This window comes from Leifsonia sp. KNZ13-11D (assembly GCF_056754895.1).
In genome coordinates, this window is sequence record NZ_JBPGWU010000001.1 from 2350966 (window position 1) to 3254311 (window position 903346).

Annotated in this window: 817 protein-coding genes, 7 tRNA genes, 1 other RNA gene, 19 pseudogenes and 3 riboswitches (2 of these 847 running past the window's edge); of the genes and pseudogenes, 325 read left to right on the plus strand and 519 right to left on the minus strand. The window is 71.0% G+C overall.

The genetic code is table 11. The features are described from left to right. From ACR9Y5_RS11720 to ACR9Y5_RS11805, 18 genes and pseudogenes are all read right to left on the minus strand, one after another. On the minus strand, positions 1 to 97 hold the start of the coding sequence (locus ACR9Y5_RS11720; RefSeq protein ID WP_481298119.1) for a DivIVA domain-containing protein. It extends 728 nt beyond the left edge of the window; 97 of the gene's 825 nt are visible here — the first part of the coding sequence; its start codon is at positions 95 to 97; the stop codon falls past the left edge of the window. A gap of 146 nt (positions 98 to 243) precedes the next feature. Continuing rightward, entirely contained in the window at positions 244 to 540 is a 297-nt protein-coding gene (locus ACR9Y5_RS11725; protein ID WP_481298120.1) for a YggT family protein, read from the minus strand. A 74-nt stretch (positions 541 to 614) separates the two neighbouring features. After that, positions 615 to 1142 carry a cell division protein SepF gene (locus tag ACR9Y5_RS11730; protein ID WP_481298121.1) on the minus strand — a complete coding sequence of 176 codons (528 nt, stop codon included), beginning with the start codon at positions 1140 to 1142 and terminating at the stop codon, positions 615 to 617. Between the two features lie 64 nt (positions 1143 to 1206). Continuing rightward, positions 1207 to 1908: a YggS family pyridoxal phosphate-dependent enzyme gene (locus ACR9Y5_RS11735; protein WP_481298122.1), complete on the minus strand. Its 702-nt coding sequence runs from the start codon at positions 1906 to 1908 to the stop codon at positions 1207 to 1209. Continuing rightward, on the minus strand, positions 1874 to 3052 hold the full coding sequence (gene ftsZ, locus ACR9Y5_RS11740; protein ID WP_310129849.1) for a cell division protein FtsZ: 1179 nt from the start codon (positions 3050 to 3052) through the stop codon (positions 1874 to 1876). The genes ACR9Y5_RS11735 and ftsZ overlap by 35 nt, the downstream gene beginning before the upstream one ends. Before the next feature lie 143 nt (positions 3053 to 3195). Beyond that, entirely contained in the window at positions 3196 to 4227 is a 1032-nt protein-coding gene (locus tag ACR9Y5_RS11745) for an FtsQ-type POTRA domain-containing protein (protein WP_481298123.1), read from the minus strand. 13 nt (positions 4228 to 4240) lie between these two features. After that, positions 4241 to 5686, minus strand: a complete 1446-nt coding sequence (gene murC / locus ACR9Y5_RS11750; RefSeq protein ID WP_481298124.1) for a UDP-N-acetylmuramate--L-alanine ligase — start codon at positions 5684 to 5686, stop codon at positions 4241 to 4243. Positions 5687 to 5752: 66 nt separating this feature from the next. Then, the gene (locus tag ACR9Y5_RS11755; protein WP_481298125.1) at positions 5753 to 6823 is read right to left on the minus strand and encodes a UDP-N-acetylglucosamine--N-acetylmuramyl-(pentapeptide) pyrophosphoryl-undecaprenol N-acetylglucosamine transferase; all 1071 of its coding nucleotides are present in this window, start codon (positions 6821 to 6823) and stop codon (positions 5753 to 5755) included. Beyond that, complete coding sequence (ftsW, locus tag ACR9Y5_RS11760; protein WP_481298126.1) at positions 6820 to 8121, minus strand: putative lipid II flippase FtsW; 1302 nt, start codon at positions 8119 to 8121, stop codon at positions 6820 to 6822. Before ftsW ends, ACR9Y5_RS11755 begins: the two co-directional genes overlap by 4 nt. Beyond that, on the minus strand, positions 8084 to 9625 hold the full coding sequence (gene murD / locus ACR9Y5_RS11765) for a UDP-N-acetylmuramoyl-L-alanine--D-glutamate ligase (RefSeq protein ID WP_481299563.1): 1542 nt from the start codon (positions 9623 to 9625) through the stop codon (positions 8084 to 8086). Before murD ends, ftsW begins: the two co-directional genes overlap by 38 nt. A gap of 74 nt (positions 9626 to 9699) precedes the next feature. Then, positions 9700 to 10815, minus strand: a complete 1116-nt coding sequence (gene mraY / locus ACR9Y5_RS11770) for a phospho-N-acetylmuramoyl-pentapeptide-transferase (RefSeq protein ID WP_310129859.1) — start codon at positions 10813 to 10815, stop codon at positions 9700 to 9702. Continuing rightward, positions 10812 to 12253 (minus strand): annotated as a pseudogene (locus ACR9Y5_RS11775) (UDP-N-acetylmuramoyl-tripeptide--D-alanyl-D-alanine ligase). The gene mraY and the pseudogene ACR9Y5_RS11775 overlap by 4 nt, the downstream one beginning before the upstream one ends. Next, positions 12254 to 13798, minus strand: coding sequence for a Mur ligase family protein (locus ACR9Y5_RS11780; RefSeq protein ID WP_481299564.1), 1545 nt, complete (start codon positions 13796 to 13798; stop codon positions 12254 to 12256). 26 nt (positions 13799 to 13824) lie between these two features. After that, entirely contained in the window at positions 13825 to 15567 is a 1743-nt protein-coding gene (locus tag ACR9Y5_RS11785; RefSeq protein ID WP_481298127.1) for a peptidoglycan D,D-transpeptidase FtsI family protein, read from the minus strand. Between the two features lie 17 nt (positions 15568 to 15584). Beyond that, the gene (gene ftsL, locus ACR9Y5_RS11790) at positions 15585 to 16241 is read right to left on the minus strand and encodes a cell division protein FtsL (RefSeq protein ID WP_481298128.1); all 657 of its coding nucleotides are present in this window, start codon (positions 16239 to 16241) and stop codon (positions 15585 to 15587) included. Next, entirely contained in the window at positions 16238 to 17224 is a 987-nt protein-coding gene (rsmH, locus tag ACR9Y5_RS11795) for a 16S rRNA (cytosine(1402)-N(4))-methyltransferase RsmH (RefSeq protein WP_481298129.1), read from the minus strand. The genes ftsL and rsmH overlap by 4 nt, the downstream gene beginning before the upstream one ends. A 118-nt stretch (positions 17225 to 17342) precedes the next feature. Further along, positions 17343 to 17774 carry a division/cell wall cluster transcriptional repressor MraZ gene (mraZ, locus tag ACR9Y5_RS11800; RefSeq protein WP_310129869.1) on the minus strand — a complete coding sequence of 144 codons (432 nt, stop codon included), beginning with the start codon at positions 17772 to 17774 and terminating at the stop codon, positions 17343 to 17345. Positions 17775 to 18013: 239 nt separating this feature from the next. After that, positions 18014 to 18394, minus strand: a complete 381-nt coding sequence (locus ACR9Y5_RS11805) for a DUF3040 domain-containing protein (RefSeq protein ID WP_481298130.1) — start codon at positions 18392 to 18394, stop codon at positions 18014 to 18016. 78 nt (positions 18395 to 18472) lie between these two features. Between ACR9Y5_RS11805 and ACR9Y5_RS11810 the strand changes: the two genes are divergently transcribed. Continuing rightward, positions 18473 to 19603: a polyprenyl synthetase family protein gene (locus ACR9Y5_RS11810; protein WP_481298131.1), complete on the plus strand. Its 1131-nt coding sequence runs from the start codon at positions 18473 to 18475 to the stop codon at positions 19601 to 19603. Between the two features lie 18 nt (positions 19604 to 19621). On the opposite strand, the gene ACR9Y5_RS11815 is transcribed toward ACR9Y5_RS11810, so the two are convergent. Beyond that, a complete protein-coding gene (locus tag ACR9Y5_RS11815; RefSeq protein WP_481298132.1) occupies positions 19622 to 19963 on the minus strand; it encodes an Rv2175c family DNA-binding protein in 342 nt (113 codons plus the stop codon). Positions 19964 to 20114: 151 nt separating this feature from the next. Here ACR9Y5_RS11815 and ACR9Y5_RS11820 point away from each other — a divergent pair, with 151 nt between their 5' ends. Beyond that, the gene (locus ACR9Y5_RS11820; protein ID WP_481298133.1) at positions 20115 to 21224 is read left to right on the plus strand and encodes a LysM peptidoglycan-binding domain-containing protein; all 1110 of its coding nucleotides are present in this window, start codon (positions 20115 to 20117) and stop codon (positions 21222 to 21224) included. An 86-nt stretch (positions 21225 to 21310) separates the two neighbouring features. Next, complete coding sequence (pknB, locus tag ACR9Y5_RS11825) at positions 21311 to 23212, plus strand: Stk1 family PASTA domain-containing Ser/Thr kinase (protein ID WP_481298134.1); 1902 nt, start codon at positions 21311 to 21313, stop codon at positions 23210 to 23212. Between the two features lie 88 nt (positions 23213 to 23300). On the opposite strand, the gene ACR9Y5_RS11830 is transcribed toward pknB, so the two are convergent. The 3 genes from ACR9Y5_RS11830 to ACR9Y5_RS11840 form a co-directional block, all read right to left on the minus strand. Further along, the gene (locus ACR9Y5_RS11830; RefSeq protein WP_481299565.1) at positions 23301 to 24629 is read right to left on the minus strand and encodes a class II 3-deoxy-7-phosphoheptulonate synthase; all 1329 of its coding nucleotides are present in this window, start codon (positions 24627 to 24629) and stop codon (positions 23301 to 23303) included. 110 nt (positions 24630 to 24739) lie between these two features. Then, the gene (locus ACR9Y5_RS11835) at positions 24740 to 25429 is read right to left on the minus strand and encodes a lysophospholipid acyltransferase family protein (protein ID WP_481298135.1); all 690 of its coding nucleotides are present in this window, start codon (positions 25427 to 25429) and stop codon (positions 24740 to 24742) included. A gap of 27 nt (positions 25430 to 25456) precedes the next feature. Next, entirely contained in the window at positions 25457 to 26407 is a 951-nt protein-coding gene (locus ACR9Y5_RS11840) for an ROK family glucokinase (protein ID WP_481298136.1), read from the minus strand. Positions 26408 to 26549: 142 nt separating this feature from the next. Here ACR9Y5_RS11840 and ACR9Y5_RS11845 point away from each other — a divergent pair, with 142 nt between their 5' ends. After that, positions 26550 to 28379 (plus strand): AMP-dependent synthetase/ligase, encoded by a 1830-nt coding sequence (locus ACR9Y5_RS11845; RefSeq protein WP_481298137.1) that lies wholly within the window; start codon positions 26550 to 26552, stop codon positions 28377 to 28379. A gap of 189 nt (positions 28380 to 28568) precedes the next feature. On the opposite strand, the gene ACR9Y5_RS11850 is transcribed toward ACR9Y5_RS11845, so the two are convergent. From ACR9Y5_RS11850 to ACR9Y5_RS11870, 5 genes are all read right to left on the minus strand, one after another. Next, positions 28569 to 29252 carry an endonuclease domain-containing protein gene (locus ACR9Y5_RS11850; RefSeq protein ID WP_481298138.1) on the minus strand — a complete coding sequence of 228 codons (684 nt, stop codon included), beginning with the start codon at positions 29250 to 29252 and terminating at the stop codon, positions 28569 to 28571. Positions 29253 to 29998: 746 nt separating this feature from the next. Then, entirely contained in the window at positions 29999 to 30844 is an 846-nt protein-coding gene (locus ACR9Y5_RS11855) for an NAD-dependent epimerase/dehydratase family protein (RefSeq protein ID WP_481298139.1), read from the minus strand. A 23-nt stretch (positions 30845 to 30867) separates the two neighbouring features. Next, positions 30868 to 31359 (minus strand): peptide deformylase, encoded by a 492-nt coding sequence (def, locus tag ACR9Y5_RS11860; protein ID WP_310129888.1) that lies wholly within the window; start codon positions 31357 to 31359, stop codon positions 30868 to 30870. A gap of 84 nt (positions 31360 to 31443) precedes the next feature. Continuing rightward, entirely contained in the window at positions 31444 to 32805 is a 1362-nt protein-coding gene (locus ACR9Y5_RS11865) for a MinD/ParA family ATP-binding protein (RefSeq protein ID WP_481298140.1), read from the minus strand. Between the two features lie 108 nt (positions 32806 to 32913). Further along, complete coding sequence (locus ACR9Y5_RS11870) at positions 32914 to 36318, minus strand: pyruvate carboxylase (RefSeq protein WP_481298141.1); 3405 nt, start codon at positions 36316 to 36318, stop codon at positions 32914 to 32916. A gap of 79 nt (positions 36319 to 36397) precedes the next feature. Here ACR9Y5_RS11870 and ACR9Y5_RS11875 point away from each other — a divergent pair, with 79 nt between their 5' ends. Then, positions 36398 to 37207, plus strand: a complete 810-nt coding sequence (locus ACR9Y5_RS11875; RefSeq protein WP_310134934.1) for a ParA family protein — start codon at positions 36398 to 36400, stop codon at positions 37205 to 37207. Positions 37208 to 37339: 132 nt separating this feature from the next. On the opposite strand, the gene ACR9Y5_RS11880 is transcribed toward ACR9Y5_RS11875, so the two are convergent. From ACR9Y5_RS11880 to ACR9Y5_RS11910, 7 genes are all read right to left on the minus strand, one after another. After that, positions 37340 to 37891 (minus strand): MerR family transcriptional regulator, encoded by a 552-nt coding sequence (locus tag ACR9Y5_RS11880; protein WP_481298142.1) that lies wholly within the window; start codon positions 37889 to 37891, stop codon positions 37340 to 37342. A gap of 133 nt (positions 37892 to 38024) precedes the next feature. Further along, the gene (ftsR, locus tag ACR9Y5_RS11885; RefSeq protein WP_481298143.1) at positions 38025 to 38714 is read right to left on the minus strand and encodes a transcriptional regulator FtsR; all 690 of its coding nucleotides are present in this window, start codon (positions 38712 to 38714) and stop codon (positions 38025 to 38027) included. Next, positions 38714 to 39220 carry an FHA domain-containing protein gene (locus ACR9Y5_RS11890; protein ID WP_310129896.1) on the minus strand — a complete coding sequence of 169 codons (507 nt, stop codon included), beginning with the start codon at positions 39218 to 39220 and terminating at the stop codon, positions 38714 to 38716. Before ACR9Y5_RS11890 ends, ftsR begins: the two co-directional genes overlap by 1 nt. Further along, entirely contained in the window at positions 39213 to 39845 is a 633-nt protein-coding gene (locus ACR9Y5_RS11895; RefSeq protein WP_481298144.1) for a CDP-alcohol phosphatidyltransferase family protein, read from the minus strand. The genes ACR9Y5_RS11890 and ACR9Y5_RS11895 overlap by 8 nt, the downstream gene beginning before the upstream one ends. A 9-nt stretch (positions 39846 to 39854) precedes the next feature. Further along, positions 39855 to 40703, minus strand: coding sequence for a DUF72 domain-containing protein (locus ACR9Y5_RS11900; RefSeq protein WP_481298145.1), 849 nt, complete (start codon positions 40701 to 40703; stop codon positions 39855 to 39857). Beyond that, the gene (locus ACR9Y5_RS11905; RefSeq protein WP_481298146.1) at positions 40703 to 41101 is read right to left on the minus strand and encodes an RNA-binding S4 domain-containing protein; all 399 of its coding nucleotides are present in this window, start codon (positions 41099 to 41101) and stop codon (positions 40703 to 40705) included. The genes ACR9Y5_RS11900 and ACR9Y5_RS11905 overlap by 1 nt, the downstream gene beginning before the upstream one ends. 1 nt (position 41102) lies before the next feature. Then, positions 41103 to 41585 carry a hypothetical protein gene (locus ACR9Y5_RS11910; protein WP_481298147.1) on the minus strand — a complete coding sequence of 161 codons (483 nt, stop codon included), beginning with the start codon at positions 41583 to 41585 and terminating at the stop codon, positions 41103 to 41105. A gap of 32 nt (positions 41586 to 41617) precedes the next feature. On the opposite strand from ACR9Y5_RS11910, the gene ACR9Y5_RS11915 reads away from it, so the two are divergent. Beyond that, entirely contained in the window at positions 41618 to 42124 is a 507-nt protein-coding gene (locus ACR9Y5_RS11915; RefSeq protein ID WP_481298148.1) for a hypothetical protein, read from the plus strand. Here the strand turns inward: ACR9Y5_RS11915 and ACR9Y5_RS11920 are convergent. After that, a complete protein-coding gene (locus ACR9Y5_RS11920; protein ID WP_481298149.1) occupies positions 42046 to 42879 on the minus strand; it encodes a DUF1295 domain-containing protein in 834 nt (277 codons plus the stop codon). The genes ACR9Y5_RS11915 and ACR9Y5_RS11920 overlap by 79 nt on opposite strands. A gap of 95 nt (positions 42880 to 42974) precedes the next feature. Here ACR9Y5_RS11920 and ACR9Y5_RS11925 point away from each other — a divergent pair, with 95 nt between their 5' ends. After that, positions 42975 to 43274 carry a hypothetical protein gene (locus ACR9Y5_RS11925; RefSeq protein ID WP_481298150.1) on the plus strand — a complete coding sequence of 100 codons (300 nt, stop codon included), beginning with the start codon at positions 42975 to 42977 and terminating at the stop codon, positions 43272 to 43274. A 33-nt stretch (positions 43275 to 43307) separates the two neighbouring features. Here the strand turns inward: ACR9Y5_RS11925 and ACR9Y5_RS11930 are convergent, their stop codons facing one another. Beyond that, positions 43308 to 43697 carry a VOC family protein gene (locus tag ACR9Y5_RS11930; protein ID WP_481298151.1) on the minus strand — a complete coding sequence of 130 codons (390 nt, stop codon included), beginning with the start codon at positions 43695 to 43697 and terminating at the stop codon, positions 43308 to 43310. 61 nt (positions 43698 to 43758) lie between these two features. Continuing rightward, complete coding sequence (locus ACR9Y5_RS11935) at positions 43759 to 44706, minus strand: J domain-containing protein (protein WP_481298152.1); 948 nt, start codon at positions 44704 to 44706, stop codon at positions 43759 to 43761. Between the two features lie 149 nt (positions 44707 to 44855). On the opposite strand from ACR9Y5_RS11935, the pseudogene ACR9Y5_RS11940 reads away from it, so the two are divergent. After that, positions 44856 to 45232 (plus strand): annotated as a pseudogene (locus ACR9Y5_RS11940) (glyoxalase superfamily protein). A gap of 14 nt (positions 45233 to 45246) precedes the next feature. On the opposite strand, the gene ACR9Y5_RS11945 reads toward ACR9Y5_RS11940, so the two are convergent. From ACR9Y5_RS11945 to ACR9Y5_RS11980, 8 genes and pseudogenes are all read right to left on the minus strand, one after another. After that, entirely contained in the window at positions 45247 to 45588 is a 342-nt protein-coding gene (locus ACR9Y5_RS11945; protein ID WP_481298153.1) for a hypothetical protein, read from the minus strand. Then, positions 45585 to 45914, minus strand: a complete 330-nt coding sequence (locus tag ACR9Y5_RS11950; protein ID WP_481298154.1) for a hypothetical protein — start codon at positions 45912 to 45914, stop codon at positions 45585 to 45587. Before ACR9Y5_RS11950 ends, ACR9Y5_RS11945 begins: the two co-directional genes overlap by 4 nt. Positions 45915 to 46112: 198 nt before the next feature. Continuing rightward, positions 46113 to 46991, minus strand: a complete 879-nt coding sequence (locus ACR9Y5_RS11955) for a prenyltransferase (protein ID WP_481298155.1) — start codon at positions 46989 to 46991, stop codon at positions 46113 to 46115. Then, positions 46988 to 47326, minus strand: coding sequence for a lycopene cyclase domain-containing protein (locus ACR9Y5_RS11960; RefSeq protein ID WP_481298156.1), 339 nt, complete (start codon positions 47324 to 47326; stop codon positions 46988 to 46990). The genes ACR9Y5_RS11955 and ACR9Y5_RS11960 overlap by 4 nt, the downstream gene beginning before the upstream one ends. Further along, on the minus strand, positions 47323 to 47796 hold the full coding sequence (locus ACR9Y5_RS11965) for a lycopene cyclase domain-containing protein (RefSeq protein ID WP_481298157.1): 474 nt from the start codon (positions 47794 to 47796) through the stop codon (positions 47323 to 47325). The genes ACR9Y5_RS11960 and ACR9Y5_RS11965 overlap by 4 nt, the downstream gene beginning before the upstream one ends. Continuing rightward, positions 47691 to 49284: pseudogene (gene crtI, locus ACR9Y5_RS11970) on the minus strand (phytoene desaturase family protein). The gene ACR9Y5_RS11965 and the pseudogene crtI overlap by 106 nt, the downstream one beginning before the upstream one ends. Beyond that, positions 49281 to 50267 carry a phytoene/squalene synthase family protein gene (locus tag ACR9Y5_RS11975; protein WP_481298158.1) on the minus strand — a complete coding sequence of 329 codons (987 nt, stop codon included), beginning with the start codon at positions 50265 to 50267 and terminating at the stop codon, positions 49281 to 49283. The pseudogene crtI and the gene ACR9Y5_RS11975 overlap by 4 nt, the downstream one beginning before the upstream one ends. Next, entirely contained in the window at positions 50264 to 51160 is an 897-nt protein-coding gene (locus ACR9Y5_RS11980) for a polyprenyl synthetase family protein (protein ID WP_481298159.1), read from the minus strand. Before ACR9Y5_RS11980 ends, ACR9Y5_RS11975 begins: the two co-directional genes overlap by 4 nt. A 605-nt stretch (positions 51161 to 51765) precedes the next feature. On the opposite strand from ACR9Y5_RS11980, the pseudogene ACR9Y5_RS11985 reads away from it, so the two are divergent. Further along, positions 51766 to 51849: pseudogene (locus tag ACR9Y5_RS11985) on the plus strand (MarR family winged helix-turn-helix transcriptional regulator); the annotation flags it as partial. A gap of 193 nt (positions 51850 to 52042) precedes the next feature. Here the strand turns inward: ACR9Y5_RS11985 and ACR9Y5_RS11990 are convergent. Beyond that, on the minus strand, positions 52043 to 53647 hold the full coding sequence (locus ACR9Y5_RS11990) for an SDR family oxidoreductase (protein WP_481298160.1): 1605 nt from the start codon (positions 53645 to 53647) through the stop codon (positions 52043 to 52045). A gap of 92 nt (positions 53648 to 53739) precedes the next feature. On the opposite strand from ACR9Y5_RS11990, the gene ACR9Y5_RS11995 reads away from it, so the two are divergent. Beyond that, the gene (locus tag ACR9Y5_RS11995; protein ID WP_481298161.1) at positions 53740 to 54081 is read left to right on the plus strand and encodes a DUF7882 family protein; all 342 of its coding nucleotides are present in this window, start codon (positions 53740 to 53742) and stop codon (positions 54079 to 54081) included. 90 nt (positions 54082 to 54171) lie between these two features. On the opposite strand, the gene ACR9Y5_RS12000 is transcribed toward ACR9Y5_RS11995, so the two are convergent. Next, positions 54172 to 55083 carry a sigma-70 family RNA polymerase sigma factor gene (locus ACR9Y5_RS12000; RefSeq protein ID WP_310129933.1) on the minus strand — a complete coding sequence of 304 codons (912 nt, stop codon included), beginning with the start codon at positions 55081 to 55083 and terminating at the stop codon, positions 54172 to 54174. Positions 55084 to 55407: 324 nt separating this feature from the next. On the opposite strand from ACR9Y5_RS12000, the gene ACR9Y5_RS12005 reads away from it, so the two are divergent. Continuing rightward, positions 55408 to 56826 (plus strand): MFS transporter, encoded by a 1419-nt coding sequence (locus ACR9Y5_RS12005; RefSeq protein WP_481299566.1) that lies wholly within the window; start codon positions 55408 to 55410, stop codon positions 56824 to 56826. A 49-nt stretch (positions 56827 to 56875) separates the two neighbouring features. Here ACR9Y5_RS12005 and ACR9Y5_RS12010 read toward each other — a convergent pair whose 3' ends face one another. Both ACR9Y5_RS12010 and ku read right to left on the minus strand, forming a co-directional pair. Next, positions 56876 to 57841: a DNA topoisomerase IB gene (locus ACR9Y5_RS12010; RefSeq protein WP_481298162.1), complete on the minus strand. Its 966-nt coding sequence runs from the start codon at positions 57839 to 57841 to the stop codon at positions 56876 to 56878. Next, positions 57838 to 58806: a non-homologous end joining protein Ku gene (gene ku, locus ACR9Y5_RS12015; RefSeq protein WP_481298163.1), complete on the minus strand. Its 969-nt coding sequence runs from the start codon at positions 58804 to 58806 to the stop codon at positions 57838 to 57840. The genes ACR9Y5_RS12010 and ku overlap by 4 nt, the downstream gene beginning before the upstream one ends. An 88-nt stretch (positions 58807 to 58894) precedes the next feature. Here ku and ACR9Y5_RS12020 point away from each other — a divergent pair, with 88 nt between their 5' ends. Next, positions 58895 to 61357 carry an ATP-dependent DNA ligase gene (locus tag ACR9Y5_RS12020; RefSeq protein ID WP_481298164.1) on the plus strand — a complete coding sequence of 821 codons (2463 nt, stop codon included), beginning with the start codon at positions 58895 to 58897 and terminating at the stop codon, positions 61355 to 61357. Between the two features lie 46 nt (positions 61358 to 61403). On the opposite strand, the gene ACR9Y5_RS12025 is transcribed toward ACR9Y5_RS12020, so the two are convergent. Beyond that, entirely contained in the window at positions 61404 to 62687 is a 1284-nt protein-coding gene (locus tag ACR9Y5_RS12025) for an MFS transporter (RefSeq protein ID WP_481298165.1), read from the minus strand. Between the two features lie 119 nt (positions 62688 to 62806). Then, the gene (locus tag ACR9Y5_RS12030; protein WP_481298166.1) at positions 62807 to 63250 is read right to left on the minus strand and encodes a hypothetical protein; all 444 of its coding nucleotides are present in this window, start codon (positions 63248 to 63250) and stop codon (positions 62807 to 62809) included. Positions 63251 to 63378: 128 nt separating this feature from the next. Here ACR9Y5_RS12030 and ACR9Y5_RS12035 point away from each other — a divergent pair, with 128 nt between their 5' ends. After that, positions 63379 to 64857: a phosphatase PAP2 family protein gene (locus ACR9Y5_RS12035; RefSeq protein WP_481298167.1), complete on the plus strand. Its 1479-nt coding sequence runs from the start codon at positions 63379 to 63381 to the stop codon at positions 64855 to 64857. Here the strand turns inward: ACR9Y5_RS12035 and ACR9Y5_RS12040 are convergent. Continuing rightward, a complete protein-coding gene (locus ACR9Y5_RS12040) occupies positions 64839 to 66032 on the minus strand; it encodes a citrate/2-methylcitrate synthase (RefSeq protein WP_481298168.1) in 1194 nt (397 codons plus the stop codon). The genes ACR9Y5_RS12035 and ACR9Y5_RS12040 overlap by 19 nt on opposite strands. A 6-nt stretch (positions 66033 to 66038) precedes the next feature. On the opposite strand from ACR9Y5_RS12040, the gene ACR9Y5_RS12045 reads away from it, so the two are divergent. After that, a complete protein-coding gene (locus ACR9Y5_RS12045; protein ID WP_481298169.1) occupies positions 66039 to 67304 on the plus strand; it encodes a citrate/2-methylcitrate synthase in 1266 nt (421 codons plus the stop codon). Between the two features lie 55 nt (positions 67305 to 67359). Here ACR9Y5_RS12045 and ACR9Y5_RS12050 read toward each other — a convergent pair whose 3' ends face one another. The 3 genes from ACR9Y5_RS12050 to ACR9Y5_RS12060 form a co-directional block, all read right to left on the minus strand. Next, positions 67360 to 68019: a methionine ABC transporter permease gene (locus ACR9Y5_RS12050; protein ID WP_481298170.1), complete on the minus strand. Its 660-nt coding sequence runs from the start codon at positions 68017 to 68019 to the stop codon at positions 67360 to 67362. Beyond that, positions 68016 to 69032, minus strand: coding sequence for a methionine ABC transporter ATP-binding protein (locus tag ACR9Y5_RS12055; protein ID WP_481299567.1), 1017 nt, complete (start codon positions 69030 to 69032; stop codon positions 68016 to 68018). The genes ACR9Y5_RS12050 and ACR9Y5_RS12055 overlap by 4 nt, the downstream gene beginning before the upstream one ends. Before the next feature lie 95 nt (positions 69033 to 69127). Further along, positions 69128 to 70075 (minus strand): MetQ/NlpA family ABC transporter substrate-binding protein, encoded by a 948-nt coding sequence (locus tag ACR9Y5_RS12060; RefSeq protein WP_481298171.1) that lies wholly within the window; start codon positions 70073 to 70075, stop codon positions 69128 to 69130. Positions 70076 to 70301: 226 nt separating this feature from the next. Between ACR9Y5_RS12060 and ACR9Y5_RS12065 the strand changes: the two genes are divergently transcribed. Genes ACR9Y5_RS12065 through ACR9Y5_RS12075 form a run of 3 tightly spaced genes read left to right on the plus strand, consistent with a single transcriptional unit; the run spans position 70302 to position 72762 of the window. Continuing rightward, a complete protein-coding gene (locus tag ACR9Y5_RS12065; RefSeq protein WP_481298172.1) occupies positions 70302 to 70493 on the plus strand; it encodes a BatC protein in 192 nt (63 codons plus the stop codon). Then, the gene (locus tag ACR9Y5_RS12070) at positions 70493 to 71866 is read left to right on the plus strand and encodes a cupin domain-containing protein (RefSeq protein ID WP_481298173.1); all 1374 of its coding nucleotides are present in this window, start codon (positions 70493 to 70495) and stop codon (positions 71864 to 71866) included. Before ACR9Y5_RS12065 ends, ACR9Y5_RS12070 begins: the two co-directional genes overlap by 1 nt. Continuing rightward, positions 71863 to 72762: a sucrase ferredoxin gene (locus ACR9Y5_RS12075; protein WP_481298174.1), complete on the plus strand. Its 900-nt coding sequence runs from the start codon at positions 71863 to 71865 to the stop codon at positions 72760 to 72762. Before ACR9Y5_RS12070 ends, ACR9Y5_RS12075 begins: the two co-directional genes overlap by 4 nt. A 17-nt stretch (positions 72763 to 72779) precedes the next feature. Here the strand turns inward: ACR9Y5_RS12075 and ACR9Y5_RS12080 are convergent, their stop codons facing one another. From ACR9Y5_RS12080 to ACR9Y5_RS12130, 11 genes are all read right to left on the minus strand, one after another. After that, positions 72780 to 73202 (minus strand): VOC family protein, encoded by a 423-nt coding sequence (locus tag ACR9Y5_RS12080; protein WP_481298175.1) that lies wholly within the window; start codon positions 73200 to 73202, stop codon positions 72780 to 72782. 109 nt (positions 73203 to 73311) lie between these two features. Continuing rightward, positions 73312 to 73716 (minus strand): helix-turn-helix transcriptional regulator, encoded by a 405-nt coding sequence (locus ACR9Y5_RS12085; protein WP_481298176.1) that lies wholly within the window; start codon positions 73714 to 73716, stop codon positions 73312 to 73314. Positions 73717 to 73830: 114 nt separating this feature from the next. After that, positions 73831 to 77382, minus strand: a complete 3552-nt coding sequence (locus ACR9Y5_RS12090) for a TM0106 family RecB-like putative nuclease (RefSeq protein ID WP_481298177.1) — start codon at positions 77380 to 77382, stop codon at positions 73831 to 73833. A gap of 193 nt (positions 77383 to 77575) precedes the next feature. Next, positions 77576 to 78142: an HhH-GPD-type base excision DNA repair protein gene (locus ACR9Y5_RS12095; protein WP_481298178.1), complete on the minus strand. Its 567-nt coding sequence runs from the start codon at positions 78140 to 78142 to the stop codon at positions 77576 to 77578. 4 nt (positions 78143 to 78146) lie between these two features. Then, entirely contained in the window at positions 78147 to 78365 is a 219-nt protein-coding gene (locus ACR9Y5_RS12100) for an SCO4848 family membrane protein (protein WP_481298179.1), read from the minus strand. A 24-nt stretch (positions 78366 to 78389) separates the two neighbouring features. Next, positions 78390 to 79307 (minus strand): SseB family protein, encoded by a 918-nt coding sequence (locus ACR9Y5_RS12105; protein ID WP_481298180.1) that lies wholly within the window; start codon positions 79305 to 79307, stop codon positions 78390 to 78392. Further along, a complete protein-coding gene (priA, locus tag ACR9Y5_RS12110; protein ID WP_481298181.1) occupies positions 79291 to 80037 on the minus strand; it encodes a bifunctional 1-(5-phosphoribosyl)-5-((5-phosphoribosylamino)methylideneamino)imidazole-4-carboxamide isomerase/phosphoribosylanthranilate isomerase PriA in 747 nt (248 codons plus the stop codon). The genes ACR9Y5_RS12105 and priA overlap by 17 nt, the downstream gene beginning before the upstream one ends. A gap of 124 nt (positions 80038 to 80161) precedes the next feature. Beyond that, positions 80162 to 80803, minus strand: a complete 642-nt coding sequence (hisH, locus tag ACR9Y5_RS12115; RefSeq protein WP_481298182.1) for an imidazole glycerol phosphate synthase subunit HisH — start codon at positions 80801 to 80803, stop codon at positions 80162 to 80164. Further along, the gene (gene hisB / locus ACR9Y5_RS12120; RefSeq protein WP_481298183.1) at positions 80800 to 81402 is read right to left on the minus strand and encodes an imidazoleglycerol-phosphate dehydratase HisB; all 603 of its coding nucleotides are present in this window, start codon (positions 81400 to 81402) and stop codon (positions 80800 to 80802) included. The genes hisH and hisB overlap by 4 nt, the downstream gene beginning before the upstream one ends. Then, positions 81399 to 82544, minus strand: a complete 1146-nt coding sequence (locus ACR9Y5_RS12125; protein WP_481298184.1) for a histidinol-phosphate transaminase — start codon at positions 82542 to 82544, stop codon at positions 81399 to 81401. Before ACR9Y5_RS12125 ends, hisB begins: the two co-directional genes overlap by 4 nt. A 61-nt stretch (positions 82545 to 82605) precedes the next feature. After that, positions 82606 to 82986: a LysM peptidoglycan-binding domain-containing protein gene (locus ACR9Y5_RS12130; RefSeq protein ID WP_396427071.1), complete on the minus strand. Its 381-nt coding sequence runs from the start codon at positions 82984 to 82986 to the stop codon at positions 82606 to 82608. 245 nt (positions 82987 to 83231) lie between these two features. On the opposite strand from ACR9Y5_RS12130, the gene lexA reads away from it, so the two are divergent. Continuing rightward, the gene (lexA, locus tag ACR9Y5_RS12135; protein ID WP_310129979.1) at positions 83232 to 83909 is read left to right on the plus strand and encodes a transcriptional repressor LexA; all 678 of its coding nucleotides are present in this window, start codon (positions 83232 to 83234) and stop codon (positions 83907 to 83909) included. A gap of 73 nt (positions 83910 to 83982) precedes the next feature. Here the strand turns inward: lexA and ACR9Y5_RS12140 are convergent, their stop codons facing one another. The 4 genes from ACR9Y5_RS12140 to hflX all read right to left on the minus strand — a co-directional run bounded on the left by ACR9Y5_RS12140 (position 83983) and on the right by hflX (position 89582). Further along, entirely contained in the window at positions 83983 to 84330 is a 348-nt protein-coding gene (locus tag ACR9Y5_RS12140) for a metallopeptidase family protein (RefSeq protein ID WP_481298185.1), read from the minus strand. A gap of 149 nt (positions 84331 to 84479) precedes the next feature. Next, entirely contained in the window at positions 84480 to 86828 is a 2349-nt protein-coding gene (gene metE, locus ACR9Y5_RS12145; RefSeq protein ID WP_481298186.1) for a 5-methyltetrahydropteroyltriglutamate--homocysteine S-methyltransferase, read from the minus strand. Then, on the minus strand, positions 86825 to 87805 hold the full coding sequence (locus ACR9Y5_RS12150) for a methylenetetrahydrofolate reductase (RefSeq protein WP_481298187.1): 981 nt from the start codon (positions 87803 to 87805) through the stop codon (positions 86825 to 86827). The genes metE and ACR9Y5_RS12150 overlap by 4 nt, the downstream gene beginning before the upstream one ends. 241 nt (positions 87806 to 88046) lie before the next feature. After that, entirely contained in the window at positions 88047 to 89582 is a 1536-nt protein-coding gene (gene hflX / locus ACR9Y5_RS12155; RefSeq protein WP_481298188.1) for a GTPase HflX, read from the minus strand. A gap of 56 nt (positions 89583 to 89638) precedes the next feature. Here hflX and ACR9Y5_RS12160 point away from each other — a divergent pair, with 56 nt between their 5' ends. Next, a complete protein-coding gene (locus tag ACR9Y5_RS12160; protein WP_481298189.1) occupies positions 89639 to 90250 on the plus strand; it encodes a class I SAM-dependent methyltransferase in 612 nt (203 codons plus the stop codon). 127 nt (positions 90251 to 90377) lie between these two features. Here ACR9Y5_RS12160 and dapF read toward each other — a convergent pair whose 3' ends face one another. The 13 genes from dapF to dapA all read right to left on the minus strand — a co-directional run bounded on the left by dapF (position 90378) and on the right by dapA (position 104355). Continuing rightward, entirely contained in the window at positions 90378 to 91256 is an 879-nt protein-coding gene (dapF, locus tag ACR9Y5_RS12165; RefSeq protein WP_481298190.1) for a diaminopimelate epimerase, read from the minus strand. 10 nt (positions 91257 to 91266) lie between these two features. Further along, positions 91267 to 92256, minus strand: a complete 990-nt coding sequence (gene miaA, locus ACR9Y5_RS12170) for a tRNA (adenosine(37)-N6)-dimethylallyltransferase MiaA (RefSeq protein WP_481298191.1) — start codon at positions 92254 to 92256, stop codon at positions 91267 to 91269. A gap of 23 nt (positions 92257 to 92279) precedes the next feature. Further along, on the minus strand, positions 92280 to 93935 hold the full coding sequence (gene miaB / locus ACR9Y5_RS12175) for a tRNA (N6-isopentenyl adenosine(37)-C2)-methylthiotransferase MiaB (protein WP_481298192.1): 1656 nt from the start codon (positions 93933 to 93935) through the stop codon (positions 92280 to 92282). 79 nt (positions 93936 to 94014) lie between these two features. After that, positions 94015 to 94896, minus strand: a complete 882-nt coding sequence (locus tag ACR9Y5_RS12180) for a regulatory protein RecX (RefSeq protein ID WP_481298193.1) — start codon at positions 94894 to 94896, stop codon at positions 94015 to 94017. Between the two features lie 31 nt (positions 94897 to 94927). After that, positions 94928 to 96001, minus strand: a complete 1074-nt coding sequence (gene recA / locus ACR9Y5_RS12185; protein ID WP_481298194.1) for a recombinase RecA — start codon at positions 95999 to 96001, stop codon at positions 94928 to 94930. Between the two features lie 174 nt (positions 96002 to 96175). Continuing rightward, positions 96176 to 96400: a DUF3046 domain-containing protein gene (locus ACR9Y5_RS12190; RefSeq protein ID WP_481298195.1), complete on the minus strand. Its 225-nt coding sequence runs from the start codon at positions 96398 to 96400 to the stop codon at positions 96176 to 96178. A gap of 72 nt (positions 96401 to 96472) precedes the next feature. Beyond that, the gene (locus tag ACR9Y5_RS12195) at positions 96473 to 96784 is read right to left on the minus strand and encodes a helix-turn-helix domain-containing protein (RefSeq protein WP_310129998.1); all 312 of its coding nucleotides are present in this window, start codon (positions 96782 to 96784) and stop codon (positions 96473 to 96475) included. 158 nt (positions 96785 to 96942) lie between these two features. Next, a complete protein-coding gene (locus ACR9Y5_RS12200) occupies positions 96943 to 97446 on the minus strand; it encodes a CinA family protein (RefSeq protein WP_481299568.1) in 504 nt (167 codons plus the stop codon). Between the two features lie 34 nt (positions 97447 to 97480). Then, positions 97481 to 98050: a CDP-diacylglycerol--glycerol-3-phosphate 3-phosphatidyltransferase gene (gene pgsA / locus ACR9Y5_RS12205; RefSeq protein WP_481298196.1), complete on the minus strand. Its 570-nt coding sequence runs from the start codon at positions 98048 to 98050 to the stop codon at positions 97481 to 97483. Between the two features lie 60 nt (positions 98051 to 98110). Next, entirely contained in the window at positions 98111 to 100993 is a 2883-nt protein-coding gene (locus ACR9Y5_RS12210; RefSeq protein ID WP_481298197.1) for an FtsK/SpoIIIE family DNA translocase, read from the minus strand. 69 nt (positions 100994 to 101062) lie between these two features. Beyond that, positions 101063 to 101554 carry a GNAT family N-acetyltransferase gene (locus ACR9Y5_RS12215; protein ID WP_310130005.1) on the minus strand — a complete coding sequence of 164 codons (492 nt, stop codon included), beginning with the start codon at positions 101552 to 101554 and terminating at the stop codon, positions 101063 to 101065. 65 nt (positions 101555 to 101619) lie between these two features. Further along, complete coding sequence (locus ACR9Y5_RS12220) at positions 101620 to 103296, minus strand: ribonuclease J (protein WP_481298198.1); 1677 nt, start codon at positions 103294 to 103296, stop codon at positions 101620 to 101622. Positions 103297 to 103377: 81 nt separating this feature from the next. Next, entirely contained in the window at positions 103378 to 104355 is a 978-nt protein-coding gene (dapA, locus tag ACR9Y5_RS12225; protein WP_481298199.1) for a 4-hydroxy-tetrahydrodipicolinate synthase, read from the minus strand. A 218-nt stretch (positions 104356 to 104573) separates the two neighbouring features. Here dapA and ACR9Y5_RS12230 point away from each other — a divergent pair, with 218 nt between their 5' ends. Together ACR9Y5_RS12230 and ACR9Y5_RS12235 are read left to right on the plus strand one after the other, a co-directional pair. After that, a complete protein-coding gene (locus ACR9Y5_RS12230) occupies positions 104574 to 104999 on the plus strand; it encodes an OsmC family peroxiredoxin (RefSeq protein ID WP_481298200.1) in 426 nt (141 codons plus the stop codon). A gap of 13 nt (positions 105000 to 105012) precedes the next feature. Next, the gene (locus ACR9Y5_RS12235; protein ID WP_481298201.1) at positions 105013 to 105909 is read left to right on the plus strand and encodes a TIGR01777 family oxidoreductase; all 897 of its coding nucleotides are present in this window, start codon (positions 105013 to 105015) and stop codon (positions 105907 to 105909) included. Here the strand turns inward: ACR9Y5_RS12235 and ACR9Y5_RS12240 are convergent. Further along, a complete protein-coding gene (locus tag ACR9Y5_RS12240; RefSeq protein WP_481298202.1) occupies positions 105906 to 106361 on the minus strand; it encodes a tetratricopeptide repeat protein in 456 nt (151 codons plus the stop codon). The two genes, ACR9Y5_RS12235 and ACR9Y5_RS12240, sit on opposite strands and share 4 nt — an antisense overlap. Then, on the minus strand, positions 106358 to 107164 hold the full coding sequence (gene dapB / locus ACR9Y5_RS12245; protein WP_481298203.1) for a 4-hydroxy-tetrahydrodipicolinate reductase: 807 nt from the start codon (positions 107162 to 107164) through the stop codon (positions 106358 to 106360). Before dapB ends, ACR9Y5_RS12240 begins: the two co-directional genes overlap by 4 nt. Before the next feature lie 67 nt (positions 107165 to 107231). On the opposite strand from dapB, the gene ACR9Y5_RS12250 reads away from it, so the two are divergent. Beyond that, complete coding sequence (locus ACR9Y5_RS12250; protein WP_481298204.1) at positions 107232 to 107726, plus strand: GNAT family N-acetyltransferase; 495 nt, start codon at positions 107232 to 107234, stop codon at positions 107724 to 107726. An 18-nt stretch (positions 107727 to 107744) separates the two neighbouring features. Here ACR9Y5_RS12250 and ACR9Y5_RS12255 read toward each other — a convergent pair. Together ACR9Y5_RS12255 and ACR9Y5_RS12260 are read right to left on the minus strand one after the other, a co-directional pair. Continuing rightward, positions 107745 to 108348, minus strand: a pseudogene (locus tag ACR9Y5_RS12255) (histidine phosphatase family protein). A 39-nt stretch (positions 108349 to 108387) separates the two neighbouring features. Next, a complete protein-coding gene (locus tag ACR9Y5_RS12260) occupies positions 108388 to 109746 on the minus strand; it encodes a M16 family metallopeptidase (protein ID WP_481298205.1) in 1359 nt (452 codons plus the stop codon). A 137-nt stretch (positions 109747 to 109883) separates the two neighbouring features. Between ACR9Y5_RS12260 and ACR9Y5_RS12265 the strand changes: the two genes are divergently transcribed. Next, positions 109884 to 110468 (plus strand): TetR/AcrR family transcriptional regulator, encoded by a 585-nt coding sequence (locus ACR9Y5_RS12265; protein ID WP_481298206.1) that lies wholly within the window; start codon positions 109884 to 109886, stop codon positions 110466 to 110468. A 624-nt stretch (positions 110469 to 111092) separates the two neighbouring features. Here the strand turns inward: ACR9Y5_RS12265 and ACR9Y5_RS12270 are convergent. From ACR9Y5_RS12270 to ACR9Y5_RS12305, 8 genes and pseudogenes are all read right to left on the minus strand, one after another. After that, positions 111093 to 112178 (minus strand): aldo/keto reductase, encoded by a 1086-nt coding sequence (locus ACR9Y5_RS12270; RefSeq protein WP_481298207.1) that lies wholly within the window; start codon positions 112176 to 112178, stop codon positions 111093 to 111095. Between the two features lie 407 nt (positions 112179 to 112585). Continuing rightward, positions 112586 to 113403 (minus strand): annotated as a pseudogene (locus ACR9Y5_RS12275) (HpcH/HpaI aldolase/citrate lyase family protein). A gap of 35 nt (positions 113404 to 113438) precedes the next feature. Then, positions 113439 to 113981: a MaoC family dehydratase gene (locus tag ACR9Y5_RS12280; RefSeq protein WP_481298208.1), complete on the minus strand. Its 543-nt coding sequence runs from the start codon at positions 113979 to 113981 to the stop codon at positions 113439 to 113441. Then, positions 113981 to 114628, minus strand: coding sequence for a CoA transferase subunit B (locus ACR9Y5_RS12285; protein WP_481298209.1), 648 nt, complete (start codon positions 114626 to 114628; stop codon positions 113981 to 113983). Before ACR9Y5_RS12285 ends, ACR9Y5_RS12280 begins: the two co-directional genes overlap by 1 nt. Continuing rightward, positions 114625 to 115386, minus strand: coding sequence for a CoA transferase subunit A (locus ACR9Y5_RS12290; RefSeq protein WP_481298210.1), 762 nt, complete (start codon positions 115384 to 115386; stop codon positions 114625 to 114627). Before ACR9Y5_RS12290 ends, ACR9Y5_RS12285 begins: the two co-directional genes overlap by 4 nt. Positions 115387 to 115454: 68 nt before the next feature. Further along, positions 115455 to 116660 (minus strand): acyl-CoA dehydrogenase family protein, encoded by a 1206-nt coding sequence (locus ACR9Y5_RS12295; RefSeq protein WP_481298211.1) that lies wholly within the window; start codon positions 116658 to 116660, stop codon positions 115455 to 115457. A gap of 36 nt (positions 116661 to 116696) precedes the next feature. Next, a complete protein-coding gene (locus ACR9Y5_RS12300; protein ID WP_481298212.1) occupies positions 116697 to 118817 on the minus strand; it encodes an acetyl/propionyl/methylcrotonyl-CoA carboxylase subunit alpha in 2121 nt (706 codons plus the stop codon). A gap of 5 nt (positions 118818 to 118822) precedes the next feature. Next, on the minus strand, positions 118823 to 120430 hold the full coding sequence (locus ACR9Y5_RS12305; protein WP_481298213.1) for a carboxyl transferase domain-containing protein: 1608 nt from the start codon (positions 120428 to 120430) through the stop codon (positions 118823 to 118825). A 117-nt stretch (positions 120431 to 120547) separates the two neighbouring features. On the opposite strand from ACR9Y5_RS12305, the gene ACR9Y5_RS12310 reads away from it, so the two are divergent. Further along, on the plus strand, positions 120548 to 121171 hold the full coding sequence (locus tag ACR9Y5_RS12310; protein WP_481298214.1) for an SACE_7040 family transcriptional regulator: 624 nt from the start codon (positions 120548 to 120550) through the stop codon (positions 121169 to 121171). Positions 121172 to 121353: 182 nt separating this feature from the next. Here the strand turns inward: ACR9Y5_RS12310 and ACR9Y5_RS12315 are convergent, their stop codons facing one another. The 5 genes from ACR9Y5_RS12315 to ACR9Y5_RS12335 all read right to left on the minus strand — a co-directional run bounded on the left by ACR9Y5_RS12315 (position 121354) and on the right by ACR9Y5_RS12335 (position 127390). Then, a complete protein-coding gene (locus ACR9Y5_RS12315) occupies positions 121354 to 123960 on the minus strand; it encodes a penicillin acylase family protein (RefSeq protein ID WP_481298215.1) in 2607 nt (868 codons plus the stop codon). A 75-nt stretch (positions 123961 to 124035) separates the two neighbouring features. Beyond that, positions 124036 to 125307: a citrate synthase gene (locus ACR9Y5_RS12320; RefSeq protein ID WP_481299569.1), complete on the minus strand. Its 1272-nt coding sequence runs from the start codon at positions 125305 to 125307 to the stop codon at positions 124036 to 124038. Positions 125308 to 125521: 214 nt separating this feature from the next. Next, positions 125522 to 126640 (minus strand): succinyldiaminopimelate transaminase, encoded by a 1119-nt coding sequence (gene dapC / locus ACR9Y5_RS12325; protein ID WP_481298216.1) that lies wholly within the window; start codon positions 126638 to 126640, stop codon positions 125522 to 125524. A gap of 1 nt (position 126641) precedes the next feature. Then, a complete protein-coding gene (gene fdxA / locus ACR9Y5_RS12330) occupies positions 126642 to 126962 on the minus strand; it encodes a ferredoxin (RefSeq protein ID WP_481298217.1) in 321 nt (106 codons plus the stop codon). 38 nt (positions 126963 to 127000) lie between these two features. Beyond that, positions 127001 to 127390, minus strand: a complete 390-nt coding sequence (locus tag ACR9Y5_RS12335; RefSeq protein ID WP_481298218.1) for a hypothetical protein — start codon at positions 127388 to 127390, stop codon at positions 127001 to 127003. Positions 127391 to 127487: 97 nt separating this feature from the next. On the opposite strand from ACR9Y5_RS12335, the gene efeU reads away from it, so the two are divergent. The 3 genes from efeU to efeB all read left to right on the plus strand — a co-directional run bounded on the left by efeU (position 127488) and on the right by efeB (position 130961). Next, positions 127488 to 128351: an iron uptake transporter permease EfeU gene (gene efeU, locus ACR9Y5_RS12340; RefSeq protein ID WP_481298219.1), complete on the plus strand. Its 864-nt coding sequence runs from the start codon at positions 127488 to 127490 to the stop codon at positions 128349 to 128351. A 44-nt stretch (positions 128352 to 128395) separates the two neighbouring features. Next, entirely contained in the window at positions 128396 to 129577 is a 1182-nt protein-coding gene (gene efeO / locus ACR9Y5_RS12345) for an iron uptake system protein EfeO (RefSeq protein ID WP_481298220.1), read from the plus strand. 145 nt (positions 129578 to 129722) lie between these two features. Continuing rightward, positions 129723 to 130961, plus strand: coding sequence for an iron uptake transporter deferrochelatase/peroxidase subunit (gene efeB, locus ACR9Y5_RS12350; protein WP_481299570.1), 1239 nt, complete (start codon positions 129723 to 129725; stop codon positions 130959 to 130961). A gap of 123 nt (positions 130962 to 131084) precedes the next feature. Here the strand turns inward: efeB and ACR9Y5_RS12355 are convergent, their stop codons facing one another. The 3 genes from ACR9Y5_RS12355 to ACR9Y5_RS12365 form a co-directional block, all read right to left on the minus strand. Beyond that, positions 131085 to 131552, minus strand: coding sequence for a hypothetical protein (locus ACR9Y5_RS12355; RefSeq protein ID WP_481298221.1), 468 nt, complete (start codon positions 131550 to 131552; stop codon positions 131085 to 131087). Between the two features lie 116 nt (positions 131553 to 131668). Next, positions 131669 to 133594 carry a translational GTPase TypA gene (typA, locus tag ACR9Y5_RS12360; protein WP_481298222.1) on the minus strand — a complete coding sequence of 642 codons (1926 nt, stop codon included), beginning with the start codon at positions 133592 to 133594 and terminating at the stop codon, positions 131669 to 131671. Positions 133595 to 133737: 143 nt separating this feature from the next. After that, positions 133738 to 135600: an ABC transporter ATP-binding protein gene (locus ACR9Y5_RS12365; RefSeq protein WP_481298223.1), complete on the minus strand. Its 1863-nt coding sequence runs from the start codon at positions 135598 to 135600 to the stop codon at positions 133738 to 133740. Positions 135601 to 135650: 50 nt separating this feature from the next. Here ACR9Y5_RS12365 and ACR9Y5_RS12370 point away from each other — a divergent pair, with 50 nt between their 5' ends. Beyond that, positions 135651 to 136277: a PH domain-containing protein gene (locus ACR9Y5_RS12370; RefSeq protein ID WP_481298224.1), complete on the plus strand. Its 627-nt coding sequence runs from the start codon at positions 135651 to 135653 to the stop codon at positions 136275 to 136277. Positions 136278 to 136306: 29 nt separating this feature from the next. Here ACR9Y5_RS12370 and ACR9Y5_RS12375 read toward each other — a convergent pair whose 3' ends face one another. From ACR9Y5_RS12375 to ACR9Y5_RS12385, 3 genes are all read right to left on the minus strand, one after another. Next, positions 136307 to 137317, minus strand: coding sequence for an ABC transporter permease (locus ACR9Y5_RS12375; protein ID WP_481298225.1), 1011 nt, complete (start codon positions 137315 to 137317; stop codon positions 136307 to 136309). Beyond that, a complete protein-coding gene (locus ACR9Y5_RS12380) occupies positions 137317 to 138849 on the minus strand; it encodes an ABC transporter permease (protein ID WP_481298226.1) in 1533 nt (510 codons plus the stop codon). Before ACR9Y5_RS12380 ends, ACR9Y5_RS12375 begins: the two co-directional genes overlap by 1 nt. 189 nt (positions 138850 to 139038) lie before the next feature. Next, positions 139039 to 140829 carry an ABC transporter family substrate-binding protein gene (locus ACR9Y5_RS12385; protein WP_481298227.1) on the minus strand — a complete coding sequence of 597 codons (1791 nt, stop codon included), beginning with the start codon at positions 140827 to 140829 and terminating at the stop codon, positions 139039 to 139041. A 246-nt stretch (positions 140830 to 141075) separates the two neighbouring features. Here ACR9Y5_RS12385 and ACR9Y5_RS12390 point away from each other — a divergent pair, with 246 nt between their 5' ends. Further along, positions 141076 to 141885 carry a CPBP family intramembrane glutamic endopeptidase gene (locus tag ACR9Y5_RS12390; protein ID WP_481298228.1) on the plus strand — a complete coding sequence of 270 codons (810 nt, stop codon included), beginning with the start codon at positions 141076 to 141078 and terminating at the stop codon, positions 141883 to 141885. A 116-nt stretch (positions 141886 to 142001) separates the two neighbouring features. On the opposite strand, the gene gcvP is transcribed toward ACR9Y5_RS12390, so the two are convergent. The 3 genes from gcvP to gcvT are packed head-to-tail and all read right to left on the minus strand — an operon-like array spanning position 142002 to position 146519. Then, positions 142002 to 144917: an aminomethyl-transferring glycine dehydrogenase gene (gcvP, locus tag ACR9Y5_RS12395; protein WP_481299571.1), complete on the minus strand. Its 2916-nt coding sequence runs from the start codon at positions 144915 to 144917 to the stop codon at positions 142002 to 142004. 31 nt (positions 144918 to 144948) lie between these two features. Then, positions 144949 to 145323, minus strand: a complete 375-nt coding sequence (gcvH, locus tag ACR9Y5_RS12400) for a glycine cleavage system protein GcvH (RefSeq protein WP_481298229.1) — start codon at positions 145321 to 145323, stop codon at positions 144949 to 144951. 2 nt (positions 145324 to 145325) lie between these two features. After that, positions 145326 to 146519: a glycine cleavage system aminomethyltransferase GcvT gene (gene gcvT, locus ACR9Y5_RS12405; protein WP_481298230.1), complete on the minus strand. Its 1194-nt coding sequence runs from the start codon at positions 146517 to 146519 to the stop codon at positions 145326 to 145328. 63 nt (positions 146520 to 146582) lie between these two features. Next, positions 146583 to 146686: riboswitch (glycine riboswitch) on the minus strand. Position 146687: 1 nt separating this feature from the next. Then, a riboswitch (glycine riboswitch) is annotated at positions 146688 to 146782 on the minus strand. Between the two features lie 248 nt (positions 146783 to 147030). On the opposite strand from gcvT, the gene ACR9Y5_RS12410 reads away from it, so the two are divergent. The 10 genes from ACR9Y5_RS12410 to ACR9Y5_RS12455 all read left to right on the plus strand — a co-directional run bounded on the left by ACR9Y5_RS12410 (position 147031) and on the right by ACR9Y5_RS12455 (position 157279). Continuing rightward, complete coding sequence (locus ACR9Y5_RS12410) at positions 147031 to 147753, plus strand: NUDIX hydrolase (protein ID WP_481298231.1); 723 nt, start codon at positions 147031 to 147033, stop codon at positions 147751 to 147753. Next, on the plus strand, positions 147750 to 149045 hold the full coding sequence (nadA, locus tag ACR9Y5_RS12415) for a quinolinate synthase NadA (protein ID WP_481298232.1): 1296 nt from the start codon (positions 147750 to 147752) through the stop codon (positions 149043 to 149045). Before ACR9Y5_RS12410 ends, nadA begins: the two co-directional genes overlap by 4 nt. 1 nt (position 149046) lies before the next feature. Continuing rightward, on the plus strand, positions 149047 to 150678 hold the full coding sequence (gene nadB, locus ACR9Y5_RS12420; RefSeq protein ID WP_481298233.1) for an L-aspartate oxidase: 1632 nt from the start codon (positions 149047 to 149049) through the stop codon (positions 150676 to 150678). Beyond that, the gene (nadC, locus tag ACR9Y5_RS12425) at positions 150672 to 151526 is read left to right on the plus strand and encodes a carboxylating nicotinate-nucleotide diphosphorylase (protein WP_481298234.1); all 855 of its coding nucleotides are present in this window, start codon (positions 150672 to 150674) and stop codon (positions 151524 to 151526) included. The genes nadB and nadC overlap by 7 nt, the downstream gene beginning before the upstream one ends. Beyond that, positions 151523 to 152665, plus strand: coding sequence for a cysteine desulfurase family protein (locus tag ACR9Y5_RS12430; RefSeq protein WP_481298235.1), 1143 nt, complete (start codon positions 151523 to 151525; stop codon positions 152663 to 152665). The genes nadC and ACR9Y5_RS12430 overlap by 4 nt, the downstream gene beginning before the upstream one ends. Positions 152666 to 152782: 117 nt before the next feature. Then, positions 152783 to 154276 (plus strand): MDR family MFS transporter, encoded by a 1494-nt coding sequence (locus tag ACR9Y5_RS12435; protein ID WP_481299572.1) that lies wholly within the window; start codon positions 152783 to 152785, stop codon positions 154274 to 154276. 76 nt (positions 154277 to 154352) lie between these two features. Further along, complete coding sequence (locus ACR9Y5_RS12440) at positions 154353 to 154922, plus strand: peroxidase-related enzyme (RefSeq protein WP_481298236.1); 570 nt, start codon at positions 154353 to 154355, stop codon at positions 154920 to 154922. Beyond that, entirely contained in the window at positions 154919 to 155953 is a 1035-nt protein-coding gene (locus ACR9Y5_RS12445) for an ADP-ribosylglycohydrolase family protein (protein WP_481298237.1), read from the plus strand. Before ACR9Y5_RS12440 ends, ACR9Y5_RS12445 begins: the two co-directional genes overlap by 4 nt. Beyond that, on the plus strand, positions 155946 to 156875 hold the full coding sequence (locus tag ACR9Y5_RS12450) for a PfkB family carbohydrate kinase (protein WP_481298238.1): 930 nt from the start codon (positions 155946 to 155948) through the stop codon (positions 156873 to 156875). Before ACR9Y5_RS12445 ends, ACR9Y5_RS12450 begins: the two co-directional genes overlap by 8 nt. 38 nt (positions 156876 to 156913) lie before the next feature. Next, positions 156914 to 157279 carry a DUF488 domain-containing protein gene (locus ACR9Y5_RS12455; protein ID WP_481298239.1) on the plus strand — a complete coding sequence of 122 codons (366 nt, stop codon included), beginning with the start codon at positions 156914 to 156916 and terminating at the stop codon, positions 157277 to 157279. Positions 157280 to 157291: 12 nt separating this feature from the next. On the opposite strand, the pseudogene aceB reads toward ACR9Y5_RS12455, so the two are convergent. Both aceB and aceA read right to left on the minus strand, forming a co-directional pair. Then, positions 157292 to 158933 (minus strand): annotated as a pseudogene (aceB, locus tag ACR9Y5_RS12460) (malate synthase A). A gap of 50 nt (positions 158934 to 158983) precedes the next feature. Next, on the minus strand, positions 158984 to 160309 hold the full coding sequence (aceA, locus tag ACR9Y5_RS12465; protein WP_481298240.1) for an isocitrate lyase: 1326 nt from the start codon (positions 160307 to 160309) through the stop codon (positions 158984 to 158986). A gap of 122 nt (positions 160310 to 160431) precedes the next feature. Between aceA and ACR9Y5_RS12470 the strand changes: the two genes are divergently transcribed. Then, a complete protein-coding gene (locus tag ACR9Y5_RS12470) occupies positions 160432 to 161904 on the plus strand; it encodes a helix-turn-helix domain-containing protein (RefSeq protein WP_481298241.1) in 1473 nt (490 codons plus the stop codon). A 123-nt stretch (positions 161905 to 162027) separates the two neighbouring features. Here ACR9Y5_RS12470 and ACR9Y5_RS12475 read toward each other — a convergent pair whose 3' ends face one another. The 6 genes from ACR9Y5_RS12475 to ACR9Y5_RS12500 all read right to left on the minus strand — a co-directional run bounded on the left by ACR9Y5_RS12475 (position 162028) and on the right by ACR9Y5_RS12500 (position 170304). Then, entirely contained in the window at positions 162028 to 163968 is a 1941-nt protein-coding gene (locus ACR9Y5_RS12475) for a cellulase family glycosylhydrolase (RefSeq protein ID WP_481298242.1), read from the minus strand. Further along, positions 163965 to 164804 (minus strand): carbohydrate ABC transporter permease, encoded by an 840-nt coding sequence (locus ACR9Y5_RS12480; protein ID WP_481298243.1) that lies wholly within the window; start codon positions 164802 to 164804, stop codon positions 163965 to 163967. Before ACR9Y5_RS12480 ends, ACR9Y5_RS12475 begins: the two co-directional genes overlap by 4 nt. Further along, complete coding sequence (locus ACR9Y5_RS12485; RefSeq protein WP_481298244.1) at positions 164797 to 165780, minus strand: carbohydrate ABC transporter permease; 984 nt, start codon at positions 165778 to 165780, stop codon at positions 164797 to 164799. Before ACR9Y5_RS12485 ends, ACR9Y5_RS12480 begins: the two co-directional genes overlap by 8 nt. Before the next feature lie 94 nt (positions 165781 to 165874). Beyond that, a complete protein-coding gene (locus tag ACR9Y5_RS12490; RefSeq protein WP_481298245.1) occupies positions 165875 to 167179 on the minus strand; it encodes an ABC transporter substrate-binding protein in 1305 nt (434 codons plus the stop codon). Between the two features lie 214 nt (positions 167180 to 167393). After that, a complete protein-coding gene (locus ACR9Y5_RS12495; protein ID WP_481298246.1) occupies positions 167394 to 168434 on the minus strand; it encodes a LacI family DNA-binding transcriptional regulator in 1041 nt (346 codons plus the stop codon). Positions 168435 to 168696: 262 nt separating this feature from the next. Next, complete coding sequence (locus ACR9Y5_RS12500) at positions 168697 to 170304, minus strand: PucR family transcriptional regulator (protein WP_481298247.1); 1608 nt, start codon at positions 170302 to 170304, stop codon at positions 168697 to 168699. A gap of 149 nt (positions 170305 to 170453) precedes the next feature. Here ACR9Y5_RS12500 and ACR9Y5_RS12505 point away from each other — a divergent pair, with 149 nt between their 5' ends. From ACR9Y5_RS12505 to ACR9Y5_RS12520, 4 genes are all read left to right on the plus strand, one after another. Continuing rightward, positions 170454 to 171953, plus strand: a complete 1500-nt coding sequence (locus tag ACR9Y5_RS12505) for a CoA-acylating methylmalonate-semialdehyde dehydrogenase (protein WP_481298248.1) — start codon at positions 170454 to 170456, stop codon at positions 171951 to 171953. Next, positions 171950 to 173425 carry an aminotransferase class III-fold pyridoxal phosphate-dependent enzyme gene (locus tag ACR9Y5_RS12510; RefSeq protein WP_481299573.1) on the plus strand — a complete coding sequence of 492 codons (1476 nt, stop codon included), beginning with the start codon at positions 171950 to 171952 and terminating at the stop codon, positions 173423 to 173425. Before ACR9Y5_RS12505 ends, ACR9Y5_RS12510 begins: the two co-directional genes overlap by 4 nt. Before the next feature lie 62 nt (positions 173426 to 173487). Next, a complete protein-coding gene (locus ACR9Y5_RS12515) occupies positions 173488 to 174648 on the plus strand; it encodes an NYN domain-containing protein (protein WP_481298249.1) in 1161 nt (386 codons plus the stop codon). Between the two features lie 35 nt (positions 174649 to 174683). After that, positions 174684 to 175634 carry an NADP-dependent oxidoreductase gene (locus tag ACR9Y5_RS12520; RefSeq protein ID WP_481298250.1) on the plus strand — a complete coding sequence of 317 codons (951 nt, stop codon included), beginning with the start codon at positions 174684 to 174686 and terminating at the stop codon, positions 175632 to 175634. Between the two features lie 95 nt (positions 175635 to 175729). On the opposite strand, the gene ACR9Y5_RS12525 is transcribed toward ACR9Y5_RS12520, so the two are convergent. Together ACR9Y5_RS12525 and ACR9Y5_RS12530 are read right to left on the minus strand one after the other, a co-directional pair. After that, the gene (locus tag ACR9Y5_RS12525; protein WP_481298251.1) at positions 175730 to 176053 is read right to left on the minus strand and encodes a DUF7882 family protein; all 324 of its coding nucleotides are present in this window, start codon (positions 176051 to 176053) and stop codon (positions 175730 to 175732) included. Position 176054: 1 nt separating this feature from the next. Then, the gene (locus tag ACR9Y5_RS12530; RefSeq protein ID WP_481298252.1) at positions 176055 to 176432 is read right to left on the minus strand and encodes a DUF7882 family protein; all 378 of its coding nucleotides are present in this window, start codon (positions 176430 to 176432) and stop codon (positions 176055 to 176057) included. Positions 176433 to 176517: 85 nt separating this feature from the next. Between ACR9Y5_RS12530 and ACR9Y5_RS12535 the strand changes: the two genes are divergently transcribed. Both ACR9Y5_RS12535 and ACR9Y5_RS12540 read left to right on the plus strand, forming a co-directional pair. After that, positions 176518 to 176763, plus strand: coding sequence for a hypothetical protein (locus tag ACR9Y5_RS12535; RefSeq protein WP_481298253.1), 246 nt, complete (start codon positions 176518 to 176520; stop codon positions 176761 to 176763). A 36-nt stretch (positions 176764 to 176799) separates the two neighbouring features. Then, complete coding sequence (locus ACR9Y5_RS12540; RefSeq protein WP_481298254.1) at positions 176800 to 178200, plus strand: MFS transporter; 1401 nt, start codon at positions 176800 to 176802, stop codon at positions 178198 to 178200. 303 nt (positions 178201 to 178503) lie between these two features. Here ACR9Y5_RS12540 and ACR9Y5_RS12545 read toward each other — a convergent pair whose 3' ends face one another. Beyond that, a complete protein-coding gene (locus ACR9Y5_RS12545) occupies positions 178504 to 179472 on the minus strand; it encodes a DUF1996 domain-containing protein (RefSeq protein ID WP_481298255.1) in 969 nt (322 codons plus the stop codon). Positions 179473 to 179582: 110 nt separating this feature from the next. On the opposite strand from ACR9Y5_RS12545, the gene ACR9Y5_RS12550 reads away from it, so the two are divergent. The 4 genes from ACR9Y5_RS12550 to ACR9Y5_RS12565 all read left to right on the plus strand — a co-directional run bounded on the left by ACR9Y5_RS12550 (position 179583) and on the right by ACR9Y5_RS12565 (position 182971). Continuing rightward, positions 179583 to 180272 carry a response regulator transcription factor gene (locus ACR9Y5_RS12550; protein ID WP_481298256.1) on the plus strand — a complete coding sequence of 230 codons (690 nt, stop codon included), beginning with the start codon at positions 179583 to 179585 and terminating at the stop codon, positions 180270 to 180272. Further along, the gene (locus tag ACR9Y5_RS12555; RefSeq protein WP_481298257.1) at positions 180265 to 181668 is read left to right on the plus strand and encodes a sensor histidine kinase; all 1404 of its coding nucleotides are present in this window, start codon (positions 180265 to 180267) and stop codon (positions 181666 to 181668) included. The genes ACR9Y5_RS12550 and ACR9Y5_RS12555 overlap by 8 nt, the downstream gene beginning before the upstream one ends. A gap of 187 nt (positions 181669 to 181855) precedes the next feature. Continuing rightward, positions 181856 to 182275: a DUF5666 domain-containing protein gene (locus ACR9Y5_RS12560; RefSeq protein ID WP_481298258.1), complete on the plus strand. Its 420-nt coding sequence runs from the start codon at positions 181856 to 181858 to the stop codon at positions 182273 to 182275. Between the two features lie 39 nt (positions 182276 to 182314). Continuing rightward, positions 182315 to 182971: an alpha/beta hydrolase family protein gene (locus ACR9Y5_RS12565; RefSeq protein WP_481298259.1), complete on the plus strand. Its 657-nt coding sequence runs from the start codon at positions 182315 to 182317 to the stop codon at positions 182969 to 182971. Here the strand turns inward: ACR9Y5_RS12565 and ACR9Y5_RS12570 are convergent. Next, positions 182955 to 183416 (minus strand): phage tail protein, encoded by a 462-nt coding sequence (locus ACR9Y5_RS12570; protein WP_481298260.1) that lies wholly within the window; start codon positions 183414 to 183416, stop codon positions 182955 to 182957. The two genes, ACR9Y5_RS12565 and ACR9Y5_RS12570, sit on opposite strands and share 17 nt — an antisense overlap. 119 nt (positions 183417 to 183535) lie before the next feature. Here ACR9Y5_RS12570 and ACR9Y5_RS12575 point away from each other — a divergent pair, with 119 nt between their 5' ends. Together ACR9Y5_RS12575 and ACR9Y5_RS12580 are read left to right on the plus strand one after the other, a co-directional pair. Beyond that, positions 183536 to 184075: a sugar O-acetyltransferase gene (locus tag ACR9Y5_RS12575; protein ID WP_481298261.1), complete on the plus strand. Its 540-nt coding sequence runs from the start codon at positions 183536 to 183538 to the stop codon at positions 184073 to 184075. A 169-nt stretch (positions 184076 to 184244) separates the two neighbouring features. Continuing rightward, on the plus strand, positions 184245 to 185087 hold the full coding sequence (locus ACR9Y5_RS12580; protein WP_481298262.1) for a hypothetical protein: 843 nt from the start codon (positions 184245 to 184247) through the stop codon (positions 185085 to 185087). 23 nt (positions 185088 to 185110) lie between these two features. Here the strand turns inward: ACR9Y5_RS12580 and ACR9Y5_RS12585 are convergent, their stop codons facing one another. The 5 genes from ACR9Y5_RS12585 to ACR9Y5_RS12605 form a co-directional block, all read right to left on the minus strand. Continuing rightward, a complete protein-coding gene (locus ACR9Y5_RS12585) occupies positions 185111 to 185941 on the minus strand; it encodes a CHAP domain-containing protein (RefSeq protein ID WP_481298263.1) in 831 nt (276 codons plus the stop codon). Between the two features lie 266 nt (positions 185942 to 186207). After that, positions 186208 to 186768, minus strand: a complete 561-nt coding sequence (locus ACR9Y5_RS12590) for a cell wall-binding repeat-containing protein (RefSeq protein ID WP_481298264.1) — start codon at positions 186766 to 186768, stop codon at positions 186208 to 186210. Positions 186769 to 187071: 303 nt separating this feature from the next. Next, positions 187072 to 187653 (minus strand): hypothetical protein, encoded by a 582-nt coding sequence (locus ACR9Y5_RS12595; protein ID WP_481298265.1) that lies wholly within the window; start codon positions 187651 to 187653, stop codon positions 187072 to 187074. Between the two features lie 91 nt (positions 187654 to 187744). Further along, the gene (ychF, locus tag ACR9Y5_RS12600) at positions 187745 to 188818 is read right to left on the minus strand and encodes a redox-regulated ATPase YchF (RefSeq protein ID WP_481298266.1); all 1074 of its coding nucleotides are present in this window, start codon (positions 188816 to 188818) and stop codon (positions 187745 to 187747) included. Between the two features lie 24 nt (positions 188819 to 188842). Continuing rightward, positions 188843 to 189589, minus strand: coding sequence for a class I SAM-dependent methyltransferase (locus ACR9Y5_RS12605; protein WP_481298267.1), 747 nt, complete (start codon positions 189587 to 189589; stop codon positions 188843 to 188845). A gap of 127 nt (positions 189590 to 189716) precedes the next feature. Between ACR9Y5_RS12605 and ACR9Y5_RS12610 the strand changes: the two genes are divergently transcribed. Both ACR9Y5_RS12610 and ACR9Y5_RS12615 read left to right on the plus strand, forming a co-directional pair. Continuing rightward, positions 189717 to 190298, plus strand: coding sequence for an exonuclease domain-containing protein (locus tag ACR9Y5_RS12610; RefSeq protein WP_481298268.1), 582 nt, complete (start codon positions 189717 to 189719; stop codon positions 190296 to 190298). Positions 190299 to 190426: 128 nt separating this feature from the next. Beyond that, positions 190427 to 191827: a DNA recombination protein RmuC gene (locus ACR9Y5_RS12615; protein ID WP_481298269.1), complete on the plus strand. Its 1401-nt coding sequence runs from the start codon at positions 190427 to 190429 to the stop codon at positions 191825 to 191827. Between the two features lie 4 nt (positions 191828 to 191831). Here the strand turns inward: ACR9Y5_RS12615 and glpX are convergent, their stop codons facing one another. Then, the gene (gene glpX, locus ACR9Y5_RS12620; RefSeq protein ID WP_481298270.1) at positions 191832 to 192833 is read right to left on the minus strand and encodes a class II fructose-bisphosphatase; all 1002 of its coding nucleotides are present in this window, start codon (positions 192831 to 192833) and stop codon (positions 191832 to 191834) included. A 237-nt stretch (positions 192834 to 193070) separates the two neighbouring features. Here glpX and fbaA point away from each other — a divergent pair, with 237 nt between their 5' ends. Both fbaA and ACR9Y5_RS12630 read left to right on the plus strand, forming a co-directional pair. Beyond that, positions 193071 to 194099, plus strand: a complete 1029-nt coding sequence (fbaA, locus tag ACR9Y5_RS12625; RefSeq protein WP_481298271.1) for a class II fructose-bisphosphate aldolase — start codon at positions 193071 to 193073, stop codon at positions 194097 to 194099. Positions 194100 to 194168: 69 nt separating this feature from the next. After that, positions 194169 to 194861: a DUF6264 family protein gene (locus ACR9Y5_RS12630; protein ID WP_481298272.1), complete on the plus strand. Its 693-nt coding sequence runs from the start codon at positions 194169 to 194171 to the stop codon at positions 194859 to 194861. A gap of 80 nt (positions 194862 to 194941) precedes the next feature. Here the strand turns inward: ACR9Y5_RS12630 and ACR9Y5_RS12635 are convergent, their stop codons facing one another. Then, positions 194942 to 195973, minus strand: coding sequence for a 4-hydroxy-3-methylbut-2-enyl diphosphate reductase (locus ACR9Y5_RS12635; protein ID WP_481299574.1), 1032 nt, complete (start codon positions 195971 to 195973; stop codon positions 194942 to 194944). A gap of 112 nt (positions 195974 to 196085) precedes the next feature. Here ACR9Y5_RS12635 and xseA point away from each other — a divergent pair, with 112 nt between their 5' ends. From xseA to ACR9Y5_RS12665, 6 genes and pseudogenes are all read left to right on the plus strand, one after another. Next, the gene (gene xseA, locus ACR9Y5_RS12640) at positions 196086 to 197369 is read left to right on the plus strand and encodes an exodeoxyribonuclease VII large subunit (protein ID WP_481299575.1); all 1284 of its coding nucleotides are present in this window, start codon (positions 196086 to 196088) and stop codon (positions 197367 to 197369) included. A gap of 10 nt (positions 197370 to 197379) precedes the next feature. Then, positions 197380 to 197634, plus strand: a pseudogene (locus ACR9Y5_RS12645) (exodeoxyribonuclease VII small subunit); the annotation flags it as partial. A 104-nt stretch (positions 197635 to 197738) separates the two neighbouring features. Next, positions 197739 to 198398, plus strand: coding sequence for a DUF4245 domain-containing protein (locus ACR9Y5_RS12650; protein ID WP_481298273.1), 660 nt, complete (start codon positions 197739 to 197741; stop codon positions 198396 to 198398). Between the two features lie 35 nt (positions 198399 to 198433). Next, positions 198434 to 199030, plus strand: a complete 597-nt coding sequence (locus ACR9Y5_RS12655; protein ID WP_481299576.1) for a carbonic anhydrase — start codon at positions 198434 to 198436, stop codon at positions 199028 to 199030. A 33-nt stretch (positions 199031 to 199063) separates the two neighbouring features. Continuing rightward, complete coding sequence (locus ACR9Y5_RS12660) at positions 199064 to 200470, plus strand: class II fumarate hydratase (protein ID WP_481298274.1); 1407 nt, start codon at positions 199064 to 199066, stop codon at positions 200468 to 200470. Between the two features lie 190 nt (positions 200471 to 200660). Then, the gene (locus ACR9Y5_RS12665) at positions 200661 to 201227 is read left to right on the plus strand and encodes a P-loop NTPase family protein (RefSeq protein ID WP_481298275.1); all 567 of its coding nucleotides are present in this window, start codon (positions 200661 to 200663) and stop codon (positions 201225 to 201227) included. 116 nt (positions 201228 to 201343) lie between these two features. Here ACR9Y5_RS12665 and ACR9Y5_RS12670 read toward each other — a convergent pair whose 3' ends face one another. The 3 genes from ACR9Y5_RS12670 to ACR9Y5_RS12680 all read right to left on the minus strand — a co-directional run bounded on the left by ACR9Y5_RS12670 (position 201344) and on the right by ACR9Y5_RS12680 (position 204944). Further along, complete coding sequence (locus ACR9Y5_RS12670; RefSeq protein WP_481299577.1) at positions 201344 to 202708, minus strand: PhoH family protein; 1365 nt, start codon at positions 202706 to 202708, stop codon at positions 201344 to 201346. A gap of 213 nt (positions 202709 to 202921) precedes the next feature. Then, positions 202922 to 204040 carry an aminotransferase class V-fold PLP-dependent enzyme gene (locus ACR9Y5_RS12675; RefSeq protein ID WP_481298276.1) on the minus strand — a complete coding sequence of 373 codons (1119 nt, stop codon included), beginning with the start codon at positions 204038 to 204040 and terminating at the stop codon, positions 202922 to 202924. A gap of 118 nt (positions 204041 to 204158) precedes the next feature. Further along, positions 204159 to 204944 (minus strand): isoprenyl transferase, encoded by a 786-nt coding sequence (locus ACR9Y5_RS12680; protein WP_481298277.1) that lies wholly within the window; start codon positions 204942 to 204944, stop codon positions 204159 to 204161. 89 nt (positions 204945 to 205033) lie between these two features. Between ACR9Y5_RS12680 and trhA the strand changes: the two genes are divergently transcribed. Further along, complete coding sequence (gene trhA / locus ACR9Y5_RS12685; protein ID WP_481298278.1) at positions 205034 to 205879, plus strand: PAQR family membrane homeostasis protein TrhA; 846 nt, start codon at positions 205034 to 205036, stop codon at positions 205877 to 205879. 95 nt (positions 205880 to 205974) lie between these two features. Here trhA and greA read toward each other — a convergent pair whose 3' ends face one another. Continuing rightward, positions 205975 to 206466, minus strand: coding sequence for a transcription elongation factor GreA (greA, locus tag ACR9Y5_RS12690; protein ID WP_018191562.1), 492 nt, complete (start codon positions 206464 to 206466; stop codon positions 205975 to 205977). Between the two features lie 109 nt (positions 206467 to 206575). Further along, complete coding sequence (locus ACR9Y5_RS12695; RefSeq protein WP_481298279.1) at positions 206576 to 206977, minus strand: DUF4307 domain-containing protein; 402 nt, start codon at positions 206975 to 206977, stop codon at positions 206576 to 206578. A 92-nt stretch (positions 206978 to 207069) separates the two neighbouring features. On the opposite strand from ACR9Y5_RS12695, the gene ACR9Y5_RS12700 reads away from it, so the two are divergent. From ACR9Y5_RS12700 to ACR9Y5_RS12710, 3 genes are read left to right on the plus strand one after another with little or no spacing between them, the layout of a single operon-like run. Then, a complete protein-coding gene (locus ACR9Y5_RS12700) occupies positions 207070 to 207273 on the plus strand; it encodes a hypothetical protein (protein ID WP_481298280.1) in 204 nt (67 codons plus the stop codon). Then, a complete protein-coding gene (locus ACR9Y5_RS12705; RefSeq protein WP_481298281.1) occupies positions 207270 to 207536 on the plus strand; it encodes a hypothetical protein in 267 nt (88 codons plus the stop codon). Before ACR9Y5_RS12700 ends, ACR9Y5_RS12705 begins: the two co-directional genes overlap by 4 nt. Beyond that, entirely contained in the window at positions 207533 to 208009 is a 477-nt protein-coding gene (locus ACR9Y5_RS12710; protein ID WP_481298282.1) for a hypothetical protein, read from the plus strand. The genes ACR9Y5_RS12705 and ACR9Y5_RS12710 overlap by 4 nt, the downstream gene beginning before the upstream one ends. Before the next feature lie 46 nt (positions 208010 to 208055). Here the strand turns inward: ACR9Y5_RS12710 and ACR9Y5_RS12715 are convergent, their stop codons facing one another. Further along, entirely contained in the window at positions 208056 to 210185 is a 2130-nt protein-coding gene (locus ACR9Y5_RS12715; protein WP_481298283.1) for a cell wall-binding repeat-containing protein, read from the minus strand. 163 nt (positions 210186 to 210348) lie between these two features. Continuing rightward, positions 210349 to 210996: a LysE family translocator gene (locus ACR9Y5_RS12720; RefSeq protein ID WP_481298284.1), complete on the minus strand. Its 648-nt coding sequence runs from the start codon at positions 210994 to 210996 to the stop codon at positions 210349 to 210351. Positions 210997 to 211100: 104 nt separating this feature from the next. Here ACR9Y5_RS12720 and ACR9Y5_RS12725 point away from each other — a divergent pair, with 104 nt between their 5' ends. Continuing rightward, positions 211101 to 211613, plus strand: coding sequence for an Lrp/AsnC family transcriptional regulator (locus ACR9Y5_RS12725; RefSeq protein WP_481298285.1), 513 nt, complete (start codon positions 211101 to 211103; stop codon positions 211611 to 211613). Here the strand turns inward: ACR9Y5_RS12725 and ilvA are convergent. The 4 genes from ilvA to ACR9Y5_RS12745 all read right to left on the minus strand — a co-directional run bounded on the left by ilvA (position 211586) and on the right by ACR9Y5_RS12745 (position 215881). Next, positions 211586 to 212845 (minus strand): threonine ammonia-lyase, encoded by a 1260-nt coding sequence (gene ilvA, locus ACR9Y5_RS12730; protein ID WP_481298286.1) that lies wholly within the window; start codon positions 212843 to 212845, stop codon positions 211586 to 211588. The genes ACR9Y5_RS12725 and ilvA overlap by 28 nt on opposite strands. Positions 212846 to 212895: 50 nt before the next feature. Beyond that, positions 212896 to 214158 carry an AI-2E family transporter gene (locus ACR9Y5_RS12735; RefSeq protein ID WP_481298287.1) on the minus strand — a complete coding sequence of 421 codons (1263 nt, stop codon included), beginning with the start codon at positions 214156 to 214158 and terminating at the stop codon, positions 212896 to 212898. 98 nt (positions 214159 to 214256) lie between these two features. Continuing rightward, complete coding sequence (locus ACR9Y5_RS12740; RefSeq protein WP_481298288.1) at positions 214257 to 214862, minus strand: hypothetical protein; 606 nt, start codon at positions 214860 to 214862, stop codon at positions 214257 to 214259. 113 nt (positions 214863 to 214975) lie between these two features. Next, positions 214976 to 215881: an alpha/beta fold hydrolase gene (locus ACR9Y5_RS12745; RefSeq protein WP_481298289.1), complete on the minus strand. Its 906-nt coding sequence runs from the start codon at positions 215879 to 215881 to the stop codon at positions 214976 to 214978. 77 nt (positions 215882 to 215958) lie between these two features. Here ACR9Y5_RS12745 and ACR9Y5_RS12750 point away from each other — a divergent pair, with 77 nt between their 5' ends. Further along, positions 215959 to 216513 carry a TetR/AcrR family transcriptional regulator gene (locus tag ACR9Y5_RS12750; RefSeq protein ID WP_481298290.1) on the plus strand — a complete coding sequence of 185 codons (555 nt, stop codon included), beginning with the start codon at positions 215959 to 215961 and terminating at the stop codon, positions 216511 to 216513. Positions 216514 to 216539: 26 nt separating this feature from the next. Here the strand turns inward: ACR9Y5_RS12750 and ACR9Y5_RS12755 are convergent, their stop codons facing one another. From ACR9Y5_RS12755 to ACR9Y5_RS12770, 4 genes are read right to left on the minus strand one after another with little or no spacing between them, the layout of a single operon-like run. Further along, a complete protein-coding gene (locus tag ACR9Y5_RS12755) occupies positions 216540 to 217607 on the minus strand; it encodes an ABC transporter ATP-binding protein (RefSeq protein ID WP_481298291.1) in 1068 nt (355 codons plus the stop codon). Between the two features lies 1 nt (position 217608). After that, on the minus strand, positions 217609 to 218424 hold the full coding sequence (locus tag ACR9Y5_RS12760) for an ABC transporter permease subunit (protein ID WP_481298292.1): 816 nt from the start codon (positions 218422 to 218424) through the stop codon (positions 217609 to 217611). Continuing rightward, a complete protein-coding gene (locus ACR9Y5_RS12765) occupies positions 218421 to 219419 on the minus strand; it encodes an ABC transporter permease (protein ID WP_481298293.1) in 999 nt (332 codons plus the stop codon). The genes ACR9Y5_RS12760 and ACR9Y5_RS12765 overlap by 4 nt, the downstream gene beginning before the upstream one ends. Next, positions 219398 to 220534, minus strand: a complete 1137-nt coding sequence (locus ACR9Y5_RS12770; protein ID WP_481298294.1) for an ABC transporter substrate-binding protein — start codon at positions 220532 to 220534, stop codon at positions 219398 to 219400. Before ACR9Y5_RS12770 ends, ACR9Y5_RS12765 begins: the two co-directional genes overlap by 22 nt. Positions 220535 to 220674: 140 nt before the next feature. On the opposite strand from ACR9Y5_RS12770, the gene ACR9Y5_RS12775 reads away from it, so the two are divergent. After that, a complete protein-coding gene (locus tag ACR9Y5_RS12775; RefSeq protein WP_481298295.1) occupies positions 220675 to 221913 on the plus strand; it encodes a winged helix-turn-helix domain-containing protein in 1239 nt (412 codons plus the stop codon). 10 nt (positions 221914 to 221923) lie between these two features. Further along, entirely contained in the window at positions 221924 to 222385 is a 462-nt protein-coding gene (locus ACR9Y5_RS12780; RefSeq protein WP_481298296.1) for a hypothetical protein, read from the plus strand. Between the two features lie 225 nt (positions 222386 to 222610). On the opposite strand, the gene ACR9Y5_RS12785 is transcribed toward ACR9Y5_RS12780, so the two are convergent. The 3 genes from ACR9Y5_RS12785 to ACR9Y5_RS12795 all read right to left on the minus strand — a co-directional run bounded on the left by ACR9Y5_RS12785 (position 222611) and on the right by ACR9Y5_RS12795 (position 224823). Then, a complete protein-coding gene (locus tag ACR9Y5_RS12785) occupies positions 222611 to 223345 on the minus strand; it encodes an ABC transporter permease (protein WP_481298297.1) in 735 nt (244 codons plus the stop codon). Beyond that, positions 223342 to 224130 (minus strand): ABC transporter ATP-binding protein, encoded by a 789-nt coding sequence (locus ACR9Y5_RS12790; protein ID WP_481299578.1) that lies wholly within the window; start codon positions 224128 to 224130, stop codon positions 223342 to 223344. Before ACR9Y5_RS12790 ends, ACR9Y5_RS12785 begins: the two co-directional genes overlap by 4 nt. Positions 224131 to 224196: 66 nt before the next feature. Next, positions 224197 to 224823, minus strand: a complete 627-nt coding sequence (locus tag ACR9Y5_RS12795; RefSeq protein WP_481298298.1) for a TetR/AcrR family transcriptional regulator — start codon at positions 224821 to 224823, stop codon at positions 224197 to 224199. A 152-nt stretch (positions 224824 to 224975) separates the two neighbouring features. Between ACR9Y5_RS12795 and ACR9Y5_RS12800 the strand changes: the two genes are divergently transcribed. Together ACR9Y5_RS12800 and ACR9Y5_RS12805 are read left to right on the plus strand one after the other, a co-directional pair. Next, positions 224976 to 225542 (plus strand): LemA family protein, encoded by a 567-nt coding sequence (locus ACR9Y5_RS12800; RefSeq protein WP_018191575.1) that lies wholly within the window; start codon positions 224976 to 224978, stop codon positions 225540 to 225542. A 7-nt stretch (positions 225543 to 225549) separates the two neighbouring features. Continuing rightward, a complete protein-coding gene (locus ACR9Y5_RS12805) occupies positions 225550 to 226437 on the plus strand; it encodes a M48 family metalloprotease (protein WP_481298299.1) in 888 nt (295 codons plus the stop codon). Positions 226438 to 226532: 95 nt separating this feature from the next. Here ACR9Y5_RS12805 and ACR9Y5_RS12810 read toward each other — a convergent pair whose 3' ends face one another. The 4 genes and pseudogenes from ACR9Y5_RS12810 to ACR9Y5_RS12825 all read right to left on the minus strand — a co-directional run. Then, the gene (locus ACR9Y5_RS12810) at positions 226533 to 227846 is read right to left on the minus strand and encodes a D-arabinono-1,4-lactone oxidase (protein ID WP_481298300.1); all 1314 of its coding nucleotides are present in this window, start codon (positions 227844 to 227846) and stop codon (positions 226533 to 226535) included. After that, positions 227843 to 229135, minus strand: a complete 1293-nt coding sequence (locus tag ACR9Y5_RS12815; RefSeq protein WP_481299579.1) for a type III PLP-dependent enzyme domain-containing protein — start codon at positions 229133 to 229135, stop codon at positions 227843 to 227845. Before ACR9Y5_RS12815 ends, ACR9Y5_RS12810 begins: the two co-directional genes overlap by 4 nt. Beyond that, positions 229135 to 230391, minus strand: coding sequence for an MFS transporter (locus ACR9Y5_RS12820; RefSeq protein ID WP_481298301.1), 1257 nt, complete (start codon positions 230389 to 230391; stop codon positions 229135 to 229137). The genes ACR9Y5_RS12815 and ACR9Y5_RS12820 overlap by 1 nt, the downstream gene beginning before the upstream one ends. Before the next feature lie 259 nt (positions 230392 to 230650). Further along, positions 230651 to 231232: pseudogene (locus tag ACR9Y5_RS12825) on the minus strand (TetR/AcrR family transcriptional regulator); the annotation flags it as partial. A 161-nt stretch (positions 231233 to 231393) separates the two neighbouring features. Between ACR9Y5_RS12825 and ACR9Y5_RS12830 the strand changes: the two are divergent. Next, positions 231394 to 233628: an Ig-like domain-containing protein gene (locus ACR9Y5_RS12830; protein ID WP_481298302.1), complete on the plus strand. Its 2235-nt coding sequence runs from the start codon at positions 231394 to 231396 to the stop codon at positions 233626 to 233628. Here the strand turns inward: ACR9Y5_RS12830 and ACR9Y5_RS12835 are convergent. Beyond that, positions 233625 to 234011, minus strand: coding sequence for a YchJ family protein (locus ACR9Y5_RS12835; protein WP_481298303.1), 387 nt, complete (start codon positions 234009 to 234011; stop codon positions 233625 to 233627). The two genes, ACR9Y5_RS12830 and ACR9Y5_RS12835, sit on opposite strands and share 4 nt — an antisense overlap. Positions 234012 to 234418: 407 nt before the next feature. Here ACR9Y5_RS12835 and ACR9Y5_RS12840 point away from each other — a divergent pair. After that, positions 234419 to 234492 (plus strand) — tRNA-Leu (locus ACR9Y5_RS12840). 232 nt (positions 234493 to 234724) lie between these two features. Here ACR9Y5_RS12840 and ACR9Y5_RS12845 read toward each other — a convergent pair. The 8 genes from ACR9Y5_RS12845 to hisS form a co-directional block, all read right to left on the minus strand. Then, complete coding sequence (locus ACR9Y5_RS12845) at positions 234725 to 236143, minus strand: NAD(P)/FAD-dependent oxidoreductase (RefSeq protein ID WP_481298304.1); 1419 nt, start codon at positions 236141 to 236143, stop codon at positions 234725 to 234727. A 38-nt stretch (positions 236144 to 236181) separates the two neighbouring features. Next, positions 236182 to 237546 carry a S8 family serine peptidase gene (locus tag ACR9Y5_RS12850; RefSeq protein ID WP_481298305.1) on the minus strand — a complete coding sequence of 455 codons (1365 nt, stop codon included), beginning with the start codon at positions 237544 to 237546 and terminating at the stop codon, positions 236182 to 236184. A 7-nt stretch (positions 237547 to 237553) separates the two neighbouring features. Beyond that, positions 237554 to 238069, minus strand: coding sequence for a DUF501 domain-containing protein (locus ACR9Y5_RS12855; RefSeq protein WP_481298306.1), 516 nt, complete (start codon positions 238067 to 238069; stop codon positions 237554 to 237556). A gap of 5 nt (positions 238070 to 238074) precedes the next feature. Beyond that, the gene (locus tag ACR9Y5_RS12860) at positions 238075 to 238599 is read right to left on the minus strand and encodes an FtsB family cell division protein (protein ID WP_481298307.1); all 525 of its coding nucleotides are present in this window, start codon (positions 238597 to 238599) and stop codon (positions 238075 to 238077) included. Positions 238600 to 238719: 120 nt separating this feature from the next. Next, on the minus strand, positions 238720 to 238965 hold the full coding sequence (locus ACR9Y5_RS12865) for a hypothetical protein (protein ID WP_481298308.1): 246 nt from the start codon (positions 238963 to 238965) through the stop codon (positions 238720 to 238722). After that, entirely contained in the window at positions 238962 to 239330 is a 369-nt protein-coding gene (locus tag ACR9Y5_RS12870) for a hypothetical protein (RefSeq protein ID WP_481298309.1), read from the minus strand. The genes ACR9Y5_RS12865 and ACR9Y5_RS12870 overlap by 4 nt, the downstream gene beginning before the upstream one ends. Positions 239331 to 239425: 95 nt before the next feature. Beyond that, positions 239426 to 240706 carry a phosphopyruvate hydratase gene (gene eno, locus ACR9Y5_RS12875; protein ID WP_481298310.1) on the minus strand — a complete coding sequence of 427 codons (1281 nt, stop codon included), beginning with the start codon at positions 240704 to 240706 and terminating at the stop codon, positions 239426 to 239428. A gap of 63 nt (positions 240707 to 240769) precedes the next feature. Further along, entirely contained in the window at positions 240770 to 242062 is a 1293-nt protein-coding gene (gene hisS, locus ACR9Y5_RS12880; RefSeq protein ID WP_481298311.1) for a histidine--tRNA ligase, read from the minus strand. Between the two features lie 472 nt (positions 242063 to 242534). Between hisS and ACR9Y5_RS12885 the strand changes: the two genes are divergently transcribed. The 4 genes from ACR9Y5_RS12885 to ACR9Y5_RS12900 are packed head-to-tail and all read left to right on the plus strand — an operon-like array spanning position 242535 to position 246567. Beyond that, positions 242535 to 243590: an iron-siderophore ABC transporter substrate-binding protein gene (locus ACR9Y5_RS12885; protein ID WP_481298312.1), complete on the plus strand. Its 1056-nt coding sequence runs from the start codon at positions 242535 to 242537 to the stop codon at positions 243588 to 243590. A gap of 6 nt (positions 243591 to 243596) precedes the next feature. Then, positions 243597 to 244667: a FecCD family ABC transporter permease gene (locus tag ACR9Y5_RS12890; protein ID WP_481298313.1), complete on the plus strand. Its 1071-nt coding sequence runs from the start codon at positions 243597 to 243599 to the stop codon at positions 244665 to 244667. After that, positions 244664 to 245749 carry a FecCD family ABC transporter permease gene (locus ACR9Y5_RS12895; RefSeq protein WP_481298314.1) on the plus strand — a complete coding sequence of 362 codons (1086 nt, stop codon included), beginning with the start codon at positions 244664 to 244666 and terminating at the stop codon, positions 245747 to 245749. The genes ACR9Y5_RS12890 and ACR9Y5_RS12895 overlap by 4 nt, the downstream gene beginning before the upstream one ends. 2 nt (positions 245750 to 245751) lie before the next feature. After that, a complete protein-coding gene (locus tag ACR9Y5_RS12900) occupies positions 245752 to 246567 on the plus strand; it encodes an ABC transporter ATP-binding protein (RefSeq protein ID WP_481298315.1) in 816 nt (271 codons plus the stop codon). A 6-nt stretch (positions 246568 to 246573) separates the two neighbouring features. Here ACR9Y5_RS12900 and ACR9Y5_RS12905 read toward each other — a convergent pair whose 3' ends face one another. Beyond that, positions 246574 to 247272 (minus strand): nucleoside triphosphate pyrophosphohydrolase, encoded by a 699-nt coding sequence (locus ACR9Y5_RS12905; RefSeq protein WP_481298316.1) that lies wholly within the window; start codon positions 247270 to 247272, stop codon positions 246574 to 246576. Between the two features lie 110 nt (positions 247273 to 247382). Between ACR9Y5_RS12905 and ACR9Y5_RS12910 the strand changes: the two genes are divergently transcribed. After that, on the plus strand, positions 247383 to 248573 hold the full coding sequence (locus ACR9Y5_RS12910; RefSeq protein WP_481298317.1) for a Na+/H+ antiporter NhaA: 1191 nt from the start codon (positions 247383 to 247385) through the stop codon (positions 248571 to 248573). A gap of 47 nt (positions 248574 to 248620) precedes the next feature. Here the strand turns inward: ACR9Y5_RS12910 and mfd are convergent, their stop codons facing one another. The 4 genes and pseudogenes from mfd to ACR9Y5_RS12930 all read right to left on the minus strand — a co-directional run bounded on the left by mfd (position 248621) and on the right by ACR9Y5_RS12930 (position 254421). Further along, positions 248621 to 252238 carry a transcription-repair coupling factor gene (gene mfd, locus ACR9Y5_RS12915; protein WP_481298318.1) on the minus strand — a complete coding sequence of 1206 codons (3618 nt, stop codon included), beginning with the start codon at positions 252236 to 252238 and terminating at the stop codon, positions 248621 to 248623. A 55-nt stretch (positions 252239 to 252293) separates the two neighbouring features. After that, positions 252294 to 252998 carry an alpha/beta fold hydrolase gene (locus ACR9Y5_RS12920; RefSeq protein ID WP_481298319.1) on the minus strand — a complete coding sequence of 235 codons (705 nt, stop codon included), beginning with the start codon at positions 252996 to 252998 and terminating at the stop codon, positions 252294 to 252296. Between the two features lie 182 nt (positions 252999 to 253180). Beyond that, positions 253181 to 253794, minus strand: a pseudogene (gene pth, locus ACR9Y5_RS12925) (aminoacyl-tRNA hydrolase). A 9-nt stretch (positions 253795 to 253803) separates the two neighbouring features. Continuing rightward, positions 253804 to 254421, minus strand: a complete 618-nt coding sequence (locus tag ACR9Y5_RS12930; RefSeq protein ID WP_481298320.1) for a 50S ribosomal protein L25/general stress protein Ctc — start codon at positions 254419 to 254421, stop codon at positions 253804 to 253806. 229 nt (positions 254422 to 254650) lie between these two features. On the opposite strand from ACR9Y5_RS12930, the gene ACR9Y5_RS12935 reads away from it, so the two are divergent. Further along, complete coding sequence (locus ACR9Y5_RS12935; protein ID WP_481298321.1) at positions 254651 to 255130, plus strand: SRPBCC family protein; 480 nt, start codon at positions 254651 to 254653, stop codon at positions 255128 to 255130. Beyond that, positions 255123 to 256091 (plus strand): MarR family winged helix-turn-helix transcriptional regulator, encoded by a 969-nt coding sequence (locus ACR9Y5_RS12940; protein ID WP_481298322.1) that lies wholly within the window; start codon positions 255123 to 255125, stop codon positions 256089 to 256091. The genes ACR9Y5_RS12935 and ACR9Y5_RS12940 overlap by 8 nt, the downstream gene beginning before the upstream one ends. A 501-nt stretch (positions 256092 to 256592) precedes the next feature. Here the strand turns inward: ACR9Y5_RS12940 and ACR9Y5_RS12945 are convergent. Genes ACR9Y5_RS12945 through ACR9Y5_RS12985 form a run of 9 tightly spaced genes read right to left on the minus strand, consistent with a single transcriptional unit; the run spans position 256593 to position 265866 of the window. After that, positions 256593 to 257198 (minus strand): gluconokinase, encoded by a 606-nt coding sequence (locus ACR9Y5_RS12945; RefSeq protein WP_481298323.1) that lies wholly within the window; start codon positions 257196 to 257198, stop codon positions 256593 to 256595. After that, entirely contained in the window at positions 257195 to 258442 is a 1248-nt protein-coding gene (gene manD / locus ACR9Y5_RS12950) for a D-mannonate dehydratase ManD (protein ID WP_481298324.1), read from the minus strand. The genes ACR9Y5_RS12945 and manD overlap by 4 nt, the downstream gene beginning before the upstream one ends. After that, positions 258439 to 259734: a mannitol dehydrogenase family protein gene (locus ACR9Y5_RS12955; protein WP_481298325.1), complete on the minus strand. Its 1296-nt coding sequence runs from the start codon at positions 259732 to 259734 to the stop codon at positions 258439 to 258441. The genes manD and ACR9Y5_RS12955 overlap by 4 nt, the downstream gene beginning before the upstream one ends. Beyond that, the gene (locus ACR9Y5_RS12960) at positions 259731 to 260594 is read right to left on the minus strand and encodes a sugar phosphate isomerase/epimerase family protein (protein ID WP_481298326.1); all 864 of its coding nucleotides are present in this window, start codon (positions 260592 to 260594) and stop codon (positions 259731 to 259733) included. The genes ACR9Y5_RS12955 and ACR9Y5_RS12960 overlap by 4 nt, the downstream gene beginning before the upstream one ends. Further along, on the minus strand, positions 260591 to 261733 hold the full coding sequence (locus ACR9Y5_RS12965) for a Gfo/Idh/MocA family protein (RefSeq protein ID WP_481298327.1): 1143 nt from the start codon (positions 261731 to 261733) through the stop codon (positions 260591 to 260593). The genes ACR9Y5_RS12960 and ACR9Y5_RS12965 overlap by 4 nt, the downstream gene beginning before the upstream one ends. Further along, a complete protein-coding gene (locus tag ACR9Y5_RS12970) occupies positions 261730 to 262578 on the minus strand; it encodes a sugar phosphate isomerase/epimerase family protein (RefSeq protein WP_481298328.1) in 849 nt (282 codons plus the stop codon). Before ACR9Y5_RS12970 ends, ACR9Y5_RS12965 begins: the two co-directional genes overlap by 4 nt. A gap of 20 nt (positions 262579 to 262598) precedes the next feature. After that, positions 262599 to 263471: a carbohydrate ABC transporter permease gene (locus ACR9Y5_RS12975; RefSeq protein ID WP_481298329.1), complete on the minus strand. Its 873-nt coding sequence runs from the start codon at positions 263469 to 263471 to the stop codon at positions 262599 to 262601. Further along, positions 263468 to 264493 carry a carbohydrate ABC transporter permease gene (locus tag ACR9Y5_RS12980; protein ID WP_481298330.1) on the minus strand — a complete coding sequence of 342 codons (1026 nt, stop codon included), beginning with the start codon at positions 264491 to 264493 and terminating at the stop codon, positions 263468 to 263470. The genes ACR9Y5_RS12975 and ACR9Y5_RS12980 overlap by 4 nt, the downstream gene beginning before the upstream one ends. Before the next feature lie 11 nt (positions 264494 to 264504). Then, the gene (locus ACR9Y5_RS12985) at positions 264505 to 265866 is read right to left on the minus strand and encodes an ABC transporter substrate-binding protein (RefSeq protein WP_481298331.1); all 1362 of its coding nucleotides are present in this window, start codon (positions 265864 to 265866) and stop codon (positions 264505 to 264507) included. Between the two features lie 136 nt (positions 265867 to 266002). Between ACR9Y5_RS12985 and ACR9Y5_RS12990 the strand changes: the two genes are divergently transcribed. The 3 genes from ACR9Y5_RS12990 (at position 266003) to gndA (ending at position 270050) form a co-directional block, all read left to right on the plus strand. Further along, on the plus strand, positions 266003 to 267055 hold the full coding sequence (locus tag ACR9Y5_RS12990; RefSeq protein WP_481298332.1) for a LacI family DNA-binding transcriptional regulator: 1053 nt from the start codon (positions 266003 to 266005) through the stop codon (positions 267053 to 267055). Next, entirely contained in the window at positions 267052 to 268467 is a 1416-nt protein-coding gene (gene uxaC, locus ACR9Y5_RS12995) for a glucuronate isomerase (RefSeq protein WP_481298333.1), read from the plus strand. Before ACR9Y5_RS12990 ends, uxaC begins: the two co-directional genes overlap by 4 nt. Before the next feature lie 173 nt (positions 268468 to 268640). Then, entirely contained in the window at positions 268641 to 270050 is a 1410-nt protein-coding gene (gene gndA, locus ACR9Y5_RS13000) for an NADP-dependent phosphogluconate dehydrogenase (RefSeq protein WP_481299580.1), read from the plus strand. 42 nt (positions 270051 to 270092) lie between these two features. Here the strand turns inward: gndA and ACR9Y5_RS13005 are convergent, their stop codons facing one another. The 5 genes from ACR9Y5_RS13005 to ACR9Y5_RS13025 all read right to left on the minus strand — a co-directional run bounded on the left by ACR9Y5_RS13005 (position 270093) and on the right by ACR9Y5_RS13025 (position 273386). Continuing rightward, on the minus strand, positions 270093 to 270932 hold the full coding sequence (locus tag ACR9Y5_RS13005) for a hypothetical protein (RefSeq protein WP_481298334.1): 840 nt from the start codon (positions 270930 to 270932) through the stop codon (positions 270093 to 270095). Between the two features lie 212 nt (positions 270933 to 271144). Next, a complete protein-coding gene (locus tag ACR9Y5_RS13010; RefSeq protein WP_481298335.1) occupies positions 271145 to 271477 on the minus strand; it encodes a hypothetical protein in 333 nt (110 codons plus the stop codon). Continuing rightward, positions 271477 to 271824 carry a hypothetical protein gene (locus ACR9Y5_RS13015; protein WP_481298336.1) on the minus strand — a complete coding sequence of 116 codons (348 nt, stop codon included), beginning with the start codon at positions 271822 to 271824 and terminating at the stop codon, positions 271477 to 271479. The genes ACR9Y5_RS13010 and ACR9Y5_RS13015 overlap by 1 nt, the downstream gene beginning before the upstream one ends. A 6-nt stretch (positions 271825 to 271830) precedes the next feature. Next, positions 271831 to 272979 carry a Tle-like phospholipase domain-containing protein gene (locus ACR9Y5_RS13020; RefSeq protein WP_481298337.1) on the minus strand — a complete coding sequence of 383 codons (1149 nt, stop codon included), beginning with the start codon at positions 272977 to 272979 and terminating at the stop codon, positions 271831 to 271833. Between the two features lie 35 nt (positions 272980 to 273014). Then, the gene (locus ACR9Y5_RS13025) at positions 273015 to 273386 is read right to left on the minus strand and encodes a hypothetical protein (protein ID WP_481298338.1); all 372 of its coding nucleotides are present in this window, start codon (positions 273384 to 273386) and stop codon (positions 273015 to 273017) included. 128 nt (positions 273387 to 273514) lie between these two features. Between ACR9Y5_RS13025 and ACR9Y5_RS13030 the strand changes: the two genes are divergently transcribed. After that, positions 273515 to 273865 carry a hypothetical protein gene (locus tag ACR9Y5_RS13030; protein ID WP_481298339.1) on the plus strand — a complete coding sequence of 117 codons (351 nt, stop codon included), beginning with the start codon at positions 273515 to 273517 and terminating at the stop codon, positions 273863 to 273865. A 30-nt stretch (positions 273866 to 273895) separates the two neighbouring features. Here ACR9Y5_RS13030 and ACR9Y5_RS13035 read toward each other — a convergent pair whose 3' ends face one another. The 4 genes from ACR9Y5_RS13035 to ACR9Y5_RS13050 all read right to left on the minus strand — a co-directional run bounded on the left by ACR9Y5_RS13035 (position 273896) and on the right by ACR9Y5_RS13050 (position 277628). Further along, positions 273896 to 275008: a hypothetical protein gene (locus ACR9Y5_RS13035; RefSeq protein ID WP_481298340.1), complete on the minus strand. Its 1113-nt coding sequence runs from the start codon at positions 275006 to 275008 to the stop codon at positions 273896 to 273898. Between the two features lie 98 nt (positions 275009 to 275106). Beyond that, on the minus strand, positions 275107 to 276084 hold the full coding sequence (locus ACR9Y5_RS13040; protein WP_481298341.1) for a ribose-phosphate diphosphokinase: 978 nt from the start codon (positions 276082 to 276084) through the stop codon (positions 275107 to 275109). After that, a complete protein-coding gene (gene glmU, locus ACR9Y5_RS13045; protein WP_481298342.1) occupies positions 276085 to 277527 on the minus strand; it encodes a bifunctional UDP-N-acetylglucosamine diphosphorylase/glucosamine-1-phosphate N-acetyltransferase GlmU in 1443 nt (480 codons plus the stop codon). It abuts the gene before it with no gap. A gap of 29 nt (positions 277528 to 277556) precedes the next feature. After that, positions 277557 to 277628: transfer RNA gene (locus ACR9Y5_RS13050), tRNA-Gln, on the minus strand. Positions 277629 to 277731: 103 nt separating this feature from the next. Between ACR9Y5_RS13050 and ACR9Y5_RS13055 the strand changes: the two genes are divergently transcribed. Further along, positions 277732 to 278235 carry a MarR family winged helix-turn-helix transcriptional regulator gene (locus ACR9Y5_RS13055; RefSeq protein ID WP_310130335.1) on the plus strand — a complete coding sequence of 168 codons (504 nt, stop codon included), beginning with the start codon at positions 277732 to 277734 and terminating at the stop codon, positions 278233 to 278235. After that, positions 278232 to 278573, plus strand: coding sequence for a hypothetical protein (locus ACR9Y5_RS13060; protein ID WP_481298343.1), 342 nt, complete (start codon positions 278232 to 278234; stop codon positions 278571 to 278573). The genes ACR9Y5_RS13055 and ACR9Y5_RS13060 overlap by 4 nt, the downstream gene beginning before the upstream one ends. Positions 278574 to 278606: 33 nt before the next feature. On the opposite strand, the gene ACR9Y5_RS13065 is transcribed toward ACR9Y5_RS13060, so the two are convergent. Continuing rightward, positions 278607 to 279341: a gamma-glutamyl-gamma-aminobutyrate hydrolase family protein gene (locus ACR9Y5_RS13065; protein WP_481298344.1), complete on the minus strand. Its 735-nt coding sequence runs from the start codon at positions 279339 to 279341 to the stop codon at positions 278607 to 278609. Between the two features lie 146 nt (positions 279342 to 279487). Between ACR9Y5_RS13065 and ACR9Y5_RS13070 the strand changes: the two genes are divergently transcribed. The 7 genes from ACR9Y5_RS13070 to ACR9Y5_RS13100 all read left to right on the plus strand — a co-directional run bounded on the left by ACR9Y5_RS13070 (position 279488) and on the right by ACR9Y5_RS13100 (position 286925). Further along, on the plus strand, positions 279488 to 281665 hold the full coding sequence (locus ACR9Y5_RS13070) for a TPM domain-containing protein (protein WP_481298345.1): 2178 nt from the start codon (positions 279488 to 279490) through the stop codon (positions 281663 to 281665). A 56-nt stretch (positions 281666 to 281721) separates the two neighbouring features. Continuing rightward, positions 281722 to 282468, plus strand: a complete 747-nt coding sequence (locus ACR9Y5_RS13075) for a PspA/IM30 family protein (RefSeq protein ID WP_481298346.1) — start codon at positions 281722 to 281724, stop codon at positions 282466 to 282468. Beyond that, a complete protein-coding gene (locus ACR9Y5_RS13080; protein ID WP_481298347.1) occupies positions 282465 to 283382 on the plus strand; it encodes an arginase family protein in 918 nt (305 codons plus the stop codon). Before ACR9Y5_RS13075 ends, ACR9Y5_RS13080 begins: the two co-directional genes overlap by 4 nt. A 10-nt stretch (positions 283383 to 283392) precedes the next feature. Then, on the plus strand, positions 283393 to 284178 hold the full coding sequence (locus ACR9Y5_RS13085) for a crotonase/enoyl-CoA hydratase family protein (protein ID WP_481298348.1): 786 nt from the start codon (positions 283393 to 283395) through the stop codon (positions 284176 to 284178). 76 nt (positions 284179 to 284254) lie between these two features. Then, complete coding sequence (locus tag ACR9Y5_RS13090) at positions 284255 to 285706, plus strand: dihydrolipoyl dehydrogenase family protein (protein WP_481298349.1); 1452 nt, start codon at positions 284255 to 284257, stop codon at positions 285704 to 285706. Beyond that, a complete protein-coding gene (locus ACR9Y5_RS13095) occupies positions 285703 to 286083 on the plus strand; it encodes a Fe-S oxidoreductase (protein ID WP_481298350.1) in 381 nt (126 codons plus the stop codon). Before ACR9Y5_RS13090 ends, ACR9Y5_RS13095 begins: the two co-directional genes overlap by 4 nt. Next, the gene (locus ACR9Y5_RS13100; protein ID WP_481298351.1) at positions 286080 to 286925 is read left to right on the plus strand and encodes an SDR family NAD(P)-dependent oxidoreductase; all 846 of its coding nucleotides are present in this window, start codon (positions 286080 to 286082) and stop codon (positions 286923 to 286925) included. The genes ACR9Y5_RS13095 and ACR9Y5_RS13100 overlap by 4 nt, the downstream gene beginning before the upstream one ends. A gap of 109 nt (positions 286926 to 287034) precedes the next feature. Here the strand turns inward: ACR9Y5_RS13100 and ACR9Y5_RS13105 are convergent, their stop codons facing one another. Next, entirely contained in the window at positions 287035 to 287163 is a 129-nt protein-coding gene (locus tag ACR9Y5_RS13105) for a hypothetical protein (RefSeq protein WP_481298352.1), read from the minus strand. A 131-nt stretch (positions 287164 to 287294) separates the two neighbouring features. After that, positions 287295 to 287480 (minus strand): annotated as a pseudogene (locus ACR9Y5_RS13110) (SIP domain-containing protein); the annotation flags it as partial. 106 nt (positions 287481 to 287586) lie between these two features. Between ACR9Y5_RS13110 and ACR9Y5_RS13115 the strand changes: the two are divergent. Both ACR9Y5_RS13115 and ACR9Y5_RS13120 read left to right on the plus strand, forming a co-directional pair. After that, on the plus strand, positions 287587 to 288651 hold the full coding sequence (locus ACR9Y5_RS13115) for an ATP-dependent DNA ligase (protein ID WP_481298353.1): 1065 nt from the start codon (positions 287587 to 287589) through the stop codon (positions 288649 to 288651). Positions 288652 to 288852: 201 nt separating this feature from the next. Further along, positions 288853 to 289527 carry a UdgX family uracil-DNA binding protein gene (locus ACR9Y5_RS13120; RefSeq protein WP_481298354.1) on the plus strand — a complete coding sequence of 225 codons (675 nt, stop codon included), beginning with the start codon at positions 288853 to 288855 and terminating at the stop codon, positions 289525 to 289527. 12 nt (positions 289528 to 289539) lie between these two features. On the opposite strand, the gene ligD is transcribed toward ACR9Y5_RS13120, so the two are convergent. Further along, the gene (ligD, locus tag ACR9Y5_RS13125) at positions 289540 to 290559 is read right to left on the minus strand and encodes a non-homologous end-joining DNA ligase (protein WP_481298355.1); all 1020 of its coding nucleotides are present in this window, start codon (positions 290557 to 290559) and stop codon (positions 289540 to 289542) included. Positions 290560 to 290711: 152 nt separating this feature from the next. Here ligD and ACR9Y5_RS13130 point away from each other — a divergent pair, with 152 nt between their 5' ends. The 3 genes from ACR9Y5_RS13130 (at position 290712) to ACR9Y5_RS13140 (ending at position 293514) form a co-directional block, all read left to right on the plus strand. After that, complete coding sequence (locus ACR9Y5_RS13130) at positions 290712 to 291389, plus strand: endonuclease/exonuclease/phosphatase family protein (protein ID WP_481298356.1); 678 nt, start codon at positions 290712 to 290714, stop codon at positions 291387 to 291389. A 39-nt stretch (positions 291390 to 291428) separates the two neighbouring features. Next, on the plus strand, positions 291429 to 291971 hold the full coding sequence (locus tag ACR9Y5_RS13135; protein WP_481298357.1) for a cysteine hydrolase family protein: 543 nt from the start codon (positions 291429 to 291431) through the stop codon (positions 291969 to 291971). An 85-nt stretch (positions 291972 to 292056) separates the two neighbouring features. Beyond that, the gene (locus ACR9Y5_RS13140; RefSeq protein WP_481298358.1) at positions 292057 to 293514 is read left to right on the plus strand and encodes a lipase maturation factor family protein; all 1458 of its coding nucleotides are present in this window, start codon (positions 292057 to 292059) and stop codon (positions 293512 to 293514) included. Here the strand turns inward: ACR9Y5_RS13140 and ACR9Y5_RS13145 are convergent. After that, entirely contained in the window at positions 293508 to 294134 is a 627-nt protein-coding gene (locus tag ACR9Y5_RS13145; protein ID WP_481298359.1) for a hypothetical protein, read from the minus strand. The two genes, ACR9Y5_RS13140 and ACR9Y5_RS13145, sit on opposite strands and share 7 nt — an antisense overlap. Before the next feature lie 65 nt (positions 294135 to 294199). After that, the gene (locus ACR9Y5_RS13150; RefSeq protein ID WP_481298360.1) at positions 294200 to 294586 is read right to left on the minus strand and encodes a DUF7144 family membrane protein; all 387 of its coding nucleotides are present in this window, start codon (positions 294584 to 294586) and stop codon (positions 294200 to 294202) included. Positions 294587 to 294651: 65 nt separating this feature from the next. On the opposite strand from ACR9Y5_RS13150, the gene ACR9Y5_RS13155 reads away from it, so the two are divergent. Beyond that, positions 294652 to 294951, plus strand: a complete 300-nt coding sequence (locus ACR9Y5_RS13155; protein ID WP_310128180.1) for a DUF1905 domain-containing protein — start codon at positions 294652 to 294654, stop codon at positions 294949 to 294951. A 4-nt stretch (positions 294952 to 294955) separates the two neighbouring features. Here the strand turns inward: ACR9Y5_RS13155 and ACR9Y5_RS13160 are convergent, their stop codons facing one another. Beyond that, complete coding sequence (locus tag ACR9Y5_RS13160; RefSeq protein WP_481298361.1) at positions 294956 to 295648, minus strand: DUF1345 domain-containing protein; 693 nt, start codon at positions 295646 to 295648, stop codon at positions 294956 to 294958. Positions 295649 to 295713: 65 nt separating this feature from the next. Here ACR9Y5_RS13160 and ACR9Y5_RS13165 point away from each other — a divergent pair, with 65 nt between their 5' ends. Genes ACR9Y5_RS13165 through ACR9Y5_RS13180 form a run of 4 tightly spaced genes read left to right on the plus strand, consistent with a single transcriptional unit; the run spans position 295714 to position 298640 of the window. Beyond that, positions 295714 to 296112, plus strand: coding sequence for a (deoxy)nucleoside triphosphate pyrophosphohydrolase (locus tag ACR9Y5_RS13165; RefSeq protein WP_481298362.1), 399 nt, complete (start codon positions 295714 to 295716; stop codon positions 296110 to 296112). Then, positions 296109 to 297140: a zinc-dependent alcohol dehydrogenase family protein gene (locus ACR9Y5_RS13170; protein ID WP_481298363.1), complete on the plus strand. Its 1032-nt coding sequence runs from the start codon at positions 296109 to 296111 to the stop codon at positions 297138 to 297140. Before ACR9Y5_RS13165 ends, ACR9Y5_RS13170 begins: the two co-directional genes overlap by 4 nt. Before the next feature lie 4 nt (positions 297141 to 297144). After that, entirely contained in the window at positions 297145 to 297753 is a 609-nt protein-coding gene (locus ACR9Y5_RS13175; RefSeq protein ID WP_481298364.1) for an HD domain-containing protein, read from the plus strand. Next, positions 297753 to 298640 carry a 3-methyladenine DNA glycosylase gene (locus ACR9Y5_RS13180; RefSeq protein ID WP_481299581.1) on the plus strand — a complete coding sequence of 296 codons (888 nt, stop codon included), beginning with the start codon at positions 297753 to 297755 and terminating at the stop codon, positions 298638 to 298640. Before ACR9Y5_RS13175 ends, ACR9Y5_RS13180 begins: the two co-directional genes overlap by 1 nt. 10 nt (positions 298641 to 298650) lie before the next feature. Here ACR9Y5_RS13180 and ACR9Y5_RS13185 read toward each other — a convergent pair whose 3' ends face one another. The 4 genes from ACR9Y5_RS13185 to ACR9Y5_RS13200 form a co-directional block, all read right to left on the minus strand. Next, entirely contained in the window at positions 298651 to 301131 is a 2481-nt protein-coding gene (locus ACR9Y5_RS13185) for a penicillin-binding protein (RefSeq protein ID WP_481298365.1), read from the minus strand. 235 nt (positions 301132 to 301366) lie between these two features. Continuing rightward, a complete protein-coding gene (locus tag ACR9Y5_RS13190; protein WP_481298366.1) occupies positions 301367 to 303910 on the minus strand; it encodes an ATP-dependent Clp protease ATP-binding subunit in 2544 nt (847 codons plus the stop codon). A 97-nt stretch (positions 303911 to 304007) separates the two neighbouring features. Then, positions 304008 to 304826 carry an aldo/keto reductase gene (locus tag ACR9Y5_RS13195; protein ID WP_481298367.1) on the minus strand — a complete coding sequence of 273 codons (819 nt, stop codon included), beginning with the start codon at positions 304824 to 304826 and terminating at the stop codon, positions 304008 to 304010. 53 nt (positions 304827 to 304879) lie between these two features. Then, a complete protein-coding gene (locus ACR9Y5_RS13200; protein WP_481298368.1) occupies positions 304880 to 305335 on the minus strand; it encodes an Lrp/AsnC family transcriptional regulator in 456 nt (151 codons plus the stop codon). A gap of 103 nt (positions 305336 to 305438) precedes the next feature. Between ACR9Y5_RS13200 and ACR9Y5_RS13205 the strand changes: the two genes are divergently transcribed. Together ACR9Y5_RS13205 and ACR9Y5_RS13210 are read left to right on the plus strand one after the other, a co-directional pair. Further along, on the plus strand, positions 305439 to 305903 hold the full coding sequence (locus ACR9Y5_RS13205; RefSeq protein WP_481298369.1) for a DUF2000 domain-containing protein: 465 nt from the start codon (positions 305439 to 305441) through the stop codon (positions 305901 to 305903). A 59-nt stretch (positions 305904 to 305962) separates the two neighbouring features. After that, positions 305963 to 306676, plus strand: a complete 714-nt coding sequence (locus ACR9Y5_RS13210) for an alpha/beta fold hydrolase (protein WP_481298370.1) — start codon at positions 305963 to 305965, stop codon at positions 306674 to 306676. Positions 306677 to 306693: 17 nt separating this feature from the next. Here the strand turns inward: ACR9Y5_RS13210 and ACR9Y5_RS13215 are convergent, their stop codons facing one another. Then, a complete protein-coding gene (locus ACR9Y5_RS13215; protein WP_481298371.1) occupies positions 306694 to 307251 on the minus strand; it encodes a hypothetical protein in 558 nt (185 codons plus the stop codon). Beyond that, on the minus strand, positions 307242 to 309086 hold the full coding sequence (locus ACR9Y5_RS13220) for a glycoside hydrolase family 15 protein (RefSeq protein ID WP_481298372.1): 1845 nt from the start codon (positions 309084 to 309086) through the stop codon (positions 307242 to 307244). The genes ACR9Y5_RS13215 and ACR9Y5_RS13220 overlap by 10 nt, the downstream gene beginning before the upstream one ends. Before the next feature lie 170 nt (positions 309087 to 309256). Between ACR9Y5_RS13220 and ACR9Y5_RS13225 the strand changes: the two genes are divergently transcribed. Further along, the gene (locus ACR9Y5_RS13225; protein ID WP_481298373.1) at positions 309257 to 310345 is read left to right on the plus strand and encodes a DUF998 domain-containing protein; all 1089 of its coding nucleotides are present in this window, start codon (positions 309257 to 309259) and stop codon (positions 310343 to 310345) included. Positions 310346 to 310425: 80 nt separating this feature from the next. On the opposite strand, the gene ACR9Y5_RS13230 is transcribed toward ACR9Y5_RS13225, so the two are convergent. Next, positions 310426 to 311202: an SDR family oxidoreductase gene (locus ACR9Y5_RS13230; RefSeq protein ID WP_481298374.1), complete on the minus strand. Its 777-nt coding sequence runs from the start codon at positions 311200 to 311202 to the stop codon at positions 310426 to 310428. Between the two features lie 101 nt (positions 311203 to 311303). On the opposite strand from ACR9Y5_RS13230, the gene ACR9Y5_RS13235 reads away from it, so the two are divergent. Genes ACR9Y5_RS13235 through ACR9Y5_RS13250 form a run of 4 tightly spaced genes read left to right on the plus strand, consistent with a single transcriptional unit; the run spans position 311304 to position 314721 of the window. Beyond that, the gene (locus ACR9Y5_RS13235) at positions 311304 to 312176 is read left to right on the plus strand and encodes a helix-turn-helix transcriptional regulator (protein WP_481298375.1); all 873 of its coding nucleotides are present in this window, start codon (positions 311304 to 311306) and stop codon (positions 312174 to 312176) included. 10 nt (positions 312177 to 312186) lie between these two features. After that, positions 312187 to 313125 (plus strand): prenyltransferase/squalene oxidase repeat-containing protein, encoded by a 939-nt coding sequence (locus ACR9Y5_RS13240; protein WP_481298376.1) that lies wholly within the window; start codon positions 312187 to 312189, stop codon positions 313123 to 313125. After that, on the plus strand, positions 313122 to 313850 hold the full coding sequence (locus ACR9Y5_RS13245; RefSeq protein ID WP_481298377.1) for a histidine phosphatase family protein: 729 nt from the start codon (positions 313122 to 313124) through the stop codon (positions 313848 to 313850). Before ACR9Y5_RS13240 ends, ACR9Y5_RS13245 begins: the two co-directional genes overlap by 4 nt. Beyond that, positions 313843 to 314721 (plus strand): NAD(P)H-hydrate dehydratase, encoded by an 879-nt coding sequence (locus ACR9Y5_RS13250; RefSeq protein ID WP_481298378.1) that lies wholly within the window; start codon positions 313843 to 313845, stop codon positions 314719 to 314721. The genes ACR9Y5_RS13245 and ACR9Y5_RS13250 overlap by 8 nt, the downstream gene beginning before the upstream one ends. A 66-nt stretch (positions 314722 to 314787) precedes the next feature. Here ACR9Y5_RS13250 and ACR9Y5_RS13255 read toward each other — a convergent pair whose 3' ends face one another. The 4 genes from ACR9Y5_RS13255 to ACR9Y5_RS13270 are packed head-to-tail and all read right to left on the minus strand — an operon-like array spanning position 314788 to position 318565. Continuing rightward, positions 314788 to 315363: a hypothetical protein gene (locus tag ACR9Y5_RS13255; protein ID WP_481298379.1), complete on the minus strand. Its 576-nt coding sequence runs from the start codon at positions 315361 to 315363 to the stop codon at positions 314788 to 314790. A 31-nt stretch (positions 315364 to 315394) separates the two neighbouring features. Then, the gene (locus ACR9Y5_RS13260) at positions 315395 to 315970 is read right to left on the minus strand and encodes a hypothetical protein (RefSeq protein WP_481298380.1); all 576 of its coding nucleotides are present in this window, start codon (positions 315968 to 315970) and stop codon (positions 315395 to 315397) included. A gap of 31 nt (positions 315971 to 316001) precedes the next feature. Continuing rightward, positions 316002 to 316577 (minus strand): hypothetical protein, encoded by a 576-nt coding sequence (locus ACR9Y5_RS13265; protein ID WP_481298381.1) that lies wholly within the window; start codon positions 316575 to 316577, stop codon positions 316002 to 316004. Continuing rightward, complete coding sequence (locus tag ACR9Y5_RS13270; RefSeq protein ID WP_481298382.1) at positions 316574 to 318565, minus strand: alpha/beta hydrolase; 1992 nt, start codon at positions 318563 to 318565, stop codon at positions 316574 to 316576. Before ACR9Y5_RS13270 ends, ACR9Y5_RS13265 begins: the two co-directional genes overlap by 4 nt. A gap of 275 nt (positions 318566 to 318840) precedes the next feature. On the opposite strand from ACR9Y5_RS13270, the gene ACR9Y5_RS13275 reads away from it, so the two are divergent. Further along, entirely contained in the window at positions 318841 to 319329 is a 489-nt protein-coding gene (locus ACR9Y5_RS13275; RefSeq protein ID WP_481298383.1) for an SHOCT domain-containing protein, read from the plus strand. Positions 319330 to 319414: 85 nt separating this feature from the next. Next, positions 319415 to 320677, plus strand: coding sequence for an AI-2E family transporter (locus ACR9Y5_RS13280; protein WP_481298384.1), 1263 nt, complete (start codon positions 319415 to 319417; stop codon positions 320675 to 320677). 30 nt (positions 320678 to 320707) lie between these two features. Here ACR9Y5_RS13280 and ACR9Y5_RS13285 read toward each other — a convergent pair whose 3' ends face one another. Together ACR9Y5_RS13285 and ACR9Y5_RS13290 are read right to left on the minus strand one after the other, a co-directional pair. Beyond that, positions 320708 to 321796 (minus strand): ATP-binding protein, encoded by a 1089-nt coding sequence (locus tag ACR9Y5_RS13285; RefSeq protein WP_481298385.1) that lies wholly within the window; start codon positions 321794 to 321796, stop codon positions 320708 to 320710. Positions 321797 to 321921: 125 nt separating this feature from the next. Further along, positions 321922 to 322260: a hypothetical protein gene (locus tag ACR9Y5_RS13290; protein WP_481298386.1), complete on the minus strand. Its 339-nt coding sequence runs from the start codon at positions 322258 to 322260 to the stop codon at positions 321922 to 321924. Positions 322261 to 322360: 100 nt separating this feature from the next. On the opposite strand from ACR9Y5_RS13290, the gene ACR9Y5_RS13295 reads away from it, so the two are divergent. Further along, the gene (locus tag ACR9Y5_RS13295; RefSeq protein WP_481298387.1) at positions 322361 to 323761 is read left to right on the plus strand and encodes a DUF2252 domain-containing protein; all 1401 of its coding nucleotides are present in this window, start codon (positions 322361 to 322363) and stop codon (positions 323759 to 323761) included. A gap of 12 nt (positions 323762 to 323773) precedes the next feature. Here ACR9Y5_RS13295 and ACR9Y5_RS13300 read toward each other — a convergent pair whose 3' ends face one another. Together ACR9Y5_RS13300 and ACR9Y5_RS13305 are read right to left on the minus strand one after the other, a co-directional pair. Beyond that, on the minus strand, positions 323774 to 324616 hold the full coding sequence (locus ACR9Y5_RS13300; RefSeq protein ID WP_481298388.1) for an alpha/beta fold hydrolase: 843 nt from the start codon (positions 324614 to 324616) through the stop codon (positions 323774 to 323776). 4 nt (positions 324617 to 324620) lie between these two features. Further along, on the minus strand, positions 324621 to 325445 hold the full coding sequence (locus tag ACR9Y5_RS13305; RefSeq protein WP_481298389.1) for an ABC transporter ATP-binding protein: 825 nt from the start codon (positions 325443 to 325445) through the stop codon (positions 324621 to 324623). A 97-nt stretch (positions 325446 to 325542) separates the two neighbouring features. On the opposite strand from ACR9Y5_RS13305, the gene ACR9Y5_RS13310 reads away from it, so the two are divergent. The 5 genes from ACR9Y5_RS13310 to ACR9Y5_RS13330 are packed head-to-tail and all read left to right on the plus strand — an operon-like array spanning position 325543 to position 329295. After that, on the plus strand, positions 325543 to 326172 hold the full coding sequence (locus tag ACR9Y5_RS13310) for a hypothetical protein (RefSeq protein ID WP_481298390.1): 630 nt from the start codon (positions 325543 to 325545) through the stop codon (positions 326170 to 326172). Continuing rightward, positions 326159 to 326512: a hypothetical protein gene (locus ACR9Y5_RS13315; RefSeq protein WP_481298391.1), complete on the plus strand. Its 354-nt coding sequence runs from the start codon at positions 326159 to 326161 to the stop codon at positions 326510 to 326512. Before ACR9Y5_RS13310 ends, ACR9Y5_RS13315 begins: the two co-directional genes overlap by 14 nt. Before the next feature lie 9 nt (positions 326513 to 326521). Further along, entirely contained in the window at positions 326522 to 327400 is an 879-nt protein-coding gene (locus ACR9Y5_RS13320; protein ID WP_481298392.1) for a hypothetical protein, read from the plus strand. Beyond that, positions 327397 to 328593: an OmpA family protein gene (locus tag ACR9Y5_RS13325; protein WP_481298393.1), complete on the plus strand. Its 1197-nt coding sequence runs from the start codon at positions 327397 to 327399 to the stop codon at positions 328591 to 328593. Before ACR9Y5_RS13320 ends, ACR9Y5_RS13325 begins: the two co-directional genes overlap by 4 nt. A 54-nt stretch (positions 328594 to 328647) precedes the next feature. Then, positions 328648 to 329295: an NADPH-dependent F420 reductase gene (locus ACR9Y5_RS13330; protein ID WP_481298394.1), complete on the plus strand. Its 648-nt coding sequence runs from the start codon at positions 328648 to 328650 to the stop codon at positions 329293 to 329295. A 16-nt stretch (positions 329296 to 329311) separates the two neighbouring features. On the opposite strand, the gene ACR9Y5_RS13335 is transcribed toward ACR9Y5_RS13330, so the two are convergent. Further along, a complete protein-coding gene (locus ACR9Y5_RS13335) occupies positions 329312 to 329599 on the minus strand; it encodes a hypothetical protein (RefSeq protein ID WP_481298395.1) in 288 nt (95 codons plus the stop codon). Positions 329600 to 329725: 126 nt separating this feature from the next. Here ACR9Y5_RS13335 and ACR9Y5_RS13340 point away from each other — a divergent pair, with 126 nt between their 5' ends. After that, positions 329726 to 332284, plus strand: a complete 2559-nt coding sequence (locus tag ACR9Y5_RS13340) for a DUF4062 domain-containing protein (RefSeq protein WP_481298396.1) — start codon at positions 329726 to 329728, stop codon at positions 332282 to 332284. Positions 332285 to 332401: 117 nt separating this feature from the next. On the opposite strand, the gene ACR9Y5_RS13345 is transcribed toward ACR9Y5_RS13340, so the two are convergent. Next, on the minus strand, positions 332402 to 332668 hold the full coding sequence (locus ACR9Y5_RS13345) for a hypothetical protein (RefSeq protein WP_481298397.1): 267 nt from the start codon (positions 332666 to 332668) through the stop codon (positions 332402 to 332404). A gap of 137 nt (positions 332669 to 332805) precedes the next feature. Beyond that, the gene (locus tag ACR9Y5_RS13350; RefSeq protein WP_481298398.1) at positions 332806 to 333120 is read right to left on the minus strand and encodes a DUF7882 family protein; all 315 of its coding nucleotides are present in this window, start codon (positions 333118 to 333120) and stop codon (positions 332806 to 332808) included. A gap of 124 nt (positions 333121 to 333244) precedes the next feature. On the opposite strand from ACR9Y5_RS13350, the gene ACR9Y5_RS13355 reads away from it, so the two are divergent. Beyond that, positions 333245 to 333502: a hypothetical protein gene (locus ACR9Y5_RS13355; protein WP_310128119.1), complete on the plus strand. Its 258-nt coding sequence runs from the start codon at positions 333245 to 333247 to the stop codon at positions 333500 to 333502. Positions 333503 to 333608: 106 nt separating this feature from the next. Here ACR9Y5_RS13355 and ACR9Y5_RS13360 read toward each other — a convergent pair whose 3' ends face one another. The 3 genes from ACR9Y5_RS13360 to ACR9Y5_RS13370 all read right to left on the minus strand — a co-directional run bounded on the left by ACR9Y5_RS13360 (position 333609) and on the right by ACR9Y5_RS13370 (position 335678). Next, a complete protein-coding gene (locus ACR9Y5_RS13360) occupies positions 333609 to 334376 on the minus strand; it encodes an EAL domain-containing protein (protein ID WP_481298399.1) in 768 nt (255 codons plus the stop codon). Between the two features lie 75 nt (positions 334377 to 334451). Next, a complete protein-coding gene (locus ACR9Y5_RS13365) occupies positions 334452 to 334655 on the minus strand; it encodes a hypothetical protein (RefSeq protein WP_310128116.1) in 204 nt (67 codons plus the stop codon). 129 nt (positions 334656 to 334784) lie between these two features. Beyond that, positions 334785 to 335678, minus strand: coding sequence for an SDR family NAD(P)-dependent oxidoreductase (locus ACR9Y5_RS13370; protein WP_481298400.1), 894 nt, complete (start codon positions 335676 to 335678; stop codon positions 334785 to 334787). A gap of 59 nt (positions 335679 to 335737) precedes the next feature. Here ACR9Y5_RS13370 and ACR9Y5_RS13375 point away from each other — a divergent pair, with 59 nt between their 5' ends. Beyond that, positions 335738 to 336394 carry a TetR/AcrR family transcriptional regulator gene (locus ACR9Y5_RS13375; protein ID WP_481298401.1) on the plus strand — a complete coding sequence of 219 codons (657 nt, stop codon included), beginning with the start codon at positions 335738 to 335740 and terminating at the stop codon, positions 336392 to 336394. A gap of 131 nt (positions 336395 to 336525) precedes the next feature. Next, the gene (locus ACR9Y5_RS13380; protein ID WP_481298402.1) at positions 336526 to 338001 is read left to right on the plus strand and encodes an MFS transporter; all 1476 of its coding nucleotides are present in this window, start codon (positions 336526 to 336528) and stop codon (positions 337999 to 338001) included. Between the two features lie 42 nt (positions 338002 to 338043). Here the strand turns inward: ACR9Y5_RS13380 and ACR9Y5_RS13385 are convergent, their stop codons facing one another. The 4 genes from ACR9Y5_RS13385 to ACR9Y5_RS13400 form a co-directional block, all read right to left on the minus strand. Continuing rightward, positions 338044 to 338634 carry a YdeI/OmpD-associated family protein gene (locus ACR9Y5_RS13385; protein WP_481298403.1) on the minus strand — a complete coding sequence of 197 codons (591 nt, stop codon included), beginning with the start codon at positions 338632 to 338634 and terminating at the stop codon, positions 338044 to 338046. Positions 338635 to 339490: 856 nt separating this feature from the next. After that, positions 339491 to 341383 carry a Na+/H+ antiporter NhaA gene (gene nhaA, locus ACR9Y5_RS13390; protein WP_481298404.1) on the minus strand — a complete coding sequence of 631 codons (1893 nt, stop codon included), beginning with the start codon at positions 341381 to 341383 and terminating at the stop codon, positions 339491 to 339493. A gap of 302 nt (positions 341384 to 341685) precedes the next feature. Then, positions 341686 to 342588, minus strand: coding sequence for an SRPBCC domain-containing protein (locus ACR9Y5_RS13395; RefSeq protein ID WP_481298405.1), 903 nt, complete (start codon positions 342586 to 342588; stop codon positions 341686 to 341688). Beyond that, complete coding sequence (locus ACR9Y5_RS13400) at positions 342588 to 342926, minus strand: ArsR/SmtB family transcription factor (protein ID WP_481298406.1); 339 nt, start codon at positions 342924 to 342926, stop codon at positions 342588 to 342590. Before ACR9Y5_RS13400 ends, ACR9Y5_RS13395 begins: the two co-directional genes overlap by 1 nt. Before the next feature lie 96 nt (positions 342927 to 343022). On the opposite strand from ACR9Y5_RS13400, the gene ACR9Y5_RS13405 reads away from it, so the two are divergent. From ACR9Y5_RS13405 to ACR9Y5_RS13415, 3 genes are all read left to right on the plus strand, one after another. After that, positions 343023 to 343451, plus strand: a complete 429-nt coding sequence (locus ACR9Y5_RS13405; RefSeq protein WP_481298407.1) for a Rho termination factor N-terminal domain-containing protein — start codon at positions 343023 to 343025, stop codon at positions 343449 to 343451. Positions 343452 to 343548: 97 nt separating this feature from the next. Beyond that, a complete protein-coding gene (gene treS, locus ACR9Y5_RS13410) occupies positions 343549 to 345807 on the plus strand; it encodes a maltose alpha-D-glucosyltransferase (RefSeq protein ID WP_481299582.1) in 2259 nt (752 codons plus the stop codon). Between the two features lie 32 nt (positions 345808 to 345839). Beyond that, entirely contained in the window at positions 345840 to 346133 is a 294-nt protein-coding gene (locus ACR9Y5_RS13415) for a hypothetical protein (protein WP_481298408.1), read from the plus strand. 114 nt (positions 346134 to 346247) lie between these two features. On the opposite strand, the gene ACR9Y5_RS13420 is transcribed toward ACR9Y5_RS13415, so the two are convergent. The 5 genes from ACR9Y5_RS13420 to ACR9Y5_RS13440 all read right to left on the minus strand — a co-directional run bounded on the left by ACR9Y5_RS13420 (position 346248) and on the right by ACR9Y5_RS13440 (position 352026). Beyond that, positions 346248 to 347516, minus strand: a complete 1269-nt coding sequence (locus tag ACR9Y5_RS13420) for an alpha-hydroxy acid oxidase (RefSeq protein ID WP_481298409.1) — start codon at positions 347514 to 347516, stop codon at positions 346248 to 346250. A gap of 11 nt (positions 347517 to 347527) precedes the next feature. Next, positions 347528 to 348964, minus strand: coding sequence for a rhamnulokinase (locus ACR9Y5_RS13425; protein WP_481298410.1), 1437 nt, complete (start codon positions 348962 to 348964; stop codon positions 347528 to 347530). Positions 348965 to 349329: 365 nt separating this feature from the next. After that, on the minus strand, positions 349330 to 349710 hold the full coding sequence (gene trxA / locus ACR9Y5_RS13430) for a thioredoxin (RefSeq protein WP_481298411.1): 381 nt from the start codon (positions 349708 to 349710) through the stop codon (positions 349330 to 349332). A 38-nt stretch (positions 349711 to 349748) separates the two neighbouring features. Further along, positions 349749 to 351464 (minus strand): ABC1 kinase family protein, encoded by a 1716-nt coding sequence (locus ACR9Y5_RS13435; RefSeq protein WP_481298412.1) that lies wholly within the window; start codon positions 351462 to 351464, stop codon positions 349749 to 349751. Between the two features lie 4 nt (positions 351465 to 351468). Then, positions 351469 to 352026 (minus strand): PadR family transcriptional regulator, encoded by a 558-nt coding sequence (locus ACR9Y5_RS13440; protein ID WP_481298413.1) that lies wholly within the window; start codon positions 352024 to 352026, stop codon positions 351469 to 351471. A gap of 173 nt (positions 352027 to 352199) precedes the next feature. On the opposite strand from ACR9Y5_RS13440, the gene ACR9Y5_RS13445 reads away from it, so the two are divergent. The 3 genes from ACR9Y5_RS13445 (at position 352200) to ACR9Y5_RS13455 (ending at position 355113) form a co-directional block, all read left to right on the plus strand. Further along, positions 352200 to 353591, plus strand: coding sequence for a GmrSD restriction endonuclease domain-containing protein (locus tag ACR9Y5_RS13445; protein WP_481298414.1), 1392 nt, complete (start codon positions 352200 to 352202; stop codon positions 353589 to 353591). A 74-nt stretch (positions 353592 to 353665) separates the two neighbouring features. Continuing rightward, a complete protein-coding gene (locus ACR9Y5_RS13450; protein WP_481298415.1) occupies positions 353666 to 353884 on the plus strand; it encodes a hypothetical protein in 219 nt (72 codons plus the stop codon). A 479-nt stretch (positions 353885 to 354363) separates the two neighbouring features. Then, positions 354364 to 355113: a hypothetical protein gene (locus ACR9Y5_RS13455; protein ID WP_481298416.1), complete on the plus strand. Its 750-nt coding sequence runs from the start codon at positions 354364 to 354366 to the stop codon at positions 355111 to 355113. 107 nt (positions 355114 to 355220) lie between these two features. Here ACR9Y5_RS13455 and ACR9Y5_RS13460 read toward each other — a convergent pair whose 3' ends face one another. Both ACR9Y5_RS13460 and ACR9Y5_RS13465 read right to left on the minus strand, forming a co-directional pair. Next, positions 355221 to 355895: an IclR family transcriptional regulator gene (locus ACR9Y5_RS13460; protein WP_481298417.1), complete on the minus strand. Its 675-nt coding sequence runs from the start codon at positions 355893 to 355895 to the stop codon at positions 355221 to 355223. After that, positions 355892 to 357391, minus strand: a complete 1500-nt coding sequence (locus ACR9Y5_RS13465) for an APC family permease (RefSeq protein WP_481298418.1) — start codon at positions 357389 to 357391, stop codon at positions 355892 to 355894. The genes ACR9Y5_RS13460 and ACR9Y5_RS13465 overlap by 4 nt, the downstream gene beginning before the upstream one ends. A 195-nt stretch (positions 357392 to 357586) precedes the next feature. Between ACR9Y5_RS13465 and ACR9Y5_RS13470 the strand changes: the two genes are divergently transcribed. From ACR9Y5_RS13470 to ACR9Y5_RS13480, 3 genes are read left to right on the plus strand one after another with little or no spacing between them, the layout of a single operon-like run. After that, positions 357587 to 359089, plus strand: a complete 1503-nt coding sequence (locus tag ACR9Y5_RS13470; protein ID WP_481298419.1) for an APC family permease — start codon at positions 357587 to 357589, stop codon at positions 359087 to 359089. A gap of 13 nt (positions 359090 to 359102) precedes the next feature. Next, entirely contained in the window at positions 359103 to 361169 is a 2067-nt protein-coding gene (locus ACR9Y5_RS13475; protein WP_481298420.1) for a primary-amine oxidase, read from the plus strand. Positions 361170 to 361215: 46 nt separating this feature from the next. Continuing rightward, positions 361216 to 361710, plus strand: a complete 495-nt coding sequence (locus ACR9Y5_RS13480; RefSeq protein ID WP_481298421.1) for a hypothetical protein — start codon at positions 361216 to 361218, stop codon at positions 361708 to 361710. 215 nt (positions 361711 to 361925) lie between these two features. Here ACR9Y5_RS13480 and ACR9Y5_RS13485 read toward each other — a convergent pair whose 3' ends face one another. The 3 genes and pseudogenes from ACR9Y5_RS13485 to ACR9Y5_RS13495 all read right to left on the minus strand — a co-directional run bounded on the left by ACR9Y5_RS13485 (position 361926) and on the right by ACR9Y5_RS13495 (position 364430). After that, positions 361926 to 362954: an LCP family protein gene (locus ACR9Y5_RS13485; RefSeq protein ID WP_481298422.1), complete on the minus strand. Its 1029-nt coding sequence runs from the start codon at positions 362952 to 362954 to the stop codon at positions 361926 to 361928. 181 nt (positions 362955 to 363135) lie between these two features. Beyond that, positions 363136 to 363920: pseudogene (locus ACR9Y5_RS13490) on the minus strand (NADP-dependent oxidoreductase). 42 nt (positions 363921 to 363962) lie between these two features. Then, on the minus strand, positions 363963 to 364430 hold the full coding sequence (locus ACR9Y5_RS13495; protein WP_481298423.1) for a heme-degrading domain-containing protein: 468 nt from the start codon (positions 364428 to 364430) through the stop codon (positions 363963 to 363965). A gap of 345 nt (positions 364431 to 364775) precedes the next feature. Between ACR9Y5_RS13495 and ACR9Y5_RS13500 the strand changes: the two genes are divergently transcribed. The 3 genes from ACR9Y5_RS13500 (at position 364776) to ACR9Y5_RS13510 (ending at position 366935) form a co-directional block, all read left to right on the plus strand. After that, entirely contained in the window at positions 364776 to 365105 is a 330-nt protein-coding gene (locus ACR9Y5_RS13500) for a histone-like nucleoid-structuring protein Lsr2 (RefSeq protein WP_481298424.1), read from the plus strand. A 374-nt stretch (positions 365106 to 365479) separates the two neighbouring features. After that, entirely contained in the window at positions 365480 to 365896 is a 417-nt protein-coding gene (locus ACR9Y5_RS13505; RefSeq protein WP_481298425.1) for a DUF7144 family membrane protein, read from the plus strand. A 661-nt stretch (positions 365897 to 366557) separates the two neighbouring features. Next, positions 366558 to 366935 (plus strand): helix-turn-helix domain-containing protein, encoded by a 378-nt coding sequence (locus ACR9Y5_RS13510; protein ID WP_481298426.1) that lies wholly within the window; start codon positions 366558 to 366560, stop codon positions 366933 to 366935. 674 nt (positions 366936 to 367609) lie between these two features. On the opposite strand, the gene ACR9Y5_RS13515 is transcribed toward ACR9Y5_RS13510, so the two are convergent. The 6 genes from ACR9Y5_RS13515 to ACR9Y5_RS13540 form a co-directional block, all read right to left on the minus strand. After that, on the minus strand, positions 367610 to 368038 hold the full coding sequence (locus tag ACR9Y5_RS13515) for a TetR family transcriptional regulator (protein WP_481298427.1): 429 nt from the start codon (positions 368036 to 368038) through the stop codon (positions 367610 to 367612). A 437-nt stretch (positions 368039 to 368475) separates the two neighbouring features. Continuing rightward, positions 368476 to 369207, minus strand: coding sequence for a hypothetical protein (locus ACR9Y5_RS13520; RefSeq protein ID WP_481298428.1), 732 nt, complete (start codon positions 369205 to 369207; stop codon positions 368476 to 368478). Positions 369208 to 369597: 390 nt separating this feature from the next. Next, positions 369598 to 369671: transfer RNA gene (locus ACR9Y5_RS13525), tRNA-Pro, on the minus strand. A gap of 81 nt (positions 369672 to 369752) precedes the next feature. After that, positions 369753 to 370184: a hypothetical protein gene (locus ACR9Y5_RS13530; RefSeq protein ID WP_481298429.1), complete on the minus strand. Its 432-nt coding sequence runs from the start codon at positions 370182 to 370184 to the stop codon at positions 369753 to 369755. A 276-nt stretch (positions 370185 to 370460) separates the two neighbouring features. Further along, a complete protein-coding gene (locus tag ACR9Y5_RS13535) occupies positions 370461 to 372098 on the minus strand; it encodes a chitinase (RefSeq protein WP_481298430.1) in 1638 nt (545 codons plus the stop codon). Beyond that, on the minus strand, positions 372098 to 374467 hold the full coding sequence (locus ACR9Y5_RS13540; RefSeq protein WP_481298431.1) for a glycosyltransferase family 2 protein: 2370 nt from the start codon (positions 374465 to 374467) through the stop codon (positions 372098 to 372100). The genes ACR9Y5_RS13535 and ACR9Y5_RS13540 overlap by 1 nt, the downstream gene beginning before the upstream one ends. Before the next feature lie 256 nt (positions 374468 to 374723). Between ACR9Y5_RS13540 and ACR9Y5_RS13545 the strand changes: the two genes are divergently transcribed. Beyond that, positions 374724 to 376676: a hypothetical protein gene (locus ACR9Y5_RS13545; RefSeq protein ID WP_481298432.1), complete on the plus strand. Its 1953-nt coding sequence runs from the start codon at positions 374724 to 374726 to the stop codon at positions 376674 to 376676. A 124-nt stretch (positions 376677 to 376800) separates the two neighbouring features. Here ACR9Y5_RS13545 and der read toward each other — a convergent pair whose 3' ends face one another. The 7 genes from der to ACR9Y5_RS13580 all read right to left on the minus strand — a co-directional run bounded on the left by der (position 376801) and on the right by ACR9Y5_RS13580 (position 383270). Further along, a complete protein-coding gene (der, locus tag ACR9Y5_RS13550; protein WP_481298433.1) occupies positions 376801 to 378306 on the minus strand; it encodes a ribosome biogenesis GTPase Der in 1506 nt (501 codons plus the stop codon). Further along, positions 378299 to 378970: a (d)CMP kinase gene (gene cmk, locus ACR9Y5_RS13555; protein ID WP_481298434.1), complete on the minus strand. Its 672-nt coding sequence runs from the start codon at positions 378968 to 378970 to the stop codon at positions 378299 to 378301. Before cmk ends, der begins: the two co-directional genes overlap by 8 nt. Next, positions 378967 to 380055, minus strand: coding sequence for a prephenate dehydrogenase (locus tag ACR9Y5_RS13560; RefSeq protein WP_481298435.1), 1089 nt, complete (start codon positions 380053 to 380055; stop codon positions 378967 to 378969). Before ACR9Y5_RS13560 ends, cmk begins: the two co-directional genes overlap by 4 nt. A gap of 125 nt (positions 380056 to 380180) precedes the next feature. Further along, positions 380181 to 380933 carry a pseudouridine synthase gene (locus ACR9Y5_RS13565; RefSeq protein WP_481298436.1) on the minus strand — a complete coding sequence of 251 codons (753 nt, stop codon included), beginning with the start codon at positions 380931 to 380933 and terminating at the stop codon, positions 380181 to 380183. After that, positions 380923 to 381555: an SMC-Scp complex subunit ScpB gene (scpB, locus tag ACR9Y5_RS13570; protein WP_481298437.1), complete on the minus strand. Its 633-nt coding sequence runs from the start codon at positions 381553 to 381555 to the stop codon at positions 380923 to 380925. The genes ACR9Y5_RS13565 and scpB overlap by 11 nt, the downstream gene beginning before the upstream one ends. Continuing rightward, complete coding sequence (locus ACR9Y5_RS13575; RefSeq protein WP_481298438.1) at positions 381545 to 382426, minus strand: segregation and condensation protein A; 882 nt, start codon at positions 382424 to 382426, stop codon at positions 381545 to 381547. The genes scpB and ACR9Y5_RS13575 overlap by 11 nt, the downstream gene beginning before the upstream one ends. Then, on the minus strand, positions 382410 to 383270 hold the full coding sequence (locus ACR9Y5_RS13580; protein ID WP_481299583.1) for a ParA family protein: 861 nt from the start codon (positions 383268 to 383270) through the stop codon (positions 382410 to 382412). The genes ACR9Y5_RS13575 and ACR9Y5_RS13580 overlap by 17 nt, the downstream gene beginning before the upstream one ends. Positions 383271 to 383424: 154 nt before the next feature. On the opposite strand from ACR9Y5_RS13580, the gene ACR9Y5_RS13585 reads away from it, so the two are divergent. Continuing rightward, positions 383425 to 383937 carry a GNAT family N-acetyltransferase gene (locus ACR9Y5_RS13585; protein WP_481299584.1) on the plus strand — a complete coding sequence of 171 codons (513 nt, stop codon included), beginning with the start codon at positions 383425 to 383427 and terminating at the stop codon, positions 383935 to 383937. Here ACR9Y5_RS13585 and ACR9Y5_RS13590 read toward each other — a convergent pair. The 14 genes from ACR9Y5_RS13590 to tyrS form a co-directional block, all read right to left on the minus strand. After that, a complete protein-coding gene (locus ACR9Y5_RS13590) occupies positions 383849 to 386179 on the minus strand; it encodes a transglutaminase TgpA family protein (RefSeq protein ID WP_481298439.1) in 2331 nt (776 codons plus the stop codon). The two genes, ACR9Y5_RS13585 and ACR9Y5_RS13590, sit on opposite strands and share 89 nt — an antisense overlap. After that, positions 386176 to 387411 carry a DUF58 domain-containing protein gene (locus ACR9Y5_RS13595; RefSeq protein WP_481298440.1) on the minus strand — a complete coding sequence of 412 codons (1236 nt, stop codon included), beginning with the start codon at positions 387409 to 387411 and terminating at the stop codon, positions 386176 to 386178. The genes ACR9Y5_RS13590 and ACR9Y5_RS13595 overlap by 4 nt, the downstream gene beginning before the upstream one ends. Next, a complete protein-coding gene (locus ACR9Y5_RS13600) occupies positions 387408 to 388406 on the minus strand; it encodes an AAA family ATPase (RefSeq protein ID WP_481298441.1) in 999 nt (332 codons plus the stop codon). The genes ACR9Y5_RS13595 and ACR9Y5_RS13600 overlap by 4 nt, the downstream gene beginning before the upstream one ends. Then, the gene (locus tag ACR9Y5_RS13605) at positions 388403 to 394036 is read right to left on the minus strand and encodes an Ig-like domain-containing protein (RefSeq protein WP_481298442.1); all 5634 of its coding nucleotides are present in this window, start codon (positions 394034 to 394036) and stop codon (positions 388403 to 388405) included. Before ACR9Y5_RS13605 ends, ACR9Y5_RS13600 begins: the two co-directional genes overlap by 4 nt. After that, on the minus strand, positions 394033 to 395490 hold the full coding sequence (locus ACR9Y5_RS13610; RefSeq protein ID WP_481298443.1) for a serine/threonine-protein kinase: 1458 nt from the start codon (positions 395488 to 395490) through the stop codon (positions 394033 to 394035). The genes ACR9Y5_RS13605 and ACR9Y5_RS13610 overlap by 4 nt, the downstream gene beginning before the upstream one ends. Continuing rightward, positions 395480 to 396136, minus strand: a complete 657-nt coding sequence (locus ACR9Y5_RS13615) for an FHA domain-containing protein (protein WP_481298444.1) — start codon at positions 396134 to 396136, stop codon at positions 395480 to 395482. The genes ACR9Y5_RS13610 and ACR9Y5_RS13615 overlap by 11 nt, the downstream gene beginning before the upstream one ends. 344 nt (positions 396137 to 396480) lie before the next feature. Further along, a complete protein-coding gene (gene xerD / locus ACR9Y5_RS13620) occupies positions 396481 to 397386 on the minus strand; it encodes a site-specific tyrosine recombinase XerD (RefSeq protein WP_481298445.1) in 906 nt (301 codons plus the stop codon). Next, entirely contained in the window at positions 397383 to 398021 is a 639-nt protein-coding gene (locus tag ACR9Y5_RS13625; RefSeq protein WP_481298446.1) for an NUDIX domain-containing protein, read from the minus strand. The genes xerD and ACR9Y5_RS13625 overlap by 4 nt, the downstream gene beginning before the upstream one ends. Further along, entirely contained in the window at positions 398021 to 399766 is a 1746-nt protein-coding gene (locus tag ACR9Y5_RS13630; RefSeq protein WP_481298447.1) for a CTP synthase, read from the minus strand. The genes ACR9Y5_RS13625 and ACR9Y5_RS13630 overlap by 1 nt, the downstream gene beginning before the upstream one ends. Before the next feature lie 50 nt (positions 399767 to 399816). Then, a complete protein-coding gene (recN, locus tag ACR9Y5_RS13635; protein WP_481298448.1) occupies positions 399817 to 401559 on the minus strand; it encodes a DNA repair protein RecN in 1743 nt (580 codons plus the stop codon). Then, entirely contained in the window at positions 401552 to 402469 is a 918-nt protein-coding gene (locus ACR9Y5_RS13640) for an NAD kinase (protein ID WP_440742833.1), read from the minus strand. Before ACR9Y5_RS13640 ends, recN begins: the two co-directional genes overlap by 8 nt. 97 nt (positions 402470 to 402566) lie before the next feature. After that, on the minus strand, positions 402567 to 403364 hold the full coding sequence (locus ACR9Y5_RS13645; RefSeq protein ID WP_481298449.1) for a TlyA family RNA methyltransferase: 798 nt from the start codon (positions 403362 to 403364) through the stop codon (positions 402567 to 402569). Further along, the gene (locus tag ACR9Y5_RS13650) at positions 403354 to 403506 is read right to left on the minus strand and encodes a hypothetical protein (RefSeq protein ID WP_481298450.1); all 153 of its coding nucleotides are present in this window, start codon (positions 403504 to 403506) and stop codon (positions 403354 to 403356) included. Before ACR9Y5_RS13650 ends, ACR9Y5_RS13645 begins: the two co-directional genes overlap by 11 nt. Positions 403507 to 403528: 22 nt before the next feature. Then, positions 403529 to 404815, minus strand: a complete 1287-nt coding sequence (gene tyrS, locus ACR9Y5_RS13655) for a tyrosine--tRNA ligase (protein WP_481299585.1) — start codon at positions 404813 to 404815, stop codon at positions 403529 to 403531. Positions 404816 to 405030: 215 nt separating this feature from the next. On the opposite strand from tyrS, the gene ACR9Y5_RS13660 reads away from it, so the two are divergent. Then, positions 405031 to 405675, plus strand: a complete 645-nt coding sequence (locus ACR9Y5_RS13660) for a DNA-binding protein (protein WP_481298451.1) — start codon at positions 405031 to 405033, stop codon at positions 405673 to 405675. Then, the gene (locus ACR9Y5_RS13665; protein ID WP_481298452.1) at positions 405672 to 406274 is read left to right on the plus strand and encodes a hypothetical protein; all 603 of its coding nucleotides are present in this window, start codon (positions 405672 to 405674) and stop codon (positions 406272 to 406274) included. Before ACR9Y5_RS13660 ends, ACR9Y5_RS13665 begins: the two co-directional genes overlap by 4 nt. 19 nt (positions 406275 to 406293) lie before the next feature. Here the strand turns inward: ACR9Y5_RS13665 and ACR9Y5_RS13670 are convergent, their stop codons facing one another. The 14 genes and pseudogenes from ACR9Y5_RS13670 to infC form a co-directional block, all read right to left on the minus strand. Further along, a complete protein-coding gene (locus ACR9Y5_RS13670) occupies positions 406294 to 406923 on the minus strand; it encodes a DNA-3-methyladenine glycosylase (protein ID WP_481298453.1) in 630 nt (209 codons plus the stop codon). A 1-nt stretch (position 406924) separates the two neighbouring features. Continuing rightward, positions 406925 to 407047, minus strand: a complete 123-nt coding sequence (locus tag ACR9Y5_RS13675; RefSeq protein WP_481298454.1) for a hypothetical protein — start codon at positions 407045 to 407047, stop codon at positions 406925 to 406927. Continuing rightward, positions 407047 to 408512: pseudogene (gene argH / locus ACR9Y5_RS13680) on the minus strand (argininosuccinate lyase). The gene ACR9Y5_RS13675 and the pseudogene argH overlap by 1 nt, the downstream one beginning before the upstream one ends. Then, positions 408509 to 409447, minus strand: a complete 939-nt coding sequence (argF, locus tag ACR9Y5_RS13685; protein ID WP_481298455.1) for an ornithine carbamoyltransferase — start codon at positions 409445 to 409447, stop codon at positions 408509 to 408511. The pseudogene argH and the gene argF overlap by 4 nt, the downstream one beginning before the upstream one ends. Before the next feature lie 35 nt (positions 409448 to 409482). Next, on the minus strand, positions 409483 to 410715 hold the full coding sequence (locus tag ACR9Y5_RS13690) for an acetylornithine transaminase (protein WP_481298456.1): 1233 nt from the start codon (positions 410713 to 410715) through the stop codon (positions 409483 to 409485). Continuing rightward, positions 410712 to 411620, minus strand: coding sequence for an acetylglutamate kinase (gene argB, locus ACR9Y5_RS13695; RefSeq protein ID WP_481299586.1), 909 nt, complete (start codon positions 411618 to 411620; stop codon positions 410712 to 410714). Before argB ends, ACR9Y5_RS13690 begins: the two co-directional genes overlap by 4 nt. 20 nt (positions 411621 to 411640) lie before the next feature. Continuing rightward, positions 411641 to 412795 carry a bifunctional glutamate N-acetyltransferase/amino-acid acetyltransferase ArgJ gene (gene argJ / locus ACR9Y5_RS13700; RefSeq protein WP_481298457.1) on the minus strand — a complete coding sequence of 385 codons (1155 nt, stop codon included), beginning with the start codon at positions 412793 to 412795 and terminating at the stop codon, positions 411641 to 411643. Further along, positions 412792 to 413895 carry an N-acetyl-gamma-glutamyl-phosphate reductase gene (locus tag ACR9Y5_RS13705; RefSeq protein ID WP_481298458.1) on the minus strand — a complete coding sequence of 368 codons (1104 nt, stop codon included), beginning with the start codon at positions 413893 to 413895 and terminating at the stop codon, positions 412792 to 412794. Before ACR9Y5_RS13705 ends, argJ begins: the two co-directional genes overlap by 4 nt. Before the next feature lie 339 nt (positions 413896 to 414234). Next, the gene (gene pheT / locus ACR9Y5_RS13710) at positions 414235 to 416781 is read right to left on the minus strand and encodes a phenylalanine--tRNA ligase subunit beta (protein WP_481298459.1); all 2547 of its coding nucleotides are present in this window, start codon (positions 416779 to 416781) and stop codon (positions 414235 to 414237) included. After that, on the minus strand, positions 416781 to 417821 hold the full coding sequence (gene pheS, locus ACR9Y5_RS13715) for a phenylalanine--tRNA ligase subunit alpha (RefSeq protein WP_481298460.1): 1041 nt from the start codon (positions 417819 to 417821) through the stop codon (positions 416781 to 416783). The genes pheT and pheS overlap by 1 nt, the downstream gene beginning before the upstream one ends. 93 nt (positions 417822 to 417914) lie before the next feature. Beyond that, entirely contained in the window at positions 417915 to 418715 is an 801-nt protein-coding gene (locus ACR9Y5_RS13720) for a TrmH family RNA methyltransferase (protein WP_481298461.1), read from the minus strand. A 215-nt stretch (positions 418716 to 418930) separates the two neighbouring features. Then, on the minus strand, positions 418931 to 419323 hold the full coding sequence (rplT, locus tag ACR9Y5_RS13725) for a 50S ribosomal protein L20 (RefSeq protein ID WP_309857432.1): 393 nt from the start codon (positions 419321 to 419323) through the stop codon (positions 418931 to 418933). Between the two features lie 34 nt (positions 419324 to 419357). Next, positions 419358 to 419552: a 50S ribosomal protein L35 gene (gene rpmI / locus ACR9Y5_RS13730; protein WP_310127992.1), complete on the minus strand. Its 195-nt coding sequence runs from the start codon at positions 419550 to 419552 to the stop codon at positions 419358 to 419360. Further along, positions 419552 to 420208 (minus strand): translation initiation factor IF-3, encoded by a 657-nt coding sequence (gene infC / locus ACR9Y5_RS13735; RefSeq protein WP_440742835.1) that lies wholly within the window; start codon positions 420206 to 420208, stop codon positions 419552 to 419554. Before infC ends, rpmI begins: the two co-directional genes overlap by 1 nt. A gap of 278 nt (positions 420209 to 420486) precedes the next feature. On the opposite strand from infC, the gene ACR9Y5_RS13740 reads away from it, so the two are divergent. Both ACR9Y5_RS13740 and ACR9Y5_RS13745 read left to right on the plus strand, forming a co-directional pair. Continuing rightward, positions 420487 to 420861: a DUF1844 domain-containing protein gene (locus tag ACR9Y5_RS13740; RefSeq protein ID WP_481298462.1), complete on the plus strand. Its 375-nt coding sequence runs from the start codon at positions 420487 to 420489 to the stop codon at positions 420859 to 420861. A gap of 2 nt (positions 420862 to 420863) precedes the next feature. Further along, positions 420864 to 422660, plus strand: coding sequence for a gamma-glutamyltransferase family protein (locus ACR9Y5_RS13745; RefSeq protein ID WP_481298463.1), 1797 nt, complete (start codon positions 420864 to 420866; stop codon positions 422658 to 422660). A 28-nt stretch (positions 422661 to 422688) separates the two neighbouring features. Here ACR9Y5_RS13745 and ACR9Y5_RS13750 read toward each other — a convergent pair whose 3' ends face one another. The 3 genes from ACR9Y5_RS13750 to ACR9Y5_RS13760 all read right to left on the minus strand — a co-directional run bounded on the left by ACR9Y5_RS13750 (position 422689) and on the right by ACR9Y5_RS13760 (position 426719). Beyond that, positions 422689 to 424068 (minus strand): pyridoxal phosphate-dependent decarboxylase family protein, encoded by a 1380-nt coding sequence (locus ACR9Y5_RS13750; RefSeq protein ID WP_481298464.1) that lies wholly within the window; start codon positions 424066 to 424068, stop codon positions 422689 to 422691. A gap of 65 nt (positions 424069 to 424133) precedes the next feature. Beyond that, complete coding sequence (locus ACR9Y5_RS13755) at positions 424134 to 425564, minus strand: amidase (protein WP_481298465.1); 1431 nt, start codon at positions 425562 to 425564, stop codon at positions 424134 to 424136. A 9-nt stretch (positions 425565 to 425573) separates the two neighbouring features. Continuing rightward, positions 425574 to 426719, minus strand: coding sequence for an alpha/beta hydrolase family protein (locus ACR9Y5_RS13760; protein ID WP_481298466.1), 1146 nt, complete (start codon positions 426717 to 426719; stop codon positions 425574 to 425576). Positions 426720 to 427125: 406 nt separating this feature from the next. Between ACR9Y5_RS13760 and ACR9Y5_RS13765 the strand changes: the two genes are divergently transcribed. Next, entirely contained in the window at positions 427126 to 427461 is a 336-nt protein-coding gene (locus ACR9Y5_RS13765; RefSeq protein WP_481298467.1) for a DMT family transporter, read from the plus strand. 7 nt (positions 427462 to 427468) lie between these two features. Here the strand turns inward: ACR9Y5_RS13765 and ACR9Y5_RS13770 are convergent, their stop codons facing one another. Genes ACR9Y5_RS13770 through ACR9Y5_RS13790 form a run of 5 tightly spaced genes read right to left on the minus strand, consistent with a single transcriptional unit; the run spans position 427469 to position 430136 of the window. Then, positions 427469 to 427699 (minus strand): hypothetical protein, encoded by a 231-nt coding sequence (locus tag ACR9Y5_RS13770; protein WP_481298468.1) that lies wholly within the window; start codon positions 427697 to 427699, stop codon positions 427469 to 427471. Then, positions 427699 to 428259: a DUF2781 domain-containing protein gene (locus tag ACR9Y5_RS13775; protein WP_481298469.1), complete on the minus strand. Its 561-nt coding sequence runs from the start codon at positions 428257 to 428259 to the stop codon at positions 427699 to 427701. The genes ACR9Y5_RS13770 and ACR9Y5_RS13775 overlap by 1 nt, the downstream gene beginning before the upstream one ends. A 27-nt stretch (positions 428260 to 428286) precedes the next feature. Further along, the gene (locus ACR9Y5_RS13780) at positions 428287 to 428865 is read right to left on the minus strand and encodes an N-acetyltransferase family protein (protein ID WP_481298470.1); all 579 of its coding nucleotides are present in this window, start codon (positions 428863 to 428865) and stop codon (positions 428287 to 428289) included. 49 nt (positions 428866 to 428914) lie between these two features. Continuing rightward, a complete protein-coding gene (locus ACR9Y5_RS13785) occupies positions 428915 to 429607 on the minus strand; it encodes a uracil-DNA glycosylase (RefSeq protein ID WP_481298471.1) in 693 nt (230 codons plus the stop codon). A 7-nt stretch (positions 429608 to 429614) separates the two neighbouring features. Next, the gene (locus tag ACR9Y5_RS13790; RefSeq protein ID WP_481298472.1) at positions 429615 to 430136 is read right to left on the minus strand and encodes a phosphoribosyltransferase; all 522 of its coding nucleotides are present in this window, start codon (positions 430134 to 430136) and stop codon (positions 429615 to 429617) included. 42 nt (positions 430137 to 430178) lie between these two features. On the opposite strand from ACR9Y5_RS13790, the gene ACR9Y5_RS13795 reads away from it, so the two are divergent. Both ACR9Y5_RS13795 and ACR9Y5_RS13800 read left to right on the plus strand, forming a co-directional pair. After that, on the plus strand, positions 430179 to 431639 hold the full coding sequence (locus tag ACR9Y5_RS13795) for an MFS transporter (protein WP_481298473.1): 1461 nt from the start codon (positions 430179 to 430181) through the stop codon (positions 431637 to 431639). Between the two features lie 2 nt (positions 431640 to 431641). Further along, positions 431642 to 432433, plus strand: a complete 792-nt coding sequence (locus tag ACR9Y5_RS13800) for a nucleotidyltransferase domain-containing protein (RefSeq protein ID WP_481298474.1) — start codon at positions 431642 to 431644, stop codon at positions 432431 to 432433. A 12-nt stretch (positions 432434 to 432445) separates the two neighbouring features. On the opposite strand, the gene ACR9Y5_RS13805 is transcribed toward ACR9Y5_RS13800, so the two are convergent. Together ACR9Y5_RS13805 and ACR9Y5_RS13810 are read right to left on the minus strand one after the other, a co-directional pair. Further along, positions 432446 to 433216, minus strand: a complete 771-nt coding sequence (locus ACR9Y5_RS13805; protein ID WP_481298475.1) for a potassium channel family protein — start codon at positions 433214 to 433216, stop codon at positions 432446 to 432448. Positions 433217 to 433226: 10 nt separating this feature from the next. Continuing rightward, positions 433227 to 434000 carry an SDR family oxidoreductase gene (locus tag ACR9Y5_RS13810; RefSeq protein ID WP_481298476.1) on the minus strand — a complete coding sequence of 258 codons (774 nt, stop codon included), beginning with the start codon at positions 433998 to 434000 and terminating at the stop codon, positions 433227 to 433229. Positions 434001 to 434140: 140 nt separating this feature from the next. Between ACR9Y5_RS13810 and ACR9Y5_RS13815 the strand changes: the two genes are divergently transcribed. The 5 genes from ACR9Y5_RS13815 (at position 434141) to ACR9Y5_RS13835 (ending at position 439941) form a co-directional block, all read left to right on the plus strand. After that, the gene (locus tag ACR9Y5_RS13815) at positions 434141 to 435463 is read left to right on the plus strand and encodes a bifunctional o-acetylhomoserine/o-acetylserine sulfhydrylase (RefSeq protein ID WP_481298477.1); all 1323 of its coding nucleotides are present in this window, start codon (positions 434141 to 434143) and stop codon (positions 435461 to 435463) included. Positions 435464 to 435653: 190 nt separating this feature from the next. Next, positions 435654 to 436859 (plus strand): homoserine O-acetyltransferase MetX, encoded by a 1206-nt coding sequence (metX, locus tag ACR9Y5_RS13820; RefSeq protein WP_481298478.1) that lies wholly within the window; start codon positions 435654 to 435656, stop codon positions 436857 to 436859. A 16-nt stretch (positions 436860 to 436875) separates the two neighbouring features. Beyond that, positions 436876 to 438042, plus strand: coding sequence for a sensor histidine kinase (locus tag ACR9Y5_RS13825; RefSeq protein ID WP_481298479.1), 1167 nt, complete (start codon positions 436876 to 436878; stop codon positions 438040 to 438042). Next, positions 438039 to 439256 (plus strand): hypothetical protein, encoded by a 1218-nt coding sequence (locus ACR9Y5_RS13830; RefSeq protein ID WP_481298480.1) that lies wholly within the window; start codon positions 438039 to 438041, stop codon positions 439254 to 439256. The genes ACR9Y5_RS13825 and ACR9Y5_RS13830 overlap by 4 nt, the downstream gene beginning before the upstream one ends. A gap of 31 nt (positions 439257 to 439287) precedes the next feature. Further along, a complete protein-coding gene (locus ACR9Y5_RS13835) occupies positions 439288 to 439941 on the plus strand; it encodes a response regulator (RefSeq protein ID WP_310134815.1) in 654 nt (217 codons plus the stop codon). 79 nt (positions 439942 to 440020) lie between these two features. Here ACR9Y5_RS13835 and ACR9Y5_RS13840 read toward each other — a convergent pair whose 3' ends face one another. The 5 genes from ACR9Y5_RS13840 to ACR9Y5_RS13860 form a co-directional block, all read right to left on the minus strand. Beyond that, positions 440021 to 441313, minus strand: a complete 1293-nt coding sequence (locus ACR9Y5_RS13840; protein ID WP_481298481.1) for an MFS transporter — start codon at positions 441311 to 441313, stop codon at positions 440021 to 440023. Between the two features lie 286 nt (positions 441314 to 441599). After that, positions 441600 to 441896 carry a hypothetical protein gene (locus tag ACR9Y5_RS13845; RefSeq protein WP_481298482.1) on the minus strand — a complete coding sequence of 99 codons (297 nt, stop codon included), beginning with the start codon at positions 441894 to 441896 and terminating at the stop codon, positions 441600 to 441602. Between the two features lies 1 nt (position 441897). Continuing rightward, a complete protein-coding gene (locus ACR9Y5_RS13850; protein ID WP_481298483.1) occupies positions 441898 to 442206 on the minus strand; it encodes a thiamine-binding protein in 309 nt (102 codons plus the stop codon). A gap of 56 nt (positions 442207 to 442262) precedes the next feature. Beyond that, positions 442263 to 443603 carry a hypothetical protein gene (locus ACR9Y5_RS13855; protein ID WP_481298484.1) on the minus strand — a complete coding sequence of 447 codons (1341 nt, stop codon included), beginning with the start codon at positions 443601 to 443603 and terminating at the stop codon, positions 442263 to 442265. 78 nt (positions 443604 to 443681) lie between these two features. Next, complete coding sequence (locus ACR9Y5_RS13860) at positions 443682 to 444590, minus strand: ADP-dependent NAD(P)H-hydrate dehydratase (RefSeq protein ID WP_481298485.1); 909 nt, start codon at positions 444588 to 444590, stop codon at positions 443682 to 443684. Between the two features lie 47 nt (positions 444591 to 444637). Between ACR9Y5_RS13860 and ACR9Y5_RS13865 the strand changes: the two genes are divergently transcribed. Next, the gene (locus ACR9Y5_RS13865; RefSeq protein ID WP_481298486.1) at positions 444638 to 445255 is read left to right on the plus strand and encodes an HAD family hydrolase; all 618 of its coding nucleotides are present in this window, start codon (positions 444638 to 444640) and stop codon (positions 445253 to 445255) included. 8 nt (positions 445256 to 445263) lie between these two features. Further along, positions 445264 to 446346, plus strand: coding sequence for an NADH:flavin oxidoreductase/NADH oxidase (locus ACR9Y5_RS13870; protein ID WP_481298487.1), 1083 nt, complete (start codon positions 445264 to 445266; stop codon positions 446344 to 446346). Positions 446347 to 446362: 16 nt separating this feature from the next. Here the strand turns inward: ACR9Y5_RS13870 and ACR9Y5_RS13875 are convergent, their stop codons facing one another. Beyond that, positions 446363 to 446740: a VOC family protein gene (locus tag ACR9Y5_RS13875; protein ID WP_481298488.1), complete on the minus strand. Its 378-nt coding sequence runs from the start codon at positions 446738 to 446740 to the stop codon at positions 446363 to 446365. Between the two features lie 213 nt (positions 446741 to 446953). On the opposite strand from ACR9Y5_RS13875, the gene ACR9Y5_RS13880 reads away from it, so the two are divergent. The 6 genes and pseudogenes from ACR9Y5_RS13880 (at position 446954) to ACR9Y5_RS13905 (ending at position 453794) form a co-directional block, all read left to right on the plus strand. Next, complete coding sequence (locus ACR9Y5_RS13880; RefSeq protein WP_481298489.1) at positions 446954 to 448318, plus strand: hemolysin family protein; 1365 nt, start codon at positions 446954 to 446956, stop codon at positions 448316 to 448318. Continuing rightward, the gene (locus ACR9Y5_RS13885; RefSeq protein WP_310134797.1) at positions 448311 to 449348 is read left to right on the plus strand and encodes a hemolysin family protein; all 1038 of its coding nucleotides are present in this window, start codon (positions 448311 to 448313) and stop codon (positions 449346 to 449348) included. The genes ACR9Y5_RS13880 and ACR9Y5_RS13885 overlap by 8 nt, the downstream gene beginning before the upstream one ends. Positions 449349 to 449385: 37 nt before the next feature. After that, a complete protein-coding gene (locus ACR9Y5_RS13890; protein WP_481298490.1) occupies positions 449386 to 451218 on the plus strand; it encodes an ATP-dependent nuclease in 1833 nt (610 codons plus the stop codon). 81 nt (positions 451219 to 451299) lie between these two features. Next, positions 451300 to 451677 (plus strand): annotated as a pseudogene (locus ACR9Y5_RS13895) (CBS domain-containing protein); the annotation flags it as partial. A gap of 62 nt (positions 451678 to 451739) precedes the next feature. Beyond that, complete coding sequence (locus ACR9Y5_RS13900; protein WP_481298491.1) at positions 451740 to 452291, plus strand: TetR/AcrR family transcriptional regulator; 552 nt, start codon at positions 451740 to 451742, stop codon at positions 452289 to 452291. A gap of 75 nt (positions 452292 to 452366) precedes the next feature. Beyond that, positions 452367 to 453794 (plus strand): DHA2 family efflux MFS transporter permease subunit, encoded by a 1428-nt coding sequence (locus tag ACR9Y5_RS13905; protein ID WP_481298492.1) that lies wholly within the window; start codon positions 452367 to 452369, stop codon positions 453792 to 453794. 96 nt (positions 453795 to 453890) lie between these two features. Here ACR9Y5_RS13905 and guaB1 read toward each other — a convergent pair whose 3' ends face one another. After that, a complete protein-coding gene (gene guaB1, locus ACR9Y5_RS13910; protein ID WP_481298493.1) occupies positions 453891 to 455330 on the minus strand; it encodes a GMP reductase in 1440 nt (479 codons plus the stop codon). 135 nt (positions 455331 to 455465) lie between these two features. On the opposite strand from guaB1, the gene ACR9Y5_RS13915 reads away from it, so the two are divergent. After that, positions 455466 to 459332 (plus strand): multifunctional oxoglutarate decarboxylase/oxoglutarate dehydrogenase thiamine pyrophosphate-binding subunit/dihydrolipoyllysine-residue succinyltransferase subunit, encoded by a 3867-nt coding sequence (locus ACR9Y5_RS13915; protein WP_481298494.1) that lies wholly within the window; start codon positions 455466 to 455468, stop codon positions 459330 to 459332. Between the two features lie 90 nt (positions 459333 to 459422). Beyond that, a complete protein-coding gene (locus ACR9Y5_RS13920) occupies positions 459423 to 460205 on the plus strand; it encodes a VOC family protein (protein WP_481298495.1) in 783 nt (260 codons plus the stop codon). An 11-nt stretch (positions 460206 to 460216) separates the two neighbouring features. On the opposite strand, the gene ACR9Y5_RS13925 is transcribed toward ACR9Y5_RS13920, so the two are convergent. Then, positions 460217 to 460462 (minus strand): zf-HC2 domain-containing protein, encoded by a 246-nt coding sequence (locus tag ACR9Y5_RS13925; protein ID WP_481298496.1) that lies wholly within the window; start codon positions 460460 to 460462, stop codon positions 460217 to 460219. After that, positions 460459 to 461178 (minus strand): sigma-70 family RNA polymerase sigma factor, encoded by a 720-nt coding sequence (locus ACR9Y5_RS13930; protein ID WP_481298497.1) that lies wholly within the window; start codon positions 461176 to 461178, stop codon positions 460459 to 460461. The genes ACR9Y5_RS13925 and ACR9Y5_RS13930 overlap by 4 nt, the downstream gene beginning before the upstream one ends. 46 nt (positions 461179 to 461224) lie before the next feature. Here ACR9Y5_RS13930 and aroA point away from each other — a divergent pair, with 46 nt between their 5' ends. From aroA to bcp, 3 genes are all read left to right on the plus strand, one after another. Next, a complete protein-coding gene (aroA, locus tag ACR9Y5_RS13935; protein ID WP_481298498.1) occupies positions 461225 to 462592 on the plus strand; it encodes a 3-phosphoshikimate 1-carboxyvinyltransferase in 1368 nt (455 codons plus the stop codon). Beyond that, entirely contained in the window at positions 462589 to 463653 is a 1065-nt protein-coding gene (gene rsgA / locus ACR9Y5_RS13940) for a ribosome small subunit-dependent GTPase A (RefSeq protein ID WP_481298499.1), read from the plus strand. The genes aroA and rsgA overlap by 4 nt, the downstream gene beginning before the upstream one ends. Positions 463654 to 463738: 85 nt before the next feature. Then, a complete protein-coding gene (bcp, locus tag ACR9Y5_RS13945) occupies positions 463739 to 464215 on the plus strand; it encodes a thioredoxin-dependent thiol peroxidase (protein ID WP_481298500.1) in 477 nt (158 codons plus the stop codon). Here bcp and ACR9Y5_RS13950 read toward each other — a convergent pair whose 3' ends face one another. The 7 genes from ACR9Y5_RS13950 to ACR9Y5_RS13980 form a co-directional block, all read right to left on the minus strand. Continuing rightward, positions 464216 to 464980: an ABC transporter ATP-binding protein gene (locus tag ACR9Y5_RS13950; RefSeq protein WP_481298501.1), complete on the minus strand. Its 765-nt coding sequence runs from the start codon at positions 464978 to 464980 to the stop codon at positions 464216 to 464218. It lies immediately after the preceding gene. Then, positions 464977 to 465807, minus strand: coding sequence for an ATP-binding cassette domain-containing protein (locus ACR9Y5_RS13955; RefSeq protein ID WP_481298502.1), 831 nt, complete (start codon positions 465805 to 465807; stop codon positions 464977 to 464979). The genes ACR9Y5_RS13950 and ACR9Y5_RS13955 overlap by 4 nt, the downstream gene beginning before the upstream one ends. Then, positions 465804 to 466685 carry an ABC transporter permease gene (locus tag ACR9Y5_RS13960; protein WP_481298503.1) on the minus strand — a complete coding sequence of 294 codons (882 nt, stop codon included), beginning with the start codon at positions 466683 to 466685 and terminating at the stop codon, positions 465804 to 465806. Before ACR9Y5_RS13960 ends, ACR9Y5_RS13955 begins: the two co-directional genes overlap by 4 nt. Next, a complete protein-coding gene (locus tag ACR9Y5_RS13965; RefSeq protein WP_481298504.1) occupies positions 466682 to 467644 on the minus strand; it encodes an ABC transporter permease in 963 nt (320 codons plus the stop codon). Before ACR9Y5_RS13965 ends, ACR9Y5_RS13960 begins: the two co-directional genes overlap by 4 nt. Positions 467645 to 467730: 86 nt before the next feature. Next, positions 467731 to 469230, minus strand: coding sequence for an ABC transporter substrate-binding protein (locus ACR9Y5_RS13970; RefSeq protein ID WP_481298505.1), 1500 nt, complete (start codon positions 469228 to 469230; stop codon positions 467731 to 467733). A gap of 65 nt (positions 469231 to 469295) precedes the next feature. Then, positions 469296 to 470066, minus strand: coding sequence for a DUF1684 domain-containing protein (locus ACR9Y5_RS13975; protein WP_481298506.1), 771 nt, complete (start codon positions 470064 to 470066; stop codon positions 469296 to 469298). Between the two features lie 35 nt (positions 470067 to 470101). Continuing rightward, complete coding sequence (locus ACR9Y5_RS13980) at positions 470102 to 470545, minus strand: hypothetical protein (protein WP_481298507.1); 444 nt, start codon at positions 470543 to 470545, stop codon at positions 470102 to 470104. Between the two features lie 226 nt (positions 470546 to 470771). Here ACR9Y5_RS13980 and ACR9Y5_RS13985 point away from each other — a divergent pair, with 226 nt between their 5' ends. Beyond that, entirely contained in the window at positions 470772 to 471020 is a 249-nt protein-coding gene (locus ACR9Y5_RS13985; protein ID WP_018190103.1) for a WhiB family transcriptional regulator, read from the plus strand. Between the two features lie 113 nt (positions 471021 to 471133). On the opposite strand, the gene ACR9Y5_RS13990 is transcribed toward ACR9Y5_RS13985, so the two are convergent. After that, positions 471134 to 472627: a sensor histidine kinase gene (locus ACR9Y5_RS13990; RefSeq protein WP_481298508.1), complete on the minus strand. Its 1494-nt coding sequence runs from the start codon at positions 472625 to 472627 to the stop codon at positions 471134 to 471136. Between the two features lie 156 nt (positions 472628 to 472783). Here ACR9Y5_RS13990 and ACR9Y5_RS13995 point away from each other — a divergent pair, with 156 nt between their 5' ends. Further along, complete coding sequence (locus ACR9Y5_RS13995; RefSeq protein WP_481298509.1) at positions 472784 to 473335, plus strand: Rv3235 family protein; 552 nt, start codon at positions 472784 to 472786, stop codon at positions 473333 to 473335. Between the two features lie 130 nt (positions 473336 to 473465). On the opposite strand, the gene secA is transcribed toward ACR9Y5_RS13995, so the two are convergent. The 6 genes from secA to mtrA all read right to left on the minus strand — a co-directional run bounded on the left by secA (position 473466) and on the right by mtrA (position 482276). Then, a complete protein-coding gene (secA, locus tag ACR9Y5_RS14000) occupies positions 473466 to 476273 on the minus strand; it encodes a preprotein translocase subunit SecA (protein WP_481298510.1) in 2808 nt (935 codons plus the stop codon). A gap of 344 nt (positions 476274 to 476617) precedes the next feature. Beyond that, positions 476618 to 477319 (minus strand): ribosome hibernation-promoting factor, HPF/YfiA family, encoded by a 702-nt coding sequence (gene hpf / locus ACR9Y5_RS14005; RefSeq protein ID WP_481298511.1) that lies wholly within the window; start codon positions 477317 to 477319, stop codon positions 476618 to 476620. Beyond that, entirely contained in the window at positions 477279 to 478142 is an 864-nt protein-coding gene (locus ACR9Y5_RS14010) for a ComF family protein (RefSeq protein WP_481298512.1), read from the minus strand. The genes hpf and ACR9Y5_RS14010 overlap by 41 nt, the downstream gene beginning before the upstream one ends. A gap of 101 nt (positions 478143 to 478243) precedes the next feature. Further along, positions 478244 to 479950 (minus strand): LpqB family beta-propeller domain-containing protein, encoded by a 1707-nt coding sequence (locus ACR9Y5_RS14015; protein WP_481298513.1) that lies wholly within the window; start codon positions 479948 to 479950, stop codon positions 478244 to 478246. Beyond that, entirely contained in the window at positions 479947 to 481578 is a 1632-nt protein-coding gene (gene mtrB, locus ACR9Y5_RS14020) for an MtrAB system histidine kinase MtrB (protein WP_481298514.1), read from the minus strand. Before mtrB ends, ACR9Y5_RS14015 begins: the two co-directional genes overlap by 4 nt. 14 nt (positions 481579 to 481592) lie before the next feature. Further along, positions 481593 to 482276 carry an MtrAB system response regulator MtrA gene (mtrA, locus tag ACR9Y5_RS14025; RefSeq protein ID WP_481298515.1) on the minus strand — a complete coding sequence of 228 codons (684 nt, stop codon included), beginning with the start codon at positions 482274 to 482276 and terminating at the stop codon, positions 481593 to 481595. 184 nt (positions 482277 to 482460) lie between these two features. Between mtrA and ACR9Y5_RS14030 the strand changes: the two genes are divergently transcribed. The 5 genes from ACR9Y5_RS14030 to ACR9Y5_RS14050 are packed head-to-tail and all read left to right on the plus strand — an operon-like array spanning position 482461 to position 488103. Further along, complete coding sequence (locus tag ACR9Y5_RS14030) at positions 482461 to 483810, plus strand: DUF7847 domain-containing protein (RefSeq protein ID WP_481298516.1); 1350 nt, start codon at positions 482461 to 482463, stop codon at positions 483808 to 483810. Then, positions 483795 to 484454: a DUF4129 domain-containing protein gene (locus ACR9Y5_RS14035; protein ID WP_481298517.1), complete on the plus strand. Its 660-nt coding sequence runs from the start codon at positions 483795 to 483797 to the stop codon at positions 484452 to 484454. The genes ACR9Y5_RS14030 and ACR9Y5_RS14035 overlap by 16 nt, the downstream gene beginning before the upstream one ends. Next, positions 484451 to 485755, plus strand: a complete 1305-nt coding sequence (locus tag ACR9Y5_RS14040; RefSeq protein WP_481298518.1) for a DUF4350 domain-containing protein — start codon at positions 484451 to 484453, stop codon at positions 485753 to 485755. Before ACR9Y5_RS14035 ends, ACR9Y5_RS14040 begins: the two co-directional genes overlap by 4 nt. Next, positions 485752 to 486762, plus strand: a complete 1011-nt coding sequence (locus ACR9Y5_RS14045; RefSeq protein ID WP_481298519.1) for an AAA family ATPase — start codon at positions 485752 to 485754, stop codon at positions 486760 to 486762. Before ACR9Y5_RS14040 ends, ACR9Y5_RS14045 begins: the two co-directional genes overlap by 4 nt. Positions 486763 to 486771: 9 nt before the next feature. Continuing rightward, entirely contained in the window at positions 486772 to 488103 is a 1332-nt protein-coding gene (locus tag ACR9Y5_RS14050; RefSeq protein WP_481298520.1) for a DUF58 domain-containing protein, read from the plus strand. Between the two features lie 24 nt (positions 488104 to 488127). Here ACR9Y5_RS14050 and ACR9Y5_RS14055 read toward each other — a convergent pair whose 3' ends face one another. After that, positions 488128 to 489123, minus strand: a complete 996-nt coding sequence (locus tag ACR9Y5_RS14055; RefSeq protein ID WP_481298521.1) for a stage II sporulation protein M — start codon at positions 489121 to 489123, stop codon at positions 488128 to 488130. 17 nt (positions 489124 to 489140) lie between these two features. Between ACR9Y5_RS14055 and ACR9Y5_RS14060 the strand changes: the two genes are divergently transcribed. After that, positions 489141 to 489980, plus strand: a complete 840-nt coding sequence (locus tag ACR9Y5_RS14060) for an RDD family protein (RefSeq protein ID WP_481298522.1) — start codon at positions 489141 to 489143, stop codon at positions 489978 to 489980. Positions 489981 to 489993: 13 nt separating this feature from the next. Continuing rightward, positions 489994 to 490659: a cyclase family protein gene (locus tag ACR9Y5_RS14065; protein WP_481298523.1), complete on the plus strand. Its 666-nt coding sequence runs from the start codon at positions 489994 to 489996 to the stop codon at positions 490657 to 490659. Between the two features lie 37 nt (positions 490660 to 490696). On the opposite strand, the gene ACR9Y5_RS14070 is transcribed toward ACR9Y5_RS14065, so the two are convergent. From ACR9Y5_RS14070 to ACR9Y5_RS14085, 4 genes are read right to left on the minus strand one after another with little or no spacing between them, the layout of a single operon-like run. Further along, positions 490697 to 491248 carry a GNAT family N-acetyltransferase gene (locus tag ACR9Y5_RS14070; RefSeq protein ID WP_481298524.1) on the minus strand — a complete coding sequence of 184 codons (552 nt, stop codon included), beginning with the start codon at positions 491246 to 491248 and terminating at the stop codon, positions 490697 to 490699. After that, positions 491248 to 492726, minus strand: a complete 1479-nt coding sequence (gene ahcY / locus ACR9Y5_RS14075) for an adenosylhomocysteinase (protein WP_481298525.1) — start codon at positions 492724 to 492726, stop codon at positions 491248 to 491250. Before ahcY ends, ACR9Y5_RS14070 begins: the two co-directional genes overlap by 1 nt. Positions 492727 to 492760: 34 nt before the next feature. Beyond that, a complete protein-coding gene (locus ACR9Y5_RS14080) occupies positions 492761 to 494161 on the minus strand; it encodes a phosphomannomutase/phosphoglucomutase (protein ID WP_481299587.1) in 1401 nt (466 codons plus the stop codon). Positions 494162 to 494210: 49 nt separating this feature from the next. Next, on the minus strand, positions 494211 to 494420 hold the full coding sequence (locus ACR9Y5_RS14085) for a DUF3499 family protein (RefSeq protein ID WP_310134710.1): 210 nt from the start codon (positions 494418 to 494420) through the stop codon (positions 494211 to 494213). A gap of 42 nt (positions 494421 to 494462) precedes the next feature. Between ACR9Y5_RS14085 and ACR9Y5_RS14090 the strand changes: the two genes are divergently transcribed. Then, positions 494463 to 494906, plus strand: coding sequence for a metallopeptidase family protein (locus ACR9Y5_RS14090; RefSeq protein WP_481298526.1), 444 nt, complete (start codon positions 494463 to 494465; stop codon positions 494904 to 494906). A 25-nt stretch (positions 494907 to 494931) separates the two neighbouring features. Here the strand turns inward: ACR9Y5_RS14090 and ACR9Y5_RS14095 are convergent, their stop codons facing one another. The 13 genes and pseudogenes from ACR9Y5_RS14095 to ACR9Y5_RS14155 all read right to left on the minus strand — a co-directional run bounded on the left by ACR9Y5_RS14095 (position 494932) and on the right by ACR9Y5_RS14155 (position 508586). Then, positions 494932 to 496368, minus strand: coding sequence for a DUF5719 family protein (locus tag ACR9Y5_RS14095; RefSeq protein ID WP_481298527.1), 1437 nt, complete (start codon positions 496366 to 496368; stop codon positions 494932 to 494934). Continuing rightward, positions 496361 to 499615: a glycosyltransferase gene (locus tag ACR9Y5_RS14100; protein ID WP_481298528.1), complete on the minus strand. Its 3255-nt coding sequence runs from the start codon at positions 499613 to 499615 to the stop codon at positions 496361 to 496363. The genes ACR9Y5_RS14095 and ACR9Y5_RS14100 overlap by 8 nt, the downstream gene beginning before the upstream one ends. 79 nt (positions 499616 to 499694) lie before the next feature. Beyond that, positions 499695 to 500018 (minus strand): WhiB family transcriptional regulator, encoded by a 324-nt coding sequence (locus ACR9Y5_RS14105; RefSeq protein WP_481298529.1) that lies wholly within the window; start codon positions 500016 to 500018, stop codon positions 499695 to 499697. Between the two features lie 188 nt (positions 500019 to 500206). After that, positions 500207 to 501169, minus strand: coding sequence for a UDP-glucose 4-epimerase GalE (gene galE, locus ACR9Y5_RS14110; protein WP_481298530.1), 963 nt, complete (start codon positions 501167 to 501169; stop codon positions 500207 to 500209). Between the two features lie 210 nt (positions 501170 to 501379). After that, positions 501380 to 502612, minus strand: a complete 1233-nt coding sequence (locus tag ACR9Y5_RS14115; RefSeq protein ID WP_481298531.1) for a hypothetical protein — start codon at positions 502610 to 502612, stop codon at positions 501380 to 501382. A gap of 64 nt (positions 502613 to 502676) precedes the next feature. Further along, positions 502677 to 503075, minus strand: coding sequence for a hypothetical protein (locus ACR9Y5_RS14120; protein ID WP_481298532.1), 399 nt, complete (start codon positions 503073 to 503075; stop codon positions 502677 to 502679). Next, positions 503072 to 503881, minus strand: a complete 810-nt coding sequence (locus tag ACR9Y5_RS14125) for a hypothetical protein (protein WP_481299611.1) — start codon at positions 503879 to 503881, stop codon at positions 503072 to 503074. The genes ACR9Y5_RS14120 and ACR9Y5_RS14125 overlap by 4 nt, the downstream gene beginning before the upstream one ends. Positions 503882 to 503901: 20 nt before the next feature. Then, positions 503902 to 503991, minus strand: a pseudogene (locus ACR9Y5_RS14130) (NAD-dependent epimerase/dehydratase family protein); the annotation flags it as partial. A gap of 64 nt (positions 503992 to 504055) precedes the next feature. Then, the gene (locus tag ACR9Y5_RS14135; protein ID WP_481298533.1) at positions 504056 to 504463 is read right to left on the minus strand and encodes a hypothetical protein; all 408 of its coding nucleotides are present in this window, start codon (positions 504461 to 504463) and stop codon (positions 504056 to 504058) included. Then, a complete protein-coding gene (locus tag ACR9Y5_RS14140; RefSeq protein WP_481298534.1) occupies positions 504460 to 505401 on the minus strand; it encodes a hypothetical protein in 942 nt (313 codons plus the stop codon). Before ACR9Y5_RS14140 ends, ACR9Y5_RS14135 begins: the two co-directional genes overlap by 4 nt. 335 nt (positions 505402 to 505736) lie before the next feature. Beyond that, positions 505737 to 506123, minus strand: coding sequence for a hypothetical protein (locus ACR9Y5_RS14145; RefSeq protein ID WP_481298535.1), 387 nt, complete (start codon positions 506121 to 506123; stop codon positions 505737 to 505739). After that, positions 506120 to 507346: a hypothetical protein gene (locus ACR9Y5_RS14150; protein ID WP_481298536.1), complete on the minus strand. Its 1227-nt coding sequence runs from the start codon at positions 507344 to 507346 to the stop codon at positions 506120 to 506122. The genes ACR9Y5_RS14145 and ACR9Y5_RS14150 overlap by 4 nt, the downstream gene beginning before the upstream one ends. A gap of 61 nt (positions 507347 to 507407) precedes the next feature. Further along, a complete protein-coding gene (locus tag ACR9Y5_RS14155; RefSeq protein ID WP_481298537.1) occupies positions 507408 to 508586 on the minus strand; it encodes an acyl-CoA dehydrogenase family protein in 1179 nt (392 codons plus the stop codon). A 114-nt stretch (positions 508587 to 508700) separates the two neighbouring features. On the opposite strand from ACR9Y5_RS14155, the gene manA reads away from it, so the two are divergent. The 4 genes from manA (at position 508701) to ACR9Y5_RS14175 (ending at position 513848) form a co-directional block, all read left to right on the plus strand. Then, positions 508701 to 509867 carry a mannose-6-phosphate isomerase, class I gene (gene manA, locus ACR9Y5_RS14160; protein ID WP_481298538.1) on the plus strand — a complete coding sequence of 389 codons (1167 nt, stop codon included), beginning with the start codon at positions 508701 to 508703 and terminating at the stop codon, positions 509865 to 509867. A 14-nt stretch (positions 509868 to 509881) separates the two neighbouring features. Further along, on the plus strand, positions 509882 to 511207 hold the full coding sequence (locus ACR9Y5_RS14165; RefSeq protein WP_481298539.1) for an O-antigen ligase family protein: 1326 nt from the start codon (positions 509882 to 509884) through the stop codon (positions 511205 to 511207). Between the two features lie 79 nt (positions 511208 to 511286). Then, complete coding sequence (locus tag ACR9Y5_RS14170) at positions 511287 to 512522, plus strand: SGNH/GDSL hydrolase family protein (RefSeq protein ID WP_481298540.1); 1236 nt, start codon at positions 511287 to 511289, stop codon at positions 512520 to 512522. A 33-nt stretch (positions 512523 to 512555) separates the two neighbouring features. Further along, complete coding sequence (locus tag ACR9Y5_RS14175) at positions 512556 to 513848, plus strand: O-antigen ligase family protein (RefSeq protein ID WP_481298541.1); 1293 nt, start codon at positions 512556 to 512558, stop codon at positions 513846 to 513848. 44 nt (positions 513849 to 513892) lie between these two features. Here the strand turns inward: ACR9Y5_RS14175 and ACR9Y5_RS14180 are convergent, their stop codons facing one another. The 4 genes from ACR9Y5_RS14180 to ACR9Y5_RS14195 are packed head-to-tail and all read right to left on the minus strand — an operon-like array spanning position 513893 to position 518658. Next, complete coding sequence (locus ACR9Y5_RS14180; protein ID WP_481298542.1) at positions 513893 to 514948, minus strand: glycosyltransferase family 2 protein; 1056 nt, start codon at positions 514946 to 514948, stop codon at positions 513893 to 513895. Further along, the gene (locus ACR9Y5_RS14185) at positions 514945 to 516288 is read right to left on the minus strand and encodes a lipopolysaccharide biosynthesis protein (RefSeq protein WP_481298543.1); all 1344 of its coding nucleotides are present in this window, start codon (positions 516286 to 516288) and stop codon (positions 514945 to 514947) included. Before ACR9Y5_RS14185 ends, ACR9Y5_RS14180 begins: the two co-directional genes overlap by 4 nt. Beyond that, positions 516285 to 517550 (minus strand): hypothetical protein, encoded by a 1266-nt coding sequence (locus tag ACR9Y5_RS14190; RefSeq protein WP_481298544.1) that lies wholly within the window; start codon positions 517548 to 517550, stop codon positions 516285 to 516287. Before ACR9Y5_RS14190 ends, ACR9Y5_RS14185 begins: the two co-directional genes overlap by 4 nt. 40 nt (positions 517551 to 517590) lie before the next feature. After that, positions 517591 to 518658, minus strand: a complete 1068-nt coding sequence (locus tag ACR9Y5_RS14195; RefSeq protein ID WP_481298545.1) for a UDP-N-acetylglucosamine 2-epimerase — start codon at positions 518656 to 518658, stop codon at positions 517591 to 517593. A gap of 157 nt (positions 518659 to 518815) precedes the next feature. On the opposite strand from ACR9Y5_RS14195, the gene ACR9Y5_RS14200 reads away from it, so the two are divergent. The 9 genes from ACR9Y5_RS14200 (at position 518816) to ACR9Y5_RS14240 (ending at position 528396) form a co-directional block, all read left to right on the plus strand. Further along, a complete protein-coding gene (locus tag ACR9Y5_RS14200) occupies positions 518816 to 519403 on the plus strand; it encodes an acyltransferase (RefSeq protein WP_481298546.1) in 588 nt (195 codons plus the stop codon). After that, complete coding sequence (locus tag ACR9Y5_RS14205; RefSeq protein WP_481298547.1) at positions 519400 to 520494, plus strand: DegT/DnrJ/EryC1/StrS family aminotransferase; 1095 nt, start codon at positions 519400 to 519402, stop codon at positions 520492 to 520494. Before ACR9Y5_RS14200 ends, ACR9Y5_RS14205 begins: the two co-directional genes overlap by 4 nt. After that, positions 520494 to 521510 carry a Gfo/Idh/MocA family oxidoreductase gene (locus ACR9Y5_RS14210; RefSeq protein ID WP_481298548.1) on the plus strand — a complete coding sequence of 339 codons (1017 nt, stop codon included), beginning with the start codon at positions 520494 to 520496 and terminating at the stop codon, positions 521508 to 521510. Before ACR9Y5_RS14205 ends, ACR9Y5_RS14210 begins: the two co-directional genes overlap by 1 nt. Beyond that, a complete protein-coding gene (locus tag ACR9Y5_RS14215) occupies positions 521507 to 523042 on the plus strand; it encodes a DUF2142 domain-containing protein (protein WP_481298549.1) in 1536 nt (511 codons plus the stop codon). Before ACR9Y5_RS14210 ends, ACR9Y5_RS14215 begins: the two co-directional genes overlap by 4 nt. Before the next feature lie 75 nt (positions 523043 to 523117). Continuing rightward, positions 523118 to 524017: a glycosyltransferase family 2 protein gene (locus ACR9Y5_RS14220; RefSeq protein ID WP_481298550.1), complete on the plus strand. Its 900-nt coding sequence runs from the start codon at positions 523118 to 523120 to the stop codon at positions 524015 to 524017. Positions 524018 to 524034: 17 nt separating this feature from the next. Then, positions 524035 to 524769, plus strand: a complete 735-nt coding sequence (locus ACR9Y5_RS14225) for a glycosyltransferase family 2 protein (RefSeq protein ID WP_481298551.1) — start codon at positions 524035 to 524037, stop codon at positions 524767 to 524769. A gap of 1 nt (position 524770) precedes the next feature. Further along, positions 524771 to 525148, plus strand: a complete 378-nt coding sequence (locus ACR9Y5_RS14230; protein WP_481298552.1) for a DUF2304 family protein — start codon at positions 524771 to 524773, stop codon at positions 525146 to 525148. Positions 525149 to 525151: 3 nt separating this feature from the next. Further along, entirely contained in the window at positions 525152 to 526726 is a 1575-nt protein-coding gene (locus ACR9Y5_RS14235; protein ID WP_481298553.1) for a DUF2142 domain-containing protein, read from the plus strand. Between the two features lie 23 nt (positions 526727 to 526749). Beyond that, positions 526750 to 528396, plus strand: coding sequence for a DUF2142 domain-containing protein (locus tag ACR9Y5_RS14240; RefSeq protein WP_481298554.1), 1647 nt, complete (start codon positions 526750 to 526752; stop codon positions 528394 to 528396). On the opposite strand, the gene ACR9Y5_RS14245 is transcribed toward ACR9Y5_RS14240, so the two are convergent. Both ACR9Y5_RS14245 and ACR9Y5_RS14250 read right to left on the minus strand, forming a co-directional pair. After that, positions 528281 to 529294 (minus strand): glycosyltransferase family 2 protein, encoded by a 1014-nt coding sequence (locus ACR9Y5_RS14245; protein ID WP_481298555.1) that lies wholly within the window; start codon positions 529292 to 529294, stop codon positions 528281 to 528283. The two genes, ACR9Y5_RS14240 and ACR9Y5_RS14245, sit on opposite strands and share 116 nt — an antisense overlap. Further along, entirely contained in the window at positions 529291 to 531768 is a 2478-nt protein-coding gene (locus ACR9Y5_RS14250) for a glycosyltransferase (RefSeq protein WP_481298556.1), read from the minus strand. The genes ACR9Y5_RS14245 and ACR9Y5_RS14250 overlap by 4 nt, the downstream gene beginning before the upstream one ends. Before the next feature lie 133 nt (positions 531769 to 531901). On the opposite strand from ACR9Y5_RS14250, the gene ACR9Y5_RS14255 reads away from it, so the two are divergent. After that, the gene (locus tag ACR9Y5_RS14255) at positions 531902 to 533257 is read left to right on the plus strand and encodes a hypothetical protein (protein WP_481298557.1); all 1356 of its coding nucleotides are present in this window, start codon (positions 531902 to 531904) and stop codon (positions 533255 to 533257) included. 10 nt (positions 533258 to 533267) lie between these two features. Here the strand turns inward: ACR9Y5_RS14255 and ACR9Y5_RS14260 are convergent, their stop codons facing one another. Then, positions 533268 to 534416, minus strand: a complete 1149-nt coding sequence (locus tag ACR9Y5_RS14260) for an acyltransferase family protein (RefSeq protein WP_481299588.1) — start codon at positions 534414 to 534416, stop codon at positions 533268 to 533270. 96 nt (positions 534417 to 534512) lie between these two features. Beyond that, entirely contained in the window at positions 534513 to 537446 is a 2934-nt protein-coding gene (locus tag ACR9Y5_RS14265) for a rhamnosyltransferase WsaF family glycosyltransferase (protein ID WP_481298558.1), read from the minus strand. A gap of 66 nt (positions 537447 to 537512) precedes the next feature. Between ACR9Y5_RS14265 and ACR9Y5_RS14270 the strand changes: the two genes are divergently transcribed. The 6 genes from ACR9Y5_RS14270 to ACR9Y5_RS14295 all read left to right on the plus strand — a co-directional run bounded on the left by ACR9Y5_RS14270 (position 537513) and on the right by ACR9Y5_RS14295 (position 544073). Continuing rightward, positions 537513 to 538592: a glycosyltransferase family 2 protein gene (locus tag ACR9Y5_RS14270; protein ID WP_481298559.1), complete on the plus strand. Its 1080-nt coding sequence runs from the start codon at positions 537513 to 537515 to the stop codon at positions 538590 to 538592. A gap of 199 nt (positions 538593 to 538791) precedes the next feature. After that, on the plus strand, positions 538792 to 540219 hold the full coding sequence (locus tag ACR9Y5_RS14275; protein ID WP_481298560.1) for a glycosyltransferase family 4 protein: 1428 nt from the start codon (positions 538792 to 538794) through the stop codon (positions 540217 to 540219). Between the two features lie 75 nt (positions 540220 to 540294). After that, positions 540295 to 541152: an ABC transporter permease gene (locus tag ACR9Y5_RS14280; RefSeq protein WP_481299589.1), complete on the plus strand. Its 858-nt coding sequence runs from the start codon at positions 540295 to 540297 to the stop codon at positions 541150 to 541152. Between the two features lies 1 nt (position 541153). Next, positions 541154 to 542410 (plus strand): ABC transporter ATP-binding protein, encoded by a 1257-nt coding sequence (locus tag ACR9Y5_RS14285; protein ID WP_481298561.1) that lies wholly within the window; start codon positions 541154 to 541156, stop codon positions 542408 to 542410. Continuing rightward, on the plus strand, positions 542407 to 543279 hold the full coding sequence (locus ACR9Y5_RS14290) for a glycosyltransferase family 2 protein (protein ID WP_481298562.1): 873 nt from the start codon (positions 542407 to 542409) through the stop codon (positions 543277 to 543279). Before ACR9Y5_RS14285 ends, ACR9Y5_RS14290 begins: the two co-directional genes overlap by 4 nt. Then, entirely contained in the window at positions 543276 to 544073 is a 798-nt protein-coding gene (locus tag ACR9Y5_RS14295) for a glycosyltransferase family 2 protein (RefSeq protein WP_481298563.1), read from the plus strand. The genes ACR9Y5_RS14290 and ACR9Y5_RS14295 overlap by 4 nt, the downstream gene beginning before the upstream one ends. Before the next feature lie 5 nt (positions 544074 to 544078). On the opposite strand, the gene ACR9Y5_RS14300 is transcribed toward ACR9Y5_RS14295, so the two are convergent. The 4 genes from ACR9Y5_RS14300 to ACR9Y5_RS14315 form a co-directional block, all read right to left on the minus strand. Next, positions 544079 to 546139 (minus strand): cell wall-binding repeat-containing protein, encoded by a 2061-nt coding sequence (locus tag ACR9Y5_RS14300; RefSeq protein WP_481298564.1) that lies wholly within the window; start codon positions 546137 to 546139, stop codon positions 544079 to 544081. A gap of 116 nt (positions 546140 to 546255) precedes the next feature. Next, the gene (gene rfbA / locus ACR9Y5_RS14305) at positions 546256 to 547122 is read right to left on the minus strand and encodes a glucose-1-phosphate thymidylyltransferase RfbA (protein WP_481298565.1); all 867 of its coding nucleotides are present in this window, start codon (positions 547120 to 547122) and stop codon (positions 546256 to 546258) included. A gap of 3 nt (positions 547123 to 547125) precedes the next feature. After that, positions 547126 to 547749, minus strand: coding sequence for a dTDP-4-dehydrorhamnose 3,5-epimerase family protein (locus ACR9Y5_RS14310; protein WP_481298566.1), 624 nt, complete (start codon positions 547747 to 547749; stop codon positions 547126 to 547128). A 9-nt stretch (positions 547750 to 547758) separates the two neighbouring features. Then, on the minus strand, positions 547759 to 549654 hold the full coding sequence (locus ACR9Y5_RS14315; protein WP_481298567.1) for a cell wall-binding repeat-containing protein: 1896 nt from the start codon (positions 549652 to 549654) through the stop codon (positions 547759 to 547761). Between the two features lie 109 nt (positions 549655 to 549763). Here ACR9Y5_RS14315 and rfbB point away from each other — a divergent pair, with 109 nt between their 5' ends. From rfbB to ACR9Y5_RS14340, 5 genes are all read left to right on the plus strand, one after another. After that, a complete protein-coding gene (rfbB, locus tag ACR9Y5_RS14320; protein ID WP_481298568.1) occupies positions 549764 to 550753 on the plus strand; it encodes a dTDP-glucose 4,6-dehydratase in 990 nt (329 codons plus the stop codon). Then, positions 550753 to 551601: a dTDP-4-dehydrorhamnose reductase gene (rfbD, locus tag ACR9Y5_RS14325; protein WP_481298569.1), complete on the plus strand. Its 849-nt coding sequence runs from the start codon at positions 550753 to 550755 to the stop codon at positions 551599 to 551601. Before rfbB ends, rfbD begins: the two co-directional genes overlap by 1 nt. A 136-nt stretch (positions 551602 to 551737) precedes the next feature. Next, positions 551738 to 554170 carry a cell wall-binding repeat-containing protein gene (locus tag ACR9Y5_RS14330; protein ID WP_481298570.1) on the plus strand — a complete coding sequence of 811 codons (2433 nt, stop codon included), beginning with the start codon at positions 551738 to 551740 and terminating at the stop codon, positions 554168 to 554170. Between the two features lie 89 nt (positions 554171 to 554259). Next, a complete protein-coding gene (locus tag ACR9Y5_RS14335; protein WP_481298571.1) occupies positions 554260 to 555405 on the plus strand; it encodes a glycosyltransferase family 4 protein in 1146 nt (381 codons plus the stop codon). A 25-nt stretch (positions 555406 to 555430) separates the two neighbouring features. Beyond that, positions 555431 to 556648 (plus strand): acyltransferase family protein, encoded by a 1218-nt coding sequence (locus ACR9Y5_RS14340; protein ID WP_481298572.1) that lies wholly within the window; start codon positions 555431 to 555433, stop codon positions 556646 to 556648. Here the strand turns inward: ACR9Y5_RS14340 and ACR9Y5_RS14345 are convergent. After that, positions 556625 to 557905: an acyltransferase family protein gene (locus tag ACR9Y5_RS14345; RefSeq protein WP_481298573.1), complete on the minus strand. Its 1281-nt coding sequence runs from the start codon at positions 557903 to 557905 to the stop codon at positions 556625 to 556627. The genes ACR9Y5_RS14340 and ACR9Y5_RS14345 overlap by 24 nt on opposite strands. 117 nt (positions 557906 to 558022) lie before the next feature. Here ACR9Y5_RS14345 and purE point away from each other — a divergent pair, with 117 nt between their 5' ends. Together purE and ACR9Y5_RS14355 are read left to right on the plus strand one after the other, a co-directional pair. Further along, positions 558023 to 558526, plus strand: coding sequence for a 5-(carboxyamino)imidazole ribonucleotide mutase (gene purE, locus ACR9Y5_RS14350; RefSeq protein WP_481298574.1), 504 nt, complete (start codon positions 558023 to 558025; stop codon positions 558524 to 558526). Between the two features lie 10 nt (positions 558527 to 558536). Further along, entirely contained in the window at positions 558537 to 559895 is a 1359-nt protein-coding gene (locus ACR9Y5_RS14355; protein WP_481298575.1) for an LCP family protein, read from the plus strand. A gap of 40 nt (positions 559896 to 559935) precedes the next feature. Here ACR9Y5_RS14355 and ACR9Y5_RS14360 read toward each other — a convergent pair whose 3' ends face one another. Next, complete coding sequence (locus ACR9Y5_RS14360; RefSeq protein WP_481298576.1) at positions 559936 to 561075, minus strand: 5-(carboxyamino)imidazole ribonucleotide synthase; 1140 nt, start codon at positions 561073 to 561075, stop codon at positions 559936 to 559938. Positions 561076 to 561194: 119 nt separating this feature from the next. Between ACR9Y5_RS14360 and ACR9Y5_RS14365 the strand changes: the two genes are divergently transcribed. Next, positions 561195 to 561734, plus strand: a complete 540-nt coding sequence (locus ACR9Y5_RS14365; RefSeq protein WP_481298577.1) for a GtrA family protein — start codon at positions 561195 to 561197, stop codon at positions 561732 to 561734. Here ACR9Y5_RS14365 and ACR9Y5_RS14370 read toward each other — a convergent pair. After that, positions 561696 to 562253 (minus strand): PH domain-containing protein, encoded by a 558-nt coding sequence (locus ACR9Y5_RS14370; RefSeq protein WP_481298578.1) that lies wholly within the window; start codon positions 562251 to 562253, stop codon positions 561696 to 561698. The two genes, ACR9Y5_RS14365 and ACR9Y5_RS14370, sit on opposite strands and share 39 nt — an antisense overlap. Positions 562254 to 562259: 6 nt before the next feature. Further along, complete coding sequence (locus ACR9Y5_RS14375) at positions 562260 to 563021, minus strand: biotin--[acetyl-CoA-carboxylase] ligase (RefSeq protein ID WP_481298579.1); 762 nt, start codon at positions 563019 to 563021, stop codon at positions 562260 to 562262. A gap of 93 nt (positions 563022 to 563114) precedes the next feature. On the opposite strand from ACR9Y5_RS14375, the gene ACR9Y5_RS14380 reads away from it, so the two are divergent. Further along, a complete protein-coding gene (locus ACR9Y5_RS14380) occupies positions 563115 to 564737 on the plus strand; it encodes an acyl-CoA carboxylase subunit beta (RefSeq protein ID WP_310134606.1) in 1623 nt (540 codons plus the stop codon). Then, on the plus strand, positions 564734 to 564988 hold the full coding sequence (locus ACR9Y5_RS14385; RefSeq protein ID WP_481298580.1) for an acyl-CoA carboxylase epsilon subunit: 255 nt from the start codon (positions 564734 to 564736) through the stop codon (positions 564986 to 564988). The genes ACR9Y5_RS14380 and ACR9Y5_RS14385 overlap by 4 nt, the downstream gene beginning before the upstream one ends. 484 nt (positions 564989 to 565472) lie before the next feature. Here ACR9Y5_RS14385 and ACR9Y5_RS14390 read toward each other — a convergent pair whose 3' ends face one another. From ACR9Y5_RS14390 to ACR9Y5_RS14405, 4 genes are read right to left on the minus strand one after another with little or no spacing between them, the layout of a single operon-like run. Continuing rightward, a complete protein-coding gene (locus tag ACR9Y5_RS14390) occupies positions 565473 to 566495 on the minus strand; it encodes a hypothetical protein (RefSeq protein WP_310134601.1) in 1023 nt (340 codons plus the stop codon). After that, positions 566492 to 567799, minus strand: a complete 1308-nt coding sequence (locus tag ACR9Y5_RS14395; protein ID WP_481298581.1) for a sensor histidine kinase — start codon at positions 567797 to 567799, stop codon at positions 566492 to 566494. Before ACR9Y5_RS14395 ends, ACR9Y5_RS14390 begins: the two co-directional genes overlap by 4 nt. Continuing rightward, on the minus strand, positions 567786 to 568445 hold the full coding sequence (locus ACR9Y5_RS14400) for a response regulator transcription factor (RefSeq protein ID WP_310134597.1): 660 nt from the start codon (positions 568443 to 568445) through the stop codon (positions 567786 to 567788). The genes ACR9Y5_RS14395 and ACR9Y5_RS14400 overlap by 14 nt, the downstream gene beginning before the upstream one ends. Before the next feature lie 43 nt (positions 568446 to 568488). Continuing rightward, positions 568489 to 569844: a class I SAM-dependent RNA methyltransferase gene (locus ACR9Y5_RS14405; protein WP_481298582.1), complete on the minus strand. Its 1356-nt coding sequence runs from the start codon at positions 569842 to 569844 to the stop codon at positions 568489 to 568491. Positions 569845 to 569868: 24 nt separating this feature from the next. Here ACR9Y5_RS14405 and ACR9Y5_RS14410 point away from each other — a divergent pair, with 24 nt between their 5' ends. Then, positions 569869 to 570507 carry a Maf family protein gene (locus tag ACR9Y5_RS14410; RefSeq protein ID WP_481299590.1) on the plus strand — a complete coding sequence of 213 codons (639 nt, stop codon included), beginning with the start codon at positions 569869 to 569871 and terminating at the stop codon, positions 570505 to 570507. A 115-nt stretch (positions 570508 to 570622) separates the two neighbouring features. After that, positions 570623 to 572389 carry an acetyl/propionyl/methylcrotonyl-CoA carboxylase subunit alpha gene (locus ACR9Y5_RS14415; RefSeq protein ID WP_481298583.1) on the plus strand — a complete coding sequence of 589 codons (1767 nt, stop codon included), beginning with the start codon at positions 570623 to 570625 and terminating at the stop codon, positions 572387 to 572389. A 377-nt stretch (positions 572390 to 572766) separates the two neighbouring features. Here the strand turns inward: ACR9Y5_RS14415 and ACR9Y5_RS14420 are convergent, their stop codons facing one another. Together ACR9Y5_RS14420 and ACR9Y5_RS14425 are read right to left on the minus strand one after the other, a co-directional pair. After that, a complete protein-coding gene (locus ACR9Y5_RS14420) occupies positions 572767 to 574614 on the minus strand; it encodes a cation:proton antiporter (protein WP_481298584.1) in 1848 nt (615 codons plus the stop codon). A gap of 16 nt (positions 574615 to 574630) precedes the next feature. Next, the gene (locus ACR9Y5_RS14425; RefSeq protein ID WP_481298585.1) at positions 574631 to 576067 is read right to left on the minus strand and encodes an NAD(P)H-quinone dehydrogenase; all 1437 of its coding nucleotides are present in this window, start codon (positions 576065 to 576067) and stop codon (positions 574631 to 574633) included. A gap of 85 nt (positions 576068 to 576152) precedes the next feature. On the opposite strand from ACR9Y5_RS14425, the gene ACR9Y5_RS14430 reads away from it, so the two are divergent. Both ACR9Y5_RS14430 and ACR9Y5_RS14435 read left to right on the plus strand, forming a co-directional pair. After that, a complete protein-coding gene (locus ACR9Y5_RS14430; protein ID WP_481298586.1) occupies positions 576153 to 576986 on the plus strand; it encodes a purine-nucleoside phosphorylase in 834 nt (277 codons plus the stop codon). Further along, a complete protein-coding gene (locus ACR9Y5_RS14435; RefSeq protein WP_481298587.1) occupies positions 576983 to 578686 on the plus strand; it encodes a phospho-sugar mutase in 1704 nt (567 codons plus the stop codon). Before ACR9Y5_RS14430 ends, ACR9Y5_RS14435 begins: the two co-directional genes overlap by 4 nt. Positions 578687 to 578755: 69 nt before the next feature. Here ACR9Y5_RS14435 and ACR9Y5_RS14440 read toward each other — a convergent pair whose 3' ends face one another. Beyond that, the gene (locus tag ACR9Y5_RS14440) at positions 578756 to 579943 is read right to left on the minus strand and encodes an MFS transporter (protein WP_481298588.1); all 1188 of its coding nucleotides are present in this window, start codon (positions 579941 to 579943) and stop codon (positions 578756 to 578758) included. 49 nt (positions 579944 to 579992) lie between these two features. On the opposite strand from ACR9Y5_RS14440, the gene ACR9Y5_RS14445 reads away from it, so the two are divergent. After that, the gene (locus ACR9Y5_RS14445; RefSeq protein ID WP_310134584.1) at positions 579993 to 580295 is read left to right on the plus strand and encodes an ArsR/SmtB family transcription factor; all 303 of its coding nucleotides are present in this window, start codon (positions 579993 to 579995) and stop codon (positions 580293 to 580295) included. A gap of 5 nt (positions 580296 to 580300) precedes the next feature. Here ACR9Y5_RS14445 and ACR9Y5_RS14450 read toward each other — a convergent pair whose 3' ends face one another. From ACR9Y5_RS14450 to ACR9Y5_RS14500, 11 genes are all read right to left on the minus strand, one after another. After that, positions 580301 to 580573, minus strand: a complete 273-nt coding sequence (locus ACR9Y5_RS14450) for a PTS sugar transporter subunit IIB (protein WP_481298589.1) — start codon at positions 580571 to 580573, stop codon at positions 580301 to 580303. Next, positions 580570 to 581031, minus strand: a complete 462-nt coding sequence (locus ACR9Y5_RS14455) for a PTS sugar transporter subunit IIA (RefSeq protein WP_481298590.1) — start codon at positions 581029 to 581031, stop codon at positions 580570 to 580572. Before ACR9Y5_RS14455 ends, ACR9Y5_RS14450 begins: the two co-directional genes overlap by 4 nt. A 24-nt stretch (positions 581032 to 581055) precedes the next feature. Then, positions 581056 to 582174, minus strand: coding sequence for an adenosine deaminase (locus ACR9Y5_RS14460; protein ID WP_481298591.1), 1119 nt, complete (start codon positions 582172 to 582174; stop codon positions 581056 to 581058). Positions 582175 to 582184: 10 nt separating this feature from the next. Continuing rightward, positions 582185 to 583492: a thymidine phosphorylase gene (locus ACR9Y5_RS14465; protein ID WP_481298592.1), complete on the minus strand. Its 1308-nt coding sequence runs from the start codon at positions 583490 to 583492 to the stop codon at positions 582185 to 582187. A 14-nt stretch (positions 583493 to 583506) separates the two neighbouring features. Then, entirely contained in the window at positions 583507 to 583926 is a 420-nt protein-coding gene (locus tag ACR9Y5_RS14470) for a cytidine deaminase (RefSeq protein ID WP_481298593.1), read from the minus strand. Next, positions 583923 to 585212, minus strand: a complete 1290-nt coding sequence (locus ACR9Y5_RS14475; RefSeq protein WP_481298594.1) for an ABC transporter permease — start codon at positions 585210 to 585212, stop codon at positions 583923 to 583925. The genes ACR9Y5_RS14470 and ACR9Y5_RS14475 overlap by 4 nt, the downstream gene beginning before the upstream one ends. After that, entirely contained in the window at positions 585209 to 586495 is a 1287-nt protein-coding gene (locus tag ACR9Y5_RS14480; RefSeq protein WP_481298595.1) for an ABC transporter permease, read from the minus strand. The genes ACR9Y5_RS14475 and ACR9Y5_RS14480 overlap by 4 nt, the downstream gene beginning before the upstream one ends. Beyond that, entirely contained in the window at positions 586492 to 588012 is a 1521-nt protein-coding gene (locus ACR9Y5_RS14485; protein ID WP_481298596.1) for an ABC transporter ATP-binding protein, read from the minus strand. The genes ACR9Y5_RS14480 and ACR9Y5_RS14485 overlap by 4 nt, the downstream gene beginning before the upstream one ends. 232 nt (positions 588013 to 588244) lie before the next feature. Then, complete coding sequence (locus ACR9Y5_RS14490; protein WP_481298597.1) at positions 588245 to 589327, minus strand: BMP family lipoprotein; 1083 nt, start codon at positions 589325 to 589327, stop codon at positions 588245 to 588247. A gap of 178 nt (positions 589328 to 589505) precedes the next feature. Next, complete coding sequence (locus tag ACR9Y5_RS14495) at positions 589506 to 590639, minus strand: magnesium and cobalt transport protein CorA (RefSeq protein WP_481298598.1); 1134 nt, start codon at positions 590637 to 590639, stop codon at positions 589506 to 589508. A 53-nt stretch (positions 590640 to 590692) separates the two neighbouring features. After that, a complete protein-coding gene (locus ACR9Y5_RS14500) occupies positions 590693 to 591829 on the minus strand; it encodes a glycosyltransferase family 4 protein (RefSeq protein ID WP_481298599.1) in 1137 nt (378 codons plus the stop codon). 74 nt (positions 591830 to 591903) lie between these two features. Here ACR9Y5_RS14500 and ACR9Y5_RS14505 point away from each other — a divergent pair, with 74 nt between their 5' ends. Then, the gene (locus ACR9Y5_RS14505) at positions 591904 to 593043 is read left to right on the plus strand and encodes a mannose-1-phosphate guanylyltransferase (RefSeq protein ID WP_481298600.1); all 1140 of its coding nucleotides are present in this window, start codon (positions 591904 to 591906) and stop codon (positions 593041 to 593043) included. Positions 593044 to 593052: 9 nt separating this feature from the next. On the opposite strand, the gene ACR9Y5_RS14510 is transcribed toward ACR9Y5_RS14505, so the two are convergent. Beyond that, a complete protein-coding gene (locus ACR9Y5_RS14510; protein WP_481298601.1) occupies positions 593053 to 593277 on the minus strand; it encodes a hypothetical protein in 225 nt (74 codons plus the stop codon). Between the two features lie 188 nt (positions 593278 to 593465). On the opposite strand from ACR9Y5_RS14510, the gene sdhC reads away from it, so the two are divergent. The 9 genes from sdhC (at position 593466) to ACR9Y5_RS14555 (ending at position 601486) form a co-directional block, all read left to right on the plus strand. Then, positions 593466 to 593858 (plus strand): succinate dehydrogenase, cytochrome b556 subunit, encoded by a 393-nt coding sequence (gene sdhC, locus ACR9Y5_RS14515; protein ID WP_481299591.1) that lies wholly within the window; start codon positions 593466 to 593468, stop codon positions 593856 to 593858. Between the two features lies 1 nt (position 593859). Beyond that, on the plus strand, positions 593860 to 594303 hold the full coding sequence (locus ACR9Y5_RS14520; RefSeq protein WP_481298602.1) for a succinate dehydrogenase hydrophobic membrane anchor subunit: 444 nt from the start codon (positions 593860 to 593862) through the stop codon (positions 594301 to 594303). 42 nt (positions 594304 to 594345) lie between these two features. Beyond that, positions 594346 to 596148 carry a succinate dehydrogenase flavoprotein subunit gene (gene sdhA / locus ACR9Y5_RS14525; protein WP_481298603.1) on the plus strand — a complete coding sequence of 601 codons (1803 nt, stop codon included), beginning with the start codon at positions 594346 to 594348 and terminating at the stop codon, positions 596146 to 596148. Continuing rightward, positions 596148 to 596909 carry a succinate dehydrogenase iron-sulfur subunit gene (locus ACR9Y5_RS14530; RefSeq protein WP_481298604.1) on the plus strand — a complete coding sequence of 254 codons (762 nt, stop codon included), beginning with the start codon at positions 596148 to 596150 and terminating at the stop codon, positions 596907 to 596909. Before sdhA ends, ACR9Y5_RS14530 begins: the two co-directional genes overlap by 1 nt. A gap of 94 nt (positions 596910 to 597003) precedes the next feature. After that, the gene (locus ACR9Y5_RS14535; RefSeq protein ID WP_481298605.1) at positions 597004 to 598257 is read left to right on the plus strand and encodes a YihY/virulence factor BrkB family protein; all 1254 of its coding nucleotides are present in this window, start codon (positions 597004 to 597006) and stop codon (positions 598255 to 598257) included. 9 nt (positions 598258 to 598266) lie between these two features. Then, positions 598267 to 599103: an exodeoxyribonuclease III gene (locus ACR9Y5_RS14540; RefSeq protein ID WP_481298606.1), complete on the plus strand. Its 837-nt coding sequence runs from the start codon at positions 598267 to 598269 to the stop codon at positions 599101 to 599103. A 42-nt stretch (positions 599104 to 599145) separates the two neighbouring features. Then, positions 599146 to 600156: a tryptophan--tRNA ligase gene (trpS, locus tag ACR9Y5_RS14545; RefSeq protein WP_481298607.1), complete on the plus strand. Its 1011-nt coding sequence runs from the start codon at positions 599146 to 599148 to the stop codon at positions 600154 to 600156. Beyond that, entirely contained in the window at positions 600156 to 600749 is a 594-nt protein-coding gene (locus ACR9Y5_RS14550; protein ID WP_481298608.1) for a GNAT family N-acetyltransferase, read from the plus strand. The genes trpS and ACR9Y5_RS14550 overlap by 1 nt, the downstream gene beginning before the upstream one ends. Then, the gene (locus ACR9Y5_RS14555) at positions 600746 to 601486 is read left to right on the plus strand and encodes an HAD family hydrolase (RefSeq protein WP_481298609.1); all 741 of its coding nucleotides are present in this window, start codon (positions 600746 to 600748) and stop codon (positions 601484 to 601486) included. Before ACR9Y5_RS14550 ends, ACR9Y5_RS14555 begins: the two co-directional genes overlap by 4 nt. An 85-nt stretch (positions 601487 to 601571) precedes the next feature. Here ACR9Y5_RS14555 and glpK read toward each other — a convergent pair whose 3' ends face one another. From glpK to ACR9Y5_RS14570, 3 genes are all read right to left on the minus strand, one after another. Next, positions 601572 to 603092: a glycerol kinase GlpK gene (gene glpK, locus ACR9Y5_RS14560; RefSeq protein ID WP_481298610.1), complete on the minus strand. Its 1521-nt coding sequence runs from the start codon at positions 603090 to 603092 to the stop codon at positions 601572 to 601574. Between the two features lie 71 nt (positions 603093 to 603163). Further along, positions 603164 to 603940: an MIP/aquaporin family protein gene (locus tag ACR9Y5_RS14565; RefSeq protein ID WP_481298611.1), complete on the minus strand. Its 777-nt coding sequence runs from the start codon at positions 603938 to 603940 to the stop codon at positions 603164 to 603166. 132 nt (positions 603941 to 604072) lie between these two features. Continuing rightward, positions 604073 to 605812, minus strand: a complete 1740-nt coding sequence (locus tag ACR9Y5_RS14570; RefSeq protein WP_481298612.1) for a glycerol-3-phosphate dehydrogenase/oxidase — start codon at positions 605810 to 605812, stop codon at positions 604073 to 604075. 151 nt (positions 605813 to 605963) lie between these two features. On the opposite strand from ACR9Y5_RS14570, the gene ACR9Y5_RS14575 reads away from it, so the two are divergent. Next, the gene (locus ACR9Y5_RS14575; RefSeq protein WP_481298613.1) at positions 605964 to 606992 is read left to right on the plus strand and encodes a sugar-binding transcriptional regulator; all 1029 of its coding nucleotides are present in this window, start codon (positions 605964 to 605966) and stop codon (positions 606990 to 606992) included. Positions 606993 to 607037: 45 nt separating this feature from the next. Here the strand turns inward: ACR9Y5_RS14575 and ACR9Y5_RS14580 are convergent, their stop codons facing one another. Then, a complete protein-coding gene (locus ACR9Y5_RS14580; RefSeq protein WP_481298614.1) occupies positions 607038 to 608417 on the minus strand; it encodes a DUF7507 domain-containing protein in 1380 nt (459 codons plus the stop codon). A gap of 109 nt (positions 608418 to 608526) precedes the next feature. Beyond that, a riboswitch (FMN riboswitch) is annotated at positions 608527 to 608682 on the plus strand. A 70-nt stretch (positions 608683 to 608752) separates the two neighbouring features. Between ACR9Y5_RS14580 and ribD the strand changes: the two genes are divergently transcribed. Genes ribD through ribH form a run of 4 tightly spaced genes read left to right on the plus strand, consistent with a single transcriptional unit; the run spans position 608753 to position 612288 of the window. Further along, entirely contained in the window at positions 608753 to 609871 is a 1119-nt protein-coding gene (gene ribD, locus ACR9Y5_RS14585) for a bifunctional diaminohydroxyphosphoribosylaminopyrimidine deaminase/5-amino-6-(5-phosphoribosylamino)uracil reductase RibD (protein ID WP_481298615.1), read from the plus strand. Position 609872: 1 nt separating this feature from the next. After that, positions 609873 to 610517, plus strand: coding sequence for a riboflavin synthase (locus ACR9Y5_RS14590; protein ID WP_481298616.1), 645 nt, complete (start codon positions 609873 to 609875; stop codon positions 610515 to 610517). After that, positions 610514 to 611815 carry a GTP cyclohydrolase II gene (gene ribA / locus ACR9Y5_RS14595; protein ID WP_481298617.1) on the plus strand — a complete coding sequence of 434 codons (1302 nt, stop codon included), beginning with the start codon at positions 610514 to 610516 and terminating at the stop codon, positions 611813 to 611815. The genes ACR9Y5_RS14590 and ribA overlap by 4 nt, the downstream gene beginning before the upstream one ends. Continuing rightward, positions 611812 to 612288: a 6,7-dimethyl-8-ribityllumazine synthase gene (gene ribH / locus ACR9Y5_RS14600; RefSeq protein WP_481298618.1), complete on the plus strand. Its 477-nt coding sequence runs from the start codon at positions 611812 to 611814 to the stop codon at positions 612286 to 612288. Before ribA ends, ribH begins: the two co-directional genes overlap by 4 nt. A 58-nt stretch (positions 612289 to 612346) precedes the next feature. On the opposite strand, the gene ACR9Y5_RS14605 is transcribed toward ribH, so the two are convergent. From ACR9Y5_RS14605 to ACR9Y5_RS14625, 5 genes are all read right to left on the minus strand, one after another. After that, on the minus strand, positions 612347 to 612757 hold the full coding sequence (locus ACR9Y5_RS14605; RefSeq protein ID WP_481298619.1) for a VOC family protein: 411 nt from the start codon (positions 612755 to 612757) through the stop codon (positions 612347 to 612349). Next, on the minus strand, positions 612754 to 613392 hold the full coding sequence (locus ACR9Y5_RS14610) for a dihydrofolate reductase family protein (protein WP_481298620.1): 639 nt from the start codon (positions 613390 to 613392) through the stop codon (positions 612754 to 612756). The genes ACR9Y5_RS14605 and ACR9Y5_RS14610 overlap by 4 nt, the downstream gene beginning before the upstream one ends. A gap of 4 nt (positions 613393 to 613396) precedes the next feature. Continuing rightward, entirely contained in the window at positions 613397 to 613882 is a 486-nt protein-coding gene (locus ACR9Y5_RS14615) for an SRPBCC family protein (RefSeq protein WP_481298621.1), read from the minus strand. Further along, positions 613879 to 614235, minus strand: a complete 357-nt coding sequence (locus ACR9Y5_RS14620) for an ArsR/SmtB family transcription factor (RefSeq protein ID WP_481298622.1) — start codon at positions 614233 to 614235, stop codon at positions 613879 to 613881. The genes ACR9Y5_RS14615 and ACR9Y5_RS14620 overlap by 4 nt, the downstream gene beginning before the upstream one ends. A gap of 78 nt (positions 614236 to 614313) precedes the next feature. Beyond that, positions 614314 to 614742: a DUF2269 family protein gene (locus ACR9Y5_RS14625; RefSeq protein WP_481298623.1), complete on the minus strand. Its 429-nt coding sequence runs from the start codon at positions 614740 to 614742 to the stop codon at positions 614314 to 614316. 168 nt (positions 614743 to 614910) lie between these two features. On the opposite strand from ACR9Y5_RS14625, the gene ACR9Y5_RS14630 reads away from it, so the two are divergent. Beyond that, a complete protein-coding gene (locus ACR9Y5_RS14630; protein WP_481298624.1) occupies positions 614911 to 616308 on the plus strand; it encodes an MFS transporter in 1398 nt (465 codons plus the stop codon). A 111-nt stretch (positions 616309 to 616419) separates the two neighbouring features. Here the strand turns inward: ACR9Y5_RS14630 and ACR9Y5_RS14635 are convergent, their stop codons facing one another. The 3 genes from ACR9Y5_RS14635 to ACR9Y5_RS14645 are packed head-to-tail and all read right to left on the minus strand — an operon-like array spanning position 616420 to position 619094. Then, complete coding sequence (locus tag ACR9Y5_RS14635) at positions 616420 to 617250, minus strand: ABC transporter permease (RefSeq protein ID WP_481298625.1); 831 nt, start codon at positions 617248 to 617250, stop codon at positions 616420 to 616422. Further along, positions 617247 to 618146 carry an ABC transporter permease gene (locus ACR9Y5_RS14640; protein ID WP_481298626.1) on the minus strand — a complete coding sequence of 300 codons (900 nt, stop codon included), beginning with the start codon at positions 618144 to 618146 and terminating at the stop codon, positions 617247 to 617249. Before ACR9Y5_RS14640 ends, ACR9Y5_RS14635 begins: the two co-directional genes overlap by 4 nt. Positions 618147 to 618170: 24 nt before the next feature. Then, complete coding sequence (locus tag ACR9Y5_RS14645; protein ID WP_481298627.1) at positions 618171 to 619094, minus strand: ABC transporter ATP-binding protein; 924 nt, start codon at positions 619092 to 619094, stop codon at positions 618171 to 618173. A 91-nt stretch (positions 619095 to 619185) separates the two neighbouring features. Here ACR9Y5_RS14645 and ACR9Y5_RS14650 point away from each other — a divergent pair, with 91 nt between their 5' ends. Next, entirely contained in the window at positions 619186 to 619401 is a 216-nt protein-coding gene (locus ACR9Y5_RS14650) for a hypothetical protein (protein WP_481298628.1), read from the plus strand. A gap of 50 nt (positions 619402 to 619451) precedes the next feature. Beyond that, a complete protein-coding gene (locus tag ACR9Y5_RS14655) occupies positions 619452 to 621470 on the plus strand; it encodes an ABC transporter ATP-binding protein (RefSeq protein WP_481298629.1) in 2019 nt (672 codons plus the stop codon). 105 nt (positions 621471 to 621575) lie between these two features. Here the strand turns inward: ACR9Y5_RS14655 and ACR9Y5_RS14660 are convergent, their stop codons facing one another. Further along, positions 621576 to 623408 (minus strand): phosphoenolpyruvate carboxykinase (GTP), encoded by a 1833-nt coding sequence (locus ACR9Y5_RS14660; RefSeq protein ID WP_481298630.1) that lies wholly within the window; start codon positions 623406 to 623408, stop codon positions 621576 to 621578. A 115-nt stretch (positions 623409 to 623523) separates the two neighbouring features. Between ACR9Y5_RS14660 and ACR9Y5_RS14665 the strand changes: the two genes are divergently transcribed. After that, positions 623524 to 624978: a helix-turn-helix domain-containing protein gene (locus tag ACR9Y5_RS14665; protein ID WP_481298631.1), complete on the plus strand. Its 1455-nt coding sequence runs from the start codon at positions 623524 to 623526 to the stop codon at positions 624976 to 624978. 158 nt (positions 624979 to 625136) lie between these two features. Here ACR9Y5_RS14665 and ACR9Y5_RS14670 read toward each other — a convergent pair whose 3' ends face one another. From ACR9Y5_RS14670 to topA, 15 genes are all read right to left on the minus strand, one after another. Next, a complete protein-coding gene (locus tag ACR9Y5_RS14670; protein ID WP_481298632.1) occupies positions 625137 to 625898 on the minus strand; it encodes a 3-hydroxyacyl-CoA dehydrogenase in 762 nt (253 codons plus the stop codon). Positions 625899 to 625962: 64 nt separating this feature from the next. Continuing rightward, positions 625963 to 627153 carry a thiolase family protein gene (locus ACR9Y5_RS14675; protein ID WP_481298633.1) on the minus strand — a complete coding sequence of 397 codons (1191 nt, stop codon included), beginning with the start codon at positions 627151 to 627153 and terminating at the stop codon, positions 625963 to 625965. 1 nt (position 627154) lies between these two features. Beyond that, complete coding sequence (locus tag ACR9Y5_RS14680; protein ID WP_481298634.1) at positions 627155 to 628618, minus strand: NAD-dependent succinate-semialdehyde dehydrogenase; 1464 nt, start codon at positions 628616 to 628618, stop codon at positions 627155 to 627157. Continuing rightward, positions 628618 to 629124: an Lrp/AsnC family transcriptional regulator gene (locus ACR9Y5_RS14685; RefSeq protein WP_481298635.1), complete on the minus strand. Its 507-nt coding sequence runs from the start codon at positions 629122 to 629124 to the stop codon at positions 628618 to 628620. The genes ACR9Y5_RS14680 and ACR9Y5_RS14685 overlap by 1 nt, the downstream gene beginning before the upstream one ends. 1642 nt (positions 629125 to 630766) lie before the next feature. Next, positions 630767 to 631483 carry an alpha/beta fold hydrolase gene (locus ACR9Y5_RS14690; RefSeq protein ID WP_481298636.1) on the minus strand — a complete coding sequence of 239 codons (717 nt, stop codon included), beginning with the start codon at positions 631481 to 631483 and terminating at the stop codon, positions 630767 to 630769. Positions 631484 to 631523: 40 nt separating this feature from the next. Continuing rightward, positions 631524 to 633725: an MMPL family transporter gene (locus tag ACR9Y5_RS14695; RefSeq protein ID WP_481298637.1), complete on the minus strand. Its 2202-nt coding sequence runs from the start codon at positions 633723 to 633725 to the stop codon at positions 631524 to 631526. Positions 633726 to 633816: 91 nt separating this feature from the next. Further along, positions 633817 to 634392 (minus strand): isochorismatase family protein, encoded by a 576-nt coding sequence (locus ACR9Y5_RS14700; RefSeq protein ID WP_481298638.1) that lies wholly within the window; start codon positions 634390 to 634392, stop codon positions 633817 to 633819. A gap of 37 nt (positions 634393 to 634429) precedes the next feature. Beyond that, positions 634430 to 636028 carry a D-alanyl-D-alanine carboxypeptidase/D-alanyl-D-alanine-endopeptidase gene (locus tag ACR9Y5_RS14705; RefSeq protein WP_481298639.1) on the minus strand — a complete coding sequence of 533 codons (1599 nt, stop codon included), beginning with the start codon at positions 636026 to 636028 and terminating at the stop codon, positions 634430 to 634432. A 183-nt stretch (positions 636029 to 636211) separates the two neighbouring features. Beyond that, positions 636212 to 638767 (minus strand): PKD domain-containing protein, encoded by a 2556-nt coding sequence (locus ACR9Y5_RS14710; RefSeq protein ID WP_481298640.1) that lies wholly within the window; start codon positions 638765 to 638767, stop codon positions 636212 to 636214. A 92-nt stretch (positions 638768 to 638859) separates the two neighbouring features. Then, positions 638860 to 638935: transfer RNA gene (locus ACR9Y5_RS14715), tRNA-Thr, on the minus strand. Between the two features lie 81 nt (positions 638936 to 639016). Next, positions 639017 to 639718 (minus strand): TetR family transcriptional regulator, encoded by a 702-nt coding sequence (locus ACR9Y5_RS14720; protein ID WP_481298641.1) that lies wholly within the window; start codon positions 639716 to 639718, stop codon positions 639017 to 639019. A 40-nt stretch (positions 639719 to 639758) separates the two neighbouring features. Then, positions 639759 to 641345 carry an alpha/beta hydrolase gene (locus ACR9Y5_RS14725; protein WP_481298642.1) on the minus strand — a complete coding sequence of 529 codons (1587 nt, stop codon included), beginning with the start codon at positions 641343 to 641345 and terminating at the stop codon, positions 639759 to 639761. Then, positions 641342 to 642535 (minus strand): DNA polymerase III subunit delta', encoded by a 1194-nt coding sequence (locus ACR9Y5_RS14730; RefSeq protein ID WP_481298643.1) that lies wholly within the window; start codon positions 642533 to 642535, stop codon positions 641342 to 641344. Before ACR9Y5_RS14730 ends, ACR9Y5_RS14725 begins: the two co-directional genes overlap by 4 nt. Before the next feature lie 59 nt (positions 642536 to 642594). Beyond that, on the minus strand, positions 642595 to 643215 hold the full coding sequence (tmk, locus tag ACR9Y5_RS14735; protein ID WP_481298644.1) for a dTMP kinase: 621 nt from the start codon (positions 643213 to 643215) through the stop codon (positions 642595 to 642597). Beyond that, entirely contained in the window at positions 643212 to 646049 is a 2838-nt protein-coding gene (gene topA / locus ACR9Y5_RS14740; RefSeq protein ID WP_481298645.1) for a type I DNA topoisomerase, read from the minus strand. Before topA ends, tmk begins: the two co-directional genes overlap by 4 nt. A 269-nt stretch (positions 646050 to 646318) precedes the next feature. On the opposite strand from topA, the gene ACR9Y5_RS14745 reads away from it, so the two are divergent. Continuing rightward, positions 646319 to 646564, plus strand: a complete 246-nt coding sequence (locus tag ACR9Y5_RS14745) for a hypothetical protein (protein ID WP_481298646.1) — start codon at positions 646319 to 646321, stop codon at positions 646562 to 646564. A 36-nt stretch (positions 646565 to 646600) separates the two neighbouring features. Here the strand turns inward: ACR9Y5_RS14745 and ACR9Y5_RS14750 are convergent, their stop codons facing one another. The 4 genes from ACR9Y5_RS14750 to ACR9Y5_RS14765 form a co-directional block, all read right to left on the minus strand. Continuing rightward, positions 646601 to 646966, minus strand: a complete 366-nt coding sequence (locus ACR9Y5_RS14750; RefSeq protein ID WP_481298647.1) for an Rv3654c family TadE-like protein — start codon at positions 646964 to 646966, stop codon at positions 646601 to 646603. A 282-nt stretch (positions 646967 to 647248) separates the two neighbouring features. Further along, positions 647249 to 647458 carry a DUF4244 domain-containing protein gene (locus ACR9Y5_RS14755; RefSeq protein WP_481298648.1) on the minus strand — a complete coding sequence of 70 codons (210 nt, stop codon included), beginning with the start codon at positions 647456 to 647458 and terminating at the stop codon, positions 647249 to 647251. 98 nt (positions 647459 to 647556) lie between these two features. Continuing rightward, positions 647557 to 648519, minus strand: a complete 963-nt coding sequence (locus ACR9Y5_RS14760) for a type II secretion system F family protein (protein WP_481298649.1) — start codon at positions 648517 to 648519, stop codon at positions 647557 to 647559. Next, positions 648516 to 649412, minus strand: a complete 897-nt coding sequence (locus ACR9Y5_RS14765; protein ID WP_481298650.1) for a TadA family conjugal transfer-associated ATPase — start codon at positions 649410 to 649412, stop codon at positions 648516 to 648518. Before ACR9Y5_RS14765 ends, ACR9Y5_RS14760 begins: the two co-directional genes overlap by 4 nt. A 531-nt stretch (positions 649413 to 649943) precedes the next feature. On the opposite strand from ACR9Y5_RS14765, the gene acs reads away from it, so the two are divergent. Continuing rightward, entirely contained in the window at positions 649944 to 651893 is a 1950-nt protein-coding gene (gene acs / locus ACR9Y5_RS14770) for an acetate--CoA ligase (protein WP_481298651.1), read from the plus strand. A 64-nt stretch (positions 651894 to 651957) separates the two neighbouring features. Here acs and ACR9Y5_RS14775 read toward each other — a convergent pair whose 3' ends face one another. Together ACR9Y5_RS14775 and sp36 are read right to left on the minus strand one after the other, a co-directional pair. Continuing rightward, a complete protein-coding gene (locus ACR9Y5_RS14775; RefSeq protein ID WP_481298652.1) occupies positions 651958 to 652428 on the minus strand; it encodes a RidA family protein in 471 nt (156 codons plus the stop codon). Further along, positions 652428 to 652595, minus strand: a complete 168-nt coding sequence (gene sp36, locus ACR9Y5_RS14780; RefSeq protein WP_310134432.1) for a Sp36 family protein — start codon at positions 652593 to 652595, stop codon at positions 652428 to 652430. Before sp36 ends, ACR9Y5_RS14775 begins: the two co-directional genes overlap by 1 nt. 52 nt (positions 652596 to 652647) lie before the next feature. Here sp36 and ACR9Y5_RS14785 point away from each other — a divergent pair, with 52 nt between their 5' ends. The 3 genes from ACR9Y5_RS14785 (at position 652648) to ACR9Y5_RS14795 (ending at position 656339) form a co-directional block, all read left to right on the plus strand. Continuing rightward, a complete protein-coding gene (locus ACR9Y5_RS14785) occupies positions 652648 to 655209 on the plus strand; it encodes a transglycosylase domain-containing protein (RefSeq protein WP_481298653.1) in 2562 nt (853 codons plus the stop codon). Next, positions 655209 to 656192, plus strand: a complete 984-nt coding sequence (locus ACR9Y5_RS14790) for a metallophosphoesterase (protein WP_481298654.1) — start codon at positions 655209 to 655211, stop codon at positions 656190 to 656192. Before ACR9Y5_RS14785 ends, ACR9Y5_RS14790 begins: the two co-directional genes overlap by 1 nt. A gap of 73 nt (positions 656193 to 656265) precedes the next feature. Continuing rightward, positions 656266 to 656339 (plus strand) — tRNA-Pro (locus ACR9Y5_RS14795). Between the two features lie 229 nt (positions 656340 to 656568). Here the strand turns inward: ACR9Y5_RS14795 and msuE are convergent. From msuE to ffs, 23 genes are all read right to left on the minus strand, one after another. Then, on the minus strand, positions 656569 to 657162 hold the full coding sequence (gene msuE, locus ACR9Y5_RS14800; protein WP_481298655.1) for an FMN reductase: 594 nt from the start codon (positions 657160 to 657162) through the stop codon (positions 656569 to 656571). 85 nt (positions 657163 to 657247) lie between these two features. After that, the gene (locus ACR9Y5_RS14805; RefSeq protein ID WP_481298656.1) at positions 657248 to 658264 is read right to left on the minus strand and encodes an LLM class flavin-dependent oxidoreductase; all 1017 of its coding nucleotides are present in this window, start codon (positions 658262 to 658264) and stop codon (positions 657248 to 657250) included. Positions 658265 to 658352: 88 nt separating this feature from the next. Then, positions 658353 to 658922 carry a hypothetical protein gene (locus ACR9Y5_RS14810; protein ID WP_481298657.1) on the minus strand — a complete coding sequence of 190 codons (570 nt, stop codon included), beginning with the start codon at positions 658920 to 658922 and terminating at the stop codon, positions 658353 to 658355. A gap of 51 nt (positions 658923 to 658973) precedes the next feature. After that, on the minus strand, positions 658974 to 660848 hold the full coding sequence (locus ACR9Y5_RS14815) for a DUF4012 domain-containing protein (RefSeq protein ID WP_481298658.1): 1875 nt from the start codon (positions 660846 to 660848) through the stop codon (positions 658974 to 658976). A 64-nt stretch (positions 660849 to 660912) separates the two neighbouring features. After that, on the minus strand, positions 660913 to 662220 hold the full coding sequence (locus ACR9Y5_RS14820) for a UDP-glucose dehydrogenase family protein (protein WP_481298659.1): 1308 nt from the start codon (positions 662218 to 662220) through the stop codon (positions 660913 to 660915). A 36-nt stretch (positions 662221 to 662256) separates the two neighbouring features. Further along, positions 662257 to 662931 (minus strand): thymidine kinase, encoded by a 675-nt coding sequence (locus ACR9Y5_RS14825; RefSeq protein ID WP_481298660.1) that lies wholly within the window; start codon positions 662929 to 662931, stop codon positions 662257 to 662259. A gap of 47 nt (positions 662932 to 662978) precedes the next feature. Beyond that, positions 662979 to 663677, minus strand: coding sequence for a response regulator transcription factor (locus ACR9Y5_RS14830; RefSeq protein WP_481298661.1), 699 nt, complete (start codon positions 663675 to 663677; stop codon positions 662979 to 662981). Then, positions 663674 to 664909 carry a hypothetical protein gene (locus tag ACR9Y5_RS14835; protein WP_481298662.1) on the minus strand — a complete coding sequence of 412 codons (1236 nt, stop codon included), beginning with the start codon at positions 664907 to 664909 and terminating at the stop codon, positions 663674 to 663676. The genes ACR9Y5_RS14830 and ACR9Y5_RS14835 overlap by 4 nt, the downstream gene beginning before the upstream one ends. After that, positions 664906 to 666144 carry a sensor histidine kinase gene (locus tag ACR9Y5_RS14840; RefSeq protein ID WP_481298663.1) on the minus strand — a complete coding sequence of 413 codons (1239 nt, stop codon included), beginning with the start codon at positions 666142 to 666144 and terminating at the stop codon, positions 664906 to 664908. The genes ACR9Y5_RS14835 and ACR9Y5_RS14840 overlap by 4 nt, the downstream gene beginning before the upstream one ends. A gap of 136 nt (positions 666145 to 666280) precedes the next feature. Further along, positions 666281 to 667417 carry an Rv2578c family radical SAM protein gene (locus tag ACR9Y5_RS14845; protein ID WP_481298664.1) on the minus strand — a complete coding sequence of 379 codons (1137 nt, stop codon included), beginning with the start codon at positions 667415 to 667417 and terminating at the stop codon, positions 666281 to 666283. Positions 667418 to 667444: 27 nt separating this feature from the next. Continuing rightward, positions 667445 to 669058, minus strand: coding sequence for an ABC-F family ATP-binding cassette domain-containing protein (locus tag ACR9Y5_RS14850; RefSeq protein WP_481298665.1), 1614 nt, complete (start codon positions 669056 to 669058; stop codon positions 667445 to 667447). A 255-nt stretch (positions 669059 to 669313) separates the two neighbouring features. After that, on the minus strand, positions 669314 to 670789 hold the full coding sequence (locus ACR9Y5_RS14855; RefSeq protein WP_481298666.1) for a malate:quinone oxidoreductase: 1476 nt from the start codon (positions 670787 to 670789) through the stop codon (positions 669314 to 669316). A gap of 97 nt (positions 670790 to 670886) precedes the next feature. Continuing rightward, a complete protein-coding gene (locus ACR9Y5_RS14860; RefSeq protein ID WP_481298667.1) occupies positions 670887 to 671972 on the minus strand; it encodes an aspartate-semialdehyde dehydrogenase in 1086 nt (361 codons plus the stop codon). Positions 671973 to 672063: 91 nt separating this feature from the next. Beyond that, on the minus strand, positions 672064 to 673350 hold the full coding sequence (locus ACR9Y5_RS14865; RefSeq protein WP_481298668.1) for an aspartate kinase: 1287 nt from the start codon (positions 673348 to 673350) through the stop codon (positions 672064 to 672066). A gap of 168 nt (positions 673351 to 673518) precedes the next feature. Continuing rightward, positions 673519 to 674115, minus strand: coding sequence for a recombination mediator RecR (recR, locus tag ACR9Y5_RS14870; RefSeq protein WP_481298669.1), 597 nt, complete (start codon positions 674113 to 674115; stop codon positions 673519 to 673521). A 3-nt stretch (positions 674116 to 674118) separates the two neighbouring features. Then, positions 674119 to 676953, minus strand: a complete 2835-nt coding sequence (locus ACR9Y5_RS14875) for a DNA polymerase III subunit gamma and tau (protein ID WP_481298670.1) — start codon at positions 676951 to 676953, stop codon at positions 674119 to 674121. A gap of 47 nt (positions 676954 to 677000) precedes the next feature. After that, positions 677001 to 678233, minus strand: a complete 1233-nt coding sequence (locus ACR9Y5_RS14880) for an acyl-CoA thioesterase/BAAT N-terminal domain-containing protein (protein ID WP_481298671.1) — start codon at positions 678231 to 678233, stop codon at positions 677001 to 677003. Next, positions 678230 to 679531, minus strand: coding sequence for an acyl-CoA thioesterase/bile acid-CoA:amino acid N-acyltransferase family protein (locus ACR9Y5_RS14885; RefSeq protein WP_481298672.1), 1302 nt, complete (start codon positions 679529 to 679531; stop codon positions 678230 to 678232). Before ACR9Y5_RS14885 ends, ACR9Y5_RS14880 begins: the two co-directional genes overlap by 4 nt. Continuing rightward, positions 679528 to 680889, minus strand: coding sequence for an acyl-CoA thioesterase/bile acid-CoA:amino acid N-acyltransferase family protein (locus ACR9Y5_RS14890; RefSeq protein WP_481298673.1), 1362 nt, complete (start codon positions 680887 to 680889; stop codon positions 679528 to 679530). The genes ACR9Y5_RS14885 and ACR9Y5_RS14890 overlap by 4 nt, the downstream gene beginning before the upstream one ends. A 12-nt stretch (positions 680890 to 680901) precedes the next feature. Further along, positions 680902 to 682104, minus strand: coding sequence for an acetate/propionate family kinase (locus ACR9Y5_RS14895; RefSeq protein ID WP_481298674.1), 1203 nt, complete (start codon positions 682102 to 682104; stop codon positions 680902 to 680904). Beyond that, positions 682101 to 684236, minus strand: coding sequence for a phosphate acetyltransferase (pta, locus tag ACR9Y5_RS14900; RefSeq protein WP_481298675.1), 2136 nt, complete (start codon positions 684234 to 684236; stop codon positions 682101 to 682103). Before pta ends, ACR9Y5_RS14895 begins: the two co-directional genes overlap by 4 nt. A gap of 1 nt (position 684237) precedes the next feature. After that, entirely contained in the window at positions 684238 to 685623 is a 1386-nt protein-coding gene (locus tag ACR9Y5_RS14905; protein WP_481298676.1) for a DUF1254 domain-containing protein, read from the minus strand. 69 nt (positions 685624 to 685692) lie between these two features. Beyond that, an RNA gene (gene ffs, locus ACR9Y5_RS14910) (signal recognition particle sRNA small type) lies at positions 685693 to 685789 on the minus strand. A gap of 103 nt (positions 685790 to 685892) precedes the next feature. On the opposite strand from ffs, the gene ACR9Y5_RS14915 reads away from it, so the two are divergent. Further along, a tRNA-Ser gene (locus ACR9Y5_RS14915) sits at positions 685893 to 685980 on the plus strand. Between the two features lie 107 nt (positions 685981 to 686087). Here ACR9Y5_RS14915 and ACR9Y5_RS14920 read toward each other — a convergent pair. Both ACR9Y5_RS14920 and ACR9Y5_RS14925 read right to left on the minus strand, forming a co-directional pair. Continuing rightward, positions 686088 to 687071 (minus strand): glycoside hydrolase family 6 protein, encoded by a 984-nt coding sequence (locus ACR9Y5_RS14920; protein WP_481298677.1) that lies wholly within the window; start codon positions 687069 to 687071, stop codon positions 686088 to 686090. 86 nt (positions 687072 to 687157) lie between these two features. Then, the gene (locus ACR9Y5_RS14925; RefSeq protein ID WP_481299592.1) at positions 687158 to 688369 is read right to left on the minus strand and encodes a DUF445 domain-containing protein; all 1212 of its coding nucleotides are present in this window, start codon (positions 688367 to 688369) and stop codon (positions 687158 to 687160) included. Positions 688370 to 688765: 396 nt separating this feature from the next. On the opposite strand from ACR9Y5_RS14925, the gene ACR9Y5_RS14930 reads away from it, so the two are divergent. From ACR9Y5_RS14930 to ACR9Y5_RS14940, 3 genes are all read left to right on the plus strand, one after another. Next, the gene (locus tag ACR9Y5_RS14930) at positions 688766 to 689215 is read left to right on the plus strand and encodes an iron chaperone (protein ID WP_481298678.1); all 450 of its coding nucleotides are present in this window, start codon (positions 688766 to 688768) and stop codon (positions 689213 to 689215) included. A gap of 101 nt (positions 689216 to 689316) precedes the next feature. Next, on the plus strand, positions 689317 to 689883 hold the full coding sequence (locus ACR9Y5_RS14935; RefSeq protein ID WP_481298679.1) for a hypothetical protein: 567 nt from the start codon (positions 689317 to 689319) through the stop codon (positions 689881 to 689883). A gap of 60 nt (positions 689884 to 689943) precedes the next feature. Beyond that, positions 689944 to 690777, plus strand: a complete 834-nt coding sequence (locus ACR9Y5_RS14940; RefSeq protein WP_481298680.1) for a helix-turn-helix domain-containing protein — start codon at positions 689944 to 689946, stop codon at positions 690775 to 690777. Between the two features lie 25 nt (positions 690778 to 690802). Here ACR9Y5_RS14940 and ACR9Y5_RS14945 read toward each other — a convergent pair whose 3' ends face one another. Continuing rightward, the gene (locus ACR9Y5_RS14945; RefSeq protein WP_481298681.1) at positions 690803 to 691546 is read right to left on the minus strand and encodes a phosphatase PAP2 family protein; all 744 of its coding nucleotides are present in this window, start codon (positions 691544 to 691546) and stop codon (positions 690803 to 690805) included. A gap of 42 nt (positions 691547 to 691588) precedes the next feature. Further along, complete coding sequence (locus ACR9Y5_RS14950) at positions 691589 to 692818, minus strand: multidrug effflux MFS transporter (RefSeq protein WP_481298682.1); 1230 nt, start codon at positions 692816 to 692818, stop codon at positions 691589 to 691591. 311 nt (positions 692819 to 693129) lie between these two features. On the opposite strand from ACR9Y5_RS14950, the gene ACR9Y5_RS14955 reads away from it, so the two are divergent. After that, positions 693130 to 696375, plus strand: a complete 3246-nt coding sequence (locus ACR9Y5_RS14955) for a DUF7507 domain-containing protein (protein ID WP_481298683.1) — start codon at positions 693130 to 693132, stop codon at positions 696373 to 696375. Between the two features lie 47 nt (positions 696376 to 696422). Here ACR9Y5_RS14955 and ACR9Y5_RS14960 read toward each other — a convergent pair whose 3' ends face one another. The 5 genes from ACR9Y5_RS14960 to ACR9Y5_RS14980 form a co-directional block, all read right to left on the minus strand. Beyond that, a complete protein-coding gene (locus tag ACR9Y5_RS14960) occupies positions 696423 to 697601 on the minus strand; it encodes an ROK family transcriptional regulator (RefSeq protein WP_481298684.1) in 1179 nt (392 codons plus the stop codon). Between the two features lie 37 nt (positions 697602 to 697638). Next, positions 697639 to 698736: a Gfo/Idh/MocA family protein gene (locus ACR9Y5_RS14965; protein WP_481298685.1), complete on the minus strand. Its 1098-nt coding sequence runs from the start codon at positions 698734 to 698736 to the stop codon at positions 697639 to 697641. Further along, positions 698721 to 699413: a ThuA domain-containing protein gene (locus tag ACR9Y5_RS14970; RefSeq protein WP_481298686.1), complete on the minus strand. Its 693-nt coding sequence runs from the start codon at positions 699411 to 699413 to the stop codon at positions 698721 to 698723. Before ACR9Y5_RS14970 ends, ACR9Y5_RS14965 begins: the two co-directional genes overlap by 16 nt. After that, the gene (locus ACR9Y5_RS14975) at positions 699410 to 700582 is read right to left on the minus strand and encodes a Gfo/Idh/MocA family protein (protein ID WP_481298687.1); all 1173 of its coding nucleotides are present in this window, start codon (positions 700580 to 700582) and stop codon (positions 699410 to 699412) included. The genes ACR9Y5_RS14970 and ACR9Y5_RS14975 overlap by 4 nt, the downstream gene beginning before the upstream one ends. 148 nt (positions 700583 to 700730) lie before the next feature. Beyond that, the gene (locus ACR9Y5_RS14980) at positions 700731 to 701732 is read right to left on the minus strand and encodes a LacI family DNA-binding transcriptional regulator (RefSeq protein WP_481298688.1); all 1002 of its coding nucleotides are present in this window, start codon (positions 701730 to 701732) and stop codon (positions 700731 to 700733) included. A gap of 106 nt (positions 701733 to 701838) precedes the next feature. Here ACR9Y5_RS14980 and ACR9Y5_RS14985 point away from each other — a divergent pair, with 106 nt between their 5' ends. Continuing rightward, positions 701839 to 702813 (plus strand): acetylxylan esterase, encoded by a 975-nt coding sequence (locus ACR9Y5_RS14985; protein ID WP_481298689.1) that lies wholly within the window; start codon positions 701839 to 701841, stop codon positions 702811 to 702813. A gap of 274 nt (positions 702814 to 703087) precedes the next feature. Here the strand turns inward: ACR9Y5_RS14985 and ACR9Y5_RS14990 are convergent, their stop codons facing one another. Beyond that, positions 703088 to 704086 (minus strand): LacI family DNA-binding transcriptional regulator, encoded by a 999-nt coding sequence (locus ACR9Y5_RS14990; protein WP_481298690.1) that lies wholly within the window; start codon positions 704084 to 704086, stop codon positions 703088 to 703090. Between the two features lie 110 nt (positions 704087 to 704196). Here ACR9Y5_RS14990 and ACR9Y5_RS14995 point away from each other — a divergent pair, with 110 nt between their 5' ends. The 6 genes from ACR9Y5_RS14995 to ACR9Y5_RS15020 all read left to right on the plus strand — a co-directional run bounded on the left by ACR9Y5_RS14995 (position 704197) and on the right by ACR9Y5_RS15020 (position 712671). After that, entirely contained in the window at positions 704197 to 705486 is a 1290-nt protein-coding gene (locus ACR9Y5_RS14995) for an ABC transporter substrate-binding protein (protein ID WP_481298691.1), read from the plus strand. A gap of 11 nt (positions 705487 to 705497) precedes the next feature. After that, positions 705498 to 706532, plus strand: a complete 1035-nt coding sequence (locus ACR9Y5_RS15000; RefSeq protein WP_481298692.1) for a carbohydrate ABC transporter permease — start codon at positions 705498 to 705500, stop codon at positions 706530 to 706532. Beyond that, entirely contained in the window at positions 706529 to 707425 is an 897-nt protein-coding gene (locus ACR9Y5_RS15005; protein WP_481298693.1) for a carbohydrate ABC transporter permease, read from the plus strand. Before ACR9Y5_RS15000 ends, ACR9Y5_RS15005 begins: the two co-directional genes overlap by 4 nt. A gap of 35 nt (positions 707426 to 707460) precedes the next feature. Beyond that, the gene (locus tag ACR9Y5_RS15010; protein ID WP_481298694.1) at positions 707461 to 709782 is read left to right on the plus strand and encodes a beta-xylosidase/alpha-l-arabinosidase; all 2322 of its coding nucleotides are present in this window, start codon (positions 707461 to 707463) and stop codon (positions 709780 to 709782) included. A gap of 98 nt (positions 709783 to 709880) precedes the next feature. Beyond that, complete coding sequence (xylA, locus tag ACR9Y5_RS15015; protein WP_481298695.1) at positions 709881 to 711071, plus strand: xylose isomerase; 1191 nt, start codon at positions 709881 to 709883, stop codon at positions 711069 to 711071. Between the two features lie 118 nt (positions 711072 to 711189). Then, positions 711190 to 712671, plus strand: coding sequence for a xylulokinase (locus tag ACR9Y5_RS15020; RefSeq protein ID WP_481298696.1), 1482 nt, complete (start codon positions 711190 to 711192; stop codon positions 712669 to 712671). 134 nt (positions 712672 to 712805) lie between these two features. Here ACR9Y5_RS15020 and ACR9Y5_RS15025 read toward each other — a convergent pair whose 3' ends face one another. Beyond that, on the minus strand, positions 712806 to 713390 hold the full coding sequence (locus ACR9Y5_RS15025) for a gluconokinase (protein ID WP_481298697.1): 585 nt from the start codon (positions 713388 to 713390) through the stop codon (positions 712806 to 712808). Then, complete coding sequence (locus ACR9Y5_RS15030; protein ID WP_481298698.1) at positions 713387 to 714808, minus strand: GntP family permease; 1422 nt, start codon at positions 714806 to 714808, stop codon at positions 713387 to 713389. The genes ACR9Y5_RS15025 and ACR9Y5_RS15030 overlap by 4 nt, the downstream gene beginning before the upstream one ends. Before the next feature lie 152 nt (positions 714809 to 714960). On the opposite strand from ACR9Y5_RS15030, the gene ACR9Y5_RS15035 reads away from it, so the two are divergent. Continuing rightward, positions 714961 to 715650, plus strand: a complete 690-nt coding sequence (locus ACR9Y5_RS15035; protein WP_481298699.1) for a FadR/GntR family transcriptional regulator — start codon at positions 714961 to 714963, stop codon at positions 715648 to 715650. A gap of 98 nt (positions 715651 to 715748) precedes the next feature. On the opposite strand, the gene ACR9Y5_RS15040 is transcribed toward ACR9Y5_RS15035, so the two are convergent. The 9 genes from ACR9Y5_RS15040 to ACR9Y5_RS15080 form a co-directional block, all read right to left on the minus strand. After that, positions 715749 to 716846 (minus strand): glycerate kinase, encoded by a 1098-nt coding sequence (locus ACR9Y5_RS15040; RefSeq protein ID WP_481298700.1) that lies wholly within the window; start codon positions 716844 to 716846, stop codon positions 715749 to 715751. A 67-nt stretch (positions 716847 to 716913) separates the two neighbouring features. Beyond that, a complete protein-coding gene (locus tag ACR9Y5_RS15045) occupies positions 716914 to 717789 on the minus strand; it encodes a sugar phosphate isomerase/epimerase family protein (protein ID WP_481298701.1) in 876 nt (291 codons plus the stop codon). Beyond that, positions 717786 to 719060: a dihydrodipicolinate synthase family protein gene (locus ACR9Y5_RS15050; RefSeq protein ID WP_481298702.1), complete on the minus strand. Its 1275-nt coding sequence runs from the start codon at positions 719058 to 719060 to the stop codon at positions 717786 to 717788. The genes ACR9Y5_RS15045 and ACR9Y5_RS15050 overlap by 4 nt, the downstream gene beginning before the upstream one ends. Continuing rightward, positions 719057 to 720250, minus strand: a complete 1194-nt coding sequence (locus ACR9Y5_RS15055; protein ID WP_481298703.1) for a Gfo/Idh/MocA family protein — start codon at positions 720248 to 720250, stop codon at positions 719057 to 719059. Before ACR9Y5_RS15055 ends, ACR9Y5_RS15050 begins: the two co-directional genes overlap by 4 nt. Positions 720251 to 720910: 660 nt before the next feature. Beyond that, a complete protein-coding gene (locus ACR9Y5_RS15060) occupies positions 720911 to 722203 on the minus strand; it encodes an MFS transporter (RefSeq protein ID WP_481298704.1) in 1293 nt (430 codons plus the stop codon). 221 nt (positions 722204 to 722424) lie between these two features. Next, entirely contained in the window at positions 722425 to 723411 is a 987-nt protein-coding gene (locus ACR9Y5_RS15065; protein ID WP_481298705.1) for a LacI family DNA-binding transcriptional regulator, read from the minus strand. A gap of 62 nt (positions 723412 to 723473) precedes the next feature. Continuing rightward, entirely contained in the window at positions 723474 to 724763 is a 1290-nt protein-coding gene (locus tag ACR9Y5_RS15070; RefSeq protein WP_481299593.1) for an MFS transporter, read from the minus strand. Positions 724764 to 724876: 113 nt separating this feature from the next. Next, complete coding sequence (locus tag ACR9Y5_RS15075) at positions 724877 to 725935, minus strand: LacI family DNA-binding transcriptional regulator (RefSeq protein WP_481298706.1); 1059 nt, start codon at positions 725933 to 725935, stop codon at positions 724877 to 724879. Then, positions 725932 to 727275: an APC family permease gene (locus tag ACR9Y5_RS15080; protein WP_481298707.1), complete on the minus strand. Its 1344-nt coding sequence runs from the start codon at positions 727273 to 727275 to the stop codon at positions 725932 to 725934. The genes ACR9Y5_RS15075 and ACR9Y5_RS15080 overlap by 4 nt, the downstream gene beginning before the upstream one ends. Before the next feature lie 131 nt (positions 727276 to 727406). On the opposite strand from ACR9Y5_RS15080, the gene ACR9Y5_RS15085 reads away from it, so the two are divergent. From ACR9Y5_RS15085 to ACR9Y5_RS15095, 3 genes are all read left to right on the plus strand, one after another. Then, positions 727407 to 728993, plus strand: coding sequence for a Na+/H+ antiporter (locus ACR9Y5_RS15085; RefSeq protein WP_481298708.1), 1587 nt, complete (start codon positions 727407 to 727409; stop codon positions 728991 to 728993). Between the two features lie 100 nt (positions 728994 to 729093). After that, positions 729094 to 729255: a hypothetical protein gene (locus ACR9Y5_RS15090; protein WP_481298709.1), complete on the plus strand. Its 162-nt coding sequence runs from the start codon at positions 729094 to 729096 to the stop codon at positions 729253 to 729255. A gap of 80 nt (positions 729256 to 729335) precedes the next feature. After that, on the plus strand, positions 729336 to 729542 hold the full coding sequence (locus ACR9Y5_RS15095; RefSeq protein WP_481298710.1) for a hypothetical protein: 207 nt from the start codon (positions 729336 to 729338) through the stop codon (positions 729540 to 729542). A gap of 85 nt (positions 729543 to 729627) precedes the next feature. Here ACR9Y5_RS15095 and ACR9Y5_RS15100 read toward each other — a convergent pair whose 3' ends face one another. Then, complete coding sequence (locus ACR9Y5_RS15100; RefSeq protein ID WP_310134296.1) at positions 729628 to 729897, minus strand: hypothetical protein; 270 nt, start codon at positions 729895 to 729897, stop codon at positions 729628 to 729630. A gap of 62 nt (positions 729898 to 729959) precedes the next feature. Continuing rightward, positions 729960 to 731072 carry a glutamate--cysteine ligase gene (locus ACR9Y5_RS15105; protein ID WP_481298711.1) on the minus strand — a complete coding sequence of 371 codons (1113 nt, stop codon included), beginning with the start codon at positions 731070 to 731072 and terminating at the stop codon, positions 729960 to 729962. A gap of 206 nt (positions 731073 to 731278) precedes the next feature. Here ACR9Y5_RS15105 and ACR9Y5_RS15110 point away from each other — a divergent pair, with 206 nt between their 5' ends. Beyond that, positions 731279 to 731548 (plus strand): hypothetical protein, encoded by a 270-nt coding sequence (locus tag ACR9Y5_RS15110; RefSeq protein ID WP_481298712.1) that lies wholly within the window; start codon positions 731279 to 731281, stop codon positions 731546 to 731548. 21 nt (positions 731549 to 731569) lie between these two features. On the opposite strand, the gene ACR9Y5_RS15115 is transcribed toward ACR9Y5_RS15110, so the two are convergent. From ACR9Y5_RS15115 to ACR9Y5_RS15125, 3 genes are all read right to left on the minus strand, one after another. Then, positions 731570 to 731989 carry a VOC family protein gene (locus ACR9Y5_RS15115; protein WP_481298713.1) on the minus strand — a complete coding sequence of 140 codons (420 nt, stop codon included), beginning with the start codon at positions 731987 to 731989 and terminating at the stop codon, positions 731570 to 731572. Between the two features lie 20 nt (positions 731990 to 732009). Beyond that, positions 732010 to 733155, minus strand: coding sequence for a cystathionine gamma-synthase (locus ACR9Y5_RS15120; RefSeq protein ID WP_481298714.1), 1146 nt, complete (start codon positions 733153 to 733155; stop codon positions 732010 to 732012). 61 nt (positions 733156 to 733216) lie between these two features. Continuing rightward, positions 733217 to 734581 carry a cystathionine beta-synthase gene (locus tag ACR9Y5_RS15125; RefSeq protein ID WP_481298715.1) on the minus strand — a complete coding sequence of 455 codons (1365 nt, stop codon included), beginning with the start codon at positions 734579 to 734581 and terminating at the stop codon, positions 733217 to 733219. Between the two features lie 65 nt (positions 734582 to 734646). On the opposite strand from ACR9Y5_RS15125, the gene ACR9Y5_RS15130 reads away from it, so the two are divergent. After that, positions 734647 to 735324 (plus strand): metal-dependent transcriptional regulator, encoded by a 678-nt coding sequence (locus ACR9Y5_RS15130; protein WP_481298716.1) that lies wholly within the window; start codon positions 734647 to 734649, stop codon positions 735322 to 735324. Positions 735325 to 735417: 93 nt separating this feature from the next. Here the strand turns inward: ACR9Y5_RS15130 and ACR9Y5_RS15135 are convergent. The 3 genes and pseudogenes from ACR9Y5_RS15135 to ACR9Y5_RS15145 all read right to left on the minus strand — a co-directional run bounded on the left by ACR9Y5_RS15135 (position 735418) and on the right by ACR9Y5_RS15145 (position 739041). After that, positions 735418 to 736676: pseudogene (locus ACR9Y5_RS15135) on the minus strand (Nramp family divalent metal transporter). Positions 736677 to 736751: 75 nt separating this feature from the next. After that, a complete protein-coding gene (locus ACR9Y5_RS15140) occupies positions 736752 to 737102 on the minus strand; it encodes a nuclear transport factor 2 family protein (RefSeq protein WP_481298717.1) in 351 nt (116 codons plus the stop codon). 49 nt (positions 737103 to 737151) lie between these two features. Beyond that, the gene (locus ACR9Y5_RS15145; RefSeq protein WP_481298718.1) at positions 737152 to 739041 is read right to left on the minus strand and encodes an ABC transporter ATP-binding protein; all 1890 of its coding nucleotides are present in this window, start codon (positions 739039 to 739041) and stop codon (positions 737152 to 737154) included. Between the two features lie 151 nt (positions 739042 to 739192). Between ACR9Y5_RS15145 and ACR9Y5_RS15150 the strand changes: the two genes are divergently transcribed. From ACR9Y5_RS15150 to ACR9Y5_RS15170, 5 genes and pseudogenes are all read left to right on the plus strand, one after another. Then, a complete protein-coding gene (locus ACR9Y5_RS15150) occupies positions 739193 to 740476 on the plus strand; it encodes an ABC transporter substrate-binding protein (protein ID WP_481298719.1) in 1284 nt (427 codons plus the stop codon). Positions 740477 to 740562: 86 nt separating this feature from the next. Continuing rightward, positions 740563 to 741603, plus strand: coding sequence for a carbohydrate ABC transporter permease (locus ACR9Y5_RS15155; RefSeq protein ID WP_481298720.1), 1041 nt, complete (start codon positions 740563 to 740565; stop codon positions 741601 to 741603). A gap of 94 nt (positions 741604 to 741697) precedes the next feature. After that, positions 741698 to 742516, plus strand: a pseudogene (locus ACR9Y5_RS15160) (carbohydrate ABC transporter permease); the annotation flags it as partial. 4 nt (positions 742517 to 742520) lie between these two features. Then, complete coding sequence (locus ACR9Y5_RS15165; protein ID WP_481298721.1) at positions 742521 to 742763, plus strand: hypothetical protein; 243 nt, start codon at positions 742521 to 742523, stop codon at positions 742761 to 742763. A gap of 13 nt (positions 742764 to 742776) precedes the next feature. Next, the gene (locus ACR9Y5_RS15170) at positions 742777 to 743784 is read left to right on the plus strand and encodes a LacI family DNA-binding transcriptional regulator (RefSeq protein WP_481298722.1); all 1008 of its coding nucleotides are present in this window, start codon (positions 742777 to 742779) and stop codon (positions 743782 to 743784) included. 208 nt (positions 743785 to 743992) lie between these two features. On the opposite strand, the gene ACR9Y5_RS15175 is transcribed toward ACR9Y5_RS15170, so the two are convergent. The 4 genes from ACR9Y5_RS15175 to ACR9Y5_RS15190 are packed head-to-tail and all read right to left on the minus strand — an operon-like array spanning position 743993 to position 747289. Further along, positions 743993 to 745231 carry an MFS transporter gene (locus tag ACR9Y5_RS15175; protein WP_481298723.1) on the minus strand — a complete coding sequence of 413 codons (1239 nt, stop codon included), beginning with the start codon at positions 745229 to 745231 and terminating at the stop codon, positions 743993 to 743995. 53 nt (positions 745232 to 745284) lie between these two features. Next, positions 745285 to 745749, minus strand: coding sequence for a MarR family winged helix-turn-helix transcriptional regulator (locus ACR9Y5_RS15180; protein WP_481298724.1), 465 nt, complete (start codon positions 745747 to 745749; stop codon positions 745285 to 745287). Positions 745750 to 745806: 57 nt separating this feature from the next. Next, positions 745807 to 746490 (minus strand): class I SAM-dependent DNA methyltransferase, encoded by a 684-nt coding sequence (locus tag ACR9Y5_RS15185; protein ID WP_481298725.1) that lies wholly within the window; start codon positions 746488 to 746490, stop codon positions 745807 to 745809. Beyond that, positions 746474 to 747289 carry an SDR family oxidoreductase gene (locus tag ACR9Y5_RS15190; protein ID WP_481298726.1) on the minus strand — a complete coding sequence of 272 codons (816 nt, stop codon included), beginning with the start codon at positions 747287 to 747289 and terminating at the stop codon, positions 746474 to 746476. The genes ACR9Y5_RS15185 and ACR9Y5_RS15190 overlap by 17 nt, the downstream gene beginning before the upstream one ends. A 79-nt stretch (positions 747290 to 747368) precedes the next feature. Here ACR9Y5_RS15190 and ACR9Y5_RS15195 point away from each other — a divergent pair, with 79 nt between their 5' ends. Further along, entirely contained in the window at positions 747369 to 748244 is an 876-nt protein-coding gene (locus tag ACR9Y5_RS15195; RefSeq protein ID WP_481298727.1) for a sigma-70 family RNA polymerase sigma factor, read from the plus strand. Positions 748245 to 748663: 419 nt separating this feature from the next. Here the strand turns inward: ACR9Y5_RS15195 and rplL are convergent, their stop codons facing one another. The 6 genes from rplL to ACR9Y5_RS15225 form a co-directional block, all read right to left on the minus strand. Further along, complete coding sequence (gene rplL / locus ACR9Y5_RS15200) at positions 748664 to 749053, minus strand: 50S ribosomal protein L7/L12 (protein WP_064110997.1); 390 nt, start codon at positions 749051 to 749053, stop codon at positions 748664 to 748666. A gap of 53 nt (positions 749054 to 749106) precedes the next feature. Continuing rightward, a complete protein-coding gene (rplJ, locus tag ACR9Y5_RS15205; protein ID WP_310134259.1) occupies positions 749107 to 749622 on the minus strand; it encodes a 50S ribosomal protein L10 in 516 nt (171 codons plus the stop codon). 243 nt (positions 749623 to 749865) lie between these two features. Then, positions 749866 to 751437 (minus strand): sensor histidine kinase, encoded by a 1572-nt coding sequence (locus tag ACR9Y5_RS15210; protein WP_481298728.1) that lies wholly within the window; start codon positions 751435 to 751437, stop codon positions 749866 to 749868. After that, positions 751434 to 752195: a response regulator transcription factor gene (locus ACR9Y5_RS15215; protein ID WP_481298729.1), complete on the minus strand. Its 762-nt coding sequence runs from the start codon at positions 752193 to 752195 to the stop codon at positions 751434 to 751436. The genes ACR9Y5_RS15210 and ACR9Y5_RS15215 overlap by 4 nt, the downstream gene beginning before the upstream one ends. A gap of 68 nt (positions 752196 to 752263) precedes the next feature. After that, positions 752264 to 753160 carry an RNA polymerase sigma-70 factor gene (locus ACR9Y5_RS15220; protein ID WP_481298730.1) on the minus strand — a complete coding sequence of 299 codons (897 nt, stop codon included), beginning with the start codon at positions 753158 to 753160 and terminating at the stop codon, positions 752264 to 752266. Continuing rightward, on the minus strand, positions 753157 to 754374 hold the full coding sequence (locus ACR9Y5_RS15225; protein ID WP_481298731.1) for an NAD(P)/FAD-dependent oxidoreductase: 1218 nt from the start codon (positions 754372 to 754374) through the stop codon (positions 753157 to 753159). Before ACR9Y5_RS15225 ends, ACR9Y5_RS15220 begins: the two co-directional genes overlap by 4 nt. 173 nt (positions 754375 to 754547) lie before the next feature. On the opposite strand from ACR9Y5_RS15225, the gene ACR9Y5_RS15230 reads away from it, so the two are divergent. Next, positions 754548 to 756080 (plus strand): ABC transporter permease, encoded by a 1533-nt coding sequence (locus ACR9Y5_RS15230; RefSeq protein ID WP_481298732.1) that lies wholly within the window; start codon positions 754548 to 754550, stop codon positions 756078 to 756080. 28 nt (positions 756081 to 756108) lie between these two features. Continuing rightward, positions 756109 to 756780, plus strand: coding sequence for an ABC transporter ATP-binding protein (locus ACR9Y5_RS15235; protein ID WP_481298733.1), 672 nt, complete (start codon positions 756109 to 756111; stop codon positions 756778 to 756780). 72 nt (positions 756781 to 756852) lie between these two features. Here the strand turns inward: ACR9Y5_RS15235 and ACR9Y5_RS15240 are convergent, their stop codons facing one another. Beyond that, a complete protein-coding gene (locus ACR9Y5_RS15240; protein ID WP_481298734.1) occupies positions 756853 to 757449 on the minus strand; it encodes a pentapeptide repeat-containing protein in 597 nt (198 codons plus the stop codon). Between the two features lie 70 nt (positions 757450 to 757519). Here ACR9Y5_RS15240 and ACR9Y5_RS15245 point away from each other — a divergent pair, with 70 nt between their 5' ends. Next, positions 757520 to 758071: an isochorismatase family protein gene (locus ACR9Y5_RS15245; protein WP_481298735.1), complete on the plus strand. Its 552-nt coding sequence runs from the start codon at positions 757520 to 757522 to the stop codon at positions 758069 to 758071. A 288-nt stretch (positions 758072 to 758359) separates the two neighbouring features. On the opposite strand, the gene ACR9Y5_RS15250 is transcribed toward ACR9Y5_RS15245, so the two are convergent. The 4 genes from ACR9Y5_RS15250 to ACR9Y5_RS15265 all read right to left on the minus strand — a co-directional run bounded on the left by ACR9Y5_RS15250 (position 758360) and on the right by ACR9Y5_RS15265 (position 769175). Next, positions 758360 to 766024 (minus strand): DUF7507 domain-containing protein, encoded by a 7665-nt coding sequence (locus tag ACR9Y5_RS15250; protein ID WP_481298736.1) that lies wholly within the window; start codon positions 766022 to 766024, stop codon positions 758360 to 758362. 139 nt (positions 766025 to 766163) lie between these two features. Further along, positions 766164 to 767348, minus strand: coding sequence for a Gfo/Idh/MocA family protein (locus ACR9Y5_RS15255; protein WP_481298737.1), 1185 nt, complete (start codon positions 767346 to 767348; stop codon positions 766164 to 766166). Positions 767349 to 767358: 10 nt separating this feature from the next. Next, positions 767359 to 768456 carry a Gfo/Idh/MocA family protein gene (locus ACR9Y5_RS15260; RefSeq protein ID WP_481298738.1) on the minus strand — a complete coding sequence of 366 codons (1098 nt, stop codon included), beginning with the start codon at positions 768454 to 768456 and terminating at the stop codon, positions 767359 to 767361. After that, the gene (locus tag ACR9Y5_RS15265) at positions 768453 to 769175 is read right to left on the minus strand and encodes a sugar phosphate isomerase/epimerase family protein (RefSeq protein WP_481299594.1); all 723 of its coding nucleotides are present in this window, start codon (positions 769173 to 769175) and stop codon (positions 768453 to 768455) included. Before ACR9Y5_RS15265 ends, ACR9Y5_RS15260 begins: the two co-directional genes overlap by 4 nt. 192 nt (positions 769176 to 769367) lie before the next feature. Here ACR9Y5_RS15265 and ACR9Y5_RS15270 point away from each other — a divergent pair, with 192 nt between their 5' ends. The 5 genes from ACR9Y5_RS15270 (at position 769368) to ACR9Y5_RS15290 (ending at position 774532) form a co-directional block, all read left to right on the plus strand. Further along, entirely contained in the window at positions 769368 to 770558 is a 1191-nt protein-coding gene (locus ACR9Y5_RS15270) for an ROK family transcriptional regulator (protein WP_481298739.1), read from the plus strand. 81 nt (positions 770559 to 770639) lie between these two features. Continuing rightward, complete coding sequence (locus tag ACR9Y5_RS15275) at positions 770640 to 771842, plus strand: Gfo/Idh/MocA family protein (protein ID WP_481298740.1); 1203 nt, start codon at positions 770640 to 770642, stop codon at positions 771840 to 771842. Beyond that, entirely contained in the window at positions 771839 to 772573 is a 735-nt protein-coding gene (locus tag ACR9Y5_RS15280; protein WP_481298741.1) for a ThuA domain-containing protein, read from the plus strand. The genes ACR9Y5_RS15275 and ACR9Y5_RS15280 overlap by 4 nt, the downstream gene beginning before the upstream one ends. 73 nt (positions 772574 to 772646) lie before the next feature. Beyond that, the gene (locus tag ACR9Y5_RS15285; protein ID WP_481298742.1) at positions 772647 to 773690 is read left to right on the plus strand and encodes a Gfo/Idh/MocA family protein; all 1044 of its coding nucleotides are present in this window, start codon (positions 772647 to 772649) and stop codon (positions 773688 to 773690) included. Next, positions 773687 to 774532, plus strand: a complete 846-nt coding sequence (locus ACR9Y5_RS15290) for a YqaJ viral recombinase family protein (RefSeq protein WP_481298743.1) — start codon at positions 773687 to 773689, stop codon at positions 774530 to 774532. Before ACR9Y5_RS15285 ends, ACR9Y5_RS15290 begins: the two co-directional genes overlap by 4 nt. A 50-nt stretch (positions 774533 to 774582) precedes the next feature. On the opposite strand, the pseudogene ACR9Y5_RS15295 reads toward ACR9Y5_RS15290, so the two are convergent. Further along, positions 774583 to 775422 (minus strand): annotated as a pseudogene (locus ACR9Y5_RS15295) (DUF998 domain-containing protein); the annotation flags it as partial. Between ACR9Y5_RS15295 and ACR9Y5_RS15300 the strand changes: the two are divergent. Further along, positions 775361 to 776329: an NADP-dependent oxidoreductase gene (locus ACR9Y5_RS15300; RefSeq protein WP_481298744.1), complete on the plus strand. Its 969-nt coding sequence runs from the start codon at positions 775361 to 775363 to the stop codon at positions 776327 to 776329. The pseudogene ACR9Y5_RS15295 and the gene ACR9Y5_RS15300 overlap by 62 nt on opposite strands. On the opposite strand, the gene ACR9Y5_RS15305 is transcribed toward ACR9Y5_RS15300, so the two are convergent. The 9 genes from ACR9Y5_RS15305 to ACR9Y5_RS15345 all read right to left on the minus strand — a co-directional run bounded on the left by ACR9Y5_RS15305 (position 776326) and on the right by ACR9Y5_RS15345 (position 783992). Then, positions 776326 to 776871 carry a GNAT family N-acetyltransferase gene (locus ACR9Y5_RS15305; RefSeq protein WP_481298745.1) on the minus strand — a complete coding sequence of 182 codons (546 nt, stop codon included), beginning with the start codon at positions 776869 to 776871 and terminating at the stop codon, positions 776326 to 776328. The two genes, ACR9Y5_RS15300 and ACR9Y5_RS15305, sit on opposite strands and share 4 nt — an antisense overlap. A 67-nt stretch (positions 776872 to 776938) precedes the next feature. Beyond that, positions 776939 to 778936 (minus strand): S53 family peptidase, encoded by a 1998-nt coding sequence (locus ACR9Y5_RS15310; RefSeq protein ID WP_481298746.1) that lies wholly within the window; start codon positions 778934 to 778936, stop codon positions 776939 to 776941. Between the two features lie 239 nt (positions 778937 to 779175). Beyond that, positions 779176 to 779865, minus strand: a complete 690-nt coding sequence (gene rplA, locus ACR9Y5_RS15315; protein WP_310134207.1) for a 50S ribosomal protein L1 — start codon at positions 779863 to 779865, stop codon at positions 779176 to 779178. Positions 779866 to 779938: 73 nt separating this feature from the next. Next, a complete protein-coding gene (gene rplK, locus ACR9Y5_RS15320) occupies positions 779939 to 780370 on the minus strand; it encodes a 50S ribosomal protein L11 (RefSeq protein ID WP_175335715.1) in 432 nt (143 codons plus the stop codon). A 119-nt stretch (positions 780371 to 780489) separates the two neighbouring features. Continuing rightward, positions 780490 to 781413: a transcription termination/antitermination protein NusG gene (nusG, locus tag ACR9Y5_RS15325; RefSeq protein WP_481298747.1), complete on the minus strand. Its 924-nt coding sequence runs from the start codon at positions 781411 to 781413 to the stop codon at positions 780490 to 780492. A 52-nt stretch (positions 781414 to 781465) separates the two neighbouring features. Beyond that, positions 781466 to 781738 carry a preprotein translocase subunit SecE gene (gene secE / locus ACR9Y5_RS15330; protein WP_121259228.1) on the minus strand — a complete coding sequence of 91 codons (273 nt, stop codon included), beginning with the start codon at positions 781736 to 781738 and terminating at the stop codon, positions 781466 to 781468. Positions 781739 to 781778: 40 nt separating this feature from the next. After that, positions 781779 to 781851: transfer RNA gene (locus tag ACR9Y5_RS15335), tRNA-Trp, on the minus strand. A gap of 210 nt (positions 781852 to 782061) precedes the next feature. Further along, entirely contained in the window at positions 782062 to 782736 is a 675-nt protein-coding gene (locus ACR9Y5_RS15340) for a LuxR C-terminal-related transcriptional regulator (protein ID WP_481298748.1), read from the minus strand. A gap of 38 nt (positions 782737 to 782774) precedes the next feature. Further along, positions 782775 to 783992 (minus strand): sensor histidine kinase, encoded by a 1218-nt coding sequence (locus ACR9Y5_RS15345; protein ID WP_481298749.1) that lies wholly within the window; start codon positions 783990 to 783992, stop codon positions 782775 to 782777. Positions 783993 to 784107: 115 nt separating this feature from the next. Here ACR9Y5_RS15345 and ACR9Y5_RS15350 point away from each other — a divergent pair, with 115 nt between their 5' ends. From ACR9Y5_RS15350 to ACR9Y5_RS15360, 3 genes are all read left to right on the plus strand, one after another. After that, complete coding sequence (locus tag ACR9Y5_RS15350; RefSeq protein WP_481298750.1) at positions 784108 to 785433, plus strand: PspC domain-containing protein; 1326 nt, start codon at positions 784108 to 784110, stop codon at positions 785431 to 785433. 25 nt (positions 785434 to 785458) lie between these two features. After that, complete coding sequence (locus ACR9Y5_RS15355) at positions 785459 to 785803, plus strand: hypothetical protein (RefSeq protein WP_481298751.1); 345 nt, start codon at positions 785459 to 785461, stop codon at positions 785801 to 785803. Between the two features lie 89 nt (positions 785804 to 785892). Beyond that, positions 785893 to 787983 carry a RecQ family ATP-dependent DNA helicase gene (locus ACR9Y5_RS15360; RefSeq protein ID WP_481298752.1) on the plus strand — a complete coding sequence of 697 codons (2091 nt, stop codon included), beginning with the start codon at positions 785893 to 785895 and terminating at the stop codon, positions 787981 to 787983. Between the two features lie 36 nt (positions 787984 to 788019). Here ACR9Y5_RS15360 and ACR9Y5_RS15365 read toward each other — a convergent pair whose 3' ends face one another. The 4 genes from ACR9Y5_RS15365 to ACR9Y5_RS15380 form a co-directional block, all read right to left on the minus strand. Beyond that, positions 788020 to 788868, minus strand: coding sequence for a hypothetical protein (locus ACR9Y5_RS15365; protein ID WP_481298753.1), 849 nt, complete (start codon positions 788866 to 788868; stop codon positions 788020 to 788022). Between the two features lie 125 nt (positions 788869 to 788993). Beyond that, positions 788994 to 790169, minus strand: a complete 1176-nt coding sequence (locus ACR9Y5_RS15370) for a UDP-N-acetylmuramate dehydrogenase (protein WP_481298754.1) — start codon at positions 790167 to 790169, stop codon at positions 788994 to 788996. Continuing rightward, complete coding sequence (locus ACR9Y5_RS15375) at positions 790166 to 790603, minus strand: MaoC family dehydratase (protein WP_481298755.1); 438 nt, start codon at positions 790601 to 790603, stop codon at positions 790166 to 790168. Before ACR9Y5_RS15375 ends, ACR9Y5_RS15370 begins: the two co-directional genes overlap by 4 nt. After that, the gene (locus ACR9Y5_RS15380) at positions 790603 to 791049 is read right to left on the minus strand and encodes an FAS1-like dehydratase domain-containing protein (RefSeq protein WP_481298756.1); all 447 of its coding nucleotides are present in this window, start codon (positions 791047 to 791049) and stop codon (positions 790603 to 790605) included. Before ACR9Y5_RS15380 ends, ACR9Y5_RS15375 begins: the two co-directional genes overlap by 1 nt. 875 nt (positions 791050 to 791924) lie before the next feature. Here ACR9Y5_RS15380 and ACR9Y5_RS15385 point away from each other — a divergent pair. Beyond that, entirely contained in the window at positions 791925 to 792053 is a 129-nt protein-coding gene (locus ACR9Y5_RS15385) for a hypothetical protein (protein WP_481298757.1), read from the plus strand. Positions 792054 to 792240: 187 nt separating this feature from the next. On the opposite strand, the gene ACR9Y5_RS15390 is transcribed toward ACR9Y5_RS15385, so the two are convergent. The 7 genes from ACR9Y5_RS15390 to ACR9Y5_RS15420 all read right to left on the minus strand — a co-directional run bounded on the left by ACR9Y5_RS15390 (position 792241) and on the right by ACR9Y5_RS15420 (position 799067). After that, positions 792241 to 793188: an aldo/keto reductase gene (locus tag ACR9Y5_RS15390; RefSeq protein ID WP_481298758.1), complete on the minus strand. Its 948-nt coding sequence runs from the start codon at positions 793186 to 793188 to the stop codon at positions 792241 to 792243. Beyond that, a complete protein-coding gene (locus ACR9Y5_RS15395; protein ID WP_481298759.1) occupies positions 793185 to 794267 on the minus strand; it encodes an NAD-dependent epimerase/dehydratase family protein in 1083 nt (360 codons plus the stop codon). The genes ACR9Y5_RS15390 and ACR9Y5_RS15395 overlap by 4 nt, the downstream gene beginning before the upstream one ends. Further along, entirely contained in the window at positions 794264 to 794620 is a 357-nt protein-coding gene (locus ACR9Y5_RS15400; RefSeq protein WP_481298760.1) for a tautomerase family protein, read from the minus strand. Before ACR9Y5_RS15400 ends, ACR9Y5_RS15395 begins: the two co-directional genes overlap by 4 nt. A 23-nt stretch (positions 794621 to 794643) precedes the next feature. Continuing rightward, on the minus strand, positions 794644 to 795432 hold the full coding sequence (locus tag ACR9Y5_RS15405; protein WP_481298761.1) for a carbohydrate ABC transporter permease: 789 nt from the start codon (positions 795430 to 795432) through the stop codon (positions 794644 to 794646). Then, positions 795432 to 796418: a carbohydrate ABC transporter permease gene (locus ACR9Y5_RS15410; protein WP_481298762.1), complete on the minus strand. Its 987-nt coding sequence runs from the start codon at positions 796416 to 796418 to the stop codon at positions 795432 to 795434. The genes ACR9Y5_RS15405 and ACR9Y5_RS15410 overlap by 1 nt, the downstream gene beginning before the upstream one ends. Further along, a complete protein-coding gene (locus ACR9Y5_RS15415) occupies positions 796415 to 797791 on the minus strand; it encodes an ABC transporter substrate-binding protein (RefSeq protein WP_481298763.1) in 1377 nt (458 codons plus the stop codon). The genes ACR9Y5_RS15410 and ACR9Y5_RS15415 overlap by 4 nt, the downstream gene beginning before the upstream one ends. A 247-nt stretch (positions 797792 to 798038) precedes the next feature. Then, on the minus strand, positions 798039 to 799067 hold the full coding sequence (locus tag ACR9Y5_RS15420) for a LacI family DNA-binding transcriptional regulator (RefSeq protein ID WP_481298764.1): 1029 nt from the start codon (positions 799065 to 799067) through the stop codon (positions 798039 to 798041). A gap of 138 nt (positions 799068 to 799205) precedes the next feature. On the opposite strand from ACR9Y5_RS15420, the gene ACR9Y5_RS15425 reads away from it, so the two are divergent. Together ACR9Y5_RS15425 and ACR9Y5_RS15430 are read left to right on the plus strand one after the other, a co-directional pair. Next, on the plus strand, positions 799206 to 800000 hold the full coding sequence (locus tag ACR9Y5_RS15425; protein WP_481298765.1) for an SDR family NAD(P)-dependent oxidoreductase: 795 nt from the start codon (positions 799206 to 799208) through the stop codon (positions 799998 to 800000). Next, complete coding sequence (locus tag ACR9Y5_RS15430; protein ID WP_481298766.1) at positions 799997 to 800860, plus strand: SMP-30/gluconolactonase/LRE family protein; 864 nt, start codon at positions 799997 to 799999, stop codon at positions 800858 to 800860. The genes ACR9Y5_RS15425 and ACR9Y5_RS15430 overlap by 4 nt, the downstream gene beginning before the upstream one ends. On the opposite strand, the gene ACR9Y5_RS15435 is transcribed toward ACR9Y5_RS15430, so the two are convergent. The 5 genes from ACR9Y5_RS15435 to ACR9Y5_RS15455 are packed head-to-tail and all read right to left on the minus strand — an operon-like array spanning position 800848 to position 807480. Further along, positions 800848 to 802314 (minus strand): aldehyde dehydrogenase (NADP(+)), encoded by a 1467-nt coding sequence (locus ACR9Y5_RS15435; RefSeq protein ID WP_481298767.1) that lies wholly within the window; start codon positions 802312 to 802314, stop codon positions 800848 to 800850. The genes ACR9Y5_RS15430 and ACR9Y5_RS15435 overlap by 13 nt on opposite strands. Further along, entirely contained in the window at positions 802311 to 803174 is an 864-nt protein-coding gene (locus ACR9Y5_RS15440) for a fumarylacetoacetate hydrolase family protein (protein WP_481298768.1), read from the minus strand. The genes ACR9Y5_RS15435 and ACR9Y5_RS15440 overlap by 4 nt, the downstream gene beginning before the upstream one ends. 17 nt (positions 803175 to 803191) lie before the next feature. Beyond that, positions 803192 to 804901: an IlvD/Edd family dehydratase gene (locus ACR9Y5_RS15445; RefSeq protein WP_481298769.1), complete on the minus strand. Its 1710-nt coding sequence runs from the start codon at positions 804899 to 804901 to the stop codon at positions 803192 to 803194. Positions 804902 to 804929: 28 nt separating this feature from the next. Continuing rightward, positions 804930 to 806033 (minus strand): zinc-binding dehydrogenase, encoded by a 1104-nt coding sequence (locus tag ACR9Y5_RS15450; RefSeq protein ID WP_481298770.1) that lies wholly within the window; start codon positions 806031 to 806033, stop codon positions 804930 to 804932. Between the two features lie 4 nt (positions 806034 to 806037). Beyond that, positions 806038 to 807480 carry a glycoside hydrolase family 5 protein gene (locus ACR9Y5_RS15455; protein ID WP_481298771.1) on the minus strand — a complete coding sequence of 481 codons (1443 nt, stop codon included), beginning with the start codon at positions 807478 to 807480 and terminating at the stop codon, positions 806038 to 806040. A 426-nt stretch (positions 807481 to 807906) separates the two neighbouring features. Here ACR9Y5_RS15455 and ACR9Y5_RS15460 point away from each other — a divergent pair, with 426 nt between their 5' ends. Continuing rightward, the gene (locus ACR9Y5_RS15460; RefSeq protein WP_481298772.1) at positions 807907 to 808731 is read left to right on the plus strand and encodes an ArsR/SmtB family transcription factor; all 825 of its coding nucleotides are present in this window, start codon (positions 807907 to 807909) and stop codon (positions 808729 to 808731) included. Positions 808732 to 808790: 59 nt separating this feature from the next. Here ACR9Y5_RS15460 and ACR9Y5_RS15465 read toward each other — a convergent pair whose 3' ends face one another. From ACR9Y5_RS15465 to ACR9Y5_RS15480, 4 genes are all read right to left on the minus strand, one after another. Then, a complete protein-coding gene (locus tag ACR9Y5_RS15465; protein WP_481298773.1) occupies positions 808791 to 809396 on the minus strand; it encodes a YdcF family protein in 606 nt (201 codons plus the stop codon). Positions 809397 to 809476: 80 nt separating this feature from the next. Further along, positions 809477 to 810103, minus strand: a complete 627-nt coding sequence (locus ACR9Y5_RS15470) for a YoaK family protein (RefSeq protein ID WP_481298774.1) — start codon at positions 810101 to 810103, stop codon at positions 809477 to 809479. 67 nt (positions 810104 to 810170) lie between these two features. Then, positions 810171 to 811223: a Gfo/Idh/MocA family protein gene (locus ACR9Y5_RS15475; RefSeq protein ID WP_481298775.1), complete on the minus strand. Its 1053-nt coding sequence runs from the start codon at positions 811221 to 811223 to the stop codon at positions 810171 to 810173. Between the two features lie 41 nt (positions 811224 to 811264). Next, entirely contained in the window at positions 811265 to 812395 is a 1131-nt protein-coding gene (locus tag ACR9Y5_RS15480; RefSeq protein ID WP_481298776.1) for a Gfo/Idh/MocA family protein, read from the minus strand. A 313-nt stretch (positions 812396 to 812708) separates the two neighbouring features. Here ACR9Y5_RS15480 and ACR9Y5_RS15485 point away from each other — a divergent pair, with 313 nt between their 5' ends. From ACR9Y5_RS15485 to ACR9Y5_RS15505, 5 genes are all read left to right on the plus strand, one after another. Continuing rightward, a complete protein-coding gene (locus tag ACR9Y5_RS15485) occupies positions 812709 to 813857 on the plus strand; it encodes an ROK family protein (RefSeq protein ID WP_481298777.1) in 1149 nt (382 codons plus the stop codon). Positions 813858 to 813997: 140 nt separating this feature from the next. Then, entirely contained in the window at positions 813998 to 815296 is a 1299-nt protein-coding gene (locus ACR9Y5_RS15490) for an extracellular solute-binding protein (protein WP_481298778.1), read from the plus strand. Positions 815297 to 815302: 6 nt separating this feature from the next. Further along, positions 815303 to 816298, plus strand: coding sequence for a carbohydrate ABC transporter permease (locus tag ACR9Y5_RS15495; protein WP_481298779.1), 996 nt, complete (start codon positions 815303 to 815305; stop codon positions 816296 to 816298). After that, positions 816295 to 817167, plus strand: a complete 873-nt coding sequence (locus ACR9Y5_RS15500; protein WP_481298780.1) for a carbohydrate ABC transporter permease — start codon at positions 816295 to 816297, stop codon at positions 817165 to 817167. Before ACR9Y5_RS15495 ends, ACR9Y5_RS15500 begins: the two co-directional genes overlap by 4 nt. A 5-nt stretch (positions 817168 to 817172) precedes the next feature. Then, on the plus strand, positions 817173 to 818429 hold the full coding sequence (locus ACR9Y5_RS15505) for an MFS transporter (RefSeq protein WP_481298781.1): 1257 nt from the start codon (positions 817173 to 817175) through the stop codon (positions 818427 to 818429). Here ACR9Y5_RS15505 and nagA read toward each other — a convergent pair. Next, complete coding sequence (nagA, locus tag ACR9Y5_RS15510) at positions 818408 to 819604, minus strand: N-acetylglucosamine-6-phosphate deacetylase (protein WP_481298782.1); 1197 nt, start codon at positions 819602 to 819604, stop codon at positions 818408 to 818410. The two genes, ACR9Y5_RS15505 and nagA, sit on opposite strands and share 22 nt — an antisense overlap. A 2-nt stretch (positions 819605 to 819606) precedes the next feature. Next, entirely contained in the window at positions 819607 to 820773 is a 1167-nt protein-coding gene (locus ACR9Y5_RS15515) for an ROK family protein (RefSeq protein WP_481298783.1), read from the minus strand. A 242-nt stretch (positions 820774 to 821015) separates the two neighbouring features. On the opposite strand from ACR9Y5_RS15515, the gene ACR9Y5_RS15520 reads away from it, so the two are divergent. Next, positions 821016 to 822023 (plus strand): class I mannose-6-phosphate isomerase, encoded by a 1008-nt coding sequence (locus ACR9Y5_RS15520; protein WP_481298784.1) that lies wholly within the window; start codon positions 821016 to 821018, stop codon positions 822021 to 822023. 31 nt (positions 822024 to 822054) lie between these two features. Further along, complete coding sequence (locus ACR9Y5_RS15525; protein ID WP_481298785.1) at positions 822055 to 822597, plus strand: GIY-YIG nuclease family protein; 543 nt, start codon at positions 822055 to 822057, stop codon at positions 822595 to 822597. A 70-nt stretch (positions 822598 to 822667) separates the two neighbouring features. On the opposite strand, the gene ACR9Y5_RS15530 is transcribed toward ACR9Y5_RS15525, so the two are convergent. After that, complete coding sequence (locus tag ACR9Y5_RS15530; RefSeq protein WP_481298786.1) at positions 822668 to 824242, minus strand: MFS transporter; 1575 nt, start codon at positions 824240 to 824242, stop codon at positions 822668 to 822670. A gap of 167 nt (positions 824243 to 824409) precedes the next feature. Here ACR9Y5_RS15530 and ACR9Y5_RS15535 point away from each other — a divergent pair, with 167 nt between their 5' ends. Next, on the plus strand, positions 824410 to 824991 hold the full coding sequence (locus tag ACR9Y5_RS15535; protein ID WP_481298787.1) for a TetR/AcrR family transcriptional regulator: 582 nt from the start codon (positions 824410 to 824412) through the stop codon (positions 824989 to 824991). Between the two features lie 67 nt (positions 824992 to 825058). Then, a complete protein-coding gene (locus ACR9Y5_RS15540) occupies positions 825059 to 826786 on the plus strand; it encodes a cation:proton antiporter (RefSeq protein WP_481298788.1) in 1728 nt (575 codons plus the stop codon). A gap of 34 nt (positions 826787 to 826820) precedes the next feature. Here the strand turns inward: ACR9Y5_RS15540 and ACR9Y5_RS15545 are convergent, their stop codons facing one another. Further along, on the minus strand, positions 826821 to 827396 hold the full coding sequence (locus tag ACR9Y5_RS15545) for a hypothetical protein (protein ID WP_481298789.1): 576 nt from the start codon (positions 827394 to 827396) through the stop codon (positions 826821 to 826823). Positions 827397 to 827571: 175 nt separating this feature from the next. Here ACR9Y5_RS15545 and ACR9Y5_RS15550 point away from each other — a divergent pair, with 175 nt between their 5' ends. The 3 genes and pseudogenes from ACR9Y5_RS15550 (at position 827572) to ACR9Y5_RS15560 (ending at position 829770) form a co-directional block, all read left to right on the plus strand. Further along, positions 827572 to 827766, plus strand: a complete 195-nt coding sequence (locus ACR9Y5_RS15550; RefSeq protein ID WP_481298790.1) for a hypothetical protein — start codon at positions 827572 to 827574, stop codon at positions 827764 to 827766. A 30-nt stretch (positions 827767 to 827796) separates the two neighbouring features. Beyond that, complete coding sequence (locus ACR9Y5_RS15555; protein ID WP_481298791.1) at positions 827797 to 828237, plus strand: Fur family transcriptional regulator; 441 nt, start codon at positions 827797 to 827799, stop codon at positions 828235 to 828237. A gap of 40 nt (positions 828238 to 828277) precedes the next feature. Beyond that, positions 828278 to 829770, plus strand: a pseudogene (locus tag ACR9Y5_RS15560) (catalase). A 76-nt stretch (positions 829771 to 829846) separates the two neighbouring features. Here ACR9Y5_RS15560 and ACR9Y5_RS15565 read toward each other — a convergent pair. Further along, a complete protein-coding gene (locus tag ACR9Y5_RS15565; protein ID WP_481298792.1) occupies positions 829847 to 830539 on the minus strand; it encodes a PhzF family phenazine biosynthesis protein in 693 nt (230 codons plus the stop codon). Positions 830540 to 830597: 58 nt separating this feature from the next. Between ACR9Y5_RS15565 and ACR9Y5_RS15570 the strand changes: the two genes are divergently transcribed. Beyond that, positions 830598 to 830822 carry a three-helix bundle dimerization domain-containing protein gene (locus ACR9Y5_RS15570; RefSeq protein ID WP_481298793.1) on the plus strand — a complete coding sequence of 75 codons (225 nt, stop codon included), beginning with the start codon at positions 830598 to 830600 and terminating at the stop codon, positions 830820 to 830822. A 34-nt stretch (positions 830823 to 830856) separates the two neighbouring features. Here the strand turns inward: ACR9Y5_RS15570 and ACR9Y5_RS15575 are convergent, their stop codons facing one another. Both ACR9Y5_RS15575 and gabT read right to left on the minus strand, forming a co-directional pair. Then, positions 830857 to 832341 carry an NAD-dependent succinate-semialdehyde dehydrogenase gene (locus tag ACR9Y5_RS15575; protein WP_481298794.1) on the minus strand — a complete coding sequence of 495 codons (1485 nt, stop codon included), beginning with the start codon at positions 832339 to 832341 and terminating at the stop codon, positions 830857 to 830859. Further along, the gene (gene gabT / locus ACR9Y5_RS15580; protein ID WP_481298795.1) at positions 832338 to 833699 is read right to left on the minus strand and encodes a 4-aminobutyrate--2-oxoglutarate transaminase; all 1362 of its coding nucleotides are present in this window, start codon (positions 833697 to 833699) and stop codon (positions 832338 to 832340) included. Before gabT ends, ACR9Y5_RS15575 begins: the two co-directional genes overlap by 4 nt. Positions 833700 to 833820: 121 nt before the next feature. Between gabT and ACR9Y5_RS15585 the strand changes: the two genes are divergently transcribed. Continuing rightward, positions 833821 to 835284, plus strand: coding sequence for a PucR family transcriptional regulator (locus tag ACR9Y5_RS15585; RefSeq protein ID WP_481298796.1), 1464 nt, complete (start codon positions 833821 to 833823; stop codon positions 835282 to 835284). A 231-nt stretch (positions 835285 to 835515) separates the two neighbouring features. Next, positions 835516 to 836448 carry an aldose 1-epimerase family protein gene (locus ACR9Y5_RS15590; protein ID WP_481298797.1) on the plus strand — a complete coding sequence of 311 codons (933 nt, stop codon included), beginning with the start codon at positions 835516 to 835518 and terminating at the stop codon, positions 836446 to 836448. Between the two features lie 333 nt (positions 836449 to 836781). Here ACR9Y5_RS15590 and ykgO read toward each other — a convergent pair whose 3' ends face one another. Further along, entirely contained in the window at positions 836782 to 836904 is a 123-nt protein-coding gene (gene ykgO / locus ACR9Y5_RS15595; protein WP_310134129.1) for a type B 50S ribosomal protein L36, read from the minus strand. Positions 836905 to 836972: 68 nt separating this feature from the next. After that, positions 836973 to 837824, minus strand: a complete 852-nt coding sequence (locus ACR9Y5_RS15600) for a trypsin-like serine protease (RefSeq protein ID WP_481298798.1) — start codon at positions 837822 to 837824, stop codon at positions 836973 to 836975. A 167-nt stretch (positions 837825 to 837991) separates the two neighbouring features. Between ACR9Y5_RS15600 and ACR9Y5_RS15605 the strand changes: the two genes are divergently transcribed. The 5 genes from ACR9Y5_RS15605 (at position 837992) to araA (ending at position 843695) form a co-directional block, all read left to right on the plus strand. Continuing rightward, the gene (locus ACR9Y5_RS15605; RefSeq protein WP_481298799.1) at positions 837992 to 838693 is read left to right on the plus strand and encodes a hemerythrin domain-containing protein; all 702 of its coding nucleotides are present in this window, start codon (positions 837992 to 837994) and stop codon (positions 838691 to 838693) included. 51 nt (positions 838694 to 838744) lie between these two features. Further along, on the plus strand, positions 838745 to 839743 hold the full coding sequence (locus ACR9Y5_RS15610) for a LacI family DNA-binding transcriptional regulator (protein ID WP_481298800.1): 999 nt from the start codon (positions 838745 to 838747) through the stop codon (positions 839741 to 839743). A gap of 96 nt (positions 839744 to 839839) precedes the next feature. Then, entirely contained in the window at positions 839840 to 841480 is a 1641-nt protein-coding gene (locus ACR9Y5_RS15615; RefSeq protein ID WP_481298801.1) for a xylulokinase, read from the plus strand. Then, a complete protein-coding gene (locus ACR9Y5_RS15620; protein WP_481298802.1) occupies positions 841477 to 842178 on the plus strand; it encodes an L-ribulose-5-phosphate 4-epimerase in 702 nt (233 codons plus the stop codon). The genes ACR9Y5_RS15615 and ACR9Y5_RS15620 overlap by 4 nt, the downstream gene beginning before the upstream one ends. After that, the gene (gene araA, locus ACR9Y5_RS15625; protein WP_481298803.1) at positions 842178 to 843695 is read left to right on the plus strand and encodes an L-arabinose isomerase; all 1518 of its coding nucleotides are present in this window, start codon (positions 842178 to 842180) and stop codon (positions 843693 to 843695) included. The genes ACR9Y5_RS15620 and araA overlap by 1 nt, the downstream gene beginning before the upstream one ends. 96 nt (positions 843696 to 843791) lie before the next feature. On the opposite strand, the gene ACR9Y5_RS15630 is transcribed toward araA, so the two are convergent. The 3 genes from ACR9Y5_RS15630 to ACR9Y5_RS15640 form a co-directional block, all read right to left on the minus strand. Further along, positions 843792 to 845444: a thiamine pyrophosphate-binding protein gene (locus tag ACR9Y5_RS15630; RefSeq protein WP_481298804.1), complete on the minus strand. Its 1653-nt coding sequence runs from the start codon at positions 845442 to 845444 to the stop codon at positions 843792 to 843794. Positions 845445 to 845604: 160 nt separating this feature from the next. Beyond that, positions 845605 to 846384 (minus strand): isocitrate lyase/PEP mutase family protein, encoded by a 780-nt coding sequence (locus tag ACR9Y5_RS15635; RefSeq protein WP_481298805.1) that lies wholly within the window; start codon positions 846382 to 846384, stop codon positions 845605 to 845607. After that, a complete protein-coding gene (locus ACR9Y5_RS15640) occupies positions 846381 to 846593 on the minus strand; it encodes a hypothetical protein (RefSeq protein WP_481298806.1) in 213 nt (70 codons plus the stop codon). The genes ACR9Y5_RS15635 and ACR9Y5_RS15640 overlap by 4 nt, the downstream gene beginning before the upstream one ends. A 2-nt stretch (positions 846594 to 846595) precedes the next feature. Between ACR9Y5_RS15640 and ACR9Y5_RS15645 the strand changes: the two genes are divergently transcribed. The 3 genes from ACR9Y5_RS15645 (at position 846596) to ACR9Y5_RS15655 (ending at position 849086) form a co-directional block, all read left to right on the plus strand. Next, positions 846596 to 846838 (plus strand): hypothetical protein, encoded by a 243-nt coding sequence (locus tag ACR9Y5_RS15645; protein ID WP_481298807.1) that lies wholly within the window; start codon positions 846596 to 846598, stop codon positions 846836 to 846838. A gap of 14 nt (positions 846839 to 846852) precedes the next feature. Then, positions 846853 to 847056, plus strand: a complete 204-nt coding sequence (locus ACR9Y5_RS15650; RefSeq protein WP_310134090.1) for a cold-shock protein — start codon at positions 846853 to 846855, stop codon at positions 847054 to 847056. A gap of 65 nt (positions 847057 to 847121) precedes the next feature. Continuing rightward, entirely contained in the window at positions 847122 to 849086 is a 1965-nt protein-coding gene (locus tag ACR9Y5_RS15655; protein WP_481298808.1) for a potassium transporter Kup, read from the plus strand. Between the two features lie 21 nt (positions 849087 to 849107). Here ACR9Y5_RS15655 and ACR9Y5_RS15660 read toward each other — a convergent pair whose 3' ends face one another. Continuing rightward, positions 849108 to 849446, minus strand: coding sequence for a hypothetical protein (locus ACR9Y5_RS15660; RefSeq protein WP_481298809.1), 339 nt, complete (start codon positions 849444 to 849446; stop codon positions 849108 to 849110). A 20-nt stretch (positions 849447 to 849466) separates the two neighbouring features. Next, positions 849467 to 850828: a flavin monoamine oxidase family protein gene (locus tag ACR9Y5_RS15665; RefSeq protein ID WP_481298810.1), complete on the minus strand. Its 1362-nt coding sequence runs from the start codon at positions 850826 to 850828 to the stop codon at positions 849467 to 849469. Positions 850829 to 851017: 189 nt separating this feature from the next. Here ACR9Y5_RS15665 and ACR9Y5_RS15670 point away from each other — a divergent pair, with 189 nt between their 5' ends. After that, entirely contained in the window at positions 851018 to 852433 is a 1416-nt protein-coding gene (locus tag ACR9Y5_RS15670; RefSeq protein ID WP_481298811.1) for an APC family permease, read from the plus strand. Here ACR9Y5_RS15670 and ACR9Y5_RS15675 read toward each other — a convergent pair. Beyond that, positions 852396 to 853115 carry a YoaK family protein gene (locus ACR9Y5_RS15675; RefSeq protein ID WP_481298812.1) on the minus strand — a complete coding sequence of 240 codons (720 nt, stop codon included), beginning with the start codon at positions 853113 to 853115 and terminating at the stop codon, positions 852396 to 852398. The two genes, ACR9Y5_RS15670 and ACR9Y5_RS15675, sit on opposite strands and share 38 nt — an antisense overlap. Before the next feature lie 274 nt (positions 853116 to 853389). Between ACR9Y5_RS15675 and ACR9Y5_RS15680 the strand changes: the two genes are divergently transcribed. The 5 genes from ACR9Y5_RS15680 to ACR9Y5_RS15700 all read left to right on the plus strand — a co-directional run bounded on the left by ACR9Y5_RS15680 (position 853390) and on the right by ACR9Y5_RS15700 (position 856638). Next, the gene (locus tag ACR9Y5_RS15680; protein WP_481298813.1) at positions 853390 to 853773 is read left to right on the plus strand and encodes a DUF7882 family protein; all 384 of its coding nucleotides are present in this window, start codon (positions 853390 to 853392) and stop codon (positions 853771 to 853773) included. A 591-nt stretch (positions 853774 to 854364) separates the two neighbouring features. Next, complete coding sequence (locus tag ACR9Y5_RS15685; RefSeq protein ID WP_310134070.1) at positions 854365 to 854571, plus strand: cold-shock protein; 207 nt, start codon at positions 854365 to 854367, stop codon at positions 854569 to 854571. A 134-nt stretch (positions 854572 to 854705) separates the two neighbouring features. After that, positions 854706 to 855800, plus strand: a complete 1095-nt coding sequence (locus ACR9Y5_RS15690; RefSeq protein ID WP_481298814.1) for a fatty acid desaturase family protein — start codon at positions 854706 to 854708, stop codon at positions 855798 to 855800. Then, entirely contained in the window at positions 855797 to 855943 is a 147-nt protein-coding gene (locus ACR9Y5_RS15695) for a hypothetical protein (RefSeq protein ID WP_310134066.1), read from the plus strand. The genes ACR9Y5_RS15690 and ACR9Y5_RS15695 overlap by 4 nt, the downstream gene beginning before the upstream one ends. A 239-nt stretch (positions 855944 to 856182) precedes the next feature. Next, positions 856183 to 856638 (plus strand): hypothetical protein, encoded by a 456-nt coding sequence (locus ACR9Y5_RS15700; RefSeq protein ID WP_481298815.1) that lies wholly within the window; start codon positions 856183 to 856185, stop codon positions 856636 to 856638. 18 nt (positions 856639 to 856656) lie between these two features. Here the strand turns inward: ACR9Y5_RS15700 and ACR9Y5_RS15705 are convergent, their stop codons facing one another. From ACR9Y5_RS15705 to ACR9Y5_RS15740, 8 genes are all read right to left on the minus strand, one after another. Next, complete coding sequence (locus ACR9Y5_RS15705; RefSeq protein WP_481298816.1) at positions 856657 to 857268, minus strand: alkylhydroperoxidase domain protein; 612 nt, start codon at positions 857266 to 857268, stop codon at positions 856657 to 856659. Next, on the minus strand, positions 857265 to 857849 hold the full coding sequence (locus tag ACR9Y5_RS15710) for a CMD domain protein (protein WP_481298817.1): 585 nt from the start codon (positions 857847 to 857849) through the stop codon (positions 857265 to 857267). The genes ACR9Y5_RS15705 and ACR9Y5_RS15710 overlap by 4 nt, the downstream gene beginning before the upstream one ends. A 29-nt stretch (positions 857850 to 857878) precedes the next feature. Then, positions 857879 to 858904, minus strand: a complete 1026-nt coding sequence (locus ACR9Y5_RS15715) for a putative FMN-dependent luciferase-like monooxygenase (protein ID WP_481298818.1) — start codon at positions 858902 to 858904, stop codon at positions 857879 to 857881. A gap of 3 nt (positions 858905 to 858907) precedes the next feature. Further along, on the minus strand, positions 858908 to 859630 hold the full coding sequence (locus ACR9Y5_RS15720) for an ABC transporter ATP-binding protein (protein ID WP_481298819.1): 723 nt from the start codon (positions 859628 to 859630) through the stop codon (positions 858908 to 858910). Beyond that, the gene (locus ACR9Y5_RS15725) at positions 859627 to 860484 is read right to left on the minus strand and encodes an ABC transporter ATP-binding protein (RefSeq protein WP_481298820.1); all 858 of its coding nucleotides are present in this window, start codon (positions 860482 to 860484) and stop codon (positions 859627 to 859629) included. Before ACR9Y5_RS15725 ends, ACR9Y5_RS15720 begins: the two co-directional genes overlap by 4 nt. Then, positions 860481 to 862283: an ABC transporter permease gene (locus ACR9Y5_RS15730; RefSeq protein ID WP_481298821.1), complete on the minus strand. Its 1803-nt coding sequence runs from the start codon at positions 862281 to 862283 to the stop codon at positions 860481 to 860483. Before ACR9Y5_RS15730 ends, ACR9Y5_RS15725 begins: the two co-directional genes overlap by 4 nt. A 21-nt stretch (positions 862284 to 862304) precedes the next feature. Then, on the minus strand, positions 862305 to 863462 hold the full coding sequence (locus ACR9Y5_RS15735) for an ABC transporter substrate-binding protein (RefSeq protein ID WP_481298822.1): 1158 nt from the start codon (positions 863460 to 863462) through the stop codon (positions 862305 to 862307). A 234-nt stretch (positions 863463 to 863696) separates the two neighbouring features. Further along, positions 863697 to 865949 carry an alpha-galactosidase gene (locus ACR9Y5_RS15740; RefSeq protein ID WP_481298823.1) on the minus strand — a complete coding sequence of 751 codons (2253 nt, stop codon included), beginning with the start codon at positions 865947 to 865949 and terminating at the stop codon, positions 863697 to 863699. A 466-nt stretch (positions 865950 to 866415) separates the two neighbouring features. On the opposite strand from ACR9Y5_RS15740, the gene ACR9Y5_RS15745 reads away from it, so the two are divergent. The 9 genes from ACR9Y5_RS15745 to ACR9Y5_RS15785 all read left to right on the plus strand — a co-directional run bounded on the left by ACR9Y5_RS15745 (position 866416) and on the right by ACR9Y5_RS15785 (position 876716). Continuing rightward, complete coding sequence (locus ACR9Y5_RS15745) at positions 866416 to 866745, plus strand: hypothetical protein (RefSeq protein ID WP_481298824.1); 330 nt, start codon at positions 866416 to 866418, stop codon at positions 866743 to 866745. 18 nt (positions 866746 to 866763) lie between these two features. Continuing rightward, entirely contained in the window at positions 866764 to 867117 is a 354-nt protein-coding gene (locus tag ACR9Y5_RS15750; RefSeq protein ID WP_481298825.1) for a DUF7882 family protein, read from the plus strand. A 298-nt stretch (positions 867118 to 867415) separates the two neighbouring features. Next, positions 867416 to 868432 carry a LacI family DNA-binding transcriptional regulator gene (locus tag ACR9Y5_RS15755; RefSeq protein ID WP_481298826.1) on the plus strand — a complete coding sequence of 339 codons (1017 nt, stop codon included), beginning with the start codon at positions 867416 to 867418 and terminating at the stop codon, positions 868430 to 868432. 476 nt (positions 868433 to 868908) lie between these two features. Next, positions 868909 to 869916, plus strand: a complete 1008-nt coding sequence (locus tag ACR9Y5_RS15760; RefSeq protein ID WP_310134017.1) for a LacI family DNA-binding transcriptional regulator — start codon at positions 868909 to 868911, stop codon at positions 869914 to 869916. A gap of 85 nt (positions 869917 to 870001) precedes the next feature. Next, on the plus strand, positions 870002 to 871258 hold the full coding sequence (locus ACR9Y5_RS15765) for a sugar ABC transporter substrate-binding protein (RefSeq protein ID WP_481298827.1): 1257 nt from the start codon (positions 870002 to 870004) through the stop codon (positions 871256 to 871258). Positions 871259 to 871283: 25 nt separating this feature from the next. Then, positions 871284 to 872267 carry a carbohydrate ABC transporter permease gene (locus tag ACR9Y5_RS15770; RefSeq protein ID WP_310134012.1) on the plus strand — a complete coding sequence of 328 codons (984 nt, stop codon included), beginning with the start codon at positions 871284 to 871286 and terminating at the stop codon, positions 872265 to 872267. Beyond that, positions 872264 to 873082, plus strand: coding sequence for a carbohydrate ABC transporter permease (locus ACR9Y5_RS15775; RefSeq protein WP_481298828.1), 819 nt, complete (start codon positions 872264 to 872266; stop codon positions 873080 to 873082). The genes ACR9Y5_RS15770 and ACR9Y5_RS15775 overlap by 4 nt, the downstream gene beginning before the upstream one ends. A 2-nt stretch (positions 873083 to 873084) precedes the next feature. Continuing rightward, on the plus strand, positions 873085 to 874806 hold the full coding sequence (locus ACR9Y5_RS15780; protein ID WP_481298829.1) for an amylo-alpha-1,6-glucosidase: 1722 nt from the start codon (positions 873085 to 873087) through the stop codon (positions 874804 to 874806). Next, positions 874803 to 876716 (plus strand): glycoside hydrolase family 127 protein, encoded by a 1914-nt coding sequence (locus ACR9Y5_RS15785; RefSeq protein ID WP_481298830.1) that lies wholly within the window; start codon positions 874803 to 874805, stop codon positions 876714 to 876716. Before ACR9Y5_RS15780 ends, ACR9Y5_RS15785 begins: the two co-directional genes overlap by 4 nt. 293 nt (positions 876717 to 877009) lie before the next feature. On the opposite strand, the gene ACR9Y5_RS15790 is transcribed toward ACR9Y5_RS15785, so the two are convergent. Then, a complete protein-coding gene (locus ACR9Y5_RS15790) occupies positions 877010 to 877753 on the minus strand; it encodes a dienelactone hydrolase family protein (RefSeq protein ID WP_481298831.1) in 744 nt (247 codons plus the stop codon). 371 nt (positions 877754 to 878124) lie between these two features. Here ACR9Y5_RS15790 and ACR9Y5_RS15795 point away from each other — a divergent pair, with 371 nt between their 5' ends. Continuing rightward, positions 878125 to 878259, plus strand: a complete 135-nt coding sequence (locus tag ACR9Y5_RS15795) for a hypothetical protein (protein ID WP_481298832.1) — start codon at positions 878125 to 878127, stop codon at positions 878257 to 878259. 13 nt (positions 878260 to 878272) lie between these two features. Further along, positions 878273 to 878473 (plus strand): hypothetical protein, encoded by a 201-nt coding sequence (locus ACR9Y5_RS15800; RefSeq protein ID WP_481298833.1) that lies wholly within the window; start codon positions 878273 to 878275, stop codon positions 878471 to 878473. Positions 878474 to 878787: 314 nt separating this feature from the next. On the opposite strand, the gene ACR9Y5_RS15805 is transcribed toward ACR9Y5_RS15800, so the two are convergent. Beyond that, complete coding sequence (locus ACR9Y5_RS15805; protein ID WP_481298834.1) at positions 878788 to 879300, minus strand: hypothetical protein; 513 nt, start codon at positions 879298 to 879300, stop codon at positions 878788 to 878790. Between the two features lie 390 nt (positions 879301 to 879690). Between ACR9Y5_RS15805 and ACR9Y5_RS15810 the strand changes: the two genes are divergently transcribed. From ACR9Y5_RS15810 to ACR9Y5_RS15820, 3 genes are all read left to right on the plus strand, one after another. Further along, positions 879691 to 880338, plus strand: a complete 648-nt coding sequence (locus ACR9Y5_RS15810; RefSeq protein ID WP_481298835.1) for a dihydrofolate reductase family protein — start codon at positions 879691 to 879693, stop codon at positions 880336 to 880338. A 216-nt stretch (positions 880339 to 880554) separates the two neighbouring features. Next, the gene (locus ACR9Y5_RS15815) at positions 880555 to 881991 is read left to right on the plus strand and encodes an FAD-dependent monooxygenase (RefSeq protein ID WP_481298836.1); all 1437 of its coding nucleotides are present in this window, start codon (positions 880555 to 880557) and stop codon (positions 881989 to 881991) included. A 38-nt stretch (positions 881992 to 882029) separates the two neighbouring features. Beyond that, a complete protein-coding gene (locus tag ACR9Y5_RS15820) occupies positions 882030 to 882599 on the plus strand; it encodes a GNAT family N-acetyltransferase (RefSeq protein WP_481298837.1) in 570 nt (189 codons plus the stop codon). On the opposite strand, the gene ACR9Y5_RS15825 is transcribed toward ACR9Y5_RS15820, so the two are convergent. Beyond that, positions 882552 to 883724 (minus strand): fatty acid desaturase family protein, encoded by a 1173-nt coding sequence (locus ACR9Y5_RS15825; protein WP_481298838.1) that lies wholly within the window; start codon positions 883722 to 883724, stop codon positions 882552 to 882554. The genes ACR9Y5_RS15820 and ACR9Y5_RS15825 overlap by 48 nt on opposite strands. A gap of 142 nt (positions 883725 to 883866) precedes the next feature. Here ACR9Y5_RS15825 and ACR9Y5_RS15830 point away from each other — a divergent pair, with 142 nt between their 5' ends. Further along, positions 883867 to 884034: a hypothetical protein gene (locus ACR9Y5_RS15830; RefSeq protein ID WP_481298839.1), complete on the plus strand. Its 168-nt coding sequence runs from the start codon at positions 883867 to 883869 to the stop codon at positions 884032 to 884034. Between the two features lie 67 nt (positions 884035 to 884101). On the opposite strand, the gene ACR9Y5_RS15835 is transcribed toward ACR9Y5_RS15830, so the two are convergent. Continuing rightward, positions 884102 to 884398, minus strand: a complete 297-nt coding sequence (locus tag ACR9Y5_RS15835; protein ID WP_481298840.1) for a DUF2277 domain-containing protein — start codon at positions 884396 to 884398, stop codon at positions 884102 to 884104. Between the two features lie 375 nt (positions 884399 to 884773). On the opposite strand from ACR9Y5_RS15835, the gene ACR9Y5_RS15840 reads away from it, so the two are divergent. Then, positions 884774 to 885799 carry a diacylglycerol/lipid kinase family protein gene (locus tag ACR9Y5_RS15840; protein WP_481298841.1) on the plus strand — a complete coding sequence of 342 codons (1026 nt, stop codon included), beginning with the start codon at positions 884774 to 884776 and terminating at the stop codon, positions 885797 to 885799. Here ACR9Y5_RS15840 and ACR9Y5_RS15845 read toward each other — a convergent pair. The 5 genes from ACR9Y5_RS15845 to ACR9Y5_RS15865 all read right to left on the minus strand — a co-directional run bounded on the left by ACR9Y5_RS15845 (position 885796) and on the right by ACR9Y5_RS15865 (position 891058). Beyond that, positions 885796 to 886800 carry an amidohydrolase family protein gene (locus ACR9Y5_RS15845; RefSeq protein WP_481298842.1) on the minus strand — a complete coding sequence of 335 codons (1005 nt, stop codon included), beginning with the start codon at positions 886798 to 886800 and terminating at the stop codon, positions 885796 to 885798. The genes ACR9Y5_RS15840 and ACR9Y5_RS15845 overlap by 4 nt on opposite strands. Before the next feature lie 34 nt (positions 886801 to 886834). Beyond that, positions 886835 to 887821: a glycosyl hydrolase family 32 gene (locus ACR9Y5_RS15850; protein ID WP_481298843.1), complete on the minus strand. Its 987-nt coding sequence runs from the start codon at positions 887819 to 887821 to the stop codon at positions 886835 to 886837. A gap of 2 nt (positions 887822 to 887823) precedes the next feature. Next, complete coding sequence (locus ACR9Y5_RS15855; RefSeq protein ID WP_481299595.1) at positions 887824 to 888657, minus strand: carbohydrate ABC transporter permease; 834 nt, start codon at positions 888655 to 888657, stop codon at positions 887824 to 887826. 89 nt (positions 888658 to 888746) lie between these two features. After that, positions 888747 to 889700 (minus strand): carbohydrate ABC transporter permease, encoded by a 954-nt coding sequence (locus tag ACR9Y5_RS15860; RefSeq protein ID WP_481298844.1) that lies wholly within the window; start codon positions 889698 to 889700, stop codon positions 888747 to 888749. A gap of 65 nt (positions 889701 to 889765) precedes the next feature. Further along, entirely contained in the window at positions 889766 to 891058 is a 1293-nt protein-coding gene (locus tag ACR9Y5_RS15865) for an extracellular solute-binding protein (protein ID WP_481298845.1), read from the minus strand. 178 nt (positions 891059 to 891236) lie between these two features. Between ACR9Y5_RS15865 and ACR9Y5_RS15870 the strand changes: the two genes are divergently transcribed. Both ACR9Y5_RS15870 and ACR9Y5_RS15875 read left to right on the plus strand, forming a co-directional pair. Beyond that, on the plus strand, positions 891237 to 892253 hold the full coding sequence (locus ACR9Y5_RS15870) for a LacI family DNA-binding transcriptional regulator (protein ID WP_481298846.1): 1017 nt from the start codon (positions 891237 to 891239) through the stop codon (positions 892251 to 892253). 52 nt (positions 892254 to 892305) lie between these two features. After that, positions 892306 to 892590: a hypothetical protein gene (locus tag ACR9Y5_RS15875; RefSeq protein WP_481298847.1), complete on the plus strand. Its 285-nt coding sequence runs from the start codon at positions 892306 to 892308 to the stop codon at positions 892588 to 892590. Positions 892591 to 892640: 50 nt separating this feature from the next. Here ACR9Y5_RS15875 and ACR9Y5_RS15880 read toward each other — a convergent pair whose 3' ends face one another. The 3 genes from ACR9Y5_RS15880 to ACR9Y5_RS15890 form a co-directional block, all read right to left on the minus strand. Then, a complete protein-coding gene (locus ACR9Y5_RS15880; RefSeq protein WP_481298848.1) occupies positions 892641 to 893165 on the minus strand; it encodes a beta-class carbonic anhydrase in 525 nt (174 codons plus the stop codon). A 148-nt stretch (positions 893166 to 893313) separates the two neighbouring features. Next, positions 893314 to 894768 (minus strand): MFS transporter, encoded by a 1455-nt coding sequence (locus ACR9Y5_RS15885; RefSeq protein WP_481298849.1) that lies wholly within the window; start codon positions 894766 to 894768, stop codon positions 893314 to 893316. Further along, the gene (locus tag ACR9Y5_RS15890; protein ID WP_481298850.1) at positions 894768 to 895205 is read right to left on the minus strand and encodes a MarR family winged helix-turn-helix transcriptional regulator; all 438 of its coding nucleotides are present in this window, start codon (positions 895203 to 895205) and stop codon (positions 894768 to 894770) included. The genes ACR9Y5_RS15885 and ACR9Y5_RS15890 overlap by 1 nt, the downstream gene beginning before the upstream one ends. Before the next feature lie 52 nt (positions 895206 to 895257). Between ACR9Y5_RS15890 and ACR9Y5_RS15895 the strand changes: the two genes are divergently transcribed. Then, positions 895258 to 895809: a cysteine hydrolase family protein gene (locus tag ACR9Y5_RS15895; RefSeq protein ID WP_481298851.1), complete on the plus strand. Its 552-nt coding sequence runs from the start codon at positions 895258 to 895260 to the stop codon at positions 895807 to 895809. A 38-nt stretch (positions 895810 to 895847) separates the two neighbouring features. Here the strand turns inward: ACR9Y5_RS15895 and ACR9Y5_RS15900 are convergent, their stop codons facing one another. Next, complete coding sequence (locus ACR9Y5_RS15900) at positions 895848 to 896873, minus strand: aldo/keto reductase (RefSeq protein WP_481298852.1); 1026 nt, start codon at positions 896871 to 896873, stop codon at positions 895848 to 895850. Positions 896874 to 897029: 156 nt separating this feature from the next. Between ACR9Y5_RS15900 and ACR9Y5_RS15905 the strand changes: the two genes are divergently transcribed. The 6 genes from ACR9Y5_RS15905 to ACR9Y5_RS15930 all read left to right on the plus strand — a co-directional run bounded on the left by ACR9Y5_RS15905 (position 897030) and on the right by ACR9Y5_RS15930 (position 902753). After that, positions 897030 to 897647 carry a TetR/AcrR family transcriptional regulator gene (locus ACR9Y5_RS15905; RefSeq protein WP_481298853.1) on the plus strand — a complete coding sequence of 206 codons (618 nt, stop codon included), beginning with the start codon at positions 897030 to 897032 and terminating at the stop codon, positions 897645 to 897647. Positions 897648 to 897691: 44 nt separating this feature from the next. Then, a complete protein-coding gene (gene panD, locus ACR9Y5_RS15910; protein WP_481298854.1) occupies positions 897692 to 898102 on the plus strand; it encodes an aspartate 1-decarboxylase in 411 nt (136 codons plus the stop codon). A 36-nt stretch (positions 898103 to 898138) separates the two neighbouring features. After that, positions 898139 to 898798 (plus strand): LysE family translocator, encoded by a 660-nt coding sequence (locus ACR9Y5_RS15915; protein WP_481298855.1) that lies wholly within the window; start codon positions 898139 to 898141, stop codon positions 898796 to 898798. A 59-nt stretch (positions 898799 to 898857) separates the two neighbouring features. Further along, positions 898858 to 900261 (plus strand): MFS transporter, encoded by a 1404-nt coding sequence (locus tag ACR9Y5_RS15920; RefSeq protein ID WP_481298856.1) that lies wholly within the window; start codon positions 898858 to 898860, stop codon positions 900259 to 900261. 122 nt (positions 900262 to 900383) lie between these two features. After that, the gene (locus tag ACR9Y5_RS15925; RefSeq protein WP_481298857.1) at positions 900384 to 901394 is read left to right on the plus strand and encodes an aldo/keto reductase family protein; all 1011 of its coding nucleotides are present in this window, start codon (positions 900384 to 900386) and stop codon (positions 901392 to 901394) included. A 141-nt stretch (positions 901395 to 901535) separates the two neighbouring features. Next, positions 901536 to 902753: an MFS transporter gene (locus ACR9Y5_RS15930; protein WP_481298858.1), complete on the plus strand. Its 1218-nt coding sequence runs from the start codon at positions 901536 to 901538 to the stop codon at positions 902751 to 902753. 12 nt (positions 902754 to 902765) lie between these two features. Here ACR9Y5_RS15930 and ACR9Y5_RS15935 read toward each other — a convergent pair whose 3' ends face one another. Further along, positions 902766 to 903346 carry the 3' portion of a helix-turn-helix domain-containing protein gene (locus tag ACR9Y5_RS15935; protein ID WP_481298859.1) on the minus strand. The gene runs 262 nt beyond the window's last position, so the window shows 581 of its 843 coding nt (coding positions 263-843); its start codon lies beyond the right edge, outside the window; its stop codon occupies positions 902766 to 902768.

The window sequence follows — 903346 nt, forward strand, 5'->3', positions numbered from 1 at the left end:
CGTCGAGGAAGTCGTCGACCTCGTCCTGGTCGTAGCCCTCGCGGAACTTCGTCGGCTGGAACCGCTTGTTGACTACATCTTCCGGAGTCAGCGCCATGGCAAGCCACCCTTAGATCGTGAAATTGGAACTGGAACGCGTGCAGCCAACGCTAGCAAAGCGAACGGCGGTCGCGCACTCCGCCGCACGGTCGCGCCGGCTCGTCAACGATACAACGGGCGCCTCGGCGGGACGGGGAGCGACGCTCAGCGGAAACTCAGGGTCACGTACAAGCCGATGATCACGACCAGCATCGTCAGGCTCCAGCCGAAGTCGATCGCGACCGGGCCCATCGACAGCCGCGGGATGATCCGGCGGAAGAAGCGGATGGGCGGATCGGTCACCACGTAGGTCGACTCCGCGAGCACCAGCCCGAAGCCGCGCGGGCGCCACTGACGCGCGAAGACCCGCACCAGGTCGAGCACGAAGCGCGCCCAGAGGACGAAGAAGTAGATGAGCAGCGCGTAATAGAGGACAGTCGCGACAAGGGAGACGACGAACACCTTCCCAGTATGGACGAAAGCGCACCGGCTCCCCTGTGAGGGCGCCGGTGCGCTTCGAGCGTCGGGTGCTGCGGTCAGGCCTGCGCGAAGAAGGACGCGTCGACTTCGGCGTCCTGTCCGCCGTGCTCGCCGGAGACGACGACGTGGCTCGGCGAGAGCAGGAACACCTTGGGGGTGACCCGCTCGATCTTGCCGTAGAGGCCCTGCGAGAGGCCGCTCGCGAAGTCGATGAGGCGGCGTGCGTCGCCCTCGCTCATCTGCGAGAGGTTGATGATCACCGGGATCCCCTCGCGGAAAGACTCGGCGATCGCCTGGGCGTCGCGGTACTGGCGGGGGTGGACCGTGAGGATCTCGTTCATTTCCTGTACCGATGCATTCCGTGCGGTGGACGACTTGCGCAGCGGCGTGACCGGAGCGCGGCCGGCCGCGGGGGCGACCGGAGCGGGGTGGGGGACGGCCTGGACCGGCGAGGCGGCAGGGGTGTGCACCGGGGTCTCGCGGCGCGGCTGGCTGATCGCCTGCTCCTGCGGCTGCTCCTCGTACTCCAGCTCCTCGTCGGCGAGGCCCAGGTAGACCATCGTCTTCTTCAGCGGGTTGGCCATCGCTTCCTCCGTACAGACCTGCGCGCCGACGCCTCGCCACGCGTTTCGAACTCTTGTTTCGAGATTAACGAAGCTCCGGCCGATTCCCGGTAATGGCGGTCCCGATGCGAAGGTGTGTCGCGCCCGCCGCGATCGCCTCTCGATAGTCCTGCGACATCCCGGCCGAGATCGCCGACGCGTCGGGCGCGAGCGCTCGGACACGGTCGGACGCCGCCCGCACGCGCTCGAAGGCGCGCGCGGGCTCCTCGCCGAGCGGGGCGACGGCCATGACGCCGAGGAGGCGGAGTCCGGGTGTCTCGAGGACGTGCTCGACGAGCGCCTCGAGGTCGCGGTCGGCGACGCCCCCGCGCGCGGGGTCGTCGGTGAGGTTGAGCTGGACGAACGCGTCGACGTCGGACTCGTCGGAGGCCAGCGCATCCACCAGCGATGTGCGGTCGACGGAGTGGATGACGGAGGCGTACCGCCGCGCCTGCCGGGCCTTCTTGCTCTGCAGCTGGCCGACGAAGTGCCAGGTCAGGCCGAGGTCGGCCAGCTCGCCCGCCTTCTCCTGCGCCTCCTGGTGCCGGTTCTCCCCCACGTCGCGGACGCCCAGCGAGGCGAGCTCACGCACCAGCGACGCCGGATGGAACTTCGTCACGACGATGGTGGTGAGCTCCTCCGGCCGACGGCCCGCGGCCCGGGCCGCGTCGGCGACGCCCTCCCGGACCGCGGCGAGCCGCTCGGCCAGCCCGTTACTTGAGGAAGTCGGGGATGTCGAGGTCGTCATTCTCGTCGTCGAACGCCGGGTCCTTCTGCGGTGCGGTCTCGGCCACCGGGTTCTCGCCGGTCTGCCAGGTCTCGGTCGCGGGGGCGGGGATCTCGCCCGCCTCGACCTCGGCGGAGGACTGCACCTGGGACTGCTCGGAGCCGGCCTCCACGAAGCTCGCCCGGCGCGCGTCGACCGCCGCCGGCCGCGAGTTCGGCTCGCCGCCGTCGAAGCCGGCCGCGATGACCGTGACGCGCACCTCGTCGCCGAGGGTGTCGTCGATGACAGCGCCGAAGATGATGTTCGCCTCCGGGTGCACCGCCTCCTGGACCAGGCGGGCCGCGTCGTTGATCTCGAAGATGCCGAGGTTCGATCCACCCTGGATGGAGAGCAGCACGCCGTGCGCGCCGTCGATCGAGGCCTCGAGCAGCGGCGAGGCGACCGCCAGCTCCGCGGCCTTGATGGCGCGGTCGGCGCCTCGCGACGAGCCGATGCCCATGAGCGCCGAGCCCGCGCCCTGCATGACGGACTTGACGTCCGCGAAGTCGAGGTTGATGAGGCCGGGGGTGGTGATGAGGTCGGTGATGCCCTGAACACCGGCGAGGAGCACCTGGTCGGCGGTGGAGAACGCCTCCAGCATGCTGATGCCGCGGTCGCTGATCTCCAGCAGCCGGTCGTTCGGCACCACGATGAGGGTGTCGACCTCTTCCTTCAGGCGCTGGACGCCCGCCTCGGCCTGCTGCTGCCGGCGCTTGCCCTCGAAGGAGAACGGCTTGGTGACGACACCGATGGTCAGCGCGCCGATCGACTTGGCGATGCGCGCCACCACGGGTGCGCCGCCGGTGCCGGTCCCGCCGCCCTCGCCCGCCGTGACGAAGACCATGTCGGCGCCCGCGAGCGCCTCCTCGATCTCCTCGGCGTGGTCCTCGGCCGCGCGGCGCCCGACCTCGGGGTCGGCGCCGGCGCCGAGGCCGCGCGTGATCTCACGGCCGACGTCGAGCTTGACGTCGGCATCGCTCATGAGCAGCGCCTGGGCGTCCGTGTTGATGGCGATGAACTCGACGCCGCGGAGGCCGAGCTCGATCATGCGGTTGACGGCGTTGACGCCGCCTCCGCCGATGCCGACGACCTTGATCACGGCGAGGTAGTTCTGTTGTGCTGTCACGTCCGGCCTCCACGGGAACCTTCAACCTCAAGTTGAGGCTTAAAGTCTTGCTGAGTATGCAATTCTCGATCCGACGTTAGGTGCGCGCACGCCCCGCCCGGGGAACCCGGGCCGCGTGTCGGAAAAGTCCGGTCCAAACGCGCCTATCCCGTCGTCACGCTGTGCGGCGAGGAGACGTCGTAGCGGGACGATCCCTTCGCGCTCTTCAGAAGCGCTTCGAGGTCCGCGGCCTTGAGCCCCGAATCCTCGGCGCTGCCCCAGACCACTGTCGCACCGCTCCCCCGCAGGGTGAAGCTCACGTCGTCCTTCGTCTTCGCCGAGATGGTGTCCACCTGCGCGAGCACGGCGGGAGGCAGGGCGCTGAGCACCCCGGCGGCCGCGGCGAACCCGGAGTCCGCATCCACGTCGGCCGCCCCTCCGCCCGCCGCGATGAGCGGGAAGCCGTCCGGCCGCTTCTCGCTGCTCGAGATCGGCACCTTGGCCGCATCCACCAGGGTGAACGCGCCGCCGCGCTGGATGACGCCGACCGGCTGCCGCTCGACAACGCGCACGACGATGGAGTCCGGCGGGTGGCTCTCGACCGTGTAGCTGCGGATGAGCGGGAACGCGGCCAGGTCGCTCGAGATGCCGGCCTGGTCGAGCAGCGGGAGCGGAGTGCCCAGCTGGTCGGAGAGCTTCTCCTCCACCGTCGCCGCATCCAGCCGCGACGTGCCGAGCACCTGGATGTGCCGGAGCGCCAGGAGCGGTGAGAACGCCACGAGCACGACCGCCAGCACGAGCGCGACGACGACGCCGGCAGCGCCCAGCCAGACGAGCCTGCGGCGCCGCGAGCGCTTCGTGAACCGGCGGACCTCGCCGCGCTCCACACGCTTGCGCTCCCGCCGGGCGGCACGGAGCGCCTTGTCGATCTCGCGGTTGCTGGGCAGACGCGAGTACGGGGAGCTGTCGGGGTGACCGGTCGCCTCCGGCCCCAGGGCGTTGCCGCCGCGGGCGCTGGTCCTCGGCCCGGACTCCGTCGGGGGCGCGAGCACCGGGATGGGCTCCGTCACCGTCCCGACGGGGCGTCCGGACGCACGCTCGGTCCGCGACCGCCCGTCGCCGGGCTCCCGCCGGGCAGCGGGTGCGGCCGGCGCGGCCGGGACGGCCGTCCGGTCGTGACCCTGGGGACGCTTCACCGATGCGTCCCCGTCACTCCGCGCGGGCGGCCGACGCGGCGGCTTTCTCCGGGTGCTCCCGCCGCAGGGCGTCGAGCAGCTGAGGGACGATGCGGTAGACGTCGCCGCAGCCGAGGGTGATCACGTAGTCCCCCTCGCGGGCGATCTGGGCCGTGTGGTCCGCCGCCTGCTGCCAGTCGGCGATGAACGCGACGTGCTCGGGATGCTCGAAGCGGTCGGCGACCAGCGCGCCGGTCACGCCGGGCTCCGGGTCCTCCCGCGCGCCGTACACGTCCAGCACGACGGTCTCGTCGGCGTAGCGCTCCAGCGTCTCGGCGAACTCCTTCGCGAACAGGCGGGTGCGGCTGTACAGGTGGGGCTGGTGCACCGCGATGATCCGCCCGTCGCCCACGACCGTGCGCGCGGCGGACAGGGCGGCGGCGACCTCGGTCGGGTGGTGCGCGTAGTCGTCGTAGACGCTCACGCCGCCGACCGTGCCGTGCAGCTCGAAGCGGCGCTCGGTGCCGCCGAACTCGGCGATCGCCGCGAGCGCAGCGGCGGGCTCGAAGCCCAGCCCGGTCAGCACCGCGAAGGCGCCGCCCGCGTTGATGGCGTTGTGCCGGCCGGGCACCCGCAGCCGGGCGGAGTAGTCCGCTCCCCGGTAGCGCAGCGTGAAGGCGACCGGGCCGTCGGTGACGATCGAGTGGACGCGGACCTCCGCATCCTCCGCCTCGCCGAACGTGACGATGCGCTTGTCCGGCGCCTGCTCGCGCAGCCGACCGGTGACGTGCACGGCGCCCGGGTCGTCGGAGGACACGACGACGAACTCGTCGGCTTCGCGCGCGAAGGTGACGAACGCGTCCTCGAAGGCCTCCAGCGACCCGTAGTGGTCCAGGTGGTCGGGGTCGACGTTGGTGATCAGCGCGACGGCGGTGTCGTAGAGCAGGAACGAGCCGTCCGACTCGTCGGCCTCCACGACGAACAGCTCGCCGGTGCCGGTCTGCGAGCTCTTCCCGAGGGAGGCGATGACGCCGCCGTTCACGAAGCTCGGGTCCTCGCCCAGGCCGAGCAGCCCGGTGATGATCATGCCGGTGGAGGTCGTCTTGCCGTGCGCTCCGGCGACGGCGACCAGCCGCGAGCGGTTGATCAGCCAGGCGAGCGCCTGAGAGCGGTGCAGCACCGGGAGGCCCTTCGTGAGGGCCAGCTGGTACTCGGGGTTGTCCTGCCACAGCGCGCCGGTGACGACGAGCGTGTCGGCGTCGCCGACGTTGGCCGCGTCGTGCCCGATCGCGATCGTCGCGCCGAGCCCGCGCAGCATGTCGATGTTGGCGGAATGGCGCACGTCCGAGCCGGTCACCGTGTAGCCGGACTCGAGGAACAGTCGGGCGATGCCGCTCATACCGGAACCGCCGATGCCGACGAAGTGGAGCTTTCCGAGCTCCTCCGGGAGGGCGAGGGTGAGGTCGGGTTTGATCGTCACGGGTGCAGCTTTCGGTTACGCGAGAAGGACTCCATCAAGTATCAGGCTACGCGGTCGAGGTGCGGATCAGCCGAGGGCGCTCCGGACGAGCGCGACCATGCGGTCCGACCCGTCCCGCACACCGGCGGACGCCGCACGGCGGCCCATGCCGGCCACCCGCTCGCGATCGGCGAGCAGCGGGAGCAGCTCCGCATCCAGCCACGACGGCAGGAAGCCGGCGTCGTCGACGAGCATCCCGCCGCCCGCGGAGGTCACGCCGGCGGCGTTGTAGCGCTGCTCCCCGTTGCCGATCGGGAAGGGCACGTACACCGCGGGCACGCCGAGCGCGGCGAACTCGGAGACGGTCGCGGCGCCCGCGCGCGCCACCGCCAGGTCGGCGATGGCGAGGGCGAGATCCATCCGGTCGCAGTACTCGAGCAGCCGGTAGCCGTCGATACCGGGATCGGCGATCTCACCGCGGCCGCCCTGGATGTGCAGCACCTGCCATCCCGCGGCCGTCAGCTCGGCGGCCCGCGCGGCGATCGTCTGGTTGATGCGGCGGGCGCCGAGCGAGCCGCCGGTGACGAGCAGGGTGGGGAGGTCGGCGGACAGCCCGAACTCGGCGGCGGCCGCGGGGCGCGCCGCGGCCCGGTCGAGCTGCTCGATCTCGACCCGCAACGGCATCCCGACGAAGCGGGCGTGCGGAAGCGGGGTGCCCTCGAACGCCACGCCCACCCACGGGGTGTAGCGGGCGCCCAGGCGGTTCGCGAGGCCGGGCCGCGCGTTCGCCTCGTGCAGGACGAGCGGGACGCCCTCCTTGCGTGCGGCGGAGTAGGCGGGGGCCGCGGCGTAGCCGCCGAAGCCGACGACTGCGTCGATCGAGCGATCGCGGATCAGCTTCCGCACGGCGCCGATGGCCCGCCGGTATTCGCCGGGGAAGCGGAGCGCGGCGGCGTTCGGGCGGCGCGGGAACGGCAGCTTCGGGACGGTGGCCAGCTCGTAGCCGCGCTGGGGCACCAGCCGCGCCTCCAGGCCCTCCTTCGTGCCGAGCACCAGCACCTCGGCCTCGGGGTCGTCCCGGCGGAGCCTGTCGGCGACGGCGAGCAGCGGATTGACGTGGCCGGCGGTCCCCCCGCCGGCCAGCAGGTAGCGCGTCACCGGCGGGCGCCCGCCCGGCCGGCACGCCGGCCCGCACCGGGGACTGCGCCGGCCGGGGCGTCGCCCTGAGCGGCGAGCGATTCGCGGTGCGACTGGCGCGCGAACGACAGCACGATTCCGATGGCGATCATGGAACTGATCATCGCAGTCCCACCCGCAGAGATCAGTGGGAGCGGTACGCCGAGCACCGGGATGACGCCGAGCACCACCGCGATGTTGACGAACGCCTGCCCGATCAGCCACACCATGATCGCCGCCGTCGTGACCCGCGCGAACGGGTCGGTGGAGGTGTGGATGATCCGCAGGAACACGACCGCGAGCATCACGAACAACAGCAGCACGACCACGGCGCCGATCAGCCCCAGCTCCTCGCCGATGATGGCGAAGATGAAGTCCGTGTCGGCCGCGGGGAGCCACGACCACTTCGAGTGCGAGTTGCCGAGGCCCACCCCGAACACGCCGCCGGAGGCGAGCGCGTAGAAGCCGTTGTCGATCTGCCAGTTGACGTCCGGGTTGGCCGCGCTGGACCCGCCGAAGAGCGCCGCGATCCGCCCGAGGCGGCTGGCACTCGACATGGCGACGATCACGGCCGCGACGGCGACGAACACGACGCCGGTCGCCAGGTAGCGCAACCGCACCCCGGCGAAGAAGAGGGCGCCGAGGATGAGGGCCGCCAAGATCATGGTCGTGCCGAGGTCCCCACCCAGGGTCACCAGGGCCACGGCTCCGCCGGCGACCGGGACGACGGGGATGGCGACGTGCTTCCACTGGTCGAGAACGTCCCGCTTGCGCGCCAGCACCACGCCCAGCCAGACGACGAGGGCCAGCTTGATCGCCTCGGACGGCTGCACGGTGAGCGAGCCGATCTTGAGCCAGTTGCGGTTGCCGCCGATCTCCATGCCGAGCGGCGTGAGCAGCACCAGCACCTGCAGGAAGCAGGCCGCCGCGAGGAAGAACCAGATCGACTTCTTCCAGAACGAGCGCGGGATGCGCGACACCACGAACATCAACGGCAGGCCGACCAGCGCGTAGGCGCCCTGCGACCAGAAGCGCGAGAAGAAGTTGTCGCTGTCGTTGTGCGACTCCACGGACGACGACGACAGCACCATGACGAGCCCGAAGACCACCATGAAGAGCGTGACGCCGAGCAGGAGGAAATAGTTGGCCGATTCCGAGGTCATCGACCGCCCGAGCTGGATGCGCGTGGTGAGCGCGCCCAGGCGGTTCGGGGCTTCGGGCCGGGCGGCGCTTTCGTGCCGGTCAGTCCTGCCCGGGGCGCGAGGCGGGCTCGTCGTCATCCGCCTCACCTCCCAAGTACTCGTGGACGGCCGACTGGAACAGGCGGCCGCGTTCTGCGTAGTCGGCGAACTGGTCCATCGACGCCGCCGCCGGAGCCAGCAGCACGGTGTCGCCTTCGCGGGCGAGACCGCCGGCCAGCCGCACCGCCGTCGGCATGACCTGATCAGTCTCGTCGGCCTCGACCTCCAGCACCGGAAGGTCCGGCGCGTGTCGCCGGAATGCAGCGAGCAGCGGCGCCCGGTCGACCCCGATCAGCACCGCGCCCCGCAAGCGGCCGACGTGCTTGCCGACGAGGTCGTCGACATCGACGCCCTTGAGCAGGCCGCCGACCAGCCAGACGACAGACGGGTAGGCCCGCAGGGACGCATCCGCCGCGTGGGGGTTGGTGGCCTTGGAGTCGTCGACCCAGTTCACTCCCGCCTGCGCCCGCACCAGCTCGATGCGGTGCGCGTCCAGGCGGAATGCGGTCAGCACGTCGCGGATCGTCTGCGGTTCGACGCCCCACGAGCGGGCCAGAGCGCTGGCGGCCAGGATGTTGGCCACGACGTGCGGCGCCGCGAGTCCGGCCTCGTTCAGTTCGTCGAGCGTGGTCAGCTCGATCGCGGAGTTGCGGCGCTCCTCCAGGAACGCGCGGTCGCACAGGATGCCGTCGACGATCCCGAAGTCGCTGGGGCCGGGCACGCCCAGGCCGAAGCCGATCGCGCGCGCCCCCTCGACGACCTCCGCCTCCTCGACCATCCGCAGGGTGGTGGCGTCGGCCTTGTTGTAGACGCAGGCGACCCGCGTGTTGTCGTACACCTTCGCCTTCGCCGCGATGTACGCCTCCAGGGAGCCGTGCCAGTCCAGGTGGTCGTCCGCGATGTTGAGGCAGGCGGCCGAGAACGGCGACAGCTCGCCTCCGGCGTTGCGGTTCACCCAGTGCAGCTGGTAGCTGGAGAGTTCCACGACCAGCACGTCGAACCCCTCCGGGTCGCGGATAGCGTCGAGCACAGGGACGCCGATGTTGCCGCACGGCGCCACCCGGTTCCCGCCCGCCAGGATCATCGTGGCGGTCAGCTGCACTGTGGTGGTCTTGCCGTTCGTCCCGGTCACGCAGATCCAGTCGGCCGGGCCCTCGGCGCCGTCCGGGCGTGCGACCTTGTCGCGCAGACGCCAGGCCAGCTCGATGTCGCCCCAGACGGCGGTGCCGCGCTGCTGCGCCCAGAGGAGGAGCGGGTGGTCCCAGTGGAAGCCCGGCGACGCGATCACGAGCTCCGGGTCGAACTCGGCCAGCCGCGCGGGAGGTGCGCTGAGGTCCGTCTGCTCGACCAGCTCCGCGCCGATGACCTCCAGGAGCATCCGCCGCTCCTCGTCGGCCGCGGACGCGACGACGAGCACCTCCGCGCCGAGTTCGGCGAGGGTGTCCGCCACCGAGAACCCGGTGACGCCGAGGCCGTACACGGCGACCCGGAGGCCGCTCCAGTCGGAGTACCAGCTGGTGAGTCCCGTCAGCCGCTGCTGCAGCCCATCGCCCGTCGGGCCGGTGGGGTCGGTGGGGTCGGTGGGGTCGGTGGGGTCGGTGGGGTCGGTGGGGTCGGTCACGTCGCCAGCCACTCGAGGTAGAACGAGCCAACGCCGGCGGCGACGAGCAGGCCGCCGATGATCCAGAACCGGACGACGACCGTCACCTCCGCCCATCCCTTCAGCTCGAAGTGGTGGTGGATGGGACTCATCAGGAAGATGCGGCGGCCGTGCGTCAGTTTGAAGTAGGCCCGCTGGACGATCACCGACCCGGCCTCGATCACGAAGATGCCGCCGATGAGCACGAGCAGCAGCTCGGTGCGGCTCAGGATGGCGAGGGCGGCGACCGCGCCGCCGAGCGCCAGCGAGCCGGTGTCGCCGAGGAAGATCTGCGCCGGCGAGGTGTTCCACCACAGGAAGCCGACGACGGCGCCCACGATGGCCGTCGCCACGATGGCGAGATCGAACGGGTCGCGCACGTCGTAGCACTTGGCGACGTTCTCGACGCTCAGCTTCACGTTCGCGCAGGACTGGATCGACTGCCAGAAGCCGATGATGATGTAGGCGCCGATCGCCAGGATGGAGGCGCCCGACGCGAGCCCGTCGAGGCCGTCCGTGACGTTCACGCCGTTCGAGGTCGCGGCGACCAGGAAGTTGATCCAGATCAGGTACAGCCCGTAGCCGACGAGCACCCCGATGACGCCGAACTTCGTGATCGAGCCGAAGTCGATCGCCGGCAGGTCGCGGATGAAGGAGACCGTCATGGTCGCCGGCGTGTAGCCGTTCCCGTTCGGGAAGCGGATGGCGAGGAACGCCCACACGGTCGCGACGATCACCTGCCCGGCCACCTTCGCCCAGCCGGTGAGCCCGAGACTGCGCTCACGGCGGGTCTTGAGGAAGTCGTCGATGAAGCCGACCACACCGAGCCCGACCATGAGGAACAGCACGAGCAGCGACGACACACTGGTGCCGTCGCCGGTCAGCAGGAGTGCGGTGAAGTAGCCGAACAGCGTGCCCAGGATGACGACGATGCCGCCCATCGTGGCGGTGCCGCGCTTGGCGTGGTGGCTCTGCGGGCCGTCGTCGCGGATGAACTGGCCCCACTGCAGTCGGCGGAACAGCCGGATGAACAGCGGCGTCAGGAAGAGCGTGAACGCCATGGAGAGCGCACCGGAGGTCAGCAGGGCTTTCACGAGAACGATTCTCCCAGTCGGTCGCCGAGGAAGCGGAGCCCGGCCGAGTTGGACGACTTCACCAGCACGGTGTCGCCCGGACGGAGCGCACCGGTCAGGTGCTCGAAGGCCTCGTCCTGGGTCTCGAAGTACAGCGATTCGCCGTCCCACGAGCCCTCGTTGATCGCGGTGATGTGCATGCGCCGTGCCTCGGGGCCGACGATGAGGAGCTGGTCGATGCCGAGCCGGACCGCGAGCAGGCCGATGCGGTCGTGCTCCTCACCGGAGAACTCGCCCAGCTCGCTCATCTCGCCGAGGACCGCGATCGTCCGGCCGGACGGCTCGGCGATCTGCGCCAGCGTCTTGAGAGCGGCGGCCATCGAGTCGGGGCTGGCGTTGTAGGCGTCGTTGATCACCGTCACGTCGCTGTCGCCGAGCACCTCCATCCGCCACCGCTCCGCCGTCTTCACGGTCTGCAGGGCGGCGACGATCGTGTCGATGTCGACGTCGAGAACGTGCGCGGAGGCCGCCGCGGCGAGGGCGTTCATGACGTGGTGCTCGCCGAGCACCTGGAACCGCACCGGACGCGAGGCGCCCTCTCCCCGTCGCGCGGCGGGAGGTGGAGGGTGAAGGATGTGCCGCGGCGGTCTGAGACGATGTCGGTCGCGCGCACGTCGGCGCGCTCGTCGAGGCCGAACCACAGCACGCGCGCGACGGTCTTGCCGGCCATCGTCGCGACGCGCGGGTCGTCGATGTTGAGCACCGCGACGTCCGAGTCGAGCAGGTCCGTGACCATCTCGGTCTTGGCCTGGAGCGTCTTCTCGATGCCGCCGAACTCGCCGGCATGAGCCAGGCCCACCTTGAGCACGACGCCGACGTCCGGGCGGGCCATGCGGACCAGGCGTGCGATCTCGCCGATTCCGCTCGCGCCCATCTCGGCGACCAGGAACTCGGTCTCCTCGGTCACCTGGATCATCGTCACCGGAGCGCCGACCTCGTTGTTGAACGAGGCGCGGGGCGCGATGGTCGGTCCGACCTGCTCCAGCACCGCACGCAGCAGGTTCTTGGTCGTGGTCTTGCCGTTGGAGCCGGTGATGCCCACGATCTTCAGCCGGCCGAGTGCGCGGACGCGGGCGATGACCTCGGTCGCGAGGTCGCCGAGCGCGACCACCGTGTCGTCCACGAGCAGCTGCGGCACGGGGAGGTCGAGGGCGTGGTCGACGACGAGCAGCGCCGCGCCCGCCTCGACGGCCTGTGGGGCGAAGAGGTGGCCGTCGGTCACCTCCCCGGGCTTCGCGAAGAACACGGTGCCGGGCACGACCTCGCGCGAGTCGGTCGTGGAGAGTCCGGTGATGACGGTCTCGGGCGTCGCGGGGGTGCCGTCGGGGAGCACGACGCCGTCGAGCAACAGCGTGCCTCGCGTGGCCGCGGCGATCTCGGCCAGGGTGAGGGCGATCATCTAGAGCCACCCGGCCTCTCGCAGAGCGAGACGCACGTCTTCGCGGGCGGAGTACGGCAGCCGCTGACCGGCCACCTCCTGGTAGTCCTCGTGGCCGGGGCCGGCGTACAGCACGACATCGCCCTCGCCGGCGAGCGACAAGGCCGTGCGGAAGGCGGCGCGCGGGTCCGGCACCTCGTACAGCTCCAGGTCCGGCACCGCCGTGCGGGCGCCGTCGAGCAGCGCGGCGCGGATCGTGGCCGGGTCCTCCCAGCGCGGGTGGAAGTCGGTGATGACCACGGCGTCCGAGCCGCGGGCGGCGATCGCGCCCATGTCGGTGCGCTTCGTGGTGTCGCGGTCGCCGTCGGCGCCGAAGACCATGACGATGCGGCCGTCCGTCACCTTGCGCAGGGCGCTGAGCGTCGAGAGGAAGGCGTCGGGGCTGTGGCCGTAGTCGATGAAGACGACCGGTCCGCGGTCGCCGGAGAGGCGCTCCGCGCGACCGGGGATGTACGCGTCGATCCCGCCGTCGCGCTCCAGAGCCGCTCCGATCGCGTCGAGGTCGTACCCCGACTCGACGAGCATGACGATCGCGAGCGCGGCATTGGCGGCATTGTAGGCGCCGAGCAGCGGGATGCTCGTCTCGAGACGGCGGCCGTCCGGACCCTCGAGCGCGAAGGCGGTGCGGGCGAGCGTCTCCTCCGTGACGGTCAGCATCCACTCGGCGTCGGAGCCCGGGGAGCTGGACAGCGTCGCGACGGGGATGCGCGACTGCTCCACCAGCTGGCGGCCCCAGTCGGAGTCGACGGTCACCACGCCGCGGCGGGCGCGGTCCGGCTGGAAGAGCTCGAGCTTCGCGGCGAAGTAGTCGTCCATCGCGGCGTAGTCGTCGAGGTGGTCGTGGCTCAGGTTGGTGAAGCCGACCACGTCGAACACGATGCCGTCCACGCGGTGACGGGTCAGGGCTTGGGCCGACACCTCGATCGCGGCGGCGCGGACGCCCTCCTCGCGCATGCGCGCCAGCAGCGCGTGGAGCTCGCTGGCCTCCGGCGTCGTGAGCTTGCTCGTGATGACGGTGTCGCCGATGCGTCGCTCGGCCGTCGAACTGAGGCCGGACACGACGCCCAGCTGGCCGAGGATGGCGTTCAGCAGGTAGACGACGCTGGTCTTGCCGTTGGTCCCGGTGACGCCGAAGAGGGTCGCCGAGTTCTCGTCGGTGCGGTAGATCCACGCCGAGACGGCGCCGAGCGCCGCCCGCGGGTCGGGCGTGACGATGACGGGCAGGCCGGAGTCGGCCGCGAGCTCCGCGCCCTCCTCGTCGGTGAGCACCGCCACCGCCCCCGCCTCGGCCGCGGCCTCTGCGTAGGCGGCGCCGTGGACGTTGCGTCCGGGCACCCCGACGTAGAGGTCGCCGGGCTCGACGGCGGAGCTCGCCAGCGCAGCACCGGTCACCTCGACGCCGTCGAGGTCGCCGCGGCAATCCAGCCCGAACTCCGCTACCAGCTGGGCGAGCGGGCGGGCGACGGGATGCTCGGGGCGCAGAGAAGAGGGCGCCGGTCCTGTCACGAGGCTCACTTTCAGTAGAGGTGTTTCTAGTAGTAGGGCGGATAGCCCGCCGGGCTCGACGTCGAGGGCTTCACCCGGTAGGTCTTCAGCACCTGACTCATGATCGTGTGGAACAGCGGAGCGGCGGCTGCCGACGAAGTAATGGTAGTCGGGAACCCGAGGTTGACCGAAACGACGTACTGCGGATCGTCCACCGGCGCGACGCCCATCACCGACACGTAGTACGAGGGCAGATACCCGCCTTTGCCGTCCGGCTGCTGGGCCGTTCCGGTCTTGGCCGCGATGCGGTAGCCCGGGATCTGCAGCTGCTTCTTGAGGTCGCCGTCGGTGACGACGGACTCCATCATCCCGAGCGTCGTGGCGGCCGCCTGCGCGGAGACGACCGGCGTCGGCTTGGTGTTCGGCACGTCCGTCACCGACCCGTCCGGATGCTGGCAGCCCTCCACCAGCGACAGCGGGATGCGCGTGCCGCCGTTGGCGAGTGCCTGGTAGGCGTCGACCATCTGCAGCTGGGTCGTCGAGACGCCCTGACCGAACATCGTGGCGTACTTGGTCTGGTCGTCCCAGTCCTTCACGGGATGGAGTTCGCCGGAGGACTCGTCCGGGTACGGGAGGCCGGTGGAGTCGCCGATCCCGAACTTCTTGAGGTAGTCGTACCGCGTCTGATCGCTGAGCGCGCGCCCGAGCTGCGACATGCCCGTGTTGGACGACATCATCAGCACGCCCGTCAGCGTGAGGCGCAGCGGGTCGTGGTACCCGGAGTCGTGCAGGTCCGCCCCGTTGCCCGACTTCCAGGAGTACGGCGCGAGCACCTGAGACGTCGGGGTCGCCTTGCCCTGATCGATCAGCATGGCCGCCGTCAGTGCCTTGAAGGTGGAGCCCGGCTCGCGCGGGTCGGTCAGCGACTGGAGGCGCCAGTACGACGGATCCGTCGCATCGATGTTGTTCGGATCGAGCGCCGGCCACTGCGCGATGGCCTTGATCTTGCCGGTCTTCGCTTCTGCGACGGTCACGAAGCCGAACTTCGAACCGGTGGCGCTGACCTGCTGGGCCAGCGTCTGCTCGGCGAACCACTGCAGGTCGCGGTCGATGGTGAGCTTGAGCGTTCCGCCATCCTTGGCCTGCTTCTGCACGACCGTGCTGCCCGGGATGGCGACGCCGTCGGCTCCGCGCTGATAGGTCTCCTCGCCGTTCTGCCCCGCGAGGCAGCTGTTCTCGCTCTCTTCGAGACCGGAGTCGCCGCCTTGGGAGAGGAAGCCGATCAGGTTTCCCGCGACCGCGCCGTTGGGATAGCTGCGCGCCTGCGTCTTGGTGAAGGTGAGCCACGGGTACGGGAGCTTGTCGAGCTTGTCGAAGGTGGCGACGTCCATCCCGGACTTGATCAGCACGTACTGCGACTTCGGGTTCTCTTTCAGCGCCTCGTCGATCAGCGCCACGACCGCATCGCCGCCCTGTCCGGTGAGGGCGCCGATCTTCGCCGCCGCCTCGACCATCTTCTCGCGGCCGCCGGCGATCGCGTCCTTCGGCGATGCCGCCGCCGTGTAGGTGTAGATCGTCGTGGCGAGCACAGTGCCGTCGCTGTCGACGATGTCGCCGCGGTTGCCCAGCAGCGGGATCGACACCTCTTTGGCGTTCACCGACTGCCGCTGCAGCTCGTCCGCGCGGACGACCTGGATGTCGACGAGCTTGGCTCCGAGGATGCCGACGGAGGCCGCGACGGCGAGCACCGTCACGGCGGTCCTCCGCCGCAGCATCTTCTTGCTGACCATGCGCGCCCGTCCCGTCGTCAGTGCGTCACCGGGGTCGGCAACGCTCCCTGCAACGGTACGGTCGGGGCGGTCGTGGGCGCGGTAGCGGCACCCGGAGTCGTGGAATTCCCAGCCTGTCCGGCAGCTGTGGACGAATTCGCCTGCTGCTGCGCCTGGGTGACCAGCGGCACCCCGGCGAGCAGCGAGTTCGGCACCAGGTTGCCCTGCGTGCCGGTCACCGTCCCGGCCGCGCCGTTGGCGGGCAGCGGGGCACCGAGCACCGCGCCGTCGGAGAGGCGGAGGTAGGCCGGGCTGCTGTTGGACACCATCCCGAGCGCGTTCGCGTTGGCCGCCAGGTTCTGGGGCGAGGAGACCCGGTTGAGATCCTCGGACACCGCCTGGTAGGAGCGCTGGAGCTGGTTCTGCTGGGCCTGCAGGGCGTTCAGCTGGTAGGCGCCCTGGGAGATGCCGATGCTGAGCAGGAGCTGCGCCACGACGATCACGAGCAGGGTGCCGACCGCGATCGCCGCGTACAGCGCCCGCGGTCGCGCCCTGCGCTGCGACCGGGTCGGGACCACCTCGAGGTGGGTGCGCGCCGGCTCCTCCACCGGTGCCGGGAGGACGCCGCCGTGCCACAGTGCGGCGGGCCGCTTGCGGGCGGGCGCCGGAACGGCTTCTGCCAGGGTGGTGCTCACGGGCGCCTCCTCGTCTGATCGGTGGTGGGGTTCGCGGGGCGGACCCGTTCGGCTGCGCGCAGCCGAACGGGGGTGGCCCGGGGATTCGCGGCCTTCTCGTCGTCGTCCGCGAGTTCGGCCCCGCGGATCAGCAGCTTCAGCTCGGGCCGGTGCTCGGGGAGCTCGACCGGCAGGCCGGCCGGAGCGCTGGAGGTCGAGCGGGCCTGGAACTCGCGCTTGACGATGCGGTCCTCGAGCGACTGGTACGCCTCCACGACGATGCGTCCGCCGACCGCGAGGGCGTCGATGGCGGCCGGGATGGCCCGCTGCAGCACCGCGAGCTCCTGATTGACCTCGATGCGCAGCGCCTGGAAGACGCGCTTGGCGGGGTGGCCCTGACGCTGGAGCGCGACCGGGGTCGCCTTCACGATGAGATCGACGAGCTGGCCGGAACGCTCCAGCGGCCCGCGCTCGCGCGCCTCCACGATGCGCGCGGCGTAGCGTCCGGCGAGCTTCTCCTCGCCGTAGTCCCGGAAGATGCGGCGCAGGTCCGCCTCCGAGTACTCCGCGAGGACGGTCGCCGCGGTCAGCTCGCTCGTGCCGTCCATCCGCATGTCGAGCGGTGCGTCCTTCGAATACGAGAAGCCTCGCTCCACCCGGTCGAGCTGCAGGGACGAGACGCCCAGGTCGAAGAGCACGCCGTCGATGGCCTCGAATCCGAGTCCCTCCACGGCCTCGCGGACGCCGTCGTAGACGGTGTGCACGAGGTGGACGCGCGCGCCGAAGCGCTCCAGCCGGTCCCCCGCGATGGCGAGGGCCTCGGGGTCGCGGTCGAGGCCGACCAGGGTCGCCTCGGGGAAGCGCTCGAGGATACCGGCGGAGTGGCCGCCCATCCCGAGCGTCGCGTCGACGAAAACGGCTCCGGGCTTGGTGAGGGCCGGCGCGAGCAGCTCGATGCAGCGCTCGAGGAGAACCGGGGTGTGGATGCGCTCGTTGTCGTTCATGACGTTTCGGGAACCGGGGCCCCGCCCCTGGTTCCGGATCCCCATCCATCCCGACCTGACACCGGGGAAGTGGTGTCAGGGCGTATGGCTGGGAGTCCGGCGTCAGGGACGCGGACCGTCAGAAGAGTCCCGGGATCACCTCCTCCTCCGTGCTCGCGAACGCCGCCTCCTGCTCGGCCAGGTAGGTCTCCCAGGCCGTGGCGTCCCAGATCTCCGCGCGGCTGCCCGCGCCGATCACGACCAAATCGCGATCCAGTCCCGCGTACGAGCGGAGCGCGGCCGGGATGGTCACGCGGTTCTGCTTGTCGGGGACCTCGGCGCTCGCTCCCGAGAGGAAGACGCGCAGGTAATCCCTGGCCTGCTTGCTCGTCACCGGCGCCTGGCGGATCTTCTCGTGGAGCGATTCGAACTCGCGCTGCGAGAAGACGTAGACGCAGTGCTCCTGGCCACGGGTGAGGACGAGGCCGGACGCGAGCTCGTCCCGGAATTTCGCCGGGAGGATGATGCGCCCCTTCTCGTCGAGCTTGGGGGCATGCGTACCGAGGAACATCGGCTGCCACCCCCACTCTCCCGGCCCAGGTTGCGGTGTGCCTCCACTTTACTCCACTCTCATCCACAAAACACCGCATTGCGGTCAGATTGCCCCGAACTGGGCACACCAAGCCCCGGAATCACGCGGGAAATCGGGGTGGAGGAAGATGGAGCGTCAGGGACCGGGGACGGGCATGAAAAAAGGGCCGATCCGGAGATCGGCCCTTCGTGAGGAAGTCGGTGGAGCGGAGTGGAGGGTCAGCCCTCGCCGCCGTCGTTGCGCTTGTCCCAGCGGTCGTTCATGCGATCCATGAAGCCCGGCTGACCGCCGCGCGCCTTGGTGCCCTTCGTCTCCGACGCGCCCGGTTCGACGGCGATGCGCTTGCCCGGTGCGATCGCCACGAGGACCCCGGCGAACATGACGATGAATCCGAGAATGCCCACGAGCGGCTGGCGGAACCAGACTCCGACGACGAGGACGACGACGCCCACGACGGCGAGCAGGATGCCGAGCACGATCGACCGGTAGGCGGGACGAGCCCGCTTGCCTCCGACCTTCGCTACGAAGTCTGCGTCGTTCTGATAGAGACTGCGTTCCATCTCTTCGAGGAGGCGCTGCTCATGTTCCGAAAGCGGCATCCGATTCCCCCTCTTTCTCGCGGGTTCGAGGCTTGGTGAGCCTGATTCTAACCTTGCCGGTCTGGCTAGGCTAGGCGTGTGTCTGAAAGCATCCGATTCGTCGACCTCATCCAGTCCAGAATCGATGGATTCTTCGATGCGCGCGCCTCTATTCTCGTCTCCATCGCCGACGAGCTCTCTCCCGTCGCGGCGTTCTCAAGGGATTTTCTCAGCGGCGGCAAGCGCTTCAGGGCCCTGTTCTGCTTCTGGGGATGGCAGGCGGTGCGCACGGCGGGCGACGAGCCGGCCGAGGGCTCCGATGCGAACGCGGTGACCGCGGGTGGCGCACTCGACGCCGTCGTCTCCGTCGCCAGCGCCCTGGAGCTGTTCCACGCCGCCGCGCTCGTGCACGACGACCTCATCGACAACTCCGACACCCGCCGCGGCGCGCCCGCCGCGCACAAGCGCTTCGAGGCGCTGCACGACCGCGAGGGCTGGGGAGGATCCGGTGCCTCCTTCGGCACGGGCGCAGCCACCCTCCTCGGCGATCTGCTGCTCATCCTGAGCGACGAGCTCTTCGACGAAGGGCTTACGCAACTCGTCAGCGCCCCGGCCCGGCGGTCGGCCCGCGCCGAGTTCAACCGCATGCGCCTGGATGTGACCGCCGGGCAGTACCTCGACATCTTCGAGGAGATCGGCTGGGCCGGCCGCCCCGACTCCGACCAGCTGGCGCGCGCAGAGCGTGTCATCGTCTACAAGTCGGCCAAGTACTCCATCGAATCCCCGCTGCTCATCGGCGCCAGCCTGGCCGGGGCGACGATCGGGCAGCTGGATGCGCTCCGCCGCTTCGGGCTCCCGCTCGGCATCGCCTACCAGCTGCGGGACGACCTGCTCGGCGTGTTCGGGGACGCGGACGTCACCGGCAAGCCGAGCGGCGACGACCTCCGCGAGGGCAAACGGACCGTGCTCATCGCGCTCACGCGGCAGGCCATCCCCTCGGGCGCCAGGGCGACCCTCGACGAGCTGCTCGGCGACGCCGACCTCACACCCGAGCAGATCCGCACGATGCAGCTGACGATCCGGGAGTCCGGGGCCGTGGACATCGTGGAGCGGATGATCGCCCAGAACGTCGACCGCGCGATCGAGGCGCTCGAGTCGGCGCCGCTGGGTGCGTCGGCCAAGGCCCAGCTGCGCGACCTCGCCGTCACCGTCACGCGCCGCAGCGCCTGACGGCTTGCGCCGCACGGGTCAGCCGAGCGCCTGGGCCACGCGGCGGACCTCTGCCTTGCGGCCGGCGCGCAGAGCCTCGATGGGCGACGTGCCCAGGCTCTCCTCCGGCTCGAGCAGCCAGTCGACCGCCTCGTCGTCGCTGAAGCCGTCGTCGGCCAGGACGATCAGCGTGCCGTGCAGCTCGCCCAGCGGCTGGCCGTCCTTGAGGAACAGCGCTGGCACCTTGAGGACGCCGTCGACGCGCTTGGCGCCGAGGTGGCGGTCCTCGATGAGACGACGGACCCGGCTCACGCTCAGGCCCAACTGCTCGACGAGGTCGGGGACGGTCAACCATTCCGTGGTCTGGACGTGCTCGCTCACCCCTCCAGCGTGCCATGTCTCGTGCCGTCGCGCACGCCGCTGCGATTGTTACGATCATGTGAACCCTCGTCACATCCGTCACTCCTGTTGACTCCTTAACTGTTCCGTGACACCGTGGGTTGTCGTCGTGTCACTCGAACAGGGGGATCCCATGGCTCTGACAGACACCGGCAGGATCCGCGGGATGCTGGGCACCGTGCCGATCGCGGTCGCGAGCTCGCTCGCGGTCACGCTCAACCTCGTCACCCCGGCCCAGGCCGCCCCGGCGGACCAGCGGGCCACCGACCGCGCGGACGACACGGGCGAGCACTCCGCCTTCCAGCGCTCCACCGTCGTGAGCACGATCGCCCACGAGTCCGCGGCCTCCCCGGCCCGGACCTCCGTCGCCGCCGCCCCCGCAACCTACCGGGTGCAGTCCGGGGACACGGTGTCCGGCATCGCAGCGCGCTTCGGCCTGTCCACGGCAGCCGTCCTGGCGATGAACGGCCTCAGCTGGAAGAGCCTGATCTTCCCCGGGCAGGTGCTGGCGCTGGCCGGGCCGGCGCATGCGGCCCCCGCGCCGGCGGCTCCCGCACCGGCCGCACCGGCGCCCGCCTCACCGGCGCCTGCCACGACGTACACGGTCGCCCGCGGCGACACCATCAGCGGCATCGCCGGGCGCTTCGGCGTCACGACGCGCGCCGTCCTCGCCGCGAACGGCCTGAGCGCCTCCAGCCTGATCTTCCCCGGTCAGAAGGTCCGCATCCCGGGCATGACGACGGCGGCGCTGAGCACCCCCGCTCCCGCGCCCGTCGCAGCTGCGCCGGTGGTCGCACCCGCGCCGCTTCCGCAGGCCGTGGCCGGGCAGGTCATGGCCCTCAGCGACGAGATGCGTGCGAACGCGCAGCTGATCATCCGGATCGGTCGGCAGGAGGGCGTCCCGGACCAGGGCATCGTCATCGCCCTCGCCGCCGCAGCGCAGGAGTCCGGTCTGCGGAATGTCCGCTATGGCGACCGCGATTCGCTCGGCCTCTTCCAGCAGCGGCCGAGCACCGGCTGGGGCACGCCCGACCAGGTGCTCGACCCGACCCGCGCCACCCTCGCCTTCTACGGCGGGGCCGGCAACCCCAACCCGGGACGCACGCGGGGGCTCCTCGACATCCCCGGCTGGTCCCGGATGACCGTCACGCAGGCCGCCCAGGCCGTGCAGCTCTCCGCCTTCCCCGACGCCTACGCGAAGTGGGAGACATCGGCGCGGGCCTGGCTCGCCCAGCTCGGCTGAGCCCGAATGTCACAGCCGGGTCACAGCCGTGACGTCCTCCGGTGTTTTGCCGGGTTCGACCACGGCTCTTTCCCTAGACTCGATCCGTGACCACGAGCCAGACCGACCCGATGATCGGCCGTCTCATCGACGGCCGGTATCAGGTGCGCTCGCGGATCGCCCGCGGTGGCATGGCCACCGTCTACCTGGCCACCGATCTGCGCCTCGAGCGCCGCGTCGCCATCAAGATCATGCACGGCCACCTGGCCGACGACTCCACCTTCAAGAGCCGCTTCGTGCAGGAAGCGCGCTCGGCGGCGCGGCTCGCGCATCCCAACGTCGTGAACGTCTTCGACCAGGGGCAGGACTCGGACATGGCGTACCTCGTCATGGAGTACCTGCCCGGCATCACGCTGCGCGATCTGTTGAAGGACTACGGCAAGCTCACCCCCGAGCAGACCATCGACATCATGGAGGCGGTGCTCTCCGGGCTCGCGGCCGCCCACAAGGCCGGGATCGTCCACCGCGACCTGAAGCCGGAGAACGTGCTGCTCGCCGACGACGGCCGCATCAAGATCGGCGACTTCGGCCTCGCCCGCGCCGCGAGCGCGAACACCGCCACCGGCCAGGCGCTCCTCGGCACGATCGCCTACCTCTCCCCCGAGCTCGTCACGCGCGGCGTCGCCGATGCCCGCAGCGACATCTACGCGCTCGGCATCATGATGTACGAGATGCTGACCGGCCAGCAGCCCTTCCAGGGCGAGCAGCCCATGCAGATCGCCTACCAGCACGCCAACGACGCCGTCCCGGCGCCGAGCGCGAAGAACCCGGCCGTCCCCGCCGAACTCGACGAGCTCGTACTGTGGGCGACCGAGAAGGATCCGGAGCGCCGGCCGCGTGATGCCCGGGAGATGCTCGACCGCCTGCTGGAGGCGGAGAAGTCGCTGCGCGGTGAGGCCGTGCTGCAGCCGACCATGGTGCTACCGCCCGCTCTCGAACTCGACGACGGCGACACGCAGATCATCAACCCCGCCATCCGACAGCAGGTCGCCTCCAGCACACCCGCCGCCACGGCGACGCTCACCGCCGCTGCCACGAAGCGCCGTTCGAAGGGCTGGTGGCTGTTCGCGCTCGTCATCCTGCTCGCCGGGGCCGCGGCCGGCACCGGCTGGTACTTCGGCTCCGGCCCCGGCTCGCTCGTCGCCGTGCCGAACGTCGTCAACTCGGCGCCCGACGCCGCCACGGCCGAGCTGCAGAAGCTGGGCTTCACCGCCGCGCAGGTGCCCGAGTACAGCACCACCGTGGCCAAGGGGATGGTGTCGAGCACCGACCCGGCGGCCGGCGTCCCCGCGGCGCGCGGCAGCAAAGTGACCCTGCGCGTCTCCCAAGGCCCCAAGCCGATCACCATCCCGCCCCTGGCCGGTCAGAGCACGGATGCCGCCAAGAGCGCCATCACGGGCGCCGGCGCCAAGGTCGGCGACATCGCGCAGCAGTTCGACGCGAAGGTGCCGGCTGACACGGTCATCTCCGCCACCCGGGCGGACACCGGCGCGGACATCTCCGGCGGCGGACCATACTTCGAGGCCGCGGCGGTCGACCTCGTCGTCTCGTCGGGCCCCATCCCGGATGTGGCGGGCAAGTCCGTGTCGGAGGCCTCCGGCATCCTGAGCAAGGTCGGTCTGCTGACGTCCGCCGGGCCGCAGAGCTACAGCGACACGGTCGCCGAGGGCGACGTGATCTCGGCGCAGCCGCAGCACGAACCGGTGCGTCCCGGCGACACGCTGCTGCTGGAGACGTCGAAGGGTCCCGAGCCGGTCACCGTCCCCGATGTCGTCGGGAAGAGCTGGGCCGACGCGAAGAAGGCACTGACGGACGCGGGCTTCACGCTCAAGTACAGCGCGATCGCCGACGTGGCCCCGCCCGCGTTCGTGGTCTCGAAGATCTCGCCGGCCGCTGGCACGCAGCAGCCGAAGGGCTCCACCATCACGGTCAACTTCGCCGGCTTCTGACCGGCCGCGTGCTGAGCATCCAGGGGACGCGACACGCCGTTATCCGCGGCGGATAACGGCGTGTTGCGACCCTCCGTTGGGGACGGGCTCAGGCCTGCGACAGCTCCTCGGCGACCAGGAACGCCAGCTCGAGCGACTGCATGTGGTTCAGGCGCGGGTCGCACAGCGACTCGTAGCGCGTCGCAAGGGTGGCCTCGTCGATGTGCTCGGAGCCGCCCAGGCACTCGGTCACGTCGTCGCCGGTGAGCTCGACGTGGATGCCGCCGGGGTTCGTCCCCGCGGCGCGGTGCGCCTCGAAGAAGCCCTTCACCTCGTCGACGACGTCGTCGAACCGACGCGTCTTGTAGCCGGTCGGCGTGGTCAGCCCGTTGCCGTGCATCGGGTCGGTCACCCAGAGCGGCTTGGCGTCGGACCGCTTGATCGCCTCGAGCAGCGGCGGCAGCGCATCCCGGATGGTGCCGGCGCCCATGCGCGTGATGAACGTCAGGCGGCCGGGTTCGCGCTCCGGGTCGAGCTTGTCGATCAGGCGCAACATGTCGTCGCGCGACGTAGTCGGGCCGAGCTTCACGCCGATCGGGTTGCGGACCCGCGACAGGAAGTCGACGTGCGCACCGTCGAGGTCGCGCGTCCGCTCGCCGATCCAGACGAAGTGCGCCGACGTGTTGTACGGCGTGCCCGTGCGGGAGTCGATGCGCGTCATCGGGCGCTCGTAGTCCATCAGCAGGGCTTCGTGGCTGGAGTAGAACTCCACCCGCTTCAGCTCGTCGAAGTCGGCGCCCGCCGCCTCCATGAACTTGATGGCACGGTCGATCTCGCGGGCGAGGCCCTCGTAGCGCTGGTTGGCGGGGTTCGCGGCGAAGCCTCTGTTCCAGCTGTGCACCTGGCGCAGGTCGGCGAAACCACCCTGCGTGAAGGCGCGGATGAGGTTCAGCGTGGAGGCGGCGGTGTGGTAGCCCTGCACCAGCCGCCGCGGGTCCGCCTGCCGGGACTCGGGGGTGAAGTCGTACCCGTTGACGATGTCGCCGCGGTACGCGGGAAGGGTGACGCCGTTGCGGGTCTCGGTGTCGCTGGAGCGCGGCTTCGCGAACTGGCCGGCCATGCGGCCCATCTTGATCACGGGGACGGAGGCGCCGTACGTGAGCACGACCGCCATCTGCAGCACCGTCTTGACGCGGTTGCGGATGGCATCCGCCGTGGCCCCGGCGAAGGTCTCCGCGCAGTCGCCGCCCTGCAGCAGGAACGCCTCGCCCTCGGCGGCGCGCGCCAGCCGGGTGCGGAGCTGGTCGACCTCGCCCGCGAAGACGAGCGGCGGCAGCGTGGCGATCTCGGCGGCCGCGGCGGCCGCCGCCTCCGGGTCCGGCCAGGCCGGCTGCTGCTTGATCGGAAGGGTGCGCCAATACTCCAGGCCCTCGATCACGGACTCGTCAGGTCGCACGACGGGTTCTGTGGTCTGTAGCACTGGGTCTTCCGCTCACTCGGGGGATGGATGGGATATCCGAGCCTACCGCGAAAGCCTCCGGGGCCGTCCTACTGTGACAGCGTCGCCCGCTTCTCCTTGACGGTCGTGGCGTACACGTCCACGTACTCCTGCTCGCCGAGCCGCTGGAGCTCGTACATGATCTCGTCGGTGACCGAGCGCAGGATGAAGCGGTCGCCCTCCATCCCGTCGAACCGGGAAAAGTCGAGCGGCTCCCCGACGATGATCCCGATGCGGCCGATCTTCGGCAGGCGCGTGCCGATGGGCATGATCTTGGCCGTGTCCACCATCGCCACCGGAACGACCGGCACCCCGGCCTCCAGGATCATGCGCGCGACACCGGTGCGGCCGCGGTAGAGCTTGCCGTCGGGGCTGCGGGTGCCCTCCGGGTAGATGCCGAGGATCTCGCCGCGCGCGAGCACCGCGAGGCCCGTGTTCAGCGACGCCTCCGACGCCTTGCCGCCCGAGCGGTCGATCGGCAGCTGGCCGGTGGCGTTCATGAACGCCTTGGTCGCCCATCCCTTCAGCCCGCGCCGGGTGAAGTAGTCGCTCTTGGCGAGGAACGACACGTGCCGGTCCACCTCGAGCGGCAGGAAGATCGAGTCGATGAACGAGAGATGGTTGCTCGCCAGGATGACGGCGCCCTCGGCAGGGATGTTCTCCAGCCCCACCACCCACGGCCGGAAGATGCCGCGGAGCAACGGCCCCACGACCACGTACTTCATCAGCCAGTAGAACATCGCTCGAAGCCTATCCCCGCCGCGCCTCTAGATCGAGGAGGCGTGGAGTCGCGCCAGGTCGGCCGCTCCCACGACGCCGGCGTCGTTGACCAGCTCGGCGATCGCGAACTCGGGCTCCGGGTGGAACCCGCGGGCCGGAAGGTTCTCGAGATACGCCTGCCGGATCGGCTCCAGCAGCAGCTCGCCGGCCTGGGCGACACCCCCGCCGAACACGAACAGCTGCGGGTCGAGGATGGCGCCGAGGCTCGCGCAGGCCTGGCCGAGCCAGTCCCCCAGCTGCCGGAGCGCGGCCAGGGCGCCCGGGTCGCCCGCGGTGATCAGGGCGCTGATGTCGCCGCCCGTGAGGGTGCCGGTGCGCGCGCGCACGTCGGCGAGCCCCTGGCCGATGCCGCCGGCGTCCGCCAGCTCGTTCGCCATGCGCTGCAGTGCGCGTCCCGAGCCGTACTGCTCGATGCAGCCGTGGGCGCCGCACCCGCAGGGCAGGCCGCCCGGCACGACGCGCATGTGCCCGATCTCGGCTCCCGCGCCGAAGCCGCCGCGGAACAGCCGGTCGTTGCTGACGATCGCGCCGCCGACGCCCGTGCCGATGGTGAGGACGACCATGTCGGAGACCAGGCGCCCCGCTCCGTAGCGGAACTCGGCCCATCCCGCCGCGTTCGCGTCGTTCTCGATCAGCACGGGCAGGTCGATGCGGGCCTCGAGCTTCTCGCGGAAGGGCTCGTGCCGCCAGTTGATGTTCGGGGCGTAGTACACGGTGGACTGCGCGGCGTCGATGAAGCCCGCGGCGGCCACTCCCGCGCCCGCGATCTCCTCCGGCCCGTCGGACAGCCGCTCGATCATCTCGACGACGGCGTTCTCGATCTCCACCGGACGGCTGGCGTCGGTCGGAACCCGGTCCTCCCGGACGATCCCGCCGAGCTCGTCGACGACGGCCCCCGCGATCTTGGTCCCACCGATGTCGATGCCGATCGCGTGCACGTGGTGCCTTCCTGCGGGATGGGGGCGGGATGCGGCCCCCGGACGCGAGTGCCCCCGGCAGGACCATCTAGAGTGTAATCAACCCTTCCGGCCGAAGCCATTTCGGCCGGACGCCCGCCCGCCCGGTATCGAGGGAGCTACCGTGAACCAGATCGAAACGCCCGTCATCGTCCCCGCCGACCCGGAGGCGAACGCCACCGATCTGCTGGTGCAGCGGGTCGCCGAGACCCCCGACCAGCCGCTGTTCAGCCTCCCGGAGGGCGACGGCTGGAGGGACGTCACGGCCGCCGAGTTCCACCGCCAGGTGATCGCGCTCGCGAAGGGCCTGGTCGCCGCGGGCATCCAGCCCGGCGACAAGATCGGCCTGATGTCGAAGACCCGGTACGAGTGGACGCTGATCGACTTCGCCACCTGGTTCGCGGGCGCCGTGCTCGTGCCGATCTACGAGACGTCCTCCCCCACGCAGATCCAGTGGAACATGGCCGACTCCGGAGCCATCGCCGTGTTCCTGGAGAACGCGGAGATGCACGCGCGCTTCGACGAGGTTCACCCCGAGCTGCCCCTGGTCGGGACCGTGTGGCAGCTGCACCTCGGCGACCTCGACAAGCTCGCCGCGGCCGGGGTCGACGTGCCGGACGAGGAGATCGAGCGCCGCCGCCGCATCGCGAAGGGTTCCGACATCGGGACGCTCATCTACACATCGGGGTCGACGGGACGGCCGAAGGGATGCGTTCTGACGCACTCCAACTTCGTCGAACTCTCGCGCAACTCGGCCGAAGCGCTCAAGGACGTCGTGAAGCAGCCGGGCGGAGCATCCACTCTTCTGTTCATCACCACAGCGCACGTGTTCGCGCGCTTCATCGCCGTGCTGTGCGTCACCGGCGGCGTCAAGGTCGGTCACCAGGCCGACACGAAGCAGCTGCTGCCCGCGCTCGCGAGCTTCAAGCCGACGTTCCTCCTGGCCGTGCCGCGTGTGTTCGAGAAGGTCTACAACTCGGCCGAGCAGAAGGCGGAGGCGGGCGGCCGCGGCAAGATCTTCCGCGCGGCCGCCGAGGTCGCCGTGGAGCACTCCAAGGCCGTCGAGGCCGGCTCGGTGCCGTTCGGGCTCAAGCTGAAGTTCGCGCTCTACGACCGGCTGGTGTTCTCGAAGCTCCGTGCGGCACTGGGAGGCCGGGTCAAGTTCGCCGTGTCCGGCTCCGCTCCCCTGGGCTCGCACCTCGGGCACTTCTACCACAGCCTCGGCATCAAGATCCTGGAGGGCTACGGCCTCACCGAGACGACAGCGCCCGCGACCGTGAACCGTCCCGACACCTTCAAGATCGGCACCGTCGGCCCCGCGCTTCCGGGCGTCGACCTCCGCCTCGCCGACGACGGCGAGATCCAGGTGCGCGGCATCAACGTGTTCAAGGAGTACTGGAAGAACCCGGAGGCGACCGCCGCCGCGTTCGACGAAGGCTGGTTCCGCACCGGCGACCTCGGGTCGTTCGACGCGGACGGCTTCCTCACGATCACCGGTCGCAAGAAGGAGATCATCGTCACGGCGGGCGGCAAGAACGTCTCCCCCGCCGCTCTCGAGGACCCGATCCGCGCCAACCCGCTGGTCAGCCAGGTCGTCGTGGTCGGCGACCAGCGGCCGTTCATCTCGGCGCTGGTCACCCTCGACACCGAGATGCTGCCCACGTGGCTGGCGAACAACGGCGAGGACAAGGACATGACGCTCGCCGAGGCGTCGGTGAACCCGGCCGTCAACGCCGAGATCCAGCGCGCCATCGACCACGCGAACGCCGGCGTCTCGCGCGCGGAGAGCATCCGCAAGTTCGTGGTGCTCGCGACCGAGCTGAGCGAGGCGAGCGGGCACCTGACGCCCAAGCTGAGCATCAAGCGCAACGTCATCCTGGCCGACTTCGCCGACGTCATCGACGGCATCTACAGCGACAACCCGCGCACCGAGGGCTTCTCGCTGGCGCACTGAGCGCTGGGGGCCGCGCGGCGCGCACGTCGCGCCCGCGGCGCTACCCGGCGCTGGTGCGCCCCGGGCTCCGCGCTCATTCGTGCCGAATGCACCTTCTGGTCAGTTGTATTGCCACATTCGGCACGAATTGTCCCTGTGACGCGCGTCGGCCGGGATCAATGACCGCGACCATTCGTGCGGAATGACCGTTCACGACGCCGCTTGAGGAACATTCGGCACGAATGTCACACCTGCGACAGCGTCGGAAGGGCGAGCGTCGAACTCGAGATTCGGCACGAATGTCACACCTGCGACAGCGTCGGAAGGGCGAGCGTCGAACTCGAGATTCGGCACGAATCGCGTCAGGCGGGCGAGGAACGCGTCACGGTCGGTGAAGAGGTCCCTGGCGGTCACCCGGACTACGCGCCAACCCTCCGCCTCCAGGAGCTCACGGCGCTCGATGTCTCGCTGCCACTGACGGCGGTCCATTCGATGCCCGTCGCCCTCGTACTCGAAAGCGATTCCGGCGCCTGCGATGCTGAGGTCCGGGTGGAGCGTCAGCGCACCGGCGAGGGCAGGTACCGGACGGTTGACCTCTAAGCCCGTGATGCCGTGCTCCTCGAGGAAGAGGCGCAGGAGGGTCTCGGGACGCGAGTCGGCCCCGGGGCGGATGCGCGGCAGAGCCCATACCCGTGCATCTGCTCCTTTTGTTCTGCGAAACCGGAGAGCGGCAGCCGTGAGTTCCGTCTCGCCCACCAGCGGTGGTCGCCCGCGCGCACCCACGAGGTGGTCACCGGCGGCCACCAGGTCCTCGCGACCGAGTTCGCCGGCGAGCTGGCACCACACCTGGGCCGCCGCGCAGACCGGCAGCCCATCGACCAGTCCACCGGACACGTGCGACAAACTGTGACCGATCACTCCGCGGGCACGGGGAGGCGTCCGGGGGAAGGGAACCGCGACATGCAGCACGCTAGGACCATCCCGGGCTGGAAGAGGGACCCCGAGGAGTTCTGCAGCCGTCCTATGGCTCAAGAAAGCTCCCTTCGGCATCACGGGAAGGTAGGCCTCGCAGAGCCTGCGGACGTCAGACGGCGGTGCGGTGGTGTGGACGGAGTGGAAAGGGTGATCGAGATCACGGCTTTTCAGACGTGATCGGGTGACGCCGTACCGCCTCGCGGACGAAGTCGTGAACGGAACCCCGATCAGGGGCGAGGGCAGGGGCGAAGGGTTGCGCATCCCTCGATGGTGCTCGGTTCAGCGTGGCCGCAGTCGCGCTCCCCCAGATCTGTGGATGCCCACTCCGCACCTCTCCCCTGTGCACACTTCCGCAGGGCGACATTCGTGCCGAATGTCGCCATCGGCGTAGCGAGAAGGGCGCATTCGGCACGAATGTCATCGGGGAGGCTCTGCGACATTCGGCACGAATGTGCGCAGGGCGGGGAGCAGAGGCGACATTCGGCACGAATGTGCGCAGGGCGGGGAGCAGAGGCGACATTCGTCACGAATGTGCGCAGGGCGGGGGGAGCAGAGGCGACATTCGGCACGAATGTCGCCCGGCACAGACGGGAGCGACGAGAGCGACGAGAGCGACGGGAGCGACGGGAGCGACGGGAGTGCGGGGCGCGTCGGCGCCCGTCGCGTCAGCGCCCGTCGCGCCAGGAGTGCTCGGGGGCGTAGCCGAGGATGCGGCGGGCCTTGTCGATCGAGAGGAGGGTGTCGTTGACGCCGAGTTCGCGCTTCAGCGGGACGCCGGGGAAGACCTCGGCGACGAGCTCGTCGTTGCGGCGTGACATGACCGTGTCGGCTGCCGCGATGATGAACCGGTCGAAGCCGGTCGTGTCCCACTCCAGCGCCCGGCGGATGGCCTGGGCGCCGTCGCGCGCGTCGATGTAGCCCCACAGGTTCCACTTGCGCGCCCGCGCGTCGTCGTCGAACGAGGGGAAGGCGGCGTAGTCCTCCGGGTCCATCACGTTCGAGAAGCGCAGCGCGACGATCTTGAGCGCCGGGTCCCAGCGGACCAGCTCGATCGCCATCTGCTCCTCGAGGTGCTTCACCAGCGAGTAGGTGCTCTCCGGGCGGGCGGGGTAGTCCTCGTCCACCGGGATGTACGGCGGCGGAACGTCGAAGGGCAGGCCCAGCACGGTCTCCGACGACGCATACACGACGTTGCGGATACCGGCCCGGCGCGCCGCCTGGAAGACGTTGTAGGTGACGCGGATGTTGTTGTGAAACGTCGCGACGTCGCTCAGGATGCCCGGTGCGGGGATGGCGGCCAGGTGCACGATCGCGTCGAAGCCGTCGTGCTTGTCGTTCACGCCGAGGATGGCATCGAGCGTCTGGCCGTAATCGGTCAGGTCGACCCGGACGAAACCGGGACCACGCTCCCCCGCGGCGTCGAGGGAGATGACCTCGTCCCCTGTCTTCCGCAGCTCCCGCACGACAGTGCGTCCTAGCTTGCCCGACCCTCCGGTGACCGCGATTCGCATACCGCCCAGTCTAGTGGATGCGGCTAGAACCAGTCCGACTCGCGCACCTGCTTCATCGCCTCGCGACGACTCTCCTTGTCGAGCCGGTCCAGATAGAGCACGCCGTCGAGGTGGTCGGTCTCGTGCTGGAGCGCCTGCGCGAGCACACCGGTGCCGGACACCTCGATCGGGTTGCCGTCGAGGTCGATGCCCGTCACCCGGGCGAACGGGTAGCGCAGCGTCTTGAACCACAGCCCCGGTACGGACAGGCAGCCCTCGTCGACCAGCTCCGGCTCGCCCGAGACCTCGGCGAGCACGGGGTTGATCACGTAGCCGACCTCGCCGTCGACGTTGTAGCTGAAGGCGCGCTCATTGACGCCGATCTGGGGCGCGGCGACGCCCGCGCGACCGGGAGGCAGCACGCTGTCGACCAGATCCTCGACCAGTCCGCGCACGCCGTCGTCGATCTCGCCGATCGGGTCGGACGGCGTCTTCAGCACGGGGTCGCCGAACAGGCGGATCTGGCGTTCGGTCACGGGTACTCCTCGATGGAACGGGCGGATGCGGGGCGGGCGGCCGGGCGGGGCCGGCAGGCAGGTCAGCGGGATCGGACGGGTGGCTCAGTCGCGCTCCGCCGGCAGCCCCTCGACCACGAGGGCGGCCAGCGTGCGCGCCGAGAGGCGGGTCAGCGGCTTGAGGTCCTTCCACGACACCACGGAGCCGGCGGCCAGCTGCGGGTCGTACGGGATGCGCACGATCTCGCGCACCCGCGAGCGGAAGTGCGCCTCGATCTCCTCCAGCTTCACCAGGTTCGTGGCGTGCGTCGCCGTGTTCAGCGCGACCACGGCGTTGCGGACCAGGTCGCCGTAGCCGTTCGCCTCCAGCCAGGTGAGGGTCTCGGAGGCGAGCCGCGCCTCATCCACGCTCCCGCCGGAGACGATGACCAGCGAGTCGGCGCGCTGCAGCGTCGCGCGCATCACCGAGTGGACGATGCCGGTGCCGCAGTCGGTCAGCACGATCGAGTAGAAGCGGGCCGAGAGGTCGGCGACGACGTTGTAGTCGTTCTCGTCGAACGCCTCGGACAGCATCGGGTCGGTGTCGGACGCGAGGATGTCGAGCCGCGTCTCGTCGCGCGAGACGAGCGAGGAGAAGTCGGTGAACCCGCCGATGCTCGCGGCCTTGTGCACCACATCCCGAACGGTCGAACGCGTCTGCCGCGGAACGCGCTCCGAGAGCGTGCCGCGGTCCGGGTTGGCGTCGATCGCGATGATGCGGTCCTCGCGGGCGGAGGCGAGCGCCATCCCGAGCAGCGTGGTCACGGTGGTCTTGCCGACGCCGCCCTTGCGGGTGAGCACCGGCACGAAACGGGCGCCCCCCTCGAAGTGCTTCTGGATGCGGTGGTCGAGCTCCTTGCGGGCGCGCACCTTGGCCGAGTCGCCCAGGTTCACCGTCCGGAAGGTGACGTTGTAGACGAAGCGCTGCCACGGGCCCTCGGGGCCGGGGCGCGTCTTGCGGTTGACCTCGAGCAGGCGGTCCGCGGTCAGCATGGCGGCGGGCTCGGGCTGGGTGGAGTGCTCGCCGCGCAGGCGGTCGCGGCGGGAGCCGGCGAACGGCTCGCCGGGCGGCACGGCTGCGGCGTCGACGCCGTCCGCGGCACGGACGGCGTCCGCGCCGTCGGCGGCCCCGGGAGGGGTCGTCGCCAGGCGCGACGCGACGATCGCGACGGACATGGTCGTCGGCTCCGTCGGCGATGCGACGAACCCCGGGTCGACCGGGACCTCGTCGATCGCCACCGCGGCCTCGTCCTCCGGGATCTCCGGCGGGGGCGCGGGTGGCAGGTCGACGGCGATGCTCAGGGTGGAGTCGACCTCGAGCGACGGGACCGGCGTGAAGGCGTCGGCCGGCGTCAGCTCGTCGTCGGCCGGCACGAGCTCGCGCGGCGAGCGCGGCTCGGGGGTGTCGGCGTCATGACCATTCGCCACGGCGTGCGTTCTCCTTCTGCTGCGGGCGGGTCCCGCGAATCGTCATTGTAGGCCGTCCCGCCGCCCGGGCGGCGGCGGGACGGCGACGGGGGCGGTGAGCGGCGCCGTTCAGGAGGGCTGGATGACGACGATCAGGTCGCCCGCGTCCACCTGCTGCGTCTTCGGGATCGCGAGCCGCTCGATGGTTCCCGCGACCGGTGCGGTGATCGCCGCCTCCATCTTCATCGCTTCGATCGAGGCCACCGCCTGACCGGCGGCGACCGCGTCGCCGACGTTCACCTGGAGGGTGACGACGCCCGAGAACGGCGCGGCGACCTGGCCGGGCTTGGCCGTGTCCGCTTTCTCGGCCGCTTTCGACTCGACGACGATGCTGCGGTCGCGCACGAACACCGGGCGCAGCTGGCCGTTGAGCGTGGTCATGACGGTGCGCATGCCCTTATCGTCCGCCTCGCCGATGGCCTCCAGCCCGATGTACAGGCGGACGCCGCGGCTGAACTCGATGACGTGCTCCCCACCCTGCGCCAGACCGTAGAGGTAGTCGAGGGTGTCGACGACCGAGAGGTCGCCGAAGAGCTCGCGCATCTGCTCGTAGATCCGGGTCGGCGCGGGGAAGAGCAGCCGGTTCAGGGTGGCGCGGCGCTCGGCGCTGCCGCCCTCGAGGGCCGATGCGTCATCCGCCGAGAGGTCCTCGACGCCGACCTTGACCGTCTTGCCCGCCAGCACCTTGGTGCGGAACGGCTCCGGCCATCCACCCGGCAGCTCGCCCAGCTCGCCGGCCATGAAGCCGACCACCGAGTCGGGGATGTCGTAGTTCTGCGGGTTCTCGGCGAAGTCGTCCGGGTCGGCCTTCACGGCCGCCAGGTGCAGGGCGAGGTCGCCCACGACCTTCGAAGAGGGGGTCACCTTGGGGATGCGGCCCAGGATGCGGTTGGCCGCGGCGTACATGTCCTCGACCAGCTCGAAATCCTCGGCGAGCCCCAGCGCCTTCGCCTGCTGGCGGAGGTTGGAGAGCTGGCCGCCCGGGATCTCGTGCTTGTAGACACGGCCGGTGGGGCCGGGCAGGCCGGACTCGAACGGCCGGTACACCTGGCGGACCGCCTCCCAGTAGGGCTCGAGGTCCTCCACGGCGTTCAGCGAGATGCCGGTGTCGCGCTCGGTGTGGGCGAGCGCGGCGACGAGGGCGGAGGCGCTGGGCTGGCTGGTCGTGCCGGCCATCGGCGCGCTCGCCACATCCACCGCGTCCGCGCCGGCCCGCGAGGCGGCGAGCAGCGTCGCGAGCTGACCGCCCGGGGTGTCGTGCGTGTGCACGTGGACGGGCAGGTCGAACCGCTCGCGGAACGCGGAGACGAGCTTCTCGGCCGCACTGGGGCGCAGCAGGCCGGCCATGTCCTTGATGGCGAGGATGTGCGCACCCGACTCGACGATCTGCTCCGCGAGGCGCAGGTAGTAGTCGAGCGTGTACAGGTCCTCGGCCGGGTCGAGCAGGTCGCCGGTGTAGCAGACGGCGACCTCGGCGATCGACGAGCCGGTGGCGAGCACGGACTCGATGGCCGGGCGCATCTGCGACACGTCGTTGAGCGCGTCGAAGATGCGGAAGATGTCGACGCCGGTGGATGCTGCCTCCCGCACGAACGCGTCCGTCACCTGGGTCGGGTACGGGGTGTAGCCGACGGTGTTGCGGCCGCGCAGCAGCATCTGGATGTTGATGTTCGGCAGGGCCTCGCGCAGCGCGGCCAAGCGCTCCCACGGGTCCTCGCCGAGGAAGCGGAGCGCGACGTCGTAGGTCGCGCCGCCCCACGCCTCCACCGAGAGCAGCTCCGGCGTCATGCGGGCGACGTAGGGAGCGACGGCGAGGAGGTCGCGGGTGCGGACGCGGGTGGCGAGCAGCGACTGGTGGGCGTCGCGGAACGTCGTCTCGGTGACGGCCAGCGCCTTCTGGGCACGCAGCGCCTCGGCGAAGCCGACCGGGCCGAGCTCGAGCAGGCGCTGACGCGACCCGGCGGGAGCGGGGACGGACAGGTCGAGCTGCGGGAGCTTCTCGGCGGGGTCCGCGTTCAGCGGGCGCGGGCCGTTCGGCTGGTTGACGGTGACGTCGGCGAGCCAGTTGAGCACCTTGGTGCCGCGGTCCTTGGAGGCGCGGCCCTTGAACAGCTCGGGACGCTCCTCGATGAAGGAGGTGGAGACGTTGCCGGCGATGAAGTCCGGGTCCTCCATGACGGCCTGCAGGAACGGGATGTTCGTGGCCACACCGCGCACGCGGAACTCGGCCAGCGCGCGACGGGCGCGCAGGACGGCGGCCGGGAAGTCGCGGCCGCGGCAGATCAGCTTGGCGAGCATCGAGTCGAAGTGCGGGCTGATCTGGGCGCCCGGGTTGATGGTCCCGCCGTCGAGGCGGATGCCCGCGCCGCCCGGCGAGCGGTAGGTCGTGATCTTGCCGGTGTCCGGCCGGAAGTTGGCCGTGGGGTCCTCGGTGGTGATGCGGCACTGCAGCGCCGCGCCGCGCATGTGCACGGTCTCCTGGCTGAGGCCGAGGTCGGCCAGCGTCTCGCCGGCGGCGATGCGGATCTGCGACTGGACGAGATCCACGTCGGTGATCTCCTCGGTCACCGTGTGCTCGACCTGGATGCGCGGGTTCATCTCGATGAACACGTGCTGTCCGGCGCGCTCCCCCGCGGTGTCGAGCAGGAACTCCACGGTCCCGGCGTTCTCGTAGTTGATGGAGCGGGCGAAGGCGACCGCGTCGCGGTACAGCGACTGGCGGATGTCCTCGGAGAGGTTCGGCGCCGGCGCGATCTCGACCACCTTCTGGTGGCGGCGCTGCACCGAGCAGTCGCGCTCGAACAGGTGCATGGTCTCGCCGGTTCCGTCGGCGAGGATCTGGACCTCGATGTGGCGCGGGCGGAGCACCGCCTGCTCCAGGAACATCGTCGGGTCGCCGAAAGCGCTGTCGGCCTCGCGCATGGCCTCCTCGAGCGCGGGGCGCAGATCGGCCTTGGTGGCGACCCGGCGCATCCCCCGACCGCCGCCGCCCGCGACCGCCTTGGCGAAGATCGGGAAGCCGATCTCGTCGGCGCCGGCCAGCAGCTCCTCGATGTCGCGCGACGGCGGAGTCGACTTGAGCACCGGGACGCCCGCGGCGATCGCGTGCTCCTTGGCGGTCACCTTGTTGCCGGCCATCTCGAGGACCTCGGCACGCGGGCCGATGAACGCGATGCCCGCGGCGCGCGCGGCCTCCGCCAGCTCCGGGTTCTCGGAGAGGAAGCCGTAGCCGGGGTAGATGGCGTCGGCGCCCGACTCCTGTGCGACGCGGATGATCTCCTGCACATCCAGGTAGGCGCGGACGGGGTGGCCCGGCTCGCCGATCTGGTAGGCCTCGTCCGCCTTCAGCCGGTGCATCGAGTTGCGGTCTTCGTAGGGGAAGACGGCGACCGTGCGAGCACCCAGCTCGTACGCGGCCCGGAAGGCTCGGATGGCGATTTCACCGCGGTTGGCAACGAGGATCTTTCGGAACATGGGGACCTTTCGAGCAGGGGTCGACACCACACAGCAAACGGTTAGGTTCTCTAAGACTAGTGAAGGTAACGTGGCTCTCGTGCACGTACTCAGCGTTAGCTCCCTCAAGGGCGGTGTCGGAAAGACGACGGTGACGCTCGGGCTGGCGTCGGCGGCGTTCGCCAAAGGCCTGCGGACGCTGGTCGTCGATCTCGATCCCCAGTCCGACGTGTCGACCGGCATGGACATCCAGGTCGCCGGTCACCTCAACGTCGCGGATGTGCTCGCCTCCCCGAAGGAGAAGATCGTCCGCGCCGCGATCGCCCCGTCCGGCTGGACGAAGGGCCGCTCGGGGACGATCGACGTCATGATCGGCAGCCCGTCGGCCATCAACTTCGACGGCCCGCACCCGAGCATCCGCGACATCTGGAAGCTCGAGGAGGCGCTCGCCAACGTCGAGCACGACTACGAGCTCGTGCTGATCGACTGCGCGCCGTCTCTCAACGCGCTGACCCGCACCGCCTGGGCGGCCAGCGACCGCGTCGCGGTCGTGACGGAGCCCGGCCTGTTCTCGGTCGCCGCCGCCGACCGCGCGCTGCGCGCGATCGAGGAGATCCGCCGTGGTCTGTCGCCGCGCCTCCAGCCGCTCGGCATCATCGTGAACCGCGCGCGCGTGCAGTCGCTGGAGCACCAGTTCCGCATCAAGGAGCTGCGCGACATGTTCGGGCCGCTCGTGCTCTCCCCCCAGCTGCCCGAGCGCACGTCGCTGCAGCAGGCGCAGGGTGCGGCGAAGCCGCTGCACGTCTGGCCGGGCGAGAGCGCGCAGGAGATGGCGCACAACTTCGACCTGCTGCTGGAGCGCGTGCTGCGCACCGCTCGCCTCGGCGAGTACGCAACCGTCCAGTCCTGAACTGCCCCGCCCCTCCGTCGAGTACACGAAAAGTGCACGGTTCGACGGCGCGCCGCGTGCACTTTTCGTGTACTCGACGGTGGGCGGACTCCTAGGAGACCGGAGCGCCCGAGACCGGAGGCGCGGAGCGCGTCAGGAGGCGCGGGTGCGGGCGGCGCGACGAGCGGCGAGCTCGTCCATCGCGTCGGACTGGGTGTCCAGCTCGACGAGGCTCGACTCGACCTCGCGGAGGACCTTGCCGACCGCGATGCCGAAGACGCCCTGGCCGCGGCTGACGAGGTCGATGACCTCGTCGTTGGAGGTGCAGAGGTAGACGCTCGCGCCGTCGCTCATCAGCGTCGTCTGGGCGAGGTCGCTGACACCCGACTCGCGCAGCTGGTTCACCGCTGTGCGGATCTGCTGCAGCGAGATGCCGGTGTCGAGGAGGCGCTTGACGAGCTTCAGCACGAGGATGTCGCGGAAGCCGTAGAGGCGCTGCGAGCCGGAGCCGGCGGCGCCGCGGACGGTCGGCTCGACCAGTCCGGTGCGGGCCCAGTAGTCGAGCTGGCGGTAGGAGATGCCGGCCGCGCGGGCGGCGACCGCTCCGCGGTAGCCGTTCACGTCGTCCATCTCGGGGAGGCCGTCGGTGAACAGGAGTCCGAGGTCGTAGCGGGCGACACCGTCTTCACGACTCAGTTCGCTCATGATGTTCGCCTCTCACCCGGGTAGCGGATCGCGCGGCGCAACCGCGTCGCTTCATCCACGGTACCCATGCGGCGGTCGCCGGGCAACGACATCCGCTCTTTCGGTTCCGGCGTGTCGAGGCCGCGGGCGCGCGTCACGGACGCAGCCGCGCGATCGACGAGCGGATGATGCTGCCGCGCACCACGTCCAGCTGCGCCGCGATCTCGCGGGCGAGCTCCGCGGTGCGGGCCTTGCTGCTCACGTCGTTGCGGCGCGCGATGGGGACCAGGGCCGTCTCGATCAGACCGATCTCGCGTTCGGCGGCGGCGCGGAACCCGCGCAGGTGCCGGGGTTCGATGCCGCTGCGGCGCAGCTCCGCCAGCGCGCGGAGCACGGTCAGCGCCTCGTCGCCGTACACGTCGGCGGCGGGGAGCAGGGAGGCGCTCACCGCATCCTGGAGCAGCTCGGCGTCGGCGCCCGCCTCGCGCAGCAGCTCGTCACGACGGTAGTGCCGTGATCCGAGGATGGAGCCGGCGGGCACCGAGCCGGGGAAGGCCGGGTCGAGGCCCGCATCCAGGTCGGCGAAGTACTTCTTGATGACCTTCAGCGGCAGGTAGTGGTCGCGCTGCATGCCGAGCACGGCGCGCAGGCGCTCGACGTCGGCGGGGGAGAACTTGCGGTAGCCGGACGCCGTGCGCGCGGGCGACACCAGGCCGCGCTCCTCGAGGAAGCGCAGCTTCGACGACGACAGGTCGGGGAACTCCGGCGTGAGCCGCGCGAGGACCTGGCCGATGCTGAGAAGGGCAGGAGCGTCGCCGGCGGCACGCTGTGCCGGCCGGGCCACTAGCCGTTCGCCGCTGCGGCGAGGTCGTGACGCGACGCGTAGAACGTGAGGCGGAACTTGCCGATCTGCACTTCGGCGGAGTCGGCGAGCTGGGCGCTCTCGATGCGGACGCCGTCGTAGTACGTGCCGTTCAGCGACCCCAGGTCGCGCACCTCGAAGGCGGTGCCCCGACGCGTGAACTCCGCATGACGACGCGACACGGTCACATCGTCGAGGAAGATGTCGGCGTTCGGGTGGCGGCCCGCGGAGGTCACGTCGGCGTCGAGGAGGAAGCGCGCGCCCGCGTTGGGGCCGCGCCGCACGATCAGCAGGGCGGAACCGGACGGCAGGGCGGCGATGGCCTCCTGCTCCTCCGGCGACACCTCGCCCGACGGGTACATCTTCGAGATGAATTCCTCGCCGAAGCGCGCGGTCGTGTCTTCGTTGCCCGCCGCGTCCCGCAGGGGGTTCCGGGCGGCGTCGTCGGCTCCGCCGGCTGCAGCGTTCGGGTCAATGTCTTCAGGCACCGTCAACCTCCTTGCGGTCCAGCGTATCCGATGGAGCGCCCCTGTCATCGGCCGGAAGCCGGACGACCCGCGCGGTCTCCCGGATGTAGACCACACCGGCCCACCAGTAGAGGAACGCGCCCCACAGCGCGAAGTCCCAGCCGAGCGGGAGCGAGAACGGCGCCAGCGGGGCGAACGCCTCCCCCACCATCAGCAGCGGGAGGGCCCAAAACAGGCAGAAAGTGGCCACCTTGCCGAGGTGGTGCACGGGGAGCGGGCCGAAGCCGTGGTTCGCCAGGATGACCCCCAGGACGGCGAGCATCACATCCCGAGCAATGATGACCAGGAACAGCCACCAAGGGATGACCTCGCGCCAGCAGAGGCCGATCAGGGCCGCGAAGATGTAGAGCCGGTCGGCGGCCGGGTCGAGCAGTTGCCCGAGCCGGGATTCCTGGTGCAGCCGGCGGGCCAGCCAGCCGTCGAGGAAGTCGGTGATGCTGGAGACGACGAGCACGAGCAGGGCGAATCCGTCCTCCCCCGCCACGATGAGCCACAGGAAGACCGGGACCAGTGCGAGGCGGAAGAAGCTGAGGACGTTCGGGACCGTCCAGACCCGCGAACTCACGACCGCGCTGCCACCCTCCACGTTCCGAGTCTAGTGAGCGTCTCCCAGCTCGTGCGGACGGGGCGTCCAGGCGGCGAGCCGGTCGCGCAGGCCCATGGCGTCGTACGGCGCCCGCACCTTCACGTCGTTGTCGAAGTAGGCGTAGACGTCCATCCCGTTCTCCAGCACCTCTCCGAGCTCCGCGGCCCAGCGGTCGAGCGACTCGTCGGTGTAGCCGCTGGTGTAGAGCTCCTCGTCCCCGTGCAGGCGCACGTAGGCGAAGTCCGCGGTCGGGGTGCGGATCACGGGGTAGCGTCCGGCCGTGTCGGCGAGCACGATCGCGACGCCGTGGCGGCGGGCCAGCACGGCGAACTCCGGCACGTCGAAGGAGGCGTGGCGCACCTCGACCGCGTGCCGCAGCGGCCGTTCGGCGCCGGCGGCGGTGTGCGTCCTGTTCTCGTCGAGGGTGGTCTCCCCGGCCAGGGCCGCCGCCTCCGTGGTGGTGCGCGGCAGCATCCCCAAGAAGGCGTCGACCGACTCGGCGTCGAACTGCAGCGTCGGCGGCAGCTGCCAGAGCAGCGGGCCGAGCTTGGGCCCCAGCGCGAGCACGCCCGACGCGAAGAAGTTGGCGACGGCGGTCCGGGCGTTCCTGAGGCGAAGGATGTGCGTGATGTAGCGGCCGCCCTTGACGGCGAACACGAACTCGTCGGGGGTGTGCTCGGCCCAGGTCCGGTAGCTGGAGGGGCGCTGAAGGGAGTAGAAGGAGCCGTTGATCTCGATCGAGTCCAGCCGTTCGGAGGCGTACTCCAGCTCGAGCCGGTGCGGAAGCTTCGGCGGGTAGAAGACGCCGCGCCACGGCGCGTACGTCCACCCCGAGATCCCGATGCGCGCGAGCGCCATCAGCGGCCCCGGAGCTGGTCCAGCAGTCGCCGTTCCCGCTTGGTGGGCCGGCCCGCGCCGCGCTCGCGCGTGACGGTCGCCGGGGTCTCGGTGCGCGGCGGAGGGGGCGGTGTGCGGTCCTCGAAGCAGTCCGCGGCGACCGCCGCCCCGACACGCTTCACGATGAGGCGCCGCGCGATGTAGACGTGCTCGGTGCCGCCGGCGAAGGCCCGGACCTCGTCGCCGACGCGGACCGGCGTGGCCGGCTTGGCCCGCTCGCCGTTGACCTTGAGGTGCCCGGCCTTGCACGCATCCGACGCCGCCGACCGCGTCTTGAAGAGGCGGACGGCCCAGGCCCACGAGTCGACGCGGACGCTGGAACCTGCGCCCTGCGCGGGCGCGGCGGGTGTGCCGGCCACGTCAGACCGCCGCGGGGGCCTTCGCCGCGGCCGGCTCGGCGGCATCGCCCGACAGCGACGCCTTCCACTTCACCAGGCCGCGGACGGTGCGGCTGCGGTCGCCCGCCAGCCTCTCCATCACGTCCGCCGGCACGAAGTAGTTGACGGCCACCCAGCCGCGCACGGTCTCCGACCGGTCGTCGGCCAGCATCCGCAGGATGTCGCAGGGGGTCGCCTCGTTCTTCGCGACGCACCCGCGGACGCCCTCGTCCGGGTCCCGCGCCAGAGTGAGGAAGAGGTCCTCCGGCGTGTGGTAGCTGCTCGCGACCGCCTCGCGGATCTTGGGGTTCGGGTCGGCGGCGAGGAGGCGCAGCCGACGGAGCTTGCTCTCGGTCATCTCCGGCGCCGGGTGGAGCGCCGCGGCCTCCTCAGCGGTGAGCATCGCCGGCCGCTGGGTGCGCATGGCCTGGCGCTGGGCGGGGGTGTAGAAGCGGATGCACGACATATTCCCACCGTAGCCCGGGTTACCGTGATTGCATGGAAACTCTCCTCGCGCGGCTCGACCGCATCGCGGGAGGCCGCAACGCCGCCTACACCGTGCCGGACGAGGGCCGCGCGCACCCGCGCACGCGGCGTGCGTTCGCCGTCGTCGGCTGGCTGCTCGCCGCCGAGCTGGTCATCGGGCTCTCCGCCGTCGTCGTCGCCGTCGTGCTCACGCTGGACGGCGTGGCGGTGGCGTTCCCGGTGTGGATGCGATCGGTGATCGTGCTCGGGATGACCGTCACGCTGTTCTACTTCTCGTGGCGGGCGCAGAAGGGCTACTACTGGGCGTACTCGCGCCTCCGGCTGTTCGCCAAGATCTTCCCGGTGGTGACGCTGGTGATCGCCGCGATTCCCGGGCTGTACCCGCTGTGGATGGTGACCGAGCAGATCGTGTTCAGCCTCATCCTGATCGGTGTGGCCGACTACCTCGACTCGGACCACATGCGGGCGGCGTTCCCGCGGCCGGGGAACCACGGCACCACCGGCGACGTGCGCGCCTGATACTCGGCGTACTCCGGGTAGCGGGAGCGCGAGATGCTCTCGGTGAACACCGTGGAGCCGATGAAGAGACCGGTGAGCAGCAGCGGGCCGATCACCGTCCACTGCAGCACCGAGCCGGCGGCGGCGCAGCCGAACAGGAACACGACCCACCACTGCGCCTGCTCGAAGAAGAAGTTCGGGTGGCGGGAGAAGCGGAACAGCCCCGTCTGCAGGAAGCGCGGATCGGGAGTCCGGCCCGCCGCCGCCTCCGCCTTCTTCCACTGGTGGAACCGCCACTGCTGCTGGTCGGCGACCGTCTCCCCCACGAGGAGGCCGAGGAAGACGACGGCGAGCACGATGTCGAGCGCGGACAGCGGCGTGCGGTGCTGGTACGCCGTCCACGCGGGCAGGGCGATCAGCAGCAGCAGGATGTTCTGGTAGATGACGATGAAGAACAGGTTGAACAGCTGGAAGGCGGCGGGCTTCATCCGGCCGCGCAGCACCTCCCAGCGGTAATCCTCGCCGCCCGGCGCGTAGCCGCCCTTCCGCGCGAAGTTGAAGGTGAGGCGCGCCCCCCACAGCGTGACGAGCACCGCCATCAGGTCGAGGCGCGCGTCGGCGAGCCCTGCCGCACCGGCGAAGACCCAGACGTACACCACCGGCACGATCGACCAGATGCGGTCGACCCAGGAGTGCTCCCCCGTGATCAGCGAGAGCACCCACGTCGCCGCGCAGACGCCGGCGAGGATCCACAGACAGACGATGAAGGGCTCCACAGGCACATCCTAGGTGCTGGGTATCCGTCGAATCCGCACTGGGGAAATTCCGTGTTCCGCTCGACGCGGGCCCGGGAAGCGCCTACCGTACGGACGTGTCCGATTTCCAAGCCCGCACGTTCCGGGCCGTGCTGCTGCGAGACGATGGCCAGGTGCCGCGCGTCCTGACGCTGCCGACGGAAGTGGATGTGCCCCCCAACCGCATCCGCGTGCCCGCCGACTTCGCCGGCGCCTCCGCCTTCGAGGTGTTCGAACTCGCCGACGACCACGGGTGGCCGCATGAGGCCACCTACCGGCTCGTCTCGACCATCCCCCGCTCCACCGAGGACGTGTCCGACCCGCGCCGCTCGGCGTGGGACCTGGACGACCTCGACAGCGACGAGCCCCGGACCTGAGTCCTTAGCCTGCCGTCGGCGCAGCGTCCGCTGTCAGTCCTGCAGGACCGACAGCACGTTCCCTGCCGGGTCGCGGAACCACGCGATGTCGGGGCCACGGTTCTGCGACCGCCCGCGCAGCACGCCCTTGGCGTCGGTCGGCAGCGCCGGGTCGTCGTAGATGGCGGTCGCCACACCCTTCGCGTTGAGCTCGTCCACCGCCCGGTCGATGTCCTCGACCACGAGGTTCAGGATGGTGAACGTCGCGGGCACGTGATCCTCCTTCGGGTAGATGAAGACGTGACCGCCCGCGGGGAGCTCCAGATCGAGGTTGCCCATGGGGCCGTCGGTGATGCGGAGACCGAGCGTCTCGCCGTAGAAGGACTTCGCCGTGGCGATGTCGTCGACGCTGAAACCGCTGAAGATGTCGAGTGGGGTGACCATGGCCCCACTCTGCTCGTGCCGGGGCGGCCGCGTCTAGAGGGGCTCGTCGTGCCGAGAGGCTTCAGACGAAGCGCACGGCCTCCTGCAGGCGCACGCGGAGCTCGAACGCCCGGTCGACGCTCTCCCGGCCGGCGGCGTTCGCGCCGTCGCGGAGCACCCGCGGCAGCAGCGAGCGGCGGACCACCATGGCGCCGCTCAGCCGGCCGCGGCGGATGACATCGAACGGCACGTCGAGGTCGCCGTCCGGTACGACGACGATGAGGCCGGTGAAGCGGACGCCCGCCTGCCGGCCGAAGCTCTTCGCCGCGTGGTAGAGATCGCGGAAGGGCTCCTCGTCCGGTGCGATGCCAGGTCCGACCAGGTCGCCCTTCGCGAGCTTCACCGGTGCTCCCCAGTCGGCCGAGCGGACGGCGAACAGTCCGGCGGGCCCGAGCACGATGTGGTCGAGCTTGGCATCGGTGCTGGGATGCACGGCTACGTCGTTCCAGATCGTGAAGCCGATCCCGAGCCCGGTGACGGCCCGGGCGGTCGCCTCCTCGGCGAGCGCCTCCGCGAGCAGCCGGCGGATCTCCAGCGGCGCGGAGCGGACCAGCGCCGGGTCGTACGGGTCGCGGTCGTCGGTGCCGCGCCCCATCCACTCCCGCATCAGGCCGAGGAAGCGCTCGCGGGCGCGCCCTCCTGGGTGGCCGTAGCTGCGGGCGCGGACGGACGCGCCGCCCGAGCCGGAGCGCGACGTGTGCACGGTCGCGCTGAAGCCGCCGCCCGCGGAGTCGCCGGCGACCGCATCCACCGTGATGCTCTCGCCGCGGTCGTACCGGGCGCGGTCCTCCGGGTCGCCGATGAGCTCCCAGGCGTGCTGCACGGCCTGGAAGGCGGCGGCGGTGCCGCCGGTGTCCGGGTGCGTCTCGCGGAGCAGCCGGCGGTAGGCACGGCGCAGGTCGTCGTGACTGACGTCCGGGCGCACGCCCAGCACCTCGTACGGGGTGGGCGAGGCCGGTGAGTCGCTCATCGCGCGGTGATCGCTTTCGGTTCCAGTGGGCCGGTGGGATTTACGACCCTAGCGCGCGGATCCGCGAAATCGCCGAATTCGGATTGCGGACGGAAACTGACCGCAAGGACTTCTAGCCTGGACTCATATCGATCAGGAAGGGACCGACCATGACCATCAGCGACTGGCGCATCGAGCTCATCATCCTCCCCGTCACCGACGTCGACCGGGCGAAGGCGTTCTACGTGGACGCGCTCGGCTGGACCGCGGACCACGACCAGCGGGTGTCCCCGAGCTGCGCTTCGTGCAGGTGACCCCTCCCGGGTCGGCCTGCTCGATCGCGTTCGGGGAGGGCCTGACCGACATGACGCCGGGCACCATGAAGGGGCTGCAGATCGTGGTGCCGGATGCCGACGCCGCCCTCGCCCACCTCACCGAGCGCGGCATCGAGGCGCGCGGCGTCGCCGACCTCGCGTGGGGGCGCTTCGTCGACTTCGCCGACCCGGACGGCAACGCCTGGACGCTGCAGCAGCTCCCGCAGCGCTGAGGTCCGCGCAGCGGTCAGCTCGGCTGCGAGCGCGCCCGCGAGCGCACGAACTCCTCGCGCTCATCGCGGTGCCGCGCCTGCAGTTCCGCGAGGTGCTCGTCGAGGTCGCGGATCGCCTGGCTTCCGTCGCGGACGTGCGCGTCGGTCTCGTACACGATCCGCTGCAGTGCCGCGCGGAAGCCCGGGTGATCAGCGAGGCCGAGATGCCCGGCGAACGCGTAGGAGGACTCCTCCATGGACCTCATCCTGGCGTGGAAAAAGCCGAGGCGACCCTCGGCATCCTCGATGAGTCTTCGTGAGGCATCCGACTCGTCCTGCTGCGCCTCTTCCAGGGCGGCGAGCGCGTGATCCCTCATCTGGTGCCCCCTTCCACGGCGCGGGCGTAGTCGGCGTGGGAGGTGATCTCAGCGATGCCGGCGCGCACCTTCTCGGCGACCGCCCCCGCGAGGATCCGATCGTCGACCGCCGCGCTCGCGAGCGTGCGGTGGCTGACCGCGGCCGCCTCGTCGATGGAGTGCTTCGCGTCGCCTTTCACGAGGGCGTAGCGCTGGTGGACATCCGGTGGCAGCGTCGCCTCGATGACCAGCTGGGACGCGCGCCGAAGCTGAGCGTCCATCCACGCGAGGAAGTCATCGGTGTCCCCGCCCCGGAGATGCTCTGCGATCGATCCGCTCTGATTCATCGAAGGACCCTTCCTGTCATCGCCGCTCTACTTCCCACGAAAACGCTCCGCCTCGCGGTGCTGGCCTTCTTGATGGAGTCGAGCTGGACCGACAGCCCTGGCGGTCGCCAGAGCGAGCGCCGGCTCGGCTGCGATGAGAACCTTCGCGGAGGACGAGTTCTTCTGCGACGTCCAGCGGCTTATGCGGCCGCGCAGCGGTCAGCGCAGCGACGCGTACAGGATGAGCAGCAACGTGACGAGGAAGCCGCAGGCGTAGTTGATCCAGAGGAAGCGGCGCCAGCCGCGGTTGGCCTCGGCCGCCCGCTCGTCGGGCACCGACCAGAACGGGGCGGCCGTCGCGATGTAGGGCAGGGCGAGCACCGCGGCCAGCGGTCCGGGCCACGGGGTGAACAGCATCGCGACGCCCGCGAGCGCCCAGGCGGCGATCGCCAGGCGCACGGTAGCGGCCGCGCCGATGGCCGTGGCGACGGAGGAGATGCCGCCCTCCCGGTCCGGCACGACATCCTGGACGGCGCCGAAGGCGTGGCTGCCGATGCCCCACAGGAAGAACCCCAGCAGCACAAGCCACAGGCCGGGGGTGAAGACCGCGCCGGCGAGCACCAGGCCGTACAGCGCGGGGCTCACGAAGTGGGTGCTGGAGGTCACCGAGTCGAGGAACGGGATCTCCTTGAACCGCAGGCCCTTCGCCGAGTAGGCGACCACCGCGAACAGCGATACCGCGAGCACCAGCCACGAGAGCGGCGACCCGACCGCGACCAGGTAGATCACGAACGGGACGGTGCTCACCGCGGCGGCGATCAGGGTCCTGCGGTGAGCGGAGGGGTCGAGCAGCGCGCCCTCCGCGCCGCCCTTCCGCGGGTTCCGGAGGTCGGACTCGTAGTCGAAGACGTCGTTGATGCCGTACATCGCGAGGTTGTACGGGATGAGGAAGAAGACGGTGCCGACCACGAACGTGACGTCGATGCGCCCGGTCGTCAGCAGGTAGGCAGCGGCGAAGGGGAAGGCGGTGTTGATCCAGCTGAGCGGGCGCGAGGCCAGCAGCAGCTGCCGCAACGGCGCCGGAGCCACGGCGGTCACGACCTGTTCCCCCGGGGCCTCGGCCCCCGCCGGCGGGTGAGCAGCCACAGACCGGGCAGCAGGAGGAGCGCGGCGAGCGGGTACGAGAAGTCCTCCACCGGGACGAGCCCCACCTTCACGCCGGCGATGTGCGCATCCGCGTAGGTCATGAAACCGGCCACGATCATGACGTTATCGAAGACGGCGGTCAGCACCAGCACGACGGCGGCCGCGACGACGGCCGGGGCCCACCAGCGGCGCACGAGCCGCGCGCGGTCCGGCGCCAGGGCGAGCGCGACGGCCAGCACGGCCGCCGCGACGAGCAGGAAGACGACGCTGAGCAGGAGGTAGGTCATCCGCCGCTCCCCCGGCGGATAGACGCCGGATCGACAGCGCCGTCGCTCTCGGGCGCGCGACGGTCGAGCACCCGGCGGACGCCGACGATCAGCACGAGCGTCAGGTAGCAGAGGAAGAGCAGGAAGAGGACCTCCTCGAGCGGCAGCTCGGGCGCCACCACGATCCCGGTCATGAACCGGGAGCCGCCGCGCGCGAACACGCCGAGCGCGATGCCGGCCACATCCCACGCCAGGAAGAACACGAGACCCAGCGCCAGCACGATCGTCGCCCGCCGCGCATCCCGCCAGAAAACCAGCCGGAACCGCGCGTCGAGCAGCACCATCGCCCCCAGCGCGACCAGGAGGCACGCCAGGTAGACGATGCTCACGACACGCGCTCCGCCTGCGGCGTCGGGAGCGGCTCGGGCAGCGGGCCGCCGCCGCCGTCTCCGCGGAGGCGCTTCACCACGAGCTCCGCGCTGATCAGGCACATCGGAAGGCCGATGCCGGGGATGGTCGAGCAGCCGGCGTACAGCAGCCCGTCGACCTTCTTCGAGGCGTTGCCCGGCCGGAAGAAAGCGCTCTGACGCAGCGTGTGCGCAGGCCCGAGGGCGCCCCCGCGCCAGGCGTTGAACTCGGAGGCGAAGTCCTCCGGACCCACGGTGCGGCGCAGCACGATGCGGTCGGCGAGGTCCGGGATGCCGGCCCACGCGGAGATCTGCCGGATGGCGGCGTCCGCGGCGCGTTCGATCGCCCGGTCCCCAGCGCCGTCCATCCCGCCCGCCCCGAGCGACACATCGGCGGGCACCGGGATGAGCACGAACAGGTTCTTCGTACCCTTCCGGCGCGACCTCCGGGTCGGTCGCGCTCGGCATGCACACGTAGAGGGACGCCGGGTCCGGGATGCCGGGATCGGGGCCGTAGATCGTCTCGAAGTTCGCCTCCCAGTCGGTGGTGAAGAACAGGTTGTGGTGCGTCAGCTGCGGCAGCCGGCCGCGCACGCCGAGGTACGCGAGCACGACGCCCGGTCCCGGGTCGCGCCGGTCCCAGGCCTTCTCGGGATGTGTGCGCAGCGACGGCGGCAGGAGCTGCGTCTCGGTGTGGTGCAGATCGGCGGCGGAGACGACGATGTCGGCGTCGAGCGTGTGCTGGTCGCCCGCCGCATCCCGGTAGTCCACTCCGCGCGCGCTCGCCCGCTTGCCGACCTGCGCGGTGCGGATGGTTGTGACCTGCGCCCCGGTGGCGATCCGGGCCCCCGCACCCTCCGCGAGTGCCGCGATCCGGTCGATCAGTCCGGTGAAGCCGCCCAGCGGGTAGCGGACGCCGTCGTCGAGGTCGAGGTGGCTCATCAGGTGGTACATGCTGGGCGCCTTGCCGGGCGAAGTGCCCAGGAAGACGGCCGGGTAGCCGAGCACCTGGCGGAGGCGGTTGTCCTGGACGAACCCGGCGGCGTACCGGTCGAGCGGTTCGAGCAGCAGACGCGCCAGGCGCGGAAGCCGGCGGAGCAGGTCGGGGGCGAGCAGCGGGCGCAGGTCCTGGAAGGTCGAGTAGAGGAAGCGGTCGACCGCCATCCGGTAGGTGTCCTCGGCGCCCGCCAGGTAGCGGTCGAGCGCGGCGGCGGCGCCCGGCTCCTCGTTCTCGAAGACCGCGCGGTTGGCCAGGCCGTCGGCGCGGAGGTCGAGCGGAGGACGGCCGTCCTCCGAGAACACGCGGTACCCGGGGTCGAGCGTGACCAGATCGAGCTGCTCGGCGGTCGAGGTGCCCATCAGCCGGAAGAAGTGGTCGAAGACCTCCGGCATCAGGTACCAGGAGGGCCCGGTGTCGAACCGGAAGCCGTCGTGCTCCCACGACCCCGCCCGTCCGCCCAACGTGCGGTTCTGCTCCAGCATCGTGACGGCGTAGCCCTCGCGGGCGAGCAGCGCCGCGGTCGCGAGCCCCGCGATGCCGCCGCCGATGACGACGACCCGCTGCCCGCTCATGGCGTCGGCCCGGGGTCGTGCGCCTCCGGCCGGGCGGCCGAGGCGGGGACGATGAAGGCGACGTGCCCGGCCGACGCAGACCCGCGCGGCACGGCGGCGGCCGCGGTGGCGCGGGCGAGGATGCCCAGCTTGACCCGCGTCGGCACGCTCACCCGGCGGGTCAGCAGCTCGTGGGCCGGGGTCGCGCGGATGCGGTCGCTCAGCTCCGAGAACAGACCGTGCGCCGCGGTGATCGCGCGGCGGCAGTTGCCGGGCAGCTCCGGGATGACGTCGGCCGCGGCCCCGAGGTCGCAGTCGATGTCGACGACGAGCGCCAGCTTCTGCCGGTCGGTCAGCCGGGCCGGGTCGATGCCCGGGAAGTAGCTGCGCCCGAGCTCCGACCAGTCGACCGCGAGGTCGCGCAGGAAGTTGATCTTCTGGAAGGCCGCGCCGAGCCGCCGGGCGCCCGCCTCCAGCCGCAGCCGCGTGTCGTCCGGAACAGGCGTATCGGCGAGGAACACCTTGAGACACATCAGCCCGATGACCTCGGCAGACCCGTAGACGTAGTCGCGCAGCTCGTCCGCGCTGAAGTCGACCGGGCTGAGGTCGCGGCGCATCGAGGCGAAGAACGGACGGGTGAGGTCCACCCCGATGCCCGCCGCGCGGGCGGTGACCGCGAAGGAGTGGACAACGACGTTCGCGCTGTAGCCGGTGCGCATCGCCCGCTCGGTGTCCGCCTCGAGGGCGTCCAGCAGCTCGCGCTGGTCCTCGGCGCTGAGGCCCGCTTCGGCCGCGGCGCCGTCGACGATCTCGTCGGCCACGCGCACCAGGGCGTAGACGTCCTCCACCTGCGGCCGGATGCGCTGTGCGAGCAGGCGGGTGGCCATCCCGAACGAGGTCGAGTAGGCGTGGATGATGGTGGCCGCACCGGCGTGCGCCGCACCGGTGTAGGTGGTGAGGTCGGTCGGCGGTGTGCCCGCCGGGGCTTCCGGTGCGCGAGTCATGCGATCCTCCCGATACACGAGCGTGCCACGTCGGTCAGTGGTTGCGATAGCGAGGCGGGGATGGACGGGTCGTCCAGCAGCGCGATGGCGCGGTCGACGTGGTCGGCCAGCAGGCGCTCGACGAACGCCCGGGCGCCGCACTCCTCGAGCACGGCCGCCAGGCGCGCGGCCTCGTGCGGGGCGAGGTCGGAGCGGCCGAGCGACGCCGTGACGTCCTCCCAGCGGGCGGTGCCGCGGGCGTAGGCGATGAGCGATGTCTCCTTGCCCTGGCGGAGGTCGCTGACGATGCTCTTGCCGGTGACGTCCTCGCTGCCGAAGACCCCGAGCAGGTCGTCCCCGAGCTGGAAGGCGATGCCGACCAGGCGGCCGTACTCGGCGAGCGGCGCGAGGAGGTCCTCGCCGCCGCCGGCCAGGAGCGCGCCGGTCATGAGCGGCCCCGCGACGGAGTAGGCGGCCGTCTTGTGCTCGGTCATGGCGAGCACGTCGTGCAGCGACGGCGACTCCGGGCCCATCCGCTCGGCGAGCGCCACATCGGCCAGCTCGCCGGCCGCGGTCACGAAGACGCCGTGGTCGAGGATCTCGAGGAGCCGCTCGCGCGTCCACTCGTCGGCGTCGACGCGCGCCAGCACCGAGGCGGCCGCGTGCAGCAGCAGGTCGCCCGCGAGGATGGCACCGGCCTCGCCCCAGCGGCGGGCGCGGCCGGACTCGGCGCCCCGTGACGTGGCGTCGGAGGCGAACGCACCGACCACATTCGGACGCCCACGCCGCATGGTGTCGCCGTCGATGACGTCGTCGTGCAGCAGGAATGCGGTGTGCAGCAGCTCGTAGGCGACCGCGGCGGTGCAGGCCGCATCGTCGTCCGTTCCGCCGAGCCCGCGGAAGGCGGTGAGCACGAAGCGGGGACGGATGCGCTTGCCGCCGTCGGCGGCGTCGCGCGCACTCTCCCACAGGGTTCGGTAGGCGGGCGCGTATGCGGACGCCGAGGAGATGCGGGCGGCGAAGAACCCGGAGAGCCGGGATTTCGACCTCGGCCAGGGCCGCGTCGATGGCCGGGCCGGCAGCGGTGGGACGGGCGGTGGGAGCGGCCCTGTCGGCCGAGGCGGCGCTGGCCTCCCGCACCCGGCCGCGCTCGACGGGAGTCCGTGTCTCGGGGTGCAGCTGTGTCATGCCCGGCTCCCTTGTCTAGCTTGGGTAGCAAATAACTTAGCACGCTTCTTACATTCAGGAATAGGATGTCCGCATGACTCCGGCCAGGGACGACGCCCACAGCGACGCTCGACGCATCTCCGCATCCCTCACCGACCCCCGGATCATCGACCCACGGCAGGAGCTCGTGCGGCACGACGACCTCAGCGAGGAGGAGCTCGCGCAGATCGTCCGGCTGCTCGCCGCGATGCGCGAGTGGCGCGACGCCGATCAGCGGCTCAGCTTCGCCTCCCGCACGCACATGAAGCTCAACGAGACGGACATGCGGGCGCTGCGGTACATCATCGCGTCGATGAACAGCGGGGTCCCCGTCACCGCGGGTGCGCTGTCCGACCACCTCCACATCTCCACCGCATCCACGACGAAGCTGCTCGACCGGCTGGAGCGCGCCGGGCACGTCCAGCGCCGGCCCCACCCGACCGACCGCCGTGCGGTGACCGTCGAGATCACGCCCGAGACGCACCGCGAAGTGCGCCGGACCATGGGCCTGCAGCACGCCCGCCGCTTCGAAGTGGTGCGCGCGCTCAGCCCGAAGGACCGCGACACGGTCACCCGCTTCCTCCAGGACCTCAGCGCGACGACGCTGGCCCAGGCGGCGGAGCCGCTGCAGCAGCCGGGGCTTCGCCAGGAGCAGCCGCTGCAGGCGACGCCGCAGCCGACCGCCCTTCCGGCCCCGGAGCCCGCTCGGGACGCGTCACGCGGCTAGCCGCCTTCGGGTGCTCCGCCTCGTAGACGATGCGGTTGGCCATCCCGTTGAACACGATCCCGTGGAACGGCAGGATCGCGAACCAGTAGAGCCGGCCGGAGAGCCCGCGCGGGAAGAACACCGCGCGCTGCCGGTACAGGGAGCCGCCGCCTTCCCGCGGCCGCACCGACAGCTCCAGCCAGGCTCGCCCGGGAACCCGCATCTCGGCGCGCAGCCGCAGGCTCCTGCCCCGCTCGATCCGCTCGACCCGCCACCAGTCGAGGGCGTCGCCGGTGTTCAGATGGTCGGCGTCACGCCGTCCGCGGCGGAGCCCGACCCCGCCGACGAGCTTGTCCGCCCAGCCGCGCAGCGCCCAGGCGAGCGGGAACGAGTACCAGCCGCGTTCGCCGCCGATCCCCTCCACCACCCGCCACAGCAGCTCGGCGCCGGCCGTGGAGTCGCGCTCGCGCAGGTCGGTGTACACCGTGTGGCCCGACCAGTCGGGGTCGCTCGGCAGCGGGTCGCTCGGGGCGCCGGCGACCGAGGCGTCCTGCCAGCTGGTCTCCACGTCTCCGGAGCGTTCCCGTGCCAGGGCGAGCCGCACCGACCGTCGGTAGCCGGTCAGGCCCTCGGGCGGCGGCGGGATGACCGCGTCGATCTCGTGCTCGCGCATCACGCAGTCGTACTGCAGCGACTCGATGATCGGCACGGCGAGGCTGCGCGGGATGGGCGTCACCAGGTTGACCCACTGCGACGCCAGCCACGGGGTGAACACCGGGAGGGAGGCGATCGGCCGCTGCGGGAGGCCCGCCTCCAGCGCGTAGGCGTTCATCATCTGGCCGTAGCGCAGGATGTCCGGGCCGCCGATGTCGAAGGCTCGAGAAACCTCCGGAGGCAGGTCGGCGGCGGCGAGCAGGTAGTGCAGCACGTCGCGGATGGCGATCGGCTGGATGCGGTTGCGCACCCAGCGCGGCGCCGGCATGTACGGCAGCACCTCGGTGAGGTGCCGGATCATCTCGAACGACGCCGACCCAGAGCCGATCACGACGCCGGCCTGCAGCACGATCGTCGGCACGCCGGACTCCAGCAGGATGCGGCCCACCGCGACCCGGGAGCGGAGGTGACGGGAGAGCTCGCCGTCGGGGTGCAGCGCGCCGAGGTAGACGATCCGCCGGACGGCGGCGGCCCGAGCCGCCTCGGCGACCGTTCGCGCGGCGTCCGCCTCCTCCTCGTCGAAGTCGCCGCGCGCCCGCATGGCATGCACGAGGTAGTAGACGACGTCCACACCCGCCACGGCCCGCTCCACGGCGGCCGGATCGTGCAGGTCGCCCTCCACCACCTCCACGTCGCCCGCCCACGGCACGTCGGTCAGCTTCTGCGCCGAGCGCGCGAGCACCCGCACGGCGTGCCCACGCGCCAGCAGCCGGGGCACGAGCCGGCCGCCGATGTAGCCGGTCGCACCGGTGACGAGGACGCGTGAGGGAGACATGGCCCGACCCTACGCCCCGGATTCCGGCGAAATGGTGTTCGCGCAGCGAATGCCGCTTCGGGGATTCCCCGAACGTCAGGTACGTTTTTCGCATGGGCAAGCTCATCTACGGCGGGACCACCGAGATCGGTTTCGAGGACCGGGTCCTGGCGCACCTGCAGATCGTGATCGGGCTGAAGCTGCGTCGCAAGGAGGGGTTCTTCTTCTCCTGGCGCGACGAGCAGAGCGTGGGCGACGGTCGCAGCGCCATCTGGATCGACCCGGCCATCCCTCTGCTCTTCCGCTACAGCGGCGGCCGCAGCCCGCGCATCAACAAGGCGTGGCTCGAACAGCTGACGCTGTCGTCGAACAGCTCGCAGGGCCTTCAGCTGACCGAGGAGATCGGGGCGCTCGGCGCCGACGAAGTGGATGCGGAGTCCGGCGTCGGTCGTTGACCGCCGCCGCAGCGACCCGCCGGCCCCGAAACGCGAGAAGGCCCCGCACCGTTCGGTGCAGGGCCTTCCCCGGTCGTCAGGCGGCCGGTGTCAGCGGAGGTACTCCAGCAGTTCCGGGCAGCGCAGGCGCTTGAGGCTGCGGGTCTCCAGCTGGCGGACGCGCTCGCGGGTGATGCCGTAGACCTCGCCCACCTCGTCGAGCGTCATCGGCTTCTGTCCGTCGAGGCCGAAGCGCATGCGCACGACCTTGGCGTCGCGGGGCGGCAGCTCGCGGAGGCGCTCCTCCAGATCGCGGTGGCGGAACTCCACCTCCACGGCCTCGGGCGGGCCCGGGAAGTCGTCGTCCTCGATCAGGTCGCCGAGCTCCGCGCCCTCGTTCTCGCCCACCGGCACGGCCAGCGAGACCGTCTCCGAGTCGCTCATCTGCAGCTTGTGCACCTCGGCGGGGTCGAGGTTCGACGCCTCGGCCATCTCCTCCAGGGTGGGCGTGCGGCCGAGCTCTCCGCCCAGGTCGCGGCGGATGCGGTCCAGCTTGTCGATCTTCTCCACGGTGTGCACCGGGATGCGGATCAGGCGGGCCGTGTCGGCGATACCGCGCAGGATGGACTGGCGGATCCACCAGGTCGCGTAGGTGGAGAACTTGTTGCCGGTGCGGTAGTCGAACTTCTCCACCGCACGGACGAGGCCCAGGTTGCCCTCCTGGATCAGGTCCATCACCGGCAGGCCGCGGCCGGCGTAGCGCTTGGCGATGCTGACCACCAGGCGCAGGTTGGCCTCGATGAAGCGCTCGAACGCACGCTTGCCGTCGTCGGCGAGGTACTGCAGTTCGCGCTTCTCGCGGGGCGTCAGTCCGGGGCGGACGGCCAGCCGCTCCCCGGCCAGCACTCCCACCTCGATCCGCTTGGCCAGCGCGACTTCCTCGTCGGCGGTCAGCAGTCGGGTGCGGCCGATCGCGTTCAGGTAGTCGCGTACCGGGTCGTTTGTCACTTCGAGCGTCGTCATCGTGTCATCCCATTCAGCCCGCGTACTCACGGGCACAGCCATCGTTGGTGCTCTCAGTTCGGGTGTCCTCGCGCCGCCTCCGGTTGTGCCGTCGACGATGCGGGGTCGTTAGCCACGATAAGCAATGCCCCCCTCTCCCCAACAAGGGGTTGACAGTTGCGCTCCGGGTAAGCTAGCCGGTTTGCAAACCCCATCGGCCCGCGTTTGTCAAGGCTCTGCCGGGTGCTGTACAGCCCTCCTACAGTCTGCCGGGTGAGTGCGCACACATCCTCAGAGCAGAGTGCGGCGTCGCTGAAGACGATCCGCACGACCATCCCCGCCCGCATGGACCGCCTGCCATGGTCGAAATTCCACTGGCTCGTCGTCGTCGGCCTCGGCACCGTCTGGATCCTCGACGGCCTGGAGGTCACCATCGTCGGCGCCATCGGCAGCCGGCTCACCGAACCGGACAGCGGCCTGGGGCTCACCACCGCCCAGGTCGGCCTCGCCGCCGCGATCTATGTCGCCGGCGCGTGCACCGGCTCACTGGTGTTCGGCTACCTGACCGACCGGTTCGGCCGGAAACGGCTGTTCATCCTCACTCTCGGTCTGTACCTCGTCGCCACAGTGCTGACCGCCTTCTCGGTCACTCCGTGGATGTTCTTCCTCTTCCGCTTCTTCACCGGCGCGGGCATCGGCGGCGAGTACGCCGCCATCAACTCCGCGATCGACGAGCTCATCCCAGCCCGGAGGCGCGGCCTCGTGGACCTGGCCATCAACGGGTCCTACTGGCTGGGCACCGCGTTCGGCGCCGTACTGACGGTGTTCCTGCTGAACACCGCGATCTTCCCGCCCAACATCGGCTGGCGCATCGCCTTCGGGCTGGGTGCCGTTCTCGGTCTCGTCATCCTGCTGGTCCGCCGCAACGTCCCGGAGTCGCCGCGCTGGATGTTCATCCACGGCCGCGACGAGGAGGCCGAGCAGCTGGTCGCCGAGATCGAGCGCGGCGTCGAGACCGAGACGAGCCAGACCCTCGAGAAGGTCCCGGATGATCGCGCCATCGAGATCCACCAGCGGAAGTCCACCGGTTTCGGCGAGATCGTCCGGGTCGCGGTCACGCAGTACCCGAAGCGGTTCGTGCTCGGCCTGTCGCTCTTCATCGGCCAGGCGTTCCTGTACAACGCCGTGTTCTTCACCTACTCGCTGGTGCTCACCAAGCTGCTGCACGTGCCCGACGACGTCGCCCCGTGGGCGCTGGTGCCGATCGCCATCGGCAACTTCCTCGGGCCGTTCCTGCTCGGGCACCTGTTCGACACGGTCGGCCGCCGGTTCATGATCACCCTGTCGTACGTCGGGAGCGGCGTGCTGCTGGTCGGCACCGCGATCCTCTTCGACTCCGGGGCGCTGGACGCGTTCTGGCTGACGGTGTGCTGGATGGTCGTCTTCTTCTTCGCCTCCGCCGGCGCCAGCGCCGCCTACCTGACCGTCAGCGAGATCTTCCCGATGGAGACCCGGGCCATGGCGATCGCGTTCTTCTACGCGGTCGGCACGGGCATCGGCGGCATCATCGGCCCGATCCTGTTCGGCACCCTGATCGAGGGCGGCATCCACTCGGTGGTCATCGGCTACTACATCGGCGCAGGTCTCATGATCGCGGCCGGTCTGGTCGAGCTGTTCCTCGGCGTGGATGCGGAGGGGAAGTCGCTGGAGGACATCGCGACCCCGCTGTCGGCGTCGACGAAGGTGCAGACGCCGGCGCACTGATCGGCCACGCGCTGGCCCGCCACGCGCTCGCCCGCCACGCGCTGGGCCGTCAGGAGAGCAGCTCGAGCAGCGCGGGCTCCGGGGCCCGGCCGCCGGTCGTGTCGATCACCTCGCCGTTCCGGTACCGGTCGAAGATGCGCGGGTCGATGTAGCTGTTGCGGGCGATCGCCGGGGTGTTCCCCAGCGCCGCCGCCGCTTCGTTGACCGCGGCGCTGATGCGCTTCTTGCGCTGCGCGTCGGAGCCGGCGACGCCCAGCTCGGCGAGCGCCTGCGCCGCGACGATGGTGCCGTGCAGGGTGCGGAAGTCCTTGGCGGTGAACTCGCCGCGGGTCTGGCGCCGGATGTACTCGTTGAGCGACGCGGGGCGGATGGTGTGCCAGGTGCCGTCCTTCCACGACAGCAGCCGGGAACGCTGACCCCGGAGCGCCTGGATCTGGCGCAGCAGCTCGGCGAGGTCGGCGTCGCTGATCGTGCTGGTCCACTTCTGCGCCGACTTGGCCGGGAAGGTGAGCGTGATCTCGTCGCCGTCGATCGCCGCGTGGCGGCACAGCAGCGTGGTGAGCCCGCGGCTGCCGTTGGCGTGCAGGTACTCCTCGCTGCCGATCCGCACGCTCCCGAGGTCGATGATCCGGAACGCCGCCGCCAGGATGCGGTCGCGCCCGAACCCTTCCTCGCGGAGGTCCATCGTCACCTTGCGGCGCGCGGACGGCAGCGTCTCGGCGAGCTGGGAGGCGCGCTCGAACTTCAGGCGGTCCTGGTGCAGCCGCCAGGAGTCGTGGTACCGGTACTGCCGGCGACCGGCCTGGTCCGTCCCGACCGCCTGGATGTGCCCGCGCGCGTCGGGCGAGATCCACACGTCCTGCCACGCCGGCGGCAGCACGAGCGACCGGATGCGCTCCAGCTCGCGCTCGTCGACGATCCGGTTGCCCGCCTCGTCTTCATACACCGGCCCCTTGTCCGTCATCGTCCGGTGGTAGCCCGGACCGGACGGGTTGCTGCGCTTGAGCCGCGTCACGCGGGTTTCTTCGCCGACTTCGCGGGCGCCTTGCGCGTGGTCGACGACTTCGCGGAGCTCGAGCTCTTCCGAGCGGCCGGCTTCTTCTCGGCGGCGGTCTTCGAGCCCGCGGAGGAGGACTTCGAGGACGACGACGAGGACGACGACTTCGCGGGCGACGACTTCGCGGACGACTTGGACGAGCGGCTCCGCTCCACGCTCCGCTGCAGCGCCTCCATCAGGTCGATCACCTCGCCGCCGCCCTTCTCCTTCTCCTCCTCGCCGAAGGTGGCCGCGGTGTCGACGCTGTCGCCCTCCTCCAGCTTCGCGTCGATCAGCTTGCGGAGTTCGTCCTGGTACTCGTCGCTGAACTTCTCCGGCTCGAAGTCGCCCGCGAAGCTCTCCATCAGGGCGCTCGAGAGCTGCAGCTCGCGGTCGGAGATCCGCGGCGTCTGGTCGAGAGACGGGAATTCGGCCGCGCGGATCTCGTCGTGCCAGAGCAGCGTCTGCAGCACCAGGACGTTGCCTCGCACGCGCAGAGCGCCCAGACGTGTCTTCTGCCGCAGCGCGAACTCGACGATCGCGGTGCGCTCCTCGTCCTCGAGGGTCTTTCGGAGCAGTGCGTAGGCCTTGAGCGACTTGGAGTCGGGCTCGAGGTAGTAGCTGCGGTCGAACATCAGCGGGTCGAGCTGGTCGTTGGGCACGAACTCCACCACGTCGATCTCACGGCTGCGTTCCGCCGGGAGCGACGCGAGGTCCTCCGGGGTCAGGATCACCGTCCGCTCGCCGTCGTCGTACGCCTTCGCGATGTGCTCGTACGGGATGACCTTGCCGTCGATCTCGCAGCGTCGCTGGTAGCGGATGCGTCCGCCGTCCTCGTCGTGCACCTGGTGCAGGGGGACGTCGTGATCCTCGGTTGCGCTGTACACCTTCACCGGGACGTTCACGAGTCCGAAGGTGATGGCGCCCGTCCAAATGGCCCTCATGAGCCCATCGTGTCCGGGGATCACCCCCTTTTCAAGCATTGATCAGGGAATGCACCGGAAGCGGCTGCCCCGGGCGTACCGTGTGGCTATGGCCGCCCAGGACTCCGAGGTCGTCGAGATCGACGGCCGCCGCCTCAAGCTGACCAATCTCGACAAGGTGATGTACCCCGAGACCGGGACGACGAAGGCCGACATCTTCGGGTACTACGACGCGGTCGCCGAGGCGATGATCCCGCACGTGCGAGACCGCATCGCCACCCGGAAGCGCTGGGTGCACGGCGTGGGGACGCCGGACCACCCGGCGGAGGTGTTCTTCCAGAAGAACCTGGACCCCGCATCCACCCCGGACTGGGTGAAGCAGGCGGCCATCACGCACAAGACGAGCACCAACACCTACCCGCTGGTGAACGACCGGGCGACGCTGATCTGGCTCGCGCAGATCGCGTCCCTCGAGATCCACGTGCCGCAGTGGCGCGTCGACCGCCGCGGCGAGCGCGGCAACCCCGACCGGCTGGTGCTCGACCTCGACCCCGGCGAGGGCGTCACCCTCGCCGACTGCGCGGAGGTCGCCCGCCTGGCCCGCGCCATCCTCAGCGACATGGGGCTGGAGCCCTACCCGGTGACCTCCGGCTCGAAGGGCATCCACCTCTACGCGGCGCTCGACGGCACGCAGACGAGCGACCGGATCTCCGCGGTGGCGCACGAGCTGGCGCGCGCGCTGGAGGCGGACCACCCTGACCTCGTCGTCAGCGACATGAAGAAGTCGCTGCGGGCGGGCAAGGTGCTGGTCGACTGGAGCCAGAACAACGGCGCCAAGACGACGATCGCGCCGTACTCGCTGCGCGGGCGGTTCCAGCCGACTGTCGCGGCTCCGCGGACCTGGCGCGAGCTCGCCTCCCGAGACCTGCGGCACCTCGACTACCGCGAGGTCATGCAGCGGGTCAAGCGCCGCGGCGACCTCCTCGCCGGGCTCGACGCCGACGGCGCCGGGGCGCACGCGTCCGAGCCGGACCGGCTCTCGACGTACCGCTCCATGCGCGACGCGGGCAGGACACCGGAACCGGTGCCGGCCGAGCGGCCGGCGGCGCGCGACGGGCGCTCGTTCGTCATCCAGGAGCACCACGCCCGTCGGCTGCACTGGGACTTCCGGCTGGAGAACGACGGGGTGCTGGTGAGCTGGGCGCTGCCGAAGGGCACCCCCACCGACACCAAGCAGAACCACCTCGCCGTGCACACCGAGGACCACCCGCTGGAGTACGGCGGCTTCGCCGGCGACATCCCGCACGGCGAGTACGGCGCCGGCCATGTCGACATCTGGGACCACGGCGACTACGACCTGGAGAAGTGGCGCGACGACGAGGTCATCGCGACCCTCCACGGCCAGCCGGACGGCGGTCTGGGCGGCGTGCCGCAGAAGTTCGCCCTGATCCGCACGGCTCAAGGGGGCGACGAGAAGAACTGGCTGATCCACCGGATGAAGCTCGACGATCCGGAGGCGGAGCGTGGCGGAGACCGTGCGGCCGGCTCCGAGCGGCCGCGCTCGACGACGCGCTCCTCGCGCCCGGCAGCGGGCGAGCGCCCCTCCGGAACCCCGGTCTCCCCCATGCTCGCCACACTCGGTTCCGCGGCCGACATCACGGACGAGGACGAGTGGGCGTTCGAGATGAAGTGGGACGGCATCCGGGCGGTCGCGGAGATCCGCGGCGGACAGCTGCGGCTCACGACGCGCAACGGCAACGACGTGACCGTCACCTACCCCGATCTCGCGGGGCTGGCCGGCCTCGCGGGCGACCACGACTTCGTTCTCGACGGCGAGATCGTCACCCTCAACGCGAAGGGGCGCCCCGACTTCGGCCTGCTGCAGACCCGGATGGGACTCACGCGGCCGGCGGACGTGCAGTCCGCCCTCACGCGAGCCCCCGCCCACTACATGGTGTTCGACGTTCTGGAGGTCGACGGGACGTCGCACACGCGGGACCCGTACGACGAGCGCCGGACGCTGCTCAGGGAGGTGCTCCGGCCGGGCCGCGGCGACCCGGTCCAGGTGCCGCCCGCGTTCGACGGCGATCTGGCGCACGCGGTCGCCTCGAGCAAGGAGCTGGGACTCGAAGGCGTGATGGCCAAGCGCCGGGACAGCACCTACGCCACCGGTCGCCGATCGCGCTCCTGGATCAAGATCAAGCACCACCTCACCCAGGAGGTCGTGATCGGCGGCTGGACGCCCGGGAACGGCCGCCGGGCGAACACGATCGGCGCCCTGCTGCTCGGCATCCCGGACGGCGACACGCTGCGCTACGTCGGCAAGGTCGGCACCGGCTTCAGCGACCGCGCTCTGGACGATCTGACGGCGAAGCTGGCACGGCACGAACGGAAGAGCAGCCCGCTGGAGGGGGTGCCGGCGGCGGATGCGCGCGGAGCGCACTGGGTGCGGCCCGACATCGTCGGCGAGGTCGAGTTCGCCGAGTGGACCGGCCCCGGCCGGCTCCGTCAGCCGTCGTGGCGCGGGCTGCGCCCGGACAAGCGGCCGGACCAGGTCGTGCGCGAGAGCTGAGCGGCGAGGCGGCCGCGCTCGAGGGTGGGCGCTAGGGGGTTGGGCGCTAGGGGGTGGGCGCCAGCGCGTCGTACCGGCGGAAGGTGCCCTGCACTCGCACGATCACGGCGACGAGAACCACGATCAGCAGCCCGCCGAGCAGCGGCGGGAACCAGAGCGCCCCGGTGAGTGCGAGCACCCCGATGTACAGGTCGCCGAGGCGCGGTCCGCCGGTCACGACGACCGTGAAGACGCCCTGCAGCCGACCGCGCATGACATCCGGCGCCGACGCCTGGAGGATCGTCATCCGGAAGATCGAGCTCACGTTGTCCGCCGCACCCGAGGCCGCCAGCAGGATGGTCGCGGCCAGCAGCGCCGGCAGGTTGGCCTGCGCGAAGGACGCTCCCCCACCCGCCGTGCCGGTCAGCGCGACCACCGCCAGCACGACGCCGAAGCCCAGGATGCTCGCGCCGTAGACGACGATCGCCCGTGCGACCGCGCGCCCCTGCCAGCGCACTCCGCCGAGCCTGCCCGAGAACACGCTCGACACGAGCGTGCCGACCGCACCGGCCGCGGTCAGGATGCCGACGGTCAGCGGCCCCCCGCCGATGAGCAGGGCGCCGACGGCCGGGAACAGCGCGCGGGGCTGGCCGAAGGTCATGGCGATGACGTCGAGCACGAACGTCATGCTGAGGTTCGGGGCGGTGCGCAGGAAGCGCAGCCCTTCGAGCACCGAGGCCAGCCCCGCGCCCTTCCGCTCACCCTCCGGCACGATGGCGGGGAGGGTGAAGATGCCGAGGAACGCGGCCGTGAAGAGCACCGCATCCACCGTGTAGGTCCACGGGATGCCGACCGTCGCGGCCAGGAGGCCCGCCAGCGCCGGGCCGACCGTCACCATGACGCCCATGCTGATGCCGCCGAGCGCGCTGGCCGCGGGGAGCAGCCGCGTCGGCAGCAGCCGCGGCGTGATCGCCTGGCGGGTCGCACCGATCATGACGCCAGCGACGGCGTTGATGGTGGTGAGCACGTACAGCGGCCAGACCACCGGGATGTGCGCCCAGGCGAGCAGCGCGAGGCACGCGGTCGAGAGCCACGCGACGACGGCGGTCACCAGAGCGACCTTGCGGCGGTCGAACGCGTCGGCGAGCACGCCGCCGTAGAGCCCGAACACGATCATCGGCACCAGGGCGAAGAGCGCCACCAGCGAGACGGCGAGCGTCGAATGGGTCAGGTCGAAGATGTGCAGGCCGACCGCGACGATCGTCATCTGCGACCCGATGCCCGAGATCGCGCCGCCGATCCACAGCCGGGCGAACGCGGGCGACTCGCGCAGCGGCGACAGGTCGACCATGTGCCGCCGGCGCGCGGGCGGCGCCTCGACCGGGTCGTGCTGCGCGCTCGGGTCGGCGTCCGGCGCGAGCGGGTCGGCAGGCGCGAGCGGGTCGGCGGTGCGGTCCGCCGGGTCCCCGCTCAGAACCGGGGCTGCTTGCTGAGGCGGACCGCCGCGGTGGAGAACACCACGCCCGCCAGCATGATCACCACGGTGATCGCCTGGAGCAGCACCTGGAAGAAGGGGGTGAACGGCGTGACCGAGACCCAGAGCCAGAGGATGGCGCCGATCAGCGTGATCACGTAGCTGAACGTGCGACGGGCGTAGAGCGCGTTGAGCGACACGACGGTGGCGGCGACGGTCACCTGGAAGAACGGGAGGAACGAGTCCGCGTTGCCGGTCCACGTCGCGACCAGGCTCCAGATTCCGACCACCAGCGACACCAGCACCACGAGGGTGGCGAGGAGGTTGCCGAGTGCGCTCGGGAGGGTGGTGCTCAGGCTGCGGACAAGCGTGCCCTGCTCGTCGCTTCCGACGACCTCGCGCTGGTGCTCGTTGGGCTGGGAGATGACGTGCGTGCTCACGCCGTCGATCCTAGCGCAGCGGAGGGACGCCGGAGCCGCGGCGTACATTGAGCGGCATGGCCGCCTCCCGTCGCCGAGCACGCTCTCGGATCCCGCTTCCCGCCCGTATCCGACGCATGGATGCGCGCGTGGCCGCGCGGATCAACGCACGCACGACGGGCCCCGAGGTCGACGGTTTCTGGCGCGGGCTGACCCGCGCGGCCAACCACGGGAAGCTGTGGTTCGCCGTCGCCGCGGTGCTGGTCGCGCTGGGCCGTCCGCGTGCCGCCGCGCGCGGGCTCGCGTCCCTGGGACTCGCCAGCCTGGTCGCGAACCTGGCCGGCAAGCGGCTGGTCGGCGGCGACCGCCCGGCGCTCACCTCCATCCCGGTGGCGCGGCGCCTGCAGCGGACGCCGACGTCGCCGTCGTTCCCGTCCGGGCACACCGCGAGCGCTGCCGCCTTCGCCACCGGGGTCGGGCTGGAGTGGCCCGCCGCGGGCGCCGTGCTGGCGCCGCTGGCGGCCGGTGTGGGCTACTCACGGCTGCACACCGGCGCCCACTGGCTGTCGGACGTCGCGGGCGGCGCCGCCATCGGCGCGGGCGCGGCGCTGGCCGTGAAAGCCGCGGTGCCGGCCCTGAAGCGCACGGTCCCTCGCGACCCGCCCACCGCACGGATGATCGACCTCCCGGCCACGGAGACGGGCGAGGGCGTGTTCGTCGTCGTCAATCCCGGTTCCGGTCGCGGGCTCGGCCGCCCGGCCGCCGGTCCGCTGCTGCGCGAGAAGCTGCCGCAGGCGCGTGTCCACGAGCTTCAGGAGGGCGACGACATCGCCGACCTGATCGGCCACGAGCTCCGCTCCGGACGGCCGCCCACGGTGCTCGGCGCCTACGGCGGGGACGGGACGGTCGCCGCCGTCGCGCAGCAGGCGCTGGCGGCGGACCTCCCGCTGCTCGTCTTCCCGGGAGGGACGTTCAACCACTTCGCCAAGGCGGCCCTGCTCGACAGCGTCGACGCAGCGCTCTCCGCCCTCGCGGCGGGGCATGGCCGCGAGGTCGACGTCGCCGACCTGGGGTTCGGCGACGGACACGAGGTCACGGTGCTGAACACCGCCTCCGTGGGCATCTACCCGTCGTTCGTCGAGGAGCGCGAGAAGCACGAGAAGCGGCTCGGCAAGCCGATCGCGGCGCTGCTGGCCGCCATCCGCGTCGTCCGCCGCGGCGACCCCCTGCAGGTGCGCATCGACGGGGAGCGTCGCGCGGTGTGGTCGGTGTTCGTCGGCGTGGACCGCTATTACCCGGTCGCCGTCGCCCCCATCGAGCGGCGCAGGCTGGACGACCACCTGCTCGACGTGCGCATCCTGTTCGCCGGCGGCCGTCCGCGCACCCGCGGCGCGGTCGCCCTCGCGTTCGGCGGACGGACGGACGCGCTCGTCGCGCGCCTGCCGTTCCTGCAGGGACCGCCCGCGCTCGATGCGCGGACGGTCGGCGAGATCACCATCGAGGCCGACGGCGACGATCCCGGGTACGCCCACGACGGCGAGGCGTCGATCGAGATCCCCGGAGAGCCCAAGCGGCTCACGCTCCGGATGCGCGCCTCCGCTCTCCGGGTCTACTCGCCGCCCGCCTGAGCCCCGGCCGGCGCCGCCGGCGACGCGGGCAGCGGCTGCGGCGCCTCCGGGCCCGTGTAGCGCGACGACGGCCGGAGGATCTTGCCGTCGGCCGCCTGCTCCAGGATGTGCGCCGTCCAGCCCACGACGCGGGCCGCGGCGAACGTCGGGGTGAACATCGTCCGGGGCAGGCCGCACAGCTCCATCACCACCCCGGCGTAGAACTCGACGTTGGTGTGCAGCTCTCGTCCCGGTTTCAGCTCCGCCAGCAGCTCCTGCACCCGCCGCTCCACCTGGACGGCGAACGCGACCCGCGGACCGCCGAACCCCTCGGCGAACTCGCGGAGCATGCGCGAGCGAGGGTCCTCGGTGCGGTAGACGGCGTGGCCGAACCCCATGACCCGTCCGCCCTCCGCCAGGGTGCGGCGCACCCACTCGTCGGTGCGATCCGGCGTGCCGATCTCGTCGAGGGTGTCGAGCGCGCGGCTCGGGGCGCCGCCGTGCAGCGGACCGCCGAGCGCCCCGAGAGCGCCGCCGACCGCGGACGTCAGGTCGGCGCCGGTGGAGGCGATCACGCGCGCCGTGAAGGTGGAGGCGTTGAAGCCGTGGTCGATCGCGGCCGTCATGTACGCGCTCAGGGCGCGCTCCTCGTGAGCGGTGGGGACGTGCCCGGTCACCAGTTGCAGGTATCCGGCGACGTGCCCGAGGTCGTCCCGGGGCGGCAGCGGCTCGCGGCCCGCGGCGAGCGCGTGGATCGTCGCCAACAGGACCGGCGTCACCGCGGCGACCCGGATGGCGTCGTCCAGCCGCGCATCCGGCGTCTCGTCGTAGAGCGGCCGGACGCGGTCCGCGGCGGCCACCGCGGTCAGCGCCATCCGCAGTGCGGCCAGCGCATCGCCGCCGGCTGTGAGCCGCGCGATGGCGGGCAGCAGCGGGCGCACCTCCTCCGGGATGCGGCGCGCCGCGACGATGCGGGCGCGGAACCCGTCTAGTTCGGAACCCGTGGGGAGTCCGCCGAACAGGAGCAGGTACCACGCCTCCTCGAAGGTGCGCTCGCGCGCCAGGTCCACCGCCGAGTACTGGCGGTAGTGGTAGAAGCCCTCGTGCCCGCGCACGTCGCCGAGGGCGGTCCGCGCCGCGACCACGTTCGTGAGCCCGCGGGGAACGTCGATGAGTGTGTCATCCATCCTGTCCATACCGGTATGGTGAACTGGATCGAATGCTTCGTCAACGTTGATCGGATCAATATGGATGCGCTTCCCCGCCTCACCGCGGAGCAGACCGCCGAGCGCCTGGACGTCAAGCTCGAGACGCTCTACGCCTACGTCGCCCGCGGGCGCCTCTCGCGCGAGCGGACCGCGGACGGGTCGAGCTTCGATCCGCTCGAGGTGGAACGGTTCGCGGCCGCGCGACGGCGGCGCCCGGGCGCCACAGCCCGCTCGGAGGGCTCGCCCCTGATGGTGATCGAGACCGGATTCGCCCTCATCGACGACGGCGAGCTGTCCTACCGCGGACGACCGGTCGGCGACCTGGCGAGCGAGCCGTTCGAGACCGTGGCGCACTGGGCTCTCACCGGCGCGTGGGACCCCGAGGCCCGGCTGACGTCGCCGGCCGACCTGGAGCCGGCGCGCGCGGCGGCCGCGGCCCTCCCTGCGGCGGCGGGCGACCGGGACCGCCAGCTGGTGGCCGTCACCGCCCTCGCCGCGGCGGACCCCCTGCGAGCCTTTCTCGACCCGTCGGTCGTCGCGAGTGCCGGGGAGCGGCTGGTCGCGGGGATGGTGGAGGTGCTGCCGCTGCGCTCTGCGGGCGCGGACCCCGGCCCGCGCGAATCCCGGGGCTCGCTCGCGGAGCGGTTGTTCGCCCGCTTGGCGTCCGCGCCACCGGACGACGCCGATCCGGCCCTGCTCAACGCCGCTCTCGTGCTGCTCCTCGACCACGACATCGCCGTCTCGACGCTGGCCGCCCGCGCGGCCGCGTCGGCCCGGGCGACGCCCTACGGTGTCGTCGTCGCGGGACTCGGCGCCCTCGACTCGCCCCTGCACGGCAACGCCAGCCGCGCCGCCCACCGGCTACTTGCGCGGGCGGCCGCCGGTGAGGACCCGGCCCGCGTCGTCTCCGACTCGGTCCTCACCACGCACGGACCCGTGCCCGGATTCGGGCAGCCGCTCTACCCCGCGGGCGATCCGCGGGCGCGCATCCTCCTCAGCATGATCGCCGAGGACGGACGGCACGCAGAGGTGATCGCAGCGGTGGATGCCGTGACCGGCGTGATGCGCGACCGCACGGGCGCGCATCCCAACATCGACCTCGCGCTCGGCGCCCTGACGCTCGCCTGCGGGATGGCGGACGACGCCGGCGAGGTCGTGTTCGCCACGGCGCGCACGGTCGGCTGGCTGGTGCACGCCCTCGACGAGTACGGCCGCGCGCCGCTGCGGCTGCGGCCGGTGGGACGCTACACAGGGCCGTGAGGCGCGGGGCCGCGCGCGGCGAGCCGGCCGTGGGCCGGACCGCGCGCGGCGCCGCTCAGCGCCGCAGCGCCTTTCGGGCCAGCCAGTTGCCGAGGAACTGCGCGGCCTGCACCAGCACGACGATCGTGATCACGGCGATCCACGTCACCGCCCAGTTGTAGCGCTGGTAGCCGTAGGAGATCGCGAAGTCGCCCAGGCCGCCGCCGCCGATGCTGCCCGCGACCGCCGACAGGTCGACGATCGCGACGAAGATGAACGTGTAGCCCAGGATGAGCGGGCCGAGCGCCTCCGGGATCAGCAGCGTCGTGATGATGCGCCACGGGCTCGAACCCATGGCACGCGCCGCCTCGATCACGCCCGGCTCGATGGTCACCAGGTTCTGCTCCACGATGCGCGATATGCCGAAGGTGGCGGCGATCGTCATCGGGAAGATGGCCGCCGGCGTGCCCAGGAAGGTTCCGAGGACCAGCTGCGTCAACGGCGCGATCGCCGTCATGAAGATGATGAACGGGATGGGCCGGATGAAGTTGACCAGCACGTTGAGCACGGTGGACAGCGTCCGGTTCTCCAGCAGGCCGCCGCGGCGGGTGGTGTAGAGCAGCACGCCGAGCGCGAGGCCCAGGATGCCGCCGAGCACGAGCGTCGCGACGACCATCCACAGCGTCTGCCCGATGGACTGCAGGTACACGGGCCAGAGGGCCGACCAGTCGGTCATGCGGCCACCTCCTCGACCTCGGTGACGGTGCGCAGGTCGGCGATGAGCGCATCCACGTCGCCCGGCTCACCGAGCAGCTCCAGAGTCAGGCTGCCGAACGAGCGGCCCTGCAACGCCGAGATGCCGCCGTAGACGATCTCGAACCGGACGTTGTGGCGGCCCACCGCATCCGACAGCACCGAGCCCAGCCGGCCGTCGTCGTGGATGCGGGCCGACACGATGCGCCCGCTGTGCTTGCCGCGGAGCCGCTCGATGTCGGCCTCCCCCGGCTGGTTGCGCAGCACGGTGCCGACGAACCGCTGCGCGGTCGGGGTGCGCGGCGCCGAGAAGACCTCGAAGACGCTCCCGGTCTCGATCACCCGGCCCCCGTCGAGCACGGCGACGCGGTCGGCGATGGACCGGACGACCTCCATCTCGTGGGTGATCACGACGATGGTGACGCCGAGCTCCTGGTTCACCCGCTTCAGCAGGGCGAGCACATCGGAGGTCGTCTCCGGGTCGAGCGCGCTGGTCGCCTCGTCGGCGAGCAGGATGTCCGGGTTCGTCGCGAGCGCGCGGGCGATGCCCACCCGCTGCTTCTGCCCGCCCGACAGCTGGTCGGGGTAGCTCCACGCCTTGTCCGTCAAGCCGACGAAGGCGAGCAGCTCGGCGACGCGCTTCTTGCGGTCGTCGGCCGGCCATCCCGCCACCTTGAGCGGGTACGCGACGTTGCCGAACACCGTGCGCGAGCGGAACAGGTTGAACTGCTGGAAGATCATCCCGATCCCGGCGCGCACCCGCCGGAGCTCGCGCTCCCTCAGTGTCGTGAGGTCGCGTCCGTCCACGATCACGGAACCGGCGGTCGGATGCTCCAGCGCGTTGATCAGGCGCACCAGCGTGCTCTTTCCGGCACCCGAGTATCCGATGATGCCGAAGATCTCGCCCCGCCCGATGGTGAGGTCGAGCCGGTCGACCGCCGGGACCGCGGCGTCGCCCGAGCCGAAGCTCTTGGTGACGCCGCGGAACTCGATGATCGGCGCGGCGGCGTCCCGGGCGTTCCGGTCCGCGGTCCGGTGTGTCGTCCGATCCGGCGTCCGATCCGGCGTCCGATCCGCCTTCCGGTCCGCCACTACTGGGCCGCCTGGATGGTCTTCTTCAGCTTGTCGAGGATGCCGATCAGCTCGGACGACGAACGGTCGACGATCACGGCCGTGTTCTTCGACTCCGCGAGCACCGCATCCGTGACGGCCTTGGTGTGGTACAGCTCCGCGATCTTCTGGTACGTCTTGTTGTCCTTGTCCTTCGCGCGGGCGACGAAGGCGTTGATGTACGGCTCGGCGGTCGACGACTTCGGGTCGTCCTGGAACAGCGCCGACTTCGGGTCGATGCCGGCGGTGAGCGCGTAGTTGTTGTTGACGATGGCGCCGTCGGCGGAGCTGAGAGCGGGCGCCGTCTGGGCGGCATCCACCGGGATGACCGTCACCTTCGACGCGGCGGCGTCGATGTCGGCCGGGGTCGCGAGAGTGCTCCCGCCGTTCTTGAGCTTCAGCAGTCCCGCCTTCTGCAGCACGAGGAGCGCACGGGCCTGGTTCGTCGGGTCGTTCGGGATGGCGATCTTCCCGCCCTGCGGGATGTCCTTCAGGCTGGTGTGCTTGGTCGAGTACAGCGGCAGCGGCACAACCAGTGTGGAGCCGATCGGCACCAGGTCCTGCTTGGCCTGCACGTCGTAGTTCGCCAGGAACTGGAGGTGCTGGAACAGGTTCAGGTCGAGCTGACCGTCGGCGAGCGCCGGGTTGGCCTGGGTGTAGTCGCGGAAATTGACCGTCTGGATGTCGATGCCCTCCTTGGCCGCCTCCTTCTTGAGGACGCCCCAGTACGGCGACGACGCCTCCGTCGTCCCGATCTTGACGGTGACGGACTTCGCCGTCGCCGCCCCGGAGCCGGTCAGGTTGACGACCACCAGCACGATCGCGACGATCACGGCCACGACGGCGACGCCGATGCCGACGAACCAGCCGGTGCGGGAGCGCTTCGGCTTCTCCGGCAGCGCGGGGGTGGACGGGGTGGCGTCGGACATGGCTGTGCCTCTCGTGAAGGGTGGTGGTGGGAGTCGGCCGGCACTGTCGGCGGCCGTATCGAGCCTCCCCCGAGCCGCCCGGGGGGGTCAAAACGTCTTGCGAAATGTGACGCCTCGCGTTCACCCGGCCGCTCTTACGACGGGACGGGGCCACGCGTAGTGTGAGGCTCGTCGGCGTGCGGGACGCACGCTGGCGCACGGAGCGTGACGGAACGACGGGAGAAGCATGAGCGACATCAACGACGACGACATCAGCACCGACGCGGTCACCGGCGGCGAGGGCGCCGCGGACGGCGGCGCGAACCCCGGCGGCCACGACGGCGGAGCGGACGGCTCGGCCGGCGGCACCGGCGAGGGCCCCGCGGACGGCGGTGCCGACGCGGGCGGGCACGACGGCGGAGCCGACGGGTCCGCTTGATGACGGCGGATGGGCGCGGGCCGGGCGACCGGCCCGCGCTTTCGCGTTGCGTGCCGGTCGATCGCGAGCGTTTCGCCGCGGAGTACTGGGGACGGCGCCCGCTGTTCACGCGCGCCGCGGACCTGCCGCGAGACTTCTCCGACCTGTTCAGCACGGATGCGGTGGATGAGCTGGTCTCGTTCCGCGCGCTGCGCACGCCGTTCGTCCGCATGGCGAAGGAGGGCGACGTCCTGCCGCAGTCCCGGTTCACCGGCCCCGGGGGCTTCGGCGCCGAAGTGGGCGACCAGCTCGACTCCGCGAAGGTGCTCGCCGAGTTCGCGGACGGCGCCACGCTCGTGCTCCAGGGCCTGCACCGCACTTGGCCGTCGATCGCCGGGTTCTCCCGCCGCCTGGCGGCCGAACTCGGGCATCCGGCGCAGGTGAACGCGTACGTCACGCCGGCGTCGTCGCGCGGTTTCGACCCGCACTATGACGTGCACGACGTGTTCGTGCTGCAGATCGCCGGCGAGAAGCACTGGCGCATCCATGAGCCGGTGCACCCCGACCCGCTGCGTGACCAACCGTGGAGCGACCACCGGCAGGAGGTCGCGGCGCGGGCCCAGGAGACGCCCACCATCGACGAGACCTTCCGTCCCGGCGACGCGCTGTACCTTCCCCGGGGCTGGATCCACTCGGCGGAGGCGCTCGGCGGCGTGTCCGTGCACCTGACGATCGGCGTCGCGGCGTATACCCGCCACGACGTCGTGCGGGAGGCCGTGGCCCGGGCGGCCGACACGGCCGCTCTGCGGGCGTCGCTGCCGCTCGGGTTCGATCCGTCCGACGGGGAGGCGGTGGCCGCGGTCGTCGGGGAGACGGTCGACGCGCTGGTGCAGGCCCTGGCGGATCCGTCGGCCAGGGCGGAGGTCGCGGCCTCGGTCGGCGACCGGCTGCGGCGCCGCCGGCGCTCGGACTCGCCTCCGGCGCCCGTCCGTCCGCTCGCGACCATCGCGACCGCGGAGACGATCGGGCCGTCGACCGTGGTGCGCGCGCGACCCGGGCTGGACGGCGACGTGACCGTCGAGGTGGAGACCGTGACGGTGCGCCTCCCGACGAAGAAGATCGCGCTCCCGATCGCCGCGCGGGAGGCCGTGGAGCGGCTGCTCGACGGCCGGCCGGTGGCGGTGGCCGAGCTGCCGCTGGAGGAGCGCTCGGCTGTCGTGGTTGCGCGGCGGCTGCTGCGGGAGGGGGTCGTCGTGGAGGCCGCGGATGCGGGCGGTGGCGGTAGCGGCGGTGGCGGCGAGTTCGCCGTCGTCGACCCGGCCGATGAGGCGGGCGTCTCGTCGGACGGCGAGCGCAGCGCGACCGCCGACTTCGGAACCGCGACCGCCACGTGACGGACACCGCCGCGGGCTGGCTGCCGTGCAGCGACCGGGCCATCGGACGGGGCGACCCGCTGCCGGGCACGGCCGGTCTCGGCGAGCGCTGGCTGCTGGTCGAGATCGAGAGCGGGTGGGGTCGCCACGCGTTCTTCGACTCCGACCTGGACCCGGCCCTCGGCGCCGCGATCGTCTCGCGTGCCGAGGAGGCCGGGGTCCGTCCGCTCGCGATCCGGCGCACCCGGCTGCGCGCCCCGCAACGCCGGGACCAGTCGTCGTGGCGCTGGGCGCTGGTCGACTGCCGTCCCGGTGGCGAGACCGTCCGCTGGGGCCGCGTGGACGACCCCGCCGAGCTCCTGTCGTTCCCGCTCGACGGGAGCGCCGGAGAGCCGAGCGACGCGCCGATCTACGCCGTGTGCACGCACGCGCGTCACGACCAGTGCTGCGCCGTGCGCGGCCGGCCCGTGGTGGAGGCGCTGGCCGCCGCACACCCCGAGCTGACGTGGGAGTGCTCGCACCTCGGAGGCGACCGCTTCGCCGCGACGATGATCGTCTTCCCGCACGGCCTCCTCTACGGCCGGGTGCTCGCGGACGACGCCGAGACGGTTGTGGAGCGGCACGCGGAGGGCCGGGTGGTGGCCGGCCTGCTGCGGGGACGCACCGCCCTGACGACGGTCGCACAGGCGGCGGAGTCGTTCGCCCGCACGGCGACCGGCGACGACCGGATCGACGCCTTCCGCGTGCTCGGCGAGCACCCGCATCCCCACGGCTGGCGCGTCGACCTCCGGCACGGAGACGAAACGCTCACCGTCGAGGTGGGCGAACGCCTGTCGGAGCCGCTGCTGAGCACCTGCGCCGCGACGATCGCCCACCCGGTGCGCGAGTTCGTGCCCGTGTCGGTGTACCGGGCCTGAGGGCGACGGGCCCGGCCTCAGGCGTTCTGCGTCGCGGCCGCCGACTGAAGGATGCGGACCATGTTGCCGGACGGGTCGCGGAAGGCGCAGTCGCGCGGGCCCCACGGCTGGTCGATCGGCTCCTGGAGCACTTCCGCTCCCGCCGCGCGGACGCGTTCGAAGGCGGTGTCGAGGTCGTCGGTGCGGAACACGATCGGGCTCATCGAGCCTTTCACCACGAGTTCCTGGAGGGCGTCGCCGTCGGACTGGGAGCGGCCGGCGTGCGGGTCGCTGAGGACGACGGCGGCGCCCTCGTCCCCGGTGACGCCGAGGGTGATCCAGCGGTGGTCGCCGGAGCGGACATCCTGGATGACGTCGAGCCCGAGAGCGTCGCGGTAGAACGCGAGGGACTCTTCGGGGTCGAGGACGGTGATCTGCGAGTACTGGAGTGAAACGGTCATGAGTCGACTCTAGGAACCCCGCCCTGCCGTCGCTTCTCCAAAACTGCTTTCTGTGGAGAAGCCGCTGCGCGGGCGCTCTGTGGGCGCTTTCCTACCGCTCGCCGACGCGTCAGGCCCGCGACCGGACGGGTCGGGTCCGCTGCCTGGCGATGCAGTCCGGCATCGCGCGGACGGCCGCGTGCTCCCGCGCGCGATACTGCGTCGGCGTCATCCCGACCACCTCGGTGAACTTGGAGCTGAACGAGCCGAGCGAGGTACAGCCGACCGTCATGCACGCGTCGGTGACGCTCATGCCGCCACGGAGCAGGGCCATCGCGCGTTCGATGCGTCGGGTCATGAGGTAGCTGTAGGGCGTCTCCCCGTAGGCTGCGCGGAACTGGCGTGAGAAGTGCGCCGGCGACATGAACGCGCGCGCCGCCATCGTCGGGACGTCGAGCGGCTTGGCGTAGTCGCGATCGATCAGGTCCCGTGCGCGGCGCAGGTGCGCGAGCGTCTGCAGCTCCTCCGGTGACACGCGTCGAGCGTAACACCGGGCCCGGGCTCGACGGCAGGCCCGGGCTCGACGGCAGGCCCGGGCACGACGGCAGCCCGGTCCGTGAGAGTGCGCCGGTCCGTGACAGCGGACCCGTCAGGACCCGACCGGCAGGGTGGCGGGCTCGTCCGCGCCCTCCACCAATCGGATGAACGCGCTCAGCTCGCCCACTCCCGCCGGTGTCGTCGGAAGGAACTCCGTCAGCTCGGGCGAGTGGACCAGGTAGGCCGCCCACTTGGCACGTGAGATCGCGACGTTGAGCCGGTTCTTCATCAGCAGGAACGACATCCCGCGTGGGACATCGACCGCCGACGACGCGGCCAGGCTCACGATCGCGACGGCAGCCTCTTGACCCTGGAACTTGTCCACCGTGCCGACGCGGACTCCGCGGTGCCCGGCAGCGTCGAGCAGAGCGCGCACCTCGGCCAGCTGCGCGTTGTAGGGGGTGACCACGATGATGTCGTCCTCCCCCAGCGGCGTGTCGTCGCGGCCGGCGGCGGGGTCGCTCCACGACCGGCCGCGGAGGTCGGCGACGAGGTCGACCACGGCTCGGGCCTCCTCCGGCGACGCGGTCGAGTTGCCGACGTGCAGCACAGGCACGGGGTGGAGGCCCGGCGCCACGCCGCCCAGTTCGCGCTCGGCCGCGCATTCGTGCGCGCGGAGCTTGCCCTCGTACGACAGCCGGGAGACGGCGACGGCGAGATCCGGGTGCATCCGCCGCGTCTCGGCGAGGAAGTAGCCGAGTTCGGGCGGGAGCACGTCGTGCCCGTCGCTCACCCAGCCGAGCGCCGACCCGTCGACCGGTTCGGGATGCCGCCCCTGGCTCACCTGCGGCAGCTGCTGAGGGTCTCCGAGCAGCAGCAGGTTCTTCGCGGCGACCCCGACCGCGACGGTCGACGCGAGGGAGAACTGGCCGGCCTCGTCCACCACCAGCAGGTCGAGGCTGCCGCGCGGGACGCGCGCTGCATTTGCGAAGTCCCACGCCGTGCCGCCGAGCACGAAGCCGCGCTCCTCGTTGGCACCGGCGAACTCGAGGTGCCCGTTCGTCGGAAGCGCCGTGAAGCGGTGGACCGGTTCGGCGGCATCCCCCCGCTCGGAGTGCGCGCCGGCGCCTGCACTGGCGCCTGCGCCCGAGCTCGCGCTCGGCGCCTTGCCGACCATCGTGGCGTCGAGCCCCGCGTCCACCACACGGTCGAGCAGGTTCTCGACGACGGCGTGCGACTGGGCGACGACGCCGACCCGCCAGCCGTGGTCGGCGACCAGCCGGGCGATGACGTGGGCACCCAGGTGGGACTTGCCCGTCCCGGGCGGCCCCTGGACCGCCAGGTAGGAGCGATCGAGGTCGAGGAGACTCGCGACGACGGCGTCGATCCGTCCGTCGCCGTCACCGCCGAGGGCGGTGGGATCCGGCACGAGCGCACCGGAGTGCGTTCGCGGTGGGGTGCGCCGCAGCAGGTCGACGGTCGCATCCACCGGCCACGTCTCGTGGTGCCGGGCGATCAGCAAGGCCGTGCCCCACTCGCGGATCGCCTCTGCGAGACGCCGGGAGTCGGGCGGAGCCGGCGGGGTCAGGGCGCTCGGCAGGTCGCGGTACGGCGGGACCTCCGGCGGCAGCGTCTCGCGCACGACGACCGACCCGTCCTCGAGGGCCTCGATGACGGCGACCGTGCGCGCGGTGCGCGCGCCCGGCTGCGCCCGCGGCTGCCGGAACGGTCCGGGGTACTCGTACAGCAGGTAGGGACCCGTCCGTTCGCCGACGCGCACGGAGCTGCCCGCCCCCCACTGCCCGGACAGCAGAAGTTCGCGGCGCTCCACCCGCTGGCCTTCGTCGAGGTACCAGTCGCGCAGCACGACGGCCCTCTCCACGGCCAGCACGTCGCGCGTCTCGGCCCACTCCTCGATCGGCTGGATCAACCGGGCGAAGTGCGACTGCCAGAAACTCTTCTGTTCGCGCCGGTGGAATTCGATCGCGGCCGCGGCGAGAGCCATGGCCTGCCGGTCGCCCGACCGGTGCGGATCGAGGGGGTCACCCGCGAACGCGAGGAGACCGGCCCGCAGCGGCGACTCGTCTGGCGCCAGCTCGGCCTCCTCCGCCGGAGCGGCGCCGATCGGGATGCCGCTCTCGGCCGCACGGGCGAGCAGCCAGTCGCGCAGGCGCAGGGTGGACACGCAGTCATACCGGTTGTACTCCCCGAGAGCATCGAGCAGCGGCTGGGCCTCGCCGAGCCGACCGAGCGCGATGAGGTCGCGGGCGTTGGCGTACTCGGTGATCGAGTCGGCGCCGTTCGTCACCTCGCTCTGACGGAGCTCGTCGCCCATGTAGAGCGGCTCCAGCTTCTTGATGGAGTACGACCTCGACCCGACGCGCACGGCCTTGCGCACAAGCGGGTAGAGGTCGACCAGCACGTTCTCTCGGAGCAGGGCGTCGACCTCCTCCTCGCCGACCCCGTGCCGAGCCGCGAGTGCGAGCAGGTGCGTCTGCTCGTACGCCGCGTAGTGGTAGATATGCATGCGCGGGAATCGCTCCCGCCGCTCCCGCACGAACGCCAGGAACGCCTCGAGCGCCACCCGCTCCGCCGCGAAGTCGTGCGCCCAGAAGGCGGTGAACTCCTCCTGCTGGTCGACCATCCCGAACAGGTAGTCGAGGTTCCAGCGCTCGCCCGCGCCCTCGGTGTAGAGCGGGTCGCCCTCGAAGTCGAAGAACAGGTCGCCCGGGTCGGGCTCCGGGAGCACGGCGAGCACCGGCGCGTTGAACACCCGCACGGGCGGCGGACTGTCGGGCACGGCCTGGAGCTGCAGCCGCGCCTGCTCGCGGAGCCCGTCGAGCGTCCCATCCGGGATGCCGTCGACCGGATCAGTGGACGCCGCCAGCGCGTCGATCGTGGCGATGCCGGCGGCCAGCAGGTGCTCGCGCTGCGTCACGCGCATGCCCGCCACGAGGAGCACGTCGCGCGTCGCCTGCACCTCGGCGTCGCAGGTGTCGCATCGGCCGTCGACCGTGAAGCGCGGGTCGCCCCACGCGACCGGACCGTCATCGGCGACGTGCTGCTCGATGATGGACAGGAGCCGCGCACGCCGCTTGCGGTAGACCGGCTCGATGTCGCGGAGCGCATGCTCGCTCACCGACCCGTCGCCGAGCAGGAGCTCGACGGTCTCATCGACATCCACCCCCATCCGCCGCAGTTGGTCGGCGTACGCGGCGAGCTGCAGCAGTGCGGTGACCCGCGCGCTGCGGGCGAGCTTGGAATCCTGCACCCGATAGCGCCCGTCGGGGAGCCGGACCACGAAGTCGGCGAATCCCACGAAACCGCCGTCGAAGAACGTCGCCTGGAACACGACATCGGCACCGGACGCGAAGGCCGCCGCCGTCTGCGTGACCGCCTCGCCGAGGGACTCGGCCGTCAACTGCGCCGGACGCTCGATCTCGGCGACGCCGCTGCCGAACCGCTCCCGGTACCTCTCGAGGATGCGGTGCTCGTGCTCGTCGCCCATCCGGGACGACCGCACGTACATCGGGTCTTCGATCTCCTCGGTCTTCTCGAGGCGGCCGAGCTTCACGTCGACCGCGCGAAGGAAGGCGAACTCGCACTTGGAGGCCTCTGTGAGGTCGCTGGCGCTGGTGACGATCATCCCGTCGAGCAGGAACACGGCGGCCTCCCTTCTGACATCAGCCGACCGGGGTCGACCCGGTACTCCGAGAGTATCGGCGACCACCGACAGGGCCGGGCCGTCCACAGGATCGATCCGATCTCATCCGCTCCGCACCTCCTGTGGAGGGATTCGCACGCAGGGATTCGCACGCAGGAATTAGCACGCAGGGGACCGCGCGAACGTTCGCCGGTCAGCGCCCCTTGGCCGCCGCCTTCGCCGCCCGCTTGTGCTCGCGCACGCGGGTGAGCGAGTCGGCGTCCACGATGTCCGCCACGGAGCGATAACCCGGCGTTCCGTAATCGCCGGCCGCTTGCTCCCAGCCCGGAGCCTGGAGCCCCTTCTGCTTGCCGAGCAGGGCGAGGAAGATCTTCGCCTTCTGCTCACCGAAGCCGGGGAGTGCCTTCAGCCGGCGCAGCACCTCGGCGCCGTCCGGATCGCCCTGCGTCCAGATCGCCGCGGTGTCGCCTCCCCAGTCGGAGACGATCGCGGCCGCGAGCGCCTGCACCCGGCCGGCCATGGACCCTGGGAAGCGGTGGACGGCGGGGCTCTGCTTCATCACTTCGGCGAGCTTGTCCGGGTCCATCGCGGCGACCGTGGCGGGGTCGAGAGCGCCCAGGCGGTCGCGCAGCTTGGCGGGGCCGGCGAACGCGGTCTCCATCGGCACCTGCTGGTCGAGCAGCATCCCGGTCAGCAGGGCGAACGGGGATTCGTCGAGCAGGGCGTCGGCCTCGGCGTCGCCGGTGATGTTCAGTGCCATGGCCTCAGCCTGCCACCAGCAGCAGGACGCCCGCCACTGCGGACAGCACCGCCAGCAGCAGGGCGACCCCGAGCAGCACGCCGTGCACGACGAGGAACGGCGTCGCGCGCCCCGCCGCGTCCCGAGCGCGTGCGTCCTTGCGGACCCGCGCGAAGAACCGCGGCCAGGCGATGACGTTGAACAGCGCGTCGAGGAACAGCACGATGGCGGCGAAAACGGTCATGATGCGTCCAGCCTAAGCCGGGGCTCAGCCGCCGGACGCGATGAGCTGCACCCGCAGCGAGTCGACGCGGGTGGCGATCACGTCGTCCGCCGCCCAGCGCTGTGCCAGGCGCGCCAGGATGGCATCCAGCTCCTCGCGCGTGAGGCCAGCCGCGAGGGCCAGCCGGACGACGAGCTCCTCCCCGGCGAGCCGGCTCTGCGGGTCGCCGGACACGAGTTCGACGTCGTGCACCCCCAGCTCCGAGCCGATGGATGCGCGGAACGCCGCCTCGACCTCGGGATCGCGGTCGCTCGGCAGCCACCGGGTGCCCTGCGCCACGGCCCACACCGCCGGTCGCCTCAGCACGAACTCGGTCTCCGACGTCGGATCGAGCACGAGCAGCTCGGTCCCCTCGGCCGCGGCGGCCAGGGCGGCGCGCCGGCCCTCGACCGGCACGGGCCGGGCCGACGGGTTCCAGGTCTGCAGCGCCGTCACGGACGAGAAGACGGGCTGGACCGTGCGCCCGTCGGGACCCGCCACGGTCACGATCGAGAGCTCCTGCGACTTGTCGACGAGCAGACCCGCGGCGTTCGCCTCGTGCTCGCCGAGCTCGGCCATCAGCGGGATGAGCAGCCGGGACTCGCGCAGCGCATCCACGACCGCCTCGGCGCCGGCGTCACCCGCGCGGAAGGCCACCAGGGCGCCCAAGAGGGCCGGAGGCGCCGTGCCGTCGTCGCCGCCGAACGGGTTGTCGTCGAAGGAGCGGCCCTCCCACGGCTGACCGGCCGAATCGGCCAGGGAGGCGGCGAAGCCGGCGAGACGCGCGGCCCCGGTCTCGCTGGGCCGTGCCGCGCTCGGCCGGGCGCCGGCGGGCGACGCATCGCCCTCCTGTGCCGAGTCTCCGGCGGGCGCCCCGCGGTCCGGCGGATCGAGCTGGTCGTCCGGGTCAGCGTCCCGCGACATCCAGCGCCTCGGGCAGGGTGAACGCGCCCGCGTAGAGCGCCTTGCCGACGATCGCGCCCTCGAGCCCGAGCGGCACCAGCTCGCGGAGCGCCGCGATGTCGTCGAGGTTCGAGATGCCGCCGGAGGCGACGACCGGACGCTCGGTGCGGTCGAGCACCTGACGCAGCAGGTCGAGGTTCGGGCCGCGCAGCGTGCCGTCCTTGGTGACGTCGGTCACGACGTAGCGCGCGCAGCCGGCGTCCTCGAGCCGGGCGAGCACCTCCCAGAGGTCTCCGCCCTCGCGCGTCCAGCCGCGGGCCGCCAGCGTCGTGCCGCGCACATCCAGCCCGACGGCGATCGCCTCGCCGTACGTGCTGATGGCGCTGGCGGCCCACTCCGGGTTCTCCAGTGCCGCCGTGCCGAGGTTGACGCGCGTCGCTCCCGCTTCGAGCGCCTGCTCCAGCGACGCGTCGTCGCGGATGCCACCGGAGAGCTCGATGCTGACACCGTGCACCTGGTGGATGACGCGCTTCAGCAGCGACCGGTTCTCACCGCGCCCGAACGCCGCGTCGAGGTCGACGAGGTGGATCCACTCCGCACCCGCGTCCGCCCACTCGGCGGCCGCGTCGACCGGGTCGCCGTAGCTGGTCTCACTGCCCGCCTCGCCCTGGGTGAGGCGGACGGCCTTGCCGTCGGCGACATCCACCGCGGGAAGCAGGACGAGCCGGGGCGTGCTGATGAAGTCGGTCATGTGGTTCCTCGGGTCGGTCCGGCGGTGCGGACGGGATGCGGTCGGGTCGGGATGCGGAGGTTCAGGATGCGGTCGGGTCGGGATGCGGAGGTTCAGGATGCGGTCGGCCTGGCAGCCGGGCGGGTCAGAGCGAACGGACCCAGTTGCGCAGCAGCTGCAGTCCGGCGTGCCCGGACTTCTCCGGGTGGAACTGCGTGGCGCTCAGCGGTCCGTTCTCGACCGCCGCGACGAACGGCGTGCCGTGGTCGGCCCACGTGACGACCGGCGAGGGGAACGGCGGCTCGGGAGCGAGCGTCCAGTCCTGCACCGCGTACGAGTGGACGAAGTAGAACCGCTCATCCCGGAGTCCGGCGAACAGTGTGGAGTCCTCGGGTGCGCGGACGGTGTTCCAGCCCATGTGCGGCACCACGTCGGCGCGCAGGAGGTCGACCGTCCCCGGCCACTCCCCCAGCCCTTCGGTCTCGATGCCGTGCTCGACACCGCGGTCGAACATCACTTGCATCCCGACGCAGATGCCGAGCACCGGACGTCCCCCGGCCAGGCGGCGGTCGACGACCTCGTCGCCGTGCGAGGCGCGCAGGGCCCGGGCGACGGCGGTGAACGCGCCGACGCCCGGGACGAGCAGGCCGTCGGCCTCCTGGGCGCGACGGCGGTTGCCCGTGAGCTCCACGTCGGCTCCCGCCGCTTCGAGCGCCTTGACGGCCGAGTGGACGTTGCCCGACCCGTAGTCGAAGACGACGACCTTCGGAGTGCGCCCGTCGGTCACAGCGCGCCCTTGGTCGAGGGGATGCCGGTGATCAGCGGGTCGAGCGCCTTGGCCTGCCGGAACGCACGGGCGAATGCCTTGAACTCGGCCTCCGCGATGTGGTGAGGGTCGCGGCCGCCGATCACGGTGATGTGCGTCGTGAGGGCGGCGTTGAACGAGATCGCCTCGAAGACGTGACGGACCATCGAACCGGTGAAGTAACCGCCGATCAGGTGCAGCTCGAAGCCGGCCGGCTCTCCGCTGTGCACGAGGTAGGGGCGGCCCGAGATGTCGACGACCGCCTGCACGAGCGCTTCGTCCAGCGGCACGAGCGCGTCGCCGTAGCGGGAGATGCCCGACTTGTCGCCCAGCGCCTGCCGGATGGCCTGCCCGAGGACGATGCCGACGTCTTCCACGGTGTGGTGCACGTCGATGTCGGTGTCGCCGGTCGCGCGGATGCGCAGATCGGTGAGCGAGTGCTTGGCGAACGCGGTCAGCAGGTGGTCGTAGAAGGGGACGGTCGTCCGGATGTCGGATGTGCCGGTGCCGTCGAGATCGAGGCTCAGCTCGATGCTCGACTCGCTCGTCTCCCGCGTGACCGTGGCGGCGCGATTCGTCATAGGTCCGAGTCTACCGGGGCGCTCTGCGACCGCTCCGGCGCGTCATCCTCCGGAGCCGCTGCGGAAGGACGGCCGAGCGCGGCCAGCGCCTCGAGGAACGCGGTGGTCTCGGGCTCCGTACCGGCGGTGACCCGCAGGTGGTGCGGGATGCCGACATCCCGGATCAGGATGCCGCGCTCCGCCAGCGCCTCGAAGGTCGCCTCGGGGTCGCTCACTCCCCCGAACAGCACGAAGTTGCTGCCGGAGCGGTGCGGCGTGTAGCCGAGGCGGCCCAGCTCGGAGACGAGCCGGTCGCGCTGCGTGCGGATCTCGCCGACGGTGGCCAGCATCTCGTCCGCGTGGGCGAGCGCGCCGAGGGCCGCCGCCTGCGTCAACGCGGACAGGTGGTACGGGAGCCGCACCAGGCGCAGAGCGTCGACCACGGCCGGGTCGGCGGCCAGGTAGCCGACGCGGGCGCCCGCGAACGCGAACGCCTTGCTCATGGTCCGGGAGATCAGGAGGCGCGGCCGCCCCGGCAGCAGCGTGAGCGCGGAGGGGACGCCGTCGGGCAGGAACTCGGCGTACGCCTCGTCGACCACGACGATGCCGCGGGCGGCGGCGTACGCCGCCTCGATCGTCTCGATCCCGAGCGGCGTCCCCGTCGGGTTGTTCGGCGAGCACAGGATGACGATGTCGGGGTCGAGGGCGCGGATCTGCGACGCGGCCGTCTCCGGCGTGAGCTCGTAGTCCGCGTCGCGGGTTCCCGCCAGGTACTCGGTGCCGGTCCCGGCCGCGAGCAGCGGATACATCGAGTACGTCGGGGCGAAACCGAGCAGCGTCCGCCCCGGACCGCCGAAGGCCTGCAGGATGTGCTGCAGCACCTCGTTCGAGCCGTTGGCCGCCCAGATCTGCTCCGCTGCGAGGTCGTGGCCGAGATAGCGGGCGAAGGCCTCGCGGAGTTCGCTGAACTCCCGATCCGGGTACCGGTTCACCCCGCCCACGGCGGCCGCGACGCGGGCGACGATGTCCGAAGCGACGTCCTCCGGCACTGGATGCGTGTTCTCATTCACGTTGAGCGCGACGGGCACCGGACGCTGGGGGGCGCCGTACGGCGAACGACCGCGGAGGTCGTCGCGGATCGGCAGCTCGGAGAGAGAAGTCACCGTTCAATCGTAGCCAGGGCGCTGGATGCGCTACGCCCGATGACGGAACGCTGACGCGGGCCTAGTGCGCGTACTTCGCCGGGATCGCGAGCTGCTGGCCGGGCGACACCACCGCGGACTCGAGGCCGTTGAGCGACACGAGGTCGGCGATCACGTCGCGCGGGTCCGCGTTCGGGGCCACGCGCTCGGCTACCGACCAGAGCGAGTCGCCGGACTCGACCGTGACGTACTGGAAGCTGACGTGGGTCTGCTCGCCATTCGCGACCGCTCCGCCGCCGTTGAGGGCGAAGACCAGTGCGCCGATGACGAGGGGAAGTGCGACGAGCGCGGACAGGACCGCGCGACCGCGGCGGGTGAGGCGCAGGCGGACGCGGGCGCCCTCGGGCAGGGGCGGGACCGCACGCAGGGCGGGAACCGACTCGCTCATCAGTACTGCACTCATGGCCGTGACCTCCTCAGACTCGCGGGTGCGAAGCTGTGTTCCGAATGTATCTTCGAATGTCCGAATCCGCAAGGTGCCCTCGGACGGGGAATTCAGGGACGAAATTCGCGACACACTCGAACACATGTTTGTCTTCCCCTTCCGACGCGGATACAGTTTCGACTGTCTGAGGACATCAGATCAGGGACCACCGACATTCGTACCGGGAGCACCCCGGACGAGGCCGACGCCAGGAGAGGACGCCCGTGTCGAACGAGAACCAGGCCCGCGGGGGCACCCGTCGCCGGAAGAACCTCAGCGACAAGCAGCTCGCGATCCTCGACGTGATCCAGCGCTCGGTGAGTCAGCGGGGGTATCCGCCGAGCATGCGCGAGATCGGCGACGCGGTGGGACTCTCCTCCCTCTCCTCCGTCACCCACCAGCTGAACCAGCTGGAGCTGAGCGGCTACCTGCGACGTGACCCGAACCGTCCCCGCGCCCTCGAGATCCTCATCGACCTGCCCTCGTCGGGCCCGACCCCGGACTACGAGAACCAGACGCCGGTCGGAGACGCCGCCATGGTGCCGCTCGTCGGCCGCATCGCCGCCGGCATCCCGATCACTGCGGAGCAGCAGGTCGACGAGGTCTTCCCGCTCCCCCGCCAGCTGGTCGGCAACGGCGAGCTGTTCATGCTGAAGGTCGTCGGCGAGTCCATGATCGACGCCGCCATCTGCGACGGCGACTGGGTCGTGGTGCGCGCTCAGAACACGGCCGAGAACGGTGACATCGTCGCGGCCATGCTCGACGAGGAGGCCACGGTGAAGGTCTTCCGCCAGCGCGACGGCCACACCTGGCTGCTCCCCCGCAACTCCAACTTCGAGCCGATCCTGGGCGACTTCGCCACCGTCCTCGGCAAGGTCGTCGCCGTCCTCCGCGCGGTCTGACCATCGCCGAGGTGCACGTTGTGGGCGTCGACACGCCGATCACGTGCGCAACAAGGTGCACCTCGACGACGGGTCAGGCCCAGCCGAGCTCGCGCAGGCGGTCGTCCGACAGCCCGAAGTAGTGCCCGATCTCGTGCACGAGGGTTATGCGCACGCGCGTTCGCAACTCATCCACGCTCGCGCTCGACGCCTCCAGGTTGTTGCGGAACAGCGTGATCCGGTCCGGCAGCTCCCCGAACCCGTAGACAGACCGCCGCGTCAACGGCCGCCCGCTGTACAGGCCGAACAGGCGCGGACGCGCCCCCGGCGGCTGGTCCTCGATGAGGATGGCGACGTTCTCCAGCGGCCCCACCATGTCGTCCGGCAGCTCGTCGAAGATCTCGCCGACCATCCGCTCGAACTCGTCGTCCGCGATCCTCATCGCCGGCACCACCGCACCATGCGCCCATCCTCACACGCCGGGCGCCGGAAGGAGGCACCCCCGGAAACGGTGCCGGCCCCGGTTCGCTGTGCGCGTACCGGGGCCGGCGGCCGTTCTGGCTCAGGCAGAGGGCGTCAGGACGAGAGGCGTCAGGCGGTGACCGCCGCCCGCTCCCGCACTCCGCGCGTGGCTTCGATGATGTTCCGCAGCGACGCGACCGTCTCGTCGTAGCCGCGGGTCTTGAGGCCGCAGTCCGGATTCACCCAGAGCTGACGCCCGGGGATCGCGCTGAGCGCGGTCTCGAGCAGCTCGGTGACCTCGGCGACCGAGGGGACGCGCGGCGAGTGGATGTCGTACACGCCCGGCCCGATGCCGTGCTCGAACCCCGAGCGCTGGATGTCGTGCACGACCTCCATGCGGCTGCGCGCGGCCTCGATGCTGGTGACGTCGGCATCCAGGTTGCGGATCGCGTCGATCACCACGCCGAACTCCGAGTAGCAGAGGTGCGTGTGGATCTGCGTGCGGTCGGCGACGCCGGAGGTCGCCAGCCGGAACGAGCCGACCGACCACTCCAGGTACTCGTCCTGCGCCGCCTTCTTCAGCGGCAGCAGCTCGCGCAGGGCGGGCTCGTCGACCTGCACGACCCCGATGCCGGCGGCCTCGAGGTCGGCGATCTCGTCGCGGAGTGCCAGCGCGACCTGGCGGGCGGTCTCGCCGAGGGGCTGGTCGTCGCGCACGAACGACCAGGCGAGGATGGTGACCGGTCCGGTCAGCATCCCCTTGACCGGCTTCTCGGTGAGGCTCTGCGTGTACGCCGACCAGTCGACCGTGATCGGTGCCGGACGCGACACGTCGCCCCAGAGGATCGACGGGCGCGTGCAGCGCGAGCCGTACGACTGCACCCAGCCGTTCTGGGTCACCGCGAAGCCGTCCAGGTTCTCGGCGAAGTACTGCACCATGTCGTTGCGCTCGGGCTCGCCGTGCACGATGACGTCGATGCCGATCTCCTCCTGGAGGTCGACGACCCGCTTGATCTCGTCGCGCATCCGGCCCAGGTACTCGGCCTCGGTGATGAGGCCCTTCGCCAGCTGCGCGCGCGAACGGCGGATGTCCGCGGTCTGCGGGAACGAGCCGATCGTCGTGGTCGGGAGGAACGGCAGGCCGAGCGCCTCGTCCTGCGCTGCCTGGCGGGCGGTGTACTCGCCGCGGCGGAAGTCGGCACGGGTGAGGGCGGCCTCGCGCTCGCGCACGGCGGGGACGCGCACGCCGGGGGCCGACGCGCGGTCGGCGAGGGCGGCGGTCGCCGCGGTGAGCTCGTCCTGGATGGCCTCGTGGCCGTCGACGAGTCCGCGGGCGAGCACGGCCACCTGGGCGACCTTCTGGTCGGCGAACGCCAGCCAGGTCTTCAGCCGCGCGTCCAGCTCCGGCTCGTCGTCCACGTCGTGTGGGACGTGCAGCAGCGAGGTGGAGGTGGAGACCGCGACGTCGGGGCTCAGCGACAGCAGCTCGGTGAGTGTGCCGAAGGCCGCCTCGAGGTCGCCGCGCCAGATGTTGTGGCCGTCGATCACTCCGCCGACGAGGGTCTTGTCCGCGAGAGCGGATGCCGTGGCCGCGTCGAGACCGGTCGGGATGCTGCCGCGGACCAGGTCGAGGGAGATCGCCTCCACCGGGCTCGCCGCGAGCGGCGCGAGCGCGTCGTCCAGGCTGCCGTAGGGCGCCGCGACGAAGATCGCGGGCCGCTCGTCCGCTGCACCGAGCTCGGCGTAGGCGGTGCTCACAGCGGCGAGCACCGCATCCCGCGGCTCGTCGATGCTCTCGCTGACCAACGCCGGCTCGTCGAGCTGCACCCAGGGCGCGCCGGCGGCCGCGAGCCGGGCGAGCAGCTCGCGGTAGACCGGCAGGAGGTCGGCCAGCCGCGAGAGCGGACGGAAGCCCTCCGGGGCGTCGTCGCTCGGCTTGCTGAGCAGAAGGAAGGTGACCGGTCCGACGACGACCGGGCGGGTGACGAAGCCCGCCTCACGCGCCTCCTCGAACTCGCGGACGATGCGGTCGGAGGCCAGTCGGAAGTCCGTCTCCGGGCCGATCTCGGGCACCAGGTAGTGGTAGTTGGAGTCGAACCACTTCGTCATCTCCAGCGGCGGGTTCTCCCCCTCGCCGCGGGCGATCGTGAAGTAGCCGGCCAGGTCGACGGAGCCATCCGCCCCCGCCAGCCCTGCGAACCGCGCGGGCAGCGCTCCGACGATGACCGCCGCGTCCAGCACCTGGTCGTAGTAGCTGAAGCTCTCCGGGATGGAGGCGTCGGTACGGCCGAGGCCGAGCGACGCGAGACGCTCGCGGGTTGCGGAGCGGAGGCCGGCGGCGGTCGCCTCCAGCTCGTCGGCGGTGATGCTGCCGGCCCAGAACGCCTCGACGGCCTTCTTCAGCTCGCGGCGGCGGCCGATGCGCGGGTAGCCGATGATCGTGCCCGCCGGGAAGGCGGCGCGGGTGGTGTCGGTCATGCTGGTTCCTTTTCGGTGGCCGATTTCTCGGGGGTGGGGCGTGCAGGGCGGTCCGCCGACGCGAGAGCGCCGATCCGGTCGAGCACGGACAGGACCGCGTCGTGCTGGTTGAACGTGTACAGGTGGAGGCCGGGGGCGCCCCCGTCGAGCAGCCGCTGCCCCAGCCGGGCGGCCCAGGCGATGCCGATCTCGCGACGGCCCTCGTCGGTCGGCTCGACCTCCAGCTCGATCGCCAGGTCGCTGGGGAGGTCCTCGCCGCTGAGCTCGAGCATCCGCTTCAGCCGCGCGGGGCTCGTGACGGGCATGATCCCGGGCAGGATGGGGAAGTTCACACCGGCCTCCGCGGCGCGCTGCGTGAAGTGGAAGTAGTCCTCGGCGTGGAAGAACAGCTGGGTGATCCCCAGGTTGGCGCCCGCCGCCTGCTTCGCCAGCAGCGCGTCGATGTCCTGGGACACCGACCGCGACGACGGATGTCCGTTCGGGAACGCAGCGACGGCGATCTGCACGTGCTCGCGGTGCTCCAGCACGGCCCGTGCGTGCAGCCCGGGCACCGGAAGCTCGCCGTACGGCACCCGCTCCGCCTGCACCCGGTGGATGAGCTGCACGAGCTCCGCGGTCGTGCGGATGTCGCCGATCGGGTCCTCGCCCTCGGGCAGGCCTACCGGCGGGTCGCCGCGCACGGCCAGGAACCGGCGCACGCCCGCGTCGAGGAACTCGCGGATCAGCCGGTTGACCTCCTCCGTGGAGGAGCCGACGCAGGTGAGGTGCGCCATCGCGCTCACGTCGGTGTGCTCCAGGATGTAGCGGAGCACCTCCAGGGACGCCGTGCGTGACGAGCCGCCGGCTCCGAACGTCACCGAGATGAAGTCGGGCCGCACAGCCGCGAGGCGGTCGATGGTGGCCGGCAACGCAGCGGCGGCGCGCTCGTTGCGGGGAGGGTACAGCTCGAAGGAGTACCGGGCCTCGGTACAGCTCATGGGCTCCTCGGATGGTCGGACAGCGGCACGGGACGACCCGCGCACTGTGGAGAACACAGTGCGGGATCGCACGGGCGGGTGCCGGGCTCGGCTGTCGCACCACGTCAGCGGTCGCCCGCTGCGGTTGTCTGGAAATCTAGCAACGCGAAAGGCCGGACGGAATCGTCCGTGTCATGGTTCGACACATCGATCCCGTCCGGCCTCGTCCGCTGCGGTCGCCCGCGGCCACGCCGTCACGTGCCTATGCCGTCTTGGGCACCTCGAACGGCTCGAACGCCGCGTGGTACTCGGGCATGATCCGCGCGGTCACGCGTGTGCCCTCCTCCACGTACTCGGTGGAGATGACCCGGCCGCGCTCGTGCAGGGCCGAGATCAGGTCGCCGCGGTCGTACGGGACCACCAGTTCCACCTCGAGGGACGGGTCCGGCAGCAGGCGTGCGATGGCGGCGAGCACCTCGTCGATGCCCTCGCCCGTGCGGGCGGAGGCGAAGATGGCACCCGGCTCCAGTCCCCGCAGCACCAGGCGGTCGTCCGCCGAGATCAGGTCGGCCTTGTTGAAGACCACGATCTCGGGGATGCCGCGCGCCCCCACCTCGCCGATGACGTCGCGCACGGTCGCCAGCTGCGACGCCGGGTCCGGGTGCGAGCCGTCGACCACGTGCAGGATGACGTCGGAGTCGGCGACCTCCTCCAGGGTCGAGCGGAACGCCTCCACCAGCTGGTGCGGCAGGTTGCGCACGAAGCCGACCGTGTCGGCCAGCGTGTACAGCCGACCGTCGGCGGTCACCGAGCGGCGCACCGTCGCATCCAGCGTCGCGAACAGCGCGTTCTCGACCAGCACGCCGGCCTTCGTCACGCGGTTCAGCAGGCTGGACTTGCCGGCGTTGGTATAGCCGGCGATCGCGACCGACGGCACGGAGTGCCGGGTGCGATTCGCGCGCTTCGCCTCGCGGGCCGGCTTGAAGCCGGCGATCTGCTTGCGCAGACGCGCCATGCGCGAGTGGATGCGGCGACGGTCCAGCTCGATCTTCGTCTCACCGGGACCGCGCGAGCCCATTCCGGCTCCCGCGCCACCCACCTGGCCACCGGCCTGGCGGGACATCGACTCACCCCAGCCGCGCAGGCGCGGCAGCAGGTACTCGAGCTGTGCGAGCTCGACCTGCGCCTTGCCCTCGCGGCTCTTGGCGTGCTGGCTGAAGATGTCGAGGATCACGGCCGTGCGGTCGATCACCTTCACCTTCACCACGTCCTCCAGCGCACGGCGCTGGCTCGGGGCGAGCTCGGTGTCGGCCACCACGGTGTCGGCGCCGAGAGCGGCCACGATTCCGGCCAGCTCCTCCGCCTTGCCGCGACCGAGGTACGTGCTCGCGTCCGGGTGCGGACGGCGCTGCAGCATCCCGTCGAGCACCACGGCCCCGGCCGTCTCGGCCAGTGCCGCGAGCTCGCGCATCGAGTTCTCGGCGTCCTGCAGAGAGCCCTGCGAGTACACCCCGATCAGCACGACGTTCTCGAGCCGCAGCTGCCGGTACTCGACCTCGGTGACGTCCTGCAGCTCGGTCGAGAGACCGGAGACGCGGCGCAGCGCCGCGCGCTCCTCCCGGTCGAACTGCTCGCCGTCGTGGAAGCCGCCGTCGTCGGCGTCGCTCTGCAGCGCCTGGGCGCGCGAGGACGTCGCGCCGCCGAACAACGTGACGGATGCGCGGCTCTGCTCGGTCGCGAGCACGCGCGCGACCACGTCGTCGGCGTCGTGTTCGCGGATATCGGTGTTATCAGTCATTCAGTTCCCCTGATCCGGGTTAACCCTAGTTTGTTCGTGTCCTGTACGGTCTGCTTATGGCCAGCGGAGATCACTACTTTTCCCCGGCGCCGGAGAGCGAGCTGAACCTGCGGCCGTTCACCGCACGCCTGGCCGGACAGACGTACGAGCTGGTGACGGCCAACGGGATCTTCAGCCCCGAGCGCGTGGACATGGGCACGCGAGTGCTGCTGGACCATGTGCCCGCACCGCCGCCCGGAGGTCAGCTCCTCGACCTCGGCTCCGGCTGGGGGCCGCTGGCTCTCACACTTGCTCTCGAATCCCCTCATGCGACGGTCTGGGCCGTCGACGTCAACAACCGAGCGCTGGACGTGGTGCGCAGGAATGCGCAGAAGCTCGGCCTCACCAATGTAAACCCGGTGACGCCGGAAAATCTTCCCGATGACGTCCGATTCACCACGATCTGGTCGAACCCGCCGATCCGGGTGGGCAAGAACGAGCTGCACAACATCCTGCAGCGCTGGCTCCCGCGCCTCGAGCCCGGCTCGGACGCGTGGCTGGTCGTCCAGCGCAACCTCGGCAGCGACTCCCTGCACCGCTGGATGCAGACGACCTTCCCGGACCTGACGATCACGCGCGCCGCCACCTCCAAGGGCTACCGCGTGCTGCGCGCCCGCGCGCACTCCTGACCCGCGCCGTCCTCGCTCCCTCGGTTCCGTCCCTCCGTCCCTCCGTCCCTCCGTCGAGTACACGAAAAGTGCACGCTTCGACGGCGCGTCGCGTGCACTTTTCGTGTACTCGACGGCCGGGGCGGCCCTAGGCGAGGTCGAGGGTGCCGGTGAAGACGAGCTCGGCGGGGCCGGAGAGGCCGACGTGCTCGCCGTCCTCGGTGGGGAACATGCGCACGCCCACTGTGCCGCCCGGAACGTCCACGCGCCACTGGTTCGGGGCGCCCTCGCCGGCCCAGTAGCGGACCGCCAGCGCGGCGGCCGCGGCTCCCGTGCCGCAGGACAGCGTCTCGCCGCTGCCGCGCTCGTGCACGCGCATCCGGATGCGGCCGACGCCGTCGACGACCAGCGGGTCGTGCGGGACGACGAACTCGACGTTCGCACCGTGCTCCGGCGCGGGCTCGAGATGCGGGATGTACGACAGGTCGGCCGCGTCGAGCTCGGAGTCGTCCGCGACGGCGACCACGACGTGCGGGTTGCCCATGTCGATGCCCAGACCCGGCCGCGCCACGGGCAGCTCCTTCGCGCGGACGAGGGGCTCGCCGCCGGCGAGGTCCCAGCGGCCGAGATCCACCTGGAAGCCGTTGGTGCTGCGCTGCACGTCGCGGACGCCGGACCGCGTCCCGATCGAGAGCGTCCCGCCCTCGGGGAGCTCGGCGAGGCCGGTCTCCAGCAGGTAGCGGACGTACACGCGGATGCCGTTGCCGCACATCTCGGCGAGCGAGCCGTCGGCGTTGTAGTAGTCCATGAACCAGGTCGCGTCGACGTCCTCCGCGAGGGCGGCGCCACCGTCGGCGAGGTTCTCGGACCGGACCGCGCGGATCACTCCGTCGGCGCCGACACCGAAGTGCCGGTCGCAGATCTCGGCGATCTGCGCCGGTGTGAGCGGCAGGCGCCCGTCCGGGTCGGAGTACAGCACGAAGTCGTTGCCGGTGCCCTGACCCTTGGTGAAGTGGATGGTCGCCATGGGCACCAGCCTAGCGATCTGCGGCGGGGTGGTCGGCGGCGGGGTGGTCGGGGGCGGGGTGCTCGGTGCCGCCTGCCGCGTCCACCAGCGCGAGTGCGGTCTCGACCAGCCGCGGGTCGTCGTAGTCGAGCCAGTGGATGCCCGGGTAGCGCTTGAACCAGCTGACCTGCCTCCGCGCGTAGCGGCGGGTCAGCTGCTGCGTCTGCGCGATGGCGTCGTCGCGCTCGAGCTCACCGCGCAGTTCCGCCAGGGCCTGCGCGTAGCCGATGGCACGCCGGGCGGTCACGCCCCGGTCCAGTCCCCGCGGGATGAGGTCGGTGACCTCTCCGAGCAGGCCAGAGTCCCACATCCCCTGCACGCGCGCGTCGAGTCGGGCGACGAGTTCGTCGCGCGGTGCCGCGAGCCCGATCACGACGGTCGGCTCGTGCCAGGGACGCGGCTCGTCGGGCAGTGCGCCGCTGACGGACGTGCCGGTGAGCTGCGCGACTTCGAGGGCGCGAACGATGCGGCGGCCGTTCCGGGATCCGATCCGTCGGGCCGCATCGGGGTCGAGCTCCGCAAGCCTCTGGAACAGCATCCCGGGGCCGTGCTCGGCGAGCTCCTCCTCAAGTTGCGCCCTCAGTTCGGGGTCGGTGCCCGGGAACTGCAGGTCGAAGATCACGCTGGAGACGTACAGGCCGGAGCCGCCCACCAGCAGCGGCACGGCGTCACGATCGAGGATGTCGGCGATCGTCGCGCGCGCGTCGGGCTGGTAGCGCGCCACCGTGGCCTCGTCGGTGACGTCGAGCACGTCGAAGAGGTGGTGCGGGATGCCGCCCCACTCCGTCTGCGGCAGCTTCGCCGTGCCGATGTCCATCCCCCGGTAGAGCTGCATGGCGTCCGCATTGACGACTTCGGCGGCTCGCCCGCGTTCGCGCAGTGCGCCGGCGAGGGCGAGCGACAGATCGGTCTTGCCGGTGCCGGTCGGACCCACGATCGCGACCAGCGGGACGGGGTGCACCGGGCCGGCTGCGGGCGCCGCGCTCAGCGCTGCCCGTCCGTCGGGTCGTAGATCGGCATCGTGCCGACGCCGGGCGACGTGAGCGGCTCGCGGGTGCGCGGCTCGGTGCGCGGCGTGAGGGTGAGCTGGGCGGGGAGGCCGACGCGCAGCTCGGGCAGCCCGAGGGACACCCGCCCGCCGGATGCTGCCGCGGCCGTGCCGTGCGACGGCACCGCGCAGGATTCGGCCTCGGCGCGGTCCCACGCCTCGCCCGCACGCGTGCGGCGGATGCGCAGGGGCGCTCCGTCGGACGAGTCCGCGATCAGGTAGTGCGGTGCGGCCTGCGTCACCCGCACGGTGACCACGTCGCCGGGACGCGGGATGTCCGATCCGGCCGGCACCTCGAAGTGGACCAGCCGACTGTCACGCGCCCGGCCGCTCAGGCGGTGCGTGTCGGCGTCTTTGCGGCCCTCGCCGTTGGCGACGAGCAGCTCGACCTCGCGGCCGATCAGCGCCCGGTTCTCTTCGAGCGAGATGCGCTCCTGCAGGGCGATCAGCCGGTCGTAGCGGTCCTGGACGATCTCCTTCGGCACCTGGTCCGCCATGGTCGCCGCCGGGGTGCCGGGGCGGATCGAGTACTGGAAGGTGAAGGCGGAGGCGAAGCGCGCGGCCTCCACGAGGCGGAGCGTCTCCTGGAAGTCCTCCTCGGTCTCACCGGGGAAGCCGACGATGATGTCGGTGCTGATGGCGGCGTCCGGCAGCTTGGCCCGCACGCGGTCGAGGATGCCGAGGAACTTCTCGGACCGGTACGAGCGGCGCATGGAGCGGAGGATGCGGTCGGAGCCCGACTGCAAGGGCATGTGCAGCTGCGGCATGACGCTGGCGGTCTCCGCCATGGCGTCGATGACGTCGTCGGTGAATGCCGCGGGGTGCGGGCTGGTGAAGCGGATGCGCTCCAGGCCCTCGATCTGGCCGGCCGCGCGGAGCAGCTTGCTGAATGCCTGGCGGTCGCCGAACTCCACGCCGTAGGAGTTGACGTTCTGCCCGAGCAGCGTCACTTCGATGGCCCCGTCGTCGACGAGCGCCTGGATCTCGGCGAGAATGTCGCCGGGGCGGCGGTCCTTCTCTTTGCCGCGCAGGGACGGGACGATGCAGAACGTGCAGGTGTTGTTGCATCCGACGGAGATCGAGACCCACCCCGAGTAGGAGGAGTCGCGCTTGGTCGGCAACGTGGACGGGAACGTCTCGAGCGATTCGAGGATCTCGATCTCGGCGGCGTCGTTGTGCCGGGCGCGCTCGAGAAGGCTGGGCAGCGAGCCCATGTTGTGGGTGCCGAAGACGACGTCGACCCACGGCGCCTTCTCGAGGATGACGTTCTTGTCCTTCTGGGCGAGGCAGCCGCCGACGGCGATCTGCATGCCCTCGTGCCGCCGTTTCACATTCGCGAGGTGACCGAGGTTGCCGTACAGCTTGTTGTCGGCGTTCTCGCGCACGGCGCACGTGTTGATGACCACGATGTCGGCCTCTTCACCGTTCGCGGGGACGTAGCCCGCGGCTTCGAGCGACCCGCTGAGCCGCTCGGAGTCGTGCACGTTCATCTGGCAGCCGAACGTGCGCACCTCGTACGTGCGCGCCCGGCCGTCGGGCCGGACCGCCGCCTCGGAGGGCTCGATGACGCTGCGCTGTTCCAGGATGCTCATGATGGCGACCAGTCTACGTATTCGAGGTCGGACGCGACGACTCGATCGGCGTACGCTCCGCCCGTGTGGCCAGTGGAGCCTACTGGAAGCGGACGCCCGATCCGCCGCGCGACCGGCGCCCCGCGAACGCGGCGTCCATGGCCTGTCGCACCACGTCGGAGGCATAGCCCTTGCGCGCGAGGAACCCGTGCAGCCGTCGCCGCGCCGTCTCGTCGTCATACGAGGAGAGCTGCCCGATGCGCTTGACCGCGAGTTCCGTCGCCCGCTCGAGTTCGTCGTCCTGGTCGATGTCGGCCAGCGCCGCCTCGATGAGCTCGGGATCGATGTGCCGGCGCTTCAGCTCCTGCTCGATCGCCGTCCGGCCCAGCCCCTTGCGGCTGTGCTGCGTGAAGGCGAGCGAGACGGCGAGGGATGCGTCGTCGATCACGCCCATCGCCTCCAGCCGGTCGAGTTCGGGACCGTACACCTCGGGCGCGATCTCGCGCCGGGTGAGTACCTGCTCGAGCTCCCAGCGCGACATGCCGCGCCGCGCGAGCTGCCGGATGGCGAGCCCCGTCGTCTTGCGTGTCTGACGCTCGGTCTCCTCGTCGATCTCCTCGGTCACCGGCGCGGCCGACTGCGGCTCGTCGCCCCACGTGTTGTTCCACCCTCCGGCTCCAGCGCCGCTCGGCTCGTGGGAGCCACGGGAACCGCCGTTCGCCGGCGTCGGAAACACCACCGGCTCGGCGACGACCGGCGAGTCCCCGCGAGCACGGACACTCCTCCGCGACGGGTGGTCATCGCCCGTACGTCGCCGAGAGGAGTCCGCGCCGGCGCTCGGGCGACGCAGCGGGGTGACCGGAGCCAGACGCTCCGTCTCCTCAGCTGCGCCACCCGCGCCGGCCGCCCCCTCGCGGGACGATCCGTGCGCCAGGTCTTCGCCTGTTCCGCCGTCGGGCGACGACGGGAATCTCACGACCACGCGAGGCTCCTCCGGAAGGTGTCGGGCACCGTCAGGCGCCCTTACGGGCCTGCAGCTTGTCTTCGATCGATCCGACGTTCGACGGGGCCTCCGCCACCGCGTTCGGGTCGGCCACGATGCCGAGCTTGATCTTGATCTTCTGCTCGATCTCCGCGGCGATGTCCGGGTTGGCGATCAGGAAGTTGCGCGAGTTCTCCTTGCCCTGACCGAGCTGGTCGCCCTCGTAGGTGTACCAGGCACCCGACTTCTTGACGATCGCGTGCTCGACGCCGAAGTCGAGGAGGCTGCCCTCGCGAGAGATGCCGACGCCGTACAGGATGTCGAACTCGGCCTGCTTGAAGGGCGGGGCCATCTTGTTCTTGACGACCTTGACTCGTGTGCGGTTTCCGACCGCGTCCGTTCCGTCTTTCAGCGTCTCGATCCGACGGATGTCGAGTCGTACCGAGGCGTAGAACTTGAGCGCCTTACCGCCGGCCGTGGTCTCGGGGCTGCCGAAGAACACACCGACCTTCTCGCGCAGCTGGTTGATGAAGATCATCGTGGTGTTCGTCTGGCTCAGCGCACCGGTCAGCTTGCGGAGCGCCTGCGACATGAGGCGGGCCTGCAGACCGACGTGCGAGTCGCCCATCTCGCCCTCGATCTCGGCGCGCGGCACGAGGGCGGCGACCGAGTCGATCACGATGAGGTCGATGGAGCCGGAGCGAACGAGCATGTCGGCGATCTCGAGCGCCTGCTCACCCGTGTCGGGCTGCGAGACCAGCAGGGCGTCGATGTCGACGCCGAGCTTGCGGGCGTACTCGGGGTCGAGCGCGTGCTCCGCGTCGATGAAGGCGGCGATGCCACCCGCCCGCTGAGCGTTGGCGATCGCGTGGAGGGTCAGGGTCGTCTTACCCGACGACTCCGGACCGTAGATCTCGACGATACGGCCGCGCGGGAGGCCGCCGATGCCGAGGGCGACGTCGAGGGCGATCGATCCGGTCGGGACGACCTCGACGGGGGCGCGCTCGTCGCTGCCCAGTCGCATGACGGAGCCCTTGCCGAACTGACGGTCGATCTGCGCGAGGGCTGTCTCCAGGGCCTTCTCGCGGTCTGCGGGTGATGGCATTTGCGGTTCTCCTTCGTGGGCTTCGCTACGGTTCGACTCTAGGAGTGACGTCCGACACTGAAGCGAGGGACGCGCGATCTGTGGACAACCGGTTTTCGACTGCCGTTGTGAAGAAGTGTAGCCAGTTCCGAACATATCTTCGAGAGAGCGGAACCGGCGTGTCGCGGGCCGGGATCAGCGCTTGGGCGCCGGCTTCCCGGCGCCGTACCAGCGCGACGAAGGCACGCCGGTCTCCTTGCACAGCGCGATCCAGACCTCCCGCGGGGAGAGCCCCGCGGCGATGGCCTCATTGGCCGTGCGACCCCCGAGCTCGCTGAGCACGAGGTCGGTCAGCAGCGTCTGACCGTAGGAACTGCCGAACTCGTCGGAGACGGCGCGCTGGAACTCACTGAGCTTCATGGGTCCTTACTTCGAGTGGGGAAAACGAAGGACGCCCCGCGCTGGGCGGGGCGTCCTCGAGTCTGTTCGAAATCAGCGGGCGACCAGATCCGTGTCCATCGCCTGGACGAACTCGTCCGGAACCGTGTCCGGGATCACCGGCTCGAGGCCCTCGAGAACCGCGATGCGATCCCCGACCTCGCGCATGATGACCGAGACCGGTGTCTCCAGCGCGTCTGCGACGGAGGCGAGGATCTCACTCGACGCCTCCTTCTGTCCGCGCTCGACCTCGCTGAGGTATCCGAGTGCGACGCTCGCCTTGCTCGCGACCTGACGGAGCGTACGACCCTTTTGCAGGCGGAAGTCCCTGAGCACGTCGCCGATTTCCTGACGTACAAGAATCATTCGGAGCCTCCCTCTCTATCCCTGCCGACGTATCGATGGGATACGAATGTACCGCATCCCTGAGCTTCACGATATCGAGGGCTACTGGGCTTTTCTTGTGAATGCAGCAGGTGTAACGAGACCGAAACACCGCGTATTCCCGCGGTAATACGGCATCTTCAACCAGCCGTTATGCCGAGCTCGTCCGCGAGTGCCGCGACCGCGTCCCGGACCGTCCGGCGGCGGATCGCGTCGCGGGCCCCCGAGAGCTCGAGCGCCACCGCTCGCGTCCCCGTCGCCGACGAGACGCCGACGAACACGGTCCCGACCGGCCGGCCGCCCTGCGGGTCCGGACCGGCGACGCCCGTCGTCGAGACTCCGAGGTCGGAGGGACGCCCGCCGACGCCGAGCCGGTCGCGCACGCCGGCCGCCAGCTGGCGCGCCACCTCGGGGTGGACGGGGCCCTCCGCGTCGAGCAGGGCGCCGTCGACACCCAGCAGTGTGTGCTTCAGCTCGGTCGCGTAGACCACCGCTCCCCCGAGCACCACCGCGGCCGCACCGGGAACACTGGTGAGCTCTGCCGTCAGCAGGCCGCCGGTCAGCGACTCCGCCACGGCGACGGTCAGCCCCCGGTCGATGAGGGCGCGGACGACGGCGACTGTCGCGGCGTCGACCCCGTCCACGGTGGCCGCTCGTTCCACCGGCGATGCGGTGCCGTCAGGCGACGGCACGCTTCGCCCTCCGGCCCTTCCAGGCCTGCCAGAGGTAGTCGATTCCGGTCCACACCGTGAGGATGACAGCGGCCGTCATGAGGACACCGTTCACCCAGAAGATCCAGTCGCCGAAGACCGTCCACAGCGGCACCAGCGCGAACGAGATGGCGACCGACTGGACGATGGTCTTGATCTTCCCGCCACGGGACGCGGCGATGACGCCCTGACGGATGACGACGAACCGGTAGATCGTGATGCCGACCTCGCGCACCAGGATGACGACGGTCACCCACCACGGCAGCTCGCCGAGTATCGACAGGGCGATGAGGGCGCCGCCGGTCAGCACCTTGTCCGCAATCGGGTCGAGCAGCTTCCCGAGGTCGGTCACCAGCCCGTTGCGCCGCGCGAGCGCGCCGTCGACCCCGTCCGTGGCGATCGCGACGATGAAGAGCACGGCGGCGGCCCACCGCAGCCAGCCGTCCTGTCCGTCGTCCGCCAGCAGCATCCACACGAAGAGGGGCGCGAGCAGGATGCGCACCACCGTGATCGCGTTGGGCAGGTTCCAGTTGCTCACGCGCGGAGAATCCGCCGTCCGCCGCTGCGGGCGGGGGCGTTTCGGGCACCGACATGCGATCTACTCCCTGTCGGTCAGCTGCCAGGCGTCCTCGTCGGAGTCGCCCTCGACCTCAGGATAGCCCGCGGTCATCTCCGCCACAGGATCGACTCCGTAGCGGTCGTGGTCGTCCTCGTAGCCGGAGACGGGGCCCGGCAGCGCACCGGCGCCTGCCCCTGCACCCGCGGCGGCCGCGGGAGCGCCCGACGGAGCACCCGACGGAGCACCCGACGGAGCACCCGACGGAGCAACGGCTGCCTGCGCCGGCAGCTCCTCGCCGCGCAGCCGGCCGAGCACCTGCGGCAGCTGCTCGGCGGTCACCAGCACGTCGCGGGCTTTCGACCCCTCGGACGGGCCGACGATCTCCCGCGACTCGAGCAGGTCCATCAGGCGGCCCGCCTTGGCGAAGCCGACGCGGAGCTTCCGCTGCAGCATCGAGGTGGAGCCGAACTGCGACGACACGACGAGCTCTGCCGCGGCGAGCAGCAGCTCGAGGTCGTCGCCGATGTCGGAGTCGATCTGCTTCTTCTCGGCGCCGGCGGTGACATCCTGCCGGTACTCGGGCCGGGCCTGGCGGGTGACGTGCTCGACGACCTTCTGGATCTCCTGCTCGTTGACCCAGGCGCCCTGCACGCGCAGCGCTTTGGAGGCGCCCATCGGCAGGAAGAGGCCGTCGCCCTGGCCGATCAGCTTGTCGGCGCCGGGCTGGTCGAGGATGACGCGCGAGTCGGTCACGCTGGTGACCGCGAAGGCGAGGCGGGACGGCACGTTCGCCTTGATGAGACCGGTGACGACGTCGACCGAGGGACGCTGCGTCGCGAGCACCAGGTGGATTCCGGAGGCACGGGCGAGCTGGGTGATGCGCACGATCGAGTCCTCGACGTCGCGCGGGGCGACCATCATGAGATCGGCGAGCTCGTCGACCACGACGAGGAGGTACGGGTACGGCTTCAGCTTCCGCTCGCTGCCGGCCGGGAGGACGATCTCGTCGTTGACGACGGCGCGGTTGAAGTCGTCGATGTGGCGGAAGCCGAAGCTGGCCAGGTCGTCGTACCGCATGTCCATCTCCTTCACGACCCACTGCAAGGCTTCCGCGGCCTTCTTCGGGTTCGTGATGATGGGGGTGATCAGGTGCGGGACGCCGCCGTAGATCGTGAGCTCCACGCGCTTCGGGTCGATGAGGACCATCCGCACCTCGGAGGGCTTCGCCCGCATCAGGAGACTCGTGATCATCGAGTTCACGAAGCTCGACTTTCCCGAGCCGGTCGAACCCGCCACCAGGAGGTGCGGCATCTTGGCGAGGTTGGCGACGACATACCCGCCCCCCACGTCTTTGCCGACGCCGATGGTCATCGGGTGGACGCTCTTCGTTGCGGCCGGCGACCGGAGCACGTCGCCGAGGGAGACGATCTCGCGATCGGTGTTCGGGATCTCGACGCCGATGGCGCTCTTGCCCGGGATGGGCGACAGGATGCGGACCTCGTTGCTCGCGACCGCATACGACAGGTTCTTGCTGAGCGCCGTCACGCGCTCGACCTTCACGCCGGGACCGAGCTCGATCTCGTACTGGGTCACTGTCGGACCACGCGAATAGCCGGTCACCTTCGCGTCGACACCGAACTGGGTGAGCACCTCGGTGATGGCGGCGACGATCTCGTCGTTGGCGCCGGACCGGGTCTTCGCCGGGGTGCCCGGCGACAGCATCGACGCGGACGGCAGATGGTACGGCGCGGCGGGCTGCGGAAGCGCGGGAGCCGCCGCCTCCTCGTCGAAGTCGTCGGCGCCGGCCTGGAAGCCGGGCAGCACCGCACCGGCGCCGGGGACGCCCGACGACGGCAATGGCGCGACGGCGGTCGGCGGCTGCTCACCGGTGAAGCGCTGCAGCGCATCCTCGGCATGCGCGAGCTCGCTGAGCACCTCGGTGTTGTAGTGGTCGCTCGAAGGGTCGGGCTCGAGGGGCGTGGCGAACTCGCCTTTGCCCCGCTCGGGGGTGCCGAACACGTCCGTGAGGCCGTCGGCAGCGGCGTCGAACTCCGGGTCCTCCTCGCGCTGCGACTTGTTGCGTCGCCACCAGGGAAGATTCGTCTGGGCCTCGGGCTCGTCGTCGTCGAGGCCGTCGAGCTCCACCTGCTTGGAGGTGTTCTCCTTGGCGGCCGCCTTGGCCTCCTGGCGCTCCTCCTCGGTCGGCAGCTGTGCACCGAAGAGGTAGGCGTACAGCTCCCGGATGCGAGCGGGAAGCTTGTTCGGCGGGGTCTTCGTGATGATGAACAGGCTCAGCACGAGGAGCAGGATGACGACGGCGCCCGCGCCGTACGGTGTGATGACCAGCGACAGCGGGGCGGCGATGAGCCAGCCGAGCACGCCGCCCGCCTGTGCGAGCGCCGTCATCCCGTCGCTGGGCGACGGGTGCGGGCTGAACAGGTGGCACAGCCCGGAGACCATGAGCAGCAGGATGCTGAGGCCGATACCGATGCGGGTGTTGTCGTGGACGGAGCTGGGATGGCGGAAGAGCCAGGCGGCGAACAGCACCATCACGACGGGCAGCGCGAACGCCACCCGGCCGAACAGGCCGCCGAAGGTCCAGGCGTCGAGCGTGCGGGCGACCTGGTCGTTGATGAGGAACCACTCGACGACCGCACCGGCGATCGCCAGCAGGACCAGGAAGAACGGGAAGCCGTCGCGCCGCTCCTCCTTGCTCAGCTTCTCGGGACCGAGGGCGCGGAAGGCGGCGCCGGTCAGGTGGGCGAGCCCCATCCAGGCGCGGATGAGCGGGCTCGGACCGGCGTCGGCCGCCGGGTACGCGACCGTCTTCTGCTGCGCGGTCTTCGACGCCGGCTTGCGCGCGGTCGATCCGCCGCGGCCGGAGTTCCGGGCGCGGGAACTCGACTTGGTGCTCGTGGCCATGGGCTCCACGGTACGTCGTGCACACGTCTCAGCGCGGATACCGCGCCTGCATGTGGAAAATCGGGCCCGTCAGCGGACTGTGCGCACCATCGTGTCGGAGCGCTCCCCCGCGGCCACCGTCACGAACCCCTCGCTGACGTAGAGCCGCTGCGCGAAGTTCTCGCGCTCGACGCTCAGGCTCAGCCGGGCATGACCGCGGGCGGCCGCCTCCCGGGAGAGCTCGCGGAGCAGCGCGCGCCCGACGCCCTGCGCGCGCCACGGCGGGTAGACGCCCAGGGTCAGCTCGGGCACCCCGGGCGCCACGAACCCGTAGCCCGGCCGGTCGGCGGGGAACAGCCGCGCCCAGCAAGCACCGACCGCCACTCCCCGGGCGTCCTCGGCCACACAGCCGAAGTCGCCCGGACGCTGCCAGCCGGCGATGTAGTGCAGGACGGTCGGGTCCTCCATCACCGTGACCCGCGTGCGGGAGCGCACCGGGTTCCAGTTGGCGGCCTCGACCAGCATGTCCGCCAGCACGCGGGCATCCTGGCCGACGGCCGGGCGGATGCGGAACGCGTTCATGCACGAACGCTACGCGCCTCCGTGTTTCCGGCGGGTTACGTCCGGCCGGACGCCCGCAGTGCCCGCTACGCCTCGATGACGAGCGGCACGATCATCGGACGGCGGCGGTAGCTGGTGTTCACCCAGCGGCCGACGGTGCGGCGCACGACCTGCGACAGCGCATGCGAGTCGCGGACGCCGTTGTGCGCGGCCTCCGCGAGGGCGGCCGCGATCTTCGGCTTGACGTCGTCGAACACCGCGTCGTCCTCCGCGAACCCGCGGGCGTGCACCTCGGGACCGGTGACGATGCGGCCGGAGGCCGCCTCGACGACGACGATGATCGAGATGAAGCCCTCTTCGCCGAGGATCCGGCGGTCCTTGAGGTCGGCGTCGGTGATCTCGCCGACGCTGGAGCCGTCCACGTAGACGAAGCCGAGGTCGAGCTGGCCGACCACGCGGGCGACGCCGTCGCGGAGGTCGACGACCGAGCCGTCCTCGGCGACGATCGTGTTCTCCTCCGGCACACCCGTGTCCATCGCAAGCCGCGCGTTGGCGACCAGGTGACGGTACTCGCCGTGCACGGGCATCACGTTGCGCGGCTTCAGGATGTTGTAGCAGTAGAGCAGTTCGCCCGCGGCGGCGTGGCCGGAGACGTGCACCTTGGCGTTGCCCTTGTGCACCACGTTGGCGCCGAGCTTGGTGAGGCCGTCGATGACCCGGTACACCGCGTTCTCGTTGCCCGGGATGAGGCTGGAGGCGAGGATCACGGTGTCGCCGTGGCCCACCTCGATCTGGTGGTCGAGGTTGGCCATCCGGGCCAGGACGGCCATCGGCTCGCCCTGGGAGCCGGTCGACATGTAGACGATCTCGTCGTCGGGGAGGTCGGCCGCCTTCTTGTAGTCGATCAGCACTCCCTCCGGCACCTTGAGGTAGCCGAGCTCGGCGGCGATCGTCATATTGCGGACCATGGACCGGCCGAGGAGCGCCACCCGGCGGCCGTTCGCGGCGGCGGCGTCGAGCACCTGCTGCACGCGGTGCACGTGGCTCGAGAAGCTCGCGACGATTACCCGGCGCGGGGCGCGGGCGATGACCGTGTCGAGCACCGGGCCGATCGAGCGCTCCAGCGGGGTGAATCCGGGGACGTCGGCGTTGGTCGAGTCGGCGAGGAAGAGGTCGACGCCCTTCTCGCCCAGCCGCGCGAACGCGCGGAGGTCGGTGAGCCGGTCGTCGAGCGGCAGCTGGTCCATTTTGAAGTCGCCGGTGTGCAGCACGACGCCGGCCGGCGTGGTGATGGCGACCGCGAGCGCGTCGGGGATGGAGTGGTTGACCGCGACGAACTCGAGCGAGAACGGGCCGAGCTGCTCGACCTGCCCCTCCTTCACCGTGAAGGTGTACGGCTGGATGCGGTGCTCCTTGAGCTTCGCCTCCACCAGCGCGAGGGTCAGACCGGAGCCGATCAGGGGGATGTCGCGCCGCAGCTTCAGCAGGTAGGGCACGGCGCCGATGTGGTCCTCGTGGCCGTGGGTGAGCACGACGCCCACGACGTCGTCGAGCCGGTCGCGCACCGGGGCGAAGTCGGGCAGGATCAGGTCGACCCCGGGCTGGTCCTGCTCGGGGAACAGGACGCCGCAGTCGACGATGAGCAGCTTGCCCTCGTATTCGAACACGGTCATGTTGCGGCCGATCTCGCCGAGACCGCCCGTCGGGATGATGCGGAGCGTTCCTGGCTCGAGCGCGGGCGGCTCGGCGACGGGGTTGGGCATGTGCCCTCCTCTTTCTGTGTTTCTGCGTGTGGGTGCGGGGCTTCGTGCTCCCGCGATGTCTTCAGCCGCCCCAGGCGGCCGTCAGCGAGTGGTCCCGGCGATCTTCGGGAGCGCGCCGCCCGCGGCCGCGTTGCGGTCGGGGCGGAAGTTGGAGAAGTCGACGCCCGGGATGTCTTTCACCAGGTCGAGCTCGTCCTCGATCTGAGCGGCCTCCCACTCCTCCGGGCCAACGAGCGGCAGTCGCACGCGCGGGCTGGAGATGCGGCCGAGGCCGTGGAGGATGTACTTGGCTGCGACCGTGCCCGGCACGTGGGTCATGACCGCGCGCACCAGGGGTTCGAGCTTCTTGTGGGCGGCGGTCGCCGTAGCGAGGTCGCCCGCGTTGACCGCGTCGACGATCTGCCGGTAGGGAGTGGCCGCGATGTTGGCGGTGACGCCGATCAGGCCGCTCGCACCGATCGACAGGTGCGGCAGGACGTTGGCGTCATCACCCGAGAAGTACATCAGGTCGGTCTGGTTCAGAACGCGGCTGACCTCGCTGAAGTCGCCCTTCGCGTCTTTGATGGCCAGGACATTGGGGTGCTTGGCGATGCGCAGGATGGTCTCGTAGCGGATCGGCACGCCGGTGCGGCCCGGGATGTCGTAGAGGATCACCGGCAGGTCGGTCGCGTCGGCGATCATGCGGAAGTGCGTCAGGATGCCCGCCTGCGTCGGCTTGTTGTAGTACGGCGTGACGACCATGACCCCGTCGGCGCCGGCCTTCTCGCTCTGCTGGTAGAGCTGGATGGCGTGCGCGGTCTCGTTGGAGCCGCCGCCGGTGATGATCTTGGCGCGCCCGTCGGCCACCGACTTGCCGACCTCGACCAGCCGCAGCTTCTCGGGGTCGGTCAGGGTCGACGTCTCGCCGGTGGTGCCTGTGACGACGATGCCGTCGGCACCCGCCCGGATGACGTCGTCGATGTGCTTCTCGACCGCGGCCCAGTCCACTTCGCCGTCGGCGGTGAACGGTGTGACCAGGGCGACGAGCACCTGGCCGAACGGGTTCGCGGAGGATGACATGGCACCAGGCTATCGGTTCGCCGTCACAGGGCGACACTTCGGCGATGTCTGTGGAAAGACCGCGTAACAGCCTTCCTGTGGACGCATGCGCCGCGCCGTGCGGGTGGCTGGAGGCCGGCCGGGAATCCGGCATGCACGAGGTGACGGTGTCGGACCCCGTCAGTAGTGTGGGTCGGGCCCGGCCGCGCACGGCGGCCCGGCGTCTCGAGGAGGTCTCCATGGCAGTCACCAGCGAATCCACCACCATCTGGAACGGCGATCTGACGAGCGGATCGGGCACGGTCACCCTCGACTCGTCCCACGCCGCCGAACTGGCCGTCAACTGGAAGGCGCGTTCGCAGGGCGGGGCCGAGGTCACCACCCCCGAGGAGCTGCTCGGAGCCGCGCACGCGGCCTGCTTCTCGATGGCGTTCTCCAACGTGCTGGCGCAGTTCGGTCATGCGCCGGAGAGCCTCCGGACGACCGCGGCCGTCACCTTCGACCCGGCGCAGGGCATCACCGGCAGCCACCTGCGGGTCACCGCGACCGTGCCCGGGCTCTCGGAGGACGACTTCCAGCGGCTGGCCGACGAGGCCAAGAGCACCTGCCCGGTCTCGCGCGCCCTGGTCGGCATCCCGATCACCCTCGACGCGACGCTCTCCTGATCGCCGCCAGGCCATGAAGGTGCTGCTCGCCGGCGCATCCGGCATGATCGGCGGCGAACTGCGCGCACAGCTCGCCGAAGCAGGTCACGAGACGCGGCAGCTCGTCCGCCGCGAGCCGTCCACTCCCGACGAGTTCCGCTGGGATCCGGCCGCCCGGACCGTCGACAGCGCCCTGTTCGACTGGGCGGACGGCGTGATCAACCTGTCGGGCGCCTCGCTGCAGCACCTGCCGTGGACGCGTGCGACCAAGCGCCGCATCCTCTCCTCCCGCCTGCAGGCGACCGGGACCCTCGCAGACGGGATGCGCCGCGCCGACAGCCCGCCCGCCGTCTTCGTCAGCGGCTCTGCGGTCGGCTACTACGGGGACCGACCGGGCCAGGAGCTCACCGAGGCCGCACGAAAAGGCAGGGGTTTCCTGCCCGACGTCGTCGACGCGTGGGAGGCGGCGGCACGGCTGGCGCCCGCGGAGACGCGCGTCGTGCTCGCGCGGACGGGCGTCGTCGTCGGACGGGGCGGAGCGATGAAACCGCTCCTCCCGATCGCGAAGGCGGGGCTGGCCGGTCCGCTCGGGAGCGGCCGTCAGCACTGGCCGTGGGTCAGTCTGCACGACGAGGGTGCGGCCCTGGTGCACCTGCTCGGCTCCGCGCTCGAGGGGCCGGTGAACATCGCCGGGCCGACACCTGCGACGGCGGGCGAGCTCGTCCGGGCGCTGGCCGAAGCGGTGCGGCGTCCGTACTTCGTGCCCGTGCCACGGTTCGCGATCGAACTGGCTCTGCAGGATGCCGGCAGGGAGCTGCTGCTCGCCGACCAGCTGGTCGTGCCCCGCATGCTGCTCGACGACGGCTTCGTCTTCCGCGACGAGACGGTTCAGGATGCGATGGACCGGCTGGTGGAGGTGCGCGCGGCCTAGCGGGCGCTCTTCGCGTCCGCGCGCTCCAGCCGGATGGCCTGACGCAGCGCCCCGCGGGCGCGCCGCCGGTCGCCCGAGGCGTCGTAGGCCAGCCCCAGCCGGAACCAGGCGCGCCAGCTCTCGGGCGCAGCCTCCACCTCCGCCCGGTACTGCGGGAACTGCTCGTCCGCCGCATCCCGCAACGGCCGTCCGCTCGCCCGGGTCGGAAGGTCCTCCACCGGCAGGCCGCCCTCGGCGTCCAGCCGCTTGACCAGCTGTTCGGTGCGCATCCCGAACAACAGCTCACGGCCGATCGCCCACGCGGCAATCACCGGCAGCACGAACAGTGCGATGCCCATCGCGACGCCGACCGGCTCACCGGTCGCGATCAGGAGCGCGGCGCGCTGGGTCACCAGCACCAGGTACACCAGGAGGAGCAGCGCCATCAGCAGCGCGGCGAGGCGGTTCCTCATCGTGTGGGGTCGGTGCCGTCGTCGCCGGCGTCGCGCACGGTCGGGCGCGGGGGCTCCCCGCTCGGCTCGGCGATTCCGAGGTCGACGAGCTTGTCGAGGCCCACCGTCACACCCGTCGCGGTCGCCGCGGCGCGCAGGGCGAGCAGGATGCCGCGCTCGTACGCCTCGCCGCCGGTGGCGTCGTGCCGGATCGTCAGCTGCTCCCCGGCACCGCCGAAGATCACCTGCTGCTGGGCGCCGGCGCCGCGCATCCGGAGACTGTGGATCGGCACGCTGGCCACTTGCTGGCCGCGGGCGCGCTGGTCCGAGTGCGGCGCCTCCACCGGGCCCTTCGCAGCGCGGGCGGCCCCGATGAGCTCGGCCGTGCGCACCGCGGTGCCGGAAGGCGAGTCCACTTTGCCGGCGCCGTGCATCTCCACGATCTCGATCGAGTCGAAGAACCGCGCGGCGACCGTCGCGAATGCCGTACTGAGAGCCGACCCCAGCGAGAAGTTGGGGATGACGACGGCGCCGCGGCCCTCGTGCTGGGCGACGCGGCGCTCCAGGTCGAGGATGCGGTCCGCCGACCAGCCGGAGGTGCCGACCAGGACGTTGAGCCCGTGGTCGACGGCGAAGGCCACGATGCCCGGGCTCACCTGCGGCAGGGTCATGTCGACCAGCACGTCGGCGCCGAGCATGTCGTCGAGGGGTGAGCGGGAGTCGAGCCGGGCCACCAGCTCCAGGTCGTCGGCCTGCTCGATCAGGCGCACCGCCACGCTTCCCAGTTTTCCGGTCGCTCCGGCGACGGCCACGCGAATGCTCACGTCCTCCAGCCTACCGTCGGGGCCGCGCCTTCACGCCGTGACGGGTGGGCGGCGATACCCTGGGTCGATGGTGTCTTTCGCAGACGTCGCCGTCACCGACGCGACCGCCCACCGGATGCTCTCCGACTACTTCGCCGAGCGCGCCGAGACCTTCCCCTCGGTACAGGGCGCGTACCGCACGGCCTTCCCGGACCCGGGTCAGTTCGTCGCGCCGAACGGGGTGTTCCTGCTGGCGTACGACGAGGGCGTCGAGGTCGGCTGCGGCGGTGTCCGCGAGCTGCAGGTTCCGCTCGCGGAGACCGAGGACGCGGCGCCGATCGTCCGCTACGAGATCAAGCACCTGTGGGTCGTCCCCGCTCGCCGCGGCAACGGCTACGGCCGGGCGATCCTCTCCGAGCTGGAGCAGCGGGCGCGCGGATTCGGCGCGACCGAGGTCGTGCTCGACACCAACGCGAGCCTCGAGGCGGCCGGCGGCCTCTACCGCTCGCACGGCTACGAGAGCGTCCAGCCCTACAACGACAACCCGAACGCCACCGACTGGTTCCGCAAGCGGCTCGCGTAGGACCGCGGCCTCCCGGGCCTAGACCGGCTGCAGCTCCGGCAGCCCGGTGCGCAGCTCCACCGGCAGGTGCCCGAGGTCGTTGTGCACGACGAGCACGGGAGGCTTCGCCGAGCGCACGCGGATGATCGTGAGACCGCAATTGGCCTGATTGAGCCCCAGCCAGCGCCAGTCGGGGGCGTCGAAGACGTGCCGCACGAACCATCCGATCACGAAGTTGTGCGTCACGAGCAGGTCGTGCCGGTCCCCCATCGCCGGGGTCAGGAACTCGTGGACCGCGTCGTCCATCTGCGCCCGCCCGGCCTCGATCTCGGCCTCGGTGATCGGCCCGAAGAACGACTTCGAACGCCTTCGGCATGTCCGGCGTCGGCCCCGACGGGATGCAATCGAACAGTAGGCTGGACGGCTGCGGCTCGAGCGCCGGCATCCGCTCGGCCATGATCGCGGCCGTCTCGGCCGCCCGGTTCAGCGGCGAGTGATACATCGAGGTGAAGGGGATGCCGCTCAGCCGCTCGGCGATGAGCTGCGCCTGCCGCTTGCCACGCGGCGAGAGCGGGCCGTCCGGCAAGCCGTGCTCGGCATCCTGCTGCTCGCCGTGGCGCACGAGGTAGAGGTAGTGGGGCACGGATGGACCTTTCGGAAGACGGAAACGGAGGGAGGCGGCTCAGGGAGCGAGACCGGCGAACAGGTCGTCGGTCACGCTCCCGACCGCGGCGACGGAGACCGGCCGTCCCGCCAGGTCGGCGGCCAGGTCGCGCACATCGTCGACGGTGACGAGGTGCAGGCGGCGGAGGCTCTCATCGAGGTCGGCGAACTCGCCGAGGGTGATCTCGGCGCGGCCGAGCCGGGACATGCGGGTGTCGGAGTCCTCCAGCGCGAGCGCTGCGCCCCCGGACAGCTGGCCGACCGCGCGGCGCAGTTCGTCGGGCGTCACACCATCGGAGGCGAGGCGGCGCAGCTCGTCGAGCATCAGCTCGGTGACCTGGCGCGCCTTGGCGGGGGCGCATCCGGCGTACAGGCCGAAGACCCCGGCGTCGGAGTAGGAGCCGGAGAAGGAGTAAACGGCGTAGGCGAGGCCGCGACGCTCACGAACCTCCTGGAATAGCCGGCTCGACATCCCACCGCCCAGCACCGAATTGAGGACGCTCATCGTGGTGCGGCGCTCGTCGGTCGCGATGATGCCGGGCATCCCGACGAACAGGTTCGCCTGCTCGGTCGGGCGCTGGACGGTCACGACCGGGCTGCCGCGGACGATCTCGGCGGCCCCGCCTGCCCGGCGGTCGACCGGCTGCGCCGCGAGGTCGAGATCCCAGCCGGCGGAGACGAGGGCCTTCTCCACACCCGCGACCAGCAGGTCGTGGTCGACGGCTCCGGCGGCGGTGACCACGAGATCCTGCGGGCGGTAGTTGGCGCGGTAATGCTCCCACACCCCGTCGCGGGTGGCGGCGCGGATGGTGTCCGGACGGCCACCGATGGGCCGGCCGAGGGGATGCGCGCCGAGCACAGCCTGGAACATCCGCTCGTTCGCGACGTCGCCGGGGTCGTCCTCGGCCATCGACAGCTCTTCGAGGATGACGCCGCGCTCGTTCTCGAACTCGGCCGGGTCGAGCACCGACGACGTGAGCATGTCGCCGATGACCTCGACGGCCATGCCGAGGTCGCGGTCCTGCACCTTGGCGTAGTAGCAGGTGTACTCCTTCGCCGTCATCGCATTGTGCTCGCCGCCGACCGAATCGAACGAGACCGCGATGTCGAGCGCCGTGCGCGTGCGGGTGCCCTTGAACAGCAGGTGCTCGAGGAAGTGGGTGGAGCCGAGCGATCCGGGATGCCCGGGCGTGCCGTCGGTTTCGTCGCGGGAGCCCACGGCGACCCAGTAGCCGAGAGTGGCGGAGCGGGCGCCGGGCACCTGCTCGCTCAGGATGCGGACACCGCTCGGCAGAACGGTCCGGCGGACCAGTGCCTCGCCGGAGGCGGCGAACGTCAGGTCGGCCACACCGAGGGGAAGGTCGACTGCGCTGTTCATCCCCTCCACCCTACGCCAGCGGGGCGCCGCGGCCCGCCGAGAAAAAGAGGACAAACAGACTCTTCTGTCTACTGTATACTCGGAGGACACGCAGCCCGGAGGCGGGATCGCCTCCCCCAGCAGAAGGAGTCGTCCGGATGGTCGTAAGTGCCCGAGCGACCATCCGGCCGCCAGCGCCGTCGAAGGTCAAGATCCTCGCAACGGCTGACGAGCTCTTCTACCAGGAGGGCATCCACACGGTCGGCGTCGACCGCATCATCGCGGGCGCCCGCGTCACCAAGGCCACCTTCTACAAGCACTACCGCTCGAAGGACCTGCTGATCATCGCCTACGTCGAGGGCCGCGACCGCCAGGTGCGCGACTGGTTCGCCGAGGCGGAGACGAAGTACCAGGACCCGCGCGACATCGCCAGAGCCCTCGTGGATACCATCAACGACGAGGCGGTCCGCCCCGGCTTCCACGGCGACCCCTTCATCAACGCCGCCGCCCAGTTCTCCGACGAGACCGACCCGGTGCGCGTCGCCGTGACGGCCCACCGCGACTGGTACGCCGACCGCATCGAGGAGCTGTTCCGCCAGATCGGTCACCCGCGCCCGGGCGATGCGGCCGACGACCTCATCCTTGCCCGCGACGGCGCCCTCGCCGGCGGCTACGTCGGCGACCCGATCGCGGCAGGCGCCGCTCTGCACCGCGCGCTCGACCGCATCCTCGCCGAGGCGTAGCGGCGCGCGCTCGCGGCCGCCCCTCGCGGCCGCCGCTCGCGGCCGCGGCTTGCGGCGCGGCTCGCGGCGCGGCTCGCGGCCGCCCCAACGCCGTCCGGCCCCGCTCGCGCCCCTGCCGAACAAGGGGTCGCAACACGCCGCTAAGCGCTTGCGATAACGGCGTGTTGCGACCCTTCGATCGCGCCGCTCGCCGCAGGCGTGACGGCGCACGGGCGACTGCCTCATTCGGGAACAGCTGCGACCGGTCGCGCAGCCGCAGATGTTACGCACGTGCGCAGACGCGCCTGCAGCCTCCGCAGACCTTCGTGGCGCGAACGAGGGGTCGCAACACGCCGTTATGCGCGCCGCTTTACGGCGTGTTGCGGCCCCTCGATCGCGGGCACCCCGGTGCAGGGGCTGCGGCCGCATTCGCGAAGACCTGCGACCGGTTGCCCAGCCGCAGACGATACGCCCGTGTGCATACGCGCCGCGCAGCCTCCGTAGCCCTCCCAGGCGCGAACGAAGGGTCGCAACACGCCGTTATGCGCGCAGCTTTACGGCGTGTTGCGACCCTTGGATCGCGGGACGGACCGCCGGGGCGGCGGAGCCCTGCGCGACGCGGAGGGCGGCGCGCCGCGCCGCGCCCTACTCGGAGACGCGGTCGAGGTCGAGCATCTGGGAGCGGGTGAGGCGGATGCCGGCGGCGGCCATCAGGGAGTCCACCTGGTCGGGGCGGCTGGCGCTCGCGACGGGGGCGACGATGGTGCGCTTGGCGAGCAGCCAGGCGAGCGCGATGCTGGCGGGCGCCACGCGGTGCTCGGCGGCGATGCGGTCGAGCACGGCCAGGACGCGCTGCCCGCGACGGTTCACGTAGGCGGACGCGCGGACGCTCCGGGCGCCGGCCGTGAGGTCGCTCTTGGTGCGGTACTTGCCCGTGAGGAAGCCGTTCGCCAGCGCGTAGTACGGCATCACGGCGAGACCCTGGGCGGCGGCGACGATCCGCGGCGCGCTCTCGAACTCGGTGCGGTGCATCAGGTTGTACTGGTTCTGGATGGCGACGAACTTCGGCAGACCCGCGGACGCGAGGATGCGGGCCTCGATCAGGCGGTCCGCGCTGAAGTTGGAGGCGCCGAGGTAGCGCACCTTGCCGCTCTCGATCAGCCACTCGGCCGTCGCGAGGCTGTCCTCCAGCGGCGTCTCGGGGTCGTCGTCGTGGAAGTACAGCAGGTCGATGTGGTCGGTCTTCAACCGCTCGAGCGACGCCTCCACGGCGCGGACGATGCTGACAGAGCCGAGGCCGGGGTTCTCGTGGTGGCGTCCGACCTTCGTGGCGACGACGATGCGGTCGCGGTTGCCGCGCTCGCGCATCCACGAGCCGATCAGCACCTCGCTGCGGCCGCCGACGTAGCTGTCGGCGGTGTCGATGAAATCCCCGCCCAGCTGGGCGAAGCGGTCGAGGATGGCGAACGACGTGTCGCCGTCGGCCGTCCAGCCGAAGACGCTCGCGCCCAGCGACAGCGGGTACACGGCCATGTCGCTCTCGCCGATGCGGCGCTTCGCGATGATCGACAGTGGGCCGGTGCTCTCGATCGCCGGGTCGACGTCGATCACGCCGGTCGGCGGTTCGGCCGTGCCGGAGCGGGCCAGCTCCCGGCGCGAGGGCGCGGTGGGAGCCTTCGGGCGGTCGGCCGTCCGTGGCCGCACGGAAGCCGATGCAGCGCCGGCTGACATGGAGGCAGCACCATCGACAGCAGACGAAGGAGAAGGTGCGGAGGCGGCCGCGGAAGCGGCTGCGGAAGCGACGGCGGCGTCGGCCGAGTGCGCGCTCGACGCACCGACCGCAGGCGCCGACGTGTCGACGTCGGCGGAGTCGCCGGCAGCAGCGGACGCAGACGCCGCGGCCGCGGCCCGACGGCTCTCCGAACTACGGAGCCCGACCGTCTCTAGCAGGCGCAGGGGAAGCAACTGTGGCATTTCGCCCCCCTCCCCGACGTACCCGTCTCGCCTCGTCCTCGTGCTCACTCGAATCGATTCGAGAACCTTCGATTCCCTAGTGAACACTTGCAGATTACGTCATGCCACCGACGTGGGAAGGACGAAACGGGTGAACCCCGGAGGAAACCTTGGTCACAGTTTCATCACGAACGGCGGAGCACCGCCCGGGCGTGCGCGAGCACCGGTCCGTCGACCATCCGGCCGGCGTACCGGAACACTCCCCGCCCGCCTTTTCGGCCGCCGCGAGCAACTCCTGGGCGGCCTCGACCTCGGCCGGATCCGGCCGGTAGGCGGTGCGGATCGTCTCCACCTGACCGGGGTGGATGCATGCGGTCGCCGCGAACCCGACGGCCGCCGCATCCTCCGCCTCGGCCGCGAGCCCGGCCAGGTCGGCGATGTCGAGATGCACGGTGTCGATGGCGTGGATGCGCGCGGCGGCCGCTGCGAGGAGCACGGACGACCGCGCGTGGCGCGCGACGTCGCGGTACGTCCCGTCCGGGTGTCTGCTCGCCGTGCCGCCGAGGGAGGCGACGAGATCCTCCGCTCCCCACATCAGCGCCAGGACGGGACGCTGCCGCGCCAGCTCAGGGGCCGCGAGCACTCCGGCCGCGGTCTCGCACAGCGCGATGACGTCGTACCGGGCGAGGGCCGCGAGGTCGGCCACCGACTCCGCCTTCGGCAGCATGACGGCGCGGTAGGGGGTGGCCGCGAGCGCGGAGAGGTCGGGAGCGTGGTCGTCGCTGGTCGCCGGATTGATGCGCACGATCACCCGGGCCGGGTCCAGGTCCGAGGCGACCAGCGCCTCCCGGGCGTCCGCGCGCCGGGCCGGATCGACGGCGTCCTCGAGGTCCAGGATGACGGCGTCCGCCCGCTCCAGCGCCTTTCCGTACCGCTCGGGCCGGTCGGCCGGGCAGAACAGCAGCGCCGGCCCCCAGGGGAACGGCCGCTGCGCACCCGGCACGTCCGCGCCCGCGACGAACGGCGCACCCTCCCCGGTCACAGGATCCCGTCCGGCTCCGCCGCCCCCGGGTCGAGGGCGTCCGGGTCGCGCGCGGGGTCCGACGGCACCGACGCCGCATCCCGGCACCACACCATGACCTGGCGGGTGGCGGTCGCGACGACCACGCCGTCCTGGTTGCGCCCGGTGTGCTCCAGCGTCACGATGCCCTGGCCCGGCCGGGAGGCGGAGAGCCGCTTGGCCAGCACGACCGTCTCCGAGTACAGCGTGTCGCCGTGGTGGAGGGGATGCGGGAAGCTCACCTCGCTGAAGCCGAGGTTCGCCACGATGGTGCCCTGCGTGAGCTGCGTCACGGAGGCGCCGACGATCGTAGCGAGGGTGAACATGGAGTTGACCAGGCGCTCCCCGAACGGCTGGCGGGCCGACCAGGCGGCGTCGAGGTGCAGCGCCTGCGTGTTCATCGTCAGGGTGGTGAACAGGACGTTGTCCGCCTCCGTCACCGTGCGGCCCGGCCGGTGCAGGTAGCGCGTGTCCGGCTCGAACTCCTCGTAGTAGAGCCCGCGCTGCTCGATCTCGCGCATCAGGCCGCCTCCTCCAGCTCCACGCGCAGCGGCGCGCCGGTCGCCGCGACCACCTGGTCCACCGTCACGCCCGGCGCGGTCTCGCGCAGGACCAGCCCGTCGTCGGTCACGTCGATCACGGCGAGGTCGGTGATGATGCGGTCGACGCACCCGGTGCCGGTGAGCGGGAGGGTGCACTCGCGCAGGATCTTCGGCCGTCCCTCCTTGTCGACGTGCTCCATCATGACGATGAGCCGTTTGGCGCCGAAGACCAGGTCCATCGCGCCGCCCATCCCCTTCACCATCTTGCCGGGGATCATCCAGTTGGCCAGGTCGCCCGTCTCGGACACCTCCATCGCCCCGAGCACGGCCAGGTCGACGTGGCCGCCGCGGACCATCCCGAACGACAGCGACGAGTCGAAGAAGGCGGCGCCGCGGTTCACGGTCACCGTCTCCTTGCCCGCGTTGATCAGGTCGGGGTCGACGGCGTCGTCGGCCGGGTACGGCCCGACGCCCAGCACGCCGTTCTCGGAGTGCAGGATGACCTCGACGCCCGCCGGTATGTAGTTCGGGATGAGCGTAGGCATCCCGATGCCGAGGTTGACGTACTGGCCGTTGCGGAGCTCTTTCGCCACGCGGGCGGCGAGCTCGGTGCGGGTGAGGCTCATCGTGCGCTCCCTCCGGCGACGGTGCGCCGCTCGATCCGCTTCTCCACGTCGGGTGCGTGCACGACGCGCTGCACGAAGATGCCGGGGCAGTGCACCTGGGCGGGGTCGAGCTCGCCCGGCTCGACCAGCTCCTCCACCTCGGCGATGGTGATGCGGCCGGCCATCGCGGCCAGCGGGTTGAAGTTCATGGCCGCGGCGTGGAAGACGAGGTTGCCGTGCCGGTCGCCCTTCGTCGCGTGCACCAGCGCGAACTCCGGCCGGAGCGAGCGCTCGAGCACGTACTCGGCGTCATCGAACGTGCGCACCTCCTTGGGCTCGCTGGCGACCGCCACCGACCCGTCCGGGGCGTAGCGGCGCGGGAGTCCTCCGGCGGCGATCTGCGTGCCGACGCCGGCCGGCGTGTAGAAGGCGGGGATGCCCGCGCCGCCCGCGCGCAGCTTCTCGGCGAGGGTGCCCTGCGGGGTGAGCTCCACCTCCAGCTCGCCGGAGAGGAACTGCCGGGCGAACTCCTTGTTCTCGCCCACGTACGAACTGATCATCTTGCGGATGCGGTGCTCGGCGAGCAGCAGACCGAGACCCCAGTCGTCCACACCGCAGTTGTTGCTCACGACCTCCAGGTGGGTCGTCCCGGACTCCAGCAGCGCCTGGATGAGCGCGCTCGGGATGCCGCACAGCCCGAATCCGCCGACGGCCAGGGTGCTGCCGTCGGGGATGTCGGCGACAGCCTCCCCGGCCGTCGCCACTGTCTTGTCGATCATCCGTCCTCCTCCTCGTCGAGGTGGCGCGCCCGCGGGCGGAGTCCGCCCGCGGGCCGCGCCGGTCCAGGCTAGGCGCTGAAGCCCAGCGCGCGCGAGATCACGAGCATCTGCACTTCGCTCGTGCCCTCGCCGATCTCCAGGATCTTCGAGTCGCGGTAGTGCCGCGCCACCGGGTTCTCGTTCATGAACCCGTAGCCGCCGAAGATCTGGGTCGCGTCGCGGGCGTTGTCCATGGCCGCCTCGCTGCCGACCAGCTTGGCGATGGAGGCCTCCATCTTGAACGGCCGGCCGGCCATCAGCTTGAAGGCCGCGTCGTAGTAGGCGAGGCGGGCGGTGTGGACGCGGGCCTGCATCCGCGCGATCTTGAAGGCGATGTGCTGGTTCGAGCCGATCGGGCGGCCGAAGACGTTGCGGCTCTTGGCGTACCGGATGGCCTCCTCCAGGCAGCCCTGCGCCGCGCCCGTGCAGAGCGCGGCGAACGCGACGCGGCCCTCGTCGAGCGTCTGGACGAAGTTGGCGTAGCCACGGCCGCGCTCCCCCAGCAGGTTCTTCTCGGGCACGTGGACGTCGGTCAGCGTCAGCGGGTGGGTGTCGGAGGTGTGCCAGCCGACCTTGTCGTAGACGGGCTCGGCGACGAAGCCGGGCGTCCCGGACGGGACGATGATCGCGGAGAGCTCCTTCTTGACCGACCCGTCGGCACGGCGCTCCTCGCCGGTCACGGCGGTGATGGTGACCAGCCGCGTGATCTCGGAGCCGGAGTTGGTGATGAACTGCTTGGTGCCGTTGATCACCCATTCGCCGTCGCGCAGCACCGCGGTCGTCTTGGTGCCGGATGCGTCCGACCCCGCCTCGGCCTCGGTCAGCCCGAAGCCGGCGAGCGCCTCGCCCTTCGCGAGCATGGGCAGCCACTGCTGCTTCTGCTCCTCGGAGCCGCTGCGGAAGATCGGCATCGCGCCGAGACCGACGCCGGCCTCCAGGGTGACGCCGATGGATTGGTCGACGCGGCCGAGCTGCTCGACCGCCAGGCACAGCGACAGGTAGTCCTTGCCCTGTCCGCCGTACTCGACCGGGAAGGGGAGGCCGAACAGGCCCATCCGGCCCATCTCGGCGATGATGTCGTACGGCAGGCTGCGCTTGGTGTCGTACTCGTACGCGGCGGGGGCGACGACGGTGTCCGCGAAGTCGCGCACCTCGTCCCGCAGGCGGCGCTGCTCGTCGGTGAGCTCGAAGCCGGCCACCTCGGTGTCGGCCGGCCGGTCCATCTGCATGGTCATCAGGTTCCTGTCTCTTCCTGGAGGCTCTCGTGGGGCCTATCGCTGTGCGGCGGCCGGTGGTGCCGGCTCCGCGTCCGCCTCCTGGGGCGGCACATCGGTGGTGGGGAGGTCGGCGGCGTCGCCGGCTTCCTCGACGGCGTCGACCTCGGCGTCGACGCGGGCGACCAGCTGGTCGAGCCGCACCAGGTCGCCGGGGGCGACATGCACGGTCACGGTGCCCGCGACCGGCGCGACCAGGCGGTGCTCCATCTTCATCGCCTCGACGATGACGACGGTGTCCCCGGCCGCGACGCGCGAGCCTCCCTCGACCGGGACGGCGACGACGGTCCCCGGCATCGGGGAGCGGAGCTCGGGATGCGCGGCCGCGTCGCCGCGGTCGAGCGCGGCCAGACGCTCGGCAAGCCGCGCGGCGCGGTCGCGCAGGCGGACCGGGCGGGCGCGTCCGTCGCGCGCCAGCCAGACCGTCGCGCCGTCGCGGGCGACGTCGAAGCGCAGCGTGCGACCGTCGAGGTCGAGCAGCGCGACCGCGGGCTCGCCGGGACGCTCGGGATCGCGGAGACGCAGCGAAGCCGGGCGCGCGTCCGCGTCGGCGATCGCGACGTGAGCCGCCTCGGGCGGTCCTTCCACGGTGACCGTGACGCCGTCCACGTCGTAGCGCACCGGGCGCGGACTGCCGAGCCTCCATCCCGTCGCAGCCGCCCACAGCGGGGCGACGGCGGCGGCCTGGTCCGACCGGTCGCGGTGCGCCAGCAGCGCGGCGGCGACCAGCTCGTCCTCGGTCGCCGCCGTGGGCGCGCGCTCGGAGAACCGGCGGTCGATCAGCGTGGTGTCCATCCGGCCCGCGAGCACGTCGCCGTCCGCGACCAGGTCGGCGAGCCACGACACGTTCGAGACCGAGCCGAGGATGCTCGTGGCGGCGAGCGCGCCGCGCAGCCGCGCCAGCGCCTGGTCGCGGTCCTCGCCCCACGCGATCACCTTGGCGAGCATGGGATCGTAGTCGGTGACGATGGGGATGCCGGCGGCGATGCCGCTGTCGACGCGGATGCCCTCCCCGCCGGGCTCGCGCAGGGCGAGCACCCGCCCGGCCGCGGGGAGGAAGCCGCGCTCCGGGTCCTCCGCGTACACGCGCGCCTCGACGGCGTGCCCGTGCAGCCGAACGTCGGCCTGCCCGAACGCCAGCGGCTCCCCCGCGGCGATCCGGAGCTGCTGCTCCACCAGGTCGAGCCCGGTGACGAGCTCCGTGACCGGATGCTCCACCTGGAGCCGGGTGTTCATCTCCATGAAGAAGAACTCGTCCGGCGACTCGGCGGACACCAGGAACTCGACGGTCCCGGCTCCCGTATAGCCGACGCTGGCCGCGACGCGGCAGGCGGCCTCGCCGATGCGCGCACGCGTGGTCTCGTCGAGCAGCGGGGACGGCGCCTCCTCGATCACCTTCTGGTGCCGGCGCTGCAGCGAGCATTCCCGCTCGCCGAGGTGCACGATCCCGCCGCGGCGGTCGGCCAGCACCTGAACCTCGATGTGCCGCGGCGAGGACACCAGCCGTTCCAGGAACAGCGTGTCGTCGCCGAACGCCGCCGCGGCGACCCGCCGGGCCGCGCGCAGCGCCTCCGGGAGCTCCTCCGCCGACCCCACGGCCTGCATCCCCTTGCCGCCACCGCCCGCGGACGGTTTGACGAGCACGGGGTACCCGATCCGCTCCGCCGCCGCGATCAGGTCGTCGTCGCCGAGTCCCGGCTCCGCGATGCCCGGGATGGTCGGAACGTCGTACTCCGCGACCGCGTGCTTCGCGGTGATCTTGTCGCCCATGACCTCGAGCGCGTGCACGCCCGGGCCGACGAACACGATGCCTGCGCGCTCGCACGCCTCGGCGAGCGCCGGATTCTCGGAGAGGAACCCGTAGCCCGGATGCACGGCCTCGGCGCCGGTGCGCCGCGCGGCCTCGACGATGGCGTCCACGTCGAGGTAGCTCTCGCGTGCGGCGGCGGGGCCGATCCGCACCGCGACGTCGGCGAGCGCCACGTGCGGGGCGTCCCGGTCCGCGTCGCTGTAGACCGCGACCGAGCGGATGCCGAGTCGCTGCAGGGTGCGGATGACGCGGCACGCGATCTCGCCGCGGTTGGCGACGAGCACGGTGCTGAAAGGGGTCCTGGTCACGGTGATCACATCCGGAAGAGGCCGAAGGCCGTGTCGGGGAGCGGGGAGCGCGCGATCACGTCGAGCGCCAGGCCGAGCACCGTCCGGGTGTCGGCCGGGTCGATCACGCCGTCGTCCCAGAGCCGGGCTGTGGAGTAATACGGGTTGCCCTGCTCCTCGTACTGGGCGGCGATCGGGGCGCGGAACTCCGCTTCGTCCTCGGCGGACCACTCCTCGCCGCGCGCCTCCAGCTGGTCGCGCTTCACCGTCGCCAGCACGCTCGACGCCTGCTGGCCTCCCATCACCGAGATGCGGGCGGCGGGCCACATCCACAGGAACCGCGGCGAGTAGGCGCGACCGCACATCGAATAGTTGCCCGCCCCGAACGAGCCGCCGATCACGACGGTCAGCTTGGGGACGCGGGTGGTGGCGACCGCGGTGACCATCTTGGCGCCGTTCTTGGCGATCCCGCCGGCTTCGTAGTCCCGGCCGACCATGAAGCCGTTGATGTTCTGCAGGAAGAGCAGCGGGATGCCGCGCTGGTCGCACAGCTCGATGAAGTGCGCGCCCTTGAGGGCCGACTCGCTGAACAGCACGCCGTTGTTGGCGACGATGCCGACCGGGTGGCCGTGGATGCGCGCGAACCCGGTCACCAGCGTCGTGCCGTACTCGGGTTTGAACTCCTCGAACCCGCTGCCGTCGACGATCCGGGCGATCACCTCGTGCACGTCGTAGGGCGCCTGGACGTCGACCGGGACCACCCCGTACAGCCCGTCCTGGTCGGCGGCGGGCTCGGTCGCCGGCAGCACCTGCCAGGCCGGCTGCGCGGGCGGCGGGAGCGTCGCGACGATGTCGCGGACGATGGCGAGCGCGTGCTCGTCGTCCTCGGCCAGGTGGTCGACGACACCGGAGGTGCGCGCGTGCAGGTCGCCGCCGCCCAGCTCCTCGGCGGTGACGATCTCGCCGATGGCGGCCTTCACGAGCGGAGGGCCGCCGAGGAAGATCGTGCCCTGGTTGCGGACGATGACCGTCTCATCGCTCATCGCGGGCACGTAGGCGCCTCCCGCGGTGCAGGAGCCGAGCACGGCCGCGATCTGCGGGATCTTCGCGGCCGAGAGCCGCGCCTGGTTGTAGAAGATGCGGCCGAAGTGGTCGCGGTCGGGGAACACCTCGTCCTGCATCGGGAGGAAGGCGCCGCCGGAGTCGACCAGGTAGATGCACGGCAGCCGGTTCTCGAGCGCGACCTCCTGCGCCCGCAGGTGCTTCTTCACGGTCATCGGGTAGTACGTCCCGCCCTTGACCGTGGCGTCGTTGCAGACGATCATCACGTGGCGTCCGGCCACGAGGCCGATCCCGGCGATCACACCGGCTGCGGGGCTCTCGTCGCCGTACATCCCGGTCGCGGCCAGGGGCGCAAGCTCCAGGAAGGGGCTGCCCTCGTCGAGCAGGGCGTCGATGCGGTCGCGCGGCAGCAGCTTGCCGCGCGCGACGTGGCGTTCGCGGGCGCGCTCCGGACCGCCCGCCGCGGCGATCTGCAGGCGTCGCCGGAGGTCGGCGACGAGCTCGCGCTGGGCGGCGTCGTTCTGCTCGAACCGGGCGTCCGTGGCGGACGCCTCGCTGGTCAGGGTCGGCATGCTGCTCCGTGTCGTCATCGACAGTCGGTTAGTGGTCACTAACTCGTTTTTAGGTTAGTGTTCATTAACCGAAAAGTCCAGCGCCGCCTCCGGGGCGGCCCGACCCCATCGAGGACGATGACGCAGACCGGACCCGCCGCTCCCCTCGAGCGACCGACGCAGCGCAGCCAGGCCAAGGCCGACCGGCGCGCCGCCCTGCTCGAGGCCGCGGCGACGCTGTTCGCCGAGCGCGGGTTCAACGGCGTCTCCATCGAAGACCTCGGCTCGGCCGTCGGGGTCAGCGGGCCGGCCGTCTACCGTCACTTCTCGTCCAAGCAGGCGGTGCTCGAGGCGCTCCTCGTCGGGGTCAGCGAGCGGCTGCTCTCCGGCGGCGAGGACGTCTCGGGGGCGGACCCGGACGCCGAAGCGGCCCTCCGTGCGCTGATCGGGTTCCACATCGACTTCGCCCTCGGCGAGCCGGACACGATCCGCGTCCAGGACCGCGACCTCGACGCCCTGCCCGACTCGGCGCGACGGCAGGTCAGGCGGCTGCAGCGCCGCTATGTCGAGGTGTGGATGCGCGTGCTCGGCCAGCTGCATCCCGCCCTCGCCGACGACGAGCTGCGTGTGCGCGTACAGGGCACTTTCGGCCTCCTGAACTCCACGCCGCACACCGCGCGCGTCGGCTCGGCGCACGTCGCGCCGGACGCCGTGCGCCCGGTGCTCGAGCGGATGGCCTGGGCGGCGCTCACCTCGGAGTGACCGCCGCGCCGACATTCGGCGCGAATCCTCACTCCGCGCGCTCCCGAGCGCACATTCGGCACGAATGGTCGCGGGCGCGGCGCGTGCGACGGCGCGCAGCCACAGCGACATTCGGCACGAATCCCCGCTCCCGACGCCGCAAAGCCGACATTCGGCACGAATGGTCGCGGCGCCGCAGGCGCTCAGCCCGCCGGGCGGAGCGTCAGCGTCTGGTCGGCCGCCTTCTTCACCGCGGCGGGCGTGAAGGGCCACGGCCGCGTGCGGTCCGTCGCCCAGAGGTCCGTCTGATCGGTGTAGTGCGCGTCGAACGCGTGCCCGGAGACGCCGGTCAGGTTGATCCACGTGCTCCGGTCGAAGTCGGCGAGGTCCACGACCATGCGCATCGACGGGGCGCGGTCGACGTCGAAGCCCGCGGTCGCGTCCCAGCCGGTCGCGTCCACGACGCTGGAGCCCCCGCCGAGGTGCCACGGCCCGCGGTTGAACAGCCACTCGATCGGCGCCACCCCCGACACCCCGAAGCTGGCGTTCGTCAGCGTCAGGGTGTGGAGGCGGTCCCAGCGCCAGTCCACGGGGTCGCCGCCCAGCAGCCGGCGCGTCTCACCCCAGGCCTTGTCGGCGGCGTAGGCGATCATCGAGTCGCGGTCGGTCGTGCCGAGTTCGGAGTCCGCCCACCACGACGAGTCCGGCTGGGAGAGCAGCGACTGCACCACGGCGAACCAGCGGTCGCCGCCGGTCGGCGCCGTGCCCGCCGGGAGCTTGCGCCCGAAGGCGTCGTGCAGCAGTTCCTTCCAGAAGACCGCGAAGTACGCGGCGGCCGCGCTGCTGCCTCGGTCCCGGTAGTCCCAGCCGTCGAGTAGCCGGGCGGCCTGCTGCAGGTCGGTGGATGCGTCCGGCTTCGCCGCGACCGCCCGCAGCACCGGGACGAGGTTCGCGGCGTTCGCGTCGTACGTGTCGGCCTGGATGGCCGACATGTCCGCGGCGGTGACCTTCCGCCCGCCGGCGAGCAGCCCGGCCAGCCGCACCTCGATCTGGTTGGCGCGGTAGCCGTGATCCCAGTCCGCCGTGATCAGCACCGGGAAGCCGGGGCCGACGGCCGCGTTGTTGGCGGTGACGATGTAGCCGGAGGGCGGGTCGAGCACCGACGGCAGCTGATCGAACGGAATCGTGCCCGTCCAGCCGTAGCGGCTCGTCCATCCCGGCTCGGGCATCGTGCCGTCACCTGCCGCGCGGACCGGGATGAGACCGGGCGCCTGGTAGCCGATGTGCCCGTCCACGTCGGCGTAGACGAGGTTCTGCGATGGCACCTGGAACTGCTCGGCGGCGGCCCGGAAGGCGGTCCAGTCGCGGGCGGTGTCGAACGCGAAGATGGCGTTCGCCGTCGTCCCCGGAGTGAGCGCCGTCCACGCCAGGGAGAGCTGGTACTTCGGGGCGGGCACGCCGAGCTTCCCGGCCTGGTCCTTCGCAATGACGGCGTACGCGTCTCCGATGTCCGTGACGATCGGTCCGTGCCGCGTCGACCGCACGGTGATCACGACATCCTTCCCGCCCGCGACCCGGATGCGCTCGGTGCGCTTCTCCAGCGGCACCGGGGCGCCGTCGTACTCGTAGGAGTCGCCGGTGACCTTCTCGACGAACAGGTCCGCGACATCGGGTCCCAGGTTGGTGAAGCCCCACGCGATGCGGTCGTTGTGGCCGATGATGACGCCGGGGAACCCGGAGAAGCTGAAGCCGGAGACGTCGAACGGGCACGCCGGCCCGACCGTCGCGCAGTGCAGGCCCATCTGATACCAGACCGACGGCAGGGCGGCGCCGAGGTGCGGGTCGTTGGCGAGCAGCGGCTTGCCGCTCGCGGTGTGCGCACCGCCGACGACCCACGAGTTCGAGCCGATGTCGTCGCCGGCCGGACCCATCAGCTGCGGCAGCGCATCCACGCTCGCCGCCACCTGCTCCAGCTGGGCGGCGTAGGACGCGGGATCCACGGTCGCATCCGATCCGGCCGGAGCCGATGCGTCCGACGCGACCGCATCCGGCGACTGGTCGGGGGTGACCGTGCGTGGGCTCCCGCCGCCCTGGTCGGTGATCGTCGGATGGCCGCTGTACGGGTAGCCGGGATGGAGCTCGGCGATCTGCTCGGGCTTCAGCTTCGTCGCGAGCAGGGCCCGGTCGATCTCGTCCTCGAGATTCGACCGCAGATCCCACGCCATCGCCTTGAGCCACGCGACGGAGTCGGCCGGCGTCCACGGATCGGGCCGGTACGACGGATTCTGCAGACCCAGCACGGCGTACTCGAGGGAGAGCTCGGCGCCCGAGTGCTTCGAAAGGTACGCGTTCACCCCGTCCGCGTAGTCCTGGTAATAGCGCAGCGAGGTCGGGTCGAGCAGCTTCACCTCCTGGTCGGCGACGCGCCGCCAGCCGAGCGTGCGGATGAACGTGTCCGTCGGCACCTCGCTCGCGCCGAACAGCTCGGAGAGGCGGCCCGCCGTGACGTGGCGGCGGAAGTCCATCTCCCAGAAACGGTCCTGCGCGTGCACGTAGCCCTGCGCGCGGAACAGGTCGTCGGCGGTGGATGCGGTGAGCTGCGGCACCCCGGCGCTGTCGCGCGTCACCGTCACGGGCTTCGTGAGGCCCGGCACATCCACCGATCCGGACGTCTGCGGGAACGAGCGCGTGACCGTCCAGACGCCCACGCCGCCGGCGACAACGAGGATCACGAGCAGCACCGCGAGCACGACGCCCACCGCTCGCAGAACCCGATGGTGCCGTCTCAGCCGAGGGGTGTCGTCGCCCACATCGCTCCTTCGTCGGGCCATGCCGCCGTCACTGAGGAGCGTATCGCGCCGGCTGGCCGATCTCCGACCCGCTGGTCAGCGGTCGAGCGTGCGCTCCGGCGACCCGACGTACAGCTGCTGCGGGCGGCCGATCTTCGTCTGCGGGTCGAGGTTCATCTCGCGCCAGTGGGCGATCCAGCCCGGGAGGCGGCCGATGGCGAAGAGCACCGTGAACATCCGGGTCGGGAAGCCCATCGCCTTGTAGATGACGCCCGTGTAGAAGTCGACGTTGGGGTACAGCTTGCGGTCGATGAAGTACTGGTCCGCGAGCGCGACCTCTTCGAGCTCCTTCGCGATGTCGAGCAGCGGGTCGTGCACGCCGAGCGCCTCGAGCACCTCGTCCGCCGACTGCTTCACCAGCTTCGCGCGCGGGTCGAAATTCTTATAGACGCGGTGACCGAAGCCCATCAGCTTGACGCCGGACTCCTTGTTCTTGACCCGCTCCACGAACTTCTGGACGCTCTCGCCCGAGTCGCGGATGCCGGCGAGCATCTGCAGCACGGCCTCGTTGGCGCCGCCGTGCAGCGGGCCGTAGAGCGCGTTGATGCCGGCCGAGACCGACGCGAACAGGTTGGCCTGCGTGGAGCCGACCAGGCGCACCGTCGAGGTGGAGGCGTTCTGCTCGTGGTCCTCGTGCAGGATGAGCAGGCGCTCCAGGGCGCGCGACAGCACCGGGTTGACCTCGTACGGCTCGGCGAGGGTGCCGAAGTTGAGGCGCAGGAAGTTGTCGACGAAGCTCAGCGAGTTGTCCGGGTAGAGGAACGCCTGGCCCAGGCTCTTCTTGTGCGCGTACGCGGCGATCACCGGGAGCTTCGCGAGGAGGCGGATGGTCGACAGCTCCACCTGCTCCGGGTCGCTGACACTGAGCGAGTCCTGGTAGAAGGTCGACAGGGCGGACACCGCGCTCGAGAGCACCGACATCGGGTGCGCGTCGTGCGGAAGAGCGTCGAAGAAGCGGCGCAGGTCTTCGTGCAGCAGCGTATGACGGCGGATGCGCTCGTCGAAATCGGCCAGCTCGGCCTGCGACGGCAGCTCGCCGTGGATCAGCAGCCACGCCACCTCGAGGAAGGTCGACTTCTCGGCCAGCTGCTCGATCGGGTAGCCGCGGTAGCGCAGGATGCCCTGCTCGCCGTCGATGTAGGTGATCGACGAGCGGGTGGCGGCTGTGTTGACGAAGCCGTAGTCGAGGCTGGTGAGCCCGGTCTGCTTGGTCAGCGACGAGAAGTCGATGCTCGACGCGCCGTCGACGCTCGGCCGGATGGGGAACTCGGCCGTGCCTCCCGGGTAGCTGAGCGACGCGGTCGCCAGCTCGGTCTCGGCCGGCGCTCTCTCGGTGCCGGTGCTCTCGGTGCCGAGTCCGCTCACAACGCCTCCTGGTGGGATATCGCCTCATGGCTGGTGTTTCGTGCGCGCGCCGGGTGTGGCAGCGCTGCGACAGAGCCGTCCGCGAGTCGGGCCTGCCGATACAGCCTAACGAACGCGGGCGACAACTGTGGCATCGGGCAAAGCCCCGGGGATGCCGTTAGAGGGAGTCTCCAAAGCCGCGCAGTCGCTCCGCGGCCGCCGCGATGCGCTCGTCGGTGGCCGTCAGCGACAGACGCACGTGCTGCGGGAAGAAGTCCCCGTAGAAGTGACCCGGCCCGGCGAGGATGCCGCGGTCGGCGAGCCGCCCGATGCTGTCCCAGGCGTCGCGTCCCTCGGTCGCCCACAGGTAGAGGCCGCCCTCGCTGCGGTCGACGCGGAACCCGGCGGCCTCCAGGGCCGGCTTGAGCGTCTCGCGGCGCGAACGGTACAGCGCCTTCTGCGCCTCCACGTGCCGCTCGTCGCCGAGCGCTGCGACCATGGCTGCCTGCAGCGGCGCCGGGAGCATGAGACCCGCGTGCTTCCGCACGTTCACGAGGCGGTCGACGATCTCGCGGCAGCCGGCCACGAAGGCGGCGCGATAGCCGGCGAGGTTCGACTGCTTGCTCAGCGAGTAGACCGCGAGCACGTTGCGCCGGTCCTGGCCGATGACCCGCGGGTCGAGGATGCTCGGCACGCGCTCCGCATCCCACGGCGCCTCCCAGCCCAGCTCGGCGTAGCACTCGTCGCTGGCGATGTAGGCGCCCAGCTCGCGCGCCCGGGCCACGGCCGCGCGCAGCTCGTGCACGCTCAGGATGCGGCCGTCCGGGTTGCCCGGGGAGTTCAGCCAGACGAGTTTCGTGCCCTCGGGCCACTCGGCCGGGTCGTCGCTCGCCAGCGCCGTCGCGCCCGCGATGGCGGCGCCGATGGCGTAGGTCGGGTACGCGGCGCGCGGGTGCACGACGGTGTCGCCATCACCGAGCCCGAGCATGAACGGCAGAAGGGCCACCAGCTCCTTGGAGCCGATCGTCGGCAGGACGTTCCCCGCGGTCAGGCCGCGCACGCCGCGGCGGCGTTCGAACCAATCCACGATCGCCTCGCGGAGCGCCGGCGTGCCGATGGTCTGCGGGTACGCGTGCGCGTCCGTCGCCCGGGCCAGCGCCTCCCGGATCAGGTCGGGCGTGGGGTCGACCGGGGACCCGATGGACAGGTCCACGACGCCGTCCGGGTGCGACCGTGCGCGCTCGGCGTAGGGCGCCATGAGATCCCAGGGGTAGTCCGGGAGCTCCTGGAGCGGCATCTCAGTGGGCCTGCGGGGGAAGCGCGGCGACGACCGGGTGGTCCTTCTGGATCACGCCGATCTTCGAGGCGCCGCCGGGCGAGCCGATGTCGTCGAAGAACTCCACGTTCGCGCGGTAGTAGTCCTTCCACTCCTCGGGCAGGTCGTCCTCGTAGTAGATGGCCTCGACCGGGCAGACCGGCTCGCAGGCCCCGCAGTCGACGCACTCGTCGGGGTGGATGTAGAGCGACCGTTCGCCCTCGTAGATGCAGTCGACCGGGCATTCGTCGATACAGGCCCTGTCTTTCACATCGACGCACGGGAGAGCGATGACATAGGTCACAGTGGTTCGGATCCCTTCACGAGAGCTACCCTGCTAGCTTATGCCGTCGTGCGCGCAGCGGCGTCCGCCGGACGACGACCGCGCACGTCGGGCCAGGCGATCGCGATGGCCGCGATGAGGATGGTGCCGACGAGCCAGGCCTGCCCGGCGAGGTTGTTCGGGATGAGCACAGAACCGCCCGCGCTCTGCTGCGTGAAGAGCAGGACGACGCCGATAGCGCCGAGCGCGGCGAGCAGCGCGGGCAGCCGGCTGTGGCCGAGGAGGCGGAGCCCGGTCAGCAGGGCGGCGAAGGCGGCCAGCGCGCCGATGAGGCCGAGTGGGATGGCGATCCCCCAGGTGACGGAGGACTGGTGGGCGATCGTCCCGAGCACGCCGAACACGGCGCCCGTCAGGACGAGCAGGACGGCGCTGACGATCCGGCTGAGCATTCTCGCATCCTAACTGGACACTTCCGGAGCCGTGACTTACGCTCGATGGGTAAGGTTAGCCTTACCAACCTCATCCCCCACACCGACAAGGTCCCCCGTGCTCGCGAACTACCTGATCGGCCTCCGCGAAGGCCTCGAGATGGCCCTGATCGTCACCATCCTGATCGCCTACGTCGTCAAACTGGGCCGCACGGACGTGCTCTCCAAACTGTGGATCGGCGTCGGCATCGCCCTCGCGGTGCCGCTGGCCATCGGCGCGGCGCTCACCTGGGGGCCCTACGGAATGAGCTTCCAGGCCCAGGAGATCCTCGGCGGATCGCTCTCGCTGGTCGCGGTCGGCTTCGTCACCTGGATGGTGTTCTGGATGGGCAAGACCGCCCGCACCATGAAATCCACCCTCCAGAACCGGCTCGACTCCGCCCTCGTGGGCGCCGGCTGGGGTGTGGTGCTGCTCGCCATGCTCAGCGTCGGCCGCGAGGGCATCGAGACCTCGCTGTTCGTCTGGGCGACCGTCGCCAGCACCGGCGGGACGTGGGAGCCGGCCGTCGGCGCGGTCCTCGGCCTCCTGACCGCAGCCGTCCTGGGCTTGCTGCTCTACCGCGGCATGGTCAAGATCAATCTGGGCGCGTTCTTCACCTGGACGGGCGCCTTCCTCATCCTCGTCGCCGCCGGCGTCTTCGCCTACGGCCTGGGCGACCTGCAGGAGGCCGGCCTCATCCCGGGCGGCGAAGCGCACGCCTACGACATCAGCGGGCTGATCCCCTCCTCCAGCTGGTACGGGACGCTCGCCGCCGGCATCGTCAACTTCAACCCGTCACCGACCTGGGTCCAGCTGTTCGCCTGGATCGGCTACCTCGCCGTCGTCGGTTTCTTCTACGTCCGCCAGCACCGCGCATCGTCCCGGCCTGCCGCCCCGGCGAAGACCACCGCCGCGGCCGCTCACGCCCCGATCGCGTCCTGACTCCCCCGTCCCTGGGCGCCCCCACCAGAAAGCAGAGCACACCCATGCCCCGACTCCGTCCGCTCGCCGCCGTCGCCGGATCACTGGCCGCCGCCGCCGCGCTCGCCCTCGCGCTCACGGGATGCGTTCCCAACAAGGCGGACGCCACCGCCGAGGCGATCGCGGTCACCCTCAGCGACACCACGTGCACGGTCTCGACGAACACCGCCGAGGCCGGGCCGATCACATTCCAGGTGACCAACACCGGCACCGACGTCAACGAGTTCGAGCTGCTCGCGAAGGACAAGCTGCGCATCGTCGGCGAGAAGGAGAACATCGGGCCGGGCACCACGGTCAACTACGTGGTGCAGCTCGCCGAGGGCGACTACTTCTCGGCCTGCCGCAAGGGCATGGTGGGCGACCCGGCCCACGTCGCCGCGTTCACCGTGACCAAGGGTTCCGGTCGCAGCGTCTCGCAGAGCGAGAACGCCCAGGTGGCCCAAGCCGTGGAGAACTACACCGGGTATGTGAGGGACCAGGCGGGCGCCCTCCTCACCGCCACGAAGTCGTTCGCAGCCGCCTACTCCGGCGGCGACCTGGCGGCCGCCCGCGCGCAGTACGCGAGCGCCCGCTCCTACTACGAGCGGATCGAACCGACCGCGGAGCAGTTCGGCGACCTCGACCCCGCGCTCGATCTCCGCGAGGCCGACCTGGCGCAGGGCCAGCAGTGGACCGGGTGGCATCGCATCGAGAAGGACCTCTGGGCACCGGCCGGGTACACGCCCGCCGACGCCGCGACCCGCACGCAGCTCGCCGGCCAACTCGTCTCGGACACGCAGAAGCTGTACGACCTCGTCCACGCGAAGGACTTCACGCTCACGATCGACCAGATCTCCAACGGAGCGATCGGGCTGATGGAGGAGGTCGCCGGCTCCAAGATCACGGGCGAGGAGGAGGCCTTCTCGCACACCGACCTGCAGGACTTCCAGGCCAACTTGGAGGGTGCGCAGGTGGCCTACGGCGTGGTCCGCGACATCGCGGCGAAGAAGGGCAGCCAGGGCGCCGACGCGGTCTCGAAGCTCGACTCCGAGTTCCAGGCCGTCGCGACCACGCTCGCCCAGTACAAGAGCGGCGACGGCTTCGTCAGCTACACCGAGCTGAGCACCGACCAGGTGAAGCAGCTGTCCGACCAGGTGAACGCGCTGAGCGAACCGCTCAGCCGCCTGACCTCGATCATCGTCAAGTAGCCGCGTGACCGAGCACCCGACCGACGACGCCGCGCGTCCGCGCCCGCTGACGGAGCAGGCCGAGCGGACCGCGCCGACCGAGCAGACCGCGCCGACCGAGCCGACCGAGCAGGAGGGCGGGCGCCGCGGGCTGTCCCGCCGCGGCATGCTGGGCCTCGCCGGCGCCACGGTCGGTGCCGGCCTCGTCGGCATCGGCGCGGGTGTGGCCGCCGACCGCGTCGTGCTCGGGGCGACCGCCACGGCCTCCGCCACCTATCCGTTCTACGGCGCCCACCAGGCCGGGATCACCACGCCCGCGCAGGACCGCCTCCATTTCGCCTCCTTCGACGCCGCCCCAGGGCTCGACCGCGAGGGCCTGAAGGAGCTGCTGCAGGACTGGACCGTCGCGGCCGCGCGGATGACGCAGGGCCGCCCCGCGGGCACGTACGGCCCGGCCTCCGGCCCGTCCGACGCCCCGCCGGACGACACCGGGGAGGCGCTCGACCTGCCGCCGGGCGGTCTGACGCTCACGTTCGGCTTCGGCCCCAGCCTGTTCCGCACCGCGAGCGGGCAGGACCGTTTCGGGATCGCGTCGCGCCGCCCCGAAGCGCTCGTCGACCTCCCGCGGTTCCCGGGCGACGCGCTCCAGGAGTCGATCAGCGGCGGCGACCTGTGCGTGCAGGCGTGCAGCGACGACCCCCAGGTGGCGGTGCACGCCATCCGCAACCTCTCACGCATCGCCTTCGGCCGCGCCGCCATCCGCTGGTCGCAGCTGGGCTTCGGGCGCACCTCGTCCACCTCGCGGGCGCAGGCGACGCCGCGCAACCTCTTCGGGTTCAAGGACGGCACCGCCAACATCAAGTCGGAGGACCAGTCGGTCGTCGAGGACCAGGTGTGGGCGGCGCGCGCCGACGGCTCCGAGTGGATGCACGGCGGGTCGTACCTCGTCGCGCGCAAGATCCGCATGGTGATCGAGACGTGGGACCGGCAGCAGCTCGGCGAGCAGGAGCGCATCATCGGCCGCGACAAGGGCGAGGGCGCACCCCTCTCCGGCGGCACCGAGTTCACCGCGCCGAACTTCCTCGCGCTGGCCAAGGACGGCGGCACGAAGATCGACCCCGACTCGCACGTGCGGCTCGCGCACCCCACGATGAACGGCGGTGCGCAGCTGCTGCGGCGCGGCTACAACTTCGTCGACGGCAACGACGAGCTCGGGCGGCTCAACGCCGGGCTGTTCTTCATCGCGTTCCAGCGCGACCCGCGCACCCAGTTCATCCCGATCCAGCAGCGGCTCGCCGCCAACGACCTGATGAACGAGTACGTCCGCCACGTCGGGTCGGGCGTGTTCGCGGTGCCGCCGGGAGCGAGCGAGGGGTCGTTCGTCGGCGCGGGGCTGTTCGCCTAGCCGCTGCCGGTTCGCGGCTGGCCGGTTCGCCGCTGGCCGGTTCGCCGCTGGCCGATTCGCCGCTGGCCGGTTCGCCGCTGGCCGATTCGCCGCTGCCCTGTTCGCCGCTGGCCGGTACGCGGCTCAGGAGCCGGCGGTCGGGGTCGGGCTCGGAGCCTTGCCCTTCGAGACGGAGTAGTTGGCGACCCAGCCGTTGCTCCCGGCGTCCGTCACCACGACGAGGACGCCGTAGGTGCCGTTGCTGAACGTGCCGGTGCCTCCCCCGTTCGCGCCGCGGGCGCCGAAGTCGCCGCTGAATCCGGCGTCGGTGAGCTGCTTCTCGATCGAGCTGTACGCCTCGCCGTCCGGAACCTTCACCGTCACGTTCCACACCTTGCCGTCGCCGGAGCCGAGGCCAGCGGCGAAGACGACGTCGCCGCTCGCGAGCGGGACGTCCTTCGGGAAGTCGGTGGGGAGGGACGTCCCGCCGACATCGACATTGCCGCCGGACACATCCTTCACGACGCTCTGGAAGCTGCACGCAGTGAGTGCGGGGGCCGTGCCGAGAAGCAGCGCGGCGACGAGCGGGACGGCGAGGAGGCGACGTTTCATACGCCCATTCTCCCGGACGCCCGGGCACCCGTGGCTGCACGAACGAGGGGTCGCAACACGCCGTTATGGATGCGCCATAACGGCGTGTTGCGACCCCTCGATGACGGGCGCGGGCGTCAGACGGCCGCGGCGTCCTGACGCTTCAGGCGCGCGGCGGCACGACCACGGGCGGTCGCGTCGAGCTCGACCTTGCGGATGCGGACGGCTTCCGGAGTCACCTCGACGCATTCGTCGTCGCGGGCGAACTCCAGCGACTCCTCCAGCGTGAGCTGGCGCGACGGCGTCATCGACTCGAACGTGTCGGCCGTGGAGGAGCGCATGTTGGTGAGCTTCTTCTCTTTGGTGATGTTCACGTCCATGTCGTCGGCGCGCGAGTTCTCGCCGATCACCATTCCCTCGTAGACCTCCTCCGTGGGGTTCACGAAGAACGTCATGCGCTCCTGGAGCGCGATGATGGCGAACGGGGTCACGACGCCCGCGCGGTCGGCCACGATCGAGCCGTTGCTGCGGGTCACGATGTGACCGGCCCACTCGTCGTAGCCGTGCGAGATCGCGTTGGCGATGCCGGTGCCGCGGGTGGTGGTGAGGAACTCGGTGCGGAAGCCGATCAGGCCGCGCGACGGCACGATGAACTCCATGCGGACCCAGCCGGTGCCGTGGTTCGCCATGTTCTCCATCCGGCCCTTGCGGGCGGCGAGCAGCTGGGTGATCGCGCCGAGATACTCCTCGGGGGCGTCGATCGTCAGGTGCTCGTACGGCTCGAACGTCTTGCCGTCGACCTTCTTGGTGACCACCTGCGGCTTGCCGACCGTCAGCTCGTAGCCCTCGCGGCGCATCTGCTCGACCAGGATGGCCAGCGCCAGCTCGCCGCGGCCCTGCACCTCCCAGGCGTCGGGACGGCCGATGTCGAGCACTCGCAGCGACACGTTGCCGACCAGCTCGCGGTCGAGGCGGTCCTTGACCATGCGGGCCGTCAGCTTGTGACCCTTCACCTTGCCGACCAGCGGGGAGGTGTTGGTGCCGATCGTCATCGAGATCGCGGGCTCGTCGACGTGGATGGCCGGAAGCGGGCGGATGTCGTCGGGGTCGGCGAGCGTGTCGCCGATCATGATGTCGGCGAAACCGGCGACGGCGACGATGTCGCCGGGGCCTGCGGACTCGGCCGGGTAGCGGTCGAGCGCCTTCGTCATCAGCAGCTCGGTCACGCGCACGTTGTGCACGTCGCCGTCGTGGCGCACCCAGGCGACGGTCTGGCCCTTCTTCAGGGTGCCGTTGAAGATGCGGAGCAGCGCGAGACGGCCGAGGAACGGCGACGCGTCGAGGTTGGTCACGTGCGCCTGCAGCGGGGCCTCGGGGTCGTAGCTCGGCGCCGGGATGTGCTGGAGGATCGCCTCGAACAGCGGCTCGAGGTCGTCGTTGTCGGGCAGCTCGCCGTTGGCCGGCTTGTTGCGGCTCGCGGCGCCGGCGCGGCCGGACGCGTAGACGACGGGGACGTCGAGGATCGCGTCGAGGTCGAGGTCGGGCACGTCGTCGGAGAGGTCGCTCGCGAGGCCGAGGAGCAGATCCTGGCTCTCGCCGACGACCTCGTCGATGCGGGCGTCGCCGCGGTCGGTCTTGTTCACCGCGAGGATGACGGGGAGCTTCGCCTCGAGCGCCTTGCGCAGCACGAAGCGGGTCTGCGGCAGCGGGCCCTCGGACGCGTCCACCAGCAGCACCACGCCGTCGACCATGGACAGGCCGCGCTCGACCTCGCCGCCGAAGTCGGCGTGACCCGGGGTGTCGATCACGTTGATGGTGATCGGGCCGCCCGGGGCGTGCTTGCCCTTGTACGAGATCGCCGTGTTCTTGGCGAGGATCGTGATGCCCTTCTCGCGCTCCAGCTCGTTGGAGTCCATGGCCCGCTCCTCGACGTGCGCGTGCGCGTCGAAGGAGTTGGTCTGCTTGAGCATGGCGTCGACCAGCGTGGTCTTGCCGTGGTCGACGTGGGCGACGATCGCGACATTGCGCAGATCATCGCGGCGGGCGACGGCGTTCTCGGACATGCGTACAGACTCGACTCTCGTCAGAAGGAAGAAGGGGAACGGTCCATTCTATCGTGGATCCGCTCCCCTTCTCCTGAGTCCGCTGTCAGCGATCCCGCCGGGCGTGGCCGGAGGTCACCGCCCCGCGGCCGGACGTCCTGCGCTCAGAGGCCCTGCGCGACGGGCGGCTCCGGCTGCTGCGGCTCCTGCGGGACGGCAGGAACCGAGCCGGTCTCGTCGGCGCCCGCAGCCAGCAGCTCCAGGCGCAGGGCGCGGCGGGCGCGCTGCTGCTCCGGGTCCGGAAGCGGCACGGCCGCGAGCAGGCGCTGCGTATACGCCTCCTTGGGGTAGCGCAGGATCTCGTCCCGCGTGCCGACCTCGACCAGGCGGCCGTGGTGCATCACGGCGATGCGGTCCGCGAGCACGTCGATGACCGCGAGGTCGTGGGTGATGAACAGGCAGGCGAAGTTCATCTCCTTCTGCAGCGTCTGCATCAGCTGCAGCACACGCGCCTGCACCGACACGTCCAGCGCGCTGGTCGGCTCGTCCGCGATCAGCACCTGCGGCTTCAGCGACAGTGCGCGGGCGATCCCGACGCGCTGCTTCTGGCCACCGGACAGCTCGTGCGGGAACCGGCTGCGGTAGGCGCGCGGCAGCTCGACGCTGTCGAGCAGGCGGTCGACCTCCTTGGAGAGCTCTGCCCCCTTCAGGCCTTTGGCCAGGCGCAGCGGCTCGGCGATCGAGTCGGAGATCTGGAGGCGAGGGTTCAGCGACGACGACGGGTCCTGGAACACGATGCCCACGTTGCGGTGCAGCTTGCGGATCTCGTCCCGGCCGGCGTTGCTGATGTCCTGGCCGGCGACCACGAGCCGGCCCGAGTGGATGGGCAGCAGTCCGATCGCGGCGCGGCCGAGCGTCGTCTTGCCGGAGCCCGACTCGCCCACCAGCCCGACGACCTCGCCCTCGTGGATCTTGAGGTCGATGTCGCTGGCGGCGCGGAACGCCGGGACGCGGCCGTGCTTCGGGTACTCGATGGCGACATCCTGGAAGTCGACGACGACTTCCCGCTTGTCCATCTCGGCCTTCTCGTGCTCGGCCTGCGCCGCGCGCTCGTTCGCGCGGATGCGCTCGGTGAACGACGCGTCCGGGTTCTCGGTGCCGGCGGCGAGGGCGGCCGTCGTGTCGATCTCCTCGTCCTCGCGCTGGCCGAGGTGCGGCACGGCGTCGAGCAGGGCGATCGTGTACGGGTGCTTCGGCTCGGCGAACACCTCGGCGACCGTCCCGGCCTCCACGATGTCGCCCTTGCGCATGACGACGATGTTGTCGGCCAGGTCGGCGACCACGCCCATGTCGTGCGTGATCAGCAGGATCGCGCTGTCGAGGCGGTCCCGGAGGCTGCGCAGCAGCTCCAGGATCTCGGCCTGCACCGTCACGTCGAGCGCGGTGGTCGGCTCATCGGCGATCAGCAGCTTCGGGTCGCACGAGATCGACTGGGCGATCATCGCGCGCTGGCGCTGGCCGCCGGAGAGCTGGTGCGGGTACGAGTTGAACGCCTTCTTCGGGTCGGGCAGCTCGACCATGGCGAGCAGCTCGAGCGCGCGCTCCTTGGCCTCGTGCGGCGACATCCCGAAGTGGATGCGGAGCGTCTCGACGATCTGGAAGCCGACGGTGTAGACGGGGTTGAGCGCCGTCATCGGCTCCTGGAAGATCACGGCGACCTGGCGTCCGCGCACCCGGCGGATCTGCGGCTGGCTGAGCCCGGTGAGCTCGCGCCCGTCGAGCTTGATGGATCCCCGCACGCGCGAGTTCTTCGGCAGGAGGTCGAGGATCGCCATCGAGCTCGCGCTCTTGCCGGACCCGGACTCGCCCACGATCGCGAGCACTTCGCCCGCCTTGATCTGGTAGTTCAGGTTCTTCGCGGCGGGGACCCACGTGTTGTCCACACCGAAGTCGACGGACAGGCCGGTCACCTCGAGGACGGGGCCGCCGGTCGCGGCCGTCGCCCGACCCGTTGTGGTCTCGGTCATGATTCGTGGTTCCTTTCGGGGGCGATCCGGAGGGATGAGAGCATGGACCCATGCCCTACGTCTCCCCCGCCGGACGCGAGGTTTTCGTGTCCCGGTTCAACCGGGTCCTTGCCGTTCTGATCTGGGCCGCCGCTGCCGCGCTGACCGTCGGCCTGCTGGTGAGCGTCCACGACGCCCGGCTGCTCTACATCGTGCCGGTCGCGCTGTTCGCGTTCGTCGCGTGGGCCATGCTGTGGCGCCCGCTGCTCGTCGTGGCCGATGAAGGGCTGACGCTCGTCAACGTGACGCAGACGGTGAGCATCCCGTGGGAGGCGCTGATCGCCGTCGACACCAAGTACGCGCTCACGCTCTACACGCCGGGCCGCAAATTCCCGGTGTGGTCCGCGCCCGCTCCCGGCACGACCCGCACGCTCCGTGCGACGCGCACCGAGACGAAGGGCCGCGTCGGCCGGCCGAGCGTCGACGACAGCCTGCGCCGCCCTGGCGACCTGCTGGCCACCGAGTCGGGCGCCGCCGCCGAGGTGGTGCGCCGCCGCTGGGCGGACCTGCAGGACGCGGGCGCGATCGAAGCCGGACGGGCCGACGAAACGCCGGTCGGCGTCCGCTGGCACGTGGCGTCGCTGATCACTCTGGTGCTGCTCACCGCCGGCAGCGTCGCCGCCCTGCTCCTGGCCTGAGGCCGGGAGCAGCGCGACGGTGTGGGGCGTCACAGCACGTCCTCCGCGAGGGCTGCTCCCGTGCGCGGCGTGCGGTCGTCGCCTTCGCCCTCCTCCGGCTCCTGCTCGCGCATCTTGCGGAGGTTGAACCGGCGGTGGCGCGGGTCGAACGCGTCGCGCAGACCGTCGCCGACGAAGTTGACCAACAGGGCGAGCGTCACGATGAACGCGCCCGGCCACCAGAACAGCCACGGCCGGGTCTGGAACGCCGACTGGTTCGAGCTGATCAGGAGGCCCAGCGACACGTCCGGCGGCTGGATGCCGTAGCCGAGGTACGACAGCGCGGTCTCGAGCAGGATGGCCGAGGCCATGATCAGCGTCGACGCCACGATGACCACGCCGATGGCGTTGGGCAGGATGTGCTTGAAGATGATCCGGCTGTCCGAGGCGCCGGCCACGCGGGCCGCCTCCACGAACTCGCGCTCGCGGAGCGACAGGAACTCGCCGCGCACGAGTCGGGCGATGCCCATCCACGAGAAGAATCCGAGCATGAGCGCCAGGAAGAATGCGCCGAGGCCGCCGAAGATGTGGCCGACGACCGAGCCGATCACCAGCGCCGGGATGACGATGAACACGTCGGTGATGCGCATCAGGATGGCGTCGACCACGCCGCGGAAGTAGCCCGCGACGGCGCCGACGACGACGCCGACCACGCTCGCGATCAGGCCGAGCACGATCATGACCAGGATCGAGTTCTGGATTCCGCGCATCGTGAGGGCGAAGTAGTCCTTGCCGATGCGGTCCTGGCCGAACGGGTGCTCCCACGTGGGGGCGCCCTGGTGCACCTGGTCGTTCAGCTCGGTGTAGCTGTACTTCCACCAGCCGTGGATCGGGCCGAGGCCGATCGCGGAGATCGAGAAGATGAGGATCAGGAAGAACAGGACCGCACTGGCGACGGCGATCTTGTTCGAGAGGAACCGCTTCCAGATCAGCTTGCCCTGGCTGACGGGCGGAGCCGAGGGCGCCTGCAGCTCGTCGGCGATACGGGTGTCGGTGGACATCAGCGGACCCTCACTCTCGGGTCGAGGGCGGCATACGCGAGGTCTGCCAGGAAGTTGAAGAGGATGGCCATCGCCGCGATCACGAGGAAGTACGCCATGACCGGGTTGAGGTCACCGCGGCTGAGGCCCAGGTTGAACAGGGACCCCATGCCGGGGATGGCGAACACCTTCTCGGTGATGATCGCACCACCGAGCAGCGCGCCCACGTCGAAGGCGACGAGCGTCGTGATCGGGATGAGCATGTTGCGGAAGGCGTGGCGCACGACGACAGTGCGCTCGGGGAGGCCCTTGGCGCGTGCGGTGCGGATGAAGTCCTGGTTGAGCACCTCGAGCATCCCGGCCCGCGAGTAGCGCGTGTAGGAGGCGAACGAGATCAGGAGCAGCGCGATCGTCGGCAGCAGCAGGTGCGTGAAGGTGTCGAGCCCCGTCACCCACATATCGCCGTCGAGGCCCGGCGTCGACGAGCCGACGGTCGCGATCGGGCGGCCGTTCGTGTCCTGGAAGTACTGCGGCCACGCCTGCATGAAGCGGTCGACGATGATGAAGAAGCCGGACACGATCGCCACGATCACGGCGATGCGCATGTTCTGGCCGCGGTCGTACCCGCCGACGAACCAGCCGATCGCCAGGCTCACGACGATCGACACGATCGCGAGGATCACGATGGTGCCGACGGTGGAGACGTCGAACAGCGGCTGCAGCGCGAAGTAGCAGACCAGGCTGACCGCGCCGGTGATCCCCGCTGCGATCAGTGCGCGCCGGTTCTGCAGACCCGAGATCAGCGCGGTGGTGCCGATCACGGTCGCGGCGATGAGGATGATCATCACTACCGGCCCGAGGCCCGGGAAGAGGAACCAGTTCATCACCGACATCAGCAGGAGCACGCCGGCCGTCGCGATGGTGGCGACGACGAAGGTGATGAGCCGCCGCCGCCGGTCGCCGCCGATCAACGACTGCCAGATCAGACCGGCGACGATGCCGATGATGACCGCGACCCACCACGGGATGACCGGATGCGCGAGGAAGTTGTTGAAGCCGATGGCCACGAACTCCTTGAGGAGGACCGCGACGAGGAACGCCGGCAGCGAGTACAGGAAGAAGCTGAGGAACGTGACGACGTTGTCGAGTCCGCTGTACTGCCGGAGGGCGGTGACGATGCCGATGGTGACACCGAGGAGGATCGCGAGGATCAGGGCGACCGTGACCAGCTGCACCGTCGATCCCAACGCCTGCGGGAGGATGTCGGTCACCTTCGCGTTGGAGATGGTGGAGCCGAGGTCGCACGCGTTGGCGAACGGGATGAGGCACTTGGCGGCGCCGCCGAGCCAGAGCAGCCAGCGCAGCGGGGGCACCACATCCAGCTGAAGGAGCTGGATGCGCGCGTTGATCAGCTGCGTCTTGTTGGGGGAATTGCTGCTTCGCAGGTCCTGGAGCGGGTCGGCGCTGTAGGCCACCAGCATGTACATCAGGAACGAAGCGGCGATGATGATGAGCACTGAGACCAGGAGGCGCCTCAGGATGAAACTCGCCATAGGTTCAAAACCTTCACTGACAGGACGCGCCGATCGGGGGTGCGGCGGAGGGGGTGCCGCCAGGCGCGTATCTCACGGGGCGGACGGATCGCGTCCACCGACTACATGATACGGGGCGCCGGCCTGAACCGACGCCCCGCCGCAGGAGAGTGCCCGGGGTTCACCCGGGCACTCTCGCTTACGGAGCTGTTACTTCGCGGAGGACGACTTGACGGTCCACTCCCAGAAGTTCCAGAACGGGCCGGACTGCCCGCCGTTGTACTTGACGCCCTGCACGCGCGAGGTGGTCGCGAAGACACCAGGCAGCTGGAAGAGCGGCAGGCCGTACGCGTCAGCGAAGGTCTGCTTGTCGATCTGGTACTCGATCTTCGTCAGCTCATCCTTGTCCAGGGTGGTCTGCGACTTGAGAGCCAGGTCGTTGGTGCCGGTGTAGCGGTTGTAGTTTCCGCCACCCTGCGAGGAGAACTGCTGCGGCAGCTGCGAGGTGCCTGCACCCGGGCTGATCCAGCCGAAGAGCGAAGCGTCGTAGTCGCCACCCGGGAGGAGCTTGCTCCAGTCGGGCGAGCCGGCGTCGACGACCTTGAAGCCGGCCTTGGCGGCCGAGGCCTGGATCGACTGGAACTCGTCGACACGGTTCGGGTTGTTCGTGTTGTACAGGATGCGCACGGTCGGGGTGGCACCGGCGAGGAGCGCCTTGGCGCCGTCGATGTCGACCTTGTCGTACTTGTCCGAGCCGTTCTGCTTGACACTGCCCTCGTACTGCTCCTGGTTCGGCAGGAAGATCTGCGAGTCCAGGACCTTGGCCTTCGAGTCGACCGGGGTGACGATCGAGTCGAGGATCTGCTGACGCGGGATCGTCTTGAGGAACGCCTCACGGACCTTCTCGTCCTTGAACACGGAGGAGCCGAAGTTCAGGTCGAGGTGGTCGTACGACGCCTGCGCACCGGTCAGGATCTTTGCGCTGGTCTGCTTGAGCGCGGTGATCGTGTCGGCGGACGCCTGCGGGTTGATGATGTCGACCTCACCGTTCTGGAGAGCGGTGACCTGGGCGTTCGCGTCCGGGATGATGCGGAACACGATCTTGTCCACGTTCGGCTTGAGACCACCGGCGTAGTACTTGTTCGGGGTCATCGTGAGCGACTGGCCCGGGGTCCACGACGAGACGACGAACGGGCCGGAGGAGACCAGCAGGTCCTTGTCGGTCGGGAACGCGGTGACGTCGTAGCCGGTGTTGACGAAGTCTGCGGCCTTCTTCAGCGTCGGGTCGGCGGGCGCGGGGTTCGCCGGGTCGCCCTTCGGCAGGCCCTTGAGCAGCTTCGTCAGGTCGGCGGCCGAGGAGAGGCCGGCCTTCTTGGCGACGATGTGCGCGGGCTGCGCGATCGGGTTGACGAGCTCCCAGTCCACGTACGGGGTGCTGTACTTCAGGGTGATCGTGCGGTTGTCGTTGCTCACCGTCGGGAAGTCGGTGGCGTCGACGCCGGCGGTCGATCCCGCGATCTGGAAGTACTGCGTGCCGCTCGTGACGTTGCCGTCGTCGTCGAACTTCGCCGAGTCGTAGTGACCGGAGGCGATCGCCCACGCGAGGATCATGTCGTCAGCGGTGACGGGCTGGCCGTCGGACCACTTGTCGTCCTTGTTGAGCGTGTACTTGACGGTCAGCGGGTCGTCCGAGGTCTTCTCGAACGTGCCGAACTTGTCGTCGTGCACGATCTTGTAGTTGTTGTCGATGTACTGGAAACCGGTTCCGTACGATCCGTCCAGGTAGCCGACCTGGCCGTTGGTGTCCAGGTTGCCCTGCGGCGTCTGCGAGTTGAACGAGGTGAAGTCGTTGACGACCGCAACCGTCACGGTGCCGCCCTTGGCAGCGGTCGAGGTGCTGGTGCTGCCGGACGTGGTGCAGGCCGACAGTGCGAGTGCTGCGACGCCTGCGACGGCGACCGCGCTGACCGCGTACCTCACCCTTCTTCCGTTGATGTGCAATGTTCCTCCTGTGCGAAGTGTGCGACGGTGCAGGCGTGCGAGAGTGCCTGTCCCGCGCGGGATAAGAATGACCCTAGGTATCGTCGCCAGCGATTGCAAAACAGCCGAGGAAAACGTTACATAGTGGTAACTCAGTCGGCGGATTCCTGCGCGAAGCGCACAAAAACGATGGATTCCGCCGTGCAATGCAACGATCCATCCATTTGACGGTCGGGGGCCGGGCCGTGGGGCTGGCAGGATGTCCCCATGAGCGACACGCGCACCTGGTCGGCCGAGGCCGCCGTGCCGAGGGAGGCCCGGCCGCGTCTCTGGTGGGAGGTCGCGATCGTCCTCGGGCTCTCGCTCGGGCAGTCCGCCGTCTACTCCATCATCACCATCGTCGACCGTGCGACGCAGAGCACGCCGCTCTCGCAGCAGAAGGCCGAGGTCAACCCCAGCCAGTCCAGCCGCGAGGTCTTCGACTTCCTGTACCAGGTGCTCGACAACCTCTTCCCGCTGTTCGCCGTCGCGCTGGTGATCTACCTGCTCTGGCAGCCGCAGCGCAGCGGCTTCCGCCGGATCGGCCTCGACCTGACGCGGCCGGCGCGCGACCTGGGCGGCGGGGCGCTGCTGTTCCTCGTGATCGGGATCCCCGGCATCCTCTTCTACGCCCTGGGCCGCGTGCTCGGGCTCACCGTGACGGTCGAGGCGTCCACGCTGAACGCCCACTGGTGGACGGTGCCGGTGCTCATCCTGGCCGCCCTGCGGGCCGCGCTGCAGGAGGAGGTGATCGTCGTCGGCTACCTGTTCACCCGGCTGCGGCAGCTCGGGTGGGGACAGGGCTCGTGGGGTACATGGCCGATCATCCTCGGGGCCGCCGTACTGCGTGGCAGCTACCACCTGTACCAGGGGTTCGGCCCGTTCGTCGGCAACGCGATCATGGGCGTCGTCTTCGGCTGGTGCTACACCCGCTGGGGCCGCGTGATGCCGCTGGTCGTCGCGCACACGATCATCGACATCGTCTCGTTCGTCGGCTACCCCCTCGCCGTCGCCCTCTGGCCCGCCATCTTCGCCTGACCCGCTCCCCTCCCGGGCTCTCCCCTCTGGGTCGGCCCCTCCGTCGAGTACACGAAAAGTGCACGAAATCGGGGCGATTCCGTGCACTTTTCGTGTACTCGACGGAGGGGTTGCGGCTAGGCGAAGGCTTCGGGCGGGGGGCAGGCGCAGAAGAGGTTGCGGTCGCCGTAGGCCTGGTCGATGCGGCGCACGGGGGGCCAGTATTTGGCGCGGACGAGGGCCGGAACGGGGTACACGGCCTGCTCGCGCGAGTACGGGTGGGACCAGTCGGACGCGACGGCCGCCTCCGCCGTGTGCGGCGCGTTGCGGAGCGGGTTGTCGTCGGACGGCCAGTCCCCCGCCGCCACGGCGTCGGCCTCGGCGCGGATCGCGATCATCGCCGCGACGAAGCGGTCGAGCTCGGCGAGGTCCTCGCTCTCCGTCGGCTCCACCATGAGGGTGCCCGCGACCGGGAACGACATGGTCGGCGCGTGGAAGCCGTAGTCGATGAGGCGCTTGGCCACGTCGTCGACGGTCACGCCGGTGCGCTCGGTGAGCGGACGCACGTCGAGGATGCACTCGTGCGCGACCAGGCCGTCCTCGCCCGCGTAGAGCACCGGGAAGTGCTCGCGCAGGCGTGCCGCGACGTAGTTGGCCGCGAGGACGGCCGCACCGGTCGCATCCTTGAGCCCCTCCGCGCCCATCATCCGGACGTACGCCCAGCTGATCGGCAGGATGCTCGGGCTGCCGTACGGCGCCGCCGAGACCGGCGCGCCGCCGTGCTCCACCCGGCCGCCCCCGGCGAGCGGGTGCGTCGCATCCTGCGCGAGCGGGTGCCCGGGCAGGAACGGCGCGAGGTGCGCCTTGGCCGCGACCGGGCCGACGCCCGGTCCTCCGCCGCCGTGCGGGATGCAGAAGGTCTTGTGCAGGTTCAGGTGGCTGACGTCGCCGCCGAAGTCCCCGAAGCGCGCGTAGCCGAGCAGCGCGTTGAGGTTGGCGCCGTCGACGTACACCTGACCGCCCGCGTCGTGCACCGCCTGCGTGATGGCGACCACCTCGTGCTCGTACACGCCGTGCGTCGACGGATAGGTGATCATGAGCGCGGCCAGCGTGTCCGCGTGGTCGGCGATCTTGGCGCGCAGGTCGTCGAGGTCCACGTTGCCGAGCTCGTCGGTGGCCACGACCACGACGCTCATGCCGGCGAGCACGGCGGAGGCCGCGTTGGTGCCGTGGGCGGACTGCGGGATGAGGCACACCGTCCGCTGCAGGTCCCCGCGCGAGCGGTGGTAGCCGCGGATCGCGAGCAGTCCGGCGAGCTCCCCCTGGCTGCCGGCGTTCGGCTGCAGCGAGACCGTGTCGTAGCCCGTGACGTCGGCCAGCCAGCCCTCGAGCTGGTCGATCAGCTCGAGCGAGCCGGCGACGTCCGCGGCCGGGGCGAAGGGATGCAGTGCCGCGAACTCGGGCCACGTGACGGCCTCCATCTCGGTCGCCGCGTTCAGTTTCATGGTGCACGAGCCGAGCGGGATCATGCCGCGGTCGAGCGCGTAGTCGCGGTCCTGCAGCAGCCGGAGGTACCGCATCATGGCGGTCTCGCTGTGGTGCGTGTTGAACACCGGGTGGCTGAGGTAGGCCGACTCGCGGACGAGTGCCGGGTCGAAAGACGCCTCGGTGACGGGCGGCAGGACGGCGTCGCCCTCCACCGTGCCGCCGAGCGCCTCGATCAGGTCGCGGAGGGGGAAGACGCCGTCGCGCAGGTCGGCGGCCGACTCCTCGTCGACGCTCAGCGAGACGAGGCCCGCGTCGGTCGCGTGCAGCAGCAGTCCGCGCTCGTGGGCGCGGCGCACGACCGTGGCGGCGTCGTCCACCTCGACCTGGAGCGTGTCGAAGTACGAGCGCGACAGGACCTCGACCCCGGACTCGCGCAGGACTTCCGCCAGGGCGACGGTCGACAGGTGCACCTGGCTCCCGATCGCGCGCAGGCCGGCCGGGCCGTGGTAGACCGCGTACATCGCGGCCATCACGGCGAGCAGCACCTGGGCGGTGCAGATGTTGGACGTGGCCTTCTCGCGGCGGATGTGCTGCTCGCGCGTCTGGAGCGTGAGCCGGTACGCGGGCTTCCCCACCGCATCCTGCGACACACCGACCAGACGGCCCGGCAGCTGCCGCTCGAGACCCTTCCTGACCGCCATGTAGCCCGCGTGCGGGCCGCCGAAGCCCATGGGGACGCCGAATCGCTGGCTCGTGCCGACCGCCACGTCGGCCCCGAGCTCTCCGGGGCTGCGCAGCTGAGTCAGCGCCAGCAGGTCGGCCGCGGCCACCACGACGGCGCCCGCCTCCTTGGCGGTGCGGATGGCGGCGGACGGGTCCCAGACCCGCCCGGAAGCGCCCGGGTACTGCACGAACAGCCCGAACGCGTCCGACAGCTCGGGAGCGTCGGACGGCAGCGACGCCAGGTCCAGGACGACCAGCTCGATCCCGACCGCGTTTGCGCGGTTGCGCAGCAGCGCCAGTGTCTGCGGGAAGGTGTCCGCGTCGACGACGAAGCGGGCGGACTTCGCCTTGGATGCGCGGCGGGCCAGCAGCATCCCCTCGACCACCGCGGTGCCCTCGTCGAGCATCGACGCGTTGGCGGTGTCCAGGCCGGTCAGGTCGGAGACCATCGTCTGGAAGTTGATCAGCGCCTCCAGCCGTCCCTGCGAGATCTCCGGCTGGTAGGGCGTGTACGCCGTGTACCAGCCCGGGTTCTCGAGCACGTTGCGCTTGATCACCGCCGGGGTGATCGTGCCGTAGTAGCCGAGTCCGATGAGGCTGCGGTTGACGGTGTTTCGCGCGGCGATGGCGCGCAGCTCGCGGAGCGCGGCCCGCTCCCCCAGCGGCGCGGGGAGCGACGGGATGCGGCCGCCGTCGACCCGGATCGACTCGGGGACGGCGGCGGTGACGAGCTCCTCGACGGAGCTCCAATCGCGGGAGGCCGCCGCGGCGATCGCGGACAGCATGGTGCTCTGCGCGTCGCCATCGGTGCCGATGTGGCGCGCGCCGAACGCGTCGGACATTGCGAGGTCGGTCATGTGAGGGGTCGGAACCTTACTCGCCGGTGAGGGCGGCGTACTCGTCGTAGCTCAGGAGGTTGTCGGGCAGTGCGTTGAAGCGGACCTTGACGAGCCAGCCCTCGCCGAACGGGTCCGAGTTCACCAGCTCCGGCGCGTCGACGACGGCGGCGTTCGCCTCCGCGACGACGCCGTCGACCGGCGCGAACAACTCGCCGACCGACTTCGTCGACTCGATCTCGCCGACCACACGGCCGGCGGTCACGTCGCTGCCCTCCTCGGGCAGCTCGACGAACACCACGTCGCCCAGCTTCTCGGCGGCGTAGGAGGTGATGCCGACGGTCGCGACGTCGCCCTCGACCAGGAGCCACTCGTGCTCGGGCGTGTACTTCAGGTCTCGTTCTGCGGCCATGGCTAGCGCTTCTTTCTGCGGTAGAAGGGGAGGGCGGTGACGGTGAACGGGAGGCGCGTGCCGCGCACATCCACATGGAGCACGGTGTTCTCGCGGGCGAGCTGCGGGGCCACGTAGGCCATCGCGATGGGGACGCCCAGCGTCGGCGAGAGCGCGCCCGAGGTGACGACGCCCACCTCGGCGTCCTCGCCGTCGACCACGTCCTTCGCGTACACGGGGTAGCCGGCGCGCGCGGCGCGCTTGCCCTCGCCCACCAGCCCGACGAGCACCCGGGCCTCGGGGTCGGGGCCTTCCTCGCTGGCGGCACGGCCGACGAAGTCTGTCTCCTTCGCGAGGTTCACGACACGGCCCAGGCCCGCCTGCGCCGGCATGGTGTCGAGGCCGAGCTCGTGGCCGTACAGCGGCATCCCCGCCTCGAGGCGCAGCGTGTCGCGGCTGGCGAGACCGGCCGGGACGAGGCCTTGGGCGGCGCCCGCCTCGAGCAGCGCATCCCACAGGGCCCGGGCGTTGTCGGGAGCGAGGTACAGCTCGAAGCCGTCCTCGCCGGTGTACCCGGTGCGCGCGATCAGCACCGGATGCGTCTCGAACTCGGCCGGGAGCGACCAGTAGTACTTGAGGGCCGAGAGACGTTCGCCGAAGTCGGCGCCGCCCAGCGCTCCGGCGTCGGCGGAGAGACCGGCGGTCGCGAGCAGCACCGAGAGGGCGGCGGGGCCTTGAACCGCGATCAGGGCGATGTCGTCCGACTCGTCGAAGACCTCGACGTCGAACGGCGCGGTGCGGTCGCGCAGCTCCTGGGCAACGGCATCCCGGTTGGACGCGTTCGCCACCACCATGTAGCGGTCGTCGCCGGTGCGGTACACGACCAGGTCGTCGATGATGCCGCCCGAGCGGGACAGCAGGAGGCTGTACTTGGCCTGGTCGACGGCGAGCGCCGACAGCCGGCCAGCCAGCGCGTAGTCGAGCGCCTCTCCTGCCTCCGGGCCGATGAGCACGATCTCGCCCATGTGGGACAGGTCGAAGAGCCCGGCGGCCGTGCGCACGGCGTGGTGCTCGGCCAGGTCCGACGAGTAGCGCACGGGCATCTGCCAGCCGGCGAAGTCGGTGAAGGAGGCGCCCGCCGCGCTGTGCGCGTCGTGGAGCGGGGAGGTGCGTTCGCCGGTCTGCCGGTCGGACGGCTGGCTCTGCTGCGAGGTCATGAGTTCTCCGATTCGCCGGCCGAGCGGCCGGGGGCTGCGGGGGCGTGACGGCTCCCGGGAAGAACTCCCCCTCTGTCATCCGGCCTGAGAGTTTCACCGCGTCCCGTGGGGAGCGCGGCTTTCACCGTGGGCGAGGGCGGCGGGCGCCGTCCTGCTTTTCAGAGTGGCCAGTCCGATGCGGTACGCGTACCTGAGAGATTGTCGGGGAGGATTGCTCCTTCGGTGCCGCCCGCTCGCGCGCTCGGCTCTCCCGCATCGACCTCGTTGGCCCGGTATTCAGTTGGATGTCCGGCCAGCATATCCGGTTCCGCGCCCCCGCGCTCTTCTCGCGGCCGCCCGCTGCCCGGTCTCTCGCACGATGTGTGCCAAATCGTGGCTATGGCGGGCGCATAACCGCGATTTGGCACACATCGCGAGGCGGCGGAGGACAGCGCTTGGTGTTCGGGTTGTGGTGACACTAAGATGGGTGCGAAGTTAAGGTAATAATGACTCTTAGAAACAGAGGGCGACCATGGCCGAACAGCACGAGAGCGCGAAGCTCGCCGTGTCCACGGTCATCTTCGCGCTGCGCTCGGACGAGGAGACCGGCGGCGTGCCGCAGGTGTGGCTGCCGCTCGTACGCCGCATCCGCGAGCCGTTCGACGGGCGCTGGGCGCTGCCCGGCGGACCGCTCCGGGTCGGCGAGGACCTCGCCTACGCCGCCGCACGCACCCTCGACGACACGACCGGGCTCACGCCGAGCTACCTGGAGCAGCTGTACGCGTTCGGCGACGCCGACCGCTCCACCGGCGCCGACCGCGTCGTCTCCGTCGTGTACTGGGCGCTGGTGCGCAGCGATGAGGCCGAGCGCGCGAGCGTCGGGCAGAACGTGCGCTGGTTCCCGGCCGACGAGCTGCCGCAGCTCGCCTTCGACCACAACGTCATCGTCGAGTACGCGCTCTGGCGGCTCCGCACCAAGATGGAGTACTCGCGGATCGCCCTCGCCTTCCTCGGCGAGCGCTTCACTCTGGCCCAGCTGCGCGGCGTGCACGAAGCCGTGCTCGGCCGGCCCCTCGATCCCGCCAACTTCCGCCGCACCATCGAGGCGTCCGGCACCGTCGTCGCCACCGACGAGTACCTGACCGGCACGCCGCACCGGCCGCCGCGGCTGTACCGCTACAACGACACCATCGACCTCGCCGACGCGGGGCCGCTCCCCCGCCAGCAGCATCCGTTCGAAGGAAGAAGCGCATGACCATCGCCTCGGTCGACACCACCATCCAGCTGATCGCGTCGGGCAGGCTCGACGGCGAGACCTGCACGCCGGAGCTCGCCGACGCCCCGTGGGAGTTCGACCGGCTGGCCCCCTCCTACGGCCCCGGCGCGTCGCTCGGCGACCCGATCCCGGCGAACGCGCCGCGGCAGGGCGAGCTGCCCGAGGAGTACCGCACGGCCTCCGCCCAGGAGCTCGCGGACCGCATCCGCGCCGCCAAGCAGGCCCTCGGCGACCGGGTGGCCGTGATGGGCCACTTCTACCAGCGGGACGAGGTCGTGCAGTACGCCGACTTCGTGGGCGACTCGTTCCAGCTGGCCAATGCGGCGAAGGCGCGACCGGAGGCCGAGGCGATCGTGTTCTGCGGCGTCCACTTCATGGCCGAGACCGCGGACATCGTCTCCCGCCCGGACCAGCGGGTCATCCTCCCCAACCTCGCGGCCGGCTGCTCGATGGCCGACATGGCGGACCTCGACTCGGTGCAGGAGTGCTGGGAGCAGCTGGAGGAGCTCTACGGGACGGAGCCGGACGCCGACGGCCGCGTGCCGGTCATCCCGGTCACGTACATGAACTCGTCGGCGGCGCTCAAGGCGTTCTGCGGCGAGCACGGCGGGATCGTCTGCACGTCGTCGAACGCCGCCACGGTGCTGGAGTGGGCGTTCGAGCGCGGGCAGCGCGTCCTCTTCTTCCCCGACCAGCACCTCGGCCGCAACACCGCGAAGGCGATGGGTGTGCCGCTCGAGCGCATGCCGCTGTGGAACCCGCGCAAGGCCTGGGGCGGCACCGACGCGGCGACCCTGCACGACGCCCGCGTCATCCTCTGGCACGGCTTCTGCTCGGTGCACAAGCGCTTCACCGTCGGCCAGATCGAGCACGCGCGGGCCGAGTTCCCCGGCGTCCGCGTGATCGTGCACCCCGAATGCCCGATGGATGTGGTGGATGCGGCCGACGAGTACGGCTCGACCGACTACATCGTGAAGGCGATCCAGGCGGCGCCCGCCGGGTCGACCTTCGCGATCGGCACCGAGATCAACCTGGTTCAGCGGCTGGCGGCGCAGTTCCCGCAGCACACCATCTTCTGTCTCGACGCGGTCGTCTGCCCGTGCTCGACGATGTACCGCATCCACCCCGGCTACCTGGCCTGGGTGCTGGAGGCGCTGGTGCGCGGCGAGGTCGTGAACCAGGTGGCGGTGCCCGAATCGGTCGCCGCGCCGGCCCGGGTGGCCCTGGAGCGGATGCTCGCCGCGCGGCCCGACACCACGATGGCGGCGTGACATGAGCCGCGTGGTGGTCGTCGGGAGCGGGATCGCCGGTCTCACCGCCGCGCTGCGGTCGCACGCGCTCGGGCACAGGGTCACGATCGTGACCAAGGCCGCGGTGAGCGACGGGAGCACCCACTACGCGCAGGGGGGCATCGCGGCGGCCCTCTTCCCCGACGACAGCGTTGCGTCGCACGTCGCAGACACGCTGCGCGCAGGGGCGGGGCTGAACGTCCGGGAGGCGGTCGAGGCGCTGTGCGCGGACGGCCCGGAGCGGGTGCGCGAGCTGATCGCGCTGGGCGCCGCCTTCGACCGCGACGGCGACGGCTTCGCCCGCGGGCTCGAGGCCGCCCACTCGTCGGCCCGCGTGCTGCACGCGGGCGGGGACGCGACCGGGGCGGAGCTGGAGCGGGCGCTCGTGGCCGCCGTGCGCGCCGCAGGGATCCCGGTCGTCGAGCGGGCGTTCCTCGCCGACGTGCTGGTGCGCGACGGGCGGGCGGCGGGGATCGCGCTCCGCGTCGACGGCCGGACCGCCGACCTCGATGCGGATGCAGTCGTGCTGGCTACGGGAGGCTGGGGGCGGCTGTACGCGCACACCACCAACCCGGCGGTGGCGACCGGCGACGGGGTCGCCGCGGCCTGGCGGGCCGGCGCGGCGCTGGCCGACCTCGAGTTCACGCAGTTCCATCCGACAGCCCTGTACACGGCGACCGCGCCCGCCGGCGCCGGGGCATTCCTCGTGTCGGAGGCGGTTCGCGGCGAGGGCGCCGTGCTGCGCAACGCCCGCGGCGAGCGCTTCATGACCGACGTGCATCCGGATGCCGAGCTCGCCCCGCGCGACGTGGTGGCCCGCGGGATCGCAGTGGAGATGGCGGCGCAGGGCGGGCGTCCGGTGCTGCTGGATGCGACGGCGCTCGGCGGCGGGTTCCTGGCGCGCCGCTTCCCCACCATCGACGCCGCGACCCGGGCGGCCGGCTACGACTGGGGCCGCCGGCCGATCCCGGTGACCCCCGCGGCCCACTACGCGATGGGCGGCGTCGCCACCGACATCGAGGGCCGGACCACGGTGCCGGGACTGTTCGCTGTGGGCGAGGTCGCCTGCACGGGCACCCACGGCGCGAACCGCCTGGCGTCGAACTCGCTGCTGGAGGGCCTGGTGTTCGCCCACCGGGCCGCAGCGGCCGTCGACGCACCCTGGCAGGAGGCGCCCGAGTGGATGCGCGCGGGCGCGATCGCGACGCTCGGCGGCTCCGGCACGACCGCCGCCGCCTCCCGCCGCTTCGACCGCGCGCGGCTCGCCGCCCTGCTCTGGCAGTCCGCCGGGCTGCACCGCGACGGGGCGCGGCTGGAGGCGGCCGCGGCCGAGCTCGCCGCGACCGAGCCGCCCCAGCCGGGCGAGGACGCCAACCTCCTCACCCTCGGCCGTCTCGTGGTCGCCGCCGCGCTCCGCCGCGAGGAGTCGCGCGGCGCGCACTTCCGCTCCGACTTCCCGCTGGCAGGCGACGGCGCGGCCGTCCACACCGTCCTCCGCAGCGCTGTGCTCCCCGGCGCTGTGCTCCCCAGCGCTGTGCTCCCCAGCACTGTGCTCCCCAGCATCGGCGCCGACCGTTCGCAGCCGACCCGACTCGAGGTGCCCGCAGCATGCTGACCCGCCAGATCATCCACACCGTCGTCCGGGCGGCGCTCACCGAGGATGCGCCGTGGGGCGACATCACCAGTCAGACGCTCATCCCGGAGTCCGCGACCGCGACCGCGCACCTGGTCGCCCGCGAGCCGGGCACGTTCGCCGGCGGCGAGGTGTTCGCCGCGGCGATGACCCTCACCGACCCGGCTCTCGACGTCGACCTGCGCGTCGCCGACGGCACCGCCTTCGCGGCCGGGGACACCCTCGCGTCCGTCAGCGGGCCGGCCCGGTCGGTGCTGCAGGGCGAGCGCGTCGCCCTCAACTTCGTGCAGCGGATGAGCGGGATCGCGACGCTCACCGCCGCCTTCGTCGCGGAGGTGGCCCACACCTCCGCCCGCATCGTGGACACGCGCAAGACGACACCGGGACTGCGCGCGTTCGAGCGCCATGCCGTGCGCGCGGGCGGCGGCAGGAATCACCGCTACTCGCTCTCCGACGCGGTGATGGCGAAGGACAACCACCTCGCCGTGCTGACCGCCCAGACCGGCCTGTCGCTGACCGACGCGTTGCGCCGGGTGCGCGAGCAGCTGCCGCACACCACCCACCTGGAGGTGGAGGTCGACCGGATCGACCAGATCGAGCCGGTGCTCGCCGCCGGCGTCGACACGATCATGCTGGACAACTTCTCCCTCGACGAGCTGCGCGAGGGCGTCGCGCTGGTCGGGGGCCGGGCGATCGTCGAGGCCAGCGGCAACGTGAGCCTCGCCACCGTCCGCGACATCGCCGAGACCGGGGTCGATGTGATCTCGTCGGGTGCGCTCACGCACAGCGTCCGCTCGCTCGACCTGGGGCTCGACGTGGTGGTCGGGTGATCTACCTGGACACGGCCGCCACCGCCCCGGTGCGCCGGGAGGTGCTGGAGGCGATGTGGCCGTACCTGACCGGCGACTTCGGCAACCCGTCCAGCCACCACGGCGTCGGCCAATCCGCCGCACGCGCCCTGACGGACGCCCGCGCGACCGTGGCGGCCTGGCTCGGCTGCCGCGCGTCCGAGATCGTCTTCACCTCGGGCGGGACGGAGGCGGACAACCTGGCCGTCAAGGGCATCGCGCTCGCGAACCCGCGGGGACGGCACATCGTCACGACTCCGATCGAGCACGAGGCGGTGCTGGAGTCGGTCGACCATCTGGTGCGGCTGCACGGCTTCACCGTCACGTTCGTGCCGGTCGGCCGGGACGGGCTCGTCACCCCCGGCGACTTCGCGGCTGCCCTGAGGCCCGACACGACGCTGGCCTCGGTCATGCTGGCCAACAACGAGGTGGGGACGGTGCAACCGGTGGCAGCGCTGGCGCGGCTGGCGCACGGGCACGGCATCCCGTTCCACACCGACGCGGTGCAGGCGGCCGGCTGGCTGCCCCTCGACGTCGCGGCCCTCGGGGTGGATGCGCTGAGCGTCTCCGGCCACAAGCTGGGAGCTCCGAAGGGGATCGGCGCGCTGTTCGTGCGGGGGCGCATCCCTCTGGAGCCGGTGCTGCACGGCGGCGGTCAGGAGCGCGGACGGCGGTCGGGCACGGAGAACGTGGCCGGCGCGGTGGGTCTGGCGACGGCCGCGCGTCTCGCCGCGGACGGCCTGACCGAGCGCGCGGCGGCGGCCGCGACGGCGCGCGACGCGTTCGTGGCGGCGGTGCTGGCGGAGTCGCCGGGAGCGGAGCTGACCGGGCATCCGGCCGAGCGGCTTCCCGGTACGGCGTCCTTCGTGTTCCCGGGTGTGAACGGCGAAGCCGTGCTGCTGGAGCTGGAGCGCCGCGGCGTCGTGTCCTCCAGCGGGTCGGCGTGCGCGGCGGGCAGCGAGGACGCCTCGCACGTGCTGCTCGCGCTCGGCTACCCGGAGGATGTGGCGCGCACGGCGGTCCGCTTCTCCTGGGGTCCGGACGTCACGGCTGAGCGGCTCGCCGCCGTGGGACCGGCGGTCGGGGAGGCGGTCCGCGCAGTGGCCGCACTGGGTCGCTGAGGGCGGTTTTATTCCACTGTTCTGCGGTCAGCGAACTTCTCCACAGTTCACACGGACGACACCCACGATGTCGGCGGCCGCCGATACTGTGGACCGGTGACTGAGAAGACCTCACCAGTGCCTTCCGTCGACGCCGGGGCGATCGACAGCAGCGCCGTGCCGTCCGTTCCCGCGGGCCCCGCGCGCATCGCTCCCCGCGACCAGCGGGTGATCTGGCTCCTGCTGGCGGCCACGTTCGTCGTGATCCTCAACGAGACGATCATGACCGTCGCCATCCCGAAGCTGATGGACGACCTCGACGTCGACGCCCTCGCGGCGCAGTGGCTGTCGACCGCCTTCATGCTGACGATGGCCGTGGTCATCCCGATCACCGGCATCCTGCTGCAGCGCTACACCACGCGGCAGATGTTCATCGCGGCCATGTCGCTGTTCTCGCTCGGCACCCTGTCGGCCGCCCTCGCGCCCGGCTTCGGCGTGCTCGTCGCAGCCCGCGTGGTGCAGGCGTCGGGCACGGCCATCATGATCCCGCTGCTCATGACGACGCTCATGACGCTGGTGCCGCCCGCGCTCCGCGGCCGCACCATGGGCAACGTCTCGATCGTCATCTCGGTCGCGCCCGCGATCGGCCCGACGATCTCCGGGCTGATCCTCAACTTCCTCCCGTGGCGGTGGATCTTCCTGATCGTGCTGCCGATCGCGCTGGTCATGCTGCTGATCGGCATGCGTTTCGTCGAGAACGTGACCGAGACGCAGAAGGTGCGCATCGACGTGCTGTCCGTGATCCTGTCCGCTTTCGGCTTCGGCGGACTGGTGTACGGGCTGACGCTCTCGGGCGAGTCCGGCGGCGCTTCGGCGAGTCCGCTGATGCTGTGGGGATCGCTCACGGTGGGCGTGCTCGGGCTGGCCGCGTTCATCACCCGGCAGCTCATCCTGCAGCGCTCCGACCGGGCGCTGCTCGATCTCCGCACCTTCAAGTACCCGATCTTCACCGTCTCGATCGTGCTCATGGCGATCACGACGGCGTCCATGTTCGGCGTCATCATCGTGCTGCCGCTCTACCTGCAGCACGTGCTGCACCTCGACACGCTCGCCACGGGTCTCATCCTGCTTCCGGGCGGCCTGATCATGGGGCTCGCGGCCCCGTTCGTCGGCCAGCTCTACGACCGGTTCGACCCGCGCGTGCTGGTCGTGCCTGGCTCCATCCTGGTCAGCCTGGTGCTGTGGTCGCTCACGATGGTCACCGAGCACACGCCGGTCGGGCTGGTGGTGGCGGCGCACGTCACCATGAGCCTCGGGCTCGCGATGATGTTCACCCCGCTGTTCACCGCGGGCCTCGGGGCGGTGCCGCCGCACCTCTACTCCCATGGCAGTGCGATCCTCGGCACGATCCAGCAGGTCGGCGGAGCGGCCGGAACCGCCTTGCTGATCGCGGTGCTGACGCTCCAGGCGACCGCGCTGGCGAGCGGCGGGGCCTCGGTGGATGCGGCGCAGGCCGGCGGGATCCGGGCGGCCTTCCTCGCCGGGGCGATCATCTCGCTGTTCGGCGTGGCCGGGTCGTTCTTCATCCGCAAGCCCGCGGACGTCCCCGCGGAGGCGGCGTTCGCGGACTGACGGATCGCGACCGGGCGGCTGGCTCGCGGAGGGGTCGCAGCGGCACAATGGGGGCGACCGCACGCAAGGAGGCACTGTGTCCTACATCCGCACCGTCGAACCGTCGGAAGCGACCGGTGAGGTTGCTCAGCTCTACGCCGAAGACCTCGAAGACCTCGGGTACGTCGCCGACTACACCCGGGTGATGAGCCTGAACCCGGAAGCGTTCCGGGCGTTCGAGAACCTGCTGGGCGCCATCGTTCCCACCCTGGGCAAGCGTCGCTACGAGCTGGTCACGCTCGCGGCCGCGCAGGCCCTGCACAGCACGCACTGCCGCCTCGCGCACGGGCACAAGTGCCTCAGGTTCATGGATGCGGACGAACTGGAGCGCGTCGCCCGCGACTACCACGACGCCGGCCTCAGCGAGGCCGAGGTCGCCATGATGGAGTACGCCGAGAAGATCAGCACCGAGGCGCACACGATCACGGAATCCGACACGATGCGGCTGCGCGACCTGGGCTTCACCGACCGCGAGATCGTCGACATCACCCTCGCCGCTGCGGCACGCAACTACTTCAGCCGGGCCATCCAGGCGCTCGGCGCCGCGGTCGACGTGCCGGCGGACGTCTCCGATCGGCTCCGCGGCGCGCTCCTGGCGCCGCTGTGAGGGACAGCGCGCGAGCCCGCGCCCTCGCCGCGCTCCAGGGCCTGGCCCTCGGGGACGCGCTCGGCATGCCGACGCAGTCGATGTCGCGCGAGCGCATCGCGGCCGACCACGGGCGGATCCGGGGACTCGTCGCCGCCGGGCCGCACCAGCAGGTCGCGGCCGGGATGCCCGCCGGCTCCATCACCGACGACACCGAGCAGGCCGTCCTCCTCGCGCGCCTGCTGATCGACGGCGACGGGTCCGTCCGCCCCGGCGTGCTCGCCGCCGAACTGCTCGACTGGGAGCGCACGATGGAGGCCCGCGGGTCGCTCGACCTGCTCGGCCCCAGCACCCGCGCCGCACTGCAACGGCTGCAGGACGGCATGCCCCCCGAAGAGGCCGGCCGCTTCGGCGCCACCAACGGCGCCGCCATGCGGATCACGCCGGTCGGGATCGCCGTCGCCGTCGAACCGCTCGGCGCGTTCGTCGATGCGGTCGCCTCGGTCAGCGCCCTGACCCACAACACCGGCATCGGCATCGCGGGCGCCGCGGCGGTCGGCGCCGCGGTCAGCGCCGGGGTGGACGGGGCGGAGACCCCGGAGGCGCTCGACGTGGCGGTCGCGGCCGCCCGCGAGGGCGGGCGCCGCGGCCACTGGGTCGCCGGCGGCGACATCGCCGCCCGCCTCGAATGGGCGGTCCCGCACCTGCTCGAGCTCGACGCCCGCCGGCAAGACGACGCCCTCGCCGACGTGATCGGCACGTCCGTCGCCGCCCAGGAGTCCGTGGTGGCCGCTCTGGCGCTCGTCGCGGTCACGGCGGCGAACGGCGACCCGGCGCATCCCGACCCCGACGCGGCGTGGGACACGCTCTGCCGCGCCGCGAGCCTCGGCGGCGACACCGACACCATCGCCGCGATGGCGGGCGCGGTTCTCGGGGCGACGGGCGCCGCCGACTGGCCGCGCACGGCGCTCGACACGGTGCGGCGCGTCAACGCGCTCGACCTCGAGCCGCTGGTCGACGGCCTGCTGCGGGTACGGAGGCGTCATGCCTGAGGGGCGCGTGCTCTACACCGGCACGGTCGTGGTCGACCTCCTCCTGCGGGTGGGGGCGCTCCCCGACCGCGGCGGAGATATCCTCGCGTCCGACGCCCGCATGGTCGCCGGCGGCGGCTTCAACGTGATGGCGGCCGCCGCACGCGACGGGGCGGAGGTCATCTTCGCCGGCCGTTCGGGCAGCGGCCCGTTCGGCGAGGTCGTCGCCGAGGCCCTCTGGCGCGAGGGGATCTCGGTGACGAACCCGCCGCTCGAGACGGCGGACAACGGCTACTGCGTCGTCCTCGTCGACGACGACGCCGAGCGCACGTTCGTCACCGCCGCGGGCGCCGAGGGGATGCTGTCCCGCGCCGACCTCGACACGGTTCGTCCGCGTCCCGGCGACGTGGTGTACGCCTCCGGCTACAGCCTCGCCCACGCGTCCGCCGGTCCGGCCGTCGCGGGCTGGCTGGCGGAGTTGCCGCCGGAGACGCGCGTGGTCTTCGACCCCTCTCCGCTGGTGGCGTCCCTCGACCCGGAGCTGCTGGAGTCCGTGCTGCGCCGCACCGACGTGCTCAGCGCCAACGCCCGCGAAGCCCGCCTGCTGCGCGCCAACGCCCACCCGGCCCCCGCCGCGGGCGCCCTGCGCGGGATGCTCCGCGACGGGGCGGTCGCCGTGGTCCGCGACGGGGCCTCCGGCTGCTGGGTCGCCACCGGCGATCCGGCGCCCGCGCACCTGCCCGCGTTCCCGGTGACCGCGGTGGACACGACGGGGGCGGGCGACGCCTTCGGCGGCGTGCTCGCCGCGGCCCTCGCCCGCGGCGCCGCGCCCGTCGACGCCGCCCGCCGCGCGAATGCCGCCGCGGCCATCGCCGTCACCCGCCCGGGCCCCGCCACGGCGCCGACCGCGACCGAGACGGACGCCCTGCTCGCCGAGCACTGAGAGACCCGACACACCCGCCCGCACCCCGAGGAGCCCCCATGATCACCGTGAAGCGCGTGTACGACCCGCCGAGCCCCGACGACGGGTTCCGCATCCTGATCGACCGGCTCTGGCCGCGCGGCCTCACCAAGGAGCGGGCCGCGGTGGATGTGTGGCTCAAGGAGGTGGCCCCCTCGACGGAGCTGCGGCGCTGGTTCCACCGCGACCCCTCCCCGTCCGGCGAGGCAGAGGTGTTCGACGAGTTCCGCGCCCGCTATGAGCGGGAGCTGGAGACGAACCCGGCCGTCGACGAGCTGCGGGAGCTGCTCGCGGCGCATCCCCGGGTCACGTTCCTGGTGGGCGTCCGCGACCTCGAGCTGAACCACGGGAAGGTGCTCGAGGACTTCCTCGAGCACCACCCGTGACCCGTTCCCGGATCAGCCCGCGAGCGGCAGCTCCGCGTCGCCCTGCGCTTCGCCTTCCGAGGCGTCCGCGCCGTCGACCAGGAAGCGCGCGTACGCCGGGATGGTGAGGAACGTCGGGAACTCCTCCGCCAGCGACACCTCCCGCAGCAGCTCGGCGGCGTCCGCGAATCGGGTGCCGTCGCCCTCCAGCCGGTCGAGCTCCTCGTCGAGGATGCGCGACACCGCCGCCCGGTCCACGGCCGTCCCCTCGACGGTCACGACGCGGTTGTCGATCCACTGCCGCAGCAGAGAGCGCGAGATCTCCGCGGTCGCCGCATCCTCCATCAGCCCGTCGATCGCGACAGCGCCGGTCCCCCGCAGCCACGCCTCGATGTAGCGGAGGGCGACCGAGACGGTCGACCGCACCCTCGCATCCGTCACCGTGGCCGCGGCGCCGTCCACCCGCAGCAGGTCGTCGGCGGTCACACGCACGTCGTCCCTCCTCCGCGAGACCTGGTTCGGCCGGTCGCCGAGCACCGCGTCGAACTCGGCGAGCGCGGTCGGGATGAGGTCGGGATGCGCCACCCAGGTTCCGTCGAAGCCGTCCCCGGCCTCGCGCCGTTTGTCCTCCGCGACCCGCCGCAGCGCCCGCTCGGTCGCCTCCGGGTCGCGCCGGTTCGGGATGAACGCGCTCATGCCCCCGATCGCATGGGCCCCGCGCCGGTGGCAGGTGGCCACCAGCAGCTCCGTGTAGGCCCGCATGAACGGGACCGTCATGGTGATCCCGTCGCGGTCGCCGAACGCGAACCGCCGCCCGCGGCCCTGGAACGTCTTGATCATCGAGAAGATGTAGTCCCAGCGGCCGGCGTTGAGGCCCGCGCAGCTCGAACAGGATCTCCTCCATTTCGAAGGCCGCCGGGATCGTCTCGATCAGGACGGTCGCCCGGACGGTGCCCACGGGCATCCCGATGCGCTGCTGCGCGAAGACGAAGATGTCGTTCCACAGCCGCGCTTCCCGGTGCGACTCCAGCTTCGGGAGGTAGAAGTACGGGCCGCGCCCGGTATCCACGAGTGCTTGCGCGTTGTGCCAGAAGTACAGGCCGAAGTCGGTGAGCGACGCGCTGGCGGGAGCCGTGCGTCCGGCGCGGTCGGTGAACGCCAGGTGCTTCTCGACCAGGTGCCAGCCGCGGGGCCGCATCACGATCGTCGGCGTGTGCCCCTGCGGCGTCGTGACCCGGTACTCCTTGCCCTCGGCGCTCGTGAAGGCGAGGCGCCCGCGGACGGCGTCGTGCAGTGTGCGCTGGCCGCCGACGATGTTCGCCCAGGTGGGGCTCGTCGCATCCTCCAGGTCGGCCAGCCAGACGCGCGCGCCCGAGTTGAGGGCGTTGATGGCCATCTTCGGGTCCGTGGGCCCGGTGATCTCCACCCGCCGGTCCTCGAGGCCCGGGCCCGCGCCGGCGACGCGCCAGTGCTCATCCTCGCGGACCGCGGCCGTGCTGCTGAGGAAGCGCGGGTCGCGGCCGTTGCCGGCCTGCGCCCGGTGGAGGGCGCGCTCGGCCAGCAGCTCCTGCCGGCGCGCGGCGAAGGTCTGGTGCAGATGGTCGACGAAGGCGAGCGCCTCCGGCGTCAGGATGGTGTCGGTCGCGGCGTCGCGCGGCCCGGTGATCTCGATCATGATGCGTCTCCTTCAGGTGTGAGAGCCGGTTCGTGTGCCGAACGGCCCGGTCAGAACTGGTGCTCCTCGGTGGAGCCGACCAGGGCGAGCGTCGCGCTGTCGGGGTTGAGCGCGGTCGCCACGCGGTCGAAGTAGCCGGTGCCGACCTCCCGCTGGTGGCGGGTGGCGGTGTAGCCGTCGGCCTCGGAGGCGAACTGGGCCTCCTGCAGGTCGACGTACGCGCTCATCTGCCGGGTGCGGTAGTCCCGGGCGAGCGTGAACATGGAGTGGTTGAGCGCGTGGAACCCGGCCAGCGTGATGAACTGGAAGGCGTATCCCATCGCGGCGAGCTCCCGCTGGAACCGGGCGATGGTGGCGTCGTCGAGGTGGATGCGCCAGTTGAACGACGGCGAGCAGTTGTACGCCAGCCGCTTGCCGGGGTGCTCGGCGTGCACGGCCTCCGCGAACCGGCGGGCCAGGTCCAGGTCGGGCTCCGCCGACTCCACCCACAGCAGGTCCGCGTACGGGGCGTAGGCCAGTCCGCGGGCGATGACGGGCTCGATGCCGCCCGACACCTCGTAGAGCCCCTCGGCCGTGCGCGTCCCGGTGAGGAACGGCCGGTCGCGCTCGTCGTGGTCGCTCGTCAGCAGGGTCGCGGCGAGGGAGTCGGTGCGCGCGATGACGATGGTCGGCACCCCCGCGACATCGGCCGCGAGACGGGCGGCGTTGAGAGTGCGGATGTGCTGCCCGGTCGGGATGAGCACCTTGCCGCCCATGTGCCCGCACTTCTTCTCGCTGGCGAGCTGGTCCTCCCAGTGGACGCCCGCGGCGCCCGCCTGGATCATCGCGTGCATCAGTTCGTAGGCGTTCAGCGGGCCGCCGAAACCGGCCTCGGCGTCGGCGACGATCGGCGCCATCCAATCGCTCACCGCACCTTCGGCGCCCTCGATCTGGCCGGCCCGCAGCAGCGCGTTGTTGATGCGGCGGACCACCGCAGGGACCGAGTTCGCCGGGTACAGGCTCTGGTCGGGGTAGGTCTGGCCGGACAGGTTGGCGTCGGCGGCGACCTGCCAGCCCGACAGGTAGATCGCCTCGAGCCCGGCGCGCACCTGCTGCACCGCCTGGTTGCCGGTCAGCGCGCCGAGCGCTGCGACCCACTGCGGGTCGTCGGGAGTGCTGTCGCGCTGGATCAGCTCCCAGAGACGCTCGGCGCCGCGGCGGGCGAGGGTCTGCTCCTCACGGACCGGGCCGCGCAGGGCGACGACGTCGTCGGCGCTGTAGTCGCGGCGGATGCCGGACCAGCGCGGGTCGGCATCCCACTCGAGCTGCAGCTCGGCGGCCGTCTGGGTGGTGTCGCCCGGGCGGACGCTGCTCTCGGGACGGTTCGGGGTGCTCATCGGGACCTCCATCGGTCGATCGGTTGCTTCGATCCTTCGCCCGGTGGACGGCCTCCCGGCCGGATCCGTCGGCAGAAATCCGGCCGTTCTTCTGTTTGCCAGAACTTCGCCGGAGTGTCAGCATGGCGGGCATGACCGTCATCGACGACGTGCAGGACGACCGCCCCGCGGCCGACGCGCTCACGCTCGGCCGCCGTATCCGCGCCTTCCGCCAGCGGCGGGGCCTGACCCTGGAGGCTCTGGCCGCGGCGGTCGACCGCGCGCCGTCCCAGGTCTCCACCATCGAGAACGGCAACCGGGAGCCGCGGCTCGCGCTGCTGCGCGCCATCGCCGTCGCCCTCGACGTGACGGTCGACGACCTGCTCGCCCCCGAGCCGCCCGACGAGCGTGCGGCCCTCGAGATCGCGGTCGAGCGGGCGCAGCGCGGACCGGTGTTCGCCTCCCTCGGGATCGACCCGGTGCGTGTCGGCCGCACCGTCCCCGACGCGACGTTGCAGGCCATCCTGGCCCTGCATCAGGAGGTGGAGCGGCTCCACCGGGAGCGGGCCGCGACACCCGAGGAGGCCCGGCGCGCCAACGCCGAGCTGCGCGCGACCATGCGGGCGCGGGACAACCACTTCCCCGAACTGGAAGCGATCGCGGCGGACCTGCTCGGCGCTGTCGGCCACACCGGCGGACCGGTTTCGCACCAGACGGTGACGGACATGGCCGACCACCTCGGCTACGCGCTGCACTACGTCGGAGACCTGCCCCACTCGACCCGTTCGGTGACCGACCGGCGCAACGGGCGCATCTACCTGCCCACCGAGCAGTCGCCGTCCCGCGACTCCCGCTCCCCCATCCTGCAGGCGTTCGCCTCGCACGTGCTCGGTCACGACGAGCCGAGAAACTACGCCGATTTTCTGCGGCAGCGCATCGAGACCAACTACCTGACCGCGGCGCTGCTGCTGCCCGAGAAGGACGCGGTCGCCTTCCTCAGCGAGGCCAAGACCTTCCGGCGCATCTCGATGGAGGACCTCCGCGACGCGTTCGCCGTCACCTACGAGACCGCGGCGCACCGGTTCACCAACCTCGCGACCGCGCGGCTCGGCATCCCGGTGCACTTCATGAAGGTGCACGAGTCGGGCACGATCATCAAGGCGTACGAGAACGACGCGGTCGTGTTCCCGTCGGACGCTCTGGGCGCCGTCGAGGGCACGCCGGTGTGCCGCAGCTGGACCGCGCGGACCGTGTTCGACGTGGCCGACCGGTTCAGCCCGTACTACCAGTACACGGACACGCCGACCGGCACGTTCTGGTGCACCTCACGGGTCGAGAAGGCCAAGGAGGGCGACTACTCGGTCAGCGTGGGTGTGCCGTTCGCGCACGTGAAGTGGTTCCGCGGCCGGGAGACGCCGAACCGCGCGGTGTCGCGCTGCCCCGACGAATCGTGCTGCCGCCGCCCGCCGGGCGCGCTCGCCGAACGGTGGGAGGGGATGGCGTGGCCGGCCGCGCGCACGCCGACGTCGTTGCTCGCCGCCCTGCCGACCGGCACGTTCCCCGGCGTCGACGCCACCGAGGTCTACGCCTTCCTCGACCGCCACGCCCCCGCCTGACGCGCGCGACCCGTCCCTCCCGTCCGCCCTCCCCTCCGTCGAGTACACGAATAGTGCACGCGACACGCCGGAGGAGCGTGCACTATTCGTGTACTCGACGGAGGGGGCGAGGGCGCGTGCGGGTCAGTCGAGGGCGAGGAGGCGGAGGGCGACGCCGAAGGGCGGCAGCTCGACCGTGGCGGAGGGGTCGCCGTCGAGGGTGCGGAGCTCGCCTCCCGGGACCGACGGGGTGACCGTCACCGGGCTCTCGTGCTGCGAGACGAAGACGACGAAGCGCCGGCCGTCCTCGTGCACCAGCGTGTCGGCGAAGACGCGCGGGTCGTCCAGCCGGACGTCCCGCTCCACGTCCGCCAGCTCGGCGAGCGCGTCGTAGAGCCGCCAGGTCTGCTCCGGGTTGACGCGCGCCCGGGCGGACGCGAAGAACTCGAGCGGATATGTGCACAGCACCGCGCGCCCCGCCCCGTGCTGGGCGACGACGATCGCGGGCCGTCCGTGCGCATCCACCGCGACGACCCGGCCGGAAGTCGCGCGCACCGGCAGGTACGTGCGCCCGTTCTCGTTGCCGCCCGCGGCGAAGCGCAGCTCCGTGCCCGCGGCGAACGGTCCGAACGCCTCGGTGAAGCGCAGCACGACCGTATCGTCCGCGACCGGCTCGGCGAGGCCGTAAGTGCTGTCCATCCGCACCCCGAAGAGCTCCTCGGTGTGCACCCACCAGGGTCCGCGCTGCACGCCGCTCGACCCGTGCGCGTACGACGCGTACACGGTCGCCCCGTCGCGGGCGAGCGCCACGAGCTGCTGCCACGACGCGGCGCACAGCTGCTTGACCGACGGCAGCAGGTAGAGCCCGTACCCGGTCGGCAGGCCGCCGTCCTCCTTCTCACGCACCACCGCGACAGGGATGTGCGCCTCGTGCGCCGCGATGTAGGCCTGCTCGCCCGTGGCGACGATGTGCGCCCGCTCCTCCTCCTGGGTGAACGGGTAGTCCGCGGCGAGGTGCGACGGCACCACCAGCGCGGCGTCGACCGGCGCGCGGCGCACCGAGGGCAGGTCGATCGCGGCGAGGTCGGCGGCGAAGCGGGCCAGCTCGCGGAGCGGCGGCTTAGGGCTGCCATGACGGTCGGTGATGCCGAAGTGCATCTCGAACGGATGGTGCGAGTACGGCCGCTGGTCGGCGAGGTCGTCGTAGTCGGTGTTGTTCCACGCGATCCAGCCCGTCGCCCCGGCCAGCAGCGTCGTGTACAGCAGCTGCCGGTAGTAGGAGGCGGCCCCCGCATCCGATACGAAGTCGCTGGTGAGCCCGAACTCCTCCATGATCACGGGCAGCCCGTTCGTCGCGGCCAGCTCGGCGATGTACGCGGCCTTCAGGTGCTGGCGGATCCGGTCCGTCTCCATCCGGTACACGTGCGGCCCGATGAAATCGGTGTATTCCGCGAGGTCGCGAACCGAGAATCCGTTGTCGTGGCCGGTCGTCTCGATGCCCCACGCGCCGTCGCCGACCGCGACCGGCTGCGTCCCGCCGCCCGCGCGCACCGCATCCACCAGCAGCGACGCCCACGCGTCCACGATGGGACGCGGCGCCTCCCCGCCGTAGATCGGCACCTCGTTGGTGAGCAGCCAGCCGGCGACGGCGGGATGCGCGGCGAACCGGGCGGTCAGCTCCCGGACGTACCAGGCCTGGCGCCCGACGAACCAGACGTCGCGGTACAGGTCGCGGCCGTCCCGCCACGCCGGATCCCAGTTCTCCCCCGACATGTGCCCGACCAGGAAGGTCGGCACCGTGGTCATGCCGACCTCGGAATGCGCGTCCAGGAAGTCGGCGAAGTTCGCCACGCACTGTTCGTCGAGCGAATCCGGGGTGGGATGGAAGTCCGGCCAGTAGAAGAACGAGCGGGTCATGTTCAGGCCGTGCTCGGCGAGCACGCGCAGCTCGTCGCGCACGATGGCAGGGTCGTACCGCGTCCACATCAGCGGACCTCCGGTGCGCGACCAGAAGTTCGCGCCGAGCCACACCACGGGCGCCCGGTCGACGTGGAGCACCGGCGAGGGACGGTCGACGCGCGTCACTTGACCGCGCCGGCCGTGAGTCCGGCCACGAAGTTGCGCTGCAGCAGCAGGAACGCCACGACGATCGGGATGGACACCACGAGGGAGGCCGCCATGATCTGGTTCCAGTAGACGTTCGTCTGCGTCGAGTACAGCTGCAGGCCGACCGCGAGCGTCCTGTTCTCATCCGTGGTCATCACGGACGCGAACAGCACCTCGCCCCAGCTGGTCATGAACGAGTAGATCGCGACCGCGATGAGACCCGGACGCGCCGCAGGGAGCACGACGTGCCACAGCGCGCCCAGCGGACCTGAGCCGTCCACTTTGGCCGCCTCGTCCAGGTCGCGCGGGATGCCGTCGAAGTAGCCGGCGAGCATCCAGATCGAGAAGGGCAGCACGAACGTGAAGTACGTGATGATGAGGCCCCAGCGGGTGCCGACGAGCTGGATGCCGGTCGCCTGGTTGATGTTCACGAAGATGAGGAACAGCGGGAGCAGGAACAGCACGCCCGGGAACATCTGCGTCGACAGCACCGTGGTCGTGAAGACGTTGCGGCCCTTGAACCGGTAGCGCGAGACGGCGTAGGCGGCGAACACCGCGATCACCAGCGAGATCAGGGTCGCCGCACTGGACACGATGAGCGAGTTCACGAAGTACGACGCGAGCGGCACGGTCGACCACATGTCGATGAACGGCTGGAAGGTGATGTTCTGCGGGATCCAGGTGAATGAGGCCTGCACCTCGGACAGCGGCTTCATCGACGACGTCACCATGACCCAGAGCGGGACGACCGTGAAGACGGTCAGGAAGGCGATGACGACCCAGCGGAAGATGTGGGAAGAGACGGTCTCACGCATCGCGGTTCCTCCGATTCACGGCGAGCAGGTAGATTCCGGTGACGATCAGCAGGAAGATCAGCAGCAGCACGCTCATTGCGGCCCCCGAGCCGAAGTTCCACGTCAGGAACGAGGCGTTGTAGATGTGGAAGGAGATCAGGTCTCCGGACGCCGGCTGCGCGGTGCTCCCGAACAGCACGTACGGCGTGTTGAAGTCGTTGAAGGTCCAGAGGAACATCACCAGGAGCAGCACCGAGTTGACCGGCCGGAGCATCGGGAGCGTGATCGCGCGCCACTGGCGGAACGGCTTCGCGCCGTCGACCGCGGATGCTTCGTAGACCTCGGCGGGGATCGACTGCAGACCCGCCATCAGCATGAGGAAGGCGAACGGCCACAGCCGCCAGATCGCGACGATGACGATCGCCCAGAAGGCGTTGTTGCCGATCAGCCAGAACGGCTTGTCGCCGGAGAACCCGAGGGTGTCGAAGAAGAAGTTGTTGATCGCGCCCGTGTCCTTCTGGAACATGAACTTCCAGGTGATGATGCCGGCGTACAGCGGGAGTGCGTAGGGCACGAGGAAGAGGGTGCGGAAGAACGCGCGCCCGCGGAACCGGCCCTGCAAAGCGACGGCGGCGGCCATCCCGAGCACCCAGGACAGCCCGACGACCAGGATGGTGAAGCCGACGGTGATGAAGAACGAGTGCAGGAGGCCCGCGCCGACGGACCCGCTGAAGTCGAGGGCGACCGCGTAGTTCTTGAGGCCGACGAACGGCGCCTCGCCCCAGTTGGCGATGTAGAACTTGGTGAGCTGCAGGAAGCTGATCCAGATGCCGGTGAGCATCGGGATGACGTGGATGAACAGCTCGAAGACGATGGCCGGCACGAGCAGGACGAACGGCAACCACCATCCCTTCGGGCGTCGGCGCTTGGGCGCGGGCGGGGCGGCGGGCGCCGGCACGGTCTGTGCGGGGCCTCGGACGTCTGTCGTCGTCGACATGGGTCTCCTTACAGGTGTGGCTGGTCACCGGGCGGGACGCGGCGGCCGCTGAGCGGCCTGCCGCGCCCCGCCCGACGAGCGGGTCGTGGGCTGATCAGCCGCCCATGGACTGCTTGACCTCGTCCTGCGCGTTCTGCATCGCGGACTTGATGTCCGAGTCGGACACGGTGCTGCCGGTGGCGATCTTGGCGAACATGTCGTTCATCGCCTTGCCCACGGTGTTCTCGAACTGGTCCTCGGCCGGGACCAGCGGCAGCGGCTTGGACATGTCGTTGTAGATCTTCTGGAAGGTCGCGGCCTCCTCGGCGTTGTCCGTGAAGGTCGGCTTGACGCCCTCCAGCACCGGCAGCGTCGCGTACGGCTTCGCCAGCTTGCTCTGCGTGGACTCGCTCGTCATGTACTTGACGAACTTGAGCGCAGCATCCTTGTTCTTGGTGTTCTTGAAGATCGACAGGTTGATGCCGGCCGGGAACGTGGCGATCTGCTTCGCGCCCGCGGGGGCCGGGAACGGCACGACGCCGTACTGGTCGCTCTTCATACCGTTCGACACGATGGAGGCGTCCGCGTTGTTCTGGCTGAGGATCATGCCGACCTTGCCGGTGGCGAAGTCGTTGACCGCCTGCACGCCGTTGTCGTACTGGGCGTTCGACGGGTTGACGACCTTGTCGGTCTGCATCAGGTCGAGGTAGCGCTTGATGCCGTCGATGTTGGCCTGGCTGGTGAACGTCGGGTTGCCCTTGCTGTCGAACCATTCGCCGCCGTTCTGCGACGCGTTGATGAAGGCGAAGTGGACGTTCTCCGTGTAGCTGCCCGCCGCCAGCGAGAAGCCGTAGGTGGTGCCGTTGGTCAGCTTCTTGGCGTCGTTGACCAGTTCCTCCCAGTTCGTCGGCGGCTGCACGCCGGCGTCGCTGAACATCTTCTTGTTGTAGTACAGGCCGTAGGCGAGGCCGTACAGCGGGACGCTGGTGACGGGCTTGCCTTCGGCGCCGCCGGTCTTGAGCGCGGTCTTGACGAACTTGTCGCTGCCGCCGATGGCCTTCATGTTGGCGTCGTCGTAGGGCAGGAACGCTCCGGTCGCCTGCAGGGACGCGGCCCACGTGTTGCCGATGTTGAGCACGTCAGGACCCTGGCCGGAGGTGACCGCGGTCTGAATGCGCGTCTGCAGGTCGTTCCAGCCGATGACCTCGAGCTTGACCTTGACGCCGGTCTCCTTGGTGAACTCGTCGAGCACCGGGGTGAGGACCTGCTTGTCGTTGTCGAGGCTGGTCCCCTGGTTGCTCGCCCAGTAGGTGATCGTCGAGCCGCTGGCCGACGATCCCGATCCCGAGCTGCTGCAGCCCGCGACCACGAGCGAGACCGCTGCGGCGACCGCCGCCGCGGCGATGGCGCGTTTCCTCATTGTGACTCCTTCGTCTCTTGATGGGGGGCGCTGCCGGTCTGGTGCGAGGGCCGTGCGGCGTGCGCCAGGGGAAGCCTGAACTTAACCGGTTCATCTGTCAATGCTTGACTTCACCTCGTCCGAGGGTATACCGGGCGGTACGCCGGTCCCGGATCCGGGGTCTCCCGGTCCGGGATGCGGGATCTCGCGCGGCCGCCCGGGTGGCGCGGCCGGGTCAGCGGGATGCGGTGCGCGCCTCGGACGCGGCGGGGACGCTCGTCGCGCGCGGCACCAGGCGGCTCGCGCGGGCGCGTCGGTCGAACGCCGTCCGGCCGGCGAGCTGGTCGAGCAGGAGCCGTGTCGAACGCCGGCCCTGCTCCTCCGGGTAGCGGTCGAGGGCCGTGATCGGGCGCGTCCCCAGGCGGCACAGCAGGGAGTCGTCCCAGCTGACGATCGCGACGTCGTGGCGTCCGCCGTGCGTGAGCGCGGTCTGGGCGCCCAGCGCCAGCAGGTCGTTCGAGGTGAGCACCGCGGTGATCGACGGGTCGTCGCGCACCAGCTCCGCAGCGACCCGCTCCCCCGCCTCCATCGAGTAGTCCGACGTGGCGAACGAGAACTCGATACCGTGCTCCCGGCCCCACGCGCCCACCGCATCCCGCCGGTCCTGCTCGTGCTCGAACTCGGCCGGTCCCGCGATGTGCAGTGCCCGCCGGTGGCCGAGCGACGCCAGGTGCTCGACCAGCAGGCCGGCGTCGGACCGCGCATCGTAGAGAAGCACCTTGCCCGGCGCCAGGGTCTCGCGGTTGCCGTGCAGCACGAACGCCAGCCCGAGCTCGTCCAGCAGTGCGGGCCGCGGGTCGTCGAAGGTCAGGTCGAACAGCATCACGCCGTCCACCCGCGCCTCGGCGCTCCAGCGCCGGTACGCGGCGACCTCCTGGCCGGTGTCGGCGCCGACCATCCGCAGCAGCAGCGACTGCCCGGTCTCGGAGAGCTCGCTCTCGACGCCGGCGAGGAGGCTCATGTAGTACGGCTCCGCGCCGAGCAGCCCCGGGTCGCGCCGCAGCACGATGCCGATCGTGTCCGACCGCGCCCGCGACAGCGCCCGCGCGGACGAGCTGGGGTGCCATCCCAGCTGCTCCGCCAGCGCCAGCACCCGCTCCCGGGTCTCGTCGCTCACACCGGGCAGCCCGTTGAGCGCGTACGACACCGACGCCTTCGAGAGGCCCAGCCGCTCGGCCAGCCCCGCGATGGTCACGCGCCCCGCTCCGTTGCTCACGGCCGCCTCCCTTCATGGTGCGCGGCCAACAATACTTGTTCACGCCTCCGGCGCACCCCGCGGGTTCGCCCGGCCGATCCGCACGGATCGGACGACGCGGCCGCCGTTCCCGCCGATGCGGTGGCGCGCGCGTCCGAGCGGCGTCGACGATGTGTGCCAAAACGCGGGAATGGACCGCGCTTTACCGCGATCTGGCACACATCGCGACGCGACGACGCGGGCGAGGGCAGTGACGGCGGCAGCGGCGGCAGACCCCCGCCCCTCAGCGCGCCGTGCGCCCGCGCGCCAGCACGGCCGCGTGCAGCGCCGCGACCGTCTCGCCGTCGTCGAGGTCCATGCCGAGCAGCTCCTCGATGAGGGCGATCCGTTGGTAGAACACCGACCGGGACAGGTGGCTCGCCGCGGCCGCGCGCGTCCGGTTTCCGGGGTGCGTCAGGTAGGCGCGCAGCACCTCCACCAGGTCGCCGCCGGTGGCCAGGTCGTGCTCGATGAGGGGTCGCAGCATCTGCTCGGTGTGCTCCAGCATCCGCGGATCGCTGCCGAAGGCGTTCACCAGCCGGAGCAGCGGGCGGTGCTGCACCCGCTGCACGACCGGCCGCCGGCCGAGGCGCGCGTCCGGCCGCGCCGACGATCCCGCCGCCAGCTCCACGGCCTCCTCGAGCGACGACAGCAGCCCGGTGATGCCGCGGGCGTCCGACCCGACCGCCACGACCGTCGCCGGGTCGTCGAGCCGCGCGCCGGCGACCGCGTCCGCGATCGCCTCGAACAGGGCGTCGCCGGGCGCACGTCCCGACCGGACGGACACCGCGACGACCAGCGTGCCCGCCTGCTCGGGATGCCGCCCCGCCACCGCCTCGGCGCCTGCGGCCCGCGCCGCCTCCACCGCCCGCGGCGCCGCGGCCACCGGCAGGGTCCCGGATCGCAGGCGCAGCGCCGCGCCCGCCAGCGTCCGGCCCGCGACCGGGAACCCGGCCGCCTCGAAGCGCGCCGTCACGCCGCCTTCGCCCGCGAACCGGCGGCCGAGCAGGGCCGACAGCAGCGCGTCGTGGCTGCGCCGCGTCCACTCGTCGTCGTCGCGGTCCGAGAGCCGGCTGAGCGCGAGCGCGACGGCCGCCTGCTCCAGCACGTTGGAGCGACCGGCGGGATGCGGCTCGCCCGGCAGCGCCACCAGGTGCCCCCAGCGCATCCCGCGCGCCTCCACCGGCACGATCGTCCAGCCGTCGCTCTCACCGCGGCGCGCCGAGCGGGAGCGCTGCTCCCACTGCGCGAGCTCGGCCTCGCCGCCGCGCTGGCCCGCGTCGAGTCCGCCCGCCGCGACGACGCGGTGGCTGGTGTCCTCCAGCACCACCGGCGACGCGAGCACGCGGGCGGCCTGCTCGACGATGAAGTCGGCGGGGCTCCCCCGCAGGCTCAGGTCGGTGAAGAGCGCGTGGATGTCGTCCCGCGCGCGCAAGGCCGCCATCTGCTCCGCGATGATGCGGGCGTGGACCGCCTCCGTGATGGCGACGAACCGCGCCTCCCGGTGCAGCACGGCGAACGGCAGGCCGGCGGCCTCGAACTCGTCGACGAGGGCCGCCGGCGCGCCCGGCATCGGCGGCCCGAGCTCCAGGACGAGCCCGGCGACGTCCGCCTCGATCAGCACGCGGCCGAGTCTCCGCAGAGCCGCGTCGTCGGACGGCCAGCCCACCCCGGTGGCCAGCAGGAGCTCGCCGCCCGACCCCAGCCGGGCCGCTTCCGCCGTCTCGGCGACGTGGACCCAGCGCACGGACGCGTCCAGCCGGTCGCGCCCGGTCAGCACCTCCGGCAGCGCCCGGGCGACCGGATCCATCCGCAGCACCTCGCGCACGGTCGGCAGCACCGAGCTCACCATTGCGAACGGCTCCGGACGAACTGTTCGGCTGCCTGCCGGGTCCCGACGATCTGGCATCCCTTCTGGCGCCTCCGCTCTGTGACGATGGGGAGACCAGCCTACTTCCACCACCGGGCAGAACGTCCGGACCGATCCACCTGGAGGACCTCGTGGCCCTGATCCGCCACTTCATCGCCGGCGCGGAGCACCCCGCCGACCCGACCGCACGGCCCGACCGGACCGGTCCTGTGTTCGACCCCGCGACGGGCGAGCGGCAGCACGAGGTCGCCCTCGCCGATGCGGCCGAGACGGGTCGGGCGATCGCCGCCGCCAAGGCCGCGTTCCCCGCCTGGCGCGCCACCAGCCTGACAAAGCGCGCGGACGTGCTGTTCCGCCTGCGGCACCTGCTGACGGAGCGGCGCGACGAACTCGCCGCGATCGTCACCTCGGAGCACGGCAAGGTGCTGGCGGATGCGGCGGGCGAGATCGGCCGGGGGCTCGAGAACGTCGAGTTCGCCTCCGGCCTCATCGACAAGCTCAAGGGCGAGTACAGCGAGCAGGTGTCCACCGGCATCGACGTGCACAGCGTCAAGCAGCCCGTCGGCGTCGTCGGCTGCATCACGCCGTTCAACTTCCCGGTCATGGTGCCGCTGTGGATGGTGGCCAGCGCGATCGCCTGCGGCAACACCGTCGTGCTGAAGCCGAGCGAGAAGGACCCGAGCGCCTCCGTCTTCCTGGCGAAGCTGTTCCGCGAGGCGGGCCTGCCCGCCGGCGTGCTGAACGTCGTCCACGGCGACAAGGAGGCGGTGGACGCCATCCTCGACTCCCCAGACGTGTCGGCCGTCAGCTTCGTCGGCTCCACCCCGATCGCCCGCTCGATCTACACGCGCGCCTCGGCGGCGGGCAAGCGGGTGCAGGCCCTCGGGGGCGCCAAGAACCACATGGTGGTGCTGGAGGATGCGGACATCGACGCGGCCGCCGACGCCGCGGTGTCCGCCGCCTACGGCTCGGCCGGCGAGCGCTGCATGGCCGTGAGCGTGGTCGTCGCCGTCGGCGGCGTGGGCGACCGCCTGGTGCCGGCCATCCACTCGCGCCTCGACGCGCTGCGGATCGGCCCGGGCACCGATGCGGCCAGCGAGATGGGTCCGCTCATCACCCGCGAGCACCGCGACAAGGTCGCCTCCTACGTGACCGGCGCCGCCGCCGAGGGCGCGACGGTCGTGGCGGACGGCACGCAGCGCTCCTTCGACGGCGACGGCTTCTTCGTCGGCGTCAGCCTGCTCGACGACGTCCGGCCGGGCATGAAGGCGTACGACGACGAGATCTTCGGGCCGGTGCTCTCGGTGGTCCGCGTCGATTCGTACGAGGAGGCGGTGGAGCTGGTCAACGCCAACCCCTACGGCAACGGCGTCGCATTGTTCACCCGCGATGGAGGCGCTGCGCGGCGCTTCGAGTTCGAGGTCGAGGTCGGGATGGTCGGCATCAACGTGCCCATCCCGGTGCCTGTCGGCGCCTACTCGTTCGGCGGCTGGAAGAACTCCCTGTTCGGCGACTCGCACATCTACGGCCCCGAGTCGTTCCACTTCTACACGCGGAGCAAAGTGGTCACCACGCGGTGGCCCGACCCGGTGCATTCGCGCATCGAGCTCTCCTTCCCCGGCAACTCCTGAGCGATGAGGACGACATGACCGACACCATCCACAGCGCCGACCCTCTGCACAGCGCCGGCCCTCTGCACGGCGCCGGCACCACGCGCACCGGCTACCTCGACCGGAACGGCGTCGAGCACCCCTTCGGCGACGAGGCGTCGGAGCGCCAGGTGCGCAGCGACGACCGCGCCCACGTGTTCCACTCGTGGAGCGCGCAGGCGAAGATCGATCCGCTGCCGATCGCCGCAGGTCTCGGCTCGACCTTCTGGGACTACGAGGGCAACGAGTACCTCGACTTCAGCTCCCAGCTGGTCTATCTGAACCTCGGCCACCAGCATCCCGATCTCATCGCCGCCATCCAGCAGCAGGCCGGCCGCCTGGCGACCGTGCAGCCGTCGATGGCGAACGATGTGCGCGGCGAGCTCGCCCGCCGCATCGCCGGCGTGGCGCCGGGGACGCTCGACAAGGTGTTCTTCACCAACGGCGGAGCGGACGCGAACGAGTACGCGGTGCGCCTCGCCCGCCGCGTGACCGGTCGCCGCAAGGTGCTCTCGACGTACCGCTCGTACCACGGCGGCACGGCGACCGCGATCTCGCTGACCGGCGACCCGCGCCGCTGGGCCAACGAGCCGTCGGACCCGTCGGTGGCGCACTTCTTCGGGCCGTACCCGTACCGGTCGGCGTTCCACGCGGCCACGCCCGAGGAGGAGACGCAGCGCGCGCTCGAGCACCTCGAGAGCGTGATCGTGCTCGAGGGCGCGGCCACCGTCGCAGCGGTCATCCTCGAGACGATCGTGGGCACCAACGGCGTGCTGGTGCCGCCGCCCGGCTACCTGGCGGGCGTGCGCGAGCTGTGCGACCGGTACGGCATCGTCTTCATCGCCGACGAGGTGATGGTCGGCTTCGGCCGTGTGGGCGAGTGGTTCGCCGTGGATGCGTTCGGGGTCGTCCCCGACCTCATCACGTTCGCCAAGGGGGTCAACTCGGGGTACGTGCCGCTGGGCGGCGTCGTGATCTCGGACGCGATCGCCTCCTTCTTCGACGACGTGGCGTTCCAGGGCGGCCTGACGTACTCGGGTCACCCGCTCGCCTGCGCCGCCGGTGTGGCGACCTTCGACGTGTTCGAGCGCGACGGCATCATGGAGCGGGTCCGCGACCTGGGGAGCCGCGTGGTCGAGCCCGAGATCCGGTCCTGGCTCGACCGGCACCCCTCGCTCGGCGAGGTGCGCGGGCGCGGGCTCTTCTGGGCGCTCGAGCTGGTGCGCGACCGCGAGACCCGGGAGCCGCTGGTGCCGTTCAACGCGGTGGGCCCGGATGCGGCGCCGATGGCGGAGGTCGCGGCGGCGTGCAAGGCGGCCGGCGTCTGGCCCTTCACGCACTTCAACCGCGTGCACATCGCACCGCCGCTGGTGATCGAGGAGGACGAGCTGCGGCGCGGACTCGCCGCGATCGACGCGGCCCTGGATGTGGCCGACCGGTACTCCACACGCTGACAGTTCTCCACAGCCTGCGGCCGCCCCGGTCCGCCCGGGCGGGCGCAGGCTAACCTGGCACCATGAGTGAACCCGGAGACGGCCGTGTCGCGGTCTACATCGACTTCGACAACATCGTCATCTCGCGCTACGACCAGGTGCACGGGCGCGGCAGCTACATGCGCGACCGCCCGAAGTCGAGCTCGACCCAGCCCAAAGCATCCTTCGCCGAGAAGCTGGCCGAGGCCCGCGTCGACCTGGGAGCGGTGATCGACTTCGCGTCATCGTTCGGCACGCTCGTGCTCACGCGCGCCTACGCCGACTGGTCGTCGGCGGTCAACGCCGAGTACCGCGGGCAGCTGGTCGGCCGGGCGGTCGACCTGGTGCAGCTGTTCCCGGCGGCGGCCTACGCCAAGAACGGCGCCGACATCCGGCTCGCGGTCGACGCCGTCGAAGACCTGTTCCGTCTGCCCGAGCTCACGCACGTCGTGATCGTGGCCGGCGATTCGGACTACATCCCGCTGGCCCAGCGGGTGAAGCGACTCGGCCGCTACGTGATCGGGATCGGCGTGGCGGGGTCGACCGCCAAGTCGCTGGCCGCCGCGTGCGACGAGTTCGTCAGCTACGACGACCTGCCCGGGATCGCCCGGGACGAGGCGGCTGATGCGGAGGAGGCCGAGCTGGAGGCCGAAGAGGCGGAGGAGGCCGAGGAGGCTTCCGTGGCCGACTCCGGGTCCGGCGCCGAGGCAGCGGCGGCGAATGCGAGCGGCTCCGCGACCGTGGCGGAGGGCTCCCCAGCGGAGGCCGACGGCGGAGCGGCGGCGGGCGGCAGCGACGGAGTGGCGCCCGAGGGGGAGGCCGCGCCTGCGAAACGACCGACCCGCCGTGGCGGGCGCAAGCGCGCCCCGGCCTCCGAGGGCGGCGCGGACGCGAGCGAGGAGCAGCAGGAGGACCCGCAGCACGTGGCCACCCGCCTGCTCGCCCGCGCGATGCAGCTCGGCCACGAGAAGGACGACTCCCCGTGGCTGCACAGCTCGACGGTGAAGGGGCAGATGAAGCGGATGGACCCGTCCTTCAGCGAGAAGGCGCTCGGCTACCGCTCGTTCAGCGACTTCATCAAGTCGCGCAGCGACCTCGTCGAGCTCGACGACAGCTCCACCGCCCAGATGCTGCGGCTCGCGCCGACCCGCCCGCGCCGCGCCCGGCACAGCGGGCGCGCGGCCGATCGGGTGTCCGCGTCCTGAGCCGGCACACAGCCATCGGGAGTTGACTGCGGATCATGGCAAGCGAGCGGACAGCGCGACAGTGGAGAGCAACGAAGTGGGGCGGACCGGAGACCTGGGAGTTCGCCGAAGTGCAGGTGCCGGATCCCGGGCCCGGCGAAGTCACCATCCGGGTGACGGCCGCGGGCGTCAATCCCGCTGACTACAAGCACGTGTCCTCGCCGCGGCAGGGCCTCGACTTCCCGGTGCCGATCGGCTACGAGGTCGCCGGTCTGCTGTCGGCCATCGGACCGGACACCCAGCTCGCCTCCGGTGGCGGCGCGATCGGCGATCCGGTGGTGGCGTTCCGCATCCAGGGCGGCTACGCCACCGAGGTCACCGTTCCCGCCAAGGACGTCTTCGCCAAGCCGCCACGGCTGGCCGACGAGGAGGCCGCCAACCTCCTCCTCGTGGGCACCACCGCGTCGCAGATGCTGCACGTCACGGGTGTGCGCGCCGGCGAGACCGTCCTGGTGCACGGGGCGTCCGGTGCGGTCGGAGTCAGCATCCTGCAGCAGGCGGCCGAGATCGGTGCACGGGTGATCGGCACTGCGAGCGAGGAGAGCTTCGCGCGGGTGCGCCGCTTCGGCGGCCTCCCCGTCGCCTACGGGCCGGGCCTCGCCGAACGGGTCACCGAGGCTGCCCAGGGGCCGATCGCCGCGGCGCTCGACACGGTCGGCACCGACGAGGCGGTCGACGTGTCGCTGCAGCTCGTGCCCGACCGCACCCGCATCGTGACGATCGTCGCCGCGCAGCGGGCCGACCAGGAGGGCTTCCACGCCGTGTTCGGCGCGCAACCCGAGAGCCAGGCGTACCGCGACTCCGTCCGAGCCCATCTGCTGGAGCTCGCCGGCAGCGGACGGCTGCAGGTCCCGGTCGCACGCACGTATCCGCTGGCGGAGGCGCCGGACGCGCTGGAGTTCCTGAGGCAGGGCCACCCCGGCGGCAAGCTCGCGCTGCTCCCCTAGCGAGACCACGCGGCACATTCGTGCCGAATCGCCGTCATCGCGCCGCCAGCTGCGACATTCGTGCCGAATCGCGACCGGCGCTGGCGCGCGCGCGGTCACTCGCGCTCGGCCGGCTCCTCCGCCTCGCGCTCGGAGATGAGCTCGATGCCGCCGGTACGCTGACTCGCCCGCAGCAGCGCCTCCATCCACCGCTCGTTGAGCTTCGGGGGATGCGCATCCGCGAACACGAACGCCAGCGGGATCTCGCGGCTGATCCAGAGGCTCATGCGTCCGCCGCCGAGCTCGGGCGCGATCTGCCAGCTCAGCAGGAAGCTCTCGTGCCGCCGCAGTTTGGTGACGAGGGCGATCTTGACGTGCGACAGGGTGCGGTCGTCGAACTCGTACTCCTGCGCATGCGTCCCGTAGATCAGTGTGCCCACGTCACCCGCCCTCGTGCCGCCTGCCCGCCTTCGCCTTGCTCTCGCGGTAGCTGCCGAGCGGCACCTCCTCGCGGATCTCGGCCCGGAGGGCGTCCTCCAGCACCAGTCCGACGTTGCTGTTGGCGCGCTCGCTGAGGATGGCGAGCCAGTCGCGGTTGAGCTCGGGAAGCTCCGTCCCGGCGAACACGAACTGCACCGAGATCGACGGGTCGAGCCAGATCGAGCGGAGCAGGCCCTGCGGGCCGGGCGTGCGGTCGGTCCAGATCAGCAGGAAACCTTCGCGGCGCCGCAGCTTCGACTGGATGACCGCCTGCAGGTGCGCGAGGACACGATCGTCGAACGTGAAACCGTCCGCGCCGTCGTAGATCAAGGTTCCCACGGGGGTCCTTCCTGTCGAGATCACTTTCTCGAAACAGCCGCGCGCCGTCAAGGCATTCCTGCGCGCGCCGCCGTACAGTCCGGTCATGGACGCTCTCACGCGAACCATCAAAGCGGCACTTCTCTACGAGGACGGCCGGACCCTCGACAGCGTCGTGGTCGTGCCCCTGATCGGCGGATGCCCGCCCGGGGAGATCCGCGTCGCCACCACGTTCGCCGGCGCTCTCGCCTACGACGTGTACGAGCTGGCGGACGAGCAGCAGTTCTCCTCGATGCCGGCCTACCCCTACCGCTCCACCATCCCCGTCACCACGAAGGACCTCGAGGACTGACCGGGGCGTCACCCGTCGACGGGTAGCGTTGACGGAGTGACACCCTCCGACGACCGCGTCCGGCCGCGCACCGGCTGGGCGGTGACCTCGCTCAGCCTCGGCACCCTCCTGAACCCGCTCAACTCCTCGATGATCGCCGTGGCCCTGGTGCCGCTGCAGCGCGACTTCGGCGTGGATGTGACGGCGGTCACCTGGGTGATCACCTCGTTCTACCTCGCGTCCGCGGCCGGCCAGCCGTTGATGGGTCGCCTTGCGGACCGGTTCGGACCGCGGCGCCTGTTCCTGTTCGGGATGGTCGTGGTCGCTCTGGCATGCGCCGTCACCCCGTTCTCCGGGTCGTTCGCCGCGGTGTGCGCGGGGCGTGTCGCCCTGGCGATCGGCACGGCGACCGCGTTCCCCTCGGCGATCGCGATGCTGCGCCCCCTGGCGGCGCAGTCCGGCGTCGGGACGCCGCGCCTGCTCGGGCGCATCCAGATCGCCAACACGTCGGGCGCTGCGATCGGGCCGGTGCTCGGCGGAGTGTTGGTGACCTTTCTCGGCTGGCAGGCGATCTTCTGGGTCAACGTGCCGCTGGCCGTTCTCACGTTCGTCGGCGTCCAGCTGTCCGCGCCACGCGACGCCGAGCGCGCACGGACGCCGCTCAGCCGGACGCTCGCCGAGTCGGACATCCCGGGCATCCTGCTGTTCATCGCCACGCTGACGTCGCTGCTGGTGTTCCTGCTCGACCTGCACCCGCAGCCGCTGTGGTGGCTGCTTCCGGTGTGCGTCGGCGCGGCCGCGCTGTTCGTCTGGCGGGAGCTGCGCAGCGCGCACCCGTTCCTCGACCTGCGACTGCTGGCCGCGAACCGGCGACTGCTCATGGTCTACCTGTGCTTCGCCATCTTCAACGTGGTCTACTACTCCGCGTTCTTCGGCCTCCCCCAGTACCTGCAGACGCACGACGGGTACTCGGCCGGGGTGGCCGGCCTGCTGATGTTCCCGCTGGCGGCGGTCACCATCGTCGTGACGCCGCTGGCCGCGCGGGCGATCGAGTCGATAGGGCTGCGGCCGACCCTGCTCTCCGGTGCCGTCGCGCTCGTGATCGGCGCCGCCCTGCTCGCGGTCGCCGCGGTCACGCCCGCGCCGTGGGCGGTGCTGCTGCTGACCGCTGCGCTCGGCATCCCCTACTGCGTGGTGAGCATCGCGATGAACCAGGCGCTCTACTCGTCGGCCCGGCCGGAGGACAGCGGCGTCGCCGCGGGGATCTTCCAGACGTCGAGGTACGTGGGCGCCATCGTGGCGACGACGGTCCTCGGGCTGCTGTTCAGCGGCGGGACGACGGCGTCCAGCTGGCTCACGGCGGTCGCCGTGGCGACGGCGCTGGCCGTGGTGCACCTCGCACTGCTGGTGTTCGTCCGGCCGCGCAGCCCCCGCGCGGAGCAGCCCGCGACGGCGTGAGTTCAGGCGACGAGCGCCGTCCCTCCGGGCGGCATCGCACCGCGTGGTCGGGCACCGTTCGCGGTGGTTGCCTTCGGGCACAGAGGGTTCGTGCAGCCCACCGGGACCGCCACCACCGTCCACGACCCGCTCGATGTCCGCGCCAGTCTTCGCTCGGCGGAGAGCGGCGCACCGCACTCCGCGCATACCTGTGCGTTCGCGACCATACCGATCAACCCCATCCGTGACCCGTGGCGTCCGCTTCGCCACTTCCATGGTCCGCCCCGCGGCCAGCGGAAGCAAGAGGTGGCGGCGCGTCGCGCTTCACGCGCGCCCGTCGCGAGGCGATGCGCGTCCGCCGAGCGGCACGGCGTCGGCCCCGGTCACCGGCCCGCAGCGCACCTGGGCGGCCGTGCAGGCGGTCACGTCGGCGTCCATCCGCTGCTGGTTCCAGCCGTTCACGAAGTCGGCGTGCCCGGTGACCGGCGGCCCCTGGGTGTGAGGGCCCGTCGAGAGCGTGATGCCGGTCCCGCTGCGCGTCGGGTAGCTGACGTGGAGGACGATCTGCGGGATGTGCACGGGGTGCGACGCCGGGCATCCGGAGCCGGTCGCATACACCGCACCGCTCCGGTCGCGGCCGTCGAGCGCGTGGCCGTCCCAGCAGTCCGGGAACGAGATCACCAGTCGGAGCTGCGACCCGGCGGGGCAGTCGTGGGGTGCGTCGGCGCGGCCCGGGCGCGGGTCGGACGCGGAGGCCGTGCACGTCCAGTCGACGACGGAGGTGCTCTGCGGGGCCGTCGCGGTCTCGTCGCCGGCGATGAGGCTGATGCCCTGCGGCATCGTCCGCGTCGACGAGGCGATGGGGGCGGGCGACCGCCAGTACAGCAGTGTCGCGGAGGGTGCGAGCGGCTTTCCGTCCTGGTACACGACCGGTGTCCAGTAGGCGGACGCGTCCGCGGACGTCGTGCAGCTGGTCGTGCCTCCTGCCAGCGACCCGGCGGTCGAGGACGCGGTCACCGTCCGGTTCCCGAAGAAGTCGTGCTGCATCGACATCCCCGTCATTCCGGGCATCATGATCGGATCGTTCGGCGCCGTGGAGGCATGCGTGCAGCGGTCGGTGAAGATGCCGGGGTTCGAGCCGCCCGCGGGGAAACCGGCCGTCGAGATGCGCGGCGGCGTCGCGGCTGTCACGGCGGCGGCCGTGCCCGCTGCGGTTCCCGCGGTGAGGAGGAGGACGGCGGCCGCGGCGAGCGCCGCGACGGTCCCCGGGCGGAGGGAGGAGGTCGATCGCATGCGGCCAGTCCACGGGCCGCGGGTTCGGATCGTGAGAAGCGCATGTAAAGAAACGGTAAGGAGGCTCCCGGACGGCCGTGCGGGAGGCGCGGGCCCGCCAAGATGGGAGCGTGGGCGAAGACAGGGGCCTCGTGCTGGTGGTCGAGGATGAGCCGGCGATCGCCGAGCTCGAGCGGATGTATCTCGCCGACGCCGGTTTCGGGGTGCACGTCGAGCGCGACGGGTCGCGTGCGCTCGACCTGGTGACGCGCCTGCGTCCGGCGGCCATCGTGCTCGACATCGGTGTTCCCGGGACCGACGGCCTCGAGATCTGCCGCCGGCTCCGCAACCGCGGCGACTGGACGCCGGTGGTGTTCGTCACGGCGCGCGACGACGAGGTCGACCGCATCGTGGGCCTGGAGCTCGGCGCCGACGACTATGTGACGAAGCCGTTCTCTCCGCGCGAGCTGGTGGCGCGCATCAGGGGCCTGATCCGCCGTGCCGCCGGTCCTCCGGGCGCCGAGACGCGCCGGATCGGACCGGTGAGCCTCGACCCGGCACGCCGGCGAGTGGATGCCGCGGGGGCCCGGGTGGAGCTCACCGCGACCGAGTTCGACCTGCTGGAGCACCTCATGTCGCAGCCCGGCCGCGTCTTCACCCGCGAGCAGCTGCTCTCCTCGGTCTGGGGCATCGCCGACTACAGCAGCAGCCGCACCGTGGACGTGCACGTCGCGCAGCTGCGCATGAAGCTCGGGGACGCCTCCTGGATCATCCGCACCGCGCGCGGCGTCGGCTACAGCGCCGCTGGGGCCGATGACTGACGCCGCCCGCACGCCGCCGCTCCCCCGCGCCCGGCGCTGGACGGCATCCCTCGCCGGACGGATCATGCTCGGGACGGTGGCGGTCGGGGTCATCGCGGTGCTGGTCACGGCGCTGCTGGCCATGCAGGTCGTGCAGTCGGTGGCCGAGAGCCAGGCGCGGCAGCAGCTCAAGTCGCAGGCCACCGCCCTCGTCGCCGCCCGGGCTGCGGGAGCCCGGCTCGGCGCGGCACGGCTGGCGGTCCTCGGCGACCGGTTCGCGGTGGTGGATGCGGACGGAACACTCTCGGGCCCGGCGCGGTCCGCCGTGCCCGCCAGCGCCGTGCGCGAGCTGAGCCGCGGCCGGTCCGTGTCCGGGTCGACGACGCTGGGGGGCCACGACGCCGTCTACGTCGGCATCCCGGCGGCGGACGGCGGAGGCGTCGTCGGCGTGCGCAAGGTGGCCGACATCGCCGCGGCCGACGCCGAGCTGACCCGGTGGCTGCTGCTGGCGCTCGGCGGCGGCCTCGTCGTGGCCGTCGTCAGCGGGGTGCTTCTCGCGCGACGGCTCGGCCGTCCTCTCACCCGCATCGCGAGGAGCGCGCGAGTCCTGGCCGACGGCGGCCGCGGGGTGCCCATCCGGGACGAGTCGATCGCCGAGATCGACGACATCGCTCACGCACTGCGCGGGCTGGATGCCGCACTCACGGTGAGCGAGGAGCGGCAGCGCGAGTTCCTGCTGTCGGTGTCGCACGAGATCCGCACCCCGCTCACCGCGATCCGCGGCTATGCCGAGGCGCTGGCGGACGGCATGGTCGCCCCGGACGACCGGATGCGGGTCGGCCGCACCCTCGCCGAGGAGTCGGAGCGGCTCCGCCGCTTCCTCGACGACCTGCTGGAGCTGGCCCGCCTGGAGGCCGACGACTTCCGCCTCGACCCGCAGCCGGTGGACCCGGGATCGACGGTGGTCGCCGCCGTCGACGCCTGGCAGGGAGCGGCCGCGCGCGTCGACGTGCCGCTGCGCGCGGAGCTCGTGCCGGGCATCCCGACCGTGGCGACCGACGGGATGCGCCTGCGCCAGGTGCTCGACGGCCTGATCGAGAACGCACTGCGGGCCACCCCCTCCGGCTCTCCGATCGTGGTGGCCGCGTCACCTGCGCCGGGCGGCGGCGTCCGACTGTCGGTGCGCGACGGCGGACCGGGTCTCACCGAGCAGGATGCGGCGGTCGCCTTCGAGCGCGGTGAGCTGCGGGAGCGGTACCGGGAGGTGCGCTCGGTCGGGACCGGTCTCGGGCTGTCCATCGCACGCCGCCTGGTCGGGCGGCTCGGGGGGACCATCGCGGTGAGCGCGGCGCCGGAGGGCGGCGCATCCTTCGACGTCTCTTTACCTCCCTCGAACATTCCCCGAGCGGAGCGCTGACACGTCGCTGCGACGCTGACGTCATGAGCGAGAACGACATCCCCACCCCCTCCCCGTCCGACGCGACCCTGCCGTACGACACCACCGGCGCCTCCGGCGCCGCTGTCCCCCCACGCCGCCGGCCGCGCCGGTCACGCCCGAGCCGTTCCTGCGTCGGCACGCCGTCGCCGTCGGGATCGTCGCGGCGGTGCTGGCGGTCATCGTCGTCGCCGGCGGCACGGCCTGGGGCGTCTCCGCGGCTGTCGCGAGCACGCAGACCGCGAGCGCACCGATGAACCCGGCCGCGCACGCCGCGAGTGCGAAGTCCTCCGCCCACAAGGCCGGCGCCGGCAAGCACGCCAAGGCCCACGGCGTGCGCGGCACGCTCACCGCGGTCTCGGGCGACACCTGGACCGTCCGGAGCGCCACGGGAACGACCGTGACCGTCACGCTGGACTCGGCGACCACCTTTGGAACCACGAAGTCTCCGGCGACCCGCCAGTCCTTCGCCGTGGGCGACCGCGTCGGCATTCTCGGCACCCGGTCGGGCTCGACGGTCACCGCGAAGAAGGTCGTCCACCTCCACGCCGCCTCGACGGGCACGCCGAGTCCGGCGCCGACCGCCTGATCCGCCATGGGCCGGCCGGTTCTCGGTAACGTCGTCGACATGCAGCTCGATGTCCCCACCTCGGTCGGACCAGGACGCCTCACGGTGTCCGCCGCGCCGGAGCCCACCGCCGTGCTGTGGCTGGGCCACGGCGCGGGCGGCGGCATCGACGCGCCCGACCTGGCCGTGCTGGCGTCGCGGCTGCCGGAGCGCGGGATCACGGTGATCCGCTACGAGCAGCCGTGGCGCGTCGCGGGCAAACGCGTCGCCGCGCGGCCTGCGACCCTCGACGTGGCATGGCTCGAGACCGCGCCGGCCGTCCGTGAGCTGGCGGACGGGCTCCCGCTCGTCGCCGGGGGACGCAGCGCGGGAGCGCGCGTCGCCTGCCGCACCGCCGCATCCACCGCTGCCGCGGGCGTGGTCTGCCTCGCCTTTCCGCTGCACCCGCCGGGCTCACCGGACGCGTCACGCCTCGACGAGCTCCGCGAGCCCACCGTGCCGGTCCTCGTCCTGCAGGGCGGCCGGGACCCCTTCGGCGGGGCCGGGCAGCTCCTCGGCGAGCTCGGGACGCACGACGGCGTCCGGGTGGTCGAGGTGCCCGGCGCCGATCACGGCATGAAGGTGGCGAAGGCGGCCGCGTTCGGGCCGGCGGACGTGCGCGACCTGCTGACCGCGTCGGTCGAAGGGTTCGTGCGCGAGGTCAGTAGTCGCCCTTGACAACGAAGTAGGACCCGCGGATGGTGCCGGCCAGCCGGGACTTCTGGCGCGCGAACTTGAACGCCGAGAGCTCGTCGGGCACCTCCATCCCATCGGAGAGCTTGAACCCGACGGCGCGCTTGCCCGCATCCTCCAGCGTCCAGAGCAGGTTCACCGACAGACCGGACTCGTAGAAGACGTACGTCCAGTCGATGCCCTCGACCTGAAAGCGGGTCGCCTCGAGCGCCGGCGACGCGATCACGATGCCGCGCTCCTCCTCGAGCACCCGGGCCACGCGGGCGACCGCGTCCGCCTCCTCCTCGGCCGTGCCGACGGTGAAGGCGTGGTCGTACTTGTTGCGGAAGTAGCGCGCCTCGTTCGCGCGCAGCCCGGCGAGCGCTTCGGCCACCGGGGACGACTCCAGCCCGACGGTGGACACGTTCTCGAAGTCGACGACGTACGGCATGGGACCCTCCCGGTCTCGCGGCGACGGTGCGCCGCCCGCACCAACCTAGCGTGACGGGTGGATGCCGTGCACGGGCGTGTCCGCCGGGCGCGGCCCGGGAGGGGCGCGAGGATCGTCGGGTGTCCGAGCTGCTGATGCGCATCCACAGTCCCGAATTCCAGGCGATGTCCGAGCGGGTGCTCGAGGCGACCGCTCTCACGTCCCGCCTCAACGTGCTGCCGTTCGACGACGACGCCGGCAAGGCCGAGCTGTTCGAGCGCATCCTCGGCCGCCCGCTGCCGCCGCGTGTGACGATCTACCCGCCGTTCTTCACAGACCACGGGCTCAATCTCGACCTGGCAGAGCGTGTCTTCATCAACCAGAACTGCACGTTCCTCGACTACGCGGGCATCCGCCTGGCCGAGCGCGTCATGGTCGCCCCGAAGGCGACCTTCATCACGGTCGGCCACCCTGTCGACACCGACGACCGCCGCATCTGGCTGACCGGCGGTCCGATCGACGTGGAGGAGAACGTGTGGATCGGCGCGGGCGCCACGATCCTCCCCGGTGTCACGATCGGCCGCGACTCCGTGATCGCGGCGGGCGCCATCGTCGCCGAGGACGTGCCGCCGCGCAGCCTCGTGGCGGGCGGGAAGGCGGTGGTGCGGCGGTCGTGGTGAGGCGCGGCCAGGCCGGCCGCCGCCGGTGCGGCCGCGCCGGTCGCGGGACTGGGCGACCGCCGGGAAGCTCGACTGCTCTGTTCTGCCACCCGGCCGGACGTGCTTGGATAAGCGGGTGGGGCGTCCGACGACCGCCTCACCCGGACCGGCACGTCGCAGGAGCGCGAGTATGGAGTTCGACAGACTGAGCGGGGCGGTGGCCGACTCCGACCCCCAGACGCTGCTGCTCGAACTCATCGACAGCGTCGTCCGTTCGCTCCCGGCCGACGTCTCATCCCGCGTCCTGCTCGTCGAGCGCACCCGGTCGCTGAGCGACTGGATCGCCCAGCGGCCCGGCCCGATCACCCGCCTGCGGCTGGCCGGCCCGACCGAGGCGCTGTCGCTGGAATGGGAGCCGGGACCCCGCTGGACGGCCACGGTGGAGCAACTCTACGGGACGGTCTCGCTGTCGAGCCGCACCATCCCCGTCAGCCACTGGTTGACGTCGTTCGCCCAGCTGGTCACGGCACTCGCCCGGAGCGCCGCCGAGGACGCGGCCGATTCGGAGCGCGCGCTGCAGAAGTTGGGCATCCTGCCGTCGGGCTCGGAGGTCCGCGTCGATGACGCCAACCTCTCGCGTGATCTGTCGACGCTCGCCTCGCGCGTCCGGCGTCGCGTGCCGCCCGAAGCCGCGGAGGCCGTCGAACGGATCGGCGAACTGCTCGCGGACACGCTCCCCCGGGTGGCCGGGTCGGGCGAGCCCGAGGTGATCGTGCGGGTGGCGGCGACCGTGTACCTCCCCGACACGCTGCGGGCCTACCTCGCCCTGCCCGCCGAGTGGGCGGCCGAGCACACGCTCCCCGGCGGTCTCACACCCGCCGAGGCCCTGATCGAGCAGCTCGACGCGCTCGAGACGGCGGCTCGCACGATGAGGGATGCTGCGGTCGAGCGGGACGCGTCGGCCCTGCTGGCCAACGGCCGCTTCCTCGCCGACCGGTTCACCGGGAACCGACGCGAACTCGACCTGCCCTGACGGTGCGCTCCGACCCGTTCGGCTCAGGGGTTGGCGGCGAACTGGTTCGTGAACGACGAGTCCCGGCCGAGGGCGAAATCGACCAGCTTCTGGAACCGATCCGGTTCGATGGCGGCGCTTCTCGCCTGCTCGACCGTGTCGGCCGTCTGGTAGTACAGCTCGTTCCAGTGGCGCGCCTGCGTCTCGCCGCCGTTGGCGTAGAGGATGTTGTTGCTCGTGCGATCCCAGAAGATGCAGATGAACTGCGGCAGCCCGGGCGGCGGAGTGGCGCAGAAGTAGAGCCGGCCGCGTCCCTCCCTCCGGATCGCGCTCGTGCGGGCGGCGGTCGCGCTCGCCGTCGCGGCGATCGCCCGCGCGACCGCGTCGTTGACGATGCGGTCGAGGTCGTCGAGTGAGGCCATGTCGAACTCATCTCCTTGCAGGTAGGGCGGCCGGATGTAGCTGAGGATGTACCCGGCCGAGCGGGTACGGTCGCGCATGTCGTCGCCGGGGTTGGAGTTGGTGCCGCGCGAGGTCACGACGGAGCCGCCCGGCGACACGGCCACGACGATCTCGGTGTGGTCGGGGTCGCCGTCCCCGTCCCAGTCGAACGCCAGCACATCGCCGGGCTGCACACCCGCCGACCCGTCGTGCCAGACATGGCGGTCGCGTCCCCAGTTCTGGATCTGCGACACGTAGGTGTAGTACGGGTTGCCGAACGAGTTCAGCCCGAACAGGTAGTAGCTGACGCAGGCGGCACAATCGTCGTAGCCGCTGTTGCCGCTCGGCCACCACGGGTTCGGCCAGGTGGTGCCGAACGATCGGGCCATCGCGGCGAGCACCTCGCCCGGCGACCGGTTGAGGAGTTCAGGCATCGCGCGGCATCTCCTCGCCGTAGCTGGAGCTGATCGCTGCGGGCGCGGGCGGTTTGGCGGCGTTCAGCGGCGGCGGCAGACCGAGGTCGTCCACCCGGTCGTCCGGTGGGAGATCGTCGTCCGGGTTCCCTGTGTCGTTCGTGGTGCCGTCCCCCGTTCTGGTGCTCGTGGGCGCACGGCCATGGTACGGCCCGGGCACGCGTGGGCGCGAGACGGGATCTGGACGCTGGGCGGCGAGGCCTTGCAGGACCCGGCCGGGCTCTAGGTCAGCAGATCGACAGCGACTCGACCCACGGGCCGAGCGCGTTCGTCCCGCCGATCACGCCGACCTGCGCCGTGCCGGCGGCCGCGAGCGCATCCTCCGTCATCCGCGGGATACACCCGGGAGGGGCCAGATAGAGCGGGGAGCCGGTGCTCGCGGCGAGCGCCGCACCGGAGAGGGCGTCCGCGAACGCGGAGCCGGTCGCGAGGTAGGCGGAGGCGGGGCGGGCGTTCGCATCCTGGCCGACGAGGTATGACGTGCCGTAGCGGTCGCCGCCGCCGAGGCGGGTCACCGCACCGAGCGTCGCCAGCTGCTGGGCGATGCCGTCGGACACCGCATCCGCGCCGCCGACGACAGTGAACGACGTGGTCCCGAGGGTGCGGAGCAGTCCGAGGGTCGCCGGGTCGAGGGTGGATGCCGAGCCGTCGACGAGCACTACCGGCGCTCCGGCGCCTCCCGCGGCGGCCGAGGCGGACAGTGCGTCGGCGAAACCGCGCCCGGTGGCGATGTACGTCCCCTCCTTCGAGGGCAGGAGTCGCGCATAGAGCCCCGACAATGACGCCAACAGCTCCAAGCAACAGACAGATCCCGCTCGCAACGACGAGAACTATCCAATTCCATCGCCCGGTTTTCACCAGATTAGGATTCCCGCGTCTATCGCGACGAGCATCACCAACAAGGACGAGAACTCGGTATTGAACCGGAACTCGGCCATGTTTCGGCGAATTTCGAACGTCACGGCCATGCAGCGTCGAGATCGCGGCTCCTCGCCGGTCGACGTCAATCCAGCGCCACCATATGTCCATCTCGCACTCCGACGTCAGCGAGCTGAGCACACCCAGCTTCGCACCAATTTCTTCGGGGCGGTTCAGACGGCTGCTCGACCCATCGCACACAAGAAGGCGGCGATCCGCGAGGCTAACTCGTCCGATGAGAATGACCGAAGGCTCGGGGTGATCGGCGTTACGACAATCGTCGGCAGAGCGGCACTATTGCGATCGATCTTCAACGCTGAGCGGGTCACAAGTCCCAGTTTCGACGAGGCAACTCCTAGCTCGCGGACTCTGGCAGCTGGAATCAAGTCCAGAAGCCTGGGCTCTCCTACGCCGACGAAGATCCGAATTCCCGTTGCAGCAGCGTCGAGCACCGCGTAACGCACTCCAGAGAGCCCAGATTGCTCGATTCCGAGGCGCGCCCATTGATCGTCAGTAACAGCGACGAGGAGTTGTTCGTTTTCAGGAGGGTTGGCCGAGCGGACCTTGGCCATCATCCTTCGAAGGCTCAGTGCCAGGACGAGATATGCAAGCGCAGCCATCGCGATGCCGATAGCGACGCCCAACAAATAGGGTCGCCATCGGACAGCCTGAGGTGCCGCCAGCATCGATGCAATGGTCGCCAAAAGACCAATTCCGACAAGGGTGTAAATGACCGCTCGCGGCCGAAAACTCACAGATCACCGCCTCGTTGTCTCGGAGTGGGTGCGTTCGGCCCGAAGGTGCGACCCGCACAGCAATCGAATCTAGCGGAAAACCCCAGATCAGCTAGACATTAAATCGGAACTCCACCACATCCCCGTCCTGCATCACATAGTCCTTCCCCTCCATGCGCGCCTTGCCGCGGGAGCGGGCCTCGGCGACGCTTCCGGCGTCCATCAGGTCGTCGAAGGAGATGACCTCCGCCTTGATGAAGCCCTTCTCGAAGTCGGTGTGGATGACGCCGGCCGCCTGCGGGGCCTTCCAGCCCTTGTGGATGGTCCAGGCGCGCGACTCCTTCGGGCCCGCGGTCAGGTAGGTCTGCAGCCCGAGCGTGTCGAAGCCGATGCGGGCGAGCTGGTCGAGGCCGGACTCCTCCTGGCCGGTGGACGCCAGCAGCTCGGCGGCGTCGGCCGCGTCGAGGTCGATGAGCTCCGACTCCAGCTTCGCGTCGAGGAAGACGGCCTGCGCCGGAGCGACCAGGGCCGCTAGCTCGGCGCGGCGCGCCTCGTCGGTGAGCACATCCTCGTCCACGTTGAAGACGTAGATGAACGGCTTCGCGGTGAGGAGCCCGAGCTCGCGCACCGGCTCGAGGTCGATCGAGGACGTCGAGAGCGGCTTGCCCGAGTTGAGGTACTCGATCGCGGCGCGCGCGGTCTCGAGCACGATCGGCTCGAGCTTGCGGCCCCTGACCTCCTTCTCGTAGCGCTGCTCCGCCTTCTCCAGCGTCTGCAGGTCGGCGAGGATGAGCTCGGTGTTGATGGTCTCCATGTCGCCGGCCGGGTCGGTCTTGCCCGCGACATGCACCACATCCGCGTCGCTGAAGCCGCGCACGACCTGCGCGATGGCGTCGGCCTCGCGGATGTTCGCCAGGAACTTGTTGCCCAGGCCCTCGCCCTCGCTGGCGCCCTTCACGATGCCCGCGATGTCGACGAACGACACCGGCGCGGGCACGATCCGCTCGCTGTGGAACAGCTCCGCGAGGCGGTCGAGGCGCGGGTCGGGGAGGTTCACCACGCCGACATTCGGCTCGATGGTCGCGAACGGGTAGTTCGCGGCGAGCGCGTCGTTCTTGGTCAGCGCGTTGAACAGGGTGGACTTGCCCACGTTGGGCAGTCCGACGATTCCGATAGTGAGAGCCACGGTCGTCCATTCTACGGGCCGGGCTCAGCCCTCCCGGGCGGCGCGGTACGAGCGCGTGACGTAGGGAAGCTCGATGGTGTCACGGCCGGCGAGGTCGGGATGCTCGCGCAGCAGACGGCGCAGCGACTGGATGACGGCGGCCTGGCCGTCGGCATCCTTCGTGATGAAGTAGCTGCGCGAACGCGCCAGGTCGAGCAGGCCGTCGTGGCTGAGCGCCTGCACCCAACCCGTCTCGTGCTTCTCCAGCGGCCCGAACGGCTCGGCGAGCACCGGGTCGCCCTCGTCGTCGAAGGAGTACGACCCCGCATCCATCAGCTCGCCCAGCTCGCGCACCCAGCCGACGCTCTCGTCGCGCTCGTTCCAGATCAGCCCCAGCCGGCCTCCTGCGCGCAGCACGCGGGCCACCTCGGGGATCGCGCGCTGCGCATCCACCCAGTGCCACGCCTGGGCGACCACCACCAGCCCGAACGCCGAATCGGGGAAAGGGATGCGCTCGGCGCTCCCCTCGCGCGCGTCCACGTCCGGCAGGCGCTCGCCGAGCACGCGGAGCATCTCGGGCGACGGGTCGACGGCGGACACCTCGAAACCGCGCTCGACCAGCGCCGCGGTGAGCTTGCCCGTCCCCGCACCCAGGTCGAGCACCGGACCCTCGACGCCCACGGTGAGCCAGCTCACCGCATCCGCCGGATAGGACGGCCGCGCCGCGTCGTAGACGTCGGCGGCCCGGTCGAACGAGGCCGCATGGAGGTCGCGCTGGTGACGGGATCGCATGCCGCCGATGGTACGCGCCGGGCGCTCGAGCCCGCTTCTTCGCATCGCGTGGCCGGACGCGGGCGGGATGCGGCGGCACGCGGGCGGGATGCCGGGCGGCGTCGGTGGGCCGTGTCAGCATGACGACGTGACCCTGGACTTCACCGCCATCGACTTCGAGACCGCCAACTCCTCCCCCGCCTCCGCGTGCTCGGTCGGGTTGGTGAAGGTGCGGGACGGCAAGGTCGTCGACCGTGCGGGATGGTTCATCCGTCCGCCGCTCGGGCACGACCACTTCCAGGAGTGGAACATCCGCATCCACGGCATCCAGCCCCACCAGGTGGCGGACGCGGCGGGCTGGGTCGACCAGCTGGCCGACCTCGTCGAGTTCGCCGAAGACGACCACCTCGTGGCCCACAACGCCGGGTTCGACATGGGCGTCATCCGCGCCGCCTGCCAGGCCACGCTGGTCGCCTGCCCCGACTACAGCTACCTGTGCAGCCTCCAGGTCGCCCGGCGCACCTACACCCTCGAGTCGTACCGTCTGCCGGTCGCGGCGATGGCGGCGGGATTCGACGGGTTCCAGCACCACGACGCCCTCGCCGACGCGGAGGCCTGCGCGGCGATCGTCATCCACGCGGCGCGACGTCACGAGGCCGCGACGATCGCGGACCTCTCGGCGCTGACCGGCGCCCGCCTCGGCCGGATCGGCGTGCCCGTCGCCGCCTGACGGTTTTCGTCGCGGGATGCGCGCCGCGTCGTGAGCAGCTGTCGCCGCTCGCGTCGGATGCGCGCATCCACTCACGACTCGCGGACCCGGCGACCCCCAGTGTCGGCGGCCTCTGACACACTCAGGGCATGGACATCCTCGCCCTGCTCCTCGGCCTCCTGATCGGGCTCATCGCCGGCGCCGTCGGCGCGGGCTTCGCCGCCGCGAAGCTCATGCGCACGCGGTCCGCCGCCGAGCCCGCGGCGCCGCTGGTCGACCCGGCCGTGCTGGCCGCGCAGCATCAGGCCGAGCTGGCCGAGCTGCGCGCGACGGAGGCAGCGGTGCAGTCGGAGATCCGCGCCGACCTCGCCGCTGCGCACGGCCGCGTCGACGCCCTGCAGGAGCAGCTGCTCACCGCCCAGCAGCAGTACCGCGAGACGGTGGAGCGGCACCGCGCCGAGGCGGAGGCGCGCGCCGCCCAGGAGCGCGCCGAGAGCAAGGTGCTGCAGGCGCTCGCCCCGGTGCGCGAGAGCCTGAGCGACATGCAGCGCAAGGTGGTCGAGCTCGAGACGCAGCGCAACCAGCAGCACGGTCAGCTGACCCAGCAGCTGCGATCCGCCGCCGAGTCGGAGGAGCGCCTGCGCAGCACGGCAGAGGCCCTGGCGTCGGCTCTGCGGTCGAACAGCACCCGCGGAGTCTGGGGCGAGACCCAGCTTCGGAGCGTCGTAGAGGCCGCGGGCCTGCTGGAGCGCGTGGACTTCGACGTGCAGTCGAGCATCCACTCGGAGTCCGGCGCAGGTCGCCCCGACATGATCGTGCGGCTGCCCGGCGGCAAGAACATCGCACTCGACGCCAAGGTGCCGTTCAACGCATACCTCGAGGCCAGCCAGATCCCCGCGACCGCGACCGGACCGGAGGGCGCCCAGCGCGAGGCGCTGCTCAAGCAGCACGTCAAGGCCGTGCGCGACCACATCACGGCGCTCGGCAGCAAGGCGTACTGGACGGGCCTGGAGTCGTCGCCCGAACTGGTCATCGCCTTCATCCCGAGCGAGTCGCTCGTCTCGTCGGCGCTGGAGGCGGACCCCTCGATCATGGAGTTCGCCTTCGGCAAGCGCGTCGCGCTCGCCTCGCCGGTGACGCTGTGGTCGGTGCTCAAGACGGTGGCGTTCAGCTGGCAGCAGGATGTGCTCACCCAGGAAGCGAAGCAGCTCTTCGACCTGAGCCGCACCCTGTACAGCCGGCTCGCCACCACGGCGGGTCACATCGAGAAGCTCGGGCGTTCGCTGGAGCGCACGGTCAAGGATTACAACGGCTTCGTCGGGTCCTTCGAGCGTCAGGTGTTCCCGGCCGCCCGCAAGCTCAACGCGCTCGACGAGACCAAGGTGATCGGGGTGCTCGACGGCATCGAGGAGGCGCCGCGCGAGCTGACCGCCTTCGAGCTCGTCAGCGAGCTGGAGCCGCGCGACATGCACGGCATCGACAAGCTGGCGATCGAGGAACAGGAGCGGGCGCACGCACGGGAAGCCGAGCGCGACAGCGGCGCGGCGTAGCCCGTCAGAGCTGGTCGGGCTCCAGCCACTTCTCCGCGAGGTGGTCGGCGATCACACGGCGCACGGTGCCCGACTTCGACCGCAGCACGATCGACTCGGTCCGGATGATCGGGCCCTTGCGGCGGACGCCCTCGACCAGGCCGCCATCGGTGACGCCGGTCGCCACGAAGAAGGTGTTGTCGCCCTTCACCAGGTCGTCCGCGTCGTAGATCTTGTCCATGTCGAGGCCGGCGGCGATCCCGCCGGCGCGCTCGGCGTCGTCCTTCGGCGCAAGCCGGCCCTGCATGAAGCCGCCCAGCGCCTTGATCGCGCACGCCGTGGTGATGCCCTCCGGGCTCCCGCCGATGCCCACGCACATGTCGATGCGCGACTCGTACCGCGCCGCGTTGATGCCGCCTGCGACGTCCCCGTCGAGCAGCAGGCGCGTGCCGGCGCCGGCCGCGCGGATCTCCTCGATCAGCCCCTCGTGGCGCGGCCGGTCCAGCACGGCGACCCGGATCTCGCCCACCGGCTTGCCCTTCGCCTTCGCCAGCTCGCGGATGTTGTCACCGATCGGCTGCGACAGGTCCACGACCCCGCGCCCCTCGGCCCCGGTGACGATCTTCGACATGTAGAAGACGGAGGACGCATCCAGCATCGTGCCGCGGTCGGACACGGCGATCACGGACAGCGCGTTCTGCCGCCCGGCCGCGGTCAGCGACGTCCCGTCGATCGGGTCGACCGCGATATCCACCGCCGGTCCCCGACCGTTTCCGACGTGCTCGCCGTTGAACAGCATCGGCGCGTTGTCCTTCTCACCCTCGCCGATCACGATCACGCCGTCGAAGTTGACCGTTCCCAGGAACTTGCGCATCGCATCCACCGCCGCGCCGTCGGCCGCGTTCTTGTCGCCGCGCCCGATCCACGGGGTCGCCCGGATGGCTGCCGCCTCGGTTGCGCGCACCAGCTCCATGGCCAGATTCCGGTCGGGATGCGTGAAGTGGGGTGCGCTGTCGGTGCTGGTCATGGTGGGTCCTCCCGGACGGATGCGGAACGTCGTCGTCAACGCCGGCGCGGGCGTCGCGTCCGGACGCTGCCAGTGTATCGACCGGGTCCCGGCCCGTCAGGTGGTGCACGGATGTCCAGATCCGCTCACAGGCGGCGGCTTCTCCACAGAAGCCGCCCGGCCCCGCGATCCCGGATCGGGCGTCCGACCGCCTCGGTATGATGAGGGCGTTCGACACCCCCATCCCAAGGAGCTGCAATGCCCATCGCCACGCCGGACCAGTACGCAGAGATGCTCGACAAAGCGAAGGCCGGCGGGTTCGCCTACCCCGCGTTCAACGTGTCGTCGTCGCAGACCATCAATGCGGTGCTGCAGGGCCTGACCGAGGCGGGCAGCGACGGCATCATCCAGGTGACGACCGGCGGCGCGGACTACTTCGCCGGCCAGACCGTCAAGGCGCGTGCCACCGGTGCGCTCGCGTTCGCGCGGTTCGCCACGGAGGTCGCCAAGAACTACCCCATCACCGTCGCCCTCCACACCGACCACTGCCCGAAGAACGCGCTCGACGACTTCGTGCTGCCGCTCATCGCCGCCTCCGAGGAGGAGGTGAAGGCGGGCCGCAACCCGATCTTCCAGTCGCACATGTGGGACGGCTCGGCCGTGCCGCTCGACGAGAACCTCGAGATCGCGCAGGAGATGCTGAAGCGCACCAAGGCGATCAACGCCATCCTCGAGGTCGAGATCGGCGTCGTCGGCGGCGAGGAGGACGGGGTGCGGCACGAGGGCTCGAACGAAGCCCTCTACACGACCCTCGCCGACGCGGAGAAGGCGGTCGACGCCCTCGGGCTCGGCGAGAAGGGCCGCTACATGGCCGCCCTCACCTTCGGCAACGTCCACGGCGTCTACAAGCCCGGCAACGTCAAGCTGCGCCCGGAGCTGCTCAAGGAGATCCAGGACGGCCTGGCCGCCAAGTACGGCCACGGCCCGAAGCCGCTCGACCTCGTCTTCCATGGCGGCTCGGGCTCGACCGACGCGGAGATCGCCGAGGCGGTCCGCAACGGCGTCGTGAAGATGAACATCGACACCGACACGCAGTACGCCTTCACCCGGTCCGTCGCCGGCTACATGTTCGAGAACTATGACGGCGTGCTCAAGATCGACGGCGAGGTGGGCAACAAGAAGGCCTACGACCCGCGCGCGTGGGGCAAGGTCGCCGAGACCGGTATGGCCGCACGCGTCGTGGAGGCGACACAGCAGCTCGGCTCGGCCGGACACTCCGGCAAGTAGCCAGCGCGGCGGCGAGGCGTCGAAGACGTCACGCCGCCGCCCCACCACCCAGCGAGGAGGCGCCCCGCGATGGCCGAGCAGGAATCGCAGCCGGACGACCGGCCGCGCCCCCAGTACGGGGAGCTGGCCCCACCCGGCTGGGTGTGGCATCCCCCGGCCGATGCCGACCGGCTGGACACGTCGCGCCCACTGGAGCGGGAGGGCGACGGCGACGACGAGTACGACCGCGCCGGCGCACCGCCCGCGGGCGCGCGGGTGCCGGGGCCGCAGCCGCCCTACGGCCAGCGGCCCGACGGCCGCCCCCACGGAATCCCCGGAGCGCCCGGCCCGGGCGACGGCCCCGGTCAGCCGGCCCCGACCTGGAACCTGACCCTCACCGTCCTGCTCGGCGTCTTCGGCTTCTTCGGGATGTCGTACTCGGTCGCCACGCTGCAGGCGATCCCCGCCTCGATGCAGCTGCTGCACAGCACGAACGGTCTCGGCGACTACACGCCGGCCCCGGTCGTCGGCACGCTGGTGCTCGTCGGTTCGATCCTCATGGCCGTCATCTGGGTCGCGTCGGCAGTCATCGCCACGCTGCTGCTGGTCCGGAGGAGGCTGGCGTTCTGGGTGCCGCTCGTCGCCGGGATCATCGCGATGGTCGTCCTGCTCATCTTCGCGGGAGCCGTGCTCGCCACGGATCCGGTGCTGCTCGGCTTCTACAGCGGCACGACCGCGCCCGGCACGCCGACCCCCACCAACTCCCCGACGCAGAACTCCTGACGTCGCGCCGGGAGCGACAGGCGGGATCAGCGCCCGGCGGGATCACCGCCCGCGACCGGGATCACCGCCCGCGACCGGGATCAGCGCCCGCGACCGCCGAGCGCCCGCGCGTCCTGCTTGCCCGTGATGTCCTTGCGGAGCTCCTTCGGCAGCGAGAACATGAGGTCCTCCTCCGCCGTCTTGACCTCCTGCACGTCGCGGTATCCGGCGCCCGCCAGGTCGTCGAGCACCTCCTGCACGAGCACCTCGGGCACCGAGGCACCGCTGGTGACGCCGATGGATGCCGCTCCGTCGAGCCACTCCTGCTTGATCTCGCTCGCGTAATCCACCCGGTAGGCGGCCTTCGCGCCGTACTCGAGCGCGACCTCGACGAGCCGGACCGAGTTCGACGAGTTCGCCGAGCCGACGACGATGACGAGATCCGCCTGCTCGGCCACCTTCTTGATGGCGACCTGGCGGTTCTGGGTGGCGTAGCAGATGTCGTCGCTGGGCGGGTCCTGCAGGTTCGGGAAGCGCTCGCGCAGACGGCGCACCGTCTCCATCGTCTCGTCGACCGACAGCGTGGTCTGCGAGAGCCACACGACCTTGTCCGGGTCCTTCACGACGATCGAGTCGACGTCGTCCGGACCGTACACCAGGGTGACGTGGTCGGGCGCCTCGCCCGCGGTCCCCTCGACCTCCTCATGCCCGGCGTGGCCGATGAGGAGGATCTGGAAGTCGTCGCGCGAGAACCGCACGGCCTCGCGGTGCACCTTCGTCACCAGGGGGCACGTCGCGTCGATGGCGCGAAGCCCGCGATCGGCGGCGGCGTCGACGACGGCCGGCGAAACACCGTGGGCGGAGAACACCACGTGCGCGCCCGTCGGGACCTCGTCGACCTCATCCACGAAGATCGCGCCCTGCTGCTCCAGCTCGGAGACGACGTGCACATTGTGGACGATCTGCTTGCGCACGTAGACCGGAGCGCCGTACAGGTCGAGCGCCTTCTCGACGGCGACCACGGCCCGGTCGACGCCGGCGCAGTAACCGCGGGGCGCTGCCAGCAGCACCCGCTTATGTCCGACGACCGGGTTATCCTGAAGCCGTCGCCTGGCGCCGGGAATGCGCGGCATCGGGAGGCTGATGGTTGCGTCGCTCACCCCTCGATCCTACGTGAGCGCGCTGAACACGGAATGGGAGCACCCGGTGAGCCAAACCTCGACGGCGCCGACCTCCACGGTCGCCATGCAGGCCGCTCCCCCGACGGTCGACGCCCCCTGGCCCGTCGCGCTGCTCAACAGCAAGATCAAGGGATGGATCGACCGCCTCGGCACCGCATGGGTCGAGGGCGAGATCACCCAGTGGGGCATCTCCGGCGGCAATGTCTACGGCAAGCTGAAAGACCTGAACGAGGACGCGACGATCAGCTTCACCATCTGGTCGTCGGTGAAGGCCCGCATCCCGGCCGACCTGAAGCAGGGCGACCGCGTGGTCGCCGCCATCAAGCCGAACTTCTGGGTCAAGGGCGGCACCCTGACCATGCAGGTCTACGACATGAAGCACGTCGGCCTCGGCGACCTCCTCGAGCGCCTGGAGCGCCTGCGCCAGCAGCTCGCCGCCGAGGGCCTGTTCGCGGTCGAGCGCAAGAAGCGCCTCCCGTTCCTCCCGCACACCATCGGTCTGGTGACGGGCAAAGACTCCGACGCCGAGAAGGATGTGCTCCGCAACGCGCAGCTGCGCTGGCCGCAGGTGCGGTTCCGGGTGCTGCACGCCGCCGTGCAGGGCGAGCGCACGGTGACCGAGGTGGTCTCCGCGATCCGCACCCTCGACGCCGACCCCGAGGTCGAGGTCATCATCGTGGCGCGCGGCGGCGGAGACTTCCAGAACCTGCTCGGCTTCAGCGACGAGCGCCTGGTGCGGGCCGCCGCAGCGGCCGTGACCCCGATCGTCAGCGCGATCGGGCACGAGGCCGACCGCCCGCTGCTCGACGAGGTGGCCGACCTCCGCGCATCCACACCGACGGACGCGGCCAAGCGGGTCGTGCCGGATGTCGCCGAAGAGCTCGCCCGGGTGCAGCAGGCACGGGCGAGGCTGGGGATGCGCGTCACGCAGCGCATCGCCCACGAGATCGACCGGATCGGGCACCTGCGCACCCGGCCCGTCCTCGCCTCCCCCTCGTGGATCGTGGACTCGCGCGCGGAGGAGCTGACCCGGTTCGTCGCGCGCGGGACCGAGCTCGTGGGCCGTTGCGTCGAACGCGAGACCACGCGCGTCGCAGAACTGCGCGGTCAGCTCCGCGCCCTCTCCCCCCAAGGCACTCTCGACCGCGGCTACGCGATCGTCCAGACGGCCGCCGGTCACGTCGTCACCGAGCCGGCCGAGGCGCCGGAGGGCACCTCGCTGCGGCTGACGGTCTCCGGCGGCTCGCTGGGCGCCACCGCCGGTGCGGAGTTGCCCTCACCCGCCGGCCATGACGGGTTGTCCACAGGCGGGACCGCACAGCCAGCGGGCGCACAGCGAGCCAAATAGAATGGATGCCATGCCCACTCCCGAGACGTCGTCCCCTGCCGGGGATCCGCTCAGCGCTCTCAGCTACGAGGAGGCGCGCGACGAGCTGATCCGCGTGGTCGGCGAGCTCGAGCAGGGCACCGCCACCCTCGAGGAGTCGATCTCGCTGTGGGAGCGCGGCGAGGCCCTCGCGCGGCACTGCGAGGAGTGGCTGATCGGGGCGAAGGCCCGTCTCGACGCGGCACGCGCCGGCGCCGGCGCAGCAGCGCCCTCCGGTGCAGCAGCGCCTTCCGGCGCAGCAGCGCCCTCCGGTGCAGCAGCGCCTTCCGGCGCGGCAGCGCCCTCCGGCGCGGCAGCGCCCTCCGGCGCATCGGGGGCGTTCGACGGCGAATGAGCCCCCGCAACAAGCCGCCGGCGGTCGTCGCGGAGCTCGGCCGGCCCGAGACTCCCGAGGAGACCGCCGCCCGTAAGGCCCAGAACTCGGCCAACCACCGCAACCGCCAGACGATCAACAACCTCGTCTACTCGCTGCTCGCCACCCTGGCGATCGTCGCGGTCATCGTCCTGATCGTCCCGCGGGGCAACCCGACCGCGACCCAGCCGGCCGTCGACTACGCGACGGTCGCGCAGCAGGCGCAGGGCAGCGAGCCCGACCGGCTGCTCGTGCCGAAGCTGCCGTCCACGTGGTCCTCCAACAACGCCGAGCTGCGCACGAAGACCCCGGACAAGGTCGACTCCTGGTACATCGGCCTTCTCACGCCGAAGCAGCAGTACATCGGCATCACCCAGGGCTTCGGCGCCAACGACAGCTGGGTCGCCGACCAGGTGAACCAGTCGACGATCAAGGGGACGCGCGAGATCGACGGCGTGACCTGGGACGTCTACGACAACCGCACATCCAGCTCGGACAACGGCAACGTGGCGTACGCGCTCGTCAACCGGTCCGGCGACAGCTCGATCATCGTCTTCGGCACCGCCGACGACGCCGAGTTCCGCACGGTGGCGACATCGCTCGCCGGCCAGATCCGTTCACTCGCAGGAGGACAGTAGTGCCAACGACCCGCCCAGGAAGAGTCTGGACCGCGATGCTCGACGGCAACGCCCGCTTCGTCGCCGGCGAGCCCAAGCATCCTCACCAGGATGTCGCGCGGCGGGAGGTCGTCGCCGGCGGCCAGGAGCCCGTCGCCGCGATCTTCGGGTGCGCCGACTCCCGGCTCGCCGCCGAGATCATCTTCGACCTCGGCCTCGGCGACGCCTTCGTGGTCCGGAACGCCGGTCAGGTCGTCTCCGACTCGGTGATCGGGTCGCTGGAGTACGCGGTCGCCGTGCTGCACGTGCCGCTGATCCTCGTGCTCGGCCACGACAGCTGCGGCGCGGTCGCCGCGGCCATCGGATCGCAGGCGGCGGACGCCGATCCGCTGCCGCCGCACATCGCGCAGCTCATCCAGCCGATCCTCCCCGCCGTGCACCGCGTGGCGGGCGAGGGCGCCGTCGACCCCGCCGCCGTCGACGCGAGCGAGGTCGGCCGGGAGCACCTCCGTGACACCGTGTCCGAGCTCCTCGCGCAGTCCGAGATCATCAGCTCTGCGGTCGCCGAGAACACGCTCGCGATCGTCGGCGCCAACTACCGGCTCGCCGAGGGCCGGGTCGTGCCCGACGTCGTCGTCGGTCTGCGCAACTGACCAGCTCCCGCCAACAGAAAGGAAATACACACCGTGGTGGACACCCAGGCGGACGCCGAATACCGCATCGAACACGACACGATGGGCGAGGTGCGCGTCCCGAAGGACGCCCTGTACGGCGCGCAGACGCAGCGCGCCGTCGAGAACTTCCCCATCTCGGGCTCGGTGCTCGAGCCGGCCCAGATCGCCGCACTGGCCCGCATCAAGAAGTCGGCCGCGCTCGCGAACGCCCGCCTCGGCGTACTCGACCAGGACGTGGCCGACGCGATCGCGTCCGCCGCCGACGAGGTCGCCGCGGGTTCGCACGACGCCGAGTTCCCGATCGACGTCTACCAGACCGGATCGGGCACGTCGTCGAACATGAACATGAACGAGGTGCTCGCGACCCTCGCGTCCGAGCGCCTGGGCCGTCCGGTGCACCCGAACGACCACGTCAATGCGTCGCAGTCCTCGAACGACGTCTTCCCGACCTCGGTGCACATCGCCGTCACCGGCGCTCTGACCGATGACCTCATCCCGGCGCTCGATCACCTCGCGGTCGCGCTGGAGGAGAAGGCGGAGCTGTGGGCGGAGGCCGTGAAGAGCGGACGCACGCACCTCATGGACGCCACGCCCGTCACCCTCGGCCAGGAGTTCGGGGGTTACGCCGCGCAGGTGCGTTACGGCATCGAACGCATCCGCGCCGCGCTCCCCCGCGTCGCCGAGGTGCCCCTCGGCGGGACCGCCGTCGGCACGGGCATCAACACCCCGCTCGGGTTCCCGCAGCTCGTCATCGAGCTGCTGACCCAGGAGACCGAGCTGCCGATCACGGAGGCGCGCAACCACTTCGAGGCCCAGGCCAACCGCGACGCGCTGGTCGAGGCGTCCGGCGCGCTGCGCACCATCGCGGTCTCGCTGACCAAGATCTCGAACGACCTCCGCTGGATGGGCTCCGGCCCGAACACCGGACTCGGCGAGCTGCACATCCCGGACCTCCAGCCGGGCTCGTCGATCATGCCGGGCAAGGTCAACCCGGTCATCCCGGAGGCGGTTCTCATGGTGGCCGCGCGGGTCATCGGCAACGACGCGACCATCGCCTGGAGCGGCGCATCGGGCCTCTTCGAGCTGAATGTTGCCATCCCGGTCATGGGCACCGCGCTGCTCGAGTCGATCCGACTGCTCACGCAGGCCAGCCGCGTACTCGCCGACAAGACGATCCGGGGCCTCGAGGCCAACCTGGAGCGGGCGCGCGCGTTCGCCGAGTCCAGCCCGTCCATCGTCACCCCGCTGAACCGCGTGATCGGCTACGAGGCGGCCGCGAAGGTCGCCAAGCACGCCGTCGCCAAGGGCATCACCGTGCGCGAGGCCGTCATCGACCTCGGCTTCGTCGACCGCGGCGAGGTCACCCTGGAGCAGCTCGACTCCGCCCTCGACGTCCTCTCCATGACCCACCCCGGCTGACCCCCTCCCCCCACCGTCGAGTACACGAAAACTGCACGCGGAGACCGCTCTCCGCGTGCAGTTTTCGTGTACTCGGGGGCGCCCCACCATCGGTTCTTCAGTTCATCCGAGCAGCGGCGGCGTGTCGGCGGATTAACTGAGGAAGCGACGACGGGGCGGGGGTTGGGCGCAGGCGTCCTAGAGTCGAGGGATGCTGTTGTATACGGATGCGCTGCAGAGGCGGCCGCGGCGCGTGCTGGTCGCGGGAGTGGCCGGCAGCGGCAAGACCACGCTCGCGGGCCGGATCGCCCGGCTGACGGGCGGTCCGCACACCGAGATCGACGGCCTCTTCCATGGCCCGGACTGGCATCCCCACCCGGAGTTCGTGGCGAATGTGGAGGCGTTCACGGCCGAGGAGGCCTGGACGACCGAGTGGCAGTACTCAAGCACGCGCGAACTTCTGGCTCAGCGCGCGGACCTCCTGGTCTGGCTCGACCTCCCCTTCCTCCGCGTAACTCTGCCTCGCGTGGTGCGCCGCACCGTCGTCCGCCGCATCCGCCGGATCGAGCTGTGGAACGGCAACCGCGAGCCGGGGTTGGCCACGTTCTTCACCGACCGCGAGCACATCGTGCGCTGGTCGATCTCGACCCGCGACACGTATGCGGAGCGCGTCCCGGCTGCGGAGCGCGCGCATCCGCACCTCGTCGTCGTCCGCCTCCGCTCCCCGCGCGAGGTAGAGCGCTGGCTCTCCGGCCCCCTCGCGGCCGCCACCCGCTAGCCGCCCCGCGAGCCCCGCGCCCCCGCCGCCGAGTACACGAAAACTGCACGCGGAAACCGTTCTCCGCGTGCAGTTTTCGTGTACTCGACGGGGGTTGCCCGGGGTGCGGGGGCGGGTCAGGCGAGTTCGTTGGCCTCCAGCATTTCGGTGACGAGGGCCGCGATGGCGGAGCGCTCGGAGCGGGTGAGGGTGACGTGCGCGAAGAGGGGGTGGCCCTTGAGGGTCTCGATGACGCTCGCGACGCCGTCGTGGCGGCCGACCCGCAGGTTGTCCCGCTGCGCGACGTCGTGCGTCAGCACCACGCGCGAGTTCTGGCCGATGCGGCTGAGCACGGTGAGCAGCACGTTCCGCTCCAGCGACTGCGCCTCGTCGACGATCACGAACGCGTCGTGCAGCGACCGGCCCCGGATGTGCGTGAGCGGCAGCACCTCCAGGATGCCGCGGTCCTGCACCTCGTCCAGCACGTTCTGCGAGACCAGGGCGCCGAGCGTGTCGAACACCGCCTGGCCCCAGGGGTTCATCTTCTCGCCCGCATCGCCCGGGAGGTAGCCGAGCTCCTGGCCGCCGACCGCGTACAGCGGGCGGAACACCATGATCTTCTTGTGCTGTCGCCGCTCCAGCACCGCTTCGAGGCCTGCGCAGAGCGCGAGCGCCGACTTGCCGGTGCCGGCCCGGCCTCCGAGCGAGAGGATGCCGATCTCCGGGTCGAGGAGCAGGTCGATGGCGAGCCGCTGCTCGGCCGACCGGCCGTGCAGCCCGAACACGTCACGGTCGCCGCGCACGAGCTTGACTTCGCCGTCGGCGACGACCCGGCCGAGCGCCGACCCACGGTCGGAGTGGATGACCAGCCCGGTGTTGATGGGGAGGCCCTGCGCCTGGTCGGTCCGCATCCACTCCTCTTCGTAGAGGGACGCCATCTGGTCGCTGCCGAGCGAGATGTCGGCGAGGCCGGTCCAGCCGGAGTCGACGACCTGCTCGTGCCGGTACTCCTCCGCCGCGAGGCCGATCGAAGCCGCCTTGACGCGCAGGGGCAGGTCTTTGGAGACGACGGTCACGTCGAGCCCGTCGTTCGACAGGTTGAGCGCTACGGCGAGGATGCGGGAGTCGTTGTCGCCGAGCTGCATGCCGCTCGGGAGGACGGACATGTTCGAGTGGTTGAGCTCCACCCGCAGGGAGCCGCCGTCGCCGACGGGGATCGGGAAGTCGAGCCGTTCGTGCTCGACCCGCAGGTCGTCGAGGTTGCGCAGGGCCTGCCGCGCGAAGTATCCGAGCTCGGGATCGTTGCGCTTGCCTTCGAGCTCGCTCACGACCACGACCGGGATGACCACTGCGTGCTCCGCGAAACGGAAGATGGCCTTCGGATCGGAGAGGAGGACGGACGTGTCGAGCACGTACGTGCGCTCGTCCGTCTTCGCCGCTGCCGCTGCCTCGCCGTTCGACCGGGTTGCTGCCTGTCGGGTTCTTGATTCCGCCACGACCACTCCCACCCCGCCGCTCCCTCGGGAGCCGGCGGATCTCACTGGCGAGACGGCCGCTGGGTTCCGAGACGAACTTTTGTGGCCGTCTCGATCGGGCGCGGTGCCCGATGCGTCGAACCTACGCCCGGCCGCCGACATCGATCGGCGGCCGAGCCGCGTGTCGTGTTACGTCCCCGTGAACAATCGCCCCCAGTTCTGGGAGGTTGCCCGCGGGCCTCAGGCGACGGACGCGTACGAGGTGAAGGCGGCTCGCAGCATGTCGAACGTCTCCTCCGTGGTGCCCGCGTGGACGCTGAGCCGCACGTTGGAGGCGCGCACCGACGCGGTGACGCCGTGGTTGAAGAGGGAGGCGCCGAGCGCGGTCAACTGCTCGGGCTGCGGCTCGAGCACGACGATTCCCGCGCGCTCGTTGGGGCTGCGCGACGAGGACACCGGGACGGCGAACTCGTCGGCCAGCTCCAGGATGCGCTCCACCCCGTCGGAGACGGCGGACGCGATCGCCACGACGCCGACCTCCGCGACCTCTTCGAGTGCGGCGGCGAAGCGCGCCTCGGCGACGAGGTCCGGGTTCGAGACCGAGAACGCACGGGCGCCGCGCACCGGTTCGAGCACCTCGTCCCACGGCTGATCGATGCCGGAGCCCGTCCAGCCGCTGAACACCGGCGTCAGGTGGTCGACGGCGCGCTCGCTGAGGGCGAGGAAGCCGGTGCCCCAGCCGGCGCGCACCCACTTCTGGCCTCCCGAGACGACGACGTCGGCGACCTCCCACGGCGCGTCGACGACGCCGAAGCCCTGGATCGCGTCGACGATCAGCAGGCGATCGCCGATGACCTGGCGGATGCCGTCGATATCCGCCAGATAACCGGTGCGGGAGTCGACCAGGCTGACCATGACCGCCGAGGTGGTGTCGGTGAGCTGCTCGCGGATGCGCGCGGGCGTCACGCGGTCGTGGTCGGTCTCCAGCCACACCGGCGTCACGACGCGGAGCGCCTGCGCGGCGCGCTCGGCGGCGTAGGTGACCGACGGGAACTCGGCCGGCGAGACGAGCACGTCGCCGCCGGTCAGGCCGAAGGCGGCGTGCAGGAGCCCGGTCGACGCGTTGGGCTGGAACACGATCCGGTCGGACGGGAACCGGGTCACGGCGGCGACCGCATCGCGCACACGCTCGTCCTCCGCGCGCATCCGCTCGATCGTGCCGAAGCGCGCGCGCGAGAGGATCTCGTACTGGCCGAGGGCTTCGGCGCGCGCCGCCTCCGACAGCGGTCCGACCCGCCCGTAGTCCAGGTAGCCGGGCTCCTCGCCGAACCCGCGGGCGAACTCCTCGATCGTCGTCACCCTCCGATTCTGCCGGATGGGCGCATCGCCCGCCGACCGCCGGGCGCGCCGAGCCGTGCCGTGCCGAGGCGCGCGGAGGCGCGCCGAGCCGTGGCGCGCCGAACCCGCGGACGCCTCGTCAGCCGCCGAAGCGGCGGTGGCGGCGGGAATAGTCGCGCACCGCGCGCAGGAAGTCGACCTCGCGCAGGTCCGGCCCGAGCGCCTCCACGAAGTAGAACTCGCTGTGCGCGCTCTGCCAGAGCATGAAGTCGCTGAGCCGCTGCTCCCCCGACGTGCGGATGACGAGGTCGGGGTCCGGCTGACCTCCCGTGTACAGGTGCTCGCCGATGAGGTCGGGCGTGAGCAGGTCGGCCAGGGTCTCCAGGCTCCCACCCTCGGCGTGGTGCGCCGCGACGATGCTGCGCATCGCGTCGGTGATCTCCTTGCGTCCGCCGTAGCCCACCGCCAGGTTGATGTGCATCCCCGGGTTGTCGGCCGTGCGCTTCTCCGCGTCGGCGAGCGCCTGCACGAGCCGGGCGGGGAGTCCCGTCGTCGTCCCGACGTGCTTGACGCGCCAGTCGCGGTAGTGCGACACGTCGTCGGCCAGCTGCGCGATGATCTCGATCAGATCGCCCAGCTCGCCGCTCTCGCGGTTGGTCAGGTTGTCGGAGGACAGCAGGTAGAGGGTGACGACCTCGATCCCGAGCTCGTCGCACCACTCCAGGAACTCGCGCATCTTCGCCGCCCCGGCGCGGTGCCCGTGCGCGACCGTCGTCAGCCCGGCCTGCCGCGCCCAGCGGCGGTTGCCGTCGATGATCATCGCGACGTGCTTCGGCAGCGCGTCGCGGTTGAGGTCGCGGCGGAGGCGCTTCTGGTAGAGACCGTAGAGCAGGCCGCTGGCCCCGGGTGCTGCTCGTCTGCTCACGCTGCTACGTTAGCGCGGTCGCCCGGGTGAGGCTGCCGAACGGACCCTGCTCTCAGCATCCGGGCACCCGTCTCCTCTACGCTTGCTCCATGTCGCCCCGCAAGAGCCCGAACCCCTCCCGGCCGGATGGCGTCCGCGACGGCGAGGACGTCGCCGAGCTCCTCGCCGAGCCCGTGAGCACGCTCGACGCCTCGGATGCCGCCGTGAAGGCCGACGACGGGGAGGCGCTCGAGGGCGGCCCCGAGCTGCCTAACATCCCGCTGCTGGACGCGTCCCCGGCCAACCCCGCGGAGATCAAGCCGACCTGGCGCGGGTGGATCCACGCAGGTACCTTCCCGGTCGCCATCGCGGCCGGGATCGTGCTGGTCTGCCTGGCGCAGGGCGCTCCGGCCAAGTGGGCGTCCGCGGTGTTCATGCTCACGTCGATGCTGCTCTTCGGCAACTCGGCGCTCTACCACCGCTTCAACTGGCGTCCGCGCACCAAGGTCATCCTGAAGCGCATCGACCACGCGAACATCTTCCTGCTGATCGCGGGCACGTACACGCCGCTCGCGGTGCTGGCGCTGCCGCCCAGCAAGGGCATCCTGCTGCTCTCCCTGGTCTGGGCCGGGGCGCTGCTCGGGATCGGTTTCCGGGTGTTCTGGATCCACGCCCCGCGCTGGCTCTACGTGCCCATCTACATCGCGCTCGGCTGGGCGGCGATCATGTACATCGTCGACCTGCTGAACGCGAATGTCGCCATGATGGTCCTCGTCATCGTCGGCGGCATCCTGTACACGATCGGGGCGGTGATCTACGGGATGAAGCGGCCCAACCCGTTCCCGGGGCGTTTCGGCTTCCACGAGATCTTCCACACGCTGACCGTCCTCGCGTTCCTGTGCCACTGGACGGCCGTGCTCCTGATCGCGATGCACCCCGCGTACAACGCGGGCTGACCCTGCCGCGGCATGCGCCCGCGAAACACGACCACTGAACGCAGAACGCCCCGGACCTCGTCCGGGGCGTTCTGCGCGTAGCGGTTCAGTGCGGCTCACTGGCCGGTGTACGTCTCGACCTTCGTCACCTCGACGGCGATCTGGCGGCCGTTCGGGGCGGTGTACTCCGTCTTGTCGCCGACCTTCAGGCCGAGGATGGCCGCGCCGAGCGGGCTCTGCTCGCTGTAGACGGGGAGGTCGGTGCCCGCGGCGATCTCACGGTTGCCGATGAGGAAGACACTTTCGTCACCCGCGATCGTCGCGGTGATGACGGTGCCCGGCTCGACCACGCCGTGGCTCTCCGGGGCGGCGCCGACGGTGGCGCTGCGGAGCAGGTTGGTGAGCTGCACGATGCGGGCCTCGATCTTGCCCTGCTCATCCTTCGCCGCGTGGTAGCCGCCGTTCTCCTTGAGGTCGCCCTCTTCGCGGGCCGCCTCGATGCGCTTCGCGATCTCGTTGCGGCCGTTGACGCTGAGCTCCTCGAGTTCGGCCGAGAGACGGTCGTACGCGTCCTGCGTCAGAAACGTGACCTGAGACTCCTGAGACATGATGAACTCCTTCGCGCCGGTGCGGCGGGGAGCCGCTCGGCAGATGGTCCGGTTGGGAACCGGTGCTAAAGTCGACGCCCCGGCGAGGCCGGGGCGTATCCGCACAATACTAGGTCAGCCAGCAGCTGTTGATCAAACCCGTGTTGGGCTTCATGATCGTGCGGATGGACTCGGTGTGCGCGGTCACACGCTGGTCCGATCCGGAGTACTGGACGATGCGCCAGCCGACGATCGCGAAGTCCTCGTCGAGCGCCTGGATCGCGCAGGTCACGGGCGTCCCGACGGGGGCGTTGATCGTGAACGAGATGTCGACGTGGTGGGCGTCGGGGATGGTGTACGCAGTGTCGGTGGTCTCGAGGTTCGCCTGGTCGTTGTCCCAGCCCGCCCAGAACACCCAGGCGGTGACGATGGCGACAAGGGCCACCAGGCCGCCCGCGAGCAGCCAGCGGTCGCGCCGCTTGCGTTGCGGGGTGCGGCCGTAACGGGTGTCGAGGGTCGGGGTCGCCGTCATGCGTGCACCGCCATGCCGTTCAGCTCTGCCTCCCGCTCAGGGGCCCGCCGTCGGGCGACGGTAGGCTGGGAACCAGACTAGGAGAGAAAGCTGTGAATGCAGCCGCCCGCCGGCTGATGGCCGTGCACGCGCGCCCGGACGACGAGTCCAGCGAAGGGGCCCCGGACAGCGTCTTCTTCTGGCCCGACGACATCCTCCGCACGGCCCCGCCGACGGGGGAATTCCCGCTCATCGACTCGAAAGTGGAGACCGAGATGCCCGAGACCGACCTCTTCGCCGGGGTGGTGGCCGAGTGATCGCGGACGCCCTGCTGCGCGCCTCCGTCCGCCTGGCGGCCACGCCCGCCCCCACACCGACGGGGTCGCCCTCCGACGACTCGGTGACGCCGGGCGTGCTCGGCTTCACCGTGACGTTCCTGCTCGCCGTGGTCGTCGTCCTGCTCGTGATCGACATGACGCGCCGCATCCGCCGGGTGCGCTACCGCGCCGAGATCTCGGAGAAGCTGGATGCGGAGCAGGCGGAGCGCGACACGGACGATCCTCGCGGGAATGGAGCGTGAGGGCGCGCACCGCTCTCGCGATCGGCGCCGGCGCGCTCCTGGTGCTGGGCGCCGCCATGACGACGGCCGTCGTCGCCGCCCCGCATCCCGCGGACCCGGCTCCTGCGGCCTCCACCGCCTCCGCGGGCGCGCCGGCCGCGACGAACGCACCGACGGCGACGCCGCGGCCCACGGCGTCCGTATCGTCCGCCGACGAGCGCCTCCTGGACTACGTGCGCACCCTGCCGGGGGTGACCGATGTGACGGCGGACAGCGTCGGCGAGTTCACGGACCTCACCTGCGCCACGCTCCGCTCCCCCAAGATGTCGCCGGCGTTCTACAGCCAGGTGCTGGCCGTCGAGCAGAAGGGCTACTCGCTGACCGCCGACCAGGCGAACGGCCTGCTCGCGGCGACCGCCCGGGCGGCGTGCCCGGATGCGCGACGCGTCGTGGAGAGCCACGGCGCCGAGGCGGCGACGGCCCCGGTCGGCTGACCGGCGCGAGCCGCATCGCGCGCCACGGGTCCGGCGCGGCGGCGGGTCAGCAGGTCGTGCCGCGCGAGACTCCGTCCCCGACCACGTCCGGTCCGCCCAGCACGGCCGTCGACCGGACGCCCAGGGTAAAGAGCTGATCGGCCTCCGGCTTGGTGAGACAGGCGCCGCGGGCGAGGAGGAGCGGCAGGTGGGCGTGACCGCCCCAGGCCGCGCCCGTCAGCGCATCGGGGAAGTCGAGCCCGGACGCGATGAGTGCGGTCGACGCGTCGGGGAACGCGAACGCCGTGACGGCGGCGTTCGTCGCGAACCGGTCGCCGCCGGCGAGACGCGTCACGGGTGCGATGGCGGACAGCGCACGGTCGAGCGAGGACGGCACGGCGCTGGCGCCCCCGACCACGGCGATCCGCTTCGGCGCGAGCTGCGCGAGCGTGGCGCCGACCGTCGCGCCGGTCGTGTCGCCTCCCGGCGTCAGCAGGACGGGTCCGTCCTGGCTGCCCGCCGCGCCGGTGGCCGAGAGCGCATCGGGGAAGCTGGTGCCGCTCGCCACGTAGGCGACCTCCGCCGTTCCCGGCCCGAACGAGTACTGGGCGACGACGCGGCTGGTGTCGAAACGGTCGCCTCCCGCGAGCCGCACGACGTCCGGCACGATCGCGGCCAGCGACGCGGCGACCGCCGGCGACACGGCGTTGACGCCGCCGACGACCACGATCCGCTCCGGGTGCAGCCTCCGGATCTCGTCCGCCACGCTCTGCGGCAGCATCCACGGCGCCGTCAGCAGCAGCGGGCCGCCCTCGTGCGCGGCGGCCGCACCCGCGGAGAGCGCATCGGGATAGTTCGTTCCGGACGCCACGTAGACGACCGGAGCGCTGGCGGGGTAGCCGGCCTGCGAGATCGCGACGGAGGTCGCGTACCGGTCGGCTCCGCTCACGCGCCGGCCGGGCAGGTGCTGGTGCCGGACGTCGAAGCTCTGGATGCCCATGAACAGGGAGCTCTGGTCGGTGCGCGAGATCACCGGGGTCTCCAGCCAACCGTAGCTGGCCGCGAACGCACCGGCCGAACCGTCCGCCGGGTACGCCGCATCGAGGTCGTCGGCGGGGACGGACAGCGTGCTGCTCGCACCAGGGTCGGTGCGGCACGTGGCCACGGCCTGCAGCCGGAGGGCGTAATCCTCCTGCCGGAGGGCGTCGTCGACCGCCGCGTGATCCGCGTGGGTGTAGACGAAGCATCCACCGGCGTCGAGGTTGCTGTACGCCCCGACCACGCCGGCGTCGGGCAGGGAGCCGTCGATGCCGAGCGCGGCCTTGTGGGCCAGCACGGTGCGCATCGCCCAGTCGACCTTGGCGGGGGTGAGGTCACCGTCGCCGAGATCGAAGTCCACGAGTGCGCCGCGTCCCTGCCGGTCCCTCCAGACGCGGGCGGTGGAGTCGGTGAAGTCGACCCCGTGGGTTCCGTTCTCCTGCTCGGGCTGGCGCCCCTCGCGGGTCAGGTTCACGCCTGCGGACGGGAAGGCCGCCGTCGTGAGGGACGGGCCGAAATCGCCCGGCAGGCTGGTGTCCGAGCGCGACATCGTCGTGAAGTAGTTCAGCCACGAGTTCAGGCGGGCCTCTTCACAGGATGCGGTGCGCATGCCCTGCGGTGCGGGCGTGACGGGGGCGACGCCGTCGAGCACGCTCAGCGCGTAGCCGACCGGGCTGCAGTGGTAGGTCGACTCGCCGCGGGTCATCAGGACGAACACTTTGTACAGGTCCGGCCGGTCGGCGTAGAACGACGCCGCCTCGAACTCGTCGTCCGGGTGCGGGACGGCGATGTAGAGGATGCGCGTCGGCGCGGGCGGAACGGTCGTCGGCGTCGGCGTGGGCGTCGGCGTGGGCGTCGCAGCGCCGGGATCGCCGGTCGGCTCCGGGGACGGCGTATCATCCGGCGCCGCGGGTTCCGTGGGAGTGACGCTCCCGCCGTCCGAAGGAGCGGGCGCGCCGGTCGGCTCGGTCGGGCCTCCCGTGGCGGACGGATCGCCAGGCGTCCCGACCGGGTCGACCGGGTCGGTCGTGGACGACGCCGTGGCGCCTGAGCCGGGCGCAGCCGGGTCGTCGGCGGGCAGCGCGGAGAAGCCGGTGGTGGCGAGGGCGATGAGCGCGAGCGCGACGGCGGCGCGCGCGCGGAAGGCACGGTGGGGCAAGCGGATCCTCGGGCGGGTGGAGACGGCTGCGGGTCCGCCTTTTCGGGTGTTCGGGCGCCGGGGATCGCCGGCTGTGCCAGCCTACGAGCCCGATGAGATAACGGACGAACGCTCAGTGTCCCCAAATGAGGGGAGATCCTGCCCCCATTTCAGGCGGCGCACCTCAGTGGCCCGGCAGCAGCATGACCCCGCGCTCGATCAGCAGCGCCACTCCGATCGCCGTCATCGCCGCCCCGGACACCTTGGAGACCACCGCGGCGCTGCGCGGCCGCGAGACCAGCACGAAGCGCGCGAGTAGGGCGACGCCCGAGTACACGACGGCGCAGGTCACCACGAACAGCCCGCCGAGCAGCAGCATCTGCGCCGCGGGCGGCCAGCCCGACTCGCGGCTGGTGAACTGCGGCACCAGCGCGACCAGCACCAGCAGCCCCTTCGGGTTGAACCCGGACACGCCGGCGCCGCGGAGGAAGCTGCTCCACGGCGACCCGGCACGCGACGTCGCCTCGGCCAGCGGCACGGCACGCCGCAGCAGGCCGTTGAGGCCGATCCACACCAAGTACAGCGCGCCGCCGACGGTCAGAACGCCGAGCAGGACGGGGCTGGCCGCGACGAGCGCCCCGACGCCGACCGCCACTGCGACGACCACCAGCGCGTAACCGCTCAGGATGCCGGCGACCGACGACACCGCGCGTCGCCCGGCTCCCGCCGCGATGGCGTACGCCCAGTCGGCTCCCGGGGTGAGCACGAGGAGGGCGGCCACGCCCCAGAATCCGAAGATCGCCGTCGTCGCCATCCCGCCGCCTCCGTCCATCGTGCGGGATCGTCCCGCTTCTGGGCGGCAATCTATGTCAATTCGGCCCGAAAATGCTTCCCACTTCTGCGCAGAAATGGATGAGATGTGGAAGAATCCACCGCATGGACGCCATCGACCGCGAGATCCTTGCAGTTCTCCAAGAGGATGGCCGGATCAGCCTCACCGACCTCGCCGACCGGGTGGGGCTGACGCTCTCCCCGTGCCACCGCCGGGTGCGCGAACTGGAGCGGTCCGGCGCCATCGAGCACTACCGCGCCGTGGTCTCCCCCTCGGCCGTGGGGCTCGACTTCGAGGCGATCGTCTTCGTCCGCATCGACCGGACCGACCCGGAGACCGTCGGCGCCTTCGAGGCGGGCGTGCTCGCCATCCCGTCGGTGGTGCAGGCCGAGCGGCTGTTCGGCGACCCGGACTACATGCTGCGGGTGCTCACCACCGACCTGACGGCCTACCAGGAGCTCTTCGACGGCCCGCTGGGCGCTCTCCCGGGGGTGCGGAAGCTGTCCTCCACCCTCGTAATGAAGCAGGTGACGGGCCCTCGGGCGCTGCCCACCGGCGCCGTCCGCGCCACGACCCGGAACGCGCCCCGTTACTCGTCGTCGACGACCGGGTCGTAGCCCGCGGCGCGCAGGGCCTCGATCACGTGCCGCCGGTGGTCGGTGCCACGGGTCTCCACGCTCACGTCGAGTTCGACCTGGCTCAGCTGCATCCCGCGCCCGTGCCGCGTGTGCAGCACCTCGACCACGTTCGCGTTGACGCCGGCCAGGATCTCCGCGATGCGCGCCAGCTGCCCCGGGCGGTCGGGCAGCTGGATGGTGAGCTTGAGGTAGCGGTCGGACGCCGCGAGGCCCTGGCTGATCACACGCTGCATGAGGAGCGGATCGATGTTGCCGCCGGAGAGGATGGCCACCGTCGTTCCATCGGCCGGCACCGCCCCGGCCAGGATGGCCGCGACGCCGGCCGCGCCCGCCGGCTCCACCACGAGCTTGGCGCGCTCCAGCAGCATGACCATGGCGCGGGCGATGTCGTCCTCGGACACCGTGACCACCTGGTCGACGGCCTCCCGGATGATCTGGAAGTTGAGCGCGCCGGGCCGGCTCACGGCGATGCCGTCCGCGATCGTGGCGACCAGCGAGATGTCCGTCGGCTCCCCCGCGGCCAGCGACGGCGGATAGGCTGCCGCGTTGGCCGCCTGCACGCCGATCACCCGGACCTCCCGGCCTTCGCGCGCCGCGCGCTGCTTGACCGCGCTGGCGACGCCCGAGATCAGTCCGCCGCCGCCGATCGGGACGACCAGCGTGCGCACGTCCGGCACCTCGTCGAGGATCTCGAGGCCGAGCGTGCCCTGGCCCGCCACCACGTCCGGGTGGTCGAACGGCGGGATCAGCACCGCTCCGGTCTCCGCGGCGAAGTCGGCGGCGGCGCGCAGTGTCTCGTCGACGATGCTGCCGCTGAGCACCACATCCGCCCCGTAGGCGCGCGTGGCCTGGAACTTGGGGATGGCGACGCCGACCGGCATGAAGATGGTGGCGTGGATGCCGAGCTCGCGCGCCGCGAACGCGACGCCCTGCGCGTGGTTGCCTGCCGAGGCGGCGACCACGCCCCGCGCGCGCTCCTCGGCCGTGAGCTTCGACATCCGGTTGTACGCGCCGCGGATCTTGTACGATCCGGTGCGCTGGAGGTTCTCGCACTTGAGCACCACCGGTGCGCCGAGGATGTCGCTGAGGTACCGCGACGTCTCCATCGGCGTCGGCTGCGCGACGGCGGCGACGGTGGCGCGCGCTGCCTCGAACTCGTCCAGGCTGGGCCCGGCGAACGGGGTGCGCGTGTGATCGGTCGCGGTTGCCACGCGCCCAGCCTAGCGGCGGACGTATGCCGGCGACTGTATGCGCGTCGGTGCTACTGCCGCGCGGGCGGGCGTCGCACCGGCCGCGGGACGGTCTCCCAGATCGGCCGCTCCGGCGGCGTGTAGTCCGACGACGGGGTGTTCCGCCACACGCCGCTGGCGATGTAGTGCACCATCACGTTCAGCACGGCCACGAACGGCACGGCGAACAGGGCGCCCGGGATGCCGGCGAGCAGCGACCCCGCGGCGACGGCCAGCACGACCGCGAGCGGGTGCACCTTGACCGCGCTGCCCATGATGAGCGGCTGCAGGATGTGGCCCTCGATCTGCTGCACCAGCAGCACCACGCCGAGCATGATCAGCGCGAACACCCAGCCCTTGAAGACCAGGGCGATGAAGATAGCCAGCGCCCCGGTGACGACCGCGCCGACGACCGGGATGAACGACCCGAGGAACACCAGCACCGAGATCGGGATGACGAGCGGCAGCCCCAGGAAGAACGCGCCGAGCCCGATGCCGAGCGCGTCGATGGAGGCCACCAGCACCTGCACCTTCGCGAAGTTCTTCAGGGTGACCCAGCCGGCCTTCCCCGCTCCGTCGATCGCCGCACGCGAGCGCTTCGGGAAGACGCGGACGATCCATCCCCAGATGCTCTTTCCGTCGATGAGGATGAAGATCGTGCTGAACAGCACCAGCAGGGCGCCGGCGAAGACGTGCCCGAGCGTGGAGCCGACCGACAGCGCACCCGAGAGGAAGACCTGGCTGTCCTGCTGGATCGACTTCCCGATCGAGGCGAACGCGTTGCTGATCTGATCGGGGCTCAGTCCGAGCGGTCCGGTCGTCAGCCACGCCTGCAGGTCGTTGAACGAGGTGACCGACTGCTTCTGCAGCGCGCCGCTCTGCCGGGTCACCTGCCAGATCGCGAGGTACAGCAGTCCGCCGACGACCACGACGAGCGTGATCAGCACGACGACGATGGCGAGCCACTTGGGCCAGCGGTGCCGGACGAGGAAGTCCTTGAACGGCACGAGCAGTCCGGCCAGCAGCACCGCGATCAGCACCGGGATGACGATGAGCTTCAGCTGGACGATCAGGAAGATGACGACGGCGAGGACGGCGCCGATCACCAGCAGGCGCCACGACCAGGCTCCCGCGATGCGCATCCCCCGCGGGACGGTCTCGTCGGCCGGCTCGATCGGCTCGCCGAGGTCGCGGCGGCGGCGCTGGAACCACGCGCGGGCGGGCGCGCGGTTGGCGTCTGCGCCGGCGCCGGGCGCAGTCGTGGGCGTCGGGACGGGGCGGTCGATGTCGGACATGCCCGTCAGTGTAGGCCGCGGCACCCCCGGTGCAACGGCGCCGCGGCGCCGCGGTCGGCCCCTTTCCAGGCGGCCGATTCCGACGTACGGGCTCGGTCTCAGAGCGAGATGATCAGCGGCGGGTACTCGATCTCGGTTCGGTACCACTGCCAGGTGGAGCCGCCGGTCTGCTGGATGGACGCGTAGGTCACCTGATTCGGCGCGACGTTGTTCAGCCCGACCACGACCGCCACGTTCCCGTTCACGGTGCGCGCGCCGAGGCCGGAGACCGTCCCCGCGCCCGCGTATCCGCCGACGGTGAGGGAGACCGGGCCGTTCGCCGTGACGGCGAAGCTCAGCACGTAGCTGCCGACCGCGGTGATCCCGTAGGCCGACGGCGTGAAGTGCACGGAGACCCCCGGACCGCCCGACGGGGTCGGCCGGTAGGTGAACGACGCGTACGGGGTGCCGGTCGTGTCCGTCTGCATGATGTCGGAGGCGATCAGGGTGAGGTTCGTCCTGCCCTTCCCGACGGTGTGCGTGGGGCTGATGGAGTCGATGGGGCGGAACCAGGGGAAGGTGATGATCTCGTGCACCGACACCTGGTGCGCGAGGTCCGTGAGGGACAGGGTTCTCTCGAACGTCGTGAGGTCGATCGTCTCAGCGGTCTCCGCTGCGTCGTCCTCCCCCACGCGCTCCCCCGGGGTTGGAGGCTCGCTGGACATGCGCGCACCCTACTCCGCGGTCGGCGCGGCGCGACAGTCAGCGCGGCGCGACAGTCAGCTCGGCGCGACGGTCAGCGCGGCGCGACGGTGACCGGCCCACCGGCGGACCGACGCTACCCGGCCCGTTCGAACCAGTCGAGGGCGAGGTCGGCGATCGCTTCCGGCGCGTCGTCCGTGATGAAATGCGCCGCATCGTCGACGAACGCGAGCTCGAACCGGTCGGCGACCGCCACCGTGTCGCCGCAGAGCCGGCGCAGGAGCGGTTCGTCCCATGGAAGGTCCTGCCTGCCGAACACCGACAGCGTCGGGGGCTGCAGTCGCTGTCTGGCGAACGCGCCGCGAACCAACTGCATCGACACCGGCACGACCATGCCGCGCACCAGGCGTCGGACGGCGGCATCGACCTCCGGGCGCGCCAGAGGCGCCAGGTGCGCCTGGATGACGTCGGGGCGCAGAGGACGCGCGACATGATCACTGGAGAAGATGCCTTCGAGGGAACGGCCGCGGCGATGCCAGATGAGCGACGGCAGGTGCCGGAAGCCCGGGAGCACCCTCGGACTGATCTTCATGAAGAACGGCGGCACGGAGAGCTGGACCCAGCTGAGCACGAGCTCCGGATCCTGGTAGGCCAGCTGGGCCGCCGTGATCCCGCCCATGTCGTGGGCGACGACGTGGGCTCGCTCGATCCCGAGCGCGGAGAGGAGCGAGCGCAGGTCGCCGAGCCGCGTGTCGGGGTCTATTCGCGGGTCCTCCGCGACCGTCCACCCGGCACCACGGAGGTCGGGGCAGATCGCCCGGTACCCGTGTCCGGCGAGCCGTGAGGCGACGTGGCGCCATTGCCACCAGTGCTGCGGGAACCCGTGCAGGAGGACGACCGGCTCCCCCGCGCCGATCGTCGCGACATGGCTGCGAAGACCTGCGGTCTGCACGATGAGATGTTCGAACCCGGCGGCTTCCGGAAGCGGAGGCGACCAGGTGGATGCGTCGGCGGGAACCCGGCGGAGTGCGGGCGTGTCCATGATCACCTTCCCCGAGGATTTACTACGAACATAGTAAGACTACATTCGTAGTAAGTCGAGACAGAATCGAGGAGGGCATGCCGACAACCAGAGAGCGTGCGCTCGACGCCGCCCTCCAGCTGCTGGGCACAGAGGGCGTTCGTTCGCTCACCCATGCCCGCATCGACTCCGCCGCCGGCCTGCCCGCGGGCAGCACCTCCAACTGGTTCCGCACCAGGCGGGCGCTGCTCCGCGGCGTGGTCGACCACCTGGCGGAGCAGGAGCGCGCCGACGTCGATCCGTCAGGCGTGCCGGCCGTCGATGGCGCCGAAGAACTGATCGAGGTCCTCTGCCTGCTGATCGAGGCGCAGACCGGGCGGTTCGCGGCGCGGACCCGCGCTCGCTACTCCCTGTGGCTCGAGCTGGGGTCCGACTCCGAACTCGGAGCCCCGCTGCGTCACCAGCGTCACGAGTTCGAGGGCTGGACTGAGCAGCTCATCCGCGGCGCCGGCCTGCCCGACCCCGCGAGGGCCGCGAAAGCGATCATGGCGCTCTGCGACGGGCTGATCCTGCACCGCCTGACCGTCGATCCCTCACTCGACGCACGACCGATCCTGAGTCGATCGGTGCGTTCGCTATCGACCGGCCATTAGGCAGGCACGCGCCTTTCCACGGGGTGTCAGGCGACCACGCGCGGCGCGACGGTGACCGGAGAGCCGGTGAGCCCCACGGCGACCCGCTCGCCCGGCTCCGGCCGCTCGCGGGCGCCGTGCTGCAGCGACAGCTCGGTGCCGTCCTCCAGCCGGACCCGCGTGCGGCGCAGCGCGCCGAGGAAACTCGTCGTAAGCACCACAGCGGGGATGCCGCCGCCGGCGAGCACGACGTCCTCGGGCCGCAGATACGCGGTCACGGGACCGTCGACCGCGTCGGAAGCCAGCGGCACCTCGTGCCCGAGGACGGTGACCCGGCCGCCGGCGACCACGCCGTCCACCCGGTTCGTGAGACCGACGAACTCGGCGACGAACACCGTCGCCGGACGGTGGTAGAGCTCCTCGGGGCTGCCGATCTGCTCGATCCGGCCCGCGCGCATCACGGCGACGCGGTCCGCGACCGCGAGCGCCTCCTCCTGGTCGTGCGTGACGAAGAACGTGGTGATGCCGAGCTCGGTCTGGATGCGGCGGATCTCGTCCCGCAGCTGGACCCGCACCTTGGCGTCGAGGGCGGACAGCGGCTCGTCGAGCAGCAGCACGCGCGGCTCGGTGACCAGCGCGCGGGCGAGAGCGACGCGCTGCTGCTGGCCGCCTGACAGCTGGTGCGCGTAGCGGTCGACGTGGTGGTCGAGCCCCACCAGCTCAAGCGCCGCGGCCGCGCGCCGCCGGCGCTCCGCCGGGGCGACCTTGCGCATCCGGAGGCCGAACTCGACGTTCTGGCCGGAGGTCAGGTGCGGGAACAGCGAGTACGACTGGAACACCATCCCGAGGTCGCGACGGCTGGTCGGCTCGTCCGTCACATCGCGGCCGTCGATAAGGATGCTGCCGCTGTCCACGCGCTCCAGTCCCGCGAGCGAGCGCAGCGCTGTCGTCTTGCCGCAGCCGCTCGGGCCGAGCAGGGCGATCAGCTCACCCGGGGCGGCCTGCAGGTCGAAGCCGGCGAGGCCGGCACCGCCGCCGAAGTCGCGGACGAGGTCGCGCAGTTCGACCGTGGAGCCGGTGCGCGCGGAGAGGACGGGGGTCTCGAGGGCGGTCATGTCAGCCTTTCGCGGTGCGTCGCCGCCGCACGCTCACCAGGCGGTCGACGACGACGAGGAGGACGAACGCGAACACCAGCGCGAGGAGCGCGAAGATGACCGCGACGAAGGGGTCGGACTGCGACACCAGCAGCAGCGAAGTCTGCAGGTTGACGCGGGAGAGGAGCGAGGCGATGGTGAACTCGCCCAGCACGACGGCGACCGAGAGCGCGGCCGCGGCGAGGATCCCCCGCCGCAGGTTCGGGACGAGCACCCGCCAGAACACGGTCCACCAGGGGGCGCCGAGCGACCGGGCCGCCTCGCTGAGCGTGATCATGTCGACGGCGGCGACGTTGCTCTGGATGGCGCGGTAGGCGTACGGCAGCACGGTGATGCCGTACGCGAAGGCGAGCGTCCACGCTCCCGAGCCGAACACGTCGGTGACGACGGCGTAGGTCGGCGCGAGGCCCACGACCATCACGATCGCCGGGATCATGATGGGCAGCAGGCAGATGCCCTCCAGCAGCCGGCGCAGCTTCGGGAACCGCAACTCGACCAGCACGATCGTCGGCAGCAGCACCAGGAGCACGATCGCGACGGTCACGACCGCGAGCACGAGCGAGTTGCCGAGGCCCTGGTAGACGCGGTCATAGCGGGTCGTCTCGCCCGAGAACACGGCCACCCAGCGGTCGACGTTGTACACGCCGGGCTTCGCCGTGCGCAGGGTGAACTCGACCATCGAGAACAGCGGGATGAGGAAGAACAGCCCGAGCACGACCCAGATGGCCGTGCGGACGGCGGGACCGGGGCCGAGACGCAGCGGCTGCGCCCGCCTCATCGCTGCCACCTCGCGGTGCGGCGGACCAGCGCCGAGTAGCCGAGCATGACGACGACCATCACCAGCAGCATCCCGAGCGCCATGGCGCCCGCGAGGTTGGCGCGGCCGAGCACGGTCTCGCTGATCAGCGCCTGCCGGATCTGCAGCGAGACGATGTTGTTCGCCTGGCCGACGAGGGCTGCGGCGGTCGCGTACGACGAGAAGGCGTTGGCGAACAGCAGCAGCAGGCTGCCCAGGAACGACGGGAGCAGGATGGGGCCGCCCACGCGCGTCCAATAGGTCCAGCGGCTGCCGCCGAGTGTGGCCGTCGCCTCCAGCCACTGCGGCCGCAGCCCCTCGAGCGCGGGCATGAACGTGATGACCATGAGCGGGATCTGGAAGTACAGGTACGGCAGGATGAGGCCGGGCACCGTGTACAGCCACACGCCGTTCTCGTAGATGTTGAGGTGGGCGACCGTGCGCAAGAGCACGGTGACGAGGCCCTGGGCTCCGATCGTCGCGATGAAGGCGAACGCCAGCATGACGCCGCCGAACTGCGCGAGGACGCTGCTCGCCGAATCCACCAGCGAGCGCGTCACGCCGCCGGGGCGCGAGCGCAGCAGGGCGAAGCACAGCGCGGCGCCGGCGATGGCCCCGACGATCGCGGTGACCGCGGAGAGCCAGAAAGCGCCGAAGAACGAACCGGCGATCGCCGGCTCCGTCAGCCCCGTCAGGTTGGCCCACGTGAAGCGGCCGTCCGCATCCACGAATCCACTGCCGACGGCGACGACCGTCGGCACGGCCAGGAAGACGACCACGTAGAAGGCGAACGGCGTCAGCCCGAGCACGGCGGCCGCGCTCTTCCGGCGCCGCCGCCCGGCGCTGGCGCCTGCGGGCCGGGCCGACGACGGCTGCCGCCGGGTCTCCGTCGCGGAGACGCCGGCGGCAGCACGGTCGACCGGGGGCGCCGCGGCGCCCGTCACGGTCTCGGTCATCAGCCGACCGCGTTCGCCCACTTGGCGTTGAGCAGTGTGCCGGCGTCGGTCGCCTGCTTGTCGCTCATCACCGCAACCTCGTCGAGCTTGCCGGGGAAGTCGGCCTCGTCGAGCGTGCCGGCCTTCTGCATGGCGTCGACGCGCGCCGGGTAGGCGCCGCCCTTCAGCCACGCGTTCTGGGCGGCGTCGCTGTAGAGGTACTCCTCCCAGAGGCGCGCGGCCGCGGGGTGCGGGGCGTCCTTGTTGATGGCCTGGTTGTAGTAGCCGACGTAGGCGGTGCCCGGAAGCACGACGTACTTCCAGTCCACACCGCCGCCCTTGATGGTGTCGGAGGTGGCGTAGCCCTTCTGGTTGAACGACCAGTCCAGCAGCACCGGAGTCTCGCCCGAGGCGATGGTGTTCGGCTTGCCGTCGGCCGCGTTCCAGTTGCCGGCCTTCTTGAGCTTCGAGAACCAGTCGATGCCCGGGGTCAGGTCGTCGAGCGTGCCGCCGTTCTGCAGGGTGGCGTACGCCACCGCGCCGGCCGCCGCGGCCGCCTGGGTGGGGTTGCCGTTGAGCGCGACCGCCCCCGTGAACTCCGGCTTCAGGAGGTCGCCGAACGACTTCGGCGCGCTCTTGATCTTGTTCGCGTCGTAGCCGACGGCCATGACGCCGTAGTAGCCGACCTTCCAGAGGCCGTCCTTCTCCTTCTGGTTCGCGGGGATGTCGTCCCAGCCGGTCGGCTTGTAGCCGGCGAAGTACTGCGTGTTCGCCAGAGCGACCGAGGGGCCGATGTCGAAGGTGTCCGGAGCGGTGTCCTGGCCCTTGAGCTTCTTGGCGGCGTCGATCTCCTCCTGGCTGGAGGCGCTGTCCTGGCTCGGGTTGATCGTGATGCCGTACTTCTTGGTGAAGCCGTCGAAGATCTCCTGGTAGTTCGCCCAGTCGCCCGGGGTCGCGATGATGTTGAGGCTGCCCTCCTTCTTCGCGGCGGCGACCAGCGCATCCATCCCGCCCGCCGACGCGACGTCGGTGGCGGTGCTGATCTTCGCGGTATCGGCGGTGCTGCCGCTCGCGCCGCCGGAGCAGGCGGAGAGCGAGAGTGCGACGACGGCGGCCGCGGCCGCGAGGCCGGCGACACGTGCGCGCTTGTTGATCACGGGTTTCCTCCAGTGCACGGTGTCGTCCGGGCGGAGCGCCCGGACGTGGTCACCGTAGGAAGGCCAGACGTCCGGGCGCCTTCGCGCCGGTGACACCGCGGTGAACGTCGGGTGTCCGGGGTTGTCGCTAGGGTCGTTCCGTGGTCGAACAGATCTCCCCCGCACTCGCACGTCGCATCGCGCTGGCCGCACAGGGGTTCGGCAGGCCGTATCCCGACGCCGTGGGCACGCGCCAGCTCAACGGCCTGATGGACCGGCTGCGCCTGCTGCAGATCGACTCCGTCAACGTCTTCGAGCGCAGCCACTACCTGCCCGCGTTCGCCCGCCTCGGCGCCTACGACCGCAGCCTGCTCGACCGGCTGACGTTCGACGCGCGAGGCCCGTACACCGAGTACTGGCCGCACGAGGCCGCGTTCATGCGCACAGAGGACTGGCCCCTGTTCGCCTGGCGGATGCGCGAGTACCGCGAGCGGTACGGCGGCCCGGGCAGCTGGTTCGAGGTCAACGAGGGCACCGTCGAGTGGCTGCGCGGGGAGCTCGCCGCGAACGGGCCGCTGGTGGCCGGCGAGATCGAGCACGACGCCAACTACCGCACCGGGCCGTGGTGGGGATGGTCGGAGGTCAAGCGCGCCCTGGAGCGGATGTTCCTGTTCGGCGAGGTGGCGATCGCCGGGCGCACCCGGTTCCAGCGCCGCTACGGACTCGCCTCCGATGTGCTGCCCGCGAGCGTGCTGGAGCGGACGGTGAGCGACGAGGACGCCGTCCGCGAACTGCTGCGGCGCGCGGCGGTGGCGCACGGCATCGGCACCGCACGCGACTTCGCCGACTACTACCGCATCAAAGGCCCGCGTGTCGGGGTGGCGCTGCAGGAGCTGGAGGATGCGGGCGAACTCGTTCCCGTGCAGGTGGGCGGGTGGGAGAGCGCGGGCCGCCCGCTCCGCGCCTGGATGCACCGCGACGCGCGCAAACCCCGCCGGGTGGAGGCCGCGGCACTGCTCTCGCCGTTCGACCCGGTGGTCTGGTACCGGGACCGGGCGCTGCGCGTGTTCGGCTTCCACTACCGCATCGAGATCTACACGCCCGCGCCGCAGCGGGTCTACGGCTACTACTCGCTGCCCATTCTGATCGACGAGGCGCTGGTCGGGCGCATCGACCTGAAAAGCGACCGGCAGGCCGGGGTGCTGCGCGTGCAGTCGGCGTGGACGGAGCCGGGCGTGCCCGCCGTGCCGCTCGACCGCCTCCTGCCGCTGCTCGCCGAGACGGCCGCGTGGCAGGGGCTCGACCGCGTGGAAGTCGCCGAGGGCGCCCGGGGCGACCTCGCCCCGCTCCTCGCGGCGGCGCTGCCCGGCTCCTCGCGGGCGGCCTCCGGCCGGGGGTAGGGTTCGGGGCATGACGTCACCGCTGGACTACCTGGATCAGGACGGGGCCGACGAGGCCGACTACGAGTCGCCGATGCGCGAGCTGTACGCCTACCACGACGGCGACACCTGGCTCGACGGCATCGTGACCGGAGTGAGACCGCACGGAGCGTCGGACGGCGGCACGCTCATCCAGTTCGACGAACGCCTGTGGGTGCCCGCGCGCGAGGTCCGCAGCTCCGACCACTACATCGCGGTGCTGCTGAACCCCGACTCGGAGGTCTACGCCGAGGTGATCCAGTCGCTCGTCGACGGGGAGCCGAAGGAGGTCATCCGCGACGTGTCGATCGTGGGCGACGACAACGTCGGCACCGAGTGGCGTCTGCTGGACGAGCCCCCGACGGGCACCCGCATCCGCTACCGCTACACGGGCACCGCCGAGCTGCAGGTGCCCGACGGCGACCACGTGCCCGACGGCCGCGCGAGCGCGTAGCGCACGCCCGCGCCCGGCGCACGCGCGTCGCCGTCTCGCCCTCTCGCCGTCTCGCCTTCTCGCCTTCTCGCCTTCTCGCCTTCTCGCCTTCCGTCGGAGATCCGCCAGCCACCGTCGGAGATCCGCCCCGATCCGGCCCGAAACTCCATCCGCAGAGCGTTGCGTCGGAGATTCCAGCCCCTTTCTCCGACACAAGCACGCGCCGCCCCTTGCGCCGCGCCCGCCTCAGGCGGTCCGGCGCTGCAGCGTGACGGCGCCGAGCACCACCGCCGCAACGGCGAACGCGCCGATGATGAGCAGCTGGCCGCCGACGTAGGCGGCGTCGTGGCTGTCCGCCGCCACCGCGTTGAGCGCGTCCACCGCGTGCGACAGCGGCAGCCAGTCGCTGATCTCCTCCAGCCCCGGCGGAAGCTGATCGCGCGGCAGGAAGATGCCGCCCAGCAGGATCTGCGGGAAGACCAGCAGCGGCATGAACTGGACCACCTGGAACTCGGTGCGCGCGAACGCGCTCGCGAACAGTCCGAGCGTGCTGCCGAGCACCGCATCCGTCACCGCGACCGCCACCAGCAGCCAGGGGTTGCCCTTCACGTCGAGCCCGCACACCCACAGCGCGTAGCCCGACGCGAGCAGTGCCTGCACGATCGCCAGCAGCCCGAACGCGATCGTGTAGCCGAGGATGAAGTCGCCGCGCCCGAGCGGCATCGACAGGAGGCGCTCCAGCGTCCCGGTGCGCCGCTCCCGCAGCGTGGTGATGGAGGTGACCAGGAACATCACGATGAACGGGAACAGCGCCAGGATGGCCGGCCCGATCGTCTGGAACACCGGCGTGTCCGTGAAGATCCACGCCACCAGCCCGATCAGGAGGCTGGGCACGATCAGCAGCAGCACCACGGTGCGCGGGTCGTGGCGGATCTGGGTGAGGACGCGGCCCGTGGTCGCCAGGGTCCTGGTCGCGTTCATCGCACGTCCTCCCCGAGGCCGGCGGCGTCCTCGTCCGTCTCGGGCAGCGCGTGCCGCGCGTGCCGGCGCCGGAGCAGCGCGAGGAACGCGCCCTCGGCATCCGCCGCCCCCGTCTCGGCCAGCAGTTCGCCGGGCGTCGCGTCGGCGAGCACCGCGCCGTCGCGCATGAGGATCAACCGGTCGCAGCGGCTCGCCTCGTCCATCACGTGGCTGGAGATGAGGAGGCTGGTGCCCGAGTCGGCGAGGCGGTGGAACAGACCCCAGAGCTCCACCCGGAGCAGCGGGTCGAGCCCGACCGTCGGCTCGTCGAGCACCAGCAGGTCGGGCGAGCCGAGCAGCGCGGCGGCGAGAGACACGCGGCTGCGCTGGCCGCCGGAGAGCGTCGACACCAGCCGCCCGGCATGCTCCTCCAGGTCGGTCGCGGCGATCGCGCGCTCCACATCCGCCCGCCCGGCGCCGAGGACCCGCCGGAAGTAGTCGAGGTTCTGCCGGATGGTGAGGTCGTCGTAGACGCTCGCCGCCTGGGTGACGTAGCCGACGCGGTGCCGCAGGGCCGCAGAACCGGCCGGCTGGCCGAGCACCGTCACGGTGCCGCCCTTCACACGCTGCACCCCGACGATCGAACGCATGAGGGTCGTCTTGCCGCATCCGCTCGGCCCGAGCAGTCCGACGACCTGCCCGCGCGGGATGCGCAGGTCGAGCCCGTGCAGGATGTCGGCGCGGCCTCGGCGCACCCGCAGGTCCTCGATGGCGACGGCGGGCTCCGCCGCATCCGGCGAATTCATCATGTGCTGAATTATTCGCTCCGGCGGACTCCGCGTCAAGACACCGGCCGCCACCGCGCGGCCGTGTCAGGAGACGGGCGCGTCCGGATCTCCGAACAGGTGCCACTGGAGCACCGGCCCGACCCGGCGCGCGAGCTCGTCCGCGGGCGTGCTCGCGATCGGCTCGACCTGCAGCGCGTACCGGGTCATCATGATCCCGACCAGCTGGGCGGCGGCGAGCTCCCCGCGCAGGGATGCGTCGGGCGCGTCGCTCAGGGAGGCGAGCTTCGACAGCACCTCCCGCTGGAGGAATTCGCGCACCATCCGGGTCCCGGGGCCGCTGCCGAGGACGGTGCGCAGCACCACGACCATCCGCCGGGCGGACTTCTCGTCGTCGAGACGTTCGACGACGTACCGCACCAGGGACTCCCCCACCCGGTCGCGCGGGCCGGCCAGCACCACGTCCAGTACGCGGTCGGGCCGCAGCGGGACCTCGAGCGTGGCGGCGAACAGGTCGGCTTTGCCGTCGAAGTAGTGGTGGACGAGCGCGGAGTCGACGCCCGCGCGCCGCGCGACCGCCCGGAGGGAGGCCGCTTCGTACCCCCGCTCGGCGAACTCGTCGGCCGCGGCGCGCAGGATCGCCGCGCGCGCGGACGCCGCGCCCCGCTCCTTGCGCGGACGCCCCGGTCGGCGACGTTCGGCCAGCTCGCTCACGCAGCCATTGTGCACCCGGACGTGCGCTGTCCGCCTCCGAGGGGGTTGCTTCGAGTGTGATGGGAACGCGGTCGGCGCCGCCTCCGCCGAAGCTAGGATGTGACCTGCGCAATCACTCGACCCGGCGCCTGCACACAAGGAGTTCAGCGAACATGGAATGGCTCATTCCGGTCATCATCGTCGTCGTGATCGTGGCGATCATCGGGATCTATCTGTGGGCCACCTACAACTCCCTCGTGACGCTGAAAGTCCGTGTGGACGAGGCGTGGAGCGACATCACGGTGCAGCTGAAGCGCCGTGCCGACCTCATCCCGAACCTGATCGAGACGGTCAAGGGATACGCCGCGCACGAGCGCGGGGTGTTCGAGTCGGTGACGCAGGCGCGCGCCGAGACGCTGTCCGCGCAGACCCCGGGTGAGGCGTCGGTCGCCGAGAACCACATGCAGACCGCGCTGAAGAGCATCTTCGCCGTGGCCGAGGCGTACCCGCAGCTGCAGGCGAGCCAGAACTTCCTGCGCCTGCAGGCCGACCTGGTCGACACCGAGGACAAGATCCAGGCGTCGCGCCGGTTCTACAACGGCGGCGTCCGCGAGTTCAACACCAAGATCAAGGTCTTCCCGAACAACCTGTTCGCCCGACGCCTGGGCTTCACCGAGCGCGAGTTCTTCGAGGTCGACAACCTCGCCGCGATCGCCGAGCCCCCGCGCGTCCAGTTCTAGGGCGTCGATGTACAGGGCTATCGCCAGGAACAAGCGCAACACCGTCTTCATCATCCTGCTGTTCCTGGTACTCATCGGTGCGCTCGGATGGCTGGCCTCGGTCATCTACCAGAGCTACACGATCCTCGTGGTCGTGCTCATCGGGGCGGTGCTCTACGCGCTGTTCCAGTACTACCTGGCGAGCAGTCAGGCGCTCAGTATGTCGGGGGCCATCCCCATCCAGAAGGCGGACAACCCGCGCCTCTGGAACGTCGTGGAGAACCTGTCGATCACGACCGGGACGCCCATGCCGGCGGTCTACATCGTGAACGACCCGGCGCCGAATGCGTTCGCGACCGGGCGCGACCCGCAGCACGCCTCCGTCGCCGCGACCACGGGGCTGCTCGACATCATGACGGATGCGGAGCTCGAGGGCGTCATGGCGCACGAGCTCGGGCACGTGCGCAACTACGACATCCGCCTCGGGATGATCGTGTTCGGCCTCACCGTCGCGATCGGCTTCATCGCCGACATCTTCCTGCGGATGGCGTTCTTCGGCGGCAACCGGAACAACAACAGCAACGGCGGCGGCAACCCTGTCGTGCTGGTGTTCGGGCTGATCGCCGCGATCGTGGCGCCGCTGGTCGCGACGCTGGTGCAGCTGGCGGTCTCGCGGCAGCGGGAGTACCTGGCCGACGCGACCGGCGCGCTGACGACGCGGCACCCGGACGCCCTGGCGAGCGCCCTGCTCAAGCTGGAGGCGTACGGCCGCCCGATGCGCAAGCAGAACTCCTCCATGGCGCACCTGTGGATCAACGACCCGCTGAAGCCGGGTCTCATGGCTCGCCTGTTCTCCACCCACCCGCCGATCCCCGAGCGCGTCGAGCGCCTGGAGTCGATGGGCGGCACCTTCTAGCTCACCGACTGCCCTCATTGGGAACGTCTGCGCCCGCGCGCGCAGGCGCAGACGTTCCGAACCGCAGCAGACATCGGCGCGGAGGCGGCGCAGAGTCAGGCGCCGAGCACGCGGCGCAGGTAGGCGTTCTCGAAGCGGCGCTCCGGGTCGAGCCGGTCCCGTACGGCCAGGAAGTCGTCGAACCGCGGGTACAGCGTCCGCAGCGCGTCCGCATCCCGGCCGTGCAGCTTGCCCCAGTGCGGCCGGCCTTCGTGCGCGGCCATGATCTCCTCGACCGCCGAGAAGTACTCGCGCTGGTCCTCGCGGTAGTACCGGTGCACCGCGATGTAGCCGCTCTCGCGTCCGTAGGCGGTGGAGAGCCAGTTGTCGTCGGCCGCCGCGCTGCGCACCTCGATCGGGAAGGAGATGCGCCAGCCGCGCCGCTCGATCAGCGCCTTCACCTCGGCGAGAGCCCCGGGCACCGCCTCCCGCGGCAGCGCGTACTCCATCTCGCGGAACCGGACGGTGCGGTTGGTGACGAAGACCCGCGGCGCGTGGTCGGTGAAGTCGCGGTTGCCGGTGAGCCGCTGCGCCAGCCGGCTGAACGGCGGGATGACGCCCGGCGCGACCGTGCCCAGCGCGCACACACCGCGGTAGACCCCGTTGGCGAGCAGCTCGTCGTCGAACCAGCGCCCGGCGCGCGACAGCGGCTTGCGCTCGGCCGTGAGCGGCAGACGCGTGTTCGTCTTGGTGAGTGCCGTCTCCGTGTGCGGGAACCAGTAGAACTCGAAGTGGTCCTCGGCGGCGGACCGCTCGAGGTACGACTCCATCGCAGCCTGCAGCGGTTCCGGCCGCTCGACGGCCTGGAGCAGGTACGCGGGAACGCACTGCAGCGTGACGTCGACGATCACGCCGAGCGCTCCGAGCCCCAGCCGGGCGGCCGGGAGCAGCTCCGAGTTCCGCGTCTCGTCGATGCGCAGCAGCTCCCCGAGACCGGTCACCAGGGTGAGGCCGACGATCTGCGTCGCCAGCCCGCCGAACGAGCCGCCCGTCCCGTGCGTACCGGTGGAGGTGGCGCCAGCGATGGTCTGCCGGTCGATGTCGCCCATGTTCTCCAGGGCCAGCCCGTGCGGCCGGAGCAGCCGCGGCAGCTGGTGCAGGTGGGTGCCCGCCGCGAGCGTGACCCGTCCGCGTTCGAGGTCCACCTCCCGGATGCCGCTCAGATCCTCGAGGTCGAGCTGCACGCCCGGTGCGACGGCGATGCCTGTGAAACTGTGGCCCGCCCCGACCGGTTTGACGCGCATCCCGGTGCGGTTGGCCGCCAGCACGGCGCGCTGCACCGCCTCGGCGGACGCGGGACGTTCGACACGCTGCGGGCGCACCGCCTCCGTCCGCCCCCAGTTGCGCCAGAGTCCGCCGACAGCCGTCACAGGAAGACCTTGCCGTCGCCGCGGTAGGTGGCGACCTCGCCGACCACACGCGCCCGGCCGTCGACCGTGTCGACCAGGTGGAAGGAGTCGACGTGCTCGCTGAGCTCGCCCGACTTGGTGTGCCGCAGCCAGACCCGGTCACCGATGCGCATCACGCCCGCGGCGGCCCCGGTCAGCGGCGTCTGCACCTCCCCCGCCATCTCGCGCGCCACCATCGACAGGCCGGTCGGCCACGCCACCGACGGCATCCGGTCGGGTCCGGGCGGCCCGGACGCGATCCAGCCGCCGCCGAGCAGCGTCGCGGTGTTCGGATCCGGGCGCCGGACCACCGAGAGCGCGAAGGAGGCGGCGGGCGCGGGCCGGAACGACCGGTACGTGTCGAACAGGTGGCCGCCGAACAGGCCGCTGCCCGCTGCGATCTCCGTCACCGAATCGTCGGAGGCGGTGAACTCCAGCGACCCGGTGCCGCCGCCGTTGACGAACTCCAGGTCGGCGATCGCGCGCACCGCCGCGACCGCTTCACCGCGACGGCCGAGCAGCTCCTCGCGCGAGTTCTTCTGCATCCACCGCAGCGTCGCCGCCCACGCGGGCTTGCCGGGCGGATCGTCGCCCTGACCGGCGATCTGGGCCTCGTAGCCCATCATCCCGACGAGGGCGAAGCCGGGACGGCGGACGATCGCCGCCGCCAGCTCGCGGGCGGCCGCGGCCGAGTGCACCGGCGACCGGTAGACCCCGACGCGACCGAGCACCGGTGCGAGCCAGGAGGAGTCGAGTTCGAGGCACAGCCGGATGGTCTCGCGGGCGCCGGGAGGCACGACCGCATCGATGACGTCGAGGTGCGCGATGGAGTCGACCATCAGGGTCACCCGCGACGCGAGCTCGGGCGACGCCGCGAGGCGGCGGATCGCGCTCCGGTCGGCGCTCGGGTACCCGACCACGACATCCTGGACGGGTGGATGCTCCGCGCCGCCCCCCGCGAGCCACAGCGCCTCGGGCAGCGTGTAGGCGAGCACGCCCGCGTACCCGGGCAGCGCGAGCACCGCATCCAGCACCGACCGGACGCGCACCGACTTGGACGCGACCCGGATGCTCTTCGCCGCACGCCCCGACGGCACGGCCGCCCGGCGCAGCATGTCGTGCGCGTTGTGGCGGAGGGCGGGCAGGTGCAGCACCGCCAGGGGCGGGTCCAGCTGGGCGGTGGCGGCGGAGAGCGACGGCCAGAACACGTCCGGCGCCGTCCAGGTGCGGTCGGCGGCGACCGGCGGGGTGGCGAGGTTCAGGTCGGTCATCAGCGCACCGCTTTCACTCGGGCGACCGCGAGAGCTCCCGCGAACGCGAACAGGGCGGACAGGACGAACAGGCCGGCGAAGCCGCCGAGCGCGGCGACGATCATCGCGCCGAACAGCGGGGCGACGGCCTGCGGCACGGCCAGGGCGATGTTCATGATCCCGAGGTCTTTGCCGCGGCTCTCCGGGTCGGGGAGCACCTGCGTGGCGAGCGCCTGGTCGACGCTGAGGAAGCAGCCGTACCCGACGCCGAGCAGCGCCGCCGCGACGAACGCGACCGACAGGTCCGGCACGAAGGCGAGCAGCAGCGCCGCCACCCCCTGCACCGCCGAGGAGGCGAACACGAACACTTTGCGTCGGCCCAGCCGGTCGGAGAGCCACCCGAGCACGAGCGACGCGACGATCACGAACACCATGTAGATGAGGATGAGGACGAGCAGATCGTCGTCGGCGTGCGGGTCGCGCAGTCCGAACTCCAGGAAGTACAGCAGCAGCGACGTGCCGAACGCGTTGCCGAAGTTGACGAGCACGCGGCTGAGCAGCGTCCAGCCGAAGTCGGGATGCGCCCGCGGGCTGATCCACAGTCCCTCGATGACGCCGCGCACCGACATCCGCTCCCGCAGCTCCGGCGCGAGCACCGCATCCGGGAGCAGCAGGAACGGCAGCACCAGGACCAGCAGCAGTACCGCCATCGCCGTGTACCCGACGAACGCGCCGACGAAGACGTAGGTGACGAGGGCGACGCCGAGGATGATCCCGATGGCCTGCGGGGCGCTGATCCAGCCGCTGACGTAGCCGCGCTGGTCGACCGGCACCTGGTCGCTGATCGTCGCCGTGAGCGCCGCGGTGAGGATGCAGAAACCGGTGAGCGCCAACGACCAGAAGACGCCCATCCCGACGATGCTGGTCTGCATTCCCAGCAGCACGAGGGAGGCCGCGAACACGAGGGCGCCGGCGGCGATCCACGGCCGGCGTCGCCCGAAACGGCTCGTGGTCCGGTCGGAGAGCGCACCCGTCAGCGGGTAGGCGACGATCGCGCAGACCCCGGAGATGCCCGAGATCACGCCGAACGCGACGACGTTGTCGACCCACGACGTCGCGTGCAGTTCGGTCTGCACCTGGTCGGGCAGGAGCTTCTGGATGGGCGCGAGCTGCGCCATCCACACCCCCAGCCAGGCGACGGCGAAGGCGGCGATCCACCGGCCCGGCACCTTGCGGACGGGCTCGGCGAAGACCGCCGGCGTGGAGGTGTTCGTCATCGGCGGCCTGCTTTCGGGGCGGGGTGGACGGGGCGGGGGTCGAGCCGGCGGGGGTGGATGGGGCGGGGGTCGAGCCGGCGGGGGTGGATGGGGCGGGGGTCGAGCCGGCGGGGGTGGAGGGGGCCGGGGTGGATGGGGTGGTCGCCCGCGCGGGCGCCGCTCCGGTGGATGCGGCGGGAGCCGACGCGCCGGTCGCTGTCAGAGCGGCGAGTGCGTCGGCGGCGACGTCCATGGTGGCGGCGGCGGCCCGGTCGTCACGGGTCACGAGCCACGCGAGCGTCAGCCCGTCGGTGAACGACACGAGGATGCGGGCGACCTCGTCGATCGGCCGCAGCCATACGCTGCCCGTCAGCCGGGCGGCGTCGGCGGCCGCCTGGGCGGCGACGGCGTGGTAGCGCGCGTACTGGCGCTGTGCGAGCGGCTCGAAGCCGGGCTCGCGGAGCGCCCACTGGGTCAGCTCGAGCATCGCCTTCTCGCGGTCGGGGTCGGCGCAGACGCCGTCGAAGTAGTGCTGGAGCCCGGCGCGGATCGCTTCGCGCATCCCGACATCCTGCTCGCCGCCGGCGCCTCCGGCAGTCCCGCCGGCCAGTGCGGGAGCGAAGTCGCGCTGCTCGCTCTCGACGGCCGCTTCGATCAGCTCGGCCATCAGCTCGTCCCGGGAGGCGAACACGTAGTGGAAGGAGGCGAGGGGCATGCCCGCCTCGGCGACGATCCGGCGGGTGGTGGCGGCGGCGACGCCGTCGCGGGCGATCAGCCGGAGCGCAGCCTGGACCAGTGCCGTGCGCCGGTCCGCCACCGGGATACGCATCATCCGGACTCCTGAGGCTCTGCCGCGCCCCATCGCGCGGGAGAAAGTGGGACAGTCGTCCCAGATGTCAGTATGCCGCAAATTGTGTCGATCGGTTTGACACGCCCGGGTCGTACCCCCTGGAATGGGGTGGAATGCGGGGATTTACGAGCGACGTGTCACCACCAGTGCGGCCGCGGGGGTCGATCGGACTGGTGTCGTTTGCGACCGCCGCAGCGCTGGCCGCCCTGCTGCTCAGCGCCGTCGCACTGATCGGGGGTGCGCGGCCCGCGACCGCCACCCCCGCCCCTCGAGCATCCCTCGCACCGCAGCACCTCCCGTCAGCGTACGACACAGCGCCGGCCTCGGCGGCACCTCGGCCGCCGGCCGCCGCTCCCGCGGACACCGCACCGCCGTCGAGCACCCCCTCGCCGTCCCCCACACCACAGCCGCTGAGGATGGACGACCTCCCGGCCGGACTGGTCACCTCCTTCCCGCTCCCCGTCTCCGGCACCGGAGCGGCCGGCGACGTCGTCGCCGTCTCCGCGGGTTCCACGCCGGGCGCGTCCGAAAGCTGCCAGGCGACAGTCGGGGACGACGGACGCTGGTCGTGCGCGCTCGCCTCGCTGCCCGACGGCGGCGGCGTCGGCGTGCGCGCCGAGTCGCGGTCGACCGGCGAGTCGGATAGCGACCGGGTGGATGTGCTGCACCCGCCCACGATCGCCGGCGACGGCGTCGTCTCCACCTCCGGGGCCGTGCGGGGCACCGCGTACCCCGGCGCCCGGGTGACCGTGACGGCGGAGAGCGGTGCGAACTGCACCTTCCCTGCGGATTCGAACGGGGCCTGGGGATGCGTCCTGAACGGCCCCCTCTCCGACGGGCGGCACACGGTGTGGGCTACGCAGGTCGCCGACTTCTCCACCCAGCGCTCGGGCCGGAGCGCCTCCGTGCCGATCGCCGTCGACCGCACGCCGCCCGGCGCCCCGCGCATCGACACCCCGGCCGCGGGCTCGTCCGCCCCGGCCGGCTCGCCGGTGACCTTCGGCGGTGCGGGCGAGTCCGGTTCCCGCGTCACGCTCTACGCGCAGACGCCGAACGGCACCACCGTGCTCTGCACGGCGGAGGTGGTGGGTGGCGCGTGGTCGTGCTCGGGCGTCCTCGGCGATGGCTCGTACACGGTGTCGGCGCTGCAGCGCGACGCCGCGGGGAACGTCAGCCCGGGGAGCAACCCCGTCACGCTGACCGTCGCGGCCGCGGCCGGCGCGGCGGCCGGGACGTCGCCGTCGCCGACGCGCACCCCGGCGCCGACCCCCACGCCGTCGGCTCCGGCCCCCGCCGCTCCGGGAGCCGCGCCGCCCACCGGACCGAGGCATCCCGACACCCGCGGCTGGATGGACGCGCCCTTCACCGCCGCGAGCGCACCGGTGGTGTCCGCGGCGGCACTGCCCGGGTGGATGCGATCGGCCGGCCTGGCCGTCGCCGCACTGCTGCTGCTCGTGCTGCCCGCACGGCTGCTCGCCGCCGCCCTCGCGCGCGGGCGCGCCGAGCGAGGACGCCACGGCGGGCGACGCACCTCGCTGTTCGGCCGGAACCGGCCGCGTTCGGATGTGTCGGACGCGTCCGCCCTGTTCGGCCAGGCCGCGGGCGGTGCCGCCTCCTCCGCATCCACCACGGCCGGAGCGATTCAGGGTGCGCCGGCCGTCTCGCCGTCGCAGCGCTTCTGGTCGATCGCGGCCACGGGCCTCGCGACCGTGCTGCTGGTCACGCTGTCCACCCCGGTCCCCGACGCGGGGACCTACCCGAGCGTCCTGCTCGCCGTCGCCGTCGCCGTCACGGCCGTGAACGCCGTGTGGGTGCTCGCCGGTCGCGGGCTGGCGCCGCACCTCCAGCTGCCCGTGCCGCGCCTGGTCCTGCGACCCGGACTGCTCGTGGTGGTCGCGATGGCCGCGATCGGCTCGCGCGTCCTCGGACTCTCCCCCGCCCTGCTGTTCGCGCTGGTGCTCGGGCTCGCGCTGGGACCGCACGCGGGGCGGGTGCGCCGCGGGCGCATCGCCGCGGTGCAGGTGTCCGCCGTCGCCGCGCTCGGCGTCCTGGCGTGGCTCGCGGTCGGGCTGCTCGGCGTTCCGTCCGATCCGGTCAGCGCGTTCGTCGTCGAACTCGTCAACGCCCTCGCCCTGACCGGAATCGGTTCGGCCGCGGTGATGCTCCTCCCGATCGGTGGTCTGGCGGGACGGGCGATCGCGCAGTGGTCGCGCTGGCTGTGGGCGGGGCTCAGCCTGGTCGTCTACACCGTGCTGTTCGCGCTGCTGCTGCCGGTGGCATCCCTCGTGGAGCGCGGAGTGGGCATCCTCGTCGTCGTCGCGGTCGCGGTGGGCTTCGCGGCGACCAGCGTCGCCGTGTGGCTGTGGGAGCGGTACGTCGTGCCGGCGCTCGACCGCAGCGTGCCCTAGCCCCGGTGCCCGGCGGCGAGGGCTTCCACGTAGAACCAGTCACGGCCCTCGCGCACGAAACGCGACACCTCGTGGAGACTGCCGCGCTCGGCGCCCTTGTAGTGCGCGACGAACTCGACCACGCCGTCGGTGTCGAACGGTCCACCGCGCTCCGTGCGCTCGATGTCGAGCCGGTACCAGCGCACATCCGGGTCGAGCGAGAGCTCGGCGGGGCGTGTGGAGGGGTGCCAGCTGCGCAGCAGATAGCCGGTGTCGCCGAGGGCGAATGCGCTGAACCGCGACCGCATCAGCCGCTCCGCGGTGGGGGCGGGCTCGCCCCGGTGGAGCGGTCCGCAGCAGGCGTCGTAGGTCTCGCCGCTCAGGCAGGGACAGCGGGTGGTCACGCACCGAGCCTAACCGGGGCGTGCGGCCGGCGGCCGCGTCTCCCGGCCGGGACGTGGAGACCCGGCCGATGCCCACGTCGGGGGGATCCTGGGCACCGGCCGGGTCCGGGGACACCTCACCAGAAAGGGTGTCGGCATACAGTGTGGTCCCCGAAAGTGGGCGACTTCTTCGGACGTCCTGAAGGTCTTCGCAGACACTGCGGGCCGAACGCGACAGTGTTGCGACGGTGTAGCGTTGAGGCCATGGAAGGTCTGCTCATCGGTTTCATCTGGCTCGTCGTCGTGGTCGGAGGCGGCCTCGCGACCGCGGCCATCGTGCAGATGGTCAAGTCCCCGTACCGCGGCCGGTAGCGCTCCGCGCATCCGTCGCCGGACGCGTCCGCGGCCCGGGGTCGGGGCCGTGCCACGCCCCCATAGCCCAATCGGTAGAGGCAGGCGACTTAAACTCGCCCGAGTGTGGGTTCGAGTCCCACTGGGGGTACCTTCGGGCTCGCCCGCGCATGCGGCCGTCCAGCCGGCCGTCCTGACGTCGGTTCATCCGCCCGTCGGAGATCGGCCCCGAAATCTCCGACGCAACGCTCTGCGGATGGACTTTCGCGGCGATTCCGGTCGGATCTCCGACGAACGGTCGCAGATCTCCGACGATCGCATGACCGGCGGATGCACGAAGGCCCGACCCCCTCGGGGGCCGGGCCTTCGACGCGATCGGTGCGTTACTTCGCGGTGACCTCGGCGGGCTGCTTGGTCGCGGGCTGCGCCTTCTTGCGGGCGGGGGCCTTCTTCGCCGGCTCCTCCGGAGCGGCCTCGACGGCCGGCTTCGGGCGGGCGGCGAACTCCTCGAAGTTGGCGCGAGGGTTCTGGACGGCCTGCAGCGACACGATGTCGCGGTCGAGCCACAGGTTGTTCCACCAGCCCCAGATCACGCGGAACTTGCGCTCCCACGACGGCATCGCCAGGCCGTGGTAGCCGCGGTGGGCGAGCCAGCCGAGAACGCCCTTGACGGCGATCTTGCCCGACTGGAGCACGCCGATGCCGACGCCGAGGCCGGCGACAGCACCGAGGCTCTTGTGGTAGTACTGGCGCGGCAGCTCGCCGCGCAGCGAGGCGACGATGTTCTTCGCGAGCAGCTTGCCCTGGCGCACCGCGTGCTGGGCGTTCGGCACGCAGTAGCCGCCGACGCCTCCGCCTGTGAGGTCGGGGACGGCGGACACGTCTCCCGCGCCCCAGGCGTCCTCGATGATCTCGTCGTCGGTCCCGACGCGGAGATCGGCGCGGACGCGCAGGCGGCCGCGCTCCTCGATCGGGAGGTCGGTGTGACGCACGATGGTCGGGTTCGCCATGACGCCGGCGGTCCAGACGATGAGGTCGGACTCGAAGCTCTCGCCGGTGGACAGCTGGATGACGCCGTCGACCGCGCTCGAGAGCTGGGTGTCGAGGTGGATCTCCGCGCCGCGCTCCGCCAGGTTCTTGATGACCCAGTGGCTCGTCTTGAGCGACACCTCCGGCATGATCCGGCTCATGGCCTCGATCAGGTGGAAGTGCGTGTCCTCGAACGAGATCTCGGGGTAGCGCTTCAGCAGGGCGCTCGCGAACGAGCGGAGCTCGGCGAAGATCTCGATGCCCGCGAAGCCGCCGCCGACGACGACCACGGTGAGGAGGCGGTCGCGCTCCGGACCGGCCGGCATGCCCGCCGCCTTGTCGAAGTTGGTGAGGAGGCGGTCGCGGATGTAGACGGCCTCCTCGATGTTCTTGAGGCCGACGGCCTGGTCGGCGACTCCCGGGATCGGGAACGTGCGCGACACGGCGCCGGCGGTGACCACGACGATGTCGTACTCGAGCTCGTAGGACTCGCCCACCGGCGGCTGGATGGTGGCGACCTTGCGCGCGTGGTCGACGTAGGTGACCTTCGCGGTGATGATGTTGGTCGTCTTGAGGTGGCGGCGGTGCGCGACCACCGCGTGACGCGGCTCGATCGAGCCCGCCGCGACCTCCGGGAGGAACGGCTGGTACGTCATGTAGGGCAGCGGGTCGACCATGGTGACCTCGGCCTCGCCCGGGCGGAGCTGCTTCTCGAGCTTCCACGCGGTGTAGAAGCCGGCGTATCCGCCGCCGACGATCAGGATTTTGGGCACAGTGATGCGTCTCCTCAACACGAAAGTTTGGGCCTACATTACTCCCTGCTGCGCATCCGCCTGAAATGCAGCCACGCGCCGGTGCCGCCGAGGGCGACGAGGACGAGGAAGCCGGCGATCAGGGCGAACGGAAGCCAGAAAGCGGTGAGGACGCTCCATTGCGGCCAGAACATCTCACTCCATGGTAGCGCGCGCTCAGGGGTGAGTTTCGCGGGCACGGGCGCAGCGCGAACATCCCCGCCCGCGGCCGGCGGCGCGGTGGCCGACGGCGACTGCGCCCGGCGGTGGATGCGGATCCAGTCGCCGAGGTCGCCCATCGGGTTCGCCGTCACGTGCGGGACCGTGGCGGTGACCGCCGCGGCCGCGTCCAGCAGCCCGTAGCCGTAGATCGGGCTGGGGACGGCGCCACCGGCCGGCCGTGCCGTGCGGATGATGCGCTCGATCACGTCCGCCGCCTTCAGCTCGGGATGCGCGGCCCGCACGAGCGCGACCGCCCCGGCGACCAGGGGCGTCGCCCCGCTGGTGCCCGCCCACTGCACGTATCCGCCGCCCGGGTTCGCCCCCACGAGCTGCTCGCTCGGCGCCGAGACGCCGATCGTGATGCCCTGCGCTGACGCATCGAAGCTCGCCCGTCCCGCGCGGTCGACGCCCGCGACGGTCAGCACGCCCGGGATGGTCGCCGGCGCCCCCACCTCGCTGGTGCCGCTCCCCCGGTTGCCCGCGGCGGCCACGATCACGACGTCGTGGGCGAAGGCGTACTGGAAGGCTTCGTCCCAGCTGGGCGGCCAGTCCAGCGTGTTGCGCGTCAGCGACATGTTGATGACCTTGGCGCCGTTGTCGACCGCCCAGTGCACCGCCTGCGCGATCTGCTCGTCGCTGCCGACCGGTCCCATCGCCTTGCCGAGCGCCACCGACACCGTCAGCACGCCGGCTTCGGGCGCGGCGCCCAGCACACCGTCGCCCGGCCCGGTCCCCCGGCCGGCGAGCAGCGAGGCGACCCAGGTGCCGTGGTTCGCGCTCTCCGCATCCCCCAGCGGCTTCTCGCCGTTCGGGGAGCCGACGCCGGACACGTCCGTGCCGCCGACGATCGCCCCGGCGAGGTCGGGGACGGACCCGTCGACGCCCGTGTCGATGACGGCGACGGTCACCCCGGCGCCGCGCGTGGTCGCCCACGCCTGCGAGAAGCCGTAGTCGTTCAGCCAGTACTCGAGGTCGCGGACCTGGTCGGCGCGGGCGGCCGTCGCGGGGACGACCGCTCCCACGAGAGCCACCGCGGCGACGGCGAGGGATGCGGTGAGCCGGCGCAGACGCGGACCCAGGGCGCGCGGCGAACGGGCACCGCCCCGCGCACCGCGGCCGCGCATCCTCTCGCGGATCGCAGCCCCACCACCCCGGCGCTCCATGCGGAACCTACCCGGCGACGTCGATGCGGCACTCGCAGACGGCGGGCGACCACCCGCCGCGGGCGAGGGCCAGGTCGCCGATCGGGTTGACGCCGGGTCCGGCGGCCAGGGCGTGCGCCGCGAGGGCGTGCAGGCACTTGACGCGCGAGGGCATGCCTCCCGCGGAGATCCCGGAGATCTCGTCGACCACGGCGATCGACTCCCGGTCGGCCAGGTACTGCTCGTGGGCCGCCCGGTACTGCGCGGCGACCTCCACGTCGGCGGCGAGCAGGTCGTTGTACTCGGTCATCACCTGGGTGGCCTCGAGCGCCGACATGGCGGCGGTCGCGGCGGGATGCGTCAGGTAGTAGAAGGTCGGGAACGGCGTGCCGTCGTCGAGCCGCGGAGCCGTCGAGACCACGGTCGGCCGGCCGCAGACGCAGCGCGCGGCGATGCCGACGACGTTGCGGGCCGGTCGGCCGAGCTGCTCGGAGACCACGGCGATGTCGTCGTCGGTCACGGGATCGAAGGGCGGTCGGGTCATGCGGGTCACTTCTTCGGTGCGGGGGTGGGCGTCGGGGCGGGCGTCGCGGGCGCTCCGCCCAGCTGCTGCGGCGTCGCCTCCGTGAGACCGGCGCCCATGAACGAGCCGAACAGCGAGCTCACCCAGTCGGTGCGCGTCTTCTGCAGCCTCGAGCTGACCGGGGTCGTGTCCTGCTTCGCCGCGGGCGGGCGGTCGTCGATGACCAGGTAGCTGACCTCGCCGGGCATCACGTAGTAGAGCCGGTCGCGGGCCTGCGCGCGGAGGTAGCTCGGGTCGTTCCAGCGGGCGCGCTGATCCTTCAGCGTGTTCACCTGCGTGGCGAGCTGGTCGACCGCGTGCTGCTGGTCGGAGATCTGCTGCCGCTGGGCGAGGAACGCCTGCACGGTGGGCGCCAGGATGACGACGGCCAGCACGAGCACGCCCATCATGACGAGCGAGAACGCCGAGAAGTGCAGCTGACGGAGCCACCGCCCGGTGCCGGTCGGCCGGGACATGCGCACCGGGACGCGGCGCGTGCGCGGCTTCGCCATGGGCCCTCCCGGTCTCGGATCGCGGCGGCGGACGGAGCCGGTCGGCCCGCTCCCCTCGTCCCTCCATCGTAGGCGACGGATCCGCCGGGGACGGCGGCGCGTCGGGGTGTCGGGATGCGCTCAGCCGCTGCCCAGCAGGGCGACCAGCCGGACGACGCCCAGCGCGAGCAGCACGGCCGCACCGACGGCGAACACGATGCCGAGGGTGCGGGCGTCGCGCGCCCGGAAGCGCGTGCGCGCATCCTGATCGGCGAAGAACGCGGCCGCCCTCCCGGGCCGCATCAGCAGGAAGACCCCCAGCACGGCGAACAGCCCCGCGAGCGCAAGGAACAGCACCAGCGGGACGACCTCGGACTCCGTCCTCATGCGGGCGCGCCCGTGGAGAATCTGTGCGCGGCGCCGCTCGCACGCGGCAGGACCACGGAGGGGAACAGAACCAACGCCAATAGGATCGGCGAACCGAGCCCTTGGACGAGCGCGTCCGCCAGCAGCACCGCGACGGCCGCCGCGCCGCACCAGATCGACCGTCGGCGCCACGCCTCCGCCGGCGCTGTCCGCGCGACACGCTCGATCGGACGGTACGGCAGAGCGCCGAGGCGATAACCGGCGTAGCCGAGAACGAAAAGGGAGGGAGCACGCAGCAGCACCGGACCGATGACGAACTCGTACCAACGCACCGGCGTTCCCGGAGGCACCTCCAGCTCCGTCGCGTCGTCCTCGATCTCGGGCACCTCAGAACACTATCGCCCGCGCCGCGGCGGTCTGCGAGTGCCAGGAACGCGGAACGGCCCCCGGGGAGCCCGGGGGCCGTTCGCGGCGTGGCGCGTTACGCGGTGAAGCGCGGGAAGGCGCTGCGGCCGGCGTAGACGGCGGCGTCGCCCAGCTCCTCCTCGATGCGGAGCAGCTGGTTGTACTTGGCGACGCGCTCCGAGCGGGCGGGAGCGCCCGTCTTGATCTGGCCGGCGTTGGTGGCGACCGCCAGGTCGGCGATCGTGGTGTCCTCGGTCTCGCCGGAGCGGTGCGACAGCACGGCGGTCATGCCGCTGCGCTGGGCGAGCGACACGGCGTCGAGCGTCTCGGTGAGGGTTCCGATCTGGTTCACCTTGACCAGGATGCTGTTGCCGGCGTGGCGGGCGATGCCGTCGGCGAGGCGCTTCGGGTTGGTGACGAACAGGTCGTCGCCGACGAGCTGCAGCTTCGTGCCGAGCTCGGCGGTGAGGTGCGTCCAGCCCTCCCAGTCGTCCTCCGCCAGCGGGTCCTCGATCGAGACCAGCGGGTAGTTGGCGGCGAGTTCCTGGTAGTAGGCGCTCATCTCGGCGGAGCTGCGGTCCTGACCCTCGAAGCGGTACACGCCGTTCTCGAAGAACTCGGTGCTCGCGACGTCGAGGCCGAGGGCGATGTCGCGGCCGACGGTGAAGCCGGCCTGCTCGATCGCCTCGGAGATCAGGTCGAGCGCCGCGCGGTTGTGCTCCAGCTCCGGGGCGAAGCCGCCCTCGTCGCCGAGGCCGGTGTTCAGGCCCTTCGACTTCAGCAGCGCCTTGAGCGAGTGGTAGGTCTCGACGCCCCAGCGGAGGCCCTCGGAGTACGTCTCGGCGCCGAGCGGCAGCACCATGAACTCCTGGATGTCGACACCGGTGTCGGCGTGAGCGCCGCCGTTGATGATGTTCATCATCGGCACCGGGAGGATGTGCGCGTTCGGGCCGCCGACGTAGCGGAACAGGGGCAGGTCGGCCGAGTCGGCCGCCGCCTTCGCGACCGCGAGGCTGACGCCGAGGATGGCGTTGGCTCCGACGCGCTTCTTGTTCTCGGTGCCGTCGAGGTCGATGAGCGCCTCGTCGACCAGGCGCTGCTCGGAGGCCTCGAAGCCTTCGATCGCCGGGCCGAGCTCGTCGAGCACGGCGTCGACGGCCTTGAGCACGCCTTTGCCCTGGTAGCGCTCCTTGTCGCCGTCTCGCAGCTCGTAGGCCTCGAACGCCCCGGTGGAGGCTCCGGACGGGACGGCGGCACGGCTGACCGTGCCGTCCTCGAGGAGCACCTCGACCTCGACGGTCGGGTTCCCGCGCGAGTCCAAGATCTCGCGAGCGCCTACAGCTTCGATTGCAGCCACAACTGTCTCCTTGCGTGGTTTTTGTGGGATTCCGAGGTCAGTCTAGTGAGGCCGGGTGGCGCGCTACGCCAGCGGCTTGAGCTCGAGCGCCGAGGCGTCCGGGGTGTCCGCGTTCACGAACGCGAAGGAGCGGAAGCCGGACGCGGCCGCGCGGTCGAGCACGCCCTTCAGGTTCTTCGCGCGGCGGTCGAGGCGGACGCGGCTGCCGCGGGCGACCAGTTCCGACTTGATCGCGACGAGCCGGTCGAGCGGGACCGCCGGGTCGTAGACGAGCACGACGGACTCCGCGGAGGCGTCCTCGGGCAGCTCGATCAGGTCGACCACCCGCTCGAATCCGATCGAGAACCCGGCGGCCGGCACGTCGGTGCCGAGGAAGCGGCCGATCATGCCGTCGTAGCGTCCGCCGCCGCCGACCGAGCTGCCCGAGCCGGGGTGCGAGATCTCGAAGATGGTCCCGGTGTAGTAGCCCATCCCGCGCACCAGCGTCGGGTCGAACCGCAGGCCGACGCCCGGCGGCAGCGTGTCGAGCGCGTGGGCGAGGGCCTCCAGGTCGGCGACCGCATCCGTGTCGAGCCCCTCGGGCAGGATGCCGGTGATCGCCTCGACCGTCAGCTCCACTCCCCCGTCGGCCAGGTGCGGCTCGAGCTTCGCGAGCAGCCCGCCGAGCACCGCCGCGGCGTCCGCGCCGCCCTCCGCGAGCTCCGCGACCACGCCGTCCGCGCCGATCTTGTCGAGCTTGTCGATCGAGATCAGCACCTGCGGCCAGCGCGCTTCGTCGAAGCCGCAGTACTCCAGCAGGCCGTTCAGGATGCGGCGGTCGTTGATCCGGATGGTGCAGTCGGTGAGCCCCAGCGCCTCCAGCGCGGCCGCCGTCGCGGTGATGAGCTCGACCTCCGCCAGCTGCGAGCCCTCGCCGATGATGTCGATGTCGCACTGCACGAACTGCCGGAAGCGGCCTTTCTGCGGCCGCTCGGCGCGCCAGACGGGAGCGATCTGGATGCTCCGGAACACCGGAGGCAGCTCGGCGCGGTGCGAGGCGTAGAACCGGGCGAGCGGGACGGTCAGATCGAACCGCAGCCCCAGATCGGACAGGCTGAGCAGGTCGCCCGACTCGATCGCCGCCGAGAGGTCGTCCCCGTCGAGGCCGCGCTTCAGGATGCTGAACGACAGCTTCTCGTTGTCGCCGCCGAGCCCCGAGTGGAGGCGCTCCACGTCCTCCACGACCGGCGTCTCGATCTCGTCGAAACCGTGGGCGGCGAAGCTGCGCCGGATCACCCCGAGGGCATGCTCGCGGCGGGCCTTCTCGGCGGGGAGGAAGTCGCGCATGCCGCGGGGCGGGGTGATCGGTGAGGCCATGCTCCGATTCTTCCATGTCCGCTCCAGCGCAGCCGCCCGGCGCCGGGCGGCCCCGACCGGCATCGCGGACACCTCCCGGGGGGATCGCGGTGGCTCGGCCGGTGCGCGTAGCCTTAGGGCGTTGCCACCCTGAGGCCGCTCCGCGCGCGCGGCTCGGTGGTGTCCTCCACGGGGAGGACCTGGCATGAGTCGCATCCGTCCCACCACGGCGCCTGCTCGCTGCCAGACATCAGAGGCCGACAACGCGTCCGCCAGGACCAGGAGCGCGCCGCCACCCGGCGTCTCACCCGAATGGCGAATGGACACCCCACCGTGGACGCGCTGCCGGCCCCGCCTTCCGCTGCGCCGGCGTCTGCGCGCCCGGCATCGGCCTGGTGACCGTTCGGCATATTAGGTTAGGCTTGCCTAAGACGGCGCCCTTCCTCGAGGCGGCAGCCGCATCCGTCCCCCACCCTCCGAACCGAGGAGAGCCATGCTCCCAGCACGCCCCGCCCGCGCCCGACGATCGCGTCTCGTCGCCATCGCCTCCGCCCTCGTCGCCTCCGCGGCGCTCGTGCTCACCGGCTGCAGCGCCGGGGGCTCCGGCGCGCAGGGCACGGCGAGCGGCGACGACGGCGCCTTCCCGGTGACGATGAAAAGCGCCCTCGGTTCGGCGACCATCGACGCGAAGCCGAAGCGGATCGCGACCTGGGGCTGGGGCGCGCAGGACATCGTGCTGGCGCTCGGCATCGTCCCGGTCGCCATGCCGGGCTTCAGCTACGGCGGCGATGCGGACGGCGTGCTCCCCTGGGATGCGGACCGCATCACGCAGCTCGGCGGGAAGACCCCGCAGATCCTCGACGCCGACACCGGCGAGGTGCCCTTCGAGCAGTTCGTCACGGCGAAGCCGGACGTCATCCTGGCGCCGTACTCGGGGCTGACGCAGACCGAGTACGACACCCTGAGCAAGATCGCCCCGGTCGTCGCCTACCCGGGGAAGCCGTGGGCGACCAGCTGGCGCGACCAGATGGCCATCGTCGGCAAAGCGCTCGGGATGTCGAAGCAGGCGGATGCGCTGGTCGCCAAGACCGAGGACTCGGTGTCCGCTCTGGCCGCGAAGTACCCCGTGCTGAAGGACAAGACGTTCTTCTACGCCGCGGCGAACGAGCCGGGCAAGCTCAACGTGTACCGGGCGGAGGACCCGCGGGTTCAGCTGCTGAACGACCTCGGGCTGAAGAACTCCCCGAGCATCGCATCCCTCGACGCGTCGAAGGGCGACGGCAGCTTCTTCTACCAGCTGAGCTACGAGAACCTGTCGAAGATCGACACCGACCTGCTGGTGATGTACTTCGACAAGCAGTCGTCGGTGGACGCGTTCACCTCCGACCCGCTCGTCGCCGCGATGCCCGCGATCAAGGAGGGACGCTTCGCCCCGATCGTGGGCGAGTCGTTCGTCGCCGCCACCAGCGCGCCGAGCGTGCTCAGCATCCCGTGGATGCTCGACCGCTACGTGCCTCAGCTGGCGGCCGCCGCGGACACGGTGAAGTAAGGCGTGATGCCGTCGAGCGTGGTCGCCCCGGACGCCGGGCGCATCGGGCAGGGCCGCACGCCCGCCCCGATCGCCCGGCGCCGCCGGCGTCTGCTGCTGGGCTTCGCGGCCGCAGCCCTCCTGCTCGTCGCCCTCTCCGTGCTGAGCCTGATGGTGGGAGCGCGCACGATCGCGCCCGCGGACGTCCTGCACGCGCTGACGCACTACTCGCGGTCGGACCCGGACGCGCTGGTCGTCGTCGACAGCCGGCTGCCCCGCACGCTGCTCGGCATCGCCGCCGGTCTGGGGCTGGGGCTCGCGGGCACCGTCATGCAGGGACTGTCGCGCAACCCGCTCGCCGACCCCGGCATCCTGGGCGTCAATTTCGGGGCGTCGCTGGCGGTCGTCCTCGCCATCGCGTTCCTCGGTGTGACCGCCCCCTCCGGCTACCTGTGGTTCGCGTTCGCCGGAGCGGCCCTCGCCTCGGCCCTCGTCTACGCTGTGTCGTCGCTGGGGCGCGAGGGGGCGACGCCGGTGAAGCTGGCGCTCGCGGGTGCGGCTGTCTCCGCGGCGCTGGGGTCGCTGATCACCGCAGTGGAGCTGACCAGCCGCGTCTCTCTGGAGGCGATGCGGTTCTGGCAGGTCGGCTCGCTCGCTGGCCGGGGATTCGGCGTCCTGCTGCAGGTGCTACCCGCCCTGGCCCTCGGCGCGGTGATCGCCCTCGCCCTGGGACGCTTGCTCAACGGGCTCGCCCTCGGCGACGACGTCGCGCGCGGGCTCGGCCAGCGGGTGGGCGTCAGCCGGGGCCTGAGCGGTGTCGCCGTCGTGCTGCTCTGCGGGTCCGCCACGGCGGCGGTCGGACCGATCGCGTTCGCCGGGCTCATCGTGCCGCACATCGCGCGCCGGGTCGTCGGCGCCGACTACCGCTGGATCCTCGCCTACTCCGCGCTGCTCGCCCCGTCGCTGCTGCTCGGCTGCGACATCATCGGTCGCGTCGTCGCGCCGCCCGGCGAGCTGCAGGTGGGCGTGGTGCTGGCCTTCGTCGGCGCTCCCGTCTTCATCGCGCTGGTCCGCCGTCGCCGGATGGTGGCCCTGTGAGCGGCGGCCCGGGCGCGGGCCCTGCGCCCTCCGCGGTCTCGGGCGGCCCGCGTCCGCTCGTCGACGCCGTCCGCGCCGACCGCCGCGCGGGCCGGTCGCGCATCGTGCGCGTCTCGGTCGTGCTCGCCGTCGCCGTGGTGGTCGTCGCGGCCGTGTCCCTGACGCTCGGCGCCGCCTCCGTCGCACCGCTCGACGTGCTGGCCGCGCTGGTCGGGCGCGCCGACCGCCTGACGTCGTTCGTCATCCTGGACCTGCGGCTGCCGCGCCTGGTGGCCGGCGCCCTGGTCGGCGCCTGCCTCGGGCTCTCCGGTGCGCTCATCCAATCGGTCGCGCGCAACCCGCTGGCGAGCCCGGACATCATCGGCATCACGGCTGCGGCGAGCGCGACCGGCTCGATCGCGCTGATCTGGTTCGGGCTGACCGGCCTGGCCCTCTCCGGCATCGTGCTGGTGGGGACTCTGGTGGCCGCCGCGGTCATCTACGCGCTCGCCTGGCGCCGCGGGGTCAGCGGCTACCGCTTCGTGCTGATCGGGATCGGCACCGCCGCGTTCTGCGGAGGCATCGTCTCGTACGTGCTCACGCGTGGGGACATCTCCGATGTGCAGCAAGCACTGGTGTGGATCACCGGGAGCCTGAACTCGGTCGATCCGTCCGCGCTGCTCGTGCTCGCCGTCGGCACCGTCGTGCTCGTGCCGTGCGCACTGGCCGTCGGCCGTCCGCTCGGGACGCTCTCGCTCGGCGACGACCTCGCCGCCGGGCTCGGTGTGCGCCCCGAGCGCACCCGGCTCGCCGTCGTCGCCGTGGCCGTCACGCTCGCGGCGATCGCCGTCGCGGTCGCCGGCCCGGTCTCGTTCGTCGCGTTCCTCGCGGCGCCGATCGCCCGCCGGCTGGTGGGGCGCGGATCGCTCGCACTGGTGCCGTCCGCTGTGCTGGGCGCGCTCATCCTCGTCGTGTCCGATATCGCTGCCCAGTTCGCGATCCCGGGCGTGGTGCTGCCGGTCGGTGTCGTCACCGGAATCGTCGGGGCGCCGTATCTTCTCTGGCTGCTCGCCAGGACCAACAGCGTGGGCCGGGGAGGCTGACCATGGCAACCGAGACACCGACATCGCCGACACCGGAGCTCGCCGCGCGCGGACTCACGCTCGCCTACGACGGCCGGGTCATCGTCGACGGCCTGGACCTGGAGGTGCCCGCCGGGCGGGTGACCGCCATCGTCGGCCCGAACGCCTGCGGCAAGTCGACGCTGCTCCGAGGGCTGTCGCGCCTGCTGGCGCCCACCGGCGGCACGGTCCTGCTCGACGGCTCCGACATCCGGGCGCTGCCGACCAAGCGCGTCGCCCAGAGGCTCGGCCTGCTGCCGCAGACGCCCAGCGCGCCGGACGGCATCACGGTGGCGGACCTGGTCTCGCGCGGGCGTTACCCGCACCAGGGCTGGTTCCGGCGCTGGACGGCGGACGACGACGAGGCGGTCGCCGAGGCGATGACGGCGACCGGCGTGGCCGAGCTGGCGGAGCGTCCGGTCGACGAGCTCTCCGGCGGCCAGCGGCAGCGGGTGTGGATCGCGATGGCGCTGGCCCAGCGGACGGACATCCTGCTGCTGGACGAGCCGACCACGTTCCTCGACCTCAGCCACCAGCTGGAGGTGCTCGACCTGCTGCTCGACCTCAACGCGGCGCGCGGCACGACGGTGGTGATGGTGCTGCACGACCTCAACCTGGCCGCCCGCTACGCCGGGCACCTGGTCGCGATGCGCCAGGGCGAGATCGTGGCGGCCGGCGACCCCGCCGCGGTCGTCACGGCCGACCTGGTCCGCGACGTCTTCGGGGTGGAGGCGGTGGTCGCCGACGACCCCGTGACCGGCACACCGCTGGTCGTCCCGCTCGGGCGGCACCACCGGTAGGAGAGGTCAGGCGCTCTCGCGCGTCGCCGCCTCCTGGTCGCGGATCTCGCCCTGCAGATCGCGGAGCGTCGAACGGAGGGCGCGCTCCGCATCCAGCCCCTGCGCCTTGGCCGAGGCGACGATCGCAAGCAGCAGCGGGCCGAGCTCGTCCTCGCTGCCGACCTGCACGCCGCCCTGCTGCTGGAGGTCGAGCAGTCCGACCTTCTCGGCGCGGCCGAGCAGCTTGTCGGCGAGCGCGAGCGAGGGCATGCCCTGGGGGATGCCGTCGAGCACGCTCGTGCGTCCCGGCTTCTCCTGCTTCTTCAGCTCGTCCCAGAACCCGACCACGTCGTCCGCGGTCTCCGCCGTGCGCGCGTCGGCGGCGGCGCGATCGCCGAAGACGTGCGGGTGACGGCCGACCATCTTCGCCGTCATGTGCGCGGCCACATCCTGGATGTCGAAGTCCTCGCCCGGCGTGTGGGCGGCGATGTCCGCGTGGAACAGCACCTGGTAGAGCACGTCGCCGAGCTCCTCGAGGAGCTCGTCACGGTCGCCCGTCTCGATGGCGTCGATGAGCTCGTACGTCTCCTCGATCAGGTACTGCACCAGCGACTCGTGGGTCTGGTCCGCGTCCCACGGGCACCCGCCGGGAGCCCGCAGCACGGCCATCACCGCGACCAGCTCGTCGAGCTTGGTCGCGGCCTCGGGGACCACTGTCTCGCCCATCCGGACCTCCTCGCTTTACGATGCCCCCATCCTGCCACCCGCTAGACTCGTGGGCGGTGTGCCGGGAAGTCTGGTCGGCGTCGTGTCCGTGACCCCAGATTGGTGATTCCATGAGCATCATCCGCTCCGAGCGCACCGCCGCCGGCCTCCTGCTGGGGGCTGCCGCCCTCGGCCTGCTGCTCGCCAACACGGCCGCCGGCCCCACGCTGGTCGACATCCAGCACGCGTATCTCGGCGGCGGCTTCCTGAAGATCAGCGTGGGCCACGCGATCAGCGACGGGCTGCTCGCGATCTTCTTCTTCATCGTCGCGGTCGAGCTCAAGCACGAGCTGGTCGCGGGCGAGCTGAACAGCGTGCAGAAGGCCGTCCATCCCGCCATCGCGGCGGTCGCCGGGGTCATCGTGCCGGCGGGTCTGTACCTCGCGCTCACCGCCGGCTCCGGCGTCCAGCAGGGCTGGCCCATCCCGACCGCCACCGACATCGCCTTCGCGCTCGGCGTGCTGGCCGTGTTCGGGCGCGGGCTGCCGAATCGGCTGCGCGTCTTCCTGCTCGCCCTCGCCGTGCTCGACGACCTGATCGCCATCCTCATCATCGCGGTGTTCTTCACCACAGACCCGAACCTGTGGGAGCTCGCGCTGGCGGCGGTCACCGTCGTGCTGTTCGGGGCCCTCAGCCGGATGCTGCGCGGACGGCTGCGCTGGCCGCTGGGCGTCCTCATGGTGCTGCTGGCGGTGCTCACCTGGTGGCTGGTCTACGACTCCGGCGTGCACGCCACGATCGCGGGCGTCGCGCTGGGACTCGCGATGGCGCGGCAGCCCGCCGGACGCGTCACGCACGCGCTGGAACCGTGGTCCAACGGGGTGATCCTGCCGCTGTTCGCGTTCTCGGCGGCGCTCGTCGTCATCCCGCAGGTGTCGCCCTCGCAGCTCTCCCCGGCGTTCTGGGCGATCCTCATCGCGCTTCCGGTCGGCAAGGTGGTCGGCATCACCCTCGGCGGATGGCTCGGATCGTTCACCAAGAAGGGCCCGGAGCGCGGTCGCATCTCGCTGTTCGGGCTGCTGACCATCTCGGCGCTGGGCGGCATCGGCTTCACCGTGTCGCTGCTCATGAACGAGCTCGCCTTCGCCGGGTCCGAGGAGGTGCGCGCCGAGGGCACCCTCGCCGTGCTCCTCGGCTCGGCGGTGTCGATCGTGCTGGCCGCTGTCCTGGTCAGCCTGCTCGCGCGCCGCAACCGGCGGCTGCACCCGCACCCGTCCGGCCACGGCGCGGCCGCCGCGGCGGTCCGGGCCGGAGGTGTCTGAGCGCGCCTTCCGGACCCTGAGCCCGCGCGGCGTTCGTCCGGAGCCGTTCAGCCGGCGCGCTGCTCGGCGGGCTCCTTCTCCGGGAACAGGGCGCCGAGCAGGTCGGCGACCCACCCGATGAGGTCCGCGTCCTCGAGCGCCTCGCCGTTCACCCGCGGGAGCGGCACCGTCGCGACCTTGGGCGCGGCGTGGTACTTCGAGCCCGGGTACATGCGCTGGAGGCGCACCTGCAGCGAGTCGGGCAGCACGGCCGGCGCCAGGCGCAGGTTGGAGCCCATGGCCACGACCTCGCCGAGCCCGGCCTTCTGCGCGGCACGGCGCAGCCGCGACACGGCGATCAGGTTGGTGACCGGCTCCGGCGGAGCGCCATAGCGGTCGGTCAGCTCCTCGAGCACGAGGTCGATCTGGCCGTCCTTCGCGTTCGGCGAGCTCGCCGTCGACAGCTTCTGGTAGGCCTCCAGGCGCAGGCGTTCGCTGTCCACGTACTCCTCGGGGATGTGCGCATCCACCGGCAGCTCGAGGCGCAGCTCGGTCTGGCCCTCGGCGACCTCGCCCCGGAAGGTGGAGACGGCCTCGCCGATCATCCGCAGATAGAGGTCGAAGCCGACGCCGGCGATGTGCCCGGACTGCTCCCCGCCGAGCAGGTTGCCCGCGCCGCGGATCTCCAGGTCTTTCAGCGCGACCTGCATGCCGCTGCCGAGGTCGTTGTTCGCCGCGATCGTGGACAGCCGGTCGTGCGCGGTCTCGCTCAACGGCTTGTTCTCGTCCCACAGGAAGTAGGCGTACGCGCGCTCCCGGCCGCGGCCGACGCGGCCGCGCAGCTGGTGCAGCTGGCTGAGGCCGTACTTGTCGGCGCGGTCGATGATGATCGTGTTCGCGTTGGAGATGTCGAGGCCGGTCTCGATGATGGTGGTCGACACCAGCACGTCGAACCGCCGCTCCCAGAAGTCGACGACCACCTGCTCCAGGGCGTGCTCGTTCATCTTGCCGTGCGCGACCCCGATGCGGGCCTCGGGCACGAGCTCGGCCAGCTTCGCGGCCATGCTCGTGATCGAGCCGACACGGTTGTGCACGAAGAACACCTGGCCCTCGCGCAGCAGCTCGCGGCGGATCGCCGCGGCGACCTGCTTGTCGGAGTACGGCCCCACGAAGGTGAGGATCGGGTGCCGGTCCTCGGGCGGGGTAGCGAGCGTCGACATCTCACGGATGCCGGTGACCGCCATCTCCAGCGTCCGCGGGATCGGCGTGGCGCTCATGGCGAGGATGTCGACATTGGTCTTGAGCTTCTTCAGCGCCTCCTTGTGCTCGACGCCGAACCGCTGCTCCTCGTCGATGATCACGAGGCCGAGGTCTTTGAAGGTGATGCCGTCGGCGAGGATGCGGTGGGTGCCGATCACCACATCCACCGTGCCGTCCGCCAGGCCGCGCAGCGTCTCGCGCGCCTCCTTGTCGGACTGGAACCGGCTGAGCTGACGGAGGTGGATGGGGAACCCGGCGAAGCGCTCCTGGAACGTCTCGGCGTGCTGCTTCACCAGCAGCGTGGTGGGGACGAGCATGGCCACCTGCTTGCCGTCCTGCACCGCCTTGAACGCCGCCCGGACGGCGATCTCGGTCTTGCCGAATCCGACGTCGCCCGAGATCAGGCGGTCCATCGGGATGGGCCGCTCCATGTCGGCCTTCACCTCGTCGATGGTCTGCAGCTGGTCGTGGGTCTCGGCGAACGGGAACGCCTCCTCCAGCTCGCGCTGCCAGGGGGTGTCCGGCGCGAACGCGTGGCCCTTGCTGGCCATGCGCGCCGAGTAGAGCTTGACGAGCTCGACAGCGATGTCGCGGACCGCGCGGCGGGCGCGTCCCTTCGCCGCCGCCCAGTCGCTGCCGCCCATCTTGGACAGCTGCGGCGCCTCGCCGCCCACATAGCGCGTGAGCAGGTCGAGCTGGTCGGTGGGCACGTAGAGCTTGTCGCCGGGATAGCCGCGTTTCGAGGGGGCGTACTCCAGCACCAGGTACTCGCGCTTCGACTTCACCGCGTTGCGTCCGCCGCTCGACACCTCGCGCTGGGTGAGTTCCACGAACTTGCCGATGCCGTGGGTCTCGTGCACGACGTAGTCACCCGGCTTCAGCTGCAGCGGGTCGACCACGTTCTTGCGCCGGGTCGCCAGCTTCTTCACCTGGCGCGAGTCGTAGCCGATGGTGCGGCCGTAGAACTCGGCCTCGCTGATCAGGGCGAGCCTGATGTCCGGCAGCTCGAACCCGTGCTCAGCGGTCGCCTTGATCAGGTACGCGATGCCGGGCTCCGGATCGGCCGGGAACTCGTCCACCGGGCGCGCGGGCAGCTCCGCCTCGGCGAGCACGTCGGCTGCTCGCTCCACCAGCCCGTTGCCGGCCGCGACGATGGCGACCTGCCAGCCGTCGCGCAGGCGCCCGCGCACGTGCTCCACGGCGCCGGAGACGTTGCCCTGGAAGCTGGGCACCGCCTCGGCCTGGATGCGCACCTGCAGGTGCTCCTCCAGCTCGAGCTCCTCGGGCAGCACGTCGTTGGCCTGGAAGCCACTCATCGTCCACCAGGGATGATCGGGGCTGGGCGCTCCCGGGCGACTGAACTTCACCGAATCCCGCAGCTGCTGCAGCGTCATGAAGTCGCCGGCCGCGAGGTCGATCGGGGCGGCGGCGCCCACGGTGGCGGCGCTCCAGGCGGCCGAGAGGAACTCGCGGTTGGTCTCGGCGAGGCTCACCGCGCGCGAGGCGACCCGCTCGGGAGACAGCACGGCGACGGCCGCGCCCTCGGGCAGGTAGTGGGTCAGCGGCACCAGCCGGTCGACGAGCGCGGGAGCCAGCGACTCCATCCCCTCGACCGGGATGCCCTCGCCGATCTTGGCGAGCATGGCCGACAGGCTCGGGAACTCGTGCTCCATCTCCCGCGCCCGCTGGCGCACCGACTCGCTGAGCAGCAGCTCGCGGCTCGGCGGCAGGGCCACCGAGGAGATCGGATCGGGCAGCGACCGCTGGTCGGCCACCGAGAAGGCGCGGATCTGATCCACCTCGTCGCCGAAGAAGTCGACGCGGTACGGGTGGTCGGCCGTGGGAGGGAAGACGTCGAGGATGCCGCCGCGCACGGCGAACTCGCCACGGCGGGTCACCATGTCGACGCGCGCGTACGCGAGGTCGACCAGCTGGGCGGAGAGGCCGCCGAGGTCGAAGCCGCGCCCGCCGGTCGCGAGCTCGACGGTGGCGTAGTCGGTGAGGTTGTCGGCGAGCGGCTGCAGCGCCGCGCGCACGGAGGCCACGAGGATGAACGGCGTGCGCTGATCGCCGTCGGCCCAGTCGGTCAGCTTGCGCAGTGCGAGGAGCCGCTTGCCGACGATCTCCGCGCTCGGGCTCAGGCGCTCATGCGGCAGGGTCTCCCACGCGGGGAACTCGACGATCTCCGCCTCAGGCAGCAGGCAGGGCAGGGCGCCGCGGATGGACTCGGACTCGCGTCCCGTGGCCGTGATGAGCAGCACCGCCTGGGAGGCGCCCTGCTCGGCGCGGCGGCGCAGCAGCCCGGCCAGGAGCGGAGCGCGCAGGCCGTCGGTCAGCGAGAAGTCGGCGTCGCGCGCCGCATGGGCGAGCGCGTCGCTGAACGAGGACTCGCGCGCGAGCGCGCCGACCAGACCCTGGAGTATCACTCGGTCGATTCTACGTGGGGCCGCCGACAGTTACAGGGGCTGCAGGTTCGGAGGATCAGATCCAGCCGTCGAGCGCTCTCATGAAGCCGTCGTGGTCGTCACGGTTGATCACATGGCCGGAACCGGGCACGATCCGGACCTCGTACCCCTCCCCGCGGAGGCGGTCGGCGAGCTCGGGCTTCACCAGCTGCGAGTTGTCGGCGAGCATCACCAGCGAGGGGACGGTCATCACCTCGGGAGCGCGCATGGCCGATGGGGTCACCACGACGGGCAGGACCGCGCGGTCGAAGGCCTTGAAGGTCTCCACCTCGATGGCGACGTCGGCCGGATCCCACCGGGGGTTGCGTTTGGCGATGCGGGCGGCGGACTGGCGCGCCAGCGTCCGGAGGAACGCGGGGGCGAGCAGTTGCTGGAACCGGTTCGTGGCCGGGCACGAGAAGGCCGGGTCGACGTAGATCACGCGCTGCGGGTCGAGGCGCTCGATCGCGAGGCTCACGGTGAGGCCGCCGAGCGAGTGACCCATCACGAGCTCGGGACGGTCGGGGACGGTGTCGACGATGTCCTGCGCCATCAGCTCGGCCGAGTACTCGTCGGTGCGGGGGCTGTGGCCGTGCCCGCGCAGGTCGACGGCGACCACGTGGTAGCCGCGCTCCGCGAGCACCGGGCCGACGCGGCGCCAGTTGCGCGAGTCCGACATCACTCCATGGACGAGGACGGCGTAGCGGTCACCGGTGCCCCACTCGCGCGAGAACAACTTCATGCCGGTCACGGTACGCGTGCGGCCTGGTGCGGGGCAGGGCGCCGCCTCCGCTCCGGCTGAGCGTTCGTCGTGAATCCCCGGCGCCCTCCCTCCCCCTCCCCCTGCATCGACTACACGATTAGTGCACGGGACACGCCGGAAACGCGTGCACTTTGTGTGTACTCGACGGAGGGGGATGCCCGTCAGCGCGCGTGGAAGCGGTTCTGCGCGGGGGTGAGGCCCTCGGCGGCCACCTGCTCGACCGCATCGGCCGCGTCGGCGACGAGGATGGGCAGATTCTTGCGCTCGGTGGCCGAGAACGCCTTCAGCACGTGGTCGGCTGCCGCCGCCGAGCCGGGGGACGGCCGACGCCGACGCGCACGCGCGTGAAGTCCCCGGTCCCGATCGCCGCGATCACGTCGCGGACGCCGTTGTGGCCGCCGTGGCCACCGCCGTGCTTGAGGCGGATGGTGTCGAACGGGATGTCCAGCTCGTCGTGCACCACGATCAGGTGCGAAGGGTCGAGCGAGTAGAAGCGCAGCAGCTGCGACACCGGCCCCCCGGACACGTTCATGTACGTGTTCGGCTTCGCCAGGACGAACCGCGGGCCGCCGGGAGTCAATCGACCCTCGGCGACCGTCGCGTTCGTCTTGTGCGTCTTGAAGGTGAGACGGCCGCGCGAGGCGAGCTCGTCGAGCACCATCTGACCCACGTTGTGACGGGTGGCGGCGTAGCCGGGCCCGGGGTTACCGAGCCCGACCACGAGCCACGGCCCGTCCGACGGTCCCGGGGCGGGCGCCTGACGGGGTGATTCCATGGGAGGTGCTTACTCGGCGCTCGAGCCGGCCTCGGCCTCCGCGGCGGCCTCGGCCGCGGCGGTCTCCTCGTCCTCGGCGCGGGCGGACGCCGGCACCGCGATGTTGACGATGAGGAGCTCCTCGTCCTCCGCCAGGGTCGAGCCCTCCGGGAGGGTGAAGTCCTTGGCCAGGTACTGGGTGCCCTCGGGAGCGTCGGTGACGTCGATGACGATGCGCTCGGGGATGTGGGTGGCCTCGGTCTCGAGACGGATGGTGCTGACCTCGAGCATGGCGATGGTGCCGGAGTACGGCTCGCCCTCGATGTGCACGGGCACCTCGACGGTGACCTTCTCGCCGCGGCGGATGAGGATGAGGTCGAGGTGCTCGATGATCTGCGACACCGGGTCCTTCTGCACATCCTTCACCAGCGCGAGCTCGGCCTTGCCGGCGATGTCGAGGTCGAGGACCGCGTTCGCCTTGCGCAGCAGCAGGCCGACCTGGTGGGCCGGGACGGTGATGTGGACGGGGTCGGTGCCGTGACCGTAGATGACCGCGGGGATCTTGCCGGCGGCGCGGATCTTGCGCGCCGCGCCCTTGCCGAAGCTCTCGCGCAGCTCGGCTGCGACCTTGTTGGACTCGTCTGCCATGGTGTCTCCTCGCCGGACGGGGTCCGGCTGTCGGGCGAGCCGAGAGGCCCGCAGTGTGGTTGTTGTTCGACTCGAACGCATCGAAGTGCGCGAGGAAAGACTGCGTAGCCTGCTCCACCGCGTCGATCACGGATGCTGCGCGCAGCATCCCTCGCCGAAGTTCAGTTGCCGAGTCTACCCGATCCCGATACGCTAAGCGCGCTTATTAGTTTTGGGATCGGAGAGCACCATGTGGACCACCCAGTACAGCGCCGGCACCGGCGCACCCGCCTCCGCCGTCTGGTCGGCGCTGCGCGACCTGCACAGCGGCACCCCGCTCGGCCCCGCCAGCGACCGCTTCGAGCTGCACGGCCCCTTCGCCGTCGGCACCACCCTCACGGTGACGCCGCAGGGGCAGGAGCCGATGACCTCCGAGATCGTCGAGCTGGACCCGGACCGCGTCTACACCGACCGCACCGCGTTCGGGGGGCTGACGCTCACCTTCCGGCACACGCTGGCCGCCCGCCCCGACGGCGGCACGGAGGTGACGCACACGCTGGAGATCGACGGCGAGGATGCGGACGCGGTCGGCCCGGAGCTCGGGCCGCAGATCGCCGGCGACTTCCCGGTCGCGATGGCGGAGCTGCTGCGGGCGGCGGAGGCGCGGGTGGCGAAGGCGCGCGCGGCGGCGGGGACGCAGGCGGGCGCGTCGGGGGCGGCCCGTGGCTGAGGCGGGCGGCGCGAGAACCGGCCCCGCAGGCGGCGCGGGAACCGGCACGGCAGGCGACGCAGGAACCGGCGCCGCAGGCGACGCGGGAACCGGCACGGCAGGCCACGCCGGAACCGGCGCCGCAGGCGACGCGGGAACCGGCACCGCAGGCGACGCGGAAGCAGGCGAAGCAGGCGAAGCAGGCGAAGCAAGTGAGGCAAGCGAGGCAAGCGAAGCAAGCGAAGCAAGCGAAGCAAGCGAAGCAAGCGAAGCAAGCGAAGCAAGCGAAGCAAGCGAAGCAAGCGAAGCAAGCGAAGCAAGCGAAGCAAGCGAAGCAAGCGAAGCAAGCGAAGCAAGCGAAGCAAGCGAAGCAAGCGAAGCAAGCGAAGCAAGCGACGCGGGAGCCCGCGCCGCAGGCGCGCGAGCGGGCGTCAGCGCCGCCGGCGCGCGAGCGGGCGTCAGCGCCGCCGGCGCGGGAGCGGGCGTCAGGGCCGCCGCCGGCGGCGGTAGCAGCAGCAGCGCCGAGGCGGGGCTGGGGAGCAGGTTCCCCGTCGCGGCGCAGAGCCCGGGCCTGCTGCTCTGGCGGGTGACGAACCGCTGGCAGGCGCGCATGCGCGCTGCGCTCGCGCCGCACGAGCTGACGCACGTGCAGTACGTGCTGCTCGCATCCCTCACCTGGCTCAGCGACCGCGAACCCGAACGGCTCGTGACCCAGGTCGACCTGGCAGCGTTCGCGGACACCGACCCGATGATGACGTCGCAGGTCGTGCGCGCACTGGAGCGCGGCGGCCTCGTGGAGCGGCTGCCGCATCCCACCGACGGCCGCGCCCGCGTGCTGCGCCCGACCCGCGAGGGCGCCGCGGCGGCCCGCCGAGCGACCGCCGACGTCGAGACCGCAGACGCCGCCTTCTTCGCCGCGGTGGATGCGTCCGCCTTCACGGCGCAGCTCGCCGCCCTGGCGGCTCCGCCACCCGCCGCCTAGCCGCGCCGGTCAACGAGGGGTCGCAACACGCCGTTATGCGCGGCGGATAACGGCGTGTTGCGCCCCAAGGATGCGGGCGGCGCGAGATTCCTTCCGTCGGAGATTCGGGTGCGTACGTCGGAGTTCCGAGCCGATTTCGCGCGCATCTCCATCCGCAACGCCTTGCGTCGGAGATTTGAACGTTTCACACCTACGATCGTAGGCCGGCGCCGCGCAGCGGCCGCGCCGCGCAGCGGCCGCGCCGCGCAGCGGCCGCGCCGCGCAGCGGCCGCACCGCGGCACGTCAGCCGTGGCTCGTCCGCCATGCCGCTCTGCAACCCTGCCGCATCCGCAACGAGGGGTCGCAACACGCCGTTATCCGCGACGAATAGCGGCGTGTTGCGACCCCTCGATGGCGGCGACGGCAGCGTGAGATGGAGCGGCGGGACGCGACGCGCGCGCGTCCGCGCCGTCAGGCGCGCGGCGGCAGCGGCGGGACGCGACGCGCGCGCGTCCGCGCCGTCAGGCGCGCGGCGGCAGCGCCGCCGCGACCGCGTCGGCCAGCGCCTGCGGCGGGCGGCCGACGTCGAGGCGCACGCCGGCCTCGTCGGGTTGCAGCGGCTCCAGGGTGGACAGTTGCGAGTCGAGCAGGGAGACCGGCATGAAGTGACCGGGCCGGTCCGCCATGCGGGCGGCCAGCAGGTCGCGCGTGCCGTCCAGCTCGGCGAACACGGCCGCGGGCGCCTCCGCCCGGATGAGGTCGCGGTAGGCGCGCTTCAGCGCCGAGCACGCGACCACGACGCCCTCCGGCGCGCTGGACGCGAGCGTGCGGCCCACCTCGTGCAGCCACGGGATGCGGTCCTCGTCCGTGAGCGGCGTGCCGGAGGCCATCTTGGCGACGTTCGCCGGCGGGTGCAGGGCGTCGCCGTCGACGAACGGCACGCCGAGGCGCTGCGCCAGCAACTGCCCGACCGTGGTCTTGCCCGACCCTGACACGCCCATCACCACCACCTGCACCGGCTCCACCCGTGCTCCTCCCGTGACTCCCGCGACTTCCGCGACTCCCGTGACTCCCGTGACTCCCGCGACGCCCGCACCTTCCGCGACTCCCGCGACCCCGCCGCTCACCAGTCGTGCATCGAACCGTCCAGCAGACGGTTCACCGGCAAGTATGCCGCCTGATACGGGAAGGACTCGGCCAGCACCTCGTCGTAGTCGACGCCCAGGCCCGGCTCCTCACCGGGGATCAGCATCCCGTCGGCGAACGAGTAGCCGGGGCGGAACAGCTCGTCGGTCTCCGGGCTGTGCTTCATGTACTCCTGGATGCCGAAGTTCGGGATGGCCACCCCGAGGTGGATCGCCGCCGCGAGTCCCACAGGCGAGACGTCCGTCGGGCCGTGCACGCCCGACTTGATCTGGTAGACGGCGGCGTAGTCGAAGATCCGCCGGAGGCCGGTGATGCCGCCGGCGTGCGTGACTGGGGAGCGCACGTAGTCGATCAGCTGCTCCTCGAACAGCTCCCGGTAGTCCCAGATCGTGTTGAACACCTCGCCGATCGCCAGCGGCGTCGTGGTGTGCTCCCGCACCCGGCGCAGCACGGCCTGGTTCTCGGCCGGGGTCACGTCCTCCAGCCAGAACAGGTCGTACGGCTCCAGCGACTTGCCGAGCTTGGCGGCCTGGATGGGCGTGAGCCGGTGGTGCGCGTCGTGCAGCAGCGGCAGCTCGGGGCCGAACTCGTTCCTCACCGCCTCGAACACGCCCGGGATGTGCCGCAGGTAGGCGCGCGTGTCCCACTGCTCCTCAACCGGCACCGCGCTGCGCCGGGCCGGCTCGTGGTCGTAGCGCGTCGTGGTGCCGCCGGCGCCGGCGGTCGCGTTCGCGGAGGACGCGACGCCGTACACCGAGCCGAGGCCGGGCACGCCGGTCTGGATGCGGATGGCGCGGTAGCCCTGCTCCAGGTGCGCGCGCACCGAGTCGAACAGCTCGGGCAGCTCGGCCCCGGACGCGTGACCGTAGGTGAGGCATCCCCTACGGCTGCGCCCCCCGAGCAGCTGGTAGAGCGGCAGGCCGGCGACCTTGGCCTTGATGTCCCACAGCGCCGTGTCCACGGCGGCGATCGACGCCATCGTCACCGGGCCCCGGCGCCAGTACGCGCCGCGGTACAGGTACTGCCAGGTGTCCTCGATCTGGTGCGCGTCCCGTCCGATCAGCAGCGGGACGACGTGCTCGCTGAGGTAGGCGGCCACGGCGAGCTCCCGCCCGTTGAGGGTGGCGTCGCCGAGACCGGTCACGCCGTCCTCGGTCGTGATGCGGAGGGTGACGAAGTTGCGGCCGGGACTGGTGATCAGGACGTCGGCGGCGGTGATTCTCATGCGTGTGCTCCTTGCAGGGATGCGATGCGGTCGGCGATCAGCGCGACCAGGTCGGTGCGTTCGGTGAGGTCGGGGGCGAGGGCGGCGACGACGAGCGCCGCGCGGTCGGAGGCGGTACGCGCGTCCCGTAACCGGGTGGGCAGCTCGCCGGCGCCGGGGTCGCGCACCAAGCTCGGGTCCGCGGTCGCGAGGTGCAGCGCCCAGGCGGCCAGCACACCGGCCTGGGCGGCGCCGGGTGCGTGGCCGTCGGCGAAGCGGGCGCGCAGCGGGTCCAGGATGCGCGGACCGAGCTTCTGCGAGCCGTCGGTCCCGATCTGCGCGAGCCGGTGCTCGATGCGCGCGTTGGCGAAGCGGTCGCGAAGGGCGGCGAGCGCCTCCTCCACCGCGGCGTCGTCGAACGGGAGACCGACCCGCTGCTCCGCCCACAGCCGCTCCAGCTCGTCGCGCAGCGCGGGGTCGGCGACGGCCTCGGCGACCGTCGTCCGCCCACGGAGGAGGCCGTGGTAGGCGAGCAGGGAGTGCCCGGCGTTGAGCAGCCACAGCTTGCGCCGCTCGAACGGCTCGATGTCGGCGACGAAGCGCGCTCCCCCGGCCTCCCAGTCGGGACGCCCGGCCGGGAACGTCCCGGCCAGCACCCACTCGGTGAACGGCTCGGTGATGACAGGCGCGGCGTCCTCCCACCCGGTGAGGCGACGCACCTCCGCCCGGTCCGCGTCGGTCGTGGCCGGGGTGATGCGGTCGACCATCGTCGAGACGAAGCCGACCTCGGTCCGGATCCACGTAGCCAGCGAGGCGTCGTCCGCGGCGAGCGCGAGCACCGCGTCGCGGATGACGTCGCCGTTGCGCGGCAGGTTGTCGCAGCCGACCACCGCGATCCCGCCCGCTCCCGCCGCGTGCCGGGCGACGAGACCGTCGAGCACCCGCGCGGCCGCCGAGGCGCCCGGGCGGTACCCGGCCTCGGTCACCGTCACCGTGAGCACGCCGACCTGCGGGTCGGCGATGGTCTCCCGCCAGGCGTCGCGGTCCGCACCGTCGTGCACGCGGCTCAGCGCCTCGATGGTGCGCGGGGCGTCGCCGCCGGCGCCGCGCTCGACCAGCGTGTAGAGCGCATCCTGAGCCGAGAGCACCCGGGCGGCCTCGGGGCTCCGGCCGGTGAAGGCGGCGATGCCCCAGTCGCCGCCCGCGTCGTTCGCGAGCTGCGTGTACCAGGCCTGATGAGCGCGGTGGAAGGCGCCGAGGCCGAGGTGCGCGACCCGGACCGGGTGACGCGCGAAGCGTCGCGGCGGCGTCACGCCGCGTCCGCGGTGCGGGTGCGGGCCTCGACGGCGCGCAGGTAGGCGAGATCGTCCCGGGTGCGCTCCTCGAGCGGCACCTGGGTCGAGAAGTCCTCGCAGGTCACCCACCCGTCATAGCCGAAGGCGTGCAGCGCGCGGAAGTACGCATCCACATCCCCCGCACCGGTTCGCAACGGCGCCCACTCGTGGCGCCAGCGGACGGTGCCGTCCTCCTCCGGCTCCCCCGCGACCCACGCCGCGTTCTTCACGTGAACGTGCGCGAGGTACGGTCCGAGCAGCTGGAGGCTCGCCAGGGTCTCCTCGCGGCCCTCGATGACGAGGTTGCCGAGGTCGTGGATGACGCCGACGTGCCCGGGGTCGAGCCCGTCGAGCAGGCGGAACGCCGCCGACGCGGACGGAGTGATCGTCTCGTGGTGCAGCTCGACCAGGGCCTTCACGCCGTGATGCGCAGCACGCGAGGCGGCCCACTCCACGTCGCGCCGCGCCGCGGCGAACAGCGAACGGTAGTCGCCGGAGTCGGTGCGCGGCATCGTGACGCGCACCTGCCGCGCGCCGAGCCTCGCCGTCGCCGCGAGCATCCGCTCGACGTCCTCGTGCTGGTCGCAGCGGGCGTAGCCGCCGATGCCGGAGAAGGCGAGGCCGGATTCGCGCGTGACGCGGGCGATCTCGTCGAGGTGCTCCTCCAGCCCGGTCAGCGGCCAGGTCGCGCGGTTGCCCGCCCAGAAGCCGGGCACCGCGGTCTGCTGCTGGTCGGTGATGCGCCACTCGATGCCGTCCCAGCCCTGGGCGGCGAGGATGCGCGCGGCCTCCTCGGGCGTCCATGCGGGGGTGGATGCGGTGAAGACCGAGAACCTCATGCCGGCACCCCCGTCGTGACCGTGACGCCGTCCAGGTCGCCGGCGACCACCTCGTCGAAGCGGACCGGGCGGCCCAGCGTCGCGGAGAGGTAGACGGCGCGGACGACGCAGAGGGAGAGGAACGCGTCCTCCACCCGCACCCCGGGCGCGCGGCGTCCGTCGATGGCGTCGACGATGTCCTCGTACTGCCGCAGGTGACCGATCACGAAGACGTCCGGACCCCGGTCTCCCCCGCGCACCTCCGCCGCCGGCACCACGTCCGCGGCGCGGTCCGCGGTGCCGCCGTCGGCGAAGAACGACTCCAGCTGGTCGTCGTGCACGACGGCCGAGCCGCGGTCGCCGTGCACCTGCAGGCGCACCGCAAGACCGGGGAACGCCGCGGTCGTGGCGTGGAGCACGGCCAGCGCGCCGGACTCGAAGCGGATGGTCGCGACGGCGATGTCCTCCACCTCGACGCGCTCGTGCGCGAGCAGGGCGGTGTGCGCCGTGATCTCGACCGGCCGGCCGAGGAACCAGACGAGCAGATCGACCGTATGGACGCCCTGGTTCATCACGGCGCCGCCGCCGTCGAGGTCCCAGGTGCCCCGCCACTGGCCGGAGTCGTAGTACTCCTGGCTGCGCCACCACGCGACCGACGCGACCCCGCTGGTCAGCCGGCCGAACCGGCCGGTGTGCGCCGCCTCCGCGACCGCGCGCGAGGCGGGATCGAAGCGGTGCTGGCTGATCACCGAGACGACGAGGCCGTCGCGCTCGGCGGCCCGCGACAGCTCCAGGATCTCGCGGGCGCGACCCATGTCGGTGTCGAGCGGCTTCTCGATCACCACGTGCTTACGGGCGGCGATGGCTTCGCGCGCCACGTCGACGTGCAGGCCGCTCGGGGTGCAGATGACGACGACGTCGATCGGCGCCGCGGCGAGGGACTCGCTGAGCGCGGTGAACTCGGCGGGCCGGGAGCCGCCCGACCCGGCCTCGACGGCGTCGGCGAGGGTGTGCGCCGCCGCAGGGATCGCATCCACCAGCGCGGTGATGGCCAGCCGCGGATGCCGCAGGATGGCCCGCGCGTGGTTGAGGCCGATGATCCCGCAGCCGACGATGGCGACGTTCAGCGGCGAAGCGCCGGAGGTGGTGGGGTCTGTCATGCGAGGGTCACTCCGATCCGGTCGGTGAGGAGGCGGAACGCGCGACCGGCACGGCCGAAGGCCGCGGGGCCCGAGAAGCCGCCGAGCGCGTTCACGTCGGTGAGGTGGGGTTCGAGGGAGGCGAAGCCCGCGTAGCCGTCGTCGCGGAGCGCGGTGAGGGTCTCGAGCACCTGGCCGTCCCCCTCCCCCGCCGGGACGACCTCGCCGGTGGCAGCGAGCGCGTCCTTCACCTGCAGGTACTCCAGGTGCGGGCGCAGCAGCGCATAGCCGTCGTCGAAGGGATGCGCGACGCCGACCTGCACGAAGTTGGCGCTGTCCCACGCCAGCCGCAGCGCCGGCGAGGCGACCGTCTCGACGATGTCGAGGCAGCGCTCGGGGGTGTCGCCGTAGATATCCTTCTCGTTCTCGTGCAGCAGGATCACACCCGCGGCCTCCGCGCGGTCGGCGAGCGCGCGCATCCGCACCATCACGTCGTCGCGGATGCTCTCCACGGCCACGCCCTCGGCGCGGAAGAACGAGAACAGCCGGATGTAGCGCGTGCCGAGCCGGTCGGCGGCCGCGATCGCGCGGCCGAGCCGCTCGACCTCGTGCTCGACGGGCAGCGCCACATCCACTTTGCCGACGGGGGACGCGATGGCGGAGACGCCCATCCCCCGTTCCTGGAACACGGCGGCGAGCCGGTCGAGCTGATCGTCGTCGAGATCGACGATGTTGACGCCCCAGGCGCTGCGCACCTCGATGCAGCTCGCGCCGAGCGCCTGCAGCACCGCCACCTGGACGACCGGATCCTGGTCGATCTCGTCGCCGAACCCCGACAGGGTCCAGGTGGGGCCACTCGCTGTCACGGGGGTCATTCCTCCACTGGTCACTTCACTCCTCCGGATGTCAATCCGCCCACCAGGTACCGCTGGAAGACGAGGTACAGCACCACCACCGGCAGTGCGCAGATCAGGGATGCGGCCATCATCTGGCCGTAGAGCGGCACCGCGCCGCCCTCCTGCGTCGCCCCGAAGACCTGCAGCGCCACGGCCGCCGTCCGGGTCTCCGGGTTGGTCAGCACCGACGCGAACAGGACGTCGTTCCACCCGAGCAGGAAGGCGAAGATGCCCGAGACGACGATGCCGGGCCAGCTGAGCGGCACGACGATGCGGGTGAGGATGCGCCACGACGACGCTCCGTCGATGCGGGCCGCCTCCTCCAGCGCCTTCGGCAGCCCGCGCAGGTAGGTCACCATCACCCAGGTCGAGAACGGCAGGGCGAAGGTGAGGTAGGTGATGAACACGGCCCACCGGGTGCCGATGATCTGCACGCCGAGCAGCGAGGCAGTCGACGAGAACAGCACGAACACCGGCAGCAGCATCAGTGTGCCCGGGATGGACTGCAGCCCGAGCAGCCCGCGCAGGAACGACAGCCGCCCGCGGAACTCGTAGCGCACCAGCACGTAGGCGGTCGCCACCGCGAGGAAGGCGCAGACGATCGCGACGGCGCCGCAGATCAGGACGCTGTTGGCGAGTCCGGTGCCGAGGTCGACGGTGGTCCACACCTTGAGGTAGTTGTCGAGGTGCAGCTCGGTCGGCAGGAACGCGCCGGCCGCCACCGACACGTCCGAGCTGACGGACGAGAACAGCATGTAGAGCACGGGTCCGAGCACGATCACCAGCAGCACGGCGATGATCGTGACGATCAGCCAGCGCGGCAGCAGGCGGTGGACGTCTGCACTGGAACGGACGACGGTCATCGCTGCGCCTCCTCTCCGGAGTCGAGCTTCACGGCCCGCAGGTAGACGAACAGCGGGATGGCGATGAGCGCGAGCGAGCAGATCGCCATCGCGGCGCTCAGCCCGAACCGGAAGCTCTGGAAGCTCGTGGTGTAGGTGAGCACCGGCAGCACGTCCACGTCCTGGGGCGCCGGGATGCCGAACAGCACGAACGGCAGCGTGAACGCGTTGATGTTGTGCAGGAACGCGATGATCAGCGCCAGGAAGATGGAGCCGCGCAGGTACGGCAGGATGACGTACCGCAGCTTGATCCACCAGGTCGCCCCGTCGATCGCGGCCGCCTCGTGCACCTCCGGGTCGACGCTCTGGAGTCCTGCGACGACGAGCAGGTAGAAGAACGGCCACGAGGTCCACAGCTGCACCAGGATGAGCGACCAGTAGCTGAGCGGCCCGTTGAGCCACAGTCCCGGGTGGACGCCGACCGAGCCGAGCAGGCTGTCCACCACACCGCCGGGCTGCAGCATCGTGCGCCACAGCGTCCCGACGACGAACGCCGGGAGCACGTACGGGATGAGGAACAGCGAGCGCACCAGGGCCCGGCCGCGGAAACGGTTCTGCGTGGCGAGGGCCGCGGCGACGCCGATCGGGAGCGTGATGACCGCCGCGATGACCGCGAACGAGACGCTGATGCCGATCGAGCGCAGCAGCGGCGACGCCACGATGGCCTCGACGTAGTTGCCCAGCCCGATGAACGGCGCCTGCAACCAGCTCTGCAGCGTGTACTGGTCGAGGTCGAGCGTGGACATCACGACGGCGACGATCAGCGGCACCACGATGATGATCAGCATCAGGATGCCGCCGGGCAGCAGCATCCACAGGGGACGGTTGCGCCGCTCCAGGCCGCGGCGGCGCGGGGGGCGCGCCCCGGCCGGACGGTCCGTCCGGCCGGGGCGGCCGTGGCGGCCGCCCGCGGGAGCGCGTCCCGCGGGCGAGCCGTCGGCCGGGGCCGTGCCCTGCGGCGCGGCGAGTGTGGGATTCGACATGACGGTCCCGGCTACTTCGCCTTGCTCAGGGAGGCCTGCGCGGTGGCCTGCGCGGTCTTCAGCCGGGCCTCCAGGTCGGAGGACGACACGCCTCCCGACGAGAGCGCCGGGATGGACTGCACCACCACGTTCACGAGCGCCAGCTGGGTATCGCCCCAGGCCCCGGAGAACGGCGTCCCGTACGCCTTGGTGCCGGCGTCGAGGATCGGGCCGAGGAGCTCGTTGCCCTGCTCGATCTTCTTCGCGGCCGCAGCATTGGTCGGCAGGTCGCCGAACGTCTTCGTGTAGGCGATCTGGTTGTCCTCGCTCGTGAGCATCTTGACCAGCGCGAAGGCGAGGTCCTGGTTCTTCGAGTACTTGGCGACCACCATGTTGTCGCCGGAGATGATCGTGGCCGCGGCCTTGCCGTCGGACGGCAGCTTCGACGCCCCCGGCGGGATGGTCGGCATCACCGCGTAGGCGTACTTTCCGGCGACGCCGGACGCATCCAGCGAGACCTGGGACGACGAGGACACCATCGGCAGGAACGCCGCCTTGCCGGAGGCGAAGGCCGCGACCGCCTGCGCGTTCTTCCAGCCGATCGCGGCCGGGTCGACCACCTTGTCCTTGGTGAGCCAGCCGAAGTAGGTCTGGTAGGCCTTCTTCACGGCGTCGTCGTCGATGGTCGCCTTCTTGGTCTTCAGGTCGAGCAGCGTGTTGCCCTGCTGCATCGACATCGCCCAGACGAACTTCCAGGGGTCGAAGCTGTCGGCGTAGGCGATGGCCATCCCATGCACGTCACCGCTCGTCAGCTTCTTCGCCTGCGCCGCGAGCCCATCCCAGGTGTCGGCCGGCTTGTCGATGCCCGCGGCCTTCAGCAGGTCCTTGTTGTAGGCCATCACGAAGGGGCGGCTGAGGAACGGGATGCCGACCTGGTCGGACTGGCTCGGCCCGGAGATGCCGAGGGTGGCCGGGACGAACCGGTCGCGGCCGCCGATCTTCGCCCAGTCGTCGGCGGTGAGCTTCACGAACGCGCCGGTGGAGTACGCCGTGGGGGTGAACGTCGTGCCGAGGTCGTAGATGTCCGGGCCCTGGCCGCTCAGCACGGAGGTCTGGATCTTGGTGAGCTCGTCGTTCGCCGAGGCGAACGTCTCGAACTTCACCGTCGCCCCGGTCTCCTTCTGGAACTGGGCCGACACATCCTGGAACCACTTCTGCTGCTGGGTCGGATAGAGGGTGTTGGCGGCGATCATGACGTCCAGGGTCTTCCCGGTGCCGTCGACCTTCCCGCCGGCGGATGCGGTGGACGTGGGACCGGAGCCGGAGCATCCGGTGAGCGCGAGCCCGGCGGCCGCGAGGGCCGCCACCGCGCCGAGCGCAAGACGTGATCTCATTCGTACTCTCCTTCGAGCAGGGATCTGGTGGGCCTCGACCCGGTCGTGCCGGGGAGGTTGGTGGCGACTCTAAGAGGCTCGCAAATCGGACTGCAACCGTTTGCCAGAATTTGCCATGATGTGCTCTGATAGCCGCATGAGCCCTCTCACCGGTGCGGGGAACGATCGCCCCGCGACCCTCGCGGATGTCGCCGCGCTCAGCGGCGTCGCGACGTCCACGGTGTCCCGTGCGCTCTCCAACCCGGGCCGCGTGAACGCCCGCACCCGCGAGCGCATCGAACGCGCCGCACGCGAACTCGACTATGTGCCGAACTCGCAGGCGCGGGCGCTGACCAGCGGCCGGACGCGGGCGATCGCGGTGCTCGTCTCGGACGTCACCAACCCGTTCTACTTCGGCATCATCCGGGGCACGCAGCACCAGCTGAAAGCGGCCGGCTACACCCAGCTGCTGATCGACACCGAGGAGTCGGACGAGCTGGAGGACGGCACGCTGCACAAGCTGCGGCGGTCGTTCGACGGAGCCATCCTCGCCGCGTCCCGGCTCACCGACCGCCGGCTGAGCGCTCTCGCCCAGGAGATCCCCCTGGTCGCCGTCAACCGGCAGACCCGCGGTGTGCCGAGCGTCTTCATCGACACCCCGAGCGCGATCGAGCAGGCCGTCGGGCACCTCGTCTCGCTGGGCCACCGCCGCGTCGCCTACGTCTCCGGACCCGCCACCTCCTGGCCGAACGAGGGCCGCTGGCGCGCCCTCGTGCGCGCCGGCGAGCGGTACGGGGTCGAGGCGGTGCGCCTCGGTCCGTTCGCACCGCGCCAGTACGCGGGCGCCGCCGCGGCCGACGCGGTGCTGCACTCGGGGGTCACCGCGTGCATCGCGTTCAACGACCTGCTCGCGATCGGGATGCTGCCGCGTTTCCGCGAGCGAGGCGTCCGCATCCCGCACGACCTCAGCATCGTCGGCTGCGACGACATCTTCGGCGCCGACTTCTGCAACCCGCCGCTGACCACCCTGACCGCGCCGATCGAGCAGGCGGGACGGACGGCCGTCGCCATGCTGCTGTCGCGCCTCGACGGCGGACTCGCCCCCGTGGCGCGCCAGGCCGTCACCCTGCCGACCCACCTCACGGTCCGGGACTCCACCGGACCGGCGCCTCGCAGCGCACCGACCACGAACGGAGCACCGTCCGCATGACCGACCTGGCACCGCACCCCGACCGACTGCTCCCCGCCGACCCGGGCGTCCGCGACCTGGCGCGCCGGCTGCACGCGGAGGTGGCGACCGCACCCATCCTCTCCCCCCACGGGCACGTGGATGCGCGGATGCTCGCCGACGACGAGCCCTTCCCCGACCCGGCCGCGCTGCTCATCACACCCGACCACTACGTCACGCGGATGCTGCACGCGGTGGGGGTGCCGCTCGACGACCTCGGTCTGGCGCGGAACGGCCGCCCCTCCGCGGCCACGGGCCGTTCCATCTGGCGGACGCTGTGCGAGCACTGGGACGCCTTCCTCGGCACCCCCGTCCGGCTTTGGTTCGAAGTGGAGTTCAGCGAGGTGTTCGGGCTGACCGAGCAGCCCTCCGCCCAGAACGCCGACCGGCTGTACGACCAGCTCGCCGAGACGCTCGCCGACCCGGCGTTCCGCCCGCGCGCGCTGTTCGAGCGGTTCGGGATCGAGGTGCTGGCCACCACGGACGACCCCGCCGACGACCTGGCGGCGCACGCGCGGCTGGCGGCGGACCCGGCCTTCCGCGGCCGGGTGATCCCCACCTTCCGCGCCGACCGGTACATGCACCCCGACGAGGACGGCTGGGCGGCCCGTCTGGAACGGCTGGCCGCGGCCGCCGACACCGACACGGCCACCTACCCGGGACTGCTGGAGGCGCTGCGCCGCCGCCGCCGCGCCTTCCAGGAGGCGGGCGGCACGGCCACCGACACCGGCGTGCTCGACGCGGGCTGCGATCCGCTCGACGAGGCCGAGGCGTCGCGCATCCACCGGGCCGCCCTCGACGGCACGGTCACCGCGGCGGAGGCCGCCGCCTACCGGCGCAACCTGCTCTACCGGCTCGCCGAGCTGTCCGCGGAGGACGGCCTGGTCATGCAGCTGCACCCCGGCGTGCTGCGCAACCACCACCGGCCCACGTTCGACGCGTACGGCCCGGACACCGGGCACGACCTGCCCGCGGTGGGCGCCTTCACTGCGCCGCTCACGCCCATCCTGCGCGACTTCGGGACGGATCCCGTGTTCCGGCTGGTGCTGTTCACCGTGGACGAGACCACGTTCTCGCGCGAGATCGGCCCGCTGGCCGGGTTCTACCCGTCGGTGTATGCGGGAGCGCCGTGGTGGTTCATCGACACCCCCGACGCCATCCTGCGGTACCGTCGCGCCATCACCGACAGCGCCGGCTTCACCAAGACCAGCGGGTTCATCGACGACACGCGGGCGTTCTGCAGCATCCCGGCGCGGCACGACATGTCCCGGCGCGTGGACGCCTCCTACCTCGCCGGCCTGGTCGCCGAGCACCGGCTGGACGAGGAGGACGCGTTCACCCTCGCCCGGCGCCTGGTCGACGACATCCCGCGGTCGACCTTCCGCCTCGGTTGACCTAGCCTCACGCTACGCTGAAGGGACTGCTCGATTCTTGCCACCCGCGGGAGAGCTGACCCCCCGACTACATCCCGTCGTGGCGGACGGCCCCCGTCCGTCGCGGCTTCACGAAGGAGCACTACGTGTCACAGCAAGCAACCGCCAACATCGGAGTCGTCGGTCTGGCGGTGATGGGCTCGAACCTGGCCCGCAACCTCGCCTCCCGCGAGGGCAACACGGTCGCCGTGTTCAACCGCACCTACGCTCGCACCGAGGAGCTGGTGAACGCGCACCCGGAGGCCGGGTTCGTGTCGGCCGAGCAGATCGACGATTTCGTCGCCTCGCTGTCGAAGCCGCGCACCGCGATCATCATGGTGCAGGCCGGCAAGGGCACCGACGCCGTGATCGACCAGCTGGCGGAGCGGTTCGAGCCGGGCGACATCATCGTCGACGGCGGCAACGCGAACTTCCACGACACCATCGCGCGCGAGAAGCGGATCGCACCCACGGGCATCCACTTCGTCGGCGCCGGCATCTCCGGCGGCGAGGAGGGTGCACTGAACGGCCCGTCGATCATGCCCGGCGGCTCGGTGGAGTCGTACACGACGCTCGGCCCCATCCTGGAGTCGATCGCCGCGGTCGCCGAGGGCGAGCCGTGCGTGACCCACGTCGGAACCGACGGCGCCGGCCACTTCGTGAAGATGATCCACAACGGCATCGAGTACGCCGACATGCAGCTCATCGCCGAGGCGTACGACCTGCTGCGCACCGTCGGCGGGCTGGAGCCCGCGCAGATCGCGGACGTGTTCGCCGAGTGGAACAACGGCTACCTCGAGTCGTACCTGATCGAGATCACGGCCGAGGTGCTGCGGCAGGTGGATGCGGAGACCGGCAAGCCGTTCATCGACATCGTCCTCGACCAGGCCGGCTCCAAGGGCACCGGTGTCTGGACCGTGCAGAACGCGCTCGACCTGGGCGTGCCGGTCGGCGGCATCGCCGAGGCCGTGTTCGCCCGCGCCGTGTCGTCGAAGCCGGAGCAGCGCGCGGCCGTGCAGGCGACCATCCAGTCGCGGCCGGACGTGCAGAAGGCGTCCGACGTGGCCGCGTTCGCCGACGACGTCTCGAAGGCGCTGTACGCCTCCAAGGTCGTCGCGTACGCGCAGGGCTTCGACGCGATCATCGCGGGCGCCGAGAAGTACGGCTGGGACATCCACAAGGACAAGATCGCGAAGATCTGGCGCGGCGGCTGCATCATCCGCGCTCAGTTCCTGAACCGCATCGCCGACGCCTACGACGAGAACCCGAACATCGCCACGCTGCTCGAGGCGCCGTACTTCGCCGACGCCGTCCGCGAGGGCGAGGCCGCCTGGCGCCGCATCGTCGCCACCGCCGCGCTCTCCGGCGTGCCGGTGCCCGGCTTCGGCTCGGCGCTCTCGTACTACGACTCGCTCGCCTCCAAGCGCCTCCCCGCCGCCCTCGTGCAGGGCCAGCGCGACTTCTTCGGCGCGCACACCTACAAGCGCGTCGACAAGGACGGCGTCTTCCACACCCTGTGGTCCGGCGACCGCACCGAGATCTCCACGGAGCCCTCCACGCACTGACGCCCTCGGGGCACGCCCCACCCGGGACATCTCAGTTGCGTGTCAATCGGCGCGCAACTGAGATGTCCGTGCGGCCAGCTTCATGCAGGGGCTGTGGAACTCTTCGAAGCCCGGCGACAGAACGACACCCGCCGGGGTCACGTCGAACGAATACGGCTGCGCCCCGTGGGCGTCGCCGAAGCTCAGCGATGCCTGGTACCGCCCTGCGGGGATGGTTGTGGGGGCGAGCGCTGTCACGGTGGCACGGACAACGTTGACATCCTCCTCTTCGAGGACTATTCGATCCTGCCCGCAGATCTGCGGGCCGTCAGCGGCTTTTTTCGCTTCAGCCGACACGTCCGTGAAGGCGAAGCGGAAGGTGGTGTGCTGGAGGACTTCGGCCGGCGGGAGAGCGTAGTAGCCGAAGAAGGCTCTGCGCCGGGGGTTGCTCGACTGCAGGTTGTCCGCCGCCGTGGCCTCGAACCACGTTTCGTCCGCGTCCGTCCGCCCCTGGGTGAACTCACGATCCTCGTAGCCGAATCCGAACGCTTCGCTCTCATCGGTGATCGTCACCCGGCCCAGGGCCGGAATTGCGGCCCTGATAGCTCTTGTGTTCGCGTCACGGGTCGCCGCATAGTCCGGCTGATGCGTGTGCGGAAGCGCTTCGAGGATCTCATCGCGGATGCGCTCGCCGAGATCTTTGCCGGCCTCCCCGTGGTTATCGAACGTGATATCCGGCACAGGAACGGTCACGGTGGTTCCGTCCACGACCTCCGAGTAGTCGAAGTTTGCGTGGATGCCACCGATGTCGAAGCCGCCGTGCTTGGCCGTCAACTTCGACACGGTTCCGGTCGCGCCCACATCCTTCAGGGCCTCGTGGATGTGAGAAGCGACGCGCGCCATATTCGCTGTGCTCGGGGAACCGCCCCAGATCTCTGGGCCGCACCCGGTCAGCCCCAGCAGCGCGAGCGTGGCGACGCTCAGGCTTGAGATGATTCTGATCGTCTGTGGTTTCTTGATGATGATGCCTCGTCTTCAGGGTCACCAGCTCCGCTGGGGATGGGCCTGCGGGATGTCCGCACGGCCGTCGAGCCGTGTTCGGCTGCGATGAGCAGTCAGGTGACCTTCTGCTGAGCGAGGAACTCCTCGCGCTCGTCGCGGTGCCGGGCGGTCAGTGCGTGGAGGTCTTCTTCGAGTTGCTGGATGGCGTAGCGGGCGGTGCGAATGGTGTCGTCGCTCTCCTCGACGGACCGCTGCAGCCCCTTTCGGATGGCGGGCTCGTCCGCGATGCCGCGATACGCGGCGTGTTCGTGAAATCGTTCCTGTACCCGGTGGATCTCCGACCGGTAGGTGTCGAGGTGCTCCTCGGCATTCTCGATCCACCGTCGTGCGGCGGCCTCGGCCTGCTGCTGGGCGTCTTCCAGATCCCTCAGTGACCTGTCGCCCATCAGTGGATGCTCTTCGCCGCGTGCGCGTAATCGTTGTGGCCCGTGATCTCCGCGATCCCGGCCCGGACCTTCTCCGCGACCTTGCCGGAAAGCACGGTGTCGCCGGCGTCGAGGCTGGTCAGGGTGCGGTGGATCTCGTCGGCCAGGCGTTTGATCGCGGCCGCCTCGTCGGCGCCGATCGTGGTGTACCGGTTGTGCACATCCGTCGGGAAGGTGGAGTTCAGCAGCTGCTCGCTCGCGCGACGGAGCTGCTCCTCGATCGCCTCCAGGGTCGCTTCTGAGGACGGGATGTCTTTGCCGAGGGTGTCGGCGATCGACTCGCCGCCGTTGCTGGATGGGTTACGCATGAGTTCCTACCTTCCTGACCGGCTCGTGAAGGCGGCGGCGGCCTTCACATCCTCAGCCAAGGTATTGATGATGGCGTTGTGGATGCCCTTCTGGAGAGCAGCCACCGTGCGGATGTGCTGGTCGACAAGCTTGTCGACCGATCTCACCGAGTCGAGGTCGATGTTCTGGTGGACCTCGAGTGCGTGGACGGCGACGCAGTTCGCTACGTCGACGTGCGTGACGTACACATGGTTGGCGGGATATTCGCGCTTCGCCTCATCGAGCGCCGCCTGCATCTTCGCGCTCAGGCCACTGTTGCGGGATTTGATCGCCTTCAGCTGCTCGGTCACGCCGCCGATCTTCTCCGCGAGGACGAAGGCGGGCTCCATGGCGACCAGCACCTTCGGGTAGGGAGAATTCTTCGGAGCTCCCCAGGCGGCGCCAGCGAGCGAAGTCTGATCCAGGTTGTAGAGGATGACACCGTAGTCGACCTGCTTCACTCCCGCGCCGACGACGCCGCCGTCGGCATCGAAACGGAAAGAGTTGGCTTTGCCGTTCTTGTTTTTTCCGATGTTGTGGTAGTCCAAAAGCGACCTTCCCGCGTCGTCGTCGACGAAGACCGCCGAGCCGGTCTTGTTCGTGAAGAAGTTTCCGACGGTGTCGAACCTGTTCACGTAGTTGGTCAGTGGATTGGTGCCGGCGGCGTTCTGCGCGTCCAGCCACGCCCGGGTTTCCGGAGTCATCACCCGGTACGCATCCGGCGAATTGAAGGTCGTCGACGACCACCGGTTCTCCGCCGCCACGAACAGCGCGAGGAACCCGCCCAACGAGTGCCCCACCGTCGAGAACGTGGAATGCGTATGCTTCTGCTTCACCTTCTCCGCGAACGCCTTCGCCTCTTCGAGTTGCGCCGACTGCGTCGCCAGCATCACGCCCACGTCCGCGGCGATATCGTGCGGATCGTCGAAGTTTGTGCCCGCGTACGCGATCTCGATGTGGGAGTAGTCGACCTCGCCACCCCTGACGGGGGCGACCGCCATCGCCTGGAACCCGTCCTTCGCGTTGGCGGCGACCTCGACTATTTCCCACAACTGCTTGTGCTCGTCCTGGTCGGTGTTGAAGCGGGTTCCGACCGTCGGAATAGGCTTCCGCAGTTTAGGGTCGAGCTTGTACACAAAGTTGGCGACGGATTCGTAGTCTTCTGCGGTTGTCACCTCAACACCTCCGACGTGCCGTCGCTGTAGTTCACGGTCACTGGTCCAGGCGTGTAGGTGGCCGGAGTATCTGGAAGCGGATCGCCCCCTGTGACGCTCACGCCGATGATCTCCTGATACTCCTTCCCCCCGATCGTGACCACCGCATTGGCGGCCCACTCACCCGAACCGTCGATGCTCCCCTCCTGAGTAAAAGTGATCACTTCCACGGCGGGCTTGTACTTGATGAAGATCAGCGCCACGGCCCGCTGGTACTCCAAGTTCTCTTTCATCGTCGTCTTCTGCCCCAACGTGTCTCCTATCAACGAACAACCGCTCACCCCCGCGAGCAACGCAAGGACGAGCCCGACAACTGCCAGCTTCCTCACGGTGCCCATAGTCATGCAGAATATTCCGTTTGTATCCGCCGTCACCGATTGCGGACACGACGCGACGGCAGGAGGCGCGTTCGGTGATTTCTGTGTACTCGACGGCGGCGGAGAGGGAGGATGGGAGGGTGACGTACGAGGACCATCCGGAGCTCGCGGAGTACGAGCCCCTCGGGGAGCGACCGCTCCGCGGGCGGACGATGACGGTCGCCAGCCGCGTGTTCGTGGTCGTCGCGCTCGTCGCACTGCTGCTGCCGGGCATCCTGCTCACCGTCAGCATCCAGACGCAGACCGCCGACTACACCTGCTCCGTCTACGCGCGGCAGTACCAGCCGGACGCGCTCAGCTCATCCGCGCGGTTCGAGCTGACCGGTCCGGTCGGGCCGGGATGGCAGTGCTACGCGCTCAACACCGAAGGGGACGCCACGTGGGTGGCACCGCTGGGTCTCATCCCCTCGGCTCCGCACCGGCTGCCGTGAGTGTCCCGGCGGCCGGTGCGAGTCATCCGGTCAGAAGCTGCGCGAATCCCATCTCAGAGTGGGCGGATCGGACGAGAAGTCGACCGTCGGGCTGCCCAGTCCCCCGCTGCCGAAAAGCAGCTTGCAGGCGCCCTGCTTGCCGTCCTTCTGACACTGCCCCGTCGTCTCGACCGCTCCGAGAAAGCCTCCGTTGACCAGGAGGGGATTCGAGATGCCGACGGTGCCCTCGATCGAATCGACCTTCGCCGCGACGGAAGCACTCAGAGAACGGGACAACGAGCCCTCGACGAGGGTCGTGCCGTCTGAGCTCGAACCCGAGAGCTGGATGCCGCACCCCGCGTCCAGGTTCGGAGAGGCCACACAGGCGTCGATGGCTTGTTTCACCATCGTTCGAAAAGTGGTCTGGCCGACCTCGGAGAGCACGGGCTTCCTGTCGTTCATCTCCGGCGCCTTGCCGAAGGCGACGGTGAGCTTCGATTCGCCGTCGACGGCGTAGTACTTGTTCTTGAGCGTGAGTTCGTACGTGCCGGGAAGGACACGCACGGTGGCGCTCGTCACCGGGACGCCATTGAGCGTCGCACCGAGCGGGCGGAACCGGTCGACGTACAAGAGAACGGAGGGATCCTGTACCTTCCAGCCGCCTTCCCCTGCGTCATACACGTCGAGCGTGGCCTGGAACGCCTTGCCGCCGATCGTGTACGAGACGGGGATGAACGCCTCGTTCGAGGTTTCCTTGGTGGGCTTACCAATCGTTACCACACGAATCGGGGCGAGCTTGTTCGAAGCCCGAAGCGCCTTTTCCGTGGCGAACGGCGCGCTCTTGTCGCTCTCGATGTAGCCGAGCACCGTCTTCGAGTCTGCCTTGGCGAGCGCGGTCATGAAATCGCGGGCGACGTCCGACGGCGTCGGCCCGCTCGCATTGGCGATCGCCGGCACGATCGCGAAGGCGACCACCACCGCAATGGCCGCGAGCAGGGCGATGCCCCCTGACGCGATGCCGACGATCGCACCGGTTGCCAGACCGCGCCGGGGTGCAGCCGCAAGGGGACGTTCCGGCTCCGCTGCCGCGAACTCATGGGGTGCGGGATCGCGCGGTTGCGGCGTCGGTTGGCCCTGCTCTCCGGGGTCCTTCGAATCAGTCACTGATGCCGTCCTTAAAGTGCATGTAGAAAGCGCTGAAATACAGCACTACTCATAAGGACGCAGCTATGCCCCGTTCGTGACGCGCGGGGAGCGGAGTATTACGCCGCCCCGTCGAACATCGACGTCACCGAACCGTCGGTGAACACCTCGCGGATCGCGTTCGCCAGCAGCGGCGCGATCGGCAGCACCGTCAGGCCCTCCCAGCGCTTGTGCTCGGGCAGCGGGAGGGTGTCGGTCACCACGACCGAGTCGATCGCTTCGCTCTGCAGCAGCTCGACGGCCGGGTCGCTGAACACCGCGTGCGTCGCGGCGACGACGACGCCGGTGGCGCCAGCGGCCTTGAGCGCCTCGGCGGCCTTGACGATGGTGCGGCCGGTGTCGATCAGGTCGTCCACCAGCAGGCAGACGCGGCCGTCGACCTCGCCCACGATCTCGTGCACCAAGACCTGGTTCGGGACCAGCGGGTCCCGGCGCTTGTGGATGATCGCCAGCGGCGCCCCGAGCTTGTCGCTCCAGATGTCGGCGACGCGCACGCGGCCCATGTCGGGCGACACGACGGTCAGTGTCGCGGGGTCGAGCTCGCGGCGCATGTGCTCGAGCAGCACGGGCATCGCGAACAGGTGGTCGACCGGGCCGTCGAAGAAGCCCTGGATCTGGGCGGCGTGGAGGTCCACCGACATGATGCGGTCGGCGCCGGCGGCCTTGAACAAGTCGGCGACGAGGCGCGCCGAGATCGGCTCGCGGCCGCGGCCCTTCTTGTCCTGTCGGGCGTACGGGTAGAACGGGGCGACGACCGTGATGCGCTTGGCGGAGGCGCGCTTGAGCGCATCCACCATGATGAGCTGCTCCATGAGCCACTCGTTGATCGGGGAGGTGTGCGACTGGATGACGAACGCGTCCGACCCGCGGACGCTCTCATCGAAGCGCGCGTAGATCTCGCCGTTGGCGAAGGTGCGAGCGTCGGTCGGGATCAGCTCGCTCCCGAGGCACTCGGCGATCTCCTGGGCGAGCTGGGGATGCGCGCGACCGGAGATGAGGACGAGTCTTTTCTGGCCGGTCGCGGTGATCCCTGACACTTACGCTCCGCTCTCTTCCGACGCGTCGCTTGCGCGAGCCGCTCTGTCGGCGTCCGTGCCCGGCCGCTTCTCGGCGACCCAGCCTTCGATATTGCGTTGAGGAGCGACGGTGATGGCGAGGGCTCCGGCGGGGACGTCCTTGCGGACGACCGTGCCAGCCCCCGTGTACGCTCCGTCACCCATCCTAACGGGAGCTACGAGCACGGTGTTCGTGCTGATCCGGACGTGGGAGCCGATGACCGTGCGGTGCTTGTTCACACCGTCGTAGTTGGCCGTGATGACCCCGGCGCCGAGGTTGCCCTTCTCCCCCACCTCGGCGTCGCCCACGTAGTTGAAGTGCGCGAGCTTCGTGCCCTCGCCGATGACCGCGTTCTTGGTCTCGGTGAAGGTGCCGATCTTGCCGCGCGCGCCGAGCACGGTTCCGGGACGCAGGTAGGCGAACGGGCCGACCGTCGCACCGGCGCCGATCACGGCGAGCGTCGCGTCGGTGCGCGTCACAGTCGCGCCCTCGCCGACCTCGGTGTCGGTGAGCGTCGTGTCCGGGCCGATGGTGGCGCCGGTCTCGACGACCGTCGCGCCGCGCAGCTGGGTGCCGGGGAGGACCGTCACGTCGGGGGCGAGCTTCGCTTTGACGTCGATCCAGGTCGTGGCCGGGTCCTGCACGGTCACGCCGGCGAGCTGCCAGGTGCGGACGATGAGCGCGTTCAGCTTCGCCGCGGCGTCGCTGAGCTGGGCGCGGTCGTTGATGCCCTCGACCAGCCACGACTCCGCGACGGGCAGCGCATCCACGTCGAACCCCGCCTCGCGGAGCAGCCCGATCACGTCGGTCAGATACTTCTCGCCCTGCGCGTTGTCGGTCGAAACGAGCGCGAGCTTGTCACGCAGCGCGGCCAGGCCGAACAGGTAGATGCCAGCGTTGATCTCGCCGATCGCGCGCTCGTCCTCGGTGGCGTCCTTGTGCTCCACGATGCGGTCGAGGTGGCCTTCCGGGGTGCGGACGATGCGGCCGTAGCCGGTGGCGTCGGCCGGGAAGGACGACAGGATGGTCGCCGCGGCCTCGCCGGACCGGTGGCGCTCGACGAGCTCGCGCAGCGTGCCCGCATCCAGCAGCGGGACGTCGCCGTTGACCACCAGCACGTCGCCGGTGAAGTCGTCCGGGAGCGCGGCGACGGCCTGCTCGACCGCGCGGCCGGTGCCGGGGACCTCGTCCTGGTCGACGATCACGGCCTCCGGCATGTCGGCGCCGATGACCTCCGCCAGCCGGTCGCGCTCGTGACGGACGACGGCGATCACGTGTGCCGCGTCCAGCTCGCGCGCGGTCGCCAGCACGTGGGACACGATCGGGATGCCGCCCAGCGGATGGAGCAGCTTGGGGGTCGCGGACTTCATCCGCGTGCCCTGCCCCGCCGCGAGGACGACGATGGCGAGATTCTGGTCGGTCATGTCCCTCCAGGGGTCGTGCTGTTCGTACGCTCCGCCTCCAGGACTCGAACCTGGACCTAACAGCTCCAAAGGCTGTCGTGCTGCCATTACACCAAGGCGGAACACGCGCGTCGCGCAGATGACAGTCTGCCAGACGCGGTCCGGCCATCCCCCAAGAGCATGGCATCCCCCAAGAGCATGGCCATCCCCCAATAGCATGGGGGGATGGCCGACGCACGCGACGAGGTGGACCGCATCGTGGACGCCTGGCTGCGCGAGCGCCCGGACCTCGACTTCGCCCCGCTGCAGGTGCTGTCGCGGGTCGACCGCCTCTCCCGCCACCTCGACCGTGCCCGGCGCGGCGCGTTCGACCGCTCCGACCTCGAGTCATGGGAGTTCGACGTGCTGGCCGCATTGCGCCGGGCGGGCACGCCGTACCAGTTGAGCCCGAAGTCGCTGCTCCAGCAGACCCTCGTGTCTTCCGGCACGATGACCAACCGCATCGACCGGCTCGTCGCGCGCGGCCTGGTCGAGCGGCGCACCGACCCGAACGACGGCCGCGGCATCCTGGTGCAGATGACCGCGCAGGGCCTCACCCGGGTGGATGCGGCGATCACCCGCCTCGTGGATGCCGAGGCGGAGCTGCTCGACGGCCTGTCCGCCGCCGACGCCGAACGCCTCGCCGGGCTGCTGCGCAAGCTGAGTCTCGGGTTCGACGCGGAGGGTTGAAAGCGCACGTTCGCGGCGAACTCGAACAGGCCCAGGACGACGCCATCCGAGCTGCCCGCGACCGGATCGAACAGGCCGACGAATTCGTCGCGGACTACCGCTCCCGGATGTTCCGGATGCAAGAGGACTTCTACGCACTCGCCGCTCGAGCAGGCGTCGCCGACGACCCAGGATTCCAAGCAGAACTCCGACGGGTCTCCGACGAGATCGAGGGGAACATCCGTGGAGCCACTCCCGTGATCGCCCGCTTCGAAGAAGACGTCGCGACCATGGCGAAGCGGCACGCCGAGGAACGCGAACAACTCCTCCGGCAGCTCTCACAGAGCCGGCGCGCCTGAGCACTGTCCGGCCGGCCTCCGGTCGACCAGTGGTCAGGCGAAGACGGCCGCCCGCGCGGAGAGGGCCCCGAGGAGGCTCCGGAGCTGCCCGCACGGCGCGGCGACATCCTCCGGGTGCCACTGCACAGCGAGCACCGGCGCATCCCGGTGCTCGACCGCCTCGACGTGGCCGTCGTGCGACCGCGCCGCCACGACGAGGTCCGCGCCGAGCAGGTCGACCGCCTGGTGGTGGGCGCTGCGGACTTCGATCGGCTGCTCGCCGAGCAGTTCGGCGATGCGGCTGCCGGGCTCGGCGTGGGCGGTGTGCGTGGTGAGCACCTGCGGGATGGGGACGCCGCGGTTCACGTGACCGCACTCCTCCCCCAGGTCCTGCACGAGCGTCCCGCCCAGCGCGACATTGACGATCTGGAGGCCGCGGCAGATCCCGAGCAGCGGCGTGCGCCGCACGAGGGCGGCGTGCACGAGCGCGATCTGGGCGGCGTCCGCCGCGGGCAGGTGCCGCGACTCGTTCGGGTAACCGGTCGGGCCGCCATAGAAGTCGGGGTGGATGTCCTCCCCGCCGACGATGACGACCGCATCCGCGTCAGCGGTGTCGGCGAGCAGCGCGTCGGCCCCGCGGTCGGCGGCCAACCGGGCGACCGCCCAGCCCTGCGTCTCCGCTTCGGCGATGACGTTGCCGACCAGCAGCTGCACGTACTCGTGGTACGCGGGGTCGTGCGACCGGTCGCGCGTCGCCTCGACGACGGCGAGGGCGGGTGCGTCGGACATGCGCTCCTCCTCTCGACCGGGTCCCTCCATCCCAGCAGCCCGGAGGAGGGAGCGCACGGGTGCCCGTAACAGGCGGAAACAGTGACAGCGCCCGGGAGCCCGCATAGACTCGGCGGAGTATCAGCCGGACCCGAGAGAGTGGGTGGGTGCGCGTGCGACGTCTGCTGACCCGGTCCCTTCTCGCGCTGGGTCTCGTCGTCGCCCCGGTCGCGGGCGCGGCCTCCCCCGCCCTGGCGTCCGAACCCGTGGACCTCGGCCCCAACCACGTCGTCGACCAGTCGAACGTGCTCAGCGGTTCCGAGGAGGCGGGCGTCGCGGACGCGGCGAAGAAGCTGTACGACGACCACCGCATCGACCTCTACGTGGTCTACGTGCCCGAGTTCACCGACCCCACCGAAGCCGCGGACTGGGCGAACGAGACGGCCGCCAAGAACGGCCTCGGCCAGCGCGACTACCTGCTCGCTGTGGCCACCGACGGCCGCACCTACTACCTGTCGGGCGACGACAACGGCCCGGTCAGCGCAGACCAGCTCGACCGCATCGAGCAGGACGACATCGAGCCGAGGCTGCACGCGAACGATTGGGCCGGCGCGGGCGTCGCTGCGGCCACCGGGCTGGGCGACGCGGTCGGCGGGGGTGGCGGCGGCGCGGCGTTCTTCTGGGTGTTCCTGATCGGAGTCGTGATCGTCGGCGTCGTCATCTTCGTGCTGGTGCGCTCGCGCGGTGCGCGCAAGAAGCAGGCCGCCGCGGGTCCGACCACACCGCAGAGCGAGCTGCAGAGCATCCCGCTGGACGAGCTCGAACGACGCGCCGGGTCGGCGCTGGTGCAGACGGACGACGCGATCCGCACCAGCGAGGACGAGCTCGGTTTCGCGACCGCGCAGTACGGGACGGATGCGGTGGTGCCGTTCCAGGCGGCGCTCGACGGGGCGAAGGCGCAGCTGCGCGAGGCCTTCACGCTCAAGCAGCGACTGGACGATGCGGAACCCGACACGGACGAGCAGCGGCGCGAGTGGAACATCCACATCGTGCAGCTGTGCGCTGCGGCCAATCAGGCGCTCGACGCGCAGGCCGACGCGTTCGACGAGCTGCGGGCGCTCGAGAAGCGTATCCCGCAGGCGACCGCCGAGATCCAAGCGCAGGCGACGGCACTGCGGCAGCGGCTCGCGACCACCCGGGCCACACTCGACGGTCTCGCGCAGCGCTACACCGACGCGTCGCTCGCCACGGTGCACGACAACGTCGAGCAGGCGGAGCAGCGCCTCGACTTCGCCGACACGGCACTGGCCGGGGCGGCGCAGAAGGCCGCCGCAGGCGACGCGGCCGCCGCAGGCGACGCGGCCGCCGCAGGCGACGCGGCCGCCGCAGGCGACGCGGCCGCCGCAGGCGACGCGGCCGCCGCAGGCGGCGCGGCCGGCGCGGGTGGCGCGGCCGCCGCGGCCGGCGCCGCAGCGGTCGGCGTGCGGGCGGCCGAGGAGTCGGCCGATCAGGCCGGCCTGCTGCTCGACGCAGTCGACCGGCTCGGCGCGGACCTCGCCGCGGCGCAGCAGTCGCTCGACGGCACGCTCTCCGAGCTGACCAGCGACCTGGCCGAAGCGCGGGCGCTCGCCGCATCCAGCGACCCGGGTGGAACGATCGCCGCGGCGGTCGCCGGCACCCAGGCGACGGTGGACGACGTGAAAGCGAAGCTGGCGGCCGGGCGGGTGAACCCGCTCGAGCTCGCCCAGCGCCTCGACGGCGCCAACCGCTCCATCGACGCGGTGCTGCAGGGGGTGCGGGATGCGCGCGCACAGGCGCAGCGCGCGCAGTCGGCGCTGCAGCAGACGCTGCTCACCGCGAAGGCCCGCGTCTCCGCCTGCGAGGACTTCATCACGGCACGCCGCGGCGCGGTCGGGCCCGAGGCCCGCACCCGCCTCGCGGAAGCGGGACGCTTGGTGGTGCAGGCAGAGCAGACGGCGGCCACCGACGCGGTGTCCGCCCTGGCGCTCGCGCAGCGCGCAGCGCAGCTCGCCGACGAGGCGACCCAGCTCGCGCAGCAGGACGTCGGCGGGTTCCCGTCCGGCGGCGGTATGCCCGGCGGCCTCGGCGACGTGTTCGGAGGCGGCACCTCGCGCGGCGGAGGCGGCGGCGCCATGGGCGCGATCCTCGGCGGCATCCTCATCGACTCGGTGCTGCGCGGCGGGATGGGCGGCGGCGGCGGTTGGGGCGGCGGAGGCGGCTTCGGCGGCGGTGGAGGCTTCGGCGGCGGTGGAGGCGGCGGCTTCAGCGCCGGCAGCTTCGGTGGAGGCGGCACGCGCAGCCGGCGCGGGGGCGGACGGTTCTGAACACCGGAAAGCACGGAACGAGCGCCCATCGGGGGCGGGAGCGAAAGGAAGAGCACATGGCGAAACAGTCCATCTTCGGACGGATCTCGCAGTTGATGCGGGCGAACATCAACGCCCTCCTCGACCAGGCGGAGGACCCGGAGAAGATGCTGGACCAGATGGTCCGCGACTTCACGAACAGCATCGCCGACGCCGAGAGCGCCATCGCGGAGACGATCGGCAACCTCCGGCTGCTCGAGGACGACCATCGCGAAGACGTGGAGGCGGCGAGCGAGTGGGGCGACAAGGCGCTGGCCGCCAGCCGCCAGGCCGACCAGTATCGCGCATCCGGGGACACGGCCAACGCCGACAAGTTCGACAATCTGGCCAAAGTCGCGCTCCAGCGGCAGATCTCCGCCGAGAACGAGGCGAAGGCCGCGGAGCCGCAGATCGCCGCGCAGACCGAGGTGGTCGAGAAGCTCAAGACCGGCCTCGACGGCATGAAGGAGAAGCTGGAGCAGCTGAAGAGCAAGCGCGCCGAGCTGATCGCGCGGGCCAAGAGCGCGCAGGCGCAGGCCCAGGTGATGGATGCGGTCAAGAGCGTCGACATCATGGACCCGACCAGCGAGGTCTCCCGCTTCGAGGAGAAGATCCGCCGCGAGGAGGCCAAGGTCCGCGGATCGCAGGAGCTCGCCGCTTCCAGCCTCGACGCCCAGTTCGAGCAGCTGGACGACCTGGGCGAGATGACCGAGGTGGAGGCACGGCTCGCCGCACTCAAGTCGGGCGGCGCGCAGCCGGCCGTGACGTCGGGTTCCCAGGGGTGAGCGCCGCCTCGTTCCTCGTCGTGCCGCAGTGGCAGGGCTCCGGGTCGTCGCGCGCCATGCGTCTCATCGACGGCGCCGACGCCATCCGCGGCGACCTTCCGACCGCGCGCACCCACCAGGTGCCGGTGCCCGCGGCCGCGGGCGAGTCGCTGGGCACGGGCGTGAACCGGTTCTCCTCCCTCGCCGTCGTCCGCGAGGCGGCCCAGGCCGAGCTCGGTCTGCTGGAGGCGCCCGTCGTCACGATCGGCGGCGACTGCGGCGCCGAGCTCGCCGCGGTGCAGCACGCGCTGGCGGCGCATCCATCCGGCGAGGTCGCCGTCGTGTGGTTCGACGCGCACGGCGACCTGAACGACGTGGAGTCCTCCCCCTCGGGCGCGTTCTGCGGCATGGTGCTGCGGGCGATCCTCGGCGACGGACCGGAGGGCCTCGCCTCGAGCGGCGCGGACCGGCTCGATCCCGCCCAGCTGGTGCTGGCGGGGACGCGAGCGCTCGACGACGGCGAGTCCGCCTACGTGGACGAGCAGGGCATCCGCGTCGTGACCTCGGGCGAGCTCGACGATCCGGAGACGATTGTGAACGTGGTCGCCGCCACCGGCGCGAGCGCGGTCTACCTCCACATCGACCTTGACGTGCTCGACCCCTCCGCGATCGAGGGCATCACGTCGCCGGAACCGTTCGGGGTGCAGCCGGAACGCCTCACCGAGACGATCCGCGCCCTGCGGCGGCGGTTCGAGCTCGCCGGCGCGGGGCTGATGGAGTTCGCGCCGGAGACGCCGGACGCCGCCGGGCACGACCTTCCGGTGATCCTGCGCATCCTGGGTGCGCTGACCGGACCGACCGGCACGACCGGCACGCCTGGCACGCCCGCGGCGCCGGCCGACGGCACGCCCGGCGGGACGGACGGTGACCGCTAGCGTGGGAGACATGAGCGAGCCCAAGATCCTGACCGAACGGCGCGGGCACATCCTGCTGATCGGGCTGAACCGCCCCGACAAGCGCAACGCCGCCGACTTCGAGCTGCTCAGCCTGCTGGCGGACGCCTACGGCGAGCTGGAACGCGACCCGGAGCTGCGCGTCGGCCTGGTGCACGCGGTCGGAGACCACTTCACCGCTGGACTCGACCTCGCCGATCTGGGGCCCCGCATCGGCCGCGACGGGCTCTCGTTCGTAGGTCCCAACGGCGTCGACCCTTGGCAGGTCTCCGGTCGCCAGCTCACCAAGCCGGTGGTCATCGCCGTGCAGGGCACCTGCCTGACGCTCGGGATCGAGCTGATCCTCGCCTCCGACATCGCCGTCGCGGCGCGCGGCACCCGCTTCGGCCAGATCGAGGTGACCCGCGGCATCCTGCCGTTCGGCGGCGCGACCCTCCGCTTCCCGCGCGCGGTCGGCTGGGGCGACGCGATGCGCTACATCCTCACCGGCGACCTGTTCGACGCCGAGGAGGCCCACCGGATCGGCCTGGTGCAGGAGGTCGTGGACGACGGCGCCCACTTCGACCGCGCCCTGGAGCTCGCCGAGCGGATCGCCGCGCAGGCGCCCCTGGCGGTTCAGGCCGCGCTCGCCAACGCCAAGCGAGCGGTGCGCGACGGCGACGCCGCGGCCGAAGCGGAGCTGCAGCCGGCCCTGGTGCGGCTCGTCGCGAGCGAGGACGCGCGCATCGGGATGGAGGCGTTCCTCACGCGCACGGAGGCCCGGTTCGTGGGCCGCTGAATCCATCCGTTCGACCCGGCACCCCGAACAGACAGAGAGCGGGCGGCGTCGCGGCGCCCCGCAGAGCAGGAGAGAGATGAGCGAGACCAGGGACTACGACGTGATCGTCATGGGCGCGGGCGCCGTCGGTGAGAACGTCGCCGACCGGGCCGTGCAGGGCGGGATGCGCACCGTCGTCGTCGAATCCGAGCTGGTCGGCGGCGAGTGCTCCTACTGGGCGTGCATGCCGTCGAAGACGCTGCTGCGCAGCGGCGCCCTGCTCCGCGCGACGCAGAAGGTCGGCGGAGCCCGTGAGGCGGTCACCGGCCCGCTCGACGTCGCCGCCGTGCTCAAGCGGCGCGACGACATGACCAGCAACTGGAAGGACGACGGCCAGGTCACGTGGCTGACCGGCGCGGGCATCGACCTGGTGCGCGGCTGGGGTGTCATCACCGCGCCGAAGGAGGTGACCGTCACTGCCGAAGACGGCACCGTCACCGTGCTGCGGGCGAAACACGCGGTCGCCGTGTCGACCGGCTCGGCCGCCCTGATGCCGGACATCCCGGGACTCCGCGAGAGCGAGCCGTGGTCGAGCCGCGAGGCGACGAGCGCGCAGCGCGTGCCGGTCTCGCTCGCCATCCTGGGCGGCGGGGTCGTCGCCACCGAGATGGCGACGGCGTATGCCGGCTTCGGCACCGAGGTGCATCTGATCGCGCGCGGGGCGCTGCTCGGCGGCGACGAGCCGTTCGCCGGCGAACTGGTTGCCGCCTCCCTGAAGAAGCTCGGGGTGGTGCTCCACCTCGACACGACGCCCCAGCGCGTCGAGCGCACCGACGACGGCGGGTTCCGCCTGCACCTCGACGACGGGGCGGTCGTCGAGACCGACGAGTTCCTGGTCGCGACCGGTCGCGTGCCCCGCACCTTCGGAATCGGCCTCGACGCCTTCGGGCTGGAGGACGGCGCCTGGCTGAAGGTCGACGACAGCATGCGCGTGCTCGGCGCCGACGGCGAGCCGGTCGACGGCGGCTGGCTGTACGGCGTCGGCGACGTCAACCACCGGGCTCTGCTCACGCACCAGGGCAAGTACCAGGCCCGCGCGGCCGGCGACGCGATCGCCGCCCGCGCGCACGGCCGCGAGGTGTCGCTGGAGCCGTGGGGCGCCTTCGTCGCGACCGCGGACCACGAAGCGGTGCCGCAGGTGACCTTCACCGACCCGGAGATCGCGTCGGTGGGGCTGACCGCCGAGCGCGCCGAGAAGGCCGGGCATCGCATCCGCGTCGTCGACTACAAGATCGGCAGCGTGTCCGGGGCGCACGTCGTCGCGGACGGTTACGAGGGCACGGCGCGCATGGTGGTGGATGAGGACCGCAAGGTGATCCTCGGCGTCACGTTCGTCGGCCAGGACGTCGGCGAGCTGCTGCACTCGGCGACGATCGCGGTCGTCGGCGAGGTGCCGCTCGACCGGCTCTGGCACGCGGTGCCGTCGTACCCGACCATCAGCGAGGTCTGGCTGCGGCTGCTCGAGACGTACGGCCGGCCCGAGCAGTGAGCGCCTTCGACCGCACGCCGCTCGGTATCCTGCTGCTCGACTCCCCGTTGAGCCGCCTGGGCTACCTGTACGCCACGGCCGTCGGCCTCGTCTGGGGGTTCCTGTGGAGCACCGGACGGGTGGAGCAGCGCGCCGGGCTGATCGTCTTCCGCGGCATGCCCCGTCGCACCTTCGGCCGCGGCGGCTCGTGCGTGGGCGGCGTCTACCTCACGGACCACAACGTGACGGACGACGTGCTGGAGCACGAAGCGGTCCACAAGCGTCAGTGGCAGCGGTACGGGATGCTGTTCCCGCTGCTCTACTTCGCGGCGGGCCGCGACCCGCTGCGCAACCGATTCGAGATCGAGGCGGGCCTCGAGAAGGGCGGCTACCGATGACCCGGACCATCGTGATCACGGGGGCGAGCTCGGGCATCGGCGCGGTCGCCGCCGAGCAGCTCGCGGCCGGAGGCGACGAGGTCGCGGTCGTCGGCCGCAACCCGGAGCGGACCCGCGCGGTCGCGGAGCGGATCGGGGCCACCCCGTTCCTCGCCGACTTCGAACGGCTCGACGACGTGCGGGCGCTCGCCGCCGCTCTCCTCGACCGCTACGACACGATCGACGTGCTCGCCAACAACGCGGGCGGCCTGTACCACGAGCGGGAGCTGACGGCGGACGGGCATGAGCGCACCATCCAGGCGAACCACCTCGCGCCGTTCCTGCTCACCGCGCTGCTGCGTCCCCGGCTGGTGGAGACGGCGGCGGCCGGGCGCGACGTCCGCGTCGTGTCGACCGCCAGCATGGCGAACCGCTTCGGCAGCCTCCGGGTCGACGACCTCGACTGGGAGCAGCGGCCGTGGCAGGGCGGCTGGCGCGCCTACGGCACGGCCAAGCTGGCGACCATCCTGTTCGCCTCCGAGCTCGCGGAGCGGCTCACCGGAACCGGCGTGACGGCGTACTCGTTCCATCCCGGCACGATCGCCACGAACTTCGGCAACTCGTCGCCGCTGATCCGGTTCGGCCACCTGGTCACGCGCAGCAGCTTCGGCATCCCGGTGCAGGCGGGCGCGGCGCCGCTGTTGTTGCTGGCGGGCCCCGCGCCGGTGGGCGCGCCCAGCGGCACGTACTTCGACCGGCTGAACGCGAATGGCCGCACCCACCCGCAGGCGGCGAACGCGCAGCTGGGCCGCGACCTGTGGGCGGTGACGGAGGGGCTGGTCGGGCTCGACGTGCCCGCCTGACGGCGGCGCGACTGGGCAGCGATCGAGGGGTCGCAATACGCCGTTATGCCGGCGCGATAACGGCGTGTTGCGACCCCTCGATGCTGGGAGGCGCCGCGCGCCGGGCGCGTCAGCGCACGGCGGGAGCGACGACGGCGGCGGGCGCCATGCCGACCGCCTGCACGAGGTGGTCGCGCACGTCCGCCACGAGGGCGTATCCGCCCGTGACGATCGCGCGGGTCTCCCCGGGCCGTCGCACAGCATCTCGGCGCACCAAGCGCGGACGGCACGGGAGGCGGCCTCGCCGCGGGCGCACCGCTCCCCGGAGCCGGGGCGGCCGCTGCGGTCGGACCGCGCCAGCCAGGTGACCGTCATCCGCATCGGCGTCGCCAGCGGCGCGACCTGGGCGGCCTCCTCCACCTCGAGGAACACGCGGCCCCGCGCGCACAGCGGCAGCAGGGCCAGCTCGGCCTCCACCTGCGGAAGCGACGTCTCGTCGCCGACGACGAGGAACTGCACGCGGTCGTCGTGATGCGCGGTCGCGGCGGTGTGGGAGGCGTGGTCGGGACGGTACATCGTGGTCCAGTATAGGCAAGCCTTACCTCACATCCACCGGCTCCGAGCGCATCCTCAGCGTGACCGCATCCTTCCGGAGGCCGGCGCTTCGCGGCATGATCGGAGCATGCGACCCTACGCCTCGTCCCCGATCGCCCCGATGCTCGCGAAGGCGGTACCCGCCGTGCCGGAGCCCGACAGCGTCGCGGGCGGCCTCACCTACGAGCCGAAGTGGGACGGCTTCCGCGCCATCGTCTACGCCGAGGGCGACGGGGCGGTGGAGTCGGTGGAGATCGGCAGCCGCGGCTCCAAGATGCTGACCCGGTACTTCCCCGAACTGGTGGATGCGTTCCGCCGCATCCTGCCCGCGCCGTGCGTGCTCGACGGCGAGATCGTGGTGCCGACCGGCGAACCGGGCAGCCAGCGGCTGGACTGGGAGGCGCTGTCGCAGCGCATCCACCCGGCGGCCAGCCGTGTGAACCTGCTGGCGGAGCAGACTCCCGCGACGTTCGTCGCGTTCGACCTGCTCGCGATCGGCGACGAGTCGTACGTCGACCGCCCGTTCGGCGAGCGCCGTGCTGCGCTGGAGGAGTTCGCAGGCGGCCTTCCCGCGCCGATCGAGCTGACCCGCACCACCACGGAGGTCGAGCTGGCCCGGCGGTGGCTCGTCGAGTTCGAAGGGGCCGGGCTCGACGGCGTCGTCGCCAAGCCGCTCGCCGGGCCGTACGCCCCGAACAAACGGACGATGCTGAAGATCAAGCACCACCGCACCGCGGATGTCGTGGTGCTCGGCTACCGCATCCACACCAGCGGGCGCGGGGTCGGCTCACTGCTCGTGGGGCTGTACGACGGCGACGGGCAGCTGCGCAACGTGGGCGGCGTCTCCGCCTTCACCGACGCCACGCGGCTCGCCCTGATCGACGAACTGGAGCCGCTGGTCGAGCGCGACGACAGCGGAGCGGCGATGACCGGTGAGACGGATCGGAGCCGTTTCTCCGGCAGCAAGGACGTGTCGTTCGTCCGGCTGCGGCCGGAGCGGGTGCTCGAGGTGCGCTACGACCAGATGGAGGGGATGCGCTTCCGCCACACCGCCCAGTTCGAGCGCTGGCGTCCCGACCGCGAGGCCCGGTCGTGCACGTTCGAGCAGCTGGACCGGCCGATCGCCTACGACCTCGGCGACGTGCTGACCTGAGCTGCGGCGACGTGCTGACCTGAGCTGCGGACCTCTCCCGGTCCGGTGGATGCTCTGAGCTATCGTCGGAGGAAGGCGCTTACATCTCCGACACAAGGCTCTCCAGCAGGAGAATCCGGCGCATCGGGCGCGGATCTCCGACGCACGAGCACGGATCTCCGACGATTGCGCGCTCGCGCGTGGAGTGGTTGCGTGGCCCGCATGGCGGACGAGGAGCGGCCGGGCGCCGAACGGTTCCTTCCGGCCGAGCGCGACCTCCCGGCGCTGCGGGCCGCGGCGGCGGGCTGCCGCGGCTGCGAGCTGTACCGCGACGCGACGCAGGTCGTGTTCTCGAGCGGGCGCGCGGGCACTCCGCTGATGCTGGTCGGCGAGCAGCCGGGCGATCGGGAGGACGTGGAGGGCGAGCCGTTCGTCGGACCGGCCGGCCGCATCCTGGACAAGGCGCTGGGTGACGCCGGGATCGACCGGGCCGACGTGTACCTGACGAACGCCGTGAAGCACTTCCGCTTCCACCGGCAGGGCAAGCGGCGCATCCACGAGAAGCCCGCGGTCGGCAACATCGTGGCCTGCCACCCCTGGCTGGAGGCCGAGTTCGCCGTCGTCCGGCCGCGCGTCGTGGTCTGCCTGGGGGCGACCGCCGGGCGCAGTGTGCTGGGCCGCGCCGTGCGCATCGGAGAGGAGCGCGGAAAGCTGCAGGAGGCGGACGGCCGCGCGGTCCTTGTCACCACGCACCCGTCGGCTCTGCTGCGGCTGCGGGACGACCCGGGATGGGACGCCGCCTACGACGCGTTCGTCGCCGACCTCGAGACGGCGGCCCGGGCTGCGACAAGTGCGACAGCGCACAAGGCGAGCGCAGCCGAAAGCACCCCCGACTGACCGCCGCTCGCCCTACGCCTTCTTCGCCCGGCTCGGCTGGACGCGCGGCGGCTCGCCCGGCATCTTCGGGTAGTCCGGCGGGAACGGCAGCTCGCCGAGCCCGTTCGACAGGTCGCGCTCCCACCAGCCCAGCAGCCCGTCGATGCGGCCGGGGTCCGCGCCGAACGACTCCCACGGGTCTCCGGTCGTGCGCAGGCGCTCCGGCATCGTCAGGATGGTGAACTGCTCGGGGCTCACCTGCTCCAGTTCGTCCCACGCGATGGGCGCCGACACCGGGGCGTGCGGGAGCGCCCGGGGACTGTAGGCGCCGGCCATGGTGCGGTCGCGGTTCGCCTGGTTGAAGTCGACGAAGATCCGCTCGCCGCGCTCCTCCTTCCACCATGCCGTGGTGACGCGGTCGGGCATCCGGCGCTCCAGCTCGCGGGCCGCCGCGATCACGGCGTGCCGCACATCCAGGAACTCGCGCTCGGGGACGATCGGCGCGAAGACGTGGAGGCCGCGATTGCCGGAGGTCTTGATGAAGGCGGTGAGCCCCGCCTCCTGCAGCACGGCCCGCAGCTCGACGGCGGCAGGGACGGCCTCCGCGAAGCCGGTCCCCGGCTGCGGGTCGAGGTCGATGCGCAACTGGTCCGGGTCGTCGGAGTCCTCGGCGCGCGACGGCCACGGGTGGAACACCACCGTGTTCATCTGCGCGGCCCAGACGGCGGCGGCCGGCTCGTCGATGACGAGCTGGGGATGCGACCGGGCGCTCGGGTAGACCACGGGAACGGCGCGCACGTAGTCGGGCGTGCCCCGCGGCGGGTTCTTGGAGAAGAACTGCTCCCCGTCGATGCCGTCGGGGAAGCGCTGCAGCGAGACCGGCCGATCGCCGTTCGCGCGGACGAACGCCTCGCCGACCTCGACCAGGTACTTCGCCACATCCAGCTTGGTGATGCCGTCCTGCGGGAAGATCACCCGGCCGGGGCTCGAGATGCGCACCTCTCGATCGCCCTGAGGGCCTGGAACCGTGAGGATGACCGCGTCGCCTGCCATGCGACCACCGTACCGCTCCGAACCGACGGTGACCGTGATGTGAATTCCTTGTGGGATGCGGTCGCGTCGCTTGAGCGGAGCCGGGAGTGGGACAGAATGGCAGAGCAGGCGCGAACGCGCCGCCCGCGACGGTGGACGTCGAGAAGAGGTGCATGACCCTGAGGATCGTGAGCTACAACCTCCGCAAGCACGCCGCGAGCGGAGAGCTGTCGGCCATCGCCGAAGACTACGACGTCGACGTGCTGTGCCTCCAGGAGTGCGACAGCGAAGCCCTCCCCCAACGGCTGCACCACCTGGTGCTTGCGGACACCACTCGGGCCAACCGGCTCGGGCTCGCCGTGTATGTGCGCGACGAGCGCTACGAGATCCTACACACGCAGGTGTTCGCGGTGCAGAAGTCGCTGCACGACCGGGTGCTCGCCCCCGCCAACGAGCGCCTGCTGGCGGTGCACCTGCGCGACCGCGACAGCGGCGAGGACATCCTGGTCGGCTCGTTCCACGCCGCGCCGCTGACCGCCCTCAACTCACTGCGCCGCAAGCAGATCGCCGCGGCGCACGACGGGATGCGGTCGCTCTCCCCCGAGACCCCCGCGGTGATGGTCGGCGACTTCAACTACCCGTGGTTCATCCGCGGCCTCGAACGTCACCTGACCACCTCCGGCTACACGCTGAAGCGCACGACGCAGCCCACCTACCTGCGCTACAAGTTCTTCTCCGGCTACTTCGACTTCGTCACCTCGACCGGTTTCGAGATCGAGCGGGTGGATGTGCTGCCCGCCGGCGCCTCCGACCACCGGCCGATCCGGCTGGACGCGGAGCTCGCCGCCTGACGCTCGTCGCCTGACGCCCTCCCCTGGCAGGATGGGACCGTGACCGACATCGTGCCCTCCGCCCTGCTCGTGATCGACCTGCAGAAGGGGGTGCTGCACGGCTGTTTCGACGCCGAGGGCGTGCTCGGCCGCGTGGTGCGGCTCGTCGACCGGGCCCGTTCCGCCGGCACGCCGGTCGTGTGGGTGCAGCACGAGGAGGACGGCATGGAGCAGGGCACCACCCCGTGGGAGCTGGCCGACGGCCTCGTTCCCGCCGAGGGCGAGCCGCGCATCCTGAAGCACTACCGCGACGGGTTCGCCGACACCGACCTGGATGACGTGCTGGAGCGTCTCGATGTCGGGCGGCTGGTCGTGACCGGCGCGCAGAGCGACTACTGCGTCCGCACCACCGCGCAGAGCGCCGCGGTGCGCGGCTACGACGTGACGCTGGTCTCCGACGCCCACACCACGACCGACACGGAGTGGGACGGCGTCGAGGTCTCCGGTGAGCAGATCATCGCGCACACGAACCGCTACTTCGACGGGCTGCGCTACCCGGGGCAGCTCTTCGGGGTGGAGCCGGCGGCGTCCGTGCCCGTCTGACCTCGGTTCGGGCTTCGTCCCGGGACTCGTCGCGATCCGGCCGTCGGCGTACGGTGAACCCGTTCCGACCTTCTGGGTGGTGTCGATGGAGTTCCCCGCGTGGCTGACCGGGTGGCTGGCCGGCGACGACTACACGATCGCCCGCGAGATCCTCGAGCGGGGTGTCGCGGCGCTGTACCTGGTCGCGTTCGTCTCCGCGGTGAACCAGTTCCCCGCCCTGCTCGGCGAGCACGGGCTGCTCCCGGTGCGGCGCTTCCTCCGGCACCCGTACGCGCGGAAGCAGCCGACGCTGTTCCGCCGGCGGTACACCGACCGGCTGCTCCGCGCGGTGGCGTGGGCGGGCGCCGCCCTGTCCGCCCTGATCGTGCTCGGGATCGTGCAGCTCGCGCCCACGTACGTCTTCGTCCCCGTCTTCCTGGTCGTCTGGTTCCTCTACCTCTCGATCGTGAACGTCGGCCAGACCTTCTACGGGTTCGGCTGGGAGAGCCTCATCTGCGAGGCGGGCTTCGTCGTCGCATTCCTCGGCGCGTGGGACACCGCTCCCCCGATCACGATCGTGTTCTTCATCCGCTGGCTGGTGTTCCGGCTGGAGTTCGGCGCCGGGATGATCAAGATGCGCGGCGACCGCTCCTGGCGCGACCTGACGGCGCTGTACTACCACCACGAGACGCAGCCGATGCCGAACCCGTTCAGCCGGACCGCGCACCTGCTGCCCAAGTGGTGGCACCGGGTGGAGGTGCTCGGCAATCATTTCGCGCAGCTGATCGTGCCGTGGTTCCTGTTCGCGCCGCAGCCGGTGGCGAGCGTCGCCGCGGCCGTCATGATCCTGACGCAGCTGTGGCTGGTGCTCACCGGCAACTTCGCCTGGCTCAACTGGATCACCATCGTGCTGTGCTTCGCCGGGGTGAGCGACGGCGTCTGGTCGTGGCTGCTGGGCGGCGCCGAGGTCGGTGCCTTCGGCGCCGAGACCGTGCCGCTCTGGTACGCGGTGGTGGCGGTCGCCGTGACGGTGTTCCTGATCGTGCTGAGCTGGCCGCCGCTGCGGAACCTGTTCGCGCGCCGCCAGCTGATGAACGCCTCCTTCAACCGCTGGCACCTGGTGAACGCGTACGGCGCCTTCGGGAGCGTCACGAAGGAGCGGTACGAGGTCGTGGTGGAGGGCACCGCCGACGACCCGTACGACCCGGAGGCGCGGTGGGAGGAGTACGGCTTCCGCGGCAAACCGGGCGACCCGCACCGGGTGCCGCGGCAGTTCGCTCCCTACCATCTGCGGCTGGACTGGCTGATGTGGTTCCTCGCGCTCGGCTCGCGCGACTCGCCCTGGTTCGAGGTGCTGCTGCTGCGGCTGCTGGAGGCGGACGCCCCGACGCTGAAGCTGCTCCGGCACGACCCGTTCGGCGGTCGTCCGCCGCGGTCGGTGCGGGCGCGGATGTTCCTGTACCGGTTCAGCACGCACGCCGAGAAACGCGAGACCGGGGACGTCTGGGTGCGGTCGGAGGTCGGCGAGCTCGTGCCCCCGGTGAGTCTGCGCTCCGGTCAGTAACCGGTGCGCTCGTCCTCCAGCCGGGCGAGGTCGCGCCAGATCAGCAGCCTGAGGCGTGCCGGCTTCTCGCTCTCGTAGTCGGCCTTCAGCGCCTCCGCGCCGGAGAAGGCGTCGAGACCGGCCTCGATGGCGCGGCCCACCTCGTCCCAGGCGTCCTGCCGCCCGCGCTCCACGAGCGCCAGCAGCTCCTCCTCCGAGTCGGCCTTCCTCCGCAGCGCCGCGGCGAGCGCGATCGCTGCGTCGCGTCGCAGCCGCAGGTTGTCAGCATCCACCCGGCGGTAGTCGTGGGGATGCTCGGCGTCGCCACTCAGCTTCTCGGCCGCCTCCAGTTCCTCCTCGATGCGTCCTGCCGCCACGCCCTGCTCGGAGGCGAGCTCGCGGAGCATGGCCGCCGCCTCCATGGCGTGCAGGGCCGGGTCGTACGAGTTGCCGTACTGGATGGTGTCGACGACGATGTGGTTCTTCACCGACATGCGCGTGGCGTATTCCGCGAGCAGCATGCCCTCCTCCACCGACTGTTCCAGGGTCGGCGTCGCGGGCTCCGGAAGGGCGTGCTCGTCGAAGGGCCGCGTGCGCGTCGTCTTCTCGACGCGCTTGCGGAACCGCTTCGGCCAGCGCATGGGACTCCTCGGATCGGGCGGCCGTCGCGCCGCCTCCTCCCATTCTGACCGATGGCGGGATGCTTTCAGCGGCCTGTGAAGAACCCGTTCGCGCGGCGGGTGAAGAGCAGCACGATGATCAGCAGCGACCAGAGGATCTGGACGATGCCGCTCGCCAGCTGACCGGTGAACAGCATGAGCACGCCGTTGAGGATGTCGATGACCATGACGACGGTGACCACCGCCCGCGCGCCCGGACTGCCGCGCAGGAGGCCCCGCGCGACGATGACGACGATGATGCCGAGCAGGATCGAGATGATCGCCGCTGTCGTGATGCCGGCGACCGCGCTGCCGTTCGGGCCGGCCATCTGATCGCGCGTGATCAGCAGGATCACGCCGCCGATGATGTTCAGAATGCCGTTGATGTAGGTGAGGACGGCCACGAAGGTGACCGATCCGGGACGTACCGCCATGCCGTGCCCTCCGCTCCGCCGCGGGGCGCTTCTCGCCCGGGCGCTCCACCGGTAGCTTGGCGGATATGGCCGGTTATCGCTATGAGTTCGAGGCGGAACTGTTCCGGTGGGCCTCCCGCCGCGAGCTGTGGGTGTTCGCGCAGCTCCCTCCCGACGTCTCGGAGGAGATCCGGCTGCAGCCGCATCCACCGGCCGGGTTCGACTCGGTGAAGGTGGTCGTCACCCTAGGCGGCTCGCGCTGGTCGACGTCGATCTTCCCGCAGGCCGACGGCAGCTACGTCGTCCCGATCAAGGGGGCGGTGCGCCGCGCCGAGGGCGTCGAGCTCGGCGACCGGGTGCGGATCGGCGTCGAGACCTTGCTGTGACGGTCTAGCGCGCCCCGGACATGATCGTGTTCAGGGCGAGCACGATGATCAGGCCGTTGAAGAAATAGCTGAGCACCGAGTGCCAGACGATGGTCCAGCGCATCCGGGTCGCCAGCACCTCCACGTCGGAGGCTGCGAAGGTGGTGCCCAGCGTGTAGGCGAAGTACACGAAGTCGACGAAGCGCGGCACCGGCGCCGGCGTGCCCTCGGGATGCGGGAAGCGCAGCATCGGCTCCGCGGCCGCGAAGTAGCGCTGGTAGTAGATCTGCGAGAACCCCCAGTGCAGGAACCCCCAGGCGAGGAGCATCGACCACACCCCGACGAAGTCCGTGACCGACCCGATCTGCGGGTCGTTGTGCAGGGCGAGCACCTGGATGGCCGCGACGAGCCCGATCAAGCTGGACAGGATGGTGGCGATCATCGAGATGAGGCGTGCGAGGCGGCTGGTCTCCCACCGGGCCGGCCGGCTCCCCGGCGGAGCGTCGCGGCGCGCGACGCGGCCCAGCACGATCAGCACGACCACCAGGTAGAGCGTGCCGATCCCGCACCAGGTGGCGAGGAGTTCGAGCGTCGTGGCGTCGTCCTCGGAGAGCACGACCAGCCAGACGCCGACCACGATCATCGCCAGCTGGGCCAGGAGGCTCGCGGCGAGGCCCAGCACGACCATCGGCCGACGCACGGGCGCGCTCTCCGACATACCTGGATGCTAGCGGTGCGACGCCGCGTTCCCGCGCAGGGCGCTGCGCAGGGCAGGATGGAGTGATGCAGCCCCTCCTCGTCGTCGCCGCCGTCCTGCGCGACGGCGACCGTGTGCTGGCCTGCCGCCGCGCGCCCGGCAAGGACGCCGCCGGCCGCTGGGAGTTCCCCGGCGGCAAGGTGGAGGCGGGCGAGACGCCGGAAGCCGCGCTGGAGCGCGAGATCGCCGAGGAGCTCGGGGTGCGCATCCGCGTCGGGGCTCTGCTGGACCGCACGGTGACGTGGCGCGCCCAGGTGCGCCCGATCGACCTGGCCTGCTACGTGTGCCGGCTCGACGGCGACGTCCCGGTCGCGAGCACCGACCACGACGAACTGCGCTGGGTCGCTCTCGACCACCTGAGCGCGCTGGAATGGGCCGAGGCGGACCTCGCCGCGGTCGCCGTCCTGACCCGGGAGATCGCATGAGGGCCCTGTACTACGAACGCTTCGGCGGACCCGTGGAGGTCGCCGCTCTCCCCGACCCCGCGGTCCCGGAGGGCGGCGCCGTCATCCGGGTGGAGGCGTCCGGCCTGTGCCGGAGCGACTGGCACGCCTGGGCGGGCCACGACGACTCCGTCGTGCTGCCGCACGTGCCGGGGCACGAGTTCGCGGGCGTCGTCGAGGCGGTCGGCCGCGGTGTGACGCGCTGGCGTGCCGGCGACCGGGTCACGGCGCCGTTCGTGAACGGCTGCGGCGAGTGCGACTGGTGCCTGTCCGGCCGGGCGCAGGTGTGCCCGCAGCAGACGCAGCCGGGCTTCACCCAGTGGGGTTCCCACGCGGAGCTCGTCGCCGTGCGCGCCGCCGACACCAACCTGGTGCGTGTGCCGGACGGGCTCTCGTCCGACGCGGCGGCGAGCCTCGGCTGCCGCTTCGCGACGGCGTACCGCGCGGTCACGGCGCGGGCGCGCATCCAGCCCGGGGAGTGGCTCGCCGTCTACGGCGCCGGCGGAGTCGGCCTCAGCGCCGTGATGATCGCCTCCGCCCTCGGCGCGCGGGTCGTCGCGGTCGACCGCTCCCCCGCCGCGCTCGAACTCGCTACGCGGCTCGGCGCCGAGGCCACCGTCGCGGCCGGATGGGAGGCGCCTGCGCTCGTGACCGATCTCACCGGGGGCGGCGCCCACGCGTCCGTCGACGCGGTGGGCTCCGCCGAGACGGCGGCCGCGAGCATCCGGTCACTGCGGCGGCGCGGCCGCCACGTGCAGGTGGGCCTGCTCGCGTCGGCCGTCCCGGAGCTGCCGCTCGACCGCGTGATCGCCTGGGAGCTGGACGTGCTCGGCAGCCACGGCATGGCCGCCGCCGACTACCCCGCCATGCTCGACCTGGTCGCCGTCGGACGCCTGCGCCCGCAGGAGCTCGTGCGTCGCTCGGTCGGCTTCGCCGAGGCCGCGCGGCTGCTGGAGACCGCCGACTCCGCGCCCCCGACAGGCATCGCGGTGCTGCATCCGGCAGGATGAGCACATGCGCATCTCCGACTTCGAACGCCCCGACACGGCCGCGGCCCGCGCCGCCGTCCAGATCGCGACGACCTACCACACGCCCTCACTGCTCAACCACGTGGAGCGGTCGTGGCTGTGGGCCGAAGGCTTCGCCGTGCTGCGCGGCCTCGACGCCGACCACGAGCTGCTGTTCGTGTCGGCCCTGCTGCACGACCTCGGCATCGTCCCCGAGTTCGACAACGCGACGCTGGCCTACGAGGACGCCGCCGGCCACGTGGCGATCGCGCTGACCGCGGGCGCCGGGTGGGAGCCGGAGCGCCGGGTCCGCGCCCACGAGGTGATCGTGCGGCACAACTGGCCCGAGGTCGACCCGGCGATGGATGCGGAGGGCCATCTGCTCGAGATCGCCACCGCCCTCGACATCTCCGGCGCCCGCGCCGACGACCTGCCGCTCGACTTCCGGCGGGAGGTGCTCACGGTCTACCCGCGGCTGGAGCTCGCCGCCGAGTTCGGTGCGTGCGTGGCCGACCAGGCCGAGCGGAAGCCCGGCACCTCGGCGCGCCGCCTCGTCGACGGCGGCGTGCAGCGGAAGCTCCGCGACAACCCGCTGGAACGTATCCTCGAAGGGTGATCGCCGCTCCCTGCGCCTCCGTCGTGCTCTCCGCCGACGCGTGGCGCGACCGTGAGCGCGCCCACGCCGAGCGCGCGGACGCGCTCACGGCGGACCACCGGGAGCGGGCGGCCCGCGGTGAGAAGCACCCGGTCTGGGACTTCCTGTTCACCTACTACTCGTACTCCCCGGCGCAACTGCGGCGCTGGCATCCGGGCGCCGGTGTCGAACTGGCGGATGCGGCAGGCGGCGCGCGGGCCTCGTGGCGCTGGTACGCGCCGGGCGCATCCACCGGCTCGCTCACCGTCGACCGTCGGGCCATGGAGGCGGAGAAGGCGCCGCTGCTGCGGACCGTCGAGCGCATCCTCCGCTCCACGGCGTCACGGCCGGGGCGGTTCGGCTGCTTCGGGCTGCACGAGTGGGCGATGGTGTACCGGCAGGACGAGCACCGGCACCCCGTGCCGCTGCGGCTCGGGCGTGAGGCGACGGATGCCGTCGTCGAGTCGCATGAGCTGCGTTGCACGCACATCGACGCGTTCCGCTTCTTCACCCCGGACGCGGTGCCGCTCAACAGGTTCGCACCGACCCGCGAGACGCAGCCGGAGCTGGAGCAGCCGGGCTGCCTGCACGCCGGGATGGACGTCTACAAGTGGGCGATGAAGCTCGGCCCGCTGGCGCCGGGCGAGGTGCTGCTGGACGCGTTCGAGCTCGCGCGGGACATCCGCCTGCTCGACATGCAGGCGTCGCCCTACGACATGCGGCCGTGGGGCGCCGAGCCTGTCGCGATCGAGACCGCGGAGGGCAAGGCGGAGTACGTCCGCCGGCAGCGGGCGTTCGCCGAGCGCTCGAACGCCCTGCGGGCGCGCATCCTGGAGGCCTGGCCCGGAATGGAGCAGGCGGCCGCCTGAGGGCTGCGGCTCAGCCGCCCTTCTTCTTGCCCGGCGGCGCCGGTGTCGGTGTGCTGCCGCCGCCGGGCGTCGGGTTCGCCGTGGGGGGCGCGCCCTGACCGTTGCTCACGGTGAGCGTCACCGAGTCGCCGTCCTCGAGCGACGCGCCGGCGGCCGGGTCGCTCGCCGCCACCGTTCCGGCGGGCTGGTCGCTGGCCACCGGGTTCGGGTCGACGGTCACGTCGAGGCCCAGGCCCTCCAGCAGCTTCTGTGCGACATCGGGCTGCTTGCCCGTGACGTCCGGCATGGTGATCTGGTCGCCGTAGAGCACGGCGTCGGTCGGCTCGGTGAAGTCGGAACCGCCGTACAGCGCGTTCACCGCCTTGAGGATGGGCTTGGCGATCGAGAACTTGACGTTGCCGCCGCCCACGCCGTTGAAGTACAGCGAGCGGAGCGGCGTCTGGCCGGACACGTTCCCGACCCAGGTGGCGGTCGCGACCTTGGTGGTGGAGGTGATGAGCCAGTTCTCGAGCGAGTCGTCGGTCGTGCCGGTCTTCGCCATGATCGGGACGCCGTCGTACGGGTTCGCGCTGGCGGCGGTCCCGCCGCCCTTGATGACGCCCTCCAGGGCGTAGGTCACGCCCGCCGCGATGTCGGGCTCGAGGCCCTGCGTGCAGGTCGTCTTGCTGACCTTGTGGTCGGTGCCGTCGGCGTTGACCACCCGGTCGATCGCGATCGGGGTGCACACCATCCCGTTGTTCGCGATTCCGGCGTAAGCGGTGGCCATGGTGAGCGGCGAGATGTAGTTGACGCCGAGGATCATCGACGGCGTCTGCACCCACGGGTTGCTCGTCGAGGCGGGATGCACGCCGAGCCCCTTCGCGGCGTTCAGGATCGAGCACAGGTCGACCTTGGTGCCCATCTCCGCGAACGCCGTGTTGACCGACTCCGCCGTCGCAGCCATCACCGTGAGGCGGCTCGCGGACCCCTCGTCGTTGGTGACCGGCCACGCCGGGCCGTCGATGTTCGCGCAGGTGTTGGTGAAGTCGGACGTCGGGAAGAGGTGCTGGGAGGCGTTCACCGTCTCGTACAGGCTGTGGCCCGCCTCCAGCCAGGCGGCCAGGTCGAAGGCCTTGAACGTCGAGCCGGTCTGGAAGCCCTGCGAGCCGCCATAGTCCTCGTCGGTGTTGTAGTTCACTGCCGTCGTGCCGTCGATCGGTGTGTCCGTGTTGTTGAAGGCGCGGTTCTGCACCATCGTCACGATGCGCCCCGTGCCCAGTTCGAGCGCGACGTTGGAGGCGCCGAGGTCGATTCCGGGACGGGAGCCGGGGATGTACTTGCTCAGCGACGCCTGAGCCACCTGCTGGAGGTCCAGGTTGAGCGTCGTGTAGATCTTCAGCCCGCCGCGGTTGAGCGTCTGCAGCCGGTCGTCCGAGGTCGCGCCGTAGGCGGGATCGGTCAGGATGACGTCGCGCACGTAGTCGCAGAAGAAGGCGGCGTTGTACTTCTGCGCGGCCGCGCATCCCTGGGCCGTCGGGGTGATCGTGGGCGTGATCTTCGTCGCCTTGGCCGTGTCGCGCTGCTGCTTCGTGATGGTGTGCGTGATGTACATGCGGTCGAGCACGTAGTCGCGGCGGGCCTTGGTCAGCGCGTACCCGTTGGCGGCGCCGTTGTCCTTGTTGTCGGGCTCGTCGATCCGCAGGTTCGCCGGGTTGTTCAGGATGGCGGCGAGCGTGGCCGCCTGGGCGAGGTCGAGCTTCGCCGCGGTCGTGCCGAAGTAGTACTGGGCGGCCGCCTGCACGCCGTACACCTGGCCGCCGAAGCCGACGACGTTGAGGTAGCCGGTGAGGATGTCGCGCTTGCTGTAGTTCTTCTCCACCTCGACGGCGTAGCGCATCTCCTGCACCTTGCGCTGCAGCGTGACGCCGGCCGCGTCGGCGTAGCACGCCTGGACCTTCTTCTGGCTGGTCAGCGCCTCGCACTTCTCGACCTCGACGTTCTTCACGTACTGCTGCGTGATCGACGAGCCGCCCTGCACGTCTCCCCCGGCGACGGTGGCGACCGCGCCGCGCAGCGTGCCCCAGATGTCGACGGCGCCCTCGGTGTAGAACCGCGGGTCCTCGGCCGAGACGGTCGCATCCTTCATGGTCTGCGCGATCTGCTCGAACGAGACGTCCTGCCGGTTCTGTGCGAAGAAGGTGGCGATGGGCACATCCTGACCGCCCTGCTTGGCGTAGACGGTCGAGTTCTGCGCGAACTGCTGGATGTGCAGGTCGGCCGGCAGCGCGTTGAAGTCGCTCACGCCGGCGGCCGCGGTGGCGCCCAGTCCGAGGAATCCGGGCAGCAGGAACAGCGAGCTGAGCACGGCGGCGACGAGTGCGAGGCCCAGGAACTGGGCGATCAGGCCGCCGCGGGTGCGTGCGGGCTTCAGCTCGAAACGCTTGACAGGCTCGAGCCGCTCATCGAGGGCGGCCAGGCGTGCGGGCAGGCGGGTTCCATCGGAGTCGGGCACGCTCTCCAGGCAACCAGGCCTGGCTGGGCGGCAACAGGGGGTTGCGTGTGCGTCGCTTTACACATGTTCAGGATGCGTACATCCCGCCGGCCCGACCCGTTCAGGCATCGAGGGGGCGCAACACGCCGTTATGCGTACGGGATAACGGCGTGTTGCGCCCCCTCGATGCGGTGGATGCGCGAAGCGCCGGCCCTGGGACAGGGCCGGCGCTTGAGCGGGTGACGACGGGAGCGGGTTACGCCGCGACGGGGACCGCCGCGGGGGCGGCGGCGACGCGGAGGTCGCCGGCCTCGGCGTCGACGATCACGCGGCCGCCCTCGGCGAGCTCGCCGCTCACCATCAGCTCGGCGACGCGGTCGTCGACCTCGCGCTGGATCACGCGGCGGAGCGGGCGGGCGCCGTACTCCGGCTCGTAGCCCGTGTCCGCGATCCAGGCGACCGCCTCATCCGTCGCCTCGAAGGCGATGTCGCGGGCGGCCAGCCGGGAGGCGGTCGCGTTCAGCAGCAGGCGGACGATGTCGCGCAGCTGCACGGCGTCGAGCTTGCGGAACAGCACGATCTCGTCGATGCGGTTCAGGAACTCCGGACGCATCGCCTCACGGAGCTTGCCCATCACGCGGTCGCGGATGTCCTTCTCCGACGCGAAGCCATCCGAGCCGGCCGGTACGAAGCCGAGGGCTCCGCTACGGCTGGCGAGGAACTCCGAGCCCAGGTTCGAGGTCATGATGACCACCGTGTTGCGGAAGTCGACCGTGCGGCCCTGGCCGTCGGTCAGGCGGCCGTCGTCGAGCACCTGCAGCAGCAGGTTGAAGACGTCCGGGTGGGCCTTCTCGATCTCGTCGAACAGCACCACCGAGTACGGGTTGCGGCGCACGCGCTCGGTCAGCTGACCGGCCTCGTCGTAGCCGACGTACCCGGGAGGGGCGCCGACCAGGCGGGCGACGGTGTGACGCTCGCCGAACTCGCTCATGTCGAAGCGGAGCATCGCCTTCTCCGAACCGAAGAGGGATGCGGCGAGCGACTTCGCCAGCTCGGTCTTGCCCACGCCCGTGGGGCCGAGGAAGAGGAAGCTGCCGACCGGGCGGCGCTCGTCACCGAGACCGGTGCGGTTGCGCCGGACGGCCTTGGCGACCGCGACGACCGCATCGTCCTGACCGACCACGCGCTCGTGCAGCTCGGACTCGAGCCGCGCCAGGCGGGCTCGATCGGCCTCGCCGACACGGGACACCGGGATGCCGGTCGCACGCGAGACGATTCCCGCGATCTCCGGCTCGCCGACCACCGCATCCACCCGGGGTGCGGCGGCGAGCTCGTCCAGGGACCGCTGGACCGACTCGATCTCGTCGCGCAGGCGCGACGCCTCCTCGTAGTGCTCGGCCGCGACGGCGGAGTTCTTCTCGGACTCCAGCGTCGCCAGGCGCTCCATGAGTGCGGACGAGTCCACCCGCTTGCCGAGCGACAGCCGCAGCCGGGCGCCGGCCTGGTCGATCAGGTCGATGGCCTTGTCCGGCAGGAAGCGGTCGGAGATGTAGCGGTCGGAGAGCTCCACCGCGGCGCGGATCGCGTCGTCGGTGTAGCGCACGCCGTGGTGCTCCTCGTACGCGGCACGGAGGCCGTCGAGGATGAGCACGGCGTCCTCGATCGAGGGCTCGCCGACGGTCACCGGCTGGAAGCGGCGCTCCAGCGCCGGGTCCTTCTCGATGCGGCGGTACTCCTTGAGCGTGGTCGCGCCGACCAGGTGCAGGTCGCCGCGGGCAAGGCGCGGCTTGAGGATGTTGCCGGCGTCCATGCCGCCGGACTCGCCGGACCCTCCGGCGCCGACAACGGTGTGCAGCTCGTCGATGAACACGATCAGCTGGTCCTTGCCGTCGCTGATCTCGTCCATGAGCTTGGTGAGCCGCTCTTCGAAGTCGCCGCGGTACCGGGTCCCTGCGACCATCCCCGCGAGGTCGAGCGAGACGACCTTCTTGTCCTGCAACTGCTCGGGCACGTCGCCGGACGCGATCGCGCGGGCCAGGCCCTCGACGATCGCCGTCTTGCCTACGCCCGCCTCGCCGACCAGCACCGGGTTGTTCTTGGTGCGGCGGGAGAGGATCTCGACGGTCTGCTCGATCTCGTCGAGCCGGCCGATGACCGGGTCCAGCTTGCCGTCGCGGGCGAGCGCGGTCAGGTCGGTGCCGAACTGGTCGAGCATCGGCGTCTCGGAGCCGCTCTCGGCGGCCTCGGGCCCGGCCGTGCCGCCGCCGACGGTGGTGCTCTGGCGCATCGCCTCGGTGAGGGCCTCCGGCGTCACGCCTGCGGCCTGCAGCACGCGGCCGGCCGGGGCGTCCCGGCCGATCACGAGCGCGAAGAAGACGTGCTCGGGGTCGATGTACGTCGCACCGGAGGCCTGCGCCACCTGGTACGCGTGGAAGAGGGTCCGCTGAAGCGGGCCGGTGATGGAGGCGCCGTCGGCGTGGATCACGTCGCCCGGGGCGGGCAGGCGCGACTCGGCCGCCTCCGCGACCCGGGAGGGGTCGACGCCGATGCGGCGCATGGCGTCGGCGGCCGGCTCCTGCTCGGCCATCACGCGCAGCACGTGCAGCGCGTCGAGCTCGCTGTGGCCGTGCTCCAGCGCGAACCGTCCGGCCTCCGCCAGGATCTCCTGGGTGCGCCGGCTGAGGAAGCGGCTGATGTCGATGGAGCGTGCGTTACGCGCACGCTCACCCGCGAGGTACCGCGCGAGGAACTCGTCGAACGAGTTCGCGCCGTCACCGTCGGGAGTGAAGTTCTCAGGCACGTGTTCTCCTGTTTCTGAAAGTTGAGCCTTGTGCACTCAAGTCCAACGCAGGAGGGACAGGATTATTCCGTCGTGCCGGGATGCGCGTCCGGGTCGGTCACTCCCCCGCCTCGAGCGCGTCGAGGGCGGCCACATCCTCGGCCGACAGCTCGAAGTCGACGTCGGCGTTCTCGCGGATGCGCTCCGGCGTGGTCGACTTCGGGAGCGGAAGGATGTCCTTCTGCAGCAGGTAGCGGATGCTGACCTGCGCGACCGACTTGCCGTACTTCTCGGCGATCCGCTTGATGTCGGCGTTGTCGAGCAGCCGGCCGGTCGCGAGCGGGGAATAGCCCTCGACGAGGATGTCGTGCTCCTTGCTGAAGGCCGTCGTCTCCGGCTGCGTGTTGCCGACGAACCAGCGGATCTGATTCGCGTGCGGCACCACGTCGGTCGAGCCGAGCAGCGACTCCAGGTCGGCGACCTCGAAGTTGCTGACGCCGATGGCGCGCGTGCTTCCGGCCTCGTAGACCTCCTCGAAGACCTTCCAGACCTCGATGTTGCCGGCACGGTGGTCGCTGCCGATCGCGTTCCACGGCCACGGCGCGTGGATGAGGTAGAGGTCGATGTGGCCGAGGTCGAGGAGCGCGAGCGAGCGCTCGAACGCGTGCCGTGCGCCCGCGGCGTCCTTCACCTCGGCGGGGCACTTGGTCGTGATGAAGATCTCGTCGCGCGCGATACCGCTGTCGCGCACCGCGCGTCCCACGCTCGCCTCGTTGCCGTAGGCGCGGGCCGTGTCGATGTGCCGGTAGCCGGCGTCGAGTGCGGTGCGCACCGAGTCGTAGGTCTCGGACCCGTCCGGGATCTGCCAGGTGCCGAAACCGATCTTGGGGATGGTGACGCCGTTGGAGAGGGTGAAGGTGTCGGTCAGTGCGGGCATGGGGGTTCCTTCCTGAAGGATGCGGTGCCGCATATCGTAGCCCCGCCGCGCGATCAGTCGACCGGCTCAGGGTGGCTGTTCCGGAGATGCTCGTAGACGACGCTCGTGCGCACGTCGGCGATTTCGCGGCGCTGGGTCAGCCGGTCGATCACGAACGCGTACAGGCTCTCGTTGTCGGCGACGGCGACGTGGATGATGAAGTCCTCGTTTCCGCTGGTCACGAAGACGCCGAGCGTCTCGGGCAGCGACGCCACCCAGTCCCGGAACCCTTCTATCACCGGACGCGACGGCGGCCGGATGCGCACAGCGATGAGTGCCTGCACCGGCCGGCCGATCGCGGCGAGGTCGACATCCAGTACGGCGCCGCGGATGATGCCGCGGCGACGCAGCAGGCGGGTGCGCTCGAGCGCCGTGCTCGGGGAGACGCCGACGGCCGCGGCGACGTCGCGGTTGCTGCGCCGCGCATCCGACTGGAGTTCGCGCAGGATCGCCCGATCAAGTTCGTCCATGGGCGTGATTGTAGCCCGCTTGCCGAACGAAATTCGGCAGACCAGCAGTGGGCTTGCATCCTCGATAGATTCACCCTCGATCCCCCGAACGAAGGAGACCTGAATGCCCGTACCCGTCGGCTTCCGACCGGACGAGATCGACACCGCCGCGCCGACGCGCTCGGCCCGGCTCAAGTGGGTGATCGTCGTGGATGCCGCACTCGCCACCGGGATCGCCGTCAATGCGGCCGCCTGCGTCGCCGCCGCGACGCAGGCGCACGTGGGCGGCCTGCTCGGGTCCGCGGCGGTGGACTCCGACGGCAGCGAGCACCCGGGTCTCCCGTGGGCGGGATGCTCGGTGCTGGCCGCCACAGCCGGGCAGCTCGTGGGCATCCGGGCGAAGGCGGAGTCCTCGGAAGGCGTCTTCGTCTCGGACATGCCGGTCGCCGCCCAGCAGACCCGCGTCTACGACGAGTACCTCGCGACCGTCGCGGCCGCCGCCTCCCTCGACCTTCCGCTTGCGGCGGTCAGCGTCGTCGGACCGCGCAACCGCGTCGACCGGATCGTCGGCCGCCTGCCGCTGCTCTGAGACCGCGTCACGCCGATCGGCCCTCCCGCGATGTCGGCGGCGGGCGCTACCGTCAGCCCATGGAGATCGTTCTCGTACCCGGATTCTGGCTCGGCGCCGACGCGTGGCGCGAGGTGACGCCCGTCATCGAGCGGGCCGGTCATCACGCGCACCCGCTCACCCTGCCCGGGCTGGCGCCCGGCGACACCGACCGCGGCAGCATCCACGTCCGCGACCAGGTCGACGCCATCGTGCGACGGATCGACGAGGTGGGCCGGGCCGGTGAGCGCGACGTCGTCCTGGTCGGTCACTCCGGCGGCGGTCCGCTGTCGTACGCGGCCACCGCCGAGCGGCCGGACCGCATCGCGCGGACGGTGTACGTCGACTCCTGGCCGCTAGGCCCCGGCGGTGTGATCGCCGGCGACCTGACCCCGGTCGACGGCGAGATCGACCTGCTGCCGTGGGACGAGTTCGAGGACGCCGACCTGGTCGACCTGACGGACGAGCAGCGGGAGGAGTTCCGCCGCACCGCCGTCCCGGAGCCCGGCGCCGTCCCGACCACCCCGATCGAGCTGGCGGACGACCCGCGGCGCCGGTCGGTCCCGGCCACCATCGTCGCGTGCGAGTTCACGCCGGCCGACCTGCGCTCGTGGGTCGACTCCGGCTCGCCCGTGCTGGCCGAGGTCGGGCGGCTCGAGCGGCTGGACGTGGTCGAACTCCCCACCGGCCACTGGCCGATGTTCACCCGCCCGGCCGAGCTGGGAGCGCTGCTGGCGGAGCTCGCCGACCGCTGAGCGCGCCGGTGCGCAGCTCAGTGCTGCAGTGCGCTCTTCAGCAGGATCACCGCGACCCCGAAGGCTCCGGTGACCGCCGCACCCGAGAGGCAGACGAGCAGCGAGCGGCCGCGCACGAAGAACACCGAGAAGCCGAGCAGCGCGAGCATCAGCACCGAGAGCCAGAGCGACAGGTTCACGCCGAAGTCTGCCGGCAGCACGCCGAGCGCCGCGAGGAGAAGTGGGATGCTCGGCACGATCGCCGCTTCCAGCATCCCGCCGGACTCGCTCAGCGCATAGCGAACCGAGTCGCGCACGCGGTCGCCGTCCCGTCCCGCCTCGCCGTGGAAGCCGAGCGCTGTGGAGTACACGTGCGCGACCCAGAACACGACGATGCTGACGAGGCTGAACACCAGCAGCCGGACCGCCGACGCCTGGTCGTCCTTCGCGCCGGAGGCCGCGGCCACCACGCTCGCGTAGACGATCGTGCCGTAGATGGCCGCCGGCGACCCCCAGTGCCGCCAGAGGCCTCGGTGGATGGTCGTGTCACGCCCGGCAGCGCCCTCGCGTCCCTCGTCGGAGTCGTTCAGGTCCATGCGGGCCGGGCCGAACGGGTCGCGAGCGCCGCGTCCAGGTCGATCGCGGCCCGGATCAGCGCCAGATGGGTGAAGGCCTGCGGGAAGTTGCCCAGCTGCAGACCGCTGGGGTCGACCTCCTCGGCGTACAGGCCCACGTGGTTGCCGTACGTGAGCATCTTCTCGAACGCGTACTCCGCCTCGTCGAGGCGTCCCGCGTCGGTCAGCGCCATCACGTAGAAGAAGGTGCAGAGCGAGAACGTGCCCTCCGCACCGGGCAGGCCGTCCGGCGAGGCTGCGGGGTTGTAGCGGTACACCAGGCTGTCGGTGACCAGCTCCTCCCCGATGGCGTCGAGCGTGGAAAGCCACATCGGATCCTGCGGCGAGATCATCCCGACCTGCGGCATCAGCAGGGTGATGGCGTCCACCACATCCGTGCCCGGGTACTGGGTGAAGGCCTTCCGTTCGGGATTCCAGCATTTCGTGAACACCTGCTCGTAGATGGCGTCGCGCGCCGCCGTCCACTGCTCCAGCGGCGCGGGGAGGCCGCGGTCGCGGGCGATGCGCAGCCCGCGGTCGAAGGCGACCCAGCACATGATGCGGCCGTAGGTGAAGTCCTTCCTGCCCCCGCGGGTCTCCCACACCCCCTCGTCGGGCTGGTCCCAGTTCTCCGCCAGCCAGTCCAGGATGCCGCGGAGCTTGGTCCAGCCCGGATTGCCGATCGGCCGGAACCGCTCGCCGATGGCCAGCGCCTCCATCGCCTCGCCGTAGATGTCCAGCTGCAGCTGGTCGGCTGCGCCGTTCCCGATGTGGACCGGCCGGGAGCCGGCGTATCCGGTGAAGTGGTCGAGGGTGATCTCTTCGAGGTCGGACGACCCGTCGATCCGGTACATGATCTTGAGCGGACCCGACGCCTCACCGACCTGCTCCACCACGCGATCGGCCGCCCACAGCATGAAGGCGATCGCCTCCTCGGTGTAGCCCAGCGAGAGCAGCGAGAACACGGAGAACGAAGCGTCGCGGATCCAGGTGTACCGGTAGTCCCAGTTGCGCACGCCGCCCAACTGCTCCGGAAGCGCCGCGGTGGGGGCCGCGACGAGCGCACCGGACGGGGCGTACTGCAGCAGCTTGAGGACCATGGCCGACCGCTCGACCGACTCCCGCCAGCGCCCGGTGTAGGTGCTGCGCGACAGCCAGTCGCGCCAGAAGTTCACCGTGTCGCGGAACAGCCGCATCCCGCGCGCCCGCCCGATGTCGCGCGGCTCGCCGCTCGGCTCGGTCTCGAAGACGAACAGCCGCAGGTCGCCGGTCGCCATCGTGATGGTCGTGTCGACGTCGTCCCCGTCCAGCACGTCCGGACCGACGCCATGCAAGGCCGCGCTGGTCTCGCCGTCCTCGAACCGCACCCCGTGCCGCGACGCGGTCGCGGTGTGCGGGCGGCGACCGTAGTCGAACCGCGGGCGGCATTCGATGCGGAAGTCGAGCGTCCCCCGCACCACCCGGATGCCGCGTACGATCACCCGGCTCGCGGTCGCCACGGTCGGCTCGTCCGCCACCGGCATGAAGTCGATCACCTCGCCCACGCCGTCCTCGGACATGAAGCGGGTGATCAGCACCGCCGTCTGCGGGAAGTACATCTGCTTGACCCGCATCCGCTCCCCCACGGCCCGGATGCGGAAGTAGCCGCCCTTCTCCGGATCGAGCAGCGACGCGAACAGCGACGGCGAGTCGAACCGCGGGGCACAGAACCAGTCGATGCTGCCCTCGGTGGAGACGAGGGCGATGGTCTGCAGGTCGCCGATCATGCCGTGGTCGTCGATGGCGGGGATCCCGTCCCCGTTGGTTCTCGTCTCCATGTCCGCCCCTTCTGGCCGGGGACCCGGTCTCGCGCGCATGCTAACGCCGGTCTCGCGAGCGCGGGAAGGCACCACGGAGGTCGCGCGGGTTCGCGCGAGAGGTGGATCAGCGCTGTCTTGCCCGGCGCCCCCCGCGCGAGGCATCATGCGGCCGAAGAGGGGTGGACGCCATGACCGAGACCCGGCAGCGGAGCACCGAACGCGTGACGGCACGCGCCGCCGCGCTCAACCTGGAGGGCGCTGCGATCGTGGTCGGGGGCACGGCCCTGGTGCTGGGCGCGCTGGCGTCCCTGCCGTTCTTCTGGGGCCGTTCGCTCCCCATCTCCGGGCCCGGCTCCGTCTCGCAGTTCACGGCCCTGGCCGCCGGCGTCGTCGCCGTCGCGGCCTACCTCGTCGGTCGCTTCTGGCACCGGGATGCGCTGACGCCGTTCGGCGGTGCCCCGACCCGGCATCCGGGCGGCGACCACTCGGCGCGCCGGGCGGTCACCGGCTCCGCCGTCTTCGACACGGTCGTGATCGGCATCGCGCACGGCATCATCGCGCTGCTCGGCTGGCTCGCCCTCGGCGCGGTGCTCGCCGACGGATTCACGGACGCGACCGTCTACGCCGTCTCCGCGACCGCGCTGGCGGGGGTCGCGGTGGGCGTGACGGCCTACGCCGTGTTCCTCTCGGCGACGCGCATCGACCTGATGCGGCTGTCGACCGTGCTCGCGGTCTTCGCGATCGTCGGCATCATCGCCGCGATGCTCAGCGCCCCGGATCCGCACTGGTGGCAGTACCACCTGAGTGCCCTGGGCATGTCGAACACCGTCTCGTCGTTGACGTTCAACCTCACACTGATCGTCGCCGGTCTGATGATGGCGGCGATCGCGCGCTACGCGACCGACCTCACCGGCGTCGAGCCCGAGCAGCGGCCGCGGCTGCTCCGGGTGCGCGTGTGCCTCATCCTGATCGGCGTGCTGCTGGCCGGGGTCGGGCTGTTCCCGCTGGACGTGTCGCAGATCCTGCACAACGTGTCGGCGGTCGGCATGCTGATCGCGTTCGCGCTGCTCGTGTTCTGGGTCCGGCGCGCACTACCCGGGGCGCCGCGCTCGTTCTTCGTCTTCGGGTACGTGTCGTTCGGCGTGATCGTGCTGGTCGCCATCTTCTTCGTCACCGGCTACTACGTGCTCACGGCGACCGAGCTGGTCGCCGGGGTCATCGTGTTCGGCTGGCTGACCGTGTTCCTCCGCGTGAGCGGAGCGGGGGCACGGGGGTGACCCGGCCGGGTCCGCGGTGCTCCGCGGGCCCGGCCGTGGTCGCACCGCGCGGCCATCGGCTTCGAGCGACGGCGTGCCGCTCAGGCGGCGGCGTCCCGCGCGTGCGGGTCGGACGCGTTCAGCACCTCGACCACGCGGTCATAGTCGCCCCGGGCCTCGCCGTAGCGCAGGAACTTGACGCGCTCGACCTGCAGCTCCTTCGCGTCCGGCTGCGTCTCGATGAGCTGCATCACCTCGGAGACGAACTCGTCGACCGGCATGGCGAACTCGCTCTCCTCTTGACCGGGCAGCAGGCCCGTGCGCACCGCGGGCGGCTCGAGTTCGACCACGCGCACCGACGTGTCGGCCAGCTGCAGCCGCAGGCTCTCGCTCAGCATGTGGATGGCGGCCTTGCTCGCGTTGTAGCTCGGCGTGACCTTCAGCGGGGTGAAGGCGAGACCGGAGGAGACGGTCACGATGGTGGCGTCGGGCCGCGACCGCAGGTGCTCCACGAAAGCGGCGATGAGCCGGATCGGGCCGAGCAGGTTGGTCGTGACGACCTCCTCGGCCGAGTCGAGGAAGCCGGCCGGGGTGTGCCAGTCCTCGACGCGCATGATCCCGGCCATGGCGACCAGCACGTTGAGGTCCGGGTACGCGGCGAGCACCTCGGCGGCGGCCTCCCGGATGCTGCCGGCGTCGGCGGTGTCGATGCGGACGGTGCCGATCCCGGGGTGCTCCACGGCGATCCGTTCGAGCAACTCGGTGCGGCGTCCGCCGACGATGACCGTGTTTCCGCGCTCCTTCAGGGCGACGGCGAGGGCGAGCCCGATGCCGCTGGTGGCTCCGGGGATGAAGACGGTGTTCCCTGTGATGTTCATGCCTCCACTGTCGGGCGGCCGGCGGAGCGGAGGAAGCGGACCGTTCATCCAGGGATCGGCGATCCCTGGTTCGGTGCCGCGCCGGGCGGCATCATGGAGGGATGGATCGTGCAGCCCTCGCCGACTTCCTCCGTCGCCACCGGGAGAGCCTGCGCCCGTCCGACGTGGGCTTGAGCGAGGGCGCGCGCCGCCGTGCACCGGGCCTCCGCCGCGAGGAGGTAGCGCTGCTCGCGGCGATGTCCACCGACTACTACACCCGGCTGGAGCAGCGGCGCGGCCCGCAGCCGAGCGAGCAGATGCTGTCGTCGCTCGCCCGGGCTCTTCGCCTCACCGACGACGAGCGCGACTACCTCTACCGGGTGGCCGGCCACAACACCCCCGATCGGTTCTCGGGCGGCGGGCACGTCTCGCCGGCGCTGCAGCGCGTGCTGGACCGGCTCTCCGACACCCCCGCCCTCGTGCTCTCGAACCTCGGGGAGACGCTGGTGCAGAACCGGATGGCGGTCGCACTGCTGGGCGACCGCTCCGGGTACACCGGCCTCGCCCGCAGCGAGTACTACCGCTGGTTCACCGACCCCGAGAACGCGCGTGCGCAGTACCCGGAGGAGGACCGCGCACGCCAGAGCCGCGCGCAGGTCGCCTCGCTGCGCGACGCCTACGGCGCGATGGGCGCCCGCTCGCGCGCCGGGGAGCTGGTACGAGCCCTCCTCGCCGAGAGCCCGGAGTTCGCGGAACTGTGGGAGCGCCACGAGGTCGCCCGCCGGTTCGAGGACCACAAGACGCTCATCCACGCCGAGCTCGGCCCCATCGAGCTGGACTGCCAGGCGCTCTTCACCGAGGACCAGTCGCAGTGCCTGCTCGTGCTGACCGCCCCGCCGCGCAGCGAGGCCGCCGAGAAGCTGGCGCTGCTCGGCGTGCTGGGCACGCAGTCGTTCGACGGCGCCCCTGCTGCGCGTGTCGGCGGCGGCAGCTAGCCTGGCGAGCATGAGCGAGAGGCGAGGGCGCCGGGACGACGCGACGGTCAGCTGGCTCCTGGAGGGGGACCCGTCCATCCGCTGGCAGACGCTGCGGGATGTGGTCGGGGCCGACCCGGGGGAGGTCGCGGCCGAGCGCGAAAAGGTCGAGCAAGAGGGATGGGGTGCCCGGCTGCTCGACGCACAGGACCTGGGCGGCACCTGGGGCGGCACCGTGTGGAAGCCGCAGGACAGGGATGCGACCGACTCCGTGCTCCTGCTGCTGGTCCTGCTCGGCGCCGTCGGCGAGCGTTCCCGGGCGGCCGCCGCCCGCACCGCCGAGAGCGTCGACTGGGGTGAGGAGTGGGAGCACAGTCCGTTCTTCGACGGCGAGGTCGAGCCGTGCATCAACGGCCGGGTGCTCACCGCGGCCGCCCCGCTCGGGTTCGCGTCGGAGACCATCCTGCGCAAGCTGCTCGACGGGCAGCAGACCGACGGCGGCTGGAACTGCTACGCCCGCACGCCGGACGACCCGGGCTCCTTCCACAGCACGATCTGCGTCGTCGAGGCGCTGGCCGCGTACCGCGACGCCGGCGGCCCGACGGAGGTCTTCGAGCCGCTGCGCCGCGGCCAGGAGTACCTGCTGGAGCGCGGACTGATGCGCCGCAAGTCCACCGGGGAGATCGTCGACGACGCCTGGCTGGAGTTCTCCTTCCCCTATTACTGGCACTACGACGTGCTCCGCGGCCTCGACCACCTGCGCGCCGCCGGCGTGTCCTACGACGATCGCCTCGCCGAGGCGGTCGCGCACGTGGCCTCCCGCCGGCGCCCGGACGGCCGCTGGACGCTCGACCGCCTGCTCCCGGGCCGGCCGGCCGTGCCGATGGAGACCGTGGGCGAACCGAGCCGCTGGATCACCCTGCGGGCCTTGCGCGTGCTCGACTGGGCGGGCGTACAGTCCTCGGCATGACCGCCCGCACCCTGCTCCTGATCCGTCACGGCGAGAGCACGGCGAACGTCGCGGCCGCAGCGGCCGAGGCCGCCGGCGCCGAAGTCATCGCCGTCGAGGCGCGCGACCCCGACGTGACCCTCTCGCCGCTCGGAGAACTGCAGGCTTCAGCCCTCGGAGCCCGGCTGCGGGAGGCGCTGCCTGGGGACGCCGTGCTGTACAGCTCGCCCTACCGGCGCGCGATCCAGACCGCACGGTTCGCGCTCGGCGAGGAGGTGCCGCTGCGGCTCGACGAGCGGCTCCGCGACCGCGAGCTGGGCATCCTCGACCGTCTCACCGCCATCGGCGTGGAGCGGCGGCTGCCCCTCGAGGCGGAGCGCCGCCGGTGGACGGGCAAGTTCTACTACCGGCCGCCGGGCGGTGAGGCGTGGACAGATGTGGCCCTGCGCATCCGCTCGTTCCTGCGCGACGCGATGGCCGATAGCCGTCCCGACGGCGTCGTGGTCGTCTTCGCGCACGACGCGGTCGTGAGTCTGTTCCTCTTCGTGCTGCTGCGCATGACCGAGGCGCAACTGGCCGAGCACCTGCTGACGCATCCCGTCGCCAACGCCTCGGTCACCGAGCTCCGCGGCGAGGGCGGCGGCTTTGGAGCCTGGAGTCTGCGCGCGTTCGCCGACGATGCCCACCTGACCGCCGCCGGGCTCCCGGCGACGAAGCACCCGGGAGAGGCGCGCACCGATGCCTGAGCGCGCACGAGGGACCCTCCCGCCGGCGGAGGAGGTCACCCGCGAGCTGCTGCGCGCCTGGCCGCTTCCCCGGCCGAGCGGTTCGAAACGCTCGCGCGGCGAGGTGCTCGTCGTCGGTGGCGCCCTCCGCTCCCCCGGCGCCGCGATGCTGGCCGGCCGGGCGGCGCTCCGCGTCGGCGCCGGGCGGCTCACCCTTGCGGTCGGCCGGTCGGTGGCCGCCCAGGTCGCCGTCGCCGTGCCCGAGTGCGGCGTGGTCCCCCTGCCGGAGACGGCCTCCGGCAGCGTGCGTGGCAGCGGTGTCCGCTCCGCGGCGGCCGACCTCGCCGGGGCGGACGCGGTGCTGCTCGGTCCCGGGCTCGACGACGCCGCGGAGACCGCGCGGATGCTCCCCCGCGCCGCCCGGGCGGCGGGACGCGACACCGTCCTGGTGCTCGACGCGTATGCGCTGGGCGCGCTCGCCGGGCATCCCCGGCTCGCGGGCACCGGCCCTCGCATCCTCACCCCGAACACCGAGGAGGCCGCGCGCCTGCTCGGCCGCGAGACCGGCGACCTCGACGCCGACGCCCGCGAACTGGCGCGGCGGTACCGCGCGGTCGTGTCCTGCTTCGGGAGGATCGCCGCTCCCGACGGGCGCCTGCTGACGGTGGGCGACGGGGATGTCGGCCTCGGCACCTCGGGCAGCGGGGACGCCCTGGCCGGGGCCATCACGGGCCTCGCCGCACGCGGCGCCGAACCGCTGCAGGCGGCCGTCTGGGGCACCGCCCTGCACGCCGCGGCCGGGCGCTCGCTGACCGCCGGCGTCGGCCGCCTGGGCTTCCTCGCCTCCGAGATCGTGGACCGCCTGACGGCCGAACTGGAGGCCGTCGGCTGAGGCCGCAGCGCTCCGGGCCAGGTGCGGTTATGCGCACCGTCTGGACTCGCTTGCCCGGCAGCACCGTCACCAGTTCTTGGGGAGTCTCTGGTCGTCGGGGTCGATCGGTGCGCAACGGCTGTTGCCCTCGAAGTCGGCGTAGTTCTCGCCGATGGTAAAAACGATCCCGAGACCGTCTTTGCGCTCCCCGGTGAGGTACGGCGGGTAGGAGACGACCTTGCGTGGCGGGTAGATCTTGTCGTCCTCGACCACCTTCGTCGGGAACCCGTGCTCCGTCCACAACTTCGCGACCTGCTCGGCGGTCTCCGCCGGACTGGATTTGGTCGGCCCCTTGTACTGGTTGAAGATGCTCCAACTCTCGGACGGGGTGCCATCGGCATAGTCGCCACACCCGACCCCCCAATCCATGTCGTATGGCTTCGGCCAGGTGTCCGCGACCAAGGCTGTGGCCTCGTCATAGAGGTGCTGGATCTCCTGTTGCACGGCGGCGCGGTCGGATCGGTCTGAATCTTCCACCTGCTGGATCTCCTTCGCGGTTTTCGGTTGCGGCGCGCACCCGGTCAGCAGACCTGTAGCGAGCAACACGGTCAACGCAGCGACACGCAACACGCGCCGCGAGGTACGCACTGTCGTTGTGTTCATCCGCCTGACCTCAGCTGCGGAGGAATCACCGTCACCAGTTCTTGGGGAGTCTCTGGTCGTCGGGGTCGATCGGCGCGCACCGGCTGTAGCCCTGGAAGTCGGAGTAGTTCTCGCCAATCGTAAACTCGATGCCGAGCCCGTCTTCACGTACCCCGGTCAGATACGGCGGGTAGGAGACGACCTTCCGCGGCGGGTAGATCTTGTCGTCCTCGACCACCTTCGTCGGGAACCCGTGCTCCGTCCACAACTTCGCGACCTGCTCGGCGGTCTCCGCCGGACTGGATTTGGTCGGGCCTTTGTACTGGTTCGCGATGTTCCAGCTCTCGGACGGGGTGCCATCGGCATAGTCGCCACACCCGGTCCCCCACTCCATGGAGAATGGTTTCGGCCAGGTGTCTGCGACGAGGGCGGTGGCCTCGTCGTAGAGGTGCTGCATCTCCTGTTTTACTGCGGCACGGTCGGATCGGTCGGAATCTTCCACCTGCTGGATCTCCTTCGCGGTTTTCGGTTGCGCTACGCACCCGGTCAGCAGACCTGTAGCGAGCAATACGGTCAACGCAGTGACACGCCACACGCGCCGTGAGCTGCGCGCGGTCGCTGTGCTCATCGGCCTGACCTCAGGAGCGGAGGAATCACCGTCACCAGTTCTTGGGGAGTCTCTGGTCGTCGGGGTCGATCGGTGCACACCGGCTGTTCCCGACGAAGTCGGAGTAGTTCTCGCCAATCGTGAATTCGATCCCAAAGCCGTCTTTGCGCACTCCGGTCAGATATGGCGGGTAGGAGACGACCTTCCGCGGCGGGAAGATCTTGTCGTCCTCGACCACCTTCGTCGGGAACCCGTGCTCCGTCCACAACTTCGCGACGTGCTCGGCGGTCTCCGCCGGACTGGATTTGGTCGGCCCCTTGTACTGGTTGAAGATGCTCCAACTTTCGGACGGGGTGCCATCGGCATAGTCGCCACACCCGGTCCCCCAATCCATGTCGTATGGCTTCGGCCAAGTGTCCGCGACCAAGGCTGTGGCCTCGTCGTAGAGGTGCTGAATTTCCTGGCGGACCGCAGCGCGGTCGGCTCGGTCTGAATCTTCCACCTGCTGGATCTCCTTCGCGGTTTTTGGTTGCGCTCCGCACCCGGTCAAGAAGCCGGTGGTGAGCAGGACGGTGATCGCGACAGCACGTAAGGCGGTGCGCCGCGTGCCTGCCTGCCTGGTGCTCATCGTCGTGATTCCGACGGGGTGGGGCTGGGGAGCGGTTGCGGGTTCGGCACCGTTCCGCGGTCTTGTGGGGTGCCGCCGGTGGGGATGTCCTGCCCGCGGCCCATGGTCGCCATCGCGGTGGCGTACTGGGCGGAGGTGCGTTTGTCGAGGTAACTGTAGGAATCGGGGTTTTTTGCGCTGTTGCCAAACGGCCCGTGCTTGGTGATGCCTTTCATATCGACACCGTCAAGTGTGGCGGCTTCGGCGCTGAAGGTGTGGGCGCCGAACTCCGGGCTGGTGGGGTCGGTGCGCCCGGATCCGAACCGTCCGATCCCGGCCCACTCGTCCCGCACACCCTCGGAGGCGTACACCTCCCCACCGGGGACGTGCAGCGCCGCCGCTGTGGGGATACTGCCGGCGATCCCTGCCGAGCCCAACAGCACCACGTGCCCGGCCGACACCCCGCTCTGGGAGAGGGCGAACGTGGCGACATCGGTCCCATACGAGTGCGCGACCACGGAGAGACCGGCCGCGTTCGCGGGCCAGTCTTTCACCGCGGTCAGCCCCCGCAGGGTATTCGCCAGACGTTCCGCTCCCGCTTTCGCGAGATCATCGTGAATACCCCCCCACACATCCGCCCCGCCCGGCGGGTCGTAGTCCAGCCAGGACAGCACCGCGATCTTGCTCGGATCCACACCGGACGCCTTCGATTGCTGCCTAAGCATGTCTCTTCCGGCATCGACGTATTGCCCGATATCGTTCGCGGTGGTTCCCATCCCGGGCACGAGGACACTGATGTGCTCCGCGGTCTCTAGCAGCCCGGTACTGATCGCCACCTTGATCCGCTCCCCCGGCTGGTACACATACAATTCGTGCGGCGGACTACCGGTCGGACCACCGCCGTAAGCGGTCGCGATCCGGGCCAGCGTGTCCGCCAGCTTCTGCGCGTCCGCTAGACGGCGAAGCGCCTTGTCACGAACCGCGTCGACCTCCGAGGCGAGGTCCGGGTCGGATAGTGCGTCACTCAGGCGCTTCCGCGCCTCTTTGAGATCATCGACCAAACACGCATGGTTCGCATCCGAACGCACCCGCGGCGGGAGACCGTCCAGATTCCCGACCAGTCGTGGAACCGTAGCCGCCCACTCCCGGCACTGTTCCGCGTCCAACGACTTCCACCAGTCGGCGACCTTCTCCGGCGCCGGCGGGTGATCCCAGAACCGCTGCAGCAACTCCGGGTGCGCGGCCAACAGCAACGCCATCTGCGACGCGGACACGTTCTTCAGCAGCGACAACAACTGCTCGGGTGACGCCCCCGACCAGTCCGTGGCCAGGCCGGACAGGAAGTCGAGCAGCTTGCTCCTCGCCGCCTGCCCACCCCGTCCAGCCGCCGCACCACTGCCGGCCGCGTCGAGCTGCTTCAACAGGGCCACGGCGCCGGCGATCCCGGATTCCAGCCTGTCCAGGCTGTCGCCGAACAGCCCGCGGGTTCCGGACGCGAACCCGCGCAATGCCATCAGCCGGTCCTCCAGCCCGTGAAGATCCTTCTCCAGGTGGTTGAGCACCAACTCCAGCTGACGGTTCTTCACCTCCAGCGACTCACTCAACCCTGGCACCGCGGCCGACGAAGCCGCCGCATCACTGTTCACCTGGATCAGATGCTCGGTCGCATCCCGCTGCTTCTTCGTCGCGGTGAGCATCGTCGTCAGCTCGGCCTCTTTCAAGATCCCGAACCGGCTGACCTTCGAATCCTCCCAGGCGTACTTCACCAGGTCGCCCCGAATACCGTCGACGCCGACCGTCGCCCGGGCGATGCAAGGCACGATGACCTGCGCGAACAACGCGCCCACCGCCGCGTACCCCCTCCCCGACAGCTCCCCGGACCCCAGACCGGCGACAAGACGGTCGGACGCGCTCCCCAGCTTCTCCAACGCCCCCGACGCGGCATCGACGTTCGCCGACAGCGCCGACCTCACCTTCTCCGACTCCCCCGAGTCATAGACCAAGCTCACCCGACACGCCCCTGCCGGGCGGCACCGCTGTCCGACGCGACCTTCACGACGCACCTCCCCCGTCTTGCTGCTGACGCAGACGCTGAAAACCGATTGCTCGATAGTATTGCGATAGCAACATCAGTCTGAATTTCAGTGACCGCAATAGGCGGCAACTGCATGCCGACCACGCCGCCGAAGCACTCCGGAACTACCCACTAGCCGCGCGAACACGCGCCGGGTTACTCTCACCGCACATCCAGACATGCGAGCTGGAGTGGAGAGGGGAGTCCATCATGGACTGGAGCAACTTCTGGAGCGTCGTCTGGCTCTTCTTCTGGAGCTTCGCCTTCGTGGCGTATCTGTTCGCGCTGTTCGCGATCATCAGCGACCTGTTCCGCGACCACAAGCTGAACGGGTGGTGGAAGGCCGTGTGGATCATCTTCCTGATCTTCGTGCCGTTCCTCACCGCGCTGGTCTATCTGATCGCGCGCGGGCCCGGGATGGCCGAACGGAACCAGCGCGAAGCCCGGCAGATGCAGTCCGCGACCGATGACTACATCCGCCAGGTCGCCAGCTCGAGCCCGGCCGACGAGATCTCGAAGGCCAAGGCGCTGCTCGACAGCGGCGCCATCACCCCGGAGGAGTTCGCGCACCTGAAGGCACGCGCCCTCTCCGGTCAGCACACCGGCGGCGCCACCGGCCCCGCCGCACCGACGGCCGCACCGGCCGCAGCCGCACCGACGGTCCCGCCGACCGCTCCCCCGGCCGCCCCCACCGTGTGATCCGCCTGCCGGACGGCCGGGAGGGCGCCGATCCTCCCGCCCGGCCGTCCGGCGCCGCCGCGGCCACCACCGATCGGGAGGCATCATGACCGACGCATCGACAGGCCCCGGCGCACCCGCCGCGACCGACGGCCCCGCCGCGGCGCCCGCCAGGCGCGGGATGTGGCCCTTCCGGCGCCGCGGTCGCACGCGCGTCGAGGAGGCGCCCCCCGTCGGCCCGGACAGCGATGAGGGCTCCGGAGCGGGCATCGGACGCGCACTGAAGATCCTGCTGATCATCGCCGCGTCCGTGGTGATCGCCTGGGGGATGGGCGGGATCAAGGGCATCCTCGCCCCCACCCTGCTGGCGCTCGTGCTCACCATCTGCGCCCAGCCCGTGCGCGTGTGGCTGGAACGGCACGGCACACCGTCCGGCCTCGCGACCGGTGCGGTCGCACTCACCGTGTTCGCCCTGCTCGCCGGGTTCATCGGCCTGCTGATCGTCGCCCTCGCGCAGTTCGTAGGGATGCTGCCGCAGTACAAGCCGCAGCTCCAGGAGTTCGGCGACAAGCTGGGCGAGTGGGCGCAGACCATCGGGCTCGGTGCGGAACAGGTGCAGCAGCTGAAGTCCAGCTTCAACCCGTCCCAGTTCCTCGGCTTCTTCTCGGGCCTGCTCGGCAGCGCCCTCGGGCTGACGGCGTTCCTCGTCATCGTGCTGACCATGCTGATCCTGATGCCGGCCGACGCCGCGTACACGCCGACGCTGCTCAAGCAGCTGGAGCCGTCGCGGCCGAACCTGGTCTTCGCCCTGGGCAGCTTCGCGCACGGTGTGCGCCGCTACATGGTGGTGACGACGGTCCTCGGTGTCGTGCAGGGCGTCCTCAACGGCTTGGCGCTGTGGGCGCTCGGCGTCCCGGCCGCGCTGCTGTGGGCGATCCTGTCGTTCCTGTGCAGCTTCATCCCGAACGTCGGCTACTTCGTCGCGCTCGTCCCCCCGCTGGTGTTCGGCTTCCTCACCGGCGGCTGGGGCACCGTGATCGCGATCATCGTCATCTACGGCGTCGTCAACGCCGTCGTGCAGTCCATCATCCAGCCGAAGGTCGTGGGCAACGCGGTGGCGCTCAGCCAGACCCTCACCTTCTTCGCCGTGCTGTTCTGGGCGGTGGTGCTCGGGCCGATCGGCGCGATCCTCGCCATCCCGATCACCCTGCTGGTGCGGGCGGTCCTCGTCGACGCCGACCCGCGGGCCCGGTTGTGGCGGCCGTACATCGGCGACCTGCGCCATACCCGCGAGCTCATGAAGGAGGATGCGGTGGCGCGGAAGGCGGAACGGCAGCAGCTGCACGGGAAGGGCGCGAGCAGTGCCTGACCGACGCGACGCCTGAGCGGCCGGGCAGCGTCAGGCGGACCGCGCCGCGACCGACAGGTCGCTCCCGCCCTCCACCGTCAGACGGCGCCCGATGCGGACCAGCTGCGGCTCCTCCGTGAACGATCCGGCGAACAGCGCCTCCCCCTTGCGGAACGAGGGCGACTGTTCCAGGAGCTGGCGCGGGACGAAACCGAACACGTCGGCGAGCTCGGCCAGGTCGCGCGGCGAGTTCATCCGCATCAGCCCGAGGTTGTCGCACTGCGAGAGCACGTTGGGGTGGATCTTGGTGGGCCGCTGAGTGGAGAGGAACAGCCACAGCCCGAACTTCCGCCCCTCCGCCGCGATCTGGATGAGCTGCTCGGTCAGCTGCGCCTCGACGCTCGACCGCGGGACGGGCGGGCAGAAGTTGTGCGCCTCGTCGATCACGATGAGCACCGGCCGGCGCTCCATCCGCCGCTCCCAGAGGTCCTCCAGGATGCCCAGCGCCGCCGCCTGGGGCTCCGCCGGGTGTGAGAACCCGCCGACGTCGAGCACCACGACCGGCGGCCGCTGCTCCACCACCGCCGAGACGGACGCGCCGCCGAAGGCCCACAGCGGCCAGTCCAGGATGCCGAGGTTGTCGATCCGCAGGCCGAGCCGGCGCCGTGCAGGGTCGCTGGATGCGGCGAGGGTCTGCAGGAACGTGTCGCGCGAAAAGTCCTTCGGACCGACATCGAGGTGCAGCAGCGCGTTGAACTCCTCCTCGTCGGCGATCGGGTCGAGCCGCGCCACCGACGCCTTCGACCTCACACTCAGGTCGATGTAGCGGATGCGCAGCTGCGGCTCGCGGGGAGTGCTGGAGTGGAAGACCCGGATGTCGAGCCCGTCCCACCGCGCCGCCTCGGCCGGGGGGACGTCGTCCCGCGTGCGCGCGAGCTCGGTGAAGTCGGCGTTGGGATCGAACACCGCCAGCGGCAGCTCGGTCTCCAGGAGCAGCTGCTCGAGCACGACGCCGAGGGCGTAAGTCTTGCCGGATCCGCTCTGGCCGCACCAGAAGGTGTGGCGGTTGAAGCGGGACCCGTCGAGCACGGCCGGCCGATCCGGCGCCTCCGCTCGCGTTCCGACGGTCAGCGGGATCATCGCGGTCTCCTCTCGCACCGGCCCGACGGCGCGGATGCGGCCGATGGTAGCGCCGCGCGACGGACCGCGGACAGTCCGCGGAAGCGCGGACCCGCGGATGCGCGGACCGCGGATGACGCGGTCCGTCAGACCGGCCGGAGCGACTCGGGGATCGGGAACGGGAGGGTGTAGATCAGCTGCGGGGCGTCGATCGCCCCGAAGTCGTCCTTCTTCACGACGATGCGCTCGGTCGAGACCTCGGTCAGCCGCACCCGCAGGGCGCGCCCGTCGTCGAGCACCAGCTCGTAGCGGTCGGCCAGGTACCCGATGCCGGTCGACTCGAGCAGCTCCTCGCCGGTCAGCCAGTCCACCGGACCGGCGAGCTCGCGCCCGAGCAGGTCGACAGGGACGAAACCGTCGCCCTCCGGACGCAGCCATCCGACGCGTTCGCCGTCCTCCCGGCGGTGCTCGATCCATCCCTGCATTCTGCATACCCTAGCGGCCACGCGGGGACCTATGATGAGCGCGTCCACACCCGGGGACGTCGGCGTCCCCACGGCGGTGGCTCCGTGGAAGAGGTGCGGTATGACCGTGGACATCGCGGAAACGGGCGAGCGGGCGGAGTCGCCCCTCTCGGCCGCGGAACTGTTCGAGGCGGGCCGCGCAGCCCGCACGACGCTCCCCCGCTCGGCGCACGCCGAGTACGTCCCGCCTCCCGGGCGCGACCCGCTCGGCATCCTGCGCGCCCAGCACGAGAACCGGCTGCAGAACCTCATCGACCTGCGGGTGGAGCGGATGAGCGCCGACGCGTTCGCGTTCTACCGCGGCACCGCGGCGATCCAGGCCGCCGATCTGCGCTCGGCGCCGTCGACCGGCGCGGAGGTCGTCGTGTGCGGGGACGCGCATCTCTCCAACTTCGGCATCTATCGCTCGCCCGAGAACGCCATGGTCTTCGACATCAACGACTTCGACGAGTCGACGGTCGGTCCGTGGGAGTGGGACGTGAAGCGGCTCGTCGCCAGCGTGGTGATCGCCGGGCGTGCGATCCCCCTGCCCGCCGATTTCGTGATGGAGGCCGCGCAGGCGTCCGCGTCGGCGTACCGGATCTGGCTGGCCCGGGCGCTGGAGAACCCGCTGATCGCCCGGTACTTCACCCCGAGCTCCGTCACCTCCGCCCGCGAGAGCCGGCTGTTCAGCCCCGACATGCTGAGCCTCATCGACCAGGTGACGAAGGAGTCGCGCAAGCGGACCAGCGAGCATGTCGCGCGCAAGACGCTCGAGACCGACGAGAACGGTGTGCTCCACTTCATCGAGCGGCCGCCCATCCTCCGGCGCGTCGAGCCCGAGGTGCAGGCGCTGGCCCAGGGCGCCTACGAGCGCTACCGCGCGACCCTGCCGCCGAACACCGCCCTCCTGACGTCGCAGCTCCGCCTCGACGACGTCGCGCGGCGAGTGGTCGGCGTCGGCAGCGTCGGCACGCGGTGCTTCGTCATCGCGTTGCGCGGGCCGACCGGCGAGGTGGTGCTGCTGCAGCTGAAGGAGGCAGAGGCGTCCGTCGTCGAGCGTTTCGGCGGCGTCGCCCCGCTGCCCGGCTACCTGGACTTGGCGCTGCTCCCGGACGAGCAGGGCTACCGCGTGGTGTCGTGCCAGCGCATCCTGCAGGCGGTGTCGGATCCGTTCCTCGGGTTCCTGCGTGTCGAGGGGTTCGCGTTCTACATGCGCCAGTTCCGCAACCGGAACGCGTCGTTCGACATCCCGTCGATGAACGCAGTGCAGTTCTTCGACTACGCACGGATGTGCGGGGCCGTCCTCGCCCGGGCGCACGCGCGTTCCCCCAAGGCGGCGTTCGTGGCCGGGTATCTCGGGACCGGCCCGTCGTTCCCGCGCGCCCTCGCCGAGTGGGGTCGCCGCTACGCGGACCAGGCCGAGGCGGACTACGCGGAGTTCGTCGCTGCGGCGCGCGACGGGGTCTTCGCGGTCGCCTGAGGCGCGGTGTGTTCAGCCGGCGGGCCGCTGCCCCGGCGGCAGCAGGAAGCCGCGCACCGCCTCCTCCACCTCCGGGGTGTCGAGGTGGAGGCCGTGGCGCGCCTCGAACTCGGTCAGCGTCGCGTGCGGGATGCGCTCCGCGAGCAGGTGCGCGTGCGACACCGGCGTGAGCGCGTCGTGGCGTCCGTGCACGACGAGCGTGTCGGCGCGGATGCGGTCGAGCACGGACGAGCCGTCGTGGTCGCGGCTCGCCGCGAAGTGCCCGCGCAGCGCCGGACGCGTGGCGACCCGGGTGAAGAAGCGGTCGACGTCCGCGGGATGCGCGGCCGCCCAGCCGTCGTCGAAGAACAGCGGCAGCATCCGCTCGCGGACGCCGCTCAGCAGGTCGGCGACGGCGGAGGGGTCGCGGCGGGCGGCCGACCGGTCGCCGGAGGTGGTGGCGATGAGCACGAGGCGGCGGACCCGCTCCGGATGGTCGGCCGCCAGCCACTGGGCGACCCGTCCGCCCATCGAGTGCCCGACCACGTGCGCGGCCGCGACGCCCGCCGCGTCGAGCACCGCGACCGCGTCCTCGGCGAAGCCGCGGGTGGAGTACGCCGCCGGGTCGCCCAGTCCGCTCCCGCCGATGCCGCGGTGGTCGTAGACGATCACCCGGAAGTCGCGGGCGAGGGCGTCCGCGAACGGGCCCCAGCCGTGCATGCCGGTCGCCTGGCCGGCGATCAGCAGGACCGGGACGCCGACGCCCCGCTCCTCGAAGGCGATCGGGGTGCCGTCGTCCGCTGTGGCCTGTTGCGACGCGGCCTGTTGCGGCGTGGCCTGTTGCGGCGTGGCCTGTTGCGGCGTGGGCTGGTCCACGGGCTCAGTCCCGCGCTCCGACGATCGCGCGCTCCCTGACGGCGCGTGCGCTCCACCGTCCCTCCGCCTTCTCCACCCGGATGCGGTGCTCGAAGGCACGGCTGACCGTCTCGGTCGTGATCACGTCGTCGATGCCGCCCACCGCCACTGTCCGACCGTGCGCGATGAGGAGCGCGTGCGTGGTCGACTCCGGCAGCTCCTCGAGGTGGTGCGTCACCAGCACGGACGCCAGGGCGGGCGCCGAGTGTGCGAGTCCGTCGATCGTCTCCAGCAGCTGCTCGCGCGCCGCGACGTCGAGTCCGGTCGTCGGCTCGTCGAGCAGCAGCAGCCGCGGGTCGGAGATGAGCGCGCGGGCGATCAGGGTCCGTCCGCGTTCGCCCTGCGACAGGGTGGGCCAGCGGGAGTCGCGGCGCTCGTCGAGTCCGACCGCATGCAGGAGGTCGTGCGCACGGCGCACGTCGCCGTCCCCCGGCTCCCAGCGCATCGGCAGCTCCTGCGTCCCCGTGATGCCGGTCAGCACGACCTCGGTGACGGTCAGCGGCGAGCGCACGGGATGCCGCGGATTGACGTGACCGATGTGCCGCCGCAGCTCCTGCAGCTCCACCCTGCCGAGCCGGTGCCCCAGCACATCCACCGTGCCGGACGTCGGGAAGGTGAGGGCGCCGCAGAAGCCGAGGACGGTCGACTTGCCCGCGCCGTTCGGCCCGAGCAGCGCCCAGTGCTCACCGGCGCGCACGGTGAGGTCGATGCCGTGGAGGATGTACGTGCCGTCACGGCGGAAGGTCACATCGTTCAGTTCGAGCACGATGTCTTGGGACTGCCAGCTCACCGAACCACCCTACCGGGGGTCACGATCGGGTCACGTTCGGCCTTCCTTCGCCGTTCCCCTAGGCGACGTCCAGGCCCGCTCCCTACGCTCGCCCCCTATGACCATGCAGCCGCTCAGACCCGGACCGCTGGCCCGCCGCCGCATGGCACGGCTGGCGCACAGTGACGCGGCCGCCGTCCACGACGGCTCCGCACCGGCGGCCGAAGGCACGACACCCACCGTCGCGGCCCTGCAGGCGCGCGCCGACGGCTTCGCCCGCCGGGAGGAGCAGCGGTTCTTCCGCGCCATGCGCCGCGAGCTGACCGAGCACCGCATGGTGACCGCCGCGCTGCGCGCCGACCTCGACGCCTACGAGGATCGCCTCGACCGGCTGCCCGAGGCGGAACGCCTGCGCATCGCCGACGCGTCGGGCACGGCGTTCGAGGAACTGCGGCGCCTGGAGCGGCGCATCCGCCGGGCGCATCGCCGCTCCGACGAGCTGAGCGCGCTGATCAACACCCGTTTCACCGCGGCGCAGCTGCGGGCGGCGCGGATGTTCGACCGCTCCGACGAGCTGGCCGCCGTCTACTGGGGCGCGCTCCGCCGCGCCACCGCAGGCCGGGTCGCTCCGCAGCCGCCGGGCCTGCGCCGGGCCGGCTGGCTGACCTCGCGCACCACGGCCGTCGACGCCCTGCACCCGATCGCACCCCACGAGGCCGACCACAGGAGGACCGATGCCCCGGCGTGAACGACTGAAGGACTACCGCGTCCCCGCCACCGGAGGGCTTCGCCGCCGGCTGCTCTGGCGTCTGCGCCGGATGCGGCACGCCGTCGACGTCGAGACGCTGGAGGTGTTCGAGCACGAGCTCGCCGCCTTCGAGCGGGCGGGCGTCGCCGACCTGGAACGCCAGCGCACCCGCAACGTCGCCGCCGCCTCCGTGCAGGTGGCCGAGGCCCAGGCCCGGGTGGAGCTCATCCGCCGGGCGCTCGAGCGCGCCGAGGACGACATCCGCCGTGCCGACCTCGACGTGGAGCGGCTGGACGCCAAGCTCGCCGGCCACGACCCCGACTTCCACACCTACGCCTGAGAGGACGCCATGGCTCGCGACATCGTCACCCGCCCTCCCCGTCTGCGCCCGCGCGTCGGGCACATCTCGCCGTTCGCCCACGCGATGGTCTACGTGCTGCTCGTCGGGATGATCGCGGTGGACTACATACTGCTCGCGCAGGCGCTCACCCTGCTGCTGCGCAACGACAGCCAGTACGGCTCCATCGGGCTGCAGATGTACATCATCACCCTCGGCATCTCGCTGGCCGTGGTCTCACTGCCGCACATCGTGGCCATCCTGTTGCGCCGGGTGCAGGCCGGGGTCATGTCGCGGCGGTGGATCGCGACGGCCGTGGTCCTGGGGCTGGTCTGGGCCGCCGTGCTCGCCGGCGTCACGGTCGCCCGGATCAAGGCGGGCATCGACGCGCAGAGCGCCGGCGGTCTCACCGGACTGGTCGGCGGTGCGCAGACCGCGGCGCCCGCCGGCTTCTCGTGGACGGCCCCGGACACGATCATGGCGTTCCTGATGCTGGGCGTGCTCGTCACCTCCGGCGCGGTCAGCTTCATCGTCGCCTGGCTGACCACCCGCCCGCTGCTCACCGCGGCCGAGAAGGCGCACGCGCACGCCGCGCGGCTGCGGCTGCACCGCGACCGGCTGCTCGGCGAGGCCGTCGCCGCACAGGAGCGCACCCGATCGGCTCTGCAGCTCGACACCCACGACGCCATCCGGTACACCGGCGCCCGGGTCACCTTCCACTCCCGGATGGACGTGGTGCGCGCACAGCTCGCCACCCGCCTCGCCCAGCGCGAACGCGACCCGGAGAGCACGAGTCAGATCATCCGCGAGCTGCGGTCCCGCCGCAGCGTCGACGCCCCGGACATCGCCGCGCCGCTGCCGCCCGGAACGACCCCGGGAGGCCTCCAGTGACCGCGGCGCGGGTCACCCGCGCGCGCATCCTGGCGGCCGCCGCGGCCGTCGTGGCCGTCTGCGCGGGTCTGACGGCCTGCACGCCCGCGACAGCGTCCGGCCAGGCCTGCGATCAGTCCCACAAGCGCAACCTCGGCGTCGTCGCCGGCAGCACGGCCAACGCACCGGCCGTCGCCGTCCCCGCCTCCGCCTCCAGCCAGCTGGAGGAGGCGGGCAAGACAAACGGCAGCGTCACGGTCGTCGTGCCCTCCGGCACCCCGCAGGTGATGGGCACGACCGCACTCGGCTCCGCCGCCCAGGATGCGATCGTCTGCCAGAACGACCAGCGCACGAAACTCGCGCAGATCGGCTCGTACATCGCCGGGCTGAAGGCCTCCGCACCGGAAGTCGACTTCTTGGGGGCCATCGACCAGGCGGCCCGCGACCTCGGGGGCGACCCGATGGGCGTCGTCGTGATCGGCAGCGGACTGCAGACGACCGACCCGCTGAACTTCGCCGGCACCGGCCTGCTCTACGCCGACCCCGCTCAGGTGGTGGCCGACCTCACGACTCGGGGCCTGCTGCCGACGGATCTCAAGGGCGTCACGGTGTATTGGTCCGGGATGGGCGACGTCGCGGGCGCGCAGCAGCCGCTCACCGTGCCCGCCCGGAGCAACCTGGAGGCGATCTGGTCGGCCGTGGTGAAGGCCGCGGGCGGCACGCTGTCGCTGCTGCCCGAGCCCGCCTCCGGGAGCGCCGCTGCCGGCCTGCCCCCGGTCACGCCCGTCGCCGTCGAGGCCGTCTCGACGAAGACCGACTGGTCGCATCCGGTCGTCATCCGCAACAGCGACCTGCTGTTCACGAAGGACACGGCCGACTTCTCCGACCCGGCCGCCGCGCAGAAGGTGCTCGCCACCCTGGTGCCGGCCATCGAGCAGAACGGCAAGCCGGTCACGGTGACGGGCACCGCGTCCAAGGACCAGGCCACCGACAACACGGCCGACACGGCGCTGTCGCTACGCCGGGCGGAGGCCGTGAAGGCCGCGCTGGTGGGACTGGGAGTTCCCGCGTCGCTGCTGCAGACGGCCGGGGTCGGGTTCCACTGGTGCGGCTGGAAGAGCGAGACGGACGCGAGCGGGAAGTACTCCGACGCGCTCGCGGAGCAGAACCGCACGGTCATCCTGACCTCCGCCGGCGTCGGGTTGTGCGGATGAGAATGGATCGCCAGTCCGGGGAATCGTGACGGCCGCGTCGCTGTTCCGTCGGACATGACAACGATCGGACTCATCGGTTCAGGCCACATCGGCTCCCAGCTCGCGCGCCTCGCGGTCGCGCGCGGCTACGACGTGGTGCTCAGCAACTCCCGCGGCCCGGAGACCCTGCAGGGTCTCGTCGGCGAACTGGGCGGCCACGCCCGCGCCGCGACCCCCGCGGAGGCCGCGGCCGCCGGCGACATCGTGGTGGTGACGACGCCCCTGGCCGCGGAGGCGACGCTGCCCGTCGCCGAGCTCGCGGGGAAGATCGTGATCGACACCAACAACTACTACCCGCACCGCGACGGCAACATCCCGAAGCTGGACGACGAGTCGACGACCGTCGCCGAGCGCCTGCAGAAGGTGCTGCCCGAGTCGCACGTGGTGAAGGCGTTCAACCACATCGGCGCGCGCGAGCTCACCAGCCAGAGCCTCCCGGCCGGGACGCCCGACCGCCGCGCGCTGATCGTCGCGGGCGACGACGCCGGCGCGCGCGAGCGCGTCGCAGCCCTGATCGACGAGTTCGGCTTCGACCCGGTGGACATCGGACCGCTCTCCGAGGGATGGCGCGCACAGCGCGACACCCCGGCCTACGTGCGCCGGTACGACGCAGCAGGCCTGAAGGAGGCCCTCGCCGCCGCCCAGCGCTACCGCGACATGTGAGAGCGGACGGTGGGGCTCAGCCCGCGGTCTTCGCGGTGACGAGCTCCACCGCCGGCGTGGCCGACGGCATCGCGTCGACGGCCTCGGAGGCCGCCCGCGACGAGAGGTAGCTGCCGCTCACGAAGGCGATCGCGGCGAAGACGAGTCCGACGACGAGGTCGGCCCACTGCGTGCTCGTGAGGTGCTGGAGCAGCCCTCCCGACCCGTGGGTCGCATCCGCGGCTCCGGGCGCCAGGAGGAGTCCGAACGCCAGGGCGCACACCGCGGCGGAGAATCCAAGGACGTACCAGGCGACTTCTTTCACATGCCTAGCTAACGCCGGATCGGGATGCGGCTGTAGAGCCTTGCGCTCCGTACTTCCCACGTGCTAGGGAACCCCCATGGACTGCCCTCTGTACATTTTCATACGGACGCAACAGAATGACGTTACATGAGCCACCCTCATGTAATCCGGACCCCGGACCAGCGGCTCCGGATCTTCGTCTCGTCCACGCTGCAGGAGCTCGCCGCCGAGCGCCGCGCCGCACGGACCGCCATCGAGCGCCTGCACCTCGCGCCGGTCATGTTCGAGCTCGGCGCCCGCCCGCATCCACCACGCGAGCTGTACCGGGCGTACCTCGAGCAGAGCGACGTCTTCGTGGGGCTCTACTGGGAGCGCTACGGCTGGGTCGCCCCCGAGGAGGAGGTCTCCGGGCTCGAGGACGAGTACAACCTCTGCCCACCGGACCTGCCCCGCCTGCTCTACGTGAAGACGCCCGCCGACGGGCGCGAACCGAAGCTCTCCGCGCTGCTCACCCGCATCCGCGACGACGACCGCGCCGCGTACAAGTACTTCGAGACGCCCAAAGAACTCGCGCAGCTGGTCGGGAACGACCTCGCCACACTCCTCGCCGAGCGGTTCGACCAGAGCCGGGCGGTCGTGACGGCCGACGTGGCGAGCGACGCCGACCGCGTCGTGGAGCCCGTCCGCCTGCCGGTGCCGCTGACGGGGCTCGTCGGCCGGGACGACGACATCCGGGCCATCGTCGACCGCTTCTCGACCGGCACGCGCTTCATCACGCTCGCCGGACCCGGCGGGATCGGGAAGAGCCGCCTGGCCATCGCGGCCGCGCGCGCCGCGGCACAGGAGTTCGAGGACGGCGCGGTCTTCGTCGACCTGTCGGCCGTGCACGACCCGCAGCGGGTGCCGAACCGCATCGCCCAGGCTCTCGGCGTGCGCGACACGGGCGACGCCCCCATCCTGGACAACCTGGTCACCGCGCTGCGCGACCGCCGCATCCTGCTCGTGCTCGACAACTTCGAGCAGGTGCTCGACGCCGCGCCCCAGCTCACGGGGCTGCTCGCGGCCGCCCCGGGCCTCGCGCTGCTCGTGACCAGCCGTGCGCTGCTGCGGGTGAGCGCCGAGCAGAGCTACGAGGTCGGCCCGCTCGCCGAGGACTCCGCGGTGAACCTCTTCGTGGAGCGCGCGCACGCCGTCAAACCGGACTTCGAGGTCACCCCCGAGAACGCGGAGGCGGTCGCCCGCGTCTGCGCGGCCCTCGACGGGGCGCCGCTGGCGATCGAGCTCGCCGCGGCGCGCATCCGCGTGCTCTCCCCCGCCGAACTGCTCGACCGGCTCGACCGGCGGCTCTCCGTGCTCGTCGGCGGCTCACGCGACCTTCCGGAGCGGCAGCAGACCATCCGGCGCACGATCGAGTGGAGCACCCAGCTGCTGGCGCCCGCGCAGCGCCGGCTGCTGTCGCGGCTGGGCGTCTTCGAGGGCGGCTTCACCCTGGAGGCGGCCGAGGCCGTCGGCGAGGACGGCGACGGGGCCGACGTGCTCAGCGACCTCGCGGTGCTGGTCGACTCCAGCCTGGTGTCGCAGCATGACAGCGACGACCGGCCCCGCTTCACCATGCAGGCGATCGTCCGGGAGTACGCCCGCGAGCGGCTGCAGACCGAGGGCGAGCTGCAGGCCGCGCGCGACGCCCACGCGCGGTTCTTCATCGACCTCGGCGCCCGCGCACGCCTCCCGCTCAAGGCCGGCGGCCAGCGGGAGTGGCTGCAACGGCTCGGCGACGAGCGGGACAACCTCCGCGCGGCTGAGCGCTACCTCCTCGACGCCCGGGACTGGGACCGGGCCGCGCAGCTCGCCTTCAACCTGTTCCTCTACTTCTGGGTGATCGGCCTCCTCGGCGAGGTGCGGACGTGGATGGACGAACCGCTCGAGTCGGGCGACGCGCTGCACGACCGCACCCGCGCCATCGCGCTCTACTTCACGCGCACCATCCGCTTCTGGAAGGACCCGGACGGCCGGGTGGCCGCCGACCTTCAGGAGAGCGCGGACCTCTTCCGCCAGTGCGGCGACCGCACCGGAGAGGCGATGGCCATGATCTCGCTCGCCCTCGCCCTGCTGGCCGGGGAGAAGCCGGACACCGCCCGCGCCCAGGAGGTGATGGAGCGCAGCCTCGCGCTGTTCCGCGACACCGCCGATGTCTGGGGCGAGTCCATGGCGCTCGTGCTGCTCGGCCGCGTCGCCCTGCTGGAGCAGTCGGTGCGGACGGCCTTCGACCGCTTCGACGAGTCACTGGCCCTCACCCAGCGCAGCGGAGACGCTGTGGGCGGCCGGATCGCCGCCTACCACCTTGGCTGGGCGCACCTCCTCCTCGGAGCCCCGGAAGACGCCAGGAAGGACTTCATGCTCAGCGTGACGCTCTCCACCTCCCTCGGGCACATCGAGGGCATCGCGTACGGCCTGGAGGGGCTGGCGGCGGTCGCCGCCCTGGCGGGCGATGTCGACCGCGCCGGGCGGCTCGCGGGCGCGGCGCACGCGCTGCGGGAGCGGTCCGGAACGCACAACGGCCCGACCTTCACCTTCCACCAGCGCTACCTGGACCGGCTGGCGGCGGCGACCCCTCCGGGCCGGCTGGCCGAAGCTGTCGCGGAGGGCCGGGAGCTCGGCGTCGAGCAGGCGGTGGCGGAGGCGCTGGCCGAGCCGAGCCTCAACTGACGGGGCGGCTCGCCCATCCAGTGAATATGTTGGAACCCCGGCACCGAACCGGTGCCGGGGTTCCGCCAGATCCCGGTGGGCGCACCCGAAACGCCCGCCGGGACGGTCCGGGGGCGGTCAGGCGATGAGCGCCTGGTCGGCGGTCTGCTCGGCCGGGGCCGGCGCGACCCAGGCGCCGTACACGGCCACGCGGGCCGACTCCAGCGAGCCGTAGACGCCGAGCTCGCGACCGGTGCAGTCGGTGGCGACGAAGCCGTCGTGGTTGCGGTCCACCATCCCGACGTAGGAGGTCGGCGTGGAGGCCACCCAGAGCGCCGCGGCCGGCGAGTGCCAGGAGACGTACTCGGTGGGGAGATCGATGATGTCGGCGAGCTGCTCGGCCATGGTTCTTCCTTACTTCTCTTCCGTCGCGGTGCGAGTCGTTGACCTAGTTAGATGATCGAACTACCGGTCCGGTGAAGCAAGAAATTCGGGGGGCCTTGTTTTCGCTGAAACCATCCGCTATAAGCGCTGGCCCAGCCTCATCGCTGGCCCGGCGGGCGCGTCTCCGACTCCTCCATCACGATCATTCCGGAGGCGCGGCTGCCGGTCTGGATCATGGCCTCGATCCAGTCCTTGTTGAGCGTCGGCACCTTCGACCCGGAGAAGAAGATGTGCAGGGGGACGCCGTTGTCCACCCAGATCGTGTGCCGTCCGCTGCCGAGCTCGGCGGGGACCGGCCAGGTGAGGAAGAAGTTCTCACCCCGCCGCAGCTTGGTGCTGATGGCGATCTGCATGTGGAACAGGAGGCGGTCGTCGAGTTCGTAGCTTTCGCCGTCGTAACGGAGAGTTCCCACGGAAGCCTTTCGTGTGTCGAGGTGGCGCGCGTGAATGCTCCTGCGAGCCTATACGCCAGGAATACAGGTGTATCGTGACCGCGCGATAGTGTTCTACGACACACGAACGGAAAGGAAACACCGCATGATCGTTCACCGCCTCACGGTCGACGGAAAGGACTACTTCCTGCCCGATCCGGTGACCGACCTCCGCGGCAAGATCCTGGAGGCGGTGCGTGCGGGCGGTGGCTACGTGACCATCCCGCCGCTGCGCGGCGGCCCCGGCGTCGACGTGCTGTTCTCGCCGGGCATGCCGGTCACCTGGGCGCAGATCGAGGTCGATCCGCCCGCCACCCGCCAGGAGGAGCCGCGGGTCGACATCGACTCGTTCGACGCGCTCTGAACCGCTGACCTCGCGAACGCGCACGATCCCCCGGGGCGTGCGCGTTCGTCGTGTGCGGACCCGCGATCGGGCGACCCGCGATCGGGCGATCCGCGCCGGCGACCGCTCAGCGGGTGAAGCGGGCCCGGTACCAGTCGATCAGCACGTCCGCCGGCTGCGGCTTCGAGATGAGGTACCCCTGCACCCGGTCGCATCCGGCCATGGCGAGCCGGTCGAGCTGCAGCTGCGTCTCGACACCCTCGCCCACCACGCGGATCCCCCGCCGATGCGCCTCGCTGATGATCTGCGCGACCTCGTGGACGCGCTCCTCGGACTGCACCAGGCTCTTGTCCAGCTTGAGCTCCCGCGCGTGGAGCGACTCCACCCGGGCGAACGACGAGTGGCCGGTCCCGAAGTCGTCGACCGAGATCGTCACGCCGGCGGCGGCGAGCGCTTCGAGCGGCGCCGCCACCCGCTCCGGGCGCTCGATGCTGTGGCTCTCGGTCACCTCCACCGTCAGGGTGGCCGGATTGCACCGGCCGGTCGCGAACGCGCCCTCGAACATGTCGTAGAGGGACGGATCCTCCAGTTGCGTGGCCGACACGTTCACAGCGATGTCGATGGTGCAGCCGGGGATGTACTCGGCCGTCACATCGGAGATGATGCGCGCGGTCAGCAGAGGCAGCAGGCCGGTCTTCTGCGCGATGTCGACGAAGACGTCGGGCGCGACCGGGCCGTGCTCGGGATGCGTCCAGCGGGCCAGCGCCTCGACGCCCACCATGGAGCCGTCGGCGACGTCGATCTGCGGCTGGTAGGCAGCGATGACTTGGCGCTGCGCCAGCGCGATCTCGAAATCGCGGGCGAAGTCCTCGAGGGTTCCGTCCACCAACGTCATCTTCTCGATGCTCCACACGCACGCGCGCCTTGTCAACTTTGCAGGTGACCCCTTGCGCTCGGGGGTGTTCTGCCGCTAGCGGGCCCGGCGCCGGCGGTGACGCAGGCCGCCCGCGATACCCAGGAAGGTCGCCGCCGCCGCCCCCGCGACACCGGCGACCACCAGGTCCACCGCCATGACGGCGGGTTGGATGGCGCTCCCTGCCGGCGCGATCACCAGCACGATCGCGGCGAGCGCGATCGCGGCGGCGAACGCCCCGGCGGATGACAGTCCCTGCATGGCCGTTCCCCTCGTCGACCTGGCCTACGGCTGGAGCATAGCGGCCCGGTATCGCGCGCGGCAGGCAGCACCCGCCGTGTTCACCGGATCGTCACCTGCGCTCGCATCCCGCCCCGCCGTGGGCGCGGCTCACGCGGCGTCGGGCGGGAAGGGGACGGGGTAGGGCTGGTCAGCGTCGGCGGAGCGGCTGACCGGCGACCAGGCGAGGTCGGAGTCGAGGAGGCGGCGGTCCTGCGCGACGCTGAACTCCGCGGCCGTGGCACCGAGCGGGAGGTTCGTCGGCAGGTCGCGCCGGGCGGCGATGCCGACGAGGATCTCGGCCGCGCGCACCGGGTCGCCGGCCGGGCCGGCGCCGCTCTGCCGCACCCGGCGATTCATCGCGCCGACGATCTCCTCGTACCACTCGGGCACGTCGTGCACCTCCATCGACGAGCCGGCCCAGTCGGTGCGGAAGCCGCTCGGCTCGACGACCAGCACGCGCACGCCGAAGGGTGCCGTCTCGGCCCGCAGCACGCGGCTGAAGCCGTCGATCGCGAACTTCGCGGCCTGGTAGGACGCGATGCCCGGGGAGCCGCCGACGCGTCCACCCACCGAGGAGAACTGGATGACGAGCCCGCCGCCCTGCTCCCGCAGGAGCGGGATCGCGGCCTTGCTGACGTTGTAGACGCCCCAGAAGTTCGTCTCGAACTGACGGCGGAAGTCCGCGTCGTCGGTCGTCTCGATCGGTGACACGTTGGCGTACCCCGCATTGTTGACGATGACATCGAGGCGGCCGAAGCGCCGGCCCGCCTCCGCGAGCGCGTCGGCGGCCCGTGCCGCGTCCGTCACGTCGAGGGCGAGCGGGAGGATGCGGTCGCCGTATTGGGCGACGAGGTCGTCCAGCTGCTCGGGGCGCCGCGCTGTCGCGGCCACCCGGTCGCCCGCCTGCAGTGCGGCGACGACGAGAGCGCGGCCGAAGCCGCGGGAGGACCCGGTGATGAACCAGGTCTGTGGTGCCCGGTCGGTGGTGAGTGTCTGTTCCATGTCGTTAATGAAACACCGTTTCTTTAAATAGTGCAACCGTGTTGCGCTATGATCGGTGCATGACGTCGTCGGAGACCTTCCAGCGCGCCCGCAGCCGCGAGGCGAAAGCGGTGCGCGAGCAGGCCATCCTGGACGCGGCGCGTGCGCTGGCGGCCGAGCGCGGCATCCGCACGGTCACCCTGACCGAGATCGCGGACGCGGTGGGGATGCACAAGTCGGCCATGCTGCGCTACTTCGAGACCCGCGAGGAGATCTTCCTCCGGCTCACCGCCGAAGCATGGCGCGAATGGACGCCCGCGCTGTGCCAGCGGCTGGGCGGCGCATCCAGCCCCGCGGAGGTCGCCGCGGCCTTCTCGACGACGCTCGCCGAACGCGGGCCGTTCTGCGACCTGCTGGCGCAGGCCCCGCTCAACCTGGAGCGCAACGTCTCGGTCGAGGCCGTGCGCGCCTACAAGCTGACCAGCGGTGAGAGCCTCGCCCGCATCGCCGACGCGGTCCGCTCCTCGCTGCCCGGGCTGCCGGATTCCGCGGCGCGGGACCTCGTGGCCGCAGCGACCTCGCTCGCGGGCACGTTCTGGCAGATCTCGACCCCTCCGCCCGAGATCGCTGCGCTGTACCGTTCCGACCCGCGCCTCGGGCACGCGCTCATCGACCTCGAGCCCCGGCTGCGCCGCATCCTCACGGCGTACCTGATCGGAGCGCTGGAGACCGCCTGACCGCGGCGTCGCGGGCGGGCCGGTTTGCGGGCCGGTTTGGGGGCTGGTCGGGGGCCGGTTTGCGGCCGGTCGCGGGCCGGTCGCGGCCCGGTCTGCGGGCTGGCACAGGTCTCGCGGCGTACGGTGTCGGCGTGACCGACGTCTCCCCCGACTCCACCTCGACCCGGAGCAGCGCCGCGCATCCCGGACGCGGCCCCGCTTTCGCGGTGTGCATCGCGGTGGGGGCGCTGACCATCCTCGACCTCTCCGGCGTCAATGTCGCGCTGCCGTCCATCCAGCGGTCGCTGCACGCCGACTCGACGCAGCTGCAGCTGATCGTGGCCGGCTACGCGCTCGCCTTCGGCCTCACCCTCATCCCGTCGGGGCGGCTGGGCGACACGCGGTCGCGCCGGGCGATGTTCGTCATCGGGCTGATCGGCTTCAGCGCGGCCAGCGCCCTCTGCGCGCTGGCGCCGGGCATCGTCTGGCTGACGGTCACGCGTTTCCTTCAGGGGGCCGCGGCCGGTGTGCAGATGCCGCAGGTTCTCGGGATGATCCAGCAGCTCTACCGCGGAGAGGAGCGCGGCCGGGCGTTCGGCGTGTTCGGGGCCATGGTGGGTGTCGCGACGGCGATCGGGCCGACGCTGGCCGGCTCCCTGATCGCCCTCGGCGGGGCGACCGAGGGATGGCGGCTGCTGTTCTGGTTCAACGTCCCGTGCGGCGCCGTCGCACTGTTCTTCGCGCTGCGCTACCTGCCGCGCGACCAGGAGCGGAGCCAGGAGGGCACGCAGCTCGACCCGGTCGGCCTCGCGCTCCTCGCCGTGGCGATCCTGGGGCTGATGCTGCCGTTCCTGCTGACGACCGGCTCCTCCACGGACGACCCGCTGCGCTGGCTGTGGCTCATCGCGTTCGTCGTCGCAGGTGGTGCCTTCCTCTTCTGGGAGCGGGCCTACCGGCGCCGCGGACTCTCCCCGATCGTGCACCTGGAGCTGTTCCGCACGGCGTCGTACCGCAACGGCATCCTGATCGCCGCGGTCTACTTCGCCGGACTCCCGGCCAGCTTCCTCGTCACCACGCTGTTCCTGCAGGAGGGGCTGCACGCGCAGCCGCTCGCCGCCGGGCTCGTCAGCGTGCCGTTCGCGCTCGGTGCGGCGGTCTCCGCGTTCGTCGGGGGGCGGCTGGTTCAGCGCTTCGGCCGCGGGCTGGTCGTGACGGGACTCATCGTGGTGATCGTCGGCATCGGCGCGCTGCTCGCGTCCGCGACCCTGGCCCCACCGGCGTCCGCGGAATGGTTCATGGCCGGCTCGACACTCATCGGCGGCCTCGGCGGCGGCCTCGTGATCTCGCCCAACCAGACGCTCACGCTCTCCGAGATCCCGCCCGAGGAGGGCAGCGCCGCAGGGTCCATCGCGCAGCTCGGCCAGCGCATCGGGACGGCGGTCGGCGTGGCGCTCGTCACGGCGGTCTTCTTCGCCACAGTGCCGGGCGGAGGCTCGCATCCCGTCACCGAGTACCACGCCGCCGTGCGCTCCGGGTACCTCGTCACGCTGGCGCTGCTCGTGGTGGCGCTGGTCGTGGGGCTGGTCGACCTGCGCGAGCGACGGCGGGCGGGCAAGCGCGGGGTGTGACGACCCATCCGGGACGACCGCGCGCGCTGCGCCGCGGGCCGATCACTGCGGGTACGGCGTCTCACCGCGCGCGAGCATCCCGACCAGCTTCGCCAGACGGTTGCCGCGACTGGTCGCGCTCGGGGCGGTGATGATGCGGTGCAGCACGGCGTACCGGTTCTGGGCGTTGAGGCGCTCGAACGTCGCCGCCGCCTGCGGGGATGCGGCCAGGGCGGCGGCGAGATCCTCGGGCGTCTCGGCGGAGGCGGAGCCCGCGTAGGCGCGCTCCCACCGCCCGTCGGCCCGGGCGCGCTCGATCTCGGCGTGGCCGGCGGGCCGCATCCTCCCCTCCGCGATCAGCGTCTCGACCAGGCCGATGTTGCGCTGCGACCAGAGCGACGTCTTGCGCCTCGGGGTGTAGCGCTGCAGGAACGTCGCCGCGTCCCGCGACCGGCGCTGGCCGTCGATCCACCCGCTGCAGAGTGCCTCCACCACCGCCTGGTCGTAGGTGAGGCTCGTCGGATCGGTCGTCCCCTTCTTCGCGAGGATCAGCCAGACGCCGTCCGACGTGGACTCGTGAGTGTCGAGCCACGCACGCCAGGCCGCCTGGTCGGCGACGACGAGGGGGTCGGATGCACGGGGATCGTCGGCCATGACCCGATCGTAGGGGCGACCGCCGACGCCGGGAGCCGGACGGCGGGATCCGCGCGGCGGGATCCGGACGGCGGGATCCGGACGGCGGGATCCGCATGCCGGGATCCGCATGGCGGCACGGATCGTCGGAGAACGGGGCCGGAATCTCCGACACAGGGCTCTGCGGATGGAGATTCGCGCCGGAGTGGGCCGGATCTCCGACGGTCGGTCGCGGATCTCCGACGGTCGGTGACGGAGCTCCGGCGCCGGGGTCAGGACGCCCGAATCCCGGCACGGCGGGATCCGGACGTCGGGATGCGGACGCCGGCACGGATCGTCGGAGAACGGGGCCGGAATCTCCGACACAGGGCTCTGCGGATGGAGATCCGCGCCAGAATGGGCCGGATCTCCGACGGTCGGTCGCGGATCTCCGACGGTCGGTGACGGAGCTCCGGCGCCGGGGTCAGGACGCCCGAATCCCGGCACGGCGGGATCCGGACGCCGGGAGGCGGACGCCGGCACGGAACGTCGGAGAACAGAGCCGAAATCTCCGACACAGGGCTCTGCGGATGGAGGTTCGCGCCGGAGTGGGCCGGATCTCCGACGGTCGGTCGCGGACCTCCGACGGTCGGTGACGGAGCTCCGATGCCGAGGTCAGGACGCCCGAATCCCGGCACGGCGGGATCCGGACGTCCGGATGCGGACGCCGGCACGGAACGTCGGAGAACAGGGCCGGAATCTCCGACACAGGGCTCTGCGGATGGAGATCCGCGCCCGAATGGGCCGGATCTCCGACGGTCGGTCGCGGATCTCCGACGGTCGGTTGCGCATGTGCGACGGACGCGGGCGGCGGCGCGACGGCGCAGGCGCCGCCCGGTTACGCCGGTGCCTGCGCCGGCGCGCCGCCCTCGGCGGCCGCCTGCAGCGCCCGGATCAGCGACTGGGCGTCGTAGGGGCCCACGTGGCGGCGTCCGTTGATGAAGAAGGTGGGCACGGCGGTGACGTCCATCGCCTCCGCGTCCAGCATGTCGTCGCGCACCCTCGCGGCGACCTCCGGCGAGCTGAGGTCGGCCTCGAAGCGGTCCAGGTCGAGCCCCAGCTCCTCCGCGCGGCGCAGGATGTCGGAGGGCAGCTGGTGCTCCTGGTCGGCGAACAGGGCGCGCTCGAACTCGAAGAACATCCCCTGCTTCGCCGCCGCCTCCGACGCCTCCGCCGCGGCGAGCGCGTTCGGGTGGAACCTGGTCAGCGGGGCGTGCCTCCAGACGTAGCGCAGGCGGTCGCCCAGCTCGCGCTGCACCTCGAACACCGAGCCCGTCGCCTTCAGGCAGAAACCGCACTGGAAGTCGCCGTATTCGACGATCTCGTAGGGCGCGTCCGGCGAGCCGAAGACGTGGTCGCGCGCTGGGTCGACCGGGCGGACGAGCGTCAGACCGGCCTCGTCCTTCGGGCGGCGCGCGTCGGAGATGCGGAAGACGACGGTGGCGACCCCGAATGCGACCAGCGTGGCGGCGAGGACGCCGACGCGCGCCGCGTTCTGCGCCGCCTCGTCGGGGATGGCGAGGTCGACGATGAACAGTGAGATCGTGAAGCCGATGCCGCACAGCGCCGCTCCCCCGGCCAGCCGGTCGAGGGTGAGGCCCGGGCCGAATTCGCCGATCCGGAGCGCGCGCAGCAGCGCCGCCGACCCGAACACTCCGATGAACTTGCCGACGACGAGACCGACCAGCACGCCCCACGCGATCGGCGAGACCAGCGCTCCCATCAGGATGTCGCCGCTCAGCCGCACCCCGGCGTTCGCCAAGGCGAAGAGCGGGAGCACGACGTAGGCCACGTACGGTCCCCAGGCCGACTGGAGGCGCTCGTTGATCGAGATGGACTCGCGCAGGCTGTTGGCGGCGGCGCGCGCGTACTCCGTGTTGGGCGACTGCCGGAACGTGCGGGCGAGGTCGAGCGCGTGCTCGACATCCCGCCGGTTCGGCCGGTACACGGGCACGAGCAGCGCGATGGCGACACCGGCGAGGGTCGGATGCACGCCGGAGGCCAGGAACGCCAGCCAGACGATGATCGCCAGCGTCGCGTACACCGGGCCGCGCCCGCCCCGCAGGAAGCGCGCGAAGTAGACGCCGACCAGCCCGACGGCCGCGACGATGAGCGGGAACGGGTTGAAGTGCTCGGTGTAGACGAGCGCGATGATGCTGAGCGCGCCGATGTCGTCCACCACGGCGAGCGCGAGCAGGAACACGCGGAGGCGTCCGGTCGCGTGCGGCCCGACCAGGGCCAGCGCCCCGACCAGGAACGCCGTGTCGGTCGAGATGACGACTCCCCAGGCATGCTGCATCCCCGTCCCGGCCGTGAACAGCACGAAGATCACGGCGGGCACGGCCAGACCGAAGACGGCGGCGACGACGGGCACGACGGCGCGCGACCAGCTGGTCAGCTCCCCGATCGCGAACTCGCGCCGCACCTCCAGCCCCACGGTGAAGAAGAAGATCGCCATGAGGGCGTCGTTGACGAGCGAGTGGAGGGTGAAGTCGAGGGTGAGATCCCCGACGCCGACGGTGAGGTGCGTGTCCCAGAACTGCTCGTAGCCGGCGAAGGAGACGTTGGCCCAGATGATCGCGACGAGCGTCGCGGCGACGAGCAGCAGCGCGCCCAGGCGGCTGCGGCCCATCATGCGGAACCGCTCGGCGATGGTCGGCCGGCGGTCGCGGGACTCGCCCGGCGACTCCGGGTCGGGCGAACGCTGGATGACGGTGAGCGGGATGGTCACGGGAGCGACTCTAGCGAGTAGCGCGCCCGCGGTCACGCCCCCTCGGCCGCGCGCTCGGCCGCCCGCTCGGCGCCCGCTCGGCGCCCGCTGGGCGCCTGCTCGGCGCCCGCCTTACCTAGCGGCGCACCTGCGAGGTCGCCCCGGGAAGGATCCCCCGCGACGGCTCGTTGCGGTCGACGGAGCGCGACGACGGCCGCCCCGCGGAAGGCGACGACGATGGCGCAGGGCGGCGAGGACTTCGCGAAGGCGGTCGTGGACGAGATCGAGGCGCCGGCGCACCGCCGGGCGCAGGTCCACTTCGCCTACTGACGCGGGCGGGCTGCGGGGAGGACGGCCGCCAGCTCGCCGAGCGTGAAGTCCCAGCCCTGCCGGTAGGACTCCGCCGGTGCGCCGTCCGCCCACGGCCCGGTGTGGCGTACGGTCACCCGGGTGCCGTGCCCGGCCGGGTCGAGCGTGATGTCCACCGCCTCGTCGCTGCTCGACCCGTCGCCGTCGCTCCACCGCCAGCCGAAGGCGAGCCGTTGCGGCGGCTCGACCACGAGGTAGCGGCCCTCGAGGACGATTCCCGCACCCGGCGCCTCGATCCGGTAGCGGCCGCCGACGCGCACCTCCGCCTCGATCGTCACGTCGCTCCAGTGCCGCCACCACCAGGTGCGCAGGCCCTCCGCAGAGGCGAGCGCGGCCCAGACCCGCTCGCGGTCCGCATCCAGCGTTCTCGTGACCTCGAGCGGATGCGCGCCGAGAAGTCCCCAGTCGCCGCCGGCCGCCGCGACCGGGTCCCCGCCGGTCAGCGACCTCTCGAGGGCGGCGAGGGCGTCGTCCCAGCCGCGGCCGGCGGGCGCGACCCGGTCCTCCGAGCCGAGCCGATGGCGGAGCGTCAGCTCGGCGCGGCCGGCGCCCGTGTCCCTCCACTCGGCCGAGAGAATGCTCCGGGGCTCGCCGCCGACGGCCCACGACACCTCGACGCCGTCTTCGTCGCAGCGCCGGATGCGCGCGGTCGCCGTGCCGTCACCGCCCAGATCGACGCGGAATCCACTGCCGTCGCCGGAGAGGTCGCCCTCCACCGATCCGAACCAGCGGGCCAGGCGGGGAAGAGAGGTGCACGCGTCCCGCAGCTCGGCGGACGTCGCCCGGTACTCCCTCCGGAGGACCAGCTCAGGATGCTGCGGGCTGCCGATCAGCGCCCGGACCGTGCGCGGGTCCATCAGCGGGCCTGCGGCGGGTGCGGTCCGGGTTCCCGCGGCGAGCGGTCCCTCACCAGCTCGGTTTCCAGCGCGTCCAGCCGCTGCGACCACATCCGCGCGTACCGGTCGACCCAGCCGGTGAGGTCGTCGAGCGCACCGGGCACCAGCCGGTAGATGCGCTGGGACCCCCGCCGTTCCGCGGTGACGACCTCGGCGTCGCGCAGCACGCGCAGCTGATTCGACACCGCCGGCTGCCCGATGCCGAACTCGCGCATGATCACCGTGCCCACCCGTCCGGCCGGCGCCTCCTCATCGGAGAGCAGTTCGACCATCCGGCGCCGGACGGGGTCGGCGAGCACCGGCTGATGTACGAAAGGGCGGCGTGCCTTGCCCTGCCGCCGACCCCGTGGCACCGTTCAAGGCGGGGCCGGTGACAGCCGGGGAACGGAGAGAGCATGGCGAAGCAGAAGAAGCTGGAGAAGGGCGCGCAGAAGGCGTTCCAACGCGCCGAGGCGGCCGTCGCCGACGCCCGCGAGGCGGCCGCGAAACTGGACGCGAAGAAAGCGAAGAAGGCCAAGAAGCGCGCAAAACAGCTCGAGAAGGAACTCGCCGCGGTCCTGCGCCGCAGCGAACGCGCGGCGAGCGCGGTGGACGGCGACGACAGCACACCCGCGGTCGACCTCACGCCGCCCCTCCCCTCCGTCCGTGACGACGGCGTCGAAGAGACCGTGGAGTTCGCCGGGTCGGTGACGACGAGCGCACCCCACGACCCGGAGCTCGACCAGCTGACCGTGCAGGCGCTGCGCGATGTGGCACGCACCCGGGGACTGCGGAACGTCTCGCAGCTGACCAAAGGCCAGCTCATCGAACGCCTCAGCGAGTGACCCGCGCGGGTCGTCGCACCACAGGGCTAGGTTGGCAGTCACGGAAGGAGAGCGCGTGGACGACGAGGCACCCGAGGTGACCGAGCAGGATCCGACGATGGTGGACACGGAGGGCGCCCCCGACGCCGGAACCGAGGAGGTGGAGGCGCCGCCGGAGGAGATCACCTACGACGAGCAGCTGTACCCGGCCCGCCCCCGGCGCCTGCGCCCGCGCGCCAACCTGCGCGGCGGGAGCATCCGCCGCACGTTCTCCGACCCGCGCGCCGCCAACGGGCAGAACCCGGCCTACGTCGAGTGGCTGGTGCGCCAATCCATGCTCAAGGATGCGGACGTGCTCAGCCGTCAGCTCTCCGGCTCGCCCAGCATGTGGCGCAACCCGTACGCCCGCCCGGATGCGCGCCGAGCGGTGTCCACCTCCGACGTCTGGTTCACGGCGTACCCCATCTCGCTGATCACGCGGCCCGGCGAGTCCTTCCTCACGGCGCTCGCCGACCCGGAGCTCTGGACGGCGTTCGAGCGGATCGGCATCAACGGCGTCCACACCGGCCCGGTCAAGCGGGCCGGCGGCATCCGCGGATGGCAGGAGACCCCGAGCGTCGACGGGCACTTCGACCGGATCGGCACCCAGATCGACCCGGCGTTCGGCGACGAGGAGACGTTCCGCCGGCTGACCGACGTCGCGGAGGAGCACGGGGGCAGCGTCATCGACGACATCGTGCCGGGTCACACCGGCAAGGGCGCCGACTTCCGCCTCGCCGAGATGGCGTACAAGGACTACCCCGGCATCTACCACATGGTGGAGATCCCGCCGGACGAGTGGCACCTGCTGCCCGACGTCCCCGACGGCCGCGACTCGGTGAACCTCGACGAGTCGACCGAGGCCGCGCTGGCCGAGCGCGGCTACATCATCGGCGAGCTGCAGCGGGTCATCTTCTTCGCGCCCGGCGTGAAGGAGACCAACTGGAGCGCGACTGGCCCCGTGATCGGCGTCGACGGCACCACGCGGCGCTGGGTGTACCTCCACTACTTCAAGGAGGGGCAGCCGTCGGTCAACTGGCTCGACCCGACGTTCTCGGGAATGCGGCTGGTCATCGGCGACGCCCTGCACTCGCTCGGCGACCTGGGGACGAGCGCCCTGCGGCTGGACGCGAACGGCTTCCTGGGCGTCGAGAAGAGCGCAGAGGGGATGCCCGCCTGGTCGGAGGGCCACCCCCTCTCGCACGCGGCGAACCACATCATCGCGGGAATGGTGCGCAAGGTCGGCGGCTTCACGTTCCAGGAGCTCAACCTGACGGTCGAGGACATCCGCGACACCGGCGCCGTCGGCGCGGACCTGTCCTACGACTTCATCAACCGTCCCGCCTACCATCACGCGCTCGCGACCGGGGACACCGAGTTCCTGCGCCTGACGCTGCGCACCTCCCTCGAACTCGGCGTCGAGCCGGCGAGCCTGGTGCACGGGATGCAGAACCACGACGAGCTCACCTACGAGCTGGTCCACTGGGCGACCCTGCACCAGAACGACGTCTACACGTTCCGCGGCGAGGAGATCACCGGCGGCGAGCTGGCCCAGCGCATCCGCGCCGACCTCACGCAGGCGATCACGGCGCCGACCGCGGACTACAACCTCGTGTTCACGACGAACGGCATCGCCTGCACCTCCGCCTCCCTCATCGCGGCGACGCAGGGGCACGCGACGCTGGACTCGATCACGGAGGCCGACATCCCGGCCATCCGCGACGCGCACCTGCTGCTCGCCGCGTTCAACGCCTGGCAGCCGGGCGTCTTCGCACTGTCGGGATGGGACCTGCTGGGGGCGCTGACGCTCCCCCGCGAGCAGGTCGCCGACCTGATCGCCGAGGGGGACACCCGCTGGGTGGAGCGCGGCGCGCACGACCTCCTCGGCGTCGCGCCCGAGGCGGAGCGCTCAGCGTCCGGGATGCCGCGCGCCCGCGCCCTGTACGGCACGCTCCCAGAGCAGCTGAAGCGTCGCACCTCGTTCGCGAGCGGCCTGCGTCAGCTGCTGCGCGTCCGCAACCGCTGGGGCATCGCGACGGCCCGCCAGGTGGACGTGCCGGACGTCGCCCACCCCGGGATGCTCGTCATGGTGCACGAGCTGGAGACGCTGGACGAGCAGGGCCTGCCCGTCGTGCAGCTGACCGTGCTCAATATGACGGACACCGCGGTCGACGGCACCGTGCGCTCCGAGGCGCTGCCGCACCGCGCGACCGTGACGGACGCGGCGGACGGCAGCGAGGTGGGCACGGTGGACGATCTGGCCAGCTTCCCGGTGAGCGTGCCCGCGTACGGCGCGCGCTTCCTGGTGCTGCAGCGGGCCGCCGTCGCCGAACAGTGACGGGTGGGCGCTCGGGCTTGTAGCGTTGCAGCATGACCGAGCTGCCGGACGCCCTCCCCGCCGACTACGATCCCGCGACGGTGTTCCGCGTGGTCGCGATGCCGGTCGCGCAGGGCTGGGGGGTCTGGCTGCGGGCGGCCGACGACAGCATCATCCACGGCTTCGGGCTCGGCTTCCCGCCCGGAACGCCGTTCCTTCCCGACGTGCTCGACGTGCTCGGCCCCATCCTCAACCTCCAGTACGCGCTGGCCTACCACGGCCCCGAGTCGTGGGACGAGCTCGAGGGCCACTGGTCGGCCGTCGTCTACGAGTACACCCCGCGCTGAGCGGCGCTCGGGCGCCGCGCAGGTACGGCCGGTGCGCCCGCGCGGAGAGACATTCGGCACGAATGTGGGCTTTCGGACGTGGGGAGCCCACGTTCGGCACGAATGTCGGCCCGGTCAGGCGTCGGTGTCCTGCCGGACCGACTCCGCGTCGCGGCGTAGCGGCTGCAGCCGGGTGAGCTGGGTGACATGCTGGGGTCCGAGCTCGGCGAGCGAGTTGACCTGGAGGAGTTTCATGGTGCGGATGAGCTGGTCGGTGAGGATCTGGATGGTGCGGTCGACTCCTTCGCGGCCGCCGGCCATGAGGCCGTAGAGGTAGGCCCGCCCGATGAGGGTGAACTTCGCGCCGAGGGCGTAGGCGGCGATGATGTCGGCGCCGTTCATGATGCCGGTGTCGATCGCGACCTCGGTGTGGTGGCCGACCTCCCGCACGACCGAGGGCAGGAGGTGGAACGGGATCGGGGCGCGGTCCAGCTGGCGTCCGCCGTGGTTGGAGAGCACGATCCCGTCCACCCCGTGATCCACCAGGGTGCGCGCGTCGTCGAGGTTCTGCACGCCCTTGATCACCAGCTTCCCCGGCCACATCTCCCGGATGATCTTCAGGTCCTCGTAGTCGATCGAAGGGTCCATCGCCGCATTCAGCAGGTCGCCGACGGTGCCGCCGGTGGAGGACAGGGAGGCGAACTCGAGTTTCGGGGTGGTCAGGAAGTCGTACCACCACCACGGCCGCGGGATCGCGTTGATGATCGTGCCCAGCGTCAGCTGCGGAGGAATGGAGAACCCGTTGCGTTTATCCCGCAGCCGGGCGCCCGCGATCGGGGTGTCCACAGTGAAGAACAACGTGTCGAACCCCGCCGCCGCCGCACGCTCCACCAGCCCGTAGCTGATCTCACGCTGCCGCATCACGTACAGCTGGAACCAGGTGCGCCCGTGCGGGTTCGCCGCCTTCACGTTCTCGATGGAGGTGGTCCCCAGCGTGGACAGGGTGAACGGGATCCCCGCCGCCCCCGCAGCCCCGGCCCCCGCGGTCTCGCCCTCGGTCTGCATCAACCGGGTGAACCCGGTCGGCGCGATCCCGAACGGCAACGCCGACGGACCACCCCAGATCTCACACGAGGTATCCACACTCGACACATCCCGCAGGATCGAGGGGTGGAACTCCACATCCTGAAACGCCTGCCTAGCCCGCGCGAGCGACAGCTCCCCCTCGGCGGCACCCTCGGTATAGTCGAACGCCGCCTTCGGCGTCCTGCGGCGGGCGATCCGCGCCAAGTCCTCGATCGTCAACGCCGACTCCAGCCGCCGCTTCTTCAGATTCAGTTCGGGCTTCTTGAACTGCATCAGCTCCAGCAACTCCGCCGGCTTCGGGACTTGACGATTCACCATGGGCAAGGATCCTAACGGGGTTCGTAACGGACGATCGGCGTGGTACGGGCGACGAGCGCGCGCAGAGTCTCCAGGTCGCCGCTGACGAACCCGGCGGCGCGGGCCTGCACGAGCACGTTGCCGAGCGCCGTCGCCTCCACCGGCCCGGCGAGCACCGGCAGGCCGCTGCGGTCGGCGGTCGCCTGGCACAGCAGGGCGTTGCGCGCGCCGCCACCGACGATGTGCACCGCCTCGACCGGGACGCCGGTGAGGGATGCGGCGCTGCGAACGGCCGACGCGAACGCGGCCGCCAGGCTCTCCACGATGACCCGCACCGTCCCCGCAGGCGAGGCCGGGCCGCGCGAGCCGTGCTCGTCGAACCATCCGGCGATACGGGAGGGCATGTCGCCCGGCGCCAGGAAGCGGGGGTCGTCCGCGTCGAACACCTCGGTGGGACGCGGCAGCTCGCCCGCCTCGGCGAGCAGCGTCTCGAGCGTCACCCGGAGCCCTCGGCGCTGCCACTCGCGGACCGACTCGCTGAGCAGCCACAGCCCCATGACGTTGTGGAGGTAGCGGATCCGACCGTCGACACCGCCCTCGTTGGTGAAGTTCGCCACGCGGCCCTCCTCGGACACGACGCGCTGCTCCACCTCCACCCCGACCAGTCCCCACGTGCCGCAGGAGATGTAGGCGGCGCGGGACGCGTCCATCGGCACCGCGACGACCGCCGAGGCCGTGTCGTGCGAGCCGACCGCCGTGGCGACCGGGCCGGCGCCCGCGAACGGCAGGTCGCGTGCGAGCGACGGGAGAAGCCCGCCGACGCGGGTTCCGGCATCCACCAGCGGCGCGAAGAGACGACGCGGCAGGCCGAGCCGGGCGATCAGGGCGTCGTTCCACGCACCGCTCGCGTCGAGCAGCCCGGTTGTGGACGCGTTGGTCCGCTCGGCCTGTTCCACGCCGGTCAGCCAGAACGAGAGCAGATCCGGGATGAGGAGGAACCGGTCCGCGACGTCGAGCATCCCGTCCGCGGCATCCACCGCCAGCTGGTCGAGCGTGTTGAACGGCAGGAACTGGAGTCCGCCCTCGCGGTACAGCTCCCCCGGCTCGACGGCGGCATGCACCGTCGAGACGCCGTCGGCGGTCCGCTCGTCGCGGTACTGGTACGGCTCCCCCAACAGCCGGCCGTCGCGCAGCAGTCCGTAGTCGACCGCCCACGCGTCGATGCCGATGCTCGCGAGCCCGGGATCGGACCGCGCGACCGACCCGAGCCCGTCGAGCACGTTCGTGTACAGCCCGGTGAGGTTCCAGTGCAGTGTGGCACGGTCGCCCTCCCACACCCGAACCGGCAGGTTCGGGAAGCGCGCCGCCTCCGTCAGCTCCAGCGCGTTCGGCCCGACGCGGGCGTGGATGACCCGGCCGCTGGTGGCGCCGAGGTCGACGGCGGCGACGGTGCCCGCGGTGTCGTTCATCGCAGGAACGCGGCCGCGACTCCCGCATCCACCGGGATGTGCAGGCCGGTCGTTAGCTGCGGGTCGCCGACCCGGCGCGCCGGCTGCGCCAGCTCCGCGATCGCGGCATTGCGTCCGTGCTCGTCGACCGGGTGAGCACCGCATCCTGCTCGAGGAGGCTGAGAACCCCGACCTCGAACCGCGGCACGTGCTCTACCAGCCCGAACTGGTCGTGCGCCGCAGCAGTTCGCTGACCGCCACGGCCTGACCAACCGGACGCGTGCGCCGGGCAGCGGTCGCCGGTCGGCGCAACGGCTCCGGGAACGACGAAGGCGCGGAACCCGTCGCGTGACGGGCCCGCGCCCGGAGAGACATCGGTCCGAGCGTCAGCTCTGCTGCTGCTCGGCCGCTGCCTTCAGCTCGTCGTACTGCTTGCGCACCTCGGTCATGTCGAGGCCGCGGATCTGCTGGATGAGGTCCTCGACGGCCTCGCCCGGGAGGGCGCCGGCCTGCGAGAACAGCGGAATGCCGTCGCGGTACGCGACGAGGGTCGGGATGGACTGGATGCCGTACGACGCCGCCAGCGCCTGCTGCGCCTCGGTGTCGATCTTGCCGAACGTGATGTCGGAGTGCTTCTCGGACGCCTTCTCGAAGACGGGCGCGAACATGTGACACGGTCCGCACCAGTCGGCCCAGAAGTCGAGCAGCACGATGCCGTCGGAGACGGTCTGGTCGTGGTTGGTCGAGGTGATCTCGGTGGTTGCCATGTCTTGTGAAACGCCGGTGTACCAGCCGGTATTCCGGCTCAGGGTCCCCGGCGGCCGGTGAAGACGGTGAACCCGAGCGGCACCACGGATGCGATGAGCAGCACCGTGCCCAGCACCTGGTCGGTGGCGTGGACGATGGCGCCCGCGATCAGCACTCCTCCGAAGACCACCGCCGCCACGAGTCTCCGCACCGCCCGGTCGAGCCGCGCCACGCGCTGTTCGAGGCGGGGCGTGCTGACGGCGACGTCGCCGTCCTCGACCCGGGTGACCAGCGCATCCAGCCGCTTGGGAAGGCGCAGGGCGATGCCGGCCACCTCGATCGCCTGCTTCGCGACGTCCTGCACGATGTTGCCGCGCTCGTCGCGCAGCAGTTGCCCCGCGTACGGCTCCACGGAGTCCCACAGGTTGAACGCCGGGTCGAGCGCGCTGCACACCCCGGAGGTCAGCGACATGGCCCGGATGATGAGCAGGAAGTTCTCGGGCAGCTGGAACGGCAGCGAGCGCACCACGTCGCCGAACTCGACGGCGAACTCGCGGAACTCGCGCGGATCCACCTCGCGCAGCTCGGCGAAGCCCATACCGCCGAACCGCGCGAACAGGTGCGTCATCGCGCGCTCCAGCTCCTTGGTGTCGGCCGTCGGGAGCAGCACGCCCACGTCGCGCATCGCATCCACCAGGCCTGTGCCGTCGCGGGAGGCTGCCGCGATCAACAGCGTGCGGAGGCCGCTGCGCGTGCCCGGTGGCACCTCGCCCATCATTCCGAAGTCGACGAACGTGAGCGTCCACGGCCGGTCGCCGGCGCCGGGGCGCGGCGTGACGAAGATGTTGCCGGGATGCGGGTCCGCGTGGAAGAAGCCGTTGGTGAACAGCTGGTCGAACATGACCTCGGCGAAGACCGGGGCGACGTCCGCCGGGTCGATGCCGGCCGCCCGCAGCGCGTCGGCGTCCGTGATCTTGATGGCGGTGACGTCTTCGAGCGTCAGCACCCGGCGGGTGGTCCGCTCCCAGACGACCTCCGGTACCGCGACGCGGTCGTCGCCGTCGAACTCGGCCGCGAACCGCTGCGAGTTGGCGCCCTCGTGGAGGTAGTCGATCTCCTGGAGGCTGGTCGTCGCGAATTCCTCGACCAGCGCGGGCGCGTCCACCCGGTCGGAGACGAGCCGGACGTGGCTCAGCCATCGCCCGACCCGGCGCAGGGCGGCCAGGTCCACATCCACGATCGCGTCGATGCCGGGACGCTGCACCTTGATGACGACCGCCTCCAGGCCGGTGTCGGCCGCCGTCTCCGGGGTGAGGCGCGCGCGATGCGCCTGGCCGAGCGACGCTGCGGCGACCGGTGTCTCGTCGACGGACGCGAAGGCTCGCTCCAGCGGGACGCCGAGCTCCGCCTCCGCCAGCGCCCGGATCGCCGGGAACGGCACGGCGGGGACCTCGTCCTGCAGCCCCTCCAGCTCGCTGGTGATCTCGGGCGGCAGCACGTCGAGCCGGGACGACATGAACTGGCCGACCTTGATCATCAGGCCGCCCAGCTCCACCGCCAGCCCGTGGAACCGCTGCGCGAAGCGGCGCATCCGCTTCGACCGCGTGCGTGCGGCGACGCGGGCGAGGCCGATGCGCGGGAGGAACAGCTCGTACCACCACGTGACCGCGAGGTTCCAGCCGGCGAAGCGCAGGATGCGGCGGTAGCGCGCGCGAGTGGCCGGCGTCGCCGCGGGCCGGTGGGGCACCGCGGCAGGCGCCTGGTCCGACGTCACCCGGTCAGCCCTGGGCGAGGATCGAGTACAGCCGCCGCCGTGCCTCGTCGAGCACGGCCGCAGCCTCCTGAACCTGCTCCGGCGTGCCGGTGCGGTGCACCTGCGCCGCCGCCTGGGCGAGCTCGATGCCCGCCTTCGGCAGGGTGCCGCCGTTCATCGGGCGACGCTCGCCCCCGGTCGAAGTGCCGTCGCCCTGCCACGGAGTCCCCGCCTCGGCGGCGGCGACGTCGCGGCCGGCCTCGGTGAGCGCGTAAGTCTTGCGGCCGTTGGACTCCTCGGCGGTGATCAGGCCCTCGTCGGCGAGCAGCTGCAGAGTCGGATAGACCGAGCCGGCGCTCGGCTTCCAGCTGCCGCCGCTGCGCTCCTCGATCTCGCGGATGATCTGGTAGCCGTGCATGGGCTTCTCGCTCAGCAGGCTGAGGACGGCCGCGCGGACGTCGCCGCGGCCCATGCGCGAGCCGACCTTCTTCTCGAAGGTGGAGCGCAACTGCTCGAACGCCTGCCACATGGCGTCCGGATCCATGCGGGCGCCGAACCCGCCGGTGGGGAATGAGGTGGACATGGGATGCCTCCAGTCGTCAGCGATACTCGACGATATATCGTTCAGCCGAGCCGCGGAAGAGTCCTCTCTCTTCGCTCAGCGAACGCACGGGGACACCCCGTTCGGGGGGAATTACGTACCGATCGACCTGTTTTGCATTAGCCTGCTGACGACCCGAACCGAGAAAGACTCACGTGCCCCAGACTCCCTCCCTTCCCCCTGCCGGCTGGTACCCGAACCCCGACGAAGCAGCCGAACTGCGCTGGTGGGACGGCGCCCACTGGACGACGCACACGGCAGCGCCGGGAACAGTCCCGCCGGCATCCGCACCCGCGGCGGCCACTGCTGCGGTGGCGACGCGCCGTCGCATCCCCCTCGGCACCTGGGTCGGGATCGGGATCGCGGCACTCCTCGTCCTCCTCGCCTCCCGGGGAGGGCCGGGACTCGTGCTCGTCCTGCTCGGCGTCGTCGGCATCCTCACGGGTCTCTACACGCTGATCACCCGGCGGCGCGGCTGGGCGATGCTGCCGCCCTCCCGCCCGATCGGACTCGGTGCCGTGGGCGGGGCGATCGCGCTGATCATCGTCGGCGCGACCATCGCGCCCCCCGCCCACGTGGACGCGGTGCAGGCGGCGAGCACCCAGCGGGCCACGCCCACCGCAACGCCGACGCCGACCGCGACGGCCTCCGCGGCAGAACCGCTCGATCCGGACACCGTGGTCGCCGCCGACAGCGCACCCGCGGTCGTCCTCACCGACAACAGCGTGACATCGAAGACGGCCCTCGACGCCCTGGCCACCCTCCCGGTCAAAGGCAAGGCACCGGCCACCGGGTACCAGCGGACCACCGACTTCGGTGCCGCCTGGCTCGACGTCGACCGCAACGGGTGCGACACCCGCAACGACATCCTCGCCCGCGACCTGACGGACACGGTCCGCAAGGGTTCGTGCACCGTTCTCTCGGGAACGCTCGCCGACCGCTACACCGGCGAGACCATCCACTTCGTGCGGGGTCAGAAGACGTCCGCCCTGGTGCAGATCGACCACATCGTGCCCTTGCAGAACGCCTGGATCACGGGCGCGCAGCAGCTGACGCAGGCGCAGCGCGTCAGCCTGGCGAACGATCCGCTGAACCTGATCGCGGTCGACGCCCACTCGAACGAGCAGAAGTCCTCGGGCGACGCCGCCACCTGGCTTCCGGCGGCGAAGAGCTTCCGCTGCGAATACGTGGCCCGGCAGATCTCGGTCAAGGCGACCTACGGCCTGTGGGTGACGAGCGCCGAGAAGGCGGCGATGACCCGGGTCCTCGCCGGATGCGCGTCGCAGGCGGCGGAGTCGTCGACCTTCACCCCCGTCGCCGCTCCTGCTCCGGCTCCGGCTCCGGCTCCGGCGCCCGCCCCGGCTCCGGCGCCTGCTCCGGCTCCGGCGCCCGCCCCGGCTCCGGCGCCCGCTCCCGCGCCGGCGCCCGACGTGTACTACCCCAACTGCGACGCGGTGCGCGCGGCGGGCAAAGCGCCTCTCCTCGCGGGCCAGCCGGGCTACTCGCGCAAGCTCGACCGCGACGGGGACGGTGTCGCCTGCGAGTGAGCCGACCGGACGGCGTCATCGGGATTTCTTGCGGCTGCAACCCGGAAGAAACACGCGGCTCCTAGCGTGGTGACATGGGGTCGTTCTCTTTCTCGGAATGCGGACACTGCGGCGAGCAGCAGCCGGTGCTCGGGGACGGGCGGATCGCCATCCACTTCACCCGCGACGGCGACCGCTGCGGCGGTTCCGAGCGCCGCCTCGGCGTGGAGGGCGTGAGCAGCGAGCAGGCGCGCCGGATCGAGGCGCAGCTCCGCCAGGCGCTCCGGCAGGCGATGCGGGCGCAGGCGTCGTAGGCGCAGGCGTCGTAGGCGCAGACGTCGTAGGCGCAGGCGTCGTAGGCGCAGACGTCGTTGGCGTCCGCGCAGCGGGCCCGCCTCCGCCGCCGCGCGTCCTCCGGCAGAGTGTTCTGTCGGAGATTCGCGGTGCTGTGTCGGAGATTCGCGCGTCTCGCGGTCAGATCTCCATCCGCAGAGCACTGTGTCGGAGATGTGAGCCACATTCTCCGCCGGTGGATCAGGGCGCTCGACCATCCGTCGACAACCGCCCGCGCGGACAACCGCCCGCGCGGACAACCGCCCGCGCGGACAACCGCCCGCGCGGACAACCGCACGCGCGCCCGATAACCGGCCGCCGGAGGCACGTCAACCACCCTGTCGGACCTCGCAGAGTGTCCGCACGAACGGTCCAGACGGGTTCCGTAACGTCGCCGACGCCCGCGATCCGAAGCGGCCGGCACTCCGGCCGGCCGCAGCGCGGGCACGGAAAGGATCCCATGGATTACACGAAGAACACCTCCGTTCGGAAGAGCAGCGCCTTCGCGGCCAAGCGGGCCCTCGTCGGCGCGGCTTCGCTCGTCGCCGCCACCGCCCTGGTGGGTGCCGGCGCCCAGGGAGCGTTCGCGACCACGGTCGACGGCGACGCCTCGGGCTCGTCGACCCAGTCCACAGCGCAGGCCCATGTGTCGGCCGACGCCGGTCACGACCTGTTCGCCGGTCGCCTGAACGGCGCGAAGGCACAGTCCCTGGCGAAGCGGGTGGTGGCCGACAAGCCGCTGTTCGCTCTACTTCCGGATGCGCTGCAGCACGACGTCACGACGCTCGCCACCGCCTCCCCCCAGGACCGCACCGCGGATGCGAAGGCGATCGTCCACAAGGCCCTGACCGGCGGCTACGGCTCCGCCATCAAGGACCTGGCCACCCGGCTGAAGGACGCCCGCGGCGACCGCGCGACCGCATCCGGCTTGACCGGCCTGCTGCAGCAGCTGCGGTCGGGCGACCTGTCGTCGCCGCAGCTCGGCGACACCGGTGCCGCTGTCGCGGCCGATGTGACCGCCGACGCCCAGCTCGCCGCCAAACTGCCGGTCGCCTTGCGCAGCGACCTGACGCAGCTGGCGTCGGCTCCGTCCGCCGAGCGCACGCCGGACGTGCAGAAGATCGCCGCGACCGCCCTGGCCGGCGGGTACGGCGCGGACGTGCAGCAGCTGGCACAGCAGGTCGAGCAGGGCCTCGCCTCCGGCCACTGACCCGGTGATCCGGCCGCCGCTTCCGGCGGTCGAGCGGCCCCGGTGCGTCGCCGTCACGGCGAGGCACCGGGGCCGCTCACGTGCATGACGACCAGCGGCCGCCCCGGTCAGGCGTGCTGCAGCAGTGGACCGAGGCGCGCTGCCGTATCCGCCACCAGCGACACCAGACCGTCCCGATCGGCGAGCCGTACCGCGGGAAGCGCCAGTGCGAGACCGGCGATGAGGCGCTGATCGCCGCCGCGCACGGGGACGGCGAGGCAGCCGAAGCCGGGCGTCAGCTCCCCCTCCTGCGTCGTGAACCGCGTGGGCGACGGCACCGTCCTGGCCGCCTCCTCGGCCAGCAGCAGCCGGCCGAGAGCGGACACGCTGAGGTCGGAGGCGATCCGCCGCGGGTCGGAGAGCGGGAAGTCCGGATCCACATCCACCGGCACGACGCGCCCGCCGCGGTACACGGCGAGGTGCACGCCGCCTCGGATCCGCGCGCGCAGGTCCGCGACCGCCTCGCGCGCCGTGACCGCAGCATCCTGGGCCTGGGCGACGTCCGCGAGCTCGGCGACCTTGCGGCCGAGCGCGAAGCCGCGCAGGTCGGGCATCCGCACCAGGTATTCGTCCTGCACCAGCAGATTGAGCAGCCGGTACGCCGTGGCGCGCGGCAGGCCCAGCCGCGCCGACAGCTGCTGCGCGGTGATCCCGGGGCCCGCGCGCGCGACCTCCTCCAGCACAGCGAGCGCACTGTGCACCGCGCCCGGCTGCCGGCCGCTCAGCTCGGGGATGGCGCTCATCGTGTCCCGCCGAGCACGTCCCCCGTCGTCGGCTCGTCGTAGAGGCCGATGCGGCGCAGCGCCTCCGGGCGGTGACGACGGCAGACTCCCCAGAGCAGCCACGCCGTGGCAGCGACGACCGCCAGCAGCAGCACCGCGACCGCCCGTTCGCCCGAGCCCTCGAGCCAGAGGTCGAGTCCGAGCGCGGTGAGGAGCCCCGCCGCGGCGATGGCGGCGGTGACGGCCGGGCCCGGTGTCAGCTCACCGATGCGGCGGAGGAAGAACGGGGTCGCGATGCAGACCAGCGCGTAGGCGGTCATGTAGCCCGCGGCCGCGCACACCACGATGACGCCCATCGCCTGCCAGGCGCCCATCCCCGCAGACACCAGCGCCGCCGGGAGCGCCACCTCGGCGGCGACGCCCACTGCGAGCGCCACGTGCGGCGTACGGAACCCGGGGTGGGTGCGCCCGAGGGCGCGCGGAGCGATGCCCTCCCGCCCGAGCGAGAACAGCACCCGCGCGAGGGCCGTGGTGGATGCGAGCGCGCACGCCAGGAAGGAGCTGGCGAGCGCCGCATCCAGCAGCAGCCCGATCCACTCGACACCCGCGCGGGCCGCCAGGTCGTTGACCGGGCTGTCGCTGCGCGCGAGGTCCCCGCCGAGCGCGTCGAACCCGGCGAGCTGCGTGTACGCGGAGAGCAGGTAGAGCACCCCTGCGGCGATCACTGTCCACCGGATGGTCCGCGGGATCGTCGCGAAGGGGCGCCGGGATTCGACGCCCAGGGTCGCCGCGCTCTCGAACCCGACGAAGGCCGTCACCGCCACCGTCGTCCCGGCCGCGAGCTGCGGGATGCCCACACCGCGCGGGAGGGCGACGTCCCAGAACGACGGCGCCGGCACCCGCACCAGCAGCACGACGATCAGCACGAGGATGCCCGCGATCGACAGCAGTTCGATGACCAGTGTGACGCGGGTCGAGAGCCGGATGCCCCGCCACAGCACCAGCAGGCACAGCGCACCGAACCCGGCGAGGAGGGCGAGCACGATCGCGCGGGAACCGGCGACCGCCGGCACCGCGTGCGCCAGCAGCGTCTGCCCGTAGTAGGCCGCGCCCAGGAGGGCGAACATCGCGACGAAGCCGTAGCCCACGATCATGGCGGCGCTCGTCGCGAAGCCCGCCCGCACGCCGAGGCCGCGCGCGGCGAACGTGTAGAGGGAGCCGGTCGCGGCCATCCGCCGGGTGAACTGGTTGACCGCGTAGGCCACGAGGGCCATCAGGACGCCCGCGAGCAGGAAGGCCAGCAGTGTTCCCGAGCCCGCGCGCGCGGCAACGAGCACCGGGCAGGTGGCCGCCGCCGCGGAGGGGGCGACCGCGCCGACCGACTGGGCCAGCACATCCACGAAGGACAGGCTGCGGCGGTCCAGTCCCGCCATCGGCGAGCGCGCGGGGAGGCCGTCCACCGGCGTCGGATCGGCGATGGCGCGGCTCAAAGCCGTCACGGGGGGCTGTGCTGTCACGGTGTGCTCCTCGCTCGCGAGGCTACGTCGGACGTGTTGCGGCGGCGTTTCGTCGGCGTCACGACCGGATGACCTCCGAATGCGACAGCTCCTGTCCCATTCGGGCGGCGCGGACTCTTCACGAGGGCGGAACGGCCGCGCAACAACACGTCGTGAGACTGGCCGCACCCACTCCCTCTCCCCCTTGGAGGAACCATGACGGCTGCACAGGAGCCTCAGACCCTGCTCGGCGACCCGCTCGCGCTGCGCGGGCCGGGCGCCGCCCGCCAGCTCTCCGGCCGGCTCGGCGTCGGATCGATCGTGTTCATGGTGGTCGCCGCGGCGGCCCCGCTCACGGTCATCGGCGGCGGCTTCCCGGTCGCCGTGCTGCTCGGAAACGGCGCCGGCGTACCGAGCATGTTCGCGATCGGCGCCATCATCCTGCTGTTCTTCGCGGTCGGGCTGAGCGCGATGAGCCGCTTCATCCCGCGCCCCGGCGCGTTCTTCACCTACGTCGGCTACGGGATGGGCCGCCCGCTCGGTCTGGCGGCCGCCTATCTGGCGCTTCTGACGTACACGACCGTGCAGGTCGCGGTGTACGGCTACCTCGGCGCCACGCTCGAGTCGTCGGTGGTGGCCCTGCACGGCCCCGACATCCCCTGGTACGTCTACTCGCTGGCGATGATCGCCCTCGTCGGCGTGCTCGGTTACCGGCACATCGAGCTCAGCTCCCGCGTGCTGGGCGTGCTGCTGATCGCCGAGGTCGGCATCGTGATCGTGCTGAGCGTCGTGATCATCGGCACCGGCGGCGCCGAGGGGTTGTCCCTCGCGCCGTTCGAGCCCAGCACGGTGCTCTCGGGCTCTCCCGGCATCGGTTTGATGTTCGCGCTGGCCGGGTTCATCGGTTTCGAGTCGACGGCGATCTTCCGCGACGAGGCCAAGGAGCCCGAGAAGACCATCCCGCGCGCCACCTACATCGCCGTGATCGCGATCGGCCTGTTCTACACGTTCGCCTCGTGGGCGCTGGTGATGGGATGGGGCCCCGCGAAGATCGTGGACGTGGTCGCCTCCGACACCGGCGGCTTCATCGTCAACACGGCCGTGCACTACCTCGGCACCGTAGGCGGAGTGATCGTCAACGTGCTGCTGGTCACGAGTCTGTTCGCCTGCGTCCTCTCGTTCCACAACGTCGTGACCCGCTACCAGCACTCCATGTCGAACGCCTCGGTGTTCCCGGCCATGATCGGCCGCGTGCACGGGAAGCACTCGTCGCCCTACGTGTCGTCGCTGGTGCAGACCGTCACGGCCGCCGTGCTGATCGCCGCCTTCGCGCTGTTCCGGCTCGACCCGGTGCTGCAGGTGTTCACCTGGTTCAGCGGCATCGCAACCTTGGCCATCGTGGTGCTGATGGCGCTCACGTGCCTCGCCGTCATCATCTACTTCGCCCGGAAGAAGACCGGCGCGGGTCTTTGGCGCACCGTCATCGCCCCCGTGATCGGGCTACTCGGCCTGGTGGGCGTGACGCTCATCATCGTCGACAACTTCCCGCTGCTCATCGGCGACGTGGATGCGAAAGGCACCCCCGTGCTCGGTCCGCTCTCGATCGCCTTCTTCGCGGCGATGCTCGCCTTCCCCGTCTTCGGCGTCGTGCAGGCCCTCATCCTGCGCCGCACCCGGCGGGACGCCTACCAGAACATCATCGACACCATCAGCGCCTAGGAGATCTCGCACCATGACCACCGAACTGCCCATCACCCTCCCCCACGACGACACCGCCGCCCCCGGCCCGCTCTCCAGCCTCACCGCCGCGGAGATCGAGACGGCGGCCCGCATCCTCCGCGACACCGGCGCGGCCACCGACACCAGCCGCTTCGTCTACGTCGGCCTGCTCGAGCCGGACAAAGCGGATGTGCTGGCCGCTCTCGCCGGCGAAGCGGACGCCCCCGACCGCGAGGCGCGCATCCTGCTGCTGGATGTCGCGACCGGGGCCAGCACCGACGCCGCCGTCTCCCTCACCCGCGGGGAGGTGATCGCGCTCGTCCCGATCGACGGGTCGCGCGGCCAGGTGCCCATCCTCGAGGAGGAGTTCGAGGCGATCGGCGGCATCCTCGCCGCCGACGCCGACTGGCTTGCCGCACTCGCGAAGCGCGGGCTGACCAGCGAGCAGGTCGTCTACGCGCCGCTCTCGCCCGGCTCGTACGACATTCCCGGCGAGGAGGGCCGCCGCATCATCCGCGTCTTCGCGTTCCGGATGGACCACGCCCAGGACCACCCGTGGGCGCACCCGGTCGACGGGCTGTGCGCGTACGTCGACATGATCGCCCGACAGGCGACCCAGGTGGTGGACGCGTTCGAGCTCCCGGTTCCCGACGAGCCGGGCAACTTCCACCTGGAGTCGGAGCGGCCCGCGCCGCTCGACACGCTCAAGCCGATCTCGATCACCCAGCCCGAGGGCCCCAGCTTCCAGGTGGACGGCGACCGGGTCACCTGGGCGAACTGGTCGTTCTCGCTCGGCTTCGATGCGCGAGAGGGGCTCATCCTGCGCACGCTCGGCTTCGCCGACCCCGACCAGGGCGGCGCCGTGCGGCCGGTGGTGTACCGCGCATCCATCGCCGAGATGGTGGTGCCGTACGCCGACCCGTCGCCGACGCGCTACTGGCAGAACTACTTCGACACCGGCGAGTACCTGTTCGGCCGGTTCGCCAACTCCCTGACGCTCGGCTGCGACTGCCTCGGCGAGATCCGCTACCTCGACGCCGTGGTGTCGGACGAGTTCGGCCGGCCGAAGACCATCGAGAACGCGATCTGCATTCATGAGGAGGACTACGGGACGCTCTGGAAGCACACCGACCTGTTCACCTCGGCGAACGAGGTGCGCCGGTCGCGACGGCTCGTGATCTCGTTCTTCACCACGGTGGGCAACTACGACTACGGCTTCTACTGGTATCTGTACCTCGACGGCACGATCGAGTGCGAGGCGAAGCTGACCGGCATCCTGTTCACCTCCTCGTATGTGGAGGGGTCGGCGACGGCCAGCGAAGTGGCGCCGGGGCTCGGTGCTCCGTACCACCAGCACCTGTTCTCGGCGCGCCTCGACATGATGGTGGACGGCCTGGCGAACGCGGTCGAGGAGGTGGATGCGGTGCGCCTGCCTGTGAGCGAGACCAACCCGTACGGCAACGCGTTCACGAAGCGGGCGACCCGCATCCTGAGCGAGGCGGAGGGTGCTCGGGAAGCCGACGCGTCCGTCGGCCGCACCTGGCACATCGTCAACACCGAGAAGACGAACCGGCTCGGCAGGCCGACCGGGTACGTGCTGCACGCCGAGCAGAACCCGACGCTGATGGCGGACCCGTCGGCGTCGGTGACCGCCCGCGCGGCGTTCACGACCAAGCAGGTGTGGGTCACTCAGTACGCGAGCGACGAACGCTACCCGGCGGGCGAGTTCGTCAACCAGAACCCCGGCGGCGACGGGCTCCCCGCGTACATGGCGGCCGACCGCTCGCTGGACGGCGAGGACATCGTGCTCTGGCACACGTTCGGGCCGACCCACTTCCCGCGCGTCGAGGACTGGCCGGTCATGCCCGTGGACTACGCGAAGTTCACGCTGAAGCCGTACGGCTTCTTCGGCCGGAACCCCTCCCTCAACGTGCCGGCCGAGGCGCCCGCGCACTGCGCACCCGGCCAGCACGGGCAGGGCGACCACGGCGGCCACGCGCACGGCGGCCACGCGCACGGCGGCCACGCGCACGGCGGCCACGCGCACGGCGGCCACGGCGACCACTCCCACCACGGATGATCGAGGCCCTGCACCTCGGCAGCATGCTCCCGGCGACGCTGGGAGCATGCTGCGTCGCCGGGACCGCGGACCGCCGGTCGCCGCTCACCTGGTTCGGGATGCTCGCGATGCTGGCGGCGATGGCGGACACCATGCTCCTTCCCCGCGCGGTCGTCCCCCGATCGTCTGGGCGGCCCTCCTGCTCGCGACGGCCGTCGCCACGGCGCTGGCCCAGCGGCTGCGCCCACGGGTCGGGTCCACCGCGCACCCCGCCCGGACGATGGCCGTGCACCGCGCGCTGCAGGCGATCCTGATGGCCGGCCTGATCGTCGCGGCGGGCGGACACCACGCGCCGTCGGCCGCGGGCGACGCGGGCGACGGGAGCTACGCGCACGCCGGCCACGGCGTGCCGGTGATCGCGGCGCTGACGGCGGCGGCGCTGGCATTCGCGGTGGCCTCGGTCGCGGTCGCCGCCCGGCGCCGGCTGCCGCTGCTCCCCCGGGCGGAGGCGGCGCTCGGCGGCGCGGCGGTCGCGCTCATGGCGGTGCCGCTGCTCGGCTGACGGCGCCCTGGCCGCCCACCCCGGCCCGCCCTCGCTTACGTCGGAGATCCGGTGCCGTATGTCGGAGATTCGGCGCGATTCGGCACGGATCTCCTGCCGCAGAGCGTTGTGTCGGAGATTCTGGGGGTGTTTTCCGACGGTAGTGCGAGCCACCACCGCGATTCGCCCGCTCAGCCGGTGCCCGCTCAGCCGGTGAACGCTCAGCCGGTGCCCGCTCAGCCGGTGAAGCCGCCCAGCGCATCCTTCGCCAGCGCCTCCCGCAACCGCGCCAGCGCGGCCGGGTCGACCTTCACGATCGACTGCCCGTCGGCCGAGGTCCCCGTCCCGGCGGTGGGCAGGGTGAACGTGTGGATGCTCGACATGCCGGAGAGCCGCATGCTCGCCGCGAGGCCCAGCATCGTCTGCAGCCCGAAGCCCTCGTCGACCTGCACGTACGAGCCGGCGGTGGCAGCGAACGAGGTGAGCCTGCCGGGGTCGGTGAGCACCGAGAAGCTGAGCAACTTCGACGCGAACGCCCGCATCAGGGCCTGCTGGTCCGCCACCCGCTGGTAGTCCGCGGTCGGGAAGGCGTACCGCTCCCGTGCGTAGGCGAGCGCTTGGGCGCCGTCGAGGTGGTTCATCCCTTTCACGAAGGTGTAGTGCGGGGACTTGACGGTGGTGAAACCGACCGGGCTGTCCACATCCACCCCGCCGAGGGCGTCCGTCATGTCTTTCAGGCCGGCGAAGTCGATGATGGCGACGTGGTCGATCCGCGTGCCGAGCAGCTGCTCCACCGTCTGCACGGCGAGCGGTGTGCCACCCCAGGCGAGTGCCGCGTTGATCTTCGCGGTGCCGTTTCCGGGAATGGGGACCCACAGGTCGCGCATGATCGACATGACGTACACGTTCCGGCGGTCGGCGTCGATGTGCACCAGCATCATCGTGTCCGCCCGCTGGTTCGTGACACCGGTCGCCCCGACCCCGGTGGGCGCGCCCCGCGAATCCGACCCGATGAGGAGGATGTTCATCGCTCCCGTCTGCGTCGCGACGGGACGGGATGCGTCGGCCGGGAACGCTCGCTGGATGTGCGAGACGTGCGAATCGAAGGAGTTCGCGACCGACCCGGCGTAGAGCGCCCCGCCTCCGATCACGACGGCCACCGCGGTGGCGACGATCGCGACGACGGCGGCCAGGGCGACGAACCACCAGTGATGGCGATGGCCGGCGTTCTGCGGGCGGTGATGGTGAACGGCGAAAGAGACCACGGTCCTCGCCCCCTCCGCGTCTGATCGGGGACGCATAGGCTGCAGGCTTAGGTGAGATTTACTCACCTATTTGCAGAGTAGGACGGACCGTTCCGTTTGTCCTCTTAATTGCGGACGCAGCTGTACCCCAGTTCAGGGGCCGAGCGAGCGGTCGTCCCAGGGTCGGGGGACGCCTGACGCCTCACCCGACGGTGGGGCCGAGCTTCAGGGGACGCAGCGACGTCACCCGACGGTGAGCACCAAGCTTCCCGCGCGCCGCTCCCGACTCCCCGGCCCGGTGAGCGTCCGCGACCTCCTCGAGCGGGAACGTCGCACCGACCGGGATGCGGAGAACCCGCGCTCCTCGACCAGCCGCAGGGCCAGCGGGATCGCGTACTCGGCGCGGCCCGAATCGCCCCGGCTGAACCGGACGCCGAAACGCTGCGCGCCCGGATGGTCCGCGATCGTGACGACGTGATCCGCACCGCCAGCGAGCTCGATCAGTTCGCCTAGCACGCCGCTGCCCGCGACATCGAGCGCCCGGTCGACGCCGTCAGGAACGAGCGCGCGGTCGGCCATCCCCGCGCCGTACGCCACAGGCTCGGCGCCGAGACCCCGCAGGTCGTCGTGCGTGGCCGGGCTGCCCGTGCCGATCACCCGCGCGCCGCGGTACACCGCGAACTGGACCGCCGCGCTGCCGATGCTGCCCGACGCCCCGTTGATGAGGACGGTGGTGCCGCCGGCGACGCCCAGCTGGTCCAGAGCCCGAGCGGCCGTCTCCACGACGGACGGCAGGGCAGCCGCCGTGACGAAATCCAGCGACGCGGGGATCGGCGCCCAGGTCGACAGCACGGCGAACTCCGCCTGGGCGGCGCCCCCTTCCCCGCGGCGCTTCTTCCAGTCGCTGCCGTTCACCCCGGCAGCCCGGACCCGGATGCGCACCTCGCCCAGCCCCGGACGCGGCTCCGGCAGGTCCACGATCTCCAGGACCTCGGGACCGCCGAACCGGCTGAACCGCCGCCGCCTTCATCAGGCGGCGAGCGAGGCGAGGTACTGGCGGATCCCGTCGGTCACCAGCAGGTGGTCCTCCTCCGAGGCGAGGCCGGACGCGGTGACCGCCGCGACGACGCCGGTGCCGGCGACCCGGATCGGGAACGAGCCGCCGGTGAGCGCGTAGTCGCGCGCATCCAGCCAGCCGAGACCCTCCACATCCACGTCGGCCAGCCGAAGGGCGACCAGGGCGCTGCTCGCCTCGAACCTGTGCACGACGGCCGCCTTCTTGCGGATCCAGTCCTGCTGATCGACCGTCGTGCCCGGCAGCGCGGCGCGGAACAGCACGTGCTCACCGCGCCGGATGTCGACGGCCACTTCGGCGCCCGCAGCGAGCGCCCGCTCGATGATGAGGCTCCCCAGACGCCAGGATGCGGCGAGATCGAACGACGGCAGCACCAGCTCCCGCTCCTGCTGCTCGAGAAACGGGATCGAGAGTTCGGTCATCGTCGTCCTTCGGTCGGGGGTCGGTGCGTCAACGGGAGACTATCCGAGTCGCCCCTCGCGTGCCGCCAACACGGTCGTCGGCAGGCGGCAGAGCCTGCGCGGCATCCCGGTGCGGATCGCCTGCGGCACCGGAGAAAGCTTCTTCGAGGCGGCTCGCGACTACCCAGCCAGCCTGACGCCGAAGCCCGCGGGCGGCTTCACACCGGGCGGCCACGACCTGGCGTTCTGGCGGAGGGGGGCACCGGACCGGCTCGCGTTCATCGGGTCGCACCTCGGGTGTTCGCTCGCCCGACCGGAACGCGATTCGCTACCCTCGGAGAGATCACCACGACATCGGAGGTCTCTGTGGCGCAGCAAGTCATTGTCCGGCTCGTCGACGACCTCGACGGCAGCCCACTCGACGACAACAGCGGCGAGACCATCGTCTTCACCATCGACGGCGTGGAGCGTGAGATCGACCTGACCGCGGAGCATGCCGCGCAGTTCCGCGAGATCCTCGCACCGTACATCAAGGCCGGGCGCCGCCGGCCGAAAGGTGCCGCCCCGGTAAGACAGGGGAAGCCGGACCTGCAGGCGATTCGTACCTGGGCCAACGCGAACGGGCACGACGTCGCATCGCGGGGGCGGGTGCCCGCCGCGGTCGTTGACGCGTACAACGCCGCACAGCACACGTAACCGGTCGAGCTCGCCGTCGGCGGTGTCGCCTCTCGCGCGCGCTCAGCCGCCCCTCATCCGCGGCTGACCGCGGCGGCGAAATCTCGCCGGCCCGGATAGCCCGCTCGAACTCGACGGTGGCCATTTCATAGGCGTGCCCATGCGACAGAGGGGCGAGGAGGTGGCTGCGCGCCTCCGCACGTCGATCAGCGACGTCGCCACGAATTCGAAACCATGGCTCCGGCGACCCCAGGAACGCTGTCGCAACCCCGGCGCGGGGGCGATCTCGTCGAGTACTCCAGAACCGCTGTATTGCCAACGATCCGGCAAGCGCTGCATCATGCAGCCAGATGCGCAAGAACGCATTGCGGGTACCCGCCAGGAGGTTGGTTCACATGACTCGTACGGAAGCTCACAACGCGGCCCAGCGCACAGGCTGGGTCGGCTGGATCTACTTCGCGGGGATCGTGCTGTTGATCGGTGCAGCGATCGACATCATCTACGGCCTCATGGCGATCATCGGCCCGAACACCGCCTACTTCGTGGGCCCCCAGGGCAGGACCGCATCCTTCAACGTCGCCGGATGGGGATGGTGGTCCCTGATCATCGGTTTGGCGATGGTCGTGCTGGCGTTCTTCCTTCTGACCGGTCGCACGTGGGCACGCATCCTCGTCACCATCGTCGTCGCGATCAACGCCGTCAGCCACATCCTGTCGCTTCCGGCCCAGCCCTGGTGGGCGCTCATCATGATCGGGCTCGACATCCTGGTCATCTACGCGATCACCGTGCACGGCAGGGAACTCCGCTCCTGACAGGCCGCGACGCTCGCGCGCGGTGATCAGAGAGTCCCGCGGCACACGGGGGTGGTCGTGGGCGCGCCCGCACCGCGCGCGAGTTCTTCCTTCCCGGGAGGGAAATCGAATATCGGCACCGATGAGTCTTGCCAAGTGAGCCACCGCGAGCGGACACTGTCCGAACTCGAAACGGGCGATCTGCCTGACGACCCAGATGAAGCAGCATCCATCGCCGCCACGCCGGCCGACGTCGGGCTACAGATGAATGAGCCGATCTGGCTCGGTATCCGTAGTGAGTCAGACGAGTTTGTTGTGCCTCTTTGGGAGGCGGCCTTATTCGTCCGACCCACTCACGCGTGATGCGCTAGTGCACACAGAATGCACACAGGGCAGGTCTAAACGCGGGAAACAAGGAAAGCCCCGGTCAGACCATTGCCATCTGACCGGGGCCTTTCGTCATCACTGCGTCGGGCTGCGCCCCACGCGCTACCCCAGACGCTGTTCCTCGCAGAGCGAGGCACAGCGCCCGGGGCCCCTCGCGCGCGGGGACCCCATTAGTCAGCAGCGAGCAACGAAAGAGCCGGTGGGCACGTGGTCGCTTCGCGACCTTCGTGCCCACCGGCTCTTTCGTTGAGTCGGGGTCCTCGCAAACTACTTACACCCCGCCAGTGCTATCCAGGTGATCGCCGACTTGGGGCCGGACGCCCGCCAATCTGTTCCCTATCGGCGGAACGAGGCCATCCCGCGGACCAGTCGTCTCGACGGGCTCTTGACAGCGCAAATCATCCACGCCTATTGCGAAGGAGCCTCTACCTACGAACTAGCCGGGCGATTCGACATCGGACGGAACACCGTCCGTAACGTCTTGCGGCGTGCCGGCTTCGACACTGCCGGTAGAAGCAAGCGCTCTTCGCTGACCGACGACGAGCGGCGGCAGCTTCAGCGTCTCAAGAGCGAAGGCGTTTCCGGGCGAGATCTTGCCCACGCATTCCAAGTGAGCGAGTCGACGGTAAGACGGGTATTCGCCAGGCGGACGGACGACGGCGCGACCGGCTAACCACACCCCGACTCCGGCTGCGCACCCGCAAAAGACCCGCGCGACCGTACGAGGGCACGCTTGGAGGACACGCCGTGTCGTCGGGTCGATGATCAGTTTATTCGGGCTGCTCATTTGGTCCCGGCGCGACGCTTGTTCAGCTCCAACCCAGCGAGTTTAACCACAGCCAGCCGAGAAGTGAAACAACGGCCGTACTCGCTAGCGCGACTCCTGCTCGGGTCCAGAATCGCCGAGACCAGGGCACCAGTAGTAAAGGCAGCCCGACGGCTACACCCCCCAGAATTAGCAAGCTCAGGGTCGGCCAAAATTCACGCAGAAGGTCACGTTCCGGTTGGCGGCAGCCAAAGACTCCGCACCAGGTGAACACGGAAGCGATATCGAAGGCAAAACAGACTGCAATACCGAGGGGAACCGCCCAAATGAGATGGAGCGCCCTGCGTTTCGGTCGAGATGAACCTGCGGTGCTCATCATCGGGTCGGCAACCTAGCTGTGTCCGGGGGTTTGTACGGGCGCGTATACGAGCGCAGCAGTCCCGGAAGCAGCGACGCAGCCGCCTTCAACTTGACCCGTCATGGAGCTTGGACCGTTGATCGTCACGTGGCCCGGGGAATAGAGCTGAGTGGTGATAAGCGGGTCGACGCTCGTGTTCGGCGACAAGGTAATGTCCTTACTGCTAGTGCAGTCGGGTTGGCTGCCAGGCACGAGTACCCGCAGGATGTGTGGCTGGTGGTCGGCAGATTGCACCGAGAGTCCGTTGACGCTCTGGAATGAATTGGCGTAGATCACGAGCTCTCACTCGAACGTCTTTGGCGTAAACCGCGGCCACGCGCTGCGTGAGTTGCTCAGCAGCGTCAATTCCGCGGGCTCCGCTGCTAGTCACTTCGGCCACGATAACCGGCCAATTGGTGTACTTATCTTCTACGAGAGCCCGTGCGATGTCCAGCTTTGAACGGAAGTGGAAATAGACCGCGCCCTTGGTTGCGCCCGTGCGCTCGACGATTCGATCGAGCCTCGCCCCCTCGTAACCGAATTCGTCGAACTCCTCAGCAGCAGCCCTCAGGATCGCCAACCGAGTGCGTTCTGCCCTCTCCTGTTTAGGCATCCGCGTCGCCCGTCTCTCGCACGTCTAGTCTGATGACTTTACCGTGCTGCGACTTTCCTTCGCGCGTTGTCAGATAGGACGACGGTGCATCCATACCAACCGCTTCGATGCAGGATCAGCCTCAGCCGGTCGCCGGAGAGGCAACAACCGTCCGCATAGGTCGCCCGCTCTTCGAAGCGGCTTCTAACGGGCGACCGAATTGATGCGCGAAACCCGTCCGGTTACCAGGCCGGCATGAACCGGCTACAGCTCGATCAACGCCAGCCAAAAGCGTCGCGGCTCCCCTTCGACTCGATTTCCAGAGCACTGGTCCGAGCTGTTCGATTAGCTTCCGGCATTCGTACCGATGCGTTCAACCGAGATGGAACGGCAGCCATGGCTTCTCAGTGACGCGTGTACGCGCTCGCCGCGCTATCGCCGTCGTTGCCAAAAGGGCGTCAAACCATGGGTCGCTGATTCTGCTGCTGCTCCGATGCGTACCTTAGGAAGATCGTGATTGTGGTCTGCAGATCGGCGACGGCGATCTCAAGGAAGTTCGCATAGACGTTTAGACTGACCAGATGCTCCGAGGGCCTGTGGACTGAATGCGGCCCAACACAGATGCCGGCCGAGATCGGGACGTTTCCGTGGGACACACCCGCACAGGCCATCCAGCACGATTCCATCAAAGTCGGATAGCTCGGTCGAACAGGGCGGCTTGCCTCCCGAACGACGCTGCTCAGCGCCACTCTCCTTGACGTGGTCACCTTGTCCGGGTCGAGTCCCTTGATCGGCTCCGCAATCTCATGGATCGTCTCTTCGAGGTCATAAAGCCCGCTGAGATTGGGATTTGCGTCCGCAACGACCGCCATGCCTACAGCGCTCTGGGTATCCCACCACATCCGCTTGAGGAATCTCTCAACCCTGACGCGATGAGATGGGTCAGCGATGAGCCACTGCGCTGTCGACATGCACTCCATCGCTACCCTGAGCACAACGAACGAGGCAAGAGTCGGACCGTCGCAGGCAGATTTGATGTAGTGGTGCGCCAGTCGGAGTTGAGTCCGCACCATGTCCGATGGGAGGAATGTTCCCCTGAAGCAGTAGTCAACCGCTGACGCGCGTCCACCCGCGATCACTTTCACGCTGTCAAGAAGCTCGCCAACTACGTCCAGGAGGGCGCGGGCCATACGCACTTATTCGTACGGATGAGGTCCCCGTATCCGCGCTTCAAAGAACGCAGAAATGCGTCTCAAGTCCTCGTTATCGATCTCCACAGGTTCAAGCTACGTTGAACGCCGCCGGGGCCCGCCAGCGCATTGGATGAACTGCGGTAATTCCCGGCGATGCTCAGCGTCACTCCCATCCGGGTGCCTGACGCAATCGCGGGTGTCCGCGAGCCGTCTGGCAGTGCTCTCTGGACCCGTCGGCACACTCACTTTCGGATGCTCACACCTGCCGGTTGACCAGTTGCTCCACTCGCCCGCAGTGCGGCAATACCCTTGCTCAGGCGCAAACGAAGTCAAAGGTGACTCCGGGTCCTTCTGGTTGCAGTAAGCATCAGAAGGACCCCTGTCGCGTCGGGCTGACAGGATTTGAACCTGCGACCCCTTGACCCCCAGTCAAGTGCGCTACCAAACTGCGCCACAGCCCGTCGTCGCCGGTGGCGGCCGGAGCCGCGCGAGGCAACTAGACCATCCTACCGTGTCGCGGGGAGGGCTCGCGCACGCCCGGGTCAGATGTCCTTGGTCGACCAGTGGACGAGGGTGGGGGCGCCCTTCGTGCCGCCGATGTCGCATATGACCACCACGCTGGCGGCCCCCTCCGGTGGCGGGTCGAGCGGGAAGCCGACGATCGCACGCCAGGTTCCGTCGGCGTTCTTCGTCGGCGGAGTCTCCGTGTTGTACGGCGCCATCTTCGCGTTCGGCGCCTGCGAGAGGTAGACCTCCTGCGCCAGCACGACGCGGGCCGTCCAGGCGGTCAGCTCATCCATCGGGTCGTCCGGTGAGGCGGACGCCGGCGCGGGCGTCGCCGTCACGGTCGACGTGACGGTCACCGTCGGTGTCGGTGCGGCGGCAGCGCCGGTACCAGCGGCGCAGCCCGCCAGGGCCAGCGCCGACACGATGGCGGTCGCCCCCACGACGGCGGCCTTCGACGATCGAATCATGTTCCCCCCAATGTTCTGTTGTGCTGCAGCCCCGCAGCAGCATCAGCCTAGGGTCCGAGTCGCCGCCCGCGGGTCACGAAGCGATAACTCGGGGTTCTAGCGTGCCGGCAGGGATTCCACGCGCCACCCGAAGGCACGCGCATCCCCGCCGGCACTGCGCCGGGCACGCCGAAGGCGCGCGCGGGCGCCTGGGTGCTCCCGCCCCGCAGCGGGAGGCCAGGTCGAGTCGGCGACGGGACACGATGGGGGAGTCAGCATCCCGCCGCCGATCCTGGTTCAGCGGCCGGAGCCGCCGATGATCTGGTCGATCTCGTCCTGTGTGAGCGGAGCCCACGGCGACGAGTCCGGGTCGGCGCTGGCGGCCTCCGGGCTGTCGCCCTGCGTCCACCACTTGGCCTCGAAGGGCACGCCGTCGAAGAGGACGCGCTGGCCCTTGTCGTAGGCGGTCGTCCCGCTCCAGGTCGGGTACGTGCCGGCGGGCAGAGTCGGCTGCGGGATGGGCGTCTCACCCGGCAGCACCGGGCCCACCAGTTCCCACGGCGTCTCCCACGAGTTCAGCACGGGGTTGTCGGGCACGTCGCCCTTGGTCCACCACTTCGCCTGGTACACGTTGTGGTGCCAGACCACCTTCGCGCCCTTCAGGTACGAGTTCTTGGTGGCCCAGACCGGGTACGGCGAGGTCGCCGGGTCGTCCGCGGCCGCGGTCGAGGTCGGCTCGGCGGTGGTGACCGCCGACTCCCCCAGCGCGATGTGGCCGTCGAAGCCCTTCGCCAGCACGTCCGCGAACGTCTTCTTGCCCTGCGAGACGCCGCTGCACGCGTCCGACACCACGGCCAGGTCGACGTAGTTGGAGCCGCAGGTCTTGTCGCGGTTCGCGGACCACATCGACATCCGGCCGAGACCGTTCGACACGGCCCAGGTGTTGAAGGATGCGGCGTCCGCGAGCGGGAAGACCTCCCCCTGCACGTCGTTCTGGCCGATCATCGGGGTGGCGCCGAGCTTGGCCCAGAGGCTCGGGTCGCTCTGGTGCAGCTTCGCACGGTCGTACAGGACGCCGAGCTGGCGCTGGGCGGCCGAGACGGCGGACTCGGCGGCCTTGGCCATCGACGCCTTCGCGTCCTTGGCGTCGCCGAAGTCCATGGTCATCACGTTGACGCCCGCGATGTCGACCTTCGCCTTGAGCATGGCGGCGATGGCGTCCGTCGCGTCCGAGGTCATCCCGGACGGCGCGACCGGCAGCGTCAGCCACACGGCGAGGCCCTTCCCGGCGGCGCGGCGCTCCTGCTGCAGTGCGGCGATGGCCTGGGCACGGCGCTCGGACGCATCGCGGTCGGTGAGGCCGGCGCCCTCGAGGTCGAGGTCGATGGTCCCGATCTTGTAGCGGTCGACGACCGAGGCGTACGCCTTCTCGAGCGCCGACGGGTCGACGCAGCCGACCGCGAGCTCGTCGTTCAGCTGGCCGCCGAACGAGACGGCGACCGTCCCTCCCTGCTGCTGCAGCCGGGCGATGCGCCGGTCGAGGTCGAGCGACCCGCGGGCCTCGTCGAGCGAGTAGGCGGCGCCCCAGCTGGGTGCGCACGGGTCCTTCTTCGACGACACGACGAACGAGAGCACGGCATCCTTGGTGGAGGTGCTGCCCAGGTTCTCGAACGCGAAACGCGGGGTCGCTGTCACGTCGACGTAGGAGGCGAACCACGGCTTCGCATCGACGGCGGCGCGGGCGCTCCACCACTGGAAGCCGACGGCTCCGACCGACACGACGACGATGGCGACGAGCGCGGCGCAGATCACGCGCCACGGCGACAGGCGGCGACCGCCCGACGACTCGGGGGCCTGCGCGCGCTCGACGGAGTCCGCAGAGGCGGACCGGGCGGTGGATGAGGCGTCCCTCGACGCCTTCTTCTGCCGGGACATCAGGCGGCCTGCTTCTCACCGGAGACCGACGAGGACGACGACGCTGCCTCGGCAGTGGAGCCCGACTCGGCGACCGCCTCCGAGGCGGCCGTCTCGGCGACGACGGCGCCGACACCCGCCAGGTGGGGAACCTCACCGCCCGCGTGGCCGTGGTAGAGCACCGAGCGCCAGTCGAGCGACGAGCCCGCGGGAGCGGCCTGCTCGGCCACCCGCTTGCGCGACTTGTCCACGTAGAGCGGCTTCGTCATCCCGAGCCAGATGTCGACGATCGTGTTGCCGATGCCGATGTATGCGACGATCGCCCAGATGGCGAGGGTGGCGTTGAACGCGGCGAACGCGGCGTTGCCCCAGTTGTGCGCGTTGACATCCCGCCACAGCGTGAACAGCGAGAAGGCGACGATCGCGAGCGGCGCGATCACGTAGAGCAGCGGCGACGCGGTGCGGTTCTTCACCTTCGGCGTGCGGGCGAACGGGATCTTCTTGCCTGTCAGCGACTGCTGGATCGACTTGAGCACGCCGGCCAGGTTCACGGGCAGCAGGATGAGGTTGAAGCCGTAGATCCGGAAGATGTCGGTGGCCTTGTAGCCGCTGTAGCGGAGGTCCGCCGCCTGGCTGATGAAGTACGGCAGCGCGGCGAGCAGCACCATCGGGCTGAGCAGCCGGCCGTCGTACGGGTACGCCAGCAGGAACACCAGGCCGAAGCTCGCCCAGCTGATCGACGCCATGTAGTTGACCCGCAGCAGCAGCTCGACACGGGACACGGTCTCGCCGCGGCGCTTGCGCTCCTTCACCTGACGCCACAGCTTCGGAAGGATGAGCAGTCCGCCGTTGGCCCAGCGCCTGCGCTGCACGATCAGCGAGCCGAAGTCCGGCGGGGTGGCCGAGTAGCTGAGGCGCTCCGGGTAGTTGGACAGCGTCCAGCCGTGGGTGCCGAGGTCGATGCTCGACTCGGTGTCCTCGATGACCGTGCGGTCCTGGATGTAGCGGCGCACCTCGAAACCGCCCACGAACTCGGTCTCGACGATGTCGTCCAGTGCGCGCTTGCGGATGACCGCGTTCGCACCCACCCAGAACGTGGCGCCATAGTACGACTTGCCCTGGTGCAGGATGTGCTGAATGTCGGTGGTCGCCCCGGCCAGCCGCTCGATGCGGGTGCCGGCGCCGCGGAACGACGAGTACGGGGTCTGGGTCACAGCGACGCGCGCGTTGTCCGGCTGCTGCAGGAAGTAGGTGAGCCGGAGGCAGTACTCGCGCAGCAGGATGGAGTCGGCATCCAGGGTGAGGAGGAAGTCGCTGTCCGGGATCTCGATGTCGCCCGGGCGGCGCTGGCCGGCGGGGACCGGGGTGAGGATGGGGCCCTCCGGCGTCTCGTCGACCCGGTAGGTGCCGCCCATCAGGCCGATGTAGGCGTTCAGGTTCATCGCCTTGTTGGCCTCGTGCGACAGGGAGGCCCACTGCTTGCGCTCGAACACGGCGAGGTCGGCGTCGAAGGTCCAGGCGAGCCGGCGGTAGAGCTGAGCGACGCGCTTGGCGGTGAGGGAGGCGCCCTCGGCGATGGCGGCGGCGACCGCTTCGCCGGTGAGGGCGAGGTCGTCGCCGAGTGCGCGGAGCACCTGGTCGGCGAAGAACACGTCGACGTGGTCGTCGACGCTGTGCGCATCCGCCTGCTCGTAGAGCCACTGAGCCGCCCAGCGGTAGTGGTCGGCCAGCTCGAGTGCGGCGTCTTCGGTGGCGTAGACCCCGGTGTCGCCGAGTTCGTAGCGCATGAGCGCGTCGGAGAAGCGGAGGCGCGGCTCGGCGAGCATCGCACCGATGTCGTGCGCAAGGTCGCGGGTAGCGTCGAGGCGCTCTCGGACGGCGGGATCCGTGGGGTTCGGGTTGTCGTCGAGGAGGAGGACGACGCGCTTCGAGGGGAACTCCTGCAGCGCGGCGGACAGCAGGGTCATGCGCACGACGGCCGGCTCCTCCGCGTACGAGGGCACCAGCACGGTGATGCTGGGCTGGTTCTCGGCGAAGTGGCGGTCGAGCTCGGCCCGCGGCACGCGCACGTGCTTCTGGAACCGCTGCAGGGCGCCCTGGCGGGCGACCAGGTACATCAGCGCGGAGAAGGTCAGGAAGGTGACGACGACCGTGTAGCCGATGGCCTCCATCGTGAAGCGGAAGTTCTGGCTGCCGCTGTCGATGAACTGACGGATGATCGTGGTGACCACGTAGATCGCCCAGAAGAGGACGGTCAGCACGATGGCGACACGGCTCCAGGTGATCTTCCGGTCGGACGGCTTCGGGTGGACCGTCGGGAGCGGTTCGGTGCGCTTCTCGGAGCCGAGCTGGCGCTTTCGGGCAGGGGTGTAGGCGGTGTGAGAACTCATGATCGGGTATGCGTCCTTGTACTCAGGAGCCCGGCCCTCGGGTGGGCACGGTCGGGTGGCTCCTGGTTGTCCACACTAGTGAGGACAAACCGGGGTACAAATACCCCCCTTGTGGTCGCCCCTTCTTTGGGGGTGCGCCTACGGTCGAGTTGCACACGCTGCTGTGGCGTGTCGCCCTTGTGTGGCGACGTTTCCATACATATGCATCGAGCCGCGCATGCTGAGAGTGTCAGAGGCCCGGGGCTAGGCTGGCGGCATGCCGTCGCAGCCCCCCTCGCAGCTGTGGCGGCCCCAGTTGTGGCGGCCGCAGCTCTGGCGGGGGCCGACCGCGCTGGGCCGCACGGCGCTCGTGCTCGGACTGATCGTCGGCGTCCCGGTCGCGATCGCCCTGGGCCTCGTGCTCGCGGTGCTGGGGATCGCCGGGGGCCTGCTCGCGGTCGCCGGCTGGCTGATCGGCGCGGCGGCGGCCTGGGTCTGGTTTGCGCTGCAGCGGCGGGCGCGCATCCCCTACCCGTTCGCGACTCCCGCACCGTCGAGCCGTCGCGCCCGGCGGGTGGCGCTCAGCGCGCTGTATCTGTCGCTGGTGCCACGGGCGACCGGCGGCACCGCCCGGGTCGCCGGCGCACTGTTCGCGCCGCTCGCCCTGCTGGTCTCGCTGGTCGGGGTGTTCCTGCCGAAGTGGCGCGCGCGGCCGTACGTCGCGGTGTTCACGCTGCCCGCCATCCTGCGCAAGATCGTCCGCCTGGGCCGGCGGCGCGGGCTGCTGCGCGACGGTCAGGATGCGCTCCTGCTCGGCTACGACGACTTCCTGGCACGCGCGTTCCCGCAGATCCGCGACGTGCTCGACTGGTGGAACGACCCGTCACGCGGCGACGACTATGTGCCGACGCCCGGTCTCCCCGATATCCCGGCAGGACTGCTCGGGCTGCCGCTCGGGCCCTCCCCCGACCCGCTCGGCCAACCTGGGATCGCCGCGGGAGCGATGCGCCGGCGCGCGGTGCGATCGCTGCGCGAGGTGCTGCTCAGCCAGCGCGAGATCGACGACCTGTGCGACCCCGACCTCGACGACCGGGCGGATGTGGCGCTCGTCCGGGTCGTCGAGGTCGGAACCGCCGGCTCGCGGCGATGGATGGTGCAGTTCGCGAGTACGAAGTCGTGGCACCCCCGCGCGGGCGCGGCCCCCAACGACCTGACGGCCGACCTGCTCATCGGCGGCGGCGAGGAGCCGACCCTGACCCGGGCGGCGCTCGACACGATGCGGGAGGCGGGCATCCTGCCGGGCGAACCGGTGCTGCTCGCCGGCTTCAGCCTGGGCGGGATGGTCGCCGCTCAGCTCGCGACGGCCGCCACTACGGCCGGCTTCGCCGTGACGCACCTGCTGGTCGCCGGGTCGCCGCTCGGGCGCATCCCCGTGCCGGACGCGGTGACCGTGCTGGCGCTGGAGCACGTGCTCGACCCGGTGCCGCGGATCGAGGGCCGCGAGAACCCGCTCCGCCAGGCGGTGGGCGCACCCTTCCTGACGGTCAAGGCGCGGCCGCCGCTGTCGCACGGCTTCCGCATCGGCGAGCTGCACCAGTCGACCGCGTACGCCGACACAGCCGCTGCCGTCGAGACGGATCCACCCGACGACCGCGTGCGCGCGGTGCTGGCCGGCGTGGCGGCGACGTTCTTCGCGGGACCGCAGCGCATCCACGACCATGCGACCGCACGCGCCGGCGGCCTACCGCCGCGGCCGTCGGTGCCGCTGTACCTGCACAGCACGGTCGAGGAGGGCATCACCCGCGGCACGCTCAAGCGCACGGTTCGCCGGCTGCCGGGCGTCGTCGCGGTGGATGTGTACCAGTCGCGCAGCGGGTTCGCCACGACGGTCCTGTGGAACGCCGACCTGCTGGTGCGCGAACTCGACCCGTGGCTGATCGTCGCGGGACGGACCGCGGTCTACCGGGGACTGCTGTCGCTGCTCGCGCGGCAGCGTGCCGTCGGCATCCACCTGCGGCTGCAGGCCCGCGCGACACCCGGCATCACGTGGGAGGCGACGGTGCAGCGGCTGACGGACGGCCGCTGGCAGGAGACGGTGGATGTGACCGTCGACGACCGCGCCGACCCGGCGGACGTGGCGCGCCTGTTCCCGGAGGGCACGGCGACGGTGGTCGTCATCCACCCGCCGGACGCGTTCGCCCCCATCCTCGACGTCGCCCGCCAGCGCTGAGCCCGCGCCCGTCGCGCCAACATCCCACGCCCCCCACCGTCGAGTACACGATTTCTGCACGCCGCCGCGGCGTGTCGCGTGCAGAAATCGTGTAGTCGACGGAGGGCCGCGGGGGCGGCGGGAGTCAGCGCTTGCGCTTCTCCCGCACCCGCATGTTGAGCACGATGGGTGTGCCCTCGAAGCCGTACACCTCGCGCAGCCGGCGGATGATGTACCGCCGGTAGCCCGGGTCGAGGAACCCGGTGGTGAACACCACGAATGTCGGCGGACGGCTCGACGCCTGCGTCCCGAACAGGATGCGCGGCTGCTTGCCGCCGCGCACCGGGTGCGGGTGCGCGGCCGTGAGCTCGGCGAGGAAGGCGTTGAACTTGCCGGTCGGGATGCGCGTGTCCCACGAGTCGAGCGCCAGCTCCAGCGCGGGCACCAGCTTTTCGAGGTGCCGGCCGGTGCGGGCCGAGATGTTGACGCGCGGAGCCCAGGAGACGTGCGCCAGGTCTTGCTCGATCTCGCGCTCCAGGTAGCGGCGGCGCTCGTCGTCGAGGAGGTCCCACTTGTTGAACGCGAGTACCAGCGCGCGCCCGGACTCGAGGACCAGGTCGATGATGCGCACGTCCTGCTCGCTGATCGGCTCGCTGACGTCGAGGACGACGACGGCGACCTCCGCCTTCTCCAGCGCGGTGGAGGTGCGCAGCGAGGCGTAGAAGTCGGCGCCCTGCTGGAGGTGCACGCGGCGGCGGATGCCCGCGGTGTCGACGAAGCGCCAGACGCGACCGCCCAGCTCGACCTGCTCGTCCACGGGGTCGCGCGTGGTGCCCGCCAGTTCGTTGACGACGACGCGCTCCTCTCCCGCGGTCTTGTTGAGCAGAGACGACTTGCCGACGTTGGGGCGCCCGATGATCGCGACGCGACGGGGGCCGCCGATCTCGCGCTTGGCGAAGGCGGACTCCTCGGGCAGGACCTTCAACACTTCGTCCAACAGGTCGGCCACACCGCGTCCGTGCAGTGCCGACACAGGATGCGGCTCACCGAGACCCAGGGACCACAGCTCGGTCGCGTACGGCTCTTGGCGGGCGTCGTCCACCTTGTTGGCGGCGAGGAAGACCGGCTTGTCGGTCTTGCGCAGCAGGCGGACCACCCGCTCGTCGGTGGCGGTCGCGCCGACCGTCGCATCCACCACGAACAGCACGGCGTCGGCCAGGTCGATCGCGACCTCGGCCTGCGCGGCCACGCTGGCGTCGATTCCGCGGGCGTCGGGCTCCCAGCCGCCGGTGTCGACGAGGGTGAAGCGGCGGCCGTTCCACTCCGCCTGGTACGAGACGCGGTCGCGCGTCACGCCCGGCGTGTCCTCCACGACCGCTTCGCGGCGGCCCAGGATGCGGTTGACGAGGGCCGACTTGCCGACGTTCGGGCGGCCGACGATGGCCAGCACCGGCAGTGCCGGCAGGTAGGTGATGCCCTCGACGTCCTCGCCGGCGATCTCGAGCAGGTCGAGGTCGCTCTCGTCGAGCTCGTACTCCTCGAGGCCGCTGCGAAGGGCGTTCGCGCGCTGGACCGCGAGGTCCTCGTCGAGGGTCGAGAGCCGGGCGACGAGGTCGTCGTCGCCGACGGGCTCGTTTTCGATGTCAGACATGTGCTGCTTTCTGTACGACCTGGATGACCGCGTGGACGGTCTGGTCGAAGTCGAGGTCGGTGGAGTCGACGGTGGTCACACCGTCCGCGGCGTTCATGAAGTCGACGACGCGGGCATCGGCCGCGTCGCGCCTCCGCAGTGCCTCGCCGACGTGGTCGGCGGAATGGTCGGCCAGCTCCGCGGAACGCCTGGCCATTCTAACGGCTTCGTCGGCGGTGAGCAGGATGCGCACACGGGCGTCCGGGCAGACCACCGTCGTGATGTCGCGGCCCTCGACCACGATTCCGTCGCGATCGGTGTGCCGGATGATGTCGCGGAACAGCTCCGTGAGGAACGACCGCACCACGGGAACGCGCGCGATGGCGCTCACCACCGCCGTCACCTCGGGCGTCCGGATGGCCTCCGTGACGTCGTGGTCGCCCACGAAGACGTGATAGCTCGCCGGGTCGGTGCCGATCCGGTAGTCGAAGTCGGGGAGGGCGTCGATCACCGCGGAAGAGTCCGTCGCGTCGATCCCGCGCTCGACGACGAACCAGCTGAGCGCGCGGTACGCCGCGCCGGTGTCGAGGTACGCCCAGCCGAGACGGGCGGCGGCCGCCTTGCTCACGCTCGACTTGCCGCTCCCGGCCGGTCCATCGACGGCGACGACGATCGTGTCGGTCATCCGGTGATCCTCCATCCTCGTTCGGTCAGGTCGGAGACCGTGCGGTGCGCCACCTCGGGCAGCACGGCGATGTCGGCGAGGCCGAACGGTGCGCCGGGCGAGTGCTCCAGCCGCAGGTCCTCCATGTTCACGCCGAGCTCGCCGAGCTCGTGCAGCAGCCGCGCGAGCTCACCGGGCCGGTCCTCCACCATCACGACGAAGCGCGAATATCTCCGGTCCTGGCCGTGCTTGCCCGGCAGGCGCGAGACGCCGATGTTGCCGCCGGCGATCTCCTCGGCGATCGTGCGCCGCGCCCCGGAGGCGTCGACGTCGCCGAGGGCGACGAGCACGCGGTCGAGGTCGTCGCGGTAGGCGCGCAGGATCTCGACGATCGCAGGCGCGTTGGCGCCGAGGATCTGCACCCACAGCTCCGGCTCGCTCGCGGCGATGCGGGTGACGTCGCGGACGCCCTGGCCGGCGAGCGCGAGAGCGGCGTCCGGCGAGTCCGCCAGCCGTTTCGCCATGAGCGACGACACGATCTGGGGCGCGTGCGAGACGAGCGCGACGGCGGCGTCGTGCTGGTCCGCATCCATCTCGATCGGGGTCGCGCCCAGGTCGAGGATGAGCGCCTCCACGAGGCTCACCGCCGAGCGCGGGTTCTCCGGGCGCGCGGCGACGACCCACGGGCGGCCGATGAACAGGTCGGCGCGGCCTGCGGAGGGGCCGCCGCGTTCGCGCCCGGCGAGCGGGTGGCCGCCGACGTAGCGCGCGAGGTCGAGGCCGGACGCCTCGAGCTCGGCGAGCGGCGCGACCTTCACGCTCGCCACATCCGTGACGATCGCCTCGGGATGCGTCGCCAGCTCCTGAGCGATCACCCGGCCGGTGAGGTCCGGCGGGACCGCAACGACGATCAGCGCAGGCTCCGCTCCCCCGTCGTCGATCCGGCCCGCGCCGTAGTCCGCCGCCAGCCGCAGGTGGGCGGGCGAGGCGTCGGCGAGCAGCACGTCGACGCCCCGGGCGCGCAGCCCGAGTCCGACGGATGCGCCGAGCAGCCCCGCGCCGACGACGCGGACGGGACCGGCGAGGCGGGCGGTGGAGTCAGTCACCCGTCCACCTTAGAGGCTGCCCCGGACGTCCGTCGGCCGATGGCATCGAGGGGGCGAGACACGCCGTCATGCGTCGCGGATGACGGCGTGTTGCGACCCCTGGATCGACGGTCCGAGCGGATCGTTCAGCCCTGGCGGGAGATGGTCAGGAGCTGCCCGAGCTCGGCCTTGGTGAGGTCGCGCAGCTGGCCGGCCTTCAGCGTCCCGAGGTGCAGGGGGCCGAACTGCCGCCGCACGAGCTCCAGCACGGGATGCCCGACCTCGGCCAGCATCCGCCGCACGATCCGGTTGCGGCCGGAGTGCAGCGTGATCTCGACCAGCGAGTCGTCGCCGCGCGGGTTCGCCTGCAGCAGCTTGGCCCGGTCGGCCGCGATCGGACCGTCGTCGAGCTCGACGCCCTTCGTCAGGCGGCCGATGGTCTGCGGGGTGACGACGCCGCGCACGCGTGCGATGTACGTCTTGGTCACGCCGAAGCTCGGGTGCGCCAGCACGTGCGCCAGCTCTCCGTCGTTGGTGAGGATGAGGAGGCCCGAGGTCTCGGCATCCAGCCGTCCGACGTTGAACAGGCGCTCCGGGTACCCGGCGGTGAAGCGCGAGAGGTCGGGACGCCCCTGCTCGTCGCGCATCGAGCTCACCACGCCGACCGGCTTGTTGAGCATGACGTAGCGGCGGCTGGTGTCGAGCTGCACGGCCGTGCCGTCCACCGCCACCTTGTCCGTGAGCGGGTCGACGCGGGTCCCGAGCTCCTGCACGACCGTGCCGTTGACGGTCACCCGCCCGGCGACGATCATCTCCTCGGAGACGCGACGCGACGCGACGCCCGCGGCCGCCATCACCTTCTGCAGGCGCTCGCCCTGCCCCGTGCTCTCAGCGGACATCGCCCTCGAACCCGTCTGCGCCGTCCGCCAGCAGCGGGGAGATCTTCGGCAGCTCGTCGACCGAGTCGATGCCCAGCTGGCTGAGCAGCAGGTCGGTCGTCCCGTAGTTGATGGCGCCGCTCTCGCTGTCGGTGAAGAGCTCGGTGATCAGGCCCCGGCCGAGCAGCGTTCGCACCACCGAATCCACGTTGACGGCACGGATGGACGCGATCGCGCCGCGGCTGATCGGCTGCTTGTATGCGATGACGGCCAGCGTCTCGAGCGCCGCCTGCGACAGCTTCGTCGGATTCTGCTGCAGCACGTACCCGGAGACGACCGCGTCGTACTCTTCGCGCACGTAGATGCGCCAGCCGCCACCCACCTCACGCAGCTCGAAGCCGCGCCGGACGCCGCCCGCCTCGCCGTCGAAGTCGGCGACCAGTGCCGCGATGGCGGCCCGCACGCGCTTGACCGGTGCGCCGACCGCCGTGGCCAGCGTGACGATGCTCATGGGCTCGTCCGCCACCATCAGGATGGCCTCCAGCGCGCGTTCGATCTGCGCGTCGTCGACGGGCGCGGGCACCTCGGTGGTGTCCGTCACCTCCGTGCTCTCCGCGACCTCGGCCGTGTTCTCAACCGTCATAGTCGGCTCCCAGATTCGACAGGTTCTCCTCGGACCAGTGCTCCGCCGTCCACCGCAGGGTCAGCTCGCCCAGCGGCTCCAGCTGCTCGAACGCCAGTGCGGCCCGGCGGTACAGTTCCAGCACGGCGAGGAACCGCGCGACGACGACGCCCTTCTGCTCGGCGCCGGCCACCAGCTGGCGGAAACTCATCGGCTCGCCGTGACGCAGCATCCCGACCACGATCGCCGCCTGCTCCCGGATGCTGACCAGCGGCGCGTGCAGGTGGTCGAGACCGACGACGGGCACCTCGCGCGGGGTCATCGCCAGGGTGGCGAGAGCCGCGAAGTCGTCGAGGCTCAGTGTCCACACCAGCTCCGGCGTGCGCTGGCGGAACTTGTCCTCCAGCCGCACGAGGCGCGCGTGCCGGGAACCCTCGGCTTCGAGCCGCTCGGCGAACCACGACGACGCCTCCTTGAAGGCGCGGTACTGCAGCAGGCGGGCGAACAGGAGGTCGCGCGCCTCCAGCAGTGCGACATCCTCCGCATCCACCAGCTCGCCCTGCGGCAGCAGTCCGGCCACCTTCAGGTCGAGCAGGGTGGCGGCCACGAGCAGGAACTCGCTCGCCTCGTCCAGGCTCTCCTCGGTGTCGAGCGCGCGCAGGTAGGCGATGAACTCGTCGGTCACCCGGCTCAGCGAGATCTCGGTGATGTCGAGCTCGTGCTTCGTGATGAGCGACAGGAGCAGGTCGAACGGACCCTCGAACTCGCCGAGGGAGACGCGGAAACCGGACGACTCCTCGGCGGGAAGGGTCGTGCCCGGCTCGGTCGTGCCCGGCTCGGTCGTGCCCGGTTCGGTCGTGCCCGGTTCGGTCGTATCAGGCGACGGCGCCACGGAACACCAGTTCCCGCGCCAGCTGGCGGTACGCCTCCGCCGCCTGGTGCTCGGGCGCGAACTGCGTGATCGGGGTGGCCGCGACCGACGCGTCCGGGAACTTGACGGTGCGCGAGATCACGGTCTCGAGCACCCGGTCGCCGAAGGCGTCGACGACGCGCTCCAGCACCTCGCGCGAGTGCAGCGTGCGGGAGTCGTACATGGTGGCCAGGATGCCGTCGAGCTCGATCGCCGGGTTGAGGCGCTCGCGCACCTTGTCGATGGTTTCGATCAGCAGCGCGACGCCGCGCAGCGCGAAGTACTCGCACTCCAGAGGGATGAGCACGCCGTGGCTCGCGGTCAGCGCGTTGACGGTGAGGATGCCGAGCGAGGGCTGGCAGTCGACCAGGATCACGTCGTAGTCGTTGGCGACCTTCCGCAGGACGCCGGCGAGGATCTGCTCGCGGGCAACCTCGTTGACCAGGTGCACCTCGGCCGCGGAGAGGTCGATGTTGGCCGGGATGATGTCGAGGCCGGCCGTCGAGGTGGTCTGGATGGCCTCCTGCACGTCCGCGTGGCGGTTCAGCAGCAGGTCGTAGACCGTCGTGGCGTCGTGCGTGCGGGCGCCCAGCCCGGCGGAGAGGGCGCCCTGCGGGTCGAAGTCGACCGCGAGCACGCGGCGGCCGTACTCGGCGAGCGATGCGCCGAGGTTGATGCTCGTCGTCGTCTTGCCGACGCCGCCCTTCTGGTTGCAGAGGGCGATGATCTTGGCCGGTCCGTGCTGCGTCAGCGGGGCGGGCGCCGGGAACGCGCGCTGCGGGCGACCGGTGGGGCCGGGCTTCACGGCGATGGATGCGGCATCCATGCCCGGAAGCTGGGTCTCGACCTCGTCGTTGCGCGTCACCTGGGTGTTCCTCGTCCCTCTCGTGGGCGGTCTTTCAAGGGGACAGTCTATCCGCGCCGTGCCCCGCTTGCGGGGCGCGCGCCCGGCGGTTCGGTACGCTGGCCGCGTGCAGCCGATGCCGCCCGTCCTGGAGACCCCTCGCCTGCGTCTGCGCCCGCGCGACGGCCGCGACGCCGAGTGGAACCTCGCGCTGCTCGCCGAGCATCCCGTCGGCCGCGACCCCCGGTCGCCCGAGGAGGAGCGCGAGAGGCTGGACGAGCAGCGCCGCCGCTTCGACGAGCGGGGCTTCGGCCTGTACGCGATCGAGGTCGCCGAGACCGGTGAGGCCGTCGGGTACTGCGGACTGGTGGTCGGCCGGGCGAGCGCGGCGCAGCCTGAGCTGGCCTACGAGCTGCTCCGCAGGCACGTCGGCAGCGGCTACGCGACCGAGGCGGCGTCCGCGGTGGCGGATGCGGCGTTCGCCGCCGGTTTCCCGATCCTCTGGGCGACCGTGGCCACATGGAACGCCCCGTCGTTCGGCGTGCTGCGGAAGCTCGGCTTCACGGCGACGCGCCGGGCCGGGGGCGACGCGCGCTCCGTCTACGTCTGGCTGCGTCGCCGGGCCCCGCGGCGCCGTCACGCCCGGTAGCATGGCGCCTGACTGGTCGCGCCCGGCGTCGGAGGGCACGCCACGAGGTCCGGATCCGCAGCCGTTCGAGTCGCGACCTCCCCTCGCCGAGCTCGGCCGCCACCCTGGTGGATTCGTCCCAGGCGGCTTCGACGTCGGCGGGACGCACGGTGCCAGCGTCGAACACCGAGCGGTCCACACGTTCCGCCAGCCGCCGCACCGAGTCACGGCCCGTCGCGGTGGCGACCTCCCGGCGCGTCGCCGACGGCGGGAGGGCGACCCCCGCGTCCGTCAGCCGGTCGATCAGCTCGTCCCAGGCGCCGGAGAGCCGATGCTCCGCCTCGTCGCGTCGCCGTCGCCGGCGACGCAGCGCCCCCCGCAGCGCCGCGGTGACCCACAGGGGCGCGAGCAGCAGCGCGGAGACGGGGACGACGACGACCACCACCGCCAGGACCGAGCCGAGGATCGTCAGCCACAGCGGTGCCTCGGGTGCAGCCTTCCGGTGCGTGTCGTCCCCCGTCCCGGCGGACTCGCTGTGCTGGCGGACCGGCGGAGGCGGGGGCGGCACGCTGAGCGGGTGCGCCACGACCTCGCGGCTCGTCCGATCGTCGGCGGGAACCGGCCGCACCGGTGGCACCGGATCGATCGCCGTCCAGCCGCCGGACGCATCCTGCACCTCCACCCACGCGGTGAGGTCGCCGGCTGTGAACGTCACGTCGCCCCGGTTCGCGGTGTCTCCGCGGGCGTAGCCGACGACGACCCGTGAGGCGAAACCGAGCTCGCGCGCCATCAGCGCCAGCGCGGGCGCGTACTGTTCCGCGTCGCCGAGCATCGGCGCCTCGGTGACGAGGGCGGCGAGCCGGTCGCTCGAGTGCCCGGCACGACTCGGCGGCTCGCCCGGAGCGGAGTGGCTGATGTACCCGCTGCGCAACCAGGTCGTCAGGGCGAGCAGCCGCCGGCCCGGGCTTCCGGAACCGCTGTTGCGAGCGACTGCGTCCGCCAATGCCTGCGGAGTGGCGTCCGCGTGCGCCTGGTGGGCCGCGGACGGTCGCAGCCGGGCGATCGCGGCGTCGTCGGCATCCGGCGCCACGTGCGCGTGCACGGTGTAGCCGAGGCCCGCATCCACTCCCCCGGCCAGCACCGCCCCCGAGACGGCGCGGTCGTAGTAGAAGTCGTCTGCCCGCCCACGGTCCGCCGGAGCGAACTCCATGGAGTCGAGGGCGCCGACGGTGGGCAACCACACTCCGTTGAGGTCGTGGACGGTGAGGCGCACGCTGACCGGCTGCCCCGGGGACGGGGCCGTTCGGTCGACGCGCAGGGGCACCCGCTCGTACACGCCGGACAGGCCGTCGCGGTCGTCGGCCGCCGCGGCGAAGACCAGCCCGGTGTAGTCGTCCAGGGTCGCCAGCCGGATGCGGGCGCCAGCGGGCAGCCCCGAAGCGGTGATCACCCGGGCGTCCTTCGCCGGGGCGAGGACGCTGTTGCGGTAGCCCACGAGGGGGCTCACCAGCCGGCTCGGGTCGAACGGCGGACGGACCAGGTCCCGGACCGCAGCCCGCGACGACGCCGGCGGCACCGCGCCCGCGGCCCACGCACCGGCGGCCGTGCAGGCCAGCACCAGCGCCATCGTCCCGGCGGTGCGCCCGAAGCGTCGAGCGACAGCGTCCTCGTGCGCCCGGATCCGGGGCCGCCCGATGCCGCGGGACGTCCAGACCATCGCGACGAGCAGCATCCCGGCCGCTCCGGCGAGAGGCCAGCCGAGCTGAACGCTCGTCGCCGGCCCCACGAGCAGGGCGAACACCAGGAGCACCGTCGGCGCGGCGAGCGCGAGCGCCGGTCGGCGGGACCGGAGCACGACCGTCCCGCCCACCACCGCGCAACCCAGCGAGACGATGAGCGCGGGCACGAGGAGCCCGTCGGAGGCGCCGAGCGGAAGCTCCACCGAGAGCATCTTCCTCCAGGCCGCCCCGCAGGCGATGACGAGGTCCCGCACACCATCGAGGGTCGGGATGACGATCGCGACCGCGCGGTCCGGCAGGGCCGCGGGCACCCCGACGGCCAGGAAGGCGACGGCTGTGGCGACCACGAGCACGACCAGCGGCCACCGACGTGCCGCGGCGACGACCGCGAGCGCGGTCCCGACGGCGATGCCCACGACGACCGTGACGATCACCTGCGGATGCAGGTACGTCGGCCAGAGCGGCACCGCCGCCACCAGCGACAGGACGACGAGGAAGGCCACGTCGGGCGCCCTCCCCCTCATGCGGCGGACCTCGACAAGGATCTGCGGAGGTCATCCAGGTAGCCGATCGTCACCACGCTCAGCCCGCCCACCCGACGCAGCGACGGCCGCCGCTCGCTCGCGCAGACCACCACCACGACATCCACCCCCGCCGGGAAGCGCAGCGACCAGGAGCGGAGTTCGCGGGCGCTCGGCGTCGAGCCGACGAAGAGGACGACCAGGGAGATGCCCGCGACGACGGTGGAAGCGAGGGCCGCGAGCCCGTCCACCCCGACGTCGGAGCTGCCGAGCACCACGCCGGAGACGGCGTCCAGGAACCGCGTCGGGGTGACCGTCGGCAGCAGAACGGGCAGCCGGGACGCCGCCGCCGCTCCGCCGCCCTCCCCCGTCGGGCTGGTGATCGCGGTCACCTCGCGTCCGTCGCGGATGGCACGCACCGCGACGGACGCGGCGGCGGACACGGCCAGCTCGAACTCCTCGTGGGTGGCGAAGTCGCTCCAGGAGAGGCCGAGCCCGATCACGAGATGGCTCCGGCGCGTCTCCTCGAACTGCCGCACCATGAGCTCGCCGCTCCGCGCCGTCGACTTCCAGTGGATGTGCCGCGGCTCGTCCCCGGGGCGGTACTCGCGGAGGGCATGGAAGGAGATGTCGCCGGCGGTGAGGTCGCGCGTCGGGTTGCCCTCGAGGTCGCGGACGAAGCCGGTGCTCGTCGACGGCACGGCGACCGTCGTCGGATGCACCGCGACGGCGAATGTGGGCGTCCGCTCGACGCGCCGCCGGAAGAGGCCGACGGGGTCGCCCCGGACCGACCGCACCGGCCCCACGACCACGACGCCGCGCCGGTCGGCGGGAACGTCGAAGCCGCTCCAGCGCTCCCCTCCGACGGTCGCGCGAGCGGTCGCGCGAGAAGGACGGCGCCCGGCGCCCAGGCCGAGCACCGCGTCGCCGACCTGCACCTCGAGCCTCGGACCGCCGAGCAGCGAGTGCGACCCCGCGAGGACGACCCGCGCGGGGACCGGCGACCCGACGGTCGTACGCTCCGCGGCCACCTCCAGCCGTACGCCCTCGCCCGGGCGCCCGATCAGCAGCAGGGCGCAGAGTGCGCACAGCAGCGCCAGCGCGAACCCGACGGCGACCAGTTCGGCCCAGCCGGCCGCGTAGCCGGCGACGAGGGCGACGGCCGCCGTCGCCAGTGCGGCCCACCCGGACGGCGTGACCACCTCGACGACGGCGCGGAGCGTGGGCGGCGTCACACCGCCATCCGCTCGGCGGGAGGGGTCACATCCAGCAGGACGCCGGCGATCACGCTCGACGCGGTGACCCCGTCGAACTCGGCCTCGGCGTCGAGGATCAAGCGGTGCGCCAGCACCGGCTCGGCGAGCGTCTTGACGTCGTCGGGGAGCACGTAGGTGCGCCCCTGGCTGATCGCCCACGTCATGGCCGCCCGGACCAGGGCGAGCGCACCGCGGATGCTCGCGCCGAGCCGCACTTCGGCCGACGACCGGGTCGCGTCGATCAGCCGGGCCACGTAGTCCAGTACGGCAGGATCGGTGGTCGTCAGCTTGGCGATCTCGATCATCGAGGCCAGCTGCTCCACCCGGAGCACCGGCGGCAGCACCCGCTGGTGGGATTTCGTCCTGGCCCCTTCGAGGATCGCGCGGGTCGCCACCGCGTCGGGGTAGCCCAGGGTCGTCTTCATCATGAAGCGATCGAGCTGCGCCTCGGGGAGGCGGTAGGTGCCGGCCTGCTCGACGGGGTTCTGGGTCGCGATGACCATGAACGGGTCGGGGACGCCGTAGCCGACGCCGTCGACGGTGACGCGGGACTCCTCCATCACCTCGAGCAGCGCCGACTGCGTCTTCGGGCTGGCCCGGTTGATCTCGTCCGCCAGCAGGATGTTCGTGAAGACCGGTCCCCGGTGGAACTCGAACTCGGCCGCCTTCTGGTCGTACACGCTCATCCCGGTGACATCGCCCGGCAGGAGGTCCGGGGTGAATTGGATGCGCCGGCTGGTGCCTCCGACCGACTGGGCGATGGCGCGGGCCAGCGAGGTCTTGCCCGTACCGGGGTAGTCCTCGAGCAGCAGATGTCCCTCGCTCAGCAGGGCGGCGAGCGCCAGCCGCACGACGTGCGGCTTGCCGCGCAGCACCTGCTCGACGTTGTCCACGAGCGTCGTGAAGGCGGACTGGAACCACGCCGCCTGCTCGAGCGTCATGGGGGTGAGCTGTTCATCCGGGTGCGGGATCATCGCTGGTTCTCCTGGGAGGGGTCGGGGACGGGCGGCACGTCAGGCCCCGGGATGAGCCGGGGAGAGAGCGGGTCCGTTCCGAAGGTCTGCGGCGGCGTGCATTCGTAGACGCCGCACGCGCGGACGCGGACGACGTAGGCGACGCTGTCCGCGACGGCCGTTCCCGGCCCCGTCACGAACCCTGCGGAACTCGGCAGCGTCGTCCAGGCGGAGGCGGTGCCGCTGTCGTTCGTCGCCGGTACGATCGCGTACTCGATACGGTCCGCGTTGACCGCGTTCTGCACGGCGACGTAGATGTCGGATCGCGTCGAGCCACTGGCATCCGGCCGGGACAGCAGCTGGACGGACGCGTCCATCGCGGGCCGCTGGGCGTCCAGCGGCGGCGTCGACGCAGCGGTGCAGAACAGTCCGTTCCGGGCGAAGACGGTGTACACCGCGCCGTCGATCGCCGGCCCGGGGTCGGTCCACGACGAACCGTCCGCTCGCGTGCCGACGGCTCCGCACGGCCCGGCCGAGACGTCGCCGGCCGCCACGACGAAGGACACGTCACCCGCCCCGCTCTCGACGGCCCAGTGAACGGTCGGGCTGCCGCCCGGTCCCTCACGGACGACGGTCACCGACGCATCCACGAAGACCGGAGCGGCGATCGCCGTCGTGGTCGCCGTGGCGGCGGGTCCGGATCCGCTGCGGTTGACGACGACGACCGAGATCGCGTATGCGGCCCCCGGGATCGCGCCGTCGATCCTGTCGCCGGTCGAGGAGACCGGATAGTCGCGGTCGACCAGTGTGCTCCCGCCCCCGGTGACGGTGACATGGAGCGCGGTGGGAGCGGAGGCCTTCGCCGGCTGCCGCCCGAGCCCCCAGCCGAGGTCGAGAGTGCCGCCGGAGCGATCGTCGGGGTCCGGGGCGATGGAGGCGGCGGGCGCGGTGGGAAGAGCGTCGACCACGACGGGCGCGCTCGGCTCGCTCCAGGGGCCGTCGCCGATCGCGTTCGTCGCGCGCACGACGAACCGGTACGTCTCGCCGGACGACAGCCCCGGGACCACGCACGACGCCCCGGGCGCGCAGTCCGCCGAGGGACCGCCGCCGACAGCCTCGACGCGATACGACGTGATCGGCGAGTTGTTCGGGTAGGTCGCGGGGATGCTCAGGACGACGGAGGAGTCGTCGACCGAGGTGGACACCACCCCGGGAGCGCTGGATGGGCGGTCGGGCGCATCCAGGATGCTCACCGCGATCCGCGCGGACGCCTGCCGTGCGGGATCCCCGGTCGAGTCGGCCACGGTGTACGGGATGGACACGGTCCCGGTGGGCGCCTGCGCTCCGACGGAGACCGTCACCGTGCTGGAGCCGCGTCTCGCCGCGATACCCGGAGGAAGCGCGGAGGTGTCGACGTCGACGAGCCGCAGCGGCTGCCCGGGGAACGGATTCGTCGCCTCGTCGTTCGTCAGCACGTCGACGCTCGCCGACTCCCCCCGCTTGATCGTGAGGGTGTCGTCGATCGGAGAGACGGGCGGACGGACCACCGCGGTCACGGTCACGTCGACCGTCGCCGACGATCCCGCGCCGTTCCTGTCCCGGACGGACACGGCGATCCTGGACGTCGTGCCCGTCGCAGCGCCCGCCGCCGTTGTCAGCCGCAACGATGAGCCGTCCACCGACGCGGTGACGGCTCCGCCCGGGCCCGACTCGACCGCATACCTCAGCGAGCTCCGTGGCCCGGCGTAGTCGGTGAGCGCCCCGAGGTCGACCGAGAGCCCCGCCCCGCTCTCCAGCTGCACCGACGTGCCCGAGAGCTTCGGCGGCTGCTCCTTCGCCGGCGTCACGGTGATCGGGAGGGTCAGGGTCGCCTGATTGCCGCCACGACCGGGATCCCCGTCGGTGACGGTGACGGTGATGCCGGCCGGACCGACGTACTCGTTCGCCGACACGAACCTCAGCGTCGCGTCGTCGACGGTGAGGCCGGAACCGTCCGAGAAGGTCGCGGACACGCTCGACGGATCGGCGATCCGCACCTTCCGGTCGTTCGCCGCGATGACATGGTCGCGCAGCGGGATGGTGAGGGTGGCACCGCTCTTCACGGTGAGAGCCGGCGCGTTCGTGCGGAGTTCGGGACGTGCCCCCTCGGTGCCCGGAACCCAGATGAACGCCATCGAGGAGACCGACGGGTCGTCCTTCCGCTGCACCCGGAACGGGATGACCTGGCTCTGCCCGCGGACGTCGACCCGGACCCGGTCGCCGTCGAGGCGCGCCGACGGGAACCCGGGGACCACGCTGAGGGCGAGGCCGGATCGCGACCCTTCCGTGAAGGTGACGGTCGCGAGCGGATCGGCGACGACGCTCTGCCGGTCGGCGATGTCCTCGAGTCCCAGACGGACGTCGCGGGCGACCGGTCCGGCGAGCGGCGCGTCCCGGGAGACCTGCAGGTAGAGCCAGGCTCTCGCCTGGCCGCCCCGCGGGTTCTGGACCGTGTAGAGCACCCCGTAGGCTCCCTCGGCGTCGGGAGCCCGCAGACTGATCGTCGTCCGCGAATGGGTCGGCGCGGCCGTCGAAGCGGACTGGACGGCGACGATGCTCAACGCACCGTCCTGCGGGTCCGTGTCGTTGTCGACGACGTCGACATGCAGGCTGGTCCCGGGACGCGTGACGACAGCATCGTCGTGGGCCACCGGCGGCACCGCCGTGCCGGTGGGCGCGGTCACCCCGACGCGGATCGTTCCGGTCGCCACCGCCCCCAGCGCATCCACCACGGTGTACGAGAAGGTGTCCGTCCCCGCCGTGCGGGCGGATGCGGTGTACCGGAGCGCGGTGGCCGTCGTGCCGGAGACGACGCCGAGACGGGGCGGTGCGGCCTGCCCGACGAGGGTCACCTCGTCACCGTCCGGGTCGATCCCGGAGAGCGGGACGGGGATGGTCACGCTTTCGCCGGCGACCGCCCGTGCCTCCACGGCCACCGGGACCGGCGCGCGGTTCTTGGCGATGTCCACGGCACGGACGGTGATGGTCACGGCCGCCGTCGCCGTCTGACCGTCCGTGGTGGAGACCGCGTAGGCAGCCGTGTAGGTGCCCGGCCGGCTCGGCGCGAGGTACCGCAGCCGGTCGGCGGCGGCGAAGAGCGTCCCCTGGTCGCGCCCCACATCCTGCGCGAGAGTCGGGTTGAGCAGCAGCGGCCGGCCGTCCGGTTGCACGTCGTTCTCCAGCACCGGGATGTCGGCGACGGCGCCGACGCGGACGCTCACCGCGTCCGGGTTCGCCACCGGCGGGCGGAGCTTGAGCGGTTCGGGGATCTGGATGATCGTGACCGTGCCGGTGGCATCGGCGGTCCCGTTCGTCACCGAGTAGGTGAACACCGCCGGGCCGGCATCGAGCGACCTCAGCAGGGTGACGCTCAGCTCCCTCCCGTCCACGATGCCGACAGACAGGGTCGGCGGCACCTCCGCGACGCTCTGCAGGGTGAGCACCCCGCCACCCGGATCGATGTCGTCGGCGAGCACGTCGACACTCCGCGTGTCGCGGAGGTGCACGAAGGCGGTCGAGGGACGGGTGAACGGGGGGCCGGGGTGATCGGGAGGGCTCAGCGCCTCCAGCCGGACCAGCCCGCTCGCGTTCTGGGTGCCGTCGGTCACCGTGTACGTCAGCAGGTGCGTACCGGCTCGGGACGCGGACACCACGAAGGTCCCGGCGGGATAGTCGGGCACGATCGTCACACCGGAGTCGCCCGGAGCCGACACGCCGTTCAGCCGCAGCGTCCCGGTGCCGCCCCGCACGTTCCCGAGGGGTGCGACCTGCACATCGCGGCCGACGTAGCCGGTGATGGAGAACGCGTCGGCGATGATCGGGACGGCGCCGGCCGCCCCGACCGTGACGGAGAGCTGTCCCGCACCCTCCGCGGAGCCGTCGGAGACCACCAGCCCGACGGACCGCAGTCCCGGTCCCGTGGCGCCGTCGGTGACCTCCACCCGGCCGTCGGCCGCGAACTCCACCCGATCGGGCAGTGTGGCCGTCGCATCGGCGAGGTAGACGGGGTCGGACTCCGGGTCGACCCAGTCGCCGAGCGTCATCGCCGAGACGGTGCCTCCGGACGCCACGGACGTGCGGGTGGGCCGCACCTGACGCGGGGGCCCGTTCTGCGACGACGGGACGAAGGTCACCGTCACGCTCGCCTGAGCGGTGCCTCCGCGCCCGTCGTCGACGGTGTACCGGAAGGTGCGGGTTCCTGCGGCGCCGGGCGCGGCGGTCAGCTGCACCTTCTGCGCGTCGTCCACCACGTCGAGGCGGCCGGCCTCGGCAGGGAGGCTCTCCACGGCCGTGATGATCAGCGGATCCCCGTTCGGATCGCTGTCGTTGAGCAGCACGGGGAACGTGTTCGGACGGCCCGCGCGCGCACCGAACGCGTCGTCGGCGGCTGTGGGCGGCTGCTGGTCGGGCTCGGTGCGGGGCGGGACGTCCTCCCGCTGTTGCTCCAGTTCGACCGTGTTCGACGGCTCGACGAAGTCGCCCCAGTTGTCGATCAGGCGCCCGCCGTTCTGGAGCGCCCACGTGCGGCCGCTGGCAGCGTCGTTGGCCACGACCCGCCGGGCGTTCACCAGCAGCGACACGGCCGCACCGCCCGAGGAGGCCAGCCGGACCTCGCGTGGGGAGTCCTGGCCGCGACCGGACCCCGAGCCCGGCCCGCAGAGCCGGTACGCGACACCGTTCGACCATGCCGCGTACTCGCATCCTCCGACACGGACTGGAGCGGTCGTGGTGCCCCGGGTCGTCTGCGGCCCGATGCGCCGGACCGCGTGACCGGCGAGGTCGATGCCGAGAAGCCCGGCGGAATGCGCGATGAGGAGCCGGTCGCCGTCGGCGGCGGGACGCATCAGGACCGCCGACGACGGCTTCGGAAGCTCCGCGCCGAGCGCGATCGGCGAACCGTCCAGCCACAGCCGCCCCGACGCCGGATCGTAGATCGCGGGGCGCCCGGCGACGAGCGTCGCCTGCAGGCCTCCGGATCGGACGGCGACGGCCAGGTGCGAGGCGGTGACACCGTCCGGGGCGTCGAGGCGCCCGGTGGTCAGGACGTGGGTCTTCGCGGAGAAACCGACGAAGCGCCCCTCCGAGTCGGCGGCGAGCACCGCATCCGCACCGAGGGAGAGCGTCGGTCGGCTGGTCGCCTGGAACGCGCCCGCATCGTCCTTCGCCACGACCCAGACGTCGCCGGTCGTGGGGCGGTAGATGCCCAGCCGGTCTCCGGCGTCCACGACCCGGCTGCCGCCCGCCGGGAGGGACACGGTCGTCGTGATCGTCGCATCCGCCGGCGATGCGACCGCCAGGACGTTCTGCGACGGGTCCTCCACCATCAGGTGGGTGGCGTCCTGGATGAGCGCCACCTTCGAGGACGGCGACCCGAAGGCGGTGCTCAGCGCGCCGATCTCCGTGTTCGCATGGCCGATCAGCCGGTGCGCGCCGCTGGGCACCCACACGGATCCGTCGTCCAGGTCGAGCTGCTGCCGCACGTAGCCCGGCGAGAGGACGGCGCAGGCGACCGTGACCGCCACGGCGGCGGCCGACACGGTGGCGATGATCGCGCGACCGAGCCGGGAGGGGTGCGGGGAGCCCGGAGGAAGGCGGCGGCGCGCGCGGATCACGAGCGACCTCCCGCGCAGGTGGAGTCGCTCGACGGCCCGGAACGGCCGTCCCGGACGACGGTCACCGTCGCGCAGATGCGCTCCCCGTTCGTCCGTTCGACGACGAAGGAACGGCGTGTGCGCGGCGGCGTTGCGACGCCCTGCACGCGGACGACGTACCGGTCGCCCGCCGCGACGCCCGGGTCCGCCCACGCGAAGCGCACCGCGTCCCCCGCGCTGGTCGCACTCAGCTGCCGGACGCGCGGGGCATCGCCGGGGAGGGACGCTGCGGTCCCGCCGACGACGGCGGCGACGACCGCGCCTGCCGCGACGGCGAGCCCCCAGGTCCGGGCGGAGCGGAGGAGCCGCGGCGACCCGGCGGACCGTGTCGACGGCTGCGAGGAGGAGTGGGAGCCGAACCGCCCGGCGCTCGTGCCGCCGTCCGGAGCGGACCTCGACACGGTGTCCGGGTGGCGGGTGCGGCGGCGGCGCTGCGCGGTGCGGCCGGTGGGACCACTCGTCCCGCCCGCCCCCGTTGCGCCCGTCGCCCCGCCCGTCCTCGCATCCGCCGGTCCCCCGAGCGGCAGCGAGCCGACCATGCGCGCCGAGGGCACATCGACAGGCGTCGGGCGGAGCGCAAGCCCCGCTTCGATGGCCTGGAGCTCGCGCACCACGTCGAGGATCGTCCCCGGACGTTCGGCGGGATCCCGGCTGAGTCCCGCGGCCAGCAGCCGCCGGAGCGCAGCGGGCACATCCTCGCGAGCGACCGGCGCCACCGCGCGACGACCGAGGATGCGCCGCGCCAGGTCCTCACGTCCGTCCGCGCCGCCCGGCGACTCGAACGGGGACCGCCCCGACAGCAGGCCGTGGAGCGTCGCGCAGAACGACCACACCTCTGAACGGACCGTGCCCGCCGTCGCGCCCGCGACCACCTCGGGGGCCGACCACGGGAGGGAGAAGGCCCCGGCCTCGCGGGCCTCGGCGTGCGAGATCGCAGCCGCGATCCCGAAGTCGGCGAGCACCGCCCGGCCGTACTCGGTGATCAGGAGGTTGGACGGCTTGACGTCGCGGTGCAGCACCCCGCTGCGGTGGGCTGCCTCCAGCGCACCGCCGATCCCGATGGCGGTCTGCAGCACGGTCCCGATCGGGATGACCTCCGAGCGCATCCTGGCACCGAACGATGACGGGCAGTACTCCATGGCGAGGTAGGGGCGCCCATCCAGGGCGAGGCCCGCCTCGTACACGGTCAGCACCGACGGGTGCGATGCGAGGTGCGCCATCACCGTCGATTCCGCGAGGAACATCTCACGCACCACGCTGTCCGACACGGAGGAGAGCAGCACCTTCACGGCCACGGTGCGCCGCGGCATCGACTGGGCGTACAGGGAGACGTCGGCGAAGCCGCCCGAACCGAGAGGACGCAGGTACGTGTAGCCCGGCAGGACAGGCGGCTGCTCGGGGAGCCTACGCGACACCGGGTTCGCCCTCCACCTCGACGACCACATCCCCGCCGAGGGTCAGCCGGGTGCCTGGAGCGATCGGGAGCTGCTCCCCCGGCGCCAGCCGGTAGGGGCGGCCGGACACCGGTGCGACCTCGGTCCCACCGGCGGACCAGAGGTCGCGCGCGACGAGCCGGCCGGCCCGCTCCGTGAGCAGGAGATGCGTCTCGGAGACGCGGTCGGAGGCGCCCGGCGTGCTCAGCAGGAGGGCGGTCCGCTCATCGGCCTCCGGCGGGACGACGGGAGAACGCCCGATGTAGAGCGGGCCGTCGACCCGGCGCCGTTCGCTCGTTCCGCCGTGCGAGACCACCACACCGAGCGGGGTCCGGCCGACGAGCACCGTGCCGGCCGGGCCGGTGCCTCCCGTCCATGCACGATGGAACACCCCGAGGACGGTCGCGTCGAGGTTGCCGTCGTCGTCGTCCGGCACGACCGGAGCCGGCACGACCGGAGCCGGCACGACCGGAGCCGGCACGGCGGGAGCCGGCACCGCACCCGCGGGGTCGCGGTAGGCGATCGCGAACACACCGTCGAGGACCACCTCGCCCAGTTCGCCGCCGTTCACGCGGCGCTCACCGGCCGCCGTCCGCACGGACAGCGACACCCGGTCGCCGACGCTCACCTGGACGAGGCGCTCCCCGGAGGAGCGCAGCAGGACGGCATCACCGCTTGCGCGGTCGCGCGTGACCGCGACGGTGGTGAGCGCGTCGAAGGAGATCTTCGAAGAATGCTGACATGTGCCGTTCGTTGCGCGGTTCGCGTTCGGGTGCGACCGGGTCGGGAGGGCGGCGCGGACGATTGCGCCGGGTCAGTTCTACTTGATTCGATGCGGGGCACGCTTATTGCGGTCATTTTCGGACCACCCGGCGCCCCCGAGCGCCCGACTGCGGCGCGCGTCACGACTGCCGCGCTTCGTCACGTCGGCGGCGGCGCGAGCACCCGCGAACGTGACGAACCGCGGCAGACTCAGCGCGCGCGAGGGTGGGACGTCGCGTAGACGTCGCGCAGGGTGTCGGCCGTGACCAGCGTGTAGATCTGCGTCGTCGCCACGGACGAGTGACCCAGCAGTTCCTGCACCACCCGCACGTCGGCCCCGCCGGCCAGCAGGTGGGTGGCGAAGGAGTGCCGCAGCGTGTGCGGCGAGATCTCGACGTCGAGCTTCGCCCGCTCGGCGGCGGCGCGGATGATGAGCCAGACGTTCTGACGGGAGAGCCGTGCGCCGCGCATCCCGAGGAAGAGGGCGGGCGTCGCCCTCCCCTTCGCCGACAGCACCGGCCGGGCGCGCACGAGGTACGCGGACACCGCCGCCTGCGCGTAACTGCCGAGCGGCACGATCCGCTGCTTGCTGCCTTTGCCGGTGAGGCGCACGATGTCGGAGTCGATCACGTCGTCCACGTTGAGGTTCACGGCCTCGCTCACGCGGGCGCCGGTCGCGTACATCAGCTCGAGCAGTGCCTTGTCGCGCAGAGCGGCGACGTCGTCGCCGTCGGTGGCCGCGAGCAGCGCGGAGACCTGCTCCACCGAGATCGCCTTGGGTAGCCGGCTGGGGAGCTTCGGCGGGCGCAGGTCGCGGGACGCATCCACCTCGACCCTGCTCTCGTCGAGCAGGAACCGGTGGAAGCCCCGCACCGTCGACAGCATCCGGGCGAGAGAGGATGCGGTGAGCGGCGACTCCTCGCGGGTCCCGAGGTGCACGGCGAACGCGGACAGCGTGGCCGGCGTCACCTGCCGGAGGTCGTCGTTCCCTTCCCGCTGCAGCCACGCCGAGTAGACCGCGAGGTCGCGGCGGTAGGCGGCGACGGTGTTCGGCGAGAGCCCGCGCTCGATGGCGACGTGCCGCAGGAACGCGTCGACATCGGCCGCGACGGTCATCTGCTCAGCTTGGGATGGCTCGGCCACGGCTCGGTCGCGGCGCCGAGCGTGCTCCAGTCCTGCTCCCGTGCGGTGCGCGCCGCGAGCAGCGCGATGATGAGCGGCGCGTTGTGGACGCGCCGCTGCAGCACGGCCTCGACCGCGTCGTCGAGCGGGACCCAGCGCACCTCGATGTCGGCCTCCTCCGCCTCGCGCGCGAACGCGGAACCGGTCGAGCGGATGCCGCGGGCGAGGTAGATGCGGATGGCCTCGTCGTTGCCGCCGGGGCTGGTGAAGACGTCGGCGAGCACGTTCCACTCGTCGGCCTCGAGGTCGGCCTCCTCGCTCAGTTCCCGCTGGGCCGCGGTCAGCGGGTCCTCGGAGTGCTTGTCGAGCAGCCCGGCCGGGATCTCCCAGTCGCGATGGCGCACCGGGTGCCGGTACTGCCGGATGAGCAGAACCTTCCCGTCCTCGTCGAGCGCCAGGATGCCGACGGCGCCGGTGTGGTCGACGTACTCGCGCGTGATCTCCTCGCCGTTGTAGCGGAAGACGTCGCGCCGGACGTTCCAGATCTTGCCCTCGAAGGCGGTCTCCGACCGCACGATCTCGGGACGGAACGGCTGGTCGTTCAGGTCGGCGCCCGGCGCGTCGGCCATCAGGCCTCTGCCACCATCTCGGCGTCCGCCTCGGCGACCTCGAACAGCAGGCTCGCCTTCTGGCGGTCCAGCGCCGCGCCGACCAGGCCCGCGAACAGCGGATGCGCGCGGTTCGGCCGCGAGCGGAGCTCCGGGTGCGCCTGGGTGCCCACGTAGAAGGGGTGCACGTCGCGCGGCAGCTCCACGTACTCGACCAGGTGCCCGTCGGGCGAGGTGCCCGAGAACCAGAGACCGGCGTCGGCGATCTGCTCGCGGTAGTTGTTGTTCACCTCGTAGCGGTGGCGGTGGCGCTCGGACGCCTCGTCGGCGCCGTACAGCTCGGCGACCAGCGAGCCCCCGGCGAGGGTCGCGGGGTAGAGCCCGAGGCGCATGGTGCCGCCCAGGTCGCCGCCGGCGATGATGTCGACCTGCTCCGCCATGGTCGCGATGACCGGGAACTCGGTCTCCGGGTCGAACTCCGACGACGACGCACCGGCGAGGCCGGCCTCGTGACGCGCGTACTCGATGACCATGCACTGCAGGCCGAGGCACAGCCCGAGCGCGGGGATGCCGTTCTCGCGCGCGAAGCGGAGCGCACCCACCTTGCCCTCGATGCCGCGGACGCCGAATCCGCCCGGGACGCAGATCGCGTCGACGTCGGACAGCTGCGCGGCGGCGCCTTCCGGCGTCTGGCACTCGTCGGACGGGATCCACTTGAGCTTCACCTTGGTGCGGTGCGCGAAGCCTCCCGCACGCAGCGCCTCGGTGACGGAGAGGTACGCGTCGGGCAGGTCGATGTACTTGCCGACCAGGCCGATCGTGACCTCGTGCTTCGGGTCGTGCACCGACTCGAGGAGCCGCGCCCAGCCGTTCCAGTCGACATCGTCCGCCTTGTCGAGGCCGAGCTGGTCGATGATGTATGCGTCGAGGCCCTGCTCGTGCAGCATGGTCGGGATGTCGTAGATGCTCGGCACGTCGACCGCGTTCACGACGGCCTGCTCGTCCACGTCGCACATCAGCGCGATCTTGCGCTTGTTGCCCTCGGAGACCGGACGGTCGCTGCGCAGCACCAGCGCGTCCGGCTGGATGCCGATGGAGCGCAACGCGGCGACCGAGTGCTGCGTGGGCTTGGTCTTCTGCTCACCGGACGCGTTCATGTACGGCACGAGGGAGACGTGCACGAAGAAGCAGTTCTTGCGTCCCAGCTCGTGGCGCACCTGGCGCGCCGACTCGATGAACGGCTGCGACTCGATGTCGCCGACCGTGCCGCCGATCTCGGTGATGATCACGTCGGGCGCGGGCTCGCCGTCCGGGCCGGGCTGCGCCTGCAGCCGCATCCGGCGCTTGATCTCGTCGGTGATGTGCGGGATGACCTGCACGGTGTCGCCCAGGTACTCGCCGCGGCGCTCTTTGGCGATGACGTTGGAGTAGATCTGGCCGGTGGTGACGTTGGCGGACTGGCCGAGGTTGATGTCGAGGAAGCGCTCGTAGTGGCCGATGTCGAGGTCGGTCTCGGCGCCGTCGTCGGTCACGAAGACCTCGCCGTGCTGGAACGGGTTCATCGTCCCCGGGTCCACGTTGAGGTAGGGGTCCAGCTTCTGCATGACCACCCGCAGACCGCGGGCCGTCAGGAGGTTGCCGAGAGAGGCCGCCGTGAGGCCCTTCCCCAACGAAGAAACGACACCACCTGTCACGAAGATGTGCTTGGTAGTGCCGTTTGCTGAACTTTTGCCGTCTGAGGGCCCCGCGTCTGAATAATCCACCACGGGCTCTCAGCTTATCACCTGTGGATGCGCACTCCGCGCGCGACGGTCCGTCACCGTCGCGCCGCCGACGCCATCTCGACCAGTTCGCGGGCGTGGGCCAGGCCGCTCTCCGAGTCCGGGAGACCGGAGAGCAGCCGCGCCATCTCGGCGATCCTCTCGTCGCCGTCGAGGCGGCGGACGCTGGATGCGGTGACCGCGCCGTCGCTGCCCTTCACGACCGTGAGGTGGTTGTTCGCGAACGCCGCGACCTGGGCGAGGTGCGTCACGACGATCACCTGCGCCGACTCGGCGAGCCGCGCGAGGCGGCGGCCGATCTCGATGGCGGAGGCGCCGCCGACCCCGGCGTCCACCTCGTCGAAGATGAACGTGGGCACCGGGTCGCTGCCCGCGATGACGACCTCGATCGCCAGCATCACCCGCGACAGCTCGCCGCCGGAGGCGCCCTTGCCGAGCGGGCGGGGCTCGGCCCCGGGATGCGGCTGCAGCAGGACGGCGACCTGGTCGCGTCCCGTGGCGCTGTACGTGCCGAGGTCTTCCGCGTCGCGCTGCGACACCTCCACCACGATCCGGGCGTCCGGCATCGCGAGGGCCGACAGCTCGTCGCTGACCGCCTCGGAGAGCCGCACGGCGGCCGCCGTGCGCTGAGCGCTCAGCCCGGCTGCCAGCTCGGCGACCAGAGCGGCGTCGTCCTCGACCTCGCGGGTCAGCTCGCCGATGCGGTCGGCATCGCCGTCGAGCTCGAGCAGGCGCAGGCTGCCGGTCTCCACGGTGCGGATCACGTCATCCAGTGTCGGGCCGTACCTCCGCACCAGCCCGGCGAGCTCGGAGCGGCGGGCCTGCACGATGTCGAGCTCCTGCGCCCCGTCGGCGTCGAGCGCGGCCAGGTAGGTGGACAGCTGGGCGGCGATGTCAGAGATCAGGTAGTTGGCCTCCGCGACGGACTCCGCCAGCGGCCGCAGCGCACTGTCGTGCGGCGCGACCCGCTCGAGCTGGCGGCGTGCGTTGTCCAGCAGGCCCAGCGCGTCCAGCCCCTCCGACTCCTCGGCGCTCAGGAGCTCGCGGGCGGCCGATGCGGCGAGCCGCAGCTCCTCCAGGTTGGTCAGGCGCTCGGCGCGTTCGGCCAGCTCGTCGTCCTCCCCCGGCTGCGGGGCGACCGACTCGATCTCGGCCATCGCGGCGCGGAGGTCGTCGGCCTCGCGGGCGCGGCGGTCCTGGTCGGCGATCAGCTCGTCCAGCTCGGCGCGGTTGTCGCGCCAGCGGTGCCAGACCTGCTCGTAGCCGGCGAGCGCCTCGGCGAACGCGGGACCGGCGAACCGGTCGAGCGCGGCCCGCTGCGCGATCGCGGACCGCAGCCGGATCTGGTCGGACTGCCCGTGAACGACGACCAGCTGCTCCCCGAGCTCGGTCAGCACGGCCACCGGCGCACTGCGGCCGCCGACGACCGCGCGGGACCGGCCTTCAGCCGAGATCGACCGGCTGAGCACCAGCTCCGCCTCTTCGGCGTCGATCGCATCCACGTCTCCCCCGGCGTCGCGCACGCGCTCGACCACGTCGCCCGACGACGGCACCCGCCAGCGGCCCTCCACCCACGCCTGCGGGCTGCCGAGCCGGACGGCGCCGGTGTCGGCACGCTCGCCCAGCAGCAGCCCGAGCGCGGACACCACCATCGTCTTGCCCGCACCGGTCTCGCCGGTGATCGCGGTGAAACCGGACCCCAGCGGAAGGGAGGCGTCGGCGATGACGCCCAGGTCTTTGATCGAGATCTCCTCGATGCCTCCGCGCGCGTCAGTCACGGCCTGCCGGCCCCCTCCAACCGGTGACGGGGAGGTCGAACTTGTGCACCAGCCGGTCGGTGAACGGACCGGGGTGCAGCCGCGCTAGCCGCACCGGGATGGGCGAGCGCCGCACCACCACGCGGGCCCCGCGGGGCAGGTCGAAGGGGCGCCGCCCGTCGCACCAGAGGATGCCCGCTCCGCCGGCGCGGTCGAGCAGCTCGACGGCGAGAGAGGAGTCGGCGTCCACCACGAGCGGGCGCGAGAACAGGGCGTGCGCGCTCAGCGGCACCAGCAGCAGCGCGGCGACGCCGGGCCACACGACCGGGCCGCCGGCGGAGAACGAGTACGCGGTCGAGCCGGTGGGCGTCGACATGACGACGCCGTCGCAGCCGAAGCTCGACATCGGCCGGCCGTCGACCTCGATGACGACCTCGAGCATCCGCTCGCGGCTGGCCTTCTCGACCGTCGCCTCGTTGAGCGCCCAGCTCTCGTAGACGACCTCGCGGCCGACCTTGACCCGGGCGGAGAGCGTCATGCGCTCCTCCACCTCGTAGTCCTTCGCGAGACCGCGGGCCACCGCGGTCTCGAGGTCGTCGCGCTCGCTCTCGGCCAGGAAGCCGACGTGGCCGAGGTTGACCCCGAGAAGCGGCGCCGAGCATCCGCGCACGAGTTCGGCCGCGCGCAGGATGGTGCCGTCGCCGCCCAGCACGATGACCAGTTCGAGCTCGCTGGCCGGGACGTCGTCGCCCAGCACCAGCACCGCGTCGAGCGACGGGTCGGCCTCCAGGATGTCCCTGCGCTCGTCCGCGCTCAGCACCGGGACCACGCCCGCGTCGAGCAGCTGCCGGGACACCCGGACACCCGCCTCGAGGGAGTCCTGACGACCGGTGTGCGCGACGACGAGGATGTACCGCGTCGCTGCACCCATCAGTGTCACGTCCCCTCCTCTCGAAAGCCGTCCTCCCATTCTGTCTGTTTTCTCGCCGAGGACGAGGCCGCAGGCCGGGTTTGTGGAGAACGTTCACCTAGCGCGAAAGGTGCGCGATCTCCTCGCGGCGTTCCGACGGGTCCGGAGCGCCGCTGCGCAGCCAGGCCAGGAACTCCCGGTTGCCGTGTCCGCCGGCGATCGGCGAGGCCATCAGCCCCGCCGTGCCGAGGCCCGCGTCGTGGGCCGCCCAGAGCACATCCGACACCGCGTCCGCGCGCAGCCCGGCGTCCTTCACGACGCCTTCGCGGATGCCCAGCCTGCCCACCTCGAACTGCGGCTTGATCAGCACCACGAGATCCGCGCCGCGCGCAGCCGTCGCACCGAGCGCGGGGAGCACCTGGGTCAGCGAGATGAACGACAGGTCGGCCACGACGAGGTCGGGCCGCACGTCGTCGCCGGTGAGGGCCGCGAGCGCGCCGGCGGTCAGCGACCGGACGTTCACGCCCTCGTACGACCGGAGCCGTTCCTCGCCCGCGAGAGCCGGTGAGAGCTGCCCGTGCCCCACATCCACCGCGATCACCCGTGCCGCGCCGCGCTCCAGCAGCACCTGGCTGAAGCCGCCGGTGGATGCGCCCGCGTCGAGCGCGACGCGGCCGGCCGGGTCGATGCCGAAGCCGTCGAGCGCGGCGATCAGCTTGTGCGCCCCGCGGCTCACGTAGTGGTCCGCTCCGGCGACCTCGATGCGCTGGTCGTCGCCGACCTTGAGTGACGGGCGCACGGCGGGACGTCCGTCCACCGTCACCAGCCCCTCGGCGATGACCGCCGCCGCGTGCGAGCGCGAGCGCACCAGACCGCGCTCGGCGAGCGCCACGTCGAGGCGGCGCTCAGCGGCCATGGTCGTCGTCGCCCTCCAGGGTGCGGCGGAGCTGGTCGTGCAGCTGGGCGTAGGCGTCCGCCCGCGCGTCGAGCGGCTGCCCCTCGATCACGTCCAGGCGGTCGACGAGGCCGTCCTCATCGTCGCGCGGTTCGTCCGTCATGACCCCACCGTACGTCAGCCCGTCACGCGACGAAGACACCCGCGAGCGTCTTCTTCCCGCGTCGCAGCACCACCATGTCGCCCGGGAGGACGTCGGCGCCGATCGGCTGGTCGGCATCCTCGACCTTCGCGTTGTTGACGTAGACGCCGCCCTGCCCGACCGCCCGGCGGGCCTCGCTGAGGCTCGACGTCAGTCCGGTGTCGACCAGCGTCTGCGCCACCGTGGCCGACGGCTCGGTCGTGGTGGTGTTGGGCAGCTCGCGGAGGGCGGCCTCGAGCGTCTCCGTGTCGAGGTCGCTCAGCTCGCCCTGCCCGAACAGCGCCTGGGAGGCCGCGATGGCCGCCTCGGTCGCCCCGACGCCGTGCACCAGCGAGGTCACCTCGAACGCCAGGCGGCGCTGCGCTTCGCGCTTGAACGGCTCGTCGGCGACCTTCTGCGCGTACTCCTCGATCTCGGCGCGGGTCAGGAACGTGAAGACCTTGAGCCGGTCGACCACATCCCCGTCGTCGGTGTTGAGCCAGAACTGGTACATCGCGTAGGGCGACGTGAGCGCCGGGTCGAGCCAGACCGCGTTGCCCTCGCTCTTGCCGAACTTCGTGCCGTCGCTGTTCGTGATCAGCGGCGTGCCGATGGCGTGCACGTGGACGCCCTCGACCTTGCGGATGAGCTCGGTGCCGCTGGTCAGGTTGCCCCACTGGTCGCTTCCGCCGGTCTGCAGCACGCAGCCGTACTGGCGGTAGAGCTCGAGGAAGTCCATCCCCTGCAGGATCTGGTAGCTGAACTCGGTGTAGGAGATGCCCTCGTCGGAGTTGAGACGCGCGGCGACCGCATCCTTCTTGAGCATCGTGCCAACGCGGAAGTGCTTGCCGATCTCGCGCAGGAAGTCGATCGCCGACATCGGCGCCGTCCAGTCGAGGTTGTTCACCAGCCTCACGGCGTTGTCGCCCTCGTCGGAGAGGAAGCGCGTGACCTGCGCCTGCAGGTAGCCGACCCACTCGGCGACGGTCTCCTTAGGTGTCAGCGTGCGCTCAGCGGAGGGCCGCGGGTCGCCGATGAGGCCGGTGGAGCCGCCGACGAGACCCAGCGGGCGGTGGCCGGCGAGCTGCAGGCGGCGCATCGTGAGGAGCTGCACCAGGTTGCCCAGGTGGAGGCTGGCCGCCGTCGGGTCGAATCCGCAGTAGTACGTGATCGGCGCCCCGGACAGGAGCTCCTTGAGCGCGGACTCGTCGGTGGAGACGTGGACGAGGCCGCGCCACTTCAGCTCCTCCCAGACGTCGTCGAACGACGGGTCGTTGGACTGCGCGGTCAGGCCGTGCGCACGGGCGGTTCCGGCACTGCTGCCGGGATCACGGGAGAGGGCGGTTTCGGACACTCGCTCAGGGTATCAGCGGGCACGGACAGCGCGCCGCGGCCGCCGGGGACGCCGCCCTGCGGCGGCCCGAGCCGGCATCAGGGGTCACGGCTTGATCCGTACGCCATCAGGCCCAGAAGCCTGATAGACTGCACATCAGGCTCATAGCCCTGATGAAGGAGGACACGGTGTTCGTGATCACGGCGGACCAAGTGGACAGCAGGCGCCGCGCCGACATCGTCGCCCCGGCCATCGAGGCCGTTCGCGACCGCTACGGCGAGCGCCTGGCCCTCCCGCCGGACCGGAACGCGGGCGACGAACTCCAGCTGCTGACGACGGACGCCGCCACCGCCCTGGACGCTGTGCTCCACCTCACCCGCCACGGGGCGTGGAGCGTCGGACTGGGCATCGGCGAGGTGCGGCTTCCGCTTCCGGCGAGCACGCGCGAGGCCACCGGCGACGCGTTCGTCGCCGCCCGAGCCGCCGTCTCGCGCGCCAAGAAGAGCCCGGCGCGCTTCGCCGCAGGCGCCGTGCGCGCCGAGGAGCCTGCGCTCGACGCGGAGGCCCTGCTGACGCTGCTGCTGACGCTGCGGGAGCGACGCACCCCCGCCGGGTGGGAGCTCTACGACCTCGTCTCGGCGGGTCTCACGCAGGCCGAGGCGGGCGCACGCCTGGGCATCACCCCCCAGTCGGCGAGCGACCGGGCGAAGGCCGCCGCCCTCCGCGTCGAGCTGGCGGCCCTGCCCGGCCTCACTAGGCTGTTGGCACGGGCCGACGCGGCGCAGGCCGTTCGGCGGAGACCTGAGGAGGACGCATGATCGCCTGGCCGCCGCTCCCCGCGCTGTTCACCCAGCTGGCGTCCCAGGCGCTCTGGGTGCTCGCCCTCCTGCTGCTCCTCGCGTCGCTCGGCTGCATCGCGGCCACCCTGCGGACGCCGCGGCGGCCCTTGGTGTACTCGGCGACGGGCCTGCTCGCGGCCGCCGTGGTCGTGGTCCTGATCCCGGCGCAGCACGCTCCGTTCGTCCTCCGGCTCCTCGTCGGCGCGGCGGCGCTCGCACTGGCTGTCCTCGGCGGATGGCCGGTCAGCCAGCTGGTGCTGGCGCTCGCGACCCGGAGCTCCGTCGAGCCGAGCGCGCACGGCGGCATCCTGGTGCGCACGATGACGCCCGAGGGGGAGACCGTCCGGGAGGTGCTCCGCGGCGGCACCACGATCGGCCTGCTGGAGAGGCTGGCGGCGGCAGGGACCATCATGGCCGGCTTCCCCGAAGGGCTCGCCGTGCTCGTGGCTATCAAGAGCGTCGGCCGGTTCACGGAACTGGACGAGGCGGAGGCGCGCGAGCGGTTCATCATCGGAACGCTCGCCAGCGTGATCTGGGCGTGCGTCTGCGCCGGCGTCTTCCGGATCGTCGCCGGATGACGCCGGCCGCCGGGCCGCGTCAGTCGTCCGACTTCGGATGCCGCTTGTACGCCGACACCGTCGGGTCGCCCGGGAGCCAGTAGCGCCACGGGAACGCGAGGCCGCCTCCCGCACCCGACACCCCGGTGCGCGGGCCCGTCGCGTACTCCGCCTGCGCGGTCGGCAGCAGGAGCTCGAACGGCGGCCGGTAGAGGTCCGCCCCGTCGTCGGCGAGGCTCATGCCCGCGGCGACGACGAGCCGCGCCGGTCCCCGGGCGAGGTCGCGGTGCGGGATGCGGCGCCCGCTCCCCCCGATGCGCCGCAGCTCGGCCAGCTCCTCCCCCTCGATGACCTCGCCGGCGCGGAGCAGCACGGCCGACGCCTCCCCCTCCGGTGAGCAGACGATGTTCGCGCAGACGTGCATCCCGTACGTGAAGTACGTGTAGACGTGCCCGGGCGGCCCGTACATGACGGCGTTGCGCTTCGTACGGCCGCGGAAGGCGTGCGAACCGGGGTCGAGGCCGTCCCCGATGTACGCCTCCACCTCCGTGATGCGGATCGCGACGCCGCCCTCCGGCGAGTCGTGGCGCAGCACGGCGCCCAGCAGCCGCGGTGCGACCTCCAGCGACGACGCCAGGAACTCCTCGCGCTCGGGCCGGTACAGCGTCACGTCAGAAGATCCGGCCGCCCACGGCGACGGTCACGATCAAGCCGACGACGACCACGACGACCGCCACGACGACGATGGTCGGGATGATCCACGGGCGCTTCCGCTCCGGTGCGAAGCGCGCCATCAGACGAGGTCCCGTCGGGAGGCGTGCAGGCCGAGCGCGGCCTTGCGCACATGCTCGGTCAGCGCGGCGAGCTGCTCCGCGACCCGGTCGGGCGCTGTCCCCCGACTCCGTCGCGGCTGGCCACGGACCCCTCGACCGTCAGCACCGAGCGCACCTCGGGCGTCAGCAGCGGGGAGATCGCCGCCAGCTGCTCGTCGGACACCTCGTGCAGTTCCCGCCCGTTCTCCTCGGCGACGCGCACCAGGCTGCCGCTCAGCTCATGGGCGGTGCGGAACGGAACGTGCCGCTTGACCAGCCACTCGGCGACATCCGTGGCGAGCGAGAAGCCCTGCGGGGCGAGCTCCGCCATCCGCTCGGTGTGGAAGCGCAGCGTCGCGACCATCCCGGTGAACGCGGGAAGCACCGTCTCCAGCGTGCGCACCGAGTCGAACACCGGCTCCTTGTCCTCCTGCAGGTCGCGGTTGTACGCGAGCGGGAGGCCTTTCAGCGTGCTGAGGAGGCCGGTGGCGTTGCCGATCAGCCGTCCCGCCTTGCCCCGGGCCAGCTCGGCGATGTCGGGGTTCTTCTTCTGCGGCATGATCGACGACCCGGTCGAGTAGCCGTCGTCGAGGGTGACGAAACCGAACTCGCGGGTGTTCCAGAGGATGATCTCCTCGGCGAAGCGCGACAGGTCCACGCCGATCTGCGCGGCGACGAAGGCGAACTCGGCCACCACATCCCGCGCCGCGGTGCCGTCGATCGAGTTCTCGGAGCTGCGGGCGAAGCCGAGCTCGTGGGCGACGAGCAGCGGGTCGAGACCCAGCGTCGAGCCGGCCAGCGCCCCGGAGCCGTACGGCGAGACGTTCGCCCGCGCATCCCAGTCGGCCAGACGGTCGAGGTCGCGCACCAGCGGCCAGCAGTGCGCGAGCAGGTGGTGCGCGAGCAGCACGGGCTGCGCATGCTGCAGGTGCGTCCGCCCCGGCATGACAGCGGTGGGATGCGCGCCCGCCTGGGACGCGATGGCGTCCACCAGGGCGATCAGCTGCTCGGCGATGACCCCGGCGTGATCCCGCAGGTAGAGGCGGATGAGCGTGGCGATCTGGTCGTTGCGGCTGCGGCCGGCGCGGAGCTTGCCGCCGAGCTCGGAACCGGCGCGCTCGATCAGCCCGCGCTCCAGGGCGCCGTGCACGTCCTCGTCGGTCTCGAGCGCGGCGAAGTCGCCGGAGGCGACGTCGCGGTCGAGGGCGTCGAGGGCGGACAGCATCCCGTCGAGCTCCTCGGGCGTGAGGTAGCCGGCGGCCGCGAGGGCCTTGGCGTGGGCCCGCGAGCCGGCGAGGTCGTACGAGGCCAGCTCCCAGTCGAAGTGGGTCGATTTGCTGAGCGCCGCGAGCTCGGGCGACGGGCCGCCGGCAAAGCGGCCGCCCCAGAGGGAGCCCTCGCCGGTGCGGCCGACGCCCGACGTCGTCCGTTCGGTGCTGTCGGTCATGCGGCGGCCTCCGTGTTCTTCGCGAGCAGCCAGGCGAGCAGGGCCTTCTGGGCGTGCAGACGGTTCTCGGCCTCGTCCCAGATCACCGACTGCGGACCGTCGAGCACCTCCGCACTGACCTCGTACCCGCGGTAGGCCGGGAGGCAGTGCAGGAAGATCGCGTCGGGAGCAGCCAGCGCCATCAGGCGGGAGTCGACCGTGTAGTCGCCGAAGACGGCGACCCGCTCGGCCTTCTCGTCCTCCTTGCCCATCGAGACCCAGGTGTCGGTGACGACGACGTCCGCGCCGGCCGCGGCCACCGCCGGGTCGGTCAGCACGACCACGGAGCCGCCCGTGCGCTCGGCGATCGCCCGGGCGTCCGCGACGACGGCCTCGGACGGCGCGTACGCGGCGGGGGCGGCGATCCGCACGTGCATGCCCGCGGTGGCGCCGCCGAGCAGGTACGAGTGCGCCATGTTGTTGGCACCGTCGCCGAAGTAGCTCATGGTCAGCCCGGACAGCTCGCCCTTGTGCTCCTGCACGGTCAGCAGGTCGGCCAGGATCTGGCAGGGGTGGAAGTCGTCCGACAGGGCGTTGACCACCGGGACGCGCGTCCCCTCGGCCATCTCCACCAGCCCCGCCTGTGCATAGGTGCGCCACACGATCGCCGCCACCTGGCGCTCCAGCACCCGCGCGGTGTCGGCCAGCGACTCCTTGCCGCCGAGCTGGCTCTCGCCGCTCTGGATGATGAGCGGGCTGCCGCCCAGATCGGCGATGCCGACCGCGAACGACACGCGGGTGCGGGTCGACGTCTTGTCGAAGATCACCGCGACCGTCTGCGGCCCGGCGAGCGGCTTCGCCGAGAAGCGGTCGCGCTTCAGGTCGGCCGCGAGGCGCAGCACCTCGGCCTGCTCGGCGGGCGAGAGGTCGTCGTCGCGGAGGAAGTGCCGGGTCATGCTGGCGGCCCTTTCGTCAGGGGTTCGGGATGTGGTCAGAGCGAGGCGAGGGCGCGGCCGAACCGCTCTCGGAAGTCGGCGATCTCGGTGTCGCCGACGATCAGCGGAGGGGCCAGGCGGATGCTCGACTCGTTCGGCGCATTGATGATCAGCCCCTGGGAGAGGGCCGCGTCCGAGAGCCGGTGCGCCTCGCCGTCGGTCAGCCCGATGCCGATCAGCAGCCCGTGCCCGCGCACGTCGCCGATCAGCGGCGAGCCGAAGCCGCGGATGATCTGCTTCAGCTCCTCGCCGCGGCGCGCGGCGTTGCCGACGAGGTCGGAGCGCTCGATCTCCGCCAGGACGGCGTTCCCGGCGGCCGTGGCCAGCGGGTTGCCGCCGAACGTCGAGCCGTGCTGGCCCTGCGAGAACAGGTCGGACGCCCAGCCGAAGGTGACGAGCGCACCGATCGGCACGCCGCCCGCGAGCCCCTTCGCCACCGTGACCGCGTCGGGCACGATGCCGGCGTGCTGGTAGGCGAACCACTCGCCGGTCCGGCCGATGCCGGTCTGGATCTCGTCGACGATCAGCAGCACGCCGTGCTGCTCGGTGAGCTCCCGCGCCCGGCGCAGGAAACCGTCCGGCAGGTCGAGCACGCCCGCCTCGCCCTTGATCGGCTCCACGAAGAGAGCGGCGACACGGTCGTCGATGGCCGCCTCCAGCGCCGCGATGGTGGAGTCGATGTGCACAACGCCGCCCGGGAGCGGCTCGAACGCCTCGCGCATCGGCGGCTTGCCGGTGAGCGCGAGCGAACCCATGGTGCGCCCGTGGAACGCGTTGTGGAGAGCGACGACGCGCGTGCGGCGGCCGTGCGGTCCGCGGTTCAGCCGCGCCAGCTTGAAGGCGGCCTCGTTCGCCTCGGCGCCCGAGTTGCCGAACAGCACCCGGCCCTGCGGGCCCGCGCCGGTGATGACGCGCAGGCGCTCGGCCAGCTGGAGCTGCGGCGGTGTCGAGAAGTAGTTGGAGACGTGCGCGAGCGTCCCGATCTGGCTGCTCACGGCATCCACCAGGGCGGGATGCGCGTGCCCGAGTGCGTTCACCGCAATGCCGGCGAGGAAGTCGAGGTACTCGGTCCCGTCGATGTCCCAGACGCGGCAGCCCTCGCCGCGGACGAGCATCCGCTTCGGCGTCGCCAGCGTGCGCATGATGGCGTCGTTGAACGGGCCCTTCCAGGCCCCGTCGCGCCACTCTTCGGTGTTGATCGTCACGTTCTCCTCCAGTGCCTCGCTCACGCCGGCACCACCTCCGTCCCGATTCCGGACTGCGTGAAGACTTCGAGCAGGATCGAGTGCGGAACCCGTCCATCGATGATCGCAGCCTTCGCGACCCCGCCGTCCACCGCGTCCAGGCAGGCGGCCATCTTCGGGATCATGCCCGACTCCAGCGACGGCAGCAGCTCGCGCAGCTCGTCGGCCGCGATCTTCGACAGCAGCGAGTCGCGGTCGGGCCAGTCGCTGTAGAGCCCGGCGACGTCGGTGAGGATCACCAGCTTCGCCGCTCCGAGCGCCACGGCCAGCGCGGCGGCGGCCGCGTCGGCGTTGACGTTGAGCGCCTGGCTCGCGTCGTCGATGTCCGGTGCGATCGACGACACGACCGGGATGCGGCCGGCGGCCAGCTGCGCGTGCACCGCCTCCGGGTCCACGGCGACCACATCGCCGACCAGCCCCAGGTCGACCTCCTCGCCGTCGATCACGGCGGCGCGCCGGCGACCCTGGAACAGTCCGGCGTCCTCACCGGAGAGTCCGGCCGCGAGGGGACCGTGCTTGTTGATGTTGCCGACGATGTCGCGGTTGATGCGACCGGTCAGCACCATCCGCACCACCTCCATCGCCTCCGGCGTGGTCACGCGGTACCCTCCGCGGAACTCGGACGCGATGCCGAGCCGGTCGAGCATCGCGGAGATCTGCGGCCCTCCCCCGTGCACGACCACCGGTCGGAGCCCTGCGTAGCGCAGATAGACCATGTCCTCGGCGAAGGTGCGCTGCAGCTCCTCGTCCACCATCGCGTTGCCGCCGAACTTCACGACGATGATCCGGTCGTGGAAGGTCTTGAGCCACGGCAGCGACTCGATCAGGGTCGCCGCCTTCTCCGCGGCAGCCGCGTGCTCCGTCGCCGCCAGCTCCGCGTCCCCGGTCATCACGTTCTCCGCCATCGCCATCAGCTCGCGTACGCGCTGTTCTCGTGCACGTAGTCGTGCGTGAGGTCGTTGGTCAGGATGGTCGCGGTCTCGTCGCCCGCGTGCAGATCGATGAGCACGTGCACCTTCCGCGGCGTGAGGTCGACGAGCTCCCTGGGCTGGTCCGGCTCCCCCGCCGTGCACACCTGCACCCCGTTGATCGCGACGTCGATGCCGTACGGGTCGAACTCGGCGTCCGTCGTGCCGACCGCGGCCAGTACGCGTCCCCAGTTCGGGTCGTTGCCGAAGATGGCCGCCTTGAACAGGTTGCTGCGCGAGACGGCGCGTCCGACGACGACCGCCTCGTCCTCGGTGCGTGCGTTCAGAACCTCGATGGAGACGTCGTGCGACGCGCCCTCGGCGTCGGCCTGCAGCTGTTCGGCCAGCTCGCGGCAGACCCTCGTGAGCGCCGACGCGAAGTCGGACTCGTCCGGCTCCACACCGCTCGCGCCGGAGCCGAGCAGTGCGACCGTGTCGTTGGTGGACATGCAGCCGTCGGAGTCGAGACGGTCGAACGTCACGCGCGTTGCGGAGCGCAGGGCCCGGTCGAGCTGCTCGGAGGTCAGCACGGCGTCCGTGGTGATCACGACGAGCATCGTCGCGAGCCCGGGCGCGAGCATCCCGGCGCCCTTCGCCATGCCGCCGACCGTCCAGCCGTCCGGCGACCGGTACTCGGACTGCTTGGGCCGGGTGTCGGTGGTCATGATGGCCTGCGCCGCGCCGAGACCGGCGTCCGTGGCCAGGGCCGCGGCAGCGGTCGAGACGCCGCCGAGCAGTGCGTCGAGGGGCAGCTGCTCCCCGATCAGGCCGGTGGAGCAGACGAGCACGTCGCCGGCCGAGACGCCGAGCTGCGCCGCGACGGCCTCCGCGGTGGCGTGCGTCGTCTGGAAGCCCTGCGCCCCGGTGTAGCAGTTCGCGCCCCCGGAGTTGAGGACGATGGCGGACACGACGCCGTCCTGGATCACCTGCTCGCTCCACAGCACCGGGTTCGCCTTGCACCGGTTCGTGGTGAACACGGCGGCTGCGGCGTTGAGCGGCCCGCGGTTCTGCACCAGCGCCAGGTCGCGGGCACCGCTCGACTTCAGGCCGGCGACGACACCTGCCGCGGCGAATCCGGATGCTGCGGTGACGCTCACGGTGCGACTCCGTTCACGGTCAGGCCCGTGGTCTCGTCGAGACCGAGGGCGATGTTGACGGACTGGATGGCCGCCCCGGCCGTCCCCTTGTACAGGTTGTCGAGCGCGAGCACGGTGACCACGCGGCCCGCGGCCGCGTCGAGCGCGACGCCGATCAGCACCGTGTTCGCGCCGAGCACGTCCGCGGTGCGCGGCAGCGTGCCCGCCGGAAGCACGTGCACGAAGGGCTCGTCCGCGTACGCCTCCTCCCAGACGGCCTGCACCTGCTCGGCGGTGACGCCCGGCCGGACGCGCGCGGTGGAGGTCGCCAGGATGCCCCGCGACATGGGGACGAGCACCGGCGTGAAGCTGACGGTCGGAGCATCGGCCCCGGCTTTGCGGAGGTTCTGCTGGATCTCCGGGATGTGGCGGTGCGTGCCGCCGACGCCGTACGGGTTGGCGGAGCCGAGGATCTCGCTCGCCAGGTACATCGTCTTCAGCGACTTGCCCGCACCGGACGGGCCGACCGCGAGCACCGCGACGATGTCCTCGTCGTCGATCACGCCGGCACGGATGCCGGGGGCGAGCGCCAGGGAGACGGCGCTGGCATTGCAGCCGGGGGCCGCGATGCGGCGGGCGCCGACGAGGGCGTCGCGCTGTGTGCCGGTGTGCAAGGTGCTTTCGGCGGGCGTGGTGCCGGGTGGGGCGGCGGCCGCGGGTGCGTGCGGGGCCAGCGGCAGCTCGGGCACGCCGTACGCCCAGGCGCCGAAGTGCTCACCGCCGTAGAAGGCCGCCCAGTCCGCCGGGTCTTCGAGCCGGTGGTCGGCGCCGCAGTCCACGACGACCGTGTCGTCGGGCAGCTGCGCGGCGATCTGGCCGGACGCGCCGTGCGGCAGGGCCAGGAACACGACGTCGTGACCGGCGAGGTTCTCTGCCGTGGTCTCGAGCAGCGTGAGGTGAGCGAGCGACCGGAGGTGCGGCTGGTGGGCGATCAGCGGGTGACCGGCGTTCTGGTGCGCGGTGACCGTGCGGATCTCGAAGTCGGGGTGCCCGGCGAGGATGCGCAGCAGCTCACCGCCCGCGTAGCCGGATGCGCCTGCGACAGCGACCGAGAAAGTCATGCTTCTTCCTTTTCGAGTGGACGACAGGTGTCTCGGCGACGGCGGCGCCCACGTCGATCCACAGCTCGAGGACCGCCCGGAACGCCGCCTAGCTTCGGCGGTCGCGCAGGCGTCGGCGCAGGACGCGGGCGGCGAATGCCGCACGCGTCGAAGCGGTGCGCCGGACGGAAAGCATGCTCCAACCCTAGCGCTCCCTCCCCGGCCGCCACCAAATCGGGCGGCCGCACGGGCGCGGGCACCGCCGCGTCTGGTCTGCGCGCCGACGCGACTGCTGCCACGCGGAACGTCTGCGGCTGCTCGCGCAGGCGCAGACGTTCCGAACAGCGGCAGTCGCCGCGGCTACTCGCGGATGGTGGCGCCGAATAGCTCCCCGGCGCGGGCGGAGCCGGCCAGCTTCGCCTCGCTCGCCTCCGCCGCGGTGAGGGTGCGGTCGTCGGCGCGGAAGCGCAGGGCGAAGGTCAGGCTCTTGCGTCCGTCGGGAAGCCCCGGGCCGCGGTAGTCGTCGACCAGGCGGATGTCCTCGAGCAGGGGCCCCGCGCCCTCGCGGACCGCGCGCAGCACGTCCCCGGCGGGCACGTCCAGCGGGACCACGAGCGACAGGTCCTGCGTCGCCGCCGGGAAGCCGGCGATGACGCCCGCCACGACCTCCGGCGGTGCGACGGAGATCAGCGCGTCCAGGTCGAGCTCGAACACCGCGACGACCCGCGGCAGGTCGAGCTCGTGCGCGAGCGCGGGCAGTAGCTCTCCGGCGTAACCGACCGGGGTGGACGACCCGTCCGCGCCGAGCCCGATCAGCCGGGCGGTGCGCCCGGGGTGGAGCGCCTGGTGGGACGACTGCTCGAGGTCCACGGTGACGCCGATGGCCGCGGCGGTCTGGCGGACCATGTCGAGCGCATCGACGAGCCCGCCGGGCACGGCGGGCGTGCCCGGCTGCTTCTCGACCGCGTCGCCGACGACGAGCCCGGCGAGGTGCCGCGGCTGGGCGGGGATGCCGGCATTCAGCCCGGCGAGGATGTCCGGTCCGGGCAGCGCGGCGCCGGGCGGCAGCGTCTCGCTGCCGATCGAGCCGTCGGAGGGACGGAACACCGTGCCGAGTTCGTACACGCGGAGGTCGACCAGGCCGCGGGCCAGGTTGCGCTTCGCGACGTCGAGCAGGCCCGGCAGCAGCGACGTGCGCAGGTACGGCGCGGTCGCGTCGAGGGCGTTGGCCAGCCGGACGGCGGGCACGTGCCCCGACGCCTCGGGCAGGCCGAAGCGGTCGTTCTGCGCCTCGCTGACGAACGGGAAGGACAGCACCTCGATGGCGCCGTTGTCGGCGAGCGTCTGCGCGACGGCGCGGCGCAGCCGCTGCTCGCGCGTGAGACCGCGACCGGGAGGAGCGACCGGCAGGACGGACGGGATGCGGTCGTACCCGAGGATGCGGGCGACCTCCTCCGCCAGGTCGGACTTGTCGCGCAGGTCCGGGCGCCAGGTCGGCGGGGCGACGAGCAGCCCGCCCTCGGTCTCGCTGACCGTGCCGCCGATCTCGGCGAGCGCCCCGCGGACCTCGTCGTCCGAGAACTCGACGCCGATCAGCGAGGAGATGTACCCCTCCGGGAGGCGGATGGCGTCGGCCTCCTCCGAGGCGTCGAGGAGCGAGCCGAGCTCGTCCGCGTGCCCGCCGGCGAGCTGCTCGAGCAGCTGCACGACGCGAGCGGCTGCGGCAACGGCGACCTGCGGGTCGACGCCGCGCTCGAACCGCCTGGACGCCTCGCTCGGGAGCTTGTGACGACGGGCGGTCCGCGCGATCGACACCGGGTCGAAGTTCGCCGCCTCGATCAGCACGTTGCGGGTGCCCTCACGGATCTCCGTGGAGGCTCCACCCATGACACCGGCGAGGCCGATCGCCCCGGAATCGTCGGCGATGACCAGGTCTTCCGGGTCGAGCTTCCTCGTCTGGTCGTCGAGCGTGACCAAGGTCTCGCCGGGGGCGGCACGGCGCACGACGATGCCGCCCGACAGCTTGTCCAGGTCGTACCCGTGGATGGGCTGGCCGAGCTCGAGCATGACGTAGTTGGTGATGTCGACGATCAGCGAGATCGACCGGATGCCGGCGAGCTTGAGGCGGGCGATCATCCACGCGGGGGTGCGGCGGGAGCCGTCCACGTCGCGCACGACGCGGGTGACGAACACACTCGCGCCGACCCGCCCGCGGATGGGCGCGGTGTCGTCGATCGTCACACTGAAGCCGCTCGCGTGCGCATCCCCCGTGCTCACGGGCACGGCGTCCGCGGGGTCGCGGAAGGCGGCGCCCGTCGCGTGCGAGTACTCGCGAGCGATGCCGCGGATCGAGAACGCATAGCCGCGATCGGGCGTGACGTTCACCTCGACGGCGGCATCATCGAGTCCCAGCAGGGACACCGCGTCCGTCCCGACCTCCGGGTCGAGGCCGAGCGTCGCAAGACGCAGGATGCCGTCGTGCTCCTCGCCGAGCCCGAGCTCGCGGGCCGAGGCGATCATGCCGTCGGAGATGTGCCCGTAGGTCTTGCGGGCGGCGATCGGGAACGGGCCGGGCAGAACCGCGCCCGGGAGGGTCACGACGACCTTGTCGCCCTCGACGAAGTTCCGGGCGCCGCAGACGATGCCGCGCACGTCGGCGCCGCCGTCGGCCGCCGTCTCACCCTCGGGCGCGACGCGCACCTGGCACCAGCGGATGGTCTTGCCGTTGCTCTGCGGCTCCTCGACGAACTCGAGCACCTGGCCGACGACGATGGGTCCGCTGAGCTCGAAGGTGTGGATGTCCTCCTCCTCGAGTCCGACGGAGACGAGGGCGGCATGCACCTCCTCCGGGGTCGTTCCGGGCTCCAGGTCGACGAACTCGCCGAGCCAACTCAGGGGGACGCGCATCAGACCACCATTCCGAACTGCTGGGAGAACCGGACATCGCCTTCGGCCATGTCGCGCATGTCCTTGACGTCGTTCCGGAACATCAGGGCGCGCTCGACGCCCATTCCGAAGGCGAAGCCCGAGTAGACGTCGGGGTCGATGCCCGCGGAACGCAGCACGTTCGGGTTGACCATGCCGCAGCCGCCCCACTCGATCCACCGGGCGCCGCCCTTGAACGAGGGATGCCACAGGTCGAGCTCGGCGCTGGGCTCGGTGAACGGGAAGTAGTTGGGGCGCAGGCGCACGCGCGCCTCGTCGCCGAACAGCGACTTCACGAAGTGGTCGAGCGTGCCGCGCAGGTGCGCCATCGTGAGGCCCTTGTCGACCGCGATGCCCTCGGTCTGGTGGAAGACGGGCAGGTGGGTCGCGTCGAACTCGTCGGTGCGGAAAACGCGGCCCGGCGCGATCCGGTACACCGGCAGTTCATCGCCCAGCAGGGCGCGCAGCTGAACCGGCGAGGTGTGCGTGCGGAGCACCAGGTGCGCGTCGGTCGGCTCGACGAAGAAGGTGTCCTGCATCGCGCGCGCCGGGTGATCGGCGTCGAAGTTCAGTGCGTCGAAGTTGTACCACTCGCTCTCGAGCTCGGGGCCCTCCGCGACCTCCCAGCCCATGCCGACGAAGACGTCGGCGATGCGCTCCTGCAGCAGGCTGAGCGGATGGCGTGCGCCCGGCGTCCACCGCGACGGCAGCGCCGTGACATCGACCGTCTCGGCGGCGAGCTGGGCGGCCTCCTCCGCGGAGGCGATCTCGGCCTCCTTGGCGGCGAACGCCTGGCTGACGCGCGCCCGGGCACTGCCGACGAGCTTGCCGGCCGCGGCCTTCCGGTCGCCGGGGAGCGAACGGATGCCCGCGTTCAGGCGGGCGAGCGGCGAGCCCTCCGCCGTGTGGTCGTGGCGCACCGTCTTCAGGGCCGCCGAGTCGCTCGCGGCGTCGATGGCGGCGAGGGCCGCATCCAGCGCTGCCGCGACGGCGGATTCGGTGATCTCCGTGGTATCTGACACGGTCACCCAGTCTAGTCGGCGCTCGAACGGCGTCCCGGCGCGGTGCGGATCGGTGGAGAAGCTCCCCCGCGCCCCGGCAGTGGAGGGGTGCGGTCAGGCGCGCTGCGCGAACGCCGACTTGTACAGGCAGACCGAAGCCGCCGTCGCGAGGTTCATCGACTCGGCGCGGCCGTAGATCGGAACGGTCACCACCCGGTCCACGAGAGTGAGCAGATCGTCGTCAAGACCGTGCGCTTCGTTGCCGAACACCCAGGCGGTCGGCCGGGCGAGCTCGCCGTCGCGGCGGGCGGCCAGAAGGTCCTCGCCCTTGACGTCGGCGGCGAGCACCTGCAGTCCGGCCGAGTGCGCCCGGCCGATCACGTCGGCGAGATCGGCCCCGACCGCGACGGGGACGTGGAAGAGCGACCCGGTGGTCGAGCGGACCACCTTCGGGTTGTACAGGTCGACGGTGCGACCGGTCAGCACGACGGCGTCGGCGCCGGCCGAGTCGGCGGCGCGGATGATGGTGCCCGCGTTTCCGGGGTCCCTGACCTCCTCCAGCACGGCGACGAGCGTGGACGAGCCGGAGAAGATGTCGCGGATGGAGGTCGGGAACTGGCGGGCGACGGCCACGAAGCCCTGCGGCGTGACGGTGTCGGCCATGGCATCCAGCACATGCTCGGAGACGAACTCGACCTCCACGTCGGCGTCCTCCGCGGCCCGCGCGATCTCCGGATGCCGCTCCAGCGCCGTCGGCGTCGCGAACAGGTCGACCATCAGCTCCGGGCGGAACGCCAGCGCCTCGGACACGGCCTGCGGCCCTTCCAGGAGGAACAGCCCCGTCTCGGAACGGGCGGAGCGCTTGGCGAGCTTGGCGACGGCCCTGACGCGCGGCGAGCGCGGGTTGTCCAGCATGGCACCAGCATATGGGGCCGGTGATCCGAACGACGCTGCGTCTCGTGTTAAGGGAAAGCGGATGGAGGCTGAACGATGAGGACGCTCGGACGAGCGACACTGACCACGGCACGGCCGACCACGGCACGGGCGACCACGGCGCCGACGACTGAGCCCCGGAACACGGAACGGCCCGGTCGTCTGCTGTCGACCGGGCCGTTCTGCGTGGCTGGGTGTTACGCCGCGGCGTCCGCCTTCGGGGCCGACGTGTCGGCCGGGAGCGCCTTCTTGGCGGTCTCGACGAGCGCCGCGAAGGTCGCGGGCTCGGTCACGGCCAGGTCGGCGAGGATGCGACGGTCCACCTCGACGCCCGCCAGGCCCAGGCCCTGGATGAAGCGGTTGTAGGTGAGGCCGTTGGCACGGGAGGCCGCGTTGATCCGCTGGATCCACAGACGACGGAAGTCGCCCTTGCGCTTGCGACGGTCGTTGTAGGAGTAGACCAGGGAGTGGGTGACCTGCTCCTTGGCCTTGCGGTAGAGGCGCGACCGCTGCCCGCGGTAGCCCTCGGCGCGCTCGAGGATGACCCGACGCTTCTTGTGGGCGTTGACGGCCCTCTTCACTCTTGCCATTAGTCGATTTCCTTCTTGGGTGCGTGTCGAGTCGTTACTTGCCGAGCATCCGGCGGATGACCTTGGCGTCCACCTCGGGGACGACCTGGTCCTGGTTCAGCCGGCGGGTGCGACGGCTGGACTTGAGCTCCAGGTTGTGGCGCATACCGGACTGCTGCTTCATGACCTTGCCGCTGCCGGTGATCTTGAAGCGCTTCTTGGCGCCGGAGTGGGTCTTCTGCTTGGGCATTACTTCTCCTCGTTCGTCGCCTGGGCGGGCGAACTCTCATCGGACTGAGCAGCATCGGCTGCGTCAGCAACCGCATCCTGGTCGCGCCCCTGGGCGCGGGCCTTCGTTGCGGCACGTTGTGCGTTTGCCTCGGCCTTGGCCTCGGACTTGTTCTTCAGCGGGCTGATGATCATCACCATGTTGCGCCCGTCGATCGTGGGGTTGGACTCCACGGTGCCGAGCTCGGCGACGTCCTCCGCGAAGCGCTGGAGGAGGCGGACGCCCTGCTCCGGACGCGACTGCTCGCGGCCGCGGAAGAGGATCATCGCCTTCACCTTGTCGCCGGACTTCAGGAAGCCTTCGGCGCGCTTGCGCTTGGTCTCGTAGTCGTGCTTGTCGATCTTGAGGCGGAACCGCACCTCTTTGAGGATCGTGTTCGCCTGGTTGCGCCGGGCCTCCTTAGCCTTCTGCGCAGCCTCGTACTTGAACTTGCCGTAGTCCATGATCTTGGCGACCGGCGGCTTGGAGTTGGGCGCGACTTCGACCAGGTCGAGGTCGGCCTCCTGCGCGAGTCGCAGCGCGACCTCGATCTTGACGACACCGACCTGCTCTCCGCTGGGGCCGACGAGTCGAACTTCGGGGACGCGGATACGGTCATTCGTACGGGGATCGCTGATGTCTGTCTCCTCTGATCAAGCGATGGTTCTCGGCCACGGCCCGTCGGTGACGGTCCGGCGAAAGAGGAGGTTCCACGCACCAGCACGCCCGCGATCCGGATCTCGTGAGATCGCATCGCAGGCTGGTACAGCACCCTGACTACCCCCGCGTTCACACGCGATGGCGGAGTGCAACGACCCGGTAACCTGTAAAACGGTCAAGCGCGGGTGGGAGGAATCTCCACTTTCGTACCGGGACAGATGTCCCGGAGCCCGAACGATTCTAACAGAGGAAAGCAGTGAGCGACACATCCTTCACCTTCGACGACTCCGGCAGCGACCAGGATGGCGTCGCCGAGGCCACCCGCGACATCGCGGAGGTGCCCGCCGTCGAGGTGATCACCACCACCGCCGTGCACCTGATGAGCGCGGCCGCCGTGAAGTGCGGCCTGGCCGACGACCCGGAGCACCAGACCGACCTGGATGAGGCGCGCAAGCTCATCGACGCCCTCGCCGGCCTCGTGACGGCGAGCGCGCAGCACGTCGGCGACCAGCACGCGCGCAGCCTGCGCGACGGCCTGCGGTCGCTGCAGCTGGCCTTCCGCGAGGCGTCCGCGATCCCCGACGAGATCGGCAAGGGCCCGGGCGAGAAGTACACGGGGCCCGTCAGCTGACCATGGCCTTCACCGCGCCTTCCGCCTTCACCACCCGTCCCACCCTGCAGGGCCGGTTCGGGATGTCCGCCTCGACGCACTGGCTGGCGACGGGGGCCGCCCAGGCGGTGCTGGAGCGCGGCGGGAACGCGTTCGACGCCGCGACGGCGGGCGCATTCGTGCTGCACGTGGTCGAGCCGCACCTCAACGGTCCCGGCGGCGACCTGGTCGCCCTGTTCGCCACCGCCGCGGACCCGGCCCCGACGGTCCTCTCCGGTCAGGGGCCGGCGCCCGCGGGCGCCACACGCGAGCACTATCTCGCGGAGGGCCTGGAGCTCGTCCCGGGATCGGGCGCCCTCGCGGCGGCGGTGCCGGGCGCGGTGGATGCCTGGCTGCTGCTGCTGAAGGACCACGGCACCTGGGAGCTCGCCGACGTGCTGGCGTTCGCCATCGAGTACGCCGAGCAGGGCCATCCGGTGCTGGAGCGGGTATGCGCGACCATCCGAACGGTCGCCCCGCTGTTCACGGAGCACTGGCCGACCTCCAGCGAGCGCTGGATGCCGGGCGGCCGCATCCCGGAACCCGGCGAGCTGGTCGTCGCCCCGGCGTACGCGCGGGTGCTGCGCGGACTGATCGCCGCGGGCTCTGCGCAGGGCAGCCGCGAGGGCCGCATCGAGGCGGCGCGCACGGAGTGGGCGACCGGCACGGTCGCCCAGGCGGCGGCGGCCTTCGCCCGGACGCCGCACCGGCACTCCGACGGAGCCGACCACGCCGGTGTCATCGCCGAGTCCGACTTCGCCGCCTACCGGGCGCACTACGAGGATGCGGTCACGCTCGACTTCCGGGGCGCGACCATCGCCAAGACCGGCGCCTGGGGCCAGGGGCCCGCGCTGCTGGCGACCCTCGCCATCCTGGACGGCTTCGACGACGACCGCCTCGACCCGTCGACGGAGATCGGCGCGCACACCATCCTGGAGGCCCAGAAGCTCGCCTACGCGGATCGGGACGCCTACTTCGGCGACGACCGGGTGCCCGTCGAGACGCTGCTCTCCCCCGGCTACGCCGCAGAGCGCCGCGCGCTGATCGGAGAGACCGCGTCGGCCGAGTTCCGTCCGGGTCGTGTCCGGGGCGTCGAGCCGTTCCGGCCGCCGCTGCGCACCGAGTACACGCCGCCGAGCGGCGTCGCGAGCGAGGGCGTCGGCGAACCGACGGTGTCGCGCACCGGCGAGACGCGCGGCGACACGTGCCACATCGACGTCGTGGACCGGTGGGGCAACATCGTCTCGGCCACGCCGTCCGGCGGCTGGCTGCAGTCGTCGCCGACCATCCCGGAGCTCGGCTTCTGCCTGGGCACGCGCCTGCAGATGACCTGGCTGGAGGAGGGCTCCGCCGCCACGCTCGAGCCCGGCAAGCGCCCCCGCACGACGCTGACGCCCACGCTGGTGCTGCGCGACGGCGTCCCGGTGACGGCGCTCGGCTCACCGGGCGGCGACCAGCAGGACCAGTGGCAGCTCCTCTACCTGCTGCGCACCCTGGTCGGCGGCTACACCCCGCAGCAGGCGATCGACGCGCCGGCGCTGCACACCACGTCGCTCGCCGAGTCGTTCTGGCCGCGCACCTGGGTGCCCGCGGGCGCCGTGGTGGAGTCGCGGCTCGGCGACGAGGTGATCGCGGGCCTGGAGGCACGCGGCCATCGGGTCACGCGTGCGGGCGACTGGACGCTGGGGCGGCTCTCGTCGGTCGGGCGCGACCCCGCGACCGGGCTTCTGAGCGCGGCCGCGAACCCGCGCGGGATGCAGGGCTACGCGGCGGGACGCTGACGCGGGAGGGCGTGGCGGCGTCCGGCGCTCAGACGGTCGCCTCGACCGCACGGCGGACGGCCGCCACCGTCCGCCCGGCCTCCGCCGCATCCGTCAGCCAGTTGCTCACCGAGAAGCGCAGCACCGCCCGGCCATGCCATACGGACGGGGAGGCGAGGGCGTCTCCGCCGGCGCGCAGGGCGTCGCCGACGGCCCGCGTCCGCTCGTCGGTGCCGAAGGCCGCGCACACCTGCGTGTAGACCACGTCGTTGAGCACCTGCGCGCCCGGGATGTCGCGGATGCCGTCCGCGATCACGGTCGCCGCGTCCGCGAGTCCCTGCACCAGCTCGGCCACGCCCTGCCGGCCGAGCTGCGCCAGCGTGGCGTAGACCGGGACGCCGCGCGCCCGGCGGGAGAGCTCGAGAACACGATCGGCCGGATCCGCCACGTCGGAGGACGAGGCGAGGTAGGCCGCGTGCTGGGCGACGGACCGGTGGAGCGCGTCCGGCTGGGCGACGGCGGCGATGCCGCAGTCGTACGGGACGTTGAGGGTCTTGTGCGCATCGGTCGCCCACGAGTCCGCCGCCTCCATCCCCTCGGTCAGCGCGGCGAGACCCGGCGCGGCGGCCGCCCACAGCCCGAACGCCCCGTCGACGTGCGCCCAGGCGCCCGCCTCGTGCGCGATCGCGATCAGCTCGCCGAGCGGGTCGAACGCGCCCGAGTGGACGTTGCCCGCCTGCAGGCAGACGATGGCCGGCCCGCTGCCGTCGGCGAGCGCGGCCCGCAGCGCCTCCGGCCGCATCCGCCCCTGATCGTCCGCCTCGACGACCCGTCCTCGGCCGAGTCCCGCCACCAGTCCGGAGCTGTCGATCGACCCGTGCCGCTCCGCCCCGACGAGGAAACGGATGCGGGGCCCTCCGGCGATGCCGTGCCCGGCGGCATCCCATCCGGCCCGGCGCAGCACCTCGTCGCGCGCCGCGACCAGGCCGACGAGGCTCGCGACGGTCGCACCGGTCACGAAGCCGACCTCGGCGGTCGCCGGCAGCCCGAGTAGGTCGAGCAGCCAGCCGGCGGCGAGTTCCTCGGCGGCGACGACGCCCGGCGTGACGACGCGGAGGCCGGTGTTCTGGTCCCAGGCGCTGACCAGCCAGTCCGCTCCGAGCGCGACCGGCTCGACGCCGCCCATGACCCACCCGTGGAAGCGCGGCGAGCCGATGCGCATGAGGCCGGGCTCGATCGCCACCGCCATCCGGCGCAGCACCTCCGGGGCGGACGGCCCCCGCTCGGGCAGGTCACGCCCGAGCGCATCCTTCACCGCGTCGATGTCCACGGTCGGAGGGATGGAGCCGTCGCGCGTGCCGTCGAGCCAGCGCCCGGCGATGCCGACGACCTCGTCGAGCGCAGGATGCACGTCCTCCCGTTCACTCACACGGGCATGCTAGCGGCGGTCGCCCCGCCCGTCAGTGCGTCGTTTCACGGCTCTCGGGCGCCGCCTCACCAGGTCGGCGGACGCCGGTCCTGCCAGCGGATGCGCCGCTCGAGCTGCGTCGCGAGCGATAGCAGCGTCCGCTCCCCGCCCGGGCGCCCGATCAGCTGGACGCCCATCGGGAGGCCGTCGGCCGTCTGCGACACCGGCAGGACGATCGCGGGGAGACCGGTCACGTTGAGCATGGACGTGAACGGCGTGTACTGCACCTGCTGCGCGAAGTTGCGCTCGCCGTCCTCCTGGTCGTACCAGCCGAGGGGCCGCGGTGTGAGGGCCATCGCGGGGGTCAGGACCGCGTCGAACGACGAGAGCTGCCGGATGAACGAGCGCTCGTAGGCGGTCAGCGCCGCCAGCGCCTCGCTGAGCTCGCGGGCGCTCAGCGCACGCCCGCGCTCCACCAGCCACGCGGTCAGCGGCTCGAGCAGGTCGAGCACCTCGCCCTCGGCCGGTACGCGTGCGGCGCCCGCCTGCCAGATCGTGCGGAATGCGGGGGCGTAGGTGTCGTCGGGTTCGAGCGCGGTCTCCTCCATGCCGTGGCCGAGCGCGCTGAGCGCATCCACGGCGGTGGCCAACGCCTCCGCCGCCTCGGGCGCGATGGTGATGTCGTAGGCGCCGTCCCAGGCGGACGTGGTCATCACGCCGAGCTGGAACCGGCCCTCACCCCGGACCGCCGTGCCGAGGAAGGGACCGTCGTCGTCGTACGGGGCGCGCAGCGTGTAGTGGTGGTCGATGGCGCCGTCGGACCGTTTGGCGATCATGCCGTCGAGGAGGAGCGCGGCGTCCGTGACCGTGCGGGCCAGCGGGCCGTCGACCACCAGGCCCGCGAGCGACGGGATGCCGCTTCCGGCGGGGACCAGGCCCCGCGACGGCTTCAGCCCCACCAGACCGCAGGCGGCGGCCGGGATGCGGATGGACCCGCCGCCGTCGGAGCCGGGGGCGAACGGCAGCATCCCGGACGCGACGGCGACCGCGGCGCCTCCGCTCGACCCTCCGGCCCCGAGCTCCGGGTTCCACGGATTGCGGGCGGGCGGCGCGGCGAGCGACTCGGTGTACGCCGGGAGGCCGAACTCGGGGGCGTTCGTCTTGCCGAGGCTGACGGCGCCGGCCGCATCCAGCGTCTCGACGATCTCATCGCTCGTGTCGGGCACGAAGCCGGCCATGGACCGCGAGCCGAAGCCGGCCGGGACGCCCGCGCGCATCCACAGGTCCTTGTCGCCCGAGGGCAGCCCCCAGAGCGGTGCGGTCCGCGGCACGGCGTCGGCGACATGGTCTGCACGCTTCAGCGCGGCCTCGCGGGTGACGGTGACGAACGCTCCGAGGCCAGGGTTGAGCCGCTCGATGCGGTCCAGGTAGTGGGATGCCGAGTCCCGGGGCGACACCCGTCCCGACTGCAGTTCCTGCCAGAGTTCGAGCGCCGTGAGCTCGTGAAGGTCGGCCATGGGGCCAGGCTAGCCGAGGTCGCGGTCGTCGTTGAGGAAGTCGATCACCGCCCGGTTGAAGGCGGCCGGGTCGACGTTGTACTCCCACGAGTGCTCCGCCGGCGACAGCTCGACCAGGCGCACCAGCGTCGGATTCGCCATCGCGAACAGCATCGACGAGGAGAGGGGAACCGTCCGATCGCCGTCCGAATGGATCACCAGCGTCGGCACGGTGAGCCGCCCCGGGCGTGACCAGTCGAGCCGATCGAAGTCGATCGGCTCGCGGAGCCCGAGTCGCGCGCTGCGCCGCGGATGGGCCAGCATCCGGATGGCCAGGCCGCCCGTCCATCCCGGGAGCCCCCGCTCAGCCGCCGCCGCACGGACGAGAGCGCGGCCGTCGGTCACCGGACCGATGAGCACGAGCCGGTGCAGGGAGTGCCGGTGCGCGCTCCGTTCGGCGAGCTGCAGTGCGATCCCTCCTCCGAGGGACCAGCCCACCAGCACAACGCGCTCTGCGCCTTGCCGGACGGCGAACGTCACGGCGGCGTCGACGTCCTCCCATTCGCGCAGGCCCAGGCTCGACCCGCCTCCCCTTGCCGCGGGCCCCTCGCCGTCGCCGCGGTAGCTGACGACGAGGGAGGTCATGCCGAGCGCCTCGACCACGGGCACGCCGCGGAGGGCGGTGACGCGGTCGCTCCCCCCGCCGTGGATGTGCACGGCCCAGGTGACGGGACGCGCGGGCGCCTCCGGCTCCACGACCCACGCGGGGTTCGGGCCGCCGGGTCCGTCGATCCGCACCTCCCGGAACGGGCGCAGGAGCGCGGCCGGGTCCGGATGGAGGTGCGCGGTCCACCAGCCGCGCCGCGCGGAGGAGAGGTTGCCCCTCACCTGCAGCACCTCGCGGGTGACCGTCGCCGCTCTCGGATCGTGCTCGAGAACATGGCCGATCACCGCGTGGCCGCTCTGTGCGAACCGGAGCCCGAACTGGCCGCGGTGCAGCGTCCACCGGTCGGCGTCGATGGTGACGCTGGTGCTGCTGCTGTGGTGGATGCGGACCGGAGGGCGCCGTGGCGGCCGGAGTACCGCCCGTGCCAGACGCCGCACGCGTAGCCGCACGACGCAGCCTGCGGCGACGGCGCAGGCCACCGCCGCGCTGACCAGGAACATCCACCCCATGCCTGTAGGACGCGACGAGCTGCACATCCATGACGCCGGCCCTGCGGCATTGCCGACATATCCGGGCGGGGATCACCCTGTGGACCGGGGTGCGGGTGCGTGGCCGGCATGGACGTGGCCGGGACCTGCACGGTCCCGGCCACGGTTTGATGCCATCGGCCTCACTCGCCCGGAACGGTGTCCGCTCCGTTCGACGATGTCGGTGCCCTCAGGCTACGACGGCCGGGCGACCGGCAGCCGAACCCCCGGTGAACTCATAGCCACCTGCTAACGCTCCCCGACCCGGACGACCCCGCTGGCCGGCATCGAGGGGGCGCAACACGCCGTTTCGCCCGCCCGATAACGGCGTGTTGCGCCCCTTCGATGCTGCTCAGACGGCCTGCGAGGCAGGCGCTAGCGTGGGGGCGTGCTGGGTTATCTGTTCCTCGGGGTCGCGATCGCGACCGAAGTGGTCGCCACGACGTTCCTGAAGTTCACCGCCGGCGAGAACCCCAAGTGGTGGGCGTTCGTCATCGTGGTGGTCGGCTACGTCGCGTCGTTCTTCGCCTTGTCGCTCGCGCTGGGCCGGGGTGTGCCGCTCGGGGTCGCCTACGCGATCTGGTCGGCGGTCGGCGTCGCCGCGATCGCCCTGATCTCGTGGGTGTTCTTCAAGGAGTCGCTCACCTGGGTGCAGATCGCCGGGCTCGTCCTGGTGATCGGCGGCGTCGGCCTGCTCGAGCTGGGCGCGAAGCACCCGGCCTAGCGGTCGGTCAGGCGGACCCGACGAACGCGGCGAGCGCCTCGTCCAGCGTGCGCGCCGGTGCGATGTACTCGTAGACCGCGCCCTCGCCCGTCGGCACGTACTCCCCTTCGCTGGTCACGGTCACCGCGCCGAGCAGGCGCCCGCGGCTGAGCTCCGCGTCCTCGTCCGGGTAGGAGTGGTCGTACACGTCGTAGCGGTCGCCGTCCTCGTAGACGGTCAGGTCTTCCAGCAGCGGCATCAGAACCTCCTCGTGAACGGCAACGGCTTCCGCATCCGGATGAGCAGCAGGAGCGGGACGAGCACGTACGGCCCGTTGTAGAGCAGGAACACGACCGGGTTGGGCGTGCGCTCGCCGACCGGGCCGAAGAACTCCACGCCGAAGATCGGGATGGCCGTGAGGCTGATGATCATGGTCGCGTAGATCACGGCGAACAGCTGGATCCAGTTGTAGCCCTTCACCAGGCAGACGATCAGCAGCACGTAGAACGGCAGATAGACGAAGGCGCTCGTTCCGGTGATGAAGCGCAGCCACAGCGGCTCGTGCATGTACAGCGGGTCGTACTGGGACGAGTACGTGTAATTCCACTGCGCCAGGATGTTCGTCGTCGTCGCGGTCTGCGGGATACCGAGCGTCGGGATGGCGTCGCTGATGATGCACGTCACGATGAACAGCGAGAACATCACGATGAAGAAGATGTCGATCGGGCGCTTCCGCAGCGGCAGGTTCGCGGGGGCCGCCGGCGCGACGGCGGCCTGACCGGTGGATGCGGCGCCCGTATCGGGATTCACGGTGGTCACGAGGGCGAGCCTAGCGGTGCCGAAGCGTTACTTGAGCGACTTCTGCATCAGCACGGTGCCCAGCCAGCGGTCGAACTTGTACCCGACGCGGCCCATCCGGCCGATCTCGGTGAAGCCGAAGTTCTCGTGCATCCGGATGGACGCCTCCGCCCCCTTGTCGGCGATGACCGCGATGATCTCCTTCAGCCCGGCCGCCTTCGACCGGTCGATCAGCTCCTGCATCAGCACCGGCCCGAGGCCTTTGCCCGTCGACGCCGCACCGAGGTAGATCGAGTTCTCGACCGTGAACCGGTAGGCCCGCTTCTGCTTCCACGGCTGCACCAGCGCGTAGCCGAGGATCTGCCCGCTCGGCGACTCGGCGACGATGAACGGCATCCCGAGCTTCGAGAGGTACGCGTACTTGCTCTTCCACTCGCGCAGCGTCATCGCATCCTCGTCGAAGGTCACGGTGCTGTTGGCGACGTAGTGGTTGTAGATCTCGCGCACGTACGGCAGGTCCTCCGGCCGTGCCTCGCGGATCGAGTACTCGAAGGGAGCCTCGGTCGGCACCGGCTTGCGCAGGTGGCGCGGCAGCACCCGCCGCTCTTCGTATTCCTCTTCCAGCACAGCATCAAGGGTACGTCGCCCGTGTTGCCACGACGTTACGACTGCAGCGTCACGGATGCAGCGTCCAGTCCACCGGCTTCTCGCCGGCCTGCTCCAGGAGCGCGTTCGCGCGCGAGAACGGCCGCGACCCGAAGAACCCGCGCGAGGCGGAGAGCGGGCTCGGGTGCGGCGACTCGATCACCGGGTTGCCGTCGAGCAGCGGCTTCAGGGTGCCGGCGTCCCGTCCCCAGAGGATGGACACGAACGGCCGGCCGCGCGCGACCAGCGAGCGGATGGCGTGCTCGGTCACCGGCTCCCAGCCCTTCCCGCGGTGCGAGGCCGGCTCGCCCGGGCGCACGGTGAGCACGCGGTTGAGCAGCATCACCCCGTTGTCGGCCCAGGCGCTCAGGTCGCCGTGCGGCGGCGGCGTCACGCCCAGGTCGTCGCGCAGCTCGCGGTAGATGTTCTGCAGGCTCTTCGGCAGCGGGCGCACATGGCGCTCGACCGCGAACGACAGCCCGATGGGATGCCCGGGGGTCGGATACGGGTCCTGACCCACGATCAGCACCCGGACGTCCCCCAGCGGTGCGCGGAACGCCCGCAGCACGGCGTCGCCCGCCGGCAGGTAGTGCCGCCCGGCGGCGACCTCGGCGCGGAGGAAGTCGCCCATGTCGGCGATGCGGTCGGCCACCGGCTCCAGCGCCCGGGCCCAGCCGGGATCGATCGAGCCGTCGGCCGCGAGCTCGGTCAGCGTCTTCGCCACGGCCGGATCAGTGGGTCGCGGCGGTCACCGGCGGCAGGGCCGACCATGGGAAGGTGATCCAGCGGTCGGTGCGGCGCCAGACGAAGTCCGGCTCGAGCACGGTACGCGGCTTCGAGTACAGGCAGACCGTCCGCACCTCGGCGCCCGAGGCGGCCATCAGGTCGACGACCATCGCGAGGGTGCGGCCCGAATCGGACACGTCGTCGACGAGCAGCACCCGCTTCGCCTCCAGGGCTGCCGCGTCGAGCATCGGCGGGAGGACGACGGGCTCCGGGAGACGCGTGTCCACCCCGGTGTAGAACTCGACGTTGAGCGCTCCGCAGGCCTTGATGCCGAGCGCGTAGGAGACGGCTCCGGCGAGCAGCAGGCCGCCGCGGGCGATGGCGACCACCATGTCCGGCTCGTACCCGGACTCGACCACCTCACCGGCCAGGTGACGGGCCGCTTCGCCGAACTCCAGCCAGCCGAGGACCTCCCGTTCCGTCTCTTCGAGGACGTCTGCTCCGGAATCGTCGAGTTCGCTGGCCATTGGTCTACCGTACCGGGGCGGCCCGGGTGTTAGCATCCGCGCATGACCTCGGAGAAGACGTCGACCCGGCGCCGGGCGACCGTCGCGATCGGCACCACGGCGGCCCTCATCGGATGGCTGGCCCTCGTGGAGCTGACGAGCGGCATCCTTCAGGGGTACTACGTGCCGCTGATCTCCGACATCGTCCGCCATCTGGGCATCCACGACGCCGACTACAACTGGTTCGAGGCGGCCCAGCTGCTGGTCTCCGCGCTGGTCGTGCCGGTGCTCGCCAAGCTCGGCGACATGTTCGGGCACAAGCGCATCCTGCTCGTCGCCACCGCCCTCACCGCGCTGGCGACCTGGGCGCTGGCGTTCTCCGGCGACTTCGTGAGCTACCTGCTCGCGTTCGCGCTGCAGGGCTTCTACGTGGTCTGGCTGCCGCTGGAGGTGGCGCTGATCTTCGACCGCGGACGGCGGAGCGGGACCGCGGCGTCCCGGACCCGGCGCGCTGCGGGGCTGCTCGTCGTCGCGCTGGAGGCCGGGGCGATCCTCGGAGCGGTCGGAGCGGGCCTGCTGTTCGAGGTGCTCGGCGGGAACGTCGCACTCACCCTCATGGTGCCTGCGGTCGCCGTGACGCTCGTCTTCTTCGCCATCCTCTTCGGCGTTCCCGAGTCGGAGCCCGTGGCCGGGCGCACGCTCGACGGCGTGGGCTTCACCCTCCTGGCCCTCGGGCTGCTGCTCATCACGTCGGGGCTCACGTTCCTCCGCCTCGACGGCGTCGGCACGTGGTGGGTCTGGGCGCTCATCCTGCTCGGTGTGCTGACGTTCGTCCCGTTCGGCCGGTGGGAGCTGCGGCAGGCCGACCCCGCGATCGACCTGCGGGTGCTGCGCCAGCCGGCGATGTGGCCGGTCCAGCTGACCGCGGGCCTGATCGGGATCAGCCTGCTCGGCGCGCAGGCGCCGCTCAGCACGTATGCGGGCACCGACCCGGCGAACGGCTACGGTCTCGGCCTCTCGGCCGGGCAGCGCAGCATCCTGATCGGCGCGTATCTGATCTCGATGATCGTCGGCGCGCTGCTGTTCCCGCTGGTGTCGTCGTGGCTGACGCCGCGCGTGACGCTGATCGGCGCGTCCTTCCTCGTCGCGATCGGGTACCTCCTGTTCCTGCCGTTCCACCTGCAGACCTGGGAGGTGTTCGTCAACATGGCGATCGCGGGCCTCGGCTCCGGCGCCCTCGTCGGCGCCCTCCCCGCCGCCGCGGCCGCCGCAGCGCCGCGCGGGCAGACCGGCGTCGCCACGGCGCTGACGAACACCACGAAGACCATCGGCGGATCGTTCGCCTCGGCGGTGTTCGGCGTGGTGCTGCTGACCGGCGCCGCGACGGTGACCGCCACCGCCGCCAGCCTGTTCGGCTACATGCTCGTCTGGACCATCTGCGGCCTGGGCGCGCTCGTCGCCGCCGTCCTCCTCTTCTTCGTCCCGCGCCTCGCCTTCGCCGACGCCGAACCCCCCTTGGAGTAGCCATGTCCGACCAGCTCCCATCCGCCGTCGCCGAGGCCCTCACCCGGTTCCTCCTCGAGCAGCGCCGGGTGGCGCCCGGGCTGGTCAGCCGCGCGATCGTCACCGGTTCCGCGGTGGCCGGGGACTGGCATCCCGGCGTGAGCGACATCGACGTGGTCTTCGTCGTGACCCGCGACCCCGTCGACGACCTGCCGGCCCTCGCCGAGCTGCACGCCGCCTCCGAGCCGCACATCGACGGCGTGTACCTCACCGAGTCCGAGCTCTCGCGGGGCCCGGATGTGGTCACGACGGCGCCGCAGGTCGTGGAGGGCGTGCTGGTGTCGGAGCTGCCGGGGGCGCAGCTGAGCTGGATCACCTGGCGGGAGCTGGAGTCCGGCGTGCAGGGGGTCGTCGACGGCGGGGACGTGATCTGGTCGCCGACCGCCGACCGTCACCCGCAGGCGGCCGACGGCGTCGTGGCGTTCTCGCGCGACAACCTGCTCGACTACTGGCAGCGCATCGGCGACGGCTTCGAGGACGAGCTCGCCGACCGTCCGGACGACGGTCCGGTGCGCGCCGAGACCGTGCGCTGGGTGGCCCTCGGCCCGATCCGGCTCGTCGCGACCATCGAGACGGGCGACGTGCTGTCGAAGACGGCCGCCGCCGCATACGCCGCCGAGCGCTGGCCCGAGCACGCCGAGCTGCTGGAGCGGGTGGTGCGCGACCGCGCGGGCGAGCGGCAGGAGTTCACCTCCGCCGACGGCAGGGAGGCGCTCGCCCTGCTGCGCAAGTGCGTCGCGGTGGCCGACGGCTGACCGCGGGACGGGTCAGCCCGGGGCGCCGCTCTCCTCGCTGCGCTCCGCCCCCCGCTCGTCGGGAGCCTCGTGCACCCGCCGCGGCTCGCGCGCCTCGCGCACCTCGCGCGCGTCGCGCACATCCTGCTCGTGCTGCTCGTGATGCCGCAGGTGCTGGGTGCGGTCGTTCAAGTAGCTCACGATGGTCGCGCTCGAGGTTCCGACGATCGCGATCCCGCCGATCATCAGGATGACGGCGAGGATGCGCCCGGGGATCGTCACCGGGTAGTAATCGCCGTAGCCGACCGTCGCCATGGTCACGCACGCCCACCAGACCGCGTCGCCGAAGCTGCGGATGTTGGACCCCGTGGCGTACCGCTCCACCCGGAACTCGGCGAGGGCGATGACGTAGATGAACATGATCACCGCGCTGCCGGCGATGATGACCACCCGGCGCCGGAGGTGCGAGGCCGTGTTGCCCCGCAGCGCGCGGATGTGCCGCAGCCCGGTCAGGAGCCGGAACGGCCGGGCCAGCGGGAGGAAGACGCTCAGGAGGTCGATCAGCGAGTGACGGACGAAGTCGCCCTTGTGCTCGGCGAGCACCAGGCGGACCGCGTAGTCGAGCAGGAAGAACGCCCACACCGCCAGCAGCACCACCAGGAGGCCGATGCGCAGCGCCTGCGGCGGGTGCTCGTCGAGGATGCTCCACGAGTACGCGACGAGGAACGCGGCCGACGCCACCAGCGCCGGCCAGGCGGTCGCCCGCTCCCAGCGCTCGCGCTTCGCGTCGTCGGGGATCCTCATCGCTTCCCCCTCAGCCGCGGACCGCGAGCTCGCCCTTGTGCAGGCGATACGGCGCCGCCTGGGCGACCGGCTTCACCACGATCAGGTCGAGATCCACGTGACCGGGCAGGGTCAGAGCGTGCACGATGGTCCCCGCCACGTCCTCGGCCGACAGCGGCTCCGGCACATCCTCGTACACGGCGTCACGGCGCGCCTTGTCGCCGCCGAACCGCACCAGCGAGAACTCCTCCGTCGCGACCATTCCGGGCGCCACCTCGACCACCCGGATGGGCTCGCCGTTCAGCTCCAGCCGCAGCACCTGGGTGAGGGCGTGCTCGGCGAACTTCGCGGCGTTGTAGCCGCCGCCGCCCGCGTAGGCGGTGAGCCCCGCGATGGAGGTGACGACCGCGATGTCGGCGTGGCCGGACGCCGTCGCACCCTGCCGCAGCAGCGGAAGCAGCGCGGAGATCACCCGCTTGGTGCCGATCACGTTGATCTCGTACATCCACACCCAGTCGTCGACGCTCGACGCCTCGACCGAGTCCAGGCCGTGCGCGCCGCCCGCGTTGTTGACCAGCGCGTGCAGCGGCCCGGACGACGCCAGGTGGTCGCGGAGCGCATCCACGTCGCCCTGCTTGGTCAGGTCGGCGACGACGTAGGCGGCTCCGGTCTCCTCGGCGAGCGCGCGCAGCCGGTCCTCCCGGCGCGCCACGGCGACCACGTCCCATCCCTCGGCGCGGAAGGCGCGGACCGTCGCCGCACCGATACCCGAACTCGCTCCCGTCACGACCACACGTCTGCTCATGCCCTCATTGTTACGGGTTACGGCGTGTTTCGGATACGTTGCCCGGCTCCCCCGGCGCGTCTAGCCTGCTGACAACGGCGGTGGCCGACCGCTCGCAGACCCTGCGCTCCATGCGCCCCCAGACCCGAAGGAGAGACGCCATGACCGACGCCGCCGACTGGCAGTTCGAAACCAAGCAGATCCACGCCGGAGCCGCGCCCGACCCCGTGACCAACGCGCGCGCCACGCCGATCTACCAGACCACCTCGTACGTGTTCAACAACGCCCAGCACGCCAAGAACCTGTTCGCGCTGGCCGAGTTCGGCAACATCTACACGCGCATCCAGAACCCGACGCAGGCCGTGGTCGAGGAGCGCGTCGCCGCGCTCGAGGGCGGCACCGGCGCCCTGCTGGTCGCGTCGGGCCAGGCGGCCGAGACGTTCGCGGTGCTGAACATCGCGCAGGCGGGCGACCACATCGTCTCGTCGAGCTCGATCTACGGCGGCACCTACAACCTCTTCAAGTACACGCTCGCGAAGCTCGGCATCGAGACCACGTTCGTCGAGAACCAGGACGACGCCGACGAGTGGCGCCGCGCGGTCCGCCCGAACACCAAGCTGTTCTTCGCGGAGACCATCGGCAACCCGAAGATCAACATCCTCGACATCGAGCTCGTCGCGGGTGTCGCGCACGAGGCCGGCGTTCCCCTGATCGTCGACAACACGATCGCGACGCCGTACCTGATCCGCCCGTTCGAGTCCGGCGCGGACATCGTCGTCCACTCGGCGACCAAGTTCCTCGGCGGCCACGGCACCGTCATCGGCGGAGTGATCGTCGACGGCGGAAAGTTCGAGTGGTCCAAGAACGTCGAGAAGTTCCCCGGGCTCACCGAGCCCGACCCGTCGTACCACGGCGCGAGCTACACTGCCGCGGTCGGCGACGGGCTCGCCTACATCATCAAGGCGCGCGTGCAGCTGCTCCGCGACCTCGGCGCGGCCATCGCCCCGGCGAGCGCCTGGCAGCTCATCCAGGGCATCGAGACCCTCTCGCTCCGCGTCGAGCGCCACACGCAGAACGCGCAGGAGATCGCGGAGTTCCTCGAGGCGCACCCGGACGTCGCCTCGGTGAACTACTCGGGCCTGCCGACCAGCCCCTGGTACGCGGCGGCCAACAAGTACGCCCCCAAGGGCGTCGGCGCCGTGCTGTCCTTCGAGCTCAAGGGCGGGGTGGATGCGGGCGCAGCGCTCGTCGACAACCTCTCGCTGTTCAGCCACCTGGCCAACATCGGCGATGTCCGCAGCCTCGTCATCCACCCGGCGTCGACCACGCACTCGCAGCTGACCCCGGAGCAGCAGCTCACCGCGGGCGTCACCCCCGGCCTCGTGCGCCTCTCCGTGGGCCTGGAGAACGTGGACGACCTCAAGGCCGACCTCTCGGCCGGCCTCGCCGCCGCCCGCTCCGTCGCCGAGGCCGCCCGCGCCTGACCCCTCACCCGCTCGGCGCCCCCCGTCGAGTACACGAAAAGTGCACGCCGAACCCCGGTTCTGCGTGCACTTTTCGTGTACTCGGGGTGGGGGCTCGGGGTGGGGGCTCGGGGTGGGGGCTCGGGGGTGGGCTCGGGGGTGGGGCGTAACAGAGCGAAGGCGGCCAGCGCGAGACGGGAGAATGGGACGCATGGAGTGGCAGACATCCGCCGACACGGCGCCGTCGAGTTTCATCACGGAGGCGCAGGCGAGGACGCTGCTCGGCAAGCCGCCCGCCAGCGGCGCCTGGAAGGAGTCGGACGCGCCCGGCGACCGCAAGTTCGCGGGGATCGGCGCCTTCGCCTTCGAGAGCGGGGAGAGTCTCCCCTACGTCCGGATCGCCTACGAGACCTGGGGCGAGCTGTCCGCGGAGCGCGACAACGCCGTGCTGGTGCTGCACGCCCTGACCGGCGACTCCCACGCGGTCGGCGCCGCCGGCCCCGGTCACCGCACCGCCGGCTGGTGGCAGGGCATCATCGGGCCGGGCAAGGCCATCGACACGGACCGCTGGTTCGTCGTCGTCCCCAACATGCTGGGCGGCTGCCAGGGAACCACCGGACCGGCCTCCCTCGCCCCCGACGGCGCCGAGTGGGGTCCGCGCTTCCCGTTCACCACCATCCGCGACCAGGTCAACGCCCAGGCCGCCTTCGCGGACACGATCGGCATCGACCGCTGGGCCGCCGTCGTCGGCGGCTCGATGGGCGGGATGCAGGCCCTCGAGTGGGCCGTCACCTTCCCTGACCGTGTGGAGCGGCTGGCCGTGATCGCCGCTCCCCCGTTCTCGACCGCCGACCAGATCGCGCTCAACTCGGTGCAGGTCGAGGCGGTGCGCACCGACCCGCTGTTCCGCGGCGGCCAGTACTACGACGCCGAGGACGGCGACGGACCGCACCGCGGGCTCGCGCTCGCCCGGCGGATGGCGCTGCTCAACTATCGCAGCCCGTCGGAGCTCAACGAGCGCTTCCAGCGCGCCTGGCAGAGCGGGATCAGCCCGCTCGGCGGCGGAGGCCGCTTCGCGGTCGAGTCGTACCTCGACTTCCACGGCAACAAGTTCACCCGGCGCTTCGACGCCAACAGCTACATCACGCTGGTCGAGGCGATGAACTCGCACGACGTCGGCCGCGGTCGAGGCGGACTGGCGGCCGGCCTCTCGCGGGTGACCGCCCGCACCCTCGTGGTCGGCATCGACAGCGACCGCCTGTTCCCCGTGGAGGGACAGGAACGTATCGCCTACCATGTTCCGCACACGCTGGACGGTAGAGTTCCAGTGGTGATCCGCTCGGACTTCGGCCACGACGGGTTCCTGATCGAGGACGACGCCGTCAGCGCACAGCTGCGGCGGCTTCTCGCCGGCTGACGGAGGATGGAGGGGCATGTCGCGCATCCAGAAGGAGCGTGATCGTCTCCTCGCCTCGACGGCACGCACGGTCGGCCTCACCGCGACGGTCACCGCGCTGCTCTGCCTGAGCGTGCCCGGTTCGCTGCCGCTGCCGCTCTACCTGGCATCCCTGGTGTTGGTGCTCTGCATGGGCTACGCGCAGTGGCAGCTCGCCGGACTGCTGCGGCTGACCCTGTGGATGTGGGTCATCGTGGTCGCGGGGGTCGCGCTCATCCTTCTCCACATGCTCCCCGGGTCCGCCCTGGGACCCTCCGCCATCAGTGCGGTGGGGGTGGTCGGCGCCGCTTCCGTCGCCTGCGTCGCCGTGCTGGCCGTCACCTCCCGCGCCCGCGTGCTGCTCCTGGTAGTCGCGGCCGCGGCGACGCTGGCGGCTCTCGGCGTGACGCTCGGGATGACGCACTCACGTCTGGTGGAGCCGCTCGTCTTCACCGTCACCGGCTGGGTCGCGCTGACGGCGACCGGGATCTGGCTGTCGCGTACCGTCCCCCGGACGCTGAAGCGCATCTCGACCATGAGCCGCGCGTACCGCGTCGAACGCCAGGCGAGCGAGACCGAGGCGCGCCGCCGGCAGAGCGCCCGCCTGCTGCACGACACCGTGCTGGCGACCCTCACGCTGCTCGCGCACTCCGGAGTGGGCGTCAGCCACGGCGCGCTGCGGGAACAGGCGGCAGAGGATGCGGCCCTGCTGCGGCAGCTGCGCCTCGGCTTCACGCCCGACCCGGCCCGCTCGGGCGACTACAAGCTCAAGCCGGTGGAGGAGTCCACCCTCGGCAAGACGCTGGAGTCGGTCAAGCAGCGCTTCCGCCGCATGGGGCTCGAGGTCAACTGGCACGGCGCGGGGCAGGTGCTGCTGCCCTCGGATGTGCTGGACGCGTTCCTGCTCGCCCTCGGCGAGTGCCTGGAGAACGTCCGCAGGCACTCCGGCGTCAACGAGGCGCACGTCACCATCACGGACGACGAGACGAACGTCCGGGCCATGGTCACGGACGCGGGCAAGGGCTTCGACGTGGAGACGATCGACACCGGGCGTCTCGGCTTCACCGAGTCGATCGTCGCCCGGCTGCGCGATGTCGGCGGCAACGCCCGCCTGTTCTCCTCGCCCGGCAGCGGGACGACGGTGGTGCTGGAGGTGCCCAAATGACCCGCGTCGACGAACGGACCGTGCCCCGCAACCCGGTGGCGCGCGGCGCCGCCGGTGACGAGCGGGATGCGCTCGGCCGCGCACGACTCGACCTCGGCTTCAACGTCGCGACGGTGTCGCTGATCGCGTTCCTGCTCATCCTGTTCGGGCTGAACGTGCCGGAGTACGCGTTCCTGGGGCTCACGATCGCCGCCTGGGTGCTCGTCTCGGTCACGCTCGTCGCGGCACTGGTGCTGCGTTTCCGGCTGCCCGCCGAGCTGCCGCTCTGGCTGTATCTCGGCGCCCTCGGGGTGTGGGCTGCGGCGGTCGCGCTCGACATCGCCGGCACGTGGCCGGCCGGCGGCGCGATCGTCCCGCTCACCGCCGCAGCCGCCGTCGGCCCGGCGCTGCTGCTCTGCGTCCCCGTGCGGCCGGCGCGCGACATCGTGATCGCGACGGCCGCTCTCGGCGCCGTCCTCGCCGTCGTGGTGATCTGGCGGGCGCTCCCCGACCTCCAGCTGCTCGGACCGGGCTTCGCGACGGTGGCCATCGCGGTCGCTCCCCCGCTCGTCGGTGTCCAGATCGTCCGCTCGCTGCGCACCCTCGTCCAACTCGAGCTCGACCTGGTGCAGGTGCAGAGCACGGTCGTCTCGCCCGGCTACGCCATCGGGATGCTCGCCTCCGAGGAGCTCGCACGGCTCGACCTCGCCGCCGAGCGCCTTCTTGACGGCGTCGCGACCGGGCGCACCGCGCTCCCGCTCGACGAGGACACGGCGGACGCCGCGGCCAGTATCGCCACCGAGCTCCGGCTCCACCTCATCCAGGGCCGCAAGGAGACGTGGCTCTACCATGCGGTCACCGAGTCGGCCCTGTTGGGCCCGTCGGTGACGCTGACCGACCCGGACGGGCTCGCGGCCGGACTCAACCGCGATCAGCGCGACGGCCTCCTCACCGCCGTGTGGCTGCTGATCAGCGACCCGGTGCGCACGGGCGCCGGACTGCCGCGTACGCTCACCCTCGACCTCTCCCGGCCGGTGGGCACGTATCCGCGCACCGCGAACCCGGGCGCGACCATGACGATCGCGATCTCGACGAGCGGTGTGCCGCGAAACGGGGTAGACCCCGCGGCATGGCAAGCTATCCGTAAGGTGGGACGCTACGTCGAGTCGTTCTCCGGATCGGCCCTGCGCATCGAGATCACCACGGTGAGGGACACGTCTGCGGAGCTGGGCTGAACCAGCCGAACGGGATAGAGAGAGGCACATCATGGGCGAGGAACCGCCGATTCGGATCGCGATCGTCGACGACCACAAGATGCTGCTCGGCGCGCTGACCGAATGGATCCGTAGTGCTGCGGACGACATCCGCATGGTCGCAGCGGTCGCGAGCTGGCCGGAACTGCTCACGCACCCCGAGTTCCCGGTCGACGTCGTACTGCTCGACCTCGACCTGAAGGACAACATCCCGATCTCGCTGAAGCTCTCCACGCTGAAGACGACCGGTGTTGCGACCGTGCTGATGAGCACCTACTCGGAGCCCGCGGTCGTCCGCGAGGCGCTGGCGGCGGGCGCCATGGGTTACCTCGTGAAGAGCGAGGATGCGGAGATGATCGTCGAGGCGATCCGCGCCGCCCGCAAGGGCGAGTCGTTCATCTCGGCCGAGCTCGACCTGGCGCTGAACGCCGGCGAGGCCGGCGGTGCGCCGAAGCTGAGCGCCCAGGAGCGCCGGGTGATGGCTCTCTACGGCGCGGGCGAACCGGTCAAGGCCGTCGCCTTCCAGCTGGGCATCTCGGACGAGACGGCCAAGAGCTACCTCAAGCGCATCCGCGAGAAGTACCGGGTGGCCGGCTACGACGTGGGCACCAAGGTCGCCCTGCGGAAGCGCGCCATCCAGGACGGCATCCTGCTGCAGAACGACTGAGCCGGCCGGTTCTCGCGCGGGCTGCACGCCGCGCGGCGTGGGCGTGCGCGCCCTGCGCTGCCCGGCCCTCGCGGGGCCGTCAGTCCACGGGGGCCGAGACCGGCTGCGGAAGCGGCCGCTGGGCAGCGATCGACCCGGTCGCCACACCGCGGCGGATGCGCGACCGGTCGATGCCGAACGAGATCAGCGCCAGCACGATTCCGCCGATGGCGAGCAGCCCGCCCACCACGACCGGCGACAGGTAGCCGAGACCCGCGGCGATCGTCAGACCGCCGAAGAACGCTCCGGCGGCGTTCGCGATGTTGAGCGCCGAGTGGTTCAGCGCCGCGGCGATCGACTGGCTGTCGCGCGCCACATCCATCAGCCGGGTCTGGATGGTCGGCGACAGCGCCGAGCACGCGCCCGACACCACGAATACCGAGATCAGCAGGCCGGCGACCGTGGATGCGGTGAGCCAGAGCACGGCGAGCCCGAAAAGCAGGATGGCGAAGAACAGCAGCATGCTGCGGGGGACGCTGTGGTCGGCCGCGCGCCCGCCGACGATGTTGCCGACCGTCATGCCCAGCCCCACGAGCACGAGGACCAGCGGGACGGTCGCCTCGGGCATCCCCGTGATCGTGGTCACGATCGGCGCGATGTACGTGTAGACGGCGAAGAAGCCGCCGAACCCGACAGCGCCGACCAGCAGGGCGAGCCAGACCTGCAGCCGCGTGAACGCCTTCAGTTCGTTGTGGACGGTCGCGCGGGCGTCCCCTGCCTGCCATGGCACCAGGAAGGCCACCGCCACGAACGTCAGGGCGAAGAGCGCGGCGACCACCAGGTAGGCGATGCGCCACCCGCTGTGCTGACCGATCCAGGTGATCGTCGGCACGCCGATGACGTTCGCGATGGTGAGCCCCGACAGTACGAACGCCACCCCCCGACCGCGTCGGCCCGGACCCATCAGCGACGCGGCGACCAGCGATGCGATGCCGAAGTAGGCGCCGTGCGGCAGCGCCGAGACGAAGCGTGCCAGCATCACGAGCTGGAAGGTGGGGGCGACCGCCGAGGCGAGCGTCCCGACCGTGAACGCGACGAGCAGCCACAGCAGGAGCTTCTTGCGCGGCCAGCGGGCGGCGAAGGCGGCGATCGTCGGTGCGCCGACCACGACCCCGAGGGCGTACGCCGAGATGATCCACCCCGCCTGCGCGTTCGCATCGCTCGGCGACGCCGCGTACAGCTGCGGCAGCAGGTCGTGGGCGATGTCGGGCAGGAGGCCCATCGCCACGAACTCGGTGGATCCGATGCCGAAGCCACCGAGGGCGAGCGCCAGCAGCGCAAGACGAATACGGGCCGACGACATCTGCGCCGGCCCGTCGATAAGCGGGGTCACCCGCCTACCCTATATCGAATCGTTTCGACCCGCTGCCGCCCGCACCCCGGCGATTTTGGCACAAAATCGCAAGCGGGCGCGGGGCGCACATTCGTGCCGAATGTCGAGAACGTCCGGCGCAGAGCAGACATTCGGCACGAATGTCCCGCGACGGAGGCCTGCCAGATCGGCCTCGGGCGTCGGCGGCGCGGACATTCGTGCCGAATGTCCGCAAAGACGGGCTCAGAGGCGTCATTCGGCACGAATGTGCGCACGGGCGACCGACGAAGGCGTGAGGGGCGCGCGCTTAGGCGCGTGGCTCGCCGGGGGCGCCAGCGGCCGCGCCGGCCGCGGGGGCGCCGGCCCCGCCAGCAGCCGCGCCGGGCGCCGTCGTCTGCTCCTCGAAGAACTCCGCGACGTCGACGTCGCGCGTCTCCTCCGGAGGCGCCACGCGGGTCCGCACCGCGCCGACGATCGCGACGATGACGACGCCGACCAGCAGCCCTCCGACGAGCACCGCGACGAGCACCGCCACGATCGCCAGCAGCGGCCCGAACGCGACCAACAGTCCGAAGACGAGGCTGACCAGCGTGTACAGGTCCACGTCAGTCGCCCGACTCCAGTGCCGCCTCGAGACGCTGCACCTTGCCGTCGAGCTCGCCCGAGTACCCGGGGCGGATGTCCGCCTTCAGGACGAGCGACACCCGCGTCCCGTAGCGCCCCACCGCCTCGGTCGCGCGGCGGACGACGTCGAACACCTCGTCCCACTCACCCTCGATGGTCGTGAACATCGCGTCCGTGCGATTCGGGAGGCCCGACTCGCGCACCACGCGCACGGCCGCGGCGACCGCGTCATGCACGGACCCATCCGCGCCTTCGCCCCCGCTCGGGGCGACAGAGAACGCCACCAGCATGTCTTCCTCCTTCTTCCGTCCGCGCCTCGGCGCGGGTCGCATCAGCGCGGGTTGGCTCAGCGCGGGTCGCCCCCGACCGGTTCCGCGTGCGCCCCGGGCGCCGAGCGGAACGGCCACGCATGGGCCGGCACCAGGTCGCCGGCCGCCTCCTGGCGGTGCCGCTTGCGCCAGAGCGCCGCGATGGTCCAGCCCAGGATCACGAAGTACATCAGGTTGCGCAGCGTCAGCACCGCGACCATCGCAGGGTCGGGCACGAGCAGCCAGTCGTACAGGAACGGGTAGAACACCTGCGTGAGGCCTGCCGTGACGAGCACCAGCACCGCGGGGACGCGGAATCCCCTGCCCTGGTAGGCGAGCCCGATCACGACCGGCGCCGCGAGCCACACCACGTACTGCGGCGACCCGACCTTGTTGAACGCGATGAACGCGGTCACCAGCGCGAGCGACAGCTCGGGCAGGATGCGCGTGTACGGCGTGCCGCGCCGCACCGCGCGGACCCCGATCAGCGTGACCACGACGGCGGTCAGGCCGAACAACGGGTTCATGAGCGAACCCGCAGCCTCCGTCCCCTGCCCGCTCACCTGGAAGGTGAGCAGCTGACGGTCGTAGTAGACCTCCGCCCCCGGCACGTGGAACGCCGCCTGCCACATCCAGATGGTGCTGACCGGCGCCTCGATCTGCAGTCCGCGGTCGGTCTGCATGGTGATGAAGCTCAGGAGGTGCCAACCGGCGCCGAAGATCAACGGCACCGCCGCGATCACGGCCGAGGTGACGACCGCGACGAGGACGATGTGCCAGCGCGAGCGGAGGGCGACGACGGCGGCGAGCACGATGGCGGCGGGCCACACCTTGATCCAGGTCGCCGCGGTCAGCACCACGACGGCCGCCCGCTCGTGCAGGGTCAGCCAGAGGAGCCCGACGATCGCGAGGGAGGCGGAGACCGCGTCCAGCCGGCCGACCGCGATCGGGCCGAGCAGGAGCAGGAACGCGAGCCACCACCAGGCGGCGATCAGCCGGCGCGGTTCGCGCCCCACGATCAGCACGGCGAACGCGGCCGCGTTGAGCAGCATGACCAGGTTCAGCCAGCCCCAGACGTACCCGTCGCTGCCGAACAGCAGCGGGAGCATGATCGGCACGATGGCGCCGAACGGGTACACCCAGTCCGAGTTGACCCCGACGATCTGGGTGCCCTGGGCGGCCAGCTGGGCCCAGGGCTTGTAGACGAGGAACACGTCGCCGAGGCCCTTGCCCTGATCGAGTGCCAGGCCGGCGACGATGAGGTGCACGGCGAGGAATGCGATCCAGAGCGAGAGCGGGCTGTAGACGGCGCGACGGAGGGCTCCGGGTTCCGCGCGCGGGGTCGCCGGGGCGGGAACCGGCGCCGCTTCCATCCCCATGTCGCCACATCCTAGGGGATGCCGTGGCCGGGCTCCTGAACTGCGGCCGGTCAGCGGTCAGCGAGCGCCGGCCGGCAGTCAGCGCTGGGCACGGACCAGGTCGCGCACCACGCCCGGCAGCGCTCCCACGATGTCGAGCGCCACGATCGGGCCGCCGTCCGCCGCCCGCTCCCCCGCCCGGCCGTGCACCCAGGCGGCCGTCGCGCCGAGGGCGGCGAGCGCCGCGTGCCCGTCCTCGTCGATCTCGCGGGCGTGCGTCGCCACGAGAGCCCCCAGCACCCCTCCCAGCACGTCGCCGCTGCCCGCGGTCGCCAGCCACGCGGGGCCGGCTGTCACCGCGTAGCGGGGTCCGCCCGGGGCGGCCACATAGGTGGTGCTGCCCTTCAGGAGGACGGTCACCCCCAGGCTGTCCGCGGCGCGCATGGCCCAGTCGCCCGGGTCGGCGGCGATGTCGTCGGCGGTCACCGCGTCCGAGTCGTCATCGGCGCCCGGCGCGAGCATCGTCGCCAGTTCGCGGAAGTGGGGGGTGACGATGACCGGCGCCGACGCCCGGCCGACCAGGTCGAGCGCGCCGGCGTCGATCACCAGGGGCGTGCCGTCGCGCAGGGCCGCGCGGAGGCGCTGGGCGTCGTCGTCGGGCCGGGCCGACGCATCCATGCCCGAGCCGAGCAGCCAGCCCTGCACCCGTCCCGGCGCAGTCACGATCTCCGGCCGGCGCCGCATCACCAGGTCGGAGGGCCGGTCGGCGCCCAGGTACCGGATCATGCCGACGCCGGTGCGCGACGCCCCCTCGACGCCGAGCACGGCGGCGCCCGGATAGCGGTCCGAGCCCGTGACCACCCCGAGCACGCCGCGCGAGTACTTGTCGCTCGACTCCTGCGGCACGGCGATCCAGGCCGCCGCGTCCCCCTCGTCCCAGTTCCGCCATCCGGTCACCGGCCGCCTCCGCTCCTCGTCGCAGCTGAGCGCGCGTGCGCCCGCCACCATCGAACCCCTTCCGACCTCACGATAGGACCCCGCGATAGGTTGGGGGCATGGCGATCAGCATCCCCGGCAAAGTGGTCGTGTTCGACTACGGAGAGGTCATCTCGACGACCCCCACGCAGGAGGATCGCTCCGCGCTGGCCGAACTCGCCGGCGGTGAGGCCGAGGTCTTCTGGCCGGCGTACTGGCGGCACCGGGATGCTCTCGACCAGGGCACCCTGAGCATCCAGTCGTACTGGCGCGGCATCGAGCGGGAGCTCGGCGAGAGCTGGGGCGATGCGACGATCCACCGGTTGTGGCTGGCCGACTTCCGCAGCTGGCTCACCATCGACCACGACACGCTCGACGTGCTGCTCGACCTCAAGGCCGGCGGCACCCGGATGGCGCTGCTCTCGAACGCGGGACGCGATTTCGGCTCCTACTTCCGGCACGGGACCCTCGGCGACCTGTTCGAGAAGGTCTTCGTGAGCGGTGAGCTCGGCACGATCAAACCGAGCGCCGACATCTTCGAGCACGTGATGGCGGAACTCGGCGTGACGCCCGGGCAGACGGTCTTCATCGACAACAAGGAGGCCAACGTGCGCGGGGCCGAAGCCCTCGGCATCGCGGGCCATGTCTTCACGACTCCTCAGGATCTCCGGGCATATCTCGACGCGCTCGGGTCTTAGATAACGACATGCCCTCTCTTTTCGACCCCCTGACACTGCGCGGCGTGACCGCGCGCAACCGTATCTGGGCCTCGCCGATGTGCCAGTACTCGGTGCTGGACCAGTCCGGCGTCCCGAACACGTGGCACCTCGTCCACCTGGGCTCCCTGGCCACCGGCGGGAGCGGCATCGTCTTCAGCGAGGCGACCGCGGTCAGCCCGGAGGGCCGCATCAGCCCGCAGGACACAGGGATCTGGACGGATGAGCAGCGCGACGCGTGGAAGCCGATCGTCGCCTTCGTCGAGGAGCAGGGCGCCGTCCCCGGCATCCAGCTCGCCCATGCCGGCCGCAAAGCGTCGAGCTGGGCGGCCTGGGGCTTCGAGGGCCGCACGGGCACCGTCCCCGAGAGCGAGGGCGGCTGGCGCACGGTCGCCCCCTCGGCCGTCGCCTTCGAGGGCTACGACGTGCCGCAGGAGCTCGACCCGGCCGGTATCGACACCGTCGTCGAGGACTTCCGCGCTGCGACGCGGCGGTCGATCGGGGCCGGGTTCCGTGTGCTCGAGTTGCACGCCGCGCACGGCTACCTGCTGCACCAGTTCCTGTCCCCGATCTCCAACCTGCGCACCGACGAGTACGGCGGCTCGCTGGAGAACCGGGCGCGCCTGCTGCTCCGCGTGATCGCCGCCGTGCGCGAGGAGGCACCCGACGCTCCCCTGTTCGTCCGCTTCTCCGCCAGCGACTGGACCGAGGGCGGCTGGGACGAGCACCAGACGGCGACCGTCGCCTCGTGGGCGCAGGACGCCGGCGCCGACTTCTTCGACATCTCCAGCGGCGGCATCCAGGCGGGCATCCGCATCCCGGTCGAGCCGGGCTACCAGGTGCCGTTCGCGCACCACGTGCGCAGCACATCCGACGTGGATGTGAGCGCGGTCGGGCTCATCACGACGCCCCAGCAGGCGGCTGAGATCGTCGAGAGCGGTCAGGCGGATGCCGTCATGCTCGCCCGCGAACTGCTGCGCGACCCGCACTTCCCCCTCCGCGCCGCCCACGAGCTGGGCGTCGAGATCGGGTACTGGCCGCCGCAGTACGAGCGGGCGCGCTGGCGCCACTGAGCGGCGCCGGCTGAGATCACGTCGGCTGCGTCAGGCAGAGGTAGTTGCCCTCGCTGTCCTGGAACCAGGCCGACCGCCCCATCTCGTCGGTGGCGATGCCGTTCACCGTCGTGAGCCCGGGGAAGTCGTAGTCCGCGAACTCGACCCCCCGCTCGCGCAGGTGCGCCATCGTCGCCTCGATGTCGTCGACCAGCCAGCACATCGAGGTGTTCTTCGCGGTACCGGCGTTGGCCGTCTCGTACACGTAGATCTTGGCGTCCGATCCCGTGCCGTACAGCACGCCGCCTTCGTTCGTCTGCTCCGGTTCGAGCTCCAGCTTGTCGCGGTACCACGCAGTGGCACGCTGCAGGTCGGAGGCAGGAAGGACGGAGTACGTGACACACGTCTCCAGCATGAGAATCCTCCTTCATCCGGGGGGCACGATACGCGCGCGGGAGGAACGCTCTGCTCCTGGAATCGCGGTTCTACCCCGTCACGGTCGCGGCTGGGAATCCGCCTGAGAAGTCCCGCAGGCGGCGCATCGAGCCTCGATATACTGGCCGACACATGGACGACCCTCCCTCTCGTAGCCCATTCCTCGAGGCGCGCCCGCCACGGAGCGTGCGAGGTGAACGCCGTGCTCTCTGAGTGGATCCTGCTGGGCGTCGGCCTTCTGCTCACCATCGGCACCGGCCTGTTCGTCGCCAGCGAGTTCGCCCTCGTCAACCTCGACCGCGGCGATCTCGAGGCCCGACGGGAGCGCGGCGAGTCGCGGCTCGCCATGACGATCGCGGCGCTGAAGATCACGTCCACCCACCTGTCCAGCGCCCAGCTCGGCATCACCCTGACCACGCTGCTCACCGGTTACACGATGGAGCCGGCCATCAGCTCGCTGCTGCGCGGCCCGCTGACGGCGACCGGGCTCCCGGAGGGTGCGGTCACCGTGATCGCGTCGATCGTCGCCATCGCCGTCGCGACCCTGCTCTCGATGATCCTCGGCGAGCTCGTCCCGAAGAACTTCGCCCTCGCCCTGCCGCTGGCGACGGCCAAGCTGGTCATCCCGTTCCAGACGGTGTTCACCACCGTGTTCCGGCCGTTCGTGGCCCTGCTGAACGGCACCGCCAACGGGTTCCTCCGCCTGCTCGGCGTCGAGCCGAAGGAGGAGCTGTCGGGCGCGCGCACGGCCGATGAGCTGTCGTCCCTGGTCCGGCGCTCGGCGAGCGCCGGCGTGCTGGAGGAGGACACGGCGACGCTGCTCAGCCGCACCCTGGCGTTCTCGTCGCGCAACGCGTCGGACGTGATGACGCCCCGGCCGCGGATCGAGACGGTGCAGCGCACGGAGTCCGCCCAGGCCGTCGCCGAGCTCGCGCGCCGTACCGGCTACTCCCGCTTCCCGGTGATCGGCGACGACATCGACGACGTGCTCGGCGTGGTGCACGTCAAGCAAGCGGTCGCCGTGCCCCGGCAGCGCCGCGGCCGGGTCCCCGCGTCGGCGCTGATGACCGACCCGCTCCGCGTGCCCGAGACCATGAACCTGGACACCCTCCTGGGCGAGCTGCGCGGGCGCGGCTACCAGCTGGCGATCGTCGTCGACGAGTACGGCGGCACGTCCGGCATCGCGACCCTCGAAGACCTCGTGGAGGAGATCGTCGGCGAGGTCGCGGACGAGCACGACCGCACCCGTGCCGGCGTCATCCGCGGACGCGACTCGATCACGTTCCCGGGCATCCTGCGCCCCGACGAACTGGAGGAGCGCGCAGGGGTCACCGTTCCGGAGGACGGTCCGTACGAGACCGTCGCCGGTTTCGTCATGAACGAGCTGGGCCGCCTGCCGAAGGTGGGCGACGAGGTCGCCATCGAGGGCGGGACGCTGCGCGTCGAGCGCCTTGACGGCCGGCGGGTCGACCGCATCCGGTACACGCCGGACCCGGTGCCCGTCGGCGAGAACGCGAATGCGAAGAGCGCGAACGGAGAGGGGGCCGCCCATGAGTGACTGGGCAGGGATCGCGTGGCTCGTGGTGCTGCTCGCCGTCAACGCCTTCTTCGTCGGCGCGGAGTTCGCCGTCATCTCCGCCCGCCGCTCCCAGATCGAGCCGCTCGCGGAGCGGGGCAAGCGGAGCGCCAAGACGGCGCTGTTCGCGATGGAGCACGCGACCCTGATGCTGGCGACCACGCAGCTCGGCATCACGGTGTGCTCGCTGCTGATCCTGAACGTCTCGGAGCCGGCCATCCATCACCTGCTGGAGGTGCCGCTGCACGCGACCGGATGGTCGGAGGAGGTCATCGGCACGATCGCGTTCATCGTGGCGCTGGTGGTCGTCTCCTTCCTGCACGTGGTGTTCGGCGAGATGGTGCCGAAGAACATCTCGTTCTCGATGCCCGACAAGGCTGCGCTCCTGCTGGCGCCGCCACTGGTCGGCATCGGACGTGCCGTGCGGCCGATCATCGTGGCTCTGAACGCGAGCGCGAACGCCGTGCTGCGGCTGTTCCGCGTCGAGCCGAAGGACGAGGCCGCGAGCACGTTCACCCTCGACGAGGTGGCGACGATCGTCTCCCAGTCGACGAGGGAGGGTGTGCTCACCGACCGCACGGGAGCACTGACGGCGGCATTCGAGTTCACCGAGAAGAAGGTGCGGGATGTCGCCGTCGCGCTCGACGCGCTGGTCACCCTCCCGTCCTCCCCCACGCCGAAGGACGTCGAGAAGGCCGTGGCGAAGCACGGCTTCTCGCGGTACGTCGTACCCGACGCCGATGGCGAGCCGACCGGCTACCTCCACCTCAAGGACGTGCTCGACCTGGAGGAGACCGGCTTCGAGCTCCCGGTGCCCGCCAAGCGCATCCGCCGCCTGGTGACCGTCTTCTCCGGCAGCGACCTGGAGGACGCCCTCGCCACCATGCGCCGCTCGGGCAGTCACCTGGCGCGCGTGGTCGACGGTGAGGGCGCGACCGCCGGCGTGCTGTTCCTGGAGGACATCATCGAGGAGCTGGTCGGCGAAGTGCAGGACGCGACCCGGCGGACCTGACCGCGGACGGCTATGAGGCGCGACAAGCGAGGCCTCGATGGAGCAAAATTCTTCCGGTCGTGGCGTGTCGGCCTTTATGACCTTGCATTGTTATGTAAATTGGCAAGCCCACGGCACAAAGCTGGAGGCGCGCTTGCTCAAACAACTTCGGCTGGTCAACTTCCGATCGTTGAAGGATTTTACCGTCACATTCGGCGAGGGTGCGTACCTCGTAGGGCCGAACAACGCAGGCAAGTCAACAATCCTTACGGCGCTTCGGGTGGCAGACGTTCTCATGAGATACGCCTACCGTCGAAAGACTGAAACCATGACGCTCGATGCCGGAATTCGCCGGCCGAGTTACCCTCTCATCTTGCGCGAATTCCCCGCCCTACAAGATAGCGTGCGGCATGAATTCGGGACGAGTGAGGCGCGGCTGGAGCTCGAATGGAAAAGCGGATCGCGACTTACGGCCGTGTGGCCGGAAGAGACCGGAGACGACAGCGTCGAGCCGTTTTTCTATATGGAGTCTGAGAATGGGGCCTCAGTAAAGTCACCGACGGAAGCAAAAGCTTCGTTCGAGCCGCTAGGCATCATTCCGATCCTTGGACCCGTCGAGCAAAGCGAGAAGCTATTGGCCGAGGAGTACGTTAGAGGCAATATCGCCGGCCGCCTGAGCAGTCGCCATTTCCGAAATCAGATCCGCATCCTACGAGGTGACATTCTCCTCGACGGTTTCCTTGAGTGGGCCAGCCCATGGATGAGCGAGTTAACTTACGATTCGCTCTCCATCGAACACGCAGATGAGGGCGCGGTGCTCAAACTGTACTTCTACGAGGAGGACAGCCGAGTACCCAAGGAGGTCGTCTGGCTCGGGGACGGGATCCAAGTCTGGCTTCAGTTGCTTTATCACATTCACCGTGTTCGGGACTACTCAACCATCGTCCTTGACGAGCCTGAGGTATACCTGCATCCGGATCTACAGCGTCGACTCGTCCGCCTCCTTGAGTCGACGGGGCGCCAGATTGTGGTTGCCACGCACTCAACCGAAATGGTTACCGAGTCCGATGGACGACTTACCGTGCTCGTTGACAAGTCCCGAAAGCGGGCGAGCCGGCCGAAGTCGGATGCGCAGTTTGAGATGCTATCCAACGCTTTGGGAACAGCCTTCAACCTTCGCCTAGCGCGAGCACTGCGATCTCGAGTGGCAGTTTTCGTGGAAGGGCAGGACATGGTTGTCCTCAGGCGTTTCGCCAAGGCTCTCGGCCTGGACTCACTGGCTGGCGAAATCGGGATTTCGGTGATCGCACTTCAGGGGTACAGCAATTGGGGTCAGGTTGAGCCATTCAGGTGGTTATGCGATGAACTATTGCCGAACGCAATCCGGACCTTCGTCATATTGGACCGGGACTATCGCAGCACCGAAACATGCAACGAAGTTGTGGGTAAGTTCGAGGCCGAGGCCGTCAACGCACACATCTGGGAGCGCAAAGAGCTCGAAAGCTATCTGTTAACTCCATCGGTCATAGCCCGACTGAGCGGGATGCCACTACACGAGGTGAGTCAATCACTTGACGAGATCACACGCGAGATGGAATCCGACGTTTTTAGTCGCCGACACGACGAAACCTTGAATACGGAGGTAACAGCACATCGGCATCGCGTCGATGTCACGAAGGCTTTCAAGGCCGACTTTGACGCAAAGTGGGGGGATCTGGAATATCGGCTGTCGGTTTGTCCGCCGAAACAAGTGCTTTCACAGCTCAACGGCCGACTCCAGGCCAAGAAGCTTCGCACCCTCTCCACTTCGGCCCTCGCGAGCGGACACAGAAGAACTGAGATCGCTACGGAGATGGCCGCAGTCCTTCGAAGTATCGAAGCAGCCGTTTAGGCTCGTCCGCCAACCGCAGGAAGGCACCCAAGTACACGATCGACGCGCCCGCTCCTGAGTCGATGCCCGCCAGGGCTACCAGTCGCGCTCGACGCGCTGGTCACCCTCCCGTCCTCCCCCACGCCGAAGGACGTCGAGAAGGCCGTGGCGAAGCACGGCTTCTCGCGGTACGTCGTACCCGACGCCGATGGCGAGCCGACCGGCTACCTCCACCTCAAGGACGTGCTCGACCTGGAGGAGACCGGCTTCGAGCTCCCGGTGCCCGCCAAGCGCATCCGCCGCCTGGTGACCGTCTTCTCCGGGAGCGACCTGGAGGACGCCCTCGCCACCATGCGCCGCTCGGGCAGTCACCTGGCGCGCGTGGTCGACGGTGAGGGCGCGACCGCCGGCGTGCTGTTCCTGGAGGACATCATCGAGGAGCTGGTCGGCGAAGTGCAGGACGCGACCCGGCGGACCTGACCCGGGAGGGAATCGACCGCGGTCGTTGACACGTCGAGAAGGGTGAGTGTACAGTCACTCACATGGCACGAACCCTCTCCACCGCAGACGACCGCCGCGAGGCGGTGCTCGACAGGGCGATCGCGACCTTCGCGGTCGGCGGCTATCTCGGCACCCCGATCGCAGCGGTCGCCAGCGCTGCCGACATCTCCCCCGCGTACGTCTTCAAGCTCTTCCCGAGCAAGGAGGGCCTGTTCGTGGCCGCGCTGGAGCGGTGCTACGAGCGCATCGAGCAGGCGCTGGAGGAGGGCGCACGGGCCGCCGACGGGCAGACGCCCACGGCGATCCTCGACCGGATGGGCGACGCGTACGCCCAGCTCATCTCCGACCGCTCGCTGCTCATGCTCCAGGTGCACGCGCAGTCGGCGTCCGACACCCCGGAGATCCGGGACGCGCTGCGGCGCGGGCTTGCACGCATCACCCGCTTCGCCGGCATCCGCTCGGGCGCCGACCCCGACGCCGTGCAGCGCTTCATCGCCTACGGCCAGCTGTGCCACCTCGTGGTCACCGCAGGTCTCGAGGAGATCCCCGAGGAGTGGGCGCGCACGCTCACGAACGGCATCCGGCACCACTGACCTCACCATCCACCCGGCCGGCTTCTTGCGGCACCCGAAAGTGATTGATCAATCACTCACATGAAAGGCAGAACCATGACGACACACACCGCTCCCGTGGTCGCGGCCCCGCGCGCCGCCACCTCCCGCAGCAGCCACCGCTGGTGGGCGCTCGGCGTCCTCGCCCTCGCCCAGTTCCTGGTGGTGCTCGACGCCTCCATCGTGAACATCGCCCTGCCCACCGTCGGCACCGCCCTCGGGCTCGACACCGCAGCGCTCGCCTGGGTTGTGACCGCCTACGTGCTGCCGTTCGGCGGTCTCCTCCTGCTCGGCGGCCGTCTCGCCGACCGGTTCGGGCACCGCCGGGTCTTCCTCGTCGGCGTCGCCGGCTTCGCACTGGCGTCACTCGCCGCCGGTCTCGCGGTGAACGGCACCATGCTGCTCGGCGCACGAGCCGTGCAGGGCGCGTTCGCCGCGCTGCTGGCGCCCGCGTCGCTCGCGCTGCTGACGCAGCTCTTCCCCGACGCCGAGGCGCGCGGCAAGGCCCTGGGCCTGTGGGGCGCGGTGGCCGGGATGGGCAGCGCGGCCGGCGTCCTGCTCGGCGGCGTGCTCACCGCGGCGTTCGGCTGGTCCGCCGTCTTCTTCGTGAACGTGCCCGTCGGCATCCTCGTGCTCGCGGTCATCCCGTTCCTGATCAGCCGCGACCGGGCGGGCAGCGCCGAGCGGATGGATGCGGCGGGTGCCGCGACCGCGACGCTCGGGCTCGCGGCGGCCGTCGCCGCGCTCAGCGAGGGTGGAACGCTCGGCTGGACGAGCCCGATCGTCCTCGGGCTCACGTCCGCCGCGGTGGTCCTGCTCACCGTGTTCGTGCTGATCGAACGCCGCACCGAGCACGCCCTGTTGCCGTTCTCCTTCTTCCGCAACCGCGACGCCCTCGCCGGCGACATCGTGATGCTGCTGGTCGGCGGCGCCACGGTCGCGCTGTTCTTCGCGCTGTCGGTCTACCTGCAGGAGGTGCTGCACCTGGATGCGCTGGCCGCCGGACTCAGCCAGCTGCCCCTCGCCGTCGCGCTGGTCGCGATCGCCGGCGTCGTCCCCGCCGTGGTCGCCCGGGCCGGGCTCCGCCCGACGCTGGCCGGTGCGCTCGTCGTGCTCGCCGCCGGGGTCCTCTGGTTCGCCCTCGCGGGCAGCACGGGGTTCGCCGCCGGGTTCATCCTGCCGAGCATCGTCATCGGTCTCGGCCTGGGCGCCTCCTTCGTCACCGTCACCCAGCTCGCCGTGCGCGGCGTGCCGGAGTCGGAGTCCGGCCTGGCCAGCGGCCTGGTCAACACCGCACAGCAGATCGGCGGCGCGCTCGGACTCGCCGTCCTCGGCGGCGTCGCCTCCGCCCGCACCTCGACCCTGCTGGACGCGGGAAGCGGCGCGGCCGACGCCGCCGCCGGCGGATTCCTGCTGCTGTTCCTGGGCGTCGCGGTGCTCGCGATCGTCGGCGGCGCCGTCACGCTGCTGGTGCGCCGGCGCTGAGACCCCGGGCGGCGCGACTGCGGCGCCACGGAACGTATGCGGGTGCTCGACGCACCGCAACTGTTCCGTGGCGCCGCAGTCGCGCGCGGGGCACCGCTACCAGCTGACCGGGAGCGCCTTGCCCTCCTCGTAGCCGGCGGCCGACTGGATGCCGACGAGCGCCCGCTCATGGAACTCCACCACCGACCGTGCACCCGCGTAGGTGAAGGAGCTGCGGACGCCGGTCGTGATCATGTCGAGCAGGTCCTCGACCGACGGGCGCAGCGGGTCCAGGTAGATGCGCGAGCTCGAGATGCCCTCGGCGAAGAGCTCCTTGCGGGCCAGCTCGTAGGCGTCGAGCCGCTCGAACCGGCCCTTGACCGCCTTGGTGGACGCCATGCCCCAGCTCTCCTTGTAGAGCGCGCCCTTCGCATCCCGGTCGAGCTGTCCGGGGGCCTCGATCGTGCCCGCGAACCAGGACCCGATCATCACGGAGGCGCCGCCCGCGGCGAGCGCCAGCGCGACGTCGCGCGGATAGCGGACCCCGCCGTCCGCCCACACGTGGGCGCCGAGCTCGCGCGCCGCGGCACTGGTCTCGAGCACCGCGGAGAACTGCGGGCGCCCGACCGCCGTCATCATGCGCGTGGTGCACATCGCGCCGGGCCCGACACCGACCTTGAGGATGTCCGCGCCGGCGGCGACGAGGTCGCGCACCGCCTGCTCGGTGACCACGTTGCCGGCGACGATCGGCAGCCCGAGGTCCAGCTCCTTGACGATGCGGATGGCGCGGATCATGCCGTCCTGGTCGCCGTGCGCCGTGTCGATGACGAGCACGTCGACGCCCGCCGCGGCGAGCGCCTTCGCCTTGCCCGCGACATCGCCGTTGATGCCGACGGCGGCGGCGACGCGCAGGCGGCCGTTGGCGTCGAGGGCGGGCGTGTAGATGGTGGAGCGCAGCGCGCTGCGCTTCGACAGCGTCCCGACGACGCGGCCGTGGTCGAGCACCGGGGCGAACTCGAGTCCCGCCGCATCCATCACCCGGAAAGCGGCCTTGCCGTCGGTGAGGTCCTCCGCGTCCAGGGAGGTCAGCGCCCCGTGCAGCAGGTCGCCGATGCGCGCGTCCGGCAGCGCGGAGCCGAGCTGGACGGCGGCCAGGCAGCCGAGGTATGCGCCGGCGGAGTCGCTCACCACGATGCCGTGGCCCTCCACCGGCGGGATGCGGCGCAGCACGTCGGCCACGGATTCCTCCGGGCGGGCATCGTACGGGGTGTCGAAGGCGACCGGCTGCGCCTTCACCCAGCGGATCGCCTCGTCGAGGTCCTGCAGGTGCATGTCCTGCGGCAGCACGCCGAGACCGCCACGGCGCGCGAGGGTCGCGGCGAGCCGCTTGCCGGTCACCGAGTTCATGTTGGCGGACACGATCGGGATGGTGGCACCGGTGCCGTCGTCGGGGGCGAGCGACACATCGAGACGGCTCGTGACGTCGGAGCGCGACGGCACGAGGAACACGTCGGAGTAGGTGAGGTCGTGGCGCGGCGATGTTCCATAGAACTGCATGGGAATAACGCTATCCCGCTCGGCTGAGCGCCTGCACCGGCGGACCGATGGGATTAGGCTTGAGGATCGGATGGATGCGGGTGGTCGAACGCCGCCCGGACAGGACGAATCAACGAAGAGAGTGGGCGATCGGCTGTGTCGAGCCAGTTGACCGGAGTAGGGACCGAAGACGGCTCCTCGGGCGAATTCGGAGCCAACGAGTGGCTCGTGGACGAGCTGTACGAGCAGTTCGTCCACGACAAGAACTCGGTCGACAAATCCTGGTGGCCGATCCTCGAGCACTACCACCCGGCCGTAGCGGACGACTCCACGCCGTCGCCGGACGAGACCCCCGCTCCGACGCCGTCCGAGCCCACCGCCCCGACCCCCTCCGAGCCGACGGCTCCGAGCCCGGCCGAGCCGACCGTCCCGAGCCCGTCCGAGCCGACCACGCCGGCGCCGCCGACGACCCCGGTTTCGCCCGCGGGGGGCGCCCCCGAGCCCCACCCGAACGAGCCCAAGCCCGTCACCACCCCCGTCCCGGTGATCGGCCAGCAGCCCGTCGCGCGCACCACCTCCGTCGCTCCGAAGCCCCAGCCGGTCCCGGCCGACGCCCCGGTCACCGCGCCCAACGCGACCGTCGAGGCGGCCGAAGAGGACAAGATCACGCCGCTGCGCGGCATGTCCAAGACGCTCGCCACCAACATGGATGCGTCGCTCACCGTCCCGACGGCGACCAGCGTCCGCACCATCCCGGCGAAGCTGATGATCGACAACCGCATCGTCATCAACAACCACCTGAAGCGCGCCCGCGGCGGCAAGGTCTCCTTCACGCACCTCATCGGCTGGGCGCTCATCCAGGCGCTCAAGGAGTTCCCGAGCCAGAACGTCTACTACGACGAGGTCGACGGGAAGCCGTCGGTCGTCGCCCCGGCGCACATCAACCTCGGCATCGCGATCGACCTGCCGAAGCCCGACGGGACGCGCGCCCTCCTCGTGCCGAGCATCAAGCGCGCCGACACGATGCGCTTCGGCGACTACCTCGCCGCGTACGAGGAGCTGGTCAGCAAGGCCCGCAACAACAAGCTCGCGGCCGGCGACTTCGCCGGCACCACGATCTCGCTCACCAACCCGGGCGGCATCGGCACCGTCCACTCCGTCCCGCGGCTCATGAAGGGGCAGGGCTGCATCATCGGCGCCGGCGCCCTCGAGTACCCGGCCGAGTTCCAGGGCTCCAGCGAGAAGACGCTCGCCGGTCTCGCGATCGGCAAGACGATCACGCTGACGAGCACCTACGACCACCGCGTCATCCAGGGCGCCGGTTCGGGCGAGTTCCTCAAGATCGTGCACGAGATGCTGATCGGCAAGCGCAACTTCTACGAGGACATCTTCGCCGAGCTGCGCATCCCGTACATGCCGATCCACTGGAACCCGGACATCAGCGTCGACCTGGCCAGCGCCGTCGACAAGACCGCCCGCGTGCAGGAGCTGATCAACTCGTTCCGCGTGCGCGGCCACCTGATGGCCGACATCGACCCGCTCGAGTACAAGCAGCGCTCGCACCCCGACCTCGAGATCGAGAACCACGGCCTCACGTTCTGGGACCTCGACCGTGAGTTCGTCACCGGCCAGTTCGGCGGCGACAAGCGCAAGATGAAGCTGCGCGACATCCTCGGCGTGCTCCGCGACTCCTACTGCCGCACGGTCGGCATCGAGTACATGCACATCCAGGACCCGGCACAGCGCAAGTGGTTCCAGGACAAGCTGGAGCGCCCCTACGAGAAGCCGAACCACGACGAGCAGCTGCGCATCCTCGGCAAGCTGAACGAGGCGGAGGCCTTCGAGACCTTCCTGCAGACCAAGTACGTCGGCCAGAAGCGGTTCAGCCTGGAGGGCGGCGAGTCCACGATCGCCCTGCTCGACGCGATCCTGCAGGGCGCCGCGGAGGCCGGGATGGACGAGGTCGCCATCGGCATGGCGCACCGCGGCCGCCTCAACGTGCTGACGAACATCGCCGGCAAGACGTACGGCCAGATCTTCCGCGAGTTCGAGGGCACGCAGGACCCGCGCACCGTGCAGGGCTCCGGCGACGTCAAGTACCACCTGGGCACCGAGGGCACCTTCAAGGGAGCCGCCGGCGAGGAGATCCCCGTGTACCTCGCGGCGAACCCGTCGCACCTGGAGGCCGTCGACGGCGTCCTGGAGGGCATCGTGCGGGCCAAGCAGGACCGCCGCCCCGCCGGCACCTTCCTGACGCTGCCGATCCTCATCCACGGCGACGCGGCGATGGCCGGCCAGGGCATCGTGGTCGAGCAGATGCAGATGTCGCAGCTGCGCGCGTACAAGACCGGTGGCACCATCCACGTCAACATCAACAACCAGGTCGGCTTCACCACGCCTCCCGGGGAGGGCCGCAGCTCGGTCTACTCGACCGACGTGGCGAAGACCATCCAGGCCCCGATCTTCCACGTGAACGGCGACGACCCCGAGGCCGTCGTGCGGGTCGCGGAGATCGCGTTCGCCTACCGCCAGGAGTTCAAGCGCGACGTCGTCATCGACCTGGTCTGCTACCGGCGCCGCGGGCACAACGAGGGCGACGACCCGTCGATGACCCAGCCGCTGATGTACAGCCTCATCGAGGCGAAGCGCTCGGTCCGCCGCCTCTACACCGAGGCACTGGTCGGCCGCGGCGACATCACCGAAGAGGAGTACGAGCAGGCGCACCGCGACTTCCAGGACCGCCTGGAGCGCGCCTTCATGGAGACGCACGCGGCGCAGACCAACTCCACGCCCGTGATCGACGCCGACACCTCCGCCGACCTCGAGAAGCCGGTGCAGTCGGATGTCAACGACAACGTCGGCGAGCCCGAGACGACCGCGGTCAGCGAGCAGGTCATCCACATGATCGGGGACGCGTTCAACAACCCGCCCGCCGGCTTCACGGTGCACCCGAAACTGCAGCAGCTGCTCAACAAGCGTAGCGAGATGAGCCGCAACGGCGGCATCGACTGGGGCTTCGGCGAGCTGCTCGCCCTCGGCTCGCTGCTGGTCGAGGGCACGCCCGTGCGCCTGGCCGGTCAGGACGCGCGGCGCGGCACCTTCGTGCAGCGCCACGCCGTGCTGCACGACCGGGTCAACGGCCAGGAGTGGCTGCCGCTCGCGAACCTCAGCGACAACCAGGCCAAGTTCTGGATCTACGACTCTCTGCTGAGCGAGTACGCCGCGATGGGCTTCGAGTACGGCTACTCGGTGGAGCGGGCGGATGCGCTGGTGCTCTGGGAGGCCCAGTTCGGCGACTTCGCCAACGGCGCGCAGATCATCATCGACGAGTTCATCTCCTCGGCCGAGCAGAAGTGGGGCCAGCGCTCGTCGCTGGTGCTGCTCCTCCCGCACGGCTACGAGGGTCAGGGGCCGGACCACTCCAGCGCCCGCATCGAGCGGTACCTGCAGCTGTGCGCCGAGAACAACATGACCGTCGCCCGTCCCTCGACCCCGGCGTCGTACTTCCACCTCCTGCGCCGCCAGGCGTACGCGCGTCCGCGCCGGCCGCTGGTCGTCTTCACCCCGAAGGCGATGCTGCGCCTGCGCGGGGCGTCCAGCAACGTCGAGGACTTCACCACCGGCCGCTTCGAGCCGGTGATCGACGACCAGCGGATCACCGACAAGGGCGCCGTGAAGCGCGTCCTGCTGCTCGCTGGGAAGCTCTACTACGACCTCCTCAACGAGCTGGAGAAGAAGCCGAACCCGGAGATCGCCCTGGTGCGGGTCGAGCAGTTCTACCCGCTGCCCGGCGCAGAACTCAAGGCGGTCGTCGACTCCTACCCCGACGCCGAACTCGTGTGGGTGCAGGACGAGCCCGAGAACCAGGGCGCCTGGCCGTTCATGATCCTGGAGACCTCCAAGCTCGGCCCGCGCCCGCTCGGCGTCGTCTCGCGTCCGCCGTCGGCGTCGCCGGCCGCCGGCTCGGCGAAGCGCCACGCGCAGGAGCAGTCGGTGCTCATCCAGCGCGCGCTGACGCTCTAGGCGGCGCTCCCGCTGCGACGAGAGCCCCCGGTCCGATAGGACCCGGGGGCTCTCTCGCGCGTCCCGTCCCGATCGGCGTAGGTTGAGCCCATGACCGTCGTGACCAACCACCGCCTCGGAGAGCCCTGCTGGGTCGACTACTCGAGCACCGACGTGCCGCGCGCGCGGGACTTCTACAGTGCGCTGTTCGGCTGGACCGCCGACACAGCGGGCGAGGAGTACGGCGGCTACGTGACGTTCCGGCGCGACGGTCGCGCCGTGGCCGGTCTCGGCCCGACGATGGGCGACGCGCAGGGGAACAGCTGGCTGACGTACCTCCTGGTCGAGGACGCCGGCGAGGCCGAGCGCGCCTCCCTCCGGGCGGGAGCCCAGGTGATCGCCCCGACCATGCTCGTCGGCGAGCAGGGGAGGATGGCCGTCATCGCCGACCCGGGAGGCGCCGTCGTCGGACTGTGGGATCCGGAGCAGCACCGCGGCTTCGACCTCGTCGCCGAGGTCGGCGCGCCGGCGTGGCACGAGCTCTACGCCCGCGACTTCCGGGCGCAGGTCGACTTCTACACGAAGGTCTTCGGCTGGACCACGCAGGTTCTCGGCGACACCGCCGACTTCCGGTATTCGACGTTCGGCGACCCGGCTTCACCGAGCGGCGGCGTCTTCGACGCGAACGGGATGCTCCCGGAGGGCGTCCCCTCGCACTGGGTCATCTACTTCGGCGTGGCCGACGCGGCCGCGGCGTCGCAGCGGGTCATCGAGCTGGGCGGAACCGTCATCCGCGACCCCTGGGACAGCGAATTCGGCCGGTTCGCGCAGGTCAACGACCCGCTCGGAGGGCTCTTCTTCCTCCACGAGGTCGGGTCGGGCAGCGCCGCCTGACCGCTACCGCCTCAGTGGACGGTCGCCTGGAAGGAGCGGATGCGCAGCAGCACCTCGGTGCGCAGCGTCTCGGGCGCCGTCTCCCTGCACGCCCGCTGCACGACCTCGGTCAGCACCACGTTGAGGTGCGCCTCGTCGGAGCATCCGGCGCAGTTCGCCAGGTGCTCGCGCACATCGGCAGCATCCTCGCTGCACAGTTCGTTGCGCAGGTACTCTTCGAGTTCGGCCTTCGCCTTCTCGCAGCCGCAGTCCGTCATTTTTTGCTCCTGGTGGTCTGCACGGCACGGTCTCCCTGAACGGCGGAGAGCCCGCGCTCGTGCGCGTAGTCGGTCAGAAGCTCCCGCAGCATGCGACGGCCGCGGTGCAGGCGGCTCATCACGGTGCCGATCGGGGTCTTCATGATGTCGGCGATCTCCTGATAGGAGAATCCCTCGACATCGGCGAGGTACACGGCCAGCCGGAAGTCCTCCGGGATGGCCTGCAGCGCGTCCTTGACGGCGCTGTCCGGCAGGTGGTCGATCGCCTCGGCCTCGGCCGAGCGGCTCGACGACGAGGACATCGACTCGGCGCCGCCGAGCTGCCAGTCCTCGAGCTCGTCGATGGTCCCCTGGTAGGGCTCGCGCTGCTTCTTGCGGTACGTGTTGATGAACGTGTTGGTGAGGATGCGGTACAGCCAGGCCTTCAGGTTGGTGCCCTGCTGGAACTGGTTGAAGGCCGCGTACGCCTTCACGAACGTCTCCTGCACGAGGTCCTGCGCGTCGGACGGGTTCCGCGTCATCCGCAGGGCAGCCGCGTACAGCTGGTCCATGAAAGGCAGGGCCTGCTCCTCGAAGAGGCTGCCCGTATCCTCGGTCTCGGTGCTCATCACCGGCCAGTCTAGTTCGGACGCCCGCACAGCGCCCCAGCGGGCCTCCAGGTCGCGCTCGTCGTCTGCGAGGACGCGCGGGGCGTCGAGCACAGCGGTGGCGGCCATGGATGATTCCTTCCGGGTGGTGCGATCACGGATAATCTTGACAACAATGCTGATCTCGAAATATTCCGCTCCGGACTTCGACCCGTACGGCGACAACCGCGCCGACGAGCCGAACACGCTGTGGCCCGCGCCCGTCGCAGACGGCCCTGTGGCCGCGACGGTCTCGCTGCCCGGCTCCAAGTCGCTGACGGCGAGGGAGCTGGTGCTGTCCGCCCTCGCCGACGGCCCGTCCCTCCTGCGGGCGCCGTTGCACTCCCGGGACAGCGCCAACATGATCGAGGCGCTCCGCGCCCTGGGCGTCGGGGTGGAGGAGCGGCCCGGGTCCGGCGCGTTCGGCGCCGACCTGCTGGTCACCCCGGCCGACGAGCTGCTCGGCAGCACCACGATCGAGTGCGGCCAGGCGGGGACGGTGATGCGGTTCGTCCCGCCGATCGCCGGGCTGGCGCTCGGGCCGACGATGTTCGACGCCGACGACTCCGCCCGCGGACGGCCGATGGGCGCCATCATCGCGGCCCTCCGCGCTCTCGGCGTCGACGTGAACGACGACGGCCGCGGCTCCCTCCCGTTCACCGTCCACGGCACCGGCACGGTCGCCGGCGGAGCGATCGAGGTGGATGCGTCCAGCTCCAGCCAGTTCGTGAGCGCACTGCTGCTGTCGGCCAGCCGCTTCGAGAACGGCCTCGACCTCACGCATTCGGGCGAGCGGCTTCCCAGCCTCCCGCACATCGAGATGACCATCGAGACCCTGGCGGCGCGCGGGGTGACCGTCGAGTCGCCGTCCACCGGACGCTGGATCGTCGCCCCGGGCACGATCGCCGCGCGCGACGTGGACATCGAGCCGGACCTGTCGAACGCCGCCCCGTTCCTCGCGGCAGCGGTCGTCACGGGCGGCACCGTCACCATCACCGGCTGGCCGGCCACGACCACGCAGGTGGGGGCCGACCTCGCCGACCTCCTGCCGCTGTTCGGGGCGACGGTCAGCCGCGACGGCGACCGCCTGACCGTCACCGGTCCGGAGCGCCCGAACGGCGTGACGCTCGACCTGACCACCGGCGGCGAGCTCGCGCCCGCGCTCGTGGCGATCGCCGCCCTCGCCGACGGGCCGAGCGAGATCACCGGCATCGGTCACATCCGTCACCACGAGACGGACCGTCTCGCGGCCCTGGCCGCGGAGATCAACGGTCTCGGCGGTGCGGTGACCGAGCTCGAGGACGGCCTCCGCATCGAGCCGCGCCCGCTGCACGGCGGCGTCTGGCGCAGCTACGAGGACCACCGGATGGCGACCGCCGGTGCGATCGTCGGCCTCCGGGTGCCGGGCGTCGAGATCGAGAACGTCGCCACCACCGCCAAGACCCTCCCCCAGTTCACGGAGCTGTGGACCCGGATGCTGCACCCGGGCGACGGAGCCGCGTGACTGACGGCACCGGGCCCTGGTGGTCGGACGGTGAGGAGGAGGACGACGAGTTCGACCTCTACGACGAGTCCAGCATCCGCTCGCGCCCGAACCCGAAGGGGAACCGTCCGCGCACCAAGACGCGCCCCGAGCACGCGGATGCGCAGATCGCCCGCGTGCTGGGCGTCGACCGCGGCCGCTACACCGTGCTGCTCGACGAGGACACGCCCGCTGAGCGGCAGATCACCGCGGCCCGGGCGAGCGAACTGCGCCGGAACCCGATCGTGAACGGCGACCGGGTCGCCGTCGTGGGCGACACCTCCGGCGAGGAGGGATCGCTCGCCCGGATCGTCCGCATCGAGCCGCGCACCACGCTGCTGCGCCGCAGCGCCGACGACACGGATGAGGTCGAGCGCGTGATCGTCGCCAACGCCGACCAGATGCTCATCGTGGTGGCGGCGGCGAACCCCGAGCCGCGCACCCGCCTCGTCGACCGTTACCTCGTCGCGGCGTACGACGCGGGCATCGCGCCGATGCTGTGCGTCACGAAGACGGACCTCGCAGATCCTGCGCCGTTCCTCGAGAACTTCGCCGGGCTCGACCTGCCCGTGTTCACGAGCCGCGAGGACAACATCCCGGTGCACGACATCCGGGCGGCGCTGGTCGGGCACGACACGGTCGTGGTGGGGCACTCCGGGGTCGGCAAGTCGACGCTCGTGAACGCCCTGGTGCCCGGCGCGCACCGGGCCACCGGCCACGTCAACGTGGTGACGGGTCGCGGCCGGCACACGTCGTCCTCGACGGTGTCGCTCCGGGTGGAGGACGAGGCGGGCCGCCACGGCTGGGTGATCGACACCCCGGGCGTGCGCTCGTTCGGGCTGGGGCACGTCAACACCGACAGCATCCTGAAGGCGTTCACGGACCTCGCCGAGCTGGCCGAGGACTGCCCGCGCGGCTGCACCCACCTTCCCGACGCGCCCGACTGCGCCATCATCGAGGCCGTCGAGGCCGGCAAGCTCGGCGAGGCGGGGCGCGCGCGCCTGGATTCGCTCCAGCGGCTGCTGCTGACCTTCGCCCGCTGACGTCCTCTCCGACCTCCGGCGCCGACCTCCCGCGCCGACCTCCCGCGCTGACCCGGTGGGCCTCGTTCGCTGACAGAATGGACCCATGACGGATGTGCGACTCGAAGCGGGCGAGCAGGCCCCCGCGTTCAGCCTGACGGACCAGGACGGCTCCACGGTGTCGCTCGGCGACTTCGCCGGCGAGAACGTGATCGTGTACTTCTACCCGGCGGCGATGACCCCCGGCTGCACCACGGAGGCGTGCGACTTCCGCGACAACCTCAACTCGCTGAAGTCGGCGGGCTACCGGGTGATCGGCATCTCCAAAGATGCGCCGGCGCGCAACAAGGAATTCCAGGAGCAGGAGGGTCTCAACTTCCCGCTGCTCTCGGACGAGGATCTCGCGGTGCACAAGGCGTACGGCGCCTACGGCGAGAAGAAGCTCTACGGCAAGACCGTCGAGGGCGTCATCCGCTCGACGTTCGTCGTCGACCCGGACGGCTCGCTGCGGCTCCCGCTCTACAACGTGAAGGCGACCGGCCACGTCGCGTCGCTCCGCAAGAAGCTGGGTATCGACGCCTGATCAGGCCGGCAGCCGCGGCACCGACGCGAGCAGCCGGCGTGTGTACGGGTCGCGCGGTGCGCCCAGCACGTCGGTCGTCGGCCCCTGCTCGACCACCCGGCCGCCCTGCAGCACGACGGTCTCCGCGCACAGGGACGCCACGACGCCCAGGTCGTGCGAGACCATCACGACCGTCATCCCCTCGGCCGTGGCGAGCTCCGCCAGCAGGTCGATGATCTGGATGCGCGTGGTGACGTCGAGCGCGCTGACCGGCTCGTCCGCCAGCAACACCCGCGGGCGGGACACGATGGCGCGGGCGATCGCGATGCGCTGGCGCTGACCCCCCGAGAACTCGTGAGGGTACCGCCCAGCAGCGTCCGACGGCAGGGCGACCGCTTCGAGCGCACGGGCGACCCGGTCGCGGGCGTCCGCACCGGATGCGACCCTGAGCGAGGCCAGCGGCTCGCCGACGATGCGGCCGACGCTCTGGCGCGGGTCGAGCGACGAGTACGGGTCCTGGAAGACCGGCTGGACGCTGCGCCGGAAGCGTCGCAGCTGCTCGCGGTCGCGCAGGTCGAGCGGCCGGCCGTCGAACAGGACCGCGCCGCTCGTGGGCGCCGTCAGCCCGAGCAGCAGCGAGAGGGCGGTCGTCTTGCCCGCTCCGGACTCGCCGACCAGACCGACGCTCCGTCCCGGCTCGACGGCGAAGGAGACGGCGTCGAGCGCGGGCGTGGTGGCGCGGCGGTAGCGGAAGCCGGCGTCGCGGAGTTCCAGGATGGCGTTCATCGCACCTCCAGTGCCGCATCGAGCTCGCGGGCGCTCCGGACGAGCTCCGCCGTGTACGGCTCGCGGGGCTCGCTCAGGAGGCGGGCGATCGGGCCCTCCTCGACCACGCGGCCCGCGCGGAGCACCAGCGCACGCTGGGCCATCCGCGACACCACCGCGAGGTCGTGGCTGACGAAGAGCAGCGACATCCCGCGGTCCGCCACCAGCCGTTCGAGCAGGGAGAGCACGTCGGCCTGCACCGTCACATCCAGAGCCGTGGTCGGCTCATCGGCGATCAGGAGGCGCGGACGGCACGCGAGCGCCGCCGCGATGGCGACCCGCTGACGCTGGCCGCCCGAGATCTCCCACGAGTACGCGCGGGCGATGCGCTCGGGCTCCGGCAGCCCGACCTCCGCCAGGGCGTCGAGCACGGCGCGGCGCAGCACGTCACCGCGGAGCCCGAGGTGACGGCGCAGCGGCTCCGCGACCTGGCGTCCCAGCCGCATGAGGGGGTCGAGAGCGGTCAGAGGCTCCTGGAAGACCGTCGACGCGACGCGCCCGCGCAGCGGCACCAGGTCGCGCTCGCGCGCCCCGATCATCTGCACGCCGTCGAGCAGGATGCTGCCCGATGCAACGAGACCCTCCGGAAGCAGACCGGTCAGTGCGAACGAGGTCAGCGACTTGCCCGAGCCGGACTCCCCGATCAGGCTCAACCGCTCCCCCGGCGCCAGCTCGAACGACACGTCGTGCACAAGCGGAACGCCGTCCCGGGTCGCCACGGACAGACCGCGGACCTCGAGTACACGCTCTGTCGCCGCGGTCGCAGCCTGCGAACGATCGCCGCTCATCGCGACCTCCTCCGGGTCGGGTCCGCCACGTCGCGCAGGCCGTCGGCCACAAGGTTGACGCCGATGACCAGCACCACGAGCGCGACTCCGGGCGCGATGGCGCCGGCCGGGGCCGTCGACACCGTGCCCTGCGCCTCCTGCAGCAGCCGGCCCCACGAAGCGTTCGGCGGCGGAGCGCCGAGACCCAGGTACGACAGACTGGCCTCGGCGAGCACGGCGACGCCGAACTGCAGCGCGAGGTTGACGCTGAGCGTCGGCCAGATGTTCGGCAGGATGTGGCGCGCCACGATCCCCGCCCAGGACGTTCCGGACGTGCGTGCCGCCGTCACGTACTGCTGGGCGAGCACCCGCTTCGCGAGCACCCGGGTCAGTCGCGCGACGACCGCGGACATCGCCAGGCCGATCGCGACGATGGCGGTGCCCAGCGACGCTCCCTGAGCCGCCACGATCAGCATCGCGAGCAGCAGCGTCGGGAACGCGATCAGGATGTCGAGCACGGCCGAGAGCGTGTCGTCGAGCCATTTCGTGGCGAACGCGGCGAGCAGTCCGAGCGTGATGCCGACGACCGCGCCGATGGCGACCGAGCCGAGCCCCACGGCGAGCGCGATCCGCGCTCCGATCATCAGCTGCGTCAGCAGGTCGCGGCCGAAACGGTCGGTGCCCAGCCAGTGCGACGTGCTCGGCTGCTCCAGCCGGGTGCCCGATGTGTCGGCCTGCGCGTAGGGAAGCCAGAAGAACGAGACGATCGCCACCACGACGACGATCCCCACGAGCGTCAGCCCGATGCCGAGGGTCACCGAGCGACGCGCACGGGTGCGTGTGCGCTTGGCGGGCTGCGGTGCGGCCGTATCGGCCGCCTGCTCCACGATCGCGCTCATGCGTTGCCCGAGATGCTGCGGCGCAGCCGCGGGTCGACGAGGCGCTGCGCGATGTCGGCGAGGAACCCGACGATGAGCACGAGCAGCGTGGAGACGAAGAGGATGCCCTGGATGTTCGGGTAGTCGTGCTGCTCGATCGCCGTGAGCAGCATGCTGCCGAGGCCCGGCAGGGTGAACACGCTCTCGACGACGACGGCTCCGAGGAACGTCGTCGCCAGCTCGATGCCGAGCACCGAGATGACCGGGACGGCGCCGTTGCGCGCGCCGTGCCGCCACATCGAACGCGCGAAGCCGGAGCCCAGCGCGCGGGCGTTGCGCAGGTAGTCGCTGCCGATCACATCCAGCGTCGCGCTGCGCACGTACCGCGAGATGGACGCGCTCATCACGATCGCGATGGTGACGACCGGCAGCGCCAGCGACGTGAGCGCGGCTGTGGGGTCGGACCAGTCGTCGCGGGGGAAGCCTCCTGAGGGGAACCACCCCAGCGTGATGGCGAACACGTCGACCAGCAGGATGCCGACCCAGAAGACAGGCACCGCGATGCCGAGCTGCGAGAACGCGGACAGGGCCACTCCGTACCAGCGGTCGGCCTTCCAGGCGGCGACGAAGCCGATGGGGAGCGCCAGCACGAGCGCGAGGCCGAACGAGAGCAGCGTCAGCGGCACCGTCACCGCAAGCCGGGCTGCGATCTCGGGACCGACGGGCAGGGAACTGATGAACGACTGGCCGAGGTCGAGGGTCAGCAGGCTGCCGAACCACGTGACGAACTGCTGCAGCAGCGGCTGGTCGCTGCCCACCTGCCGCTGCGCCGCCGCGATCTGCTCCTTGGTCGCGCCGACCGAGAGGAGGGCGTTGGACGGGTCTCCCGGGAGGACCCGCAGCAGGAAGAACAGCACCACCATGGCGAGCAGCAGCGACACCACGAGGAACGCGGTGCGGCGGAGCAGGTAGGAAGCCATGGTCGTTTCAGCGTAGATGCTCGGGGAGCCGGCGGGCTCCCCGAGCATCAGGGTGTGGAATACGGGTAGGGGTGTGGAGGAATCGGCTACTTCTTGACGATGTCGTAGGCGTAGAACTGCGAGTTCAGGCCGTTGACCGGGTAGCCGGTGACGTTGCTGTCGGCCACCACGATCTGCGGGTAGAGGTACAGCCAGGCGCTGGCCGCATCCTTCGCGATCTGCTCGTTGACCTGCTTCAGCTTGGCCGTCTGCTCGGCCGTCGTCGTCGACTGCTCGGCCTCGTCGACCCACTTGGTGACCTGCGGGTTGTCGTAGCCCCAGTAGAAGTCGGGGTTGCCGTACCAGACGACGTCACGATCGTTGACGTGCTCCTGCAGCGTCGCGGTGAAGTCGTGGTTCTTGAACACCTTGGTGTACCACTCGTCCGCCGAGATCGAGTTGATCGTCACGGTGATGCCCACCTTGGCCAGCTCGCTCTTCAGGAACTCGGCCACCGCGGGGTGCGGGTCGTAGGTCGGTGTGTCCAGGGTGAAGCTGAAGCCGTTCGCGAAACCGGCCTCGGCCAGCTCCTTCTTGGCGAGGTTGACGTCGTACGGATTGACCTTGGTGAGGTCCTCGTACCAGGGGTCGCTGGGCGGCACCATCGAGCCGATCAGGGTGCCGTAGTCGCCCCAGATGGAGTTGAGGAGCTTCTTGGTGTCGATCGCGGAGTAGACCGCCTTGCGCACCTCGACGTTGTCGAACGGCGCGACCTTGTCGTTGAAGGCCAGCAGTTCCTTGGTCGTGGACTTGCCGTTCGAGATCGTGTAGTCCTTGTTGCCCGTGAAGGTGCTCAGCGCATCCGGGCTCTGGATGCTCGTCACGATGTCGACCTGCTTGGTCTGCAGAGCGTTGGACAAGGCGGACGCGTCGGTGAAGTAGTCGAACTCCACCTCCTTGTTCTTCGCCTGGTCGCCCCAGTAGCCGCTCCAGCGCTCGAGGCTCAGCGAGCTGCCGCGCTTCCAGGTGCCCAGCTTGTAGGGGCCGGTGCCGTCCTCGGCGGTCTTGTAGTTCGAGGTGCCCGGGCCGTAGATCCAGACGTAGCTGAGGTTGTACGGCAGGGAGATCGAGCGGGAGGACAGCGTGATGGTCACCGTCTTGTCGTCGGGCGTCGCAATGCCCTTGATGACGGCGAGCTGCGACTTGCGGGCGGACTGCGAGTCGTCGGCGGTCACGCGCTCGATGCTGCGCTTCACGTCGGCACTCGTCAGAGCCTTGCCGGAGTGGAACTTCACGCCGTCGCGCAGGGTGAACGTGTACGTCAGGCCATCGGCGCTGGTCGTGTACTTCGTGGCGAGCAGCGGCTCCACCTTGCCGTCGTCGGTGAGCTTGAACAGCCCCTCGTAGACGTTGCCGTTGAGCGCCTCGGTGACGCCCTGGCCGCCACCCGCGGTGTTGTCCAGGTTGACCGGCTCGTAGAGCGAGCCGATGGCGATCGAGGCGTCGCTGCCGCCGGCGGAGGACGACGACGCGCCCGCGCATCCGGCGAGGGCGAGGGCCGAGGCCAGGCCGACGGCGAGCGTCGCGAACAGGGAAGACTTTCTCACGGGTTCTCCAGTGCTGTGGGGGTGCTGTGCAGTGCTGTGGTGAAGGGATGCGCTCTCGCGCGGGTTCAGTGCCCGGCGGCGGCGCTGTCCGTCGAGTGGCGGAAGACGACGCGCTTCTCCCCCGCGGTCACCGGTACGGGGAACCGGTTGTTGCGCGGAGGCAGTGGACAGTTGTACTGGTCCGAGAAGCCGCAGGGCGGGACGAAAGCGCGGTTGAAGTCCAGGACGACGTGATCGTCCGCGTGCTCGACGAACAGGAACCGGCCGGAGGCGTACGAGCCGTCCTCGCCGTCGGCCCCATTGCTCGGGTCGCCGAAGACCAGCAGCAGCGTTCCGTCGTCGTCGAAGGCGCTCAGCGTGTAGCCGACCCCGTCGCGCTCGAAGGTGATGTCGCCCGGGACGACCAGGTCGCGGGTCAGGCCGTTGTCGCGGATGTGCTCGAACGGGATGGTGCGGTCGTCGGAGACCGGGGTGAATGTCGCCTCGATCACCCAGCTGTCGTCGAACGGGAAGACGTCGATCGTCTCGAAGTCGCGGATGGCGGGGGACTCGGCGTCCCAGAGGCGGATGCCGCGCTCGGGCTCTCCGGTCTCCAGGCTGCGCCGGGAGAGCTCCGTCGCCGTCACCGACTCCGGTCGGCCGGCGAGCGCGTCCTCCGTGGTCGTGGTGTCGCCTGGGGCGAGCCAGCGGGTCTCGATGAGGGCCAGGTTGCCCGTCGGTGCGGCGACGGAGCGGAGGCGGTCGGCGCGCCAGGCGTCCCAGCGCTCGCGGGCGCGCTCGATGGTGGACGGGGAGGCTGAGAGCTGTGTGGAGAGATCAGTCACGATGTCGGGCATAACCATCCGAGTCTCCGGCTTGTTCCCGTCTTCGCCTATTCGTGTTGCTCCGTGTTGCGTGCGGTCGCTCGCACCACCGACGGCGTCAGGGCGAGAATCCCCGCGATCAGCGCGGGGACGAGCAGCGCCCAGCCGAGGTCGGGCCGGCCGTAGAGCCCCTGGAAGCAGGCGACGGCGACCGCCACCTGCAGGATCTGAATGGTGACGGTGGAGGCACGCGCCCAGCTCTGGCGACGGAGCAGGCCGATGGTGGTGGCGACGGCCCAGGCGGCTGCCAGGAAGGCGAGCACGGTGATCGCGACAGCCGTCGGATACGACGTGGGCCGTACGGTCAGCAGGTCGACCAGCAGCCACACCGCCAGGATCAGGACGAGGACGGCCTCCGCACCGACGATGACGGTCAGCACGACGAGGAGCCCGGACCGGGCGGGACGTGCCGCCTGGGCGACACCGTCGGGGGCGTTCTGAGGGTCGGGCACTATAGCATCCTGACGTTTCCGGCTGGTGTTCCCAGCGTTATCCCATACAAAACTATTGATTCGGGATAAGCGCTATGGGAGCATATTCAACGGTCGAGTTAACGCTCACAGGGTCGTGGGCAGGTCTGATTCCCCACGGATCTAAGCACCCTGCAACCCGACTGCTTACCTGCATTCTATGGTCCCCTCGGGCCAGGAAACCTCAGTAAACAAGGAGCACATCTTCATGGATTGGCGCGACAAAGCCGCCTGCCTCACCGCGGACCCTGAGCTGTTCTTCCCGGTGGGCAACACCGGACCCGCGGTCGACCAGATCGACAAGGCCAAGGCGGTCTGCGCGCGCTGCACCGTGACGGAGATCTGCCTGCAGTACGCCCTCGAGACCGGCCAGGACTCCGGCGTCTGGGGCGGCCTCTCCGAGGACGAGCGTCGCGCGCTCAAGCGCCGCGCCGCTCGCGCCCGCCGCGCCTCCTGAGGCCGGCCCGCTCCATCCGCACCACCGGTCGCCCGGCTTCCGCCGCGCGTCCGAACCCGCCGAGGCGGCGCTCACACACCTAGCACCGAGCGCCTCCTCGGCTTTTTCGTGCCTCAGATCTTCGTGAGGTAGCGCAGAGGGACCTCGATGGTGACCTCGGTGCCCTGGCCCATCATGGTGTGCCAGTCGATCGCGCCCCCGAGCTCGCCCTGGATCAGCGTGCGGACGATCTGGGTGCCCAGCCCGCTGCCGACCTTGCCCTCGGGAAGACCGGACCCGTTGTCGACGACCTTGACGGTCAGGGACTCCTCCGACCGGTCCGCGACGATCTCGACCTGGCCCTCGCGGCCGGCCAGCCCGTGCTCCACCGCGTTGGTGACGAGCTCGGTCAGCGCGAGCGCGAGCGGGGTCGCGTACTCGGAGGGCAGCGAGCCGAACCGGCCCGTCTTCTTCGGGTGCACGGTCGTCGTGTGGCTCGCCGCCACCTCGGCGACGAGCAGCAGCACGCGGTCGAAGACGTCGTCGAAGTCCACGATCTGCGCGAGGCCCGTGGACAGCGTGTCATGCACCACGGCGATGGCCGCAACGCGCCGCATCGCCTGGCTCAGCGCCTCCCGCGCCTCCTCCGAGTGCGTGCGCCGTGCCTGGATGCGCAGCAGCGACGCGACGGTCTGCAGGTTGTTCTTGACGCGGTGGTGGATCTCGCGGATGGTCGCATCCTTGGTGATCAGCTCGCGCTCCTGGTGTCGCTGCTCGGACACGTCGCGGCAGAGCACGATCGCACCGACCCGCTCCCCGCGGTTGCGGATCGGGATGGCGCGGAGCGACACCGTGACGCCGCGCGCCTCGATGTCCGTCCGCCAGGGCGCACGGCCGGTGACGACGAGGGGCAGCGACTCGTCCACCGTGATCGTCCCGGCCAGGAGGCCGGTCGTGACGGTGGCGAGGGACTCCCCCTCGAGCTCACCTGTGAAGCCCATCCGGTTGAAGGCGCTGAGCGCGTTCGGGCTGGCGAAGGTCGTGGTGCCGTCGACATCCAGCCGGATCAGGCCGTCCGCCGCGCGCGGGGCGCCCCGGCGCGGGGCGGCGGGCGCACCGAGGTCGGGGAAGTCACCGGTGGCGATCATCGCGAAGAGGTCGTTGGCGCACTCGTTGAAGGTCAGCTCCTGGCGGCTCGGGGTGCGCGCCTCACTGAGGTTGGTGTGCCGGGTGATCACGGCGACCGGCTCCTCCGCCGTGTCAGGCGAGTGGATGGACAGCCGGCGGATGACCGGGACGGCCCGGACCCGCGTGGGCGTCTCCTCGTACCAGTCGGGTGCGGACGTGTCGATGATCTGCTTCGAGCGGAAGGCGTCGATCACCTGCTGACGCCACTCGGGCTTGATCCGCTGACCCACGAAGTCGCGGTAGAACAGCGTCGCCGCCGAGGACGGGCGGGCGTGGGCGACGGCCACGAAATCGTCATCCGTGGTCGGCACCCACAGCACGATGTCGGCGAAGGCGAGATCGGCGAGCAGCTGCCAGTCGCCGACGAGACCGTGCAGCCATTCCACGTCTTCTTCCGAGGAGCGGCCGTGGGCATGGACCAGATCACTGAGCGTCGACACCACCCCATCCTAAACGGCGCGCTGGATGCGGACGCCGAGTTATCCACAGGGCACGAATGCCCTGGCCGGACTCGAAGTCCCCTGCTTGAGTAAGGCATCGTAAATATCACGGCTCCATCTCATCATGGACCACCGACACACCTCACCAGGAGATTCATGCACCACCCGGCCCTCGCCCCCGCACCCGTCCGTCCGCTCGTTCCGGCGGTCAGGCCGGCAGCACGGCTGCGTCCCTCCCCTCTCCGCGACGTCCGCGATGTTCTGGAGCTCCGCCCGGTCCGCGACCTTCGCGGGTCGGCCGCTCCACGCCCGTCCCAGCCGCCCGGGACGCCCGCGCTGGATGTCCTGGCGCCCATCGCCGGCGCGGGCAATCCGGATCCCGCCACGCTGTGCGCCAACCTGGCGCGCTGCGCGGTCGAGATCCTCGCCGGTGCGCGGCCGCTCGACCAGATCGGCCGATGGGTCAGCGACGCCGCCTACGTCCACCTGCTGAGGCGCACCATGATCGCGGCACGCGCCCGTGCGGACTCGCCGGAGGGGGCGCTCCGGCCCCGGATGCGGATCGGCGAGCCGCGCCTCGCACATCCGTCGGAGGGCGTGGTGGAGGCGGTGGTGCTGGTGCACCAGCCGGGTCGGTCGCGTGCGGTCGCCATCCGGCTGGAACGGCATCGCGAGCGGTGGCGGGCGAGCGCGATCAACGTGCTCTGAGCGTCCTCAGCGACCTGCACTGTCCGCAATGCGGCCGTGAGGAGACGACGGAACGGCGGCCCCGCGGGGCCGCCGTTCCGTCGTCTCGTGCGTGGCGTCCGCCCGGCCGAGGCTGTGCGGACACCGGGGATCAGCGCTTCTTGGCCTGCGCCCGGCGCTCTGCGCGGTTGACCGGCGCCTGGTCGTCGCCCTGCTGGACGCGCTGACCGAAGGCGCCGCGCTGGGTGGCGCCCTGCGCGGGCGGGGCGGCGGGAGCCGCATCCTGCTGCTGGGCGCGCTGCGCGCGGGCCGTGGCGGCTTTCTCGAGCTGCCCGCGCTGGTCGCGGACCTCGACGCCGCCCTGTTCGGCCGGCGCGGAGTAGCTGAGCCTCGTGTCGCTCTCGCCGCGGGCGAGGCCCTTCGCGTCGACGGCGGGCGACTCGACCTCGCCCGGAGCCTGATTCACCTCGACCTCGAGGTTGAACAGGAAGCCGATGGTCTCCTCGCGGATCGCTCCCATCATCTGCTGGAACATGGCGAAGCCCTCGCGCTGGTACTCGACCAGCGGGTCGCGCTGAGCCATGGCTCGCAGGCCGATGCCGTCCTTCAGGTAGTCCATCTCGTAGAGGTGGTCGCGCCAGCGGCGGTCGATCACCGACAGCACGACGCGGCGCTCGAGTTCGCGCATCGCCGGGGCGCCGAGCGACTCCTCGCGGCGCTGGTAGGCGATGCGGGCGTCCGAGAGGATCTCGCGGCGCATGAAGTCGCGGTTGATCCTGCCCTTGTTGCCCGCCTCCGAGATCACCTCGTCGATGCTCACGCCCACCGGGTACAGGGTCTTGAGCTCGGCCCACAGGGCGTCGAAGTCCCAGTCGTCGCCGCTGCCCTCGCCCGTGTGCTGGTCGAGGATGTCGTCGATCACGTCCGTCAGGAACTGCTGCACGCGCTCGTGCAGGTCGTCGCCCTCGAGAATGTGGCGGCGGTCGCTGTAGATCGCCTCGCGCTGCCGGTTGAGCACGTCGTCGTACTTGAGCACGTTCTTCCGGATCTCGGCGTTGCGGGCCTCGACCTGCGACTGAGCGCTGCGGATGGCCCGGCTGACCACCTTGGACTCGATCGCCATATCGTCCGGAACGCTGCTGCGGCCCATCAGGCTCTCGGCGGCGCCCGAGTTGAACAGGCGCATCAGGTCGTCGGTCAGCGACAGGTAGAACCGGCTCTCGCCGGGGTCGCCCTGGCGGCCGGAACGTCCGCGCAGCTGGTTGTCGATGCGCCGGGACTCGTGCCGCTCGGTGCCGAGCACGTACAGACCGCCTGCGGCGATGACCTTCTCGGCCTCCTCGGCGACCTGCGCCTTGACGTTCCCGAAGACCTCTTCCCAGGCCTCCTCGTACTCGTCGGGCGTCTCGACCGGCGAGAGTCCGCGGGCGTTCATCTCGGCGACCGCGATGAACTCGGAGTTGCCGCCGAGCATGATGTCGGTGCCGCGGCCGGCCATGTTGGTGGCGACGGTGACGGCGCCGAGGCGTCCAGCCTGGGCAACGATCGCGGCCTCGCGCGCGTGGTTCTTCGCGTTCAGCACCTCGTGGCGCACGCCCTTCTTGGCGAGCAGCCGCGAGAGGTACTCGCTCTTCTCGACCGAGGTGGTGCCGACGAGGACCGGCTGGCCCTTCTCGTGCCGCTTGACGATGTCCTCCACGACCTGGTCGAACTTCGCCTTCTCGTTCTTGTAGACGAGGTCGGGCTGGTCGATGCGCTGCATCGGCTTGTTCGTCGGGATGGGGACGACGCCGAGCTTGTAGGTGCTCATGAACTCGGCGGCCTCGGTCTCGGCCGTACCGGTCATGCCGGACAGCTTCTTGTAGAGGCGGAAGTAGTTCTGCAGGGTCACGGTGGCGAGGGTCTGGTTCTCGGCCTTGACCTCGACGCCCTCCTTCGCCTCGATCGCCTGGTGGATGCCCTCGTTGTAGCGGCGGCCGACCAGGATGCGGCCGGTGTGCTCGTCGACGATCAGCACCTCGCCGTTCATGACGACGTAGTCCTTGTCGCGCTTGAACAGCGCGTTCGCCTTGATGGCGTTGTTGAGGAACGAGATGAGCGGGGTGTTCGCCGACTCGTACAGATTGTCGATGCCGAGGTAGTCCTCGACCTTCTCGATGCCGGGCTCGAGCACACCGACCGTGCGCTTCTTCTCGTCGACCTCGTAGTCGACGTCGGGCGTGAGCCGCTTCGCGAGGTTCGCGAACTCGTTGAACCAGCGGTTCGCCTCGCCGGACGACGGGCCCGAGATGATGAGCGGCGTGCGCGCCTCGTCGATGAGGATCGAGTCGACCTCGTCGACGATGGCGAAGAAGTGGCCGCGCTGCACCATGTCGCTCGCCTGCCAGGCCATGTTGTCGCGCAGGTAGTCGAAGCCGAACTCGTTGTTCGTGCCGTAGGTGATGTCGGCCGCGTACTGCTCGCGGCGCTCCTCCGGGGTCTGGCCGGCCAGGATCACGCCGGTCGTCATCCCGAGCGCGCGGTAGACACGGCCCATCAGCTCGGACTGGTAGCTGGCCAGGTAGTCGTTGACGGTGATGACGTGGACGCCGCGGCTGGCGATCGCGTTGAGGTACGCGGCCGTCGTCGCGACGAGGGTCTTGCCCTCACCGGTCTTCATCTCGGCGATGTTGCCGAGGTGGAGGGCCGCGCCTCCCATGATCTGCACGTCGAAGTGCCGCATGCCCAGCGTGCGCTTCGACGCCTCGCGGACCGCGGCGAACGCCTCGGGCAGCAGGTCGTCGAGCGACTCGCCGTTGCCGTACCGCTCGCGCAGCTCGACGGTCTCGTGAGCGAGTTCCTCATCGGTGAGTTCGCTGAAGTCGTCTTCGAGGGCGTTGACCGCCCGCGCGTACGCCTCCAGCCGACGGAGGGTCCGGCCCTCGCCAACACGGAGGACCTTTTCAAGAACTGAGGCCACTGATGCACTCCACTTACGCTCGGTTCGGGCCGATGGCCCGGCGCCCCGACGGACGCGCGCGGACGGCAGACTCCGCCGACGCTAGAGACATGCTACTTGTTCGGCCCTGGCGTTCGGCCTGCCGAGCCTGAAAGGACTCTGGGCGAAAGCGTCAGCCCTGAGTGCGCGGCGGATGCGGGCTCCGTCGCCGGGTCGAATCCGTCGCCGCCCTGGCGATCGCTGCCGCCACCCACCCCGGGTCGCAGGAGGGGGCGACCCCCGGCGCGGTCCGATGGCGACCGCCGCCCGGGCGGCCGCCATCGGCGTCGGTGCTCGCCGGCCTGGTGCCGGCCGGGTGGGACCGGTCAGCCGAGCTTGCGCGCGGCGGTCGCCACCTCCTGCAGCTCGTCGGCGGAGTCGTCGAGGGAGATCACGCCGTAGTCCCAGCCCTTGCGGCGGTACACGACGCTGGGACGCTGGGTCTCCTGGTCGACGAACAGATAGAAGTCGTGACCGACGAGCTCCATGTAGTAAAGCGCGTCATCCACGGTCATCGGAACGGAGGCGAAGACCTTCTTCCGGATCACGACGGGGCAGTACTCCTCCTCCGCCTCCGGAGTCTCCTCCGTCTCATCGGACACCGCCGGCATCGAGCCGGTGCGGACCTGGTCGAGCACCGCGACCGGGGCGGCCGAGAGGCCGACCGCGCTGAAGCCGTCGGTACTCGCCTCGCGCAACGAGGTCGGTCTGTGCTGGCCGCGATGCACCTTGCGGCGGTCTTTCGCCCTGCGCACCCGCTCCAGGAGCTTGCCGAGGGCGATATCGAAGGCGGCGTACTTGTCCTGCCCCGTCGCCTCGGATCTCACCGTGGCCTTCGGCCCCACGAGAGTGAGCTCGACACGGTCGTCGCCGTTCGGGCTGCCCAGCTTCTCGTTGTGGCGGCTGACCTTGATCTCGAACGAGATGGCCCGTTCGGCCAGGTGTGCGACCTTCTCCGATTTCTCGGTGGCGTACTCCCGGAAGCGATCAGTGATGCCCAGGTTGCGTCCGATGATGTTGATGTCCATGGAGACCTCCCTGATCCGGCGCGATGACCGCCCGGTGGAGGAAGGGCGGATCGCTCGCGCCTTTTGGACCACCGTAGTGCGCATCCTCCGGATGCGAAACCGGAAAACATGCGGCATTCCCGGTGCGTCCGCTGAGTGGTCTCTGAGACTGCTCAGGATTGCGGAGCGGCGTGCGGGCGATGGCCGCAGCCCCGGACACACGGCCTCCCGCGGCCCGGATCGCCCGCGCGGCCTCGGCGATGGTCGCACCGGAGGTGACGATGTCGTCCACGATCAGGCAGTCGCGGCCCGACACCCTCTGTGAGGCGACGAAACTGCCCGCGCGGTTCGCCGCGCGCTCCTCTGCCGTGAGTTCGGCCTGGTCGGCGGTCTGCCGCGAGAGCCTCAGTGCGCCCCACAGTGGAGGAACGAGGATGTGGGCACGCGCCAGGACGGCCCGCGTCGGGTGGTAACCGCGCCGTCGCCAGGCCGCGCGCGTCGACGGGATGAGGACCGGGAGCAGCGCGGCGTCTCCGGCGCGGCGCCCGGCCTCCCGCTGAGCCGCGGCGATCGCGCAGCGCAGCGCCGCGGCCAGGGCGCCGGCCGCGTCCGTCCGGCCTCCGTCTTTGTAGGCGAGGAGCACGCGACGGGCAACGCCGTCGTAGCGCAGGGCCGACCAGACGCGGGTGCCGTCGACGACCTCGGCGTGCGCTGCCGGACGCAGCTCCCTCTCGCACTCCTCGCAGAGCGTGCGGTCGGGTCTGCCGCATCCTGCGCAGCGAACCGGGAGGAGGATCGCTGCGGCATCGAGGAGGGAGTCACGGACAAGGGTGTGTGCTGTCATGGTTCCAGCCTCGCGGCGCCGGCCCGCCGGCGGGCCCGGGTGAGCGGATCTGTGCAGAACTTCTCGCGGCCGCGCGGTGTGGAGAGGCTAGTGCCGAGAGGCTAGGGCTGACCCTGCTGCACCGCCAGCGCGCCCACCTTGTCGAGCTGCGCCTGCCAGCCGTTGCCGGTCGGCGCCTGCAGTGTGCCGTCCGCGCCGAGCACCACGTACGGCGCGAGACCGGCGGCGCCGACGATGGTGCGTCCGGCCGCCGGGCCGGAGGTCGCGGTCTGCTCGCCGCCGACCGTCTGCTGCGCGATGCTCGTCGCCTGCCCCGTGGTGGTGCTGAGGACGGCGATCGTCAGATCGCTCGTCCACGTGGCCGACTGCACGCCGTCCACGAACACCGCGAGCTGTACCGGCTCGGTCAGGGAGGCCGGGGATCCGCCGTTCCCCCGGACGATGCCGGCCGCCATCAGCGAGTACCCGGTGGGCGTGCGGAGCAGCCCGGCGATCCGCGTCCCGTCGCGGGAGACGGCGAGCGACAGGATGGACGAGGCGTTGGGCCAGTCGGCGGTCACGGCGTGGGCGTCCCCGCCGTTGGCGGCAGCCACCTGGATGGCGTCGGGCGACGATCCGGGCACGGACCACACCCAGCCTTCCGTGTCGAGGGACGGGCCGATCAGGCCGGGCCGCGCATCCACCCGGACCGGGTCGCCGGCCTTGCGCACCGAGAAGGCGCCGGCCGCCGACAGCACGGCGGCCTGATCGTGCGACGCGCTCAGGGTGACCGCGGTGGGACGCAGCGCCGCGACCTTCTCGCTCAGGCCGCTGAGCCCTGTCACGGTGTCGCCGTTGAGCGGACCGAAGGTGTCGCCGTGCACGACGTAGGCGTGCGGGTCGACCGACGGGTTCCGGACCGGAGCGGCCGCAGCGCTGAGCGAGGGGACCTGCTGCACATTGCCCTCGATCGAGAGCTGGACGCTCTGCGCCAGAGTGCCGAGCGACTGCTCCAGCTGGTACTGCATCCGCTGCAGCTGGGCGGGGTCGGCCTGTCCCGCCTCGGAGCTGAGGTCGACCCGCGCCACGCCGCCGACCGTGGTCACGGACGGCACGGCGAGCTGGGTCCCCTTGGGGAACGAGGTCGAGACCGCGCCGTTCAGCCACGGCGCGGGTCCGGCGAGCAGCGAACTGGCGACACGGGTCGCGGCGGAGGCCACGCGTGCCGGGAACCACCGCGCATCCGGCACGAGGTAGGTGTAACCGGGGCTGTAGAAGTAGAGCGTCTGCTGCGCGTAGACCGCGCGGAACGTCGGCTCGTCGATCACGACGCCGTCGGGAGCGACGGAGATGCGCCACTCGCCGTTCTCCTTCAGCAGTTGATAGTTGAGGCCGACCGGCGCCGTGCTGGCGGCCGGATGGTAGGTGCCGATGGCGTCCACGTTGGCGACCGGCGTCACCTCCACCCGCCAGAGCGACCCCTGTTCCTCGTAGCTGCGGTTCCGTCCGTCGTCGACGGTGACGGACTCGTCCGGGTTCCAGCTGGCCGCCATCGAGTGGGTGAGGTACTCCCGCGCGATCTGGAAGTTGTTCTTCGGGCTGGAGGCGGCGTCGATGAAGCCCTGCACGATCCGCTGCGGGCTCGCCCCCTTCTCCGGCGGCGACGGGTTGAAGTCGAGGTCGAGCGGGTCGTTGACCTGGGCGACCGGGCCGCCCTGCCGCACCGGTCCGGAGTCGGGGATGCTCGCGCACGCGGCGAGCGCCACCAGGAGGACCGCGCCCAGCGCTGCCACGAGCGATCGGCCGCCGCGCATCCCGATGCGGCTCATGCGTGGGCCTCGCTTCCGGTCCCGGCCGCCTGCGGCGAGGTCGCGCCCGCGTCGACCGGAGGGAGCGGCAACGGGGAGCCGGTGATCTCCCGGCCGGGAACCCGCGGCAGAGTGAGCCGGAAGCAGGACCCGGCGCCGGGCGCCGACCAGACCTGCAGCCAGCCGGCGTGCAGAGTCGCGTCCTCGAGCGAGATCGCCAGACCGAGGCCGGTGCCGCCCAGGGTGCGCTTCCGGGACGGGTCCGCGCGCCAGAAGCGGTCGAAGACGTGCGCCATGTCCTCCGGGCTCATGCCGATCCCGTAGTCGCGCACCGTCAGCGCGACGGCGCTCTCGTTGCTGTCGACCGTCACGATGACGGGGCGGCCCTCACCGTGCTCGATGGCGTTGCCGATCAGATTGCGGACGACCCGACGGATGCGGCGAGGGTCCATCGGCACGTCGAAGTAGCCGCCCGGAGCGTCCAGGGTCAACTCGGAACCGTTCTGCTCGGAGAGGGTGCGCAGCTCGTCCACGCAGTCCTCGGCCAGACGCACGAGGTTCGTGGGCTCGGCGTCCAGCACCACGGACCCGGCGTCGTACCGGCTGATCTCGAGCAGGTCGGAGAGGAGGCGGTCGAACCGTTCGATCTGGGTGTGCAGGAGCTCTGCGGTGCGAGCGGTCGCCGGCGGGAAGCCCTCGCGCTGGTCGTAGATGACGTCCCCCGCGAGCCGGATCGTGGTGAGCGGCGTGCGGAGCTCGTGCGACACATCCGACACGAAGCGCTGCTGCAGCTGCGACAGCGTGCCCAGCTGGTTGATCTGGCTCTGCAGGCTGTCGGCCATCCCGTTGAAGGAGCGCGCCAGCGTCGCGAACACGTCCTCGCCGCGTTCCGGGATGCGCACCGCCAGGTCGCCCGCCGCCAGCCGCTCGCTGGTGCGCGCGGCGACCCGGATGGGCTCGACCACGAACCGCACGATGACCCAGGTGATGGCGCCGATGAGCAGGATGAGCGCGAGTCCGGCGAGCAGCAGCGTGTTCTGCACGAACAGCAGCGTGTTCTCCGAGTCGCGCAGGTTGTAGCCGATGTAGAGCTCGTACTTGCCGTACAACGGGAGGGTGAGCTGCGAGCCGACGACGATGCCCGGATCGGTGGCGCCGGTCCCGGCCGGGAGCGCGACCGACTGGTAGAACTGCTTGGTCCCCCCGCTCTGCACCTTCGCGCGGAGCTCCGGTGAGATGACCGAGTTCATCGCCGGGCTCCCCCGGTCGGGCGGAGCCAGGACGCCGGTGTCCTGGCCCGGCACCCGGTAGGCGGCCACCAGCCGGCTGGACGTGGACGCCTGCACGCTCTGCAGCACGGTGTTGAGGAGGTTCTTGCCGCCGTCGCCCGAAGACACGTCGGACGCGTTCAGGGTCGACTGGGCGGTGGTCGTCGCCCGGCTGGAGTCGCGGAGCGCCTGGTTGAGCCGCGACTGGTACAGATCGTTGCTGATGCTGAGGGACATGTAGACACCGGTGACGAGGATGGCCGCCCCGGTCAGCAGCAGCGTGATCGTCACGGTGCGCAGCTGCAGGGACCCGCGCCAGAGGCGCACGAGACGGGACGGCGCCTGCCGCCACACGTCTCGCGTGGGCCACCGGAAGCGCATCCGACCCTCCGCTGCTAGGCGGCCGCGCCGGCGCGGTAGCCGACCCCGCGCACGGTCATGACGATCTTCGGGTTGTCCGGGTCCTGCTCCACCTTCGCGCGGAGCCGCTGGACGTGGACGTTGACGAGCCGGGTGTCCGCCTTGTAGTGGTAGCCCCAGACCTGCTCGAGCAGCATCTCGCGCGTGAACACCTGCTGCGGCTTGGAGGCGAGCGCGAGCAGGAGGTCGAACTCCAGCGGTGTGAGCGCGATCCGCTCCTCGCCGCGGCGCACCTCGTGCCCGGAGACGTCGACGACCAGGTCTCCGACGGTCAGCTCGTCCGCGGGCGGCGCGGCGGGCGCGGGGCGCAGCCGGGTGCGGATGCGGGCGACGAGCTCCTTGGGGTTGAACGGCTTGACCATGTAGTCGTCGGCCCCCGACTCGAGACCCTTCACCACATCCGCCGTGTCCGACTTGGCGGTGAGCATGATGATCGGGGTGCCCGACTCGGCCCGGATGCGGCCGCACACCTCGATGCCGTCGAGGCCGGGCAGCATGAGGTCGAGGAGGACCAGGTCGGGCTTGGCCGTGCGGAACGTGTCGAGGGCCAGCGCGCCGTCCTCGCAGAACACCGGGTCGAAACCCTCGGTGCGCAGCACGATGCCGATCATCTCCGCAAGCGCGGTGTCGTCGTCGACCACCAGGATGCGACTAGTCATGTCGGATGTTCCCCGAACCCTCCTCGAGCGGCCACGGCCGCGGACAACATGACCAGCGTAATGGAGCAGCCTGCTACCGGCTTGTATGAAAGCATTGCGTGCCCTGTGGACGGGACATCGCGCAGCGGGACGATGTGCCAGCATGGGACCACAGCTTCGATGCGGGGGAACGGAAGGGCACGGCGTGACCGACGAACAGGACTGGCAGGCGCCGGGGCAGCAGGGCTCCGGCACGCCGGGCGCGGAGGGCGCGCCCGGCGGGCAGCAGCCCCCGCAGTACGGACAGCAGCCCCCGCAGTACGGACAGCAGCCGCCCCAGTACGGACAGCAGCCGCCCCAGTACGGACAGCAGCCGCCCCAGTACGGACAGCAGCCGCCCCAGTTCGGGTGGCAGCAGCAGCCCTACGGCCAGCCGTCATACGTACCGGGCGGGGCCCAGCCGGGCTGGACGCCGCCGCCGAAGCCGGGCCTGATCCCGCTTCGGCCGCTGACGCTCGGGCCGCTCCTGGCCGCTCCCTTCCAGGCGCTGCGGCGCAACCCGCGCATCACCGTCGGCGCGGCGCTGGTGCTGCAGGGCATCCCCGCGATCCTCGTCACCGTCATCCTCGCGGGCGGGATCGCGCTGCTGGTCAGCCGCGTCCTCTCCGCCGACGCGCAGGACAAGCCTGCGCTGCAAGCGGGCCTGATCGGCGGCATCATCGTGCTGGGGGTGCTCTCGCTCGTCATCACGACCGTCTTCGGCGCCCTCCTCCAGGGCGTGATCGTCGGCGAGGTGGCCCGCGAGACGCTCGGTGAGAAGCACACGTTCGGCTCGCTCTGGCGGCTGGTGCGGGGCCGGTTCGGGGCCCTCATCGGGTTCACGCTCCTGTTCGCGCTGGCCTGGATCGTGGCGATCGCCCTGGTGGTCGCGATCGTCGTCGCCCTGGCGAGCATCGGCGGCGTCGCCGGGACGATCGGAGCCGTGGCGGTCGGCATCATCGGCGGCGTCGGGCTCATCCCCTTGGCCATCTGGATCAACACGAAGCTCGCCATGGTGCCGAGCGCGATCGTGCTGGAGCGGCTGCCGTTGCGTTCCGCCGTCGCCCGCTCGTGGCGGCTCACGAACGGCTACTTCTGGCGCACCTTCGGCATCATCGCGCTCGTCTGGCTGATCGTCTATGCGATCACCCAGACGATCAGCATCCCGTTCGGCCTGCTCGGCGGCCTGATCGGCGGCGTCTTCGCCCCGACCTCCGCCACGGCCGGCGACTCAGCGAGCTCGATGACCCAGCTGATCGTGGCTCAGCTGGGCGTCAACGTCGTCGCGAGCATCGCCACCGCCATCGTCGGCGCGATCGGCAGCGTGATCCAGACGGCTGCCGTGTCGCTGCTCTACCTCGACCTCCGGATGCGGAAGGAGGGACTCGACCTCGAGCTCGTCCGCTTCGTCGAGGGCCGCCAGAGCGGCCACGACCTGCCCGATCCGTACCTCCCGCCGGCCGAGCGCACCCAGCCGCCGCAGCCGCCCGCCGCGGCCGGGTGGCCCGCCGGCTGATCGTGATCCACGTCGACGTCCCGGTTGACCCGAGCTCACCGGAAGCGCAGGAATGGCTGCGCGACGAACTGGCGCGACCGGAGTACCAGGCCGCCAAGCCGACGTGGTTCGATCTGGCATCCAAAGCGGTCCAGGACTGGCTGGCCTCCCTCTTCCAGGGTCCGGGCGGAGACGCCGGGCCGGTGCTGCTCCTGGTCGTCGTGCTGATCGTCGCGGGCCTCATCGTGACCGCATTCCTGGTTTTCGGACGTCCGCGCATCAACCGACGGTCGTCTCTGGAGCGGCGCGCGCTGTTCGGGTCGGACGAGATCCGCAGCGCGGCCGAACTGCGCGCCTCCGCGGAGCGTGCCGCCCGTTCCGGCGACTGGGTGACCGCCGTCGAGGAGCAGTTCCGGGCGATCGCGGCCGGGCTCGACGAACGGACGCTCGTCCTCGTGTCACCGGGGACGACGGCGACCGAGTTCTCGCACCGCGCCGCCGACGTCGTGCCGGGTGAGCGCGAGGCGCTCCGCCAGGCGGCGCGCTCCTTCGACGAGGTGCGGTACCTCGATCGGCCGGGAACGGAATCGGCGTACCAGCAGCTCGTCGCGCTCGACCAGCGCCTCCAGGGGACGCGCGTCACGCTTCCGGCGGTGACCGCGTGAGCGCCCCGGCTCCGGAGCGGGAACGGGCCGCTGCGCCGGGCATTCCGGACGGGTCCGCGACCCCGGGCACGGCGCCGGCGGAGGCGCGCGCCGTCTCCCCCACCGTGCGGAGGACCGCACGGCGCGCCGTCCCATGGATCGTGCTCGCAGTCATCGCGGTGCTCATCGCCCTGTTCGGACTCCTCCTCACCGGTGGACGCGAGGGAGCGGACACGCCCCTCGACGCGACCAACCCCGCCCCGGCGGGAGCGAAAGCGGTGGTGCAGGTGCTTCGCGGCCAGGGGGTGACCGTGCGAACGGTCAGCTCCCTGGGCGACGCGCGAGCAGCGGCCGGAGACGACGCCACCGTGCTCGTCTCCGACCCGAACGGCTACCTGCCGGCGGCCGGGTACCGCGGACTCGCGGGCGAAGGCCGGACCCTCGTCGTCGTCGAACCCGACTTCCAGGCGCTTCAGACGCTGGCACCCGGCGTGAGCGCCGGCGGCGAGCCGCGCGCACCGGTGTCGGCGGGCTGCGGCGTCCGCGCCGCGGAGCGCGCCGGGCGGATCGACCCGCGCACGACTCCGAACACCGAGGATGCGGGACTGCCGGGCACCTTCCGCGTCACAGGCGACGGGGTCGCCTGCTTCACCGATGCGAACGGGAGGGCCTCGCTCGTCCGCACCGCGTTCGACGACTCCACGGTGTACCTGCTGGGCTCGTCCGCGGTGCTCACGAACGAAGGTGTCGACCGGCTGGGCAACGCCGCGCTCGCCCTCAACCTGCTGGGATCCCACCGGACGCTGGTCTGGTACCTGCCGACGATCGACGACCGACCGGTCACCGGGCCGCCCGACATCGCCGCGCTCACCCCGGGCTGGGTGACGCCCGTGGTCCTCCTGCTGGTCGCCGTCTTCCTGGCCGCCGCCGTCTGGCGCGGCCGCCGGTTCGGGCCGCTCGTCATCGAGAACCTCCCCGTCGTCGTGCGAGCGGGCGAGACGCGCGAGGGCCGGGCCCGGCTCTATCAGCGCTCCTCCGCACGGCTGCGCGCCGCCGACGCCCTGCGCATCGGCACCCTGGGCCGTCTCTCCGCGCTGGTGGGCCTGCCGTCGACCGCGACGACACAAGAGGTGGTGGATGCAGTGGCCGCCGTCCTCCGCGCGGATCGCGGACGCGTGTCGGAGGTGCTGCTCGACCGCATCCCCGCCACCGACCGCGACCTGCTCGCCCTCTCCGACGACCTGGCCGAACTCGAACACGCCACCGCCGCCGCGGTCACGCCGCAGCCCTCAGCGGGCCCGACCGGAAGAATGGATGAATGACCGACGTCACGACCGGAACCACGACCCCGCCCACGCCCGGCGCTGCCGCCGCCGACGCTTCGCGCCTCCGCGCCGCCCTCGCGGGCGTCCGTGCCGAGGTGGGCAAGGCCGTCGTCGGGCAGGAGGGCGCGGTGACGGGCCTCATCATCGCGTTGCTCGCCCGCGGCCACGTGCTGCTGGAGGGGGTTCCCGGCGTCGCGAAGACGCTGCTGGTCCGCTCCCTGAGCCAGGCGCTCAGCCTCGACACCAAGCGCGTGCAGTTCACGCCGGACCTCATGCCCGGCGACGTCACGGGCTCGCTGGTCTACGACGCTCAGACCGGCGGTTTCGTGTTCCGCGAGGGGCCCGTGTTCACCAACATCCTGCTGGCGGATGAGATCAACCGGACGCCGCCGAAGACGCAGTCGGCGCTGCTGGAGGCCATGGAGGAGCGCCAGGTCAGCGTCGACGGCGTCAGCCGCAGGCTGCCGGACCCGTTCATCGTGGCCGCGACCCAGAACCCGATCGAGTACGAGGGCACCTACGCACTCCCCGAGGCGCAGCTCGACCGGTTCCTCCTCAAGCTGACGCTCGACGTGCCCGAACGCGACACCGAGGTGGAGGTGCTGCGCCGCCACGCCGCCGGGTTCAACCCGCGCGATCTGACGGCGGCCGGCGTGACGCCGGTCCTCGGAGCCGCGGAGCTCGCCGCGGCGCGGGAGTCGGCCGCAGCGGTCGGGGCGAACGCCGACGTGCTCGCCTACATCGTCGACCTCGCCCGGGCGACCCGCCGCAGTCCGTCGGTGCGGCTGGGGGTCAGCCCGCGCGGTACGACGGCGCTGCTCGCCGCGGCGAAGGCGTGGGCCTGGCTGTCCGGGTACGACTCCATCACGCCCGACCATGTGCAGGCGATGCTCGTCCCGGTGTGGCGCCATCGCCTGCAGCTGCGCCCGGAGGCGGAGCTGGAGGGCGTGGGGGCCGACGCGATCCTGCGGTCGATCGTCCAGCAGGTCCAGGTCCCGATCTAGGCGCCCGTCGTGACCGTATCCGGACGTTTCGTCGCCCTGCTCGCGCTCGGCGTCGTCCCCGTCGTGCTGTTCGGCGGGCGCGACGGCGCGGCGTACGCAGTGCTCGGCGGCTGGCTCGTCCTGTGCCTGGTGCTGGGCGTTCTCGACCTGATGCTGGCGGCATCCCCTCGCCGCGTGGTGCTCGAGCGCAGCCTTCCGGCGCGGGTCCGGCTCGGGGCCGAGGCGACGTCCGAGCTGTACGTGACGAACACCGGCCGGCGCACGCTGCGTGGTGTGGTCCGCGACGCCTGGGAGCCCTCCGCCGGCGCGCAGACCACCCGGGCTCGGGTGTCCCTCCCGGCCGGGGAGCGGCGCCGCCTGACCGCCACCCTGCGGCCGTGGCGGCGAGGCGAACGCCGCGTGCGCACGGCGACCATCCGCTCGTGGGGGCCGCTGCGATTGTGGGCGCGGCAGGCCACGCTCGAGGCGCCGGGCCGCATCCGCGTACTGCCGCCGTTCACCGCGCGCAAGCACCTGCCCTCGCGACTGGCGCGGCTGCGGGAGCTGGAGGGCAGCACGACGGTCCTGCTGCGCGGTCAGGGCACCGAGTTCGACTCGCTGCGCGAGTACGTGCGCGGTGACGACGTCCGCTCGATCGACTGGCGCGCGACCGCACGGCGGCACGATCCGGCCGGTGGACTCGGCGCGCGCGTGATGGTCCGGACGTGGCGGCCGGAGCGCGACCGCCGGGTCGTGATCGTGATCGACACGGCCCGCACCTCCGCTGCGCGGGTCGCGGACGAGCCGCGCATCGACACCGCGTTCGAGTCGGCCCTGCTGCTCGCGGCGCTCGCCACGCGGGCGGGCGACCGCGTCGACCTGGTGGCCTTCGACCGGATCGTGCGCGGGAGGGTGCAGGGCGCGACCGGCCCCGAGCTGCTGTCGCGCATGGTGGATGTCATGGCCGGCATCGAGCCGGCCCTCATCGAAATGGACTGGTCGGCCGTCCCCGGCCAGGTCTCCGCGATGACGTCACAGCGATCGCTCGTGGTGCTGCTCACGTCGATCGAGTCGCCGGGCGGTTCGCGCGGTCTGCTGTCGGCGCTCCCCCAGCTCACGGCCAAGCACCTCGTCGTCGTCGCGAGCGTGACCGACCCGGACACCCTGGCGGCCACGCGCAGCCGGGGCGACCGCGAGGCCGTCTACCGTGCCGCCGCGGCCGAGCGGTCCCTGCTCGACCTCAGCCGGGTCTCCGCCGCCGTCCGCCGCCAGGGCGGCGACGTGGTGACCGGCTCCCCCGCGGACCTGCCTCCGGCGCTCGCTGACCGCTATCTGGCCCTCAAAGCGGCCGGGCGGCTCTGACGGACCCAGGCGACGGAGTGCGGCTCAGGCGCCCACGATGCGCCGCGCGCCGGCCTCGTACTCGGTGAGATCGCCGGTCTCCCCCGCCCGGACGGCACGGCGGCCGAGCACCAGCATGTAGGTGAGGAAGGCGGCGAGGGCGAGCGCGCCGATCCCGATCTTCGCCCAGACCGGCAGCGCCGAGGGGGTGACGAAGCCCTCGATCAGCCCCGAGACGAAGAGCGAGATGGCGCAGCCGACCGCGACGGTGAACAGCGCCCGTCCGTCCTCGGCGAGGGCCTGGCCGCGGGTGCGCGCGCCGGGCGCGATCCACGCCCAGAAGATCCGCAGGCCGGCCGCCGCCGCGACGAAGACACTGGTGAGCTCGAGGAGGCCGTGCGGCACGATGTACGAGAAGAGGACATCCCCGCGGCCATAGGCGAACATCACACCGGCCGCCGTTCCGACGCCGATGGCGTTCTGGAGCAGGACGTAGGGCACGTACACGCCCGTGATCCCGAAGGCGATGCACTGCGCAGCGATCCAGGCGTTGTTCGTCCAGACCTGGCCCGCGAACGACGACGCCGGGTTGCTGGAGTAGTAGTCGATGAAGTCGTGCTCGACGTACCGGCGCAGGTCCGCGTCGTCGCCCAGGTTGCGGAGCACGTCCGGATTCCCGGTGATCCACACCGCGTAGAGCGTCGCGACCACCGCGGTCGCCACGGCGACGGCCAGCACGATCCAGCGCAGGCGGTAGAGAGCCGCAGGGAGCTGGAGGACGAAGAACCGCGGGAGTTGCGAGAACAGGTTGGCGCCCGCCCCGGTGAAGCGCAGCCGGGCCGACGACAGCGCGAGCGAGAGGCGGTCTCCGACCGCGGTCGATCCCGCGCTGGTCTGGATCGCGGACAGATCGGCGGCGCCGGACTGGTAGAGGTCGATCATCCGGTCGGCCTCCGCCCCGTCGAGGCGTCGCCTCGCGGCCAACCGGGAGAGCTCCTCCCAGTCGGCACTGTGCGCTGCGGCGTAGGCGTCGAGGTCCATCTGCTTAGATGCTATCTATGACGCAGGCCCTGGCGGGGAGCGAGTCGCACGACGACCGCGAACTGGTCACCGGCGAGGCTGTGACCCTCGACGTGAGACCGGCCAGCTACATCCTGCGCGCCGCGGGCACCATCATCGACTGGCTGTTCTCACTGATCGTCATGTTCGCGTGCATCATGCTGCTGGTCGCCACCGGAGGCGGCCTGGATGAGGCTCTCGCCCGGGCGCTGGTGATCCTGATCCTGGTGTTCGGGATGGTGATCCTGCCGACCACGATCGAGCTCGCGTCGCGCGGGCGGTCGCTGGGCAGGCTCGCCGTCGGCGCGCGGATCGTCCGCGACGACGGGGGTGCCATCGGATTCCGGCACGCGTTCATCCGTGCGCTCGTCGGCGTGCTCGAGATCTTCATGACCGTCGGCGCGATCGCGGCCCTCACCGGGCTGCTCAACCCGCGGTCGAAGCGCCTCGGGGACCTGCTCGCCGGCACCTACAGTCAGCTGGTGCGCGTCCCGAAGCCGCAGCCGCTCCCGCTCTACCTGGCGCCGCACCTGGCCGGCTGGGCGACCACGGCCGACGTCGCCCGGCTGCCCGACCGCCTGTCCCGCCGGATCGCCCAGTTCGTGCGCCAGGCGCCCGAGCTGACGCCCGCAGCCCGCCACGGGCTCAGCACCGAACTCGCCCGCGAGGCCGCGCCCTACGTGTCCCCGCTTCCGCCGGTCGACGCGGAGACGTTCCTGGTCGCCGTCGCCGCGCTGCGCCGCGAGCGCGACGCCCGGCGGCTGGCGCTCGAGCAGCAGCGGCTGAAGCGCCTCGACCCCGTGCTGAGCGCCCTGCCGCACGGCTTCCCCGACCGCTGACCCCAGGAGTCCCGTGAGCCGCCAGATCGTCGACCTCAGCCACCGCATCCGTGCCGGCCTGGTCACCTACCCCGGTCTCCCCGCACCGGTCATCACCCCGCACCTGACACGCGAAGCGTCCCGGGCGGTGTACGCGTCGGGGACGGAGTTCGCCATGGACGTCATCACGATGATCGGCAACACCGGCACCTACCTCGACAGCCCGTACCACCGCTATCCGGACGGACCGGACCTGGCAGGGCTGGACCTCGCGACGCTGGTCGGCCTCCCGGCCGAGGTGGTCCACCTGCCCGTGGGCGCTGCGCGCGGCATCACGCCGGCCGACCTGCGCGACGTGAGGGCCGCGGGCGCCGCGGTGCTGCTGCACACCGGATGGGACGTGCACTTCGGGACGCCGGCCTACGCGATCGGCGCGCCGTTCCTGACCGAGGACGGGGCGCGCCACCTGGCCGACGCGGGGGTCGCCCTGGTCGGCATCGACTCGCTGAACATCGACGACACCGAGTCCGGCGGCACCCGGCCCGCGCACAGCATCTTGCTCGCCGCGGGCATCCACGTGGTGGAGCACCTGACGGGGCTGGAGCGGTTGCCGGCGCGCGGCGCGCGCTTCACCGCCGCACCGCCGGCGATCGAGGGGTTCGGGACCTTCCCCGTGCGGGCGTTCGCCGAGCTGCCCTGAGCCAGCCCGCCAGCGCGCGCCGCGCCCGCGCCCGCGGTCAGTCGTGCAGGATGCGCTGGAACAGCACGTGGTCCTGCCACCGGCCCGCGATCTGCAGGTACTTCGGTGCGACGCCGATGCGCTCGAAGCCCGCGCGCGTCAGCACGGACTGCGAGGCGTGGTTCGCCAGCAGAGTCGCCGCCTGGATGCGGTGGAGACCGTACTGGTCGCGCGACGCCTCGATGACGGCGACGAGCGCGGCGGAGGCGAGCCCTCGCCCGGTGTGGTTGCGGTCGAGCCAGTAGCCGACCGTCGCCGACTGGAACGCACCGCGCACGATGCCGCTCAGCGTCATCCCGCCCGCGACCTCGTCACCGTCGACCAGCACCAGCGGGAGACCCGCATCCATCGCCCGCAGGGCGAGCAGCTCGCGGGTCTGCTGCAGCTGGCCGTCCTCCGTGAAGAAGTCCTCCGTGCGCGTCGGGTCCCACGGCGCGAGGTGACCGCGGTTGCGCTGATAGGCGGCCGCGAGGGCCGGGGCGTCGCGTTCGCTGCGCACCCGCAGGATCAGGCCGCCGGGGAGCTCCCGGTCGGCGAACTCGAGCGCCATCAGTAGCGGTAGTGGTCGACCTTGTACGGACCGTCGAGCGGCACGCCGATGTAGGCGGCCTGCTCGTCCGTCAGGGTGGTGAGCTCGACGCCGAGGGCGTCGAGGTGCAGGCGCGCGACCTTCTCGTCGAGGTGCTTGGGGAGCACGTAGACGCCGACCGGATACTGCTCGGTGGAGACGTAGAGCTCCAGCTGGGCGAGCACCTGGTTCGTGAACGAGTTGCTCATGACGAAGCTGGGGTGGCCGGTCGCGTTGCCGAGGTTCATCAGCCGGCCCTCGGAGAGCACCAGGATGCTGCGGCCGGTGGGAAGGCGCCATTCGTGCACCTGCGGCTTGATCTCGACCTTCTCGGCGCCGGGCAGCGCCTCCAGCGACGCCATGTCGATCTCGTTGTCGAAGTGACCGACGTTCGCGACGATCGCGAGGTGCTTGAGCGCCAGCAGGTGGTCGAGGGTCACCACGTTGAGGTTGCCGGTGCCCGTGATCAGGATGTCGACCTGGTCGATCACGGACTCGAGCCGGGCCACCTGGTAGCCGTCCATGGCGGCCTGCAGCGCGTTGATCGGGTCGACCTCGCTGACGATCACGCGGGCGCCCTGGCCGCGCAGCGCCTCCGCCGCGCCCTTGCCGACGTCGCCGTAGCCGGCGACGAACGCGACCTTGCCGCCGATCAGCACGTCGGTGGCGCGGTTGAGGCCGTCCGGCAGGGAGTGGCGGATGCCGTACTTGTTGTCGAACTTGCTCTTGGTGACCGAGTCGTTGACGTTGATGGCCGGGAACAGCAGGTGACCCGCCTTCGCCAGCTCGTACAGGCGGTGGACGCCGGTGGTGGTCTCCTCCGTGACGCCGAGGATGTCGGCGGCGATCCGGGTCCAGCGGTCCTTGGAGTCGGCGAGGGATGCGCGCAGGGCGGCGAGGATGACGCGGTACTCGTGGCTGTCGCCGTCGGCGTCGTCCGGCACGGCGCCGGCCAGCTCGAACTCGCGGCCCTTGTGCACCAGCAGGGTGGCGTCGCCGCCGTCGTCGAGGATGAGGTTCGGGCCCGGGTAGTCGGCGCCGTCGGCGGCCGCCTCCGCGGACCAGTCGAAGATCTGCCGGGTGCACCACCAGTACTCCTCGAGGGTCTCGCCCTTCCAGGCGAACACCGGGACACCGGCCGGGGCCTCTGGGGTGCCGTGCGGGCCGACGGCGATCGCCGCGGCCGCCTCGTCCTGTGTGGAGAAGATGTTGCAGCTGGCCCAGCGCACGCGCGCGCCGAGCGCGACCAGCGTCTCGATCAGCACGGCGGTCTGCACGGTCATGTGCAGCGAGCCGGCGATGCGGGCGCCCGCGAGCGGCTGGGCGTCGCCGAACTCCGCCCGCAGGGCCATCAGCCCGGGCATCTCGTTCTCGGCGAGGCGGATCTGGTGGCGTCCCGCTTCGGCGAGGGACAGGTCGGCGACCTTGAAGGGAAGGGCGGTCGAGGTGCTAGCTGGCATGCGCCTATTCTCGCATCCATGACGCCCGGCCGGGTCACCCCCGGATCAGCGCGAGCACCTCGTCCCGGATGCGCGCCATGGTCGCCTGGTCGCCGGCCTCCACGTTGAGCCGCAGCAGCGGCTCCGTGTTCGACGGCCGCACGGAGAACCACCAGAACGTCTCCTCCTGCCCGACGCGGCCGGTGACGGTGAGGCCGTCCAGCTCGTCGAAGTCGGCGCGGCTGCGGAACGCCTCCACGATCCGGGTGAAGGCGGCGGGCACGTCGTCCACGGTCGAGTTGATCTCGCCGGACATCGCGTACGGCGTGTACTCGGCGGCGAGGGCGGAGAGCGGCCGCTCCTGCGCGCCGAACTCGGCGAGGAGGTGCATGGCCGCCAGCATGCCGTTGTCGGCGCTCCAGAAGTCGCGGAAGTAGTAGTGCGCCGAGTGCTCGCCGCCGAACACGGCTCCGGAGCGTCGCATGGCGTCCTTGATCAGGGTGTGCCCGACCCGCGTGCGCAGCGGCACCGCGCCCGCGGCCTCGATGGTCTCGGGGACGATGTTGGAGGTGATCAGGTTGTGGATGACGGTGATCTCCGCATCCGGGTCCTCGCGTCGCGCGCGGGCGATCTCGCGCACGGCGACGATGGCGGCCACCGCCGACGGCGTGACCGCGGAGCCGCGCTCGTCGACGACGAAGCAGCGGTCCGCGTCGCCGTCGAAGGCGAGCCCGAGGTCGGCGCCGTGCGCGACGACGGCGCGCTGCAGGTCGACCAGGTTCTTCGGCTCCAGCGGGTTGGCCTCGTGGTTGGGGAAGGTGCCGTCGAGCTCGAAGTAGAGCGGGACGATCGTGATGGGCAGCGCGGGCAGGCCCGCGGCCTCGCCGAGCACCGCGGGGACGGTGAGCCCGCCCATCCCGTTGCCCGCGTCCACGACGACCGTGATCGGGCGGATTCCGCTGAGGTCCACGAGTGACCGGAGGTAGGCCGCATACCGCTCGAGCACGTCCTCCTCGCGGAACGAACCGGGCTGCTCGACGCTCGGGATGCCGTCGCGGAGGTAGGCGTCGGCACGGTCGCGGACCGCCCCGAGCCCCGTGTCCATGCTCAGCCCCTGGGCGCCCGCGCGGGAGAGCTTGATGCCGTTGTACGTCGGCGGGTTGTGGCTCGCGGTGAACATGGCGGCGGGCGCCTGGAGCGAGCCGGACGCGAAGTACGACTCGTCGGTCGAGCACAGGCCGATCGACACCACGTTCCCGCCGCGGGCCTGCGCGCCGCGCGCGAAGGCGGCGGCGAACGCGGGCGAGGAGTCGCGCATGTCGTGGCCGACGATCACATCGTCCCCGGCAGCCTCGACCTCGTCGACGAACGCGGCGGCGATGGCCTCCACCAGGTCCTCGGTGAGGTCCTTCCCGACCAGCCCGCGGATGTCGTAGGTCTTGACGACGGATTGCAGACGAGGATCCCGGGCGCGCTCATGGCCCTAACCTACCGCGAGCGCCCCGTCAGGCGTCGGTCACGCCGACGTGGCGGACGATCTGCCAGCCCTGGGGCGCGGACAGCCGTTCGGCGTGGATCGCGCACAGGTCGTAGGAGTGCGGTTCGTGGGAGAGGCTGAGCGGACCGATCACGGCCATCGAGTCGGCGTACACGTACGTGAGGGTCTGCACGGCGTCGCGCGGACAGGCGATACGGGAACACGGACGGCTCAACATCGGGCTCAGACTACCCGAGCGCCGCGGACGTAGGATGGCGACATGCCCCGCAACCGCCGCACCAGCAGCCAGCCGCCGGCGACGAGCCGGTGGCGCAGCCGCCACGGCCGGGGCGCGCGTGGGCCGGTGACCGGTCCGCACCTGCCCATGCTGCAGAACCGCATCGACTTCTTCGACATGACCGTCGCATCCACCGCCGACTACCTCAAGGGCATCTGGCCGGAGGAGCTCTCGAACGTGCACTTCGAGGTCGCGGCGACGCCGATCGGCAACTCCGGCGGCGACGGCGTCGACCGCTGGCGCGTCGACGCGGGCCGCCGGCGGATCGTTCTGTACCGCGTCCCCATCCAGCGCCTCACCAAACTGCACCACGACGACGAGCTCCACCGCCGCATGTACATCGAGGGATGCGTCTTCCGCGCCGTGGCCGAGCTGCTCGGCAAAGACCCGTGGGACCTGGCGCCCGACCGGTACCGGCACTTCTGACCGGGCGACGGCCTCTGGGGCGCCATCAGTTCGGGTACACCGTGATCGGCGCCGCGAGCGGGCCGGGGGGCGACAGGGCGAAGCTGGAGCTGCGACCGTCGGTCGCGTAGCTGATGCTCGCCGTCAGTCCGTCGGCACCGGTCACCACGTAGGTGCCGGGTTTCAGGTCGGTGCCCGCTCCGCCCTCGGCGGGCACGGTCAGCGTGAACTTCTTGCTGCCCGCGGCGATGCTCTGGACCGTGACGGTGCGATCGGACTCACCGGGGTTCGCGACATGCAGGGTCGGCGTGTATCCGCCCGGGACGCTGGCCAGCGCCTGCTCGAGGAGCGGCTGCGCCGACGAGAACCAGGTGAAGTCCCTCGTCTTGGATCCGATCACCGAGGTCCGGACGGCGGCCACGACGGGGACGCTGGAGTTCACCGTGACCGTGTAGCTGCCGTCCTTCAGGCTTTCCAGCGGGATCTCGGCGACCGTGCCGGCCTTCACCGTGGTGGCGTACGAGTTGCCGGCCGCGGTGCCCGTCTCCCCCACCGCGCCCACGGTGATCTGCGCATCCTTGTCGCCGGGCACGAGGATGCGGACGACCGGGAAGTCCACGCCGACCCCCTCGGCCGACTGGGCGCCTTCGACGGCGTTCATGGAGGCGATGGTCACGCCCGGGATGATCTGCTGCCGGCCTGGGGCCCCTGTCGCCCCGGCGATCTCCGCGCCGCGGGGCTGGATCCCCTGCTCGTAGCTCTGCTGGAGCGCCGCCACCACCTCGCCGCCGGAGGTGGTGACGTGCACCACCGGTGCGGCGGCCGACGGCGCGAGGCCGGCCAGCGGCACGACCTTCTGGGCGCCGGCGGGCACGACGATACCGGTCGCCCCGGGGGCGCTGACGGGGCCGGACTCGGTGAAGATGGCCAGATCGACGGTCGCATCCACCGCGCTCGGGTTGGCGAGCAGCACCAGACTGGTCTGCCCGAGGGCGGTGGAGCCTGCCGCGAGCCAGGTGTCCGCGCTCGGTTCCGCGCACGCCGCCGCGGCGAGGCCGGCCAGGTCCTCCTCGGCGGCGTTCTGGAGCTGAGCGCCGGCGATCAGCGGCGGTTGACCGGCTCCCTGCGGGGTCGACACGGTGGCGAGCAGGGGCGCCTCATCGCCGGACTCCGCATCCGTGTCCGGCTTCAGCGCACGGGTGCGCACCTCGGATCCGGTGGCTCCCGTCGCCGTGGTGGGTGCACCGATCGAGCTCGGCCGCGTCGCCGCTCCCGCGTCCGCGGCGAGCTGCAGCAACGGACCGGGGCAGACGCGCTGCTGATCGGCGGGGACGGGGGTGACCGTCTGCGAGGGGGCCCCGATGGCGAAGTCCGGGAGGGGGAGCAGGGTCGCGCCGCCGATCGCGACGACCGCGACCGCCACGCCGACGAGGCCTCCCGCGGCACGGATGCCGATGCGGGCGAGTCCCTTGCGGTCAGGCACGGTCGCCTCCTTCGAAGCTGCGTCGGGGTCGGATGATCGTCTCCTCGAGCCCGTCCTCGAGGGTCGTGGGGCCGGGAGGTGTCGTCACGCGCTCGGCATCGCGGTCCTCGAAGCGGTCGTCGACCGGCTCCTCGACCGCATTCCCGGGCTCGGGCTGCGGCGCCGGCTCGGCCAGCGGTTCGGGCCCGGGTTGCGCCGGCTCCGCCGGTTCCGCCGGCTCCGCCGGCTGCTCCGCTTCGGGAACGGGGTCGTCCGCGGCCTCCCGCAGCTCGTCCTCCTCGGCGGACTCCACGATCGCCTCGTCGGCGGGTTCGGCCTCGTACTCGTCCAGGCTCTCGTCCGCGACGCCATCGCCCGCGCCTTCGGGCGTCTCGGGCGCGTCGTCCGGCTCGACGGCGCGCTCGTCGCCGCGCCCGCGGGGGCGCCGCGCCGTCAGCTCGGAGACGCGGTCGGCCGAGCGCGTCGTCGGAATGGCCATCAGCAGCGTCACGCCGATCACCAGCCCCTGCAGCACCAGCACGAGCACGCGCCACGGGTCGCCCGCGTCGGCCGGGATGCGCGCAGCGGGCGGAACGTCGGCCGTCGCGCGGTCGAACGCCCACAGCCGTCCGGTGCCCGTCGCGCCGACCGGTGCGAGCAGCGGGTTCGCATCCATCGCGACCTCCGCCCGCGAGCGCGTGGCGTCGGCCGCCGAGGTGTCGGCCGACCCGAGCGCCGTCGCGGACGGTGCGAGCAGGACGAAGTCGATGCCGAGCCGCTTGAGCTGCGCGGACGCGTCGTAGCCGCTGCGCGACGACAGGTTGCCGGCGAGCTCGGCGAGGTCGCGCTGACCCGGGGTGAGCGCTCGGGAGGTGTCGGCGAGCGTCGACTGCTGGTCGAGCGTCTCTCCGCTGCCGCGCACGACGTCGGCGCGGATGCCGCCGCCGGGCTCCGGGACGATCCGCAGGGTGCCCGTTCGCGGCTGCGTCGCGGCCTTGGCGGTCACGACGGCGGGCAGGGTGCGTCCGTCGCTCTCCGCGACGGAGGCGTGCCCGTTCAGCGTCGCGATCCCGACCGGGACGGACGCGATGGCGAGCGTCACGATGGCCGCCCAAGCCGGGTACACGGCGGCGCGCCCGATCGCCGAGAGCGCCAGCACCGCGGCGCCGATCAGCCCCAGCCAGTACAGGCTCACCGCGCTCCCCGGCCAGATCGGCACGACGGTGCCGCCTGCGACGGCGAGCTGGAGGTGCAGCGCGAGCACGGCGGTGGTGAAGCCGGCGAGCGCCACGAGCAGCGCGACGATGGCGCGGACGGTGCCCCGCAGGAACAGTGCGAGGATGGCCAGCACGCCGAGCGGCGCGAGCAGGATGGGGACGAGGATGTTCGCCGAGGCCGTCGGCAGCGCCAGCGCCGTGGCGAGCTGATGCCAACCGCCCAGTGTGCCGTCGGGGAAGCCCAGCGCGAGCTGCCAGGCCGGCGTCTGCCGCGCATCCAGCGGCACCCCGGGGTCCGCCAGGACCGACAGCCACGCGCCGCGCGCTCCCTGCTGCCAGACGAGAGGGGCGAACAGCACAACGGCGGGCAGGGGGAGGAACACGATGCGCGCAGCACGGCGGCCGGCGAACACGATGGCCGCGATCCACACGACGACCAGCGCGGGGATGAGGATCGGCGCGCACGCGACCGTCGCAGCCGCGAGGAGGGCCGTGGTGGCGCTGGCCGCCCACGAGCGACGTGCCGCCAGCCCGGCGAAGAACAGCCACGGCAGCAGGATGTGCGCCAGCACCGCGGCAGGACGTCCGCCCTGCAGGGCGACCAGGACGGTGGGTGCGAGGGCGTACGCCAGGGCGGCGAAGGCACGTAGCGTCCCGCGCGCGGTCAGCCGGGCCGCCGCCAGCCAGGCGCCGAGCGCCGCGAGCGGCAGCGCGAGCACCCAGAGAAGCACCAGGGACAGCGACGGCTGCCAGAAGGTCAGTGTGCCGAGCACGGCGAGCACGGCCGAGAACGGGTCGGCGGCCCCGGTGAAGCCGAGGTTCACATCCCGCCAGCCGTAGCCGAGGTTCGCCCACAGCTGGCCGACCGACGAGTCGAGCGGCAGCAGGCCGCCGCCACTGAGGGCGCCGGAGCCGATCAGCGGGAAGAACAGCGCCAGCCCGACCAGCAGGGCGGCGAGGACCGCCCATCCACCGCCGGTGCCGAAGAAGTCGAGATCCTGGCGTTCGCCCTGCTGGCGGACGACGGCCGCCTCGCGTTTGAGCGCGCGTGCGCGGCGCACCTCGCCGAACGGGATGCGCAGCGGCGCGACCGCCGCCCAGCCGACCTCGCGCGCCGACGCCAGACGGCGCCGGGCGTTTCCCACCGCCATCCCCGAGAACGCGACACGGAAGGCCGCCCCCAGCTCTCCCCCGATCGACCCCGGCTCCTTGCGCAGCAGCCGGACGAGCCCGCGCACGACGGCGAGCGGGACGAGCGTGAGCCAGTGAAGCGGGACCGCCCAGCCCGGTGCGTAGGCCATGCGGCGGTGCAGCTGCGCGCGGCGCCGCTCCCCCGACAGGCGGCGGCGCACCGTCCACCTGGGCGACAGATTGGGGCCGGCGAGACCGTCGCCGCCGATCGCGACCCGCGCCTGGGCCACCAGCGTGACGCGGAACCCCGCGAGACGGGCCCTGGTGCAGAAGTCGAGGCCGTCGTCGACCGTCGGGAGGGCCGGGTCGAAGCCGTCGAGCCGGTCCCAGAGCTCCTGACGGAGGAGCATTCCTGCGCTGGACACCGCGAGCACGTCGCTGAGGCCGTCGTGCTGCGCCTGGTCGAGCTCGTTCTCGACCAGCGGGAGGGAGGCGCCGAACGGCGTCATCGCCTCGCCGAACTCGCGGATGAACGTGGGATCGTCCCAGTCCACGAGCTTGGGGCCGACGATGGCGACGGACGGCGACACCTCGAGGGCGGCCAGCAGCGCCTCCAGGGCCTGCGGCTCGGGGGCGGTGTCCTGGGCGAGCAGCCACAGCAGCTCGTCGGGGCCGGAGGTGGGAGGGAGGACGCGGACGGCCGCGGCCACGGACGCACCGAAGGCCAGCTTCTCGGGGAGGGAGAGCAGCTGGGTGGGATGCGACTCGGACAGCAGCCGGGCGGCGTCGTCGGAGGACGCGCAATCGACGGCGATCACGGCGTCCGGTCGACGGGTCTGCTCCGCGAGGGCGTCGAGAGTGCGCTGCAGGCGGGGGCCGCCGCTCTGGGCGACGACGATGGCGGTGACTCTCGGATACATCGCCAGTCAGCCTAGGTCGGGGGCGCGCCGATCCCTTCTTTGGCCCGGGCGCGGCGCGGATTAGGCGCAGGTGTCGGTGTCAGCCGGCGCGCTTGCGGAGTTTGCGGCGCTCGCGCTCGGAGAGGCCGCCCCAGATCCCGAACCGCTCGTCGTTGGCGAGCGCGTACTCGAGGCACTGCGACCGCACCTCGCACGAGGTGCAGATCCGCTTGGCGTCGCGGGTCGAGCCGCCCTTCTCCGGGAAGAAGGCCTCAGGGTCGGTCTGGGCGCAGAGGGCGTCGGTCTGCCAGGCGAGCGGATTGTCGTCTTCGACCTCCGCGGGCCGGACGCCCGGGACGCCGAGCCGGACCGGATCGATGAACCAGTCGTCGGGTACCCCGGAACGATATTCAGGAACTGGCATATCGGTCTCCCCACCCATGGACTGCTGAAACACGAGATTCCCGTGTGCCACTAATTACACCGTTGTCATTCGCTTCCGTCAAGTCGCGAATCGTAAAGCCTTGACCGCAGGTCGAGAGTTCGCGACGCGCCGGTTAACGGCAACAATCGCGACACGCCCGGCGGAGCCGACCCGACGGGACCGGTGCCTCAGGACGCCGCCTGGCGTGCTTCCCAGGCGCTGCGCACCATCTCGTCGAGCGTGTGCCGCATCTTCCAGTCGAGATCGCGCGCTGCGAGCTCGCCCGATGCCACGATCCTCGCCGGATCGCCCGGGCGTCGAGGCCCCACTTCTGGGGTGAAGGGGATTCCGGTCACCTCGGCGACCGTCGTCATGATCCGGCCGACGGACACGCCGTCGCCGCTCCCCAGGTTGTAGACGGGCTCGATCACGTCCCCCGCGTCCAGGCGCTTGGCCGCGGCGACATGCGAGACGGCGAGGTCGGCGACGTGGATGTAGTCGCGGACGCACGTGCCGTCCGGCGTCGGGTAGTCGTCTCCGTTGATCCGGGGCGTCCGCCCCTCGGCGAGCGCGTCGAAGACCAGCGGGAACAGGTTGTGCGGGCTGGTGTCGCGCAGGCTCGGGTCGCCGGAGCCCACCACGTTGAAGTAGCGGAGCGAGGTGTGACGGAGGCCCGCCGCGACGCCCTGGTCGCGCAGCAGCCACTCGCCGATCAGCTTGGACTCCCCATACGGCGACTCGGGGTTCTTCGGCGTGGACTCGGTGACGAGGTCGACGTCCGGCGTGCCGTAGACCGCGGCCGACGAACTGAAGACCACCGCATCCACCCCGGCCTCCTGCATCGCCGCCAGCAGCACGGCGGTCGCCGTGACGTTCTGCTCGTACGTGTGCAGCGGACGCTGGACGGACACTCCGGCGTACTTGAACCCGGCGACGTGGACGACGCCGCTGATCCGGTTCTCGGTGAAGATCCGCTCCAGCAGCTCGCCGTCGAGGATGGTGCCGCGGTAGAAGGGCACGTCGGCCGGTACGAACTCCTCGTGACCGCTCGACAGGTCGTCGACCACGACGACGTCGATGCCCTCCCGCCGGAACGCCCGCACGACGTGCGCTCCGATGTAGCCTGCGCCTCCGGTCACCAACCACGCCACGGGCGGTCCTCCTGCTCGTTCGCCATCACAGTCAGGGCAACCCTACCGGGACCGCGCTGGGCGCCCGGATCGTCGGAGATTGCGGCGCTAGCAGCGGAGATCCGCGCCCGTTCGGCCCAGAAGTCCTGCCACAGAGCCTTGCGTCGGAGATTCCGGCCCCGATCTCCGACGTATGGTGTGTGATCCGGTCATCGCAGCTGCGCGGCTGTCTCAGTCGAAGAAGTGGTCGTCGGGTTCGGGAAGAGTGGCGAGTGTCCGCTCGCCGACATCGGTGAGACGCAGCCTGCACGACCAATACCAGCTCCGCTCTCCCCTCGCATCTGGCCGGTAAACTTCAGCCAGGCGAGCCATGCGATCGGACAGGACGCCGGGCCATTCCATGAAATCCGTTGTGCGTGGCCGCATCGGGTCGTGACGCTTCACGTCGCCTATTTCGATGAAGCCGGCTTCGGCCAGGCCCTGGATCGTTCCCAGGCAGAGCCCCGCTCTCGCCGTGGGATTCGCCTCGAACTTCTTGGCATACGAGTCCACCTCGCCGATTGGCACCCAGTCGTCGTCTCCCAAATACAGGACGAGATGAGCAAGCGAATTCTGCTCCACAACAGCGGGCGACCCTTCTCGAGCCGCATCCCGGTCCGTCGGACGGCGCTGCGCTGACGCGTCGACCCGGGGGCTGCCGCAATCTCGAAGGCTCCAAGGAACCCCCTGAGCAGCCGTCCAGAATGCATCCGCATGTTCCTGAGTCTGAGCGACCGCCATCAGTTCGCGGCGCCGATCCTCGCTGGATCGTTGCCCGTCGATTCGTGCACGGGGCGTGCCATCAGGCACATGAGTCAACATCCACATCTGCAGGCGCGATCGACACAACCGCTGTTCGCGGCTCATGCGGTCCTTTTCGGTCGCGTCCATGAGTTCCAGAGCGGAGCCGACCGCATGCGCGCCGTAGGCACGGACCAGCTGGCTCAACCGCTCCGGCTCCTCCAGCATCCAGAACGCGATCTGCTGCACGCTGGCTCCGGCGGGTCGCCCGTCCCCGAGCCGCACGGGGTTCGCCCAGTCGAACAGCGAGCTGGACGGCCAGGGCAGGTTTTCCACGACCTGTCTCCCGCGAACGGTCAGATCGAACCAGACCGCGGGCGACCACGCGGGCGAGTCTCGATCACCTGGCTGGTAAAGGTTCGCGACCCGGTCGAGTTGGTCGTCGATCGATCCGGACCACTCGACGAATCCCAGCCGTAGGCCTCGGTCTCGGCCCAGCCGCTCGACCTGACCGACGAGGATGAGGCTCTCGCTCGCGAGCGATCGAGCCACTCGCAGGACGAGCTCCTTTCTCGTTCCCGGATCAGGCTCGAATTCTGCGGCGTAGGCATCCGCCGTGCCGATGTCGAGCCAATCCTGGGTCAGCACATACGTCACGAGGTGCTCAAGCGAATCGACCCTCACGGGGCGAGGTTAGCGAACCGTCGCGCGAGCCGCTGATTGAGGACATCCCCACACACAGGTGCCGTCACCGCCTTCGGAAGAACCGGCCAGCGGGTTTCGGGAGAGCCTCGACGATCGCCCGGCCGGCGTCGGTGATGTTGAACCAGCAGGCCCAGTACCAAGCATCGTCGTCCGACTCGGGAGTGTAGATTTCGTCAAGGCGTCTCAGTTGCTCGTCGATCGTTCCTGGCCACTCCACCCAGTCGAGGCTGTCGGGATCCTCCGGACGCAGCCGCTTGAGTTCGCCAATTCGAATGTAGCCAGCTTCCGCGAGTGACCTCACCGCGTGGAGCACGGGTACCTTGCGGAGCCTCACATCGGTCTCGAAGAAACCCGCGTAGTAGTCGGGGCTCCCGATCGGGAGCCAGTCGTCGTCTGCTTGATACAGAACGAGGTGCTCCAGGCTGTCCGGTTCGACGGTCATTTTCCCCATCCCTTGGGCAAGTGCACTTTGATGTACTCTCCTTCCGGACTCTTGATATCGAGAGTTGGTCCGCCGGAACCACTCTTGGTGCGGCGTCCGATCCTCGTGCCGTCCGGCAGCTCGATCCATGTCCCGTCGTAGCTTGCCGGCCCCTCGATCGCCCTGCCTCCGCGAGAGATTTCCTCCGCGAGCTCGTCTAGCTCGGCTTGCGTGTCCACTTCTCGATGAGGTTCGCTACGACCAGGTCGCGTCTTCTCGTCGAGGATCCTCTCGACATCGTCGAAGCTGGCTGCATCTTCATTGAAGTAGGTGTCCAGTTCAGTGCGGGCAGGACCGACGCGCTGTTTGAGCGAGCCGTCGACATTGTGGGTGTAGTAGTACCACCTAATACGCGAACGGCGCAGTCGCTCCTCCGGCGTGTAGAACCGTGACCCGCTGGTTGACCCGGCCCCCACGCCTCCCAGCACGATCAGAGTGATTGCAGCCATGACGGAGGCGGCGCCGCAGGCGGCAGTGAGGGCGCCGATGCTGTACGCCCCCGAGAGCAGCCACTGCGCGATCTGCTGCGCCGTGGCCCCCGGCGCGGGCACGACCAAGGATGCCGGCCGGATGCCATCGTTGTGGGGGCCGCCGGTGCGGGCACCATGGTGCGGCCGACCGGACCCGGTGTCTACGAGCTCGTTCTGGAACAGGCCCGAGGTGGCTGCGTCGAAGGCGCGGAGCGCATTGAGTCTGTCCTCCAGGCCGCGAAGATCCTTCTCCAGGTGATTGAGCACCATCTCGAGCTGACGATTCTTGGTCTGCAACGCCTCACCCAGTAGCGGCCGACCACGACGACGTCGATGCCCTCCTCGCGGAACGCGCGCACCACGTGCGCCCCGATGTACCCTGCGCCTCCGGTCACCAACCACGCCACGGGCGAACCTCCCGTGCTCGACGGAGCTTCAACCCTATCGGGCGAGGTGGGCGGGTCTGGCGCGTCAGAAGATCAGGCCTTCGAAGAAGCGACCGTCGGGTTCAGGCATCGCCTCGACGACCCGCTGCCCCGCCTCGGTGAGATCGAGCCAGCACGCGTAATACCAATAGCGGTCATCCTCGACTTCGGGCGTATACACGGCGTCCAGCTTTTCCATCTGGTCGTCGAGGCTCCCGGGCCATTCTTCCCAATGGAGGCCTGTTCTGTGCTCGGGCTTTTCGAATTGCAACTCGCCTATCCGAATCAAACCTCCGGCCGCTAATCGATGTACAGCGTCCATCACAAGACGTTTGCGCTTCGCACGGTCCGACTCGAAGTGAGTCGCGTAGGCGTCTGCGCTGCCGATCTCGAACCAATCGTCGTCGGCTTGATACAGAATCAAGTGTTCCAGCGTGTCCCGCTCTGTCTTCATTTTCCCCATACCTTCGGCAAATGAACTTTGATGACCTCTCCCGCGGGTGGCTTGATGTCGATGGTGATTCCACCGGACGTGCTCTCATCCCGCAAGCCAACCTCGGTGCCGTCTGGCAGCCTGCGCCTCTCGCCCTTGTATGTGCCGACGTCGTCGATGGGTTCGCTTCCCCGGGTGATCTCCTCGTAGATCTCGCGAACTTCATCAGGGGTGTCCACCTCCCGATGCGGTTTAGTTTTCCCCTTGCGCGACTTCTCCTTAAGTACATCCTTGATGTTCTCGAACGAGGGCGCCGCCTCATCGAGCCACGTACCCAAAGGCGACGGTGCCGGCCCAATGTGCTGCCTGACACTGCCGTCGAGGTTGTGCGTCCAGTAGTACATGTCCAGTCGGGCGCGCCGAACTTGCTCCTCCGGCGTGTAGAACCGTGACCCGCTGGTTGACCCGGCCCCCGCGCCTCCCAGCACGATCAGAGTGATTGCAGCCATGACGGAGGCGGCGCCGCAGGCGGCAGTGAGGGCGCCGATGCTGTACGCACCCGAGAGCAGCCACTGCGCGATCTGCTGCGCCGTGGCCCCCGGCGCGGGCACGACCAAGGATGCCGGCCGGATGCCATCGTTGTGGGGGCCGCCGGTGCGGGCACCATGGCGCGGCCGACCGGACCCGGTGTCTATGAGCTCGTTCTGGAACAGGCCCGAGGTGGCTGCGTCGAAGGCGCGGAGCGCATTGAGTCTGTCCTCCAGGCCGCGAAGATCCTTCTCCAGGTGATTGAGCACCATCTCGAGCTGACGATTCTTGGTCTGCAACGCCTCACCCAGTAGCGGCAGTGCAGACAGCGCCGCCGCGGCCGCGCTGTTCACCTCCATGAGCCGCTCGGTCGCGTCCCGTTGAGCCTTCGTCGCGTGCACCTGCGTGGAGAGCTGGTCTTCTTTGAGCACGCCGAAGGGTGACCGGCTCGATCTTCACCTTCCCCATCCCTTCGGGACGTACGCTGTGACCTCGGAATATTCCGTCAACTGAGGCAGTCGTCCCGAACGAGTGACGCCCGAACATCTCAGTCCGATAACCGGTGATCGGGTTTGCCGAAGGGCGCTGAGCATCCGCTCAGTGGCCTCGGTCAATCGAACCAGCCGGCCTCAATCACGCTAGCCGCGGGGCCGCTAGCAGACCGACTTGCGTGCCGTCATGGGCCGGGACGGCTTTGCCTTGCAGCTCATGCTCCATCCGGAGCGCGGGCGGGTACCTGATTCGTTGCCAATCATCATCTTTCGATTCACCAGCCATCGTCGAAGCGTTCGCTCAATTCGGGGAGGAGCTCCTCCATTCGCCGTCCCTCGTCCGTTATCCTGAAGACGCAGGACCAGCCCCAGTCACGATCGTCACGACCTTCGGGCATGTACACGCTGGAGAGACGCTCGATCTGGTCGCTGACCGTACCTGGCCACTCGACGTGGATGCCCTTCTCCCAATCGATCGTGCCGATCGTGATGTATCCGGCCTGAGCCAGTGAGCGCGCCGTTGCTAGCACCAATGCTTTCCGTCTGACATCGTCCGGCTCGAAGAACGACTTTGCCTCGTAGTTCGCCGCATCTATGTCAAGCCAGTCACCGGCGGCCATGTTCAAGTACAGGTGTCCCAGGGAATCGGGGTCGACCTTCATTTTCCATATCCCATCGGTAGATGTATCTTGATCGGTCTGCGTGTTCCGGGAAACTTGATATCGATGGTCGGGCCACCAGAGTCGCTATCTTTTCGTAGGCCGATCAGCGTGCCGTCCTCCTGCTCGTAGACCGTGCCCTTGTATTGCCCCCAGGTGTCAGACTCCTCTGCCCCCTGGATGAGATCATCGAAGAGTTCGGCGAGGTCGTCCGGATCATCTATCTCGCGAACGTCTCGGTTCTTGCCCTTGCGAGTCTTGTCCTTGGCGAGCTTCTCGATGTCGGCCGCATCGAGAGACTCGTTGAGGTACCTGCCGAATGGCGTCGGCGCCGGCCCGATGTGCTGCTTCACGGTACCGTCGAGGTTGTGCGTCGCGTAGTACATCTTGAGCCACGCACGCCGGACCCGTTCCTCAGGCGTGTAGAACCGTGACCCGCTGGTTGACCCGGCCCCCGCGCCTCCCAGCACGATCAGAGTGATTGCAGCCATGACGGAGGCGGCGCCGCAGGCGGCAGTGAGGGCGCCGATGCTGTACGCCCCCGAGAGCAGCCACTGCGCGATCTGCTGCGCCGTGGCCCCCGGCGCGGGCACGACCAAGGATGCCGGCCGGATGCCATCGTTGTGGGGGCCGCCGGTGCGGGCACCATGGTGCGGCCGGCGGGACCCGGTGTCTACGAGCTCGTTCTGGAACAGGCCCGAGGTGGCTGCGTCGAAGGCGCGGAGCGCATTGAGTCTGTCCTCCAGGCCGCGAAGATCCTTCTCCAGGTGATTGAGCACCATCTCGAGCTGACGATTCTTGGTCTGCAACGCCTCACCCAGTAGCGGCAGTGCAGACAGCGCCGCCGCGGCCGCGCTGTTCACCTCCATGAGCCGCTCGGTCGCGTCCCGTTGAGCCTTCGTCGCGTGCACCTGCGTGGAGAGCTGGTCTTCTTTGAGCACGCCGAAGCGACTGACCTTCGCGTCGTGCCACTTGTACGTCTCGAGATCCTTCTCGAGGCTTTCGAGTTGGCTTCGCGTGTGCCCGATCGTCGGCACGATCGCCTCGGTGAACACCACCCTGGCCGCGGAGTAGCCCTGACCGCTCAGCTCCCCGGTACCCAGGGCTGAGACAAGCCGATCGCACGCAGCCTGCGTCTCGCCCACCACCGATTGAGCGGCGGTGAGGTTCGCCGAGAGAGCAGCGACCATGGTGCTCGACTCGCCCGCGTCATAGATCAAACCCATGCGGCCGAGGCTACTGAAAGCGGCGGTCCACTCGCCTATTGAGGACAGCGGCCCCCGCGGGTCAGACGAACGCCGCCTGTCCCGTGATCGCCCGGCCGACGATGAGCGTGTTCATCTCGCGCGTCCCTTCGTACGAATACAGGGCCTCGGCGTCGGCGAAGAACCGGGCGACGTCGTAGTCGAGCACGATGCCGTTACCGCCCAGGGCCTCGCGGCACCACGCGACCGTCTCGCGCATCCGTGCCGTCGCGAAGGCCTTGGCGAGGGCCGAGTGCTCGTCGCGCTGCTCGCCGTCGTCGAGCATCTGCGAGACGCGGGTGCAGAGGCCGATGGAGGCCGTGATGTTGCCGATCGACTTGACCAGGAGGTCCTGGATCAGCTGGTGCGACGCGATCGGCTTGCCGAACTGGACGCGTTCCTTCGTGTAGCGCAGCGCCGCCTCGTAGGCGCCGACCGCGACGCCGATCGCCGCCCACGCGACCTCGGCGCGGGTGAGCCGGAGGACGCGCGCCGTGTCCTTGAAGCTGTTCGCGTTCTGCAGGCGCAGCGACTCGGGCACGACCACGTTCTCGAGCGTGATGTCGGCGTTCTGCACGATGCGGAGCGACTGCTTGCCCTCGATCTTGGTCGCGGTGTAGCCCGGGGTGGAGGCGGGGACGATGAACCCCTTCACCTGGCCGTCGTCGGCGCTCTTGGCCCAGATCACGGTGATGTCGCTGAACGTGGCGTTGCCGATCCAGCGCTTCGGACCGTTCAGGATCCAGTTGTCGCCGTCGCGCGTCGCCACCGTCTTCAGGCCCTGGGCGGAGTCGGAGCCGGAGGTCGGCTCTGTGAGTCCGAAGGCGCCGAGCACCTCGCCGCTCGCGAGCTTCGGCAGCCACTCGGCGCGCTGCTCGTCCGAGCCGCACACCCCGATCGCGCCGAGCGCGAGGCCGTTCTGAACGCCGACGTAGGTGCTGACGGATGCGTCGACGCGCGCCAGCTCCAGGGCCACCCAGCCGCGGAACACCGCCGAGTTCTCGAACGGGGCCGTCTCCGGGAAGCCGAGGCCGATGGCGCCGTTACGGTGCAGCACATCGATGATCTGGTGCGGGAACTCCGCCTTCTCCCAGTACTCGTTGACGATCGGCTTGATCTCCGACTCGAGCTGCGAGCGGAGGTTCGCGATGAACTCCTTCTCGCGGTCGGTCAGCAGGTTCTCGAAGCCGTAGAAGTCTCCGGCGATGGTCTCGAAGGGCATGTTCGCTCCAGTGCGTCCGCGGGATGGTCGGGCCGCCGTCAGCCTAGGGACACGCGGCGGGACGGACAAAGCGATTGGTAGTTTGGTCCAACGCGACGAAAGGGATGAGGACGCATGTTTGTGCGCATCGGCAACACTCCGCGGGACTACGCCTGGGGCTCGGCGACGGCGATCGCCGGCTTGCTCGGCACCGCGCCGAGCGGCGGTCCGGAGGCGGAGCTGTGGCTGGGCGCGCATCCCGGCTCGCCCGCCCGCGTCCTCGACCCGGCGCTGACCGACGGCGCGGAGGACCTGGCCGCGTGGGAGCCCACGGCCGAGCTCCCCTATCTCTTGAAGGTGCTGGCGGCAGACGGGCCGCTGTCGTTGCAGGCGCACCCCTCGCCCGAGCAGGCCCGCGCCGGATACGAGCGGGAGAACGCGCTCGGCCTCGCGCCGGACTCACCCGATCGCAACTACAAGGACCCGTTCCACAAGCCCGAGCTGATCTACGCGCTCAGCGACCCGTTCGAGGCGCTGTGCGGCTTCCGCGACCCCGCCGAGAGCCGGGCGGCGCTCGAAAGGCTCGCCGCCGCCAGCCGGGGCGGAGCGGTGCTCGCAGGCTTCGCGCGCACGCTCGACGGAGAGCCGGGAGCCGTGCTGCGCCGCGCGACCGAGTGGCTGCTCGGCGGCGACAGCGACGTCGACCTCCTGGTGGCCGAGGTGGTCGCCGCAGCGCGCGAGCTGCCCGACGACCGGGACGCGGACACGGTGCGGATGCTCGACGCGGCCTTCCCGGGCGACCCCGGGATCGTGCTCGCCCTGCTGCTCAACCGGGCGACCCTCCGCCCCGGCGAGGTGCTGTACCTGCCCGCCGGCAACATCCACGCCTACCTGCGGGGGCTGGGCATCGAGCTGATGGCCGCCTCCGACAACGTGCTGCGCGGCGGGCTGACCCGCAAGCGGATCGACGTGCCGGAGCTCGTCTCGGTGCTGGACTTCTCGCCGATCCGGGCGACACCGCTCGCGCCAGGGCACCCCGGCGCCGGTGTCGCGGAATTCCGCCCGGACGTGCCGGACTTTCGGCTCGACGTGGTGCGCCTCGACGCCGCCGTCCCCTCGGCCGAGCTGGCCCTCACCGGCACCGCGATCGCCCTGTGCACCGAGGGCGACCTCGAACTCGCAGGCGACACCGGGGCGCTGCGTCTCGCCCGCGGCGAGGCGGCCGTGATCACCGGGGACGAGCGGACGCTCTCGGTCGGCTCGGGTCAGGGCACCCTCTTCGTCGCCATGCCGAACGCGTGAGCTATTCTGCGGGAGTGACGAGGCCCTCCGCGCTGGACGAGCGCATCCGCGCCGCCCGTTCGGCGAGCGGGACCGGCGAGGCGGTGCTCGCGGCAGTGGTGCTGTTCACCCTGTTCGCGGGCGATTTCTGGCGCAACCTGATCAGCTGGCCGGGGTACTTCGCGCTGGCGGGGGTGCTGGCCGTCGTGGTCGCCGTCGTCCTGGTGCGCGCTCGTCCGCGCTTCCGCTGGCGGACGACGCCGAAGACGCTGGTGGTCTTCCTGGCGCTCGCGCTCGTGTCGATCGCGTGGTCGGCGTATCCCGGAGCGAGTGCGCTGGGCGTGCTCGCGCAGCTCGCGACCACGATCGCCGGGCTGTTCCTGGGGCTGCGTCTGGGGATGCGCGGTCTGCTGAGCGCCCTCGGCAACGCCTTCCGCTGGATCCTGGGGCTCTCGCTGCTGTTCGAGCTTGTCGTCGCCGTCTTCGTCCGGCAGCCCGTGCTGCCACTGACGCCCGTGCAGCCTGCGCCGGCGGGCAAGCTGCCGGAGGCGTTCTTCTGGAGCCGCGATCTGCTGTTCCACGGCGGCCCGATCCAGGGGATCGTCGGCAACAGCAACCTGCTCGCGATGATCGCGCTGCTGTCGATCGCCGTGTTCGGCATCCAGCTCGCGGACCGGGCGGTGCGCCGCGGCTCGGCGGCGAGCTGGCTGGTCGTCGCGGTGCTGACGCTGGCGCTCACGCGGTCGGCGACGGTGATCGCGGCCACCCTGGCCGTCGCCGTCGTGCTGGCCTTCGCCCTGTGGGCGCGGCGCGTGGGACCCGAGCGCCGGACACCGGTGTACGTCACGGCCTTCGCCCTGCTGATCGCGGCGATCGTGCTCATCTCGGTGTTCGCCTCCCGCATTCCGGCGCTCTTCGGAAAGAGCGAGGACCTGACGGGCCGGCTCGACATCTGGCACGCGGTGATCGGGCTCGCCCAGCAGCGACCGGTGGTCGGCTGGGGCTGGGTCAGCTACTGGGCGCCGTGGGTGAAGCCCTTCGACGGCCTGGCCACCCGCAACGGCGTCGAATACCTGCAGGCGCACAACGCCTGGCTGGACGTGTGGCTCCAGCTCGGCATCGTCGGCCTGGTGGTCTTCATCCTCCTGGTGCTCACGACGTTCGGGCGCGCCTGGTTCCTGGCGATCGACCGCCCGCGCACCGGCATGGCGGACAACCAGCCGTACACCGCCACCGCGCTGCTCCCGCTGCTGCTGCTCGCGGCTCTGATCGCGCAGAGCTTCGCCGAGAGCCGCATCCTCATCGAGGGCGGCTGGGCGCTGCTGGTCGCGCTGGCGGTGTCGACGAAACGCGGAGGCTGACGCCGCGTCACGATCCGCTGGACATCCTCGTCTACCCCAGTGAGGGCCGCCGTCGGCGGCCGGCGAAGGAGACGAGACGATGTCGATGCGATGGGGACGGGCGGCCACGGCCGCCGCTGCTGCGATCGCGGGCGCGCTGGCCGCGCTCACCCTGGCCGGCCCGGCGGCGAGCGCGGCGACGACCGCCGGAACGACCGCCGAGCAGCTGGCGGGCGCCCGCTACGTCGCGCTCGGCGACTCCTTCGCGTCGGGCTATGGACTTCCGCCGTATGCCGCCTCGCCGGCTCCCGGCTGCCTGCAGTCGACCGACAGCATCGCACACCGGGTGGCGAGCGCGTACGGGCTCGACCTGACCGACGTGAGCTGCACCGGGGCGACGATCGCCGACGTGACGTCGACGCCGCAGACCGTGCCGGGCGCGACCGTGCCGGCCCAGCTCGACGCGGTGACCTCCGGCACCGCCCTGGTGACCGTGTCCATCGGAGGCAACGACGTCGGCTTCTCGACGGTGCTGGCGTCCTGCATCGCCGTGAGCCCTTCCGGTCCGCTCGCGCAGGATCCGGCGTCGGCCAGCTGCGCCGCGAAGTTCGGTCCGCAGCTCTCGGCCGCGGTCGACGGCCTCTCCCCCGCGCTGGATGCGATGCTCGGCGCCATCCATCAGAAGGCGCCGAACGCGAAGCTGATCGTCCTCGGCTACCCCGCCCTCGCGCCGACCGACGCCGCCACCCCCGCCGCCGGCTGCTTCAGTTCGGCGCTCGGCCTCGGCCAGCTGCCCCTCCCGCAGAACGCCTTCCCCTTCGCGGACGTCGACCGGACCCTGATCGCGTCGCTCAGTGCGCAGCTCGACGCTGTGCAGCGCGCCTCCGCCGAGCGCAATGGGGCCACGTTCGTGTCGGTGCTCGCCGCCTCCGACGCACACACGCCCTGTGCGGGAACGACCGAGCCGTACCTGAACGGCATCACTCTGACGTCCCTCCAGCCTCCGGCTCTCGCCGAAGGGGCGATGCATCCGAACGCTGCAGGCGCGGCCTTCCTCGCGGACCGGCTGCAGCAGGCGGTGGCGGATGCGTTCCCGGCACCGGGCGTCGAGCCGGGCGGGGCAGGCGCCCCCGACACGGCGACGCCGCCGCCCGCCGCACAGCAGGCTGCTCAGGCTGCTGTCGACGGGCCGACCGGTCGGCTGGCCGAGAGCGGATCCGACCTCACGCCCCTGCTGCTCGTCGGAGGCGCACTGGCGGCGATCGGCGCCCTCGTGCTGCTGACGGGGCATGCGGGTCCCCTGGGCCGCCGGAACGCCGCACCCGCCCCGAAGTGATCGCCGCGGGGTCGGCCCCGTAGGATTCCTGGTATGGCAACGCCCCGTCGGACCCTGGTGCCGCCCGCGGTCACCGAGTTCCTGGGCTCTGCACGCTTCACCTCGACGCTCGCACTCCTCGCGGTGATCACGGGTTTCTCGACGCACGCGATCCGGGCGTTGATCGGCTGGCCCGGCCTGATCGGAGCGCTCGGCGTCCTCGTCGCCCTGGCGGCCGTGTCGTTCGCGGCGCAATGGCGGCTGATCGAATGGCACGGGCTCCTGCCCATCTCCGCCCTGCTGTTCGTGGGCTGGTGCGCGCTGTCGCTCCTGTGGAGCCAGTATCAGTGGGCGACGTTCGGCGCGGTGATCTACCAGCTGATCTTCGCCTTCCTGGCGGTCTACATCGCGCTGGTGCGCGACGCGATCCAGATCGTGCGGGTGGTCGGTGACGCGTTGCGGTTCCTGCTGACCCTGTCGCTGGCGTTGGAGGTGCTGAGCGGCCTGCTGCTCGACGCCCCGATGAAGTTCCTCGGCATCCTGGGCAACATCGGTCTCGGCGGCCCGATCCAGGGCCTGTTCGGCTCGCGCAACCAGCTCAGCATCGTCGCGCTCATCGCGTTCGTCACCTTCCTGGTCGAACTGCGCACGCGATCGGTCAGGCCGCCCGTGGCGGCGTTCTCCATCACGCTGGCGGGGCTGTGCATCCTGCTGGCGCACTCCCCCGTCATCGCCGCCGTCTCCGTGGTCGTCGGGCTCGCCACGCTCGCGCTCTACCTGATGCGCAAGGTCCGGCCGCACCAGCGGCCCTACTTCCAGTGGGGACTGGCCGTCCTCACCGTCGCCGCCCTGGTCGCCGCCTACATCTACCGCACCCGGGTGATCGACCTGCTCAATGCGCGCGCCGACTTCCAGGTGCGCTACCAGCTGTGGATCCAGATCTGGCAGCTGATCCCGGTGCAGCAGATCGTGGGCTGGGGATGGGTGGGCTCCTGGCCCACCGACCTCTACCCGTTCACGGCCATCCAGGCGGCGACCGGGGTCTACCACTCGGACGGGCTGAACGCCTACCTCGACGTCTACCTGCAGGTCGGCATCATCGGCCTGCTGCTCTTCGTGGCGCTGATCGCCCTGGCCTTCGGGCGCTCGTGGCTGCTCGCCTCCAACCGCCGCAGCGTCGTCTACGCGTGGGCCCCGCTCGTCCTGGTGGCGCTCCTCGTCACGAGCGTGTTCGAGAGCTCGATCTTGGTCGAGTCGGGGTGGATGCTGCTGGTGATCTGCACGGTCAAGGCGTCGCAGGGTATGAGCTGGCGGCTGCGCCTGCCGCACCACGAAGCGGCCGGCTGACGGCACGCGGCGAGCGGACGCCCCTGCGCCGCGGGTCGTCCGGCTCAGGCCGTCGGCGTCGAGCGTGCGAACGATCGGCGGTGCACCCGCAGCCCGCGCACCAGCCCTGCCCAGAACACCGCGCCGAACGGCACAACATAGGTGAGGTACGCCGCGACTGCGCGCCCGGGAGCGCGCCGGGCCGCGGCGGCCGCCGCCGGCGCCAGCAGCCCCAGCACCACCAGCGCGAGGAGCACCGCGACGACCCACCAGGCGCCCAGCACGAGCGCCAGGAGCAGGGCGAGCACCGCGAGCACCGGCACGACGGCCAGCGCCCACAGCACGACGTTGCGGAGGGCGCTCGTCCCGGCGTAGCTGTCCACGAACAGGGTGCCGCGCTCGTACGCGTGGCGCAGGAAGCCGCGAACCGTGGTCCGCGGGCGGTACAGCGCGCGAAAACCGGGGTCGAGCCGGAGCGGGCGACGCTCGCACACGTAGCGCAGCAGCTTCGTGTCGTCGGAGACGAGATGCGCGTTCTCCTCCGGCCACGCGGCGAGGCACGCGTCCAGGAACAGCTGCTTGTCGATGATCAGGCAGCCGGTCCCCTTGGGCACGCGGTCGAAGTTGTCGAGGCCGATCTCGGTCGGCGCGGGATGCGCCAGATAGTCGCCCCAGAAGATGTGCGTCGGGACCTCCCAGAAGCGGCCGACCAGCGGGGCCGCCGGGTCCGTCGGCACGTGCCCGTTCCAGGGCGGGCTGCCGAGGGCGGCATCCACCGTCTCGAAGTACGCGAACGAGTCCGCGCCCATCAGCAAGCGGGAGTCGAAGACGAGCAGACGGTCGGCCCGCGCCGCCTGGGCGCCCTCCCATCGGGCGAGGAAGCGCCCCCGGTTCTCTTGTGTGATCACCCGCAGCGGGACGGTGGAGGTCGCGGCCAGCGCGGCGAGCACCTCGGCCGTGGCATCGGTCGACCCGTCGTCGACGACCACGATCTCGGCGCGCACGTCCGAGCGGGCGAGCGCGGTCTGCAGCGAGCCGATGGTGGTCGGCAGCCACGGGGCCGAGTCGTAGGACGCGATCACGATGCTGAGGTCGAGGGTGGTCGCACGGCCGTCGGTCATGCCCCGGCCTCCCCGGTCACGGCGGTCGGCTCGGCGTCCGCCTGCACACGGGGACGCAGCCACCAGAGGTGCACCGCGATCCCGACCGCGGGGCCCGCCGCGAGCCCCAGAGCGGCGCGCCCCTCCAGCGGAAGCGGCAGGAACAGCAGCAGGATCGTCACCACGGAGGCCGCCACCCAGCCGATGGCGTAGCCGCCGTGGAGGTTGCGCGCCAGCACGGCCGCACCGGTGACGCACAGGATGCCGATCATGCCGGACGACGCCACGAGAGCCGTGAGCGTGGCCGCGTCGAGGTCGAACTGGCTGCCGAACACCGCGCGGACGACCGGAACGCCGAAGAGCCACGCGCACAGGCAGAGTACGGCGACCACCGCGGCGATGAGGACGGAGAGGCGGGTGACGAGGCGGCCGGCTCCGCGCGGCGCGCGCGCGAACTGGCTGACGAGGAAGCTCGAGAGGGCCATGAGCGGAACCAGGATGGGCGCCCGGGTGAGTGTCACGGCGAGCACGAGCGAACCGAGCGCCTGGTGCCCGGAGGGACCGGCGAAGAACGACAGGATGAGCGGGAAGCCGTTGATGAGCACCGCCGTCGCCGATGCCGCGATCATCGTGCGGAGGGTGTTGGCGGCGAGCCCGCGCATCCGCTCGGGCACCACCGCACGGCGCACCAGCTCGCGCGGAGCGGTGAGGAAGACCACCGCCAGCGCCAGCGGGAACGGCAGGATGACCGCCAGCGCCAGTGCCCACGGCTGCGTGGTCAGCGCGAGGATCAGCAGCACGAACGCGACGCGCAGCACACCGTCGAGGGCGACGACCCCCGCGAGCTGCCGCCACATCCCGCTGCCGGCCATGACTCCGGAGCCCGCGGCGACCAGGCAGTTGAACGCGGCGCCGACGGCGACGAAGACGCTCAGACCCGCGTTGCCGGGGCCGAGGGACGGCGCCGCCCAGAGGAGGGCGCTCGCGAGCACGACGGCCAGCACGACCACCGCGAGCATCGCGGCGAACAGCCAGATCGACGATCGGCGGCCGGCAGGCTGCGCCGCGCCGGACTCGCGGTCCGCCTGGGCGACGGCCCGGGTGGACTCCTGCTGCACGCCGAACAGAACACCGACGACGAGGAACAGCGCCGACCAGAACACCGAGAACACGGCGTAGCCGGCCGCCCCGCTCGCCGTGAACACGCGCCACGTCACCAGGTAGCCGCTGAGCCCGGAGACGACCGTGGCGCCGAGGATCAGCGCGACGGACGACCGGGTCCCGGACGCCGTGGACGTCGCGGAGCCCTCACCGACCGTACGGACGGGGAGCGGCTCGTTGAGCGGTTCGTAACTGGTCACGGCCGCCGCGGCTCCCCCTCGGCGGTCCCGGCCGGCTCCACCGTGCGGTGCCTGCGCAGCAGCACCCAGTGGATGGCGTACAGCGACAGGAAGACGAACAGGCCGATGACGCCGTTGGCCACCAGCCAGGCGTCGATGTCGGGAAGGGTGAGCGACGCGGCCGCCCACTGCGCGAGCGTCGCCAGCGCGAAGACGGCGAGCGCCACCCGGGAGGCGGCGGCCGTGATCCGCACCAGGATGCCCTGGGCCAGCGCCCACGGCAGCCAGGCGATCGCGAAGCCGACGACGATCTGGCCCGTCAGCGCGTAGTGCGAGCCGAAGAGCAGGCCGACGATCCAGTCGCCCGCGACCGCGACGATCACGAACATGGCGACGCCGGTGAGCGCCGTGATGACGAGGATCACGGTGACGCCGAGGTTGGTGAGCGCAGCGTTCCCGCGCGAGCGCACGAAGCGCGGCAGCAGGTACAGCGAGAACGTGGCCGGCACGATCAGCGTGGTCTTGATCAGCACGGCGGCCGCCGCGTAGGCGCCCGCGACCTCCTGCGGCGTGCCGGACCGCACGAACACCACGTCGGCGTTCGTCAGCCACGCGAAGCCGATCGTGAGCAGCAGCACGACCGTGCTGTTCAGGGTGAACGGCCGGCCCGTGAGCGGGACGGCCTCGCGCCGCGCCTGGAGGCTCGCGCCGATCGCCCCGGCGAGCGCCGTCAGCACCAGGATGGCCAGGATGGCGCTCGACTGCGCCGACAGCAGCACCGCGATCAGCGCCAGCACCGCCTGTGCGACCTGGGCTCCCGTCGACCACCACACCACCGCGCGGGAGTCCCCGGCGCCCTGGAGGCGGCCCTGCGCTCGCGCGAACAGGAAGTTGGGGATCATCGCGGCGGCGGTGAGCAGCACGGTGACGAGGCCGAGGGCGCCGGGGGCCGCGAGCGTCGAGGAGAGTGCGAAGACACCGAGGGTGCCCAGGCCCCCCAGCACCAGGGCTTCGATGAACGATCCGTCGAGCCGGCGGCGGCCGGTCGCCGCCGGCGCGAGGCCGCTGTGGAGGGTCTCCGCCGTCGTCACCGCGACGGAGTTCCGCAGCGCGGAGCTGCCGATCGCCGCGACGTTGATCAGGGCGAGCGCCGCGGCGAGCAGGCCGTACGACGACGGGCCGAGGCCGCGGATCGTGATGATCTGGAACGCCGTGGTGGCGACGATGCCGAGCGCGCTGACGATGCCGATCTCGGCGAGCGCGCGCCCGTGGCGCGCGACCATGCCGCGAGCACCGCTCGCCGGCGCGCCGGCCGGGTCGACGCTAATCGGCGTACCCCCTGCTCACCAGGTCGGCGACGATGATGTCGGACGGCGAGAACTCGGGCCGCTCCAGGCCGTGGCGCATCGACTCGTAGTCGGTCAGGAAGCCGCGCAGGCGCCCGAGGTCCCACTCCGAGAGCAGGATGTTGCGCCCGATCCCCTCCGCCTGCTCCGTCGCTTTGCGGTGGATGAGCGTGGGGAGGCCCAGCAGCGCGGACTCCGCCTGCACGCCGCCGGAGTCGGTGACGACGAAGGCGGCCTGCTTCAGCATCTCCACGAAGGCGTCGTGGCTGAGCTTCGGGATGATGGTGATCCGGTCGCCGCCGGTCTTCTGCAGCGCCTTCTCGATCGTCTCCCGGTTGAACACGTCGACGATCAGCCGCACCGGGATGGGGCTCTCCTGCAGGACCGCGAGGGTGTCGTCGACGAGCTGCGAGTTGGAGATGAACTCGAACCGGTGGAGCAGCGCGACGCCGAACGGCTCCTCCCCGCCGCCGGCCTGCTCGCCGTGGTCGAGCACGGCGTCGAGCGCGGTGTTGCCGTAGGTGTAGACGACGTTGTCGCGCTTGGCCAGGTTGCGGGTGGCCTCCTCCGACGGCGTGTAGTGCACCGTCGCCATGGTGCCGACGATGCGCCGGTCGAGCTCCTCGGGGAACGGATGACGCCAGTTGCCGCTGCGGAGGCCCGCCTCGATGTGCGCGCACGGGACGCCGAGGCGCTTGGCGATCCAGGCGCCGGCGACGCTGGTCATCGTGTCCCCGTGGACGACGATCACCGTGTCGGGGGGCAGGGTCTGCTTGAGCCGCTTGCGGTTGCGCCGGAGCCATCCCGCGACGGCGGTGCCCCAGCTGACGACGTCGCGCGTGCCGCGCAGCGGCCGGCCGTTCGCGCCGTTGGCGATGACGACGTCCGGCTCGCCGAGCCCGAGCTGCTCCATGACCTTCACGAGCGCATCGGTGTGCTGCATCGTGACCCACTGCTGGATGCGATTGCCCCGGGCCCGGAGACGCCGGATCACGGGAGCGAGCTTGATCGCTTCCGCCGTCGTTCCGTAGATGAAGACGATCATGTGCGTGGTGGGAGCCTTTTCGGTGTCCTGAGCAGGGCACACCTATTCAACCATGTCGTGAACCGGAAGACCGTGACCGGGCTCTCCCCGCAGGGAACTGGTATTTTCGACTGCGGACGCCGCATCCGCGCCCGCACCACCCCGAGAGGAACACCACGTGACGTTCGTCGCCTCCGACGCCGATGTGTCCGCCGACGCGGTCGTCGGTGACGGGACGAAGGTCTGGAACCTGGCGCAGGTGCGGGAGCACGCGACGATCGGCCGCTCCTGCATCGTGGGACGCGGCGCCTACATCGGGGCTGGTGTGACCGTCGGCGACAACTGCAAGATCCAGAACCTGGCTCTCGTGTACGAACCCGCAGCGATCGGCGACGGCGTCTTCATCGGGCCGGCCGTCGTGTTCACCAACGACCAGTACCCGCGTGCCGTCAGTCCGGACGGCGAGCTGAAGTCCGCCGCCGACTGGACGCCGGTCGGGGTGACCGTGCTCGAGGGCGCGTCCATCGGCGCCCGGGCGGTCTGCGTCGCCCCCGTCACCATCGGTCGCTGGGCGACCGTCGCCGCGGGGGCCGTGGTGACCAAGGATGTCCCCGACCACGCTCTCGTGGGCGGTGTGCCCGCCCGCCGCATCGGCTGGGTCGGGCGCGCGGGGGTCCCCCTGCGCGAAGAGGGCGGCGTGTGGAGCTGCCCGCGAACCGGAGAAAGGTACCGAGAGGCGAACGGCGCTCTCGAACGAATCGAATGACCCAGCCAGAATTCATCCCGGCCGCCCGTCCGCTCATCGGCGAGGAGGAGCGCTCGGCCGTCGACGCCGTGCTGCGCAGCGGAATGCTCGCCCAGGGGCCGGAGGTCGCGGCGTTCGAGCGCGAGTTCGCCGACGCCGTGGTGGACGGCCGGCACACGGCCGCCGTCAACTCCGGCACGTCGGGCCTCCACCTGGGTCTCCTGGCGGCCGGGATCGGCCCGGGCGACGAGGTGATCGTGCCGTCGTTCACCTTCGCGGCGACCGCGAACGCGGTGGTCCTCGCCGGCGCCGAGCCGGCCTTCGCGGACATCGACCCGGACAGCTTCAACCTGGATCCGGCCTCCGTCGAGAGCCTGGTGGGCCCGCGCACGGCCGCGATCATGCCGGTGCACCTCTACGGCCACCCGGCCGACATGGCCGGGATCCAGCGGATCGCGGACGACCACTCCCTCGCGGTGTTCGAGGACGCGGCCCAGGCGCACGCCGCGACCATCGACGGCCGCCCGGTCGGGACTTTCGGCGCCTTCGCGATGTTCAGCCTCTACCCCACCAAGAACATGACGTCGGGCGAGGGAGGGATGGTCGTCTCCGCCGACCCGGAGGTGGACCACCGTGTCCGGCTGCTGCGCAACCAGGGCATGGAGAAGCAGTACCAGAACGAGCTCCCCGGCTTCAACGCGCGCATGACCGACCTGCACGCCGCGATCGGGCGAGCCCAGCTGCGCAAGCTCGCCGGCTGGACGGCCGGCCGCCGGCGGAACGCCGCGTACTTCGACCGCGAGCTGGCGGGGGTGGTGATCCCACCCGTCGCCGAAGGGGTGGAGCACGTCTACCACCAGTACACGATCCGGGTCCCGGAGGACCGCGACGGCTTCGCGAAGGCCCTGCGCGAGGAGTACGCGATCGGCAGCGGCGTCTACTACCCGGTGCCGGTGCATCGACTCCCCTCGTTCGGCCGCGGCGACGTCCTGCCCGAGACGGAGCGCGCCGCGCGCGAAGTGCTCTCGCTGCCGGTCCACCCGTCGCTCACGGAGGCGGACGTCGACCGGGTGGTCGCCGCCGTCAACACCCTGGCGAAGGCGGGCAGCTGATGGCCGACCTGCGATACGCCGTGATCGGCCTGGGCGTGATGGGCCGCAACCACGCCCGCGTCATCCGCGAACTCGACGGGGTGACCCTCGCCGCCGTCGTCGATCCTTTCGCGCCCGAGGCCGACGTCGCCGGCGTGCCGGTCGAGGCCGAGGTGGATGCGGTGCTCGGCGCGGGCATCGACGCGGCGATCGTCGCGGTGCCGACGACCGCGCACGAGGAGGTCGCGCTGCGGCTCGCCGACGCCGGGGTGCACGTGCTCGTCGAGAAGCCGATCGCGGCGGACGTCGGGCAGGGCGCCCGCATGGCCGAGGCCTTCCGCTCCCGCGGCCTGATCGGCGCGGTCGGGCACATCGAGCGGTTCAACCCGGCGCTGCAGAACCTGCGGAAGCGCCTCGACGAGGGTGAGCTGGGCGAGGTCTACCAGATCGCCACCCGCCGTCAGGGGCCCTTCCCCGCCCGCATCGCGGACGTCGGCGTGATCAAGGACCTGGCCACCCACGACATCGACCTGACGTCGTGGCTGGCGCAGAGCCCGTTCCGCACCGTCCACGCCAACACCTCCCGCCGCAGCGGCCGCCCGCACGAGGACCTCGTGGCCTTCAACGGACGCCTGGACGCCGGGATCATCACCAACCACCTCGTGAACTGGATGTCGCCGATGAAGGAGCGGATCACCGTCGTCACCGGAGAGTCGGGCGCGTTCGTCGCCGACACCCTCAGCGGCGACCTCACCTTCTACGAGAACGGCACGGATGCCACCGAGTGGGACGCGGTCTCCGCCTTCCGCGGCGTGGCGGAGGGGTCCGTCATCCGTTACGCGCTCAAGAAGCGCGAACCGCTCCGGATCGAGCACGAGGCGTTCCGGGACGCGATCCTGCACGGCCGCCCCGGCATCGTCACGATGGACGAGGGACTGGCGACGCTCGCGGTCGCGGAGGCCGTCATGCAGTCGGCCGCGCAGGAGCGCGAAGTCGTCGTCGACCGGGTCGCCGGCCCGGCGGAGACCGCGCGATGACCGCCGGCGTCGAGTACCAGGAGGCCGCTCCGGCACGCACGTGGGGCCTCTTCGGCCTGGGCCGCGTCCGCACCGTCATCGCCGCGCTCATCCCGGTCGCGCTGCTCGTCGCCCTGCTCTCGTGGGCGCTCGCGTCCCCGGTCGGGGCGAGCCCGGACGAGGACTACCACCTCGGCAGCATCTGGTGCGCGCAGGGCGACCGCGCCGGCCTGTGCGAGTCGACGGCCGACCCCGGCGTCAAGCGCGTGCCCGCCTCGGTCACCAAGGCGGCGAAGTGCTACGCGTTCGACATCCTGCACAGCGGGCGCTGCCCGGACGCGGCCTCGCAGGAGCTCACCGCCTCCAAGCGCGGCACGTTCAACGACCACGGGTACCCGCCGGTGTTCTACCTGACGATGAGCGTGTTCGTGAGCCACGACACCGCCGCCTCGGTGCTGGCGATGCGGGCGTTCAACGCCGTGCTGTTCGTCGGGCTCCTCACCGCGCTCTTCCTGCTGCTCTCCCCACCACGGCGTGGGATCGTGCTGTGGGGTGGCCTCATCGCGCTCGTGCCGTTCGGGATGTTCATCATCCCGAGCGTGAACCCGTCCGGGTGGGCGGCGATCTCGGCCGTCACGCTGTGGCTCTGCCTGATCGGCTTCTACGAGGCGCAGACGCGCGGGCGGATGATCGGGCTCGGCGCGCTCGCGACGGTGGCCACCGTGATGGGCGCGGGCGCGCGCTCGGACGCCGCCACCTACTCGGTGCTCGCCATGGTCGTCGTCCTGCTGCTGAAGGCCGAGCGGACGCGCGCCTTCTGGCTGAAGTCCATCCTCACGCTCGTGCTGGCGATCGTCTGCGTCGTCTTCTTCCTCACCGGCAGCCAGGGCGGCGTGATCAACCCGGAGACCGCCGCGCCGCTGTCCGGGCGCCAGACGCTCGCCCTCGCCGTCGCGAACCTGCTCCAGCTGCCCTCGCTCTGGACGGGCACGCTCGGCACCTGGGGTCTCGGCTGGCTCGACACGCTCATGCCCGCGATCGTGTGGGTCCCGTCCGTCACGCTCGTCGCCGGTGTCGCGTTCGGCGGGCTGCGCTACGCGCCGCTGCGCAAAGCTCTCGCGGTAGGCCTCGTGGGCCTCGCCCTGATCGCCGTGCCGCTGTACGTCCTCGTGCACGACCGGGTGACGGTCGGCAACGGTGTGCAGCCGCGGTACATCTACCCGCTCATCCTGCTGCTCGTCGGCGTCTGCCTGTGGGGCTTCCGCCGTCTCGGCCTGGGGCTCTCCGGGGTGCAGCTCGTCCTGATCGTCGGCGGCCTGTGGATCGCGAACCACATCGCGCTCTACACGAACCTGCGCCGTTACGTGACGGGCGAGGCGGCGCAGGGGCTGAACCTGGATGCGGGCGCCGACTGGTGGTGGTCGCTGCCGTTCGGACCGATCTGGGTGTGGGTGATCGGATCGCTGGCGTTCCTCGCCGCGCTCGCGGCCGCGGCGGTCGTCTCGTGGCCGCCCGGCACCTTCGGACTGCGGCGGCGCGCGGCTCTCGCCTGAGCGCCGGGCGCCCGCATGCGAAGATAGTAACGACCGAGCCAGGTAACCCAACCCGACGAAGGCCCCCTCCCCGACGTGACCATCGACATCATGATGCCGTTCTACGGCGACCCGGAGCAGCTCCGCGCCGCCGTGAGCAGCGTCCTCGCGCAGACCGACCCCGAGTGGCGGCTGGTGGTCATCGACGACCAGTACCCCGATCGGTCGCCCGGCGAGTGGGTCCGCGGCCTGGGCGACCCGCGCGTCCACTACCTGCTGAACGAGACGAACCTCGGCGTGAGCGGCAACTTCTCGCGGTCGCTCGAGCTCGTCGAGAGCGAGCACTTCGTGCTCATGGGATGCGACGACGTGCTCGAGCCCGGCTACATCGCGCAGATGCGTGCCGCCGTGCAGCGCTTCCCAGGCACCTCGTACTACCAGCCGCAGGTGAGCGTGATCTCCGATCGCGGTGAGCCGTTCCTGCCGCTCGCGGACCGCGTGAAACGCTGGTCGCGGCCGCGGAAGTCACACCCGGTCATCCTGCAGGGCGAATCGCTCGCCGTCAGCCTGCTGCGCGGCAACTGGACCTATTTCCCGTCGATCTGCTGGCGCACGGACGCCGTCCGCGCCGCGCACGGCTTCGACCCGCGGTACGAAATCGTGCTCGACCTGGCCCTCCAGCTGACGATCATCACCAGCGGCGGCACCATGGCCCTCCTCCCCGAGCGCACTTTCCAGTACCGGAGGCACGAGGCGAGCGTCTCGTCCGCGACCGCCCGGTACGGCGGCCGGTTCGACGAGGAGCGCCGTTTCTTCCACGACGTCGCCGAGCAGCTGGACGCGATGGGATGGCGTCGTGCGGCCCGTGCGGCCCGTCGCCACGTCACGAGCCGGCTCAACGCCGCGACCAAGCTCCCGGGAGCGATCCGCGGCGGCGACCGCGACGGACGCAGCACCCTCCTCCGCCACGTGTTCACGAATCGGGCGGTGCGATGACCAGTAAGGTGAACCCCATGCCCCCGTCCCTCGAACGGACGCTCATCGTCATGCCGGCCTACAACGAGGAGGCCTCGGTCGCCTCGGTGGTCGCCGAGGTGCGCGAGAAGCTCCCGGGCACGGCCTGCCTCGTCGTCGACGACGGTTCGCTGGACGCGACGGCGGAGCGCGCAGCGGAGGCCGGTGCGCTGGTCGCCCGGCTCCCGTTCAACATGGGCGTCGGCGGCGCCATGCGTCTCGGCTTCCAGTACGCGCTGACGAACGGCTACGACGTGGTCGTGCAGATCGACGCCGACGGCCAGCACGATCCAGCGGGCGTGCCCGCCCTGCTCGACGCACTCGCCGACTCCGACATCGCGATCGGCGCCCGCTTCTCCGGCGAGGGCGCATACGCGGTCCGGGGTCCGCGGAAGTGGGCGATGCGCCTCCTGTCCGTGGTGCTGAGCCGTATCACCGGCACGCAGCTGAACGACACGACCAGCGGTTTCAAGGCGAACGGCCCACGCGCCGTCGCCCTGTTCGCCCGGGCCTACCCGGCCGAGTACCTGGGCGACACGGTCGAGGCGCTGGTGATCGCCGCCCGCGCCCGCCTGACGGTGAGCCAGGTGCCGGTGTCGATGCGCCCACGCACCACCGGAACGCCGAGCCACAACCCGTTCAAGTCGGCCGTGTACCTGGCACGCGCGTTCCTCGCGCTCGTCGTCGCGGTCATCCGCCCGCGCGCGGCCATCACCGAGACCACGATCGCCTGACATGTCGCTGCTCACCTACATCTTCGGAATCCTCGCTGCGCTCCTGACCCTGGGCGTCGTCATCGAGATGCTCCGCCGCGGCCGGATGCGCGAGCGCCACGCGATCTGGTGGCTGGTCGCCGGCACGCTGGCGCTGATCATCGGTGTCTTCCCGCAGATCCTCGACTGGCTCGGCGGCCTCATCGGGGTGGGTCTGCCGGTCAACCTGGTGTTCTTCGTCAGCATCGCCGTGCTGTTCCTGGTCTGCATCCAGCACAGCTCGGAGCTGACGCAGCTCGAGAGCAAGACGCGCACCCTCGCGGAACGGCACGCCATCCAGCAGCTGGAGCTCGAGGAGCTGAAGGCCCGGGTGGCCGCGCTGACCCAGAAGAAGGACTGAGCGGTGGCATCGACCGCAGACGGCCGCGCACCCGCGACGGCCGTCGGCACCCCCTGGCCGCCCTCGCGCGTCTTCCTCGTCGTCTGGGCACTGCTGTCGGCGCTCTCCGCCGTGTGGGCACTCGCCACGCCGATCTCAGGCTCCCCCGACGAGCCCGCGCACATCGTGCGCGCTGCGAGCGTCGTGCGCGGCGAACTGGTGGGCACGCCGTCCGCCGACGGCCATGTCGTGACCGTTCCGCGCTACATCGCGGACACCCAGCGGGAGACCTGCTTCGCGTTCCATCCGCTGGTGACGGCGAACTGCCCCGTCTCGCACGACGGCGCTCCGGGTGCGCTCACGACCGGGACGACCACCGCGGGCCTCTACAACCCGCTCTACTACTACGCCGTCGGCTGGCCCAGCCTGCTGTTCTCCACCGACGCGGGCATCTACGCGATGCGGATCGTCAGCGGCATCCTGTCGTCGCTCTTCGCCGCGCTGGCGCTGCTGGTGCTGTGGCGCCGCGATCCGTCCCCGTTCCTGGTGCTCGGGTTCGCGGTGGCCGTGACTCCGCTCACGCTGTTCCTCAACGCCTCCGTGAACCCGAACGGGTTGGAGGCGACGGCCACGCTGGCGGTGTTCGCGGGCGTGCTGTCGATCGTGCGCGGCGGGGCGGACGTCCCGCTCGGCCCGGCCGCCGCTGTGGTCGCGGTGTCGGGTTTCGTCGCGGTCAACGCGCGCGGCCTCTCACCGCTGTGGGTTCTGCTCGCGATCGCCCTGCCGCTGGTACTGCTCGACCGTCGCGCGCTCTGGTCGCTGCTGCGCCGCCGGGCGGTGCTCATCTGCGCCGCGGTGGTCGCCGCGGGGACGATCGCCGCGCTCGGCTGGACGCTGGGGAGCAACTCGCTGCTCAACGCCGTCGACCATCCCGAGTCCACTCCGCAGCGGTTCGCCGGCGTCGGCACCAATTTCTTCAGCGGGTTCTTCATCACGATCGAGCGCACCGTGGAGTACGCGCACGGGGTGATCGGGATCTTCGGGTGGCTGGACACTCCGGCCCCGCCGGAGGTGTTCTTCGTGTGGACGGCGCTGATCGGCGCGCTGCTCCTGGCGGCGTTCTCCGTCCTGCGGTCCCGGGCGCTGCTTCTCGCCGTGCTGCTTCTCGCGAGCTTCGTGCTGCTCCCTCCGCTCGTCCAGGGCGTGTACATCACAGGGGGCGGCGTGATCTGGCAGGGCCGGTACGCCCTTCCGCTCTTCCTGTGCCTGATCATCGGCATCGCCGTCCTCCTCGGCGGGCGGGTGCCGTTCGCCGCAGGGGCGGCGCCGTGGCGGCGGCTCGCCTGGATCGTCGTGGTCGCGCTGGCGGCCTCCCAGTTCTACGCCTTCGAGAACACCCTGCGCCGGTACTCCGTCGGCGACGGCGGATCGCTGAAGGTGTTCCTCCTCGGCTCGCCGCCGTGGGCACCGCCGGGCGGCAACCTCGTGCTGCTGCTCCTCTTCGCCGCCGTAGTGGCCTGCGGCGCCTGGCTGGCGCTCCGGTCCGTGCTGCGTGTGCGGGACGACACGCCGACCCCGCTGGTGGCCGCCGGCGCCTGACAGCCGTCCGCTAGGGTGTGGCCGTGCTCCCTGGTCGGATCGTCGCGCTCGTGCGGCCCTCCCGGCGTCGCCCGCTGCGCGCCTTCCTGGCCGCCTGGGCCGTGTTCGCCCTCCTCGGCGCCGTGTGGGCGTGGGCGACGCCGCCCTCCGCCTCCCCCGACGAGCCCGCGCACATCGTCCGCGCGGCCAGCGTCGTCCGCGGCGAGCTGTTCGGTCCGCCGTCCGCCTGGGGCAACCTCGTGCATGTTCCGCAGTACGTCGCGGACGCCCACCGCACGACGTGCTTCGCCTTCCACCCGGAGGTCCCGGCGGCGTGCCCGCTGCCCGCCGGCGAGGACCCGGCCGCGACCGTCGTCGCCCCGACCTCCGCCGGACTGTACAACCCGCTCTACTACGCCCTGGTGGGCTGGCCGTCCCTGATCTTCCACGACTCCGCCGGGCTCACCGCCATGCGCATCGCGAGTGCCGTGCTCTCCGCCCTCTTCGCGGCCCTGGCGTTCGCGGTCGTCTCGACGATGCGGCAACGGCGGCTCCCGCTGCTCGCCTTCGCCGTCGCGGCGACCCCCATGCTGCTGTTCCTGAGCGGCACCGTGAATCCGAGCGCGGTGGAGGCGACGGCCGTGCTCGCGGTGTTCTGCGGGATGCTCGCCATCACCCTCTCCCCCGACCCGGCCCTGCTGCGTTCCCGCTCCGCGGTCGTGGCCGTCTCGGCGGTGGTGGCTGTGAACGCGCGCGGGCTCTCCCCGCTCTGGGTTCTCGCCGCCCTGGTCGTCCCGCTGCTGCTCACCGGTGGCGGCACCGTGCGCCGGCTGCTGAGGCGACCGGCCGTGCTCGTCGCCGTGGCGACGGTGGCGCTCGGCACCATCGCGGCGGTGGGATGGACGCTGTCGACGAATTCGCTGGCGAACGCGATCGCGCATCCGGACGATGCCCTGCAGTTCCCGGGGGTGGGAGCGTCGCCGGTCACCGGGTTCCAGCGCGTCCTGCTCGGCACGGTCGGCTACTCGCAGGGTCTCGTCGGCCTCTTCGGGTGGCTCGACACCCCGGCGCCCGACGCCGTGCTCTACGGGTGGGGCGTCGCCGTCGGCGCCCTCGCGGTGGGGGCGCTCCTCGTGCTCCGCGGCCGGCGGCTGCTCGCCGCCGCCGTGCTGGCCGGCGGCTTCCTGCTGCTGCCCGCTCTCGTCCAGGCGGTCTACATCCACGGCGGCGGGATGATCTGGCAGGGCCGCTACAACCTCCCACTCTTCCTGTGCCTCATCGTGGGGCTCGCCGCGCTGGTCGACGACGACGCGTTCCGCTCCCGGCAGGCGTGGGCGCGGGTGCGCATCCTCATCGTCGGAGGCGCCGTCGTCGGGCAGCTCTGGGCGTTCGGGAGCGTGCTGCGGCGCTACGCCGTCGGCTCGCAGGGGTCGCTGAAGACCTTCCTGTTGGGCTCCCCGGCGTGGCAACCGCCCGGCGGGGTCGTGACCGTGCTGATCGTCGCGACCCTCGCGTACGCGGCCGCCGCACTGCTGTTGCTGCGCGCCGTTCCGCGCGACGCCGGGGCGACACGGATCACGCTGGTTGCAGCAGATCCCGCAGCACGTCCAGCCACCCCCGGCTGGCCAGCCGCGGATACTGCCCGCGGCGGGCGAGACGCAGCACCGGCAGTGCCCGCGCCGGTCGACTAGCCGGGAACGCCGCCCGGGCCGCCTCGAACTCGGCCTTCTCCTCGGCGAGCGCGCGGTGCTCGCCGGGCACGCCGTCCGCCGCCGCCAGCCGGTCGGCGAGCAGCCGGGAGCGCACCGCGAGCTGACGGTTCCTCTCGCCCCGGCGGCCCAGCACGCGACCGACCTTGTGCCGCAGCGTCGGGTCGCCGGCTCCGATCTGGTTCTCGTCGTGGCGCCGGTAGCGCGTCAGCGGGCGCTCGCTGAGGTCGAGCCGGTCGCGCGCTGCCGCCTGGATCGCGAGCCACTCGTCGTGCACCCACTCGGCGGGAAACGGCAGTGCCGCGGCCAGCAGGTCGGCGCTCACCATGGCGGTCGCACCTGTGGCGAGGTTGCGCCGCACGAAGACGTCGAAGGCGCGGCCAGAATGCACAGCCGCCCGCTCCTCGTCGTTCACCTCGAGCACCCCGAACAGGGTGCCGCCCGCCGGCCGGCTGTCGTCGTCAATCAGCGTGGCGTCCGTGTGCAGGAAGCCCAGCCCGGGACGGGAGGCGAAGTACGCGGCCATCCGCTCCAGCTTGTCCGGCTCCCACTCGTCGTCCTGGTCGCTCAGCGCGATCAGGGCACCGTCGCACGCGCGCAGCGCCTGCTCGAAGTTGGCCGTCACCCCGAGCGGGGATGCGTTCCGCAGCAGGACGACGACGGGCACGGGCGCGCCCGACGCGCGGTGTGCCGCGAGCTCCTGCTCGACGATCGCCATGGTGTCGTCGACGGACGCGTCGTCCGAGATGACGAGCTGCGCCGGGGGAAGCGTCTGCGCGAGGATCCCCGCCAGCTGGCGCCGGATGAAGCGCGCGCCGTTGTGCGTGCAGAGCGCGACGGAGATCGCGGGAGCGGCGCCCGCGGGCTGCGGCTCGCTCACCGCCGCCCCAGCCGGCTCCGGATCTTCTTCGCCACCACGGTCGGGCCGCCGTTGCGGAGGTAGTGGAAGAACAGGCCGACGTCGTGCCGTACGCCGTGCTTCTTGCGCCGCGTCGTCGTCCGGCGAGCCGGCGCACCCGAGCCGACGACGCCGCGTGCGATCAGGTCGGCGGCGTGACGCGGGTCGGCCACGAAGCGCACCAGCGGGGCCAGCACGACGCCCCAGAAGTAGCGCTGGCGGACGCGGGCGACGTTGCGCTTGGCGGTGCGGATGAACTTCTCGTCGTACAGCACGGTCTCGAGCGCCGCGACCAGCGCATCCACGTCGCCGGAGGGCACGACGACGCCCAGCTTCTCCTCCTCGACCAGCTGCGCGAAGTGGTCGCCCTCGGTCACCACCATCGGCAGGCCCGCCCAGAGGTAGTCCAGGATGCGCGTGCGGAAGGAGAACGTCGTCTCGACGTGCGAGAAGTGCGTGCTGACGCCCGCGTCCGCCTCGGTGAGGTAGTTCTGCCGGTCGGCGTAGTCGACCCACGAGCTGTTGAAGAACACGGCGCGGTCGAGCACGCCGAGGTCTCGGGCGAGCTGGCGGGACTCCGCCACGATGCCCATCTCCGGGACGCCCGGGTGCGGATGCTTGGTGCCCTGGAAGAACAGCCGGACGTCGTCGTGCGTCTCGGACAGCCGGGCGACCGCTTCGATCAGCGACTTCGGGTCGAACCAGTTGTAGAGGCCGCCGCTCCAGAGCAGCAGCTTGTCGTCCGCGCCGATGCCGGGGAGGACGCCCTTGAGCACGTCGCGCTCGTGTGCGGGCGGCGTCTCCGACAGCCCGAAGGGCACCACGTCGATCAGCCGGTCGAGGTCGGGGTCGTCATCGTAGTTCGCCGGGTTGATGCGGCCGAGGGCGGCCAGCTGTCCCAGGTAGAAGTGCCGCTGCCGCTCGGACGCGCAGAGGAAGAAGTCGCCGCGCTCCAGCTGCTCGTTGAGCACATCGGTCGCGTCCAGGACCTGCTTGTCCCACTGCGCCCGGCCCAGCTCCTTGCCCTGCTCGAGCTGCTCCAGGTGCATCGGGTCGTAGACGTCGGCGACGATGATCCTGTCGGTCTTGCGCAGGCTCTCGAAGAGCGCCATGGCGAGCCCCTGGAAGACGATGACGTCGCTCTCGCGCTCCAGCGCGCGCATCGCCCGGTCGTCGCCCGGCCTCACGTGCACGACGTCGAACGGCGCCGACACCGGCTCGACGCCCGCGAGCGACACCAGGGTCACCACGTTGTCCTTCGCCAGCGCCTCGGCCATGCTCCAGGCGCGGATGGCCGGCCCGGCCATCTTGGCGCCGATCGGGTCCCCGGTGATCACGAGCACGCGCGTCACCGCCGGCCGCTCGGTCACCGGGAAGGCGGTCGCGAGCTTGTCGTATCCCTCGAGGTAGTGCTCGTCGGTGTACGAGGGCGCGTCCGTCTCGCCGAAGAGCGACCAGATGCGGCTGTCGGCCACGACCCGGGTGCTCTGGATGCGCTCGCGGTCGGCCGCCAGCCCCGGCAGGTGCTCGACGAACTGGTCGACGGCGTAGACCGCCGCCACCGTCTCCTTGTCGATCTCCATGGTCGGATCGTTCGAGCCGCCCTTCCGGAGGTCGAACTCGGTGGAGTCGAGGCCGCCCTTGGCCACACCGCGCCGGATGGTCAGTGCGAGCGTCGCGGGAAGCGCGGTCGCCAGCGCCTCGTCGCCGAGGTTCTTGTACTGGGTGAAGAGCGCGTTGCGCTCCAGCAGGTAGCTCTCCTTGAAGGCGCCGAACGACGACATCGACGCGTGGTGCTTGTGGAAGGCGAGCGAGGCGGGCTCGTAGACGAACCGGTGACCCGCCAGGTTGAGCCGCCAGCCGAGGTCCACGTCCTCGAAGAACATGAAGAAGCGCTCGTCGAAGCCGCCGAGCGCCTCGTAGACGGAGCGGCGCACGAACATCGCCGAGCCGGTGCCGAACAGGACGTCCTTGGGGACGTCGGGCGTCGACGGAACGGGCTGCGCGGTGAGCGGCTTGTACCCCTGCCCGAACCACGTCATCGCGGAGCCGATGTAGTCGACCTTCTCGCCGTCCCAGTCGAGGACGCGGCTGGCCACGGCGCCCACGCGCGAACTCGACTCGAAGCGCTCGACCGCGGCACGCACCCACGCGGCGTCGGGCTTGGCGTCGTTGTTGAGGAACGCCACGTACTCGCCGGACGCGGAACGGACGCCGAGGTTGCAGCCTCCGGCGAAACCGAGGTTCGCCTTCGACTCGATGAGCACGACGTGCGGCGCTTCCCGCCGGATGCGCTCGGCGCTGTCGTCGCCCGAGGCGTTCTCGACGACCACGATCTCCAGCCGGTCGGCGGGCCAGTCGAGCCTGCCGAGATGATCGATGGCGGTGAGCGTGTCGTCGGTGCCTCGGAAGTTCACGAGGACGACCGAGACGACTCCGGGGCGCGTGGTGGGCATGGGGTCCTTTCCCTGGCGGATCCGCCCGCCAGCCTACCAATTGGCTCCGGTGGGCCGTCGGAGCGCGACCTCCGATCGGCTCCCGGTAGGCTGGTCGGGTCGTCCGACCGCCGTCCTGTGAGGCCCCGCAACCATGAGCTCTGCCCCCGCCGTCGTGTCGAGCCGCCGGCTGAACTGGCGGCCGCTCCTGGCCCCCGTCCTCCTCGTCATCGCATCGCTGCTCGTCGGCATCGTGCACGTGCCGCAGCACAAGACGCTGTCGCCGATCGACGAGTACCAGTACGTCGACTACCTCGCCAAGGTGCCGACGCAGGGCCTCGTGCACCGCGGCGAGGAGGCCGGCGAGTACGCGCGCACGCAGCTCGGCTGCCGCGGCCTGCGGCTGCTGGCGCCGTCCCCGGACGACCGCTGCTCGCGCTCGGTCGCGTCCGACGACTCGCGTTTCCCGATCGACGGGAAGACCTCCGCCGACATCTACAGCCCCGCGTACTTCGTCATCACCTGGGTGCTCGCGCAGCCGCTCACCTGGTTCGGCGTGGACCTGACCGACGCCGGGCGCTTCGTCGGCGCTCTGTGGCTGGCGGCCGCGGCGCTGCTCATGTTCTACGCCCTGCGGCGGCTGCGCCTCCCGACGCCGGCCGCGTTCGGCGCCACGCTGCTGATCGTCGGCTCGCTGCCCGCGTACTGGTCCAACACGTACCTCAGCACCGATGCGACGGCCCTTCCCGCCGGCGCCCTCATGCTCTTCCTGGCCACGCTGGTGGATGCGCGCGGCCGCGGCATCCTCTGGTTCTCGTTGGGCGCCGCCTTCGTCACCCTGTTGAAGGTGCAGAACCTGGCAGCTGTCGCCGCCGCCGCCATCTTCCTCGTGATCCGGGCGGTCGTCCCCGCCTACCGTGCGCGCTCCGGACGATGGAGCTGGATCGGTGCGACGTTCCGCGATCGGCGCACGCTCTCGGCGATCATCGGCGTGGTGGCCGCGTTCGCCGTGCAGCTGGCCTGGCTCGCGGTCCGCTCCGCTGTGGCGGTCGGCCCCGCCCCAGCACTGGATGCGCCACCGCCGCCGCTCAGCATCACCCAGCTCGTCTCGCAGGCGGGATCGTTCCTCGGCGGCGCGGCCTCGGGGGTCGGCGACACGGGCACCGTGATGCGCGCGCCCGGCCTGCTCATCCAGCTGGTGACGACCTGGCTGGCGATCGCGGGCGTCCTCGGGCTGCTGATCGTCGCACGCTGGGGCCGCCGCCGCGCGGCGCTCGCGCTCGCCACGTTCGTCGCCGTCGTCGTCTCGGCGCCGGTGCTCACCATCGTCACCAAGCTGTCGCTCGGCACCTACCCGTTCCCGCTGCCGTCCCGTTACGGCATCTCGCTGCTGCCGTTCTCGCTGGCCTGCGCGGCCCTGCTGTTCCCGAAGCGACGCGTGCCGCTGGGCATCCTCACCGGGCTCGGCGTCGTGGTCTACGTCGCGTCGCTGATCGTACCGGCCGGCTGAGCGAGGCCGCTCAGTCGCGCGCGTCGACCAGGTCGCGAGCCGACGCCCGGCGGGCCTCGTCCGCGCGCACCGAGCGCGCGATGCGCTGCGACAGCCGATGCAGCGGCCGTTCGGCCGCGAAGTAGAACCCGGTGGCGACCGCGAGCGCGAGCACGATCGCGACCAGCGCCGGAAGGGGCCCGGTGCCCATCAGGAAGGCGACCGAGATCATCAGCGGGCGGTGCACCAGGTACAGGCTGAACGAGATGGTCCCCAGGAACAGGAGCACCCGCGTCGTCAGCACCCGGCTGAGCGGACGCCACTGGGTGCCGACGACGATCAGGAGGACGATCCCCGCGAGGACCAGCGGGAGGGTCGCGACGCGCGCCGGGATGCCGTGCTCCTGGAGCGGACGGCCCAGCACGAAGAAGGAGGTCATGCCCGTGACGGCCGCGAGCGTGAGCACGACGCCGGCCGCGTGGGACCACCATCGTCCGGCGCGCAGGAAGCGGAAGGCGGCGGCGACCCGGTCCCAGTGCTGCGCCAGGAGCGCGCCGAAGAAGAACATGGGCAGGTAGCTGGTGGCGGGGTCGGTGTTGATCCAGCCGACGACGCACGCGATGGCCGCGATGACGGTCGCCGCCACCGGGTGCCGTCGCACCACGTAGAGGTATGCCGGGAGGGCGAGCGAGAACACGACCTCCCACTGCAGCGACCACAGGGTGCCGATCGCGTTCGACGTCCCGCCGAGCAGCGTCGCGTCGTGGATGATGTCGAGCACCGGGTACGAGGCGGGGAGCGCTGCGACCGTCGGCGGGGTGCCCGCCGCGACCGTGTGCGGGATCAGCGTGTACGACAGCCAGGCGAGCACGATCGCCGCCAGGACGGGCCCGTAGAGCCGGACGATCCGGGACGGGTAGTACGCCGGGTAGGAGAAGTCCGGCCGCATGGCCGCCTTGGTGAGCACGAATCCGGAGAGGATGAAGAAGAGGAAGACCGCCTCGGCGCCCAGCCACGCGACGTGCAGCGGCGAGAAGATGAGGAGGTTCGCGATCGGGTTCGCCGCCGGCTTCAGGTAGACGCCGTCCTGCAGGGTCGACCAGTTCAGTGCCAGCACGTGGTAGAGCAGCACGGACACCGCGGCGAGGCCGCGGAGGGCGTCGAGCTCACGGTTGCGGATGAGGACCTCTCAGAGGGCGGGGTGACGAGCGAACACGATACCTGCATTTCCTCCGAGGCCGCGACACCGCGCGCATCCCGTCTCGTCCGGAACGTCCTAGGGCGCCACCCAGGACGGCGCCTGCGTCGGCACCGCGTTGCCGCCGGGGTCGCAGAGGAAGTCGTAGATCCCGTCGAGGGCCGCATCCCAGTCCGAGTGCCGGTCGTCGATCGTCGCCGTCCCCGCGGCCGCGATGCGCCGGCGGGTCTCCGCATCCCGCACGAGCTCGTCGAGGGCCGCGACGACCTCCTCGTACGTCATCATCGTCGTCCGCGCGTTCTCGCCGGGCTGGAACAGCCAGCGGAACCACGGCGATTCGGGGACGACCATCGCTACGCCGCTGGCCATGAGTTCCAGCGGCAGATACGACGGATGCCGCGAGATCTGCAGGGTGATGCCGATATCGGTCTCCCGGTACAGACGGCCGGTGGCGCGGTAGTCGAGCAGACCGAGGTCGATGAAGTCGGCGCTGGGCGGCAGGTACTTCGCCCCGGCCGCCACGATGCGGACCCGGTCGCCGTACCTCCGCTTGATCTCGCTGAGGGCCGCGTAGACGATCTCCCAGCAGTTGCGGAAGTGGTCGCGAGCGTACGCGAAGATCGTCACCGGATCGTCGTCGGCCCGCTCCGGGCGCCCGTCCGCGTGGAAGACGGCGCGGTCCACGGCCGGCTCGAACCACATCGCCGTGCCGCCGTACCCGCCGGCGTAGATGTCGTGCATGCTCCGCGTGTTGCAGATGCCGTACAGCCCGAGGCGGTACGTCTGCTCCGTCATCGCGAACAGCGAGCTGGCCGGGTAGAACGACGGCTCGTAATCCTGGATCAGGTAGAACTTGCGCGGCGTGCCCGGCGTCTTGGCCACATCCCGTGCGGTCAGCCAGAAGGTGGCGATGGCGGCGTCGGCTGGCGGGATCGCGGCCAGGCCCTCGTCCGTTCCGTAGTAGTTGCCCACCTCGGACCCGGCGAGTCCCGGGAACGCGGCGACGATCGCCGACTCGTAGAACTCGTGCGCCGGGTGACCGTTGACGAGGAAGCGGTTCACCACCCCGTGCTCCCGCGCCAGCTTGTCGGCGATGCGCAGCGTGGTGTTGATGCCGCCGAAGAACGGCAGGTCGAATCCGGGGAGCAGCCAGTTGATCGTCCGGACCTCGCGGCGGCCGACAGTCGTCCGGTGCGTCTCGACGACCCGTTCGACCTCCTCGGCGGTGATCGAGGCCAGCGGCAGCAGCGCGGTGGCGTCCTCGGAGATGGTGGACTGCTGGGCGTCCGACTTCCACGGCCGCCCGAGGCCCGCCATGGTCAGCTCGAGCGGTGACGGGTCGTCCACCGCCGCGAAACGCGGCACCTCGACCAGCCGGCAGACGTTCGGCGAGACGTACGGGTCGCCGGCGGCGAGCCAGGGCTGGTAGCGCCAGTAGCTGGCGAAGGAGTCCGAGCGCGGGGCGTGCGGCCCGCGCGTCAGCGACTCGAAGTGACGGACCGCGTCGAACGGGATGACTACGTTCCGCCGGCCGCGGATGATCTGGTCCAGCCCGAGCACCACGTCGCTCCCCGTCAGCTGGAATCGCTCGTCGAACCCGCCGACCTCCTCGAACAGGTCCCGGCGGATGCCGACGCACGCCGCGGTGACCGCCAGCGAGTCGCGGTACCAGCGGACCGGTCCGATCAGAGAGCCGTCGTCCGGGTGCATCCCGGTGAACAGGTTGGCCGCGAAACCGCCCGGGCCGATCATCACGCCGCCGTGCTGCACGACGCCGTCGCCCGTCCGGTGCTGGAACCCGACCGTCCCGACGCCCTCGCGGTGCAGCATCCCGACCAGCTCGCGCAGCCAGCCGGCGTCGACGATCTCGGTGTCGTCGTTGAGGAACACGAGCACCTCGCCGGAGGTCCCGCGCGCCGTGACGGTGTTGACGCGGGAGTAGTTGAACGGCTCCTCGTGCCACCAGACGTGCCGCACCGGGATGCCCGGGTCGAGGGCGGCGTACCAGGCCTCGTTCTCGTCGGTCTCGCCGCCGTTGTCGACGACCGTGACGTCGAACGCGGGGTAGTCGGTCTCCGCGAGGCTGGGCAGGAGGCGCTCCAGGTTGGCGCGGCCATGCCGTGTCGGCACGACGATGGAGACGGTCGGCCACACCTCCGGCTGGAAGCGCACGCGGACGATGCCGTCCGCGACCTCGGCGGTGGCCTCCTCGCCCCGGTCCCGCAGTGCGCGCGCGACCATCTGCGCGTCGGCGTCCGTCGCCGGAGCCTCCGGCGCGTCCGGCACGGAGAGGAGGACGTGCGGCACGCGGCCGACGGACGCGTCGCTGAGATCCGAGCGGAGGAGCAGCCGCCAGATCCCGTGGTCGTCGAGGGTCAGCCCGGACACGGCCCGGGCGTCGGCCGTCCGGATGGCGAACGCCCGCTCCAGATAGTTGGCTCCGAGCATCGTCTCCGGCGACCACACCGGCCGGAACAGCGGGGACACGCGGGTGCCGCCGGCGGTCACGCGGTCCGAGTCGAAGCCGATCACCCGGCGGACCGGGTCGACCCGGTGCTCCTTCGCGACCTGCTCCAGCGCATGCGGATCGAGCACGGAACCGGCCTTCAGGAAGAGGACGAAGTCCTCGGGCGCGTCCGGCAGCACCGCGCGCAGGGGCGTTCCGGTGGGCAGGACCAGCGTCCGCGGCTGCAGGGCGACCTGTCCCCGGATGCTCTCCTCCGTGGCACGGACGCACGCCTGCTCCTTCTCGTCGGCCGCACCGGTCGTCTCCACGATCACCAGGAAGGTGGTGGCCGGTCCCGCGGGCAGTGCCTCGAAGGGCGGCTGCTGCGCGCGCCATTCGGCGTAGTCCGTGAGGCCGGGGCCACGGTGCTGCGGCCGGGTCTCGGGCGCGGGAGGGCGCAGCTCGGTCCGGAAGGCGCGCGCGGCCTCTTTGCCAGCGCGAAGCACCTTCCCCGGCCCCGTCTCCGCGGGGAACAGACGGCCGAGCGCCCGCTGTGCGTCGCTCATCCTCGGGTTCATCCGGGCAAGTCTAGCCGGGCGGGGCCCCTGAACCGCCCGCCTAGACTGGTGCCCGTGAGACTAGCGATGACCGTGATGGTGCGCGACGAGGCCGACATCGTCGGCGCGATGATCGACCACCACCTCGCGCAGGGCGTCGACACGATCATCGTGACGGACAACGGCTCGGTCGACGGCACCGCCGAACTGCTCGAGTCGTACGCCTCGGACGGCAGGATCGTGCTCCACCACGACCCCGAGCACCGCAAGCAGCAGGCGCAGACGGTGACCCGGATGGCAAGGGAGGCCGCGACCGATCACGGCGCGGACTGGGTGATCAACGCGGACGCCGACGAGTTCTGGCTGCCGCGCGCCGACGGTCTCACCCTCGCGGAGGCGTTCGCGGGCATCCCGAAGCAGATCCAGGCGTTCGACGTCCCCGTGCACGACATGATCGGGCCGGCCGCGCTCGCCGGCACCGGCCTGCAGCGACTGGTCCACCGCGACCTCCGCGACACCCCGGCCCTGCACCGGGTGGGACTCAAGGCGCACGCCACCCACGACGCCGTGCACATCGGCGACCCGTCGGTCGAGGTCGTGCAGGGCAACCACTTCGTCAGCCTCGAGAACCGCGGGCCGGTTCCGGCCGGTCATGAGGTCGAAGTGCTCCACTTCCCGTGGCGTTCGTGGGAGCAGTACAGCCGCAAGGTCCGCAACGCGGGCACCGCGTACGAGAACTCCGACCTGACCCCGAGCCCCAACCATCACGGGATGCGCGACTACCGTCGGCTGCAGGCCGGGGTCCTCTATCCCCTCTATCTCTGCCGCCATCCCGACTCCGAGGAGCTCGAGGCGGGCGTCGCCGCGGGCGAGTACGTCCTCGACACGCGGATCGCCGATCGCGTGCCCTCCCCCGTCGCCGACCGCCCGGTCGACGGCGTGACCGAGCCGGTCGACCGCGCCATCGGGCTCGCGCTCGCCGACCTCGACCGCCGCGTCGCCGAGGCCCAGGACGGCCGCGCCCGCGCCGAGGCGGAGCTGCACGCGGCGCATGAGGAGATCCGTTCCCTGCACGAGCAGCTCGGGAGCCTCCGCTCGCGCCGGGTGGTGCGTCTCGCCGACGGGGCGGCGCGCCTGCTGCCGGGGCGGCACTGAGAGTCCGCACAGCCGCGGGGCGCGGACGGCGCCGCCGCGCACACCGAGTTCTCCGGTAGCGGTGGTAACCTCCTGAGCGGCTTTCGTGCTCGGCGCTTACCCGTACGCGGGCGAGAGGCCTCCCCGCGGTGTCGCCTCCCTTCGGTCAAGCCCGGACCGCTGGAGGGCCGTCCCGCTCCGACTAGCAGCAAGGAGCACCATGCCGACGACCGACTCGAGCACCGGCACGAGCGAGGCCGCCACCAGCCCGGCGACGGGCCGGGCGGACACGGCCGCGCGGCGCCGCATCCTCGTCGTGACGCCGGACACCTTGGGCGAGCTGATGGCCGGTCCCGCGATCCGGGCCTGGGAGATCGCCCAGGCGCTCAGCGCCGTCGGCGACGTGCGGCTGATCTCCACCAACCGCGTGTCCGACATCACCGCCGACCGCTTCCACGTCGGATTCGCGGACGACGCCGCCCTGCGCACCCACGTCGACTGGGCCGACGTGCTCGTCTTCCAGGGCCACATCCTGCGCAGCCACCCCTGGATCAAGGCGACGGACACGCTCATCGTCGCCGACATCTACGACCCGATGCACCTGGAGCAGCTGGAGCAGGGCAAGGACTTCCCGCCGGAGGACCGGCTCGCCGTCGCCATCGACACCGTCGAGGTGCTCAACGACCAGCTCGAGCGCGCCGACTTCCTCGTCTGCGCCTCCGAGAAGCAGCGCGACTTCTGGCTGGGTCAGCTCGCCGGGCTGGCGCGCATCAACCCCGCAACCTACGACCGCGACCCCAGCCTGCGCTCGCTGCTGGACGTCGCGCCGTTCGGCGTCCAGAACGAGCCGCCCGTGCAGAAGAAGCACGGCATCAAGGGCACCGTCCCGGGCATCGGCCCGAACGACAAGGTGATCGTCTGGGGCGGCGGCATCTACAACTGGTTCGACCCGCTGACCCTCATCGAGGCGGTCGCGCTCGCGCGTGAGGCCCACCCGGATCTGCGCCTGTTCTTCCTCGGCGCCGTGCATCCGAACCCCAACATCCCCACCATGCGGATGGCTGTCCAGGCCCGCGAGCGCGCCGACGAGCTCGGCCTCACCGGCGAGGCGGTGTTCTTCAACGACTCGTGGGTCCCCTATACCGACCGCGCGGACTTCCTGCTCGACGCCGACCTCGGCGTCAGCACCCACTACGAGCACCTGGAGACGGCGTTCAGCTTCCGGACCCGTATCCTCGACTACCTCTGGGCGTCGCTGCCCATCATCAGCACCGACGGGGACACGTTCGCCGACATCATCCGCGAGCACGAGCTCGGACGCGTGGTGCCCCCGGAGGACGTCCAGGCCCTCGCCACCGCGATCGAGGAGCTGCTCTACGACACGGACGCCCGGGAGCGGATCGCGGCGAACATCGCGGCCTACGCGAGCCGGCACACCTGGGAGCACACGCTCCGTCCGCTCGTCGCCTTCTGCTCCGACCCGGCCCCTGCGCCGGATCGCATCGCCGGGATCGTCTCGGAGCGCACCCGCGTGACGAACGACCTCCACACGCGCATCCGCGGCCTCGAGAGCAGCTCCTCCTGGCGGCTCACCCGGCCGCTGCGCGCCGCCTCCAACTGGCTGGCCGCCCGGCGCCGCAAGCTATAATCCATCGAACGCCCGACACAGATTGACGACTGAATGACTGCACTGGATCGATATCGTGCGCTCGCGCAAGAGCGGATGGTGACGGTCAGCGGCGACGACAAATCCAGCGGCACCTGGGCCGCGCTGCGGGACATCTTCCGCCACCGCGAGCTGCTCTCGCTGCTCGTCCGCCGCGACCTCAAGTCCCGCTACAAGGACAGCGTCCTCGGCTTCGTCTGGACGCTGGTCCGGCCGCTCACCCAGCTGCTGATCTACGCGATCGTCATCGGCAAGATCCTGGGCGCCGAGCACGGCATCCCGGACTTCGCCATCTACGTCTTCACCGGGCTGACGGCGTACGGCCTGTTCAGCGAGATCATCGGCGGCACGACCGCGTCCATCGTCGGCAACGCGGGGCTGATCAAGAAGATCTACCTCCCGCGGGAGATCTTCCCGCTCGCGAGCGTCGGCTCGGCGATGTTCAACTTCATCATCCAGTTCGCGATCCTGCTGGTCGCCACCTTCGTGGTCGGCAAGCCGCCGTTCCAGGTCCAGACCTGGTATCTGATCCCCTCCGTGCTGCTCCTGGTGCTCTACGGCACGGCGTTCGGGCTCATGCTGGCCGCGGTGAACGTGTACCTGCGCGACATCCAGTACCTCGTCGAGGTCGTCCTCCTGCTCCTGCTGTGGGCCTCGCCCATCGTGTACTCGTGGTCGATGGTCGCCGACGCGCTCGGCCACGGCATCTGGCTCGACATCTACACCGACAATCCGATCACCCTCTCGGTGCTCGGCTTCCAGAAGGCGATGTGGGTCGCCGGTCAGGGAACCGCAGAGTACCCCGACTTCCTCCTGCTCCGGATGGGCATCGCGTTCGTGATCGGCATCGTCCTCCTGTTCGGGTTCCAGCGCGTGTTCTCGCGTCTGCAGGGCAACTTCGCGCAGGTGGTGTGAGATGACGACCGATACGACGACGGCAGCTCCGGCGGCGGCCGAGGACGAGACTCCCGAGATCGTCCGGGTGACGGACGTCTCCAAGCGCTTCGTGATCCGCAAGGACAACTCGCTGAAGGAGCGGCTGGTCGCCTTCGGGCGCGGGCGCGAGCACCGCGAGGAGTTCTGGGCGCTCCGCGGCGTCTCCGTGAACATCCAGGCCGGCCACACCGTGGCGCTCATCGGTCACAACGGCTCGGGCAAGAGCACCCTGCTGAAGGTCATCGGCGGCATCATCGACCCGACCTCCGGCAGCGTCGCCCGCCGTGGCCGGATCGCCGCCCTGCTGGAGCTCGGGGCCGGGTTCCACCCCGACCTCACCGGCCGCGAGAACGTCTACCTCAACGCCTCGATCCTCGGGCTCACCCGCGAGGAGACCGAGGAGCGCTTCGACGAGATCCTCAGCTTCTCCGGCATCGGCGACTTCATCGACACGCAGGTCAAGTTCTACTCGTCCGGCATGTACGTGCGGCTCGCCTTCGCGGTCGCGGTGCACACCGACCCCGACCTTCTGCTGGTCGACGAGGTCCTCGCGGTGGGCGACGAGGCGTTCCAGCGCAAGTGCCTCGACAAGATCCGGTCCTTCCAGCAGGAGGGCCGCACCATCATCCTCGTGACCCACAACCTCGGCCAGGTCACCGAGCTCGCCGACCGGGCGATCCTCCTCAACAGGGGCGAGGTCGTGTACGACGGCGAGCCGGGCGGCGCGGTCACCGAGTTCCGCAACATCCTCGAGGACCGCCGCGTGCTCGAGGCGGAGGCGGAGGCGGCCGTACAGGTCTCCAAGCACGGCGAGGCGGTGGCCGAGCACGGCCGCGTCATCGGGGCGCAGGCCTGGGCCGACGGGCGCGAGCCGGGCGAGCCCGTGCAACCGGGCGACGACCTGCGCATCGAGGTCACCCTCGAGCACGACCGGGGCATCGACGACTGGATGTGCGCCATCCAGATCGACAACACGCTCGGTCAGCCCGTGTACGGCACGACCACGGCGCGCATCGGCGTGGACATGTCCCGGCTGAAGGAGCGCCGCACAGTCGCGTTCCTCCTCCGCGACGCGCGGTTCGGGGCGGGCAAGTACTTCGTGAACGCCTCCCTGATGGCACGCGCCGGCCAGCACCTGTCGGACATGCCTCAGGCCTGCTCGTTCGATGTGCCGTACTACCCGCTCGCGGTCGGGACGGTGCACTCCGTCCCCGAGGTCGTCGAGCCGACGGCGTGACGGGCGACCGCACCGGCGACGCTCGGCGCGCCACCCCGCGAGTGCTCGCGGTGACGGTGACGTACAACTCCGCCGACACGATCGGGCCGTTCCTGTCGTCGCTCGCGACGGCGGGGCGGATCGACGAAGTGGTGGTGGCCGACAACGCGTCCGCCGAGGCGGACGTCGTGGGTGCGGCCGTGCGCGCCGCCGGGTACCGGTTCGTGGAGCTGCCGGCGAACGAGGGGTACGGCGGCGGGGTGCGCGGCGCCGTCGACTTCGCCTCGGCCGAGCCGGACTACATCCTGGTCGCGAACCCCGACGTGATCTTCAGCCCCGGCGCGGTGGACGCGCTGGTGGCCGCCGCCGAGGAGCTGCCCCAGGCCGGCTCGCTCGGCCCGAAGATCCTCGACGCCGACGGGACCGTCTACCCGTCCGCCCGTCGCCTGCCCTCGCTCCGCACCGGTGTCGCCCACGCGCTCTTCGGCAGGATCTGGCCCACCAACCCGTGGACGGTCCGCTATCGCGCCGAGCGCGAGACCGAGACCCGCCGCGACGCCGGCTGGCTCTCCGGCGCCTGCCTGCTCATCCGGGGAGACGCGTACCGCCGGCTGGGCGGGTTCGATCCAGGCTACTTCATGTACTTCGAGGACGTCGACCTGGGCGACCGCCTCGGGAAGGCCGGGTGGCGCAACGTGTACGTGCCCGAGGCCGTCGTCACCCACACCGGCGCGCACTCGACGTCGCGGGAGCGCAAGCGGATGGAGCAGGCGCACCACGACAGCGCCTACCGGTACCTTTCGCGCAAGTACTCCGCCTGGTACTTCGCGCCGCTCCGGCTGGCCGTGCGCCTCGGCCTCTGGGGCCGGCTCTGGTGGGTGTCCCGGTGAGCGCCGCCTCCTTCGCCCGTCGCGCCGTGTCGGCGGTCCGCTGGCGGCTGGCGATGCGCCGCTACCGGGCGGGCCGCTTCCGCATGCGGGAGCTGCTGCGCGACGGCGAGCCGGAGGGCGTGGCCGTCATCATGTGCCTGTGGAACCGCCGCGAGCGCATCGACGCCGTGCTCACCCAGCTGGATGCGCAGCAGGGCACCCGGGTCCGCCTCGTCCTGTGGAACAACAACCCCTCCGACGACGCGTTCTACCGCGAGCGCATCGCCGCCTACCGCTCCCACGGCGCCCTGTCGTCGGTGTCGCTGGTGTCGAGCGGCGTGAACGTCGGCGGTCTCGGCCGCTTCTTCGTCGCGCGCCGGCTGTGGGTCGCCGGCGAGCGCGACGCGTTCGTCATGCTCGACGACGACCAGGACGTCAGCGACCACTTCCTCGCCGACCTCCTCGACGCCTGGGAGCCGCGCACCATCGCCGGCTACTGGGCGTGGACGATGGAGGGCGAGTACTGGGCGCGCACGCCGGCCGAGCCCGGCGACCGCGTGAGTTACGTCGGGACCGGGGGCTGCGTCTGCGATCTCGGCATCGTCTCCGACCTGTCGTTCTTCACGGAGCTGCCGCGGTACTTCGCCTTCCTCGAAGACATCTGGATGTGCGGCTACGCCCGCAAGCGCGGCTGGGTGCTGCGCAAGGTCGACACCCCCGTGGAGTTCGTGCTCGACGAGACCAACCAGCACCACACGCTCGCCGAGCGCAAAGCGGAGTTCTACCGCTATCTGCGACTCGACGACAGCCGCTAAGCGGCTCAGCAGGCGATGTAGCCGGTCACGGCGCCGGTCAGGGCCGCCGGGCCGCCGATGAAGTAGACCTTCGACGCCTTCAGCTTCACGATGTCGTCACCGACCGAGCGAGGGAGGCACCAGCTCGGCGAGAGGTAGAGCGGCGCCTTGGCCGCCCCCGCCATCGCCGCGGCCGACAGGGCGTCCGGGAAGTCGATGCCCGAGGCGACGAAGACGGTCCCCGCCGAGGAGAACCGCTGGCTGTTCACGAGGTGACTCGTGTCGTAGCGATCCGTGCCGCCCACGCGGGTGACCGTGACCCCGGCCGCCCGCAGCGACGTGTCGAAAGTCGGGGAGACGACGGCGGAGCCGCCGACGACGGTCGCCGACGTCAGCTTCGCCGTGGAGACGAATTGGGCGGTCGCGGCGTCGGCCGGCCCGAACCCGCTGACGAGGAGGACGGGCTGGCCACCAGCGCTCGCCGCCGCCGCCGCAGACAGCGCATCCGGGAAGTTCAGCCCCCCGGCGAAGTAGGCGGCCGTCGCACCCGGGAAGGCGTACTTCGCCAGCTGCCGTGATGTCTCGAAACGGTCGAACCCGGCGATGCGCACCACGTTCGGCTGCACCGTCGCCAGCTTCGCCAGCACGGCGTCCGCGATGACGTTCGGCCCGCCGACCACGACGATCTTCGCCGGCGCCAGTCTCTTGACCTCGGCGAGCACGACGGCCGGGACGTCGCCGCCGGTGGTGAGCAGGAGCGGTCCCTTCTGCGCGGCGGCCGCGGCGCTCGCCGCGATCGCGTCCGGAAAACCCTGACCGGAAGCGACGTAGACGACGGGCACCCCCGGAGTCGGATAGGCGGCCTGCGAGACCGCCACCGAGGTCGCGTAGCGGTCCGAGCCCGAGACGCGATAGGCGCCGGGCGCGCCGCCGAGCGCGCTGGAGTAGAACTGCGCGCGACAGCCGAGCTCGGTCGGACCGGACGGATTGCCGGGTGCAGGCAGAGCCGTGACGCAGGCCGTGTACTGTCCGTCGCCGGTGCGCGGGATGCTGGCGGCGAACCCGTGAGCGGCGCCGGCGTTCGGGTAGGCGGCGGCGACATCCGGACGGTTCCCGCTCGCCGGGACGGTCGTCGTCGACGTGCCCGCCGGCGTCTTCCACGTGATCTGGACGGAGATCGACGTGGAGATGAGCGTCTGGTCGAGCGCCCACCCGCCGACGGCGAACACCGTCGGCTGGAGGTTCGCCGACTCGAAGTTGCCGATCGGCGGCACGCCGGAGGTGGTCGAGCCGAACCAATCGGTGTACAGCCGCCAGAAGTTGCGGTTTCCGTAGGCCGAGCAGCTGTCTCCCGTCCCGTACAGGTTGGCCAGGGCCGCGGCGTTCGGCTGGTACGGGGTGTAGTAGTACAGCGCGGCGGTGGCGAGGTTGCGCACCAGCACATTGCCGGAACCGCAAGCCGTGTTCGGGCTGTAGCGGATGGCGCTGACCTGGCCGACCGGGATCCAGCTGAAGTAGTCGGAGGTGCCGGGCGGGTTGCCGTAGCGTTTGAACTGCCAGGCCGCCTTGTACACCTGGTTGTAGAAGCCGAGGGTCTGCGGGTCGCACGCCCCGGTGTCAGGGCAGGCGAAGCCCGTCGCCTTCTGGTACTGACCCGCGGTCGGCCAGGTGTCGGTCACCAGGCTCTGCTCCTTCTCGAGCAGGACCAGGAGGACCTTCTGACTGATCCCGCAGGCGGCGCCCACCTTGGCGATGATGGCCGCCGCCGTCTCGCCCGCGGCGCCGGTGTACGGCCCGCACATCGCGTCCCCTGCACGCGAGTACGTGCTCTCGCGGTAGTCCTTGAGGCAGGTGTACCCGGCACGGCAGGTGGGGACCTGAGTGTTCAGGAACCCCTGGATGGCGCCTGCGTCGGCGGCCGCGCCGTTGTAGAAGTTCGAGTCGCTGATGATGTACCCGGCCTGGAAGTCCGACGCGGTGGCCGCCTGGGCGCCCGGCCCGGGCGCGGTCACGGAGCCCACCAGGACGACGGCGAGCACGGAGAGCGCGGCCGTGAGCAGGCGGAACCGGTGGCGAGGGGGCGTCACAACGCGAGCTTAGTTGTGGGACGCAACGAAATGGCGTCGCGACGCAGGATTCCTGCGAATTCTCTCACGAAACGCCGCTTTGTCGAGCAATGCTCGCTTGGGCGTCCCGTGCTCCGTCACTCGTGCTCGAGCAGTGCGCGCAGGTAGCTGCCGTAGCCGCTCTTGACCAGCGGACCGGCCAGCGCTTCCAGCTGGGCGTCATCGATCCAGCCGGCGCGCCACGCGATCTCCTCGATGCAGCCGACCTTGAAGCCCTGCCGGTCCTCGATCACGCGGACGTACTCCGACGCCTGCATCATGGACTCGAAGGTGCCGGTGTCGAGCCACGCGGTGCCGCGGTCGAGCACCTGCACCTGGAGACGGCCGGCCTCCAGGTAGCGCTCGTTGACGGTGGAGATCTCGAGCTCGCCGCGAGCGCTCGGCTCGATCGTCTTCGCGATCTCGACGACGGAGTTGTCGTAGAAGTAGAGGCCGGGGACCGCGTACTTCGACTTCGGACGCGCCGGCTTCTCCTCGATCGAGATGGCCTTGAACCCGTCGTCGAACTCGACGACGCCGTAGGCGGTGGGGTTGCTCACCTGGTAGGCGAAGATCAGCGCCCCCTCGATCGAGCTGTGGTTGCGCAGCGAGGAACCGAGGCCCGTGCCGTGGAAGATGTTGTCGCCGAGCACCAGGGCGACCGACTCGTCGCCGATGAACTCCTCGCCGATGATGAACGCCTGGGCGAGCCCGTCGGGCGACTCCTGCACCGCGTACTCGATCCGGATGCCGAGCTGCGAGCCGTCGCCCAGAAGCGCGCGGAACTGCTCGTTGTACTCCGGGGTGGTGATGATGAGGATCTCGTCGATCCCGGCCATCATCAGCGTCGACAGCGGGTAGTACACCATCGGCTTGTCGTAGATCGGCATCAGCTGCTTCGAGATGCCCTTGGTGATCGGCCAGAGTCGGGTACCGGAGCCCCCGGCCAGGATGATGCCGCGCATCGGTCAGTTGCCTCCGTCGTCGGTGGATGCGTCGAGCGACGCGTAGTAGGCGCGTGCGGCGTCCCAGGTGGGCAGCAGGCCGGCGGCCGCCGCCTCCGCGAGCGACGGCGCCTCGGTGTCCTTGGGCGAGAGCAGCAGCTCGCCCGCCTCGTCGGGGAAACGCAGCGCGATGTCGGAGTCGAGCGGGTTGATGCCGTGCTCACGACCCGGGTTGTAGACGTCGGTCACCAGGTAGCTGACCGTCGCGTCGTCGGTGAGCGCCACGAAGCAGTGGCCGAGTCCCTCCGCGATGTAGATCGCGCGACGGTCGGTGTCGTCGAGCAGCACGGAGTCCCACCGACCGTACGTCGGCGAGCCGACGCGGATGTCGATCACATAGTCGAGCACGGCGCCCCGGGTGGCCGTCACGTACTTCGCCTGGCTCGGCGGAATGTCCGCGAAGTGGATGCCCCGCACCGAACCGCGGCGGGACACGGACGTGTTCGCCTGGCGCAGGTCGAGGCGGTGGCCCACAGTCTCCTCCAGCCGGTCGAATCGGTACCACTCCAGGAACACACCGCGGTCGTCGGCGTGCTGCTTCGGGGTGATCTCGTACGAGTCGGGGATGCTCAGTTCTCGGATCTGCACCCCGAGAGTCTACTGGCAGACGACAAGGCCACCCACCTGATCACCGAGCGCATTCGCGCCGCCGAGGGTGACGAAGCTCTGCGAGCGCAATGCCAGAGCGGCCGAGCCGGCGTACATGCAGCCGGCCTGCGTCACCAGGAGCGGACCTCCCGACATGCCCGCCCAGGCCGCGCCGGCCAGGGCGTCGGGAAAGGCGGTCCCCGACGCGAAGTAGGTCGACGCCGTCGCGGACGGGAACGCCTCCTGGTTGACCACCGTGCTCGTCGCGAAGCGGTCGCTTCCCGACAGCCGGGTGACCGTGAAGCCGGCCGAGCGCAGGCTGCTCTCGAAGCCCGACGAGATGATCGCCGTGCCGCCGACGAGCTTGACCGTGCTCACGTGCAGGTTGTGCAGGGCCGCGACCGTGGCGTCGTCGGCGGCGTCCAGGCCGCCGTTCACCAGCAGGACGGGCTGATCGTGCGCACCCGCGGCGCCGCCCGCGGACAGAGCGTCGGGGAACCCGAGGCCGGAGGCCAGGTAGGCGGTCGCGTTCCCGGTGCTGCCGCCGAAGACGGCTGCTGCGATCTGCTGCGACGTATCGAATCTGGTTCCGCCGTAGATCCGGGTGACCTGGGGGGCGTACGCCGCCAGCTGGTCGAGGACCGGCTGCAGGATGACCGCCGGGCCGCCCACGACGATGATGCGGGACGGCTTGAGGCGTGCGAGCTCCGTCGTGATCGGGGCCGGGACCGCTCCGGGCATGGTGAGCAGCAGCGGGGAACCGGCGGCCGCGGCCGCCGGCGCGGCCGAGAGCGCGTCGGGGAAGTCGAGGCCCGAGGCCACGAACACCGTCAGGGTGCCCGGCGCCGGGTTCGGGAAGGCCGCCCGGGAGATCGCCGCAGCGGTCTCGAAGCGGTCGGCGCCGGCGACGCGCTGCGGCGTCGGCACCGATCCCGCGGTCGAAGGGCCGTCCGACCAGGCGTTGAACAGCATCCAGAAGTTGCGGATGCCGTAGGCGGAGCAGGCGTCGCCCTCGCCCGGGTAGGCGGCGAGCGATGCCGCGTCCGGGGTGTAGGGCGTGTAGTAGTACAGCGCGGCGGTGGCCTTGTTCTGCAGCGCGACCTGAGCGGAACCGCAGGTGGGATCGGTGTTGTACCGGATGCTGTTCAGCTGGCGGATCGGGAACCAGTCGAACGTGTTCCCGACGCCGTACCTCTTGAATTGCCAGGCCGCGCCGTAGACCTGGTTGAAGAAGCCGGTGGTGTCCGACGTGTTCGTGCTGCACCCCTCGGAGGTGTCCGGGCAGTTCCACCCCGTGGCGTAGTCGTAGGCGCCCTGCGACGGAGCGCTCGAGGTCACCAGCCCCTGCTCCTTCTGCAGCAGGACGATGAGCACCACCGGGTTGATCCCGCACGAGACCGCGACCGTGGCCAGGATGTGCGCCGAGCTCTCGGAGCCGGTGCCGGTGTAGCCGTTGCACATGGCATCCGCCGGCTTGGTCGTCGTCGCGGTCGTGTACGACTTCAGGCACGTGGGCGCGGTGCCGGTGCAGGTCGCGACCTTGGAGGCGAGGAACGATGCGATCCGGGACTCGTTCCACGCCGTGCCGTCGTAGAAGACCGCGTCGCTCACCAGGTTGCCCGGGAAGAACTCGGCCGGGTCGGCGTCGGCTGCCGAGAACGGCGTCACCGCTCCGGAACGGGTGGCCGGCGCCGCCCCCAGACCGGCGGCGACGTTCGCGTTCTCCTGCTCCGCCGACGGCACACGCCCCTCGGTCGCCTTCGCGACGGCGGCGTAGTAGGCGTCGGCCGCTGAACCGTCGTCGGCGGCCGCCGGTGTCGCGACGAGCGCCGCCCCCGCGATCGCGACCGTGAGCACGGCGGTGACCAGTGCGCGGGTCTTCGCCCGCATTCCCCCCAAGACCATGTTCGGAAGCCTAGCGTGATCCTCTCGTCCCTCAGCAAGAGCTTTCGGACCTCACCCGGTAGACTCGCCCGGTAATCCACAGACTCCGTGAGGCAGGTCACCCACCCCCATGAAGATTCTCGTCACCGGCGGCGCCGGTTTCATCGGCTCCAACTTCGTCCGCCGCACCCTGCAGGACGCGTACCCGGGCCTCGAGGGCGCCGAGGTCGTCGTGCTCGACGCGCTGACGTACTCCGGCAACCTGGCCAACCTGGCGCCGGTCGCCGACTCCCCGCGCTACACCTTCGTCAAGGGCGACATCCGCGACGGCGGACTGCTCGACGAGCTCTTCCCCACCGTGGACGCGGTGGTGCACTTCGCTGCGGAGTCGCACGTCGACCGCTCGGTGCGCGACGCCTCCATCTTCGTCGAGACGAACGTGCTCGGCACCCAGCAGCTGCTCGACGCGGCACTGCGCAACAACCTCGAGCGTTTCGTGCACGTCTCCACCGACGAGGTCTACGGATCGATCGCCGAGGGCTCCTGGGCCGAGGACCGCCCGCTCGAGCCGAACTCGCCCTACTCGGCGTCGAAGGCCGGAAGCGACCTGCTCGCCCGCAGCTACTTCCGCACGCACGGCCTCAACCTCTCGATCACGCGCTGCTCGAACAACTACGGGCCGTACCACTTCCCCGAGAAGGTCATCCCGCTGTTCGTCACGAACCTGATCGACGACAAGCACGTGCCCCTCTACGGCGAGGGCAACAACATCCGCGACTGGCTGCACGTCGACGACCACACCCGCGGCATCGCGATGGTGCTGGTGAACGGCCGCGCCGGCGAGATCTACAACATCGGCGGCGGCACGGAGCTCACCAACAAGGAGCTGACGCAGCTGCTGCTCGACGCGACCGGCAAGGACTGGTCGTACGTCGACCGTGTCGCCGACCGCCTCGGCCACGACCTCCGCTACTCGGTCGACATCTCCAAGATCCGGTCCGAGCTCGGATACGAGCCGCTCGTCCCGTTCCAGCAGGGGCTTGCCGACGTCGTGCAGTGGTACCGCGACAACCGCGCCTGGTGGGAGCCGCTGAAGGCCCGCGCAGCGCTCGACAACTGATGCCCCGCTACCTGATCGCCGGCGCGGCCGGGATGCTCGGCCGGGACCTGCAGAAGGCCCTCGCCGGACGTGAGGTGACGGCGCTCGCCCGGGCGGACCTCGACGTCACCGACCGCGATGCCGTCCTCGCGGCCGTGGACGGCCACGACATCGTGCTCAACGCTTCGGCCTACACGAAGGTCGACGACGCCGAAACGCACGAGGACGACGCCTACGCGATCAACGCCCTCGGCACCGAGAACCTCGCGATCGCGGCCGCCCGGAACGGCGCCCGCTTCGTGACCGTCTCGACCGACTACGTGTTCGACGGCCACGCCACCTCTCCCTACGCCGAGGACACACCGCGCGATCCGATCAACGCCTACGGACGCACCAAGGCCGCGGGCGAGGAGCTCGCGCTCGCGGCGCATCCGTCCGGCGCCTTCGTGGTCCGCACGGCCTGGCTGTACGGCGCGGGCGGCCCGAACTTCGCCACGACGATGGTGAAGCTGGCGGACAGCCACGAGACCGTCAGCGTGGTCGACGACCAGCTCGGCCAGCCGACCTGGACGGGCGATCTCGCCGCCCGGATCATCGAACTGGCCGACTCCGCCGCGCCGGCCGGGATCTATCACGGCACGAACTCCGGCCAGGCGACCTGGTTCGAGTTCGCGCGCGCGGTCTTCGCCGAGGCAGGACTCGACCCGGAGCGGGTGAAGCCCACCGACAGCTCGACGTTCGCGCGCCCGGCGCCTCGCCCGTCGTACTCGGTGCTCGGCCACGACGCCTGGGCCGCGGCCGGACTCGCACCGCTGCGTCCCTGGCGGGCGGCGCTGTCCGACGCCGCGCGCGCGGGACTGTTCGCTTAACTCCTCCATAGTGGCCACACCCTGATCGGGGGATTTGTGGCGGCTCTCGCCGCGGCATTAGGTTGACTCGCAGCACCGACCATGCGGGGGATCGAAGGACACCGGTCCGACCTCGCCAGCCGACGAGGGACTTTCCGTGAACCGAGCACTCACTTTCGCCGTGGCAGCCGCCGCGGCGATGGCCGTCATCGCGCCAGCGCCCGCCTACGCCGCGACGGACGGGCCCGGGCGCGGGTCGACGCTTCCGGCGGTATCCGCGCCGGCCGCGGCGCCGGCTACAGCGTCGACCGCGACGTCGGCCGACAGCGGCACCGCCTCGCCGTCCGATGCGACGCCGCCCGCCCTCCCGCAGGTGCAGCGCCGCTCGGCCGGGGCGTTCGCGGGAGCCGCGGCGAAGCTCGCGCCGGGGCTGGCGAAGGCCGTCCAGCGTGACCTGGACATCTCCCCGGCCGAATACCTCGCGCGCGCCGCGGCTGCTCAGGACGGCGACGCCCTCGTCGACGCGCTGCGCGAGCGGACCGGCGCACGGGTCGCCGCGACGCTGGACGGCACCGCTCTGACGGTCTACGCCTCCGACGCGCGGACCGCCGACCTTGCCCGCCAGGCCGGGGCGACCGCGGTGGTGGGCGCGGCTCCGCAGCGTCATGTGGCTCCGCTGACGCTGCGCCCCCTCGCGGGCGAGGTGTACGGCGGGCAGCCGTATCTGATCCCGGCCACGGCCGGGAACTTCCGCTGTTCGGCCGGATTCCCCGGCTTCGGCCTGGCCGGCGGAGCGCCTCAGCTGCTGTCCGCGGGCCACTGCGCCATGGCGGGCTCGAGCACCACCTACGAACTGTCCATGAACGGCGGCCCGTACGTGACCACCGGCTCCGACGGCACACTGGGAGGAGCGCTCGGGGCGTGGATCCCGAGCGCCGTCCAGTTCGGGAACAACGGCGACTCGTCCCTCATGTCGCTTACGGCCGGCCACTCCTCGCAGCCGTCCGCCCTCACGTGGGGAGGCGGGGCCGGAGCGCCGACCGCGACGCCGCCCACCGCCGTGACTAGTGTCGCGGCAGCCGTGGTCGGTGCGCCGCTCTGCAAGAGCGGGTCGACCACGGGATGGACCTGCGGCACGGTCCTCGACACCGACACCACGGTCAACGTCCAGGACGAGCAGGGTACGCACACCGTGAACTCGATCATCGCATCGACGTGCGCGGATCACGGCGACAGCGGCGGAGCCGCCCTCACCGGGAACGCGGCCGTCGGTCTCGTCTCCGCCGGCCCGGACCTGGCCTGCTCCGATCCCGACTACTACACCGCGTTCTACCCGATGGTGTCGTCGACGGGGGGCTCCAGTGTGACGTCGCGCTACGCCTCCACCTGGGAGCCCGCGGTCTCCGTGTCGGCGACCGTCGCCGTCACCTCGCTGCCCGCGACGAACCGCGTCATGCAGGACGGGGTGATCTCGGGCACGATCAGCGGTGCGACGCCCGGGACGACCGTGCGCCTCCAGCTCGCGAACGAGACGACGGCGCGCGTTGCGAGCGTCGCGAACGGCACCTGGTCGATCTCGCTGATGGGGGCGCCCACCGGCGACACGACCTACACCGTCCGCGCCGCATACGGCACGTACTCGCTCGGCCCCGCCGCTTCCGGACCGGTGTCGATCGTGGCCATCCCGACCCAGCGGGTGGCGGGTCCCGACCGCTTCACGACCAGCGTGCAGATCGCCCAGCAGGCGTACCCCACCACCGCGGACGTCGTCTATGTCGCGACCGGGCTCAACTACCCGGACGCGCTGAGCGCCGGTCCCGCCGCCGCGAAGCAGGGCGGACCACTGCTGCTGGTCGGCTACACGCTCTCGGACGCCGTCCGCAGCGAGATCGTGTCGCTGAAGCCGAAGACGATCGTCATCGTCGGCGGGGTCAACGCCGTCCCGACCGCGGTCTCGGACGCCCTGCAGCAGGTCGGGCAGCAACTCGGCGCGAGCGTGTCGCGGGTCGCCGGCGTCGACCGCTACGACACGTCCCAGCAGCTCGCCACGCTCGCGTTCGGAGCCTCCATCCCGTCGGCGTACGTCGCCACGGGCACCAACTTCCCCGACGCCCTCGCTGCGGGCGCGGCGGCGGGCGCGCACGGCGCGCCGGTCCTCCTCGTGAACGGCGGGGCGGCGGCGATCGACGGCGGCACGACCGCGTTCCTCGATGCGAAGGGCACGACAGCCGTCACGGTGGTCGGCGGTCCGACGGTCGTCACGCCCGGCGTCGCCTCGGGGCTCGCGGCGAACGGCCGCACGGTCACGCGGTACTACGGCGGAGACCGCTTCGAGACGGCGGAGGCGGTCGGGCGCAACGCCTTCCCCACGTTCAGCACCGCCTACCTCGCCAGCGGCTTCGGGTTCCCCGACGCCCTGGCGGGCTCCGCGCTGGCGGCGAGCAAGGGCGCACCGCTGTTCACCACCAACGGCAGCTGCGTGCCGCGGTCGGTCCTCGGCGATCTGGTCGCGCAGAACACCGGCATGGTCTACCTCCTCGGCGGCACGTCCGTGCTGAGCCCGGGTCTCCAATCCCTTCCCGCCTGCTGACAGCTCCGGAGCCGGCGCCCAGGGTCTTCCTGGGCGGGCCGTGGTTTCATAGGAACCTGGACGAGCCGGCGCGTGGAGACGGGAGCAGGATGACCACCCTCAGAGTGATCGTCGACGACCTCGTCGGCGACGAGCCGCGAGGGACGCGCCGCTACACCGAGGAGCTCACCCGTCAGCTCATCGCGACGGCTCCGGCCGGCTGCGATGTGGAGGCCATCGTCTCGGCGGTGACGGAGGAGCAGCTGGCCCGCGTCAACGGTCGGCTGCCCGGCGTCGCCACGGTGACCCGCCTCTCGGTGAGCCGTCGCGAGCTCGCGCTCGCCTGGCAGTCCGGCCTCACCGTCGGCGGACCGCTCGGGATGCTGCACGCGCCGACCCTGCTCGCGCCGCTGCGCCGGCACGACCGCGGTGACGCCACTCAGCAGCTCGCCGTGACCATCCACGACACCCTCGCCTGGACGCATCCGGCGGCGCTCGGGCAGACCGCGACCGCCTGGACCAAGGCGATGACACGGCGTGCCCGCCGCTTCGCGGACGCCGTCGTCGTGCCCACTCACGCCGTCGCCGATCGGCTCGCCGAGCGGTTCGACTTCGGCGACCGCATCCGGGTGATCGGCGGTGCGCCCGCCACCACCCTGCGCCTGCCGGAGGACGCCGACGAGCGGGCGGAGCGCCTCGGGCTCCCCGAGCGGTACGCGCTGACGCTCGGCACCATCGAGCCGCGCAAGGGCGTCGCCGACCTGATCCGGGCCGTGGCGCGACCCGAGGCGCAGGAGATCCCGCTGCTGATCGTGGGGCGGGACCGTCTCGGGGAGGCATCCGCCTCCGGGGTCGCGGCGGCCGCCGGACTGCCCGAGGACCGGGTGCGCGCGCTGGGCCGGCTCGACGACCCCGACTTCGCGGTGGTGCTCGACCGCGCCACGCTCTTCGTCTTTCCGAGCCTCGCCGAGGGTTTCGGACTCCCGGTCGTGGAGGCGTTCAAGTTCGGGCTGCCGGTCGTCCACTCCGACGACCCCGCCCTGGTCGAGGTGGCCGGTGGAGCGGGCCTGGCGGTCGAACGCCCCACCGCGGACGGCGACACCGGCTATCCGGAGCGGCTCGCGGCGGCCATCGCGCGGGTGCTCGACGACGCCGAACTGAGCGCCCGCCTGCGCGTGCTAGCCTCGGATCGCGCCCGAGCGTTCAGCTGGCGGGACTCCGCCGAACGCGTCTGGCAGCTCCACGCCGACCTCTGATCCCGGGCCGCACCTCCTCACACTCATGTCACCTGCCACCCCGACCTCCGTCTCCCCGTCGGCCTCCCGGCTCACCTCGCTGGACGGCCTGCGCGGCATCGCCGCGCTCATCGTGCTGGCCCACCACGCCTCGCTGCTCACCCCCGCCATCTCCTCCGCGTACATCGCGACGCCGGGGATGAGCGGGCCGGTCGCCGGCAGCATCGGCTGGTGGTTCACCTACACGCCGCTGAAGATCTTCACCGCCGGGCCGGAGGCGGTGGTGGTCTTCTTCGTGCTGTCCGGCTTCGTGCTGAGCCTGCCCGTCCTCGGGCCGCGCGCTTTCGACTGGATGTCGTACTACCCCCGCCGCATCGCCCGCATCGGTGTGCCCGTCGTCGGCTCCCTGCTGTTCGCGACCGCGCTCGCCCTGCTGGTCCCGCAGCTCCCCCAGCACGCCATGAGCTCGTGGGTGTCGACCACCTCGGTGCCGCCTCCTTCGTTCTGGGATGTGGTGCACTCGCTCGATCCGAGCCTGGGCAGCTGGTTCATCAACAACCCGCTGTGGTCGATCTACTGGGAGATGGCGTTCTCACTGCTGCTCCCCGTCTTCGTCGGGCTCGCGGTGCTGCTGCGGCGCTGGTGGCCGCTGCTGATCGCCCTCGTGGTCGCGATCGTGATGTGCGGTCTCTTCGCGAACGCACCGGCGTTCCGGTACCTGCCCGGCTTCTTCCTCGGCGCCGTCGCTGCCACGCAACTGGAGCGCATCCACCGTGCCGGCGCTGCGCTGGCGGCTCGCCGCTGGGGCTGGCTGATCTGGCTCGCCGTCGCCGTCGCGTCCGCCGTGCTGCTCGTCGCGCACTGGATGACCACGTCGTCGACGCTCTCGGTGTGGCTCCAGGCGCTCCAGCCGGTCGCCGCCCTCGGCCTCCTGGTCTGCTGCCTCGAGTGGAGGCTGCTGGCCCGGGTGCTGTCGCACCAGCCGTTCCGCTGGCTCGGCACCATCTCGTTCAGCCTCTACCTCGTCCACGTGCCGATCATCGTCACGTTCAGCTACCTCTTCGGCAGCTGGGGGCCGACCCGTGTGGCCGCGCTGGCCATCCCGACGGCTCTCGTCGCCGGGTCGCTCTTCTATCTGGCGGTGGAGAAGCCGGCGCACCGGTTCTCGAAGCGGGTGGGCAGCACGGTGGGACGCGCGTTCGCAGCCCGTGCCGAGCCGGCCGCAGCGCCCGAGCCGGAGCTAGCGCCGAGCGTCCGCGACTGACGCGTCCTCGCGCTCACGCGCGGGCTCTCCCCCGTGGTCGCTCTTCGCGCCCGCGGAGGCGGCCTCGTCGCGCCCGAACCAGGTGCTGTAGCGCTTCGACGCCCAGACTCCGGCCGCCTTGGCCCAGCCGTGGCTGCGCTTCTCGATCAGCCAGGTGAACGCGACGGCGACGACCACGGCGACCGGGATCCCGAAGATCAGCGCGACGTACCAAGGCTCGTCGGCGAACAGGTAGGTGCTGAAGATCAGGATCGGCACGTGCACCAGGTAGAGGCTGAACGAGATCGTGCCGCTGAACTGCACCGGCCTCGTCTCGAGCGTCATACGCAGCGGGCGCCAGCCGAGGGAGACGACTACGAGCCCCGCGGCCGCGAGCGGCACGAGCCCCTTCAGCACGGCGTCGAGATCCGGCATGTCGGCGATGCCAGGGCCGACGAGCCACGGTGCGATCAGGAGCAGGAGGCTGCCGACCGCGAGCGCCGCCCAGAGCGGGTGGCGGTACCAGTGGGTGTTGATCCGCTCGGCGACGTTGCGCACGGCGTCCAGGCGGACCGCGATCACCGCGCCGACGAAGAACGCGGGAAGGTACTGGAGCTCGCCGGAGCCGGCGTGCACGCCGAGGTACGTGAGGGCGCACGCGGCCGCGAGACCGCCGATCCACCACTTCCGCACCGCGAGGGCGAGCACCGCGAAGATGGGGAGCGCCAGCGAGAAGACGAGCTCCCAGCGCAAAGACCAGAGCGGGTTGTTGATCTGCCCGTCGCCGCCGAGCAGGTCCCAGCCCTTGACGATGTACTCCCAGCCGAAGTTCGGGGTGGAGGAGTCGCTGAGCCACGTGCCGTCCGGCTGCGTGGACTTCTGCGGGATGGCCATCACCCACACGGCGGCGAGGAGGACCGACGCCATCACCGGCACCAGCAGCCGCACTGCGCGGCGCGGGAAGTAGGCGACCCAGTCGAACCCGCGCTTGCGGATCACCGGGAGGGTGACGACGAGACCGGAGAGCACGAAGAACACGATCACCGACTCGACGCCGGCGGTGAACAGCTTCAGCGGGGTGTAGCTGATCCACCACATGGCCGAGCCCACCGGCGCCGATCCGCTGCCGGGAGCCCCCGGGAAGTCGGGCTTCGTATACAGGGCGTGGTGCAGCAGCACAACCACCGCCGCGAGACCGCGCAGACCGTCCAGCGCCGCCAGCCGGCCACCCGTCGCCTGTTTCGTCTTCTCTTCCACCTTCACACCTGTACCCGTCATAGGCGGGAGACGCTACGGGGTTGCTCTGGGCAGTTCCTGTGACCTGTTCAGGGGTCAGCTGGGTACACTCCGCGTGGCGCGCGGGCCGGGCGCGGACCGCCACCTAGCATGATCGCTATGCCTGCATCCCCCTCTCCGCTGGTCTCCGTCGTCATGGGGTCCGACTCCGATTGGTCGGTCATGCAGGAGGCGTCCCGCGTCCTCAGCGAGTTCGACATCGCCCATGAGGTGGAGGTCGTCTCGGCCCACCGGACACCGGAGAAGATGATCGCGTTCGGCAAGGCCGCGGCCTCGCGCGGGGTGCGGGTCATCGTCGCGGGAGCCGGCGGAGCGGCGCATCTGCCCGGGATGCTCGCCGCCGTCACGACGCTGCCCGTCGTGGGCGTTCCCGTGCCGCTCGCCCGGCTCGACGGCCTCGACTCGCTGCTCTCGATCGTGCAGATGCCCGCCGGGGTCCCGGTCGCGACCGTGTCCATCGGCGGCGCCCGCAATGCCGGACTGCTGGCGGTGAAGATCCTCGCCACGGCCGACAGCGCGCTCGAACAGCGTCTCGCGGACTTCGCCGCCGACCTCGAGGCCAGCGTCGAGCAGAAGAACCAGGCCCTCAAATCCCAGCTGTGAGCCCCCCGTCATGACCATCGCCACGCCTCTCCGCCACCCCGACGCCTCCTCGTCGCACACCATGACGAAGCGCGGCTGGTGGCTCGTGACCATGAACGTGCTCCTCCCCGGTTCCGCCCAGCTGGTCGCCGGCAACCGCACGCTCGGCCGCGTCGGCGTCCTCTCCACGCTGCTGCTGTGGACGGTCGCGATCGTCACCCTGGTCACGTACCTGATCGCCCCCCAGGCCGTCTACACGCTCTTCACGCAGGCAGGAAGCCTCACGCTCGTGCAGTCGGTGCTGATCGCCTACGCGGTGCTGTGGGTGGTGCTGACGCTCGACACGCTGCGGCTCGTCCGGCTGGTGCGAACCGCTCCGCGCTCGCGCGGGTGGATCGCCGCGTTCTCCGTGCTGGTGCTCGTCGGCGTCACCGGTACGGCCGGGTACGCCTCGATGGTCGCAGGATCCGCCCGCGGGGCGCTCGGGGACATCTTCTCGGCCGGGCCGTCCCAGCCGCCGGTCGACGGCCGTTACAACATCATGCTGCTCGGCGGCGACGCCGGCCCCGACAGGGAGGGCCTGCGCCCGGACAGCATGTCGATCGTGAGCATCGACGCGAGCACCGGCCAGGCCGTGACGATCGGCCTCCCCCGTGACCTCGACCCGGTGCCGTTCCCGAAGAAGTCGCCGCTGCACGCGCTCTACCCCGACGGCTACGGGTACCAGGATCGCTGCGACGTCGACGTCTGCCAGCTCAACTCCATCTACACCGAGATCGAGCTCTACAAGCCCAAGCTGTACCCGGATGCGGCGAAGAACAACAGCGAGCCCGGCATCGAGGCGATGCGCGACGCGCTGGAGGGCGCGACCGGCCTCACCATCCAGTATTACGTCCTCATCGACATGCAGGGCTTCGCCGACCTGGTGGATGCGGTGGGAGGCGTCGACGTGACCGTGAAGGACCGCATCCCGATCGGCGGCGACGAGAACCTGAACGGCGTCGTGGAGTGGATCGAGCCGGGCAACCGCCACCTCGACGGCTACCACGCGCAGTGGTACGCCCGCGCCCGGCACGGGTCGAGCGACTACGACCGGATGGCGCGGCAGCGCCAGCTGCAGGACGCCATCCTCAAGCAGGTGAACCCCGTGAACGTCGTGTCGAAGTTCCAGGACATCGCCAAAGCGGGCGCCCAGGTGATGAAGACGGACATCCCGCAGTCGATGCTCGGCTACTTCGTCGACCTGGGCCTCAAGACGCGCAAGCTGCCGGTGCAGCAGCTGGAGCTCGTCCCGCCCACGATCGACCCGACGGATCCGGACTACGCGCAGATCCGCCGGCTGGTGCAGCAGTCGCTGCACCCGGCCACGGCGAAGCCGGCCGGCAGCTGACGCCGCCGAGTCGCCCGGCCGACCTCGCGGGCGGAGCCGCTCAGCCTTCGAAGAAGGCCGCTGCGGCCCGCGCCCGGTACACCACGTCGTCGAGGTCCTCGCCGCTCACCGTGACGTGCCCCACCTTCCGGCCCGGGCGGGGCGCCTTGCCGTAGCCGTGGAACTTGGCCTCGGGATGCGCGGCGAGCGCGGCCGGGTAGCGGTCCTGCAGCGTCCCCTCGGACGGACCGCCCAGGATGTTGACCATCACCGACCAGTCGGAGCGCGGCTCGGTCGATCCGAGCGGCAGGTCGAGCACGGCACGCAGGTGCTGCTCGAACTGACCGGTCACCGCGCCCTCGATCGACCAGTGCCCGCTGTTGTGCGGTCGCATGGCCAGCTCGTTGACGAGCACGCGCCCGTCCGTCGTCTCGAACAGCTCGACCGCCAGCACGCCGGTGACGCCCAGACCCTCCGCGACGCGGCGGGCGATCTCCTCGGCGGCCTCGGCCACCCGCCCGGACGCGCCGGGGGCGGGCGCCAGCACCTCGGCGCAGACACCGTCGCGCTGCACGGTCTCGACGACCGGCCACGCGGCGATCTCGCCGGAGGGGCGCCGTGCGACCAGCTGGGCGAGCTCGCGGCGGAAGGGCACCAGCTCCTCCGCCAGCAGGGCTCCCCCGCGGCCGTCCTCGGCCAGCGCCAGGAACCAGTCATCGGCGCCGGCGGCGTCGGAGACGACCCGCACGCCCTTGCCGTCGTATCCCCCGCGGGCCGTCTTGACGACGGCGCGGCCCCCGTGGTCCGCCAGGAAGGCGCCCAGCTCGTCGGCCGACTCCACGGCGGCCCAGTCCGGGACCGGAAGTCCCAGCTCGCTGAGCTTGGCGCGCATCTGCAGCTTGTCCTGGGCGTAGAGGAGCGCATCGGGACCGGGATGCACGGGCATGCCGCGCGACTGCAGCTCGCGCAGGATCGCCGGAGGGACGTGCTCGTGGTCGAAGGTGATCACGTCGACGGTCTCGGCGAACGCGAGCACCGTGTCGAGGTCGCGGTAGTCCCCGACGCCGGTCGCGGCGAGGTCGGCGCTCATGCCCTCGGCCTCCTCCAGCACTCGGAGCTCGATGCCGAGCTCGACCGCCGGAGGGATCATCATCCTGGCCAGCTGACCGCCGCCGATCACGCCGATGATGCGATTGGTCATGGGCTCTCCGCTCCTCTGATACTTTTCATCCTGGGCCGGGGGATTCACAGGAACGCGAAACCTGTCCCGCGTACTGTGACGACAACACAGACCATCTTCCCGCATCTCCAGGCAGGGGCATGACGACCGAGACCGAGACACCGGCGCACAAGGCGCGTCTCCTCCCGCAGCTGATCAAGTTCGGCGCGGTCGGCGCCGTCGGCTTCGTGGTGAACCTGGTCGTGTTCAACGTCCTGATGGTCGTGGTGCTGGTGAACGTGCCGCACAAGACGCTCTACGCCACGGCGATCGGGACGCTCGTCGCCATCGGCGCCAACTGGCTGGGCAACCGCTATTGGGCGTTCTCGAGCAACCGGAGCGACAACGCGACGCGCGAGGGCGTCGAGTTCTTCGTCGTCAGCCTCGCCGGCATGGCGATCCCGCTGCTCTGCGTCTGGGTGTCGCACTACCTTCTCGGGTTCCAGAGCCTCCTGGCGGACAACATCGCGAACAACGTCGTGGGTCTCGCCCTCGGCACCGTGTTCCGTTTCGCCTTCTACCGCTGGTGGGTGTTCTCCCCCGACCGCGCCGCGGCGCGAGGGAAGCGGGCGAGCCGTCGCCGCCCGATCGCCGGGTCGACGCTAGCGGCTACCCCAGACCGTGGTCTCGTCGGAGACTGACTCGGACTGCTGACGGCGGACGGCGACCACCGTCTGCGAGTGGTCCATCAGCTCCGACAGCGCGCGCTGCACCTGGTCGGCCTTCGGCACGTCCTTGAGGACGACGGGGTGCTCCAGCCCGGAGTTGATCAGCACGTCGCCGGACCGGAACATGCTCTGCAGCCAGGTGCGCCGCACCGACACGTCGTAGCCGCGGCTGTGCAGTAGCTCCTGCCGGACGCGCACGAAGAAACCGTGACGGATGATCAGGCGTCGCGTCGTGATCGTGTACCGGCGGCTCAGCCAGGCGGCCAGCGGGAGCAGGAACAGCAGCAGCACGACGGCGGCCGCGGCGGACCACAGCAGCACGATCTCCCACACCTCGCCGACCCGGCCGGCGAAGTAGCCGACCGCTCCGGCGGCCGCGATGAGGACCAGGCTCGGCCAGAATAGGCGCCGGGCGTTCGACCGCAGCCGGGCGATGACGCGCTCGGGCGGTTGGGCGGGCTGCGCGGCGGTCCCGTCCGGGGTGCTGGTCATGCTCGATTAATACCGCAGGTGGGTCACGTCGCCTGCCGCTACCGCGGTGCGGCCCGCATCCGACTCGACGATCAGCCGGCCGTCCTCGTCGATCCCCACCGCCGTGCCGAGCAGATCGTCGCCGGAGGGCAGCTGCACCCGCACCGGCCGGCCGATGGTGTGGCAGGCTTCGACGACCTCGTCGCGCAGCGCGCTCCGCAGCGGGTCGCCGCCCGCGGAGAGGAAGTCGCGGTACAGGGTCGTGAGCTGGATGAGGTACGCCGAGAGCACCCGGTCCGCGTCCGCGTCCTCGGCCCCCGCCAGCCGGAGCGAGGTGGAGGTGCCGGTCGGCAGCTGCTCGCGCGTCTGCGCCAGGTTGACGCCGGCGCCGATGACCAGCCCCGACATCCCGGGCAGCAGCTCGGCGAGGATGCCGCACACCTTGTCCCCGTCGATCAGCACGTCGTTCGGCCACTTCACCTGGACGCCGCCCGGGACCAGCGGGTTCAGCGCGCGGCTCATCGCGAGACCTGCGAGCAGCGGGAACCAGCCGTACGCGGTGGGCGGGAGCCCGACCGGTTTGAGCAGCACCGAGATCGCCAGGGCCGTGCCCGGCGGCGTGACCCAGACCCGGCCCAGGCGCCCGCGGCCGCCCGTCTGGTTGTCCGTCACGAGCACGGCGAGGTCCGGCAGGTCGCCGGCTCGCGCACTCAGGACGTCGTTGGTCGAGCCTGCCTCGGGCAGCACCTCGAGGACCGGGACGATGGTTCGGCTGCGTCGGAACTCCACGCGCCCAGTCTCTCGCACTGGACTCTCCGCCAGCGCAGCCGGGCGGATTTGTAGGGTTTCGTCAACGGCACGGCCGTTCGGCTGGCCGGTAGAGTGAACGGCGTGACCGACACCGAACCCCGTCAGACCGAACAGCTCCCCGACCTGACCACCACCGCCGGCAAGCTCGCCGACCTGAAGGAACGGTTCCACGAGGCCGTGACCGCCAGCGGCCAGGCGGCCATCGAGAAGCAGCACGCGAAGGGCAAGCTGACCGCGCGCGAGCGCATCGAGCTGCTGCTCGACCAGGGTTCCTTCGTCGAGCTCGACGAGTTCGTGCGCCACCGCACGCACGCCTTCGGCATGGAGGCGAAGCGCCCCTACGGCGACGCCGTCGTCACGGGTGTCGGCACCATCCACGGCCGCAACGTCGCGGTGTTCAGCCAGGACTTCACCATCTTCGGCGGCTCCCTCGGGGAGGTCGCGGGCGAGAAGATCATCAAGGTCATGGACCACGCGCTCAAGACGGGCGTTCCGATGATCGGCATCCTCGACTCGGGCGGGGCGCGCATCCAGGAGGGTGTCGTCGCGCTGGGCAAGTACGGCGAGATCTTCCGACGCAACACCGCGGCCTCCGGCGTCATCCCGCAGATCTCGATCGTCATGGGCCCGGCGGCCGGTGGCGCCGTGTACTCCCCCGCCCTCACCGACTTCGTCATCATGGTCGACAAGTCGAGCCACATGTTCGTCACCGGCCCGGACGTCATCAAGACGGTGACGGGCGAGGACGTCGGCTTCGAAGAGCTCGGCGGCGCGCTCACCCACAACAAGGTGTCCGGCGTCTCGCACTACCTGGCGAGCGACGAGGAGGATGCGCTCGACTACGCGCGCACCCTGCTCAGCTACCTGCCGCAGAACAACCTGGCCGAGCTCCCCGCCTTCCAGTCGGAGCCCGAGCTCGAGATCACGGACGCCGACCGCCGCCTCAACACGGTGATCCCGGACTCCCCCAACCAGCCGTACGACGTGAAGACGATCATCGAGGGCATCGTCGACGACGGGGAGTTCCTCGAGGTCCAGCCGCTCTTCGCGCCGAACATCGTGATCGGCTTCGCCCGCGTCGAGGGCCGGTCGGTCGGCATCGTCGCGAACCAGCCGAGCTCAATGGCCGGGACCCTCAACATCGACGCGGGCGAGAAGGCGTCGCGCTTCGTGCGGTTCTGCGACGCGTTCAGCATCCCGATCCTCACCCTCGTGGACGTGCCCGGCTACCTCCCCGGCACCGACCAGGAGTGGACGGGCGTCATCCGCCGCGGAGCGAAGCTCCTCTACGCGTACGCCGAGGCGACCGTGCCGCTGGTCACGATCATCACGCGCAAGGCCTACGGCGGCGCGTACATCGTGATGGGCTCCAAGCAGCTCGGCGCCGACATCAACCTCGCCTGGCCGACCGCGGAGATCGCGGTGATGGGCGGCCAGGGCGCCGTCAACATCCTGTACCGCGGCGAGATCAAGCGCGCGGAGGAGGCGGGTGAGGATGTGGCCGCCGTGCGCACCAAGCTGGCCAACGAGTACACGTACAACGTCGCCAGCCCGTTCCTCGCCGCCGAGCGCGGCGAACTGGACGGCGTGATCGAGCCGGCGGCGACGCGTGTGTCCGTCATCAAGGCCCTGCGGGCGCTGCGGACCAAGCGCGCGTCGCTCCCGCCCAAGAAGCACGGGAACATCCCGCTGTGAGCGGCGCTCACGCCGCCGAGCCCCGCGGGTCGGCGCTCGACCCGTCCCAGCTCCGCTTCCTCACCCGCGGCGTGACCGCGGAGGAGGTGGCGGCCGTGACCGCCGTGCTCGCGGCCGCCGCGGCGGAGCAGGCCGCCGCCGCCACGGAGGCGCAGGCCGAGCGGGGCCCGGACGCGTGGGCCCGCACGCAGCGCTCGCTGCGCGGCGAGCTGCGGCCGGGTACGGGGGCCTGGCGCTCGTTCTCGGGCTGAGGCGCCCGGGGTACCCCGGCTGCGGCGCTGCGCGTCCGCACCCGGCTTCGCAGGGGGCTTTGTACCCCGATTGGGGCATCCCCCGAGGGCGAGTGATGCGGAAACCTTGGGATGCGCCTCGAACGGGGGTCGTGAAACGTCCCCCAGGTGTCCTCCAAAATGACGACTATGTATTTTCTGGGAGCCCAGCCACTATAGATATTGCTAGGTGTCTCTCCTCGTGAGTCACACCGCCAATCACTCGCCGACTAGGGTAAGCGGGCGAGTGCTTTGGGGGCGAGTCAGGGCGATATTCGGGTTGTCGCCCTGACTCGGGGTTTGAAAAGGGGCCGACAATTCGGGTGTCGGCCCCTTTCTCCTCGTTAAGGCCCGGCCCAGGGCTCCCTGACGTCGATCGCCGAGGTGCACGTCGTTGCGCTCTCGCACGGCGTGTCGAGCGCAACAACGTGCACCTCAGCGGGCGGCGGTCGGAGGCGCGCGACGCTCAGCCGACGGGGCGCGGGATCTCCAGCCACAGGTCGACCTCGTCGTCCTCCGACTCCGCGCCCAGCGCGTTCGCTGCGCCGTCGTCCGACATGCGGAGGCCCACCACGGTCACGGCCGTCTTCGACGAGCGCGGCACCGTCCGCACGATCAGCTTGTCGGTGGTCGTGCCCCGGATCGCCTCGGCGAGACGGTGGAGCACACCCTCCAGGCCGCGCTGGTCCAGGTCGTCGATGCCGCCCTCGTCGAGGAGGCTCACCACGACGCCGCGGCGGCGCGCATCCATCACCTCGCGGCGGACGTCGTCGTTGAGGAGGCGGCGTCCGCGGATCTCGTCCCGGATCGCGCCCTCCAGGTAACGGCACTCGCGCCGTTCCGCCTCGGTGAGGTCGCCGCCACGGCGCACGATCTCCGCGAGCATGGGGGCCGCCACGCGGTACGTCTGCCGCAGCCGCAGCTGCCGCTCCATGACGTGAGCCTCCTGGGCCGCCTGCCACTCCGTCGCCTCACGCTCGGCGCGCGCGAACTGGAGTGCGTCGCGGCCGGCCTTCGCGAGCGAGCCGGCGATCACGACCGCGACGCCGACCCAGACCACCGAGCCGATGACGCCGAGCCCGGCGAGGGCCCCCAGGCCCGCCCAGACGACCGTCTGGACCGCCAGGAAGGCGACGCCGGCCCAGGCGACGATCTGCTGGCGGCGGACCGCGCAGATGGTCATCAGCGTGCCCACCGCCGCTACGTACCAGGTGGCGTAGCCGTTGTCCTTGGCCGGATCGAGCTGGCTCGTCACCAGGATCGGGATGACCACGCAGACGGCGAGGTCGAACGCGGCGAGCCAGAGCGGCATCTTCGTCGGGCTGGTCGGCCAGAGGCTGAGCACGGTGGCGATCCCGTAGAGCACCATCGCGACGATGGCAGGGCCGGCCGTCCGCGGCGTGCTGAGCGACGAGAGCGCCAGGAAGAGGTGGTACGCCGAGAACAGCGCACCGAGGCTGAGGAAGAGGACGCGGTTGAGCGTGATCACTCGGCCGCCTCCTGTCCGCCTGCGGCCACGGGCTCGTGCATCCCCGCCGCCACCGAGGAGGACCCGAGCGAGGACTGGTCGGCCGACGGCCAGAGGATGGTCACCGTAGTCCCGGCGCCGGGCTCCGACTCGATGCGGGCGCGCCCGCCGATCTTGGCGAGACGGTCCCGGATGCTGATGCGCAGGCCGAGGCGTTCGGCCGGGACCTCCGACTCGGTGAAGCCGCGTCCGTCGTCGCGGACGACGACCTCCACCGTCGCGGCCGGACCTCCGCCGCGGATCGAGACGCTGCGGTGCACCTCGGGGCCGCCTGCGTGCTGCATGCTGTTCACCATCGCCTGGACGGTGGCGGAGTAGACGGCCTCCGCGACGTTCACCGGGAGCGTGTGCACCTCGACGTCGTGCACGTCCACAGCGAACGGCGACGAGAATGCGTTCGCGGCGGTCACCAGTCGCTCGGTGAGGCGGTCGAGCCCGACGGCGGACTGGTCCTCCGGCGTCGCCGCCTCGGCGGCGTGCAGGTGGCCGATGGCGTCGGCGGCCATGGCGGCCGCCAGCTCCTTCTGCTCGGGTGTCCGGGCGGAGGCCGCCGAGAGCAACGTGGTGAGGACGCTGTCGTGCACGATCGCATCCACCTGCACCCGCTCCACCTCGGTGGCGTGCTGGCGGACCGCGTTCGCGTACCGCGCGAGCGCCTGGCTCTGCGCCGCGTCGACCGCGCTGGACGCCTGGCGCATCATGGCGATGATGGCGAGGATGACGCCGCCCAGGATGGTGGCGTAGATGGCGTCGAGGGCGGCGAGTTCGAGCCCGGCGCCGCCACCGGCCGGCAGCGCGCGCACGATCCCGTAGGCGAGCGGTGCGGCGAACGTGTAGATGATCGCCAGCCACAGCGGGTAGGCGACGGCGGCGAAAGCGGTGAACACCGAGCAGAGGAACCACACCCAGGGCTTCTCCGTGCCGAAGGCCACCGGATCGGCCACCAGGAACGGCCAGGTCACGATCGCGCCGAGGTAGACGATCGACAGCACGCCCATCGCGATCTTCACGCCGCGCTGGATGACGGCGAGGATCACGGTGAGAGCGAGCCCGCCGAAGACCGCGATCATCCACACGCCGCCCCAGGGCTCGCGCAGATCGCTGAGCTGGCTCAGAGCGGTGGGCAGCGTCTGCAGCCCGAAGACGAGACCGAACGCCGAGACGGTGCGATCGGAGATGCGCTCGATCCGAGCGCGGCTGAGGGGGTTCCTGGGCTTCGCCGTCTCCAGCGGCAGCCCCGGCCGGACCCCGCTAGGGGCGCTCATTGCCGGTCTCGGGATCGAGTCCCGGAAGGATGCCGTCCTCCACCGCTCGTCGCAGCAGGTCCACCTTGGTGGGCGCCGGGCGTCCGACCTCGACGTATTTCACGCGGATGCGGTCGAGGTACTCGCGTGCGGTGGAGTTCGCGATGCCGAGCTGCGCCGCGACCGCCTTCAACGGGAGACCGGAGGCGTACAGGTGCAGCACATCCCGCTCGCGCCGCCCGAGCTGCGCTTTGGCGAAATCGCTGTCCGCATCGATCGCGGTCGCCCACTCCAGGTTGTTGAGCACATCCCCGCGGGCCACGGTCGCGATCGCGCTGATGACCGTGGTCGTCGGGGACGACTTGGGGATGACGCCGGCAGCACCCGCGGCGAGCGCCTCCCGGACGCTGGCGACGCGGTCGGCGATGCTGTGCACGAGCACGGCGGCACCGGTCGCCTGTGCGCGCTTGACGTTGTCGGTGACCTTGGAGCCGTCGCCGAGGGACAGATCCAGCACCACGACGTCGCACTCCTGCGATCCCAGCTGGGCGACGAAGTCGTCCACTGTTGCCGCCGTCAGGACGACCTCGTACCCGGCGTCCTGACAGGCCGCCTTCAGCCCCAGACGCACAGATTCGTGATCGTCGACGATTGCCACCCGCACCATGCTGACCATCGTAGGGGGTGAATGCATTCGATCGGTCAGTACGTCAGCGCGTCAGCGTGGCGACCGCCTCGACGTGGTGCGTGTTCGGGAAGAGATCGAACGCCCGCATCCCGCGCATCCGGTAGCCGTGGGCGTCGAAGAACGCGAGATCGCGGGCGAGCGCGACGGGGTCGCAGGCGACGTACACGACCTGGGCCGGATCCAGCGATGCGATCGCGTCGACGACCTCCCGGCCCGCTCCCGAACGCGGAGGGTCGAGGACGACGGTCGCCGCCCGCAGCCGGGCGCGCTCGGCAGCCGAGGCGTCCGTGGCGAGCCGCGTGACGTAGCGCTCCACCCGGTCGGTCAGCGCCTGCGCACCGACCCACTCGGCCAGGTTCTCCGCCGCGTCGTCGGTCGCGGCCTCGTCGCTCTCGACGGAGGTGATGCGCAGGGTGGACCCGAACCGGTCGCCGAGCGCGGCGGCCAGCAGGCCGACGCCGCCGTAGAGGTCGAGGTTGGCGGCGCGCGGGTCGAAGAGCGCCTCGTCGACGGCGGACTGCACGGCCTCCGTCAGCGTGCGGGCGGCTTCGCGGTGCACCTGCCAGAAGCCGCGCGCGTCCAGCCGGAACTCGCGGTCGCCGACCCGCTCGCGGATGGGGACGGGGCGGCGGCGCGGGCGCGGCTGCCGCTTCTGCAGCGCTCCGGCGCGTCCGCGCGAGCGCTGTCCGCGCCCGCTGGGGCGAGGTACTGCTTCGTTGACGAGCACGTGCGAGGTGCCGAGGCCTGTGGCCACCACATCCACCGACTCGGCGCCGGGGAAGAGCTGCCCGAACGGCGTCGCCTCCTGCACGAGCGCGGTGGCGAGCGGCAGATCCTCGACGGGGACCACGGTGTGGGAGCGCGGAGCGAACGGCCCGATGCGCCCGCGGTCGTCGACCTGGAGGCGCACGCGGGTGCGCCATCCGGTGCCGTCCGCCGTCTCCCCGGTGACCGGCTCGACGCCGAGGGGACGGCCGTCCGGTCCGACGGTCGCGATGGCCTCCGGCGAGAGCTTCGCCTGCCGCTGCAGCGCATCCTCGATCACGCGACGCTTGAGCTCGCGCTGGTGCTCCAGCCGGATGTGGCCGAACTCCGCCCCTCCCGCGCGCTTCCCCGCAGGCCGGTCGGCTGCAGCGGCGGGCCAGACCTGCGGCCGGCGCTCGGGCGACGCCTCCAGCACCTCCACCAGCTCGCCCCGCCAGAACCGGTCGTGGCTGGTGTCGCCGATGCGCGCGCGGATGCGCTCGCCCGGCATCGTGTCCGGCACGAAGACGACCCGGCCCTCGTGGCGCGCGACGAACACGCCGCCGTGGGCGACGTTGGTAATGTCGAGCTCGACCTCGTTCGCCGCGCGGTTTCCGTCGTCTTCATCAGGCATCCTTCGAGCATCCCATAGGTGACCATGCGCCTCTACCTCGCCTCCACCTCCCCGGCCCGTCTGGCGCTGCTGCGGGCGGCCGGCATCGAGCCGGTCGTCGTGCCGTCGCACGTCGACGAGCCCGCCGCCGTCGCGGCTGCGGAGGCGGAGCACGGGCCCCTGAGCGCCGACGCGATGGTGCAGTTGCTCGCGCGGCTGAAGGCGGAGGCGGTGCGCGGCACCCTCGACGGCGAGCCGATCGACGGCCTCATCCTTGGCGGCGACTCGGCCTTCGCCATCGACGGAGCCATCCACGGCAAGCCGCACCTGCCGGAGGTCGCGCGGGAGCGCTGGCGGCAGCAGCGGGGCCGCACCGGCGTGCTGCACTCCGGTCACTGGCTGATCGACCACCGAGACGGCCGGGAGAACGCGGCCGCCGGAGCGGTCGCACGCGCCGCGGTGACGTTCGCGGGCGTGACCGACGCCGAGATCGACGCGTACGTCGCGAGCGGCGAGCCGCTCGAGGTCGCCGGAGCGTTCACGATCGACAGCCTGGGCGGTCCGTTCATCACGCGCGTCGAGGGCGACCCGAGCACCGTCGTCGGGCTGTCGCTGTCCACGCTGCGCGAGCTGGTCATCCGCCTCGGAGTGGAGTGGACCTCCCTCTGGGCGCCCGCCCGCTGAGCGGCTCGACCCGGCGGCCGGGGCAGAGGGTTGTAGGCTGTCGGAGTTTGCGATCGCTCATTTTTGTGGGGATCGACCAAATCCCGTTCGATATCGAGCAATAGGCTAGGGAACTGTGCCCCGTATCACCAAGGTTCTGATCGCCAACCGCGGCGAGATCGCCGTCCGCGTCATCCGCGCAGCGAAGGACAGCGGCATCGCCTCCGTCGCCGTCTACGCGGACCAGGACCGGGACGCTCTCCACGTCCGGCTCGCGGACGAGGCGTACGCGCTCGACGGCGCGACCAGCGCGGAGACCTACCTGGTGATCGACAAGATCCTGTCGGTCGCGCGCCGCTCCAGCGCCGATGCGGTCCACCCCGGCTACGGCTTCCTGGCCGAGAACGCCGACTTCGCCCGAGCGGTGATCGCGGCCGGCCTCACCTGGATCGGGCCGTCCCCCGAGGCGATCGAGCGCCTGGGCGACAAGGTCTCCGCACGTCACGTCGCCGAGAAGGTCGGTGCTCCGCTCGCCCCGGGCACTCTCAACCCGGTCGCGGATGCCGCCGAGGTGCTCGACTTCGTCGACGTCTACGGCCTGCCCGTCGCCATCAAAGCGGCTTTCGGCGGCGGTGGACGTGGCCTCAAGGTGGCCAGAACCCGCGAGGAGGTCGGCGAGCTCTTCGAGTCGGCCACCCGCGAAGCGATCGCGGCCTTCGGCCGCGGCGAGTGCTTCGTGGAGAAGTACCTCGACCAGCCGCGTCACGTCGAGACGCAGTGCCTCGCCGACGCCTACGGCAATGTCGTCGTCGTCTCCACGCGCGACTGCTCGCTGCAGCGCCGCCACCAGAAGCTCGTCGAGGAGGCGCCCGCACCGTTCCTCACCCCCGAGCAGACGGAGAGGCTCTACTCGTCGTCGAAGGCCATCCTCAAGGAGGTCGGCTACCAGGGCGCCGGCACCTGCGAATTCCTGATCGGCAAAGACGGGACGGTGTCGTTCCTCGAGGTGAACACGCGCCTCCAGGTCGAGCACTGCGTCTCCGAGGAGGTCACCGGCATCGATCTGGTGCGCGAGCAGTTCCGGCTCGCCGAGGGCGGCGAGCTGGACTACGACGACCCCGCGCCGCGCGGACACTCCTTCGAGTTCCGCATCAACGGCGAGGACGCCGGTCGCGGGTTCATCCCCTCGCCCGGCCCGGTGCATGTCTTCAAGGCGCCCGCGGGCCCCGGTGTCCGCGTCGACAGCGGCATCCAGGCGGGCGACGTCATCAGCGGTGCCTTCGACTCGATGCTCGCCAAGCTGATCGTGACCGGCTCCAGCCGTGAGGAGGCGCTCGAGCGCTCCCGCCGCGCCCTCGACGAGTTCGAGGTCGCCGGACTCCCCACCGTGCTCCCCTTCCACCGTGCCATCGTGCGCGACCCGGCCTTCGCGCCGCAGGACGGCGAGCCGTTCTCGGTGTACACGCGCTGGATCGAGACCGAGTGGGACAACACCATCGAGCCGTGGTCGGGCGAACTGGGCGACCAGCCCGCCGCCGAGCGCCGCAGCAACGTCGTCGTCGAGGTCGAGGGCAAGCGCATCGAGGTCTCCCTGCCCGCCAAGCTGCTCAGCGGCGGCGGCGCGGGTGAGCCGGCCGCGGCACCGGCTCCCCGCCGGCGCGGCGGAGCGCACGCCGTCGAGACGGCGACCGGCGACTCCGTCACCGCTCCGATGCAGGCGACCGTGGTCAAGGTCGCCGTGGCCGACGGCGACCCGGTGGTGAAGGGCGACCTCGTGCTGGTCCTCGAGGCGATGAAGATGGAGCAGCCGCTCATCGCCCACAAGGACGGTACGGTCTCCGGCATCAACGCGTCGGTCGGCGAGACGGTCTCGTCGGGTCACCTGCTGCTCAACATCGTCTGACGTCGCGCCATCGCCTCGCGATTCGTGCCAAATCGTCGTTATGGGGAGGCGCATAGCCGCGATTCGTGCCAAATCGTCGGTATGCGCGGCGCATAAACGCGATTCGTGCCGAAGGAACGCTCCACGCGCGGCATCACGGTGATTCGTGTCGAGTGTGCGCTTCGTGCTCGATCTCCATTCGTGCCGAATGAAGGCTTTGCGCGCGGCATCCCGATCATTCGTGCCGAATGAAGGCTTTGCGCGCGGCATCCCGGTCATTCGTGCCGAATGTGCATTTCGTTCTCGGCGGCGATTTGTGCCGAATCGTCGTTATGAGCGGCGCATTGCCACGATTTGTGCCAAATGGTGAGCAGATGGGCGCGTGCGGGGCGGGGGCGTCAGCCCGTGGAGTCGCCGGGGTCGCCCTTGAGGTCGATGCTGATCTCGTCGGCGTCGAGGTTGACGAGCGCGCCCTCCAGCACGTCCGCGCTGAACGTGCCGTCGTCGCGCGCGTCCAGCAGCGCGTCGCGCTGAGCCCGGAGCTGGGCCAGCCGCGCCGCTTTGTACTCGGCGAAGGCCTCCGGGGTTCGCTCGGTGGTGGCGGGAAGCGGTACCGTCTTGGCCGCCTCGAACAGCAGCTCCATCAAGCGGCGGCGCTCGTCGCGTTCGGCCTGCGGATCGATGCCTGCGGGCTTCACGAGCCGGAGCACGAGGCTGAGCGTGCCGCCCTGCAGCAGGAGCGAACCCGCCGCGACGAGGAACGCGATCAGCACGAGCACCGAGCGTCCCGGCGTCTCCGTCGGCAGCGACTGGGCGGCCGCGACGGTCACAGCGCCGCGCATCCCGGCCCACACCACGATCGCGCCCTCCCGCCAGCCGAGCGGCGCGCCGGTGAAGTAGTCGATGTCCGCGAGCACCCGGCGCAGGCGCGTTCCGAAGCGGGTCAGGTTCTCCACGGTGGGGATGCCGCGGCGGGCCAGGCGACGCCTGCGACGTTCCGCCCGCTGAGGTGAGACCGGCCGCTGGCCCTCCCCGCGCGGGTATGCCAGCACCTCGTCCGCCAGGGGGGCGTCTCCCCCGTCGACCGAGCCGGCCGCTTCCGCCGCCCGCCCGTCCGCCTCCCCCGGCCCGGCCGTGAGCGCCGCAGGGTCCGGCGGCGCGACCCGCTGCGCGATCCCGCGCTGCAGGGCCTCCGGGTCGGACAGGTGCTCCTGCAGCTCCTGCAGCCGCGGACGCATCCGCTCGCCCCGCCGGTGCCGTCGCGCGAGCAGAGCGAGCAGCGGCGCGACGAAACCGGCACGCACCAGGATGGTCAGCACCAGCGCCCCGGCCGCCACCCCGATCGCCGGCAGCACGCCGGCGTGGTCGTTCTGCACCTTCTGCAGGATGCCGAACAGTTCGAGCCCCATGGTGAGGAAGATCAGGCCCTCCAGGATGAGCTCGACCGTCCGCCAGTTCTGCGCGTCCGACAGGCGGTGCTCCGGCGAGAGCAGGCGCGGCGCCCGGCTGCCCGTCACCAGCCCTGCGACCACGGCCGCCACGAGACCGGACGCGCCCAGCGCTTCAGCGGGCAGCGAGGCGAGGAACGGCACGGTGAACGAGATGACCGTGTTGACCGTCGCATCCTTCACCCGCTGGCGCACCTTCAGGTTGAGCCAGCCGACGAGGACTCCGAAGGCCACAGCGACGGCGACCGAGTAGAAGAACGAGAGGGTCACGCTGCCCAGAGTGAACGACGCGGCGGCCGCCGCGACCGCCGAGCGCAGCAGCACCAGCGCCGTCGCGTCGTTGAGCAGGCTCTCGCCCTCGAGGATCGCGACCACGCGCGGCGAGATCCCCGCGCGCTTCACGATGCTCGTGGCGACGGCGTCGGTCGGGCTCACGATGGCGCCGAGGGCGATGCCCCAGGCGAGCCCCAGCCCGGGGATCGCCCACGCGAAGAACAGCCCGAGCAGCACCGAGCTGACGATGACCAGCAGCACCGAGAGCCCGCCGATGGCACCGAACTCGCGCCGGAAGTTCATCGCGGGCATTGAGACCGATGCCGAGTAGAGCAGCGGCGGCAGCACGCCCGCGATGATCCACTCGGGCTTCAGCTCCAGCGCGGGCACGAACGGGAGCAGGCTGACCAGGATGCCGACGACCACCAGGATCAGCGGCGACGCCACCCCGAACCTCGGCCCGATCGTGCTGGCCGACGCGATCGCGAGGACGGCGAGGACGCCGACGGTCAGCGCGATCTCCATCCCCCGGGCCTCCCGGTCAGAGCACGATGTGCATCGCGCGCGCCGCGTCGGTGATGGACCCGGAGAGCGACGGGTACACCGTGAACGCCCGGGCCACCTGATCGACCGTCAGCCGCTGCTCCACGGCGAGCGCGAGCGGGAAGATCAGCTCGGAGGCGCGCGGCGCGACGATGACGCCGCCGATGACCGTGCCGGAGCCGGTGCGCGCGAACAGCTTCACGAAGCCGTCGCGGATGCCCAGCATCTTGGCGCGCGGGTTCGACTTGAGCGGCAGCTTGTAGATGTCGCCCTGCGCGATGCCCTCCTCGATCTGCTTCTGGCTCCAGCCGACGGTGGCGATCTCGGGCTGGGTGAAGATGTTGGAGGTCACGTTGCGCAGCTCGATCGGGTTGACCGCGTCGCCCATCGCGTGGAAGACGGCGGTGCGCCCCTGCATGCTGGCGACGGATGCGAGCGGCAGCGAGTCGGAGCAGTCACCCGCGGCGTAGATGTTCGGGATGGACGTGCGCGCCACCCGGTTCACCCGGATGTGACCGGAGTGGGTGACCTGCACGCCCGCCTCCTCGAGCCCGATCCCGGACGTGTTCGGCACCGAGCCGACGGCCATCAGGCAGTGGGACCCCTCGACCGTGCGTCCGTCGGTGAGCGTGGCGACCACCCCGTCCTCGGTGCGCACCACCGACTCGGCGCGGGACTTCGAGAGCACCTGCATGCCGTTGCGCTTGAAGACGTTCTCGATCACCGCCGCCGCGTCCGCGTCCTCCCCCGGCAGCACCTGGTCGCGGGAGGAGATGAGCGTGACCTTCGAACCGAGCGCCGTGTACGCCGAGGCGAACTCCGCGCCCGTGACACCCGACCCGACCACGATGAGGTGCGACGGCACCGACTTCAGATCGTAGAGCTGGGTCCAGGTGAGGATGCGCTCCCCGTCGGGAACCGCGGACGGCAGGATGCGCGGGCTCGCGCCGACGGCGACGACGATGGTGTCGCCCTCCACCCGGTCGAAGTCGGTGCCCGAGTCGCCTTTCGCGGTGGACACGATGATCGCACCGTCGCCGTCGAGGCGTCCCTCCCCGTTCACGATGCGCACACCGGAGCGCACGAGCTCCGCCCGCATGTCTTCGGACTGCTGCCGGGCGAGCCCGATCAGCCGCTTGTTGACCGCCGACAGGTTGACCGCGATCTCAGGCCGGACCGGCTTGCCGGTCTCTCCCCGCGAGAAGAACTGGACGCCGAGGTCGGTGGCCTCGCCGATCGAGTTGGTCGCCTCCGCGGTCGCGATCAGGCTCTTCGACGGGACCACGTCGGTGATCACCGCGGACCCGCCCACGCCGGAGCGCTCGACCAGGGTCACGTCGGCGCCGAGCTGCGCGCCCGCGAGTGCCGCCTCGTAGCCGCCCGGGCCGCCGCCGAGGACCGCGATGCGCTGCTTCCGCTCGAATTCATACGCCATGCGCACCATTCTTCCGTATGGGGGTGCACCGATGCGCATCCGGCCACCGCCCTGCCGAAAGCCGGCGGCTCAGTAGAGTTGGCTCATGCTGGATTCCACCACCAACCCGCTCGACGACCCCGCCGCCGACCCGTTCGACGTGGCCCGCCAGGCCGCCGCCCAGCTGGCCGAGAAGACCGGGGTGGAGCGCCACGACATCGCGCTCACCCTGGGCAGCGGCTGGGGCAGAGCCGCGGATCTCATCGGTGAGACGGTCGCGACGGTCCCCGCCACCGAGATCGTCGGCTTCAGCAAGCCGGCCCTCGAAGGCCACGTCGGCACGCTGCGCTCGATCCGCCTGCCGAACGGCAAGCACGCCCTGGTCATCGGCGCCCGCACCCACTACTACGAAGGGCACGGCGTGCGCCGCGTCGTCCACAGCGTCCGCACCGCCGCGGCCGCCGGTGCGACCACGATGGTCCTCACCAACGGGGCGGGCGGCATCAAGGAGCACTGGAAGCCCGGCACGCCGGTGCTGATCAGCGACCACATCAACCTGACGGCGGACTCCCCGCTCGAGGGCGCGACCTTCATCGACCTGACGGACCTCTACTCGCACCGCCTGCGCGAGCTCGCGCGCACCATCGACCCGTCTCTCGACGAGGGCGTGTACACGCAGTTCCGCGGCCCGCACTACGAGACGCCCGCCGAGGTGCAGATGGCGAAGGCGATCGGCGGCCACATCGTGGGCATGTCCACCGCTCTCGAGGCGATCGCTGCCCGGCAGGCCGGCATGGAGATCCTCGGGATGTCGCTGATCACGAATCTTGCCGCCGGCATCCAGAAGACCCCGCTCAGCCACCAGGAAGTCATCGACGCCGGCCGCGCCGCCGAGCCGGTGATCAGCGCCCTGCTCGCCCAGATCGTGGAGGCCCTGTGACCACGAAGGACACCCCGCAGCTGCTCGGGGAGGCCCGCGCCTGGCTGGCGCAGGACCCGGATCCGGAGACCCGCGCCGAGCTCGACTCCCTGATCGCGGCCGCCGAGGCGGGCTCCGCCGAGGCCGTCGCCGACCTCCACTCGCGCTTCGACGAGCGCCTCGAGTTCGGCACGGCCGGACTGCGCGGGGAGCTCGCCGCCGGCCCCAACCGGATGAACCGGGTGCTCGTCGCCCAGGCGGCCGCGGGCTTCGCGCGCTGGCTGCTGGAGCACGCCGAGGGCGGGACGCCGTCGGTCGTGATCGGCTACGACGGCCGGAAGAACTCCGACGTGTTCGCGCGCGACACCGCCGAGCTCATGGCCGGCGCCGGCATCCACGCGGTGCTGCTCCCGCGCCTCCTGCCCACCCCGGTGCTCGCCTTCGCGGTACGGCACCTGCGGGCGAGCGCGGGCGTCATGGTGACGGCCAGCCACAATCCTCCGAACGACAACGGCTACAAGGTGTACCTCGGCGGCGAGGACCACGGCTCGCAGATCGTGCCGCCGGTGGATGCGGAGATCGCCGCGCACATCCTCGACGTGGCCACGGGCAGCGTCGCCGGCCTCCCCCGGTCCGACCGCTACGAGGTCGCCTCGGACGACGTCGAGCAGGCGTACATCGACGCGACCGTCCAGGTCGCCTCCTCGACGGCTCCGCGCGACGCCGTCTCGTTCGTCTACACGGCGATGCACGGCGTCGGCTGGCGCACCGCCCGCGAGGTCTTCGCGCGGGCCGGCTTCGCCGCTCCTACTCCCGTCGCCGCTCAGATCGACCCGGACCCGGCCTTCCCCACGGTGGCGTTCCCCAACCCGGAGGAGCCGGGGGCCATGGACCTCTCGTTCGCAACGGCCCGCGACAGCGGGGCCGACCTGATCATCGCCAACGACCCGGACGCCGACCGCCTGGCCGTCGCCATCCCGGACCCGGCGAACGCCGACGGGTACCGCCGGCTCTCCGGCAACGAGGTAGGCGCGCTGCTCGGCTGGCGCGCCGCCGAGCTCGCCACGGCGTCCGCCGGCGAGCGGGGCGCGTTCGGCACGCTGGCGTGCTCCATCGTCTCCTCCCCCGCCCTCGCGGCCGTCGCCGGCGCCTACCGTCTCGACTTCGCGGACACGCTCACCGGTTTCAAGTGGGTGTCGCGGGCTCCCGGGCTGGTCTACGGATTCGAGGAAGCCCTCGGCTACCTGGTGAACCCGGGCAGCGTCCGGGACAAGGACGGCATCTCGGCCGCGGTCGCCTTCCTCGACCTCGCCAACGCCCTGGCGGCCGACGGCGTCACGATCTCCCAGCGGCTGGACGCCTTCGCCGAGCGGTTCGGTTTCTTCGCGAGCGACCAGATCTCGCTCCGGGTCACCGAGCTGTCGCGCATCGGCGAGATCATGTCGGCCCTGCGGTCGACGCCGCCGAGCCACCTGGGCGACGTCCGTGTGACGCAGATCGACGACCTGCGCGACGGCTTCGGCGGCCTCCCGCCGAGTGACGTGCTGCGCATCCTCCTGGAGGACGGATCGCGTGTGATGGTGCGGCCGAGCGGCACCGAGCCGAAGCTCAAGATCTACATCGACGCGTCGAGCGACGAGGGCACCGTCGAGGAGCGGCGGGCGACGGCGACCGCCCGGGTCGCGGCCCTCGCCGAGGCGATGCGGCTGCTGACGGCCTGAGGGTTGACCAGCGGGGGCCGCGCCGGCCGGGATGCTCGGGGCGCGGCCCGCTCCGCGACTCGACTCGCGTCAGGCGGCGACGGCGCGCGGCGCGCGCGCCAGGTAGCCGAGCAGGAACGCGGCGAGCGCCGCGACGGTGACGACGGCTCCGGCGAGCGGCACGGCCACGGCTCCGCCTGCCGCCAGCGCGAGCGTTCCGATCGGCGGGGCGATGGCGATCCCGACGTACATCGCGGTGGAGTACCAGGAGAGGGCGAGCGCCGCGTTCTCCGGCTCCACGTGGACCAGCCGGTGCTGCACCGGGATGGCGATCGCGAATGCCGCGACGCCCCACAGCGCGAAGATCACGACCGACGCGACGAACGACGCCTCCGTCACCGCGAGCACGACCAGGGTGATCGCCTGCCCGGCGAGCGCCGAGGTCGCCACTGCCCTGCTGCCGAACCGGTCGGTGAGCGGGCCGGCCACGGCGTTGCCCGCCACGCCGGCGACGCCGTACGCCAGCAGCAGCACGGCGAGCAGCGCTCCCGATCCGCCGGTGGAGGCATGGGTCACCGCCGCCGAGAAGATGTAGACGATGTTGAAGCCGGCGATCATCAGAAGCGTCGTGGCGAGTGGGGCGACGATCCGCAGGTCGCCGAGCGGCGCGAGCCGCCGTCCGAGGGAGACCGCCGGCGGGACCGGCACGCCGTGCACCAGCAGCGGGATGGCGACCACGAGCACCGCCGCCAGCGCCACGATGCACCACAGCGCGAACCGCCAGCCGGCGACTCCGCCGACCGCGGTCCCGAGCGGCGACCCGACCGCCGTCGCGAGGGTGAACCCGGCGCCCACGATCGCGAGCGCCTGCCCGCGCTTGCCCGGCCGGGCGAGCGATGCGGCGGCGGCCGTCGCCGTCGGCACCAGGGCGGCCCCTCCGAGACCGGAGAACGTGCGGCCCGCGATGAACAGGGTGAGGTCGGGGGCGAGCGCCGAGACGGCGGTGCCGAGGGCGAAGACCCCGAGGCCTGCGGCCATCAGGGCGGCGCGAGGAACCCGCGGCAGCAGGATGGAGACCGCGGGTGCGGCGACGGCCACGACGAGGCTGTACGTGGTGATGGACCAGCTGACCTGCGTGGCGGTCGCCCCCAGGCCGCTCGCCACCTGGGGCAGCAGCCCGGCGATCACGAAGGCGTTCGTGCCGACCACGAACAGCGCGAGGGCGAGCACCAGGAGCGCGGGGAGCGATCTGCGGTACGATTGTTCGACGGATGTCATACCGTTACGGTACGACTATTGTTCGATGCTTGTCAAACAATTGGTGCGCATGACCGACTACCCCACCCCCGACATGTCCGAGGTGCAGCTCGTGGATGTGCTGCGCGCGGTCGGCGACCCCATCCGGCTGCAGATCGTGCGGGTGCTCGCCGACGGGCGCCCGCATCCGAAGACTCTCACCGAGTGGGGCGTCGATGTGCAGAAGTCGACCATGGCGCACCACTTCAAAACGCTGCGCGAGGCCGGCGTCACGCGCACCATCGTGTCCGGGCGCACGCACGAGATCCAGCTGCGGCGCGATGAGCTCGACGCCCGGTTCCCCGGGCTCGTGGAGGCGCTGCTGCGGGGCTGACGGCCTCAGCCGAGGGCTTCGTCGAGCTTCTGCTCGAGCTCCTCGAGGTCGAAGTAGTTGTTCACGACGATCACGTCCGCGTTGGTGCGGCCGATGCGGTCCACCAGCTCGGGCGAGGTGAGCACGACCTGCGCGTTCGCGGCCGCCTCCGCGATGTTGGCGGCATCGGAGGCCGTCACGTCGGCGTCGATGCCCAACCGGTCGAGGACGCGCTCCGCGTTGACCTTCAGGATGCCCGACGTTCCGACGCCGACCCCGCAGATGGCGACGATCTTCACCGCGCTGTCTCCTCCTCGCTCAGCGTGAGGATGCGCTGCACCTCCGCGACATCGGTGGCCGCCGCGAGCGCCGGGATGGCCTCCGGATCGTTGAAGACGTTGGCCAGCTCGGCCACGCTCGTCACGTGCGCCTCCGGGGTGGAGACGGCGAGACCGAGCACGACGGAGACGGGGTCGTTGTGGGGGTGACCGAACACCACCGGCTCGTCGAGGGTGACGACGGACAGGCCGTCCGCGTTCACGTCGGGCCCCGGACGGGCGTGCGCGAGCGCGAGCCCCGGAGCGATCACGATGTAGGCGCCGAACTCCTCGATCACCTGGATCATGCGCTGCCCGTACCCCTGCTCCGTCGCCCCGGAGCGCGCCAGCGCCTCCCCCGCCAGCTCGACCGCCTGGCGCCAGTCGACGGCGTGCGCGCCGACGGTGATGGCGGAATCAGGCAGCGGTGGCAGTGACATGAGTTCAGCGTAACGCCCGGTGGGTCAGGAACCCTCGAAACCTGCTGTGATGATCTCGGCCAGCTCCTCGCGCTCCTCGAGCGGCAGGAAAGCACCCGCGGCGGCGTTCAGCTGGAAGATCTCGAGGTCGGTCCGGTCGTACGCGAAGGCGTCCGCCAGCAGACTCAGCTCGCGCGTGAGGGTCGTGCCGCTCATGAGCCGGTTGTCGGTGTTCACGGTGACCCGGAAGCCCAGCTGGTAGAGCAGGTCGAACGGGTGGTCGAGGATGTCGTCTCCCCAGGCCGCGATGGCGCCGGTCTGCAGGTTGGAGGTCGGGCTCGTCTCGAGCGCGATCTCGCGATCCTTCACCCACTGCGACAGCGAGCCCAGCGTGACATAGGTGTTCTCGTCGTCCTGGCGCTCGATCGTGATGTCCTCGGCCAGCCGGACGCCGTGACCCAGCCGCAGCGCACGGCCGTCGAGCAGCGCACTCCTGATGCTGTCCAGGCCGTCGGCCTCGCCGGCGTGCACCGTGGCCGGGAAGAACTCGGAGGCGAGGTAGTCGAACGCCGCACGGTGGTTCGACGCCGGGAACCCGGCCTCGGGTCCGGCGATGTCGAAACCCACGACGCCGCGGTCGCGGTGACGGACGGCGAGCTCGGCGATCTCGAGGCCGCGGTCATTGTGACGCATAGCGGTCACCAGCTGGCCCACGCGGATGCGCCCACCGGCGCCGCGCACGTCCTGGATGCCCTGCTCGATGCCGTCCTGCACCGCCTCCACCGTCTCGTCGAGCGAGAGCCCGCGCGTCAGGTGCTGCTCCGGCGCCCAGCGGACCTCTCCGTAGACGACGCCGTCCTCGCCGAGGTCCTGGACGAACTCGCGGGCGACGCGGCTCAGACCCTCCCGCGTCTGCATGACCGCGGTGGTCAGGTCGAACGTCTTCAGGTACTCGACCAGCGAGCCGGAGTTGGACTTCTCGGCGAACCAGCGACCCAGCTCCGCCGCATCCTGGGCCGGGAGCTCGACGCCGGCCTCGTCGGCCAGCTCCAGCACGGTCGCCGGGCGGGGGCCGCCGTCGAGGTGGTCGTGGAGGGAGACCTTCGGAAGCGGACGGATCTCCGTGCCGTCGGCCAGCTCGTACTCGTTCCAGGCGTCGCTCATGGAGTTCAGCCTAGGCGATGCGGTCCGCGATCAGCGGGCCGCGCTCGAACGGGGTCCCTGCGGGCGCGATGCGATACGCGCCCTCCAGCGCCTCCAGCGCGCGCTCGAAGCGGGCGGGCTCGTCGGCGGACAGGGTGAAGAGCGGCTGGCCCGCACGGACCTCGTCCCCCGGCTTCGCGTGCAGGTCGATGCCCGCGGCGTGCTGCACCGGGTCCTGCTTGCGGGCGCGGCCGGCGCCGAGACGCCAGGCGGCGATGCCGAACGGCAGCGCCTGCTGCTCGACCAGCACACCGTCGCGCTCGGCGACCACCGTGTGGGTCTCCTTGGCCACCGGGAGGGCCGCATCGGGGTCGCCGCCCTGCGCGCGGATGACCTCGCGCCACTTGTCCATGGCGCGGCCGTCCTTCAGCGCCGCCTCGACGTCCTCGTCCGGACGCCCGGCGAGCGTCAGCATCTCGCGGGCGAGCGCAACGGTCAGCTCGACGATGTCGGCGGGGCCGCCGCCGGCGAGCACCTCGACCGACTCGCGGACCTCGTTGGCGTTGCCGATCGCGAGGCCGAGCGGCACGTTCATGTCGGTCAGCAGGGCGGAGGTCGCGACCCCGGCATCCCGGCCGAGTTCGACCATGGTTCGGGCGAGCTCGCGCGAGCGCTCGATGTCCTTCAGGAACGCGCCGGAGCCGAACTTCACGTCGAGCACGAGCGCACCGGTGCCCTCGGCGATCTTCTTCGACATGATCGAGGATGCGATCAGCGGGATGGCCTCGACCGTCCCGGTGATGTCGCGCAGCGCGTAGAGCTTGCCGTCCGCCGGGGCGAGGCCCGATCCGGCGGCGCAGATGACGCCGCCCTCGTTCCGCAGCTGGGCGAACATCTCCTCGGTGCTGAGGTCGGCGCGCCAGCCGGGGATGCTCTCCAGCTTGTCCAGCGTCCCGCCCGTGTGGCCGAGGCCGCGGCCGGAGAGCTGCGGCACCGCGACGCCGAACGTCGCCACCAGCGGCATCAGGGGCAGCGTGATCTTGTCGCCGACGCCTCCGGTGGAGTGCTTGTCCGCGGTCGGCTTGCCGAGCCCCGAGAAGTCCATCCGCTCGCCCGAGGCGATCATCGCGAGCGTCAGGTCTTTGATCTCGCGGCGCGTCATCCCGTTGAGGAAGATCGCCATGGTCATCGCCGACATCTGCTCGTCGCCGACGTAGCCGCGGGTGTACGCGTCCACGAGCCAGTCGATCTCGGCGGTGCCGAGCTCGCCGCGGTCGCGCTTGGTCCTGATCAGGTCGACGGCGTCGAACGCCTCGACCTCTCCTGCAAGATCGGTCACGAAGGTGTTCCTGTTCAGTCGTTCTCGTGCTCGGCCGCGTAGGCGGCGAGCTGGCGCGGCCCGAATGCGTCGGGCAGCACCTGGTCGATGGTGCGGATGCCGGACACCGTCTCCAGCAGCATCCCCTCGGCCGAGTGCTCGTAGAGCAGCTGACGGCAGCGGCCGCACGGCATCAGGATGTCGCCGTCGCCGTTCACGCAGGTGAAGGCGACGAGGTGGCCGCCGCCGCTCATCGCGAGCGACGACACCAGTCCGCACTCCGCGCACAGCGTCACGCCGTAGCTGGCGTTCTCGACGTTGCAGCCGCTGACGATCCGGCCGTCGTCGACGAGGGCCGCCGCCCCGACCGGGAACTTCGAGTACGGGACGTACGCGTGGTGCATCGCCTCGGTCGCTGCCGAGCGCAGCGCCTCCCAGTCGATCGCGTCGCTCATGACTTGATGTACGGCTTGCCGTCGGCTGCGGGCGCCCGTGAGAGCCCCACCAGCCCGGCCACCGCGAAGATCGTCACGACGTACGGGAGCATGAGCATGAACTCGCTGGGCACCGGCGAGCCGATGATGCCGAGCACGTTCTGCAGGTTGGAGGCGAAGCCGAACAACAGCGCGGCGAGGGTCGCCCGGATGGGGTCCCAGCGTCCGAAGATCACGGCCGCGAGGGCGATGAAGCCCTGACCGGCGGTCATCTCCTTCGAGAAGGCGCCGACCGATCCCAGCGTGAAGTACGCGCCGCCGAGCCCGGCGACCGCGCCGGCGAGGGAGACGTTCCAGAACCGCGTGCTGTTGACGTTGATGCCGACGGTGTCCGCGGCCTCAGGGTGCTCGCCGACCGAGCGGAGGCGCAGGCCCCAGCGGGTCTTGAACAGCCCGAACCACACCGCGAAGATCGCGATGTACATGAGGTACTCGATGATCGTCTGGTGGAACAGCACCGGGCCGATGATCGGGATATCGCTGAGCACCGGGATGGGCCACTCGGGCAGGCGCGGAGGGTGGTTGAGCAGCTGCGGGTCGCCCGCGAGCACGGTGGAGTAGAGGAAGCTCGTGAGGCCGGTGACCAGCACGTTCAGCACGACGCCGACGATGACCTGGTCGACCAGGTACTTGATCGAGAAGGCCGCGAGCACGAACGACACCAGGACCCCGGCGATCAGCGCGGCCAGCAGGCCGACCACCCAGCTGCCGGTGAGCGTCGCGGTCATCGCCGAGACGAAGGCGCCCGCGAGCAGCTGGCCCTCGATGGCGACGTTGACCACGCCGCCGCGCTCGGAGATCACGCCGCCCAGGGCGCCGAACACCAGGGGCACGGAGAGGCTGATCGTGCCGAGCAAGAGCCCCGTGACGGGCACCGGCAGCGCGCCCGACCCCGCCCAGGCGAGGAACGCGAACATGAACAGCAGGGCGAACACGATCACCAGCCAGATCGGCGTCTTGCGGGCGCGGTACGAGTAGTACGCGCTGAGCGCGGTCAGCGCCGCGAGCAGGATGGTGACGACGGTGGTGGTGACGAAGGTGTCGACGGTGAGGTTCGGGAGCTTGACCGCGTCGGAGGTCTCCGAGAAGCGGAAGGTGCTCTGTCCGTGCCGGGCGAAGCCGAAGAACAGCACGATGCTGATCACGACGAAGACGGCGAGGGCGATCGGGGCCTTCCAGGAGCGGATCTCCGCCTTCTCGAGGACGATCGGCGACGAGTCGGGGACGACTGGGGCGGTGGTGGTCACTTGGCCTCCACCTCCTTCGTGACGATGGGACCCGGTCTCCGGGGCGCGCTCCCCGGCTCGGGCAGACGGAAGATCGCGCGCACCAGCGGCGGCGCCGCGACGAACAGGACGATGAGCGACTGCAGGATCAGCACGATGTCGATCGGGATGTCGTTGGCCGCCTGGATGGTGTACCCGCCGGCCTTCAACGCGCCGAAGAGCAGACCCGCGATGAACACGCCCCACGGGCGCGAGCGGCCCAGCAGCGCGACCGTGATCGCGTCGAAGCCGATGCCCGCATCCACGCCGGAGCTGATGCCCGCGGGGAAGACCCCCAGCGCCTGGCTGGCGCCCGCGAGCCCGACCAGGCCACCGGCGATGAGCATCGCGTACACGTAGATGTTCTTGACGTTGATGCCCGCGACGCGCGCCGCGTTCGGATTCTCGCCGACCGCGCGGAAGCGGAAACCGAGGCTGGAGCGGTTGATCAGCCACCAGACGAACACGGTCGCGGCGATCACCAGGATGAACGCCCAGGTCAGGTTGTACTGCTCGCCGAACAGCGGGGGGAACACCGCGTTGGGGTGCACCGCCGGCGCCTTCGGGTTGTTGGAGCCCGGCGCCTGCAGAAGTCCCTGCGTACGCAGCATGTAGGCGATCAGGTAGAAGGCGATGTAGTTGAGCATGATCGTGACGATCACCTCGTGCGCGCCGGTCCGCGCCTTCAGGAGGCCGACGATGCCGGCCCAGACGGCGCCGCCGACGATGCCGGCGACGACAGCCAGCACCAGGTGCACGACGGGCGGCAGGTCGAACGAGAAGCCCACCCACGCGGAGGCCGCCGCGGCGATCAGGATCTGTCCCTGGCCACCGATGTTGAACAGTCCGACGCGGAACGCCAGCGCGACGCCGAGACCGCTGACGATCAGCGGGGTGGCGAACGTGAGGGTGTCCGTGAGCGGCCGGATCCCGGCCGAGAAGGTGGGGCGGCGGAAGTTGTAGATCGCGCCCTGGAACATCGACACGTAGGCGTTCGACACCGACGTCCAGATGGCCGAGAAGGTGTCTCCCGGACGGGCGAAGAAGTAGCCCGCCGCGCGCTGCACCTGCGGGTCGGTGACCGCGATCAGCACGGCTCCGACGACCAGCGCCAGCACGACGGCCAGCACCGAGATGATCACGGGCCCGCTCATGATGTCGCGGACCGCCCTGCTCCAGCGCGACGGCTCCCCGCCCTGGCCGCGCGCGGGGGCGGGGGCTCCCGGCTCGACGGGCTGGGCCGGCGCGGTGTCGGTCCCGGTCATGCTGCTGCTCCTGCCTGCTCCGGCGACTCGCCGGCCATCATCAGGCCGAGGACGTCACGAGACGTGTCCCCCGGCACGATTCCTACGATCCCCCCGCGGTACATCACGGCGATCCGGTCGGCCAGGGCGGCGACCTCGTCGAGCTCCGTCGAGACCACGATGACCGGGACCCCGGCGTCGCGGGTCTCGACGATGCGCTTGTGCACGAACTCGATCGATCCGACATCCAGGCCGCGCGTGGGCTGCGCCGCGACGAACAGGCGCAGCTCGCGGCTCAGCTCGCGGGCGAGCACCACCTTCTGCGCGTTGCCGCCGGAGAGCCGACCGACCTTCGTGTCGATGGACTGGGTGCGCACGTCGAACTCGCGCACCTTCTCCTCGGCGAAGTCCTTCAGGTACGAGAACTGGATGTTGCCGCCCTTGACGAACGGATCCCCGGTCGACCGGTCGAGCATCAGGTTCTCCTGGATGCTGAACTCGCCGACCAACCCGTCCTCGTTGCGGTCCTCCGGCACGAACCCGACGCCCGCGTCGAGCACCTTGCGCACGCTGTGACCCTGGATGGGCGTGCCGTCGAGGAGGATCTCGCCCTGGACCCGCGGCTGGAGGCCGATGATCGCCTCCGTCAGCTCGGTCTGCCCGTTGCCCTGGACGCCCGCGATGGCCAGGATCTCGCCGGCGCGCACCTCGAAGCTCACGTTGTTGACGACCAGCTGGCCGATCGGATCGATCACCGAGAGGTTCTTCACGACGAGCGCGGGGACGCCAGGGGTGGCGGCCTCCTTCTCGACGGTGAGCGAGACGGCGCGGCCGACCATCATCGAGGCGAGCTCGACGTTGGTCGCGGTCGGCTCGGCCTCGCCGATCACCTTGCCGAGGCGGATGACCGTGATCCGGTCGGCGACCTCGCGCACCTCGCGCAGCTTGTGGGTGATGAAGATGATCGCGGTGCCCTGCTCCTTGAGCTGGCGCATGATCGCCATCAGCTCGTCGGTCTCCTGCGGGGTCAGCACCGCCGTCGGCTCGTCGAAGACGAGCACCTTGGCATCCTGCGAGAGGGCCTTGATGATCTCGACGCGCTGCTGCACGCCGACCGGCAGGTCTTCCACCAGGGCGTCCGGGTCGACGTCGAAGCCGAACCGGGCGGAGATCTCGCGCACCTTCGCGCGAGCGGCTCCCAGGTCGAGGCGGCCGCCGAACTTCGTCTGCTCGTGACCGAGCATGACGTTCTCCGCGACCGTGAAGACCGGGATGAGCATGAAGTGCTGGTGCACCATGCCGATGCCGGCCTTCATCGCGTCACCCGGACCCGCGAACCGCTGGACGACGTCGTCGAGCAGGATCTCGCCCTCGTCGGCCTGGTAGAAACCGTAGAGCACGTTCATCAGGGTGGACTTGCCTGCGCCGTTCTCACCGAGCAGGCAGTGGATCTCGCCGGGTTCGACCGTGAGGTCGATGTGGTCGTTGGCGACCAGGGCACCGAACCGTTTGGTGATGCCGCGGAGTTCGAGCTTCATTCGGGTGGGTTCCTTCTCTTACTCGCCCGTGGGGAGCGCAGCGCCTTGTGGAGCGAAGAGCCGTGTTACGGAGAGGGGCACGCGGAACGGCTGGTGGCCTCGTCGCGCCTCCTCACCCTACCTTTCTGCACATATGTCAGTGTGTGCTCAGATGAGCATCCCGGACAAGTGCGGAACGCAACGGGGAGGCCAGCCGTGGCTGACCTCCCCGTCGATGCGTTCTGGTCGCTGATTACTGCTTCGGCGACGAGGGCGACGTGACCTTGATCGAGCCGTCGATGATGCCGGCCTTGATCTTGTCGAGCTCGCCCTGCAGGCCCGAGTCCACCTTCGAGGCGAAGTCGTGGAACGGCGCGATGCCGACGCCGTCGTTCTTCAGCGTGCCCACGTACGGGGTCGCGTCGAACTTGCCCTTGGCGGCCTGGGTGACGACGTCGTTGGTCGCCGGCTTCATGCCCTTCATGACCGAGGTGAGGAGCAGGTCCTTCACGGTCGGGTCGGACTCGTAGACGTCGGCGTCGACGCCGATCATCGCGATCGGCTTGCCGGAGTCCTTGATCGCCTGCGCGGCCGACTGGTAGATCGGGCCGCCGACCGGCATGATGACGTCGGCGTTCTGGTCGATGATGCCCTGAGCCGTGTTCTTCGCGGTCTCGTTGGCGTCGAAGCCACCGGTGAACGAGCCGTTCTGCTTGTCGACATCCCAGCCGACGACCTTGACCGACTTGCCCTTCTGGTCGTTGAAGTACTTCACACCGTCGGCGAAGCCGTCCATGAAGATGGTGACCGTCGGGATCTGCATGCCGCCGAAGGTGCCGACGATACCGGTCTTCGAGTAGCTGGCGGCGGCGTAGCCGGCCAGGAACGCGGCCTGAGCCGTGTCGAAGATGATCGGCTTGACGTTCTTCGCCTGGATCTCGTTGTCGTCGATGATCGCGAAATCGACATCCGGGTTCGCCTTCGCGGCCTTCTCCGTCGCATCCTTGAGAAGGAAGCCGACCGTCACGACGAGGTTGCAGTTCGCGTTGACCATGCTGTCGATGTTCGGAGCGAAGTCGTTCTCGCTCTTCGACTCGGCCGACTTGTACTTCACGTTCAGCGACTTCGCGGCCTGCTGCAGACCCTCGTAGCCGAGCTGGTTGAACGAGTGGTCGTCGAATCCACCGGAGTCGGAGACCATGCAGGGCTGGAAGTCGCTCTTCGCGGCGCCGCCGGACGAGCTGTCCGACGGGGCAGCCGAGCACGCGGCGAGCAGCGACATGACGCCGATCGCCGCCAGGCCGACGAGGCCGGCCTTACGGGCTGTGATTGTCAAGGTGATTCCTCCAAGATGCGTAGCCGCGCGGGTAATCGCAGGCTTCTGCGGTTCACGTTACCGAATGTGACGAACCACTCCGTTCGAAAATCCGGGTTCTTCATGCAAGCGTTACAAACGCTCACCCGGTTGGCACGTGCTCATTCGAGCAGGCTGTCACCCGTTCGGGAGCGGCGGTTCAGAGCCAGCCGCGCCGCTTGAAGATCGAGTACAGCAGCCCGCTCAGTCCGACCATCGCGAGCACCGCGAGGGGGTAGCCCAGCGGCCACTCCAGCTCGGGCATGTGCGTGAAGTTCATGCCGTAGATGCTCGCGATCAGGGTCGGGGCGAACAGGATCGCAGCCCACGACGAGATCTTCTTGACCTCCTCGCCCTGGCGGTGGCTCGAGTGCGCCAGCCGGGTCATCTCCTCGTTCTGCCGCTCCGACACCAGGGTCGAGTTCACCGTGAGGATGTCGCGCAGCAGATAGCGGAACGCGTCCACCCGCTCGTTGACCTGGGTGAGGTGGTCGGCGACGTCGCGCAGGCGCCTCTCCAGCTCCTGCGTCACGCCGTACTTCGCCGAGCCGCGTTCGAGCGCCAGCATGACGGCCGAGAGGGGATGCGTGGCCCGCTGGAAGTCGATCACCTCGCGCGACAGCTCGTAGATGCGCCGCGAGACCAGGGCGTCGCCGCCGAACACCTGCGTCTCGATCTCGTCGATGTCGTTGGCGAGACCGGCGACGACCGGGCTGTAGGCATCCACGACGGCGTCGATGATCGCGTACAGGATGGCCTGCGGGCCGAGGGCGAGGAGCTCCGGCTCCCCCTCCATGCGCTGGCGCACGTGGGACAGGTCGGGCGACTCGCTGTGACGGACGGTGATGACGAAGTTGCGTCCGACGAAGAGGTGCAGCTCGCCGAAGTCGACCTCCTCGGGCGCGTCCAGGTAGTTGGCCGCCTTGAGCACGACGAAGAGGACGGTGTCGTAGCGCTCCAGCTTCGGCCGCTGGTGGGCGACGATGGCGTCCTCGATCGCCAGCGGGTGCAGGTTGAACTCCTCCGACAGCGAGAGCAGCTCCTGCTCGCTCGGCCGGTAGAGGCCGATCCAGGCGACACCGCCCGGCGTGCGGTCGAGCGCCGTGTAGGTCTCGGCGAGGGTGGTCGGGGAGGCGACGCGCACGCCGTCGGCGTAGATGGCGCTGTCGACCATGCTGCGCCGGCCGGGCGCGAGATCGGTGTGCTGCTGGGCGACCGCGGGCGACGGAGGCTCGACCCGGCGGGTCCTGGTCACGAAGGGCATGGGGATGCCGCGTCGATTCATGTTGGCCATCGGTCACCTCCGAGGGTCGCGAGAGTGCAAGGCGGGCGGCCCGCTGGGGCCACCTAACTGTACGCTCCCACCCCGCTGACGGCACTCAGGATCACACGCTCGTAGTGCCCGGTGAGTTCCCGGCAGACCACGTCCCAGCTCCGGCCGAGCACCGCCCGGCGGCCGGCCTCGCCCATCCTGCGCCGGAGAGCGCCGTCGTGGATGAGCATCGACACCGCCGCGCGGAGCGCCCGGTCATCCGGTGGAGGGAAGAGGAGTCCGTCCACACCGTGGTCGACGAGGTCGATCGGGCCGCCCGCCCGCGGGGCGATCACCGGGAGCCCGGAAGCGTGCGCCTCCTGCACCGTCTGCCCGAAGGTCTCCTCGGAGCCCGTGTGCACGAAGAGGTCGAATGCGGCGTACGCGGCCGCGAGGTCGTCGCCGCCCAGCCGGCCGAGCCAGTGCACGTGCACCCCGCGCAGCTCGCGCGCCACCGCGTCGCGCGACGGGCCGTCCCCGACGATGGCGACCGAGACCCCGCCGATTCCCCGCAACGCCCGCAGCCGCTCCACCTGCTTCTCCGGGGCGATGCGGCCGACATAGCCCACGACCGTCTCGCCGTCCGGCGACAGGCGCTCCCGGAGCGCGGCCGCCGCGGGCGTCCTCCTCTTATTCGGGTGGTAGCGCTCCAGGTCGACACCGCGCCCCCAGCGGCCCACCCGGCTGACCCCGGCCGTGCGGAGGTCGTACTCGCTCGCCGCGGACGGGGCGAGCGTCAGGTCGGCGCCCTCGTGGACCCAGCGGACGTACTTCCACGCGATCGCCGAGGTGACGCCGAGGCCGTTGCGCCGGGCGAAGCCGGCGACGTCCGTCTGGTAGATCGCGACGGACGGGACGCCGAGCCGGTTGGCCGCGGCGATCGCCTGCGCGCCGAGGAAGAAGGGGGATGCCGCGTGCAGCACGTCCGGCCCGAACCCCGAGAGGATGCGCTGCACCTGCGGGCCCGGCAGCCCCACCGGGAACTGACGGTAGGCGATCGACGGCACCTGGTGGATGCGGAATCCGGCGTACTCGGCCGGGGCGCCCGCATCCGGGCAGATCACGATCGCCTCGTGACCGCGCCCCGCGAGGTGGTCCAGCACCCGCAGCACACTCGTCGTGACCCCGTTCACCGTGGGGAGGAAGCTCTCGCTGACCAGCGCGACCCGCATGGCTTCACGCTAGGGTCGGCCGATGTCGTGACCGTGAACGGCCGGTGTCCGGCACCGCTCGGTATCCTTTCGGCATGACGCAGCAGCGCAGGATCACCCAGGGGCCTCCCATCGACCGCTTCTACAGCGTGATCCCGGCCGGAGGTATCGGCTCCCGGCTGTGGCCGCTGTCGCGCGCGGACGCCCCGAAGTTCCTCCACGACCTGACCGGTTCCGGCCAGACGCTGCTCCGCGACACCTGGGACCGGCTGGCCCCGCTCTCGGGCGAGCAGCGCATCATGGTGGTCACCGGGCGCGCGCACCGGCTGGCCGTCGAACGGCAGCTGCCCGCCCTGGCGGATCCGAACGTCGTGCTGGAGTCGGAGCCGCGGGACTCCACCGCCGCCATCGGCCTGGCGGCCGCCATCCTCGAGCGTCGCGAGCCCGGCGTGATCATCGGCTCGTTCGCCGCGGACCATGTCATCAAGAACCTGCCGCTGTTCCAGTCTGCCGTGCGCGAGGCGGCGGCATCGGCCGAGGCCGGGTACATCACGACCATCGGAATCCGTCCGACGGAGCCGGCGGTCGGCTTCGGCTACATCCACTACGGCGACCGGCTGGAGATCGACGGCGCTCCGAGCGCCCTGGCGGTGGACTCCTTCAAGGAGAAGCCCGACCTGGAGACCGCCGAGCGCTACCTCGCGAACGGCTCCTACCTCTGGAACGCCAGCATGTTCATCTCGCGCGCCGACCGGCTGCTCGAGGAGATCGGCCGCAACAAGCCGCAGCTGCTCGCGGGGCTGCTCGAACTCGCCGAGGTCTGGGACGACCCGGCGGCTCGCGGGCCCGCGGTCGACCGCATCTGGCCGGGGCTGGAGAAGATCGCCATCGACTACACGGTCGCGGAGCCTGCTGCCGCGGCCGGCCGGCTCGCCGTCATCCCCGGCTACTTCGACTGGGACGACGTGGGCGACTTCGCCTCGCTCGCCAAGCTCAACTCCGGCGGCCGCAAGTCGGATCTCGCCATCCTGGGCGAGAACGCCCGCGTGCTGGCGGACTCGTCGAGCGGCATCGTCGTCAGCCAGAGCGGCCGGGTCATAAGCCTCATCGGCGTGAAGGACATCGTGGTCGTCGACACGCCCGACGCCCTGCTCGTCACCACGAGCGAGAACGCTCAGCGGGTGAAGTCGGTGGTGGACGCGCTGAAGATCACCGGCTCCACCGACGTGCTGTAGGCCGCCGGGTCAGTCGACGACCGACGGGCCGTTCTGGATCTCCTGCACCAGCCGCGAGATCTCCTCCTGCGGCAGCTCGATCCCCGCCTCCGCCAGCCGCTGCTTCAGCAACCGCTCGCTGTCCTCCGACCCGCGCAGCTGCATGTCGGCGCGCACCTGCTCGACGATGCCCGCCACCTTCGACTGGTCGCTGGCATCGCTCGCGCCCTGCATGATCGGTTCGTCCTGGGTCATACGGTGGACGGTACGCCGCGAGCGTCCCGGCGTCGAGGCCGAGTTATCTCGACGTCGAGATAACTGAGGTCACCCTAAGAGGCGTCCGGTGCGCACGCGGCATAGACTTGCGCTGCGCTCACCGCGCCCCGATGAAGCGAATCGCAACCAGGGAGGGTTGTCCCGTGTCAGACCAAGCGACAGGGACGCTGCAGCCGGCCAAGACCCGGCCCGGCGGCACACTGTACCGAGGCCGCGAGGGGATGTGGTCGTGGGTCCTCCACCGCATCACCGGTGTGGCCATCTTCTTCTTCCTTCTGGTCCACATCCTGGACACGTCGCTCATCCGTGTGAGCCCCGAGGCCTACAACGCGGTGATCGGCACGTACAAGAACCCGATCATGGGATTCGGCGAGATGGCACTCGTCGCGGCGATCATCTTCCATGCCTTCAACGGCATCCGGATCATCCTGATCGACTTCTGGAGCAAGGGCGTCAAGTACCAGAAGGCCATGTTCTGGATCGTCATCGCGCTCTGGGTGATCCTGATGGCCGGCTTCGTGCCGACCCAGCTCATCCACATCTTCTCGGAGGTGAACTGACGTGACGACCATCGAGGCGCCGCGCACCCCCGCCGCCCGCAGCTCCCGCGGCAAGAACTGGGAGAAGTGGGGCTGGGTCTACATGCGGTTCTCCGGCCTGCTGCTGGTGATCCTGATCTTCGGCCACCTGCTCATCAACCTGGTGCTGGGCGACGGCGTGAAGCAGATCGACTTCGCCTTCGTCGCCGGCAAGTACGCCACGCCGTTCTGGCAGGTCTGGGACCTCCTGATGCTGTGGCTCGCCCTCATCCACGGCGGCAACGGGATGCGCACGCTCGTCAACGACTACGCCTACAACCGCGTCGTCAACCGCATCCTCAAGTGGGCCATCCTGGCCGCGGTCGTCGTGCTGGTCGTGCTCGGGACGCTCGTGATCTTCACGTTCGACCCGTGCCCGGCGGGCGCGGCGGCGTCCGACCTGCCGTCGTTCTGCCCCGCGCACTGAGCCCCGCATCCTGACCCAGCGACGAATCGACACGGAAACCCTGTGACATCTGAAGCCATTGAATCCACCGTCATCGACGGCGTCCATTACCACGAGTTCGACATCGTCATCGTCGGCGCCGGTGGCGCCGGGATGCGCGCGGCGATCGAAGCGGGCCCCCACGCCCGCACGGCCGTCATCTCGAAGCTCTACCCCACCCGCTCGCACACGGGCGCGGCGCAGGGCGGCATGGCCGCGGCGCTCGCGAACGTCGAGGAGGACAGCTGGGAGTGGCACACCTTCGACACGGTGAAGGGCGGCGACTACCTGGTCGACCAGGACGCGGCGGAGATCCTCGCGAAGGAGGCCATCGACGCGGTCATCGACCTGGAGAACATGGGCCTGCCGTTCAACCGCACGCCCGAGGGCAAGATCGACCAGCGCCGCTTCGGCGGCCACACCCGCGACCACGGCAAGGCGCCCGTGCGCCGGGCCTGCTACGCCGCCGACCGCACCGGCCACATGATCCTGCAGACGCTGTTCCAGAACTGCGTCAAGCTCGGCATCAACTTCTTCAACGAGTTCTACGTGCTCGACGTGATCATGAACGAGGTGGATGGGGTCGCGCAGCCGGCCGGCGTCGTCGCATACGAACTGTCCACCGGCGAGCTGCACGTCTTCCACTCGAAGGCGATCATCTTCGCGACCGGCGGCTTCGGCAAGATCTTCAAGACCACCTCCAACGCCCACACGCTGACCGGCGACGGCGTCGGCATCATCTGGCGCAAGGGCCTGCCGCTGGAGGACATGGAGTTCTTCCAGTTCCACCCGACCGGCCTGGCCGGGCTGGGCATCCTCCTCACCGAGGGCGCCCGCGGCGAGGGCGCGATCCTCCGCAACGCCTCCGGCGAGCGGTTCATGGAGCGCTACGCCCCCACCATCAAAGACCTGGCGCCGCGCGACATCGTCGCCCGCTGCATGGTCCAGGAGGTCGCGGAGGGCCGCGGCGCCGGACCGCACAAGGACTACGTGCTGCTCGACTGCACACACCTCGGCGCCGAGGTGCTCGAGACCAAGCTCCCCGACATCACCGAGTTCGCGCGCACCTACCTCGGCGTCGACCCGGTGGTCGAGCCGGTCCCGGTGATGCCGACCGCCCACTACGCCATGGGCGGCATCCCGACCAACACGGCCGCGGAGGTGCTGCGCGACAACACGACCGTCGTCCCCGGGCTCTACGCCGCCGGCGAGTGCGCCTGCGTGTCGGTGCACGGCTCCAACCGCCTCGGCACGAACTCGCTGCTCGACATCAACGTCTTCGGCAAGCGCGCGGGGAACAACGCGGTCGAGTACATCAAGACCGCCGAGTTCGTCCCGCTGCCGGAAGACCCGGCCGCCGCCGTCCGCAGCATGATCGGCGACCTGCGCGGCTCCACCGGCACGGAGCGCATCGCCGCCATCCGCAAGGAGCTGCAGGACGAGATGGACCGGAACGCGCAGGTGTTCCGCACGGACGAATCCCTCGCCAAGGTCACCGAGACCATCCACCAGCTGCGCGAGCGCTACCGCAACGTGCAGGTGCAGGACAAGGGCAAGCGCTACAACACCGACCTGCTGGAGGCCGTCGAGCTCGGCTTCCTGCTCGACCTCGCCGAGGTCGTCGTCTACTCCGCGCGCAACCGCAAGGAGTCGCGCGGCGGCCACATGCGCGACGACTTCCCGAAGCGCGACGACGAGAACTACATGAAGCACACGATGGCCTACCTCACCGGCGACCCGCACTCGTCGGATGCCGCAGACCACATCACGCTCGACTGGAAGCCCGTCGTGGTGACCCGCTACCAGCCGATGGAGAGGAAGTACTGATGTCGAACGCCGTGCTCGAGACTCCCCCGGCCCCCGAGGCCCCGGTCCAGTCGTTCACCGTGACGCTCATCATCCGCCGCTTCGACCCGGATGTGGACACCGAGCCGCGCTGGCAGGACTTCGACGTCGAGCTGTTCCCGACCGACCGCATCCTCGACGCCCTGCACAAGATCAAGTGGGAGCAGGACGGCTCGCTCACCTTCCGCCGCTCGTGCGCGCACGGCATCTGCGGATCCGACGCCATGCGCATCAACGGCCGCAACCGCCTGGCCTGCAAGACGCTGATCAAGGACCTCGACATCTCGAAGCCGATCTACGTCGAGGCGATCAAGGGCCTGCCGCTCGAGAAGGACCTCATCGTCGACATGGAGCCGTTCTTCGAGTCGTACCGCGAGGTGCAGCCGTTCCTCGTCGCCAACTCGAAGCCCGAAAAGGGCAAGGAGCGCATCCAGTCGGTCGCCGACCGCGCCCGCTTCGACGACACCACCAAGTGCATCCTCTGCGCCGCGTGCACCTCGTCGTGCCCGGTGTTCTGGACCGACGGCCAGTACTTCGGCCCGGCCGCCATCGTCAACGCGCACCGCTTCATCTTCGACTCGCGCGACGACAACTCGCAGGTGCGCCTCGACATCCTCAACGACAAGGAAGGCGTGTGGCGCTGCCGCACGACCTTCAACTGCACCGACGCGTGCCCCCGCGGCATCCAGGTCACCCAGGCGATCGCCGAGGTGAAGCAGGCCATCATGCGCGGAAAGCGCTGATCCGGCCGGCAACGGATCGACGACGGCCCGCCCCGCATCGGGGCGGCCCGCCGCTGCATCTCCGAGGGGTGCGGCCGCTCGCTATCCTGACGGCGTGGCCAAGAAGTCCCGAGGCGAGCCCTCCCCGCCGGACCCGGACCTCCAGCGCGCCGCGGGCAACGTGGAGGCGGGCGCCGACGAGTCGCTGAGGGAGCGCCTGGTGGAGCGCGCGGACCCGCTGGTCCGCCGGTTCGAGCGCCCGGTCGCCCGTGTCTCGGGATGGGCCAAATGGGTGAAGGCCCTGCGGCCGTACCGCGTGTACATCAACTACTCGTACTCGGACGGCAACCTGCGCGCCGCCGGGATGGGCTACCAGTCGCTGTTCGCGGTGTTCGCCGCCGTCTGGGTGGGGTTCTCGGTCGCGAGCTTCTGGCTCTCCGGCAACGAGGCGGTGTTCGACGCCCTCATCGCCCTGATCAACCGCGCGGTTCCCGGCCTCATCGAGACCACCGGCACCGTCGGCGTGATCCCGCAGGAGCAGCTGCGCAACGCGTCCTCCTTCGGCTGGACGGGCGTCATCGCCGCCATCGGCCTGATCTGGACCGCGATCGGCTGGCTCTACTACACGCGGCAGGCGGTCCGCGCGGTGTTCCGGCTGAGCCGCGACACCACCAGCTACGTGCTGCAGAAGGTGCGCGACCTGGGCCTGGCGCTGGTGTTCGGCGTCCTGTTCTTCGCCTCCGCGCTGCTCACCATCGTGAGCACGCAGGCGCTGACGCTCCTCCTCGACCTGACCGGGCTCTCGTCCGACTCGTTCTGGACCAACGCCGTCGCCCGGTTCTCGGGCCTCGTCGTGTCGGTCGCGCTCAACATCGTGACCCTCGGGGCGATGTTCCGGGTCATGTCGCGCGTCGCCATCCCGTGGCGCAACCTGTTCTTCGGCGCGCTGCTCGGCGCGCTCGTGCTCGCCGGGCTGAGCGCCCTCGGCGGTCTGCTGCTCCGGGGCGCGTACAAGAACCCGCTGCTGGCGACCTTCGCCGTCTTCATCGGCCTGCTCCTCTGGTTCAACCTCATCTCGCGCGTCATCCTGCTGTCCGCGTCGTGGATCGCGATCGGGATGTTCGACCGCGGTCTGTCGCCGCGCGCCGTCACCCCGGAGGAGGCCGCGGCGGAACGCGCCGCCGCCGAGCACGAGGCGCGCGTGCTCGTCGCCCGGTCGGAGCTGGCGCAGGCGCAGGACGACCTGGCGACGGCCAGCTGGTACGCGCGCCTCCCCGCGCAGCGCCGTGTCGCCCGGGCGGAGCAACGGCTGGGCGACCTCCTCGACGGGGACGCGCTCGGCCGATCCGGTGTCGGCACCCCCCGGTAGGCTGGAGGCATGCCCACGAGCCCCCTGCGCATCGCGACGATCAACGCCAACGGCATCCGTGCCGCGTTCCGCAAGGGCATGGGATCGTGGCTCGAGGGGCGCGACGTCGACATCCTCGCGATCCAGGAAGTGCGGGCGTCGACCGAAGACCTGCAGGGTCTCCTCGGCGACGAGTGGGACGTCGTGCACGACCCCGCCACGGCCAAGGGCCGCGCAGGGGTCGCGATCGCCAGCCGGCACCGCGCGTCCATCCACCGGGTGGAACTCGGTCCGACCGATTTCGACAGCGCCGGGCGGTGGCTCGAGGCCGACTACGAGGTCGACGGCACCGTGATCACCGTCGTGAGCGCCTACGTGCACTCCGGCGAGGCCGGCACGGAGAAGCAGACCGAGAAGTACCGGTTCCTCGATGCGATGGAGGCCCGGCTGCCCGAGCTGCGGAAGCACAACGAGCTCGCGGTCGTCATGGGCGACCTCAACGTCGGCCACCGCACGCTCGACATCCGCAACTGGAAGGGCAACGTCAAGCGCGCCGGCTTCCTGCCGGAGGAGCGCGCGTACTTCGACCGCATCCTGGGCGCCGAGGGCGAGGCCGGCTACAACGACGGCGCCGGGCTCGGCTGGGTCGACGTCGTCCGCCGGCACGCGGGCGAGGTCGACGGGCCGTACACGTGGTGGTCGTGGCGCGGCAAGGCGTTCGACAACGATTCGGGCTGGCGCATCGACTACCAGCTCGCCACCCCCGCCCTCGCGGCACGAGTGAAGGACGTCGCGGTGGACCGCGCGGCCGCCTACGACGAGCGATGGTCCGACCACACCCCTGTGGTCGTCGACTACGCCCTCTGACGGCATCCCGCATCCACCCCTCACACTCTCGAAAGCAGAATCATGACTTCCAAGCCCCGCCTCTACTCCGGCATGCAGCCCTCGGCCGACTCCCTGCACCTCGGCAACTACATCGGAGCGCTCCTGCAGTGGAAGGAGCTCCAGAGCAGCCACGATGCCTTCTTCTCCGTCGTCGACCTGCATGCCATCACCGTGTCGCAAGACCCGGAGGAGCTGCGCGAGAAGACCCGGCGCACGGCCGCGCAGTACATCGCTGCCGGCATCGACCCGGACGCCTCCACGCTGTACGTGCAGTCGCACGTCCCGGCGCACGCGCAGCTGGCCTGGGTGCTCAACACGATCACCGGCTTCGGCGAGGCGTCGCGCATGACGCAGTTCAAGGACAAGTCGGCCAAGCAGGGCGCCGAGGCGACGTCGGTGGGCCTGTTCGCCTACCCCGTGCTGATGGCCGCCGACATCCTGCTGTTCGAGTCCGAGGTGGTGCCGGTCGGCGACGACCAGCGGCAGCACGTCGAGCTGACGCGCGACCTCGCCGAGCGCTTCAACAGCCGGTTCGGCCAGACGTTCGTGGTCCCGCAGGCGATGATCCTGAAGGACAGCGCGCGCATCTACGACCTGCAGAACCCCGAGTCGAAGATGTCCAAGTCGGCCGAGTCCGGCGCGGGCATCGTGTGGATGCTCGACGAGCCCGACGTGACGCGCAAGAAGATCATGCGCGCCGTCACCGACACCGACGGCGTCGTCGCCTTCGACCGCGAGGGCAAGCCCGGGATCTCCAACCTGCTCAGCATCTACTCCGCCCTGACTGGCCGGTCGATCGAATCCATCGAGCTCGACTACGAGGGCAAGGGCTACGGCGACTTCAAGAAGGGGCTCGTGGAGGTCGTGGTGGAGGAGTTCGCTCCCGTGCGGCAGCGTGCGCTCGAACTGCTCGCCGATCCGGGAGAGCTCGACCGCATCCTGGCCGTCAACGCCGGCCGCGCGAGCGACGTGGCCGAGGCCACCCTCGAGCGCGCGTACGACCGGGTCGGCTTCCTGCGCCGGGGCCGCTGATGCCGCAACCCGTCGAGCTGCGGAGCGAGCGGATCGTGCTGTCCACGCCGACGGAGGCGGACATCGACCGCATCACCGAGGCGTGCGGCGACCCGGCGGTCGCCCGCTGGACGACGGTGCCGGCACCGTACCTCCGGACGCATGCGGTCGGCTTCGTCACCAAGGTGGTCCCGGACGGCTGGGCGAGCGGACGGGTGTGCACCTGGGCGGTGCGCGACGACGCAGCGCTGGTCGGCATGATCAGCATCGGCGACATCCACGAGCACCAGGGCGAGATCGGCTACTGGCTGGCGCCCGAAGCGCGCGGCCAGGGCGTGATGTCGGAGGCCGCCCGCCTGGTGCTGGACTACGGGTTCGCGCCGGCCCCCCAGGGTCTCGCCCTGCAGCGGATGGTGTGGCGGGCGCTGGTCGGCAACGCGGCCAGCGCCGCGGTCGCCCGCCGCGCCGGCTTCCGCTGGGAGGGCGTCGTGCCGCAGGGCGCGGAGCAGCGTGGAGAGCGGGTCGACGAGTGGCGCGGGAGCCTGCGCCGCGACGAGCCCCGGCGGCCGGCCGGCGACTGGCCCGACGTCACGCACGTCCAGGCTCCGCTGTGATCGCAGCGGAGCCTCCCCGGGTCGTGCTCTTCGACCTCGACGACACGCTGTTCGCGCACCGGGCGGCGGTGGAGACCGGCATCCTGCGCTACGCCGAGACACTCGGCGCCCCGTACGGCGCGCTCGAGGCCGCGGAGCTGACCTCCATCTGGCACGACCTGGAGGAGGAGCATTACCACTCCTACCTCGCCGGCCGGCTGGACTTCGAGGGCCAGCGGCAGGCCCGGGCCCGCGACTTCGCAGCGCGCCACGGCGTCGCGCTGACCGACGAGCAGGCCAGCGCCTGGTTCGCCGACTACTTCGAGCACTACGTCGCCGCGTGGTCCCTGCACGACGACGCCACCTCCGCTCTGGATGCGCTCGAGCAGGCGATCCCCGGCGTCCGCTTCGGGCTCATCACCAACGGCGACCTCGCGTTCCAGCGCCGGAAGGTGGAGACCGTCGGCCTGGATGCGCGGATGGAGCACCTCATCGCCTCCGGTGATCTGGGCGTGGTGAAGCCCGACCCCGCGATCTTCCGGGCGGCCTGCGCCGCCTTCGGTGTCGCCGACGCCGAGGCCGCCTACATCGGGGACCGGCTGCGGACGGACGCCATCGGCGCCGCCCGCGCCGGGCTCACCGGCGTGTGGCTGAACCGCCGCGACGCGGTCCCCTCCCCTGAGGACGAGAGGGATGCGATGCTCGCCGGCGTCCGGACGATCCGGTCGCTCGACGAGCTGGCGCCGCTCCTCGCCTGAGCGGACCGCCGAGCGGATCTCGCTGCCACCCGCATGCACGAAGCGCCGCCCGGCGATGCCGGACGGCGCTTCGTGAGGGGTGTGCTCAGGCGTTGCGCACGTCGTCGTCGACCCAGTCGAAGGTCTTCGTGACGGCCTTCTTCCAGAGCCGCAGCTGACGCTCGCGCTCCTCCGGCTCCATGTTCGGAGTCCAGCGGCTGTCCTCCTGCCAGTTCTTGCGCAGGTCGTCGAGGTCGGACCAGAAGCCGACCGCGAGGCCCGCCGCGTATGCGGCGCCGAGCGCGGTGGTCTCGGCGACCACGGGACGCACGACCGGCACACCGAGGATGTCCGCCTGGAACTGCATGAGCAGGTTGTTGGCGATCATGCCGCCGTCCACCTTGAGCTCCTGCAGGTCCACGCCGGAGTCGGCGTTGACCGCATCCAGTACCTCGCGGGTCTGGAAGGCCGTGGCCTCCAGCACCGCGCGGGCGATGTGGCCCTTGTTGACGTAGCGGGTGAGACCCACGAGGGCGCCACGCGCGTCCGCCCGCCAGTACGGCGCGAACAGACCCGAGAACGCCGGCACGAAGTACGCGCCACCGTTGTCGTCGACGGTCTTCGCCAGCTCCTCGATCTCCGGGGCGCTGGAGATGATCCCCAGGTTGTCCCGCAGCCACTGCACCAGCGAACCGGTGACGGCGATCGAGCCCTCGAGCGCGTAGTGCGGAGCGGCGTCGCCGAGCTTGTAGCCCAGCGTCGTCAGCAGACCGTTCTTCGAGTGGACGATCTCCTCACCGGTGTTGAAGATGAGGAAGTTGCCCGTGCCGTAGGTGTTCTTGGACTCGCCCGGATCGAACGCCGCCTGACCGAACGTCGCGGCCTGCTGGTCGCCGAGGATGCCCGCGACGGGCACCTCACGGAGCAGGCTGGACGACTCGACCTGGCCGTAGACCTCGGAGGAGCTCTTGATCTCCGGGAGCATCGACTTCGGCACGCCGAACGCCTCGAGGATGTCGTCGCGCCAGGTCAGGGTCTCGAGGTCCATGAACATGGTGCGGGACGCGTTGGTGACGTCGGTGACGTGGACGCCGCCGTCGGGACCGCCGGTGAGGTTCCAGAGCACCCAGGCGTCGGTGTTGCCGAAGAGCAGGTCGCCCGCCTCCGCGCGCTCGCGCGCTCCTTCGACGTTCTCGAGGATCCAGGTGATCTTGGTTCCGGAGAAGTAGGTCGCCAACGGAAGGCCGACGATCGACTTGAACCGCTCGACGCCGCCGTCCGCCGCCAGGCGGTCGACGATCGGCTGGGTGCGGGTGTCCTGCCAGACGATGGCGTTGTAGACGGGCTCGCCGGTGTTCTTGTCCCAGACCACGGCGGTCTCGCGCTGGTTGGTGATGCCGACTGCCGCGATGTCGTGACGGGTGAGGTCGGCCTTGGAGAGTGCCTGGCCGATCACCTCACGCGTGTTGTTCCAGATCTCGACCGGGTTGTGCTCGACCCACCCGGCCTTCGGGAAGATCTGCTCGTGCTCCAGCTGCCCGGTCGAGACGATCGACCCGGACTTGTCGAAGATGATCGCCCGGGTGCTGGTCGTGCCCTGATCGATGGCGACGACGTAGTCGGCCATAGGTAACTCCTTTGTTCTTTGGGGGTGGAACGGAGAGGGGCCGGCGGGATCGCTCCCGGCCGGCCCCCGTGTCACTTGAGGATGGGGAGGAGCAGCAGGGCGAGCCAGCCGGCGACCAGACCACCGATGATCGGGCCGACGATGGGCACCCACGAGTACGCCCAGTCGCTCGAGCCCTTGCCCTTGATCGGGAGGATCGCGTGGGCGATCCGCGGGCCGAGGTCACGGGCCGGGTTGATCGCGTACCCCGTCGGACCACCGAGGCTCGCACCGATGCCGATCACGAGGAGGGCGACGGGCAGGGCGCCGAGGGCGGCGAGTCCGGCCGCCTGGCCGGGCTGGTGGCCGAACGCGATCACCACGAAGACCAGCACGAAGGTGCCGATGATCTCGGTGACCAGGTTCCAGCCGTAGCCGCGGATGGCCGGGCCGGTCGAGAAGACGCCGAGCTTGTTCGCCGGGTCCGGCTCCTCGTCGAAGTGGCGCTTGTATGCGAGGAAGGTCAGCACGGCGCCGATGATCGCGCCGACGAGCTGAGCCAGGATGTACAGCAGCACCGTGATGAAGTTGACCGGCACCAGGGTGTGCGCCGACGCCAGACCGAACGTCTTCGCGCCGTTGGCGACGAGACCGAGGGTCACGGCCGGGTTGAGGTGCGCTCCCGAGTTGTAGGCGACGACCACACCTGAGAACACCGCGATGCCCCAACCGAAGTTGACCATCAGGAACCCGCCGTTGAAGCCCTTGTTCTTGATGAGGGCGACGTTCGCCACGACACCGGTACCGAGCAGGACCAGCATCGCCGTCCCCACGAGCTCGGACAGGAAATCTACACCGATATTGTCCACGTTGACCTTCCAGTTGTTCAGTTGACGCGCACCCTGTTGTGCGTTCTGGTGAGGCTCTCGTCAGGGTGAGCCCTTGAACGCTATTGCGGTCGCGCTCACCTTGACAAGAACCGAGTCATGCACGTTCGTGCATTATCGAACTGCCGCGGCTTCGCTCCCGTCCCCCGACTTGAGCTGCACCCGATGGGCGTCAGCGAGGTCCGCTACGAACGAATCTTCCTCCTCCGCCCGCCGGTTTGGCGACCACCCGAGCGCGTTTGCCGCGATTTCGCCGATCTCGTGCACCAGAGCAGGCGTCACGGAACCGGTGAAGGCCAGGCTGGTGCGCCGCAGGAAGAGGTCGCCGAGGTGCACCACGTACTCGGAGCGGACCAGGTGGTCGATCTCCGCGCGCGAGTACCCGGGTGCGGCGGCGAGGGGCGCATCCTCCCCGTCCCAGCCGGCGATCGCGTCGAGCACGAACGCCGCCTTGGTGCCGTATCGGTGCAGCAGCACGGCAGCGCGCTCGGCGCCGACGTCCGCACCGTACCGGGCGATCCAGTCCCGCTCCCCCTGCGGTGTGGTCGGGAAGCCGGCTCCGCCGCCGATCGGCAGCCCGAGGGTCTGCACGGTGCGCTGGACGCCGAGGGCTTCGAGGGTCTCGTTCGCGAGGTGCTCGCTGAGGGCACGGAAGGTCGTCCACTTGCCACCGACCAGGCTGAGCACCGTGGTGTCGCCGAGTCCGGCGATCGTGCCCGGCACGATCCGGTAGTCGCGGGAGACGAAGCCCGGTGCGGTGTCGTCGTGGTGCGGCAGCGGCCGGACTCCCGAGAAGGTGTAGACGATCTGCTCCCGCGTGACCGGGACGCCTGGGAAAACGTGCGCGACCAGCTCGATGAAGTAGTCGATCTCGTCCTCGGTGATGACGGCGCGCTCCGACATGTCAGCGTCGATGTCGGTGGTGCCGACCATCACCCGGCCCTTGAGCGGGTAGATGAGCACGATGCGGCCGTCGTTGTTCTCGAAGAACATCTCGCGACCCGAGCACGCCTCGAGCAGTTCGGGATTGTCGAGCACGATGTGCGAGCCCTTCGTGCCGCCCATATAGCGCGTCGCGGAACCAAGGGCCCCGTTGGTGAGGTCGGTCCACGGACCGGAGGCGTTCACCACGACATCGGCGGTGATCGGGAACTCCTCGCCGCTCTCGCGGTCGCGGACGAGCACGCCGCCGTCGCGGGTGCCGATCGCCTCGACGTAGTTGACGGCGCGGGCGTGGGGGCCGGCGGCGAGACCGTCCGCGAGCACGTCGAGCGCCAGGCGCTCCGGGTCGTGCACGGAGGCGTCGAAGTACGTGGCGGTGTACTTGAGGCCCGGGTTCAGCGCCGGGAGGAGCTCGAGGGACTTCTTGCGCCCATGGAAGCTGTGCCGCGGCACCGACCCGCCGTCGCGTGAGAAGGAGTCGTAGATGGTGAGGCCGGTCTTGATCAGGAACGCGCCGCGCTCCTTCGGCTTGCCCTGCTTGTGGGTGAGGAAGCGGAGCGGTGCGGCCAGGAGGCCGGAGAAGGTGGAGAAGATCGGGATGGTCGTCTCGAGCGGCTTCACGTAGTGCGGCGCGATCTTGAGCAGCCCGTTGCGCTCGGTCACGGACTCCTTGACGAGGCGGAACTCCCCGTTCTCGAGGTAGCGGATGCCGCCGTGGATCATGTGGCTGGAGGCCGCGGACGCACCGGACACGAAGTCGTTGCGCTCGACGAGGACGACGTCGACGCCCTGGAGCGCCAGGTCGCGGAAGGTGCCGAGTCCGTTGATGCCGCCGCCGACGACGAGCACCTGTGCCCGGGGCCGTTCGCGGAGGCGCTGGACCTCGGTGCGGGTGTTCGACTTCGTCGTCACGATTCTCTCCTGTGCTTCTGTCTTGCGGATGCCGTGTGGCTATAGTCTTCGTGGCAGCACAACTTCGATCAAGCGCCCTGCACATACGTGCAGCACCTCGATCGGTCCCGAGAAGCCGTACAGCGAAGCCGTCACAGCGAAGAAGGCCCGAATGCCCCAGCCCGACACCGAGCACCTGCCCGAGAAGGTCCGCGACGCCCTCAAGGCCGGCCACCTCTACTACATGCAGGACCTGACGATGGAGGCCATCGCGCACGAGATGCACACCTCGCGCTCGTCCGTCTCGCGCCTGCTCAGCTACGCGCGCTCGTCCGGTCTGGTGACGATCCAGATCGCCGAACCGCACGAAGGTGCAACGCGCATCCAGCAGACGATCCACGAGCGGTTCGGCATCGCCGCGCACATCGTGCCCATGCCGAGCGCGATCAGCGACGTCGACCGGCTGGAGCGCGTGGCGATCTCCGCCGCGCGCATCCTCGACCGCTTCATCGACTCGAACCAGACCGTCGGGGTCGCCTGGGGTTCCACCATGAGCGCCCTGAGCCGGCACCTCATCCCGAAGGAGCTGCACAACGTCGAGTTCGTGCAGCTGAACGGCGCGGGCAACACGTACACGACCGGTGTGCTCTACGCATCGGAGATCCTGCGCCGTTTCGGGGACACGTACTCCGGCACGATCCAGGAATTCCCCGTGCCGGCCCTCTTCGACGACCCGCAGACGAAGATCGCGATGTGGCGCGAGCGCAGCACCCGCCGCATCCTCGACATCCAGGAGCGGATGGACGTCGCGCTGTTCGGCCTGGGCTCCCCGTTCTCGGAGGTGCGCTCGCACGTCTACGCGGGCGGGTACCTCGACCAGGCCGACTACGCGTCGCTGGACGAGTCAGGCGTCGTCGGCGATGTCGCGACCGTGTTCTTCCGGGAGGACGGCAGCCACCACGGCATCCCGCTGAACGAGCGGGCCAGCGGTCCCGACATCGACCTCATCAAGCGCGTGTCCCGCCGCGTCTGCATCGTGTCGGGCCCGTCGAAGGTGCACAGCCTCCGCGGCGCGCTCGCGGCCGGGCTGATCACCGACCTGATCGTCGACGAGGGGACGGCTCGCGCCCTCGTGCAGCTGACCCAGCCGGTCGCTCCGGTCGGGCACGCGTCGGAGGCCGCCGAGGCGACCGCGGCCTGAGGGGAGGTGTCCCGCCGCTCACGGCGAGGACACCCGCCCCGGCGACTAGCCGCGGACGACGCGACGGCGGCGCAGGACCACCGCGGTGCCGAGCCCGCACAGCGCCAGCGCGACGAGCGCAGTCGCCGCAGCGGGTGCCGCGTCGGAACCGGTCCGTGCGAGCGTTGCGTGGGAGGACGCCGCTGCCTGAGCGGACGAGCCGGTGCCGCTGCCCTGGCCCGGGTTCCGGCCCGCCCCGTCCGAGCCCGACGAGTCGATGCCGGACGCACCGCCATGGCTGCCTGACGCGCCGCCGTCGGCGCCCGACCCGCCGTCACCGGTCCCGGCCGCGCCGTCCGTCCCGTCGCCCGCGCCATCCGTCCCGTCGCCCCCGGTGCCCGGGTCGGTCGGTTCGGGATCCGGCTCCAGCGTGACCGGTACGACGTGCACCGACGCGTCCGCGGTTCCGGACAGCACTCCGTCCGGGTAGCGGGCCGCCAGCCGGCCATCACTCGTGCGGTCGGTGAAGAGGCCGGTCAGCTCGGCCGAGTTGGTGACGTCGCCGGTTGCCTGCACTCCCGTCGTCGAGCACACGATCGAGGCGGAGGCTCCCGGCGCCAGGGAGGCGACGACGGACGCGCCCGCGCAGCCGTTGCCGCTGCTCGCGCCCCCGGTGAGGTCGTCGGTCCGCACGGCGACGTCGTAGAGCGCGACGTTGCCCGTGTTGGTGGCGGTCAGCCGCCACTGCACGTCCGCGCCGGCCGTCACCTCGCTCGCGGCGACCCAGGCCGGGTCGTCGGCCGCATCGCAGCCGGTACCCGTCGAACACACCTCTTTGGTGAGGACGAGCTGCGGGCTCAGAACGTGCAGGAAGACGGTCGTCGCCGCCGACACGGAGTCCTGTCCGTTCGGCGAGGTGATCGGACCCGGATTGCCGAAGACCAGCTTCGCGCCGTCGTCCTCGGGCGTGAAGACCTGGGTCAGCCGGGAGCCGGTCGGGAGGGCGGCTCGTCCGGACTGGATGATCTGGCCGGTTCCGAGGGGCGTGACGGCACCCGTCGCGTCGGTCTCGGTCCAGGCCACCTCCGCCGGGAGGAACCCCCACTCGAGCGCGTCGGTCGGCGCCGCCTGCCATTGACACGCCTTGGCCAGCCCGATCAGCTCGACGGTGTCGCCGGCCAGCGCATAGAAGTCCTTCACGAAGCCGTCGGTCGACTGGACGCGCGCGACAGCGGAGGCGACCTGGCCGTCGCACGCGGTCGACGACAGGTCGTTGTAGGGGGCGGGAACGGTGGCGATCGCGGCCGGAGGCGCGGGCGGCGGCACCGAGACGGTGGCCGCCGAGGCGGGAGCCAGCGCGAGCAGGGCCGCGGCGCCGGCGGCGGTCGCGGCGACGGTCGACAGCATCAGTGATCGGGAGGTACGGGAGGAGGTCGGGTGTTTCACCCGAGGATCGTACATTTAAGTTTCAGACCGTCGCGGGGCGCTGACCGCTATTCCGGAAGCGCCGGGAATAGTCGGCGCGCGCCCGCGTTGATCTAGACTCGACAACGAAATACGTGCTCCGGGGTCGGTGAGAGTCCGAACCGGCGGTGACAGTCCGCGAGCGGTGCGCCCAGGCGCCCTGCTGAGCCGGTGGAATTCCGGCACCGACGGTAATGCGTGCAGGCGACAGCCTTCGCGCTCAGTCCGGATGGGAGGCAGCACGGTGGGCGGCTCATGCGAGCCGCGCCCACGCGACCCCGGCGACACGTCTCGACGAGAGACAGGATGGCAACCGGATGACGTGGGACGCCGCAATGCGCTCGGCGCTCGAACTCGCCGCCAACGGGCCCGCGACGGGCGTGAACCCGCGCGTCGGCTGCGTCCTCCTCGACGCCGAGGGGAGCATCCTCGCCGAGGGCTGGCATCGCGGTGTCGGCACCCCGCACGCCGAGGTGGATGCGCTGAGCAAGCTGCCGGAGGGCGGCGCCCGCGGCGCGACCGCCGTCGTCACCCTCGAGCCCTGCAACCACTGGGGTCACACCGGCCCCTGCTCCGAAGCGCTCATCGCGGCCGGCGTCTCCCGCGTGGTGTACGGCACCGACGATCCGGGTCACCACTCCGGCGGGGGCGCCGAGCGCCTGCGCGAAGCCGGCGTCGAGGTGGTGCCGGGTGTGCTGCGCGATGAGATCGACGCCTTCCTCGGCGACTGGCTGACCGCCGCCCGGCTCGGCCGCCCGTACATCGTCGTCAAGTGGGCGAGCAGCCTGGACGGCCGCGCGGCGGCGGCGGACGGCAGCAGCAAATGGATCACCGGGGCGGCGGCACGGCAGCGCGTGCACGAGCAGCGCGAGGCCTCCGACGCGATCGTGGTCGGCACCGGAACGGTGCTCGCCGACGACCCGAGCCTGACGGCGCGCGGCGACGCGGGCGAGCTGATGGGCACGCAGCCGACGCCCGTCGTCATCGGCACGCGCGCGGTGCCCAAGGACGCCGCGGTGTTCTCGCATCCCAACCCCGTGGTCTTCGAGGGGACGCACGACCTGCACGAGGCCGTCGCCGATCTGCACCAGCGCGGGTTCCGCCGGGTGTACGTCGAAGGCGGCCCCACGCTCGCGAGCGCGTTCATCGCCGCCGGCCTCGTCGACGAGTACGCGATCTACCTCGCCCCGACCCTGCTCGGCGGCCCCCGGGTCGCGATCGGCGACATCGGGGTCGGGAGCATCGGCGAGCAGCGACGCCTGCGCATCCTCGACATCGAACGCCTCGGCGGCGACCTGCTCGTGCGCGCCGTCCCCGTCCCGCCGCCCGCCCCGCGCTCGGACCTCGCCGCGGCAGCCGGCGAGCACGTCCCCGTCGACGTCGGCGGAGCCGGCATCTTTCCCACACCCCCGATTCCCACCGGCCAGGAGGGCTGACATGTTCACCGGAATCATCGAAGAGCTCGGCGAGATCACGGCGGTCGAGCGCAGCGCCGACGCCGCCCGCGTGACCGTGCGCGGTCCACTCGCCGTCAGCGACGCCCGCCACGGCGACTCCATCTCGGTGAGCGGCGTGTGCCTCACCGTGATCGGCAGCGACGCCGAGAGCTTCACGGCGGACGTCATGGCCGAGACGCTCGCCATGAGCACCCTCGACGACGTGCAGCCGGGACGCCGGGTCAACCTGGAGCGCGCGGCGCAGGTCGGCGACCGCCTGGGCGGCCACATCGTCCAGGGCCACATCGACGGCACCGCCACCGTGCTCTCGGTGACCGACGGCAGCGCCTGGCGGGTCGTGCGCCTCTCCCTCGACCCGGAGCACGCGCCGCTGGTCGCGCGCAAGGGCTCCATCGCCATCGACGGCGTCTCCCTCACGGTCAGCGACGTCGGCGGCGGCCGGGAGGACGGCTGGTTCGAGGTGTCCCTGATCCCGGAGACCCTCGCCGCCACCACGCTCGGAGACCGCGTCCCGGGCGATCGCGTCAACATCGAGACGGACATCCTCGCCCGTCATGTCGAGCGCATGCTGGCGCTCGAACCGGCCGCGTTCGGCGCGGCCCTGAGCGAACGGAGCTCCTCATGAGTCTGGCCACCATCCCCGAGGCCCTGTCCGAGCTGCGCGCCGGACGGCCGGTCATCGTCGTCGACAACGAGAGCCGTGAGAACGAGGGCGACGTCGTCCTCGCCGCGGAGCTGGCGAGTCAGGAGTGGATCGCCTGGACGGTGAAGAACTCCTCCGGCTTCATCTGCGCGCCGATGACCAACGAGATCGCCGACCGCCTGGACCTGCCGGTCATGGTCGCCCACAACGAGGACGCGCGCGGCACCAACTACACCGTGAGCGTGGATGCGGCGGACCGGCTCTCCACCGGCATCAGCGCCGCGGACCGCGCCCACACGCTCCGGGTGCTCGCCGACCTCGGTTCGACGCCCTCGAGCCTGCACCGGCCCGGCCACATCCTCCCCCTCCGCGCCGTCGAGGGCGGCGTGCGCGAGCGCGACGGGCACACCGAGGCCGCGGTCGACCTGCTGAAGCTCGCCGGGATGACGCCGGTCGGCGCGATCGCGGAGATCGTCGCCGACGACGGCGAGATGATGCGCCTGCCCGGCCTGATCGAGCTCGGCCGGCGCGAGGGCGTCCTCGTCGTCACGATCGAGTCGCTGATCGCCTACCTGCAGGAGTTCCACTGCGACCAGCCGCTGGAGACGGTGACGCCGATCCCGGAGACGTCACGGGTGATCTTCGAGGTGGAGACCACCGTGCCCACCACGCACGGGCCGTTCCGGATGCGCGCCTACCGCGACCGCATGACCGGCGCCGACCACGTCGCGGTCGTCGCGGGCACCCCGCAGCGCGAGGGCACGCTGGTGCGCGTGCACTCGGAGTGCCTCACCGGAGAAGCGTTCGGGTCGCTGAAGTGCGAGTGCGGGCCGCAGCTCGACGCCGCCATGGACACCATCCAGCGCGAAGGCGGCGTCGTGGTGTACCTGCGCGGCCACGAGGGACGCGGCATCGGCCTGATCAACAAGCTGCGCGCCTACAAGCTGCAGGAGGAGGGACTCGACACCCTCGACGCCAACCTCGCCCTCGGCCTGCCGATCGACGCCCGCGACTACGGGGCGGCCACGGCCATCCTGCAGGACCTGGGCATCGAGTCGGTCCGACTGCTGACCAACAACCCGGAGAAGGTGCGCCAGCTGGAGGAGCACGGCATCGAGGTCGAGGAGCGCGTGCCCCTCGTCGTCGGCGTCGGCGCCTTCAACGAGGGCTACCTGGAGACCAAGCGCGACCGGATGGGTCACGCGATCGGGGACATCGACCCGATGTCCCCGACGGATGAGACGGCCGCGGGCATCGCGGCGGGGAGGACCACACGATGAGCGGAGCGGGAGCACCCGACGCACGGGAGCCGATCGACGGGAGCGGCCTGACCGTCGTCGTCGTCGCCGGCAGCTGGCACGAGACGATCAGCGAGGCGCTCATCGCAGGCGCCCAGCGGACGCTGGACGAGTCCGGCGCCGCCCACTCGCTGGTCCGCGTCCCCGGCAGCTTCGAACTGCCGGTGGTCAGCAAGGCCGCGCTCGACGCGGGCGCGGACGCGGTGGTCGCGCTCGGCGTCATCATCCGCGGCGGCACGCCGCACTTCGAGTACGTCTCCGCCGCGGCGACGGACGGCCTCACCCGCGTCGCCCTCGACACGGGCAAGCCGGTCGGCTTCGGCGTCCTGACGCTCGACGACGAGGCCCAGGGCATCGACCGCTCGGGCCTGCCCGGCTCCAAGGAGGACAAGGGCGCCGAGGCGGCCCACGCCGCACTCGCGACCGCGGTGGCCCTGCGGGGGCTGCGCGGCTGATGCCGCGACGGCTGACCCGCGAGTCCGGCGGCCCGGTCGCCTCGGCCGGGCCGCCCGTCTATGCCCTCCAGGGCATGTGCTGCAGCGCCCAGGTGTTGCCGTCCGGGTCGGAGAACCACGCGTAGAACACGCCGCCCATGTCCTGGACGGGTGACACCTCGACACCGCGCTCGACGAGAGCGGCACGGGCCTCCTCGATGTCCGCGACCACGAGGTGCAGGCCGCGCACCGAGCCCGGCTGCGACGGCGCCTGGCCGATGCCGGTCGTCATCGTGATCGAGCAGTACGACCCGGGCGGCGTCAGCTGGACGACGCGCACGCCTTCGGCGGGCCGCACATCCACATCCAGCGTGAAGCCGGCCTGGTCGCGGTAGAAGCCGATGGACGTGTCGATGTCGGATACCGGCAGCATCACCAGCTCGAGCATCATCGCCCCTGCGGGGACGGGCGGGATCGGGTTGGTCGTCATGATGCCTCCTGGTCGATGCTGCGCGCTGCGGGCCCGCGGCGCACCGGATAGCGCAGGTGCAGGACGCGCTCCCCCGGGATCACGATGTCCGGGTCGTCGAGCACGAGCGGTGCGCCCGCGAACGACCCGAAGTACCGCTTGCCGCGGCCGAAGACCGCGGGCACCAGATCCATCGCGACGTAGTCGATGAGCCCGAGCGCGAGCGCCTGTCCGCCGATGTCTCCGGCCGTGACGCCGACCTCGCCGTCGCCGGCGAGCTCCTGGGCGAGCGCGACGGCGCGCTCCACCGAGTCGACGAAGTGGTACGACGCCTCCGGGTGCCAGCCGTCGGGCTTGGGGCGGTGCGAGACCACCACCACATGGTCGCTGGCCGGCGGGTGACCCTGCCAGCCGTCGGTGAGGTCGAAGAGCCTGCGCCCGATGACGAGCGCGCCCTGCCGCGACCACATCCCGCTCACGTAGCCGACCGAGGCGGCCGAGACGCGGAACGGCCCGCTGTGCACCTCGGGGTGGTCTTCGACGTCGAGCGGATGGTCGCCGCCGAAGTACCACTCGTGCAGCAGTCCGACCTCGTCGTGATCGTCGGCGATGAAGCCGTCGAGCGACGCCACCGCGTGGAGGTAGGTCGTGCCCATGGCTCTACGCCCGGCCCTGGCGGAGCAGCAGCTCGTCGAGCTTCTCGTACCCCTCCCGCACGCCGTACTCCATGCCGTTCTCGATCATGCTCTCGAGCGCCTCGCGGGAGCTCATGACCGAGCGCGAGGAGAGGCGGGAGCGGCCGTCCGGCAGCTGCTCGAAACGCATCCGCTCGAGGGCGACCTCGTCGGGCATCCCGATGTACTCGAAGGTCTGGACGATCAGCTCGTTCTCGACGACGTTGTGGAACACGCCGCGGAACGCGTAGACCGAGCCGTCGGTGTCGCGCTGCTCGTAGGCGTAGGCGCCTCCGGTGCGGACGTCCCACTCCGTGATGGTGGTCGCGAGGCGGCGCGGGCCGATCCACTCGGCGAACGACTCGCGGTCGGTGTGGGCGCGGAAGACGGCCTCGACCGGGGCGTCGAACTCGCGGGTCAGGTCGGCGTACGAGGTGCCGGGAACGGCCTCGATGACGACGGGGTTGCTCATGATCTCTTCTCCCTGTTCGGGGTGCTGCTGGTCTGGTGTGTGGTGAGGACGGCGTCGAGGCGGCGGTAACGCGACTCCGCTTCGAGGCGGTAACGGTCGATCCAGGAGGTGAGACGCTCGAGCGCGGCGGCGTCGAGGTGGACGGGGCGACGCTGGGCCTCGCGTGTCCGCGAGACCAGGCAGGCCGCTTCGAGCACGGCGATGTGCCGCGACACCGCCTGCAGCGTGATGTCGAACGGCTCCGCCAGCTCGTTCACCGTCGCCGGCCCCCGGCTCAGTCGCGCGACGATCGCCCGCCTGACCGGATCGGCGAGCGCCGCGAAGGCCCTGTCGAGTCCGTCCTCATCCGCCATGATCAACCGTATCTTTTATCAATCAACTTGTTGAATACCAAGGTAGAACGAAGAACGCGTCGCGTCAAGAGCCAGGCCCTAGGGCTTCCAGACCATGAGGACGACGACCGCTACGAGCAGCAGGCTGGCGACACCTGACCCGGCCGCGATCTGCGGGTAGCGGGAGGCCGCGCCGTCGCGCAGCGACTCCCCCGCGCGACGCATGGCCGGCACGACGACGAACAGCGTCAGCCCCAGGGCGACGACGTAGAGGATGATCGACCACAGGATCCACGGTGTCGTGACGCTGAGGTGGTACTTCTCGTCGGCCAGCCCCATCACGCCGAAGCCGAACAGCACGACCAGCAGCGAGAGCAGCGACAGCAGGTTCGTCGACTTCGCGAGGGTCTCCACCTGCCGGGCGTCGCCGGCACGGACGGCCCGCATGGCCGTCATCGGGAGGATGGCCATCGGTCCGACGATGAAGACGGCGGCGACCACGTGCAGAACGGCGAAAAGCGTTTCCATGCACTCAGCGTACCGAGCGCCCCGGATTCGGCGGACTCCCCGAGCACGCATAGGCTAGAGGATGCGCCACAAGCGCTTTCCGCCCTCCCCGCCCCGCGCGCTCTCCGCCCGACCGACGCCGCGCACGACCCGCGGGTGTCCCTCGCACTCCGGAAGCCCTTCACACGCATGTCTACGACGGCCCCCGTCACCACCACACCCGCGCCCGCGAACACCCGCGGCCGGGTCATCCTCGCCAGCCTCATCGGCACGTCCATCGAGTTCTACGACTTCTACGTCTACGCGACCGCGGCCGTGCTGGTCTTCCCCTCGCTGTTCTTCACCAGCCAGGACCCGACGACCGCACTGCTCTCGTCGTTCGCCGTCTTCGGCGTCGCCTTCATCGCGCGGCCGGTCGGCTCCATCCTGTTCGGCCACTTCGGCGACCGCATCGGCCGTAAGGGCACGCTCGTCGGCTCGCTGCTCACCATGGGCATCGCGACGGTGCTCATCGGCTGCCTGCCGACCGCCCAGGTGCCCGGGTGGGAGTTCTGGGCGCCGTTCCTGCTCGTGGTGATGCGCTTCTGCCAGGGCCTCGGCCTCGGCGGCGAGTGGAGCGGCGCAGCGCTCCTCGCCACCGAGAACGCGCCAGCGGGCAAGCGCGCCATCTACGGGACTTTCCCCCAGCTGGGCGCGCCGATCGGCTTCATCGTCGCCAACGTGCTGTTCCTCATCCTGAGCCTGCTCATCTCGCCCGACGCGTTCGCGGCCTGGGGCTGGCGCATCCCGTTCCTGCTGAGCGCCGTGCTCGTGATCGTCGGGCTGTACGTGCGGCTGAAGCTCGTGGAGACGCCCGCCTTCCAGAAGGTCGTGGACACCGGCGAGGTCGCGAAGCTGCCGCTGGCCCGCGTCTTCCGCACCAGCTGGTGGCAGATCGTGCTGGGCACGTTCATCATGCTCGCCACGTACGTCCTGTTCTACCTGATGACCGCGTTCACCCTCACCTACGGCACCACCGCGGCCACCCCGGAGCAGGCACAGGCCGCCGCCGAGAAGGCCGGCAAGACGTTCTCGGCCGCATCCTTCGTGCCCGGCCTCGGCTACAGCCGCAACGACTTCCTGGTGATGCTGATCATCGGCGTGGTGTTCTTCGGCGTCTTCACACTGGTGGCTGGTCCGCTGGCGGAGCGGTTCGGGCGGCGGAAGACGCTCATCTGGGTCACCATCGGCATCATCGTCTTCGGTCTGCTCTTCGTGCCGCTGTTCGCGGGCGGCACCGTCGGGACCATGGCGCTGCTCATCATCGGGTTCACCCTGATGGGTCTCACGTTCGGCCCCATGGGCGCCGAGCTGCCGGAGCTGTTCCCGACCAACGTCCGCTACACCGGGTCGGCGATCTCCTACAACCTGTCCAGCGTGCTGGGCGCCGCCGTCGCACCGACCATCGCGGTGTGGCTCTGGACCAGCGCCCACGGCAGCACGGTCTGGGTCGGCGTCTACCTGTCGCTGGCCGGCGTGCTGACGCTCATCGCGCTGCTGCTGTCGAAGGAGACGCGCGACGTCGACTTCACGGACAACGTGAGCTGACGCACCGCTCAGCGCACTCTCGGGCCGCCGAGTGGTGACAGGTCGTCGCGATTCATCGGGGATGGGCGGGACGACGCGCCGCTCGGCGGCCCTTCTCCGTCGGAGCAGGGCTCAGTCGAGGAACAGCGCGCGGAGCCGCCGGGTGGTGAGGATGAGGCCCAGCACGACCATCACGACGAAGTACAGCACGTGCCACAGCATCCCCGGGTCCACCTGTCCCGTGGTCAGGCCGCGGACGAGTTCGACGCCGTGCCACAGCGGCAGCGCCTTGATGACCGCCTGCACCGGTTCGGGGTAGACGGTGATCGGGTAGAAGGTCGCCGAGAGCAGGAACATGGGGAGCAGGATGAAATTGACCCAGTCCATCTGCTGGAACGTCTTCATGTAGCTGGTGACGCCCATCCCGAAACTGGCGAAACCGAACGCGATGAGCAGCACGGCGGGCAGGGCGAGCAGCGCCCACCACGACAGGTTGAGCCCGAGCGCCTGCATCACCAGCATGAAGCCGAGCGCGTAGAGCGCCCCGCGCAGCAATGCGAGCAGGATCTCGCCCAGCGCCACGTCGAGCGGCCCCAGCGACGTGGCCAGCATCCCCTCGTACAGCTTGGCGAAGTGCATCTTGAAGAACACGTTCCACGTCGAGTCGTAGACCGCGCCGTTCATCGCCGCGGTCGCCAGCAGAGCCGGGGCGATGAACGCCGCGTACGGCACGGTCTGGCCCGACGATGTGGTGATGCTCCCGACGAGCGCTCCGAAGCCGATGCCGAGCGACAGCAGGTAGAAGATCGGCTCGAAGAAGCCGGACACGATGACCAGCCAGTTCGTGCTGCGGGTGGCGGACCAGCCGCGCTGCATGACCGACCGCGCGTTGCCCGCGTAGAGCGCGCGCAGCGGCCGCTGCCGCTGGGCGGCGACGGCGGTGCGCTGATCCGTGGCGGTCACTTGTTCAGCCTCCGCGCGGTGATGCGCCGGGCCCACAGCCAGAACACCACGAAGAGCACGAGCAGATACACGACGTGCACGACCGACAGCCAGAGCGGCTCGCTCATGCCGTAGGTGAACACGCGCGAGAGCTCCGTCGAATGCCAGAGCGGAGAGATCCAGCCGATCCACTGCAGGTAGCCGGGCATGCTGGACAGCGGGAAGAACGTGCCGGAGAACAGCGACATCGGCAGCAGCACGAAGCGCATCAGCATCGCGATCTGACCGCTGTCCTGCTCGAGCGTCGCGACGTAGGCCATGATCGGCGCCCCGAACGCAAGCCCGCCGAGCGTGCCGATCAGGATGCTGACCCAGCCCCACGGGCTCGGCACGGCTCCGAACAGGGCGGTGAAGACGAAGTAGACCGTGCAGGTGCCGAGCAGCCGGGCCACCACCGAGATGACCACCCCGTCGATGATCTGCCCCGGCGCGATGGGCGAGGCGTTGATGCCGTAGAAGGTCGGGTTCCATTTGAACCCGAGCATGATCGGGTAGGTGAACTCCTCGCTCGCGACGGTCACCGCGGCCGTGCAGAGCAGGGCTGGGGCGACGAAGGCGAGGTAGCTGACCCCGTCGACCGCGTTCGGCCCGAGGTTGGCGCTGACCAGGCTGCCGAGGCCGAGACCCATCGCCAGCAGGTACAGCAGCGGGTTGCCGAAACCGGTGACGAGCAGCGTCTGCAGGTACGACCGCATCACCCGGAACCGGTGCTCCGCCACGTACCAGGCGCCGAAGCGCCGCGGCCGGCCCGCGGCCGCGAGCGCCGAGCGCGCGTCGGCGGCCGGCCCGGCGCCCTGCTCGTCTCCGCCGCCGCCCGAGGCGCCGGCCGGCCCCGCGGGCCCGACGATCGCGCTCATTCGATCAGCCTCATTCGATCGACCTCATTCGATCAGGCTCCGTCCGGTCAGCCGGAGGAAGACGTCCTCGAGGCTCGATCGCCGCACCAGGCTGGTGAGGGGATGCAGCCCGCGCTCGGCGATCCGCGCGAGCTCCGCCTCGCCGTCGTCGCTGTAGACGAGGATGCGGTCGGGCAGCACCTCGATCCGCTCGCCGACGCCGTCGAGCCCCGCGGCCACCTCGGCATTGCGCTCGGAGCCGAACCGCACCTCGAGCACCTCCCGCGTCGAGTACTCGCGGATCAGCGCCGCCGGCGATCCCTCCGCCATGATGGTGCCCTTGTCGACCACGACCAGCCGGTCGCACAGCTGCTCCGCCTCATCCATGTAGTGCGTGGTCAGCACCAGCGTCGTGCCCTGCTCCTTCAGCCGGAAGAGGCGGTCCCAGAGGATGTGGCGCGCCTGCGGGTCGAGACCGGTCGTGGGCTCGTCGAGCAGCAGGATGCGCGGGTCGTTGATCAGCGCACGCGCGATGGTCAGCCGCCGCTTCATGCCGCCGGAGAGGTCGTCGACCTTCGCCTTCGCCTTGTCCTCGAGCTGGGCGAACGCCAGCAGCTCATCCGCCCGTGCGCGCACGCGCGCCGAGGGCAGCCCGAAGTAGCGGCCGTAGACGATGAGGTTGTCGCGCACCCGCAGCTCGGCGTCGAGGTTGTCCGCCTGCGGCACCACGCCCAGCTGCGAGCGGATCTCGGGCCCGTACCGGTCGGGGTCGAGGCCCAGGATGCTGAGGTCGCCCGCCGAGCGGGTGGAGACCGCGCCGATCATCCGCATCGTCGTGGATTTGCCCGCGCCGTTGGGCCCGAGCAGTCCGAACGACTCCCCCGGCTCGACCTCGAAGCTGATGCCGTCGACGGCCGGGAAGTCTTTGTACTTCTTGACCAGGTCGCGGGCGGCGATGACGGGCGGCATAGTTCTGCACTGTAGCCGCCACCACGGACATTGCGAGGGGCGCCGTCAATCCAGGTTGACTTCGCGGTCGCCGTCAACTAAGGTTGACCGCATGGACTCCGGAAGCCTCCGCACCCTCGCCGGCGACGCCGGCTCCGACGACCCGATCGTCGCCCTGCGGGCCATCGCGCGCATGCACCGCGAGCTGGATCGGCTCGAGGCCGTCGCCGTGCGCCGCGCGCGGAACGCCAACGCCACGTGGCAGCTGATCGCCCTCGCGCTCGGTGTCAGCAAACAGGCAGTTCACAAGAAGTACGGTCGGAGCTGACGGCACCGCCGCCTCCGACGCCCCTTCCTCCCCCGAACGGAGCCACCGTCATGTCGACCACCTCCACCGCCTCCCCGCGCCGCCGCCGCGGCTTCGGCCGTTCCGCCGACGACGCGGGACCCCGCGCGAGGTTCTCGCAGCTGCTGCCGTACCTGCTCGAGCACAAGCGGGTGCTGTCGCTCGTCGTCGTGCTCAGCATCCTGGGCGCCGCGGCGAGTCTCGCCCAGCCGCTGCTCGTGAGCCAGGTGATCGAGCTCGTCGGCAAGCAGCAGCCGCTGAACGGTCTCGTCTGGGGGCTCGTCGCCCTCGTGGTCGTCTCCGCCCTCATCTCCGGCTACCAGCACTACCTGCTGCAGCGCACCGGGGAGGGCGTGGTGCTCTCGTCGCGACGCAAGCTGGTGGGGCGGATGCTGCGGCTGCCGATCAGCGAGTTCGACACCCGGCGCACCGGAGACCTCGTCTCGCGCGTCGGCTCCGACACCACACTGCTCCGGGCCGTGCTGACCCAGGGACTGGTCGAGGCGATCGGCGGCGCCCTGACGTTCATCGGCGCGCTCATCGCGATGCTCATCATCGATCCCGTGCTCCTCGGCCTGACGGTCCTCGTCGTCGCGATCTCGGTGGTGACCGTCGTGCTGCTCTCCGGGCGCATCCGCGTCGCCAGCCAGAAGGCGCAGAACAAGGTCGGCGATCTCGCCGCCGCCGTGGAGCGGGCGATCAGCTCGGTGCGGACCATCCGGGCCGCGAACGCCACCGAGCGCGAGATCGCGGCGGTCGACGAGGACGCGACGGGAGCCTGGCGGATGGGCATCCAGGTCGCGAAGATCTCGGCCCTCGTCGTGCCGGTTGCCGGGATCGCCATGCAGGTGTCGTTCCTGGTCGTGCTCGGCGTCGGCGGATTCCGGGTGGCCAGCGGCGCGATCACGATCGCGAACCTGGTGGCGTTCATCCTGTTCCTGTTCATGATGATCCTCCCGCTGGGGCAGGCGTTCGGCGCCATCGCCGCCGTGAACTCGGCGCTCGGCGCGCTCGGCCGCATCCAGGAGATCCTCGACCTGCCCGCCGAAGACCAGCACGACCGCGACATCGCCCCGCTCGCCATGACGGTCGGCGCGGCAAACGAGGGGCTCGCCCCCGAAGCGCCGGCGATCGAGTTCGTGGAGGTGCGGTTCGCGTACCCGGAGGGTGCGGGAGAGGCGGAGGCGACCAACGGGGAGCGGCCGGACGTCGAGCGCGCGGCGCGGCGGGACGCCGAGCGCCCTGCGGCGCGGCGGGACGCCGAGCCGTCTCCCGAGCGGCTGGCGTTCGAGGCGCTGACCGGCGCGGACGTCGTCGCGGAGGCCGAGGCCGCCGCGGGAGCGGGGTCCGATGCGGCGCAGGCGCGGCACGGCGGCGTGCTGCACGGCGTCAGCTTCCGCGTCCCGCGCGGCAAGCGCACCGCGCTGGTCGGGCCGTCCGGCGCCGGCAAGTCGACCATCCTCGCGCTCGTCGAGCGGTTCTACGACCCGCAGGGCGGCGAAGTGCGGTTCGGCGGGATGGATGTGCGCACTCTGGACCGCGTCGCGCTGCGCTCGCAGATCGGGTACGTCGAGCAGGACGCGCCGGTGCTCGCCGGAACGCTGCGCGACAACCTGACCCTCGCGGCGCCGGACGCGACCGACGAGCAGTGCATCGAGGTGCTGCACGCGGTCAACCTCACCGAGGTGCTGGAGCGCAACGAGCTCGGGCTGAGCGCGCAGGTCGGCGAGGACGGCATCATGCTCTCCGGCGGTGAGCGCCAGCGGCTCGCGATCGCCCGGGCACTGCTCGCCGCGCCTCCGGTGCTGCTGCTGGACGAGTCCACGTCGAGCCTCGACGGGCGCAACGAGCAGCTGATGCGGGAGGCGATCGACGCGGTCGCCGAGGACAGGACGCTCCTTGTGATCGCGCACCGCCTGTCCACCGTCGTCGACTCGGACCAGATCGTGGTGCTCGACCACGGCCGCGTCATCGGCACCGGCACCCACTCCGAACTCGTCGATACAACCCCCCTCTACCGCGACCTGGCCAAGCACCAACTCCTCGTCTAACCCCCTCCGCCCTCCGTCGAGTACACGAAAAGTGCACGCGAATCGGGCGATTCGCGTGCACTTTTCGTGTACTCGATGGTGGGGCCCCGGCGCAGGGGGGACGGGTCAGGCGCGGAGGTGGTAGCGGAGGGACGCGAGCTCGGCGCGGAGAGCGGCGGGGACGCGCGCGCCGAAGCGGTCGAAGAACTCGTCGGTGAGGTCGCACTCGGCCAGCCAGCTCGACGCGTCGACCTCGAAGAGCGCCTCGACGTCCCCCGCGGGGAGGTCCAGTCCGTCGAGGTCGAGGTCCTCCACGCGCGGAAGCCGCCCGATAGGCGTCTCCACGCTGCCCGCGGTGCCCTCCACGCGGCGCGCGATCCACTCGATCACGCGCGCGTTCTCACTGAAGCCGGGCCACAGGAAGCGGCCGTCGTCGCCGCGGCGGAACCAGTTCACCTGGAACACCGCGGGAGCGTCGGCGCCCAGCGCCTCCCCCACCTCGAGCCAGTGCGCCCAGTGGTCGGCCATGTTGTAGCCGCAGAACGGCAGCATCGCGAACGGGTCGCGCCGCAGCTCCCCGACCGTGCCCTCGGCGGCGGCCGTCCGTTCGGACGAGATCGTCGCACCGAGGAACACACCGTGCCGCCAGTCGCGCGCCTGCGCCACGAGCGGCACGTTGGTCGCCCGGCGGCCGCCGAACAGGATGGCGTCGATCGGCACGCCGTCGAAGGCGTCCCAGTCGTCGGCGATGGACGGGCACTGCGCGGCGCTCACGGTGAAACGGGAGTTCGGATGCGCGGCCGGGCGACCGCTCCCGGGCGTCCAGTCCCTCCCCTCCCAGTCGATCAGGTGCGCCGGGGGCTCGTCGGTCAGCCCCTCCCACCAGACATCGCCGTCGTCGCGCAGTGCCACGTTGGTGAAGATCGTGTTGCCCCAGAGGGTGTCGACCGCCGTGCGGTTGGTGCTCTCGCCGGTGCCCGGCGCGACCCCGAAGAATCCCGCCTCGGGGTTGATCGCCCGGAGACGGCCGTCCGGACCCGGCCGCAGCCAGGCGATGTCGTCGCCGATGGTCTCCACCGTCCAGCCGGGGATGCTCGGCTGCAGCATCGCGAGGTTCGTCTTGCCGCACGCGGAGGGGAACGCCGCCGCGAAGTGGAACACGCGCCCCTCGGGCGAGGTCACCTTGATGATGAGCATGTGCTCCGCGAGCCAGCCCTCGTCGCGCGCCATCACCGATGCGATGCGCAGCGCGAAGCACTTCTTGGCCAGGATGGCGTTGCCGCCGTATCCCGAGCCGTACGACCAGATCTCCCGCGTCTCCGGGAACTGGACGATGTACTTCGTGGTGTCGCACGGCCACGGCACGTCGTCGCGCTCGCGCCCGTCCGCATCGATCAGCGGGTAGCCCACGCTGTGCACGGTCGGCACCCAGGGCTGCCCGGCCTCGATCAGGTCGAGCACGGTCTCGGTGACGCGGGTCATCATCCCGAGGCTGACCGCGACGTACGCCGAGTCGGTGAGCTGGATGCCGACCTGCGAGAGCGGACCGCCGACCGGACCCATCGAGAACGGCACGACGTACATCGTGCGACCGCGCATGCTGCCGGCGAAGACGCCGCGGAGCTCGGCGCGCATGTCCTCGGGCTCCCGCCAGTTGTTGGTCGGCCCGGCGTCGGACTCGTCGAGCGAGCAGATGAACGTTCGGTCTTCGACGCGGGCCACGTCGCCGGGATCGGTGCGCGCGAGGAAGCTGTTCGGCCGCCACTCCGGGTTGAGGCGGATGAGCTTGCCCTCGGCGACGAGCTGCTTGGTGAGGCGATCGGCCTCCCCCAGCGACCCGTCGCACCAGACCACCTCGGCGGGTCTCGTGAGGGCGGCGATCTCGTCCACCCAGGCCCGGACGGCGGCGAGCCCGCCGGACGGTGCGGTGTCGGTCAGGGGCAGCTCGGCGATGCTCATTGCGGAGTCCTTTTCGTGGAAAAAAGCGGCGATACATCCAGCATCCGCGACCTTCTGCCACCTGTGCCCAGATTTTTTGGTTCAAGAATCGTGAATCTTTCGCTAACGTGAAGCCATGAGCACTCCCATCGACACCGGCGACATCGACGTCGCCACGCTCGGCCACCGCATCCGGCACTTCCGCACGCGGCGGGGCATGACCCTCGACGACCTGGGGGCCGCAGCGGGCGTCGCCGCCAGCCAGCTCTCGCTGATCGAGAACGGCAAGCGCGAGCCGCGCATTTCGCTGCTCAGCGCGCTGGCGAGCGCCCTCGGCGTGCAGCCGGCCGACCTGCTCTCGGCCGAGCCGCCGGATGAGCGCGCAGCCCTCGAGATCGAGCTCGCCCGCGCACAGCGCGGCCCGCTGTACGCGTCGCTCGGCCTCCCCACGGTGAAGCCGACGAAGGGCACGCCGACGGAGACGCTGCGCTCGCTGGTCGGGATGCACCGGGAGCTGAGCCGCCGGGCCAGCGAGGCGATCGCCACGCCCGAGGAGGCGCGCCGGGCCAACACCGAGCTGCGCGAGCGGATGCGCGGCGAGGACAACTACATCCCGGAGATCGAGGAGCTGGCCGAGCAGCAGGTGCGGGAGTCCGGTCACGTACGCGGGGCACTCACCCACCGCGAGGTCAGCGTGATGGCCGAGCGTCTCGGCTTCGAGCTCATCTACGTCAACGACCTGCCGCGGTCCGCCCGGTCGATCACCGACCTGGAGAACGGGCGCATCTACCTGCCGCCGGCGTCCATACCGGGCGGCCACGGCCTCCGCTCGATGGCCCTGCAGGCGATGGCGCACCGGCTGCTCGGGCACACGCGGCCCGCGTCGTACGCCGACTTCCTCCGGCAGCGGCTGGAGATCAACTATTTCGCGGCCTGCTGCCTGATGCCCCGGGAGGCCGCCGTCGGCTTCCTGCAGCAGGCCAAGAAGGACAAGGACCTCGCGGTCGAGGACTTCCGCGACGCCTTCGGGGTGACCCACGAGGCCGCGGCGCTGCGGCTCACGAACCTGGCGACGAGTCACCTGGACATGACCATGCACTTCCTCCGCGTCGGCGACGACGGCGCCCTCTACAAGGGGTACGAGAACGACGGGCTGCCCCTGCCGACAGATGTGACCGGCTCGATCGAGGGCCAGGTCGTGTGCCGAAAGTGGGGAGCGCGCACCGCGTTCACGCACACCAACCGCACCACGGAGCTGTACCAGTACACCGACACCCCGGCCGGGACGTACTGGTGCGCGACCCAGACCGGGACGACCGCCGAGGGCGGCTTCTCGATCACCGTCGGGGTGCCGTTCGACGAGGCGAAGTGGTTCCGCGGTCGCGAGACCACGGTGCGGGCGGAGTCGCGCTGCCCGGACGAGTCGTGCTGCAAGCGCGCGCCGGCGGACCTCTCCGGGCGCTGGGCGGGCAAGGCGTGGCCGAGCGCCCGGCTGCACGCGCACATCCTGTCGCCGCTGCCCTCCGGCTCGTTCCCGGGCGTCGACGACTCGGACGTGTACGCGTTCCTGGAGGCGCACTCCGGCGCCTGACGCGCGCGCATTCGTGACGAATGTCGCCTCTCCGCGCCCCTATCGCGACATTCGGCACGAATGTCCCGCGGGGCGTGGTGCGACATTCGGCACGAATGTCGGCCTCCCGCGCCCGTTTAGCGACATTCGGCACGAATGTCGCGGGGCGACCCCCGCGGCTACTTGGGCTGCATCCGGATCGCGCCGTCGAGGCGGATCGTCTCGCCGTTCAGCATCGGGTTCTCGACGATCGCGCGCACCAGTGCCGCGTACTCCGCCGGCCGCCCGAGCCGCGAGGGATGCGGCACCTGCGCGGCCAGCGAGTCCTGGGCCGCCTGAGGCAGTCCGGCCATCATCGGTGTCTCGAAGATGCCGGGCGCGATCGTCATCACGCGGATGAGGCTGCGCGCGAACTCCCTCGCGAGCGGCAGGGTCATCGCCGCGACCCCGCCCTTCGATGCCGAGTAGGCGGTCTGGCCGATCTGCCCGTCGAAGGCGGCGACGGACGCCGTGTTGACGATGACGCCGCGTTCCTCGCCGACGGGCCCGGTCTGCGCGATGGCCGCCGCCGCGAGCCGCACCACGTTGAACGTGCCCACCAGGTTGACCCGGATCACGCGCTCGAAGTGCTCCAGCGGCATCAGCCCGTCGCGCCCGATGACCTTCTCCGCCGTGGCGATGCCGGCGCAGTTGACGACCACCCGGAGCGGAGCGAGTCCGGAGGCCGTGTCGACGGCCGCCTGCACCTGCTCCTCGTCCGTCACATCCGCGGGCACGAACCGGGCTGTCGGCCCGAGGGCGATCGCCGCCTTCTCCCCCTCCGATCGCGGGAGGTCGAGGATGACGACGTGCGCGCCCGCCTCGGTGAGGGCGCGGGCGGTGGCGTTTCCGAGTCCGCTCGCCCCGCCGGTGACGAGAGCGGAGCATCCGTCGAGCTGCATGGTTCTCCTTCGTTTCGCGTGGATCCCCGGTCGTCCGGGGAGGTCGTCACTAACGGCCCGCCGGTCAGCGCAGCACTTCGATCAGGGTCGCATTCGCCGTGCCGCCGCCCTCGCACATCGTCTGCAGACCGTAGCGGCCGCCCCGCGCCTCCACCTCGTTGAGCAGGGTCGCCAGGAGACGCGTGCCCGACGAGCCCAGCGCGTGCCCGAGCGCGATGGCCCCGCCGCGCGGGTTCAGCTTGGACGCGTCGGCGCCGAACTCCTGCTGCCACAGCAGCGGGATGGGCGCGAACGCCTCGTTCACCTCGTAGGCGTCGATCTCGTCGAGCGGCACGCCACTGCGGTCGAGCAGTTTCCGCGTCGCGGGCAGGATGCCGGTCAGCATCAGCAGCGGGTCGCTCCCCGCGACTGCGAACGAGTGGAAGCGCGCGCGTGGGCGCAGGCCCAGCCGCTTCGCGGCGTCCGCGCTCATGATCAGCGCAGCCGACGCGCCGTCGGTGAGCGGCGACGAGTTGCCCGCGGTGATCCGCCACTCCAGCTGCGGGAACCGCTGGGCCAGCCGCTCCGAGCGGAAGACCGGCTGCAGTTGCGCGAGCTTCTCCGGGGTGGTGCCGGGCCGGATGGTCTCGTCGGCGATGACGCTGCCCGAGTCGGGCGTCGGGACGGCGACCAGCTCTCCGTCGTACGCACCATTCGCCGCCGACCAGGCCGCGCGGCCGTGCGACTCGGCCGCGTAGTCGTCCAACCGGGTGCGGCTGAACCCCCACCGGTCGGCGATGAGTTCGGCCGCGACCCCCTGGTTCACCAGCCCGGCCGGATACCGCCCAGCGAGCAGTTCGCCGCCGAGCCGGGCGCCCTGCGCGTTGGAGCCCATCGGCACGCGGCTCATCGACTCGACCCCGCAGGCGATGACGACGTCGTAGGCGCCGGCGATGACGCCCTGCGCGGCGAAGGCCGCCGCCTGCTGGCTGGACCCGCACTGCCGGTCGATCGTCACCGCCGGCACGGTCTCGGGGAAGCCCGCGCTGAGCACGGCCGTGCGGGTGATGTTGCCGGCCTGCTCGCCCGACTGGGTGACACATCCACCGATCACATCGTCGATCACCGCCGGGTCGATCCCGGTGCGCCCCGCCAGCTCGAGCAGCACACCGGCGAGGAGGTCGGCCGGGTGGATGTCGGACAGCTCACCGTCCGGCTTCCCCCGGCCCGACGGGGTGCGGACGACGTCGACGATGACCGCTTCTGCGCGCGCCACGTCAGGCTCCGAACGGGTTGGGCGTGAGCGTGTACTTGGTGTTGAGGTACTCGTGGATGCCCTCGAAGCCGCCCTCGCGCCCGAGCCCGGACTGCTTGACACCGCCGAACGGCGCCGCGGCGTTGGAGACCACGCCGACGTTCAGCCCCATCATCCCGGTCTCCAGCCGTTCGATCATCCGCTGGCCGCGCGCGAGGTCCTTCGTGAAGACGTACGAGACGAGTCCGTACTCGGTGTCGTTCGCGAGCCGCACCGCCTCGTCCTCGTCGGAGAACCGCACGATCGAGAGCACCGGTCCGAAGATCTCCTGCCGCAGGATCTCGCTGCCCGCGCGCACGTCCGTCACCACCGTCGGCTCGAAGAACGTCCCGGTGCCGTCGACGCGCGAGCCCCCGGTGAGCACCGACGCGCCGCGGGTGACCGCATCCTGGAGCAGCTCGGACGCCTTCTCGATCGCGTCCTCGTTGATGAGCGGCCCGATGGTGACGCCGTCCTCGGTCCCACGGCCGACCCGGAGTCCGTTCACGCGCTCGGTGACGCGCCGGGCGAACTCGTCGGCGACCGCCTCGTGCACGATGAACCGGTTGGCGGCGGTGCAGGCCTCGCCGATGTTGCGGAACTTGGCGAGCATCGCCCCGTCGACCGCCTTGTCGAGGTCGGCGTCGTCGAAGATCACGAACGGCGCGTTGCCGCCGAGCTCCATGGAGGTGCGGAGCACGTTCTCGGACGCCTGCTGCAGGAGCTTCCTGCCGACCTCGGTCGAGCCGGTGAACGACAGCTTGCGGAGGCGCGGGTCGGCGATGATCGGCGCCGAGACTTTGCCGGAGGTCGTCGTGGTGACGACGTTGAGCACGCCGCCCGGAAGGCCCGCATCCTCGAGCAGTTTGGCGAAGTAGAGGGTCGTGAGCGGCGTGAGCTCGGCCGGCTTGATGACGACCGTGCAGCCCGCGGCGAGCGCCGGCGCGATCTTGCGCGTCGCCATCGCGAGCGGGAAGTTCCACGGTGTGATGAGGAAGCACGGCCCGACCGGATGCTGCGACACGATCATGCGCCCGGTGCCTTCCGGGTTGGCGCCGTAGCGCCCCGTGATGCGCACCGCCTCCTCGGAGAACCAGCGCAGGAACTCGCCGCCGTAGGTGACCTCGCCGCCGGCCTCCGCGAGGGGCTTGCCCATCTCGAGAGTCATCAGCAGCGCGAACTCGTCGCGCCGCTCCTGCAGCAGGTCGAACGCGCGGCGGAGGATCTCGCCGCGCTGACGGGCCGGTGTGGCCGCCCAGTCGTCGGCGGCCGCGACCGCCGCATCCAGCGCACGGATGCCGTCCTCGGGCGACGCGTCCGCGATCTCGGCGATCCGGTCGCCGGTCGCCGGGTCGAAGACGGGGAACGTGCCTGCCGACCCGGGCGTCCACTCGCCGCCGATGTACAGTCCGTCCGGCACGCGCTCCAGCAGAGCCTTCTCATCCATCAGTCGTGTCCCTCCTCGTTCGTGCGGTCGTCGTCCGGTGCCACGGCCGCCTGCACGAGCGGCACGGTCCGGTGATCGATCATGGTGGTCAGCGCGATCACGGTGGTGGTGCGCGCCACCGCGCGGTCGCCGCCGATGCGGTCGATCACGCGCTGCAGGTCGGTGTTGGACCGCGCGGCCACCCGCACCATCAGGTCGCCGGGCCCGGTGACGCGGTGCACCTCCAGGATCTCGGGGATCTCGCGCAGGTGCTCGACGATGCCCGCATCCCGGCCCTCCTCCCCCGGCGCGAGCTCGACGGTCACGAACCCGGTCACCGGGAACCCGAGCCGCTCGGTGTCGACGGTGGGCGCGAAGTCGCGCACCACCCCCGACCGCTGCAGCCGGTCCAGCCGGGCCTGCACGGTCCCGCGCGCGACCCCCAGCCGCCGCGACGCCTCGAACACGCCCAGCCGCGGCTCCGCGGCCAGCAGCGCGATCAGCTCGGCGTCGAGCTTGTCGACCATGCGGCCCTCCTTCGGTCCTCGCACATCGTACGACGCACGGTACGCGCGAAGCGCACGGTGACCGAAGCTCTCAGGAACGGGCGGGCAGGGTGTGCGGGGAGCACCGGCTTGCAGCGAGATCGAAAGATAAGCGCCCACCACAGAGGCTCCGGCGCATCCCAACAATGCTGTCGCCGCGCAGACCGTCAGCCGCAAGCAGAGCTGGGCGCAGGTGGCCGCACGGCCGTGGTGGGTGCCCTTTCGTCGCCGGTCAGGCGATCGACAGCGTCGTACGCGTACGACCCGGCAGACTGCTTCGCGAACAGCAGGGCTTCGGAACCGCAGCACCATCGGCGCTCAGCTTCACAAGATCGCCTGACCCGTAGCGCTATATGCCAGCGTCAGCCAGAAGGCGATCTCGCTACATGTGAAAAAGGCACAAAGCGCGACGCCCGCCGCTGGCGTCTTACCGTTTTTGGCGCGCAAGATCAGAGCGACTGCTCCTGAGGCGAGGCCAATCAACGCCGCGTGTCCGCGCCTGAGGACGGATGCCGACCAGCGATCCCCGGATCAACCGAAGATGATCAGAAGGACACCGCCGACTATGGCGACTACAGCCAGGACAATCACGATCTTCTTGGGAATTACGACGGGGGTCTTTCCGGCCTCCTCGCGCCGTCTGGCGAGATTGGCGTCCTGGCGCCGCACCCATGGGAGCAATGCGACTGCTATTGCCGCGAACACCACTATCAAGATGCCAAGCCAATTCGGCATTTCTCTCCAAAGTCATTGCGATCACGAATGCTGCGACCAAACCCGCGTACGGGCTCATCTGAGCCACGCGTAAATGATTTTCAGGATGTCGTAGACGCTCTTCGATTTGTCGAGGAATCAAGGAGGGCCGGCGTTCCCAGTCACCACCGCCAACACGACGATCGCAATTGCTGCGGCGAGGGCGACTCCGCCAGCACCAAATGAGGTAGAAGAGCCCGAATCCCTTTCGACCGGTCACGACCGCACCATTACGAAGGAGCACCGAACGCCAGGTCACCATATGTGGGCCCTTCTTTTCTGCCATGCGCATCCGAACTCGAGCGTCGTCACGCATTTGCAGCAAACGGTGACTGGGTTGTGGCGTGGTCCAACCGCCGAACTCGAGCAGCGTGTACCGACGAGTAGCGCCGTCGATCTCTAGCACGAGGGATCCCGACGCCGTGAACCTTGCCTCTGCCGCTCTCACCGACACACTGAATATGACAGCAGAGTCTGATCTCAAAGACAGAACGCCGTTCTCCAGTAGCAGCAAGCAATTCTGCCAGTTGGCGCCTACGGCCCACCCATGCTTCAGCAAGACGATGGAGGCGTAGTCCGTTACTTCCTGCATGTCGCGGGTTCCATCGCGCAGCCGACCCCGGTGATGAAGTTGAAGAGGTCGCCTGAGTTACCCAAGGCACTGATACCCCCATCGAAGGCCTTCAAGAGTATCGGCACGAGACCCCCGAGAGCATTCTTGATCGCGATAGCTAGCCCGGCCCCTAATCCAAGCCCATTGACTGCGGCGCCAATGATGTTGGAGCGGAGAAGACGTGGCACATCATGGAAGACGTACCGACGCGCAATCGATGACGCGATATCCCAGATTCTGTTCCGACCCGCTCCGGAGCTACGACGCCAGGAACGGCACCGCCGCCTGCTTGAACCCGCGCGCGCTCAGCGTCGTGACGTGGTTGCGCTTCGGCAGCACCACGAGCTCCGCACCCAGCAGCCGCGCGGCCTCGTCCGCGCCCTCGGTCACCGGATCCGCTTCCCCCACCACCAGCAGGGTCGGCACCGGGCTCGCGAGCGGGAGCGGGTGCGTCGCCATTCCGGCGGCGCATGCGGCGAGGGCCTCGCGGTCGACGCCGGGCGCCTGGCGGAGCGACGCCAGCAGCGGGGCCAGCGGGCTGGTCGGGTCGAGGGTGTCGACGCCGTCGCGCAGTGCCGCCTGCACGGCGGAGACGCCCCAGCGGCCGAACTGCTCGACCGTCCCCACTCCCCCGACCACGAGCCGGCGCACCCGGTGCGGGGCGAGACCGGCCAGCGCGAGCGCGACCCAGCTGCCCATCGAGTAGCCGATCGCATCCACCTGCTCGACCTCCTGCTCGTCGAGCACCGCGAGGAGGTCCTGGGCGAGCAGCTGCGGCGAGTAGGCCGCGGGGTCGTGCGGAGCGTCGCTGCCGCCGTGCCCGCGCAGGTCGGGCACGAGCGCCCCGCGCCCCGCCTCGGCGAGCGCGGCCACCCATCCCGTCGCCTCCCAGGTGAGGGAGCCGGTGGTGGCGAAGCCGTGCACGAGCAGCACCGGGTCGGGGCCCGGGTGACGGTCGACGTGGATGTGCGTCATGACGCCACTCTGCCATGCCGGCCGCCGCCGACCGGCGCCACTACGGCGACACCTCCGCTCGCGCCTCGTGCGTCCGGTTCTTCCACAGCTTCGACGGCCACCAGATCCCTCGGCCGATGTCATAGGAGGCAGCAGGCACCAGCAGCGTCCGGACGATCACGGTGTCGAGGAGCACGCCGAACGCGACGATGAAGGCGATCTGCACCAGGAACAGGATCGGGATGACGGCGAGCGCCGCGAAGGTCGCCGCCAGCACGACACCGGCCGACGTGATCACGCTGCCGGTGAGGCCGAGCCCGCGCAGGATGCCGGGTCGCGTCCCGATGCGCAGCGACTCCTCCCGCACCCGGGTCATCAGGAAGATGTTGTAGTCCACACCCAGCGCGACCAGGAACACGAACCCGAACAACGGCACGGTCGCGTCGGCCCCCGGGAAGCCGAACACGTGGTTGAAGACGAGCGCGGACACTCCGAGCGCCGCCGCGTACGACAGCACGACGCTCGCGATCAGCAGCACGGGCGCGAGGATGGACCGCAGCAGCAGCATGAGGATCACCAGGATGACCGCGAGCACGATCGGGATGATCTTCGCCAGGTCGCTCTGCGCCGTCTCGTTCGTGTCGAGCGCGATCGCGGTCACACCTCCGACCAGCACCGTGCCGTCCGTCGACAGAGAGCTGCGGAGGTCCGTGACGACGGCCTCCGCCTTCGCCGAGTCGGGCTCGGAGGCGAGGGTCGCCTGGATGAGCACGTGCCCGTCCTTCACCAGCGGCGGCGCGGTCGCACCCGGCTGTGGCCGGCCGCCGCCGGTGTAGAAGGCTGCCGACGCGATGCCGTCCGTCTTCGTCGTGGCCGCGAGCACCGCATCCCCCTGTGATTCCGGAGCGACGATCAGGACCGGCGACCCGGAACCCGCGTCGAAGTGCTCGGCGACGACCGCCTGCCCGTCCACGGCGTCCGACTGCGACAGGATGAGGTCCGTCTGCTGCACGCCGTTCGCCTTCAGCTGCGTAAGCCCCAGCGCGCACGCCCCCAGCAGGACGAGCGTGACGATCCACGTGACCCGGGGGCGGCGGGCGATCAGGCCGCCGATCCGTCGCCAGAGCCCGTGCACGCCTTCGAGCCCCGCGAGCGTCGCGCCGGTCTCCCTCGGGTGCTTCTTGTCCCCGACGACCGGGCGGAACGGCCAGAACGCCGCGCGCCCGAAGATTCCCAGGAGAGCGGGAAGCAGGGTCAGCGCGGAGAGCAGCGAGAACACGATGCCGATCGCGGCGATCGGTCCGAGACTCCTGTTCGAGTTGAGGTCCGAGAACAGCAGGCAGAGCAGGGCGAGGATGACCGTCGCCCCGGAGGCCACGATCGGTTCGAGCGCAGCCTTCCATGCGCGCAGGATGGCGACCCAGCGCGATTCCTCCTGCTCCAACGCCTCGCGGTACCGGGCGACGAGCAGCAGCGAGTAGTCGGTCGCGGCGCCGATGACGAGGATCGAGAGGATGCCCTGGCTCTGCCCCGACAGCTTGATCCAGCCCCACAGTGCGAACAGGTAGACGATCAGGATCGCGGCGCAGAGCGCGAAGATCGACGTGAACAGCACGAGGAACGGCAGGAGCAGCGCGCGGTAGACGAGCAGCAGGATGACGAAGACCGCGGCCACGGCGACGAGGAGCAGGATGCCGTCGATCCCGCCGAAGGCGCTGACCAGGTCGGCGGTGAGCCCGGCCGGCCCGGTCACCCAGGCCCGCGATCCCTCGGGGATGGTCTGGTCCACCACCGAGCGGAGGTCCGCGACGACCGCCTTCACCTCATTCGAGTCGGACACCGGGACGATGTACTCGACCGCGCGGCCGTCCTCCGAGGGGATGGGACCGGCCACGCTGGTGGTCGCGCCCTCCGCCGGCGCCTGTACGCCCTCCACGTCGCCCAGCTTGGCGCCGAGGTCGGCGTAGGTCGTGGCGAGCTCGCTCGTCGGGATCGCGGTCTCGGACTCCACCACCACGATGGCCGGGATCGAGCCCGAGTCGGTGAAGCGCTTCTGCCAGTCCTGGACCTCGGTCGACTCCGCGCTCGCGGGCAGGAAGGCCGCCTGGTCGTTGTTGGAGACGCTCGAGAGCTTGCCGAAGGTCGGGCCGCCGACGCCGGCGAGCACGAGCCAGACGAGGACGAGTGCGGCGGGCACCAGGATGCGAAGCCATCGGGCCGGCGGGCGGACCGCCTTCTGCGTGCCCGCGGCGCCACTCGACACTTCGCCTCCTGATTACTAGATGAGCTAGCAATGAGCATAGCGTGAGCGACGGGGCGCGTCCACGCCACCCGCGGGCGCTGCGCGCGCCGTTCTAGTCCACGAGCTCGGCACCGGCCGCAGCCAGCTCCGCGAGTGCGGCCTCGGAAGTCTCCGGCGAGACGCCCGCGACGAGCCGCCGGAGCACGCGAACGCGCCGGCCGTCGGCCAGCGCATCCAGGGCGGACGCCCGCACGCAGTAGTCGGTCGCGATGCCCGCGACATCCACCTCGGCGATGCCGTGCCGGTCGAGCACCTGCTGCACCGTTTCGCCCGAACCGGTGCGACCCTCGAACAGCGAGTAGGCCGGCACGCCCTGACCCTTGTGGACGTGGTGGGTGACCCGCGACGTGTCGAACGCCGGGTGGTACTCCGCACCGTCGCTGCCGGCGACGCAATGCACCGGCCAGCTGTTCTGGAAGTCGGGCTCGCCGCCCGCCGCGAAGTGGCCGCCGTTGTCGTTGTCGCCGTCGTGCCAGTCACGGCTCGCCACGACCACGTCGTACTCGTCCGCGTGGGCAGCGAGGTAGTCGGTGATGCCCTGCGCCACGGCGGCGCCTCCCGTGACCCCGAGCGCGCCTCCCTCGGTGAAGTCGTTCTGCACATCCACGACGAAGAGCGCCCTGCCCATGTTGTCCTTCCGATCGCTATGAGGCCGGCGGTCCGGCTCAGCCGTTGGAGAGATTGTCCCCGCACTTGTAGAACCCGGCGACGAGACTGTCGATCGCCTGCTTGGCGTTGTCGCCGACGTTCCCCAGGGCGAACACGGCGAACGTCAGCGGTGTTCCGTCCGCGGCGTTCACGATCCCGGCGAGCGTGTATCCGTGGTCGATCCACCCGGTCTTGGCGAACACGGATCCCCGTGCGACGCTGCTCGACCCGGTGAAACGGTTGTAGCCCGGCCCGAGCGTCCCCGACTTCCCGGCGACCGGCAGGCCGTCGTAGACGACGCCGAGACCGTTCTGGCGGTTCAGCACCTTGATGAAGAGCTGGGTGAGGTACGAGGGCGGAACCGCGTTGTCGGCGCTGAGCCCGGAACCGTCGGCGATGTGGATGCCCGAGGTGTCGATCCCATAGCCCTTCAGGCCCGCGAGCACGCCGGCGTTCAGGGCGTCGAACGTGTTGCCCGCGCCGTTCTTGATCGCGACGAGGCGCGCCAGCTCCTCCATGATCGTGTTGTCGGAGACGCGCATCGCCTGGTCGATGAGAGTGGTCACCGGCTGCGACTGCACCATGCCCAGCTGGCGGGCGCCGGCCGGGGCGACACCCTGGCTGACTCCCACACTGGTGCCGAGGTACTGCTGGAAGTACTGCACCGCGCGCGACACCGGATCGGTGCTCCGCGGCGATTCGACCGCCGTCGGGTCGTCGCGGTCGCCGTCGACCATCAGCGCCGTCATGTACGGGGTGGAGCCCTCGACGACGCGCTCCTCGCGCTCGTCCCAGCTCGGCTGCCAGAACGGGGCGCCGAACAGCGTCGCATCCACCACGATCGACGTGATCGGCTGGCCGCCCATCGCCTGCTTCACCTGGTTGGCGAGGTCCTGGATCTTCGGGGCACCGGTGTAGAACGACGCCTGGCCGTCCGGCAGGCGCGACAGGGTCACGTCGCCGCCCCCGACGATCACGATCTGGCCCGGCGTGCTGCCGGCGACGACCGTCGTGGGGACGCGGTAGTCCGGGCCCAGGGTCGCCAGCGCCGCCGCCGACGTGAGCGTCTTCAGCACCGAGGCGGTCGGCCCCGGCTTCACACCGTTGCGGTCGAAGAGGGTCTGCCCGGTCTTCGCGTTGACGACCTGCGCCTCCAGGGTGCCCAGGCGGCCGTCCGCGGCGAGCCCGGCCACCGAGCAGGTGCGCACGCGCGTCGCCGCGGCCTGGTTGGCGGGGACGGGCCGCGCAGGATCGGCGGTCGGCGTCGGGGTCGGGGTCGCCGACGCCGTGCGCGTGGGCGTCGGCGTCCCGGTCGGTGCGACGCCGACGGCAGCGGCCGGTGCGCCGACCGTGGCGCCCAGCGCGACGCTGCCGGTGCCCAGCAGGATGAACGCGGCGGCTCCCGCCGCGGCGATCCAGGTCTTCGGGTGCTTGCGGATGGCCGTCATCACGCCCGCCCCGAATCCGGCGACGCCGCCGGGCCGGGGGGCGGCTCGGCGACCCGATCCGGTGGTCGTCGGGGGCTCCGGCGCGACCGCCGGGTCGGGGGTCGCTGCGGGAGGGATCGGCGTGGTGGACGGGTCGGGCCCGACGTCCGGCTGGTCCGATTCGTGCATCCGGGTATGTTACCCGGGCTTTCTGAATGCTGCTACGAGCGCTTCTTTCGTGTGCAGGCCATTCCGCTTGTGGACGGCCCCTCGCCGCTCGTGCCGCTCGTCACCGGGTGCTGCGAATCGTCCTTCGACGTCCCCCACCGTGGGCCCCGCCGCTTCGCCGCCTGCGGTGACCTTCTTCGCGGGTCACGGGACGGCGGAGACGAGGAGGTTGTCGAAGCGGACGGTCACCGGTGCCGTCGCCGACGCCGAAAGGTAGGAGCTCAGACCGACCGCACCCCCGGCCTGCAGGCCGGCCGTCGAGTCGGTGGCGCTCGCCTGCCAGGAAGCAGGTTCGGCCTGCCCCGCGGCCCATACCTTCACCCGCACGGTCGTCGGGGACGCGCCCACGGCCTGGACGCGCACGGCGATCGACTGCCCTGGCGTGTAGGTCAGCCCCGCGACCGTGGCCGCTTGCACCGTGGTGCCGTTCACCATCAGCTGCGCCTGCACCGCTCCGCTCGCGCTGATCCACGCCCGGCCCGCGTAGGAGGACGAACCGGCCTGACGGCCGATCACGGAGACGAACGCGCCGCCACCGGTCGGCGCGACGTCCGTGGTGAAGGTGACGGTCGCGTCGGTCCGGGTGGATGCGACACCCCCCAGCGTCTCCGACTTCGTCGTCCCGGCCGGATCGTTCATCTGACCCGTCCCCGATGCGACGGAATAGGAGGACACGGTCCCGGCCGAGGTCCACGCCCCGCCGACCTCCGCCGAACCCCAGCCACCGGACACGGTGCGCTCGAACCCGTCCCTGGCCAGCGTCGATCCGGACGACGCCGCGACCGTCACCTGCCGGGAGGTGCTTGCGGTGGCGCCGGCATTGTCCCGCACCGTCAGAGTGATCGTGTACGTGCCCGCGGCCGCGTACGTGTGACCGGCGGTGGCCCCGCTGGCGGTGCCGCCATCGCCGAACGTCCACGAGTACGACGCGATGGTGCCGTCCGGGTCTGTCGATCCGCTGCCGTCCACCGAGACGGCGAGGGCATTGGTTCCGGCGACGAACGATGCTGTTGGCGGCTGGTTCGTGCCACCCCCGGCGATCGTGACGCGGTTGCCGACCCGCGAGATGCGATTGCCGTCGGGATCCGTCACGGTCAGCGTGTATGTGTGGCCGCTGCCGTTCGCCAGGCCCGTGTCCGTGAACGCCATCGACGGGCGGCTCCAGAACGTCGAGGTGCGCGTGGCCTGGAGGATCGGGTGCGCGGTGTCACCGTCGCGCGCCAGGGAGTAGGTGAGTGCGACGTTGTCCTGGTCGTAGGTCGCCTTCCAGGTGATCGAAGCCTGGCCGGCTGTGGCCGACGTCGCGGTCGGAGTCAGATCCGTGTTGTTGTTGGGACCCGTCGTGCTCCGGACCACAGTGTCGAAGGCGAACCGGGTGAGACCCTGCTGGGCCTTGCCGTTCACCGCCGGGAACTCGCCGCCCACGACCAGGTACCTGCTGTCGCCCGCCACGTTCCATCCCGCCTGGCTCTGGCCGGTGAAGGTGCCGACCTGCCAATCGGGGAACCAGTTCAGGAGCGTCGGCGACGGCTGACCCTTGAAGTTCGCGTAGCTCCGGTTGCCGTCGTTGGTCAGGGTCCCGGTGCGGGCCTTGGAGAACGCGAGGCTGTGATGGTGAGTGCGCGGACTGGTCTCGGGGAACCCGCCGACATTCCGGCAGTCGTGCGGATGGCCGACGAGGTACAGCGCATTGGCGATCGGCATGACCGAGTACGTGTCCCCGTGGCAGTCCTCCAGCCAGATCAGCGCCCCTGTCGTGGCGTCCGCCGAGAAGCTGCCCTCCAGGTTCCCGCCCGAACCGAAGACGTACCCCGAGCCGTACACCCGGTCCGCCGTGACGGCGATGGAGGTGATGCCCGCGTTGGCACCGGCATCCCGGACGACACTGTTCGCGGGGAAGGGCATAGCCGCGCCCGTCGACCCGCTCAGCATGGCGAGCCCGTAGTGCGAGGCGCCGTTGACGTTGGCGAACGATCCGCCGGCGTAGACACGGCTGCCGTCCGGGGTCACGCCGAGGGCGCTGACCACGTTGTCGGCGGATGCCGTCCACGAACCGATGACCGAACCGTTGGTGGGGTCCAGCTTCGCGAGGCGTGTCCGGCTGGTCCCGTTGACGCTCGTGAACGTCCCGCCGATGTATACCGCCGTGTTCGTCGCTGCGATCGCGCGCACCTGGCTGTCGATGGTGGGCCGGAAGGAGGCGATCGGCTGTCCGGTGGCCGTGCTGATGGCGACGATCCGGTAGTAGGTGGCACCGCCGGCGCTCGTGAAGTCGCCCCCGATGTAGACCCTCGACCCGTCAGGCGACGCGGCGACCGCGCGGGCCTGCGCATTCAGCGGCACATTGACCGTCGTGACGAGCGCTCCGGTCACGATGTTGTACGCGAGGAAGTTGCTGCGCGGGGTGGTGTTCACGCCGGCTGGTGAACCGGCCGGACGGGCGGTGCCGAACTTCCCGCCGACGTACACCGTGTCACCCACCACCGCCTGCGACCAGGCGACGCCGTCGATCTGCACTGTCGGCAGCGCGGTCGCACCGACCGTCGGCGGCGAGGCCGGATTGGTCGGATCGGGCGGCATCGTGTCCGCCGAGGAGGGCGCTGCCAGGGCCAGCGATGCTGCGATCAGCAGCAGCGCGGTCAGTAGCGCGGTGAGCGGGCCGAACGCGTACGCTCGACGGGATCGTGTCAATGCATTCATGACAGCCTCGGGCAGACTTGATAGATCCTCGACTTTTCGCCAGGCTACACCGGCTGCCACGAGAGTGCACGGGATAACACGTGCGGAAGTTCTGGAGCCGCCCAAGGGAATCGAACCCTTGACCTTCTCATTACGAGTGAGATGCTCTGCCGACTGAGCTAGGGCGGCGTGAGCCGGGCTTCCGCTCGGCGCACAGTCAGATAGCTTACCCGATCCTCGGCCCGGTCACGAACAGGGGCGCCGCGCCCGTCAGCGGACCTGGGCGCCGAGCGCCGAGAGCTGCTCGAAGGAACTGCGGAGCCTGTCGGACAGCGGTTCGACACCCCCGTGGTCCGCCCAGCAGGACCAGGCGTGCCGCATCCCGGCGAACGCGACGTACGTGACCAGCCGGGCACGCTGGTGCAGCGTCTCCGGGTCGTCGACGAGGGAGGGATCGTCGTGCGCGAGCCGGCGCTGCACCACGCCGCTGAGCGCATCCTCGAAGCTGTGCATGCTCGCCATGCGGAGGGCGAACAACTCCGGGTTGTCCTTGAGCAGCGCGCGGCGGAGGGTGTGGAGGCGCTGCATGTTCTGCGCGTCGGCCACGGTGTCGCTCCGGTCGCCGCCGTCGCCCACGCCGCTGTCGCCGATGTCGATCGCGGCGATGAGCAGCGTGCTGATGCCCTCGAGGATGGGCTCGTCGGGGCCTGCGGTGACGAAGCGCTCCACCGTCTCCGCGTCCGGGAGGTCGGGCAGCTCCCCGATGATCGCGGACTCCTTCGACGGGAAGTAGTTGAAGAACGTCCTCGGCGAGACGTTGGCCACATGGCTGATCTCATCGATGGTGACGCGGTCGAACCCGCGCTCCCCCGCGAGCTCGACCGCGGCGAGCTGGATGGCACGGCGGGTGGCGATGCGCTTGCGCTCGCGCAGTCCCAGCTCGCTCAGAGTGGTATCGGGGGCCGCAGACACGATCACGATTATTTCACTCTCTGCAAAATTGCACCACTCGTCAGCAGGTCTTCCCGGTCTCGGGGATCGTCCCCTTCACGAGGTAGTCGTCGACGGTGTTGTTCACGCACGAGTTGGACTTGTTGTACGCCGTGTGCCCTTCGCCCTTGTAGGTGAGGAGATGACCGTTCTGCAGTTCGGAGGCGAGGTTCTTCGCCCACACGTACGGCGTGGCCGGGTCGTTCGTGGTGCCGACGACGAGGATCGGCGCCGAGCCGTCCGCCGAGATGGGGCCGCGCTGACCGGTGGCCTTGTACGGCCAGTTCGCGCACCCGATGTCGCCGTACGCCATGTACGGTCCGATGACCGGGGCGGCCTTGGCCAGTTCGGCCGCCTGCTGGCGCATCAGGGCGGGATCGGCGTCGTAGGTGTAGTCGAGGCAGTTGATCGCGACGAACGCCTCGGTCGAGTTGTCCGCGTACGTGCCGTCCGCCGACCGGTTGTTATAGGTGTCGGCCAGGGTGAACGCCACCGATGCGCTCCCCTTCATCACTGATTCGAACAGCTTGTCCAGGTAGGACCACGCCGTCGCGTCGTACAGCGGCGTGATGATCGCGGTCACCAGGGTGTTCGCACCGAGCTCGCGCCCGTCGGAGTTCTGGATGGGGCTCTTCTCCACCGCGGCGAGCAGCTGAGCGACGGTGGACATCGCGTCGTCGACGGTCCCCGTGAACGGGCAGCCCTTCTGCGTGAGGCAGTTCTTCAGGTAGGCGCGCAGCGCACTCTCGAAGCCCTCGGCCTGCACCTCGGTGACCTCGAAGTTCGTGGCCGCCGGGTCGAGCGCCCCGTCGAGCACCAGCCGGCCCGTCTTGCCCGGGTACAGCCCCGCGTAGACGGCGCCCAGGTAGGTGCCGTAGGAGTAGCCGAGGTAGTTGAGCTTCGTGTCGCCGAGCGTGGCGCGCAGGAGGTCGAGATCGCGCGCGGCGCTCACCGTGTCGACCTTCGGCAGCGCAGCACCGGTGTTCTTCTGGCACGCCTCGCCGAAGTCCTTGGCGACGGTCGTGTTCTCGGCGATCCACTGGTCCGATCCACGGACCCCCGGCGTGATGCCGTAGAGGTACTGGTCCATCTGCTTCGCGTCGTAGCACTTGACCGCGGTCGACCGTCCGACGCCCCGCGGGTCGAAACCGACGATGTCGAAGTGCTCCTGCAGGGTGGCGTCGGCGACGTAGTCGACCGAATCCTTCACGAAGTCGAAGCCGGAGGCGCCGGGACCGCCGGGGTTCGTGAGGAGCGACCCTTGCTTTTTGCCCTTGGCCGGTTGGCGGATGAGAGCGAGTTGGATCTTGCCGGCGCCCGGGTCGTTCCAGTCGAGCGGAGCCTTCACCGTGGTGCACTGCTTGCCGCTGTCGCACGCGGTCCAGTGCAGCACCTGCGTGTAATACGGCTGGAGTGCCGCCGGGACCGTATCGGGCGCCGGCGTCGAGGTGGCCGGAGCCTTCGACGGCAGGAACCACGTCACGCATCCGGTCAACGTGAGGGCGACGATGGCCGCGACGGCCACGGCGACGGTGCGGACTGCACGACGGTCGCGCACGCCGCGTGCGCCCGGCCGGGTGGCCCCCGGCCGTCGGGTGCGGGTGATCACAGGTCGCTCCCCTTTCGCGCGTTCGCGCCGCGCAGGATCGTGGTCAGCATGGCCTCGAGCGCGAGGGCCGGGGCGACATTGCCGTCGATCCGCTCCCGGGCGGTGGCGACGGCATCCATCGCGGCGAGCGTAGCGGCCGGAGTCGTGTGGGTGCTGAGAGCGTCCACCTCGGTCCGCAGCTCCTGGTTGACCAGTTCGCTGCCGCTGCCGAGCTGGAGCATCATCACGTCGCGGTAGAGCGAGAGCAGGTCGACGAGGATGCGGTCGATGCCGTCCCGCAGGCTGCGGGTGGCGCGGCGCTTCTGGTCCTCCTCGAGCTGGCGCAGCTGCCCGCGGAGCGCGGGAGGGATGGTCCCTCCTGGCTCGATTCCGAGGGAGCGGAGCGCATGCTCGCGTTCCTCCGCGTCGCGCTCCTCCGTGATCGCCTTGGCGTCGGCGCCCGCGATCTCCAGCAGAGTGGCCGCAGCCTGCACGGCGTCGGAGACCGAGCGGATGCCGAGTGCGAGCTGCAGGGTCTGCTCCCGGCGCCGGCGGGCCTCCTCGTGCGTGGCGAGGCGGTGCGCCATCCCGATGTGGCTCTGCGCGTGGCGCGCGGCACGTTCGGCGGTCTCGGCGTCGACGCCGTCGCGCCGGCGGATGAGCTCGGCGACGTCGCCGACGCTGGGCACTCGAAGCCGCACGGTGCGGACGCGCGAGCGGATCGTGGGGAGCAGGTCGGCGTCGCTGGGTGCGCACAGGATCCATACGGTCCGGTCCGGCGGCTCTTCGAGTGCTTTCAGCAGGACGTTGGAGGTGCGCTCGGTCATGCGGTCGGCGTCCTCGATGACCATGACCCGGTATCGGCCTACCGAGGGCGCGAACTGCGAGCTGGCCACCAGCGAACGCACCTCGTCGATCGAGATGATGACGCGTTCGGTGCTGAGGACGGCGAGATCCGGGTGCGTGCGCGCCTCGACCTGGCGCCGGGTGGCGAGGTCGCCTTCCGGGGTGCCGGGGCTGAGCAGGGCGGTCGCGAACGCGTAGGCCAGGTTGGAGCGCCCGGACCCGGGTGGACCGGTGATCAGCCACGAGTGGGTCATGCCGCGGCCCGTCGCCGATCCGGTGGACGTGGGCGCGGCGGAGCCTTCCGCGGCGGCGCGGACGACCTCGATGGCCTCGTCCTGCCCCGTGAGCTCGTCCCACACCGTCATGCGTCCAGGCTAACCGTCACCGGGGACACGCTCGCACCGTCCTGCCGTCTGTCGCCCGGTCAGACCCGGTCGGCGAGGCGCTCGCGGATCTCCGTCGCGATCTCGTCGACGGGACGTGCGGCATCGACGACGAGGAACCGCTCGGGCTCCTCCTGGGCCAGCCGGAGGAAGGCCGCGCGCACGCGCGCGTGGAACTCGGAGCGCTCCGCCTCGAGCCGGTCGTATCGGGTGCGGGCGGTGTCGAGCCGCCCGCGCGCCGTCTGCTCGTCGAGATCGAGCAGGATGGTGAGATCCGGCAGCAGGCCCTCGGCGGCCCACAGGGAGAGGTCGCGGATCTCCCCCGCGTCGAGCACGCGGCCTGCGCCCTGGTACGCGACGGACGAGTCGATGTAGCGGTCCTGCAGCACGATCTCCCCGCGCGCGAGGGCGGGGCGGACCACCGTGGCGACATGGTGCGCCCGGTCGGCGGCGTACAGCAGGGCTTCGGCGCGCGGGGCGATGTCGCCGCGGTGGTGGAGGACGATCTCGCGGATCTCGACGCCCGCATCCGTCCCGCCCGGTTCGCGCGTGCGGACGACGGTGCGGCCACGACCGGTCAGCCACTCCTCGAGGAGGGCGGCCTGGGTGGACTTCCCCACGCCGTCCCCGCCCTCGAGTGTGATGAAGAGGCCGCCGCTCACTCGGCCGACTTCTTCGCTGCGGCCGGCTTCTTCGCGGCCGAGGCACGCGTCGTAGTCGTCTTGGCGGCCGTCGTCTTCGCGCCTGTGGTCTTCTTCGCGGTGGTGGTCTTGGCCGCGGTCGTCTTGGCCGCGGTCGTCTTGGCCGCGGTCGTCTTGGCCGCGGTCTTCCGCGCCGGTTTCTTGGCCGGACCCTTCGCACGCTTGTCGGCGAGCAGCTGGACGGCCCGGTCGAAGTCGACCTCGTCGACCGTCTCGCCCCGCGGAATGGTCGCGTTCGTCTCACCGTCGGTGACGTAGGCGCCGAAGCGACCGTCCTTGATGCGGATGGGCTTGCCGCTGACCGGGTCGGCGTCGAACTCCTTCAGGGCGCTCGAGGCTCGGCGGTTGCCGTACTTCGGCTGGGCGAAGAGCTCGAGCGCGCCGGGAAGGTCGACGTCGAAGATGTCATCCTCGCTCGGCAGCGAGCGGGTGTCGGTCCCCTTCTTCAGGTAGGGCCCGTAGCGCCCGTTCTGCGCCTGGATCTCGTCACCGGACTCCGGGTCCAGCCCGACCACCCGCGGGAGGTCGAGCAGCTTCAGCGCGGTGTCGAGGTCGATGGTCGCCAGGTCCATCGACTTGAACAGGGATGCGGTGCGCGGCTTCGCCGCTGCGGCCTTCTTGGTCTTCTTGGCCGGCTCCGCCACTTCGCCCGTGTTCGGGTCGACGGCTCCCTCTTCCTCGGGTTCGGCTTCGGTGACGTAGGGACCGAATCGGCCGTCCTTGGCCAGCACCAGCTTGCCGTTGTCCGGGTTGGTGCCGAGCACCCGGTCGGTCTGCACGGGCGCCTCGATGAGCTCATGCGCCTTCGCGGGCGTGAGTTCGTCGGGCGCGAGCTCCGGTGGGATGTTGACCCGCCGAGGGGCACCGTCCGGCCCCGCCGTGTCGTCCGCGACCTCCAGGTACGGACCGTACTTGCCGATCCGGAGTGTCACTCCGTCGTCGATCGCGATCGAGTTGATGCTGCGTGCGTCGATCTCGCCGAGGTTGTCGATGACCCGGCGGAGTCCCTTGTGCTTGCCGCTGCCGAAGTAGAAGCTGTTGAGCCAGTCGACTCGCTCCGCCTCGCCGTCGGCGATGCGGTCGAGGTCGTCCTCCATCTCGGCGGTGAAGTCGTACTGCACCAGGTCGCCGAAGTCGTCCTCCAGCAGGCGGACGACGGAGAACGCCACCCAGCTCGGGACCAGCGCCTGCCCGCGCTGCGTGACGTACCCGCGGTCGATGATGGTCGAGATGATGCTGGCGAACGTCGACGGCCGGCCGATGCCGAGCTCTTCGAGCGTCTTGACCAGACTGGCCTCGGTGTACCGCGGCGGAGGCGTGGTCTCGTGGCCGTCTGCCGCGACATCCTGGACGGTGAGCGGCTGCTTCTCGGTCAGCGGCGGAAGCTTCGCCTCGGCGGCGTCGGAGCTGTTGCGCTCCTCGTCCTTGCTCTCCTCGTAGGCGTTGAGGAAGCCGCGGAAGGTGATGACGGTGCCGCTCGCGGTGAACTCTGCGACGGTCCCGTCGAGCGGGCCCTCCGTGATGCGTGCCTCGACGGTCACGGAGGCCGTCTGCCCCTTCGCGTCGGCCATCTGCGAGGCCACGGTCCGCTTCCAGATCAGGTCGTAGAGCCGCAGCTCGGGACCGCGCAGCGAGCGCTCCAGCTCGGCCGGCGTACGGAAGGTCTCGCCCGATGGACGGATCGCCTCGTGGGCCTCCTGAGCGTTCTTGCTCTTCGACGCGTAGGTGCGCGGCTTGTCCGGGACGGTCTCGGGACCGTAGAGCTTCGCCGCCTGCGAGCGCGCCGCGTTCGTCGCCTGCTGCGAGAGCGAGGCGGAGTCGGTGCGCATATAGGTGATGTAGCCGTTCTCGTACAGCGACTGCGCGACGCTCATCGTCTGCCGGGCGGAGAACCGCAGCTTGCGGGCGGCTTCCTGCTGCAGCGTGGACGTGGTGAACGGCGCAGCCGGCCGGCGGGAGTACGGCTTGGAGTCGATCTTGGAGACCTGGACGTGCGTGCTCGTCTGTCGGATCGCGTCGGCCAGAGTCGTGGCGGACGCCTCATCGAGGGTCCGCGCCTCGGAGGTGAGCCGACCGTGATCGTCGAAATCGCGGCCCGTGGCCACCCGGGCCCCATCGAGCCGCGCAAGTCGCGCGTCGAAGGCGGTGGCGCCCTCGGGCGCGAGCTGAGCCGTGAGGCCCCAGTAGGACGCGGGCACGAAGGCGAGCCGCTCGCGCTCGCGATCGACGACGAGGCGGGTGGCGGCCGACTGCACACGGCCGGCCGAGAGCCCCGGACCGACCTTCCGCCACAGCACCGGCGAGACCTCGTATCCGTACAGGCGGTCGAGGATGCGCCGGGTCTCCTGGGCGTCGACCAGGGCGGTGTCGATCTCGCGGGTGTTGTCGCGCGCCTGCTCGATCGCCTCGCGGGTGATCTCGTGGAAGACCATCCGCTTGACCGGCACCTTCGGCTTCAGCACCTCGACCAGGTGCCACGCGATGGCTTCGCCTTCGCGGTCCTCATCCGTCGCGAGCAGGAGCTCGTCGGCGTTCTTGAGGGCGCGCTTGAGGTCGGCGACCGTCTTCTTCTTCTGATCGGAGACGACGTAGTAGGGCTCGAACTCGTTCTCGACGTCGACCGAGAACTTGCCCAGCGAGCCCTTTTTGAGCTCCGGGGGCAGGTTCTTGGGCTCGATGAGGTCGCGGATGTGCCCGACCGAGGCCATGACCTCGTAGCCGTCGCCGAGATACTGGGCGATCGACTTCACCTTGTTCGGAGACTCGACGATGACGAGTTTCTTCGTGTCAGGCACCTGACTCCTCTTAATATGCACACGCTGTGTCGTCCACAGCTGTCTGTGTCGTCCATGACCGGACCGGCGTTGCGAGCTCCCCCGCGGCGACGCTGTCCCCGTGCGGGGCCGGTCGTCCGACAGGCAAACCATACACACCTTCGCCGCTTGTCCGCCTAATCAGTCCCACGGCGTTCGCCCTGGGCGCAGGAGTGCGATCGGTCCAGGGACCGCCGCGTGGCGTCGTCGGCGACCTTTGCCACCGCCCTCCTCGGGAGGACAATGACGGTATGTCAACGACGACGATGTACACCGCCAAACTGATCGACGGCCCCTTGGAGGGGAAGACGATCTCCACCGGTTTCCTGGACTCCGGCGACGCCCGTCCACGCCTCGAGATCTCGGCGCCTGCCGGCTCGAAGCACTACCTCTATGTCCGCGCCTCCGGGGCCGAGGTGGAGTTCGCCTCCGACGACGGTCGGGGCTCGCAGCCGACCGCCGTCTCGTACCGCTACCTCGAGACGGTCTTCGACTGAGCGACGATCGGTCGCATCCAGCGCGCGGACGCCGGATCATCCACTCGGGCCCGGTCCGGCCCGGGCGGACGCTGTCGCGTCCCCACCGAGCCACGGGCTGACGACGGTCACGGTCACGGTCGCCCCCGATTGAGCACAGGACGCGACCGCCGAGCCGTTCGCCCGCGCGACGTCGGCCGCCTTCTCGCACGGGATACCCGGTGTCCGACCGGACACGGCGTCCGCCGCGACGAGCGCCGCCAGATCGGCAGCCGCCGCGGCTCGTGCGTGAGCGGACGCAGCGCCCACCACGGTGAGCGCCCCCACCGCGACGGTCAGCAGGGCGGCGACGGTCCCGATCGCCAGAATGCTGCCGGAGCCGCGCTCGGACCCGCCGATCCGATGGACTCGTCGAGAGCGCATGCGCGCGCCACGAGCCGCAAGCCGAGCCTGGCCAGCACAGTGTCGGCCGAATCGCTCAGGGTCACGCATACCATTTCTCCTTCCTGGTCGATCGATCGACCGGTCCCCTCCGCCCCGACGGCGCCGGGATCGTCGCCGCGGCCCGCGAGCCGCGCGGCAGCCGCCGCAGTGCCCGCGAGCGCTGCGTAGCGGGCGCCGCCGAACACCGCGCCGAGGCACAACGCGAGGCACACGATCACCGCCGGCAGGGCGACAACGAACTCCGCCGTGACGCTTCCCCGCTCACCCTCCGGCGAGCGCATGATGCACCAGATCCGACAGGATCGCCTTCACCTCGTCGCCCTTGAGCAGCGCGACCAGCACACCGGCGAATCCGACGGCCGCCAGGATCGTGATCGCGTACTCTGCCGTCGCCGCGCCGCGGTCGCCCGCAAGGCGTCGTCGTAGCCGCGCGAGTGCTGACGTGAATACGCCGATGGAATGTCTGACCATGGGACGCTCCTTTCTCGTGGATCCCCTGAATCCCTCGTGTTCCCATCCTTGGACCGCATCGCGCCCGGCGGCCGGGCTCTCGCCGATCTGTGGAGAGTTCACTGGAGCACCGCCGTTGTGGAGGAGACCAGCGAGAGCAGCAGAGGGACGACCGCCAGCAGGAGGAAGCTGGGGAGCACGCACACGCCGAGCGGCAGCATCAGCCGCACACCGAGCGCGGCAGCGGCGCGCCGCCCGTCAGCGCGGGCCGTCCGCCGTCGCTGCCGAGCCGAAGCGGTCAAGAGCTCGACCGCGGGGGCTCCAGCGGATTCCGCCAGCCGAAGGATGCGGAGAACGGGACCGTCGTCGCCCCAGGACAACCCCGCGGCTCGTGCCGCCCGCTGAGCGGCGCCGAACGATGCATGGACCGACGACCCGCCGGAGAGCCCGACCGCGACGAGTTCCTCGGCCAGGCCGGGCATCGGCCCCCGACGCAGCGCGCGACGGACGAGCCGACGCATCCACCAGCGGCCCAGCAGCATGAGCGCTGCCCCGGCGGCGAGCACGGATGCACCGGGACCGTTGGCGACCGCTGCAGCGAGATCGGTTCCGAGCGCGACGGCGAGCATCGCCCCACCCGCAGGCAGCCAGGACATCAGCCGCGCGGTCGCCCGGGGACCGCTGAGTGCGACCTCCGCCTCGCGTTCGGCCTCGGCGACCTCTCGCATCGACTCGGCGACCACTCTCAGCACATGGCCCAGCGGAGCACCGGCGTCCTCCGCCACGCGCCAGGCGGCGGCGACGACCCGAAGGTCGTCCGACGTGGCTGCGCGAGCGAGCGCCCGCGCACACGACGGGTCGGTCTCGAGCGTCGACGCCACCGCGGCCGCGACGGGATGCCCGCCCTGCTCGGCCACCGCCTCCCACGCTGTCCGCGGCGACAGCCCCGCGTCGAGCAGGACCGCGACCGCCTCGACGACCGCCGCGACCGCGTCCGCGTGCCGGCCCGGCCTCTCGCTCCGCGATATGGCCCCGCGCCGCGCGGGCGCCTCCTGCCGCGGCGGCGCCTCGCGCCGCGTCACGCGGACCTCCCGTCCCGCGGCGTCCGCTCGATGACCAACCGGCCATCGGCATCCGTGCCGAGGCGCCCGAAGCCCGCGAGCCGCCGCGTCCCCTCGGCGCGTTCCAGGTGCACGACCAGTCCGATCGCGCTGACCGCCTGCCGCGCCAGTGCCCGGTCGCCCAGTCCGGCCAGTGCCCCCAGCGCCTCCAACCGCGCCGGTACGTCCTCCAGTGAGTTGGCGTGCAACGTGCCCGCACCCCCGTCGTGACCGGTGTTCAGGGCGCCGAGCAGGTCGCGCACCTCCTCGCCTCGGCATTCGCCGAGCACCAGCCGATCGGGGCGCATCCGCAGGGCTTCCCGCACCAGTCGTCGCAGGTCGACCCCGCCGACGCCCTCGAGATTCGGCTGCCGCGTCTCCAGACCGACGACATGCGGATGCGGGATGCGGAGCTCGGCGACATCCTCGATCACCACGATGCGCTCGGTCGGCGGGGCGTTCGCCAGCAGCGCGGCCAGCAGCGTGGTCTTGCCCGCTCCCCCGGCTCCCGTGATGAGCAGGTTGATGCGGGCCTCGACCGCACGCAGGAGCAGAGCGCCGTCGTTTTGCGACAGCGTGCCGGCTTCCACCAGGTCGGTCAGCGTCGGCTGATGACGGGCCGGGATGCGGATCGACAACAGCGCTCCGCCCGTCGACACCGGAGGCAGGACGGCGTGAACGCGCACCCCACCGCGGAGCCGGACATCGACGAAGGGCGAGGCTTCGTCGAGATGCCGGCCCCCGGCGGCGACCAGCCGTACCGCGAGCTCGCGAGCGCCGGCCCGGTCGGTACGCCAGCCCTGCTCGCGCCGGAGGCCGTGGGGTGGGCCGTCGCTCCAGAGCTCCCCGTCGCCCAGGACGAACAGATCGCTCACTCCGGGGCGGAGGAGGTACGGAGCGAGCGGGCCGAACGTGCGCCAGAGCCCCGGCTCGCTCTCGGTCGGGGATGCCTCGACCCGAGGAGATGCCCCGGCCCGAGGAGATGCCCCGGCCCGAGGAGATGCCCCGGCCCGAGAGATCGCCTCGGCCCGAGAGAATGCGTCAGTCGTCATGACTCGACGTTAGGCAACCGGACCGCTCCTGCCACCGCAATCCGTCCGATCCGTGGACAACAGCGTCCGGAGCCGATCGGTGGACGAACAACCGGAGTGCGCACGGCGGTTCAAAACGGCGGTTAAAAGGGGGGGCCGCACCTATTGGGGGGAACAGGTGCGGCCACTGCGGCGCAGGATTGGGGGGAATCGATTGCGCCGCACGCACGAATTTACATTCGGCCGGGCACCAGTTTACGCAGAATCGATGCAAACGCAAGTCTCCTGCAGGCGCCTCCCCGCCAGGTTGTAGAGTCAGGCATTGTCGCGCCACGACCGTTTCGACCGCATCGCAAAGGAGCGAAGAGCCTCCCCATGAGCAACACCATCGACAACCTGCTCCACGAAGCCCGCCGATTCCCGCCGACCGAGGAGTTCGCCGCGCAGGCGATCGCCGATGCCGGCCTCTACGAGCGCGCCGCCGAAGACCGCCTCGGCTTCTGGGCGGACCAGTCGCGCGAGCTCCTCCACTGGCACACCCCGTTCACGCGCACCCTCGACTGGAGCGAGCCCCCGTTCGCCAAATGGTTCGGCGACGGCGAGCTCAATGTGGCCTTCAACTGCCTCGACCGGCACGTGCTCGCGGGCAACGGCGATCGGGTCGCGATCCACTGGGAGGGCGAACCGGGCGACACCCGCACCATCACCTACGCCGAGCTCACCGCGGAGGTGAAGAAGGCAGCCAACCTGCTGACCAGCCTCGGCATCCGCGCCGGCGATCGCGTCGCGATCTACCTCCCGATGATCCCCGAGGCCGTCGTGGCGATGCTCGCGGTCGCGCGCATCGGTGCCATCCACTCCGTCGTCTTCGGCGGCTTCAGCGCCGAGAGCCTACGGTCGCGCATCGACGACGCCGAGGCGAAGCTGGTCATCACGGCGGACGGCGGCTGGCGCAAGGGCCGTGTCTTCCCCTTGAAGGATGCGGTGGATGCGGCGCTCACCGGCGACGCGAGCACCGTCGAGCACGTGCTCGTCGTGAAGCGCGGCGAGAACGAGGTGGCGTGGACCGAGGGCCGCGACCTCTGGTGGCACGACGAGCTCGCGCTGGTCGACGCCGACCACGTGGCGAAGGCGTTCCCGGCCGAGCAGCCTTTGTTCATCCTGTACACCTCCGGCACCACGGGCAAGCCCAAGGGCATCCTGCACACTTCCGGCGGCTACCTCACGCAGGCGGCGTTCACGCACAAGAACGTCTTCGACCTGCATCCCGAGTCGGATGTGTACTGGTGCAGCGCCGACGTGGGCTGGATCACCGGGCACACCTACGTCGTGTACGGACCTCTCGCGAACGGCGCCACCCAGGTGATGTACGAGGGGACCCCCGATACGCCGCACCCGGGCCGGTGGTGGGAGCTGATCGAGAAGTACGGCGTCTCCATCTTCTACACCGCGCCCACGGCCATCCGCTCGTTCATGAAGCTGGGGCGCCAGCACCCGCAGAATTTCGACCTGAGCAGCCTGCGCGTGCTCGGATCGGTCGGCGAACCGATCAACCCCCAGGCGTGGATGTGGTACCGGGAGGTCATCGGCGGCGACGCGACCCCGATCGTCGACACATGGTGGCAGACGGAGACGGGCGCGATCATGATCTCGGCGCTCCCCGGGGTCACCACGCTGAAGCCCGGAAGCGCGCAGGTGCCGCTCCCCGGCATCTCCGTCGACATCCTCGACGAGACGGGCACGCCTGTCGGCAAGGACCAGGGCGGCCTGCTGGTCGTCACGGAGCCCTGGCCGAGCATGCTCCGCGGCATCTGGGGCGACCCCGACCGCTTCCGGGAGACGTACTGGTCGAAGTTCGGCGACAAGTACTTCGCCGGCGACGGCGCGCGGTACGACAAGGACGGCGACATCTGGCTCCTGGGCCGCGTCGACGATGTCATGAACGTGTCCGGTCACCGCCTCTCGACCGCGGAGATCGAGTCGGCCCTGGTGGCGCATCCGTTCACGGCGGAGGCCGCCGTGGTCGGCGCCGCCGACGAGACCACCGGTCAGGCCGTCGTCGCGTTCGTCATCATCAAGCAGAACCAGCTCGAGCAGGCCGAGGCTCTGGATGTGGCGGCCGAGCTGCGCAAGCATGTCGCCGAGCAGATCGGCGCCATCGCTCGGCCCCGCGACATCTTCATCGTTTCGGAGCTTCCGAAGACCCGGTCGGGCAAGATCATGCGGCGCCTGTTGCGCGACGTGGCCGAGGGCCGCGAGGTCGGCGACACGACGACGCTGGCGGACACCGCGGTGATGAGCTCGATCCAGGCCAAGCTGTCCTGAATCCGGCCGCACGACGAAGGGGCGGTGCCGTGCGGCACCGCCCCTTCGTGCATCCGGACCGGGGTCAGTCGACGGCGAGGATGAGCTCCACCTCGACCGGCGAGTCCAGCGGCAGAACCGCGACTCCCACCGCGGAGCGTGCGTGGACACCCGCGTCGCCGAAGATCTCGCCGAGCACCTCCGACGCCCCGTTGACGACACCGGGCTGACCGGTGAAGGCGGGGTCGGAGGCTACGAAGCCGACGACCTTGACCACGCGGCGCACCCGGTCGAGCGAGCCGAGCACGCTCTTCGCGGCGGCGAGCGCGTTGAGCGCGCACGTGCGCGCGTACTCCTTGGCGTCCGCGGCGGGGACGAGCCCGTGGCCGTCGCCGACCTTGCCGGTCGCGGGCAGCGCTCCGGCCACCATCGGCAGCTGGCCGGACGTGTAGACGTACTGCCCGTCGAGCACGGCCGGCGTGTACGCGGCGACCGGCGGCACGACGGCGGGGAGCTCGATCCCGAGTTGCGCGAGGCGCGCTTCCACGTCTGCCATCAGGCCTGCTCCTCACCCTGCAGAGGACGCTTCAGGTAGGCGACGAGGCCGCCCTCCGGACCGGTCACCACCTGCACCAGCTCCCATCCCTCGGACCCCCAGTTGTTCAGGATCGCGGCGGTGTTGTGGATCATCAGCGGGGTGGTCAGGTACTCCCAGCGCGGCATCGTGCTCCTCGTGTTGTGGGGTTTTCGCAGGTTCATCACCTAGCCTGATCCTATGTCTGCGCAAAAACCACAGGCTAGAGGTGTGCTCGGTGCCGCCGGTGCCTTCATCGGCATGAGCGTCGTGGCCGGTCTTCTGGTCACCGCCGCCGTCACGCCCGCGATCGCGGTCACGGGGATGGCCGCGAACAACAGTATCGGCGTGTTCGAGGGGCTCCCCGAATACCTCAACGTCGACCAGCTCGCCCAGCCGACCACCATCTACGCCAAGAACGGCGATCAGGATGTGCCGCTGGCGACCTTCTACTCCCAGAACCGCCTTCCGGTGGGCTTCAACCAGATCTCGCAGGCTGCGAAGGATGCGGCGATCGCGGGTGAGGACCCGCGCTTCTACAGTCACGGCGGTGTCGACATCCAGGGCACCGTGCGCGGTGTGCTCTCCACGGTCGCCGGTGGCGGCGTCCAGGGCGGTTCCTCGATCACCCAGCAGTATGTGAAGAACGTGCTGCTGCAGAAGTGCGAGGCGCTCCCCGTCAAGACCAAGGAGCAGAAGACCAAGTACCAGGAGTGCGTCACCGATTCCACCGGTGTCTCCCCGGACCGCAAGGTCAAGGAGATGAAGTACGCGATCGGGATCGAGAAGAAGTACACCAAGGACCAGATCCTGGTCGGCTACCTGAACATCGCCGGTTTCGGCGGAACGGTCTACGGCATCGAGGCCGCCGCGAGGTACTACTACAACACGACCGCCGCAGCCCTCACTCCCGCGCAGGCGGCCAGCCTGGTGGCGATCGTGAACGAGCCGACCAGCTTGAAGATCGACGACCCGGAGTCGAAGACCAACGGCGCCGCGAACGGGTACGCGAAGAACAAGGACCGCCGCGACTACATCCTGGGCAAGATGTACCAGTACAAGCGGCTGACGAAGGCGCAGTACGAGGAAGCGGTCAAGACCCCGATCCAGCCGGTGATCACCCCGTCGGTGCGCGGATGCCAGACGGCCGGCGGTTCCGCCTACTTCTGCGACTACGTCCAGAAGACCATCCTGAACGACCCCACCTTCGGCGCCGACGAGGACACCCGCGCATCCAACTTCAACCGCGGCGGCTACAAGATCTACACCAGCCTCGACCTGCAGCTGCAGCAGGTCGCGGAGTCGACCATCGCCTCCTACGTGCCCCCGTCGTACTCGCGAGCGGACATCGGCGGCGTGCTCACCGGCGTCCAGCCGGGCACCGGGCGCGTGCTGTACATGGCGCAGAACAAGAAGTACAGCCAGGACCCGGATGTGCTGAACACCAGCACGGACTACTCCTCGGTCAACCTGGCCACCGATCAGAAGTACGGCGGCTCCGGCGGCTTCCAGGTCGGCTCGACCTACAAGGTGTTCACCCTCGCCGAGTGGCTCAAGCAGGGGCACGCCCTCAACGAGTCGGTGAACGCGAACATCCGCACCTACCGGTCGTTCAAGGACTCCTGCACCGGCGGGTGGAGCGGCACCTACACGCCGCAGAACGACTCGCCGGGTGAGACGGGCATCCGCAACGCGCAGAGCGCCACGACCCTCTCCATCAACACGGCCTTCATCTCGATGGCCAGCCAGCTGGACCTGTGCGAGATCAAGAAGGACGCCGAAGCGTTCGGGGTCCACACCGCCAAGGGCGAGCCGCTGGACACCAACCCGTCGGCTGTGCTCGGCACGAACTACATCGCCCCGCTCACCATGGCGACCGCCTTCGCGGGCATCGCGAACAACGGCATGACCTGCACGCCGATCGTGATCGACAAGATCGTGGATGCGAGCGGCAAGGACGTGAAGCCCCCGGCGAGCACCTGCACCCAGTCCGTCGACCCGGCTGTGGCGAACACCATGGCGAAGGCGCTGAAGGGCCCGCTGCAGGGCGGCGGAACCGCCTCGGGCATGAACACGACCGGCAAGGACATGCTGGGCAAGACCGGCACCACCGAGTACAACGACCAGCTGTGGCTCGTCGCGGCGACCACCAAGGTCGCCGGCGCGTACTGGGTGGGCAACATCCAGGGTCACGTCGATTTCCGCAAGGTCTACCCGACGCACGGCACCTCCCCCGCCAGCGCGCGCGTGGCCGTGATGCGCACCATGATGAAGGCGGCGGTCGACAAGTACGGCGGGGACGACTTCCCCACCCCGCCGAGCAAGCTGACGCAGGGCATCCAGGTGGCGGTCCCCGACCTCACCGGCAAGACGCCCGACGAGGCGAAGTCCATCCTGACCGGCCTGGGTCTCGACTCGGCCGACGGCGGACCGCAGGATTCGGCCGCCCCGGCCGGGACCGTCGCATCGACCAACCCGCCCGCCGGGTCGCAGGTGGGCAAGGGCAGCGTCATCACGCTCTTCACCAGCAACGGCAGCCTCGTCGCGGTGCCGAACGTCGTCGGGCAGAAGTTCTCCGATGCCGCCGTGGCTCTCCAAGCGGCCGGTTTCACCGCGAAGAGCGCGGGTGGGAACAACCCCAACGGCATCGTCCAGGCCCAGGACCCGGCTGCCGGGACGCCCGCGAAGCCGGGCACCGCGGTCACGCTGGCCCTCGCCGCGGCCGGCCCGAGCACGCCGCCGACTCCGGGCGCCGGCGGCTAGTGGCGCGCCGAGCTCTGCGTCCCGCGGCGTCCGCCCTCGGCCTTCTGGCCGGGGCGGGCGCCGCGGCGTTGGCCTACGGATCCCTCATCGAGCGCCGCGCGTACGTGCTCCGCGAGGTCAGCGTGCCGGTGCTGCCGGCTGGGGCGCAGCCCATCCGGGTGCTCCATCTCTCCGACCTGCACATGGCGCCGTGGCAGCGCGACAAGCAGGAGTGGATCCGCTCGCTCGCCCAGCTGAAGCCCGACCTGATCGTCGAGACCGGCGACGTGCTCGGTCACGCCGACGCGCTGGAAGGCGTGCGAACGGCGTACGCGGGCTTCCAGGGCATCCCCGGAGTGTTCGTGCACGGCTCCAACGACTACTTCGGCCCCCAGGCGAAGAACCCGCTCAAGTACTTCCTCGGCCCGTCGTCGAAGCGGAAGTCGCCGACGGCGGCCCGGCTGGACACGCCGGCGCTGACGGCGTTCTTCCGCGATCTGGGCTGGGTCGACCTCGACAACCGCGCCGCCGCGATGGAGGTGCGCGGCACGCACCTCGAGTTCTTCGGTGTGAACGACCCGCACATCCGGTACGACCGCGTGGAGGCCATCCCCGGCGCGCTCGACGAGTTGCGTGAGAACGATCCGTTCTCCGACGACAACACGTGGCCGGACGAGGGCCCCCGCTCGGAGCGTCAGGCGGTCACGATCGGCGTGACGCACTCGCCCTACCGCCGTGTCCTCGACGCGTTCGTGACGTACGGCGCCGCCATGATCTTCGCCGGGCACACGCACGGCGGGCAGGTCTGCGTTCCCGGCTTCGGCGCGCTGGTCACGAACTGCGACATCCCCCGGTCGCAGGTCAAGGGACTGAGCGTGTGGCGTCACGCCTTCCGCTCCGCCTACCTCAACGTCTCGGCGGGACTCGGCACCTCGATCTACGCGCCCGTGCGTTTCGCGTGCCGTCCGGAAGCGACGCTGATCACTCTCACCGCCGCGCCGTAGCCTGTGTGCGGGCGGGGCCCGTGGTCATGAGCACCGCCCCGCTCGTGTATCCTGGATGAGGCCTTCGGGCCACCGGGGTGTGGCGCAGCTTGGTAGCGCGCTTCGTTCGGGACGAAGAGGCCGCAGGTTCAAATCCTGTCACCCCGACGCGGTCATGACAAAGGGCCCCGCCAAGCTCGCGAAGCGAGCAAGGCGGGGCCCTTTGTCATGATCGCTCGCGGCGACTACTGGGGTCCCCGCGCGCGAGGGGCCCCAGGCGACGCCCCGCGCGAAGCGCGGAGCGGCGCCTGGGGTAGCGCGTGGGGCGCACCCCGAAGCTTCAGTGGAGAAGCCCAGCTGGTCGTCCCGGCACCTTCCGAACCTGGACGCGCCCCCTCTAAAACGCATCCGGCCGCGCGAACTCCCGCACGGCCAGTCGTGCCTGCGGGTCGATGTTCGCCCGGATCAACGGCAACGTCCGCGCCACCGCGGTGTCGATCCGCGCACGGAGGTCTTCGGAGCGGATCTCGTAATCCGCGAAGTCGTTCTCGCTGGCGTAGATGCCGAGTGGGACGGTGAGCGACTGGAAGAAACCGAACAGGGGCCGCATCTGGTGCTCGACGAGCAGCGCGTGCCGGTCGCTGCCGCCCGTCGCCGTCAGCACCACCGGCTTGTCGATGAGGGCGTATTGCCCGATGTGGTCGAAGAACAGCTTGAACAGCCCGGTGTAGGTGGCCCGGTAGGCCGGCGAGCCGACGACGAGGATGTCCGCACCCTCCACGGCCTCCAGCGCCTCGGTGACGATGGGGCTGAGGCTGTTGCGGAACGGCCCGGCCCCGAGTTCCGGGAGCAGCGGAGCGAGCTGGATGGTGCGGGAGACCCCGCCTGCCGCCTCCGCGTACGAGCGGGCGACGTCGTCCACGAGCACGGTGGTGCGCGACGGGTGGGTGGGGCTTCCGCTCACTCCGACCACGGTGAGTGTGCGCGACATGGGTACCGCCTTTGCCTCGGGTCCGGGTTGAGGCCCAACGGTACCTCGCGGCGACGGCCACCGCGCGGGGGGCCGTCACGGTCCGTCATGCGGCGGGGTACAGCTCCCGCACGATCTCCAGCGAGCGGATGCGTCCCTCCACTGTCGCGGCGCCGGACGACACCATGAGCTCGTCGGTCTGCGTGGAGGCGAGAAGCGAATCCAGCCGCGCCTTGACCTCGTCGGGCGTGCCGACCGCCTGGCGCGCGGTGCGGGAGGCGATGAACTCCTCTTCGAGCGGCGTGAATTCGTGCGCCAGCGCCTCCTCGATGCTCACCGGCTCGGGTTTGAGCCCGCGCCGCATGCGGAGGAAGGAGAGCTGGCCTGGGAGCGACTGCGCCCGTACGGTCTGGGGGTCGTCGTCGGAGACCACGTTGACGGCGATCATGGTGTGCGGCTCGGTGAGGATGTCGCTGGGCTCGAACCGCGACCGGTACAGGTCGAGCGCCGCCTCGGTGTTCTCACCGGCGAAGTGGTGGGCGAAGGCGAACGGCAGGCCGAGCGCCGCGGCGACCTGGGCGCTGAAGCCGCTGGAGCCGAGCAGCCACACCTGCGGCGCGTCCCCCAGCCCGGGAACCGCGGTGATCCCGTGCAGGGGGTTGGCGTCGCTCATCCCCCCGTAGAAGAAGCCGAAGAGGTCGAGGAGCTGCTGAGGGAAGTCGTCAACGCCGAGTCCCTCCGGGCTCCGCCGGAGGGCCATCGCCGTGGCCCCGTCGGTGCCGGGGGCACGGCCGATTCCGAGGTCGATCCGGTCGCCGTAGAGCGCTCGAAGCGTGCCGAACTGCTCGGCCACGACGAGCGGTGCATGGTTGGGGAGCATGACGCCGCCGCTGCCGACGCGGATGCGCTCGGTCGCTGCCGCCACGCCCGCGATCAGCACGGCCGGCGCACTGGAGGCGATGGCCGGCATCCCGTGGTGCTCGGCGACCCAGAATCGCTCATAGCCGAGGCGCTCGGCCGTCTGCGCCAGTCTCACGGTGCCGGCGACGGCGTCGGCGTTGGTGCCGCCCGCGGGACGGCTGGCGAGATCGAGGACGTTGAGGGGGATGCTGGTGGCGCTCACCCTGACCGTAACGCGCCCCCGTACACGCCGATTCCCGGCCGGTCCTCAGTGGGTCCGGCCGGGAATCGGCGCAGGGGGCGATAGGGGGTCAGGACGTGGTCTTCACCTTGCGGATCCAGGCCACGAGGGCGAGCGCGATCAGGCCGAGGATCACCAGCGAGCCGCCCATCCAGGCAGCCCAGGTCGCGACGACCGAACCGGTGTGGGCGAGGCCGCCGCTGCTGCTGCCGGGGTCGATCACGGTGCTCGCCTGGTCGGCAGGCAGGACGGTCAGGGTGGCGGGGCATTCGTGCCCGCTTGTCTGACCGTGTCCGACCACGGTGTACGTGCCGGAAGCGCTCGCGGGGAGCGTCACCGACAGCACGTCGCTGCCGTCCGCGTTGGCGTGCTTGACGAAGCTGAGGCTGCTGTCCGCGGTGGCGAACGAGGCCAGCTTGAAGGAGGCGCCGTTCTGGCCGGTGACGGTCCAGTTGATCGCCTCGCCCGGCGACCAGGTGCCCGGGATGCAGATGAGGGTGGCGGAGCCACCGGACTCGACGACGCTGACGTCGAAGGAGCACTGTGCACCGTTGGTGTAGTCGACGGCATTCGCAGCCGCCGGTGCCGCTACCAGCAGCCCCGCGGTCACAGCGATAGCCGCCAGTATCTTCTTGAACATCGGCCGCCCTTTCGGTTGGGGCCCCGGCTCACGTCGGGAGTTGAGTAATACTCACTTTACGACCGTGGAGCACCGAACGACAATGGGCGCGACGGTGTTCTGTGCCCCCACATCGGGGGTCGTGCCATCGCCCGGCAGGGTCGGCGTCGTCACGACCGTGAGGTTGGGGGCGGTCTGCCCGGCGTTCAAGAACTGCACCGTCACCGCGCGGGACTCCCCCGGGGCCAGTTCCACGGTGAAGAGGCTCACCGGCCGTTCCTTGTCGACGCCGGCGACCGTCGCATAGTTCTTGCCGTCGCTCTGCGTCGCCGCGAGGAAGCCTCCAGCGGGCCCATACACGGCGACGCGGGTCCGGATGTTGCCGGGCGTCACCCCATACGTCCCGCCACCGGTCACATACTTCGGGAGCGACTTTCCGGCGTCGGCCGGAGCCTTGTTGGTCAGGGTGACCGTGACGACGGTCGACGGCTTCCCGTCGGCGCGGCACACCGCAGAGCCGGCTGCCACCGACGTCCTGAGGTAGTAGTCCATCTTCGATCCGGTCGCGTCGTTGAAGTAGACGCCGACTCCGGCCGAGGACAGATCCGACGAGGGCAGCGCTCCTGCGAGAGTCGTGTCCGCCAGCACCTTCTGGTCGCTGCCGTGCGCGCTCCAGATCAGCACGCGATGCGATTCGCCTGCGGCAGCCAGCGCGGAGACGAGCTTCTTGGAATTCACACCGCCGGCGGAGAGCCGGGAATACACGGCGCTCGCGGCCGAGGCGAAGAAGGCGTCCTGCTGCTCAGGCTCGGGGTAGCGCCGGTACACATCGCTCAGCAGCAGCTTCACGGCGTTCGACGAGGTGAGCCGGTCACCCGATTCCAGCCGCACCGGACCGGTCGCCTTCAAGAGGCCGCTCAGCACCACCGGATCGACGGCTACGACGCCGTCCACGGTCCCGCCGTACGTGGTGGTCCACATCCGCGACGCCGTCTCCGCAGCCAGCGGGAAGTCCGGCGTGAGGTTGGCATCCTGCAGGTACCGGCCGACGAGAGGTCCGAACAGCCCCTGCGTGCTGAGCGGGACGTCCGCCACCGGCGTCGGCCACGGACCGATCGCGGTCCCCGCGGACTGGCGCCCGAGCGTCACCGCGCCGTCGTCGGCGTGGATCAACGCGACCGCACCGATCAGCCCGCCTGTGGACCGCAGCTCGGCGGGATTCTGGGCGACCAGCAGGTAGTCGCGCGGTCCGGCTGCGCCGAGCATCGACGGCAGCAGCCGCACAGCGTTGCCGATGCCCTCGATGTCCGGCGCGGCCTTCTCGAGCACGGCGTGGAGCCGGTCGATGCCTGCGGCCACCGGGCTGGCCAGCGCCCCCGTATCGATGGAGGCGACACTGGCGCGCGCACTGTCGAAGGCGATTCCCGCCTTCGACACGGCCGGCTGGGAGGCGATGATGGGGGCGAGATCGACGTGGCCGTTCTTGATGGCGAGCGCGCGCAGGTCCACGGCGCCGCCCGCTCTGACCAGGGGGGCGACGACCCGCGCGGCGACGGTGTCGGACGCCTCGGCGGCGGTGCGGATCGCGGCCAGGTTGGGCCCCACCCAGGGAACGCCTTCGGCGGTGAGCCAGATCGGATCGGAAGTGAGCGCAGCGGCCTGCCGGGTGTGCGCCTCCAGAGCAGAGGCGGCGCGCGCCGCTTCGGCGACATCGCCCGACCCGACGGCGGCCTTGACGCTCTCGGCTGCGGGTACGGCGTCGGTGAGTGCGCGCTGGGCGAGGAAGCCGCGGACGCCGATCCACACGATCGCGAACACCAGGACGACACCGAGGACGACCAGCACCGTGGTGCCCACCGGATGGGTCAGCCGGGGTCGCCGAGCACGCGTCGGCTCTGCGGAGTCGATACGCGGCGGTGCGTCGGGCACGGTCAGACCTGTCGCCATGCGACAAATCTAACAAATCCTCACTTTTTTGGCGCCCCCCAAATGGGGCGTCACTCCCTCGGCCTCAGCGGCCGAGCCCCCGGTACGTCCATCCGGCGGCACGCCAGCTCTCGGGATCCAGCGAGTTCCGGCCGTCGATGACGACCCGCCGGGCGACCAGCTGACCGAGCGCTTCGGGGTCCAGACCGGTGAACTCCGGCCACTCGGTGATCAGCACGACGACATCCGCATCCCGGACCGCCTGCTCCGCCGAATCCGCGAAGACCAGCTGCGGAGCGCGACGCCGCGCGTTCTCCACCGCCTGCGGGTCCGTGGCCGTCACGACCGCGCCGGCGTCGGCGAGCCGCATGGCGATCTCGAGCGCCGGAGAGTCGCGGATGTCGTCCGAGTGCGGCTTGAACGCGAGACCGAGCACGCCGACGCGCACGCCTTCGAGTCCGCCGGACAGCTCGCGCACCAGATCGACGACGCGGGCGCGTCGCCGCAGGTTGATCTTGTCCACCTCGTCGAGGAACCGCACGGCCTCGCCGCGCCCCAGCTCACGTGCCCGCGCACTGAATGCGCGGATGTCCTTCGGCAGGCACCCGCCGCCGAAGCCGACGCCCGCGTTCAGGAACCGGCGGCCGATGCGCACGTCGTGCCCGATGGCGTCCGCGAGCTTCGTCACGTCGGCGCCCGTGACCTCGGCGATCTCGGCCATGGCGTTGATGAAGGAGATCTTGGTGGCCAGGAAGGCGTTGGCGGACACCTTGACCAGCTCCGCCGTCGCGTAGTCGGTGACGATCACCGGGGTGGCGGCCGCGACGGCCGATGCGTACACCTCGTCGAGGAGGCGCGCGGCGCGCTCACCTCGCTCGCCCTCCGGAACGCCGTAGACCAGGCGGTCGGGACTGACGGTGTCCTTCACGGCGAACCCCTCGCGCAGGAACTCCGGGTTCCAGGCGAGCGTCGCGCCCGGCTGCTTCGCGGCCACGGATGCGGCCAGCCGGGCGGCCGTGCCGACGGGCACGGTGCTCTTGCCGACGATCAGGTCGCCGTCCTTGACCTGATCGAGCAGCGATGCGAACGCGGCGTCCACGAAGCGCATGTCCGCGGCGTCGCCATCGGCGACCTGCGGCGTCCCCACGGCGACGAAGTGGATGTCCGCCTCCTGGGCCGCGGCGAAGTCGGTGGTGAAGCGCAGGCGGCCCGACGCGGTGCCCTCCTGGAGCACCTCGGGCAGGCCCGGCTCGAAGAACGGAGCGCGGCCCGCAGCGAGTGCGGCGATCTTGGCCTCGTCGACGTCGATGCCGACCACGTCGTGGCCGAGGTGAGCCATCGCGGCCGCATGAACGGCCCCGAGGTAGCCGCAGCCGATCACGGAGATTCTCATGGTGTCCGGTTCCTTCGGGTGGAGGGTGGAGGGCGCCTAGGTGAAGTCCGGGTCCGGTTCGTCCACATATGCGGGCGTCGCATCCACGGGCCAGTGCCGGCGGCCGTTGTTGAGCACGCCGCGGCTTTCCTGAAGGTAGCAGTTGCCGCACAGCGACTCGTAGGAGACCGATGCGCCGTCGATGGCGACCTGGTCGCCGTCGAAGACGAAGACTCCGTCGATCTTGCGTGCGTTGAAGATCGCCTTGCGGCCGCAGCGGCAGATCGTCTTGAGCTCCTCCAGGCTGTGCGCCACCTCCAGCAGGCGGCGGCTCCCGGGGAAGGCCACGGTCTGGAAGTCGGTGCGGATGCCGTACGCGAGCACAGGGACGTCGTCGAGCAGCGCGATGCGCAGCAGATCGTCGACCTGCGCCTCGGTCAGGAACTGGGCCTCATCGACCAGCAGGGCGCTCACGTCCGTGCCGAAGCGCTTGACGGTGCGCTCGCGGTGCCGCTGGAACGCGCCGTAGACGTCCGTCTCGGGGGTGATGAGGAAGTCCACCTCCCGGGTCACGCCGAGCCGGGACAGGATGCCGAGGTCGCCCCTGGTGTCGATGGACGGCTTCGTGAGGAGGACGCGGTGGCCGCGCTCCTCATAGTTGTAGGCGGCCTGGAGCATGGCCGTGCTCTTGCCGCTGTTCATCGCGCCGTAGCGGAAATACAGTTTTGCCACGCATCGATCCTATGCGGCAGGTGGCATGCATTCGCGGCGACGCCACGTCAGGTGAGGTAGCCGTCCTCGGCCGCGCGCCGGATCAAGTCGGCGCGCGAGCTGGTGGGACGGCCGGCCTTGCCGTACTTCTCGCGGACGCGGCGGAGGTAGGTCTTGGCGGTCTCGTACTGGACGTTCATCGCATGGGCGACCTCGGACGTGGTCCTGCCGTCGGCGTAGAGCACGAGGGCCTGCCGCTCTCCGTCGCTCAGCCGCGGCCGGGCCGACTCGGGGATGAGCGGCTTCGGCCGCCATGCGGGCGGCGAGGACTCCGCCCGGCCGGCACCGCGTCCGGCGGCGGTCAGAGCGGCCGCGACCAGCTCCGCCATCGGCTGGGACTTGGTGATGTAGGCGACGGCCCCGGCGGCGAGGGCGGCATCCCTGTCCTCCGGAGTGTCCACGGCGCTCAGCACGACCACTTTCGCCCCCGCTGCACGGCACGTGCGCACGCGCGCCCCGATGGACACGGACTCCTTGAGCTGCAGATCCATGATGACGACATCAGTGGGGAACGCGTCGCTGTGGACGAGTTCGAGCCAGCTGGCGGCACGGACGACGAGATCGAACTCGGGTGCGTTGCGCTCGATCCACGTGGCCAGGCTGTCCAGCAGGATCTCGTGGTCGTCGAGCACGGCGAGGCGGATCGGCGGCTCGGCGTGGCCCGGGGAGCCTCCGGTCGCGGTGGGGTCGTGGTATGCGGATGTCATCGGCGTCTCCCTTCAGAGTAGGGGAACCCGGCCTCCGGATATGCGAACCGGACGACCACCTCGCCGTTGCGGACGCGCATCGTGGCGTGCATCATGACCGCGTTGAGCGAGCTGACGAACGGCAGGAGGTCGCGGCGGAGCTCGCCCCGCGGACCGTCGACGCGGGCGCGCAGGACGAAGACGGGATGCTCGGGGTCGCGGGCGGTGATGCTGAGGGATGCCGGTTCGAGTTCCGGGAAGGCGGCGACGGTGGCGAGCAGCGCGCCGACGATCGCCCGCTGGTCGGAGGTCAGCACCCGCTCCAGGCGATCCGGGTCGTCCACCCGATGCGTGCCGCCCGCGACGGGTCCCGCAGCTGCCAGGCGCGATCCGAGCGCCAGGTCGATCGTGTCCGCGAGCCACGGGCTCGCCACCGCCCGCACGGCGTCGGCGCGCAGCCGTTCAGCGATCGCTCTGGCCGTCTGCGCATCCTCCGGCGTCACGGTGCCGCGCAGGACCAGCCCGGTGAGGAACGGGACCGCCTCGGCGTTGAGCGATGTCATGCGCTCCTGCGCGACCATCCGCTCGGCCGCCTGCCGCAGCTCACCCTCGAGCCGGGCCTGGCCGTCACGCGCCACCTCGCGCCACCTCAGTGTCTCGCCGGTCAGCGTCCACGCGTAACCGGCGCCGCCGGCGGCCAGGGCCAGGATGGGCGCCGCCGCGACGGTGGCATACACCAGCGGGGAGTTCGCAATGGCCGGCGAGTCCTGCGCCGCCGCCAATCCCCCCAGAACCAGAGCCGCCACGATCGCCGAGCCGGCCACTTCGCCGACCGGCCGGTAGAGCGGCATCACCACGAGGATCAAGGCCACGGCGATCTGCCCCCAGTCGTCCTGGATGCGCTCGTTGCGTCCCCACACCGACGCCGTGAACAGGCACGCCGCAGTCACTGCGGTCGCGATGACGCAGAAGTGGGACCACCGGCCGAACGGCGCGAACGCCGGATGCGAGCGGATGGAGACCACGACCACGGCGATCAGAAGCACGACGAGGGCGAGCACCGCCAGAGCCGCGTCGTGGATCTGGCGCGCGTGGCCGATGGTGGAGAACACCGCGTAGACGATCGCCACAGTGCCGAGGAGGGGCACGAGGAGCCAGGCGGACTGCGCACCGAGCGGGTCGAGCCGCTGCGGGGTCCGTTCCAGGACCACCGAGCGCGCTCCGACGATCGTGCGGGTGCTGAGGGCGGTCATCCGGCGCGGCCCTCCGCGGCCGGGACCGTCAGGATCACCGTCGTTCCCACGTCCGTCGTCGAATAGATGTCGACGGTCCCGCCGACACGCGCGATCCGGTCGTGCACCGACTGGCGGAGGCCGAGCCGGTCGGCGGCGGGTCCCGTCACCGGGAAGCCGCTGCCGCCGTCCACCACCATGACCGACAGCGAGCCGGACCCGGCCGAGAGCGCGACCTCCGCCGTCGGGCTGCCCGAGTGACGGACCACGTTCACCAGGCACTGCCGGACGGCGAGACCCACCGCCCGCCGGACGTCCTCGTCGAGCCGCGCCAACGATCCGCGGTCGCCCGAGATGTCGACGGTGAGGCCCTCGTCGCGGGCGTCCTCGATCGCGCGATGGAGCTCGCTGTCGTACCAGGGGTCGTCGTCGTGTGCTGCCGCCGATGCGGTCGCGCCGGGCTCGGTGCCGGACGGCCCGGCCCCGACTCCCGGCTCCGCACCCGACACGCGGCTGCCGAGCCCGCGCAGGTCCGTCTCGATGCGGCGGGCGAGGCGACCGTCGAGGGCGCCGGGCTGAGCCCGGGCCACAGCGATCAGTTCGCTGAGCACGGTGTCGTGGAGATCGGCCGTCGCTTCCGCCAGGATCTCGCGCCGCAGGTCGACCAGCCGGGCATCGCGCACCGCACGGTGCAGTGCCGTCTGCGCGCGCGACCGCGTGCCGCGCGTCAATCCGTCGTAGGCGAGCACACCGACGAGCAACAGGTAGGCGCCCAGTGAGGTCGCGTCGGGGACGTAGCTGCGGTCCGTCGTCGCCGCTCCGAGGATCACGGCCGCCTCGGCGAGCGCGAACCCGAGAGTCGCCCAGAGGATGCCCGCGAGTGCCCCCGTCCCCGTTCCCCCCACGAGCGTCATGGCCACGACAGGGAGGGCGACCACGAAGAGGTTGGTGTCGCGATAGCCGGGCGTGCTGGTGAACAGGGTGACGACGTAGAGGTAGGTGCAGGTCGCGCCGACGAGCAGGTACGCGATGGTCAGCGCGGTGGTGCGCCCGCGGGCCAGCAGCAGGAGCAGCCCCGCCATCGGCACGAGCACGAGCAGGGTGATCCACGAGGACGGGCGGGAGGAGCCGACCAGGGTGGTGGCGACGTTCACCGCCGCCGCGGCGAGGCAGACGAGGCCGGCCCAGCGGGCAGCCGTGGCGAGGGCGCGCGAGTTCGCCGGTCGTGCCAGATGGCTGGGCAGACCGAGCGACATGAGTCCCGCCCTTCCGGATCCGAGCGCGCCTCGGTCCCTCCGGGATTATGGCACCCCGGCCCGTGGGTGTGTACCCCGCGGCCTGTACCCCGCGCCCACGCACGGCCACGCACGGCCACGCAGCACCACGCGGCGATCAGAACAGCGTCGGTTGCACCCCCAGCCCCGTCAAGGATGCGGACACCACCGACGCCGCGTCCGGAGCCTCGGCCGCACCTCCCGCTCGCACCGCCGAGCCGACGAGTTGCCGCTCGCCCTCGTCGTCGCGCAGCATCCCGAGCGCACTCGACCGCACGCCGCCCGTCAGAGGATCCTCTCGGCCGCGCTCGAGGCCGTACGACCGGATCAGCGGCTTGATGCGTGCCGCCAGCCACTTCCGGTACTCCTGCGGCGCGTAGGTGCCCCGCCCATACATCTGCCGATACCTCGGAAGCAGTTCGGGATGCTCGCGACCGAGCCAGAGGTAGAACCACTCCTTGACGCCCGGCTTCAGGTGCAGTGCCGAATACAGGACGGACGTGGCCCCTGCCTCCTTCGCCTGCCGCAGCGCTTCGTCGAGATGGGCGCGCGTGTCGGTCAGGTACGGGATGATCGGCATGAGGAACACCCCGCAGTCCAGTCCGTGCTCGCGCACCGCCGTCACCGTCGCGAGGCGCGCCTTCGTGGTCGGCGTGCCGGGCTCGACGGACTGCTGCAGCTCGTCGTCGTACACCGCGATCGACATCGCGAGGTCGACGGGGACGCGACGGTTGGCCTCGGCGAGCCGGTCGAGGTCGCGGCGGAGCAACGAGCCCTTCGTCAGGATGCTGAAAGGCGTGCCGCTCTCCGCCAGCGCGTCGATGATGCCCGGCATGAGCGCGTAGCGCCCCTCCGCCCGCTGGTACGGGTCGGTGTTGGTGCCGAGCGCGACCGGATGGTGGCCCCAGCTGGGCTTCGAGAGCTCTTTGCGCAGCACCTCCGCCACATTGACCTTCACGATGATCTCGTTGTCGAAGTCCTTCCCCGAGTCCAGGTCGAGATAGGTGTGGGTCGGCCGCGCGAAGCAGTACATGCACGCGTGCGAGCAGCCGCGGTAGGGGTTGATCGTCCAGCCGAACGGCATCGGTCCTCCCCCGCCGGGGATGCGGTTGAGCGCCGACTTCGCCAGCACCTCGTGGAACGTGATGCCGGCGAAGTCGGGCGTGCGCACCGAGCGCACCAGATTGTTCAGCCGGGCGAGCCCGGGCAGAGCGGACGGCTCATCGACCGACAGCTCCTGACCACTCCAACGCATAGCTCTATTCGAACATACGTTCGAATCTTAAGCAAGGGGCAGGACGTCACCCCTCCATCCCGAACGCAGCCACCGGTCGTGGCTGGCCACCACGACCGCCCCGGGATACGCGCCCAGCGCCTCCTCCAGCTCGGTGGCGAGGGAGAGCGACAGGTGGTTGGTCGGCTCGTCGAGCAGGAACAGGTGCGGCGGGCGGGCGACGATCAGCGCGAGCGCGAGCCGGCGCTGCTGGCCCACCGACAGGGCGCCGACCGGACGGTCGGCGTCGCGCGGCGCGATGAGGCCGAGCGAGGTGAGCGGCACGGTCTCCGCGCGCCGCTCCCCCACCGCGGTCTCGTAGATCCGGCGGGGAGACGCCGCAGGATCCGCGAAGCGCACGTCCTGTTCCAGCAGTCCGATGCGCAGCCCCCGGCGGCGCTGCACCGACCCCGACCCGGGCTCCAGCCGTCCGGCCAGCACCGAGAGCAGCGTCGACTTCCCTGCTCCGTTCGACCCTGTGACGAGGATGCGCGCATCCCCCGGCACGGAGAACTCAGGAATGCTCAGCCGGCCCGGGATGCGCACGTCGCGCGCCTGCACCAGCAGCCCCGCATCGTCGCCCAGCGCCTGGACCCCGGAGGGGATCCCCCCGAAGGCCAGCGGTGCGGGAGGCTTGCGGATCTGCGACGCGCGCAGTTCGTCCAGCCGGCCCTCGGCATTCCGGATGCGGCGACTGATCTGACGATCGAGCGCGTTGCCCTTCACCGACTTCACGAACTTGTCGTTGTCGCGCACCTTGCCGGACCAGGCGATGGATCGCGCGGTGACGTCGACGGCGTGCTTCAACTCCTTCAGCTCGAGCTGCTCGTCCGCGAACTGCTTCTCCCACCGCGCCCGCTCGGCCGCCTTCTCGGCCAGGTACGCGCTGTACCCGCCGCCGAACACGGTGGTCCCGCTGCGCGCGGGGTCGAGATCGAGCAGGCCGGTCGCGACCGCGTCGAGGAACGCACGGTCGTGGCTGGCAAAGACCACCGGCCCCGCCCATCCCTTCAGCTGACGCTCCAGGAAGGAGGCGGCCTCGTCGTCCAGATGGTTGGTCGGCTCGTCGAGCAGGAGGGCGTCCGGCCGGCCGAGCAGCAGAGCCGCCAAGGCGAACCGGCTGCGCTGGCCGCCCGAGACCTCCTCGAGCCGCCGGGCCAGCGGGATGTCGCCGACACCGAGACCGGCGAGCAGCTCGTCGCGCCGGGCATCCACGCTCCAGATCTCCGCCCGCTCGGCGGCCACCAGTGCGGCGTCGTACCGCGCGGCGGACGACGGGTCGCCGCCGCCGAGTGCGACCGCCGACTGCTCGAGCTCGCGCTCGATGGCGCGGACCTCGGACAGGGCGTGCTCGAGCAGCGCGGCCAGCGTGGCCCCGGGCTCGAACCGGACCTCCTGCCAGAGGAAGCCGGTCCGCTCGGGGCGCGACAGCGCGCCACTGTCGGAGGTCTCGCTCCCGGAGAGCACACGCAGCAGGGTCGACTTGCCCGCTCCGTTCTCTCCGATCAGGCCGAGCCGATGGCCGGGCGCGACGGTGAGCGACACGTCGGTGAGCACCCGCCGTGCGCCGTAGACGACGGAGACGCCGTCGGCGCGCAGTGGTGCGAGGGTGATGGTTGGCATGGGAACCGCCTTTCCGGGCGCTCCATCAGGAGCAGGTTCCCGCCGGGCGATCTCCGTCGTGAGGTGCGCTGGAGCGCCCAGGTGCCTGACCGGGCAGCGCTAGAACGATTGGTCCTCACTCACATCGACGGCGCCTCGGGCGCGGGACGTCAGGAGGTTCTCACTTCATAGCGTGGACGACCATAACAGGTCGCCCGCGCCCGTGTCCAGCACCGGCAGGCGCCGGCCGGCAGGCGGTGCCGGCCGCGCCGACTGCTACTGCTGCAGGTGCAGCGTCTCGGCCGTCGTGGCCAGAACGCGCTGCGCCTCCTCGGGACGGTCGTTCAGCGTCGCGCCGACGGTGGGGATGAGCTCCTTGATGGTGGGGAGCCATCCCGCGAACCGGTCCGGGAAGCAGTGCTTGAGCAGGTCGACCATGATCGGCACGGCGGTGGATGCGCCCGGCGAGGCGCCGAGCAGGCCCGCGATCGACCCGTCCTCCGCGGCGACGACCTCCGTGCCGAACTGGAGCACGCCGCCCTTCTTCTGGTCCTTCTTCATCACCTGCACGCGCTGGCCCGCGGTGATCAGCTCCCAGTCCTTGCCGTCGGCCGTCGGCATGAACTCCTGCAGCGCCTTGAGCTTCTTGGCCCGGGAAGCGAGGAGCTCGCCGACCAGGTACTTGATGAGATCGAAGTTGTCGCGAGCGACGGCCAGCATGGGGCCGAGGTTGCTGGGACGGACGGACCCGGGCAGATCGAACCACGATCCGGTCTTCAGGAACTTCGGGCTGAACCCGGCGTACGGGCCGAAGAGCAACGAGGCCTGCCCGTCGACCACGCGCGTGTCGAGGTGCGGAACGGACATCGGAGGAGCGCCGACCGCGGCCTTGCCGTACACCTTGGCCTGATGCTGCGCCACGATCTTCGGGTCGGTGGTGCGCAGGAACTGACCGGAGATCGGGAACCCGCCGAAGCCCTTGATCTCGGGGATGCCTGACTTCTGCAGCAGGTGCAGGGCACCGCCGCCCGCGCCGACGAACACGAAGCGGGCCGTGGCCACGTGCGAGGTGCGGCCGACGTCGTGGCGCACGCGGAGGCGCCACAGGCCGTCCTTGGTGCGCGTGATGCTGCGGACGCTGTGGTTGAGCGCCAGCTCTGCGCCGTTCTCGACGAGGTTGTCGATGAGCGCGCGCGTGAGGGCGCCGAAGTCGACGTCGGTGCCCGACGTCTGGCGGGTGGCCGCGATGCGCTGCTTCGTGCTGCGCTTCTTGGTCAGCAGCGGGGTCCACCGGCCGATCACGGCCGGGTCCTCCGAGTACTCCATGCCGGCGAACAGCGGCTGGTTCTTGAGGGCCTCGTAGCGCTTGCGCAGGTAGCGCACGTTGTCGCGGCCGCGCACGAACGTCATGTGCGGGGTCGAGTTGATGAACGTGTTCGGCTCAGGCAGGTCGCCGGCCGCGACCAGGCTCGCCCAGAACTGCCTGCTGAGCTGGAACTGCTCGTTGATGCTGATCGCCTTGGCCGGGTCGACGGTGCCGTCGGATGCCTCGGGCATGTAGTTGAGCTCGCAGAGGGCGGCGTGGCCGGTGCCGGCGTTGTTCCACGGGTTCGACGATTCCTGGGCCACTTCGCCCAGACGCTCGTAGATCCGGATGCTCCAGTCGGGCTGCACGCGCTGGATCATGGCCCCCAGCGTGGCACTCATGATGCCGCCGCCGATCAGGACGACGTCGATGGGAGAATTGCTCACCCGTCAATCCTATGATGCGGGCGCGCCGGGTCTCCCCCGCTCGGGCTCCCGATCTCTCGATATCGAGACATCGGGGCCTCGCGGACGTGCCCCCGAATCAGACCGTGACGGGGTTGCCGAGGCGCTCGGCGACGAGTTCCGCGATCTGGACGGCGTTGAGCGCCGCACCCTTGCGCAGGTTGTCGTTGCTGACGAACAGCGCGATGCCGCGTCCGTCCGGAGCGCCCTCGTCGGCACGGATGCGGCCCACGAAGCTCGGGTCGCTGCCGGCGGCCTGGAGGGGGGTCGGCACGTCGGTCAGCTGCACGCCGGGGGCGTCGGCGAGCAGCTCCGCGACGCGCTCCGGGCTGATCGGCCGGGCGAACTCGGCGTTGATCGACAGCGAGTGGCCGGTGAACACGGGGACGCGCACGCACGTGCCGCTGACCAGGAGCTCCGGCACGCCGAGGATCTTGCGCGACTCGTTGCGGAGCTTCTTCTCCTCGTCGGTCTCGTTCAGGCCGTCGTCTACGATGGAGCCGGCGAGCGGGATGACGTCGAACGCGATCGGACGCACGTATTTGACCGGGTCGGGCATCGTCACGGCGGAGCCGTCGTGCACCAGGTCGAGCAGGTGCTCGTCGGAGACGGCCGCGCGGGCCTGCTCCGCCAGCTCCTCGGCACCGGCCAGACCTGAGCCGGAGACGGCCTGGTAGGTGCTCACCACGAGACGGGTCAGCCCGGCCTCGTCGTGCAGGGGCTTCAGCACGGGCATTGCCGCCATCGTGGTGCAGTTGGGGTTGGCGATGATGCCCTTGCGCGCCTCGGCGATGGCGTCGGGGTTCACCTCGGAGACGACGAGCGGCACATCCGGGTCCATCCGCCAGCCGCTCGAGTTGTCGATCACGATCGCGCCGGCCTCCGCGAAGCGCGGGGCGTGGGCCTTCGATCCGGTGGCGCCGGCGGAGAACAGGGCGATGTCGATGCCGGAGACGTCGGCGGTGGCGACATCCTCGACGGTGATCTCCTGGCCCTTGAACGGCAGCGTCGTGCCGGCCGAGCGGGACGAGGCGAAGAAGCGGATGCTCTTCACCGGGAAGTCGCGCTCCTCCAGCAGGCGGCGCATGACCGCGCCCACCTGGCCGGTCGCGCCGACGACGGCGACGTCGAAGCCCGTGCTGTCGGTATCGGTGAACTCGCTCATGTCAGCCCCTTCGGGTCGTTTGTGGAAGTCAATGCCGCGGTCGGCGCGGCTATTCCCTCCGGGTGGATCTGCGGTGGTCGTCTTGTTGTCTTCAGCGGCCGGTGCCGGCGTAGACGATGGCCTTCTCGTCCCCGTCGAGGCCGAAGGCTGTGTGGACGACGCGGGCGGCCTCGGCGACCGTGTCGGCGCGCGTCACGACCGAGATGCGGATCTCGCTGGTGGAGATCATCTCGATGTTGATGCCGGCGTCGTACAACGCTTCGAACAGCTTGGCCGAGACCCCGGAGTTGGTGCGCATCCCGGCGCCGACCAGGGCCAGCTTGCCGATCTGGTCGTCGTACTGGAGCGACTGGTAACCGACCTCGTCGCGCTCGCCCGTGAGGGCGGTGAGCACACGCTGGCCCTCCGACTTCGGCAGCGTGAAGGAGATGTCGGTGAGGCTGGTGGCTGCGGCGGAGACGTTCTGCACGATCATGTCGACGTTGGCGTTGGCCTTCGCCACGATCTTGAAGATCTGCGCGGCCTTGCCGGGCACGTCCGGCACGCCGACGACGGTGATCTTGGCCTCGCTCAGGTCGGTGGCGACGCCGGAGATGATGGGCTCTTCCACGGTTCCATCCTTCTTGGCGGCTTCGGCCGCCGCTGCTTCGTTGAGGACGTAGGTGCCCTCTTTGTTCGAGAACGAGGAGCGCACGTGGAGCGTCACGTTGTGGCGTCGCGCGTACTCCACGGCGCGGATGTGCAGCACCTTGGCGCCGGCGGCGGCGAGCTCGAGCATCTCCTCGCTGGTGATGCGGTCGATCTTTCGGGCGAGCGGAACCTGGCGCGGGTCGGAGGTGAAGACCCCGTCGACGTCGGTGTAGATCTCGCACACCTCCGCGTGGAGGGCGGCAGCGAGGGCGACCGCGGTCGTGTCGGACCCGCCGCGGCCGAGGGTCGTGATGTCGCGGGATTCGCGGCTGAAGCCCTGGAAGCCGGCGACGATCGCGATGGCGCCCTCGCTCAGCGCATCCTGGATGCGGCCGGGCGTGACGTCGACGATGCGAGCGGAGCCGTGCTGGGCGTCGGTGATCATGCCGGCCTGGCTGCCGGTGAACGAGCGGGCGTCGTAGCCCATGCTCTTGATGGCCATCGCGAGCAGCGCCATGGAGATGCGCTCCCCCGCGGTGAGGAGCATGTCGAGTTCCCGCGGGGCGGGGATCGGGGTGACCTCGTGCGCCAGATCGATGAGCTCGTCGGTGGTGTCGCCCATGGCCGAGACTGCCACGACGACCTCGTTGCCCGCCTTGCGCGTCTCGACGATGCGCTTCGCGACGCGCTTGATGCTCTCAGCGGTCGCGACGGACGATCCGCCGAACTTCTGGACGATGAGGGCCACAGACACTCCTGAACTCACGGGTTTCCCATCCTACCGGCCGCGATATGTCGCTTCCCTTATGTGACAGCGCCTGTGGACAGCCTGTCCTCTGTGGACGAAAATGCGCCGTTTCGCGGCCGAAGCCGGGAAAGGTTTGTGCCAAATCGTGGAACCGGGTGGTGGGCGGGGTCAGGAGACCTGGCGGCGGCCCTCGAAGGCGCGGCCGAGGGTGACCTCGTCGGCGTACTCGAGGTCTCCGCCGACGGGCAGGCCGGAGGCGAGGCGGGTGACCCGGATCTCGAGCGTGGTGAGCAGTCGGCTGAGGTAGGTGGCGGTCGCTTCGCCCTCGAGGTTCGGGTCGGTCGCGATGATGACCTCCTGAACCGTGCCGTCGGCCAGGCGCTGCATGAGCTGGCGGATGCGGAGATCGTCCGGTCCGACGCCGTCGATCGGGCTGATCGCACCGCCGAGCACGTGGTAGAGCCCGCGGAACTCGCGGGTGCGCTCGATCGCGACGACGTCCTTCGCCTCCTCCACGACGCAGATCAGCGTCGGCGTGCGGCGCGGGTCGCGGCAGATGGAGCAGGTCTCCTGCTCGGACACGTTGCCGCAGATCTCGCAGAAGCGGACCTTGTCGCGCACCTCGAGCAGCACCTCCGCCAGCCGGGTGACGTCGAACGTCTGGGTCTGCAGGATGTGGAACGCGATGCGCTGGGCGGACTTCGGGCCGATGCCCGGCAGCCGCCCGAGCTCGTCGATCAGCTCCTGGACGATGCCTTCGTACACCGGTTACCTCATTCCCGGGGTCGGAGGCGCGGGCTGCTCCTCGATGAAGGTGGCGCCGAGGATCTCGCGCACCACCGCCTCGCCGTAGCGCTGCGGCTGCTGGAAGGTCGGGGTGCGCGAGCCTGCGGCCGGCGCGGAGGCCGGGCGGCCGCCGCGCGCGGCCGCCGGGGAGCGGTCGGCAGAGGACGGCGCCGCCGGAGCCGAGGGGGACGCGGCCGGCGGCGCAACGGCCGGACCGGCGGCCGGCGTCGCGCCCGGCGACGGGGCGGCGGCCCAGTCACCGGTGGGCTCTTCCGGCACCGGCGGTTCGAACGGCGGCTCGGTCTCCGGGGGCGGTACGTCGTCGAAGGGCGGCTCGTCGAAGGGCGGCTCGTCGAAGGGCGGCTCGTCGGAGGGCGGCTCGTCGGAGGACGGCTCGTCGGAGGACGGAGCGGGGGTCGGTCCGGCGGCGGGCGCCGGTGCCTTCGAAACGGCGGAAGCCGCGGCCGGCGCCGGACGCTCGAGCGTCACCACGGCCGCGGTGGTGGCGATGGTGGCCCGCGCTTCGTCGGCGGCCGCCGACGACGGGATGGCGACCGTCGCCCACTCGGTGACGACGGAAGCCTCCGCCGCGGTGGTGACGGGGGTTGCGGGCGCAGCGGCGGCGCGATCGGCACCGCGCGACGGGGCGGAACCGGACGCGGCACGAGCGGCTCCGGCCGGCGCGGGCGCGCCCGGCGAGGACGCGGCTGCGGCAGGGGCGGTGGCCGACGGTGCGGTGGCCGACGGTGCGGTGGCCGACGGTGCGGCAGCCGCGGATGCGGCCGGCGACGAACCCGCCGATGCCGGCGCGCCGGCGTCGGCCCCCGGCCAGGTGTCTGCGGCCGGAGCGGAGGGCGCGCCGGCCGAGGGACGCGGCGACCCGCCGGACCCCGGGGCCGAGTCGGCACGCGCGATGAACTTGACGCGGATGCCGAGCACGTCGACGATCGCCTGGCGCAGGTACTCGCTGACGCCGGGCGCGCCGCCCGCGTCGGGCTGGCGGAAGCTCTGGACGTCGTTGTCGCTCGGGAAGGACAGGGTGAGCACGTCGTCGTTGAGCGAGCGGACCTGGGCGGTGAAGACGACCATCCACGCGCTGCGCTTGGCCTTCTGGACGGCGTCGAGAATCTGCGGCCAGGAGTCCTTGACCTGCTGCGTGGTCACCGGCCCGATCGGCGCAGCAACGGCGCGTGCGGCCTCTGCGGCGCGGGCGACCTCCGTTGCCGGTGCGGGCTCGGCATCGTGTGCCGAGTCGGGCCGCGCGCTGTCTGCGCCGCCGGCCACCGGTGCGGCCGGGATCTCGGCCCTCGTCGAATCGCCCGCGGGCGCGGCGGCCGGTGCGGGCGCAGGTGAGCTCGCACGCTCGGGCGCCCCGGTGGAGGCGGACGGTGCTGGCGCAGCCGAGGGTGCGGCGGCCGGACGCTCCGGGGCCGGCGCCGAGGCCGTCCGCGGAGGAGGCGTCTGCGCAGGGCCCGACCGCTCTGGGGCCGACCGCTCCGGGGCCGTCCGCTCTGGGGCCGTCCGCTCCGGGGCCGTCCGCTCTGGGGCCGTCCGCTCTGGGGCCGTCCGCTCTGGGGCCGTCCGCTCAGCGGTCGCACCCGACCGCGAGGCGCGGTCGTCGCTCGCGGCCCGCTCGGCGCCGACCGCGTCGCTGACGCCGACCCGGCGCTCCAGCCGCTCGACGCGGGCCAGCGCGCCGCGCTCGCTCTCGTCGCTCGACGGGACGAGCACGCGGGCGATCATGAGTTCGAGGTGGAGGCGCGGCGACGTCGCGCCGGTCATCTCCGTGAGGGCGGCGTTGACGATGTCGGCCGAACGGCTCAGCTCGGCAGCGCCGAACTTCATGGCCTGCACGCCCATCCGGTCGAGCTCGTCCTGCGGGACGCCGCGCAGCACCGCCGCGGCCCCTTCGACGCTGGTCGCCGCCACCACGATGAGGTCGCGCAGCCGCTCGAGCAGGTCTTCGACGAAGCGCCGCGGGTCCTGTCCCGTCTGGATGACCCGGTCGACCGCCGCGAACGCGCCGGCGGCATCCCGTGCCGCGATCGCGTCGATGACCTCGTCGAGCAGGGCGGCGTGGGTGTAGCCGAGGAGGGCGACCGCGCGCTCGTACTCGATCGCGCTGCCCTCCGAGCCCGCCATCAGCTGGTCGAGCAGGGACAGCGTGTCGCGGGGCGAGCCGCCGCCCGCGCGGACGACCAGCGGCAGGACGCCCGGCGCGACCGTCATGCCCTCGCTGTCGCAGAGGCTCTGCACGTACTCGAGCATCTGCGCGGGCGGCACCAGCCGGAACGGGTAGTGGTGGGTGCGGGACCGGATGGTGCCGATCACCTTCTCGGGCTCCGTGGTCGCGAAAATGAACTTCACGTGCTCCGGCGGCTCCTCCACGATCTTGAGCAGGGCGTTGAAACCCTGCGGCGTGACCATGTGAGCCTCGTCGAGGATGAAGATCTTGTAGCGGTCGCGGGCGGGGGCGAAGATCGCCCGCTCGCGGATGTCGCGCGCGTCGTCGACGCCGTTGTGGCTGGCCGCGTCGATCTCGACGACGTCGAGCGAGCCTCCGCCGTCGCGGCTGAGCTCGATGCAGCTCGCGCACTTTCCGCACGGGGTGTCGGTCGGGCCCTCGGCGCAGTTGAGGCAGCGGGCCAGGATGCGGGCCGACGTCGTCTTGCCGCAGCCGCGCGGACCGGAGAAGAGATAGGCGTGGTTGACCCGGTTGGTGCGCAGCGCGGTCATCAGCGGCTCCGTCACCTGGGACTGGCCGATCATCTCGGCGAAGGTGTCGGGCCGATAGCGGCGATACAGGGCGGTTACCACTCACTCATGCTACTTGGCGCCGCCGACATTCGGGTGGGAGCGGACGCTCAGGGACCGCGCACATCGAGGGCCCGCGCGATGGCCGACCACAGCGTCACGCGGGCGTCCTCCGTCGCCTGCGCCGCAGGCGGCGGAGGCAGGTACAGCGGGGTGTACGGCGGCACGTAGAACAGGTGGGTCGCATCCGGGGCCCGCACGTAGGCGTCGCCGCCGTGCGGCGGCCGCACCTCGGCCGCCGCGTCCATCCACCGGCACGCGTCGTCGAGCTGCTCGTCCTGCCCGGCGCAGCCGAGCACGACCGGTCCGCGGATGCGCGTGAGATCGAGCACCGAGGCCGCCGTCGGGTCCCGCGTGCCGCTCACGCACGGCACCCACGCGCCGCCGACGGTGACGGCCGGTCCCGGCACCGGCGACGGGCACACCAGGCCGGTGGTCCCGGCGGGGGCGATCGCTCCGTAGACGAGCTCGGGATGGGCCACCGCGGTCCACAACGCCAGCTGCGCCCCGCGGGACGTGCCGAAGACCGACACCCGCCGCCCGTCGACGCCCGGCTGCGACCGCAGCCAGTTGAGCGCCGCCACCACACGCTCCGCGGGCAGGGTGCGGACGACGTTCAGCTCCCCCGCCGACCCGTAGGTCGAGAAGGCGAGCGCCGGATAGCCCATCGCGGCCAACGTGGATGCCGCGAGCACGCCGGTCGGGGCGCCGGGGTCCGTTCCGTCGAGCACCAGCACCGCCGGCCGCGGCGCGGGGGACGAGGTGCGCGGCTGGAAGAAGTCGCCCGTGATGCCGTCGTCGAACACCGCCCGCGACGGTGCGACGGAGGTGAGGCCGACGCGGTGGATGCGGCGCGCCGCGACACGCCGGCCGTCGACGAGGGCGTCGAGGTCGATCGACAGACTGGCGCCGCCCCACTGCTGCGACGACGTCGCCGACGCTCCGGAGGCGGTGCCGAGCGACCAGAACAGGCCCATCCCGTCCGCGCCTGCGAACGGCGCCTCGACCGGCGCCTCGGTGTCGAGGTCGACGATCCCCGAGGCGGGGACGAGGTACGTCGCCTGCGACGTCCAGTCGCCGCCGACCTGCGCCGCCGCGCGCACCGTCACCCGAGCGCCGGGCGGCAGGGCCACGACGCGCACGTGGATCGGCTGCCAGACGCCGCTGGGCTCCTCGCTGATCTGGAAGCGGGGACCGACGGCGGCGGGCGCCTGCCCGCATCCCACCAGGGCACCGAGCACCATCCCGAGGGCCGCGAGGACGACCGCTGCGCGCCCCCTCATTGCCGGATCGCCCCAGCCAGCTTGCCCACGATCAGGGCCCAGAACGCCGCGCGGGCGCGTTCCGTCGCCTGGGCCGCCGCCGGAGACTGGTCGCTCAGCCCGATCGGCAGCAGCGGCGGTGTGGCGACGTCGTGCCCGGCCCCGTTCGCGTAGAGGAAGGCGTCGCCGTCCACGATCCCGCGGGCCGCTTCGCCCGCGCGGGTCCAATCGCATGCGGTCGGCAGCAGGCGGTCCGCCGTCCCGCAGGCGAGCACGAGGGGGCCCGGGATGCGCTTCAGCGGCAGGATGTCGGTCCCCGCGATGGTCCGCTCCGGGTTGGCGCACGGCAGCGCCCGGCCGTGCTCGATCAGCAGCGGGCTTCCCGAGGCGGAGGTGCACTGCAGCGCGGTGGCGCCGCTCGCCGCGAACGCGCCGTGGATGCGGCCGGGGTCGTTCGCCGCGAACCACAGCGCGAGTGACGAGGCGCGGCCCGTACCGTAGACGAAGATGCGGTCCTCGTCGACGGTCGGCAGGGTCGAGAACCAGCTCAGGACCGCATCGAAGGTCTCGACGGAGAGGGCGGCGGACCCCGGGATCTGTCCTTCGGGCACGAACGCCGGCAGCACGACCACCGGGAATCCCGCCGACGCGATCGTCCGTGCGGCGAACGGTCCCGCCGCTCCCCCGTCGTCGCCGTCGATCACGATGACACCGGGGCGGAGGTCGACGGGCGTCGGCACCGGCTCGACCAGGTCGCCGACACGGGCCGTCGGAGCGATCGAGGAGGCGGCGGGGTCGCCCGAGCCGATGAGGTCGCTTCCGAGGACGTCCCGGTCGGTGGTCCCCGCGGCGAGCGCCGCCCGGTGCAGGGGCGCCGACGCGACAGGATGGCCGTCCTGCTCGGCCGTGAACCGCACCTCCATGCCGCGGTACACCCACTGCTCCTCCAGCTGCTGCTGGCTCATGGACGGGCCGGTCAGGCTCCACAGCAGCCCGGATCCGTCCGCGCGGGGGAACGGCGCGGCGAGCGGCTCCTGCGACCACAGCCTGACGCGTCCGTCCGGCGGGACGGAATAGACGGCCTGCGACGAGTACCAGCCCGTGATCGTGTGCGCGCTGGCCGTCACCACGACCGGATGCCCGGGCTCGAGCCCGGCGAGCTGGATCGCGACCGGCGCGGTGATCGCGTCGCCGCTCCGGCTGAAGACGAACCGCGCCCCACCGCCGGCCGCACCGGCGCTGCACGCGGACATCACGAGAGCGGCCGCGGCCGCCACGGCGGCGGTGCGGACCAGGCGAGCGACGCCGCGGCGGGTCATCCCAGCTCCGCCTGCAGCAGCGCCCGTCCGACGGCGTTCCAGAACGCGATGCGGGCCCGCTCCGTCGGCTGTCCGCCTGCCTCCGGCAGACCGATCGGGAGCCCAGGAGGGACGGAGACGGAGTGCCCGGCGCCATGACCGTAGACCACGGTGTCGCCCGGACGGGGAAGACGCGTGGCGGCGAGCACCCGCTGCCAGTCGCACGCGCTGGGGAGGACCGGATCGCTCTCCCCGCAGGCCAGCACGACCGGGCCGTCGACACCGTCGAGCGGAGGAACGGCCGACGGCACGACCGTGCGGGCGTCGCCCAGGCACGGCAGCCCGGCCGAGGTCTCGAACGCCGGGGCGACGCGGGAGCCGGGGAGGCAGAGCAGTGCGGGCGTGCCGGCCGCCACGAACACGCCGTGCACACGCGACGGGAACCGCGTCGCGGCCCAGACCGCCAGCTGCTCGCCCGCCCCGGTGCCGTAGAGGAAAACGCGGTCCTGCTGGATGTCGGGACGCTGCGCCAGCCAGTCGAAGACGGCCTGGACGGTCGCGGCCGAGATGATGCCCGTCGAGCGGATGCCATCGGTGGCGGGAGTCACGGGGATGCGGAGCACCGACGCACCGAACTGCGCCATCAGCGGCGCGGCGTACTCGGCCGACGCCCCGGGCGTCTTGTCGTCGAACATGAGCACGGCCGGAGTCTTCGGATGCTCCAGCGTCGCGGCGCTGAAGAAGGTGCCGAGCGCGACGTCCTCGTGGGTCTGGTGCGGCAGGCGGGGGTCGATGAGCGGTCGGAGGTCGCGCGTGTACAGCGTCTGCACCGACTGGGCGGCGGCCAGTCCCTGGAGCTCGAACCCGCGGGAGGCGACGACACGATCGCCGTCGGAGGCGGTGAGCGTGAGGTGGAGGGTGTCGAGCATCCACTGCCGGGCGGCGTCGTCGGCCGGGATCCGCGGCCCCCGCAGCGACCAGAACAGGCCGGCGGAGTCGGGCTCGGTGAACGGGGCGAACTGCGGCCTGGCCCGGGCGAGGTCGAGCGTCCCGGTCGGCGGGACGGTGTAGGTCGCCGCCGAGGTCCACGTGCCGTGCGAGGTGGCCAGCCGTGCGGTCAGCCGCAGACGGGCGCCGGGCTCCGCCCCGACCAGCTGGAGCGGCACCGGCCAGAGCACCGAGCTGTACCGCACGAGCGGCGGCGTGACGAAGTGGGCTCCGGCGCCGCTGGCGGGAGTCGTGCATCCCGTGAGCGCCGAGACGACGAGGAGCGGGACCGCGACCAGCGCCGCGAAAGTCGCACGGAGTGAGCCGCGGTGCGCGCGACGGAGCCGCTGCAGCACCTGCTGCATCCCCCCCTCGCCGCGTCGTCGCCGCATCGCACGCTCCTGTCAGCTCCCGGTCGGCTCCCGGACGGCCTGCAACGACTGCCGCGAGATCTCCAGCTCCTCATCCGTGGGCACCACCAGCACGGTGACCCGGGAGTCGTCGGCCGAGATGACCCGCGCCTCCCGCGAGGGGCTCGCGTTGCGTCCGGGGTCCAGTCGGATGCCGAGCACCTCCAGCCCGGTGAGCACCTCGGCGCGCAGTGCGGCGTCGTTCTCGCCGACGCCCGCGGTGAACGTCAGCACGTCGAGACCACCGAGCAGCGCGGCGTAGGCGCCGATGTAGTGCTTCAGCCGGTGCACCGTCACGTCGAGCGCGAGGCGGGCCTGCTCGTCCCCGCGCCCCGCGGCCTGCCGCACGTCGCGCATGTCCCCTCGGCCGGAGAGGCCGAGCAGGCCGCTCCGGCGGTTGAGGAGCTCGTCCAGGTCGTCGGTCGACAGCTGGGCGCGCCGCGCGAGGTGCACCAGGACGGCCGGGTCGAGGTCGCCCGACCGGGTGCCCATGACCAGGCCCTCCAGGGGCGTCATGCCCATCGACGTCTCCACCGAGCGGCCGCCGTCGACCGCGCAGGCGGACGCACCGTTGCCCAGGTGCAGCACGATCTGGCGCAGCTCGCCGAGCGGCCGGCCGAGGAACGCCGCGGCGGTCTCGGAGACGTACTTGTGCGAGGTTCCGTGGAAGCCGTAGCGCCGCACCCGGTGACGCTCGGCGAGGCCGGCGTCGATCGCGTAGGTGTACGCCTCCGGCGCGAGCGTCTGGTGGAAGGCGGTGTCGAAGACGGCGACGTGCGGCACGTCCGGGAACGCCTTCTTCGCGGCCCGGATGCCCTGAAGGTTGGCCGGGTTGTGCAGCGGCGCCAGGTCGGAGAGGTCCTCGATGTTGATCTCCACCAGAGGGGTGACGATGGTGGGCTCGAAGAAGCGCTTGCCGCCGTGGACCACCCGGTGGCCCACCGCATCCAGCGGGTTCTCGTCGAGGCTCGGCCCCTCGGCGGCGAAGGCGTCCAGCATGGCGCGGAAGCCGGCCGTGTGGTCCGGGATCTCCAGGGTGCGCTCGGTGGCGCCGTTCGGTCCGCGGTGGGTGGTCCGGCCGCTTCCCTCGCCGATCCGCTCCACCAGGCCGGACGCCAGCGACTCCTCGCTCTCGCTGTCGATCAGCTGGTACTTGAACGACGACGAGCCGCTGTTCACCACCAGGACGGCGCTCACGAGAGCGCCGCCTGGATCGCGGTGATGGCCACCGTGTTCACGATGTCATCGACGGTCGCCCCGCGGGAGAGGTCGTTGATCGGCTTGCGGAGACCCTGCAGCACCGGTCCGATCGCCACCGCCCCGGCGCTCCGCTGCACTGCTTTATAGGTGTTGTTGCCGGTGTTGAGGTCCGGGAAGATGAACACGGTCGCCCGGCCCGCCACCTCCGACCCGGGCATCTTGGCGGCGCCGACCGCCGCATCCGCCGCCGCGTCGTACTGGATCGGCCCGGCCACTGCGAGCTGCGGCGCCCGCTCGCGCACCAGCTCCGTGGCGGTCCGCACCTTCTCCACATCCGCTCCCGCTCCGGAGTCGCCGGTCGAGTACGAGAGCATCGCGACCCGCGGCTGGATGCCGAACTGCTGCGCGGTCATCGCCGACGAGACCGCGATGTCGGCGAGCTGCTCGGCGGTCGGGTCCGGGATGACGGCGCAGTCGCCGTAGACGAGCACCCGGTCGGCCAGAGCCATGAGGAAGACGCTCGACACGACGGAGACTCCGGGCGTGGTCTTGATGATCTCGAAGGCCGGGCGGATGGTGTGCGCCGTCGTGTGCGCGGCGCCCGAGACCATCCCGTCGGCCAGACCCAGGTGCACCATCATCGTGCCGAAGTAGGAGGCGTCGGTGACGGTGTCCGCGGCCTGGTCGACGGTGATGCCCTTGTGCGACCGCAGCCGGGCGTACTCCTCGGCGAACCGCAGCCGCAGCACGTCGTCGAACGGGCTCAGCACCTCGGCGGCCGACAGGTCGAGGCCCAGCTCGATCCCCCGCGACCGCACCTCGAACGGCTCGCCCAGGATCGTGAGCCGCGCGACACCGCGCGCCAGCAGGGTGTGGGCGGCGCGCAGGATGCGGTCGTCCTCCCCCTCCGGCAGCACGATGTGCTTCTTGGCGGCGCGCGCCCGCTCGATCAGGTCGTACTCGAACATCAGCGGAGTGACGACGTCGTGCCGGGAGACGTTGAGACGCGCGAGCAGTGCATCCGCATCCACGTGTCGTTCGAACAGGGCGAGCGCGGTGTCGTACTTGCGCTGAGAGTCGGCTGCCAGCCGCCCGCGGGCATGGGTGATCCGGACCACGGTGTCGTAGGTGTCGAGGCTGGTGCGCACGATCGGCAGCGGCGAGCGCAGGCCGGCGAGCAGCCGCTCGATCGGCTCGGGCAGGTCGAAGCCGCCGTTCAGCACGATGCCCGCGATGGAGGGGAAGGTGCCGGACGCGTTCGCCATCAGCACCGCGAGCAGCACCTCGGTGCGGTCGCCGGGGACGACGACCACGGCGCCGTCGACGAGCCGGGGCAGGACGTTGTTCATCGACATGCCCGCGACCACGACACCGAGCGCCTCCCGGGCGAGCAGCGCCTCCTCGCCCGCGATCAGCGTGCCGTCGGTCTGCTCCATGATCGAGCGGATGCTGGGGGCGACCAGGAACGGGTCCTCCGGGATCGCCCACACCGGCGGACGGTCGCTGCTGCCCGCCGCGACGGCCGCCGCCCCCACGGCCGAGCCGACGGCGGCGACGATCTCGTCGAGCCGTGACGCGTCCGCGCGGTTCGCCACCACGGCGAGGAGGCTCGCGTGCTCGGCCCGCAGCTCGGCGACGGCGAGCTCGGCGAGCTGGCGCAGCTCCTCCGGCGAGCGCGGATCGGCCTGCCCCAGGCGCTCCCCGAAGCCCTGGCCGATCCGACCGCCGAGCACCAGCAGGACGGGCGCACCGAGGTTGGCGGAGATGCGCGCGTTGTAGGCGAGCTCGGTCGGGCTGCCGACGTCGGTGTAGTCGGAGCCGAGGATGACCACCGTGTCGCACCGCGCCTCCACCGCGCGGAACCGCTGCACGATCACCGCCAGCGCGGCATCCGCGTCGGCGTGGACGTCGTCGTAGCCGACGCCCAGCGCCTCCTCGTAGGTGAGTTCGGCGGTCGTGCGCTGCAGCAGCAGCTCGAGCACGTAGTCGCGCTCCTCCGTCGACCGGGCGATCGGACGGAACACCCCGACACGGCCGACCGAGTGCCGCAGCGCCTCGAGCACGCCGAGCGCGACCGTCGACTTGCCCGTGTGACCCTCCGCGGAGGTGATGTAGATCGAGCGCGCCACGTCAGCCGATCCGCTCGATGGCGGGCGCGGCCCAGCGGCCGTCCATCACCTCGTCGTCCGGACCGTACAGCCGCAGCACGGGCCGGAAGGCCCCGGCGGGCGCCGGCAGCCAGTTGGCCGCGGCCTTCTCGTCGGTGGGTCGGGTCGCGCTCATCGTGATGGTCAGTCCTCCGTCGTCGTCGTATCTGAGCCCGTGGGTCCGGTCGCCGATCGAGTAGCGCCCGATCGGGTTGCGGACGAGGTGGAAGTTCGGGACGTCGTACATGGTGATCGACCAGAACGCCCCGACCGGCGGAAGCGGGTGGAGCCGCAGCCGGTAGACATGCTCGCCGGTGAGCGGCTCGCCGTCCTGGTCCTCGTACGTCATCAGGTAGGCCGCCTCGTAGGCGTGGTTGCCCCACAGGCCGCCGAGCGCGGCGGCGGCGCGGTGCGCGTACCGCGTCCGCGGGTCGGGCAGCGTCCACTCGGGACCGCCGAGGGCCCCCAGCTCGAAGAAGTCGAGGTTGTAGTCGAACATGTGCAGATTCGCCTGCCAGTGGTCCACCAGTGCGACCGCCGTGCTCAGCGACGACTCCAGGGCCTCCTTGCCGAGCGCGTAGCCCGCGGCCAGGCCGTCGCGCACGCCCTCCGGCTGCTCGGCGATCGGGTAGGGGCTCACCAGGCCGAGCGGCGCGTACGAGTCGAGGGCCGGGCGGTCCCGCTCCGCCGGAGGGAACGCCTGCGACCAGACCCGCAGCTTCTCGAAGAAGTCGAGGGCCTCCCCCTGGCCGGTGGCGACCGCCGGGACGCCCAGCGCCGGGGCCGGGCTCTCGCGCACCTGCGTCAGCGTCAGCGCATCCTGCAGAGCGTGCACGGCGGCGAGGTCGTCGTCACCGTCCACCGCCCAGCGGCCGACGATCGTGGCGACGCGGGTGGGGAAGCGGATGGCCGGGATGCCGGCCTCGGCGACGGCATCCGGCTCGCCGTCGTCGCGGGGCGGCAGCAGCAGGTACTCGCCGCCCGTCCCGCCGGTGGCGCGGGTGCCGATGTAGGCGAAATTGTTCGTCCACGCATCCACGAACTGGAGCACGTGGTAGCGGTCGCCGGCGGCGGGGACGCTGAGTCGGAGCGGTCCGACGCTCAGGTCGACCTGCGCGATGGAGTACACGGTGTCGTTGTTGACGGTGACGAACGCATCGTCCGGCCCGGCCAGCCGGCGCGCGTGCCCGAACGCGTTGTACGGTGTCGCCGGGATGCCGCCGATGCCCTCCTCGGTGAAGCGGACGACCTGCTCGAGGTCGAACACCAGCGGGAAGCCCACGACGAAGGCCTCCGTCGCCAGTTCGGTCAGCTCCTCGGTCACCTGCGGCACCCCGTCCATCAACGCTCCACGGAAGACACGAGTCATTCTACAGGGCGTAGAAGACCCGGCATCGCTGGGGTCAATATACGCGGGGCCGGTTATGAGGCGCTGACAAAAAAAGACCCCCCACGCACCCGCCAGAGCCCGGTTACCCTTGCTGCGTTTCCGCCCTGGGGGAGTTGGCCTGGATGGCGCCACGTGGGGAGCCGGGAACCAGTGTAGCGGGTCGCCCTGGGAGGCGTGTGCGCTCCGGGGCTCTGCGGATCAAGTAAGATACTGTGAGCCGCCGGCCGCGAGAGCGGAAGGCAGCGCCAGGAGAATTCGCCTAGTGGCCTATGGCGCACGCTTGGAAAGCGTGTTGGGTGCAAGCCCTCGGGGGTTCGAATCCCCCATTCTCCGCCATTTTTTGCGGATCCGTTGCGGGTGCGCGCGCAGCGTCCATCCGGGGTTCGAATCCCCCATTCTCCGCCCGACAGCATCTGCCGCGGGTGCCGGCTTTTCGCGAGCGGCTACGGCGAAGCGGGGCGCAGGCGGACCAGGGATTCCGCCGCGGCCTCGTCCCACGCTCCGGCCGACGGGGCGCCTTCGCACGTTCCGTCCGATGCTCCGGGATGCTTCACCCAGAGCAGCGCATCGAGCTTGGTCGTGGACGACTCGGTGATGCTCGGGTTCTGGCCGAGGGCGGCGCCCGGCGGATTGCACCAGGTGCCGGTCCAGCCGTTACCGTTCCTCGAGACGTCGATCACGAAGTGCTTCCACCCGACGCGCGACGACAGCTTTCCCCCATAGTCGCGCTCAGTCTGCGTCGCGTCGAAATTCGCCACGTTCGTGAAGAATCCCCGCGCCTCGGCGATCCCCGCCGCCTTCAGGTAGGCGGCCTGCGCATCCGGTGTGAGCCAGCGGGCGTTGCCCCCGTCCAGGTAGGTGATCAGCCCGGCCGCACCGAGGATGTCGACGGCGGAGCGGAGGAGCGGCAGCCGCGACTCCGCCACCCCTGCACATCGGGCGCTGGACAGCATGGCGAGCGAGTCGGGTTCGACCAGCACGACGGCGCGGCTCCCTGCCAGGGCGGCAGCGATGCGGCGATTCCAGTCGAGGTACTCGTCGGCGGTGAACCCTCCGGCCGAGTACCCTCCGCAGTCCCGGTCCGGCACTGCGTAGGTCACGAAGACGGGCGTCGCTCCCTGGGCCGCAGCCGACCGAAGGTGCCGCTGGATCACGCTGAGCAGCAGAGTCGGGCTGTACCAGTCGCCGAGCCAGACGGCCGTGGGCTGGCTGGCGATCTGCTCGATCAACGCCGCCCTCGGAGTGTCGCCGGAGGCGGTGAGGCTGTCGGCCGCGCGGCGCGCGTCGCTGTACGGGTCGACGTAGAGCCGGCTTCCGAATGCGGGGCCGTCGACCGGCGGCGTGGCCGCGGGGGCCGACGTGGGCGCCGGCGCCAGCGCGCCGAGCGTCACGACGGCCGCCGCCAGAGAAACGATCAGAGTGCGCATACCCGGACTATCGGCATCCGGTCCGATTCGGTAACCGCCGTCCTCCCGCGACGGCCCCGCTCACCGCGGGCGTCGTCCTCGGCGACCTAGAACAGCGCCGAGATGCCCGTCGCGACGGCGTAGATCGCGAGGCCGGCGAGGGCGCCGACGACCGTTCCGTTGATGCGGATGAACTGGAGGTCGCGGCCCACCTGGGTCTCGATCTTCTCGGTGGTCTCGGCCGGGTCCCACGCCTGCACCGTCTCGGTGATGACGTGGGAGATGTCGCTGCGGTAGCTCGTCACGAGGTGCAGCGCCGCGCCGGTCAAGCGCGCGTTGAGGGATGTGCGGAGCTCCCCGTCCGCCAGGACGCGGCGGGCCACGTCGGCGACGAAGGCCTCCGCGCGGCGACCCAGCTCGCCCTCGTCGTCGGCGAGCGCATCCATCGCGGCGGTGCGCGCGGCCGTCCACGCCGAGGCGGCCAGCTCGCGGATCCGCGGATCGTCGAACGCGCGGCCCTTCGCCGCCTCCAGCCGTTCGATGGTCGCGTCGTCGTGCTGCAGCCGGTCGGCGACCTGGGCGAGGTACTCGTCGAGCGAACGGCGGAGGCGGTGGTCGGGATCGTCGCGCATCTCCCGGACGAAGCGCCGCGCCTCGGCGTGCAGGCGCTCGTCGATGACGCGGTCGACGAACGAGGGCATCCACGACGGGAGGCGCCGCGAGACCACCGGCCCGAACACCTCCGGGTTCGCGGCGAGCCACTCGTCGAGGCGGTCCAGCAGCAGGTCGACCGCCTCCTGGTGGCCGCCCGAGCTGAGCACCCGCTCGCCGAGCCGGCCGAGCGGCGGTCCCCACAGGGGTGCGACGAGGTGGGTGCGCACGACCGCCTCGATCGCCTCCCGCATCCGGTCGTCGTCGAGCAGGTCGGCGAGGCCGGTCAGGCCGCGGAACGTCTCCGTCACCACGCGGCGCGAGTTCTGCGGCTCGGTCAGCCAGTCCGCCGCCGCGCCGGCGAGGTCGATGGTCGCGAGCTTGCCGGCGACCACCTCGTCGGAGAGGAAGTTCGTCTCCACGAACTCGCCGAGGCTGGCGCCGATCTCGTCCTTGCGGGTCGGAATGATCGCGGTGTGCGGGATGCGCAGCCCGAGCGGATGCCGGAACAGCGCCGTGACGGCGAACCAGTCCGCGAGGGCGCCCACCATCGCGCCCTCGGCGGCGGCGCGCACGAACCCGAGCCACGGGTAGCGGTCCTGCAGCGCATAGGCGACGGCGAACACCACCGCGGCGGCGCCGAGCAGGCTGGTCGCGAGCGCCTTCATCCGGCGCAGCGCGAGACGACGCTCGGCGTCGGTCGGGAGGGCGGTCACGCGAGGGTCGGCCGGCGGGCGGCGTGGTCGGGCCGGGGCGCGCCCGCACGGTCGGCGGCGACGGTGTTCTGGATGCGCACTCCGAAACCTCCCCGGTGCGTGTGTCGGGCGATGTCCACCGTACTCGCGGGGGTCGCGTGCGAGCCCCGCGTGGCCGATCGTCGGAGAAGTGTGTCCGAATCTCCGACACAGCGCGCTGCGGATGGAGATCCGGGCGGAATCGGATGAAAAGTCCGTTGATGGGCGCCGGATCTCCGACGATAGGTGCGCGACGCAGACAGGATCGGGCGGGGAGTCGAGCAGTTTCGGAGAAGCGCGGCGGGCCGTGCCGGGCCTAGCCTCGGAGGCATGACGAAGGACACCGACACCACCACCGGCTCCACGGCGTTCACCGACGAGGAGCGCGCCGCCATGAAGGAGCGCTCCACCGAGGTCAAACGCGCCCGGCGCGGCAAGACCACGCGCGAGGACGACACGCGCGACCTGCTCGAGAAGGTCGCGGCGCTCCCCGAGCACGACCGCCGGCTGGCGGAGCGCATCCACGCCATCGTCACGGAGAGCGTTCCGGACGTGTGGCCGAAGCTCTGGTACGGGCAGCCGGCATACGCACTCGGCGGCAAGACGTTCTGCTTCTTCCAGCCGGCCTCGAAGTTCGGGACGCGCTACTCGACCCTCGGCTTCAACGACCCGGCCCGGCTCGACGACGGGACGATGTGGCCGGTCGCGTTCGCGATCCTCGACCTGACCGACGCGGACGAGCAGCGCATCCGGGAGCTCGTCACCGCCGCAGCAGGCTGACCGAAGGGGGCTGATCGCGTCGGCCCAGCGGGGACACCCCTGTACGGGTGTCCCCCAAAATGCCGCTACCGGAACGTTTGCGAAACGGCAAGGCTCGATGGGTGAGCGAGCAGACCGACGTGGACCGGGGGGCGGCGATGGCACGCGAGACCGTGCTCCGTCCGCACCGGCACCTGTTCCTGCGCGGCATCGTCGCGATACTCGCCCTCACGACTCCGGTCTTCGCCGTGCTCTACTGGCTCACGATCCCGGGGCCGGGCTGGCCGTACGTGCTCGTCGCGCACCTCGTCGTGATCGGGGCAACGGTCGTCGGCGTCGCGTCGTTCCTCAACACGACGATCGTCCTGCGGTCCGACGGGGTGCGCGAGCGCGGCTTCTTCGGCCGCACCGTGCACGTGGCGCCCGGCGAGGCCGGCGCGGTGATCCTCGTGCACGTGTACGAGAGCAGCACACTGGAGGCGCTCCCCCAGCTCTTCGTCGCCACAGGGCAGGGACGCCTCCTCATCCGGATGCGCGGCCAGTTCTGGTCGCAGTCCGACATGGAGCGGGTCGCCGAGGAGCTGGACGTGCCCGTCACGCGGCCCCCGGAGCCGATGACGATGAACCAGCTGCGCCGGGCGTGGCCGCGACTGCTGTACTGGTTCGAGCGCCTGCGCTTCGCGCGCTGACCGCGGTCCGCAGCACCGGCCGCGCCACCACGCCGCCGCACTCCGTGCCAGGATGACGGAGTGACCGCGCGCACCGACGCCGAACCGCGCAGCAAGGGGCTCCTGACCCCGAGCCGCGGAGCCGGCCCTGTCGCGATCGAGCGACGCGCGGCCGACGGACGCGCCGCGCTGTTCGTGCGCCATTACTGGCTGCCGCGCTGGTCCCTGCGGCCGGGCGCCTCCGCGCGCCAGGACGTGCTCGAGTATCCGACCGCGAACCTCGTCGTGGAGGCCGCATCCGCCGGTCTGCACCGCGCCTCGCGCGGGTTGAGCGTGCGAACGCTCACCGGGTGCGGCTGGGCGTTCGGCGTGCTGCTGCACCCGGGGACGGCACGCGGGTGGACCGGCGCCTCGCTGCGGGGGCTCCCACCGGTCGTCCCGCTCGACCGCTTCACCGCCCCCGGCGCATCCCCGATGGGCGCGGCCGTGCGGGAGGCGATGGCCGCCGACGACGCGGATGCGGCGATCGCGGCCTTCGAGACCTGGCTCACCGCACTGCCGGAGCCCGACGAGGATGCGCGGCTCGTGGGCCGCATCGTCACGGCTGTCGAAGACGACCGCACCCTGCTGCGGGTCGAGCAGCTCGCCGAACGGTTCGGGATGGGCGTGCGCCGGTTGCAGCGGCTGGTCGCGGGCCACATCGGTTTCGGGCCCAAATGGCTGATCCAGCGGTACCGGCTGCAGGAGGCGGCGGCCGCCCTGCGAGCGGGTGACGCCGCATCCCTCGCGGTGCTCGCCGCGGAACTCGGCTACGCGGACCAGGCGCATTTCGGCCGGGAGTTCGCCGCGGTGATCGGGTCGACTCCCGGTGCGTACGCAGCGACCCATGCGGACGTCCGGCGGGAAGCGCCCTAGCGCCCCCGCGCTCCTGCGGCACACTCTAGTGTCGGGATCGCTCCTGTCGAGCCGGCTCCCCCGGCGCCCGTGCCAGGAAGAACGGATGCGGTTTCGTGGCCTCGATCGCGAGCCGGTGCGCGAGCGGGGTCCAGACGATCACGGCGACGCCCGCCCCGAGCAGGAGTCCGCCCATGGTGTCGCTGATCCAGTGCGCCCCCAGGTAGGTGCGGCTGATCGCCATCAGCACCGCCCACGCGACGCCCAGGCACCAGACCCAGACCCGGGGGAACAGGATGCCCAGCACGACGACCATGGTGGCCGCGTTGGCGGTGTGTCCGGAAGGAAACGATCCGGTGTCCGCGTGCACCAGGATCTCGGTCGGGCGCGCGCGGCCGACCGTGTGCTTGAGCAACTGCACGCAGATCACCGAGACAGCGCTCGCGATGGCGAAGAAGGTGGCGCCCCACGGCCTTCGGAACGCCAGCAGGAGCAGGAAGATGCCGACCGGCACGACCACCGATCCGACGATCCCACCCCCGGCGTAGTTGAAGAACAGCGCGGGCCCGAGCCACAGCGGCGAGCGGTGCTCGACGATCTCGCCCATCCACTCGGTGTCGATCCCGAACGGCAGCCGCGGGCGCAGGGCGATGATGATCCCGAGGATCACCACCAGGCCGACAGCGACCGACGCGGAGACGACGGGCCAGCGCCGCGCGACCCGCGCGGCCTTGACGACGTCGTGGCCTTCCGCGTCCGCCTTCGGTCCCGGCGCCTCGTCTGAACTCATGCCGCCACCGTACCCGCGGCGCGGCAGGGGCCCGGCGTCGGGTCAGTGGGCGAGTTCGGGAACGCTGCGCGGCCGCACCACCAGCCAGAGCGAGGCGATCGAGACCAGCGCGCAGACCGCCATCACCGCGCCCATCGGGGCCGCGCTGCCGACGCCGAGGATGCCCACGATGGGCGACACGATGCCCGCGATCCCGAAGTTGAGCGCACCGAGGAGGCTGGCCGCCGTCCCGGCCTCGTGACCGTGCCCGTTGAGAGCGAGCACCTGGACGCAGGGGAAGCCGAAACCGCACGCGGCGATGAAGAACCACAGCGGGATGACCGTCCCCCACAAACCGACGTGCGCCTGGTCGAGCACGACGATCGTCACCGACGCGGCGAGCATCACCACGGTCGAGCAGGCGAGGATCCACTGGGGACCGACGTACTTGGTGAGTCGCGCCGAGGACTGCACGCCGATGATGATGCCGATCGAGTTCACGGCGAAGAGCAGGCCGTACTCCTGCGCGTTGAACTGGTAGATCTCCTGGAAGATGAACGAGCTCGACGACAGGTACGAGAACAGCCCGGTGAAGTTCGCGGCGCCGACGATCGCGATGCCGACGAACACGCGGTCGCTGAGCACCGCCCGGTAGCGCTGACCGACCGTCGAGTGGCCGGCGTCCCGGCGACGCGCCTTCGGCAGCGTCTCGACGATCCACAGGGCGACGCAGGTGATCACGAAGAGCCCGTACACGGCCAGCACGACGAAGATGCCGCGCCACGGCATGACCAGCAGCAGCCACGATCCGAGCACCGGCGCGAGCACCGGTGCCAGGCCGTTGACGAGAGCGAGGCGGCTCAGCATCCGGACCAGGGGGCGCCCGCCGAACAGGTCGCGCACCATGGCCATCGCGACCACACCGCCCGCGGCGGCGCCGATGCCCTGAAGCGCACGGGCGACGCCCAGCAGCTCGACATTCGGAGCGATGGCGGCGGCCAGACAGGCGATGATGTGCACACCCGTCGCGACCATCAGCGGGACGCGGCGGCCGATCTTGTCGGACCACGGGCCGACGAGCAGCTGCCCGACGCCGAAGCCGATGGTGGTCGCGGTCAACGTCAGCTGGATCGCCGCGATCGAGACCCCGAAGTCGTTCTGAAGTGTCGGAAGGGCCGGGAGGTAGGTGTCGATCGTGAAGGGGCCGAGTGCGGTCAGGGCGCCCAGGATCAGGATGTAGGCGAGGCGCTGGCGGCCGGAGAGCGAGTCTCCGGGATGCACGACGGTGGTCACGAGGGTGTCCTTGGCGAGTCGAGAGGTGGATGGACCGCGCCCGCCGTTGGACGCAATGAGAACAGCACCGCGTCTGGGGTGCGGTGCTGAAGGGTCGCCTCGAATCGATTCGATCATGCGACTACAGGTGATCCTATCGTGTTCCGGCCGGGAATGTGAACGTGCACATGCCATTGCGGTCACCCGATGTGCGGAGCCGGAACGTCCGCCCATGACCCCGATTCGCACGTGCTGTCTAGTGCGCCCGCACACGAGCGCTACAGACTTTCAGCACCGCTGTGAGGAGGTAGGTCTTGCTCAGGAGATCGCGCTTGCCCCGAACCGTCGCCATCGCGACCGCGGCCGCTTCGCTGGCCGTCGTCCTGGCGACACTTTCGACACCCCTCGCTGCCTTCGCCGCGGGCGACACGCTCCTGGACGAGTCGTTCACCGGAGCCTCGGTCTCCGATCCCCGCGCCATCGGCCTCGGGGAGGCGTGCCTGACCGGAGCGCCCGCGGGCTCGACGCCGCCGGCGGGAGCCTCGAACCTGACGAACTGCGGCAATGAGATCGTCAACTCCCCACCTGAAGGCGTCACGCCCGGCTGGCTCCAGCTCACGGACCTGAACGGGCAAGGCGCGATGACGTACAACCGCGCCCTCCCCTCCAGCGCAGGGGTCGAAGTGGAGTTCGACCAGGTGCAGTACGGAGGAAGCGGTGCGGACGGAATCGGCTTCTTCCTGAGCGACGGCGCGTTCAACCTGACGACCGCAGGCGCCGGCGGTGGCAGCCTCGGCTATGCCCAGGCGACGGGGGTCCCGGGCGTGGCGGGTGGATACCTGGGTGTCGGCCTCGACGTCTTCGGGAACTTCATCAACAACGTCTCCGGCAAGGGCGCAGGATGCGCGGTCCCCTCGCCCTTCCCCGGAAACGTCGGGAACACCGTGACGCTTCGCGGCCCCGGGAACGGGACGACGGGGTACTGCTGGCTGGCGTCCACCGCAGTGCCCGGAGTCGGCTCCACACTCCCGGGAACTTTGCACGGGTCGACCGTCGCGGCCGTGCGCAACGTGCGGGTCGTCGTCAGCCCTGGGCAGTTCCCCGTGGTCACCGTCCAGATCGACTTCACCGGCACCCGCACGGCGTATCAGACGGTCCTCACCCACCAGATGACCGATGCGGCGCCGCCGACCTACAAGTTCGGGTTCTCCAGCTCCACCGGCGGTTTCAACGATGTGCACCTCGTCCGGAACGCCACTTTCCGTACCATCGACCCGCTCGGCGCACTGAGCCTGGTCAAGCAGATCGACCGCACCACCCCGCAGCCGGCCTCCTACGCGCTCGGGGACACCATTCCCTACCAGTTCGTCGTCACCAACACCGGAGCGGACGCGATCGACGACGTCTCCGTCGACGATCCGCTGGTCAGCAACATCAGCTGTCCCTCCACGCAGCTCGGCGGAGCCGGGTCGGCGAGCGGCTCCATGACCTGCACCGGCACCCACGTCGTCACGGGAGCCGACGCCCAGAGCACGTCGCTCACCAACACCGCGACGGCGACGGCGACGGACGTCCTGGGACAGGACGTCACGGCGAGCGCGTCGGTCACCGTCCCGCTCACCGTCGCCCACGCCGGCCTCTCGATGACCAAGCTGGCGCAGATCTCCGGCGGGAACGGTGACGGCGTCGCCGACCTGGGAGAGCAGGTCCTGTACACCTTCCAGCTGACCAACACGGGCAACACCCCGCTGACCGGTGTCGGTGTCACCGACGCGTTCGCCGGCGCGGTCGACTGTCCGTCCACCACCCTCGCGGCGGGGGCGACCCAGACGTGCGCGGCAGCGACTCCGCACACGGTCACCGAGGCGGACATCCTCGCGGGCGGGATCGTCAACAGCGCTACCGCGACGGGAGCCCCACCTCCAGGTGTGCCGCCCATAGCCCCGGCAGCGGACACGATCACCACGCCGACGCAGGCGGCCGCCGGAGGGCTCGCACTCACGAAGGTCGCCTCGCTGATCGACGGGAATGGCAACGGCCTCGCCGATCCCGGCGAGACGATCCTGTACACCTTCGAGCTCCACAACACCGGCACGGTCACGCTCACCGGGGTCGGGGTGACGGACGCCGCGGCTGGATCGGTCAGCTGCCCGACCACCACCCTGGCACCGGGCGCCACCACCACCTGCGCGGCCGACGCACCGTACACGGTCACGGAGGCCGACGTCCTCGCCGGCGGTGTGAGCAACAGCGCGACGGCTGCAGGGACACCGCCGCCGGGTGTGCCCGCGATCATCCCGCCGACGGACACCATCGTCACGCCGACCCCCATCGCCGGCGCCGGTCTCCACCTGAGCAAGAGCGCCATCCTCACCGACGCGAACGGGAACGGGCTGGCGGATGTCGGAGACTCTCTCGTCTACACGTTCGACCTGGAGAATGTCGGCAACGTGACCCTCACCGGGGTCTCGGTGAACGACCCGAAGGCGGGGCCGGTCACCTGTGTCGCGACCACGCTCGCGCCGGGAGAGACGACCACGTGCACCGCGAACAACCCGTACACCGTCACGGACGCGGACGTGCTCGCAGGCGGGGTGTCGAACACGGCGACGGCCGCGGCGACGCCGCCGTCCAACGTCGGCCTGCTTCCCCCGTCCGACACGCTCGTCTCGCCGACGGTCGCGCCCTCCACCGGACTGGGCCTCAGCAAGGGCGCCACACTGGCCGACACCAACGGAAACGGGCTCGCCGACCTCGGTGAGCACATCGGCTATGCGTTCACCCTGGTGAACCGCGGGACTCTCACGCTGACGGCTCCGACCATCTCCGACCCGACCGCGGGCACGGTCACGTGTCCGGCCGGCGCACTCGCCCCTGATGCGGTCGTCACCTGCACGGCCGACGCGCCCTACGTCGTCACCGAGACGGACATCCTCGCCGGCGCGGTGGTGAACACCGCGACCGCAGATGCGACCGTTCCGGCCGGCGCCGCCGCCATCGTCCCGCCCTCCGACACGATCAGCGTGCCGACGGCCTTCCCGCAGGCAGCAGTGACCATCGCTGTCGGCGGGGTTGTGAACGACGCGAACGGGAACGGCCTGGCCGACGCGGGCGAGACGATCGACTACACCTTCACCGTCACGAACCCGGGCAACGTGGACCTCAGCGACGTCTCCGTCATCGCGAGCATCCCGGGCGTCAGCTGCCCCTCGACCGTTCTCGCCGCGGGCGCCTCGATGACCTGCACGGCGAGCTACACCGTCACCGCAGCTGACCAGGCGGCCGGCGCCGTGGTGGTCACCGCATCCGCGACCGGGACTCCGCCGGACGGCGTCGCTCCCCCGGCTCCGGCTACCGGGACGTTCTCGCTTCCCGCGGCAGCGCTGCCGCCCGCGGGAGGCGGCTCCGGCGGCTCCGGCGGCTCCGGCGGCTCCGGCGGCGGCTCGGCCCCCGCAGGTGATCTGGCCGACACCGGATCGACGGGCCAGCCGACCCTGCTGGCCGGTCTCGCCGCGCTGTTCGTGATTGCCGGCACCATCGTGGTCTCCGTCGGGGTCGCACGGAACCGCCGGGCCTGAGCTCGCCCTGTCAGGCGTTCGCACGTTGCCGGCTGACAGCCGAGTCCTCAGGATGCGGGCGACGCGAGGAGTGGACCGAAGGCGAGTTCAGCCGCCCCGATCATCAGGATGTCCGAACCGAGTCCCGCCCGCACGATGGACAACCGCTCAGCGCTCGCGGCGAGCGCCTGCGCGGCCACGAGGCGCGGGAGCCGCTCCGGGTCGAGTGCATGGAGTGCTCCGAGGAACCCTCCGAGCACGATCAGTTGCGGATCGAAGACGTTCGTCGCGGTGCGCAGGGCGGTCGCCAGGAAGCCGAGCTGACGGTCCACCTCGGCGATCACCGGATCATCCCCCGCGGCGACCGCAGCGGAGAGTGCGCGCTCCAATTCGTCGGCATCGGCCGCGGCCATCCCGAGCACGCCCAGAAGGGCACGCTGGCTGACCTCGGTCTCCAGGCACCCGATGGCGCCGCAGTGGCAGCGCACGCCGCCGGAGTTGACGAGGGTGTGACCGAGCTCCCCGGCGTAGCCGCTGATGCCCGTCAGCGGTCTGCCGCCCACGATCACACCGGCGCCGATGCCCGACGCGCCGCCGTTCAGGTACACCAGGTCGCTCGCGCCGCGCCCGGCTCCGAACAGCCGTTCGGCGTCCGCTCCCAGGCTGGCGTCGTTCGCGGCCAGGACCGGATAGCCGGTGGCCTCCGCGAGCGCCGCCGCGAACGGCTCCTCCGACCAGCGCAGGTGCGGCGCGAGGCGCACGACGCCGTCCCGCTCCCGCACCAGGCCGGGAACCGCGACGCCGATCCCGACGACGCGGGAGGCGGCGCCGAGGTCCGGGCGCAGGCCGTCGATGACGGCGGCCGCGATGGAGACGGCCTCGCCGGCGGACGGGATGCGGCCGGTCGGGTACCGGACGCGCCGGCGGACCGTGGCATCCAGGCCCACGACGCCGACCGTGACGGCGTCGATCTCCGGGTTCACGGCGAGCGCGACGACGCGCCCGTCCGCGGCGACCACCGGCGACGGGCGGCCGACGCGGTTGCTGACCTCGGGCTCGCCCTCCTGGACCAGCCCGAGGTCGGCGAGCTCGGCGACGAGCGCGCCGACGGTCGACCGGTTCAGGCCGGTGGCCTGGGTGAGCAGGGACCGCGAGAGCGGCCCCTCCCGGTGCACCAGCCCGAGCACCGTGGCGAGGTTGTGCCGCCGCACCGTGTCGAGGTTGGTCCCTGCTGTCGCGCCGTTCATCCTCCGGCAACTTTACGGCGTCACCGGCTCCGCCCGGTCACCACGTCTCGGGCCGCGCCCCCAGCGGGACGGGAGCGGGACGCTCGACGGTGGAGGTCAGCTCGACGACGGTGTGCGCCTCTCCGGCGCGCAGCACCGCCTCCATGATCTCGAGCACGTGGAAGGCCAGCTCCCCCGACGCCCGGTGCGGCCGACCCGTCTCGATCGCCCGCGCCATGTCGGCGAGCCCGTATCCGCGGCCGGCGTCCGCGTACCCGGCCGCAGGCGGCACGTCGCGGAACTCCCGGTCGTCGGCGGTGGCGAGCCGTACGGTGTCCGAGAACATGTTCGGGTCGGGGACCGCGATGGTGCCCGCGGTGCCGTACACCTCGAACTTCGGGCTCTCCGTCGCCCACACGTCGAACGACACCGTCACCGTCGAGATGACGCCGGAGACGTGCTCCAGGATCGCGGTGACGTGCGTGTCCACGTCGACGGGGATGCTCGATCCGGCCTGCGGGCCGGTCGCGACCGTGCGCTCGCGCGTCGACCGCCGGGTCGCGCCGGACACCCGGGCGACCGGGCCGAAGAAGGTGACGAGGCTGGTCAGGTAGTACGGGCCCATGTCGAACAGCGGTCCGCCGCCCGGCTGGTAGTAGAACGCGGGGGCGGGATGCCAGAGCTCATGCCCCGGCGCACTCCACGCGACAGCCGCCGCGACCGGGTCGCCGATCCGTCCGTCGTCGAGAAGCGCGCGGGCGGTCTGGACGCCGGTCCCCAGCACGGTGTCGGGGGCGCTGCCGATCCGCAGGCCCAGCGCCTCGGCGCGGTTCAGCACCGGCGCCGCCTCCTCCGTGGTGAGGGCGAGCGGCTTCTCGCCGTACACGTGCTTCCCCGCGTCCAGGGCGCGCAGGGCGACCTCGGCGTGCGCCTGCGGGATGGTCAGGTTGAGCACTGCATCCACGTCCGGATGCGCGAGCAGCTCGTCGACCGACAGACCGAGCACGCCCTGCTCGGCGGCCACGGTCGCCGCACGGTCGACGTCGAGGTCGGCGACCGCCGTCAGGCGCAGGTTCGGCAGGTGCGGGAAGTGCTCGAAGTACTGGCGGCTGATGACGCCGACTCCGATGACGCCGACGTTCAACGGGATGCCCACAGCAGACCCCTTTCGATGATGGTGCGGACGGGCTGGCTCTCGACGATCTCCAGGCGGTGGCCGGGCGCCGAGACGAAGATGCGGCCCTTGCCCCACTGCCGGGTCCAGATCGCGGGCGCCGTGACAGGACGGTTCCACGCGTCCCAGGGGCGGACCTCCTGGGTCGTCGTCGCCAGCACGTCGTTGTACTCGTCGCTGAGCACCCAGTACTGCTCGGTCACCAGGTCGAAGTCGTCGATGCCCTGGGTGATCGGATGCGTGCGGCCGAGGTCGGTGATGTGCACCGTGTACGGGATGTAGTTGTCGGACTGGTCGCCGACGCGCTCCGCCGGGTCCTTGCCCGCGTGGTGGGCGAACTGGCCGCCGATCATGTGCAGGTAGTCCGCGTTCTCCCGGTACGAGTCGGCGATGCCGCCGTGCCAGCCGGCCATTCCGGTGCCGTTGAGCACCGCCTGCTGCAGTCCGCGGAACTCGGCGTCCTCGATCCGGTTCATGGTGTTGACCTGCACGATCAGGTCGACCGTCTCCATGTACGACTCGTCGGCGTAGACGGTGGAGCCCTCCTCGACCCGGACGTCGAAGCCGTTGTCGCGGAGGAACGGAACGAACAGCTCCGTCGTCTCGACGGGCATGTGCCCGTCCCATCCGCCGCGCACCACCAGTGCGTTCTTGCTCATGCGTCCTCCTCGGTCGCGTCGATCGGCGTCCACGCACTGCCGTCGGCGGCGCTGCGCTCGACGGCGTCGAGGACGCGCTGGATGTGCAGGCCGTCGGCGAACGACGGCTCCGGGTCGGTCCCCGTGGCGATCGCCGTCACGAAGTCGACCACCTCGTGGCTGAAGGCGTGCTCGTAGCCGAGCGCATGTCCCGTCGGCCACCAGTTCGCCATATAGGGATGCTCGGGCTCGGTCACGATGATGCGGGCGAACCCCTGCTCACCTGCCGGGGCGGTGGCGTCGTAGAACTGCAGCTCGTTCATCGACTCGAGGTCGAAGGCGATGGCCCCGCGCGAGCCGCTGAGCTCGATCCGGAGGGCGTTCTTGCGGCCGGTCGCGTAGCGGGTCGCCTCGAAGGCGCCGATCGCCCCCGCGGCCGCGCCGCCGCTGAGCCGGGCGGTGAACCAGGCGGCGTCGTCGACGGTCACGCGTCCGCGCTCGGTGGATGCCGTGCCGGACAGTCCGACGGTCTCACCGAGCAGCGGGCGCTCCTCGACGAAGGTGGCCAGCGTGCCCGAGACGCCGCTCAGGCGGGAGCCGGTCAGGTGTTCGACGAGGTCGACCGCGTGCGCGCCGATGTCGCCGAGCGAGCCGGAGCCGGCCGCCGCCTTGTCGAGCCGCCAGGTCATCGGGCCCTCTTCGTCGCGCAGCCAGTCCTGCAGGTAGAGGGCGCGGACCTGGCGGATCTCGCCGAGCCGGCCCTCCTGAACCAGGCTGCGGGCGAAGCCGATCGCGGGCACGCGCCGGTAGCTGAAGCCGACCATCGAGCGGATGCCGTCGGCGGCGGCGCGCTCGGCGGCCTCCGTCATCGCCTCGGCCTCCGCGACCGTGTTGGCCAGCGGCTTCTCGCAGAGCACGTGCTTGCCCGCCTGCAGCGCGGCGATCGCGATCTCGGCATGGCTGTCGCCGGGGGTGCAGATGTCGATCACGTCGATGTCGGGATCGTCCACCGCCGCACGCCAGTCGGTGACGGCATTCCGCCAGCCGAAGCGTCGGCGGGCATCCTCCACCCGGGCGGCGTCGCGGCCGACGATGGTCTCCATCACCGGCTCGGCCGGCAAGTCGAAGAAGCGCGGGGCGGTGCGCCAGCCCTGGGAGTGCGCCGCGCCCATGAACCCGTAGCCGATCATGGCGACGCGGAGCTGGGGGTGTCGGTCATCGTCGGCCTCCTGTCGTGCGTACCCGTGCGACGCTAGATCGCCTCCGCACCGGGTGACAAGTTTCGGCGGTGGGTTGGAAAACTTTCGCTGGTCGGAGCGCTGGGCCGCTCGCGGCGGCTCAACCGCGCGGCGGGGCCGTCGAGCCGCGCTCCACCAGGGAGGTCGCCAGCTCCAGCCGCGTGTTGTCGACATCGCCGGTGCGGAGCCGGAGTGCAAGCCGGGTCGCCTCCTCCGCCATCTTCTGCAGCGGCTGGCGGATGGTCGTCAGCGGCGGACGCGCCCACGACGCCGACGGGGCGTCGTCGAAGCCGATCACCGAGACGTCCCCCGGCACGTCCAGGCCGAGCGCGAAGGCCGCATCGTAGACCCCGAGCGCCTGCATGTCGTTCGCGCACACGATCGCGGTCGGCCGGTCGTCGCCGCTGAGCAGGCGGCGGCCGGCGCGCTCCCCGTCGTCGCGGGCGAACCCACCGCCCTCCACGCTCGGCACCGGGAGCCCCGCCTCCTGCATCGCCGCCTGGTAGCCAGCGACCCGCGCCCGTGAGCACAGCAGCTCGACGGGTCCGCCGATCGCGGCGATGCGCCGGTGACCCAGCGCCAGCAGGTGGCGGGTGGCGGCGAGTCCCCCGGCCCAGTTGGTGGCGCCGATCGCCGGGACGTCCGCGGGAGGGTCTCCGGCGGGATCGACGACGACGAACGGGATGTTGCGGGTGCGCAGCTGACGGCGGTGGTCGGCGGTGAGGTTCGAGAACTGGAGCACGATCGCGACGGGCTTCCGCCTCAGCACGCCGGTGATGAGCTCGTCCCCGACCGCGTGGTAGTCGCCGATCGTCGAGAGCGTCATCGCGAGGCCGTTCTCACGCGCAGCGCGTTCGACGCCGCGGATCACCTCCACGGACCATTCGCTGGCCAGGTTCTCGATGACCAGCTCCACCGCCTCGCCGCGCTCGGTGTCGACGCCGCGCCGGGCATAGCCCGAGTCGTGCAGCAGGTCCTCGACGCGGCGGCGGGTCGCCGGGGCGATCCCCGGGCGTCCGTTCAGCACCTTGGACACGGTGGCCAGCGACACGGACGCCTCGCGGGCGATCGCCTCCAAGGTGGGGCGGGTAGGACCGGTCATGCAGCCACTGTCGCATATCGGTCGCGTGGAGGAGCTGTGCCACAATGTCCGCCACGCGCCACTGCCGACCCGTGGCCCTTCGAAAACCCTGCCGAAAGCGAGACCGATGCCGCTCACCGACCTGTCCCACGCCGAACTGCTCGCCTTCCGCCCGGAGGTGCACGAGCCCGCCGACTTCGACGCGTTCTGGGCGCGCACGATCGCCGAGGCGCGCGCCGCCGGCGGCACCGCCGAGCTGACGCCGGCCGACACGCCGGTCACCCAGCTGATCGTCGAGAACCTCGTCTTCCCCGGGTTCGGCGGCGAGCCGGTGCGCGCCTGGGTCTCGCGCCCGCTGCACGCCGACGGCCCGCTGCCCGCGGTCGTCCAGTTCCAGGGCTACGGCGGGGGACGCGGCCTGGCCGGTGAAAACGTGGGGTGGGCGCTGGCCGGGTACGTCCACGTCTTCGTCGACACCCGCGGCCAGGGCAGCGGGTGGGGCAGCGGCGGCGACACGCCCGACCCGCACGGGTCGGGGCCGGCCACCCCCGGTGTCATGACCCGCGGCATCCACTCGCCGGAGACGTACTACTACCGCCGGGTGTTCACCGACGCGGTGCGCGCGGTGGATGCGACGCGCGACCTGCCGTTCGTCGACGCCTCCCGGATAGCGGTGACCGGCGGCAGTCAGGGCGGCGGGATCGCGCTGGCCGCCGCAGCGCTCTCGGACTGCGTCGCGGCGGCCATGCCCGACGTGGCGTTCCTCTGCGCGTTCCGCCGCGGCGTCGAGGTCGCCGTCGGCGGCCCCTACCTGGAGCTCGCGACCTACCTGTCGGTGCACCGGGACGAGGTGGCCGACGTGTTCCGGACGGTGTCGTACGTCGACGGGGTCAACTTCGCCCGCCGCATCCACGTGCCGACGCTGTTCTCGGTGGCGCTGATGGACACGGTGGTGCCGCCGTCGACGACGTTCGCGGCGTACAACCACCTGGCCGCCGAGGACCGGGCGATCGAGGTGTACCCGTTCAACGACCACGAGGGCGGCGGCGCGATGCAATGGCGCGCGCAGGCCGCCTGGCTGGCGGCGCGCTTCGGCGCCTGACCCGCGCTCGCGGGGCGTTGCGCGCCACGATTTGTGCCACGTGCCCACGCCCTCGTCGACATTCGTGCAGAATCACGCCGTTGGCATCCCGAGAGCCGCGATTCGTGCCGAATGTCCCGCGGTCGTTCCCACGACATTCGTGCCGAATCGTGATTCTGGCGTCCCGCAAGGCGCGATTCGTGACGAATGTCGCCCAGGCGCACAACGGGATTTGTGCCAAATCCTGCGGGAGGGAGCGAGAGCGGCGCGAGAAGCGGGCGGGCGGGGCGCGGCGTCAGGCGGGCGGCGCCGTCGTGGCGCGGCGCACCAGCCTGGTCGGCAGCCGCAGGTGGATGCGCTCCGGCGTCTCGCCGCTCATCATCGCGATGAGCAGGTCGGCGGCCGCCGCTCCGAGGCCCTGCATCGGCTGGCGCACCGTCGTGATCGGCGGGGTGTACTGGGACGCCTCCGGCACGTCGTCGAAGCCGATCACCGACAGCTCGCGAGGCACGTCCAGCCCGATCTCCGCCGCGACCTCCATCACCGCGATCGCCGAGACGTCGTTGGCGGCGAACACGGCCGTCGGCCGGTCCGGGCGGCTGAGCAGCGGCAGCGCCACCTCGCGGACGGTGTTGTGCTCGTAGCGGCCGATAGCGACGAGCGACGGGTCGAAGGTGATGCCCGCCTCGCCCAGCGCGTGACGGTAGCCGGCGTCGCGGAGGTTCGACGAGCGCAGGTCGGGACGCCCGGCCACGAACGCGATCCGCCGGTGGCCCAGCCCGATCAGGTACGCGGTCGCGTTGCGCGCGCCGCCGAAGCTGTCCGACTCGACGGTCGGCAGATCGGCACGGCCGGTATGCGGGTCGATGGCGACCATCGGCACGTCGGCGTTCGCGTTCACCACGGTCGGGGTGACCATGATCACGCCGTCGATGAGCGTCCCGCTGAGCCGGCTGAGCGAGCGCCGCTCCCAGCCCTCGCTCGAGGGCTGGCGGGACCCGCTGTACGCGAGCAGGTCGTAGCGGGAGTCGTGCAGGGCCGCGCCGACGCCTTTGAGCACCTCGGCGGAGAAGGGCTCGAAGTCGGCGACGAGCACCCCGATGACGCCGGTGCGGCGCGATCGCATGGAGCTGGCGACCAGGCTCGACTCGTAGCCGAGCTCCTGCACGACCTGGAGGACGCGCTCCACGGTCTCGACCGCGACCCCGTACCGACCGTTGACCGCCTTGGACACGGTGGCGACGGAGACACCGGCCGCTTCGGCCACATCGTTGATCGTCGGACGCCGTCCCATGCCACCGCAGCCTAGCGTAGAAAAGGTTTTCGAAAACGTTTGACACTCTCAGGTTCACTTGCGACACTTCCCTCGTCCCCACCTCAACGAAGAGAACAGGTTGGAATCACATGAAAGGCACCAAGCTCCTCACCGGGGCCGCCGTCGTGATGGCCGGCGCACTCGCACTCACGGCGTGCAGCGGCGGCTCCGACAGCTCCAGCAGCAACGGCAAGGTCAGTATGACCCTCTGGCAGAACTCCACAACCGGCCCCGGCCAGGAGTTCTGGAACAACGCCGTCGCCGCTTTCGAGAAGGCGAACCCCAACGTCACCATCAAGGTCCAGTCCATCCAGAACGAGGACCTCGACGGCAAACTCCAGACGGCGCTCAACTCCGGCGACGCTCCCGACATCTTCCTGCAGCGAGGCGGCGGCAAGATGGCGGCGATGGTCAACGCGGGTCAGCTGATGGACATCACCGACAAGGTCTCGTCCGAGACCAAGAAGAACATCTCGTCCGGCTCCTTCAAGGCGGAGACGTACCAGGACAAGGTCTGGGCGATGCCGATCGCCGTGCTGCCGGGCGGGCTGTTCTACAGCCAGGACCTGTTCAAGGCAGCCGGGATCACCGACGCTCCCAAGACCATCGACGACCTGAACAGCGACGTCACCAAGCTGAAGGCGACCGGCGTCGCGCCGATCGCCCTCGGCGCGAAGGACGCCTGGCCGGCCGCGCACTGGTTCTACTGGTTCGCTCTCCGCGAGTGCGCCGGCTCCACCATGGAGAAGACCGCCGACTCGAAGTCGTTCAGCGACGGATGCTGGCTGAAGGCCGCCGAGGACCTGCAGAAGTTCTCGGACACCAAGCCCTTCAACGACGGCTTCCTCACCACCTCCGCCCAGCAGGGCGCGGGCAGCTCGGCCGGCCTCGTCGCGAACCACAAGGCCGCGATGGAGCTCATGGGCGCGTGGGACCCGGGAGTGATCGCATCGCTCACGCCCGACCAGAAGCCCCTCCCCGACCTCGGCTTCTACCCGTTCCCGGAGGTCTCCGGCGGCAAGGGTGAGCCGGGTTCGATCATGGGCGGCGTCGACGGCTACTCGTGCTCCGTCAAGGCGCCCAAGGAGTGCGTCGACTTCCTGAACTTCGTCGCCACCACGGACCAGCAGGAGGCCTACTACAAGGCCTTCAACGCCCCGCCCGTGAACGCCGAGGCGCAGAAGGTCGTCACCGAGCCCTACCTGAAGGATGTGCTGAAGGCCTACAACGCGGCGCCGTACGTCTCGCAGTGGCTCGACACCGTGCTCGGCCAGAACGTCGGCAACGCGCTCAACGTGGCGGTCGTCGACATGCTCGCCGGCAAGAGCGACCCGAAGCAGCTCATCCAGGCGGCGAACGACGCCGCCAAGAAGGGCTGAGGACAGAACTCGTGAGCAACACCCGCGAGAACACCCCCGCCGGCGTCCTGCCGAAGCCGGGTCTCGCGCAGCACGACGGGAGCGGCGCAGCCGCGTCGCTCCCGTCGCCGCGGCGCCGCAGGCGTACCGGCTGGGCCATGCGCCTCGAGATCCTCCTGCTGGCCGGCCCTGCAGCGATCGTCTTCCTGGCCTTCGTCATCTTCCCGGTCGTGATCGCCGCCTACTACGGCTTCTTCCGCTGGCAGGGATACGGTCCGGCCACGGACTTCGTCGGCCTGCAGAACTACGTCACGATCCTTCAGGACTCAGCCTTCCAGCAGGCCCTGATGCACAACGGGCTGATCGTGATCGGCTCGCTGGTCCTGCAGGGACCGGTGGCCATCCTGCTGGCACTGCTGCTCAACCGCAAGATGCGCGGCCAGTCCATCATCCGCGTCCTGATCTTCGTCCCCTACGTCATCGCCGAGGTCGTGGTCGGCACCGGGTGGAGCCTGATGCTCGCCACGAACGGCGCGCTGAACGGCTTCCTCAAGAATGTCGGGCTCGGCTTCCTCGCCCACGACTGGCTGTCCGACCCGAGCATCGCCATCTGGACCCTGCTCGCCATCCTGACCTGGAAGTACGTCGGTTTCGCCGTCATCCTCTTCCTCGCCGGCCTGCAGGGCATCCCCGAGGAGCTCTACGAAGCGGCCGCCCTCGACGGCGCCTCGTACTGGCAGATCCAGCGGAGGATCTCCCTCCCGCTGCTCGGCCCGACGCTCCGCATCTGGGCGTTCCTGTCGATCATCGGCGCCCTGCAGCTGTTCGACCTCGTCTACATCATCTGGGGCCAGTACGTCGCCTCCACCGCCGGCACCTCCACGATGGCGACCTACATGGTGGCCAACGGGCGCAACGCCGGCAACTTCGGCTACGGAAACGCCGTCGCCGTCGTCATCTTCCTGATCTCCCTGATCGTCGCGCTGTTCTACCAGCGGTTCGTGCTCCGTCGCGACACCGAGGGCGCCATCACGGGTGACAGGCGCATCGGAAGGAAGAAGCGATGAGCGCGATGGTCGTCATCCCGGACGCTCCCGACGCCCCCGGCGTCCTGGATGCGCCGAGCCGCAAGAAGGCGAAGAGCCTGCCCTGGGGCTCCCCCAGCGTCTACTTCATCGCCCTCGTCGTGATCGCGCTGATGCTGGCCCCGATCGCCTACATCGTGCTCGGCGGCTTCCGCACCAACTCCCAGATCACCGTCGACCCCGCCGGGTTCCCCAACCCGTGGAACGTGCAGAACTACCTCGACGTCCTCACCGGCGGCACGTTCTGGGCCGAGGTCGGCAACTCGACGATCGTCGCCGTCGTGACCACGGTCGGCGTCATCCTGCTCGGGCTGATGGCGAGCTACGTGCTCGCCCGCTACAGCTTCCGCGGACGCGGCCTGCTGTACGCGCTGTTCGCGGCCGGCCTGATGTTCCCGATCACGGTGGCCATCACGCCGCTGTACATCGTGGTGCGCAACATCGGCCTGATGAACTCGCTGGCCGGCGTCATCCTGCCGCAGATCGCGTTCGCGCTGCCGACGACGATCATCATCCTGGTGCCGTTCCTGCGGGCCATCCCGGACGAGATCCAGGAGGCGGCCTTCATCGACGGCTGCAGCCGGCTGGGCTTCTTCTGGCGGATGGTGCTGCGGCTGTCGATGCCCGGTGTGATCACCGTCGGGATCCTGGCGTTCATCGCCAGCTGGAACAGCTACCTGCTGCCGCTGTTCCTGCTCAACAACGAGGCGACGTTCACGCTGCCGCTCGGGGTGCAGGCGTTCTCGTCGCAGTACTCCGTCGACACGGCCAAGGTGCTGGCCTTCACATCGCTGTCCATGATCCCGGCGCTGGTGTTCTTCAGCCTCTTCGAGCGCCGCATCGTCGGCGGCCTGACCGGCGCCGTCAAGGGCTGACGCCCTCCCCTCGCAGATCGAGAAGTGAGATCGACATGACCGAATCCCTCCCGCGCCCCGTCGCGCCCTCCGAGCGCGTGCGCGGGCTCGTCGCCTCCATGACGCTGGACGAGAAGCTCGCCCAGCTGGTCGGGTACTGGGTCGACAAGGGCGACGAGCTCGTGGCGCCGATGGCGGGCGAGATGGGCAACCCCGGCGCCTACGCGGATGTCACCGCGAACGGCCTCGGGCAGCTCACCCGCGTCTACGGCACGCGACCGGTCGAGCCGGTCGAGCGCGCTGCCTGGCTGTGGGCGGAGCAGCGGCGGCTGAAGGAGGAGACCCGGCTCGGCATCCCCGCGCTGGTGCACGAGGAGTGCCTGACGGGCCTCGCGGCCTGGAAGGCGGCGACGTTCCCCACGCCGCTCGCCTGGGGCGCCTCCTTCGACCCGGAGCTCGTGGAGGAGATGGCCGGCCTGATCGGCCTGTCGATGCGCGAGCTGGGCATCCACCAGGGCCTGGCGCCCGTGCTGGATGTGATCCGCGACCCGCGCTGGGGACGCGTCGACGAGTGCATCGCCGAGGACCCGTACGTCGTCGGCACCATCGGCACGGCCTACGTGCGGGGGCTGCAGGAGGCGGGCGTCCACGCGACGCTCAAGCATTTCGTCGGATACTCGGCGTCGCAGGCGGGCCGCAACCACGCCCCGGTGCACGCCGGGCCGCGCGAGCTGCGCGACACCCTGCTGCAGCCGTTCGAGATGGCGGTCCGCGACGGCGGGGTGCGGTCGGTGATGAACTCGTACGCCGAAATCGACGGCGTGCCCGTCGCGGCGAGCGCCGAGTACCTGACCGGCGTCCTGCGCGATGAATGGGGTTTCGACGGGACGGTCGTCTCCGACTACTTCTCCGTCGCCTTCCTGCACACCATGCACGGCGTGGCCGCCGACCTCCGCGAGGCCGCGGCGCTCGCCCTGGCCGCGGGCATCGACGTCGAGCTGCCCACCGGCGATGCCTTCCTGGAGCCGCTCGCCGCGCGCATCCGCTCCGGCGAGACCGATGAGGCGCTCGTGGACCGCGCGGTGCTCCGCGTGCTGGCGCAGAAGGAGGAGCTCGGCCTGCTCGACGCCACCTTCGACGAGCCGCCCACCTCCATCGACCTCGACACCCCCGCCCACCGGGATGTCGCCCTGCGTCTGGCCGAGGAGTCGCTGGTGCTGCTCACCAACGACGGTGCGCTCCCGCTCGCGGAGCCCGCCCGGATCGCCGTGCTCGGACCGAACGCCGACGCGCCGGAGGCCCTGATGGGCTGCTACTCCTTCGCCAACCACGTGCTCGCCCATCACCCGGAGGTGCCGCTCGGGTTCGGGCTGCCGTCGGTGCTGGAGGCCGTGCGTGGCGAGTTCGCCTCTGCCTCCGTCGTCTACGAGCGCGGCTGCGACGTGGAGGGCGACGACCGCTCCGGCATCCCCGCCGCGGTCGCCGCAGCGAGCTCCGCAGACGTGGCCGTCGTCGTGGTCGGCGACCGCGCGGGGCTCTTCGGCCGCGGGACGGTCGGCGAGGGCAACGACGTGGAGAGCCTCGAGCTGCCGGGCATCCAGCGCGAACTGGTCGAGCGGGCCGTCGCGACGGGCACCCCCGTCGTGCTCGTCGTGCTCTCCGGCCGCCCGTACGCGATCGGCTGGGCCGTGGAGGGCGTGACCGCTCCGGCGGCCGTGCTGCAGGCGTTCTTCCCCGGCGAGGAGGGCGGAACGGCCATCGCCGCCGTGCTCTCCGGCCGGGTGTCGCCCTCCGGCCATCTGCCCGTCTCCCTCCCCCGCTCGGCGGGCGCGCAGCCGTACTCGTACCTGCACCCGCTGCTCGGCGGCCCGAACGAGATCACCAGCGCCGACAGCACCCCGGTGCTGCCGTTCGGCCACGGTCTGTCGTACACCACCTTCGAGCGGTCCGAGCTGACCGTCGACCGCGAGGTGCGTGCCGGCGGAGCGTTCACCGCCGCTGTGCGCATCCGGAACACAGGCGAGCGCGCGGGCACCGACCTCGTGCAGCTGTACGCCCGGGATGTGCACGCGAGCGTCACGCGCCCGGTCGCCCAGCTGCTCGGCTACCGCCGCGTGGAGCTGCAGCCGGGCGAGGAGGCCATCGTGCGGCTCACCGTGCCGACGACGCGGCTCGCGTTCTCGGACCCGGCGATGCGCCGCATCGTGGAGCCCGGCGCGATCGACCTCTGGGTGGGTCAGTCGTGCGACGTCCGCGAAGCGTCGGCGAGCCTGACGATCACAGGACCCGTGCACGAGGTCACCCCCGCGGACGCCCGCCTGGTGACGTCGGACGTCGAGACGGCTACCGTGGGTGCCGTCTTCACCGACGCGCTCTGACCCGGGCGGATTTTCCGCTCCGGCACTCGCGCCGCACCCCCGGGATGCGGTATAAGTTTATCGAAACAACAAATCACCGACGACGCTGAAGGAACATCATGAGCCTCACCCCCACCCGTGCCGACAAGTTCTCCTTCGGACTGTGGACCATCGGCTACAACGGCACCGACCCGTTCGGCGGCCCGACCCGCCCCCAGCTCGACGTGGTGGAGGCGGTGCACAAGCTCGACGAGCTCGGCGCCTACGGCCTCACCTTCCACGACGACGACCTGTTCGCGTTCGGCTCCACCGACGCCGAGCGCCAGAAGCAGATCGACCGCCTCAAGCAGGCGCTGAGCGACACCGGCATCATGGTGCCGATGGTGACCACCAACCTGTTCTCGGCCCCGGTCTTCAAGGACGGCGGCTTCACCTCCAACGACCGCGCCGTGCGCCGCTTCGCGCTGCGCAAGGTGCTCCGCAACATCGACCTCGCCGCCGAGCTCGGCGCCAAGACGTTCGTGATGTGGGGCGGCCGCGAGGGCGCCGAGTACGACGCCGCCAAGGACATCCGCGCCGCGCTCGAGCGCTACCGCGAGGCCGTCAACCTGCTCGGCGACTACGTCACCGACAAGGGCTACGACATCCGCTTCGCCATCGAGCCGAAGCCGAACGAGCCGCGCGGCGACATCCTGCTGCCGACGGTGGGCCACGCGCTCGCCTTCATCAACTCGCTGGAGCGCCCGGAGCTCGTCGGCCTCAACCCCGAGGTCGGCCACGAGCAGATGGCGGGCCTCAACTTCGCCGCCGGCATCGCGCAGGCGCTGTACCACGGCAAGCTCTACCACATCGACCTCAACGGGCAGCGCGGCATCAAGTACGACCAGGACCTCGTCTTCGGCCACGGCGACCTGCAGAACGCGTTCGCGCTGGTCGACCTGCTCGAGAACGGCGGCCCCGACGGCGGCCAGGCCTACGAGGGCCCACGCCACTTCGACTACAAGCCGTCCCGCACTGAGGACATCACCGGCGTCTGGGACTCGGCGGCCGCGAACATGCGCACCTACCTCCTCCTGAAGGAGCGGGCGCAGGCGTTCCGTGCCGACCCGGAGGTGCAGGAGCAGCTGGAGGCGTCGCGCGTCATCGAGCTGTCGCGTCCGACCCTCGGCGACGGCGAGTCGTACGACGACCTGCTCGCCGACCGCAGCGCGTACGAGGACTTCGACCCGAGCGCGTACTTCGGTGCCAAGGGCTTCGGCTTCGTCCGGCTGCAGCAGCTCGCGCTCGAGCACCTGCTCGGCGCGCGCTGACCCTCCCCTCCCCCTCCCCCTCCCCCTCTTCCTCTTCGCTGAGGTGCACGTTGTTGCGACCCCGACCGGCGTGTCGACCGCAACGACGTGCACCTCAGCGGCATGAAAGGAGACCGGCGTGACTCTCGTCGCCGGCGTCGACTCCTCGACGCAGAGCTGCAAGGTGGTCGTGCGCGACCTCGAGACCGGCGAGCTGGTGCGCTCCGGGCGCGCCGCGCATCCCGACGGCACCGAGGTGGACCCGGCCGCCTGGTGGACCGCACTGCAGGAGGCGCTGGGCGCCGCAGGCGGGCTCGACGATGTCGCTGCCATCTCGGTCGCCGGTCAGCAGCACGGCATTGTCGTGCTGGATGCGGAGGGCCGCGTCATCCGCGACGCCCTGCTGTGGAACGACACCCGGTCGGCGCAGGCGGCCAGAGACCTGATCGACGAGGTCGGCGCCGAGGAGTACGCGTCCCGCGTGGGCGTGGTGCCGGTCGCGTCCTTCACGGCCACGAAGCTGCGCTGGCTGCGGGATGCGGAGCCCGGGAACGCGGCCCGGGTCGCCGCGGTGGCGCTCCCCCACGACTGGCTGACCTGGCGCCTGCTCGGCTACGGACCGGCGGACGAGAGCGACCTCGGACCGGACCTGGAGGCGCTGACCACCGACCGCTCGGACGCCAGCGGCACTGCGTACTGGGGCGCCGCGAGCGGGGCGTACGACCTGGAGCTGTTCGAGGGCGCGCTCGGGCGTCGCGGGCGCGAGGCGGCGGGAGGCGGCGCCGCCGGTGCCGGCGGTGCCGGCGCCGGCGCCGCCGGAGACGCCGGTGAGGGCTCGCTGGTGGTGCTGCCCCGCGTGCTGGGCCCCTCGGAGGCCGCCGGACGCACCCCGTCCGGCCTGCTCGTGGGTCCCGGAGCGGGCGACAACGCCGGCGCCGCCCTGGGCCTCGGCGCCGCGGAGGGTGACGTCGTCGTCTCGATCGGCACCTCCGGCACCGTCTTCGCGGTCACGGATGCGCCCATCGCCGACCCGTCCGGAACGGTCGCCGGCTTCGCCGACGCGTCCGGGCTCTCGCTTCCGCTCATCGCGACCCTCAACGCGGCGCGCGTGCTCGGCTCGATCGCCGGGCTGCTCTCCGTCGACCACGACGGGCTCTCGTCGCTCGCGCTCTCGGCGGAGCCCGGCGCGGGCGGCGTCGTGCTCGTGCCGTACTTCGAAGGTGAGCGCACGCCCAACCTGCCCGACGCGACGGCGAGCATCCACGGCCTCACGCTCGCCTCGACGACCCCGGCCAACCTGGCACGGGCCGCGATCGAGGGGATGCTGTGCGGGCTCGCCGACGGCCTCGACGCCGTGCGCGCGGCCGGGGTGCGCGAGCGGCGCATCCTGCTGATCGGCGGCGCCGCCCAGAACCCGGCGGTCGCGCAGGTGGCCGCGCAGGTGTTCGACGCCCCGATCGAGGTGCCCGCCCCCGGCGAGTACGTCGCCGACGGCGGAGCCGTCCAGGCCGCCTGGGCCCTCACCGGCACCCGCCCCGCCTGGACCGTCGAGACTGCCGCATCCCTCCCCGTCGACACGCGTCCCGTCATCCGCGCCCAGTACGCCGCCGCGCGTCCCTGACCCAGACCCTCGCGCCCACCGACCTCCGTCGCCCCCGTCGCCCTCCGCCGCCCCCGTCGAGTACACGATCAGTGCACGCGGGCACGGCGTGTCGTGTGCAGAAATCGTGTACTCGACGGAGGGGGCCGCGGCGCTCAGAGGGCGGCGGCGATGAGGGCGGCGAGGTCGGCCGGGGGGCGGCGGATGTCGAGGGTCAGGTGACGCTCGGCGTCCTCGGGCGGTTCCAGCACGGCGAGCTGGCTCGCCAGCATCCCTGCCTTCATGAAGTGGTGCTCCCGGGATGCCAGCCGGTCGGCGAGGAGCTCAGGCGAGCCCTCGAGGTACGCGAACAGCACCTCGTCGCGGCGGAGGATGTCCCGATACCGCCTCGCGAGCGCGGAGCAGGCCACGACCACCGGACGTCCGGCATCCAGGCGCACGCCCATCCACTCGGCGATCGCCGCGAGCCACGGCGCACGGTCCTCGTCGGCGAGCGGGACGCCCGCGCTCATCCGCTCGACGTTCGACGGCGGATGGAGGCCGTCGCCCTCGAGCAGCTCCCAGCCGAGCTGCCCGGCCAGGAGGGCGGCGACCGTCGACTTGCCGCACCCGGCCGCGCCCATGACGACGACCGCCCGGGCCGGCGTGACCCGGGCCGGCGTCACCCGGGCCGGCGTCACCCGGGCCGGCGTCACCCGGGCCGGCGTCACCCGGGCCGGCGTCACCCGGGCCGGCGTCACCCGAGACCGCCGACGAACAGGCTGAGGATCAGGACGCCCGCCAGCCCGACGAGCGACACCAGGCACTCCAGCACGGTCCAGCTCTTCAAGGTCTGCGGGATGCTGAGCCCCAGGTACTCCTTCACCAGCCAGAAGCCGGCGTCGTTCACGTGCGACAGGAACACCGAGCCGGCACCGATCGCCAGCACCATGAGCGACACCATCGGGGTCGACAGGTGCTCGGTCAGCGGGAGCAGGATCCCGGCCGCCGTGACCGTCGCCACCGTCGCCGATCCCGTGGCGATGCGGATGAGCGCTGCGACGGTCCACGCGAGCAGCAGGACGACGATGCCGCTGGCTCCGGTGGCCCAGCCGGCGATGACCTGACCGATCCCGGTGTCGACCAGCACCTGCTTGAAGCCGCCGCCCGCGCCCACGATCAGCAGGATCCCGGCGATCGGCGGAAGCGACGCGCCGAGGCTCGTCTGCATCGCCTTCCGGTCCATCCCACCGCCGACACCGAGCAGGAGCAGCCCGGCGAGCACGGCGACCGTCAGGGCGATGACGGGCGTGCCGAGGAAGTCGAGCACGACCTTCCAGACCGGTGCGGCGTCCGGCGCTGCGATGTCGGCGACGGCCTTTCCGAGCATGAGCACGACCGGGAGCAGGATGCTGACGAGCGCCGCGGCGAACGAGGGACGCCGGCGCGCCACCGACGCGCTCTCCTCCGGGACGAACAGGTCGGGAACGCCGACCGGCACCCAGCGCGCCGCCCGGCGGCTGAACAGCGGACCGGCGACGGCGATGGTCGGGATGGCGACGAGCACGCCGAAGGCCAGCGTCAGACCGAGGTTGGCGCCGAGCGCGCCGATGGCCACCAGCGGGCCGGGATGCGGCGGCACGAGCCCGTGCATGGCGGACAGTCCGGCGATCGTCGGCAGCGCGATCCGCATCAGCGGAAGGCCGGAGCGGCGCGTGACGAGGATGATGACCGGCATCAGCAGGACGAGCCCCACTTCGAAGAACATCGGGAGGCCGATGATCGCGCCGACGGCGCCCATCGTCCACGGCAGCATCCGTGCGCTCGTGCGGGACACGAGCGTGTCGACGATGCGGTCCGCGCCGCCGGAGTCGGCGAGCAGCTTGCCGTACATCGCGCCCAGGCCGATGAGGACGCCGACGCTTCCCATGGTGTTGCCGAAGCCCGTGATGAAGCTGGCGATCGCCGCGTCCGCGGCCATCCCTGCTGCGAGGCCGGCCACGAGGGAGCCGAGCAGCAGGGAGAGGAACGGGTGCAGCTTGAGCCACGTGATGAGCACCACGATGACGGCGATGCCTGCGAGGGCGGCGATGATCAGCTGGCCTTCCGGCCCGGTGGGGTGCGGTGCGGGGGCCGGCGCCGCGGCGGCGGCGAGGCTGCCGAGAAGTATCGAGGTCATGAACGTCCTTGGTCGTGAAGGGGAGGATCCCAGTAGGGCACGAACACTCTAGGAATAAATCTGATTTGTGTCGAATCGCGCGGTTTAATTGCGGACAAAATTGCGCATGGCAATCCTTTGACCAGAGAAGTGCGCGTCGCCGATAATGAAGCGTGACCCAGCCCGCGCCCGGATCCCGGCACGAGACCGCTATCGACACGCTCGGCGGCCGGATCGTCGCCGGCGACATCCCCGTCGGGGCCGTGCTCACCCCGGAGAGCCTCGGGATCTCGCGCACGGTCCTGCGCGAGTGCCTGCGCGTCCTGGAATCGCTCGGCCTGGTGCAGGCGCGGCGCCGCCGCGGGACGGTGGTGATGCCGCCGGGCGAGTGGCAGGTGCTCGACCCGCGCATCCTCACCTGGCGGCTCGCAGGCCCCGACCGCCTCAGCGCGCTCGGCGACCTCGGCGAACTCCGGCTCGCCATGGAGCCCGTGGCCGCACGGCTGGCGAGCGCCCGTGCGACGCCGGAGCAGTGCGGAGCGCTGACGGCGGCGATCGTCGGGATGGCCGCGACTCAGCGTTCCGCGGACCGCGAGGAGTACCTCGCCCACGACCGCGATTTCCACCGGGTGCTGCTGGAGGCATCCGGGAATCCGTTGTTCGCCGCGCTCAGCGGCGCAGTGGCAGAGGCGCTCAACGGCCGGACCGTGCACGCCCTGATGCCCGACACCGCCAATCCGGAGGCGATCCGGCTGCACGAGGAGGTCGCCGCCGCCGTGCGTCGCCGCGACGCAGCCGCGGCGGAGGCGGCGATGCGCGCCATCGTCGAGGAGGCTGACGCGGCGCTCCCCCGCCGCCCCTGACCCTCTCGCCCCCTCTCCCCGGCCATCGAGTCCTCACTTAGTACGCGCTCTTACGGCGTGTCGCGTGTATTAACTGAGGACTCGATGGGGGGGGAAGGTCAGAGGCGTCGGGCGAGGGCCGCGCCGGCGGCGCGCGCCCAGCGCGCGGGGTCCGCGATCGCGGCGGAGGGCGACCCGGCGAGGTCGGCGAGCGCGACGGCGGCGGCGAAGTCGTCGGTCGGCGCCTGGATGCTGCCCGCCGCGAGCATGACCCGCGCGCCGGCGCGGCGCGCGAGTCCCGCGACGTAGGTCGGCACCTTGCCGGAGGCTGACTGACTGTCGAAGCGGCCCTCCCCCGTGATGACGACGTCGGCGGAGGCGACAGTGGCCGGGAGGCCGAGCGCATCACCGACCGCTTCGGCGCCGGGCGCCATCCGCGCGCCCCACAGCAGCAGGCCGAAGCCGGCGCCGCCCGCGGCGCCCGCGCCCGGAGCAGCCGGGTCGGTCGCTGCACCGGCCGCAGCGACGACGTCGGCGAAGCGGCGCAGCCCCGCCTCCAGCCGCGGAACGTCGTCCTCGGTCGCGCCTTTCTGCGGACCGAACACGGCAGCGGCACCGGACGGCCCCAGCAGCGGGCTCGTCACATCGCTCAGGATGCGCGCACCACCCGGCGGCAGCGGAGCCAGCCCCGACAGGTCGGCCCTCGCAACCGCGGCGAGTCCCGCGTTGCCTGGCGGGATGTCGCGACCGTCGGCATCCAGCAGCCGTGCGCCGAGAGCCGTGAGCGCGCCCGCGCCGCCGTCCGTCGAGGAGCTGCCGCCGATCGCCAGGAGGAGGCCGGAGGCGCCGGCGGCCAGCGCGTCGGCGATCGCCGCCCCGAAACCCACGGTGTGCGCGGCGAACGGGGCGGCCGAGCGCAGCCGTCCGAGTCCGCTCGTCTCGGCCAGCTCGACGAGCGCCGTACCCCCGGGCAGCATCAGCCAGGTGGCATCCACGGGCTCCCCGGTCGGGCCGGGCACCCGGACCGGATGCCGCACAGCGCTGGGCACCGCGGCCGCGAACGCGTCGAGCGTCCCCTCGCCCCCGTCGGCCATCGGGGCCGGCACGATCCGGTCGGCCGGACGCTCGTCCTGCCAGCCTGCCGCGAGCGCGGCGGCGATCTCGGCTGCGGACGCCGACCCCTTGAAGGAGTCCGGCGCGACGACGACGACACTCATGAGACCACCTTTGCACGGATGCCTCGCACCGGCCGGTCGCGCAACGACCCGGACGCCTGCGCCGGGGTCACCGTGCCGCCGTCGCCGTCACCCCGACGCAGCGCCGGAACGCCTCCGCCGTGCGGCCGACGACGCTCACCGCATCCTCGGCCCAGATCGACTCGTTGAAGATCTCCACCTCGATATCGCCGGTGTACCCGGCGTCCGCGACCGCGGCCGTGATCGGGGCGAAGTCGATGTGGCCGTCGCCCATCATGCCCCGCCCGAGCAGCACGTCCGCAGGCAACGGCGTGACCCAGTCGCAGACCTGGTAGCTCGCGATCCGGCCGCCGAGCCCCGCGCGGGCGATCTGACGGAAGAGGTCAGGGTCCCACCACACGTGGAAGGTGTCCACGACGACGCCCACCGACTCGGCGGGGAAGCGCTCCGCGATGTCCAGCGCCTGACCGAGCGTGGAGACGACGGCCCGGTCGGCCGCGTACATCGGGTGCAGCGGCTCGACCGCGAGCGTGACGCCCGCGGCGCGCGCCTCGGGCTCCAGCTCCGCCAGCGCATCGACGACGCGTTCGCGTGCAGCCGCCAGGTCGCGCGAGCCCACGGGCAGACCGCCCGCGACGAGCACCAGCACCGCGGCGGACCCTGACGCGCCAGCGGCCGCCAGCGTCGCGGTCTCCTCGATCGCGCGCCGGTTCGCATCCAGTGCCGCGCGCCGCTCCGCGCCCTCCGCCGAGGTGAAGAAGCCGCCGCGGCAGAGGCTCGAGAAGCGCAAGCCCGAATCGGCCAGCATCCGCGCCGCCTGGTCGAGCCCGCCTTCGGCGACCGGTTCGCGCCACAGGCCGATGGCCTGCACACCGGTATCCCGCACCACCCGGAGTGCGTCGGTCAGCGAGGCGTACTTGATCGTGGCCTGGTTGATGGACAGGCGCGGGTCGGGCCGGCTCATGCGTCCACTCCGTTCAAGCGCAGGAGCGAGGTCCAGCGTTCGGCGGCCAGGTCGGGCCGCTCCAGAGCTCCGCTGCGCGCCGCCAGGCGGACGATCTCGGAGAGGTGCGGCAGGCTCCGCGCCGAGTGCAGGCCCCCGACCATGGCGAAGGCGTCCTGGTGGCCGTTCAGCCAGGAGAGGAAGGCGACCCCGGTCTTGTAGTAGAAGGTCGGCGCCGCGAAGATCTGCCGGGACAGCTCCTGGGTCGGCGTGAGGATGCTGCGGTAGCGGTCGTGGTCGCCCTGGTCGAGCGCCTGCAGCGCCGCCGACGCGGCCGGACCGATGGCGGCGAACGCGCCCAGGAGCGCGTCCGAGTGCGCCGGGGCCCCGGTGTGGCCGTCGTCGCGGTCCACGTCGTCGTCCTCGTCGTCGATCAGTTCGACGTAGTTGAAGTCGTCACCGGTGAACATCCGCACGCCCTCCGGCAGCCGCGAACGCAGCGACCGCTCTGCGTCGGCGTCGAGGAGGCTCATCTTGATGCCGGAGACGCGGCCATCGGCCGCCTCGATGATCCGCAGCACCGTGTCGGCGGCGGCCCCGAAGCCGGCCGATCCGAAGTACCCGGCGAGGGCCGGGTCGAACGCGGGCCCCAGCCAGTGCAGCACGACGGGAGCCGACGCCGCCCCGATCACGGCACCGTACACGCGCTCGTAGTCGGCCGCCGACTCCGCCGCCCGGGCGAGATGCCGGCTGGCCATGAGCACGACACCGGCCCCGGCGTCCTCGGTGGCGTGGAGCTGCCGCGTGTAGGCGTCGATGACGGCATTCAGCGGGATGACCTCGTCGTCGACGTGGTCGGTGTTCACGCCGGCGACCACCGACCCGCCGACGGCACGCGCGTCCGCGGCGCTGCGTGCGATCAGCTCGCGCGTCGCCGCCGGGTCCAGTCCCATGTTGCGCTGGGCGGTGTCCATCGCGTCCGCGACGCCGAGCCCCCACGAGTAGAGATGCCGGCGGAAGGCGAGCGTTGCATCCCAGTCGATGTCGGCCGGAGCGCCGGGGACGTTCTCCGCCCACGGCTTCGGGATGACGTGCGCCGCCGCGAAGGCGACCCGCGACCGCAGCGGGGCGGTCGGGCGGGTGAAGGCGGGGGCCGCCCCGAGCTCGGTGGCGGACGTGGTGCCGTCGGCGTGCACGAGGGCGACGGTCGCGGTGGAGGACGCCGCGGGGGTGTCCGATTCGGGCGCCGCGGCGCGTGTCGCGACGCCGGGCGTCGCTGTCCGGCCGCTCATCGGGCAGCGGCCTGCAGGTCGGCGGATGCGGGCGCCGGCGTGCTGTCGAGCGTCACCGGCGGCAGTTCGATGCGGCGACCCTCCCGGGAGGAGCGCAGTCCGAGGTCTGCGAGCTGCACGCCGCGGGCGCCGGCCAGGAAGTCGAAGCGATTCGGCGCATCCTCGAGCACGTGTCGGAGGAACTCCTCCCACTGGACCTTGAACCCGTTCTCGAACACCTCGTTCGCCGGCGACTCGATCCAGTCGGCAGCGTAGTCGTGCTCGTCGGCGAGGTCGGGGTTCCAGACCGGCTTGGGGGTGGCGTTCCGGGGCTGGATCTTGCACCCGAACAGTCCGACGACCGCGCTGCCCAGCGTGCCGTCCACCTGGAACTCGACCAGTTCGTCCCGGTTCACGCGTGTCGTCCAACTGGAGTTGAGCTGGGCCGTGATGCCGCCCTCCAGCTGGAAGATCGCGTAGGCGGCGTCGTCGGCCGTTGCGGCGTACGGCTCGCCCCGCTCGTCGACGCGCTCCGGGATCTCGGTGGCGGCCTGCGCGTAGACCGACTGGACGCGGCCGAACAGGTTCTCGAGCACGTAGCTCCAGTGCGGGAACATGTCGACGACGATGCCGCCGCCGTCCTCGGCACGGTAGTTCCAGCTGGGACGCTGCGCCGCCTGCCAGTCGCCCTCGAACACCCAGTAGCCGAACTCGCCGCGGACCGACAGGATGCGGCCGAAGAAACCCGAGTCGATCAGGCGCTTGAGCTTGCGCATCCCGGGAAGGTAGAGCTTGTCGTGGACGACGCCGTTCTTGACGCCCGCATCGTCCGCCAGCCGCGCCAGCTCGAGCGCCTCCGCGAAGCTGTCGGCGGTCGGCTTCTCCGTGTAGATGGCCTTCCCGGCGGCGATCGCCTTGCGGATGGCGGCCGACCGCGCCTGCGTGACCAGGAAGTCGGCGTAGATCTGCCAGCGGTCGTCCGCGAGGGCTGCGTCGAGGTCGGTGGTGTAGTCCGCGATGTCGTGCCGCTTCGCCAGCTCGGCCAGCTTCTCCTCGTTGCGGCCGACGAGGAGCGGAACCACCTGCACGCGCCGGCCGTCGGACAGCTCGACGCCGCCCTGCTCGCGGATGGCGAGGATCGAACGCACCAGGTGCTGGCGGTATCCCATGCGCCCGGAGACGCCGTTCATGATGATGCCGATCGACGACACGTGTACTCCTTCGTAGTGGTGCGGGTGGTGCGGGTTGTTCTCAGCCGTTTGGGGAGGCGGGATGGCGGATGGATGTGAGGGACGCGGGCGGTCGGATGCGCCCAGTGTGGAAAGCGCTTACCGCAAGAGTAGGCGGCCGCGAGAGGGATGTCAACGCAACTCCTGTCACCGGCTGCACGATCGTCGGTGGAAAGCGCATACATCTCCGACGGAACACTCCCCCGGCGGAGATTCGACCCAATCCGGGCCGAATCTCCGCCGATCGGTGCCGAATCTCCGCCGATCGGTGCCGAATCTCCGCCGATCCGCACCATGGCGGCCCGCGTCGCATCCGACGATTCGTGCCGAATCGCCGTTCACCAGCGGCGCCGCGCCGCCCCAGCCCCGCGTCACCGCGCGCCACCGTGCGCCAGCGCCGCACCAGCGCCCCATCACGCCGCGTCACCGCGCGCCACCGGTGCGCCAGCGCCGCGCCAGCGCCGCATCACGGCGCGCCACCGGTGCGCCAGCGCCTCGTCACCGCCGCGTCACAGCCGCGCCAGCGCCGCGCCAGCGCCTCGTCACCGCCGCGTCACAGCCGCGCCAGCGCCGCGTCTCGCGCCGCTCCAGCCCCGCGTCACCGCCGCGCCACCGCCACGCCAGCCCCGCGCCAGCGCCGCATCACCGCCGGGCGCGCACCGCCGGCTCCGCCGCGGGCATCGCCACGTCGGCCCGGGTGAAGTCGATCCCGTGCGCCTGCTTGCCGAACGCCGTCAGCAGGATGACCGCAATGGCCGCGATGCCGACCGTCGACGCCATCGCCCAGCCGTAGCCGAGCTGCGGCGCCAGCGCCTGCTGGATGGGCAGGTTGAAGGCGGCGATCACGTTGCCCAGCTGGTACGTCACACCGGGGTAGAAGCCGCGGATCGCATTCGGCGACATCTCGTTGAGGTGGGCTGGGATCGCTCCCCACGCGCCCTGGGTGGTGAACTGGATGAGCGCGGAGCCGAGGCATAGCAGCCCGGCCGTCAGCGAGAATGCGAAGATCGGGATGATCGGGATGGTCAGCGCCGCACCCAGGATGATCGTCGCCTTGCGGCCCCACCGGTCGGAGAGCGATCCGAGCACGATGCAGCCGACGATCGCGCCGATGTTGTAGACGACGGCGATCCAGCCGGCCGTCGCGGCGTCCAGCCCCGCTCCCCCATTCTCGGTGGACTTGAGGAACGTGGGGTAGATGTCCTGTGTGCCGTGGCTCATCCAGTTGAACGCGGCCATCAGCAGCACCAGGTACACGAACCGGCGCAACACCTTGCCGTCGAAGAAGACGCGGCGGATGGAGGTGTCGGCCTTGCGCATCTTCTCGCGGGTGTTCTCCCACACCTCCGACTCCTTGACACGGGAGCGGATGATGAGGGTGATCAGGGCGGGCAGGATGCTGAGCGCGAACATCCAGCGCCAGTTGAGGCCGAAGACCGAGTGCACCAGGAGGAAGGCGAGCGCGGCGAGCAGGTATCCGGCCGAGTAGCCGGCCTGCAGGATTCCCGAGTAGAGACCGCGGCGGGTGCGCGGCACCTTCTCCATGGTCAGGGCGGCGCCGAGTCCCCACTCCCCGCCCATCCCGATGCCGTAGAGCAGCCGCAGGATGAAGAGCACGGTGAAGTTGGGGGCGAACGCGCACAGGAACCCGACGATCGAGTAGAAGCACACGTCGGCCATCAGCGGGATGCGCCGGCCGACCCGGTCGGCCCACAGTCCGAACAGGTAGGCGCCGACGGGGCGCATGATCAGGGTGATGGTGGTGAGGTACGCCATCTGCTGGAGCGGGACGCCGAACTCCGCGCCGATGTCGGCGTAGACCAGGACGATGATGAAGTAGTCGAAAGCGTCCATCATCCAGCCGAGCAAGGACGCGATGAACGCGTTGCGCTGGTCGGGGTTGAGGCGGGTGGAGCCGAGAGCGGTGTCTGTCACGGGGGTCCTTTCCGATCGACGGTGATCGGTCGGCGCGAGAAAGCGCTTACCAGGGGTCAACGATAGTCGGTCCCTGCGATCTGTCAAGCGGTCGGAGGCGCGCGTGTCCGCTGGCCCACGCGCCGGCAGCCGTGCCGAACCGTTGCTCGCTCCGCCGGCCAACGGTGCGGAAACCGCTCCGTCCGCCGGCCGGCGGTGCCGAAATCGGGCGCGCTCCCCGGTCAGCGCCGCGGCGTCGACGCCCGCAGCCGCACCTCGGCGGCGACCGGAGCGACGTCGCCCGTCCCCGCGTCGTCGGCGAGGGCCAGCTCCAGGGCGCGAGCCCCGATGTCGGCCAGCGGCAGCGCGACGGATGTCAGCGCCGGGGTCACATCGGCCACCAGCGGGATGTCGTCGAAGCCGGCGACCGCGATGTCATCCCCTGGCCGGATGCCCGCCTCGCGGAGCGCCGCCATCGCGCCGATCGCCATCACGTCGCTCACCGCGAACACGCACTCGGGACGCGCTCCGGAGGCGAGCAGCGCCGACATCGCCCGGTGACCGCCGTCGCGCGAGAACTCCGCGTGCTCGAGCAGCACCTCGCCCGCCGCCGAGCGGAATCCGTCGACGCGGTCGCGCACGGTGACCAGCTCTTCGGGGCCGGCGATGACCGCGAAGTCCGCGTAACCCAGTGACCGCAGCTCGTGCGCGAGCCGGGCCGCGCCGCCGCGGTTGTCCACCGTCACGGATCGCAGGCCGGGGGCGCCCGACCCGACGACGGCGACCCGCTCGCGACCGGTCGTCGGGGGCTCGGCGCCGACGACACGGCTTCCGGCGAGCACCACCGCGCGGGGTCGCTGACCGCGGAGCGCGGTCAGCGCCGCCTGCTCCCGTTCGACGGACGCGGCTCCCGCGTACAGTCCCGTCGCGGTGATGGTGACGATCAGCCCGCGCTCGTCCGCGACGCGCACGACGCCGGACGCGATGGATGCGAAGTACGGGTCCGCGATGTCGCCGACGACGAGCGCGACGACGTTCGTGGTTCCCCGCGCGACCGCCTGCGCCTGCACGTTGGCGCTGTACCCGAGCGCGCTCGCGGAAGCGAGTACCCGCTCCTGCAAGGCCGGGTTGACCGTGCGGGCGCTGCCGTTGAGGGCGCGCGACGCGGTCGCCAGCGAGACGCCCGCGTGCGCGGCGACATCGGACAGCGTTGGGACGTTCTCGCTCACACGCCCAACCTACCGGCGCGCCGTCCGCCCGCGCTGCTCAGCGCGCCGCTCCCACGCGCCGCTCAGTCCCGGCGCACCAACCGCGACCCGATCACCCACGACAGCAGGCACAGCACCCCCGTGACCGCGAACGCCCCGGCGAACGGCCACCCGCCCGGAAGCCCCAGCATCGCCGCGAAGACGATCGCCGTCGCCGCGAGTGCGACGGCGGAGCCGGTGGAGTCGGCGATCGACAGCGCCGAGCTGTTGAAGCCCTGGTCGTCCTTCGTCGAGTACTGCAGTGTCAGCACGCCCAGCCGCGGGTACAGGAAGCCCATCCCCGCTCCCGCGAAGGCCCACCCGACCACCACGACCAGCGGATCGAGGTGCCCCACTGCGGTCGCGATGAGTGACGCGAGCGCGATCGTCAGACCGCCGGCCCCCAACCGCGCGGCCGCCCGGTGACCGAGCTGCGGAAACCGGCCCTGCGCCCACGACGCCGCCGCCCAGCTCAGCCCGGCCGCCGTCAGCGCGAGGCCCGCGATCGCGGCGGACACACCGTACTGGGTCACCATGAGCAGCGGCACATAGACCTCGGTGGCGAAGAAGGTGGCCGCGACGATCGCCCGCATCAGGATGACGCTGGGCAACCCGCGACGGGCGAGCAGTGTGCCCTGCGGCACGAGCGGCCGGATCGCGAGTCCGGCGGCCACCGCCGCCACCACCGGCACGATCCACTGCACCGGACCGCTCGCCTCGGCGGCCAGGGTCAGCGCGAGCACGGCCGCCGCGAGCAGCACGGCCCAGAGCAGCCGGGACACACGGAACGGCGCCGGCTCGCCGGGCGCGCGCAGCACGCTCCGCATGACCGGCACCACCATCAGCATGGCGAGTCCGGTCAGCGCCACCACGCCGAGGAACACCCAGCGCCAGCCGACCGTCTCGGTCAGCACTCCGGCGATGAAGGGGCCGATCAGCGACGGGATCACCCACGCAGCAGCGAAGCCGGCGAAGATCCGCGGGTGGAGGCGCGGCGGATACACGCGGGCGACGATCACGTAGAGCACCACCGTGAGCGCGCCGCCGCCGAGCCCGTGCACCAGCCGGCCGGTGACGAACAGCCCCATCGTCGGGGCCAGCCCGGCGGTGAGCAGCCCGGCGACGAAGAGGGCGACGGACGCGATCAGCGCGGAGCGCGGGTTGCCGCGGTCCGCCCACGCGCCGGCGGACACCATCCCGACCACGCCGACCGCCAGCGGACCCGCGAACGCGAACGCGTACAGGGCGGCGCCGTCGAGCTCCCGGCTCACCGCCGGCATGATCGTGGTGACCGCCAGCGCCTCGAACGCCGCGAGCGTGACCAGCAGGCACATCCCGATGCTCGTCCAGCGGAACGGCCGGCTCAGCACACCGCCGACGGCCTCCGCGTCAAGGGGCGCGGCGGCCGTCGACACCGCATCCACGTCCCCGAGCTCATCGCTCCAGACTAGGCCGACCCACCGACGTCGGGGGAGGCGTGCGGGTCGGCCCGCGCCGATCCGACGACCGCGGTGGATGCCCGCACCACGAGGTCCGGAAGCAGGCTGACCGCGGTCGGCTCCGTGCCGCCCTCGATCTCCGCCACGAGGTTCTCGACGCTCCGCCGGCCCAGCTGGGTGAAGTCCTGCAGCACGGTCGTGAGCGGCGGCCAGTAGTGGGCCGCCTCCGGGGTGTCGTCGAATCCGATCACGCTCAGGTCCTGCGGGATGCGCCGCCCGAGCTCATGGGCGGCGTGGTAGACGCCGAGGGCCATCTGGTCGTTGGAGGCGAACACCGCCGTGATCGCGGGATCCGCGAGCGCCGCGAGCCCGAGACGGTAGCCGGACTCGGCGGTCCAGGCGCCCTCGGGCGCCGGCATCGGCTGGAGACCGGCGCTTTCGAGCTCGGCCCGGTAGTCCTGCACCCGCGCCTGCGCCTCGAACCAGTCGAGCGGACCCGAGAGATGCACGATGCGGCGGTGCCCGGACGAGATCAGGTGGCGGGTCGCCGCCCGCGCACCCGCGACCTGGTCGACGGAGAGCTCGCGCGCGGTGGACGACGGACCGCCGAGCAGGGTGACGTACGGCACGTCGAGACGCGCGCGCTCCAGCTGCTCGAGCACGACCTCCTGCGGGGCGATCACGATGAGGCCCTCGACGGACTGCGCGAGCAGATGGTCGAGGCCAGCGGCGATGGACGCGGGGCTGAGATCGGAGAGCTGGGCGACGGCGATGTAGTAGCCGGCCGTACGCCCGGCATCCTGGATCGCCCCGATGCTGGAGACCGGACCGTACAGGGCCGCGGCCGACGTCGACAGGATGCCGATGGTGCGCGACCGGGCCGTCACGAGCGCGCGGGCGGCCCGGTTCGGGCGGTAGTGCAACTGCTCCATCGCGTCGAGCACCCGTTGCCTGGTCGATTCCCGGATGCTCGGGTGCCCGTTGATGACCCGCGACACCGTCTGGTGCGAGACGCCGGCCAGTGCGGCCACGTCGCGCATGCCCGGGGCGCGCGGGTGCTCGGTCATGGAGCGCCCGCGCCGGTCGCGCGACCCCGCGTCCGGCGCGAGATCGCCCCGACGCCCAGGGCGACGACCGCGGCGACCGCCGGGAACACCAGGTGCCAGCCGGCGAGCACGAGCAGACCGGCGGCCAGCACGCACGAGACCACGGCCATCCACCAGCCGACCGACCGCGCCGGCAGCAGGCGGACCGCGGAGGCGACGCCGAGTCCGTAGACCGCGGCCGCGATGCTGGTGTGGACGAGGATGAACGGCTGCAGATCGCCGCTCGACAGCACGACGACCGAGTACACGGCCATCACGACCGCCGAGAGCAGCAGACCGCGCCGCGCCACCGCGCCGTTCTCGACCCCACGGCCGAACCACGCGGGAAGGTCGCCGTCGCGGCCCATCGCGGCGCCCAGCTTGCTGAAGGCGGCGAGGTACGCGTTGAACACGCCGGTCACGACGATCGCCGCGATCACGGCGACCACCACGCCGCCGCCCGTTCCGGTCGCCACCCGGATCAGGTCGAGGAGCGGCACCTCGCTCGTGGCCGCCTTCCCGCCGAGCACCACGACGGTGACCGTCTGGATGGCCAGGTACGCGACCGAGACGATGGCGAGCGCGAGCGCCGTCGCGCGGGGGATGTCGCGCCGCGGATGGCGGAACTCGCCGCCGATCCCCGCCACCGCCTCCCACCCGGCGAACGCCCAGATGTACAGGCTCAGGGCGAGGCCGACGCCCGCCCAGCCGTGCGGGAGCAACGGCTGGAGGTTCTCTGGCCGCGCGTGCGGGGCGGCAGCCGCCAGCACGAAGATCAGCACGGCCACGAGCGCGCCGGAGAGCACCAGTTGGACGGAGGCCGCGAAGCGGACGCCGAACGCCGTCACCACGACCGGGATCACCATCAGGCCGATTGCGATCAGAGTCGTCGTCACGGTGTCGCCGCCGATGACCGCGACCACGTAGCGCGCCGTCATCAGGGCCGCGATCGGGGCGCCGATCGGGGTGCCGAAGAAGAACCAGTAGCCGATCACCCGGGCGGCTCCCGGCCCGAAGGCGCGTCGCGCGAACGTGGCAACGCCTCCCGCGTCCGGATGCCGGCGGGCGAGGGCGGCGAAGGTGCTCGCGAGCGGCACCGAGATGAGCGCGAGCGCCGCGACCGCCAGGATGGCCCCAGGACCGGCCGCCGCGGCGGCGAGCGCCGGAAGCACCAGGATGCCTGTGCCGAGGACCGCAGCGATGTAGAGCGCCGTCCCTCCCGCGACACCGAGGCGCCCGCGCGGAGGAGCAGGCACCCGCGGATCGGGCAGCTCGGGCTCCGGACCGGGGGCGCGCGTGGTCGAGGGCCCGCGTTCCGTCATGTCCCCATGATGGCGCGGACCACCGACACCGGTCGAGCGGACCGCTGGAGAGCCTGTGCGTGCGCGCACTTTTCGGCCGCCCGCCGGTTCCGCCGGGCCGTCCCGCGCGGGAGGATGACGCAGGAGGACCCGTGCTCGCACTCGAACTGCTCGTCGTGATCGGCGCCATCATCCTGCTGTCCCGGGTGATCGCCGGGCGGATCGGCGTCGCCCAGCCGCTGCTGCTGGTCGCCTTCGGCGTCATCGTCGGCCTGGTGCCGCTGTTCCGCCACGTCGAGCTGGCGCCCGAGGTGGTGCTGTTCCTCTTCCTGCCGGCGATCCTGTACTGGGAGAGCCTCACGACCTCGCTGCGCGAGATCAGGTCCAACCTGCGCACCATCATTCCGATGAGCACGGCGCTCGTCGTGGTCACCGCCGCCGCGGTCGCCGTGCTCGTGCACACCATGGGCCTCGGGTGGGGCCCGGCGTGGGTGCTCGGCGCCGCGATCGCCCCGACGGACGCGACCGCCATGACGGCGTTCACGCGCGAGCTGCCGCGGCGCAACGTGACGATCCTGCGGGCCGAGAGCCTGGTGAACGACGGCACAGCGCTCGTGCTCTGGTCGATCGCCGTCGGGTTCACCGTCGGCGACGCCGACGTCAGCTTCGGCGCGATCACGGTCACCTTCCTCTTCGCCTATCTTGCGGCGGCGGCCGTCGGCGCCCTCGTCGCCTGGGTCGCGATCCTCGCGCGCCGGCGCCTGCGCGACGCGATCACCCAGAACATCGCGATGCTGCTCACGCCGTTCACCGCCTACCTGGTCGCCGAGCTCATCCACGCGTCCGGCGTGCTGGCCGTCGTGGTCGCCGGGCTGATCATCAGCCAGGCCGGCCCGCGCATCGGGGTCGCGGAAGGCCGGCGGCAGTCCGACGCGTTCTGGTCGTTCTCGACCTTCCTGCTCAACGCGAGCCTCTTCGTCCTCGTCGGCATCGAACTGCCGCGGTCGGTCGGCGAGCTGGCCACGCGCGACCTGGGGATGGGGCTGGTCGCCATCGTCGCGGTCACGGTGACGATCGTCGCCGTGCGCTTCGCCTTCCAGTTCGTCACCGTGTTCCTCATCCGCGCCCTCGACCGCCGCCCGGAGCAGAAGGCGCGACGGATGAGCAACCGCTGGAGGATCGTCAGCAGCCTGTCCGGGTTCCGCGGCGCGGTGTCCCTCGCCGCAGCTCTGGCCGTGCCGGCCACCATCGGGTCCGGGCATCCCTTCCCCAGCAGGGACTTCATCGTGTTTGTCACCACCGGCGTCATCATCGTGACGCTCGTGGCTCAGGGGCTGGTGCTCCCCGCCCTCGTGCGCTGGGCGAACCTCCCGTCGGACGAGGCGGTCGGCCACGAGATCCGTCTCGCCGAGACGAACGCCACCCGCGCGGCGCTCGATGAGCTCCCCCAGCTGGTGCGGAGGCTCAACGTCGATCCCGAGATCGGCGAGCGCATCCAGTCCGAGTTCGAGGAGCATCTGGAGCTGCTCGAGGCGGAGGACGAGTCCGAGGGCGGAGAGGATGCGGTGGAGCGCAGCCGCCAGGACACGGAACTGCGACTGGCCCTGCTGGCCTGCAAGCGCGAGGAGGTCGTCCGCCTGCGCGACGAGGGCGAGATCGACGACATCGTCCTCCGCGACGTGCAGCGGCGGCTGGATGTGGAGGAGGTGCGGCTCACCGGCCGCGAGCCCGGCGAGTGATGGGGCGCCGAGTGATCGGGCCCCGAGCGATCAGGCCTTCTGCGCACGGCGTCACCCGTCTACGATCGCGCTCAGAACGCTTCCACGAAAGGGGTCCGTCATGTCCGACGCCAAGGAGAACTGGCCCGAGACGCCTTCGGGCGAGCCGATCGACACCGACGCCATCGCCGAGGGCGGCGACGAGGGTCCCTACGACGCCGACGGTGTCTTCGAGCCCGAGCACGACGAGTACGACCCGCTGGAGGACGACAGCGGCAACTGAGCTCCACGGGTCTTGTCCCCCGGTCCTGTACCCCGCTAGGGTCGGGGGTGAACAGGCCGCACAAGGGGGAGGGGTGCAGCGTGACGACACTGGACACGCCGATCGGGAACGTTCCGAAACCGGGGCAGGATGTGCACCTCGTGCGCTGGATCCGCTCCGCCGACGGCTGGACGAGCGAGACCCTGCTCTGCACGTATCTGGCTTCGACGCCGGAGTCGTGGATCGTGGATTCGCGGGGCGAACGGCTCTCGCTGGCCCGGGACGAGTGGGCGCAGTTCGCCTTCTGAAGCCCATGCGCAGGCATGGAATCCGAGGCAGGCGCGTGTCGTTCGGCTCCTGCGTCGGCCAGAGCGGGCTCAGCGAGACGGCCCCTTAGAGTCCCGCCTGCCCCGCCAGGATCTCGACCGCGACCCGCCAGTCGCGCGCAGGGATGCCCTCGCCCGCCTCCTCCTCGCCGGGAAGCCGTGCGACGAAGGCCGGCCAGAGCTCGCCGGTGCTGTGCAGCTCCTCGATCAGCCCGAGGTACTCGCCGCCGTAGTAGACCTCCCACGCCGCCGTGGCGGTGGGGCTGTACATCAGCGTCAGCGGCAGCGAGCCGTAGCTGTAGACGGCGTGCTGGTGCGCGAGCTCCTTCTCCGTCATGACCGCAGGATAGGCGTGTTCGTGAGCGCACGGAAGAGCAGGTGACGCCGGGTGAACGACTCTCAGGCGACCACCAGGTCGTCGTCCTCCGACTGCTCGTGCGTGGCCACCACGGCGTGGGCGACGACGTCGCGGATGCGGCCGCGGCGGGCGAACGCCGCCCGCTGCCGGCCGGCCCCTCCCCCGGTCGCGTGTATGCGCGCGATCCCCCGCTGCACGAATGCGAGGTCGCCGTTCGCGTCCAGTGCCGCCGCCGTGTGATCGACGAGCGCCTGGACCGCGTCGCCGGCGGACGCCTCCCGCCAGGTGACCGGATGCGGCAGCGACCCGGCGACGCCGGTGAGCGCCGCCTGCCACTCGGCGAGGCGCAGCGCTGCGGACGGCACGGCCGCGGGCTCCACCCCGGCATGCCACTCCGCGACGGCGGTGTCGACCAGGGCGCGGACGATCGCCGCGATCACGGCGGCGTCGCGCGGGTCGAGGCAGACGTCGGCGACCCGGATCTCGACCGTGGGATGCTTCCGCGACACGCGCGCATCCAGGTACAGCATGCCGGTGTCGAGGATGACGCCGGTGTCGACGAGGAACCGCTCGAACCGGTCGTACGCCTCGACGGACCCGAACACGTCCGTCGGCCCGGCGCTCTGCCACTGGTGCCAGGCCACGAAGCGGTAGCTGGCGTGCCCGGTGTCCGCACCGCCGAAGAACGGCGAGTTGGCGCTCAACGCGAGCAGGATCGGCAGCCAGGTGCGGATGCGGTCCAGCACCGCCACGCCCTCCTCGCGCGACTCGATGCCCACGTGCACGTGGAACCCGCACACCAGGGTGCCGCGGGCCGTCAGCCCGTAGCGCTCGATCATCGTCGCGTAGCGCGGATCCTCTGTCACGTGCGGGCGCAGCCGCATCGGCGACATCGCGACGGCGATCGCGCGGGCGCCGTGCCGCTGGGCGAGCCCGTCAGCCAGCTCCCGACCGGCGACGATGTCAAGCAGCAGTTCGCTCGTGAGCAGCTGGGGTCGCGTCTGCGTCTCGATCATCTCCTGCTGGATCTCGGCGCTGACCGATGGGCCGTCGATGACCGGCGGGGCGTCGGCGAGCACCAGCGGCGCCACCGGCGAAGCCGTTCCGCGCGCGTCGACCAGGAGGAGCTCCTCCTCCACCCCGAAAGTCCTCACCCCTCAACTATCGGTGGCATCCGGTCGCCGAACAAGACCCACTTCCCCCTGGCGCAACACTGCGACGCCGAGCGCATCCGTTGCGTCGTGCGGGCGATCGGCGGCGGATCCGTTCGTATACCATTTGTCGGCCGCCGCGCTCTGCCCTATAACTGACCGAGCGACGCAACGATCCGCCGTCGCGAGGACCCGAGCGAGGAGCCGCCATGTGGGACACGACGACCCGGGTCCCGTTCAGCGCCTCCCTCCTCGACGAGCGCAGCGACACCGGCGGCCGGGGGCGCCTCCTCGCCCTCGTCGCCGACTGCCCCGGCATCACGATCGACGAGCTCACCGCGCTCGGCCTTCCTGGGCTGTTCGCCGATCTCCGATCGTTCCACCGCGATGCGCTCATCGCGACCGAGCCGTCGCCACCGCGCTTCTTCGAGCGCGCCACGCGCGTGTACCCGGTGCCCGACGGGGCCTCCTCCGCCTGACCGCACAACCGACCGCCGGCCTCAGCCGACGGTGAGCGTCCCGTCCTCGGCGAGCGTCCAGCCCGGGTTGTACGCGACCTCCCAGACATGCCCGTCGGGGTCGGCGAAGTAGCCGGAGTAGCCGCCCCACAAGACGCGCTCGGCGGGTTTCAGGATGCCCGCGCCCGCCGCCTCCGCCTGCGCGAGGACCCGATCGACGTCCTCCTCCGAGCGCTGGTTGCAGGCGAGGGTGATCCCGCTGAACGTGCCATCGACGGGATGCCGCGCGTCGGCGGCCAGCTCGTCGCGGCCGAAGAGCGCGAACGCCATCCCGGGCAGCTGGTAGAAGACGACCCCCTCTGGTGCGTCCGCGGGCGTCCAGCCGAGGCCCTCCTCGTAGAAGGCCCGGCTGCGGGCGAGGTCGGACACGCCGAGCGTCACGAGACTGATGCGCTGATCCATGCGCCCGACGTTAGCCCCGGCTACCGACGGAGGGCCTGCTCCACGTCTTCGAGCAGGTCGTCGACGTCCTCGATGCCGACCGACAGGCGCACGATGTTGTCGGGCACCTCGAGCGCGGTGCCGCGGACGGACGCGTGCGTCATCTCCGACGGGTAGCCGATGAGCGACTCCACCCCGCCGAGCGACTCCGCCAGCTGGAAGACCTGCGTCGACTCCGCGAAGCGCCGCGCTGCGGCAGCCCCGCCCGCGAGCGCGACCGACAGCATCCCGCCGAAACCGCTCATCTGGCGGGCGGCGAGCTCGTGGCCGGGGTGGTCCGGGAGGCCCGGATAGTAGACCGCCTCCACGCCGCCGTGACCGACGAGCGCCTCCGCGATGGCCTGGGCGTTCGTGCTGTGCTGGCGCACCCGCACCTGCAGGGTCTTGATGCCGCGGATCGTGAGCCACGCATCCATCGGCGACGACACCGCGCCCGCCGCGAACTGGATGAACTGGGCCTTCTCGGCCAGCTCTTCGTCGGCGAAGACCAGCGCTCCGCCGATGACATCGGAGTGCCCGCCCAGGTACTTCGTGGTCGAGTGCACGACGACGTCCGCGCCGAACGACAGCGGCTGCTGCAGCGCGGGAGAGGCGAACGTGTTGTCCACGACGACGACCGCTCCGGCCGCGTGCCCGAGCTCCACCAGGGCGGCGATGTCGCTGATCTTCATCAGCGGGTTGCTGGGCGTCTCGATCCACAGCATCCGGGTGCCGTCGGTGCCGAGCGCGGTCCGCACCGCGTCGAGGTCGGCCAGGTCGACAGTGGTGTTGCGGATGCCCCACTCGCTGTGGATGCGGTCGATCAGCCGGTGCGTGCCGCCGTACGCGTCGTTTCCGAGCACGATGTGGTCGCCCGGCCGCAGCGCGGCCCGCAGCAGCGCATCCTCGGCGGCCAGCCCGGAGGCGAACGACAGGGCGCGCACGCCGCCCTCGAGCGAGGCGAGCAGCGTCTCGAGCGACGTACGGGTGGGGTTGCCGGCGCGGCCGTACTCGTAGCCGTTCCGGAGCCCGCCGATGCCGTCCTGCACGAAGGTCGAGGTCTGGTAGATCGGCGGGATGATGGCGCCGGTGGTGGGGTCGAACTCCTGGCCCTCGTGGATGGCGCGCGTGGCGAAGCCGTGTGTCATTGTTCCCTTTTCCTGATGGAGCGGCCTGATGGACGGCCTGGATGGAGCGGCCCGGTGCGGGTCAGTCGCTGAAGTAGTTGAGGAGGTCCTGCCGGGTGAGCACCGCGACGGGCTTGCCGCCGTCGGTCACCAGCAGCGCGGCGGCGGTCGCGAGGGCGGCACGCGCCGCCGTCACCGACTCGTTCACGCCGATGAGCGGCAGCGGCTCGCCGAGGTGCGTGCCCACGGAGTCGCTCATCTCGGCGTGGCCGCTGAACACGGCGTCGACCAGGGACCGCTCGTCCAGCGCCCCGGCCACCTCGCCCATCATGACGGGCGGCTCGGCCGTCAGCACGACGAGCTGCGAGACGCCGTAGGTGTTCATCGTCTGGATGGCGTCCCGCACGGTCTCCGAGGGATGCGTGTGCACCAGGTCGGGGAGGTCACCGCGCTTCGTCTTGACGATGTCGTGCACCGTCGCCTCGTGCGGGACCTCGCTGAAGCCGTAGGACTGCATCCACCGGTCGTTGAAGATCTTGGCCAGGTAGCCGCGGCCGCCGTCCGGGAGGATCACGACGACGATGTCGTCGGGGCCGAGGTCCTTCGCGGCCCGCAGGGCGGCCACCACGGCCATGCCGCTCGACCCGCCGACGAGGATGCCCTCCTCGCGCGCCAGCCGCCGCGTCATCCGGAACGCGTCGGCGTCGCTCACGGCGATCACCTCGTCGACGACCTCCGGGTCGTAGGCGCCCGGCCAGAAGTCCTCGCCGACGCCCTCCACCAGGTACGGGCGACCGGTGCCGCCCGAGTAGACGGAACCCTCGGGGTCGGCCCCGATGATGCGGACGCGGCCGTCCGACACCTCGCGCAGGTAGCGTCCGGTCCCGGTGATCGTTCCGCCCGTGCCGACGCCGGCCACCAGGTGGGTGACCCGTCCGTCCGTGTCGCGCCAGATCTCCGGACCGGTGGTCTCGTAGTGGCTGCGCGGGCCGTTCGGGTTGAAGTACTGGTTGGGCTTGAAGGCGCCCGGGATCTCGGCGGCCAGGCGGTCCGACACCGAGTAATAGGAGTCCGGATGCTCGGGCGGCACCGACGTCGGCGTCACCACCACCTCCGCCCCGTAGGCGGTGAGGACGTTGATCTTGTCCTCGCCCACCTTGTCGGGGAGCACGAACACGCACCGGTACCCGCGCTGCTGCGCGACCAGGGCGAGCCCGACTCCGGTGTTGCCGCTCGTCGGTTCCACGATGGTGCCGCCGGGCTTCAGAAGCCCTTCGCGCTCCGCAGCGTCGATGATGCGGGAGGCGATGCGGTCCTTCGACGAACCTCCGGGGTTCAGGTACTCGAGTTTGACGAGCACCGTCGCCGCGATCCCGTCGGTCAGCCTGTTGAGCTTCACGAGCGGGGTGTCGCCGACCAAGTCGATGATGGTCTGTGCGTACTTCACCCGACCCACCTTAACAGCGCGGCTCCGCCCGGACGAGCCTGTGATGCCCAGCCTAGAATCGCTTCATGCCCGTGTCCGACCTGTCGTCCGTCGCGCAGGACTACCTGAAGATCATCTGGTCGGCGACCGAGTGGTCGGACGAGCCCGTCACCGTGAAGCAGCTGGCCGAGCGGATGGGCGTGCGCGCGGCCACCGTGTCCGACGGCATCCGCCGCCTCGGTGAGCAGGGACTCGTGGCGCACGAACGGTACGGCGGCGTGGAGCTCACCGAGGCGGGCCGGCGGCACGCCGTGGCCATGGTCCGCCGGCACCGGCTGATCGAGACGTTCCTGGTCGAGGAGCTCGGCTACGGCTGGGACGAAGTGCACGACGAGGCCGAGGTGCTGGAGCACGCGGTCTCCGACGAGCTGGTCGAGCGGCTGGACCGCCGGCTCGGCCGCCCCGCGCGCGACCCGCACGGCGACCCCATCCCGACGGCCGACGGCACCCCGCGACGCCCGGATGCGGTGCCGCTGCTCGACGCCGCCGCCGGCGCGCGGCTGACGGTCGTGCGCATCTCCGACGCGGACCCCGCCGTGCTGCGGTACCTCGGCGAGCGCGGCATCGGCCTCGACACCGCCCTGACGGTCGGCGAGCACCGGGCGTTCGCGGGCGACATCACGGTCGAGGTCGGCGGGGAGCAGGTCGTGCTAGGCGCGACCGCGGCGTCGGCCGTCTGGGTGGCGCCGCACCGGCGTCCGTAGCGCCGCCGACGCGACAGCCGCGGTTCGGAACGTCCGCTGCCGGTCGCGCAGCCGCACACGTCACACAGGGCAGCAGTCACCGCGCGGTGGCGGTCAGGCGCCCGCGATCGTCAGGCCGACCAGCAGCAGGTTCAGCAGCACGACGAGACCGGCGACCGCTCCGCCCAGGATGCGCACCCAGAGCCGGTCGGCCGACTCCCCCATCACGGCGCGCGAGCCGGTCAGCCGCAGCAGCGGGATCATCGCGAACGGGATACCGAGGCTCAGGAACACCTGCGACAGCACCAGCGCCCAGGTCGGGTCGGCCCCGAGGGCGAGGATGGCGACCGCGGGGACGAGCGTCGCGATCCGGCGGGCGAGCAGCGGGATGCGGAGCTTCAGGAGGCCGCCCATGATGGTCGCGCCCGCGTAGCTGCCGACCGAGGACGACGCGAGACCGGATGCGAGCAGCCCGACGGCGAAGATCACGCCGATCGCGGGCCCGAGCGCCGACGAGATGGCGTGGTAGGCGCCCTCGATGGTGTCGGTCCCGTCCACGCCGCCGAGGGCGGAGGCCGCCACCAGCAGCATCGCGATGTTCACCGCGCCCGCCAGCACCAGGGCGAGCACCACATCCACCCGCGTCGCGTGCAGCAGGGTCCGCACGCGTCCGGGGTCGCCAGGAGGGCCGTGCCGGTCGCGCGCCAGCGCCGAGTGGAGGTAGATGGCGTGCGGCATGACCGTCGCGCCCAGCATCCCGGCTGCGAGGAGCACGGTCTCGGCGCCGTCGAAGCGCGGGACCAGACCGCCGACGGCCGCGCCCCAGTCCACCGGGCTCACGAACAGTCCCGCGAGGAACCCGACAGCGATCACGCCGAGCAGCCCGAGGATGACCGCCTCGAACGGCCGCTGCCCGCGGCGCGACTGGATGGCGAGGATGCCGATGGCGACGACCCCGACGACGAGACCTCCGATCGGCAGCGGGAGCCCGAGGAGCAGGTTGAGGGCGATCGCACCTCCGATCACCTCCGCGATGTCGGTCGCCGCGGCCACCAGCTCGGCCTGCACCCAGTAGGCGCGGCGCGTACGCGTCCCGAGACGCTCCCCAGCAGCTCGGGGAGGCTGCGGCCGGTGACGATGCCGAGCTTCGCGGACTGGTACTGCACGAAGACCGCGATCGCGTTGGCGGCGACGAGCACCCACACCAGCAGGTAGCCGTACCGCGCGCCGGCCGTCAGGTTCGCGGCGACGTTGCCCGGATCGACGTAGGCGATCGCCGCGACGAACGCCGGACCGAGCAGCAGGAGGACGCGCGCGCCGATCGCCGGGCGCACCCGCGTCGCCGTCGCCTCACGTTCCCGGACCCGCGCCATCCTCGAAGACTACGCTAACGCGCACAAAAAAGTTAGCCTGGTCTAACTCGAAGTGCACGCCGGATGAGGAGGGCCTCAGGCGAGCAGGGTGCGCAGCGACACGATGCGCCCGTCGCGCACCTCGATGACGTCGATCCCGCGGGCGACCGGCTGCCCCTCCGGCCCGAACGTCCAGGCCAGCGCGCCGCTCGACGCCCCCAGGTAGACGGGGCCGGCCTCCGCGAAGGCGAACGACTCCGGCGCTCCGTCGAGCAGCCCAGCGGCCTTCGCCTCCAGCGCATCCCAGCCGGTCACAGCGCCCTCCGGGTCGGTGAACACCACATCCCCGGCGTAGACGCGCTCGAGGGCGGCGCGGCGCGAGGCGGCGTCCCGGTTGCCGAAGACTTCGTTCAGGTTGGCGGACAGCAGTTCTGTGGTCGTGGGCACGGGGTTCCTCTCGCCGGTGGATGGGCGCCCGGTGCGCCCGTGGATGCCTCTACTCCTCGAGCACGCTGCTCTCGGTCTGCTCGCGGTAGAGCCGCGAGTACACACCGCCGAGGTCGAGCAGCTCGCGGTGCGTGCCCTGCTCGACCACCTGCCCGTGGTCGATGACGAAGATGACGTCGGCGGACACGATCGTGGACAGCCGGTGAGCGATCGCGATCGTGGTGCGACCGCTGGACGCCGCATCCAGCGCCTGCTGCACGACCCGCTCCGAGATCGTGTCGAGCGCGCTCGTCGCCTCGTCGAGGATCAGCACCTCGGGATCCTTCAGCAGCACCCGGGCGATCGCGATGCGCTGCTTCTCGCCGCCGGAGAGGCGGTAGCCGCGCTCGCCCACGATGGTCCGGTAGCCGTCGGGGAACCCGGCGATCGTGTCGTGGATGTTCGCCTGCCGTGCGGCCTGCTCCAGCTCCTCGTCGGTCGCGTCCGGCCGCGCGTACCGCAGGTTCTCGGCGATCGTCGCGTGGAACAGGTAGGTCTCCTGGCTGACGACGCCGATGTGCGACACCAGCGACTCCTGCTGCAGGTCGCGCAGGTCCGTGTCGCCGAAGCGGATGCTGCCGCTGGTGGCGTCGTAGAACCGCGGGATCAGATAGGAGACCGTCGTCTTGCCCGCGCCGCTAGGGCCGACGAACGCCGCGAACTCGCCCGGCCGGATGACGAAGGAGACGTCGTCGAGCGTGTTGCGCTCGCCCTCGCGCGCGTCCGGGTAGCGGAAGACGACGTGGTCGAACTCGATCCGCCCGAGGTCGCGCGCCGGATCGACGGGCGCGGCGTCGGGCCGGTCGGCGATGGCCGGCTTCAGGTCGAGGTACTCGAAGATGCGGGCGAACAGCGCGCCGGAGGTCTGCAGGTCGAGCGCGACGCGCATCAGCGCGAGCAGCGGGAACAGCAGCCGCGCCTGCACCGTGGTGAAGGCGACGATGGTTCCGGCGGTGATGTCGGGCGCTCCGCCGAGGATGAGCCAGCCCGACACCAGGTAGACGATCGCCGGGATCGCCGAGAGGAAGACGTTGACCATGGCGAAGAACCACTGACCGCTCATCGCCTGCGACACCTGCAGCCGGATCTGGTTGCGGTTCTCGTCGGAGTAGCGCTCGACCTCGGCCGCCTGGCGGTTGAAGCTCTTCGAGAGCAGGATGCCGGATACGCTCAGCGTCTCCTGCGTGATCGCCGTCATGTCCGATAGCGACTCCTGCGTCTTCGTGGCGATGCGGGCGCGCACCTGCCCGACCCGGCGCTGCGCGATCACCAGGATGGGCATCAGCACGACGGCCACGATCGTCAGCTGCCAGTTCAGAAGCAGCATCGCGACCAGCGCGGCGATCACCGTGACGGTGTTGCCCAGGATGCTCGACATCGTGTTGGTGAGCACGCTCGCCACCCCGCCGACGTCGTTCTGCAGGCGCGACTGGATGATGCCCGTCTTGGTGTGTGTGAAGAAGCTGAGCTCCATCGCCTGCAGGTGCGAGAACAGGCGGACGCGGAGCGCCCCCATCACCTTGTTGCCCACCGACGCGGTGAGGTACGTCTGCCAGACGCCGAGCAGCGCCGACGCCACGTAGACGATCAGCATCAGCACGACGATCTCGACCAGCACCGGGAGGTCGGGCTTGCCGCCGGGCGGGAAGAGTCCCTGGTCGAAGGCCCGCTCCGTGAGCAGCGGCGGGACGACGGTCAGCGCCGCCCCGACGAGCACGAGGGCGATGGTGACGGCGATCGCCATGCGGTGCGGCGCGAACAGTTCGACGATGCGCCGGAACAGGTGCGGGATCTTCGGCGCACTGGCGTTCAGCGCCCGCTGCGCCTCCGCGTCGCCGCCGCTGATGCGCCCGCGGCCGCCGCCGCCTCCGGCCGCCGCCATGCCGCGCATCCCGCTCATGGATTCAGCGTAACCCTCCCGCAGGGGCCGCCCGACGTGACGCAACCGTGATGCAAGCGCTTGACGTAAACGCTTGCATGTCGCTGGAGGGTCGGGGTACGGTGAGGCCGGGCGCACCCGCGCCCGCACCAAGAGCTCAACGAGGAGTGAAATGAAAGCAGCACGTCTCTCCGTGATCGCCGGTGTGGCCCTGGTGGGTCTGACACTGGCCGGATGCACCGGTGGCGGCGGTTCGGGAAGCGGTGGCGGAGACGCCGGCGCCAACACCGACAGCAAGGGCCCGATCACCTACGTGCAGGGCAAGGACAACTCCAACGTCGTCCGTCCGCTGATCGAGAAGTGGAACGCCGCGCACCCGAACGAGAAGGTCACCTTCAAGGAGCAGACCGACCAGGCCGACCAGCAGCACGACGACCTCGTGCAGCACTTCCAGGCCAAGGACCCCAACTACGACGTCGTCGACGTCGACGTGGTGTGGACCGGCGAGTTCGCGGCCAAGGGCTGGCTCCAGCCTCTGACCGGCACGTTCAAGATGGACAACTCGTCCCTGCTGGCCCCGACCGTCAAGTCGGGAACCTACAACGGCACGCAGTACGCGGCGCCGCAGACCTCGGACGGCGGCATCCTGTACTACCGCAAGGACCTGGTCCCGACCCCGCCGAAGACGTGGGACGACATGATCAAGGACTGCGACATCGCCAAGGCGAAGGGCATCGGCTGCTACGCCGGTCAGTTCGCCCAGTACGAGGGCCTGACCGTGAACGTCGCCGAGGCGATCAACACCAACGGCGGCACGATCGTCGGTGACGACGGCAAGAAGGTCACCGTCGACAGCAGCGAGGCGAAGGCGGGACTGACCCGCCTGGTGGACGGCTTCAAGAACGGGCAGATCCCCGCCGAGGCCATCACCTACCAGGAGGAGCAGGGCCGGCAGGCGTTCGAGGCCGGCAAGCTGATGTTCCTGCGCAACTGGCCGTACGTGTACAACCTGGCCAAGACCGACGGCTCGTCGACGGTCAAGGACACCTTCGGGATCGCGCCGCTTCCGGGCGTCTCCGCGGACAAGCCGGGCGTCTCCAGCCTGGGCGGCCACAACGCGGCGATCAGCGTGTACTCGAAGCACAAGGCGACCGCGTTCGAGTTCCTGAAGTTCCTGCAGAGCGAAGAGACGCAGAAGTTCTTCGTGACCCAGGGCTCGCTCGCACCGGTGGTCGCGTCGCTGTACGACGACGCTTCGCTGAACAGCCAGCTGCCGTACCTGTCCACCCTGAAGACGTCGATCGAGAACGCGGTCCCGCGTCCCGTGTCGCCGTTCTACCCGGCCATCACCAAGGCCGTTCAGGACAACGCGTACGCAGCTCTGAAGGGCGACAAGTCGGTCGACCAGGCGCTGAAGGACATGTCCTCGGCGATCTCGACCGCCACTGCAGGCTGACCGAAGCCTGAAACGGTCGCCGGGCGGCGGGAACCACTCCCGCCGCCCGGCCCCACACCTCACTGAAGACTCCTCCGGAGGCACACATGTCAACGTCGAACGTCGTCGCCCCCCCATCCACGCAGACCGGGCGCGACGGGCAACGCCCCGCCCGCGCCGGCGTGAAGAAGAACCGCCGCCAGCAGAGCCGCTGGGCGTTCTATCTGATCATTCCCACCCTGATCCTCCTCGCCATCGTCATCGGCTACCCGGTCGTCAGCGCCATCGTCATGTCGTTCCAGAAGGACGCGGGCCTCGACCCGGCCACCGGCCTGTTCGTGCAGGGCGGGTTCGCCGGCTTCCAGAACTACGCCCACTGGCTGTTCCAGCAGTGCATGGGCCCGAACGGCACCACCATCAGCTGCCCGCCGGGAAACCTGGGCTCCACCTTCTGGAGCGCCGTCTTCGTCACCTTCTTCTTCACGGTGACAACGGTCATCCTCGAGACCCTCCTGGGCCTCTGGTTCGCGCTCATCATGAACCGCGCGTTCCGCGGCCGCGGATTCGTCCGCGCGGCGATCCTCATCCCGTGGGCCATCCCCACCGCGGTCACCGCCAAGCTGTGGTTCTTCATCTTCTCGGTCGCGGGTGTCGCCAACGCCGTCATCGGCGCTCACATCCTCTGGACCAGCGACGAGTGGGCCTCCCGGTTCGCGGTCATCATCGCCGACACCTGGAAGACGACGCCGTTCATGGCGCTGCTCATCCTCGCCGGCCTCCAGGTGATCCCCGAGGACGTCTACGAAGCGGCGAAGGTCGACGGCGCCGGCACCCTGCAGCGGTTCTGGCGCGTGACCCTCCCGCTGCTGAAGCCGGCGCTGATGGTCGCCATCCTGTTCCGCGTGCTCGACGCCCTCCGCATCTACGACCTGCCGCAGATCCTGACCGGAGGCGGTGGTGGAACAGGCCATGCCACCACGACCCTGTCGATCCTGGTCGTCGACCAGATCAGGCAGGGCTTCAACAGCGCAGCGGCCCTCTCGACCATCACGTTCATCATCATCTTCCTGATCGCGTTCATCTTCGTCCGACTGCTCGGCACGAACGTGGTCCGAACGCAGGAGACTCAGCAGAAGGGGGCGAAGTGATGACCGCCGTCGCCGGACAGGCAGCAGCGACCGCCGAGGCGGGCGCGCTCCCCGTACCCAGACCAAGAACCGCTCGAAGCGGCGCCGCCGCAACGCGAGCGCGCGCACGGGCATCCAGGCCATCGTCATCGTCGTCTGGTGCCTCCTGCCGTTCTACTGGATGGTCGTCACGTCGTTCCGCGAGGTCGGCTACACCAACGACAACACCCCGTGGTTCACCCACGTGACGCTCGACAACTATGTGACGGCCCTCTCGACCAAGCTCGGCAACAACCTGCCGGGCGCGCTGCTGAACTCGCTGTTCATCGGCGTCTGCGTCACGGCCATCTCGCTGATCGTCGGCATCTTCGCCTCCTACGCGCTGGCGCGCCTGGACTTCAAGTTCAAGGGCATCGTGCTCGGCATCATCCTGGCGGCCTCGATGTTCCCGGGCGTCGCGCTGATCACGCCGCTGTTCCAGCTGTTCACCAACATCGGCTGGATGGGCACCTACCAGGCTCTGATCATCCCGGAGATCTCGTTCGCGTTGCCGCTCACCGTGTACACGCTGAACTCCTTCTTCCGGGAGATGCCGTGGGATCTCGAGGAGGCCGCCCGGATCGACGGCTGCACCCAGGCGCAGGCGTTCCGCAAGGTGATCCTGCCGCTGGCGGCTCCCGCCGTGTTCACCACGGCGATCCTGGCGTTCATCTCGTCGTGGAACGAGTTCCTGATCTCCAGCCAGCTGTCCAGCGACGCGACCCAGCCCGTCACCGTGGCCATCGCCTCCTTCACCGGCAGCCAGCCGCACCAGGAGCCGTACACCGCGATCATGGCGGCCGGGACGATCGTCACGGTCCCGCTGATCATCCTGGTGCTGATCTTCCAGCGCCGGATCGTCGCGGGCCTGACCGCCGGTGGCGTGAAGGGCTGAGCTCATGCGGTTCAGCGACTCCCGGGAGATGGTCGACGTCGGCCTCGGCTTCGTCGGCTTCTTCGCCGTCGCGTTCCTGGGGATCACCGTCTTCTGCGAGCTGACCGGCGAGCCGGCGCTCGGGTGGGCGCTCACCCTGCTGGTCCTCGTGCTCGCCTTCATCGGCCTCCTGCAGCTGCGCCGCCGCATCCTGGCGCGGCGGCAGGAGGCCGAGGAGGCGCGACTGCGCGAGACCCAGGACAGCTGATCGGAGCGAGCCGATGCCCGGTATCGAGGAGGTCGCGCGCGCGACCGGGGTCTCGACGGCCACCGTCTCCCGCGCGCTGCGCGGTCTGCCGAACGTGTCGGACAAGACCCGCGCGGCCGTGCGCCGCGCCGCCGACGAGCTCGGGTACGTCGCGTCGTCGAGCGCGTCCGGGCTCGCCAGCGGCCGCACGCTCGCCATGGGCGTCGTCGTCCCGTCGGTGAGCCGGTGGTTCTACACGCAGGTGCTGGAGGGGGTGGATGCGGAGCTCCGGTCGGCGAGCTACGACATGATCCTGTTCAACCTCGGCGGCCACCGCGGCGACCGGGAACGGGTCTTCCACCGCAGCATCCTGCGAAAGCGCACGGACGCGCTCCTGGCGCTCTGTCTCGACTTCACCACCGAGGAGCGCGAGCAGCTGTCGACCCTCGGCCATCCGACCATCGTGGTCGGCGGCCCGGTGAAGGGCCTGCGCAGCGTCGGCATCGACGAGACGTCGACCGCATACACCGCCACCTCGCACCTCATCGCGCTCGGTCACACCGACATCGCCCACCTCGGCGGCGAGGACGAGGAGGGCCTCAACAGCCAGGTGCCGATCGGGCGCCTGCACGGCTTCAAGGACGCGATGCGCGACGCGGGCCTGCCGGTGCGGCCGGAGTGGGTCATCCCCGGCGGTTTCTCGCTGCCGGAGAGCCGCGCGGCGATGAACCGGCTGCTGGAGCAGCCCGGCCAGCGGCCGACGGCCGTGTTCGCGGGCTCCGACGAGATGGCGTTCGGCGCCATCCTGGCGGCCGGAGACCGCGGCCTCCGTGTTCCGGAGGACCTGTCGGTGATCGGGATCGACGACCACGACTACGCGGCGGGGTTCGGCCTCACCACGATGGCGCAGGATCCGTTCGAGCAGGGCGCGACGGCGGCGCGCATCCTGCTCGACGAGCTGGCGGGTGCGGAGCCGCGGACGACGTCCGTGCGCTCCCCCGTGAGCCTGGTGGTGCGTTCATCGACCGCACCGCCGCGCTGATGGCGCCCGCTCGCGCTGCTGTCTGAGAGAATGGAGGCGCGATCATCCAGTCGAGCGCGCCTTTCGGGTAGGCACGACCGACCGATGGGGTCGCCCGTCGGGCTTTCGGGGCCCGGATGACGGGAAGAGCCGCCCTGGCCAGGCCAGGGCGGCTCTTCGCGCTTCTGTGGGATCGTTCCCGCTCAGTCGGCGTCGTCAGTCGGCGTCGTCAGTCGGCGTCGGCGAGGGCGAGGACTTCGGCCTCCTGCCGCACGGACTCGTGGGGCGCATCCACACGCTTCAGGTGCTTGTGGCCGATCATGATCAGCGCGGCGGCGACGAGCACCGAGCCTGCTCCCGCGAAGAACGGCATGGCTGGGCCGACGGTGGCCGCGAGCAGGGTCGCCGCGGGCGGCGCGATGGCGCCGCCGAGGAACCGGACGCCCGAGTACGCGCTCGACGCGACCGACCGCGGCAGGTCCGTCGCCTCCATCACGCACTCGGTGAGCACCGTGTTCAGGATGCCGAGCAGCAGGCCGCCGCCGACCACGCAGACGATCAGCGCGACCAGCGACCGCACGAACAGCCCGGCGGCGAGCAGGTCGAGCGCCAGCAGCGGCATCACGAGCCACAGCACCCGCGTGCGCGGAAGGCGCGACGTGAGCAGCGGGGCGACCCACACCGAGGTGATCGCCAGGGCGACACCCCAGCCGAAGAAGATCAGGCCGAGGGTGATGGCGTCGTCGACGCCCAGCGGGACGAGCGCGAACGGCGTGTAGGCCAGCAGCACGAAGAAGCCGATGTTGTAGAACAGCGCGGCAGAGGCCAGGAAGCCGAGCGCCGGGCGTCCGAGCGCTCGGAAGGGCGCGGACAGCCGGGTGGGCTGCGGCTTCTCGGGGTTCTTCCTGAGCAGGGAGACGATCGCGATGAAGCCGATCGCCATCAGCGTCGCCGTTCCGAAGAACGGCCCGCGCCAGCTCCAGCTGCCGAGCAGGCCGCCGAGCAGAGGACCGATCGCGATCCCGAGTCCCAGCGCGGCCTCGTACAGGATGATCGCCGAGCTGGTGCCGCCCGAGGCGGCGCCGACGATGGTCGCGAGTGCGGTGGAGATGAAGAGCGCGTTGCCGAGGCCCCATCCGGCGCGGAACCCGATGATCGACTCGACGTTCTGCGAGAGCCCGGCGGCGAGCGCGAAGACCACGATCAGCGCCAGGCCGATGAGCAGGGTCTTCTTGGCGCCGATGCGGCTGGAGATCCAGCTGCTGAAGAACATCGCGACGCCGGTGATCAGCAGGTAGCTCGTGAAGAGCATCTCCGTCTCGGTCGGCGTGGCCTGCAGGCTCTTCGCGATCGCCGGGAGGATCGGGTCGACGAGGCCGATGCCCATGAAGGCGATGACGGAGGCGAAGGCCACGGCCCAGACGGCGGTGGGCTGTTTCAGGATGCTGGTGGGGCGTTCATGCGACATGGAGGTGTGTCGGCTCCTTGGGGTCGTGAGGTGGTGGGAGGAGGGCCGGTGGCTCAGCGGCTGCCGGCCAGGGCGGCGGAGGCGGCGGTCGAGAGGTCGGCGCGCGACCCGATGATCTGGACGGTGGACCGCATGGCTGCGAGCTCGTCGTCGCTGAGGTCGGAGAACATCGGAACGAGGGCGGCGGACAGCTCGTCGCGCCACTCCTGCAGCGCCTGCGCCCCCTTGTCGGTCACGGCGATCTGCCAGGCGCGCGCGTCGTCGGTGTCGGCGATGCGCTTGACCCACTCCGCGTCGACGAGGTTGCGGACGATCTTGGTCATGGTCGGCTGCGAGACGCGGCTCTGCGTGGCGAGTTCGCCGAGGCGCATGGGGCCGCTGCTCTGCAGGACGCTCAGCGTGCGCCAGGTGGCGGGGGACTCGGTGCTTCCGGTGACCCGGGCGGCGAGCCGGGTGAGACGGTGGGCGGCGACGACGAGGTCGCCGAGGATCTGGTGGAGTTCGGGGGTCTCGGGCATGAGAACAATTATATATAGCTCGCCTATGTTTATCAAGCGGCGGCAGCCACCGGATCGCTAGTGGGTGCGACGGGCGAGCACGTACCCCTGCGGCGACTTCTCGGGCGCCACGGGCTCGCGGATCAGCTGCGCGACCGTCTCGAACCCCGCATCCTGCAGCCGCTGCCGCACCCGCTCCGGGTCCTGCCGGCGGGTGCGCAGGTCGATGTCATGACCGTACGCGTGCGTCAGGTGCACGACGTCCTCCCCCACCTGGAACGCGAGCAGCAGCAGGCCGCCCGGCCGCAGCACGCGGGCGAACTCGCGGTACAGCTCCGGCTGGCGCTCATCCGGCGTGTGGATGACGGAATACCAGGCCAGCGCGCCCGCGAGCGCTCCGTCCGCGAACGGCAGCGCCGCCATCGACCCGACCTCGAACCGGATGCCGGGGTGCTCGCGCCGCGCGACCGCGACCATCGCCGGCGAGAGATCCAGCCCGACGACGTCCAGCCCCAGACCGGCGAGATGCCCGGCGATCCGACCCGGACCGCACCCCAGATCCCCCACCAGGCCGCCGCCGGCCGCCAGCACCTGCTCCGCGAACGCCCCGAGCATCGCCCGGTCGAACGTGCTGCCCGCGAGCTCGTCACGAAGCAGCTCGGCGTAGTCCTCGGCGACGGTGTCGTAGGCGACGCGCGTCTCGGTCACGTCAGCGGGCTCGGTCACGTCAGCGGGCTCTGGCGCATCAGCGGGCTCGGTCACGCGACCCATCGTAGGGCGTGGCACCGCCGCCGTTCGCGGCATCCGCGAGCTCTCGGACGAAGTCCGCCCAGCCGAGGCTGCCACGCGTGGCCGAGGCATCCGCGAGGTTGTCTCCCGCCCGGTAGGCCCGCCCGACCGCACCCGGAATCCGGATGGGGAGGCTGCTGCCCCTGTGCCGCCCGCCGTATCGGCGCACCAGCTCGGGCACATCCAGCACCTCCGGTCCGGCGAGGTCCGGGACCCGTCCGGCCGGCGACGACAACGACAGCTCGGCGAGGCGTGCGGCGACCTCCGCGCGGTGCACCGGCTCGAACCGCAGGCCGCGAGGTTCCGGAGTGACCGGAAGCCGGGACAGGGCGCGGATCATCGGGAGCAGGAACTCGTGGAGCTGGGACACCGCCAGGATGGTCCACCCGACGCCCGATGCGGCGACGACCCTCTCGGCCTCGGCCTTCGCCCGGAAGTAGCCGATCGGCATCCGCTCCGCGCCCACGACCGAGATGAGGAGCAGGTGCTCGACCCCGGAGCGGCGAGCCGCCTCCGCGACATTGCGGGCCGCCCGGTCGTCGCCTCTCGCCCCTCCGGCGAGGTGGAGCACCGTCTGCGCTCCCGCGAAGGCCTGGTCGAGCCCGCGACCCTCGACGGTGTCCGCACCCACCTGTGTGATCCGCGGCCCCCCGGCCGCCGCCTCCGGATGCCGGCTCAGCACCCGGACCTCACGCCCCGCGGCAGAGAGCAACGGGACCACACTGCGCCCGATCCTGCCGGTCCCCCCGGTCACCACGACGATGCCATCCATGTCGGTTCTCCTGTCGAGTGTCACACGGGCCGTCCGCGACCCGTCGATAAGGTGACGATCGAGAGACGGAGAACGTGACATGACCGACGCACGCGCGCTCGCACAGCACTTCGAGGAGGAGCGGCCCCGGCTCACCGCCATGGCTGCGCGGCTGCTGTCGTCGCACGCCGAGGCCGAGGACGCGGTGCAGGAGACCTGGCTGCGGCTGAGCCGTGCCGACACGGCGCACATCGACAACATCGACGCCTGGCTCACCACCGTCCTGTCCCGGGTGTGTCTCGACCAGCTGCGATCGCCCCGGCGGATGCGCGAGCGTTCCTGGGAGGCCGCCCCGTGGGCGGAGGAGCCGATATCAGGCCGCGGCGACCCCGCGGCGGAGGCGGAGACCGGCGATCGCATCTCCGCGGCCCTGCTGGTGGTGCTCGACGAGCTCAGTCCGGCCGAACGCATCGCGTTCGTCCTCCACGACGTCTTCGGCCGGCCGTTCGAGGAGGTGGCGGACGCCCTGGAGCGCTCCCCGCAGGCGGCCCGGCAGCTGGCGTCGCGGGCGCGCCGCCGGTTGCACGGCTCGCCGGACGGGGCGCGGAGCGATGTGCGACGCGCCCGGCCGCTCGTCGACGCCTGGCTGGCGGCGGCCCAGGGCGGCGATGTGCGCCGGCTGCTGGAACTGCTCGACGACGGCGCGGTCCTCGACGCGGATTACGGCACCAGCCGACAGCACGTTGCCGGCGCTCGGGAGATCGCCGCCCAGGCGGTCCTCGCCGAACGGCTCGCGGCGCACTCGACGCCCGTCCTGCTCGGAGGCCGGCCGGGCGTCGCCGCGGTGATCGGCGGCCGGGTGGTCTCGGTGATGGCGTTCGAGATCGCCGGGGGCCGCATCGTCCGGCTCGACGTGCTGGCCGACCCTGCGCGTATCGCGCGCCTCGACGTCGCAGGCGCGCTCGGACTCGAGTGACGACGAAGCGCCCCCGGCCGGTGGCCGAGGGCGCTTCGAGAGGTGTTACCGCAGGTACCTGTCGTAGAGCAGGGTCCTGCGGCACAGATCCGGCGGGTGGCAACCGCTGTCGCGGTCCTCACCGTGGAGCATCGCGTGACCGAAGTCACGCAGGCGCGAGGCGTATGCACGCCACGAACTGGTATTCATCGTGGTTCTTCTTCCGGTAGTGCGTCCTTGCACACCGATGCACGCGGGCGGGCGCGATCGGACGCGGGGATGGGTGAGCATCCGCGTCCGCGCGCCGCTTAACGCACGGAGGGCGTCGCCCCGTTGCGGGGGCGACGCCCTCCGCAACGCGGACACTCTCTATAGAGGAGGAGTCCGCGTCGCGCAGCGACTGTCAGCCGTCAGTAAGAAGAGCCCCGATGGGGCGCTGATTACTTGAGGGTGACGGTGGCGCCAGCCTCTTCGAGCTGGGCCTTCGCCTTGTCTGCGGTCTCCTTGTTGGCGCCCTCGAGCACGGTGCTCGGTGCGCCGTCGACGAGGGCCTTCGCCTCACCGAGGCCGAGGCTGGTGAGGGCGCGCACCTCCTTGATGACCTGGATTTTCTTGTCACCGGCGGCCTCGAGGACGACGTCGAAGGAATCCTTCTCCTCGACCTCTTCGGCAGCGGCGCCCGCACCACCGGCGGCCGGGGCGGCCACGGCGACGGGGGCGGCGGCGGTGACCTCGAAGGTCTCCTCGAACTTCTTCACGAACTCGCTCAGTTCGATGAGCGTGAGCTCCTTGAACGCGTCGAGCAGCTCGTCAGTCGACAGCTTTGCCATTGTTCTCTCCTTAGTGTGTGTGGTTACTCACCGCTGGCCTGGTCCTCGCGGACTCAGGCAGCGGACTCCTGCTTCTCACGCAGCGCGTCGACCGTGCGAACGGCCTTCGAGAGCGGTGCGTTGAACAGATATGCGGCTCCGAACAGCGAGGCCTTGAAGGCGCCGGCCAGCTTGGCCAGCAGAACCTCACGGGACTCGAGGTCGGCGAGCTTGCCTACCTCTTCTGCGGTCAGGGCGTTACCGTCGAAGTAACCGCCCTTGACCACCAGCAGAGGGTTTGCCTTGGCGAAGTCACGCAGCGACTTCGCGACGGCGACAGGGTCACCGTGCACGAAGGCGATCGCGGACGGCCCCGCGAGCTCGTCGTCGAACGACGAAATGCCCGCGTTGTTGGCCGCGATCTTGGTCAGCGTGTTCTTCACCACGGCGTAGGTCGCGTGCTCACTGATGGACTTGCGCAGCGTCTTGAGCTGAGCAACAGTGAGACCGCGGTACTCGGTCAGCAGAACGGCAGTCGAGCTCTCGAACAGTCCTTCGAGCTCGGCAACCGTGGCTTCCTTGTTCGCCATGGCCTACTCCTCAATCATCTTCGTCGCACATCGCGGGAGCGATGTGCCTGCCAGAGGCCGCTGGGCAAAGAAAAAAGCTCCGGCGCAAGGGCACGGAGCTGGCGACGCAGAGGACTGCGGAACTTGCTTCACACACCTGCGCGGGCGCCCACCTGAGTGGATCTTCGGTCGTGCACGCACGACGACCAGCGGTCTTTGGCTCCGTCAAGAGTACGGGATGGGCGACCCCGCGTGCAAATCGGCTCAGCCCACCGGCACGGGGGCGAGCGGCAGCGCGACGGTGAACACGGTCCGCCCCGGTTCGCTGGCGACGGTCACCTCTCCCCCGTGCGCCAGGACCACGGCTTGCACGATCGCCAGGCCCAGTCCGGTCGACCCGGTGGCGCGGTTGCGGGAGCTGTCGCCGCGGGCGAAGCGCTCGAACAGCGTCGCCTGCAGCTCCTCGGGGATGCCCGGCCCGTCGTCGGCGACCGTGATCACCGCGGTCCCGGCCTCGGGGTCGGCGCGGAGGCCGGCCGTCACGGTGGTGCCCTCCGGCGTGTGGACGCGCGCGTTCGCCAGCAGGTTCATCAGCACCTGGTGCAGGCGGGGCGCATCCCCGATCACCTCGACCGGCTCCTCGGGCAGGTCGAGCACCCACTCGTGGTCCGGGCCGGCGGCGTGCGCGTCGCTCAGCGCATCCACCAGCAGCAGGGTCACGTCCACCGGGTCGCGGTCGAGCTCGCGGCCCTCGTCGAGCCGGGCGAGCAGGAGCAGGTCCTCCACGAGCGACGTCATCCGGGTCGCCTCCGACTCGATCCGGCCGAGCGACCGTGTCACGTCCGGCGGCAGCTCGTGGGGCGCCCGCCTGGTCAGCTCGGCGTAGCCGCGGATCGAGGCGAGGGGTGTGCGCAGCTCGTGGCTCGCGTCGGCGACGAACTGGCGCACCTTCTGCTCGCTCGCCTGTCGAGCGGTGAGCGCAGAGGCGATGTGGCCGAGCATCCGGTTGAGCGCGAAACCGACCGTGCCGACCTCGGTGTGCTGATCCGTGTCGGCATCCGGAACGCGGACCGAGAGTGCGACGTCTCCGCGGTCGAGCGGCAGGGACGAGACCTGCTCGGCCGTGCCGGCGATCCGCTCCAGCGGGCGCATGGCGAGTCGGACAACGACGTTCGCGATGAGGAACGCGAACACGAGTCCGGCCAGCGTGACGAGCGCGATCACCAGGCCGAGCCGGGCCACCGTCGCGTTCACATCGCTGAGCGGCAGGCCGATGATGACGCTGTCGCCGTTCGAGAGCTGCGCCGCGGCCACCCGGTACGAGCCGAGGGCCTCGCCGAGGTCGACCGTCCGCGGCTGCTGGTCGGCGGGCACGCTCAGCAGGGCGAGGCCGTCGATCGTGACCGGCTTGGGGGCCAGCGGCTGATTCGTCTGCGAGGTCGGCCGGTCGGCCAGGATCACCGGCGGGAACAGCAGGCCGCCGTCCGCGCTGCGGACCGCGCCGAGGGTGCCCGTCGGCTGGCCGGGCGTCTGCACGACACCGGCGGCCTCCGGCACGGTCGGACCGCCCGCGTTGATGCGGTCGGCGGCGTGCTGGCCGCGCTCGAGCGCGGAGGTGAGCTGCCCATCCAATCGCTGCATCAGGTAGTTCTGCAGCGCGAAGACGCTGACCGTGCCGATCACGGCGCCCAGCACCGCGAGCATGGCCACGACGACGAGCACGACGCGGCTGCGCAGCGTCCAGGAGCGGAACGGGCGGATGCGCGGGACGCGGCGGGTCCCGCCGCCGTCCCGTTCCGCCGCCTGCGGGGCGCCCGCGACGCGGGCTGAGGTCATTGCGCGGCCTTCACCATGTAACCGGCGCCGCGAACCGTGTGGATCATCGGAGCACGCCCCGCGTCGATCTTCTTGCGCAGATAGGAGATGTAGAGCTCCACCACGCTGGACGAACCGCCGAAGTCGTAGCTCCACACGCGGTCCAGGATCTGCGCCTTGCTGAGCACGCGGCGCGGGTTGCGCATGAGGAAGCGGAGCAGCTCGAACTCGGTGGCGGTGAGCTGGATGAGCTGGCCGTCGCGGTGCACTTCGTAGCTGTCCTCGTCGAGCACCAGGTCGCCGACGATCAGCACCGGGTCCTCGTGGTCGGCGACCGCGGCGCGGGAGCGGCGCAGCAGGCCGCGCAGGCGGGCGACCAGCTCCTCCAGGCTGAACGGCTTGGTGACATAGTCGTCGCCGCCCGCGGTGAGGCCGGCGATCCGGTCGTCGAGCGAGTCCTTCGCGGTGAGGAAGAGGACCGGCGCCTCGTTGCCGTCGGCGCGCATCCGGGAGAGCACCTGCAGGCCGTCGATGTCGGGGAGCATGATGTCGAGCACCACGACGTCGGGCTTGAACTCGCGGGAGAGCTGGAGCGCCTGCTGTCCGGTGGAGGCGGTCTTCACCTCCCAGTCCTCGTAGTGGAGGGCCATCGCGAGCAGATCGGTGAGGGTCGCCTCGTCGTCGACGACGAGGACCCGGATGGCGGTGCCGTCCGCGCGGCGCAGCAGACTGCGGGACTGGCTGGAGGGCGCGGAGGCGGCGCGAGCGTTGATGGTCACCTTTCCCATTCTGAGGAGCGGTTTGGATGCCGACTATGCGGAACCTATGAAGTCTCTGAGCGACATGCTCACCGGATGGTGAGGGCCGTCTCCTCCGTGATCCTTGTCAGCTTCTGCGGATTCCGGACGAAGTAGAGGCCGGTGATCAGCCCGTCCTGGACCCGTGCCGCGAGAACGCCGTCCAGCGCGCCCCCGACGCTGAGCGCGAGAGCCGGATTGCCGTTCACGGTGGTCGGCTCAGCCGTGACGACGGCGCCCGTCTTGCGGATGCCCCCCGCGATGAGCCGCGCCACTTTGTCCGCGCCCATGATCGGCCGCGGCGCCGCCTGCTTGATGCCTCCTCCGTCGCTCACGAGCACGACCTCGGGGGCGAGCACCGCGATCATCGCCTCCGTGTCCCCGGTCTCCACCGCGCGGCGGAACGCATCGAGGGCCGCGCGCGCCTCGGCGGCGCTGACGGTGACGCGCGGCCGCCGGGCCTCGACGTGCTGCCGGGCGCGGTGCGCGACCTGGCGGACGGCGGCGGGCGTCTTGTCGAGGGTGGCGGCGATCTCGTCGAAGCCGAAGCCGAAGACCTCGCGCAGCACGAAGACGGCGCGCTCGGTGGGGCCGAGGGTCTCCAGCACGACCATCAGCGCCATCGACACGCTCTCCGCGAGTTCGGCGTCCTCGGCGACGTCCGGCGACGTGAGCAGGGGCTCCGGAAGCCACGGACCGACATACGACTCGCGCCGGCGGTGCGCGGTCCGCAGCCGGTTGAGCGCCAGACGGGTGGTGATGCGCACCAGATAGGCCCGGGGCTCACGCACCTCCGCCTGGTCGACGGCGCTCCACCGGAGCCAGGTCTCCTGCAGCACGTCCTCCGCATCCGCCGCCGACCCGAGCATCTCGTAGGCGACCGTGAAGAGGAGGTTCCGGTGCGCCACGAACAGCGAGGTCGCGTCGTCCGTTCGATGCGAGCTCATGCATCCTCCCGTCCCGGGGTCGCGCCTGCGCCGACGGCGGCCGAGGCATCCACTGCGAGCATACGGCGGCGCTCCCGGTCGCCGAAGAGCGCGGGAAGCCGGGTCGCTCCGGGATGCCGCGCTTCGAGCGCGAGCTGCTGCACGGTCCCCCGGCACACGAGTTCCTTCACCGCCGCACCGGCGCGCCCGCCGATGTGCGCCCCGGTCGCCGTGTCGTTCCTGTGCTCGAACTGGAAGATCCCGTGACGCCGGCCGAGGCTCATGCAGAGGCCGACGAACGCCATGGCGAACGGCTCGGGGTCCCGCCCCTCGATCCGGCGGAGCACGGTGTCGGCGGCATGACCGCCGAGGGGTCCGGCCGCCTGGCAGCTCATCCGCAGAGGACGACCGGACGGCGCGGCCGAGTCGCCGGCCGCGACGATGCGGTCGTCGTCGATGCTGGTCAGCGACTCGTCGGTGAGGAGACGACCGGCGGCATCGGTGGTGAGCCCGCTGCGTCGCGCGAGGCCGGACGCCACGAAACCGGCCGCCCAGATGGTGAGCGCGCTGGGGCGGGTGCTGCCGTCCGCCAGCAGGACCGCATCCCGTTCGACCGCCGTCACCCGGGAAGCGGGGCCGTCCTCCACCGCGACGCCCAAGGCGCCCAGCCGGCGAGCGACCGAGCGCCGGCCGCGGGGATGCAGCGACGGACCGAGGGGTCCGCCGCAGTACAGCGTGACGGACCGTCCCTGCCCGGCGAGCTCGGAGGCGACCTCGATACCGAGGGGACCGCCGCCCACGACGGCGATGGGTGCCGTCGCGGCGACGGCGGCGAGCTCCGCTCGCAGCCTATCCGCGTCGCCGAGCTCGGCGATCGGGAGGGCGTGCTCGGCCGCGCCCGGAACCCCGGCGAGCGCACGGACGCTCCCCGCGGCGTAGACGAGGTGGTCGTAGGCGAGCCGCCCGCCGGAGGAGAGCTCCAGCCGCCGGGCGGCCACATCGATCCGCTCGACGGCGTCGACGACCAGGTGCACCGACGGCGCCAGCACCCTCCCGAACTCCACGACGGCGTCGTCGGTGCCCGCCGCCAGCTGGTGGAGCCGGATGCGCTCGACGAACACCGGCCGCGGATTCACCAGGGCGACGGACACACCGTCGTGCCCGCTGAGCCGGTTGGCCGCGGCGACACCCGCGTACCCGCCTCCGACCACCACGACCTCGGCCTGCTGCTGCATGGGATTCCTCCTTCTGATGTGCCTTCACCCGTACGACACGGCAGGGCCGGAGGATGTGACACTCCACAGGAAGATGGGCACTCAGCTGATGCATAGCTTCGCCATAGCGTGCCGCAAACGCCGGTCCTTAACCTCCCGCAAGAAGTTCATCCGACAGCACAGTTTGGAAGCCAATGTTCGGGACCTACCTGCGGCGCGAGCTGATCAACCGCCGCAAACAGACGATCATCATCGCGATCGGGATGGCACTCGCGATCGCCCTCGTCATCATCGTCAACGCCGTGTCGGCCGGAGTCCGGGAGGCGCAGGAGAGCGTCCTGCAGTCGGTGTACGGCGTCGGCACGGACATCACGGTCAGCCAGCCGGCCACCACGCAGAACGCCACGGCCGAGCAGGGCCAGGGCGGCGGGCCGCGGTTCGACTTCGGCGCGCAGGCCGGGACCGACACTGGCACGGCCCGGCAGGTCAACACGTCGCGCCTGCAGACGACCCGGGGCGCGACCGTGATGGACGCATCCACCCTGACCACGGTGAAGGACGTCAAGAACGTGGCGTCCGCCGCCTCGGTGCTGTCGCTCACCAACACCAGCTTCAGCGGTACGCTGCCGAACTTCCAGCAGTTGCGCCAGGAGCGGCAGAGCGGCCAGGCGCCAGCTCCCACGGGAGGCGCGGACGGCGCCGGCGGCAGCTCGTTCACCGTCGACTCGTTCTCCGTGCTCGGTCTCGACCCGGCGGGCAAGTCGGTCGGACCGCTGGCCTCGGTCACGCTGACCGGCGGACGCAGCTTCACCGCGGCCGACGCGGGCAAGGATGTGGTGGTCCTCGACGCGAGCTACGCCAAGACGGCGAGCAAGGCCGTCGGCGACACGGTCACGATCGGCGGCACCGACTTCTCCGTCATCGGGATCGTCGCGGCTACGGGCTCCGACGCGACCACCGCGGCCAACGCCTACATCCCGCTGGATGTCGCCCAGACCCTCTCCGGGCAGACCGGCAAGATCTCGTCCGTCTACGTGAAGGCGGCGTCCTCGGGCGACATCGACCAGATCAAGACCGACATCGGCAAGGCGGTCTCCGGGGCGACCGTGAGCACCCAGGCCGACCTCGCGTCCACGGTCTCGGGCTCGCTCGGCAGCGCCGGTGAGCTGATCGCGAACCTCGGGACGTGGCTCTCCGTCATCGTCCTGGCGGCGGCCTTCCTCATCGCCATCCTGTTCACCATCTCGGGCGTCACCCGGCGCACCCGCGAATTCGGGACGCTCAAGGCCATCGGGTGGTCCAACGGCCGCATCGTCGGCCAGGTGGCCGGCGAGTCGGTCGTGCAGGGCGTCATCGGCGGCGTGATCGGTGTGGCCATCGGCCTGCTCGGTGTGCTCATCGTCAACGTGATCTCGCCCACCCTCACCGGGAGCGTCGCCCGCAGCACCACCACCAATGCGGCGCGCGCCGGCTTCGGCGGAGCGGGCGGCGCCGCGGCGGGCGGAGCCGGGGGACGCGGCTTCGGCGGCGGCTTCGGCGGCGCCTTCGGGGCGGCGCGCGAGGCAGCGACCTCGTCCGCGAACATCGCCCTGCACGCACCGGTGACCCTCTGGATCATCGTCGGCGCGGTCGCCCTCGCCGTACTCGGCGGACTGCTCGCCGGGGCGATCGGCGGCTGGCGCGCCTCCCGTCTCCGCCCTGCCGCCGCGCTGCGCTCGGTCGCCTGACCGCCCTTCCGACCTTCAAGGAGTCACGATGTACACGCTCACCGACGTCACGAAGAAGTACAGCCAGTCCAAGCGCCAGGTCGTCGCCCTCGACGACGTGAGCCTGGAGATCCCGGACGGCCAGCTCGTCGCCATCCAGGGGCCGACCGGCGGAGGCAAGTCGACGCTGCTGCAGATGCTGGGGGCCCTCGACCGGCCCACGGCAGGTTCGGTCCGGCTCGGCGCCGACAGCCTGTCGACGCAGCGGGACGGCAAGCTGGCCAAGATCCGCGCCAAGGAGATCGGCTTCGTCTTCCAGGGCTTCAACCTGATCCCCACCCTGACGGCGCAGGAGAACGTCGAGACCGCGCTCGCGCCGCTGAAGGTGAACGGCGCGGAGCGCAAGCGCCGCGCGTCGGAGGCGCTCGCCTCGGTCGGGCTCGCGGACCGCGGCAACCACCTCCCGTCGGAGCTCTCCGGCGGCCAGCAACAGCGCGTCGCCATCGCGCGCGCCCTGGTGAAGAACCCGGAGGTGCTCCTCGCCGATGAGCCCACCGGCAACCTGGACGAGGAGACCCGCGACGAGATCATGGACCTCCTGGAGGGGCTCTGGCGCGATCGCGGCCTCACCGTCGTGATCGTCACGCACGACTCCGCGGTGGCGAAGCGCGCGCAGCGCCGGCTGCACATCAAGCACGGGCGGGTCAGCGAGGTGGCCTGAGAACACCGCCCGAACGGACAGATGCCCGTCCCCGCGACACCGGGGGCGGGCATCGCCTTTCCGCATCCCCATTCAGTCGAGAGGGACGACCACCATTCCGAGCGCCTCCGCCAGCACCACGGCCTGACGCTGGTCGATCACGGTGCCGCGCAGCACGACATCGGACGGGTCGACGCCGGTCAGGTCGCTGCCCGCGATGCTGGCGGCGGTGAGGTCGGCGCCGGTGATCAGCGCTGCGCTGAGGTCGCATCCCGCGAACCGCGTCTCCTGGCAGCGGGCCTCCGAGAGGTCGGCCTCGCGCAGCCGGACGCCCTCGAAGGTCGCCCCGCGCAACTCCGCCCGGCGCAGACCCACGAACGACCAGTTGCCGCCCTCGACCTTCAGGAGCGGGAACTCGCAGCCGTGGAAGGTGCTGCCGGTCAGCTTGCAGCGGCGGAACGTGCTGTCGAAGAAGTTGCACGACTCGAACCGGCAGTTCACGAACGCCGACTCGTCGTGCTCGCTGACGTTGAAGCGCACGCCGCGGAACACGCACTCGGTGAACGTGGCTCCGGTGCTTCTGAGCTCCGTCATGTCCACCTTGTCGAACAGCATCCCGGTGTACTCGACGCCGTCGAGGTCGCGCCCGTACCAGTCCTCGCCCGTGATGGTGTCGCCTGTGCTCGTCACGGGGCCGAGCCTAGCGCTGCGCTGCGGAGGCCGCGCGGAGTAGCATCCTGCCCACGGGAAGGGGGCGACGATGACGACTCTGGATGGGCGCGACGCGACGGCGCTGCTGGTGATCGACGTGCAGAACGGGGTGATCGGCGAGGCGTATCGGCGGGACGAGGTGGTCGAGCGCATACGCGGGCTCGTCGACCGGGCGCGCCGGGAGTCGGTCCCCGTGGTCTGGATCCAGCACTCCGACGACAACGTGCCGTACGGCAGCGAGGCGTGGGAGTACGTCCCGGAGCTGAGCCGCGCGGACGACGAGCCGCTCGTGCCCAAGCAGTACGCGGACGCCTTCGAGGACACGGCCCTGGAGTCGGTGCTGGCGGATGCGGGTGTCGGACGGATCGTCGTGACGGGCTCGCAGACCGACGAGTGCATCCGGGGGACCATCCACGGCGCGGTCGTCCGCGGCTACGACGTGACGCTGGTCGGGGACGCGCACACGACCGAGGACCTCTCGCCGTGGGGTGCTCCGCCTCCCGAGCTGGTGATCGCCCACACGAACCTGTACTGGTCGAACCACCGGGCTCCGGGCAGGACCGCCGAGGTGGTGGACGCCGCGGAGGTCGCCTTCGCCTGACCGTCGCCCCCCGGCCCGACGCTCCGGGCCCGGGCCCGGCCTCGCCCGGCACCCTCGGAGCATGGCCCGCGACCTCGCGGACTTCTTCGGCGATGTGGGCCGGGTGGTCTTCCACCTGGCCGTCAGGCCGGCGTGCGCCGGGCGGAGCGCTTCTACGGCGCTTCCTCACCGCGAACATCGTCGGAGCGCTCAGCTGGGGTGTGCTGATCACCGCGTGGCTGCTGGATCGGCGGGCGGCGCGCCGGGGCGGCGCAGCGCCGGAGGATCTCGGCGGCCGCGTCTGACCGGCTACGCTCGCGGGCGCCTCGGCCGGCGCCGGAGGAGGAGAAGGACGCCGGCGCCGACGGACGATGCGCCCAGCAGCACCGCCCAGGGCGCGGCGACCGAACCGGTGTCTGCGATCGTCGCCTCGGATGCGGTCGCCCCGGAGGGCGGCGCTGGCGTCCCCGGTGCGCCGACCACGATGGAAGCGCTGGAGGGAAGCGATACGGCGGTTCCCCCATCCGCCGTGGCTGTCGCGGTGTTGCGGATCGTTCCCGAATCGGCCGGGGTGATCGTGTAGCCCGCCGTGCAGGTCATCGTCTGCTCCGAGCCCAGCGTCGTCGTGGGACAGGTGGCCTGGGGCACCGGGCCCGCACCCGAGAAGCCATCCCTCGTCTCCACGATCTCCAGCCCGGTGAGCACGGTCGTACCGGTGTTCGTGACGACGTAGCTGTAGCTCAACCGGTCGCCCGGGCGGACGCCGCCTGGTGCGGAGACCTGTTTCGTCAGGGTGAATGACGGTGTCCCGGGGGTCGGGATCGATGCCGTCGACGGAGCTGTCCCGATCGTCCGGCCATCGGGCGCATCCGCCGATCCGGTCGCCGTGTTCGTGATCCCGCCGACATCGATATCGGCCGCTGTGACGATGTAGTCGGCGGTGCAGCGGGCGCTGGCTCCGGGAGCCAGAGAGGTTCGCGGACAATCGGGCGCGGGCGCGGTGCCTGCGCCGCTGAACGACACCTCGTCGATGCCGAGAGCGCTGAGGGTCTGGTTGCCCGTGTTGGTCAGGGCATAGGTGTACAGGATGCGCGCTCCCGGGACGAAGTGGCCCGCGTCGCTCGGCGATGCGGTCTTCACCAGGGTCAGTGCCGGATCCTGGAGCGCCGGAACCACGAGGATGGCGGGCGCCGAGCTCAGCGGGTTCCCTCGAGGGTCCAGGGCGATCGCTGTGGCAGCGTCGCCGACGACGCCGTTGTCGAGGTCGGCCTGCGTAGCGGTGTAACGGGTCGTGCAGACCGTCGCGGCACCGGGTGCGATCGTCGTGACCGCGCAGCCGATCGGCGCGAGGTCGGCAGGATCGCTCGGCGGATCGAGCTGGTCCGCCACCCGGACGGCCGACAGCGTCTGATTGCCCGTGTTCGTGACGGTGAAGCTGTAGTCGATCACTTGTCCGGCCCGCTGCACCTCTGCGGTCGTGCTGGTCTTGTCGACGGTCAGCGAGGGCGCCGGACGGATCGTCACGACCGCGGTCGACGGGGCGGAACCGGTCGGCTGGGCAGCCGCCGGCGCGAAACCTTCGGCGATCGCGGTGTTCGACACGCTCCCCGCATCCGCGTCGGCCTGCGTGATCGTGTACGCCGACGTGCAGGTCTCGGACGCACCGGGAACCAGGGTCGCTGTCTCGCACACCACCGGGCTCGGTGTGCCGGAGCCGCTGAAGGTGCTCTCGCTCACGGTCACGCGATCGAGCGTCACGTTGCCCGTGTTGGTCACCGCGAACCGGTACGCGACATCATCACCCGCGCCGTCGACGGTGCCGGGCAGCACGGTCTTCTGAAGAGCGATGCCCGGGAGGGGCTCGAAGGGGAACGGCGCGCTCGACGGCGCCGAGACGACCGCCGCGCCGAGAGGCGATCGGCCGGTGGCGGTGGCCGTGTTGTCCAACGTCCCGGCATCCACGTCGGCTTGGGTGACGGTGTAGCTCGCGGTGCACACCGCCTGGGCGCCCGGAGGAAGTTCGCCGGAGGGGCACGCCGGAGCCGGCGGTGTTCCTGTGCCCGTGAACGCCGTCTCCGAGACATCGGGTGCTGCGACGGTGACGTTGCCCACGTTCGTGATGACGTAGCTGTAGACGATCGTCTCGCCGACGAACAGCGGCCCGAGGGTCGGCCCGCTTGCGGACTTGTCCAGAGTGAGGGCGGGGCGCTGATCGACGGGGAGTCCGACCGTCGACTCCGCCGACCCGATCAGCGCTCCCCCGGGCGTGGTCGCTGCGGCGCTCGCTGTGTCCGTGAGCATCCCGTGATCGACGTCCGCTTGCGTCGTCGTGTACGTCGCGGTGCAGAGGGTGGAGGCGGAGGGGGCGAGCGAGGTGGCGTCGCAGGTGACCGGGCTGAGATTCGCGGGATCCGCGGGCGCGGTGACCATGTCCGTCACCGACACCGCTGTGAGCGTCTGATTGCCCGTGTTGGTGACGAGGAAGGTGTACGGCACGGCCTCACCCGACGCGACGACCGCCGTCGTCGTGGTCGATTTCAGCACGGTGATCGAATTCGCCACCTGCACAGGCACCGTCAGCTCGGAGGCGGGCGACACGACGGTCGAACCGTCGGGAGCGTCGCCGGAGGCCACCGCGCTGTCGACGACCTGGCCGTTGTCCAGGTCGGCCTGGGTGGTGTCGTAGTCGGCACTGCAGACCATCGCGGCGCCGGGGCCGAGTGTCGCGAGCGGGCACGTGACCGCGCCGAGACGATCCGGATCGGAGGGCGCCTTCGGAGTGTCGGTCACCTCGACGGCGGTGAGCGTCTGGTTGCCGCTGTTCGTGACCGTCAACGTGTAATGGACGACCTGTCCGGCATGCGTCACCGCCCCTGTCGCACTCGCCTTGACGACCGTCACAGCAGGCTGCGGGTGCACGGGCACCGTCACGGCGGAATCGTCCGCCCTCACGACGGCTCCCTGCGGGTCGGAAGCGAAAGCAGTGCCGAGGTCCGACACGCTCCCGCTGTCCAGATCCGCTGCCGTCGTCGTATAGGACGCCGTGCAGACGACACTGCCGCCCGCGACGATCGTCGTCTGAGGACAGGAGATCGGGGACAGGTTCGCGGGATCCGAGGGAGCACGGAGCTGGTCGCCGACATTCAGACCGAACAGCGTCTGATTGCTGGTGTTCGTCACCTCGAACGTGTACGGGATGACCTGTCCGATCGTGTCGATCCGGCTGGTCGTGGTCGCCTTGACGAGGGTCAGACCGCCCTGCGCGACGACCGGGATGCTGACATCGGCCGGATCGGCGAACAGCCGCTGACCATCGGCCCCGGTTGCGGATGCGGATGCCGTATCGGCGAGTCTCCCGTTGTTCAGATCCGCAGCGGTCGTGAGGTAGGTGGCCGTGCAGGTGACCGACGCCGACGGCGCCAGGGTCCTGACCGGGCAGTCGATCGGACCGAGGTTGCTCTGCTGCGAGGGCGCCTGAACCGTGTCGCTCACGTCGATGCCGGTGACGCTCTGAGTGCCCGTGTTGGTGACGGTGAACCGGAAGGGAACGGCCTGGCCGATGCTGCTCACCTCGTCGACATCGGCCGACTTGGAGAGCGTGATCGAATTCGCGATCGGCGACACCAGGACGTCGACCCGCGAGGGCGCCGAACTCACCGGGATCGGACCGACCAGGCCGGTCGCGGTCGCCGTGTCCCGCACCTGACCCGCGTCGACGTCCGGCTGCGTCACGGTGTACGTCGCCGTGCAGATCATCGACTCACCGGGGAGCAGCGCGGTCTGCGGGCAGGCCACGGGCGAGAGATTGGCAGCATTCGCCGGCGCACTGAGGGCATCCGTCACGATGATCGCCGTCACGGTCTGCGTCCCCGGGTTCGTCACCACGTAGCTGTAGGTCACCTGCTGGAACACGCCGGTGATGATCGAGGTTCCCGCCGACTTGACGATGGTCAGTGCGGGGGGTGCAGCGGGAGCCGGGATGGTCAACGACGACGGCGCCGAGACCGTTCGCGCGCCTTCCGCGGTGTTTCCGGACGCCGTCGCCGTATCGGTCACGCCGCCGTTGTCCACATCCGCCTGCGTCGTGACATAGGTGGCGGTGCACACTTCTTCGCTGCCCGGCTGCAGCAGCGGCCGTTGACAGCTCGCGGCGCTGAGGCGGCTCTGGTCGGCGGGAGCCTGGAGCTGGTCGTCCACCGAGATCTCCGACAGCACCCGGTTGCCGGTGTTCACCACGCGGTAGCTGAATTGAACCGTCTGTCCCGAAGCGGTGATCACCGCGGTGGACGACGACTTCGTCACCGAGATCGCCGGGCTGGATGCGGCGGGGATGGTCAGAGTCGACGGGTCCGAGGGCGCGACAGGCAACCCCGCACTGTCGGAACCGCCGGCGACGGCGCTGTCCGTCACCGATCCGTTCTCCAGGTCGGCCTGGGAGACGGTGTACGTCGCCGTGCATCGCACCGTGTCGCCCGGCAGGAGTGTCCCCGGAGGGCAGTCGATGGCCGACAGGCCGCCCTGCGACGAGGGCGGTTGCTGCGTGTCGGTGACGGTGACCTGGGCGACGGACGATCCCGAGACGTTGGTCACATCGAAGCGCAGAGGGATCTGCTCGCCGGCTCGTGTGAACACCGTGCTGCTCGAGCTCTTGGCCATCGCGAGCGCAGGAATGGAGGTGATGGTGAGCCCGGACGGTCGCGACTGCAGTTGCGCTCCGGACGGGCCGGTCGCCACGGCGACGGCGGAGTCCTGGATGAACCCCTTGTCGAGGTCGGCCTGGCTCACCGTGTAGGTGCCGGTGCAGACGGTCTGCTCGGAGGGTGCAAGGCTCGTCACGGGGCAGGTGACCGGCGAGGCGTCCGAGGGCTGCGACGGCGGGAAGACCGTGTCCGCAACGTGGGTACCGGTCAACTCCGTGTTGCCGATGTTCGTGACGGTGAACGAGAAGGGCACGGTCTGCCCGGGCGTCGTGATCCGTGTCGTGGTCGACGTCTTCAGGATGCTGATCGCCGGCTGCGCCGCCAACGGCACGATCACGCTCGACAGCGCCGTCGTGAAGGTGCTGCCGCCGGGGTCGATCGCTGTGGCGTCCGCGCTGTCCTGCACCCTTCCGGCCGCCAGGTCCGCCGCCGTCACCGTGTAGGTCCCGATGCAGGTGGCCGACTGATGCGCGAGGAGCGTCGACACGGGGCAGGTCACCGCGGACGCGTTCCCCGGCACCGCCGGCGGTGCGACCGTGTCGTGGATCTGGAGCGACGAATACGGCACATCGGAGTCGTTCGTGACCGTGAATCCGAACTGCACCACCTGTCCGATCTGGGAGATGCTCTCGGATGACGAACCCTTGACGATCGTCAACGGCGCTGTCGCCACCGGGATGGACGCCGAGGACTGCGGCGAACCGACGAGCGCCCCACCGGGGTCGCGACCGGATGCGACGGCCGAGTCGTTGATCGATCCGTTCGCGAGATCCGCGGCCGTGGTCGTGTAGGTTCCCGTGCAGACTTCGGAGGCGCCGGGCGCGAGCGTCGGCTGCGGACAGGTGACCGGCGTCATATCCGCGGGAAGCGAGGGCGCTGCGGGAGTGTCGGAGACCGTCGTTCCCGAGATGGTGACGTTGCCTGTGTTCGTGACCGTGAAGGTGTACGGCACGTGCTGGCCGACGGCCGAGACCACCGTCGTGGTCGATGCCTTCACCAGCCGCAGGGCTGCGATCGGGACGGTGATGCGCAGCGACGACGGCGAGGACCGCACGGGGTTGCCCACCGGGTCGGTCCCCGTTGCGACCGCGGAATCGGAGACCTGTCCGAGATTCAGATCGGCCAGGGTCACCGTGTACGAGCCGGTGCACGCCGTCGAGGCTCCCGCGGCGAGAGTCGTCGCCGTGCAGGTGATCGGACCCATGTTGGCGGGGAGGGCGGGGGCGAGCTGCGTGTCGGAGACGGCGACGTTCGAGATCGTCAGCGTGGAATTGTTCGTGACCTGGAACGTGTAGGGGACGAGCTGCCCGACGGCTGTCAGTGTTCTGGTGGTGGAGGTCTTGACGATGGAGAGCGAACCAGGAAGGGACGACGGGACGGTCAGCGCGGCCGGCGACGAGGAGACGGCGACGCCCTCGGGATCGGTGGCCGATGCGACGGCCGAATCTCCGAGCGAACCGTTCTCCAGGTCGGCTTGAACAGCGGTGTATCGGGCCGTGCAGACTTCCGAAGCGCCCGGCGCGAGCGACGGTTGTGGACAGGCGACGGGCGTCAGGTTGGACGGAGGCGAGGGGGGCGAGACGGTGTCCGTGACTCCGACGCCGAACAGCTGCACGTTGCCGCTGTTCGTCACGGTGAAGGTGTAGGGCACGATCTGTCCCACGGCGGAGACCAGTTCGGTGGGGCTCCCTTTCACCACGGAGATCGCCGGCTTCGGCGCCGCCAACGTCAAGCGCGCCGGCGGCGCGGTCACCGTCGACCCTCCCGGGTCCAGACCGGTGGCCGTCGCGGTGTCGGAGAGCGAGCCGTGGTCGATGTCCGCTTGACTGACGGTGTACGTGGCGGTGCAGGTCATGGAGTCGTGCGAAGCCAGGGCGGTCTGCGGGCATTGGATGGGCGTCAGCCCGGACTGGGAGGCGGGCGCAGCCTGCGTGTCGGTCACGGTGACGTCGGTCAGTGGAGTCGGCCCCCGGTTCTCGACGAGGAACTTGTAGGTGACCACCTGGCCCACCCGGCTGATGGCCGTGGCGGCCGACGTCTTCGAGATGACCAGGGACGCCGGCGGCCGGACCACCAGCGTCGCCGTGCCCGGCGCGTTCACCCCGTCGAGTCCGTCCGACGATGCGAAGTTCCCGGGTCCGTTCGAGTAGGTTCCCGCGGAGGACGCCTGCACCTGGACGGTCACCGAGCACGACGACTGCCCCGTGTTCAGGCTCCCCGAGACCCGCACGTCCGCCGCTCCCGGAGCTGCTGCGACGGTCGCCCCGGCACAGGTGGTCGAGGCGGCGCCGGTGGTCGTCAAGCCGTCGGGCAGCGCGTCGTGGAAGGACCAGCCGGACTTCGCGGCGAGCTCGAGCGTATTGGTGATGGTGAAGGTCAGCGATGTCACGCCGCCCGCGGCGATGGCACTCGGATTGAAGGACTTGTCGAGTTGTGGGGTGACGTCGAGGACGGTGGGATCGGAGAAAGCGGAGTCGTTTCCGTAATTCCATCCCCGCCCCAGGTTCTCGAGCACCAGGCCCGCCGTGGGCTGGCCACTCCATTTGAGCGGCGCCGAGACGATGTTGGCCACGGCGGCACCGTTGACGACCTTCGCGCCCGGGGCCGTGCACGGGTTGAGGTTGGAGCTGAGCGGCAGCTTGGTCGTTCCGTTCAGCAGCGAGAACGTCAGGGACGGGTCGGAGTCGGGTCGGCCGCTGAGGGTGTTGCACAGGGGCCCGAGGCCTCGGAAGGCGATCGCGGCGAACTGCGCCGAGACGACGTAGAAATGCCCCTGGGTCATCGGAATCCGGTTGCTCGTCGTCTGGAGCATCACCGTGCCCGACGGCGCCTGATAGGTGCCGTCGGTTGCTTCCGCGAGAACGGGCTGGGTCCGCGCTGCCGCCGGCAGCAGCCCGTTGAACTGCCCCAACGCCAGGGCCATCTGGGTCAATTCGGCATACGCGTTCGTCGGGCACGTGGTGTTGTTCACCGTGTTGGCGTTGAGGACGAAGCCGTTGCATCCGCGCGGCGCCACCCAGTAAGGGTCACCGGTGTAGCCCACTCCCTGGGCCGGGGGCCCTCCGGTGTAGTTGAGAAGCGAGACCGGCGTGGTCACGCTCGCATTTCGGAAGTCTTCGGTGTACACCGCCGTGCCCGCTTGCGGCGCGCCCGGCTGGCCGGGCACGGTCGCGACCGCGGGGACCGTGATCGCGACGGCGGATGCGGCGAGCGTGAGGATGACAGCTGCGACGCCGATCGGTCGGGCCGCGCGGCGCGATCCCCGTGCGCGCACGATCGCTCCTCTCGCCGGGCGGGTCGTGACCGGTCGAGTCTGATCGGTTCAGGCCGAGGCTAGATGCGCGCACGCAGGCGCCGCAATGCACTTGTCGTCCGTGAACAACCGACGACCGTGTCGACGCCTCGGCTCTCGGCTAGTCGAGCTCGATCCAGGCGCCCGACTCGGCCGAGTCGATCACCGCGTCCGTGACCCGCACGGCCCGGAGGCCGTCGGTGAACCGCGGGAGGCCCTCGGGGTTCTCGCCCGCCACGGCGGCGTAGGTGTCGGCGACGAACGCGTTGAACGCGTCCTGGTACCCCTGCGGGTGCCCGGACGGGACCACGCACAGGCGTGCCGCATCCTCGCTGAGCTGGTCGGCGTCGCGGGGCACGATCAGACTCCCCTTCCGCCGGCCGATCCAGAGCGTCTCCGGCTGCTCCTGGTCGAAAGCGACGCTCTCGGCGCTTCCGGCGATCTCGAGCCAGAGCCGGTTCTTGCGGCCGGGGGCGACCTGCGACACCAGGAGGGTGCCGAGTGCGCCCGAGTGCGTCTCGACCACCACGGCGACCGCGTCCTCCGTGGTGATCCCGCTGTGGGAGGCCCGATCGGCGAACACGGTGCGCTTCGTCGCCGACACCCGGCTGACCCGGTCGCCGCTGACGAACTCGACGAGGTCGACGAGGTGCGACCCGATGTCGGCGAACGCCCGGGAGCGGCCGCCCTGGTGGGCGTCCACCCGCCAGTTGTCATCGCTCTCGCCGAGCAGCCAGTCCTGCAGATAGGAGGCGTTGATGCTGAGCACGCGGCCGGCCTCGCCGGAGGCGAACCGCGAGCGCGCTTCGCGCACCATCGGGTGGAAGCGGTACACGAAGGGCACCGTCGCCGTGCGTCCCTCCGCTGCGGCCACGAGGCCTTCGGCGTCGGCGACCGTCGTGGCGAGCGGCTTCTCGCACACCACATCCTTGCCCGCGGCCAGCACCGCGGCCGCTTGTCCGGCGTGCAGGGCGTTGGGCGTGGTGACGTGCACGACGTCGATCGTCTCGTCCAACAGCACCTCGTCGAGGGAGGAGTACGCCCGGCCGGCGCCGAGCCGCTCCGCCGCCGCCAGCGAGCGCTCCGGGGTGGAGGAGACGATGCCGGCCACATCGGCGCGCGCGGCGCGCGCGGCGCGGGAGTGCACCTCCGCCATGAAGCCGCCTCCCACGATCGCGACGCGGAGGCGGGCGCCCGACGCAGTGCCGTCACGGCGGGTCAGCCCCCCGTTCGTCGCCGTAGCCGCCGCTGTCGCGGCCGCTGTCGCCGCGGCGCCCGGCTCGTTCCGGTCCGATCCATCGCTCATGTCGTCCGCCTCACGCCAGGGTCGCAGCGCGCGGATCCCAGTCTTCGGGCAGTGCCGGAGCGACCTCGACAGTGCTCTGCACTTCGACCGGTGTCCGCGACTCCCCCGCCTCGATGGTCGACACCATGATGTCGAGCACGTGGTACGCCTGTTCGCCGGATGCCCGCTCGGGCACGCCGGCCCGGATCGCCCGGGCCAGCTCCACCACGCCGATGCCGCGGGTGTCGGTGGTTCCCGTCGACGGGACCGTCTCCACGCCGTCGGCGCCGTGCACCAGCAGCTCGCCCTCGAACGTGTTCGGATCGGGCACCACGACCGTGCCCTCGATGCCCGCGACCTCGAACTGGGTACGGCCGAGCTTCGAATCGAAACTGAACACGGACTGGGCCGTCTGCCCGCTCTCGAACTCGTAGAGGGCGCTGACGTGCGTCGGGACCGTGACGGCGAACTCCTCCCCGGCGCGCGGGCCGGATCCGATGATGCGGCTCTCCCGCGCCTTCGAGGCGACGGCGCTGACTCGCGCGACCGGGCCGAACAGCTGCACGAGCGCCGTGAGGTAGTAGGGCCCGATGTCGAACAGGGGCCCGGCACCCTCCTGGAAGAGGAAATCGGGGTTCGGGTGCCAGGACTCCGGCCCCGGGCTCTGCATGAGCGTGAGCGCGGTGAGCGGCGCGCCGATGTCGCCGTGCTCGATCAGGCGGCGGGCGGACTGGATGCCGGAACCCAGGAAGGTGTCGGGCGCCGTCGCGACGCGGAGCCCCGCGGCGTGCGCCGCCTCCAGCAGTTCGCGCCCGCTCACGCGGTCGAGGGCGAACGGCTTCTCGCTCCAGACGTGCTTCCCCGCGCCGAGCACCTGCAGGGCGACCTCGACGTGCACCTTGGGGATGGTCAGGTTGACGACGATCTCGATGGCGTCGTCGGCGAGCAGCTCCTCGACCGTTCCGGACCCCGGGACGCCGTACTTGTCGGCCTGCGTCCTGGCGCGCTCGAGGTCGATGTCGGCCACGAACCGCACATCCAGGTCGGGGAACGCGGTGAGGTTCTCGAGGTACTGGTTGCTGATGACTCCGGCGCCGATGACGCCGACTCCGACGCGCCCGGCGCTCACGCGAGGCCCTTCGAGGTGAGGAAGGCGAAGCTGTCGGCGACGGCCTGGAAGCGGTCACCGCGCGAGTCGTCCAGCTCGATCACCCGGAGCGCCTGCGGGGCGGTTGCGATGATCTGCTCGATCGGCAGCGAACCCTGGCCGACGGCGACCTGGTCCTTCGTCTCGTGCGTGCCGGGGCCGTCCTTGATGTGCAGCGCGACGACACGGTCGCCCAGCTTCGGCAGGAACGACACCGGGTCCGCACCGCCCACGGCGACCCAGTACGTGTCGACCTCGAGGACGACCTCGGGTGCGAGCCGACCGGCGAAGAACTCGAGCGCCGACGAGCCCTCGATCGTGCTGGAGATCTCGTGATCGTGATTGTGGTACCCCACGCGGATGCCGTGCGCGGCCGCGACCTCGGCGGCGGCGTTGAGCTGCTCGGCCGTCTTCGCGACGTCGTCGGCGCTCTGCCACTTGTCCGGAGCCACGAACGGATCGATGACCGTCTCGATGCCGAGGGCCTTCGCCGACTCGAACACCCGGTCGAGGTCGCCCCCGATGAAGCTCTGGTGCGTGGTCGGAGCGGAGAGGCCCGCCTCGGCGAGGCCGTCGCGGAGCGCGTCACCGAAATCGAGGAAGGCGAAGGGCTCGACCTGGGTGAACCCGATGTCGGCGAGGCGCTTCAGGGTTCGGACCGTGTCTTCGGTCAGGAGTTCGCGGACCGTGTAGAGCTGCACGGAGACTTTTGACGTCGACACTGTTCTCCTCGTCAGGTTTTGGGTGAGGCTTCTGGGTGGAGGCTTCTGGAGTGGAGGCGCCGAAGGGGCGTGGGAACCATTCAATAGCCACTTCTGCCGGATGTCAAACAAAAGTCGACGTATGCATGCATGACTTTGAGCACCGCACCGTCACTGTGGTTCAATACCCTCATGACCGACAGCGCGCGAGACTCGGTGCTCGTCGCCGCAGACGCCGCGGAGCTGCTGGCGATCCTGCGCGACGGCATCCCCCGCACCCGTGCGCAGCTCGCCGAGCTGACCGGCATGGCGCGGTCGACCATCGCGTCGCGGATCGACACTCTGACCGGGGCCGGCTTGGTCGCCCCCGCCGGGGACGACGTGTCGTCGGGCGGCCGTCCTCCCGCGCGCATCCGGTTCAACCCGGACTCGCGCGTGATCGTCGCGATCGATCTGGGCGCGACCCACGGCGTCGTCGCGCTGGCGAACCTGGCCGGGACCATCGTGGCGAGCGAGTCGCGCCGCCTCCGCATCGCCGAGGGACCGGAGCCGATCCTCGACTGGGCGCTCGAGACGGCGAGCGAGCTGTACATCGCCTCCGGCCGCCAGCCCGAGGAGCTCATCGGCGTGGGCGTCGGCGTCCCGGGCCCGGTGGAGCATTCGACCGGCCTGCCGGTCAACCCGCCGATCATGCCGGGCTGGGACCGGTTCGACATCCCCGCCTACATCCGCCGGGTGTTCGACGTGCCCGTGCTGGTCGACAACGACGTCAACCTGCTCGCGCTGGGCGAGCACGCGCTCATGTACCCGGAGGAGACCGACCTCCTGTTCGTCAAGGTGGCCACGGGTGTCGGAGCCGGCATCATCAGCGGCGGCAGCCTCCAGCGCGGAGCCCTCGGCTCCGCGGGCGACCTCGGTCACGTCCGCGTCCCCTTCGGCACCGACACTCCCAGCCACGGCGAGCAGGACGCCGATCTGGAGTCCCTGGTGAGCGGCCCGGCCATCGCCCGGTCGCTCGCCGCGGCGGGCTTCCCGGCCGCAACGAGCGACGACGTGGTCCAGCTGGCGCGCAGCGGCAACCCCGCCGTCCACAACGCGATCCGTCAGGCGGGCCGCGACCTCGGGGCCGTGGTCGCGACGTGCGTGAACCTCCTCAACCCGTCGACCATCGTGGTCGGCGGGAGCCTCTCCCGCGTCGGCGAGCAGCTGCTCGCCGGGATGCGCGAGGTCGTCTACCAGCGGTCCACACCGCTCGCGACGCAGCATCTCACCATCACGCAATCGCGCTCCGGCGAGACCGGCGGCGTCATCGGGGCCGCCATCATGGTCGTCCAGCGGGCGCTCGATCCCGAGGCGGGCATCCCGCGCACCCTCTTCCGCTGAGACGCGGGAGGCGAGGACCGCGAACCCGAGCACCGCATCCTGAACACACTCGAATCGATTCGAAGACGAAGACGCAGCACAATGACCACCGAAAAGCACACACCATCTGAAAGGAGTGCCGTGAGCACCCGCAGCGATACCCCCGGTCGTCCCCTCCGCGCCGGCGTCGTCGGCCTGGGCTGGGCCGGCCAGCAGCACATGGCCGCCTACGACGCCCTGCCGGGCGTCGAGCTCGTCGCCATCGCCGGGATGGAGGACGGCCCGCGCGCGGAGCTCGGAGAGCAGTACGGCCTCGAGCGCCTCTACCGCGACTGGAAGGACCTCGTGGCGGACGCCGATCTCGATGTCGTCAGCGTCGCGGTGCCCACCTTCCTCCACGCCCCGATCGCGGTCGGAGCGCTGGATGCGGGCATCCACGTCCTCAGCGAGAAGCCGATCGCGCGCACGGCGGCAGAAGCGGAGACGATGGTGGACGCGGCGCACCGCGCCGGCCGCGTGCTCGAAGTCGCCTTCAACCACCGCCGCCGGGGCGACATCCAGGCGCTCAAGGCCGCGATCGACGCCGGCCAGATCGGCCGGCCCTACCACGCCCGCGCCGTCTGGCTGCGCCGGGCGGGCATCCCCGCGCTCGGCAGCTGGTTCACCAACCGTGAGATGGCCGGCGGCGGACCGCTGATCGACATCGGCGTGCATGTGCTCGACTACGCCCTGCACCTCTTCGGCGAGCCCCGGGTCGTCGCGGTGTCCGCGGTCACCCACTCCGAGCTCGGGGTGCGCGGCCGAGGCGGTGCGACCGCCTCGAAGCAGCACGTCGGTTCGGCCTACGAGGTCGAAGACCTGGCGAGCCTGCTGCTCCGGCTCGAAGGCGGAGGCTCGATCGTGCTCGAGACCAGCTGGGCCGCCTACCGCCCCGCCGGCGACGAGTTCGGCATCACGCTGTACGGCACGGAGGGCGGCGCGGACCTGCGCGTCGTCGACTATGCGCCCTCCGGCGAGCTCACCATCTTCACCGGCGACGGCGAGCAGAGCGAGGACATCACCGTCACCGCGGACCCGGGGCGCGGCCACCTGGCGGTGGTCGAGACGTTCCTCGAGCACGTCGCCGACCCGTCCGGATGGGCGAACTGGGACGGCGCTCTCGCCCTCGAGCGGGCGCGCGTCATCGACGCCGCCTACGAGTCCGCGAGGATCGGCGCCGAGGTGCGTCTCGCCCCCTCCGACGCCACGAGCACCCTGGCGCAGCCGGATCCTGCCGCGGCCGCCGCCACCACGAAAGGAGCATGACCATGACCCTGCGTGTCACCGTCTGGAATGAGGGCGTCCACGAGGCGACCCAGCCCGAGATCGCCGCGATCTACCCGCACGGCATCCACGGCGCCATCGCCGAGGGCCTGCGCGATCTCCTCGGCGACGAGGTCGTCGTTCGGACCGCCACCCTCGACGCCCCTGAGCACGGGCTCGACGAGCAGTCGCTCGCCGAGACCGACGTTCTGCTGTGGTGGGGCCACATCGCCCACGACCGCGTCTCGGACGAGGTCGTCGAGCGCGTCCGACGGCATGTGCTCGGCGGGATGGGCCTGATCGTCCTGCACTCCGGTCACTTCTCGAAGATCTTCATCCGGATGCTCGGCACGACCTGCTCGCTGCGCTGGCGCAACCCGGAGGGCGGTGAGCGGGAGCTCGTGTGGACGGTGAACCCGACCCACCCGATCGCCGAGGGCGTCGACCAGCCGATCGTCATCGACGCGCAGGAGATGTACGGCGAGTTCTTCGACATCCCCACGCCCGACGACCTGGTCTTCATCAGCTCGTTCACCGGCGGCGAGGTGTTCCGTTCCGGCGTCACCTTCACGCGCGGACGCGGCAAGATCTTCTACTTCAGCCCGGGCGACCAGGCGTACCCGGTGTACTTCCACCCTCAGGTGCGCCGGGTGCTGGCCAACGGCGTCCGCTGGGCGGCTCCGGTCCCAGGCGCCCGCCAGGCGCCCGAGGTGTCGAACCCCCAACCTGTCTGAGCGACGCCCGTCCGAGCACCGCCACCCCGACCGCCGCAAAACCGACCGCCGCAAAACCGAGGAGACGAGACCCATGACCGACGCCCTCGCGACGCTCCCCGAGCCGCGCCACCCCGACCCCGCGGACGCCCCGCCGCTGCGCTGGGGCGTGCTCGGCCCGGGCGGCATCGCCGCAGACTTCACCGCTGCGCTCCACCGTCACACCCGGCAGCGGGTCGTCGCGGCCGGGTCCCGCTCGGCCGAACGTGCGGCGGCGTTCGCCGCGGCGCACGGCGCAGAGCGCTCCTACGGGTCGTACGAGGCGCTCGTCGCCGACCCGGACGTCGATGTGGTCTACGTCGCGACCCCGCACAGCGAGCACCTGGAGCACGCGCTCCTGGCCATCGCCGCCGGGAAGCACGTGCTCATCGAGAAGCCGATGGCGGTCACCGCGGACCAGGCCCGCCGGATCGTCGCCGCCGCCCGCGAGGCCGGCGTCTTCGCCATGGAGGCGATGTGGACCCGGTACCTGCCGCAGACCGACATCGTGCGACAGCTGATGGAGCGCGACGCGCTCGGCGAGCTCCGTGTCGTGACCGCCGACTTCGGCGGCCGCCCGGCGTTCGACCCCACGAGCCGCCTCTGGGATCCGGCGCTCGCGGGCGGCGCCCTCCTCGACCTCGGGGTGTATACGGTCTCGTGGGCGTCGTTCGCCCTGGGCGCCCCGGCCGGCATCATCGCGACGGGCACCCTGGCGGAGACCGGGGTGGATGCGCAGGCCGCACTGCTGCTGTCCTCGGCCGACGGCGCGCAGGCGCTGCTGAGCACGAGCCTCCTGGCGGGCACGCCGTCGCTCGCCACGATCTGCGGCAGCGAGGGACGGGTCGAGACCGACAGTCCGTTCTGGGGCCCGAGCGGTCTCCGCGTCTTCCGGGCCGACGGCACGCTCGCCGCGCACTGGCGCGACCCCTACGGGCGCCCGTACCGGGACGGCATGGCGTACGAGGCCGCCGCTCTCGCGCGCTTCGTCGCGGAGGGCCGCACCGAGTCGCCGCTGCACCCGCTGGCGGAGGCCGTGGACACGCTCGCGACCATCGACGAGGCCCGCAGGCAACTCGGCGCGACGCGCGTGGAGTGACGGCGAGGGTCGGCGCGAGGCGGCACAATGGAGGGGTGCTCGACTCCGCTCCGTACCGCACCGCCGACCTGTACCGGCCGGCCGTCCTGGCGGATCTGAGCCCGGCGCGACCGGCCCCCGTCCCGGTGGTGCCCGCGGTGCCCGGTCAGACGGGGCATCTGGCACGGGTGGTGGCACGCTCGAGCGACCGCGTCGGCTGGCTGCGGGCGCGGAGCCGCGGGATCACCGCCACCGACGTCGCCAAGCTGTCGAGCCCGCGCTCGATCCGTGCGGCCGCCTACGACAAACTGCACGGCACCGGCTTCAGCGGCAACATCTTCACGCAGCACGGTCGTTCGCGCGAGCCCGAGATCGCCGCGTGGGTGGCCGCGACGCACGGCATCGAGCCGTCCGACCTGCTCTTCCACGCGGAGCGCGACCGCCGGCACCTGGCCACACCGGACGGGCTGATCCTCCGCACGGGCGGTCGCATCGAGCTGGCCGAGATCAAGACGACCAACAAGCCGTTCCGCAGCATCCCGCGCCCCTACCTGCGTCAGATCTGGTGGCAGCAGTACGTGCTGGGCGCCGAGCGCACCCTCTTCGTCTGGGAGCAGCACAACGGCTTCGTCCCTCTGCGTGACGAGCCGGAGTGCCGCTGGGTGGACCGCGACGACGCGGAGATCGCCAAGCTCGTCGCTCTGGCCGCCGACCTCATCGAGGTCCTGCGTCAGGCGACCTCGGCGCGCCCGCCCGCTCCGACGGTCCCCGGAGCGCCGACGACCGGCTCCGCCTCGGCCCCCGCCGCGACCGGCGCGACAGCGACGACGGCCACCGGGATGCGCGTCAGCGCCACCGCGTAGACGGCGATCCACGCGACCGCGACGGTCGTGCCGATCAGTTCCAGCCACGCCCCGACATCCGCGCCGACCCGCACGATCGCCAGCAGCCCGCCCACGATGGTGATCACCGCGACCGCCGCGCAGCTGATCCGCGAGAGGCGGGACACGCGCGGCAGGCTCCGGCTGAAGCCGACCTGCAGCATGGCGAAGCACGCCGCGGCGAACCCCAGCACAGCCGAGACAGTGTGGATGAGGTCCTGCGGCGTCGACCGCGGATCGACGAGTGGCACCGGGCAGTAGGCCGAGCAGGTGACCTGCGAGGCGAGCACGAAGCACAGCGCTGCGAAGCCGAGGCTGAGCGCCGGCGACCACCGGCCCAGCAGTGGGGCGGTCGATCGCACATGGCCGCTCGCCAGCGCGATCGCGAAACCACCGGCCGCGATGAGCAGCAGCGCGACGGCGAACGGACCGGCCGTGGGCGCACCCCGGGCCCCGAGTTCGCTCACATAGACCGGGTACGGGACCGTCAGGCGAGCAGCCCAGATGATGGTCAATCCGCCCAGGACGCAGATCGTGCCGAGGGCGAGCAGGATCGGGACGGCGCGCTGCCAGCCGCGCGCGAACGCCGGGACGGCGAACGGCTCGCGGGCGATCAGCAGCAGTCGTCGCACAGGGCCTCCTCGGTCCGGGTCGATGAATCCTACCCGGCGCGCCGCTGGGAACGTCCTGGGGGTATCCGAAACAGACTGTTCACATGCGGTGACCCGTCCGTAACACCGGCGACGCATGGCCGGGATTGACTGGAGAGACACCGCCCGGCGCGGCGGCTGACGGATGAGGGGATGACGAATGCCGAAGACCATGCGGGCGGCGCTGCTCGACGAGGCCGGTGGGCCCGACTCCCTGCGCATCGGCGACACCCCTTACCCGGACAAGGTGAACTCCGAGTTCCTCGTCAAGGTCGTCGCCTCGAGCGTCAACCCGATCGACGCGAAGACGCGCGCCGGACGCGGAGTGTTCGACGCCATCCACAGCTTCCCCGCCGTGCTCGGTCACGACTTCAGCGGCGTCGTCGTCGAGTCGCCCTACAGTGCGCATCCGATCCGCCCCGGCGACGAGGTGTTCGGGATGGTGATGGTGCCGCGCTACGGCGGCAGCTACGCGGAATACCTGTCCGTGCCTTCGCTCAGCGTGGTGCGCAAGCCCGCCACGCTCTCGCACATCGAAGCCGCGGCTGCCCCCCTGGCGGCGCTGACCGCGTGGGGCCTGGTCGTCGAGGTCGCGAAGGCGCACGAGGGGCAGCGGATGCTCATCCACGCCGGCAGCGGCGGTGTCGGGCACTTCGCGGTGCAGTTCGCGTCCTACTTCGGCGCCCATGTCATCGCGACCGCGTCGGGCAGCAAGGCGTCCTGGCTGCGCTCCCTCGGCGCCGCGGAGGTGGTGGACTACACGACCACCCGGTTCGAGGAAGTGGTGCACGATGCCGATGTCGTGATCGACCTCGTCGGCAACGTGCACGACGACACCGGCACGCGGTCGCTCTCCGTGGTGCGCCCGGGCGGCCTCATCATCAACGTCCCCACCGGCAGCTGGCCCACCTTCACGGAGGACGTGGCCGGCGCCGGGCTGCGCGGCACCCACTACAAGGTCGCACCGGACGGCAACACGCTCGCCGTCATCGCCCGACTGCTCGAGGCGGGTAACGTGCGGGTGCACGTCGACCAGATCTTCCCGCTCGAGCGGATCGCCGAGGCTCATGAGGCGATCGAGGCGGGTCACACCCGCGGCAAGGTGGTCGTGAAGATCGCCGAGGGCTAGGGGCCGACCGGCTCGAGTGCCCGCTCCATCACCCAGTCGTCCTCGTAGCGGTCGCCCACCAGGAAGCGCTTCGACCCGACCCGCTCGAAGCCGTGCTTGCCGTAGAAGCGGTGCGCACGTTCGTTCTCCTCGTTGACCCCCAGCCAGATCCCGGCGGCGCCCGACTCGGCGGCGACCCGCAGGCTCTCCGCCATCAAGCGACCGGCGACGCCCTGACCGTGGTGGCCCGGCATCACGTAGCACTTGCTGAGCTCGGCGCTGGGCCGCAGCCGGATGCTGCCCCGCACATCCTCGTCGCCCGGCTCGCCGAGGTTCACCATGGTGTAGCCGATCGCGCCGCTCTCATCCTCGGCGAGCAGCAGCCGTCTCGCCGGGTCCGCGAGGTACTCGGCGAAGCGCTCCTCGGAGAGCACGGCGGCGATGAACGCCGCCTTCGCCTCCGCGGTGGTGTGGGGCGGGCAGGCGAGCGGGAAGGTCGCAGCGGCGACGGCGGCCAGGGCGGCCGCGTCACCGGCGGCCGCCGGGCGGATGGTGATGGTCACGCATCCAGCCTAGACAGCGGAACGACCGCCTCCCGATCGGGAGACGGTCGTTCCGGGCGGCATGCGGCTAGTGCCGGCCCTGGGCGACCCAGCTGAGCAGGTCGAAGGAGACGCCGCCGAGTCCGGTGACGTCGTCGTAGCCCTTCGCGGTCTTCAGCGAGGTGTCCTGGTCCATCGTCACCAGGTAGGTGTTGCCGCTGATCTTGCTGGTGTACACCAGCGCCTGCGGCGGGTTCTGCGGCTGCACGTCGCGGAACGCGTTCGGCAGGATGCGCTTCACGCCGTAGAGCGTCGGATTGGCGAACCCGATCGTGGTGCGGGTCGCCTGCTGCACGATCGCGATCTGGGCGGCGACGATCGGCGAGGCCAGCGACGTCCCGCCGTAGGTCTCGTTGATGTAGTCGCCGGTCGCGAGCGTCGTGTCGTCCACGATGGGCCGGATCCCGATCGAGAAGCCGGTGTACGGGTCGGCGAGAGCTGCGACGTCGGGGGACACGCGCTTCCCCTGGGCGAGAGCCGCAGGGACGATGCCGCGCTGGTAGTCGGGCTGCGCGAACACCGCGCTCACCCCACCACCGGCGCCCCCCACGAACCGGGTGCCCGGCAGCGGCTGGGCGTAGCTCAGGGTGCCGTCCGCGTTCTTGACGATCTGGTCGAACTGGTCGCCCCAGCCGGTCTCCCACGCGATCGTGCCGTTCTTGTCGATCCCGGTGCTGGTGCCGCCGACCGAGGTCACCCACGGGGAGGACGCCGGGAAGTCCGGCGAGGCGTAGCCGAGGTTCGCGACCTCGTCGCCGTTGTCACCGCTGGAGAAGTACAGGCCGATCCCCTCGCCGGCCGCCTGCAGCTGCAGGTTGACCTCGCCCTGGATCACGTCCGACGGCACGGCCTCACCGAGGTTTCCGTAGCTGTTGCTGACGATGTCGGCGAGCTTGTTGTCCAGGATCTTCGACATCGCGATGTCCAGGCCGCCCGAGCAGTCGGTACCGCCGACGTAGAGGATGCGCGCACCCGGTGCGATGCCGTGGACCGACTCGACGTCGAGCGTCTGCTCGCCCTGCCATCCGCTCGGCTGCTGGCAGAGCTCCTGGTCGGTGAACTCGCTCGGCTTGGGGACGAGCTGCTGGTAGCTGGAGTTCGTCAGACCCGGCTCGCCGTTCTGCTGCGAGTAGCTGTTGACGTCCTTCAGGATGCTGGGGCTGGCGTACGCGTCGATGATGGCGACGGTCTGGCCGGTGCCGTCGATGCCCTTCGCGGCGAGGTCCGTCAGGCCGTAAGCGCTGCGCAGCTGCTTCGGCGTGTAGCCGCAGTTGTTGGTGCTGTACTGCGTCTGCCCGTTGTACGCGGGCGGGACGGTCACCGTGTGCTCGCCGATGTAGTCCGAGCACGGGGCGTCGATCACCGGCGCCGCAGCGGCCAGCTTGCGCGAGACCTGCGGGTCGCCGGTCGCGCCGAGATCGCCCTGTTTGATCGAGTCGGGGCGTGTGGTCGTGCGCGACTGCTCGACGCTGATCGCCGACACCTTCGCCGCGATCGATGCCGGCACCGACGGAGCGGAGGCCGGAGCGATCAGCTCCCGGTCGCCGTGCTTGAACGAGTGCAGCGACGTGCCGAATACGGAGCCGAGCTGGTCGGGCGTCCCCCGGAACACGACGTACTGACGGCTGTCCGGGACACCCTGGATGGTGAGCCCCGCCGCCGTGATGAAGGCGACCACCGAGTCGAAGTCCGCCTTCGTCGGCGAGAACCGGTTGATCCACTGCTGCGGAGACAGCGCCTTGCGATAGCTGTGGTCCAGCGGGTTGGACACGGCCTTGGCGAGCGCCTCCGCGCCCTTCTGGTCGCGGAGCGGGAGGTAGATCTCACCCTGCACCGTGGTGTCGGCGGGAGCCGCGCCGGCGTCGTTCGCCGCGGTGGCCCAGGCGGGCACGGAGCCGGCGTAGGTCACCCGGTCGGCGGCGCCGGCCGCTGATGCCCCCGCCAACGACAAAGCCACCACGGCGGACGTGGTGGCGAGGATCCCGAGTGCCCTCTTGTGGAGGGATCGAGTGGTGCGACGTGTCATGAATGTCCATCCTTCGATTCGGACGAGCCCTTCGCTGGGCCGCCGCGCGACGCGCGACAGGAGAGACCCTAAACCTGGTCGTTCTACCGCCACAAGAGGGGGTAGACGACTCTGTCGAAATCGTTCAGATGGATGAAGAATTCTCACAACGCAAATGGGTCTCGACACATCCCCGGAAAGCCGACGGGGCCGGGGCCGACCAGCGGCCCCGACCCCGTCGGGAGGTTCGTAGAACGAACTCAGATGGCGTTGACGTCCAGCGGGATGCCCGGGCCGAACGTGGTCGACACGGCGCCCTTCTGGATGTAACGGCCCTTCGCGGCGGACGGCTTGAGACGCACGACCTCCTCGAGGGCGGTGGTGATGTTGTCGTTCAGCTGCTCCGCGGTGAAGCCGGCCTTGCCGACGACGAAGTGCACGTTGGCGTGCTTGTCGACACGGAACTCGATCTTTCCGCCCTTGATGTCGGAGACGGCCTTCGCCACATCCGGGGTGACCGTGCCGGTCTTCGGGTTCGGCATGAGGCCGCGCGGGCCGAGCACCTTACCGAGACGGCCGACCTGGCCCATGAGCTCCGGGGTGGAGACGGCCGCGTCGAAGTCGGTGTAGCCGCCGGCCACCTTCTCGATCAGGTCGGCGCCGCCGACCTCGTCCGCACCGGCGGCGATGGCCGCCTCAGCCGCGGGGCCGGTGGCGAACACGATGACGCGGGCGGTCTTACCCGTACCGTGAGGAAGAATGACGGTACCGCGGACCATCTGGTCCGCCTTGCGCGGGTCGACGCCGAGCTTCAGCGCGACCTCGACGGTCGAGTTGAACTTGGCGGAACCGGTCTCCTTCGCCAGGGCGACGGCCTCGGCGGGGGTGTAGAACTTGCCGGCCTCGATCTTCTCGGCCGCGGCCCGGTAGGCCTTGGACTTCTGTGCCATGTGATTTCTCCTAACGAGAATGTGGTGCGAGCCTGGCCGGCTCTTCCACGAGATGTCTGTGGGGGTGCGGGGCTTACGCCTCGACCGTGATGCCCATCGAACGGGCGGTGCCTGCGATGATCTTCGACGCCGCGTCGATGTCGTTGGCGTTGAGGTCGACCATCTTCTGCTCGGCGATCTGGCGCACCTGCTCCTGGGTCAGCTTGCCGACCTTGGTGGTGTGCGGGACGCCGGAGCCCTTGGGGACGCCTGCCGCCTTCTTGATCAGCTCTGCCGCCGGCGGGGTCTTCAGGACGAACGTGAACGAGCGGTCCTCGTACACGGTGATCTCGACCGGGATGACGTTGCCGCGCTGCGACTCGGTGGCCGCGTTGTACGCCTTGCAGAACTCCATGATGTTCACGCCGTGCTGACCCAGAGCCGGGCCGATCGGCGGGGCCGGGTTGGCAGCGCCGGCGTTGATCTGAAGCTTGATCAGACCGGTGACCTTCTTCTTCGGTGCCATGTCTCTTCCTTCTTTGTGTATTCGAGCGGGTCAGGCCGCAGCCCTCGTCGCTCTCCCGGTTTCTCGGCCCTTCCGAGACCCGGTGTTCTGAAAAACAGTGGGGAGGCTCTGAATGTTCCCTAGAGCTTCGTGACCTGGTCGAAGCTGAGCTCGACCGGCGTCTCGCGCTCGAACAGGGACACGAGCACGGTGAGCTTGCCGCTCTCCGGCTTGATCTCGCTGATCGAACCCGGCAGGCCCGCGAACGAGCCCTCCTTGATGGTGATGGTCTCGCCGATCTCGAAGTCGACCTCGGCGGGGATGACACGCGCGGCGGCCTTCTGGCCCTTCGCGGAGCCCTTGGCCGGAGCGGCCTCGACCTGCACGAGGCTCTTCAGCATCGAGAAGGCCTCCTCGAAGCGCAGCGGCGTGGGGTTGTGCGCGTTGCCGACGAAGCCGGTGACGCCCGGCGTGTGACGGACGACCGACCAGCTGTCCTCGTTGAGGTCCATGCGCACGAGCACATAGCCGGGGATGCGGACCCGGTTGACCATCTTGCGCTGGCCGTTCTTGATCTCGACCACGTCCTCCATCGGGACCTGGACCTCGTAGATGTAGTCCTCCATGTTCATCGAGACCATGCGGTTCTCGATGTTGGACTTCACGCGGCGCTCGAAGCCCGCGTACGAGTGGATGACGTACCACTTGCCGATCTTCGAGCGCAGCTCGGTGCGGAACGCCTCGTAGGGGTCGGCGACCGCCTCCTCCTCCTCGTCCTCGACGGCGTCGGCGGCCGCCTCGGCCTCGTCCGCGCTGTCGACCTCGAGGGCCTCGTCGACGATGCGGTCGGCCTCGGGGTCGACCGCCTCCGCCATCGCGTCGAGCACGGCGTCGAGGTCGACCTCGGTGCCGTCGTCGGCGACGACGTGCAGCGCCTCGTGCTCGGCCGCGTCGGACGCCTCGTCCTCGCTCGCGAGGACGTTGCCGGTCTGCGCCTCGTCGTCTTCGGAGGACTGCTCCGCAGCGGGGGCCCAGTCCACGTCGTCGCGATTCGTCTCAGACACTGAATTCATTCCATTTCTTGTCGGGGAGGCCGTGCGGCCCGATCGACGTCGTCTACTTCGGGTTTCCGAAGACCCAGACGACACCCATGCCGAACACCCAGTCAAGGAGGGACACGAGAGCCATCATGATGATCACGAAAACGAGCACCACGCCGGTGTAGCTGAAGAGCTCTTTGCGGGTCGGAGTGACGACCTTCTTGAGCTCGCCGATGACCTGGCGGATGAACAGGGCGATCCGCGCGAAGGGGTTGCGCCGCTCAGCGCGATCCTTCTTCGCGTTGGCGACGATCTCCTCGCTCGGCTCGTCGATTACCTTTCGGGCCACCTCGTTACACCTTTCGTGGATCGGCACGGGTGCCGACTTGCAGGGCGGACAGGAATCGAACCTGCAACCTGCGGTTTTGGAGACCGCTGCTCTGCCAATTGAGCTACCGCCCTAGGAAAGCGAATCGCCAGACCTCACGTCGCCACCTCATCCAGGCTAGCCGATCGAACATCCGAACGTGCTGCTGATACCCGGCCCGACCCGGCAGTCCTGCCGTCGCCGCACCGGGAAAAGGGCGCAGAAAAGCTTGGCAGATTCAACCACCGCGTCAAGTGTACGGGACGCCGGGGGTACCCGCAAAAGCGGCCAGTCCGGGGCGCACGTCACAGCAGCTTGCGCTCCAGCGCCCACGCCGTGAGCTCGTGGCGCGACGACAGCTGCAGCTTGCGGAGCACCGCCGACACGTGCGTCTCGACGGTCTTGATGGAGATGAACAGCTCCGCCGCGACCTCCTTGTAGGCGTATCCGCGCGCGATGAGCCGCATCACCTCGCGCTCACGAGCCGAGAGGCGGTCCAGCTCGTCGGTGGTCTCCGCCTGCTCCCCCGACGCCGCCCCGAACGCGTCGAGGACGAATCCGGCCAGACGGGGCGAGAAGACCGCGTCTCCGCCGGCCACCGCGAGGACGGCGTCGCTCACCTGACGCCCGGAGCTGCCCTTGGTCAGGTAGCCCCGTGCTCCGGCGCGGATGACGCCGACCACGTCCTCCGCGGCGTCGGAGACGCTGAGGGCCAGGAATCGGCTCGAGCCCCCCTGCTCCACGACGCGGCGGATCACCTCTGCGCCGCCGCCGCCAGCGCCGCCGGGCAGGTGCACGTCGAGCAGCACGACCTCCGGCCGCGACTCGGCGATGGCGGCGACCGCCGCATCCACATCGGCCGCCTCCCCCACCACGCGCAGCCGCTCGTCGAGGTCGGCGCGGAGCCCCGAGCGGAAGATGGAGTGGTCGTCGACCACCACGACAGTGACCTGTCGGGCGGTGCCGTCTGTCTCGCTCATGTCGTCTCGCTCAATCTCGTCGGCTCATCTCGTCCGGCTCACGTCGCCCCGGTCATCTCGCCGGGAAGGTCGATGCTCAGCTGGATCTCGGTGCCGGTGTCGCGCGCCGCGACCGTCGCCCGCCCGCCCGCACGGCGCATCCGGCCGATGATCGATTCTCTGACGCCGAGCCGGCCTTCGGGAAGCGCATCCACATCGAAACCCGGTCCCCGGTCCCGCACGAACACGTCGACCCGCTCCCCGGCGTGCTCGATGTAGACGGACACGTCGCCCCCCGCGTGCCGGGCGGCGTTGAGCATCGCCTCGCGCACGGCCGCCCCCAGCTCGGACGGCGCGTTGCGCATCGGCTCCCCGACCGCGACCACGTCGAAGTGCACCGCGTGATCCACCTCGAGAGCCGCGGCGACCTCCCGCAACTCGCCCGCGAGGTCGCGCTCCGCGGCTGACGGCGCGGCAGCCGCATCCGCGTAGAGCCATTCACGCAGCTCCCGTTCCTGAGCCCGCGCGATCCGCCCGACCTCGCTCGACGCACCGGCCCGGTTCTGGATGAGCGCCAGAGTCTGCAGCACGGAGTCGTGGAGGTGCGCGGCCATCTCCGCACGCTGCTCCTCCTTGATGCGGGCCGTGCGCTCGGAGATCAGCTCGCGCCACAGCCGCAGCCCCCACGGCGCCACCAGCACGGCCGCCCCGGCCAGCACGGTGATCAGGATGCCGAGCCAGAGCGCACCCGGGCCGCCCGCATCCTGCGTCACGGCGAGCGCCAGCGCGACCACGACCAGGAACGCCCCGCACGAGATGCGGAAGACCGTGGGCGTCAGCGGCGCGAACGCGGCGGGCTCCTCATCCGCCAGCTGCTCCCACGCGACGGCGAAGACCAGCAGCAGGGCGCAGGCGACCAGCGCGGCGAAGCCAGCACCGAGCGCGCCGCCCGCGGCGAGCACGATCGCCGAGATACCCGCGACGGCGCCCGCTCCGGCGAGCACCCACGGGACATTGACGCGACGCCGCACGCCGTCCGCCGGATCCGCGGCGCCGGCCGGACGCAGCGGCGTCAGCGCCCACAGCCACAGATAGAGCAGCATCCCGCCGCCCCCGAGGAACGTCAGACCGACGAACGCCCACCGCACGGCGGCGAGCGGCCAGCCGAGATGATCGGCCAGTGCGACGCTCACCCCGCTCACCACGCAGGTGCGCGGACGCGCCAGCGGCGGGCGTCCGGCGCGCGTGCGCGGTCCGGCGGGTGCTGTCGAGGACATAGCCAGCATCCAATCAGACCCCCGGAGGCCCCGCACCCGCCCGAGGCGATGATCAGGGTGCGCTCAGGGGTTCACCCGATACCCGGCGTCCGGACGCGACGGCAGGATGTGGAGCATGTCACAGAACGAATCGACCCGGCCGGAGGGGACCCCCGGCAACCCGTACGGAGGACCGCGGACGGGCTTCTCCGGCCGCGGCACCCGGTTCTTCGACTGGATGCGCGGCCTCGGCGTCGTCCGGTCCGACGGCTGGCTCGGCGGCGTGTGCGCCGGGATCGCCTACCGGCTGGGCATCGACCCGCTGATCGTGCGCGGCATCGTCGTGGTCGCCGGCATCCTCGGCGCCCCCGTGCTGCTGCTCTACGCGGCCGCCTGGGCGCTCCTCCCGGACCGCGACGGCCGCATCCATCTGCAGAGCCTCTTCGAGGGCGACTTCGAGCCGCCGATCGTCGCGATCGGCGTGATGGTGCTGCTCTCGCTGCTGCCCTGGACGAGCGGCTTCTGGTGGGCGCACGGCGCCTTCTGGGACGTCTCCGCCTGGGGGAACCTCGTCGGGAGGCTGGTGTGGACGCTCGTGGTGGTCGGCGCGGTCGTGGCGCTGATCGTCGTGGCCGTGCGCGCGTCGGAGACGCGGTCGTCCGGCGCCGGCGCGCAGGGTGCGTGGGCGTCCGGCACCGCTGCCACGGCGGGCGCGACCGGGGGGATGAGCGCGGCCGGCACGCCAAGCGCGGCCGGGACGGCGCCGAGCGGCCCCGCAGCGGACGCGGCGGCACCGGCTGTGACACCGGCTGGGGCGGCGTCTGCGCAGCCGTCGCCCGACGTGGCGGATGCGGGCGCGGCGTCGGCCGACGAGGAGGCCGCTGCGGCGGCAGCCGCGGACACGATCCAGCTCGACGTGGCCGCCGAGCCCACTCCCCCGCCCGCTCCGCCCCAGGGGGCGTCCCCGACCGACGTCGCCGACTGGCAGCAGCGCCAGGCGCAGTGGCGCGTCGAGCACGCCGCGTGGAAGCAGCGTCTCGCCGCCGACATGCGCGTAGTGAAGGCGCAGCGTTCCGCCGAGCTCCGCGCCCAGGTCGCCGTGGCCTCCGCCGACGCCGCGGCCCGCCGTGAGGCGTACCGCGCCGCCAACCCGCGGGTCGGCGCCGCCGTCGGCTGGCTCGCCGTCGGGCTGGCCCTCGTCGCGGGATCCCTCGTCGCGATCGTCTGGCCGCAGCTGGCCGGTGTCGCCCGGTTCACCACCGCGGCCGGGTTCGCGGCCGCCACTCTCGTGGTCGGTGTGGTGGTGCTCATCGCCGGACTGGCCCGCCGCCGCAGCGGGTTCCTCATCTTCCTGGGGATCCTGCTCGCGGTCCTCACGGGGGTCGCGCTGCTCCTCGCGGGAGACGGCGTCGCGGGCTTCCGCATCACGGGCGAGGGCCTCCCCGTCCTGCTCCAGCACTGATCCCGGACCGACAGGAGACCCCGAGATGACCGAACCGCAGAACACCACGCCCTACCCCACCGACTCGTTCACGAACCCGACGACCCCTCTCGCGCCGCCGCCCGCATCGATCGCGCCCGTCCCCGGCTCCGCCCCCATCCGCTGGGGCGGGGTGGTCTGGGGCGCCCTGCTGACCCTCTTGGCCGCGCTCACCCTGTGGATCGTCTCCTCGGCGGAGCGGGCGGCCGAGGCGGCGCACTGGATCGGCGCCCTGACCCCCGGGTCGGCGTGGGCGCTCGCGGCCGCTGCCGTCGGCCTCATCATCGTGGTGTCGGCCGTGCTGGGCGGCCTGCGCGCCTCCCAGCGCCGCCGCTCGACCGGCCGGGGCTGAACTCGTCCACAGCCGCGAGTGCGGACATCCCCTCCACGGATGTCCGCACTCGCGCATCCATCGTCGGCCGTCCCTGACACGATGGCTGCATGACCACAGCGACCGACGCCCTCCTCCGCCTCCGCACGCTCGTCGGGCGGCCGGACGCCGACTTCCACGACGGCCAGTTCGAGGCCATCAGCGCCCTGGTCGACGATCGGCGGCGGGCGCTCGTCGTACAGCGCACCGGGTGGGGCAAGTCGGCGGTCTACTTCGTGGCCACGATGCTGCTCCGGGCGCGTGGTGCCGGCCCGACCATCCTGGTCTCGCCACTGCTGGCCCTGATGCGCGATCAAGTCGCCGCGGCCGAACGCGCCGGCGTGCGGGCCGTGACGATCAACTCGGCCAATCGGCACGAGTGGGAGGATGTGGCCGCGCGGCTGCGCGACGACTCGGTGGATGTGCTGCTCGTGTCGCCGGAGCGGCTCAACAATCCCGAGTTCCGCGACACGCAGCTGCCGGCGCTGGTCGGGCGCAGCGGACTCCTCGTCGTCGACGAGGCGCACTGCATCTCCGACTGGGGCCACGACTTCCGGCCCGACTACCGTCGCCTCCGCGACCTGATCGCCCTCCTGCCGGACGACGTTCCCGTGCTCGCCACCACCGCGACCGCCAACGAACGCGTGGTGGCCGACGTGGTCGAACAGCTCGGGTCCGGGCGGGAGGCAGAGGTGCTGACCATCCGCGGCCCGCTGGCCCGGCGCTCGCTGCGCCTCGGGGTGCTGCCCCTCCCGGATGCCACCACCCGGCTCGCCTGGCTCGCCGGCCACCTCGACGATCTCCCGGGGAGCGGCATCGTCTACACCCTGACGGTCTCGGCGGCGGAGGACACCGCCCGCGTCCTGCGTCGCGCCGGGCACGAGGCGCACGCGTACACGGGGCAGACCGACACGGCGGAGCGCGAAGAGTTGGAAGGCCGGCTGAAGCGCAACGAGGTGAAGGCGCTGGTCGCCACGAGCGCGCTGGGGATGGGGTTCGACAAACCCGACCTGGGCTTCGTCGTGCACCTGGGCGCACCCTCGTCTCCCGTCGCGTACTACCAGCAGGTCGGTCGGGCCGGCCGCGCGACGGAGAACGCCGACGTGCTGCTCCTCCCCGGCCCGGAGGACCAGGCGATCTGGCAGTACTTCGCCACGGCGTCCATGCCCTCTCGCGAGAAGGCCGCCGCCGTGCTCGACGCGCTCGACGGTCAGCCGCAGTCGACCCGGGTGCTCGAGAGCCGGGTCGACCTGCGCGCCTCGACGCTGGAGCTGCTGCTCAAGGTGCTCGATGTCGACGGCGCGGTCCGGCGGGTGAGCGGCGGTTGGATCTCGACCGGCGCTCTGTGGGAGTACGACGAGGAGAGGTATGCCCGGATCGCCGCGGCGCGTGAAGCCGAGCAGCGCTCGATGCTGGAGTACGAGTCGACGACGGCTTGCCGCATGGAGTTCCTCCAGCGTGCTCTCGACGACCCGGCCGCGGGCCCGTGCGGGCGGTGCGACAACTGCGCGGGCGTCTGGTACCCGAACGAGGTCGACGGCGCGACCGCGGGCGAGGTCGGCTCCCTGCTGGACCGCGTCGGGGTGGAGATCGAGCCCCGCAAGCTCTGGCCGACGGGGGCCGATCGGCTCGGTGTGGCGGTGAAGGGCAAGCTGCGCCCGGAGCAGCAGCTGCAGCCGGGACGCGCGCTTGCTCGGCTCACCGACCTCGGTTGGGGCGGCCGGCTGCGCGAGCTGCTCGCCGACGGCGCGCCCGACCAGCAGGTGCCTCCGGCCGTGCTCGACGCGTGCGTCCGGGTCCTCGCCGACTGGGACTGGGAGGCGCGCCCGGCGGCCGTCGCGGCCCTGCCGTCACGGCGGCGCCCGATGTTCGTGGAGTCGCTGGCGCGCGGTCTGGCCGGCGTCGGCCGGCTCCCGTTCGCCGGCACGCTCGGCTGGCGCGGAGCTCCGCCGTCGGGAGCTCCGGGCGGGAACAGCGCGTTCCGCCTGGCCGCGGTGTGGGACCGCTTCTCAGCAGACGGGCTGGAGATCCCGCCCGGGGCGCCGGTACTGCTCGTGGACGACCTGGTCGACAGCCGCTGGACGATCACCGTCGCCGGGCAGGAACTCCTCCGCGCCGGTGCGTCGGCGGTGCTGCCGTTCGCGGCAGCCGTCCGCAGTTGAGCAGGAGCACAAGCGATGCTCCCGCTCGCGGATGGCTCAGATGAAGTCGCCGCCGCCGAAGTCGCCTCCGCCGAAGTCGCCTCCGCCACCGCCGAAGCCGCCCCAGTCGCCGCCTCCGCCGAAGTCGCCACCGCCCTGGTCGCCGCCCCAGCCGCCCGCGCCGGAGGGGTCGCCGCCGCCGTCCCAGCCGGCCGCCTGCACGTCGCCGCCCGAGGCATCGCCCCCCGAGCCGCCGTCACCCGAGCCGCCGTCGCCGCCGTCGCCGGAGCCGTTGTCACCGCCCTGGTCGTTCGCGCTCTGGTTGTCGGCGCTCTGGTTGTCGGCGCTCTGGTCGCCCGCCCCGCCATCGGCCTGCATGTCCATGGGCGGCAGGAAGGCGCTCACCAGCGCCGACCCGATGACATAGCCGGCGACGCTGCCCAGCAGCGAGCTCGCGAACATGCTGCCGAAGCCCATCCCGCCGTAGCCGGGTCCTCGGCCACCGCCGAGTGCGCGCTCGAGTGTTCCGGGTTGGCGCAGCTCCGAACGGGTAGCCGACTGCGCGAGCGAGCGGGGATCGTCGCCGCGCGGCTGCTCGCCGGCCGGCGCGTTCTGGCTGAGCTGCTGGAACAGGAGCCGTCGCTGGTCCGGGCTGAGCTTCGAGAACGCCTCCTCGTGCACCTGCTCGATGGTCTCCGGCGGCGCGGTGCGCAAGAGGTAGCGGTAGCGCTCGACGGCGATCTCGTCCTCGCTGCGGGCCTGGCCCTGGGCCGGCGCTCTCCCGGGGGCGGGGGCGGCCGTCGCATACGGCGCGCCTGCGCCCGGTTGCGGAGCAGCAGCACCGTACTGCGGGGAACCGTTCGGCGTCGGTTCTTCACGTCCGAACAGGCGGTCAAGGAATCCCATGTCGTCCCCTTCAGTCCACGACGGCGCCGGTGCGCCGGGGTGCGTCCAGCCTATGGAGCCGATCGTGAGAATACTCTCAGAGATCGTCGGGTATCAGCCCTGCGAATGGCGTGGGAGCGCCTCCCTCAGAGCAAGACGCCCACCATGACCGGTTCGGGCTGCAGCACCACCCCGAACTCCGCCTGCACCCGGGACTGGATGAAGTCCGCAAGCTGCACGATGTCGGCGGCCGTCGCTCCCCCGCGGTTGACGATCGCGAGGGTGTGCTTCGAGGAGATCCCCGCGCCCGAGCCGGGCAGGGCGAACCCGCGGTGGATGCCCGCGTTCTCGATGAGCCACGCCGCGCTGAGCTTGACCGTGTACTCCCCGGTGGCGAGCGGCGGGACGTCGAGCGGATGCAGCCCTCCGGGCGGCAGCCCGATGACGGCGTCCGGCTCCGCCGGCTCCTGCGGCCAACGGGGAGCGTTCCGCGGCAGAGAGCGGGCGAAGCTCTCCGAGACGATCGGGTTCGTGAAGAACGAGCCGGAGCTCACGGAGTCGGGGTCGGCCGGGTCGAGCACCATACCCTTCGACGAACGCAGGGCGAGCACGGCACGGCGGAGTTCCGCAACGGGCACACGCGCCCCGAGCGGCACGGCGAGCGCGTCGGCCAGCTGGGCGTACGCGACGGGAGCGCTCAGCGGAGCGCCGACGCCGTCGGAGGCGCTGGTGTCATCGAGTTCCAGGTCCACGGAGAGGACGACACCGCGGCGCCCGCGCTTGAGCACGGAGGTGCGGTACCCGAGACCGAGCTCGTCCCGGCGGAGGTACACGACATCGCCGGACTCCTCGTCGAGGAACTCGACACCGACCAGGGAGGATTCCAGCTCCTGGCCGTACGCGCCGATGTTCTGCACGGGCGCGGCGCCGGTCGAGCCGGGAATGCCGGACAGCGCCTCGATGCCCGACCAACCGTTGCGCACGGTGAGCGCGACGAGTTCGTCCCAGGGCTCGCCCGCCTGCACCCGGATCCGGACGCGGCCGTCGGTCGCAGCCAGCCTCTCCACACCCCGCGACCGCACGTGGACCACGGTGCCCTCGAACCCGTCGTCCGCGACCACGAGGTTCGAACCGCCGCCGACAACCAGCCAGTCCTCACCGGAGCTGACGGCGTCGCGCACCGCACGGATCAGCGTGTCCCGGTCGTCCGCCACGACGAACGCCGCAGGCGCACCGCCGACGCGGATCGTGGTGAGCTCGGCGAGTGCCGGGACGCGTGCTGGGGCGCGTGCCGGGATGCCGTCCGTCGTGGGGTCCGTCATGCGAATCGGACGCGCACCTGCGCCTTGCCGAGAACCGTCTCGCCGGCGAAGGTGGTCGTCAGGTCGATACGGGCGATCCGGGCCTCGGCGTCCAGCTGGCCCACCTTCGCCGTCACGGTCACCTCGGCGCCATCCGCCGGGTCGACCACCACCGGGCGGGTGAAGCGCACCTGGTAGTCGGCGATCAGAGCCGGGTCGCCCACCCAGTCGACGACCGGCTGCACGGCGAGACCCATGGTCAGCATCCCGTGGGCGATCACGCCGGGGAGGCCGACCGCGGTGGCGATGTCGTCGCGGTAGTGGATGGGGTTGAAGTCGCCGGAGGCGCCGGCGTAACGGACCAGCGAGTCGCGGCTCACCGCGAACGTCCGCTCAGCGACCACGTCGCCTACGCTCAGCGTGTCGAAGTCGGGGGTCGTGCCGGATGTCGTCATCACTCGTCTCCTCGCACGACCAGGGTGGATGTGGCGGTCACCACGTGAGCGCCGTCCGCGTCGACGATGGTGGACTCCGCCGTGACCATCGAGTGCGCGCCGAGCGTCTTCACGGAGGTCACGCGGAGCGTCGCCGTGAGCTCGTCGCCCGCGAACACGGGCCGGCTGAAGGTGAAGCGCTGATCGCCGTGCACCACGCGGGTGAAGTCGATCCCGGCGTCGGGTTCGGCGAGCAGCTGGGCGAGGGTCGACTCCTGCACCACCACCGGGAACGTGGGGGGCGCCACCAGGTCGCGGTGGCCGGCGGCATGCGCCGCATCCACGTCGAAGCTGATGGGGTCGGTCGCGAAGACGGCGCGGGCGAACTCGCGCACCTTCTCCCGCCCCACGAGGTACGGGCGGGTCGGCGGGAATTCCCGCCCCTGCAGCTCTGGATTCACTGGCACCCGACGATTCTAACGACCGGCGCGTCCGCGCCTCCCGAACACAGAAGACCCCGGAGGCCAGTGGCCTCCGGGGTCTTCGAAGCTCGGTGCTAGCGCCTTACTGGCAGCTGTCGCACTGCAGCAGGTCCATGGGGTCGACGGGAACCGAGTAGCCGCCGACGCTGTCGTTTTCGTAGTCCATGATGGCCTCCCCTAGAAGTCGTGGTTGCCCGCGTTCCCGCGGTGTTCACCCACTATATAACCCGAATGACACGATTGTCATTCCACTACATGTTGTGTTTTGGGGTTTTTTTCTCGCTGCCCCCAGATTAGGGGAGACCACCGACATCGACAGCTCGCGCGAGGTTCGACATCCGCATCACCAGTGATGACATCTCTCGCAGTTGACCGGCGGAATCGCAGCCGTTCGCGCCGACACGACACCGAGTCTTCGGCGTCAAGCGCTAACGACGTCTGGCCTGATCTTTACCACCATCGACGAGATAGGTGCGACGGTCCTCCTCGATCGGGCTGTTCACCACGTATGCCGGCAGCAGCGGCTTCTATCGGGGGGTGTTCCGGGTCGCCGCATCTACGCCCTCCGCCTGTTCCATAGCACCGAGCGCTTAGCGCCGCTGGGTCGGCTCGGGCATCTACGACGTGACGCGCCTTCAAGGGCGACAACGGTGAGATGCGTCGGCGCGGAGGAACGTTGCGCGTCGCGCTCCAGGGTGCAGCCGCTCACATCGGTCGATGAACTCATCCACTTCGGGGAGGCCGCGAAGAAGTCGGATCCTCGAATCGCACTCCACATGTGGTTGTTGAAGTTCGTCGACTGCATGCGGACTCAGCGCGAGACTGCGAAAAGCCGACTCTGGCAGACCTAGTGCGCTTCGATGCAGCTGGTGCTCCAAATACCCGCATCGATCGTCGCGGACTCGTTCAACTGCAGCTACATCGTCGCCGAACGACGCCGCAGCAACGCCGGCGCCCGATTCGCCGACCACCTCGCTGAACGGCTTTGAGGGCCATCCGTGTCTTCACCCTCGAGGACGCGACCTGGTTGAAAGGAAGACGACGTTGGCCATGATCCAACTGACACCGTCCACCTCGACGTGCACCGCGGTCGTTCGACACGGATCGTCGAGTTTCGCGAGCTGCACATCGTCCGTTTGACGGCCCGTCCGTCGGATCGTGACACTGACTCGTACATCATCCGAGCCAGTTCTGCGGGGGTGGTACGAGTTCCTCCAGCTCGGCCCACAACTCCTCGGGGATGTCCCGGCCGGCGTACTCGAGCGTCTGCGATACGCGCTCCGGCGACGAGACGCCGACGACCGTCGAGTCGATCAGCGGTGACCGCAGCGAGAACTGCAGCGCCGCCGCCGCGAGGGGCACGCCATGAGCAGCGCAGGCCGCCGCCATCGACCGCACGGCGTCCACGAGAGCCTCGGGACGTTCGCCGTAGCCGTAGTTCGACTGGACGTCGGGGCCCTTGGAGAGCATCCCGCCGCCGTAGGGCGCGGCGTTCACCACGCCGACCCCATGCTGACGGGCTGAGGCGAACAGGGCCTCCGCCGAGCGATCCACCAAGGTGTAGCGGTTGTGACTCAGCACGACATCGAACACGCCGGTGTCCACGTAGCGGCCCATGAGGTCGACCGGGCCGCCGGCGACGCCGATGTGGTCGACGAGACCGCGCGCGCGGAGCGCCACCAGTGCCTCCACCGCCCCGCCGGGCTCGACGGCCTCCTCGAACGGAATCCGCTCAGGGTCGTGCAGATACAGCAGCGGGACCCGGTCCACGCCGAGACGCTGCAGGCTCTCGGCGTAGGAGGCGAACACCCGCTCGCCCGAGAAATCGCCGGTCACGGGGTCGGGGTCGACCTTCGTGGCGAGCACGACATCGCTCGGGAGGCCGCCGCGTTCGGCGATCGCGGCACCGATCCTCCGCTCCGCCTCGCCGTGCCGACCGTAGCCGTTCGAGGTGTCGATGAAGCGGATGTCGCTGTCGAACACCGCCTCGACGGTCGCGACCGCCCGCTCGGCGCTGACCTGGTATCCGTAGAGCTGGGGCATGCTGGCCAGCGGGCTCGTCCCGACGCAGAGGTCCGTCACCTCCAGCGCCGTCGATCCCAGCCGGCGGGTCGCCACCTTCACGATGCGGCCTCCTGCAACGCGGGCGCACGGTCGGCGAACGCGCTGTGAGCGGCATGGTACGCGTCCACGACCCGGTCGAGCACCTCCTCGGTGGCCAGGTCGCCCTGCGCCGTCCCGGGGTGAGCGGACCGCCACTCGAGCATGCGGCGCACCGCACGCTCGAACGTCAGGCGCGGTGCGAAGCCCGGCACGAAGCGGCGGATCTTGGAGGTGTCGAAGACAGCCGAGTGCCCCAGATCGCCGACGAACTCGCCCGACCAGAACCATTCCGGGGCGACCACCGGGAAGAGCTCGCTCGCCACGTGCACGAGTCGCGCCTCCACGCCGAGAGCGGCGGCGAACAGCCCGTAGATCTGGTCCCAGGTGAGCACGTCGTCCCCGGTGATGTGGAACGTCTCGCCGATGGCGCGCCGGCTGCCGAGCAGACCGACCAGCCCCTGAGCGAAGTCCTCGGCGTGGGTCAGCGTCCACAGCGACGTGCCGTCCCCGTGCACCGGGATCTCGGCGCCCCGGGCGAGGCGGTCGATCACGGTCCACCCTCCCGGAAGCGGCGGGTTCGCGTCGTCGTACGTGTGGGATGGGCGGATCACTGTGACCGGGAAGCCCTGCTCCCGGTGCGCGCGCGCCAGGGCCAGCTCCGCCCTCCACTTGGCCGTCGCGTACGGCAGCGGCGGATTGGGGCCGACCGGCGTCGACTCGGTGATCGGCGTGCTCCGCACCGGCTTGGCGTAGATCGATGCCGAGCTGATGTGCACGTACTGCTCGGTGCGGCCCGAGAACAGCTGCACCCAGCGGGCGACGTCGTCCTCGTCGTAGGACAGGAAGTTGACCACGGCGTCGAAGGACCGCTCGCCGATGGCCGCGCGCACCGATGCCGGATCGGAGATATCCCCGTGGATCTTCTCGACCTCGTCGGGGAGTCCGCGTCCGGTGGCGTTCGCCCCGCGGGTCAGCACGGTGACCGACATGCCGCTCGCAACGGCGAGCCGGACGGACGACGCACTGATCGTCCCCGTCCCGCCCAGGAAGAGCACCCTCAGCGGCGCCCGGTCGTGGGTCAGCAGTTCTGCGCCGCTCATCGTCCCGCGTACCAATCCTCGAAGCCGTTCTCGACGAGCGAGATCAGCACGTCCTCCGGCCGGATGCCCAGCGCCTCCAGCTTGCCCACCACCGTCTCGAAGAACCGGCGCTTCACCGCGACCGGATACATGTGCACGGCCGTGATGCGGATCAGCACCAGGCTCCGGCGGTCGACGTCGTTGTACCCGGGGTCGAACTTCAGCTCGCCGGGACCGTGCGGTGAGAACACCTGGAAGCGGTCGTCGGCGGGGATCCCCAGCGCTTCGATCTGCGCGTCGTGGATGGCGTCGCCGATCAGAGCATGGGACGACTCGAACAGTTCGCGCTCGAGGTCGACGTGGATGAGTGGCATCTTTCAGGCTCCTAGCGTCGGATTCATTTGATGGCGCCGGCCGAGAGGCCGCGCTCGAACATGCCCTGAAGGCACAGGTAGGCGACGATCTCCGGGATCGCGGTGAGCACCGCGGACGCGAGGATCTTGGTCTGGTCGTTGCTGAACTCGCCGACGAAGAACTGCGGCACCAGCGTGATGGTCTGCATCTCCTGCGACTGCAGGAACACCAGCGGCATCAGGTAGTCGTTCCATGCCCCGATGAGGGTGAAGATCAGCACGGCCGCCGCGATCGGGCGCGTGAGCGGCACGACCAGAGCGAAGAAGCCGCGCACCGAGTTGGCGCCGTCGACACGGGCGGCCTCGAACATCTCGTCGGGGAGGCCGTTGATGAAGTTGCGCGTCAGCAGCACCGCGAACGGGACCTGGAGAGCCGCAAGAGGCAGGATGACCGCGGCGTACGTATTGAAGAGTCCGAGCGCCTGGGTCGTGACGAACAGCGGGGTCAGCAGCACGACCTCCGGCAGCGTGAGGCACGCCAGCAGCATCCAGAAGTAGACCTCGCGGAAGCGGATGTGCAGCTTGGCGAAGCCGTAGGCCGCCAGCATCGTGACCACGTAAACGAGCAGGATGACCCCGGCGGAGATGATCGCGCTGTTCAGGAAGAACCGGAAGAACCCGGGCACCGCAAGCACGTCGCGGTAGTTGCCCCACCCGTCGCCGGCGAACGACCCCTGCACCATCGCCACCAGCGGGAAGAGGTACGGGAGCACCAGGAGGGTGGCCAGCAGTTGCAACAGACCCTTCCTCCACCGTCCACGGACTTCGAACATCAGCGTGCTCCCGTCTTTTCGCGGCGCTGCCGCCTGCTGGGGCCGGTCGCCTTCTCGAGCCCGGTCCGCTCGCGTCCGAAGACCTGCAGCACGATCGCCATGGCGAGGGCGATGACGAGCAGGATGATCGAGAGCGCGGCACCGTATCCCACGTGTGCCAGCTGGATGGTCATCTGGTAGATGTACGTGCCCAGGAACTGGGTCGCGTTGTTCGGCCCGCCGATCGTCACCAGCCACGGGATGTCGAACGTCTTGAGCGCGCCGATCGCGCTCAGGATGCCGAGGGCCAGGGTCGTACCGCGGAGGCTGGGCCAGATGATGCTGGTCAGCGTTCGGATGTTGCCGGCACCGTCGATGCGCGCCGCTTCGATCAGCGACTGGTCGACCTGGCTCATCGCGGCGTAGTAGAGCACGAAGGTGAGGCCGGTCCACTGCCAGATGGTGATCGCCATGATCACCGGGAGGGCGGTCGACGACTGGCCGATCCACGGCTGGGCGAGGAATCCGAGCCCGATGAAGTGGAGCACCTGGTTGAGCTGACCGTCGGCCGCGAAGATCTGCCGGAACACCGGCGCCATGATCGCCGGGGCGAGCACCACCGGGACGAACACGATCACCTTGTAGATGACGGCGAGCCGGATGCGCGAGTGCATGATCACCGCGAAGAGGACGCCGAGCGCCGTCTGCAGCGTGAAGGTGACGATGAAGAAGGCGATGGTGTGCCAGATCGCTCCCCAGAACACCGGGTCCTTCGCGATGTTGGCGTAGTTGTTGAACCCGACCGACTCCGGGTCGGGGCTCGCGCCGTCCCAGTTCAGCGTCGAGATGTAGCCGGTGTAGCCGATGCAGTAGTAGATCAGCCCGGCGCTCAGCGCGAGCGCCGGCAGGATCCACGGAAGGCCCGGCGCCTGGAGGCGACGGCGGCCGCGCGGCCGGCTCGTCGAGCCGACCGCGCTGGTCAACCGCTCCTGGGTGGAGACGGTCATCCGTTCGCCGCCTTGGCCGCGTCTGCGGCTTGCTGCAGTGTCTTCGCCGCCGCCTCCGGCGTCGCGCTCCCGCTGCCGACCGACTGTGCGGCCGCGAGGAAGGCGTTCTCGATGTCGGCGTTCAGGAGGGCGAAGCGGGGCTCGTCGATCGACGTCAGGCCGCCGAGGTAGTCGTTGACGGGCTTGCTCTGGATCGACTCGTCGACGAACTTGATGCTCGTGAAGTCGGGGGCCACACCCTTCAGCACGGGGGTGGTGTCGAGCCGGTCGGCCACGACCTGCTGCCCCTTCGCGCTGGTCGACATCCACTTGACGAACGCCTCGGCCGCAGCGCGGTGCTTCGACTTGGTGGCGACCGCGAGACCGTAGTCGGCGTCACCGAACATCTCGCTCGTGTTGCCCTTGCCCGCCACGTCCGGGAAGTGGATGGGCAGGATCGGGAACGGCTTCGCACCCGCGACACCCGCTGCCGAGATCGACTGGGTCATCGCGGCCTCGGTCGCGTACTGGGTGTACCAGCTGCCCATCATCACCATCGCGTACTTCCCGGTCAGGAAGGCGTTGTTGATGTCCGGGTACTGCTGGGCGCCGAGGGCGCCCTCCTGCATGATTCCGCTGGTGAACAGCTCCTTCCAGATGGAGAGGGTCTGGACGATCTGCGGGGAGTCCCACTTGGCCTCGCCCTTGGACGCCTTGGTCCAGTAGCCCGGCTCGACGGAGTTGGAGATCGCCTGCAGGGTGTCCTGGTCGAAGCCCTCCTGGGAGGCGCCCTGGGCGAAGCAGCCCTGGCCGTTGCTCTGCAGCGTCTTGCAGACCTGCTTCCACTCGTCGAGGGTCGTCGGCGGCTGGAGGTTGTACTTCTTGAAGATGTCGGCGTTGTACCAGAGCGATCCGGCGTACGAGGAGCCGATCGGCAGGGCGGTCAGCTTGCCCTTGGCCGTCAGGCCGTCCACCGCGATCTTGGCGATCTTCGACTTCCAGTCGCTGCCGAGCGCCTTCTGGGCGGTGGGAGCGAGGTCTTCGGCGTAGCTGCCGAACTGCTGCACGTAGGCTCCCGGCTGCAGGTCGAACACGTCGGGGCCGCTGTTGGAGGCGAGCGCGGGCCGCATCGCCGCCTGGTAGTCGGAGATCCCGATCAGCTTGAAGTTGACCTTGATGTCCGGGTACTCCTTGTTGAACGCGGCGATGAACTCCTTCGCCTCGTCGGTGTTCGTCGGAGTCCAGCCCCACCAGTTGATCGTCCCGCTCGTCGCCGAGCCGGCTTCGCCCGAGCTCGAGCCCGAGCAGGCGGCGAGCCCCAGGCTCGCCAGACCGGCAACCGTGAGAGCAGCGATCGACCGAAGCACTGTCTTCGATGTGAATGTGATTCGCATGTCAGTCCTCTTGCGTCGCGGACACAGCAGCGTGTCCGGGTGAGCGCCGGATCAGCGGACCCGGCGTGGTCGAAGTTCGACGAGGCCGGGCGACCTCTTCGTCTTCGCGGGCGCATTCGTTGGAAGCGCCGTGACACTGAGGTGAATCTAAGGGCGTGTAAACGCCAAGTCAAGTTTTACGCTCAACTTAGAAACGTTTCGCAAATAGACATGCAGAAACCGGGCGCTATCGCGGTGGATCGCGACCTCAGGAGCGAGGCGCGGCCGTGCTCTCGCGGATGACGAGCGACGTCGCCATGTCCACGCGGCTGAAGGCCAGCTCCGGCTCGTCCTTGAGCCGGGTGACGAGGTGCGTCGCCTGCTCGGCCATCTCGGCCAGCGGCACCCGCACGGTCGTGAGCGGGGGACCCGCCCACTCGGCGATGGAGAGGTCGTCGTAGCCGACCACGGACAGGTCGTCCGGCACGCGAAGGCCGAGAACGCGGGCGGCCTCGTAGACGCCGAGCGCCTGGATGTCACTGGAGGCGAAGATCGCGGTGGGCGCGTCGGCGGACGACAGGAGCGCGAGCGCCTCCGCCAGGCCGTCCTGGCGGTGGAACTCGCCGGGCCGGATGTACTCGCGGCGCACGGGCATGCCGGCGGCCTCGAGCGCTGCCCGGTACCCCGACAGGCGTGCGGTCGACGCCATCATGCTGTCCGGACCCGTGATGATCGCGATCCGCTCGTGCCCGAGGCCGATGAGGTGCTGAGTGGCCTGGAAGGCGCCGTTCCAGTCGGCCGAGCCGATGGAGGGCGCGTCGGAGGCCGGGGCACCGTAGGGGTCGATCATCACGATCGGGATGGAGCGCGAGCGCAGCCGTGCCTTGTCCCGCTCGGGCAGCTGGGACGCGACCAGGATGATCCCCAGCGGCTGCCTGCGGAGCACGCCGCCCACCCAGCCCGCTCCGGGCAGGTGGGACGCTTGCGCGGCCGAGACGACCATCCCGATGCCGTGCTCGCTGGCGACACGCTCGATACCGGCGATCGCAGCGCCGCCGAAGGGGCTGTCGATCTCGAAGCAGAGCACGTCGATGAGCGGCGCGCCGACCTGGGCGCTCAGCCGCCGGTAGTAGTTGCGCTCGTCGAGCAGAGACTCGATCCGCTTGCGCGTCTCTTCGGAGACGCCGGTGCGGCCGTTCAGGACCTTGGAGACGGTGGCCACCGACACGTTGGCGAGCGCGGCCACCTCCGAGAGGGTGGCGCGGCTCGCGGGTGCGGCGGCCTCGTCGTTATCCATGGGCCTCATGGTAGCTGGGGCCGCAGCAGGCGCCCGCCCGGTGGTTCGGGACGGTTGACGAGGTGCGGTTGTGCTCATAGTCTGACGATCCAGATAGTTTTCTCTTGGACTACGAAACCTTACAGGGAAACGGCATCAATGACGATCACCGCTCAGGCGACTTCCGAGTCCGGATTCGCGCTCTATCCCTCCCTCGCCGACCGCACCGCGTTCGTCAGCGGCGGCGCCACCGGCCTGGGCGCGGAGTTCGTGTCCCAGCTCGCCGCACAGGGCGTGCGCGTGGCCTTCGCCGACATCGACGAGACCGCGGGAGCCGCACTGGTCGCGGCCGTGGCGGAGCGTGGGCATCCCGAGCCGCTCTTCCGGGCGGTCGACGTCCGTGACATCCGAGCCGTGCAGGATGCCATCGCCCAGGCCGCCGACCGCCTGGGCCCCGTCACCATCCTCGTGAACAACGCAGCGAACGACGCGCGGCGATCCGTTTCCGACATCGACGTGGCGGCATGGGACGACGGGATCGCCGTCAACGTGCGCCACCACTTCTTCGCGGCTCAGGCCGTCCGGCCGATGATGAAGGCCGCAGGCGGCGGCTCCATCGTCAACCTCGGGTCGATCAGTGCGCACATCGACCTCGTCGACCTCGCCGTCTACATCACCGCCAAGGCCGGGATCGAGGGCCTCACGCGTACGCTCGCCCGGGAGTTCGGCCCGGACGGCATCCGGGTCAACTGCATCATCCCCGGTTGGATCATGACGCAACGCCAGCTCGACAACTGGGTCGGAGAGGCCGAGCACGAGAAGATACTCGCGGCGCAGTGCCTGCCCGAGCTGCTCTACCCGGCCGACGTGGCGCGCCTGCTGCTGTGGCTTGCGGCGGACGACTCACGGCTGGCCACCGCGCAGACCTGGGTCGTGGATGGAGGCTGGCAATGAAGGCCGAACAGGTGACCACGCCCGTGACCTGGCACGGCGAGGGTCCGTTCTGGGACGACGCCGCGCAGCGACTGCTGGTCGTCGACATGCTCGCGGGCGCCGTCGTCGATCTGGCGTCATTCGACCGCCCCCGCAGGTATGACGTGGGAAGCCCGGTCGCTGCGATCATCCGTGCGCGCACGGCGGGTGGCTTCATCGTCGCGACCGAGCACGGGGTGTCGCTCTTCGACGAGGGCTTCGCTCCCATCCACAGGTTTCCGGACCTGCTCGACGACCCGGCCATCCGGCTCAATGAAGGTGGCTGCGATCCCGCCGGCCGCTTCTTCGCGGGATCCATCGCGTACGACACGACGCCCGGCGCCGGGTCGCTCTACCGGCTCGATCCGGACGGATCCGCTCGCACGGTACTGGTGGATGTGACCATCTCGAACGGTCTCCAGTGGAGCCTCGACGGCTCCCTCGCCTATTACATCGACACCCCCACCCGCCGCATCGACGTCTTCGACGTGGATCCGGCCGACGGCTCCCTCCGCGAGCGACGCCCGCTCGTGCGTCTCGCCGACGATATCCCCGGCGATCCCGATGGGATGGCCATCGACTCGGAGGGCGGTCTGTGGGTCGCGTTCTGGGGCGGCGGCGCGATCCGGCGGTTCGATCCTGCGGGCGCACTGACGGAGGTCGTCGACGTGCCCGGAGTGACGCACACCAGCGCGGCGGCCTTCGGCGGCCCTGACCTCGACACCCTCTACATCACGTCCTCGCGCCAGCACCTGCCTGACGATGCGGAGCCGGAAGCCGGGGCCGTGTTCGCAGTGCGGCCCGGCGTCCGCGGCGCCGTCCTCCCCCGCTATGCCGGCTGACCGGGCGTCCGCACGCCGTCCACGAGCCGCGGCACGCCCCAGGGGTTCGCCTCCTGCAGCGCGGGAGGGAGCAGCGCATCCGGAGCGTCCTGATACGCCACAGGACGCAGGAAGCGGCCGATGGAGGCGGTGCCGACCGAGGTGAAGTGCGGCGCGGTGGTCGCCGGGTACGGGCCGCCGTGCTGCTGCGCGAAGGTCACCGACACCCCGGTCGGCCAGCCGTTCCACAGCACCCGGCCGACCCGGTCCGCGAGCAGCTCGACGAGCCGCCCCACCGGGTCGCCCTCGACGCCCTGCACGGTGGCGGTGAGCTGGCCCGGGATGGCGCGGGCCGCGGCGAGCAGCTCGTCCTCCGTTTCGTAGCGCACGAGCAGGCCTGCCGGGCCGAAGTGCTCCTCGAGCAGTTCGTCCGAATGCGCCAGGAAGGTGGCCGCATCCGTCCCGTAGATCGTCGGCACCGGCTCCGCCGCCTCCGCGGGTGATCCGATCAGCAGCTCCACGTCGTCGCGGTCCGCGAGCGGGGCCAGGCTGGCGAAGTAGCCGCTGCGGATGGCGTCCGAGAGCATCGGACCGCCGTTGGTGGCGCGGACCGCCTCCACCACCGAGTCCGTGAGGGAGGAGCCAGCGGGGACGAACAGGACGCCGGGCTTGGTGCAGAACTGCCCCACCCCGAGCGCGAGCGACGCGGCGAACCCTGTGGCGATCTCCTGCCCCCGCGTGGCCGCTGCCTGCTCGGTGACGAAGACCGGGTTCACGCTGCCCAGCTCGCCGTAGAACGGGATCGGCACGGGTCGGGATGCGGCCAGGTCGAACAGCGCGCGGCCTCCGGAGAGCGATCCGGTGAAGGTGGCCACGGTCAGCCGTGGATCGAGGACGAGCGCGCGGCCCGCCTCCCTTCCCTCCACCAACGCGAAGGCCCCGCGCGGCGCCCCGGACTCGGCGAGCGTGTCGTGGATGTGGGCGGCGACCGCGCGACTCAGCTCGGGATGCGCGGAGTGCGCCTTGACGACGACCGGAGCGCCCGCGGCGATCGCGGCCGCCGTGTCACCGCCCGCGACCGAGAACGCGAACGGGAAGTTGCTGGCGGCGTAGACCGCCGCCGGCCCGAGCGGACGGAGCACGCGGCGCAGGTCCGGGCGCGGCCCCATGGGCCAGTCCGGGTCGGCGTGGTCGACGGTCGCTTCGAGGTATCCGCCGTCCTCCACGACCCGCGCGAACAGCCGCAGCTGGAAGGTCGTGCGGACGAGTTCGCCGCGGAGGCGCTGCTCGGTGAGGTGGCTCTCGCGTGCCGCCATGACGACAAGGGCATCCGCGTCGGCGTCGAGCCGGTCCGCGATCGTCCGCAGCCAGCCTGCGCGGGTCTCCGGCGATGAGACGGCGAGGGTCGGCGCGGCCTCCGCCGCTGCCGCCATCGCGGTCTCCAGGTCGGCGGCGATCTCCGTCTCCTGCGTCATCGCGTCCCTCCTTCCGGGCCACGGCCCACCTCGACGACTCCGTTCACCAGGCGCCCGACCTCTGCGATGTCGACGGCCACCTCGTCCCCGGGCTGCAGGGTGAAGTCGGCCTCGGGCACGATCCCCGTTCCCGTCAGCAGCACCACGCCATCAGGGAAGTCGAGGCCGCGGAACAACCAGTCTGCGAGGTCGTCGAGCCCTCGCGCCAGCTGATCGGTCGAGGCCGATCCGGTGAACACCGCCTCGCCGTCGCGGCGGATCTCGAGCCCGATCGCGAACGGCGGCTGCACCTCCCACGCCGGCACGATCTCGGGGCCGAGCCCGCAGGCCGCGGTGTAGACCTTCGCCTGGGGCAGATACAGCAGGTTCTCGCCTTCGATCGACCGGCTCGACGCGTCGTCTCCTGCCGTGTATCCGAACAGGCCGCCGTGGGCGTCGAGCACGAGGCCCAGCTCCGGCTCCGGCACGTTCCACGCGGAGTCTGCACGCACGCCGATCGCCTCGCCCGGACCCACGACGCGGGTTCCGGTCGACTTGAAGAACAGCTCGGGCCGCTCGGCGGCGTAGACGCGGTCGTACGGTGTGCCGTCCGTCGCCTCCTCGATCCGTCCGTCCCGGCTGCGGAGGTACGTCACTCCCGCGGCCCAGACCTCCTGCTGCGGGTCGATCGGCGCCAGGATGCGCGTCGGCTGCACGCCGCCGCCGGTGGCCGCCTCGACGCGATGCCGGGCCTCCGCGGCGGGAAGGCTCAGCAGCTCCGCCAGTGTCGAGCCCAGCGGCGAGTACTCGTCCCCGCGGCGCACCGCCCAGGCGATCGCTCCGTCGGCCTCGACCCGTGCCAGCGCCGTCTTCGGGCGCACAGTTCTCTCCGGTGTACTCAATGCGACTCCCTCGTGACCTCGGACCCGCTCGACCCGACCAGGAAGTCAAGGTCTGCGCCGGTGTCCGCTCCCAGCACGTGCTCGATATACAGCTTCTGCCATCCTCGGTCGGCCCGGGCGAAGCCCTCCACCTGACGCGTGGATGCCGTGCGCCGGGCGAGTTCGTCGGCGTCGACCAGCAGTTCTATCCGCCGCGCCGGGACGTCGAGCGAGATGAGGTCGCCGTCCTGTACCAGGGCGAGCGGTCCGCCGGCGGCCGCTTCCGGCGCGACGTGCAGCACCACCGTCCCGTACGCCGTTCCGGACATGCGCCCGTCGCTGATGCGCACCACATCGCGAACGCCCTGCTTCAGCAGCTTCTGCGGCAGCGGGAGGTTGCCCACCTCGGGCATCCCCGGGTAGCCCTTGGGGCCGCAGCCGCGGAGGATGAGCACCGAGTCGGCGTCGACGTCCAGGTCTGGGTCGTCGAGACGCGCGTGTGCATCCTCGATCGAGTCGAACACGACCGCACGCCCGGTGTGGACCAGGAGCTCGGGACTCGCGGCGGCCGGCTTGATGATCGCGCCGCGCGGGGCGAGGTTGCCGCGCAGCACGGCGATGCCCGCGTCGTCCTGGAGCGGGTCGTCGCGCAGTGAGATGACGTCGCGGTCCCAGACGTGGTGCGTGCCCAGGTAGTCGGTGAGGGTGCGGCCGGTCACCGTCGTGGCGACGGGGTCGAGGAGGTCGGCGAGCTGGTCGAGCACGGCGAGGAAGCCTCCGGCGCGGAACAGGTCCTCCATCAGATAGGTGCCGGCGGGCTGCAGGTTCACGAGCAGGGGAATGTCGGCGCCGATCCGGTCGAAGTCCTCCAGGGTGAGGTCGATGCCGAGCCGGCCGGCGATCGCGAGCAGGTGGACGACGGCGTTGGTCGATCCGCCGATCCCGGCGAGCGCCACGATCGCGTTGTGGAACGACTCCTTCGTGATCACCTTCGAGATGCGACGGTCTTCGAGCGCCAGTTCGACGGCGAGCCGGCCGGAGGCGTGGGCGGCCTCCAGCAGGCGGCTGTCCGCGGCGGGTGTTCCGGCGACGCCGGGGATGGTCATGCCGAGCGCCTCGGCCATCAACCCCATCGTCGACGCGGTCCCCATCGTGTTGCAGTGGCCCTTGCTGCGGATCATCGTCTTGTCCGTCGCCTCGAACTCGTCGGTGGCCAGGGTTCCGGCGCGCACCTCCTCCGAGAGCTTCCAGACGCCTGTGCCGCAGCCCATCCGCTCGCCGCGGAAATAGCCGTTCAGCATCGGGCCGCCGGGCACGACCACGGCCGGCAGGTCGACCGACGCCGCGCCCATCAGCAGCGCGGGGATGGTCTTGTCGCACCCGCCGAGGAGCACCACCGAGTCGATGGGGTTCGCGCGCAGCATCTCCTCGATGGCCATCGCCGCCATGTTGCGCCACAGCATGGCCGTCGGCTTGACCAGGGTCTCCCCCAGCGAGACCACGGGCAGGTTGACCGGCACGCCGCCGGCCTCCCAGACCCCCTGCTTGACGTATTCGGCGACCTCGTTCAGGTGCAGGTTGCACGGCGTGAGGTCGCTCGCCGTGTTCGCGATCGCGATCTGCGGCCGACCGTCGAATGCGTGATCGGGCACGCCGCGCCGCATCCACGCCCGGTGGATGTAGGGGTCGCGGCCATCGCCGCCGTACCAGCCCTGAGAACGGACCATTCGTCGAGACTCCTTCGTCGTCGTGTGCTCAAGGCACGAGTATGCCGCGTCCGGCCGCACCGCCGGTGAGGTGACGATACGCCTCCCCGACGTCGGCCAGCGGGAAGCGGTCGCCGATGAGGCGGTCTATGGGCAGCCTCCCGGCGAGGTACAGCGAGAAGATGCGCGGGAGGTCGAGCTGCGGATTGCTCGACCCGTACAGCGAGCCGACCACCCGCTTCTGCCGCTGGACCAGCTGGTTCAGAGGCACAGAGAACCCGGAGCCCGCGGCGCCGAGCCCGACCGCAACGAGGGTGCCGGCTGGAGCCACGCAGGCGAGCGCCTGCTCCAGCGTCGCCGCCCGGCCGATCGCCTCGATCGCCCAGGGGACGCCTTCGCCCGCGGTCAGTGCGAGCACGCGCTCCACCAGATCCTCGTGCCGGGCGTCGATGGTGTGGGTTGCCCCGAGCTCGCGGGCCAGGTCGAGCTTGGCCTGGTCGACGTCCACGGCGATCACCGGATGCGCGCCCACGAGTGCTGCGCCCATGATGCTCGAAAGGCCGACGCCGCCCGCTCCGACCACCAGCAGCGGCCGCCCCGCGGCCTCGCGAACCTCATGGAACACGGCCCCGACCCCGGTGATCACCGCGCAGGCGGAGATCGCGGCCACCTCGGGAGGCACGCCGTCGGGCACGACGACCGTGGCGTTCTCGTTCACGACGACGCGCTCGGCGAAGCACGAGACGCCCATCAGATGGTGCAGCTCACCGCCGTCCGCCAGAGTCAGCCGCGAGGTGCCGTCGGGGAGGCCGCCGGAGTGCGCCTGGACAGGTCCGCGCTCGCAGAGCACCGGATTGCCGGCGATGCATGCCGCGCACTGCCCGCACCGCGGACGCCAGAGCAGTGCGACCCGGTCGCCGACCCGGACGCGGCCAGACGCGCCTGGGCCGACCTGCTCCACGATCCCCGCGCCCTCGTGTCCGAGCACGAGCGGAAGCGGCGCCGTGAGGTCGCCCGTCATGTAGTGGTAGTCGCTGTGGCATACCCCCGCAGCCTCGATGCGCACCAGCAGTTCGCCCGTCCCGGGCGCGGCCAGCTCGACGTCTTCGACCTCGGGTTCGCGACCGGGGGCGCGCAGGACGACGGCGCGCACGCGGTCAGGCCCGCCCGCGGGACGCGGCCGGCTCGGACTGGCGGTCCTGCCCGGCCACCAGCTGGTCGCGCAGACTCTCGCGTACGGCGCAGTGCTCGAACGCGAAGGAGTCGGCGAGCGCATCCAGCTCGTCGTCGCTCAGCCCCCGGAACAGCGCGGCGTAGTCGTCCGCCAGCGGCTGTGCGAAGAGGAGGTTGTTCAGCACGGTCGCGACGGTGTCGAAGCGGCCCCACGGGTACGGCTTCCAGTCCGGGAACTCGCGCGCCATCAGCTCCTGGACGGCCTCGCTGACCGGGCGCACGCCCTCGCCGCCGAGGCGGTCGCTTCCCCACTGGTCCGCGGCGAGCCGGTTCTTCTTGGCGACGAAGGCGTCGAAGCGCTGCCGGTAGGGAGAGTCGGCGGATACCTCCACCAGCCCCTGCCGGCCGAGGTCCTTGTACATCCAGCTCGTCCAGCTGACGTCGAATTCGCGGTAGAGCTCGAGCTGGTCGGTGAGGATCTGCCGCCGCATCGCATCCACCCGCTCGTCGCCGGTGTAGATCGGCGCGAACTCGCCGACCATGATCGGCGTGCCGGTCCGCCGGGCGTATTCGGAGCGCTGCAGGAACTTCTCCCGTGCGTAGGCGGCGTCGATGTACGTGCCGTCGGTGTAGCCGGGGTAGTCGCCGCCCCGGCCGAGGCCGGCTGCGACGTAGTCGTGGAGCGAGTACACGACGTTGGGCCATGGCTCCTCGTCGAACATGTCGAACTCTGTGGAGTAGGTGTTGCCGTCGAGGAAGATCGTGTGGTCGGGGTCGATCGCGCGAACAGCCTCGTACAGCCTGCGATATAGAGGACCGACCACTTTCCTGGACTCGTCCGCCGGCTCGTTCATCAGGTTGTAGCCGGCGACCCAGGTGTTGTCTTTGTAGTGCTCGGCAACGGCCTGCCAGATGTTCGCCACGCGGTCCTGGAAGTGCGGGTGCTGCCAGAGGTGCGGCTCGTGCGTCGAGTTGTCGGAGTGCCAATGGTGGTTCTGGCTGCCGGGCAGCGCGTGCAGGTCGATGATCGAGTAGATCCCGTGACGGCCCGACGCCTCGATCGCGCGGTCGAGGTGGTCGAACGCTGTCGGCAGAATGGTGAACGGATCGGCGTCGGACTCGAAGTGCCGGTAGTTCACCGGGATGCGGATGATCGTCATGCCGAGCGAGCCGAGAAAAGCGGCGTCCGCCTCCCCGTAGAACGCGTTCAGCAGCCGCTCGAAGAACCGGTCGGCGCGCTCGGCCCCGATCGCCTCGGCCACCTTTGTACGCATGAGCGTCTCGTTGGCGGCGTAGCCGGTGATGAAGTTCTCCATGTTGAGCCAGCCGCCCACGCAGACCCCGGTGAAGCGGATGGGCCTCCCCCACCCGTCGAGGAATCCGGTGCCCTCGGTGCGTACGAATGCGGGCGGGCGTCCTTCGCTCATCCTGTCGACCTCTCTGTCCAACTCGCGAAACATTTCGTAGAATTTACGATTAGTTTCGGCACCGTTAGGCTAGGAGGCGAAACTCGGGCGTGTCAAGAGGTCGGCGAAACGAGCGGTCCGCTCGCGCGCAGGTCGTGCGCGTAGCTGTAGGCCTTCGGGCCGATGCCGCCCTCCTGGGGCGGAGAGCCACCCTGCGCACCCGGGCGTGCTGCGTCTCGGCGTGTCGCGGACAAGCGGCGCGGGTCATCTCACGGACAGCTGCGCCAGAGGGCAGCCGCCACCCGTCCACGATGTGCCACCCACGATTGCGCGTGCGCGATGTGCACGCGTCTGCTCGGCTTCGCCACCTCTCTTGACATGCAGCCATTCGGCTGCATATGGTGTGTCATGCAGCCGAAAGGCTGCATATTTCGGAAGATGGCAGACATGGACGACGACGTATTCAGGGCCCTCGCCGACCCCAGCCGGCGGCAACTCCTCGACGACCTCAGGCAGCGTGACGGTCAGACCCTGCGCGAGCTGAGCGCAGGCCTGTCGATGGCACGCCAGTCGGTCAGCAAGCACCTCGCGGTGCTGGAGCAGGCCAACCTCGTCACCGCCGTGCGACGGGGAAGAGAGAAACTGCACCACCTCAACGTCGAGCCCATCAATGCCATCTCCGAACGCTGGATCCGCAAGTACGACCAACGGCGCATCGACGCCATCACTGAACTGAAGACCGCATTGGAGACGAGAAGAATGACTACCGACACCGGCACCGGCACTGACACCGGCACCGACTTCATCTACACCACTTACATCGAAGCCCCGGCGGAGCTCGTCTGGCGCGCCCTCACCGACCGGGCGTTCACCCGCCGGTACTGGGGCATGGAATTCGAGACGACGTGGGAGCCCGGCGAGCAGTTCGCGATCATCCACCCCGATCGCGGCATCCGGATCTCGGACGAGAAGATGATCATCCACGAGTACGAGCCGTTCACCCGGCTCTCCTATTCGTGGTCGGGCTACCCGAAGGACTTCACGGACTCGCTCGGGTACGATGACGCGTTCCGGACGGCTGCGGAGGCCGAACCGCGTTCCACCGTCACCTACGAGCTGGCGCCCAGCGGCGATCAGACCCGCCTCACCGTCACCCACTCCGGCTTCCGCCCGGGCAGCGTGGTGCTGCCCGACATCGAGCGAGGCTGGCCGATGGTGCTGTCCTGGCTGAAGACCTTCATCGAGTCCGGTCGCTGGCGCGAGGTCGCGTGACGCGTGCCGCGCGAGGCGGGGCGGCGCCCTCGATCGCCGCCCCGTTTCGCCGCCCCGCTTCAGCGAGCGGGAGGCACGGCGCGAAGATTCGCGAGCCCGAGAACCGCGGCGAAGGGCTTCACTAAGATGAGCTCGCCCGGGCGGTAGTCCGCCCCTGCGACCAGACGGCGCGCAAGATCCGGCCTCGACGTCCACAGATAGGCACGACCCTTCTCGGCATGCAGCGAGTTGGAGACGATCTTGATCGCGTCGGCCGACTGCATCAGGGGAATGGCGTTCTGGATGTTCTCCCACGTGGACGTGCTCGTCCGGTCGAGCTTCGAAAGCCCCGCATAGCCGAGCACGCGACGCGCGTACTCCTCCATCACGTCCGCTTCGGGCACGACATCGCCCACCGGACCACCGCAGAACACCAGCAGGCTCTCGCGTGCCGAGGGATCGATGGACCGGATCGCGGCCCGCACACGGTAGCGATTCAGATAGTTGGCCCGGCGCCCGCGGTTCTTGTAACCGAGAACGACGATCACCTCGGTCCCGCCTGACTCGGCGCTGTCGCCCAGTCGCCGGAGGCTTGCACGCCGATGAGCGAGCTCGCCGAACGCCAGAACGATCCCTGCGGCAGTCGCGGCCACAATGAAGCCGCGGGGGCGAATCGGCACGATCACAGCGTAAGCGGCGTCCCTGCGAGTCCGAGCCATCCGCACCCGGACGTCGCCGTGTGTCTCCGCCGACCCGCAGCGCCTTCTCAGGCGCGCCGGTGACCGAACCCGGCCACGGCCAGGGTGATGAGCGCGGCGAGCGCCGGCCCGATCGCCAGATCGATGTGCACGCAGGCGGCGCCGAGAAGCGCGCCCGCTCCGATCAGCACGACGGCGAGCGCTCGACGCGCCCACGGCTGCGCGAGGCGCGCCCCGAGCCACGAGTCCGCAGCCAGGCCCGTCAGCGTCGACGTGACGACGACCGTCGTGACGTCCTTCACCGCGAGATGGCGGGCGGCGCCTGCCTGGGCGCCCATCGCGGCCCCCAGAGCACCCGTGATCGTCCACTGGGCAAGCTCACCGACGTGCGCGCCGCTCAGCGGCACGACGGCGGCAGCCACGGCGGCCAGCACGATGCCGACCGCCGTGAAGACGCCCGTCGTCCGGCCGGTCCAGCCGGGATCCGCGCTCCGTAGCGTGCGGCCGGCCACCATCGCGCCGACGACGTAACCCGCGAGCGCGACCAGCGGGCCGACCACCGGCAGCCCGTCGGCACGGAGCAGCCCCATCCCGAGGATCACGACATTGCCGGTCATGTTGCCGGTGAAGACGCGGTCGAGGCCGAGGTATCCCGTCGCGTCGATGATGCCGGTCGAGAATGTGAGGGCGAGCATCAGGGCGACGCGGACGCCCTCCCCGGGCCGGCGACCGCGGATGCGGGCGCCGATGCGGTGCCCGCCGTCATCCGGCCGAGACCCCTACGCGGTCTCGGAGGTGCCGCGGGGCGATCACCGACCCGGATGCCGCCGCCTCGTAGAACGCGACGGTGGCGGCCAGGTTCTCCCAGGCGTCCTCGACACGCGCCAGCGCGCCCCCGCCGGTGGCGGCCGCGATGATGGCGTCGAGCCCCACCGTGTGGTCGGACGGCGACGTGAAGTGGTGCCAGCCGGACACAGGGCCCCCCGGCTCCAGCACCGAGACGAGCCCGGTGGAGGTGTCGAGGGCGATCGCGCCGTCCGTCCCGATGATGCTCGTGGTGATGCGCCAGCCGCCGGCGGGACCGCTCCACGTGTCCTCGACCGTGGCGATCGAGCCGCCCTCGAAGCGCAGGATCGCGTGCCCGTAATCCTCGACCGCCAGGTCGGGGTGCAGGAGGTTCGCCACCTGGCCGCTGACCTGCGTCACCTCCTCGCCGAGCAGCCAGCGCATCCGGTCGATCTGGTAGAGGCTGTGGTCGATCCAGCCGCCGCCGGGGGCGCGCTCCGGATCGGTCCACCAGCCGGAGCCCTCTGCACCCGGCCAGCCCTGCGGCAGCGAGCCGACGAGGGCGAACGAAGCGGAGGTGACCCGGCCGATGCGCCCGGAGGAGACCCACTGCTTCAGCAGCTGGTTCTGGTCGGCCGCGCGGGAGCGCGACTCGCCGGGAGTGAAGGTGACACCGGCCGCGTTCACGGCCGCGACGATGCGATCGGCCTCCTCCAGGGTGCGGGCCAGCGGCTTGACCGACACGATGTGCTTGCCGGCCGCTGCAGCGGCGATGCAGACCTCGGGGTTCTGGTCGACGCTCACGAAGCTGGCGATCACATCGATCGAGTCGTCCTCGATGACCTCCTGGAACGAGGTCGTCACGCGAGGCCCCCCGCTCTGCGCCGCCACTTCGTGCGCACGGTCGATGCTGAGGTCGGCGATGGCGACCAGCTCCGCCCGCGGGTCGGCTGCGACGGCCTTCGCGAGAGGGATCGCCGAGTACCAGTGGTCGAGTCCGACGAAGCCGAACCGCACCGTTTCTGACATGTTCTTCTCTTTTCTGCTGAGCTGTGGGTCGGGCAGGCGGCCTAGAACGTCGTCGAGAGCTCCACGACGCGACCTTCGCGCGCGGACTCGAAGACGGCGAGCATGATCTCCAGCGCGTGGCGTGCATGCTCCGCCGTGAGCACGGGCGTCGCGCCGTCCCGGACGACGTCCGCGAGGTGGTCGACGAGCAGCGCTCGCCGCAGCATCGCCCGGCGCGGGTCGGCGATCGCGGGCCACATCGTGGGTGCGATCCAGCCGTCGACGCCGGGAGCGAGCTCGGTGCGGTACACCTCCAGGTCGGGGCCGTCCTGCCGGTAGATCGCCATCGCGCCGGCGCGCCCGAACACCTCGACTTTGGGGCTGCGGGAGGCGTGGACGTTGAAGGTGCCGTCGATCACGGCGAAGGTCGAGTCGCCGAAGTCGAGCATGAAGAGGCAGTTGTCCGGTGTCGTCACCGGGATCTCGAGGCCGCCGAACGGACCGCCGCGCACGATCCGGGTCTGCTCGGTGATGCCGGCGAAGGCGGTGACGCGCTTGGCCGGTCCGAGCAGTCCGGTGATCTCGTGGATGCCGTAGACGCCCATGTCGAAGAGCGGACCGGACCCGTCCTGATAGAACCACGTCGGGTCGAAGGGCCAACCGTCCGGGCCGCCGCCCGGGCCGGCGTGCGAGCTGCGCACCCGGGCGAACGCGACCTTGCCCACCGATCCGTCCCGGATCATGCGCTGCGCCTCGACGTAGGGCGAGTACAGCATGTCGGGCGGGGCGCACAGCACCGTCAGCCCGCGCGCGTCCGCCGTCTCGATGATGGCGTCCGCCGCGGCGAGCGTGGTCGCGATGGGCTTCTCGACGACCACGTGCTTCCCCGCCTCGATGATGCGCATCGTCGTCTCGGCGTGCACCGGGATGGGCGTGAGGTTGACGACAGCGTCGATCGCGGAGCTCTCGAGCATCTCGTCGAGGGTCGCATACGACTCCGCGATGCCGAAGCGCTCGGCCGCCTCGGCGGCACGACCGGGGACGGGGTCGGCGATCGAGACGACCGTCGCCTTGTGGGCGATGTGATGGACGTTGGGCAGGACGCCCTCGGGGATCGTCGCGATTCCCCCGGCGCCGAGGACGCCGACGCGGAGCGGAGCGCGATCGGGGAGGGGTGCTGTCGAGTCGGTCACGAATGCATGCCTTTCGCTGGGGGATGCGGCAGTATCTGACTCGGTGCAGAGCAGAGGGGTGCCGGCGAATCGTGTGCTTCTCGGGCGGGGTCCGCCGGTGTCGTGGCCGGGCCCCGGCGCGCTCTTCTCAGCGAACAGCTCCCGGGATGTTTTAGGATTATTCATTAAGAGTCTTTAGTAGTCAAGGCTCGGCACGGTACCGTGGAGCGAGCCTCCTGACCGATCCGAGGCGCCGATGGGAAGTGATGAAGTGCGAAGTCTGATCGATCAGGGGGTGACGTCACCGGCGGTGGCGCCCTCTCTCTTGCGCTCGATGAATCAGCGCTTCGTGCTCGACTGGCTCTACCGGAACGGCCCGGCCAGCCGGCCGCAGATCTCCCGCGCCATCGGCCTCTCGCAGCCCACCGTGTTCGCCACCCTCGCGAATCTGGAGGATGTCGGGCTGGTCCGCACGCGCGGCCAATCGGAGGAGCAGGCAGGCCGCCCCGCCCTCATCTACGAGGCGGACGCGCGCGCGGGGCTGGTCGCCGCGATCGAGCTCGGGCAGGACTGGGTGCGCATCGCGATCGCCGACCTGCTCGGCACGATCATCGTGCGCACGGAGGCGAAGAACACCGCCCGCAGCGTCAAAGCGCTGATCACCGCGGTCGAGCGCCTGATGACGTCGGCGACGGCGCAAGCGCAGGTCGCCGACGCCGCCATCACGCACGCCGTCGTCGCGGCATGGGACGTCGGCGCCTCCGGCAGCGGCCAGCAGTCCGCCTCCGCGCCGCCCTGGCGCCGCCCGCAGCTGTTCGACGAACTGCAGGCCGCGCTCCCGATGCAGGTCACGATCGAACGGGAGGTCGATCTCGCGGCGCTGAGCGAGTCCACACTCGGCGCCGGGCGCGGCGCCGATCCCTTCGTCTACCTTCATGTCGGCACCGAGGTCGGCACGGCCCTGGTGACAGGCGGCCGGGTGTACCGGGGAGCCAACGGCGCCGCCGGAGAGATCGGGCGACTGGAGCTGACGGGCGGCTCCCCTGCCGGCGCGTCGCCGGAAGGCAGCGCGGGCGCCACGCTGGAGAGCGCCCTGATGGGGGCGGACGTGGTGGCGCACGCGCACGCTCTCGGACTGTCGGCGGTGACCGGCGTCGGTCAGGTGATCGAGCAGGCCCGTCGCGGCGACCAGACGGCCCGCCGGGTCGTCGCACGGCAGACCGAGGTTCTCGGACGTCTGCTCACCACGATCACGGCCTTCTTCGATCCGGAGCTCATCGTGGTCGGCGGCGGTATCGCCCAGCATCTCGACATGCTCGCCGTCGGCCTGGCAGAACGCCTCGACGGCGATCGTGCCCGCCCGCGCTTCGTGGCCGGCGCCCTCGGCGCGGATGCGATCGTCCGCGGCGCCGTGGTCCGCGGCGTGGAGATGGCACGGGAAGCGGTGTTCGCCGAGCGCATGTCGGCGGACGCCGGCGCGTAACCCGGGTTCCCGCGGCGGCCCGCTCCCGGCTGTCGTGTTTCTGGCGTGTGTCGGATCTGTGAAGTCTGATTTTGGCGCTTGACTTGTGAAAGAGTCTTAAAGAAGATTCTTGAACAACCTCAAAGCCCCAGGGAGTGACAATGAAGACAAACCGCTACATCGCAGCAGGCGTGGCCGCCGCTGTCGCCGCCGTCGCCCTCTCGGGCTGCTCGGGCGGGAGCGGCGGCGGCCAGAACTCGGGCGGCGACACGTCGCTCACCGTCTGGCTCATGCAGGACACACTGACCGACGCCTCCCAGAAGGCCATCGTCGACGGCTTCAAGAAGAAGACCGGAATCACGGCGAAGGTGGAGGTGCAGCAGTGGGACAACATCAACACCAAGCTCACCACCGCCCTCGCCACCGACACTCCACCCGACGTGGTGGAGATCGGCAACACCGACGTCCCGCTGTTCGCGGCCAATGGTGCGCTGCTCGATCTGACCTCCGACAAGAAGGACCTCGAGGGCGACAACACCTGGCTCAAGGGCCTCGAAGGGCCGGCGACCGTCGACGGCAAGCTCTACGCGGCCCCGTTCTACGCCGGCACGAGGGCGGTCATCTACAACAAGGACATCTGGGCGAAGGCGGGCATCACCGCCGCGCCCACGAGCTACGACGAGCTGACCGCCGACCTGGACAAGGTGCGGGCACAGAACCAGGCTCCGGACTTCAGCCCGATCTACCTCACCGGCACCTACTGGTACAACGCGCTGTCCTTCCTCTACGACGCCGGCGGAGCGCTCGCGAAGAAGTCCGGCGACACCTGGAAGGGCCAGCTCGAGACGGCGCAGTCCCAGCAGGGGCTCTCCGACTTCAAGGCCTTCCAGAACGCCTACTCCACCGAAGGCTCGCGCACAGCGCCGATGGCCACCCCCGATCCCAACGACGTGTTCGCCACCGGCAAGACGTCCGCGATCATGGGCAACGGCAACGCGCTGAAGACGATCCTGCAGGCGAACGCCGGCCTGGTCGGTCACGTCGGCAGTTTCCCCTTCCCGAGCAAGGCCGACCCCGGCAAGAACATGCCCAACTTCCTCGGCGGCTCCGACATCGGCATCGCGGCGAAGGCGCAGAACCAGAAGGCCGCTCTCCAGTTCGTGAAGTACATCACGAGCGCCGACATCCAGGCGAAGCAGGTCTCGGAGGCCTCGGGCCACATCCCGATCTCCGACCAGCTGATCGACACCGTCACCAGCACCCTGCCCGATGAGATGAAAGCCTTCTACCAGGGCGCGAAGCTCAGCATCTCGACGCCGGCCACCCCCGGCTGGGCCACCATCGAGTCCGACGCATCGGTGACGGACTTCTTCTCGCAGATCGCCTCGGGCAACAAGAGCGTCCCGCAGGCGGCAGCCGACTTCGACAAGCACCTCGACGCGGCGCTGAACGCGAAGTAGCAGCCGATGACCGTCGACACTTCGACGCAGGCGCGGCCCACCGTCGGCGAGCCGGGCTCGGTCGGGGGAACCCCCTGGCCGAGGCCCGGCCGCCGCGGCCGCGCCGCCCGTCGGCCGCGCAGCTGGGCCCCGCTCATCCTGCTGGCTCCGGCCGGCGCGGTGCTCGCGGTGGTGCTCGGATACCCGCTCGTCCGGCTCGTGGTCAACTCCTTCCAGGACTTCGGCCTGCGCGCGCTGTTCACCGGCGATACCGAGTGGATCGGTTTCGCCAACTACGCGGCCGTCTTCAGCGACGCGCAGTTCGGGCCGGTGCTGGTGCGGACGGCGATCTTCACGCTCTCCCTCGTCGTCGGCTGCCTCATCATCGGCATGGCGATGTCCCAGATGATGGTCCACCTGGGAAAGGGCGTGCGCACGGTCCTCAACTTCGTGCTCATCCTGGCGTGGGCCCTGCCGACCGTGAGCTCGACGCTCGTCTGGCAGTGGCTCTTCCAACCGGTCTACGGCGTCTTCAACTGGGTGATCACGCGGCTGGGCTGGTTCGGCGACTTCACGTCGCACAGCTGGACGGGGAACGCCGGCGACGCCTTCTTCATCGTCTGGCTGCTCATCGTGTGGCAGTCGGTCCCCTTCGTGGCGCTGACGCTGTACGCCGGCCAGTCGCAGATCCCGTCCGAGTACTACGAGGCCGCCCAGCTCGACGGCGCGACCGGCTGGAGGATCTACCGCTCGATCACGCTGCCCTTCCTCCGACCGGTGCTGTACCTGGTCGCGATCCTCCAGGTGATCTGGCACTTCAACACCTTCAACCAGCTCTGGATCCTCACCCAGGGCGGCCCCGACAGCGGCACCACCACGCTCAGCATCTGGTCGTTCCAGAAGGCCTTCGCCGCGAACTCGTTCGGGCAGGGGTCGGCGATCGCCGTCATCACGGCCATCCTGCTGGTGATCCTGACCGCCTTCTACATCCGACGACTCATCCGGACGGGAGAGATGGAATGACCGCGAACCTGGCGACGAGAGTCCCTGCGGCCGCAGGTCGTGGGCGACGACGCCCCAAGCACCCTGTCGCGCTGGCCCTGGCGATCGTGTGCATCGTCCTGTGGGCGTTCCCGATCTACTGGATGCTCAACACCTCGTTCAAGGAGCGGGACGCGATCACGACGACGACCCCGCAGTTCGTGCCGTCGCCGCCGAGCCTCGTCAACTACCTCGACGCGCTCACCAAGCCCGGCTTCCTCACGTCGCTCGGGAACAGCCTGGTCGTGTCGCTCGGCGTGGTCGTCGTCTCGATCGTCCTCGGGTTCCTCGCTGCGGCAGCGGTGTCCCGTTTCCGGTTCCTCGGCCGCCGCGCCATCCTCGTGAGCATCCTGGTCGTGCAGATGATCCCGGGAGGCGCGCTGCTGATCCCCCTCTTCCTCTCGTTCAAGAGTCTGGGCCTGCTGAACAGCTACTGGGGACTGGGGCTGGCGTACATCGCGAGCGTGCTCCCGTTCAGCATCTGGGTGCTGCGCGGCTTCTTCCTCAACCTCCCGATCGAGCTCGAGGAGGCGGCGAAGATCGACGGCGCGGGCACGACCCGGATCCTGTGGAGCATCTACTTCCCCCTGGTGCTGCCCGGGCTGATCTCCACCAGCGTCTTCGCCTTCATCAACGCGTGGAACGACTACATCACTGCTTACGTGATGCTCAAAGACCAGGCCAAGTACACGCTTCCGGTCTGGCTGGTCTCGTTCAGCACGAACGAGGGCACCGACTACGGCGGCCTCATCGCCGCCTCCGTCCTGTTCGCACTGCCGGTCGTCATCTTCTTCATGATCGTGCAGCGCAACCTGGTGTCCGGGATGTCCGCGGGCGCCGTGAAGGGCTGACGCCCGTGGAGGCCGGAGCGCGCGCAAGCGACCTCCGGCGGTGGCACCTGGCGGTCTGCGCCGTCTTCGCCGTCTCCGGGATGGGCGTCTCGACCTGGCTCTCCCGGATCCCGGAGGTGCACTCCGATCTCCACCTGTCGATCTTGGCGATGGGCCTGCTCTCGCTCGGCCTGTCCATCGGGTCGGTCACCGGCTTCACCGTCGCCGGGCAGGTCGCCGGGCGGATCGTACCCCGGACGGCCATGCTCGCCGCGCTGGCGACGGCGGCCGCCGGCAGCGCCGCCACGGCCCTCGGCGTAGCGACCGGGTCTCAGGCGGTGGTCGCCATCGGGCTCGCGGTGCTCGGGTTCGGCACCGGCGTCTGCAACGTCGCGATGAATGTGGATGCGGTGGCGATCGAGCGGGCGCGGGCGCGGCCGGTGCTGCCCTGGTTCCACGCGATGTTCAGCATCGGCGGGGTGATCGGCGCCGGGCTCGGCGCCGCAGCAGCAGCCGCGCGCTTCCCGGTGCCCGGGCACCTTCTGGCGGAGGGAATCTTCTCTGTGGCTGTCGCGGCCTGGGTGGTCCGCGGTGTTCCGGAGCCGGCGAGCGCCCTCCGGCCGCACGCGGACATCGCGCCCGTCCTCCCCGGGGATGGGGCGGCGACCGCCGCCCGCAGCGGCTGGCGGGATCGGCGCACCCTTCTCATCGGCGTCCTGGTCCTCGGCATGTCGTTCGCGAACGGCGCCGCGAACGACTGGATCGCGCTGGCGATGGTCTCTGGCCGCCACGCGACGACGACGCTGGCGGCGATCACCTTCTGGGTGTTCGTCGCGTCCACGACGACCACCCGGCTCGTGGGAACCGCCGTGCTCGCTCGCTGGGGCCGGGCGCCGGTCATGCGCTTCACCGCCGGACTCGCGGCCGCGGGTATCGCACTGTTCGTCTGCGCACCCTCTCCCGGGCTCGCGGTCGTCGGCGCGGTGCTGTGGGGGCTCGGCTCAGCGCTGGGCTTCCCGATCGGGATGTCGGCCGCCGGTGACGATGCGCGCACCGCGGCCCGGAACATCGGGGTCGTGGCCACGATCGGCTACGCGGCCTCGCTCGCGGGGCCTCCCCTGCTCGGGTTGACCGGGGACCGGCTGGGATTGCTGCCCGCGCTCGTCGCCCCGCTCCTCTTCGTCATCGCCGCCGGTGCGATCGCGGGCGTGGTGAGGCCGCCCGTTCCCGTCCGGCGGCGAAGTGATCGCCGTGCCGACGATCAGGCGACGGCGAGTTCGTAACGAGGCGAAGTCTCAGCGGGGCGCCAGCGGCCGCTCACCGCGACTGCCGAGGGGTGGATGCCGTCGGGACTCACGATGATATCCGCGACCGCGCCGGTCTGGATGACGCCCCGGTCGCGCCACCCGAGCATCCGCGCCGCGTTGGCCGCCGAGACGTTCGCCATCTGCAGCGGAGAGAGCGCCCCCCAGCTTCCCGCCCGCTCGGCGGCGTCGACGATGAACGCCGTCGAGCCGGCGAGCGTGTCGGTCTCGTGCAGGTACGCGGCTCCCGCGCGGACGTCGACCGTCCGGTCGACGAATGCGTACCGGCCGTCGGCGAGCCCTGCGGCGGCCATCGCGTCGGTGACGAGCACGACCCGCTCGCTCCCCGCCGACTCCAGGGTCAGCCGTACGGCATCCGGCGCCAGGTGGTGGCCGTCGGCGATCAGCTCGACCGTCACCCGCTTGTCCAACAGGGCGCGCGCCACCGGACCGGGCGCTCGGTGCGACAGGGCGGGCATGGCGTTGAAGAGGTGGGTGACGTGCCGCGCCCCCGCATCCACCGCCGCCTCGAAGACGACGGCGCTCGCATCGGTGTGGCCGATGCAGAAGACGAGTTCGTCGGCGTGGCGGCGGATCAGCTCCAGCGCACCGTCGAGCTCGGGGGCGATGGTCATGGCCAGCGCATGCCCGCCCGCCGCATCGATGAGTGCGCGGAACAGGGCCTCGTCCGGCTGCCGGAGGGCGGCGGCCGTCTGCGCCCCGCGGCGGTGCGGCGACAGGAACGGACCCTCGAAGTGGATGCCCCGGATATTGGGCGCGGTTCCGTCATCGATGGCCTGGGCGATCGCGTGAGCCGCGGCGAGCATGGTCTCCGGTGCGGTGGTCCCGATGGTGGCGAGGATGCTCGTCGTGCCGCGGGCAAGGTGGGCGGCCGCGGCACGGCGAACGTCGTGGACGTCGCCGGTGTAGAGCGCGCTGCCGCCCCCGCCGTGGCAGTGCACGTCGATGTAGCCGGGGAGCACCCATTGGCGCTCGACGTCCACGTAGTCGACCGGATCGCCGCCGCTGGGGAAGACAGGCGGCTCGCCAGGGCCGAGGCCCACGATCCGGTCTCCCTGCACGGCGATCCACCCGTTGTCGACGATGCGGTCGGACAGCACCAGCCGGCCGTTTGTGAGGACCCGGACGGTCATGATCAGACTCCTGCGATGAGGGGTTCGGGGGTGTGGCGGCGGAAGGCGTCGAGGATCTCGTCTCGCGCCGCTCCCACCGGTGACAACGGCGACGGCGAGGCGCCGAGGCCGACGTAGAGGCTGCTGAGCGCGTGCCCCATCGCGCCCAGGAGCCCGGCGTCGCCACCGAGCCGTGAACGCTCGATGCCGCTGGCCACCCCCACGCGCTGGTGCAGCCGCTCCTGCACGCGACGGAAGCTGTCGACACCGAAGGACTCGGAGAAACCGCCGGCGACCAGGATGGTCGCCGGCTCGTAGGCGAGGGCGACCACCCCGATGAGGTGCTCGAAGGCTTCCTGCGCCTGCGAGACCAGGCCGCCGTAGAGGTCCGGCCGGGCGAACACGTCTGCGGTCGAGTCGAGACTGTAGCCGAGGGTGCGGGCGTGGGCGGCGAGCCCGGCGCCCGAGAGGAGGTCGCGCATGCGCAGGTCGCTTCCCTGCAGCGGGAGCCGGCCGAATTCCCCGAGCAGCCCCTGCGCGCCGGAGAGCACCTCGCCGCGCATGGACACGGCGCCGCTGAGGCCCGTGCCGAGGATGAGGAGGACGGTGGTCTGGGTCGGGTCGACCGCGCCGTAGCGCAGCTCGCCGAGCAGAGCGAGGTTGGAGTCGTTGTCGATCTCGACGGGCGCGTCGACTTCCGCTCGCAGGGCGACCAGGAAGCCCGGCTCGCGGATCTGCGGGAGATTCACCGCACCTACCACCCGGCTCTTGTCTCCGGAGACGGCGGCTGCCAGCCCGACGGTCACGGCGCCGAGGGGGATCCCGTCGCCATGTTCGGCGACGAGCTCGTTCACGCGGTCGCCGAGCCAGATTCCGAAGCTCTGCGCATCCACATCGTGCAACGTGGGGAAGCGCTGCCGCATGATCGTACGGCCGAGCGCATCCGAGAGCACCAGCCGGCAGTTGGTGCCGCCGAGGTCGATACCGCACACCAGTGCGATGGAGTCGTTGAAGCGGACGCTTCCCGCGTTGCGGCCACGCCCCGCCCGGGTGATCGTCGGACCCTCCACCACGATCCGGGAGTCGAGCAGCTCGCTGACGACGCGGAAGACGGTCGCCTGACTGAGGCCGGTGGCCGCCACGATCTCCTGCCGGTCGGTCTCGCGGCCCGTGAGCAGTTGATCGAGCACGCTGCTCCGGTTCGAGCGTCGAACGGCGGTGGGGGAATCCATATTTCCTCTCAGGCTGAACTTTATTCGTTCTGAGAAGAATAGCGCCCCCTCCCCGCCGGTCCGCAAGGCCTCGGGCGAGACTTTTTTCGGGCGCATACCCCATCCTGCCGCGCGCTTTCGTCGTCAGCGCCCTCATTTCGATTCAGGGTGAGGGTTATTCCCGTCGTGGCGGCGACGGGCGCCGACTAGTGTCATCTTTCGTGACCACTGCCACGCCGTTGCTGCTCGGACCCAACCAGCCCCTCGACCGGCCGTACCGCGGGGGTGCGGGGATCGCGCGGTTCCGCGGGACACCGCAGCCCAGCCCGTTCACTCCCGAGGACTTCGTCGCGTCGACCACCGAGGTGTTCGCGGGGGGCGGGATCGGGCTGACGGTCCTTCCGGACGGCCGGACGCTGCGGGATGCGGTCGCCGACGATCCGATCCGCTTCCTCGGGGAGGACCACCTCGCGCGCTTCGGCGCCCGCACCATGCTGCTGGTCAAGCTCCTCGACACCGCCGAACGGCTGTTCGTCCACTACCACCCGGACGACGCGTTCGCGGCGCGCCACCTGGGCAGCGCGCTGGGCAAGACGGAGGCCTGGGCCGTGATCGAGGCGGCTCCCGGCGCCTACACGGCGCTCGGTTTCCGCCGCGGGGTGACGCCCGACGAGGTGCGGAACTGGTGGAGCGGCCAGGATGCGGACGCGATGCTCTCCGCGATGAACACCGTCCCGCTGGCGGCGGGCGACACGCTGCTGGTTCCGGCCGGGCTCGCGCACGCGATCGGCCCGGGAGTGACCCTCGTCGAGCTGCAGCAGCCGACGGACCTCTCCGTGCTGCTGGAGCGGCGGATGCTGTCCGAGCGGGAGGCGCTGCTGGGCCTCGACCTCGAGACCGCGATCGACGGGCTGGTCCGGGAGGCCACACCGGACGAGCGCATCTCGGCGCTGCGCCAGGGTCGAGGCGCGGAGACGCTGTTCCCGGCCGACGCCGACCCCTTCTTCTCCGCCGAGCGGATCCGGGTGACGGGATCGCGCGAGCTGGAGCCGTCCTTCTCGGTCGTCGTGGTCCTCGACGGCGCGGGGACGCTGCAGCCGGCCGACGGGCGCGCAAGCGCCGAGCCGCTTCGCGTCCGGAGAGGGTCGACCGTCCTCACCGCGCACGCGGACGGGCCCATCGGGCTCACCGGCGACCTCCACGTGATCCGCTGCCGGCCGCCGCGCTGACCCTGTCGGAGGCTGCGGCTAGCCTCGCCCCATGGAGACCGTCTGCGCGCTGTGCGAGCGGCCCGCGCATCCGGGCTCGTCCCTCCGGCTCTGCCTGACGCACCTGCTGGAGGCGCACGATCAGGTGGACGCGGAGTTCGGGGTGACCGATGTGCTGCCGTCGCCCTGCGCGTTCTGCGGTTCGCGGCTGGGGGTCCGCTATCCGTCCGGCTGGCTCTGTGCGGTCTGCGAGTGGCGGCTGGGCGAACCGCCGCCCGAGGACGCGACGACGGCGCGGGTGGATGTCGTCTACTACCTGCGCTTCCGCGACCGCATCAAGATCGGGACGACGGCCAATCCGGCGCAGCGGTTCGCCGCGCTCCCCCACGACGAGGTGCTCGCCTTCGAGCGGGGCGACCGTCTGCTCGAGCATCGGCGGCACGAGCAGTTCGCGCACCTTCGCATCCCGGGCACGGAGTGGTTCGAGACCGACGCGGCACTGCTCGACCACGTCGGCCGCGTGGCGGCCGGCGCGCCGGACCCGTGGATGCTCCTCGCCCGCTGGCGGAGCGAGGCGGCAGCCCTCCACGCCTGACGCGCCGGCCGACGGCGGCCGAAGGCCGACCCTTGGGTCGGCCCACGCCCGCCGACCTGGGCAGCCGGGGTCAGGCGACTTCGAGGGTCTCCGCGGGACGGAGGCGGTGGGGGTCGCCGTCGCCCTCCACCTTGGCGGCGAGACGGGCCATCTCGGCGGCCTCGCGGATCGCCCCCTCCGGGAGCAGGGAGAGCTCGCCGGCGGCCTCCACGTCCGCGGCGGCGGCGACTCCGACAGGCGCGTCGGCCTGGAGGCTGGCCGACCGGGCGCGCGATGCCCGCATGATCCCTGCGGCGACCACGGTCACCGCACCCGCGGCGAGCGCGAGCGCACCGGCGGTGGCGAACCCTTCGGTGTAGCCGCTCTCGGCGGGCAGGCCGTCCGGCGCGATAGCACCGGTCACCAGCGCCGTCATGACTGCCGCACCGACGGCGGAGCCCACGGTGCGCAGGTTGGCGTTCATGCCGCTGGCGATGCCGGTCTGGGTGGGCGGCACGCTCTGCACCACGACACTGGTGATGGCGGCGTAGATGAGCCCGAGGCCGATGCCGAAGACACCGGATGCGGCGGCGACCGACACGAGCGAGCCGTGGAGGAATGCCAGCGACAGGCTGGCAGCTCCCATGACGGTCGCGGACAGCACGATCTGGGCGCGGAAGCCGACCCAGCGGGCCAGCGGTCCGCTGAGGAACCCGGTCACGGCCATCGTCACGAGCATGGGGAGCATGAGCATCCCGGATCCGGCGACGGATGCGCCGAGCCCGTACCCGGTGGAGGCGGGCGTCTGCACGAAGCGGGGGAAGAAGGCGAAGACCGCGAACATCGAGGCTCCGATGAAGACGGCGGCCGCGTTCATGGACCACACACCCGGCTCCCGCATGAGGCGCATGTCCACCAGCGGGTTGCGGGAGCGGAGCTCGACGATCACCCACGCGGCGAGCAGCAGCGCGGCGGCGACGAAGAGGCCGACGACGGCCGGCGACGACCATCCCCACTGGGCGCCCGTGCTCAGCGGGAGCAAGAGGGCGATCAGCCAGCCGGACAGGAGCACGGCCGCCCACGGGTTGACGCGTCCGGTCGCGCGCGTCGGCGACTCCGGGATGAAGAGCAGTGCGAGCACGGCGGCGGCGCCGGTGAGGGCGACCGGGAGCAGGAACAGCCCGCGCCAGCTGAGCGCCGCGGCGAGCGGTCCCGCGAGCACGGTGCCGAGTCCGCTGCCGATGGCGATGATCGAGGCGATGGCGCCGATGGCGGACGGAAGTCGCCGCGCCGGGAACTCGTCGCGGATGATGCCGAAGGCGAGAGGGAACATCGCCCCGCCCAGGCCCTGGATGACGCGGCCGGCGATGACGCCGCCGATGGTGGGCGCCACGGCGGCGACTACGCTCCCGACGCCCACGGCGAGGAGGGCGAGGACGAGGATGCGTCGCTTGCCGACGAGGTCGCCCACCCGCCCGAGCAGCGGTGTGGCGACGGCCGCGGCGATGAGCCAGGCGGTCATGGTCCAGGTCACACCCGCGGTCGTGGTGTGCAGATCGGACTGGATGACGGGGAGGACGGGGACGACGAGCGATTGGAGCGTGGCGAACGAGCCGACGCTGAGCGCCAGGATGGCGAAGGTGAGGCCGGGGTGGGATCGAGACATGTCGGGGGTTTCCGTTTCTCGAGAAGATGCCCGGAAAGGGCTACAATTGGAGGGCGGCTCCGTTCGGAGGGTTCCTCCGGTTACGGAGAAGACATTACCGGAGGATGCCTCCGCTTCGCAAGCCCCTTCGGCGACCTCCATTGCCGACACCTGAGAGGATCGACCCCGTGACCGGCACCCAGACCCCTGAACTCGGCGTCGTGCGCCCTCAGCGGGCCGACGCGCGTCGCAACTTCGACGCACTCCTCGCCGCGGCACGAGAGGCGTTCGCCGAGCAGGGGGCGGGGGCGCCGCTCGAAGACATCGCCCGCCGCGCCGGGGTCGGTATCGGCACCCTCTACCGCAACTTCCCCACGCGCGACGCACTGGTCGAGGCCGTCTACATCGACGAGGTGGCCGCCGTCGTCCGTGCCGCGGACGACGCCTCCGGCCTGGAGCCGTGGGAGGCGGTCGAGGCATGGCTGCGGCGCTTCGTCGCCTATGTCGGCACGAAGCACGCGCTGGTCGAGGGGCTCAACAAGGACTCCCCCGTCCTGCTGAGCTGCCGCACCTCGCTCTACGACGCGGGCGAACCCCTCGTGAAGCGCGCCCAAGCGGCCGGCGAACTCCGTCGCGACGCGACCATCGGCGACGTCATCCGCATGGTCTCCGGCATCGCCGGGGTGGCGTTCGAGGACGACGCCCAGCGCGACCGCGTGATCTCGATGGCCGTCGACGGCCTGCGCACCCGGCCCGCGGACGATCGCTGACCACATCCCCCATTTCCGGCGCGAATTCGCCGGACCGACGCGCGCGTCGTCCCCGTACGCTGAGTAGATGGAGCTGGGCGTCTATGCGGTGATCGCTGTGGCGGTCATCGTCGGCATGGCCGCTTTCGCCCGGCGCCTCGGGGTCGCGGCCCCCATCGTGCTCGTCGTCGTCGGCGTGGCCCTCTCGTTCCTTCCGGGCGTGCCGGAGATCAGCGTCCCGCCGGAGATCATCCTCGACGGACTGCTCCCGCCCATCCTCTACGCCGCCGCGATCAGCGTCCCGCTCACGGACTTCCGCCGGAATCTCGCCCCGATCGCCGGGCTCTCCGTCGTACTGGTCGTCATCACGGCGTTCGCTTCCGGGTTCGTCCTGTTCACGATGCTGCCGGACCTGAGCCTCGCGGCGGCGATCGCCCTCGGCGCGATCATCAGCCCGCCGGATGCCGTCGCCGCCACCTCGATCGGGCGCAAGCTCGGACTGCCCCCGCGCCTGCTCACCGTGCTCGAGGGCGAAGGGCTGGTCAACGACGCCACCGCGCTGGTGCTGCTGCGCACCGCCCTCGCGGCGGCGCTCGGCACGCTGACCACGCCGTGGGCCGGCGTCGTGGACTTCATCTCCGCGGTCGTGATCGCCGTCGTGGTCGGCCTCGTCGTGGGGTTCGTCTCGGTGTGGGTGCGGTCGAAGCTGACGGACCCGGTGCTCGACACCGCCCTCTCGGTGGTCGTGCCGTTCGCCGCCTTCGCGCCGACGGAGGCGCTGCACGGCTCGGGCGTCCTGGCCGTCGTGATCACCGGCCTGTACACCGGCCATGCCGCCCCGCGGCAGTTCAGTGCGCAGGCGCGCATCAGCGACGCGATCAACTGGCGGACCATCCAGTTCCTGCTCGAGAACGGCGTGTTCCTGCTGATCGGCCTCGAGCTGCGGACGCTCGTGGCCGACGTGGAGAACCCCGAGGTCCTCAGCGTCTGGGATGCGATCGGACTCGGCCTCATCGCCGTGGTGTCCCTGATCGTGATCCGGTTCGTGCTGATCGTCCCACTCATCCTGTACCTGCGAAGACGGGGCAAGCGCGCCGAGCGCTCGGTGCTGCGCGAATGGCTGATGATCAGCTACTTCCGCGACCATCCGGTGCGCTACCGCTGGCAGGCGCTCCGGAAGCAGCGGGCGGAGCAGCGCTACGAACGCCACCGCAGCGACCTGGAGGAGTACCGCCAGGAGGCGATCGACTGGAAGGGCGGCGTCGTGCTCGGCTGGGCCGGGATGCGCGGGGTCGTCACCCTGGCGGCGGCGCAGTCGCTGCCCACGAGCATCCCGTACCGCCCCCAGCTGATCCTCATCGCGTTCACCGTCGCGTTCGTCAGCCTGGTGCTGCAGGGCGGCACGCTCCCGCTCCTCATCCGGGCACTCGGCCTGCAGGGGGCGGATGCGGGGGCAGACCGGCGCCTGCTCGCCCAGCTGCTCGACGACCTCAGCGAGGCCGGGCTGGCCGTGCTGGACGACCCGGAGACGGCGGCGGGGACCACGACGAGGGTCGACCCCGAAGTGGTCGAACGGGTGCGCCAGTCCTCCTACCTCCGGGCCGAATCGGCGTGGGAGCGCACGCTCGCGATCGACGGACCGCACGAGGACCGGCCCCACCACGTGTACCGCACTCTGCGACTCGCCGTGGTCGACGCGGAACGCACCCGGCTGCTGCTCGAGCGGGCGCGCGGGTCGTATCCGTCGCGCGTCCTCACCGAAGCGCAGTCGCTCCTCGACCTGGAGGAGACCCGCCTGCGGTCGCGCGCGCGCTGAAGCGCGGGGCGGACCGGCTCGGTTCGCCTGCGCATCAGTGCACGAGGACCTTGAGCGCGACGAGGCCGAGACCGACCACCGCGGTCAGAGCGGCTCCGCCGGCGCGGCGCCACAGCGAGACGCCCGCTCGCGTCATCGCCACGTAGCCGAGTGCCGCGAGCGCCACGGCGGCCCAGCCCAGAGCCGCGAGGACGGATGACACCGGGTCCATGAGCTCGAGTCCGCCCGACCACAGGAGGACCAGAGGCGGGACGCTCGCGACGAGGAGGCCGACCGACGCGAGAAGCGCGTGCGCCAGCGCCGCACCGAACCGCTCCTTGGATGGCGTGCTCCCGGTGTGTGCGACCGTCGCGGCGAACACATGCGCCGCCCACACCACAGCCATACCTTTCAGGACCGCCACGGCGAGAGCATCCGGAGTCTCGACATAGGCGCCCTCGATCAGGACGAGTCCGGCCACGAGGATCGTGCCGTAGACCGCCTGCTCACCGGTGCACCGGGCGAGCAGTTCCGACGCCACCCGGCGCAGCGGCGTGCTGCGACGTCTCCCGAGCCGCTCGTCCCCGCCGTCGCCCGTGTCGGCCCGGGCCTCGATCGCCGTCGTGGACATGACGCCACCACCTTCCGTACTTCTCAGTGAGCAAGACGAGGGTCGGCAAGGGAACGTGACGCGCGATTGCGCCGGAATCGCGTCATAAGGGGCGGACAGTCTCGTCTACATCCATGACGGGGCGGACCGCCGCGTCTAGCGTCGGGCCCCATCGGGTGTCCGCGGAAGGGGAGACATGGAACTCACGGTGATCCGGACCGCGGATCGGCGACGGATGGTCGTGGCGGTCGAAGCGCCGAGCGAGCTAGAGGCGCTTCAGACCATCCGCAATGCCGTCGGCCCTGTCACTCTGGCGGCGGAGCAGACGGTCCCGCGGGGCGGCGCGGCCGATTCCGCCGGACGCCACGCCCGGCGCTCGTCGTATTTTTAGTTATTCAAAACATCCGGCTAGGGTCGAAACATGGAGACGGGAGAGCCGGAGGGCGCATTGCGGGCCGCCGGCCTCAAGGTGACGAGAGGCCGTGTGGCCGTGCTCGAAGCTCTCGACGGGCTGCCCCATGCGGATGCCGAGTCGGTGTTCCGTGCGCTGCAGCCCCTGCTTCCGGGCACGTCCATCCAGAACGTGCACAACGTCCTGGGCGATCTGCATCGCACCGGCCTCGTCCGGCGCATCGAGCCCGCCGGGTCGCCGGCGCGGTACGAGCGGCGCACGGGGGACAACCACCACCACGCGGTGTGCACGTCCTGCGGCGCCGTCTCCGACGTCGACTGCGTCGTCGGTCACGCGCCCTGCCTGCACCCGTCGGACGCGGGCGGCTTCGCCATCGACATGGCCGAGGTCACCTTCTGGGGGCTCTGCCCGTCCTGCCAGGAGCGCACCGACCGCGCTCCGCACCACTGAGCATCCGCACGCCGGGCGCTCATCGACACCGAGGAGAAGAATGTCGGACGACTACACCACCACTAGACCGGAGCGCCGGTCGCCAGCGACGCGCACTCGCTGACGGCGGGGCGGGACGGCGCCACCGCGCTGCACGACCGCTACCTCGTCGAGAAGCTCGCCCAGTTCAACCGCGAGCGGATCCCGGAGCGCATCGTGCACGCGAAGGGCGGCGGTGCGTTCGGCGAGTTCGTCGTCACGGGAGATGTCAGCGCCTACACGAAGGCCGCTGTCTTCCAGCCCGGGACCAGCACCCGCACCCTCCAGCGCTTCTCGTCGGTCGCCGGCGAGCAGGGATCGCCCGACACCTGGCGCGACGTGCGGGGCTTCTCGGTGAAGTTCTACACGACCGAGGGCAACTACGACATCGTCGGCAACAACACCCCCGTCTTCTTCATCCGCGACGGCATCAAGTTCCCCGACTTCATCCACTCGCAGAAGCGCCTGCCGGGCTCCGGCCTGCGCGACGCGGACATGCAGTGGGACTTCTGGACCCTCTCCCCCGAGTCGGCCCACCAGGTCACGTATCTGATGGGCGATCGCGGTCTCCCCCGCTCGTGGCGGACCATGCCGGGTTACGGCTCGCACACCTACCAGTGGATCAACGCGGCCGGTGAGCGCTTCTGGGTCAAGTACCACTTCCACTCGCTGCAGGGCAACGAGGAGATCACCGGTGTCGAGGCCGAGCAGCTGGCCGGAGCGGACGCGGACCACTACCGTCGCGACCTCTACGAGGCGATCCAGCGCGGCGACTACCCGGCGTGGCGGGTCTCGGTGCAGGTCATGCCGTACGAGGACGCGAAGACGTACCGCTTCAACCCGTTCGACCTCACCAAGGTGTGGCCGCACAGCGACTACCCGCTGATCGAGGTCGGCATCCACACCCTGAACGAGAACCCGCAGAACTTCTTCGCGGAGATCGAACAGGCCGCGTTCTCCCCCGCCAACACGGTTCCGGGCATCGACATCAGCCCGGACAAGATGCTCATGGCGCGCGTGTTCTCCTACCCGGACGCCCAGCGCTACCGCGTCGGCACGAACTACAACGAGCTGCCGGTCAACCGCCCGGTCGCGCCGGTCAATGACTACTCGCAGGATGGCGCGGGCCGCCACGGCTTCAAGCCCGCCGACGCGCCGGTCTACGCCCCGAACTCGTTCGGCGGCCCGTCCGCCCAGCCGGAGCGCGCGGGCGAGGGCTCGTGGGAGTCGGACGGCGCCCTCGTGCGGTCCGCTGCGACCCTGCACGCCGAGGACGACGACTTCGGTCAGGCCGGAACGCTCTACCGCGAGGTGTACGACGACGCGGCCAAGGCGCGCTTCCTCGACACCATCGCCGGAGCCGTGGGCGGCGTGACCCGAGAGGACATCCGCGAGCGCGCCATCCAGTACTGGACGAACGTGGATGCGTCGCTCGGCCGTGCGCTCCGCGACCGCCTCGAGTCGGGCTTCGAGACTCCCGACGAGGCCGCCGAGTACGTGGGCGTCGGCGAGTAGCCCGCAACCCGCTGACGACACGACAGGCCGCCCTTCTCCCGGAGGGCGGCCTGTCGCGCGTCGTGGGTGAGGCCGCCTAGAGCGTCGCCTCGATGGTGCGGTCGTACACCGTGGTGCCGCCGACGCGGATGCGCCCGTCGCCGAGCGGCTCGGTGGCGAGCTGCGATCCCTCGCCCTGGAGGATGCTGAGCGGCCGCCCGAGGCGCGCGGTGAGCGCGATCGCGGCGGCGCCGGTCGCCTCGTCCTCGATGATGCCCATCTCGGGCGCGAACATCCGGGAGCGGAGGCTGCCCGCCTGCTCGTCGATCCAGGCGTAGGCGTAGTGCTGGCCCGACGTGAACGCGAACGGGTCCAGCGCATCCACATCCTCGGGTGACTCCAGCTCGAGCCATTCGAAGGTCGGCGCCCACTCGGCGCGCGCAGTGACCCAGGCCGTGTCGTCGTCCACGACGACCTCGACGTCGCCGGCGGCTTCGCGGAGCACGTCGACCGGCGTGTGTCGGTCGGACAGCCACCACGCCGTCCCGACGCTCGGGTGCCCCGCGAACGGCAGCTCCCTGGCCGGGGTGAAGATGCGGATCGTCGCGGCGCGGGCGCCCTCGTCCACCCCGTCCACGAACACGGTCTCGCTGAAGCCGAGTGCGTTGGCGATGTCCTGCTCGCGCGTCGCGGTGGCCCCTGAGCTCGTGATGATGCCGAGCTCGTTGCCGTTCCGGCCGCTCTCGTTCGTGAACACGCGAACGACGACTACTTCGATGGTCTCATCCATGGCTTCAGCCTGGCAGAAGCCCTCGGCTTCGTTAACCCGGCAGGTGCATAATCGCGCCATGACCATCGACGACCGCCAGAACGGGAACGACGAGGACCTCGCCGTCGAGCACGCCGCGGAGCGTCTCGCCGACCGCTTCCCCGAGGTGCCGCGCGAGCACATCGAGGAGCTGGTGGAGAAGCACCACGAGGAGTTCGACGGAGCCCCGGTGCGAGACTTCGTGCCGGTGCTGATCGAGCACGACGTGAAGCAGGAGCTGAACGCGGAGGAGCGCGCCGGCTGATCGTCCGTCGGCGCGCTCCTGCGTGCAGTCCCGGTCAGGCCGGGATCAGGGTGTACTTGGTGCTCAGGTACTCCTGGATGCCCTCCAGGCCGCCCTCACGCCCCAGCCCGGACTGCTTGACGCCGCCGAACGGCGCCGCCGCGTTGGAGACGAGGCCGGTGTTCAGGCCCATCATTCCGGTGTCGATGCGGTCGATCATCCGCTGGCCGCGGGCCAGGTCCTGCGTGAAGGCGTAGCCGATCAGGCCGTACTCCGTGTCGTTCGCGGCGGCGACCGCCTCGTCCTCGGTCGCGAAGGTGGTGATCGCGAGGATCGGGCCGAAGATCTCCTCGCGGAGGATGTCGCTGCCGGGCTGCACATCCACGAGCACGGTCGGCTCGAAGAAGTAGCCGTCGCCCTCCGGGGCGTTGCCGCCGGTGAGGACGCGCGCGCCGCGGCCGACCGCATCCTCGACCAGTGCCGCCATCGAAGCGACCGCGCGGTCGTCGATGAGCGGGCCGATCGTCACGCCGTCCTCGGTGCCGCGCCCGATCCGCAGGGCCTGCACCCGCTCGGTCACCCGGCGCGCGAACTCGTCGGCGACCGACTCGTGCACGATGAACCGGTTCGCGGCCGTGCACGCCTGCCCGATGTTGCGGAACTTGGCGAGCATCGCTCCCTCGACCGCCTTGTCCAGGTCCGCGTCGTCGAACACGACGAAGGGGGCGTTGCCGCCGAGCTCCATCGAAGTGCGCAGCACGTTCTGCCCGGCCTGCGCGAGCAGCGAGCGGCCGACCGGGGTCGAGCCGGTGAACGACAGCTTGCGGAGACGCGGGTCGGCGATGATCGGGCTGGACACATCCCGTGCCGTGCTGGTCGGCACCACGTTGACGACCCCGGCGGGGACGCCGGCGTCGGCCAGCAGCTGGGCGAAGAACAGCGTCGTCAGCGGCGTGAGCTCGGCCGGCTTCACCACGACGGTGCAGCCCGCGGCGAGCGCCGGGGCGATCTTCCGCGTCGCCATCGCGAGCGGGAAGTTCCACGGCGTGATGAGGAAGCACGGACCCACGGGGCGCTGCGTGACGACCATGGTGCCGGTGCCCTCGGGGTTCTGGCCGAAGCGGCCGGAGATGCGCACCGCCTCCTCCGAGAACCAGCGCAGGAACTCGCCGCCGTAGGTGACCTCGCCGTTCGCCTCGGCGAGCGGCTTGCCCATCTCCACGGTCATGAGCAACGCGAAGTCGTCGCGCCGCTCCTGCAGGAGGTCGAAGGCGCGGCGCAGGATCTCGCCGCGCACCCGCGGCGGGGTCGCGGCCCAGGCGTCCGCGGCGGCGACGGCTGCGTCGAGAGCGCGCATGCCGTCCTCCGGCGTCGCGTTCGCGATGCGCTTGATGACGCGGCCGGTCGCCGGGTCCTGCACTTCGATGGGCTCGCGGGTGCCGGCCTCCCAGTGTCCCCCGATGAACAGCCCGTCCGGCACGCGGTCGAGCAGGTCGGTCTCGCGGGCGGAGAGCTCGGTCACGGTGTCGACGATGGTCATGCGCCCGCCACCGCCTCCGCGACGACGTCCAGCCCCTCGATCAGGAGGTGGTCCGGGATGCTGAGCGGCGGGAGGAAGCGGATCACGTTCCCGTAGGTGCCGCAGGTGAGAAGTACGATGCCGGCGGCGTGGGAAGCTGCGGCGACGCGGGCGGTGAGCGCCGCATCCGGCTCACCCGTCGCCGGGTCGACGAGCTCGATCGCGACCATCGCGCCGCGGCCGCGCACCTCGGCGACACGCGGGTCGGCGTCGCGGAGGGCGCCGAGCTTCTCGAACAGGATGTCGCCGATCTCGCGGGCGCGAGCCGCCAGGTCGTCGGACTCGTACGTCTCGATCGCGGCGAGCGCGGCGACGCAGGCGAGCGGGTTGCCGCCGTAGGTGCCGCCGAGGCCGCCGACCTGCGGCGCGTCCATGATCTCGGCACGGCCGGTGACCGCCGAGAGCGGCAGTCCGCCGGCGATGCCCTTCGCCGTGACGATCAGGTCGGGGACGATGCCGAACTGCTCCGAGGCGAACATGGTGCCGGTGCGTGCGAAGCCGGTCTGCACCTCGTCCGCGATGAAGACGACGCCGTTGGCGTTCGCCCACTGCTGGAGCGCGGGGAGGAAGCCGTCGGCGGGAACGATGAAGCCGCCCTCGCCCTGGATCGGCTCGATGATCAGGGCGGCCAGGTTGGCGGCGCCGATCTGCTTCTCGATCATGGTGATCGCGCGCTTCGCCGCCTCGGCGCCGCTCAGGCCGCCGTCGCGCAGGGGGTAGCTCAGCGGGGCGCGGTAGATCTCGGGCGCGAAGGGCCCGAAGCCGTTCTTGTACGGCTGGTTCTTGGCGGTCAGGCCCATCGTGAGGTTCGTGCGGCCGTGATAGGCGTGGTCGAACGCGACGACGGCCTGCTTGCCGGTGTAGTGGCGCGCGATCTTGACCGCGTTCTCCACGGCCTCGGCGCCGGAGTTGAACAGGGCGCTGCGCTTGGCGAAGTCGCCGGGGGTGAGGCGGTTGAGCGCCTCCGCCACGTCGACGTAGGAGTCGTAGGGCGCGACGGTGAAGCAGGTGTGCGTGAACGCGGCGACCTGGGCGGTGACGGCGTCGACGATGCGCGGGGCGGCATTGCCCACGCCCGTGACGGCGATGCCGGAGCCGAAGTCGATCAGGGAGTTGCCGTCCACATCCACCTGCACACCCCCGCCGGCGGCGACGGTGTAGACGGGGATGGTCGCGCCGACGCCGGCGGCGACGGCCTGGGCCTTGCGCTCGGCGCGCTTGCGCGACTCGGGACCGGGGATCGGGGTGACGAGCCGGCGCTCCTGCGGGAGCGAGGGTCCGCCGACGGTGATGTCAGTGGCGGTGTCGAGGATGGTCATGTCCCGAATCGTAGGAAGCGGACGCCGCCCGGCGCCTGGACGCGACGTACAATCGCTTCACCGCCGTTAGACACCCTGGCGCATTCGGCCGGTGGAGCGGCGCCCCGGCAGATGGAGACTCATGCCCGCGACCCTGACGCAGCTCCTCGCGCGACCCGAGCTCGGCCTCCGGCTCCTCACCGCTCCCACGGTCGGCGATCCGGATGCGCCGCTGGCATGGGCGCACAGCTCCGACCTCCCGGACCCGACGCCGTTCCTGGCGCCCGGGCAGGTGCTCCTGGTGACGCAGCCGCAGGAGGACGCCGACCCCTACGTGGCACGGCTGGTCGCGCACGGCATCGCCGCCCTCGGCTTCGGCACGGAGGTGGTGCGCGACGGCACCCCGGCCGCGCTGGTCGAAGCCTGCGAACGGCACGGCCTCCCGCTCTTCGAGGTGCCCTACCGCACCCCGTTCATCGCCGTGGCGCGCTTCGTCGCCGACAGGGTCGCCGCGGACGCGTATGCGCGCAGCACCTGGGCGCTCCGCGCATCCCGGGCCATCTCGCTCGCCGCCCTCCGCCCCGACGCACTGGGCGCCGTGCTCTCCGAGCTGTCCCGCCAGATCGAGCGCCCGGTCGCGCTCGTCGGCCCGGACGGCGCCGTGAGCCGGAGCTTCCCCGCGGGGGCGCTGGATGCGCGGGCGCGGCGAGCGCTGTCGGAGGCGGCCGAGCCTCTGCTGCGCAGTGGGCGCCGCGCCGCGGGCACCGTCGGCACGGACGCCGGGCCGTTCGCCGTGCAGACTCTGGGCGCGGCCGGCCGGCTGCGCGGTGTGCTCGCGGTCGGCTCCGAGGGGCTCGATGCCGCCGCGCAGCAGGTCGTCACCGGGGTCGTCGCCCTCGCGGGACTAGCCCTCGAGCAGTCCCGCGCCGCCGACGCCGCACGGGCGCGGCTGCGGACCGCCGTGTGGCGGGCGCTGGTCGCCGGGGATGCCGCGGTCGCAGCATCCATCGCCGAACCGGTGCTCGGTCCACTGCCGGAGGCGCCGGTGCGGGTCACGATGATGCAGGGTCCGGCGCTGGCAGCCGCAGCCGACTGGCTGGAGTCGAATGCGGACGGCTTCTTCGCCCGCGACGCGCACGACCTGGTGCTGATCGGCGACGAGAGCACGGCCGTGGAGGCCGCCACCACGCTGGCCGTGCGCTTCGACCTGCGCGGAGGCGTGTCCTCCGGAACGAGTCTGGACGCACTCCCCGCCGCGGTCGCGCAGGCACGGACCGCCCGGAACAGGGCGACGGCGGACGATCCGGTCGCCGCCTTCGACGACGTGGCCGGCGCCGGGATGCTCGCCCTGCTGCACACGCCTGACGCGCGCGCCGTCGCCGAGACGTCGCTGCGGCCGCTCGCGGCCGCCGACCCGTCCCTCCCGGACGTGCTGCGGACCTGGCTCGACGCCGACGGCGTCTACGACGTGGCCGCGCGCCGGCTGGGTATGCACCGTCACACGCTGCGCGCACGCGTCGCCGAGGCGGAGCGCCTGCTCGGCCGCGACCTGTCCTCGTTCGCGGCGCGGGCCGACCTCTACGCGGCGCTGCGCGCCTCCGCCTGAGCCGTCCCGTCCCTGCCGCTCCGCTCCCCCGCCCGCTCCGTCCCTGCTCGTCCGCCCGCTCCCTCCCTGCTCGTCCGCCCCCGCCCACTCTCGAGTACACGAATAGTGCACGCTCTGCCCAGCGAAACCGTGCACTATTCGTGTACTCGACGGCGGGTGGGAGGGGTGGACGGGGGGGTGGACGGGATGGGGTACTCGACGGTGGGTCGACAGGTTGGAGAGAATAGGCGGATGAGCACACCCATCTCCGGTATCCACTTCGGCCTCGCGGCGGGCGACTACCACGCGACGATCGCGTCGGTCGGTGCGTCGCTGCGCACGCTGGAGTTCGGCGGCCGCCCCCTGGTGGTCCCGTTCGACGCGGACGAAGTGCGCCCCGCCTTCCGCGGCGCGACCCTGGCGCCATGGCCGAACCGCGTCGTGGACGGCCGCTACACCTTCGACGGCGAGGAGCGGCAGCTCGCGCTCACCGAACCGAATCGCGGTCACGCCCTGCACGGCCTCGCCGCCTGGCTCGACTTCGACGCCGTGGACCGGTCGGCCAGCTCGGTCGTATTCGCCGCGACCATCCAGGCCCAGGCCGGATACCCGCACCGCGTCGACGTCAGCGTCGCCTTCGAGCTCGACGAGGAGGGGCTGCACACCACGGTGACGGGCACCAACACCGGCCCGTCGCGGGCGCCGTGGGGCACGGGACCGCACCCCTACCTGGTGGCCGGCGACGGCCGCGTCGACACGTGGACGCTGACGCTGCCCGCCGACGAGGTGCTCACCGTCACCGACGACCGCCTCATCCCCATCGGGCTGGAAGACGTCGCGACGGCGGAGGGCGGCGTGTGGGACTTCCGGACGGCGCGTCCGATCGGCGGCACCTTCATCGACCACGCCTTCACCGGGCTGGCACGCTCCGCCGACGGGCTCGCGACCGTCCGGCTGACCGCCCCGGAGGGCACCGGCGTCGAGCTCACCTGGGGCGACGACTGCCCGTGGGTGCAGATCCACACCGCCGACCAGCCGGTGCCCGAGCTCGACCGTCTCGGCCTCGCCGTCGAGCCGATGACGTGCCCGCCGGACGCCTACAACTCCGGCACCGACCTGATCGTGCTGGAGCCCGGCGAGTCGGCCACGGCGTCCTGGACGATCCGCGCGGTGCAGCCTCTCTGATCGGTGCAGCCTCTCTGATCGGTGCAGCCTCTCTGATCCGATCGGGCGGGGACGTTTCTAGCGGGCGGAACAGTGCCGCCCGACCCTCCCAGCTCGGGTGCGGTGAAAAGACGATGCGCGCGGCCCTCCACGACGGGCCGCGCGCATGCCGATGCTACGGGCCGTCCGCCATCCGGCGTCGTGTACGCCGTGTCGAGGACCTCCCGCCGCGGTCGACAGCACGTCGTTGCGGCGCTCGGGTGCTGCGAGCGTCCATCCTGCGCAGCGCCCGGACACGACGAAGGGCGCAGGATCCGCGACCCTGCGCCCTTCGCCCTTCGCCCCGCGAGCCGATCAGCCCTGGCGGGCCTTCATCCGCGGGTTCTTCTTGTTGATGACGAACGTCCGGCCCCGGCGGCGCACCACCTGAGCGCCGGGCATCGTCTTGAGCGAGCTCAACGAGTTGCGTACCTTCATGACGGACCTCCCTTATTGAAACCTATTCTCGATAACAACAGGGGCCGCCATTTGTTCCCGCGAGGGATTCAGAGCCCGAAGGTCGCCAGCCATGCGTCGACGACCGGGATGTCGACACGCTGGTAGCCACCGAGGTAGCGGCAGTTGTCCGTGTACCCGTAGCTTGTCACGGCGACCAGCTGGTCGCCGAGGAACACCGGGCCGCCCGAGTCGCCGAAGCAGGTCCCACCGGTTCCTCTCGTGTCGTTCGGATTGCCGTTGGTCTGCAGGATCTGCGGCGTCAGCTTCTGACCGGGCATGTCGACGTAGCGGCGGATGAGCGGGTAGCTCATCGGCTGCGGCTTCTGCGGCCCGGACTCCGGTTTGCGGACCTCGGTGCCGTATCCGACCGCCGTGAACAGCGTCTTCGACAGGTCGCTCTTCGTGATGGCGTCCAGCGTGCCGACCGGTGCGATCTGCGGGTAGCCGTCCCCGAACGACGCCACAGGGTGATCGAGCACGATCACGCCGACATCGTTCCAATTGGCCGTATCCGTGAAGTCCGAATAGTCGGGATGGGTGTAGGCGGTCCCGGAGAGATAGCCGGCGGCGGCGATCTCGGCGGCGGTGTATCCGGCGCTGGGGTCGGCGGCGGCCGGGAACGGCGCGGGCGGCTGCTCGGCGATCACCGAGTCGAACGTGACGAGCGTCTTGCCCAGGGTCCCGGAGGTGCAGTGCGCAGCGGTGAGCACGACCGTCGGCGACACCAGCGTCGCCGAGCACCGGAAACGCCCGTCGGCGTCGTAGAACAGGATCAGGCCGACATCGGGATGCTTGTTGCCGTCGGCCGTCCCACCGGTGCTGGCGACAGCGGGTGTGCCGACGGCCAGCCCGGCGAATGCGGCCAGCGCGATAGCGGCGGCCAGGATTCTCTTACGCATGGATCCCCCTTTGGATCTCGAAGCGGTTTCGATCCTCCGAGTATGCCCATCCCCCGGACGGGGGCCTAGGGCCCGGATGCCGGAATGCACGGCCGGTGTTCGCTGGGCCCCGACCGCACGTGAAGAGGAGGCTCCCCGCGGGCGGCCCCGCGCAGTACCCTTCCGCCATGTCAGCGACCCCTCTCCCCTCCTCCGGAGCCTCCCCGCTCGACGGACCGCGGACGTGCGACGCGAGCGGGATGATCGAGATCCACCGCCTGTTCCGCCACTCGTTCGACGAAGCGCCGTCGCTGGTCCGCGGTGTCCGGGACGGCGACACCGCCCACGCCGGGGCGGTCGCCGGGCACCTCGGCCTGATCTCCTCGTCCCTCCACGCGCACCACGAGGGCGAGGACGCCAAGCTGTGGCCCGCTCTCGACGAGCGCGCCCCGTCCTGTGCCGTGCACGTCGAGCGGATGCGCGAGCAGCACTCCGCGATGCTCGTGCAGCTGAACGCCCTCGATGCCGCGGTGCCGGCGTGGCGTGCCGCACCGTCGGCGGCGACCGCCGACCCCGTGCTCGCCGCGCTGGACGGCATCCAGGCGGCGCTCACCGTTCACCTGCCCGACGAGGAGGGCACCATCGTGCCGCTGATGGAGCACGTGCTCACGAAGGACGAGGTGGACTGGTTCGCCAAGCACGGCCGCAGCTCGACGCCCAAGGGACAGACCTGGAACATGCTCGGCGGCATCCTCGACGCCCAGCCCGACGGCGGCGACGCGTGGCTCAAGAAGAACATGCCCGGACCCGTCGCCCTCGTCTGGCGCTGGAGCGGCAAGCCCCGCTACGCCCGATACCGCGCCACGCTGGAGGGACGACCGACCGCCTGACCGCGCCCGCCGCAGCCGGGCCGCCCCGGCCGCATCCCCTACAGTGTGGATGTGGAGGAGACGGGGCGCGCACCGGGCGTGCGCGAGGTGGCTGCGGCCGCCGGGGTGTCCCGCCAGACCGTCTCGCGGGTGCTCAACGACCACCCCAGCATCCGCCCGGAGACGCGCGACCGGGTGCTCGCGGCGATGGCCGAGCTCAACTTCCGCCCGAACCGCGCCGCCCGGATGCTCACCACCTCGCGGTCCACCACCATCGGCGTCCTGGTCGCTTCGCCCTCCTCCCTGTTCGGTCCCGCGTCCAGCATCGACGCCATCGAGCGGGCGGCCCGCGACGCCGGGTACTTCGTGACCGTCGCGCACGCCGCGTCCCTCGACACGGCCGCCGTCGAAGCGGCCCTCGAGCAGCTGAGCGCGCAGGCCGTGGAGGGCATCGTGGTCGTGGCGCCGCAGCAGCGCATCCAGGATGCGATGGACGCGGTCTCGCTGCACGTGCCGTCCATCACCCTGCACGGCGCGGGCACGTCCGGCGACCACGGCGTCTTCGTCGACCAGGTGCGCGGAGCCCGGCTGGCCACCCGGTACCTGCTCGACCGCGGGCACGTGCGCATCGCGCATCTCGCCGGTCCGGCCGACTGGTCGGAGGCGCAGGCGCGCCGCGAGGGCTTCCTGGACGAGATGGCGGCGGCCGGGGCGGACCCGGTCGTCTCCCGGGAGGGTGACTGGACGGCCGCGTCCGGGGCGGCGATCGGGGCGGAACTGCTGGCCGATCCGGGCATCACCGCCGTCTTCTCGTCGAACGACCAGATGGCGCTCGGCGCGCTCTTCGCGGCGCACGCGGCGGGCCGGTCGGTGCCGGACGACCTCGCGATCGTGGGGTTCGACGACATTCCGGAGGCGGCGTTCCTCATCCCGCCGCTCACCACGGTGCGGCAGGACTTCGCCGAGCTGGGCCGCCGCTGCGTCGCCCGGCTGATCGCCGAGATCGAGGGCGCGTCGCTCGACTTCGCCGAGCCGGTCGCCCCGGTGCTCGTGCCCCGCGCGTCCGCCTGAGCCGACCATCCGGGGGCCCGCGGGTTGCAGGGGCCGGGCGGGTCGACGTATGCTCGACGGTGTGATGTGACCGGTCACAAAGACGTGAGGAGCAGTATGACCGCGCCGGAAACCAGCGCCCGCGACACCATCGCGTCGGGACGCACCGCCCTCGGCGTCGAGTTCGGATCGACGCGCATCAAGGCCTGCCTGGTGGATGCGGACGACCCGTCCGTCGTGCTCGCTGTCGGCACGCACGAGTGGGAGAACGAGTACGTCGACCGCCGCTGGACCTACTCCCTGGAGTCGGTGTGGTCCGGGCTGCAGGAGGCGTACGCGCGCCTGATCGCCGACGCCGAAGCGCGCCACGGCGTCGCCCCGGCGACGTTCGGTGCGATCGGGATCTCGGCGATGATGCACGGCTACCTGCCCTTCGACGCCGACGGCGAGCTGCTCGTCCCCTTCCGCACGTGGCGCAACACCAGCACCGGACCCGCGGCGGCCGAGCTCACCGCGGCCTTCGGCCTCAACATCCCGCTGCGCTGGTCCATCGCGCACCTGCACCAGGCCGTGATCGACGCCGAGCCGCACATCCCGGACCTCGCGTTCTTCACCACGCTGGCCGGTTACGTGCACTGGAAGCTGACCGGCCGCGCCGTGCTGGGCGTCGGGGACGCGTCGGGCATGTTCCCGATCGATCCGGCGACCCGCACCTACGACGCCGCACTGCTGCGCCGCTACGCGGAGCTCGACTCGGCCCGCGGCATCGACCTCCCATCGCTGCTCCCCGAGGTGCTCGTCGCGGGCGACGACGCCGGCGCGCTCACCGCGGAAGGTGCCGCGCTGCTCGACCCGAGCGGGAAACTGCAGCCGGGCGTCCCGTTCTGCCCGCCGGAGGGCGACGCGGGCACCGGTATGGTCGCCACCTCCTCCGTCGCACCGCGCACCGGGAACGTCTCGGCGGGCACGAGCATCTTCGCGATGGTCGTGCTGGAGCGACCGCTCTCCGCCGTCCACCACGAGCTCGACCTCGTGACCACCCCGGTCGGCGACCTCGTCGCCATGGTGCACTGCAACAACGGCGCGAGCGAGCTCGCGGCGTGGGCCGGGATGTTCGGCCGGTTCGCGGAGGCGGCCGGTACACCGCTCTCGACCGACGCGGTGTACGAGACGCTGTTCCGCGAAGCCCTGTCCGGCGCCCCGGACGCGGGCGGTCTCGTGGCGTACAACCACCTGGCCGGCGAGCCGATCGCGGACCTCCCCGAGGGACGCCCGCTGGTCGTCCGGACCCCGGACAGCCGGCTGACCCTCGCAGACTTCGTCCGCGCCCAGCTCTACAGCGTCTTCGGCACCCTGGCGCTCGGGATGCGCGTCCTCTCCGACGAGGGGGTGACCCTCGACCGGATGTATGCCCACGGAGGCATGTTCCGCACCGCGGGCGTCGCCCAGCGGTTCCTCGCGGGGGCGATCGACGCTCCGGTCTCCGTGGCGGAGACGGCTTCGGAGGGCGGCGCCTGGGGCATCGCAGTCCTCGCCGCGTACCGCGCGGCCGCGGCGGGCGCCGGAAACGGCGGCGCCCCGGCCGACCTCGACACGTACCTCCGCACCCTAGTGTTCGGCGGGTCCGTCGCCGAGACCACCACCCCCCACCCCGACGACGTCGCCGGCTTCGCCCGTTTCCTGGACCGCTACCAGGCCGGGCTCGCCATCGAGCGCGCCGCCGTCGACGCCCTGCCCGTGGAAGGAGCCACCGCATGACCACCGACCTCGAGACCCCCACCGTCCGCGCGGTCCGCGAACGGGTCGCCGCCCTGCACTCGGAACTGGTCCGCTACGGCCTGGTCGTGTGGACCGGCGGCAACGTCTCCGAGCGCGTGCCGGGCGAGGACCTCTTCGTCATCAAGCCGAGCGGCGTCGACTACGACGACCTGACGCCCGCGAACATGATCCTCTGCACGCTCGACGGGGAGGTCGTTCCCGGCTCCCTCGGCAGCGACCGTTCCCCGTCCTCCGACACCGCGGCGCACGCCTACGTGTACCGCGAGATGCCGGAGGTCGGCGGCGTCGTGCACACCCACTCCACCTACGCGACCGCGTGGGCTGCGCGCGCCGAGTCCATCCCGTGCGTCATCACCGCGATGGCGGACGAGTTCGGCGGCGATATCCCCGTCGGCCCGTTCGCGATCATCGGCGACGACTCGATCGGCCGCGGCATCGTCGCGACCCTGACGGGTCACCGCAGCCGTGCCGTCCTGATGCAGAACCACGGAGTGTTCACGATCGGCCGCGACGCCCGCGACGCCGTGAAGGCCGCCGTGATGGCGGAGGACGTCGCGCGCACCGTCCACATCGCCAAGCAGGGCGGCCCCCTCGTCCCCATCCCCGCGGAGGCGATCGACCGCCTCTTCGACCGCTACCAGAACGTCTACGGACAGTCCCCGGAAGGATCCGCCTGATGCCGAAGCTCACCACCTCCCTCGACCAGTTCGAGGTCTGGTTCCTCACGGGAAGCCAGCACCTGTACGGGCCTGAGACCCTCGCGCAGGTCGCCGAGCAGTCGCGCGCGATCGCCGACCAGCTGGGCTCCGCGTCCGACGTGCCGGTGCGCGTCGTGTGGAAGCCGGTGCTCACCGACTCCGACGCCATCCGCCGGATCATGCTGGAGGCCAACGCGGACGACGCCGTGATCGGCCTGGTCGCGTGGATGCACACCTTCAGCCCCGCCAAGATGTGGATCTCGGGTCTCGATGCGCTGCAGAAGCCGCTGCTCCACTTCCACACGCAGGCGAACGTCGAGCTGCCGTGGGGCGAGATCGACTTCGACTTCATGAACCTCAACCAGGCCGCGCACGGCGACCGCGAGTTCGGCTACATCCAGACCCGGCTGAGCGTGCCGCGCACGACCGTCGTCGGCCACGTCAGCGACCCTGCCGTCACGGCCCGCATCGGCACGTGGATGCGCGCAGCGGCGGGCTGGGCGGCCACCCACTCGCTGAAGCTCGCGCGCTTCGGCGACAACATGCGCTTCGTCGCCGTCACAGAGGGCGACAAGACGGAGGCCGAACTGGTCTTCGGCGTGCAGGTGAACACCTGGGGCGTCAACGAGCTGGCCGAGGCCGTCGCCGCTGCCTCCGGCTCCGAGGTGGATGCGCTGGTCGCCGAGTACGAGGACCGCTACGACGTCGTCCCGGAGCTCCGCCGGGGCGGCGAGCGGCACCAGTCGCTGCGCGACGGCGCCGCGATCGAGCTGGGCCTGCGGTCGTTCCTCGAGGAGGGCGGCTTCGGCGCCTTCACCACCAGCTTCGAAGACCTCGGCGCACTGAAGCAGCTGCCTGGTCTGGCCGTTCAGCGGCTGATGGCCGAGGGCTACGGCTTCGGCGCAGAGGGCGACTGGAAGACCGCCGTGCTGGTGCGGGCTGCGAACGTGATGGGCGCAGGCCTGCCCGGCGGCGCATCCCTCATGGAGGACTACACGTACGACCTCACCCCGGGCGACGAGCGCATCCTCGGCGCTCACATGCTGGAGGTCGCGCCGTCGCTGACCAGCGCCCGCCCGAGCCTGGAGGTGCACCCGCTCGGCATCGGCGGCAAGGACGACCCCGTGCGGCTCGTCTTCACGGCGGATGCGGGGCCCGCGGTCGTCGTCGCGCTCTCCGACATGCGCGACCGGTTCCGTCTGGTGGCCAACGTGGTCGAGGTGGTCGAGCCGACCGCTCCGCTGCCGAAGCTGCCCGTGGGTCGCGCGGTGTGGAAGCCGGCCCCCGACTTCACCACGTCGGCGACGGCGTGGCTCGAGGCCGGCGCCGCGCATCACACGGTGATGAGCACGGCGGTCGGCGTGGAAGCGTTCGCGGACTTCGCCCGCATGGCGCGCACCGAGCTCCTGATCATCGACGAGACGACCACGCTGCGCGACTTCCAGCGCGAACTCGCCTGGAACGCCGCCTTCTACCGCCTCGCCCGCGGCCTCTGACCCGCGCTCCGCGCGCATCCCCCACCGTCGACTACACGAAAACTGCACGCCGCCACGGCGTTTCCCGTGCACTATTCGTGTACTCGACGGTGGGGGTCAGGAGTTCACGCGGATGATCTCGTGCTGGTACGGGGCAATGACTTCGCCCGAGATGCGCAGGTCGAGGACCAGGAACGGGCGCTCGTCGGCCGGCCGCGCGGTCCAGTCGGCGAGCACGTCGAGGTCCTCGGGGGTGCGGATGACGACGCCCTCCGCGCCGACCGCCCGGCCCAGCGCCGCGAAGTCGACCTCCGGGATGCGCATCGGCCCCTGCGCCAAGCCCTTCAGGCCGTACAGGTTGACCTCGGCGCCGTAGGCGGCGTCGTTCCACACGACAGCCATCCCGCGCCCTCGTGCGACGCGGACCGCCGACTCGAGGTCGGCGAGCGCCATCAGGCCGCCGCCGTCACCGGTGGTCAGCACGACCGTCGATTCGGGATGCGCGAGCGCGGCCCCGGGAACGCTCGGCCAGCCGAGGCCGATCGACTGGTACGCCGTGCCGACCATGATCATCCGGTCGGGCGAGGCGACCGCCCAGTACATGTTGGCCCACCCGATGAAGTGCCCGCCGTCGGAGACGACCACGCGGTCCTCGGGCAACAGCTCCCCGATCCGGGCGGCGGCGGTGCGGGGGTCGAGCCGGCCGTCGGCGGCGAGCCCGTCGCCGCGCGGGTGCGCTCGGTGCGCGGCCGGATCGACCGACTCGCGCCAGCCGGACGGCGACGCGGCGGTCTCCGTCAGGCGCTCCACCATGGCCTCCGCCACCAGGCGCGCGTCGCCGCGCAGGTAGGAGCCGACGTGGGGGTGCGTCGCCGCCGGCCGGGTATCGACCTGGATGATCCGCGTGCCCGGTGCGAACAGCTCGCCGAACCGCATCGTGAACTGGTTGAGGGACGCGCCGAACACCACGGCGACGTCGGCCGAGCGGATCAGCTCCATGGCACCTTCGGCACCGAAGCCGCCGGTGACGCCGAGGTCGTAGCGGTCGTCCGGGAAGACGCCGCGGCCCAGGGCGGTGGATGCGGTGAGCGCGCCGGTCGCGTCGGCGAGCGCTCCGAGGGCCCGGCCGGCGCCGGAGATCCACGCGCCACGGCCGGCGAGGAGAAGCGGACGCTCTGCGGCGGCGAGCGCGTCGGCGGCCGCCTCGATCCCGGCGCGGGAGAACGGGTCGACCGGCGCCTGCGGGGCGGGGACCACCGGCTCGGGCGCCTCCGGGACCGGCCCGGCATCGCGGGTCGCGACGTCGTACGGGATCGCGATCACCGTCGGCACCCGATAGGTCAGCGCGTGCTCGACGGCGATGGCCGTGGTGGCCGCCGCGTCCGCCCGCCCCACCGTGTACGTCCGCGCGCCGACGGCGGCAGCCAGTGCGATCTGGTCGACGTCCCAGGGCCGCGGTCCGGAGGTCGGCTCGTCGCCGACGACCAGGATGAGCGGGATGTGCGCCTGCACGGCCTCCGCGAGCGCCGTGAGCGTGTTGGTGAAGCCGGCGCCGTAGGTGGCCGTGGCGGCGGCGAGCCGGCCGGACGCGCGGAAGTACGCATCGGCGGCGACCACTGCTCCGGCTTCGTGCCGCATGGCGCAGTACTCGCCGCCGCGCTGACGCTCCAGCGCGTCGAGGAAGTGCGCGTTGCCGTTGCCCATCACCCCGAAGACGTGGTCGATGTGGCGGGCGAGGGTCGCGGCGACGTGAGCGGAGACGGAGGGCATGGCGAAGCCTTTCGAGACGAACGGAGCTGAACGATTCCGTATGTGTCTCGCCGTCGCGGCCCCGCGGGCGGCTTCGTGCCCATTTTTCGAGCACCGGCGATCGACACCGCCGGACAGCATCCACTTTATCGGCGGCGAGGGGCCCCGGGTAGCGCCGCCGTCAGCGGGCGCCCCGCTCGAGGCGGGCGAACTCGAGCAGCCGCTCCTGCGAATCGGCGTACGACGTCGCCGACGGCATCGGCCGTCCGTCGCGTGCAGCGACCGCCACCTCCACCGCCGCGTCGACGGCGACCCGGTACGGCAGCGAGCCCGTGCTGACCCGGCGCACGCCGAGCCGTCCCAGCTCCGCCACGGTCATCCCCGGCACGACCAGCACGTTGAGCGGCAGCGGGATGGCCGCCGCCAGCTGCTCGATCGTCGCGGCGTCGGCGGCGCCGGGTACGAAGACGCCGTCCGCTCCGGCGTCGGCGTAGACCGCCGCGCGCGCGAGGACCGCGTCGACCGTGTCGTCTTGGTGGAACCAGTAGGAGTCGATGCGGGCGTTGACGAACACCTCCGGAGCCGCAGCTTTGATGGCGGCGATCTTCGCTGCGGGGATGGCCGGGTCGACCAGCCGTCCCTCCCGCGAGTCCTCGAGGTTCACGCCGGCGACGCCCAGCCCGGCCACCAGGTCGGCGACCTCGGCGGGGTCGTCGCTGAAGCCGTCCTCGATGTCCGCCGTCACAAAGACCGGCAGGACGGCGAGGCGCCGGACCAGCGCGACCGTCGCCTCCCGGCTCGCCCCCTCGGCATCGGGATGCCCGGCCGCCGCGTTCACGCCGAAGCTCGTCGTGCCGATCGCCGGGAAGCCGGCGGCGGCGAAGCCGAGGGCCGAGCCGATGTCCCACGCGTTGGGGAGCAGCAGCGGTGCGTCGCCGTGGTGCAGGTCGTGGAACGTCATGGCGGTCCCTTCCATCGGAAGGGTAGCGCCGGTCGGCGCGTGGAGGCAGCCCCGGCCGGCGCGGAGGATCGGGCCCCGACCGAGCGGGGCTTGTTGTACACGTCGGACGCCACCGCGGCGAGCAGCACGAGGCCTTCGATCAGCAGCTGGTAGTCGCTGTCGATGCCGAGGATCGACATGCCGTTGTTCAGCAGCCGATGATCGGCCACCGATGATCGCGCCGGTGACCATTCCGATTCCGAACGTCGCCGACTGGAGAGCATCCATGAGTGAGGGCACCTGGCGCGCCGAGTTCGCGCACCCCAGGCATCCGTGGCGCGCAGCGATCCGCCGCAGCGGGCAGTCGCTCGCCGAACACCGGGATGACCCGGTTCGACATGGAAGGCGCGCGCGGGGTGCGCGCGTGTACGATGAGAGCGTCCGGCGCCTGAAAGAGCTTCTGCATCGGGCGTGAAAGGAAGAAGAACGATGGCACAAGGCACCGTCAAATGGTTCAACTCGGAGAAGGGGTACGGCTTCATCGCCCCGGATGACGGCAGCGCCGACGTCTTCGCTCACTACAGCGAGATCGCCGCTCAGGGCTTCCGCAACCTCGAAGAGAACCAGAAGGTCGAGTACGACCTGGCCCAGGGACCGAAAGGTCCGCAGGCCGCCAACATCCGCCCGCTCTGACGGCCCCGGTGCCCGGCTCTACGCCGGGCCCGCGCCCGTCGCGTCTCCGGGGTACGGTGACGCACGTGGGTGATGTGCGTGTAGGTCCGAGAAAGGCCGCCGCCGAGGGCGGTGGCCACGGGACCGGTCATGGGACCGGCCGCGGGCAGAAGGTCGTCTTCGGCGCCGCCCTGGCCGCGCTGGGCGTGGTCTTCGGCGACATCGGCACCAGTCCGCTGTACGCACTCAAGACCGTGTTCCTCCTCGACGGAGGCGCTGTGCGTCCCGTGCAGGACGACGTCTTCGGCGTGATCTCGTTGATGTTCTGGAGCATCACGATCATCGTGTCGATTAAGTACCTCGGCATCCTGATGCGCGCGGACAACGACGGCGAGGGCGGCGTCATGGCCCTGGCCGCGCTGGCGCAGCGGCTCTATGCCGGCAAGGCGAAGAAGGCCGGCATCCTGCTCGTCGTCGGCATCGTCGGCGTCGCCCTGTTCTACGGCGACTCCATCATCACTCCCGCGATCAGCGTGCTCTCCGCGGTCGAAGGTCTTCACGTCACCGTTCCGGCGATCTCGCACATGGTGATCCCGATCGCCGCGGTCATCCTCATCGCGCTCTTCCTGGTGCAGCGCTACGGCACCGGACGCGTCGGGGTGCTCTTCGGCCCCGTCATGGTGCTGTGGTTCGCCGTGCTGGCCGCCGCCGGGCTCGCCATGGTGGTCCAGTACCCCGCCGTGCTGCTCGGGCTTTCGCCGACGTATGCCATCGCCTTCATCGTGGCGCACCCGACGATCTCGTTCATCGCGCTCGGCGCGGTGGTGCTGGTGATCACCGGCGCCGAGGCGCTCTACGCCGACATGGGGCACTTCGGTCGCTCCCCCATCCGTCGCGCCTGGTTCTTCCTGGTCTTCCCGGCGCTGACGATCAACTACCTCGGCCAGGCGGCGCTCATCCTGCACGATCCGGCCGCCCGCGCCAATCCCTTCTTCCTCCTCATCCCGGAGTGGGGGCGCCTCCCCGTGGTCGTGCTCGCGACCGCCGCGACGGTCATCGCCAGCCAGGCCGTCATCTCCGGCGCCTTCTCGCTCACGCGTCAGGCGGTGCAGCTGGGACTGCTCCCGCCGCTCACGATCCGGCAGACGTCCAAGCGCGAGGGCGGTCAGATCTACCTCCCGGCGATCAACACCCTGCTGTTCATCGGCGTCATCGCGATCATGCTGGCGTTCGGCTCCTCCGACCGGCTCTCGACGGCGTACGGCATCTCCGTCACCGGCGCGCTCGTCGTCGACACCGCGCTGCTGCTGCTCGTCGCCCGGCCGCTGTGGAACTGGGCTCCGTGGAAGATCATCCTCGCCGCGGTCGCTTTCGGCGGCCTCGAGCTGGCCTTCCTCGCCGGCAACCTCTCCAAGATCATCAACGGCGGCTGGGTGCCGCTGCTGATCGCCGCCGCCGTCATCCTCGTGATGACGACGTGGCGCCGCGGGCGCCAGTTGGTGCAGCAGGACCGGAAGCGCAAGGAGGGGTCGCTCGCCGAGTTCATCGAGGAGGTGAGGAAGCAGAACCTCCCCCGCGTCCCGGGCATCGCGATCTTCCCGCACCCCAACAAGGACACCACCCCGCTCGCGCTCCGCGCGAACGTGAAGCACAACCACATCCTCCACGAGCACGTCATCATCGTCTCGATCTCGACGGCGCAGGTGCCCCACGTCCCGCCGGCGGACGCTTTCCTCTACGACGACCTCGGCTACGCCGACGACGGCATCGAGCACCTCAGCATCCGCTTCGGCTTCTCGGACAAGCCCGACATCCCCCGCGCCCTCCGCGCCGCCTGCCGAGCGGGCGCCCTGCCCCTGGACGCGGCCAACTTCAAGCAGGCGTCCTACTTCATCTCGCGCGGCGCGATCCGCACCACGCGCACCAACAGCATGGTGCCCTGGCGCCGGTCGCTGTTCGTCGCCCTGGCGCACAACGCCGCCGACCCGGCCGCGCGCTTCGGCCTGCCCGCCCTCCGCACGGTCACGATGGGCAGCGACGTCGAGATCTGACCTCGGCGGCGATCGTGGTCGTCACCAGCCGTGCGCGTTGAACCACTCCCGGGCGTGCGCCCGCTCTTCATCCGTCTCGGCGGGGTCGGACGTGTCGTGATCGACCAGCCGGCCGTCCGGGTCGAGCGGGACGAAGCGCAGGCACTCCGGGCACAGCGCCCGGCCGCCGGGGAATCCGTCGTCGAGCGTCGCCGCGGGTCCGGCGGGGTCGCCCGAGCCCGGGCAGCGCAGCGGGTCCGCGCCGGCCTCCGACCACATCGCGCCCTGACGCCGGTGCAGCCCGGGATGGCCGAGCGGGCGGGTGCAGCGCGCGCCGTTGCGGCGGCTGGTGCACGAGCGCACGGGATCCTGTGCGGGCATGCTCCGAATCTATCCGACGATCAGGCCGGGAGGAGGGCTCCCACGATCGCCGCGGCGGTCTCCCGCCCCACCCGGATCGCACCGTCGACGTGCTGGTAGCCCTTGCCGGCCATGTCGCTGCACGAGAAGTGGATGGGTCCCACGGGCTTCCGCAGGTCGGAGCCGTACCGGGCGAGACCGCCCATGTCGAAGCTCGCGGCGTAGGCGCCGCGCGTCCACTCCTCGCTGCCCCAGTCGCTCTCGTAATAGACGACCGGGTTCAGCGCCTGCTCGCCGTAGTAGTGCGACAGGGACTCCAGGATGCGCGCCTTGCGATCCTCCGGGCTCAGCTCGAAGACGCCGTCCGCGTTCTCGTCCGAGACGAATCCGACGAGGGTGCCGCGCGCGTCGCCGTGGTAGCTGTTGTCGTACGCCTCGTGCACCAGCTCGTACGGGCTGAAGGCGGTGCCGCTGAAGCCGAGGCCGCGCCAGAACGGCGCCTCGTAGACGGCGTGCACCTTGATGACGAAGCCCATCGACAGGTGCTGGTGCAGCTGCTGCTGACGGCGCGGCAGCGGGGGATCGTAGGAGATGCGGCTGATGAGCACCGGCGGGACGGCGAGGATGGCGAACCGCGCGCGCACCTCGACGCCCTCGGCGATCGCGGCCACGCCGCTCTCATCCCAGCGGAGCGTGCGGACCGGGGCGTTCAGGTGCACGTCGTCGCCCAGCCGCGCGGCCAGGAGCAGCGGCACCTGCTGCAGGCCGCCCTTGACGCGCTTGTCGAGGATGAAGTCGGCGTCGACCAGGTTCGAGAAGCTGCCCGCGCTGGCCGCCATCAGGAGCGCCTGCAGCGCGGAGAACGCGTGCGCCGGCTTGGTGAGCATGGCGCCGGCGATGAACATGCCGATGTTCTTGCGCGCCTCCTCGTCGCCGGTCTGCGTCTCCAGCCACCGGCGGAACGAGATCTCGTCCAGCTCCTTGGCGCGCGGATGCACCCACGGCCGCTCGGGGTCGATCTCGGCGACCAGTGCATCCAGCCGGTCGATGAGGGCCACGATCTCCTTCTCGGTCGACGGTGCGACCGGGAAGATGTCGCCCTCGAACGTGCGGCGCTCACCGTTCGCGCCGAGGTAGATGTTGATGCCGTCGCGGTACCGGGAGTACGTCTCGAGGCCCAGCTCGGCCAGTGTCTCGATCAGCGCATCCTGATCCGGGGAGACCCACTGGCCGCCGATCTCGAGCGTCGCGCCGTCGATGTCGTCCGTCCAGAGCCGTCCGCCGACGCGGTCACGGGCCTCCAGGACGGCGACCGTGAGGCCCGCCTTCGTCAGTTCCGTGGCGGCCGTCAGGCCGGAGGCGCCCGCGCCGATGACGACGACGTCGCGTTCGATGCTGCTCATGGGTATCAGCTCCGTGGAGGTTGGGGTGAACGAAGGGCACACTACCGGAATCGTCTGTCAAATGGGAGTTTTACGACTGGATTATTAGTGCAATCCTCGTTTCACCCTAGTGATCCGTTGTGTTGGATTCGGATTCCGCACATGATCGGGTTTAGGATGGCGCGGTCCCGATAGAGCGAAGGAGCTCGCGTGTCCACCACCCCCGCATCCACGTCCCGGCGGCGATCCACATCCCTGCGGCGATCCCTGGGCCTCTGGGCGATCGTCGGACTGGGCCTCGGCTACATGACGCCCATGACGGTGTTCGACACGTTCGGAATCGTCACCGGCGAGACGAACGGTGTCGTCCCGTCGGCGTACCTGGTGGCGCTCGTCGCGATGGTCTTCACCGCGATCAGCTATGGCCGGATGACGCGGGTGTTCCCCTCGGCGGGGTCGGCGTACACGTACGCGTCGGAGACCATCCACCCGAACGTCGGCTTCCTCGTCGGCTGGTCATCGCTGCTCGACTACCTGCTGCTGCCCCTGGTGAACGCGCTCATCGTGCGGCTGTACCTGGAGTCGTTCTTCCCGGCGGTCCCCGGGTGGATCTGGGTGGTCGGCTACGTGGCCGCCATCACCGCGATGAACCTGTTCAGCATGTCGTCGACGTCGCGGGTGAACGGCATCCTGGTCGCCTTCCAGATCGTGCTGATCGCCGTGTTCGTGGTGCTGACCTGGACGGCGCTCAACGCGGGCGCGGGCAACGGCACGCCGTTCAGCCTGGCGCCGCTGCTCCACTCCGGCGTGCACCTGGGGGCGGTGATCGGCGGCGCGACGGTCGTCTGCTTCTCGTTCATCGGCTTCGACGCGATCACGATGTACACCGAGGAGGCGAAGGACACCCGCACGGTGCCGCGCGCCATCGTTCTGGCTCTGATGATCGGTGGCGTGATCTTCTTCGTCGCGGCCTGGTTCGCGCAGTCCCGGTTCCCGACCCTCGCCGGCTTCCACTTCACGGACGACACCCTTCCCGAGATCGCCCTGAAGACCGGCGGGCTGCTGTTCCAGATCCTCTTCATCTCCGCCGCAGTGGCCGCGGCGGTCGCCTCGAGCCTGGCCTCGCACGCCAGCGTCTCGCGGATGATCTACGTGATGGCGCGGAACGGCAACGGCCGCGTCTCCCGCTCCCTCTCCTACATCCACCCGCGGTTCCGGACGCCCGCCGCGGCGGTGCTGCTGGTCGGCGTGGTCTCCCTGCTGGCCGCAGCGTTCACGCTCGAATTCGTCTCGTCGATGATCAACTTCGGCGCGCTCATCGCGTTCACCGTCGTCAACGCGACGGTCATCATCCACTTCGCCCTGCGGCGGAAGGAACGCCGCGGAGCCCGCCAGATCGTGCGCAACATCGTGCTGCCGGGCGTCGGGATGATGCTGACCGGAGTGCTCTGGGCCAACCTGCACCTGGACGCGCTGACCTACGGCATCGTCTGGCTGGCCATCGGGATCATCACGCTCGTCGTCGTGACCCGCGCGTTCCGCAGGCCGTTGGGCGTGAAGCTCGACGGGGACGGCGACGCCGCGATCATCACACGCGAGGGCGCGCCGTCGGAGGCTGCTCGCTGAGCTCCCGCGCCTCGTGCGCGGCCAGATGGCCGAGCACGGCCGCGCCGGCGCTGATGACGGCCGCGAGCCCGAGCGGAACGGCGATGTGGATGCGCAGCAGCGCCGCTCCGGCCAGCGCACCCAGGGCGATCAGCACGACCGCTCCGGCGCGGCGCCGCCACGGCTGACCGGACCCGCCGCCGAGCCGGGAGTCCGCGGCGAGACCCGTCAGGGTGGAGGTCACCACGACGGTGGTCACATCCTTGACGGCGAGGTGCCGCGCGACGGCGGCCTGGAACCCCATGGTGGCTGCCAGCAGCGTGGTGATGGCGAGCTCCCACGGCGCGGGCGGAACGCCGCCCGTGACGACGGTGGTCAGGGTGAGAGCGGCCAGCGCGACGGCGACCCCGGTGAACGACCAGCTGGTGCGCGTGTTCCAGCCGGTGGACTCCCGCCGCAGCGTCCGGCCGCCGAGCGCGGCACCGGCCATGAAGGCGAACAGAGCGATGAGCGGGCCCACCCAGGGCAGCCCCTCGGCGCCCGCGAGGGCCATGCCGAGCACGACCACGTTGCCCGTCATGTTGCCGGCGAACACCTTGTCGAGCCCCAGGTACCCGACCGCGTCGACGATGCCCGTCGAGAAGGTGAGCGCGAGCATGAGCATCAGAGTCAGGTCCTGCCGCCGTCCGGATTGCGCGTTCATCGTGTCTCCTCACCGGGCGTTCCGCCCCTACCAGGTTCCCATCCGTCCGCGGCAACGCCCGAATCGGGCGCCCGGCCGACCGACGTCGGCAGCGTGCGAGTGCGCCCGTTCGGAACGACTGCGGCCCGGCGAGCAGGCGTAAATGGCCCGAAACGAGGCAGTCACCGGCTGACCCCTGCTTGGGAGCCCCATCCGTACCTCCTGGCAATCGGCCGGGCCGGGTCGCGCGGTGCCGGTGGGCCCGGCCAGACTGGTGAGACACCCTCCGGTTGATGTGAAGGCTCGTTCGGCAGCGACTGCTTCGCCACCATCCGGACCGATCCAGGAGGGCACCACTATCGGCTTCCTCAGTTACGAGAACCACGATTTCGAGATCGACGACCGCACGCTTGCGCACCTGCACGTCGTGATCGTCAACAAGCTCCGGCACGGGCAGAGCTTCGCCATGTCCTGGAGGGACAGGAGCTCCGCGGGCGGCGGGCGGACCAGCATCTGGATCCACCCCGCCAGCAGCCTGCGGTTCCACTTCGACGGGTCGCGCACGCCCGCGCTCAACCGCGAGTGGCTCGGCCTTCTCGCGGAGTCGGCCGGCAGTTCCCGCGGTCTCGTCGTCGAGACCGAGCAGCAGGCGTTCGCGACCGAATCGGCACCGGTCTGAGAGACTTCCGGGTGCGCGAACGGGAATCCCGTGTAGTCTGGGGGCGGTTCGCGCGTTCGAGTGTCCTCGTCCGCCGGATCTGATCATGCGTTTCTGATCGTGTGACCGAGATGGTCCCGCATCAGAACCGGTTTCCCATCCGGGTGTCGCGTGCGGGGCCGTCTTCTCACATCGATGTGCCGGCCCGACGTACGCTCGCCCCTTCCCATCACCACGATCCCCGTCCTCCCGCGTACCGACCGGGAGCAGCGATCGTCCGCCCCGACCGGGGCGAAAGGACTCACCATCATCACCGACTCGCGGCCGCAGGCCGCACTGGTCTGGCGCCGAGCGGACGACACCGTCTGGGTCGCCACGGCCGACGACGAATACGCCGGCGTCGCCCTCCTCGAAGAGGGGGCGTTCCGCGTCCTCGACGGCCGCTCGCTCCTCCTCGGCACAGCACCCACGATCGCCGGAGCCCAGGCTCTGCTGCGACACCCCACGACCGACCGCCGCACACTCCGCGGCGGCCCACGACGTCCGCGCCCGATCGGGCGCGGCGAGCGGAGCCGATCATCCGGCTCCCACAACATGAAAAAGGAAAAAACGATGGCTCAAGGCACCGTCAAATGGTTCAACTCGGAAAAGGGCTTCGGCTTCATCGCCCCGGATGACGGCAGCGCCGACGTCTTCGCCCACTACAGCGAGATCGCCTCCACCGGCGGCTTCCGCAACCTCGACGAGAACCAGAAGGTCGAGTACGACGTGGCTCAGGGACCCAAGGGTCCCCAGGCCGCGAACATCCGTCCTCTCTGATGGCCCCGGTGCCCGGCCGGAAACGGTCGGGCACCTCGCCGCCAACACCCAGCAAGCGCGCATACGCTTGCATCATCTCGGGCGTTCTGCCCACACCTCGGCTGTGAAGTCGGCTCGACACAGCGGAGGAACACATGACCACTGCCACCCTCGGTCCCGTGCGACGCACGCAAGCGCGAACGGGAGACCGGCCCTCTGTCACCAGCACGTACAACGAGCTGCTCGGTCGCGTCCGCGCCGAGGGTCTGCTCGAGCGCCGCCGCGGTTTCTACATCACGGTGTTCGCGCTGCTCGTGGCAGGGCTCATCGGCGCCGGCGTCGGCTTCGTCCTCCTGGGCGACTCCTGGTTCCAGCTGCTGATCGCCGCAGTCTTCGGCCTGCTGTTCACCCAGCTCGCCTTCCTCGGCCACGAGGCCTCGCACCGCCAGGTGTTCTCCTCCGGTCCGACCAACGACCGGGCGGGACGCTTCATCGTCACCTGGCTGGTCGGCATGAGCTACCAGTGGTGGATGACGAAGCACACGCGCCACCACGCCAATCCGAACACGGTCGGCAAAGACCCCGACATCGCGTTCGACACCATCTCCTTCGTCGAAGAGGACGCCGCACGGCAGCGCGGCCTGATGGCCGTCATCACCCGGCGCCAGGGCTACCTCTTCTTCCCGCTCCTTCTGCTGGAGGGCGTCAACCTCCACATCACGTCCGTGCGATCGCTGCTGGCCCGTGGGCCGGTCGACCGTCGCGCCGGCGAGCTGGTCGCGATCGCGGTCCGGCTGAGCGTGTACGTGGGCATCGTCTTCCTGATGCTCCCCCTGGGCATGGCGTTCGCCTTCCTCGGCGTACAGCTCGCCGTCTTCGGCCTCTACATGGGTGCGTCGTTCGCCCCCAACCACAAGGGGATGCCCATCCTGCCCGCGGGCACCCGCGTCGACTTCCTCAACAAGCAGGTCCTCACCTCGCGCAACATCCGCGGCGGCTGGTCGATGAGCACCCTCATGGGCGGCCTCAACCACCAAGTCGAGCACCACCTGTTCCCGAGCATGCCGCGCCCGCACCTCGCCCGCGCCCGCGTCCTCGTTCGCGAGCACTGCGCCACCCACGACATCCCGTACACCGAGACCGGGCTGGTGAACTCGTACCGCATCGTCGTCCGGTACCTCAACCGCGTCGGCCTCGCCGCCCGGGATCCTTTCGACTGCCCGGCGGCGCAGGAGTTCCGGCGAGCGTGAACGTCCCCGTCTACGCGGTCGTGCTCCCGGACGACCTGACTCCGGAGGTCGTCGGCGTGTTCTTCGAGCTCGCCGATGCCGAAGCGGCGGCGGAGGAGGCCGACGGCCCCGCAGTCGTCGACCGCTCGGTCCTCCACGCCTGACCCGCGGCGCGGGGAGAATCAACCGCGATTTTGACCCCCATATGGGTGTCCCCACTTTCGCGGACACGGTCCTATGCTTGGTGAACCCGGCGGAACCCGAAACTCCGGCGGGCGTTGTGCCACCTCGTCACCCCGCAAGGGGCGACGCACCTTACCCGTATGTTGGTTGCGTTCGGTGGCGCGTTGGGGGGAACCGTGCCCGCGCGCGCGGACGCCGTGTGGAAAGTACCCGAACTTCCATGTTGCGAAAGCTCAGTCCTGTCATCTCCGGCCAGCTCCTCACCGCCCTGAACGATGTTCCGGCGGGCGGCTGGATCGCCATCACCTCTCGCGCGCTGCCGCCGCAGCCGCGCCTCGTCCAGACCAGCGCCTCGCTCGAGGTCATGGCCGAGGCCCTGTTCGAGACCGTCCCGGTCAGCGACCGCGCCGCCATCCCGCTCGTGGGCTGGCTCGCGGACGCCGACGACGAGGACGCCCTCGACGCGTTCTTCACCGTGCAGGGGTCGGCGCGCGACGCGGAGCGCCGCGTCCTCGAGATGGGGCGGGTCACCGAACTGCCCGACGACCCGTGGAGCGACGTCAGCGCGATCGTCGCCGTCGCCGCCCCCGTGGAGTTCGTCTTCTTCGTGTGTGTCGGCCAGGGCGAGCACGTCGCGGCTCCGCTGTTCACCGCGGCGGCCCAGCTGGCCGCCTGACCGCTGAGGGAGCCGCGCTCAGCGCTTCTCGACGGGAGGCGTCGGCTCCCCCAGCGACAGCATCAGGCGGTTCGCCCAGTTGAAGAAGGCGGCGCCGTTGATGGCGTCGATGATCGCGACGTCGTCCAGCCCGGCGTCGCGCAGCGCACGCACGTGCTCCGGCCCGAACTCGTCCGGGATGCGCGTCAGCGCGACAGAGGCATCGATGACGGCCCGCCACTGCGGGTCGTCCTGCTGTGCGGCGGTGCCCTCGTCGAGCAGGCGCTGCACGTCCTCGGGCCGCTTCGACTTGTGGCTGGCGAAGCGCGAGTGGACGGACGCGCAGAAGATGCAGCCGTTGGTGCGCGAGGCGGCCGTGGCAGACAGCTCACGAAGTGCACGCGTCAGGCCGCCCTTCTCGTTGTAGAAGATGTCGTTGTCCGTGCGCGTGCGCGCTCCCAGGATGTCGGGGTCGCGCACCAGCAGGCGGAAGTACGGGCTGTTCGCACGGCCGCGGTCGACCAGGCCGTCGTAGTGGCGGTCGGTCAGCTCCTCGAGCGGCAGCGGCGGGAGCCACGCCTCCCAGCCGAGCTCCTCCTGCGTGAAGACATTGGGCGCCTCGAACGTGTGCTGGATGACGGTCTCGCTCATGCGAGCTCTCCTTTCAGGACGGTGAGGCCCGCGACGACGCGGAGCTGGAAGCTGAGGAAGGCGACGAGCTGCGACAGCGTGACGATCCCATCGACCGACCACCCGGCGTCGAGCAGCGCCTGGATGGCGGCCGGCGACGAGTCCCGCGGCCGGTAGACGAGGAGGTGCGTGTGGGCGAGGGCGGCGGCCAGCCGTGCCCCGACCGCGGCGGTCAGCTCCGCATCCGGCTGCCAGATCAAGCCGGCGACGTCCTCGACGCTGAGCGGGCCCTCCGGGTACGCGCCGTAGGGGCCGCTTGTCACTGCGCCGGGAAGCGCGGACTCAAGCGCCCGCAGCAGGGTCGCATCCTCGGCGACCAGCAGGTCGCGGTAGTAGGCGGACGTCGGCGACTGGGACAGTGCCACGGTCCAGTAGGCGACGGCGAGTCGCTCCCGCTGGGCCACGTGCGCCAGCTCATCCGACTGGAACAGTGCGTCGTAGCTGGCCTGGGCGTTCGCCCGGGCGCTGGGCCGCTGGTCGCGGAGGCTGTCGAGGGCGTCGCCGGGGGCGATGCCGACGAGCCGGTCGATGACGTCGGTCATGGTTGTCCTTTCGATCGAGGAGGGTCGGGTCAGGGTCGCTCGGGCGACCAGCCCAGGAGCTCGGGCGCGACGCGCGACGCGAGGAGCTCCAGCGAGCGCAGCACCGCGTCGTGCGACGGGTCGATGGGATGCGGCTGGAACGCGACGTCGGTGGCGCGGCGGAGCACCGTGTCGGTCCGCAGCGAGGTCAGCACCTGCTCCGGCGTTCCCACGTGCACGTCGAGCCAGGCCAGCAGCTCCGTGTCGGACACGCCGTCCGGCACCTCGATGCGCTGCGACCGGAGGTAGCCGGCGCTGCGCTCGATGCCGCGCTGGATCCAGCGCGCCGCCTCCTCCTCGGTGTCGACGACGAGCGCCGACCGGGAGGCCAGGATGCGCGGCGCGGCGCCGCTCGGCAGGGCGGCGAGGTACGCATCGACGATGTCCTCCTGCAGCTCGGGCGACGAGGGCCCCTCCCACGCCGGGCGCGGCTGGGTGCGGGACAGCATGAGGCCGTTGCCGCGGCGACCGATCCGCTCGGCGCCGGCCGCGGAGAAGGTCGCCTCCCAGATCACGCCGAGAAGGTCCGGGGCGGACGGATACAGCGCGCCGCCGTCCGAGGTGAGCACCTCGCCGCGCAGGGCGTCCTCCAGAATGCCGCGGTGGCGGTCGTAGATCGCTGCCCGGTCCGCCGAGTCGAACCCGAAGGGCGGGAACGACGAAGGCGTCCCGCCGGAGCCGATGCCCAGCTCCGCCCGGCCGTCGGACAGCAGCTGCAGCACCGCCGCATCCTCCGCCACGCGCAGCGGCGCCTCGAGCGGCAGCGTCACGATCCCGGTGGCGAGCCGGATGCGCGAGGTGCGCGCCGCCGCCTGCGCGAGCAGCACGAAGGGGGACGGGAGGCCGCCCTCGTCCTCGTGGAAGTGGTGCTGCGCCACCCACACGGAGTCGAAGCCGAGCTGCTCGGCGCGGACGAACTGGTCGAGCGCGTTGCGGTACCGCTGCTGCGCGGTGCCGTCGTCGAGGAGCCGGGTGAAGAACCCCAGCCGCGTCCGTCCGCTCGAAGGGGTGGTCACTGTCTACACTGCCTTTCCGAGGTACGCCTCTTGGATCTGCGGGTCGTCGAGAAGCTCGCGGGCGGTGCCCTGCAGCACGATCGCCCCGGTCGCCAGCACGTACCCGCGCGAAGCGATCGACAGGGCGAGCTCGGCCTGCTGCTCCACGAAGAGCACGGCCACGCCCAGCTCGCGGTTGATGCGCACGATCTCGTCGAGCACCTGGTCGACCAGCTTGGGCGACAGGCCCATCGTCGGCTCGTCCATGCACACGAGTCGCGGCCGGCTCATCAGGGCGCGGGCGAACGCGAGCATCTGCTGCTCGCCGCCGGACAGCGTCCCCGCCTGCTGCTTGCGACGTTCGGCGAGCCGCGGGAAGTGGGTGCGCATCCGGTCGAGGTCCTCGGCGATGCCCGCCTTGTCGCGGCGGGTGTAGGCGCCGGCGATCAGATTCTCGTCCACGGTCATCTCGGGGAAGACGCGACGCGCTTCGGGAACCGAGGCGATCCCCGCACGCACGCGGCGGCGGGTGGAGGCGTGCGTGATGTCCTCGCCGGCGAACCGGACGGCCCCCGAGCGCGGCCGCACCAGGCCCAGGATGGTCTTCATCGTCGTGGACTTGCCGCTCGCGTTGCCGCCGAGCAGCGAGACGATCTCCCCCTCGCCCACGGTGAGGGTGTTGCCGCGCAGGGCGTGGAACGGTCCGTAGTAGACGTTCACGTCGTCGAGGGCGAGCAGCTCCGTCATACCAGGTCCACCCCTCCGAGCCCGCGGCGGCGGCCGAGGTACGCCTCCACGACCGCGGTGTCGCGGCGGACCTCCTCCGGCCGGCCCTGCGCGATGATGCGGCCGCCGTCCATCACGATCACGCGGTCGGAGACGGTCATCACCAGGTCGAGCTTGTGCTCCACCAGCAGGATGGTCTGCCCCGCCGCCTTGAGCTCCAGCAGCTGCTGCAGCACCTCGGCGGTCTCGGACTGGTTCATGCCCGCGGTCGGCTCGTCGAGCACGAGCAGCTTGGGATCGAGCGCCAGCGCCCGGGCGATCTCCGTGCGACGCCGGTTCGCATAGCTGAGCGAGTAGGCCGGGTCGTCGCGCCGGGGACCGAGCCGCGCCTCGAAGCGGTCGATCTCGGCGGCGATCACCTCGTCGATCCTGCGCTGCTCCCGGCGGGAGGCGGGAGTCCCGACGATCGCGATGTACAGCTCGGCGAGCAGCGGGATCCAGCGCAGCAGGAACAGGTTCGACAGCCGGCGGAAGGGCCGGTTCGCCCGGAGCGTCGAATGGAGGCCGACCTCGATGTTGTCGGCGACCGACAGGGTGGCGAAGACGCGCCCGTTCTGGAAGGTCCGCGCGATCCCGTGCTCGGCGATCCTCGCGCTGTCGGCACGGTCGATGCGCGCGCCGTCCAGCGCGATGGTTCCGCCGTGCGGCCGGATGGCGCCGGTCACCAGGTTCAGCGTGGTGGTCTTGCCGGAGCCGTTCGGGCCGATGATCGAGACCACCTCGCCGCGTGCGACGGTGAACGAGATCCCGTCCACCGCGGTGAGACCCTCGAAATGACGCTCCAGGTCGCGGACGTCCAGCAGCACGTCGCTCATGCGTTCCTCACCAGGACCCCTCCCGGCCGGAACCGCACCACCAGGATGAGGACCAGGCCGTAGACGATGATGCGCAGCTCCGGGGTGAAGCGGAGCAGCTCCATCGCGCCGATCAGCACGATTGCGCCCACGACGGCGCCGTACGGGAGGCTGATGCCGCCCAGGATGACGATGGTCACGACCAGCAGCGACATCAGCATCGTGAAGATGGTCGGGTCGATGTACGTGTACTGGTGGGCGAGCAGCGAACCGCCGATGCCGGCGAAGAAGCCGGAGACCGCGAAGGCGAGCGCCTTGTAGTTGCGCCCGCGGACGCCGGACGCCAGCGCCGCGACCTCGTCCGACCCCACCGACGAGATGACCTTGCCGAGGTGCGACGAGCGCAGCCGCCACATGACGAGCAGCGTGAACGCCAGCACGCCGAAGTCGATCAGGTAGTACGCCTGCGGGGTGTTCAGCGGCGTCCCGAACCACTCCGGGACCGGGATGTTGTAGAGCCCCTGCGGCAGCACCAGCTGGATGACGGCGACGATGGCGATGCCGAGACCGAGCGTCGCGATCGAGATGTAATGGCCCTTCACGCCCCAGATCGGCGAGGCGAGGATGGACGCGACCACCGCCGCCGCGATCCCGGCGAGCGGGAGCGCGACCCAGAACGGGACGTGCACGTAGAGGGAGAGCAGCGCGGACGCGTACGCGCCGATCGCGATCGGGCCCGCCTGGCCGAGGGCGAGCACACCCGCCTGCCCGGCGGTGACCGTGAAGCCGGCAGCGATGATCGCGTAGATCAGCACCTGGGTGCCGGTGGTCAGCAGGTAGTCGTTGCCGAACAGCGGGATGGCGATGCCCGCGACCACGAAGGCCGCCAGCCACACCCAGCGCGGGATGCGGATCGGGCGCCCCTTGCCGAGGAACGTGCCGGTCAGCGGCTCCGTCGAGATCAGCGGCACCTTGCCGAGCAGGCCGCCCGGCCGCACGATGAGCACCACGATCAGGATGACGAAGACCACGATCTCGCGCGCGGTGTCACCGAAGAAGTGGATGCCGAACGCCTCCAGGATGCCGAGAACGAACCCGCCGATCACGGCGCCGACCAGGGAGCCGAGGCCGCCGAGGGTCGCCGCGACGAACGCGGTGAGCCCGACATCCAGCCCGGAGTTCGGATTCGCGACGCCGACGTAGAGGGCGATGAAGACGCCGGCCAGCCCGCCCAGCGCGGAGGCGATCACGAACGACACGTGCTGCACCTGCCCGACCGGGATGCCCATCTGCAGGGCGGCCTCCTGGTCCTGCGCCGTGGCCCGGATCGCCCGGCCGACCTTCCCGTACTTCAGGAAGAGGGTCATCACGACCATGATCACGGCTGTGGTCCCCAGCATCACCACGTCGGAGGTGCCGAACCGCATGTTGCCGATGTGCAGGTTCGAGGTGGGCAGCACATCCGGGAACACGCGGAACTGCGCCGTGAACGCGATCTGCGACGCGTTGTCGAGGATCAGCGAGATGGCATAGGTGGAGAGCATCGCCGCGAGCGGCAGGAACTTCGCCAGCGGACGCACGACGGTGACGTTGATTAGCAGCCCGAGCGCGCCGCAGACGATCAGCACCGCGAGCAGCGCCAGCCAGAACGGCAGCCCGAGTTTGACGATGAAGAACCAGGACAGCATCGCGCCGAGCCCGAAGAAGGAGAACTGGGCGAAGTTGACGACGTTCATGACGCCGAAGACGAGCGAGATGCCGACCGCTCCGAGGGCGTAGACGTTCCCTCGGAGCAGGCCGGCGATCAGAGTGTCGAGCATGATGTGCGTGTTGACGGCGGGTCAGCCGTTGTACGCGACCCACTTCCCGTCGCGCAGGATGCTCGGGGTCAGCTGCGGCGAGGCCACGCGGCGCGTGGACTGGTCGAAGGTGATCTTCCCGTAGACGACGCTCGGCACATCCTTGACCTTCTTGAACCCGGCGAGGATGCCCGCGCGGTCCGTCCCGCCGATCTTCGCGGCGGCGACGGCGACGTTGAGCGCGTCGTAGGCGCCGGCCTCGAACCCGGTGACCTCGGTCTCCTGCGGGTACTTCTTCTTGAACGCCTTCACGAACGCCTGCACCTCGGGTGCCGGGTTGGAGGACAGGAACTCGGCACCGTTGATCGCGCCCTCCGCATCCTTCGTGCCGTCGAACGACTGCTCGTCCTGGCCGCCGTAGAAGGTTCCGTCATACCCGATCGCCCGCAGCTGGGTGACGATCTTGGCCGCGTCGGGGCCGTAACCGATGTGCACGAAGGCCTTCGGCTTGCCCGCGACGGCCTTGGTCAGCGACGGGCGGTAGTCGTCGGAGGTGTCGAGCACGCCCTCGGCGTCGGTGATCTTGAGGCCCACCTTCTTCGCCTCCGCCTTGAAGGCGTTGAACGCGGGGATGCCCCAGTCGGCCGTGTTCAGGTAGCTGACACCGACGGAGTCGACGCCCTGCTTCTTGATGTAGTCGGCGGTCCAGGTGTAGGTCGCACTCGTGGTGATGGAGGTGGACCACTGGTACTCGGTGCCCTTGGCGGTGAAGTCGGGGTTGGAGTTGTTGAACCCGTACTGCACCAGCTTCCCGGCGGTGTAGATCGGCGAGGCCGGGATGGACGCCGCCGACGAGTAGTCGCCGAAGACGAGGCTGACGCTGTCGTCGCCGACGAACTTCTGGGCGACGGCGACCGACTGCTTGGGGTCGGACTGCGAGTCCTCGTACTTCAGCTGGACGGGGTGGCCGTCGATGCCGCCCTTCGCGTTGACCTGCTCGACGGCGAGGTCGAACGCCTCCTTGAACTGCTCGCCGTACTGGGCGTACTGCCCGGTGGTCGCGGACGAGACGCCGAAGTACACGGGGGTCTTCGAGGAGGAGCCGCTGGAGGCTGCGGAGCCGCCGGCGCAGGCGGCGAGGCCGGTGACGGCGAGGGCGGCGACGGACGCGAGTGCGGCGCCCCGGAGGAGAGTCTTCATGCTGTGTCCTTCACATCGGGCTGCGGATGACGCGGGTGGGTGCGTCGCCGACGTTAGAACCGCACCCGGGCAGCACGCATCCCCGGCTGTCACATTCGGTAGCGATGCTCAATGAGCGTCATAAAGGTTGCGCGGGGGCGCGGGGACGGCTAGCGGACGTGAGTGACGGTGGAACGAAGTGCTGAATGCCGCTGGAACAGGAACGTCTGCACCTCCGCCACCCGTACGCCGGGGCTACACGGCCTCCACGCTCAACAGCCAGACGCGATCCGGATACGAGAGCGGCGTCTGCAAACCGGTGACGCGGAGCGCGCGACCGCTCAGCTCGATGCCCGTGGGCGCTGGAGTGCCGCGGCCCGCGCGGCCGCCGAGCGGGCGGGAGAGCGGCGTGACGCCGTCCGCCGCCGTCGGGGTGTCGTCGCGCCCGGCGAAGAACCACGCGGGCGCCGCCTGGCTGCCGGAGTGGTCGCCGAGGGTGAGCGGCACGACGCGGTAGCGGGTCTCGTCCCCCAGTCCCCGCAGAGTGAACCGGCCGAGCGGAGCGGCGTCGGAGCGGCCGAGGAACGCGAGGGCGAACAGGGCACGGCGCTTGTCCGGCGACACCACGCCGCTCACCCAGAACGTGGGGTCGAGGTCGTCCATCCGCACCAGGTCGCCGTGGTGCAGGAGGTCGCGGTTCTCGCGGTGGAACGCGATCCACTCGCCCAGCTGAGCGAGGTCGGAACCGGACGCGGAGGTCAGGTCCCACTCGACTCCGAAGTGGCCGAAGACCGCGGAGCCGGCTCGGAATCCGAGGTCGTGGCGGCGGTGGGTGGTGTGCGAGTACTCGGACGCGACGTGGGCGCCGAGGAGCTCGGGCGGGAGAAGCTGCTGCGTCCACCGCATCATGCCCTGCCGCTCCAGCGGGTCGATGCAGTCCGAGACCCAGACGCGGTCGGTGTGCTCGATCACTCCGAGGTCCACCCGCGCGCCGCCGGAGCTGCACGACTCGATCTCGAGGCCCGGGAACCTCCCTTTGAGCTCGGCCATCAGCCGGTACGCGGCCAGGGTCTGCTCATGCACGCCGGACGCGCCTCCGGGGGCCGTCCCGGCATCCACGAGGTCGCGGTTGTGGTCCCACTTGATGTAGGCGATGTCGTCGGCGGCGAGGATGTCGGCCATGCGGTCGCGGACGTACGCGTAGGCCTCAGGGATGCCCAGATTCAGCACCTGCTGGTGCCGCGACTCCACGGGCAGCCGCCCGCCGGTCTGCATGATCCACTCGGGATGCGCGCGCGCCAGGTCGGAGTCCGGGTTCACCATCTCGGGCTCGAACCAGAGGCCGAACTCCATCCCGAGGCCGCGCACGTGGTCGATCAGCGGCGTGAGGCCGTCCGGCCAGACGTCCTCGTCCACGTACCAATCGCCGAGCCCGGCGCGGGCGTTCCGCCGGTGCCGGAACCAGCCGTCGTCGAGAACGAAGCGCTCGATCCCGATCGACGCGGCCCGATCGGCGAGCGCCGTGAGTCTGGCGAGATCGTGGTCGAAGTAGACGGCCTCCCACACGTTGAGGGTGACCGGTCGCGGACGGCGCGGATGCTGCGCGCGCGAGCGCAGGTGCCGATGCAGGCGGCGCGCCTGGTCGTCGAGCCCGTCGCCGTAGACGCCGAAGACCCACGGACTGCGGTAGCTCTCGCCGCGGCCCAGACGGATCTCGCCCGGCAGGAGCAGCTCGCCGCCGCCGATGACCTGCTCGCCGCCGGGCAGCCGCTCGGCGTAGTGGCGGTGGTTGCCGCTGAAGCCGGTGTGGACGCCCCAGACCTCGCCGTGGGCGAAACCGAATCCCGCCTTGCCGGCGATGAGCAGGGTCGCGGCGTCGGCCCCGGTGCGGCCGTGCCGCCCCTCGCGGACATGGGCGCCGACCGTGAGCGGACGCCGCTGCGGCGTGCGCTCCTTGCCCCAGCGGCCGGCGAAGTCGAGCACCTCCCGGGCGCGAGCCGGGATGGGATAGGCGATCCCCAGGTCGTCGAGGCGATAGGTGTCGCCGTCGTTGCGGAGCGTGGCCGCCGAACGCAGCACACCGGCCGCCGACAGCTCGACGTCGATCGTGAGCTGCAGAGCAGCCGCCGCATCCCGGGCGACGACGGACACGCGTCCACCCGCGGGAAGGGTGAGGAGGTCGCCGTCCGGCTCGGGCCGCCCGTCGCCGACGGTCACCTCCACCACACCGAAGCAGGGGGACCAGTCGGCGCCGTCGCGGCTGCCGCTCAGCCCCGGGCGGCCGAGCCATCCGGTCCGCTGCTCGGGAAGGATCGCGACGCGCGCCGGTTCGCCGGGTGCGTTCGGCGCGACCGGTCGCACGTCGGTCAGCGCGATGGCCCGGGCTTCAGCCGCATCCACCGTCCCGAGTGCCGCGCCCCAGTGCGGGATGGTCGGCAGCTGTGCGCCGCGCAGGTCGAGCAGCACGCTCACCCCGCCCGCGGTCAGGTGGATCAGGTCGGGGCGCATGCGCTCTCCCTTCGGTGGCGGCGGGCCTGGGTGCGGGCGGGTTTCGGTGCGGGCGGGTTTCGGTGCGGGCGGGTTTCGGTGCGGGCGGGTTTCGGTGCGGGCGGGTTTCGGTGCGGGCGGGTTTCGGTGCGGGCGGGTTTCGGTGCGGGCGGGTTTCGGTGCGGGCGGGTTTCGGTGCGGGGCGGGCCTCGGTGCGACGGTTTCCGGTCGATCAGCCAGGGTATCCCTGGATCGGGTGGACTGCGCCTCTCCGCGCCCCTCTGTCGACCCCGCGCGTGGGGTCGGTATGTGTGATCGCAGTGCATCGCATCCACCCCGGCGCGTGGGCCCCCGATGAGCCGCCAGCGACCCCCTTCGTCCTTCCGGAGAAGCCGGACGGATCCATTCGTCATGTGTCCGGCATCCGGCGGCCATCCGGATGCGGAGGGGACTGGAAAAGTGCGCCAATCGGTGGAAATCATGGGACATGGAGAAGTTGTATTACGCCGGGGGGCACATCTTCCTCGACGACGATGTCTGCGACGCACTCGTCCAGTACGCGCGAGCCCTGGCGGATGTGGGCAAATCGGACCTGGTGACCGTCCCCTCCCTGTCCGATGAGGGGATGCAGGGCCGCACTCGGCTGCTCATCGGGCCGGCCAGTCAGCTGTTCGCTGCGCCGGCCCTCGACCGTGGTGTCGACCTGACCGACGCGGCGGCGACCGAGTCGATGCGCGACAAGACGGCACGGCTGCAACCCTCGCGACCGGTGTTCGAGGAGAACCCCGAGTTCTCGGGCGAGCACTACAGCGACTGACCGCGCGGAGCCACGACGATGGGAACCCTCTTCTACGGCGCCGGACGGCTGGCGATCACCTTCGAGGACCGCGTGCTCGCCCACCTGCAGCTCGCCGTGGCCACGAAGCTCCGCCGCCAGGAGTCGTTCATGCTGAACTGGCGCGACAACGAGAGCGTCGGCGACGGCCGCAGCGCGGTCTGGATCGGCCCGCACACCGACCTTCACTTCAAATACTCCGGCAGCCGGTTCCCCGAGATCAACGCGGAGTGGGTGAGCGCGCTGGTGGTGTCGGCGTCCACCCCGCTCGGGCTGCAGCTCCTCGACGAGGGCTCCCTCGACGTTCCGCCGAGCCCGCGCGCCGGGTCCCGGCGGAGCGGATCGGCGCGGTAGTGGCTGCTCGTCGGCGGTCGACGGTCTGTCGAACCGATTCGACCGGCCCTGCCGCGCGCCTTCGGCGCGACTGCTCGCGTTCGGGACGACTGCCGCCCGTCGAACAGGCGCAGACGGTCCGGAACGACGCACTCGCGGATGGGCGGCGCGCGCACACCCGTTCGACCGATCGACGCGAACCGATTCGACGCCTTGCGGGGGCGCAGCGCGCCGCAGACGGACGCCCATGACAGAATCACGGGGACGATCCTGTGCGCAGCGCAGGCGTCGCCCGCAGCGACCACAGCGAGGAGGAAGCATGGCAGCGACCATCGGCGACGTCGCCCGCGCCGCCGGCGTCTCGCGCAGCACGGTCTCCTACGCGCTGTCGGGCAAGCGCGCCATCTCCGAAGAGACGCGGACGCGCATCCAGGCCGCCATCGACGAGCTGGGCTTCACCCCGAACGCCGGCGCCCGCGCGCTCGCCACCGCGCAGACGAACGTGCTCGGGCTGTACCTGCAGTTCCAGGAGGACGAGTTCGCGCCCGCGATGCTGCAATACGTGCTGCCCGTATCGACCACTGCGCGCGAGCACGGCTACGACCTGCTGATGGTGACGGACGCCGATCGCGTCAACGCCGTGCGGCGCACGACGTCGTCGGCGATGATCGACGGCGTCGTGCTGCTCGACGTCACCTACGACGACTCCCGGCTGGAGCCGCTCCGGGAGGCGCCGCAGCCCGCGGTGCTGATCGGCTACGCCCGCAACGGCGAGGGATTCGACTCCTACGACCTCGACTTCGGTGAGGCGGCGCGGCGCGTGGTCGACCACCTCGCCGGCATGGGGCACCGCGACATCGTGCTGATCACCCCGCCGCGCCACGTCTACGAACGCGGGGGATCGTACGCGTGGCGCTTCCGCGACGCGGCCGTCGAACGCGCGGCACGCTACGGGATCCGCCTCGTCGCCCATGAGGGCGACTCGCGTCAGCCCGGGATCACGGACTCGCTGGATGCGGCGCTGGCCGCATCCCCCCACGCCACCGCGCTGATGGTCCACAACGACGCGACCATCGCCGCGCTCCCCGCATACCTGGACAAGCGGGGGATGCGCGTGCCCGACGACCTCTCGGTGGTCGGCGTCTTCTCGCAGGAGTTCGGGCAGGCCTTCTCGCTCCCCTACACCGCCGCCGAGACGTCCCCGGACCGCCTCGGACAGGAGGCGGTGCGCCAGCTCATCCGCCGCATCCACTCGCCCGAGGAGGCCGGGGAGCCGCGCGTCCGCTTCATCGAGCCGGAGCTGGTCGACCGCGGGAGCACGCGCCCCGTCGCCTGAGCGCGCGGCGCTGCCGCGCCCGTGGCCGGGGGCGCCATTCGTGCCGAATCGTGGTTCTGGGGCGGGGATGACCGCGATTCGTGCCGAATGCTCGCGCGCCAGGCGCCGGCGACATTCGGCACGAATGTCGTGTGTGGCAGGCGCGACGGCGACATTCGGCACGAATGTCGTGTGTGGCAGGCGCGACGGCGACATTCGGCACGAATGTCGTGTGTGGCAGGCGCGACGGCGACATTGGGCACGATTGTCGCCTCGGCCGGTGCCCCAGCCTCGTTCGCGCCCCCGCTCGGGCGCGACATTTGCGCCACATCGCGGCTATCGGGCACTCATTACCGCGATTCGTGCCACATCGCGGCAACACGGGACGGGAGGAGAAGCGGCGGCGGACAGTGTCGAACCGCTTCGACTTGTGGAGGACGGGATCGCGCGCTACAGTGATCGAACCGGTTCGACGATGACGGCCTGAGGAGGTGCCCGTGGCGATCACGATCACAGACGTCGCCCGCCACGCGGGCGTCTCCCCCAGCACCGTCTCGTACGCGCTGTCGGGCAAGCGGTCCATCTCGCCGTCGACCCGGGCGCGCATCGACGAGGCCATCTCGGCGCTCGGCTTCACGGCCAACGCGGGCGCCCGCGCCCTCGCCACATCGCAGACCATGGTCATCGGGCTGCTCACGCAGTTCCACCAGGACGAGTTCGCCCCGGCGATGCTCCAGTACGTGCTCCCGGTGTCGGACACGGCCCGCGAGTTCGGCTACGACATCCTGCTGGTCACCGAGATCGACGCGACGGCCGCCCTCCGCCGGGTCACCAGCGCCGGGATGGTCGACGGCGTCGTGCTGCTCGACGTCGTCCACGACGACCCGCGGCTCGACACGCTCCGTGCCGCCTCGCAGCCGGGCGCGCTGGTCGGCCTTCCCAAGCGCACAGAGGGGCTCGACGTCTTCGACCTCGACTTCGGGGAGTCCGCGCGCATCCTCGTCGACCACCTGTACGGCCTCGGCCACCGCGAGATCATCGTGGTGTCGCCTCCCAAGCACGTGTTCGAGCGCGGCGGCGCGTACGGCTGGCGGTTCCGGGATGCGGCGCTCGAGCGCGCGGCCCGCTACGGCATCCAGATGCACCCGTACTTCGGCGAGGCGCAGCAGCCGGCGATCGGCCAGAGCGTCAACGCGATCCTGGATGCGCGACCCACCGCGACCGCGCTGATCGTCCACAACGACGCCACGATCGCCGCACTCCCCTCGGTGCTCGCCGCGCGCGGCACCCGGGTTCCGGCCGACCTGTCCGTGGTCAGCCTGTACTCCAAAGACTTCGGTCGAGCGTTCTCCCTGCCCTACACGGCGGTGGAGAGCTCGCCCGATCAGCTGGGCCAGAACGCGGTCCGGCAACTGGTGCGCCGGATCACGTCGCCCGAGCTCGCTGGAGCTCCGGTGACGAGGTTCATCGCACCGGAGCTCACGATCCGCGGGAGCACCCGATGAACCCGAGACCAGACGCAGCGCCGCACACCGCAGGGCGCTCCCCGGACACGACACATCAGCACTGCACGATTCAAGGAGGAATACTGTGATCGCACACAAGAGCGCCCGCCTGGTGGGCGCGGCGGTTCTCGCCGCAGCCGTCATCGGCGGCGTCGCGGCCTGCTCGGGCTCAGGCTCGGGCTCCGGCTCCGGCAGCAGTGCCGGAGGCACCTACACGTTCTGGGATCCGTACCCGCAGTTCGACGCCTCGGCCGACTGGACGAAGCTCGTCGAGCAGTGCGGCACGGAGGCCGGCGTCACCGTCAAGCGCACCGGCTACGACACCAGCGACCTGACGAACAAGGCGCTGCTGGCCGGACAGCAGGGCAGCTCCCCCGACCTGCTGCTGGTCGACAACCCCGTGGTGTCGACGTTGGCCGAGGCCGGCATCCTCACCAGCACGTCCGAGAACAAGCTCGACACCGGCGACATCCAGAAGAACATCCTGGCCGCCGGGCAGCTCGACGGGAAGACGTACGGTGTGCCGATCGGCGCGAACACCCTGGCGCTCTACTACAACAAGAGCGTGCTGAACGCCGCCGGTGTCGACGTCTCCACGATCAAGGACTGGAGCAGCCTGACCGACGCGCTCGCCAAGGTCACCGCCGCGGGCAAGAAGGGCATCACCTTCTCGGCCATCGGCACCGAGGAGGGGAGCTTCCAGTTCCTGCCCTGGTTCTGGGGCTCCGGCGCCGACCTCAAGCACCTCGACTCCGCCAAGGCGACCCAGGCGCTGACGCTCTGGACGGACTGGGTGAAGAAGGGCTACGCGCCCAACTCGGTGATCAACAACACCCAGACCACCTCGTGGCAGGAGTTCGCGACCGGCGACTTCGCGTTCGGCGAGAACGGCACCTGGCAGCTGGGCAACGTCAAGAAGGCCGGCATCGACTACGGCATCCTGACGATCCCCGGCGTCGACGGCAGCGCAGCCCCCGCTCCGACGGGCGGCGAGTTCATGACCATCCCCGTGCAGAAGGACACGGCCCGGTACGCGACCTCGAAGAAGATCGCCGAGTGCCTCACGAGCACCAAGAGCTTCGTGAAGACCGACACGACCCTCTCGTACATCGCGCCGACCGAGGCTGCCCAGAAGGAGCAGGTCGCCGCGAACCCGGAGCTGAAGCCGTGGGTGGATGCGGTGGCCGCCGCCAAGGGCCGCACCAGTGACAACCTGGGCACGAAGTACCCGAAGATCTCGCAGCAGCTGTGGGGCGCCGTGCAGAATGCGCTCAGCGGCTCGCAGACCCCCGAGGCGGCCCTGAAGGCCGCGCAGAGCGCGGCAGAGGCCGCCACCAAGTAACGCACCTCCCCGAAAGTACCGAAACATGACGACGACACAGACAGCGCTGCACGAATCGGTGCGGGGCACGGGCGGGGCGGCCGGCACGGCCGCCCCGCCGCGGGCGCGCACCCGGCGGTCGGGCAGGAGACGCTCCGGACAGTGGGCCGCCTGGGCCTTCCTCGCGCCGGTGGTCATCTACCTGATCGTGTTCTACGCGTTCCCGCTCTACCGCAACATCGAGCTGAGCGTGCGGGACTACACCGTCCGGTCCTTCGTGCAGGGCGGCGCCCCGTTCGTCGGACTGGACAACTATGTGAAGGTGTTCCAGAGCCCGACGTTCGGGCCGGCCATCCTGCACACGGCGCTGTTCACCGTCGTCTCGATCGCGTTCCAGTTCACCATCGGCATGGCCCTCGCCGTCTTCTTCCACCAGAACTTCCGGCTCTCCGCGACACTGCGTGCGCTGTTCCTCGTGCCGTGGCTGCTCCCGCTGATCGTGTCGGCGTCCACCTGGTCGTGGATGCTGAACAGCGACTCGGGCGTCGTCAACGCGGCCCTCGAGGCGTTCGGCCTGCCGGGCATCAACTGGCTGACCTCCCCCGACTGGGCACTCACCAGCGTCACCATCGCCAACATCTGGATCGGCATCCCCTTCAACCTGGTGATCCTCTACTCGGGCCTGCAGAACATCCCGTCGGACCTGTACGAGGCGGCCTCCCTCGACGGCGCGAACGGCTGGCAGAAGTTCTGGAAGGTCACCTTCCCGCTGCTGCGGCCGGTGTCGGCGATCACGCTGCTGCTCGGCCTCGTCTACACGCTGAAGGTGTTCGACATCATCTGGATCATGACGCGCGGCGGCCCCGGCACGTCGTCCACGACGCTCGCGACCTGGTCGTACCAGCTCGGCTTCGCATCCACGCTTCCGGACTTCAGCCCGGCGGCGGCGGTCGGCAACGTGCTGATCATCATCGCGCTCGTCTTCGGGATCATCTACATCCGCACGCAGCGAAAGCAGGACATCGCATGAACGGCCGGCGACCCTGGTGGAAGACCGCGGTGGGCGTCGTGCTCACCCTCCTGATGCTCTTCCCGGTCTACTGGATGATCAACGTCTCGCTCACCCCCACGACCGAGATGCGCAAGAGCCCGCCGAACCTGTTCCCGATCCACGCCACGTTCGAGGGCTACCAGGCCGTGATCAGCCAGCAGCTGCCGTACCTCGGCACGAGCCTGCTGATCGGGCTCGGCACCGTGATCCTGACCGTCGCCCTGGCGGCGCCGGCCGCGTACTCGCTGGCCAAGCTGCGGCCGCGCGGCCGGGGTGCGCTCAACTTCGTGCTGCTGATCGCCCAGATGATCCCCGGGATCATCATGGCGATGGGGTTCTACGCGATCTACCTGAACCTCGGCATCCTGAACACGCTGTGGGGCCTGATCATCGCGGACTCCACCCTCGCGGTGCCGTTCGGAGTGCTGATCTTCTCGGCGTTCATGGCCGGCATCCCCGACGAGCTGATGAGCGCGGCGAAGATCGACGGCGCCGGAACGTGGCGGACGTTCCGCTCGATCGTGCTGCCGGTGAGCCGCAACTCCATCGTGACGGTCTCGCTGTTCGCGTTCCTCTGGGCGTGGTCCGACTTCATCTTCTCGTCGACGCTGAACAGCGGCGGTGCCCTGCAGACGATCACGCTCGGCATCTACAAGTACATCGGCAACAACAACCAGGAGTGGAACGCGATCATGGCGACCGCCGTGGTGGCGTCCATCCCGGCGGCCGTCCTGCTCGTCATCGCGCAGAAGTACGTGGCCGCGGGCGTGACCGCCGGGGCGGTGAAGGACTGACGATGAGCGCCTTCGACGACTTCTCGTTCGACATCGCGGAGATCCCGTTCTCGCGCCGCGGCGCGTGGCTGGACCTGTCGCGCGTCGTCGCCCTGCACACGGTCGCGGACGACCTCCACCTGGTGACGCACACCGGCGGGATGCACGCGGTGCTGCGGCTGGAGCCCCGGAGGGACGGACGTCCCGTTCCGGCGGAGGTCCGCGCCACGCCGGGTGTCCTCGCCTGGAGCGCCCACGGTGGAACGGTCGAGGCGGCGTTCGACGACGCCGGCATCCGGTTCCGCGGCCGCGGGCTGGGCCTCGCCTTCGTCGCTCCCGACGAGCTGACGCCGTTCACCGGCGCCTATCTGTTCGTGGATCCGCTCGACGGCTCCCCCACCCTCACCAGCTACGAGTCCGGCCGCCGGTACCGCTTCACGGTGCTCCGCGGTGAGCCGGAGGTGGTCGGGGCCGAACGCGTCGGCGTGACCGCCCGGTCCGTCGGCTTCGGCTCGGACGACGAGTGGGAGGTGCTCGTCGAGGAGCTCGAGACGAGCGCGCCCGCCGTCGGATCGGTCACCGCCTTCGACGCCGTGGTCGAGGCACGGCGGGCCGAGTTCCGCGAGTACAGCGAGCGGCTCCTCACCGGCACGCCGTTCAGCGTGGACGTGAAGGCCTGCTACGTGATGTGGTCGGCCACCGTCTCCCCTGCGGGCTTCGTGACGCGGGAGGCGGTGCTCATGTCGAAGCACTGGATGGACAAGGTGTGGAGCTGGGACCACTGCTTCAACGCGATCGCCCTCGCCGCCGGCGACCCGCAGGCGGCGCTCGACCAGTTCCTGCTCCCCTTCGACCACCGGGACGCCACCGGGGCGCTCCCCGATTCGATCACGCACTCCGAGGTGCTGTACAACTTCGTCAAGCCGCCGATTCACGGCTGGGCGTTCGCGCAGCTCCGCGCACGGGCGCCGCGACCGTTCGAGCGGGCGCAGCTCGAGGAGGTGCACGACGGCCTCGCCGCGTGGACCCGCTTCTGGCTCCGCCAGCGCCGCGCCCCGGGCCACTCGCTCCCCTACTACCAGCACGGGAACGACAGCGGCTGGGACAACTCCACCACCTTCGACCGTGGCGGCGTGATCGAATCGCCCGACCTGGCGGCCTTCCTGGTGCTGCAGCTGCGTGTGCTCGCGGAACTGTCCGACGAGCTCGGGTTGCCCGCGTCGGAGTGGATCGAGGCCGAGAGCCAGGTGCGGAGCGCGCTGTTCCGCGAGCTCTGGACGGGCTCCGGCTTCGTCGCCCGCTCGGTGGCGACCGGCGATCCGGCGCCCGCGACCAGCCTGCTCAACTCCCTCCCGATCGTGCTCGGGGAGCAGCTGCCGGAGGACGTCGCCGACCGGCTGGCCGCATCCATCACCCGGCACCTCACCGAGTGGGGTCCGGCCACCGAGCCGGTCGGCTCCCCGCTGTACGAGGACGACGGCTACTGGCGCGGGCCGATCTGGGCGCCGTCGACGATGCTCATCGAGGACGGCCTGCGGCGCGCCGGCCACCGCGACACGGCTGACCGCATCGCCCGCTCGTTCGCCGCGCTGTGCGAGGCCTCCGGCTTCGCCGAGAACTTCGACGCGCGCACCGGCGCCGGCCTGCGCGACCGCGCGTACAGCTGGACGGCGAGCGCCTACCTGACCCTCCGTTCCGACGCGCTGGCCCGCGCGGAATCCGCGATCCTGGCTGGAGCAGAATGACCGACACCCTCGACCGCACGCGCCTCGGCGGACCCGTGAACCCCAGCAACTCCGTTCTGCGCCCGCTCGGCCCGTCGGAGGTCCGCCTCGCCGACGGCTTCTGGGGCGAGAAGCAGGCGCTGAACGCCGAGTCGATCATCGGTCACTGCCTGACCTGGATGGAGCGGATCGGCTGGGTGGGCAACTTCGACCGCGCCGCCGACGGAACCGTCGCCGAGCGCCACGACGGCATCGAGTTCGTCGACTCGGAGGTCTACAAGCTGCTCGAGGCGATGGCCTGGGAGCTGGGCCGGACGCCGGACGGTCCGCTCGATCCCGTCTACCGGGATCTCGTCGCGCGCGTCGCGGCCGCCCAGGAGCCGGACGGCTACCTGCACACGTCCTTCGGCCGCCCCGGCCAGCGACCGCGCTACTCCGACCTGGAGTGGGGGCACGAGCTGTACTGCTTCGGCCACCTCTTCCAGGCGGCCGTCGCCCGCTACCGCACCGGTCACGACGACACTCTGGTGGCGGTCGCCCGCCGGCTCGCCGACCACGTGTACACGGAGTTCGGCCCGGAGGGCCGGGACGCCGTCTGCGGGCATCCCGAGATCGAGACGGCCCTGGTCGAACTCGGCCGCGCGCTCGGCGAGCCGCGTTACATCGAGCTCGCCCGGCTGCTCGTCGAGCGGCGCGGGCGCCGGACGCTGAAGACGACGCTGTTCCAGGGCAGCGAGTACTTCCTGGACGACGTTCCCGTCCGCAGCGCCGAGGTGCTCCGCGGCCACGCGGTGCGGGCCATGTACCTGTCCTCCGGTGCGGTCGACGTCGCCACCGAGTCCGGCGACGTGGAGCTCCTCGACGCGCTGCGGCGCCAGTGGGACAACACGGTCGCGCACCGCACGTACCTCACCGGCGGAATCGGGTCGCACCACCAGAACGAGGAGTTCGGGAGCGACCTGGAACTGCCCGCCGACCGGGCGTACGCGGAGACGTGCGCGGCCATCGGCTCCGTCATGTTCAGCTGGCGCCTGCTGCTGCAGACAGGCGACGCCCGCTACGCCGACCTCATCGAGCGCACGCTGCTGAACGCGGTCCTCGTCTCGCCGCGCGAGGACGGTCGCGCCTTCTACTACGCGAACACCCTGCACCAGCGGGTCGCGGGCAGCGAGCCCGACGAGGACGAGGTGAGCGAGCGCGCCGAGTCGAGCATGCGCGCGCCCTGGTTCGAGGTCTCGTGCTGCCCGACGAACGTGGCGCGGACCCTCGCGAGCGTCTCGTCGTACGTCGCGACCGCGACCGACGACGGCGTGCAGCTCCATCTGCTGGCGGACGCGGACCTGGAGACCACCGTGGGCACCGGCGCGGTCCGGCTGGCTGTGCGGACCGGCGGCTATCCGTACGCCGGGTCGATCGAGATCGACGCCGAATCGGAGGGGGAGGTCGAGGTCAGGGTGCGCATCCCGGGCTGGGCCGAAGGAGCGGTTGCCCGGTTCCGCGACGAGGAGCTGGCCGTCGTGGACGGTTACGCGCGCGTCCGGGCGCACTTCGTGACCGGGGACCGCATCCACCTCGACCTTCCGATGGAACCGCGGCTCACCTACCCGGATCCGCGGATCGACGCCCTGCGCGGGACCGTCGCCGTCGAGCGCGGGCCGCTCGTGCTGTGCGCCGAGTCGACCGACCTCCCGGGCGGCGTCGACGTGAGCCGCATCGCGCTCGATACCAGCGTGTCGCTCGGCAGCCTCCCGGATGGCGCGACGGTGGCGCTGGCGGTCGCCGAGCCGCGGGACGCGGCCTGGCCCTACGGGGACGCGGTGACCGACGAGGCGGACGCGACGGCGACGGCCCGGCTCATCCCGTACCACCGCTGGGCCAACCGCGGTCCGAGCACCATGCGCGTGTTCCTGCCGGTGGCCGCCGGCGACTGACGACCGGATCGCCCCTGTTCCTCGCCGGATGCCGACCACGAGGTTCGACGTGCCTCGTCGGGCATGACCGGGTCATGCATGGCGAGGACGACAGCTCGTCCCCTACGCCGGCTCCGGCCTCCTGTCGGCGCAGCTCGTGCAGAACGGGACGCTGAAGTCGTACCCGGGCTTCCCGCACGGGATGCCGGCCACGCCGGCCGACACGATCAACGCCGACCTGCTGGGGTGGCTGCAGTCCTGACGCGAGGCGCGAGCCGGCCACCCGCCCCGTCCGGGACGGGTGGCCGGATGCGTCACCGCAGGTGCCGGGCGAAGAACCGGGCGGCGTCCTCGCCGGCGAACGCGGGGACGCCGCGATGGCCGCCCAGGTTCGCCTGCAGCGTCTTCTCCGACGAGCCGAACGCGTCGAAGAGGTCGAGGGCGGCCTGCCGGTCGTTGCCCTCGTCGTCCCACTGCAGCAGGACGTGCACCGGGATGGTGACCCGCCGCGCCTGCTCGAGGATCGCCGCCGGGATGTAGCTGCCGGCGAAGAGACCGGCCGCGACGATCCGCGGCTCGGTCGCAGCCAGCCGCACCCCGATCGCGATGAAGCCGCCGGAGTACGCGACCGGCCCCCCGATCTCGGGGAGTGCGAGCGCGGCATCCACTGCCGCCTGCCACTCGGGCACCGCCGCGTCGACCAACGGCAGCACCAGCCGGTCGACGAGTTCCGGCGGGACCGGGTCGCCGGCGGCGAGGGTCCGTCGGAGGTCGGAGCGTGCCTGCTCCAGTCCCGGCGACGGCGGCCGGTCCCCGCTTCCGGGCAGCTCGATGGCGAGCGCGGCGAAGCCGTCGGTCGCCGATCGCTGCGCCCGGTCGAGGAGCCGCGGATACATCCCGTCGATGCCGCCGGGATGGCCGAGCAGGATCAGCGGGGCTGGGGTGGACGGTGAAGCGGACTCGGGCGTCCAGAGGATGCCCTGGATCCCGTCGAGAGTGAAGCGGCGCTCGACGACGCCGGCGCCGGAGCGCGTTTCAGAAGTGAAGTAGATGGTCATGGTCGTGCCTTTCGGGAGTGCCGGAAGGGCGCCCCCGGACGACCTATCGCCCGACCGTGTCTCCAGAGAGGAGCACCCACGTCATAGCGTTCATGGGTATCACCTCCTCGATCTGCTGCACGGACCGGGGCAGCCTAGCACGGGGAGTGCGGGTCCGTCAGCCCAGGCCCCGGCGGGCATGCAAACCAGTGATCGCTCCCGGCTTGCCTCGTCATGATCGCGAGCGCCGCGCGTCTGGAAGAGTGAGGGCCTCGCCCTCCGGATCGATGACTACGACCTCTCCGCGTCCAGCGGGTCGAGGACTCTCCAGTCGCCGACGTTCGATGACGAACAAGATCGGAATCTAGATGAGGGCAAGAGAGTTGGTGGGCATGGCAACCGCTGCGGATGTACCCACCGTCGCTACCGGCAAGCGCGCAATTCCGGAAATCGTCGATGGCACCACGGTGACCGTCCCCGTCAAGCCGGTCGACCACGTCTCGCTGGGCGCAATACGCCACAGCTGAAACGAAGCAGATCGTGAGTTTCGCTGGAACGGCACAGATGTTCTCCTACCTGTGCGTTGTGGGAGGTCTCGCCGGCGAGGCGTGCACGACGGCAGCCAACCTCGGCTTCCAGATCGTGAAGAACGCGGCATCGAACGCCCTGCGCCAGAAGCGCTGTCTTCAGCTCGACATCCCCTACGTCGGACCGGGATTGCTGTATGACGTCAAGTGCTGAAAGTGCGATCCGATCACTCCATGAGCTGGTCGAGGACTTCGCCGTGTCACTACTCGTCGGTGGCGCCTTGGCGGCTCTGCTGGTGATGATCAGCGCGTCTGGAAGCGCCGTGCTGGCTACTGCACGTGGAGCGCCAGGCGTCTACTTCCTGGGACAGCGTGTGCGCAGGCGCCGCGCGCACAACCGCACGAAACTGCCGACGAATCGCGCTCAACGCCTGGACTGAGCCGCGCCTGCTTTCAGGCGTACCGCCGGGCATACGAAGGGCCGGACGGACGGGAGTCCCCGAACCGTCCGGCCCCTGTCCGCGCGGGCTACGCGCGCGGCTGCTTGCTGGCCTTGACCGCCGCGAAGTACTCGTTCGCCGGCTTGAGGAAGATCAGCACCGTCGCGATGACGCCGACCACCACGCGGGCCGCGCCGAGGCCGAAGCCGTCGAGGATGCCGAAGAGCGACAGGACGGTGACCACGAGCAGCACGATGCGGGCCCAGTTGGCGCCGCGGCGCATGAACACCGCGAACAGCACATAGGCGGCGATGTAGAGGATGCCGAACACGATGGCGATGGTCACGCCGATGCCCACGGCCGCGTCGATCGCGCCGCTGGAGACCTGGTGGCCCTGCGACTCGATCTGGCGCTGGATGGCGGCGCGCGACCCCCCGATCGTCACCAGGGAGACGATCAGCGAGATGAGGCTGAGCGCAGCGCCGACGATGTACAGCCAGAACGCGATGTTCACCTGCTGCGGGGGTGCCACCGGCGCGCCGGCACCCGGAGCGGGCGACGACGAGGCGGGGTAGGCCGGGGGCTGGGTGGGGTCACTCACTGTGGTCTCCTTCATCGATGCTGATCTGCGACGGCTGGCCGTTCGACCGCTGGGCCGCTGCATTTGAGCGCCACTCACGGTATCCCTTCAGGACATTGTTGGCAATGCCTCAGGAAGGGAATGCGGGTCCGGCCGGGCATCGAGTTTCCGCCAGCACCGAGGCTGGACCGGGCCGCGATAGAAGCCCTCCGTGTCATCTGTCGCCGCGATTGCGGCATCGGTGAATCCGCCCACTGCGCCAGCCGCTCGGAGATCGACTTCTGCGAGGCGCCCGGACTCGACGGCACAGGAGAAGTGGTCGCAATCGCACGCCACCGGCGCACCCGCGTGTCGGCGGTCCGCACTAGGGTGAACCCACCCGGCGCGACCGCGTCCGGAGGGAGGAGCCCCATGACCCGCGTCCGCATGGACCTGTTCGTCTCGCTCGACGGCTACACGCCGTCGCCCGAGGACCCGCCGGGCAACCCCATGGGCGAGGACTGGGGGCGCCTGACCGAGGCCTACGTGGCGACGCGGACCTTCCGGGAGAAGGTCTTCGGCGACACGAGCGGCGCGGGAACGACAGGAATCGACGACGCCTTCGCCTCCGCCTTCTTCGAGGGCGTCGGCGCCGAGATCATGGGTGCGGCCATGTTCGGGCTGCACTCCTTCCCGGACGATCCGGACTGGAAGGGCTGGTGGGGCGACACCCCGCCCTTCGGGACGCCGGTCTTCGTGCTCACCCACCAGGCGCCGCGGGAGCCGATCGCGATGGACGGGGGCACGACGTTCCACTTCCGAGCCGGCGCCATCGAGGACGTGCTCGCCGAGGCCACCGCGGCCGCCGGCGATCTCGACGTGCGCATCGGCGGCGGCTACCGCACCGCGCAGGCCTTCCTGCGCGCCGGCCTGGTCGACGACCTGCACCTGCAGGTGGCCCCGATCTTCCTCGGCCGCGGCAACCGGCTGTGGGACGATCTGGCCGGGTTGGACCGGACGCACACCGTGAGCTCGCAGGTGGCGGAGAGCGGCGTCATCCACGTCGTCGCCAGGCGCTGAACCCGGGACGGGGAGAACGAACCAGCAGCAATACTCGTTCGGGGAATGCGGCCACAGTGTGGCCGCACGAGGCGCCGGGTCGGCGACGCCGCCCGTCCCTGCATTTCCAGGATACCGTCCGGGCGGGGGCTTGCCGCAAGGGCCACCTCATCCGCCAGAATGGCTGGTCGCGCGTGAAATCGTGACGCGCGGTGCGAGGCGGAGGATGGGATGCGCATGGGTTCGGAGCAGTTCGACGTGATCATCAGCGGCGGAGGCCCGACCGGGATGATGCTGGCAAGCGAGCTTCGCCTGCACGACGTGCGGGTGCTGGTGGTGGAGCGCGACGCGGAGCCGACGACCGCCGTCCGCTCCCTGGGGCTGCACCCGCGCAGCATCGAGATCATGGATCAGCGCGGACTGCTCGACCGGTTCCTCGCCGCGGGGACCCGGTACCCGGGCGGCGGCCGCTTCGCCGGCATCCCGAGCCCGCGTCCCGTCGAGCTCGACACGACGCACGACTACATCCTCGCGATGCCGCAACCGGTCACCGACCGTCTGCTCGCCGAGCGTGCGGCGGAGCTGGGCGCGGACATCCGCCGCGGCCGGGAGGTGACGGCGTTCGAGCAGGACGCGACGGGTGTCACGGTCGAGCTCGCCGACGGCGAGCGGATGCGCGGCGGCTGGCTGGTCGGCTGCGACGGCGGCCGCAGCCTGGTTCGGCGGACCCTCGGGATCGGATTCCCCGGCGAAGCGGCGACGACCGAGTGGATCCTCGGCGAGGCGGAGGCGACCGCCCCGGCGGACGAGATCGCCGCGACCTCGGAGCGGGTGCGCGCGACGCACCGCGGGTTCGGCATCGGGCCGAGCGGCGACGGCCTCTACCGGGCGGTGGTGCCTGCGGCGTCCGTATCGGAGGATCGCACCGTCGCTCCGACACTCGAGGAGTTCCGCACACAGCTGCGCGCGTACGCGGGCACCGATTTCGGCATCCACTCGCCGCGGTCGATCACGCGGTTCACGGACGCCACCCGGATCGCCGAGCGGTACCGCTCCGGGCGGGTGCTGCTCGCCGGGGACGCGGCGCACATCCACCCGCCGCTCGGTGGCCAGGGGCTCAACCTCGGCATCCAGGACGCGTTCAACCTCGGCTGGAAGCTCGCCGCCGAGGTCGGCGGCTGGGCGCCCGGCGACCTGCTCGACTCCTATGAGGGCGAGCGCCGGCCCGCCGGCGAGGACGTGCTGACCCTCACCCGGGCGCAGAGCGAGCTCATCTCACCGGAACCCGGTCCGCAGGCCGTGCGCCGCATCCTCACCGAGCTCATGGACATCGACGCCGTCGCCCGCACGCTGGGAGTGAAGGTCGCGGGAATCGCGGTGCGCTACGACCTCGACGACGGGCCGGAGCTCGTCGGACGACGGCTGCGCGACATCCCGCTCTCGTCCGGCCGGCTCTACGATCGCCTGCACGGCGGCCGCGGCCTGCTGCTGGATCGGACCGGCCATCTCACGGCGACGGGATGGACGGGGCGCGTCGACCTGCTGCGGGATGCCGGAGCGGACCTCGATGTGCCGGCCGCGCTGATCCGCCCCGACGGCCATGTGGCCTGGGCGGGCTCCGAACAGGCCGAGCTGGAGAAGCGGCTGGCCCGATGGTTCGGGCCGCGGGCGTAGAGCGGCCGACCGTCGGTGGCACGCGCTAGCCTGCGACCATGTCCATCGACGTGCTGCCCGCCACCGGGCGCTGGGACGACTTCGCCACCTTCATGGTGCCGCGGAAGCCGGGTGGTGGCGGGTGCGTCTGCATGTCGTTCCGCGACTCGCGCCTCGACATGCCCGGTCGTATCGCGTACATGCACGACGAGTGCCGGACCGAGCCCGGCCCGGGCGTCCTGGCGTACGTCGACGGGGAGGTCGCCGGCTGGTGCTCCGTCGCCCCTAAGTCGACCTACCGGCGGTTGATGAACTCGCGCACCATCCCACGCCTCGACGAGGAGCTGGACCCGTGGTCCATCGTCTGCTTCGTGGTGCGCGGCGGCTTCCGCAAGCGCGGACTGATGCACGACCTCCTCGACGGCGCCGTCGCGCACGCGCGCGACGCCGGGGCGAGAATCGTCGAAGGCTACCCGGTCGACACCGGCGGCGAGAAGGTGGATGTGATCAGCGGCTACGTGGGAACGGTGCAGCTGTTCGAGAAGCACGGCTTCTCGCGAGTGGTGGCGACGGATGCGCACTCAGGGGGCCGGGTGCGCTGGCTGATGCGGCGGGAGCTGGGCGCGTGACCCCGGCGCCTGGTCGATCGCCGGGGCCCGATCCGACGACGGGGCCCGATCCGACGCCGGCGTCTGGCGCAGCTCGAGCAGCGGGCAGCTGAACGGGTCCTTCTCCCCCAGCCCCACCCGGTTGATGTGGCGGGTGACGATCGCGTAGGACTGCAGCAGCCCGGTCTCGGTGTAGGTCACCTCGTGCTCCACGCAGAACGCTCGGATCGTGGGCGCCGCACGCCGCAGGTGCGGCCGCGGCATCGACGGGAACAAGTGGTGCTCGATCTGGTAGTTGAGGCCGCCCATCAGGAAGTCGAGCGTCCTGCTCCCCCGGATGTTGCGGCTCATCAGCACCTGCCGGCGCAGGAAGTCGAGCTTCACGTCGTGCGGCACCAGCGGCATCCCCTTGTGGTTGGGGGCGAACGACATGCCCATGTAGAAGCCGAACAGGCCGAGTTGCACGGCGAGGAAGACGGCCGCGATGCCAGGCGACAGCACCAGCAGCACGAGCGTCAGATAGCCGACGATGCGCACGGCCAGGAACGCGATCTCGACCGGCCTCCGCGCGACCGGTTCACGGGCGAGCACCCGGCGGACGCTCGACGCGTGCAGCGAGAGCCCCTCCAGCAGCAGGACGGGGAAGAAGAACCAGCCCTGGTGCCCGATCAGCCAGCGCAGGGCGGCAGGCCGGTCCTGCGCCTGCCGCGGGGTGAAGGCGATGACCGGCAGTTCGATGTCGGGATCGACGCCCTCCTGATTCGGGTTCGCGTGGTGCCGCGTGTGCTTGTGCTGCCACCAGCCGTAGCTCATGCCGACGAACAGGTCGCCGACGATCAGGCTGGCCCAGTCGTTCCAGCGTCCCGAGCGGAAGATCTGCCGGTGCGCGGCGTCGTGTCCCAGGAAGGCGATCTGGGTGAACAGGAACGCGAAGAACACCGCGGTGAACAATTGCCACCAGCTGTCCCCGATCAGCACGAACGCGAGCACGGCGACGCCGGTCAGGACGGGCACGAGGACGAGCTTGGTCCAGTAGTAGCCGTAACGCCGGCGGAGCAGCCCCGACTCCCGGATGATCGCGGCCAGTGCCGTGTACTCGTTGCCGGCGCGGGCCGGCTGCTGCCGGCCGGTGGAGACCTCGGACATGATGGACGCCCCGTTCGATCGTCGACGTCGAGGTCCGGGGCGCTTGCCGCCAGCCTACCCGCGTCGAGCGGTGCGTGGAATGTGAATGAGCCGATTCGCCTCGCCGTCGTTGCGGCGCCCTTTCGCGGGTACCGTGAGGGGTATGTTGACAGTGATCGTGATCCTCCTGGTCGTCTGGGCCGTGCTGGCCGTCGTCGGGTTCGCCATCAAGGGGCTGCTCTGGCTCGCGATCATCGGCATCATCCTCTTCATCGGCACCCTCATCTTCGGCTTCGTCCGGCGGAGTGCCCGGAAGAAGAAGTCCGTCTGACCTGTGCACGCCCAGGCAGGGCGGCCGTCAGGAACCGGTCGATCCGGGTGCGGAGATCCGCGACGGCTCACACGGACGCCGTCCGGATCCTCACCTCGCGCTCCATGCGCTTCTCATGCCTCTGGCGCCCCTTGGCTGCCTCCAGCTCGCGGCTCTTCGGCGGCGCGTTGGTGACGAGCTGGTCGAGCATCCGCCGCGTCGCCTCGGCGATCTCGTCGATGGCCTGGTCGAATGCCGCGGCGTTCGCCCGCGATGGACGCGTGGACCCGCTCACCTTTCGCACGAACTGGAGGGCGGCCTCCCGCACCTCGTCGTCGGTCGTCGGCGGCTCGAAGTTGTGAAGGCAACGGATGTTCCGGCACATGCCGAGACGATAGCGCCGATCGAGGGAAGATGCAGCCCCGGCGTCCCCACACTAGGACCGCCAGAATCGGTGAGGGGCGCACCTGTTGCCCGCGCGGCGATGGTGCGAGACTGGAGCCGATGCCCCAGACCCCGGCGGTGCTGTCTCCGAAACATTTCGGCGCATCGCTCGGGCCCAGTCCGGACGGCTCCGTTTCGGGTGCGGCGCCATCCGGGCTCCGAGGCCCGGAACGACCACTGCGCTGTCGTCTGCGATACCTGCACGAATGTCGTCGCAGATCGAGGAGCGACGATGCTCCTCGCGACGGGGGTCCGGGGACCCGAACCCGTACCCCCGTCGATGACGCGTGGGTCGTCCCTGCCGTACCGTGGACCCGTGACGACTGATGCCGGCTCCGCCTCCGGGGCGCGACGCGCGGCGATCGTCGTCAACCCGAGCAAGGTCCAGGTCGCGGCGCTGCGCTCGGCGGTCGCGGCGTCGGAGGCGGAGGTCTGGGCGCCGTCCGAGTGGTTCGAGACCAGCCCGACGGACGACGGCCGCAGCGCGGTGCTGGCCGCGCTCGCCTCCCGGCCCGCGCTGATCGTGGTCGCGGGCGGCGACGGCACGCTGCGGACCGCGGCGGAGTCGCTGGCCGGGACGGGCATCCCGATCGGGCTCGTCCCGTCGGGCACCGGGAACCTCTTCGCCCGCGAACTGGGCCTGCCCCTCAACCTCCGCGCGGCGGTCGACCTCGCCTTCGGCGGCACCGACCGGATGGTGGATCTGGCCACCGCAGTGCTCGAGCGACCCGACGGCGAGCGCGAGGAGCATGCGTTCCTCGTCATGGCCGGGATCGGCCTCGACGCCGAGATGGCCGCCAAGACGAATCAGCAGTTGAAGGCACGTATCGGCTGGCTGGCCTACTCCGACCCGATCGCCCGCAGCATCCTGGGCAACAAGCAGTTCGACCTGACGTACACCCTCGACGACGGCCCGGAGGTGGAGACGCGGGCGCACACGGTCATCGTCGGCAACTCGGGCAGCCTGACGGCCGGGATGCTGCTCCTGCCGAACGCCGTCGTGGACGACGGGATGCTGGACGCCGTGATCATGCGGCCGGGACGCGGCGCGGGGTGGACGGACATCGGCTACCGGCTTGCCTTCAACCGCGTGCTGCACCGGACGGGGTTCGGCCGCTTCGTCGGGCGGTTCTCCCGGGAGACGCGCGCGATCCGGTATGCGCAGGCGCGCACCATGACGGTCCGGTTCGCCGAGCCGCAGGGCATCCAGCTCGACGGGGATCCCCACGGCGCCGTCATCGCGGCGACGCTGACCGTCCGGCACCACGCCCTCGCGGTCCGCGTGCGAGCGAGCACCCCGGACGTCCGGGGTGGAGCGCGCCCGTCCGTGGAGGCGACCTAGCCGATCCCGAACAGCCCGCGCGCAGTGCCCGACGCGAACGCGGCGCGCGCGTCGTCGTCGGGGAACTCCGCCAGGAAGGCGTCGACGTCCCTCCGTGTCGGACGCTGGAAGGGATAGTCCGTCGAGAACAGGAGGCGGTCGGGTGTCGTGACGGCGAGGGCGTGCCTGAGCATGGCGGGGTCGAGCATCCCGGAGGCGGTGATCCACACGTTCTGCCGCAGATACTCGGTGATCGACCGCTCCAGCCCGGCGGCCAGGGCCAGGCCGTCCGCGCGCTGGTGCCAGAACAGCAGCAGCTCGCCCCAGTGGCCAAGCACCAGCCGGAGACCGGGGTGACGGTCGAGAACCCCGGCCGCCATCAGGCGGAGCGCTGCGGTGCCCGCCTCGATGTGCCAGCCCCAGGCGAAGGTGGACAGCGCCAGGTCGCCGAAGCCGCCCAGACCGCTGTACGCCGCGGCGCGCACCGCCGGCGCCGGGATCTGCGGGTGGATGAAGACCGGCTGGCCGAGGCGTTCTGCAACCGCCCAGACGTCGTCGAACCGTGCGTCGTCCAGGACCACGTCGCCGACGCGGCCGTACACCATGGTGCCGGTGAGCCCCGCCCCGGCGGCGCGTTCCAGTTCGCCGGCCGCCGCCGTCGGGTCGGCCAGCGGGAGCGTCGCCATCGCGCGGAACCGGTCGGGATGCGACCGCACGACCTCGGCGGCGACGTCGTTGGCGTCGCGGCACAGGTCCACCGCATCCGCAGCACTCAGCCCTTGCGCGCCGGGCGGGGCGAGCGAGAGCACCTGGAGGTCGACGCCCTGTTCGGCCATGGCTGCCGCCCGGCTCTCGCCGAGATCCGCCAGCCGGGTGCCGGCGTCGCCGTGGTCGTTGAGCGCGAGACTGTCATCCCGCTGGTCGGCCGGCAGGGCTCGCAGCGCCCGGTCGATCCTGTCGAGCGTCCAGTGCTCCTCGATGCCGATCAGTCGCGTCATGCTCGCCCCGTCCCGTCGATCCACGCGACGATTCTCCCCCTGCCGCGGGACGAGCGCATCAGCCCCCGACGGCCACTGCCCGGGCACCGGCCGTGATCGGCCGCCCGAGCACCACGACGCCGTCTTCGACGGAGATGGCGCGCGGATCGGTGACGCCGCCCACGAACGAACCGTCGGCGGTGACGTTCCGGAAGGCCAGGAACACCGGCCGTCCGCCGGCGCGATCCTGGATGACGCGGCCGACGTAGAGGTCGTCATCCGTGATCTGCTGCGCCCGGCGCGGATCCCACCGGCCCTCGGCATCCGCGACGACCGCCCAGACGCCGCCGGTCGTACCGGTCAGCCTGCGCTCGTCGGCCAGGTCCGGCGCGAGGCACGAGAAGAACAGGACGCTGCTCCCGTCGATCTCCGCGGTGTTGAGCACCTCGAGCTGGCCGAACCCGCTTCCCGGCTCGCTCAGCGGCGGCTGCAACTCCCACGTCTCGAGATCGGGCGACAGCGCGGTGGCGATCACGCCCCGGTCGTCGGCACGCCCGCGGTTGGCGCGCGCGGTGATGAGCATCCGCCAGGCGCCGGCACGCTCGTCGCGGAACACCCACGGGTCGCGGAACGCCTCGTCGTGCCAGTGGCCGTCGGAGAGCCGCTCGTACCAGCGCGGATCCGCCGTGAGGATCGGATTGCGGTCGCTCTTCACCCAGTCGAAGAGGTCGCGCGAGGTCGCCACGCCGATGCTCTGCACGTTGCCCTCGTCGGTGAGCACCGTGCCGGTGTAGAACATCCGCCACAGTCCGTCGTCGCCCCGGACGACGCTGCCGGTCCAGGTGGCGAGCTCGTCGAACGCAGGAGCGTCGCTACGGACCAGCGCGTCGACCACCCGCGTCCACGTCGCCAGGTCATCGGAGACCGCGTGGCCGATGGAGGCGCGGTAGTGGCGGGCACCCGGGTCCTTCAGCGCCTTCGACGCGTACAGGAAGAAGAGGTGGTACCGGTCACCGTCGTCGGCGAGCCAGAAGTCCCAGACCCAGCTGTCGGGGAGTGCGTACATGGTCAGCCTTTCAGCCCCTGCGAGGCGATGGAGTTGACGAACGAGCGCTGGAACGCCACGAACAGCGCCAGCACGGGGACGGTGATGATGCTCGCGTAGGCCATGATCTGGCCCCACGAGGTGTTGAGCTGCTTGAAGTAGTCGATGCCCACCATCGCCGGCCGCACCGCCTCGCTCTGGGTCACCATGAGCGGCCAGAGGTACTGATTCCACGCCGGAAGGAACGTGAGGATGGCGACTGTCGCCACGGCCGGGCCGGCCAGCGGCATGATGATGCTCCGGTAGATGCGGAACCAGCCCGCGCCGTCGACCCGGGCGGCCTCGTCCAGCTCCTTCGGGATGGAGTCGAAGTACTGGTAGAAGAGGAAGATCGAGAAAGCGTTGGCGATGAACGGCACGATCTGCACGGTGTAGGTGTCGAGCCAGCCCTGCACGATCTGGCTGCCGTCGAAGTAGGGCAGCTGGTTCACCTCCCACAGCAGCGGGAGCGCCATCACCTCGAACGGCACGATCAGCGTCGCCAGGATGACCCCGAGGGCGATGCGACCGCCGGGGATGCGCATCCGGGACAGGGCGAATGCGGCGAGTGAGTTCACGATCAGCCCGAGCCCGACGGTCAGCACCGAGATCAGGATCGAGTTGAACAGGAACTGCGCGAACGGCACCCGGTCGAAGACGCCGAGATAGTTGTCGAAGCTGAGGTCGCCCACCGGCAGGAACGCCTGGACTCCGCCCAGGTCGCCGAAGATCTGAGCATCCGGCTTGAAGCTCGAGACGATCATGAACACCAGCGGCAGCCCGAAGACCAGCGCCAGCACGACCTTGAGGGCGAGCATGATCGCGGGGCGCCAGATCGGGCGGCGACGCCGTTCCGTGTCGATGGAGTGGGGTGTCTCGATGTCCGCGACGTCGCGGATCGTGTCGGTCATCGCCGGGCCTCCTTGTCGCGGGTGAGGAATCGCTGGATGAGGGTGACCACCAGCACGAGCACGAAGAACACCAGCGAGATGGCCGACGCGTAGCCCGTCTGCTGCTGCTGGAACCCGCTGCGCACCGCCTGGAAGACGAGCGTGGTCGTGGAGTTGAGCGGGCCGCCCTGCGTCATGATCTGCACCTGGGTGAACAGCCCGAACGCGGCGATCGTGATGGTGATCAGGATGAACGTGCGCGTGGCCCGCAGGCCCGGCCAGGTGACGTGGGCGAACTGCTGCCAGCGGGTGGCGCCGTCGAGCGCCGCCGCCTCGTACAGCTCGGCCGGGACGGTCTGGAGTCCTGCGAGCCAGATGATCATGTGGAACCCCATGGCCTGCCACGCGGACATCAGGATGATGGCGAGCAGCGCCCAGTGCGGGTCGCCCAGCCAGTCCGGCCCCTGGATGCCGACCTTCGCGAGCATGACGTTGATCAGGCCGTCCTTCTGATAGAGGAACAGCCAGAGCATCGAGACCACCACGATCGAGGTGACGACCGGGAGGAAGAAGACGGTGCGGAAGAAGGTCGTGCCGTGCGTCCGGGTGTTGACCAGGAGCGCGAGGACGAGCGCGAGCGCCGACTGGAATGGCACGATCACCACCGTGAAGACGATGGTGTTGCGCAGCGACGCCCAGAACGTGTCGTCCGTGAACAGCGCCACGAAATTGTCCATGCCGACGAAGTGCGCGGGTTCCGGCGAGACCAGTCGGGCGTTGGTGAAGGCCAGCCCGAAGGTCAGGCCGATCGGCACCAGGAGGAAGGTGACGATCAGCACGGCGGCGGGCAGGAGCATCACCCAGCCGACGGCTGCCTCCTTACGGCCGCCGACGAGGCGGGTCCTTGCCCGCGGCCCCGCAGCGGGCGCGGTGCCGGTCCGCGGCGGGGCCGGCTTGACGATGGTGCTCATGGGTGACGTCCTTGTCCGTCGGCGGGACCGGCCCTGGCGGCTTCGCCCGGGCCGGTCCTGACCGGCTACTTGAAGTAGTTGTTCGACTTCTGGTTGGCGTCGATGTCCTTGACCGCCTGGTCGAGGGTCGACTTCGGGTCGGCGCCGTTGATGATGTCCTGAGCGGCCTTCGTGAAGGTGGTCGCGATGAACGGGTAGCCCGGGGTCACCGGCCGCACTTCGGCGAACTTCTTCGAGAACTCGCGGAAGATCGCGTTCTCGCCGCCCTGCTGGTAGCCGGGCACCAGCTCCGCGGCCGCGTCGGTGGCCGGGATGGTCCCTGTCGCCTTGGCGACCTGGGCGACGTACTTGTCGGCGGCGGCGAACTTCATGTACGCCATCGCGCCCGCGGTGTCGCCGCACGTCTTCGAGACGCCCCACTGCCAGGAGGCGCCGCCGATCTTCGGTCCCTTGCCGAGGTCCACGGACGGCAGGAAGAGGGCGTCGTCCTTGAACTGCCCGCGCACCTGCTCGGCCGCCCAGCCGCCGTCGTACAGGATGCCGCTCTTGCCGTTGATGAAGTCGGCGACCGGGTCGGCGCCGGACTTCGCCGAGATGTCCCCGCCGGCGACGAGACCGCGGAACCATTTCGCCCACTCGATCGCGTCGCTCCCGTTCAGCACACCGTCGGCGGTCTTGTAGCCGTCGCGGTCGATCAGGTCGCCTCCCGCGCTCTGCAGGAACGGCGAGTACGCGTACGGCCACCACTCACCCGTGAGCCCGGTGGCGAAGTCGGCCGGGTAGGCGAACTTCCCGGTCGCCTTCAGCTTGTCCAGCGCGTCCTGGAACTCGCTCTTGGTCCAGGGCTGGTCGATGGTGGGGATGCGGATGCCCGCGGCCTCGAGCGTCGACTTCCGGGACATCATCGCGAGCGCGACATCGTAGAAGCCGTACGAGTAGGTCTTCCCGTCGTACTTGCCGACCGTGGACGGCAGGAACTTCGAGAGCGTCGCATCCATGCCGGTCAACGGGGCGAGGTAGCCGGCCCACGCCCAGTTGGGCACGTTCGGCCCGTCGATGTCGAGGATGCACGGGAGCTTCTTCGACGCCGCCGCGGCCGTGACGGACTGGTTGTAGGAGTCCTGCGGAAACGCCTGGACCTTGACCGTGTACTTCGACTGCGAAGCGTTGAAGTCCTTGACGATCGACTGGATGGCCGAGAGCTCGGCCTTGTTGCCGGCGTTGTGCGTCCACATCACGAGCTGGCCGCCGGATGTGCCCGTGCTGCCGCCGCCTTTGGCGCAGCCGGTCAGGGAGAGCGCCGCGGTGGCCGCGACGACGGCCGTGGCGATGAGCGCCCGGCGGGTTGTCTTCCTCACGATGGTGATCCTCCGTTGGATTGTGATCGTCGTCCCGCTGGCGCGGGCTGGATGCTGAATGCTTTTAGCTCTGTGCTGAATGCGTTTAGCACGGTCGAAAATAGCAATAGGATGGGTTGCGCGCAAGCACCGCGGGAAAATCTCCTGCTTGAATGGTCCGCAGATCGAGGGAGGGCCGATGCCGGACAGGGTGACGATCGCCGATGTCGCCGCCAAGGCCGGGCTGTCCAAGGCGGCGGTGAGCCTCATCCTGAACGACCGCCCCGGCACCCGTCTCTCCCCCGACACGGCCGCGCGCGTCCGCCGGATCGCCGAGGAGCTCAACTACCGCCCGAATCCCGCCGCCCGCACCCTCCGGTCCGGCACGTCGCCGATCATCGGGTTCGTGTCCGACGATGTGACGCTCACGCGCTACGCCTCGGCCATGATCCGCGGGTTGCTCGACGTCGCCGAAGACCACGAGCACACCGTGCTCATCGCCGAGACGGGGCACCATCCCGAGCGTCTCGGCGGGGTGCTCGACGCGATGGTCGACCGCCGCGCCGCCGGGCTCGTCTTCGGCTCGATGGCGGCCCGTCGCGTCTCCCTGCCGCCGCTGCCCGACGACGTGCCGGTCGTGATGCTCAACGCCACCACGACCACCGAGTACCCCGTCGTCCTTCCCGATGAACGAGCGGCCGGGGAGGCGATGGCCAAGGTTCTGATCGAGGCGGGCCACCGGCGCATCGGCCTGATCGGGCGGATCTCTCCGGCGATCCTTCCACCCGAGGAGTCGGTGACCATCCTGGACCGCTTCGCCGGCATCGACGGCGCGCTCGAGGAGGCGGGCATCGAGCTGGTCGCCGACCTGCACGAACGGCACTGGGAGCCGGAGGCCGGCTACCGGAAAGCCCGCGAGCTCCTCGAGAGCGGCGCCCAGATCACCGGCCTGATCTGCCTGAACGACAACGTCGCCTTCGGCGTCTACCAAGCGTTCCAGGAGGCCGGCGTGCGGATTCCGGACGACGTCTCGATCGTCTCGTTCGATGACGACGTGCTGGCCTCCATCCTGCGCCCGTCCCTCTCCACGGCGCGCATCCCCTACGAGCAGATGGGACGCAAGGCGATGGAGCTGGCGCTCGCCGGCGACCGCACCGCCGCCCGCCACCTCATCCCCATGCCGGTCGTGGAACGGGAGTCGGTCAGGCGGCTCTGATCCCCCCGGGAACATTCCTCCTCCGCAGGCCCGCTCCGTCCTAGGATCTGGAGTGTCGCACGCCGACTCGACGGCGACCGACGAAGGGTGGACGATGACGCAGTTCCGCGCGGTGTTCGACGCCGAGGTGACGTTCTCGAACGAGGGCGGATTGCAGGCCCAGGGCTTCCGGGTCGACGTGGCGGGACCGGACGTGACGCCGGAGGAGATCGGGCGCCTGTTCGTGACGTCGCTCGACCTCCTCATGACCGAGAGCGTCACGGTGCACGATGTGCGCATCGTCGAGGAGGCCCACAAGGGAACGCGCGGCGGCCCGAGCGACCCGCGCACGCTCTGACGCCGTCGCGCCTTCGACGCCCGCGCCGCGCTGCCCGCGCCGCGCTGCCGCTATCGGGCGGCCGGCGCCGCCGAGTCCTCGACCACCACCTCGACGAGCCGCCCTGTCGTGACGCCGAAGACGAAGCCGCGGACGGGGACGTCGCGCGAGATCCACGGGTGGGAGCGCACCTTCAGCACCTGCTCGCGCGTGTTGCGCTCGGCATCCGTGAACGTGAAGAACTGTGCGGGAGCGATCGGGTAGCTGCCCGTCTCCGCTCGCAGCCGCTCGACCAGCTCGTCCCCTGAGAAGTGGGTCAGGCCGCAGTCGTCGTGGTTGATGATGACGATCTCGCTCGTCCCGAGCATCCGCGTCGAAACGACGAGCGAACGGATCGCGTCGTCGTCGATCACGGTGCCCACGTTGCGGATCAGGTCGACGTCCGCGTCCGGGAGGCCCATCAGCCGGACGATCCCGCTCAGGCGGGGATCGGCGCACGTGACGACAGCGATCTTCGGCGCCGGAGGCCCCTCCGTCCCCGCGTACTCCGAAGCGAGGGTCTCGTTGGCGCGCAGCGCGTCGTCGGTGATGCTCATGGTCGCAACTCCTTCTGCCGTGATGGACCACGTCCGAGACGCCGGCTCACCGGGCGTGCAGGGGCAACGATACGGCCGGCGGAGCGGCGCGGCGCGCGGGGTGCCGCCAACCTGGTCGAGGGTCGCGGAAAGTGAGGGGTTCGCGCCGTCAGGCCTTCGTCGCCGGCTCCTGAGGGCGCTCCGCCGACGCGTCGGCAGGAGCGTCGGGCCGGTCGGGCGCCGGCCGGCCGATGGCCCGCAGACTGCGGTCGAACGCCGTGATCAGCAGGAACAGCGCCGAGATGCCGATGACCACCCAGCCGAGCACGTGCAGTCCGCCCGTCGTGGCGTGAGCGCCGTACACGTTGCCGTAGACGACGGATGCGACGATCGCGCCCAGGTAGAAGAAGGTGCGCAGCAACCCGGCGGAGGAGGCGATGCGCTCCGGCTGCGCCTGATGGTACAGAGTGTTCTGGATCGCGAGATTGTTCAGGCCCTGCGGGATGCCGAGCACCAGCATCGTGACCACGAGGAACCAGATCGGCGTCGCGCCGGTCATGAAGAGCACGAGCACCCCGGCGGCCAGCTGGGCGATGGAGCCGATCAGCAGCTTCCACAGCACCTCCGGGCGGCGGCCGAAGGCGAGCGCCACCCCGATCCCGGCGGCGAAGACGGGCAGCAGCACGAGGCCGGCCGCGGTCGGGTTCAGTGCGCGTCCCTCCTCCAGCCACTGGGTGAAGCCGTACACGAACAGATACGAGATGACGGCCGTCAGCAGCGAGCGCGTGTAGGTGAGCAGCAGCGGCCCATTGCCGCCGAGCACCCGCAGGTCGATGAAGGGCGCGTCGACGCGGAGCTCCCACCAGACCAGCCCGGCGCCCGCGACCAGCGTCACGGCGAGCATCCACAGGGTCGCGACGGAGATGTTCTGCAGGAAGATCAGCAGCGCGAGCATCGCCACGGCGAAGAAGACGATGCCGAGCCCGTCGATCCGCGGGCGCTCGTCGCGCGGCGGCTCGAGGCCCGTCGTCCGCGGGAGCAGGATCCAGCCGAGGATGAGACTGGCGAGACCCAGCGGCAGGTTGACCGCGAAGGTGGCACGCCACCCCCACGCGCCGATGAGGAGGCCGCCCAGCGTCGGGCCGATCACCGCGACGGTCTGCGTGGTCACCGAGAGGACGGTGAGGATGACGGCCGGCGACGCGACGCCCGTGCGGCGGCCTTCGGCACGGATCAGATGCATCGCCGCCGGGTAGCCCGCGCACGTGCCGAGGCCGAGCACGACGCGGGCGACGACGAGCCACCAGATGCTGTCGTGGGTCACGGGGATGGCGAGGCCGATCGCGCCGGCGACCGCGACCAGAGCGCCACCGGCGAGGAAGAGCCGCTTCACGCCGTAGATGTCGACCAGCCGGCCGACCAGGGGCTGCCCGATCGCCGTGGCGAGGTACAGGGCGGACACGAGCCACACGGTCTCGGAGGCCGGGGCGCCGAGCGCGATGCCGATCGGTGCGAGGGCGACCGCGATGATGGCGGTGTTGATCGGGTTGAGCACAGCGCCGAGCATCATCGGCGCGAGCAGGCGCCGGTCGAACCTGCCGGCGGGCGGCGGCTTCAGCGGCATCAGTCCAGGACCCGTTCGAGGATGGCCGTCGCTGCGGCGAGTGTGATCAGTTCGGCCTCCGACACCTGCTGCGCCAGCGTCTCGTCGAGCCAGGCGAGGCCCGCTTCCTTCTGCCCTGCGACATGCGCCCATCCCTCGTCGGTCAGCTCGACGATCTGGCGACGGCCGTCGCTCGGGTCCTGGCTGCGGGTGACGAAGCCCAGGCTCTCCAGCGCCTCCACGATCGCCGCCATCGACTGGGGACGCACACGCTCGGCGTGGGCCAGGGCGCTCACGGTGGAGACACCGCCCTTGCTCAGCCGCGACAACGCCGACGCCTGGGAGGGGGTGATCGCGTCGGTGGTCGCCTCGCGCAGTTTGCGGAGCAGCCGCGCGAGCACCGCGCGCAGATCGACGGCGATCTGCTGGGGAGTCACGTCCGGTTTCGTGGAAGCCATATCGACAGTCTAGACTGCACAGTTATAACTGTCCAGATTGAGAGGACCCCCGATGACCACCGCACTGCTGCTGATGGACTTCCAGAACGGCATCGCCGGCCGTCCCGGCTTCGAAGGCGCCGTCGGCGCGGCCGCCGAAGCGCTCGCGGCCGCGCGCGAGCACGGCATCCACCCGATCTTCGTCCGGGTCGCCTTCCGCCCCGGCTACCCGGAGGTTGCCGCCTCCAACGTCGCATTCAGCCGGACGGCCGCCGCCGGGGTCGCGATGCACCTCGACAGCCCGGCGACGCAGATCATCGACCGCCTCTCGCCTCGCGACGACGAGCCGATCGTGGTCAAGAAGCGCATCTCCGCCTTCGCGGGCAGCGACCTCGCGGTGCTGCTGCGCGGCCTGGGCGCCGACGAGCTGGTGCTGGCCGGTCTCTCGACCAGCGGCGTCGTGCTGTCGACCGTGCGTCAGGCGGCCGATCTGGACTACCGGCTCACGGTGCTCTCCGACGCCTGCGGCGACGCCGACCCGGAGGTGCATCGCGTGCTGACGGAGAAGGTCTTCCCGCGCCAGGCGTCCGTCACGACGGTCGCCGACTGGGCCGCCGCGCTCTGACGCCGCCTCGCTCTGACGCCGCCTCGCTCTGACGGAGGTCAGGCCGCCGAACGGCCGGCGGCCGGCCGCCGGCGGAGGGACGCGTCGCCGACCTCGGGTCCGCGGTAGACCATGTCCATCGCGCCGATGCTCTCCCCCGGCGGCACGATCGCGTCGATCCGGTCGAGCACCTCGTCGGACAGCGAGACCTCGGCGCCGGCGAGAGTGTCTTCGAGCTGCTCCATGGTGCGAGGGCCCGCGATCGCCGACGTGACTCCCGGGTGCGCGATGACGAAGGCCATCGCCAGGTGGGTCAGGCTGAGGCCCGCTTCGTCGGCGAGCGCGATCAGCTCCTCCACGGCGGCGAGCCGGCGCTCGTCGCGGAAGTGGCGCATCCCGGTGCGGCTGGAGCGGAAGTTGTCGTTCTCCCGGCCGGCGCGGTAGCGCCCGGTGAGCGTGCCGCCGGCGAGAGGACTGTAGACGAGCGTCCCCATGCCGTACCGCTGCGCGACCGGGAGGATCTCGCGCTCGATCTCGCGGTCGAGGATCGAGTAGTTGGGCTGCTCGGTGCGGAACCTCTCGTGGCCGCGACGCTCCGACATCCACTGCGCCTCGACGATCTCGGACCCGCGCATGGACGACGAGCCGATCGCGCGGACCTTGCCCTGGCGGACCAGGTCGGTGAGCGCCGAGAGCGTCTCGTCGATGTCGGTCTCCGGGTCGGGCCGGTGGAGCTGGTACAGGTCGATGTGGTCCGTGCGCAGCCGCCGGAGGGAGCGCTCGACGGCCTGCGTGATCCAGCGGCGGGATGCCCCGCGGTGGTTGACGTCGTCGTCGACGGGACCCCAGAACTTCGTGGCGAGGACCACCTCGTCGCGGCGTCCCGCGATCGCCTCCCCGACCACCTCCTCGGAGTCGCCGTAGCGATCGGCCGTGTCGATGAAGTTGATACCGCCGTCGAGCGCGCGGTGGATGATGCGGATTCCCTCCGCACGGTCGGGGTTGCCGAGCGATCCGAGCATCATCGCGCCGAGCGCGTACGGGGTGACCTTGATGCCGGTGCGGCCGAGCGTTCGATACTGCATTGCCGTGCTCCAGACTGAGTCGATCTCTGCACGGGCGGACACCGTGCCGTAGGATTCGGAGAACCGGAACGTCACTCCGGATACGTTCCGACTGTAGCGGAACAATGTTCCGGATACAACACTCTCGCGCACCTGCGCGCCAGACGAGGAGTTGCCATGCCCCCACGCACCCGCACCCCGGCGAGCGCGACCGCAGACGGCCGCTCAGAAGCGACGCGACGGCCCCAGCGGGCGGACGCGCGGCAGAACGTCACCGCGCTGATCGAGGCGGCCAAGACGGTGTTCGCTTCGGACGGCGTCGATGCCCCGGTGCGCAGCATCGCCGACCGCGCGGGAGTGGGCGTCGGCACCCTGTACCGTCACTTCCCCCAGCGGTCCGACCTCATCTCGGCCGTGTTCCGCGCCGAGATCGACGCCTGCGTCGACGCGGCCCCCGCACTGGAGGCCGCCTACCCTCCCGGCGAAGCCCTCGACCGTTGGATCATGCGCTACACGCAGTTCGTGGCGACGAAGCGCGGGCTGGCGGCCGCCCTCCACTCGGGCGACCCCGCCTACGAACCGCTCGCCGACTACTTCTCGACCCACCTCGCCCCCACTCTCGAGCGGCTGCTCGCCGCCGCGCGGGCCGCGGGCGACATCGAGCAGGAGGTGGATGCGGCGGAGCTCCTCGGCGCCGTGGCGAACCTCAGCCATGGCGGCGGACCCCGCGGCGCGGTGACGCCGCGGACGGACCGGATGGTGCGCATCCTGCTGGCGGGTCTGCGAGCTGGTTAGCCGTCCGGGGAACCGGAACCGCCCGTTCGTGCTTGGATGGTTCCGTGCTCCGCACCATGTTCGCATCCAAGATCCACCGGGCCACGGTCACCCACGCCGACCTGCACTACGTCGGCTCCCTCACGATCGATCTCGACCTGATGGAGGCCGCCGATCTGCTGCCCGGGGAGCAGGTCGCCGTCGTCGACGTGACCAACGGCGCCCGCCTCGAGACGTACCTGATCGCCGGAGAGCGCGGCAGCGGAGTCATCGGGGTCAACGGCGCCGCGGCGCACCTCGTGCATGTCGGCGACACCATCATCGTCATCTCGTACGCCCAGCTCGACGATGCAGAGGCGCGCACGTTCGTACCGCGGATCGTGCACGTCGACGGCCGCAACCGCGTCGTCGCCGTCGGCAACGACCCGGCCGAAGCGCTCGACGGTGACGCGATGACTCCCCCGCACGCCCTCTGAACCACGCCCCGAGCCGACTGTCCCTAGGATCGACGCATGTCGCCGTTCACGATCCTCGCCTTCGCCGGGCTGTGCCTGGTGCTCGCGCTCACGCCCGGACCGGACACCTTCCTCGTCCTCCGATACAGCATGGGCCGTGCGCGGGACGGCTTCGCGGCGGCGATCGGATGCTCGCTGGGCTCGCTGGTCTGGGCGGCGCTCGTGGCCGTGGGCCTGGCGGCCCTGCTCGAGCAGTCCGCCGAGGTCTTCCGCATCGTGAAGATCGTCGGCGGCCTGTACCTGGTCTCTCTCGGCGTGATGGCGTTCATCGCGACCCGGCGCGGCGCGCGGGCCGGTGCCGCACCCGGCGGCGACGGCACGGACTCCCCCGATGGAGCGCCGGGCGCTCGCGGCTGGTCCGTGCGCAGCCTCCTCGCCGGGGCGCTCTCCACCCTCCTGAACCCGAAGGTGGGCCTGTTCTTCCTGGCCGTCGTGCCGCAGTTCGTCCCGGCGCACGCCGGGATCGGCGAGACGATGCTGCTGGGCGCGGTCGACGCGATGGTCTCCGCGGCCTACCTCGGCGCGGTCGTGCTGCTCGCCTCCCGGATGGTCGCCTGGCTCAAGCGTCCGCGCGTCACCCGGACGCTCGAGCGCGTCTCGGCCGGCATCCTGGCCGCCCTGGGGATCGGCACCGTCATCGCCGGCGCGGAAGGCTGACGGCGGATCGTGACGGTTCCGGCATCGCTGCCCGACGACTCGGACGAGGCGCTGCACGGATGACCCGGACAGCCGCCTCCTTCTCACGTGGACTCGCTCTGCTCGTCGCCGCCACGTTCTTCATGGAGAACCTGGACGGCACGATCATCCAGACCGCCGCGCCGACGATGGCGCGCGAGTTCGGGGTCGCCCCGGCCGAACTGAGCATCGCGATGGTCGCCTACCTGCTCGCCGTCGCCGCCGGCATCCCGGCGACCGGCTGGCTGTCGACGCGGATCGGCGTGCGGCCGGTGCTGCTCACCGCGGTCGGTGTCTTCACCGTCGCGTCCGCGCTGTGCGCGTTGGCGCCGACGCTCACGCTTCTCACCCTCGCACGGGTTCTGCAGGGCATCGGAGGCGCGCTCATGGTGCCGGTCGGCCGGCTGGCGGTGCTCAGCGAGACGGAGCCGCGCGACCTCCTGGATGCGATCGCGTACCTCACCTGGCCCGCACTCATCGCTCCGGTGATCGCGCCGGCGCTGGGCGGCATCCTGACCGACACGGTCGGCTGGCGCTGGATCTTCCTCATCAACGTGCCGCTCGGGATGGCCGCCCTCATCGCCGGGCTGCGGCTCATCCCGCACTCCCGCCCGCGGCGCGCCGCGCCGTTCGACCTCCGCGGATACCTGGCGGTCGCGTTCGCCCTGGTCCTGCTGACCGCCGGCGCGGAAGCGCTGAGCGCCGACGACCCGCTGCTGGAGGCTGCCGGCGCGGTCGCCATCGTCGCCTCGGCGGGCATCGTCTGGGCGCACATCGCGGCCTCGCGCGAGAGGGCGCACGCGCTGTTCGACTGGAACGTGCTGCGCCGCTCCACCTTCCGCGCAGGAAACCTGGGCGGCGGGGTGTACCGGATGATCATCACCGGTGCGCCGTTCCTCTTCACCCTGCTGTTCCAGCTGGCCTACGGCTGGAGCGCGACGGTCGCGGGCCTCCTGATCATCGCGGTCTTCGTGGGCAACCTCGGCATCAAACCGTTCACCACGCCGCTCATCCGGCGGTTCGGCTTCCGCCGCATCCTGATCTGGTCGAACGCGCTCGGGATGCTCGTGCTCCTCGCCTTCGTCGCGATCGGGCCGGGGGCGCCGGTCGCCCTCCTCGTGCTGCTGCTGTTCGTCAGCGGAGTGTTCCGCTCGATCGGCTTCAGCGCCTACAACACCCTCCAGTTCGCCGACATCGAGCCGGGCGAGACGACCAACGCGAACACGCTCGCCTCCGCCATGCAGCAGGTCGCGGTCGCGCTGGGCCTGGCGGCCGTCGCGGTGTTCGTGCGCGCCTCGACCGCGGTCTCCGAGGGCCTCACCGGCTCTGCGCTGCCGGGATACCACTGGGCGTTCGCGCTCGCCGCGGCCCTCCTGCTGCTCCCGCTGGTGGGCGCGTTGCGGCTGCCGCACGACGCGGGAACCCGGGCGATCGCCGCGCGCTGACCGCTGCGGCGGCATTCATCGACCGACGCACTCAATCCGAGAGCATTCTCCTGTTGGATTCGCGGAACGCTGCGCGTCTAGCATCGCCGTGACGACCCTTCAGCGGTGCGAAAGGAACAACAGTGCAGTTCAGATACCTGGGCAACTCCGGCTTCAAGATCTCCGAGATCACCTACGGCAACTGGTTGACCCACGGCTCACAGGTCGAGAACCACACGGCGGCGGCGTGCGTCCGTGCGGCCCTGGATGCGGGCATCACCACGTTCGACACGGCCGACGTCTACGCGAACACCGTGGCCGAGAGCGTGCTCGGCGAGGCGCTGAAGGGCGAGCGCCGCCAGTCGCTGGAGATCTTCACCAAGGTGTTCGGCCCCACCGGCCCGAAGGGCCACAACGACGTCGGGCTGTCGCGCAAGCACATCCTCGAATCGATCGACGGCTCCCTGCAGCGGCTGCAGACCGACTACGTCGACCTCTACCAGGCCCACCGCTTCGACGTGGAGACGCCGCTGGAGGAGACCATGCAGGCCTTCGCGGACGTCGTCCGCCAGGGCAAGGCGCTCTACATCGGCGTGAGCGAGTGGACGGCCGACCAGCTGCGCGCCGGGCACGCGCTGGCCAAGGAGCTGGGCATCCAGCTCATCTCGAACCAGCCCGAGTACTCGGCGCTGTGGCGCGTGATCGAGGCCGAGGTCGTGCCGACCTCGAAGGAGCTCGGCATCTCGCAGGTCGTCTGGTCGCCGGTCGCGCAGGGCGTGCTGAGCGGCAAGTACCGTCCGGGCGCCCCGCTGCCCGAGGGCAGCCGCGCCACCGACGAGAAGGGCGGGGCCGGCGCCGTCAAGCGCTGGCTGAGCGACGACGTGCTCACCCGTGTGCAGGAGCTGACGCCGATCGCACAGGAGCTGGACCTCACTCCCGCGCAGCTCGCGGTGGCATGGGTGCTCCAGAACGACAACGTCGCCACCGCGATCATCGGCGCCTCGCGCCCGGAGCAGGTGACCGAGAACGTGAAGGCCTCGGGCGTGACCATCCCGGCCGAGCTGCTCGGGCGGATCGACGAGGTGCTCGGCGGCGCCGTCGAGCGCGACCCGTCGCACACGGCCACGCGGTCACCGAAGACCCGCGAGGCGTGACAGGCAGGCGTGACAGGCAGGCGTGACAGGGGCGCCCTCCGCGAGGAGGGCGCCCTTCCTCCTCCCCCTCGTGGACGCTCGGTCGCCCGGCCGCGGACGCAGAGTCAGGCGCGCCGCTCCGCCGTCGGCCAGAGTCGAAGGGTGACGACAGACACCTCGCCCGTCCGGGCCGCCTCCCCCGCACTCCGACCGCTCTCGCGCACGCGCTGGGGCGGCCTCATCGTCATGTTCCTCACCAGCTTCGTGCTGGTGACCGCGGAGTTCCTGCCTTCGGGCGTGCTGACCGCGATGGCCGCGGAGCTCGGCGTGACGCCGGGGCAGGCCGGGCAGACGGTGACGGTCACGGCGTTCGTCGGGTTCCTCGCCGCGCCGACCATCGGCATCCTGATCCCGCGGATGGACCGGCGGACGCTGCTGATGCTCGTCGCGGCTCTCGCCGCCGTGTCCAACCTCGCCGTCGCGCTCGCGCCGTCGCTGTGGGTGCTGCTGATCGCGCGGCTGCTCATCGGGGTGGCGATCAGCGGCTTCTGGTCGATGTCGCTGACAGTCGCCGCTCGGCTGGCCACCCCCGACCGGCTGGGTCGCGCCCTGACCACGGTGAGCGCCGGCATGACGCTCGCCGTCGTCGCGGGCGTCCCGGTCGGCGTGTACCTCACCGCCCTCGTGGACTGGCGGGGCGTGTTCCTGGGCGCGGCGGCGCTGACCGCGGTCGTCGCGGTCGCCCTGCGGGTGGCCCTGCCTCCCGTCGCGGCGGCGGAGGCGTCCAGCCTGCGGATCCTCGGGGACACCCTGCGCAGGCCGGGCGTGCGCCAGGGGCTGGCCGGCCACATCCTCATCGTGCTCGGTCACTTCATGGCCTACACGTTCATCCGGCTCGCCCTCGACCAGGTGCCGGGGCTGGACACCGGGTTCGCCGCCGCGCTGCTGGTGCTCTTCGGGATCGGCGGGGTGATCGGCAACCTGGTGGTCGGCGCTCTCGCCGACCGGCACCTCGCACTGCTGCGCTACCTGCAGCCGTCGCTCATCGCGGGCGCCATCCTCCTCGCGATCCTGGGGCAGGGGTCGGTCGTCGTCGTCGCGGCCGCGGTCGCCGTGTGGGGGTTCGGCTTCGGCGCGTGGCCTGCCGTCATCAACACGTGGGCCGGGCGCTACATCCCGGATCGGCTGGAGGCGGCGGGCGGCCTCGTCGTCGCCGGCTTCCAGCTGGCGATCACGCTGGGCGCGGGTATCGGCGGGGTGCTCGTGGACAGCATGGACGTGCGGTTCACGTACCTGGTCGCCGTGGCCGTCGTCGCCGTGGGCGTGGTGCTGTTCGGCAGCGCCGGACGGCGCAGCGCGGCCCCTCGCCGAGCGGAGTGACGGTTCGCGCGCTCAGCTCGCGCGCTGCCGCCAGACGGACGGCACCGCACCGGTGTGACGCCGGAACGCGCGGCTGAATCCGGCATCCGACTCGTATCCCAGCAGGCGAGCGGTCTCGCTCACGGTGAGGCCGTCCTGCGAGAGGTAGGTCATGGCCGCGTCCATGCGCACCTGCGCGAGGTAGCTCGCGGGCGACTGCCCCACCTGCTCGCGGAAGCGCTCCGCGAACGTCGTCCGCGACATCGCGCCGACCGCGGCCAGGTCGCGGAGCGTCCACGGGTGTCCCGGGTTCGCGTGCATCGCGTCGAGCACCCGGCTGAGGAACGGGTCCTGTACGACGGCCGGCCAATTGTCCGGGACGCAGTCGCCCTCGGCCCAGGCACGGATCGCGACGGCGACGACGGTGGTCGCCATCCGCCCGCAGATCACCCGGTCGCCGGCCCGCCGTTCGCCGGTCCCGCATCCCATCCGGGAGGCCAGCAGCGCGATCCCGGGGTCGAGGTCGGCCAGGCGGTGGACTCCCAGCAGGTCCGGCAGCCGATCGAGCGCGTGGAATCCGGCCGTCGGGCGGAGCTCGGAGACGACGACCGTGC

Coding starts and splice junctions, on each gene's coding strand:
- ACR9Y5_RS14250 (WP_481298556.1), bottom strand. CDS start 531,768: ATGCCCACCACGCGCCCCGGAGTCGTCTCGGTCGTCCTCGTGAACTTC.
- ACR9Y5_RS13375 (WP_481298401.1), top strand. CDS start 335,738: ATGACGTCGTCGGAGACCTTCCAGCGCGCCCGCAGCCGCGAGGCGAAA.
- ACR9Y5_RS13230 (WP_481298374.1), bottom strand. CDS start 311,202: ATGAACATCACAGGGAACACCGTCTTCATCCCCGGAGCCACCAGCGGC.
- ACR9Y5_RS13965 (WP_481298504.1), bottom strand. CDS start 467,644: ATGGCTTCCTACCTGCTCCGCCGCACCGCGTTCCTCGTGGTGTCGCTG.
- ACR9Y5_RS13240 (WP_481298376.1), top strand. CDS start 312,187: ATGAGCGAGAGGCGAGGGCGCCGGGACGACGCGACGGTCAGCTGGCTC.
- ACR9Y5_RS14455 (WP_481298590.1), bottom strand. CDS start 581,031: ATGTCACTGCCACCGCTGCCTGATTCCGCCATCACCGTCGGCGCGCAC.
- rplT (WP_309857432.1), bottom strand. CDS start 419,323: ATGGCAAGAGTGAAGAGGGCCGTCAACGCCCACAAGAAGCGTCGGGTC.
- ACR9Y5_RS12080 (WP_481298175.1), bottom strand. CDS start 73,202: ATGACCGTTTCACTCCAGTACTCGCAGATCACCGTCCTCGACCCCGAA.
- ACR9Y5_RS13585 (WP_481299584.1), top strand. CDS start 383,425: ATGCCGCCCGTCCTGGAGACCCCTCGCCTGCGTCTGCGCCCGCGCGAC.
- ACR9Y5_RS15635 (WP_481298805.1), bottom strand. CDS start 846,384: ATGACGTTCCACGACCTGCACCACGGCGACGCACCGCTGCTGCTCCCC.
- ACR9Y5_RS12555 (WP_481298257.1), top strand. CDS start 180,265: ATGACTGACGCCGCCCGCACGCCGCCGCTCCCCCGCGCCCGGCGCTGG.
- ACR9Y5_RS14680 (WP_481298634.1), bottom strand. CDS start 628,618: ATGGATGAGAAGGCTCTGCTGGAGCGCGTGCCGGACGGACTGTACATC.
- ACR9Y5_RS14090 (WP_481298526.1), top strand. CDS start 494,463: ATGCCCCGCAACCGCCGCACCAGCAGCCAGCCGCCGGCGACGAGCCGG.
- ACR9Y5_RS14495 (WP_481298598.1), bottom strand. CDS start 590,639: ATGGCCAACATGAATCGACGCGGCATCCCCATGCCCTTCGTGACCAGG.
- ACR9Y5_RS14970 (WP_481298686.1), bottom strand. CDS start 699,413: ATGAGCAAGAACGCACTGGTGGTGCGCGGCGGATGGGACGGGCACATG.
- ACR9Y5_RS14660 (WP_481298630.1), bottom strand. CDS start 623,408: ATGAGCATCGCCGAGCTGCCCCTGACCGACACCGCACCGTCCGGCGGG.
- ACR9Y5_RS12230 (WP_481298200.1), top strand. CDS start 104,574: ATGGCAGTCACCAGCGAATCCACCACCATCTGGAACGGCGATCTGACG.
- ACR9Y5_RS15525 (WP_481298785.1), top strand. CDS start 822,055: ATGGAGACCGTCTGCGCGCTGTGCGAGCGGCCCGCGCATCCGGGCTCG.
- ACR9Y5_RS14890 (WP_481298673.1), bottom strand. CDS start 680,889: ATGCGGCGACGACGCGGCGAGGGGGGGATGCAGCAGGTGCTGCAGCGG.
- ACR9Y5_RS14225 (WP_481298551.1), top strand. CDS start 524,035: ATGCCCCCGTCCCTCGAACGGACGCTCATCGTCATGCCGGCCTACAAC.
- ACR9Y5_RS13340 (WP_481298396.1), top strand. CDS start 329,726: ATGAGCCACCCTCATGTAATCCGGACCCCGGACCAGCGGCTCCGGATC.
- ACR9Y5_RS13215 (WP_481298371.1), bottom strand. CDS start 307,251: ATGGACCTGAACGACTCCGACGAGGGACGCGAGGGCGCTGCCGGGCGT.
- ACR9Y5_RS15780 (WP_481298829.1), top strand. CDS start 873,085: ATGAGCGCCTTCGACGACTTCTCGTTCGACATCGCGGAGATCCCGTTC.
- ACR9Y5_RS15710 (WP_481298817.1), bottom strand. CDS start 857,849: ATGACCGACGTCATCGACCGGCTCGTCGGCATCGCCCCCGGCGACGCC.
- xylA (WP_481298695.1), top strand. CDS start 709,881: ATGAGCCTCACCCCCACCCGTGCCGACAAGTTCTCCTTCGGACTGTGG.
- ACR9Y5_RS14370 (WP_481298578.1), bottom strand. CDS start 562,253: ATGACCAGCACCCCGGACGGGACCGCCGCGCAGCCCGCCCAACCGCCC.
- ACR9Y5_RS15420 (WP_481298764.1), bottom strand. CDS start 799,067: ATGGATAACGACGAGGCCGCCGCACCCGCGAGCCGCGCCACCCTCTCG.
- ACR9Y5_RS12355 (WP_481298221.1), bottom strand. CDS start 131,552: ATGAAACGTCGCCTCCTCGCCGTCCCGCTCGTCGCCGCGCTGCTTCTC.
- ACR9Y5_RS14830 (WP_481298661.1), bottom strand. CDS start 663,677: ATGACATCCGCATACCACGACCCCACCGCGACCGGAGGCTCCCCGGGC.
- ACR9Y5_RS15340 (WP_481298748.1), bottom strand. CDS start 782,736: ATGAGCGAGACAGACGGCACCGCCCGACAGGTCACTGTCGTGGTGGTC.
- ACR9Y5_RS14395 (WP_481298581.1), bottom strand. CDS start 567,799: ATGAGCGCCCCTAGCGGGGTCCGGCCGGGGCTGCCGCTGGAGACGGCG.
- ACR9Y5_RS13290 (WP_481298386.1), bottom strand. CDS start 322,260: ATGCAGGGATGGATCGAGCACCGCCGGGAGGACGGCGAACGCGTCGGA.
- bcp (WP_481298500.1), top strand. CDS start 463,739: ATGACGGATGTGCGACTCGAAGCGGGCGAGCAGGCCCCCGCGTTCAGC.
- ACR9Y5_RS15070 (WP_481299593.1), bottom strand. CDS start 724,763: ATGTGCCTGCTGGTCACGCTCGCGGCGTTCGAGGCGCTGGCGGTCACC.
- ACR9Y5_RS15445 (WP_481298769.1), bottom strand. CDS start 804,901: ATGGTCCGTTCTCAGGGCTGGTACGGCGGCGATGGCCGCGACCCCTAC.
- ACR9Y5_RS12485 (WP_481298244.1), bottom strand. CDS start 165,780: ATGTCGACGACGACAGACGTCCGAGGCCCCGCACAGACCGTGCCGGCG.
- ACR9Y5_RS14420 (WP_481298584.1), bottom strand. CDS start 574,614: ATGGAGATCGCGCTGACCGTCGGCGTCCTCGCCGTCCTCGCGATCGCG.
- ACR9Y5_RS12295 (WP_481298211.1), bottom strand. CDS start 116,660: ATGACCATGCAGATGGACCGGCCGGCCGACACCGAGGTGGCCGGCTTC.
- recA (WP_481298194.1), bottom strand. CDS start 96,001: ATGCCATCACCCGCAGACCGCGAGAAGGCCCTGGAGACAGCCCTCGCG.
- ACR9Y5_RS14360 (WP_481298576.1), bottom strand. CDS start 561,075: ATGACCAATCGCATCATCGGCGTGATCGGCGGCGGTCAGCTGGCCAGG.
- ACR9Y5_RS13115 (WP_481298353.1), top strand. CDS start 287,587: ATGCGACCCTACGCCTCGTCCCCGATCGCCCCGATGCTCGCGAAGGCG.
- sp36 (WP_310134432.1), bottom strand. CDS start 652,595: ATGCCGCGCTGGGAGTACCTGACCACCCCGCTGATGATCCACAACACC.
- ACR9Y5_RS15045 (WP_481298701.1), bottom strand. CDS start 717,789: ATGAGCCGGCCCGACCCGCGCCTGTCCATCAACCAGGCCACGATCAAG.
- ACR9Y5_RS11835 (WP_481298135.1), bottom strand. CDS start 25,429: ATGTTCTACTGGCTGATGAAGTACGTGGTCGTGGGGCCGTTGCTCCGC.
- ACR9Y5_RS15705 (WP_481298816.1), bottom strand. CDS start 857,268: ATGAGCGAGACCGTCATCCAGCACACGTTCGAGGCGCCCAATGTCTTC.
- ACR9Y5_RS12720 (WP_481298284.1), bottom strand. CDS start 210,996: ATGGACGGAGGCGGCGGGATGGCGACGACGGCGATCTTCGGATTCTGG.
- ACR9Y5_RS12140 (WP_481298185.1), bottom strand. CDS start 84,330: ATGAGGATCGCGGACGACGAGTTCGAGCGGATGGTCGGCGAGATCTTC.
- ACR9Y5_RS13075 (WP_481298346.1), top strand. CDS start 281,722: ATGGCGAAACAGTCCATCTTCGGACGGATCTCGCAGTTGATGCGGGCG.
- ACR9Y5_RS13850 (WP_481298483.1), bottom strand. CDS start 442,206: ATGCTGGTGGCGTTCTCTGTCGCCCCGAGCGGGGGCGAAGGCGCGGAT.
- ACR9Y5_RS14355 (WP_481298575.1), top strand. CDS start 558,537: ATGACCATCGCCACGCCTCTCCGCCACCCCGACGCCTCCTCGTCGCAC.
- ACR9Y5_RS12270 (WP_481298207.1), bottom strand. CDS start 112,178: ATGTCAGCCGGCGCTGCATCGGCTTCCGTGCGGCCACGGACGGCCGAC.
- ACR9Y5_RS13480 (WP_481298421.1), top strand. CDS start 361,216: ATGCTGCGTCGCCGGGACCGCGGACCGCCGGTCGCCGCTCACCTGGTT.
- ACR9Y5_RS12470 (WP_481298241.1), top strand. CDS start 160,432: ATGGCGGGCATGACCGTCATCGACGACGTGCAGGACGACCGCCCCGCG.
- hflX (WP_481298188.1), bottom strand. CDS start 89,582: ATGACTGATAACACCGATATCCGCGAACACGACGCCGACGACGTGGTC.
- ACR9Y5_RS15175 (WP_481298723.1), bottom strand. CDS start 745,231: ATGTCGCATGAACGCCCCACCAGCATCCTGAAACAGCCCACCGCCGTC.
- ACR9Y5_RS13160 (WP_481298361.1), bottom strand. CDS start 295,648: ATGTCGGAGAGCGCGCCCGTGCGTCGGCCGATGGTCGTGCTGGGCCTC.
- ACR9Y5_RS13395 (WP_481298405.1), bottom strand. CDS start 342,588: ATGGACCCGCGCACGGTCCGGGCGCTGATCGGCAGCCCGCAGCATCCT.
- ACR9Y5_RS15895 (WP_481298851.1), top strand. CDS start 895,258: ATGACCACCGCACTGCTGCTGATGGACTTCCAGAACGGCATCGCCGGC.
- manA (WP_481298538.1), top strand. CDS start 508,701: ATGTTTGTGCGCATCGGCAACACTCCGCGGGACTACGCCTGGGGCTCG.
- ACR9Y5_RS12380 (WP_481298226.1), bottom strand. CDS start 138,849: ATGGCGAGTTTCATCCTGAGGCGCCTCCTGGTCTCAGTGCTCATCATC.
- treS (WP_481299582.1), top strand. CDS start 343,549: ATGGTGGACACGGAGGGCGCCCCCGACGCCGGAACCGAGGAGGTGGAG.
- ACR9Y5_RS15370 (WP_481298754.1), bottom strand. CDS start 790,169: ATGACGGACCCCACGACGGACGGCATCCCGGCACGCGCCCCAGCACGC.
- uxaC (WP_481298333.1), top strand. CDS start 267,052: ATGACCGACCTGGCACCGCACCCCGACCGACTGCTCCCCGCCGACCCG.
- ACR9Y5_RS14905 (WP_481298676.1), bottom strand. CDS start 685,623: ATGACTCGTGTCTTCCGTGGAGCGTTGATGGACGGGGTGCCGCAGGTG.
- ACR9Y5_RS13310 (WP_481298390.1), top strand. CDS start 325,543: ATGACCATGCAGCCGCTCAGACCCGGACCGCTGGCCCGCCGCCGCATG.
- dapA (WP_481298199.1), bottom strand. CDS start 104,355: ATGTCATCCTCCGCGAACCCGTTCGGCCAGGTGCTCGTCGCCCTGGTC.
- ACR9Y5_RS12105 (WP_481298180.1), bottom strand. CDS start 79,307: ATGTCGCGGGACGCTGACCCGGACGACCAGCTCGATCCGCCGGACCGC.
- ACR9Y5_RS14995 (WP_481298691.1), top strand. CDS start 704,197: ATGAAAGGCACCAAGCTCCTCACCGGGGCCGCCGTCGTGATGGCCGGC.
- ACR9Y5_RS15885 (WP_481298849.1), bottom strand. CDS start 894,768: ATGCCGCTGAAGCCGCCGCCCGCCGGCAGGTTCGACCGGCGCCTGCTC.
- manD (WP_481298324.1), bottom strand. CDS start 258,442: ATGAGAATCACCGCCGCCGACGTCCTGATCACCAGTCCCGGCCGCAAC.
- ACR9Y5_RS13100 (WP_481298351.1), top strand. CDS start 286,080: ATGACCCGGACCATCGTGATCACGGGGGCGAGCTCGGGCATCGGCGCG.
- ACR9Y5_RS14045 (WP_481298519.1), top strand. CDS start 485,752: ATGACCGACGTCACGACCGGAACCACGACCCCGCCCACGCCCGGCGCT.
- ACR9Y5_RS12065 (WP_481298172.1), top strand. CDS start 70,302: ATGAGCGACATCAACGACGACGACATCAGCACCGACGCGGTCACCGGC.
- priA (WP_481298181.1), bottom strand. CDS start 80,037: ATGACCGACTTCATCAGCACGCCCCGGCTCGTCCTGCTTCCCGCGGTG.
- ACR9Y5_RS15855 (WP_481299595.1), bottom strand. CDS start 888,657: ATGCTCGCCCTCAAGGTCGTGCTGGCGCTGGTCTTCGGGCTGCCGCTG.
- ACR9Y5_RS13065 (WP_481298344.1), bottom strand. CDS start 279,341: ATGTCCGACGCACCCGCCCTCGCCGTCGTCGAGGCGACGCGCGACCGG.
- ACR9Y5_RS12905 (WP_481298316.1), bottom strand. CDS start 247,272: ATGGGCGAGACAGTGGTCCCCGAGGCCGCGACCAAGCTCGACGAGCTG.
- ACR9Y5_RS15600 (WP_481298798.1), bottom strand. CDS start 837,824: ATGCGTAAGAGAATCCTGGCCGCCGCTATCGCGCTGGCCGCATTCGCC.
- ACR9Y5_RS12250 (WP_481298204.1), top strand. CDS start 107,232: ATGGTGTCTTTCGCAGACGTCGCCGTCACCGACGCGACCGCCCACCGG.
- ACR9Y5_RS15870 (WP_481298846.1), top strand. CDS start 891,237: ATGCCGGACAGGGTGACGATCGCCGATGTCGCCGCCAAGGCCGGGCTG.
- ACR9Y5_RS11945 (WP_481298153.1), bottom strand. CDS start 45,588: ATGAGGGATCACGCGCTCGCCGCCCTGGAAGAGGCGCAGCAGGACGAG.
- purE (WP_481298574.1), top strand. CDS start 558,023: ATGCCTGCATCCCCCTCTCCGCTGGTCTCCGTCGTCATGGGGTCCGAC.
- aroA (WP_481298498.1), top strand. CDS start 461,225: ATGCTGATCTCGAAATATTCCGCTCCGGACTTCGACCCGTACGGCGAC.
- ACR9Y5_RS15475 (WP_481298775.1), bottom strand. CDS start 811,223: ATGTCAGAAACGGTGCGGTTCGGCTTCGTCGGACTCGACCACTGGTAC.
- ACR9Y5_RS13405 (WP_481298407.1), top strand. CDS start 343,023: ATGGCGAAGCAGAAGAAGCTGGAGAAGGGCGCGCAGAAGGCGTTCCAA.
- ACR9Y5_RS15835 (WP_481298840.1), bottom strand. CDS start 884,398: ATGTGCCGGAACATCCGTTGCCTTCACAACTTCGAGCCGCCGACGACC.
- aceA (WP_481298240.1), bottom strand. CDS start 160,309: ATGAGCACCCCGAACCGTCCCGAGAGCAGCGTCCGCCCGGGCGACACC.
- ACR9Y5_RS14920 (WP_481298677.1), bottom strand. CDS start 687,071: ATGCGCACTCTGATCGTTTCTCTGGCGGCGGCCGTCGTGACGCTCGGC.
- ACR9Y5_RS15585 (WP_481298796.1), top strand. CDS start 833,821: ATGCCCGCGACCCTGACGCAGCTCCTCGCGCGACCCGAGCTCGGCCTC.
- ACR9Y5_RS14340 (WP_481298572.1), top strand. CDS start 555,431: ATGTCACCTGCCACCCCGACCTCCGTCTCCCCGTCGGCCTCCCGGCTC.
- ACR9Y5_RS13600 (WP_481298441.1), bottom strand. CDS start 388,406: ATGATCCCGCACCCGGATGAACAGCTCACCCCCATGACGCTCGAGCAG.
- ACR9Y5_RS14960 (WP_481298684.1), bottom strand. CDS start 697,601: ATGAACGGCGCGACAGCAGGGACCAACCTCGACACGGTGCGGCGGCAC.
- hpf (WP_481298511.1), bottom strand. CDS start 477,319: ATGGACATCAACATCATCGGACGCAACCTGGGCATCACTGATCGCTTC.
- ACR9Y5_RS15075 (WP_481298706.1), bottom strand. CDS start 725,935: ATGACCGAGCACCCGCGCGCCCCGGGCATGCGCGACGTGGCCGCACTG.
- ACR9Y5_RS13875 (WP_481298488.1), bottom strand. CDS start 446,740: ATGCTGGAGACGTGTGTCACGTACTCCGTCCTTCCTGCCTCCGACCTG.
- ACR9Y5_RS15690 (WP_481298814.1), top strand. CDS start 854,706: ATGACCACTGCCACCCTCGGTCCCGTGCGACGCACGCAAGCGCGAACG.
- ACR9Y5_RS12455 (WP_481298239.1), top strand. CDS start 156,914: ATGATCACCGTGAAGCGCGTGTACGACCCGCCGAGCCCCGACGACGGG.
- ACR9Y5_RS15685 (WP_310134070.1), top strand. CDS start 854,365: ATGGCTCAAGGCACCGTCAAATGGTTCAACTCGGAAAAGGGCTTCGGC.
- ACR9Y5_RS14445 (WP_310134584.1), top strand. CDS start 579,993: ATGACCGACTACCCCACCCCCGACATGTCCGAGGTGCAGCTCGTGGAT.
- ACR9Y5_RS14845 (WP_481298664.1), bottom strand. CDS start 667,417: ATGCGTTGGAGTGGTCAGGAGCTGTCGGTCGATGAGCCGTCCGCTCTG.
- rfbB (WP_481298568.1), top strand. CDS start 549,764: ATGAAGATTCTCGTCACCGGCGGCGCCGGTTTCATCGGCTCCAACTTC.
- ACR9Y5_RS13345 (WP_481298397.1), bottom strand. CDS start 332,668: ATGGCCGAGCAGCTCGCCGACATCATCGATCTCCCCACCGAGTACGTC.
- ACR9Y5_RS12630 (WP_481298272.1), top strand. CDS start 194,169: ATGGCCGAGCAGGAATCGCAGCCGGACGACCGGCCGCGCCCCCAGTAC.
- ACR9Y5_RS13905 (WP_481298492.1), top strand. CDS start 452,367: ATGACGACACACACCGCTCCCGTGGTCGCGGCCCCGCGCGCCGCCACC.
- ACR9Y5_RS13890 (WP_481298490.1), top strand. CDS start 449,386: ATGGAGCAAAATTCTTCCGGTCGTGGCGTGTCGGCCTTTATGACCTTG.
- ACR9Y5_RS13145 (WP_481298359.1), bottom strand. CDS start 294,134: ATGCGCTGGCCGAAGCGGTTCCGCAAGCGCGTCGAGAAGACGACGCGC.
- ACR9Y5_RS14180 (WP_481298542.1), bottom strand. CDS start 514,948: ATGACCGACGGCCGTGCGACCACCCTCGACCTCAGCATCGTGATCGCG.
- rplJ (WP_310134259.1), bottom strand. CDS start 749,622: ATGGCGAACAAGGAAGCCACGGTTGCCGAGCTCGAAGGACTGTTCGAG.
- ACR9Y5_RS13810 (WP_481298476.1), bottom strand. CDS start 434,000: ATGAGCAGACGTGTGGTCGTGACGGGAGCGAGTTCGGGTATCGGTGCG.
- ACR9Y5_RS12885 (WP_481298312.1), top strand. CDS start 242,535: ATGCTCCCAGCACGCCCCGCCCGCGCCCGACGATCGCGTCTCGTCGCC.
- ACR9Y5_RS15620 (WP_481298802.1), top strand. CDS start 841,477: ATGACCACCGACCTCGAGACCCCCACCGTCCGCGCGGTCCGCGAACGG.
- ACR9Y5_RS15080 (WP_481298707.1), bottom strand. CDS start 727,275: ATGACGGAACGCGGGCCCTCGACCACGCGCGCCCCCGGTCCGGAGCCC.
- ACR9Y5_RS12805 (WP_481298299.1), top strand. CDS start 225,550: ATGTACAGGGCTATCGCCAGGAACAAGCGCAACACCGTCTTCATCATC.
- hisS (WP_481298311.1), bottom strand. CDS start 242,062: ATGGCCTCACCGATCACCCCGCCCCGCGGCATGCGCGACTTCCTCCCC.
- ACR9Y5_RS14335 (WP_481298571.1), top strand. CDS start 554,260: ATGACCACCCTCAGAGTGATCGTCGACGACCTCGTCGGCGACGAGCCG.
- ACR9Y5_RS15225 (WP_481298731.1), bottom strand. CDS start 754,374: ATGCAGCAGCAGGCCGAGGTCGTGGTGGTCGGAGGCGGGTACGCGGGT.
- ACR9Y5_RS13165 (WP_481298362.1), top strand. CDS start 295,714: ATGCAGCCCCTCCTCGTCGTCGCCGCCGTCCTGCGCGACGGCGACCGT.
- ACR9Y5_RS14400 (WP_310134597.1), bottom strand. CDS start 568,445: ATGGTGCGGGTGGCAATCGTCGACGATCACGAATCTGTGCGTCTGGGG.
- ACR9Y5_RS13640 (WP_440742833.1), bottom strand. CDS start 402,469: ATGGGTGCAGCGACGCGGTACATCCTCGTCGTCGCGCACACCGGTCGT.
- ACR9Y5_RS12785 (WP_481298297.1), bottom strand. CDS start 223,345: ATGAACGCGACCAGGACCCTGGCGACCACGGGCCGCGTCCTCACCCAG.
- ACR9Y5_RS15400 (WP_481298760.1), bottom strand. CDS start 794,620: ATGCCACTCATCCACGTCGACCTCGAGCGCGAACTGTTCGAGTCGTCC.
- ACR9Y5_RS12500 (WP_481298247.1), bottom strand. CDS start 170,304: ATGGTGAGCTCGGTGCTGCCGACCGTGCGCGAGGTGCTGCGGATGGAT.
- ACR9Y5_RS13235 (WP_481298375.1), top strand. CDS start 311,304: ATGGATCGTGCAGCCCTCGCCGACTTCCTCCGTCGCCACCGGGAGAGC.
- ACR9Y5_RS14170 (WP_481298540.1), top strand. CDS start 511,287: ATGTCGATGCGATGGGGACGGGCGGCCACGGCCGCCGCTGCTGCGATC.
- ACR9Y5_RS11995 (WP_481298161.1), top strand. CDS start 53,740: ATGGGCAAGCTCATCTACGGCGGGACCACCGAGATCGGTTTCGAGGAC.
- ACR9Y5_RS14650 (WP_481298628.1), top strand. CDS start 619,186: ATGGACTCCGGAAGCCTCCGCACCCTCGCCGGCGACGCCGGCTCCGAC.
- ACR9Y5_RS15435 (WP_481298767.1), bottom strand. CDS start 802,314: ATGACGCAGGAGACGGAGATCGCCGCCGACCTGGAGACCGCGATGGCG.
- ACR9Y5_RS15355 (WP_481298751.1), top strand. CDS start 785,459: ATGACCGAACCGCAGAACACCACGCCCTACCCCACCGACTCGTTCACG.
- ACR9Y5_RS14690 (WP_481298636.1), bottom strand. CDS start 631,483: ATGACGCACATCCACGTCGACCGTCACCCGGGCCCCGACCCGGTGCTG.
- ACR9Y5_RS11900 (WP_481298145.1), bottom strand. CDS start 40,703: ATGGCGCTCGCGCGCATCGGGATCTCGGGGTGGACGTACGCGCCGTGG.
- ACR9Y5_RS11910 (WP_481298147.1), bottom strand. CDS start 41,585: ATGTCGTGCATCCGCTTCTACACCCCCGCCCAGCGCCAGGCCATGCGC.
- ACR9Y5_RS13370 (WP_481298400.1), bottom strand. CDS start 335,678: ATGGAACAGACACTCACCACCGACCGGGCACCACAGACCTGGTTCATC.
- ACR9Y5_RS13255 (WP_481298379.1), bottom strand. CDS start 315,363: ATGAACACAACGACAGTGCGTACCTCGCGGCGCGTGTTGCGTGTCGCT.
- ACR9Y5_RS14470 (WP_481298593.1), bottom strand. CDS start 583,926: ATGAGCGACGCGATCGACTGGGAGGCGCTGCGCTCGGCAGCGACCGAG.
- ACR9Y5_RS15455 (WP_481298771.1), bottom strand. CDS start 807,480: ATGAGCGAAGGACGCCCGCCCGCATTCGTACGCACCGAGGGCACCGGA.
- ACR9Y5_RS12070 (WP_481298173.1), top strand. CDS start 70,493: ATGACGGCGGATGGGCGCGGGCCGGGCGACCGGCCCGCGCTTTCGCGT.
- ACR9Y5_RS15255 (WP_481298737.1), bottom strand. CDS start 767,348: ATGAGCGATGGATCGGACCGGAACGAGCCGGGCGCCGCGGCGACAGCG.
- ribH (WP_481298618.1), top strand. CDS start 611,812: ATGAGCGGAGCGGGAGCACCCGACGCACGGGAGCCGATCGACGGGAGC.
- ACR9Y5_RS13790 (WP_481298472.1), bottom strand. CDS start 430,136: ATGGCCAGCGAACTCGACGATTCCGGAGCAGACGTCCTCGAAGAGACG.
- ACR9Y5_RS13440 (WP_481298413.1), bottom strand. CDS start 352,026: ATGTCCACCTCATTCCCCACCGGCGGGTTCGGCGCCCGCATGGATCCG.
- ACR9Y5_RS11805 (WP_481298130.1), bottom strand. CDS start 18,394: ATGCCGCTTTCGGAACATGAGCAGCGCCTCCTCGAAGAGATGGAACGC.
- ACR9Y5_RS13870 (WP_481298487.1), top strand. CDS start 445,264: ATGCCCTCTCTTTTCGACCCCCTGACACTGCGCGGCGTGACCGCGCGC.
- nadC (WP_481298234.1), top strand. CDS start 150,672: ATGCTGACCCGCCAGATCATCCACACCGTCGTCCGGGCGGCGCTCACC.
- ACR9Y5_RS14120 (WP_481298532.1), bottom strand. CDS start 503,075: ATGACCGTCGAACCGGACAGCCTGGAGCACCTCGTTCTGTATCAAGCA.
- ligD (WP_481298355.1), bottom strand. CDS start 290,559: ATGGCAGGCGACGCGGTCATCCTCACGGTTCCAGGCCCTCAGGGCGAT.
- cmk (WP_481298434.1), bottom strand. CDS start 378,970: ATGACCGACACGATCGTCGTCGCCGTCGATGGACCGGCCGGGAGCGGC.
- guaB1 (WP_481298493.1), bottom strand. CDS start 455,330: ATGCAGTTCTATGGAACATCGCCGCGCCACGACCTCACCTACTCCGAC.
- glmU (WP_481298342.1), bottom strand. CDS start 277,527: ATGACCGACCAGAATCTCGCCATCGTCGTCCTCGCGGCGGGGCAGGGC.
- ftsW (WP_481298126.1), bottom strand. CDS start 8,121: ATGACGACGAGCCCGCCTCGCGCCCCGGGCAGGACTGACCGGCACGAA.
- ACR9Y5_RS15545 (WP_481298789.1), bottom strand. CDS start 827,396: ATGTCCACGACGGCGATCGAGGCCCGGGCCGACACGGGCGACGGCGGG.
- ACR9Y5_RS14945 (WP_481298681.1), bottom strand. CDS start 691,546: ATGAGTTCAGACGAGGCGCCGGGACCGAAGGCGGACGCGGAAGGCCAC.
- ACR9Y5_RS14685 (WP_481298635.1), bottom strand. CDS start 629,124: ATGGTCGACAAGCTCGACGCCGAGCTGATCGCGCTGCTGGCCGCGGAG.
- dapC (WP_481298216.1), bottom strand. CDS start 126,640: ATGCCGCTCCAGGAGCTCCCGGACTACCCCTGGGATCTCATGGCGCCC.
- ACR9Y5_RS14530 (WP_481298604.1), top strand. CDS start 596,148: ATGTCGAACGCCGTGCTCGAGACTCCCCCGGCCCCCGAGGCCCCGGTC.
- ACR9Y5_RS15720 (WP_481298819.1), bottom strand. CDS start 859,630: ATGACGGAGCTGCTCGCCCTCGACGACGTGAACGTCTACTACGGACCG.
- ACR9Y5_RS15275 (WP_481298740.1), top strand. CDS start 770,640: ATGACCACCGAAAAGCACACACCATCTGAAAGGAGTGCCGTGAGCACC.
- ACR9Y5_RS14060 (WP_481298522.1), top strand. CDS start 489,141: ATGACGCAGGCCCTGGCGGGGAGCGAGTCGCACGACGACCGCGAACTG.
- ACR9Y5_RS14925 (WP_481299592.1), bottom strand. CDS start 688,369: ATGAAGGCGCTCGCGACCAGCCTGCTCGGCGCCGCCGCGGTGGTGTTC.
- ACR9Y5_RS14755 (WP_481298648.1), bottom strand. CDS start 647,458: ATGGTCAGACATTCCATCGGCGTATTCACGTCAGCACTCGCGCGGCTA.
- ACR9Y5_RS14275 (WP_481298560.1), top strand. CDS start 538,792: ATGCCGACGACCGACTCGAGCACCGGCACGAGCGAGGCCGCCACCAGC.
- ACR9Y5_RS11730 (WP_481298121.1), bottom strand. CDS start 1,142: ATGGCCAACCCGCTGAAGAAGACGATGGTCTACCTGGGCCTCGCCGAC.
- ACR9Y5_RS12850 (WP_481298305.1), bottom strand. CDS start 237,546: ATGGAGCGCCGGGGTGGTGGGGCTGCGATCCGCGAGAGGATGCGCGGC.
- gcvH (WP_481298229.1), bottom strand. CDS start 145,323: ATGGCCGCAGAACGAGACCTGAAGTACACGCCCGAGCACGAGTGGCTC.
- acs (WP_481298651.1), top strand. CDS start 649,944: ATGAGCAACACCATCGACAACCTGCTCCACGAAGCCCGCCGATTCCCG.
- ACR9Y5_RS15360 (WP_481298752.1), top strand. CDS start 785,893: ATGACCACAGCGACCGACGCCCTCCTCCGCCTCCGCACGCTCGTCGGG.
- ACR9Y5_RS12935 (WP_481298321.1), top strand. CDS start 254,651: ATGTGGACCACCCAGTACAGCGCCGGCACCGGCGCACCCGCCTCCGCC.
- ACR9Y5_RS13835 (WP_310134815.1), top strand. CDS start 439,288: ATGGGCGAGGAACCGCCGATTCGGATCGCGATCGTCGACGACCACAAG.
- ACR9Y5_RS13005 (WP_481298334.1), bottom strand. CDS start 270,932: ATGGCGCGCGTCGCTTCTCACATCCACGAGGCCCTGAAGGATGTGGGC.
- ACR9Y5_RS15550 (WP_481298790.1), top strand. CDS start 827,572: ATGGAACTCACGGTGATCCGGACCGCGGATCGGCGACGGATGGTCGTG.
- ACR9Y5_RS13275 (WP_481298383.1), top strand. CDS start 318,841: ATGGACTGGAGCAACTTCTGGAGCGTCGTCTGGCTCTTCTTCTGGAGC.
- ACR9Y5_RS15645 (WP_481298807.1), top strand. CDS start 846,596: ATGATCGCGCCGGTGACCATTCCGATTCCGAACGTCGCCGACTGGAGA.
- ACR9Y5_RS13590 (WP_481298439.1), bottom strand. CDS start 386,179: ATGAGGGGGAGGGCGCCCGACGTGGCCTTCCTCGTCGTCCTGTCGCTG.
- ACR9Y5_RS15010 (WP_481298694.1), top strand. CDS start 707,461: ATGACCGAATCCCTCCCGCGCCCCGTCGCGCCCTCCGAGCGCGTGCGC.
- ACR9Y5_RS13705 (WP_481298458.1), bottom strand. CDS start 413,895: ATGACTTTCTCGGTCGCTGTCGCAGGCGCATCCGGCTACGCGGGCGGT.
- ACR9Y5_RS14710 (WP_481298640.1), bottom strand. CDS start 638,767: ATGAATGCATTGACACGATCCCGTCGAGCGTACGCGTTCGGCCCGCTC.
- rplA (WP_310134207.1), bottom strand. CDS start 779,865: ATGGCACAGAAGTCCAAGGCCTACCGGGCCGCGGCCGAGAAGATCGAG.
- araA (WP_481298803.1), top strand. CDS start 842,178: ATGCCGAAGCTCACCACCTCCCTCGACCAGTTCGAGGTCTGGTTCCTC.
- ribD (WP_481298615.1), top strand. CDS start 608,753: ATGACGTGGGACGCCGCAATGCGCTCGGCGCTCGAACTCGCCGCCAAC.
- ACR9Y5_RS14105 (WP_481298529.1), bottom strand. CDS start 500,018: ATGCCAGTTCCTGAATATCGTTCCGGGGTACCCGACGACTGGTTCATC.
- ACR9Y5_RS14705 (WP_481298639.1), bottom strand. CDS start 636,028: ATGCACGAATCGGACCAGCCGGACGTCGGGCCCGACCCGTCCACCACG.
- ACR9Y5_RS12615 (WP_481298269.1), top strand. CDS start 190,427: ATGGACATCCTCGCCCTGCTCCTCGGCCTCCTGATCGGGCTCATCGCC.
- ACR9Y5_RS12985 (WP_481298331.1), bottom strand. CDS start 265,866: ATGAGATCACGTCTTGCGCTCGGCGCGGTGGCGGCCCTCGCGGCCGCC.
- ACR9Y5_RS13140 (WP_481298358.1), top strand. CDS start 292,057: ATGGAGTTCCCCGCGTGGCTGACCGGGTGGCTGGCCGGCGACGACTAC.
- ACR9Y5_RS14190 (WP_481298544.1), bottom strand. CDS start 517,550: ATGGTCGCGCGCCACGGGCGCGCGCTCGCCGAGATCGGCATCGTCAGC.
- ACR9Y5_RS15100 (WP_310134296.1), bottom strand. CDS start 729,897: ATGACGGAGAAGGAGCTCGCGCACCAGCACGCCGTCTACAGCTACGGC.
- ACR9Y5_RS15150 (WP_481298719.1), top strand. CDS start 739,193: ATGAAAGCAGCACGTCTCTCCGTGATCGCCGGTGTGGCCCTGGTGGGT.
- efeO (WP_481298220.1), top strand. CDS start 128,396: ATGCCCCGACTCCGTCCGCTCGCCGCCGTCGCCGGATCACTGGCCGCC.
- ACR9Y5_RS14265 (WP_481298558.1), bottom strand. CDS start 537,446: ATGAGCGACGCACAGCGGGCGCTCGGCCGTCTGTTCCCCGCGGAGACG.
- glpK (WP_481298610.1), bottom strand. CDS start 603,092: ATGGCCGACTACGTCGTCGCCATCGATCAGGGCACGACCAGCACCCGG.
- ACR9Y5_RS15630 (WP_481298804.1), bottom strand. CDS start 845,444: ATGCCCTCCGTCTCCGCTCACGTCGCCGCGACCCTCGCCCGCCACATC.
- ACR9Y5_RS11880 (WP_481298142.1), bottom strand. CDS start 37,891: ATGAGCGAACTGAGTCGTGAAGACGGTGTCGCCCGCTACGACCTCGGA.
- ACR9Y5_RS14750 (WP_481298647.1), bottom strand. CDS start 646,966: ATGCGCTCTCGACGAGTCCATCGGATCGGCGGGTCCGAGCGCGGCTCC.
- ACR9Y5_RS15230 (WP_481298732.1), top strand. CDS start 754,548: ATGTTCGGGACCTACCTGCGGCGCGAGCTGATCAACCGCCGCAAACAG.
- ACR9Y5_RS13120 (WP_481298354.1), top strand. CDS start 288,853: ATGGCGGACGAGGAGCGGCCGGGCGCCGAACGGTTCCTTCCGGCCGAG.
- ACR9Y5_RS13815 (WP_481298477.1), top strand. CDS start 434,141: ATGACCGACGCCGCCGACTGGCAGTTCGAAACCAAGCAGATCCACGCC.
- ACR9Y5_RS15210 (WP_481298728.1), bottom strand. CDS start 751,437: ATGACCTCAGCCCGCGTCGCGGGCGCCCCGCAGGCGGCGGAACGGGAC.
- ACR9Y5_RS13015 (WP_481298336.1), bottom strand. CDS start 271,824: ATGCGTAACCCATCCAGCAACGGCGGCGAGTCGATCGCCGACACCCTC.
- ACR9Y5_RS15735 (WP_481298822.1), bottom strand. CDS start 863,462: ATGAAGACTCTCCTCCGGGGCGCCGCACTCGCGTCCGTCGCCGCCCTC.
- ACR9Y5_RS15415 (WP_481298763.1), bottom strand. CDS start 797,791: ATGCGAATCACATTCACATCGAAGACAGTGCTTCGGTCGATCGCTGCT.
- ACR9Y5_RS15915 (WP_481298855.1), top strand. CDS start 898,139: ATGTCGCCGTTCACGATCCTCGCCTTCGCCGGGCTGTGCCTGGTGCTC.
- ACR9Y5_RS13825 (WP_481298479.1), top strand. CDS start 436,876: ATGTCGCGCATCCAGAAGGAGCGTGATCGTCTCCTCGCCTCGACGGCA.
- ACR9Y5_RS14665 (WP_481298631.1), top strand. CDS start 623,524: ATGAGCACTCCCATCGACACCGGCGACATCGACGTCGCCACGCTCGGC.
- gcvT (WP_481298230.1), bottom strand. CDS start 146,519: ATGACCTCGCAGCAGAGCCAGCCGTCCGACCGGCAGACCGGCGAACGC.
- ACR9Y5_RS12520 (WP_481298250.1), top strand. CDS start 174,684: ATGGCAAGCGAGCGGACAGCGCGACAGTGGAGAGCAACGAAGTGGGGC.
- ACR9Y5_RS14215 (WP_481298549.1), top strand. CDS start 521,507: ATGACCGCCGGCGTCGAGTACCAGGAGGCCGCTCCGGCACGCACGTGG.
- ACR9Y5_RS13280 (WP_481298384.1), top strand. CDS start 319,415: ATGACCGACGCATCGACAGGCCCCGGCGCACCCGCCGCGACCGACGGC.
- ACR9Y5_RS13455 (WP_481298416.1), top strand. CDS start 354,364: ATGGATTACACGAAGAACACCTCCGTTCGGAAGAGCAGCGCCTTCGCG.
- rplL (WP_064110997.1), bottom strand. CDS start 749,053: ATGGCAAAGCTGTCGACTGACGAGCTGCTCGACGCGTTCAAGGAGCTC.
- ACR9Y5_RS14175 (WP_481298541.1), top strand. CDS start 512,556: ATGGCAACGCCCCGTCGGACCCTGGTGCCGCCCGCGGTCACCGAGTTC.
- ACR9Y5_RS12860 (WP_481298307.1), bottom strand. CDS start 238,599: ATGGCGAAGCCGCGCACGCGCCGCGTCCCGGTGCGCATGTCCCGGCCG.
- ACR9Y5_RS14615 (WP_481298621.1), bottom strand. CDS start 613,882: ATGAGCAACCCCGTCGTCATCGAGGCCGTTCCCGGCACCTCGTACGCC.
- ACR9Y5_RS13225 (WP_481298373.1), top strand. CDS start 309,257: ATGACCGAGACCCGGCAGCGGAGCACCGAACGCGTGACGGCACGCGCC.
- ACR9Y5_RS14775 (WP_481298652.1), bottom strand. CDS start 652,428: ATGGCAGACGTGGAAGCGCGCCTCGCGCAACTCGGGATCGAGCTCCCC.
- ACR9Y5_RS13955 (WP_481298502.1), bottom strand. CDS start 465,807: ATGAGCGGCGATCGTTCGCAGGCTGCGACCGCGGCGACAGAGCGTGTA.
- ACR9Y5_RS12820 (WP_481298301.1), bottom strand. CDS start 230,391: ATGACGAACACCTCCACGCCGGCGGTCTTCGCCGAGCCCGTCCGCAAG.
- ACR9Y5_RS15235 (WP_481298733.1), top strand. CDS start 756,109: ATGTACACGCTCACCGACGTCACGAAGAAGTACAGCCAGTCCAAGCGC.
- ACR9Y5_RS13295 (WP_481298387.1), top strand. CDS start 322,361: ATGACCGTGGACATCGCGGAAACGGGCGAGCGGGCGGAGTCGCCCCTC.
- ACR9Y5_RS13475 (WP_481298420.1), top strand. CDS start 359,103: ATGACCACCGAACTGCCCATCACCCTCCCCCACGACGACACCGCCGCC.
- ACR9Y5_RS13805 (WP_481298475.1), bottom strand. CDS start 433,216: ATGAGGATCCCCGACGACGCGAAGCGCGAGCGCTGGGAGCGGGCGACC.
- ACR9Y5_RS13055 (WP_310130335.1), top strand. CDS start 277,732: ATGGCCGACGCACGCGACGAGGTGGACCGCATCGTGGACGCCTGGCTG.
- mtrA (WP_481298515.1), bottom strand. CDS start 482,276: ATGACTAGTCGCATCCTGGTGGTCGACGACGACACCGCGCTTGCGGAG.
- ACR9Y5_RS14835 (WP_481298662.1), bottom strand. CDS start 664,909: ATGACCGCCCTCAGCACCCGCACGATCGTCGGAGCGCGCTCGGTGGTC.
- ACR9Y5_RS12585 (WP_481298263.1), bottom strand. CDS start 185,941: ATGCCTGAACTCCTCAACCGGTCGCCGGGCGAGGTGCTCGCCGCGATG.
- ACR9Y5_RS13795 (WP_481298473.1), top strand. CDS start 430,179: ATGACCTCGGAGAAGACGTCGACCCGGCGCCGGGCGACCGTCGCGATC.
- ACR9Y5_RS14010 (WP_481298512.1), bottom strand. CDS start 478,142: ATGACAGCACACACCCTTGTCCGTGACTCCCTCCTCGATGCCGCAGCG.
- ACR9Y5_RS14430 (WP_481298586.1), top strand. CDS start 576,153: ATGCTGGATTCCACCACCAACCCGCTCGACGACCCCGCCGCCGACCCG.
- ACR9Y5_RS15410 (WP_481298762.1), bottom strand. CDS start 796,418: ATGACCGTCTCCACCCAGGAGCGGTTGACCAGCGCGGTCGGCTCGACG.
- ACR9Y5_RS14975 (WP_481298687.1), bottom strand. CDS start 700,582: ATGATCGGCTACGGGTTCATGGGCGCGGCGCACTCCCAGGGCTGGCGC.
- ACR9Y5_RS12960 (WP_481298326.1), bottom strand. CDS start 260,594: ATGAGGTTCTCGGTCTTCACCGCATCCACCCCCGCATGGACGCCCGAG.
- ACR9Y5_RS14550 (WP_481298608.1), top strand. CDS start 600,156: ATGCCGCAACCCGTCGAGCTGCGGAGCGAGCGGATCGTGCTGTCCACG.
- ACR9Y5_RS12375 (WP_481298225.1), bottom strand. CDS start 137,317: ATGTCCACCGACACCCGTATCGCCGACGAGCTGCAGGCGCCCTCGGCT.
- ACR9Y5_RS15405 (WP_481298761.1), bottom strand. CDS start 795,432: ATGTTCGAAGTCCGTGGACGGTGGAGGAAGGGTCTGTTGCAACTGCTG.
- ACR9Y5_RS15365 (WP_481298753.1), bottom strand. CDS start 788,868: ATGGGATTCCTTGACCGCCTGTTCGGACGTGAAGAACCGACGCCGAAC.
- ACR9Y5_RS13170 (WP_481298363.1), top strand. CDS start 296,109: ATGAGGGCCCTGTACTACGAACGCTTCGGCGGACCCGTGGAGGTCGCC.
- ACR9Y5_RS15110 (WP_481298712.1), top strand. CDS start 731,279: ATGTGGGACACGACGACCCGGGTCCCGTTCAGCGCCTCCCTCCTCGAC.
- ACR9Y5_RS15350 (WP_481298750.1), top strand. CDS start 784,108: ATGTCACAGAACGAATCGACCCGGCCGGAGGGGACCCCCGGCAACCCG.
- ACR9Y5_RS14745 (WP_481298646.1), top strand. CDS start 646,319: ATGTCAACGACGACGATGTACACCGCCAAACTGATCGACGGCCCCTTG.
- ACR9Y5_RS13250 (WP_481298378.1), top strand. CDS start 313,843: ATGCCTGAGCGCGCACGAGGGACCCTCCCGCCGGCGGAGGAGGTCACC.
- ACR9Y5_RS12740 (WP_481298288.1), bottom strand. CDS start 214,862: ATGTCCAGCGAGCCTCCAACCCCGGGGGAGCGCGTGGGGGAGGACGAC.
- ACR9Y5_RS15500 (WP_481298780.1), top strand. CDS start 816,295: ATGACCGCGAACCTGGCGACGAGAGTCCCTGCGGCCGCAGGTCGTGGG.
- ACR9Y5_RS13755 (WP_481298465.1), bottom strand. CDS start 425,564: ATGGCCGACCTTCACGAGCTCACGGCGCTCGAACTCTGGCAGGAACTG.
- ACR9Y5_RS15530 (WP_481298786.1), bottom strand. CDS start 824,242: ATGTCTCGATCCCACCCCGGCCTCACCTTCGCCATCCTGGCGCTCAGC.
- ACR9Y5_RS15890 (WP_481298850.1), bottom strand. CDS start 895,205: ATGGCTTCCACGAAACCGGACGTGACTCCCCAGCAGATCGCCGTCGAT.
- ACR9Y5_RS14880 (WP_481298671.1), bottom strand. CDS start 678,233: ATGAGGGGGCGCGCAGCGGTCGTCCTCGCGGCCCTCGGGATGGTGCTC.
- ACR9Y5_RS12580 (WP_481298262.1), top strand. CDS start 184,245: ATGGAGTTCGACAGACTGAGCGGGGCGGTGGCCGACTCCGACCCCCAG.
- argF (WP_481298455.1), bottom strand. CDS start 409,447: ATGACCCGGCACTTCCTCCGCGACGACGACCTCTCGCCCGCCGAGCAG.
- ACR9Y5_RS11960 (WP_481298156.1), bottom strand. CDS start 47,326: ATGACCTACCTCCTGCTCAGCGTCGTCTTCCTGCTCGTCGCGGCGGCC.
- ACR9Y5_RS12240 (WP_481298202.1), bottom strand. CDS start 106,361: ATGAGGAACCGCCTCGCCGCGCTGCTGATGGCGCTGCTCCTCCTGGTG.
- ACR9Y5_RS12265 (WP_481298206.1), top strand. CDS start 109,884: ATGGTCGTAAGTGCCCGAGCGACCATCCGGCCGCCAGCGCCGTCGAAG.
- ACR9Y5_RS14930 (WP_481298678.1), top strand. CDS start 688,766: ATGACGAAGGACACCGACACCACCACCGGCTCCACGGCGTTCACCGAC.
- ACR9Y5_RS12750 (WP_481298290.1), top strand. CDS start 215,959: ATGCCGACAACCAGAGAGCGTGCGCTCGACGCCGCCCTCCAGCTGCTG.
- ACR9Y5_RS13200 (WP_481298368.1), bottom strand. CDS start 305,335: ATGGACGAACTTGATCGGGCGATCCTGCGCGAACTCCAGTCGGATGCG.
- metE (WP_481298186.1), bottom strand. CDS start 86,828: ATGACCGACACCACCCGCGCCGCCTTCCCGGCGGGCACGATCATCGGC.
- ACR9Y5_RS13315 (WP_481298391.1), top strand. CDS start 326,159: ATGCCCCGGCGTGAACGACTGAAGGACTACCGCGTCCCCGCCACCGGA.
- ACR9Y5_RS15795 (WP_481298832.1), top strand. CDS start 878,125: ATGGCAACCGCTGCGGATGTACCCACCGTCGCTACCGGCAAGCGCGCA.
- rplK (WP_175335715.1), bottom strand. CDS start 780,370: ATGGCACCGAAGAAGAAGGTCACCGGTCTGATCAAGCTTCAGATCAAC.
- ACR9Y5_RS13645 (WP_481298449.1), bottom strand. CDS start 403,364: ATGGCCGCTGAGCGCCGCCTCGACGTGGCGCTCGCCGAGCGCGGTCTG.
- ACR9Y5_RS13385 (WP_481298403.1), bottom strand. CDS start 338,634: ATGGCCGACGATCCCCGTGCATCCGACCCCCTCGTCGTCGCCGACCAG.
- ACR9Y5_RS13425 (WP_481298410.1), bottom strand. CDS start 348,964: ATGAACGACACCGCGGGCACCGTCGCCGCCGTCGACCTCGGCGCCACC.
- ACR9Y5_RS14620 (WP_481298622.1), bottom strand. CDS start 614,235: ATGGCGGATGAGGACGGACTCGACAGGGCCTTCGCGGCGCTCGCCGAT.
- ACR9Y5_RS15745 (WP_481298824.1), top strand. CDS start 866,416: ATGGAGAAGTTGTATTACGCCGGGGGGCACATCTTCCTCGACGACGAT.
- ACR9Y5_RS12150 (WP_481298187.1), bottom strand. CDS start 87,805: ATGAGCTGTACCGAGGCCCGGTACTCCTTCGAGCTGTACCCTCCCCGC.
- ACR9Y5_RS12990 (WP_481298332.1), top strand. CDS start 266,003: ATGAGCCCTCTCACCGGTGCGGGGAACGATCGCCCCGCGACCCTCGCG.
- ACR9Y5_RS12195 (WP_310129998.1), bottom strand. CDS start 96,784: ATGATTCTTGTACGTCAGGAAATCGGCGACGTGCTCAGGGACTTCCGC.
- ACR9Y5_RS15090 (WP_481298709.1), top strand. CDS start 729,094: ATGTCCGACGCCAAGGAGAACTGGCCCGAGACGCCTTCGGGCGAGCCG.
- ACR9Y5_RS14840 (WP_481298663.1), bottom strand. CDS start 666,144: ATGTCGCTCGGTCTGCCCAGCCATCTGGCACGACCGGCGAACTCGCGC.
- ACR9Y5_RS14610 (WP_481298620.1), bottom strand. CDS start 613,392: ATGGGCACGACCTACCTCCACGCGGTGGCGTCGCTCGACGGCTTCATC.
- ACR9Y5_RS13130 (WP_481298356.1), top strand. CDS start 290,712: ATGACCCTGAGGATCGTGAGCTACAACCTCCGCAAGCACGCCGCGAGC.
- scpB (WP_481298437.1), bottom strand. CDS start 381,555: ATGACGGTTGAGAACACGGCCGAGGTCGCGGAGAGCACGGAGGTGACG.
- ACR9Y5_RS15285 (WP_481298742.1), top strand. CDS start 772,647: ATGACCGACGCCCTCGCGACGCTCCCCGAGCCGCGCCACCCCGACCCC.
- ACR9Y5_RS14425 (WP_481298585.1), bottom strand. CDS start 576,067: ATGGCGTATGAATTCGAGCGGAAGCAGCGCATCGCGGTCCTCGGCGGC.
- ACR9Y5_RS14155 (WP_481298537.1), bottom strand. CDS start 508,586: ATGCCCTTCGAGACCATCGCCGGAGACTTCTACGGCTTCGAGAACCTG.
- rsmH (WP_481298129.1), bottom strand. CDS start 17,224: ATGAACGACAACGAGCGCATCCACACCCCGGTTCTCCTCGAGCGCTGC.
- ACR9Y5_RS13540 (WP_481298431.1), bottom strand. CDS start 374,467: ATGAGTTCTCACACCGCCTACACCCCTGCCCGAAAGCGCCAGCTCGGC.
- ACR9Y5_RS12650 (WP_481298273.1), top strand. CDS start 197,739: ATGAGCCCCCGCAACAAGCCGCCGGCGGTCGTCGCGGAGCTCGGCCGG.
- ACR9Y5_RS12655 (WP_481299576.1), top strand. CDS start 198,434: ATGCTCGACGGCAACGCCCGCTTCGTCGCCGGCGAGCCCAAGCATCCT.
- ACR9Y5_RS14655 (WP_481298629.1), top strand. CDS start 619,452: ATGTCGACCACCTCCACCGCCTCCCCGCGCCGCCGCCGCGGCTTCGGC.
- ACR9Y5_RS15775 (WP_481298828.1), top strand. CDS start 872,264: ATGAACGGCCGGCGACCCTGGTGGAAGACCGCGGTGGGCGTCGTGCTC.
- ACR9Y5_RS12975 (WP_481298329.1), bottom strand. CDS start 263,471: ATGACCGTCGTCCGTTCCAGTGCAGACGTCCACCGCCTGCTGCCGCGC.
- ACR9Y5_RS15770 (WP_310134012.1), top strand. CDS start 871,284: ATGACGACGACACAGACAGCGCTGCACGAATCGGTGCGGGGCACGGGC.
- ACR9Y5_RS13720 (WP_481298461.1), bottom strand. CDS start 418,715: ATGCTGGACAACCCGCGCTCGCCGCGCGTCAGGGCCGTCGCCAAGCTC.
- ACR9Y5_RS13090 (WP_481298349.1), top strand. CDS start 284,255: ATGAGCGAGACCAGGGACTACGACGTGATCGTCATGGGCGCGGGCGCC.
- ACR9Y5_RS15830 (WP_481298839.1), top strand. CDS start 883,867: ATGTTGACAGTGATCGTGATCCTCCTGGTCGTCTGGGCCGTGCTGGCC.
- ACR9Y5_RS15785 (WP_481298830.1), top strand. CDS start 874,803: ATGACCGACACCCTCGACCGCACGCGCCTCGGCGGACCCGTGAACCCC.
- ribA (WP_481298617.1), top strand. CDS start 610,514: ATGAGTCTGGCCACCATCCCCGAGGCCCTGTCCGAGCTGCGCGCCGGA.
- ACR9Y5_RS14315 (WP_481298567.1), bottom strand. CDS start 549,654: ATGGTCTTGGGGGGAATGCGGGCGAAGACCCGCGCACTGGTCACCGCC.
- ACR9Y5_RS13420 (WP_481298409.1), bottom strand. CDS start 347,516: ATGGTGAATCGTCAAGTCCCGAAGCCGGCGGAGTTGCTGGAGCTGATG.
- argB (WP_481299586.1), bottom strand. CDS start 411,620: ATGACCGGGGACGCGGAGCTGGCGGCGACGGAGCACGCGGCTGCCGCG.
- ACR9Y5_RS13650 (WP_481298450.1), bottom strand. CDS start 403,506: ATGACGGACGAACCGCGCGACGATGAGGACGGCCTCGTCGACCGCCTG.
- ACR9Y5_RS15790 (WP_481298831.1), bottom strand. CDS start 877,753: ATGACCATCTACTTCACTTCTGAAACGCGCTCCGGCGCCGGCGTCGTC.
- ACR9Y5_RS12000 (WP_310129933.1), bottom strand. CDS start 55,083: ATGACGACGCTCGAAGTGACAAACGACCCGGTACGCGACTACCTGAAC.
- ACR9Y5_RS12920 (WP_481298319.1), bottom strand. CDS start 252,998: ATGAAGTTGTTCTCGCGCGAGTGGGGCACCGGTGACCGCTACGCCGTC.
- ACR9Y5_RS13865 (WP_481298486.1), top strand. CDS start 444,638: ATGGCGATCAGCATCCCCGGCAAAGTGGTCGTGTTCGACTACGGAGAG.
- ACR9Y5_RS14410 (WP_481299590.1), top strand. CDS start 569,869: ATGCGCCTCTACCTCGCCTCCACCTCCCCGGCCCGTCTGGCGCTGCTG.
- ACR9Y5_RS15750 (WP_481298825.1), top strand. CDS start 866,764: ATGGGAACCCTCTTCTACGGCGCCGGACGGCTGGCGATCACCTTCGAG.
- ACR9Y5_RS12890 (WP_481298313.1), top strand. CDS start 243,597: ATGCCGTCGAGCGTGGTCGCCCCGGACGCCGGGCGCATCGGGCAGGGC.
- ACR9Y5_RS15880 (WP_481298848.1), bottom strand. CDS start 893,165: ATGAGCATCACCGACGACGCGCTGCGCGCCAACGAGACCCTCGCTTCG.
- ACR9Y5_RS15700 (WP_481298815.1), top strand. CDS start 856,183: ATGTTGCGAAAGCTCAGTCCTGTCATCTCCGGCCAGCTCCTCACCGCC.
- ACR9Y5_RS13925 (WP_481298496.1), bottom strand. CDS start 460,462: ATGACGGACTGCGGCTGCGAGAAGGCGAAGGCCGAACTCGAAGAGTAC.
- ACR9Y5_RS15170 (WP_481298722.1), top strand. CDS start 742,777: ATGCCCGGTATCGAGGAGGTCGCGCGCGCGACCGGGGTCTCGACGGCC.
- ACR9Y5_RS14645 (WP_481298627.1), bottom strand. CDS start 619,094: ATGCCGCCCGTCATCGCCGCCCGCGACCTGGTCAAGAAGTACAAAGAC.
- ACR9Y5_RS13495 (WP_481298423.1), bottom strand. CDS start 364,430: ATGACCGAACTCTCGATCCCGTTTCTCGAGCAGCAGGAGCGGGAGCTG.
- ACR9Y5_RS13460 (WP_481298417.1), bottom strand. CDS start 355,895: ATGAGCGCCATCCCCGAGCTGAGCGGCCGGCAGCCGGGCGCGGTGCAC.
- ACR9Y5_RS13175 (WP_481298364.1), top strand. CDS start 297,145: ATGCGCATCTCCGACTTCGAACGCCCCGACACGGCCGCGGCCCGCGCC.
- ACR9Y5_RS11785 (WP_481298127.1), bottom strand. CDS start 15,567: ATGGTCAGCAAGAAGATGCTGCGGCGGAGGACCGCCGTGACGGTGCTC.
- ACR9Y5_RS13660 (WP_481298451.1), top strand. CDS start 405,031: ATGAAGGAGGACACGGTGTTCGTGATCACGGCGGACCAAGTGGACAGC.
- trhA (WP_481298278.1), top strand. CDS start 205,034: ATGTCGCCCCGCAAGAGCCCGAACCCCTCCCGGCCGGATGGCGTCCGC.
- ACR9Y5_RS12280 (WP_481298208.1), bottom strand. CDS start 113,981: ATGCGCGAGATCGAGCAGCGCGGGCTCTACTACGAGGAGTTCGAGCCG.
- ACR9Y5_RS12130 (WP_396427071.1), bottom strand. CDS start 82,986: ATGAGTGCAGTACTGATGAGCGAGTCGGTTCCCGCCCTGCGTGCGGTC.
- ACR9Y5_RS14485 (WP_481298596.1), bottom strand. CDS start 588,012: ATGAAGCTCGAACTCCGCGGCATCACCAAACGGTTCGGTGCCCTGGTC.
- ACR9Y5_RS14205 (WP_481298547.1), top strand. CDS start 519,400: ATGACCCAGCCAGAATTCATCCCGGCCGCCCGTCCGCTCATCGGCGAG.
- ACR9Y5_RS13470 (WP_481298419.1), top strand. CDS start 357,587: ATGACGGCTGCACAGGAGCCTCAGACCCTGCTCGGCGACCCGCTCGCG.
- ACR9Y5_RS14590 (WP_481298616.1), top strand. CDS start 609,873: ATGTTCACCGGAATCATCGAAGAGCTCGGCGAGATCACGGCGGTCGAG.
- ACR9Y5_RS14885 (WP_481298672.1), bottom strand. CDS start 679,531: ATGACCCGCCGCGGCGTCGCTCGCCTGGTCCGCACCGCCGCCGTGGCG.
- ACR9Y5_RS15905 (WP_481298853.1), top strand. CDS start 897,030: ATGCCCCCACGCACCCGCACCCCGGCGAGCGCGACCGCAGACGGCCGC.
- ACR9Y5_RS12045 (WP_481298169.1), top strand. CDS start 66,039: ATGGTGAACTGGATCGAATGCTTCGTCAACGTTGATCGGATCAATATG.
- ACR9Y5_RS11855 (WP_481298139.1), bottom strand. CDS start 30,844: ATGCGAATCGCGGTCACCGGAGGGTCGGGCAAGCTAGGACGCACTGTC.
- ACR9Y5_RS14605 (WP_481298619.1), bottom strand. CDS start 612,757: ATGACGACCAACCCGATCCCGCCCGTCCCCGCAGGGGCGATGATGCTC.
- ACR9Y5_RS13150 (WP_481298360.1), bottom strand. CDS start 294,586: ATGGCGGTACGTCCCGGATCGGTCACCTTCGTGGCCGTCCTCACCTAC.
- xerD (WP_481298445.1), bottom strand. CDS start 397,386: ATGACCGTCGCGGCCGATGTCGACGCGTTCCTGCGGCACGTCGCCATC.
- ACR9Y5_RS15850 (WP_481298843.1), bottom strand. CDS start 887,821: ATGTACGCACTCCCCGACAGCTGGGTCTGGGACTTCTGGCTCGCCGAC.
- ACR9Y5_RS15005 (WP_481298693.1), top strand. CDS start 706,529: ATGAGCGCGATGGTCGTCATCCCGGACGCTCCCGACGCCCCCGGCGTC.
- ACR9Y5_RS14500 (WP_481298599.1), bottom strand. CDS start 591,829: ATGCGGGTCGCGCTGGTCAGCGAGAGCTTCCTCCCCACGGTGAACGGG.
- ACR9Y5_RS13155 (WP_310128180.1), top strand. CDS start 294,652: ATGGCCGGTTATCGCTATGAGTTCGAGGCGGAACTGTTCCGGTGGGCC.
- miaB (WP_481298192.1), bottom strand. CDS start 93,935: ATGAGCATCCTGGAACAGCGCAGCGTCATCGAGCCCTCCGAGGCGGCG.
- ACR9Y5_RS13900 (WP_481298491.1), top strand. CDS start 451,740: ATGGCACGAACCCTCTCCACCGCAGACGACCGCCGCGAGGCGGTGCTC.
- ACR9Y5_RS14510 (WP_481298601.1), bottom strand. CDS start 593,277: ATGACCCAGGACGAACCGATCATGCAGGGCGCGAGCGATGCCAGCGAC.
- ACR9Y5_RS11870 (WP_481298141.1), bottom strand. CDS start 36,318: ATGTTCCGAAAGATCCTCGTTGCCAACCGCGGTGAAATCGCCATCCGA.
- ACR9Y5_RS12780 (WP_481298296.1), top strand. CDS start 221,924: ATGACGTCACCGCTGGACTACCTGGATCAGGACGGGGCCGACGAGGCC.
- ACR9Y5_RS15425 (WP_481298765.1), top strand. CDS start 799,206: ATGACGATCACCGCTCAGGCGACTTCCGAGTCCGGATTCGCGCTCTAT.
- ACR9Y5_RS13520 (WP_481298428.1), bottom strand. CDS start 369,207: ATGGCCCGCGCCCTCCTGGACGTAGTTGGCGAGCTTCTTGACAGCGTG.
- der (WP_481298433.1), bottom strand. CDS start 378,306: ATGTCTGACATCGAAAACGAGCCCGTCGGCGACGACGACCTCGTCGCC.
- ACR9Y5_RS15270 (WP_481298739.1), top strand. CDS start 769,368: ATGACCGACAGCGCGCGAGACTCGGTGCTCGTCGCCGCAGACGCCGCG.
- ACR9Y5_RS13330 (WP_481298394.1), top strand. CDS start 328,648: ATGACAACGATCGGACTCATCGGTTCAGGCCACATCGGCTCCCAGCTC.
- ACR9Y5_RS11975 (WP_481298158.1), bottom strand. CDS start 50,267: ATGACTCGCGCACCGGAAGCCCCGGCGGGCACACCGCCGACCGACCTC.
- ACR9Y5_RS15040 (WP_481298700.1), bottom strand. CDS start 716,846: ATGAGTGTCGTCGTCGTCGCGCCGGACTCCTTCAAGGGGTCGGCGTCC.
- metX (WP_481298478.1), top strand. CDS start 435,654: ATGGAGTGGCAGACATCCGCCGACACGGCGCCGTCGAGTTTCATCACG.
- rpmI (WP_310127992.1), bottom strand. CDS start 419,552: ATGCCCAAGCAGAAGACCCACTCCGGCGCCAAGAAGCGCTTCAAGATC.
- ACR9Y5_RS12930 (WP_481298320.1), bottom strand. CDS start 254,421: ATGGCAGACGAGTCCAACAAGGTCGCAGCCGAGCTGCGCGAGAGCTTC.
- ACR9Y5_RS15470 (WP_481298774.1), bottom strand. CDS start 810,103: ATGCTCGCCCTCACATTCTCGACCGGCATCATCGACGCGACGGGATAC.
- ACR9Y5_RS12095 (WP_481298178.1), bottom strand. CDS start 78,142: ATGGCACTGAACATCACCGGCGACGCCGAGGCCGACGCCCTGCTCGAC.
- ACR9Y5_RS14640 (WP_481298626.1), bottom strand. CDS start 618,146: ATGAGCGCGATCGTCGGGCCCGCGGGGCCGGCCGGCGCCTCGGGCGGC.
- ACR9Y5_RS15190 (WP_481298726.1), bottom strand. CDS start 747,289: ATGGATGGCATCGTCGTGGTGACCGGGGGGACCGGCAGGATCGGGCGC.
- ACR9Y5_RS13515 (WP_481298427.1), bottom strand. CDS start 368,038: ATGCCTAAACAGGAGAGGGCAGAACGCACTCGGTTGGCGATCCTGAGG.
- ACR9Y5_RS12855 (WP_481298306.1), bottom strand. CDS start 238,069: ATGACCCGACCGCCCTTCGATCCCGTGACCGACGACGACATCGCCGTG.
- ACR9Y5_RS11930 (WP_481298151.1), bottom strand. CDS start 43,697: ATGGTCACCCCACTCGACATCTTCAGCGGTTTCAGCGTCGACGACATC.
- ACR9Y5_RS12900 (WP_481298315.1), top strand. CDS start 245,752: ATGGCAACCGAGACACCGACATCGCCGACACCGGAGCTCGCCGCGCGC.
- xseA (WP_481299575.1), top strand. CDS start 196,086: ATGCAGGCCGCTCCCCCGACGGTCGACGCCCCCTGGCCCGTCGCGCTG.
- ACR9Y5_RS15050 (WP_481298702.1), bottom strand. CDS start 719,060: ATGAGCGGCCGGACAGCGACGCCCGGCGTCGCGACACGCGCCGCGGCG.
- ACR9Y5_RS15115 (WP_481298713.1), bottom strand. CDS start 731,989: ATGGATCAGCGCATCAGTCTCGTGACGCTCGGCGTGTCCGACCTCGCC.
- ACR9Y5_RS12635 (WP_481299574.1), bottom strand. CDS start 195,973: ATGCCGCGCATTCCCGGCGCCAGGCGACGGCTTCAGGATAACCCGGTC.
- fbaA (WP_481298271.1), top strand. CDS start 193,071: ATGCCCATCGCCACGCCGGACCAGTACGCAGAGATGCTCGACAAAGCG.
- ACR9Y5_RS15650 (WP_310134090.1), top strand. CDS start 846,853: ATGGCACAAGGCACCGTCAAATGGTTCAACTCGGAGAAGGGGTACGGC.
- ACR9Y5_RS15195 (WP_481298727.1), top strand. CDS start 747,369: ATGACCGACGCACGCGCGCTCGCACAGCACTTCGAGGAGGAGCGGCCC.
- ACR9Y5_RS14625 (WP_481298623.1), bottom strand. CDS start 614,742: ATGGAAACGCTTTTCGCCGTTCTGCACGTGGTCGCCGCCGTCTTCATC.
- ACR9Y5_RS12290 (WP_481298210.1), bottom strand. CDS start 115,386: ATGATCGACAAGACAGTGGCGACGGCCGGGGAGGCTGTCGCCGACATC.
- glpX (WP_481298270.1), bottom strand. CDS start 192,833: ATGACCAGCACCGACAGCGCACCCCACTTCACGCATCCCGACCGGAAT.
- ACR9Y5_RS14210 (WP_481298548.1), top strand. CDS start 520,494: ATGGCCGACCTGCGATACGCCGTGATCGGCCTGGGCGTGATGGGCCGC.
- ACR9Y5_RS13675 (WP_481298454.1), bottom strand. CDS start 407,047: ATGGCGCGCTTCGCACCGGAGCGGAAGCGCCCGTGGATCATCCCGACC.
- ACR9Y5_RS14285 (WP_481298561.1), top strand. CDS start 541,154: ATGACGACCGATACGACGACGGCAGCTCCGGCGGCGGCCGAGGACGAG.
- ACR9Y5_RS14480 (WP_481298595.1), bottom strand. CDS start 586,495: ATGACCGGGACCGACACCGCGCCGGCCCAGCCCGTCGAGCCGGGAGCC.
- ACR9Y5_RS14055 (WP_481298521.1), bottom strand. CDS start 489,123: ATGGACCTCGACGCCTACGCCGCAGCGCACAGTGCCGACTGGGAGGAG.
- ACR9Y5_RS13260 (WP_481298380.1), bottom strand. CDS start 315,970: ATGAGCACAGCGACCGCGCGCAGCTCACGGCGCGTGTGGCGTGTCACT.
- ACR9Y5_RS12365 (WP_481298223.1), bottom strand. CDS start 135,600: ATGACCGAGACCACAACGGGTCGGGCGACGGCCGCGACCGGCGGCCCC.
- mtrB (WP_481298514.1), bottom strand. CDS start 481,578: ATGCGCTTCCGGTGGCCCACGCGAGACGTGTGGCGGCAGGCGCCGTCC.
- ACR9Y5_RS12980 (WP_481298330.1), bottom strand. CDS start 264,493: ATGTCGAATCCCACACTCGCCGCGCCGCAGGGCACGGCCCCGGCCGAC.
- ACR9Y5_RS11950 (WP_481298154.1), bottom strand. CDS start 45,914: ATGAATCAGAGCGGATCGATCGCAGAGCATCTCCGGGGCGGGGACACC.
- ACR9Y5_RS15375 (WP_481298755.1), bottom strand. CDS start 790,603: ATGACGACATCCGGCACGACCCCCGACTTCGACACGCTGAGCGTAGGC.
- ACR9Y5_RS12735 (WP_481298287.1), bottom strand. CDS start 214,158: ATGTCCGACATCGACCGCCCCGTCCCGACGCCCACGACTGCGCCCGGC.
- ACR9Y5_RS12220 (WP_481298198.1), bottom strand. CDS start 103,296: ATGCCCAACCCCGTCGCCGAGCCGCCCGCGCTCGAGCCAGGAACGCTC.
- ACR9Y5_RS15245 (WP_481298735.1), top strand. CDS start 757,520: ATGACGACTCTGGATGGGCGCGACGCGACGGCGCTGCTGGTGATCGAC.
- ACR9Y5_RS15540 (WP_481298788.1), top strand. CDS start 825,059: ATGGAGCTGGGCGTCTATGCGGTGATCGCTGTGGCGGTCATCGTCGGC.
- ACR9Y5_RS15660 (WP_481298809.1), bottom strand. CDS start 849,446: ATGCCCGCACAGGATCCCGTGCGCTCGTGCACCAGCCGCCGCAACGGC.
- nadA (WP_481298232.1), top strand. CDS start 147,750: ATGACCATCGCCTCGGTCGACACCACCATCCAGCTGATCGCGTCGGGC.
- ACR9Y5_RS15385 (WP_481298757.1), top strand. CDS start 791,925: ATGCAGCTGGTGCTCCAAATACCCGCATCGATCGTCGCGGACTCGTTC.
- ACR9Y5_RS15495 (WP_481298779.1), top strand. CDS start 815,303: ATGACCGTCGACACTTCGACGCAGGCGCGGCCCACCGTCGGCGAGCCG.
- ACR9Y5_RS13545 (WP_481298432.1), top strand. CDS start 374,724: ATGCCGTCGCAGCCCCCCTCGCAGCTGTGGCGGCCCCAGTTGTGGCGG.
- ACR9Y5_RS13665 (WP_481298452.1), top strand. CDS start 405,672: ATGATCGCCTGGCCGCCGCTCCCCGCGCTGTTCACCCAGCTGGCGTCC.
- ACR9Y5_RS15860 (WP_481298844.1), bottom strand. CDS start 889,700: ATGAGCACCATCGTCAAGCCGGCCCCGCCGCGGACCGGCACCGCGCCC.
- ACR9Y5_RS13995 (WP_481298509.1), top strand. CDS start 472,784: ATGCACCACCCGGCCCTCGCCCCCGCACCCGTCCGTCCGCTCGTTCCG.
- ACR9Y5_RS12050 (WP_481298170.1), bottom strand. CDS start 68,019: ATGACCGACTGGTCGGCCCTCTGGCCCGTGTACCTGCAGTCCATCGGG.
- nadB (WP_481298233.1), top strand. CDS start 149,047: ATGAGCCGCGTGGTGGTCGTCGGGAGCGGGATCGCCGGTCTCACCGCC.
- ACR9Y5_RS11990 (WP_481298160.1), bottom strand. CDS start 53,647: ATGTCTCCCTCACGCGTCCTCGTCACCGGTGCGACCGGCTACATCGGC.
- ACR9Y5_RS15825 (WP_481298838.1), bottom strand. CDS start 883,724: ATGTCCGAGGTCTCCACCGGCCGGCAGCAGCCGGCCCGCGCCGGCAAC.
- ACR9Y5_RS12535 (WP_481298253.1), top strand. CDS start 176,518: ATGGACGCTCTCACGCGAACCATCAAAGCGGCACTTCTCTACGAGGAC.
- ykgO (WP_310134129.1), bottom strand. CDS start 836,904: ATGAAGGTACGCAACTCGTTGAGCTCGCTCAAGACGATGCCCGGCGCT.
- ACR9Y5_RS12410 (WP_481298231.1), top strand. CDS start 147,031: ATGGCCGAACAGCACGAGAGCGCGAAGCTCGCCGTGTCCACGGTCATC.
- ACR9Y5_RS12450 (WP_481298238.1), top strand. CDS start 155,946: ATGCCTGAGGGGCGCGTGCTCTACACCGGCACGGTCGTGGTCGACCTC.
- ACR9Y5_RS12210 (WP_481298197.1), bottom strand. CDS start 100,993: ATGGCCACGAGCACCAAGTCGAGTTCCCGCGCCCGGAACTCCGGCCGC.
- ACR9Y5_RS12665 (WP_481298275.1), top strand. CDS start 200,661: ATGCTGTTGTATACGGATGCGCTGCAGAGGCGGCCGCGGCGCGTGCTG.
- ACR9Y5_RS14730 (WP_481298643.1), bottom strand. CDS start 642,535: ATGACGGTGTGGGACGAGCTCACGGGGCAGGACGAGGCCATCGAGGTC.
- ACR9Y5_RS12005 (WP_481299566.1), top strand. CDS start 55,408: ATGGACCGCCTGCCATGGTCGAAATTCCACTGGCTCGTCGTCGTCGGC.
- ACR9Y5_RS12790 (WP_481299578.1), bottom strand. CDS start 224,130: ATGAATTCGCCGGATGCGGCGGAGCCCGCCGTCGCCATCGAGGACCTG.
- ACR9Y5_RS13415 (WP_481298408.1), top strand. CDS start 345,840: ATGACCGAGCTGCCGGACGCCCTCCCCGCCGACTACGATCCCGCGACG.
- ACR9Y5_RS12310 (WP_481298214.1), top strand. CDS start 120,548: ATGACGCAGACCGGACCCGCCGCTCCCCTCGAGCGACCGACGCAGCGC.
- ACR9Y5_RS14440 (WP_481298588.1), bottom strand. CDS start 579,943: ATGACATCCGTCGAACAATCGTACCGCAGATCGCTCCCCGCGCTCCTG.
- ACR9Y5_RS13535 (WP_481298430.1), bottom strand. CDS start 372,098: ATGTCCCGGCAGAAGAAGGCGTCGAGGGACGCCTCATCCACCGCCCGG.
- efeB (WP_481299570.1), top strand. CDS start 129,723: ATGCTGGGCCTCGCCGGCGCCACGGTCGGTGCCGGCCTCGTCGGCATC.
- ACR9Y5_RS13975 (WP_481298506.1), bottom strand. CDS start 470,066: ATGCCCGACATCGTGACTGATCTCTCCACACAGCTCTCAGCCTCCCCG.
- ACR9Y5_RS12235 (WP_481298201.1), top strand. CDS start 105,013: ATGAAGGTGCTGCTCGCCGGCGCATCCGGCATGATCGGCGGCGAACTG.
- ACR9Y5_RS13860 (WP_481298485.1), bottom strand. CDS start 444,590: ATGGTGGCGGGCGCACGCGCGCTCAGCTGCGACGAGGAGCGGAGGCGG.
- ACR9Y5_RS13580 (WP_481299583.1), bottom strand. CDS start 383,270: ATGGATGCCGCATCCATCGCCGTGAAGCCCGGCCCCACCGGTCGCCCG.
- gcvP (WP_481299571.1), bottom strand. CDS start 144,917: ATGTCCGACGCGTTCGGCGCGCGCCACATCGGCACCGATGGCGACGCG.
- ACR9Y5_RS15605 (WP_481298799.1), top strand. CDS start 837,992: ATGTCAGCGACCCCTCTCCCCTCCTCCGGAGCCTCCCCGCTCGACGGA.
- trpS (WP_481298607.1), top strand. CDS start 599,146: ATGACTTCCAAGCCCCGCCTCTACTCCGGCATGCAGCCCTCGGCCGAC.
- ACR9Y5_RS13920 (WP_481298495.1), top strand. CDS start 459,423: ATGACCGTCGTGACCAACCACCGCCTCGGAGAGCCCTGCTGGGTCGAC.
- ACR9Y5_RS12910 (WP_481298317.1), top strand. CDS start 247,383: ATGAGCATCATCCGCTCCGAGCGCACCGCCGCCGGCCTCCTGCTGGGG.
- ACR9Y5_RS15675 (WP_481298812.1), bottom strand. CDS start 853,115: ATGAACGCGCAATCCGGACGGCGGCAGGACCTGACTCTGATGCTCATG.
- ACR9Y5_RS12755 (WP_481298291.1), bottom strand. CDS start 217,607: ATGACCGCCCTCGAGACCCCCGTCCTCTCCGCGCGCACCGGCTCCACG.
- ACR9Y5_RS13830 (WP_481298480.1), top strand. CDS start 438,039: ATGACCCGCGTCGACGAACGGACCGTGCCCCGCAACCCGGTGGCGCGC.
- ACR9Y5_RS14860 (WP_481298667.1), bottom strand. CDS start 671,972: ATGAGCGAGTTCACCGATACCGACAGCACGGGCTTCGACGTCGCCGTC.
- ACR9Y5_RS15220 (WP_481298730.1), bottom strand. CDS start 753,160: ATGAGCTCGCATCGAACGGACGACGCGACCTCGCTGTTCGTGGCGCAC.
- ACR9Y5_RS12745 (WP_481298289.1), bottom strand. CDS start 215,881: ATGGACACGCCCGCACTCCGCCGGGTTCCCGCCGACGCATCCACCTGG.
- ACR9Y5_RS15575 (WP_481298794.1), bottom strand. CDS start 832,341: ATGACCATCGTCGACACCGTGACCGAGCTCTCCGCCCGCGAGACCGAC.
- ACR9Y5_RS14575 (WP_481298613.1), top strand. CDS start 605,964: ATGCCCCAGCCCGACACCGAGCACCTGCCCGAGAAGGTCCGCGACGCC.
- ACR9Y5_RS15920 (WP_481298856.1), top strand. CDS start 898,858: ATGACCCGGACAGCCGCCTCCTTCTCACGTGGACTCGCTCTGCTCGTC.
- gndA (WP_481299580.1), top strand. CDS start 268,641: ATGGGCTCGAACCTGGCCCGCAACCTCGCCTCCCGCGAGGGCAACACG.
- ACR9Y5_RS13800 (WP_481298474.1), top strand. CDS start 431,642: ATGTCCGACCAGCTCCCATCCGCCGTCGCCGAGGCCCTCACCCGGTTC.
- ACR9Y5_RS12695 (WP_481298279.1), bottom strand. CDS start 206,977: ATGACGGCGACCCCGACCCTCGACACCCGTTACGGCCGCACCCCGCAA.
- ACR9Y5_RS14670 (WP_481298632.1), bottom strand. CDS start 625,898: ATGCAGCTCGACGGATGCTCCGCTCTCGTCACCGGCGGGGCGAGCGGA.
- ACR9Y5_RS13365 (WP_310128116.1), bottom strand. CDS start 334,655: ATGCAGGGACTGTCATCCGCCGGGGCGTTCGCCGCCGCGATCGCGCTC.
- ACR9Y5_RS15460 (WP_481298772.1), top strand. CDS start 807,907: ATGGACGACGACGTATTCAGGGCCCTCGCCGACCCCAGCCGGCGGCAA.
- ACR9Y5_RS14145 (WP_481298535.1), bottom strand. CDS start 506,123: ATGAAGGTCGACCCCGATTCCCTGGGACACCTGTACTTGAACATGGCC.
- ACR9Y5_RS15590 (WP_481298797.1), top strand. CDS start 835,516: ATGAGCACACCCATCTCCGGTATCCACTTCGGCCTCGCGGCGGGCGAC.
- ACR9Y5_RS12040 (WP_481298168.1), bottom strand. CDS start 66,032: ATGGACAGGATGGATGACACACTCATCGACGTTCCCCGCGGGCTCACG.
- ACR9Y5_RS13265 (WP_481298381.1), bottom strand. CDS start 316,577: ATGAGCACCAGGCAGGCAGGCACGCGGCGCACCGCCTTACGTGCTGTC.
- ACR9Y5_RS11735 (WP_481298122.1), bottom strand. CDS start 1,908: ATGACGACCTCGACATCCCCGACTTCCTCAAGTAACGGGCTGGCCGAG.
- ACR9Y5_RS11915 (WP_481298148.1), top strand. CDS start 41,618: ATGGAAACTCTCCTCGCGCGGCTCGACCGCATCGCGGGAGGCCGCAAC.
- ACR9Y5_RS13565 (WP_481298436.1), bottom strand. CDS start 380,933: ATGTCCGCTGAGAGCACGGGGCAGGGCGAGCGCCTGCAGAAGGTGATG.
- mraZ (WP_310129869.1), bottom strand. CDS start 17,774: ATGTTCCTCGGTACGCATGCCCCCAAGCTCGACGAGAAGGGGCGCATC.
- ACR9Y5_RS15755 (WP_481298826.1), top strand. CDS start 867,416: ATGGCAGCGACCATCGGCGACGTCGCCCGCGCCGCCGGCGTCTCGCGC.
- ACR9Y5_RS14135 (WP_481298533.1), bottom strand. CDS start 504,463: ATGAAGACAGAGCGGGACACGCTGGAACACTTGATTCTGTATCAAGCC.
- ACR9Y5_RS15730 (WP_481298821.1), bottom strand. CDS start 862,283: ATGCTCGACACTCTGATCGCCGGCCTGCTCCGAGGGAACGTCTACGCC.
- ACR9Y5_RS12160 (WP_481298189.1), top strand. CDS start 89,639: ATGGCCAGCGGAGATCACTACTTTTCCCCGGCGCCGGAGAGCGAGCTG.
- ACR9Y5_RS13960 (WP_481298503.1), bottom strand. CDS start 466,685: ATGAGCGCGATCGTGGAGCAGGCGGCCGATACGGCCGCACCGCAGCCC.
- ACR9Y5_RS14100 (WP_481298528.1), bottom strand. CDS start 499,615: ATGTATCCGAGAGTCACCGCCATCGTCGTCGCCCAGAGCGGCGGCCCC.
- ACR9Y5_RS13745 (WP_481298463.1), top strand. CDS start 420,864: ATGGCCTTCACCGCGCCTTCCGCCTTCACCACCCGTCCCACCCTGCAG.
- ACR9Y5_RS14785 (WP_481298653.1), top strand. CDS start 652,648: ATGTCTGCGCAAAAACCACAGGCTAGAGGTGTGCTCGGTGCCGCCGGT.
- ACR9Y5_RS12815 (WP_481299579.1), bottom strand. CDS start 229,135: ATGACCGACCTGAACCTCGCCACCCCGCCGGTCGCCGCCGACCGCACC.
- ACR9Y5_RS13245 (WP_481298377.1), top strand. CDS start 313,122: ATGACCGCCCGCACCCTGCTCCTGATCCGTCACGGCGAGAGCACGGCG.
- ACR9Y5_RS15145 (WP_481298718.1), bottom strand. CDS start 739,041: ATGAGCGGGATGCGCGGCATGGCGGCGGCCGGAGGCGGCGGCGGCCGC.
- ACR9Y5_RS14505 (WP_481298600.1), top strand. CDS start 591,904: ATGACGCAGCAGCGCAGGATCACCCAGGGGCCTCCCATCGACCGCTTC.
- ACR9Y5_RS13770 (WP_481298468.1), bottom strand. CDS start 427,699: ATGCCGCTGCTGGAAGACCTGACCGTCTACGAGGACGGCGACCGCTAC.
- ACR9Y5_RS15490 (WP_481298778.1), top strand. CDS start 813,998: ATGAAGACAAACCGCTACATCGCAGCAGGCGTGGCCGCCGCTGTCGCC.
- ACR9Y5_RS12570 (WP_481298260.1), bottom strand. CDS start 183,416: ATGCCGTACGTCGTCGACTTCGAGAACGTGTCCACCGTCGGGCTGGAG.
- ACR9Y5_RS14850 (WP_481298665.1), bottom strand. CDS start 669,058: ATGCCAACCATCACCCTCGCACCACTGCGCGCCGACGGCGTCTCCGTC.
- dapF (WP_481298190.1), bottom strand. CDS start 91,256: ATGGCGACCATCCACTTCACCAAGGGTCAGGGCACCGGCAACGACTTC.
- ACR9Y5_RS13355 (WP_310128119.1), top strand. CDS start 333,245: ATGATCGTTCACCGCCTCACGGTCGACGGAAAGGACTACTTCCTGCCC.
- ACR9Y5_RS14700 (WP_481298638.1), bottom strand. CDS start 634,392: ATGGGCAGGGCGCTCTTCGTCGTGGATGTGCAGAACGACTTCACCGAG.
- ACR9Y5_RS13220 (WP_481298372.1), bottom strand. CDS start 309,086: ATGGAGACGAGAACCAACGGGGACGGGATCCCCGCCATCGACGACCAC.
- pheT (WP_481298459.1), bottom strand. CDS start 416,781: ATGCGCGTCCCCCTGAGTTGGCTCGGCGAGTTCGTCGACCTGGAGCCC.
- ACR9Y5_RS15815 (WP_481298836.1), top strand. CDS start 880,555: ATGGGTTCGGAGCAGTTCGACGTGATCATCAGCGGCGGAGGCCCGACC.
- ACR9Y5_RS12025 (WP_481298165.1), bottom strand. CDS start 62,687: ATGGTCGACCTGTCGCCGCTGCGCGAGTCGCCCGCGTTCGCCCGGCTG.
- ACR9Y5_RS15900 (WP_481298852.1), bottom strand. CDS start 896,873: ATGCAGTATCGAACGCTCGGCCGCACCGGCATCAAGGTCACCCCGTAC.
- ACR9Y5_RS14815 (WP_481298658.1), bottom strand. CDS start 660,848: ATGGCGACAGGTCTGACCGTGCCCGACGCACCGCCGCGTATCGACTCC.
- ACR9Y5_RS14365 (WP_481298577.1), top strand. CDS start 561,195: ATGACGACCGAGACCGAGACACCGGCGCACAAGGCGCGTCTCCTCCCG.
- ACR9Y5_RS12260 (WP_481298205.1), bottom strand. CDS start 109,746: ATGAACAGCGCAGTCGACCTTCCCCTCGGTGTGGCCGACCTGACGTTC.
- ACR9Y5_RS12800 (WP_018191575.1), top strand. CDS start 224,976: ATGGAATGGCTCATTCCGGTCATCATCGTCGTCGTGATCGTGGCGATC.
- gabT (WP_481298795.1), bottom strand. CDS start 833,699: ATGACCATCCTCGACACCGCCACTGACATCACCGTCGGCGGACCCTCG.
- ACR9Y5_RS15165 (WP_481298721.1), top strand. CDS start 742,521: ATGCGGTTCAGCGACTCCCGGGAGATGGTCGACGTCGGCCTCGGCTTC.
- ACR9Y5_RS12725 (WP_481298285.1), top strand. CDS start 211,101: ATGGACGCCATCGACCGCGAGATCCTTGCAGTTCTCCAAGAGGATGGC.
- ACR9Y5_RS15395 (WP_481298759.1), bottom strand. CDS start 794,267: ATGAGCGGCGCAGAACTGCTGACCCACGACCGGGCGCCGCTGAGGGTG.
- ACR9Y5_RS12865 (WP_481298308.1), bottom strand. CDS start 238,965: ATGAGGACGGAGTCCGAGGTCGTCCCGCTGGTGCTGTTCCTTGCGCTC.
- trxA (WP_481298411.1), bottom strand. CDS start 349,710: ATGGCAACCACCGAGATCACCTCGACCAACCACGACCAGACCGTCTCC.
- rfbA (WP_481298565.1), bottom strand. CDS start 547,122: ATGCGCGGCATCATCCTGGCCGGGGGCTCCGGTACCCGACTCTGGCCG.
- ACR9Y5_RS14810 (WP_481298657.1), bottom strand. CDS start 658,922: ATGTTCAAGAAGATACTGGCGGCTATCGCTGTGACCGCGGGGCTGCTG.
- greA (WP_018191562.1), bottom strand. CDS start 206,466: ATGTCTCAGGAGTCTCAGGTCACGTTTCTGACGCAGGACGCGTACGAC.
- ACR9Y5_RS14085 (WP_310134710.1), bottom strand. CDS start 494,420: ATGTTGAGCCGTCCGTGTTCCCGTATCGCCTGTCCGCGCGACGCCGTG.
- ACR9Y5_RS11935 (WP_481298152.1), bottom strand. CDS start 44,706: ATGAGCGACTCACCGGCCTCGCCCACCCCGTACGAGGTGCTGGGCGTG.
- ACR9Y5_RS14230 (WP_481298552.1), top strand. CDS start 524,771: ATGTCGCTGCTCACCTACATCTTCGGAATCCTCGCTGCGCTCCTGACC.
- ACR9Y5_RS12390 (WP_481298228.1), top strand. CDS start 141,076: ATGAGCGACACGCGCACCTGGTCGGCCGAGGCCGCCGTGCCGAGGGAG.
- ACR9Y5_RS14070 (WP_481298524.1), bottom strand. CDS start 491,248: ATGGCGCTCGAGTTCGCCGACCGGGAGCTCCCCGGCGGCCTGATCCTG.
- ACR9Y5_RS15155 (WP_481298720.1), top strand. CDS start 740,563: ATGTCAACGTCGAACGTCGTCGCCCCCCCATCCACGCAGACCGGGCGC.
- ACR9Y5_RS13205 (WP_481298369.1), top strand. CDS start 305,439: ATGCCCGTACCCGTCGGCTTCCGACCGGACGAGATCGACACCGCCGCG.
- ACR9Y5_RS15665 (WP_481298810.1), bottom strand. CDS start 850,828: ATGAGCAGCATCGAACGCGACGTCGTCGTCATCGGCGCGGGCGCCTCC.
- ku (WP_481298163.1), bottom strand. CDS start 58,806: ATGAGGGCCATTTGGACGGGCGCCATCACCTTCGGACTCGTGAACGTC.
- ACR9Y5_RS13985 (WP_018190103.1), top strand. CDS start 470,772: ATGGATTGGCGCGACAAAGCCGCCTGCCTCACCGCGGACCCTGAGCTG.
- ACR9Y5_RS15280 (WP_481298741.1), top strand. CDS start 771,839: ATGACCATGACCCTGCGTGTCACCGTCTGGAATGAGGGCGTCCACGAG.
- ACR9Y5_RS13320 (WP_481298392.1), top strand. CDS start 326,522: ATGGCTCGCGACATCGTCACCCGCCCTCCCCGTCTGCGCCCGCGCGTC.
- ACR9Y5_RS12490 (WP_481298245.1), bottom strand. CDS start 167,179: ATGAGGAAACGCGCCATCGCCGCGGCGGCGGTCGCCGCAGCGGTCTCG.
- ACR9Y5_RS13760 (WP_481298466.1), bottom strand. CDS start 426,719: ATGGGGTGGATGTTCCTGGTCAGCGCGGCGGTGGCCTGCGCCGTCGCC.
- ACR9Y5_RS15570 (WP_481298793.1), top strand. CDS start 830,598: ATGACCATCGACGACCGCCAGAACGGGAACGACGAGGACCTCGCCGTC.
- ACR9Y5_RS12370 (WP_481298224.1), top strand. CDS start 135,651: ATGCCCTACGTCTCCCCCGCCGGACGCGAGGTTTTCGTGTCCCGGTTC.
- ACR9Y5_RS13450 (WP_481298415.1), top strand. CDS start 353,666: ATGGGGTCGTTCTCTTTCTCGGAATGCGGACACTGCGGCGAGCAGCAG.
- ACR9Y5_RS12605 (WP_481298267.1), bottom strand. CDS start 189,589: ATGCGATCCCGTCACCAGCGCGACCTCCATGCGGCCTCGTTCGACCGG.
- ACR9Y5_RS13930 (WP_481298497.1), bottom strand. CDS start 461,178: ATGGCCGCCACCGCTGTGCTCGACGCCCCGCGCGTCCTCGCAGACGAC.
- ACR9Y5_RS15345 (WP_481298749.1), bottom strand. CDS start 783,992: ATGTCCTCGACAGCACCCGCCGGACCGCGCACGCGCGCCGGACGCCCG.
- ACR9Y5_RS15820 (WP_481298837.1), top strand. CDS start 882,030: ATGTCCATCGACGTGCTGCCCGCCACCGGGCGCTGGGACGACTTCGCC.
- ACR9Y5_RS12190 (WP_481298195.1), bottom strand. CDS start 96,400: ATGAAGCTCAGTGAGTTCCAGCGCGCCGTCTCCGACGAGTTCGGCAGT.
- ACR9Y5_RS13210 (WP_481298370.1), top strand. CDS start 305,963: ATGGAGATCGTTCTCGTACCCGGATTCTGGCTCGGCGCCGACGCGTGG.
- ACR9Y5_RS14985 (WP_481298689.1), top strand. CDS start 701,839: ATGCCGCTCACCGACCTGTCCCACGCCGAACTGCTCGCCTTCCGCCCG.
- ACR9Y5_RS15565 (WP_481298792.1), bottom strand. CDS start 830,539: ATGGATGAGACCATCGAAGTAGTCGTCGTTCGCGTGTTCACGAACGAG.
- ACR9Y5_RS15725 (WP_481298820.1), bottom strand. CDS start 860,484: ATGAGCGACGTGCTGCTGGACGTCCGCGACCTGGAGCGTCATTTCGAG.
- ACR9Y5_RS12565 (WP_481298259.1), top strand. CDS start 182,315: ATGCAGCTCGATGTCCCCACCTCGGTCGGACCAGGACGCCTCACGGTG.
- ACR9Y5_RS12060 (WP_481298171.1), bottom strand. CDS start 70,075: ATGTCCGACGCCACCCCGTCCACCCCCGCGCTGCCGGAGAAGCCGAAG.
- msuE (WP_481298655.1), bottom strand. CDS start 657,162: ATGTCGCGCACACTCACCGTGGTCGGAGTGAGCGGAAGCCCCACCCAC.
- ACR9Y5_RS12515 (WP_481298249.1), top strand. CDS start 173,488: ATGAGTGAACCCGGAGACGGCCGTGTCGCGGTCTACATCGACTTCGAC.
- ACR9Y5_RS13855 (WP_481298484.1), bottom strand. CDS start 443,603: ATGGGGATGGAAGCGGCGCCGGTTCCCGCCCCGGCGACCCCGCGCGCG.
- ACR9Y5_RS15615 (WP_481298801.1), top strand. CDS start 839,840: ATGACCGCGCCGGAAACCAGCGCCCGCGACACCATCGCGTCGGGACGC.
- ACR9Y5_RS14405 (WP_481298582.1), bottom strand. CDS start 569,844: ATGCCTGATGAAGACGACGGAAACCGCGCGGCGAACGAGGTCGAGCTC.
- ACR9Y5_RS13885 (WP_310134797.1), top strand. CDS start 448,311: ATGAGTGACTGGGCAGGGATCGCGTGGCTCGTGGTGCTGCTCGCCGTC.
- ACR9Y5_RS13530 (WP_481298429.1), bottom strand. CDS start 370,184: ATGATTCGATCGTCGAAGGCCGCCGTCGTGGGGGCGACCGCCATCGTG.
- ACR9Y5_RS12020 (WP_481298164.1), top strand. CDS start 58,895: ATGGCCGCCCAGGACTCCGAGGTCGTCGAGATCGACGGCCGCCGCCTC.
- nagA (WP_481298782.1), bottom strand. CDS start 819,604: ATGACCGTCCGGGTCCTCACAAACGGCCGGCTGGTGCTGTCCGACCGC.
- ACR9Y5_RS14280 (WP_481299589.1), top strand. CDS start 540,295: ATGGTGACGGTCAGCGGCGACGACAAATCCAGCGGCACCTGGGCCGCG.
- ACR9Y5_RS14630 (WP_481298624.1), top strand. CDS start 614,911: ATGTCTACGACGGCCCCCGTCACCACCACACCCGCGCCCGCGAACACC.
- ACR9Y5_RS15120 (WP_481298714.1), bottom strand. CDS start 733,155: ATGACACACGGCTTCGCCACGCGCGCCATCCACGAGGGCCAGGAGTTC.
- ACR9Y5_RS14980 (WP_481298688.1), bottom strand. CDS start 701,732: ATGACCGGTCCTACCCGCCCCACCTTGGAGGCGATCGCCCGCGAGGCG.
- ACR9Y5_RS13625 (WP_481298446.1), bottom strand. CDS start 398,021: ATGGCCGACGCGCCGGGCGCCGACCTGAACGACCAGCCGTTCCGTCCC.
- ACR9Y5_RS15180 (WP_481298724.1), bottom strand. CDS start 745,749: ATGCCCGAGACCCCCGAACTCCACCAGATCCTCGGCGACCTCGTCGTC.
- rfbD (WP_481298569.1), top strand. CDS start 550,753: ATGCCCCGCTACCTGATCGCCGGCGCGGCCGGGATGCTCGGCCGGGAC.
- ACR9Y5_RS15310 (WP_481298746.1), bottom strand. CDS start 778,936: ATGACACGTCGCACCACTCGATCCCTCCACAAGAGGGCACTCGGGATC.
- ACR9Y5_RS15740 (WP_481298823.1), bottom strand. CDS start 865,949: ATGCGCCCCGACCTGATCCACCTGACCGCGGGCGGGGTGAGCGTGCTG.
- ACR9Y5_RS12480 (WP_481298243.1), bottom strand. CDS start 164,804: ATGCGTGAGACCGTCTCTTCCCACATCTTCCGCTGGGTCGTCATCGCC.
- ACR9Y5_RS14150 (WP_481298536.1), bottom strand. CDS start 507,346: ATGGGTTTGATCTATGACGCGGGCGAGTCGAGCACCATGGTCGCTGCT.
- ACR9Y5_RS15030 (WP_481298698.1), bottom strand. CDS start 714,808: ATGACCTCGATACTTCTCGGCAGCCTCGCCGCCGCCGCGGCGCCGGCC.
- ACR9Y5_RS13195 (WP_481298367.1), bottom strand. CDS start 304,826: ATGCCCGCACTGACCGACACCTTCACCCTCTCCAACGGCGTCACCATC.
- ACR9Y5_RS13360 (WP_481298399.1), bottom strand. CDS start 334,376: ATGACGTTGGTGGACGGAACCCTCGAGGACTTCGCCCGCGATTTCGAG.
- ACR9Y5_RS12760 (WP_481298292.1), bottom strand. CDS start 218,424: ATGAGGCGGGCGCAGCCGCTGCGTCTCGGCCCCGGTCCCGCCGTCCGC.
- ACR9Y5_RS15430 (WP_481298766.1), top strand. CDS start 799,997: ATGAAGGCCGAACAGGTGACCACGCCCGTGACCTGGCACGGCGAGGGT.
- ACR9Y5_RS13505 (WP_481298425.1), top strand. CDS start 365,480: ATGACTCGTACGGAAGCTCACAACGCGGCCCAGCGCACAGGCTGGGTC.
- ACR9Y5_RS14255 (WP_481298557.1), top strand. CDS start 531,902: ATGAGCTCTGCCCCCGCCGTCGTGTCGAGCCGCCGGCTGAACTGGCGG.
- ACR9Y5_RS14540 (WP_481298606.1), top strand. CDS start 598,267: ATGCCCACGAGCCCCCTGCGCATCGCGACGATCAACGCCAACGGCATC.
- ACR9Y5_RS15555 (WP_481298791.1), top strand. CDS start 827,797: ATGGAGACGGGAGAGCCGGAGGGCGCATTGCGGGCCGCCGGCCTCAAG.
- ACR9Y5_RS15810 (WP_481298835.1), top strand. CDS start 879,691: ATGACCCGCGTCCGCATGGACCTGTTCGTCTCGCTCGACGGCTACACG.
- ACR9Y5_RS13010 (WP_481298335.1), bottom strand. CDS start 271,477: ATGGGCGACAGGTCACTGAGGGATCTGGAAGACGCCCAGCAGCAGGCC.
- ACR9Y5_RS12100 (WP_481298179.1), bottom strand. CDS start 78,365: ATGACCGTTTTCGCCGCCATCGTGCTGTTCCTCGACGCGCTGTTCAAC.
- ahcY (WP_481298525.1), bottom strand. CDS start 492,726: ATGCCAGCTAGCACCTCGACCGCCCTTCCCTTCAAGGTCGCCGACCTG.
- ACR9Y5_RS13285 (WP_481298385.1), bottom strand. CDS start 321,796: ATGATCCCGCTGACCGTCGGAACGCGAGCGGAGGCGCCGGATCGGCCG.
- ACR9Y5_RS14015 (WP_481298513.1), bottom strand. CDS start 479,950: ATGAGCCGCATCGGGATGCGCGGCGGCCGATCGCTCGTGGCAGCGCTG.
- ACR9Y5_RS14195 (WP_481298545.1), bottom strand. CDS start 518,658: ATGATCGTCTTCATCTACGGAACGACGGCGGAAGCGATCAAGCTCGCT.
- ACR9Y5_RS12305 (WP_481298213.1), bottom strand. CDS start 120,430: ATGCCGACCCTGACCAGCGAGGCGTCCGCCACGGACGCCCGGTTCGAG.
- ACR9Y5_RS13950 (WP_481298501.1), bottom strand. CDS start 464,980: ATGAACGCCATCCTGGAACTCCGCGACGCCGGCTTCCGCTACCGCCGC.
- ACR9Y5_RS14990 (WP_481298690.1), bottom strand. CDS start 704,086: ATGGGACGGCGTCCGACGATCAACGATGTGGCCGAAGCGGCCGGTGTC.
- ACR9Y5_RS12545 (WP_481298255.1), bottom strand. CDS start 179,472: ATGCGATCGACCTCCTCCCTCCGCCCGGGGACCGTCGCGGCGCTCGCC.
- ACR9Y5_RS11820 (WP_481298133.1), top strand. CDS start 20,115: ATGGCTCTGACAGACACCGGCAGGATCCGCGGGATGCTGGGCACCGTG.
- ACR9Y5_RS14345 (WP_481298573.1), bottom strand. CDS start 557,905: ATGACGGGTACAGGTGTGAAGGTGGAAGAGAAGACGAAACAGGCGACG.
- ACR9Y5_RS12285 (WP_481298209.1), bottom strand. CDS start 114,628: ATGAGCCTCACCCGCACCGAGCTCGCCGCCCGCGTGGCGAAAGAGCTC.
- ACR9Y5_RS12215 (WP_310130005.1), bottom strand. CDS start 101,554: ATGAACGCGTTCCGCATCCGCCCGGCCGTCGGCCAGGATGCCCGCGTG.
- ACR9Y5_RS12335 (WP_481298218.1), bottom strand. CDS start 127,390: ATGCTCAGCCGGATCGTCAGCGCCGTCCTGCTCGTCCTGACGGGCGCC.
- ACR9Y5_RS14460 (WP_481298591.1), bottom strand. CDS start 582,174: ATGAGCGACGCCTGGAACGAGTACGAGCTGGCCGACGGCACGGAGATC.
- ACR9Y5_RS15485 (WP_481298777.1), top strand. CDS start 812,709: ATGAATCAGCGCTTCGTGCTCGACTGGCTCTACCGGAACGGCCCGGCC.
- ACR9Y5_RS14820 (WP_481298659.1), bottom strand. CDS start 662,220: ATGAGAATCTCCGTGATCGGCTGCGGCTACCTCGGGGCCGTTCATGCG.
- ACR9Y5_RS12965 (WP_481298327.1), bottom strand. CDS start 261,733: ATGACAGACCCCACCACCTCCGGCGCTTCGCCGCTGAACGTCGCCATC.
- ACR9Y5_RS15130 (WP_481298716.1), top strand. CDS start 734,647: ATGCCCGTGTCCGACCTGTCGTCCGTCGCGCAGGACTACCTGAAGATC.
- typA (WP_481298222.1), bottom strand. CDS start 133,594: ATGTCCGAGAACGCCGTCGCCCGCCGCGATGATCTGCGCAATGTCGCG.
- ACR9Y5_RS15300 (WP_481298744.1), top strand. CDS start 775,361: ATGCCGAAGACCATGCGGGCGGCGCTGCTCGACGAGGCCGGTGGGCCC.
- ACR9Y5_RS13085 (WP_481298348.1), top strand. CDS start 283,393: ATGAGCGAGCCCAAGATCCTGACCGAACGGCGCGGGCACATCCTGCTG.
- hisB (WP_481298183.1), bottom strand. CDS start 81,402: ATGACGAATCGCGCCGCCACGGTCACGCGGGAGACGAGCGAGTCGAGC.